The organism is Streptomyces sp. NBC_00353 (genome assembly GCF_036108815.1).
Taxonomy (GTDB): Bacteria; Actinomycetota; Actinomycetes; order Streptomycetales; family Streptomycetaceae; genus Streptomyces.
Genome location: NZ_CP107985.1, coordinates 8661858 through 9584603 on the forward strand (window position 1 = coordinate 8661858; position 922746 = coordinate 9584603).

The following is a 922746-nucleotide window of genomic DNA, read 5'->3' on the forward strand; positions in this document are numbered from 1 at the left end:
GGCCGGCCTGTCCTACCTGGGCCTGGGGGCGCCGCCGCCCAACGCCTCGTGGGGCCGCATGCTCCAGGAGGCTCAGGCCACCTTCACCACGGCCCCGGCCGGCGCACTGGCCCCCGGCATCCTGCTCGTCCTGCTCGTCATCGGTGTGAACCTCATCGCCGACGGACTGCGCGACACCCTCGACCCGGCGGCCCGACGGAGGAGCGCATGAACATCCTCGACGTACGCGACCTCGCGATCCGTACGGCCGACGGGCGCATCCTTGTCGACGGCCTCTCGCTGACCATCGCCCCCGGCGAACGACTCGGCCTCATCGGTGAGTCGGGCTCCGGGAAATCGCTGACCACTCTCGCCGTGCTCGGCCTGCTGCCCGACGGTATGACGGCCACCGGCAGCGCCGAACTCGCCGGCACCCAGATCGTGGGCGCGAGCGAGAAGCAGCTCACGCGTGTACGCGGCCGGGACGCCGCCATCGTCTTCCAGGAGCCGCTCACCGCACTCGACCCCCTGATGCGCGTCGGCAGGCAGATCGCCGAACCGCTGGGCAGAAGGCGAGGGCTGAGGGGCGCCGGGCTGAAGCGGGCCGTCGTGGAAGCCCTGGAGCAAGTGCGACTGCCCGAGCCCGACCGTATCGCCCGCGCCTTCCCGCACGAGATCTCCGGCGGACAGCGGCAGCGCGTCGCACTCGCCATGGCGCTGGCATGCGACCCGAAGCTGCTCATCGCGGACGAGCCGACCACCGCGCTCGACGTCACCGTGCAGTCCGACATGCTCGACCTGCTCGACACCCTCGTACGGGAACGGGACATGGCCGTCCTCTTCGTCAGTCACGACCTCGCGGTCGTCTCGAAGGTCACCGATCGTGTTCTGGTGATGAAGGACGGCCGGGCCGTGGAGCAGGGTGATGTCCGCGAGATCGTGCGGGCCCCGCGCGAGGAGTACACCAAGGCGCTGGTGGCAAGCGCGCGGCAGCTGGAATCGGCTCTTGACCTGAGGAGCGCATGATGACGCCCGTACTGGAGCTGAACGCGGCCTCCTTCGCCTACCGGGGACACACCGTGCCCGTCGTCGAGGACGTCTCCTTCGCCGTCGACGCCGGGCACAGCCTCGCCCTCGTCGGCGAATCCGGCGCGGGCAAGACGACTCTGCTGCGGCTGCTGCTCGGGCTCGCCCGGGCCACCTCCGGCACCGTCCGGTTCGACGGCGACGAGCTGAAGCCACGCGACCGCGAGCAGATGCGGCGTTTCAGGCGCAGCGTGCAGTGTGTCTTCCAGGACCCGTACTCGTCGCTGGACCCGCGTCGGCGTGTCGGCGGCATCGTGTCCGAACCACTGCGTTCCCTCGGCATCGACAGCCGGAGCACGGCCGGGCCCAAGGTGGCCGACGCCCTGGAGCGGGTCGGTCTCCCGGCCGACGCCGCAGAGCGCTATCCGCACGAGTTCTCCGGCGGCCAGCGCCAGCGCATCGCGATTGCCCGGGCGACCGTGTGCGACCCGCGGGTGCTGCTCGCCGACGAACCCGTCAGCGCCCTCGATGTCACCACCCGGGTCAAAGTCGTCGACCTGCTCAACGAGTTGAAGCAGAAGCAGGGTCTGACGCTCGTCATGGTCTCCCACGACCTGTCGGTGGTGGCCTCGCTGTGCGAACGCACCGCCGTCCTGGAGCGCGGTCACATCGTCGAACAGGGCGAGACCGGACAGGTGCTGGGCGCTCCCGCGCACCCGTACACACGTCGCCTCGTCGAAAGTGTGCCGCGGCTGCCGGCGTGACCGGTGGGCCCGATCACGAGGCCTCTCCTTCCCGACCTGATCCGTTCGGCGCCGGATGCCTCCGGCGCCGCACGGAGCTCAGCTCGCCCTCGCCCACGCGTAGCGGTGCTCGGGCCGGCCGGTGTCGCCGTATTTGAGACTGAGGCTGATGCGGCCCGCGCTCTCCAGGTACTTGAGGTATCGCTGGGCGGTGGAGCGGCTCAACCCGGCCCGGACGGCGACCTCGTGTGCGGACAGCGGTTCGTCCGCCGCGGAAAGGACGTGGCGGATGACCTCGGCGGTCGGCGCGGAGTGCCCCTTGGGCAGACCGGCTGCGGGAACGGCCTCCGGGGTGCGGAGAGCTCCGAAGATCTGGTCGACCTGCTCCTGGCCGGCCTCGCCGCGGCCGCTGCCCACGCCTTCGAGAGTGCGGCGCAGAGCCGCGTAGCTCTCCAGCTTGGACCGCAGACCGCCGAAACTGAACGGCTTCACCAGGTACTGCAGGGCGCCGTAGCGCATGGCGGTCTGCACGGTCGTGACATCGCGAGCGGCCGTCACCATGATCACGTCCGCCGTGTGGCCGAGCTGGCGCAGCCGCCGTACCAGTGTCAGCCCCGTCTCGTCCGGAAGATAGTGATCGAGAAGCACGAGGTCGACATGGTTGCGTTCCAGGACGGACAGTGCCTGTGCGGCGGTGTGTGCGCGAGCGACGACGCGGAAGCCGGGCACCTTGGCCACGTACGCCGCGTTGATCTCGGCCACCCGGAAGTCGTCGTCCACCACGAGGACGTCGATCATTGCACCCCTCCCACTTCGATCAGCTGCCGGACGGTGAGCGTCTCGGGCAGTACGACGGTGAAGACCGCGCCACCACCGGCCCTCGCACCGACGCGGGCCACCCCGCCGTAACGCTCCGCGAGACGGCGTACCAGCGCCAGACCGAGCCCACGGCCCCGATGTGCGGGGGACTGCTTGGTGGACCAGCCCTCGGTGAAAATCTGTTCGCGCAGATCGGGCGCCACGCCCGGACCGTTGTCGCTGACCCGCAGGACCGTGGCGGTGCCCTCCGCGCGGAGCTCGACTTCGATGAGGGAAGCGACGTCCAGCGCGTTGTCGATGAGGTTGCCCAGGACGGTCACCAGATCGCGCGGGTCCACCACCACGTCGGGGAGCATGGTGTTCGGGGAGATGTGCAAGGACGCGCCCCGCTCCGCCGCAATGGCCGACTTGCCGACCAACAGCGCGGACAGCAGAGGGTCATTGACGCGTTCCGCGACCTGCTCCGCCGAGGCCCGGCGACCGTTGGCCACCTCTGCCACGAACTCCACCGCCGCTTCGTGCCTCCCGAGCTCCAGGAGTCCGAGCAGGGTGTGGAGCCGGTTGGCGTGCTCGTGGTCCTGGGCGCGGAGTGCGTCGAGAAGGCCGTGCGTGGAGTCCAGTTCGCGGCCGAGCAGCTCCAGTTCGGTGCGATCGCGCAGGGTGACCACAGCACCGCCGTCACCGGTCGGCATGCGGTTGGCGATCAGCACGCGTCCCCTGCAGACGGTGAGCAGGTCCACGCCGTCGACCTGCCCTGTCAGGACCTCTGCCGCACGGCCCGGCGGCAGCACCTCGCTCAGAACACGGCCGACGGCGTCCGGCGTGAGCTCCAGCAGGCGCTGCGCCTCGTCGTTCAGCAGCCGGATCCGCCCCCGGGCGTCGAGGGCGAGAACTGCTTCGCGAATGCTGTGCAGCATGGCCTCGCGCTCGTCCAGCAGCGCGGAGATGTCGGCGAAGGCAAGGCCATGGGTGCTGCGCTGCAGACGTCGCGAGACGGCCAGGGCGGCGAGGACACCCGCGGCGAGAGCAGCCCCCGCGTAGAGCAGAAGTCCCGGAATGGTGCCGAGCAGCCGCTCGCGGACGCTGTCGTAGGCGATGCCCACCGAGACGGCGCCGACGATCGTCCCGTGCGCGTCGCGGAGGGGGACCTTCGCGCGTGCCGAGCGACCCAGGGTTCCGTCGTCGATCTGCATGATCTCCCGGCCGGCCAGGGCCGTGCTGGGATCGGTGGAGACGTGTCTGCCGATCTGTGGGGTGTCGGTGTGCGACCAGCGGACCCCGCGGGTGTCCATGACCACGATGTAGAGCGCCCCGGTGGCCCGTCGGATCCGCTCCGCCTCGGCCTGTACCGGGCCGCCGGGGCTGGGCTCGGTGCTCGTCAGGTTGTGAACCAGACCGGGTTCGGCGGCCGTCGTCTGGGCGATGGACAGAGCCTGGCGCATCGCCTGGTCGTCGAGCTGGTGGCTGAGCGGGGCAAGGAAGAGCCCGGTGACGAGCATGACCACCCCGGTCGTGATGGCGACCTGTGTGAGCAGGACCTGGGCGAAGACACGGCGGGGCCAGTGAATCCGCATGTGCTCGCCCTCTGCCTTCCGCCCGACTGGGAATCTGCTGATCCGCTTTGCTCTGTGTGAACGCAACGTAAACGTCGCCGCCGTCGCTGACCAGCCCTCGTAGCACTTTCGTTCTTCAGACGTGAGCAGAACGAGCAGAACCGCAGGTTATGGGCAGAAGCAGGAGTTGTGAGCGCAAGGGTGCCGTCGTGCCCGGGCCGCCTCTAGCGTCCCGCCCCATGAACAGCGAAACCAGCCCCGCCATCGAGCTGCGGGGGGCGAGCAAAGCGTTCCGGACTCCGTCGGGGGCGCTCCACACCGCCGTACGAGATCTGGACCTCACGATCGGGCGCGGTGAGTTCGTTGCCGTGGTGGGACCTACCGGATGCGGCAAATCGACAACGCTGACGCTGGTCAGCGGCCTGGAGGAGCCCACCGAGGGGGAGGTGCTGGTCGCCGGTGAGCCGGTGAGCGGCATCGGCGACAAGGTCGGCTTCGTCTTCCAGCAGGATGCGGTCTTCCCCTGGCGCACCGTGCTGTCCAACGTGATGGCAGGCCCCCGCTTCCGGGGCGTGCCGAAGCCCGAGGCGAAGGAACGTGCCCGGGAGTGGCTCGCCCGGGTCGGTCTGTCCTCCTTCGAGGACCGCTATCCGCACCAGCTGTCCGGCGGCCAGCGCAAGCGAGTCGCACTCGCGGCCACGTTCGTCAACGATCCCGAGATCCTGCTCATGGACGAACCCTTCTCCGCACTTGATGTGCAGACCCGGGCCCTGATGTCCGACGAACTGCTGGAGTTGTGGGCCGGGACCGGCGCCTCCGTCGTCTTCGTCACCCATGACCTGGAGGAGTCCATCGCACTGGCCGACAAGGTCGTGGTCATGACCGCGGGACCGGCCACCGTCAAGGAGGTCTTCGAGATCGATCTGCCCCGCCCGCGCAAGGTCGAACAGGTGCGTCTGGAGCCCAGGTTCCTGGAGATCTATCGGGAGATCTGGTCCTCGCTCGGCGAAGAGGTCCGCATCACCCGCGAGAGGGGTGCCCTCGATGTCGCCTGATTCCCTCACCGCGAGCCCCGCCGTCACCAAGACCGAGCGGACCCAGGCCAGAGCCCGAGCCACCCGCAACCGCAGGTTCCTGGTGCTCGGAAGCCGGATCGTACTTCTCCTCGCGGTCATCGGGCTGTGGGAGTGGCTGGCCCGGACCGCGGTCATCGATCCGTTCAACTTCTCCATGCCGTCGAAGATCTGGGAGCAGATCCGCACCTGGGTGGTCGACGGCACCGCGCAGGGCTCCCTGTGGGAGCAGATCTGGTACACGCTCTACGAAGCACTGCTCGGCTGGGTCATCGGTGTGATCGCCGGTGTGCTGCTCGGTATCGCGCTGGGCCGGATCCGCTTCGCCGCCGACGTTCTCGGCCCGTACATCAAGGTGCTCAACGCCCTGCCGCGCATCGTGCTCGCGCCGATCTTCCTGATCTGGTTCGGCCTCGGCCCCGCCTCGAAGGTGGCCTCAGCGGTCGTCCTCGTCTTCTTCCCCGTCTTCTTCAACGCGTTCCAGGGCGCCAGGGAGGTGGACCGCAACCTCGTGGCCAATTCCCGCATTCTGGGCGCCAGCAACCGCCAGGTCACCTTCCAGGTGGTCATCCCCTCGGCTACGTCATGGATCTTCACCAGCCTGCATGTGAGCTTCGGCTTCGCGCTCATCGGCGCGATCGTCGGTGAGTACATCGGTGCCACCAAGGGGCTCGGACTGCTGGTCGCCGCTTCCCAGGGCACCTTCAACGCCGCCGGCGTCTACGCCGCGATGGTGATCCTCGCGGTCGTCGCACTGCTTGCCGAAGGCCTGTTGACCTTCCTCGAGAAGCGGCTCTTCCGCTGGAAGCCGGCTGACGCCGACTCCGCGCGCTGACGTCTGTTCCACACGCCGGCGCCGACTCCGCACGCCGGCGCCACCCGCCATTCGAATATCCGATCGTTTCTTCTCTTCACGAGGACGTGAACCAGATGCGTACACTCACCCGGGTCTCGGCCGTCGCCGTCGCCGGCGCACTCGCCCTGACCACCCTGACCGCCTGTGGCTCCAACTCCGAGTCCAGCGGCGCCTCCGACGGCAAGAACGTCAAGGTCAAGATCATGGTGGGGGGCCTCGACAAGGTCATCTACCTGCCCGCGATGCTCACCGAGCGGCTGGGCTACTTCAAGGACGAAGGGGTGTCGGTCCAGCTCCTGACCGAGCCGGCGGGCGTCCAGGCCGAGACGGCCCTGGTCTCCGGTGATGTGCAGGGCACGGTCGGCTTCTACGACCACACCCTCGACCTCCAGGTGAAGGGCAAGCAGGTCGAGTCCGTCGTCCAGTTCTCACAGGCTCCGGGCGAGGTCGAGATCGTCTCCAACCAGGCAGCGGGCGACATCAAGTCACCGAAGGACTTCAAGGGCAAGAAGCTCGGCGTGACGGGCATCGGCTCCTCGACCGACTTCCTGACGAAGTACCTCGCCGTCAACAGCAATGTGCAGACAAGCCAGTTCACCCCCGTCGCAGTGGGAGCGGGTCAGACCTTCATCTCCGCCCTCCAGCAGGGCTCCATCCAGGGGGGCATGACCACCGACCCGACCGTCGCCACCATCCTGGACAAGAAGCTCGGCAAGATTCTCATCGACATGCGCACCCCCGAAGGCTCCAAGCAGGCGCTCGGCGGGCTCTACCCGTCCTCCAGCCTCTACATGCAGACCGAATGGGTCAACAGTCACAAGGAAACCGTCCAGAAGCTGGCCAACGCCTTCGTCAGGACGCTGAAGTGGATGTCCACGCACAGCGCGGACGAGATCGCGGCCAAGATGCCCGCCGACTACGCGCAGGGCGGCGGCAAGGCCCTCTATGCGCAGGCCATCAAGAGCACGCTGCCCATGTTCACCACGGACGGCGTCATGCCCGCCGACGGACCCGCCACCGTCGAGCGGGTCCTCAAGGCCTTCAACCCGAACCTGAAGAACGCCAAGGTCGACCTCGACAAGACCTTCACCACTGAGTTCGTCAAGAAGGCGAGCTGACCCCGGGCAGTCCGATCCCCCGAACGGCGGAACGCGCCGTACGAGGCTGATGCGATACGGACCGGCGCCCCGGCGAAGTCCGACGAGGCGCTTGACGGAGAGGCCGGCCTCTCCGTCAAGCGCCTCTGCCACCTTCTGGCTAAGGTCGACGAGGGGCCTGAGTACCAGATCGACGGAGGCTCCCATGACGGTGAAACTTGAAGCACGCGATGTGGCCCCGCGCCTCGCCACCGGTGCGTTCATCCTGAACTCAGGTCTGAGCAAGCTGAAAGCGGACCAGGAGACGGCGGCGGGCGTGCACGGCATGGCCTGCATCGCCTATCCGTTCTTGGAGAAGTTGGACGCGCGGCGCTTCACCCGGCTGCTCGCCTGGTCGGAGATCGCCGTCGGCGGGACGCTGCTCGCCCCCTTCGTACCGACCCGACTGGCCGGAGTGGCGCTCACCGGCTTCTCCGCCGGGCTGGTCGGTCTGTACCTGAGGGTCCCCGGAATGCGGGAGTCCGGCAGTCTGCGACCTACCCAGACCGGCATCCCGCTGGCCAAGGACTTCTGGATGCTGGGCATGGGAATCGGATTCCTGGGCGCGCACGCACCACGCGGAGGCGAAAGCGCGACACGGTGTCCGTGGCACCGGTGCCGACGTCACTGACGGGACAGCCTGCGCCGGGCCGACGGCCGGCGTCCGCAGCCCGCGAGGCACATGGCGTGCGGCGGGGTGTGCGGCGCGTGTCGATGGCAGGGTCCGGGCGCGGAAACGGCGATGGTGTTCGCATGAACAGCGCAGACCTTTTGACGGACGCGTTCACACGAATCCAGGAAGCGGTGCACTCGGCGGTCGAGGGCCTTTCCGTCGACGACCTGCACGTCCGGCTCGACGACGGCGCGAACTCGATCGCCTGGCTGGTGTGGCACCTCACCCGGATTCAGGACGACCATGTCTCGGATGCGGCCGGTGTGCAGCAGGTCTGGTTCTCCCAGGACTGGGCCTCCCGCTTCGACCTGCCCTTCGACAAGGGAGCCACCGGATACGGGCAGAGCAGCAAACAGGTCGCGGCTGTCCGGGTGGGCTCGCCCGAACTGCTGCTCGGCTACTACGACGCCGTCCACGAGCAGAGCGTCGAGTTCATTCGTGGCCTCCACCCCAGGTCCCTGGAACGCATTGTGGATGAGACCTGGTCGCCGCCGGTCACTCTCGGAGTGCGTCTGATCAGCGTCATCACGGACGACCTGCAACATGTCGGCCAGGCAGCATTCGTCCGGGGTTCGCTGGAGCGCCGGTAGAAACGCTCACGGCCGGGCGGTGCGCGGGGGTGAATCCGCGTACCGCCCGGCCCCGGCGACAGCGCCTGCGGATCACGAGTAGAAGTTGCGCTCCCACCGGTGCTTGGCCAGCACGGCGAGCTGGTCGGCGGTGAGCGGACGTCCGTCGCTCAGGGCCGTGTTGCGCTCGACGTTGCGTACGGAGCGCATTCCGGGGATGACGGTGGAAACCGCCGGCGAACTCAGTACGAACCGCAACGCATGCTCGGCGATCTCATCGGGAGCGATGCCGAGGTCGGCGACGATCGCGGCCACCCGCTGCTCGACCTGTGCCGGGCGGTCGTCGCGGAAGTAGCGGTTGCGCCAGTCGCCCTCGGGAAACGTCGTGCCGGCGGTGATCCGGCCGGTGAGGCCGCCTTCGTCCAGCGCCACCCGCACGATGACACCGACGCCGTGCTCCTCACAGGCCGGCAGCAGAGCGTCGGCGGGCGCCTGGTCGAAGAGGTTGTAGATGACCTGCACGCTGTCCACGGCGCCGCTGCGTACGAGTGCGAGTGCGTTGTCGGGCTGGTGGTCGTTGATGGAGACACCGAACAGGCGGATCTTGCCCTCCTGCTTCAGTTCCGCGATCGTCTCCAGCCAGTCACCACGGCCGACCCAGTCATCGCTCCAGACGTGGAACTGCAGTACGTCGAAGTGGTCCAGGCCGCCGGCGCGCAGACTGGTCTCCAGGCTCTTGCGGATGTGCTCGCCCGGGAACGTCTCAGCCGGGTCCAGACCGTCGGGCGCCGGCCAGGTGCCGTTCTTCGGCGGCACCTTGGTCGCGACCTGCACCTCGTCGTCGGTCCGCTCGCGGACGACCCGGCCGACGATGCGCTCGCTCTCGCCGTAGCCGCGCGCCGTATCGATGAAGTTCACGCCGAGGTCGATGGCACGGTGCAGGGCGCGTACGGATTCGTCCTCCGTGGCACCCACCCAGCTGGACTCACCGATGCCCCACGCGCCGTATCCGATCTCGGACACGGACAGTCCACTGCGTCCCAGCTCGCGGTAGCGCACAATCATCCTCCACGTCATGGTCCTCGTCCTGACCGAGCCGAGGCTTCTGCCAGGAATCACGTTGACAATAAGCGACTCGGGCGCCGGGGTCAGTCGGGTTTCGCCGAGGCCGGAGCTGCCTGTCCGTGGGTCGGTGGTGCAGGTGTCGCGGAGTGGCCGCAGTCGAAGCCGTTCACTGCTGCCAGAGCCTGATTCCCGCCCGTCAGCCGGATCTGGATCTCCCGTACGGTGACGGGCTCGAAGGCATGGAAGCGCCGGATGCCGACGGTGCGGCCCTCGGCGATCACCCGTCCGTCGACGACCAGTTCATGGTGCGCGATGTGCTGGCCCCCGGCCAGGTTCTCGCGCAGTTCCAGGTGGTCGATACGGACAGGTTCGGCGAAGCGGGCGAGCACCCCGGTGCCGGTGTTCGTCAGCTCGCACGGGATCGGTGTGGCGAATCGGCGGGCCATCTCGTCGGTGAGGTCGAGGAGCCTGGTGCGGTCGGCGTCGTCGATCCGGCCCCGCCGGTCCGGGGGAACGTTGAGCAGCAGGCCCGCACCGAGGCCGACCGAGTGGTACCAGATGGTCAGGAGTTGGTCGCGGCTCTTGAGGGTGTGGAGGTCGTCGGGCTGCCAGAACCAGTTGGCCCGGATGGGCACGTCACATTCCGGCGGGAGATAGCGGGCCGTGTCGAGGGCGGCCGGTCCGTCGTCGTAGAGGCTGATGTCGGTGGAGTCGGTGACGTACCGGCAAGGATCGCTTGCGAGGCCGTCCTCGTTCCCCACCCAGCGGATGGTCGGACGGCCCAGGTTGAAGACCATCGCCTGCGGCTGATGTTCATCGATGACCGCCATGACGGCGTCCCAGTCGTAGGTGCGGCCCTCGGACCCTGCCCCGTCGAACCACAGTTCGTACAGCGGACCGTAGTCGGTGCACAGCTCGGTGAGCTGGCGCAGGTAGAAGTCGTCGTACGCTTCGGGGTCGTCGTAGCAGTCGGCGTTGCGGTCCCAGGGCGACAGGTAGAGTCCCAGGCCGATTCCCGCCTTACGGCAGGCCCGGGACAGTTCTGCAACGACGTCGCCCCGGCCGTCCCGCCACGGTGACGCGGCCACGGAGTAGTCGGTGGTTCCGGTCGGCCAGAGGCAGAACCCGTCGTGGTGCTTGGCGGTCAGCACCACGTACTTGGCTCCGGCGGCGACTGCCGTGTCCACCCACTGCCCGGCATCCAGGTCGGTGGGATCGAAGGTGGCCGGGTCGAGGGTCCCGTCGCTCCACTCCGTGTTGTTGAACGTGTTGATGCCGAAGTGCAGGAAGAGCCCGAATCCGTCCTGCTGCCAGGCGAGTTGGCCGGGTGTGGGGATGATGGTCACGATGGTCCTTGAATCGCGGTTCGGTGACGGGAGGCAGCACGTCGGGGCGCCGCGTGGGCGGGCGGGGAGGAGTTGAACCGGCGGGGTAGTGCTTGGGTATCGGCGAGGAGTCCCCGCGAGGCGTGGATCAGCGCGGCTTCCTCGCGCATCGTGCCGAGGCGTGACACCCGGGAGACGGCTGGTTTCCGGGAGTTCCGGCGGATGACGCACGGAAAGACTCCATGGTTCTCTCCTGGGACCTGCGAGCGACGTTGAGTGATCGCAATGGTTCGCACAGGAACGATCGATGTCAATATCAAACAGACAATCGATCGCTAATGATCGGTAGCGGTCAGGAGAAAGTTGAACGCCACACATCTCAACCGGCCCCACGGCCGGGGAATTGAGATGTGCGGCATCCGGGGGTGTCAGCTGCCGGTGGAGTGACGGACGCGTAGTTCGGGCAGGACGAGCAGTCGGTGGCGGGCGGCGCCTGGCCGGTCGAGGCGGCGGACGAGCAGGTCGACCGCGGAGGCTCCGACCTCGTGCTTGGCCGGGGCAATGGCGCTCAGAGGGATGTCCGCGAGAGCGGCAACTTCGTCGTCGTAGGCCAGGATCGCCACATCGTCCGGTACCTTCACCGCCCCGGCGCGCAACCGCCGGAGCAGCGCGAGCGCCTCGTTGTCCGGATGCACGATGACGGCATCGACCTGCCCGCCGGCCACGGCGTCGGCCAGCTCCTGGTTCGGCCGGTCGTAGCGGGCGTCGCTGGCCCCCCAGCTGCCCATGTCGAATACCAGCCCCTCCGGCGGCTGGAGTCCGGCGGCGCGCAGACCCGCCCGGTACCCGTCGATGACCCACGGCCCCGTGGGGCTGGGCGCGCGCACCAGGAGTGCGATACGGCGTCTGCCGATGCCGACCAGGTGTGTGACGGCGAGGTGGGCACCGTAGGTGTGGTCGGACGCCACGTACTCGGCCGGGGACTCCGACGCCACCGGGCGCCGCTCCATCAGCACGACGGGTACCGGGAGTCTGCCGCACCATTCGTGGACACTGTCGTCGGACGGTGCGACGAGCAGCCCGTCGACGCCGTCCTCGACCATCTGCCGGGCGTGTGCGCGTTCCTCGTGCGGGTTGTACTCGGAGATGCCCAGTACCAGCCGGACTCCGCGGGCCGCCGCGGCCTCGCGGGCCCCCTTGATCACCTCGGGGTAGTAGTAGCCGGCCGAAGGCACGATCAGGCCGAATGTGCGGTCCCGGCCCACCGGCTGGGGTGCGGTGCTTCCGCCGTCGGCCCGGGCGGTCTCCGCCCACGCGCCGGGAAGCATCGCACCGCCGTGGACCCGGACCACGAGTCCGCGGTCGGCCAGGATCTCGACATCACGGCGGATCGTCACCGATGAAACGCCCAGCTCGGCTGCGAACTGCGTGACCCGCAGCGCGTTGCCCTCCCGCAGCCGGCGCAGGATCGCCTGATGTCGCTCCTCGGCATGCATGCTGGTGCTCCTTTCTCGCGACCGCCCTGTTCAGGCACAGCTCAGGTCGCCTCAGATCATTCATGCGCGTTTCTGTCCATACGATCAGACGCGCGTGAACCGTCTCTTCCTGAAGCTCCTGAGTGAAGAGGAACGACAAACGACAGCTGTCGCACACCTGAAGCCGGTGTCAGGCTTCTTCCGCGATCGGGGCCCCGGCGCTGCCCGTGGTGTCCGCGGCATAGCGCGGCGCGTGCCGCGGCCAGGGTTTGGCGGCTTCGATCTGCGCCGCGAGTTCCAGCAGGCGCTTCTCGCCGCCGGGCTTGGCGACAAGCTGCACTGCGACGGGCATCGCTTCGGCGTCCACCCCCACGGGGACGGCGAGCGCCGGCCAGCCCGCGATGTTCCAGGAGCCGAAGAGTGAGGCCGTGCGGGTGCTGACCGCCGAGGTGCGCAGCGCGCCGTGTTCGCCCCAGCGCTTCGCCTGCGCCGCCGGCCGGCTGAGCGCGGGCAGCAGCAGGACATCGATCTCTCCGAAGAAGCGTTCTGCGGCCTCGGTGCGCCAGCGGTCCCGCGCGTGGTCCCCCTGCAGGTGCACGGCCGCCAGCGTCCTGCCGATTGCGGCCAACCGCCGGGTGCTCCGGTCGAGTTCGGTGCGGTCGAGTCCCTCGGCGCTCTGGTGCGCGGAGGCGTACCAGGAGCTCAGCGACGCAGGTCCCAGCCATGCCGGATAGCGCTGGGTGTGCCGGGACACCGTGTGCCCGAGTCCTTCCAGCAGCCTTCCGGTTTCCAGCGCGGCACGGCGGTATTCGGCGGCGATCGCAAAGCCCGGCGATATCGACCGGACCGACACGCCGATACGCAGCGGCCCCGGTTCGCCGAGTTGCGCGAAGTCCGGTTCACCGGCCATCACGGCCAGTCCGAGGGCCGCGTCCTGCACCGTGGTCGCGATGGGGCCGTTCTCGACCAGGTCGAACCAGGTCGGGTCGTCCGGTGCGTGCGGCACGACGCCGCGCCCGGGCTTGATCCCGATGGTTCCGCAGCAGGCGCAGGGGATACGGATCGAGCCGAACCCGTCGTTGCCGTGCGCCAGGGGGACGAGACCGGCGGCCACTGCGGCCGCGCTGCCGCCCGAGGAGCCGCCGGGTGTGCGCTGCTCGTTCCAGGGGTTGCGGGCGATCCCGTAGACGCTGTCCGCCATCGGGACCAGGCAGAGTTCCGGCACGTTGGTCAGACCGATCACCACGGCGCCCGCCGCCCGCAGCCGCTCGACGATCACATGGTCGGCGGAGCTGCGGTCCGGCGCGGTGGCAGCGGATCCGCTGCGGGCCTGCTCGCCCGCGACCGCGATGTTGTCCTTGATCGCAACCGGGACCCCTGCGAGCGGCAGGGAAGCGCGATCGGTCCGCCGGTCCACCGCCTCCGCCTCTGCCTGCGCCTGCTCCGCCCGCACGTGCCGGAAAGCGGACAGGCCCGGATCGAGCCGGGCGATGCGGGCCAGATGCTGGCGGGTGACGTCGGCGGCGTCGGCCCGTCCTTCACGTACGGCGGCGGCGATGTCGACGGCGGTGCGGCCGGTCCAGTCGGTCATGGTTGATGAGTCAACCTTGCGCTGCCCGCGCCGCCAATCCCTCTGCACTCGTGTTACCGAACGGTAATCTCGTGCCGCATGGGGTGGGGAGGCTTTTGGACAAGTTGTGAGCGGGTTGCCGTGGAGGAGACTGGGAGCACAAGGACGCAGATGCAGGACGAGGCTGGTGGACATGGGTGCACCGGACGTCGAACACCGCACGGACCGGCTCGACGGGCACACGATACGGAACTGGGCCCGGGCCGAAGTCGGTGTGCGAGGCGTCATCACAGGATGGAGCCCGGAAGCCGAGCAGTTGCTCGGATACCCGGCCGAGTGGGTGCTGGGCCGCCCAGCGACCGAGTTCCTGGCCACGGCCGAGGAATCGGCGGACGCCGATGGCGCCACGAGCGTGGTGCGTCATCGCAACGGCCGACCGGTGCCCTGCAGGATGTCCATCCGCCCTGTGGAATCGACTGGGGCGGGAAGCGGTGCCGACGCGCGGTGGACGGTGACACTTGTCCCGACGGGGCCCCTGGAGTCGGACCTGGACCGGGCGCTGCTCGAGGCACTGTTCACCCGGTCTCCGGTGGGGCTCTTCGTGCTCGACCCGCAGTTGCGGCTGGTGCGGTTCAGCAGCGCTGCGGAAGGCATGCACGGCGCCCCCGCTGCGGGAGCGCTCGGCAAACGGCCGACCGAGGCCTGGCCCGACTTCAGCCCGGAGCTGGTGGAACGAGTGTTGGGCCGCGTGCTGGATACGGGTGAACCGGTGATGGGTTTCGAGAAGCGCGGCAGGCCACCGGGGGATCCGGAGCACACGCACGTCTACTCGGTCTCCGCGTTCCGCCTCGAGGACGACGACGGCCGTGTCCTGGGCGTGGCTGACGCCGCGGTCGACGTCACCGAACGCTACCTCGCACAGGAGCGGCTGGCTCTGCTCGCCGAGGGCGGTTCACGCATCGGAACCGGACTCGATGTGATGCGCACAGCCCAGGAGTTGGCAGAGGTGGCAGTGCCCAGGCTGGCCGACAGCATCGGCGTGGAGGTTCTCGAGCCGGTGCTCATGGGCGAGGAGATATCTTCCGGCCCGGTGCAGCCCGGCGCCGTGCTGCGGCGGGCCGCGTCGCGGTCCCGGCGACCGGACACACTGCCTGGTGCCTACCCGGTCGGCGAGTCCAGCACTTTCCCGCCGACGTCACCGTCGTCCCAGGCTCTCTCGGACCTGCAACCGCGCCTGGTCAGCCCGCTGACCGCTGACAGCGAGTGGGTGCTGAGCGATCCCGTACGCGGCCGTCGGATGCTGGAGGAGAAGATCCACTCACTCATGTTCGTACCGCTGGTCGCCCAGGACCGTGCCCTGGGGATCGCCACCTTCTACCGCTGGGGGGAGCAGGGCCCCTTCCAGCAGGACGATCTCACGGTGGCCACCGAGCTCGGTCGCCGCACCGCGCTCTGTCTGGACAACGCCCGCCGCTACCTGCGCGAGCACGACTCCCTGATGGCGCTGCAGCGCAGTCTGCTTCCGACGGAACCTCCCCGGAACAACGGGGTGGAGGTGGCCTACGAGTACGTGCACGGCGGGGCCGGCGGTGACTGGGTCGATGTCGTGCCGCTGTCGGGGGCCAGGGTGGCGCTCGTGGCAGGCAGCGTGCCCGGACGCGGCATGGAGACCGCCGCCGCCATGGGACGGCTCCGCGCGGCCGTGCACACGCTCTCCGATCTGGACCTGGAGCCCGACGAGATGCTCGCCCGCCTCGATGACCTGGTACGGCGTCTCGCCGACGAAGCCGGTCCCCGGCGCGACGGCAACGAACCGCCGCAGGAAGCAGGCTCCGAAGCGCCACATGCCGGCTCGGGTGCCTGGTGCACCTTCCTCTACCTGATCTACGACCCCATCTCCCTGCGCTGTTGCGCGGCCGGCGCAGGCCATCCCGGCCCCGCTGTCGTCCACCCGGACGGGACAGTGATGATGCTGGACGTTCCGTCCGCCGCCCCACTCGGCCTCCCCGGGCCGCCGTTCGGAAAGACCGAGGTGACGTTGCCGGAGGGCTCGGTGCTCGCGCTCCACACCAGCGGCCTCCTGCAGGCGCGCGGCGGCGACCCGGCAGAGGCCCGACTCGCAGACCTGCTCGCCCGGCGGTCCGGCTCGGTGCAGGAGACGGCCTGCATGCTCACCGAGGCGCTGGTTCCGACGCAGGCAGACGAGGACGCCGCCGTCCTCGTCGCCCGTACACACGCACTGGACCCCGGCCGGGTCGCATCGTGGGACCTGCCGACGGACCCGGCTATCGTCTCCACGGCCCGGTCGCTCGTCACCCGCCAGCTCACATCATGGGACCTGGACGAGGAGGTGTTCGCCACCGAACTCATCGCCAGCGAGCTCGTCACCAACGCCATGAGGCACGCCGCGGCGCCCATCCGACTGCGCCTGATCCATGACCTGGTCCTGACCTGCGAGGTCTTCGACGGCAGCAGCACCGCACCACGGCTTCGACATGCCCGCACCACCGACGAGGGCGGCCGGGGACTGTTCCTCGTCGCCCAGTGCTCCGACCGCTGGGGAACGCGTTACACGCAGCAGGGCAAAACCATCTGGACCGAGCAGAAGCTGGTCCACGAGGCCGGGGAGCCGGTCTGAACAGCCCGTCTTCGCGCGCGGCGTGCGAGCAGGCCACCGTGTTCATCGGACGAACTCGTTGCATCCCTTGACGGTCATCCGATGACTCTCTACGTTTTCGGCTCAACAGTCCTACAGGGTGCCCGGAAGTCCGCGCATACATTGGATGAATGGTGCGGCAGGTATCCGACGAACCGTCAAGGAGCCCCTGTGAGCCGGAGATCGGAACCGTCCCGCCCGTTCCACCGATTGTGGGCCGTCGTGACGTCGGCAGCCGTGAGCGCGGGTCTCACGCTGCTGCCCACGGCCGCCGCGCACGCCGAAGGCGTCGGGAGCGTGAGCCTGCATGTCTCCGTGGCCGGCAGCGACCGGGCCGCGGGAACGTCCGCTCGGCCGTTCCGTACGATCGAGCGGGCCCAGAAGGCGGCCCGTGCCCTGGCCCGCACGAAGCGGGTGGCGGTCCGGGTGGTCGTGCACGGCGGTACGTATCACCTGCAGCGCACGCTGACATTCGACGCCCGCGACTCCGGCAGTACCCATGCTCCGGTCAGTTACACCGCGGCGCCCGGGGAGAAGGTCGTCCTCAGCGGCGGTCGCACCCTCACCCCCCGGTGGCACGACCACACCGAGAAGATCAAGGTCGCGAACATCGGCGCGGGACTCGACTTCGACGAGCTATTCCTCGACGGCAAGCGCCAGATCCTGGCCCGCTACCCCAACTTCGACCCCGAGCAGGCGATCCTGGGCGGCACGGCGGCGGACGCCATATCCCCGGCCCGGATCGCGACGTGGAAGAACCCCACCACAGGGCTGGTCCGCGCCCTGCACAACGGCATGTGGGGCGGGAACTCGTACAGGATCACCGGCGTCAGTGAGGACGGTACGGCACAGCTCGCCTGGGTCGGCGACAACAACCGCGGCAGCGGCATGCACACCACGTACCGCATGGTCGAGAACATCTTCGAGGAGTTGGACGCGCCCGGCGAGTGGTTCTACGACAAGCCCGCGGGCAAGCTCTACTTCTACGCCCCCGAGGGCGCCGACCTGCCCACCGCGCGGATAGAGACCGCCGAGCGCGATGAACTGATCCGGGTCGTCGGCGAAGGGCCGGACAGACCGGTACGCCATCTCACCTTCTCCGGGTTCACCCTCACACAGACCCACCGCACCCTCTTCAACCACCCGTACGAGAAACTGCAGCTCGGCGACTGGGCCATCGCGCGGACCGGCGCGGTGTACCTCAAGAACACCGAGCACGTCGATGTACGCGACTCACGCTTCGACCAGGTGGGCGGCAACGCCGTCTTTCTCGACGGCTCCAACAGCAGGAACGCCGTCGCGGGCAATGAGTTCAGCCACTCCGGTGCCTCGGACGTCGCGATCATCGGCAACCCCGACGCGGTACGGGAGCCGTCCACCTGGGACGCCTTCCGTACGACCATCACGGACACCACACCGGGCCCGAAGTCCGAGAACTACCCGCGCGACATCGTCGTCCGCGACAACTGGATGCACGACAACGGGCAGTTCGAGAAGCAGACCTCGGGCGTGCAGATGTCGATGAGCCGCCGGATCACCGTCTCCGGAAACACCATCCACGACGGTCCGCGAGCGTGCATCGACATCAACGACGGCACCTGGGGCGGCCACGTCATCGAGAACAACGACATCTTCAACTGCGTGAAGGAGACCTCCGACCACGGCCCGATCAACTCCTGGGGCCGGGACCGCTTCTGGCCGCTGAACGCCGGCGACGCCACCAAGAAGTCGTACGCGAAGCTCGACGCGATGGAGACCACTGTCATCCGGCACAACCGGATCTGGCACTCCTCGCACTGGGATATCGACCTCGACGACGGATCGTCGAACTACCTCATCGAGAACAATCTCCTGCTCAACGGCGGGGTGAAACTGCGCGAGGGCTTCCACCGGACGGTGCGCAACAACATCTTCGTCAACGGCGGGGCACACTTCCACGTCTGGTACGCGGACAACGGCGACGTGATCGAGAACAACGTCTTCGCCACGGACGACCCGTACGACCTGATCGGTGTCGACATGGCGAAGTCCAGGCCGGTCATCGACAAGAACGTCTTCTGGAACAACGGCAAAGGCGTCGCCGACATCAACGACGCCTGGCGGGCGCAGGGTCTGGACGTGGGCTCGGTGATCGCCGATCCGCAGTTCACCGGCAGCAACCCGTTCACGGACCCGAAGAAGCTCGACTACACGGTCGCGGCCGGCTCCCCCGCGCTCGGGCTCGGCTTCAAGAACATCGCGATGGACGGGTTCGGCAAGGCGGGCGCGCCCACCCCTCCGCCGCTGCAGTGGCGGGCCGCACCGGCCGATCCGTACAAATCCCTCGCCGAGCCGCTCCTCGGCGCAACCGCGACCCAGATCTACTCGGACGAGATCAAGTCGTCGGTGGGCCTCACCGACTACGACGGCCTCGTGCTCAAGACCGTGCCGGAGGATTCGTACGCCTACCGGAGCGGTCTGCGCGTCAATGACGTCATCCGGGAGATCAACGGCCGGAAGGTCACCGACCGGACCAGCTACTGGACGCCGTACAACAGGCTTGCGGCGGGCGGCGCGGTCGAGCTCGCGGTCTGGCGCAACCAGGCGGCCGCCGAGGTCACCTTCGCCAAACCGTCCGGCACCGAGACACTGAACAACACGTCGGGCGCCGCTTATGCCGGAAACTGGAGCCTCTCGGTGAACCGCGGCGCCGGCGACCTGGCGGACGACGTCCACTACACGACGGCCGACGGAGCATCCGCCTCGCTGACCTTCCACGGCACCGGAGTCGCGGTCCTCGGTGAGAAGTTCTCCGACCAGGGCAGCGTCGAGGTCTTCGTCGACGGCGCGTCGCAGGGGTTGATGGACACCACCGCTGCCACGCGCCAGGTACAGGCCGAGATCTTCGGAATCGAGGGGCTGGCCGCGGGTGAGCACACCGTGCAGATCGTGAAGCGCAGCGGGCAGTACACCACGCTCGACGGTTTCAAGGTGACGGGCTGAGAGGAACGGCGGCGAGGCCGCCGACGGCTGGTCCCTGGGCCGTGAAGGGAGGGCGTCCCGTGCAACGGGGCGCCGGCAAGCCCTGGGGCACAGGGGCGCAGCAAGAGCCGCATAAAGTTCAAACTGGTGCAAAGCGCGACAAAGCTATTGAACGGTACTAGATTTCCGTCTCGGTGGAAGTGCGGTGTTGCGGTCGGCGGGGACCCTGTGTGAACCGGAGCTGATGTGGCGGACGATGACCAGGCGGAGCGCGAGCGCACGGTCCGGGTGCCTTCATCGGCTGCGGTCGTCCCCACTGTCGTGCCGGCCGTCCTGGTGGCCGGCACGCTCGCCCTGTTCGGTCCCGATGCTCTGGACGGGGCCGTCCAGGTGGTCCTGGTCATGTGCGCGATCACCGCCGGGCTCGGCGCCATGAAGAACGGTCACAGCCGGTCCGCAGTGCAGCGGGCCGGCCAGGGTGCGTTGTCGTGCCCGCCGTATGCCGTCTTCGACTACGCGAGCCCCGCCCTGAGCGCGCTGCACGGAATCACCGGCTTCAAGATCGAGAAGACGGTACCGGTCACGGCCGGTCCCGCGGCCCACTAACAGCCAGTTCGTCCCTCACAGGGCGCGTCGACGAGGGAATTGATGACCGACTCCGACACCGGCACCACCCCGTCCGCCGCGGCCGAAGGGCGGCCTGCGGTCAAGCTGACCCTGTTCACGCTGACGACGATGGTCGTCGGCTCGATGGTCGGCGCCGGGGTGTTCTCCCTGCCACGACGGTTCGCGGAGGAGACCGGAGTCGCCGGCGCGCTGATCTCGTGGGTCATCGCGGGCATCGGCATGCTGATGCTGGCGTTCGTGTTCCAGACCCTCGCGGTGCGCAGGCCCGACCTCGACGCGGGTGTCTACGCCTACGCCAAAGCCGGTTTCGGCGAATACCTGGGCTTCTTCTCGGCGTTCGGATACTGGGCCAGCGCGTGCGTCGGCAACGTCACCTACTGGGTGCTGATCATGTCGACGATCGGCGCCATCGCGCCCGCACTCGGCGACGGCGACACGCTCCTCGCGGTCGTCCTGTCCTCCGTCGGGCTGTGGGCGTTCTTCCTGCTCATCCGGCGCGGGGTGAAGGAAGCGGCGGCCATCAACCGGGTGGTGACCGTGGCCAAGGTCGTACCCATCCTGGTCTTCATCCTCCTGTCCCTCTTCTACTTCGACCCGTCCGTCTTCGCGGAGAACTTCGGCGGCGCCGACTACGCCGGCTCGCTCTTCCACCAGGTCCGCGGCACCATGCTCGCGACCGTATTCGTCTTCCTCGGTGTCGAGGGGGCCAGCGTCTACTCCCGCCACGCCAAGCGACGCGAGGACGTCGGCAGGGCCACCGTCCTGGGATTCCTGAGCGTCTTCGCCGTCTTCGCCTCGGTCACCATCGTGTCGTACGGAATCCTGCCGATGAGTGAGATCGCCGAGCTGCGCCAGCCCTCCATGGCGGGCGTACTCCAGGCCGCGGTCGGCACCTGGGGCAAGGTCTTCGTCAGCGTCGGGCTCATCGTCTCCGTGCTCGGCGCCTATCTTGCATGGACGCTGATGGCGGCCGAGGTGCTGTTCGTCGCGGCCAAGGACGACGACATGCCCCGCTTCCTGGGCCGTGCCACCGCGGCCGACGTCCCCGTTCCCGCCCTTCTCATGACCACCGCACTGAGCCAGATCGTCCTGGTCGTCACGATGTTCTCGGACGACGCCTTCAATTTCGCCCTCGACCTGACCAGCGTGCTCAGCCTGATCCCGTTCTTCCTTGCGGCCGCTTTCGCCGTCAAGATCGCATTCGGACCGGGCCCGGAGAGTTCCGTGGAGCGCGGACCCCGCCGGGAACTGGTGATCGCCCTGCTGGCGACGCTCTACACCGCGTTTCTGGTGTACGCCGCCGGGCTGAGGTTCGTACTGCTCTCGTTCATCCTCTACGCCCCGGCGACGTTCTTGTTCGTCAAGGCGAGGCGGGAGCAGAACAGGCGCCTGTTCTCGCCCGCCGAAGCGGTCATCTGCGCCGTCTCGATCGCCGGTGCCGTCGTGGGCGTGATCGCCCTGGCGGCCGGCTGGATCGAGCTCTGACCTGCCTCAGCCGTCCCGTCCCTCGCCCCATGCGGAAAGGCACACTCCATGACCGACACACCCACGTCCGCGCCGGCACTCGGCGTCCATTCCGAAGTGGGCAGGCTGCGCAAGGTACTGGTCTGCGCGCCGGGCCTGGCACACCGCCGACTCACCCCGACCAACTCCGACGACCTGCTCTTCGACGACGTCATGTGGGTGGAGAACGCCCAGCGCGACCACGCCGACTTCGTCGACAAACTCACGCAAGGCGGGGTCGAGGTCGTCGAACTGCACGATCTGCTCGCCCGGACGATGGCGATTCCCGAGGCCCGGACGTGGCTGCTGGACCGGAAGATCACCGCGAACGAGGTGGGCATCGGGCTCATCGACGACACACGGGCCTTCCTGGAATCACTCGATCCGCTCCGGCTCGCCGAGTACCTGATCGGCGGTCTCGCCACCACGGACCTGCCGGACGAGTTCCGCTCCGGGTATGTCAGCCTGGCCCGTGATTCGACCGGGGCGCGCGAGTACCTCATGCCACCGCTGCCGAACACGCTCTACACCCGTGACACCACCTGCTGGCTCTACGGCGGCGTGACCATGAACCCGCTCTACTGGCCCGCCCGGCACGGCGAAACCCTCCTGATGAAGGCCATCTACACCTTCCACCCGGACTTCATGGGCTCCACTGTGTGGTGGGGGGACCCGGAACTGGACTGGGGTCAGGCCACGTTCGAGGGCGGCGACATCATGCCCGTCGGTAACGGCGTCGTGCTCATGGGCATGAGCGAACGCACCTCCCGCCAGGCCATCACCCAGGTCGCGGCCGCACTCTTCAGGAACGGCGCCGCCGAGCACGTCATCGTCGCGGGAATGCCCAGGCTGCGTGCGGCGATGCACCTGGACACCGTCTTCACGTTCGCCGACCGGGACATCGTGACGGTCTACCCGACGATCATGGAGGCGGTCCACACCTTCTCCCTGCGCCCCGGCGACAGGGCTCCCGGTGTCGACATCACCGACGAGGGATCGGCAGCGTTCGTCGATGTCGTGGCCAAGGCGCTGGGCCTGCCCGGCCTGCGGGTGATCGAGACCGGCGGCGATGTGTACGCCTCCGAGCGGCAGCAGTGGGACAGCGGCAACAACGCCGTCGCCCTGGAGCCCGGCGTCGTCTTCACCTACGACCGCAACACACAGACCAACACCCTCCTGCGCCAGGCAGGGGTCGAAGTCATCACTATCGTCGGCGCCGAACTCGGCCGTGGGCGTGGCGGCGGCCACTGCATGACCTGCCCGCTCATCCGCGAAGCCGTCGACTTCTGACACCGGCTCGCCCGCTGCGGGCGATCTCTCACGCAGACGTTTGTGCTCCCCGGCCCGTTCCGTCGGCGGCACGGGCCGGAGCGTGGGGGCACACGGCGGCCGCGAGGCGTGGTCGCCTGCGTCGAGGAGCGGAACACCTGGCCCATGATTCCCTCATGAGTACACGTCAGCCGCCCGCCCAGCGGCATGCCTCCTGGATCGAGCTCTTCTTCGACCTGGTCGTCGTCGCTGGTGTCCTCCAGCTCTCGCACCTGTTGCACGACAGCCCGACAGTCGCCGACCTCGGCCTGTACGTAGTGCTCTATCTCGCTTTCTGGATCGCGTGGGCCTGCTTCACCGTCTACGGGAACGTCGAGGGAAGCCGAGCCTGGACGCCCGGCTTCCTGCTGGGGATGTTCGGGCTGGCCGTCATGGTCGCGGCCGTTCCCGGTATCCGTACCGACCACGCCCTGGCGTTCGCGATCGCGTACGTCTTTCTGCGCTGGCTGTCCGGCCGGCTCTGGCGGCCCGGACAGGTCGTGGTGGACTGGCCGCTCGCCCAGGTGGGCGGCGGGACGCTGCCCTGGATCCTCTCGCTGTGGGTGGATGCCCCGCTGCGGTACTGGCTGTGGGCTCTCGGCCTCGCGTTCGACCTGCTGATCATGCTCACCGCCTCGGGCAGCCGCATGCTCCGAGACGCGCAGGAACGGGTGCAGCGCGTCGTCAGGAAGCGAGGGCACTCCGATCGGCTGCCGGTCATCGAGGCGGCCTACTCAGACGTGCCGCACATGGTGGAGCGGCTGGGCCTCTTCGTCATCATCGTGCTGGGCGAGGGGGTCGTCCGGATCACCTCGGCAGCTGCGGACACCGTCTGGGACGTACCCATGGCCGGCGTCGCGACCGGTTCATTCGTGCTGCTCGTCGCGCTGTGGAGCATGTCACTGCTGCACGGCTCCGGCGGCGTGCCGAAGCTCGGCCCGGACGACCTACCGGTGCGGGTCACCCTGACGCTGCACTGTGTGACAACCTGCACGATCGCTGTCCTGGCCGCAGGACTGGGGCTGGCCATCGCGCATCCGCACGGCCCCGCCCCGGACGAGGCCCGCTGGCTGCTGTGCGCGGGCCTTGCCGTGTACTTCGGTGTCGGAGTGCTGGCCGCGGCGGTGGCCGATGCGCCATGGGAGCAGACCCTCGCCTGGGCGCTGCCCTGCCTGCTGCTGACGCTCGCGCTCGCCGGATTCGCCGGCCACTTCGGTGCGGTGGGGCTGGTCTGGGGACTGGCCGCAGCGGTGGTCTGGCAGATCGGATGCGTGTCGGATGCGGGTGCCCGACTGCGCGTGCGGACCCACGCCTGACCCGCGCAGGCGCATTGTCATACACGTACAGAAAAAGCGGTAGCGGGGGAGGTACGAGGGACAATGGAGACGTGTCGGGTGCAGAGAAGAAGCAGGCGGCAGGCAGGCGGTCCATGGGACGGCCGCGCAGGCTGGACCCCGACACGATGGTCGCCACCGCGCGTCGCATCCTCGAGGAGGAGGGCCTGGACGCCCTGAGCATGAGACGGGTGGCGAAGGAGCTCGGCAGCACGCCGATGGCGCTCTACCACTACGTACGCGACAAGGACGAGCTGCTGATGCTCACCCTGTCCGGGACCGCGGGCGCCCTGCCGCGCCCCGAACTGCCCGAGGACCCGCGCGCGCGGCTGCTCGCGGTCTCTGTGCACGCGCATGAGGTCCTCAGCCGGATCCCGTGGGTGCTCGACGTCCTGGCGCTGGGCGAGCTCACAGACAGAGACGCCCTGTGGATGGTGGAGGAAATCCTCGACTGCGCCCAGAGGTGCGGTCTCTCCCCGGCCCGGGCGGTACGTGCCTGCTGGACGATATGGCAGTACATCTACGGCGACCTGATCTTCCGCAGGGCCGCCGCTCGCCGTGCGGAGCACCCGCCGAGCAGGCGCTACTTCCCCGAGATGATCACCGAGGAGGACGCGGAGGAGCTGCCGCGGCTCACCGAGATCAAGGACCGGTGGCGCGCCTACGCCGCCGACTACACGGTCGCCGACGAACTCGACGCGATCATCGAGGGGCTGATCATCCGAGGCACTCGGGGATCGGACGAGGCTGCGCTGCCGCCCTGAGGGTCATGGGCCTCCAGATGCTCTTGAGGCACAGTGCGCGGGGGTGGGTGACAATGGAAGGCGCAGGCAGCGGACTCGCCGCCGAAGATCATTGGGCGGAGCCCCTCATGGATTACCCGGAAAGTTACGAGCTGGTATTTCAAGCATCTGCCGTCGAGGACGACGCCGTGATTGTTCGGCGGACCGCGCGGGAGGGAGCCGGCGGTTACCCCATCTACGAGGACGAGACAGGCATCGTACGCGCGGAGATCAGCGACAACGGCGAGGTGCGGATGATGGCCAGTGGCGGCCACCAGGTGCTCGGCTCACCGCTGGTTCGTGCGGTCAGCGAACACTGAGCAACCCCGTGCGTGGCGCAGAGCCCGTCTCCCCGAGTGGACCCTTTTTTGTTCGCACCCCTTACCTGGCAGCCCGTCAAATTGCCTTCCTTCCGCGGGAAGTGGCCGACGGCACAAGCCGGAACCAACGGCACAGGCCGATGGTTCGTCGCCCACTCATGGACGGAGCGGCGAAACCATCGGCCTGTGCGTGGTGAGGTCCTACTTGTGCGGGCGCGTCTCGCCGCTCATGTTGCTGAGCTGCTCGCTCTGCTCCTGCAGCTTCCGAGCCTTCTCCTCGAGCCGTTGACGCTGCTCGGGGTCGGTGGCGCGCTCCGCGGCCTCGGTCATGTGCTTGGCCTTCTCGCGCATCTGCTGGGCTCGGCCACTGGTTTCGCCTGCAACGCTCATCGTCACTCCTTGGACGCTAGGGAAGAGCGGGCTCCATCAGAGAACCAGCGTCGCGGGCTCTCCGCATTCCGAAGCGTTACGCTCCGTTACCGTCAGGGCTGCGCGGCCGTGGGCAGGCTGGACGCTGGCATGATCGGGGGCATGAACGAGCGCATCATCGCCGCGTGTGACGGGGCATCGAAGGGTAATCCGGGGCCTGCGGCCTGGGCATGGGTCGTGGCCGATGCGCAGGGGAGCCCTGAGCGTTGGGAGGCGGGGCCGCTGGGCACCGCCACCAACAACATCGCCGAACTCACCGCGCTCCAGGAGCTGCTGGAGTCCACCGACCCGGGCGCGGAGATCGAGGTCCGGATGGATTCGCAGTACGCCATGAACGCGGTCACGAAGTGGCTGCCGGGGTGGAAGCGCAACGGGTGGAAGACCTCGGCCGGCAAACCCGTGGCCAACCGCGATCTGGTGGCCCGCATCGACGCGTTGCTCAGCGGCCGGACCGTGAACTTCGTCTACGTGCCCGCCCACCAGGTGGACGGAGACCCGCTCAACGCCCTTGCCGACCAGGCGGCCAGCGAGGCCGCCGTCGCGCAGCGGGCGGCCGGTTCCGCACATGGCTCCCCGCTGCCGACCCCCGCCCCTGCCCGGGCGTCCGGGGGCCGGACCGGCGGTACCGCGGCGAAGAAGACGGACGGTACGGCACGCCCCGCGCGCACCGGGGGCACCATCCGGGCCAGGTTCGCGGGGCGCTGCCACTGCGGAAAGCCCTACGCGGCCAAGGACATGATTGCCAAGAACCCGAACGGCTGGGGCCACCCCGAGTGCCGTACCGCGCCCGCCTGAGGCGGCCGTCTGCCGGTCCGACGCCGGGAGTAGCCCCGTAACAGGGGCTCTCCGTGCCATGATGCGGCTCCGACCGCAGCGTCCGCGGTGATCCGCCGACGCTGCGGGAACGGCTGGACGCTGGGGGGCGTATGGGATCCACAGGCACGGTGCTGCGCGAGTTGCGCGGCGCACAGAAGACCGCCAAAGGTGTGTCGCTCTATTCGCGGTACGTGAACCGTCCGGCCGGGCGGGTCCTCGCGGCCGGCGCCTACCGATTTGGGCTGACGCCCAATCAAGTGACACTGGTCAGCGCTGCCTTCACCTACGCCGCCATCGCGTCGGTGGCGCTGGTCCGTCCGTCCTGGGGGCTCGCGGCCGTCGTGTACGCCGCTCTGGTGGTCGGCTTCGCCTTCGACTCGGCCGACGGGCAGCTCGCCAGGCTGACCGGGCGGGGCGGGCCCGACGGTGAGTGGCTGGACCATGTCGTGGACTGCGGCAAGATGATCCTCGTACACACCGCCGTTCTGATCTCGTTCCACCGGTTCTTCCAGCTGCCCGGCGAGGGCTGGCTGCTGCTGCCGCTGGGCTTCCTGTTCGTCGCCGTGCTGACCTTCTGTGCCGGTCTGCTGCGCGAACAGCTCGGCAAGGCCGCCGCCCGCCCCGCGCCGCCCGGCAGCGCCACGGCCCCGGTGTCCCGGGTGCGGGCCGTGGCGCTGCTTCCCGCGGACTACGGGGTGTTCTGCCTGGTGTTCCTGCTGCTCGGAGACGAGGTCGCGTTCCGTGTCGGCTATGCCGTACTCGCCGTCGTGCACGCGTTGTTCCTGGTGGCTTTCCTCGTCAAGTGGTTCAGGGAGCTGAAAGCGCTCCGGGCGGCGGGCTGACGAGCGTGTCCAGTGCCCGGCGCAGCTGGGTACTGGACGTGTGCACGGTGTACGGGAAGTAGACGACCTCCACGCCGACTTCGGCGAAGTCGCGCTCGAGCCGTTTCCCCTTCTCCGTGCCCCGCCAGTCGTCCCCCTTGAAGATGACGTCGAACCTGACCTGCTGCCACGTCTCGACCTTGTCGGGCACGGTCTCGACGAACGCCGCGTCCACGTAGCGCACGCTGCGGACGATCTCCAGCCGCTCCGGCAGTGGAATCACCGGCTTGTGGCCTTTGGCGAGCGCGGCCATCTCGTCCGAGACGACCCCTGCCACCAGGTAGTCGCACTGGCTGCGGGCGTGCCGCAGGATGTTCAGGTGTCCTACATGGAACAGGTCGTAGACCCCCGGCGCGTAGCCGACCCTGTGCACCATCCGTTCTCTCCCCCCACGGTGAACGTGACGTCCTTGTCCCGGATTCAGGTGTCCGGACATGGCATCCGGTCCTGCGGGATATCGGTATCGGTGTTGATGGTGCAATGACCTTACTGTGAAGACCACTTGCGCATCACGTGAACGGATAAGCTCACTTTTGGGGTTGTTCCCTGGAGGGAACAGAGGCTGTACCGGGGGGAAGGCGATCGTCCGATGTCCGATGCTGATCATCACAAGCCGTTCGAGGGCCGTAGGCTCCTCGTGGTCTCGACCAACTACGCGCCGGAACTGACCGGAATCGGTCCCTACGCTGCCCAGCTCGCCGAGCACTGGGCCGCGTCCGGGGCCGAGACCCATGTGCTGACCGGCATGCCGCACTACCCGTCCTGGCGCACGGAGGCCGAGTACCGGGGCGTGTGGCGGACCGTGGAGAGCCGCGCGGGTGTTGCCGTCCACCGGCGAAGGCACTATGTGCCGCCCCGTCAGACCGCCCTGCGCAGAGGAGCCTTCGAAGCGACAGTCCTCGCCCACGGCCTGCTGGCACCACCGGGGTCACGGCCCGACGCGGTGATCTCGCAGATGCCGAGCCTTGCCGGCGGTGTCATCGGTGCCCGGCTGGCCCGCCGCCACCGGGTCCCCTACATACCCGTCGTGCAGGACCTGATGGGCGCCGCGGCCGCGCAGAGCGGCATCCGCGGCGGGGACCGGGCAGCGGCCGTCGCCGCCAGGGCCGAACGGTACGCGCTCCGTGCCGCCGCCCTCGTCGGCGTCATTCACGAGAGCTTCTTCCCCCGCGTCACCGCCTACGGCGTGGACCCGTCCCGTATCCGGCTCGTCCCCAACTGGACCCATGTGCAGAGCCCTTCGGCCGATCGGGCCGCCACCCGCGCCCGGCTCGGCTGGCGCGAGGGGACACCGATCGTGCTGCACTCCGGGAACATGGGCCTCAAACAGGGCCTGGAAGTCCTCGTGGACGCGGCCAGGCTGGCCCCGGAGGTACGCATCGTCCTGATGGGCGACGGCAACCAGCGCGAGGCGCTGCGCACGCGCGCAGCGGGCCTGCCCAACCTCGACTTCCTGCCGCCCGCCGGTGCCGACGAGTTCACCGACGTGCTCGCCGCCGCGGACGTGCTCGCCGTGACGCAGCGCGCGTCCGTGCTCGACATGAGCGTCCCGTCCAAACTCACCTCGTACTTCGTCTCCGGCCGACCCGTCGTCGCCTCGGTGGCCGACGAGGGAGGTACCGCCCAGGAGGTGCGCCGCTCCGGCGCCGGAGTCCTCGTCGCACCCGAGGACCCCGGCGCGCTGCTGGCAGCCGTAAGGAAGCTTGTCGACGGGCCGGCCGAGGCGGACACGCTCGGCGCCCGTGGACCGGAGTACGTCGCACGTCACCTCAGCCGCGAAGCGGGCCTCGCCCGGTTCGACGCCCTGCTCACCGAGGTCCTCGCGGACGCGCAAGGGAGACCACACCGATGACACATCCGATCCGCGCCCTGGAGGACCAGGACGAACCCGCGCTGCTGCGCGACCAGTTCAGACAGCTCCTGCGCTACCGGGCGCTCCTCGCCTCCGGCGTGGTCGTGGGGTTGCTCGGCGGCGGCTGGCTCGCGCTCAGCGGCGATGCGAGCTACACGGCCACCGGCGAGGTGTTCGTACGCTCCGCCACCTCGGACCCCTTCGCCACCGGCGCCTCCGCCGACAAGGGCATCAACATCGGCTCCGAACGGCAGACCGCCGTCAGCGACGCGGTCGGCACCATCGCCGCCCGCTCCCTGGCGGAACGCGACGACCGGGTGGAGGTCGGGAAGCTGCTCTCCGGACTCCAGGTCACCAACCCGCCGAACACCCTCGTCCTGCGCTTCTCCTACACCGGCCGCACCCCCGCGCTGGCCAAACGGCGGGCCGAGGCGCTCGCCGACGCCTACCTGCAGATTCGCAGGGAGCGCACCGAGAACAGCATCGACAACATGGTCGCCGGCTACCGTGCCCAGCTGAAGCCGCTCACCGAGCAGCGCGACAAGCTGGCCGAATCGGCCGGCGCCAGCGGTGACGACGTGACCAGCGCCCGGGCCAACCTGGTCGTCGCGATCTCCGAACTGAGCCGGAAAATATCGGAGTTGCGTGCGCTCGACACCACGCCCGGCTACCTCAACAAGAAGCCCGTCGCGCCGGAGAAGCCCACCGGGGCGGGACTGCCCCTGCTGCTCGGGCTCGGCGGCGTCGTCGGACTCGCGCTCGGTCTGCTGCTGTCCTGGGTGCGCCTCGTCTTCGACCCGGCCGTCCGCTCCACCCGCGAACTGGTCCGCTCGCTCGGCGCCCCGCTGCTGGGCACCCTCCCCAGGGAGCGCGGCTCCGCCGGCACGCTGCTCGCCATCGGCCGCAGCGGCAGCCGACTGGCCGAGGAGTACCGGGCGGTGGCGTTCCGGCTCGCCTACGACCCGTCGTTCGAGCAGCGCCGCCGGCTCCTGGTCACCGCCCCGCGCGGCGACAACTCCGCGGCTGCCGCCGCGGCGGTCAACCTGGCAGCCGCCTTCGCCGAGATGGGCCGCGACGTGCTCCTCGTCGAGGCCGATCTGCGCACCCCGGCACTGGCCCGCGACCTCGGCTCGGCCGTACAGGGCCGGCCCCGGTGGGCCGCCGAGGGCGACGACCGCACCTGGCCGTCGGACAGCCGCACCAATGTGGATGTGCCCGGCTCCGGCGCCTTCACCCTGATCGCGGGCCGCCGCGTCGACAATGTGCCGCGCGCCCTGACCTCGGCGCCCGTCAGCCGCATCGTCGCCGAGGCCGACCGCCCCGGCGCCGTGGTCATCGTGCTGGCCCCGCCCGTGCTGTCGTACGCCGACGCCGTCGCGCTGATCGACCGGGTCGAGGGCGTCGTCGTGGTCTGCGATCCCCGCGAGGTGCACCGCAGCGACCTGGAGCGGATCCGCGAGATCATCGGCGCGGCCGGAGGCTCCGTCCTCGGCACCCTGCTCCACCCGGGTCAGGGCCGCATCGAGCGCAGATCCCGCAAGAAGTCCAGCAGGCGCCGCAACGGCGGGGGGCGGCAGGGCACCGACGGCCAGGACGGCCGGGGCGGACCCGACGGTCCGGAACACACCGGCGACCCCACCGAAACGCTGGGCCTGCGCACCTTCGACACCCCCGCAGCCCGCAGGTGAGAGCACGCACCGCGATCGTCAGCTCCGTCGCCGATCAGGGGGTGGCGGCACTCACCAACATCCTGGTGCTGGTGGCGGCCGCCCGGCTCTCCACCGTCGACGGGTTCGCCCGCTTCTCGTCGGTCTATCTCGTCTTCACGGTGCTGCTGGGTGTCTCCGGCGCCTACACCGGGCAGCCACTCGTGCTGCGGCGCGGACGCAACGACGACGTGCGCGGCGCCTGCCGGTCGGCGGTCGTCTTCACTCTGGTCGTCGCGGCGGCGCTCGGCGCCCTGCTCGCCGCGGGCTGTCTGTTCGTGCCCGGGGACACGGCGCGCGCCCTGCTGATGCTGGGGCTCGTCCTGCCCGTCGTCCTCGGGCAGGACGCCATGCGCTATGCCTTCTCCACGCTCCAACTGCCGCACCTTGCGCTGACCGCCGACGTACTGCGGCTGGTCTGTGTCCTGGGTGCCCTGGCCGTCCAGCCGCACGGCGCCCCGGCCGCGCGGCTCGTCGCAGTCTGGGGGCTGTCGGCCCTGCCGGCGCTGCTGCTGTCCGCCGCCCTGCTGCACCGCGAGGTGGCCGGCACACCACTGCGGCTGTCGGTCCTGCTGAAGCGAGGACACCTCGGGCAGCGGTTCGTCGTGGAGTTCGGTGTGGGGAACGCGACCAGCCAGCTCTCCGTCCTCGGACTCGGCGTGTTCGGCAACCCGCTGGTGGTGGGGGCGCTGCGCGGTGCGACCACGCTCTTCGGGCCGCTCAACGTGCTGTTCACCTCCGCCACCAGCTTCGGCCCGCCACTGCTCGGACGGCTCGGCTCCGAGCGGCGGCGGGTACGCGCCACCGCGGGTCTGGCGGCGGTCCTTGCGGCGACCGCCGCCGCCTGGGCGACCGCGCTCGCCCTGCTGCCCGACGGGGTGGGCCGTCATCTGCTCGGTGACACCTGGCCCACGGCGTCGGCCCTGCTGCCGGCGACCGGCAGCCAGTACACGGCGATGGCGGTCGGCACCTGCGGGCTGCTGGCGCTCCGGATGCTCGACCCGCGCACCACTCTCTCCATCCAGGTGGTGTTCTCGCTGGCTGCCGTCGCCTTCCTGGCGGGCGGTTACGTACTCGGCGGCGTGCCCGGCGCGGCCTGGGGGCTGTGCCTGGGCTCCGTCTGCAAGGCCGTCGCGACCTGGATCAGGGTGGCCCGGCTGCGCCGCCGCTCGGCACCGGAGCAGGCGCCGGTCAGCGTGTCCGTGGTCCGCTCCGGCCCCTGAAGCTCGTGACGAGCAGCAGGCAGAGTACCCCGATGGCCAGCTTCCCGACGGACTGCAGCAGCGGTCCGCGCAGCAGGATGAAGGTGTACCCGGCGATCAGCGGTGCCGCGATTGCCAGGACGCTGCCGGGCCCGGAGCCCTCCCGGGAGACCGCGCGCGCGTAACGGCGGTCGGTGCGCGCGGCAGCGTACCCGATCAGTGCGAGCCCGCCGACCATTCCCGCGGCGCCGAAGTCGACCCACAACTCGGTCCACATCGGCGCCGAGAGGTTGGTCATGTTCATCCCCATCCACTGGCCGACCCGGACCCCGGTGTCCTCCGGCTTGCCGCTCCACACCGCCCGCGGTACGAAGAACAGGGCGGAGCCCGCCAGTTGGCGTCCGTATGTGTGGCCGCGGGTGTCGACCCAGGAGATGGTGTTCGCGAACATCACCGTCTGGTCGTAGTCCTTCGTCGCCAGCGGTTCGAAGACCGACGACGACTGCACCGGCCGGTACCCGGCGTCGTCGTACCGGAAGCGGTCCGCGTACGGGAACAGCACCAGCGCCCCCACCACCCCCATCGCGAGCACCGACCGGTACATCGCGGCGCTGCTCGGGAACGCGGTGAACAGAAGCGAGACCAGCACCGTCAGGAACCAGTAACGGGCGTTGGAGATGGGGTTGTTGACGATGATGTTGAGGATCGCGAGCGCGATCCAGACCAGAACCGTCGAGGGGGAGCGACGCGCCTGCCGGGAAGTCACCAGACGGCGGGTGTAGAACAGCAGCGCCAGCAGCGCAGGTACCGTTCCGAACCCCTTGAGGAACGCCGAACCCACATTGGACTGGGACGCCGTCACCGAACTGACCGCGACCGAGGCGCTGATCTCCTGGCGGCTGGTGAAGAAGATGGCGGGCCCGCCGAGCTTCAGGACGTAATAACCGCTCGCCGCGAACGCGAGCAGCACCAGCAGCCGGAGCCTGATCCGGTTCGCGGTGGCCGGGCCCCCGCCGCTGCGCGCTGCCGCACGACGGCGCAGCGGCCGCCGGGACGCGAGCAGCGCTCCGAGGTCGAAGGCCGCGCAGCCCACCAGGATCAGCGAGATCGCCGTCACCAGGTCGGACCGGGGCCCCACCATGGGGGTCGGCGTCTGCCCGATGACCGCCTGGGCGAACGGAGCCACCCCCATGGCGATGTACACGAACATCCAGAAGACGCCCTGCAGGAGCCGGCGCCCGGTGGACAGGATCATCGTGGCCAGCCGCGCCCCCGCGTAGCAGGTCAGCACGAGCTGCAGCCAGTACGCGTTGTCACGGACGCCGGTGCCCGGCTGGGCGGCGATCACCGCGGGCAGGAAGCAGACCAGGCCGAGGATGAGGGGCACGGCCAGCGCCCGGGAGAGCATCGCCCAGGACATCGGCCTCGCCGGCGGCTGGACCTGCTCGGCCCGGCCGCCCCGCCGTACGGGTACGGGCGGCGCCGTCTCGTGCACGGACGTCATACGCCCCCCGTTCCGTGGACCGGTGAACACTCTAACGAATCAACCCACTTGGGGTAATCAGGATGACTATTCTGTGAAGAGTGGACCGAGGTCGAGGGGAACCCTGGTGAAAATCCTGCACGTCGTCACACTGCATACTCCGGACCATGCGTTCGGCGGTCCGACCCGGGTGGCGCTCAACCTGTCGAAGGTCCAGCGCGCCCATGGTGACGACGCCCGGATCATGGCCCTCGGTGACGGCTTCGGCGGCGGGCTGCCGAGCGAGGTCGAAGGCGTGCCCGCCCACCTCTCCCAGGCCCGCCACCTGCTGCCGATGTTCGAGGTCAGTGGCATCACCTCGGGCGCGCTGCTGCTGGCCGCCCGGCGGATGATGCGCGGCGCGGACGTCGTCCATGTGCATCTCATGCGCGACCTGGTGACGCTGCCGGCCGCACTTCTCGCGCTGGCTCTGGGGCGCCCGCTGGTCGTCCAGACGCACGGCATGGTGGACCCGACCGAGAAGCGCGTCGCTCAGCTGACCGATCTGCTGGGGGTACGGAAGGTGCTGCGGCGCGCCGACGCGGTGCTGCATCTGACGGAGATGGAGCGCCGCGATGTGAATGCCGTAGCCGCTCCGGTGCCGCTCACCCGGACCGTACGGCTGGTCAACGGTGTGCGGCCGCAGACGTGCAAGCCCGCCCGGGACCCCGGGCGGCGGCCGACGGTGCTCTTCCTGGCCCGGATCCAGGAGCGCAAGCGCCCGGAGGACTTCGTCGCCGCGATGCCCGCGGTTCTCGCGAAGTATCCGGACGCCAGGTTCGTGCTGGCAGGACCCGACACCGGAGCGCTCCCCGGAACGCTGGAACTGGCCGCGAGACTCGGCGTGTCGGAGTCCCTCGACCATGTGGGTCCGCTCGGCCACGAAGAGGTCCTTGCCGCCGGGCGGGAAGCCGATGTGTACGTACTGCCGTCGATCGAGGAACCCCTCGGGGTCTCCGTCCTCGAAGCGATGTCGGTCGGCACCCCCGTGGTCATCACCCGCACCTGCGGACTGGCCCCCGATGTCGCGGAGGCCGCGGCGGGCCGGGTGATCGACAGCCGGGTCGGCGAGGACGAGGGCAATGCCCAGAAGGTCGCGCAGGCGATCCTCGAACTCCTGGAGCCGGAGGCCAACGCCGAAGCGGGACAGGCTGCGTGGCAGCTGGTCAATGAGCACTTCACCATCGAGGCCGTGACGCAGACCCTCCGGCGGACCTACGAGGACGTGGTCCGCCGGAAGGCCGCAGCCCGCTGACACGGGGGCGGCGCGGGCAGGTCACCCCACCTTGCCCTCACGGGACTTGAGCGCGATCTGCCACCGGTAGAAGCTCATCGCCAGCGCGAAGTCGAGGCCCGCCCGTCCGTCGAGGAACCCCCGCCGGTACACGTACATGTACGCGAAGGACACCAGAGGCTTGAACGGTGCCTTGTGGAACAGCTGCCCTTGGCGTGACTTCACCTTCCTGACCTGCTCCTTGACGTCCGGATGGTGCTCCAACCACGCCTCCCAGTCCGAGTAGCGGTTGTGCCGCTCGAACCACGCCGTGACCGGGTCGAGGTCCTGGTGCTCGATCGGATTGCGGAGCGTGCCGGCCGTCGGCGCCACCGGCTGGTAGTGCCCCTCGACCTCCCCGATGCCGGGCGCCGCGAGATCCCCGACCTCCGGATAGTGGCACCGGGTCCGGTCGGTCAGCGACCGCTTGCGGATGGTGTAACCGTGGCGCAGCCGCCGGCCCGAGAACCAGTAGCCCAGCGGTATGTCGTACGCCGCAGGCTTCGGCGCACCCGGATCGGCGAAGATCTGGCGAAGCTCGGCCAGCAGACCGGGACTGAGCCGCTCGTCGCCGTCGAGCAGCAGGATCCAGTCCAGGTCCGTGCGGACGTTCTCCAGGCACCACTGCTTCTTCCTCGGGTGGCCGCCGTCCCAGGTGTACGTCACCACCTCGGCGCCGCAGCTCTCGGCGATCTTCGCCGTGTCGTCCGTGCTGTGCGAGTCGACGACGACGACCGCCTCGAAGTGCCCGAGGACCGATTTCACCGCCTCGGCGATGTTCAGGCCTTCGTTCTTCGTGGGGATCGCCACGGCTATCGGCAGCTTGCTCATCCCTTGTCCCCTTCGGGCAGCCAGGCGTAGCAGCCTGTGGAGGTGAAGGCACGGGCCGTCTCGGCGACGGTGATCCCCACCCGCTTCCCGGTGCCGGAGGTGCCCGACGCCAGGTTCTTGCCGCCCGCCCCGGTGACCTGCCAGGTGCAGCTCTTGGTGGGGGTGACGGCGTAGTAGCGGCCCGGCCGGATCTGCGAGCTCTTGTACGTGCCGTCGGCGTAGCCCAGAGCGGCCCGCTGCACCAGGTCCTTGTGCTCGGTGCAGAGGTGGGCGACGGCGGGCTTCGCACCGGCTACCTCGCCGGTGACGATTGCCGCGACAGCGGTGTCCTTGTCGACCTTGACCAGGTACGACAGTTTGTCGCAGGTCTCCTGGCCGGTCTGGAGGACGGCTGCCGGGTCCATGCCCTTGGGCACCCGGTCCACCAGGTACTGCTTCTGCTTCTTGGTGAAGGAGCCGGTGGCCGGGGTGAGTTGGTTGGTGGGCAGTTTCGGTGGTTCGCTCGTCTTCTTCGCCGAAGGACCGGCGGACGCGGTGGCGTCGGGTCCGGCCGCCGGCCCCGCGACGCGGGACTCGGCGGCCGACGGCTTCGCGCCACCCGCATCACTGTGGTCCTTGTCGGAGGACGAGCCGCAGGCGGCCAGCGCCGCCGTCAGTACGACGACGGCGGCGCCGGCCAGGAACGGATACCTCATCCACCGTTCCTCAGGGCGTAGTGGGCACTGATCGTGGAGCTGCTGAGCGCTGTCGGGTAGACGGCGGTCTCGTCGATCTGCCCGGCGAAGAAGTCGCTCGTCGGACGGTTCGGCCAGCTCGCCAGGTTGTCCCCGCCGACCCGCCAGTACCCGTTGTAGCTCTCGTTGCCGGTGTACAGGAAGTTGGACGCGCGCAGCTGCCCGTCCACGTACAGGGCCATGCCGCTGCTGCCCTGCGTGGCGACGACATGGTGCCAGGCGCCGTCGTTGTAGGCCCCGGTGGTGGCGATGGTCCGGGTACCGCCGCTGTAGACCCCGAAGACCAGCCGCCCGTCATTGCGCATGTACACATGCTTGTCGTACTGGTTGCTGTTCTGCATGGTCAGATTGCCGAAGCCGATGATCTTCCCTCCCCTGGTGGTGGTCGTCTTGATCCAGGTCTCCACCGAGAACTTGGTGGGCTGCGCGTGCCGCTCGTTGCTGTACGCGTACTGGTTGGTGCCGTTGAAGCCGATCGCGGTCGACGATCCTGCGACCGCGGCCGGGGTCTGCCGGTAGGCCGGGCTGTTGCGCAGGAATCCGTTGTCCAGGCCGGCCCCGGAGTCGGCGGCGAACGTCGACGTCCCCTCGTCGTAGCGCCAGTACAGCGACGCACCGTCGGCGATCACCCTGGCCGGGTACGCCTCCGCCGCGGAGGCCACGGTGGCGGTCTGTGCCGGGGACTTGGCGCTGGTGTTGGTGCCGTCGCTCGCACTGATCCGGTACGTGTGCGTCTCGCCCGGAGCGACAGCGGTGTCGGTCCACCTCAGCTGAGGCCGGTCCCAGAACAGCGAGGACCCCGTCGTGGTGTATACGGGAGTGGCGGCACCGTCCTTGTAGATCCGGTACGTGAGTTCCCCGTCGTCGGTGTCGAAGCTGGTCTGCCAGTTCACCTCGACCTTGCCCGCGGCGACCGTGGACACGCTGACGTTGGGCACCCACGGGGCCCCGGTGTCCGGGCCGTCGGCGAACCGGGTCAGGCTCTGCTGGGCTGAGCCGTTGACGGTGGTGAACTCGCCGCCGACCCAGAGGTAGTGATGTCCGCCCTGATCGGTCTGGGCCATCACCCGCGGTCCGACCGGCTCCCCGATGCCGTCGTTCGTGTCCGGGAACCACGGCAGCAGCTTGGGGTCGTTCACGGACTGGGCGAGGAGGTGCTTGCGCGGCTGGTCGGGGAACTCGCCCATGCTGGAGCAGTCATGGGCGTGGCTGCCGCTGTACAGGACCCCGTCATGGACCAGGACTGCCTGGGTGGCGCCGAGGCAGGTGTCCCGCCACCGCTGTTCGAAGTCGCTGAGATTCAGCGCGATCCGCCCGTCGAAGACACCGCCTCCGGTGCCTTCGTTGGCGGTGTAGAAGCCGGTGGCGTCCGTGGTCAGGTCCTGCACCGTGGAGGTGTTGGGGATGAACCCCGGGTAGCTCTTGGCGAGCGCACCCGTGGTGGCGTCCACGACGGCGAGGGCGTGCGAGGTGGTGCCGTTGACGGTGAAGAAGTCACCGCCGATCAGCACATGCTGACCGTCCGGTGTCACCTGAACGGCCCGGCCGACCTCGTCCGTGTTGGCCGTCCACGGCTTCAGATCGGCGCCGGTGGTGACCGCGGCGAACTTGTTGCGGGTTTCCCCGGCCACCGTGTTGAAGTCACCGCCCAGATAGACGGTGTCGTCGGTGACGGACAGCGCCCGCACCGTCGCGGAGACGGACACCTTGAAGTCCTGGCGCGGGGTGCAGGTCGCGGTGTCGATCGCGGCGATATTGCTCACGCCGACCCCGTTAACCGCACCGAACTGCCCTCCCGCGTACAGCGTCTTGTTGTCGGGGGAGAGAGCGAGAGCCCGTACGGTCGCTGTTCCGGAGGAGAGGGTGAACGACAGGCTGCAGCCGGTCGGCGCACCGGTCGCCGCATCGAACGCGGCGAAGTTCACCGCGGGCTGTTCGGAGGTGCCTGCCGCCGCGTCCGGCGGACGGACGGTGGAGAAGGTGCCGCCGGCGTAGACGACTCCGCCCGTCGCCGCCATCGACCAGACGATGCCGTTCGTCTGCCAGGTGGAGAGGTCGTCCGCGGTGAGAGAGACCGGCGGCGTGAGAGACGCCGCCGGGGAGGCACCGGCCGCGGTCGCGGCCAGGGCTCCGGTGAGCAGGCAGAGCGCGGCGGCCGCGGCACGCACCCGGCCCCGTCCCACGGGTCTGCGCCCCGTACTTCCGTTCATCATTCAGCTCCGTAGGTGAGAACGAGCTGCGGCCGGTAGGCCGCGGTTGATACCTCGCTCGACCAGATGCGGAGACTGTCCGTCCCGCTGCTGGTCAGGGCGAGTGAGTAGACGGAGCCGAGGGCTCCGCCCAGTGCCGACGCGTTCAGCTCCACCGAATGGTCGGTGGAGACCGAGGTCGCGCCGGTGATGGTCCCGAGCACGGTCGAGGAGAGCGACGGCCGGGTGTTGTAGGTGACCGCCGACTCGGTCCAGGTGCCGGTGACCGGCACCACGGTGTGGCTGTCGGAGGAGCCCGCCGTCGAGTCCGACGACGTGCGGAAGGTGAGCCGGGCGCTCTTGAGGACCTGTCCGGCAGGGGCCGCGGGCACGGTGAAGCGCAGATAGCTCAAGTACGCCGTGGTGCCGCGCGAGGCGAGCTGGTTGTCGTTGTAATTGGTGTTCGGCGCCACACTGTTGACGTATGCGTCGTCGTCCGGCGTCAGCGCGACCGTGGAGTCGCCGGGGCCGGGCGGGGTGTCCGCCAGATCGTGGTGCGCGGCGGCCTGTGCGGCGGTCAGCGCCGACGGGTAGATCGCGGTCTCGTCGACCTGCCCGGCGAAGTAGGTGCTGGTGGGACGGTTCGGCCAGGTGGTCGGCATGGCGTCGCCACCGACGCGCCAGAACCCGTTGTACGAGCGGTTGCCCGCGGTCGTGTTGGAGCCGACGGCCACCCCGTCCACGTACAGCCGCATACCGGACGGTCCCTGGGTGGCGACGACATGGTGCCAGGCGTTGTCGTTGTACGAAGCCGTCGTGGTGAGGGTGGGCCGACTGCTGGTGCTGCCGACCTGGACGCCGAAGGCGAGGCGCCCGTCGTTGGTCATGTACACGAGCTTGTCGGAGATGCTGCTCGTCTGGCCCTGGGCCGTGCCGATGTTGTTGCCGTACCCGACGATTCGCCCGCCGGTGGTGGTGTTGGTCCGGAACCAGGTCTCGATGGAGTACGGCGTCGGCGAGGTGTAGTGGTGCAGCCGGTCGCTGTACACGTACTTGTCCGTGCCGTTGAGGGACAGGGCCGCCGACCCGGCCACGGCGGACGGGGTGGCGCGGTACGTCGGGGTGTTCATGTACACGCCGCCGTTGTCGCTGTCCGAGGCGTCCGCGGCGAACGCCCCGCCCGCCTCGTCGTAGCGCCAGTACAGGTCGGCGCCGTCCGCGAGCACCCGCTCCCGGTACGGGCTCGCCGAGGCGACTGCGGTGGCGGAGGCGGCGGTCGAGAGTGCGCTGGTGTTGGTCCCGTCGCTTGCCGTGATCCGGTACGTGTACGTCCGGCCGGCCACCACATCGGTGTCGGTGAACGTCAGCTGCGGCCGGCTGAAGAACAGCGAGGACCCCTGTGTCGTGTACACGGGCACCGAACCGCCGTCGCGGTAGACCCGGTAGGTGAGCAGGCTGTCGTCCAGATCCAGAGCGGACCGCCAGCTGACCCTCACCTCACCGGCCCGCGGCGCCGACACGCTGACAGCGGGTGCGGCGGGCGCCCCCGTGTCGGGAGTGTTGGCGAACCGGGTCAGTGACTGCTGGGCGACGCCGTTGACCGTGGTGAACTCGCCGCCCACCCAGAGGAAGTCGCGGCCGTCCCGGGACGCCACGGTCAGGGCGCGCGGCCCGACCGGCTCCCCGATGCCGTCGTTGGTGTCCGGGAGCCAGCCGAGCATCGCCGGATCGTCGACGGACTGGGCGGTGAGGTGCTTGCGGACCTGGTTGGGGAAGCCGCCCATGGTGGAGCAGTCGTGGACATGGCTGCCCGCGTACAGGACGCCCTGATAGACCCGCAGCGCCTGTGTCGCCCCCTGGCAGGTGTCCCGCCAGCGCTGGTCGAACGTACCGAGCCGCATGGCGAGCCGGCCGTCGAAGGAGCCACCTCCGGTGCCCTCGCCCGCGACGTACCAGCCGTTGGAGGCGGTGTCGGTGACGATGTCCTTGATCACCGCGGTCGACGGGATGAAGTTGCCCGTGTAGGCGCGGGTCAGCGCACCCGAGGCAGCACTGGTCACGGCGAGCGCGTGCGAATCGGTGCCTCCGACGGTGAAGAAGTCGCCGCCGATCAGGACGTTCTGCCCGTCCGGGGTGACCTTGAGCGTCCGGCCGGGTTCGTCGGCGTCCGGGTTCCACCCGGTCACCGCGCCGGTGGCGGTGACGGCGCCGAAGAAGCGCCGTGGCTGGCCGTTCACGGTCTGGAAGTCGCCGCCCGCGTAGACCGTGCCGTTTTCCGCCACGTCGAGCGCCCGCACGGTGGCCGAGAAGTTCGGCGCGAACCCCGAACGGAGCGTGCAGTTCGCGGTGTTGATGGCAACCAGGCCGTTGGCGGCCGTCCCGTTGACGGCGCTGAAGTAACCGCCTGCATAGAGCGTGGACTTGTCGGGGGAGAGCGCGAACGCCCGGACGGTGGCGGTGCCGCTGCTGCGGGTGAAGGAGAGTGAACAGCCGGTGGGCGCGCCGGTTGCCGCGTTGAAGGCGGCGAAGTTGACGGCGGGCGTCGTATTGCTGCCGGCCGGGGAGCCGGCCGGCCGGACGTTGGCGAAGGTGCCGCCCGCGTAGACCACCCCGTTCGCCTCGGCGAGTGCCCAGACGATGCCATTGGTCTGATAGGTGGTGAGGGAGTCTGCGGTGAAGCCGACCGGAGGGGTCAGCGCCGCGACCGGGGGAGCGGTGACCGCCGAAGCGGTGAGCACGCCCGCGGAGAGTGCGAGAACCGTGGCGAACACACCACTGCGGCTGTGTCCGGGACGTCGTGGCCCTCTCATCGGTCCACCCGCACGGCTGCCCCGGTGAGCTGGTCGGCGAGCTGCCGGATGTCCGCGTCGACCATGATCCTGGCCAGCTCCTGTGCCTTCACGGAAGGCTTCCAGCCGAGCAGTTCCTCGGCCTTGGTGGCGTCCCCGATCAGTGCGTCGACCTCGCTGGGGCGCTCGTACTTCGCGTCGTAACGGACATGCTCCCGCCAGTCCAGGCCCGCATGATCGAAGGCGTACTCCAGGAACTGCCGGACGCTGACCCCCTCGCCGGTGGCCACCACATAGTCGTCCGGGGAGTCGCACTGCAGCATCCGCCACATCGCGTCGACATACTCGGGGGCGTAACCCCAGTCGCGTACGGCGTCGAGATTGCCGAGGTGGAGGTGTTCCTGCAGGCCCGCCTTGATCCGGGCCACCCCGCGGGTGATCTTGCGGGTGACGAAGGTCTCGCCGCGGCGCGGGGACTCGTGGTTGAACAGGATCCCGTTGACCGCGAACATGCCGTACGCCTCGCGGTAGTTGACCGTCGCCCAGTACGAGTAGACCTTGGCGACGCTGTACGGGCTGCGGGGATGGAACGGGGTCGTCTCGTTCTGCGGCGGCGGGGTGGAGCCGAACATCTCGGACGACGACGCCTGATAGATACGGGTGTCGATGCCGCTGGCGCGGACGGCCTCCAGCAGCCGGATGGTGCCGAGCCCGGTGATGTCACCGGTGTACAGCGGCGCGTCGAACGAGACCCGGACATGCGACTGCGCGCCCAGGTTGTAGACCTCGTCGGGCCGGATGTCGCGCAGCAGGTTCACCAGCGCCACCCCGTCGGCGAGATCGGCGTGATGCAGGACGAAGGAGCGGTTCTCCTCCTCCGGGCCCTGGTAGATGTGGTCGATCCGCTCGGTGTTGAAGCTCGACGAGCGGCGTATCAGGCCATGGACCGTGTACCCCTTCTCGAGCAGCAGCTCGGACAGGTACGAACCGTCCTGTCCGGTCACGCCGGTGATGAGCGCGGTCTTCGCCACGTCTTCCCCCCTTCTGAAGTCGCCTGAGAGGCGGTTGGTTCACCGAAATATCGGAATTTGCGTGATCTGCGGCAAAACGGCACCGCGATGTACAGCTGCTGGCACAATCCGAGCCATGACGACTGATCTCCCCGGCCCTCCCCAGGAATCCGTCCGCCCCCTCCTACGACCCGGCGCCCGCATATTTGTCGCGGGCCACCGCGGGCTCGTCGGCTCGGCAGTGGTGCGCCGCCTCACCGCCGAAGGCCACGAGGTGATCACCCGCGGTCGCGACAGCCTCGATCTGCGCGATGCCGCACCGACCGAGGCCTTTCTGCGTGACATCCGCCCGGACGCCGTGGTGCTGGCCGCCGCCAAGGTCGGCGGAATCATGGCCAACAGCACGTATCCGGTGCAGTTCCTCGAGGACAACCTGCGCATCCAGCTGAGCGTGATCGCCGGTGCGCATGCCGCCGGGGTCGAGCGGCTGCTCTTCCTCGGCTCGTCCTGCATCTATCCCAAGCGCGCCCCGCAGCCGATCCCCGAGGACGCCCTGCTCACCGGCCCGCTGGAGCCGACCAACGAGGCATACGCGCTGGCGAAGATCGCCGGCATCGTGCAGACCCAGTCGTACCGGCGGCAGTACGGCGCCTCGTACATCAGCGCCATGCCCACCAATCTCTACGGGCCCGGCGACAACTTCGACCTGGATTCCTCGCATGTCCTGCCCGCCCTGATCCGCCGGTTCCACGAGGCGCGACAGGGCGGAGCCCCCGAGGTCACCCTCTGGGGTTCCGGCAGCCCCCGGCGCGAGTTCCTGCACGTCGACGACCTGGCCGCAGCGTGCCTCCTGCTCCTCGAACGCTACGACGGCGACGAACCGGTCAACGTCGGCTGCGGCGAAGACCTGACCATCCGTGAACTCGCCTCCACCGTGCAGGACGTGACGGGGTATCAAGGGCGTGTCGCGTGGGACACGTCGAAGCCCGACGGCACCCCGCGCAAGCTTCTCGACATCTCCCGACTCTCCTCTCTCGGCTTCAAACCGCAGATCCCGCTGCGCGACGGCATCGCCCGCACCTACGCCTGGTGGCTGGACCACCGGGGCAGCGGCCGCTGACCGCTCCCGGTTGTTCCGCCGGGACCGGGCGGCCGCCGCAGCGCGACGGCCGCCCGCCCGTCCGGCCCCGTACGGCCGGCCGGTGTTCACTTCTCGCATCCGGTTCCCCGCCGCTCTCAGTACGCCCCGCGGCCGTCGGTGACGGCGCGCAGCGTACGGGCCATGAGCCCCAGGTCCGTGGCCACCGACCAGTTGTCGACGTACCACAGGTCGAGCGAGACGGTCTCCTGCCAGGACAGGTCCGAACGTCCGCTGACCTGCCACAGGCCCGTGAGCCCGGGCCGGACCGCGAGCCGCCGGAGCTCACGCTCGTCGTAGCGGGACACCTCCTCCGGCAGGGGCGGCCGCGGACCCACCAGCGACATGTCACCCCGGATCACATTGAGCAGCTGCGGCAGCTCGTCGAGCGAGGTCCGGCGCAAGAACCGGCCGATCCGGGTCACCCGGGGATCGCGGCGCATCTTGAACATCGGACCGTCGTTCTCGTTCGCCGTCGCCAGCTTCGCCTTGTGCGTTTCGGCGTCCTCCACCATCGTGCGGAACTTCCACATGGTGAACGGCTGGTTGTGCTGCCCCTGACGGATCTGGCGGTGGAACACCGGGCCGTCGGAGGTGAACCGTATTGCCGCCCCGATCAGGAGCAACAGCGGTGTCAGCAGCACGAGTCCGAGGGTCGCACCGGTGCGGTCCACCGCGGCCTTCAGCGCCATCTGCGGCCCCCTGCGCAGCGGCGGCACGATGTGCAGCAGCGTCAGCCCGGCCGCGGAGGCCGGCCGCACCCGGCCTGCCGCGATGTCCGAGAGGTCCGACAGCACGGACAGCTGGAGCCCCCCGTCGTGCAGCCCCCAGGACAGGCGTCGCAGCCGTTCCCCGGACAGCTGCGGTCCGGGCACGACGAGCGCCAGATCCGCGTCCTGGGCGAAGGCTCCGCCCAGGACTGTGGTCACGTCGTCGTCGGCCGGGGCGGGTGCGAGCCGGCCCGGCACCGGAGCCTCACAGCTCAGTGACGCCGTCCCGACGGGTATGGCGGCCACCACGGTGTAGGCGTGGTCCGTACGGGAACCGAGCAGCTGCACCGCCCGGTCCACCCCCGGCGCCTCGCCGACCACCAGCACCCGGTGCACAGCATGCTGTTGCCGTCCCGGCCAAGGGAGGTGACGCACCGTCGACACGGCGACGGTCACCAGCAGGCCGGGCAGCAGCGCAACGACCGCGGTCACCGGCTGGACCGGCTCCCTGAACACGGTCGCGAGCACGGCCAGCAGGCCGATGAGCAGCAGCCAGTCCCCGGGGGCGGTCAGCGCGCCCCTGAAGCCCCCCGACCGCCGGTCCGCGTACCGGCCACGCACTGCCCGGACGCCGGTCCACACCAACGAGGCCACCCCGGCGGCGAGTTGTGCCCGCGGTTGTCCGTAGGTGCCCAGTACGAGCCAGGCCGGTATCCCCAGGCCGAGGAGATCGGCGCAGATGATGAGCGGCAGGTACCGGCCCGGTCTTCTCTTCGGGCCGGGCCGGTGGTCAGAACGGTTGCGCTGTACGGTCGGGGCACTCCACAGCTGTTCGAGTTCCTTGCTGTGAGGCCGGTTTGAAGAAGTCCGCGGACGTGGCGCCTCCGCCAGTCCCGCGGGTCCTGATATTTCGGATTCGGGTAGCTCGACATGCCCCATGAACCCCCCAGTCACAGTTGCATCTCCACAAACGGGACGCATCCGCCGATCCCGTGGACTGACGGATGCGCCCTCGCTCGGTGCACGATATCCACACACGTGCCATTTCGCTGGAGTTCTCGTGAAGTTCAGAACGCGAGCTACCGCTTGGGCCTCGTCCCGATCCGGGCCGGATCACAGCGTCTTGTGCGTGGCTGTTGGCGTTTGGGTGGTTCCGTGCTGGGATTGTGCGCGGACGTGTCACCACCTCGTACGGTCGCTTCCGCGTCTGGGAGACTGGTCCGGAAGGCGGCGAGGGCCGGCCACGAGGAAAGAGGGCGTGCGGTGACTCCCGCGGAGAAGAACTGGGCCGGAAACATCACCTTCGGAGCGCGGCGGCTGCGTACCCCCGGCTCGGAGGCCGAGCTGCAGGAGATCGTCGCGACCGGCACAAAGGTACGGGCGCTGGGCACCCGGCACTCCTTCAGCACCGTCGCCGACACGGCCGGAGACCTTGTGTCGGTGGCCGGACTGCCCCGCACGGTCGACATCGACCGGGAGGCGGGGACGGTCACCGTCAGCGCGGGACTGCGCTTCGGGGAGTTCGCCGATGAACTCCACCGGAACGGCTTCGCCCTGCACAACCTGGGTTCGCTGCCGCACATCTCGGTGGCCGGCGCCTGCGCGACCGGAACGCACGGCTCCGGCGTGGGCAACACCTCGCTGGCCGGTGCGGTCCGGGCGCTGGACATGGTCACGGCGGACGGGACCACCGCGCGGCTGGCCCGCGGCGACGCGGACTTCCCCGGAGCTGTGGTCGCCCTGGGCGCCCTCGGCGTGGTGACCCGGCTGACGCTGGACCTGGTGCCCGCCTTCGACGTACAGCAGTGGGTCTACGAGGATCTGCCGCAGGCCCGGATCGGCGACCGGGCCGGATTCGACGAGGTGATGTCGGCCGCGTACAGCGTCAGCCTCTTCACCGACTGGCGGGGCGGCCCCGTCAACCAGGTCTGGCTCAAGCAGCGGGTGGGTGCGGACGGGCCGGCGGAGGCGCCGGCCGAGTGGCTCGGCGCGAGGCTCGCGGACGGTCCGCGCCACCCGATCCAGGGCATGCCGGCCGAGAACTGTACGCGGCAGCAGGGTGTTCCCGGCGCATGGCACAAGCGTCTGCCGCACTTCCGGCTGGAGTTCACCCCGAGCAACGGGGACGAGCTGCAGTCGGAGTACTTCGTGGCACGGAGCGACGCCGCAGCAGCCTTCGCGGCGCTCGACCGGCTCCGGGACCGGATCGCCCCGCTGCTGCAGATCGGCGAGATCCGCACCGTGGCCCGCGACGACCTGTGGCTGAGCCCCGCGAGCAGGACCGACGCGGTGGCGTTCCACTTCACCTGGGTGCAGGACATCGCCGCCGTCACGCCGGTGCTCGGGGCGATCGAGGAGGCACTGGCACCGTTCGGCGCCCGCCCGCACTGGGGCAAGGTGTTCACCACCGCACCCGAGACGCTGCGCACGCTGTACCCGCAGTACGCCGACTTCGAGAAGCTGATGACCAGGTCCGACCCGACGGGCAAGTTCCGGAACGACTTCCTGGACCGCCGCTTTCCGCAGTGACGCCGAGCGGGGGCGCGCGGAGGTGGAGCCGGGGACCCGGCCGCCTGGCGTCAGTGGCCGTCGCGTCTGTCCTTGGACCGCGACGGCCACGCGGTCGCCGATCTGCCCGGCGCGAGATGGTCCACCACGTCGGCCAGCTCCACACAGGCCTGCTCGATCCGGCGCCGGATGTCCATCTTCTCGGTGACGATCGCCGCCAGCAGCAGCCCGGTCAGCGCCACGGAACCATTCAGGACCGCCAGGTTCAGCATCACCTCGAGGACGGTGTGCCCGGCGAACGGACCCACCGCCTCCCCTCCCGCGATGATTGCCAGGACGGACACCAGCAGCGCACAGGGCGCGCTACCCGCCAGCTGGAAGCGCAGGGCGGCCCAGATGAGCAGCGGGAACACCAGATAGAGCATCGACAGTTCGCTCCGCGTGGCCACCAGTGAGACCACGACGGAGACGACCGCCAGTGCGGTCGCCTCCAGCCATCTGTCGTCGGCCCGGGGCAGCCGCGCCTTGCGCATGACGAGCATCAGCGGGGTGACCACGAGCACCCCCATGGCGTCCCCCGACCACCACGCCGCCCATACCGGCCAGAAATGGCCTGCGGGCAGCTTGCCGTCGAGTACGAAGAGCACGGTGCCGGCGGTCGCGCTGATCAGCATTCCGGCCATCGCGCCGAGGAAGACCAGGACGACGCCGTCGCGCAACCGGTCCAGCTCCATCCGGAACCCGAATCTGCGGAGCATGAGGTACGAGCAGACGGGCGCCGCGGTACTGCTCATCATGATCCCCCAGTCGGAGAGCATGACCGTGTCGGAGAGCGTGACGATGTTGAGCAGGGAGCCGAGGGTGATGCCGGGCCAGACGCCGATGCCGAGGTACAACAGGCAGCCCAGAGCGATTCCCGTCGACGGCCAGAGCGGGGTGACCGTGGCGCCGTGGACGGTCACCTTTCTCAGCAGACCGATCTGTCCTGCCCCGTAGTAGCCGGCGGCGACGACCAGGATGCGGAGCACAGCTGACGCCGTACGTCTGGTTTCCTCGCTGCGGATCACAGACCTCATCAGACACCGCGGCCCGGGACGCGCGACTGCGTGACACGCTAGGCCCGGCCCCACCAGTCACCCGGAGCGGGCGAAGCCTTTGTGGCGCAGGACCAGGACGGCCGCGTCGTCCTGGTGACCGGTGCGCTCCGCCGTGTGCATCACCTCGTCGGCCAGCGCCTCGGCCGACGCCGAGGCCCGGGCGGCCACCAGTCGCACCACCGCGTCCAGCCCCTCGTCGATCGGGAACGAGGGCCCTTCGACGACTCCGTCCGTGACGAGCACGAACGCCCCCGGGGCGGTCAGCGGGTGCCGGCTGACCGGATACTTCTCCGCCGCACCGACACCCAGCGGCAGTCCGCCCGCGTCCTGTGTGATGCCCGACCGTCCGTCGGTCGTGGCCCAGACGGCGGCCACATGTCCGGCCCGAGCCGTGCACAGTTCCCCGGCGTGCGGGTCGAAACGGACGAAGGTGCAGGTCGCCAGGAGGGTGGAATCGATGGACAGCAGCAGATCGTTCGTCCGGCCGACGATCTCGCCCGGATCGGCGGTGGTGGCGGCGATCGCCCGCATGCCGATCCGGATCTGCCCCATGAACGCGGCGGCCTCGACGTCATGGCCCTGTACGTCCCCGATGGCGAATCCGAGTGTGCCGTCCGGCAGTGGAAAGCCGTCATACCAGTCGCCACCGATGTCCAGTCCGCTGCGGGCCGGTGCGTAGCGGGCGGCAGTCTGCAGCCCCGGGAGCGAGGGGAGGCAGGCGGGAAGCAGTTCCCGCTGCAGCGCCTCGGCCAGCTCCACCCGAGCCTGATGCAGCTGGACCTCGTGACGTGCCCGAGCGGTGAGTTGCTGCAGCGTGGTGAGCAGCTCCTCGGCACTCGCGGAACGGTGAGGACGACGCCGGTTCATGGGCCGCTCCACACTGCATTCGTTCGCGAGCCGCAACACAGGGCTCATGTGGCGGGCGGATCCGGGACGCCTCCCGCACAGTCCCGTTGGGCACTGCGTGGTAGGGCACTCCCCGTCGCCGGCATCCGTGGCAGTTGCCCTCTGCATCATATTTCGGGTCGGAAACTCCCGCAGGGTGAGGCACCGGTCACGGATCCCGCAGGGTTTCGGTGCGGCACCCGCCCGGAGCGCGCGAACCGGCCCTGCTGGGTGGATCCTGAGAGAACAGGACCGTGTCGTGGCGGCGCAGTGCGGCCGGACGCGGGTGAGGGAGGTGCGCGATGACACGCACGCTGGAGTGGAATGTCCACCTCGATCTCTCCGAGGAGAACGGTACGACCAAGGCCGAAGCCGTGCTGGACACCGGTTCGGAGAAACTCATGGGCCACGGGGTCGCCCGCTGCAACCCGCAGGACGTGGACATCCCCACCATCGGTGACGAACTCGCGGCGAGCCGTGCCATGAAGGATGTCGCGGGTCAGCTGATGAGAGCGGCCGATCGCGAAATGGAGGCGGTGGGCGCCGGACCCACGAAGGGGCCCCTGGGCAAGCCGTACGCCTGGACGGATGTGACGAGCTGAAGCCGTGGGCCGCAAGGCGTACGGCCTCACCGGCCGACGGCACATCCGTGGACACCTTCGTCGCGGGACACGGCCTGCAGGCTTTCCGGACACCGCCCACGGCAGGTGTCGGCGGCGAGGCAGCTGTGGGCGGTGCTCGTCATGCGTGAGATCCTCCCGGCGCTGAGCCGCTGGTACGCCTCCGGAGAGCCGTTCGGGCTCGCCACCGTCGTCCATGTCACCCGCAGCGCGCCCCGCGGCCCGGGCGCGGCGATGGCGGTGGGCCCCGGTGACGAAGTCGTGGGCAGCGTCTCCGGCGGCTGTGTCGAGGGAGCCGTCTTCGACCTGGCCACGGAGGTCGTCGAGACCGGCCGGGCGCAACTGCGAACCTTCGGCTACAGCGACGAGGACGCGTTCGCCGTCGGGCTCACCTGCGGCGGAGAGATCACCCTCCTCGTACGCCCTGTTTCGGCCGCGACCGACCCCGCGTTCGGCGCGGTCGCCACGTCGGTCGCCGAACACCGTCCGGTGGTGGTGGCCACCGTGACCGACGGCCCCGCCCCGCGCGGCGCCGCGCTCGCCGTATGGCCGGACACCGTGTCCGGTTCGCTCGGAACCAGCGGCCTCGACGCGGCGGTCACCGCCGACGCACGGGGCGAGCTGGCCCAAGGGGCAACGGGCCTGCGCCACTACGGTCCGCGCGGCGAGCGCCGTGAGGACGACGTCACGGTGTTCCTGCACTCGTTCGCCCCGCCCCCGCGCATGCTCGTCTTCGGTGCGATCGACTTCGCCGCGGCGGTCGCCCGGATCGGTGCGTTCCTCGGCTACCGGGTCACCGTCTGCGACGCACGCCCGGTCTTCGCCGACCCCCGGCGGTTCCCGGACGGTGCGGAGGTGGTCGTCGACTGGCCGCACCGCTATCTGCATTCCACGGACACCGATGAGCGGACCGTCATGTGTGTGCTCACGCACGACCCGAAGTTCGACGTCCCCTTGTTGGAGGTGGCCCTGCGCTCCCCGGCCGCGTACATCGGCGTCATGGGCAGCCGTCGTACTCACGAGGACCGTCTGGCGCGGCTGCGGGAGACCGGCCTGGGCGAGACGGAACTGGCGAGACTGCGCTCGCCCATCGGCCTCGATCTCGGCGCCCGCACCCCCGAGGAGGTGGCCGTCTCGATCGCGGCGGAGATCGTCGCACTGCGCTGGGGCGGCACCGGCGCTCCCCTCGCCGAGACTGCCGGGGCGATCCACCGGCCGCGACCGAAGTCCGTGTGAGCTGTCGACGACGGAACCGCAGGCGTCCGAGCCGGTCGTGGCCACGGCCGGCGCCGCTGAAGGAAGAGGTCCGCCCCGGTTGCCGGGGCGGACCTCTTACGAGTGTCTCGGACCTGGCTACGTCAGTCGGCGTAGGTGATGTCCGAGGGGGAGTAGATGCAGTTGATGCCATCCGCTCCGGTACCGATCTCGGTGGGCTCGCCGCTCGTCACACCCTTGTACTTGGTGCAGATGTCGATATCGGCATCGGCGTCGTCATAGATCGTGATGCCGGAGAACCGGGCCGTGTCACCGTAGTTGGTGTTGATGCCCACGATGCTGTCACCCGGCGAGGTGACCCAGACGTTCTGCACCTGGACGTGCCGGCCGTACATCGTGGAGCAGTTGCCGCACGAGCGGTACAGCTTGCCGAAGTCCTCGACCCGGAAGTTCTTGATGATCAGGGTGCCGGCGCCGTTGTGCTGGAACACCTTGTCGTCCGCCAGTCTCGCGCCGCCGCCGTCGACCGTGCGGACCAGCGACGAGGAGCTGCCGAGAAATGTTGCGGCGTCCTCGCCCACATCCTCCCACCACACGTTCTTGAGCGTGCAGGCGCCGAGGCAGTGGACGCCGTCGGCGGCCGGGGCGCCGAGGACGACGTTCTGCAGCGTGGCACCGTCCGCCAGTTCGAACATGGCCGGCTGGTCCTCGTCCTGGCCGCCGCTGCCCAGGTCACCGCTGCCGTAGAAGCGCTTCAGGCCGCCGTCGTAGGTACCGGACACCTCGATGGTCGCTGCCACGGCCTGACTGCCGGTGGCCGTGGGCCATGCGGGCGGAGCCCCGGGGGCGGTAGGCGGAGTGGTGGGCGGAGTGGTCGGGGGAGTCGTCGGCGGATCGGTGGGGACCGAGCCCGCTGCGGTGAAGGTCCAGCGCTTGCTGGTCACCGAGTCGCAGGAGTTCTGCTGGACCGCGGCGCCGACAGCGGTCGAACTGTCCTTGGTGTTGAGGCACTTGCCGCCGTTGGTGTTGACGACCTGGTAGGTGTTGCCGCTGATCGGAGCGAGCGTCCACACCTGACTGGAGGCGCCGCTGCAGGTCTGCTGCTCGACCGCTTTGCCCGCACTGGTGGATGCGTCACGCACCCCGGCACACTTGCCGCTGTGCGAGGCGGCCAGACTGTAGCCGCTGCCGGAGGCCGTGAGCCGCCACGTCTGCTGGGCGGCGCCGGTGCAGGTGTTCTGGACGAGCTGGACGCCGTCGGAGGTTCCGGAGCCCGGAACCTCCAGACACAGTCCGCTGCCGGCGTTCGACAGGCTGTACGAGCCTGCTGCCGGGGCGGCTGTGGCCGAGCCGGTGGCGAACAGTGTTGTGAGGGCCGCGGCGATCAGTGAGACGACCGCGATGAACGAGGCGGCTGCCCGGCCGCCCCGCCGTCTGGCATGCTGATTCCCTGTGCGCACTCGGTGTTCCTTTCACCGCCTGCGGTGTCCTCCGCAGGCACCCATGAGGTGGTTGGTGCGGTGGTAAAGGCAGTTCCTCGGCCAGGGGACGATGTTCCGTATTCTGAACCGAGTTCTTGTACGCGAACTGCGGTGACGGTACGTCAACGGGATCCGGCGGTCAATGAGTTGGTACGAACACGCCTGAGCGGGCGAGCGACCGCACCGGCGGGTACTTGCCACCGACACCCTTACGGTCAGCTGTGGTTGATGGCTCCCGGCGTCGGCCGGATAGCCGCTGCCCGCCGCCCGGCCCGATGTGCCGACGGACAGGGCGTACGGAGCCCGTTCGGCCCAGCGGATCCGTCGGCTCTCCCGGTCGACGGCGCACAGTGTGTCGTCGGCGGCGAGGACGTAGACGGTGGAGTCGTCCCCCGTCACCTGCGCTGACGGCCACGAGCCCAGCGAGTGATGTGCCGGAGGGACGTGTGGGCGGGGCGCCGGTCATGTTCCGTGAGGAGGCCCTAGCGTTGCCCGCGTCAGAGATCGACTCGCACAACTTCGGGGCCGGGGTGACTTCATGTGCTGGAGTGCGACTGCCGATCTGGTGGCCGGTTCCGGCATCGCCGCGATCGGAGTGGTCTGCGTCGCGCGCACCCGCCGGTCCCGCGATCTGCCGCTCGCGGCGCTGCCGCTGCTTCTCGGCGCCCATCAGATCATCGAGTCGTTCATCTGGCGCACCGGCGGCGGCACCGGCCCCGCCACGGTGGCCTGGGCCGTCATCGCCCTTCCGCTGCTGGCGCTCTGGGTGCCGTCGGCCGTGCTGAGCGCCGCGCCGCCGGGGGCCCGGCGCCGGCTGATGCTCCCCGTCGTGGTCGGCGCCGCGACCGCCGCCTCCCTCGCGTACCGTCTGGCCACCCGTCCCGTGACCGCAGAGATCCGCGGTCACACCCTCGGCTACGTCCTCGACCTTCCGCGCTCCGAACTGCTCGTCACGGGCTACCTCGTGGCCACGGTCGGCTCCCTGCTGCTCGCCGGTGACCGTCTGCTGCGGCTCCTCGGCTTCCTCGTCGCCGTCGGGGCCGCGATCTGCGCGACGCTGTGGCGGCTGGAGTTCATCTCCACCTGGTGCGCGTTCGCGGCGGTGTGCTCGGTCGTCCTGCTCGGCTGGACGCACCGTCGGCCGGTGACCGCGCGGACGCCGATGCCGCATCGATGAGGGGAAGGGTTGGTGTCCCGGCCGATCGGCCGGAACACCATGCCCAAGCCCCTAGCGTCCGCCGAAGTGCCGCTCCACGATCGCGGCGGCGTCCGTGCCCCGCGGCAGGATGCCGTACTGGTGGCCGCGGTCCTCGCCCAGGCGGGCGGCGACGAATGCCTCGGCCATGGGCGCCGGAGCATGCCGCAGCATCAGCGAGGACTGCAGGGCCAGCGCCATGGCCTCGACCGTCGCCCGGGCGCGCGTCTGGGCGGCAAGGGGATCGCGCAGGTCCTCGGCCAAATCGCGACGTACCCGGCGCACATGCGCGTCGAGTACGGCACTGGCACCGGCGGTGGTCTCCAGCTCGGCCCAGAAGGCGTCCAGCGACTGCGGGGTCCTGGCGATGCCGCGCAGCACATCGAGGGCGATGACGTTGCCGGAGCCCTCCCACACGGCCATCACCGGCTGTTCGCGGTAGCGGCGGGCCAGTGGCCAGTCCTCGGTGTAGCCGTTGCCGCCCAGGCACTCCAGTGCCTCGTAGGCGTGGTGCGGGCCGCGCTTGCAGATCCAGTACTTGGCGACTGCCGTGGCCAGTCGGCGGAACATGGTCTCGGACTCGCCGCTGCCCGTCTCGTACGCCTGGGCGAGCCGCAGCGAGGTCCAGGTCGCGGCCTCCGTCTCCAGGGCCAGATCGGCGAGGACCGCCGTCATGGCCGGCTGGTCGACCAGCCGGGCACCGAAGGCGCTCCGGTGCTCCGCATGCCAGATCGCCTCGGAGACCGACTGGCGCATGCCCGCAGTGGTGCCCAGGACACAGTCCAGCCGGGTGTGGTTGACCATCTCGATGATGGTGGGAACGCCACGCCCCGGCTCACCGACCCGCACCGCCCACGTGGAGTCGAACTCCACCTCGGAGGAGGCGTTCGACTTGTTGCCGAGCTTGTTCTTCAACCGCTGGATACGGACGGTGTTACGGGTGCCGTCGGCCAGCACACGCGGTACGAGGAAGCAGCTCAGCCCGGCCGCCGCCTGGGCCAGAACCAGGAAGGCATCCGACTGCGGGGCCGAGAAGAACCACTTGTGACCGGTCAGCAAGTGGGCCCGGCCGTCGGGGTCGGAGGCGACCGGGACCGCGCGCGTGGTGTTGGCGCGGACGTCGGAGCCGCCCTGCTTCTCCGTCATCCCCATGCCGAACGTCAGCCCCGACTTGCTGCCCGGGGCGATCAGCCGCGGGTCGTAGGAGCGGCTGAGCAGACCCGGCAGCCAGTCCTGGCCCACTTCGGGGTCGCGCTGCAGGACCGGGACCACGGCGTGCGACATGGACATCGGGCAGGCGTGGCCCGGCTCGACCTGGGCGAAGAGCATGAACGACGCCGCCCGGGCCACCGCGGCGCCCGGCTTCGGGTCGGCCCACGCCGCGGTGTGTGCGCCATGACGCACGGCCGCGCCGATGATCTCGTGGTACGCCGGGTGGAAGTCGACCTCGTCGACGCGGTTGCCGTACCGGTCGTGGGTACGCAGCACGGGCGGGGACGTGTGGGCGAGCTCCGCATCGGTCTGGAACTTCGCGGAGCCGACCAGGCTGCCGATCTCGTGGAGTTCCGGCTCGTGCCACGCCGCGCCGAACGTCCGGACGGCCTCGGCGAGCGGCTGATTGGTGCCGTACTCGTCGAGGCCGGTCCGGGGCGGCGCCTGGTTGGTGACCTCATGAGTGGGGTGCGGTGCGGGAGCCTCCGGTCGGAGGCCGGTCGGGGATGCAGTGGCGGTCATCTCGGGGGTTCCTGTCTGACGTCGGCTGCCTGGTCGGCCGGTACTGGGGAGTGACGGGGCGTTGCGGGGGAGCGGGTCAGGTGCCGACAGCTCCCACGGCTCTGAGGCAGAGGGTGGTGATACCTGCCACGACCGGCTCCGGGTCGGTCCGCTCGCCCACCGGGGACAGGGGGCCGAGCAGCGCCTCGCTGATCGCTCCGATCACGGCGGCTGCAGCCAGCCGGGCGTTCTGCGCGGGCAGCTCACCCGCCTCGATCCCGGCCGTGATGACCGTCTCGGCGAGGGCGTGATAGCCGCGCCGATAGGTCAGCCGTTCCGCCTCGACCAGCGGATCGACGGGCTCGGCGAGCAGCGCCCAGGCCGTACGTGGCGTGCGCAGTGCCCGGAACGCGAACACCTCGACCAGGGCGCGCAATTGCTCGGCCGCCCCGCCCTTTGCGCCCACGGCTTCCTGTACCGCGGTGAGCTCATGGCCGGCGACATGCCGGAAGACCGCGGCCAGCAACTCCTGCTTGGAGGCGAAGTGGTTGTAGACGCTGCCGGTGGCGACCTGGGCGCGCTCGGCGAGCGCGGAGATGCTGGCCGCGGCGTATCCGCCCTCGGCCAGCAGCTGTCGTGCGGCGTCCAGCAGCCGCTGGCGATGCGCGAGCCGGGTCGCCTCGGTGCGGGCGGTGGGGCGGTAGGCCATGATGATCTGAACCTCGATTCATAACTTCAGCTCCCACTGAACCACCGTTGCGCTCCCCGCGCAATGATCCGGAACGGCCTGCCGCGAACGGCTGGGAGTAGAACGCTTTCCTCATTCCTGCGGGTAACCGAAAAGCCGTTCGAGGTGGGATGGTGGGTGGCTGTTACAGAATTTGGCGCCTGTTGCGCAGGGTGAGACGTTGCGCACATCGAGTGGCATGAACGTGGGCGAAGCCGGGCGTACCGATACCGAACGGGTGGATGCAGCGGTCAGTGATTGACGGATATCCAGGGATCGGATGCGTGCCGAATGCAGGCGCGTGTGACAGAAATGTCTGCATTTCGTAACACGTAACGGGGCGTCTGTCGTGAATCGGGTGTTCGGGCCAAAGTGTGCGTTCTCGGCATCACGCCGGGACCGAACAACGCTCGGACCTTGCGGTCCGGGCCAGCATCTGAGAGGTCTTCATGTCCCGTTCCGCACGGCGGTTCACCGCTTCCGTTCTCGCGGCCGGCGCCCTCGTGGCGGCCGCAGCACTCCCGGCTGCCGCCGACGACCACGGCCACGACCGCGGTCGGTACAACTCGTACTCGCCCATCGTGCTGGGGCAGATCCAGTACGACAGCCCCGGGCGCGATGACGGCTCCAACCGCAGCCTCAACGACGAGTGGGTCACCGTCACCAACACCAGCCGTCAGACGGTCAACCTCCGTGGCTGGACGCTCGGTGACGAGAGCCGCCGCACCTACCGGTTCGACCTGCTTCTGGCCGGTCGCTCCTCGGTACGGGTCCACACCGGCATCGGCCGCGACAACGGCTACGACGTCTATCAGGACCTCCGTCGGTACGTCTGGGACAACCGTGACACCGCGATCCTGCGTGACAGCCGCGGCTATCTGGTCGACTACGAGTCCTGGGGCCGCTACCACGTCGGCTACGGCTTCGGCTACGGCTTCGGCTACGGCCACGATCGCGACCGCGGACGTGACAACAGGCGGGACCACGACCGTGACCACGGGCGGGACCACGGGCGTGACCACGGGCGTGACCACGGGCGTGACCACGGGCGGGACCACGACCGCGGGCACGACCACGATCGCGGGCGTGACCACGACCGCGGGCACGACCACGATCGCGGCGGTCGCCGCTGACCCTCTGACGGCCGTTCCCTGACCCGGGAGCCGGCCCTCGCCTCTCGCTCGCGGCGCACCGCGGCCGACCCGGCCGCGGTGCGCCGCACTCGTCATGGGCGGCCGACGGCCGCCTCGTCGGCGGACCGGTGCGCGACACGCTGCGCCTACCACAGGGCGGGCCCGTCCGCCTTCTCGGCGGAGACGACCAGCCGCCGACCGCGGGATGTGTGCATGCCCATGCCCTCATGCTGCGTCTGCGCATGGCCGGGTGCGAGCGGAGGCGCGCGTGGTGCCCACCCCGCGCCGGGCCCGGCTTCGTCACCCGGGGCCGGGGACCTCCTGCTCGGTCCAGAGCGCCTTGCCTTGCCGGCCGTACCGGGTGCCCCAGTGGGTGGCGAGCTGGGAGACGATGAACAGCCCGCGCCCGCCCTCGTCGACGGTCCGGGCATGGCGCAGATGCGGTGCCACCGGGCTGCTGTCGTGGACCTCGCAGGTCAGGAACCGGTCCAGGATGAGCCGCAACTGCAGGGGTGGGGTGCCGTAGCGGACGGCGTTGGTCACCAGCTCGCTCACGATCAGCTCGGTCGCCTGGACCGTCTCGTCGTCGAGCTCCCAGCCGTCGAGCCGGTCGCGCACGAGGGTACGCGCGACGGCGGGGGTCGTCCGGTCGTGGGCCAGTTCCCACGTGGCGACGCGGTCGCGCGGCACGGTGCCGGTACGCGCGAGGAGGATGGCCGCACCGTCGGGGACAGTGTCGGCCGGCAGGGTGTAGACGACGCCGTCGCACAGCTCCTGCAGAGTGCGGTCGGGGCGCGCGAGCGCGTTCTGTATCCGGGTGGCGGACGCGTCGTCCGGCAGCAGGGCGCCGGTGGCGAACGCCAGGATGCTGCCCTCGTCGAGTTCGAGGGTGGCGGTGGCGAACGGGGCGCTGTCGGCGGCGAAGAGCGCAGGCCCTTCCGGTACGTCGACGGCGGGCGCGCTGCCGTCGGGTGCGATGACGATCGGCGCGGGATGCCCCGCACGGGCGACCGTGCAGGTGCGGGTGAACGGGTCGTAGACCGCATAGGTGCAGGACGCTTTGAGCGACTCCCGTTGCAACGAGTCGCCCGGCGGCAGCGCGGCGCGCTCGTCGGCCAGGTGGTCCGCCGCGTCGTTCAGCCGGGCCAGGACCTCGTCCGGCTCGAGATCGAGACCGGCCAGAGCCTGGATGACCGTACGCAACTGCCCCATGACGATGGCCGTTTGGAGTCCGTGGCCGGCGACGTCGCCGACGACCAGCGCGGTGCGGGCGCCGGACAGGCCGATGGTGTCGAACCAGCATCCGCTGTTGCGCCCGGGCAGCAGGACATGCGCGGTGGCGACGGCGACCCTGGCACTGTCGCCCTGCGGAAGCAGCCTGCGCTGGACCGTCGACGCGATCACATGGTCGCGCTCGTACCGGCGCGCGTTGTCGATGCTCAGCGCGACATGGACGGCCGCGGACTGCGCAAGCGTGATGTCGTTCTCGTCGTACGGATCCGATCCCGGGCACCGGTACAGGCTCACCAGCCCGAGGACCGCGCCGTGCAGCTTCAGCGGGACCACCATCAGTGAATGGGCCTCGAGCGCCTGGACCAACCGGGCGGTCTGCGGATCCGCGGCGAGCCACGGGGTGTCCGCGTCGAGTGCGACGATCCGGGGCTGCAGATCCGACACTGCCAGGGCGAAGGGGGTATGGGCGGGCAGCCGGCGCGTGTCACCGACGAGCCCGACCTGGTCGCCGACGCCCTTGACACCGTGAAGGGCGGCCCGGCTGACACCGCGAAGGGCGGCCCGGCGCAGCGGGACGTCCGGCCCCAGCGGGCCGATCGGAGGATCCGCACCGCGCAGCACATCGTCCACCACCTCGACCACGGCGAAGTCGGCGAACCCCGGCACAGCGGCCTCGACGAGTGCCTGGCAGGTGGTCGCCACATCGAGGGACCGCCCCACGACCTTGAGCAACCTGGCCCGGTACATCGCACGGGTGCGAGCCTTTTCACGTTCGGTGACATCGACGACGGCGGCGAGCAGTCCGAGGACCTGCCCCTGTTTGTCGTTCAGCCGGAAGACGGTGACCGTATAGCTGCGGTTCGGGCCCGGCGCGCTCTTGATACGGCCGTGGACCAGCCGATCGTGCACCGGCTCACCCGTGTCCAGCACGCGTTGCAGCAGCTTCCCGGTGGAGTCCGGCCGGTCGAGATGGTACGCATCGGTGAAGTGACGCCCGATCACCTGCTCGGCGAGGTCGGCACCGGCCAGAGAGCTGATCCGTACCACCCGCAGCTGCGGATCGAGTACATGAAGGCCCACCACGGACTGGGTGAACAGTCTGTCGAGGAGCGCCGCGTCCAGACCGTCGTCCTTCATGGACGCGGGGACCGGTGCACCTGCGTCCGACACGGTGTCACCCCCATCAGGCTCTGCTCACCCCTGCGATTCGGCACGTATGCGATCAGCGTCCGGGCTCCCGTTGCACCCCGCCACCGAGGAGCGGCAAACGAGTGAATCCACCGTCGTTACCCCGGACGAGGGACCCGGGCCGCTCCTCCCGCCACACGTTGCGGTGCGGACACGGCAACTTTTCGGCGACCGGCGGTGACTGACGTCACGTTCCCTGATCACGGCGCGCGGCTACTGCAGCCGCACCGTCATCGCCGCCTGGGACTGGCGGGGCGGCGCTTTCACCAGGCGCCCGACCTTCGGCACCAACAGTTCCACCAACTCCGGCAAGGGGTATGACGGTCAGGGCAACCATCAGCCGTCGGTCGCCGATGTCGACGTCGACGGCAAGGACGAGATCGTCTACGGCTCCATGGCCGTGGACGACAACGGCAACGCCCTGTGGACCACGAAGAACGGCCACGGCGACGCGATGCACGTCGGCGATCTGGACCCGTCCCGGTCCGGCCTGGAGGAGTTCGAGGTCGACGAGGACGGCTCGAAGCCGTCGTCGTGGATGGCGGACGCGAGGACCGGCCGGGTCCTCTGGTCCACCCCGGCCTACCGCACCGCGCCGGCGTGGCAGAACACCGCGTACAACCAGCCGCCGCACCCGAGCTTCTTCATCGGTAACGGGATGGCGACGCCGCCACGGCCGACCGTCTCCGTGCCGTGAGTGCGTATCCGTACCCATAGGTGCATTTCCGTCAACTCCGCACGCGTGTCGCGGAAATGTTCATGCGTTCGGGTGTCGCTCGGTCATAATGCGTCGACCGGGGGGTGCGGAGACATGTGCGTGACCCCGCGGAACTGGCGGTTCCTGAGGAACCACTTGATCTCCAGGGGGAGACTTGCACAGACATGTGAAGAGTGCGTGCGTATCCACCCTTGCCGCGGCAGCCGCCGTGGCGCTCGCGGCGGGCATGACCACCCCGGCCGTGGCGACAGTGGATCGCGCGCAGGCGAAGGCCACGGGCACACAGTTCGTGGCCCCGCACCACATCACACTCATCACCGGTGACCGCGTCTCCGTGGACGCCAAGGGCCGTGTCGTCACCTTCGAGCCCGCCAAGGGGCGCGAACACATACCCGTGGCCACGCGCATACGCGACGGGCACACGCTTCTCGTTCCGATCGACGCCCGGCGGCTGATCGCCGACGGCAAGCTCGACGAGCGGCTCTTCGACGTCACCGAGCTGAACCGTGCGGTGAACCGCAAGGCCCAGAAGGCGGGCCTGAAACTCATCGTCGGGTATCGGGGCGGACAGGCCGCCGCGGCCAAGGCCGAGGTCCGCGAAGCGGGTGGTACGAAGGTCCGCCGGACCTTGAAATCGCTGAACGCCGACGCGCTGACCACCCCGAAGAACGACGCCGAGGACATCTGGCAGGCGCTCACCAGCAAGCGCGCGGACAGCGCCGAACGTGCCACGGCCTCCGGTGTCGACCGGGTATGGCTGGACGGGGTGCGTCGGGCGAGCCTCGACAAGAGCGTGCCCCAGATCGGTGCGCCGGCCGCGTGGCAGGCCGGTTACACCGGCAAGGGCGTCAAGATCGCTGTCCTGGACACCGGTGTGGACGCCACCCACCCCGACCTCCAGGGCCAGGTTCTCGCCGAGAAGAACTTCTCGGCGTCGGCCGACGCGGTCGACCGCTTCGGCCACGGCACCCATGTGGCGTCCATCGCGGCCGGTACGGGCGCGAAGTCGGACGGGAAGTTCAAGGGCGTAGCCCCGGATGCCAAGCTCCTGAACGGCAAGGTGCTCGACGACAACGGCTACGGTGAGGACTCCGGCATCCTGGCCGGCATGGAGTGGGCTGCCGAGCAGGGCGCCGACATCGTCAACCTGAGCCTGGGCGGCGCCGACAGCCCCGAGATCGACCCGCTCGAAGCCGAAGTGAACAAGCTGTCGGCGGAGAAGGGTGTGCTGTTCGCCATCGCGGCGGGCAACGAGGGCGAGGGCGGGCCCGGCACGGTCGGCTCGCCGGGCAGTGCGGACGCCGCGCTGACCGTCGGCGCGGTCGACGACAACGACAAGCTGGCCGAGTTCTCCAGCCGCGGTCCGCGTATCGGCGACGGTGCGATCAAGCCCGATGTGACCGCACCCGGTGTGGACATCACGGCCGCTGCCGCACCCGGTTCCGTCATCGATCAGGAGGTCGGGCAGAACCCGCCGGGCTATCTGACGATCTCCGGTACGTCGATGGCGACCCCGCACGTGGCGGGCGCCGCGGCGCTGCTCAAGCAGGAGCACCCGGAGTGGAAGTACGCCGAGCTGAAGGGCGCGCTGACGGCGTCCACGAAGCCGGGCGCGTACACGCCGTTCGAGCAGGGCTCGGGCCGGATCGCCGTCGACCGGGCCATCGGTCAGAGTGTCGTGGCCGATCCGGTTTCTGTCGGCTTCGGGGTGCAGCAGTGGCCGCACACCGATGACACCCCGGTCGTCAAGAAGGTGACCTACCGCAACCTCGGTACGACGGACGTCACCCTCGACCTGGCGGTGACGGCCACCGGCCCGAAGGGCAAGCCCGCGCCGGCCGGCTTCTTCACCCTCGGCGCAGACAAGGTCACCGTCCCCGCGGGCGGTACCGCCGAGGTACCGCTGACCGTCGACACCAAGCTCGGTGGCACGGAGAACGGCAGCTACTCCGCCTATGTCGTCGGCAGCGGCGGCGGCCAGACCGTCCGCACCGCGGCCGCGGTCGAGCGCGAGTCCGAGTCGTACACCGTGACGCTCAAGCACCTCGACCGGCAGGGGAAGTCCGCCGCGCTCTACGACACGAGTCTCGTCGGTATCTCCGGGGACGTGGCGGACGTGTGGCTGGACCCGAAGGGACCGACCGGAACGGTGAAGGTCCGTGTCCCCAAGGGGAGTTACGCGGTCAACACCGGCATCTACGTGGACCCGGAGGACTTCGCCAAGGGCACCGACTGGATCTTCCAGCCGAAGCTGAGCGTCACCAAGGACATCACCGTGACGCTCGACGCCCGGAAGACGAAGCCGGTGAACATCACCGTGCCCGACTCTTCCGCGAAGTCGCAGTTCGCTGCGGCGGACATCCAGATCGAGACCGAGCAGAGCGGCTACGACTTCGGCTGGTGGCTCGGCTCGTTCAAGGGGTTCCGCACCGCCCATCTGGGCGCGCAGGTGACCGACGGCTCGCTGTCGCAGTTCTGGTCCGGCATCTGGGCCAAGGGCTCATCGACCGGCTACAACGTCGTGCTCGGCGGGCCGGTGAAGCAGGTCGCGACCGGCTACACCAAGAAGTTCACCACTGCTCAGCTCGCCAAGGTGAAGATCGGGCTCGGTGCCTCCGCCGCCGGGAAGACCGGTGGGCTCAACCCGTGGGGCTATGTCCCCGGAGCGTTCTCCAACGTGTCCGTCTCGACGGAGCAGAAGCTCCCCGCCACCCGCACGCTCTATCTGTCGGCTGCGAACAAGGTGAAGTGGAGCTTCGACTTCGAGCAGTACGGCGGGGTCGACTCCGAGGGCTTCCCGGTGACCGACGCGTTCTACACGCTCGGCGCGCCGCAGACCTTCGCGGCGGGCAAGAGCTACGAGAAGACCTTCAACACGGCTGTGTTCGGCCCGAGGATGGACAAGTCCTTCGGTCTCTTCCGTGAAGGAAACGACCTCATCGGTGTGCTGCCGCTCTTCGCCGACGGCAAGACCCATGCCGGTTCCTCCGCCTACACCTCGGTGAAGACGTCGCTGTACCGCAACGGCGCCAAGATCACCGAGAACGCGGACCCGCTGGACGGGCAGGGCTTCTTCAAGGTCCCCGCCGGTGACGCCGAGTACCGGCTCACGACCTCTGTGAAGCGATCCGCGAAGGTGGCGTCGGCATCCTCCCGGATCGACGCCAGCTGGACCTTCCGGTCGAAGAAGACCTCTTCGGTCGCGCAGCTGCCGGCCTCCACGGTGCGCTTCTCGCCCACTGTCACCCTGGACAGCAAGGTCACCGCGGGCAGGACCGCCTCCGTTCCGGTGAAGGTGCTGGGTGCTGCCGCCGGTTCGAACCTCAAGTCGCTGACGGTGTACGTCAGTTACGACGCCGGTAAGACCTGGAAGAAGGTCACTGTCAAGTCGGGCAAGATCTCGGTGAAGAACCCGGCCAAGGGGAAGTCGATCTCCTACAGGGCCAATGTCACGGACAAGAAGGGCAACAAGTCGTCCGTGTCGATCTACAACGCGTACTACGGGAAGTGACGGCGCTCAGCCGCTGAACTCCGTGTGAGTGGCGCGTGATCCAAGGCGGCCTGCCGGGACGGTCCTCCGTTCCGGCAGGCCGTTCGCATGTGCGGAGGTATCGGTGCCGTAGTGCGGTCGCCGTGCCCGGCGCCCGCCCGGCACGGCACGTCCACGACTCACCGGCGCCGCTCAGACGATCGGGTAACCGGCCGGGGACTCGTTCCCGGAGACCGAGGCCACCGCAGAGGAGACCGGCGACACGGGCCCGGGAGGCGGCGGCTCCGGGGCCGATCGGGCCGCCGGCGACTCGATGACAGGCGGCGGGCTGGAAGGCTCCTCCGGGGAGGGCGGGGGCGGCGGACCCGACGGCTCGGTGGACGGGGACCCGGTGGACGGGGACTCGGGGGTCGCAGATCCGGGGAACGGGGACCGGGGCGAGACGGACTCGGGGGACGGGGACTTCGACGTGTCCGAGGGCGGTGGACACGGCTCGGTGGACTTCCCCTCGGGGCCCGACGGGCAGGGCGACGGCGTGTGCTCGGCGGGCGGCTTCGTCTTCTTGTCGTCGCCGCCGGTGTCACCCGCATCGCGGGTGAACCAGTTGCCGCTCTTCGGGTCGTACATGACGAACTTCTTCACCACGCGTGGCGCGGGCTCCACGACCACGACGTTCGAGGAACGGTACCCGGGCCAGGGCTCACCCTTCACCTCGGGACTGCCCTTCAACGGGACCGGCTCGAGCAGCGGATTGCCGCACGCGCACCGCACCCGCGGTACGCCGCGGTCGTCGACGAGCACGGCCGTACCGGCCTGAAGCACCGCCTGATAGCTGGTGGCGGAGCCGTCCCGGAACCCGTGGTTGGTGACCCGCGTGTCCAACCGCAACTGGACGGGGGTCAGCGCCCGCAGATAGGCGGGGACGTCGGTCGGATCGATCCCCAGTACCCCGGCGAAGGCGTTGTTCTTGTCCGGTTCGGCCGTCAGCGCCTTGATCTGCTTCTCCACGTCGCAGCTGGCGAGCTTGCGGGTCCCGCCGTACAGACCGGGGGCCGAGCCGTCCACGCCCTGCGTGACGCCCACCCCGGTCCTGGTCGGAGTGGGCGCCGTGGCCGGTGTCGCAGGGGCGCTGCTGCGCGCAGTCGAGTCGGTGAACGGGTCCTTTCCGGCCGATCCCGCCGGCTGCAGGAAGATTTCGCCGCGCGCCGTCGTTCCGCCGTCGGGGCGGATGAAGACGACGGCCATCACGGCCACGGCGACGATCACGGCGACGAGCGTCGCCACCTTGGGCACGGACTGCCACCACGGGCGGCCGGGGCCGCCCGCTGAGCCGCTCGGGCCGACGGGCCCTGAAGGCCCGCCCGCGCCGCCGGAGCCTCCGCTGCTCGGCGGCCCGCCCGCGGAGCCGGGCGGAGTACCCGGCGGTGGCGGCACGGACGCCGGTTGCGTGGGGCCCGAGAGCGGGCCGGAAGGGGGGCCTGTCGGGCGGTCGGACGACGGCGGTTGGCTGCTCACGGCCTCTTCTTCCCCACGTAGGGATCAGTCCCCCTTTCTTCCCGCGTGTGCTCATTGTGTGCGCGCGAACCGCGCGCCTCGCAAGCTGACGCCGTCGGCCCCTCCCAGGGGGCGGCCCGCCCCGTGTCTGCCTAGCGTGGCAGCGTGAGCCAACAGGCATCCAGCGACCGCAGCCGTGCGCCGAGACCCGCGCACGGCTGGGGTCACGCCCTCCTGACGGTGCTCGCCGGGCTGGTGGTCATGGTCGCCACGGCCGCCCTCGGCCTCTGGGCGGCGGGCGCGGCCGGCCTGCCCGGCAGCGGCTTCCCGCGTGTCGTCGCGGCCGTCGTCGTGATGGCGGCAGGAGGCTCCGTCGAGCTCTCGGGCAACGCGGGGGACCTCGCCAGGACCCATGCGGAGTTCTCGGTGCTTCCGCTGTCGGTGACCCTGGCCGGCGCCCTGGTGATCGCCGCGGGATTTCTGCGGCCGCTGCGCCACCGGGCCGTCGCGGGCGCGCGCGAACTGGCGGGCTGGGCCGCCCGGGTGGCGGTGCTGTGGGCACTGATCCTCATCGGCCTGTCGGTCCTGGCCAGAGCGAGCTTCGACATTTCCGTGCGCAACGCGACGGACGCGGCCATCGCGGATCTGCTGGGCGTCTCCCCGAAGGTCGGGTTCCGGGCCGATGTCCCCCTCACCCTCGTACTCGGCCTGCTCTGGCTGGCCGGCATCCTCGTCCTGGCCCTGCTCGTGTCGCGCAGTGCCCCGCTCCCGGGCCGCCTCCTGCGCTTCCAGGAGTCGGTGCGCCCGGCCGCGTACGCGATGGTCGCGCTGCTGCTCGGGTGCGTCGTCGTGGGCCTGGTGGTCGCATTCGTCGTCCTGGGTGTCCGGGGGCACCCGGCGGACACGTTCGCCGTGATCCTCCTGGGGCTGCCGAACCTTGTCTGGCTCGCCTACACGCTGGGGCTCGGCGCGTCCTGGGAGGGGAAGGTGGACGGTCCATTCGGGCTGCCGATGCCGCAGATGCTCGACTCGGTACTGCGTACGCCGGACATCTCCACGGTCAATGTCTCCACGCTCGCCGAGCACGACGGACGGGCGTGGTGGCTGGTCGTCGCAGCCGCGGTGCTGACCGTGGCTGCCGCGTGCCTCATGGCGGTCCGCTCACCGGCCCGGATACGGCCCTGGCAGCATGCCGTACACATGGCGGTGGCGCTCGTCCTCACCGTGCTGACCATCTGTCTCGTCGCGAGGGTCTCCGCGCATTACGGCGTGTCGCTGCTCGGCATCGGAGACCTCGGTGGCGGCCTCGGCGGGGAGCTGACGCTGCGACCACGGCTCTGGTCCGCACTCGCTGTCGCAGCCCTCTGGGGCCTGGTCACCGGTTTCCTCGGTGGTCTGCTCGCCTCCAGGGTCGACCGGCGCGGAGAAGTACCGACGCACGGCTGAGACGGGCGCGACCACAGCCCTCAGCGTACGAACCCCGGGAAAACGGGAAGCGCCCAGTGCGGCGGCGCGGGCGGTGGTTCGGGCCCGGTGGCCCATGCACCTATTCGCTGGTCCACCTGCGTCGGCGGATGGTCCTTCCGCACCGTGCTCCGCGCTGCCGAGCGCAGCGCGGCGACGAACTGCAGACAGGAGTCGTACCGGTCGTCGGGGCTTTTGGCCAGGGCCTTCGCCAGGACGTCGTCGACGGCGGGCGGGAGATCGGGGCGCCGGCCGGTCAGCGGCGGCGGCGGGTCGAACTGATGGGCCCACAACAGCGCCATGTCGTCGTCCCGCTGGAACGGCGGTACTGCGGCCATCGTCTCGAACACCACACAGGCCAGGCTGTATACATCGCACCGGCCGTCCACCGGGCGGCCGGAGATCTGTTCGGGCGCCACGTAGTCGAGCGTGCCGACGAACTGGCCCACCGAGGTGAACCCGGTCAGCGACAGCGACTTCTTCGTCAGCCCGAAGTCCGTGAGGTACACATGCTCCGGGTGGTCGCTGTCCGTGCCCGCAGCAACCAGGATGTTGCCGGGTTTGACGTCCCGGTGCACCAGGTCGTGGTCGTGTGCGGCGTCGAGCGCGGACGCCACCTGCGCGGCGATCCGGACCGCCGCCGTGATCGGCAGCGGCCCCTGACGGTCGATGAGGGCGCGCAGGTCCTGGCCGGCGACGTAACGCATCGCGATGTAGAGCAGGCCCTCGGTCTCCCCGGCCTCGAAGACCGGCACGATATGCGGATGGTCGATCGCGGCGGCCACCCTCGACTCATGGGTGAACCGCTTCCTGAAGGTGTCGTTGCGGGCGAGTTCGGGGGCGAGCAGTTTGAGCGCGACCGTCCGGTCCAGCCGCAGATCCTTGGCGCGGTACACGACCGCCATGCCGCCGCGGCCGATCTCGCTCTCCACCCGGTATCCCGCGATCTGCCTGCCGAGCAGATCGGATGGTCGGCCCACGGGCAGCGCCGTGTCCTGCCGCGGGTCGGGGGAGTGCGGGGGGTTCGGCGTGGGGGAGGGGGACATCATGCGTCACCCGCCCGGGTGGGCGGATGCGCGGTCTCCGACCCGGGCTCGTCGACGGACCGCAGGAGCTGCGTCGGCTCGGCATCGGCGGGATCCACCGGGCGGTATGCGGCCAGCTGCGCGGGGTCGACGATCTGTGTCGGCCCAGGCTCCGGTGCGTGCACCTCGTCGGTCCCGCGGTCCACGGGGGCCTCGTTCGGGCGGCCCGGACCGGCCGATGCCGCGTACGTACTCAGCTGTGTCCCGTCGCAGTACACCCAGCGCTCGTGCTCGGCGTCGTACAGCCACACCGCCTCGCCGTCGACAACCATGCCCACCCGCAGCCCCTGGGTACGACTGCGGAAGGTCTCCCCGTCGATCCGGCCCTCGGCAAGCTCTTCCGCGGCGCCCCGGTACCGGGCCAGCGACTCCTGGGCCTGCGCCATCAGCGGCCGGGGGTCCCCGGTGCGCGCGAGCGGCTGCCCGGGCTCCGGCGGGCCGTGCGGTACGGAGACGAGCAGCCGGCCGTCGACCCACGCCGACCAGCCGTTCGCGCAGAGGATCCGCCCCCAGTCGCCGCGCCGGCCGACCAGCTGGACGGGAAGCAGCGGGTCGAGTGGCTCGGTCGGCCGGGACATGTCGGGTGCCTCCCAGGCGGGCATCCCGTCCGGGGGGACTACGTGTGTGGGGCGGAACTCCGGTGTCGCCATGGGCTCCCGCCTCCGCTACTTCCGCATGATGACGGGCTCGTGCCGGCGGAGCAGCCGCGCCACCGCCAGTCCGAAGACGACCGACAGCACCACCAGCATCCCCATGTTCAGCAGCCACGCTGCCGCGGAGTGGTCGAACAGCGGGTCCGAGCTCACCTTTCCCGGCACGATCCTGCCGAGCCCGATGGTCCCGCCCATCGCCGCGAGCGCCCACCGGGACGGCACCAGCCACGCCAGCTGCTCCAACCCGGGCACACCGTGCAGTTTCAGCAGCGCACCGCAGAAGACGACCTGGACGATCGCGAGGAGCACCAGCAGTGGCATGGTGACCTCCTCCTTGCGCACCAGGGCGGAGACGAGCAGACCGAGCATCATCGCCGTGAACGACAACATGGCCACGGCCAGTGTCATTTCGGTCAGTGGTGGCAGCAGAACGCCCTTGCCGCCCGGGGCGTTCAGATCGACGCCCGCCAGGCCTACGAGGGTCAGGACCACGGCCTGCAGGACCGTAATGGTGCCCAGGACAACCACTTTGGACATCAGATACGCCGATCTGGACAGCCCGACGGCACGCTCCCGCTGATAGATCGCCCGCTCCTTGACCAGTTCCCGTACGGCATTGGCGGCGCCGGTCAGCACGGCGCCCACGCAGAGGATCAGCAGCGCGTTGATCGCCGTGTCCTGGGTCAGCCGGCTGCCGGCCAGGGCCCGGGTCATCGCGCCCATCACGAAAGGCAGGGCGATCATGATGGCCAGGAAGGTCCGGTCGGCGCTCAGCGCGGCGGCGTACCGGCGGCACAGCGTCCGCAGCTGAGCGCCCCCGCTCCGGGTCTTCGGCGGCGGTGCGACCGGCGCGACCGCCGCGTGCGGCAGCCGCGGCTGTGCGGTGGAGTTCGCGATGTACTGCCGGTGGAACGGGGACGCGCGGTACTCCGCCGACCAATTCCGGTCCCGGTCGTTCTCGAACGCCTCGAACGCCTCCGGCCACTGCTCGAACCCGAGGAAGGGAAGTGCATCGTCCGGCGGCCCGTAGTAGGCGGTCTTCCCGCCGGGGGCGAGCACCAGCAGCCGGTCGCAGACATCGAGGCTGAGCACACTGTGCGTGACGACGATGACCGTACGACCGTCGTCGGCGAGCCCCCGGAGCATATGCATGACCGAGCGGTCCATGCCGGGGTCGAGCCCCGAGGTCGGCTCGTCGAGGAAGAGCAGCGACGGCTTCGTCAGCAGCTCCAGTGCGACGCTGACGCGCTTGCGCTGGCCGCCGGAGAGGCTGTGGATCGGCTGTTCCGTCCGCTTTTCCAGAGCCAACTCACGTATCACTTCGGTGACCCGGGCCCGGCGTTCGGACGGGTCGGTGTCGTGCGGGAAGCGGAGCTCGGCGGCGTACCCGAGGGCGCGGTGCACGGTCAGCTGGGTGTGCAGGATGTCGTCCTGCGGGACGAGCCCGATGCGATGGCGCAGCTCGGCGTAGTCGTGGTAGAGGTCTCGGCCGTCGTAGAGGACGCTGCCCTCGTCGGCCGGCCGGAGGCCGGTCAGCGCGTTGAGCAGGGTGGATTTGCCGGAGCCGCTCGGACCCACCACGCCGAGCAGACACTTCTCGCCCACCGGGAAGGAGACGTCGTCGAGCAGGGTCTTGCGGCCCCCGTCCACGGTGACCGCCAGGTCCTGTACATCGAGCGAGACCTCACCGGTGTCGACGAACTCCTGCAGCACGTCGCCGACCAGAGAGAACTCGGAGTGACCGATGCCGACGATGTCACCGGCGGCGACCGGGGCGCGGCCGACCAGCTGGCCGTTGAGATATGTGCCGTTGTGCGAGCCGAGGTCGACGATCTCGTACGTGCCGTCCGGATGTGCCCGCAGTTCGGCGTGCCGGTGCGAGACGGTCAGGTCGTCGACGACGAGGTCGTTGTCGACGCTGCGGCCGATCCGTACGGTATGGACGGGCCGCGGCCGCACGGTGGTCGGCTGCCGGAACGTGCCGGTGGCAGCGGGCACGGAGACGGCGGACGGGCGGTCGGCCGGGTGCAGCGCGGGGGATGCGGGGGCCTGGCCGACCAGAACGGCGCACGGCCCGTCCGCGGGGTGACCGAACCGGATGACGCTGCCGGGGCCCACGCCCGACTCATGGATGCGCTTGCCCCCGGTGTATGTACCGTTCGTGCTGTTCTCGTCCTCCAGGGACCAGTGGTCGTCCACCGGCCGGAGCACCGCGTGGTGCCACGACACCCGGACATCGTCGATGACGACGTCGCTCAGTGGGTCGCGGCCGACGTGGTAATCCCGGCTCGGACTCATCACCGTGGGACCTGCATCGGTTTCGAGCACAAGTTCGGGGGCAGTCGACGTGACAGGCCGGTCTACCATGTTCGAATTCTATCTATTGGTCCCTTTATGTGCTTGTGGGTTACCGCCGTTATTTCCGGACGCAGCGGCACGTACACCCTTCATCACAGAGCCGCCTCCCGCGACGGCCGGGGTCTCGGGAGGCGGCTGTTCTGTCTTCGCGACCGGACCGGACTCAGGTGCCCAGGGCCGCCGAGACGACCGCCTTGGCCTCGTCCTGCACCCGGCCGAGGTGATCGGCGCCGAGGAACGACTCCGCGTAGATCTTGTAGACGTCCTCGGTGCCCGAGGGGCGGGCGGCGAACCAGGCGTTCTCCGTGGTCACCTTGATGCCGCCGATAGGTGCGCCGTTGCCGGGAGCCGAGGTGAGCACCGCCCTGACCGGTTCGCCCGCCAGCGTGTCGGCTGTGATCTGCTCCGGCGAGAGCTTGGCCAGTACCGCCTTCTGCTCGCGATCGGCGGGGGCGTCGATGCGGGCGTACGCGGGCTCACCGAAGCGCGCGGTGAGTGCCGCGTACTGCTCCGACGGAGACTTCTCCGTCACCGCGAGGATCTCCGACGCCAGCAGCGCCAGGATGATGCCGTCCTTGTCGGTCGTCCAGACCGAACCGTCACGGCGCAGGAACGACGCACCGGCCGACTCCTCGCCGCCGAACCCGAACGACCCGTCGACCAGACCGTCCACGAACCACTTGAAGCCGACGGGCACCTCGACCAGCTGCCGTCCGAGATCGGCGGCGACCCGGTCGATCATCCCCGACGACACCAGCGTCTTGCCGACCCCCGCCGCGGCCGGCCACTGTGCGCGGTGTGCGAACAGGTAGTTGATGGCTACCGAGAGGTAGTGGTTCGGGTTCATCAGCCCGGCGTCCGGGGTGACGATGCCGTGCCGGTCGGCATCCGCGTCGTTGCCGGTGGCGATCTGGTAGCGGTCGCGTTGCTCGATCAGCGACGCCATCGCGTACGGCGAGGAACAGTCCATCCGGATCTTGCCGTCCCAGTCCAGCGACATGAACCGCCAGGTGGGGTCGGTCAGCGGATTGACGACCGTCAGATCGAGCCGGTGCTGTTCGGCGATGCGGCCCCAGTACGCGACCGATGCGCCACCCAGCGGGTCCGCGCCGATCCGTACCCCGGCGGCACGGACCGCGTCGAGGTCGAGCACGGACGGCAGATCCGCCACGTAGCTGCCGAGGAAGTCGTACGTCGAGGTGGTCGGCGCCGCCAGCGCGCGGACGTACGGCAGCCGCCGCACGTCCTTCATCCCAGCCGCGATGATCTCGTTGGCCCGCTCCTGGATCCAGCCGGTCGCCTCGGACCCGGCCGGGCCGCCGTTCGGCGGGTTGTACTTGAACCCGCCGTCGCCGGGCGGATTGTGGGACGGCGTCACCACCACGCCGTCGGCGAGCCCCGACGTACGGCCGCGGTTGTGGGTGAGGATCGCGTGCGACACCGCGGGGGTCGGGGTGTAGCCGTCGGCGGAGTCGATCAGCACCGTCACGTCATTGGCGGCGAACACCTCGATGGCAGTGACCCGAGCGGGCTCCGACAGCGCATGGGTGTCCGCCCCGAGGAACAGCGGCCCGTCCGTGCCCTGCGAGGCCCGGTACTCGCTGATGGCCTGGCTGGTCGCGGCGATGTGGTCCTCGTTGAACGCGGTGGCCGTCGACGAACCGCGGTGGCCGGAGGTGCCGAACGCGACCCGCTGGTCCGGCTCGGCCGGATCCGGGTGCAGCGTGTAATACGCCGTCACCAGCCGGGCCACATCGGTGAGGTCCTCCGGCCGCGCCTGCTGTCCAGCTCGTTCGTGCGGCATCTGCCCACTCCTCCGTATCGGTCGGTCGTCATGCTCTGCCCGCCGGATCATTTTCGCCGTTGGCCGTCCGCGACCGGTGACTGCCCCGCCGCACGAACGGCCACCGCCGCCGCATAGCCGGCCGGAACCAGCACATCGGCGACCGCCCAGCCCGTCGGTCCGGGCCGCGGCACGGGCCCGGTGCCCAGATGGTCGAGGGAGAGATCGCGGGCCAGCCCGATGCCCTCGCCCTTGAGATACGCCTCCTTGCGCGTCCAGGCCCGGGCGAAGGCGACAGGCCGGTCCGACGCAGGGAGCGCTGCCAACTCCCGGCACTCCGCCGGATGCAGCATCGCTCCGACCTCGGCCGCGGCCTCACTGCCGGGCACGGCCTCCACATCGACTCCCAGCGGTACGGCAGCGAACGCGAGCAGCGACAGGTCCCGGCTGTGCGAGAGCGAGAAGTGCACCCCGCCGTCGGTCGCGGGCCGGCCGTGCGGACCACCGCAGGACGGGCACGGCTCGCGGACCACCCGTACGTCGCGGGGTTCGACGCCCAGCCGGGCACCGAGCAGTATCCGCAGCGCCACATGGGCCGCGACATAGCAGCGGCGGTCGGCCGATGCGACGAAGCTCTCGGCGCGCCGCTGTTCCTCGGCGTCGAGGATCCCGGGGGCGAGCCGCTCCGCGCGATCGCCGTGCCGCACGGCGTCCACGATCCACAGGGCGGGTGTCCGGGCAGGCCACGCCGGAAGCGAACCCCGGCTGCCGTACTCCGGGTCGAACTCGATGGGCTGATGCACAGGTCGAGTCATCCATTCACGTGACGAACGCCGTGAGGACCCCAGATCTCCAACGCCGGGTCGTACGGTGAAGCATCGCCGTCCAGCATGGCCGCCGCATGCGCTCTGACCGCCCCGCGAAACGCCTCCGAGTCCTCCATGATCTAGAGAATAGGGGGGCGCTAGCAGTCGAGGCGCGTCGCGGGTTGCCCGTACTTCATCCCGAAGGACCACTTCGTCGAGTGACGGGTGTCACCTCCTGTGAACTTGATCCCATTGGCACGGTGCGCGACTTGGGTCAGGCGGGTGGCTTGGCTGCCGTATCGAGTCGACAACTCCACGACGTTTCCGGCTTCGAGGCTTTCAGCGAGCACGATGACAGGCATACGACCTCTTGGTCTCCCCACGCTGGTTGAGTTGCGGCTGCACAGCAGCGGAGTACAGCAACCACCGCGATCGTAGCCAACTGGTATCGGTCCCAGATGCCCAAGTGACCGGCCCGGCAGACTTCAATGACCAGCCCGCCCATAGCTCACCTCGAGAGGGTCACCAGCAAAGTCCACTTCGTCCAGGCCGGCCAGCAGGTTGTCGTCCGCGGTGATCACGGCCGCATGGTCTCAGAGCCCCTCCCGACACCGGTACCCGCCCCAGCGGGCCGGCCGCCGGAATCGGGCACCATCTCCGGGCACATCCAGGACCCTTGGAATCGATCATCTAGTGCTGCGACCGGATAGGTTCGCCGGGTCGGTGGACGAGGAGCGGCCCCGGGCGGGCAGGGGGAGGCGGGCGATGAGTGGCAACTACCTGACGGTGATTCCGACTGATCCGTACTGGCGGCCCAGTAAGGATGCGGCGGATCGTGCCGCGGCCGTGCTGTCCGGGATGCTTCCCGACGACGACGCCCGCCATGGCCTGGAAGCCAAGTGGCACGACAGCGTCGAGGTGGTCTTCTGCGGCGCCAACCTGGAGAAGATCTCCTGCCCGCGCTGCCGTGCGGAGTTCACCCCCGGCTGGTGGGGGGAGGCCGTCTCGGAGCGCTACAACGAAGGCTTTTCGACACTCATGGTGACGGTTCCCTGTTGTGACGCCGAGACGTCGCTCAACGAGCTGGTGTACGACTGGCCGATGGGATTCGCGCAATTCAGGATCGAGGTCCTGTATCCGAACCGGGCATGGCTGACCGACGAGGAACTGGCCTCCCTCACGAACGCGCTCGGACATCCCCTACGACAGATCCTCATCCACATCTAGTGCTGTGAACGCGCAGGTTCGCCAGGTTGAGTCAGGCTGCGGCTTTGAGGGGGCGTTCGCTCCAGCGGATGCCCGTCTCGCTTCGGATGCGGGCGCGTTCCTTGCGCTCGGCTGCCAGGACGTCGCGGTGACGGGCGTTGGCATTACGCCAGCGCAGGTAGTCGCGAGTTCGAGGAGAAGTTCCGCACCATCGACAGATGGTGGCCGGACCACCGCGGCCCGGTTTGGACGCCTGTCCTGCTTCCGGGCGCGCAGTGGAGCGGCCCACCGGTTCCCGACGGGAACCCTTTCGCCTCTCCCACGTAGTCGGCGGCTGGTCCACGCACCCTCGGCCGGTGGAGCGCCTGATGGCCGTCGCCGGCCGTTCTGGTCAGAGCTACAAATCAGAAGTTCCCCGTGCCACAACCGCGCCAGGTCGGGCGGTGACTCACGGGGAACTGCGTCTGCTGACGGAGACGACGACCAGCAGACGCCGAAGTCCGCATCACGCAGGTCAGGCCCTAACTCGCCCCACCTCGCTCCTAAAGCGGTGGTCCGAGTCAAGGGTATCCGCCGTCTCCAAGCGGGGCTGCACGCTGCCAGGTTCCGGCATTGTGCGCCGTAGAGGTTGTTGTGAACAGCCAATACTTCTTCACTGCCGAGAGTGCCGCCTTCGGCGCATGGTCCTTTGGCTCAGCGGATGCGCCACCGTCACCGCTCCCGTACTGCTGGTCCGGTCGTCGGCGGGGAGGGAGGGCGGCTCAGCACGCCCCACCGAGCGCGAAGTGCTCAACTCGCGTCCTGGCTGCCGCACTCCGAGACCCGCGTGCTGTCGGGAGCCAGTCACCGCATGCCGCTGGAAATTCCTGCGTTGATTTCCGGGAGAAGAATTCACGGCAGGGATGGCGCCGCTCCGCTGGCCGCCGGCGTCACGCGGGGTCAGTCTTCGGCTTCGGCCACTGGCTTCTGCCATGGCCACCGCCCGGTGATCTCGAGCTCGAGAGAAAAGCTGAGGAAGGTGCGGATGCCCACGATCACGGCCAGCACTCCGACGCTTGCGTACGTCGGTGCGACGGCGACTGTACGGATGATATCGCCGGCTACGAGGAACTCCAGCCCCAGCAGGATCGACCGCCCGACACGACGGCGATAGCCGCGGTACACACCCGCCTGTCGGCGACTGAGCCGGATAGCCGCGAGAACGGTCGCCAAGAGCGTTCCCACGACTATGATGGCAACGCCGACGGCGTCAACGGCTCGACCGACCAGCTCCACGATGTGTTGGAACTCCACAGTATCCCCTCTCGCGCCGACCCGAATCCGCTCGTTTGTGGTCCGCAACCTCCGTTGCTCTCGACACGTCGTTCCGAGCACCGGCTACAGTCGGGCTAGACGTGTTTCCACGGCACTCCCCGCGCAGTAGAGCGGCGACCGTCGACGGCGCCTGTTGAAAGCGTAACTATCGGACGGACGCGAGCGCTATTTCCCGGCGCGAGCTCCTCGGTGCATTCGATCGAGTACCTCGTCAGTCGACAGCAACGCATGGGCGAAGAAACGGTAGTTGATGATCGCCGCCTGATAGCCGTCGCCCCAGACCGGGTGTCGGGGTCCAGCTGTTGCATCCCTGACCACGGCGACCTCAAACCCCTCCTCGATGAGGTGACGCATATGGGACTCGACGCACATGTTCGCCAGCATCCCGCCAAGAATAATCCTTTGTATTCCCCGCTTGCGCAGTTGCAGTACCAAGTCGTTGGTTTCCGGTCCGAATACCTTGTGCGGGCTGGCGACCACCGTTCTGCCGTCTTCGATATAGGGCTTGAAGCGGTCCAGCCAGTCTGCCCCGGAGTTTCGGAACCCGGTCAGATCGAGCTGTCCTGACCGTGCGAACGTGTGGGTCTCGAGCTCGCTTGTCTCGAGCGGCCCGTTCATTCGCCATCCGTTGTCGGTCGGGTAGAAGTAATGGGGCGAGATGAAGACCTCGTATTCGCCCGCTTTCGCCGCCTCGAAGATTCTCTCCATATTCTCGACGGTTCTGTTCTCTGTGACGCTAGCTCCCACCGCGTCCCAGTTCGCTCCGCCCTCGCTCAGCACGTCGTTCTGTGGGTCAATGAACACAACCGCCGTGTCGGTCTCCTTGATTTCCACCTGGCGCTCCTCACGCGATAACAAACCACGGGTGTGGCAAGTATTCGGTACAGCGGATGTCCTTCCGAAGCACACTCCGATCCGGTGACGTGAGGTCTCTTCCTGAGCCGGTGCGCATTGTTCCGACACCAAGCGACATCACTCGAGTGCCGTGCTCACCTTCGGGGTGTGTGCCCTGAGCAGGCGCTCTCCCGGTCATTCGGCCCTCCGTTCCACTGTGACCCATCGCGGGGCGCTCTGCATCGGTGAATTGCTGCACCTCGGTCGTCGTCCCTGCCACCCCCGAGGTGTGAACGGTCTGCGGGGATGGTGGGGAGGAGAATTTAGCTCCGTGCCTTGGCTGCGGACTCCGAGGCCGCGTCCAACGCCGCTGCGCCGGCGACGACCCCGCCCGCTCCCGCGAGTCGGTCCGCGCCCCGCACGCCCAGCCCTGGAAGTGGGTGCCCTGCCCGCACGCCTGCGGATACGTCGGCCAGCCGGAAGTCCGCCCCGATGTCCTGTACGGACTGATCCCGCAGCTCAGCCCGAACCAGTAGGAAGGCGGCCGGGATCGCGGACTTCGGAGTGTCAGGGGCGCCTGCCATGGTGACGCCATGGCCCTACCCATCGTCACGCTCACACCCTGGCGAGACCTCATGCGCACCGCCACGACAGCCCTGACCACCGTCCTCGCGGCCACCCTCATAGCCGGATGCTCCGCGGGCGCCGATGAATCGAACCCGAAGTACGGGCTGAAGTTCGCCGCCGCCGGCTGCCGGACGCTCACATCCGACGAGACCCTCTTCAAGTCCACTGACCCGGCGAGATCAGCCGCCACGCGGACGAGCACAGAACCGCGTCCATCGCGACCACACACGCCGCCGAGCTAGGTCCTGTTTGGCGGATCTCGTGACTGCCTTGCGACCCGAATCGGACGTTCGCCCGCGGGCGATTGCATTCTGGTGCGCCGCACCGGAGCGCCCGATTAGCCTCCCTGCCATGCCCATTGAGATGCATGACACCGTGCGCAGCCTGCTTGACGCCCCGCACCCGGCCGTCTTGTCCACCCTCAACCCCGACGGCAGCCCGCAGAGTTCGGTGATCTGGGTGAGCCGTGACGGCGGAGAGCTGCTGATCTCCACCGAACAGGGGCGGCGCAAGGAGCGGAACATACTCCGCGACCCCCGCGTTGGCCTGACCGTCTTCGACCTCGCCGACCCACACGTGTACGTCGAGACCCGCGGCACGGCCACCGTTACTGAGGACGTCGACCGCGCGGTGGCCGTCCACATCGCCGAGGAATACATCGGCCCGGGCGGCGGCAAGGAGTACCTGGAGGCCCCGCCGGAAGACGTCCGAGTGGTCGTCCGCATCACTCCGACCAAGATCCTCGGTAACGCCACCAAGGCCGCCTAGCTTCTGCCCGGCAGGTCATGGGCGAAGCCATGAGCGGATCGCGGCGGTGGTGACGGTGCCGTGGAAGACATGAGCCCTCTTGTCGTAGCGGGTGGCGACGGCCCGGGAGTTCTTGAGCCGGTTGATCGTCCGCTCGACCTCGTTGCAGCGTTTGTAGATCACGCTGTCGAAGCCGGTGGGGCGGCCGCCCTTGCTGCCACGGCGCTTGCGGTCGGCCCGCTGGTCCTTCGGCTCGGGGATCGTGTGCTTGATCTGGCGCCTTCGCAGTTAGCTGCGGTTGCGGCGTGAGTCGTATGCCTTGTCGCCGCCCAAGTGGTCCGGCCGGGTGCGGGGGTGGCCGCCCTGCGGGCGGGCACGATGCAACACCACGCCGCAGCCGGGGGCCGCGAGCATGATCCGTACGGACTGCCCGGCCGCGATCCAGGAATCAGCCGCCGCGGGCGACTGACCGGCAGAGGCCGCTGACCTCATTCGTACGGACTGGCCCCGCAGCTCAGGCCGGACCAGTAGCTTGTGATCAGCGGCCACGAACGGCCGCACAGACGGCCCAAAGAGGTCCTACGCCAGGCGGGGTAGGGCCTCCTTGCTGCGCAAGGGGCGATGCGCCAGAGACCCTTTTTCGCCCGCCGCTGATCTCGCAGCCCGTCCGCCGGCGGCACAGATGCCCGGCGGCGGGGCCCCATGGGGGCGAGATGGGGGCCGGAAGGACGGGGAAACCCCGTGAACGATCACCGTGCCCTGAGTACGTCCATGTGTGCTGACCTGCTGAAACGGCGAATCCGGGGACGGTCAGAGAAGGACAGGGGCGCGCTCTGGCGAGGTGAGGAAGCGTCAGCGGCGTGAAGAACAGCACCGATTCTATTTGGGTGGAGATCCGCACGGACTCCGGCATAGGTTCGTCCGCGATGTGAGCAGCTCACCGCGCACGGGGAGGCGCGACGGGCTCCGCCTGAATATGGAGAGACGACATGGCACCGAACGAGCCCGCACCGGCCGGCCGCACACTGCTGCGGAAGGCCGCAGCCAAGGACGCAGAGCCCCTCACCCGGGTTTTTCTCGCCTCCCGCGCCCGGACCATGCCGTACCTCCCGAAGTTGCACAGCGACGTGGACACCCTCGCCTGGATGACCCACGTCGTCCTGCCCGGGACCACGGTGTGGGTGGCCGAGACCGGGACGGGCGAAGTGCTCGGGTTCGCCTCCGTCGACGGAACGGAGCTCGAACACCTCTATCTGCGCCCCGATGTGCGACGCCGGGGCATCGGCTCGCTGCTTCTGGCGAAGGCCCGCGAGATCTCTCCCGAAGAGCTCACCCTGCATGTCTTCCAGCGCAACACCGATGCCCGGGCGTTCTACGAGCGGCACGGATTCACCGCCGTCGACTTCAACGACGGCAGCCGCAACGAGGAGAAGGAACCGGACGTCCTGTACCGGTGGGCAGCGCGGGGCTGACTGCATCCGTGTGCCGACGAGTTGAGTTGTCCGGCTGATCACGCCCAAGGCGGAAGAAGGTCCCGGACGAAGGACGGTGCGGGCGCGTCGCGCGGCTCGGCGACAGCCAGGACCGGGAAACGAGCTTCAGCAACTACAGCTCGTGCATGTGGATGTACGCCCCGGGGCGTTCGCGCAGCCGCCCCCTCTGCACCGTTGGTCTCGGATGCCGACCGGCTGAATCAGCACAACGAGCGCGGGGTCCGCATCTGCGGGCCCCGCTTCGTGCTGCGTCGCGTGCAATCGTCACGCCCACCCGTGAGCAGGTACCTTGCGCAACCTTTCACACTCACGCAAATTGATTGCGTAATTTACAGATCACTTACAGAGCGGCCGGTGTAGCCGTAAAGGCCCATTTCTAGGCTCAGTTGGCTGAGAATCGCTGCCATCACGTACGCATCTTCCGGTCATTCGTTCTGCGAAAACTGTGGACTGGCTCTCATTCCTCTGCAACTCTCTGACCGCAAAACGCAAAAGTCCCGTCAGGCAGTGCAGAAATGCATGCCGCGCACGTTCGCAGACAGAGCCGCGCCCTCGACGCGCCCTGCGCCGAGGCCGAAGATCGGGGACATATGAGAACCCAGTGCTGGAGATGGCGGGTCCTTTCCGCCGTGGTCACCACCAGTCGTCTGATGATCGGCTGGCCGGCGCTCACCGCGTCGGCGGCCGGCGGCCCGAACATCGCCGTCGGCCGACCCGCCGCCGCGAGCAGCGCCAACAGTGAGTACACCGCCCGGAACATCACGGACGGAGACCGGTCGACCTACTGGGAAGGGGCCGGCAGCAGCCTGCCCCAGTGGGTGCAGACCGACCTCGGAACCGACACCCGTATCGACGAGGTCACGCTGAAACTGCCCGCGGGCTGGGAGAGCCGGCAGCAGACACTCTCGCTCCAGGGAAGCGCCGACGGCACCAGCTTCTCGACGCTGAAGACCTCCGCCGCCTACACCTTCGCTCCGGGCAGCTCCAACCAGGTGACCATCGCCTTCCCGGCCACCCGGACCCGCTTCGTCCGTGTGAACATCACGGCGAACACGGGCTGGCGGACCGCGCAGCTCTCCGAGCTGGAGGTCCGTACGGCGGGGGAGTCGTCGGTCGACCTCGCCGCGGGCCGCACGCTGACGGCGAGCAGCTACACCGAGACATATGTGGCCGCCAACGCCAACGACGGCAACCCGGCCACCTACTGGGAATCGCGCAACGGTGATCTGCCGCAGTGGATCCAGGCCGACCTGGGAGCCTCGGTGCGTGTGGACCGGGTGGTGCTACGGCTGCCGGACGGCTGGGAGCCCAGGACCCAGACACTGAAGATCCAGGGAAGTACCAACGGTTCGGACTTCACCGATCTCACCCCGTCCAAGGACTACGCGTTCAGTCCCACCGGCGGTGAGACGGCGACGGTCTCCTTCGACGCCACGACCACGCGTCACGTACGGGTGCTGGTCGGCGCCAACACCGGTCGCGCGGCCGCCCAGCTCTCCGAACTGGAGATCTACGGCCCGGCGACCGGGGACGCCGATCCGCCGACCGCGCCCGGAGGGCTGGCGTACACCGAGCCGACGACCGGTCAGATCAAGCTGACCTGGCAGGCGTCGACGGACAACAAGGGCGTCACCGGCTACGACATCTACGCCGACAACGCACTTCTGACCAGCGTGGCCGGGAACGTCACCGCGTATACCGACACCCGTCCCGCCGATGCCACCGTTGCCTACTTCGTACGGGCCAAGGACGCGGCGGGCAACGAGTCGGCCAACAGCAACACCGTGACCCGCAGGGCGGACACGGGGGACACGCAGGCGCCCACCGCACCCTCGGGCCTCGCCTTCACCGAGCCGGCCTCCGGTCAGATCAAGCTGACCTGGCAGGCGTCGACGGACAACAAGGGCGTCACCGGCTACGACATCTACGCCAACAACGTCCTCCGCAGGAGCGTGGCTGGCGACGTCACCACGTACACGGACACCCAGTCCGCGGGCACCACCGTCTCGTACGTCGTACGGGCCGAGGACGCGGCCGGCAACATATCCGGCGACAGCAACACCGTCACCCGCAACGGCAGCAGCGGATCGGCTTCCGACCTAGCCGTCGGCAAGCCGATCACGGCCTCGTCCGTGGTCCACACGTTCGTCGCCGAGAACGCCAACGACAACCAGCTGACGACCTACTGGGAGGGTGCGGGCGGCAGTTACCCGAACACCCTGACCGTGAAGCTGGGAGCCAACGCCGACACCGAGAGTGTCGTGGTGAAGCTCAACCCGGACAGCAGTTGGGGCGCCCGGACCCAGAACATCCAGGTCCTCGGACGTGAGCAGAGCGCCACGTCCTTCACGAGTCTGGTCGGGGCGAAGGACTACGTGTTCAGCCCCGCGACCGGCAACACGGTGACCATCCCGGTCGACGCCCGGGTCGCCGACGTCCAGCTGAGGTTCACCTCCAACACCGGCTCCGGTGCCGGCCAGGTCGCGGAGTTCCAGGTCCTGGGTGCCCCGGCTCCCAACCCGGACCTGCAGGTCACCGCGGTCGAGGTCGCTCCTGCCGCACCGGTCGAGTCGGACGCGATCACCCTGGCCGCGACGGTGCGCAACAGCGGAGCGGTCGCCGCGCCCGCGAGCAAGCTCGAATTCCGGCTGGGCGGCTCCAAGGTGGCCACCGTGCCGGTGGGTGCGCTCGCGGCCGGATCGTCCACCCAGGTCAGTGCGGACATCGGGCCGCGCGACGCGGGCTCGTACGAACTGAGCGCCGTCGCGGACGCGGCGGGCGAGGTCATCGAGCAGAACGAGACCGACAACACCTGTACGCGTGCGGACGCGCTGGTGGTGAAGCCGGTGTCCAGCTCGGACCTGGTGGCCACCGCGGTCACCACCTCGCCGTCGGCCCCGGCCGACGGCGACGATGTCACGTTCTCCGTCGCGGTGAAGAACCAGGGCACCGTGGCATCCGCGAGCGGCAGCCACGCCATCACGCTGAGCCTGATCGACTCCAAGGGCGCCACGGTGAAAACCCTCACCGGTGCACACAGCGGAGCCATCGCCGCCGGTGCGACCACCGCGCCGGTGAACCTGGGCAGTTGGACGGCCGCCAACGGCTCGTACACCGTGAAGGTCGTCCTCGCCGACGACGCCAATGAGCTCCCGGTGAAGAGGGAGAACAACACCAGCACCGAGTCCCTCTTTGTCGGCCGCGGGGCCAACATGCCGTACGACACGTACGAGGCGGAGGACGGCGTCACGGGCGGCGGCGCCCAGGTCGTCGGCCCGAACAGGACCGTCGGTGACATCGCGGGCGAGGCGTCGGGCCGCAAGGCCGTCACCCTCGACAACACGGGTAACTATGTCGAGTTCACCACCAGAGCGAGTACCAACACCCTGGTGACACGGTTCTCCGTCCCGGACTCCGCGGGCGGCGGCGGCATCGACACCGAACTCAATGTGTATGTGGACGGCACCTTCCTGAAGGCGATCGACCTCACCTCGAAGTACGCGTGGCTGTACGGCGCCGAGACGGGCCCCGGCAACGCGCCGGGATCCGGGGCGCCCCGGCACATCTACGACGAGGCGAACATGATGCTGGGAAAGACCGTTCCGGCCGGGAGCAGGATCCGGCTGCAGAAGGACGCGGCCAACACCAGCACCTATGCGATCGACTTCGTCAGCCTGGAGCAGGTCGCGCCGGTTGCCAACCCGGACCCCGCCACGTACACCGTCCCGGCCGGATTCACCCACCAGGACGTCCAGAACGCCCTGGACAAGGTCCGGATGGACACCACCGGACAGCTCGTCGGCGTCTATCTGCCGGCCGGTGAGTACGAGACGTCCAGCAAATTCCAGGTCTACGGAAAGGCAGTGAAGGTCGTCGGGGCGGGGCCCTGGTACACCAGGTTCCACGCCCCGTCCGGGCAGGAGAACACCGATGTCGGATTCCGTGCGGAGGCCAGTGCGAAGGGTTCGTCGTTCGCGAACTTCGCGTACTTCGGCAATTACACCTCGCGCATCGACGGACCGGGCAAGGTGTTCGACTTCTCGAATGTCTCCGACATCGTGATCGACAACATCTGGAACGAACACATGGTGTGCCTCTACTGGGGAGCGAACACCGACTCCATCACCATCAAGAACTCCCGCATCCGCAATCTGTTCGCCGACGGCGTCAACATGACCAACGGCTCGACCGACAACCTCGTGACCAACAACGAGGCCCGGGCCACGGGCGACGACAGCTTCGCACTGTTCTCGGCGATCGACGCCGGGGGCTCGGACATGAAGAACAACGTCTACGAGAATCTGACCTCGATCCTCACCTGGCGTGCCGCGGGAGTCGCCGTCTACGGCGGCTACGACAACACCTTCCGCAATATCCGCATCGCGGACACCCTGGTGTACTCGGGGATCACGGTCAGCTCGCTGGACTTCGGATACCCGATGAATGGATTCGGGACCGGACCGACCACGATCGAGAATGTGTCGGTCGTCCGTTCCGGCGGCCATTTCTGGGGATCGCAGACCTTCCCCGGGATCTGGCTCTTCTCGGCGTCCAAGGTGTTCCAGGGCATTCGCATCAACAACGTGGACATCGTCGATCCGACGTACAGCGGCATCATGTTCCAGACCAACTATGTGGGCGGGCAGCCCCAGTTCCCGATCAAGGACACCGTCCTCAGCGACATCTCGATCTCCGGAGCCCGCAAGAGCGGCGACGCGTACGACGCCAAGTCCGGCTTCGGACTGTGGGCCAACGAGATGCCGGAGGCGGGCCAGGGGCCCGCGGTCGGTGAGGTCACCTTCAACGGCCTGAAGCTGAGCAACAACGCGCAGGACGTGAAGAACACGACCTCCACCTTCCGGATCAACACCAACCCGTAGCACGGAACCGCAGGTCAGGGACGCCGCCCGGGAGGCTGGGCGGGCGGCGTTCCGAGCCGCGCGGAAGTTCCGCCACGCACGTCACATGCGTAGCACTGTCAAACTTTTACGAAAACTGCGCGAGATATTGCGCAGGGATGTCAGCGGTGGTTGAGTGTGCCGCGCCCCGGCAGAGAGCCGGCCGAGGGACTTCCACGCCCATGCCCGAAGGGACCATCGATGAGAAGTGCTGGGTTCCGCAGTCATCGCCGTACACGCCGCACCTCCGCGGCCGCCCTCGTCACCGCACTCGCCCTGACCGCTCTCGCCTCATGCGGTACGAGCAGTAGCAGCGACAACAACAACGGCGGCGGCTCCGGCGGCTCGTCCGACCCGTCAGCTCCGCTGGACCCGAAGGCGAAGGTGACCCTCTCGATCGACTGCATGCCGCCGGCCGCGAAGGCCGCGGAACTGCGGGAGTGGAACGAGGACATCAAGACGTTCAACAAGAAGTACCCGAACGTCAAGATCAACGGAAAGTCCACCCCGGGTCAGTGCCTGGAGCCGCCGCGCTTCACCGCCATGCTCAAGGCGAAGTCGCAGCCCGACGTCTTCTACGCGTACTTCACCGACCTCGAACAGGTACTGGACAACGACGGGGCGACCGACATCTCCGCCTACGTCACCGACAAGTCGGTCCCGGCTCTGAAGGACATCCAGCCGCAAGTCCTCGACGTGGCCCGCAAGGACGGCAAGCTCTACGCCCTGCCGACCAGCAACTACACCATGGGCCTGATGATCAACCGGAAACTCTTCACCCAGGCCGGTCTCGACCCGGACACACCGCCGGCCACCTGGGAAGAGGTCCGGGCCGCCGCCAAGAAGATCGCGGCACTCGGCAAGGGCATCGCGGGCTACGGCGAGTACAGCGCGGCCAACACAGGCGGCTGGCACTTCACCGCCACCCAGTACTCCCTCGGCGGGGACGTGGTCGACTCCACCGGCAAGAAGGCCGCCTTCAACGACGACACGGGCAAGCAGGTTCTCCAGCAGCTGCACGACATGCGGTGGGAGGACAACAGCATGGGTCAGACCCAGCTGCTGAAGTGGGGCGATCTGCAGAAGCAGATAGCCAGCGACAAGCTCGGCATGTTCCTTGCCGCGCCCGACGACATCACGTACATGGTCCAGCAGCTCGGCGCCAAGTACGAGAACTTCGGCATGGGCCCGATCCCCGGCGCCAAGGGAACGCTCTTCGGCGGCAACAACTACATGATCAAGAAGGGCAGTTCGCCCGACCAGATCAAGGCCGCCGTCGCCTGGCTCAACTTCAAGAACCTCACCCAGGGCAAGGGTCAGTTCGACTGGGCACGCACCAAGGCCGACCAGCTGCCCGTCGGACTGCCGCAGCCGAACTTCTTCCTGGGCGACACCAAGACGAAGGACGACGCACAACGGGTCGCCAACGCCACGATGCCGGTCGAGAACTTCAAGGCCTTCATGGACAACCCGGTCACCGGCAAGGCCGAGCCGCCGAAGGCCCAGGAGATCTACAAGATCCTCGACAACGCCATGTCCGGCGTCCTGACCAACAAGAACGCAAACATCGACAAGCTGCTCTCCGACGCCGAGAAGCAGGTCAACCAGGTGCTGGCGAACCAGTGACGGACGCGCGGGGCCGGGTCACGCGAACCCGGCCCCGCCCCCGCCCGTCCATCCGCGTCTGAAGTACACCGGCACCGAGGAGACACCATGTCGGCCCCCACCCTGTCCACCAGCAAGGCGACCAGGCCACGCCACGGACACCCGGGCCCCGCCCGCCCGAACTCCGCCCGCGAGGAGTTCGTACGAGCCGTGCGCCGCAACATCTCGGCGCACGGCTTCCTGATCGGGGCGGTGCTCTGCTTCTCGTTCTTCTCCTGGTACCCGATGGTCCGGGAATTCATCCTGGCCTTTCAGAAGAACGAGAACGGAAAGACCACCTGGGCCGGCTGGTCCAATCTCAGTTACGTCGTCAACGACCCGGCCTTCTGGCAGGCCTGGCGCAACACCCTGCTCTTCACCGGCCTGGCCCTGCTGCTGGGCTTCCTGGTCCCGTTCGTCGTCGCCGTCGTACTCAACGAATTCCGGCACGGTCAGGGCTACCTGCGGCTACTGGTCTATCTGCCGGTGATGCTGCCACCGGTCGCCTCGGTCCTGCTCTTCAAATACTTCTACGATCCCGGCTACGGACTCTTCAACCGCATCCTGGAGGTCTTCCACCTCCCCGCCCAGCAGTGGCTGCAGTCCACGGACACCGCGATGCTCTCCGTCGTCATCGCGGCCACCTGGATGAACATGGGCGGCGCCACCCTGATCTACCTCGCCGCACTCCAGTCGATCCCCGGCGAACTGTACGAAGCCGCCGAACTGGACGGCGCGGGACTGCTGCGCAGGGTCTGGCACGTCACCGTCCCGCAGACCCGGCTCATCCTCTCGCTGCTCCTGCTGATGCAGATCATCGCGACGATGCAGGTCTTCACCGAGCCGTTCCTCCTCACCAACGGTGCGGGCCCCGAAGGTTCCACCACGACCGTCGTCTACCTGATCTACCAGTACGCCTTCAACTTCAACAACTACGGCAGTGCGGCCGCCCTCGGACTCGTCCTGCTCGTCGTCCTCGCGGGCTTCTCCGCGGTGTACGTACGACTCAGCCGCAGCAGCGAAGACTAGGAGGGGCCCGACCATGGCATCGAACGCCTTCGTCTCCCGACGGCGCGTGCCCGGACAGCGCAGGGCCGAACGGCGCGCCGCCGACCTGGGACGCCAGCGCACTCTGATCTCACCGGCCCAGCTCGCCCGGCCCCGCGGCAGGACCGTCTACTGGATCGTGTTCGGCGTGGTGATCGCCCTGTTCACCGTGGCCTTCCTCGGGCCGCTCTACTGGATGGTCACCGGCGGACTCAAGACCACCCAGGAAGTCGTGCAGAGCCCGCCGACCGCCTTCCCCACGTCGGTCCACACGGAGAACTATTCCCGGGCGTGGACGGTGATGGACCTGAGCCGGCTCCTTTTCAACACCCTGTACTACGCGTTCGGCGCGCTCGCCTTCCAGTTGCTCTTCGACGTCGCCGCCGCCTACTCGCTCTCCAAGCTGCGGCCCGTCTTCGGCAAGGTCATCCTCGGCATGATGCTGGCCACGCTGATGATCCCGGCCACGGTCCTCGTCGTACCCCAGTACCTCACCGTTCTCGACGTGCCGATCGTGCAGCGCAATCTGCTCAACTCACCCTGGGCGATCTGGCTGCCGTCCGTCACCAATGCCTTCAACATCTTTCTGCTGAAGCGGTTCTTCGACTCGATCCCGCGCGAACTCCTCGACGCAGCCGCGATCGACGGGGCGACGCCCCTGCGCACCCTGCGCTCCGTGGTGCTGCCGATCTCCCGGCCGATCCTCGGCGTCGTCTCCATCTTCGCGATCGTCGGCGTCTGGAAGGACTTCCTCTGGCCGATGCTCACCCTGCCCGACCCCAGCAAGCAGACCCTCAACGTGGGCATCTACTCGCTGGCCAGCGGTGTCCCCGAGAACGTCCTCATCGCGGCACTCACCATCGCGTCCATCCCGACGCTGCTCATCTTCCTGCTCTTCCAGCGCAACATCATGAGCGGACTCACCGCGGGCGGCCTCAAGGGCTAGAGCCACCCACTGCAGCAGCCTTCTCCTCCCCAGCGCTCCGCCGTCGGCTCTCCCATCCAGCGCCCCGCTGTCCGGGGCCGGCGGCGGAGTCCCACCTGCCCGAAAGGAACGCCACGTGGCAGCCAACCGTCCGTCCCAGCCCACCGTGAACTGGTGGCGCGACGCCGCTATTTACCAGATCTATGTACGCAGCTTCGCCGACGGCGACGGTGACGGCACCGGCGACCTCGCTGGGGTACGGGCCAAGCTGCCCTACCTCGTCGAACTGGGCGTGGACGCCCTCTGGTTCACCCCCTGGTACCTCTCGCCGCTCGCCGACGGCGGATACGACGTGGCCGACTACCGCACCATCGACCCCGCCTTCGGCACCCTCGCCGAGGCCGAGAAGCTGATCGCCGAGGCCCGTGAACTGGGCATCCGTACGATCATCGATATCGTCCCCAACCACGTGTCCGACCAGCACGTCTGGTTCCGGGCCGCCCTCGCGGCCGGCCCCGGCAGCCCCGAGCGGGAGCTCTTCCACTTCCGGCCCGGACGCGGCGCGGACGGCGAGATCCCGCCCAACGACTGGGTCTCGGAATTCGGCGGCACGCCCTGGACCCGGCTCGCCGACGGCGAGTGGTACCTGCACCTGTTCGCCACGCAGCAGCCCGACCTCAACTGGGCTCACCCGGCGGTCCGTCAGGAACACGAGGACGTCCTGCGCTTCTGGTTCGAGCGAGGTGTGGAGGGTGTACGGATCGACTCGGCGGCCCTGCCCGCCAAGGACCCCGCCCTGCCCGACTTCGTCGAGGGCCGCGACCCCCACCCCTACATCGACCGGGACGAACTGCACGACATCTACCGCTCCTGGCGCGCCATCGCCGACGAGTACGGAGCCATCTTCGTCGGAGAGGTCTGGCTCCCGGACGCCGAGCGGTTCGCCCGCTATCTGCGCCCCGACGAGCTGCACACCGCCTTCAACTTCAACTTCCTGGCCTGCCCCTGGGACGCCGGACGGCTTCGCTCCGCCATCGACGACACGCTCGCCGAGCACGCCGCGGTCGGTGCCCCCGCCACCTGGGTCCTGTGCAACCACGATGTGACCCGGACCGTCACCCGTTACGGACGTGAGGACACCGGTTTCGACTTCGCGGCGAAGACCTTCGGCACCCCGACGGATCTCGGACTCGGCACCCGGCGGGCGCGCGCCGCGGCGCTGCTCTCGCTGGCCCTGCCGGGCGCGGCCTACCTCTACCAGGGCGAGGAGCTGGGCCTTCCGGAAGCGGACATCCCCCGCGGCCGGATCCAGGACCCGATGCACTTCCGCTCCGGCGGGACCGACCCGGGACGCGACGGATGCCGGGTGCCGCTGCCCTGGTCGGCACAGGAGCCGTACGCCGGTTTCGGATCCACCGTCGAGCCCTGGCTGCCACAACCCGCGGACTGGGCGACGTACGCCGCCGATCTGCAGCGCGCCGATCCGGACTCGATGCTCAGCCTGTACCGCGCGGCCCTCCGGCTGCGCCGCACCGCGCCCGGCTTCGGCAGCTCGGGGACACCGGGGGAGCAGCTGGAGTGGTTGCCGACCGAGCCCGGGGTGCTTGCCTTCACCCGCGGCGACCGGCTGATCTGCATCGTCAACCTGGCCGAGGAGCCCATCGAACTCCCCGGCCACACCGAGGTCCTGCTCATCAGCGGCCCGCCGGCCGACGGAGGGAGGCTCCCGCAGGACACCGCGGCCTGGCTACGGGGCTGATCCAGGCGCGTACCCACCGGCCGACACGCGGGTTCGCGGGCGGATCGCGGCGGGCTCGGGGCTGCGGCAGAGTGGGCACATGGATGATCTCAACGCCCTCGCCGACGAGCATCTGGCCGCCGCGCGTACGTCCCCGCACGGCCGCAGCGCCCACCTGCTGCTGCGACAGGAGCCGCTGCGACAGACGGTCATCGCGCTCACCGAGGGCTCGGCCCTCGACGAGCACAACGCGCCGCCCGCGGCCTCGCTCCAGGTCCTGCGCGGGGCCGTCCGCCTCACCGCGGCCTCCGGCGACGTGGAACTGACCGCGGGAGGACTGCAGCCCATCCCGCACGAACGGCACGGGCTGCTGGCGCTGGAGGACGCGGTGGTGCTGCTGACCGCGGTCAACGACTGACCCCTGCCACCGCTCCGGGACCCGGCGGGACCACGGCGCGCCCGGCGCGGAACCGTCCGTGACGGCGTCACCGCGTCCGTACGCGTACCCGCTCCCACACCCACAGCACGAGGCTGCCCGCGGCGAGCGAACCGCCCAGGACACAGATGCCGGTCCAGCCCGCGCGCGACCAGACCACCGAGGCGAGTGCGGCGCCTGCCGCCCCGCCCAGGAAAAACAGGGTCATGAAGCCGGAGTTGATCCGGTTGCGGGCTTCGGGGCGGAGCGCGTAGATCACGTACTGGCTGCTGTTCAGCCCCGCCTGCTGGGCCACGTTCAGGGAGATCACGCCTACGGCGAGCCACAGCGGCGAGGACTCGCCCGCCAGGAGCAGCGGCCAGGAGAGCGTGAGCAGGCAGGCCGACACTCCGGAGACCAGCTGCACGCGGCCGCGGTCACCGAGCCTGGCCGCGACGTTCATACCCACCACGCCGATGACGCCCAGCAGACCGAAGAGCCCGATCGCGGCCGCGTTCCAGCCGAAGGGCGGCCGGGTCAGCAGAAAGGTCAGCGCGGTGAGCTGCACGCTGTACGAGGCCATAGAGAAGGCCGCGACGGCTGACCGCATGCGCAGCAGGGGCTCCTCGCGCAGCAGCGAGAGGGTGGAGCGCAGCAGTCCGCCGTAGGGCATCGGGATGGCGGCGCCCGCCCCGGGCAGCCGGGGCAGGTTGCGGTGCAGAAGTACGGCCATGGCCGCCATGAGCAGGGCGTTCATCCAGTACGCGGTGCGCCAGCCGCCGAGTTCCGACAGCGCGCCGGAGGCCAGTCGGCCGACCAGTCCGCCGAGCAGGACACCGGACATGACGACGCCGACGATCCTGCCGCGTGCGGCCGGAGCCGCAAGGGCCGCCGCGAACGGCACCACGACCTGGGCGCCGACGGACGTCAGCGCGGTGAGAGCCGTCCCCGCAATCAGCAGGGGGCCGCTGGGGGCCGCGGCCGTCAGCAGAAGGAAGAGCGCGGTGAGACCGAAGAGGCCCACGGCGAGCCGGCGGCGCTCCATGACATCCCCGAGCGGCACCAGCAGGATCAGGCCCAGCGCGTACCCGCCCTGGGCAGCGGTCACGATCAGCCCCGCCGCCGTGACACCGATGTGCAGGTCTGCCTCGATCACGTCGAGCAGGGGCTGGGCGAAGTAGTTGCCCGCGGCCGAGAGCCCGGCTGCGACGGCCATCAGAGCGGCGAGCCCGCGCCCGAGCACGGGCAGCGGTTTCGGGGCGGTCGTCGGGACGTCGGGGCGCCGCGTCCCGTGGTGTGTCGCGTGTGCGGAATGAGCCATGTCCCACAGCCTCGGGGTGCAGCCACTGATGAGTCCAACACATGTTTTTCATTCGATCGATCGTGGTTCACGATGGATGGATGGAGCTTCAGCAGATGCGATACGTGGTGGCGGTGGCGGACCTGCGGAACTTCACCCGCGCCGCGAAGAAATGCCTGGTCGTCCAGTCCGCGCTGAGTCATCAGATCGCGCGTCTGGAGAAGGAGCTCGGGGCCCGGCTGTTCGACCGCACCAGCCGTCATGTCCGGCTCACCGCAGCAGGTGAGGCGTTCCTGCCCGCGGCCCGCCAGGCCCTGGATGCGGCGGAACGGGCCCGCGCCGAGGTGGCGGCAGCGGCGGGGGAGGTCAGCGGGCGCCTCGCCATCGGGGCGATCCCGACGCTCTGCGCGGTCGACATCCCGGCCGCGCTGCGGGAGTTCCACCTCCGCCATCCGAAGGTCCGTATCGACCTCAAGGAGGGGCCGAGCAAGGATCTGGTCCAGGAAGTGCAGGACGGCACGCTCGATGTCGCCTTCCTCGGTGTGCTGCCGAGCTACCGGCCGAAGGGCGTGAGCGATCACGAACTCGCCCGGGGCGAGCTCGCCGCTGTGGTCGCTCCCACCCACCCGCTGGCGCGTGAGGCCGAAGTGGGTCTGGAGCGGCTGGCGGCGGAGACGTTCGTCGACTACCCGGCAGGCACCGCGGCCCGCGCCCAGTCGGAGGAGGCGTTCGAGGCGTCGGGGCTCACCCGCGTGGTGGCCTTCGAGGTCAGCGGGACCGACTTCATCGTCCGGCTCGTGCGCAGCGGCCTGGTCGTCGCGCTGCTGCCTGCCGCGTTCGCGGCCGAACTGGCAGGAGTCACCGTGCTGCCGGTGCGCGATGCCCCGGCCCGGACGGAACGCCTGGTCTGGAGCCGGTTCCGTCCCACCCCCGCGGCCGCGGCGTTCCTGACCGGGCTCGGTATCGATACGGAGGCTGCCGCCGACCGGCCGTGACGTCCCCTCAGGCAGGAGGCAGCGCGCGGCGGCGGCGCCGCAGGAACTCCTGCTCGGCGGCGTTGCCCGTCCGGGCGATGGCGGCGTCGTACGCCGATGCCGCCTCGGCGCAGCGGCCCAGCCGTCGCAGCAGGTCGGCCCGCACGGCGTGGAACACGTGGTAGCGGTCGAGCCCGAGCTCCTCGACGAGCACGAGCGCCGCACCCGGTCCGTCGACCTCCGCCACCGCGACGGCACGGTTGAGCGCCACCACCGGAGTCGGCGCCTGCGCCAGCAACTGGTCGTAGAGCCGCAGGATCTGCCCCCAGTCGGTCGCCGCCGCGGTCGGCGCATCGCTGTGCACCGCGCTGATCGCCGCCTGGATCTGGTACGGGCCGGGCCGGTTCCGGCGCAGACACCGGCGTACGAGCGCCTGCCCCTCGTCGATCAACGCACGGTCCCACCGGCTGCGGTCCTGGTCGGCCAGGGACACCGGTGTGCCGTCCGGGCCCGATCTGGCGGTGCGGCGCGCCTCGGTGAGCAGCATGAGGGCGAGCAGGCCCAGCACCTCGGGTTCGTCCGGCATCAGACCGGCCAGCAGCCGGCCGAGACGGATGGCCTCCGTGCAGAGATCCTCGCGTGCGAGACGCTCGCCCGAGCTCGCCGTATGCCCCTCGTTGAAGATCAGGTACACCACGGCGAGCACCGCCCCTACCCGGTCGGGAAGGTCCGCGTCGGCCGGGACCCGGTAGGGGATCCGGGCGTCACGGATCTTGCCCTTGGCACGCACCAGCCGCTGCGCCATGGTCGGCTCCGGGACCAGAAACGCGTGCGCGAGCTCCGAGGTGGTCAGCCCGCCCAGCAGTCGCAGGGTCAGCGCGACCTGCGCGGAGATGGAGAGTGCGGGGTGGCAGCAGGTGAAGATCAGCCGCAGTCGGTCGTCGTGCACGGGCCCCTCCTCGGCCGGTTCGTCGCGGGCGTTCAGGGCCTGCGCCGACGTCGCCCGGGCTTGGCGGTCGGCGCGGGACGCCTCACGGCGCAGGCGGTCGATCGCCCGGTTGCGTGCGGTGGTGATGATCCAGCCGGCCGGGGCGGGCGGCAGCCCGGCGGACGGCCACCGCTCCAGCGCGGTGGCGAACGCCTCCTGGACGGCTTCCTCCGCGATGTCGATGTCGCCGAAGGCGCGGACGAGCACGGCGACCGCGCGGCCGTACTCCTCGCGGAAGAGGCGCTCGATGTACGCGGTGGGTACGGCCGGTGCGTCGTCGGATGCGTCGTCCGGCGTGCGGGGCACTTCGGCGGCGCCGGGCGGCCCCGGTGCATCGGGCATCAGCCCTCCACTTCACCCTCGAACGGCCGGACCTCGACGGGCAGGGTGATCGCCCGCGCGGCCTTGCGGCCCCAGTCGAGAGCGGCGTCCAGATCGGGCGCCTTGATGATGCACAACCCGCCCAGATACTCCTTCCCCTCGGCGTACGGCCCATCGGTGATCAGTGTGGACCCGTCCTTCGGCCGCACCATCGTGGCGGTGCTCGGGGCGTGCAGTCCGCCCGCGAACACCCAGGCCCCGGCCTCCTGGAGCTCCTGGTGGAAGACGCCCACGTTCCGCATGATCCCTTCCAGCACCTCGGGGGCGGGCGGCTCGCCGTCGGTGGGCGTGACGACGCTCAGCAGGTAGTGCTTCATGGTGTGCCTCCTCGAGTACGACGTCGGCACCGTGCCGACGTCCCACCCTCTATACGAACGGCGTCCGCCCGGATCGACACAAGACACATCGGTGTTCCGAGAAAATTTTCCGGGGAGCACCCCGGGACGCTCGCGACCCCCGGGACGCTGCCGCACAGAGTCTTGTGGGAGCGCTCCCAGTCCCGGCAGGATGGGGCGATGACCAAGCCTGCCGGCCTACGGGCCTACCACCCCGACGACCGTGAGGCCCTTGCGGACATCTGTGTCCGGACGGCCGACAACGGCGGCGACTCCCGGCACCTGTATCCGGACCTCGACCTGATGCCCTCGATCTTCGCCGCACCCTATGCGTACCTCGAACCCGACCTGACGTTCGTGGTCGACGACGGTGCGGGCCGGGCGGTCGGCTACATCCTGGGGACCGCGGACACGCCGCAGTTCGTCGCCGCTTTCCGGAAGCAGTGGCTGCCGCTCGTCGAGGACCGCTTCCCGCAGCTCGACGGCGCGCCGCGGACCCCCAGCGAGGAGATGGTCGCCCTCCTGCACAACCCGGAACGGATGATCGTCCCCGAAGTGGCCGCCCACCCTGCCCACCTGCACATCGATCTGCTGCCCGCATGGCAGCGGAAGGGGTACGGCAGGGCGCTGATGCGGACGTTCCTGGCCGCCCTGAACGCCAAGGGCGTGGAAGCCGTTCATCTCTCCATGGTCACGGCGAACACTCCGGCCAGGGCCTTCTACGACCGGCTGGGCTTCGAGGAGATCGACGTTCCGGACCCCGGGCCGATCACCTACCTGGGGCGCAGTACCGCAGCGGACCTTTGAGGCGCCGCGTGCACACCGGCTGATCGCGCCGGTCCCACCGACGCCGGACAAGTGGCCGGGAACTCCGCTCGGCAGGGGTGTCGCGCCGAAGAGCTGGGCAGGTACTGGTCTACGAGCCCGGAACAGGGGCGAGGCAGCCGGTACAGAGGGGTGTGTGGCGTGAGGGAGCAGACCGTGTGGCAGTTCTCCGACGATCGTGGGCAGCTGTCGACAGCCGAGCGGCGCCCGTCGAAGGTACTCGCCTATGTCCAGGCCGGCGCCACGCTGTGGGACTACGGGATACATCCGTGGGGGATCTTCGGCTCGGGCCACGACGGCGACGAGCCCGACCGTGCGAAGACCGGCTCCCTGCCGCTGACCGAGGTCGAGTACCTCGGTGCGGGCAGCGACCTCGACGTGGACACCCTGTTACGAGGCGGGCCGGACCTCGTCGTGGCCGTCAGCTACGGGGGAGGGCATGTCTACGGGCTCGCCCCCGAGACCGCCAAACACCTGGAGGGACACGTTCCGGTCGTTGTCGTCGACGTGGGCCAGGCGCGCACCCTCGCCGACATCGGCAACCGGTTCGCCGAGCTGGCCCGCTCGCTCGGCGCCGACGAGGCCCCGACGGCGACGCAGGACCTGGCTGCCGCCCGGGACCGGCTGCGCAACCTCGCCGCCGGTCCGTCCCGGCCCCGGGTGCTGGCCCTGTCACCGGCCGGACAGGACCAGGCGCACCTTGCCCGTCCCGGCATGTGGCCGGAGCTGCGCGTGCTGACGGAGCTGGGCGTCGACGTCCTCGAACCGGCAGCCGGGCCCGGTGCCAACTGGTCGACGGTCGGCTGGCCGGAGGTGATGGCCCTGCGGCCCGGGATCCTGCTCACCGACATCCGGTCCAACGCCACACCTCTGGACCGGCTCCGGTCGGACGCGGCCCGGTCGGCGCTGGAGCCGGCGGCCGCAGTGGTGCCGTGGAATCCGGAACCGCTCTGCAGTCCACAGGCCCATGCGCGGTTCCTGACGCTCGTGGCGGACGCTGTCGACGCAGCGCAGGGCCGTTAGCGCGCCGGAACCACTGCACCGCCCGGTACGTCCGACCGGCAATCAGCACGGGCTGAGGCCCGAGCACGGACAGGGGTGGGACATGAACAGAAGCAGGGTGGGCGGAACGGTAGCGGTGGTCCTGTTGACCGCGCTGTCGGCGGTGGCGTGCGGCGAGGGTGTCCCCGAGGACCTCGTGACCGAAGGGAACCGACCGGCCACGCCCTACAGCGGCCCGCTCTACCTGCCTCACCCGAACGCCGAAGGCGACACCCCGCAGGCGAGGAGGACGGAATCGGGGGCCGCCGGCCGCGCTCTGGAGTGCGACGGTGACATCTATTCCGGCGGTGGCAGCGAACCCTGGAGCAAGGGCGACGGCGGGGCGACACCCGAGGAAGGGCTGAAGCTGCACTTCGAGATCGAGCAGCCCGATCTGCCGCAGTACGGCTACCGCGTGGAACGCAAGGAAGCGGACCGGGTCCTGTACTCGTTCGACGTGGACCGCAGGACGAAGATCGCCATCATCGTCGCCAAGGACCGCAAGGGACGCCCGGGCTGGGGTCCGGAGACCACGGCCACGTGCGACCCGGCGGAGCTGCCGTCGAGCTATACGGACAAGCAGCCGTACCGGGTCTGGACCGACAAGAACGGCCGCCGGGTGCCCGTGTCCAAGGTGAGCAGCTCGGCAGGCTCGGCGCACTGCGACTGGCAGAAGGCGGACTTCCTTGAATGGGGCGCCGGTTCGGGAGGGGAGGGCTCGGCCGACCGGAAGGTGTACGCGCGTGATCCTGAGGGCGTCCTGTCCTCGGGCATGCTCACGTCGACGTACGACGGGGATGTGGCGATGCCCGCCGGTGCCCGATCCACGGGCTACCACCTCGACGACTGGGAACTGTGGCTGACGGACGACATGTCCAGGGTCTATGTCCGGACCTCCGACGGGGTGGAGGCATGGCCCGCCATGAAACAGCACATGGGATGCCGATGACCGGTCCGGCGTACCGAGCCCTCATGACGGGGCCGAGGTCCGTCATCGAGCGCCGGACCGGCGCAGTACGGCGCCGGGGCCCGGTCCGGCGGATCACGTGACCATCCCCGGGGCGGGGGCGTCGTGTCCGCCACGGGGAGGGGAGATCTGACGAACGGCGAGTGGGCTCGGCTGATGGCGCATCTGCCCCAGTTCGCTCAGCGGCGCGGTTGTGGGGCCGGCCACCGCACGGTGATCAACGGGCTTCCGTGCCGGGAGCGGACCGGGGCGCCGCGCTCACCGGCGCGCCGACGCAGCGCCCGGGTCGGCTTTCCGACGGGGGTTGGCCCGGCAGACACCTTGCGATCATGTTCCGGTCGTATCCGCCTGTGACGGTCGAAAAAGTTGGCTATACAACTTTGACCCGAGGAGTGACCGTGCCGGCCCTGCCCACCTTCCCGATCGACGACTTTCCGGTGATGTGGCTTCGCGACAACTGCCCGTGCGCAGACTGCCGCGATCCGCGCTCCGGACAGAAGCTGTTCCAGATCAGCGCGCTGCCCGCCGCGCTCCGGCTCGACACGGTGACCGACACGGACGCGGCAGAGGGGCCTGCCGTCGAGGTGATATGGGCTCCCGACGGACACCGCTCGACCTACCCGCTGATCTGGCTGGAGGCCAACCGGCCCGGTGGGCCGGCGACCGGCGACCGGCGCACCGACGACCGAAAGGAACTGTGGAAGGCCGGCGACCTCACCGGACGGCTGCCGCAAGCGGGCTGGGACGAGTATCTGGGCGAGCCGGGTGTGCGGGCCCGCATGCTGGATTCCGTATTGCGGCTGGGTTTCATGCTGCTGAGCGGGGTACCGGAGCGCGAGGGACAGGTGCTCGACGTGGCGGAGACCTTCGGCTACGTCCGCGAGACCAACTACGGGAAGCTCTTCGACGTACGCGTCGAGCCCGACCCGAACAACCTCGCTTTCACATCGGCCCGCATCACGCCGCACACCGACAACCCGTACCGCGATCCCGTCCCGACGATCCAGTTGCTCCACTGCCTGGTCAACGACGCCGACGGCGGCGACTCGGGTCTCGTCGACGGCTTCGCCGCGGCCGCGCTGCTGCGGGAGGAGGATCCGGAGGCCTTCGACGCCCTCACCCGTACGCCCGTGCCGTTCGTCTTCCGCGACGCGGGAACCGAACTGCGAGCCGACCGTCCGCTCATCGGCACCGACCCCCTCGGCCGGGTGCGCGAGGTGCGGTTCAACAACCGTTCGATCGGCACGCTCCGGCTGCCCGCCGCCGAGGTGGAGGCGTTCTACGCGGCCTACCGCACGTTCGCGGAACTGCTGCTCCGCCCCGAGCTGCAACTGGACCTGCGGCTGTCGCCGGGCGACTGCCTGGTGTTCGACAACACCCGGCTGCTGCACGCCCGTACCGCCTTCGCCCAGGACGGAGCACGCCACCTCCAGGGCTGCTACGCCGATCTGGACGGTCTGGCGAGCACCTTGGCGGTGCTGCGGCGCGCGGACACCCTGGAGCCGCTCGCCAAGTTGTTCGCCGGACCGGGGTCTGCGGAGTATCTGGGCGAGTCGGTCTCCATGGCCGAGCACATGCTCCAGGCCGGTGCGAGGGCGGAGGCCGACGGCGCCCCGCCGCACCTGGTGGCCGGGGCGCTGCTGCACGACGTCGGGCACTTCGCGGGCGCCGTGACCGGCCACGAACTGATGTCCGGCACCGACAACCGGCACAGCCACTCGGGAGCCGACCTGCTGGCCCGCTGGTTCGGGCCCGCAGTCACCGAGCCGGTGCGCCTGCACGTGGCCGCCAAACGGTACCTGTGTGCTGTGGAACCCGGGTACCACAACCGGTTGTCGGAGGCGTCGCAGTACACGCTGCGCGTCCAGGGCGGCGTGATGTCCCCGGCACAGGTGGCGCAGTTCGCCGCCCTGCCGGGCGCGGCCGACGCGGTCGCCGTCCGCCGCTGGGACGATGAGGCGAAGGATCCGGACGCACCCACCCCGCCGTTCGAGCACTTCCTTCCGTTGCTCACCGCACTGCTGCGGGGTTAGGCCACAGGTCCCGGCCGCCGGTGCCGCGACGCGTCACGCAGCCGGCGGCCCGTCGGTGCCGACCGGTACCGTGCGGGGGCTGTGCCGCCGACCCAAGGTCGAGGTGGCCACGGAGTTGTGCACCGTGAAGGCGATGGTGCCGGGCAGGTAGCGGTCCTCGGACCACTCCACCGGCACTCCGGCCGGGTTGGTGGTGCGGCGCCTCTCGCGCAGCAGCACCTGCCCGACCGGGCAGTCCAGGAGTCGGGCGTCGTCCGCGTCGGCCCACGTGAGGTCGATGGTGTGGTCGGCGTCGGTGAAAAGCACCCCTTGCATGACGAGGGCTTCGGTGTGCGAGACGGTGTCAGGCGGCAGTTCGGCCACCAGGGCGCCCACCCTGGCCGGGTAGATCGACCGTTCGACCATGACCGGCTCTCCCGACAAGGTCCGCAGGCGCAGCACCAGATATACCTCCGCCCCTGCCTCCAGGCCCAGTTGCTCTGCATCGAGGGGCTCGGCCGGCCGTCGCACCACGCGATCGACCCGGCCGCCCGGCGTCTCGCCGGTGGAGCGGGCCCAGTTGGTGAAGCTGAGCAGCTCCGAGAAACTCTGTGCCCGCGGGCCACCGAGCACCGTACGCCGCGTTCCGCGCCGCGAGGTGACCAGGCCGTCCGTGCGCAGCACGGCCAGCGCGTGCCGGACGGTACCCCGGGAGACGTTGTAGCGCTCGGCGAGTGTTCCCTCCGGCGGTAGCTTCGCACCGGCGGCGTACTCGCCCGCGATGATCGCCTCGCGTAGTTCGGCGGCAACCCTGCGGTAGCGAAGATCTCTGTCCGGGGTGCCGTGCTCCTCCTGCACCATGTCTCCTGGGCCGCTGCTGTGTCGTGAGGCCTTCTGGCCGAACATCACCAGACCCTACCGGCCGCGCCACCCGGCAGAGCGGCCAGGTGGCGCGGCCGCTTCCCGATCCACCGCGGCCCCGGGCCAGGGGCGTGTCGCGAAGAGTGTGGGCCGGGGACGGGACCGGGTCGGCACTGCGATCGTCACCTGGTCCCGCCCCGCTTCACACGGTGTGGACGGTTCCCGCGTAACGCTGGGCAAAGCGGGTGCCGGTGCCTGCGGTGACGGTGACGTCGTACCGCCCGTCGTCAGTGGGCCACGTCATCCGGGAGTGGCCGCCCGGACGGACCCAGACGGCCTGCTCCTTGCCGGCGAAGTCGTTCGGTGTGATCGTGAAGGCCACCTCGGTGCCGCCGTCGTTGCGCAGGTCCAGTTCGATCGAGGCATCCTTCGACCGCCCGGCGTGCCGCAGTGACGCCCGGACCGACGGAACTGCCACGTCGTCCTGTCCCTCGCGGAGGACGGTGCCCGAGAAACGGCGGACGAAGCCGTCGGCACCGTGCACGGACAAGTCGTAGCGGCCGTCGGTCGCCGTGGCGTCCCACACGTAGGTACGGGACGAGCGCGGTGGGACCGTGAACGGCGTGCCGACGAACGGCAGGGCGATGTTCGGCAGCACGGTGAAGTGGAAGCCGACGCTGCCCTCGTTGGTCATCGTGCAGGTGACGTTGCCGGTGGCCCGGTCGACCGACACATCGGCCCACGGCCGGTACGGCAACGCGCGGTGCGGTCGCTTTCCCCTCTCCTGCGCGGGCATGGTCTGCTCGGTGGGCACCTTGACCGCGGGCAGGTTCTTGTTGGCGTCGGCCTTGGCCATGAGCGCGACCGTGTCCGGCAGGACGGGGATGGTGTAGTCGGGCCGGGTGAAGTCGAAGCAGGTGGTGAGGTCGCCGCAGACCGTGCGTCGCCACTCGGAGATGTTGGGCTCCTGCACACCGGTGACGCGTTCGAGGAAGCGCAGCACCGAGGTGTGGTCGAACACCTGGGAGTTGACCCAGCCGCCGCGCGACCATGGCGACACGGCCCACAGGGGTACCCGGCTGCCCAGGCCCAAGGCCTTGCCGCTCGCGAACTCGTCCTTCGTGCCCGGCTCGGGGAACGGCGGGATCACGTGGTCGAAGTACCCGTCGTTCTCGTCGTACATCAACAGGAAGACGGTGTGCTCCCACACATCCGGGTTGGCGAAGAGCGACTGCAGGGCCGTGTTCACCCAGTGGGCGCCGTAGTCGGGGCTGGCATCCGGGTGATCGCAGAACAGGTAGGGCGCCACAAGCCAGGAGACCGTGGGCAGGGTGCCGTCCTTGCAGTGCTTGTCGAAGGCGGTCAGGTCGAACTTCGTCATCGCGTTGATGTAACGCGGGTCGTCCTTGGGGAAGGCGTGGAACTGCTTGAAGTACGACAGCGCGTTGTCGTCGTAGTCGCCGTACCGGTCGTCGGTGCCGTCCGGATTGTGGTAGACGCGCCAGCTGACGCCGGCCTCCTCCAGCCGCTCGGCGTACGTCGTCCAGTCGGCCACCGGATTGCCCGTGACCACCGAGTTGTCGGTGAACGGGCCGGTGGTGCCGTCGGTGCCGGGTCCGGCGGTTCCGGACCAGAGGTAGAGGCGGTTGGGGTCGGTGGGCCCGTTCAGCGAGCAGAAGTAGCCGTCGCAGACCGTGAAGGCATCGGCCAACGCGTACTGGTACGGGATGTCCTCGCGGTTGAAGTAGCCCATGGTCCGCTCACCCTTGGCCGCGACCCACTTGTCCATGGCGCCGCCGTCGACGGCGGTGTGGCCGGTCTCCCAGTCGTGCGGCAGACCGCCCGCGTTCTGCGCGTTGTACTTGGTGGTGTCCATCCGGAAAGGAAGCAGGTGGCCGTCGGCGCGTCCGCGGTGCGGCTGACGGAAGACCGAGTCGCCGTTGGGGAAGGCGAGCGCCTGGCGGTCGTCGACCCCTCGCACGCCGCTCAGCGTGCCGAAGTAGTGGTCGAAGCTGCGGTTCTCCTGCATCAGGACGACCACGTGCTTGACGTCCTTGATGCTTCCGTGCCGGTTGTGGTTCTCGGAGGCTATGGCCGTGCCGGGGAGTCCGGCCGCGGCCGCTCCGGCTGCTGCGGTGCCGATGAAGGCGCGGCGGCTGATCTCAGTCATGGGGAAAGGAAGTCCTTAGGATCGTTCGGGGTCAGCCGCGGGCGGACAGGGAGAAGGTCACGACGGCCGAAGCGTGGTCGGAGGGCCAGCCGTTGGGGGCGGTGTCCGACACCGGCGTGGGCCACCCGGTGAAGAGGGTGTGCGCCTCCACCACCTTCAGCGGTCCCGCGCACTGGACCTGGTCGATCCGGTCCTGTGGTTCCGCGCTGCCGTCGTCGCGCCGCGGGCGCACGGGGGACCAGGTGTTGCCGGGTGCCTTGGCCGGGTTGGAGTTGTGGTCGCGGAAGGCGTCGGTCAGACCGGCCTTCTCCAGGGCCTCCGTGACGGGCCAGCGGACGCGGCCCACCCCTCCGTGCGCGGGGGACGTCCGGCTCGTCCAGTCGAGGTGGGACGGTGAGGCAAGGCCGGCCGCGAGCACGACGGGGACGTCGGAGGCGATGTCCCGCCGCATTGCGGCCACCAGTGCCTGCACTTGCCGGTAGCGGAGCGTCTGCTTCTCCGCCGCCTCGACCTGCGCGGGGCTGCGGCCGGCCAGAACGGCGTACGGCCCGTAGCCGGCCTCGTCCAGTTGGGCCGTCCACAGCCGTACCGTGCGCTTGCCGGGCAGTCGCACGGTCGCGGCGGCGGCGGGCACGGCTGCGGTGGGGGCGACGAGGTCGGTGAGAAGGTAGCGGCTGACCATGCCGAGGCCGTCGTCGGCCTGGTACGCGTGCCAGCCGAGAGCCCGGGCGAGGTCTCGGGCGCCGGTGCCGCCGCTCTCCTGGAGCGCGACGAGGTCGAAGCCCTGGGTGAGTACCAGCCGTACTTGCTTCTCCAGGAATCCGTCGATGTGCGAGCCGGCGTCCCAGAGGTTCAGCGTGGCGACCTTGATCCGCAGGCGGTCCTTGGAGGAGCGCACCGGCACCTGGACGGTGATGGTGTCTCGGCCCGCCGCGCTGTCGGTGACGGATACCACCACGCGGCCAGGCGACTTGTACCGGAAGGACGGCGCCTTGCCGCTGATGGTGCCGTCAGCGGTCACCGAGAGCCACCTGTCCCCGGAGACGCGCTGGAACGAGGGGGTGCCGGCGGCGTTGCCCTCCGGCCGGATCCACAGGCCGCCCAGGCTGACCGAGAAGTCCGTGCCCGCTGTCTGCGGGGCGGTTGTGAGGGCGTCCACCACCGCATGCGGCCGCGGAATGACCGGGCGGGGGATGAAGGTGAACGGATCTGTCCGGGCCAGGATGTCGTACCCGTCCTTGGCCAGCAGATAAGCGGTGTAAGGGCCGCCGTTCAGGCCGGAGGTGTCGAGGGTGACGTCGCCGGAGGCAGCGGGCGTGTACTCCCAGACGAGGGAGCCGCCGTTGCCCGGCCGACGGTCACCGTCGTAGATGCCGACCCAGTTCTGAGGGTGGGGTGCGCCGGTCGCCCAGCCGAAGGTGGCTTGGTCCCCCTCGTACAGGGTGGCCGGCGCCTTGAGCACGAGCGAGTCGACGAGCGGCTCGCCGGTGAAGGTGAACGGATCTGTCTGGGCCAGGATGTCGTACCCGTCCTTGGCCAACAGGTAGGCGGTGTACGGTCCGTCGCTCAGGCCGGAGGTGTCGAGGGTCGTGTTCCCGGAGGCGCCGGGGACGTATGCCCACACGAGCGAGCCGACGCCGTTGGACGGCTTGCGGTCGCTTTTGTAGACGCCGATCCAGTTGGTCGGGTCGGGGGCGTCCGTCGACCAGTTGAAGGTCAGCTTGTCCCCCCGTTGCGGGGGTGTGGTGGAGCTGATCGCGATGGCGTTACCGGATGCGGCGACACCTGGGAGGGGTGACACGGTTCTGGGTCCTCTCCGCCCGAGTACCGCCATGGCGGCACCCGGGTGAACCAAGTTGTCTAGATAACTTCGCTCCAGCAAGCCGTTCCACAGCGACGAGTACATGAACGACCGGTTGCCTTAGCCCGGTAGACAGACAGACATCTCGCTCGCCACGGCAACGAGCAGGTCGAGCAGGTCACGGCGCCCGTCAGCAGCAGCGGGCTTCTCCCGTCCGTCGTGGAGCGCCTCCGGGTCCACCGCGTCCTCCCGCGCGAGCCTGTCGCTCTGCTCACGGGCACCGGGGTGGAGGTCCCGCCGTGCGGCGTCCCCGGGCTGAAGCGCCGGGCGCTTGTCACCGAGGGTTTCCCCGGGTGTCCTCGGCACGTGGTGTGCGCGCCCTTGCATGGGTCTGGGATGTGGTCGGCGGCGCGTGAAAGGACGCGCGCCGTCAGAACACAAGAACGTCAGGAGTGGTATGTCCGACATCGCCGATAAGCCGCGTCGCAGTGCGAGCCGGGTGAAGCAGGCCACATGGCGAGGGGCCGCATTCGGGGCTGCCCTCACTTTGGCCGCTCTCGTCCCTCCGGCCGTTGCGAACGCGGGGGCCGCCGACTCGGGTCGGCCCGTCGCCTCCGGCTCCGGCGGAATCGCGTGGACGACAGCGAGTGTGGTGCCCGGCGTCCAGGTCCGCACCGGAGTTCTTCGGAACTCCAGCGCCGCCCCGGTATGGACGGTCACCGTGCAGGCGCCTGCTGTCAACCGCCTGACGGGCGCGGCCACATGGGCCCCGCTCGGCGACAGGGCCTGGGCCGATTCCACCGCCGGGCGCCTGCGCGAAGCCGGGTTCGAACCGCGCCTGGAACAGGTGCTGTGGGACGAGTACGCCGACACCCCGCGTGGCACGATGGGTTGGCAGGTCAGGGTCGGCCGGTATGCCACCCAGGACCAGGCGGGCACCATGAACTCGGCCGTGTCGGCTGCCGGGTTCCGTACGTCCGTCGAATGGACCGGCTACGACGGCCGGCAGGCGGCCGACGCGGAGAACATTCACGTCGCCGTTCTGGACCCGGCGCGTCTTCACGGGACGATCGCGGTCAGCGACGGCGGCAACGTGGCCGACCGGGAGAAGACCTCGGCGGTGGCCGCCCGACTCGGCTCACCGATCGGCGTCAACGGCGGCTTCTTCATCACGTCGGACTCCGACGGCGTCCAGGGTACGGTGGCCGGCCTGTCCGCCGTGCACGGCAGGCTCGAGTCGATGGCGGTCGGTTCCCGTGCCGCGCTGATCCTGGGCGACGGGGGTCGGCGGCCGCGGATCGCCGACCTGTCCACCACTGTCACCGTACGGGCAGGAGCGGCAACGTACGGGGTGCAGGGAATCAACCGGGTGCCGGGCAAGGTCCGCAACTGCGGACGCCCCGGTGCCGCCCCCACCGACCAGCCCCGCCACGACACCACGTGCACCCTGGCGAACGACCTCGTGAAGTTCACCCCCGCGTTCCGCGCTCCGCTCCCCACGGGCCCGGGCGTCCAGACGGTCCTCGACGAGCACGGCATCGTGGTCTCCACAGGCGGCCGCGGTGGTGTCGCGCCGGAGCACGGCTCGGTCCTGCAGGGCACCGGGGCAGCCGGGAACTGGCTCACAGATCACGCGCGCGTCGGCAAGCGGCTGTCGCTGCGTGAGGTCGTCCGGGACTCCTCGGGGCGGCAGGTCAGGCTCGGTCCCGATGACAGCATCGTCAGTGCGGCTCCCACCCTCGTCGAGGACGGCCGCATCCACATCGATGCCGCCACCGAAGGCACGCTCGACCCGCAGGACCTGTCGTTCGGATTCGCCTGGTCCAACGTTCGCCAGCCCCGTACCCTTGCCGGCATCGACGGGCGGGGACGGCTGCTGCTGGTCACGGTGGACGGGCGGCAGCCGGGAGTGAGCGAGGGCTTCACGCTGGGCGAGGCCGCGCGCTTCATGCGGTCGCTGGGCGCGGTGCAGGCTCTCAACCTCGACGGAGGCGGGTCCTCCGCGATGGCGGTAAAGGGCTCCCTCGTCAACGTCACCTCGGACGCCACGGGTGAACGCGCCGTCGGCGACACGATTCAGGTCCTGCCGGAGCGACGTACCTCCTGACGCCGGCGGATCACCGGAGGCGGCGGCCTGCCCGGCAGCCCTGCCGGAGCGTGTCTCCTGGGCCGCCGCCCCCGAGCCCGGGCTCCGGGCAGGCCGCCTCCACGCCTGCGGCCCTGCAACGGGGGATGCCTCGCGCCCCCGTACGGACCGTCTGCGATCGCGCCCACCGGATTCGTTCGCGAGGCTGGGCTGAGCCGAGTCCGTACGTACGTCCCCAGGAGCAGGCATGCAGCAGGACAAGCACCCTTCCTACCGTCCCGTCGTCTTCCGCGACCGCTCCGCGGGCTACGCCTTCCTGACCCGTTCCACCGCGTCCAGCGACCAGACCATCGACTGGGACGACGGCAACACCTACCCCGTCATCGACGTGGAGATCTCCGCCGAGAGCCACCCCTTCTTCACCGGCAAGGCACGGGTCGTCGACACCGAGGGGCAGGTCGCGAAGTTCGAGCGGCGGTACGGGGAGGAGGGGGGCAAGGACGTCTCCTGACCCACCACCCACCGCTCCGGCGCCCCCGTATGCCCTCCGGACGCCGCCAACCCGCTTGCCGCGGTGCGCAGCCGTCCGTACGGGATCGAGCCAGGGTTCGCCCCGTCGGGCACGGGCGCCGCGACCGGACTCGGCTTCCGGCTCTGCACCGGGGCGAGAGGCCGACGAATGGTGGTCGGCCAGGACGTCGGCGCCGGGAAGCTCGTCGTGAACCGTTCCGCTGCAGGTGTCTGCGACTTCGCGCAGCACTTTGTGAGACGGACCTCCACGCCTCTGTCCCTCGACGCGGCGGAGGGTGAACGGTGCCCGGACACGCTGTTCACGGACACCTCCTCGGTCGAGGGTCGAAGTCTTCGGCAGCGACGGCCGGGCGACGATCAGCAGCCCTCTTTCCCGAGCCGCCGAGCTGGTGCACCGAACGCCCCAGGGCATTGCAGGTGTCAGGACGTGGAGCCTTGGCGAATGAGCAGGCTGTGAAGCGTCGACCACCTGCCAGGTAGCACTCCGACCTGGATGGATCCTGCCCGGCTTGCGGGGCAGAGGATGTCAACTGGACACCTTCGTTCGCGCACTCTAGGAGATCCCACCCTCATGCTCGACAGACTCGACCTGCTGGTCATCGGTGAATGTGTCGCCGACATCGTCCGGCTGCCGGGCGCGGCCGATCAGGTCCACCCGGGCGGCAGCCCGGCCAATGTCGCGTACGGTCTGGCCCGGCTCGGGCGCAGCGCCACTCTGCTCACCCAGCTCGGACCGGACGACAACGGGCGGCTGATCAGGGACCATCTGGCCACCGTCGGGGTCGAGGTCCGCACGGACGGGGCTACGGCGCCCACCCCTTCCGCCGCCGTGACCCTGGACGGCGCCGGCCGGGCCACGTACACCTTCGCGATCACCTGGACGCTGGACCCGGTGTCCCTGGACCGGCCGCCGCACCATGTGCACACCGGTTCCATCGCGGCGGTGATGGAACCCGGCAACGCGACCGTCCTGGGCGCCGTCGAGTCACTGCGGGCGGGCGCGACGGTCAGCTACGACCCGAATGTGCGGCCCGAGTTGATGGGGGACCACGACGCAGCCGTGCGGAAGGTCGAGCGCTGTGTCGCGCTCAGCGATGTGGTCAAGGCCAGCGACGAGGACTTGAAGTGGCTGTATCCGGGCCAGGAGCCGGAGCAGGTCGCCGAGCAGTGGCTCGCCACCGGCCCGGCCGTTGTACTCGTCACCCGAGGGGGCGACGGCGCGCTGGCCGTTCTCCCGGGCGGGCACGTGACGGTCGACGCCCTTCCCACCGACGTCGTCGACACGGTGGGGGCGGGCGACGCCTTCATGTCGGGCACGCTGCACGCGCTCGCCTCGCACGGGCTGCTCGGCGCGGGCGGCCGGGAGTGGCTGCGCTCGCTGGACCGGGACACCGTGACCGATGTCCTGCGCCACGCGGCGGCCTCGGCCGCTGTGACCGTCGCACGGGCGGGCGCCAAGCCGCCGGACGAGGCGGAGTTGAAGGAGGCGCTCACCCGCCTCTGAACAGGGTCACGACATGACGGTGCCACCACCCTCTCGCGGGAACGGTGGCACCGTCATGTCGTGCCGTCAGCGCGGGGTCATCCGACCGAGATGGCCCGGGGACCGCGCACCACGACGAGTGGAGTGTCCCCATCCGCCCCCGACGCGTGCTGGGCGAGGAGCGCCAGCGGACGTTCGCGGCCGAACAGCGGGAGTCGCTCGGGGCGGCGGATCGCGGGTGGCAGCGGCGCGGGTTCCGATGGGATCCGGGAGAGCGGCAGGGTACTGAGGGCATCGAGAGCCGCCAGGTCCGCACAAAGGCCGCGAGTCCGAAGCGGACCGTGCCGGGTGAGGGAGGGAATGCCGTGTTCGAAGTCGGCCGCCCTCGGCGAGCGCCAGGGCCGTCAGCAGCCGCCGTGCACTCGGCCGGGACCATCGCCCGGCCGGAAGCTCCTCACCCGCGCACTCCACCCGGAATCCGCCGAGCACCTGGATCGTGACGTCTTCCACCGTTGACGGGGCCACCGGATTCCCTCCGTGCGCCGGACCATGAGGTCGGTGCACGGTAGGAAGCCCGCATTACCCGGTCATTACCCGTGCGCCTGCCCGTGCGGTGCCGGGAGCAGATGGGGTGTGCTGTCGTCGTCGAGGAACTCCACGACCGCTAGGGCGAACAGCGCCGCGATGGCCATCCATACGGTGACCATCGCCGTCGGCCGGTTCCACACGATCAGCACGACGGCGGCCACCACGACGACCGTCCAGTTCAGCGGGTCCTTCGCACGGTGCACCCAGGCGCCGATCGGACCGCCGGTGATCCCGGCCGCGTCGCGTACGGCGCCGATGCCGCCGTGCCACATGGCCTTGACCCGGCAGGCGGCGCGACCCTCGCCGGAGAGCCAGGCGGCGAGAGCCACCACCACGCCCAGGGTGATCACCATCCTGATCCCGGCGCGGAGGTAGCCGACCAGGGCATCGAAAAACGAACCGGCCGCCGGCTGCGAAACCGACGCCGGGAGGCTGTCCAGATAGAACGCGCGGAACACCCAGAGCGCCACGCCGAGGACCGCGGCGCCCACCGCGACCGCGAGGGCCGCGGTGACCAGCGCGCGGCGTCGGCGCACGGCGAGCAGTACCCCGCCGGCGGCGAGCACGAGGGTCAGCACCGGCAGCCAGAAGCCGACGATCTGCAGCAGCCGGAACCCCTTCTTGGCCTTGCCGATCGCATCGGACGTCAGCACGGTGAAGTCGGTGTGGATTTCGGGGATCTTCGCGGCGATGGTCAGCCCGTGGTCGACCAGGAGCTGTTTCACCCGGTCGATCACCGGGGCGAGATCGATGACGACCGTGTCGTTGGTGAGCTTCACGGCACCGCCGCCGCTGCCGGTCAGTGCCTTGACGGCTGCCGCGTGGGCGTTCCGGTTGAGGGCGACCCACACCGTCTCGAAGGCCTCGGACGACACGAACCTGTCCACCGTCCCGTGCACGAAGTTCGAGACCCCGGTGGTGATCGGGCCGCTCAGCCGCCCCAGCGCCTTGTCGACGACCGGCCGGTCCGCGGGGGCCACCTGTTCGAGGAGGGCGTGGACGTCCAGATGCGTCATCACGGCATCGGTGACCCGGTTCGACACCGCGGCCTGCACATCGGGATCGGAGGCCAGGGGCTTCACCATCGCCACATAACGGTCGGTGTCACCGATGTCGTCCCTGGCCCAGGCGGCGACGATGCTCAGCGGGGTGAGGACGGCCGCGACGAGGATCAGCAGCACGGCGAAGAACGAACGGATCCGGGGCCGGGACCGTGCCGGAGTACGCGCCTCCAATTGCGCCATCCGTGCGCGCAGCGCATCCAGCTCGGCGCGGGCGCTGGAGGAATCCAAGTGATCGGGGTCCGGTGTTGCCATGACCCAAGGGGATGCCCTGCGCGTCCGTGCAGCGCGGCGGGTTGCTGCGAAAGGGTGAGCACGGGGGCTCGCGGGGGTACGCGGTTCACGCCCTCGGGCCTCGCGCGCCCCCGTTCGGCCCAGTAAGCGCATCCTCGCCGGGGCGACTGCCGTTCGACAGCCGGCAGGCCTGATCGATCGCGGAATCGGAGCAGCGAGTGGCGAGGGGATACGTACTCGACGGCGGTGGGCAGCGGGACGCGGAGCGGCTCACCGGGTCGTTCGCCCGGCCCTTGACCGTGCCCGGCCAGGGTCCCGGCCCGGCCCCCGTACGGACCGCGGTCCTGGAAGCCGTCGCGGGGTGGGTGCCGGGGGAACCGGTGGGCAATGACGCGTTGCCCTCCGCCTGGGGCGTGGACGATGCCTGGGTGCGCGCCCGCACCGGCATCGTCAGCCGCCACCGGGCCGGGGTGGGACTGGCCACCGGGGACGTCGCCTTCGAGGCCGCCCGGCGACTGGTCGGGGACGACGGTTCGACCGCCGCCGGGCCGGTGGACGCGCTCGTGCTCGCGACCGCCACCCCCGACCATCCCTGCCCCGGCACAGCTCCCGCCCTCGCTGCCCGGCTCGGTCTGGGAACGGTCCCCGCATTCGATCTCGGCGCCGCGTGCAGTGGCTTCGTCTACGGGCTCGCCGTCTGCCGGGGGCTCGTGGCCGCCGGTCTCCACGACCGGGTGCTGCTGGTGGGCGCAGATGTGTACTCGGCCTGGCTGGACCCGGCCGACCGGTCGGCGGGCGTGGTGTTCGGCGACGGGGCCGGTGCGGCACTCGTGGGAGCCGGACGGGCGGGGACCCCCGGTGAGCTGCTCGACTTCGACCTGGGCAGCGACGGCACCGGGTACGACCTGATCACCGTGCCCGGTGGCGGTGCGCGGTCCCGCTCGACGCCGGAGCAGGCCGCCGAGGGCGACGAGTTCTTCCGTATGCAGGGCCCCGCCGTGTACCAGCACGCCGTCGAGCGCATGACGGGATCCTGCCGGGCTCTGCTGGCCAAGGTGGGGTGGGACGCCGCCGACGTCGACCACTTCGTACCGCACCAGGCCAACGCGCGGATTCTGCGGGCGGTGTCCGCCCGCGTCGGCATTGACGCGCGGCGCTGTGTCACGCACCTGGAGCGGGTGGGGAACACGGGCGCCGCGTCGATTCCGCTGGCGCTCGCCGACGCAGCCTCCAAGGGCCGGTTCCGGGCCGGCGACCAGATGCTGATCACCGCCTTCGGAGGCGGTCTGACCTGGGGGTCCGCCGCTCTTCGCTGGCCGGGAAACCCGCATGAACCACGCACGGAGCGCGACGGAGGAAACAGGACATGACGCAGACTGACACAGGGGTCGCGGTCACGGGAGTGGGGCTGGTGACCCCCGCCGGCGCCGACGAGCACGCCTTCTGGGCGGGGCTGTGCGCGGGACGCTCCATGGCGCGGCGCTGCGACGAACTGGCAGGACTGCCGGTCGACTTCGCCTGCCCGGTCGACGGGATCGACCTGGACCTGGTGGTGGGCGGCCGATCGGTGTGGCGGATGGGACGGTTCGTGAAACTGGCCCTGGTCGCCGCCCGGCAGGCCGTCGCGGACGCCGGACTCTCCCCGGAGGCCTGGGACGGATCCAGGGTCGGAGTGGTGGTCGGCGTCGGCGTCGGCGGAGTGTCCCTGCTCGTCGACAACGTGCGCAAGCTGGACGACGCCGGACCGGAGGGGGTCTCTCCGCTGCTGGTACCGATGATGATCCCGAACGCGGCGGCCGGCGAGGTCGCGATCGAGCTCCGCGCCCAGGGCCCCAGCCTTGCGCCCGCCACCGCCTGCGCCTCCGGGTCCACCGCGATCGCTGTCGCCCGTGACCTGCTGACCAGCGGTCGGTGCGACACCGTGGTGGCCGGCGGGGCGGAGTCCGTGCTGACGCCGCTGGTGGTGGCGGCCTTCGCGAAGATGGGGGCGCTCTCCACCCGGACAAGCGATCCGGCGGGCGCGTCGCGGCCGTTCGCCGCGGACCGGGACGGGTTCGTCCTCGGCGAGGGCGCCGCCATGCTCGTACTGGAGCGGACCGTCGACGCCCGTGCCCGCGGCGGCCGGCTGCGCGCGCTGCTGACCGGCGCGGGCTCCAGTACGGACGCCCGCCACCCCACCGCTCCCGCGCCCGACGGCTGCGGTGCGCAACAGGCGGTGGAGGCGGCGCTGCACGAGGCGGGCTGGACGCCCCGCGATGTCGACCACATCAACGCGCACGGCACGTCCACCCCGCTGAACGACGCGATGGAGACCGAACTCGTCTCCCGGCTCTTCCCGCACCGTCCTTCCGTCACCGCCGCGAAGGGAGTGATCGGGCACACCCTCGCCGCTGCCGGTGCGATCGAGGCGGTGGCGACCGTACTGACGCTGGAACACGGCATCGTGCCGCCGATCGCCAACCTGGACGCGCTGCCGGACGGGTGGGACCTCGACTGCGTGACCAAGGAGCCGCGCAGGCAGGACGTCCGGCGGGCCGTCAGCCACTCCTTCGGCTTCGGCGGACACAACGTCGCGCTGGCCTTCGAGCGCGCCTGACCCGTTGTCCCGCCTGTGCAACGGACGGCGAGGAAGTGTGTCCTCGCCGTCCGTTGATCGTTCTGGTAGTCATGACCGCAACGATCGACAGCGTCGGCACTCAGTCCACCGCGGACCTTCTCAAAGGTGTGCTCTTCGGTGATAACTTCCGCCAGGAGCACGGTCCTTGGCGTCGGTTGATCTCCACGCAGCCGTTCCGCCGCCCGGCCGACCGCACACCCGACGAGCGCCTCTCCCTCGCGTACGAACGGCTGAGGATCCTCAACAGCACCCTCGGCAGCGCCGCCGGAACGGCCGCCGACCCGCGCGCCCTCGCCGCCCTGCACGAGTGGATCGGCCCGGTGGACCCGGCGCTCACCACCGTCGCGGGCATCCACTACAACCTCTTCCTCGGCAGCCTCCTCGACCATGACGGCGATACCCGTCGCGATCTGTCGGACTTCCTCCGACTGCGGCGCATCGGCACCTTCCTCTGTACGGAGGTGGCGCACGGCAATGATGCGGTGGCCGTCGAGACCACCGCGACGTACGACCGCGCACGCGACGGTTTCGTCCTGCACACCCCGCACTCCGGGGCACAGAAGTTCATGCCCAACGCCAGCCCGGCCGGCGGCCCCAAGACCGGACTGGTCGCGGCACGCCTGCTGGCCGACGGCGCCGACCATGGAGTCTTTCTCTTTCTGGTGCCCCTCACCGACGAGGTGCGGCCGCTGCCCGGGGTACGGGTCCGCAGGCTCCCGGCACGCCTGGGCAGCCCGGTCGACCACTGTCTGACCTCATTCGACCAGGTCTTCGTGGAACGCGAGGCGCTGCTCGGCGGCGAGCACGGACGGGTCGGCGACAACGGGGAGTTCAGCAGCGCCATGGGCAACCGCAGGCGTCGCTTCCTCACCTCGATCGGGCGCGTCACGGTCGGCAAGATCTCCATGAGCGCCTGCGCGGTCGGCGCCGCGCGCGCGACGCTGGCCGTCGCGGTCCGCTACGGCGGCCACCGGTACATCTCCGGCCCGCGCGCCGCGCAGCCGGTGCCGGTGATCGCCCACCGCAGCCACCACGGGCCGCTGGCCGAGGCCATGGCCACTGTCTTCGCGATGAGCCTGCTGCACCGCAGAGCCCTCGACCGGTGGGAGGCACAGGGCGGCGCGGGGCCGGGCGCGGGGCGGGCCGAGGCGGAGCGACTGGTCGCCGTGGCGAAGGGGTGGATCACCTGGCGGGCCCGCGCGGTCATCGTCGAATGCCGTGAACGGTGCGGAGCGCAGGCGCTGTTGGAGAACAACGGCATGGCCGACCTCGTAGCCGGTGCGGAGGGCGTGATCACCGCCGAGGGAGACAACCTGGCCATCCACACCAAGGCCGCCGCCGAGATGCTGTTCGCCGCTCCGCAGACCCCGCAGGACAGCACTTCTGATACCGCGCCCGGAGATCTCGCCGACCCCCGGTTCCTCGGGCGGCTGCACGCGTATGTGGAGGACCTCTGGTTCGCCCGGGCCAGGGCGCGGATGAGCGGCGCCCGGAGTGATGGGCCGCTGGACCGGTGGAACGCGGCGTCCGGGCCGGCATTGCGTGGCGTCGAGGCCCACGCCCACCGGCAGGCGACCGAGGCGTACGCGGACGCGGTCACCGGAGTGCCCGAGGGGCCCGCACGTGATCGACTCGACGAACTGCAGCGGCTGTTCGCCCTGCGGTGGGTGGCCCGCAACAGCGGCGATCTGCTCGCCGCCGGTCGTCTGACCATCGACCAGGTCAACGCTCTGCCCGACGCCGTCGAAGGGCTCATCGCAGATGTCGCCGCGCATCTGCCCACCCTGATCGAGTCCTTCGCGCTGCCGGAAGAGGTGCTCGCGGACTGGCCCATCGCGGGCGCCGACTACGCCGACGTGTACGACGATCCGGAGGCGGCGTGGCGGAGCGCCGCGGGGGCCGAGGGGGAGCGGTGACGGCCCCGCAGGAGCGGGCCGCCGGGCGCACGCGCCGGGTACGGGAGGCCGCGCAGGCCCTCGGTGTCCGGGCCGTGCTGCTGGGGTACTGGGGCACGACATCCCTCCTCGCCCGGTGCCGCACGAACGCGCGTACGGGCGTAGGCGAATCGGTTCGCCGCAAGGCGTAACTGGAGGAACGTCATCCCGTTACTTCGGCGTCGGGACGGTGACATTCACCCGGTCCGACGCACCTGCACCACAGAGCGAAGAGGAAGATCATGAGTGCGATTCATCCCAAGATCACCGACGTCCTCATCAGCACCTTCAAGGTGCCCGCCGCCGAGATCCTCCCCGACTCCACCATGGACAGCCTGGAGATGGACTCGCTCGCCGTCGCCGAGTTCGCCGTCATCATCAAGGAGAAGCTGGGCGTCGACGCAGGCTCCGACAGGCTCTACAAGGACGCCACCCTGGCCGACATCACCCGGTTCATCGACGAGACGGTCGGCGGCGTGGCGACGGCGAGCGGCGAGGCAGCGATGAGCAACCCCCGATGAACAGGCCTGCCGTCGTCGTCACCGGCCTGGGGATGATCACCCCGGCCGGCAACGACACCGAAACCACCTGGAACGGGGTCTGCTCCGGGGTCTCGCCCGCCCGCGCCGTCCCCGAACTCGAAGGGTGTGAGATCGACTTCGCGTGCACGGTCTCCGGCATCGATCTGGACGAGGCGGTCGGCGGCCGGACGGCCTTCCGGATGGGGAAGTACGTCAAGTTCGCCGTCCTCGCGGCACGGGAGGCGGTCGCGGACGCCGGACTCGACCCGGCCGACTGGGACGGCAGCCGGGTGGCCGTCGTCGTCGGCACCAGCAGCGGAGGGTCCGCCGGCCTGACCGAACAGGCCGTCGCACTCGACCGGCGCGGGCCGGAGGCCACCTCCCCGTCCGGCATCCTGCTCACCATTCCGAACATGCCCGCGGCCGAGATCGCCATCCGGATACGGGCCACGGGTCCCAGCATGGCGCCGTGCACCGCCTGTTCGTCCGGGGCCACCGCGCTCTCCGTGGCCCGGGACCTGCTGGTCACCGGCCAGTGCGACATCGCGATCGCCGGCGCCACCGAGTCCATCGTCTTTCCGGTCGCCATGACCGGCTTCGCCCGGTCCGGCGCCGCCGCCCGCAGGGACGGCGACCCGGCCCGTCTCTGCCGGCCGTTCGCGGCCGATCGTGCCGGACTCGTCATGGGTGAGGGTGCCGCCCTCATGGTGCTGGAGCGGGCGGACGACGCCCGGGCTCGGGGGGCGGCGCCGAGAGCACTGCTCGCAGGCACGGGGGCCACCACCGACGCCCACCATCCCACCAGCCCGCATCCGTCCGGCGCCGTCGCCCGGGCTGCCGTCGAGGCGGCACTGCGCGACGCGGGCTGGCGGGCCGAGGACGTCGAACACGTCAACGCGCACGGCACGTCGACACCGCTGGGCGATGCCACCGAAGCCGCCCTCATCGGCCGGGTCTATCCGCACCGGCCGCCCGTCACCGCTCCCAAGGGCGTGCTGGGCCACTGCATGGGGGCAGCCGGAGCCATCGAGGCCGGGCTGACGATCCTCACGCTCCAGCACGGAGTCGTACCACCGATCGCCAATCTGGACGCCCCGGCACCCGAGTTCGACATCGACTGCGTCACCAAGGCGCCTCTCCTGCAGCCGGTCCGCCGCGCCGTCAGCCACTCCTTCGGGTTCGGCGGCCACAACGCGGTGATCGCCCTCCAGCGCCCGTAGACCTTGCGGCACTACGGCTGCGCCATGTGGAACTGGCGGAAGGCATCGTCGGACGCGACGGCGTAGCCGGCGCGGTAGCCGTTCCGGAACACGGTGACGGTCACGGCCGGCGCGGCCGAGGGTGTCAGATCGTCCGGCTCCGAAGCTGTCAGCCACCACCGGGCGGCGCGCCACCGTCAGGCGAGCCGCCATGGTGCGCGGCGTCCCCCGGGCATGACAGCGGCATGGCCGGGCCGGCCCGCGGCACTCGGCACGGTGCGGGTCCGGCCCTCGCCTCTGCGGCCCTCGCCTCTCGCCGGCCCTCGCCTCTACGGCACCGCACGCGCCCGATCACCGAGCCTGGCCTCCGAGCCTCCCGGTGAGGTCGTAGTGCCGATAGAGCTCCTCCTCCTCGGCCACGGAGAGATGCGCGTCCGCGTCCACCTTGGGGGCGTCCTTGACACTGTCCTTCGGATGCTTGATGTACAGGTCGGAGCCAACCTTGCGGGCCCCGCGGAGCGGCACGAAGCTCTCCTTCATACCGAACAGGCCGGTTCTCACCGTGATCCAGTCCGGTCGCCCGCTGTCGTCGTCGACATACACCCGCCCCACGCTGCCCACCTTCTCGCCCGCGGTGTCGTACACCGTCAGGCCGTCGAGCTCTCCGGGATCCGTGAAATCGTCAGGGGCTGCCATGACCGATTCCTCCTCGCCCGGGCGCGTCCGTGGGCGGGCCCACCAGGGAAGGCGCGTCCGGACTCCATCGCGCCTCACCCGGACGGACGGTGCAACCTCCCGGCCCGGAGAAGGGCCGTCCGCTGCGTCCCCGGGGGCGCAGTGCGACACCGATGGGGCCCCGCCCCGCGCACTGGGCCATTCGGGTGAGAACCCGTAGGGCCGCAACGGGTCCGTGAAATTCGGACCCACGCCCGGGACGGACCTCGCTCGGGTCTCAGGTACGCATGGTCCGCGTGGGGCGGAGCGATCTCGACGAGGGTGGCCGCGCCCGCCACCGGACTGCGAAGGCGTCCGTCTCCGCGTCCATGCCCCCGTTCCGCCCGCACGCGGAACAGCCGCCCGTCCGCCCAACCATCCCTCGTTCCGGGTGCGTTGACCGTAGGATCGGCATCCCGCCATCGGCCGCCCCGAACGGCTGCGCCAGCCGCCGGTCCGGAGCCGACGACCGTCAGGAGAGGCCCGTTGAACATCCCGCCGATACCGGGGCAGGCCACCGCGCACCGCATGGATCCGGCCGGCGGGTGCCCGCATGCCGACAATGCCCGGCTGCTCGCCCGGGGCGCCGTGGCATCCGTCGTGCTGCCGGGCGATGTGCCGGGGATGGCGGTGCTCGGGCACGACGCCCTCAAGGAGTTTCTCGCCCACCCCGATGTCGCGAAGGACGCACGCCACTTCACCGCGCTGGCCGAAGGACGGATCCCCGACGGCTGGCCGCTGCGGACCTTCGCCACCGTGCAGGGCATGACCACCGCCGATGATGCGGACCACCGGCGGCTGCGTGGGCTGGTGAGCAAGGCGTTCACCGCCCGGCGGGTGGAAGCGCTCCGGCCGCGCATCGAGACCCTGACCGCCGAGTTGCTCGACCGGATCGACGCGGCAGCCGAGGAGGGGGACGGGACGGTGGACCTGCGCGCCGGGTTCGCGATGCCCCTGCCGATGGGCGTCATCTGCGAGCTCCTCGGCGTCGACGGCCGGTACCAGGACCGCCTGCACCATCTGTCGAACCAGATCGTCGCCACCGACATCGGGCCCGTCGAGGCCATGGCCGCCAACCGGGAGCTGGTGGAACTGCTGAGCACCGTCGCCGCAGCCCGCGCCGAGCAGCCCGGCGACGACCTCACCAGCGCGCTGATCACAGCCCGCGACGACGGAGGAGACCGGCTCGGCCGGCACGAACTCATCGGCACCCTGCTCCTGATGATCATCGCCGGTCATGAGACCACGCTGAACCTCGTCACCAATGCCGTACGTGCGCTGTGCACCCACCGGGACCAGCTCGACCTGGTCACCACGGGCCGCGCGGGATGGGCCGACGTGGTGGAGGAGACACTGCGCTGGGACAGCCCGGTCAGCTACTTCCCGTTCCGCTATCCGACCCGCGACCTGACCCTCGACGGGACCGTCATCCCACAGGGCACCCCCGTACTCGCCGGATACTCGGCCGCCGGACGCGACACGTCCGTGCACGGCCCCGACGCCGACCGCTTCGACGTCACCCGGCCGGCCAGGACATCGGCGGCCCGCCACCTCTCCCTCGGCCACGGGCCGCACTACTGCCTGGGAGCGCCGCTCGCCCGGATGGAGGCGACGATTGCGCTGCAGCAACTGTTCCGCCGCTTCCCGGAGCTGGACGTCACCGTGCCGGACGAGAAACTGGTGCGCCATGCCAGCTTTGTCGGCAACAGCGTGCGGACACTGCCGGTACGGCTCCGCCCGGACACGGGCTCCGCCGCAGGCTGAGGCCGGACACCGCACGCAGTGCTGCGACTCGCGCCCCATATGATCGACAGGTCGTTGCCGACCGTCGTCCTTCTGTGCCACCGGGAGTGCACCATTCGTTCCGTACTCGTCCGCCCGCCCGGACAGCGCGTCGAGCTGCTGGCCCGGCAGGAGGACGGCCTCGCCCTGCACCATCTCGTCTGGCGGCTCGGACCCGGCTGGCGGGTGTGCAGCAGCGCCGTGCTCGGCGGCGGCATCGGTCCGCGCGCATGGATCCTCAACGCGCAGGTTCCCGGCGGCTATCCGCGGCTCGACCCCGATGCCCATCTCGCCGAGATCGCCGCCGCGGAGGATCTCACCGGACCGGGTGCCGCGCTGATGACGGCGGCCGATGTCACCGCGTACACGGTCGCCACCGACGAGGGCGTGACCGCAACCGTGACCAGCGGTCTCGGAGTACGGGGCTGGGCCGCCGACCCGGCTGCCGGAACCGACGGACCGCCGCCGCCGAGCACGGTCAATATCGTCGTCACGGTCCCCGTGGCTCTCTCCGACGCCGCACTGGTCAACGCGATCGCGACCGCCACCGAGGCGAAGGTGCAGGCGCTCCTGGACGCCGGACTCAACTGCTCCGGCACCCCCACGGACGCTGTGTGCATCGCCGCACCCGAACCCGGACCGGGGGCCGCGGCGCAGCCGTTCGCCGGCCCGCGGTCGCGGTGGGGATCGCGACTCGCCAGAGCAGTGCACGGTGCCGTGCTCGACGGCGCATTGCGGCAACCTTGACCTCTCACCGCCCCGCGCCGGCGCGGGGCGCGGCCGACGAAGGGACCACGCTCTCATGACGTCCACACCTGCCCACGTCACCCGTAAGCGGCCGACCGTGGCCGTCCTCGGCACCGGGATCATGGGATCAGGGATGGCGCGGAGCCTGCTCCGGGCGGGACTCGGCGTCCGTGCCTGGAACCGTACGCAGTCCAAGGCGGCTCCTCTCGCCGCCGACGGCGCCACAGTCACCGAGACGGCGGAGGAAGCCGTACGGGGCGCCGATGTCATCGTGACCATGCTCAACGACGGCCTGTCCGTCGCCGCCGCGCTCACCGCTGCCGCGTCGGGCGTGCACGGCGGTCAGATCCTGTTGCAGAGCTCCACCGTCGGACCCGACGCCACCGCTGATCTCGCCCAGCGGGCGGCGGACTTGGGACTCGTCTATCTCGACGCCCCGGTCGCCGGAACCAAGCAGCCCGCAGAACAGGGCGCGTTGACGGTCTTCGTCTCCGGCCCGTCCGCCGTCCGGCCGTCGGTGGAACCGGTGTTGGATGCGATCGGGCAGCGCACGGTCTGGGTCGGAGAGGCCCCTGGTGAGGCCTCGCGACTGAAGCTCGTGGTCAACACCTGGGTGATCAACATGGTGGGCAGCATTGCCGAATGCCTCAATCTTGCCGAGGGACTGGGCGTCGACCCGCAGTCGTTCCTCGACGTGATGAAGGGCGGCCCGCTGGACTCCGCCTACCTCCAGGGCAAGTCCGCGGCGGTCCTTTCCGGCGACCTCACCCCCAGCTTCGCCCTGTCCACCGCGCTCAAGGACACCCGCCTCATCCTCGAAGCCGCCGGACGGTCCGGGGTGATCCTTGACCTGGTCGCCGCGTCGGCCGACCGGTTCGAGCGCGCGGAGGCGGCCGGCCACGGCGGTGAGGACATGATCGCCACCTACTACGCGGGCCGTCCGGCGGAGAAGGCCGACGACTGACCGTCGACGACCGCGGCGGGAGCCGGGGCCACGCGCTCCGTGGCCCCGCCGAACGCGAGGAACGTGGTGCGTGAGGCGAGCAGCCAGACCCCGTCGACCTTGCGGAACGTGTCCTCGTAGTGTCCGATGTTGGCGGGCAGCCTGGGCAACGGCAGGCTGTCGCTCGTCCCGTCGATCCGATAGGTCGCGAAGTACGTCGTCGACGACGCGGTCGTCGCCGAGTCCACCGTGACGAGGATGTTCGTACACATCCGCCGTGACAGCCGGTCTGCCGGCCGGCCGCCGAAGTAGTCACGCAGCGCCTCGCGCCCCACGATGCGGCGCTCGCCGCCGGGCCATTCCCATGTGCCGTCGGCGGTGAACAGCTCGGCGACCGTCCCCGGTTCTCCGAGGTCGAGCCGGCGGACGAACTCGATGACGAGACGTTCGCAGGCCCGCTCGGCGAGCAGTAGTTCCAACTGGTCAAGGGACGTACGGGAGTTGTTCGACATCCCGAAGTCGTATCAGTCCGGGTCGCGGCCGTGCCAGAGCATTTCTGCCGGCCGCCCCGCCCGTCAGACGACGTGTACCCCGTGCCGTACGACCGCGTCGAAGAGATAGCCCTGTGTGTTGTGGACCGCGACGTCCGGCTGCGTACGGCCCGTCCGGTCCGTCGCCCGCGCCAGCAGGACCGCCGGACCGCGCTCCTTCGGCAGCCAGTCGGCCGACCAGCGGACCCAGCTCCCACTGCGCGGCTCGTCGCGCAGCCGGGCGCGCCGCCATCGGGCGCCGCCGTCGGTGCTGACCTCGACGGTACGCACCGGGGCCCCGCCCGACCAGGAACGTCCGGTGAGCACCTGGCGCCGATGCACGGGAACCGACACGCCGGGTGCCAGTTCGAATGCGCTCTTCAGCGTCTGCCGGGTCAGCGGCGCGCTGCCCTCCGGCGGGTACGCGGGGCCGAACAGCCGGTAGAGACCGGTGTTCCACGGGGAGAGCAGGGGTTCTGCACTCACCTCGATGTCGCCGACCCACTTGATGTTCGCGATACCGACCCAGGACGGCACGATCAGGCGCACCGGATACCCGTGGTCGGGCGGCAGAGGCTCGCCGTTCATCTCGTACGCGAGAACCACATCGTCCAGCGCTTTCGCGACGGGCAGCGGCCGCCGCACCCGTCCCAGGTTCGTCCCGTCGCTGACGACCTCGTTGTCGAGCCCGCGCGGCAACACGTCGACCGCGTTCCTGCCGATGCCCGCCCGCCGCAGTACATCTGCCAGCCGCACCCCGCGCCAGCGGGCCGTACCGATCGCGCCCAGGGTCCATGCGGTGCCGCTGACCTGCTGGTTCTGCTGCGTCGAGTAGAAGCTGCGGGCGTTCCCCGCGCATTCGACGAACGCGGTGCGGGTGACGGACGGCAGGGCGCGCAGCTGGTCGTACGTGAAGTCCACGGCCGGGCCCGTCAGTCCGCTGCCCCATACGGTGAGCCGCCAGCCGGCTGCGTCGATCCTTGGTGTGACGGTGTGGTTGCGTACGAAGAAACGGTCGGCCGGAGTGAGCAGGCCGGTGGATCGCAGCGCCGCGAAGTTGGTCTCGGCATTGGTGCCGCGCACGGTGAAGAGCTCGGGTGGCAGCGGCTTCACGATGCCGGGGGCGGGTGAGTCGGCCGCACGGGCGGGAGCTGCTGCCACAAGACCGGTCACCGATGCGGCGGCTACGAACCTCAGCAGATCACGGCGCTCGATCCCGGCGGACCGGGCGACCCCGCGCGACCACTGGCCCAGTCGCATCCGGTCGTACGCGGCCTCGGACGGCGGAACGGATCTCATGAACACTCCAGGGTGGGGAGACAACAACTGGGATGGCACAGCGACGGGATGCAGCGGGGGCAGGATGTCGGACGGCCGGGATCTCAGGGCGACTCTCGGCCGTCGGTGGATCAGGTGAGCAACTCCCTCACCAGAGCGCCCACCTGGCCCGTCTCGATCAGGAAGCCGTCGTGTCCGTAGGGCGACTCCATGGTTCTGAGCCGGTCCGCGCCGGGCAGGAGCGCCGCCAACTCCGCCTGCTGCGCGAGCGGGTAGAGGCGGTCGGAGTCGACGCCTGCGACCAGGGCGGGCATCCGGGCACGGCGCAGCGCCTGCGCGATACCACCGCGGCCCCGGCCGACATCGTGCCCGTTCATTGCCGCCGTGAGTGTGACGTAACTGCCCGCGTCGAAGCGTTGCACCAGCTTGGCCGCGTGATGGTCGAGATATGACTCCACCTGGTAGCGCCCGCCCCGTCGCGGGTCCTCGCCGGTCTGGGCCTGCCTGCCGAACCGGGCACCGAGCTCCGGCTCGCTGCGGTAGGTGACATGGGCGATCCGCCGGGCCAGTCCGAGGCCATGGTGCGGACCGCTGCCCGGCGACGCCGCGTGGTAATTACCGCCTCGCCACCCGGGGTCGGTGCGGATCGCGGAGATCTGTACGGCCCCCCAGGCGATCTGTTCCGCCGACGCGGCCGCCGGAGCGGCCAGCACCAGCAACGATCCGGTGCGATCCGGCCGGCTCGCCGCCCATTCGAGCGCCCGCATTCCGCCCATCGATCCGCCGATCACCGCCGCCCACCGTCCGATACCGAGCTCGTCGGCCAACTCGGCCTCGACCATGACCTGATCACGGACCGTCAGATCGGGGAAGGCGCCGCCCCAGTGAGCGCCGCCCGGACGCCGTGACGACGGGCCGGTGCTGCCCTGACAGCCACCCAGAACATTCGGGGCGACGACGAACCAGCGGTCGGTGTCCAGCGCTCTTCCCGGACCGATCAGCGCATCCCACCAGCCCGCTGTCGGATGTCCGGGTCCGGCAGGTCCGGCCACATGGCTGTCACCGGTCAGCGCATGCAGCACCAGTACCGCGTTGGCGCCGTCCGTAGCCAGACTCCCCCAGGTCTCGTACGCCAGTCGCACACCCGGCAGCGAGCTGCCGGACTCCAGCGCCGCCGGCCGTCGCAGCGTCACCCAGCTGCGGCGGCCCGGCGGATCCCCCTCCTGCCAGCCTCCGGTGGCCGGCGGGAGGGGGTGTGCGAGGGGCGAAGTGACCATCCTGTTCAGGACGCCGCCTTCGCGGCGCGGAACCCCGCCTCCAGATCGGCCTTGAGGTCGTCCACGTTCTCCAGGCCCACCGAGAGTCGCACCAGCCCGGCGGTCGCGCCGGTGGCCGCCAGCTGATCCTCGGTCAGCTGGCTGTGCGTGGTCGACGCCGGATGAATGATCAGACTCCGTACGTCACCGATGTTGGCGAGGTGGCTGAAGAGCTCGACCGCGTCCACGAACCGCTTGCCCGCCTCCACCCCGTCCCGCAGTTCGAAGGCGAGCACAGCTCCGGCGCCCCGCGGCAGATAGCGCCGCCCCGCCTCGTACCACTTGCTCGAACTCAGCCCCGCGTAGTGCACGGCGGACACCTCGTCGCGCAGCTCCAGCCACTCGGCCAGTGCCAGGGCGTTGGACGTGTGCCGCTCCAGCCGAAGACTGAGCGTCTCCACGCCCTGCAGCAGCAGGAACGCGGAGTGCGGGGAGAGCGCGGGCCCGAAGTCGCGCAACAGCTGGACCCGGAGCTTCACCGCGAAGGCGCTCGGCCCCAGATCGGGCCAGTAGCGCAGCCCGTGGTAGCTGGGGTCGGGCGAGCTGAAGTCGGGGAAGCGCTCGGCATGGGCGCCGAAGTCGAACGTGCCGCCGTCCACCACCACACCGCCGATGGTGGTGCCGTGGCCGCCGAGGAACTTCGTCGCCGAGTGGATCACGACATCCGCGCCGTGCTCGATCGGGCGCAGCAGATACGGGGTGGGCACGGTGTTGTCGACGATCAGCGGCAGTCCGGCCGCGTGCGCGGCATCGGCCACCGCCCGGATGTCGAGGACGTCGCCGCGCGGGTTGCCCAGGGTCTCCGCGAACAGCGCCTTGGTGTTCGGACGGATCGCTGCCGTCCAGGCATCGATGTCGTCGGGGTCGTCGACGAACGACACCTCGATCCCGAACCGGGGGAGCGTGTGGCGGAGCAGGTTGTACGTGCCGCCGTAGAGCGAGGTGGAGGAGACGATGTGGTCCCCGGCGCCGGCCAGCGTCAGGATGGCGAGGGTCTCGGCGGCCTGCCCGGAGGCCAGTGCGACAGCTGCAACGCCCCCTTCCAGAGCGGCGATCCGCTGTTCCAGGACGTCCTGGGTTGGGTTGTGGATGCGCGTGTAGATGTTGCCGGGTTCCGCGAGCGAGAACAGATCGGCCGCATGACGGGTGTCGCGGAAGACGAACGACGAGGTCTGGTAGATCGGCACCGCACGCGCGCCGGTCGTCGGGTCGGGGACGGCGCCGGAGTGGATCTGCTTGGTCTCGAAGGACCACGCGGATTGCGCGGCCGCATCCTGGTGGTCGTGGTCCTCGGGGGTGTGTCCTGCGGTGACGGAGTCGATGGGCTGGCTCATGACGTTCCTCGCACGGTAGATCTGTGGCGGAAATACGGTGAGGGGCAGGGGGCGACGCACTGACTACGGACCGTAGAGCGCGTCACACGGGTGCGGAAGCTTGCCTCGGGCATGGCCATGAGGCTGCAATACCCCTGCAACAGAAGGCTGTTGGGGCAGTGGCGTTGTGGTCCGCTCAGGCGGCCGTGGAAGCGCCGGACGGGATCCCGAAGGCCGGGGCCGGTACGGTGTCGGGGCTGAGCAGGACGGACGGGCGGCCGTCCGTACCGATCGGGACATCGCCGTCGACGGTGACCCGGCGCAGTTTGCGGTCGTGCGTGTCGGAGTCGTCCACGCCGTAGTGCTGGGTGGCGCGGTTGTCCCAGATGGCCACATCACCCGTCTGCCACTGCCAGCGCACTGTGTTCTCCGGACGCTCGATGTGGGACTGGAACAGATCGATCAGGGCCCGGGAGTCGCGGCCGGTGAGTCCGGCGATCCGCTGGACGAAGTTGCCGAGGAGCAGCACCCGTTCGCCGGTCTCGGGGTGGACGCGCACCACCGGATGCTCGGTGCGGAACTTGGTGGAGGTGAACACCTCGCGGTATTTGGCGAACGCCTCGGGCCGGGCATCGGGGCGCACCGCCGCGTAGTCGTAGTCGTTGGAGTGGATCGCCCGGAGGCTGTCGGCGAGGGCGCGCAACGGCTCGGGCAGTTCGGCGTAGGCGGCTGCCGTGTTGGACCACAGGGTGTTGCCGCCGTACGGCGGAATGGTAACGGCCCGCAGGATGGAGAATGCCGGGTAGGCGGGCACGAAGGTGACGTCGGTGTGCCACTGGTTGGCCCGGCCGCCGTGGTCGGAGTCGATGCCGAGCGCGTAGCGGCCGTCGGCGGACGGCACGGTCGGGTGGGCGACCGGGGCACCGAGGAGCCGTCCGAACGCCTCGTGGCTCTCCCCGTCCAGGTGGTCCTGGCCGCGGAAGAAGATCACCTTGTGATCGAGGGCGGCAGCGCGCACGGCTGCCACGACGGCGGGTTCGAGATCGCCGCCGAGACGGACGCCGGACACGACGGCTCCGATGCGGCCGCCGATCCTCTGGACGGTGACGGGGTTGGTGGCGACGGTGGTGGTGTCATGGGTCGGGTCGACGACGGGTGCGGAGGTCATGGCGGAGCCCTTTCCGTACGGAAATGGTGTGTCCGGGAGTGATGGGCGAGCGCGGGCACGGCCGCGCATCGGCGGTGCCGTGGGAGTCGTCGCTGCGGCAACGTCCGTGCGTGCGTCAGCTGTTCAGCGGAGCTGGTCGCAGCGGAGAGCGCGGCTACACGCCGCGGACGCTACGCGTCCCAGATCGACGTGGCGCCGCGAGACGAGAGTCGAGGTCGCGGACATGCCGCGAGCGTGTCAGCGGCTCCGGAGGCCGTCAACTCCGGCTGCGATGTCCGTAGAGAGGGCCCGGAGACCGGAGCAGGTGGCGGTCACCCCATTGCCCCGCAGCTCCCCACATGACCTCTGACCTGCACAGTCATCCCCATTCACAAGGGCTGCGCGGAGACCGGTGGGCATGTGGCGGCGGGCGCCGAGGGGCCCACTCGATTTCATCGGGCCGCAATGTGGGGGAGGGGGGGCGGCGACAGGACCCGCGCAGAACCGCCCCACCGGTACGGGGGAGCCCGGTGGGGCGGTCGGCACCAGCCTGCCACAGGCGGCGTCCGAATGGGGGCCGACCGGCACGTACCCGTGAGCAGTTGAGTCGAAATCGATCCCGGACCGGATGGTGGGCGCCGTCAGGCGTGCGGGTGTCCGACGAGGGTGTGCGCGACGGCGGGGGAGTCCTGTGTCGTGCAGGAGTGGCTGCTGGGCCGCGAGGAACGGGCCGCGTCTCCCGCTCCGGCAGACGAGGGACGTCGTCCACCACCAGCGTCGCCTGGCCTGACATCGCCGGTACGTACTCCACCGAGTCCGCGCCGTGCGAGCCGACCTGGCTCTGTGCATGCGGGTGCAGACGGGTCCGGTAGATCCCGATACGGCCCAGCTCATGGCCGACGAACAACGGATCGACCGTGGACGGCGGCCGGGCGGGGCCGATCGGTGCGTACCTCGCCCCGGCCCGGATTCATTGCGACCCTGTGAACAGTGCACCGCCCGGGAATACATGCATGTCACACGGAGCTCTTGCAGCTGTAGCCGACAGCGGCTGCCAAGGCGGCCGATGCCATGAACCGGAGCGAGGGAGCTCATGCCGAAGGCGTACGTATTCACCCGCAGCGGCGGACCGGAGGTGGAGGCCTTCGTCGAGCAGGAGGTGCCCACCCCCGGACCCGGGGAGCTGCTCGTCGCGGTCCGTGCTGCCGGGGTCAACCCGGTCGACTGGAAACTGCGCAACGGATACACCAGGCCCGGCAGCGCGCCGCCGCACCATCCCGCCGTGTTCGGCAGCGAAGCGGCCGGGGTGGTCGAGCAGGTGGGCCCCGGTGCCGAGGGGTTCGAAGTCGGGGACGCGGTCTTCGGCAACCCGCTGACCGGTGGTTACGCCGAGTACACCGTGCTGCCCGTCGCGGTCACCGCGCACAAGCCGGACAGCCTGTCGTTCACCGACGCGGCCGCGCTGCCGGTCGCGGCGGCCACCGCGTACGACGGCATTCGCCAGCTGGACCCCGCACCCGGATCGACCCTGCTGATCAACGGCGCCGGAGGCGGCGTCGGTGTGGCCGCGGTCCAGCTCGCACGCCACTTCGGGGTCCGGGTCATCGGTACGTCGAGCGCGGCCAAGAGGGACTTCGTCGAGTCGCTCGGTGTCGTGCACGTACCGTCGGGACCCGGCATCGTCGACCGCGTGCGGGCAGTGGCCCCGGACGGGGTCGACGCGGTCTACGACCTGGTCGGCGGTGACGCGCTGCGGGCCGTCGCGGAGCTGCTCACGGACCGGAAGCGGCTGATCAGCGCAGGGGGCAAGCCGCTCGCCGTGGAACTCGGCGGGGCAGCAGTCGTCCGGGCCCGTACCGCCGCCGTCCTCGACGAAGTGGCCCGCCTCGCCGTCAGCGGTGCCTTCAGGACGTACGTGACGCAGACCTTCCCGCTCGCCGAAGCGGCCGCGGCGCTGCGTGCGGTGGAGAGCGGACACACCCGCGGCAAGATCGTGATCGAGGTGGAGGCCGCATGAGCGCCCCGCACCCCACCGTCCCCGGCGCGCACCCGCTGGACAACCCGGCCCGCGCCTCGCTGACCGGACCGCACGCCCACTTCGCCGAGCGCTTGGGCCGCATTCTGCGCTACCCGACCGACGTCTCACCGTGGCTTGCGCTGCCGGACCTCCCGGACGCGGCAGACTGGGCCGACGTCGCCGCACTCGCCGGCCCCGGAGGGTCTGTCACCCTTACCGCGCTGCGTGAGCCGCCGCCCGGCGACTGGGAGGTCACCTTCCGCGCGGAGGGCGTCCAGCTCGTCGACGACGGGGTGGACGCGGCCCCGGATCCGGAGGCTGTCCGCCTCGGTCCGGCCGATGTGCCGGAGATGCTCGACCTGGTCGCACGGACCCGCCCCGGACCGTTCCTGCCGCGCACCGTCGAGCTCGGCACCTACCTGGGTATCCGCCGCGACGGGGTTCTCGTCGCCATGGCCGGCGAACGGCTGCACCCGACCGGTTGGAGCGAGATCAGCGGCGTCTGCACGGACGAATCCGTGCGAGGCCAGGGGCTCGCCACCCGGCTCGTCCTCGCCGTCGCCCACGAGATCAGGGAGCGCGGCGAAACGCCGTTCCTGCACGCGTCGGCGACCAACACCAACGCCATCAGGCTCTACGAATCACTGGGCTTCCGGCTCCGGCGCCGGACATCGTTCCTCTCCGTCGTCGTGCCTCGGGACCTGCCGGTGTCCGACCGCCGCGGCGCGGGCGACGCACGGGCGGAGGCGCTGCGCTGACATCGGACCGCCTCTCCTGCAGCGCCGACTCCCGGAGTCCCGGGCCGATGGAAGGGACCTTCGGCCCGGGACTTCCGGACCGAATGCCGTCGGTCCGCCCCGCCCCGGGACTTTTGGCACGGCCCATGAGGCCGTAAGCCTCGTGTGCCGAACGCCGGACTCCGGGTGCACTGGAAAGTGAGTGCCGGAACCGGACCGGCGCCTGCAGGAGGAGGCAGTGCAGTGAGGATCGGGCTCCAGCGCTCCGCGGCCGTACGCAGTGCGGCGCTGCCGGTGACCGATGCAGGGGAAGCCGAGGCCTCCGCGGCCCGGGTCGGGAACGCGGCGTTGTTCGGCGGCCTGGCTCTGCTGACCGCTCTGATCGTCGTCCTCGACATACTGACCGGCAACGACCTGCGCATTGTGCCTCTGCTGGTCGTCGTGCCCGCATTCGTCTCGGTCTTCGGCACCATCCGGCAGACGGTGGGCGTCGCCACCTGGATCATGGTCGTCGTCGTCAGTTCCCGGCTGGTGTCCGGCGGGTCGTTCTGGGATCTTGCCAGCGGCGTCGTCTTCACCGTGCTGGCCTGTGGCCTGGGCATCGGTTCCTGCGTGCTGCGGATACGTCACGCCACCGAGATCGCCAGACTGCGCACCGCGGCGGTCGCTCTCCAGCGGCAGATCCTGCGCCCGCTGCCCGTCCTGACCGGCCATGTCGTCGCTCACGGGGTCTACGCCCCGATCGAGGAGGACCGGCTGGTCGGCGGTGACATCTACGAGGTCGTCGAATCGCCGTACGGAACACGGGTGATCATCGGCGACGTCCAGGGCAAGGGGATCGCGGCCATCGGAGCGGGGTTCGCCGCGCTCGGCGCGTTCCGGGAAGCGGCCATCCGCGAGCCCACCCTGACCGGGGTGGCGGACGCCCTGGAGGACGCGGTCGTCCGCCACAACACCTTCTCCGCCCAGACCGGTGAGACCGAACGTTTTGTCACCGCCCTGATCCTCGGCATCGACGACGGCGACCAGGTGGAGGCCGTGAACTGCGGCCATCTGCTGCCCCGGCTGCTGCACGACGGTGCGGCCGCCGCTGTGCCGCTCCGGCAGACCTCCGTCCCGCTGGGCATGGCCGAGCTCAGCAGCGAGCCGCGGGTGGCGGAACAGCTCGACTTCCCGTCCGGCGCGACGCTCCTGGTCTTCACCGACGGAGTGACCGAGGCCCGCAACGCCGACGGCACCTTCTACCCGCTGGACACCCGGCTCGGCCGCTGGGCAGGGAGCGGGCCGCGCGAGGTGCTGGACGCCCTCCATGCGGACCTCGACGCCTTCACCGGCGGCGTACGACGCGACGACATCGCGGTGCTCGCCCTGCGCAGGGCGCCGGTCGGGAGCCGCAGGCCCGTGCTGGCCGGCGAGGGCGCGCGGCGTACCGGGCAGGCATTCGGCGAACGATAGACAACGGGCCTGCCCTGGTCCCCATCATGTCCCGGCGCGACTCATGTCGCGCCGGGACATTTTTGGGTGTACGGTCCACATATGAATCCGGAACAGAAGACTCCGGATCGACGGAGCCGCAAGGCCCGCCGGACCCGGGACACGCTTGCGCAGGCCGCGTTCGAGCTCGTACTCGAACGGGGCCTGAAGAATGTGACGGTCGAGGAGATCGCGGAACGCGCGGATGTCGACCGGCGCACCTTCAGCCGGTACTTCACGAGCAAGGAAGCCGCAGTCCTGGACTCGCTCCGGGGTGACGGCGACCGGATCAACGACGCCCTGCGCGCCCGCCCCGCCGACGAGCCCCCGCTCACCGCCTACCGCCGCGCCGTCGTCGCCTGGCTCGACGACCCCGCGGCGCAGGCCTGGCACCGCCGGTCCCGGATCTTCGACCTGCTGGTCATCGCCGAGGAGGAACCCACCCTCTACGCGGCCTTCCATCACATCAGGGTGGACGCCCAGGAGGACTCCGTCGCCATCATCGCGGACCGGCTCGGCGTCGACCCGCGGCTGGACCTCCGTCCCGCCGTCACGGTCGCCGCAGGCGCCGGGGCACTCCTCGCCGCCCAGGCCACCTGGGTACGCGGCGGACGACCGGACGCCCTGCCCCAACTGGTCGGGCAGGCCTTCGACGCCCTCTCGGGACAACTGCTCGCGCAGCTTCCCGCCGGGCCGACGCAGCACAGCACCACGGAAGGAAACGCACCATCATGACCACCCCCCTCACCCCCGCCGACCAGGAGTTCGCCGGCCGGACCGCCCTCATCACCGGCGGAGCTTCCGGCATCGGACTGGCTCTGGCCCGTCGGCTCGCCGCGGGCGGAGCGGCCGTCGTCGTCGCCGACTACGACGAGGCGAACGCCCGCAAGGCAGCCGCCGAGCTGGAGAGCGCCGGCGCCAAGGCCGCCGCGGTCGTCATGGACGTGACCGACCCGGCCTCCGTCGAAGCAGGTGTGCAGCTCGCCGTCGACACGTTCGGTGCCCTGCACCTCGCCGTCAACAACGCGGGCATCGGCGGCCCGAGCACACCGACCGGCGAGTACGCCGTCGAGGACTGGAACCGGGTCGTCGCCACCAACCTCAGCGGGGTCTTCTACTCGCTGCGCTACGAACTCCCCGCCATCGTCGCGGCGGGCGGCGGCGCCGTCGTCAACATGGCGTCGATCCTCGGCACCAACGGCTTCGCGGGATCCCCCGCCTATGTCGCCGCCAAGCACGGCGTCGTCGGCCTCACCAAGACGGCAGCCCTCGAATACGCGGCACAGAACGTCCGGATAAACGCCGTCGGCCCCGGCTTCATCGACACGCCCCTGCTGCGCAACACCGAAGGCCCGGCCCGCGACCACCTCATCTCGCTGCACCCCGCCGGCCGCCTCGGCACCGCGGAGGAAGTGGCCGAACTCGCCGCCTTCCTGCTCTCCGACCGCGCCTCCTTCATCCACGGCAGCTACCACCTGGTGGACGGCGGCTACTCCGCGTCCTGAGCGGCGGCTGCGCGGCGGCCCGCACCCTTGTGTTCAGGGCCGCTGCGCCCCGTTCGGCGGGCCGGTGAGGCCGGGTGAACGGAGCCCGTCGCCAGTGGTCCGGGTCGCGGCGCGGCGTCCACGGATCCGTCCCGGCTCAGAGCGCCGGAGGGCCGGCGAACCCCACTTGGGACGCGGGCAGCACGCGGATGTTCCGCCCGGGGAAGTCGATGTGCCGGTAGATCTCGTTGTGGTGCGCGATCGACTGCCCCGGCGGGACGTAATCACCGGAGGCGGGGCGGACGGACGTGGTGTGCCCGTCCGCGACCAGCACCACGTCGTACCGGTGGCTCAGTGCCTGCCGCGCAGTGGTGTCCACACAGATCTCGGTCGCGAACCCGGTGACAACCACCTCGGTGACTCCCAGCGCCTTGAGGGTCTTGTCGAGCTCGGTGTCCAGGAAGCTGTCCGCGCTGGTCTTGTGGACGATCTCCTCGTCGGCGGCGGGCGCGAGTTCGGGCACGATCCGCCAACCCTCGGTTCCGGCCTCCAGCCCGTTTCCCCGGTGCTGAATCGTCACGACCGGTACGCCGGCGGCTCTGGCGCGTTCGCGGAGCCCGGCGATCACGGCGACGGTCTCCGCGGCCCGGTGCGCGAGCGCCACCAAGGTGTTCTGCATGTCGATCACGAGGAGCGCGGAGGTGTGCGGCATGGGCCCACGGTAGCGGCCTCCTCCGGGGCAGCGAGGTGATCCCGGACAAACGTGCCCACCTGGACCCGTCCCGGGGCGGCCGTCAGCGGGATGCGGGCGAGGCCGTGCGTATCCGTATCAGCGTGGCCCCGAGCCCCAGCCAGACGACGGCGAACAGCCATCCGGCCACCACATCCGTCGCCCAGTGCACTCCGAGCAGAACCCGGCTCACCCCGACGGCTGCGGCCCAGCAGCCGAGCAGGACAGCTACGGCGGCGGTGCCGGTGCTCGTGCCGGAGGCAGCGGCACGGGCTCGGCGCAGCCGTGCCCGGTGACCGATTGCCGCCACCAGCAGACCCGCCATCAGCGCGGATGTCGTCGCGTGCCCGGACGGGAAGGACAACCCCGAGGCGTGCGTCGCCCAGTCGCCCACCGCCGGGCGCGGGCGTCCGACCGCTTCCATCAGGCCGAAGCGCAGTGCCTGCCCGAGCAGCAGGAAGACCAGGGCGCCTGCCGCGCACGCCAGTCGGTGGCGTATGTCACGGCCGGCTATCAGCCCGGCGGCCACGGCGGCGGCGTACGGGAACACGCCCGTACCCGTCGCCGTGACAACCCTGGCCATGGTGACGAGAGCGGCGGGCCGTCGGTGCAGGGACCAGGTGTGTGCGGCCCGGTCGATCGGCAGCACGGACCCGTGCCGGGCGGTGAGGACCACTGCCGTCAGGCCCAGGAGTCCGACGAACCCGATCAGTACAGCCCCGAGCGCCGTACGGATGCGAGGTACGACCGGATCCTCGGTGCACCGGGTCCGCCCCGTCACCGGGGCCTCCCCGCTCACCGCGCCGCCACCAGCGGACGCAACCGGCTGTCGCGCAGCCTCGCGACGGCCGGAGCGCAGCGCCGGGCGGCGACCGTCAGCGGCAGGGCCACGAGCGCACCGGTGGCCAGTCCGATGAGCACATCGTGCGGATAGTGCACACCGATCCAGACCCGTGACGCCGCCATCAGCAGCGCCGCAGGGACGGCGACCGCGCCGAGCCGGCGGTCGGTCAGCAGGATCGCGACCGCCGCGGCTGCCGCAATCGCCGCGTGATTACTGGGGAAGGACCAGTCGCCCAGCGGCGGGCATGCCTCCACGGTGACCGCATGCAGGGTCTGGCACGGCCGCTGTTCATGGACGGCGAGCTTCAGCAGATCATTGGCCACATACGCGGCCACCACGACCAGGGGCGCACAGAGCGCCATGGCCGCGCGGGCGGGGTCCCAGGAGCGGGACCGCCACCAGGCCGCGAGCATCAGCAGGGCGTAGAGCCCGAGACCGTAGTCCGACCAGGCGTGGATCGTGGAGTCCAGGGCGGCGGGGGAGCGCCGGGCGAGCTCGGTGATCGAGGTGTAGAGGCCACCGTCGAGCGAGGTGGCGGCCGAGGCGAGCGGCATCAGGTCCGGTCTCCTTCGACGGCGCGCCTGCCGCGCGAGCGCAGCAGTTCGGCAGCGAGGGGGATGAGGGAGACGACGACCACGACGGCGACGATCGGTAGGAGGTAGCGGTCGACATTCGGCACCGACGACCCCAGCCCGTAGCCCGCGAGCACCAGCCCGACCGTCCAGATCGTTCCGCCGACGATCTGCCAGAGCGCGAACTGCCTGGCGGGCACGTTGAGCGCCCCGGCCAGGGGGTTGAGCACCGTACGCACCACGGGGACGAAGCGGGCCAGCACGATCGCCCGTGCATGGCCGTATCTGTCGAGCAGCTCCTCCGCGCGGGCCGCGCCTTCGTGCAGCCTCCTGGCCCGGCTCCGGGCCAGCAGGGCGCGGCCGCCGCGGCGCCCGATCCAGTACCCGGTCTGTGCGCCGAGCAGCGCGCCGATCACGGAAGCGATGAGCACCTGGAACAGGGGGAGGTGGACCGGACCGTGTGTGCCGGGCACACTGAGCAGACCCGCTGTGAACAGCAGGGAGTCGCCGGGGAGGAAGAAGCCGACAAGCAGCCCTGTCTCGGCGAACAGCACGGCCGCGATGCCGAGCACGCCGAACGCGGCGAGCAGTGACCCCGCGTCCAGCAGGTTCACCGCTTGCGGCGCAGCCGCCAGTGAGGATACGGACACGGCGGAGGGCCTCCCATAATGGTGAGCGGGCGCTCCGGCGGGACGCCCGACTGACTACAGTGGTGTAGACGGTCTACATCACTGTAGACGTCCGAAGCGGGAGGAGAGTTCCCATGTCCCAGGCGCAGGGGATATCGAGCGGAGATCCGGACCCGCTCGGGCCCGGTGAGGCAAGCCCTCGACCGCACGGCGGGCCGGGCCCGGAGTCCGGTGCGGCACCCGGTGCGGAGCGACGCCCGGCCGGGGAGCTGGAATCCACCGTCCTGGCGGCCCTCTGGGCGGCCGACGCCCCGCTCACCCCCGGCCAGGTGCAGGGCGCCCTCGGCGCGCCCCTGGCCCGCACCACCGTCACCACGATCCTGACCAGGCTGTACGAGAAGGGCACGGTCACCCGTACCCGTTCGGGGCGCGGCTTCGCGTACACCCCCACCGAGGACGCGCCCGGCCTCACCGCCCGCCGGATGCACAGCGAACTGCAGAAGGAGGAGGACCGCAGCACCGTGCTGGCCCGATTCGTCTCGCAGCTCACCGACGAGGACGAGCAGCTGCTCAGGGAACTGCTCGACGGAGACGCCCGATGATCTACGCCGTGTGGGTTCCGCTGCTGATGCCGTTCGTCGCGGTCCCCGCGGCCCGCCGCCTGGCGGATGCCCTGTCACCCGTGCGCGCCGTGCGGCTGCTCGCCTCGACGGCCGTCGGCCTCGCCCTGTTCAGCACGCTCGCCCTGGTGCTGCTCGTGGTGCCCGGTGCGACCCGGCTCTCCGCCGTGGCCGCGGTCGGTGAACTCGTGAAGCCGCTCGCCGACGTCGCACCCGACGTGACCGTCCCGCTCGCAGCCGCAGCAGTCGCCCTGCTGGCCGGGTGCGCCGTCGCAGTCGCCCGTACCGTCCGCCGCCACTGGGTGGAGCTGCATCGTGCAAGCGTGCCGGCCGACGGCTCGGAGGGGGAACTGGCCGTTGTGCGCGACAGCCGCCCCGACGCCTACGCACTGCCCGGACTCCCGGGCAGTCCCGGCCGGATCGTCGTCACCACGGGCATGCTGCGCGCCCTGGACCCCGCCGAACGCGATGCCCTCCTCGCACACGAGCGCGCCCACCTCGCGGGGCGCCACCATTTCTTCCTCGCCGGAGCCGAACTGGCCGCCCGCTGCCACCCCGCGCTGCGCTCCCTGCGCGCACCCATGGGCTACGCGCTGGAGCGCTGCGCCGACGAGGCGGCGGCCATGGCGGTCGGCGACCGGCGGGTCGCGGCGCGTGCGATCGGCCGCGCCGCGCTCGCCGCACGCGCTGCCGAAGGAGCCGAGGGCCGACCCCGCGTGGCGCTCGCCGCAACGGCGGGGCCGGTGCCGCGCCGGGTCGAGGCGCTGCTCGGACGAGCGACCCCCCGACCGCGCGTCGGCCGTGCGGCCGCGGCGGCACTGCTGGCGTGCCTGGCCCTGTCCGGCGCGGCCGCACTCGACGCGACACATGATCTGCACAGCAGTATCGAGGTCGCGCAGGGCGAGAGCCCGCAGCGCTGATACGGCACGGCGCGGGTGTCTTTCCTGCGAGCGCCGACCGTGTGTGGCCGGGGCAACTCCTTGCCGACGGCCGGGGATCCAGGGCTATGCCTGCCGTCTAGCCACGCCGTCAACCGACGGCGGCGTGGTTACACTGGGCGCCATGGGTTCGTACCACTACTTCCGCTGATTCCGGGCATGGACGCCGCCGCGCGACGCTGAGCGTCGCCGTGTGACCCGTACGGTCACCACCGCGTGCCGCGCATCCCTTCCTTTCCGCCCGCCGGACACCCTGTCCTCGCAGCGCCCTTCCGCGCGCCGTCGAGGGCACGTCACCTCAGGGAAGCCCACCCATGCCTGACCAGCACGACCGCGCCCAGCTGACCATGAAAGACGTCTCCAAGGCGTACGGAGACCGAACCGTCCTCGACCAGGTGTCGCTCACCGTCCGCCCCGGCGACCGCGTGGGCGTGATCGGTGAGAACGGCTCCGGGAAGTCCACACTGCTCCGGCTGATGGCCGGGGCCGAGAAGCCGGACACCGGCGACGTCACCGCCCGGTTCCACGCCGGCATCGGCCACCTGTCCCAGACCCTCGCGCTCGGCGCCGCCCACACCGTGCAGGACGCCATCGACTCGGCACTCGCCGAGCTGCGTGAACTGGAACAGCGGATCCGCACCGCGGAAGCCGCGCTGGCCATGTCCGAAGCCCCGACCGAAGCCGAACTCGCCGCATACGGCGACCTGCTGACAGCGTATGAGGAACGCGACGGCTACCGGGCCGATGCCCGGGTCGACGCCGCGCTGCACGGGCTCGGGATCGGCCACCTCACCCGTGACCGCCCCCTCGGCACCCTGTCCGGAGGCGAACAGTCCAGGCTCGCACTCGCCTGCGTGCTGGCCTCCGCCCCCGAACTGCTGCTGCTCGACGAGCCCACCAACCACCTCGACCTCCATGCCACCAACTGGCTGGAGGACCACCTGTGCGCCCACCGCGGAACCCTTGTCGTCATCACGCACGACCGGGCCTTCCTGGAGCGCACCACCACCGTGATCCTGGAGGTCGACCGGGATCTGCGCAGCGTCGTCCGCTACGGGGACGGCTGGGACGGCTACCGCAGCGCGAAGGCCGCCGCCCGCCGCCGCTGGACCCAGGACCATCAGGCATGGCTGGACGACCTGACCCGTACCCAGGAACTGGCCGACGCGGCGGGCCGACGCCTGGCCGCCACCGGGAAGGACCCCCACGAGGGCTGGGGCAAGCACCGCCGCTCGCACGAGGCCAAGCTGTCCGGACAGGTCCGAGCGGCCGGAACCCGACTGGACGAGCTGCGGCGGTCACCCGTACCCGCCCCGCCCCAACCGCTGCGTTTCACCGCTGAACTGACCGTCGCGGCGGACGGCGAACCGCACCAGGAACCACTCGCCGAACTCGACTCCGTCGTGGTCGGCGACCGGCTCGACCTGCCTGCCTGGCAGGTGACTCCGGGACAGCGACTGCTGGTCACCGGCCCCAACGGCGCCGGGAAGACCACTCTGTTGCGGGTCCTGGCCGGAGACCTCCGCCCCGACCGCGGCACGGTCCGCCGTCGGGCCAGGATCGGCTACCTCCCACAGGAACTTCCCGCCAGGCCGACCCGCCGTACGCTCCTCGCGACCTTCGCCGCCGGGCGTCCCGGCCACCCCGATGACTGGGTGGAACACCTGCTCGCCCTGGGCCTGTTCCGGCCGGAGGATCTGACGGTGCCCGTCGCCGCCCTCTCCGTCGGGCAGCAACGACGGCTCGCCATCGCCCGGCTGGTCACCCGCCCGGCCGATCTGCTGGTGCTGGACGAGCCGACCAACCACATCGCGCTCGACCTGGTGGAGGAGCTGGAGGCTGCACTGGTGCAGTACAGGGGAGCGGTGGTCGTGGTGTCGCACGACCGCAGTTTCCGCAGCAGGTTCGTCGGCGACAGGCTGGAGCTCCGTGCCGGACGACCGGTCGCCGGGACCCGCACGTAGAGTTCGCGCAGCACGACCGACGCGAGACGAGCCACCCGGAGCAGCTGCTGTGAGAGTGATCATTTTCGGCGCCACCGGGATGGTGGGCCAAGGCGTACTGCGGGCCTGCCTGCTCGACGACCGGGTCGAGAGCGTCCTGATCGTCGGCCGTACGCCGGCAGGTGTGCGGCACCCCAAGATCCGTGAGGTCGTCCACCGCGACTTCACGGACTTCTCGGCGATCGACGCCGAACTCACCGGGCTCGACGCGTGCTTCTTCTGCCTCGGCGTCACCTCGGCCGGTCTGAGCGAGGAGGAGTACTCCCGCATCACGTACACGTACACCCTGGCCGCGGCCCGGGCGGTCGCCGCCCACAACCCGGGGCTGACCTTCACATACGTCTCCGGGGAAGGCACGGACAGCACCGAGAAGGGCCGCACCGCGTGGGCGCGGGTCAAGGGGCGCACCGAGAACGAACTCCTGGCGATGGACTTCCACGCGTACATGTTCCGGCCGGGCTACATCCAGCCGCTGCACGGCGCGACGTCGAAGACCGCCTTGTACCGCTGGATGTACCGGGGTGTCTCCTGGCTCTATCCGGTGCTCCGGCGGATCATGCCGAACCATGTGACGACCACCGACAACATGGGGCGTGCCATGATCGCCGTCGTCGGCCGGCAGGGCTCGGGCGAACACATCCTGCACAGCCAGGAGATCAACCGCGCGGCCGGCGCATAGCCTCTCGGCGTCCCTCCCGGACGTGTTCCGCCAGCCGTTCGACGAAGATCCGCTGGCCCGAGACGAGGCGCCGCGCCGCCTCATCCGGCGTGCACCAGGCGAACCGGTCGATCTCCGGGAACTCCTTCTGCACGCCGGACCCCCGGGGCCACTCCATGGTGAACGTCCCGGGCTCGGCACGGGCCGGATCGACATCGGCCTCCAGCGCCCACACGACCACCGACTTGCCACCGGTCTGACGGGACTCACCGAGCGGCACCCACACACCGTCAGGTGCCGGGTGGCCGAACTCCTCCTCGAACTCCCGGCGGGCAGCGGCCTCGGGTTCCTCATCGGGGCCGTACTCGCCCTTGGGGACCGACCACGCCGCAGCCTCACGCCTCGCCCAGAACGGGCCGCCCATGTGCCCGATGAACACCTCGAACCCGGCGCCCCCGTCCGTGGACCGGAACAGCAGAAGACCCGCACTGCGCTTCTGAGACGACATACCGTCAAGTCTCCCCAAGATCACGCGTGTCATCGAGCCGCCGCACCCTGTTTCCCCTGAGGTTCCCGAGGCCCCCTGGTGCGTGGCAGTACGTGCGGCCATGCTGTCGGCCGACAGCGCTTACTGCCCGCCCAACCACCGCGAATCCAGGAGGATCTGTGGGCCCTGGCATAGTCGGCAGAGCAACGCGACCCCTCGTACTGCTTGCGACGGTGTCCGCGATGACGGTGGGAGCCATCGCCCCCGCCGTCGCCGATTCGACCCCCGACCCCCGTCCCCGTAACTCCGCAGAGATCCTCAGACCGGTCGCGCCGCCGGCTGCGAGCAACGCCGTCGGAGCGCCCCGAGCCGTCGTGGACGACGACGGCATCGAGACGGCCCGTACCTCCCGCCCGATCGCACCCGGCATCCGCCTCAGCTCGTACGACCGGCTCGAGTCGGACAAGTGGCTCCGGGTCGACTCCCTCTCCGTCGACCTCGACGGCAGCGGCGCACAGGCCGACTACCTCTCCACCGGCAAGGTGTCCGACCGGCGTACGGTCTCCGAGCTTGCCGCCGGACACGACGCGGGCCCCGGCCGCCGGACCGTCGCCGCGATCAACGCCGACTTCTTCGACATCAACCAGACCGGTGCGCCCGAGGGCGTCGGCATCAAGGACGGGGCGACCGTCCAGTCCCCGGCCCCCGGAGTCAACCGGGCGGTCGGCATCGGCCCCGACAGCGCGGGCCGCATCCTGAACCTGTACTTCGAGGGCACGCTCACCCTGCCGTCCGGCCAGCAGCCGCTCGCCGCGTACAACGCCGCCAATGTGCCGGCCGGGGGAGTGGGCGCGTACACCTCGGCCTGGGGGACCGCCGACCGCGCACTGACCGTGGACAACGCAACACCCGTCGCCGAAGCGGTGGTACGGGACGGCAAGGTCGTGTCCGTGTCCTCCACCCCCGGCTCGGGCACCGTCCCCGACGACACCACGATCCTCGTCGGCCGCGAGGCCGGGGCCACCGCGATCAAGGCGCTCCAGCCCGGCGACCCCGTGTCGCTGACCTACCGGGCACGCACCGAAGGCGGCCCCGTACCGCGTACCGCGGTCGGCGGCCGGGAACTCCTCGTCGTCGACGGCGTCGCCCGGAACCACGACGGCGAGGGCAACAACACCGCCGCGCCCCGCACGGCCGTCGGCTTCTCCCAGGACGGCCGCACGATGCAGATCCTCACCATCGACGGCCGGCAGGCCGACAGCGGTGGCGTCACCCTCACCGAACTCGGCCTGATGATGCGGCGCGCCGGCTCGTACAGCGCGCTCAACCTGGACGGCGGTGGCTCATCGACCCTCGTCGCCCGCCGGCCCGGCAGTGACGCTCTCCAGGTGGAGAACAGCCCCTCCGACGGCACCGAACGCACCGTACCCAACGGTCTCGCACTCACCGCCCCCGACGGCAGCGGCCGCCTCGACGGATTCTGGGTCGACACCCGCACACCGGCCGGCTCCGCACCGGGCGTCGACCCGGTCAAGGGCGGCCACCCCGAGCGGGTCTTCCCCGGGCTCACCCGGCGCCTGACCGCGACCGGATACGACGAGACGTACGGCCCCGCCACCGGCACCCCGCACTGGCGCGCCACCCGTGGCGACACCGGAACGGTCGACGGCAACGGCCTCTTCACCGCGCGCCGCAGCGGCACCACGGACGTCCACGCCGAACGCGGATCCGCCCACGGCAGCACCACACTGACCGTCCTCGACAAGCTGACCCGGATCGAGCCGACCACCCGGCGGGTGGGCCTCGCGGACGCCGAAGCCATCGGCACCTTCGGCATCGTCGGACTCGACGCGCACGGCACCAGCGCCCCCGTCGAACCGCGCGACGTCACCCTCGACTACGACCACGCCCTCTTCGACGTACGCGACGACAGCCAGGGCAACTTCACCGTCACCTCACGCACCGGCAACGGCGCCGGCCAGATCAAGGCGACCGTCGCGGGCACCACCACCGCCCTCGCGGTCAGCGTCGGCCTCACCGAACAGGCCGTCTCCGACTTCGACGACGCCGGATCCTGGAAGTTCAGCCAGGCCCGGGCGAGCGGCTCCCTCTCCGCCACCCCCGACGGCCACACCGGCACCGGCCTCAGGCTCAGCTACGACTTCACCCAGTCGACCGCGACGCGCGCCGCCTACGCCGCGCCGCCGCAGCCCGTCGCCGTGCCCGGCCAGCCCCAGTCGTTCAAGCTCTGGATCAAGGGCGACGGCAGGGGCGCCTGGCCGACTCTGCACCTCAAGGACGCCGCGGGCTCCGACCAGTTGCTCCGCGGACCGTACGTCACCTGGACCGGCTGGCGGCAGGTGACCTTCGCGGTACCGGCGGGTGCGGCCATGCCACTCAGCGTGTACCGCTTCTACCTCGCCGAGACGGCGGCTGCCCAGCAGTACACCGGTGAGATCGTCGTCGACGACCTCACCGCCCAGGTGCCGCCCACCGTCGACCTGCCCGAACAGACGACCCCCGCCGACCCGTTGATCGATCCGGCGGCGGTCACCGAACACCGGGACTGGCAGTTCGCGGTCATGTCCGACGCCCAGTTCGTCGCCCGTGACCCGGACAGCACGATCGTCGCCCAGGCCCGGCGCACCCTGCGCGAGATCAAGGCGGCGCACCCCGACTTCCTGGTCATCAACGGTGACCTCGTCGACGAGGGATCACCCGCGGACCTCGCCTTCGCCCACCGGGTCCTGACCGAAGAACTCGGCGACTCGCTGCCCTGGTACTACGTGCCCGGCAATCACGAGGTGATGGGCGGGAAGATCGACAACTTCATCGCCGAATTCGGCCCCGCCCAGCGGACGTTCGACCACAAGGGCACCCGTGTCATCACACTCGACACCTCCGGCCTCACCCTGCGCGGCGGCGGCTTCGCCCAGATCAAGGAACTGCGCGCGCAGCTCGACGCGGCAGCCGAGGACCGCGACATCGACTCGGTGATGCTGATCGAGCACGTACCGCCGCGCGACCCGACCGTACAGAAGGGCAGTCAGCTCGGGGACCGCAAGGAGGCGGCCCTGGTCGAACAGTGGCTCGCCGACTTCCGTCGTACGACGGGCAAGGGAGCCGCGTTCATCGGCAGCCATGTCGGGGTCTTCCACGCCTCGCACGTCAACGGGGTGCCGTATCTGATCAACGGCAACTCCGGCAAGGCGCCGGCCGGCCCGGCGGACGAGGGCGGCTTCACCGGCTGGTCCCTCGTCGGCGCGGACCACGTCTCGCGCGGCGAACAGGCCGCCGCCCGGCAGAAGCCGTGGCAGGGCGCGCCAGACTGGGTCTCCGTACAGACCAGGGCGCATGTCGACGCGCTGGCCCTCGACGCCCCGTCCGTCCTCGCTGCCGGAAACACCGCGAAGGTCACGGCGACCGTCACCCAGGGCGTCCGCAGCATTCCGGTCGCGTTCCCGCTGGCCGCCGACTGGACCGGGTCCCCGAACGTCCGTATCGGTGACCCGGACGGCGCCCGCCACCGGCACGCGGCGGTCTTCGACCCGGTCACCGGCACGCTCACGGCGCTCCGGCCGGGCACGGTCACGCTCGCGGTGACGGTCAACGGGACGACGCAGCGGACGCAGATCCAGATTGCCGCGGCGGCCTCCGCCTCAGCGGCCTGACCGACGGCCCCGTCCGCAACCCACGTGTGGACACATCGGTCCCGCACCCGGCTCTCCCCGAGAGCCGGGCGCGGGACCGCTGCTTGCACCGTGCCTCTACACCTTGCGGTAGGAGTACGCCTCCGACGCCGCTGCCTCCACCGCAGCCAGATCGCCGCCCGCCGACGCAGTGACCAGCGCGGCCACCGCACCCTCGATGAACGGCGCGTCCACCAGGCGTGTCCCGTCCGGCAGTTCGTCGCCCTCGGCCAGCATCGACTTGACCGTGAGCACCGCACTGCCGAGATCGACCAGCACCGCGACCCCCACGCCGCCGTCGACGGAACGGGCGGCTTCGGCGATCAGCTGCGCACTGGTGCCGAGCCCACCCGTCTGCGTGCCACCGGCCGCGGCCACCGGGGCCGTCGCACCACCGGCCGCCAACCCCCTGGCCAGCTCGGCGACCGCCTCGGCGACCGGCCCGCTGTGCGAGACCAGCACGATCCCGACCTGCTTCTCCCCGCTCATGCGTCGTCCCCGTTCTCCGTGCCTGTGCCGCTCGTCCCGGCAAGTGCGGCGATCAGCAGTGCCGAGGACGTCGCCCCCGGATCCTGGTGCCCGATGCTGCGCTCACCGAGATAGCTCGCCCTGCCCTTGCGGGCCTGCATCGGTACGGTGGCGGCGGCGCCCGCCTCCGCCGCGTCCCGGGCCGCTCCGTGCGACGTCCCGAGCGCGGCGGCCCCCGGCAGCAGCGCGTCGAGCATGGTCTTGTCCCCGGCCTGCGCCCCGCCCAGCTGGGCGACGGCCGCGACACCCACGGCGAACGCCTCGGCCAGCTGTTCCTCCATCACCGCGGGCGCATCGCCCAGCGCCTTCCCCGTACGCCGCAGCAGCGTCCCGTACAACGGACCCGAAGCCCCGCCGACCGTCGAGATCAACTGCCGTCCCGCAAGCATCAGTACGGCCCCCGGCGTCTGCGGGGACTCCTTCTCCAGCACTGCGGTCACCGCGGTGAATCCGCGCTGCATGTTGCTGCCGTGGTCGGCGTCCCCGATCGCCGAGTCGAGTTCGGTGAGGTGATCGGCCTCGCGATCCACCGCGGCGGCGGCTGCGGCCATCCAACGGCGGAAGAAGTCGGCGTCCAGCACAAGATCTCCTTGTCCCTGAAGCATCGTCATGGGTGTACGGGCGGACGTTCTCAGCGGCCCCAGCGGAGGGCGGGTGTCTCCACCGGCGCGTCCCAGAGCCGCAGCAGCTCCTCGTCGAGTTGGCACAGCGTCACCGAACATCCCGCCATGTCGAGCGAGGTCACATAGTTCCCCACGAGCGTACGAGCCACGGAGACATGCCGCTCGGACAGCACCCGCTGCACCTCGGCATTGAACCCGTACAGCTCCAGCAGGGGCGTCGCCCCCATCCCGTTGACCAGCACGAGCACCGGACTGGTCGGCTGCAGATCGTCCAGCACCGCGTGCACCGCGAAGTCGGCGATCTCCCGCGACGTCATCATCGGACGTCGTTCCCGCCCCGGCTCACCGTGGATCCCGATCCCCAGCTCCAGCTCGCCGGCCGGCAGATCGAAGGTGGGGGAGCCCTTGGCGGGCGTGGTGACGGAACTGAGCGCCACCCCGAAGCTCCGCGACGACTCGTTCACCTGCCGGGCGATGGCCTCCACCCGCTCCAGCGGTGCACCCTCGTCGGCGGCCGCCCCCGCGATCTTCTCGACGAACAGTGTCGCCCCCGTCCCGCGCCGCCCCGCCGTGAACAGACTGTCCGTCACCGCCACGTCGTCATTGACGAGCACCTTGGCGACCTGCACGCCCTCGTCCTCGGCGAGTTCGGCGGCCATCTCGAAGTTCAGCACATCACCGGTGTAGTTCTTGACGACGAACAACACCCCGGCGCCACTGTCGACCGCGGCGGCGGCGCGCACCATCTGGTCAGGAACCGGCGAGGTGAACACTTCACCGGGACAGGCGGCGGACAGCATCCCCGGCCCGACGAACCCGGCATGCAACGGCTCATGCCCGGACCCACCCCCGGAGACGAGCGCCACCTTTCCCGCCACGGGAGCGTCGCGCCGCATGACGACACGGTTGTCGACATCCACGGTCAGTTCGGGGTGAGCGGCGGCCATACCGCGCAATGCGTCCGCAACGACGGTCTCCGGGACGTTGATCAGCATCCTCATGGGTACCTCCTGATGAGATGGGCAGGCGAGCTGCTGAGCAGGGTATTTGCAGTTCAGGGCATGTGGTGCGAATTGTTGATCTTGGCGGTTCATGGCGGCGAGGGGCGGTTCTGTGCGGTGCTGATGCCGACACAATGCTGACTTTCCTGATGCATTGCCAGGTGAGACAGCGCTGAGTGCGAGTTGCGAGTGCACATTTTTCATGCCAAGTATCAACGGGCGGATGCTGAAAGTCGCGTGTACGCCTGCCGATGACCTGGCTGAGGCGGTGGAAGAGGGCTTTCCCTCAGCACCCGGACGCTGAGATCATCCTCGGCTTCCCCGGCCTCGGCGTTCAGTTCGGTGCCCGGGTCCTCGCCGGCGCTTCCATGAGGCCATTGCCTTCCCGTCCTCGCCTGCCCTGGTGGTGGTTGTGTAGCTCGCCTCGTCGGCTGCACCGGAGGCCGCACCCACGGCTACGCCAAGCAGGGCGCCGGATGCGGATACAGCAAGGTCAAGGGCCTCAGCGCACCTCTCGGGACGTCTCCGCCTCACTGGTCGCACCACTGATCGCCGCCACCAGGCTGCGCAGGGGACCCATCGAATCCACACGTGGGGCAGCCGCGTCCGTCGCCGAGAGCATCCGTACCGCCCACGCCTCAGGCGCCGGCGGTCTCTCACAAGATCATCAATGGTGGCGGTAGGTACTCACGGAAGCTCCACCTCCAATTAAGCAACCGTGTCGATGGTCACGCGGAATCTCTCGTTCCGCGCATAGCTTCCGCATGGATTCCCTTTACCTTTCCTTGGTGATCTTGCTGACCGGCAGGATCGGAAGGGATGACACACCGTGTCCAGAGAGACCACCGGGCGCTCGCGCCTGAGACGCAGCAGGGGCCGTATCGCCCTGGCGTCAGTGCTGGTTCTGGCGGCCGAGGCCGCACTGATATCCGGCCAGACAGCCACCGCCGCACCGGACGGACAGTTAACGCCGGGTACGGCCACGGCGACCGCCAAGTCTTACTCCAAGAAGGAGATCTGGGAGTCGGACCTGGGGTGGGCGGCTCAGCACGCCAAGGGCTCGAAGGCCTGGGCGATCACTCAGGCGAAGAAGACCGGGAAGAGGGTCGTCGCCACTGACGAGACGACGCCCACCACGTACACCGTCGCCAACCCGGACGGCACCCTCACCACCGAACTGACCGCCGGCCCCGAACGGGTCTGGAAGAACGGCGCGTGGCAGAAGGCCGATGCCAGACTCGTCCGGGACGCCGACGGCGGCATCGCCGCGAAGGCGCACCCCAACGGCCTGCGCCTGGGCGGCAAGAGCGGAACCCCGCCGAAGTCGCTGCGCGCGGCGCAGGACGACACCGCCCGTGACCTCGTCACCCTGGGCAGTGACGACAGCAAGGTGACCCTCCAGTGGAAGGGCGGCCTGCCCCAGCCCGAACTGGACGGCACCCACGCCCGCTACCGGAACGCGGTGCCCGGCGCCGATGTGATCGTCGAGGCCACCCGTACCGGCTTCGAGCAGTTCGTCGAGATCTCGGAGCGACCGGCCGGCGCCTACGCTTACACCCTCCCGGTAAAGGCCAAGGGGCTGAAGGCGAAGGCCAACAAGGACGGTTCGGTCACCTTCACCGATGCCAGGACCGGTGCGAAGCGGGCCATCATGCCCGCTCCGGTCATGTGGGACGCCGCCGTCGACAAGGTCTCCGGTGAGCACACCCACCGCGCCCGCGTCGACATGAAGGTCGTAAGCAAGGGCGCCGGAGAGGTCGACCTGGTGGTCACCCCGTCGGCGAAGTTCATCGCGGACCCGGCGACGAAGTTCCCGGTCACCGTCGACCCGTCCACCTCCGCGCTGGCGAACACCTTCGACACGTACGTGCAGCAGGGCGAGACCGTCGACTGGTCCACCGATGTCGAACTCGACTTCGGTAACCCGGGTACCAAGAACGCCGACGGCACCCCGCGCACAGCGCGCTCCTTCATCACCTGGAACACCACACCGATCCAGGACGCGCTCATCGTCGACACCAACCTGTCGCTGTGGAACTTCCACTCCGGCAACACCGACTGCAGCGCCCAGAAGTGGACGGTCTGGGACACCAGCGCCCCCTCCACCTCCTCGCGCTGGGCAGCACAGCCCACGTGGAATCAGGAGTACCACTCCTCCACCGAGACCAAGGGCAATCCGGACTGCGCCGCCACCCAGCCCGACGGCTGGATCAACGCCGACGTCGACACCCTCGTCCAGACCTGGGCGTCCGCCAAGGCCACCCGCGGCCACATGGGCCTACGAGCCGCGACCGACGACACCAAGGCCTGGAAGCGGGTCAACTCCGCGAACAACACGGCGAACCAGCCCAAGCTGAGCGTCACCTACAACTACCGGCCCTCCGACGGCACCAACCGGCAGGCCGGTGCGCCGTTCAAGTCGTACGCGGGGGTGTGGGCGGTCAACACCACCACCCCGACGCTGCGGGACACGTTCACCGACCCGGACGGCGACAAGGTCAACGGCACCTTCCAGGTCTACGACGCCGCCACGAACACCCCGATCACCACGCCCGCGGGCGAGGGCCTGATCGTGTCGGACTTCGTCGACTCCGGGAAGCCGGCCTCCGTCACCGTCCCGGCCGGGCAGCTCCAGGACGGCAAGACCTACAGGTTCCGCACCAACGCCTACGACGGCACCCACTACAACCTCAGCTGGTCCCCCTGGACCCAGTTCGTCGTGGACACCACCGCCCCCGGCCTGCCGGACGTCACCTCGACGACCTACCCGGAGAACCTGCCAGGCGGCGCCACCGGTGAGCAGGGCCGGTTCGACGTCGACACCAAGACCGACGACGCCCGCGAGGTGCAGTACCGGGTCGGTCCCGCCGACACCGACGACGACGGCAACAGCGGCAACACCAGCCCCGACGGATGGCAGAGCACGCCGGCGAACCCGACCCTCAGCGCCACCGCGTCCTTCTCCGTCACCCCGACCGCCGACGGCAGCCACCAGGCGGAGGTGCGCACGGTGGACCGGGCCGACAACGTGGGGACGACCCGCGTGTACGGCTTCGCCTCGCCGCGCCGAACCGACACCGGGCGCGCCAAGGTGGTCGACATCGACCTGCCCACGCCGAACATCACCGCGGCCCCACCGGCCTTTCATGACGGGCCGCAGCCCGCGTGGGAGTGGGTGACGACGCGGGCCAACGGGACCGTGGCCGACGGTAAGCCGCAGGTGTACCGCAGCGAGAACGGCACGAGCCGTTCGACGGTGACGATCACGCCGCTCGCGAAGCTGGAGCGCACTCCGGAGCAGATGGAACAGTTGGAGGGGACACAGCCGCGGCCGCGGCTCGCCGAGTACCCGGACCCGATCATCACGGGCTCTTGGTGTGATCCCACCTCGGTCAACATCGAGGCGCAGATGACCCGGACCGAGGCGTGCCTGCCGCAGCAGGTCTCCTACAAGGTCACGGACCTGTCCACACCGCCGAAGGTGTATGAGCAGATCTTCGATGTGCTGTACACGGTGAAGGTCGATCCGGTGAGCAACAAGATCAAGACGTGGATGCAGATCTTCCCCAAGCAGCTGGGCTTCGCGCCCAATCTGCCGTTCCCCGGCGGCGTCAACGGGATGATCACCCTCGACGTGCAGTCCTGGTGCCAGTCCGACGGCTGTGACAAGCAGCAACAGGACTGGGACTTCTATGGAGGCAAGTCGACCTGGAACGGGAACCAGGACCAGCACATCATCACCGGCATCGCCGACTTCGAGTGGAACGGCAACGTCAACAACGCCGCGGGCACCAAGGACAGGGACCTGTCCAAGGTAATGCCGCTGCGGTGGTGGATGGACTGGGGCACCACCGTGCCGGGCGTTCCGGTCGAGGATGACTCCAAGGGGCCCTCGCTGCCCGTCACGGCACGCTGCGACAAGGTCGTCTCCGGCAAGAACCCCGGGTGCGTCCTGCCGGCGTACAAGCCGGGCTACACCATCAACTCCGAGGCGTTCCCGGGTGCGGCGGCGCACATATGGTTGATCCAGAACAAGCACGCCAAGAAGCTGGGCCAGTCCCCGCAGACCCCGCTGCACTACCTGCCGTCCAAGGCGCGCAACGCGCCCGGCCAGGAGACCGAGAACAAGCTGGACAACGGCAAACCGGGTAACCGCAAGGCGATCTGTGGACGGGCGTTCCGCAAGCACCCCGACACCGCCACGATCGCAACCCCGAGCGGCAACGCCGACCCGATCTCATGCGACGAGTATCCGTTCGCGGCGACGTACGAGTCCTCAGGATTCCCGACGGCCAACGGCGGTCTCAACGCTGCCCAGAACATCGACTACGCGGGCCTGGAGTGCGTGCAGACGGTGGTGGCCAAGGGTGACGGCACCCGTGAGCACCTGTACAACGACACGACGTACGACGACCCGAAGTGGCCTGCGCTGTGCGGCCGCTCGTCGATGTCGAACTACGTCAACACACAGTCGATGCAGCCGTTCGGCGTGAAGTTCGCCAAGGATTTCCGGCTGCTGGACTACGACGAGTACTGGGTCGATCCGGCCAACGCCCGCTTCTCGGGCTGCGACCCGTCCCAGGCTGTCATCAAGTGCAAGATGAACTGACCGGCCACCGTGCCGTGCAACTCCTGATGACCTGACCTACCTGGTTCAGGAGACGGGGCGGGGACACCCGGCATCCGCCGAGTGCCCCCGCCCCTTCCCCCTATTCCCATGGAGGACACGATGAGCGACGTTCTGCCCGCATGGGCCGCCATCACCAACTGGCTAGCAGCACACGCGCCCGCCTCGCACGCCACACTGCGACCGGGCGCGACCGAGGCCGATGTCCAGTCCGTCGAAGACGGACTGGGAGCACCTCTCCCTGCGGACTTGGTGACGCTGCTGCTGACGTGCAACGGAACAGTCGACGCGTCGGACGTAGAACGCGACCCCGACGAGTACGACCCTGGTCTGTTCCTCGCCCAGCATCATCTGCTGCCGCTGGAGGCAATCGTGGCCGTCCGCGGCAGCGGCGAAAGTGCCGATCAGTTCTGGGGCGACTGGGTGCCATTCGCCGTCGCCGACTATGCAGTCACCCCGTGGGACGGCCTGGCCGTCGAACCGGGTGGCAGGCTCGCCACCTTCTCCCAAGCCAGTGGCGAGCCGCCGTCCCAGCCGCATACCGAACCCGGGCACGCGTCGCTCGCCGAGTTCCTGAACGCTCTAGCAGAGGCCCTCACGCGAGGCACCGGCCCGTTGACTGCCACGGCTACGCCTGGGTTCCACGAAGGGGCGCTGGTGTGGGGGCCGTTGCCAGGTGATGCTACTCCCTGGGCACCAGCGCACTCGGAGAACGAGTCCCCAGCCTAGACAGCGGAAAACGCGCGGGTCGACCACGGCGCCACACCCGCCGGCCGGGCATCGTAGCGGCCCGCGCGGCTACTCCTCCTCCGAGCCCGGAAGGCTGTGTGCAGCCTGTGTGATGCGCCTGCGTGGAATTCCTTGGGTGAGGACGGGACAGGCGGACGTATCCGCGCCGAGTTCGCCTACGGCGGTGACCCGCGCCACTGCGGATGACCGCCCGCGGCGGCTCTGATGTTTTCGTCCCGGCGGTGGGCTTGCTGGGCCGCATCCCGTCCCGTCAGCAGTGCCGCTGCCTGATGCTGCACGTGATCGGCCGCCAGTTGAGCTTCGGAGACGACGTCACCACATTCGCGTACGAGGTCCTCATAGATCGGCAGGTGATCGTTTTCAGTGGAGGTGCGTGTCACAGTCGACCCTTCGGCTGCCGCCATTTCCCAGCACGGTCGTTAGTGGGAAGGGGCCGGCGGCAGCGGTTCGTGGCGATCGATAAAGGCCGGTCCGCTTCAGGCTCGGTTGAGCCGGGCAGCGATCCCATGGCCGATCAGCAAATACATGGCGGCCGGAAGACCATAATTAAGGGCAACACGTAGACCCTCTGTGTTCATCGTGAAAATGTCCTGCGCCCACCAGGCCAGCCAGTCCGCCGTTTCCCGCACGAACTCGACGAACACATTCGCCTGGTTCGCGTCGAGCAGGAACAACAGGATCCACAGACCGAGCAGACCTGCCGCGATGTCGGCGATCGTGCAGACGGTAATGGCGGCGCGCCGTGTGGCGGCCTGGTGACGTACGGAGCGGTCCGGCCCCGAGGGCTGGTTGTACGTCTGGTATCCGGGAACCGGGTCGATGTTGCTCACAGGAAATCCGATCGACGTAGTGCCATGTCGGCGCGCTCGCTCCAGGTGCCAAAATTCAGCCCGGGTCGTCGCCCCGCTTCTTCCTGCTTCAGCGTTCCGAATGCGCTGCCTGTTACACCGCAGCCCGCGGCGACTCACATATGGCTGTCTATTCAGGTACTTACGCAGATGTTCGCGCACCAGGGCTCATTTCGGGATGGAATGGAGGAGCTCGTTCGGGATGCCAAAACGGCCCCCCGGTCCGGCGTGTGCGCAATTCGTGACCAAGCCATGATGGCGGCAAGTACGTGCCTTCATAAGGGAGTCGGTCTCGCGACCATCTCCGTCCCCCCGTGACAGTTCTGACGTGCGGCACGCTGTGAGGAGTGACCCCCGGCGGGGTCATGGCGCCCGTCCTCCGAGGGGGAGGTACGCGGGCGCCGATATGCAGGGGCAGGCTCGGTTCCCCCCCCCCCCGTGACCGGGTCTGCCCTTGCTCGCTCGCATAGCGCCTACGTCGGGGCATGCGGATACGCCGGGAGCCGTTCGGTGTGAGTGCCTCAGGGTGTGACCGCCCGGTGGCGTCGTTGATCTCTTGGGCGATGGCCCAGGCGATCGCCGTGTCGGTGATCAGCGGGAGGTACGTGCGGTGTTACTCAAAGAGTCGCAGCCCGGGCGGCCGAGGTTGCTCGGATCGCGGGGAGGGATTCCGACCTCTTGGTGGCAGCCGCCATGCTTCATGACGTGGCGTATGTGTTTCCCACTGCCTTTGGGCCGCGCGCCATGAGCTCGGCCGCGGCCTCGGCGGCAGGTTGCTTCTCATGCTCGACGCTCATGGATGTCCTCCTCCTTGATCAGACCGGGTTTCAGGCTCAGGGCGGCAGACCCGGGCATGTGGTGCCGCGGGTCATAGGATGAACTGCTCGACCGCGTTCGCGAAACCCTCCTCCTCGTTGCTCGTCGTAACTCGCCTCGCCGCGCGCTGGACCTCGTGGCTGGCGTTGCCCATCGCGATGGACAGTCCCGAGTGAGCGAACATCAGCACGTCGTTGGGCATGTCGCCGATCGTGGCGATCTGCTCGGGGGAAATCCGGAGCTTGGCGGACCAGTACTTGACGACGCTGCCCTTGTTGGCCTGCGGATGGGTCACATCGAGGTAGTAGGGCTGCGAGCGGGCGGCCGAGACATGCTCGCCGAACCGCGCGCGAGCTGCGACCGCGGCCGCCTCTACGACCTGGTGGTCATCGCTGACCCCGACGATCTTGGCGGCGCCCTGCTCCAGCCCGTCGAAACCGGGAACGAGCGTGGGCGCGAACTGCACCGTCCAGCTCTCGCGATCAACGTGCGGCCCCTTGAGATCGCGGACGTACCAGTCGGCGCCCCGGTAGATCCAGACGCTGAGGCCGAACGACTCCATCAGCGCGACGGCCGGGGCCACCACCTCCATCGGAATGACCTGCTGTTCGACAACGGTCATGTCCGGGTTGACGATGAGACCACCGTTGAAGGCGGCGAGTTCAGTGGCCAGCGCCAGGGGCTCGATGATCATGGACATGCCGCGGGGTGGTCTCCCGCTGGTCACCGCGAAGAGGACGCCGGCGTCGTGGAGCTTGTGGACCGCCTGGACAGTGCGGTCGGTGAGGAGCTTGTCGCTCGTGACCAAAGTGCCGTCGACGTCGGCAAGAAGTAGACGGATCGGTCGGGTTGGCATCACGCCTCCGTAAGCACTGGTCGCGGCAGGTCCGGGTGGGGAAAGGCAACGGCTCATGGATGCGGGGACCTGTGGGACGGGTCCCCGGTCGTCGATTTCCGAAAGTTGCTGGAGGGCACCGTCGCGGCCGGCATCAGTCGCAGTCGCGTCCCTCTCTACGAGGGGAGGCTAATGCCCTTGCAGGCACGCAATGCTTGGATATACCCCTCAGATTTCGATATAACACCTTGAAGGGTGACATGGCGAAGCTCATGTGGGGGCTATCGTTCAAAATTCACACAGCACATTTTGGGCATGTCCTTGAGGGGCGCGCGGTGACGCAGGTAATTCTGGACAAGACGGCCCACGTGCTGGGGGTCGACATCGGTGGGACCGGTATCAACTGGCGGGGGCACGGACCTTTGCCACCCAGGCGCCACCGGAGGTAGCAGGAGGGGCACCCGACAGGTCGGGCTGAAGTATCGGACGTACCGGATTCATCTTCACCCCACCCGGTGTCTGGCCAGTGGACGGGTCTTTGCACCCGAACCGTGGCGCACGAGCGAGTGCCGGGGCTCGATCCATATTCGGATGACCGGAGCACACTGGGAGTATGTCCGGACAAGCGCCCGTGATCGTTCACCCGCCGCAGTCGGACGGCGGACGGCGGGTGACAATCCGCGATGAGTACGTCGGCACGGCGTACCACCTGCTCGACGTGGTGGAGTTCCTACGCCTCGCAGGCCTGCCCGAGGCTGATACGAAGATCGACGACCCGGAGCTGCTCGAATGGCGCGGCGGGGGACCGTCCTACTGGGCTCCGGAAGCGCGCGGCTGAGGTTGTGCGGTTGGGTGTACGTGAGCCCCGCACGAGCGTGTGCGGGGGCTTCGCTGCGCCCCTGTACATGCCCGGGCTAGCCGAGAGACCCTGGTTGGGCAGGCCCATCCGGGCTGAGGGCTGTGCCGTGCAACGCTGCTCCTGCCACGGGGTGCGCAATGCGAGTGGAATTGATCAAACGCGCCGCCGATGTGCTGCTGGACGTCCCCGCCGACGCGCGCAAGGAGATCATCATGCTCATCAGCGCCGCGGCCGAGGCTCCGTTCCCGCCGCCAGGGGCAAAAGCGGCAGCGTTCGGCAATCAGTGCTGGGTCGAGTACACGGCCCGGGGCAACGTGATCGAAGTGATTGACGTCGGGTGTCTCTGCTGACGGAGCTACGCGGCGGCGCTCAGCTCGGTCCAGATGCTTCCACACCTGGTGCAGCGGGCGACGGGGTCCCTCGGGCAGCGTCGGACCGCCCGGGCACGCGCCACCTTGATCGGGAACTCCGCACTGCCGATCCTGCGCGCCGACTACCTCCTGCTGCGCGACGGGCGGTCCGTACGGCCCTACCCGTTCACAACGCTGCTTCGCTGCGACGCGACACTCCCGCCCCGTCGTCCGTGTCCAGTGTGCATCCAAAATCGAACATGCGCTCGCCTGCGGTCACGAACCTCCACAGCCAAGCCAGCTCGGTCGACCCGACCGGGACGGGGAAATCAATGCACTGCGCCCCAGAAACCGCAAATCGAGCGCCACCAAACACCTTCTGCCGGGAACACAATGAAGTGTGTGGGCGTCGCTGCGGCGAGCTGTTTGAGAACACGGCCGTCGGAGGAGGCGCAGCGCTGCGATGCCCATTGTTTCCGCTCCGGGGCCAGGGGCAGGCGGATGAGTGAGTGCCTACGAGAGGACCGACATGAGTGCCGGAGAAAAGGCGAAGGCCAAGACCGAGCAGGTTGTCGGGAAGGCCGTGAGGAAGGTGGCCCGCGCGGTGGGCAGCGAGACCACCGCAGCCAAGGGAGCCGCACTGGAGGCCCGGGGCAAGGCCCGGGACATCAAGGAGAGGTCGAAGGACAGCTTCAGGCGCTGACCACGCCACGTCGTGGGTGGCGCCAGTGCGAGGCCAAGCGGGTTCGTGCGTCCGGTGGTGCGCGGTCGGTCTCGGCGCTGCAACGGCTTGCCCAGCACACATCGCATCGCACCGGCCCGCTCCGGCGCGCACGCGTGCGGTGTCGGCCGTGCTGATCTCCGCAGGCACTCGCCGACTTCGCCCTTCTGCGCCTGGGCCGCCGCGGCAGGTGCGTGTCAAACGTTCTCGTTTCGAGAGCCACCGCACGTGGTTCCGGCCGCCTGCTCGCGCGGCGTCGCGAGACAGCGGCCTACGGCGCGTCGTGCTGTCGCCGCCTCGCTGGTCGCCGCGATGGACGTGACCACCGGCGACGTCCTCACCGAGATCATCGCCCGCAACGACGCGGCGACGTTCACCGCCTTCCTCGACCAACTCGACGCGGTCGTCGCACCAGGCCGGGACATTCACGTCGTGCTGGACAACGGCTCTAACCACACTGTCAAGCACACCAAGAAGTGGCTGGCCGACCACCCGCGCCGGACCGTGCACTGGACCCCGCCGCACGCCTCTGGTTGAACGCAGGTGGACTGTTCTTCTCCGCCCTGACCCGCCGGGTCCTGCGGCACGGAGACTTCCCCGGCCGCGACAACCTCATCGACAAGCTCGACACCTACGTCATCGGGCACAACACCACGGTGAAACCCTATCGCTGGACCTACGACGGCAGCCCACTCAAATCCGCCTGACCAGCATCGACCCGTGGCGTACGCAAGGCGAAGTCCGCCCGTTCACGCCACACGATGCCATCGAAGACCAACAGCTGGACCGAACCGACGTGCGTCGTGACCGGCAGCCGACTCGACAGGTCGGCCTCAACGGCGTCCAACACACTCGGCTCCTGGCCATGCGCCACCGTCAGATGTGGAATGACCTCGGCAAACTGGCCCCCATACGGCGGCGCCTCCGGCCACCGGTCAGCGACCGCCAGGGTGAGCGCCCGGAGCTGATCGTCCGACTCCGGGGCGAGGTAAAGCACCCCGGGGAAGCGACCGCACTCCCGGAAACGAAGATCAAAAGCACTGTGGGATCCGAAGAGTTCGCCCAGGACACCCAAAACTTGATCACCGACGCGGTCCTGGCTCAGAAACGGATAGAGCACCGACACATGCGCCGGGACCCCGGCCCCCACCGACGCGTCGAACCGCTCACGCCAGCTGCCCACGACCGGCTCGGCCTCGGGCACCTCAACGATCAGTGCTGTCTCGCCCGCCCGATACTGACCCGCACTGTCTGCCGCCATGGCGACATGATGCCAGCCAGTCGACCCCCGCCAGCAAGATCACGACCTCCACGACCTCCACGAACTTCTGCGGAGCTGCACCAGTAGGTCGCTTCCCGGGAAGGTCACCACGGGGGAACAGGGTGCGCACCTCCCAGATATCCCGGACATAACAGGGGTGTTCGGGGTGTCAGGCTCCCAGGTACCTCCCAGCTCGTTGGGAGGCACGGCGGGCCTTCGGAGGCGGCAAGGACGGCAGGTGGATCACCGGGTTTCCTGGTGTCCACTCGGGACGGCAAGAGGTCGTGACGCACGATGTGCGAGGCGCCTTAGGATCGGACGGCAGCGGTCGCCACAGTTCTACGGGGGGACAACTTGGAACCAACTGCCATCGGCACCCGGCTGGCCTCGGCTGCGATAGCCCCCCTCGTCAAGAAGCTCTTCGTCACCGAAGGTCCCGGAGCCGGCCTGGTCGACAAGCCGATCCGCATCTCTGGCCACGTCTCGTTCAAAGGCGAGAAGCGGACCCTCACCGCAACCGATGTTCGCGAACTCGCCGCCGAACTCGTCAAACAGGCGTTGCGTGCAGGCGAACACCCCATCCGTGCGGACGAACAGCAGGCCGTCACCGACGCACTCGCCGACACCCTCCAGGCCCTCGGCGAACTGACCATCAGCGATCTCGACGCCGTCCGTCTCGGCCACCAGGCCTTCGCCCGCGACCTGAGGCGTGTGAGCGACAGTCCCGAACGCCATCTCACGGACGACGGCGCGTACTTCTACGAGGCCTTGCTCGACACCGCCTGCCTGCATATCCTCCACTTCTTCACGCAGCGCTCGACCTTCGTCGCGCACACCCTCGTCCGGCAGACCCGCGCGGTCGACGAACTCATACTCAAAGTCGACGAGTTGATGCGTCGCAGCACGCTCCCCGGCGGCGAGGAGGCCGCCTTCGAGCAGGCGTACCTCGGGCGGGTTCAGATGGCGGTGCGGCCGCCGTCGACGGCGACGGTCGCGCCGGTGATGTAGCTGGCCTTCGACGACGCGAGAAAGGCGACGACCTCGGCGATCTCGGCGGGCTCGGCCGCGCGCTTCATTGCGGTGGTCTCGGCGATCGCGTCGTACAGGTAGCGGAAATCGGGCCGGGTGTAGACCGGACCGGGGGCGACGGTGTTGAAGCGGACGCCGCGGCCGCTGTACTCAGCAGTCCAGCTCTGCGTCAGGGATGCCAGCGCGGCCTTGGTCGCGCCGTACGCGGCTGCCGTGGCCAGGCCGAGGCTGCCGGCCATGCTGCCCATGTTGATCACGCTGCCCGACCCCCTTGCCGCCATCGCCGGGGCGAACGCCGCCACGAGGAAGAACGCCGCGCGGACATTGCCGGCGAACATCGCGTCGTAGTCGGAGAGCTTCATCTCCTCGGTCGGCGCCAAGACGGCATGCCCGGCATTGTTGACCAAGACGTCGATCTCACCGACTTCGGCGGCGAGCCGGTCGATGCCGGCCGGATCCGCGAGGTCCGCCTGGATGAACCGGGCCTCGCCGTCGGCCGCGGTGATCTCGTTGACGGTCTCGGCGCCGCGCTCGGCGTTGCGGCCGGTCACGACGACGGACATTCCGTCGGCGGCAAGCCGTTCGGCGACCGCCCGGCCGATGCCGGAGGTGGCCCCGGTGACCAGTGCGGTGAGGGGGCGCAGGTTGAGTTCTTCGTGCTCCACAGACATGGGCAGCTCCTTCCCGGAATTGTTGTCCGGACCGGTCTGTCCGGCAACCGGCGGCGAAGCCCGGACGCCGGTCGGCGCCGATCTCGCGTCGCCGAGGCAGCGCGATCTCCTCGGCCCCGACCCGCCCGGGCGGTACCTGCTCGGGGGGCGGGCGTGATCGGCCGGCCTCGGGCGGCGCCGTGGCGGATGCGACGGGCGGGGAGGGCCGTTCGCATCGCGTGGGAGTATCTGGCGCTATGAGGGCGTCCCCTTCGGTACGGAGCTTGCGCGCGGGGGTGTTCGCCGTGCTGTGCGTGTTGCTGGCTTCCGGGGGCCATGCGCTGGCGACGGGTGCGGCGCCACCGGTGTGGGTGCAGGCCGTCGGGTTCGTGCCCGTCTTCGCGGGCGGCTGCCTGCTGGGCGGCCGGGAGAGGTCGCTGGCCGGTATCGGTGGCGGGACGCTCGCGGCCCAGGGCGGGCTGCACGTCGTGTCTGACGCCGGACGGCCTCATGCCGTGATGGGCATGCACACCCTGCAAGTCCTGCGTGTGGCCCCTCAGCATGCGTTGACGCCTCACGCCACCGCGGTCCATATCGCGGCGGCCGTCTTCGTGACCTGGTGGCTGCGACGCGGCGAGGCTGCGTTGTGGACCCTGCTACGCCGGGCGGTCGCGTGGGTGCCGGGACTGGTGGGCCGGTGGCACGTGCGGAGAGTGCCGTGTGTCGCACCGGTTGCAGTGGGCTTCACACACGGGATCGCAGGTGAGCTTCGGCCGACGCGGCAGGTGCTGCTGCGGCATGCCGTCCACCGTCGAGGACCGCCCACAGGGATCCCGTACGCGCCCTGAATCCACCGATCCCAGTACGGAGTTCCATTCATGTCCTCGACACGCACCGCCCTGCGCCGGGCAGGCACCCTTACCGCCCTCGCGACTGCCGGCGTCCTGACCGCCGCGGGCTCCGCTTTCGCGCACGTCACCGTCCACCCCGACAGCTACGCCAAGGGCGCCGCGGACGGTGTCCTCACCTTCCGCGTGCCCAATGAGGAGGACACTGCCGACACCACCGAGGTGCAGGTCTTCCTCCCCACCGACCACCCGGTCCTGGGCGTACTCGTCACCCCTCAGGACGGCTGGACCGCGAAGGTGACGACCACCAGGCTCAAGACCCCCGTCAAGACCGACGACGGGACCATCACCGACGCCGTCTCCCGGATCACCTGGTCCGGCGGACGGATCCGGTCCGGCGAGTACCACGACTTCGATGTCGCTTTCGGCCAGTTGCCGGACGACACCGATCAGTTGGGCTTCAAGACGCTGCAGACCTACTCCGACGGCAAGGTCGTCCGCTGGATCGAGGAGACGCAGAAGGGCGGGGAGGAGCCGGAGAGCCCGGTGCCCGTCCTCAAGCTCACCGCCAGGACCACGGGTGACGAGAACGCGCCCATGACCGCCTCGTCCTCGGAGCCGAAGGCCACGGCCGAGGCGTCGAGCAGCGACTCGACCGCACGTGGCCTCGGCATTGCCGGGCTTGTCGTGGGCGTTCTGGGGCTTGTCGCAGCCGGGATGGCCATCGCTCGCGGCCGCAGCGCCCGCTCCTCCTAGCCGCCGCGCGCAAGCACGCTCCCGTCGGCGTCGAGTTCCGTCGACGGGACCGTGCTGCCGTCTATCACCGACGCCGAACGCGCAGCGGCCCTGGGGAACTGCGCAATCGGACCCGCAACGGCGGCGCCGACCGAGTACGCAACCGCGACAGCGCGGCCGGCCGGCCCAGTGGCCACCTGCGCAGTCCCCGGCGTGGTGCTACGGTGCCGTCCGAACCGGCGGGCAGGGGGAGTGCGCGTGGAGTGGGGGACATTGATCGCGACGCTGGGCGGCGCCGTGATCGCGATATCCGGGACCGTTCTGGCCGATCGTCTGCGCACGCGGCAGGAGGTCGACCGCGGCCTCGGCGCGCGGCGCCGCGAGGCGTACATCGATTTCATCGCTGCCGCGGGCGCCGCGCATACGCAGCTGCGCGGGCTCGCGCAGGGCCCTGATGCCGCTACCGACCTGGAGTCGGCCAGCCGCGCCGCCTTGACCGACGCCAGGCTCTACGAGGTACGGGAGAGGCTGTTCATCGAGGCCAGCGCGACGGTTGCCGGCGCTGGCCAGGCGATGTTCGAGCAGCTACGTGCACTGCGCAGCGCCGTCGCCGCAGGCGCGCCTGTCTCCTCGCCCGCCCTCCATGACGCCTACCACCCGTACATCGCGAGCGTGTGGGCGTACCGGGTCGCGGTCCGCGACGAACTGGAGGGGCGGTCCCTGTCACCCGCCGTCTTCGGCTGGCACGCCTGGGACGGCAAGGAGCGATGCCCCCTGTGCGGAGACCTGGCGGGCACGGGCTGACCCGTGTCCCCAGGGGTGGCACACGGCGACCACCATTTGCGAGGTCGCCGTGACCGACACCCGGGAAGCCGCACGGTCCGTCGTCGCCCAGATCGAGGGCCAGGTGCTGTTCGCCGAGCTCCACAACGACACCCACCGGCTCAGCCCCCTGTGGCCGAACTGCCTGGCCCTGCTCGGTGCTCGCGCGCCGCAGGAGGCACTGGCCGGCAGCTGATAGCCACACGCCGGGCGCGGCGGGCAGCACCAGGGGCTGAACGGTGGGCGACAAGGGGCGTCAAGAGCGATCGGTCCGGACCGGCGCGGATTCTGCCGGTGCGGACTGCCATCCGGGGACGGTGCTGCGCACAACGGCCATGTGGTGCGGGAAGCCGATCCGCAGGACGGCGGCGGCACCGGCGGCGGCGAGGACCACCAGGGCGGCCAGGATCAGGGCCTGGTGGTAGCCGTGGTGAAGCAGTGGGGTGACGACCAGTGGGCCGAGGATCTGGCCTACCGAGTAGCCGGCGGTCAGCAGTGCGACTGAGCGGGGGAACTGCAGGTGGGTTCCTGCAGCCAGGGCGATGGTGCTGACGCCGAGGAACGTCGCGCCGAACAGCAGCGCGGAGAACAAGGCGGCCGTCACGCCGCCGATCAGTGCGGGGAGGGCGATGCCGACCGCCTGGATGACGAGGGCGGCGCACAACAGGTCGGGGCGGGACCAGCGTCGGCCCAGCCAGGCCCACAGCGCCGAGGACGGTACGGCGGCCAGACCGACGAGCACCCAGGCGCCGCTGCCTGCCCAGCCCGGGGAGCTCTGCTCGATCGCGGCGACCAGGAACGTGCCGGCGACGATGTAGCCGATGCCCTCCAGGGTGTAGGCGGCGAACAGGGCCGTGAACCAGCGGTGCGTGCGCGGACCCGGCCGGCGGGCGGTCCCCGTCGTGGAGCTGACGTTGGATGCGGGCGTGCCCTCGGGACGCAGATTCCACGAAACAGCGGCGAAGACGGCAGCGAGTCCGGCCGAGGCCCACCAGGCGGCCCGCCAGTCGGCGACGGAGCGCAGGACGAGAACGAGCAGACCCGACAGAGCGATGCCTGCGCCGACTCCACCGAATGCCCAGCCGGGCAGGTGAACGGGGTGTTCTCGCAGGTGGCTGAGGACCGAGCTGACGGCGACGACGAAGATCAGGGCGCTGGCCAGGCCGGCCAGCAGGCGCAGCACGATCCACACGGTGGTGCTGTGTGTGGCGGGCATGCCGGCGAGGCTGCCGGTCAGGACGATCAGGGAACCGCGCAGGACTGCGGGTGAGCGGACCAGCGTGGGCAGCGCGATGCCCAGGAGTGCGCCGACGAGGTAGCCGACGTAGTTGGCGGTGGCCAGGTTCGCGCCTGCAGCGGAGGACAGCCCTGCCTGGGTGTGCATCAGAGGAAGGATCGGGGTGTAGACGAAGCGGCCGACCCCCATGCCCGCGGCGAGCGCCGCGGCGGCTTGCGCGACGTGGGTCCAAGGCGAGTGGAACGGCCCGCTGGATCGGGCGGAGAAGCGGCGCTGGGTGCGCAAGCTCATGATGAAGTCCTCGAGGGGCCGTGCGCGTATGCGGGGCGGGGCGCGGCTCATTGCTGCGGCCGCGTGACGGCGGCGGTCAATGACGGAAGGGAGTCTGCGGTCACGGCGTGACGTCGGTGCGGCCCGGGTCATTGGGGTGGGACTCGAGCGCGGTGACGTCGAGCGACATCCAGGAGCGCAGCGGCAGCGTGCCGAGAACCTTCTCGTGGAGCTCGTCCTCGTCGGCGGCCCGCCAGATACCGATGCTGCGCAGCTCGCCCACCGGGCGCCACAGCCGGGCCAGGTGGCCGGTGGCGGCCAGTTCCCTGGCGCGGACGGCTTCGGCGGCGCGACGCCGGTCGACCTCGTCCTGGGTGGTGCCCTCGGGGATGGTGGTGGTGATCTCGACCAGGAACTCGCGCATGACTCTGCTCCGTTCGGTGGGCGCCCGGTTCGCGCCGGCACGCCACGGGTGTGGACGGTTTCCACGTGGCCATCGTGTACCTGCCACGAGGGCCGACGCCACGACCGGCATCCTCGATGCTTGTAGGCGCAGCCTCTCACCGGACGTAGCATGGCGGGCGTGGAGTTGCGTCAACTGCGGTACTTCGTTGCCGTCGCCGAGGAACTGAACTTCGGCCGGGCCGCCGAGCGGCTCCTGATCGCCGGGCCTTCGCTTTCCCAGCAGATCAAAGTGCTCGAACGCGACCTCGGCGTGACGCTGTTCGACCGTGACCGCCGCTCGGTGTCCCTCACCCCGGCTGGGGCGGCCCTTCTTCCGCATACCCGCGCCCTGCTGGAACGGGCTGACGACCTCCAGCGCCGAGCCGGCCGGCTGTCCGGAGCGGAGCGGGTCCGGCTCGGCTACGTCAACTGGCTCCCGGCGGACCTGGTCGCCCGCACGCCCGTGGTGGCCCAGCTCCACATCGATGCGTGGATCGCGCCCTCCCACACGCAGGCCGCCCGGGTCGCCGACGGCAGCCTGGACCTTGCGGTGTGCTGGGGGCGGACCAAGGACCTGGAACAGCGCGGTCTCCAAGCACGGCTGATCGGCGCCGACCGGCTCTACGCCGTCGCCACCGGCGATGACACCAGCGACGTACTCGCCCGGGACACCGACGTGCTCCTCGACGACGACACCACCTCCTGGTCGTCCTGGAACGACTACGCCGAACAATTGGCCCGCGATACCGGGGCCCACGCTGTACGCATCTCCGACGGCGGCATCACCGGCTCCGCCTTCTTCGACCACGTCCGCCGCAGTGGCCGCCCGGTCATCAACTCGCCCAAGGGGCAGTCCGCACAGCTACCGCCCGACCTGGTCCAACGCCCGGTCCGTGGGCCAAAGGTGTACTGGCCCTGGTTCCTGGTCTGGCGTGGCAGCGAGGCCCGTCCAGCGGTACGTGCCGTCGTCGACGCGCTCTGCGAGGGCATCGATGACCTGGGAATCGACGCCCCGGGCGCCTGGCGGCCCGACAGCGGCGCACACTGGCAGTAGGCAGCTTCGCTCCTCCGGCGAACCGGCGTCGGCCCGGCCCGACGCCGGGCCCGCCCGGGCTGAGAGGCTGCGCCTACCAGTAATGAGGAAGCCGGTCCTTGGATTGACGCCGGTGCTCGTTGACTCTTTCTCGACCGGTCGTCTACCTTTTCATAGGCGACCGGTCGGTTAGTCAATCGGTCGGAACACATCCCGTATGGAGAAGATCATCATGAGCACTCAGGGCCAGAAGGTCGCAGTCATCACCGGCGCGTCGCAGGGCATCGGGGCCGGCCTCGTCGAGGCCTACCGCAAGCTCGGCTACGGCGTCGTCGCCACCTCGCGGACTGTCGCCGAGTCGCAGGACGCGGACGTCGTCACCGTCCAGGGCGACATCGCCGACCCCGCCACCGCCGAACGCGTCATCGCCGCCGCCGTCGAGCGGTTCGGCCGTGTCGACACCCTGGTCAACAACGCGGGCATCTTCCTCGCCAAGCCCTTCCACGAGTACACCCAGGACGACTACGCCGCGGCGACCGGCGTGAACCTGCTCGGGTTCTTCCGCATCACCCAGCTGGCCATCGAGCACATGCTCGCCCAGGGCGGCGGACACATCGTCAACATCACCACCAGCCTGGTCGACCACGCCGACTCCAACGTCCCCTCCGTACTCGCCTCGCTGACCAAGGGCGGCCTGCAGTCCGCCACCAAGTCCCTCGCCATCGAGTACGCCAAGCGTGGCATCCGCACCAACGCCGTCTCTCCGGGCATCATCAAGACCCCCATGCACGCCGAGGAGACCCACGAGTGGCTCGCCGGACTGCACCCGGTCGGCCGGATCGGCGAACTCAGCGACATCGTGGACGCGGTCATCTACCTGGAGAACGCCCCGTTCGTCACCGGCGAGATCCTCCACGTCGACGGCGGCCAGAGCGCGGGCCGCTGACCCGAAAGCACCTCTGCCGCCTCCCTCGTTGCCTGCTGGGCAGGGCCCATCGTGCGGTGCTCGCGGTCGAGCAGGGCGCGCCGAGGCCGTGTTCGGACAGCCCATGTCAGGGTCGAAGCCGATGCCCTCGTGGTGCAGGCCACGAGGGGGCCGGCTGACACTTGAGCACCCCCACCCCGCTCCTTCGTCGGCCCGGCCATGCTCTCGGCGCCGATGCGGGCAGTCCCGGTCATCACTGTTCCCGGGTCCGGCGCCGATATGGATGCCGATACCGACAAGGTGGCAAAGGAAGAACGATGGACATCGAAGGGTCAGTTGCCCTGGTAACGGGCGGCAATCGTGGCATCGGCCGCGCGTTCGCTCGCGCGCTGATCGCTCATGGCGCAGCCAAGGTCTATGCAGGTGCCCGCGATCCGGCCAGTGTGGTCGACCGGGACGTCATCCCACTGCGTCTGGATGTGACCGAGCCCGAGGAGATCGCCGAGGCCGCAGCCGTAGCGGGTGACGTGACCATCGTCATCAACAACGCGGGTATCGGAGGCGCAAGCACCAAGCTCCTGGACGGCGCTTTCGACGGTGCGCGCCAGGCGATGGAGGTCAACTACTTCGGCACCTGGGCCGTTTCTCGGGCGTTCGCCCCGATCCTGGCCCGAAACGGCGGCGGTGCACTGGTGAACATGTTGTCGGTGGCGTCCTGGGTCGGGCAGCCACTGTTCCCCGGATATGCGGCTGCCAAGGCGGCGCAGTGGTCGTTGACGGACGCACTGAGGCAGGGCCTGCACGAACAGGGGACCCTGGTGGTAGGGGTGCACGCCGGTTTCGTGGACACGGACCTCAGTGCCTGGACGGACAGACCGAAGATCAGTGCGGCCGACGTGGCCGAGCAGACCGTACGGGCCCTGGCCGACGACCGGGTCGAAGTCCTCGCCGACGAGGAAACCAGGCGGGTCAAGGCCGCCCTGTCGCAGCCCCCCAGCGCCGAACCTCACATCTGACGTGTCGTGTCGGCCGGTGCGCGGTGGGGGCGCCCGCCTCTGGACCTCGCCTTCGTGGACGAGGTGGTGCCGCCACCGACCGTGCAGACGGTGGCGTGCGTCCTGAGGGACAGCGGCACCGGACCCGCACCACCGGGAGCGGGGGCAGGCTCATCGCCGGCGCCGACGCGCCTTGTGAGGCACCGAGTTCGACGCAGTAGGCGCGGGTGACGTTTCCGTTGGGTCCACGTCCCCCACCGAGCGCCGGAGAAGAACCAACCGGCCGGGACAGGCTGGCGGCATGCCACGGCCGAACCCGTGGCCGACATCGTGGCCCGCCCGGGCAGGAAGCCCTGGGCCCCGATTCCACCCGACAGGAGAACCCTGATGAACAGCACGACAGACAGCGAAGCGATCCTGCGCGGTGTCCTCGACCAGTGGAAAGCAGCCGTCGACGGGCACGAACCGCAGCGGGTCGCCTCCCACTTCACCGAGGATGCGATCTTCCAGGGCCTGCGCCCCTACAGCATCGGACGGCAGGGCGTCGCCGACTACTACGATTCCCAACCCCTCGGGATGACGGCTGCGTATCGGATTCTCGAAACCAGGCAGCTCGCCGACGGCCTCGTGCTCGGTTATCTGAGCGTCGACTTCTCGTTCACCGACCGGCCCACAGTGGGCGTCAACCTCGGCGTACTGGTGAAGCGCGTTGAGGACCGCTGGTACATCAGTCACTACCAGGTATCCCGACTCGCTTAGTTTCTCCCGATTCCGAAGGCAGAGGCACCGCAGAGGCTTGCGGTGCCTGTGCCTTCCGGGCGGGGCCGCACCTCATGCAGGGTGGCCACAACCGGTCAGCGGATGCGTGTGCTGTCGGTGAAGGCCCCGGAGTGGCTCCGTACGAAGTCGCGGAAGCTCAGCGGGGGGTGTCCGGTGATCAGCTCCACGTCGTCGGTGGCTCGGTCGTACCTGTTCGCGGCGTGGAGGCGCGCCATCGTGGAGAGGTGCTCGCCGACGTACTCGGGCAGCCCCAGAGGGGTGAGCTTGGTGCGCACCCATTCCTCGTAGGGGACGTCGACATAGGTGATGTCTCGGCCCAGCGCGTCGGTGAGTTCTTCCGCGATGGCTGTCATGTCGCGGGAGCGCTCTCCGGTCAGGGCGTAGGTGCGGCCCACGTGTGCGTCCGGCGTGGCAAGGACGGTGGCCGCTACCTCGGCCACGTCCTGGGCGGCGACCGGGGAGGTACGGCCCGATCCGAAGGGAAGCCGGATGGTGTCGTCCTGCGCGACGCCGCCGGCCATGACCATCAGGAAGATCGGGTTCTCCATGAACACCGTGGGCCTGATGTGGGTCACCGGGAGGCCGGACCAGTTGAGGGTCTGTTCGGCGAGCCAGTGCTGACGCTGTTGCCTGGATTCGCTGGTGCTGACCAGTGTCATCTGGGAGACCGTCAGCTGGGACATGTTGACGAAGACCTCGAGATGCCCGTGGTCCAGGGCGGCTGCTGCCGCGGTCACAGTCGCCTCCAGATAGGAGGGGGAGACGCCCAGTCCGAAGTACACCCGGCGACAGCCGTCGAGCGCCCGGGCGACGTCGGCCGCGCGCGTCAGATCGCCCACGGCGACGTCCGCCCCCAGGTCGCGGAGCTCGGCGGCACGCTCGTCGTCCCGGTGCACGAATGCGCGAACCGGCAGACCGTCGCCGCGTAGGCGTTCCACCACCATTCGGCCGATGTCGCCGGCAGCGCCTGTCACGAGGGTCATGGCGGCTTCGGATGAGGGGATCGAGGGTCGGTGCACCATGGGCGTGATCCTGCCGGTCGGCAGTGGCCGACTGTGGGAAGCCCTGCCGAGCACACCAGAATGGAGCAGCGGTGCAACGAGTCACGGCAGATCCTCCGCCGACGGGGGAGACGACGTGAGAACGCCGCGCCGACGTCCCTGCGGAGCGGCGCGCCACCTCGTGCCGGGCGCCGCTGCAGTGCGGGGCCGCTCGTAGGGTGACGTGCGTGATCGTTCGTGAGGGCGCAGGGAATGCAGGCGGTGGCCGTTGGCGGCCGGGCTATTCGGCTGCGGCAGTGGTGTTCGCCATCGGGATGGCCGGGACCACGCTGCCCACACCGTTGTACGGGCTCTACCAGGAACAGATCGGGTTCTCCGAGCTGTTGGTGACCGTGATCTTCGCCGTGTACGCCGTCGCGGTCATCACCGTGCTTCTGGTGGCGGGAAACTACTCCGACGAGGTCGGCCGCCGACCTGTGCTGCTGTGCGCGATGGCTGTGTCGGCCGCGAGCGCGGGATGCTTCCTCCTGCAGAACGGCCTGCCCCTGCTCTTCGCAGGGCGACTGCTGTCCGGCTGCGCGGCCGGCCTGCTGAGCGGCGCGGCAACAGCGGCCGTCATCGAGCTGGCGGGTCCCGGGCAGAAGGCACGTGCCGGTTTCGCCGCCACTGCGGCGAACATGGGTGGTCTGGGCTGCGGGCCACTGCTCTCCGGCCTCCTCGCGCAGTACACGCCCTGGCCGCTGATGCTGCCGTTCTGGGTCCACCTGGGGCTGGTGGCCGTGGCCACGGGAATCACCTGGTTCCTGCCGGAGACCGTGGTGGAGCCGAAGAGTTGGCCGCCTCTGACGCCGCAGGGCGTCACGGTGCCGCCCGAAGTGAAGGGTGTGTTCACGCCCGCCGCGCTGGCGGCGTTCGCCGGCTTCGCGCTTCTCGGGCTGTTCACGGCGGTCGCGACGAGCTTTGTCTCGCAGACGCTGGGTGTGCACAACCTGGCTGTCTCCGGCGCCGTGGTTTTCTCCGTGTTTCTCGCTTCGACCGCCGGGCAGTCCTTGACTCAACGGATCGGCGCGCGCCTCGCGCTCCCCTTGGGGTGCGGCATTCTCGTCGTGGGGCTGCTGCTGGTGGCGTCGTCACTGATCGCCGAATCCATGCTGCTGCTCGTCCTGGGCGCCCTGTTCGGCGGCACCGGCCAGGGACTGGCCTTTCGCGCCGCACTTACCCAGGTCAGCAGTGCTGCCCCGGCACAGCATCGTGGCGGCACCATTTCGGCGTTCTTCGTCGTCGCCTACGCCGGGATCTCGGTGCCGGTGGTCGGGGTCGGTGCCATGGCCACATGGCTCGGGCTACGCCAAGCCGGGCTGATCTTCACGGGCTGCGTGATGCTGCTGGCGGCGGGCGCGGGAGCCTACGCTGCACGCAGGTCGCCGGCCGGGGGCGTGATCGGTCGCGAGTGAAGGCCGCGAGTGAAGGCCGCGAGTCCCGCCGTCGGGGAGCTCGGACACAAGTGGGCGGCCTGGCCGGGGGAGCTTCGGGGGTCTTCGAGCGTCGTCCGTGCCGTCAAGACACCAGCAGTGGGCGTCGACTGGTGGGTGTGCGCCGACACTTCGATGCTGAATGGACGCTGCTTCCCTTGGCAGGGGCGCGAGTCCGGGGGCCGTGACCCCGGCTGCGGTGCGTCTGTGCGTCTGTGCGCCACGAAGTGGGGGTGTGCCGTCGGTGGCTGCGGGAACGGCTGTCGTCGGCAGGCCGGTCGCGGGGACGTGGCCTGCGGTTCTTCGCCCGGTGGGTCTTGTTCGGGTGCTGGTCGCCCGGGACTTGCTGGGCGACCGTGGTGCTTCGTCGGGCCGGATCAGTAGGCCGAGTTGACGTTGTCGATCGAGCCGTAGCGGTGCGCGGCGTAGTTGGCGGAGGCCGTGATGTTGGCGACCGGGTCGTAGATGTTCGTCGAGGTGCCGGCGACGTGGTACGCGTTGAAGGTGGGGTCGATGACCTGCATCAGGCCCTTGGACGGGATGCCCTTCATGGCGTTGGAGTCCCAGTTGTTGATGGCGTTGGGGTTGCCGGAGGACTCGCGCATCAGGTTCTTGTGGATGCCCTCGTAGGTGGCCGGGATGCCCTGCTTGTGCAGAATCTCCAGCGACTGCTTGATCCAGGTGTCGACGTTGCCGCCGGACTGGGCGGGGGCGGGGGCGGGGGTGGCGGCCGAGGCGGCCGGGGCGCTGACGACGGTGCCGGCCATGACGGCGGCGCCGGCTGCGACCATGCCCAGCGAGATCTTCTTGGTCTTGGTCATGCGGGCGAACTTCGTGGGCATCGCGGTGATCTGCACGTGGTAATTCCTGTTCTGTCGGGGGGTGATGCCAAGAATTGTTAATCGGAAGGGAATCCCGGGTCAATGACCGCCTCTTACTACTGCGATTAGTACCAAGTGCGGAAAATGATTGGAGAAGGGCCTTTACGGCCGGGGAGCGGGCCTCGATGGTCTACTATTCGGCTTCAGAGTGACGCCCGTCATATGGCCCACCCCACACGGCAAATGCCTCAAATCGGCATAAGAGTGACGCAGGTCATGTGGCCTGTGTCATATCGAGGGCGTCCAATTCACTCACCGTAATTCTTTATATGCATTCCGTATTGGCAGTGGGGAGGTGCGGGTTATTCGCGCGAACCGGCGGAAAATTCTGGCCTTTGGGCGTGCGCGACCGATCCGGTGGCGGCACACCACGCGGACGGTGCGACAGGACTGATTCGGAGTTGCGCGGTCGCGCGCATGGGCGGGCCCGGAGGCGGCTGGGAAAACCGAGCGGGAGAGGACGGGCCCGCATCGGTACCGCAGGGACGGGGGCTGCGATGGCCCCCTGAGCCCGTTACGGGGTGAACGCCGACTATCCAGTACGCCGAGGGCCGGGGCCTGGCCTGCGCGCTACAGGGCGAAGGGCGAGATGACCGTCCATGCAGAGGCCACCGGGACCCTCTCAGTGGTTCCCGTCGGCGTAGGGGGCGTGAGGACGGGCCTCAGTGGCGATGACAGCCGCCTGGATGCGGCGTTCCACACCCAGCTTGGCGAGCAGCCGCGAAATGTGGTTCTTCACGGTCTTCTCCGAGAGGAAGAGCTGCTTGCCGATTTGACGGTTCGTCATCCCCTCGCCGATCAGGTCCAGGATCTCGCGCTCGCGCGGGGACAGCCCCGAAAGGGCGTCGTCCGCAGCACAGGCAGGGGTGTCGTCGTGACGGAGCGTCCTCATCAAACGTGTGGTGGTGGCGGGATCGAGCATGGACTGGCCCGATGCGACGGCCCGCACCGCGGAGACAAGGTCTGATCCCTTGATCTGCTTCAGCACGTATCCGGCGGCGCCGGCCATGATCGCGTCCAGCAGCGCGTCGTCGTCGTCGAACGAGGTGAGCATCAGACAGGCCAGGCCGGGCATGCGGGATCGCAGTTCTCGGCAGACGGTGATGCCGTCGCCGTCCGGCAGACGTACATCCAGAACTGCTACGTCCGGTCGTAGCGCGGGCCCGCGGGCGAGCGCATGGTCGGCGGTGCCGGCTTCACCGACGACCACGATGTCCGGCTCGGTGTCGAGCAGATCACGCAGGCCCCGGCGTACGACTTCGTGATCGTCGAGCAGGAACACCTTGATGGGTGCTGATTCCGAGAACTGGGGTGCGTCATCCATGATTGCCCCTTGCCCGCTCGTGCGTTCCGGCCCCTGGAGCCTTGCCCACAATCTTCCCGGCGGCGCCGGCGCCGTACGACTCATCGCCGTGTGCCGTGGAGCCTGCGTTCTCCCCGACGGGACGGCCGGGTTCCCATTCAACATCGACAATGGCCGGTACCGCGTGCACCGGCCCGGAGTCCTCCTCCTGCGGGCCCAATTCCACTCTCGCTCTCCGGCCGGCTTCTCCGATTGGGCCGGTGCACCCGTTCTGGGTACCGACCGGCCCATGCATGTCGGCGGCACTCCGGCACAGGATGGCAGTGGAAGGGCGCTACGGAGCAACGCGCACCAGGGAGCGATCGCGATGAAGGCATTCGTTTTCCACGGGCCGGGCAAGAGTTCCTGGGACGAGGTACCGGACCCGGATATCGAGGACGCGTCGGACGCCATTGTCCGAGTAGGCACGACAACGATCTGCGGCACCGATCTGCACATCCTCAAAGGCGACCTGCCCGAGGTGACGCCGGGCCGGGTGCTCGGCCACGAGGCCGTCGGGGAAGTCGTAGAGGTGGGTGACGATGTGCGGACGGTCCGTCCCGGGGACCGGGTGCTGGTGTCCTGCATCTCCTCGTGCGGTCGTTGCCGCTTCTGCCGCGAGCAGCGGTACGGGCAGTGCCGGGGCGGTGGCGGATGGGTACTGGGACACCTGACCGACGGCACGCAGGCGGAGTACGTACGCATCCCGTACGCCGACCTGTCCGTGTACCCGCTACCCGCCACGGTGGACGACAAGGAGGGCGTCCTGCTCTCCGACATCCTGCCCACCGCCTATGAGGTGGGGGTGCTCAACGGCGGCGTCCGCCCGGGCGACACCGTGGTCATCGTCGGTGCCGGCCCGGTCGGGCTGGCCGCCATCGCCACCGCACGGCTGTACTCCCCGGGGCGGATCATCGTCGTGGACCTGGCGCAGTCCCGGCTGGAGGCGGCACGTGCGCTCGGGGCGGACGCCGTGGTGAACGCGGGAGAGGATCCTCAGCAACTCGTCGAAGACCTCACCGAAGGCCTCGGGGCCGATGCGGCCATCGAAGCGGTCGGCGTGCCGGACAGCTTCGAACTGTGCACGAGGGTGGTCCGCCCGGGTGGGCGTGTGGCAAACGTCGGGGTGCACGGCAAGCCCGCAGACCTCCACCTGGAGGATCTGTGGATCAAGGATGTGACGATCACGACGGGGCTCGTGGACACCTACTCCACGCCCGTCCTGCTGCGCATGCTGACCGCCGGTCGGCTGTCCACGGGCTCGCTGGTGACGCACCACTTCGATCTCGCCCAGATGGAGGAGGCGTACGACGTGTTTGCTGCCGCAGCCGAGACCGGCGCGCTCAAGGTGGTGCTGGGCGGGGTGCAGCACGACGTCGTCGATGTGCCCGCATGACGGCACGGCGGGCGTGACGGCGCGGGGGACGTCCTCGACCGAGGACGTCCCCCTGTCGTTTCGTCACTACTGCGAGTCACTGGGGCTGCGGCACCACTGCGACCGGACAGTGTGCATGGTGGAGTGCCGCGTGGGCCGTACGGCCGATCTGCAGGCCGACGCGCCCGTGCCGGCGCGGTGCTCCCACGACGAGGAGGTCGGCGGCGGCGGAGCGGTGTACGAGCACCTGATGGGCCGGCCCTTCGACCGTGGAGCGGCGTACGGCGACATCGGGATGTTTGCCGACGAACGGTCCGAGAGCCTGATCGAGCTCCGTCTCCGCGCGCATCTCGCGGGAGATGCCAGGGGCGCTCGTGTCGCGCCGGAGACCGGTTCCCTCGTACCCCGGGCGACGCCAGGAGCGTACGGCGTCGATCTCACATTTCCGGGCGGCGGCCTCCCGGAACGCGAACGCGACGGCAGCCCTTCCCCGTGAGGGGTCGGCCACACCGAGGAGAATGCGGCCGTGCGCGCCGACTGTTCCTGCGGCGTCGCCGCGCACCACGACGACGGGGCAGTGGGCGCGGGCCGCCACGGCCAGACTCACCGAGCCCAGCAGGAGCTCCTTGAGCTGGCCGCGGCCCCTTGAACCCGTGACCAGCATCGTGGCCCTGTGCCCCTCGTCCAGCAGCGCGGTGACCGTGTCCTGCGCCAGCACCTCGGCTGTCACCCTCACCTCGGGGTTACGGACTGCGGCACGTGCGGCTGCATCGGTCACGATGCTGTCTGCAAGCACTTGCTCGGAGGGGCGTTCGAGGCTCTGTTGCAGGCTCGCCGCCTCGTAACGTTCCCATCGGGAGACGTACACGAGTCGCAGCGGGAGCCCGTGACGGGCCGCCTCGTCCGCAGCCCAGTCGACTGCCCGGAGACTGGAATCCGATCCGTCGACGCCCACGACCAGGGGCAGCTCCATCGTCCCCACCGCCTTTCCTCCCACGGCCGGAAGAACCCCGTGTCGCCACCGTGACACCCGCACGGGACCGGCGGGAGGGGCGATCGGTCCCCAATGGGGGACATTCGGCCCTACGCGAGCAGCAGTTGCCCGGAGCGGTGGCCGCAGCACCGACGGATGAGGCCGCCCCGCTCGGCGGCGAGTCGGGCTGCCCGCTGTGCCGCCCAAATCCTTACGAGAAATCGCTGTCGTCGTGCGCCCGCCAGGGCTTACGTGACGGCCCTTAGGGCCGGTCGGTCCCCCCGGTCACCCCCGGACAGCCCCTGCGGGCCACCGGGTAACCGGTGGAAACTGGTACCAGGTCCGTCGGAGGAGGCGTCGAGACGGCCGGGACCGACAAGAGATCCATGCGCTTCTCGCCACCTCACCGACGAAGAATGCCGCCCCTGCGGAGGAGACCCGATCATGACCTCTCCGACCATGCGGTCGCTCGGCCCCGAGCACCGCGACCGGCTCATGCACTTCGCCACGGAAGTGGCGTTCCCCGAAGGGACACGCATCTTCGAGGAAGGACAGAGCGCCGACCACTTCTGGATCGTGCGGACCGGCACGGTCACTCTCGACTTCTCTGTGCCGGGGCGCCCCCCGGCGGTCATCGAGTCCCTCGGCCATGGTGAACTCATCGGCTGGTCCTGGCTGTTCAGCCCCTACGTGTGGCAGCTGGGAGCAGAGGCGATGACACTGGTGCGTGCGTATGAGCTGGACGCGGCTCAGGTACGCCAGGCGTGCCAGGCGGATCCCGAGCTGGCCACTGCCGTGGCTCTGTGGGTCGCACGGGTGGTGGCCCACCGGTTGCAGTCCACCAGGGCCCGGCTGCTCGACCTGTACGCCCCGCACGGAAGCGGGCTGACCGACGGCACCTGAGCCGTCGCCCCGGCCGAGCGGACCGCCCACCTGGGGCTGAAGCGTGCCGGAGATCGTGTACAACAGCCGATGGCCTCACCGGCGGGAACGGGGCGCGCTCGCGGTCGGATCATGGTGCGGGAACGGTGATGACGGGGCAGTGCGCCCGGTGCAGCAGACCATGAACCACCGAGCCGAGCCGCATGCCCGTGTATCCGCCCTGCCCTCGTCGGCCGACCACGACAGCGAGGGCGCCCTCGGAGGCCCGGGCGAGCTCTTCCACGGGGTGCCCGCGCGTCACCTCATGGGTGACGTGAACGTCCGGATACTCGGCGGACGGCCCGGCGACCGCCTCGGACAGCAGCTTGAGCCGCTCCGGCTCCGCCGAAGCCGGCTCCCTGAAAGAGACCATGGACGGCTGCCGGACCAGCAGGGCACGGAGCTCGGCGCCACGCAGGTCGGCCTCTTCGAAGGCGAAAGCCACAGCTGCGTCCGACGCCGGGCTGCCGTCGACTCCGACGACCACGTGGGGCGGCTGCTCGGAGATCTGCTCGGGCTCTCGCACCACGACGACCGGACAGGGCGCCTGCGCACTGACCGGCACGGTCACCGAGCCGGCGCTCAGGAATTCCGCGAGGCGGCCCAGCCCGCGCGTTCCCAGCACGATCATGCGGGCCTGTCGGCTGTGCCTGCAGAGCAGCGGGGCGGGCATTCCGTCCAGCAGCTCGGTGACCACCTCGAGGTCGGCGTGCCGTTCGTGGATACGGGCTGCCGCCTGTGCGAGCGAGTCGCCTCCGTGGGCGCGCAGGGCGAGATGCTGTGCGGTGTTGTCCACGTGGTGGCCGTGGTGCGTCGGAGGGACGGCAAGCAGGAGCCGCACGGTCAGCCCTCTGCGGTGGGCCTCGTCGGCTGCCCAGACGAGCGGCAGGTGGAACGGTCTGTTCAGGTCGACACCGACGAGCACTTCGGAGTGGTCCAGGTTGCTGGTCATGACTTCTCCTGTTCCGATTCTGCGGCCCCACCGGCACGCGGGACGAGCAGGACCGGGCAGTGGGCATGGTGGAGCACAGCATGGGTGACCCGTGCCAGCGACGGCCCGATGAGGCGGTGACCCCGCCCGCCGGCCATGACCAGCAGGTCGGCGTCGCGTGACGCCTCGACCAGCACACCGGCCGTCGAGTTGCCCTTCTCCACATCCGTCGTCACGGTCAGGCCGGGGAACTCCTCACGGATCCGGTCGGCGACCGTCGAGACCTCGCCGGAGCGCCGGTGGGCGATCTCGTCGACGTCATCCATCAGAGGGGCGACGAGGCCCACGTACTGGAGTACGTTCCAGACGCTCAGCATGCGCAGGGAGGCTTTGCGCAGTTCGGCTGCCCGTGCCGCGTGGCGGACACAGTCCAGGTCTGCTGCGCCGCGCACGGCGGCCAGCACGACACCCGCCCGCGCGCGCTGCCCGTCGTCGCGGACCACGACAACGGGTACCTCGCTGTCCGCTGCCACCTGCAGTCCGACGGAGCCGAGCAGCAACGCGGAGAACCCGCCCAGTCCGCGGCTGCCGACAACGATGGTGCCGTCCGTTCCGGCCGCCGAGCGCAGGCTCGCCGCCGGCTTGCTGCGGCTGAATTCGGTCGTGACCTCGACACCGGGACAGTGCCGCGTGACCTCGGCTGCCGCCTTCTCCAGCAGCTCCCGTCCGGCGTTCCCTATCCGGTCCAGCGTCTCGACGGATGTGTGCGCGGCCCGGTTCTCGGTGTCTGCGCCATGGACGATACGCAGCGGGCTCTCTCTCCGTGCCGCTTCAGCGGCCGCCCACAGGAGTGCGGAACCGGCAGCGGCCGAACCATCGGTGCCGACCACGACCACCCCGTATCGCGGAGGGCCGGAAGCGTTGCTCGTCATCATTCCTCCTTGCCACGTCGGGGCATCCTTCACGTTGCCACCACGGCCTTGCGGCGGACGAGGGCCGGAGGGGCCCGGGTGAGGGCCGAAGGTCCCCTGACCGCTGCGCGGCGCGAAGGCCGTACCGGGCGCGTTGCTCAGCCGTCCGCTTCCGTGCCGGACAGCGGCACCCGCCACACGATCCTGGTTCCTCCACCGGACGGGGCGTCCTGACGGAACACGCCTCCCAGTGCGACGGCTCGCTCTTCCATGTTGTGCAGTCCACTTCGCGCAGCTCCTGGCGGGACGCCCACGCCGTCGTCGGTGACGGTCAGTGTCACCTTGCCTGCGGCCGCCTCGACGTGCACGTCGACGTTGCGAGCGGCGGCATGACGGGCGGCGTTGCTCAGCGCCTCCCCCAGGACCGCGATGAGGGGACCGGAGACCGCCGGCGGCACCTCGGCGTCGATGGAACCCTCCACCCTCAGTGTGGGTCGGAAACCCAGCGAGGGCGCCGCGGCCTCGATGGCCGCAGTCACCTGCCTCGTCACTGCGTGGGCCCGCCAGCCGCCTTCGTGGGTCCGCAGACCGAAGATCGTCGACCTGATGACCTTGATGGTGTCGTCGAGATCGTTCACAGCCCGTTCCAGGCGCTCCGCGGACTCCGGGTGCTGCACGAATTTGAGTGCACTCTGCAACGTCATACCGGTCGCGAACAGCCGTTGGATGGCAAGGTCGTGCAGATCCCGGGCGATCCGGTCCCGGTCCTCGAGCAGCGCGATCTGCTCGGCGTCACTGCGTCGATCGGCGACTTCCATGGCCAGGCCCGCCTGTACGGCATAGCCCGCCAGCGGCGAGATCTCAGGGGGCCGGAACTCCGGTCGGCCGGAGCTCCGGGCGAGCAGCAGGACCCCGCGCACGCTCCCGCGCTGTCCGATGGGCACCGCCACCGCCGGCCCCAGCCCCCTGTACCGTGACGCGTCCTGCCCCAGCCGCGGATCATGCTCGAGATCACTGCTGACCACCGGCTCCGCCGCCTCGAACGCCGCTCCGACGAAGCTCTCCCCGGGCCCCGGATTTTCGCACCGCAGCGGGCTGTCGGCGTCGACGGTGAGAGCGTTGCGCAGCCGCCCTCCGTCACCCGAGGGCACGGCTATCACCCCGAACTCCGCCGAGACGATCTTCCTGGCGCGTTCGATGATCACCTTCATGACTTCGGCGCCGGACGCTCCTGACAGCAGAATGCTGGTCACCTCGGCGCTCGCTGCGTTCCACTGTTCGCGTTGCCGGGCCTCCTCGTAGAGCCGCGCATTCTCGATCGCCACTCCTGCTGCGACCGCGAGGGTGGACAGCACCGCCTCGTCCTCGGCGTCGAACTCCCTCGCGCTGCGTTTCTCGGTGAGGTAGAGGTTGCCGAAGACCTCTTCCCGGACCCGGATCGGCACACCCAGGAACGAGTGCATCGGTGGGTGATGGGCCGGGAAGCCGTAGGAGGACGGATGATCGGAGAGCTCCGCCAGCCGGAGCGGCGCCGGATGCCGGATCAGCTCTCCGAGAATGCCGTGCCCACTGGGCAGGGATCCGATCCGCTCCCGCTGCTCGGCGTCGACGCCGATCGTGAGGAACTCCGAGAGCCGGTCCTCGTTGCTGATCACTCCCAGCGCGCCGTACCTGGCGTCCACCAGCTCGACAGCGGCCTCCACGATTCCGCGCAGTACCTGGGCGAGGTCCAGTTCCCTCCCGACCGAGAGAACTGCCTCGAGCAGACTGTGCAGGCTGTCCCGCGTTCCGCGTACGGCACTGATACGGACCTCCAGCTCGCGGAGAAGCTCGTCCAGAGGGAACAGCGCGAGGCCCTCGGCACCCGCCGCATGCTCTTCGCTCACCGCGACACCATCCCCTCCGGTCCGGTTGGCGCCCACCTCTCACGATAGGACCGCGGAGGAGATCGGGCCCGCGCCGCTGCGGCGCGCCGAGGGGCCCGCAGACCACCGTGCCCGTCCCGTGGCCGGACCCGGGGATGGGCTGAGGTGGGCGTGGACCGGGCCGGTCGGCCCATGCGGTCTGCGTCGATCCGGCACAGGATTGATGCTGAGGCGGAACGCGCGAAGGCGTAGGACAGTGATTGCACCGACCAGCAGAGGGATGTGCGCAGCATGTCGGAGGAAGAACCCCGGGAGCCGTCGCGCGAGGAACGCGCGACGGCGCCGGGTGACGTGGGCAGGCGCGTTGCGGCACGTCGCGAAGAGCTGGGACTCAGCAGGCAGGAAGTGGCCGAGAGATCCGGTTCGGCCACCACTTACATTCAGTACCTCGAGGAACAACAATCCATGCCCAGCATGAGCTTCATGCTGCGGCTGGCCAATGCTCTGGATACGACCGTTTCCGAGCTCACCGGCAGCAACATGGATCTTCCGCCCGGTACCGGCCATGCGGGTTATCACTCGCAACTGATCGAGCTGAGCGCTGATGAGTGCCGCGAACTGCTGTCCACGCACGGGGTGGGGCGGATCGCAGTCTCCACGACGGAGGGGCCGTCGGTTGTCCCGGTCAACTACGTGGTCGTCGGTAGCCTCCTGGCCTTCCGGACGGCAGCCGGTGCCACGCCTGCCGCCGCGGCGGGTCATGTGGTCGCCTTCGAGGTCGACCACATCGACGACGCGCTGAGTCAGGGGTGGAGTGTTCTGGCCACCGGCACTGCGTCGACGGTGACCGACCCGAACGTCGTGCAGAGCTTGAACGAGGTGGCGTACACGGACCCGTGGCCCGACGGACGCCGCGACCTGTGGCTGACCATCGCCCCCACTCGGCTCACCGGCCGGCGCATCCACGTACGCCAGAGCCACAGCCCGCCTTCCGGATGATCCTGGTGCCTGCGGCAGGGGGTGGGAGCCGCGCCACCGTCGGCGCAGCTCCCACCCGGCCTGCTACTTCCGCACGCCCACGGCGCGGATGATCTCCTGCTTGACCGAGCCGCCCCGGTCGTCGGCGGCCGAGGCCCGCACGGAGATGTACTGGGCGTCGTCCGGCACCCGCACCGAGCCGGCCCAGGCGGCGGACTTGCCGCGTACGCCGTCGAGTTCGACGGAGGTCCACGTCGCACCGTCGTCGAAGGAGACCTCCAGCGTGGAGCCGGTGATCCTCCCGGTGTCCGGCGCGCCCTTGACGTACTCGGAGAAGATCCCGAGATCCAGCCGCTTTCCGGCCCGCACATCACCGTGCAGGTCGGTGTCGACGTCGAACCCGAGGTTGAGCATCGGCAGATACGTCCACCGGTCGGCCGGCGTGGCGGCCGACTTGAAGGTCCACTCGGAGTGGCCCTTCGTGGCGAGCCGCCAGACATCCGGGTCCAGGGTGGTGTCGGTGACCACCTTGAAGTCCTGCTCGGTCGGCTTGACGTTCCGGGCGTACGCCCCCGAGCTGGTCTTGCGGTCGACCCGCACCCCGTCCACGTACACCTCGGTGAACTGGGTCATCGAGCTCTCGTTCCACACATCGCCGAAGCCGGTGTGGTCCGGTCCCGAGTCACCCCAACCCGGCGTGTTGAACTGCAGGTTGTTGCCCGCGCGCTGCTGGCCCCAGCCGAGGCCGGTGCCCAGCCACGGGTGCCAGACCGGCTTGAACCAGTCGGTTCCGGAGCGGGTGCCGCCGCGGTAGTGCACGATGCCGCCGCGCTGCTCGATGGCGCCCGGGCCGTTGGACATGGACTCGTGCCACCCCCGGTCGGGGCCGGCGCTGATGTAGTCGGTGCGCTCCGCGGGGAACTTGATCTTCTCCTGGAAGCCCATGCCGATGGGGAACGTGTCGGTGATCGAGTAGCGGAACTCGCCGCCGTCGGCGGCCTTCGTCGCGTGGAACTTGTTGTTGACCACGGCCAGTTCGCTCTTGCCCGGGCGGTACGTCAGGTCAGCGGGGATGGCCCCCGGGTATCCCTCGGTGAGGTCGTACACATACGGCGTGAACTGGGCAGCGGTCAGTTCCACATCCCGGTCGAGTCGTGCGGCCTCGATCAGCCGCGCTCCGTCCGCCGCGTTCACCGAGGCGATGTACAGCGGACGTGTCGCCCCGCCGGCCCCGCTGAACACGGCCGACAGCCGCCCGGGTGCCTCATCGGTGACGAACAGGGCCTTGGCACCCGCGTCCTGTGCGTTCTGAGCCAGCTCGGCGGGGGTGATCGCGTCGGTGCGGCGCACCACGACCGCCTTGCCCTTCACGTTCTTGCCGGCATAGGCGGCGGGGCTTCCGGTGCCCGCGTCCACGAGGGACATCCGCTTCCGCCCGGTGAACAGGTCCGATCCGGGCTGGACGACCGTCTCGCCGAGCCGCTTGCCGCCCGCTTCGACATCGAGCAGCGGCTTGCCGAGCCGCCAGACGGTCCGGTACTCGAAGGTGCCCGTGGCGGGCTTGTGGGTCGGCGCGGCGAAGATGCTGTCGTACTTCAACGGGACCTGCACGGCCCCCGTGTACGACGCGCCGTTCGCCGCCCGGTTGAACTTCATCAGCAGCTGACGGGTCTGGGTCCGCTGGTCCACCTCGGCCCGGATCTCCCGCAACTTGCGCCCGTCGAGGGTGACTTCGCGGTCACGGTCCAAGGTGACCTCGGGCTCGGTGAGAAGCCCGAGACCGAGCGAGTCCTTGCCCTTGCTGCCGCGCACGTCGAGGAAGCTGGACAGGGTGTATGTGCCGGGCTGCAGGCGCAGCTCGAGTGTCCCGGAGTCGTCGACCGTGGCAGGGAAGGGCGATACCCCCTTGGCCAGCTTCTGTACGGCGAGGTATGCGGGTGACGCCGCGCCGTCGCGGTCCTTGACGTGGACGGTGAGGGTGTAGCGCTCGTCCTCCTTGGTCAGGCCGAAGGCCGTGTGCGCCACCACTGTGTCGCCGTCCTTGGCGACGATCCGGCCGGAGGTGGTGCCGACCGGCGCGCCGGTGCCGTCACCGGTGACCGTTGTCTGCGCGGTGCCGTGCGCGGGCACGGTGAGGGTGGAGTCGGCGAGGGCGACCACGCCGGCGGGAGCGCCCTCGGCGGCCAGCGTCAGGGTGACCGGCCGGTCGGAGGTGTTGGTGTACGTCAGCGTCTTCGTGACCGGCTTGTTGGCCTCGTAGGGCCAGCTGGTGAAGCCGAGGTCTGCGCTGCCGGTCGCGGTGATCTGCGCGGCGACAGCGGACGGGACGTCGACGCGGCCCGCACCCACCTCGTACGACGTGCCGCTGATCTGCTTGGACGTGCTCATCAGCCCGTCCTTGAGCTGCTGTCCGCTCCAGTCGGGGTGCTTCTCGGCGAGCAGCGCCGCGACGCCCGCGACGTGCGGGGTCGCCATGGACGTACCGCTCATCGACGTGTACGGGCCGCTCCCGGAGACGAGTTGCGAGCGTGCCGCGAGGATGTTCACGCCCGGGGCGGACAGGTCGGGCTTGAGCGCGTTGTCGCCGAGGCGCGGGCCCTGGCTGGAGAAGTACGCTCGCTTGTCGGCGGAGTCGACCGCGCCGATCGTGAGTGCGGAGTCGGCGGCGCCGGGGGAGCCGATGGTGCCGGGGGAGCCGGCGTTGCCCGCCGCGATCACGAACAGGGCGCCCGTGTCCTTCGAGAGGGTGTTCACCGCCTGGGCCATCGGGTCGGTGCCGTCGCTGCCCTGCGACGATCCGAGGCTCATCGAGACGATCTTGGCGTGGATGTCCTTGGCCGCCCACTCCATGCCGGCGATGATCTGGGACTCGGTGCCGGACCCCTGGTCGCTGAGGACCTTGCCGACGGCGAGCGTGGCGTCGGGCGCGACGCCCTTCTCCTTGCCGTCGGACGCGGCACCGCTGCCACCGACGGTGGAGGAGACATGCGTGCCGTGCCCGTTCCGGTCGGCGACCTCCTGGCCCTCGATGAAGCTCTTGGTCTCGGTCACCCGGTCCTTGAGATCGGGGTGGGTCAGGTCCACGCCCGTGTCGAGGACGGCGACCTTGACGCCCTTGCCGGTCAGCCCCGCCTCCCAGGCGGCGGGCGTACCGATCTGGGCGTTGCTGGTCTCCATCGCGGCGTCGACCCGGGCGTCCAGCCAGATCTTCTCGACGCCGCCGGCCAGACGCACTCGGCCCGAAGTCGCGCTGCGCGCCACGGAGGTGACGTCCGGTGCGACCGTGCGCCAGAACTCCCCGGACGTCGAAGCCTCCAGAGCCGCACCGCCCACACTCGGCAGACCACGGACCTGGCGGGCTCCGTGCGGCGTGGCGCTCCGGGTGTTCTTCGTGTACGTCACGATGAGCGGCAGTCCGTCGGAGGACGGGCCACCGAGCCCCTGCTCGATCAGAGCGGTGACGTCGAAGAGTTCGGCGTCGAGGACGCCCGCCTGGAGGTAGGGCCGGGCCTCGTCGGGTATGACGGTGATCCGGCCGCCGGATATCTCGCTGCGAACCGCTCCGGTCGCGCCCTCGGGACGCTCCACGGCGACCGACTTCCGGCCTGCGCCGAGGTCGTTCACGGTCACCTGGTCACCGGTGATCAGGGTGACGGTTCGTGCGGTGGTGGGTGCGTGTACGGGCGACGCGGCACGGTCGGTGCCCGCCCCTGCCGTCCCCACTGCCCCTGCAGCGACAGCCTGCCCCGCCGGCAGCAGTACGAGCGACAGCCCGGCTGCCAGCAGCCGGGACCTCCGCCTCGTGGATGCTCTGGTCATGGATGTCTCTCCTCCGCGCACCCGGCGAACGGTTGGTTCCGGGTGCTGCGAAGAGTTTCTGCGGCGACAACTCGCTTGTCGCCGTTCCGACTTGGCGGTTACCTGCCGTGGCGGAGACTCGTCAGCGCCGGACGCGGAGCACGCACTCGACATACGCCCAGCCGTGATGCCGGGCGTACCAGCCGAGTTGGATGCGGGTGGTGGCCCCGGCCTGGACCATCAGCCCCTGGATGCGCCGCTGCACGGTGCGTGCCGACATGTCCACCTGCGCGGCCATCGCGTGATCGGTGAGACCGGCGAGCAGAAGACGCAGTATGCGGGTGTCGAGGACGTCGATCCCGTGGTGTGGTTCGCCGTAGGGGCGGGCTCGTTCCCAGACGGCGTCGAAGAGTGCCTGGGCGACGTTGGCGAGGCCGCCACGCAGCACGAGACTGGGGTCGACCTCGCTGCCGGAGCCGTGCAGCGGCAGCATCGCCACCTCGCCGTCGCAGACGATGAGCTTGAGCGGCACGCCGTCGACCGTCCGGATCCGCATGCCTCGGTCGAGCGATTCGTCCACGTTGTCGGCCGCGCGCGGTTCACCCAGGAACGACTGGTCGATGACGGCACGCACCTGCAGGCCGCGCGACAGCACGGTCGGTTCCTCGGTGTTCTCCGGGCCGACCACCTGGACGTCGCCGGTGACGAACGTGTCGATGGCGTGCCGGGAGGAGAGCTGGAGCTGGAGGTAGCGCCGGCGTACGGCATCCCGCCCCTCGACGACCTCGACGAGATCACGCTGTGCGCGTCCCATGGACCCGGTCCGGTAGGTCTCGACCAGCTCGGCGAGCGCGAGTTCGGCACGGTGAAGGCGGATGCGGCGCTCGGTCAGTTCCGTGCCGAGCGCGACCGACGGCGGCGCGGCCACATAGTGGCCGCTTCCGGGCTGCCTGTCGACCAGGGCGCGAGCCGCGAGCGAGTGCAATGCCTCCGCAACTTCCGCGTCCGGGACGGCCGCTGCCGCGGCGACTTCGGCGAGCGAGGCCGAGGGCTGCTCGATCAGCACCCTGTATACGGCTTCCTCACAGGCGCCGAGCCCGAGATCTTCCAGTGCCAAAGCCACCCTCCGGTCCGTGCGTACCGCCGGATTCTTGCAGCTCGGCAGGGCACACCCGACTGCGGGGCCCGGGCGGTGCCACCGGCGCCGTGGAAACGGCGGCGGCCGGTGGGCCCGCCCGGGCGGGCAGGTCCACCGGCCGTTCGACGAGCCGTTGCGACGTGGGTCGCTGGTGCGGTCAGCGGACCAGGGTGACCTCCGGGGAGGTCCAGATCTGGGTGCCCGGTGACTTCTGCGGGTCGCCGAGCGCCTTGTCGAAGACGAGGCGCAGCCGGTACGTACCGGCGGGGCGCGGGGGTGCCGTCGGCACGCGTGGCGTCCCAGCTGTAGAACGCCACCCCTGTGCCGGCGCCGGAATTGCGGGTCACCCACGACGCGTCGTACGGGGTGTCGATCACCTTGCCGCGCGTGTCGAGGACCTGGAGCCGCATCCGCTCCAGGAGCGGGAAGCCGTGGGACAGCATGACCCAGGCCTTGTCGTTGGCCGTGGACGTGTCTGTCAGGTCGACGGTGGTGGGCACGTTCTTGCCGAAGGTGAAGTAGCCGGGACGCAGCGCCGGGTTGTCCAGCGTCTTGTTGACCGAGGTGAAGGTGGGGTTGATCGCCGACACCGCGTCGAAGTCGCCTGCCATGCCCAGATACGGCACCCGGATCTCCGGGGCCGCCGAGCCGGTCCGGGTGAGCTCCACCCAGCCACCGAACAGGGTCCCTTCGGCAACGCCTTGAGGCTGCCTGATGTGCACGGTGACGGTACGGCTGCCGTGCGCGGCCACGGTGATCCTGTCCCGGCCGTCGACCTCGGCGTCGCCGGTGGCATCGGTGGGCTGCCACTCACTGGTGTACGGCGGGGCCGCGGAGACGGCGGCGCTCTGCCCGACCCGGTAGGTCACCGGACGGGAGGTCGGATTGTGGACCGTGATCCGGCGGGTCCGCTGCCGGCCCTCGAGGTCGCCCAGGGCCAGCTCGGACGGCGTGGCCCTCACGGTGTCGCCGGAGACCGACGCCAGCGCGGCGACCGCGTCGATCCGGCCCGCGCCCTGCTGGGCGACCGGTTGCCGGCCGCGCTCGTGGTCACCTGTCATGGCGAGCGGAGTGGCCGTGTTCTGCAGCGCGGTCTGCACCTGGGCCGGGGTGAGGTCCGGCCGGGCCTGGAGCAGCAGGGCGACCACTCCAGCGACATGCGGGGACGCCATCGAGGTACCGGACATGACGCCGTACCAGTCCTGGGCCGGGGGAAGCGCGGACAGGATGTACCCGCCGGGAGCGGCGACGTCCGGCTTGAACTCCAGCTCATTGCCCGGGCCCCAGGAGGAGCCGGCATCCATCAGCCCGGCGGCGTCGGCGGTCATCGGCGCACCGGCGTACGCACCCCAGGTCAGCTTCGTGCCGGCCGGCGCGGCCTTGATGCGCTCGGCGTCCCGCGCGCGGATCCCTACCACGGGGATGCCGATGGTGCCGCAGCAGGGGGAGAACGGCATCGCGTCCGGATCGGTGCCCGACGGGTTGTAGTGGACCGCGGCGACCGCACCCGCAGCCTCGGCGGTGCGGGCCAGGTCCATCACCCGGCAGTTGAACACGTCGGTTCCGGTGTACGGGGCGAACAGCGCGATCTTGCCTTCGAGACTGCCGGCGGGCAGCGGGGCGCAGTTGGACGGAATGACGGTCACCGGGTGCCCGCCGGTCGAGGGAGCGGCGGGGGCCCGCCCGGAGTCCATGTACGGAACGGGAGCGGTGGAGCCGTCGTCGAGTGTGAACGCGAGGAACGGGTAGCGGCTGCTGTAGGTGCTGCCGACCGCGATGGCCCCGTCCGCGACCGCGGGTGCCGCGGCGTTGAAGGGACCGGCGTAGCCGTTCCCGTTGGCCACGACCGTGGGTACGCCGGAGTCCACCAGGTGGTCGACGGCAAGCGAGAGCACGCTGCTGCTGCGGTTGCCGGTCGCGCCGAGGCTCATGTTGACGACGTCCACGCCGTCGGCGGCGGCCTGGTCGAGCGCGGCCAGGATGATTGCGTCGGTCGGCGTGTTCTTCGTACCGAACACCCGGTAGGAGCGCAGCGTGGCGTCCGGGGCGACGCCCTCGATGTGCGCGTCGTCCCCGGCGACGATGCCCGCGACATGGGTGCCGTGCCCGGCCGCCGGGCCGAACCTGTCGTCGTACGGGTCGGCGTCCTCGTCCGCGAAGTCGTAGCCGCCGACCACCTTCGCGTTGGGGAAGCCCCCGCCGCCGAGCGCCGGATGGTCGTACGCGATGCCGCTGTCGATGATGCCGACGGTGACACCCCTGCCCGTGAAGCCTTGGCCATGGGACTGCGGGACGCCGGTGAGATCCGTGACGGTGACGATCTCCCGGCCGGAGGGGGCCCCGTCGGCGGACCGTGCGTCACGGCCGGCCCGGTCCACGGCCTTTTCCAGGACGTCCTCGGACACCGGGGTGGGCTTTTCGGGCATCTCGTACGTCACGGGCTCGGTGACCTGGGCCACGCCCGGGAGTGCGGCCAGCCGGTCGGCCTGTCCCGCAGGCACTTTGACGAGGAGACCGTTGACGACATTGCGGTACCGGCGTTGTACGGAAACCGCGATGCCCGACTCGTGTGCGGCGCCGATCAGTTGCTGCTGCGCATCGGAGACGGTACGGCGGGCCGCTGCCCGGTCCAGGGGAGCTGCCTCCTGCGCGGCCGGGGCGTTGTCGAGCGTGACGATGCGCGTCACCGACGGCCCGGACGGTTCGCCGGAGTCCGCGTGCGCCAGGTCACCGGGCAGGACGAGCGAGACGAGGATCAGCGCGGACGCTGCGGATATCGAGTGTCTGTACACGACGGTCGATCAAATGCGAACGGCAACGGAAGGGCAACGGTGACCGGCTGTCGTGTTTCCGCCATGGCGAGGACTCGACGTACCACCGCGGGTTCCCGGGGCATGCGATCGCGCCCCGCACCTGGACTGCCGTGGTCAGCGTTCGTAGGTGCCGGTCAGGCGGCCTCTGGCGACGACCGGGGCGGTGACGGAGGCGAGCAGGGCACGGGGCCTCGCCCGGTCGGCGGTGTCGGACACGCTTTCCGCCGGAGAGGGCGAACAACTGGTACCAGTAGGAGGCCTGCGGGACCATCAGGAACAGCGGCAGCGCTGGCCTCGGCACCCGGCACGCCTTGTCGAGTGCCATCGCGCAGTCCAACTGCTCGGCGGCCGCGGCCGGCATCCACCATGGCGCGCAGCCTTCCCAGTGACGTCAGACCGCGCCTTCGGCGCGCAGGGCGGTGATGGCGGTCTCGTCGTAGCCGAGCCCGCGCAGCACGCTGTCCGTGTGCTCGCCCACGGCGGGAACAGGGTCCATGCGGGGATTCAGCCCGCTGGGGGTGGCGGGCGGCAGCAGGGCCTTGATCGCGCCACCGGGAGTCGACACGTCCCGCCAGCGGTCACGGCCGGACAGGACCGGGTGATTCCAGTGCTCCTCGACCGAATTGAGCCGCGCGTTGGCGACCTTCGCGTCGTCGAGGAGCTTCACCGCGGCGGCCGCGTCCAGCTCGGCGAAGCGCGCGGCGACGATCGCGTTGAGTTCGTCGCGGCGGGCCACCCGCGCCGAGTTCCGGTGGAACCGCGGGTCGCCGGCGAGGGAGGCGTCGCCGAGGAAGACCTCGCAGAAGGACGCCCATTCGCGTTCGTTCTGGATGGCGAGCAGCACGGTCCTGCCGTCCGCCGCGCTGTACGGTCCGTAAGGGGCGATCGTCGCGTGCTGGGCGCCGACGCGTGCGGGCTGCGTGCCCGAGTACGCCGTGTAGTACGCGGGGGAGCCCACCCACTCCGAGAGCGACTCGAAGAGCGACACCTCCACGGAGCGGGCCCGGCCCGTCGCCCGCCGTTCGTAGAGTGCGGTGAGGATGCCCGAGTACGCGTACATGCCCGCTGCGATGTCGGCGATCGAGATGCCCACCTTGGCGGGCTCTTCGGGCGAGCCGGTCAGCGACACCACGCCTGTCTCGCACTGCACCAGCAGGTCGTACGCCTTGCGGTCCGCCCAGGGGCCGGTGTTGCCGTATCCGGAGATGTCACAGACGACGATGGAGGGGTAGCGCTCGCTCAGCTCATCGGCTCCCAGGCCGAGTCGGCGCGCCGCGCCCGGGGCGAGGTTCTGCACGAAGACGTCGGCCCCGGCGAGCAGCCGCTCCAGGACCTCGCGGCCCGCGGGCGTCTTGATGTCCAGTGTCAGCGACTCCTTCGACCGGTTCAGCCACACGAAGTAGCTGGACTGGCCGTGCACGGACTCGTCGTAGCCCCGGGCGAAGTCACCGGCACCCGGGCGTTCGACCTTGATGACTCTGGCCCCCAGGTCGGCGAGCTGGCGGGTGGCGAATGGGGCGGCGACGGCCTGCTCCAGGCTGACGACAGTGATTCCTTCGAGGGGGAGAGGGCTCATGCGTGCTCCTTCGGACGGTGTACGGGGAAAGTGTCGCGCATGAGATGTGCGGCACCCTTCCAGCCGAGGCCGACGAGACGAGCAGTCCGGGTACGCCTGCCCCGCAGTCGGCGAATTTGGTGGCGAAATCCTTTTCACCGCCCGGGAGTTCGGGGAAACCGGGCGGCAGTGCGAGGGCGGCGCCGAGTTCCGTTCCGTCGCCGATCGTGATCTCGACGGAGGTATCTCCGGTCAGCAGCCCGGAGCCTTCGGGGGTCCGCACGGTCTCCACCAGACCGAGTACCCCGATCACGCGCGCCGTGCGGTGATCGCCATGTGCAATGCCGTCGCGCAGTGGTACCGGCCCGATGGGCCCGTCACCGAGGACGAACTCGTCGAGCGCGCTACGTCTCGCCGGCGCCGGCCGTCGTCGAGTACCGGCCGCGTGCGCCAAGGCGCCCCGTGCGCGCCTGACGACGAGGCGTGATGCGTGAGCCCCGGCCCCGATGAGCGGTCGGGGCTCTTTGGCCGCACACCGCCTCGGAGGCGTAGCCGTCCGCCTGTGCGGACAGTCGCCCCGAGCCGTGCCACCTTGTGTCGCCCGAACGGGCCACCCGGGTTGCGGTCGCGGCAAGGGCTGGTACGGGCGCGGCGCCGCGGACTGCGAGGGCGACACAGTCGTGGACCTCACCGCACTCCGACTCGCCCTGCGCCGTGTGCGGTGGCGGGCGTCAGGTGGCCCGCCTAGCGTGACCGATGGCAGCAGAGACCCGGAGACAGAGGAAGGGTGCGAACCCCATGGCCGACAAGCCCGCCATCGTCCTGGTCCACGGCTTCTGGGGTGGCGCCGCCCACTGGGGCAAGGTCATCACCGAGCTGCACAGGCGAGGCTTCAACTCCCTGCACGCGGTGGAGATCCCGCTGACCTCGCTGGTCGACGACGCCGCACGCACGCGGAAGATGGTCCAGCAGATCGACGGACCGGTGGTGCTGGTGGGCCACTCCTACGGCGGAGCGGTCATCACGGAGGCCGGGGACCTGCCCAACGTGGCTGGGCTGGTCTACATCGCCGCATTCGCCCCGGACGCGGGGGAGAGCCCCGGTCGGATCAGCGAGGAGACGCCTCCGGCCGGGATGGAGAACCTGGCCCCGGATTCCGACGGCTACCTCTGGATCAAGCAGGACAAGTTCCACGAGAGCTTCGCCCAGGACCTCCCGGCCGACGAGGCGCTGGTCATGGCGGTGACCCAGAAGGCACCGCTTGCATCGACATTCGGCGACACCATCACCACCCCGGCCTGGCGCGCAAAGCCTTCCTGGTACCAGGTCTCCACCGCGGACCGCATGATCCACCCGGACAACGAACGCCGCATGGCACAGCGCATGAACCCGCGCAGGATCATTGAACTGGACGCGAGCCATGCTTCGTTGGCCTCCCGGCCCGGCCCGGTCACCGACCTGATCCAGGAAGCGGCCGGCGTCTGACTGCTGCCGCCGGCCGTACGGAAGCGCCTGGCCGCGGGGGCCGTGAAGTGCGCCCGCGGCCAGTTCGACAGGTCAGCCCTTGCGGGTGTTGACCTCGTCGGTGAGCTGGGGGACGACCTGGAAGAGGTCGCCGACGACGCCGTAGTCGACGAGGTCGAAGATCGGGGCCTCGGAGTCCTTGTTGATCGCAACGATCGTCTTCGAGGTCTGCATGCCCGCCCGGTGCTGGATCGCACCGGAGATACCGGACGCGATGTACAGCTGCGGGGACACGGACTTGCCGGTCTGGCCGACCTGGTTGGAGTGCGGGTACCAGCCGGCGTCGACCGCGGCACGCGAGGCACCCACCGCCGCGCCCAGCGAGTCGGCGAGCGCCTCGATGATCGCGAAGTTCTCCGCACCGTTGACACCACGGCCACCGGAGACCACGATCGCGGCCTCGGTCAGCTCCGGACGCCCCGTCGACTCACGCGGAGTACGCGACAGCACCTTCGTGCCGGTGGCCTGCGCCGAGAAACCGACCGGCAGGGTCTCGACCGCACCCGCGGCCGGGGCCGCCTCGACCGGCGCCGAGTTCGGCTTCACCGTGATGACCGGGACACCCCTGGACACACGGGACTTCGTGGTGAACGACGCCGCGAACGCGGACTGCGTGGCCACCGGACCCAGCTCACCGGCCTCCAGATCCACCGCGTCGGTAATGATCCCGGAACCGATCCGGACCGCGAGACGGGCAGCGATCTCCTTGCCCTCCGCGGAGGACGGAACCAGCACCGCGACCGGGGACACCGCCTCGACCGCAGCCTGCAGCGCATCCACCTTCGGCACGACCAGATAATCGGCGAACTCGGCGGCGTCCGCGGTCAGGACCTTCACCGCACCGTGCTCAGCCAGCACCGACACCGTCTCGGCCGCACCCGCGCCCAGCGCGACAGCGACCGGCTCACCGATCCGACGCGCCAGCGTCAACAGCTCCAGAGTGGGCTTGCGGACGGCACCGTCCACGTGGTCGACATAGACGAGAACTTCAGCCATGGGACTTCAATCTCCTGCAGGTAACGAAGGAACGAGGAACGGACGAAACAGCCGGCTCTAGATGAACTTCTGGCCCGCGAGGAACTCGGCGAGCTGCTTGCCGCCCTCGCCCTCGTCCTTGACGATCGTGCCCGCCGTACGAGCCGGACGCTGCGCCGCGGAATCCACCGCGGTCCACGCACCCGCCAGACCGACCTCGTCCGCGTCGATCTCCAGATCCTCCAGATCCAGGGACTCGACCGGCTTCTTCTTCGCCGCCATGATCCCCTTGAACGACGGGTAACGCGCCTCACCCGACTGGTCCGTCACCGACACCACCGCCGGCAACGACGCCTGCAACTGCTCCGACGCACTGTCACCGTCACGACGCCCGGTCACCGTGCCGCCCTCGACCTTCACCTCCGACAACAACGTCACCTGCGGAACACCCAGACGCTCCGCCAGCACCGCCGGCAGCACACCCATCGTCCCGTCCGTCGACGCCATCCCACACACGACCAGGTCGTAGCCCGTCTTCTCGATCGCCTTCGCCAGCACCAGCGACGTACCGATCACATCCGTACCGTGCAGATCGTCGTCCTCGACATGAACCGCCCTGTCCGCACCCATCGACAACGCCTTGCGCAACGCGTCCTTGGCATCCTCCGGACCCACCGTCAACACGGTGATCTCCGCATCATCCGCCTCGTCCGCGATCTGCAGCGCCTGCTCCACCGCGTACTCATCCAGCTCCGACAACAGACCGTCGACATCCTCACGGTCCAGCGTCAGATCATCGGCGAAATGCCGGTCACCAGTGGCGTCGGGCACGTACTTCACACAGACAACGATCCTCAAGCTCACGCCGGCTCTCCTACCTGGGTGTGGTTCCTCAGTCGACCATATGGCACTCAGTACCCTCTGTAAAGGTACGTAGTGTCGAACGGGCGCAGTTGGTGTTAGGTTCCCGGCATGACCGAGGCACGCAGACCAGTGAAGAAGCCACCCATGCGGGAGGTGCTCGCGGAGGCGGCGTTCCAGCTCTTTCTGGAACGGGGCTTCGAGCGGACGACGGTGGATGACATCGTCGCGCGGGCCGAGGTCGGGCGGCGTTCGTTCTTCCGCTACTTCCCTTCCAAGGAGGACGTGGTCTTCCCCGACCACGAGCGCTGTCTCGCCGATATGACGGCGCTTCTGGAGGCGGCCGACGACGGCGACCCGGTGGCCACGGTGTGCGACGCGGCCCGACTCGTGTTGCGGATGTACGCCGCGAATCCGGAGTTCTCCGTCCAGCGCTACCACCTCACGCGGGAGGTTCCCGGCCTGCGGACCTACGAGTTGTCCGTGGTCCGCCGCTACGAACGCACGCTGGCCGAGTATCTCCGCGGCCGCTACGCCGGTACCCCGGACGGCCCGCTGCACGCCGAGGTGATCGCCGCGGCAGTGGTCGCCGCGCACAACAACGGCCTGCGGTCGTGGCTGCGTTCGGGCGGCAAGGGGGACGCGGAGGCTGCGGTGGACCACGCTCTCGGGATCGTGCGGCAGGTCTGGGGTGCCGCAGCCGAAGGCGTCGCCACGCCGGCCGCGGGCGACGACGTCGTCGTGGTGGTCGCCGCCAAGGGCACGCCCATGTGGCGCGTGGTGCAGAAGGTCGAGTCGGCCCTCGCCGAGGACTGATCTCGGCATAGGTACTCAGTACCTTTACCTCTCGGCACTCAGTGCCATATGGTGCGTCTGCGTCGAGGCACGGCGCCGACGCACCCGAGCCGAGTCCAAGGGGTCGAGACGTGTCCCATTCAGTTTCAGCAAGTAAGGCCGCGCCGACGGCGGGTGAAGCCGGACTGATCCACCAGCTCTGCCGCTGGTGCGGTACGGCGTCGTTCCGGCGGCTGTTGTGTCCGGTGTGCGCGTCGAGCGATCTGGACTCCGTACGCAGCGACGGCCTGGGTGTCGTCGTGCGGTCCAGCGTGGTGCACCGCTACACCGAGGCTGCTCGCAACGAGTCCTTGGTCCGGTTGCCCGAAGGCTTCGTGTTCCGATGCCAGGTCGTGGGTGCCGCACCGCATCTGGTGTACGTGGGCGCGCGGGTGCGCCCCGTCACCGGCGCCGCCCCGGATTCCGCGGAGCTCGTCCTCGAACTCTGCGACCCGGTCGGGCGCGCCGATTGGCAGTGAACCGGTCCCCGGGCAGCCGGACGACCCGGACATCACCGGCTGCCGCGAACTGCGTCCCCACGAATCGTTGTCGGACCGGTCCCGTTGGACAGCGCGTGAGGTGACGCCCCGTTGCGCCGGCCGTGCATGCTGAAGTCGGCCCGGACGGCCACACCGGACTGCAGCAGCTTCTGGTGGACCACCGGATTTCGGCCGGGGTACGAGACCACAACGCTGATATATCCCTCGGGCAGACCGGTCACGGCGTACTCGCCCTGCGCGTTCGTCGTGGTCCGCACCAACTGTCGGCCGCTGGTGTCCATGACAGTCACTGCGGCATGGCGGACGGGCTGCTGCTCGTCGTTGCGGACGGTGCCCTCCAGCATCGGCAATGGTTCGCCGAAGTGGTGGCGGTGGACCGGAAGCGCGGTAGGCGTGGGTGCCTCGACGGACGGGTCCTCCACCGGCGGCTCCGGAATGTCCTCCTGCTCGTCCTCCGCGCTCCGTCGTGCGGCGAGGCGGTGGTGCCGCCACGCGTCGAGGCCCATCAGCGCCAAACCCGCTGTGATCCACGCGCACAGCACGAGGACCGGCTTGAGCACCCCCGCATTGTCGAAGTACAGGACTCCCTTCAGGGCGTCCACCGCGTTGCCCAGCGGCATGACGACGTGCAGGTCCTGGAAGAACGTCGGCAGCAGCGGGACAGGGGCCACGCCGCTGGAGGGAACGCTCAGCACGATGTACAGACCCATGCCCACCATGGGGAAGAACTGCTTGGTGAAAGGCGCCACGCCGTGGGCGAACGTGGCCACCGCCGTGGTGAGCAAGAAGGCGATCGCCAGGACCGAGGAGTCGTTGGGGAAGTAGTCCAGCCCTACTCCGACGAAGAAGCCCACGGCACTGAAGAGGGCGGAGGCGCCCACGATCATCATCAGTTTCTTGCGACGGTTGAAGGTCACCGCCCGCAGCAGGGTCGTCGCGAGTATGTAGCCGGGGACGCTCCAGGCGACTCCGAAGTAGACCACGGTCGCGGCATTCAAGTCCTTGCTCACGGTGGGGGCGACGTCCGTGACCGTGAGCCTCTGGTGGTTGTGCGCCGCAAGCCGGGTGAAGCCCTTGGTCAGCACCTGCCTGAGAGGCAGCCCGTTGGCCTCGGCCACGTAGAGCACAGCATGTCTGCCCTCGGCGACGTAGCCTGCCACCGCGTCGCGGTTCAGCACCGCCTGGCGGGCTTCTCCGGCGTCTGCCACGGCGCTGACATCGAACCAGTCGGGGTGTTTCTTTTGCAGAGCGGCGTCGACTTTGGTTTCCAGCACGCGGTTGGCGACCACGACCTTCGCGTGGTTCGGCTGAGGCTCGTGAAAGGCCGTGGGGAAGCAGAACAGAAGGGCGAGGAAGAGCACCGTCGGGAACATCAGGGTCTCGGCCAGAGTCCTGGCCAGGGGTATGCCCCGAGGACGCTCGATCCGGTGCTTCACAGCACCACCCCTTGGGCGCCACGGTGAGCCATGTCGGAGTGCTCGTGGGACAGCCCGCCGACTGGATGTGCGGCGAGGCCAACGCCGCCGCGCCAGTGTTGGTGGATTGGTTCGTCGGTACCCGAGCTGCGCTCCTCCACCGGCCGCGTTTCGCCGGCGGGCAGCGCCATCACGACGCCGGACTGCTTCGCCTCCACGACTTGCGCGGAGATGCCGGCGCTGATCCCGGGCCTTTGGAGGGAGACCGCGGGACCAAGTTCTCCGAGCCCGCCTCCTGCGACCGTCACTCGCGGTGCTACCAGCCCCATGGCACCCCTCTCCGTTCCGCGCACCTGGCCATCGCCATGCCGTCATTGCGTTAACGTACCGATCGGCACACCTACAATTTGTGGACCTTACGCGTACCGGCCGGTACAGTCAAAAAGGTGCCTCGCCCCGTCAATGCCGAAAAGCGTGCCGAACTGCTGAAGCAGGTTGTGCACCACCTCCAGCACCACGGTCTCGCGCTGACGTCGCTGAGCCAGCTCGCCGAGGCCGTCGGCACCACCAAACGCATGCTTCTGTACTACTTCGGCAGCCGCGAGAACCTGTTGGCCCAGGCGTTGGCCGCCAGCCGTCCCGACACCCACGCGATGTTCGACGACGTCCACGACAGTGCCGGCCTACGCAAAGCCGCCCATGGCTTGTGGGAAGCGATCAACGTCGGGGAGCAGTCCGGGGCGTTCCGCATGCTGCTGCAACTGCTCAGCCTGGGCGCCACCGATCCGGAGCAGTACGGCAACCTCGCTGCCGACACCGTCGAGATCATGATCGCCCCGATCGCCGCCGCCTACGTCCGGCTGGGTCACCCGCCACAGGAGGCGTGGGCAGGAGCCACGCTGCTCGTCTCCGGCCTGCGCGGATTGTGCCAGGACCGCCTGGTGACCCATGACGTCGCCCGTACCGACGCGGCCGCCCGCCGCCTGATCGCTGTCGCGGTGTAGTCGACCGATCGGACGGCTCTGTTTGCTCGACGAGGTCCGGCCGGGACTCGACACGGCCAAGGCCGAGATCATTGTGAACGCGATGCTCACCACGGTCGACGACGCGGCCCGCACCGGACGCCTCGGCGAACGCCCCGACATCGCGGACCGCCTTGTGGACCTCGGTACGGTCCTGCCCCTCGACGAGGGCGAGTCCACCGGCTGATGGCCGGGTCGGGGCGCTTCCTGCCGGCTACCGAGACCGCTCGCGGCGGATCATGTGACTGTGCCACCGCCCGTCCGTCGACGGTGGCGCAGTCGCGCGTCCGCGCAGGGGTGTTTTGGCGAAGCATCTGAGAGGTTCGGGGTCTCCGTGAGCTCCGCCGGCGAAGTCATCGCAGCAGCGACGTTCAACTCAGCTTTTCTCATTGTGTGTTGAGTGCCGCAATGAGGCGCGCGCAGCTGCATGTGGGTCAGCACGCCCTGACGGGTGAATGTCCCGCCCCGGCGGGCGCCGGGCCGCACATGTCGCCCCCATGGCTGGTTTGCTGCAGCTGGAAACTGGCGCGAGGCTCCGGGGGGCCGCCGGCCGCCCCCGGTGGAAGCGGCGCCCTGCCGGGTGCCGAGCCCACCCGCGAAGGACCGATCGAAGGAGCGTCGTAGTGACGACGATGGGCACAGCAGGGGCGGACGAGACAGAGGAGTCGTACGCGAACGAGCTGCCGGTACGCAGCAGGGAGCCGGGAAACGTCATCGTCAGGTGGATGAGCACCACCGATCACAAGACGATCGGCACGATGTACCTGGTCACGTCGTTCTCCTTCTTTGTCGTCGGCGGCGTGCTGGCGCTCGTCATGCGCGCCGAGCTGGCCCGTCCCGGCACGCAGATCGTCTCGAACGAGCAGTTCAACCAGGCGTTCACGATGCACGGCACGATCATGCTGCTGATGTTCGCGACGCCGCTGTTCGCCGGGTTCGCGAACTGGATCATGCCGTTGCAGATCGGTGCGCCCGACGTGGCGTTCCCGCGGCTGAACATGTTCGCGTACTGGCTGTACCTCTTCGGCTCGATCATCGCGGTGGCCGGCTTCCTCACCCCGAACGGCGCCGCGGACTTCGGCTGGTTCGCCTACTCCCCACTGACCGACGCGGTTCGATCGCCGGGGATCGGCAGCGATATGTGGATCATGGGTCTGGCCTTCTCCGGCTTCGGCACGATCCTCGGCTCGGTCAACTTCATCACCACGATCATCTGCCTGCGCGCACCCGGTATGACGATGTTCCGGATGCCGATGTTCGTGTGGACCGTGCTACTGACCGGTGTGCTGGTCCTGCTCGCCTTCCCGGTGCTGGCGGCGGCACTTCTGGTGCTGGAGGCGGACCGCAAGTTCGGGGCGCACGTCTTCGAGGCGGCCAACGGCGGCGCGCTGCTCTGGCAGCACCTCTTCTGGTTCTTCGGCCATCCGGAGGTGTACATCATCGCGTTGCCGTTTTTCGGGATCGTCAGCGAGATCATTCCTGTCTTCAGCCGTAAGCCGCTCTTCGGTTACATCGGCCTGATCAGCGCGACGATCGCCATCGCGGGCCTCTCCGTGACCGTGTGGGCGCACCACATGTACGTCACCGGTGGTGTGCTGCTGCCGTTCTTCTCGTTCATGACGTTCCTCATCGCGGTACCGACCGGTGTGAAGTTCTTCAACTGGATCGGCACGATGTGGAAGGGATCGCTGTCCTTCGAGACACCGATGCTCTGGGCCATCGGTTTTCTGGTGACGTTCCTCTTCGGCGGTCTGACCGGCGTCATCCTGGCCTCGCCCCCGCTGGACTTCCATGTCTCGGACTCGTACTTCGTCGTCGCGCACTTCCACTACGTCGTCTTCGGCACCGTGGTCTTCGCGATGTTCGCCGGATTCCACTTCTGGTGGCCGAAGTTCACCGGCAAGATGCTGGACGAGCGGCTCGGCAAGATGACGTTCTGGACGCTGTTCGTGGGCTTCCACGGCACGTTCCTGGTGCAGCACTGGCTCGGTGCCGAAGGCATGCCGCGTCGTTACGCGGACTATCTCGCCGCCGACGGTTTCACCGCGCTGAACACGGTCTCGACGATCTCCTCGTTCCTGCTCGGCATGTCGATGCTGCCGTTCTTCTACAACGTGTGGAAGACCGCCAAGTACGGCAAGAAGGTCGAGGTCGACGACCCGTGGGGCTTCGGCCGCTCGCTGGAGTGGGCTACCTCCTGCCCGCCGCCGCGGCACAACTTCGTCACGCTGCCGCGGATCCGTTCCGAATCCCCGGCGTTCGACCTGCACCACCCCTCGGTACGGACCCTCGACGAGGGCGCTCACCATCCCGGCGCCACGCCCGCGACCCCCGGGGACCGGCAGGTGTGAGCGCGACGCCCGGTGACAAGGAGGAAGGAGCAACGAGTGGACCCCGACAAGGAGAGCGCCCGCGGACTGGCACAGATGGAGGGCTATCTGCTGTGGAGCGCCGAGGTCGAGGAGGCCCGCAGGCTGGCCGTCCGCTTCACCGACGAGCTGCCCTGGCTCACCACCACTCAGCGTGAGGACGTGGCCCGTGTCTACACCGCGGACCGTGTCGCCACGTCCCGGGCGATGCTGGCCCGTATCGCCGCCCGCTCCACCGAACTGCGCGGCGAGTACAACGACCGCTACCGCAGGCTCAGGGCGCGCTGTGTCGCGGCCGCAGTCGTCACCGCCGGCGCGGTCAGCGGTACGTGCACGGCGCTCACCCTGCTGACCCGCTGATGCCGGGCGCTCGTCCGTTCTGCCGCCCTCAGCAGGCGAACTCGGACCCGGTTCGTGAGGATGGTGGGTGATGGGCGTGCGTGACCGGGCAGGAGAACGGGCGCCCGCGCAGACCCGAGAAGGGACGAACACCGTGGCACGACCCAGGATTCTCGTCGTCGGCGCCGGATTCGGCGGGGTCGAGTGCGTACGCCGTCTGGAGCGCGCACTCAAACCCGGTGAGGCGGAGATCGCGCTCGTCGCCCCGTTCTCGTACCAGCTCTACCTGCCACTCCTGCCGCAGGTGGCGTCGGGCGTGCTCACACCGCAGTCGGTCGCGGTGTCACTGCGCCGCAGCCGTCGGCACCGCACCCGGATCATCCCCGGCGGGGCGATCGGGGTGGACACGACGGCGAAGATCTGCGTCATCCGCAAGATCACCGACGAGATCGTCGACGAACCGTACGACTACATCGTCCTTGCCCCCGGCAGTGTCACGCGCACCTTCGACATCCCCGGCCTGCTCGACAACGCCCGCGGGATGAAGACACTGGCTGAGGCCGCCTACGTGCGTGACCACGTGATCGCACAGCTGGACCTGGCGGACGCCAGCCACGACGAGGACGAGCGGGCCTCCCGGCTGCAGTTCGTGGTGGTCGGCGGCGGATACGCGGGTACCGAGACCGCGGCCTGTCTGCAGCGGCTCACCACAAGTGCCGTCCGGTACTACCCCCGGCTGGACCCGAAGCTCATCAAGTGGCATCTGATCGACATCGCCCCGAAGCTGATGCCCGAGCTGGGGGACAAGCTCGGGCTCAGCGCCCTGGAGGTGCTGCGCGAACGCGGGATCGACGTGTCGCTCGGAGTGTCGGTCGCCGAGGCGGGGCCGGACAAGGTCACGCTCACCGACGGCCGGGTACTGCCGTGCCGCACGCTGATCTGGACGGCCGGTGTCACCGCGAGTCCGCTGGTCGCCACCTTCGGCGCGGAGACCGTACGCGGGCGTCTGGCGGTGACCCCGGAGATGACCCTGCCGGGCTTCGACGGTGTCTTCGCGCTCGGCGACGCCGCCGCCGTACCCGACCTCGTCAAGGGCGACGGCGCGGTCTGCCCGCCCACCGCGCAGCACGCCATGCGGCAGGGCCGCAGGCTCGCCGACAATCTGATCGCCACACTCCGTCACCAGCCCCTGAAGCCGTACGAACACAGGGATCTCGGGCTCGTTGTGGACCTCGGCGGCAAGGACGCGGTCTCCAAGCCGCTCGGCGTCGAGATGCACGGGATCGCCGCGCAGGCCGTGGCCCGCGGCTACCACTGGTCGGCGATGCGGACCAATGTGGCCAAGGCACGGGTCATGACGAACTGGATGCTCAACGCCATCGCCGGTGACGATTTCGTACGTACCGGATTCCAGGCCCGCAAGCCGGCCACGCTGCGCGACTTCGAGTACACGGACTCCTACCTCACTCCGGAACAGGTCCGCCAGCACACCGCCTCGTTGACCGCCCGAGGCTGATCCGGGACGGGTCTCCCTCGCCGGTCGCATTCAGCCGACCCGAGGTCATGGGCCGTGCGCGCAGGTCCCACCGTTCCTTGGCCAAGGGAATCGGCGGGGCCTGTCGGCTTCGCGAAGGGGGAGCAGCGGGCCGCTGGTCCCTCATACGTCGCGGATCTGCAGATCCATCCGGCCGAGGCGGTCGGCGTCCGCGACGAGGTCGATCGAGACGATCCGCCCGGCCTCGATGGTGAAGCCGATGACGACCTTCGGCCTTCCTCCCGGTGCCCGGACGGCGCCGGGAAGCCCGTCGATCAGGGCAGGCTGTGCCGCCGAGGCACGCCCCGCGAACGTGCCGACGACCGCAGCTGCCCCCACCGCCCCGGCCTCGCCCGACAGGGCCGCCGCGGGGTCGACGCGGAGTACGACGTCCGGGTCGAGCAGGGCCAGCAGCGCCTCGAAGTCGCCACCGCGCGACGCGGCCAGGAACGCGTCGACGACTTCGCGCCGACGGACCATGTCGGTGCCGGGATCCGGGACCGTGCCCCGCACACGTCGGCGCGCACGGCCGGCGAGCTGCCGGGTCGCCGCCGGAGTGAGCTCCACGATGAGGGCGATCTCGTCGAACGGCACGGCGAACATGTCGTGCAGCACGAACGCCAGACGTTCCGCGGGCGAGAGCGTGTCCAGCACCACGAGCAGCGCCAGGCCGACCGAGTCGGTGAGCTCCGCCTGCTCCTCGGGCCCGATACCGTCGTCGTGGCCCACGGCAGGCCCCGGCAGACGTGTCGCCCAGGGATCCTCACGGCGGGTCTCGCGGCTGCGCAGCATATTGAGGGAGACCCGGGCGACGACCGTCGTCAACCATCCGCCGAGGTTCGCCACGTCGCCGACATCGGTACGGGTGAGCCGCAGCCAGCTCTCATGGACGGCGTCGTCGGACTCGGCGACCGAACCGAGCATCCGGTAGGCCACTGCCCGCAGCCGGGGCCGGTGCTCCTCGAAGCGGGCCGCCAGAAGTTCCTGTTCGTCCATCGGTCACCTTCCTCCGTCGATCCGTGTCGTACAAGTGACCCATGGGACCAGGCCTTTGTGACACGGTCCGGTCGCCGACACGCCGACACGCCGACACGCCGACACGCCGACACGCCGACACGCCGACGCCGCCGCGTCGCCCCGTGCGGGAGGCCGGTGCCCGCCGGACAGCGGGCACCGGCCTCCCGGAGCCGTGACCGGCCGGCTCAGTCGTTGCCCTCGTGGCCCGCGGTCAGCGCCGGGTCGCGCTCCACCACCGGGTCCAGTACGTCGTCGATGGCCTTCAGCAGATCCGCGTCGAACTTCACGCCTGCTGCCTTCACGTTCTCCGTGACCTGCTCGGGCCGGGAGGCACCGATGATCGCGGCGGAGACGTTGGGGTTCTGCAGTACCCAGGCGACGGCCAGCTGAGCAAGGCTCAGACCGGCCTGGTCCGCCAGCGGCCCCAGCTGCTGGACCCGTTCCAGGACGTCGTCGCGGAGCCACCCGGCGACGAACGATGCGCCGCCCTTGTCGTCCGTCGCCCGCGAACCGGTCGGCGGCTGCGCCCCCGGCTTGTACTTGCCGGTCAGCACGCCCTGGGCGATCGGCGACCAGACGATCTGACCGATGCCGAGCTCCTCGGACGCGGGCACGACCTCACCCTCGATGACCCGCCACAGAGCCGAGTACTGCGGCTGGTTGGAGACGAGCGGAATGTTCAGCTCGCGGGCCAGGCCGTGTCCGGCGCGCAGCTGGTCCGCCGTCCACTCCGAGACGCCGATGTAGAGGGCCTTGCCGGAGCGGACCACGTCGGCGAACGCCTCCATGGTCTCTTCCAGCGGCGTGCTGTGGTCGTAGCGGTGTGCCTGGTACAGGTCCACATAGTCGGTCTGCAGCCGGCGCAGCGAGTTGTCGATCGATTCGAGGATGTGCTTGCGCCCCAGACCGCGGTCGTTGTGCCCGGGGCCGGTCGGGAAGTAGACCTTGGTGAACACCTCGATGCTCTCGCGGCGCTGGTCCTTCAACGCCCGGCCGAGGACGGCCTCGGCGCGGGTCTCGGCGTAGACGTCCGCGGTGTCGAAGGTGGTGATTCCGGAGTCCAGGGCGGCCCGGATGCAGGCGACGGCCGCGTCCTCCTCCACCTGGGAGCCGTGGGTGATCCAATTCCCGTAGGCGATCTCACTGATCGTCAGACCGCTGCGACCGAGTCGGCGGAATTCCATGTGCCTGCTCTCCCTGTGCTGGTACGTGAACACGTCATGCTATGCGTGTGCCACCGTGCCGGCCGGGAGGACTCAGGCGTCGGGCACGGTGCCGTGGATCCGGCGGAGGAAGGCCGCGTTGTCGGGGGTCTGCCGGATCCTGTCCAGCAGCACTTCCAGCATCGCCTGCGGGTCCCTCGTGTGCAGGGCGCGCCGCAGTCCTCGTACGGCGGTCAGTTCGGCGGCGGGGAGCAGCAGTTCCTCGCGGCGGGTGCCGGACTGCGGAATGTTCACGGCCGGGTGGATCCGTTTGTCCGCCAGGGCGCGGTCCAGCCGGAGTTCCATGTTCCCGGTGCTCTTGAGCTCTTCGAAGAAGTAGTCGTCGGCGCGGGACCCGGTGTCCGCCAGCGCGGTGGCGAGGATCGTCAGCGAGCCGCCCTCCTCGGTGCGGCGTGCGGCGCCGAAGAGTCGCTTGGGGCCGAGCAGGGCGGCGGCGTCCACGCCACCGCTGAGGGTGCGGCCTCCGGCGGTCGCCGCGTTGTTGTGGGCCCGGCACAGCCGGGTGAGCGAGTCGAGCAGGATCACCACGTCCTGGCCCTGCTCGACGAGCCGCTTGGCGCGTTCCACCGCGAGTTCGGCGAGTGCGATGTGCTCCTTCGCGGGCCGGTCGAACGTCGAGGCGAGGACGTCGCCGCGTACGGAACGGCGCATGTCCGTGACCTCCTCGGGGCGCTCGTCGAGCAGCACCACCATGAGATGGCACTCGGGATGGTTGGCTGCGACGGCGGCGGCGATCTGCTGCAGCAGCACTGTCTTGCCGGTCCTGGGCGGGGCGACGATCAGCCCGCGCTGTCCCTTGCCGATGGGGGCGACGAGATCGACGATCCGGGTTGCCGGGCCGCCGCCGGGCGTCTCCAGGCGCAGTCGTTGCCCGGGGTGGAGTGGGGTGAGATCCGCGAAGTGCGGCCGGCCGCTCAGCGCCTGCGGGGGACGGCCGTTGATCCGCTCGACCGCTGACAGGGCGCGCGGCCGGTCGCAGAGACCTTCGATGAGATCGCCCCTGCGCAGGCCGTACCGGCGGACGAGGGCCGCAGGCACCTGGACGTCGGCGGGGGAGGGGTGGCCGCCGTCGGTGCGCAACGCGCCGTGCCCCTGGTGCGTCAGGTCGAGGACTCCGGCCACGTCCGTGGGGAGTTGTTGCTGGTCAAGAGGGTGCTTGAGGGTGGTGGTCATGCGGGGTGGTCCTTTCGCGGACATGGCGAATGAAGGGGCCCGGCGGATGCGAAAGGGCGGTGGGATCACGCCCCGGACGACGGGCAGGAAAGTCCGTACCGGACTGGAGGAAGGTGGTGCGGGAAGCTGCGTCGCCGGTCAGGAAAAGACGGACGGAGCAGCGACAGGAGGGAGAACCGGCACCGGCGCCCGAATGGGGCGTTACACACGTGCCATTTGCACTGTACCACCTGGCGGACGCAGTAGGTGCCGGGAATACGGGAAGGGCGGTGGCTGCCGCGCAGCCACCGCCCTCTCCTGCTTGCCCCGCCCGATCCGCTCAGCCGTCCCGGAAGGCGGCGAGGATCTCTTCGGCTGCGAGCGTTGCCGTCAACTCGCCGGCACGTACACGCTGTTCCAGCGAAGGAGTGAGCGCACGCACCTGCGGATGGCTGCGCAGGCTGTCCAGCAGCTCGTCGCGCACCATCGTCCAGGTCCAGTCGACCTGCTGGTCACGCCGCTTCGCGGCCAGCCGCCCCGTCGAATCGAGCAGCGCGCGGTGCTGCTCCAGCCGCTCCCACAGCGTGTCGAGGCCGGTCGACTCGCGGGCGCTGCACGTCAGCACCGGAGGAGTCCAGGCCGCGTCGGCCGGGTGCATCAGCCGCAGGGCGCCCGCCAGTTCGCGGGCCGCCGCGCGCGCGTCACGCTCGTGCGGACCGTCGGCCTTGTTCACCGTGATCGCGTCCGCCAGCTCCAGGACACCCTTCTTGATGCCCTGCAGCTGATCGCCGGTACGGGCCAGCGTGAGCAGCAGAAATGTGTCGACCATCTGAGCCACGGCCGTCTCCGACTGGCCCACCCCGACCGTCTCCACCAGGACCACGTCGTAACCCGCCGCCTCCATCACCACGATGGACTCCCGGGTCGCCTTGGCCACCCCGCCCAGCGTCCCGGCGGTGGGGGAGGGGCGGACGAACGCCGCAGGATCGACCGCCAGCCGTTCCATCCTGGTCTTGTCGCCCAGGATGGAACCGCCGGTCCGGCTGGATGACGGATCGACGGCCAGCACCGCGACCCGGTGCCCGAGCCCGGTGAGCATCGTGCCCAGTGCATCGATGAACGTGGACTTCCCGACCCCCGGCACCCCGCTGATGCCGATGCGGCGTGCGTTGCCGGAGCGCGGCAGCAGCTCGCGCAGCAACTGCTGGGCCAGTGCCCGGTGATCGGGGCGGGTGGACTCGACGAGAGTGATGGCGCGCGCGATGTGCGCCCGCTTCCCGTCGAGCACCCCCTTCACATAGCTGTCGATATCGATCGTCGGAGCCATCGGGTCAGCGGCTCACAGCTCGTGGCCGAGCGCGGCACCGAGCCGCGTCACCAGATCGAAGGCGGCATCGGGGATCACCGTGCCCGGCGGGAACACGGCGGCCGCGCCCGCCTCGTGCAGTGCCTCGATGTCCTGCGGCGGGATCACCCCGCCGACCACGATCATGATGTCGTCGCGGCCCTCGGCGGCCAGCTCCTCACGGAGTGCCGGTACGAGGGTGAGGTGCCCGGCGGCCAGCGAGGAGACGCCCACGATGTGCACATCCGCCTCGACCGCCTGCCGCGCCACCTCGGCCGGCGTCTGGAACAGCGGGCCGACATCGACGTCGAAGCCCAGGTCGGCGAAGGCCGTCGAGATCACCTTCTGGCCGCGGTCGTGGCCGTCCTGGCCCATCTTGGCGACCAGGATGCGCGGACGGCGCCCCTCCGCCTCCTCGAACCGGCCGACCAGCGTCCGGGTACGGTCCACGGAAGGTGACTCCCCTGCCTCGTTGCGGTACACACCCGAGATCGTACGGATCTGGCCCGCATGCCTCCCGTACACCTTCTCCAGGGCGTCCGAGATCTCGCCGACCGTCGCCATCGCCCGTGCCGCGTCGACCGCCAGCGCCAGCAGATTGCCTTCGAGACCCGGGCCGGGACCATGCTCGGCCGCCGCCGTCAGCGCCCGCAGCGCGGACTGACAGGCTGCCTCGTCGCGCTCCGCGCGCAGCCGCCGCAGCTTCTCGATCTGCTGGGTGCGCACCGACGAGTTGTCGACCTTGAGCACATCGATCTGCTCGTCCGTCTCCACCCGGTACTTGTTGACCCCGATCACCGGCTGCCGCCCGGAGTCGATCCGCGCCTGCGTACGGGCCGCGGCCTCCTCCACCCGGAGCTTCGGGATGCCCGCGTCGATGGCCTGGGCCATCCCGCCCGCGGCCTCGACCTCCTCGATGTGCTGCCAGGCCCGCCGCGCCAGGTCGTACGTCAGCTTCTCCACGTACGCGCTGCCGCCCCACGGGTCGATGACCCGGCCGGTCCCCGATTCCTGCTGGAGCAGCAGCTGGGTGTTCCGGGCGATGCGCGCCGAGAAGTCCGTCGGCAGTGCGAGGGCCTCGTCGAGCGCATTGGTGTGCAGCGACTGGGTGTGTCCCTGGGTGGCTGCCATCGCCTCCACACAGGTCCGGGTGACGTTGTTGAACACGTCCTGCGCGGTCAGCGACCATCCCGAGGTCTGCGAATGGGTGCGCAGCGAAAGGGACTTGGCGTTCTTCGGCTCGAACTCCTTGACCAGCTTCGCCCACAGCAGACGGGCCGCCCGCATCTTCGCGATCTCCATGAAGAAGTTCATGCCGATCGCCCAGAAGAATGACAGCCGCGGTGCGAACGCGTCCACATCGAGACCCGCGTCCCGACCGGCCCGCAGGTACTCCACTCCGTCGGCGAGGGTGTACGCCAGCTCCAGATCGGCCGTCGCCCCCGCCTCCTGGATGTGATAGCCGGAGATGGAGATCGAGTTGTAGCGCGGCATCTTCTGCGAGGTGTACGCGAAGATGTCGGAGATGATCCGCATCGAGGGCTTCGGCGGATAGATGTAGGTGTTGCGGACCATGAACTCCTTGAGGATGTCGTTCTGGATGGTCCCGGCCAGCTTCTCGGGCGGTACGCCCTGCTCCTCGGCGGCCACGATGTACAGCGCGAGTACGGGAAGCACCGCGCCGTTCATCGTCATCGACACCGTCATCCTGTCCAGCGGGATGCCGTCGAACAGTTGGCGCATGTCGTAGATCGAGTCGATCGCCACACCCGCCATGCCGACATCGCCGGTCACCCGCGGGTGGTCGCTGTCGTAGCCGCGGTGGGTCGGCAGGTCGAAGGCGACGGAGAGACCCTTCTGTCCGGCCGCGAGGTTGCGGCGGTAGAAGGCGTTGGACTCCTCGGCCGTGGAGAACCCCGCGTACTGCCGGATCGTCCAGGGCTGGTTGACGTACATCGTCGGATAGGGGCCGCGCAGATACGGGGCCATGCCCGGATATGTACCGAGGAAGTCGAGCCCCTCCAGGTCACGCCCGGTGTACAGCGGCTTGACCGCGATGCCCTCCGGGGTCTCCCACAGCAGTTCGCCGTCGGAGCCACCGGTGGACTCCTTCAGCGCTGTGTGCCACTGGTCCTCTGACCCCTCGGCGCCGGTGCCCGGCCCGAGTTCGATGTCGGAGAAGTCGGGGATCCGCATTACGCCACACCCATACGGTCGAGAACGGAGGAGAGCACGGACACCACATCGCAGCCCGCGAAGACGTACGCGTCGACATCGGGATACTCGGCGGGCCGGCCGGCGAGGAACACCCGCTGCGCACCGGCCGCTTGCAGAGCCGAGGCCACGGCCCCGGCCTGCTCGGCGTAGAGCGCGTCGGTGGAACACAGGCACGCCACCGTGGCTCCGCTGGCCGCAAAGGCTTCGGCTGCCGTCGACGTGTCCACCGACACCGGGTCGTGCACGGGCTCGATCCCGCCCGCCTGGAACAGATTCGAGGCGAACGTGGCCCGCGCGGTGTGCGCCGACGCCGGGCCGAGCGCCGCAAGGAACACCCGGGGCCGCCGGCCCGTCGCCGACAGATGGGCGTCCGACCGGGCACGCAACGCCTCGAACGCCTCGTCACGACGCACCGTGGGCAGCCCGCCCGACGCGCCGTCGGCGCCGGGGGCCGCCTCGCGCTCCACCGGGCGCTCCGCGAGGTGCGGGAACTCGCTGACGCCGGTGACCGGCTCCTTGCGCCGTGCCAGATCCTTGCTGCGCGCCGCCCAGGTCGCCGCCAGCCGCTCACCGATCAGGCCGGAGCCGAGCGCCGCAGCCTGACCGCCCGCCCGCTCGATCTCCTGGAAGAACGCCCAGGCGGCGTCGGCGAGTTCGGTGGTCAGCCGCTCCACGTACCAGGAGCCGCCCGCCGGGTCGATAACCCGGGCCAGATGCGACTCCTCCATGAGAATTGTCGATGTGTTACGGGCGATCCGCCGGGCGAACGCGTCCGGCAGCCCCAGCGCGTGATCGAACGGCAGCACGGTGACGGAGTCGGCCCCGCCGACCCCCGCGCCCAGACACGCCAGTGTCGTCCGCAGCATGTTCACCCACGGATCGCGCCGCGTCATCATCACCGACGACGTGACCGCATGCTGGCGCTGGGCACCGGCGCCCGCGGCCCCGCACACCTCGGCGACCCGCGCCCACAGCCGGCGCGCCGCCCGCAGCTTGGCAATGGTCAGGAACTGGTCGGCGGTGGCCGCGTACCGGAACTCCAGCTGGGCGCAGGCCGCCTCGACGGAGAGCCCCGCCCCGGTCAGCGCCCGCAGATAGGCCACGCCCGTCGCCAGCGAACTGCCCAGCTCCTGCGCCGCCGAGCCACCGGCCTCGTGGTACGGCAGCGCGTCCACGGTCAACGCCCGCAGCCCGGGGTACTCCTTCGCGCACCGCTCGGCCCAGTGCACGGCGGCCGCAGGCTCCGGTGCACCGCCGCTGCGCGCCGCCCGGCCCAGCGGGTCGGCGCCGAGAGAGCCGCGGGCCGACCCCGGGGCCACGCCCCGCTCCTCGTACAGCCGGAGCAACTCCGTGGCGGCGGGGTCGAGTTCACTGCCCGCGTCAAGCACTACCGGGGCCAGATCGAGATAGACACCGTCCAGCGCCCGCGCCAGACCGGATACCGGTACGCCCGTCGCACCGCCGACGGTCAGCCACAACGAGGTGACACCGTTCTCCAGATCCGCGAGCACGGCTTCGTTGAGCCGGGCCGGGTCCGTCAGGCTGTGCCGCTGCCGTACGTCCCAGCCGTTCGCCGCGTTCCCCTCGGCCTTGCTGCCGCGGGTGAACGGGGCGAAGCCCGGAAAACCGGCATCGGGCGCGTCATCGCGCGAGGTGTACAGAGGGCGGGTGATGAGCCCGTCCTCCACTGTGGTGGACAGCGCTTCCTCGGCTGCCGAACCCGTAACATCCTTGCCCGACTTGCGCAGCACGCCTTCGACAAGGCTCTGCCACTGCTCATGGGCTGGGTCAGGGAATTCGGCGGCCAACGAAAGCCCGTCAGCAGGCAGGACCGTCATGCCCAGATGCTAGGCGAAGGCTCAGATGAGCAGCAGGGGAACCGCCTGTGACCTTGCCCTCTCCGCGCGCACTTGATCCTTTACGGACGGTGGCGTAGTCGGGGCGCCGCCGACGGTCAGGCCGGAGGTGTCGCGCCGGCCCGGGCGCGCGCCGACCGCCCCGACCGCTGCTGCTCGGTGACCCCTCGCGGCACCCGATCGGCCCACCCGCGCCCATGCAGGGCTCACTCTGCACACCCATCCCGCCGACTCGGGCGGCGTCTGCCGTCCCAGGTGAATTGCCACAGTGCATCACCAAATATCCGAAGTTATGCTGCAGGCAATCCATCCGTCAGGAGAGGACACGCCCGTGACAGTGGGACCTGTGGAGTACCTCGTCGTCGCCTTTCCCGGGAGTCGTTTCACCGGGGCCATCGCGCCGGCGCTGGCCGAAGCGGTCGCCTCGAAGGCGGTGCGGATCCTCGACCTCACGTTTGTGTACCGGGCCGAGGACGGCACGCTCGAATCAGTGGAGCTGGACGACCTCGACCCCGATGACCTGGTGTCGTTCGAGCCGGTCGAGGGAGTGGTCAGCGGCCTGTTGAACAGCGAGGACATCCGGACTCTCGGGGAGAGCGTGCCACCGGGCAGCTCCGCCGCGCTGATCGTGTGGGAGGACCTGTGGGCGGTGCCGCTCACGGCGGCCGTCCGGGCCTCGGGCGGTCAAGTGGTGGCGCATGAGCGGATCCCCGCCGAGATCGCGGAGGCGGCCGTGGCCGCCAGCGGTCCCACCGGCTGACCCTGCCCGGCCCGCAGTACCCCCGTCGCACCGCACGCACCGCACTGGAAGGGGCGCACATCATGCCGATTTTCCGAGGACCGGGCATGAACCGCAGAGGACCGGGACTGCTGGGCACCGTGGCGCGCACCGCCGTCGTCGCCGGCACGGCATCAGCGGTCAGCGGACGGGTCCAGCAGCGCCAGCAGCAGAGGTGGGGAGCTCAGGAAGCGGCCGCTCAGGACGAGGCCGCCGCGCAGCAGCAGGCCGTACAACAGCAGACACCCCCTGCCCAGGCGGCGCCCCCCGCGCCCCCGGCGGACGACATCATCGACCGGCTGGAACGACTGGCCGAGCTGAAGAAGCAAGGAATCCTGACCGACGCCGAGTTCGAGGCGCAGAAGGCGAAGATTCTGGCCGGCTGATCCGGCCGGGGCGAATCCATTCATCAGCCGTGTCCGCAGTAAGTCGTGCCCGGAATGAGTCGCGTCCGGAATAAGGGGAATCCATCGTGCAAACCGCCAGGGCCGTTGCGGCTGCCACCGTTATCAATCTGCGCGACCTGGGCGGCATTTCGCTGGGTCGCGACCGCTGCTTCCGGCCCGGCGCGGTGCTGCGCTCCGGTCAGCTCAGCGGATTCGACGCGGCCCGCGACGTGGCGGTGACCGCCCTCGGTATCCGGACGGTCGTCGACCTGCGCACCGCCGACGAGCGCATGGCGGCCCCCGATCGGTTGCCGCCCGGAGCCCGGCTGTTCGTCGCCGATGTCCTCGGCGACAACCCTGGCGTGGCACCCGCCCGGCTGCGCGCGCTGCTCGGCGATCCGGTGGCTGCGAAGGAGATGCTCGGGGGCGGAAAGGCCGAGGAGCTGTTTGCGCAGACCTACCGGAAGCTGGTGCTGTCGCCGGGCGCCGCGGCCGCGTACCGCGCCTTCGTCGAGACAGCCGCGGACGACCGGGCCCGGCCGGTGCTCTTCCACTGCACTGCGGGCAAGGACCGCACCGGGTGGGCCACCGCGCTGCTCCTGCTCATGGTCGGGGCGTCACGCGATGTCGTACGGGCGGAGTTCCTCGCCGTGAATCCGGTGGTGCGGGCCGCCTTCCAGCCGTATGTGCAGGGCTTCCTCGATGCAGGTGGCGATCCCGAGATCGCGGCCGCGATCATCGAGGTCCGCCCCCGCTATCTCTCGATCGCGCTCGACGCGATGGACGAGCGGTGGGGCGGACTGGACGGCTACGTGCGGGACGGTCTGCGGATTCCGGAGCCCGTGGTGGAGCGGCTGCGCAGCGGGCTCGTGGTCTCGGCCCGACCGGCACCGGCTGTCGTCGGCACCCGGTCGACCAGAGCAGTCCGCAGAGGATCCCTGGGTTGACTTCATACCCCCGACGGGTATGTTGCCTTCCGGGTGGGAGTGGCAGGTCCGTGCCGCCGCCTTCACGGTCGAGGTGGTGCCGTCGGCCGAGCCGCAGGTGGAGACGCCGGCGGACATGTGCTCTGAGGGGCCAGGTTCCAGGGGGTCCGGCGCCGGGCCCTCCCTCGGTATCGTGGGAGTACTGGATCAAGGGTTCTCCGAGAGGGGTGCACGTTGACCGAGCGCAAACCCGCCGGCGTCAGCTTCGAATCGTGGGTCGACAAGCAGATCCGTGAAGCCGAGCAGCGCGGCGACTTCTCCCAGCTGCCGGGTTTCGGCAAGCCGCTGCCCGGTATCGACCGCCCGTACGACGAAACCTGGTGGATCAAGGCGAAGATGCAGCGCGAGGGGGTGTCGATGCTCCCGCCGTCCCTGGCTCTGCGCAAGGAGGCGGAGGACACCCGCGCGGCGGTGTCCGAAGCCCGCTCGGAGGCCGAGGTGCGCCGGATGCTCACCGCGGTCAACGAGAAGATCGAGGCGGCGATCCGTCGGCCGCCGCCGGGACCGTTGCTGAACATGCGACCGTTCGACATCGACGCCGTGGTCGAGGAGTGGCGTGCGGAGCGTGGCTCGGCGTAGGTCACGGCATCGGGTGGCCGGGCGTGTGTCCGGCCACCCGATGCGTAATACTCCCTTTATGACACCGAGTATTACGCGACCGGCAGGCGGGGCAGGTTGCCGGGACGTGCTGATCCGACGGGCGACCGCGCGCGACGCCAAGCGTCTCACCCGGTTGGTCAGGAACTCCCGCGCCTACGAGGGCCCGTACGCGCCCATGGTCGCCGGATACCGGGTGGGTCCCGACTACATCGAGACCCATCGGGTCTTCGTGGCCGCCCACAGTGGCACCGACCGTCTGCTCGGCTTCTACTCGCTGCTCCTCGAACCGGCCGAACTGGATCTGATGTTCGTCGCCGACGATGCACAGGGTCTCGGGATCGGACGGCTGCTGATCGCGCATCTGCGCGGCGAGGCGCAGCTGGCCGGGCTCACCGGCGTTCGCATCGTCTCGCATCCGCCCGCCGAGGGCTTCTACCGCAGCGTGGGCGCCCTGCGGACCGGCACGGCGGCGGCCAACCCGCCCGCAGTCATGTGGGACCGGCCCGAACTGACGCTTCCGGTCGCCTGACGGACCGCGGAAGAGTCCGGCCGGGACCCGGTGGCCCGGACCCCGGCCGTACGCCTGGTGCGCCGGAACCCTTACGAGGCGAAGCCGCCGTACGGGCGCGTGATGATCTCCATGGCGTGTCCGGCGGGATCGAGGAAGTAGATGCCCCGGCCGCCGTCATTGTGGTTGATCTCGCCCGGATGCTTCCGATGCGGATCGGCCCAGTAGGTGATCCCGAGCTCCTTGATGCGGGCGTACGAGGTATCGAACTCCGCCTCCGAGACCAGGAAGGCGTAATGCTGCCCGACGATCGATTCGGCGGGAATGGTCGCGAAATCCAGCGTGACCCCATTGGCGGTGGCGACCGCTACGAATGGGCCCCATTCCGCACCGATTTCCAGACCCAGGATGTGCGCCAGGAATTCGGCGGATTCCCGATTGTTCCGGGCGTGAATGATGGTGTGATTCAACTCGACTGACACTGTGGAATGCCTCCAACGGGCATCTCCCGGGCACCTCCACGCCTCACCCGGCCGGTGACCGGCGCGCGATGCCGTATTCAAGATCGTAGGTGCGACCGGCGCCGTTCGTCGAGGGCATGGCCGACGGCGCATTCGGGCTGCCGCCCCGACGTGAGATCTCTACGGTGGGGTAGGAGGCGACGCAACGGGCTCCACACCTACTGCGGACGGAGGCTCACGGTGACCCCGACAGCCGGCGACGACCGCGACGCGGAAAGCGGTCGGGAGCCCGACATCGGCCGCCACGAGACGACCGAGGAACGGGCGGACCGGCTGTGGACGGATCTGCTCCAGGAGCTGCGCGTCGCCCAGACCGGCGTCCAGATCCTGTTCGGTTTTCTGCTTGCCGTCGTCTTCCAGCCGCGGTTCGCCGCCCTGTCGGACACGGACCGCACCATTTATGTGGTCACCGTGATGCTGGGGTCGGCCACGGCCGCCGCGCTGATCGGGCCCGTCTCCTTCCACCGGCTGCTCACCGGGCACCGGCTGAAGCCGCAAACCGTTGCGTGGGCGTCGCGAATGACCGTGGTCGGCCTCGTCCTGCTGTTCTGCACGATGTGCTCCGCGCTGCTGCTCATCCTGCGGGTGGCCCTGCACAACGCGCTCGCACTGTGGCTGGTCGGCGCCATGGCGCTGTGGTTCCTCGTCTGCTGGTTCGTGTTCCCGGCCTGGGTGCTGGCACGCTCCACATCGGAGGACGAGACCTCGGACGCGCACTCGGCGCGCGGCGGGCGGCCGGGCAGCTGACTGCGACCGTTCGGCTCAGATGTCCTCGGCGGCCGGACTTCGGATGTCCGAGATGGTGAACAGCCCGCCGTCCGGGTCCAGCAGGGTCGCCTCCGCGCCCTCCCTCTGTGTCCGCTGCTCGACGACCGAGCCTCCGTGCAGCCGCGCCGCCGAGACGGCTGCCGCCACATCGGCCACCGGGAAGTGGACCTGCCAGTGCGGGCGGACCAGCGGATCCGGTGCGGCCTCGACCGCGCCGGAGCTGATCCGGGCCAGCCGTTTGCCGCCGCAGTCGACCACGACCCCGTCCTTCTCGTACGACACCTCGCAGGCGCCGGGACGTCCGGTCGCCCAGTCGAGGACCTGGCCGTAGAAGATTGCGGCGTCGAAAGCGTCTCTGGTGCGCAGTTCGAGCCACGCGTTCGAGTGGTCGTCCGGCGCCGGCGGTGATGTCGCCGCCTCGGTGCGCTCCCAGATGCCGAACACAGCGCCGTCGCGGTCCGCCGCCAGGGCACCGCGCCCCTTGCCGAGCGCCAGTGGCCCCACCGCCACCGTGCCGCTGCGCTCGCGGATGCGCGAAGCAGCCACATCGGCGTTCTGCACGGCGAAATACGGAGTCCATGCCACGGCGACCCGGAAGGCCGTCGCCATCGCCGCGATACCGGCCACCGGTACGTCGTCGCGGCGTGCGACGGAGAATTCCTGCCCCAGCCTTCCGGGCCGGAACGTCCACCCCAGGGTGGCGGCGTAGAACTCCTGCGCCGACTTCAGGTCCCGGGTCATGAGGTTGACCCAGCAGGGCGCCGACGGTCCGGTCAGCGGTGCCGAGGGGGGCGCTGTCCTGGGTCTGCTTCCCGTCATGGTGCTGCTGCCTTCATCGGTTCTGCGGCACACGCATGCCGTGGCGGTCGGGCCTCTACCAGCCTCACTTCGGTCGGTCGGTCGCGCAACACGCGCCGAAGCGGACATGCACCTGCTCAGTCACGCGTCTCGTCCTTGTCGCGCGGGATGGGCTCGTTCCCGTGGTCACCGAGTTCGTAGGGGGAGAGGCCCCGCCCGTCGGCAGGGAAGCTGTCGTCGCCGTGGACGTTGCGCTCCTCGACGTGTGCGCGGTGGTCCGGCCGCGGCGGCTGCTCGTCGGGCCGGGGCGGCGGCAGTTCCTGGGCCCGGCGACGCCGTCCCAGCCAGACGGCGCCGATCAGCATGCCCACGAGGGCCACACCGACGATCGCCATCACCACGCCGAGCGCACCCCGTCCGTCCGCGAGTGTGACGGCCAGGGAATTGAGGGCTCCATTCGATACGTCCATGCATGCCGGATACCCCGAGGCGGGGCCGTCACTCGGTTGTGGCCGTGAATTCATGTTTTAAGTGGATATAAAGAGAAAAGCGTTTCACTGCTCGCCGGCCGCTTCGTGTCGCCGACGCCCAGCCGTGGGGTGAGCCTGGAGAAGGGTCAGCACTGCGAGCGGAAGGAACCCCGGTGAACAGCACACAGGCGCAGGCGGAGGAGAACCGGTACGGCAAGGAGGTGGCGGTTGCCATCAGCGGATGCTCGAAGGACGACGCACGCATGGTCTTCGACGTGCTGCGGGCCGCCTTCACCACCGACCGGGCCTCGGTGGACGTACCGCAGGACCTGGGGGGGAAGCGACCCACCGTATGGAACGTGACCGTCGACGTGTCCGAGGCGAGGGTGGTCTCGGGCCCCATCTCGATCGGCGAGCCCGTGACGCTCGATGTACAGGGCGGCTACTGGGCGGTCGACGAGCTCAGGAGGCACCTGGCGGACGCCTTCACGGTGCGGGTGGTCGGAACGGTCTCCGGCGACCAGGAGGAGGAGGTGCGTCTGCGGGTGGAGAGCCGGTGAGGCGCGTACCCGTGCCCGGAGTCGGCGCAATGCACCGGGAGGCCGCTGTGCATCTGGTACAAAACAGCCAAAAGCCACGGCTCTGAGAGGTGCGAACGGGTGGAACACGCGAGCGGGCGGGAGGACGGTGCGGGAAATCCGGAGGCGGCCCCTCACTGTTCGACGCTGACGCTGCACATCAACGGAACCGAACGGACCCTGTCGCTCGACCACCGCACCACCGTCCTGGACGTGCTGCGTGAGCACCTCGGCCTCACCGGAGCGAAGAAGGGCTGCGATCACGGCCAGTGCGGGGCGTGCACCGTCATCGTCGACGGCCGGCGCGCCAACAGTTGTCTGCTGCTCGCCGTCGCACACGACGGGGCCGCGATCACCACCGTCGAGGGGCTCGCCGACGGGGACGGGCTGCATCCCATGCAGGAAGCCTTCCTGGCCCGGGACGCCCTGCAGTGCGGATACTGCACCCCCGGCCAGATCTGCTCGGCGGTGGGCATGCTCGACGAAGCGGCCGACGGCTTCCCGTCCCACGCCACCGAAGCAGGTCGGCCTGCCGCCGCCCCGGCCCGGCTCACTGCCCCCGAGATCCGTGAGCGGATGAGCGGCAACCTGTGCCGCTGCGGTGCGTACCCCCGTATCGTCGAAGCGATCCAGGACGTGGCTCCGTGAAGCCGTTCGAATATCTGCGTGCCCGCACCACCGCCGAGGCGGTCCGCGCGAGCACCGGCCGCCCCGGGGCCGTGTTTCTCGGCGGAGGCACCAATCTGGTCGACCTGATGAAGCTGGGTGTGGCCACCCCCGACCTGCTCATCGACGTCAGTGGGCTGCCCCTGGACCAGGTGGCGGACACGGCCGACGGCGGCCTGCGCATCGGCGCGACCGTACGCAACAGCGACCTGGCCGCCCATCACGCCGTGCGTACCCGCTACCCCGCCCTGTCGCAGGCGCTGCTCTCCGGGGCCTCCGGGCAGCTCCGGAACACCGCCACGACCGGCGGAAACCTGCTGCAGCGCACCCGCTGCCCGTACTTCCAGGACACCTCGAAGCCCTGCAACAAACGGGTACCGGGCACCGGCTGCCCCGCCCGCGAAGGCGCCCACCGGGAGCTCGCCGTCCTCGGCCACTCCACGGACTGCGTCGCCACCCAACCGTCGGACATGGCCGTCGCCCTGGCTGCTCTGGACGCCGTGGTCCAGCTGCACGGACCGGACGGCGAACGCTCCGTACCCGTCACCGACTTCCACCGGCTGCCGGGGGACACACCCGAGCGCGACACGGTGATCCGGCCGGGCGAGCTGATCACCGAGGTGCTGCTGCCGCCTGCTCCCGACGGCGCGGTCTCCCTCTACCGCAAGGCCCGCGACCGCGCCTCGTACGCCTTCGCCCTCGCCTCCGTCGCCGAGGTCGTCACCGTCCGCGGCGGCCGGATCCAGCACGCCGCGCTGGCCTTCGGCGGGCTCGCCCACCGCCCGTGGCGCGCCCGGGCCGCGGAAGAGATCCTGCGGGGCGCCACCGTCACCGACGACACCTTCACCCGAGCCGTGGACGCCGAACTCGCGGCCGCGCGGCCGTTGCGCGACAACGCGTTCAAGGTGGAGCTCGCCCGCAGTCTGGCCGTCGACGCCCTGGCCGCACTCACCGCCCCCGCCTGAGAACGTGAGGACTCCTGCCATGAGCCAGGCCCCCCAGCCGCTGGGCAGCCCCGTGGTCCGCCGTGAGGGCCGGGACAAGGTCACCGGCGCCGCCCGCTACGCCGCCGAGCACACCCCGCCCGGCTGTCTGTACGCCTGGCCCGTACCCGCCACCGTCGTACGCGGCCGGATCACGGCGATCCATACCGACGAGGCACTCGCCCTGCCCGGCGTGCACACTGTCCTCACCCATGAGAACGCCCCGAAGCTGAAACAGTCCGACGACCCCGCCCTCGCCGTCCTCCAGGACGACCGGGTCCCGCACCGGGGCCGGCAGGTGGCGCTCGTGCTGGCCGACACTCTCGAGGCGGCGCGGGCAGGAGCAGAAGCCGTCCGGATCGAGTACGAGAGTGCCGGACACGATGTCCGGCTCACCGAGGATCACCCGGGCCTGTACACACCGCAGACGGTGAACGGTGGATACCCGGCCGTCCGCGAACGCGGCGACTTCGACCGCGCCTTCGCCGTGTCCCCCGTACAGGTCGACGTCACGTACACACTCGGGCCCCTGCACAACCACCCCATGGAACCGCACGCCTCCACCGCCCACTGGGCGGACGACGGGCAGCTGACCGTGTACGACTCCAGCCAGGGCACCGGAACGGTCCGCGACACCCTGGCCACCGTCTTCGGGCTCCGGCCCGATCAGGTCACGGTCGTCTCCGAACACGTCGGCGGCGGTTTCGGCTCCAAAGGCACCGCGCGCCCACAGGCCGTCCTCGCCGCCATGGCCGCGCGCCACACCGGGCGCCCCGTCAAACTCGCCCTGCCGCGGCGCGAGTTGCCCGCCGTCGTGGGGCACCGCGCGCCCACCGTGCAACGCGTCAGACTCGGCGCGGAGTTCGACGGCACCCTCACCTCGCTCGCCCACGAGATCGTCACCCACACCTCCACGGTCAAGGAGTTCGTGGAACAGGCGGCCGTGCCGGCCCGCACGATGTACTCGTCCGGGCACAGCCGTACGGTCCACCGGGTGGCCGCCCTGGACGTACCCAGCCCTTCATGGATGCGCGCACCCGGCGAGGCCCCCGGTATGTACGCGCTGGAGTCGGCCATGGACGAGCTCGCGGTGGCCCTCGGTATCGACCCCGTCGAACTGCGTCTGCGCAACGACCCCGCGTACGAACCCGACACCGGCCGTCCCTTCAGCAGCCGCGGCCTCGCCGCCTGCCTGGAGGAGGGTGCCGCACGGTTCGGCTGGTACGACCGCGACCCGCGCCCCGCGGTCCGCACCGAAGGCCCACTGCTGCTCGGTACGGGCGTCGCCTCCGCCACGTACCCCGTGTACATCGCCGGCTCCAGCGCCTCGGCGCACGCAGCCGCCGACGGCACCTACCGCATCAGGATCAACGCCACCGACATCGGCACCGGCGCCCGCACCGTCCTTGCGCAGATTGCCGCGTCCGTGCTGGACACCCCCGTGGCCGACGTCCGGATCGACATCGGCAGCAGCGCACTGCCCGAAGCGCCGCTGGCCGGCGGTTCCGCGGGTACGGCCTCCTGGGGCTGGTCCGTGCACAAGGCGTCCACCGCCCTGGTACGACACCTGCGGGAGCGCAGCGGCCCCCTTCCCGACGAGGGCGTCACGGTCACCGCAGACACCGCGGAGGATACGGCGGTGGAATCCCCGTACGCACGGCATGCGTTCGGTGCGCACTTCGCCGAAGTCGCCGTCGACACCCGCACCGGTGAGGTCCGGATGCGCCGCATGCTCGGCGTCTTCGCCGCCGGACGCATCCTCAACTCCCGTACCGCACGCTCCCAGTTCATCGGCGGCATGATCATGGGGCTCGGCATGGCACTGACCGAGGGCAGCACGATCGACCCCGTCTTCGGCGACTTCACACAGAACGATCTCGCCTCCTACCATGTGCCCGTCTGCGCCGACGTCCCGCAGATCGAGGCGCACTGGATCGACGAGGACGACCCGCATCTCAACCCGATGGGCAGCAAGGGCATCGGTGAGATCGGCATCGTGGGCGCCGCGGCCGCTCTCGGCAACGCGGTGCGGCACGCGACCGGCGCCCGGCTGCGCAGCCTCCCGCTCACACCGGACAAGCTGCTCCCGTATCTGCCGTGAAGGCAGGTGCAGGGCGGTCACGCTCCGTGGCGACATCACAGGCTCGCTCGCCTTCGTGTTGCGCAACCGGTCCCACCGGGTCACCCTAAGGAGTGACCTAATAGTGACATCTGCTCACTCTTCGTATTCGGGGGTCGTTGGTTCAACGAGGCGAAGCAGATGGGCCTGGACGTGAGGAGCCTCGACGATGACCGTTCCACTCGACCGGCATTATCTGGTCGAACTCCAGGTATCGGAAGAGCGCGTTTCGCAATTGCGACGCATAGTCGCTGCGCATCTGCGCCACTGGAGTCTCGAACTCCACATCCGGCCGGTGTGCCGGGGTGTGGAGGAGCTGCTGACCAATGTCCACCGGCACGTCGGTGGCGACAACAAGTGCGTCGTCGAACTCCGCTGGTCAGGACGGCACCTCACGGTCTCCGTCGCCGACAACAGCTCCGAGATGCCGCGACTGCTCAGCAGCGGCGGCGGTGGTCTCAGCCGTGTCATGGCCCTCAGCCACAGCTGGGGCACCTGCCGGACCCTCGACGGCAAAGTGGTCTGGTTCACCCGCTACGCCGAGGCGCCGCGGAGCAGCGATCTGCTGCCGCGCGCACCCCTGCCCGGAGTACGTGAGTTCCTGCTGCCGCCGGCCTCCGAGCCGTCCGAACACTCCGAGCCCGCCCTCGTCTGAGGCGGGCCCCGGCGGCCGGCCCCGACGACAGGGGCGGCGGGGATCCCTGCCCGGACCGGTACCCGAGTCCCTACGCGAAGAAGCCTGCTCCGCCCACCGGCGCGGATGACGTGCACAGCGCACGCATGGTCCGCGCCGGTCGGTTGCCCGCACCGGGGCCCGCGTTGCGCGACGGGGCGTCCCGCGGCACGGTCGAAGAATCCGAGGCAAGGAGACCACAGTCATGCCCATCGCGACGGTCAACCCGGCGAACGGCGAGACCCTCAAGACGTTCGAGGCACTGGGGGCGGCGGAGATCGAGTACCGGCTCGCGACCGCGGACACCACCTTCCGGGAGTACCGCACCACCGCATTCGGTGAACGGGCCCGGCTGCTCAACCAGGCCGCCGACCTGCTCGACGCGGACCAGCAGGACATCGCCCGCACCATGACCACCGAAATGGGCAAGCCCGTCAGAGCGGCCCGCGCGGAGGCCGCGAAATGCGCCAAGGCCATGCGCTGGTACGCGGCCAACGCCGAAAAACTCCTCGCGGACGAGCACCCGCCGGCCGACGACGTACGCGACGCCGGAGCCTCCCGGGCCTATGTCCACTACCGTCCGCTGGGCCCGGTCCTCGCCGTGATGCCGTGGAACTTCCCGCTGTGGCAGGTCGTACGGTTCGCAGCCCCCGCACTCATGGCGGGCAACGTCGGCCTGCTCAAGCACGCGTCGAACGTCCCGCAGACCGCGATGTACCTGGAGGGCCTGTTCCGCCGGGCGGGCTTCCCGCCCGGCTGCTTCCAGACGCTGCTGGTGGGAGCGGGAGCGGTCGAGTCGATCCTGCGTGACCGCCGCGTCGTCGCCGCCACCCTCACCGGCAGTGAGCCGGCCGGCCGCTCGGTCGCGTCGATCGCGGGCGACGAGGTCAAGCACACCGTGCTGGAACTGGGCGGCAGCGACCCGTTTCTCGTCCTGCCGTCGGCCGACATCCAGCAGGCCGCCCGCACGGCGGTGACCGCCCGGGTCCAGAACAACGGGCAGTCCTGCATCGCCGCCAAGCGGTTCATCGTGCACACCGACGTGTACGACGAGTTCGCCGAGCGGTTCACCGCGGGCATGAAAGATCTGACGGTCGGTGACCCGCAGCAGGAGACCACCGACATCGGCCCACTCTCCAGTGAACAGGGCCGCGCCGACCTGGAGGAGCTGGTGGACGACGCCGTACACCAGGGCGCCACCGCACTGTGCGGTGGCAGCCGGCCCACCGGCCTGGGTGCGGAGCTGGAGCGCGGCTGGTTCTACACCCCCACCGTCCTCAGCGGGATCACCCCCGCCATGCGGATCCACCGTGAGGAGACCTTCGGCCCGGTCGCCACGCTGTACCGCGTCGAGGACCTGGACGAAGCCGTGACCCTCGCGAACGACAGTCCGTTCGGCCTCAGCTCCAACGTGTGGACGCGCGACGCCGACGAGAGCCGTCAGTGCGTGCGTGACCTGCAGGCCGGCGGTGTCTTCTTCAACGGCATGACCGCTTCCCACCCCGCGCTGCCGTTCGGCGGGGTGAAGCGCTCCGGTTACGGGCGGGAGCTGGCCGGTCACGGCATCCGTGAATTCTGCAATGCCACGACGGTCTGGTACGGCCCCGAGCCGGACGGAAGCGGCTCCGCGTAGCCGCCACCGCCCGGCGACGGCGAGGGCTCAGCGGCCGACTGCCTTGGCCAGCTGGGCCTTTGTCATGGTCGAGCGGCCCTTCACGTTCTTCCTTCTGGCCTCTTCGTAGAGCTGGTCGCGGGTGGGGTCTTCTGCTCCGTCGTGGGCATGCAGTTCGGCGCGCCGCAGGGACGAGAGGTCGTGGACCAACGTACGGCTCGCGGTCGTCGGCTCACCGGAGCGGGCGTGCTCGGTGTTCGCCGTGCGCGCCGCGATCTCCTCTGCCCGCTCCTCGCTCACTCCGAGCTCCTGCGCGCTCTCCTTGATGTGCTCGTACTGCCGCTCGCGCCTGGGACTGGATCCGCGTGGCATGGTGCGGTCACTTCCTCTCCGTGGCCTCCGTGCCCGACGAGGGACGGTCCGGGGTGCACTACCCAGTGTCCCAGTGGCACCCGGGGCCCGCATCGGACCACGGTGCCCGGCGGCCGTCCGTGTGTTCTTCCAGCCGCCCGGTGTACGTGTCCGTCGGCGGCAGCCCGGCCGCACCGCCGCCGAGCGTTCGACGGCGGTGCGGCCCCTGCCGCCGAGGGTCACCCGTTCGGGTGCGCGACGGGACGCGATTCACGTGATTCGGTGGGTCAATTCATACCGTTTGATCCTAATATGGGCGAGCTGATCGGTTCCGGAGTGCGGAGGTATGCGCGATGTCCACCCTCACCGTGTGGAAGTTCCAGTCCGCCGAGGGCGCGGAGGACGTGGAGAACACACTGAAGGCCCTCCAGAAGGAGGGGCTGATCAAGATCCTCGACGCCGCGGTGGTCAGCTGGCCGACCGACAAGGCGAAGCCGAGAACGAAGCAGTTGCTCAACCTGGTGGGCGCCGGCGCCCTGAGCGGCACGTTCTGGGGGATGCTCTTCGGGCTGATCTTCCTCATGCCGTTGCTGGGCGCGGCCATCGGCGCGGCGGCCGGGGCGCTGGGCGGCAAGCTCGCCGACGTCGGCATCGACGACGACTTCATCGCGGAGGTCAAGAAGCAGGTGACGCCCGGAACTTCGGCCCTGTTCCTGCTCACCACGAACGAGGTGCCCGACCGGATCAGCGACGCGCTTCCCGGCGGCGGCGCCGAGCTTCTCCACAGCAACCTGGACACCCTCAGCGAGGCCCGGCTCCGCGAGATCTTCGGCGAAGACGCCGAGTGATCCGGTGCCTTCCGCCCGTCCAGCCGTATCCCCCTGACTCTCTTTTCCGAGCAGACCCGGAGTGTCCGTGAACCAGCCCAGCCCTCTGCGACGCGCCCTCGGCGGCCGCACGGCCCGCAGTCTGACCCCCGCCGTGCTGGCCGTGGTGCTCGCGGCGGGCGCCGCCGCCTGCAACTCCGGTGGAACGTCGCCGGGAACGGCCAGGAGCACCCGTACGGTGTCCCCGGAGCCGCACAAGTCGCCCTCCGCGAGCCCCTCGCCGCGTACCCAGACCGACTTCGAGGCCTCGGTCTCCGCCGAGCTCGAGCGCAGTCGGCAGAAAGCCACCCAGCAGCTCGCAGGGGTCAAGGGACAGGGCAACGCGATCAAGGAGGTTTCGGTGAGCGGGCTGCCGGTCGCGACGGGCGAGCAGTTCCGCAGCGCACTGGTCCGCGTCACCAACCCGACCAACAAGGCCGCTTTCTACGCCGTCCGGGTGGAGTTCGTCGACGCATCGGGGAAGGTGCTCGATGCGGTGGTGCTCGGCTTCCCGGACGCCCCGCCCGGCCGGACGGTCAGCGAACACGCGAACAGCCGTAAGGCGGCCGGCGTCAAGACGTTCCCCCGGATCGCCCAGGCCGAGCGCAGCTGACGGCCGGGGGCGAGGTGAGCTCCGCGGCCGGTGCGGTGACGGATGCGCTGTGTGAACTGCGAACCCGGTTCGTCGGTGTGCGCGACGGCGAACCGGCCGACTACATCCCGCAGTTGGCCATGGCCGACCCGGAGGCCTTCGGGCTGGCCCTGATCAGCATGGACGGCCATCGCTACAGCACGGGCGAGACCGACGTCCCGTTCACCATGCAGTCCGTCTCGAAACCCTTCGTCTATGCCCTCGCGCTGTCCGAACTCGGACTCGACGGCGTGTCCCGGTGGGTGAACGCCGAGCCCAGTGGCGAGGCATACAACGCCATCAGCCTGGAACCCGGCACCGGCCGGCCGGACAACGCCATGGTCAACGCCGGTGCGATCGTCACCACCGCGCTGATTCCCGACACCGCCGACGCCCCGAGGTTCGACCGCATCCTCGACTGTCTGAGCCGGTTCGCCGGCCGGCAGCTGGACGTCGACGAGGCGGTGTACGCCTCCGAGGTCGCCACCGGCGATCGCAACCGCGCACTCGCCTATCTCATCCGCAGTGCGGGCCCGCTGCCGGTCGACCCGGTGGGAGCCGTGGAGACGTACTTCCGGCAGTGTTCGGTACGCGTCACCACGCTGGATCTGGCCGCCATGGCCGCGACCCTCGCCAACGGCGGTGTGAACCCGCTCAACGGTGACGTGGTCGTCGAGGAACCGGTCGCTGCGCAGGTGCTCGCCGTGATGGCGACCTGCGGTATGTACGACGTCTCGGGCGACTGGCTGCTGCGGGTGGGGCTGCCGGCCAAGAGCGGGGTGTCCGGCGGCCTGATCGCCGCGGGTCCGGCCCGGTTCGGCCTGGCTGCCTACAGCCCGCGGCTGGATCCGACCGGTACATCGGTCCGCGGGCGCATCGCGCTGCGGGCGCTGTCGGAACGGCTCGGCCTGCATCTGATGCACAATCCGGCGCTCGCCGCCTCGACCGTCACCCTGGTCACCACTGCCGACGATCTGCCGTCGGCCCCGACGGAGGAGCAGGAACGCGCCCTGCGGGAACAGGTGGCGGTCGTCGCCGCGCAGGGCGCCCTCGACTTCACCGCGGCGGAACGCGTGCTGTACGCGCTCGACGAGTCCGGGCCGGAGGAGACCGCCTCCGTGGTGCTGGATCTGCGGCAGGTGACCGGTATCGACACGGTGGCGAGGTCGATGCTGCGCTCCGGACTGGCCCGGCTCACGGAGGGCGGCCGGCGCACGGCCGTGGTCGACCCGGCCGGCCACCTCGGAGTGACGGGAGGCGACCCGGCGGCCCCCCGGCGCTTCACCTCCCGCGAGGAGGCCGTCGAGCGCGCTGCGCGGGAGGCGGGCCGCCCGACGGCCTGACGGCACCGGACCGCGCTGCTACCAGATGGCCTCGACCCACTCGGGGTGGTCGATGAACGGGTTCCTGTTGTGCTGGTACTGGTCGAATATGACGTCGTTGCGCCGCTCCTCGAAGGAGTCCGGCGGGTCCTCCTGGCTCCACTGCTTCAGTACGGAGAGCCTGCCGATGTTCGGCGCGGAGCCGTTGTCCACCTGGTCGTTCGGTTCGAGGTCGGCGAAGGCATCGTCGCCCTCGTACCGCACCGCCATGTAGAGGATCATGCGGGCGACGTCGCCCTTGACCGCGTCGCGCGGTTCGAAGGAGTCGCTGTCGGTGTAGTTGCCCGCTGCCCCGCTCACTGCGGTGCCGCCGTTGTCGAAGTCCTTGTTGCCCCGGATGGAGTTGACCGTGACGTCCTCGGGGCGCAGGTGGTGGATGTCGGTGCCGGGTCCGGTGCTGGTGCCGAAGTCGCCGTGGGACTTGGCCCAGACGTGCTCGCGGTTCCACTGGCCGACGGCGCCGCCGTTGTCGCTCTTGGGTTCGGAGCGCCCGGTGTAGAGGAGGATCACGTTCGAGGAGTTGGCGGGGTCCTGGTCGGTGTTCTTGAGCGCGTCCCAGACCTGGCTGTACGAGATCTTCGTCTGCACGCTGATGATCGAGTGGAGGGCGCTCTTGAGCTGCGTTCCGGTCTTGCCGAGCGCGTCCTGGTAGTACGTGTCGTCGAGCGTGGCGAGCGGCGTCGTGGCCACCGGTGTGGTCCGGGGTGCGACCGGCGCGGCGGGTGCGGCGGCCGCGGTGCCGGCGAGTACCGCGAAGGCGGCGACGGTGGCCAGCAGTGGGCGCCGGTAGGGAAGATGACGACGGGACATGTGGGGTGTCCTCTCCGGAAAAACAGGCACCGCGGCGCCGTCACGGGGTGGGGGGCGGTGCCGCGGTGTTCGTGTGTGGTACGTGGTCAGCGGGAGCCTTCCACACGCACGGTGACCGAGGTGTGAACGCTGTGTACCTATCATGTGCAGGTCAAGCGGGCTCTCGGATGCGGTCCTGGAGCCGCAGGGCGAGAATTGCGGCAAGGACGAGGAGGCGGCATGAGCGAAGAGCCCGAATCCGTACCCGTATCCATGGCTCGGGGCGTGACCCCGGACAGCCTCTTGCACACCGGCGGGAGCGATCATCCGTCGGCCGAGGATCTGGTGCTCGCCTCCGGGCGGGACCTGACTCCGCAGAATCTTGAGTGGGCGGAGCGCCGACTGGCACGAGAGGGCCGGGCGGCGATGGAGAAGCAGCTGCCGTAGGCGGCCGGTGCGGCGGGGAGTGTGTGGGCGCTCCCCGTCGCTCGGCTAGCCTGAATGCACAATGAACCGTTTGACGACGTCACAGGGCGGGTTCGACCTCGCCCGCTTCCCCGAGCACCCGCGCGACCCGTTCCGCGCCTGGGACGCTGCCGACGAATATCTGCTGCGGCAGCTGGAGGGGATCGATGGAGCAGAGCCGGTCGACCTGTCCGGCGCCGTGGTCGTGGTGGGCGACCGCTGGGGTGCGCTGACCACCGTGCTGGCCGGGCACCGCCCGGTACAGATCACCGACTCGTACCTCGCGCAGCGCGCCACCCTGGCGAACCTCGCCCGCAACGGTGACGACCCGGACACCGTACGTCTCCTGTCGGCCAGGGACACGCCACCGGAGCGGATCGACGTCCTCCTCGTGCGCGTCCCGAAGAGTCTGGCGCTCCTGGAGGACCAGCTGCACCGGCTCGCCCCTGCCGTGCATGCCGGCACCGTCGTCATCGGCACCGGCATGGTGAAGGAGATCCACACCTCCACCCTCAAACTGTTCGAGCGGATCATCGGCCCCACCCGCACCTCCCTCGCGGTCAAGAAGGCCCGACTGATCTTCTGCACCCCCGACCCGGCCCTGGCCCGCACCCCCAGCCCGTGGCCGCACCGCTACGACCTGCCCGAAGGTATCGGCGCCGTCTCCGGCCGGACCGTCGTCAACCACGCCGGGATCTTCTGCGCCGAGCGCCTCGACATCGGCACCCGCTTCTTCCTGAACCATCTGCCCGAGCGCAGCGGCCGGGACCGCATCGTCGACCTGGGCTGCGGAAACGGGGTCGTCGGCACCTCCGCAGCGCTCGCCAACCCCGAAGCGACGGTGACCTTCATCGACGAGTCGTACCTGGCGGTCGCCTCGGCCGAGGCGACGTTCCGGGCCAACCTCGGGACGGACGCGGTGGCCGACTTCCTGGTCGGGGACGGGATGGCGGACGTACCGCCGGGCAGTGTCGACCTGGTGCTCAACAACCCGCCGTTCCACTCGCACCAGGCGACCACCGACGCCACGGCCCGGACCATGTTCCACGGGGCACGTACCGCGCTGCGGCAGGGCGGCGAACTGTGGGTCGTCGGCAACCGGCATCTCGGGTACCACACCCAGTTGCGCCGCACCTTCGGCAACTGCACCACCGTCGCCGGTGACCCCAAGTTCGTCGTGCTGAGGGCCGTCAAGCGCTGACCGACGGACGGGGCCCCCATGGCCCTTCCGGATTCTTGCAACACGTTCTACTGTGTGCGCCGCCGCACACGGGCGACGCGACCGCGAGACTCCTGGAGGGGCCGTGCACCTCGAATACACGCCTGAGCAGCAGCAGTTGCGCGCCGAGCTGCGCACGTACTTCGCCGGACTCGTTCCCGACAACGCCTACAGCAGGTACGACGACCCCGCCGCCCAGAAACGCTTCTACCGCGAGACGATCCGCCGCCTCGGCGCCGACGGCTGGCTCGGCGTCGGCTGGCCGGCGGAGTACGGCGGACGCGGCCTGTCCCCGATGGAACAGTTCATCTTCTTCGACGAGGCCGCTCAGGCAGGCGTGCCGCTGCCACTGATGGCCCTCAACACCGTCGGCCCGACGATCATGCAGTTCGGCACGGACGAACAGAAGGCATACTTCCTGCCGAAGATCCTGGCCGGCGAGATCGACTTCGCGATCGGCTACAGCGAACCCGACGCCGGCACCGACCTGGCCGCCCTCAAGACGCGGGCCGTACGCGACGGCGACGAGGCCACCGGCCACTACACGGTCAACGGTCAGAAGATCTGGACGACCAACGGCGACACCGCCGACTGGGTCTGGCTCGCCGTCCGCACCGACCCCGACGCCCCGCCCCACAAGGGGATCACGATGCTGCTGGTCCCGACCGGCGACCCCGGCTACTCCTGCACCCTGATCAACACCCTCGCCTCGCACGACACCACCGCCAGCTACTACGAGAACATCCGTGTCCCCGCCTCCCGCCGCGTCGGCGACGAGAACAAGGGGTGGCGGCTCATCACCAACCAGCTCAACCACGAACGCGTCACCCTCGCCGCCCACGGCACCATGGGCATCCGCGCCCTGCACAACGTGCAGCGCTGGGCCACCGACACCGAGCTGGCCGACGGGCGCCGGGTCATCGACCTCGGCTGGGTCCGCACCCGACTCGCCCGCACCCACACCCGGCTCGACGCCATGAAACTCCTCAACTGGCAGATGGTCTCCGCCGTCCAGGAGGGCACCCTCACCCCGCAGGACGCCTCCGCCGTCAAGGTCTACGGCTCCGAGGCGCGCCGTGACGCCTACGCCTGGCTGATGGAGGTCGTCGGCTCGGCCGGACCGCTCAAGGAGGGCTCGGCGGGCGCCGTCCTGCACGGCGAACTCGAACGCGGCTACCGGTCCGCCGTCATCTTCACCTTCGGTGGCGGCAACAACGAGATCCAGCGGGAAATCATCTCGTGGATCGGTCTGGGGATGCCGCGCGTGCGCCGCTGACCGGCGGCGTGTGACGAGAAATTCTGGTTGGCCGGTTGGCCCGCCCCGCTTTTTCAGCGCATCTCTGCCCGGAACGCCACCGGAGTCGTCCCGGTGTGCTGATGGAAGAACTTCGAGAAGTTGGCCGCGTCGGGAAAACCCACGGAGGCACCGATGCGGCCGATCGGCATGTCCGTGTGGGCCAGTAGACGCATGGCCTCGAGGACGACGCGTTTGTCGATGAAGCCCTTGGGGGTCCTGCCGGTAGCCGCGCCCACCGCGCGGACGAGGGTGCGGCGGGAGTAGCCGAGGGCGTCCGCGTACGCGCTGACGCTGTGGTTGGTGGCGAAGCCCTTCTCGACCGCGTCCCGGAAGCGGGTGAAAGTGGTGTCGGTCTGCTCGTGTGCCGTCTTGGCAGAACTCGCCGCGAGGTGGGCCAGGCGGAGCAGGAACGCGGTCAGGGAGTGCCGGAGCACCGCGGTGTGGAGACTGAGCGGCAGCGTGGTCGTGTCGACGTACTCGCGTTCCAGTTGGGCGAGGGACTGCTCGAGGGCGGCGAGCTGGTGCGCGTCGGGGCGCAGGAGCGGGGGCTGGTCATAGCGGTACAAGCCCGTCGCCTCCACGGTCGCCCGGGGCAGGAAGCCGGGCTGCATGGTCAGGACGGTGCCGCGGTACGCGGCCGTGGGGGAGAAGCGGTGCACCTGGCCCGGGCGGATCCATAGGAGATCGCCGGCGGAGGCCTCGTACTCGGCGAAGTCGATCATGTGTCTGACGGGGCCGCCGTGGAACAGCATCACCACGTGGAAGTCGACGCGGTGCACGCGCTCCAAAGGCGCGTCCGCATGCCAGGTGCGGCCCGGCCCCATGGGTCCGACCTGCATGCCCACGCCGCAGACGCTCAGGCTCGTGGGGAAGGGAAAGGTCTTGATCCCTCCACTCTCTTGGGTCGTTTTGTCTGTCATATCCCTCTCGCGTCGCATCGGTCCCGCACTCGCTGTCCCACTTTCACCGAAGGCTGACACAGGGGCACCTTCCCCAGCAAAAGTCATACTTTTAGGTTTGAACGCATCAGAGCAGCAAACCGGCTCCTATCGAGGACTTCTTGAAGATGAGCACGCAGACACCTGACGGCTTTCCCGACGGCTTCGAGTGGACCGAACTCGACCGCCGTGCCGTCGACACCGCCCGCCTTCTGGCGGCCGATGCCGTACAGCAGGTCGGAAACGGCCACCCGGGCACCGCGATGAGTCTGGCGCCGGCCGCGTACACCCTCTTTCAGAAGGTGATGCGGCACGACCCGGCCGACCCGGAGTGGACCGGCCGCGACCGCTTCGTTCTCTCCCCGGGCCACACCTCGCTGACCCTGTACACCCAGCTCTTCCTTTCCGGGTACGAGCTGGAACTGGACGATCTGAAGGCGTTCCGGACGCACGGTTCGAAGACGCCCGGTCACCCTGAGTACGGGCACACGGCGGGTGTCGAGACGACCACCGGTCCGCTCGGTCAGGGTGTCGCCAACGCCGTGGGCATGGCGATGGCGGCTCGCTACGAGCGCGGCCTGTTCGACCCCGAGGCGCCGGAGGGCGATTCTCCCTTCGACCACACCATCTGGGCGATCGTCTCGGACGGCGACCTGGAGGAGGGTATCTCCGCCGAGGCCTCGTCCCTCGCGGGTCACCAGAAGCTCGGCAACCTCGTCTTCGTCTACGACGACAACCACATCTCCATCGAGGGCGACACGGCAACCGCCTTCTCCGAGGACGTCCTGAAGCGGTACGAGGCGTACGGCTGGCACGTCCAGCGGATCGAGCCCTCGGCCGACGGCGACATCGACGTCCGAGCGCTGTACGAGGCGCTGACCGCCGCCCGCGCCGAGACCGGGCGTCCCTCGATCATCGCGATGCGCACGATCATCGCTTGGCCTGCCCCGAACGCGCAGAACACCGAGGCCTCGCACGGCTCGGCGCTCGGCGCCGAGGAGATCGCGGCTACCAAGCGAGTCCTGGGCTTCGACCCGGAGCAGTCCTTCCAGGTGGAGCCCGAGGTACTGGCCCACGCTCGCGAGGCCCTCGACCGAGGCGCCGAGGCGCACGCCGCCTGGGACAAGCAGATCTCCGAGTGGCGCACCGCCGACCCCGAGCACGCCGAACTGTTCGACCGCGTCGTCGCCGGTCAGCTGCCCGAGGGCTGGGAGGCTGCTCTGCCGCAGTTCGAGGCGGGCACATCCGTCGCGACCCGTGCCGCGTCCGGCAAGGTGCTGCAGGCGCTCGGCGGTGTGATCCCCGAGCTGTGGGGCGGCTCCGCCGACCTCGCCGGCTCGAACAACACCACGATCGACGGGACCAGCTCCTTCCTGCCCGAGGGAAACCCGCTGCCGGAGGCCGACCCGTACGGCCGCACGGTCCACTTCGGCATCCGCGAGCATTCGATGGCCGCCGAGATGAACGGCATGGCGCTGCACGGCAACACCCGCATCTACGGCGGCACCTTCCTGGTCTTCTCCGACTACATGCGCAACGCCGTGCGCCTGTCCGCGCTGATGGAGCTTCCGGTCACGTACGTGTGGACCCACGACTCCATCGGCCTCGGCGAGGACGGCCCGACCCACCAGCCGGTCGAGCACCTGGCCTCGCTGCGCGCCATCCCCGGCCTGAACATCGTCCGCCCGGCCGACGCCAACGAGACCGTGATGGCCTGGGCCGAGATCCTCAGGCGGCACGCCACGAACCCGGCCCCGCACGGCCTCGCGCTGACGCGCCAGGGGGTGCCGACGTACGAGGCGAACCCCGAGACGGTGAAGGGGGGTTACATCCTCCGCGACTCCTCCGCCGAGACCCCTGACGTCATCCTCATCGCCACCGGCTCCGAGGTGCAGCTCGCCGTCGCGGCGCGTGAGCAGCTCGAGGCCGAGGGGGTCGGTACGCGTGTCGTGTCGATGCCGTCCGTCGAGTGGTTCGAGGAGCAATCCGCGGAGTACCGCGCGAGCGTGCTTCCGGCGTCCGTGAAGGCCCGTGTGGCGGTCGAGGCAGGGATCGGCCTGACCTGGTACCGGTACGTCGGTGACGCCGGACGCATCGTCTCCCTCGAGCACTTCGGTGCCTCCGCCGACGCCAAGACCCTGTTCGCCGAGTACGGCTTCACCGCCGAGAGCGTCGCCTCCGCCGCGCGGGAATCTCTCGCCGCCGCGCGTGGTTGATCAGGCCGCCAGAAAGAGGAGAATCACTGTGAGCAACACCGCCGAACCCCTCAAGGCCCTCTCCGAGGAAGGCGTTTCCATCTGGCTGGACGATCTGTCCCGCAAGCGGATCGCATCTGGCAATCTCGCCGAACTCATCGAGCGGAAGCACGTGGTGGGCGTCACCACCAACCCTTCGATCTTCCAGGCCGCCATCGGCTCCGGCGAGGGGTACGAGGAGCAGCTGGCCGACCTCGCCGTGCGCGGCGTCACGGTCGACGAGGCCGTCCGCATGATGACTACCGCCGACGTCCGCGCCGCTGCCGACATCCTGCGGCCCGTGTACGACGCGACCCGCGGCCGCGACGGCAGGGTCTCCATCGAGGTCGACCCGCGCCTCGCCCACGACACCGCGGCGACCGTCGCCGAGGCCAAGCAGCTCGGATGGCTGGTCGACCGCCCGAACGTGATGATCAAGATTCCGGCGACGAAGGCCGGGCTCCCGGCGATCACCGAGGTCATCGGCCTCGGCATCAGCGTCAACGTCACGCTGATCTTCTCGCTGGAGCGCTACCGCGAGGTCATGAACGCGTACCTGGCGGGCCTGGAGAAGGCGCAGGCATCAGGCATCGACCTGTCCACTGTTCATTCGGTCGCCTCGTTCTTCGTCTCCCGCGTCGACAGCGAGATCGACAAGCGCCTTGCGAAGGTCGGCACGGACGAGGCGCTCGCACTCAGGGGCAGGGCCGCGCTCGCCAACGCCCGTCTCGCATACGAGGCGTACGAGGGCGTCTTCGCCGCCGACCGCTGGACCGCCCTCGCCACAGCGAGCGCCAACAAGCAGCGTCCTCTGTGGGCCTCGACGGGCGTCAAGGAACCCGCGTACAAGGACACCCTGTACGTCGACGAGCTGGTCGCGCCCGGCACGGTCAACACCATGCCGGAGGCGACCCTCGAAGCCACCGCCGACCACGGCGACATCCACGGCGACTCGGTGACCGGCGGCTACGCCCAGGCCCGCGCCGATCTTGCAGCCGTCGAGCGGCTCGGGATCTCGTACGACGAGGTCGTGAAGCAGCTGGAGGACGAGGGCGTCTCGAAGTTCGAGGCGGCCTGGGAAGACCTGCTGGGTGTGGTCGCGACCTCGCTGAGCAGCACGGGAGTTGAGGGAGAATGAGTGAGCGCGAGACGCTTCCCGGTGGTGCCGCGCAGGATGCGCCCGCCGCGGCGGGCGGATCCGGTGACGCGGCCGTGGAACCGGGCGGCGTGACCGCCGGATCAGGTGACGGGGCCCGGGAATCGGGCGGCGACGCGGCCGCGACACCCGGCGACGTGATGGGCGCCGGCAGCGCTACCGGCCCGGCCCTCGACTGGAACAACCCGCTCCGTGACCCCCGCGACCGCCGCCTTCCTCGTGTCGCGGGCCCCTCCGGCCTCGTCATTTTCGGTGTCACCGGCGACCTCTCCCGCAAGAAGCTGATGCCCGCCGTCTACGACCTCGCGAATCGGGGTCTGCTCCCGCCGGGCTTCTCGCTCCTCGGGTTCGCCCGGCGCGAGTGGGAGGACCAGGACTTCGCGCAGGTGGTGCACGACTCGGTGCGCGAGCACGCCCGCACGGAGTTCCGTGAGGAGGTCTGGCAGCAGCTGGCCGAGGGCATGCGGTTCATCCCGGGCGACTTCGACGACGACCAGGCGTTCATGCAACTCCGTTCTGCCGTCGATGAGTTGGACGCGTCTCGGGGTACCAGTGGCAACTACGCCTTCTACCTCTCGGTACCGCCGAAGTTCTTCCCGAAGGTCGTCCAGCAGCTGAAGAAGCACGGTCTCGCGGACGCGCCGGAGGGTTCCTGGCGGCGTGCGGTCATCGAGAAGCCGTTCGGCCACGACCTGGCCAGTGCGCGCGAACTGAACGCGATCGTGCACGAGGTGTTCGACCCGGACCAGGTGTTCCGTATCGACCACTACCTCGGCAAGGAGACGGTCCAGAACATCCTGGCGCTGCGCTTCACCAACCAGATGTACGAGCCCATCTGGAACCGCAGTTACGTCGACCACGTGCAGATCACGATGGCCGAGGACATCGGTATCGGCGGCCGCGCCGGTTACTACGACGGCATCGGCTCGGCCCGTGACGTCATCCAGAACCACCTTCTCCAGCTCATGGCGCTGACCGCCATGGAGGAGCCGGCCGCCTTCGACGCCGAGTCGCTGCTCACCGAGAAGCTGAAGGTCCTCAAGGCCGTGAAGCTGCCGGAGAAGCTGGGCGAGCACACTGTGCGCGGGCAGTATGCGGCGAGCTGGCAGGGTGGCGAGAAGGTGCGCGGCTATCTGCAGGAGGACGGCATCGACCCCAAGTCGACGACCGACACCTACGCGGCCGTCAAGCTGGAGGTCGACAACCGTCGCTGGGCGGGCGTCCCCTTCTATCTGCGCACCGGAAAGCGCCTCGGCCGCCGCGTGACCGAGATCGCGGTTGTCTTCCAGCGCGCGCCCCACTCGCCCTTCGACTCGACCGCCACCGAGGAGCTCGGTGCGAACGCGATCGTCATCCGTGTCCAGCCCGACGAGGGCATGACGGTGCGCTTCGGATCGAAGGTGCCGGGTACGTCGATGGAGATACGGGACGTCACGATGGACTTCGCGTACGGCGATTCCTTCACCGAGTCCAGCCCGGAGGCGTACGAACGCCTCATCCTGGACGTTCTGCTGGGCGACGCCAACCTCTTTCCCCGTCACCAAGAGGTGGAGGAGTCCTGGAAGATTCTCGACCCGATCGAGGGGTACTGGGAGGCGCACGGCAAGCCCGCGCCGTACGCGTCGGGCAGCTGGGGTCCCGAAGAAGCCCACGAGATGCTCGCACGAGACGGACGGAGCTGGCGCAGGCCATGAAGATCGATCTGACCGACACCACGGCAAGCAAGATCAACAAGGCGCTCGTGCAGGGGCGCCGAGCTATCGGTACTCCCGCCATGGGCATGGTCCTGACGATGGTCATCGTGACCGACGAGGAAAACGCGTACGACTCGACCAAGGCGGCCGAGGAGGCCTCTCGCGAGCATCCCTCGCGCACCCTGGTCGTCATCAAGCGCGTCGCACGCACCCCGCGCGACCGCACGAACTCCCGCCTGGACGCGGAGGTGCGGGTCGGCTCGGACGCGGGCACCGGTGAGACGGTCGTCCTGCGTACGTACGGCGAAGTCTCCGACCACGCCGACTCGGTGGTCCTGCCACTGTTGCTGCCGGACGCGCCGGTTGTCGTCTGGTGGCCGGTGGACGCGCCCGACGTCCCGGCCAAGGATCCGTTGGGCGCCCTGGCACAGCGGCGGATCACCGACATGTACGCCGTCGAGGCCCCGCTCGTCGCCCTGGAGGCCCGCGTCTCCTCGTACGCGCCCGGCGACACCGACCTGGCGTGGACCCGGCTGACGCCGTGGCGTTCGATGCTGGCCGCGGCACTGGACCAGGCCCGTAAGAAGGTTGTGTCGGCCGTCGTGGAGAGTGAGGCCGAGAACCCGAGTGCCGAGCTGCTGGCCCGCTGGCTGGAGGCCCGGCTCGAGGTCCCGGTCGAGCGCATCGTCACCGCCGGGCCGGTCGTGACGGCCGTCCGGCTCGGAACCGAGAGCGGCGACATCGTGATCGACCGCCCCGACGGCCCGCTGGCCACGCTGTCCCTGCCGGGCCAGCCCTCGCGCACCCTCGCCCTGAAGGTGCGCAGCACCTCCGAGTTGATTGCCGAGGAGCTGCGCCGCCTCGACGCGGACGAGATGTATGCCGTCGCCCTTCGCGGGGACGGCACCAAGGAGAACCCCCGTCATGTCTGACTCACCCAAGCTCACGCACCGCCCGGAGTGGACGGCACTTGAGGACCACCGCGCAGGGGAGCTGCGCCACCTGCACCTGCGTGACCTGTTTGCCGCCGATCCCGGTCGCGCGGAGCGCTACACCGTGAGCGTCGGCGACCTGCGCATCGACTACTCCAAGCACCTGATCACGGACGAGACCCTCGCCCTGCTCCAGGAACTCGCCACCGCGACCGACGTGTCCGGGCTGCGGGATGCCATGCTCCGCGGTGAAAAGATCAACGTCACCGAGCAGCGTGCCGTCCTGCACACCGTGCTGCGCGCCCCGCGTGACGCCGTCGTCGAGGTCGACGGCGAGGACGTCGTCCCGGCCGTGCACACCGTGCTCGAAAGAATGGCCGACTTCTCCGAGCGCGTCCGCTCGGGCGAGTGGACCGGGCACACCGGAAAGCGGATCCGCAATGTCGTCAACATCGGTATCGGTGGGTCGGACCTCGGACCCGCGATGGCGTACGAGGCACTGCGAGCCTTCACCGACCGTTCGTTGACCGTGCGGTTCGTGTCGAACGTGGACGGCGCCGATCTGCATGAGGCCCTACGGGACCTGGACCCGGCGGAGACGCTGTTCATCGTCGCGTCCAAGACCTTCACGACCATCGAGACGATCACCAACGCCACATCGGCGCGGTCCTGGCTCCTTGCCGGGATCGACGACGGAGGTGAGAAAGCGGTCGCGAAGCACTTCGTGGCGCTGTCGACGAACGCCGAGAAGGTCGCGGACTTCGGTATCGACACCGCCAACATGTTCGAGTTCTGGGACTGGGTCGGCGGTCGTTACTCGTACGACTCCGCCATCGGCCTCTCGCTGATGATCGCCGTCGGCCCGGACCGGTTCCGTGAGATGCTCGACGGCTTCCACCTCGTCGACGAACACTTCCGCACCGCCCCGCCGGAGGCCAACGCGCCTTTGCTGCTGGGCCTGTTGGGCGTCTGGTACGGATCGTTCCTCGGCGCCCAGTCGCACGCGGTGTTGCCGTACTCGCACTACCTGTCCAAATTCACCGCCTACTTGCAGCAGCTGGACATGGAGTCCAACGGGAAGTCGGTGGACCGCGACGGCAATCCGGTGGAGTGGCAGACCGGTCCGGTGGTCTGGGGCACGCCCGGCACCAACGGGCAGCACGCGTACTACCAGTTGCTCCACCAGGGCACGAAGGTCATCCCGGCCGACCTGATCGGTTTTGTCAACCCGGTCGACGACCTCGGCCCCGAACTCAAGGGCCAGCACGACCTGTTGATGGCCAACCTGTTCGCACAGGGCCAGGCGCTCGCCTTCGGCAGGACCAGCGACGAGGTGCGCGCCGAGGGTGTGCCCATGGAGCAGGTGCCGCACCGCACGTTCCGCGGCAACCACCCCACGACGACGATCCTGGCAAGCGAGTTGACCCCCTCGGTCCTCGGCCAGCTGATCGCGCTGTACGAGCACAAGGTGTTCGTGCAGGGCGCGATCTGGAACATCGACTCCTTCGACCAGTGGGGCGTCGAGCTCGGCAAGGTCCTCGCCAAGCGCGTGGAGCCCGCGCTCACCGAAGGAGCGGACGCCCCCGGACTCGATCCCTCAACCGCTGCCCTGGTGGCCGCGTACCGTACTCTCCGGAAGAAGTGAAACAGCATGTCTTCGATGCAATTGGGCCTCGTCGGCCTCGGCAAGATGGGTGGCAACATGCGCGAGCGGATCCGCCGCGCGGGCCACACCGTCATCGGCTACGACCGCAATCCGGACCTCGCCGATGTGAGCAGCCTGGCCGAACTGGTCCAGAAGGTCGAAGCCCCGCGTGTGGTGTGGGTGATGGTGCCCGCGGGCGGCCCGACCCAGCATGTCATCGACGAGCTCGGTGACCTCCTGGAAGCCGGCGACACCGTCGTCGACGGCGGCAACTCCCGCTGGACGGACGACGAGAGGCATGCCGAGGAGCTGGCGGCCAAGGGCATCGGCTTCGTCGACGCGGGTGTCTCGGGTGGTGTCTGGGGTCTCCGGAACGGCTACGCGCTGATGGTGGGCGGCGACGCCGAACACATAGCGAAGGTCCAGCCCATCTTCGACGCTCTCAAGCCCGAGGGCGACGCAGGCTTCGTCCATGCGGGCAAGGTCGGCGCCGGCCACTTCTCCAAGATGGTCCACAACGGCATCGAGTACGCCATGATGCAGGCCTACGCCGAGGGCTGGGAGCTGCTGGAGAAGGTCGACTCCGTCACCGATGTGCGTGAGGTCTTCCGCTCCTGGCAGGAGGGCACGGTCATCCGTTCCTGGCTGCTCGACCTGGCGGTCAACGCGCTGGACGACGACGAGCACCTCGACAAGCTGCGCGGCTTCGCCGCCGACTCGGGTGAGGGACGCTGGACGGTGGAGGCGGCGATCGACAACGCGGTGCCGCTGCCCGCGATCACCGCGTCGCTCTTCGCGCGTTTCGCCTCGCGTCAGGACGACTCCCCGCAGATGAAGATGATCGCGGCGCTGCGCAACCAGTTCGGCGGCCACGCCGTCGAGTCGGCGAAGTAACCGTCATGGGCGACCTCCTGCTGGTCCGCCACGGCGAAACCGAGTGGAGCGTGTCCGGTCAGCACACCAGCTGGACCGACCTGCCCCTCACCCGGCGTGGTGAAGAGCAGGCCAAGTCCCTCGCCCCGCTGCTCGCCGGGCGGACCTTCGCCCTCGCGCTCACCAGCCCGCTGGGCCGTGCCGAACGGACGGCGGAACTCGCGGGCCTGTACGACGCCGTACGCGAGCCCGATCTGCACGAGTGGGACTACGGTGCGTACGAAGGCGTGACCACCCTCGAGATACACCGCACCCGGCCCGACTGGTACCTGTGGAACGACGGAGTGCCGCCCGGTTCGGCCGGTCATCCGGGCGAGTCACCGATCGAGGTGGGACAGCGTGCCGACCGCGTGTTGAACCGCATCGGGACGGCACTGGACGGCGGTGACGTGGTGCTCGTGGCCCACGCCCACTTCCTGCGGGTGCTCACGGCGCGTCGCCTCGGGCTGCCCGCCGCGGACGGGCGGCTGTTCCAGCTCACGACGGGGACGGTCAGCCGGCTCTCCACCGAACACGGGCGACCTGTGATCGCCGAGTGGAACGCCACGGGAACTTCTGCGGCCGTCCACTGATTTCTGCAGTGCTCTGGAAACCGAAGAGGTTCCGGTCCGCCCTCGGGGCGGACCGGAACCTCTCTCACGAGACTCGCTCCGGTCCCACTCATGAACCGGACGAGGGCGGCTTCGGACCAACGCCTCAACGGGTCTGTCAGACAGCGGAAGCCGTCGGGGCGGGATCCCACTCCCGGGGAGGCGGGCCGGCGGTGCCGGTGTGAGCGGCCAGCGCTTTCTCCAGGTGCTTGATGTGGTAATACTGCACGCGCGTGGTGCGCTGCAGGGCCATGACTGCCGTGAGGAACTGATCCATCTCGGTGGCTCGGGTGAGGATGTCGTCGGGCACCAGCTCGTCGTGCAGGCCGGCTTCCGCGTCCTGGCTGAGCACTGCCTGCGCCCAGCCACGGGTGATCGGCTTGAACAGGCCCGGGTGGTTGGCCACGATCCGCGCCCGGATGGCCAGGTCGTTCTCGGCGGCTTCCAGGTGCAATCCGGTGTCCTTGTTGCGCGCCCCGAAGAGTGCCTCATGGATGTGGTGAGCATCGAAACCGTGCTCGACGCAGCCGATCCAGAAGTCCCAGTCTTCTCCGGCCCGCATGCTCTCGTTGTACCCGCCCACGGTCTGCCAGGCGGCACGGCGGTACAGCGAGCAGTAGAACATGATCAGTCGCTGGAGCAGCAGTTCTCTGCTGTAGGCGGGGAGGGGCATCGCCTGCGGGGGCAGATCGTCGTCGGTGAAGGTGAACACATCGGTCGAGGCGATGGCGATGCCGGGGTCGCTGTCCAGTACCCCGACGGTCTTCTCCAGCATGGTGGCCGCGATCACGTCGTCGGCGTCCAGCGGAAGGATGTAGCGGCCGGTGCTGGCCTCGATCCCGGTGTTGCGCGCGGCAGAGACCCCGGCATTGGACTGCTGGACCAGCCTGATGCGCCGGTCGGGGTGGCGGGCGATCAGGGCCTGGGCCACCTCGACAGTGTTGTCGGTGCTGCCGTCGTCGACGATGACGAGTTCCCAGTCGCGGAACGTCTGGGAAAGGACGCTGGACACTGCCTCGGGCAGATAGCGGGCGTAGTCATGGCAGGGGATGACCACCGAGACCACAGGGTCGGAACTGTGAGGCATGCGTCGTCTTTCGCGTCGGAACGGGAAGGAGATGGTTCAGGCGGATACGGGTGGTCGGACGGATTCCGGCATGTCGGGCGGCGCCCCCCCCGGCGTTCGAGGGCCACCCACCGGAGCAGACCCGCTGGACTACGTCCTAGCTGTGCTGCTGCTGGAACCAGGGGAAGTAGTTGTCGTAGTCGTCGTATCCGTGCTCGTGGTGGCGCCCGTAGTAACACACGGTCACGTTGCCCACCGGAGTGCTGTACTGGCCGTAGTCGGTAACGGTCATGTTGCCCACGGGGGTGCAGCAGTGGTGGCCGTAGTCGGTGATCGTGACGTTGCCAATCGGCTTGCAGGGGTGCACGGACCCGGGGGTGAGGGTGACGTCCCCCAACGGCTGTTCCTGGTACCCGTACTTCGCCGACGTCGTCAGCGTGTCCGAACCGGCGGTGGCAGCGTAGGCGGCCTCCGCGGTGTTGAGCAGTCCGGCGGTGGCCAGCGCTGCGGGGAGCGCCAGGGAGGTGATGACACGGGCCTTCACAGTGGGGCCCTTTCTCTTGGGGGGCGGGGGAGCTGCCCGGTCATGCCGGTGAACTTCACGGCTGGGCAGTAGCGTCACCGTAGGATTTGCATACTTAACGTGTCAAAGCGATTACTCCTTGTTGCGTAACGGCTGTGTCGGCGCCCCTGCGGCGCTTGTCGGTCAGGAAAGGGACGTGGCCCCGGCGTGCGCAGGCTCCGGGACGTGGTGCGGGTGCACCACCTCCAGGTCGGGCAACGCCCAGCAGGCGGTGCCCATGTCCCGTGCCATCGCGGCCAGGCCCTCGGTCTCGATGAGGTGCTGGTAGGGGAAGGACGGGAAGATCAGGCCGTCGCGGTGCAGGTCGGCGCGGACCAGCAATGCGGTGCCGCCGACCGAATCCACGCGAACGAGTCCCTGCCCGCGCAACTCGTCGAGGTACCTCCGACCGAACCCCTTGGGGGGCTGAAGGATGCCGTCGCGAAGCCATTGGGACCAGTTGAGCGTGCCGGCCCTGGGCTGAAGGGCGAAGGTGTTGAGATCGTACGTGGGCCCACCGGGCGCGGTGGCACAGTGCGGGACGACGATGTCCTTGCGCGGGCCGAGCAGCCGCTGGACGAGGTCCGCCGGGTAGTCGGTGACATCGACGTCGAGCCAGAGCACCCACTCCTCGTCGACAAGGGCCCGGGAGAGCAGATGATTGCGCACCTTGGCCAGCACTGATCGGCGTCGGCGCTGGATGCCGGGCTCCCAACGGGGCCCGGCCAACTGGAGGCCGAAGTCGCGGCGTACGAGGGTGACCCGCCGGTACTCCGCCTCAAGACCGGGCAGGACCTGCTGGAGCAGTTCCGGTGTCGTGTCACTGCTGTCGCCTTCCAGCAGTCCCAGCGAGATCGCCTCGCGCGGGTAGTCCAGGGAGCGAAGGCTGTCCAGGTAGCCGGGCAGGAACGCGGCCGCGTCCTTGAGGGGGGTGAGCACCAGTACCAGGGGCCGCTCACTCGCCGGGGCCACGGCGGGCTCCACGGCCGCCTGTGGTCGCTCGGAGGTTCGGGCGGCGGGGCCCGTCTCGGCGTGGGCGATCTCCCCCGGCTCGATCGGCAGCCGGGTCGCCATGGCCAGCAACCGCTCGGCGTAGACGCCGGGTTCGGCCCAGATCTCGGTCGCCACCGCGAAGTGCTCCGCGAAATGGGACTCGTTGAACGTGTTGTTCCCGTGGCACACGTACGTGTACAGCTCGGGCGCGTCAATCGATACGACCCGGCAGGTCCGGACCACACCTTCCGCTACCGGGGTGTCCTCGCCGCGGCGTTGCGCCGGGTAGCGCGGGAGCCGGTCCTTGGCGCACACCATCGACCCTTCCCAGACCCGTGCGCAGGAGACCGCGAGCTTGCGGCGGGTGGGCCACCACAGACGCTCGCGGGCGAGGAAGCACGCCTCGGCGCCGAGCGCGAGAATCGCGGCCATCTGCGTCTCGACCCGCTCCGGGTCATACAGGTCGTCGTCGTCCCACTGGCACACGTAGGGCCCGGTGGCCCGGTCCACCGCCTCATTGCGCAGTTCGCCCAGCGTCCGCCCCTCCGGGGGGAGCCGGTGATGGCGGATCCGCGGGTCGCCCAGGTCGCGGATGTGTTGTGCGAGGGCGTCGTCGGTGCCGTCCTCCACCACGACCAGTTCCAGGTTCGGGTAGGTCTGGGTAAGGAAGCATCTGATCGCGCGTCGCGCCGTCGCCGAGCGGTCCTTGGTCACCATCAGGCAGGACACCGTCGGCGCGGGCGCGCCCGCGGCCCAGCGGCGGCGCTGCGCGTCGAGGCTGATCAAGCCGTCGGCGACCGGTTGCAGCTCCTGGCTTGCCCAGAACGGGAACCGTTTGCCGGCCGAAATCCGTGGTGTCCCGGACGTGTTGTACGCCCAGCTGTCCGACCAGTGGTGTACGGCGTACGCACGGTCGTAGTCGGCTTCCTGCGGCCCGAACTGCTCTGTCGCGTACGGGCTCACCTCGGGGTACAGGACCTCCGGGTCGAGAACCGTGATCGACTCGGGCTCCGGGGCGCTGTCGATCGCTCTGGTGAGGAAGAACGGGCCTGTCACGTCCAGAGTGCTGGGCAGTTTGTGGGTGGCGACCAGCCGGCGGTGTACATGGGCCCAGAACGGGTGGCCCGGCCGTGACGCGATGAATGCGTTGCCGACGATGCGGTCGAATCCGCGCCGGCGGGCCAGCAGCAGCCGGGTGTGCGCGTCGGGCTCGCAGCCGAGGACGAGATCATGCCCGTCCAGGATTTCGGTGACCGGCTTCAGGCACTCGAAGTCCAGATCCACATAGAGCCCGCCGAAATGGTCGAGCAGGAAATACCGAATTGCGTCAGCCCGCATGATCGCTTCGGGATAGCCGTCGTAGACCGGCAGGAACCACGGATAGTGCTCCTGGAGGAATGCGCGGTTGTCCGCGTCGGTCCACAACCGGTAGCCCCAACCGGGATGGTGGATACGCCAGGAATCAGCCCATTTCTGCCATTCCGGCGGTACGTCCGTGTCTTTCCAGGTTTGGTGAATCAAGGCAGGAATTTTAATATGCGCAACCATTTGCGCAGTATGCCGGTCGGTCTGGTCGACGGGATTTACGGTAGGACCCGTCGGGAGAACATTCACCCGGGCGGCCCACCCACTGCAGGCGCGGCGCGTATGACCGGCGCACATGGGCAACGTGGGCGAGTGCCGACGGGAATCCCCGGGCGCAGCGGTCCCTGTCCGGCGCTCCGGTCTCAGGCCGGGCCGGTCAGGGTGGTGGCTGTCTCCTTGAGGACGTCGAGCAGGTGCCGCAGGCCTGGGCGGCGGGCGGTGCCGGTACGGCCGGCGGTGTAGACCGTCCGGGTGACGGGCTGCATCAGCGGGTGCAGGCTCAGCGGCGCGTGCGCTTCAGGCAGGGCGAGGCGGGGAACGAGCGCGACCCCGGCTCCGGCGGCCGCGAGCGAGGTCAGCACGGAGAAGTCGCTGCTGCGGACGCGGATGCCGGGGACGAATCCGGCGGCGCCGGTGGCACGCTGAACCATCTCGTAGCAGGAGGTCTCCGGACCGGGGGTCAGTCAGGGGTCGTCCGCGAGGCGGGACAGATCGGCCGCCTCACCCTCGGCCAGGCCCAGCGCCGCCGCCCGGGCCGGCGCGAGAGCGAGCAGGACCGGGTCCTCCATGAGCGGGGAGGGCTCGCACCCGGCGGGGAAATCGCGCGGCAGCACGGTGTAGCCGTGTACCAAGGCCAGGTCCACCTCGTGCTTGCGCAGGGCTTCCAGAGCGAGGTCGGGTTCCTGCTCGACGAGGTGCAGCGAGAGCGAGTGGCTCCTGCCCTCCTCGGTTCCCAGACGCGCGAAGACGGCGGGCATGAGCCGGCGGGCGGCGGAGGCGAAGGAGGCCACGCGCAGGACGCCGTGCTGTCCGCCCCGCAGGGCCGCGAGGTCGGACTCGGCGGCGGCCAAGTCGCCCAGGACGACCTCGGCATGTGCGACCAGGAGTTCCCCGGCGGCAGTCAGGCGCAGGGTACGCCCGTGTTTCTCGACGACCGGTACGCCGGCTTCGCGCTCGAGGACCGCCAACTGCTGGGAGATGGCCGGCGCGGTCAGCTGCAATACGTCGGCGGTTGCGGCGACCGTGCCGTAGGTGGCCAGGTGCTGCAGGATCCGCAGGCGTCGCACATCAAGCATGAAGACATCCTTACAAAAGTCGACCACACGGGCAAAGACGACTTTCGCTTTCTTGGTCGGCTCAGCGGTCGGCAGCGGCGGTGCGCAGCGGGAGATCCCGTCCGTCCTGCGGCACTCCGGAGCGGCGGCGGTTGATCAGTACGACACCGGCAACGGTGATGGCGCCGCCGGCCAGTTCGATCACGTGCGGGACCTCGCCCAGCCACACGAATGAGACGACCAGCGTCACGGGCGGCACCAGGTACAGGGCAGCGGTGGAGGCCGCCAGCGGCAGGCGGGCGACGGCGTAGCCCCAGATCACGAAGCCGAGAGCGGACGGCAGGAGGCCGAGGAAGACGGCAGAGAGCAGGGCGTCGGTGGGGGCGTGGGCGGTCGCACGGATGGTCGCCGGCAGCAGCGGCAGGGCAAGGACGGTGCCGGCGACCATGGCGTAGGTGGCGACTTCGAGACCGGTACGGCGGAGCAGCAGCGGCTTGGTGGCGAAGTGATAGGTGCCCTGGACGACGGCCGCGGCCAGGACGACAAGGGCTGTGGCGGTGAAGCCGGAGAGGCCGTCGGCCAGGGTGACGACGGCGGTTCCGGCGACAGCGACGACGCTGCCGATGACGACGTTGCGCGTCAGCGGCTCGGCCAGGAAGGCGCCGGCCAGCAGGACGCTGAAGACCGGCGCCACGGCGATCAGCAGACTCGCGGTGCCGGCCTCGACGTGGATCTCGCCCCAGTTGAGCAGTACCTGGTAGGCGGTCATCCCGGTCAGTCCGCACAGAGCGATCAGCGGCAGGTCGCGCCGGTGGGGCAGGCGCACCCCGGCGAAGGGGGCGACGGCGACCAGGGCAATGGAGGCGACGGACAGGCGCAGGAACGACAGGGCTGCCAGGCCCAGGCCGTCGACACCGACGCGGATCGCCGGGAACGCGGAAGCCCAGAGCACGACGGTTCCGGCCAGGGCCAGGAAGCGGGGGGAGGCGAGAGGAGTGAGCACCCCTTCAGGCTCCCCGTAGCAATGAAAAAGATCCAGTTAGGCTTTTTTGGGGCTAACGACAGATTTTCTTATCTATTTCTCGCGAAACTGTGCGCGCCCGCTTCACCGGGGGCAAGCTCGTCCGGGCGTCTCGGGGCGAGGTTCTGCCTGGCTTGCCGAGTACGGCATCCGTCCGGGCTCGTCCTGATGTTCACCCACGGACCTGCGCCGCAGCTGTCTCGTCCCGGCGCAGGGCGTTGAGCGCCTGGTCGAGGGAGGTCTCGAGGTAGGTCAGGGAGTCGGTGGCCTGGAGCAGGGTGGCGCCGCCGGTGACGGCGGTCAGAATGGCCGTCGCCGCCGCGTCGGCATCGAGGTGTGCGTCGGCCTCTCCCGAGTCCTTCAACGCCTGTACGCCCTCGGCGAGATGGGTGTGCCAGCGGTCGTAAAGACGCGTGATGATGCTCTGCGTGGCCGGCCGGGCGACGTCGAGTTGGGCGGTGAGTGCGGACAGTGGGCAGCCGGCGCGCTGGGCGTCGTACTTCTCGATCACGCGCTCGCGCCAGGCCAGCCACTTCTGCCAGCTGGTGAGGTCGCCGAGCATGGGCTGCTGGTCGGCGAGAACCTGTTCGGCCTCGTACTCGGCCACCGTGAGGAGCAGGTCGGACTTGCCCTGCGGGAAGTAGTGGAACAGCTGGCTCTTGCTGGTGGAGGTGGCGGCGCGGATGTCGTCCAGGCTGACTCCGGCGACGCCGTGGTCGCGGATCAGGGCCGCCGCGCCGGTGATGATGCGCTGGCGGGTGGCGGCTCCACGGGTGGTGAGCACGATGTCGGTGACCTCCTTGCCGGCCTGCCTGCTGGGAGGCGTCGAGGGTGACCAGGCTAACTCCATTGGACTTGACAGTCCAGTTCCGCGGGTTCACATTGGACCTCACGGTCCATAGTGGACCTCGTGGTCCACTTTGCCGCCCTGCGGCAGCCCGGACCAAATGGATCCAGAGAGTTCATCCCGCGCGCCGCCACGACGCCGCGCCGACGAGAAGAGACACCGCATCATGGGTACTCGCCTGCATCACAAGACCGCTCTGGTCACCGGAGCCACCAGCAACATCGGACGCGCGATCGCCGAGGCGTTCGCCGCCGAGGGGGCACACGTCGCCGTCTCCGGCCGCAGCCACGAGCGCGGACAAGAGGTCGTCGACGGCATCAGGGCCGCCGGTGGGCGTGCCGACTTCGTCGCCGCCGACCTCGACGGCAGTGCGGCGGCCTCCCGGGCCCTCGCCGACGAGGCGACCCGGGTACTCGGCGGGCGGGTCGACGTCCTGGTCAACAACGCCGGCATCTACCCAGGCTCGACCACTCCGGCCACGGACGAGAAGACGTTCGACCAGGTCTATGCCGTCAACGTCAAGGCGCCTTTCTTCCTGACCGCAGCCCTCGCCCCTGCCATGGCCGAGGCGGGCGGCGGTGCGATCGTCAACCTCGGATCGTGGATCGCCCGCCTCGGTATTCCCGTCGGAGCCCTCTACAGCTCCAGCAAGGGAGCGGTGGAGACCCTGACCCGTGCGTGGGCCGCCGAGTTCGGCCCGTCCGGCGTGCGGGTCAACGCGATCTCGCCCGGTGTGGTGCGCACGCCCGCGCCCGACGAGACCGAGGCGCGTCCCGGCGACATCATGATGAAGGGCACTCCGGCCGGCGGGGTCGGCAGCCCCGAGTCCATCGCGCAGGCGGCGGTGTACCTGGCCGGTGACGAGGCGGCGTTCGTCCACGGAACCGTGCTCGACGTCGACGGCGGCCGGGTCGGCGTGGCGGTCATCGCCGGGGTCTGACCGGGCGGGAGCGGGGCCTGGAGCATCAGCCCGGTACCAGCGCATCCTGAGGGTGCACAGGTCATACGTACGGACGCGGCCGAGCGGGAGGTACGAGCAGACATGGCGCACGCCGATCCGGGGCTCTTCGGGCCCGAAACAGTCACCTGGCAGCTGCACGGCGATCCGATGATGTGGATCGCCGGCGTGCGCGCCCTGTACCTCCAGGCGCTGCACCCCCGTGCCGTCCGCGGCGTCATGCAGAACTCCGACTTCCGCAAGGACGCGTGGGGACGGCTGATGCGCACGGCCGGCTTCGTCGGCACCATCACGTACGGCACCACGGAAGCCGCCGAGAAGGCGGGCGCCCGGGTCCGCAGGATCCACCGGCTCCTCAAGGCCACCGACCCCGCGACCGGCGAGACGTACGGTGTCGACGAACCGGAGCTGCTGCTGTGGGTGCACTGTGCCGAGGTCGACTCCTATCTGCAGGTGCAGATCCGCTCCGGCCAGTCCCTCACCGCCGCGCAGGCCGACCGTTACATCGACGAACACCGCACCAGCGCCCGCCTGGTGGGCCTCGACCCCGACGACGTTCCCGCGACCACCGCCCAGCTCGCCGCCTACTTCGACCGGATGCGGCCCGAACTCGCCGTGGGCGCCGAAGCGCTCGACGTCGACGCCTTTCTCCGCCGTCCGCCCGTCCATGCCCTGCTGATCCCGGCGCGCGAACTGCTGTGGCGGCGCGTCGCGGCACTGGCCTACCAGTCACTGCCTCCGTACGCGCATGACCTCTACGGCAGGCCCGCGCCACCCCTGCGCACCGTCGACCGGCGCCTGCGTGCCACCGGAACCGCCCTGCGCTGCATCCCGTCGCGGCTGCGCTGGCAACTCCCGCCCGGCCACATCGTGCGGGCGATGGAACGACTCGGCCCCGGTAGCCGCCCCGCCCCCTCCAAACTCCGTGACGGGGCAGCCATACTGGACGGGCCGGGGAGGGCGCAGCAGTAGGCGAAGCAACGGGGGCGACAGCACGCGATGGCGGACACGGACACCAGGCTGATCCAGAGCCGGTACCGGCTGCTCGATCTGATCGGGCGCGGCGGCATGGGCGAGGTGTGGCGCGCCCGCGACGAGTCGCTCGGTCGTCACGTGGCCGTCAAATGTCTCAAGCCGGTGGGGCCCCAGCACGATCAGTCGTTCACCCGGATCCTGCGCGAACGGTTCCGCCGCGAGGCCCGGGTGGCCGCCGCCCTCCAGCACCGAGGCGTCACCGTCGTCCATGACTTCGGCGAACACGACGGTGTGCTCTACCTGGTGATGGAACTCCTCGACGGCCGCAACCTCAGCCAGCTCCTGGAGGACAACAAACAGCATCCGCTGCCGGTACCCGACATCGTCGACATCGCCGAGCAGGTCGCCGACGCGCTCGGCTACACCCATCAACAGGGCATCGTGCACCGCGACCTCAAGCCCGCCAACATCATGCGGCTGACCGACGGCACGGTGAAGATCTGCGACTTCGGCATCGCCAGGCTCGGCCACGACATCGGCTTCACCTCGCGCCTCACCGGTACGGGCATCGCCATGGGTACCCCGCACTACATGTCGCCCGAACAGATCAGCGGCGGCCAGGTCGACCACCGCAGCGACCTCTACTCACTGGGCTGTGTGCTGTACGAGATCGCCACCGGAGTCCCGCCGTTCGACCTGGACGACGCCTGGGCCGTCCTCGTCGGGCACCGCGACACCCAGCCGGAACCGCTGCGCACCCACCGCGCCGAACTCCCCGGCTTCTTCGACCGGGTCGTCCTGGAGCTGCTCGCCAAGACACCCGAGGAGCGGCCTGCCGACGCGGGCGACCTGCGGCAGCGGATCGCCGTCGGACGCACCGGCGAACAACAGCACCTCCCGCCGACGGGGCATCTCCAGCCGTCGGGACAGGTCCGGCTCGCCCCGCCGGTCCCCGTCGTACACCCCGGCCGACAGCCCCCCGGGCCCGGACCGCGACTGCCGTCCTGGACCCGCGGCATGACCGTCGGACACAGGGCGTCCGGGGCCACGCACCTGGGCCTCGCCCCGCCCGACCACTCCGCGGGCCTGACCGGGGAATGGACCACCGGCACCGATCTGCGAGCTCTGACCGGAGGCGTCCCGCTCGCCCGGCCCGAGCGGCCCACACCGTCGCCGGAACTGCTCTCCACCCTCGCCAACCGGCACAGCGCGGGCCTCAACCTGGGCCGGCTCGGCCACTGGGAAGAGGCCGGCGAGGTGCACCGCGCAGTCGCCGCCGAACGCGAACACGCCCTCGGCCCCGACCACCCCGACACCCTCTCCAGCCGGTTCGAGGTCGCGTTCACCCTCAGCCGCACCGGACGCGCCGCGGACGCACTGCGCGAGTTCGACCGGGTCGCTCAGGGCCGCGAACGGACCATGGGCCCCGACCACCCGGAGACGCTCGCCGCCCGGCAGGAGGCGGCGTACGTACTGGGCCAGCTCGGCCGCCACTTCGAGGCCCATCAGGTGTACGCCGCGGTCCTCGCCTCCAGGGAACGGTCGATGGGTCCCGACCACCCCGACACCCTGCGCTGCCGCCACAACCTCGCGTTCAACCTCAGCAGGCTCGGGCGTCTGGAGGACTCGTACCGGATGGCCCGCGACGTGGCGCACGCCCGCAGTCGGCTGCTCGGCGCCAGTCACCCCGACACCCTGGTCACTCTCTACGAAGTCGCGTACACCCTGGGCCGGTTGGGGCGTTGGTCGGACGCGCTGCAGACCTACCGGCAAGTCGCCCGGGCCCGCGCGGAGACGCTCGGCGCAGACCATCCCGACACGCTCTCCGCGCGCTACGAGGTCGGCATCAGCCTCGGCAGGCTGGGCCGCAGCGCGGAGGCCCTGGAGCTGTACCGAGCCCTCGTCGACGACCGGACGAGGGTGGGCGGTCCCGCCGACCCCGAGACGCTCCGCGCCCGCCACGGCCTCGGCGTCAATCTGGGGCGACTGGCCCGCTGGGAGGAAGCCCTCGCCGAGTCGCGCGATGTGTGCGTGATCCGGGAGCGCGTCCTCGGCCCGGAGCATCCCGACACCCTCGTCAGCCGTCGCGAGGTCGCGGTGGGCCTGGGCTGGCTGGGCCGCTGGGCCGATGCCCTCACCGTGTACCGGACGGTCGCGGAGGCCCGCGAGCGCATCCTCGGCGCCGACCACCCCGACGCGCTCGCCAGCCGGAACGACGAGGCGCACTGTCTCGAACAGCTCGGGCGCGGCACGGAGGCGGTCGAGCTGTACCGCAAGGTCGCGGCGCTGCGCCAGCAGCGGGGCGTCGAACCGCACTGACCAGGAACTTCCGCCCCGCCACCTCTGGTCAGGGGCGATCGTCCCGTGTTACCAAGGGCCATGCCCGCACCTGACACGTATGACGCAGTGATCGTGGGCGGCGGCCACAACGGTCTGGTCGCCGCCGCCTATCTCGCCCGCGCCGGACAGTCCGTCCTCGTCCTCGAACGCCTCGGCACCACCGGGGGAGCGGCCGTCTCGACCCGTCCCTTCGACGGAATCGACGCCCGGCTGTCGCGCTACTCGTATCTGGTGTCCCTGCTGCCGCAGAAGATCGTCCGCGATCTCGGGCTGGACTTCGCCGTACGCAAGCGGACCGTCTCCTCGTACACACCTACCGTGCGGGGCGGCCGCGCCACCGGACTGCTCGTCGGCGGGGACACCACCCGGGAGTCCTTCGCCGCGCTCACCGGCGGCGAGCGCGAGTACGCGGCCTGGCAGCGCTTCTACGCCATGACGCAGCAGGTCGCCGAGCGGGTCTTCCCGACCCTCACCGAGCCGCTGCCCAGCCGGGACGCGCTCCGCGACCGGATCGGTGACCCGGACGCCTGGCGGATGCTCTTCGAGGAACCGATCGGTGTGGCCGTCGAGGAGAACTTCGCCGACGATCTCGTACGCGGAGTCGTGCTGACCGACGCCCTGATCGGCACCTTCGCAGATGCGCACGACCCGTCGCTGCTCCAGAACCGCTGCTTCCTCTACCACGTGATCGGCGGCGGCACCGGCGACTGGGACGTCCCCGTCGGCGGCATGGGCGCGCTCACCGACGCCCTCGCGCAGGCCGCCCGGGCGGCGGGCGCCGAAATCCGGGTCCGCCACGAGGCGACCCGGGTCGAGACCGACGGCACCCGGGCCGAGGTCACCGTGCGCTCACCCGACGGTGAACACCGGGTCGCCGCCCGCCGGGTCCTCGTCAACGCATCGCCGCAGGCCCTTGCCGCACTCCTCGGCGACGAGCCGCCGGCCCCCGCCGAAGGCGCCCAGCTGAAGGTCAACATGCTGCTGCGCCGGCTGCCCCGGCTGCGGGACCGCTCCGTCGACCCACGCCAGGCGTTCGCCGGAACGTTCCATATCGCCGAGGGGTACGGGCAGCTCGCCGACGCCTACCGGGACGCCGCATCGGGCAGGCTGCCCGCTGCGCCTCCGTCCGAGATCTACTGTCACTCGCTGACCGACCCGTCGATTCTCGGTCCCGACCTCGCCGCCCGCGGCTACCAGACCCTCACTCTCTTCGGCCTGCACACGCCCGCCCGGCTCTTCGCCACGGACAACGAGGCGACACGCGCCGCTCTCCTCAAGGCCACGCTCGCCGAACTCGACGCGCATCTCGACGAGCCGATCGCCGACTGTCTGGCCGTCGACGGGAACGGCGAGCCGTGCATCGAGGCGAAGACCCCGCTCGACCTCGAACGGGATCTGCGACTGCCCGGCGGCCATATCTTCCACCGGGATCTCGCCTTCCCGTACGCCACGGAGTCCACCGGCCGGTGGGGCGTCGAGACGGCGCACGCCAATGTGCTGCTGTGCGGGGCGGGCGCCGTGCGCGGTGGCGGGGTCAGCGGGGTTCCCGGCCACAACGCCGCGATGGCGGCGCTGGGCCGGTGACCCGTACACGCTGATCGGTACCTATTGACCGAACACGCCGCGCAGCGCGCCCAGCTTGCGCGGCAGGTCGTACTCCGCGCCGCCCTCGTGCCCGTTGTACGTGAACACCTCGATCTCGGCCGGTCCCGCGTAGCGGTGGTAGGCGGCGAACACTGTCGACGACGGGCAGATCTTGTCCATCAGACCCACCGAGAACCACGCCGGAGCGGTCGCCCGCGCCGCGAAGTTGACCCCGTCGAAGTAGGACAGCGTCTCCATCGCCTCGTCGATCCGGAAGCGGTGCCCGGACAGCCAGCGGGCGATCTCCGCGTACGGGCCCGCGTCCGTGATCTGCGAGGCGCGCCGGTAGTGGCAGAGGAACGGCACATCGGCGACCGCCGCCACCACATCGTCGCGCAGCCCGGCCGCGGCGAGGGCGAGCCCGCCGCCCTGGCTGCCGCCGAGCACCGCGACCCGCGATGCGTCCACGGCCTCGTGCGCCTTGGCCGCATCGACGGCCCGCACCGCGTCCGTGATGAGCCGCCGGTAGTAGTGCCGGTACGGATCCTCGATGCCGCGCGTCAGGAAGCCGGGGGACGAGGAGCCGTGGCCGTCGGGGCCGATGTCCGGGGTGTCCGCGGTGTTCTTGCCCCCACCGCCCTGCCCCCGGTTGTCCATGATCAGATGCGCGTAGCCGAGGGCGCTCCAGGTCAGCCAGGAGTACGGAATGCCCCGGCCGCCGTTGTAGCCGATGTACTGCACCACGGCGGGCAGCGGCGCCGAGCGCGCCCGCGGCAGCATGAGCCACGCCTTCACCGGTTGCCCGCCCCAGCCGCGGAACGTCACATCGAAGGCATCGACCGTCGCGAACCCGGCGTCGTACGGGACGAACTCGGCGTCCAGCTCGTGGCGGGCCGTCTCGGTGAGCGTCTTCGCCCAGAAGGCGTCGAAGTCCGCGGGCTCCTCCGGCTCCGGCCGGTACTCCCGCAGCCGCGCCAGGTCCATGTCGAACAGCAAGGGTCTAGCTCCTCTTCAGGGTGAGAGTGAGGGTTGCGCCGTGGCGTTCAGCGGTGTCGGCCGTGATCCGGATGCCCGTGGCCGTGGCCGAGGTGCTGACGCCCGGATCGGCGGAGACGACGGTCAGACCGCGCTGCGCGAGGTCCAGCACGACCGAGGACCGCAGCTGGGTCGGATCGGACAGGGACACCGTCACCGACTTCCCCTCGGGCCGCACCAGCACCGACGCAGGCCCGTCCGAGGTGAGGTCCTGTGCGGTGCCCGCGGTCCAGAAGTTCGCCGCGAACAGCCCGTCCGCGCAGCGGCGTACCGCATGCACGGCCGTGGAGTCGGCGACCAGCTTCACCGGCGGCGCATCCGACCACAGCCTGGTGCGTCCGGCGGACGCGGCGGGCGCCTGCAGCCAGAAGTAGCCGGCCCCGTCCGGTGCCGTTCCGTGGTCCTGCCACAGCGTCAGATACGGGCGGGTGACGGGGGTGTCGGTGCCGTACTTGAGGTTGATCTCGCGCCAGGTCGCGGTGCGCTCCTCGCGCAGGCCGTTGACGGTCGTGGCCCTGGGGAAGATGTAGCCGCCGGTCCCGGCGAGGTGCAGCCAGCGGACCCGGCCGAGCCGATCCGACCAGCCCGCGCCGGCCGGCACTGCCTTACCGTTGACGAGGAGAGCCGCCTGCGGGTCGCGCAGTTTGCGGTTCTCCACGACCGTCTCGGCGGTGCCCGTGTCGGCAGTGATGCCCGAGCCGACACAGGCGATCACGTCGTCCAGGCAGAACCAGCTCTTCAGACCGCGCAGCGAACTCCCGAACGCCCGCAGCTCCATCCCGTACGCGCCGAGCGTCGTTCCGGGCAGCACCGCGCCGCCCGCCCAGTCCGCCGTGCTGGTGGTGCGCTGGCCGGCCGCATCCGCAGGGCGGCCGGCGACGACGGTGGTGCCGGGCAGCCGGGCCGGGTCGACGGTCGGCCAGTAGTCCTCGCTGTAGTGCCCGAGATCGTCCGTGTAGAGCAGGACCATGCCGTCGGAGAGATGCCAGGCGTGCAGGTTCTCGTTCTGGATCGACTCGTAGTTGTAGATCCTCGACGAGTACGCGGAGATGCCGAGCGCGAACGACGGCCGGTGGTGGGCCGCCTTGTCCATCCGCGGGTGCTGCTTGTGGGCGACCAGGGGGCCGCGCGCCGGGACGGGCGAGGCGATGATCCGCCGGGCGGCGACGAGCGTCGCCAGGTCGGTGGCGGCGAGAAAGTCCCGGTAGGTGTCCTCGGCGATCCACTGCTTGACCAGCGCCGTGAACCGGTCGGCGGTGTCCCCGGGGAAGCTCGGGATCAGCCGCACCACAGCCTCGATGACGGTCTGTGCCGAGACATGCCCCTGTTTGCTGGGGCGGGCGATCTCGCGCCCGCAGACCGACGCCATCACGTCCCCCCGGGCGATCAGCGGGTCGAAGCCGTCGTCGACCCAGTGCCGGACGTTGTCGAGATCGGGGTCGGTGACCGTCCACGGCGTACCGGCGAGCAGGTTCAGCAGCCGCGAGAGATTCCCGAGCAGCTCCTTGCCGTAGCCGCCGTTGTACGGGTGTTTGTAGTGCTGGAGGAACGAGCCGTCGGAGTAGAACCCCTCGCCGGTGCCCTCCGCGGCCGCACTGGTGTCGTTGAACGCCAGCACACTGTTGGCCCCCGAACCCTCGACATCCGAAAGAGCGTCACGGACCCGGAGGAGGTCGTCGCCGTTGTCGCGCAGTACCGCGTTGACCGCGACGACGGTGGCGATCCACACCCGGTTGGCGCCGGTCGCGATCTGCCGGTCGGCCCGCCACAGGTTCGGGTCGGGCGTGTAGTGCCGGACGGCCGTGCTGATCCGGTTCAGCCGCTCCGTGCCGAGGGCGTCGTACAGCAGAACGGACGCGTCGTTGAGGGCGAGCGCGGAGCCGATCTCCCAGTCCCAGTCGTTGTCGAACCTGGTGTGCTCGGGGCCGTAACGGTTTGTCAGCATCCAGTCGATGCCGGCCAGCAGCAGATCGCGCAGCGCGGTGTCGCCGTACTGCGGGGTGCCGGGGACGGCCCACGCGGTCGCGACCGTGGCGAGACGCTTGAACGACGTGGTGACGTGGTTGGAGAGCGTGGTGCTGGTCAGGTCGGGGAACAGCCCATCGGTTCGGGTCGGGTCGAGGCCCTTGACGGACGTGGTCGCGGCCTTGCCGATCCTGGCCACCGTCGCCGCGATCTGCGGGTCCTCGAGATCGAGCCCCGGGCCGCCGGTGAGCAGGGTGTGCCAGCGGGTTCGCAGCGCGGAGGCGTCCCCCGCTGCGGCGAATGCGGTCCCGCCGGCCGACGTGACGGGCAGCGCGACGGCTGCGCCGAGCGCCGCTGCTCCGGCGAGAACAGTGCGTCGGGTGGTGCCTCGGTTCATGATGCGGGCCCTCACAGGAGATGTCGGTGGTCGACGGCCGCGGCGAGCGCCGCATGGCCGGAGGGGTTGGGGTGCAGTCCGTCGCCGCTGTCGTGCGCGGGCAGCATCCGCGAGGGGCGGTCCGGGTCGCGGACCGCGGCGTCGAAGTCGGCGACGGCGTCGAAGACCCGGCCGGTGCGCACCGCCGCGTTGATCCGCTGCCGGACCGCTTCGAGCCCGGGCGTCCAACGGGCCCAGCCCTCGAACGGCGTGATCGTCGCGCCGACGACCCGCAGCCCGGCGCCCCTGCCGCGCAGGACGAGCTGTCGGTAGCCGGCCAGGACGAGCGCGGGATCGGTCTGACCTGGCGGCTGCTGAAGGTCGTTGACCCCGAGATGTACGCATACGGTCCGCAGCCCGGGCAGCGACAGCACATCGCGGTCGAAGCGGGCCTGTCCGCTCGGCCCGAACCGGGGGTCGTCCAGCAGCACCCGGTTGCCGCTGATACCGAGATTGGCGACGGCCGAGCCGGGAAGGCGTCGCGCCAGCTGGTCCGGCCAACGCAGATCGGCGTCGTCCGGCGTGCCGACACCCTCGGCCATGGAGTCGCCGAGTACCGCGATCACCGGCCCGTGCGCGCCTGTCACCTCGACGCCCGTCAGCAGGTACACGGAAGTCGTGCGGACGCCGTCGACACGGTGCGAGGCATGGGTGTTGCGGTGGAAGGAGAGCGGTCCGGTGGGGCCGGGCAGCCGGGTCTCCACGGTGAGCCGGCCCGCTTCGGTGGTACGCAGACCGGCGACCGGATCACTCGTCAGCGAGGCGCCCGCGGCGATCCATGCCTGCGGCCGCCCGCCGAAGGTCACCGGCTGCCCGCCCGCCGTCACCGGCCCGATCAGGACCGGTACGGTGCCGAACGCGTGCCCGTACCGCAGCCGGACCTGTCCGCCGGCCGACAGCCGGACGGTGGCGGTGAACGTCCCGTCGGTCAGTCCGGTGCTCGCCACGGTGTCGGCTGCGGTCGGCGCGGTCTGTGCGGTCGCCCAGGACGTCGTCCAGCGCGACCGCGGCGCGCCACTCCGCGGCGCCGCTGCGGCCCGCGTGTCCGGCACCGTCGCGGCTACCGCGGCCAGTCCCGCCGCCGCCGTCAGTACCCCGCGTCTCGCGGGTCCCCGGCCGCTCACTGCGGGCACGCACCCGTCGGCGTGTACTCGCTGCCGTAGGTGCCGACCGCGTCGCCGCCGGTGTTGCCGCTCATCGTGTTGGTGCACACAGGTCCCTGCGGGGTGCGCATGAACTTGATGCCGCCGCCCGCGTTGCCGGTGATGGTGTTGCCGTAGACGCTGGTGTCGATGCCGTCCGTCGCGGTGTCACCACCGAGCCTGATGCCCGCGCCGACGTTGTCGTGAACGGTGTTGTAGCGGAAGATGTTGCCGCTGCCGCGCGCGTCGAGCCCGCCCGAGCTCGGGTCCTTCTGGCCGCTGCAGTCGTTGTACTCGACGTAGTTGTTGGTCGCGTTCTCCTTCACGTCGACGCACTCATTGCCCTGGGTGGCGATGGTGTTGTGATGGATGCGGTTGTTCCTGCTGATGTCGGGTGCCGCGTCCGGGGCGCCGTTCGCGCCCTGCTGCTCGGGGGCGGTGCCGAGGTAGATGCCCTCACCGTTCTTGCCACCGCCGCCGAACTTGAAGTCAGCGACGCCACAGTTGGTGATGGTGTTGCCGGAGATGTCGGCGCCGGTGACGAGATAGCGCACCCGCAGGCACTCGTCGGCGGCGTTCTTCAGCGTCATATCGGTGATGTGCAGCGCGCCCACACCATTGCCGGGGGTCGTGCTCATGACGTAGATGAGCTTCAGGCGGTAGCCCGACACATCGGTGGACGACCCGTGCAGCCCGTCCACGGTGAAGCCGCTCAGTGTGGTCGAGTCGTGCTGGACCTGAATGATCCGGGCGTCGCCCGCCCCCTTCACCACGGCGGTCGAGGGGCCGGTGATCGTGACGCCGGCGCGCCTCGTCACCACGTCCTGCTCGTACGCACCGGAGGCGAGATGCACCACCGCGCCCGTCGGCGCCAGGTCCACGGCCTTCTGGATCGTGGCGAGCGGAGCACTCGCGGACGTACCTGCGTCGGAGTCACTGCCCGACGGCGACACGTAGTAGCCGGTCGCCGACTCCGCCGCGACCGACGGCGGCGGGAAGGCGAGCGGAGCGCCCGCGGCGAGTGCGGCGACGAGGGCGGTGCGCAGTAAACGGCTCATGGGGTGTGCCTCCTGGGATCGGCGAAGGACAGGGCGAGCAGTACGGGAATGCTCGGGCCGAGAAGCAGCGGCCCCAGCGGTACGACGAGGGAGAGCAGGGATGCGGAGATCACCGCGCCGAGCAGTGCGGTGCCACGCGCCGCGGACCCGAAGCCGAGCACCAGCGCACCGCGCGACCAGGAACGGACCGTCCCCTGTGGCGAACGGCCTGCCTCGGCAGCCAGCGCCACATGGTGGATGACCGCAGCCGCCGCGATGCCCACCTGCGCGGCGAGCACCACGAACGTCCAGGGCTCCGAACGGCCCAGCAGATGGAGGATGTTGGCGGTGAGAACGAACGCCGCGACGGTGGACGCCAGCGAGTGGAGCCACAGCGCGCGCCAGTACTGCGGGAACGCCGTGAATGCGCGGGTGAAACAGCGGGTGTCCCCATCGGTGCGCCACCGTTGCAGGGCGTACCCCATCGCGGCGAGCGCGGGCAGCGACGTCACGACGCCGAGGGACAGCACGGCGAATGCGGCCCCGGCGGCTGCCGGGTAGGCCACGAACTCCAGCCGGCGCAGCAGCGTCGGCCATCCGGACGGGGCGGCGGCCCGCTGTTCCGCGGGCGAGAGTGTTGCCTGCATGGGTCAGCCGACCTTTCCTGTGTACGGCTCCGGGACATCGAGGAGCACGCGTCCGTTCAGCTCCAGCCGCGTGGCCGCGACGACGTACGGTGCATGGGCGCCGTCGCGGAGGAGCACAGCCGCGGCATCGGCGGAGACGGCAGCGGTGCGGATCCGGCGTGCGACGGGGGAGAGCAGCACCGTTTCGCCGCGGAACGTGACGCCGTGCCCGTCCGTGCACTCGGCCCGCTCGCCCGGGTCCGCCGCACCAGGCGTGATCGCCGTGAGGAACAGTCCGGAGACGGACCGAGGGGACGTCGACCGGAGCGTGTGCAGCGTGCGGGTGAGACGCAGCTCCGGTGTGCTGGCCGTCGGATTTGCCTCGACCTCGGTGACTTCCGACGTGACCGATGGGTCGAGCGGGGCGAACTGCCTTACCCGCGCCACGGCCGAGCCGGACCGGATCAGCCGCGTACCGTCCGGCTGCGGCTCGGTGGGCCGATCGGTCTGGAGGAGGAACGTCCACTCCCGCCCCTCGCCCGGTTCTGACTCCGCCAGGTCGAGCAGTACCAGCCGCCCCGACGGCGTGAAGACCAGCGTCCGGTCGAGCCTCCGCACCCCGAGCCCCGGGTCGTACATCGCGGCGATCTCCGCTGTCGCGTGTGCCCAGCCGCCCTCGTCGCCGACGAGCACATCGCGCTGCCGGGCCTGCCGCTCGAACGGAAGGTCCTTGTAGACGTGGTAGCGGTCCTCGTCCGCGTAGCCCCGCCCGTCCACCAGCAGCAGATTGTGGTGCGCGGCCAGTTTGCGGTTGCTGTACCCCTCGTCCACCGCAAGGAACTCTCCCTGCGAGACCATCACGAAGGAACCGGAGTCCGGGTGGTGGTGCCCCTGGTTGAGGGTCTCCCAGCCCCGCTCGGCCCGGTGCTTCGCAGATGTCTCCCACGCCTTGTGACCGCCGCCCGGACTCGCCTTGAACGAGACGAGCGTGGCGTCGTCGTCCCATCCCGTACGCGCCGCGAGCAGCCCCAGATCCGGGAAGAACGCCCGGGTCTCCGTGGGCCGCGTGGCCGGCACGGACGGGTCGTACCAGAGGTACTCGAGGTAGGCCTCCGGCAGGATTCCCGGTCGCACCCCGCTCTCCGACGCCTCCTGCCAGAGCAGCTCGCCCGAGGCCAGATCGCCCATCCACTGAGCCTCCGGGATGCCGTACTGGGCAGCCAGGCGGTAGTACAGGGCGGCGCTGTGCCCGCTGCGCCGGTCGTGGCAGTCGCCGTGGTCGACGTTGCGGGCGAAGCCGGGGGCGGTCTGGTGCAGCCGGTAGCGGAACGTACGGGAGAGGAAACCGCCCCGGCTCCACCAGTCGATGCCCTCCGCCTCCTGGAGGAGATCCAGATGGATGGCCAGGAACGGCACGCCGTAGCGCCAGTAGACGACCCCCTCGGCGTGCGAGCCGTCCTCCGGCATCAGATCGAGGACCGTACCGAGGTTCTCCTTGGCACGCTCGGTCCACTCCTCCTTGCCCAGCACGTACCCGGCCGTCGCCAGCCCCGCGTAACAGATCCAGTTGTGGTTCTGCCAGTACGACGACGACCACCAGCCGCCCTCGCTCGCCACCGCGAACTCGTACATCCGCCGCCCCTGGAGCAGCAGTTTGTACCGCAGCAGTGCCCGCAACCCGTCCGGCAGATCGTCACCGATCCACCGGTGGGCGAGCGACAGGTGGTGCAGCAGCCAGCCGGCGTCCAGATCGTGGTCCGGCATATGGGCCTTGCCCCAGTGCGGGAGGCGGACCGCCGCTTCGATCCAGCGACGGCTCTCCGCCAGATGTGCCGGATCGCCGCCGACCCGGTGGGCCAGCGCCGGATTGGATGCGGCGGGACCCAGCCACGTGATGCTGGCCGGCGGGTGGGCGCGAGGCGGGGTCAGCCCGCGCTGCCGGGCGGCCTCCTCGTACAAACGGGCCTCCTGGGCGGGGCGCGGGCCGGGCGGCGGGGTAGCCGAGAGCAACACGAGTCAGTCCTCCGTCCGGAACCATGCCGTGCTGCCGTCGGCCAGACCGACCGTCAGCCCGTCACCGTCCAGCTGCACGTCGGTGACGGCGGGCCCCGCCGACGAAGCCTGGTACACCGAGGCGAACGTGACCCGCTGCGCCTGCGCAGTGAAGTCGACCCGGGTGTAGCTCCGTTGCGGATCGTCGGCCGGACCGGGGCCCGGACGGGTGACCGGACGGACCGGTATGCCGGTGGTGTGCGTGTGCCAGCCGTGCAGCGTCTCGTCGCCGTACCACATGGTGCGCACGGGACCGCCGGCCTGCAGCTGGACGTCCAGCGCGACGCCGGGGCGCAGTTGCGCGGTGAACTGCCTGGAGTCCTCCGCCGTCACCGTCAGCAGATCGACGAGATAGCCGTCACCGACCGTGATCCGCCGCACCGCCCGCACACCTTCGTACGCTTCGGTCACCTCGGCGCGGACGGAGGAGCCGTCCGAATCGAGCAGCTTCCCGGTGCACTCCGCCTGTTCGGCGTGGTCCACCCGGAAGGCGGGATGCGCCGCCGTGGATGCGTACAGATCACGGAACTCGGCGTGGGCGTAGGGGACCTGACCGGGATCGGGCTGCCACGGGGTGGAGTCCCCGTACAGATACAGCGACAGCTTGTCGCGATGTCCGTGCGAGCCACCGTGCGGACCGAAGTCCAGCAGCGCATGGATTCCCGCCCCGCGCAGAACCGCATATCCGGCTCGGCCGAAGACCGTGACCGGACCCGGCGTCGGACGCTCCGGCAGCGGCGGGCCTGCGAACCAGCCACTCAGCGCCCGGTCCAGTCCGTCGTCGTGCGTGCCGAGCTCGGCCCGGGCCCGCGCGGCCACCGCCTCCAGGGCCGAGGACGGCACCAACTGTTGTGCCAGCGCCACTAGTTCGAGCCATTCCAGCGCGAGCGGATGGCGCAGATACGGGCCGTCGTGCAGGGCGGGAAGAATGCCGCCGGGTGTTGCGACGGCCGCCAGCACATCCGTCATTCCGGCGAGTACGTCGACCACGTCGGACGGAATGGCCGCCGGATCCATCGAGCGGAGCGCCAGCAGCGCTGCCCGCAGCACGAACCCGTGGTAGTAGGTGCTGCCCTCCCACTCCCAGCCGTCGTCGGCGACCGCGACGCGCAGATGCTCGTACAGCCCGTGGTCGCCGTCGAGCCATACCTTCGCGCCCTCCCACTCCTGACCGCGGGCGGCGGCCGCGCCACGACTCGCCGCCACACCTGCGGCGTTGAGCCACGCGGTGTAGTTGGAAGCGAGGTGGCCCTGCCCCGTCAGTACATCCCGGGCGTCCAGCGCCGCGCGCTCCAGATCATCGAGGAGCGGCAGCACCGCCGCCAGACCGTCCGTGGAGTCCTCGGCGAGCGTGATGACGGTATGCCCGATGCCGACCGCCCAGATGGCGTCGGTCAGCGCCTGGTGGAAGAGCCGGCCGCGCAGCATCCAGGGCTGCGCCTCGCCGTGCTGCTCGGAGGCGAGCTCCGCGTACAGACCCGCGTACTCGACGAGCCGCGCCACCGCCTCCGCCCGCTCACCCCGGTGGGCGAGCACCCGCAGATGCCGCGCCCACGCCTGGTGCGACAGCACCAGCCAGGCGCCGCGCACCGCCTCGTCGTCCACCCGGCAGCCGTACGCGCACCGCGCACCACCGTCCGGGAAGGCCCCGGCGAGCAGATCACCGTGGTCGAGCTCGATCCCGTGCACCGGGCAGACGTACGCGTGCCACCAGCCGCCGCGCTCCCGGGCGATCCGCCTCAACGCGGCCATACGCCACCGTCGATGTCCACCGTGGTGGCGGTGAGGAAGCCGGACGCCGGCGACGCGAGGTGGACGACGGCCGCCGCCACATCCTCCGGCGTGCCGGCCCGGCCGACGGGGATGCCCGCCTCCATCGCCTGCTGCGCCTCCGGCGCGGTGAACGTGTCGTGGAAGGCGGTGCCCTTGATGAAGCCCGGGGCGACGGTGTTGACCGTGATCCCGGTACCGCCGAGTTCCTTGGCCAGCCCCTTGGTGAAGCCGCGGATGCCGGCCTTGGCCGCCGCGTACGCCACCGAGCCGGGGCCGCCGCCGTTGTGCGCGGCCAGCGACGACATGGTGATGATGCGACCGGCCGACGACTTCGTCAGATGCGGCAGCGCGGCCCGCACGGTACGGAACGTCGACGTCAGGTTGGTGGACATCACCCGGTCGAAGTGGTCGTCGGTCATCTCGGCGATCGTGGTGCGGCCGATCAGATGTCCCGCGTTGCAGACCAGCACGTCCAGCCCGCCGAGGAACCCGGCCGCCTCGTCGACGACCCGGTCGACGTCCGCGGTCACGGTCACATCGGCCTGGAACGCCTTCGCCCTGCGACCCAGCGCCTCGATCGCGGAGACCGTCTTCGCGGCCTCGTCGGCCGAGGAGTGGTAGTGGACGGCGACATCGGCGCCGGCCTCGGCGAGGGCGACGGCGATGGCGCGGCCGATGCCGTGTCCCGCTCCTGTCACCAGTGCGCGGGATCCGTTGAGATCAGCAGACATGGGAGATAACCCTTTCGGTAACCGGCCGCTCGGGACCGGAACCGGTCACTTGAGACCGGCAGTTGCGAAGCCCTGCACGAAATAGCGCTGGCCGATGAGGAAGAGCACGACCATGGGGAGGGTGGCGAGCGTCGTGCCCGCCATCAGGAAGTGCCACTGGGTGCCGTTCTCCGTCTTGAAGACGGAGAGCCCGACCTGGATCACCCGCAGGCTGTCCGTGCGGGTCACCAGCAGTGGCCAGAGGAAGTTGTTCCAGGACGACTCGAAGGTCAGCAGCGCCACCGTGGTGAGTGCGGGCTTGACCTGCGGCGTCATGATCCGTGCGTAGATCCGGAACTCGCCGAGCCCGTCGAGCCGGGCCGCCTCCTCCAGTTCCACCGGAAGGTCCAGATAGAACTGACGGAAGAGAAAGACGGCGAACGGGGTGACGGCGCCGGGGACGATCAGCGCCCACCAGGAGTCCAGCCAGCCGCTGCCGCCCTGGCCGAAGACGTCGTTCCCGCCGGCCAGCGGCATGAAGCGGACGATCAGGAACTCCGGCAGCACCTTCGTGTACGTCGGGATCATCAGCGCGGCGATGAAGAGATAGAAGATGACCTCGCTGCCGCGGAACCTGATCCGGGCCAGGGAGTACCCGGCCATCGACGCCACCAGCACATTGAGCACCGTGTGGCTGATGGCGATGATGAAGCTGTTGCGGGCGTAGGTGGCGAACGGCGCTGCCTTGAGCGCGTCGAGATAGTTCCCGAACTCCCAGTGCTGCGGCAGCAGTCCGGCGTCCTGCGACGCGATCTCCACCGGTGTCTTGAGCGAGGTGAGCACCATCCAGATGAACGGCACCACCATCAGCAGCGAGATGACGACCAGCGTCAGGTAGAGCGCGATCCGCCCGACGGAGACCTTCGGGGACGGGCCGCGCGCAGGCCGTGGCCGGGGGCTCGGCTTCTGCAGCTCAGCTGTGGCCACGGGTGCCTCCCATGATCCGCCGGTTGACCAGGGTGAACCCCATGAGCAGTACGAACAGCACCAGTGACTGCGCACAGGCATAGCCGACGCGGAACTCCCGGAAGGCGGACTTGTAGATCTCGTACGTCATCATCGTGGTGCTGTTGGCGGGGCCGCCGTCGGTGAGGATGTAGATCTGGTCGAAGGACTGGAACGCGCTGATCATCGACGTGATGAGCACGAAGAACGTGGCGGGCTTCAGCAGCGGCAGCGTGATCGAGAAGAACTGCCGTACCTTGGAAGCACCGTCCACCGAAGCGGCCTCGTACAGCTCCTTCGGCAGGGACTGCAGCGCGGCCAGGTAGATGAGCATCTTCATGCCGATGCCCTGCCAGATGCCGACAAGGATCACCGAGGGCATCGCCCAGGTCGTCGACGAGAGCCAGGCCGGCCCGTCGATCCCGAGGAACGCGAGCAGCGCGTTCAGCAGCCCGTTGCGAGGGTTGTAGATCCACAGCCAGACCAGCGCGATCGCGACGGTGGCCGTCACCTGCGGCAGGAAGATCGCGGTACGGAAGATGCCGCGGGCCTTCAGCCCGGTGTGCAGCGCCAGGGCCATCAGCAGCCCCAGCGCCATCCCGAACGGCACGGTGAAGAAGGTGTAGACGACCGTATTGACGATGGACTTGCGGAAGACCGCGTCGTCCAGCATGTCCCGGAAGTTGTCCAGCCCCACGAACTGCGGCGCCGTCAGCACGTCGTACTTCGTGAAGGCCAGGACCACCGAGGCGACGACCGGCAGGCCGATCCAGAGCGAGGCGTGCAGCAGCGCGGGCGCCACCATCAGCATTCCGGCCCGTCGCCGCCGGCGTCCCGGGCCCGTCGGGGCCCGACCGGTGCGCCTCGGTACCGTTTTCGTCTCAGGCGGCGAAGGCGGCCGTGCGGGCCTGGCCTTCACCACGGATGTCGTTCCCACAGTGACGGGTCCTCACATCCGGCCGATGGCGGCCTGGGCGAGCCGGCCGAGTTCCGCGATGGCGTCCTTCGCGGACTGACCGCCCACGATCGCGGGCTCCAGCGTCGGCTTGATCTTCTCGCGGATCTCCATCCAGGCCGCGGTGCCGCCCTCCGAGCAGGCATCGCCCATGCTCTGCAAGGAGAGGTCGACGAACTTGTTCTCCTTCACATAGGTGGTGTCGTTGAGATCCTTGAGCCCCGGCACCGAGCCCCGCTGCTTGGCGGCGCCGAGGATCGACTCGGGCGTCGCGAGGTGCTCGACGAGAGCACGGGCCGCGGCAGGGTGCTTGGAGCTTGCGGACTGGGAGACGAGCGTGCCGCCCTGCAGCATCGCCGGCTTGCGGTTGGCGAGGATGAACGCACCCACCTTGTCGCCCTCGATCAGCTCCGGATTGGTGTCCTTCAGCTGATTCCACAGGGCGCTCGTCGACATCATCATCGAGGCCTTGCCGGTCTGGATGTTCGACGGAGCACCCAGGTCGGTCTTCTTCGCGTAGTCGGACGAGCCGTCCTTGACCAGGTCCTTGAAGAACTGCAGCGCCTCCACCCCACGGGCGTTGTTGAACAGCACCTTCTTGCCGTCCGCACTGAAGAGCCGGCCGCCGTTGGCGAAGAGGAACGTCTCCCAGCACTGACGCAGATCGATCGAGAACGGGTCGAAGCCGAGACGGCCGTCCTTCGTCAACTGCTTCGCCACAGCACGCAGTTCGGCCCAGTTGGCCGGGGTCTTCCGGATTCCGGCCGCGGCGAAGTGGTCCTTGCGATACACGACGATGCGGGTGTCGAGCACGACCGGCAGGGCGTACAGCCTGCCGTCGTACCGCGACGGCTCCAGCACCCGCTTCTCGTAGTCGTGCGCCGAGGCCAGCTTCTCGGGCAGCTCGGCGATCGCCTTCTTGGCGGCGAACGGCGGGATCCAGCCGACCCCCATCATCAGTACATCGGGCAGCAGCCCGCCCGCGAGACCCGTGGTGATCTTCTCGTTGAGCTGGGCGTACGTGGTGTAGTCCACGTTCACCTTGACCTTCGGATGCTTCTTCCTGAAGCCCCCGAGGATCTCCTGCTCCAGCAGTGTCTTGCCGTCGGCGCCTTCGTAGATCGGGGTGAGCAGCGTGATCTCGCCTTCGGCGGGGCCGTCGGCGGAGCCGGCCGTCGACGTGCCGGTACCGCATCCGCCGAGCGCTGCGGCAGCGGCGCCCGCACCGATTGCAGCAAGCAGCGACCGTCTGTTGAGTTCCATGGGACACCCCTCTGGAGGTGGAAGCTGTAGATCGATCCAGCGATGACAACCCGGCCACTACTGGGAAGTGCTGGTAAATCGATGCACTGATGCTAGGAACGCCTCAAGACGGACGTCAACAGCTGATGCACGATAATTTTCAAGGGAGTTAACTGGTGTACCGGTGAAGAGCGTTCAGTAAATCGGTACACTGGGTCGTGGAATGGGTTCCGAACCGGAGGTGGCATGAGCGGGGTAACGATCCATCAGGTCGCGGAGGCTGCTGGGGTCTCCGCGAGCACGGTGTCGAACGTCCTCAACGGACGTACGGACCGTATGCAGGCGGCCACCCTGGCCCGCGTCGAGCAGGCGATCGATCAGCTGAGCTACCGGCCCAACCGTGCGGCAAGGATGCTGCGCACCGGCCGGATCAAAGTCATCGGTCTCATCGTGCCGTCGGTCGCCAACCCCTTCTGGGGGGCGCTCGCCCGCGAGTTGGAGGCCATTGCGCTCGCCGAGGGCTACCACGTACTGCTCTGCAACAGTGAGCGTGATCCGGCTCGCGAGCTCAAGTACAGCGAGGAGCTGCTCGCCGACGGGGTGAGCGGAGTGGTGCTCTGTTCCTCGCTGCCGTCGCTCGACCATGTGGCACCGCTGCTCGGCCGCGGTCTGAAAATGGTTGCCTTCGACCGCACCGCCCAGGCGGGTGATCCGCCGTCACTGGCCTCCATCAGCGTGGACAACGCGATGGGTGCCGAACTCGCCACCCGTCATCTCATCGAACTCGGCCACCGGCGGCTGGCGTTCGTCTCCGGGTCGGTCAACAGTGTCAACCGCCGCGAGCGACTGCGTGGCTTCCGCGCCGCCCTGGAATCGGCGGGGCTCGATCCGGCCGACGCGGTGGTCTGGCCGGGCGCCGACACCACCGAGTTCAGCGACAAGGACGCCGCCGAACTGGGCCGCAGGGCGGCGGGGGAGCTCCTGTCCGGACCGCGCCCGCCCACTGCTTTCGTCGCCATCAACGACATGTGCGCGATCGGGATCTGCCGGGGTGCGAAGGATGCGGGGCGCAGTGCCGGACAGGACGTCTCGGTGGTCGGCTTCGACGACATCCTGCTCGCCGACCTCTTCGAACCACCGCTCACCACGGTCCGTCAGCCGCTGCCGGAGATGGCGGCCGAGACGTTCCAGCAGCTGCGGGCCAGGATCGACTCGGCTCCGGTGGCCGGCCGTTCCCTGCTCATCCGGCCGCGACTGGTCGTGCGGGAGTCGACGGCGCCCGCCCCGGTGCCCGTTCCGGCCGGCGCCTCCGCCCCTGCGTCGACGGAGGCCGGACAGCCGCTCGTGCGATAGCGGGAGTGGGGGACCGTCCGCCGATTCCGCACGCCGCCCTGTTCCGTACAACGGTGCAGGGCGCGGCGACGGGGTGTCGCCGCGCCCTGCGTTCGCGCGCTTTTGACGGTTTGTCAGGAGGCGGTGCAGGCACCGATGGAGGGCGTCGCCGTGCTGCCGTTCGTCATGACGGTGAACCCGAAGGTCGTCGACGCTCCTGGCGCCAGGCTGCCGTTGCCGTTCGGCTTCATGGTCATCACGTTTCCGCTGGTGTCCCAGCTGGGAGTGCCGTTCCAGGTCGTGGAGACCTTCTGCGGCGAAGTCAGGGTCACCGGCACCGACCAACTGGTGATCGCGGAACTGCCGGCCTTCACCGTCACCTGTCCGTTGTAGCGGTCACTCCAGGAGTCGGTACGGGAGTAGGTCGCCGTGCAGGTGGCGCCGCCCGTGCCACCGCCGGGGGTGCCGCCACCGGTGCTGCCTCCGAGTGCGGCGAGCACCGCGTCGTACGCGGGCTTCTTGTTGTAGTTGTTGTCGAACAGCAGCGGGGTGCCACTGCTGCGCCACGAGTACTTGTCGGGGATGCCCCAGACCGTGATGGCGGTGCAGCGCGAGACAGCCAGACAGGCCTTCACCACGGTGCTGTAGTTGGCGGCCTGCGCCGAGCCCGAGCCCTCGATGTCCAGTTCGGTGATCTGCACATCGACGCCGAGGTCGGCGAAGCGCTGCAGATTGGCCTGGTAGTCACTGGGGACGGGCGAGTTGCTGTTGAAGTGCGACTGGAATCCCACGCAGTCGATCGGCACGCCGCGCTGCTTGAAGTCCTTCACCATGTTGTAGACCGCGTTGCTCTTCGCGTTCTGACCGTCGGTGTTGTAGTCGTTGTAGCAGAGCTTGGCGCCCGAGTCGGCGGCGCGAGCGGTACGGAACGCCTCCTCGATGTAGCCGTTGCCGAGCTTGTCCTGGAACGGGGAGCTGCGGCGGGCGCCACTGCTGCCGTCCTGGAACGCCTCGTTGACCACGTCCCAGGCGTAGACCTTGCCCTTGTAGTGCGTCATGACCTGGGTGATGTGGTTGTTCATCGCCGTACGCAGGTCGGCGGCGGCGAGGCCACCCACCCAGCCGGGCAGCTGCGAGTACCACACCAAGGTGTGGCCGCGGACCTTCATCCCCTTGCCTTGGGCGTGGCTCACTATCTGGTCGGCCGAGGAATAGTTGAACGAGTTGCGGGTGCCTTCGACGGCGTCCCACTTCATCTCGTTCTCCGGCGTCACCGCGTTGAACTCGGTGTCCAGCGCGGAGGCGTACTGCGCCTCACCGAGATGATTCGCGGCCACCGCCGCACCGAAGTACCTGCCCTTGGCCGCGGCCGAGGCGCCGAGTGTGCTGGCAGCGTCTGCGCTGCCGGCGAGCGAGAGGACACCGGCGGTGGCCAGGACACCGGCCGTTCTGAGGATGAATGCCTTGCGGACCCGGGCACGGAACTGCGGGCGTCGGGGCTCGAAGCCGCGGGGGGAATTGTCGATCACTGACCAACCTCTTCTTCCGATTGTCGGACGGAATGAGCGGACCGCCCGGACAGGGGTGGGTGGACCGTTCAGGGCTGTGCGTTCCGCCTCCGGACATGCCGACGAATGGCGGTTCTCCGGCGGGGAGTTGATCGGTGAAGCAAGGAGCGAGGGAGAGTATGCGCCCGGCGGCGGGCGGCGTCAACGCGGCATTTCCGAAATATTTCGAAGAGGTAAAGCGCGAAATCTACGTCTGGTACGCCTCTGAGCTGCGTGAATGCGATCCCTGGATGGCGGCACAGGCGTTTGGGGCGGGAACGCGCATGCAGAGGCTGGCCAGAATTACGAAAACCTTCCGAAATGCGGTATGCGATTCAGGTGAAGCTGAGGGTCCACTTCGCGGATCATCTGGATCACCCGCATCGCTGGGCAGCGCATTTCGCGCTTTTCGGTGGATCAAGGCCAGATCCGGGCATGGAAGCGGCCTGCAAAATCATCGAAATATTTCGGGATCGATACGGGTCGAGCGCATCGCAAGCCGCTCGAAACTCTGCATGCAAGGTCGCTAATTGACGGGTAATGCTCGTTCCGCATCGAGTAGGTGGACTGCGACCTGAAACGCGGGCGATGGGGGTGCGCGCTCGTGTGGGTGCGAGCACCTTGGTCTGCCTGCCGCTCAGTGACCATGTGGCGCGGTTGGGCTGGCCGTTATTGATATGTAACAGGTGTTACGGTGGAACGAATGAAGACGCCATGTGTAACGTGCGGGAAGTTCGTCGGCGGTGAACCAACCGCACGGCAGTTCCGCGAGAAGGGGTTCGTGTTGCACACTCACTCATGGCGCCGCGCAGTTGTGGCCACAGCACTGTTGATCACAGCGGCCACGACACTGTCCGGCTGTGGCAGCGACCCCGGCGACGGCGACACCGCTGCCCCCGCAGTCGGCGTCACCATCACCGGCGTACGCATCACCCGCGATGCGAAGCTCCACGCCGCCCTGCCTGCCGCCGTGCGGTCCGCCGGTGCGGTCAGGGTCGCCACCGATGTCCCGTACGCCCCGTTCGTGATGTTCGTGGCCGAGGGCAAACCCGAACTGACCGGGCTCGACTACGACCTGGGGCAGGCGCTCGGAGCCAAGCTGGGGGTGCGATTCACCTTCACCGCGCAGAAGTTCGACGGCATCGTGCCGGCGATCCAGGCGGGCAAGTTCGACGCGGTGATGTCGGCCATGACCGACACCAAGGAGCGTCAGCAGGTCCTGGATTTCGTGGACTACTCCGTGTCCGGCTCGGGCATCCTCGTCACCGAGGGGAACCCGGATCACATCACCGAACTCGACGATCTGTGCGGCAAGAAGGTGGGTGCCGAGGCCGCCACCCACCAGCTGGACGTACTCAAGGCCCATCAGGCCGCATGCGCGGACGCCGGCAAGGAGCCCGTCTCCATCCAGACGTTCCCGAAGGACTCGGATGCCCAACTGGCCCTGCGATCACGGAAAGTCGCAGCCGACCTGCTGACCAAGCCCGCAGCCGGCTGGACCGCCAAGACCGCCGACGGCGGCCGGGCCTTCGACGTCGTCGACGACCCCGAGGCCGTCGGCGGCTACGAAGCCACCCCCAACGGGATCGGCGTCACCAAACGCCTGCCAGGCCTCACCGACGCGATCCAGAAGGCCGTGCAGGCGCTCATCGACGACGGGACACTGCGCAGGATCTGCGCCAAGTACGGTGTCGCGTCCATCGCGGTGCAGGAAGCCACGAAGAACGCGGCGGTGTCCTGACATGACTGCCATGACCCCCGCCGGGACCATGCAGAGCCGTTCCGCACCGGCCGCGTCCGCACCGGACACCCTCACCGCCGTGCCGGTCCGTCACTGGGGCCGCTGGCTCGCAGCGGCGGCAGCCGCCACCGCCCTGGTCGGGCTCATCGGCTCCCTGGCAGGCAACAAGAACCTGCACTGGGACATCGTCGGACGCTACGTCTTCGCCGATCTCGTGTTCAGCGGACTGGTCACGACGCTGTGGCTGACCGCGGCCGCCATGGCGATCGGGCTCGGTCTCGGTGTCCTCGTGGCGGTGATGCGACTGTCGTCCAACCCTGTCCTGCGCGCCCTCGGCACCGCTTTCGTCTGGGTCTTCCGGTCGACGCCCCTGCTGGTCCAGATCATCTTCTGGGGGTACGCGGGAGCGCTCTACCAACACGTCCTGATCGGTGTCCCATTCACCCACATCACCTTCCTCCAGGCCGACACCAACGCCCTGCTCACGCCCACGGTCGCCGCGCTCCTGGCGCTGGGGCTGAACGAGGCGGCGTACGCGAGCGAGATCGTCCGCGCCGGGATCCAGTCCGTCGACCCGGGCCAGACGGAGGCCGCGCACTCGCTCGGCATGCGTCCATCCCTCACCACCCGGCGCATCGTGCTGCCCCAGGCCATGCGGGTCATCATCCCGCCGCTGGGCAACGAGACCATCAACATGCTCAAGATGACCGCACTGGTCTCCGTGATCTCCGCCCACGACCTGATGTCCAACATCCAGGACGTGTACGCGCAGAACTACCAGGTCATCCCCATGCTCGTGGTCGCCTCCATCTGGTACCTGATCCTCGTCACCGCCCTGAGCCTGCCGCAGTCGTGGCTGGAACGCCGGTACGGCCGCGGCCTGGCCCCCGCCACTGCCGCCGGCCCGCTGCAGCGCCTCGTCGCCGGAGTCCGGCTGAGCCTGTCCCGTACCACCCCCGCCTCGACCGGCCCGAAGGGATGACGACTGTGGAGACGCCGATGGTGCACGCCGAGGGCGTGCGCAAACACTTCGGGAAGGTCGCCGTGCTCCAGGGCATCGACCTGACCGTGGAACGTGGCCAGGTCTGCTGCCTGCTGGGCCCCTCCGGCTCCGGGAAGTCCACGTTCCTGCGCTGCATCAACCACCTGGAGAAGCTCGACGGGGGCCGGCTGTCCGTCGACGGTGCGCCGGTGGGCTACCGGCAGCAGGGCAACCGGCTGTACGAGCTGAAGGAGCGCGAGATCGCCCGCGGCCGCCGCGACATCGGGATGGTGTTCCAGCGGTTCAATCTCTTCCCGCACATGACGGCGGAACAGAACGTCATGGAGGCGCCCATGAAGGTCGCGGGCGTCGCCAGGGACCAGGCCCGCGCGGACGCCCGGCGCCTGCTGGACCGCGTCGGCCTCGCCGATCGCGCCGACCGCTACCCCGCCCAGCTGTCCGGCGGCCAGCAGCAGCGTGTCGCCATCGCACGGGCCCTGGCGATGAAGCCCAAACTGATGCTCTTCGACGAACCGACGTCCGCCCTCGACCCCGAACTGGTCGGAGAAGTACTGGACGTCATGCGCCAACTGGCCTCGGAAGGAATGACGATGGTGGTTGTCACCCACGAAATCGGGTTCGCCCGCGAAGTCGCGGACACGGCCGTGTTCATGGACGGCGGCGTCGTGGTCGAAGCAGGCAGCCCGCGGCAGGTACTCGGCGACCCGCAGCAGGAACGCACCCGCGCCTTTCTGTCGAAGGTCCTGTGACCGCCCCCGCACGGGTCCGGGGCACTGCGGCACGCACCGCGGCCCGGTTCCTCCCGGATGCCGTAGCCCTGCACGACCGCTACCTGTCGGACCTGCAGCACCTCGTCTCCATCGATTCCGGTTCGTACAGCCCCGAAGGGGTCAACCGGGTCGCGGCTTGGACCGTACGGCGACTGACCTCCCTGGGCTTCGAGGTCGACCGGGCAACCGTCACCGCCGAAGGACGGGACACCCGCTTCGGTGACCTGGTGGTGGGGCGGCTGCACGGCGGGCTGCCCGTGGAGCGCGGCGGACGGCGCATCCTGCTCGCCGGGCACATGGACACCGTGTTCGACGACGGGACCGCGACCGACCGGCCGTTCCGCCTGAGCGGCCCGCTCGCCCACGGACCCGGAGTCAGCGACGACAAGGGAGGACTCCTCGCCGGGCTCACCGCCGTGGAGCTCCTGGTGGACCGGCGGATGCTGGACTTCGCGGAGATCGTCTTCCTCGCCACCCCCGACGAGGAGATCGGGTCACCGGCCAGCCGCCCGGTGACCGCGGCGCTCACAGCCGGAATCCACTACGCGCTCGGCCTGGAGTGCGCCCGCGAGAACGGCGACCTCGTCGTCTCCCGCAAGGGCGTGGCCGACTTCGTGATCACTGTGACAGGGCGGGCCGCGCACGCCGGAATCGAACCGGAGCGCGGAGCGAACGCAGCGCTGGCCGCCGCGCATCTGCTCATCGACTGTCAGAAGATGAACGGGCGCTGGGGCGACGTCACCGTCAACGTGGGCATGGTCAGGGCGGGCAGCCGCATCAACATCGTCTGCCCCGAAGCGGAGCTGCACGTAGAGGTGCGGTCGTCGACCGACGACGGGATCCGGCACGCCCGAGAGGCCATCGAGAAAGCCGCCGCCCGGCTCCGCGTACCCGGCACCACCGCCACCGTCCGGCAGACCGAAGCCTGTCCGGCGATGGAGGACACCCCGGCAGCGCGCGCCATGTTCGCCCACGCCGTGGACGCCGGCAGGGAACTCTCCATCGCTCTGGGCGCCGCAGCCACCGGCGGCGTCGGCGACGCCAACACCATCGCCGGCGCCGGTGTCCCCACCCTCGACGGCCTCGGCCCGGTCGGCGGCGGAGACCACGGCCCGGACGAGTGGCTCGATGTCACGACCGTTCCGTCCCGTGTCGCCCTGCTGGCCGCCCTGATCGTGACGCTCGGGGATGCGGGCGGCAGCTGACGGGGCTCCCCGGGGCGGCCCGTCGTCGATGCGGAGAGAGTCCGGGGCCGGGCCCCGCGTAATCTGAACCCCTTTGGAAAGGTGGCCCGGCCCATGTCCTCACTCGCCGAAGAGATCCGGCACCGCATCGGTGACCTCAGTCCCGCCGAACGCAAGGTGGCCCGGGTGCTCCTCGCGGGCTATCCGTCGGCAGGCTTCGAGACCGTGGCCACGCTCGCCGAACGGGCCGGCGTGAGCGCGCCCACGGTGATCCGCTTCGTCAACAGGCTCGGCTACAAGGGATTCCCCGACTTCCAGGCGGCCCTGCGCGAGGAGCTCGACGAACGCAGCGCCTCACCGCTGGCGCTGTACAGCACGCGCGGATACGGCAGCACTCCGCCTCGGGCGCAGGACGACGCCGGGCCGGGAACGGCGCCCGCCGAAGGCGACCAGGATGTGTTCAGCGCCGAGGTCGCCCGCACCCTGCGCGAACTGCCTCCGCACGATGTGGAGGCGGCAGTGGCGCTGCTCTGTCACCCCAAGCGCAGGGTGGTCCTCGTGGGCGGCCGGTTCACCCACCTGCTGGCGCAGTATCTGGGCCTGCATCTCATGCAGTTGCGCGGTGACGTGGTGATCCTGCCGGACCGGGACGTGGAACGGACCGCCGTGCTCGCGGGTCTGGGCAGACAGGACGTCCTCGTGGTGTTCGACTACCGCCGCTACGAACCGGACAAGGTCGTCATCACCGAGCTGGCCAGGGAGCGCGGCAGCAAGATCGTGCTGTTCACCGATGCCTGGCTCTCGCCGGTGACCAATCTCGCCGACGTCGTCCTGCCCAGCCGGGTTGCCGCCCCGTCGCCGTACGACAGCATGGTGCCGACGCTGGCCACGGTCGAGACTGTCCTCGCGGGCGTACTCGGGCAGCTCGGCGAGAAGGGGCGTGTCCACCTGGAGCAGAGCGAGAACGTCGCACGGCGGGCCGGGATCCAGCCCGCCGACCGGAGGCCGGACGCCCCGTAGCGAGGGGCACGGGACCGGCCCGCCGACTACGGGTTCGCCGGTCTGCGGACCATGAGGTACGCCTGAGGGCCGGCCTCGTTCCGGCCTGCCTCGCGCACGAGCGTGGCGTCCACGACGAACCCGGCCAGGCGCAGCAGTTCCGCCACCCGCTCGGGCTCCAGCCAGTAGACATCGAGCGCCAGAGGATGGCCGTACGCGTGTTCAAGGTGCCGGATCTCGTCCCCGGCCTTGAAGGCGAGCAGCAGATGGCCGCCCGGGGCCAGCACCCGGTGGAACTCGGCGAACACTTCCGGCAACAGCTCCGGCGGGGTGTGGATGATGGAGTACCAGGCGACGATGCCGCCGAGACTGCCGTCCACGAGATCCAGCGCGTTCATCGAACCCACGTCGAAACGAAGGTCCGGATAGGTCCGACGGGCCACCGCGATCATCTCCGGCGACAGGTCGATGCCGCGTGCGGTCAGCCCCAGGGACTGCAGGTGCCCTGTCACCCGGCCGGGGCCGCAGCCGATGTCGGCGACCGGTCCGGCATCGGACGCCTGCACGAGTTCGACGAACGCGGCGAGCATCGCCCGGTCCAGCGGCCTGTACCCGAGTTCCGTTCTGAGGAGTTCGGCGTAGTCCATGGCGACGGTGTCGTAGGACGCCCGGGTGGTGCTCAGGTAGGCGGGTTCAGTCATGAGCGAGCAGCGTAGTCGCTGACAGAAATTGCATTGCCCGCGCCCCCGGCCGCCCCCATCATCTGCTCATGAACTCGATCACCGTCCTCCTGTCGCTGACCCTCGCCCCCGCCCGACCGGTCCGAGGCCAGCAGCAGCCCGGCCCACCGCGGAGGCCTGCCTTCCCGCACGCGTGAGCGCCGCCCTGGTCGCGGGGCTCCTGGCCGGCTTGGGCATTGCCATGCCGATCGGAGCGGTCGGGGCCTATCTGGTGACCCTCACGGCCCGGACGTCTCTGAAGACCGGTGCCGCAGCCGCCCTCGGTGTCGCGACGGCCGACGGCCTCTATGCGCTGATCGCGGTCGTCGGAGGTTCGTCGCTCACCCATGTCATCGAGCCCGTCGCGCTGCCCCTGCGCTGGGCCTCGGCGCTGGTGCTCGTCGCACTGGCGGCTCTGGGCGGGGCCACGGCAATCGGCAGGTACCGCAGGCGGCATTCGGCGGTCCGGAACGACGGGGCACCCCTCGGCCCCGCGCGGGCCTATCTGGGGCTGCTCGGAATGACGATGCTGAACCCCACCACCGTGATCTACTTCGCGGCGCTGGTGCTCGGCAGCCGGACGGCCGCTGCGGACCCGGACCGCTGGGAACAGTCGGTGTTCGTCCTCGCGGCCTTCGCGGCATCCGCAGGCTGGCAACTGGTGCTCGCCGGTGGGGGAGCGCTGCTCGGCCGTGCGCTGACCAGCCATCGTGGGCGGCTCGTCACCGCCCTGGCCTCCAGCACACTGATCACCGCACTGGCCGTCCATCTGCTCGTCCCGACGTCATGACCCGGGCCGGCGGCCGAACCGGCCGGCAGCCCGGGCCATGCTCAACGTCGCCCGCCGGGCGGGACGGCCCGCCTCAGTCCGCGGACACCGTCCACCCGTTCACCTCGATACGCCCCGCGTCACCGGACCTGCTGTCGTCGAAGACCGTACGGCCGTTGTCCTCGACCCGGATGCCGTCCACGTACGCCCCGCGTCCGACGTACAGCTGGTCCGTGGTGTACCGCCAGCGCAGCCGCACCTCCTTGTCGCGCCAGGCGGCAAGGTCCGCGTCCAGCCGGTGCCAGACCCGGCCCGACCAGCCGGAGACGGAGCCCGCCGGATGCGGTTCGGGCTCCGTCCCGTGATGTGCGGCCGCTGTCGGTACGGTGGTGAACGGCACCGGCTGCCAGGTCGCCCCGGCGTCCGAAGAGGCCTCGAGGAACAGGAAGTCGGAGCCCGGCTCGGTGTCCCACCACAGCGCACAGCTCAGCCCGGCACGTGACGTCACCGGACGCAGCACGGGCAGCGTGAGCGTGGCGGAAGCGGCGCTCGCCATGCCCGAGAACCAGGCGGTACGGCCGCGGGCCGGGGGCACCGCCACCGCTCGCGCCATCTGGTTCGCGGTGGCGACCCGTGGTGCGCTGCCGGAGCGCCAGGTGCGGACCGGGTGGACCGAGTTGCCCAGCACGATCAGGAACGAGTCGGTCGTCGGATCGAGGACGAGGCTTGTGCCCGTGAAGCCGGTGTGGCCCGCGGTGCGCGGGGTGGCCATCGCCCCCATGTACCAGTGCTGGTAGAGCTCGAAGCCGAGCCCGTGCGCATCACCCGGGAACGCGGTGTTGAAGTCGGTGAACAGGAGATCCACCGACTCGTCGGAGAGGATCCTCGCGCGCCCGTAGACGCCGCCGTTGAGCAGTGTCCGGGCGAGGATCGCCAGGTCCCAGGCGCAGGAGAAGACTCCGGCGTGGCCCGCCACCCCGTCCAGGCTGTAGGCGTTCTCGTCGTGCACCTCGCCCCAGACGAGGCCGCGGTCCAGGCCGGACCAGGGGAGCCGGGCGTCCTCGGTCGCCGCGATCTTCGGCTTCCAGGCGGCGGGCGGGTTGTAGCGAGTGCGGTGCATACCGAGCGGAGCGGTGATCTCCTCGCGGAGCAGGACATCCTGGGTGCGGCCGGTGATCTTCTCCAGGACCAGCTGCAACGAGATCAGATTGAGGTCGGAGTAGAGGTACACGGTGCCGGGCGGGTTGGCCGGCACCTCGTTCCACAGCAGCTCCAGCTTTCCCTCCCGCGTCGGCGCCTTGTAGAGCGGAATCCAGGCACGGAAGCCCGACGTGTGCGTGAGCAGCTGACGGATCGTGATGTCCTGCTTGCCGCCTCTCGCGAAGTCGGGCAGATACGAGGCGACCTTCGCCTCCAGCTCCAGCGCCCCGCGCTCGATCTGCTGCACGGCCAGGATCGAGGTGAACAGCTTCGACACCGACGCCAGATCGAAGACCGTGTCCTCGGCCATCGCGATCTGCTGGTCCGCCGGGAACTCCACCCCGGTGTCGGTCTTCTCGTCGTATGCCGCGTACCGCACCGCCTTGCCGATCGGCCGGTGCAGTGCCACCGTGCCACCGCGCCCCGCGAGCAGCACCGCGCCCGCGAACCACGGGTGCTTGGGGGAGGCGCTGAGGAACTTCTCGGCGTCGGTGACCAATTGGTCCAGCGGTCCCTGCAACAGGCCCGCGCGGACGGCGGAACCGCGCCGCAGCGTCGGCCGACCGTGCGCGGCTTCCGCCCCCGCCCCCGGTCCCGATGTTCCAGCCTCCGACGTCCCCGACGATCCCGCCCCAGATTCCATGGCCGACGCCGTCTCCGCGAACGGAATCGGTGCCAGGGCGAGCGCCCCGCCCAGTGCCAGCATCCCGCCGCTCAGCCTGCGTCGGCTGATTCCTCTGCCGGTTGCGTCCTCGGTCATCCGGAACCCCTTCCTACCGGGTGAAAGTTACTTTCGTCATCCAGTCCTGTGGTGAAACTTCCTGCCGTCGCAGAGATTACTGTCACCCCTGCCGCCCCGGAGGCCCCCGGCGCCACAAAGAATCTGACACTGCATCAGAAAATCTCTTCCTTCGGATGTCCGACTGCGGCATCCTGCCGCCCATGGAGACGGAGCTGAGCAAGAAACTGGGAGTCGAGCACGCCATCTTCGGCTTCACGCCGTTCCCGGCGGTGGCTGCGGCCATCACCCGGGCCGGCGGGTTCGGCGTACTCGGCGCGGTCCGCTACACCGCCCCCGACGACCTCGCGCGCGACCTCGACTGGATGCAGGAGCACACCGACGGCAAGCCGTACGGCCTCGATGTCGTCATGCCCGCCAGAAAGGTGGAGGGGGTGACCGAGGCCGACGTGGAGGCGATGATTCCGGCCGGACACCGCCAGTTCGTCCAGGACACCCTCGCCAAGCACGGCGTCCCCGAACTCGCCGAGGGCGAGGCCTCGGGCTGGCGGATCACCGGGTGGATGGAGGAGGTCGCCCGCAACCAGCTCGACGTCGCCTTCGAGTACCCCATCAAGCTGCTCGCCAACGCCCTCGGCTCGCCACCCGCCGACGTCGTGCAACGCGCCCATGACGGGGACGTCCTCGTCGCCGCCCTCGCCGGAAGCGCCAGACACGCCCGGCACCACGCGGACGCGGGCATCGACATCGTCGTCGCCCAGGGGTACGAAGCGGGCGGCCACACCGGAGAGATCGCCTCCATGGTGCTCGTCCCCGACGTCGTCGACGCCGTGGGACCGATCCCCGTCCTCGCCGCCGGAGGCATCGGCAGCGGAGAGCAGATCGCCGCCGGACTCGCCCTCGGAGCGCAGGGCGTCTGGCTCGGCTCGCTCTGGCTGACCACCGAGGAGGCCGACCTCCACTCCCGCGCGCTGACCCGCAAACTCCTTGCCGCAGGTTCCGGCGACACCGTCCGCTCCCGCGCCCTCACCGGCAAACCCGCACGCCAGCTCCGCACCGAATGGACCGACGCCTGGGACGACCCGTCGGGACCCGGCACGCTTCCCATGCCGCTCCAGGGACTGCTGGTCGCCGAGGCCGTATCCCGCATCCAGAAGTACGAGACCGGCGCACTGCTCGGCACCCCCGTCGGTCAGATCGTCGGCAGGATGAACACCGAACGCAGCGTGCAGGCCGTCTTCGACGACCTGACAAGCGGCTTCGAACGCGCCGTGGACCGGATCAACCGCATCGCCGGACGGAGCGTCGCATGAACCAGCCGCCGAACGGCTTCTGGGCCCAGGCCACCGCCGCCCCCGACCGTACGGTCCTTGTCGCGCCCGACGGGCAGACCTGGACCGCGGGCCGGCTGCACGCCGCTGCCAACCGCCTGGTCCACGGGCTGCGTGCGGCCGGGCTCCGGCAGGGCGACGCGTTCGCCGTGGTCCTGCCCAACGGCGTCGAGTTCTTCGCCGCCTACCTCGCCGCCGCCCAGGCCGGCTTCTACCTCGTACCCGTCAACCACCATCTCGTCGGCCCCGAGATCGCCTGGATCGTCTCCGACTCCGGCTCCAAGGTACTGATCGCGCACGAGCGGTTCACCGACGCCGCGACCGCCGCCGCGGACGAGGCGAAGCTGCCCGCGAGCCACCGGTACGCCGTCGGCGAGGTCGACGACTTCCGCCCCTACGCCGAACTGCTCGACGGGCAGTCCGACGCCCCGCCCGACGACCGCACGCTCGGCTGGGTCATGAACTACACCTCCGGCACCACCGGCCGGCCGCGCGGCATCCGCCGCCCGCTGCCCGGCAGGCTCCCGGAGGAGAGCCATCTCGGCGGGTTCCTCGGCATCTTCGGCATCAGGCCGTTCGACGACAACGTCCACCTGGTCTGCTCACCGCTGTACCACACCGCCGTACTCCAGTTCGCGGGCGCCGCCCTGCACGTCGGGCACCCCTTGGTGCTGATGGACAAGTGGGCGCCCGAGGAGATGCTGCGGGTCATCGACGCCCACCGCTGTACGCACACGCACATGGTCCCCACCCAGTTCCACCGCCTCCTGGCCCTGCCCGACGAAGTGAAGGAGCGGTACGACGTCACCTCGATGCGGCATGCCATCCATGGCGCGGCCCCCTGCCCCGACCACGTCAAACGCGCCATGATCGACTGGTGGGGGCGGTGCGTCGAGGAGTACTACGCCGCCAGCGAGGGCGGCGGGGCGTTCGCCACCGCCGAGGACTGGCTGAAGAAGCCCGGCACGGTCGGGAAGGCCTGGCCGATCAGTGAACTCGCCGTCTTCGACGACGACGGAAACCGCCTCCCGCCGGGCGAACTGGGCACCGTCTACATGAAGATGAGCACCGGCGGCTTCAGCTACCACAAGGACAGGACCAAAACGGAGAAGAACCGCATCGGCGACTTCTTCACCGTCGGTGACCTCGGCATCCTCGACGAGGACGGCTATCTCTTCCTCCGCGACCGCAAGATCGACATGATCATCTCGGGCGGCGTGAACATCTACCCCGCCGAGATCGAAGCCGCCCTCCTCGCCCACCCCGCGGTCGCCGATGCCGCCGTCTTCGGTATCCCGCACGCCGACTGGGGCGAGGAGGTCAAGGCGGTCGTCGAACCGGCCGAAGGGCACCTCCCGGGCGACGGGTTCGCCACCGAGATCCTCGCCCATTGCGCACAGCGGCTCGCCGCGTACAAACGCCCCAGGAGCGTCGACTTCATCGAGGCGATGCCACGCGACCCGAACGGCAAGCTGTACAAGCGACGGCTGCGCGACCCGTACTGGGAAGGCCACCGGCGGGCCCTGTGACCGACGGGCCGGTACCCTGCCACATCCGGGCGGGGTACCGGCCCACGGCGGACTACCGGTGCTCGTGCACCCGCACCACCCGCAGCGCGGGCGAGCGTGCGATGTCCTTCTCGCAGAACCGGGAGGTCACCCAGCGCTCACCCGAGTAGAGCTCGGTCTGGTCGCTGAAGTGCGGAGACCTCGGGTTCGAGGACTGGGAGTACGTCAACAGGGTCCGGGCCACCGGGCACTTGGAGCCGTCCCAGCCGACCGCCTGGACATAGCTGGAGCCGGCCGACACCTCCGTGTAGCCGCCACCTGCCGCGTCCCACACCGGCTCCGTCTTGTTCCAGATACCGAGGGACTCCGTACCGCCGCCGACCGGGATGCGCTTCCCGTTCCGTACGACTCCCTGGTGGTCGCCGAGCGGTGCGTCCAGGGCGATCCCGGCCGCGCGCAACTCGGCGACCGCATCGGCGAGCGCCGAAGTGACGCCCGGAGCGGAGGTGTTCAGCGTGTTCGGGGTACGGACCGGGTCCGCGGCGGAGAAGGGCACCTTCCACAGTTCAGCCGATGGCACCGTGGTGGCCCTGCGCCAGAACCGGTCGAAGAGCAGCGCGCCCCGGCTGTCGGTGTCGACCTTCCGGTCCCAACGGGCAAGCACACCGCACGCCGCCGACACATCGACCGCTGTCCCGTCGCTCCCGACGGCACGCCCGCCGGGCAGCGCGGCGCAGGCGCGCGCCAGGTCGGCCGCGGCCAGATCTCCTGCCGGGGCGCGGTTCGCGTACTGCTGGTCCTGCAGGTCGCCGACGGTGAGCCGGCCCTTCGCCGCCATCGCCGACACATCCTCGATCGCCCCCCGGGTCCGCATCGACCGTGGCGCGGCGACCGTACCGAAGACCCGCTCGAAGCCGGTCAGCGGAGCGTCGGCGTTGGTCAGCCAGGCGCTGTCGTTGGAGTTCTCGACGTACGGGGCGTCCTTGACGGTCGGCATCCGGCCCGGCCCGAAGATGCCGGGCTGCACCGCGTCCGGGTCCGAACCGAGCGCACAGTCGCTCCTCGAACCGTCCAGCACCGCGAGCCCCGACGACGGGTACGTCGCCCGGCCCAGCGGGGTGGAGCACCGCTGCGCGAGCTCGTCCGTGATCCTCGGCAGCACCTGCGACTGGGAGAAGAACGAGTGCCCCGACGAATCGGCCGCGATGGTGTTCACCCACGGCAGCCCCTGGGTACGCCGCAACGTGGTCTGGATGTCCGCGGTGCTGCGGGCCCTGCTGAACCCGAGACCGGTGTCCGGGGACCGCAGATTCGTGGCGTTCGGGTCATTGAGCGCGTACGCGGTCGTCGCCGTCCACGGCAGCGGCAGCCCGGCACCGAGCGAGGTGACGACCGGACCGTACCGGGTCCACCACTGCGTGCGGGTCACCGCGGCGCCGCCCTTCACGGCCACCGAGACCGTGCGTTTCACCATGCGCTCCGGCAGCCCGTCCACCAGATACACGGTCGGATCCGCCGGGTCGAGGGTCAGCTGGTGCAGATTGAGGGTGACACCGGTGGCGACCGTGTGGCTCCACGCGATGTTCGCGTTGTGCCCGATCGACACGGTCGCCGATCCGAGCAGCGAACCGCCCGCCACATTCAGCTCCCCGGGGATGGTCTGCTGAGACTGCCAGAACCGCCGCCCGCCCTGCCACGGGTAGTGCGGATTGCCCAGCAGCAGCCCACGCCCGTTCGCCGTCGAACTGCCGCGGAACGCGACCGCGTTGGAGCCCATGTCCGCGTTCTGCGTGGACAGCAGCCGCTGCGCCGCCTGCGCGGCGTCGTCCGGCGGGACACCTGGCGACGCGGCCGCGCCCGTGGGCGGCTGTGCCGCTGTGATGCCGTCGATACCGCGGCCCTGACCGCCCAGCACGGAGAGCGCGAAGGCGCGGGTCGTGACATCCAGGGCCGTCACCGGCCGGACCCAGTCGGCGTCCCGACAGGCCGGATCAGTGATCCGGTTCTGGGCCAGCCAGGCGTTGTACCCGGCCGCCCAGCCGCGCTCCAGCTCCTTCACCTCATGGCTCTGACCTGCCGGAGCGGGCACCTTCAGCAGTTTCTCGACGGTGTGGCTGTCGCGTATCCCGCGGAAGTAGAGATCGCTGGAGAGATTCTTCGTCGCGGAGGACAGCGAACCGTCCGGCGCCGCGTCCGGACCGAAGTACCTCGACCGCTCGCCGCGCAGCGTCACGAAGCCGTCGGCGAGCGTGCACACCTGGTCGGCGGCCTGCGCCCAGCCGTTGCCGAACCCGAGATCCGCGTAGTCCTTCGCCACGATGTGCGGGATGCCGTACTCGGTGTAGCGGATCACGGCGGACAGCCCGCCGCCCGACGGGTGTTGGCCGTGCGAGGGAGCGGCGGCCGCCGGTGGCAGGGACGCCGACACGGTGAACAGAGCGAGACCGGATACCGCGAGAAGTCTCAGACGGTTTCGGAGGGGCAAGGGTCCTCCCAACTGTGCGTGCACGAAAGGCGGTTGCTCGGATCTTCCGAGACGCCACGCGCAACTCAGCCAGCACCCGCGTGCCCCTGTCAACATCGTGGCCGGGATCCGAACCCTTGACCACCGGGTCCCGGCCGCACAGGATCACGCCATGACAGGTGTACGCAGCTCCACAGTCGACGGCGTCGTGACGCGCAGCGCCCGGCGCACTCCCGAGCGCACCGCCGTGCGGTACGCCGAGCGGTCCTGGACCTATCGGGCGCTCGACACCGCGGTCAGCACCGCGGCGGCCGTCCTCCGCGACGGACACGGCCTGCACCCCGGCGACCGGGTCGCCTCCTACGCGCACAACTCCGACGCGTACCTGATCGCGTACCTCGCCTGCGCCCGCGCCGGCCTCGTCCATGTGCCGGTCAATCAGAACCTCACCGGCGACGACCTGACGTACATCCTGCAGCAGTCGGGCAGCGCCCTCGTCCTTACCGATCCGGACCTTGCCGACCGGATCCCGGCCGGTTTCGCCGTACGTCCGCTGCGCGACGCTCCGCACTCCCTCCTCGGTGAACTCGCCACCCCGCGCCCGTTCACCGCCGAGCGCGAACCGGCAGCCGGCGACCTGGTGCAGCTGCTCTACACATCGGGCACCACCGCGCTCCCCAAGGGCGCGATGATGACGCACGGCGCCCTCGTCCACGAGTACGTCAGCGCGATCACCGCCCTCGATCTGCGCCCCACCGACCGGCCCGTCCATTCGCTGCCGCTGTACCACTCCGCGCAGATGCATGTGTTCCTGCTGCCGTACCTCGCGGTCGGCGCGGAGAACACCATCCTCGACGCGCCCGAAGCGGGCCGGATCTTCGACCTCGTCGAGGCCGGGCAGGCGGACAGTCTGTTCGCCCCGCCGACCGTCTGGATCGGTCTCGCCAACCACCCGGAGTTCGCCACCCGCGACCTCGGCGGGCTGCGCAAGGCGTACTACGGGGCGTCGATCATGCCGGTTCCGGTGCTGGAACGGCTCCGTGAGCGATTGCCCGCGCTCGCCTTCTACAACTGCTTCGGGCAGAGCGAGATCGGCCCGCTCGCCACCGTCCTCGGGCCCGACGAGCACGAGGGCCGGATGGACTCCTGCGGCCGGCCGGTGCTCTTCGTCGAGGCGCGAGTCGTCGACGAGCACGGCAAGGAGGTCCCCGACGGGACGGCGGGCGAGATCGTCTACCGCTCCCCGCAGCTGTGCGAGGGCTACTGGGACAAGCCGGAGGAGACCGCCGAGGCGTTCCGCGACGGCTGGTTCCACTCCGGCGATCTGGCGGTCCGGGACCCGGAGGGCTTCTTCACCGTCGTCGACCGGGTGAAGGACGTCATCAACTCCGGTGGTGTCCTCGTCGCCTCCCGCCAGGTCGAGGATGCCCTCTACACCCACCCCGCCGTCGCGGAGGCAGCCGTCGTCGGGCTGCCCGACGAGCGCTGGATCGAGGCCGTCACCGCCGTCGTGGTCCTGCGCGCGGACGTCACGGAACAGCAGCTGCTCGACCACGTGCGGGAACGGCTCGCCCACTTCAAGGCGCCGAAGAGGGTCCTCTTCGTGGACGAGCTGCCGCGCAACGCCAGCGGGAAGATCCTCAAGCGCGAGCTCAGGGACCGGTTCGCGCTCCCTGGGTGACAGCGCGCCGCGGCCGATGTCGACGACGGGCCCCGACACCGCGGCGGCCTGGGCAGAGGCCAGGAACACCGCGGTGTTCGTCGCGTCCGCCGGGGGCGAACGGCGCCGCTCCCCGGCGGCTCGACGACCGGCGCTCAGCGCCCGCCGCGCTCGTCCACGATCCGCTTGAACTTGCCGACCGACCGTTCCAGCGTCTCGGGGTCGACGATCTCGACCCCCACCGACACCCCGATGCCCTTCTTGACGGCCGTCGCGATCGCGAGCGCGGCCGCCGCCCGCTGGGCCGGCGTCGATTCCGCCCGCGCCTCCGCCCGCACCGTCAGCGCGTCGAGCCGGCCCTCGCGGGTCAGCCGGAGCTGGAAGTGCGGCGCCACCCCAGGCGTACGCAGCACGATCTCCTCGATCTGGGTCGGGAAGAGATTCACCCCGCGCAGGATCACCAGGTCGTCGCTGCGCCCGGTGACCTTCTCCATCCGCCGGAAGACCCTGGCCGTACCGGGCAGCAGCCGGGTCAGATCCCGGGTCCGGTAGCGGATCACCGGCATGGCCTCCTTGGTGAGCGAGGTGAAGACGAGCTCACCCTCCTCGCCCTCCGGCAGCACCTCACCGGTCAGCGGGTCGACGACCTCCGGATAGAAATGGTCCTCCCAGATGTGCAGTCCGTCCTTCGTCTCGACGCACTCCTGGGCGACACCCGGGCCGATCACCTCCGACAGGCCGTAGATGTCGACCGCGTCGATGGCGAACCGCTCCTCGATCTCCCGGCGCATCTCCTGCGTCCACGGCTCGGCGCCGAATATCCCGACCTTCAGCGATGTCGTACGCGGATCGACGCCCTGCCGCTCGAACTCGTCGAGAAGCGTGAGCATGTACGACGGCGTGATCATGATGATCTCCGGCCGGAAGTCCTGGATCAGCTGCACCTGACGGGCAGTCATGCCGCCGGACGCGGGGATGACTGTGCAGCCGAGCCGCTCCGCTCCGTAGTGTGCCCCGAGACCGCCGGTGAACAGGCCGTATCCATATGCCACATGGACCTTCTGCCCCGGGCGGCCGCCCGCTGCCCGGATCGAGCGGGCGACCACATCCGCCCAGGTGTCGAGATCCGCCTGGGTGTAGCCGACGACGGTGGGGCGGCCCGTGGTCCCGCTGGACGCATGGATGCGCCGTACCTGGTCCTCCGGCACCGCGAACATGCCGAACGGATAGTTGTCCCGCAGATCGGTCTTCGTCGTGAACGGGAAGCGGGCAAGGTCGGCGAGGCTGCGGCAGTCGTCCGGGCGCAGCCCCGCCGCGTCGAACGCCGCACGGTAGAAGCCGACGTGGTCGTACGCATGGTGAAGTGTGGCGCGCAGACGTTCCAGCTGCAGCGCCTCCAGCTCCTTGCGGTCGAGCCGTTCCGCCGCGTCCAGCAGAGCCGTCATCCCGATCTCCCTCGTCCCGAGCAGACGACCGATCATTCGGTCGATCGTACGGGAGCAGTAATTCAGGATGATCCGCAGCCTGGCAAGGGGGGGTGGCACAATCGTGCGCGCCGGAGCCGAACCGCGGCGCCGATTCGCTCACACCGAACACCGGTGCAGCCCGGCGCGGTGCCTGTTTGGATGACGTGCATGCCCTTCTTTCACACGTATGACGGGACCGAGCTCACCTACCACCTCCAGGGTGAGGGCGAGCCACTGATCTGTGTGCCCGGTGGGCCGATGCGGGCCGCCGTCTACCTCGGTGACCTGGGCGGACTCTCCGCCTACCGGCAGCTGGTGCTGCTCGATCTGCGAGGGACGGGCGACTCGGCGGTGCCCGACGACCCCGCGACGTACCGCTGCGATCGCCTCGTCGACGACGTCGAGGCGCTGCGCGTGCACCTGGGCCTGGAGCGCATCGATCTGATGGGCCACTCCGCGTCCGGCAACCTGGTCGAGCTCTACGCCGCCCGGTATCCGCAGCGGCTGCGCTCGCTCACGCTCGTCACCCCGGGAGCCCGGGCCGTCGGAGTGGAGATGACCGACCGGGACCGGACCGACGCCTTCGCGCTGCGCAGCGGTGAACCCTGGTACGAGGCCGGAGTTTCCGCACTGAAGGAGATCCAGGCAGGCCACGGCGGGAGCGAGCAGTGGGCGGCGGTCGAGCCGTTCGCCTACGGACGGTGGGACGCCGCAGCCCGGACGCACGCGGCCGGGCAAGCGACACAGCGCAATGCCCGGGCGATGGCCGTCTACTACCAGGACGGCGCCTTCGACACGGCGGCCACGGTTGCCGCACTGCACAACCTGCCGGTCCCGGTGCTCGTCCTCGCGGGGGAGTACGACGCAGGACCGACCCCCGACCGCGCCGCCGAACTGGCCGCGCTCTTTCCGCAGGCCGAGTTCGCCGTGCAGCGCGGTGCCGCACACTTCCCGTGGCTCGACGGCCCCGGCGCGTTCGTCCGTACCGTCCGTGCGTTCCTCGACCCCGAGGTGCACAGCGTCCAGGCCTGCGGCATACGGCTCGCGTATCGCGTCTGGGGCGATCCGTCCGCCCCACCCGTCGTCCTCGCCCATGGACGGGGCGGCAACAGCCGGGACTGGACGGAGATCGCTGAACAACTCGCCGCCGACCACCGGGTGTACGCACTCGACTTCCGCGGCCACGGCCTCAGCGACTGGACCGGCCGCTACTCCTTCGAGCTGTTCCGCGACGATCTGCACGCCTTCATGGAGGCCCGCAATCTGGCCGGCGCCACCGTCGTCGGGCACTCGATGGGCGGCGCCGCCGCCTATCTCCTCGCCGAACAGGAACCCGGGCTGATCGGCAGACTCGTCGTCGAGGAAGCCCCGACGCTCATCCCGCTCGACCCGCCCCGTCCACCTGCCGAACGCCCGGACGAGGAACTCGACTTCGACTGGCCCGTCGTCCCGTCGATCGACGCCCAGCTCAACGACCCCGATCCGACGGGCCGTGAGCGCCTCGGCGACATCACCGCCCCGACACTCGTCATCGGCGGGGGACCGGGCAGCCACCTCCCACAGGAGCAACTCGCCCGGATGGCACAGCAGATCCGCGACTGCCGGTTCGTCACCATCGACGCCGGACATCTCGTCCACGCCGCCCGGCCCGCCGAATTCCTGGCGGCGCTGCGGTCGTTCGGCATGGACTGAGACGGCGGCGACGGGTCCCGACGGACTCCGGGGGGTCAGCCGCGGCTGAGCAGAGTGGCCAGCACCTCGTGCAGGGTCGCCTCCGGGTCGGGTACGGAACCGGCCGACCGCCAAGCCACGAAGCCGTCGGGGCGCACCAGCACCGCGCCCTCGGCGGTCGTACCGTGGGCCTCGGCCCAGTCCGCCCCGTTCTCCGGCTCCAGATCGGATCCGGAGCCGATACCGAAGGCGTCGAGCCGCACCGACAGCCGGTCGGCGACGCGCACGGCCGCACGACGCCACGCCACATCCGAGCCGTCGAAGAGCAGCACGAACGAACGCTCGTACAGATCCAGTGTGGACTTGCGCTCACCGGACTGACGGACCCACAGATGCGGGGCCCGGGAGCCGGGATCACCCGTCAGCTGCAATCCGCGCGGTACCACGGGCTGCTCGGGGTCGGCGCCCACCACGGCGCCACGGACATAGCGGTAGCCCAGCGCCACGGGCAGCAGGCCGCCCTGCTTCCCGCCGCCCGCGCCGGGAGGCGGGGCATAGCCGGGGTGGCTGTGTTCCGCGGAACGGGCGGAGGCCCGCTCGCTCGTCGCCCGGGCCACCGGCAGCCGCTCCGCCTCGTACGTGTCCAGCAGTCCCGGACCGGCCTCGCCACGCAGCACGGCGGCGAGCTTCCAGGCGAGGTTGTGCGCGTCCTGGATACCGGTGTTGGAGCCGAACGCCCCGGTGGGGGACATCTCGTGGGCCGAGTCGCCGGCGAGGAACACCCGGCCGGAGCCGTACCGGTCGGCGACGCGCTCCGCGGCGTGCCACGGGGCCTTGCCGGTGATCTCCACATCGATGTCCGGGGCGCCCGTCGCCCGGCGGATGTGGTCCGCGCACCGCTCGTCGGTGAAGTCCTCGAGGGTCTCGCCCTGTTCGGGCTTCCACGGTGCGTGGAACACCCAGTCCTGCTCGTTGTCCACGGGCAACAGCGCGCCGTCCGCCGCCGGGTTGGTGAGGTAGCACACGATGAACCGCCGGTCGCCCAGTACGTCGGCGAGCTTCTTGGACCGGAAGGTGATGCTGACGTTGTGGAACAGGTCGCCGGGGCCCGACCGGCCGATCCGCAGCTGCTCCCTGATCGGACTGCGCGGTCCGTCGGCCGCGATGAGGTAGTCGGCGCGGACGGTGGTGTGCTCACCGGTCTCCCGGTTCTTCAGCACTGCGTCCACCGTTGACCCGTTCGAGTCGAAACTCAGCAGCTCGGTGGAGAACCTCAGGTCACTGCCCTGCTCACGCGCCTGGGCCAGCAGCACCGGCTCCAGATCGTTCTGGCTGCACAGGCACCAGCCGCTCGGGCTGAACCGGGCGAGTCCGCCGCCCGGGTCGATCTCCTTGAACAGCCACTCCTGGTCGTCGCCGGTCAGCGAGCCCGCCTGCAGGATGCCATGGTTGTCCGCGAGGACCGAGGCTGCCTCCCGGATCCGCTGCTCCACCCCCGCCGTGCGGAACACCTCCATGGTCCGGACGTTGTTGCCGCGCCCCCGCGGATGTGTAGAGGTGGCCGCGTGCTTCTCGACCAGCAGATGCTCGATGCCGAGCCTGCCGAGGAAGAGCGATGCGGACAGGCCCACCAGCGAGCCTCCCACGATGAGGACTGGTACGCGGTGGTCGACGTTCTCGTTCATCAGTTGCTCCCGCTAGGACGCTGTGCAGATGCACTGTCCATGCCCTTGTGAGAGCCGTTCGGACGGCAGCCGGAGCCCTGCTCACCTGAACGGTTCATAAATCTCGCGTCAGCCGGACCAGCGTTTCACGATCGGTCACGGAGAGATGCCCGCGGTCCGGGGGCGGACCGTACACATCCGCCGGGAGAAGCCCCGCTCCGATTCCACTCGACAACCGACGGCCGGCCGACCGATACGGCCACCGCACCGTCTCGAAGGAGAGCGCAACCATGACCACCCTCTCGGAACGGATCTCGCAGTCCGCCTTCGACGGCTCCAGGCTGCGGATCGTTCTGCTGCTCGATCTGCACGACGGAGCCCAGAAGCAATTCCTGGAGGCGTATGAGGACATGCGCAACCAAGTGGCATCCGTCCCCGGACACATCAGCGACCAGCTGTGCCAGTCGATCGAGAACCCCTCCCAATGGCTCATCACCAGCGAATGGGAGAGCGCGCCGCCCTTCCTCGCCTGGGTCAACAGCGAGGAACACGTCAAGACGGTCCAGCCCCTGCACAGCTGCGTACGCGACACCCGCTCGCTGCGCTACAGCATCCTGCGCGAGACCGGCAGCGCCTTCGACGCACTGCCGGAGTCCGCCAAGGGCGGCCTGCAGGCCTCGCCGCGGCTGGGTGACGGTGTGGTCCGTCACGCGCTGACGTTCACCGTCAGGCCGGGCACCGAGGAGATCGTCGCCAAGATCCTCGCCGACTACGACTCGCCGCAGGCCCGGGTCGACGAGCACACCCGGCTGCGCCGCACCTCGCTGTTCATGCACGGCAACCGCGTCGTACGGGCGGTGGAGGTCGAGGGAGACCTCCTCGCGGCGCTGCGTCACGTCTCCCGGCAGCCCGAGGTCAGAGCCGTCGAGGAAGCCATCAACCCGTACCTGGAGCAGGACCGGGACCTCACCGATCCCAACTCGGCCCGGATGTTCTTCACCCGGGCGGCGCTCCCCACGGTCCACCACGTGACGAGGGGTCGGCACAACCCCAACGAGATCCGCCGGCACGCGCTCTTCTACCAGGCCAAGGAGGGCTGCGGCATGGCGCTCGCCCGGCTCCTCGCCGGCTACGACGAAGAGGCCGCCGACGACACGACGAGCCCGATCGACAGCAGCACCATCTTCCAGCGCGACGACATCGTCGTCCGGCTCCTCGAAGCCGTCGGCCCGCTCGACGCCCAGGCCGCCCAGGCGGTCGGTGTCGACGGACCCGGCAAGGTGGCCAGACTCGGACGCCTCCTCGACGAGGACGCCAACGCCGTCCCCACGAACGACCGGGAGATCTCCCGCTTCATCACGCATGCCGAGATGAAGCTGATCACCGATCGGCGGGCCGCGGAGTCCTGAACCGCGCGTCAGCACCTGGGGGGTTCTCGCTCAACCCGTCACCATCACGCGCACTGCGCCAGGAGGAAAGCAGTCATGACCACGCACCGGCCACGCATCGTGGACCTCAGTGAGACCCAGCCCAACCGCAGGCGCGGAGGCGATCTGCGCGCCATGCTCACGCCGACAGCGGTGGGCGCCACCAGCGGCTTCATGGGGCTGGCGATCGTGCAGCCCGGCGACCGCATCGGAGAGCACTACCACCCGTACTCCGAGGAGTTCGTGTACGTCGTGAACGGTCTTCTGGAGGTGGACCTGGACGGTGAACCGCATGCCCTGCGGCCCGACCAGGGTCTGCTGATCCCTCCGCATGTACGCCACCGCTTCCGCAACGTGGGCGATGTGGAAGCGCGCATGGTCTTCCATCTCGGCCCGCTCGCCCCGCGCCCCGAGCTCGGCCACGTCGACACCGAGCACACCGAGCACACCGAGACAGCGGACCGGGCCGCGCCGCCAGAACGAGCCGAGGCCGCTTCATGACGCGGCGCGTGGCGGTCACCGGGGTCGGCGTCGTCGCCCCGGGCGGAATCGGCGCTCCGGCCTTCTGGGACCTCCTCGCGAACGGGCGCACCGCGACACGGGGCATCACCCTCTTCGATCCGGCCGGGTTCCGCTCCCGGATCGCCGCCGAATGCGACTTCGACCCGGCGGAGCACGGCCTCGGCGAGGAGGAGATCGCACGCGCGGACCGGTACGTCCAGTTCGCGCTGGTCGCCGCCCGGGAAGCGCTCGGCGACGCGGGGCTCGACCTGGAGAAGGTGGATCCCTGGCAGATCGGTGTCTCGCTCGGCACGGCAGTCGGGGGGACCACCCGACTGGAGCACGACTACGTCGCCGTCAGCGGCAGCGGCGCCCGCTGGGACGTCGACCACCGCCCGGCCGGCCGGCACCTGGAGCGGGCCTTCTCGCCCAGCTCCCTGGCCTCGGCGGTCGCCGAGGAGGTCGGCGCGCACGGTCCGGTGCAGACCGTTTCGACGGGCTGCACCTCCGGTCTCGACGCGATCGGGTACGCCTTCCAGTCCATCGAGGAGGGCCGAGTGGACGTGTGCATCGCCGGCGCTTCCGACTCGCCGATCACCCCCATCACGGTGGCCTGCTTCGACGCGATCAAGGCGACCTCGGCGAACAACAGCGACCCGGAGCACGCCTCCCGGCCGTTCGACGCCCGCCGGGACGGCTTCGTCATGGGCGAGGGCGGAGCTGTGCTTGTCCTGGAGGAGCTGGAACACGCCCGCGCCCGCGGCGCGACCGTCTACTGCGAGATCGCCGGCTACTCCACCTTCGGCAACGCCTACCACATGACCGGGCTGACTCCCGAGGGGCTGGAGATGGCCGAAGCCATCAATCAGGCCCTCGGTCACGCCCGGATAGACGGTTCGGAGATCGACTACGTCAACGCACACGGCTCCGGCACCAAGCAGAACGACCGCCACGAGACGGCGGCGGTGAAACGGGCCCTGGGCGCGCACGCCTACGACGTGCCCATGAGCTCCATCAAGTCCATGGTCGGTCACTCACTCGGAGCCATCGGTGCCATCGAGATCGCCGCCTGCGTCCTCGCGCTGGTCAACCAGACAGTGCCGCCGACGGCGAACTACGAGACCCCCGACCCCGAATGCGACCTCGACTACGTGCCGCGTACCGCACGTCCCACGAAGCTGCGCAGTGTCCTCTCGGTCGGCAGCGGCTTCGGGGGTTTCCAGTCCGCAGTGGCTCTGACCAGAACAGGCGGGAGGACACGATGAATGTCCGAGAGGCCCGGCGCACCGTCGTCACGGGCATTGGTGTCGTCGCCCCCAACGGCACGACCACGGAATCGTTCTGGAAGATGACGCTGGAAGGGGTGAACGTCCTCGACCGCGTCACCCGCGAAGGCTGCGAACATCTGCCGCTGCGGGTCGCCGGCGAGGTCCGGGGCTTCGACCCGGTGGCGCTGGTGGAAGAACGTTACCTCGTACAGACCGACCGATTCACGCATTTCGCGATGGCCGCGGCGGATCTCGCGCTCGACGACGCCCGGCTCGGCCGGGCCGACTACGAGAACACCCCGTTCGGCGTGGGGGTGGTGACCGCCGCCGGGTCGGGCGGCGGCGAGTTCGGCCAGCGCGAACTGCAACGGCTGTGGGGTCAGGGGTCCAAGTACGTCGGCCCCTACCAGTCCATCGCCTGGTTCTACGCCGCCAGCACCGGCCAGATCTCCATCCGGGGCGGCTTCAAGGGGCCGTGCGCCGTCGTCGCCAGCGACGAGGCGGGGGGCCTGGACGCGCTGGCGCACGCCGCCCGGACCATCCGCCGCGGCGCAGACGCGGTGGTCGTCGGCGCGGCCGAGGCCCCCCTGGCCCCGTACTCCGTCGTCTGCCAGCTCGGGTACGACGACCTGAGTGTCTGCGACGACCCCGCACGGGCGTACCGCCCCTTCACCGCCGACGCCTGCGGCTTCGTGCCGGCCGAGGGCGGCGCCATGCTCGTCGTCGAGGAAGAGGGAGCGGTACTGCGCCGCGGGGCGAAGGTCCGGGCCGAACTGGCCGGCCATGCGGCGACGTTCACCGGGGCGTCCCGGTGGGCGGAGTCCCGGGAGGGTCTGTCCCGGGCGATCAGCCGTGCGCTCCGGGAGGCCGACTGCGCGCCGGAGGAGATCGACGTGGTCTTCGCGGACGCGCTCGGCGTACCCGCGGCCGACCGCGCCGAGGCGCTGGCCATCGCCGACGCGCTCGGCGCGCACGGCAGGCGGGTACCGGTCACGGCGCCCAAGAGCGGGATCGGCAGGGCCTACTGCGGAGCGCCGGTGCTGGACGTGGCTGCCGCAGTGCTGGCCATGGAGGACGGTCTGATACCGCCCACCCCCAATGTGGTCGACGTGTGCCACGACCTCGACGTGGTCACCGGCCGGGCGCGCCCCGCCGAGTTGCGGACGGCGCTCGTGCTGAGTCGCGGCCTCATGGGTTCGAACGCCGCGCTTGTGCTGCGGCACCCCACCGACACCCACGCGTGAGAAGGAGAAGCCCCTCATGACCAATCCACTGACGTACCAGGAGCTGGCCGCGCTGATGAAGAAGGGCGCGGGAGTCACCGTCGACCCGAGCGAGATGGAGAGTCGGCCCGCGTCCGGCTTCGACGAGTTCGGCCTGGACTCGCTCGGCCTCCTCGGCATCGTGGGTGTGCTGGAGAACCGGCACGGCCAGGCGCTCCCCGCCGACGCGGACCGCTGCAAGACCCCCCGTGAATTCCTCGACCTGGTCAACAACACCCTTGTGACAGGAGCCTGAAGTGTCCGGACACACCGAGAACGAGATCACCATCGCCGCCCCCCTGGACCTGGTCTGGGACGTGACGAACGACCTCGAGAACTGGCCGCGGCTGTTCAGCGAGTACGCGTCCGTCGAGGTCCTCGAGCGGGACGGCGAGAGGACGAAGTTCCGGCTGACCATGCATCCCGACGAGAACGACAAGGTCTGGAGCTGGGTCTCGGAGCGCACCACCGACCGCGCCGCGCGGACGGTCGTCGCCCGCCGGGTCGAGCCCGGCCCCTTCCAGCACATGAACATCCGCTGGGTGTACTCGGAGGTCCCCGGCGGCACGAAGCTGCACTGGGAGCAGGACTTCGCGATGCGGCCCGACGCACCCGTCGACGACGCGTGGATGACCGACAACATCAACCGCAACTCCCGCGTCCAGATGGAACTCATCCGGGACAAGATCGAGCAGCGCGACCGTGAGCGGCGCACCGCCCCGGTCAGCGCCCGCTGACGTCCCGGCCGTCCACCCCGCCGCCCGGCGGGTACCAGAAAGGCATCCTCTCGATGCACCATGCTCTGATCGTCGCCCGTATGGCGCCGGATTCGGCGCCGGACATTGCCGAACTGTTCGCCGCCTCGGACGGCAGTGAACTGCCGCACCTCGTCGGCGTCACCCGGCGCAAGCTGTTCCAGTTCGGTGACGTGTACCTGCATCTGATCGAGTCCGACCGCCCGCCCGGCCCGGAGATCGCCAAGGTGCACCAGCACCCGGAGTTCCAGGATCTCAGCGACAAGCTCACTGCTTTCATCAGCCCGTACGACCCGAAGACCTGGCGTGGTCCGAAGGACGCGATGGCGCACGAGTTCTACCGGTGGGAGCGGGACTCCACCGCCTGAGCAGGAAAGAGCGATTGCCCCGGGTCCGGCTCGAGAGCCGGACCCGGGGCGATTCCACGGCCCGAAGTCGCCACGGTCCGAGGAGCGAACGGGTCAGGCGGGGACGACGCATTCGAATGCGTGCAGATACGCATTGACCGGACTGATGTCGCCGACGATCAGGCCGGCCTCCGCCATCCGGCTCATCAGACTCTCCCTGGTGTGCTTCGCCCCGCCGACATTGAGGAGCAGCAGCAGATCCATGGCCGTGGTGAACCGCATCGACGGCGTGTCGTCGACCAGGTTCTCGATGATCACGACCCGGGCACCCGGACGGGCGGCCGTCATCACATTGCGCAGCGTCCTGCGAGTGCTCTCGTCGTCCCATTCCAGGATGTTCTTGATGATGTAGAGATCGGCCTGGACGGGGATCTCCTCGCGGCAGTCCCCGGCGACGATGCGGGTCCGCCCGGCGAGCGGACCACCGTCCCGAAGCCGGGCGTCGGCCCGCGCCACCACGCCCGGCAGATCCATCAGCGTGCCGCGGACGGACGGGTGCTTCTCCAGCAGGCTGGCTAGCACGTGTCCCTGACCGCCGCCGATGTCGGCCACCTCGGACACCTCGGCGAGGTCGAGGAGTTCGGCGACGTCGAGCGCGGACTGCATGCTGGAGGTGGTCATGGCCCGGTTGAAGACCTGGGCCGACTCGTGCGCGTCCTGGTGCAGATAGTCGAAGAACCCCTTTCCGAACACCTCGGGGAAGACGCTCCCGCCGGTGCGCACCGCGTCGTCCAGGCGGGGCCAGACCTCCCAGGTCCAGGGCTCGGTGCACCACAGGGAGATGTACCGCAGGCTGTTCGGATCGTCCTCGCGCAACAGCCGGGACATGTCGGTGTGGACGAACTTGCCGTCCTCGGTCTCGGCGAAGATCCCGTAGCAGGACAGGGCGCGCAGCAGACGCTTCAGCGGCATCGGCTCGACGCTCAGCTCCGCCGCGAGCTCCTCCGCCCCGGCGGGCGTCTCTCCGAGCGCGTCGGCGACGCCCAGCCGGGCCGCCGCGCGCACGGCGGCGGCGCAGGCCGCGCCGAAGACGATCTCACGCAGCCGCATCCCCGGATGCGGGGTGAGGGGAGTGGTGGTGATGGGGGTGGTGCTCACGGTGGTCATACCGTCTCGCTTCTCCTCGTGCGGGGGAACATGGGTCAGCACATTCCGGTCGGTGCGGACGTCGCGCATACGTTGCGGGCGAAGCTGTTGCGCTGTGCGGTTTCCTGGTTGGCCAGGTCCGCGGGCCGGTTGCCCATCGCCCGGTTGTCGCTGATGGTGTTGCCGGTGTTGTGAGCGCCCACAAAGCTCTTGAACAGCACGATCCCGCCGGAGAGCGGTGTGGCGCCCACGTTGTTCTCGACGGTGTTCTTGCGCACATCGGTGTCCACGGTGCCGGTGAGGATGATCCCGGACCCCTGGATTGCGGGCAGTCGCTCGGTCTTGACGCAGTACTTGTTGTTCTTGGTGACCCGGTTGTCGTGGATGGACATCGCCCCGGCCTGCGGCTTGCCCTCGTCGCCCACGACGAAGACACCGCTGCAGTTGCCGGTGAAGGTGTTGTCGTGGACCGAGAGGTTGCGGACCCGGCGGACGGTGAGGCCGATCCGGTTGTCCGTCAGCGTGTTTCCCCGGACCTTGGTGCCGCGGGTGTCGGTCGCGCCGCCCTCCTCGTCCACGGTGTTCGCGACGAAGATGCCGGCGTCGCCGTTGGAGCGGGCGGTGTTGTCCCGGATGTCGGAGCGGGTGGACCGCTCCTGGGCGATGCCCCAGATGCCGTTGGACCGGGCCGTCACCTGCCGGACCGACAGTCCGTCGGTCCAGGAGGCCCAGACTCCGTTCTTCTTGAATCCGGAGACGGTCAGCGAGCGGATGCGTACACCGTCGACGGGCTTTTTTGACGTGCCCTGGACGCAGATGCCGTTGCCGGCCTTCGCGCAGGCGTTGGCTGCCTTGGTCCCGGTCGCGCTCGGCATGAGCACGGTCCCGGACGGGGCACCGCGCAGGGTCAGGTCTGCCTTCTTGATGAGGACACTCTCGTGATACGTGCCGGGCCGGATGTCGATGGTGTCACCCGGCCGGGCGGCATCCACCGCGGCCTGGATCGACTGGTCCGAACGCACCACGCGCACGACCGGGGAATCCACGGAACGGGAGGCAGCCGCGGTACAGGCCGGCACAGCGGCGCCCACGGCGCCGGCCGCCACGACAAGGCACAGGAGCTGTTTGGTGTGACGTTTCTTCATGAGCCGAAACTATGGGCGAACACTCCCCGATGCCACGCAGGGTGAGCGGTTGGACACATCACGTGCCTGAATGGCTTACGCCGGAACAACCGCTGCGCGCAAGTGGTGGACGCGCGGCGGCGCACTCGGGTGAGATTGCAAGGGTCGGTGCCTGTCCTCGCACCCGGGTCGGGCCGGGGTACGAGGAGGTGCGTTCAGGCATGCGGTCCGCGGCCGGGCGCGACGATCGAGCGGGCCCACCGGTAGTCGGCCTTGCCGCTGGGCGAGCGCTGGATCCGTGGGGCGATCACCAGCTGCCGGGGGATCTTGTATCCGGCGAGACGGGTCCGGCAGTGCGCCTGGACCTCGTCGAGCGAAGGTTCGGCCGCTCCCTCCCGCAGTTGCACCACTGCCGCGACGTGGTTTCCCCACCGTTCGTCGGGCACCCCGGCGACCAGCGCGTCGTACACGTCCGGATGGGACTTGAGCGCCTGTTCGACCTCCTCCGGGTACACCTTCTCGCCCCCGGTGTTGATGCACTGCGAGCCGCGGCCGAGGACCGTGACGATGCCGTCCGCGTCGACGGTGGCCATGTCGCCGAGCAGCACCCATCGCTCCCCGCCCTTGTGGAAGAACGTCTCCGCGGTCTTGCGGGGGTCGTTGTAGTAGCCGAGCGGCACGTGGCCGCGCTGGGCGATCCGGCCCGGCTCGCCCGGCGCCACCGGTTCGTACGTCGCCGGGTCGACGACCGCCGTACGGGAGTTGACCTGGATGCGGAACCCGTTCTCCGGCCCCGAGTCGGCCGTAGCGGTGCCGTTGAAGCCGGACTCCGACGAGCCGAAGTTGTTGAGCAGCATCACGGTGGGCACCAGCGACTGGAACTCCGCGCGCACCGAGTCGGACATGATCGCGCCCGAGCTGGAGACGGAGAACAGTGCCGAACAGTCGGTGCCCTTCAGTGGCCCCCTCAGCGCATCGATCAGCGGTCGCAGCATCGCGTCCCCGACCAGCGACACGCTGGTGACCTTCTCCTTCTCGATCGTACGGAGCACCTCCTCGGGGACGAACTTGCGGTGGACGACGACCCGCTGCCCGAAGTTGAACCCGATGAACGCGGTCAGCGTCGAAGTTCCGTGCATCAGTGGGGGAGTGGGGAAGAAGGTGATGCCCTCGCCGCCCGCGGCGACCCGCTCGGCCAGCTCCTGCGGGGTTTTCACCGGGTCGCCGGTCGGCGCGCCGCCGCCGAGACCGGAGAAGAAGAGGTCCTCCTGGCGCCACATCACGCCCTTGGGCATGCCCGTGGTGCCACCGGTGTAGATGATGAACTGGTCGTCGGCCGATCGGGGCGCGAAGCCGCGCCCGGAATCGCCGGCCGCCTCGGCGTCGGCGAACGCCACGGCATCCGGACCCGGGGCGCCCGCCGCCGGCGCACCGACTCGTACGAGATGGCGGAGCCCGGGCGCTTTCGGCGCGGCGGCCGCGACCCGCTCGTCGAACTCGGCGTCGAAGACCAGGGCCGCCAGATCCGCGTCCCGGTAGAGATAGACCAACTCGTCTTCCACATACCGATAGTTGACGTTGACCGGGACGATGCGTGCCTTGAGACAGGCCAGTACGGTCTGGAGGTACTCGATGCCGTTGTAGAGGTGGAGCCCGAGGTGCTCGCCGGGAGCCAGACCTGCGTCGATCAGATGGTGGGCGATCCGGTTGGCGGCGCCGTCCAGCTCCGCGTAGGTGAGCCGCCGCTCGGCACCCGTACCGGGATGGTCGAGATACACGAGCGCCTCGCGATCCGGGACCGCGTCGACGACCGACTCGAACAGGTCGGCAAGGTTGTACTCCACCGTTCCTCCTGACCCCGGATGCTGAGTGGTCCGGCGGTCATTAGAGCGCCGACCGGCACAACTGGGAAGAGGCGCCGCCGAAGAAATCTGACTGACTGTCAGAAAACTATTGAACTGGGCTCCCACCTACTGCAACCTGTTCTAGATCTGGAGACGGGAGGCAGGCAATGGGTGGTACGGAACACCTCACCGTGCAGCGCGAAGGCGCCACACTGGTGCTCACCCTGAACAGGCCGGAGGCGAAGAACGCGCTCTCGCTGCCGATGCTGGTCGGGCTGTACGACGGCTGGCTGGCCGCGGACGAGGACGACGGAATCCGCTCCGTCGTCCTCACCGGCGCAGGGGGTTCCTTCTGCGCGGGCATGGACCTCAAGGCCCTCGCGGGCAAAGGGATGGAGGGAGAGCAGTACCGGGACCGGATGACGGCCGACCCCGATCTGCATTGGAAGGCGATGCTGCGCCATCACCGCCCCCGCAAGCCGGTCATCGCCGCCGTCGAGGGGTACTGCGTGGCGGGCGGAACCGAGATCCTGCAGGGCACCGATATCCGTATCGCCGGTGCGAGCGCCACCTTCGGGCTCTTCGAGGTCAAGCGGGGACTGTTCCCCATCGGCGGCTCGACGGTACGGCTGCCGCGCCAGATCGCCCGCACCCATGCCCTCGAAATGCTCCTCACCGGACGCCCGTACAGCGCCGACGAAGCGGCCCGCATCGGGCTGATCGGCAGAGTCGTCCCCGACGGCACCGCACTGGAACAGGCCCTCGACGTCGCCGAGCGGATCAATGCCTGCGGCCCGCTGGCCGTCGAGGCCGTCAAGGCCTCCGTGTACGAGACCGCCGAAATGACCGAGACCGAGGGGCTCGCCGCCGAGCTGAAGCGCGGCTGGCCGGTATTCGAGACCGCCGACGCCAAGGAAGGCGCCCGCGCCTTCGCCGAGAAGCGCCCGCCCGTCTACCGGCGCGCCTGAGTCAAGGAGACAACCGTGCCCGACGTCCTCAGCGCACCACTGGTGGTCGAGTTCCCCTTCACCCGCTCCCTCGGTCCGGTCCAGAGCGCCTTCCTGACCGGGCTGCGCGAACGAACCGTGCTCGGCGTGCGGACCGGCGACGGAAAGGTCCTGGTCCCGCCCGTCGAGTACGACCCCGTCACCGCCGAGGAGCTGCACGAACTGACCGAGGTCGCCACCACCGGCACCGTCACCACCTGGGCCTGGAACCCGGCCCCGCGCCGCGACCAGCCCCTGGCCACCCCGTTCGCCTGGGTGCTGGTCGAGCTGGACGGGGCCGACACCGCCCTGCTCCATGTCCTCGACGCACCGGGACCCGAAGCCGTGCACACCGGCATGCGGGTCCGGATCCGCTGGGCCCCGCAGCGGACCGGTGCCATCACGGACATCGCCTGCTTCGAACCGTACGAGGGCGAGGCAACGGGCGAAAGCACCCCGCACAGCGGCGAGTTCGCCGACCCTGTCACCGGCATCGTCACGCCGGCCCGCCTCGACTACACGTACAGCCCCGGCCGTGCCCAGAGCGCGTACCTCAACGCCCTCTCCGAGCAGCGCACCGTCGGCGAGCGCTGCCCGTCCTGCCGCAAGGTGTACGTCCCGCCCCGCGGCGCCTGCCCCACCTGTGGTGTAGCCACCGCCGAACAGGTCGAGGTCGGCCCGCGCGGCACCGTCACCACGTACTGCATCGTCAACATCAAGGCGAAGAACCTCGACATCGAGGTCCCGTACGTCTACGCCCACATCGCCCTCGACGGCGCCGACCTCGCCCTGCACGGACGGATCGGCGGCATCCCGTACGACCAGGTGCGGATGGGCCTGCGGGTCGAGCCCGTCTGGACCGAGGGCGGCCGCCACCCCGACCACTACCGGCCCACCGGAGAGCCGGACGCCGACTACGACGCGTACAAGGAGCTGCTCTAGATGCGAGACGTAGCGATCGTCGCCTTCGCGCAGACGGACCATCTTCGGCGCACCGACGAACTCTCCGAGGTCGAAATGCTCATGCCGGTCCTGCATCAGGTCCTTGACGCGACCGGCCTCAGGGCGCGCGACATCGGCTTCACCTGCTCGGGATCCAGCGACTACCTCGCCGGCCGCGCCTTCTCCTTCACCATGGCCCTCGACGGCGTCGGCGCCCACCCGCCGATCTCCGAGTCCCATGTGGAGATGGACGGTGCCTGGGCGCTGTACGAGGCATGGGTGAAACTCCGGACCGGCGAGGCCGACACCGCCCTCGTCTACGCCTACGGGAAGTCCTCGCCCGGTGAGCTGCGCGACGTCCTCACCCGCCAGCTCGACCCGTACTACGTCGGCCCGCTCTGGCCCGACTCCGTGGCACTCGCCGCACTCCAGGCCCAGGCGCTCATCGACGCGGGCGAAGCCGACGAGGCCGCCCTCGCCTCGATCGCCGCCCGCAACCGCACCGCCGCCGTGGACAACCCGCACGCACAGCTCGCGGGCTCCGTCCCGGCCGGCGACTATGTCGTCCGGCCGTTGCGTACCGGCGACTGCCCGCCGGTCGGCGACGGCGCCGCAGCCGTGGTCCTCGCCGCCGGTGACACCGCGCGCTCTCTGTGCACCCGCCCGGCCTGGATCCGCGGCATCGACCACCGCATCGAGGCCCACAGCCTCGGAGTGCGGGAGCTGACCGAATCGCCGTCGGCCCGGCTCGCCGCCGAACGGGCCGGGGCCTTCGAACGGCCCGTCGACACAGCGGAGTTGCATGCCCCGTTCACCTCCCAGGAGGTCGTGCTGCGCAAGGCGCTCGGGCTCGATGACAGTGTCCGCGTCAACCCGTCCGGCGGTGCGCTCGCCGCCAACCCCGTCATGGCCGCCGGACTGATCCGGCTCGGCGAGGCCGCGGCCCGTATCCACCGGGGCGAGTCCGACCGGGCGCTCGCCCATGCCACATCAGGGCCCTGTCTGCAGCAGAATCTGGTCGCCGTCCTCGAAGGGGAGACCACCCATGTCTAAGGAGCCCGTGGCCGTCGTCGGCATCGGCCAGACCAAGCATGTCTCCGCCCGCCGGGACGTCTCCCTCGCCGGTCTCGTCCGCGAAGCAGCCGTACGCGCGCTGGAGGACGCCGCCCTGACCTGGGCGGACATCGACGCCGTCGTCATCGGCAAGGCACCCGACTTCTTCGAGGGCCTGATGATGCCGGAGCTCTATCTCGCCGACGCCCTCGGCGCGGTCGGCAAACCGATGCTCCGCGTGCACACCGCGGGCTCGGTCGGTGGTTCCACCGCGCTCGTCGCCGCCGGTCTCGTTGCCGCGCGGGTGCACCGCACCGTGCTCACCCTGGCCTTCGAGAAGCAGTCCGAGTCCAACGCCATGTGGGGTCTGTCGCTGCCCATCCCGTTCCAGCAGCCGCTGCTCGCGGGCGCGGGCGGCTTCTTCGCCCCGCACGTGCGCGCGTACATGCGCCGCACCGGGGCGCCCGACACGGTCGGTTCCCTCGTCGCCTACAAGGACCGGCGCAACGCGCTCAAGAACCCGTACGCGCACATCCACGACCCGGACATCACCCTGGAGAAGGTCCAGGCCGCACCGATGCTCTGGGACCCGATCCGCTACTCCGAGACCTGCCCGTCCTCGGACGGCGCGTGCGCGATGATCCTCACCGACCGGACGGGCGCCGGCCGTTCGCCGCACCCGCCCGCCTGGGTGCACGGCGGCGCGATGCGCAGTGAACCGACCCTGTTCGCCGGCAAGGACTTCGTCTCGCCGCAGGCGGGCAAGGACTGTGCGGCCGATGTGTACCGGCAGGCCGGGATCACCGACCCGCGCCGGGAGATCGACGCCGTGGAGATGTACGTCCCGTTCTCCTGGTACGAGCCGATGTGGCTGGAGAATCTCGGCTTCGCAGCCGAGGGGGAGGGCTGGAAGCTCACCGAATCCGGGGTCACCGAACTCGACGGCGACCTGCCGGTGAATCCCTCGGGCGGCGTGCTCTCCACCAACCCCATCGGCGCGTCCGGCATGATCCGCTTCGCCGAAGCGGCCCTGCAGGTACGCGGACAGGCGGGCGAACACCAGGTGCCGGGCGCCCGCAAGGCGCTCGGCCACGCGTACGGCGGCGGGGCGCAGTTCTTCTCCATGTGGTTGGTCGGAGCCGAGCCTCCTCGTACCTGAGGCGAGCGTCGTCCCGGGCCGGCCGAGCAAGCCTTGGCCGCGGCCTGTCCGGGACCGCCCGCGGTGGCTAGGCTTTGGCCGGGACGACTAGTGGGAGGAGCCGACGTGGCGGAGAGCACCACCACCCAGCAGACCTTTGCCGGCTGGGACAAGCCGGACCTCGACCTCAGCAACGCCGACTGGCAGTCGGGCACACAGGGTGCCGGGGATGTCCAGATCGCCTTCGTCGAGGGATTCATCGCGATGCGCAACGCCGGTAAGCCCGGCAGCCCTTCGCTGATTTTCACCCCGGCCGAATGGCGGGCCTTCGTGGTCAACGCCCGCGACGGCGAGTTCGACCTCACCTGACGGCGCGGCCCGCGTGGAGCGGACTCAGGGCCACAGCAGCTCGCGCACCCAACCGGCGTCCGTGACGCGATAGTTGAGCCGGGTGTGGTTGCGCTGTCCGTCGCCCTGCCAGAACTCCACGGTCTGCGGCCGCACCGAGTACAGGGTCCATCCCGGCGCCACGAGATCCGGCTCCCGCTCCACCCGGGCGAGCGACTGACGTACCGCCGCGTCACGTACCGCGAGATCCGTCAGCGGGCTGCTCTGCCGTCCGAGCAGCGCCTCCGCCCTGGCCCCCGGTCCACGGGCCAGGAAGTCCGCGGCGCTCCGCTCGGCGCCGTCGGCGACGACGGGGCCGCGCACCCGGACCTGGCGGGCCGACTGCGGCCAGTAGAAGGTGAGCGCGGCGAACGGGCGGTCCGCGAGATCGCGCCCTTTGACACTGCCCGCGTCCGAAGCGAACTGCCAGCCCTGCACGGATACGTCCTTGAGGATCAGCGTGCGGGCGGTGGGATTCCCGTCGGTACCCGCCGTCGACAGAGTCATCGCGTGCGGCTCGCGGACCCCGGAGTCCAGCGCGTGCAGCAGCCACTCGGTGAACAGTTCCACGGGCGTGTCAGGGGCGGTCCGCGGATCGAATGCGGGCAACTCGCCCTGGAACACCTCGATGTCACGCAGCAACTGACGCAGCTCGGTCATGCCGGTTCCTCCCCCGTACCTAATGGTTATGGTCGACGCTACCATTAGCCTCATGTCCGACACCCGACTCGCCCTCGACCTGGCCCTCACCGTCCGCCACGACGGACGGGGCGGTGTCGCCGACGACCTCGGCACCCCGGAGGGGCTGACCGCCTGGGTGCGCGAACGGCCCGGCCTGTTCGGGCCCGTCCCGGGGGCCGGCGGCCGGGCGGCCGACTCCGCGCCGGCCGATGTCCCGGCGGTCGATGCCTGGGAGGCCGACGACGAGAGCCTCGCTGCCGTACGGTCCCTGCGTGCCGCCGTCCGGGCGCTCTTCGCGCACGCCGTACGTCCCGACGAACCGAGTCCCGCCGACGCCCGGCACCTGATGCCCGTACCCGAGGCACTCGACCGGCTCAATGCCGCGGCCGCAGCTGTCCCGACCGTCCCGCGTCTGGACTGGCCGGACGCGGGCGACCCCCTCGCCTCCCACCACCCGGCCGGCGCAGCGCGGCTCAAGGACGCCCTGCCCGCCGCTCTGGCCCGCGCCCTGATCGGCTTCCTCGCCGGACCGGACCGCGCCGCACTGCGTGCCTGTCACGCCCCACGGTGCGTGCGCTACTTCATCAAGGAGCATCCCCGCCAGGAGTGGTGCAAGCCCTCCTGCGGCAACCGCGCCCGGGTGGCCCGCCACCATGAGCGGCACCGCTCGTCGCACCCGTAGCCGGGTGAACCCCCGTAGCGTGGTGATCATGACTGGTGAGCGCGACCTGCGAACCCTGCTGAGCGGTATGAGGCCGGAGCTGAACGCCGGCCGGTACGTCTTCACCACGGTGCCCGACGGTGCTGCGCCCACCGGTGTCGCTCCCGTGGTGACGGTCACCGAGTGCGAAGGGCTGACCCTGGTGCTCCCGGAGGAGGAAGCCGTCGCCGCAGGGCTGACGTACGACTATGTCGCGGCCTGGATCACCCTGCGCGTCCACTCCGCGCTGGACGCCGTGGGGCTCACCGCCGCCGTGGCGCTCGCTCTCACCGACGCAGGGGTGAGCTGCAATGTGGTGGCCGGCTACCACCACGACCACCTGTTCGTCCCACACGGACGCGGTACCGAGGCGGTGGGTGTCCTGGAGGCGCTGGCCGCGGAGTCCGGCCAGGATGCGCCGGACATGCCCTGACCCGCCGGTCGGCGGTCCGACGTGCGCGGGCCCGGCTCCGCAACGTGAGCCGGGACACGTAACATGGCTGCATGTCCTTCCTCCGCCGCCGTAGCGCCGCCACACCCGCGGGCCCGGATTTCGACGTCCTGGCCATGGACCCGGGGGACTGGCCCGGAAACCTCGGCGCCGGTCTGCTGCCCGCACCCGACGGGAGCTGTCAGGGTGTCTTCCTGCGGTACGACCTGTTCGGCGGCCGCGGCCCCGCGATGATCATCGGTAATCTCCCGGAGGGTTCGCCCGCCCGCGAGACCGAGGAGGGCCAGGTCCCGTTCGAGGTCGCCCAGCTGCTGCTCGCGCTGGAGAACGACGAGCCGGTCGAGGTGACCGGCACCGACGACATGCCGGTGATGCAGGGCGACAACCTGCTGATCGTCCGCCGGGTGAAGCTCTCCGAGACCCGGATCTCCTGCGTCCAGTTCGACCGCAGCGACGGGGTGCTCGTCACCATCGCCAGCTGGGACCGGCCCATCACCGATGATCTGTACACCCTGCTGAAGCCACTGCCCGCCGAGCTGTTCCAGCAAGGCTGAAACGTCCCTGCCACGGCCGTCCGCACCGATCCGGACGGCCGCGGGGCACTTTTGTCCAACCCTGCGCAGCCTCTGTCCAAGAGGCTGCTTTGTCATGCACCTTGTCCGAGCAGTCGTCGGACCTTTAGCGTCGTGCGTCATGACACCCGGGATGACGCGACGCACCACAGTGAAGACAGCCATCGGCGCAACAGGTGCCCTGGCGCTGGGAGTTCCCGCACTCGCCGGAACGGCGGCTGCCGCCATTACCTCCGATGAATCGCCCGGATCGCAGGGGCCGGAGGGGGCCAGGACACTGGTGGACCCGGTGCTCTGGTATCGGGCCCCCGCCGCCGACTGGGAACGCGAGTCACTGCCCATCGGCGGTGGCGCCCTGGGCGCGAGCGTCCACGGAACGCTCGCTTCGGAACGGCTCACCTTCAACGAGAAGACGCTGTGGACCGGCGGCCCCGGCTCCGCCCAGGGCTACGACTTCGGGAACTGGACCGCCCCCAGACCGGGCGCCCTCACCGCAGTGCAGCAACGCCTCGACAGCGAGGGTGCGATCGATCCGGACTCGGTCGCCGCGGAGCTCGGCCAGGCACGCCGCGGCTACGGCGCCTACCAGGTCTTCGGCGACCTGCTGCTCGATCTGCCGAATGCCCCGGCCGCCCCCGACGCCTCCTACCGACGCGCCCTCGACCTGCGGACGGCGCTCGCCACCGTCACCTACACCCACCAGGACGTCCACCACACCCGGGAGTTCTTCGTCTCCCACCCCGGCAGCGTCATCGCCGGGCGGCTCGGAGCGGACCGCCCGGGACGGGTCTCCTTCACCCTGCGCTACACCTCGCCGCGCAGCGACTTCACCGCGACCGCAGCTGGAGACCGGCTGACCGTACGGGGCGCGCTGAAGGACAACGGGCTGCGCTTCGAAGCCCAGATCCGGGTCCGCACGAGTGGCGGCCGCGTCACCGCCGGGCCCGACGGCACGCTGACCGTCACCGATGCCGACAGCGCCTGGTTCGTCCTCGCCGCTGCCACCGACTACGCCGACCACTATCCGGCCTACCGGGGCGACGACCCGCACCACACGGTCACCCGCACGGTGGACGAAGCGGCCGGAACGTCGTACGAGAAGATCCGGGCCGCCCATGTACGTGACCACGGGACGCTCTTCGACCGGGTCGCCCTCGACATCGGCCAGCAGCTGCCCGACCTGCCGACCGATCAGCTGCTGGCCCGGTACACGGGCGGAACGAGCCCCGCCGACCGGGCGCTCGAAGCGCTCTTCTTCCAGTACGGCCGCTACCTGCTGATCGCTTCCTCGCGGGCCGGTTCGCTGCCCGCCAACCTCCAGGGCGTCTGGAACAACTCCACCACCCCGCCGTGGTCCGCCGACTACCACAGCAACATCAACCTCCAGATGAACTACTGGCTCGCCGAGGTCACCAACCTGGCCGAGACCACCGCACCGTACGACCGCTACATCGAGGCGATGCGCGCGCCGGGGCGCCGGACAGCGAAGGAGATGTTCGGGACGGCCGGCTGGGTGGTGCACAACGAGACCAATCCGTACGGCTTCACCGGGGTCCACGACTGGTCGACCGCCTTCTGGTTCCCCGAGGCCGCCGCCTGGCTCACCCAGCAGATGTACGAGCACTACCGGTTCAGCGGCTCCACCGGCTATCTGCGCTCCACCGCCTATCCCGCGATGAAGGAAGCCGCCGAGTTCTGGCTGGCCAATCTGCGCACCGACCCGCGCGACGGGCTGCTCGTCGTCACCCCCAGCTACTCTCCCGAGCACGGCGACTTCACCGCGGGCGCCGCGATGTCCCAGCAGATCGTCCATGATCTGCTCACCAACACCCTGGAGGCCGCCCGCACGCTCGGCGACGCCCCCGCCTTCCGCAGCCGCCTGCGGACGACCCTCGACCGGCTCGACCCCGGGCTGCGGATCGGCTCCTGGGGACAGCTCCAGGAGTGGAAGACCGACCGGGACGACCCTGCCGACGACCACCGTCATGTGTCGCACCTCTTCGCCCTCCATCCCGGGCGGCAGATCGAACCCGGCAGCAACTGGGCCGAGGCGGCCAAGGTCTCTCTCGGAGCGCGTGGCGACGGCGGCACCGGCTGGTCCAAGGCATGGAAGATCAACTTCTGGGCGCGGCTGCGCGACGGCGACCACTCCCACAAGATGCTCGCGGAACAACTGAAGAGCTCCACCCTCCCCAACCTCTGGGACACTCACCCGCCGTTCCAGATCGACGGCAACTTCGGTGCCACGTCGGGCATCGCCGAAATGCTGCTGCAGAGCCAGTACGACGTGATCGAGATCCTCCCCGCCCTCCCGGCCGGCTGGCCTGAGGGATCGGTCCGCGGGCTGCGCGCCCGCGGAGGATTCACCGTCGACATCGAATGGTCCGACGGGCAGGCCCGCCGTGTGGTGATCACGGCGGGCCGAAGCCGCGAAGTGACCGTCCGCAGCTCCCTGTGGCCGAGCGGCGAAAGAACCTTCAAGGCCCGCGCGGGCGGCCGCTACACGCTGGTGGCGGAGGGCTGAGCGAACAGCGCGGTGACCCGCGCCGCCGAGACACCGAGCCCCGTGGGACCGCTGAGGTGCCACGGGGTGCCGGAGCCCCGCCGCAGGTCCCCCTCGCGGTAGCGGCGGCAGTCCCGGTGCCAGATCAGGATGCCGGCGATCCAGTGCTCGAGCTCCTCCACGTAACCCGCCAGGATCTCCCTGGCCTCGGAGTCCAGCCCGAAGTCGTCGTACAGGACCGGGAGTTCCTGCTCAGCGACGTGGAGGAACTGGCGCAGCCGCGAGTTCATCAGGTCGTGCACGATCGCCACCGCGGTCGGATAGTCGACCCCGAAGAAGTTCTGCACGACCAGGACGCCGTTGTGCACCTCACCCTCGTACTCGATCTCCTTCTGGTACGAGAACAGGTCGTTGAGCAGCGCGGCATAGTCCGACGCCGCGTTCTCCAGGGAGCGCAGCGGGCCGCTGCGGTAGATCTCCTCCGGCACCTTCTTGCCGTGACCGAGCCGGCACAGACTCATCGTGAGGTCCGAACCGAACGTCAGCCGCCGCATCTCGATGTAGTCCACCGGGTCCGGGATGCGGTTCTGTGCCTGGTTGGCCAGCTCCCAGAGCCAGCTCGCCGTCATCGACTCGATGGCCGTGCGCAACGCGCGCCGCGCGCGGTCGTCCGTCGGGGCCGCCGTCCGCTGCCAGAGATCGGCGAGACCGCGCTCCAGCGCATTGACCGGCTCCGGCGTCGCGGAGCCGTCCAGCGGCATGAACAGCGAGAGACGCTCATTGGCCAGCCGCGCCCCGGCCAGGTCCCGGGCCCGCCCGTGCACCACCGGGAACCAGTCGTCGCCGTATGTACCCCAGGCCAACCATCCCGAGGAGAGATCCAGCTCGTCCGCCGTCGCGTCCGGGTGCAGACCCGCCGCGCACAACGGCAGATCGATTGCGACGAGCCGCTCCTCGTCCCAGATGTGCGAGCCCGGCACCCCCGGCTGCGCCTCCAGGATCCCCATCCGGCGCGCCCAGTCGACGAGCCGGACCCGCGCCCCGTCCAGATGCGGACTGAGCGTCGTACCGAACGGCAGGTCGAATTCGGGCAGCAGTGACGGGCCGACGTGCCGGTAGGGCACATGGGTGTGGCTGCGCAGCCGGGCCGGCTCCGAGCGCGGTGTGAAGCGGATCGACGCGGCGGACATACCGAAGCCGACGGCGGCCTCGCCCGCCCCGCCGTCGTTCATGTAGCGGCTGGAGCGCATGTGCCACTCATGGCCGCCGGACTGCCAGTCCTGCAACCCCTTGACGTACGCGAGCACCGCCGCGGTCTCCGTCGGATCGAGCCCCTTCGCCGCGCACAGCGGCCCGAGTTCGGTGAGCGCGGTGTTCTCGAACTGCTGGAGCCGTGAGGTCAGCAGATCGTTCACCGCCTCGGCGGCCTCCTGGGTGGAGCAGTTCAGAAACGTCTCCAGCACCAGCACACCGTTGCTGTTCTCGCCCTCGTCCTCGACCTCCCGCTGGTACGAGAAAAGGTCGTTGCGCAGATGCACACCGTCGGAGAAGGCGTCCCGCAGCACCCGCAGCGCCCGCTCGTCGGCCACCGAATCGGGGACCTCGGCGCCCGCCGCGTACTCCACGAGCCCCGCCGACCATGGCGCGCCACCCACCTTGCGGCGCATCTCGATGTACTCCACGGGGTTCGCGATGCGGCCCTCGTTGATATTGGCGAGTTCCCACAGCGACTCGTTGAGCAGGTTCTCGGTCGCCTCCGCGAACCGGGCCCGCCAGGCGTCGGACATGCTCGGCACCGTCCGCTCCCACAGATCGGCCAGCCCCGCCTCGACCGGGTTCGTCGGCTCGGGTGTCCGCGCCCCTCGTTCCATCGGCATGAACGCCGGCAGCCGGTCCAGATACTGCTTGCCGCCCTCCCGGTCGGGGGTGCGCTTGAACAGCTCCAGGAAGTGGTCGTCGAAGAAGAACACCCACACATACCAGTCGGTGACCAGTGACAGGGCCTCCGCCGAGCAGTCGGGGTGGGTGTACGCGCACAGCAGCGCGTAGTCATGGGAGTCGAGATCCTTCTCCTCCCAGATGCCGGACCCTTCCACCATCCCTATGCTGCGCGCCCAGGACTTGGTGTGCTGTCGCGCCTCCTCGACATGGGGGTTGAGCCGCGCCGGATACGCAACATAGAAGTCCGGCAGGGTGAAGGGCTGAGCCATGTGCGTCCGGCCTTTCCGAGGAATTCCGCGCGGGGCTCGCGCGGACCTTTCGTGTCCGCGCGAGCACTACCCTTCGGCCGTCCGGGGCACGCACACCAGGAATTAGTCACACAAAAGGTACGCGTGTATGCGGGGTGCCGACGGACCGCGGCGCAGGCCCGTCCGCTCCGTAAAACTCAGGTAACGCCCCACCGCCACACAGTCGTTGCTTCCTGACCTTCGCAGGTCAGAGCCCCTGCCAGTGGTCTGGTCCAGTGGCTCGTCCGACAACCCTCCTTGTGCTCTTGACGCGCTATCACCTCAGGTCACAGAGTGTGCGCCCATAGCCGAAAAGTGACATCGGATCACGTACGACTTTCGAAGCGCGCAGTTCCAAGAAGGGTTGTCATGACGTCCAAGCAGAGGACCAGACTCACGCTCGCCCTGACCACCGTCGGCGCCCTGAGTCTCGCGCTGCTCTCTCCCGCGGCGCAGGCCGGAGCGGACGGGGTGCGGCCCGAGTGTCCCCGCGGCCTCGACTGCGACTGGGTCCCGGCGGCCTATCAGCAGACCGGCGATCCGGCCGACAAGGAGACGTACGGCAACTACGACACCGCGGACCGCCCACACAGTAACAAGATCAAATTCATCGTTCTGCATGACACCGAAGAAGACTTCGACACCACCCTGAAGATCTTCCAGAACCCGCTGAAGCAGACCTCGGCCCACTACGTGGTGCGCTCGGGCGACGGCCATGTCACCCAGATGGTCAAGGACAAGGACGTCGCCTGGCAGGCGGGCAACTGGTACGTCAACACCCACTCCATCGGCATCGAGCAGGAGGGTGTCGCCGTCGAGGGCGCCAAGTGGTACACCCCGGAGATGTACAACTCGACGGCGAAGCTGGTGCGTTATCTCGCCGCCAAGTACGACATCCCGCTCGACCGGCAGCACATCATCGGCCACGACGGCGTTCCGCCCACCAGCGCGGCCGGTACCAAGAACATGCACTGGGACCCGGGAACGTACTGGGACTGGAACCGCTTCATGGCACTGCTCGGCAAGCCGACGACCGTGCCGAGCGCACCGAAGAGCAGCCCGCTCGTCACCGTCAGCCCCCGCTTCAAGGACAACAAGCAGGCGTTCCGGGACTGTGAGAAGAACGTCGACCTGCCGGTTCAGGGCAGCAGCGCCGTCCCGCTCCACACAGAACCGTCCGCCGACGCACCGCTCTTCTCCGACCCGGGCCTGCACACCGACGGCTCGCCCGGCACGAACTGCGCGGCCGACTGGGGCAGCAAGATCAGCGCGACTCAGCAGGCGGTGGTCGCAGACCACGCGCCCGGTTGGACGGCGATCTGGTGGTACGGCCAGAAGGCCTGGTTCGAGACTCCCGCGAAAGCCCGGACCACCGTGCCGACCGCCGGCTACGTCGTCCGGCCGAAGGCCGGCCGTACCGATGTGCCGGTGTACGGGGTGGCCTACCCGGAGAAGTCGGAGTACCCGGCGGACTTCGCGGACCAGCGGGTGGGAACACCACTGCCCTACACCATCAAGGCCGGACAGTCGTACCCCGGCGGGGGCGAGGCGCCGACCGGGTTCTTCTACGCGCCGACGATCGATGCGTCGTATCCGCTGGACCACATGTACTTCAAGGGCGGGGAGAAGTACGTGACGGTGCAGATCGGGCACCGGATCGCGTTCGTTAAGGCGTCGGAGGTGGATGTGGTGCGGGTGCGTTGACGGCTCGGGGCGAGCGGGCGGGGCCCTGCAGGGGCTCTGCCCCCCGAACCCGCCCCCGCTCCGCATTTATCGGAGGGGCTGCACGCAACAGCGCGCTGCGGGCCCGGTGTGTCGGCACCGGACCCGCAGCGCGCATCCCTTGTGGAGCCGCGTCAGCGAGTGCCGACCGCAGCACGCACAGCCCGCCGGGCCATCGCGCAGTCGTCGTGCAACCGGCGCAGCAGCAGCCGCTGCTCCTCGCCCGACGACAGCACCCCCGGACGCTCCTGACCGCCGCCCGCGGGCGTGGTCTCCCGCATCGCCCGCTGCACAGCCGTCTCGTACGTGCGGATCTCCCGCGTCAGTACGAGCATCAGGTTCACCAGGAACGCGTCCCGCGCCGCCGGACCCGTGGCCTGTGCCAGCTGGCTGATCTGCCGCCGCGCGACCGGCGCGTCACCCAGCACCGCCCACAACGTCGCCAGGTCGTACCCCGGCAGATACCAGCCCGCGTGCTCCCAGTCCACCAGCACCGGACCCGTCGGCGACAGCAGGATGTTGGAGAGCAGGGCGTCACCGTGGCAGAACTGCCCCATGCCCTGACGGCCGCCCGCATGCGCCAGGCCGTGCAGCAGCTTCTGCAGGTCACCCAGATCACGGTCGGTGAAGAGACCCAGCTCGTGATAGCGGGCGATGCGTGAGGCGTAGTCCAGCTGGGCGTCGAACAACCCGGCGGCCGGTCGCCAGGCGTTGACCCGGCTGATCGCGCCGAGCGCGGCCCGTACATCGGCCCTGGGCGGAGCCTCCGACGGGTGCCTCGTCAGCGCCGCCACACGTCCTGGCATCCGCTCGATGACCAGCGTGCAGTTCTCCGGGTCCGCTGCGATGAGCCGCGGCACCCGGACCGGCGGACGGTGCCGGACGAAAGCCCGGTATGCCGCTATCTCGTGGCGGAACCGCTCCGACCAGACGGGGGAGTGGTCGAGTAAACACTTCGCCACCACCGTCGTGCGTCCGGTGGTGCCGACGAGCAGTACCGAACGCCCGCTGCGGCGCAGCACCTGGACCGGGTTGAACTCCGGGCAGATCCGGTGCACCGAGGCGATCGCCATCCTCAGCTGCGCGCCTTGCGGACCGGACAGATCCAGGCGCCCGCTGAGCAGTGGGGCGCCCGGCCCCGCCGGCCGCCGGGGCCGGACGGTGCCGGGCGCCGACGGACCGGCATGCGGGGCGAGGTACGGTCCGGCGCCCGCCCCCATGGGACGCAGGGGCCGGGGCGGGGCGGACACGGAGGACGATGCTGTGTACATGGGCGAGACAGATCCCTTCGTGCGCCGACAAGTTGCGTGCGCCGCCCCGGCCGGCGGCCGTTCGGCACCCTGGGGAGTGCCTAGGGCTGCCGGGCGGGGTGGCGCTTTCCTACCTGACACCGGTGCGCGGGTGGCAGACCATCTGGCGGACCCTGGCGAACCCTGGCGAATAGTCGCAAGGCATCTGACAGAGGGTTACTGTCAACTCAGCCGAGAACCTGGGGGCTTGACGTGACCGGAGAACCCAACACCCGTCTGTCGGATCTGTTCGGCCTTGCCGGCTGGTCCAAGGGCGAACTCGCGAGAATGGTGAACCGGCAGGCGGCGGCCATGGGCCACCCGCAGCTGGCCACCGACACCTCGCGCGTGAGGCGCTGGATCGACATGGGGGAGTCCCCCCGCGATCCCGTGCCCGAAGTGCTGGCAGCCCTGTTCACCGAGCGACTCGGTCGTGTCGTGACCATCGAGGACCTCGGGTTCGGCCGGCGCGGGCGTGTGGGGAAGCGGCAAGAGGTCGGGACGGAACACAATCCCGACGGTCTGCCGTGGGCGCCCGAACGGACGGCAGCGGTCCTCACCGAATTCACGGGAATGGACCTCATGCTCAACCGACGCGGCTTGGTGAGCGCGGGCGCCGCGCTCGCCGCAGGATCGACCATCACCGGCCCCATGCACGACTGGCTGCACACCGACCCCGTGTTGGCGGCCGACGCTCCACGGATCGACGACCCCCTCCATGCGGACCCGGCCGGCTTCGACCGGTACGAGGCCGCACCCATCGGATCGGAGGAGATCGAAGCGCTCGAACGGTCCGTCGAGGTGTTCCGCGCCTGGGACGCCTCCCGGGGCGGCGGACTCCAGCGCAAGGCGGTCGTGGGCCAGCTCAACGAGGTGGGCGGCATGCTCGCCTACCGCCACCCCGACCATCTGCAGCGCCGCCTCTGGGGCGTTGCCGCCAACCTCGCCGTGCTCGCCGGATGGATGTCCCACGACATCGGCCTCGAACCCACCGCCCAGAAGTACTTCGTCATCGCCGCCCATGCGGCACGCGAGGGCGGCGACCGCCCGCGCGCGGGCGAGGCGCTCTCCCGGGCGGCCCGTCAGATGGTGCACCTGGGCCGTCCCGACGACGCGCTGGACCTGATGAAGCTCGCCAAGTCCGGTTCCGGGGACATGGTGCTGCCACGCACCCAGGCGATGCTGCACACCATCGAGGCCTGGGCGCAGGCGTCCATGGGCCGGGGACAGGCCATGCGGCGTACGCTCGGCAAGGCCGAGGAGCTCTTCGTATCGGACAAGGGCGATGTGCCGCCGCCCAGTTGGATGCAGCTGTTCGACGAGGCGGACCTGCACGGCATGCAGGCCCTGGCGTTCCGCACGCTCGCCGAGCACGAGCCGTCGGTGGCCGTCATCGCCCAGCGCCACGCCAAGCAGGCCCTGGAACTGCGCGCCAACGGGCGCCAGCGCTCCAAGATCTTCGACTACATTTCGCTCGCCTCGGCGTGCTTCATCGCCGACGACCCGGAGCAGGCCGACCGATATGCGCGGCTCGCCCTGGTGACGATGGGGGAGACCTCCTCGCACCGAACCTGGGACCGGCTGCGCGAAATGTACCGGCTCACAGGTCAGTTCGCCGGGTACGCGAAGATCGAGGACCTGCGTGAGGAGATCAATCTCGCGATGCCGCAGAGCTCCGTGATCAAGCGGCCGAGAAGCTCGGAGATCTGATCCAGGGGCGCTGCGACGACTGAGCGCCGGTCACCCACCGTCCGGGCACCGCACGACACGAGCAGGCGGCTTCCACCTGCGTCCCTGTGCTGTGTCGCACCGGCTGTGCACTCGTGCCCTTCGATCCGACCCGGTCTCACACCTCGACCCGGGCCCACATCCCGACCCGGGCTCTTACACCCCGATGCGGGCGATCAGCACGCATGCGTCGTCCAGGCGCTCGGTGCCACCGAACTCCTCGACGACCGTCCGTACGCACTCCTGTGCCGTGCGCGCCTCGGCGAAGCGCGGTGCGAGCGCGAGCAGTGCCTCCGGGCCCGCACCCCGGTCGCTGCGGCGGGTCAGTCCGTCGGTGTGCAGAACCAGCACATCGCCGGGCAGCAGGGTCACTTCGTCCTGCTCGTACGCCACCGAGGAGGCCGCGCCGAGCAGGACCCCGTCCGGTGACGGCAGAGGTCGTCCCGCTCCGTTGCGGAACAGCAGCGGTGCGGGGTGGCCGGCCTGTGCCCAGGCGAGCGTGCCGGTCACGGGGTCGAAACGGCAGCACATCGCACTGCCGAGCGCGGGCTGCACCGAAGCTTCGAGTAATTGGTTGAGGTGGCCCATCAGGGCGCCCGGCTCGATGCCCGCCACCGCCATCCCGCGCAGCGCACCCAGCAGCATCGCCATGGCCGAGGTGGCCGGGATGCCGTGACCGGTCAGATCGCCGACCGTGAGCAGTGTCCTGCCGTCCGGCAGTTCCAGCGCGTCGTACCAGTCGCCGCCGATCAGATCACTGGCATGCGAAGGCAGGTAGCGGGCCGCGACATCCAGTGCGCCGGGTCCCTGCTGCGGGAGCAGCAGCGAGCCGCGCCATGCGGGGAGTACGGCCTCCTGGAGCTCTACCGCCATCCGGCGTTCGGTCTGGGCCATGTGCTGCTGGCGCCGGAGCGTGTCACCGGTCTGGCGCGCCACGCGCTGACTGCGCCGCAGCTCGCTGACATCCCGCAGGACGGCCCACATGGAGGCGGTGCAGCCGTCTGCGTCGAGAACGGGCTCGCCCATCATGTGCAGGGTGCGCATCCGGCCGTCGGCCCGCAGGATGCGGAACTCGCCGTCTATCGGCTTTCCGTCGACCAGACAGTCCGTCACCAGCGTGGTGAGCAGCGGCTGGTCCTCGAGGAGCAGCACGGACGGAAGCTCGTCGAGCGACAGCGGTCCCGCATCCGGGAGGCGGCCGAAGATCTCGAACAGCTCCTCCGACCAGCTGACCTCGTCGGTCAGCAGATTCCACTCGGCGCTGCCCACCCGGCTCAGCAGCGACCCGGCCTGCGGATCGGTGGCGGGCTCCTGCTCCGCCCGCTCCGCGTCCTGTGCCGGCTGCTCCGCGGTCCCGGGCGGCGGTCCTTCCTTGAGCTGACCCAGATGCGTGCCGAGATCGTCGAGATGATGGACCGCCAGCTCACAGAGCGCGCGCTGCCAGCGCAGCTGCGGATCGTCCTCGTCGACCAGCGCCGCGTCCCGCCGCACGGCATCCACATCTCCGCGCAGCCGACGAGTCCGGTTGATCAACACGTCGACGGCATCGCGCTCGGGAGGCTGTGGGGCGGGGCGGTCCGCGGACAGATGGGACGGCATCTCGTACTCCGATACAGGCGCGGCACAACCAGGTCTGAAAGGGTGGACCGAAGACGACTGTGGCACAGGCGGCGGGAGCCCGTAAGTAGTTTGGCAACACTCGATGCGGTGTTGCTTCTGGCATATGCCACAGGCTGCGCAGAGCGTCGGTTCTTCGAACAGCCTTGCTTCCCACGGCCGTTGATGCAAGTCATCCGGCGCGTGCGGCCCGCCGCACGCCTGCGCGCGCCCGTTCCTGCGCGGGTCACCGCACCTGATAGGGGCATATGCGCCGGAGGAGCCTCCGTTGCCGGGGTGACGCCCCGTCGGACCGTGGCCCGGGTTCGCCGGGCTGCGGGCCCGTCCGTCACGTGTTCACGGCGGCGCTCGCGACGGTGGTCACGGTCTCGGGGCCGGTGCAGGGCCCGACGGTGGGGAGGTCGATGCCCGGATGGAGCGCGCACGGTGGATCTTCTCGGTCCGTCTTGGGGCCGGGCCTCGATGCCGGGCATTCAAGGCTGGATCACCGCTCGATCCCGGTCCCTCCGGGCGAGTGTCCGGGACGGGAATGCGGCCCGTCCCCCTCGCGTTACAGCACCAGAACGAAAACGACACCCATTCCCACAAGGAGGGGATGAGGGTCGGTGACAGCGTCCGGAGGTGCCCATGGCACGCAGTGAAGCCCGCCCCGTCGTCACTCTGAGGTCGACCGCCGGCACGGGACAGACCTATGTGACACGCAAGAGCCGTCGCAACAACCCCGACCGGCTGGTCCTGCGCAAGTTCGACCCGGCCGCCGGGCAGCATGTCCTCTTCCGCGAGGAACGCTGACCTGTCGGACACGGCCGGCAACGGCAGTCCGCCCCACTCGTGATGCCAAGGAAGGAACGCATATGAAGCCCCGCATCCACCCCGTCTCCCGCCCGGTCGTCTTCCGCGACCGCGCCGCGGGGGTCGCCTTCCTGACCCGGTCGACCGCTGACGCCGATCAGCGCGTGGAGTGGGAGGACGGCAAGAGCTACCCGGTCATCGATGTGGAGACCTCGTCGGCGAGCCACCCGTTCTACACCGGGACCAACCGGGTGGTGGACACCGCGGGCCGGATCGAGCAGTTCCGGCGCCGCTACGGAACGACGGTGCCCTCCGGGCAGTGAAGCCCCGTGCGACGCGTCACAGTGGGCGGTGTCGATTCCGGGGAACAGGGCGCGATGGTTTATCGTTCACCTATATGTGGATGACGCGCTGAGCGCCCACACCCAAGCTGCCCCGGCTGGATTCCCCCGATCCGGCCGGGGCTTCTCGCTGTCCGGCCGTTCCTCACCTCCGGGACGGTCGCCCCGGCACCGCCTCGACGAGCAGGGCACCCGCCGCCAGCGCCGCGGCGACCCAGGCAGCGGCGCCCGGCCAGAGCCGGACCGTCAACGCGGTCGCCGTCGCACCCGCCACGACAGCGATCAGCCGGCCCATCACCCAGCCGTCCTCGCCACGCAGGGACCGCAGCGCCACCCGCCCGACAAGTGACGTCAGCGTGCCGGTGAAGTAGTTGGTCGGCGTTGCACGGATCCGGCCCTGAATCCCCATCGCCAGGGAGATCACCGCCAACAGTCCGAGCCGGTCCCCGTCGGACGTTATCAGCTCCAGCCCCCACAGCACGGCGCCCGCCGTGAGCAGCACCACCTCGACCAGCAGCATCATCGGCAGCCGCCACCGCAGCTCCTCACCCATCCACGCGCCGCACGCGACCCCGCATCCGTACGCAACGAGCGCGGTGACGACGCGCAGTGCGACCCCGTGCTCCCCGACACCGGCGGCGGAGCCGCCCAGCAGCACGAGATTGCCGGTCATCACCCCGGCGAAGACCTGGCCGACACAGAGGAAGACGAACGCATCCGCCGCCCCGGACGCGGCGGACAGAAGTATCAGCGCCCACTCGCCCCACGGATCGCGCGCGGCATCCGCGCTGAACCGGCCGGTGGGCACCATGGGAGTGGACACGCAGCCACCCTAGGGTTCCACTCGGTCAACAGGCACATACGCTTCGCGCGGCTCCACAACTTCCGCAGCGCCGGTGGGTACACCCGCCGCCGAAGGGTGCACCGTCCGACGGGGGCGGCAGTACCGCTCCACCTCGCTCGGCAACGTCCGGGGCGAGGACGGGTGGACGAGGACGACATCGTCGCCGGCCCCGCCGGCCTCCGTCAGCCCGCCGCGCGTGGCGCGACCGTCGAAAGCACCTGAGTCAGCGCATGCCAGTCGGCGGTGATGATGCTTGCGTGCCGTCCCGCCAACAGGGCGAGCCGGTCGAGGGCCTGTGCCTGTGTCGGGCTGGTGCCGTCGATGGCGGGCGCCACATTGTGGGCGTCCGTCATCACGACGAGATACCGGTTCAGGGCGTACCACCCCGTGTCGATGGACCCACCGGCATACGTGGAGGCGTCCCCGTCGAAGACCACGAACCAGGGCCGGATGCCCGCGTCCGTGTACCGCCCTCTCGGGTCACCGGCCTCGGCCCGGTGCACGGCGGGGAAGGCGGCCGCGTTCCCCAGCCGCCCGGCCGCCGCGAGGTCGCGGAGGTGGGTGGCGTATTCCCGGTCGGTCCACAGCGTGTCGGCGGGGTTGCCCTCTTCGACGGTCCCGGGGATCAGCTCCACGACGAAGCGCCCGGCGAGCGCGGACCGGGCGGGCCAGCCGCCGGCCCGTACCGCCTCGTCGAGCGTGGCATGGCCACCGGCCAGATCGGCGGGCCGGAACAGCGCGCTGCCGAGCTTGTCGGACAGCAGCGTGTCCAGCTGGGCGGGGCCCCGGCCGTTCTTGGCCTGGAAACCGTCCTTGAGTTCGAGCTTCAGCACCACCGGCCGGTGCCCGGGGTGCGCGTCGTGCCAGGCCCTGATGTCCGCGAGACAACCTGCCAGGTTCTGATTGCGCGCCTTGGTGCGCAGCTGGCTCGCATTCGCGGCATTCTCGCAGTTGTTGTCGTTGCCGATCGGATTGCTGTGCGAGACCCGCCAGGAACTGCCGAAGACATTGGTCCACACATCGAGCTCGAGAAGCGCCGCACCGGAGTCGAGTGCGTCGGCGAAGTAGGGATAGGTGTCCTTCTCGTACGCGTTGTGCACACCGACACCGGTGGTCGCCGAGTAGGCGGACTCACCCGTGTCGGCCGAACGCGCAGATCCGGCGGTCAGTCCGACAGCGAGCAGGCCGGCCGCCGCGGTCGTCAGCCCTCGACGCCATCCGTGTCCCATGTGCCGTCCGTCTCCCATGGCCCTCACCCTCATCGTTGATGCGAACGCGTCAAACGACAGGCACGATAGGAGAGTTGGGTGACGGGCAGGGGTACGGAATCCGGCCGTTCGGGTCCGACAGCGACGACGGGTCGTCATGCCCGGCCGAACGGCCCGGGTGCTGGGCGTGGTGGACCACGACGGGACCTGCACCGCCCCTCGGTCGTGACCGGTCCGTGGACCGGATACGGGTCCGGATGCGGCGCACATCTCTGACCGGCTTCGTGCACGGTCCGTCGACTTCAGCGGCCGGGACGAACGGACCGCGACCTGATGGGTCGGCACGACCTCGTCCGCACCGGGCCGGACGCCACCGTCACCCGGTCGGATGCACCGGCCCCGATCGGCCCGTGACCGATTGCGGGCAGGTTCCCCAGGGCCCAGCGTGGGGTGATGCCGTGTGTGCCGATGGCGTACGCGTCGTCACCCGCCGAGGAGGAGTGACATGGCTGACGCCCAGTGGACGGGCCCCAGGGGAGCGGACCTTGGCGAATGGCTGCCCGTTCTGGACCTCGTCGAGCCGCCGAGACAACGGCGACTCACCGTCCTGGTGCGACTCCTCCTGCTGATCCCGCACTTCATCGTGTTGTTCTTCCTCCACATCGCGGCCTTCTTCACCGTCATCGTGGGCTGGTTCGCCGCCCTGGTCCTGGGGCGGCTGCCCGAACCGGTCTTCCGCTTCCTCGCCGGATATCTCGGTTACCGGATGCGGGTCAGCGCGAGCGCGATGCTGCTGATCGACCGCTATCCGCCGTTCACGCTGACCCCGCCACCGGACTACCCGGTGCAGATCGAGGTACGGCCGACCGAGCTCAACCGGCTGGCCGTCTTCTTCCGGCTGTTCCTGATGATTCCGGCGGCCGTCGTGCAGGGCCTCGCCTCGTCGGGCTGGTGGGCACTGTCCTTCATCTGGTGGCTGATCACGCTCGTCCTGGGGCGCATGCCCCGTCCCCTCTTCGAGGCCTCGGCCGCCACACTCCGCTACAGCATGCGTTTCGCCGCCTACTTCATGATGCTCACGCCGGCCTACCCCAAGGGGTTCTTCGGTGACGACGCCCTCTCCGTACCGGAGCAGCAGACGCGTTCTGCCACCCGACCGCTGGTCATGAGCGGTGCAGGGAAGGCCCTGCTGACCCTGTTTCTGATCATCGGAGTGGCCGCCGACATCACTACCTCCGCGACGACCGCATGGACATCGGACACCACCGACAGTTGGTGAAAGGCCTGGCACAGCTCTCCGGCCAACAGGCATGATCATGCGATGACTTGGACCGCACCTGAAGCTCAGCGCACTCCCGGCTCCCTGGTCGCCGGCGAGCGGGAGATGCTCACGGGATATCTCGGCTGGTTCCGCAGCACGCTGCTGCAGAAGTGCGCCGCCCTGACCGGCGAACAGCTCGCAGAAAGGACTGTTCCGCCGTCCGACCTCACCCTTCTCGGGCTGCTCCGCCATATGGCGAAGGTCGAACGCACCTGGTTCCGGGAGCGCTTCGCCGGGCAGTTGCTGGACCCGATGTACGACCCGGCCCAGGGCAAGGACGCGGACTTCGAGGACCTGGACCCGGCCCGTGCGGCCGACGACTATGCCCGCCTGGTCGAGGAGTGCCGTCTCGCGGACGCCGTCATCGCCGATGCGTCGCTCGACGACACCTTCACACATGGCGGCGAGGTCTTCTCGCTGCGCCTGGTGCATGTCCACATGATCGGGGAGTACGCGCGTCACATCGGCCATGCCGACCTGGTGCGCGAACGCCTCGACGGAGTGACGGGGGACTGAGCCGCAGCCCCGTCGCTGCTCGCGGTCACCGCACACGCCGGGGCCGGGCCCGACGGCACCTATCGTTCGCCGTTTCTCTCCAGCAGCCGCTCCACACGGTCGAACCTCTCGTGAAGCGCCCGAAGCTCGGCGTCGAACACTTCCTCGCCGTGCCGGGCGTAGCGGCGAACCGCCCTGCCCACATGCTGGGCATCCCGCTCGGCCCGGCCGACGAACCATGTGGCGATGGACGCGGTGACCATGCCGAAGGTGGTGATACCGGCCAGCATCATCACCGAGGCGATCACCCGCCCCCAGACGGTCACGGGGTACAGATCCCCGTACCCGACCGTCGTCGCGGTCTCGATGGACCACCAGACGGCTTTGGGGAACGAGGTGATGTTCGCCCCGGGCGCGCCCTCCTCGGCGGGAACGACCAATGCCGCCCCGGCCAGCAGGACCGCGGCCGTGGCCGACGACACCGACAGGGCGGCCCGGGCATGAAAGGTGCGCCACCACCGGTTGCTCAACAGACGACCGAGCAGAAGCGCGAAGAACGATTGCTGCACGGGCAGAAACCCCCGGGCTCCAGGCAGAGAGAAGAGTGAGGGCGACGCTACCGTCGTACGGGCCCGGTGAGCGGCCTGACACACGCCGGTCCGGTCCGGGAAATCGCGTCCCTGCTCCTCGGTACGGAACCGGCGTGACCAGGCCCGTTCCCAGCCTTTCCCGCCTGCTGCGGCACAGGGCGCCGCCACCCGCGGCCGACCGTGCTGCCGCTGTTCCCGGTGGCTTCCGGGACGGCCCTGTCGATCGTCAGCCGGAAGGGACAGGACTCACCGCCGTCTCCGGTTCTGACCGGACAGGTGCGAGGCGAAGAATCGTCAACGCGCTCCGGCGGGCCCGTCCCGACCGTGGTGAGCGAGAGGTGGCAGGAGCGTTCGGATCTCGCCGGCCGCATCAGTCGAGCAGCAGCTCGGGATCGTAGAGATCGAGCCAGAGAGCCAGATCCAGGGTGCGCTCCAGTCCGCGCCGCGACGCCTGGGTGATCTGCGGGAGTTCACGGTGCGCGGCCCGCTTCAGCCGGTCCCGGTCCACGAGTTCGAAGACCCGGTGGGAGGGGCGGGCCAGCAGATCCTTGGCCTGCTCCTGTAGGGCGATCGCGTACTTCGGATCCTGCGTGGACGGATACGGGCTCTTCACCCGGTCGTACACCGACTGGGGGAGCACATCGCGGGTGGCCTCCCGCAGCAGGCTCTTCTCCCGGCCGTCGAACGACTTCAGCGACCATGGCGTGTTGTACACGTACTCGACGAGCCGGTGGTCGCAGTAAGGCACTCGAACCTCCAGGCCGACGGCCATGCTCGTCCGGTCCTTGCGGTCCAGGAGCACCCGCACGAAGCGGGTCAGGTGCAGGTGACAGATCCGCCGCATCCGGTACTCGAAGTCGGACTCGCCGTCCAGGCGGCGGATCCCGGCTGTGGCGACCGCGTAACTGTGGCGGATGTACTCGGGCAGGTCGAGCGCGTCCGTCAGGTCGGGGCGCAGGACATCGGCGTCGTCCCCGAAGTGCTCCCCGAACTTCACCAGCCACGGGAAGGTGTCGGCGGCGCGGGCCTCTTCGTCGAAGAACTGGAGGTAGCCGCCGAACACCTCGTCGGCGGACTCGCCGGACAGGGCCACCGTGGAGTGCTCGCGAATCGCCTTGAACAGCAGGTACAACGACGCGTCCATGTCGCCGAAGCCCATCGGCAGGTCACGGGCCCGGATCACCCGCGCCCGCACGTCGGGATCGGCGAGCGCCTGGGAGTCGAGCACGATGTCGAGGTGCTCGGTGCCGGCCGCCCTGGCCACGTCGTGCACGTACGGCGTGTCGGGCGTGGCGCGCAGCTCGTCCGCGACGAAGTTGTCGGCCTGCCCCACGAAGTCCACTGCGAAACTGCGCACCGTCTCGCCGCGTTCCGCGAGTTGCCGGGCGGCGATGGCGGTCATGGCGGACGAATCCAGACCGCCCGACAGGAGTGTGCAGCGCGGCACGTCGGAGACCAGCTGGCGGCGCACGATGTCGTCGAGCAGCTCGCGCACGGTGGCGATCGAGGTGGCCTGGTCGGCGGTGTGCGGCCGCGTCTCCAGGGTCCAGTAGGTGCGCCGGTGCAGCCCGTCGCGGTCGACGGTGACGACTGTGCCGGGCTCGACCTCGTGCATCCCGTCCCAGACGGCGTGCCCCGGAGTCTTCACGAAGGCGAACAGCTCACGCAGGCCGTCCAGGGTGACCGCGCGCCGGGCGAGAGGGTTGGCGAGGATCGCCTTCGGCTCGGAGCCGAACAGCACGCCGTCCGCCGTGGGGGCGTAGTAGAAGGGCTTGATGCCCATGCGATCGCGGATCATCACCAGTTTCTGCGTGCGGGCGTCCCACACGGCGAAGGCGTACATGCCGTTGAGCCGCTCGGCCACCGCGTCCCCCCACTCCAGGTAGCCGTGGAGCACGACCTCGGTGTCGGAGTCGGTGGTGAACCGGTGTCCGAGACCGGCCAGTTCGACTCTGAGCTCGGGGTAGTTGTACGCCTCGCCGGAGTACACCATCGCCACGTCGCCCTGCGGGGTCCGGGCCGTCATCGGCTGACGGCCGCCCGGCAGGTCGATGATGGCGAGCCTGCGGTGCCCCAGGCCGGCCGGGCCGTCGAAGTACGTGCCGCTGTCGTCGGGGCCCCGGCACGCCATCGTCGCGGTCATCGCGTCGAGTACGGCGGAGTCGGACCGCAGATCGCGGTCGAAGGAGATCCAGCCGGTGATGCCGCACATAGATGCCTCCTGGCTATGGCTCGATCTCGCGAGGCATCACCGCGGATCTTCGCGTGCGCATCTCTCGCGACAACCGAATAACATGTATCTCGCACTTATATGACGAGCGTGCGCCTGCCCGTTGCAATCGTCAACGCGACGACACCCTGAGGGCCCCGGGAGCCCCGCCGTTCGGACCTGCTCGGCCGTACGGCGAGCGGATCAATCGGATCCGTATATCTGCGCCGCGCAGGGATTGCGTACGACCGGGTCGAGGCCCGCACGCGAGTGTTCGGCCATCGGCGAAGCCTTGATCAGCCCTGATGCCGACCGTGCTCTGCCCGGAGCACCCGCTGAAGTTCGTCGGTGTGCTGCTCCACAAGACCCGGACGGTGGTGGTACGCCGCCGGAGTGTTCTGGAACAGGGCCACACGCCATGACCCGGAACCGTACTCGGCAACCAGGGTCTGCACCGCATTCATCGCGGCATTCAACTCGGACTGTCCCGGCGGCACCATCCCCGCGATGGCGCGCAGTATCGCCGCGTTTCCGCCCAGCGGCCGCACCTCCCGCACCTTCCACACATATGCCGCGGTCGGATGGTCGGCGAAGATCGGTGCGAGATGACGTTCCACCTCCGAGCCGCGCACCTGGCTTCCGTCGAACCCGATCATTGCGGCATCAGGGGCGAACAGCGCCGCATAGGCATGAGCGTCGCGGCGGTTCCAGGCCCGGAGCAACTCTTCGTAGAGGTCCCGCACCGCAGGCGTCACGGACTCCTCATCGGGGCTCTCGTTCATGGCGCCGATCCTGCCACGGTCCGCGCCGCCGAGGACCGTGGCAGGATCGGCGCCATCCAGGTGTGTTACGCCCTGCCCCATGGGGACGCCGCCTCAGCAGCACCTCGCCGATCAGTCGCCCTGCCGGCCAGGGGTGGTCCGATGCCGGGGGCCGAGCTTGAGTCTCCACCAGGGGGAGACCAGAAGGTGGGGGCATGGACGGCGACTCGCTCTACTCGATCGGCGATCTGGCCCGGCGCACCGGGCTGACGGTCAAGACCATTCGGTTCTACTCCGACCGCGGGATCGTGGCGCCGACAGACCGCAGCCCGGCCGGCTACCGCCTGTACGACATCGACGCCGTTGCGCGCCTGGACTTCGTGCGGACTCTTCGCGCTCTGGGGCTGGACCTGCCCACGGTCCGCAAGGTCGTGGACCGGGAACTGCCGCTGCCCGAGGTCGCCGCGGCGCACGCCGAAGCGCTGGCGGTGCAGATCCGCACCCTGCGCCTGCGGCGCGCGGTGTGGACAGCGGTGGCCCGGCGAGGGCCCACACCTGAGGAGATGGAACTCATGCACAGACTCGCCAAGCTCTCCGAAAAGGAACGTGAAGGCCTGATCACCGAATTCCTCGACGACGTCTTCGCCCACCTGCACACCGACCCCGCATTCAGGGCGGTGATCCGCACGATGACACCCGAGCTGCCGGACGACCCCGAGGCGGAGCAGGTCGAGGCGTGGGTGGAGCTGGCCGAACTGTCCCAGGATCCGGACTTCCGCGCCGCTGTGCGGCGGATGGCGGAGGACCAGGCGGCCGAGCGCGCGCAGAGCGAGACCGCGGTGGTGCACCGCGACCTGGCCGCAGTCGTCCGTGACCAGGTCGGCCCCGCCCTGGCAGCGGGCGTCGCCCCCGCCTCGCCCGAGGCCGGTCCCGTCGTCGCCGCGCTCACGGCTCACTACGCGTGCATCTCCGGTCACGGGGACGACAGCCATCTCCGGCGCCGGCTCCTGACCCGGCTGGAGACCGTGAACGACCCGCGCAGGGAGCAGTACTTCCAGCTCCTCGCCGTGATCAACGGCTGGCCGGCCCCACAGAGTCTGACCACGGTGTTCGACTGGTCCATCCAGGCATTGCGCGACCGGATGCGGCGCGCAGTGCCGTGATCGCATCGCCGGTGGACCGGTCCCGGGCGGCCGACGGCAGCCCGGGGCCGGCGGTCGGCCCGTCCGCGGAGTCGATCCGCGCAGGGCCGTGATGAATCGGGCCGGACCGCATCGCCGCTTCGACAGGGGGCTGCCGGCAGCTCTTCGTCCGGGACACCCGCCCCGGGTCAGCACGACCGAAGCCGCCAGGACACGAGGCGCCCGACACCGAGTGACTGGTTGAGGTACAGTTTTTGAGTCCTGTTGTCTCCGATAGAGGTGGACGTTGCGCATCTGAGGTTCGCGATCATCGCGCGGTACGGCATCGTCCGTACGCCCGTCACGCTGCTGCCGGCTCTCTTGCCGCCCGTGACCCCGCGTGGATGCGACCTCGGTGCATGAGTCCTTCACCCTTCGGAGGGCCGCACCCCCTTTTTCTTTCCGGTTCGGTCGCCGCGTGGTGCTCGCATACGAAGCCCCCTGCCCCTGCGCTTGCGACTGCGAGAAACATCATGATGAACACCAGTGCGCCCAGCACCTCCGTGACCTGCTCCGCCCTGTCCTTCCAGTGGCCGGACGGCACGACCGTCTTCGACGGGCTCTCCCTCACCATCGGCAGGGGCCGCACCGGCCTCGCGGGCGCCAACGGCACCGGCAAGTCCACTCTGCTGCGACTGCTGGCCGGCCAACTCCGCCCCTCACAGGGGTCGGTGACCGTCGGCGGCAGCCTCGCCCACCTGCCGCAGAACATCACCCTCGACACGACGCTCCGCGTCGACCAGGCCCTGGGCATCGCCGGGCGGCGCGCCGCGCTGCGCGCCATCGAGGCCGGAGACGTCGGCGTCGAGCACTTCGAGACGATCGGCGACGACTGGGACGTCGAGGAGCGGGCCCTGGCAACACTCGGCTCGCTCGGACTCGGCGACGTCGAACTGGACCGCACCGTAGGCCAGATGTCCGGTGGGGAGACCGTTCTGCTGCGCCTGGCCGCGCTGTTGCTGGAGCGTCCCGACGTACTCCTGCTGGACGAGCCGACCAACAACCTTGACCTGTTCGCGCGCCGTCGGCTCTACGAAGCCGTCGACTCCTGGCGCTCCGGCGTACTGGTCGTCGTCAGCCACGACCAGGAGCTGCTGGAGCGAGTGGACCGTATCGCCGAGCTGCGCTCCGGATCAGTGAGTTGGTACGGGGGCGGCTGGTCCGCCTACGAGGAGGCGGTGGCCACTCAGCAGGAAGCGGCCGGCCGGATGCTGCGGGTCGCCGAAGCGGATGTACGCCGCCAGAAGCGCGAACTGGAGGAGGCCAGGATCAAGGCGGCGCGACGCCAGCGGCACAGCAAGAAGATGGATGCCGAGCGGCGGGCCCCGAGAATCGTCGCCGGTGAGCGCAAGCGGTCCGCGCAGGAGTCGGCTGACAAGCTCCGCGGTCTCCAGGAGGATCGTCTCCATGAGGCGCGCGAGCGGCGCGAGGAGGCCGCGGACGCGATCCACAACGACGCCGAGATCAGGGTGAGCCTGCCCCGTACCGCCGTGCCCGCCGGCCGCACCGTCCTGAGCCTGCACGAACTGCACCTCCGGTTCGGCAAGCTGCGCGAAGGCAATCTCCAGGTGCACGGGCCCGAACGCATCGCGCTGGTCGGGCGCAACGGAGCCGGGAAGACCTCTCTGCTGCGCACCCTCACCGGGGAGCTCGCACCGCTGTCCGGTGAGGCCAGGACATGGGTGCCGCTGCGGTTCCTTCCGCAGCGCCTGGATGTGCTGGACGAGGAGTTGAGTGTCGCAGCGAACGTGGCACGCCTGGCTCCCGGCGTCACCGACAACCACATCCGCTCCCAACTCGCGCGGTTCCTGTTCAAGGGGGCACGCGCCGAACAGCCGGCGGGCACCCTGTCGGGCGGCGAACGCTTCCGGGCCGCCCTCGCGGCGACGATGCTCGCCGCACCGGCCCCGCAGTTGCTGATGCTGGACGAGCCGACCAACAACCTCGACATGGCCAGCGTGCGACAGCTGACGAGCGCGCTCGACTCCTACCGGGGCGCACTCCTGATCGCCAGCCACGACCTGGCCTTCCTCGAATCGGCGGGCATCACCCGCTGGCTGCTCCTCGGTGAGGAAATCCAGGAGACGAGCGCCGAAGAGGTCCGCGACCTGCTCGAAGTGCCAGACGCCGGCTGAGCCCGCCCCTGCGGGGCAGATGTGGCCCGGAACTCACTGATCCGGTGCCTGCGCGGCCTCGTCGGCGGCGGCCGTGTCGGTGTCGGTACGCGCAGGCGGCGGGGGAGCGGCCAGGTGCGCGAGCATCTGAAGCCGTTCCCCCGTGGGGGAGCCGGGCTCGGCGTGGTAGGCGATGAGCATCTGACCGGGGGCGCCGGGAAGCGCCAGTTTCTCGTAGTGGAGATCGAGAGGACCGACCTGAGGGTGGAGCAGGCGGGTGACACCGCTCGTCTTCTGCCGTACGTCCTGGCGGGCCCAGAGCGTGCGGAAGCGCTCGCTGTGCAGGCTGAGTTCACCGATCAGCTGGACGAGCTTGGGGTCGTCGACGGCGGCTGCGCTGACCGACCGCAAATAGGCGACGGCCTTGGCGGTCGTCTTGTCCCAGTCCCGGTAGAACTCGCGCATTTCCGGTTCGAGGAATGCGGCTCGCAGCGTGTTGATCCCCGGCGCGAAGAGGGGGTTGAGCGCGATGGCCATCCGGTTCGCGGCCAGCGTGGTCATGTAGCGGCCATGGACGAGGGCGGGCGTGGTGGGCCAGCCGTCGATCAGGTTCTGGATGCTCGCGCTCACCCTCTCCGGGCGGGAGGGCCGACGCGTGGCATTCCGGGGCGAGCGGGCGAGCGCGTGCATGTAGACGCGGGCGTCGGTTTCGAGCCGCAGGGCGTCGGCGATGCTGTCGAGTACCTGGTCGGAGGGGTGCCGGTCGCGGCCCTGTTCCAGACGCAGGTAGTACTCGGCGCTGATGCCGGCGAGGAGGGCGACCTCCTCCCGGCGCAGACCGGGTACCCGTCGGCGGTCTCCCGAGGGCAGTCCCACATCCCCGGGGCGCACCTGTTCGCGGCGGGCTCGCAAGTAGTCACCCAGCTTGCTTGCTGTTGCCATGAATCCCAGGGTAGGTCCCGTCGGCTGCCGCATCCTGTCCCTGTCGGTACCAGGGACAGCGGGGCCTGGTACCGGCTGACGGGCCGGACCTAGCGTGAACAGGAACCAGCCGCAGGCGCCCGTAGTCCGGCTGCGGCACACAACGCCACGCAAACAGAAATGAGCACGTCGCCCAATGACCGATCTCCTGCGTACGCCCTTCGGATTCTCCTCGACCGCCGACGACGTGATCGCCGGGATCGACCTCACAGGTCGGCGTGCGTTGGTCACCGGCGCGACATCCGGAATCGGGGTCGAGACCGCGCGCACCCTGGCCGCAGCGGGCGCCGAAGTGGTCCTCGGAGTCCGGCGCCGCGAAGCCGGTGACCGTATCGCCGCACAGATCGCCGAACGGACGGGTAACCCTCTGGTGAGCGCCCGTGCACTCGACCTCGGTGATCTGCGGTCGGTGGCCGCTTTCGTCGCGTCCTGGGACGGTCCTCTGCACATCCTGATCAACAACGCCGGGATCATGGCACTGCCCGAGCTGGAACTGACCCAGCAGGGGCACGAACTCCAGTTCGCCACGAACTACCTCGGTCACTTTGCCCTGACCAGGGGCCTGCACGACGCACTCGCTGCGGCTTCCGGCGCCCGGATCGTCTCGGTCAGCTCGAGCGCGCACCTGTTCTCGCCGGTGATCTTCGACGACCTGGACTTCCGGTTCCGCCCCTACGACCGGTGGGCGGCCTACGGCCAGTCCAAGACCGCCGATGTGCTGCTCGCGGTGGAAGCCGACCGTCGGTGGTCGCACGAGGGCATTCTCGCCAACGCCCTCAACCCCGGGGCGATCGCCACCGGGCTGCAGAAGCACACCGGGGGTCTGCAGACCCCCGTCGACAAGCAGAAGACGCCCGCGCAGGGCGCCGCCACCTCCGTACTGCTCGCCGCTTCACCCCTGGTCGAGGGTGTCGGCGGCCGCTACTTCGAGGACTGCAACGAAGCCCCGGTCCTGCGTCGCAAGCCCGTCATGTTCGGCGGCGGAGTCGCCCCCTGGGCGCTCGACACCTACAACGCGGAGCGGCTGTGGGACACCGCGACCGAACTCGTCGCACGCGCCACGACCGAGCACTGAGACCCGGATCGCTCTCCTTGCCCCACCGCGTCGACATCGAGGCCGGTCGCCGCACGGTCACGTCGCAACCATCGTCGGATGGCTGCGACGTGACCGTGCGCGCTGTCCCGGAGTCAGAGGGTGGGGAGACCTGTCTCGGAATGCGGGGCCCTGATGTGTGGCTTCGCCGTCTCGGTGGCTCGTACGTGGGTCGAATCGAGGACCACCGGTGCAGGATCGGCGGACCCCGGGCGGCTGCTGCGTCCGACGTCGCCCGGTGAATTCTCCCCGCCGCTCCCGGTCCGGGGCCGGACCGGGAGCGGCGGACGGTGCACGGTGGACGGCGGAGCCTCGGAGTACGGCGGCACCTGCTGCGCTGCGCCCCCGCTCTTCAACACATAAATGAGCGCGGCGATGACAGCCTCGTCATCGAGGGTCGGTGTCCGGGCGAGCTGCGGGCGCGTTCTCACCGACGGCAACAACGGCCGTGCGATCTCCCGCAATCCGCCCGGAACACTCCATCCACGTCGCCCGATTCCCTTGATCCGCTCCAGGGCATACGCATTGTCCGTGTGCTTTTCCCCGGCCGGAAGCGCCAGGGCATCCCTGCGCTCCTGAATTCGCTCGAACTGGCAGATGATGTCCGCTACTTGGGATGGATCTTTCAAGGATCCGGTGGCGAGCTGCTCCTTTGCCTCCAGAAGTTCGCGGTACATCGCTCCATACGTGCTGCACAGCTTGATGGATTCGTCCCCGCGATCGCTCAGTCCGATGGCATGAGGGGCGACGATTGTCAACGCGGCGAGACCTGACAGTACCGAGATCAGCACCTGCGCCGTGAGGCGCGAGGACTCTCCGATGACGGGCCAGGCCAGGAGCCCTGTGATAAGGCTGAGTGCTGCGGCGGTGGAGGTGTACAGACGGACTTTCTGCACCAGTCGAGCCGCTTCCCTCGGCATTCTGTTCGCCCAGTAGCCGGCACTTTCGATGCTTTCCTCAAGCCGCTGCGACATTGCTGCGTCAGCCGGGTTCTTCGACCCTCTGAAAATCTTGGACAGGAGTTTCATGACACCTCTCACGATCGGAGGGCGGTGGGTGAACAGTGACATCCCCGGCTCGTACTTCTCGACACCAACGCACATACAGTCGGTTTAATAACCTGGGTGGAGTAGTACGGGTTGATCCGGCTGCTTCGTCAGTGGTCCAGCCGCTCGTCATCCGAATCCGTGACCGGCGCTCGCAGACTGCGGTAGCTTCCGGGGATGGTTGCCCCACCGTGTCTTGCCCGGTCGCCGGGTGTTCCGGCGGGCCGCGCGCGCATTCCGTCACGCGTTCGGCGGCTACTTCGCGTGCGGGCCGTCGTGTACGGGTTCGACGGGTTCGAGTCCGCCATCGGCGACATGCTTATGCCCGGTTGACGCTTGAAAGGGCATAGAGGGTGTACAGGGGACCGGGCTCGGGCTGCATGTGTATGTGGCCCCCGGAGGAGGCAACCGCCGAGAGGCTCCCCATGGGGAAACCCCGGCCCGATTCCGACGGGCCGGGGTCTCCGTGTTGTGCAGGTGGAGCTGTTACCACTTGTTGCCGTAGTAGTGGTCCCTGACCACGCGGAAGCTGCCCACGACGCCATTGCGAACCTTCACGCCGCCGTGGACCTGGCGGGTGAAGACCCCGTTGCTGGTGCTCCAGGGGCCGACAGTGGCGACCGGGGAGCCGTTGTCGCAGGTCACCCCGCGGAACACCTCGACGGTGTGGCGGCTGTCGTTGCGGACGTTGAAGCTCCGCGAGCCCAGCCCGCTGACCACAGTGATGCAGCCGTCCGGGTGGGCGGAGTACGTCCGCTCGTTGAAGTGGATCCTTCCCTCGTAGTGGTAGCCGCCGCCGCGGCCGCCGCCGTAGCCGCCGCCGTAGCCCTCGTTGCCCTTCCCCTCGTTCCCCTTCCCGGTTCCGGCGTTTCCGGTGTTGCCACCGTCACCGCCGAAAGGAGCCGCGGCCGGAGCCTGGATGGACGGGGCGGCCTGGGTGGATCCAGCGGCCGATGCGTAGGTGATACCAGTTGTAGCGAGAACCGCGGCGCCTACTACAGCGGCGGTCACTGCGACGGTACGCGTGGTCATGTCACTTCTTTCTTCTCAGAGACGTCGGCTGGGCTGCCGACCTGTGCACGAAAGTACGGATTGTCTGTTTATCTTTCATATCCGACATGCCGGAAATATGAAATTTGTCGCTCGACTGGCAGCATGCCGCTGGTCCCGGCACGGCGCAGGCGCACACCCGCCCCTTCCTGAATAACCGTCATCGACGCCCACGGCCTGCCACCTTGACTGCGGCTCCGGCCCGTCGCGTTCCTCCGGCGCACCATCACGAAGACGCTCTGGCGAGGTCGAAGTGCGACCGCCGCGGCCGCGTGGGCACCCATACCGCCGTACCGATGGCCGAGTGCGGTGGCGTGCGCAGGCGGCGGCGGGTCGGTGCTCGGAACCGGAAGTGTCCCCTTGTGGGCCGCGCCGCTGCCCGGTTTCGACACCCGGGCACCTGCGTCAGGCCCGGCCCGGTGGTCGAACCCGTAGCCGGAGGTACGGGTGCGGCGGGCGAAAGTCCGGGCGAGCGAGCTGAGTCCACATCCGTCGATGCCGACCTTTTTTCGGGGTTTCCCGGCACGGTATTCCATGTGATGGCTTTCCTCGCGCGGCACGCGTGGCGGTGTCGGCGAACCTCCAACAGAATGATCAATGGAGTGATTGGATCCCACTCGGTGTCAGGTCGCTCACGGTGCGGGGGTACTGGAATGGCGCGGGGAGAGGCCCTGTGAAGCCAGTGGCAACGTGCGGGATGTGATCGAGTTGCTCTTGCACCCGCCGAGCGGCCACCGGCTCGATACGCTTCGGCCTCACCGCGCACCGTCGGCACCTTCACCCACACTCTCGGACGGTCGCACCGTCGTCGTCACCGTCCCTCAGGAGCAGCACATGACCACCGAGCAGGAAGCCCGCGACGCCATCCTTCACGCGTTCGGCGACACGGCACACGTCGAGGTGGAGACCTTCCCCGGCGGGAACCTCTCCATCACCATCACCAAGGGCAAGCACGCGGCGACCATCGACGGGCACCCCGAAAGCGGCTGGGGCTGGAGCGTCGACCCGGGCGAGGACGACGGCTTCAGTGGTCACGAGAACGTTGCGACCACCCTCGACGAGGCGCTCGCCGACGTGCGCGCCGCACTGATCTGACCCGGCGAGCCCGAGGACACGGCCCGGCCCCGTCGTTCGTCTCGTCGAGGCGGCGTGATTCGGCAGCAGGCCGTGGCAGAGGTCAGACGTGCGGCGCGGGCCCCGTCGATTCACGCAGTACGAGATGGGTGGCGAGCTCCACGTGCAGAGTGTCCACAGTGTGGCGCTCCAGCAGCCGCATCAACAGTGAGACGGCCATCCGGCCCATCTCCTCCAGCGGCTGACGGACCGTCGTCAGCCGGGGCACAGTGCTGCGGCCCAGATCGGTGTCGTCGAACCCGGTGATCGAGAGATCGTCCGGCACCCGCAGATTTCGTTCGTACGCGGCCCGCAGGGCTCCGACCGCCGTCTTGTCGTTGAACGCGATCAGTGCAGTGGGGCGTTCGGGCAGGTCGAGGAGTTCCCCCGCGGCTTCATAGCCCCGGTCGGCCGTCGGCTCGATGCTGCGGAGCAGAGCGGGAGAGGGCAGCAGTCCGGCCTCGGCGAGCGCCGCGGCGTGGCCGGCGATGCGCGACTGGCTGGCCAGCCAGTCGCCGGGGCCACCGATGACGCCGATGCGCCGGTGGCCCAGCTGCACCAGATGAGCGGTGACGGAGCGTGCCGCAGTCAGGTGGGCCGCGGAGACCGAGGCGATGTCCCTGGACAGCGGGCTTCGGGGATCGACCACCACGAAAGGGAAGTTCAGCGCTCGCAGCGCTTCCAGCTCCGCTTCGGACTCGGGTGGCAGGAGCAGCACTGCCCCCGCGATTCCGGATTCCTGCGGCAGCCCGGCCAGCACTCCGGCCCGGCGGCCGGCGTCGCCCGCACTGAGTACCACGCGTCTGCCGTGCAGTTCCAGCGTCTCTGCGATCGAGGAGACGATGACCCCGAAATAGTCGGTCAGCACATATGGGCAGCGCACATAGATCGCACCTCCCGCAGCCCCACGTGCGGCGAGGGCGGGCGCGCCCAGTCGCTCGACCGCCCGGTGTACCAGCGCCCGCGTCTCGGGGGCCACATGGTCATGCCCGTTCATCACGCGCGACACCGTGGCGATCGACACGCCGGCCTCCGCCGCGATCGCACGCACCGTGACCCGGGCACGCCTCGCCTCAACCACTTGTTACAGCGTTTCGTTTCATGGACGCAGCATAGCGGGGGAGTGCTCACGGGCTGAGAAAGGCTTGACAGCTCAAGTCGGTTGGCGATTTTCTGTGGGCGCGTCGAAAAAGTTTCCAAGATGTTTCAGTTTGTTTCATGGCAAGTTTCGGCAACCCGCCACCTGCGGAGCACGGCCGATGTCCACCGTCTCCGCCCCGTCACGGCCCTTCGCCCTCAGCTCCGACCGCGCCAGCGAGGAAACCACTTATGAAACGTGCCCTGGGTGCCGCCGCCTTCACGGCCACCGCTCTCTGCCTGACCTGTCTGCCGGCCACGGCGACCACCGCACACGCGCCCGTTTCGTCGAAGCACCACCAGGCGGCGCCCCAGGCACAGGTGTGGCTGACCACCGCCGACGGCGCGCAGAAGTTGCGGCAGCAGGAGCCGGTCGCCTTCCACCCCGGGGCATCCGACCTCACCACCATCACCGTCGACCCCAATCAGAGCTTCCAGCGCATGGACGGCTTCGGCGGCGCGCTCACCGACTCCTCCGCACACGTCCTCGCCCAACTGCCCCGCCGGGCGAGGGACAACGCGATGCAGAAGCTCTTCGACCCCGAGGAGGGCATCGGCGTCGGCTTCGTACGCCAGCCTGTCGGCTCCTCCGACTTCACCGCCGCAGCCACCCACTACACCTACGACGACGTCCCGGCCGGACAGACCGACTTCGCTCTGCGGCACTTCAGCATCGCCCACGACCAGCAGCAGATAATGCCGCTGCTGCGCCAGGCGAAGAAGCTCAATCCTCGACTCACCGTGATGGCCACTCCCTGGAGTCCGCCTGCCTGGATGAAGGACAACGACTCCCTCGTCGGGGGGCACCTCAAGGACGACCCGAAGGTGTACGACGCGTATGCCCGCTACCTGGTGAAGTTCGTCCAGGCATACGCCGCCGCAGGCGTGCCGGTCGACTACCTCACCGTTCAGAACGAGCCGCAGAACCGCAAGCCCAGCGCCTACCCCGGCACCGACCTGCCCGTACAGCAGGAGGCCAAGGTCATCGAGGCCCTCGGGCCGCTGCTGCACAAGGCCAGCCCGCGCACCAAGATCCTTGCGTACGACCACAACTGGACCACCCACCCCGACGACATCGCCACCGCCGAAAAGCTCGGCGAGGACCCGGAGACCGACTACCCCTACGAGGTTCTGGACAGCCCGGCTGCCAAGTGGATCGCGGGCACCGCCTACCACTGCTACTCGGGCGACCCCAGCGCACAGACCGCCCTGCACGACGCGCACCCCGACAAGGGCATCTGGTTCACCGAGTGCTCCGGCTCGCACGGCGCCACCGACACCCCCGCGCAGATCTTCCGCTCCACGCTCACCTGGCACGCGCGCACCATCACCGTCGGTACCACCCGTAACTGGGCCAAGTCCGTCGCCGACTGGAACCTCGTGCTGGACGCCGACGGCGGCCCGCACAACGGCGGTTGCGACACCTGCAGCGCGCTGCTCGCCGTCCAGCCGGACGGCACCGTCACGACCAGCGCCGAGTACTACACCATCGGCCACCTGGCGAAATTCGTGCGCCCCGGCGCGGTACGGATAGGCAGCACCAACTACGGCACCACCGGCTGGAACGGCCGGCTGACCGATGTCGCCTTCCGCAACCCCGACGGTTCCACTGCACTCGTCGTCCACAACGAGAACGACGACCCGCGCAGCTTCGCCGTCGCAGCCGGCGACCGAACCTTCGACTACACCCTGCCGGGCGGCGCGCTGGCCACCTTCACCTGGCCGAAGTCGACGGCCCTGACCAGCCGACTCCACGAGGTTCCCCTGGACGGCGCCCACGCCACCGCCCGGCCCGCCGGTCAGGGTGCGGCCGGCCTGGCCATCGACGCCGACGGTTCGACCCGCTGGACCAGCGGACAGGCTCAGGAGCCCGGTCAGCGCATCGAGATCGATCTCGGCAAGCCCACCGTCTTCCGTCGTGTCGCCGTCGACAGCGGCGACGAACCCGGGGACTACGCCCGGGCGTGGGAAGTCTCCGTCAGCGACGACGGAACGACCTGGCGCACCGCGGCCACCGGTACCGGAACCGGTCAGCTCACCAACGTCGACCTGCGTCCCACCACCGCGCGCCACGTCCGCGTGACAGCGACCGGCACCGCCGGCAACTGGTGGAGCCTGGCCGACGTCCGCCTCTACCGCTGACCACGAGAACCATCGGCTGCCGGCTCGGTCTGCGGCATCAGCCGCGCCGGCGGCAGATGGGACGTGGGGCCGGAGGGCGCCACATCCGCAGAGGGCCTCCCGGGGCAGCGGCGTACAGAGTGCCCGCCCAGGCCGCCAGTGCCCCGCTGCCGCCGGAGGGACCCGGCGAGGGATGGTCCCTGAAGGCGGCGCAGCCTGCCACCGGCCGCCGGGTGCGGACTCTGCCGTCGGCGGTCACCGCGGTCGACGACCGGGTCGTCGCTCACCACGCTGCCCGAAAGCGGGCAGGGTGCCACCTGAGGTGCTGTCAGGGAACCTCGTCCTGCGGGTCGATCGGCAGACACACCTGAAAGCGGGTGTCGCCCGGCCGTGAGGAGACCCGGATGTCCCCGTGATGCTTGTTGACCACGATGCGGTAGGTGATGTCCAGCCCCAGCCCAGTACCCTCACCGACCGGTTTGGTGGTGAAGAAGGGCTCGAAGATCCGGGGTCTGATGTCAGGCGGGATCCCTGTGCCGGTGTCGGTCACCTCCACGAGCAGGTGGGCCTCCTCCCGCCACGTCCGGATCGTCAGCGTACCCCCGGCAGGCATGGCGTCGACGGCGTTGATGATCAGGTTGGTCCACACCTGGTTCAGCTCGGCCCCGAAGGCCAGGACCGGCGGCAGTTCACGGTCGTAGTCCTTGACCACCTCGACACCGGACGGGATCTTCGCCCGGAGCATCGTCAACGTGGCATCGAGCAACGTGTGCACATCCACGGTCTGCTGCGGCGCCCGGTCCAGCTGCGCGTACTGCTGGGCGGCGCCGACCAGTCCCGAGATGCGCGTCACGGCGTCATCGATCTCACCCATCAGAAGTTCCGCGTCGATGGTGTACGCCAGCCACCTCACCGTGGAGCCGAGGTTGTCCTCACCGATGGTGTCGGCCACCGCGGTCAGCCACGGCACGCCGATGTCCGCGGCGACCAGAGTCGGTGCAAGCTCCCACGCCTCCGTGACCCCCTGCTCCTCGAGCCAGTCGCCGACGGTGTCCTCCGCATCCGCAGCGGCCAGCGCCGGCAGACCGGATGCCGCAGCGGCCTGTCGAACCGCATCGTCCTGAAGCTCCACGAGACGATGCAGCTCGCTTCCGTCCAGTCGGCCGTCAGCGATCATGGCGAGCTTGTGGCGCATGGCGGTCACTCGCTCGCGCAGCGCCGAGGTGGCCCGTACAGCGGCTGCCGCAGGATTGTTCAGCTCATGTGTGAGCCCTGCCGACAGCGACGCCAGGGCCAGCAGCCGCTCGCGCTCATTGACGATGGCATTGGCCGCACGTGTACCGAAGAACAGGCCCTCCAGCAGGTGAAGTGCCATCGGGAACCATGTGCCTACCGCGGTCGCGAAAGCATCGGCAGGCAGTACGAAGAACTCGGCATCGGTGACAGCCCGCATGGTGTGGGGATACCGCTGCTCGACGCGGTCCCCGAGGTACGCGCGAGTCGCCCCGCTGTACACACCGCGTTGGTCGGTGCGGGTTACCTCCACCTCGTCGCCGTGCAGCACACGGCTGAGCGCGATCGCTCCGCTGAGCAGCACGAAGAAGCACGTGGCCCGCTCGCCCTCCGCGTACACCACGCTTCCGGCAGGCAGTTGCTCCGCACGGCCGCGTTCTGCCAGCCAGTCGAGCTGCTCGTCGCTGAGCTCCTCGAACAGGAACAGAGTCCGCAACTGCGCCGGTGACAGATGTGCTGAGGTGGTCACTGCGCCTCCAGATAGCGGTGCACCAGCGCGACGGCCATGGCTCCCTCGCCGACGGCCGAGGCGACACGTTTGACCGAGGAGGAGCGCACATCGCCCGCAGCGAAGACACCGGGCACGCTCGACTCCAGGTGGTACGGATCCCTCGGCAGCCGCCACCCGGCCGGCCGATCCCCTCCGGCCACCAGGTCGGGGCCGGTCACCACGAATCCGCGCGCATCGCGGGTGACCACTCCTGCCAGCCAATCCGTATGCGGCTCGGCCCCGATGAAGATGAACAGCCACGACGCGGCAACGGTGCGCACGGCGCCGGACCGGCTCTCACGGAGGGACAGCTGCTGGAGGTGTCCCTCGCCCACGGCGCCGACCACCTCGGTCCACGGGTGGATGTCGATGTTGGAGATGCCGTTGATCTGGTCGATCAGATAGCTGGACATCGAACGGCTCAGATCACCTTGGCGGATCAGCACATGAACACGCCGTGCGTAGCGTGAGAAATACACCGCCGCCTGCCCTGCGGAGTTGGCACCGCCGACGATGTACACGTCCTCGCCCGAGCAACTGGGCGCCTCCGTGACGGCGGACCCGTAGAAGACGCCCGCCCCGGTGAACTCCTCCAGCCCGGCGGCGGCCAGCCGCCGGTACGACACCCCGGTGGCGAGGACCACGGTGTGCGCGGCAATGGAGCTCTCCGGACCCAGGTGCAGTACCCGGCCCGATCCCGCCACCTCCAGCGCGACAGCCTGCTGCGCGCTGAGGATCTCCGCCCCGAACTTCAGCGCCTGGCGGCGGGCCCGCTCGGTCAGCTGGGAACCGGAGACGCCGTCGGGGAAGCCGAGGTAGTTCTCGATACGGCTGCTCTGACCGGCCTGCCCGCCGGTCGCCTGCTGCTCCACCAGTACCGTACGCAGTCCCTCCGAAGCACCGTAGACAGCAGCTCCCAGACCGGCCGGCCCCCCACCGACCACCACCAGGTCGTAGAAGTCGGAGGCCGGAACGGTGCTGAGTCCGACCTGCGCGGCGAGCTCCCGCTCGGTGGGGGAGACCAGAGTCTTTCCGTCCGGGGTGACAACCAGCGGTGCATCGGCCGCGGACAGCCCTGCGGCAGCCAGAAGGCGCTCCCCCTCCGGCTCGTCGGACAACAACCAGCGATAGGGGACGAGATTACGGGTGAGGAAGTCGCGGACCGCGAAGGAGGGAGCTGACCAACGGTGCCCGACCACCCGCGTCTCCATGTCTCCTGGATCGGGCGTGGCGTGCCACAGGTCCAGCAGCGTGTCGATCACCGGATAGAGGTGCTGTTCCGGCGGACTCCAGGGCTTGAGGAGATAGTGGTCGAGGTCCACGACGTTGATGGCGTCGATGGCCGCTTCCGTGTCGGAGTAGGCAGTCAGCAGCACGCGACGGGCGAGCGGAAAGAGGTCCATGGCCGCCTCGAGGAACTCGATGCCGTTCATCTGGGGCATGCGGTAGTCGGCGAGCATGAGCGCGAGCGGATCGCCACGGAGCTTGAGCTCACGCAGTGCTTCCAGGGCGTCGCGGCCGGAGAGTGCGCGCAGGATGCGGTAGCGGTCGCCGTACTGCCGCCGGATGTCGCGGGCGACCGCCCGGGAGACTGCCGGGTCGTCGTCGACAGTCAGGATCGTCGGGTTCGGCATGTCTCCATCATTGTCGCAAAGGCCAGGAAATGGCGGCCGGAGTCTGCATGGCGCAGGCCGCACGCGCCGGCCCGGCGGACCCGGCGCCCTCCACCGATCGGTGTCACCCGGAGGCACGTGTGGTGCCACGCCACCCGAAACGGTCCCGGCAGGTTGCAAGAACGTCCTACGTCAGCCGGTACCGCTCCGAGTCGGGGGCCGGCCGTGTGGTGGAATTCCGAATCACCACCAGCGAACGCGCTGGAACCCGCAGGCGGCCCGCGGCGCATACCGCAGCCGGCTGCGGGGCAGTGCTCCCGCATCGGTGGCGCTGTTTCCCGGCACCTGCCGCCCGGAGCCGCCCGCGGCCCCGCACGCCCCTCGCCCTCAGGAGTACGCATGGCCTTCGACGTCGACGCGGTCCGCGCGCAGATCCCCGCCCTGAAGTCCGGCTCTGCCCGCTTCGACGCCCCCGGCGGCACCCAGACACCGCAGCCGGTGATCGACGCCATCATGGATGCACTGGCCAACCCGCTCGCCAACCGGGGCCGTACCACCGAAGGCGAGCGCAACGCGGAGGCGATCGTGGCCGGCGCCCGCTGCGCGCTGGCAGACCTGCTGGGAGCCGATCCGCGGGGCATCGTATTCGGCCGCAGCTCCACCCAGCTCATCTACGACCTGTCCCGCACCCTGGCCAAGAACTGGGGCCCGGGCGACGAGGTGGTCGTCAGCCGACTCGATCACGATGCCAACATCCGCCCCTGGATCCAGGCGGCAGAGGCCGTAGGCGCCACCGTCCGATGGGCGGACTTCGACGCGGCCACCGGCGAGCTGACGACCGAGCACATCGCCAGGGTGCTCTCCGGACGCACCCGTCTCGTGGCCGTCACGGCAGCGTCGAATCTCATCGGCACCCGCCCCGACATCCCCGCTGTCGCCGACCTGGTGCACCGGGCCGGTTCCCTTCTCCACGTGGACGCTGTGCATTACGCCTCGCACGCCGCCGTCGACCTGCCCGCCCTCGGCGCGGACTTCATGGTCTGCTCGCCGTACAAATTCCTCGGCCCGCACCTGGGCGTGCTGGCAGCCCGTCCCGAAATGCTGGAGACGCTGCGGCCGGACAAGCTGCTGCCCTCCACCGACGCGGTTCCCGAGCGCTTCGAACTGGGCACCCTGCCGTACGAGCTGCTGGCCGGGGCCCGCGCGGCGGTGGACTTCCTCGCCGGTCTGGCCCCAGGGGCGGACGGCACCCGCCGGGAACGGCTGATCGCCGCCTTCGAGGCGATCGAGGCCCACGAGGATGCCCTGCGGGCCCGCATCGAACAGGGGCTGGCCGCCCTCGGCGGCGTCACCGTGCACTCCCGGGCCGCCCGGCGCACCCCGACCCTCCTGCTCACCCTGGCGGACCACAGCGCCACCGCCGCCTCGCAGTACCTGGCGGAGCACGGCATCGATGCTCCGGCCGGGTCCTTCTACGCGCTGGAGGCATCCCGCCGGCTCGGACTGGGCGACGAGGGCGGGCTGCGGATCGGCCTGGCCCCCTACAGCAGTGACGAGGACGTCGATCGGCTGCTGGATGCCCTGTCCGGCTCCGTCGACACCACACCCGTCACTGGCTGACCGGGTGGCGCACCCGGTCCACCGAGCACCGGCTGCCGACTGAGCGCCGCCACCGGCAGATCCGGCCAGGCCTGCCGCTAAGCCCCGACAGGGCGCGCCGTGGGAGATGCCGATCAGCCGTGTGACCGCGTACGGGCGCAGGGGGCCATCGAGCCCCCAAGCCCGGCGGCGCACCGCTGCGGGCCCGTCCTCCCGCTCGGTCTTCCCGGCCGTCTCGGGCCGTCCCATGCGTACGACCGTGCGACACCGAATCAGTCCTGCTGCACCCTCCGCGTGGTGTGCCGTCACTGGATCGGTCGCGCGCGGCCAATGGCCGAGATTCCCCGCCGGTTCGCGCGAATAACTCACCCCCACCACCAATACGGAATGCATATCCAGCATTACGGCGAGCGAATAAATCGTTCTTGATATGACACAGGCCACATGATCCGCGTCACTCTTGTGCCCATTTTAGGCATTTGCCGTGTGGGGTGAGCCACGTGACGGGCACCACTCCGAAACCGGATAGTAGGCCACCGGGCCTCGTTCCCGGGCTCTGAAGGCACTCGACCGACGATTTCCAATACCCGGTACGAATAGCGGTAGTAAAAAGGGGACGTTGACCCGGGTTTCCCCCTCCCCTAACAATTCTTGGCATCACCCGGCGACGGAAAAGGAATTACCACGTGCAGATCACCGCGATGCCCAAGAAGTTCGCCCGCCTGACCAAGACCAAGAAGATCTCGCTGGGCATGGTCGCAGCCGGCGCCGCCGTCATGGCCGGCACCGTCGTCAGCGCCCCGGCCGCCTCGGCCACCACCCCCGCCCAGTCCGGCGGCAGCGTCCACAACTGGATCAACCAGTCACTGGAGATCATGCGCGCCAAGGGCATCCCCGGCAGCTACGACGGCATCTACCGCAACCTGATGCGCGAGTCGAGCGGCAACCCGAACGCCATCAACAACTGGGACTCCAACGCCGCCAAGGGCATCCCGTCCAAGGGCCTGCTCCAGGTGATCGACCCCACCTTCAAGACGTACCACGTCAGCGGCACCTCGATGAACATCTACGACCCCGTCGCCAACATCACCGCCGCCTGCAACTACGCCGCCCACCGCTACGGCTCCATCGACAACGTCAACTCCGCGTACTGACGACACGGCGCGGCGATACGACCGGGCCCCGCCCAGCGCACCGGTCCCCGCGTGATGCAGCCGGTGCCGGCCGGTCGGCCCACGTGCGAGACCGGCCCGCCGACGACGTTCCCGCAGCCGTCCACGGCACGCCCTGACCCCGTGACGCACCGGCGCACCGCAGCCGTGGACAGGGCCCCGGCCCCGCGCGGCTTCCGGAGAGGCAGCGGCCACGGCAGCTCGCACACGGAGCCGACACGGATGCATTGACCCGCAGGGCTGCTGATGGCAGAGGCGTGCCCCGTGGTCATGGTGGCAATCAGGGGTAGATGCCGACGGTCACGGAATTCTCCGCTTCGGGCCGCTTGAGGGTCACGTCATTCCCCACTACGGCGGTCACGTTTTCCCATGGGGACGGTGGTCGCTGACGGCCACTCGCGCGGCCCTGGGCCAGGCCCAAGGGCTGTCCCGTACTTCCTGGCGGGCGCACGACGACAACTACGGCCCCTCGCTGCGTTGTCGGAACACCCGAATACGCCCCGTCCGAGGACGCCCCTCCGCCGTGCGATGCATCGCATCCGACGCCGCGCGCAGTTCCTCCAGGGATTACGGGACAGCTGTCAGTCGTGCAGCCAGATCCGCAGGGGACCGATCGGCTCGAAGCCGTGGCGGACCGCGGCCACCAGGTCATCGCCATGCTCGTAGCCGACCACCGGCAGGGTGGGGAACAGCCGGTGCACCGCGTCCAGTACGAGTGGCCAGGCCGCTTCAGCGCCGCCGTCCAGTGCGAAGACATTGGAGATTCCGACCACCTCGTCACTGCGGCTCGCAATCGCTCCGGCGATCACCCGGCCGCCAGGGGACTGTCCGGCGAGTACGAAGGTGGCCGGGTCGTCCAGCAGTTCGGTCCGGAAGAGATCCGCGTTGCCGTCCCCGTCGTCCCACGCGAGCGCCCAGGCGCGCAGCATGTCCGGGTCGCCCGCCACGTCCCAGGCAAGACCCGAGGGGATGGTGGGCGCACTCGCCGGGCGGTGGATCCATTGCGCCTCGAACAGCACCCGGAAGCCGGCCTCCGTCAGGTCGAGGTCGGCGAAGCTGTCCTTGATGGAGGCGCCGGGCACGGCGGTGTCGATCCGGGCTGTCAGCGCAGCCGGGTCGGCACCCGGCACCAGCGTCACCGCGTCGGGGTAGTACGGCGGCGTGCGGGCCGGGGCGGCCCAGGCCTGTGCCCTGAACTCGCTCGCCAGGTCGTGCGATCGGCTCATTGCCGCACACCACTCGGCATTGTTGCGGGCGGCGGTTCGGACCAGGAACTGCTTCGGCGTCGTCACGAGTGCGGATCATCGCCCGTCCCGGCCAGTCCCGTCGAACGTTTTTCCACTACCCGCAGGTCGGACGCTCCGCTCGAAGGCGCATGGCCCAGCTCCTGAGGACCGTTGACGGCTTCGACGCTTCCCGGACGCGGGGACCGGGCCTGCCCGGCACGCAGAGGCGTTCGCCGTTCTGGAGGGTCATGCCGCCGTGTCGGCGGGTGTCGCCGGATGGTGACGGCCCTGACGTCATCGGTGTGATGTCAGGGCCGTCCCGCGGGTCCGGCGTGGGGCACCGGATTACTGGAATTGTCTAGCACAACGGTGCATAGGGGACGTAAGAGACACGCGCTCTCGAAGTGAAGCGACCCCTCACGTGCGAAGGATCCGCCGGACGCCTTACCGATGCCCTGGTCGAAGCCGTGCCGTCAGGCCGGCCTGACGGGCGCCCCGTCGACGGGGTGGGCCGTGGTGGCGCCGGCGTGGCATGAGCGGCATGCCGGTGTCGTCCTGGTGCGCGAAAGGCATGCGATCCGTCGCTGCGGCGTGGGTGTCCATGACGGGTGTTCAGGGTCCGAGAGGGTGAGTGGGTGTCATGAAGTCGCTCAGAAGGCCTAATCGTCTCCCATGTAGGCCTGTTTTCCTGCTTCTTGACGATATGTCAGGACAGTTCTATACACCCGGTCGGCCCCCTGGCGTCACACTTTCGATACATCCGATATGACAGGTAAAGGCCCCATAAGTACTTTTATTTCAGGCCGGTTGCCCGGCCGACCCTCAGAGACAAGGGAGAATGACATGACGACGCGTACCGTCGCCGTGACCGCCGCCGCAGTGGGCGCCGCGGTCCTCGCCACTACTGGTATCACCTATGCCTCGGCCGCTGGTTCCCCGCAGGCCGCTCCGTCCGTCCAGCAGGCCGCGCCGGCCGTCCAGCAGGGTGCCCCTGCGGCGGCTCCGCTCGGTGGCGAGGGCGGGAACGCAGGCGGGAACGGGGGTGGGAAGGGTAATGAAGGAGGCGGCTACGGGGGTGGCGGTGGCTACGGTGGTGGCCACGGCTACAAGTACGAAGGCCGGATCTTCATCAACGAGCGGTCGTACTCCGCCCGGTCGGAGGAGGGCTGCATCACTGTGGTCAGCGGGCTGGGCTCGCGGAGCTTCAACGTTCGCAATGACAGCCACAGGAGTGTAGAGCTCTTCCGTGGGGCGACCTGCGACAACGGTTCTCCGGTCGCCACTGTTGGTCCCTGGAGCACCAGCAACGGCGTCTTCACCCGCCAGGTCCGCGGCGGCGTGAAGGTTCGCAATGGTGTCGTGGGCAGCTTCCGAGTGGTCCGGGACCACTACGGCAACAAGTGGTAACAACTCCATCCGCACCACACGGAAACTCCGGCCCGTCGGAATCGGGCCGGGGTTTCCGGCATATGGGAAGGACTCCTCGGTGGATGCGCGGCGCCACACGGCGCATGCATGAACCGTGCCCTGCGTCCCATACACCCTTTACGCGATAATAGGTGTTCACCGAGTTCCCTGCGTGTCGCGGCAGCCGGACCCGGTCGGCTGCAGCCCTGCCAACCTGACCCCGGGGGCCGTGCCCGTGGGCGCACGATCGCCTGGCCGGTTGGGTTCGGGAAGGTCGCGCGTGATCTGCCTGAAGCTCCCCGAACTCCTTGCGATGCGGGCCTGCGGACTACACCGAAAGGGGTCCGAACCGTGGTCCTGAGAGGTGCGCCGAGGGGCACCGGAGGTACCGGCGGAGATGTGAACCACCCTTTCGCGGCGAGGCTGTCCGGGTTCCTGCGTGGTGGCCTGCCCGGTGCGATACGCCGGACGCGGATCTTTCTCCGGCACAGGCTGGATCCGTCAGCCGACCTTCATTCGTTCACAGGTACGTCGGCGACACCGCCGCCGTCAGCACGCGGTGCGGGGCGCCTCCGCCGTCGGCCGCCACCGCGTAGAGGTCCGCGCCGTAGTCGCCCGGGAGCGCGTACGTGAGCGTGGTGTCGTCCTGCCAGACCGCCTGGTCGTCCACGCTGCGGGTTTCGGCCAGGGGGTGGTCCCTGAGCGTGCGCAGGTCCAGGACGTGCAGTCGCCACGGGGCGTCGGCGGGCAGGCCCTTGTCGCGGCTCTTGTAGGCGATGCGGGTGCCGTCGGGCGAGAGGGAGGGGCACTCCACGTTCGTCCGGAGCGTGGTGAGCGTGCGGGTGCGCAGGTCGCCCCGTACCAGATACGTCCTGCCCTTGGTGGCGAGCGTCGCGTAGAAGTGCCGGTCGTCGGCCGCGAAGGTGACGCCCCAGAAGTTGACGTCCGCGGCCCGGTAGCGGTGGCCGTTCTTGCGTATCGCGAAGTCCTCCAGGCTCGGTACGAGTTTGCCGGTGCGGGTGTCGAGGATTGCCGCGCGGGTGGAGAAGTTCGTGCCGGCGTAGCTGTCGCCGCCTACGAAGACCGTCCAGGCCGCCAGCCGCCCGCTGGGGGAGACCCGGGCGCGGGAGGGAATGCCGGGGATCGTGTAGTGCGCCCGCTCCCTGAGGTGCGTGTCGAGGATCGTGGCCCGGTAGCTGTCCTGCATCGCCCCGTGCACGGCTTGGAGGCAGACTCCGGTGCCCGAGGCCGCGTAGAAACGCAGGCACTTGACGCCCGACGCCGTTCGGGCACCCGTGGGCGACGACGCCGGGACCGTCGTCAGCTCGTCGCGGTGCGGCCCCCACGCCATGTTCCGGAACACGATCCGCCGCTTGTCGGTGAGCGTGACCCGGCCCGCGGCGACCGTCGGGCCGCCCGGCCGAGCCACGTCACGTCGTTCGGAGCGCGCGGCGGCGTGCAGCACGGAGGCCGTGGCGACCGCCGTGAGCACGGCGACCGCGCAGACGAGGACGAGCAGCTTGGTACGGGCGTTCGTCATACGGGAACCTTCGCGGTGGGGCCGAGACGGAACGAGAAGACGGCGCACACGGCGAGCGCCACCGCGGCGGCCAGCAGCGCCGTGCGGTCACCCCACGCCGTCCAGGCGGCGCCGAAGGCCAGCGAGCAGACGAACCGGGCGACGGCCTGCCCGGTCTGTACCAGGGCGAGCCCCGACGAACGCAGCTCCTCGGGCACGCTCTCCGACGCCGCCGCCATCAGAATGCCGTCCGTGGCGGCGTAGAACGAACCGTGCAGGATGAGCACGATGTACGGGAGCGCTGTGCCGTGCCAGGACGAGAGCAGCAGTCCGTAGGCGGCGAGCAGTGCCCCGTGGCCGGCGAGGAACACCCGCCAGGGGCCCACCCGGTCCGCGAGCCGCCCCAGTGGCAGGGCGAGCAGCAGGAAGGCGGCGGCGGTCCCGATCGGCAGCAGCGCGAACCAGCGGTCGGGCACGCCGAGGCGGCGCTGGAGCAGCAGGTAGACGAACGAGTCGCTGACGGTGGCAAGGCCGAGCAACAGGGCGCAGATACAGATGCGCCGGATGCCGCGCCGCCGCAGGAGGGCGAGGGCGGCTCGGAGCGTGGGGCGGGGTCGCTGGGCCGCCTGGTCGGTACGGCGTGCGGCGGACCCGCCCGGCACGAACAGGACCAGCACCAGCACGCCGACCACCGCGACGCAGAAGCTCACCGTGAACACCGCGTCATAGCCGTCGACCGTGGCGCGCAGGATCAGGAAGGCGGCGAGCGGGCCGAGCAGGGCGCCCGCGGTGTCCATCGCGCGGTGGACACCGAAGGCACGGCCGCGGGCCTCCGGGGGCGATGACAAGGAGATCAGGGCGTCGCGGGGCGCCGTGCGCAGTCCCTTGCCGGTGCGGTCGGCCGCGAGGACGAGACCTATGGGCGTGAGGGTGTGGGCGATGAGGAGGAGGGGTTTGCACACCGCCGAGAGGCCGTAGCCGATGATCGCGACGGGCTTGTGGCGCCCGCCGCCCCGGTCCGCGAAGTGGCCGCCGACCAGCCGCACCAGGGCCGAGAAGCCGTTGTAGACGCCGTCCAGGAGCCCGAAGCCGAGCGGGCTGAGGCCGAGTCCTGCCACCAGGTAGAGCGGCAGGACCGCCGTCACCATCTCCGATGACACGTCGGTGATCAGACTGACCGTGCCGAGCGCCAGCACCGTGGGGGCGACCGCCACGCGCCGCAGGGCCGGGGGAGTGCCCGGCCCGGCGGCGCGTTCGGCGGACCCCGCGCGGGTGGCGCGGCTGTCCGCTACGTACATGTCAGGACGCCCAGACCCCGGTGATGTCCTTGGCGGACGCCGCGTTGCCCGCGTGGCCGAGGCCGTGCATGTCCTCGAGCGTGCGCAGCAGGTCGTAGTGGTTGTACGTGGTGGAGGATGCGGAGCCCGGGGTCACCTGCTGGCCGTAGAGGACCGTGGGGATGCGGTTGCCGCTGAGCCGGTTGTCCTCGTCGAAGGTGACGACGAGGAGACTGTTGTGGGTCTTCGCCCAGGTTGCGAAGGCGCCGAGGTTGTTCTTCAGCCAGGTGTCACCGGTCGCCACCGAGCAGTCGTGCATGTCGCTGCACAGGTTCGGGACGACGAAGGAGACCTGCGGCAGTTTCGTGTAGTCGGTGGGGAACTGCTGGAAGGTGTACGCGGACGAGGTGGGGACGTTGCTGAAGCCGAACCAGGGGTTGTGCTTGCGGGCGTAGCTGCCGCTGCTGCACGTGGTCGAACCCTGGCTGGGAAGCGTCTCGTTGTAGCTCGCCCAGGTCTTGCCTGCGGCGATCAGCTCTGATGCGAGGTTGGGCTTGCTGGAGAAGCCGGGGGTGTAGCAGCTGTCGTCCGTGATGCCCTGCGTGGAGCCGGAGAACAGGGCGAAGTAATTGGGCTGGCTGGGGTGCGTCTCGGCGTACGAGGCGCTCAGGTTGGCGCCGCCGCTCTTCAGCGAGTTGATGTACGGGGCGCTGGAGGAGCCGATGACCTGGCTGTAGCCGTGGTTCTCGAAGACCACGACGATCACGTGGTCGGGGGTTGGCACGCCGGCTGCGGCCTGGGCGGACGAGGAGCCGCCGATGCCGGTCCACAGGCCGACGACGGCGGCAGCGGTGAGGGTCAGGGCGCAGGTGAGGGCGGTGCGACTGCGGCGGAACACGGATCTGCCGGGCACTGGGAACCTCCGGTGGGGGAGTGACGGGGGCGGTGCGGACAGAGCATGCTCACGCCAAGATGTATCCGGCGTACCTCACTGCACAAGAGGCATGAAGATCGGGTGAACGATCTCCTGCGCACCGTCTGCCCGTCGGCGACTGCGGCCCGTTACGCTCGCAGGGTACGAGGAGGCACAGGTGAGGAGAACGACCTCGGCGAAAACATCTCCACGCGCGGGATCGACCTGCTCGGCCTGCCTACCGGCGCACTACTGCACATCGGTGCCGAGGCGATCGCGGAGGTTACCGGCCTGCGCAATCCGTGCTCGCAGATCGAAGCCTTCCAGAAGGGTCTTCTGAGGGAGGTCTTCGAACTCGACGCGGAGACCGGGGACTTTTCCTTCAAGTCCGGGATCACGACTGTGGTCCGGCAGGGCGGCGAGGCCCACCCCGGCGACGCGATCGACGAGCGTCTTCATGCGCGCCTGCGGGCCCTGTCCCACGGGTGTTCCAGGGACAGGACCCGGGCGGGAATGGCCTACTTCAGGGCGACGCTGTCTCCGTAAGCGGCTGCGGTGCTCGTCGTGCTTGTGCCGGCGAACGTCCAGCGCCAGGTGCCAGCGGAATTCGCGGTCACCGTCGTCCTGAGCTTCCCGCTGCTGTCGGTGGTCACCTTCTTGACCGTGGTGTAGGTGGAGGAGCCGGACTTCTTGTACTGAAGGGCCACGGCCTGGCCGCTGTACCCGGCGTAGGCGTTGGTGTCCCAGTTGGCCCGGGTGAGCGTCCCCGTCACGGTGAGCGTGCCGCCCTTGGCGACCGGCTCGGGGGAGGCCTGGGTGTCGGCGAGCTTGGCATAACGCTTCACCTTGACCGGTGCGCTGTCCTCGAGGTCGTAGAAGTCGCCGTCATTGGCGGCTGCCTCGGCAGTGAAGTGCCAGGTGCCGGCCGAGCTGTTCTTGAGGTCGTAGTAGTCGGTGCGGTCGGCGTCCAGGGTGAACTTGAAGACGCACTTCCTGGTGGTGGACGTGGGCCGGGTGCAGTCGGCGGAGCCTGCGTGGATGATCCGGCTGTCAGGGCTGACCAGCTTGGCGCCGTAGATGTCCTTGATCCCGGATCCGTCCTTGGCGACGGCAGTCACGGTCAGCGTCTGCGCCGCGCTGACTCCGGCGTTGACGGTCTGCTTGCTGAAGGACAGCGACGTGAAGACGGTGTCGCCCTTCTGGGTGTCGGCGTGCGCGGCCGGCGTCAGGAACGAGAGCAGCGCCAGAGCGCCGACGGCAGCGGCCGCGGTGGAACGAATACGCATGTTTCTCCGAAAACGATGAGCCGGATCTTGTCCGGGCGCGAGAAAGACCACTGACACCCGTGGTTGGTTGTACGACGGCAGACGGCACCCTGGCCGTGGAGATTTTTTGCGGCTTTTGTCCAACCGCATGCTCGGACAGCTTCCTCACTGCCTGCTGAGCCACGCCCGCCTCGACGAAGCCATTGGCTCCCGGCTTCGAACTTGATCGCGTTCGCCGTGGAGCCGGTCCCTGGTCCGCCGCGGTCCGGCCCTTGTCGCGCCGAGACCGTCGACCTCGCACACGCCCCGGTCTCCGTGTGGCCCCGCGGAGGGGCGAGTCGCTCGACGCTACCCCGCTGGGCCTCTTCCCGGACGGCGAAAACCCGCCCGGGAATGATTCAAACTTCAATCAAGTTTGAAGAACCAGGAGGGTCCATCGGCCCCTCGTGCCCCAGAACCCCTTGGGCGCCAGGTGCCTGCACCGCAGAACGAATGCTCGTGCAGAGAACGGAGAGCGGAGAACGTGATGGTCGGTACACAGGGAGTGACCTGGAACGAGCGGCGGCAGTACGCGAGCCGTCTCTTCGAATCCCAGCGTTACCGCGCGGCTGCCCAGGTTCTCAAGGACCTGGTTGCCGCGGCGCCTCGCAACCTGGACCTCCGCATGCTCCTCGCCCGTTCGTACTACTACACGGCGCAGCTCTCCCTGGCCGAGGCGGAACTGCGCCAAGTCCTGCGCGCCGAGCCCGCCCACCCCTCTGCCCACCTCGCCCTCGCCCGCGTCCTGGAGCGCCAGCACCGCTGCTCCGAGGCCGCGCCGCACATGAGGGTCGCGGACACGATGACCGCACGGGACCTGCTTGCCCTCAGGCACCCCCACAATTCATCCCCTCGACTCGTTGGTTGAGGCTGCTGCCCGCTGCCGGTCGTCCGCCCTCCCTGGGCGGTCAGGCCGCGGACGGGACGTGTGTCGTGGCGGGTGGCCGGGCCGCAGGCGCACAGCCGCCTACGTGATCGGTAAGAATTCCGAAACTTTCGAAATAACTGACCCAGATCTTGATCTATGAATCAGGGATTCCGTCGGACAGCCCTGCACTCGATCTATCAGACAGGCCATTGACCAGGCTTTATTCCGTCTTGGTAAATCCCTGGCCAAGGATTAGATTTCGGAATCCTTGCCGAAAGTGTTGACAACTTTGCGGGGCCGGACCAACCTATCGCCATCGACGGACCTCAACCCCTGTCGATCCGGGTCGCCTGTGCGACCTGGTTCTCCGGTCGTTGACCACACGACGACCGGCCAACCGTCGCAGCGTTGGACGACGCTGACGCACGGTCGCGTCACCCTGGCCACCGACGGGTCGGCCAGGTCGTATCACGCTTGTCTGGCCTCCCTGCTGGCCTTCACGAGGAGGAAGCATGAACATGAACGACGCACCCGCCCCCATGAACCACGTCCCCGCCCAACCGCTCAACCGCAGGGGCTTCATCGGCGGTGCCGGAGCGTTGGCGCTCACGTCCGCGATGATGCTGCCCGGCACCGCCCACGCCGCCACGACCATCACCACAAATCAAACGGGCACGAATAACGGCTACTACTATTCGTTCTGGACCGATGGTGGTGGGTCGGTCTCCATGACCCTGGGGTCCGGTGGCAATTACAGCACCTCATGGAGCAACGTCGGGAATTTCGTTTGCGGTAAGGGCTGGAGCAACGGCGCGCGCAGGAGCGTGAACTACTCGGGCAGCTTCAACCCGTCCGGCAACGCGTATCTGGCTCTCTACGGGTGGACGTCAAACCCGCTCGTGGAGTATTACATCGTTGACAACTGGGGCACTTACCGGCCCACGGGAACGTACAAGGGCACGGTCACCAGCGACGGCGGTACGTACGACATCTATCAGACGACGCGAACCAACGCCCCCTCCGTCGAAGGCACCAAAACCTTCAATCAGTACTGGAGCGTCCGGCAGTCGAAGAGGACGGGCGGGACCATAACCACTGGAAACCATTTTGACGCGTGGGCCAGTCATGGAATGCCCATGGGTAGTTTCAATTACTACATGATCCTCGCGACCGAGGGGTATCAGAGCAGCGGGAACTCCAATATAACGGTGAGCTGAATCCCGTCCTCCGAGGAGAGCGACTGCACCGCATCATCAACGCCACCCGGCCCGGCGATCAGGTACTCGTCTACTCGTCGCCCCCTGGCGGGAACGGCATGAACGGGGTGTGACGATCCGGACCAACGGCACCTGGACCTGGCCGACGGTCTCCTGCAGCGCGAGTTGATCCTCGAACACCCGACACACCGCACCTGTGGCGCGGCGGCCCATGGCCGCCGCGCCACGCTGCTGCCGGCCGGCGCTCCTGCCCGCGGGTGTTTCGTCTTCGTAGGCGCGCCCCCACTTCACCGGTATCGAAGGCTGAACGTCCGTGCGTCAGGCACAGTCGAGCTCGGGAGCGAAGGATCAGGCGCCTTCGTCGCCGCCGAGCGCTCCGCGTCGGACTCCAGGTCCACCCCCGCCGATCTTCGCTGAGAGCACCGGCGGAACGCGGCGGGCGGTGCCGGCCGGCACCGCGTCCAGGGGCCTGACCTGCTCGGCGGTCACCCGGGTAGCGCCGTCACCGTCAAGACGAAGGCGTCACGTATGGCACGGTCGGATGCCGACGAGGTGCTGGGCACGTTCAGTGGGTGGCGGTTGCCAGCAGTTCGGGTAGGTCGCGCATGCTCTCGAACACGACGGTGTCCGGTCCCTCCAGCCGTGAGGCTGGTGTGAGACCGCCGTAGTAGCCGAAGGCGCGCATTCCTGCGGCGCGGGTGGCCTGTACTCCGTACGTACTGTCTTCGATCACCGCGCACTGCGCGGGCTCCACTCCCATCGAGCGTGCAGCATGCAGGAAGGGGTCGGGTGCGGGTTTCCCGCTGGGGACGTCGGCGGCGCTGAAGATGTGCGTCTTGAAGTAGTCGCTCAACGAAGTGATCTGCAGGCTGTGCCGGATGTCGTCGTGACTGCCGTTGGAGGCGACACAGATGGGTTTGGTGAGGCTGTTCAGGACCTCGGTGATGCCGTCGGCAACGGTCAGTTCGGCTGCGAAGGCCGCCCGATACAGATGGTCATACCGCCGCTGCCAGTTCTTCTCCAGGCGCCGCCCAAGTCGTTCTTCCACAGCAGCCGTATAGACCTCGTCCGACGAGCCGACGAACCGTTCGATGATCTCCGCCTCGGTGAACGTGCACCCCAGGTCGGCCGTGATCATCGCGTCCACTTTCACGCATATTCGTTCGCTGTCCACCAGTACGCCGTCACAGTCGAAGATCACCAGTTCAACCGCGTTCTGTGTCATGACCGGAAGCCCGGAGAGGAAGTCGTCAACGCGACTGGCCGACGACGGATTTGGAGTGGTTGGGCACCAACAGGCCCTGACGTGCCGGATCGGGGTTGCTGGCTGGGGCATGTCCACGCCGGTGGGGCCGTCGTGGGCGCGCGGCGCCGCTCACGGCGAGGGGTGGCAGGCTCCGTTCCGGGTGGTGCGGCCTGAGTGGGGAGTTTCGCGGATCCCCATCAGCAGCGTGGTGACGGCGTTCACCACGCAATGCTGGGCATCGTTCATCTCCACAACCTCGCCCTCAACGGATATCTTCAGCCCCGTACGGGAGAACACTTTCGAGGGGGAGCCATGACCATCCGGGCATCGCTGCACGCGGCCCATGTCTACATGATCCTGGGCGTCGTTTCCGGGCTCTACTACCGAGAGCTCACCAAGCACAACGGGTTCGACGGGGAGACCCAACTGTCGGTAGTCCACACCCATTTGCTGGCCCTCGGTATGCTGGCCTTCCTCATCGTCCTTGCGCTCGACAAGCTGTTCTCCCTGTCCGGCAGCCGGCACTTCACCTACTTCTTCGCCTTCTACAACGCGGGCATCGCCATCACCGTGGGAGCCATGGTCTTCCGCGGCACGCAGACCGTCCTCGGCCACCCCGTCCCCGAGGCGGTCTCCTGGATCGCAGGCCTGGGTCACACGGTCCTCACCGTCGGTCTGATCCTCCTGTTCACCTTGCTCGGCAAGCGCGTCACCAATGGGCGCACCACTTCAGAGAGCGCCCCGGGGGATGGCCTGTCGGCCGAGCTGGAGAAGGGCAACGCGTTGTAGTAGGCGACAACCGAGAGCAGCTGTCGAGGGGTTCTGCCGAGCAGACGCCGGTCTGATGACTTCGAGGTGTTGCTGAGTTCCGTCTCTTCCACGCTCAGGCCGCCGACGCGACCGAGCATCGTGTACGTGGTCCGTCAGGGCCAGTGCCGCTCGGGCACATCCCGCCATGGCGAGCCGGTTTGCGCCCGCCGCCAGACCCCGTCGAAGAAGTCCCGAGATCGTTCCACGAGTTGACCACCGTCTCCAGCGCGCGGCGGCCCGGGGCCGCCGCGCGCCACCGCTCAGACCGCAGTCCGCTCCACGGGGATCCACAGCTCCGCGTCCGCCTGTGACCCGTCCTGCGACAGCCGGGTCCGCAGGATCTCGGGCCCCGGCCGGCTCCGGTACGGATTGGATGGGAACCACTGCGTGAACACGTCCCTCCACAGGTACTGGAGCGCCTGCGGAAACGGCCCGGAGTTCTCGAAGACGGCCCACGCCCCGGCCGGGACAGTGAGCGCGTCCATGCCCTCGGGCACGGCGGCGCGCGTCACCACGCCGTGGTAATAGTCGAGTTCGGTGCCCTCGGCGCGGCTGTCGTCCAGATTGTCACTCGCCGAGATGATCCCCTTCGGATCCTGGTCGGACAGGCTCTGGATGCGCTGCAGTGTCTCCTGGTCGATGCCCCGGATGAAGGCGGCGATGGCCGGGTTCACCCCCTCGTGCACGAGAGGGACACGCGCCTTCCTGCCGACCACACGGAATTCCTCCTTCTCCATGACCCTGTACCGCATGCTGCTGTTCCCTTCGACGATGAGGCGGAAGGACATCCGTGGCTGGGACTGCAGACTCGCACCGACCCGCCTGACCTCGCCGGGACCGACGCCGTGCATCGCGCGGAACGCACGCGCGAACGCCTCCCCCGAGGTGTAGCCGTAACGCACCGCGACCTCCAGCAACGTCACCTCCCCGGCCAGCACTTCGGCACCCGCGACCGTCAGCCGCCTGCGCCGGATGTACTCCGACAACGGAATCCCCGCCAGCGCGGAGAACAGCCGTCGGAAGTGGTACTCCGACGTCACCGCGATCCGCGCCAGGTCGGACACCTCGATCCGCTGATCAAGGTGGCACTCGATGTGCTCCATGGCCTGGTTCAGCCGCTCCAGCACCCCGGCCTCCTTCCCTTTCGATCACTCACGCTAGGAGGGACCCACCTTGCCGGACCCGACATCCTGTGCCCGGTCCGGTCGGGTACGACAGGACCCCGACGACCGCGCGCATCACACCTGTATCAACCGCAAAGAGGGACACCGGCGCCGTGATCGCATCTCAACCACGGCCTGGAAGTCTTCATCCTTGATGACGGTGATGAAAACGCCGGTTGTGCGCGTTTTGACAACCACTGGCTTCAGGACTTCTTGCCTCAGGCGCTCGGGCAACTGCGCGGCTTGCCAATCGCGTTCAGCTCCGGCAACAACCTCGGCCTGATCCGCTGGTCATTCCTGCCGTACTTCTTCACCGTGATGACGACGAGGGCGAAGCCCATCGATGCGCCGGACGAACGAGCGATGGAGGACTGAGGGGCGGCGCCGTCCGAACTGTGAAGCATTGTGCCTGTTACCCGATTTATGCGATCGGTGGTGGGGCGCGGGGTGGTGCGGCGCGGTGTGCAAAGGGGCCGGAAAGGGCTTGTTGGTGCGGGTGACCGGGGTGGTTGCCGTATTCAGCGAATGTCAGGGCCACGCTCATGCGGGGTCTGTGACCGTTACAGTCGTCGGTTACGGAAATATCCGCATTTTGTAACGCAGGCCGAAGTCGCCGATCACAGGCGGGCGGGTGGTTCAGAGTGTGGGTCCTCGGCTTGTTGAGCCGGGACCCGCACCGCGCAGCATGGCTCTGACCTGGGCCTGGGCGCCTCTACTTGAGGGGACATCACGTGTCTGCTTCTCGTACTGTCCGTCGTCTCGTCGCTACCGGTCTGGCGGCCGGTTCCGTTGTCGCCGTCGCGGCGATGCCGGCATCCGCCGACGACGGCTACAACCGTGGCCGTCACCACCAGTCGTACTCGCGTGTGGTGCTCGGCAGCATCCAGTACGACAGCCCGGGCCGTGACGACTACTCCAACCGTTCGCTGAACAGGGAGTGGGTCGAGGTCACCAACACCGGTTACCGGTCGGTGAATCTGGACGGATGGACACTCTCGGACCGGGACGGCAACCGTTACCGCTTCGACGACCTGCGTCTGGCCGGCCGGGCCACCGTCCGCGTCCACACCGGACGCGGCTACGACACCCGCACCGACGTCTACCAGGACCGCCGCACCGACTACGTCTGGAGCAACTACTCCGACACGGCCACCCTGCGCAACAATTACGGCCGGACCGTCGACACCGAGTCCTGGGGCCGTGACCGCGACCACCACAACAACGACCGCGGACACCGCCGCTGACCTGACCCCCACCCGCCACTGACCGCGGACCCCCTCTCGGAACCGCTGCGTGCCGCCACCCCCCGCCCCCGAAGTGGCGGCACGCAGCTCGCGCGCTCACCGGCCATCTCCACGCCGGAGACCTCGCCGAGGCAGCAGACCTGGGCACACCCAGAAGGACCAGGGCCCCGGCGCGCACATCCTGTGAGGCCGGTACATGCCCGCGCGCGCCGTCCATCGAGCAAATCGCGCACTTCGAAGCCGGGGGCGTCGGGAGGCTACGGCCCGGGAGCGGGTGGAGCGCATCCGGGAGCAGAACGCGGACGGAGCTGAACCAGTGACCGGTGGCGGGCGGAGGAGGCGCTGTCCCGGCTCGTGAGCCCCTGGGAGACGGTCGAGGAGATCGTGGGCGACGCACGGGCGACGGCGGGGGTGCGACTTTGTGTGGCGAATCAAGTGGCCGGATCGATCAGGAATCGAGAAGCGCGGGTCACGGAGCCGCGCCTAGCATGACAGTCATGGACATCACCATTCACACAAGCTCCCTTCCGCATGACGACCCGGACGCGTCCCTGGCCTTCTACCGCGACACCCTCGGCTTCGAGGTCCGCAGCGACTTCGGACAGGGCAAGATGCGCTGGATCACGGTCGGCCCCGTCGGCCAGCCCGACACGTCCATCCTCCTGGCGCCGCCTGCCGCCGACCCTGGGGTCACCGAGGACGAGCGCCGCACCATCGCCGAGATGATGGCCAAGGGCACCTACGGCTGGATCCTGCTTGCCACCCGGGACCTCGACGGCACTTTCGAGAAGGTGCAGGCCGGCGACGCCGAGGTCGTGCAGGAGCCGACGGAGCAGCCGTACGGCATCCGCGACTGCGCCTTCCGTGATCCCGCAGGCAACCTGATCCGCATCCAGGAGATTCGCTGAGCCGTGCGGTCATCGATTCGGCCATGACGGCCGGCGCCGCGATCACCTGCGAAGAATACGGTGGCCGGTGCTTCCGGGCCGCTGTCCTGGACCACTCCCTCGGCGGGCGTGCCGTCGCGGAGCCCGAGCCGCCCCCGGCCTCCGTCCCGCCGCCGGCAAGTCGGTCATCGCCATCGAGCACCTCGCCGCCTGCCGCCGCTTGCAACCCAGGTGCTCGCGGACATCGAGGAAAAGGAGTTCTCCCATGTGTCACCCCTCATGGGGGCGCGCACGCACCGCGGCGCAGCGCCTGAGCGACCTCGCGCGACTGCGCCGAGTCCGCGACCGGATCGACCGGGAGTACGCGCAGCCGCTGAACGTCGAGGCGCTTGCCCGCGGCGTGAACATGTCGGCCGGGCACCTCAGCCGCCAGTTCCGGCTGGCCTACGGCGAGTCGCCCTACGCGTACCTGATGACGCGTCGCATCGAGCGCGCGACGGCGCTGCTGCGTCGCGGCGACCTCAGCGTCACCGACGTCTGCTTCGCGGTCGGCTGCTCATCGCTGGGCACCTTCAGCACCCGCTTCACCGAGCTGGTCGGCATGCCGCCCAGCGCCTACCGGCGCCGCGAAACGGGCGCTGCGGCGGGGATGCCGCCGTGTGTGGCAAAACAGGTGACAAGACCGGTCAGGAATCAAGAAGCACCGGTCGTCGAACCGCAACTAGCGTGATGGCCATGGCATCCATCGAATCCGTCACCCTCGACGTGGCCGACCCCACGGCCGCCAACCGCTTCTACACCGCCGCCTTCGGCTTGGACACGCAGATACACCTGCGGGCCTCGGAGGCACCCACAACCGGCTTCCGTGGGTTCACACTGGCACTCACGGTGTCCCAGCCGGCCACCGTCAACAGCCTCATCGACGCCGCCCTCGACGCCGGCGCCACGCCGCTGAAGCCTGCCACGAAGTCGTTCTGGGGCTACGGCGGTGTCGTACGAGCCCCGGACGGGACGATCTGGAAGGTCGCGACCTCGGCGAAGAAGGACACCGGCCCGGACACCCGGCAGATCGACGAGATCGTGCTCCTGCTGGGAGTCGCGGACGTGGCTGCGAGCAAGCGGTTCTACGTCGAGCGCGGTCTTGCCGTGGCGAAGAGCTTCAGCCGCATGTACGTCGAGTTCGCCGCTGGGTCGAGTCCCGTCAAGCTGGCGCTGTACAGGCGCCGTGCCCTTGCCAAGGACGTCGGCGTCACTCCCGACGGCACCGGATCGCACCGGCTCATGATCGGCGGCGATGCCGGGCCTTTCACCGACCCGGACGGGTTCGCATGGGAGGCCGCATCGCTGACGCCCACGCCCTGACGCGCCACGACCGACGGAGCCTCTCCCTTGGAGGAAGGGCTCTCCACCAAGTGACTGGAGGAAGCATGACGGGCGCGCCGCCGCGTGGGCTTGAGGAGAGGCTGCGGGACACTCGCGCGAAACTGGCGAGCGACGTCGATCTCTGGGTCGCGACGTCGGGCTCCGCGGGCGGCGTCCACCTCATCCCGCTCTCGTACCTCTGGGACGGGACCGCATTCGTCATCTCGACGCCGCGCGCCTCCGTCACCGGCCGCAACCTGCTGGCGGAAGGCCGGGTGCGACTCAGCCTCGGGCCGACGCGTGACGTCGTCGTCGTCGACGGCACCGCCGAGCCGGTGGGCATCGCCGACCTCGGCCCGGAGGCGGGCGACGCGTTCGCGACCAAGACCGGTTTCGACCCGCGCGAGCTCGACGAGCCCTACCAATACTTCCTGATCCGGCCTCGGCGCATCCAGGCCTGGCGGGAGGCGAACGAGCTGCAGGGACGGGACCTCATGCGCGACGGCCGCTGGCTCGGCTGACCGCCGCACGGGAACACATCCGCCCCGGGGAACACACCCGCCCCGCCTGGCGAGCGGCGCGGGTGAGGACGTGGACTTCCCGCGGGGACTCCTCACTCGGACCGAGCAGAGCAGACGCACCTGAGACCGCTCCAGCACCGGCCTTCGTCGGGAGAAGCACGTGACAGCCGGTGATCGTCGGCGGCCAGTTGTCTCCCCAGCAATCTGGCCGCGGGTGGGGAATCCAACTGGCCGCAGACACCCACCGCCGGGCATTCGGCCCTTCGGGTGACGGGCATTCTGCTCGGCACCGTCGAGGGATGCGGCGCTGACGCCTGGGCTGTACAGGTGCTTGCCTGTGGGCTGGGGGGTGCGTGGTGGACTGCACGCTGTGACCGTGAGTCTTTGTCATCAAGATGGCGAGATCGTGGAAGCCAGGAGCCGAATCGTCGGCACGAGCGTGGGACGAGCAAGTGGATGGTGCAAACCTCGCCGGTGCGCATGAGAGACATCCGGTCTTCGCGCAAGTTTCGGGTTCCTGCGTGCGCAAGTCCGCATGCACCTGTTTGCGGCCACCTGAGCCTACTTGTATGCAGACTACTGACGGTGACGATCGGTGCCGAAGCAGGTTGCGGCATCGAGGGGTTGGTGTTGGTGTTGAGGGGACGAAGACGCTGCGCTCACGCAGGACCCTCTCAGCTGACGCCCAATCTCCATGGAATCGGAAGTGAGCATGGAAGGCGCAAACCACAGTCTCCACGCTGATGTCCTGGTCATCGGCTACGGCAAAGGCGGCAAGACGGTGGCCGCGAAGATGGGCCGCCTCGGCAAGCGGGTCGTGCTTGTGGAGCGGTCGGACCGGATGTATGGAGGCACCTGCCCCAACGTGGGCTGCGTACCGACGAAGGCACTGGTCCACCACGCCAACAAGCGCCGATCGGAGGATCCGGCGCAGGAGTGGTACGAGCGTTCCGTCACCAACGTCCAAGCGGTGACGAAGATGATGCGCGACGGCAACTACGAGGGGCTGAACGGCATGGAGACCGTCACGGTCCTCACCGGTCAAGCCGCGTTTGTCGACGCCCACACCGTGGCGGTCCAAGCAGGCCGCGAACGCCTTACGGTCACCGCCGACACCATCTTGATCAATACCGGCTCCGAGCCGATCATCCGCGACATTCCTGGGCTGCGTGACAGCCTGTACACCGTCACCAGCACCGAACTGATCGAGACCACCGTCCTGCCGGAACGACTGACCATCATCGGTGGCGGATACCTCGGTCTGGAGTTCGCCGCGATCTACCGACAGTTCGGCTCAGAGGTGACCGTGCTCGAGGCATCTCCGAAGATCCTTGGTCGTGTCGATGACGACGTCGCCGCCGTAGCCCAGGAAATCCTCACCGACGAGGGCATCGAGATCATTGCCGGCGCCCAGGTGCGCCAGGTCCGCGACGGCGACAGCGGTGCGACCGTCGTTTACGACAAGGACGGCCACGAGCACTCCCTGGCGGCCGACGCCATCCTGGCCGCCACCGGCCGCGCCCCGGCCACCCGCGACCTCGCCCTGGAGGCGGCCGGGGTCCGTACCACCGAGCGGGGTGCGGTCGAGGTCGACGGGTTCTTGCGCACCAGCCAGCCGCACATCTACGCCCTCGGCGACGTCAACGGTGGTCCGCAGTTCACCTACATCTCCCTCGACGACAGCCGCATCGTCCTCGATCAGCTCATCGGTGAGGGCAAGCGCTCCACGGCGGACCGGGTGGCCATCCCGCACACCCTGTTCATGACCCCGCCGCTGGCGACCGTCGGGCTGACCGAGAAGGAGGCCCGCGCGGCCGGACACCGGGTGAAGATCGCCAGCCAGCCGGTCGCCGAGATCATCGCCATGCCGCGCGCCTACATCGTCGAGGACCCCCGCGGTGTCATGAAGTTCGTCCTCGACGCCGACACCGACGACATTCTCGGCGCCGCCCTGCTCAGCATCGACGCGCAGGAACTCATCAACACCGTCGCGCTCGCCATGCGGCACGGCGTCAAGGCGGCCGAACTCCGCGACGCCGTCTACCAGCACCCCACCTCCACCGAAGCCTTCAACGACGTACTCGCCACCATCGTGCGAGCCGATTGACCACCAGTCGCTCGCCCGGGCCGTTTCTCTCGAATCAGCCGCGGCGTGGCATCGAGAAGGGAAGGGTGCGGGTGACTACTGCATCGATGACGGGGAAAGTCGCGCTGGTGACCGGTGCGACCAGCGGCATCGGAGCGGCCGCTGCGGAAGTGCTCGCCGAGCGCGGTGCGCACGTAGTGGTGGCGGGCCGGGACCGAGCACGCGGCGAGGCCGTCGTCGAGACAATCCGGGAATCCGGTGGCACGGCCGACTTCTTGGCCGCCGACCTGCTGGACGCCGGTTCGGTCCGGGAGTTGGCTCGACAAGCCGTCGAACTGGGTGGTGGCCGGGTGGACATCCTGGTCAACGGCGCGGGCATCTATCCGTTCGGGCCCACCGAGCAGGCATCGGAGAGCGAGGTCGACGCCGTCTACGCGCTGAACGTGAAGGCTCCCTTCTACCTGGTGGCGGAACTCGCGCCGGCGATGGCCGAGCGGGGCAGCGGGGCGATCGTCAACGTCAGCACCATGGCAGCCGCGCTCGGCTTCTCGGGAGTGGCGCTGTACGGCTCGAGCAAGGCCGCCGTGAACCTGCTGACCAAGGCCTGGGCTGCCGAATACGGCCCGCGCGGGGTCCGGGTCAACGCCGTGCAGCCCGGTCCGACCCGGACCGAGGGCACGGCGGGCATGGGGGAGGACCTCGACACACTCGCCGCCCAGGCGCCCGCCGGGCGGCCGGCTTCTCCGGGGGAGATCGCCGAGGCGATCGCGTACCTGGCCGGCGATGCCGCGAGTTTCGTGCAGGGCGTTGTGCTGCCAGTCGACGGCGGCCGCACGGCTGTGTGAACGGGAGTTCCAGGCCGGTGGCGTTCCCCCCATCGCTGCCGCCCCCGCCATCGTCGACCGTCTCACCTTCGGCAGCGACATCATCGAAGCCGGCACCACGGGCTCTGTCTCACCTGCTGCGGCCTGGGCTTGGAGCGCCTGCGCGCAGCTGCTGATAGATCATCAGATGCGCCGCATCGACCGGGAGACCTGGCCGACCGAGGCAAGGGGAGATATGATCACCCCGATGATGACTCACTCTGTTCACAGATTGGGGGCCCCGTCCGCGCAAGGTGAGTGCTGATGCTCACTCAGACCGCGAACAGGGATTCCCGCCTTTCCTTCTGGCTGCGCGTGCGTGAGTTCGCCGTGCCGCCGTCCATGATCGAGACTGCGACCGCCCGCCGTCGTGTCGGGGACTGGGCGGGTGCGTGCGCCGCCGCAGGCATCGATGTCGATCTCAATCTTCGTTCCGTGGCGCGTACCCATGGCCAGGAACTCGCAGCCCGGGTCCGGGCCGATCTCCGTCATCTGGCGCCTGACCTGTTGCGCTGGCACATGCCGAGGATCGCTCCTGACGGGCTGTTGCGCCCGGGTCTGACCACTGCTCTGGCTCGGTACGACGCCGCGGGGCGCGACGGCGCAAGCCCGGTGCACCTCGTGGCCCGGACTGCGCCGGCTTGGGCGGATGCCGGTCAGCGGATCAGCCTGGCGCTGTGGGACGGATCCGACTCCGACGCCGGCCCCTCCCGTCATCCGCACCCACATCCCAACCAGCGGTTCCGTCTCGACCTGCACCACCACCTGTGGGACGCGCGCAGGACCGATGAGCTGCGGATCCGGTCCGGGGCCGATCTGCTGCCCGCCGACAGCCGCCCTGCGCTGGACCCGGAACTCCTGGGGACGGTGCCGCAGGGGCACCGCTGCGCCGTTGACCGGTGGGCGGCCGAGGCGGGGATTCTGCTCCACGCCGAGGGGCGGTCCACCGGTACCGTCACCGTGCGGTTCGGGGCCCGGCATCGGCTGATCCTGGACCTGGTCGCGGACAGGGACGGCCTATCGCCGCCCGCATTGCGGATCGCGGCGGCGTCCACAGATGGCGGCGCCTCCGCGTTGCCCGTCCTGCCCGACGCGGCGACCTGGGTGCTGCCCGACCTGGAACTGATCCGCACGGGTTCGATCGAGGCCGATCGGCTGCACCCGCTGGTCGCCTCGGCACTCGTACCGGATCATGTGCCGGCCGGTCCGGCCCGGACTCCGGACCCGGCAGGACAACCGCGCCTCGTGGAGTGCCGGGGAGCTCAGCACCGGATCGGTCTGGTCAACGGGGTGCTGGCGCCGCTGGACCACGACCCGACCGAGATCCGGCGGGAGGAACTACTGGCCGCACTGACCGGTGCTCCGCTTCCCTGCCTGCGGGCAATCGACGAGGCGCACCGTCATCCGGACTGCCTCACCGGCGTCCGCGAACGCCTGGATCACGGCGACACAGCCGGTGCGCTGGCCGTCGTCGAGGGCCTGTTGGGCCCCGACGCACTGCTGCGCACCGGCGCTCTGCGGGACGAACTGGAGACGGCCGCGCTGCGGCGGGTCACATACGGGCTGTACAGGTCAGGTCTGATCGGACCCGGACCTGTCCGCATCCGCCCGGAACGTCGTCCCCGTGACAAACGCTCGCACCCGCGCCGCGCGACTTCTCGCTGACCCGGGGGCTTACGTCCTCCTGCATCCACTCGGCTCATCACGAACCCATAGGTGATCAAACATGCCCGCATACACCCCGCTCGCCGCTACCGACACCCCCTCCGACATCACCCACGCCTCTCAACTCGACGTCGCCGGGGCGTTGTTGACCCTGCTGCGTGACACAACCACCGAACCGCGCCCCGACACACAACTGGAGTCCCTGACCCTGGCCGTGGCCGCCGATCTGCCCGTGCTCCTGTGGGGTGAGCCGGGGATCGGCAAGACCGCGGCCCTCACTCAGCTTGCCGCGGCCCTGGACCTTCCGCTGACCACAGTGATCGCCAGTGTGCACGAGCCGTCCGACTTCTCGGGCCTGCCCATCGTCGGAGACGACCCCGCGGAACAGGGTGTCCCCATGGCCCCGCCGGACTGGGCGGTGCGACTGGTACGGGCCGGCCGAGGGCTGCTGTTCCTGGACGAGCTGTCCACCGCACCGCCGGCCGTTCAGGCCGCCTTGCTCCGCCTCGTGCTCGAGCGGCGGATCGGCTCCCTGCAACTGCCGCCCGGGGTCCGGATCGTGGCTGCCGCCAATCCGCGCTCCTCGGCGGCCGACGGCTGGGAGCTGAGCCCGCCGCTGGCCAACCGGTTCGTTCACCTTCAGTGGACCCACGACCACGAGGTCGTCGTACGCGGCCTCGGTGGTACGTGGCCCCGGGCAACCTTGCCGCGGCTCGCCCCGGACAAGTTGTCGGAGGCCGTGGACTTCGCCCGCCGAGCGGTGTGCGGACTCCTCACGGCCCGCCCCAAACTCGTGCATCAACTGCCCAGCAACGAAACGCGCCGGGGCGGCCCGTGGCCGTCACCTCGAAGCTGGGAGATGGCCCTGCGCCTGATCGCCTTCGCGACCGCCGCCGGCTCCACCCGGGAGGTACTTTCCCTGCTGGTCAGGGGCACCGTGGGAGACGGTCCGGGGCTGGAGCTGCTGGCCGGCCTGGACCGGATGGACCTCCCGGACCCCGAGGTGCTTCTCGCCGACCCGACGGGCGCCGCCCTGCCGGAGCGGGGGGATCTGCGCCAGGCCGTGCTCGACGGCGTGGTGGCGGCGGTCCGCCAACGCCCGGAGAAGTCCCGCTGGGACGCAGCGTGGGAGCTCCTGGTGCGGGCGGTGGAGACCGGAGCCCCGGACCTGGTGGTCGTCCCCGCGACGACCCTCGCCACGCTGCGCCAAGAGGACTGGGATGTTCCGGCATCCATCGAGCGGCTCGCCGGAGTGGTGTCGCTGTCCCGGCGAGCGGATCGAGCGGCGGCCCGTGCCGCGGTCGCCGCGAAGGCCGGCCGATGATCCGGGACGCACCGGGGGCACTGGACCTCGACAAGCTCTTTGCCGCCCGACTGCAGGCCGCTCGGGTCCGGCCCTATCTGGCGACGGCTCTGTTCGCCCTGCACACCGTCGAGTCGAGGCTGGTACCGACGATGGCCGTCGACCGGTACTGGCGGTGCTACGTCTCGCCGGCGTTCGTGGACCGCACGCCGGTGGAGGAACTGGCAGGTGTATGGGTGCACGAGGTGTCGCACCTGCTGCGCGACCACCACGGACGCAGTGACCGGGTCGCGCGGGAGCGCGGGCTGACCGGCCCGGGGGAACGGCTGCGGATGAACATCGCCGCAGACTGCGAGATCAACGACGACGTGTTCGGTGACGGGCTGATCCGGCCCGAAGGCGCTGTCGAGCCGGTGTCCTTGGGACTGCCCGAGGGAGAGCTCATGGAGGACTACCTGCGCCAGTTCCGGCTCGGGCCGCGTACGCAGAGCATGGCCTGGCTGGACTGCGGAAGCGGTGCCGACGGACTGGAACGGGAGTGGGAGCTGGGACCGGACGGCGCGCACGGCCTCAGTGAGCAGGAACGGGACGCGGTCCGGTTCCGCGTGGCGCAGGGCATCACCGGCCGTCCGGGGCACGCACCGAAGGGGTGGCAGCGGTGGGCGGAGGAGGCGTTCCATCCGCCACAGCCGTGGCGGGAGTTGCTGGGAGCGGCGGTCCGCTCGGCGGTCTCCGGCCCCGGGGCAGGCGAGGATTACACCTACGGTCGGCCGTCGCGGCGCTCGGCCGGGGTGCCCGGCGCCGTACTGCCGACCCTGCGACGCAGACCACCCCGAGTCTGCGTGGTCATCGACACGTCCGGGTCGGTCAGCGACACCGAACTGGGCAGCGCCCTCCTCGAGGTTGGTGCGATCTCCCGTGCTGTGGGCGGCCGTCGCGACCTGATCACCGTGCTGCCGTGCGACGCGGCGGCCCGGATCGTGCACCCGCTGTGCCGTGGTGAGGGCATACCGCTGATGGGCGGTGGGGGTACCGATCTGCGCACGGGCTTCGCCAAGGCGCTCCGAGCGCGGCCCCGACCGGATGTCATCGTGGTCCTGACCGACGGGCAGACGCCCTGGCCGACCGCACAACCACCGTGCCGAACGGTGGTAGGTCTGTTCCCCCGGCAGTATGCAGCCCGGTCGTGGGACGAGGACGATCCCGATTACGTTCCGGACTCGCCGCCTGCGTGGGCACGCGTGGTTGACATCGGGTGAGCACGCTCATCCACCTGGGACAGCACCATGTTCCCGGGCCGGAACCTGATCACCGAGCCATGCGTCCTATCGGGCACGTCGTGCTCGCTCCAGGCCGAGGACGGGTCCGAGGCAGGTGGGTGGGACATGGTGAGGCGGGCGACCAGCAGGGTGGCGTCGGAATCCAGGACTACGGCCCCCCGGCGGTGGCCGATTCACGTCGGCCGGTGGCGTCGGCGGTGGGGCAAGGACGCCCAGGGTCAGTCATCCTGGGCGCGTGGGCGTGTTCTCGCGGCGCTTGCCGTGCTGGCCTCCAGCCTGATGGCCTTCCACGCGATCGTGCCCAACGCCGTGGGCCACCTGGGCAGTCTGCTGGAGGCATTCCTGCCCTGGCTCGGCCTGGCCGTCCCGGTGCTGCTCGTCCTGGCCCTGCTGCGCCGCTCGGCCACCGCGCTGGTGTTCGTGCTTCTCCCCGCAGCCGTCTGGGCGAACCTCTTCGGCGGGTTGCTCCTCTCCGGGGACCGCGGTGTTCGCGACATCACGGCGCTCCAGCACAACGTCAGTGACGAGAACACCGCTCCTGCCCGTACTGCGGAAGCTCTCATCCAGGCCGCGCCGGAGCTCATCGCTCTGGAAGAGCTGACGCCGTCCGCGCTGCCGCTCTATGAGACGGCCCTGGCGCCCGACTACCCCTATCACGCCGTTGAAGGCACCGTCGGACTCTGGTCGAAATACCCGCTGGCAGATGTGCGCCTGGTGGACATCAGGCCCAAGGGGATCGAAGAGGGCTGGAGCCGTGGGTTGCGGGCCGACGCGCGTACGCCGTGGGGCGAGATCGCTGTCTATGTCGCCCACCTGCCCTCGGTCCGTGTCCGGCTGAGCGGCTTCGACTCGGGTTGGCGGGACGAAAGCGCCGGACTGCTGGGCGCAGCCATCGCCGCCGAGAAGCTGGACAAGGTGATCCTCCTCGGTGACTTCAACAGCACGGTGGACGATCGCGGACTGGCCCCTGTCACCTCGCAGATGAACCCGCAGGCACGGGATTTCGCCTTTAGCTGGCCCGCGGTCTTCCCTGTTTCCCGGATCGACCACATCATGACCCGCTCGGCGACCGTCACCGACATCCGGACCCTGCCCGCCACCGGCAGCGACCACCTCCCGATCGCCGCCGGCATCAGACTCGCTTCTTGATCGCCGAGCGCGCTCGTCGGCGAACTCCGCCGAGCAGTAACACGGGTGGGGTCGGTGGCGGTGACGGCTTCCCCGACGTGGATCGGCGGCAATGGCAGCAGCAGCCCGGTTTGTTCGCGCAGTCTCGCCGACGTTTCCTCCCAGGGCGGGGCCGACTCAACGGTGCACTGATTCACCGCCGTCGCCGAGGCGAATGCTCAGCTGGGAACCCAGATCCTGGAAGCCCAGGGCAAGTGCCACACGCTTTGACGGATGCGGTCGTGCTCGCCATTGCGGAAGCAGCCCGGCATCCAGTGCATGAGTCGCCGCCGCTGACGCCACGACCCGCGCCAGCCCCCGGCCCCGACAGTCCGGCGCAACCAGCACGCTCAGGTGAGCGACCGACCGCGGCCAAGTTCGATAGCCGGCCGCGGCAACAATGTCGTCACCGTCGCGGAGAACGAACGCAGGAGAGGCGATGTCCGCCAACCCGCTCTCGTCTGCGTCCTCCTCACCAGCACGAGCCAGCAGCGAGGCCAACTCACCGTCGCCGCACATCACCTGCTCGACAGCGACGCCTCCATACGCAGGAAGGAAGTCGGCCCGGTCGAGATAGAAAAGGGAGGCCGGCCCAAGTACGTCGAGGACGGGCAACACGTCACGCAAACGATCCTCATCGACGAGTTCCTCGGGGGACAGCTTCCTCGAAGCGTCCACCATCTGCTTGGCGGCCCGCGCACTCGGCGCGGTGACGATGCCGGCACCTCCGAGGACCACGAGCCCCGTCCACAGCGGCGGACACAACCACGAGCCGGGGGAGACCACAACGTTCGCCCCGCCCGAGGAGAACTCCACTGGCGCCACCGCCAACTCAGTCCACAACTCCCGGGCCCGGCCGAGCAGCAGATCGCTAGTCATGGCCGTATGGTGCCGGGCCCCACTCCCCCGGACAACTGATCGTGGCATCGCCGCAGGAAACCCGGCCGCTCAACCGTCCGCCTCGCAGCTTCGGAAGTTCGAATCCCGCTCTGCCCGGTTCGCCGTCCGGGGCCTGTCGTGGTCGACGGAGGCACGGACCACCGAGCCGGGGGTGACGGGCTGCGCCGGTGTTCGCCGGCGGCCGTCAAGCCGTGGAATCATCGGGCCGCCGGGCAGGCACTGTCTCTGCGAAGGGTGGTGGGTGCAAGTGGTTGCCGACTGGGAGTGGGACGACACGTTGTTCCTGGGCACGGCCGCCCACTATCAGCGTGGAAGGCTGCCGTACGCCCCCGGGCTGGCGGACCTGCTCGCCGAGGTTCTGAGGCTCGACGGGCGAGGGCGTCTCGTCGACGTGGGCTGTGGACCGGGCACCCTTGCCCTGAGCCTGGCGCACTTGTTCCGCGAGATCGTCGGCGTCGACCCGGACAGTGGGATGATCGCCGAAGCCAAGCGCGGGGCCGCCGAGCGTGGAGTGACCGGGAAGGCGCAGTGGGTGCGGGCCCGGGCCGAGGATCTGCCCGCGGGTCTTGGAACGTTCATGGTCGCTACCTTCGGCCAGTCCTTCCATTGGATGGATCGCGACCTGGTGGCGGCAACCGTCAGGGACATGCTCCAGTCCGGCGGGGCGCTGGTGCACATCTCGGACTTGAAGACGGAGACCCGAGCCGTCGACGGTCTCCCATACCCGGCAGCCCCTTATGCGGCAGTGGAGGAGCTGGTCAGGCACTACCTGGGGCCGGTCCGACGAGCCGGCCGGGGGACGCTGCCGCACGGAACACCCGGCGATGAGGCGGCGGTGCTCACCCGGGCGGGATTCGCCGGCCCTCAGCGCCATGTAGTGCCCGGCGGGCAGGCGTTGGAGCGCACCGATGACGATGTCGTCGCGTGGGCGTTCTCGATGTCGTTCTCGGCTCCGCACCTGTTCGGCGCGCGCCGCGACGACTTCGAAGCGGACCTGCGTCGACTGCTGCGGGAGGTCTCCCCGTCGGGCAGGTTCTCCGAACGCCGGCCGAGCACCGAGGTCTTCGTCTGGTGGAAAGGCACCGCCGAACCAGGACCTGTGCCAACCCCGTGACTCCATCCGCGCAGGCCGAGCGTGACTGCACTCCGGTCGGTGGGCTGAGTACGTTCGGAACTCACATCCGGCGCGTTCGTGGCATCGGCTGGTCCGACCCCACCCCGAGGTGCGCCCTCCGCGACGCTGACCTGCGTAATTGTGACCGAGCAGCCATTGACAGCTGCGTGGACCGTTACGGAGAGTGTTGATCTCGTCAACCGGGGTGGGTACGTGGAACGACAGCAGTACGTGGAGCGGTGCTCAGAGCTCTTCGAGGTAGGCGGCTATGCCGCTGTCCGGACGACGGCTGAGGCCGGCCTCAAGGAGCTCGGGCCGGATCCGGATCTCTTCCGCTGGCTCGGACAGGCACACGCGGCGGAGGACGAGGACGACCATGACACCGAAGCCGAGGCCGCCTATCGGCAGGGTCTCGCGATCGCACCGGACGATCTCGGCCTCCTGGTGTCGTACCTGGAGCTGTGCCTTCGCTCCGACTCCTTCACCTATCCGGGACGCTCGAAGCGCGCGGTGGACATGCAGGCGAGGATCGAGGAACTGGCGCCGCCCGGGTCGTCCGAACGCCGGCGCGTCGACGACGCGGTCGGCTGGGCGGGCCGCGGTTACTGGGACGACCTGAAGGCCGGCGCTGCCATGGGACGGCTTCAGGGGGCAGCCGCCGCGGAACAGAGCGTGCTGGTCACGGACGCACTGCGGCGATCCGCCCGCGGCGAGTTCGCCGGGGATGGGGGAGAGGACCTTCAGGCGGCAGAGCTGGCTGCGGCGGTCGAGCTTCTGCGGGGGCGTCGATATGCGTGGATACGCCTACTGCTCGCCCATCGAGTCGCAGCGTACGTGTGGACCTTCGTCATGTCCTTCGGCGTCAACAAGGCGCTCGTGTGGAGCGGAGTGCTGGACTTCAGCCTGTGGGGCTGGCTGTTCTGGATCCCGGTGCTCACCGCAGAGGCCAAACTTCGCCAGGCCAAGAGACTGGGCCGGCAACGGGTCGTCGCGCGCATGCAGGAACGCCACGAGCGGACGGACGCCGCGTGAGCGGCGATGCACAGAGCCGGCCCCTTCCGGGCACTTCGGTCCAGCATAAGAAGTAGCGCAGGTCAGCTGCTGCGCCACAGACGCAACCGAAACGGGCTGCCCCGTCTCCAGCGCGTCGGCCGGCGAATCCCACCAACTGATGTGCTCCTTGCCGAACCGGCCCCGTAACCGCCCGCCGAGGGCGCGTTACGGGGCCGGTCCGCGTTCGAGGTTCACGCAGCTCCGGTCGGAGACTCGTCCCGAGCGTTGTCCGCCGCGAACGGATCGAGGTACGCGCTGACCACGGTCGCACGTGCGGGCAGGACGACGATGGAATCGCCCGGCTCCGGCCGCTCAGCCATGGCGGAGAGAGCAGGTCACCCGGACCGGCCGGGCTGCCGGCAGAACTCAAGCTTCAGCCTCAACTCTCGCGCACCACCGTGAACCGGTGTGTGCCCTGATCGAGGCCGGAGACGGTCACGTATCCGGCCTCGGGACGCACCGCGGATGTGGTCGCCCTGCCGTTCTTCCAGAGCGTCCGGCCGCCGGAGTACACGGTGACGCGGTGGCCGTTCGTGGGCAGCGCCACGGCACCGAGCGTGCCCCGCGGAGCCCGCACGGTCAGAGTGAACGTCGCGTCCTTGCGAACCCACTCCACGCCCAACGGGCCATGTGGAGTGGGTAGTTCACCCTGTGCCCAGTTCACCGATCCGGGATGCGGACGTACCTCCCAGCTGGCGTACCCGGGCGACGTCGGCTTCGCGCCCAGCAGTTGGTGGGTGAGCGCAGGCAGGACCCCGGTGGACCAGCCGTGCGCCATGCTCGTGTAGGCGTCCTCGTACAGCGAGCCGTCCGGGCCGATGCCCTCCCACTGGGTGATGCCGGGGTCGTGGCTGTCCATCCATCCGTAGGTGCGCTTGATCTGGTCGATCGCCGAGTCGGCCAGGCCGGTCTCGAAGCGTGCCACGAGCTCCGGGTAGGAAGTGAAGGCGTACACGCGCTGGGAGGCGCCTCCGAAGAGCGTGTCGTTGTCCATGAAGGCGTTGCCGTAACGGCGCTTTGTCGTTTTGTCGAGGTGAGCCAGCGCCGCGGCTGCTCGTTCGGAGTCGGCGACGCCCGAGGTGATGGCGATGGCGTTGCCGTCCTGGGCGTGCCGGACCGCGCCGGTCGCGGAGTCCAGATACGCTCCCGCGGACTCGTCCCACAGGTGGGTGTTGATCGCCTGAGCGACCTTCTTGGCCCGCTCCTGCCATCGTTGGGCGTCCCCGGCATGGCCCAGATGGACGGCGATGCGTGCCGCGTCGCCCAAGGCCTGTACGTAGTTGGCGTTGTAGTAGGTGACCCGGCCGGTGCGGCCGAGGAACGCGTAGTCGCCGTAGCCGGCCGTTCCGTTGAGTCCCTTGCTCAGCAGCCCCGCATCGTCCGTCACGCTCGGGTACCAGGTGTCGAGCACCTTGAGCAGCTGCGGGTAGTAGCGCGCCGCATAGTCCCGGTCCCCGGTGTAGAGCAGGTAATCCCAGCTGCACGTCACCCACCACAACGGGTAGTCGAACAGAGGAAGGGTGTAGTTGTTGATCGAGGCCGGCGGGATCCATCCGTCGTCCCGCTGGTGTTCGGCGAGGTCGGCCAGCACGTTGCGGGCAGCCTCGGCCACTTCGTCGTGGGTGAGGTAGAGGGTGCGACCAGACACCGCGAGGTCGCCGACATAGGGGTCGCGGTCCCGCTTGGGGCCGTCGTGCAGGACCAGCTTGCCGTCCAGCGAGGCGCTGAAGGCGTTGCGGGGATCCACGTCGTCCTTGCGGAAGATGTCGACGACCAGCTCGTTCGTGTAGGACGCGCCGTACCAGTAGCGGTTCAACTCCTCGTCGGAGCAGAGGAACCAGCCCCGGTAGGAGTCCGGTGTGCCGACGTATGCCGTGAAGTCGAGCGACACCGCGTCGACGGCCACAGTGCCCCAGGGCTGGGCGGCGGGTGCGTCGGACGGCAGGGCGTCCAGCGTGATCTTGAGATAGCGGAAGCCGTGCAGTCCGTCGGCGTACACCTTGTCGCCGTCCGAACCGTAGCCCTTCTTGTCCGTCCATGAGGCGCCGCCCGCCGGTACGGCGTACTGATCGGTGCCCTGCCCGGCGCCTCCCGCCTGGTCGGCGCGGGTGAAGTCGGAGCGGTCGGTGAGGTACTGCAGCGTCTCGGAGAATGCGAGGCGCACCCCGGGGTGGTTGTCCGAGGCCCAGGCGAAGTCCACCTTCGGGTACCCGACGACGACCTTGCCGAAGTCGAGCGTCACGCTGGGGGCCACCACCGGGTCCATGGCCTCCGGCCAGACCTCGTTGATACGGGTGAACACGCCCCGGCCGAGGTCCTGGGCGGCAGTCACCGTGATCCGTACCCGAGTCGTGGAGACCGGAGTGTCGAAGCGGACGGCGCGCTGCACGGCACTGTTGCCGGTGACCGTGGCGACCGTCCGCCACGCCGAGTCCGCCCATACGGCCACAGTGAAAGCGGTCGGCACCCCGTCCGTGCTGGACACCACCGTCAGGCCCGACAGTTCTTGCTCCTCGGGCGTGGTGAGGGTCAGGCTGTCGGGGAAGTCGCGCTCGGTGTCGTCGTTCCAGAACGTGCCGAGGTCGCCGTCGACGGCATTCCTGGCCTCGTACGTGCGCGGCCGGCCGTCGTTACCGTTGTTGCCCGCGTGTGTGGAGGACGCCTCGACGGTGGTTCCCTCCGGCCAGCGGGGCGCCGCGGGCGGCTGGGCGCGACGCAGGACAGTGACTTTGCCGCCGGACGTCAGGAGGGCGTCGGGCCGCGTCACGTCACCGTCCGACCGGACGATCCGTACCGGCCGCACCATGCGCCCGGTCGGTCCCTGTACATAGCGGTGCCAGGACCCGGCCGCGGGCAGGCGGCCGGACACGGTGGGCCCTGCGGCCGCTGCCGGGCCGGCCGCCGTCAGTGGCAGCCCGGCGGCCGCGGCCAGCACCGCACCGCCGAAGCCCACTTCGAGCACCGTTCGCCGATTCGGCCCCGATGTTGTCTTCACTTCATCCGTCATGCTGGCGTGCCTCCATCTGCGCGCACCGTCCATGCGCGGGTGATTCGATGTGGATCGGGCGTCACCGGAACGTCGTTACGGCTCAGCTGGAGAATCGGTGCGTGCCGGAGCCCGCGGCGAAGACGGCGCAGCCGTCCTCCATCCGGATGAACTCCGAGGTGCCATGGGTGACTTGGGCAGCATCGGCGGCGGGGATCCATACCTCGGCGGTGGTGTTGGCGGGCACCGTGAGGGCGAGGCGGAATCCGTCTTCGTCCACTTTCCAGCGGGTGGTGACAGGGCCGCGGACGGAGTCGTAGCGTCCCTCCGCCTCGGTTACGCCACCGCCCGGGCGGGGCCGGACAAGAATCTTCCGGAAACCCGGTGCGGCCGGTGCGATACCCGCGATGTTCGCGTACATCCACTCGCCCACGGAACCGTACGCGTAGTGGTTGAAGGAATTCATTCCGGCGTCCTGGAAGCTGCCGTCGGGCTTGATGGAGTCCCAGCGCTCCCACATCGTCGTCGCGCCCTTGTCGATCTGGTAACCCCAGCTGGGGAAGGACCGCTGGACGAGCAGCCGGTAGGCGACATCGGTATGACCCGTCGAGGTGAGCACGGGCAACAGGCGAGGGGTGCCGAGGAATCCGGTCGAGAGATGCCAGTCCTTGGCCTTGATGAGTTCGACGAGTCGGTCGGCCGCGGGTCCCCGGTCGGCTTCTGCCAGCAGGTCCATGGACAAGGCCAGCACATACGCGGTCTGCGTATCGCCCTTCACCCTGCCGCCGCTCGAGACGTACGCCGCGCGGAAGGCGTCACGGACGCTTGCGAAGAGTGCGGTATACGGTGCCGGGTCCTTTCCGAGGGCCCGAGCGGCCCGGGCGACGAGGTCGGCGGCATGGGCGAAGTACGCGGTGCCGATGACGTCCTTCGGGGTCTCGTCCTGGATGTTGAGCCAGTCGCCGTAGCCCTCGGCCGGCCGCAGGAAGCCGCTGCTGTGCTTCTCCAGGTACTCGAGCCACTTCAGCATCGAGGGCCAGGACTGATCGAGGACCCGGGTGTCGCCGTACGCCTGGTACAGCGCCCAGGGCACGGTCACCCCGGCATCGCCCCAGCCCGCCACACCCTTGCCGACCGTGCCGACGAAGGGAGCCACATCGGTGAACGCGCCGTCGTCCGACTGACCGTCACGCAGGTCGACGAGCCATTTGGTGAGGAAGCGCCCCGACTCCATGTTGTACGCGGCCGTCGGCGCGAAGACATTGATGTCGCCGGTCCAGCCGAGCCGCTCGTCGCGCGCCGGGGTGTCGGTGGGTATGGAGACGAAGTTGCCGCGCTGCCCCCAAGTGATGTTGCTGTGCAGCTGGTTGAGCATCGGAACGTTCGTCGAGAAGTCCATGGTGAAGGGTGCATCGGTGTGGATGACCCGCCCCACCACGGCGTTCAGCGGTGGCTTGCCCGGATAACCCGTCACCTCGACGTAGCGGAAGCCGTGGAAGGTGAAGCGAGGCTCGTACGTCTCCTTTCCGCCACCCTTGAGGGTGTACGTGTCGGTGGCGCGGGCGGAGCGCAGGTTGGTGGTGTAGATCGTGCCGTCCGGGTTGAGGACCTCCGCGTGGCGCAGCCGCACGGCCGTCCCCGCCTTGCCCGAGACGGTGAGGCGGACCGCGCCGACCATGTTCTGGCCGAGGTCGTAGACGAAGACACCGGGCTTCGGCTCGGTCATCTTCCTGGCGGGCAGCGTGCGCTCCACGCGCGTGGGGCCGCCGGCTTCGGCCACGAGAGCGGCGCTCACCTTGTCGACGGCGTCGGCCGCCACCCAGGCGGAGTCGTCGAATCCGGGGTGTGTCCAGCCCTCGGTCTCCAGGCGGGCGTCGTACTCCTCGCCCGACATGATGTCGGCGCTCGTGACGGGACCGATCGCGGCCTGCCAGTCGGTGCCGGAGAGCACACGCTCGGTCGAGCCGTCGGCGTAGGTGACCTCCAACTGGGCGAGGAACGCCGGTCGTTCGCCGTACTGGTGCGGGCCGAACATGCCGACATTGCCCGCGTACCAGCCGGTGGCGACGGTCACGCCGAGGGCGTTGGCCCCGGCCCGGACCAGTTTCGTCACGTCGTACGTCTGGTACTGGACCCGCTTGCGGTAGTCCGTCCAGCCGGGCGCGAGCCGGTCCTCGCCGACCCGCTCGCCGTTGAGATGAGCCTCGTACAGGCCCAGAGCTGTGGAGTACAGCCGCGCCCGGGCGACGGAAGAGCGCTTCAGACGGAACTCATGGCGCAGCTGAACGGCGGGCGATGAGGACGGTGTCACCTTTCCCCACGGGCCCGAACCCCACTTCGCGAGCGCTTTCGCCTGCTGCCAGGAGGTGTCGTCGAAAGCGGCGGAACGCCAGTCCCCGGCCGGCTCTTCATCGACGGCCTTCCAGTCGGCTCCGGTGACGAGGGCGTGCACCCCGTCTGCGGTGGTCAGCTCGAGGAGTCCGAGCAGACCGGCGGGCGAGGCCGTGGCGTTGGTGGCGGATACGGCGATCATCGAGGCGCCGGTCTGCAGGTGGGCGGTCACGTCGACGAGAACGGGGCGGCGCCAGTTCTCCGCCGGCCCATCCGCTTCGGCGTGCGCGACCTGCGTCCCGTTCACGTACGCGGTGTAGCCGTCGTCGGCGGTCATGACCAGGCGTGCACGGGTCACCCCTGCGGGGATGTCGACACGGCCGCGGAAGAAGCGGGTCCCCGCGGGAGCTCCGGCGGCCGGGTCGCCCTCCGGGAACCAGATCCACGAGGCGTCGTCCAGCGCGGGGGCGCCGATGAGCTCGGCGGGCGCGCCGATCCACTGCGCGGACCAGTCGGACCGGGCCGTCAGACCGGTCTCCCACCAGGACGGCTCGCTCCATGCGGAGGCTTTGCCCGCGGCGTCCCAGACACGCACCGACCAGTAGTAGCGGGTACGTGACGTGAGTGCGGGTCCCGCGTACGGCACCAGTACGGAATCCGGGGACATGACCTTGCCGCTGTCCCACACGTCGGGCTTCGCGAGGCGTCCCGGGGAGCCGGCGACGCGTATCTGATAGGCGGTCTGCGCCTGGCCCGGCCTGTCGGAGGCCAGAGGCCAGCTCAGCCTGGGTTGTGGCACGTCAAGTCCGAGCGGGTGGCTCACGTACTCGACGGTCGGTCCGTTGACGCGTACGCCCTGCGTCACTTCTGTTCCTCCGGCGGCGGCCCCAGGGACTTGAGTTGCCTGCGCGGCGGCGCTCGGTGCGGCGGAGGCGATGGCCGTCCCCAGGGCTGCCGTGGCGGTCGTGCTGAGCAGTCGTCTTCTGCTGATCACGGTCGGCTCCATACGACTCGATGATGAATCGTTTCAGGCATGGAAACTAGAGTGGGTGAAGTGACCTGTCAAGGGTTTGGGCGTGGCTGCAAAGGGTTCAAAGATTTGCAAGTCCGCGCCATTGACGCAGTTCGTGGTGCGAGGCTAGGTTCAGTGCAATCTACTTGAAACCTTTCACCGTAGACCCTTTCCTGACCCGTCCTCTCGGAGCCGATCAGTGCTGTTCCATGGAACGGCAGAGGTCTTCACGCATGCCTTGGTCGTAGGGTTCGCCAACATATTCGCCGCGTGAGCGGTGGGTGGTGAGGGGCACGTGAGACCGGGCAGCGGATGCCTTGCGCGCGGGCCGCGGGGAACTTCCGGAGGCTACGCATCTCTTGGCGCCGGCAGCGGTCACGGCTGCCGGTTGCGCGTTTCCGACTCGCACACGAGCGGGCCGACTTCACCGTCCGCAGGCCCTGGGTGTGCGTCCCCAGTGACCCGTCTCAGTGAACGTGCACCTGCGTGAGGCCGTGATCTGCGGTCATTCGGACCGAGCGACACATAGGGTGAGCTCGTGGCAGTAAGGTTCAAGCTATGAGCGGTTTGCCGCGTGAACTGCGAGAGTTGATCGCGTCCGGGCCCATGGTTCACCTGAGCACGATCAACCCCGACGGAAGCCCGCAGGTGACCGTCATCTGGATCGGGCTGGACGGCGATGATCTCGTCAGTGGTCACATGTCGCACCATGTGAAGCTGCGCAACATCGAGCACGACCCACGGGTCGTATTGTCCTTCGACGCACCGCGGGTGCCCGGTGTCTTCCTGAACGAGTACGCCGTGTTGCGGGCGCGGGCCGAAGTTCAGCCGCGCGACGACGCATGGGATTTGCTCAACCGCTTGGCGAAGGTCTACATGTCCCATGACGCCGAATTCCCGGCGCCGAGGGGCCCCGGCTATGTCGTGCGCTACTCCGTCGAGCGCATCGGCGGCGTCGGTCCGTGGACGTCCACCTCCCGCTGAGTTGCGGGCAAACGCCATACGCATGGATCGCCACTCTCGGTTACGGGTGGTTGGTCGAGCTCCCCAGGTCTACGGTTGAAGAGGGTGCGATGTGAGCGGAGGCGATGCGTCGTGGCTGCAACCAAAAGAATTCTGGTCATTGTCACCAATGTCGATGAATACAAGAAATCCGGCATGAGGACGGGACTTTGGCTGGGCGAGTTGACCCACTTCTGGGACGTGGCCGAGCCCAGCGGATTCTCGATGGATATCGCAAGCCCGTCCGGAGGGAAGGTCCCCATCGACCCGGAGAGCCTGTCGCATGAGGTGCTGGCGGAGCTGAACACCGGGAAGCGGTATGAGAACAGAAGGTTCATGGATCTCCTCGAGGACACCAAGAAGATCTCAGAGGTGAACGTCGAAGACTACGACGCGATTTACCTCACCGGTGGCCATGGAGTCATGTTCGACTTTCCGCAGAGTCAGGATCTCGAAAGCCTGATGGCCAAGTTCTACGAGACAGGTCGAGTCGTGTCGACGGTTTGCCACGGGGCAACCGGGTTGCTGAATGTGACCCTGAGCGACGGGCAGCCCCTGGTCAGGGGAAAGAGCGTCACCGGGTTCTCCTGGCCCGAAGAGGAACTGGCGAACAGGGCGCAGGCGGTTCCCTACAACCTGCAGGAAGAGCTGAAGAAACTCGGCGCCAAGTACAGTACGGCCGATGAGCCGTTCGAAACCTACGTCGTCGAAGAAGGACGGCTGATAACCGGTCAGAACCCGGGTAGTGCCAGAGCTGTCGCCGAAGCCGTTGTCCGGCAGTTGACTGCAGCATGACGCAAAGGGGAGTGGGGACCGGCTCATCGAACCCAGCGGATGAACCGTTGATCAACTCGATCTGCACGTAGTAGATTCGGCCCGGAGACGCGAATCTGTGGGGACGTACGCGCCGTACCGGACCTGCTGAGACGACGCGCTCAGGAGAGGTCATGGGCGGAAGCGAAACGCAGGTCGATTTTGTGTCGGAGGCGCCCGAGCCTCGCCTGCCGGCCGTCAACTGGATCCACGGATCCCCGTCGGCGAAACACAACACGGACCCCGATATCCAGGTCCACGCGTACGACGAGCACACGTTCATCCTGCGCCAGAACATGGCGATCAACTACGAGGCGCCGTTCCTGTTCCTGATCTTCGGCAACACTCGAGCTGTACTCATCGATACCGGAGCCACCGAGTCCGCCCAGTTCTTTCCGCTGCGCCGGGTTGTCGACGACCTGGTCGGGCGGTGGTTGGCCGAGCATCCCCGGGACGGCTACACGCTGCTCGTCCTGCACACCCACGGCCACGGCGACCACATCGCGGCCGACGCACAGTTCACCGACCGTCCCCACACCACGGTCGTGCAGGCGGATCGGAGCAGTGCCTGGGGCTACTTCGGTTTCACTGACAACCCGGACCGGGTGGCCCGGGTCGACCTCGGCGGCCGAGTGCTGGAGTGTCTCGCCACCCCCGGCCACCATGAGGCGGCCATCACCTACTACGACCCGCACACCGGATTCCTGCTCACCGGCGACACGGTGTACCCGGGGCGGCTGTATGTCGAGGACTGGGGCGCCTTCGGAAGAACTGTCGACCGCTTGATCGCGTTCGCTGACACCCGACCCGTCACCCACATCCTCGGCTGCCACATCGAGATGACCAACGAGCCCGGTGTGGACTACCCGGTGCTGACCACGTATCAGCCCGATGAGCCACCGATGCAGATGACCATCAGCCAACTGCGCAGCATTCGCGAAGCGATGGACGAGATCGGCGGCCGACCCGGACGGCACGCTTTCCCCGGCTTCATCATCTGCAACGGAGACGCGTGAGCAGTCGCGGAATCCGGGCGCTTCAGGTCACCGCCTCCCTTGGCGGATAACCGGCAATCCACCGTTCGAGGTGCATTCTCTGGGCGGGACCGTGGCCGAGTCCACCGTCGGCCGACGATGACGACCGTCCGCCTGTACAGCGGAGACATGGGACCACCCTCCGAGATCCAGGTCAGGTCTCTCCTGCCGCGGTGCGCCACGGGAGACGCACGTCACATGCGGTCCTGTCACGTCCGGCCGAGCTGTTCCGTCAGGAATGCGTAGGCACCGACAACGGCAAGGAGGGCACCATGGATGCTCGTTTGAACCTCTTCGGCAACCCGGTCGCAACCAAGTTCCTGGGGCACGTCGTCTCGGCGGGCAAGGCGGTCTCGGGCTCGACGCTGCCGGCCGCGACTCAGGAACTGGTGAAGATCCGCGCCAGCCAGATCAATGGCTGCGGCTTCTGCACCGACATGCACACCAAGGACGCCGCACATGCCGGGGAGACCTCGACGCGTCTCAACCTGGTCGCGGCCTGGCGCGAGGCCACGGTGTTCAGCGATGCCGAGCGCGCTGCCCTGGAGCTGGCGGAGCAGGGCACCCGCATCGCCGACGCGGCCGGTGGTGTCACGGACGAGGCCTGGGCGAACGCCGCCAAGCACTACGACGAGGATCAGCTCGCCGCCCTGGTGTCTCTCATCGCCCTGATCAACGCGTTCAACCGCGTGAACGTCATCGTCCGGCAGCCCGCCGGCGACTACCAGCCCGGCCAGTTCGGATAGGCAGGATTTCCTGGCCGGGACCGCCGGTGCCCTGCACCTGCATCGGCACACACCCCGGGTGCCCCTCGTGGGGGCCCGGGGCATTGTGCCGGTCCGCCCGACGGACCGGCCGATGTTCCTGGTCGGTCCGCCGCGGGACCGGCCGACGGCGTGGTCGTCCGGATCGTGGGCCGGGGCCCCTTGGTGCGGGCCCCGGCCGCATGCGGGTGGGCACGCACGATCGTGGAGTCCACCGCAACGATCCAGTTCAACTCATACACAACCCGCGACCCATATGGGACTCAGGTTACTGGGGTCGGGGCGCGTCCGGTCGATGGCTCGCTGTCAACCCGCACCGGTCAGGTCGCGATGGATGACGCGGGCAGCTCCTTCGATGGTGGCGACGCCGTAATCCATGGTGAGGTTGCCGCTCGACAGGACAGTCATGCCGTAGTCGTGACCGCTGCCGGTGAAGGCGCCGACGCTGTGCACCCGCCATCCGTCGGTCGCCCGTGGCAGCCACCCGTTCTTGACGTGCACCGTTGCCGAAGCGGGCGATCCCGCGGGCACCCCCCACCTCTGGCCGGGGGTGACGTGCTCCATCAGATCGAGAGCGTAGGCGCGCGAGGTCGCGCCGAGCACTGAGTTCTCCGTCGTCAGCAGCTGCATCAGCCGGAGCTCGTCACCGGCGGTGATCTGGGTGAGCCCCCAGCTTCCACCGGAACCCGGAACGGTGTGCCGCATGTCTGCCAGGGCCAGGAACTTCTTGAAGCCGGCGGATCCGATCTGGTGCCAGAGAGCGGACGTCGCGTCGTTGTCGGACTTGGTGATCATCGCGGTGGTCAGTTTCACCTCCTGCGGAGTCAGCTTCCGGTGCGCCTCCTCGGCCTGCCGCAGCAGTGCTCCGAGCACCGTGACTTTGACGACACTGGCGGAGTCGAAGTGTGTGTCGGCCCTGAGCTCGCAGGTGGTTCCGGTGATCCGGTCGTAGAGGGCCAGCGCCGAGGTGTCCTGCCGCCCGTCGAGAGCACCGGCTATGTCATGGGACAGGCGGGAAGCCAGGCCTGGCTTCTGCGAGGTGCAGACGACCTTCGAACCTCCCACTGTGGCGCCGGCCGTGCTTGCCGAGGCCGGGGCGGCCGTGGTGAATACGGCGAGCAATGAGCTTGTGGCCAGGACAGCGGCCACGCCGCGCCGAGAGCAGGTCAATATGTGCGATCCGTACATGAAGGCTAGGTCCTGTCCTGCTGCGTGTCGGAGTTCATCTCGCCGGATCTCGCGCGGCTGGGGAGAGTCGGCTCCCGCCACGCTTGCTTTCAACCGCTCGGCAAGGTGGGCTGCGGCAGGTGGCTGCCCTGGCACCTGTGTGGGCCGCAGAGAATCAATGAATGGGGAGAATGGCCGAGCCAAATCGGCTTGGATCCCCATTTGATATCTCAAAGCGACCATACGTTCTGAGGGGGCAGGAATTTCAAATAAAATGGGCGAATTGTCCGATATGAGAACGATGTCGGCATGTGATATTCGCCAAACAGGCGGCCTCGGGAGCGGGGATCCAGAGCGCCGACGCGGCAGGACAGCCGGCAGCACGCCTCGGCGCCGTCAGCTCCTGTCGGCGCCGGAGCTCACTCCTTGACCGCCCCCTCGTTGGCGCCGCTCACGAAGTAGCGCTGGAAGCAGAAGAACAGCGCGGCCACCGGGATGGTGGAGAGCAGAGCTGCCGTCAGCTTCAGGGGATACTGTGTGCCGCCGCCGAGACCGCCCGAGACAAAGCGGGCCAGGCCCGTGGTGAGTGTCTCGTACTGGCCGGACTGGGTGCTGACGAGGAAGTGCGTGAACTCGTTCCACGACCCCTGGAACGACAGAATCGTAAGGGTGATCAACGCCGGTCTGGCCATCGGCAGGACTACGGACCAGAAGATCCGGAACACGCCCGCCCCGTCGACCCGCGCGGCCTCCTCGACCTCGCGCGGCACCGATTCGAAGAACTGTTTCATGATGAAGATGCCTGCCGCGTCCACCAGCAACGGCAGGATCATGCCGGTGTAGGTGTCGAAGAGCCCGAAGGTGTTGAGCACCAGGAACTTCGGGATGAGCAGCGCCACTCCGGGCACCGCCATCACTGAGAGCACAAAGCCGAACAGTACCGAGCGGCCCCAGAAGCGCAGCCGCGCCAACGCGTACCCCGCCATCGAGTCGAACAGCACCCGGCCCGCAGTCACCAGTACCGCCACCAGCGCCGAGTTGCTGAGCCAGCGCAGGAAGGGAACCCCTTCCGAGGCTTGGCCCAGCCCGAACAGCCGCTGGTACGCGGCCGTCGTCGGAGTGGTGGGCAACAGGGCAAGCGGATGCGCGGCGGCATCCGGGTCCGTCTTGAAACCGGTCACCAGCTGGAGGACGAACGGCAGCAGATAGAGCAGACCCAGCCCCAGCACCACTGCGTACCCCAGCAACCGCGCCGGCAGCGGGAAACGGCTGAGGACGGGGTGCCTTCGTTCGCGCGATGCGCGACGGCGAGGGGTCCGCCGAACCCAGTCGCGTACGGCCGTACCGGCGGCGGTCATCGGTTCCTCCCGGTGTGTGCGCCACGCTCCCGCAGCGCCCAGCGCTGGAACGCGGTCAGAATGAGGATCAGGGCCAGCAGGATGAACGCGATCGCCGAGCCCTGCCCGAAGTCCGCGTTGTCGAACCCCGCGGAGTACGACAGGAACGCGGGCGTCAGCGTCGTGTTGCCCGGGGCGCCCTGGCCCATCACGTACACCTGGTCGAAGACCTGCCAGGTGGAGATCAGTCCCAGCGTCAGGACCAGGAACAGCACGGGACGCAGAGCGGGCAGCGTCACGTACCGAAGCATCTGGCGGCGGTTGACCCCTTCGATGGCGGCCGACTCCTCCAGCTCCCGCGGGATGTTCTGGAGCGCCGCGAGGAAGATCAGCATGAAACTGCCCGAGGTGGTCCACACGGCGAGCAGGATGATCGTGCACATCGCGACCGAGGGGCCTGCGAGCCACTCGAACCACGACAGCCCCATCAGGGAGTGATCGGCCAGTACTCCGGCAGGCCGTTCAGGATCGACGATTCCCAGACCGCTCAGAATGAGGGAGAGCACTCCGCGCGGGTCCGCGAACCAGTTCGGTCCCTTGAGCCCGATCCAGGACAGCATGGAGTTGACGGCTCCGCTGCCCTGGAAGAGGAAGAGGAAGACCGTGGAGACGGCGATGGAGCTGGTGACCGACGGGAAGAAGAACGTTGTACGGAGCGCGCCCCGCCCCCGCAGCAGTTTCTGGTTGACGATCAGGGCCAGGGCCAGTGCCAGCACGGTCTGCAGAGGGACGGTCAACAGTACGTAATAGGCGTTGTTGCGCAGGGACGTCGCGAAGAGCGTGCGGTCGAGTCCGTCCTGGGTGAGCAGCGTCCGGTAGTTGTCCAGACCGACGAAATCGGCCTTACCGGAGAACGGGTTGGACTGTCCGTCCCAGTGCAGCAGGCTCACCCACAGCGCCATCAGGATGGGAAGCACCATGAAGAGGCCGAGGACGAGCACCATGGGGCTGACGAACAGCCAGCCCCAGGTGCCCTCCCCGCGAAGGCCCGCGCGCGGAGCGTGAGCCTTCGCAGTCGTACCGGTTCTGCCAGGTGCGCTGTCAGGTGCGCCGGGCGAGCCGGTCGTGGGGGGAGTGCCGCTCGCGCGCATCGTGCGGATGGGCATGGGGCTCAGTTGCCCTTCACGATCGCCTGTTCGCCGTTGCGCTGAAGGTCGGCGAGGATCTTCTTCGGGTCGGCGGTGCGCAGCGACTGCAGATCGGTGTTGAACTGGCTCAGGACCTTGTCGAACCCGGCGATCGTCACCGGGCCCTGCGCGTAGGCGTTGCCGTCCACCCAGGCCTTGGCGGCCGGCTGCTTGTCGGCGTACGTCTCGAGCGCACTCGTCCGCGACGGCATGACACCGAAAGCGTCGGCGAATGCGAGCTGCTGCTTCGCGGAGGTGAGGTACTTCACGAGGTCGACGCCCGCCGCGCGGTGCGCGCTGTCGGCGGCGACGCCCCAGCAGTTGCTGAAGGCGAGGGTGCCCTTGCCGGCCGGCCCCTCGGGCAGCGGCGCGATGGCGTACTTCACATCGGGGTAGTCGAGCTTCATACCGCCGTCGAGCCAGTTGCCTTCGATGGTCATCGCGGCCTTGCCCTTGCCGAGCGCCTCACCGCCCCAGCTGGTGTCCACCTGCTTCGCGAACTTCATCGAGCCCGACTTGAGCAGGGACTGGACGAAGGCGAGCCCCTTGGCGTTCTCGGGGGTGTCGGCGGTCATCTTCTTCTGGTCCGCGTCGGTGAGCCAGCCACCGGCCTGCTTCATGAAGACGCCGAGTCGCTGGTACTCGTCGCTGGTGACCAGACCGGTGACGCCGTTGCCCGTGAGCTTGTCCGCGACGGTCCTCAGTTCCTCCCAGCTCTTCGGATAGTCCTTCTCCGTCAGCCCGGCCTTCTTCCAAAGATCGGTGTTGATGGCGAGGCCGAGGGTGGAGGTGTCCTTCGGCAGGCAGACCAGCTTTCCGTTGTACGAGAACGAGGCGCGCAGCTGCTCGGAGAAGTCGTCGGCGTCGGATATCCGGTCCCCGTAGGCGTAGAGCGAGCCGCCCTTCGCGTAGTTCGCGAACTGGTCGGAGTTGACGTAGAAGACGTCCGGCGGCTTGTGCCCGGCGAAGGACTGAGCAAGCTGCTGGTTCATGTCCTTGGCGACTTCGACCGTGACCGTGTTGCCCGACCTCTTCGCATACGCGGCGGTGGCGACCTTGACCGCCTGGGTTTCGGCGTCCCCCGAGGTGGCGATCAGTACCGTCAGATTCTGCTTGCCGGCCTTGTCCTGCTCGGGCTCCTTGTCGCTGCCGAAGCTGGATGAGCAGCCGGTGGCGGCCAGCAGCGCCGCGCAGGTGGCGAGGGCGGCGACGGCCGTACGGGTGACCATGATTTCCTCCAGAAGGCATAACTTGCGGCTCAGCTGCCCGGAAAGGGCGTGCTGTGAATCGGGGGCCCGTGAACGGGCGCGGGGAGTGGTTCAGTTGCCCGACGCGGGTGTGCTGTCACGCACGACGAGAGACGGTTCGAGCAGGACGCGCTCAGGCGGAGCATCGGGTTCCGACATTCGGGCCAGCAGAAGACGGACACATTCGCGACCGACGGCCTCCAGCGGCTGGGCGACGGTGGACAGTCCGGGGGAGAGGAGCGCCGCTGTGGGGGAGTCGTCGAAGCCGACGACGGCGACATCCGTGCCCGGAACGGCTTGTCGCTCACGCAGGGCCTGATAGCAGCCCAGTGCGAGCATGTCGCTGGCGGCGACCACGGCCGTCGCGCCCGCGTCGAGCAGCGGTCCGGCGGCGGCCTGCGCCGAGGTGATGTCATCGATGCTCTGCGCCCGCTTGCCGCGCACCGGAAGGCCGTGCCGCTGCATGGCGCGCTGCCAGCCCTCGGCGCGGTCGTCGCCGACTCCGGAGCCGCGCGGCCAGCCGAGAAAGGCGATCTTGCGATGCCCCATACCGACCAGATGCTCGACTGCGGAGTCCGTGCCCGAGGCGCCGTCGACATCCACCCAGTCGCCTATCTGCCGGCCGGACCACATCCGGCCGAAGCCCACGAATGGCACACCGCGCTTCTCCAGCCAGGCCTGGCGCCTGTCGCCCCGTTCGGTGCCGCTCAGCACGAAACCATCCACGCTGTGCAGGTCGAGGAGTTCCTCGTACCCCTCGAGGCCTGAGCTGCCAGGGGGCGAGGCGAAGAGCAGGATCCGGTAGCCGGCCTCGTCGGCGGTCTGGGACAAGGCGTGCAGAAACCGGTCCATGACCGGGGCCGAGGTGCCGGGGGCGGTGGGACGTATGCCGTAGCCGATGAGTCTGCTGGAGCGGGTGCGCAGGGTCTGGGCGGCTCGATGCGGGCGATAACCCAGCTCGTCGATGGTGCGGCGGACCCGCTCCAGGGTCTCCGGGCGCAGCAGTTCGGGCGAGTTGATGGCGTTGGACACTGTTTGCGGAGAGACGCCGGCCCGCCGCGCGACCGTGGCCAGAGTCACCGAACCGGCCTTGGATGCGGGGGTGTTGGGGGAGCGGGGCATGGCTGTCTCCGGAACTGGTTGTGCGAACCGACGAGTTGATTGGAGCGTTCCAATACCGTTGTCAACGCTGTGAAGTCGTAGTTAGGGTTCTTGGAACGCTCCAATGCCTGAGAGGTTCTGCTCTGTTGGACACCACTGTCAAGACCCACGACACGACGAACTCCGACACGGGGCCCGGTCCTTCGGCCGAAGGCCTCCAGCCATTCCTGCATGACGCCTGTGTGACGCTGTACGCCCCGAGCTTCGCGATCTCGCACGCCGACGGACAGATCGACGGTTCGGCCGACGGCTTCTACCACGGCGACAGCAGAGCGCTCGCCCGTCTGACCGTCGCGGCAGACGGAATCGCGATTGCGCCGGTACGGGGAGGCTTCGAAGGAGCGGACCGGGCGGCCTTTCGCGGTGTGCTGCGCGGTCTGGGTGAGGAGACTCCGGACCCGGCGGTCACCCTGCACCGGCGCCGCTGCGTCACCCCCGGGCACCTGGAGGAGACTCTCGAAATCGCCAACGCCGGACGGCAGAACGTCCGTCTCCGGCTGATCGTCACTGCCGGGACCGACCTCGCCCCGATGGAGCGCATCAAGTCCGGACACGCGCAGAGCCCGGTCTCCGCCACCGCCACCGGGAGCGGACTCGACTGGTCACGGGACACCTTCGCCGTACGCCTCACCAGCTCTCCGGAGCCCGCCACCGTCGACCCGGCCGCCGGACGGCTGGAGTACAACATCGAACTCACCCCACGCTCGTCATGGATCGCTGTGCTGCACTGTGACGCGGCTCATGAGGACGGCGATCAGTTCCCCGCGCCCCCGGCGGACAGCCTGCCCTGGCGCACACCGGTACTGCGCAGCGCCGACCGGCGCTTGGACCAGTGGCTGAGCCAGTCGGCCGCCGATCTCGACCGGCTGCGGCTGACCGATCCGGACATGCCCGCCGACCAGTTCCTGGCCGCCGGAGCCCCGTGGTTCCTCACCCTCTTCGGCCGCGACTCCCTGTGGGCGGCCCGTATGCTGCTGCCGCTGGGAACCGATCTCGCCGCCGGTACGCTGCGCACCCTCGCCCGCCGCCAAGGCGTGAAGTCCGACCAGGACACCGAGGAACAGCCCGGCAAGATCCTGCACGAAGTGCGCCGAGCCACCCAGAACTTCAACGAGAACTTCTCCCTGCCGCCCTGCTACTACGGCACGGTCGACGCCACTCCGCTCTGGATCACCCTGCTGCACGACGCCTGGCGCTGGGGCCTCGCGCCCGAACAGGTGGAGCAGCTCCTGCCGCACGCGGAGTCCGCCCTCGCCTGGATGCGCGACCACGGCGACGCGGACGGGGACGGATTCCTGAAGTACATCGACCGCACCGGACGTGGCCTGGCCAACCAGGGCTGGAAGGACTCGGGCGACTCCATCCGGTATCGCGACGGCCGCTTCGCCACCTCCCCGATCGCGCTCTGCGAGGTCCAGGCATACGCATACGAGGCGGCCCGCGGCGGCGCCGACCTGCTGCGCGCCTTCGGCCGCCCCGGCGCCGACCGGTGGGAGGAGTGGGCCGAGCGGCTGCGTGACCGCTTCCGCAGCCAGTTCTGGGTGGAGGACGAGCGGGGTCCGTACCCGGCCGTCGCGCTCGACGGGGACAAGAAGCCGGTGGACTCGGTCACCTCGGGCTTCGGCCAGCTGCTGGGCACCGGCCTGCTCAACCACGAGGAGAGCGCCCTGCTCGCCGCCAGGCTCGGCGCGCCCGACCTCGACTCCGGCCATGGCCTGCGGACCCTGAGCAGCGACTCCGTGGCCTACAACCCGTACGGCTATCACATCGGTTCCATCTGGCCGCACGACACCGCGATCGCGGTACACGGCCTGGTCAGGGCCGGGTTCCCGGAAACGGCCGCGTCACTCTCCCGGGGGCTGCTGACCGCTTCCGCGGGGTTCGACGCGCGGCTTCCCGAACTGTTCGCCGGTCATGGCGCGGCGACCGACGCCCGGCCCTCGCCCTATCCGGCGTCCTGCCGTCCCCAGGCCTGGGCGGCGGCCTCGTCCGTCATGATCCTCCAGTCGATGCTGGGTCTCTCTGCCGATGTCCCCGGCGGAACGCTCACGGTCGCGCCCGGATTCGCGGAGGAATACCGGCCGCTGAAGGTCGAGGGCCTCGACATCGCCGGCGGGCGGCTGGACATCTCCATCGAGGCCGACGGTACGGCGCACATCGAGGCGCCGAACTGCCTGGTGGTGAAGAGGGAGCACATGACACCCCGTTGAAGCGGAGCGGCTGTGCCAGCCGGGTACTGGTCGTCGGCGACGTCGCTACCGCCACCCTCGCCCCACACGTCGTACGCCGAAAGCATCTCCAGGTCTCGCCGGGCGGTGGGGCCGGAACCATCGTTTCTCTTCCCTCAGTGATCATCAGTGATCGTTCGGAGAGGAACGGCCGGTGCCCGGAAACACGGAAGGCCGCCCCTCGGGCGGCCTTCGCGAGTCTTGCGTACGCGCAGTCAGAACTGTTCGACGAAGTACGGTTCGACCGTCATCCAGCCGTTGCCGGCCGCCCCGTTACGGCGACCCGAGTCACTCCGGGCGAGGGTGTACCAGGAGTCGACGTAGTCCGGGTCGTCGGTCCACCAGGAGGTGGGGATGGCTGCCAGGATCGCGTTCACCAGCGGAATGTACGCCCCCTGATCCGTGATGGTGAGCAGGGCCGTGGTGAGAGCCTGGGCGAGGGCCTGATAGTTCGTGTCGCCGTCGTCCTCCATCATCACGGCGTCGGCGAGGTTGTACTTGTAGTTCGACCAGTTGACCAGGATCTGGTTGGGGTAATAGACGACGCCGTCGTTGTTCAGATAGGGCATGTCCACCGTGTCCACGCGCGCCTTGCCGTCCAGCCCGAAGCCGGTCACCAGCGTGTAGACCTCGGCGTCACCCTTGACCCAGGGCTCCTCGTCGTCGGCCAGCTCGACGGATGTGACGCGGGTGGACCACCAGCCGCCGGCGGCCAGTTGCGCCTGCGGCCGGGAGGCGGCGACACCGTGTTTCGCGAATTCTGCTCTCAGGACGCCCAGGCCCGCCGCGAGGGCCTTGGAGACGTCGATGTCCACCACGTAGACGGGGCTTTGGGGCACCTCATGGGCGTCGAGGGTGTGTGCACGTCCGTGGCTGTCATACGCGGTGATCGTCTCGGCGTCGTCGTCGGCCGGTGCGGCGGCGACCAGCGGGACGGCCTCACCGGTCAGGTCCTTGCGCATCGAGGCGTCGCCGAGGCGGACGCGCAGCAGCGAACCGGTGCTGGCGGCCAGCCCCTTGGCCGCAGCGATACGGCGGTCCGCCTCGCGGACCGCCGGGATCAGGGCCTTGCCGCTCCGGGTGGTGGCCCGAGCCGCCAGCGCCTGCACATCGACCTGGTCGGATGAGAGGGCCGCGCTGCGTACCTGCGACCGCCAGCCCGCATCCGCCAGCGAGACGGCGAGGGAGCGGGCGGCCTCGTCCTCGATACCGCGGATGGTGGACGGCGCCGCGGCGGACGGCTGGGCCGTGGGCGCCTCGGCCGACGCCGATACGGCTCCCTGCGCCGTGGCGGTGGTGACCGCGGTGAGAAGGACGGCCACGAGGGCGGTACGACGCAACTGCTTCTTGCTCAAGAGATCCTCCTGATGCCGAACGCTGGCTCCGCCCAGCGCGGAGCCGCCTGGTGGGCGTCTGCGCTGCTGGGACGGGTTCTGGGTCGTCTGCGCCCAGCATGGCGCCATGAGGTCTATGCGAGTAGATGGGCGAGGGTAAATTTCTTGTGTCGGGATCACGTCAAGTCAGTTGATCCGTAAGGGAGTTCCCTCCGGACGCCCGTCGTCCTCGGGCGCTTCAGGGGGGTGGTGTCATCCGTACCCGCTGACGATTGTCGAAGGTCCGCCCCGGCCGGTCCGGGCCGCCGACGAGTCCACGCTGAGCCGAACGGTCGAGCGCTGTAGTCGGTCCGCCCTGATAGCGGCCGGCAGGCGCTGCTGTGGCGGATTCTCGGCCTGCGGCGCGGCCGGCCGCGGGAAATCCGTCATCGGCAGGCTGGTCACGCGGACCACGCCCAAGTGGTCCGCCCGGTCGACGTGCGAAGGGCTCCCGGGCGGACTCCACTGCCCATGCTGCCCCGGCCGTCGACACTGCGGCCGTTGACGGGGCCGGTAGCGAGACCGGTCGGGTGGTGCCGCGTTCCGTTCTCCGCATCGCTTGGCCATGTCCACGCGGTGAGTCCGGCCTCCGGCCCTTTTCGGGTCAGTGGGCCCTGACCTCGTCGACGTCCAGGCCGCGGTCGACACCGTGGGGGACGACCTTCTGCCCGGACTCGAGTCCCAGGCGTTTGCCGTCGAGGTGGATCTCGACTTGGTCCGGTTCGAAGGACACCATGTCACCGATCCGGCCGACCTCCGGGTAGGCGTTGCGATACGTCCAGGCGGCCCGGTGCACATCGCCGATGTCGTAGTAGTCGCACAGGCCCTTGTAGGGGCAGAAGGTCTGTCCTTCGACGGGGCGCAGCTGGGTCTCGTCGATGTCGGCGCGCGGGACGTACCAGCGCGGGGCGAATCCGGATTCGTAGAGCACGACGGGGTGTTCGGAGCGGGCTACCACGGTGTCGCCCAGGCGGACTTCCAGAGGCCTGGACGTGTTGCGGATGTCGATGCGGTGGTACGGGTCCGCGGCGTGTCCCAGGATGCGCTCGTCTTCCTCGTAGAAGGCGTCCATGGCCCGCCACGCGAAGGCGATGCGGTCGTGCAGCTCGGCGGCGTGCTCGGGCGGCGAGGCGAACTCCCAGGCGGCGCGTTCGGTGGTGCGGTCGCCGGCGTGGACCGCGTACCAGGTGGTCTCGCCCAGGTCCTTGTGGTGGGTGACCTTGTCGCTCGCGGCCAGGACCTGGGGGTCCACGTCCCTGCGGGGGAAGTAGGCGACGGGGTAGCGGCCCGGTTCGTGCAGCAGGATCACGTTGTCGCTGTCGGCGATCCAGGTGTCGTTGAACTTCACGCGCATGCGGCGGCGCAGCGGCTCGGCGAACAGCAGGCGCTCAGGCAGGGGTTCAGGGGTGAGGAAGTGTCCGATCGCCCCTGCGGAAAGGGGCCCTTGCTGCCAGGACAGTCCCATGGCGTGTTCCTTCCGGGTGCGGGGTGGGCGGGAGGCCGCACCCCGGGGTGGTTGGGCGGTTGCCGTTGACCGGTCAGGGCTTGCAGGAGCAGCGGGAGATTGCGGCCTCGGGTCGGCGGAAGCAGGTCCGGATGACCTTGCCGTCGATGGTGGTGGCGCGCCTCGACCCTCCGCGTCAGGCGAGGACGCGGCCGAGGAAGTCGCGGATGTGCTCGGTGATGGGCTCGAGGTGGCTCTCCAGGGCGAAGTGCCCGGACTCGAGCAGATGGATCTCGGCGTTGGGCAAGTCCGTGCTGAACGCCACGGCACCCGCAGGGCCGAAGATCTCGTCGTTGGCGCCCCAGACCGCCAGCAGCGGGACCTGGGAGTCGCGGAAGTACTGGTGGACCTGCGGGTAGAGGTCGACGTTGGTGGGATAGTCGCGAAAGAGCTTGAGCTGGATCTCGTCGTTGCCCGGCCGGTCCAGCAGCGCCTGGTCGTGGACCCAGTTGTCGGGGCTGACCAGACTGGGGTCGGCGACTCCGTTCACGTACTGCCATCGGGTGATCTCGGCGGTGAGGGCGCCTCGCATGGGGGCCTCGGTGTCGGGTCCGGGCGCCTGGGCGTAGGCGAAGGCGCCGTCCCAGAAGGGCTTCACGAAGCCCTCGACGTAGGCGTTGCCGTTCTGGCTGATGACCGCGGTGATGCGGTCCGGGGCCCGGAGTGCGAGGCGCCAGCCGATGGGGGCACCGTAGTCCTGCACGTACATCGCGAACCGGTCGATACCCAAGTGCTGCAGCAGGTCGGACGTGACCTCGGTGAGGGCGTCGAAGGTGTAGGGGAAGTCCTCCAGGGCGGGCATCGCGGACTGGCCGAACCCGATGTGGTCGGGAGCAATGACGTGGTAGCGGTCGGCGAGTGCCGGGATCAGGTGGCGGAACATGTGCGAGCTGGTCGGGAAGCCGTGCAGCAGCACCACGTCGGGTGCCTGAGGGTCGCCGGCCTCCCGGTAGAAGACTTCGAGGCCGTTGACGGTGGCCGTGCGGTGGTGGACGGCGGAAGCCATAGTCCTAACCCTTCTGGTGGGCTTGAGTGGTTATGAATCCAGTCGACCACGCGAAATCTAACCTGTCAAGACTCTTTAACAGGTTAGAACGCGGCGAGGGATTCGTTGCGGATGCCTCCCGGGCGGGACGGGTGAGCCGCAGGGCGGGAGCTCGGGGCGGGGCGGGAGTGATCGGCGGCTTCCTCAAGCCTCTGCCCGTCGGTGGTTCGTCGGCCAGTGGAGCTGCCGGGCGTGAACGTGCTCGGCGCGCCGATGTCGGCCTCGTCCGCGCGAGGTGCCCCCCGGCCGCGGCGAACGCTCCGTGCGAAACTAACCATCAAAAGTTTCTTTCTTGGTTAGATCGTGCTTGCTTCATGTAACCTTTCAAATAATGCAATGCGGTTAGGAGGCGTGATGGCGGCCGATCGAGAGCAGCAGGACGCACTGCTGGAACTCCTCAACACGACACCGGTGGTCAACGGGGTCGTCCAGGATCAGCTGGCGGACCCGGAAGCGGCAGAGGCCTGGCAGCGGGCGCACGGCGGCAGCGGCACCACGGACGAGCACCGCCATCTCGTGCAGGCGCGCGACGCCCTGCAGGAGGTGGTGCGCGGCAGCCGGCCGGCCACGTCACTGGCCCCGGTCCTCGATGGCGTCACGTCCCGTCCGCAGGTCTCCTCCGCCGGAGTGTCCTGGGATCTCGACGCCCACAAGGAGCGTCGGATGGCAGTGCAGGCGGTCATGACCTGGAGCGCGCTGCAGAAGGCGATGCCCGGGCGACTGCGTCCGTGTGCCAATGAGGAGTGCCGGCGGTTCCTCCTCGATCGCAGCAAGACCAACAAGGCGCGCTGGTGTTCGATGGCCGTCTGCGGCAACAGGATGAAGGCCAGGCGCCACTATCAGCGCACCCGCAACGACGCAGCCGAGTAGCACCTCCGCCGGCCCCCGGGCAGGCGGCGGGGCTCAGCTCTCCGCGTCAGGACCTTCCCCCGACCGGGTACCGGCTGCGGTGTTGACCCTGGTCGGCCCCCGCCGCCGGCAGGTCGGCCGGCCTCCGACCGGCACGCGTTCAAATCGCGCGCTCTGTCCCACGGGCATACGGTCGGCAAGGGCACGGCCGTCGCACGCAGCTTCTGCGCGCGGCCCGCGAGCCGGCGGCCGTCGAACGACCGGATCGGAACGCACGTCTGAAGAGGAGTCCGCGATGTCGGCTGAGAACACCGCAACTGTCTCGCTGGGACCTGACAGTGACCTGGACCAGGTCTTCGAGTTGGCTCAGCAACTGCGGGCGGACTCCGTGCGCGCCAGCACCGCCGCCGGCTCCGGCCACCCGACCTCGAGCCTGTCCGCCGCGGATCTCATGGCTGTCCTCATGACACGTCACCTGCGCTACGACTGGCAGAGCCCGAAGAACCCGGCCAACGACCACCTGATCTTCTCCAAGGGGCACGCCTCCCCCTTGCTGTACGCGATGTTCCTCGCCGCCGGCGCGATCGACGAAGAGGAACTCATGACCACCTACCGCCGCAAGGGTGCGCGTCTTCAAGGCCACCCCACTCCGGTCCTGCCCTGGGTGGATGTAGCCACCGGCTCCCTGGGCCAGGGCATCGCCTACGGCGTCGGTGTCGCGCTTGCCGAACGGGACCTGGAACACCAGTCCTCCCGTGTGTGGGTGCTGTGCGGCGACAGTGAAATGGCAGAGGGGTCGGTGTGGGAAGCCCTGGACAAGGCAGGCCGCCACCGGCTGGCCAACTTCACCGTGATCATCGACGTCAACCGCCTCGGCCAGAGCGGCCCCACGGAGCTCGGATGGGACACCGACGCCTACGTCCGCCGCGCCGAAGCCTTCGACTGCCGCGCACTCGTCGTCGACGGCCACGACCTCGCGGCCGTCGAACAAGCCCTGGCTGTCGCGGATGACGGGCAGGCCCCCACCGTCATCGTCGCCAAGACCGTCAAGGGCCAGGGTGTCGCCGAGGTCGCAGACGCCGAGGGCTGGCACGGCAAGCCGTTGCCCGACGACCTGGCCGCCCGTGCGATCACCGAACTGGGCGGCGTACGCCACCACACCGTCCGCGGCCCCCAGCCACCCGCCGCCACCTCTGCTGACCCGGTCGCTCCTGTGCAGGTGACGCTGCCGCAATTCAAGATGGGCGAAGCCGTCGCCACCCGCGTCGCCTTCGGCAAGGCACTCGCCGCGATCGGCGCACGCCCCGACATCGTGGCTCTGGACGCCGAAGTGGGTAACTCCACCCATGCGGAGGACTTCGGCAAGGCACACCCCGAGCGGTACTTCCAGATCTACATCGCCGAACAGCAGATGATCGCCGCCGCGGTCGGCATGGCCGTATGCGGCTACCGCCCCTACGCCACCACCTTCGCAGCCTTCCTCACCCGAGCCCACGACTTCATTCGTATGGCTGCCATCTCTCAGGTCTCCATGAGCCTGTGCGGTACCCACTGCGGTGTCGAGATCGGCGCGGACGGCCCCTCCCAGATGGGCCTGGAGGACCTCGCCATGATGCGCGCCATCCACGGCTCCACTGTCCTCTACCCCAGCGACGCCGCATCCGCCACGGCCCTGACCGCTTCCATGGCGGACCTCGACGGCATCTCCTACCTGCGCACCACCCGGGGTGCCTACCCCGTCCTCTACGCCCCCGACGAGACCTTCCCGGTCGGCGGATCCAAGACCCTGCGCGCGGGGGACAGTGACCAGGTCACTCTCCTGGGCGCCGGCGTCACGGTCCACGAATGCCTTGCCGCCGCCGACCAGTTGGCCGCCGACAACATCCCTGCCCGCGTCATCGACCTGTACTCCGTAAAGCCTCTGGACGTCGCCACCCTCGCTCGCGCCGCCCAGGAAACCGGCGCACTGGTCGTCGTCGAGGATCACCATCCCGAGGGCGGCATCGGCGAGGCCGTGCTGTCCGCACTCGCCGCACAGCGCCTCACCCCCGCATTCGCCCACCTTGCCGTGCGGGACCTGCCGGCCTCCGGGACGCCGTCCGAACTTCTCGACGTCGCAGGCATCTCACGCACCCACATCGCCCGAGCCACCCACGACCTGGTCGGCCACTGAGCACCGGTCGTGCGACCTGGACGCGACGACAGCGGACGACACCGCGCTCGAAGGGTGTGCGTGTAGCTGAAGGTCGCCCGGCAGCACTGCGGCTACGCGCCGGACATCCCCGACCGTGTGCAGGTCGGACTTCAGCCGCACCTCGTCGTCGTGCCACACCAGCAGCGTGCACAGGCGCTTCGCCTGCATGTATGCCGAGGCCGCGGTGGTCCGGAAGGCAGGGTCTGCCCGGGAGTCGCGCTCGGCCTCGCGAGCGGAGCGCCGGCCTCCTGGCCGTCGGACGAAGTCATGGACCTGGAGCTTCTCGATGGGCGGAACTGTCTCGCTGGTTCTGTTGCTGCTGTTCTTGTGGGGCCTGTGCTCGCAGCGGGTTGAACGGGTCGAGTTGACCGCTCCGGCGGTGTTCGTGCTGGTGGGTCTGGTGCTGGCGACATGTCTGGGGTCGATGGATCTGGCCCCGTCCAGGGAGACGGTGAAAGGGCTGGCGGAGATCTGCCTGACCTGGATCCTGTTCGCCGACGCGGCCCGGTTGTCGTTCCGGGTTCTGCGACCGGACCTCGGCATCTACCTGAGGCTTCTGTTGATCGGGTTGCCCTTGTGCATCGGGCTCGGGGCGCTACTGGCATCCGGCCTCCTTCCCGGCGTCAGCGGGTGGGCCGCCATGTTCGTGGGCGCCGCGCTCGCCCCCACCGACGCAGCGCTCGGAGCCTCGATGATGTCCGATCCCGTGGTGCCCGAACGCGTGCGCCGCTTGATCAATGTGGAGAGCGGCCTCAACGACGGCATCGCCACTCCCGTCGTCGTGGTCGCGCTGGCCGGGGCCGCGAGTGCCGCCGGCGCAGGCCCTGATGCCGGCGGCGAGGCGGTCGTGGAACTCGCCATCGGTCTTGCCTACGGCTCGGCGCTCGGTCTGGCAGGGGGGTGGCTGTTGCGGTCGGCGCTGCGCAAGGGCTGGGCGGCCGAGGAGTTTGCGGGCCCGGCCGTACTGGCCCTCGCCCTGCTGTCCTATCTGTCCTCCATGGCCATCGGTGGCAACGGATTCGTCGCGGCGTTTGTTGCCGGACTGGCCTTTGGCACCGCTTACGGCGATGCGCCGCAGTCGCAACTGCTGTTCACCGAGCAGTCGGCGTCGGTGCTCTCCTTGCTGGTGTGGCTGCTGTTCGGGGCGGTCCTGGTCCCGGCCGCCGTCCCGCACATGACGTGGCAGGCCGTCCTCTACGCGGTGCTGAGCCTGACGGTGGTGCGGATGGTGCCCGTGGCCCTGTCGCTGCTCGGTACGGGGATGGACCGTGCCACGGTCCTGTTCGTCGGCTGGTTCGGCCCCCGGGGGCTGGCCACGATCATCTTCGGTCTGCTCGCGCTCGAGGACCTTGCCCCAGCCGTTACGCACCAAGTCCTTCCGGTGCTCATCTGCACGGTGCTGCTCAGTGTCCTCGCCCACGGATTCAGCGCGGGGCCGCTCGCGCGACGCTACGGGGCAGCCGCGGCCGGCGGAGATGCTGAACGGCCGGAACTGTCGCCGCACGGCGTCCCTGTCCGGCGGTTCACAGGCAGCGCAGACGCAGCCAGACGCAGGGGTTCGAGCGACTGATTCCCAATTCGCTCGTCGAGCCTGGCTCGTGACTGGATGCGGTCACCTCGCCCAGGGCCGGCAGTACGGGTCGGTGGACCGCTATCGAGGGGACGACCGTCACGCAGGAGTGCACACAGGACGTCCAGGCAACGGTGCGCGAGGGCGACGACAGCCTCCTGGTGGGTCTTCTTCGCGGCCCACTTGCGTGCGTCGAACGCTGTTGAGACAGGGCAGTGCCGGGTGTTCCTGGAGCGACGACATCGAGGTGACGCCGGTAACCGCCGGCCCGCGGCTGTGGACATGCACCTGACCTTCGCCGGCTGGGTCCCAGCACCCCGATCCACCCGACGTCACGACTTCAATTGCAATAGCTCAATCGCCCGATCCCTCGGCATCGTGCCGAAGCCAGACATAATTCACCGGCTGAGCGGCATTCCAGTTCTCGGCAAGGCCAGGGGCGACCGGCCCGAACCCGGCCCCCAGATAGGACCTCAGAGCCTTCTCGTTGTCCGGGTGCACGCGCATGAAGACATCGGCACAGCCCGACTCGTGAGCTTGCGCGAGCAGGCTCCGGACGAGCACACGGCCGAGCCCCTTCCCGCGGGCCTCGGGTGCCACGATGATCCGAGCCAGCTCGACCTCGTCCTCCTCGGTGTCGAACCACAATTCCCCGTAACCGACGAGCTTCTCGCCCTCAACGAGCACATGAGCCCGAACGTCGTCATCCTGCTGCCACGCGGAAATCGTCTGTGCAGACACAGGGAACTCCTGTCGCCCGCACCACATGACGACTTCCGCGGAAGCAGTCGGCCAGTCCGCCACCATCGCAGCGTGAGCGGTGGCGAAAGGGAGAAGATTCATGCGTGTCGATCCATCCTGGGCCCATGATCTGATCCGGTACGGGCACCAGCTGCTCGGCCCAGCTACCGCGCAGGCCGACACTACGTGCCCCGCTCAGCCACATCCAGCCCGATTCGCGTGAAGTCGGCGCCGCACACGACCCCGCCGCCCCGGCTCCGATCAATCGCCGACGTTGGGATCACAACGATCGAGTCCGACCGTTCTCCGGCGGTTGACCCAATGTCCGTTCTCGCCGCCCACCGCGGGCCGGAGCATCCAGTGCGTCGACGAGCGGGCGATGGCCGCTCTCCATGGCTGGCGCCCCCTGCGGTAACTCCGCTGCAGCGCTCCGCCTGCCACGCGGGTGATGAGAAGGGATGCCCTTGCCGACATGTAAGGCCACACACGTGGCCCGGGGCATTAGCACTTTCTGCCTGCTCCGGAGTCCGAAGGGACGATCGTTTCCCGGTTGTTCACGATGACCTCATGCCTGAGCTTCGTGCGATCCGGGCTTGCGGCTTAGCTTCGCAAGGTCCAGTTCGCCCGAAATAGACGAGGCATAGATGTCCCTGCGGCATGCAGTCGCCAGCCTAGCCGTCCTGCCCGTGCTCGCCGTTCCGGCGACCGCCCAGGCGGCCACGGCCCACCAGAATCACCACGTACCGCCCCAGAAGACGCATTTCGACCTGCAGGCCCACCGCGGCGGCCTCGGCCTGACCACCGAGGAGTCCCTGGAGGGCTTCGGCAAGGCTCTGCGCCTCGGTGTGAGAACCCTGGAGCTGGACACCCACATCACCAAGGACCAGAAGGTCGTGGTCAACCACGACCGGCAGATCAGCGCCCAGAAGTGCAAGGACACCGGCCCGGTGACGCCCGGTGACCCGATGTACCCGTATGTCGGCAAGTACATCAAGGACCTGACGCTGGCCCAGATCAAGAGCATGGACTGCGGCTACCAGCAGCTGCCCGGCTTCCCCGAGCAGGAGCAGATCAAGGGCTTCCGCATGGTGGAGCTCAAGGACGTCCTCAACCTGGTCAAGAGCTACAAGGCCAAGCAGGTCAAGCTGAACATCGAGACCAAGGTGGAGGCCGGCGCGCCCGAGCAGACCGCACCGCGCGAGCTGTTCGTCCGCCGTGTCTTCGAGGAGATCCACCGTTCCGGGATCGAGAAGCAGGTCACCATCCAGTCCTTCGACTGGGGGGCGCTGAAGGAGATGCACAAGCTCGCGCCGTCCTACCCGCTGGTGGCGCTGACGAACTACGACTTCCTCCAGGTCGGCAAGCCCGGCGCCTCCCCGTGGCTCGGTGGCATCGACGCCGACGACTACGACGGCGACTTCGTCAAGGCCGCCGCCGCCGTCCCCGGTGTCACCGCGCTGTCCCCGAATTACGGTTTCCCGCAGAACGGCACGATCGCGGACCCGGCCTTCCGCTTCTACCCCGACAAGAAGATGATCTCCGAGGCCCATGAGCGGGGTCTGAAGGTCATCCCGTGGACCTGTGACGACCCCGCCACCATCGAGGCGCTCATGGACATGGGCATCGACGGGATCATCACCGACTACCCCAACCGCGTGCGGGACATCATGGCCGACCGCGGCATGCGCCTGCCCAAGGCCTACCCCGCGCCGCGTCACTGACGACCGGCACACCACGGACGCGTACGCCCCGGAGCACCCAGCTCCGGGGCGTACGCCGTCACGAAGCCGGCGCGGGGGACGTCGTCACGAGCGGCCCGGCGTCGGCCGCGCCAGTTCGACATTGAACTGGGCACCGGCCAGCAGAGCCAGATTGGTGAACCAGACCCAGATCAGGAAGACGACGAGCCCGGCGAGCGATCCGTACAGCCGGCTGTACGAGCCGATGTGCGTGGCGTACAGGGCGAACCCGGCCGAGGCGACCAGCCACAGGAACGCGGCGAGCACCCCACCGGGCAGCCCCCGCCGCAGCCCCCTGGCCGACGCGGGTCCGGTACGGAACAGCACCATGATCAGACAGGCGACCAGGAACACCAGGACGGGCCACTTCAGCACCGCCCACAGCGTTTCACTGGCATGTGCCAGGCCCAGCCGATGCCCCAGCCAGCGGGCCAGCGGTCCGGTCAGCACCAGGGCGAACGCACTGGTCATGAGCAGCAGGAGAAGTCCCACGGCGGTGGCCACGATGATGTGGGCCTTGCGCAGCGCCGGTCGTCTGTCCCGCACCCCGTGCTGAGCATGCAGCGCCCTGCGGAAAACGGCCAGATAGCTGGAGGCGGACCACACGGCACTGACGGTCCCCGTCGCGATCAGCAGCCACACGGCGCCGCGTTCGTGGGTCGCGGCCTCCAGCGGTTGGCGCAGCGCGGCTCCGGACTCGGCCGGGGCGAACGCGGTGATGTCGGTGATCAGCACGTCGGTGGCCCGGGGATTGGCCAGGCCGATCAGAGCGACGGTGACCAGCAGCGCCGGGAGCAGAGCGAGGATGGCGTAGTACGTCAGGGCGGCGGCCCAGTCCGAGAGATCGTCCTTCCAGATCGACACAGGGGTACGGCACAGGGCGGACCGCCAATGGGCGGCCCGCCCTGCGGGGCCGGCCTGGCGGGGGACGCGTCCGGCGGCGGTTGCGGTGGTCTTGCTCGGCACGGCTGGTTCTCCGGGGGACGTGGTCAGGCGCGGCGCGGCCTGGCGGCGCCGGGGGAGGCAGCGGATCCCCCGGTGTGTATGGACGTCCTTTGCTACCACTTCCGCTTCTGCCTCCGTCACCGGGCCGTACACCCGCCGCGTCCCGGAGCGTGGCGGCGGAGGTCAGTCGCTGACCGCTCTCAGCGCCACCACCGCGCCCTCGAAGGACAGCAACTCGTGCCGTTCCCGCGGGATGGGCCGCAGCCCTTCGGCGGTCAGCTCCAGGTCGCCGGAGGCGGCGCCGATGAACCCGAACTCCGTGACGGCCGCACCCAGCCTCTCATCGTCCACCGTCGGCACCACACCCGCCCGCGCCCTGCCCGTGCACCTACTGCCTGGCGACGGCCTGCGAGATCCGGACGACCGCGCAGGCCGGCGGCGAGCTCCAGGACCGGACGCCCTCGGCCGGTTCTCGGGGCTCGGGGCAGCTCACAAGCCGACGGTGCGCTGGTGGGGGATCGGCACCGGCGTCTCGCCCTGCTGCACCGCCACCGTCCGCATCGGCGCGGGAATCTTGATGCCCTCGGCCCGGTAGCGCTGGTGCAGACGCTTGATGAACTCGTGCTTGATCAGGTACTGGTCGCTGAACTCACCGGCTCGAAGGATCACCGTGAAGTTGATCCTGGAGTCCCCGAACGTGTGGAACCGGACGGCCGGTTCATGGTCGGGGACGCCGCCGGCGATGTCGGTCATGACGCTCTCGACAACCTCGGCGGTCACGCGCTCGACGTGCTCCAGGTCGCTGTCGTAGCCGACTCCGACCTGGACCAGCAGCGACATCTGCTGTTCCGGCCGGTTGAAGTTGGTCATATTGGTGCCGGCGAGCTGGGCATTGGGGATGATCACCAGGTTGTTCGACAGCTGACGCACCACGGTATTACGCCAGTTGATGTCGACCACGTACCCTTCCTCGCCACTGCTCAGCCGGATGTAGTCGCCGGGCTGCACCGTCTTCGAGGCGAGGATGTGCACGCCCGCGAACAGGTTGGCGAGCGTGTCCTGCAGCGCCAGAGCGACCGCGAGGCCGCCCACACCCAGTGCGGTGAGGAGCGGGGCGATGGAGACGCCCAAGGTCTGCAGCACGACGAGAAAGCCCATCGCCAGCACCACGATGCGCGTGATGTTGACAAAGATGGTGGCCGACCCGGCCACACCGGACCGGGACTGGGCGACGGACCTCACCAGACCCGTGATCACCCGGGCCGCCGTGAGTGTGGCAGCCAGGATGAGCAGCACGGTCAGCGTCCGGTTGACGTTGCGTCCGACCTGCGAGGTCAGCGGAAGCACCGCAGCGGCCGCCGCGATGCCCGCAGCCAGCGCAGCCCAGGGCGCCAGGGTCCGCAGGGCATCGACGATGACGTCGTCCCCGCTCCACCGCGTCCTGCGGGCACGTTCTCCCAGCCACCGCAGGGCGGCGCGCAGCAGCAGTCCTGCCAGGACGCCTGCGGCCACCATGGCCCCGGCGACGATCAGGTCGTGGAGCGTGAGTGCCCGGTTCACCGGTTGTCTCCCGCCGCGAGGAGGAGCCGTGCGGCGGAATCCGTTGCCGGGCGCCGTATGTGAGTAATTGTCACCTTGTGTTACCTGCTCGATTCTCGGATCCGAAACGATCTTCCATCCTGCCGCATCCGGCGAGCCGGTCGACAGGCGGCCTCGGCACCCGCGTGATGACCCATGGGGAATGAGGAACGGTCGCGCCACGGGCATGAGAAGGCCGAACCGGGCGGGCCGGAGATACCGCCCGGAGCCACTGCATCGCGGACTCCTGACGCGGGAGTGATGTCGTACCGAGTACGAATTGGTTGCGTTCTCGACTTCCCACCGTGGTTCCATCGGCTCTGCGACAGCATGACGACGCATGAGCAGAGACCGCTATGTCGACTTCATGCGCGCGTGGGCCATCGTCCTGGTGGTGGTGGGGCACTGGCTGATCACCGCCTTGGTCCCCGGGCCCGGTGGGCAGATCACCGCGCCGGAGCTGCTGGCGACCATTCCCTGGACCCAGTGGCTGACATTGGGGTTCCAGATCATGCCGCTGTTCTTCCTGGCCGGGGGCCACGCAGCGGGCGGCTCGTGGTCGCGGGTCCGTGAGACGGGTGGTACGGCCGCCGGGTGGGTGGGACGGCGGGCGTTGCGACTACTGCTTCCGGTGGCCGTGTACAGCGGGCTGGTGCTGCTCGCCGTCGGGATCTGCTCGGCTGTCGGCGTGGACCCGGACACCCTCGCGTTGGTGGGGTGGGCGATGGCGATGCAGTTCTGGTTCCTTCCGGTGTACCTGATCCTCAGCGTCCTCACTCCGCCGCTGCACGCGGCGCACCGGCGCTGGGGCCTTCTCGTTCCCGTGGCGATGGGCGCTGCCGCCCTCGCGGCCGACGCGTTGACGCTGGCGGTACAGGTGCCGTACGTCGGTCTGCTCAACTATGTACTGGTGTGGGGTGTGGCCTACCAACTGGGCTTCTGCTGGCACGACGGCCTGCTGACGGGGCGTCGGCGGGTGCCGGTCGCGATGACGGCGGGCGGGGGACTGGCCTTCGCGGCGCTGATCACGCTCGGGCCGTTCCCGGTCAGCCTGATCCTGGTGACCGGGCAGACCCCCAACAACACCAATCCGCCGTCGGCGGCCATGCTGGCGTGGGCAGTGGCCCAGGTCGGCCTGTGTCTGCTCGCCGCGCCGGCGGTACGGCGGCTTCTGGACCGCGAGCGTGTGTGGCGGGCGGTGCGCCACGTGGGCGGCGCCAGCATGACGCTGTACCTGTGGCACATGCTGCCGGTGCTCGTCGTCGCTGCCGCGTTCTACCTGACCGGGATCGCGCCCGAGCCCGCGTTCGGGTCCGCGGCCTGGTGGGGGCTGCGGGTGCCCTGGCTGCTGGTCCTCGGCGTTGTCCTGGTCGGTGTTCTGCTGGCGCTGCGGCCGTTGGAGCGCCGCCAGGCGCTTCTGTACGAGCGAATCCGGCCGGACGTCTGCTTGCGCCGCCCCTGGCCGCTGTGGCTCGGCCTGACGACAAGCGTTGCCGCTCTGGCCGGCTTCGCCATGCGGGGCTTCGCACCCGACGGCCGTTTCCCTGTGCTGCCCGCGCTGAGCCTGGCACTGGGCACGACGCTGGTTATGGCTCGCCGACGGACAGCGGTGCACCAGACCCCCAATGAGCCCAAGAACGCGCTGAGGAAAGCGGCCTGACACCGTGTTGGGCCGACATCAGGGGTCCGTTGTGATGTCGGCCGGGCAACTACTCATGCAGGGCTGAGTAGTTGCCCTCAGGTGCGGGATGGTCGTGGTCTTCTACCGTCTGGTTCATGTGCTCGGTTCGGGGTCTCACCAGTGATTTCGCCGTTGTGTTGTCGGGTGTCCGCTGTGCGGCTGTCCGCAGGGTCGGGGGAGGGAGCAGCGAATGCTGAGGAAGTCCTCCGCTCCTTCGGTTCTGTGGCTCACCGGCATCCTGCTCGCTGTGGGTGCGTCCGTGGCCGGTTACCGGGTGTGGGAGGGAGAGCCGTATCCAGCGGTCGTCCCTGATCAGGTTGCGGTACGGCTCAAGGGGGAGGCGCAGCGGGTGTACGAGGAAGTCGCGCTGCCCGGGCGGCCTGGTGTGAGTTCCAGCGGCGTGGAAACGGGCACGTGTTACTACCGGGGGCTGCGGTCCATCGCCCATATCGACGAAGGCCGCAGCGACGTGCGCAGCTTCGGTCTCGAGTGGCGGGTGACGGACGTCCCGCGAAGCACCGCCCGTGCCGGCCAGGAGCGCGTACGCCGACGGCTGGAGCGCGAGGGCTGGAGGATCACCGGCGAGAACGTCTCCGAGATGGGGTTCCGCTTCGAACACCCGGACACCGACGACATGGTCGACGTGGACTGGTACGAGCCCACCGGGACGCTCGCCGTCAGTGTCCACGCCCCGTGCGGGAAGCTCCCGGCCGGCTTCGACGAGTACGCATGGCCGGAGTCCGAATGGAGCGCCGGGTGACCGCCGCGCGGAGACGGACCGACACGTCCCCTCAGGCGACGGCTGGTGGAGCGGCGTCGGCCGCGGTCCGGTGGTACCGGGCCGCGGCCGGAACGAGCGAGCGGGGTCAGCGGGCGGAGAAGGCCGGGTCGCTGGTGCTCGCGTTGCCGCTCTCCACGTGGGCGGCCAGGCGGCGCACGAAGGTGCCGTCGTGGTCGGCGGTCACGGTCAGGTCGTACCAGCCATGGGTGCGCTCGGTCCTGGCCGAGTGCACCACGTGGGCGCCGGGGCGCAGCCGGTAGGTGGCCGGCTTGTGCTTGCCGTACTCGTCCTTGATCGTGAGCGTGACGGTGCTGTGGCCGTCGTTGGTCAGGACGAGGCGCACGGCTCCGTCCTTGCTGTCGTGGCGGGCGCCGACCTCAGGGCCTGCGGCGGTGACCTTGCCGGCGAACTGGCGCAGGAAGCCGTTGGGACCGTGGACGGTGAAGTCGTAGACGCCGTGCGAGTTCGCTGAGAGGTTCCAGACGCCGGACAGCGAGTGCCCCGAACCGACGGTGTACGTCCACGGGCCGGAGGCGTCCGTCGCGGAGGTGACCAGGAAGCCGGCGCCGGCCTTGCCGTGGGAGGCGAAGTCGATCCGCAGGGAGCCCGCGGTGCCGACCTTGCCATCGGCAGAGAGGTCGTACGGGATGGGTCGGGCGGGGCGCAGACCGGGCTCCTGGCGGGGCAGCGCACCCTTGGCCGGCGGCGTCGGCACGTAGTCGGGGTGCCGGTCACCGTCCGGCGGCAGGTAGCCGGTGGTGTCGGGCAGCCGCGGCGTGTGGCTGTCCTTGTGCCGGAAGTCGAACGCCGTGGTCAAGTCGCCGGAGACGGCACGGCGCCAGGGGGAGATGTTGGGCTCCGTCACGCCGAAGCGGCGCTCCATGAACTGGATGATCGACGTGTGGTCGAAGGTCTGGGAGCAGACGTAGCCGCCCTTGCTCCACGGCGAGACCACGAACATCGGGACGCGCTGCCCCAGGCCGTACGCGCCCGCCGGGCGGCCGCTGTCGCCCGCGTACAGGTCGCCGCTGACGTCGACGGTGGACTTGCCCTGTGCGGCCGAGCCGGCCGGGAAGGGCGGCACGACGTGGTCGAAGAAGCCGTCGTTCTCGTCGTAGGTGATGAACAGCGCCGTCTTGCTCCACACATCGGGGTTGGAGGTGAGCGCGTCCAGAACCTGCGAGATGTACCAGGCGCCGTAGTTGGCGGGCCAGTTCGGGTGCTCGGTGAAGGCCTCGGGCGCGACGATCCACGAGACCTCGGGCAGCTTGCCGGCCTTCACGTCGGCACGGAGGATGTCGAAGAAGCCCTCGCCCTTGCGTGCGTCGGTGCCGGTGCGGGCCTTGTCGTACAGCGGGTCGCCGGGCTTGGCGTTGCGGTACTGGTCGAAGTACAGCAGCGAGTTGTCGCCGTAGTTGCCTCGGTAGGCGTCTCCGATCCAGCCCCAGCCCCCGTCCGCGTCCAGGCCGTCGCCGATGTCCTGGTAGATCTTCCAGGAGACGTCGGCGTTCTCCAGCCGCTCCGGGTACGTGGTCCAGGCGTAGCCCGCCTCGTCGTTGCCGAGGACCGGGCCGCCGCCCTTGCCGTCGTTGCCGGTGTAACCCGTCCACATGTAGTAGCGGTTCGGGTCGGTGGAGCCCATGAACGAGCAGTGGTAGGCGTCGCAGACCGTGAAGGCGTCGGCGAGCGCGTAGTGGAACGGTATGTCCTCACGGGTCAGGTGCGCCATCGTCGTGGCGGACTTGGCCGGGATCCACTTGTCGTACTTGCCCTTGTTGAAGGCGGCCTGGGTGTCGTTCCAGCCGTGCGGCAGGTCCTCCAGGAACGCCAGGCCGAGGTCCTTGGCGTCCGGGTGGAAGGGCAGGATCTCCTTGGTGCCGTCCGACTGGTGCCAGACCGACTTACCGCTCGGCAGTGTCACCGGGCGCGGGTCCCCGAAGCCCCGAACGCCGCGCAGCGCGCCGAGGTAGTGGTCGAAGGAACGGTTCTCCTGCATCAGGACGACGATGTGCTCGACGTCCTTGATGGAGCCCGTCCTGCGGTGCGCGGGGATCTCCGCGGCGCGAGCGATGCTGGTGGACAGAGCGGACAGAGCAGCGGTGCCGCCCGCAAGTTGCATGAACCGTCTGCGGTCGATGGCATTCATGAAGAGCATGTCTCCCGGAAAATCCGTGGGCCGTAAAGAGTGCAGCGGCCAGCATTTCCCAACTTGTTCAAACAAGTGGCGGCGGAGAAGCGAACCATTCGGGAAACCTGTGCCAACCCGGCGCGTGACCGGGGGCAGGGCGGACCGGGTCGAAGCATGTGGAACGCCGGGAACACCCCACCGGGGCAAGGCTGTTGTCCTGGGTTGCAGTGTGCGGGGCAAAGACCTTGTCGATCCTGTCTCCGATCATCGACCCGTCGCGCATGACCCCCGCGCACTGGGTGGAGCGCAGCGTGTGAGCTCTGTTCGTCGGCGCAGGCCGGGGCGAGCGTCATCCGCACCTCGCTGCGAACCTCGGACGAAGGCCAGGGGCAGGTATCGCCGCTTTCCCGGGCAGCTTTCAGGGGGCCTTGGGTGAGCTGGAGTCCGTGTGCAGTTTCGCTGCGTGGAGTCCTTCCCCCTGCCGGAACCGGGCCCCAGCTGCCGCCGGAGGATGTCGACCTGTCGTCCACCGCCGGTGCCGTGACGGACGGCACCGGCGGTCGCTTGAGTGGATGTTCTCAATCGGCAGGCGTGGTCGGTACCGATGAGACGGGACAGGTCACCTGCACCACGTCGCTCCTCGCAGGGGCGAGCCGGTCCACGTGCCGGCGGACGGGTTGGGTGCCTGCGCCTGCGCCTGCGTCTACCGGCGGCTTCCAAGGGGCGAATCGGCGCGCGACTGCGGTAGCGCGTGCGCGTGCCAGGCGTCGCAGGGCGGGCGGGACGTCACGGTCATGCCTGGGCCCGGAGGCGATCCGGTGCGACCCCGGGCCGACGGCCCCAGGCTGTCTACGCCGGGCTCGCCGGCATCGCGCCCGGGCCGGTCCGACGGGCCAGCGCGTTGTTGCCTATCGAGTTGTGCACGCTGAAACTCACCGCGTCGGAGCAGTACCGGTCGTCAGACCACTCGACGGGGCGGCCCTCACGGGTGGTCGTGACCCGGCGCACCCGCAGCAGCGGACTCGTCCGGCGTACGCCCAGCAGTTCGGCGTCCTGCGCTCCCGCCGCCACCGCGTCGATCAGATGCTCACCGTACGCGAAGACCAACCTCGAGTCCTCGAACAGCCGTTGTGTCACCGATGGACAGTCCGCCTCGATGCGTTCGACAGCCGGGGCGATCCAGTCCGCGTACACGGTCCGTTCCAGCAGCACCGGTTCGCCGTCCAGGCCGCGCAGCCGCAGGACGTGGAGCACGGGCACGCCGACCGGCATCTGGAGGCGTACCGCGTCCTGGGCGGTCGTGGGGCGGTACTCCGAGGACACCACCCGGCCCGTCGCCGTGCGGCCCATCGCGCGCGCCCACTGGGCGAAGCTGCGCAGCTCGGCGAAGCTCTGATTGCGGCGGCTGGCGAGCACCACGCGCCGCGCGCCCTGCCGGGACCCGATCAGACCCTCCGACGTCAGGGCGGCGACGGCCTGGCGGACGGTGCCGCGCGAGACGCCGTAGCGTGCTGCGAGTTCTGTCTCGGGGAGCAGCCGACTGCCCACCGCGTACTCCTCGCGATCGATCGCCTGGCGCAACTCCTCGGCGATCTCCTCGTGTCGGGCTGCCATGGTTCCCTCTCGTGCTGTGCGCAGTGTGCAGGTGAACCAGCGTAGACGAGAACGGGAAGGGGGTCGTTCTCCTGGGGGGCATCCGGCGAGTGTCCAGAAGACTGGTGGTCACAGTTGCCCCTCTGTTCACCGAGACGACATGGAGGGCGTGCCTACTGAGGTCAACTTGTTCAAACAAGTTCTCTGTCGAGCCCCAGCGGGATCTCCGCCCGGGGCGCCACACCAGGAGAGATCGTGACGTTGCCCCTGTCCAGGATCGCCGTGCTCACCGGCGGCCTCGCCGTCGCCGCACTCAGCCTCAGCGCCTGTGGCGCAGCCACCAGCCAGTCCGCCACCACCCCGGACGGCAAGAAGGCGAACACCGCCACCTCCGCGACGGACTTCGGCGGCATGGACGCCCTCGTCGCCGCGGCGAAGAAGGAGGGCACGCTGCACGCCATGGCTCTGCCCCGCGACTGGGCCAACTACGGCGCGCTGATCGACGGCTTCACCGCGAAGTACGGCATCAAGATCGACGTCGAGAACCCCGACGGCAGCAGCCAGGACGAGATCAACGCGGTCACCTCGCGCAAGGGCCAGGACCGTGCCCCCGACGTGCTGGACCTGGGCAGCTCGTTCGCCCTGAGCGGGGCCCAGCAGGGACTGTTCGCGTCGTACAAGGTCGCCTCGTACGACGACATCCCGGCCGCGCAGAAGGACCCGCAGGCACGCTGGTACAACGACTACGGCGGCTACGTCTCCATCGGCTGCGACGCCAAGCGCGTCAAGCACTGCCCCAGCACCTTCAAGGACCTCCTCAAGCCCGAGTACAAGGGCCAGGTCGCGCTCAACGGCAACCCGACCAAGTCCGGCTCCGCGTTCGGCGGCGTCTACGCGGCGGCCCTGGCGAACGGCGGTTCCCTCGACGACGTCCAGCCGGGACTGGACTTCTTCGCCGAGCTGAAGAAGAACGGGAACTACACGCCGGTCGAGTCGACCCCGGCCACCGTCGAGAAGGGCGAGACGCCCATCAGCATCGACTGGGACTACCTCAACGCCGGCTATGCCGACGAGTTCAAGAGCAAGGGGGTCGACTGGAAGGTCTCCGTCCCGTCCGACGGCCAGTATGCGCAGTACTACTCGCAGGCCATCACCAAGGACGCTCCGCACCCCGCCGCCGCCCGTCTCTGGCAGGAGTACCTGTACAGCGCCGAGGGCCAGAACCTCTGGCTCAAGGGCTACGCCCGCCCGGCGCTGATGCCCGCCATGGAGAAGGCCGGGACGCTCGACAAGGACGCCGCCGCCAAGCTGCCCAAGGTCTCCGGCGCGGTCACGTTCCCGACCGAGGCCCAGCAGAACAAGGCCAAGGGCGTCATCGCCCAGGGCTGGGGCAAGGCCGTCTCGGGATGACCTCCGGCACGACTGTCACTTCTGCGCCGCACCCCGTCGACGCCGCGCCCGCCGCCGTTCCCTCGGGGCGGCGGCGCCGGAGCGCCGACTGGCTCGCCGTCGTTCCGTTGCTCGTCTTCGTGGCGATCGCCTTCGGGATCCCGGCCCTGGCCATGCTGAACGGCGCCTTCACGGTCAAGGACCCGGCCACCGGCGCCACGTCCTACACCACCGCCAATCTGACCACGTCGCTGCACGGCGCCTATCTGACAGCGCTTCTGGGCAGCGTCAAACTGTCCGCGGTCTCGGCGGTCATCGCGATGCTCCTCGGGCTGTTGCTCGCGCAGGCCGTGGTGGTCTCCCGCTTCCGCGCACTGCGCGAGGCCGTACTCACCGCCTCCGGGGTGCTCGCGAACTTCGGCGGCGTCCCGCTCGCCTTCGCCTTCGTCGCGACGCTCGGCAACTCCGGTGTCCTCACAAGGCACCTGGGCCTCGCCGACGCGGGCTGGACCCTGTACAGCTTCTGGGGCCTGACCCTCACGTACCTCTACTTCCTGATCCCGCTGATGGTCCTCACCATCACGCCCGCCCTCGACGGGCTGCGCTCCCAGTGGCGCGAAGCGGCCCGGAACAACGGCGCCACACATGCCCAGTACTGGCGGCACGTCGCCCTGCCGGTGCTCGCGCCGTCGTTGCTCGGCGGCCTGGTGCTGCTGTTCGGCAGTGCGTTCGCCGCCTATGCCACCGCCGCCGCGATGGTCGGTAGCTCGGTCCCGCTGGTCACCCTGCAGATTGCCGACGCCATCTCCGGCAATGTCCTGGTCGGCCAGGAGAACGTGGCTCTGGCACTCAGCCTCGACATGGTCCTCGTCGCGGGCCTGGTGATGGCCGTGTACCTGCCCCTGCAACGACGGAGCGCGCGATGGCTCGCCTGAACACCACCTTCCGCCCCGGGCGGGCCGCGGTCCTCGCCGTCGCCGGGCTCTACTTCCTGGTGCCCCTGGCAGCCTCCGTGATCTTCACGGTCGACGTGCCGGGTCAGGGCCTGAACGTCGACGCCTATACGCGGATCCTCGGCACCGACGGCTTCCTGCCCAGCCTGGTGCTCTCCCTCGAACTGGCCGCAGCCACGATCGCCGTCGTTCTGCTGCTGATGGTGCCCGCCATGGTCGCGTTGCGGCTGGGCGCACCCCGGCTGCGGCCCGTGGTCGAGATCATCTGCTCACTGCCGCTCATCGTCCCGCCGATCGCATTCGTCGCCGGGATCGGAACCGTCCTCAAGTGGGGTCCCGAGTACCTCTCGACGACGCCGCTCTTCCAGACGTTCGTCGCGCTCCAGAACCCGGACTTCCCGATCGTGCTCGTCCTCGCATACGTCGTGATGGCACTGCCGTTCGTCCACCGTGCCCTCGACGCGGGGCTGCGCGCCGTCGACGTGCGCACGCTCGTCGAGGCCGCCCGCAGCTGCGGCGCGGGCTGGCCGCAGGCCCTCGTCCGCGCGGTGCTGCCGAACCTCCGCGGCGCGCTGCTGAACGCGGCGTTCCTCACCCTGGCGCTCGTGCTGGGCGAGTTCACGGTCGCCCAGCTCCTCGGCTTCCAGCCCTTCGCCGTGTGGATCTACAGCATCGGCGGCTCACAGGCCCAGATGTCCGTCGCCGTGTCCGTGCTCAGCCTGTTCCTGACCTGGGCACTCCTCCTGGCGGTCGCCACCCTCGGCGGCCGCCGCGCCCCCTCCCGTACCGCCTCCCAGGGATGACCTCCACCATGACGATCACCACGCTGGAGAAGGCCGCCACGACCGGCGCCGCAACCGTCGAATTCCGTGGCATGCGCCGCAAGTTCGGCGCGACCGTCGCCCTCGACGGCCTCGACCTGACCGCGCGGCCCGGGGAACTCCTCGCCCTGCTCGGCCCGTCCGGCTGCGGCAAGACCACCGCGCTGCGCGTCCTTGCCGGGTTCGAGCACTCGGACTCCGGCGAGGTCCTCGTCGACGGCGAGGACGTGACCCGGGTGCCGGCCCACCGCCGCGACGCCGGGATGGTCTTCCAGTCGTACAGCCTCTTTCCACACCTCAGCGCGCTCGACAACGTCGCGTTCGGGATGCGTATGCGCAAGGTCCGTACGGCCGAGCGGCGGGCCCGCGCCGCCGAGCTGCTGGAGTTGGTAGGCCTTGGGGGAACGGGTGAACGCTTCCCGCACCAGCTTTCCGGCGGGCAGCAGCAGCGCATCGCGCTCGCCCGCGCGCTCGCGCTGCGCCCGCGGGTCCTGCTGCTCGACGAACCGCTGTCCGCTCTCGATGCCAAGGTACGGCTGACGCTCCGCGAGGAGATTCGCCGACTGCAGCAGGAACTTGCCATCACCACACTCTTTGTGACGCATGATCAGGAAGAGGCACTCTCGATGGCCGACCGCGTCGCCGTGATGCGCGCGGGACGGCTGGAGCAGTGCGCGGCCCCCGCCGAGCTGTACGCGCGGCCCGCCACCGCGTTCGTCGCCGAGTTCGTCGGCACCATGAGCCGGATCCCGGGCGTGCTCGACGCCGAGCGCACGACGGTGGCGGTTCTGGGACGACGGCTGCCCGTGGACGGCGAGCCGGGCGAGGGCAACGACGTGGACGTCCTCGTACGACCCGAAGCCGTCCGGCTCGCCGCGGACGACATGGGCGACGCCAGGGTCGTCGCCACCGCCTTTCTCGGCGCCGTCACCCGCGTCACCGTCCGCCTCGCCGACGGCACCGAGGTCAAGGCCGACCTGCGGACGCACGAGGCGGCGGTACTCGCCGCGGGCTGCGCCGTGACCGTGACGCTCCCGGACCGGCCGGTGCTGGTCGCGGCGCGGCGCCGCTGAGCCCCGACGCCCGCCGTATCCGAATGCCCGCAGGACGTCTGCGGGTGTACCGCCCTGCAGTACGTCAGCACCCGTTCCACGTCGACCGGCTGAAAGAGACCTTTGTGAAGCGCCCCCGCACGACCCCCGTCCAGCCACCCCTGCTGGAGGCCGTGCTGTTCGACATGGACGGCACCCTCGTGGACACCGAGCAGCTGTGGTGGGGGGCCGTCGACGAGGTGGCTGCCGGGTTGGGGTACGCGCTCACGGAGGCCGACCAGCCCGATGTGCTGGGCCGCCCCGTGGAGCACACGGCGAAGGCGCTGGGCCGGGCCGCCGGCGCACCGGTCGACGCGGTCGCCGCTGAGCTCCACCGGGAGTTCGCGGCCCGGGTGCGCGCTGACGTGGTGCCGCGCCCCGGCGCAGTCGAACTGCTCGTGGCGCTGCGCAGCGAGGGCGTCCCCACCGCCCTCGTCACGGCCTCGCCGCGGCACGTCGCCGACACCGTCATGAAGGCCCTGGAGGCCTTGGGCGCGGGCCGGTTCACCACCACGGTCACCGCCGACGACACGCTCCGCACGAAACCCGACCCCGACCCGTACCTCGCCGCCTGCCAAGCCCTGGGTGTGGCCCCGGCCGCCTGTGTGGCCGTGGAAGACACTCCCACGGGTGTCGCCTCGGCGGAGGCGGCGGGCTGCCACGTCCTCGCGGTCCCGTCCGTCGCACCCATCGAACCGGCGGACCGGCGCACGGTTCTCGGGAGCCTGGAGGAGGCGTCCTTGGGGCTGCTGAGTGCGCTGGTGCGCGCCGGGGTACCGGGTCCGCGGGCGCTCGCCGAGCCGACGCCGGCTCAGGGGACGCGCGTACCGGGAGGCCCGGCCCGTTGAGGCCGGCGTGGCGGCGTGCTCGGGACCGGCGTGGAAAACGACACCTCCGCACGTGCCCTGGTACATGATTGACGCGACGCTCCGTCACCAGGCGCTCTCGTGCCCCGGCTCCCGCAGCCTCAGCCGCAGGTCGGTCGGGGCGGCAGGGGCACCCGGGCGAGGCTGTCGAGCGTCGCGCAGCGGAGTTCCCGCTCGGATCGGTGAGTATTCACGCTCTCATGGTGTTCCGCCGGCGGCGAGTCGCATGAGGTCGGTGGTGAAGTCGACATCGTCGGCGCTGCGTTCGGCGCGGGTGGCGTTGCCGCCGAATTGGTGTTGGTAGCCGGTCCAGGCGCCGTCGGCGATCGACCGGCCGACGCCGCTGCGCAGCAGGAGTACGAGTTCGGTGGCGGCGCGTTGGATCCGGTCGCCGAGTGCGGCCTGCCCCCAGTCCTCAGGTGCGGCGAAGAGGGAGGTGGGCACGGGGAGCGCGCGCAGGAAGGCGAACAGGGGCCGGAGTTGCTCGTCGACAACCATGGCGTGCCGGGACGTGCCCGCGGTGGCGGCGAGGATGACCGGTTTGGCGATGAGCAGGTCGTTGTCGAGGATGTCGGCGAAAGACTTGAACAGGCCGCTGATACCCGCCTTGTATACGGGTGTGCTGGCGATGACGGCGTCGGCAGCGGCAAGGCGTGCGAACGCGGTCTTGAGGCGCTCGCCGGGGAATCCGGAGACGATCGCCTGGGCTATGTCGACCGCGAGCGGTCCGAGCTCGATGACGCCGACGGTCGCGGGCCTGTCGGATTCGAGGAGCAGGTCGAGAACTTTCTGCGCTGTGCGATCCGCGAGCAGGCGGGTGGACGAGGGTTCGTTCACACCAGCGCTGACGACGACGAGGCGCAAGGACTTGTCCGGTTCGGCGGAATCGTGCGGGTCGGAGGTGTTGAGGCTCATGCGGGGTTCCTTTCCTCTTCCTTCGGTGCGGTGGAGGTCGCTGCCAGATGCCCAGCGGCTTCGAAGTGCGTCCGGCCGAGGTCGCGGAGGACCTGGCCCGGAAGAAGGCCTCCCACACCTCGATCGGGAGTCGAAGGGCTGCCTGCCCTGCTCATACGGCCGACGGGAAGTGCGCCTCGACGCTCGGGTCGCTGTCCTGGTACGGGGACGCGCCGGAGAGGTTGTCGCCGCGGTTCGGGTTCGGGCGCGGCTGCCGTGGCTCGGCATTGCCGTACTTCTCCGTGACCCGGGTGCTGTGGATGGGTGTGTCGGGCACTCCGGGGGCGCGCCTGCCGGCCATCTCCTTGCGGAGCACGGGGACGACCTCGGTTCCGAGCAACTCGACCTGCTCGAGCGCCATCTCGACGGGCAGGCCCATGCCGTCGAGTGCGAAGAGCTGGCGCTGGTAGTCGCCGAAACCCTCCTGGAAAGTGAGGGTCTTGTCGATGACCTCCTGCGGACTGCCGACGCTCAAGGGTGTGCGGGTCATGTAGTCATCGAGCGAGCTCCCCCGGAAAACCGGGTACTCCTCGAAGTACGGGCGGAAGGTGTTCACGGCATCCTGGGAGCGTCGAGCGATGAACGCCTGCCCGCCGAGACCCACGATTGCTTGTTCCTTCGTGCCGTGCCCGTAGTGCTCGAAACGTGCGCGGTAGAAGTCCACGAGCGGCTTGAAGTGCAGGTTCGGCGCCAGGATGTGATTGGCGAAGTACCCGTTGCCGTAGTAAGCGGCCTGCTCGGCGATCTCGGGCGTGCGTATCGAGCCGTGCCAGACGAAGGGCGGCACATCGTCCAAGGGCCGCGGGGTCGAGGTGAAGCCCTGCAACGGGGTGCGGAAGGTGCCCTCCCAGTCCACGACATCCTCCCGCCAGAGCCGGTGCAGCAGGTTGTAGTTCTCCAGAGCGAGAGCCACGCCCTGCCGGATGTCCTTTCCGAACCACGGATAGACCGGCACCGTGTTGCCACGCCCCACCATGAGATCGAGCCGTCCCTTTGCCACGTGCTGGAGCATGGCGTAGTCCTCGGCGATCTTCACCGGGTCATTCGTGGTCATGAGCGTGACCGAGGTGCTGAGGATGATGCGCTCGGTCAGCGCCGCGATGTGTGCCAGCAGGGTGGTGGGCGAGGACGGGACGAAGGGGGGATTGTGGTGCTCGCCGAGCGCGAACACATCCAAGCCGACCTCGTCGGCCCGCTGTGCCACTCGCACCATGTTGCTGATGCGTTCCGCCTCGCTCTGGGTGTAGCCGGTGACCGGGTCGGGGGCGATGTCGCCGACCGTGAAGATTCCGAACTGCATATTGTCCGCCTTTCTGCGTCGTTTCTGTGCGAGGCCCCCCTCCGCCACCGGGTTGCCGATCGTCTCGCCGTGCGACAGCGGCCGGCCCTGGGCGTCGTGGCTCACGTCACCGAACGTGTCCGGTCCGAGCGTGATCGGGCTGCCCCGACACCGGCGGGCTTCTCGTGTCCCACAGCGGTCGAAAGGGTGGCGCAGCCCCTGAGCCCCGCACCGGCGCCGTTACGCAGGTGCGGGCATTCTCAGCGGCGCCTCGTGATACCTCGCGTCAGCCGGCGCGCAGCGGAGCGAGGGTGTTGCTCCAGGCGACGACCTGGTCGAGGGTGGTGGTGAGGGTGTCGAGGTGGGGCTTTCGAACCTTTGCTTGTATATGTACTTGCCGAGTCAAGTAAAGATTCTGGTCCTTGCCTTGTCAAGGAGATAGGGTGTGAGGCATGCCCCACGACGAACAGCCCCTGCAACCCTTGGACCAGACCGAGGAAATGCTCGTGCGCGCCCTGGGCAACGTCATGACGGCGCTGCCACGACTGGTGGACGCGGACATGGTCCGTGACGGAGGGCTCCCCCTTTCCGAGTACACCCCCCTCATGTTCCTGTCCGAGGCTCCCCACCGCCGGATGCGGATGAGTGAACTCGCCGCTGCCTGCAACCTCTCGCTCAGCGGAATGACCCGCGTCGTCAACCGCCTCGAAAAGCAGGGACTCATCCAACGAGCCAAGTGCCAGGAAGACCTACGCGGATGGAACGCGGTCCTCACCGAAGACGGCTTCGCCCGTCTGCGGGAAGCCTGGCCCGCCCACCTCGCCAGCGTCCGACGGCACGTCCTCGACAACCTCGCCGGCCACGACCTCGCCGCACTCGCCGCCGCACTCCAACGCGTGGCGACGGCAACCTGACCCCAGGAACACCCTGACCCGTCGAGGTGGCGATCATCGGGGCGCCCGGGGAAGGCGCTCGGGGCACGGCAGGCCCAGCCCGTGGTGCGGTGGGACCCGTCTCCGACGCGAATTGAGCCTTGCACCCGCCGGGCTGCCCGAGCCTCCCTCAGACACCACCCCGGAGCACGCACAGGCCCGCGCGGAGCTCGCGGCCGCGGCATCGAGGCGTTCCACGACGCCGGACAGGTCCTCCACCGCGGCCTTGGCTCAGCCCCCTTCCCGCCAGGGCTGTCCGGGGTCCGTCTTCAAAGATCGTTCGTTGGCGGATCACGGTCCGGAGCATCGACATGAACTCACCGATCAAGGGTGGGAGTCACTCGGGGCAGGGTCGGGCCCCGGCGCGCGTCGCGGAGCGGATGCTGCGCACCCTCATGGGTTTGTCAGGGGGCAGCCGTGGTCGGTGAGGCCTTGCTGCGCTCGCTGGTCCCCAGCCCGGAGTCCGAGGCGGAGCCGCGCGGCCTCAGTCTGTCGGTGCACCTCTCCCGCTGGGGGCGCCGGTGTGGTGCCAAGTGCGGGCGGTCCTTCATCGGCGGATGGTCCCGGTTCGGGCGTACCGGCCCGGGGCGATGCCCACAACTCTCTTGAAGTGCCGGGTGAGGTGGGACTGGTCGTAGAAGCCGACGGCAGTCGCTACCTCGCCCGCCGGCCGTCCGTCGAGCAGCAGACGGCGGGCCAGGTCGACGCGACGGGACATCACGTACTGGTGCGGGGCGATGCCGAAGGCCCCGCTGAAGGCTCGTACGAGATACGTGGGGTGGGCGTGTACCAGGCGCGCGGCTTCTTCCAGGGTGATGCCTTCAAGCAGGCGCTCGTCGAGGAGGTCACGCAGACTCCGGGCGACGTGGCGGTCGGGCGCCGCGCTACCGAGGGCCCGCCTGGGGCGCAGATGCTCGCGCAGTCGCTCGCCGATGAAGGCCAGACGGCTCTCCGCCTCGAACTCGTCTCCCCGGTTCGCGAGAGTTGTGTGCAGCTGTCCGACGCGTCTGCGCAGCACGGGATCGGTGAGGTCCGGGCCGTCCACCGCCGACCCGACGAAGCTCTCGTCCAGCTGTGTCGTGTCGAGGTAGAGCACGCGCTTGCGAAATCCGTGAGGCGTGGCCGGCGAGCCGTTGTGCGGGATCTGCGGCGGGAGCAGACTCACGGTGTCGCTCGGGGTGCCGCGCTCGTGGCGGTCCAGATCGTAGCGGACCGCGCCGTCATCGACGATCAGCAACGTCCAGGCGTCGTGGACGTGCATGGGGTACGCGTGCTCGGTGAAGTGCGCGTGGAAAACCTCCACGACGCCCGCGACCGGGGGGCGCCAAGCGGAAATCTCCTGCCGGGGCATCACGCAAAGAACGTACAAGACGCAGAAGGCGCGGATCGTGGAGTCTCGAAGCATGAGACATGACGATGAGACCGAGGTCGGAACCGGGGTTGGGAACAGGGCGGGGGGTGAGAAGGTGCCTGTCCGTTTCGACACCAAGATCGCTGTCCTGCTGCGGGAGGACCTTGAGTCCTGGCAGCGGCTGAATGTGACCGCCTTCCTGGTCAGCGGTCTCGGCACGGTGTCACCCGAGGTGATCGGCGAGCCGTACACGGACGCCGACGGCACTGCGTACCTGCCGATGCTCCGCCAGCCCGTACTGGTCTTCGAAGGGACGAAGGAGATGCTGACCGCTGCGCATGGCCGTGCGCTGTCGCGCTCGCTGCCGAGGGCCGTGTTCACCTCAGACTTGTTCAGCACGGGCAACGACCGGGACAACCGAGCGGCTGTACGGGCCGTGGGAAAGGATCAGCTCGATCTGGTCGGGATGGCCGTCTACGGGCCACGCAACGCGGTGGACAAGGTACTCAAGGGTGCCCGCATGCACCCCTGAGCGACGTCGGATCCCGGCGATCCCGATCATCGGTACTCGGGCGGTCAAGTGCCTTCCGCAGACAGCGACAACGGCCATCATGAGGATCAGACGCTCGACGGGTCCGGTGGTGACCGCGGAAGGTGACAACGAGCTTGCCAACGGGGCGGCGATCGCAACAGGGCCGCCCCGTCGATGACCGCTGTCCTACTGCGTGTGGTGGACAGCCCCGAGTCGGCCGGCAGCGACGGTGACACCCATCGTGCTCCGGCACAGCTGCTGAGCTGACACACGTCAGTCGGAACACGGTCCAGAGTGTTGGATTCAAGGATCTCGGTGCCGGCCCGGAGGGCGCGGGCGGCGGTGTGGGGAGGCCCACTCCCGCACCGCCGCACGCCGACTTGGCCCTGCACGCCGAGATTCCGGCCGGGGCGCCACCGGACCGCCCCCTGGTGGCGGTGAGATGGGCGGCGCTCCTGAGAGTGCTCAGCCGGCCACTGCCTCCTGCTGGGAGTCGGCCGCAGCAGCCTCCGAAGCAGCCGTCGCGGTGTAGAAGACGGACGATCCCTGCTTGGTGCGCTGAGCCTGGCTCTTGGCGACCAGCCCTTCGAGGGTGGTACGCACAACGGTGGTCTTCACACCGCGGTCAGGGTGGGCCTTCGTGAGCGCGGCGGAGATTTCGGTGGCGGAACGCGGCTCGCTCTGCTGCTCCAGGTGACCGCGGATCAGGTTCACGAGGGTCGGCTTGGTGTCTGCCTTGGGTGCCTTCGCGGATGAGGCCTTCGCGGTCGAGGCCTTGGCGGTCGAGGCCTTCGCGGATGAGGCCTTGGCGGTCGAGGCCTTCGCGGCGCTCTTCTTCGATGCCGTCGCCGTTGCACTCGCGGCGGCCGCCTTCTTCGGCTTGCTCTGCTTGGCTTCGGCGGTGGCCTGGCGCGGCACGGTCGGCGTGGCCGTGGTGTCTCCCTCGTCGGCGGGGCTCGCGCCGCCGAGTGCCTCCTGCATGCTCACCAGAACGGAGTGGTCGTGCTGCAGGGCACCCAACTGCTCCTGCAGCGCCTCGATTTCCGCAGCGAGACGCTCCTGCTCCTTGACGTTGCGCTCAAGGTCGCCCGTCACCTGGGCGATGTACTGCGACGCCAGTCCTGTGGCGTGGACCTGAATTTCAGACATGTCATGGGCCTTTCTGCAGCTCGCGGGTAAGGCGGTGAAAGCACGAACCCGGTCCGCGAGCGGGTGGGGCAGGTGCCCCGTCTGTGCTGACTGGGACACCCGCAGGACATAACTGCCGCAATGTGCAGCAGTGTCTAGAGATAGTACGCACGAGTAGAGCCGTGATGTGCCAGTCGAGTGATGTCTCACCCTTCCTGTCAGGGTGAGGAACCGACAGATGCGGGGTGGGCGACGACGATACCGACCGAGGCGCTGTCACTGCTGAACCGCCGTGCGGCGCACTCCGGCCTGCTCGGGAGACAGGTGTCAGGTGACTTCGCCGGTATCGCGGAACACGGGCAGACGGGACTTGTGATGCGTCGGGCACCGGCTTTTGAAGGTGTTCGAACGTGGGCCCCATGACAACGATTTTGCGAGACCCTACTGGCATCTCCGGCCGCCTACTGCGATCGCTCCCAGCGTCCGTCAGGGAGCGGGAGGTTCAGCGGCTGCGGCCCTCCACCGCCGTGGCGACGTCGTCGAGGTCCTTCGCGATCGCCTTGCTCACGGCCCGTGCGCCCACGCTGCCCAGGACCTTGGCGAGCAGGCCCGTGAAGCCCCTGGCCGGCACGGCGGTGAATGTCATACGGACCGTCGTTGTGGCCGGGCCGTCCGCCCGCAGCAGCCACTCCGAGACGTAGTGGGTGCCGTGGGACTCGGCCTCCACCACGTAGCGCCTGGGCGGCTCGCTGGCGGTCACCCACATCTCCTCGGTGGCGTCCTTGCCGAACATGCGCCGGGTCTCGCGCCACCGCGTGCCGACGTCAAAGGCTCCGTCTGTGAGAACCTCGGTCTTCGATACGCTGCTGAGCGTCCGCTCCATGCTCCCGAGATCGGTGAGGGCTTCCCACACGGTCCCCTGGGCTGCGGCGATGCGGCGCTCGACGACGACTGTCCTGCTGGTCATGAATCCCATGGAACCACCGGGATCCGGCAGCCGCCTGCCGCAGCGCTGCACCGGGGTGCGCCCTGCCGGAGTTCGCGAGGATCTCGTCCGGGGAGGGGACCGCTCGGCCGGATCCAGCGCCCTCACCCGCTGCCGGGGCTCCTGACAGGACGGCGGCACCGCCGACCGGACCGCCTGACGGACCGTTCGTCCGCCCGGTGTTCGCCGTCAGCCGAGTCGGTCGCGACCGCCAGCGGCGCGGCGACAGGATGCTCGCATGCAGCCGATCTTCGCTCTCGTACACAGTCCGTCGGTGGGTCCCTCCACCTGGCACCCGGTGGCGGAGCAGCTGGCCGCCGCGGGGTACCAGGTGCGCGTACCGTCCTTGCTGCACGTGGGCGCCGGCGAACCACCGTTCTGGCCCCGGATCGCCAACGCCGTCCGTGACGACCTCCGGGAGATCCCGACGTATCACCCACTCGTGCTGGTGGCACACAGCAACGCGGGTCTCTTCCTCCCGTCGATCCGCTCGGGGCTCGACCATCCGGTGTACGGCTCGGTCTTCGTCGATGCCGCCCTACCGGCCCGCACCGGACCGACCGCCGTTGCCCCGCCCGGGCTGCTGGAGTTCCTCCGTCCCCTGGCGGTGAACGGCATGCTGCCGCGCTGGACCGACTGGTGGGACGAGGCTGACATCGCGCCGATGTTCTCCGACCCGACGACGCGGCAGAAGGTCATCGCCGAGCAGCCGACGCTTCCGCTCGCCTACTACGAGCAGCGCATCCCCGTCCCCGACGACTGGGACGACCATCCCTGTTCCTACCTGTTGTTCGGCCCCCCATACGACGACATGGCCGCCGACGCCCGCGAACGCGGCTGGCAGACCGCACATCTGCCCGGCGCGCACCTCCACCAGATCGTCGACCCCGCCGGCACCGCCCGGAAACTCCTCGAACTCACCACCGGTGAAGCCTGACAGCTACGACACACCGACCGCCTGCTCGACTGCATCGCCGATCTCAAGTCGACTCCGCCGCCACTTCTGAAACACGCCCTGGTGCACTCCGCGTCGATCCTGCGGGGGTCTGATCAGGGGGCGGGGCTGTGGATGGCTGCTCCGACGGACGGTTGCCCCCGCTGATGTCGGTGTCTGGATGCAATGGCATGGTCGTCGACCATGGACGATTGGTTTGTGCAGACAGGCAGTGGGGCGCGATTCGATTGGGGGCCTGTCGGCGCGCAACGGCTCGCGGCGGATATCGCGTGTCTGGTGGTCGTCGACGTGTTGTCGTTCACGACGTCGGTGACGGTGGCTGTGGAGTCCGGGACGCGAGTCTTCCCTTATGCCTGGCGTGACGAGTCCGCGTCGAAGTTCGCCGATGAGATGGGCGCGCGATTGGCCGTCGGGCGGCGCATGGCCACGTCGGCGTTGCCGTGGTCGCTCTCCCCGGCGGCGCTGAGAAGTGCTCCGTTCACCCCGCGCCTGGTCCTGCCCTCTCCCAACGGTTCCTCGATCGCCGCCGCGGCCGGTGAGTCGATGGTGGTTGCGGGTTGCCTGCGCAACGCGTCAGCGGTGGGCCGTTGGCTCGCCCGGCACGGTTACGGAACCCGCGACCGCCCGGTCGCCGTGATCGCCTCGGGCGAGCGATGGCCCGACGGCAGCCTGCGCCCCGCGCTGGAGGATCTGCTCGGCGCCGGAGCGGTCCTCGCGGCACTGCGGAAGCAGTGTGGCGGCCCGCTGTCGCCCGAAGCCGCCGCCGCAGCCGACTGCTTCGAGGCCACGCCGGATGTCATGACCGCGGTCACCAGCAGCGCGTCCGGCCGGGAACTCACGGACGGAGGCTTCGCCGGGGACGTGGACATCGCGACCGAACTGGACGTCTGCGACATCGTTCCGATCCTCACCGACGGAGCGTTCACGGCAGCTGGATGACCACGCCTGGCCGGTTTCGACCGGTGTGGCGGTGAGTCAGCTCTTCACCAAGATGGCGGCGAGCCGGCCACGTTCGAGTGCGTCCCGGCGGGGTCGAGGGCACCGAGGCATACTGGTCGGCCGCCTCCGGGGAACATCACCCGCTACCCGCCCGGGTGTGCGCCATGATCAGGTGAGTTCGAGTCCGCCGTCGACCGTGAGCACTTGGCCGGTGAGCCAGGCGGTCTGCGCGTCGGCGAGCCGCAGGATCCACTCGGCCACTTCGTCGGGTTCACCACGGCGGCCCAACGGAATGCGTGCTGCCTCGGCATCCTTGAGGTGATCGATTTCCGTGGCGGACAAGCCGGCGCCGGTCAACGCTCCGCTTTCGGTGGGGCCGGGAGCAACCGCGTTGACCCGGATGTTGTCGGGCGCCAGCTCCAGCGCCCAGCTTCGGGTCAGCTGTTCGATCGCAGCCTTCGAGGCACCGTAGTGAGAGGCGTGAGCGATGGGCCTGTGCCCGAATGTGCTGCTGACGTTGACGATCACCCCTTGGGAGCTCCGCAGGTACGGAAGGGCGGCGCCGGCCAGAAGGCTCGGAGCGGTGACGTTGGTGGCCAGTACCTGGTTGATGCCTTCAGCGGTCACCTGGCCCAGGGGCATCATGGCGAGGACTCCGGCGTTGTTGACCAGGACGTCGACACGGCCCCATCGATCGACCGCGGCCCGCACGATCCGTTCGGGTGCACCTGCGGCACTGACGTCGGCACTGAGCGTCTCGATGGCCGGATGGAGATCGGCTGTCTCGCGCAGCGCCTCCGTTCGTCTCCCCACTCCCAGCACCCGCGCTCCCGCCTTCGCGAAGGCCAGCGCGGCAGCGCGTCCGATCCCGGAACCAGCTCCGGTCAGGATCACAACATGGTCGGTAAAACGGCTGGGCATCACTGACACTCCCTATTGTTCGATGTTCATCGAAGATCGAAGATGTTGTTGGGCGCTTGCTCTGCTGGGCCGGAGCCCGTCCCGTGAGATGGCCCGGGCGGGCTGTCTGCCCGGAGCGCGTGCTGCCGCGGAGGCGTCGGCCGGGCCCGATACGTGGGACCCATGTCCCTGATGCACAGGGGCTGCTTCTGGAACGGATCCCGTGTCGAGTCACCGGCCGTACGGCGCGAACCGTCCTATGCCGTGAGGGCCGTGAGGGCCGTGCGCACGTCGCGGTGGACAGCGCCCGTCACGGCAAGGACGACGCGACCGCTGTGCATACGTGTGACGTGGACGCAGAACGGCCTAATACCCGAGGACGTGGTCGGTCGTATCCCGGGGCAGCCGCGGCGATAGGGCGGGGAGACAGGCTGCTCTTGACAGTTGGAACACATCGACTTCACCTTTCGCTTGCGGTTGGGCGTCCGCTTTCATGGGCCCGGGGCCGAAACGAGGGGTCCTGGTCTTGTCACCTCGCCGATGCGGCATACCGGACCTTCCCGTGCCGATCACGAGAACCATCGAGGACCGACGTTCCGTGGTGACCATGAGCACTCCGGTTGCAATCGCAGTTGCGGGTTCGTCGGCTATGACCGGCCATCCTCGCAATTTGTGACATGACGCGCATTTGGTCTCGGCCGAGGTTGGCCGACCGGGCGGGGTCACGCTGCGCGCCTCATCCGGGGCATGCCGTGCCAGAACTCGGCCCGCCCAGGCTGAGTTGCTCGGTCACACTGCGGGGGAGTGGAGGACGGGAGCTGATCACGCTGCTCCACCTGAGCACGTCACGTAAACGATCTTCCGGTCGATCAGGGTGCGATGGATCGTTGCCGGGCCGACGCGGGCATGACCTCGGGCCGTGCGAGGTGATGTGCTCAGCCTTCCCGGCCGGCAACGGCGACCACGCCATGGATCCGGTGGCCCGGCAGGAGAGATGCACGTCAGATTCTCCGTGCTGTCACACTTCGCCTCGCCGTCTTGTCAATGGTGCGGAAACGTCAACACGGCATAGGAGAAGAAATGAAGGATGTCCTTGTCATCGGTGGGGGATTCGCCGGCGTGTGGAGCGCGGCAGGAGCCGTGCGAGCCACACGTGAGGCAGGCGAGGAGGTGCGGGTGACCCTGATCAGTGGTGGTGACGATCTGGTCGTGCGTCCCCGTCTCTACGAAGAGGACCCGGAGAGCAAGCGGGTTCCTCTGGACCGTGTTCTCGGGCCCATCGGTGTGCGCCGGGTCACGGCGACGGTGACCGGTATCGACACCGGGGCCCGTACGGTGCGGGCCGTCGGGCGAGCAGGCGAGGATCTGACCCTGTCGTACGACAAGCTTGTGCTGGCCGCCGGCAGTCGGCTGGTGCGCCCCGACTTCCCGGGCGCACGGAATGTCTTCGACGTCGACACGCTGTCCGCGGCGGCCGCGTTCGACCATCACCTGCGGCGGCTGCCGCAGCGGGCGCCGTCCCCGGGCCGGTACACGGCCGTCGTGGTGGGCGCCGGCTTCACCGGCCTGGAAGTGGCCACCGGCCTGGGCGAACGGCTGCGGGCGATCGCCGACGCGCACGGCGCGGGCGAGGAGGTGCGGGTCGTCCTGGTCGACCGCGCCGACGTCCTGGGACCGGAGCTCGGGCCTGGACCCCGCCCGCAGATCGACGGCGCGGTCGATGAACTGAAGATAGAGCGACGTCTGGGACGCACCGTCGCATCGGCTACCCCCGAGGACGTCACCCTCTCGGACGGTGAGGTGATCCCCACAGCCACCGTCGTGTGGACGGCCGGCATGGTCGCCAGTTCTCTGACGGCACAGATCCCGGGGGAACGCGACCGTCTGGGACGGCTGAGCGTGGACGCCTACCTGCGGGTGACGGGAGTTCCTGACGTCTACGCCGCCGGCGACACCGCCTCCGCCCTCGCGGAGGAAGGGCACTACACGACGCAGAGCTGCCAGCACGCCCAGCCGATGGGGAAGTTCGCCGGACACAACGTGGCCGCCGACCTTCTGGGCACCGACCCGCTGCCTTTCACCCCCGATCCCTACGGCGTCTGCCTGGATCTCGGGCCGGCCGGCGCCGTGGTCACACAGGGCTGGGACCGCACGGTCCAGATGACCGGCGAGGGCGCCAAGGCCCTCAAGCGGGACATCAATACGCTGTGGATCTACCCCCCGGTCGATGACCCCGAGCAGATCCTCGCCCAGGCAGGCCGCTTCTCCAACCTCTGACAGCGCGGGCGGCCGCGCATGCCGACCGCCGGTCCTGCAGGATCACTGCCGGCGGCGCGGACGAACGGCATCGCGGACAGGCATCGCACTCGCGTGGTGAGCGCGATGCCTGTCTCGTGGCCGGCTGGGCGGCCGGCGCCGGTCCTGCGCGTGCCTGTTCCCGCTGTACGGCCATGTGATGTCCGAGGCGCCGGCCAGGGCTGACGACCGGCAAGCATCGACGAGGCGTCTCCACGGACGACTGCATGCAGCCAGGATCCGATGCCGGCCGGGGCACCGTCCGCATAGCCGGATTCGACGTCATCGGCCAGGTCGGCTGCCTGGAGCTTCTCGGCGAGATGGGTGGGGGAGACCACGTGCGATTGCGCCGGCCGCGCGGCCCTGCGCGGCGGATGTCGGCAGGGTCCGCAGGTGAGAGCCCTTCCACGACTCATGTAGGCCGTTCGGGTTCTGTGTCGTCGGCTTCGAGAGATCGAGTCACACATCAATGGACTACTCGGTCATAGCTATGGAGGAGCACGTTCTCGAAACGGCCGAGGAGCACTCATGTACACATCCGAACGGCGGGCCGCCACGTCCGTCCTCGTCATCGGGACGGGAGGATCCGGCCTGCGCGCCACCATCGAACTCGCCGAACCCGGGGCCGATGTGCTCGCGATGGGCAAGCGGCCGAAGACGGATGCACACACCTCGCTACGGCCGGTGGAACGGGAGGCCATACCTTCGATCCCCGACGACATCGCGGCGCTCATGCGCGAGGTCTCGACCGCCGGCAAACCCGTCGAGTAGCAAGGGTCACGAACCATGTCGTCGAAGAACGATCCAGCGGAAGACGCCGAGAGCCTTCAGGAGGCCGAGGCGGTGTTCCGCGATGTCCGCGGTCGCATGTTCGGGATCGCCTACCGAATGCTGGGCAGCGTCAGCGAGGCGGAAGACATCCTCCAGGAGGTCTGGATCCGCTGGCAGACCTACGACCGGTCCAAGGTGCAGAACCCGCAGGCGTTCCTCGCGACGACCACGACAAGGCTCGCGATCAACGTCCTGCAATCCGCGAGGGTCCGCCGTGAGACCTATGTCGGTCCGTGGCTGCCGGAGCCGGTCGACACCAGCAGTGACCCGGCGCTGGGCGCCGAGCGCGGAGAGGCTCTGGAGGTCGCGGTGCTGATGCTGCTGGAGAAGCTGACTCCTACGGAGCGGGCTGCATACGTTCTGCGGCAGGCGTTCGACTACCCGTATGAGCAGATCGCGGAGATCATCGGTCAGACGAATGCGAACGTACGCCAGTTGGTGAGCCGGGCACGGAAGCATCTCGCCACGGAGAAACGTGCGAGCGTCGCGGCTGCCGAGCACCAGCGGTTCCTGACCGCGTTCGTGGCGGCCGCACAGACAGGGAACGTGGCCGCATTGGAGGAGCTGTTCGCACAGGACGTCATCTCGTATTCCGACGGCGGAGGAGCTGTTCGGGCCTCGAAGTTCCCCGTTGTGGGCAGTCACCGTGTGGCGAGGTACATCCACGCGTTCGCCGACACCTTCTGGTCCGGTGTGACGGTGGAGCCGGTCGAGACCAACGGCCGGGCCGCGGTGCGTCTGTACCGTGACGGGAACGTGCTCGCCGTTGTCACGGTGAGCGTGACCGCAGACGGTATCGACCGAGTGCTGTGGATGATGAACCCGTCGAAACTCACCGCCATGGCCGCCTGAACCTTCCGTCCGATCCCTCCCACCGGGCACGGATGACCAGCTGGTCCGGCGGAAGGGGCAGGGTCGCATCGGGGCCACACAGCGGCGGTGCGGAGCCCTTTCCCGCCACTTCTGCGAGCACCGCGTCCGCCCCGGCAACCGACGTGGGCCCAGCGGCCGTCGTCCGAGACCCGGCAGAAAGGACCATCCCTCATGGATGAGGACCAGGAAGAGGACCTGGCCCACGCTGAGGTCATAGAGGTGCCGCAGGTGGGGCTGACGCGCCTCGCTGCACACATGTGCCTCGACATCTTCGACTCCGCCCGGCACCGGCGGAAGCTGAACGTGGCTGAGCAACTGCCTGAGACGGTGCCGGACAGGACGTCCACCGTGGCTTCGACTCCGGTGAGGGCGCTGGACCGGATGACGCTCGGCGAGTCCGTGTACACGGCGCTGACGGTCGTGCTGGAATCCCTGAGACCTGCGGCGCGGGTCGTGTTCGTCCTGCGCGACATGTTCGCCCTGTCGTCCGGAGAAATTGCCGCGATCGTCGGCCGTACCCCGCAGATGTGCCGGCAACGCGCGTCCGTCGCCTGGCGGCACGTGCGCGACCGGGGGCGACGGGAGACCGCGTCCGATGTGCACACCCGCATCGTCACGGCCTTCCGCGCCGCCTGCGACACCGGCGACCTCACCACTCTCGTCTCGCTGCTCGACACGGAAGCCACCGCACTCAGCGACGGCGGCGGCAGGGTTCGCGCTGTCCTGAACCCGGTCCACGGCGCGGAGCGCACGGCCCGCTTCATGCTCCGCGTACTGTTGCAGCACCCCGCGCTCGAAGCCAACCTGCAATCCGTGAACGGCAAGACCGGTCTGGTCCTCCGCCACGACACCGTTGTGTCCGGTGTCGTCAGTTTCCACGTGCAGGACGAGAAGATCACCGATGTATGGCTGGTACTCAACCCCGACAAGCTCCGCAGCTGGAACCGCAGCTGACCACTGCGAACGCCCACCGTCGGCAAGTTCGGGGGCGCTCCGCATCACCCAGCAGCGCGGCGGCGATTACCGGCGTGGCCAGTCGCGCGCCCGGCGAGTCCTGTCGAGCCTTCCGCTACGGGTGCAGCACGACCTTCGTGTAGCCCTCGATCCGCTTGTCGAACTTGTCGTACGCCGACGACGCCTGGTCCAGGGGCAGTTCATGCGAGACGGCGAAGCTCGGCGTCGCCCGGCCTTCGATGATCATGTCGCGCAGGTACCGGTTGTAGCGCTTCACGTTGCACTGCCCCGTACCCATTCGCAGGCCCTTCTCGAAGAGCTTGCCGATCGAGACGAGGAGCATGCCGTGCTTGGCCTGCTCGTCGGGGCCTCCGGGGTCGGCCGGGACGTAGAGTCCGGGCACGCCCAGTGCTCCGGTGGCCCGGACCGTACCGACGAGCGAGTTCAGGACGGTCGCCGGTTCCTCGCGGTCCGTGCCGTGCGCTGTCGCCTGGTAGCCGACGGCGTCCACGCCCTTGTCCGTGCCGATGCCCTCGGTCTGCTCCCTGATCTGCTCCACGGGATCGCCTTCGGCGAAGTTGATCGGAACCGCACCGATCTCTCGGGCCTTCTCCAGCCGCTCGGGGACCCGGTCCACGACGAACACCTTCTTCGCGCCGCGCAGCAGGGCCGAGTACGCGGCCATGAGCCCGACCGGCCCGCCGCCGTACACGGCGACGCTCTCGCCCGGGCGGACATCGGCGAGTTCACAGCCGTGGTAGCCGGTGGGGAAGATGTCGGCGAGCAGCATGAAGTCGGTCTCCTGCTCGTTTCCCGGCGGCAGCTTCAGGCTCCGGACTTCCGGGCTATGTGGCAGGGGCGGATCCTGCCACCGCCACCTGGGCCGGGCGCAGGAGGTGGTCGCCGACCCGGTAGCCGTGGCGCAGCACCTCGGTGCACACGGCTTCATGGCCCGTACCGGAGGTGCGGTAGACGATTGCCTCATGAGTGTGCGGATCGAAGGGCTCACCTGCTGCACCGACGGTTCGCAGCCCCAGCGCCGCCAGCCGCTCCTCGAGTACGTCGAAGAGGATCGCCGCAGCGCCGATGTCGTCGCCCTGCCGGCGAGCCTCCTCCACAACATCCAGGACCGGAAGCAGGCCGTTGAGCACATTGACCACCGCGATCTCCCGGATCGCCAGACGGTCGCGGCGCACCCTCTTGCGGTAGTTGTCGTACTCGGCTTTCACCCGCTGCAGATCCTCGGTCAGCTCCGCGATCTGCTCACGCAGCCGTGTGGCCTCAGCCCGATCGGGTCGGCCGGAGTCCGGGCGTCCCTGACCGACACCGTCCGGACCTGACACATCCTGGTGTCGCCGGGACTGCAGGATGACCGGGTCGATCCTGCACACGTCGCGCACCACCACAGGTGACCGCTCACCCTGATGCCTGAGGTGCGGCTCGTTGCTCATCCGGCGCCTCCCTTCCGCTCGTCGTCGACGATCTCCGCATCGACGACGTCCTCCTCGCCGGTGCCAGGGCCCCCAGCCGTGCTGCTGTCGGCCGCGCTGCCCCCACCGGCTTCGCCCTGTGTCTGTGCGTACAGGGCGGTGCCGATCCGCTGCGCGGCCGCACTTGCCTTCTCGGTGGCGGTGCGGATCTCGGTGGTGTCCTCGCCCTTGAGTTTCTCCTTCAGCTCGGTGAGCGCGGTCTCCACCTCCGTCTTCACGTCGCCGGGGATCTTTTCCGCGTTGTCCTGCAGCAGCTTCTCGGTCTGGTAGACCAGGGACTCCGCCCGGTTGCGGGTCTCGGCGGCCTCCCTGTGCTGTCGGTCCTCCTCCGCGTACTGCTCGGCCTCCTGCACCATGCGGTCGATGTCGTCCCTGGGCAGCGAGGAGCCACCGGTGACGGTCATCTTCTGCTCCTTGCCGGTGCCGAGGTCCTTGGCAGCGACGTGCATGATGCCGTTGGCGTCGATGTCGAACGCGACCTCGATCTGCGGGACACCACGCGGGGCCGGCGGCAGACCGGTCAGCTCGAAGACGCCGAGCTTCTTGTTGTACGCCGCGATCTCGCGCTCGCCCTGGTAGACCTGGATCTGCACCGACGGCTGGTTGTCCTCGGCCGTCGTGAAGATCTCGGACCGCTTGGTCGGGATCGTGGTGTTGCGCTCGATGAGCTTCGTCATGATGCCGCCCTTGGTCTCGATACCGAGGGACAGCGGCGTGACGTCGAGGAGCAGAACGTCCTTGACCTCACCCTTGAGGACACCAGCCTGGAGCGAGGCACCGATGGCGACGACCTCGTCGGGGTTCACACCCTTGTGCGGATCCTTGGAGGTCAGTCCCTTCACCAGCTCGGTCACTGCCGGCATCCGCGTCGAACCGCCGACCAGGATCACATGATCGATGTCCGACACCTTGATCCTGGCGTCCTTGATCGCGTTGTGGAACGGACCTTTGCAGCGCTCCAGCAGGGCGGCCGTGAGCTGCTCGAACTGCGCACGTGTCAGCTTCTCGTCCAGATGCAGCGGGCCCTCGGCAGAAGCCGAGATGTAGGGCAGGTTGATCGTCGTCTCGGTCGCGGACGACAGTTCGATCTTCGCCTTCTCGGCGGCCTCGCGCAGACGCTGCAGCGCCATCTTGTCCTTGGACAGGTCGACGCCGTAGCCGTTCTTGAACTGCTTCACCAGGTGGTCGACGATCTGCTGGTCCCAGTCGTCACCGCCGAGGTGCGTGTCGCCATTGGTCGCCTTGACCTCCACCAGGCCCTCGCCGATCTCCAGCAGGGACACGTCGAAGGTGCCGCCACCGAGGTCGAACACGAGGATCGTCTGGTCGTTCTCCTTGTCCAGACCGTAGGCCAGCGCCGCGGACGTCGGCTCGTTGATGATGCGCAGGACGTTCAGGCCCGCGATGTGGCCCGCCTCCTTGGTCGCGGTGCGCTGAGAGTCGTTGAAGTACGCCGGGACGGTGATCACCGCGTCGGTGACGTCCTCCCCGAGATGTGCTTCGGCGTCCCGCTTCAGCTTCTGCAGCACGCGTGCGGAGATCTCCTGCGCGGTGTACCGCTTGCCATCGATGTCGCCGGACTCGGGGAAACGCCACTGCGCCTCTCCCATGTGCCGCTTGACCGACCGCGCGGTGCGCTCGACATTCGTCACCGCCTGTCGCTTGGCGATCTCGCCGACGAGCACCTCACCCGTCTTGGCGAACGCCACCACCGACGGAGTGGTCCGCGCACCCTCGGTATTCGCAATGACCGTCGGCTCACCGGCCTCGAGCACAGACACCACGGAGTTCGTCGTTCCCAGGTCAACACCCACAGCCCGTGCCATCACTGCCTCCCTTTCCCGGCAATGCTTGATGCCCTTCCATTGATAAAACCTGAGTGCACCTGGGTCAAGTGTGGTCCTCCCTGGCCTGCCGCAGTGCGGTGTTCGGGCCAGCCTGCTCGGGGGCCGCGCTCACATCGCGGCGTTGCCTGTTGTTGTGCCTGCGCAACCTCTCGATCTGCTGGACGAGGCGGTCCACGCGGTCGGCAAGATCGCGGCGGTCCTCCAGATACGGGCGCGCGTGAGCGAGCGGCTCGATGAGGCGGGCGGCGTCGCTGAGGTCGATCCTGCAATTCGGGGGCGAACCGGTTCGGAGTGCCGGGCGGCCATCGTGTTACTCCCTGGGGCCATTGTCCCCGTTCGCCAAGTCACCGGCCTGCTCGCCGGTGCTTCGACCCTGCGGGCCTGCCCTGATGAGCACCGACCCGTTCCGTGAGCTCGAACGACTCACCCAGCAGTTCGCCGGTGGCACCTGGTCACGGCCCACGGTGATGCCGATGGACGCGTACCGCGAGGGCGACGAGTACGTGGTCCCCTTCGGCCTTCCCGGAGTCACCCCCGACTTGATTGACATCGACGCCGAACATGCTGACCAAGAAGGCGGAGCGCCGGCCCACGCCCAACGGTGACGAGCGCCGAAACCACCGCCGAGCAGGGGCACCGGTTCCGCGTCACGGAGCTTCCCGCGGCCGACCGGTGCGAGTGCCGGCAGAGTCCGATGAGTACGCCGCCTCGCCGACGATGTGATCAATCCCCAGGAGCAAGTCACCACCGGGCTACAAAGGATGCGAACTCAGCCCGGTCGGCCCGACTGACGCGAGAGGACATCCGGGGACGTGTCCGCGCCGGAGAGGTCTCCCCTTTCCTCGTCGGCAGGGCCTCCCGTGCAGATCTCCAGGAGTGTGACGGTTGAGGTCGGTTCGATCGCGCACGGGGCCGTGCGGCCGTGGTCGGCGTCGATCGCCCGGCCGGCCCTGTGGACGACGGGATTGGAGCCGTCGGACATGTCTGCGGTGGTGCGGCGGTCCCGGAGTGGTCGGCGGCTGCAAGAAGAGCCGGCGAGGCCCGATCGACCGTGGAATCGGCAACCTTCGGCTGTTTCAGGGGCGCGCCTTGCTGAGGGAAATTCTCGACGGCGCGATGGAGACCAGGACCGGGCTTACAGCATCGCGAAGGGGCTCGGACGAGGCGCCAGGTCCTGCCGTCCTCGCAACAAGACAAAGAGGAGAGGTCATGGCGCGGGTGGTAGTGGAGGGCACCGATATCGTTGTTCGCCTGTCATGGTGGGAGAAGGTGGTGACACGCCACGGCGATGTGCGGGTACCGGGATCGGCACTTCGCCGGCTGTATCTCGAGCCCGACTGGTGGCGGGCGCTTCGCGGAGGGCGCGGTCGCGGCACCTGGATTCCTGGACGGCTGTGCGCGGGTATCCGCCCACTTCCGGAGGGACAGGACTTCGCGTTGGTACGGACCGGCGGGCCGGTGCTGTGTGTGGAACTGCGCCGGGGTGCACCGTTCAGCAGGCTGGCGATCTCCGTCCCCGACCCTGAGAGGGCCATGCGGGTACTGCTGCCGCTGGTGCCGCGGGATCGTCTGGGAACGTGAGTGCGTGATTTGATGCCGCTGATCGGATCCTCCGTGGCAGGGCCGACTCGTCCCTGCCCGTCCGGGACCTGAGCCCGGCGAACTGTGCCCCGCTGGAGCCGCCACCCGGACGGGGGAATCGGCAGCAGGTGTCGCCGCCTTGTGCGGCACGGGACATGTGATCCCGGACGGTTCTGCCACACCGCATCGAACCGACCCGGAACCGACCAGGTGCGCGACCGGCCGTTGGGGTGCGTGCGCCCCTACGCCCCTTCGCCCGGTTGCTCGTGTGCGCGCCACCTCACCGATTGCGGCCTCAGAGTGATCGGCGCAGGGTTGGTACGTCAGTCCCCCTCACAGTGAAGGACAGCATCGTTATGAGTAAGGCAAAGGCGAAGGCCAAGCAGGTCAAGGGCAAGCTGAAGGAAACCGCTGGCGATGCCATGGGCGACAAGGGCATGCAGGCAGAGGGCCGCAGTGAGCGATTGACGGGCAAGGCCCAGGAGACCGCAGCCAAGGCGGCTGAGCGGTTGAAGAAGTCCGGACGGTAGTCGCCTGGGCGCAGGAAGGACCGCGCAGCCGGGGTGACGGCATCCGGGCTTCACGCTCGCGCGCCGGAGTTTCAGATTTCGGTGCTACTGAACTTCGCCGGCGTTCAGCGAACGCCGAGTCCGAGTCGCTTGCAACACCGGTTCGGAGGCTGATCACCCGTCAGGCACGCCTCTCCACAGGTGGAGTCGTCGTGCCCGGCCCGTCGTCCCGCGCCTGCCATGGCTGTTCTTACCGAGCGTTCGTCCTTGCGCAAAGGGCAGCCATGGCGGGGTGGGCGGGTTCACAAGCCCGCCCCTACTCGTCGTCACACGACCCGGGTGCCCGAAGGTCGGACAGCTCATGCTGCGGAGCCAAGGGTTCGGCAAGGAGCGTTCCATGGTGCCGGTCGGAAAGAGGAACCGGTGGTGCTCCGTGCAGAGCGGCCGTGAGAGAAGCGGAAGGCCCCACCGCCGGCCTCGGAGCGGCACGCGGAGTAAGGACTCGTCATCCCGCCGGGCGCCGAGCAACTGCCGTTCGGCGTCGCAGCCACCGGATGGTTGGAAGACCGGTTCGAGGGCCGGTGACGCGGCGCCCTCGCAATCCCATAGGTGGCGACACCCTGCTGTGACGTTGTTCTGCCTGGAGCGGGGCAGCCTCAACGGCTGGGAAGCGATTCTCGGCAACTCGGTGTGGGCCGAATGGCGAGGGGTCGACTCCCACCGATACCAGCTTGTGGGCGTGCCGGTCCGCAGGGAAGCGGGAACGCGGGGGTGTGCCTGGGGCGTGGCTGCGCCGGGGAGGTGAGTGCCGTGTCCGTCTTCGCGCGCAGAGCGCGGGTTTTGCCTCCTTGGCCTGTTGTCTGGGTGTCTGCGGTTCCGTTCGCAGAGGGCGACGAACCCGATGAAGGGACTGTCATGGGACACGGCGGCAATGTGATCGCGGAGTTCACGGCCGATCATCGTGAGCTGGAGGAGTTGTTCGCGCAGATCGAAGCGCAGCCGGTCGACCATCCGCGGCGACGTGAGCTGGCGGACCGGCTGACCGCAGAACTTGTACGGCACTCCGTCGCCGAGGAGATGTACCTGTATCCGACGGTACGCAAGCACGTACCGCACGGTGGGGCACTGGCGGACAAGGAACTAGCCGATCACGCCAAGGTCGAGCAGATGCTCAAGGACCTCGAAGATCTGCCCGCCGACGATCCGCAGTTCAACGACATCGTTGCGAAGCTCAAGTTCGAGGTCGCCTCCCACGTGCGTGAGGAGGAGCACGAGCTGTTCCCGAGACTCGCGGAGTCGTTTTCGTCCGACAAGCTGGACGAGCTGGGGCGGCTGGTGCGCCGGGCCAAGGAGATGGCCCCCACCCGACCGCACCCCTCCCTCCCGAACACCCCGCCCGCCAACAAACTGCTCGCGCCCGGCGTCGGACTGGTGGACCGCGTACGCGACCTGCTCAGCAGCCGCACGCCTACAGGTTGAACCGTCAGCCAGTGTCCGCAAGTGAGTCCTGAACGTCTGCGTATGCGATCACGGCCGGCTCGCGTAAGGATCGGATTACGGGCGGTGGCCCGGTTGCGCCCCGACCTCGCGAGGGTCGGTCCCTTCCCCGGCGCTCCGGTCCGCTTCCCGGCCCACACTGGTCGTGGACCTGATGGCCGCCCTGAACGCCTCGGTGGAGGCGGCCGGGAAGAGCCGTTGTGAGCACGCCGGGGACGCCACTGTGCACGAGATGCGGCCCAGCAGGAAACCGGCTGCGAAGAAGACTGTTCCGGCGAAGAAGACAGCAACTGCGAAGAAGAGCATGGCCAGGAAGGCGTCCGCGAGGAAGCGCAGCGCGTCCTGACCGAACGCGGTCACCGTCGTGGTAAGCCCTGCCGTAGGGCTGCTGCGACACCTGGTCCGGCAGCGGCTGCGCCCTGACCTGGCCGCAGCCAAGGGTGATTGACCACCCAACACTGCGGGGATGTCCGTACCGCCCAAGTGCTGAGGTTTGCTCCTACCCTCGTCACATGACCGAGAACGAGATCAAACTCAAGGCCATCGCGGCGCTCACCGCACTGCGCAGCGGGGTCGGAACCGACTATGTCTCGGACCTGCTCGGCGAAGTGGTTCCCGAGCATTTCATCGTGCCTGCCGCCGCGGGTCCGCGTGAGGTCGGGCTATCTGTTCTGGGCCAGCTCTCCCAGCCGCTCAGCGCACTGATCACCGGATTCGTGATCGCGTTCCAGGCCGTTGCGGACGCCTATGACGAGACAGTACCTGTGACATCGACGGAAGAAATTCTTCAGGCCCTTGCACTCGAACTCGCGCGCGAATCAGATTGAACCGTTCTCGAAGCCGACTCGCGCTCTCGCGTATCCGCACGTCGATCCGGTATCAGACCGGTAGCTCGATAACCAGTTCGAAGCGGGTGGTCGTCTCGGGCGACAGCGGCAGGGTTGCCCCGGTGACCGAGGGGCGCTTCGGCCGGTCGAGCTTTCGTGGCTCGATGCTTTCGTGCAGCTCCCAGGCTCGAGGGTCGGCGATCGTCTGAGTGACCGGCTACCGCGGGCTCCGACAGCCAGGCCAGGTCTACGGTCAGTTGGGCGGGGCGCGGGACGGCGTGGACGCCTCGTTCCGCGCTGGGGCGCCGTCAACTTCCAGCGGGCCAAGACCTGGCTGCAGGAGGCCCGCCCTCGCATCACGGGAAGACCTGGGGAGCGGGCCACGCGGATATTCAGGCTCCCACAGTCCCGTCGAGCCCTTCACGCAGAAGGTCCGCGTGTCCGTTGTGGCGGCCGTACTCGAGGAGGACGTGCACCATCACCATCCGCAGCGATACTTCCTCGTCCCATCGTGGCTGGTACCCGGCCAGGTCGAGAGAGTCAGCCTCCCGCTCGATGGAGCGCGACTTCTCCACTTCGGCCTCCCAGGCATCGAACGCCTCGCCCCTGGTTGACGCGCTTGCGTCGTACGCCGCCTGGAAGTCGGTCTTGTCGGACCAGACCATGGGCGCGTCGTTGTCCTCGAACACTCGACGGAACCAAGCGCGTTCCACCTCCGCCATGTGCCGTACCAGACCGAGCAGCGAAAGTGTCGACGGCGGCATCGAGCGCTGCCGCAGTTCCTCGTCGGCAAGCCCTTCGCACTTCATGGCGAGGGTCGCGCGGTGGTAGTCGAGGAAGGCCCGCAGCATGTCGCGTTCGCTGCCAAAACTGGGCGGTCCTATGCGATTGTCGCTGGTCACTGGTCGTACCCCTCGTCCGTGGCCGTATCTCGGAGCCCAGTATCCACTCCCTTCGGCCGGTCCCGGGGGAGGGCCGTCCGGCGCACCCGACCGTCACCACGGGCCGTGAACGGCACGGGACCCGCCCCGGGGGCTATCGCTGGTGCCCGATCAGTCGGCGAACGCATCGAGTGGGCAGGAGCGCACGCCCTCTGCACGGGTGATCGAGAAGCTCGGGCTCGCGCGACGCCGGATCAGGCTGCTGAGCGTGGTGCATGAGGCCGGGCACGTGTGGTCACGGCGGCAGTGGGCTGGGGCCGTCGAAGGTGTAGACCGCGGTGTGGCGAGGCAAAGTTCCTGCAGCACCATTCTGCGTTGCCCTTCAGAGCCTGGTTGTCAGTGCCGGATGGAAGACTTCCCGGCATGATCGAACCGAACCCGAAAGCGGATCTTCTCCGTTACCTGCAAGACGCTCGTGACGCCCTGTTGTGGAAGCTCGACGGGCTTTCGGAGTACGACATCCGCCGCCCCCTGACACCCACCGGAACCAACCTGTTGGGACTGGTCAAGCATGTCGCCGGCGTGGAGGTGGGGTACCTCGGCGACACGTTCGGGCGGCCGTTCTTCGACGACGAGCCGCCGCCCTGGTGGTACACGGAGGACGCCGAACCCAACGCGGACATGTGGGCAACTGCAGACGAGTCGCGCGAAGAGATCATCAGGCTGTATCACCAGGCGTGGGAGCACTCGAACAGCACGATCGCGACGCTGACGCTGGACGCGATCGGTCACGTCCCGTGGTGGCCGGAGGCACGACGGGAGGTAACACTGCACCACGTCCTGGTGCGTGTGATCGCCGATACCCACCGGCACGCCGGCCACGCCGACATCGTGCGCGAGCTCATCGACGGGACCGTCGGGCTGTTGAAGGACAGCGACAACGTGCCGCCAGGCGACGAGGCATGGTGGGAGAACCACCGAAGCCGACTGGAGCGCGTGGCGCGCGAAGCCGGCAACGGCTGATCCCGCCCTGCTGCCGCCGACCCCACCGGCTGTGCGGTCGGCCATGCGGCGGGCCAGGCCACGGCCGTCCTCGATGCTCAGACGACCGGCGTGCCGATGGCGCTCGAGCGGATACCCGTGAACGGGGTGCCGATGGGCCGCGTCGCTCTTCACGGTCAGTGGCCGGCTGTTCCGCCTGTCGGCGCGACCGATCGCCACTGCGACGTGAGCTTTCGCGGCGCGGGCGGGAAGCCCCTGCGGCCCAGCGGTCGCCCTGGCAACACTGGTGGTGCGTGCGTGCACTGCGGTGCCGACAACCCTGCCGGCCGTGGTTGCCGGGGCATGCGACGGCCCTCGGAACTCCTTGTAGAGTCCCGGGGGCCGTGCAGCACAGAACAGACGCACTGTCAGATGAACGGGCCGCCGAAGGGTGTGCCGGCGCCGTAGTAGGTGCCCAGCTGATTGTGGTAGCCCGGGTCGCCGAGGTGCTTCTCCCGATTGAATTCCGGGGCGTCCTTGATCTGCTGCTTGGTGCGGTCGACGAAGATCTTCTGCTCGTCCGGGTCGATACTGACGACCGTGCTCGCCGGGAGCAGGACTTCCCGGCCGAAGATCCACACGCCGGTGTCCACCACCAGGTAAGCGTCATCGACCTCATCGGAGTGCTTGTCTACCTTCCCGATGCTGCCGTCCGTGGCCTCGACCTTGTAGCCGGTGAGATCCGGGCCCGTCACACGGCCCGCAGTCGACTTGTAATTCCACACATTCTCAGTCACGCGAAAACAACTCCTCCGGTAAACGGAGGGCGGCAGGGATCCCCGCCGGCCTCCTTTTTCCGTACGTCGTGCACAGCGGCTTCATCGGCCGCGCCGCTCCGGGTGCCCCGCATCCGGAGATTCACGCCCCCGATCGAAAATTTAATCGGGACCGTCTCCGATACTGCTTGGAATGCGCCGAAGCTGTCGGCTACCAGCGATACCAGCGGCCGGTGCCGCCCTTCGGGCGGGCGACGAAGCCGATCAGCCACAGGACCAGCACGACGATCGCGACCCACCACAAAATTTTCAGCGCGAAACCCGCGCCGAAGAGAATCAGCGCCAGTAGAAGAACGAGAAGCAGGGGAACCATGGTTATCAACCTCCGTACCACCGCCTGCCCCGGTATTTGCCGACCATGCGCACGAATGAAAAAACCAGCCTGCATTCGAACACGTAAGTGCGATCTGACCTGCTCTCTTCTGAAATTGAATATGCGGCTTGAACGGGGGGTTTCTGGGCCATGGACACCACAAGAGGCGAGGGGGATGCTCACCTACGGGAAGGCCGTCGCGGTGTGCGTCGCCGGAACGAGGAAGGCGCCCACAGGGGCGGCGCACATTGAAGGACGGTCCGGAACCCCCGCCGTCGGCTTGCCCGACTCCCCACGCACCGCAAGCGCTCAGTCGTCGCCTTCGTACTTCCCGCTCGGGCGTTGGTGGGCGGCAGGGACCTCGGCACCGTTGCTGTCGGAGACTGTGGCGAAGAAGGAGGTGGCCCACACCGTGATGCAGTCCGGTTCGTGGATCGCCTCGAAAGGGTGGTCGTCCCAGTGGCCGTACGACGTGACCGTGACCCGGTCGCCGGGCATGAGCCAGTAGTCCTGCCCGAACGGCTCCAGCCACAGCTCCAGCAGCTTGTCGCCGTCGTTCTGTACGAGCATCGGCACCGGGTTCCCCAGCTTCCTGATGGCCTCGAAACTGAAGTCCCCCGCTCCTGGCATGTTCTTCCGCAGCGGCTCGATGAACCGCTCGGCCGGCGTGGGCTCGGGCCTGTTCCTTCTTCTCCACATGACCAAGATTCTGGGCCCGGTCCCGAACGGGCCCTCGTGCGGGGGCGTTCATCGACCCCCGGTTCGGAGGTGACGCTCGCACATCTGACGGGGCTCGTGCCTGATGCTGCCTCAGCAATTGTGCGAGTTCACATCCCCGTGCCCAGACCGCGTCCGGCGCCGGTGACGAAGTTGACCTTGCTCAGGGGGGGATTCCTTTCAGGCGCCGAAGGCACCCGGTTCGGTGTCAGGTGGTTGCGTCGTGGAGAGGCCGCCGCGGGCTGTGGGTCGTGTGGACGATGCCGTGGACGGCTTCCTCGGTGACGCGGCCTCGCTGCTCAGGGCATTGCAGGCGAAAGCAGGCGGCGATGGTGGTCAGCGGTCGATGCCGGCCATGTTCGCCTCGTCGTGGCGCTCGCCCGAGGCCGGGGTGAGGTTGTTCAAACGGTCGAGCTGAGCGGCGCTGAGTTCGATGCTGTCGGCGGCAGTGTTCTCCTCGACGCGCGAGACCCGGCGGGTTCCGGGGATGGGGGCGATGTCGTCGCCGCGGGTCAACAGCCACGCCAGCGCGGTCTGCGCCGGCGTTGCTCCGACCTCGGCGCCGATGGCCTGCACTTCATCGACGATGCGCAGGTTGCGCTGAAAGTTCTCGCCGGTGAAACGCGGGTTGGTCTTGCGCCAGTCGTCATCGGCGAAGTCGTCGACCGAGCGGATCTGCCCGGTCAGAAGGCCGTGGCCCAGTGGCGAGTAGGGAACGAAGCCGATACCGAGCTCGCGCAGCAGCGGGAGAATCTCGGCCTCGACGTCGCGGGTCCACAGGGAGTATTCGGTCTGCAGTGCGGCCACCGGATGCACGGCGTGCGCACGGCGGATCGTGGCGGGGCCGGCCTCGGACAGCCCGATGTGACGCACCTTGCCCTCGGCGATCAGTTCGGCCAGAGCGCCGACGGTCTCCTCGATGGGAATGTTCGGGTCGACGCGGTGCTGGTAATAGAGGTCGATGTGGTCGGTGCCAAGCCGCTTGAGCGAGCCTTCGACCGCGGCCTTCACGTTGCCGGCACTGCTGTCCACAACGCCGGGACCGCCACCGGAGTGGGACACGAGACCGAACTTCGTCGCCACGACAACATCGTCTCGTCGGCCCTTGATGGCGCTGCCGACAATCTCTTCGCTGTGGAAGGGGCCGTAGATCTCGGCGGTGTCGATGTGCGTGACTCCGAGGTCCAGCGCCCGGTGGATGGTGCGGATCGACTCGGCGTCATCGAGTCCCCCGCCCGTCGTGTAGGTGCCGGCCATGGTCATGGCGCCCAGGCCGATGCGCGAGACATCAAGCCCGCCCAGGGAAACGTGCTTCATCAGATACTCCTTGTCGTGGCGGCCGTCAGGCCTGGTCGGTGAGCCGGCGGGCAGTGGCGGCGCCGATACCGCTGCTCGCGCCGGTGACGAGCGCGACGGTTCCGGCCAGTTTCGAAGTCATGAGGGCGGTGTCCTTTCCTCCGGACGTGCGACGTGGCCCGTGGGCGTCACGCCAGTTGAGAGGGGTTGACCCTGCGAGTGCCGTGATCGGTGCAGCTCAGGGGGCGCGCTATCCAGGCAACCACCCGACAGTCCCGCGCGGACCCCCGTACGGGGTACCGCTCCACCGGGGGTCTGCCAGTACCTCCTTCGCGGGCTGAGACGCGCGGGGTCCGCCGTACGGTGGATGCATGGACCGCAGCAGTGATATCCGCGAGTTCCTGCGTACCCGCAGGGCCCGGATCACCCCCGAGCAGGTCGGCCTCACCCCTCACCGGGGCGCCCGCCGCGTTCCGGGACTGCGCCGCGAGGAAGTCGCCCAACTGGCCGGAGTCAGCGTCGACTACTACATCCGCCTGGAACGGGGCCGCGTCCAGGGTGTCTCGGAAGCCGTCTGGGAGGCCATCGCCAGAGCTCTGCAGCTGGACGACACCGAACGCGCCCACCTCTTCGACCTCGCCCGGCCCACCATCGGCCGAACCCGCCGCAAGCGTTCGCTCGCCCCGCAGAGGGTCCGTCCCGCCCTCTACCGCACCCTGGACGCCCTCGGTGTCCCCGCCATCGTCCAGGGACGGCGCATGGACATCCTGGCGGCCAACCGACTCGGCTACGCCTTGATCGCCGACTTCCAGGCCCGGCCCCACCGTGACCGCAACGCCGCGCGCTTCGTCTTTCTCGACGAAGCCGCCCGCACGCTGTACACCGACTGGGAACGGGTGGCCGCCGACTGTGTAGCCACCCTTCGCCTGTACGCCGGCCGCCATCCCGACGACCCACAGCTCACCGAGCTGATCGGCGAACTGTCCCTGCACAGCGACACGTTCCGCCGCATCTGGGCCGACCACGACGTTCAGGCCCACACCACCGGTACCAAACGCCTCCATCACCCGCTGGTCGGCGACCTCGCCCTCGACTACGTCGTCCTGGCCGTCGAGGACGACCCCGAGCAGACTCTCGTCATCTACACCCCAGAACCTGCCTCACCCACTGCTGAAGCCCTCAACATCCTGGCCAGCTGGACCGGCACGTCCCCCACCGGCCGACCCGCTCCCGATCAGGCACCCCACACAGCCGGCTGACCCCGCGCCGTTACCCACGACGGCTCGACACAGGCGCCCGGCCTCCGTCACCTGGGCAGCCTCCTGTGCGACAGGTGGTGGACTGCCGGCGTGCCTGCTCGGGCTGTTGCGGGGAGGCTGCGGTCGGCTGTCGACGATGGGTGAAAGGTGGCCGGTGGCGTCCCGAGACACGGGCGGCAATCATGAAGGCCGGGGGAGAAGGAAACGCTGGGAGGCCGAGGCGCATGTCCGTAAACGTGGCAGTTCTTGGAGCTACCGGCGGCCAGGGCGGTGCAGTGGTGCGCGCGCTCCTGGACGGAGGGCATGCGGTGCGTGCGGTGGTCCGCGATCCTGCGGGTCCCCGGGCGCACACCTTGCTCGAGCGTGGCGTGGTGGTCGTCCCCGGTGACCTCGGAGACGCGACGTCCCTGGTGAGTCCGTTCACCGGAGTGGACGCTGTGTTCGCGGTCACTACGCCGTTCGAAGACGGGCCGGAGGCGGAGGTGGAGCAGGGACGTGCCATCGTGCGTGCCGCCGCACAGGCTGAGGTGCCGCATCTCGTACTCGCGTCTGTCGCCTCGGCCGGCCGGTCCACTGGGGTGCCGCACTTCGACAGCAAGCAGCGGATCGAGGAGATTCTCATCCGAGAGGGACCGCCGTGGACGGTGGTTGCTCCGACGTACTTCTTCGACAACCTGCTCGGCGATCTCCAGGGCCTTCAGTCCGGACGGCTGGAGCTTCCGCTTCCGCCTGACCGGCCACTGCAGCAGTTGGCCCGCCGCGACCTCGGGGCGCTGGTGGCGGCCGTTGTCTCCGACCGCGAGCGCCACGTCGGCCTGCGGATCGAGGCCGCATCCGACGCGCCCACTCCCGCGCAGATGGCCGCTGTCCTCCAGCGTGTGCTGCACCGTCACGTCGAGCCGGTTCAGGTGCCCCTCGCCGTGGTCCACGAGAGCAGTGCTGACATGGGGGCGATGTGGGACTTCCTGAACCGCGAGGGCTACCGCGTGGACATCGAAGCGCTGCACCGTTCCTATCCGGACATCGCCTGGACCACGTTCGCCGACTGGTCCGCCGGCCTGGCACCCGAAAGTCGATCTTCCCTGTAACGGCCCCGTGTCCGACGCAGCTGTCCGGTGCCGGACCACTCCGTACATCCTGCCCGGCTGTTCGGGCTCATTCGGCCTGCTTGGGGGCCAGTCTCCAGTTGTTGCCGGCGCCCGTCGGGTGTGAAGGGTGTGGGCGTGGTCTGCCGGGTCCGTGCGTCGGGCCGCGGTCGCCGACGCTGTGCACCACGCCGTCGGCCGCCGCATCCGGATGATGCCGGTCGTGGTGGGCGACCTGCTGACTCGGTGGCGTGCTCGGACTATCCGGTGTTTCATCGCGCTGGACGACGATCATCGCCATGTCGTCGTTCAGCGGGCCTTCTGCGTATGCCTGGAGGTCGGCGGTGATCTTCTGCACCAGTGGTCCGGGTGCCTGATCGGTCCAGGCGGCGGCGCGCTCGGCGAGCGGATAGAACGTGCCCTGTCCGTCGCGGGTCTCGCTGACGCCGTCGGTGTAGAGCAGGAGCCGGTCGCCGTAGGCGAACGGGAAGGTCGCCTGGACATAGGACTCATCGGCCAGCCCGCCGAGACCGAGGGGCAGTGCGGGAGCGGGCACATTGAGCGCGGTCGCGGTGGCGTCGCGCAGCAGCAGGGGCGGTGGATGCCCGCAGCTGATCACGTGGACCACCGGCTCGTTGTCCGGGATGTCCACCACCACGGCGGTCACGAAGCGCTCCCCGACGTCCGCCTCGGACCCCGAAGACTCCGAGAATTCCGCAAGACCCCACCGGACGGCGCCTTCGAGGTACGCGACCAGCTCCGGCAGTGGGGACTGGCGGTGGGCCGCGGCGCGGAAGGCGCCCAGCATGATCGCGGTGTCGCTGATCGAGGCGAGGCCCTTGCCCCGTACGTCCCCGATGACCAGCCGGGTGGAGTCGGAGGCGCGGGCGACGGCGTACAGATCGCCGCCGATGCGGGTGTCGGCCTCGGCGCTGCGGTACTCCGAGGCGATGGACACCGGTCCGGCCCTGTCCGGCAGCGGGCGCAGGACGACGCGCTGTGTCGCGTCGGAGACCGAACGCGCTCGGAGCAGCTCCAGCCACAGTCGGTCCCGCAGAAGAGAGAAGATCACCAAGAGGGCGGAGAGCGCCGCGAGGGACCCGAACTCGACGAGGACACTCTCGGTGGTCAGGACCCCGCGCTCCGCGCCCGCGATGACGAGGGAAGCCACCGCGAGCCCGCCGATCAGCGCGGTGAGCCGAGGGCCTGCGACGACGGAGGTGACGGCCGGGGCCACGATGAGCAGGTGGGCGAGATGGATGTCCGGCGGAAGGAAGTGGTCGGCCACCGGTATGGCGACGATCAGCACCAGGGGCACCACCAGCCACAGAGGACCCGGCGCCGACCGGCGCCAGGATCGCAGGATCTGGCCCAGTGGTGTGGTGATGGTCGCAGTTGTCACGTCGGTGCTCCGGTCCTCCTCGCCCTATACCACCAACGCGTCGCCGACCGTCGCTCATTCCGCCGTGCGCCGGTCAGCCGGTCATGGCCGCCTGCAGCGCTTTCGGAAGCTGCCCGGTGGGACCGGCGAATGACCACGGTGTCGGAGGGGCGGCACACCATGGCGGACCGTGGTTTCGGGCGGGGTACCACCAGGCCCACGGTCCGCCATGGTGCGAACGATCTGAGGGACAGGTCGTCTCAGCCCATGGCGTCGGCGGCCTGTGGACTGTGAGTCAGCTGGCTCACCGGGAGGTCCTTGCAGTACGGGACGGTCCCGGTCCGCACTACGTAGCTTGCCGAAATCCATGACTGCCTGTCACGCAACAGGTACCAATCGTTGTTGCCGGCGATGGTCTGCGCACGTACCTTGCATCGCAGACCCACTTGATCCTGGTACTCGAGGGTGTCCACCACCGACGAGTCGGTGCTGGGGTACTGCCGCTCGTTCAAACCACTCTGGCTGGTCACCGTGGCAAAGGGCTGCACGGGAGGAGCGAGCTGAGCAGGAGCAGCAGCAGCAAGCAGCGGAGTGCCGAGCACGACGACTGCGGCAGCACCCGTGCCCGCTGCGATGTGCCGAGCGCGCCTCTCCAAGATCTTCAACATGACCATCCCTCTCGCTCATCTCCTGACTCCGGATCACATCGGATCACCCCTTGGGGCATACGCCCCGCACCTTGTGCTGCGGCAGCGCATTGATCCCCCCGAAAAGGCGATTGCAGCCGGGCCACCCGGTTCAAGATCGTGGCCGGGCTCCGAGCCGTGCATGTTTCGGCGCCGGGCGGCCGAAGCCGACGGGACACCGAGGACGACCTGGAGGGCGAGTACGGGGACCCGCGGGGGCGGTGACCTGACCGGAATCCCACACACGGTTGTCGTACCTCACTCCATGCGCCCCAGGCCGGGCACGCAGCAAGACGTCTTGCCGCCCTCCGGCACCGGGTCCATGCTGGGTGGCATGGGTGACCAGACCGGCCCCGAGCTCATCGCGTCCGTCGAGCGCGCCCTGCGCCTGTTGGAGGCCGTAGGGGCGCACGAGGGAGGTACCCCCGCGCAGCAGCTGGCCCTGGAGACGGGCCTGCCATTGGCCGGCGTTCAGCGGTTGCTGCCCGCACTCGTCCAGGACGGATACGTGACAGAACTGGACGACGGTGATTTCGTTCTCTCCTGCAGACGCCATGCGCTGGGCGCTGGGCGTAACGGGCAGGGGCTACCGGAGCGCATCCGCCCTGTCCTGATGTCCCTGCGGGACGATCTTTCGGTCGCTGTCTATCTGTCCATTTACGAGCAGGGCGAAATCCGTGTCATGGAAATCGTCGACAGTGCCCAGGCTCCGCGCGTGGACCTCTGGGTGGACCTCCAGGACGCCGGACACGCCACTGCGCTGGGCAAGAGCGTGCTGCGTGAACTGGATGAGGAAGCGCGCGCCGACTACCTCTCCCGGCACTCCCTGACCGAACTCACGCCCCGCACCATCACGCGCAGGGAGGAGCTGATGCAACAACTCGACTCCTCACTCACAGAGCCGGTCGTCATGGACCGGGAAGAGTACGCCCGCGGTACGACGTGCGTCGCGGTGCCCGTGTACAGCGGTGACCAGGTCGGTTCGCTCGGTATCTCCTTCCGGTCGGACTGGATGTACCGGCCCACCCGGGTCCGGGCGGGGATGCTGTCGGCGGCGATGTGCCTGACCAGGAGGCTCTCGCTCCCCGATTGAACCCGGCCCGGCTGCCGCGCCCACGTATCGCGTGCCCCTACTCGCCCGGGTGATCACGAGCGGTGCCGTGGGTGCGTACCTTGCCCACCCACCGCCGGATCGCCTCAGGTACACCCGGGCCCGCCGGTGCCCTCGGCGGGAAAGCGGAAGCCATTTGGTCTGCGGCCCGTCGCTGCGCCGACCCGGTGCCTCCGCGCTGACCGGCACACCTACTCAGGAAGGGGCTGCTCGGCCCAGATGGTCTTGCCCGTGCCGGTATGCCGCATTCCCCAGCGCTCGGTGAGCTGGGCGACCAGCATGAGGCCGCGTCCGCCCTCGTCAAAGATGCGGGCGCGGCGCAGGTGGGGTGCGGTGCTGCTGGCGTCGGAGACCTCGCAGATCAGCGTCCTTTCTTTGATCAGCCGCAGCTGAACGGGAGCGGCGGCATAGCGGATCGCGTTGGTCACCAGCTCGCTGACCACGAGTTCGGTGACGTAGGCCAGGTCGTCCAGCCCCCAGGCGTGGAGTTGGGCGGTCGCCTTGGAGCGGGCCTCGGCCACGAAGGCGGGATCGGTGGGAAGGTCCCAGACGGCGACGTGCCCGTTGTCCAGGGCACGGGTACGGGCGATGAGCAGCGCGACATCATCGGCCGGCTGCTCGCCGAGCAGAGCATCGAGTACGCGGTCGCAGGTGGCCTCCAACGACGGAGCCGTGTCGGCGAGGGCCGTGCGCAGAGCGTGCAGGCCGGCATTGACATCGCGATTCTGTGCCTCGACAAGGCCATCGGTGTAGAGGGTCAGGAGGCTGCCTTCGGGCAGTTCGCGTTCAACTGCCTCGAACGGCAGCCCGCCCAGGCCGAGTGGCGGGCCGGTGGGCAGTTCGAGGAAATCAACCGTCCCGTCAGGGGTCACCAGAGCGGGCCAGAGGTGGCCGGCGCTGGCGAGTGAGCACTTGCGGGAGATGGGGTCGTACACCGCGTACAGACAGGTGGCTCCGAGTTCCGCGAAGGGCGTCCCCGTTCCGGAATCGGGCCCGGATCCGAGCCGGACGACCAGGTCGTCCAGATGCGCGAGCAGTTCGTCCGGAGCCAGATCGACGTCGGCGAGGGCGCGTACTGCGGTGCGAAGGCGCCCCATGGCGGCGGAGGCGTGGATCCCGTGACCGACCACATCGCCGACAACCAGGGCGACGCGGGCGCCGGAGAGCGGGATCACGTCGAACCAGTCACCGCCGACGCCGACTTTCGAGTCTGCGGGCAGGTAGCGGCTGGCCACGTCGACAGCGGCCTGCTTGGTATTGCCCTGCGGCAGAAGGCTGTGCTGGAGGGCCAGAGTTGTTGTGTGTTCGCGCGTGTAGCGGCGGGCGTTGTCGAGGCAGACCGCGGCGCGCGCCGCAAGCTCCCTGGCGATCTGCAGGTCTGCCTGCTCGTACGGCCCGGCGGACGGATCCAGGCGGGCGAAGAGCACGACGCCGAGGTTGGTGCCGCGGCCGCGCAGCGGCACCACCATGAGCGAGTGCGCGCGATGCCGACTCACCCAGGCGGTCCGGACCGGGTCGTGGGCCAGCCAGCGGGTGATCTCGGGCTCGCCGAGCCGGTGCAGGGTGCCGCGACCGGTGGCCAGACTGCGAGCAACCGGCGAAAACTCCGGGTAGGGGGACAACTCGCCGACCGCGACGACAGCCTTTACGTCGGGGCGGGTGGCCACGCGCCGCAGTACCAGAGGACCGTCGTCCGGAACGGGTGGTGGCTCGTCACCGTGCAGTACGGCGTCGAACAGATCGACCGAGACGAAGTCCGCGAGGTCGGGCACGGCCACGTCGGCCAGTTCCTGCGCGGTGCGAGCCACGTCCAGGCTGCTGCCGATACGCCTACTGGCCTCATCGAGCAGCGCAAGACGTTCGCGGGCCGCGTACTGCTCGGAGAAGTCGAGAGCTGCCTGCTGCACACCGTGCACCAGGCCGAGGGAGTCCTTGAGCGGGGTGAAGTGGATGGTCCAGGCGTGGGCCTGGGGCTCTCCTGGCACCTTGACGTAGTTCTCGATGTGTTCGGGCTCCCCGGTACGCAACACGTGATCGACGGATCGTTCAGGGGCCTGGAAGGCAGGATCGGGCATGTGCTCGGTGATCCGGAGCCCGCGAAGATCCCGCTCCGTGGCGGCGAGCTGCTTGGTCATGGGCTCATTGACCCGTAGGAACCGGCCCTCGGTGTCGTAGATCGCCAGGGCGAACGGGGACTGGTCGAACGACCAGCGGATCAGGGGGTCCGTGTCGCGGTTCTCCTCCCGCTCCTGAATGCCCTCCAGCAGCCATCCGGCTCGCCCGTCACCCGTGGGCAGCGGGCGCGCCCGCAGCCGGCATTCGACGGCGCTGCCGTCCCGGTGGCGGAGTGCCACGTGTCCCGTCCAATCGTCCTGCCGATCGAAACGCTCACGGACAGCAGCGGGGAGGGGCGAAGCAAGCAGCGCCGTCGCGAGCCGGCCGACGGCCTCACCGGCGGAGTAGCCGAGCAACTGTTCCGCACCGGCGCTCCAGCCGGTCAGCGTTCCATCCGGAGCCGCCACGGCCAGAGCCGCGGCGGGGGTGAGGGAGTCACCTGGCATGCTTGCCGGTGTGTCCATGGGCCGATCATCTCGCCTTCGAGTCCACTGGTGATTCAAGGATCTCTCGGTCCTGCCGCCAGATCGCGTCAAGCGGGATCGCACGTGCTGGACGCAGTGAATCGGACTTCGGGGGAACCAGCGAGACAACCGGCGGTGACGGTCCGTAACGGTTGTCGGTAATCGGCTGTCGGTACCGCGCTGATCAGCCCGAGATCCGGTCCGGCGGTGCCGCGCCTGCTCCGCGGAGTCAGGCGGGACGGCGGGTGGAGTTCCATCCGCCGGACGTGTCGGGCCTCCATCCGCGCGGGAGCCCCGGCGGAGCCTCCTCAGAGCCCCACCTCGGCCGTGTGAGACCACGGTTCCCATCGCGTTCCTGCCCTGGGGCCTCTACTGGAGTCTGCTCCCCCCTGACCCGGACGGATGGCTCCCACCCGCCCACACCCCAGCCTTCAGCCGGAGAACTTCTCACACCGGATCCGCCCCGCCCTCTTCCGCCCGCCAGGTCCTCAGGCTGTGGTCCGTAGCGCCGGGAGAGAGGATGGAAGACGATGAGAGGCCTGGTGAGGGGTCCACGGAGTCGAGCACGGCTATGCATTTCGGGAGAAGAGGTGCCTCATGGGTGCCACCGGTGCGTTTCCGGAGGGACCTGCCTCGGTGGGGGTCGCCCCGGCCGAGCCGGGTGGGCTGCTGGACGTGCTGGGTGTGGCCGCGGTGGTGCTGGACAGCGCGGGACGGATCGCGTTGTGGAGTCCGCAGGCCGAGGAGCTGTTCGGCTGGACCGCGGACCAGGCGCTGGGCCGGTTCGCGGCCCCCCTGCTGGTGGCCCCGGAGCACTTCGACCTGGTGCTGCACCTGTTCGCGCAGGTGATGACCAGTGGTGAGACCTGGGCCGGTGTGTTTCCCGTGCGGCACAAGGACGGCAGTACGCGGCTGGTGGAGTTCCGCAACATGCGGCTGCTGGGCGAGCACGGACAGCCATTCGCCCTGGGTATCGCCACCGATCAGGCCACTTTGCGAGAGGTGGAACGGGATCTGGCGCTGTCGGTGCAGCTGGTGGCCCAGTCCCCGATCGGCCTGGCCGTCCTGGACACCAACCTGCGGTACGTGATGGTCAACCCGGCGCTGGAGGGCCTCAACGGCCTGCCGGCCGCCCAGCACATCGGCAGTGATGTCCACCAGGTCCTGCGGTTCCTGGACGATACCGAGGCCGTCGCGTCGATGATGCGGCAGGTTCTGGACACCGGCAGACCGCTGATCAACCACTTCATCGTGGGCCGGTCACCGACCGATCCGGGCGATGAAATCGCCCGGTCGGTCTCGTACTACCGGCTCGAGAATCCGGGCGGGCGGGTGCTGGGTGTGGCGGCGTCGGTGGTGGACAGTACCGAGCAGCACCGCGCCGGCCTGGAGGCGGCCGCTGCCCGCAAGCGGCTGGCGACCATTGCCCGGGCCTCGGCGATGGTGGGCACCACCTTGGATGTGGAGACAACCGCCCGGGAGCTGGCCGACATCCTGGTGCCCGAACTGGCCGACCTGGCCGCCGTCGACATCCTCGACGCAGTCCTCGGCGACCGGCAACCAGAAACTGTGTCGCCCGGGGCACCGGCCCTGTTCAGGGCTCTGGCAGTCACCGCTGCCTATCCCACCGACGCCGTCTACGCGGCCGATCAGACCGGGCACATCGCCACCTACGCCGCTGACCGGCTCATCACTCAGTGTGTGACCACCGGCCGCCCCGTCCTGGTGAATCAGGTGACCGAAGCGGACCTGCAGCACATCGCCGCCGAGCCGCGGGGAGCCGCCCTCCTGGCCCAGGCCGGGCTGCACGCCTACCTGGCCGTGCCGCTGATAGCCCGCGGGGAAGTCCTGGGCGCCCTGGACCTGTGCCGCGCCCGCAATCCGCAGCCGTTCGACCCCGACGACATCGTCCTGGCCGGTGAGCTGGCCGCCCGCGCTGCGGTGCGCATCGACAACGCCCGCTTGTACCAGAACCAGCGCCGCACCGCCCTGACCCTGCAACGCCACCTCATGACCCACAGGCCACCCCAGCCGACCGGCCTGGACATCGCCTACCGGTACCAGCCCGCCCAGGCCTCCGCGGAGGTCGGCGGTGACTGGTTCGACGCCATCCCCGTGGCGGGCGACAAGACCGCCCTGGTCATCGGTGACGTGATGGGCAGCGGGATCAACGCTGCCGCGACCATGGGACAGCTCCGCACCGCCGTCCGCACCCTGGCCGAACTCGACCTCGACCCCGCGCAGGTCCTCCTGCACCTCGACCACATCGCCGCCGGCCTCGAGCCCGGCTTCGCCACCTGCATCTACGCCGTCTACGACCCGCACCGCATGCACTGCGTGATCGCCCTCGCCGGCCACATGCCGCCTGTCCTGACCCGACTCGGCCGACCGCCCGAACTTGTCGACCTGCCCACCGGCACTCCCCTCGGCGTCGGCGTCGCCGCGTTCGAACAGACCACCCTGAAGCTCGATACCGGCGACCAGTTGCTGCTCTACACCGACGGCCTCGTCGAAACCCGCGACCAACCCATCGACACCCGCCTGAACACCCTCCTCGACCTCCTCACCGAGCCGCAACCGACACTCGAAGCCACCTGCGACCACCTCCTGGGTGCGCTGCGCCATCCGCACGACCACGACGACGTCGCCCTCCTCGTCTGTCGCGTGAACGGCCACCGACCGTGATCACTGGCGCTGACCCCATCCCCGTCCGGCCCGCCGGGGCATGAAAGGGCGTTCCGCAGGTGTGCTCGTGGCCGATGAGGGCAACTGTGTGCCATGACAGCAGAGGTGAATCGTCAGGAGCGGCGACGACGCGTGTGGGGAAGCACGCTGCTGCGTGCGCTTGTCCTGGTGGCGACATTCCTGGCCCTGATCGCATTCTCCATCGCCCTGGCGAAGGTGACGCTCACCCCATCACCGGCATCGGAGGACCTCGTCCGGTCCAACCTCCGGCCCGGAAGGTCGTTGCGACAGTACGCCGAGGACTACACCTTCCTCGCGGCCTGCAAGCAGGCCGGCGGAAACCTCCTGCTGGGCGTCCCGTTCGGCATCCTGCTGCCGATTCTCGTGCCGCGCCGGCTCCGGATGCTGCGCATGGTCCTGCTGACGGTGACGGTGATGGTGGTGATCGAACTCGTCCAGGGCGCCTTGGTCCCCGGGCGTGCCTTCGACATCGACGACGCGATCCTCAACACGAGCGGCGCGCTGCTCGGATATCTGCTGGTGGGGCGGCGGATCAGCCATGGCTATCACGTGCTGGCGGAGAGGACGACCCGCGCGGAGGCGGCTCCGGAGCCGAAGCCCGAGCGGAAGCTTCCGCCGAAGTCCGGGCCAAAGTCCCGGACCAAGTCCAAGCTGACGTCCAAGCTGACGTCCAGGCCCAAGCCCAAGCCGAAGCCGTCATCCAAGTCCAAGGCCACGCCTGCATCCAAGGCCAAGACCAAGTCCGAGGTGAAACCGAAGTCCAAGTCCCGGAGCAGGGCCGCGATCCGCCGTAGCCCGTCCGGACTGGTTGCCTCCGGACGCGCCCTGTTCGGCCGACTGACCCGTGACCGGTGACCTGTGAGCCGGGTCCGGGCGGGGAGCGCCCGGACCCGGCCGTCACGGTTCCTGGAGCGCCGAGCAGGCGTTCTTCATGACCTCCTGGAACCGGGCGGAGAACCACTGTCCGGAGAGAGGCGTCGGGGAGCGCGTCGGCGTTACCTGACGGTCGGGTCACCCATCCGGTCCAATCCCTTGTCCTCGTCGTTCGGGATCGCCCGGCTGGAGCCGTCGTCCGACTCGACCGGCGGCTTCATCCGGACGAAGGCGTCGCTTCCGGTCTCCGGGTCGACCTGTGGCCCTCACTATGGAAGTGGGCGCCGTTGCGCCCATGAGTACCTGCTTGCGGCCGAGCGGCTGTGCGGCTCGTGGGTACGGGCCGGAGCGGAGGTGTGCGGCCATGTCCAGCGGAGACGTGCTCATGCGAATCGATGACGGCGGGCGGGTCATCGACTGGTCTCCTGCGGCCGGCGAGGTGTTCGGATGGTCTGCGCAGGAGGCTGTGGGCCGGTCAGTCAGTGCCCTCGTGCACGAGAACAGTGCCGCTGAGAACTGGCTCCGGGCCCTCTCCGACGGTCCGGGCTCGGTAGTGGTGAGGCCGGTACTGACCGACTCGTCGGTGACGTGGGAGGTGCGAGCCGGCGTGGACGCCGGTTCACATTGGGATCTGGCGATGCTGCGGTCCATGTTCACTCACTTGCCGATGCACCTGCATGTCCTGGACGACCGACTGCGCATCGTCCGCGTGAACGCGGAGATGCACGGGATGTGCGCCACCTCGGTCGGCTCTCTGCCGGGCCAAGTGTTCACCGAGGCCTACCGGCTTGCTGCCCCTGAGGAGGAAGCGGCAGTGGCGCGCGGAGTCATGGAAGGCGGGGAGCCGGTGTTCGACCGCATGGTGCGATCCGTGCAGGGGCCCGCCGGCAGCAATCCGAGAACCTATTCCATCTCCTACGTGCGCCTGGAGAGCGAAAGCGGTGGGGTCCTGGGGCTGGTTGCCTCCGTCATGGATGTCACCGACCGTGAGCGTGCCCTCCAACGCCTGAAGATCCTGGAAGAGGTCCGTCGACAGGTGGGCGAGCGGTTGGAGGTCATGGCCGTCTGCCAGGAATTGACGAAAGCGGTGGTACCGGCGTTCTCGGGGATCGCGGTGGTCGAGGTCATCGAGGACGTGTTCCGCGGTGAGGACCCGCCGCTGGCCCCGGTCGACCCGGGAGTACCCCTGCGGCGGGCTGCTTTTCGAGGGCTGATGTCGGCCTACCCGGTGGGTGAGGTGCGGAACCTGCCGTACGGAACCCCTTTCTCGCGCGTACTGGCCGACCTGCGCCCGCGGGTCGTCCCGGTGGAGGAAGACAGCTTGTGGCTGGCGGCCGATCCTGCTCGGGCGGAGGCCATCAAACGCTCCGGCGCCCACTCCCTGATCGTCGCTCCGCTGGCCTTGCGGGGCCAGGCCCTGGGCGTGGTGAGCTTTTATCGGCACGGGGCAGAGGACCCGTTCGAGGAAGAGGACCTCGCGCTGACGTCCGACGTGTGCGCCCACGCCGCGCTGTGCATCGAGAACGCGCGTCGCTACATGCGAGAGCGGACTATCGCAGCGACTGTGAAGCGCAGGCTGCTGCCGCAGCGACCAGCGACGCCGTCAACGGTGGAGGTCTCCCACCTGCACCTTCCCGGACGAGGAGGCGGGGGCGCGTGGTTCGATGTGATCGAGCTGGCGGGGGCGCGGACAGCATTGGTCGTCGGCGATGTCGCCGGGCTGGGTGTGGCCACCGCCACCACGATGGGGCAATTGCGGATGGTCATCCAGTCCCTGGCCGCTTTGGACCTGGAACCGGACGAACTGATGGCGCGGCTGAGTGACACTGCCGCTCGCCTGGCCGCCGAACGCGCGGCGCTCCCGGTCGGTGACCCCTTGCACCGCGAGCCGCTCACCGCCGGCTGCCTGATCGCGGTCTACGACTCGGTCGAACACCAGTGCACCATTGTGCGCGCGGGCCTGCCGGAGCCCTACGTGGTCCTCCCCGACGGCAGCTCGACCACCCTCTCCGTTGCTGCGGGCCCAGTACTCGCCGGCACCGACCAGGCCCCGTTCCCAGCCACCACGGTCGACGTACCCGCAGGAAGCACCTTGGCAGTCGGCAACGAAGACGTCCTTTCGGCGTCCGCGCACTTGCGTTCCCTGTTGGACCAAGGAGCTGCTCGTCCGTTGGACGAGCTCTGCGACGCGCTCGCCTACGTGATGAGGGACCGCTACGAGACGGAGAAGCTGGTACTGCTGGCACGCGCCAAGGCGCTCCCCGCGGAGCAGGTCCTCACCCTGCCCTTGCCGGCCGGCCCCGAAGCCGCACCCCGTGCGCGCGCCGCCGCCCGCCGACAGCTCGCGGCCTGGAAGATCGACGAAGACAGCACTTTCACCACCGAGCTCATCGTCAGCGAGCTCGTCGGCAATGCGGTCCGCTACGGTGCCCCACCACTGCGACTGCGTCTGATTCTGGACGGGATGCTCACATGCGAGGTGAGCGACGCTGTGAGCAGCGCTCCGCACCTCAAGCACGCGCGAACCATCGACGAGACGGGACGAGGGCTGTTCATCGTTGCCACTGTCGCCGAAAACTGGGGCACCCACTATGACGCGCAGGGGAAGACCGTCTGGGCGCAGCAGCTCACCGGCGTTGCTTAGTGCGCACCACACTCGCGGCTCACTCGGGGTACGCGACGAGACGCCTTCCGCACAGCAACCCGGTCGCCACGTCCTTGATCCCCTTGTGCACGGCGCGACCGGGGGCTTACTGGTGCTGCGAGTCCGGTAGAAACCCGGGCCCGTCAACCGGCAGGACGCGCTGCACCAGATCGCCAACGACTTCCGCGAAGGGCCGGGGCGGCGCGGAGGATGGTGATCCTGGAACACGCCGGTCACCTGCTCAACAGGTCAGGGGCATGCGCCTCTTGAGATCCACCGTCCGAAACACGCCAGTCGGCGTGGGCCCGCTGGAAGGATTTCGTCCATGACCGACAGCGCCCCCGGCCAGAAGGCCTGCGAACTGCTCGCCCAAGCATCCCGGCACCCGGTCGCCAGTCCCCAGCGCAACGCGCTGGTGGCGGAAGCAGCTGTGTGGGCACAGCTGGAGCACGCGGCCACCATGGACAAGCACGCAGCCGTAGTGGTCGAAATCGAGTCCGCCCTGGCCTCCCTTGCCGATTCCGTGCAGCAACTCCGCAGCGAGGTCGGCGGTCTGACCGGACGCATGAAGCTCAGCCAGAAATGAGTTGCAACGACCCGGCGAATCGGCGCCGGCCCGTCCGGGCAATTTCCGTCAGGCTTCCTCGGCCGTGGTTGTGGCCAGTGCGTGGCCGGCGCCCGCGGGTGCCGGAGCAGTGTGCCGTGACCGGTGGGACAGCCAGGCGGCGACCAGGGCACCCGAGATGTTGTGCCACACGGAGAACACGGCTGCGGGTAGGGCGGCCAGCGGGCTGAAGTGAGCGGTCGCCAGTGAGGCGGCGAGCCCCGAGTTCTGCATGCCGACCTCGAAAGCCATGGCGCGGCTGGCGGGTCGGCCGAGGCCGGTGGCCTTGCCCACGCCGTAGCCGAGAGCGAGTCCGAAGCCGTTGTGCAGCACGACGGCGATCAACACGCTGACGGCGGCCGATTTGATCGTACTGGCACTGCCTGCCACGACGGCGGCGACGATCGCGGCGACGGCCAGCGATGAAAGCCAGGGCATCACACCCAGCGCCCGGTCGACGAGTTTGCCCGCGACCAGCCGCACCAGCAGGCCGCCGAGCACCGGAAGCAGCACTGTCTTGAGAATGTCCGTCATCATCGAACCGGCGTCCACCGGCAGGTACTCACCGGCCAGCAGCAGTGTGAGCGGCGGCGTCACCAGCGGGGCGAGCACGGTGGAGACAGTGGCGACGGAGACCGACAGCGCCACGTCGCCGCGGGCCAGGAAGGTCACCACGTTCGACGCCGTGCCACTCGGCGCGCAGCCGACCAGGATCACACCGGCCGCCAACTGCGGCGGGAGTCCGAGCACATGGGCGATGAGCCAGCCGAGCCCCGGCATGATCACGTAGTGCGCGACCAGGCCGATCGCTACGGCCCACGGACGCTTCGCTACGCCTCTGAAGTCGAGTGGGGTCATCGTCAGCCCCATGCAGAACATGACGGTTCCCAGCAGGTAGGGAACCGTACTCGTCCAGCCCGCAAACGTGCCGGGCGTGACGAGACCGGCTGCGCCCGCCACGAGTACGAGGACGGGGAACACGGTGACGGCGCGTCGGGCTGCCTTGTCGTCGGACGCCGGTGGTTCAGTGATCATCTGTTCGGTTTGCACGAGCGTGATGAGACGATGCGAGCCCGGTCCTTCGCAACCGAGTCTCGGTATCTGGTCATAGCGTCCAGGATGCGGGCGGTAGCGTCCTTGGACGTGATGCACGGGTTCGACTTGGCTCCGCAATGCGGCGCAGGCGCCGGCCACAGGTCAGGACCAGCACGGGAGACGGGGGACGCGGGATTGTCGAGTGTGCGGGCCGCGGCGCGTCCTGGAGCGCCGATCCGGAGCACCCTCAACGGCAGGACGGGCGCTCCTCGGGTGACTGCTGGCGGCACACCGAAGCGGCGCCCCCGGCCCGGGCGGATGTGGACAGCGGCCAGTTGAGTTTCCCCACTCGCAGCCGGTTCACGGGGAGACAACTGGCCACCGGTGATCGATGGCGTTGATCTGAAGCGAGAGGCGTACGTCGGTGATGAGCGGTGTGCCGAGCGGCCGGCAGATCCGGGTTACCCGTGGTGGCTCCGTCGGCGGTCTCTCAAGTTTCGGAAGAACGTCCTTACGTCGCCGACCAGCAGGTCCGGCTGTTCCATGGCCGCGAAGTGCCCGCCGCGGTCGTACTGCGTCCATTGCACGATGTTGTTCGTCCGCTCCGCGATGTGCCGCAGCGGAATGAAGTTGTCCCGCGGGAAGTCGGCGAGCGCGGTCGGCGTCGTCGAGGACTCAGGTGGTGTGCCCCAGTAGTCGGCGTGCGCGCGCTCGTAGTAGATGCGGGCGGACGAGCCTGCTGTACCGGTCAGCCAGTACAACATCACGTTCGTGAGCATCTGGTCGCGGTCGACGGCGTCTTCGGGGCGGTTGTGGGAGTCGGTCCACTCCTTGAACTTCTCTGCGATCCAAGCCAGTTGGCCCACCGGAGAGTCGGTGAGGCCGTAGGACAGGGTCTGCGGCCGGGTGGACTGGATGTCGGCGTAGCCCTGGCGGTCACGGCTCCATTCCTGCGTGCGTTGCCAGGAGGCCAGCGTGCGCTTGCGCTCGGCCGGGCCCAGCGCGTCCAGGTCGTCCGCACTGGGGTCCTGCGTCGCGGCTGAGTTCGGCAGCAGGTTCAGGTGTACGCCGATGACCCGGTCGGGCCGTGTCCGGCCGAGCTCCCGGGAAATGGCTGCTCCCCAGTCACCTCCTTGCACCCCGTACCGTTCGTATCCGAGGCGCTCCATCAGCTCGGCGAACGCGGCGGCGACCCGCTTGAACTCCCAGCCCCGGTCCCTCGTGGGCCCGGACAGCCCGAACCCGGGAATGCTCGGCAGCACCAAGTGGAATGCGTCGGCAGGGTCGCCGCCGTGGGCTCGTGGGTCGGTGAGCGGTCCGGCGACCTCGGTGAACTCCACGATCGAGCCCGGCCAGCCGTGCGTCATGACCAGCGGGGTCGCATCAGGCTCGGGCGACCGGATGTGGGCGAAGTGGATATTCGCCCCGTCGATCGTGGTGGTGAACTGCGGCCACTGGTTCAACCGGGCTTCCGCGGCACGCCAGTCGTACTCGTGCCGCCAGTACCTCACGAGTTCCTTGAGGTAATCACGCGGAATGCCGTACTCCCAGCCCACTCCGGGCAGTTCGTCCGGCCAGCGAGTGCGGTCGAGACGCTCGTGGAGATCGTCCAACTCGTCTTGATGGATGTCGATACGGAACGGGTGGATGCTCTCGTCAGCCAACGTCGTCATGCCTGCACATGCTACGTACTGGCGCCCCGGCTCCTTCAGCAAGCCACCCCCACACTGGTTACTCGGTGTGATATCCGAACTGGCCGTCCTTGGGGTGTGTGAACTCCTCTCCAGCTGCGGTTCGGTCGCTATCGGCTCGGGCGCCTGGACGCCTCTGGGCTATCAGTCGAAGTGGGAGCCGGTGGTGGTCCTGCCGTGCCGGTCGAGCTTCCTGGGCGCTGTGCACCCCGAGCGGGCGCTGCGCGAGCGCCGGCTGCGACGCGTCCTGCCGTCGGAATCCGGGAGCTGTACGACGTGCACGTCGTCTCCCAGGAGGTCGGTATGGCCAGACCAGTGAGGTGACCCCCGGAGTGTGGACACCGGGGTTCATGCTGCGAGGGAGAGTTTAGCTGTCTGGTGGTGCTGCTGTTCGAACTCCAGCGGGGAGAGGTAACCCAGCGCGCTGTGTCGGCGTCGGGCGTTGTAGTAGGTGAGCCACTGGAAGATCTCCAGCCTCGCCTGCGGCATAGTCAAGAACAGCTTCCCGTGCGTCGTCTCTCGCTTCAGTCCCTGCCAGAAACTCTCGGCGAGGGCGTTGTCATAGCTCGAGCCGACCCTGCCCATGCTCCTGCGGATGCCGTACCGGTCGCAGACCTGGGCGAACGCGGCGGACGTGTACTGCGAGCCCCTGTCCGCGTGGAAGATCACCCCGGTGACGTCACCGCCGCGGGCCGCGACCGCGGCCTGGAGCGCGTCGATGACGAGCTCGGCCCGCATGTGCGGGGCCATTGAGTAGCCGAGTACCCGGCGCGAACGGATGTCGATGACGCAGGCTAGGTAGAGCCACGCGGCTCCGACCTGCACGTATGTGATGTCGCCGCACCACTTCTCGTCCAGCGTACTGGCGGTGAAGTCCCGCTGGACCAGGTCTGCCACCGGCGGCGCGAGGCGGTCCGGGATCGTGGTGCGGTGCTTCTTGCGCAGGTGACGGCCGACGATGCCGTGCTTGCGCATCAGCCTGGCCACGCGCTTGCGGTTGACCGTGTGGCCGAAGCCGCGCAGTTCGGCATGGACTCGAAGCGCGCCGTAGTTCCCGCGGTGTTCGGCATGGATCTCGCGGATCTCCTCGACCAGCACGTCCTCCGCGGCCTGCCGCCCCGCCCGCGCCTCGGCGCCGGCGATCCACCGGTAGTAGCCCGAGCGGGAGACCTCCAGCACCCGGCATATCCGCTTGATGCCGAACACCTCGGCATGGGCGGAGACGAAGTCCCAAGCGGCGGTCTTCACTTCATCTCCCGGGCGAAATACGCCGCTGCCCGACGCAGGATCTCCCGCTCCAGCTGCCATTCCTTCTCCGCCTTGGCCAGCCGCGCGTTCTCCGCCCGCAGCCGGGCCAACTCCGCCTCAATGTCCTGCGACGCGCCGGCAGGAGCCGGACGGCCGTCGGCATCACGCACCCAGGTCCGCAGCGTCTCGGGGTTGACGTTCAGATCAGCCGCGACGTCCTTGAACGTCCGCCTGCCGGCCGAAGCCCGCCACAACGCGATCGCGTCGGACCGGAACTCCGCACTGTACTTCGAAAGCCGTGCCACAGAGATCTACACCTTCCAGGATCAACAAGATCCATTGTCAGGTGTGTCCACACCACGGGGATCACCTCACCAGAACCGATCCGGCGGTCTACCGGTTGAATCTGGAGCGGATCGGTCTGCCCGTCGAGCGGTGTGTGTTCGTGAATGATCACGCCGTGTACCTTCCGCCGGCCGCCGAGCCGGGGATCACCACTTTCCACGCCACAGGCGAGGATGCGGCGGTGGCTGAGCTGAGCTCAGGTACTTCTGGGAGTCCGTGCGGTCCTCGCCGTGTGACCCGGGCTGCAAGATCACGTCTCGGTCCGAAACGGGGCGGTGGACGCGGCAAGGGAACCTGATCCGGTTTGCCGACGTCGACTTGGCAGGAAGGTTGTCGTCCTGCCTGGGCAGGGTGCTCACTACTCAGACCGGATGCGGCGCTCACCGGAGCTGCCCCGGCCGACCGTGAGCCCTCACGAGGCCGGACACATCTCGGGGCTGGGGTATGTCGGTTCGGGACACAAGAGCCTCACCATGGGCACGTTCTCGTGTCCGTGCTGAGCGAAGGCAAGGGCAGTCGGCAAAGAGGAGACACTCTTCCTCTTTGCAGCATCTACTGAGGGGGACACGCATGAGTTGGAACGGGCGATCCGCGGGCGTGCTGATGGCGGCGGCGATGGTGATGTCAGTAGCCGCGTGCACGGCCGACAGTGGTAGCGGTGGGGAGGAATCCGCTTCCTGCGTCAACCGGTACACCTATCAGGACCGATCGTAGCGGGATGTGGCGAACGTGAACTTCACACTTGGGAAGAAGCTCGGCACCGCCACCAAACCACCCTGCGAAGACACCGGCGGCCAGGACAAGGGCGAGGAGCCGGATACGACGGAGACCGCCTATGAAGTGGACGGCATCTCTCCCAAGATCGCCATCGCCATTGGGGACACGCCGAAGACAGCCACGTTCTTCGCCGCTTACTCCGGCTCGAAGCTCCCGCCCGAGGTACAGAAACTGATCGACGGCCACTGATCCGGAACGCGGGGTTCGGTGTGGCTCAAGAGCTGACGTCACACCGAACCTCGCGCACCAGAACAGGGCCTCGGCTGGCGAGTCGAAGCTGTCGGCGACCCGGCGCAGGTCACAGCGACTGTCCAGGGGCTTCCGACCCATCCAGGGCGGGAACGTGATGCCAGGTCAGGGCCTCATGGTCCGGGAGAGTCCGCACAGTCGGTGAGCCCCCTGTGAGAGCGCGTGAGACGACGAAGCCCCGCCGGATTTGCTCCGGTTCCAGGGGTCCTGTCATACAGAACCCGCCCCCCGGGAGGATGCACATGGTCGCATCGTTCATCACTCACCGCGCCCTCGATGGTGGGACGTATCAACTGGAGGGCGACCTCTACCTCCAGTCGCCGGGCACTTCGGCCGTCGAAGTGGCGGCCGGTGGCCGACTGGTCGACCGGGAACACCCTCATCGCGCTCCAGTCCTTCGACGGTGCCGTGCTTCCGCAGGTCGACCTGCGCGACACCGCGACCGGGGCCGAGGTGAAACTGAGCCCACTCGACCAGGGAGGCGGCTCCACATCGGTCACCTACCAGGGCGGCGCAGTCGATCCGGTTCGCCACCGGGCCGCTGTGATGACGTTCGACGGGGTGTCCGGTGTGTCCGGCCTGCGGACGGTCGACATGGCCAGGGGCCGGGTCTCCGAGCCGCTGCCGACGGCCGACGGGGCCGGGACCGGCGAACGCCGGTCCCGACCCCGTCGGTTGGTCGGGCAGGAGGTGCTCAAGCGCACGTGCCTGCCGGGCGGTTCCGGGTCACCAGGTCGGTGTCCGTGGTGGTGGTGTCCATCCAGAGCACACGGCTGCCGGTTTCGGCCGCCGCATTGGACTGCTGGCCGCGGCTGCAGGAGACGCGACCGAGCGGGGCGCCCTTCGGGGTGAACTGCTGGAGCTTCGCGAGGGAGTCGTTGTAGTCGTCGAACACCTGGGAATACGAGGCGTAGACCGTCAGGGTGACGGCGGATTCCGAGGCGGTGAGACCGTAGGAGCGGACCGGGTTCGGGCCCTTCTCCGCGATGAGGTCGGTGACATCGGAACCGTCGACGTCCGCCCGGCGCAGGGTGGTGAAGTCGTCGTCGGTGTAGTCGGTGTCGATGAGCCAGTACACCCCGGAGGCGGTGACAACCGGGGAGCTGATCCACTCCGGCTGCGAGGGCGCGCCCAGCGGCGTGGTCGTGCCGGCCGTGATGTCGTAGACCTCGACGACAACACCGTAGACGCCGTCGAACAGTCCGTCGTGGATGTACGCGATGCGTCCGTTCTTCACGGCCGGCTTGACTGCCTGGTTGTAGTCCCGGCCGAGCGGGACCACCTGCGGGGTGGTGCTGCCGCCCGTCAGGTAGGAGACCCGCTGCAGCCCGGTTCCCTCGTCCCGCTTGGACCACGCCACTGTGTCACCGTCGACGCTGAGGCCGCTGATCTCGCCGGTGGTGCTGAACAGCGTCTTCGGCGCGCCTCCGCCGACCGGCGCGGACATGATGTCGTAGGTGTGGGAGTAGGGGTCGTCGGGGGAGACGTCGCCGACGGCCACCCAGACCACGCGCTTGCCGTCGGTGACCGGGCTGAGGTGGGACCGACCGTCGTTCGGGGAGATCTGCCGGGCCTTGCGCTTGCCGTCGGTGCGGCCGACCCACACGGCGTACGGTGCGGTGCCGTCGGCGCTGGACTTGGGGACCGCCCACCACCCGTTGCCCGCGCTGGGGCTGTTGCCGGTGCCGACGAATGACATCATGGTGCCGAGTCTGCCGACCAGGATGTCGCTGTCCAGACCCAGGCTCTTCTCCCAGCCAGGGACGACGCCGTGGGCTTCGAAGGCCTTCTTCACCGCAGTCAGCTGACTGCCCTTCACCCCGAGCGACTTGGCCGCGGCGACGACCGCCTCCCGGCCCTCGTCGAAGCCGTCGAGCGGGGCGACGTACGAGGACAGCGCCCGGTAGACGATGCGGTCGGCCAGCGGGCCGCCGAGGCTTTCGCGGATGTCCCACAGCGCGCCGCTGAAGATGGTGGAGTTGACGTGTACGCCACCGTTGTCGTAGGCCGAGCCGAGGGGCAGGCCGAGGAACTTCTTCGTGGTGGCGCCGTCGTTCAGGTCGCGGAACGCGCACTCCCGGGGCGTCCGGTTCCGGCACAGGTCGCCGCCGATCAGGCCCGCGTCGGGGTCGCTCATCGGGGTGTGGTTCGCGGTGACGTCGATGACGTTGCCGAAGTAGTCGGCCATGGCCTCGTTCATGGCACCGGACTGGCCGGCGTAGACAAGGTTCGCGGTGTGCTCCACCACGCCGTGGGTCATCTCGTGGCCCACCACGTCGAGGTCCGAGGCCAGCGAACGGTACTCGTCGTCGCCGGTGCCGTACACCATCTTGGTGTGGTCCCAGAAGGCGTTGACGAACGGAGAGCCGTAGTCGGTCACGCCGACCAGGGAGTTGATTGCCATGCCCTTGTCGTCGAGGCTGTCGCGCTTGAAGGTGTCGTGGTAGTACTCGTACACCTTCCCAGCCGCCCAGTGCGCGTCGACCGCACCGGACGCGGTCAGCTCCGGGCCGATCTTCGGGGTGGGCGAGGTGAACGGCACGACGCCCTCCGGCCATACGCCGGAGACATCCTGGTACCAGAGGCTGGAAGCGTCCCAGGTCTGGATGACGCCCCGCTGCTTGCCGTCGGCCATGTGCGCGGTGTCGCGCAGCAGGTACTGGCCGGTGGCACCGTCCTTGGTCAGGTACAGCGGAACGGTGGAACCGTTGAGAAGGGTGCCCTGTCCGGTGACACCGGCCGACCCGTTCCCGGGCTTGGTCGGCTCACCGGGCTTTGTCCGCCTGCCGGTCCTGCCGCCCTGGTGGCCTGCGGCCTGCTGTGGCGCCGTGAAGGTCGGCAGCCCGCCGGACTCGAAGAGCGTGACGCCGGTGGCGGCATCGACGTAGACCTCCTGCACCACCGGCGCGCCGGTAGCCGGGTCGGTGCCCCGTACGGTGATGTGGCGGGTCAGGACACCCTTGCCGGTGGGCAGGACGGTCAGCCCGCGGTCGGTGCCGGACAGGGTGTCCGCCCCGCTCTTCGCGTGGGTGGGGCGGTAACCGCCCTTGGCCAGCTCGGCCTGCACCTGCCGCACCGCGCCGTCCACGGCCGCGCCGACCGGCAGCGTCGCCTTGTCGGTGTCGATGTCGAGGGCGGTGAAGTAGGAGCCGGAAGTGCCGGTGACGGTCCGCTTGCCGTTTCTGTGCGTCATCCGGACCACGTACTGGGCGCCCAGGACCGGGACTCCGCGGTACTTCTGATCCAGGCGCACCGTCTCGGAACCGTCGGGGTCGGTGGTGACGATGTCGGTGCTCAAATCCCGCTCGGGCGAAAGAATCCGATAGCGGTCCTTGTGCCCGGCCAAGTGGGTCCGGGCGGCCGTCGCGGCTGGGAGTGACGCGTCCACCGCGTCGGCGAGTCCCTCCACCAAGGCGGGTGTCTCCGTACCCGGCGCGGTGTCCCCGCTCGGTGCGGCCGGCCCGGTCGCCTGTGCGGGAGAGGTCAGGCCGGTGACGCTCAGGGCCGCTGTGACCGCAAGCAGCGCCGACAGACCGGCGCGTCCGGGTCTGCGAGCAGGCCGACGCCGTATGTGTGATGACATGTACAAGTGCCTCCGACGGCCCGGTACAGCCCAGGCCCGGTAGTGGGACATCAGATGATCGGCGCACCGTCGCGCCCGCGGCTCGGACTGCACCTTTGTCGTCCCGCACACGAACCACAAGAGGATCTCCGGGGCCGGTAAGCGCAGTTGCGCAGGTGTGAAGCGGCAGGCGGCCCCGGTGCGGCCGACACCGTCGACCCTCGGGTTCATCCGCTCAGGTGTCGAGGCCGCTGCCGGCCGTCCGGCCACAGGGCCGTACCGGCGGTGGGGTGAGGTCGGTGCCGGGCGTGCACGGAGGGCTCGTCGACGGCGTCCTGGAAGAAAGCCTCGAGCCGCACCTGCTCCGGCTCGTGACGAAGACGTCGGGCCGTTCCTGCGGCGGGACAAGGACGCTGCGCAGAACGGGAGTTGACGAATGCATTGACATGCTCAGGACTCGCCGCCACTCTGATGCAAGTTCGGAATGCAACCGGTTGCATCCCAGTGTCTGAGGGCCGTATGCCGGAGGAGCGAGGTATCCCCGCGCTTCGTACACCCCCATCGACCCCCGGCCGAAAGGACTTCCGGTGCTACAAGGCACAGGCCACGGCTGCCGCCAAGGCGTCCGTGGAAGCAGGTGCGGAGTCGGACTGGTCATCTCCGCCCCTTGGCCGCTGCCCATTTTTGCAACCGGTTGCAAGAAGGAGGCGGCGCCGTCGGTGCGGGCTGGTGTGTGCACCTGACGAAGAGTCGGCCGGGTTCGGGCAGAGGTCGGCCGACAGTGCTTACGGCGGGCAAGGGAAGCAACCGTGGTCATGACCATCCGTGACGTCGCCCAGGCCGCCGGGGTTCATGTCTCGACCGTCTCCCGGGCCTTCTCCGCCTCCCATCTGGTGAAGCGGGAAACCCGGGAGCGGGTGCTCGCCATCGCCGCGGAACTGGGCTACCAGCCCAACGAGACCGCACGCGCCCTGACCACGGGCCGCACACGGAATCTGGGACTGATCGTCTCCGATATCGCCAACCCCTTCTTCCCGCCGCTCATCAAGGCCGCTCAGGCCTACGCACGGGTCCGCGGCTACCAGGTCTTCGTCGCCGACACCGATGAGGACGCGGCCGTCGAGGAGGAACTGATCCAGACCCTGGCCCGCCAGGTGGACGGTGTGATCCTGGTCAGCCCCCGGCTGGCCAACGACGTCATCGGCCGGCTGGGCGGAGAGCTGCCTTTCGTCCTGGTCAACCGTTCCGTGGCGGGGCTCTCCGCCGTACTCATGGATGTGGCGAACGGTGCGGCCCTCGCGGTGGATCACCTGGCCGGACTGGGGCACGAGCATCTGGCCCTGGTCTGTGGCCCCCGGGGCTCGTGGACCAGCGCGCAGATGCGACGGGCCGCCGGGAAGGCCGCCGCCGACCAGGGGGTCCGGCTGGACGTCCTCGGCCCCAATCCGCCGACGGAACACGGCGGCATCGCGGCAACGCCCGCCGTCCTGGGGACGGGCGCCACCGCTGTGATCGCCTACAACGACCTGGTCGCCATCGGGCTCATCGAAGGGCTCGACGACCGGAGCGTACGCGTGCCGCGGGACATCAGTGTGATCGGCGTGGACGACACCGTCGCCGGCAGACTGAACCGCCCCCGGCTCACCACCGTCGCCATGCCCACCGCCGCGGCGGGGCGCACGGCGGTCGATCTGCTGATCCAGGCTCTGGAGACGTCCGGAGAACCGGCCACGGCCCAGACCATGCTGGCGACCTCCCTGGTCGTCAGGGACTCCACCGCCGCCCCGGAGTAATCGGCCGGCTGATCGTTCCTCTCAACTTCTTGACGGGCCAAAGCGGGTGACGTACCGTCACCGCTGTTCACATACACGAACTCGGTTCTCATACAGAAATCATTGCGGAATCGGGGACGGCCTTCACCACCCACATCTGGGCCGACCGGCGAGCTGCCCGGCAACAGGTCGGCAGCCTCGACGGCCCGCCGAAATGAGCACGGTACGTAGCAGCAACACCCAGCATTCGACAACGAAAGGTGAGGCGAGGATGAGACGACCAGTCGCACTGCGACTCAATGCGGCACTGGCCACGATGGCCCTTGCGGCCGCGACCGGTGTGGTCATGTCGATGCCCGAGGCGTCGGCAGCAACCGGTACGGCCACCGGCTACGCGACCCAGAACGGTGGGACCACCGGCGGTGCCGGCGGGCAGACGGTGCGGGCCACCACGGGGACCGCGATCCATGCGGCCCTGTGCGGCCGGGCCAGCAGCAGTACCCCGATCACCATCGAGGTCGAGGGGACCATCAACCACGGCAACACCGCCAAGGTGTCGGGCGACAGCTGCAACACCGCCGACGGCGTGATCGAGCTCAAGCAGATCAGCAACGTCACGATCGTCGGCGTCGGCAGCGGGGCGGTCTTCGACCAGCTTGGCATCCACATTCGCGAGGCCAGCAACATCATCATCCAGAACGTGACCGTTCGGAACGTCAAGAAGTCCGGCTCGCCCACGTCCAACGGTGGTGACGCCATCGGCATGGAGAGCGACGTCCGCAACGTCTGGGTCGATCACACCACCCTTGAGGCATCGGGCGGGGAGTCGGAAGGGTTCGACGGCCTCTTCGACATGAAGGACAACACTCAGTACGTGACCCTGTCCTACAGCATCCTGCGCAACTCCGGCCGCGGGGGCCTCGTCGGGTCCAGTGAGACCGAGCTCTCGAACGGCTTCATCACGTACCACCACAACCTGTACGAGAACATCGACTCCCGCACCCCCTTGCTGCGTGGCGGCATAGCCCACATCTACAACAACTACTACGTGAAGCTCAACGAATCCGGCATCAACTCCCGAGCCGGGGCTCGCGCCAAGGTGGACAACAACTACTTCAAGGACTCCAAGGACGTCCTGGGCACCTTCTACACCGACGCGGCCGGCTACTGGCAAGTCAGCGGCAACACCTTCGACAACGTGACCTGGTCCAGCCCCGGCAGCGAGAACAACCCTGCCGGCCCCGACCCCCAGTCCAACACCACTGTCAGCATCCCTTACTCCTACAGCCTCGATGCGGCCGGTTGCGTGCCGGACATCGTGACCCAGACGGCAGGGGCCAACAAGGGGCTGCAGGTGTCGAACGGCAACTGCTCGCCGCAGACTCCGACACCGACACCGACACCGACACCGACCACACCCACGCCCGACCCCACCACTCCCACGCCGGACCCCACCCAGCCCAGCGGGACCAACCTCAGCATCGGCGCCGGCTCCGACGGCTCCAGCAAGGCCGGCGGGACAAGCTTCGGCAACGTGCGGGACGGTGACATGAGCACCTTCTGGTCGCCGGCCGGCTCGACCGGTTCCATCTCGATCAAGTGGGCCTCCGCCACCGCCGTATCCAGGATCAACATCCGGGAGGCGTCAGGCTCCGCGGGCAGCATCGGATCGTGGAGAGTCATCAACGGCGACACCGGCGCAGTCCTGACCTCCGGCAGCGGTGCGGGCGCGATCGCGGTCCCCCGGACCTCGCTGAGCAAGATCACTTTCGAGATCGTCAGCTCGACGGGCACACCGAAGATCGCCGAGTACGAGACCTACGCCGGATAGCGGCGCGGTCGCGCCGACCGTCCGGGGGGCCGGCATCTCCGGACACGTCGGGCAGCAGCAACGGGGGCCGTCGCATCCGACGGCCCCCGTTCAGGTCGATCAGCAGTGCGCGGCGGTCACGGCCGGAGCGCGGTGAACCGTCGGGGTTCTGCGTGTTGAGACTTCTTGGTTCGTCGGGCCGTGTCACATCGGTGCTCAGGACGCCGGCCGGCTGGCAGAGATAGGGTCGCTCGCATGCGCGGGATCGCTGCGGTTGTTGGTTCGGGCATTGAGGAGTCGTCGATGGACCACCCGGACCCTCGGCATGTCGCACGCCTGGCGACGTACGGATCCGTTTCCACGCACCTGTCGCTGATGAGCGACCGTCGACTCGGCGAAGTCGTGGCCGAAGCCACCCCTCTCGGGTCGGGCATCGGGGGCAGGACGGCGGAGCTCAAGGTCGATGGAGCCCGAGTCTTCGTCAAGCGAGTCCCTCTGACGGACATCGAGATGCGGTCGGAGAACGCACGGTCGACAGCGAACCTCTTCGGGCTGCCGATGTTCTATCAGTACGGGGCGGGCTCAGCCGGCTTCGGGGCCTGGCGCGAGCTGGCCGTGCATACGATGACCACCAACTGGGTCCTCGGCAACGAGTACGAGGGTTTTCCGCTGATGTACCACTGGCGGGTCCTGCCGGACGCCCCACCCCTGGGATTCGCCGACGCTCTTGGGGGCATAGACGGGGCGGTCGCGCACTGGGAGGGCTCGCCAGCCGTGCGTGATCGGCTGGAGGCCATCGGCCGGTCCTCCTTCAGTCTGGTGATCTTCCTGGAACACGTCCCGCACACACTTTCTGTCTGGCTGGGCGACCAGCGGAAGGCGGCTCGGGCAGGCGAGGACGGCCCGACGTACGCGTGGGCGGAGGAAGCCCTGACGCGCGGAGCCGCCTTCATGAGCTCCCGCGGACTCGTTCACTTCGATGCCCACTTCAACAACATCCTGACCGACGGCCGGTTGATCTACTTCGCGGACTTCGGCCTCGCTCTGAGCTCCGGGTTCGAACTCTCGCAGGACGAGACCGAGTTCCTCACCGCCCATCTCGCGTATGACCGCTGCTACATCGCGAACCATCTGCTTCGCCACCATCTGCCCGACGGCGTGCGCGGCAAGCTGGAGCACGAGGCTTTTCTGCGTAACTGGATCGCGGGTGAAAGGTCCGAGGCGGTCCCGCCCGCCATCGCTGCGATCATCGACCGGCATGCCCGGGCTGCCGTCGTGCTGGACGGGTTCCACCACCGCCTGCTGACGGTGAGCAAGCGGACACCGTATCCGGCCGCGGACATTGAACGGGCCAGGCCGGGTGGTTGTTCAGTGGGGTAGAGGCGGTGGGATCGGCCGGCGTTCGCCGGCCAGGTCACAGGCGGACGATGACCACGGCCGTGTCATCGGTGGCGGAGCTGAGGTCGATGAGTTCATCCGCCAGTGCCTCGACCTGACCGTTGCCGTGGCGAGCGAGATGGTCGGCGAGGCGCTGCAGGCCTTGGTCGATGTCCTCCCCGCGGCGCTCGATCAGCCCGTCGGTGTACAGGACGAGGGTGGCGCCGTCGGCGTAAGTGGTGGAGGCCTGGGGCCGGGGGGTGTGTTCGAGGCTGGCCCCCAACGGCGGGTCGGTCGCCTGGTCAAGGAAGCGCACGGTGCCGTCGGGATCGGCCAGGGCCGGGGGCGGGTGGCCGGCGCTGCTGTAGGTGATGCGGTGGTCGGCCCAGGCGATGATGGTCTGCACCGCGGTGGTGGACAGGGCGCCGTCCACGGAGCGGGCGTACAGGTCGAGTCCGTCGAGTGCCGATGCGGGGCCGCCCACGACGCGGATGGCGGCGCTGAGGGCACTGCGCAGCTGACCCATGACGCCGGCCGCGGCCAGGCCGTGCCCGACGACGTCGCCGACGGCCACGGCGTACTTGCCGTTGGAGAGCTGGGTCACGTCGTACCAGTCCCCGCAGACGTTGAGGGTGTGGATCGCGGGGCGGTAGCGGACAGCTGCCTGGTGGCGGGCGAGGGCCTGGGGGGCGGGCAGCATCGAGTCCTGGAGCGCGAGGGCGATTTGCCGTTCGCGGGCGTTGGTCTGGCGCAATCGCTCGTTGACCTGCTGCAGTTCGCGGGAGCGGGCGTACAGCTCGAGTTTCATCTGGCGGCGCCGGTGATCGGCGTCCGGGCCCCCGGCGCGGACAAGGTCGGTGATTTCCTCGAGGCGGTGCACGATCAGCGCGACCTGCCCGTCGGAGTCCAGGACGGGGGCATTGATCGGGCTCCAGTAGCGCTCCGCGAACACTCCTGGCCGGTCCGGTTCCTCCAAGTCGTGGCGGATAGGGCCCGCAACGTCCTGGGCGCGGCTCTCCAGCACCCGGCGCATTGACGCCTTCTGGTCCTCCATCTCGGATTCGTCGTCCTGCGGGAAGGCGTCGAACACGTACTGGCCCATGAGTTCGTCGCGGGTGCGACCGACCAGATTTTGATAAGACGGGTTCGCGTCCAGAATGACGAACACGGAATTGAGCACCAGCATTGCGCTGGGTGACGCCTCGAAGATGGCGTGGTAGTCGATCCCCGGTATTCTCACGGCACACCCCGGACACGTTGGCGATCGAGTCCGCTATTCGTGCTCCCTCTCTTCAGTATGCTGTTGGGCTTCCGTGGTCGCCTGTCGGCCGCACATGCCTGCCATCGCAGCCGTGAGCCGGCAGGCACGTCATGGTCAGTGCCCGACGAAAAACTCCGTCCGCCCCTCGAACACGGGCGTCTCGTGAAGCACTGTGTGCGGTGCTCAACGGTCCTGCGACGAGCCCGTCCTCTCCCCGGAGCCGGTGCTCCGTGCGGAAGCCGGCCTCCCTGATTCCTGGTTCAGCGCGATCCCCACTGCCACGGTCGGTCGGCCCGGCATCGACCGATTGCGTCGCCGGCCACAACGCCGGTCTCAAGGGCGAGCCGAACTCCACGAACACCGACTGCCTCTACATCGTGGGGATCTCCTCAACCCCGACTCCGGCGAAGACACGACGACCTGACGGCCGTTTCGAGGCCCTACGCCCCCTGCGGGTAGACGCTGCTGTCATCCGACTGCTGACCTGGTCTTTACTGTTTTGCAATCATGATCGCGGCTCCGCTGTGACGAGCGGACGGTCAGACTCCCCTGACAGCATCGCCTGCGTCAGGAGCTCACGTGGTTGCATCCCGGTCCGCACTCGCCCTGCTGGCCTGCACAGGGCTGCTGCTCACCGGTTGCTCGGGCAGCGGTGGGAACGGGGACGGGACGGCGAGCGGCACCGGGGAGCACCGACCGGCCCCGGGGGATCGCGACGGTCGCAGCGAGGGCATCGGCGACTTCGACAAGGACGGCTACGACGACTTCGTGACCGCGGTCACGAACCGCGCCTCCGGCGAGGCAGGGGCCTGGCACGTAGTCGTCGTCCCGGGCTCGAAGCGCGGCCTGGACGCGGCCCGTGCCACGCGTTACAGCGACGTCTACAGCGGCCCGCTGCTCCGGGGCGACCTGGACGGCGACGGCTATCCGGACCTGGTCGCCACGCGCGAGCCTGACGGACCGGACGGGATGACTGAGCGCGGCGCCACCTACCAGGCAGTGGTCATGTTCGGCGGGAAGAACGGCCTCGGCAAGCCGGTGACAGTGGCTGCCAAGCGGCAGTTCCTCGCGATGGCTGTGGCTGATGTCAACGGCGACGGAGCCGTCGACCTGATCGACCGCGGCAAGGGGGCACAGGAGAAGGACCCCGCCCGAATACCCGGGCGGATTGCCTATGGTCCGTTCGACCGGGACGGCGTCCCGGCCCGGCTGGTCGGGCAGGACTGGGAGGCCGCCGGCGGCGGGGCAACCGCCGGCGACTTCGACGGCGACGGCTTCGACGACCTGCTCTTCACCGGAAGCCCGCCGTATTCGGACGACGAGCCGGAGTCCATGGTCCCGCCAGATGCCTACTTCCGCGGCAGCCCTGAGGGCCCCGTCCCGGCCGCCGTGCCCCAGGGCCTGGACAACGACGTCGAGGACGGAGACCTGACGCCGCAGGCCGGCGACGTGGACGGTGACGGCATCACCGACCTGCTCGTTGGAGGAGGGGGCGTTTCGGCCCCCGCCGACGGCCTCGACACAGGTCAGCTCACCATCGTCTACGGGGCCAAGGGCGGACCCGGTACGGGCCGCCGCAGCACGGTGTACAACCAGGAGACCCCGGGCATCCCCGGCGATTCGCAGGGCAACGACAAGTTCGGTGCCGTGTCCGGCACCGGCGACGTGAACGGCGACGGACATCCGGACCTGGTGATCAACACTCCGGGCGAGGACAAGGCGGGCCGCTTCACGTTGCTGCCCGGCGCAGCAGATGGCTCCGGCCCCGACCCGTCCCGGTCCACCGCTTTCGACGCGACGAACTACGGCCTGCCCTGGATGAAAACCAATCTGCCGCCGCTGGACATCAACGGCGACCGGCACGCGGACGTGGTGGCCGAGACGTCGGGCGGCCTCCTCCTCTTCCTGGGCGAGGAGGCAGGATTCACCGCCGGGGACCCGGAGCTCACCGAAGCCGCGAAGGTGGGTCTGGACGAGCAGGACTGACACTGCGGGCTTCATTACCTCTGCGGTGATCGACCGTGACGCCGCCGCGCGGGATCGTGGAGTCAGCAGGGCCCGGACCGGCGCACTCCGGTCCGGGCCCCGGCCATCTGAGGGAGACGCTCAAGGCATGAGTGTCGCCAGGTATTTGGCCGTCTCCGAGTCGGCCGGGAGCAGCGGCTCCAGGGCCGGCTCGGAGACGGCCATGTCCGTCGCACCAAGCGCAGCTTGCGTATAAGGCATAAAATATTGCTTGTGACGCAAGGTGACGGTGAGCTCGACAGTCTGGTACGCAAACGGATCCGCGCGCTGCGGGTGGCACAAGGCTGGTCTCTTGACGACTTGGCCGCCCGAGCCCGGCTCAGTCCCTCCACGCTCAGTCGGATCGAGACCGGTCAGCGCCGTCTTGCTCTGGACCAGCTCGTCACCCTCGCCCGCGCCCTGGACACCTCGCTCGATCAGCTCGTCGAGACGGCCACCGACGATGTCATCTCCAGCCCGATGATCGACGCGGCCCACCAGCTGATGCGATGGCCCGTCCGGGCGGACCCGGGCATGACGGTCGTGCGTCAGCGGATGACGGATCCGCCGCCCGACAGCCCTTCGCGCATGCGTGCCCATCCCGGCCACGAATGGCTCGTTGTCCTCTCCGGCACCGCGATCCTGCTGCTGGGCAACCGCCGCTTTCGCGTAGAGACCAATCAGGCCGCGGAGTTCCCCACGATGCTTCCGCATGCCATCGGCGCAGAGGGCGGCCCGTGCGACATCCTGGGCATCTTCGACCGCGACGCCCGCCGCGGGCACCAAGGCGGCGAGAGCGCAAGGGACGCCGGTCGCCCGTCGCAGTGATGTGAGCGCCACGCAGCCGCCTCTTTTTGCCGCAGGTCGAGAGTCGCTTGCCATTTCAGCAGTCCAAGCAGCCATCGTCTTGCGCATTCGGGAAGCGACCGTGCCGCACGCCTGTGATCCTCTTAGCGTGGGTGCCATGACACACACATCCCCGCACGCAGCGCACGACCACGGCGCGCACTCGGCCCACCAGCACGTACAGCAGCACGACGCCGACGGCCAGGCGGAGATCCTCGACCTCGATGCGGAAGTGCTCGCCGAGCACATCGCCTCCATCACCGCATGGCTGCCCGTCAAAGCCGCCCCCCGTCACATGGTGGACCTGGGCAGCGGGACCGGAGCCGGCACTCTCGCATTGCTCAAGCGCTTCCCCGATGCCGAGGTGACCGCCGTCGACACCTCGACCAGCCACCTGCACCGCCTGCTCGAGAAGGCGAAGTCGGAAGGCCTGGCCGGCCGGGTGCACACCGTTCAGGCCGACCTCGACACTGCCTGGCCCGACCTCGGCACGCCCGATCTCGTGTGGGCGTCAGCTTCGATGCACCACATGGCCGACCCTGACCGCATCTTGCGCCAGGTCCACGACACGCTCGCGCCAGGAGGGCTGTTCGCCGTCGTCGAACTGGCAGGCTTCCCGCGATTCCTGCCCGAGGACGCGCCAGAAGACCGGCCCGGCCTCGAGGAACGCTGCCATGCCGCACTCGACCATCACCATGCCGAGCACATGCCGCACCGCGGCGCCGACTGGGGGCCCAAGCTGACCGCCGCCGGCTTCACCGTCGAGGGCGAACGCACCATCACCGTGAACCTCGGCCCGCCCCACCCCGAGGCAGTCGGCCGCTACGCACTCAGCAGCCTGCGCCGCATGCGCGGCAGCGTCGCCGAAGCGCTGACGGTCGAAGACCTGACCGCTCTCGACCAGTTGCTCGATACGGACAGCCCTCGCAGCATTCTGCGCCGCGACGACCTGACGGTACGCACCGAGCGCAGCGTATGGGCAGCACGACGCACCTGAGCAGCGCGTTCTCACGCGGCGGGGGCCGACCGGGCAGTGGGCCATCCGTCTCGTTCGGAGACGTTCAGGCGCCGGGACGCAGGCTGCCGCGGCCCCTTCCTTCCTGGCTCAAGCCCGTGGTGACGGTGGATCACAGGCGCCGGGAGCCTGCTTCACCCCTGGGCGTGTTCACGGAGCTGCTTGGCGTGGTGATCGGTGCGTGCGATGTTCGCGCACGACGGTGGGCAGCGGTCCAGTCGCGGGGCGTCGCTATTGTTCAGGCGGTGGTACAGCGCCCGGTCCCGGCTGTAGACGCACAGCATGAGGGGCGCGGGTTGTCGTAGACGGCCAAGGCGGGGTTGCCCAGGGTGTCGCGGGCAGGGTAGGGCGCAGGATCGCATGGAGGGCCCCAGTCGTGGCATGTGGGGTTGCGGGGTCTGCGGGTTTGCTCTGCGGGACCCGATTCTCGCCGATCTCGTGTGCCCCCTTGGCGACGATTGGCCTGGGCGCGGGATGCGCGCTGCACCTGTACGAGGGTGGGCATTGCGGTGAGCAGAAGCAAATGGGGTTTCAGAGGCCTGTTGTAGGTCACCCGCAACGTACCAACCGAACGAGACAACCATCGGGAGTGAGGCACATGGAGAACTGGCGCATGCAGGCGGCCTGCCGTGACGAGGACCCCGACCTGTTCTTCCCCATCGGAAGCACCGGCCCGGCGCTCGTGCAGACGGAAGAAGCGAAGGCGGTGTGCGGCGGATGCCCGGTTCGGGAGCCGTGTCTGGAGTGGGCCATGGAGCACGGTCAGGACGCCGGCGTCTGGGGCGGTCTGGGTGAGGCCGAACGACGTGCGCTGAAGCGCCGCACCCGCAGGCGGGCTCAGCAATCCGGATAAGGATGGATGATCAGCCCATGGACCTCACGGCTTGGCTTTTCGTCGGCGCGGTCGCCGCACTGCTCACCATGGGGGTCGCCGGCGTCCTCCTGATCCGGCTGATCCGGGCGAGGAAACTGCTGATCGACGCAGGGGTCCCGCTGCGGAACAAGGCGTTGGTGTGGGCGGCGGCGATCTACACCGTGTGTCCCGTCGACCTGATCCCCGACCCCGTCTATCTCGACGACATCGGGTTCCTGCTGCTGGCACTGCGCTCGCTCTCAGCCCACGGCCGTGGGCTGCCCGGGCGCCGCTCTGCTTGAAAAGGGCGGACCGTCCCGCGCCCATCCGGATCGCAGCCGCACGGTGGCATACGGAACTTGTCCAGCCCGGGAGTCAGGGACTCGGAGGAACGCGACACTGGAGGTCATCCGAGATAGCCCCACTGGAACCGGGACTGAACAGGGCTCACCGGGAGGCACGGGGATACAAGCCCCTCAACGGCTCTTGGTCCCGCCGGAGACCCGTCTGAGATCAGCGGGACGAACCGCCGGATGCGAGGCCCGCATGTCCGATGGTGTGGGGGCGGGCCGGGCATACCGGCCGCCTCCCCGATGGGTGATCAGGATGACCAGGCCGTGTGTCTCGTTCCAGCCCTTCTCGTCCGGCATGTACACACAACCGCTTGATCACTCGAGCGGGACGGCGAGGCCGGGGCGAGCGTTGACGCGTGCCATGCTGGAACTTCCGGTTTTGGGTGGCGAGCGGGGAAAGCGGCAGGGTGAGGACAGTGACACGGGCGAGCCGGACGAGGATCTGGGACCGGTTCTCGGCCTCCGACCCCGGACTGTTGCGGCTGATGGCCGGCCTGCGGACAGTCGGTGCCATCGCGCTCACGCTCGCGGTCCTGGCGTTGCTCAAGACCGATGTGACCCACATGGTGGCCGGTGCCATCGCGGCCATGGTCGCCACCTTCGCCATCAAGGAGAAGCAGCGGCGCGAACAGGCCATCACGCTCGCGCTCGGCCTGCCGGTGGCGCTCGTGGCGATGTCACTGGGAGCGCTGTTGAGCACCGAGGTCGTCGCGGGCGACCTCGTCTTCCTCGCCTTGATCTTCGCCGCGGTCTACAGCCGCCGGTTCGGTGATCGCGGTACGGCCCTGGGACTCATCGGGTTTCAGATCTACTTTGTGTCCCTGTTCGTCGGGGCCGCAGTCTCCGCGCTGCCGGGGCTGTGCGGAACACTGGTCGTCGCGTTCGCCTGCAGCGCGGTCGTGCGGTTCGGCCTGGTTGTTGAGACGCCCGAACGCATTCTGCTGCGACTGCGCGAGGCCTTCCGCGCCCGCCTCGCCCAATTGGTGTCCGCCCAGATCGAGTTGCTCGACGCCGGGCCGGACCACGTCGAGAAGGCACTCGAGGACGTCCGCCGGCACACCGCGCGCCTCCACCAGAGCGCGATGATGATCCAGGGGCGGCTGGAGGAGGGCACCAGCGACAGCGCCACCGCCTTGCTCGTCCAGCGCCGTGTCGCCGACGCCGAGATCGCCGCCGAACGGCTCGGCGTACTCATCCTCACCGCGCGCAGCTCCGAACGCGCCGATACGCTCACGCTTCATCTGCCGCACGCGCCCGTGCCGCCGCCGGGCAACCGACTGCGGACACAGGACGACATCACCGCGACGCTGCGCCGTGATCTCCACGCGTTGCGCCTGCTCGTCGCCCGCCCGGCCTCGAACAATCGCGGCGCCGCGGTGGCCCACCTGCGCAACCGGCTGCTCGGCTATCGGGACGAGGAGAATCTGCCGGACGCCTCCGCCCCCGTCCAGGACGTCTTCCGCGGCATCGGGGAGGCGGCGCGCGGTGTCATGGGCCTGCGGCTGGCCCTCGACGGGCCCCAGGACGAGTCCGACGACACACCTGCGACGACGCGTTCCCGCGAGGAACTGGACGCCGAGGACGTCGCCATCGCGCAGGCCGAGGAGACCGAGGCTGTCGAGGATGTCCGCAAGGGACTGGAGCGTCCCACGACCCGTGCCGCGGTCCAGGTGTCGGTGGGTTCGGCGCTGGCCATCGTGGGAGGGGAGTTCCTCTCCAGTCAGCGCTGGTACTGGGCGGTGCTGACCTGCTGGGTCGTCTTCCTGAACACGGCGTCCACCGGGGAGATCCTGGTCAAGGGCTACCGTCGGCTGCTGGGCACGGTTCTCGGCGTCGTCGCCGGTGTCGGCCTGGCGGGCCTGGTGGGCCACCACACCTGGACGGCGTTCGCACTCGTGCTGCTGTTCGTCTTCGCCATGTTCTTCACCGCGCCGCTGTCGTACGCCCTGATGTCCTTCTTCGTCACGGCGGCACTGGGGCTGCTGTACACCCTGCTCAACACCTACAGCTCCGCGGTGCTCGTCCTGCGCATCGAGGAGACCGCGCTCGGCGCCGCCTGCGGCGTGATCGCGGCGGCCGTGATCCTGCCGGTGCACACCGATCGCCGCACCGACGAACTCCTCGGCACGATGCTGACCCGGCTCCGTGACGTCACCGATGCCGCAGTGGAGCAGCTGAGCGGCGGGCCTGCGCGCGATCTGCTGGACATGGCCCGGGAGCTCGATACGGCACTGGAGGATCTGCGTTCCTCCACGCAGCCGTTGACCCACCCGATCACCCCGCTGCGAGCCCGCCGCCAGACCGCTCGCTACGTCGTGGCGCTGCTGGAAACGTGCGCCTACCACGCGCGTTCGTTGGCGGCGACGGCTCAACTCCTCCCGAGCAGCAAGAGCGTCGCCGCGGACCCGCTCCTGAAGGGAGCAGGCCGGCGCATCGCCCACAACATCGACGTCCTCGTCGCGCGTGTCGAGGACGACGACAGCGACGGCGTGGTGGAGACCGGCGCGAGCCTGGCTTCCATGCTGGAGACGGACAAGCCCGGCTCGCCCCGGCACGATCGCGTCACGGACCGTGTCCTGCGGCATCTGCAGCGCCTGGACGAAGGGTTGATCGGTCTGGCCCGCCCCCTCGGGGTGTCTGTCGCGACACCCGACCGGGCGCCGTCTCGGGGCGGGGGCGCGTAGCAGGGCCGGCGTTCCGTACTCCGGGATCCACAGACCGGTTTCTGTCGGACGTGGGCTGAACGCCGCGAAAGGTCCACTGCCGCGTCTCCTGGCGTGGGGCGAGACTCGGATGGTGCTCATGGCCGGTCGACCGCGCTCACAGATGCGCTGACACTGCCTCCAAGCGAAAGCCGATTCGGCCGAGCCGGGTCGGTGCCGTACAGTTCACCTTACCGACGCGGGGTGGAGCAGCTCGGTAGCTCGCTGGGCTCATAACCCAGAGGTCGCAGGTTCAAATCCTGTCCCCGCTAGTCAAACGTGAAGGCCCGGTGGGTACCGGGCCTTCACTGCGTCTGCCCCCGCTCGAACCTGGTCCGCGCGCGAGCGAGCAGGCGCTTACACGGTAGCCAGGATCGCTGCCGTCGCCCCCGCCGCAAGCCACATCAACGCAACCGGCCCGATCAGCTCAACCAGGTCCCAGTCAATGGTGCTCAGAGACCACCGTCCGACACGCTGCTGGCGGCGGGCCCATCGCCTGAGGCTCTGCTTGCCCATGAGCCACCGTGTCACAGCAGTTCCGATGACCAGCCCGGCAGTGGCGGAGAGCGTGTTTGGCAGAGGGGCGTAAGCCACGGCTACGACCGCTACGCCCGCACCACCCCACACACTCGCTCCCCAGTGGACCAGCAGGATCGTCACCGCATCTCTCTTCGTGAGAAACACCTGTACCCCTCCACCCGAGCAAGCCCCAGAGCGCCTCGCCAACGGTCTTCCTCCTGCCGGTCACAATCAACCGCCCCCATGGCGTTATCGCGGTCGCGGCTCCCGTCCGCCGTCCGCCGTGACGGCCAGGGCCACGTAGATCGGCTGATTTGCCACGGCGCCGTCGCGGATCTTCACGTGGACCTTGTCGGTGGTCGTGGAGATCGTCTGGCGGGAGAAACGCCTTGTCGGCGGCCCGCACCACCCACCGGACTCATCGGCCTTCCCTTCTGTGCGCCCCGCGTTGTGATCCCCCGGCTGCTCGGTGGTCCGGGTGCTTCACTCGGGCGGGATTCCCGTCGGAGCCGGGGTGCGGCTCGGGGACCGTCGACTCACGCGGGCGGCAGCATTGCCCGCCGGTGGCGAATGCCTGCTTGCTGGTACCCGCACTCTGTGTGTCAGTGGCCGGCGCCGGCTGAGAAGGTGGTGCAGCCAGGTTCCCAGGACCGCTCCCAGGACCGGCGCGACCAGGTAGATCCACAGATCAGTGCCCTGCCCGGCGAGTGCGGCAGGGCCGAACTGGCGGGCGGGGTTGATCGAGCCGCCGCTGCGGGGACCCAGGACAGCGATCACCAGGGCGACAGACAGCCCGATGACGTAGGGCACCAGGCGTGCCAAGCGGGCATGGGCCATGGTGAAACCGACAGCGACGATGATGATCGTCATGCTGCCCGCCTCGGCTACGAAGACGGACGCGGGATGCCACGTGGGTGCGGGCACGATCGCCGCATGATTCACCGACGGAAGCGAGACCGCAGGCCCCCACACCAGGCGCCCAAGACCCGTTCCCGCCGCGGAACCGGCGAGTTGGGCCAGTACGTAGGGCACGACGCTGCGCCCGGGGAAAGCGCCCATGAGCCACAGTGAGACCGTCACGGCGGGATTCAGGTGGCCCCCACTGCGCCGGCCAGGCGGGCTGAATATCAGCCCGGTGAGGATGGCCCCGCTGACGACGCCGATGACGGCGAGCGCGGCGTCGAGGTCGCCCACGTACAGAGCGGAGTCCGGGTCACGTAGCCACATGACGACCGTCACCGCCAGGAAGAGCATGACGGTGGTGAGCGCGAACTCGTCGGCGGCACGTGTCAGGTGCAGCCGACGTGACTGAGAAGAGACGGTACTCACCAAAATCTCCTGGTGTTGGCCTGCCCGAGGCAAGATCGGAGCCGGGATGGTGCTGAGCAGCGGGCCCGGTCGTCCCGGACCCGCTCCGGACCCATCAGCCGGCGGGGGTGTAGTGGCCGGGGACGAGGCGGGTGGAGACGCCGAAGCGGTTCCATGCGTTGATCGTGGTGATCGCGACGATGAGGCGGGCCAGCTCGCTCTCGTTGAACTCCGTCGCGGCCCGCGCGTACACCTCGTCCGGCACGAACCCGTCCGTGAGCACGGTGACCGCCTCGGTCAGCTCGATCGCCGCAATCTCCTTGGCCGTGTAGAAGTGCCTCGACTCCCGCCAGGCGTCGAGCTGGAAGATGCGCTCCGCCGACTCGCCTGCCGCAAGCGCATCCTTGCTGTGCATGTCCAGGCAGAAGGCACAGTGATTGATCTGAGAGGCGCGGATCTTGACCAGGTTCAGCAGGACGGGCTCGACTCCCTGCTTCGCCGCCGTGTCCAGGCGGACCATGGCCTTGAATGCCTCCGGGGCGAGTTTCGTCCAGTCCAGACGGGGTGCGTGCTCGGGAAGACGTTCCAGGCTTTCGGGTGCTTCGTTCGTGTTCATGGCTGCAACGCTACGCATCCAGTGGCACTGAAGTAGGGTCCATTTCTGTGACAGATTCACAGACCAATTCTGAGACCGGTCCGCCCCCCGAACCCGGCACCGACCTCCATCTGGAACTGCGCGGACCCGGGCTGCGCGCCGGGCTCACGAACGCCCTCCGGGACGCCGTGCGCACGGGGCGGCTGGCGCCCGGCACCCGGCTGCCACCCTCCCGCTCGCTCGCCGCCGATCTCGGTGTCTCCCGCAACACCGTGACCGACTCCTACGCCGAACTCGTCGCGGAGGGCTGGCTCACCGCCCAACAGGGGTCCGGGACCCGGGTGGCCACACGGGCCGAGCCGCGTCGGGCCGCACCCGCCGCCTCCCGCGCGCAGCCGACCCGGAAACGTCCCATGTACGGCCTGCAGCCGGGTTTGCCGGACCTCGCGAACTTCCCCCGCACGCAGTGGCTCACCGCTGCCCGCCGCGCCCTGACCTCGGCACCGCACGACGCCTTCGGCTACGGCGACGCCCTCGGTCAGGTCCGACTGCGCACCGCCCTCGCGGACTATCTGGCGCGGGCCCGCGGGGTGTACGCCGAGCCGGAGCGGATCGTCATCTGCTCCGGCTTCCACCACGGGCTTGCGCTGATGGCACAGGCGCTCGAGGCGCGACAGGTCCGGGCGGTGGCCGTCGAGTCGTACGGACTCGACCTCTATCGCGACCTGCTGACCGGCGCCGGCCTGCGCACCCCGCCCGTCTACGTCGACGAATACGGCGCGCGCACCGACGACTTGGCACGGTTGGACGGTATCGGCGCGGTACTGATGACACCCGCCCACCAGTACCCGACGGGGGTCGCGCTGCGCCCGGACCGTCGCACGGCGGCTGTCGAGTGGGCGCGGCGCACCGGTGGGCTGATCCTGGAGGACGATTACGACGGGGAATTCAGATACGACCGTCAGCCGGTGGGCGCCCTGCAAGGCCTCGACCCCGACCGGGTGGTGTACTTCGGCTCGGCAAGCAAGTCACTGGCGCCCGGGGTACGGCTCGGCTGGATGGTCCTGCCGGAGGAACTCGTCCCGGAGATCGTTGCAGCCAAGGGGTACGGCGACTACATGTCGAGTGCGCTCGAACAGCTGACGCTCGCGGAGTTCCTGACGTCAGGCGCGTACGACCGTCATGTGCGCTCGATGCGGCTGCACTACCGGCGCCGCCGCGACCAACTGGTCACGGCCCTGGCCCAGAGGGCCCCCCACGTCCGCGTGACGGGCATGGCCGCCGGACTGCAAGCAATCCTCGAACTCCCACACGGAACGGAACGCTCGGTCACCCAGGCGGCAGCGCGGCAGGGCCTCGCAGTCAGTGGGCTCGCCGAGTTCCGCTACGAGCCGCCGGAGTCCGGCCGGCGGCTGCCCGAAAAGGACGCGCTCGTGGTGAACTACGCGGCCCCCTCGGACAGTGCGTGGACGGGTGCGCTGGACACACTGTGCAGGGTGATTCCCGAGACGCAGGGTTGATGCCGACGGCAGGGCCGCCGTGGCCCGGATGCTGCTTCGGGTGGTCGATGAACGGGGTCCGATGCCCTCGACCTGCCACCCGTTCTCCATGCGCCGGTCGGCATCATGAACCGGACCAGCCCTCGTGACCGCGGTTGCGGCGCAGCGGGCCACCGATGCGCCGCCTCCGGAACCGGCCTCGGTGCATCAGACAAGTGGGACGCACCGCCGTGGTCGACTCACCGCCTTCCGACGGATTCTTCCAGGTAGGCGAAGGCGTCGGCAGCCGCGTCGGCGGGGAAGAACAACTCGTCCAGGGGTACCGGCAGGAATCCCTCCTCCTCCATCCGGCGGAGTTGGAGTGTCAGACCGTCGTAGAAGCCAGCCGTGTTCAGCAGGACCACCGGCTTGTCGTGCAGGCCGTGCTTCTTCAGCTCCAGGATCTCGGTCACCTCGTCCAGCGTGCCCAGGCCGCCCGCCATCACGACCACTGCGTCCGCACGGGCGAGCAGCAGGGCCTTCCGTTCGGCGAGATCATCGGCGAACACCATCTCGTCGGCGTCCTGCCTGGCCCACTCCCGCAGAAAGGTGACCGAGACCCCTACGAGCCGCCCTCCGGTCTCCCGCACCCCATCGGCGACGACCTTCATCAGCCCCGTATCGGATCCACCCCACACCAAGGTGTGACCACCCTTGCCGAGCAGCTCCGCCAGCTCGCGGGCAGGTCGGGTGTAGTGCTCGCCGAGGTCTGCGGCGGACAGGAAAACACAGATCTTCATCGTGGTGGGCGCTGCTGTCGTCATGATTCCGACCGTACGTACTGGACATTCCGGCCGCATGGACCAATTCCCGGGTGGCGGAGGGGGCCAATTCGCCGCCGGGCAGTTCCTGGGCACGCGCCCCGTCCACGTGGTCAGATCCTCGACGGCGAGCATCCGTAGCCTGCCAGGGGAAGCCCGATGTGCGCGCGCAGCCCTGCATGAGTGGCCGGAAGTCTGCGACGAGCGAGGTGGTCTTGGCGACGGCGTCGTGCTCGTGTGCAACAAGGTCGAGCAGGAGAGACAGAGAGGTGTCCGCCAGTTCGGGAAACCAGGCCAGCGGGTAGGCGGTCCGGGTCCGGGCCCTTGGGTTCTCATCGTCGAGGAGGTTGAGCAGGGCGGGAATCTCGGCAAGCACGGCGTCGTACGAACGCATCGAAGAGTCACGGGCGTCGATCGGATTGCCCGCCGCCACCCAGTCCCGGACGCTTTGCACGTTCCGGCGTCGATGCTCGTCCTGCTCGGTGGCCAGGGCCTCCTCGTACAGGGGGAGGAGCTTGTGGGAGGAGTTCTCGGCGGCCTCCGCGCGCCAGACGGCGATGTCGGCGCCGTGGATGATCTCGTACTCCTCGTCCCAGTTGACCGCGAAGTCGCTCAAGAGCGCCAACGCGCGCTCACGCGCCGACGTCGGGCCGGCGAGAGCGATCCGGACAAGGAACGGCACCGCGTGCGGAGATGCCTGACAGCGGGTGCCCTGGTGCGCGAGATGGTTGAACAGGTCGGCGACGGCCTCCTGTTGTGCCTGCTCGTCGTCTCCGCACAGGGCGCGTAGTTGGCCGGGGACATCGTCGGCCGTCCCGTAGGCGTGGTTCAGGTTCGCCCAGTCCACTTCGTCCAGGCCGGCCAGCAGGTTGTCGTCCGCGGTGATCACGGCCGCATGGTCTCAGAGCCCCTCCCGACACCGGTACCCGCCCCAGCGGGCGGGCCGCCGGAATCTGTCAGGCGAGGTCCTTGAGGAAGTCCGAGAGCGCGGAGTGGAGGGTTCCTGGCTGTTCCAAGTGCAGGTCGTGGCCGGTTCGAGGGATGCTCATGGCCACGGTGGTGGGCCGCTGCCGGAGCATGTCCTCGGTTTCCTGCCGAGGGATGAAGCCCGACTGGGCCAGGACGACCAGGGTCGGGCACGTGATCTGCGCCCACTCGTGCCAGAAGGAACGCTGGGCGTTCTCCGCCAGCGAGCGGGTCATCACCTCGCGGTCGAAGCGGGGCCACCATCCGTCTCCGCGCTCTTCCAGCCCGGCTGCCCAGCCTTCGCCGACGGGTCCGCCGCCGAGGAACTGGGCAGCGGCCTCGCGGGAGGGGAAAGGTGTCGGCCACGAGTCCAGCCAACTGCCGATGTCGGCAGGGACGTTCGGGTTCGGGCCGCCTGGGCCGGCCTCGACGAGTACCAGTGCGCGGACCCGCTCGGGGTGTGCGGCGGCGGTGAGCATGGCCGTATGCCCGCCCAGCGACTGGCCTACCAGGACAGGACGCCGCAGAGCCAGTTGGTCCACGACGGCGATGACGTCGGCGACGTAGGCGTCGCGGGAGACATCCTGCGGGTGGCGTTCGCTGGCGCCGTGTCCGCGCTGGTCGAGCGCGATGACCCGATGCCGGGGGCTCAGTCTCTGGGCCGTCCGGTCCCATTCGCCTGCGTGACCGGCCAGTCCGTGCAGCAGGACGACGGGCTGCCCCGGCCCGCCCCAGTCCCGGCAGACAAGTCGGACGCCGTCTCGCGTCACGGTGTGCTCGGACCATGTCACGTGGGACCTCCAGGGGGATCAGCTGAGCTTGATCATGCCGCACGAGTCTCGGAGCGTGCGACAGGCGGCCGCGTTCGATGCGGGCTCCGGCGCGGACGCGAGGGCGACGCGATGGGGCGCGTTCATGGCCTGGTGGCGGTGGGGGTGGGGGTGGGTTTTGTCAGGGTCGGTGGGTGCGGACGCCGTCCAGGGCGATGTTGAGGATGTGGTCGCGTTGGTCCGGTTCGGGGTAGGTCGCTCCGGTGATTCCGGCGACCATGCGGATCAAGTCGTCGAAGGTGATGTCGGTGCGGGCTTCGCCGGCTGTCTGGGCACGGGTGAGGAGGGGGGTGCCTGCTTCGTACATGGACGCGCGGCAGGAGGTGAACACGGCCGACTGTGTGTCCATTGCATCGCGGATCGCGCGTTTGGTGGCCATGTAGTCGACGAAGCGGCGCAACCATGTGGTGAGTGCTTGCCAGGGGGCCTCTGCGGCGACTTCGTCGGCGACCCGGCACAGCGCGTCGACCTCGTCCGCGTAGACCGCTTCGAACAGTTCGGTACGGGAGGGGAAGTTGCGGTACAGCGTGCCGATGCCGACGCCTGCGCGGCGTGCGATGTCCTCGAGTGAGGCGTCGGCGCCGTGCGCGGCGAAGGCCTCGCGGGCAGCGAGCAGCAGCGCGTCGTAATTGCGTCGCGCGTCGGCGCGGCGAGGGCGCCGGGCCGCGACGATCTCGTTCACCGGGGTGTGCGCCACGAGGGACTCCTGACTTGAACCGGAGGCATGCCTCCGTTAATGTGGAGGCGTACCTCCACTTTAGCAGCGGGCGGGCGGCAGCACTCGCCGTGCCCTGTCCCGGACCCTCCATCCTCCCGACGCGGCAGTCACGCCGCGCTCCTCATCGTGCCTCCGGGCACCCCCGCGTCCCCCATCGGCGCGGGCACCCGTTTCCCCTGTCGGAGCGAGCGGCCTCTCGCCGCGCCCCTTGCGTGAAAACGGCCTGCCCGCATGCCCGAGGAAGAAGAAGCTGACTGTGTCCGTACCATCTCGCCCGCGGTCCTCGCACCGCACCACCTTCGCCGTCCTCGCGGCCGGCTCGGGGGTTTTCTCCCTCCTGCAGTCGCTGATCGCGCCCGCCCTGCCCACCGTCCAGCACGCGATGCACACCTCGCAGACGACGGTGACCTGGGTGATGACGGCCTACCTGCTGTCCGCCTCGGTCTTCACCCCGATCCTGGGTCGCGTCGGCGATCTGCTCGGCAAGAAGCGCACGCTGGTCGCCGCGCTACTGACCGTACTCGCCGGCTGCCTGCTCGCCGCGCTCGCACCGAACATCGGCGTCCTGATCGTGGCGCGTGTCGTCCAGGGCATGGGCGGCGCCCTGTTCCCGCTCTCCTTCGGCATCATCCGTGACGAGTTCGACGCCTCACGGGTCGGCTCCGCCATCAGCAACCTCTCCGCGGTCATCGCGGCCGGCAGCGGCCTCGGCATCGTCCTGGCGGGGCCCACCGTGGCAGCGCTCGACTACCACTGGCTGTTCTGGCTGCCGGTCATCGTCGTCGCTGTGACCGTCGTGCTCGCCGTCCGGCACATACCCGAATCACCCCGGCGGGCCGAGGGCAGCGTCCACTGGCTCGGCGCCGGGCTGCTGTCGGCGTGGCTGGTGGCACTGCTGCTGCCGCTGAGCCAGGCGGGCTCCTGGGGATGGGGATCGGCCCGGGTCCTGGGCCTGCTCGCGGCCGCCGTCGTCCTGTTCGCCCTGTGGCTCCTCGCCGAGGCCCGGGCCGCGCATCCGTTGATCGACCTGCGGATCATGCGGCTGCCCGCCGTGTGGACGACCAACACGGTCGCACTGCTCTTCGGCGCGGGCATGTTCGCCCTGTGGTCGTTCCTGCCGGCCTTCACACAGACCCCGGACGTCGCCGGGTACGGGTTCGGGGCGGGCGTCACCGGAGCTGGTCTGCTCATGCTGCCGATGCTGGTCGCGATGTTCTTCTCCGGGGTGCTCAGCGGCCGCCTCGCGCCGGTGTTCAGTGCGAAGGCCCAGCTCGTCACCGGCTCCGCGCTCGCAGCGGCGGCCGGTGGGCTGCTCACCGTTCTGCACGCACAGGCCTGGCAGGTCGCTCTCGCCGCGGGCATCTTCGGCCTGGGCATCGGGCTGGCTTTCGCTTCGATGGCGACGCTCATCGTGCACAGCGTCCCGGCCACCCAGACCGGCGCGGCGACCGGCATGAACGCCAACATCCGTACGATCGGCGGCTCGCTGGGCGCCGCGGTCACCGGCCTCCTGGTCACGGCCCGTCTCCAGCCGACGGGCCTGCCCCAGGAGTCCGGCTACACCCACGGCTTCGCTCTCCTGACGGCCCTCTGCCTCGCCGCCGCTCTGATGGCCCTGCTGATCCCGTCCGCCCGCACGGTACTGCGGCGCCGGGACACCGGCTCCCCGGACGGCTCACGCACGCCGCGGGAGACGGCGGGAGTGGTTGCCGAGTAGACCCCGGCTCCCGTTGACGGTCAGCGGTTGCTCAGTCGGCCGCGGATGTCGTCGAAGTGCTGGTGTACTGCGGCTGTCGCGGCCTCTGCGTCGCCGACATGCAGTGCCGCACCGCCCGGCAGGGCGGGACATGGCCGCACGGGCCTGACTGGGCATCACAACCCGGACAGCTTGCGCGGCCTCCGCCGCGTCCGCACCGATGACAAGGTTCATCGATCGAGGGCCCACCCGTCAGGATCCGCCGCATTCGCTGTTGTCGCCGCCGGACCGGCACAGCGCACCGGGGCTGATGGAGGGGGAGGTCGGGACGGGCTGTGGGTGCGAGTTGCGGTCCGCGTCGTTCATTCCGATGACGGCCACCAGGACCAGGACCAGGCCGGCGAGGACTTGGACGCCGGAGCTGATGAATGCGCGGGCCATGAACAAAAGGAGGGCGGAGACCAGGACGATGCCGCCGACCACGGCCACGTAGGTGAAGGGGCGGGTGAGGGAGACGGACGAGTTGTCGGCCGCAGGGTCGAACATCTGGTACCCGGCCGCGTCGAGCCCGAATACGAACGCGATGAGCGGGGCGATGACGTCGATCACGAGGAGGCCGATGGCGAGTGCGATGTCTGCGGCCGGGTGCAACCCCCTGCGCCGTTGCGGCGGCAGAAGATGGTTGACCCCTGTATAGCGGGGGTGGCGAGTCGGCGACGGCGGGGGATCGGGGGCAGGGGGCGTGGTCATCGGTCCAGCGTCCCTCAGAGGCGGACCGGGGTCCTGAGTAGAAGTACTCAGGATCCCGGCGGGTGGTCGGTGCAGGACCGGCGAACCCGTCGACTTCGACGCCTGGGCGCTCTTAACCGCAACCCTCGGTGTCGTGGCTGACGGTGGCGTCCGACCACGGCCGCCCGCATCGAGGGCCGCCGGTCGGCGTCCGCGTGCCACACCGCCCCGGCGCCAAGGGCGGGGTGGCGGTGGGCGCGCTGTCCGGATGCCACCGTGAGCGGACCGCTGGGCATTCGAGGTGCGGAACCAGACCGCAGCGAAGCGGGACGCGTGCAGGCACCGCCGCTGCGGCGCCCGCGTGGCTGAGCCCTGTCATTCGTCCCATTGGCTGAGGAGCACGTCGGCCAGGCCGGTGCCGGGTTCTGCGGTTCTGTCGTGCAAGGCCTGCTCGGACCAGATGATCTTGCCGCGGGCGGTGTATCGGGTGCCCCAGCGCTGGGCGAGCTGGGCGATCAGGAACAGCCCCCGGCCGCCCTCGTCGGTGGCCGCCGCGCGGCGCAGATGCGGCGAAGTGCTGGAGCTGTCGGCGACCTCGCAGATCAGACTGTTGCGGTCGTGCAGCAGGCGCAGCCGGATGGGCTGGGCGCCGTACCGGATGGCGTTGGTGGCCAGCTCGCTGACGATCAGCTCGGCGGTGAAGGCCAGCTGGTCGAGGCCCCAGGTCTCCAGCCGACGGGTGACGTCAGCGCGGACGCGGGAGATGACCGCCGGATCGGACGGTACGTCCCACTCGGTGACCTGGCCGGGGTCCAGCAGCCGGGTGCGGGCGATGAGCAGCGTGACGTCGTCGTGGGTGCGCTCAGGCTGCAGGGCGTCGAAGACTGCCTGGCAGGTCTGTTCCGGGGTGCGGTCGGAGTGACCGGTCAGGGCGTCTCGCAGGAGGTCCAGGCCGGTGTCGAGATCGCGATGGCGGTCCTTGATCAGCCCGTCGGTGAACAGAGCCAGCCGGCTGCCCTCGGGCAGCTGCAGTGCGGCGCTTTCGAACGGGAGGCCGCTGCCCAGGCCGAGGGGTGGTGAGAGGGGGGTGTCGGGGAAGGTGACGGTACCGTCGGGGTGGACCAGGGCGGGGCCGAGGTGGCCGGCGCGGGCGATGGTGCACACCCCGGAGGTCGGGTCGTAGATCGCGTACAGGCAGGTGGCCCCTGTGATCTCCTGCCCGTTCTCTTCGGCGGCAGCCTCGATGGTGTCGATCTGGGCGACCAGCTCGTCCAGGTGGGCCAGCAGCTCATCAGGGGCCATGTCCAGAGCGGAGAAGTTGTGGACGGCGGTGCGCAGCCGGCCCATGGTGGCCGCCGCGTGCACCCCGTGACCGACGACGTCGCCGACGACCAGGGCCACCCGGGTGCCGGGCAACGGGATGACGTCGAACCAGTCCCCGCCGACCCCCGCCTGCGCGGGCAGATAGCGGTGGGAGGCCTCCACGGCGCTCTGTTCAGGCAGTCCCCGCGGCAGCAGGCTGCGCTGCAGGGCGACGGCCATGATGCGCTCGTGGGTGTAGCGACGGGCGTTGTCGATGGCCACCGCCGCCCGGGCGGCCAGTTCCTCGGCAAAGGACAGATCCTCCTCCCCAAAGGCATCAAAGGCCTGGGCGCGCCAGAAGTTGACCAGCCCCAGTACCACGCCGCGCGCCCGCAACGGCACACTGATCAGCGAGTGGATGCCGTAATCCAGGATCTGCCGGGCCCGCTCGGGATCCTGGGCCTGCCAGCTGTCCGTCGTGCGCAGGTCGGCCTCGAGGACTGCCCGGCCGCTCGCCAGACCCGACGCTATCGGCGTGTTGGGCGCGAATCTGATCAGTTCCCCCACCGGGTAGAGCGGCGAGTCCTGCCGGACGCCGCTGGTGGCCGTGCGACGCATCTCGGTGCTGTCCTTGGCGGGCTCGTCGCCCCGCAGGACCGGCTCCAGCAGTTCGACGGTGACGATGTCGGCGAAGCGTGGGACCGCCACATCGGCGAGTTCCTGGGCGGTGCGCGTCACCTCCAGTGTGGCGCCGATCCGTACCCCTGCGTCATAGAGCAGCTTCAAACGCTCCTGTGCCACCTCCGCTCTGCCCGCCAGCGCCCGTAGCTCAGTGGTGTCCCGCAGCGTCACCGCGCTCCCGGCAGGCCCCCCGTGGAGGGAGGTCGGACGCACGTTCACCGCCAGCAGACGGTCACCCGCCAGATACACCTCATCGGTCGCTACCCGCTCGGAGATCAACAATTCCGCCATGCGCGGCTCCAGGCCCAGGTCAGTGACATGGCGCCGCTCCACGTCCGCCGGGAGGTCCAGCAGCCGCCGCGCCTCGTCGTTGACCAACAGCAACCGCCCGTCACCCCCGACGATCAGCACCCCCTCTCGCACCGAGTGCAGCACCGCGTCGTGATGCTCGTACAGCCGGGTGATCTCAGCCGGGCCGAGGCCGCGGGTCTGGCGCAGCAGCCGCCGGCTGAGCACCGCCGCTCCGCCCGTGGTGACGACCACCGCGCCGACGGCAGCGCCCAGCACGGCCGGCAGCTGCCCTGTGACCCTGTCGCTGACATGCTCGAGTGTGATCCCGGCACCGACCACGCCGTCCACCGTGCCATCCGGCCCCTTGACGGGGACGAAGACCCGAACCTGAGGGCCGAGAGAGCCCACAGCCTCCTCCTTCACGGTTCGCCCAGCCAACAGGGGAGCCATGTCCGTAGTGGTGCGGACTCCGGCCTGGCCCGAGAGGGAGGAGAGGGCGTAGTAGATTCCATCCCGGTTCAGAACACCCAGGAAGTCCACGCCGGAGCCTGTCTGGGCCTCCGCGACCCGCGGCTGCAGTATCGCGGTGGGATCAGGTGACTTCAGAGCTTGCGCGATTCCCGGCGAGCTGGCGAAGCCCTGCGCGACAGCGAGTGATCGATTGTCGGCCTCGCGAGTGCTCTCGCGCTGGGCCGCCAGCGTGAGCATGACGACGGCCCCGATGGCCAGTAGCACCACGACCGCTACCTGCAGTACGAACATCTGGCCGACAACGCTGCGGACACTCAGCACCGAAGGCGGCCCTTTTCGCCGGCTGCGAGCGGAACAGTCCAAGAACCGAGCGTCCGGAGAAGACCTGGGCCGGATTCGAGATCTGCACATAAGTCAATCTTGCGCTTGCCCATCAAGCCCCGGAGCGATCACATGGGCACGGCCACAGACCGAGGCCCGGAAGTGAGACGCGGCGGGGGAGACAGGGGCGAGCAAATCCCGACCTGGTCCGCGAAGAGGACTTCATCGTTCTCGGTCTTCGCCCTGGACCGGATCGCCGGCCAGATCTCCTCATGCCGGACGCGGACCGCTTCCGGGGCCTGCTCGACCGCCCGCTTGTCCGGACGCTGGAAGGTCGGCCCCAGCACTTGAGGTAATGCCCACGGCCGGTTCGGTGAACCTGACCGCGTACACCTTGAAGATCAGCTCGCTATCTGCCCTGCGTCCACAACCGACCGGAAAGCCACAGGCCGGAGGGGATGTGATCGAGCACAGCCTGCCGGACGGCGGCCTGCCCGGCCTCGGACAGGACCTGCGCTCACCCGCGGCGACGGCCTCACGGGCGCGACAGCAGTGCGTTCCGCCCGTCGGCCTGCCATTTTGCCGACCAGTGGTCCACGGCCTTGACCGACACTTGAACAGGGCGGCAACCTCTACCCGGCCCCGGCCCTCGACCAGCGCGGCACCGCCGGCAACCGCACCGCCTCCTGCGCGTCCGGCGACCACGTCCGCGCATCCCCCACCAGCTCATTCACACACCGTCAACGAGCCTGAACCCAAAGCATTTCGGATCAGCAGGAAGAGCATCAGGCCGGATCAGGGGCGCGCCGCGCGGGGTTCCCCACGGACGGGGGTGCGGGTACATGCACTCCCGTCCGCGGGCCCCGGCCCCCGTCCGGTGGTTCAGCCGATCTTGTTGACCGGGCCGACTTCCAGGTAGGTGGCGCGGGAGTCCGGGATGCCCTTGGCCGTGCCGTACGACTCCAGGAGCTTGCCCGAATCCGAGTCGATCACGAGTCGGGTCGTGACGGATGGGAGCGTGATCCTCTTGCCTGTGGCCGGGTCCTCCATCCCTCCGGGCCGACGGGTGAACTCCACAGCCGTCCCCTTGCGGCCCTTGGTGTCCTCGACCTGACCGATGAACTTCACACCCTCGGTCCTTGCCATGATCTTGAAGAGTGCCGCCCGCACCTCCGGGGCGAGCGGGGCGTCCTCGAGCAGGACCGACACCTTGCCGAAGACATCGTCACCGAGCCGCCCCTCCAGCGCGTCCGGGTCCGTCGGCAGGCTCTCCAGCCGCTTCCAGGTGAGGAACTCGTCACCCACCGGCCAGGCCTTCAACTTGCCGCCGGGGACCGGCTTCTCGATGCTCCCGTCGGGGTTCCGGAACCAGAGGCGCCCCTCACGGTCGAACCACGAAGTCGACTGACGCAGCCCGTCGTCCTCGTTGTCGACCTCGACGCGCACCTTCCAGTACGGCGCATCCGTCTGCGACGCGCTCGCGGCCGTCGCCGCCACCCTGTTCAGGAACTCCGCCGCGGACGCGGACGCCGGCGGCTTGCTCTCACCGACCCCGATCACCGGATACGCCACCGCGCCCGCGGCGATCGCCGCGACCGCTGCCGCCGCGACGAGCAGACGCCGGCTGCGGGACTGCTTCCGCCGAGGCGCTTCCAGGGGTACGACGACGGCGCCCGCCGAAACCTGGGCGTGGGCCGCTGCCACCACCTGGGCCGAGGGCGGCTCGACGCGTCCCGCCGCGATCAGGTCGTCCGCGCCCGGGAAGTCGAGCACGTCGATGGAGCCGTGGAAATGTGTGTTGTCGGTCATGCCAGGTCTCCAGTCAGCCGGATGCGGGTCTTGGCCGGAGCGAGCGCCGCGTGCGCCCGTAGTCGGCCGCGGGCACGGTGCAACCGCGAACGTGCGGTGCCCGCGGGGATGCCGACCACCGCGGCCGCCTCCGTCGGGGTGAGCTGCTCCCAGGCGATCAGCAGCAACAACTCCTTTTCATCGTGGGGGAGTTCGCTGATGGCGCGGCGGAGCTCCGGCGCGAGCGCGGAGGCGTCGAGCCGGTCGTCGACGGCTGCCCAGTCCATGACGTCCGCGTCGCCGGACGGCGGCCCCGGACGCTCCTGGGCGAGCCTGCGCCAGTGCGCGGACAGCACGTGCCTGGCCACACCGAACAGCCAGGCGCGGGCCGAGCCGCGCGCCGGATCGAAGTTCCGTCTGGCGGCGTACGCCTGGAGCCACAGCTCGGCGAGCAGGTCGTCGGCGGCGACGGGTGCGCGGCGGGCGAAGTAGCCGTGCAGGGCGGTGGAGTGCTGCGTTACCAGCGGCTCGAAAGCGGCCGGGTCGCGGGCGGAACGCGCCAGCGAATCGTCGTCCCCCACTCCGGTCAAGTCCCGGGTGTCCCCGGTGTCCCCGTTCTTGCTCACGGGCCCTCCCTCTCGACCACCGGTCGGCGGTCTCACCCGGTACTTGTTGCCTGAGCGCCGGAGCGTTCGGACGTGTCCCCGCCGGCCCACTCACCGTTTTCGGGCGGAGTCCGGAATCCCCGCTGAGCCAACAGCGGCCGTATCTCACTGATCGCTCGGGCGTGTTCCCCCGGCGCCTTTCGTACTGCCGGGCGAGCGCTTGGAGTTGTGGCCGGTGCACGCCGTGCTGGACAACGGTACGGCCCGTTCTGCTGGACTCCGACGGCCAACGGTGTCGGGGTCCGGACTTCACTTCAGCTCCTGCACCGACACCGCGGAGCCGGGGCGATCGTCGAAGCAGAACTGCGCACCCGACGCGCACGTCCGTATCTGCAGCAGGTGGTCGACGCCCCGGCCGAGGCCGGCGCCGCCGAGCCGGCCCAGATCGAGGTGCCGCAGCCGGCCAGGGAAGACGCGGGAGATCCGGAAAACCCGCTCCCCAACGGTCAAAGCCATGACATACGCTGCGTCTGCGGCCGCGCCCTTCACGTCGTCTTCACATGGACGGCATTCGGGTGTCGCGCGGCCCGACTCATCACCCGGTCTGTCCACCGGGCTTCTCAGTGGGGGTACGAATCAACGTGCGCATGCGCACCGTGTCGACCGCGCTTGCGGTCCTCTTCAGCTCGACGGCCATCGCCGCGGGCACCGTGGGTCCTGCTGCGGCGGATTCCAGCATGGCCCTGTCGATCTCCTCGTACGGCGACATTGCCGTGGACGGTGTCCACAAGCGGGTGTACATCAGCGATCCGACCGGCAACAAGGTCGTCGTCACCGACTACGCGGGCAAGCTCGTGGCGACCGTCCCTGACCTCTCCGGGGTACGGGACCTGGCGATCACGCCCGACTCCCGTACCGTCTACGCGGCCGTCCCGGGGGAGGACGCCGTCGTGGCCATCGAGACGTCCACCTCGACCGCGGCCGCACGCTACTCGACCGGTGAGAACACCGACCCGCAGACCCTGGCGGTCGCGGGCGGCCGGGTCTGGTTCATGTACGGGCAACAGCCGTCGCACCACCTGGGATCGTTCGACCCTGCGCAGAGCACCCCCGAGATCGTTCTTGACCAACTCCCTGACCTGGGCTTCTACGATGCCCCCGAGTTGGAGTCGGCCGGGAACGCTCTCGTGGTCGGTATCCACGGAACTTGGTCGGGTCTCGCCGTGTACGACGTGTCTTCCGGAACACCCGTGCTGCGCAAGCAGGGCATGCCGGCCGAGGCCGCGAACTACATGAACGACTTCGCGCTCAGCGCAGACGCCAAGACGATCGTCGCCGCCTCCGGCGAATCGCCCTACGCGGCGACCGCGATCAATACCGATGACCTCAGCCGCACCGGCGGCTACCCCGTCGAGGCCGGCAACCCCAACTCCGCCGCGATCGCACCGGACGGGACGATCGCCCTGTCCACGTTCAGTTGGTACGACAAGGACATCTACATCTTCAAGCCGGGCGCGAAGACGCCCTACCGCACCTATACGTACGACTTGAACGCATCGGGCGGCGACACCATCGCCAACCAAGGACTCGCCTGGGCCCCTGACGGAAGCAAGCTGTTCGCCATCGCGTCCGGCAACAGCGGTACGCATCTGCGTGTCCTCGACAACGCCACTCGCTACCCGGTCAAGGCGACCGTTTCAGCGCCGGCCAAGGCGACCCGCGGCAAGAAGCTCAGTGCCACCGGCAAGTTGACCTCCGACAAGTCCTTCCCGTCCGGTTCGACGGTCACCATCACCCGCACCGACATCGACTCGCCCAAGGGCAAGTCGCTCGGTACGAAGACGGTCAGCTCCTCCGGCACGTTCTCCTTCACGGACGTGCCGCCCGCCGGCGGCAACGTCACCTACACCGCACAGTACGGTGGCGATGCCACCCACGCACCGGCGTCGGGCAAGGACACGGTCGCTGTGTCGCGCACCGCCACCTCCCTCACCCTCAACCACAACGGCGCGCTGTACTCCTACGGCGCCGATGTCTCGTTCACCGCGCACCTCGGATCCACGTACAAGAACCGCACGGTCGAGATCTGGGCCGACCCGTTCGGCTCGGACAAGCCGAAGAAGCTGGTGAAAACGGGCAAGGTCAATTCCAAGGGCAACTTGTCCGCCACGGTGGACATGACCCGGGACACCACGGTCACGGCGGTCTTCGCCGGTGACGCCCGCTCGGCCTCCAAGACGGTGAAGGCCACGGCCTATGCCAAGGTGAAGGTTGCCACGACGATTGCCAAGCAGTACAAGACGGCGAAGATCGGTTCCACCTCGTACGCGTACTTCCACAAGAAGACCAACCCGGTCTTCACCACAACCATGACGTACTACAAGAACCGCTCGCAGAAGCTGAACCTGGAGATCTACTACCAGGGCAAGTGGTACGACGCGGGATCCCAGTACTTCGCGCTCGGCACCAACGGCAAGTCCGTCGTGACCCTGACCGGTACGCACGACACCGGCTACCGGATGCGCATGCGCTCCTCGTACATCAACGGTTCCTCCGGCGACAACGTGAACTCCACCACCCACGGCGCCTGGAAGTACTTCTACTTCACCAAGTAGTACGCCCCAGCAGGCACGGAAGGGCTCCACGGGTGGCGCGTGTGCAGAACATCGACGGCATGAGCAGGGAGCCTTGCCCCGTCCAGGTAAAGGTCGCGGTCGGCTCCGTTCACCCTCCGGACTTCCAGGACTGGCGGGTTCCATCGCACCTACTGGGGGTTGGCCCGGGTCAGCAGCTGCGCGACACCGTCAGTGAGTCATTCTGCAGGCGAGGACTTTGATCGACCGCTGGGGTGTGTCTCCTTGAGGGGTGGGTCGGTTGATCGGACGTGTCTGCCCGGTTAGTGATCACTGATGCGATGTGGGACCGGATCGAGCCGCTGATGCCGGCCGATCCGGTCCGCACCTGCTCGCCCTGGCGGGACCTGCCTCAAGAGCTCGGGCCCTTTCAGACCGCGCACAAACGCCCGATCAGGTGGGCCATGGCCGGCACCGGTTTCGGTGTTTCACCTCGTGGTCCCGCTGGGACACCCTGGCCATGCTCGGCCACGCCTTCCTGGCGCCGTCCCCGGACGGGCTGATCCCGCTCACCTGCGACGAGATCCAGCGGTCGTTCACGGCGCTCGTCCGCCCATGCATGACGCGGCCCACCGGCTCAGCTGGTCGGCCGGGCGACGCCGCCATCAGGCCCGAGCCAAGGCAAGCCGTTACCGCCGACCGGCCGCGAATCAGACATGAAGATCACGATCTACTGCTGGAGCGCTGGACAGCTCCACCACACCGGAGGTCTCCGCCTTCGATCAAGACCCTCGTGTCAACAAGGCTCGTGATCAATACAGTTACGTCGTGCTCGTATACGGAGACCCTCACCCGGCCTTTCCTGCCACCGTTCAGGTGGGATGACCATGTACGGACCTCAGGGGGCGAGGAGGCCCTCTCTTGTACTGCGGTCAACTCCAGGACAGGCATCGGCTCGACGTGCTGGAAGGACCTAGTTGTATTGCCCTGTGCCCTGCGGCCAGCACAAGATCGTTAGTCTTCACGCGCCGATGATCAGCGGTGGCCGCGGCCTTCCCGCAGCCGGTCCCGAGGCGAGATCGCGCTGTGTGGCTGGAGGACGAGGTTGCGCTGATACCAGGTGCCTGGCTTACCGCCGATGTGGGCTGGGTCGGCGGGGCCGACGGGGACGAACCCGGCTTTGGTCAGCACCTTTTGGGACGCGAGGTTCTGGTGGGCCGTGGCCGCTCGCAATGTGCGCAGCCCGTGCTGGGCCGCCGACAGTTGGCACACTTCCCGCACGGTCGCGGTCGCCACGCCGCGGCCGGCGACGTGCCGCGCGACCCGGTAGCCGAGTTCCGCAGTGTGGTCCTCGATGTCGACCAGGTTGAACCTGCCGAGTACCGAGCTGTCCTCGGCGACGAGCACGTAGAAGGCGCAGATGCCCGCCTCCTGCTCAGCCAGCAAGGCGTTGTACCTGTCGGTGAACTGGGCGAAGAAGTCGTCGCCGCGGTCGGAGACCGAGGCAGCGAAGTAGGCGCGATTCGCCAACTCGAAGGCCAGGACCGCCGAGGTATGGCTGACATGCAGCCGCTTCAGCTCGGGCGTTGCCCCACCTTACCCAGGTGGTGCGCCGAGGCCACCTGGTTTCCGCCGGCGGCAGACAGCCTCAAGCCCAAGGTGGACGGTGAAGTGTATGCGGTAGAACATGACGTCCTGAGGTGATCCTTGCGGAATGCCGTTCTTCGGTCCAGGCCGAATCAGGTCGAGATCGTAGCGTTCGCAGGTGAGGCTGATCGCGCAGTCGGCAGGAGTCGACGGCGCACGGGTACTGAGCAGCCACGGTTTGGTCATGGAGTCAAATGACCGATGGAACTCTGGGCCCGGGTGCATGGTCGACACATGAACTCCCAGGTGGTGGCCGAGGACGCCCGACAACGTACGTGCTCTTGCGTTTTCACCTCACTCGAGGGGTCTCCTTGCCCAGCGTTCCCATGTCCCGACCAGAGCCGATCGCGCTTGCCGCGGTCGCCGCTCCGACGACAGGGGTCATACCAGCCACCGCCGCGGTACCCGCGGATACCGGTCCCATGCCGTCCGCAGGCGCCGTTCGCCAGCCGCCAGGAAGCGGTGGCACCCACTGCGTCACCCTGATCACCGGAGACAAGGTCACGATCGGCACCGCCGTCGGCGGCACCGCCATCCGGTCCTTCGAAAGCCGGAATGGAACCACCACCGTCTTCCGCCGCCCGGTCGTCGACGGCTCGGCGTATGTCTACCCCGACGCCGCCCTGCCCTACGTCAGCGCAGGGAAGCTCGACGAGCAGCTGTTCAACGTGATGCAGCTGATCGCTGACGGCTACGGCGACGCGCACGCCGAACGGTTGGCAGCGCTCCCGACGGGATGGAGCGGGGCGTCGCCCCCGGTGCCCGGCTGGATGTCGGCAAGGTGCCCAAGCTGAGCGGCCGGAGAGTGGTGGGCACCACCTGACGGCTTCCGAAGAATTGGTCATCACCCGCACCGGCTCTGTCGAACTCGAAGCGTCCGCCGGAGTCCAGGGACACGACTTTGCCCCCGAGGGAACGCCCGGCTGACCACCACCATCTCCACGAATCGCGCCCGTTTCTGCCGGGGCGGCTTACCGGTACGCCTCCGGCGGGCTTCCTAGCCGTAATTCGCGCCCGGCCGTCCGACAGGCGTGAGGGACCCGGCACCACTTCTGTGGACCAGTTGCGCACCAAGAGTCCCAGCACACCGGGGCAGCCCGGCGAACTGCTGGCCAGCGACCTGCTGAACACGTTGGGAGTTGCTTCAGATCCATGACCGCACCGGCGACGTCCCCTGTATGCCGCCGCCCCCGTTTTGTCGGGCGCGACGCGGAACTGAAGCGTGTGACGGACGCCCTGCAGCAGTTGCCCGCACTTGTGCTGGTGGAGGGCGAGGCGGGCATCGGCAAGAGCCGCTTGGTGCGGGAGGCCTTGGCGGCGGTCGTCATCGGAGGTCCGCGCACGCTGGTGGCGGTGTGCCCGCCGTTCCGTGAGGCGCTGACCCTCGGTCCGATCGTTGACGCCGCCCGACAGGCCGCACCGAGTGGCGCCGATGTGGCGGACCTCGGATTGTCGGCGTTGGCCGGTGCGCTGCGGCCGCTGTTCCCGGAATGGGCGGACGACCTGCCGTCCGCGCCGGAGCCGCTGGCCGATGCCGGCGCCGCCCGGCACCGGCTGATCCGGGCCTTCGCCGAACTCCTTGACCGTCTCGGAATCGACGTCCTGGTCGTCGAGGACGTGCACTGGGCGGACGAGGCGACGCTGGAGTTCCTGCTGTTCCTGGCCTCACGGCAGCCGTTCCCGCTCACTCTGGTGATGACCTGCCGTCCCGAGGAGGTGGCCGCCGACTCCCTGCTGTTGCGCCTGTCCTCCCGGGTGCCGACGAGTGCGGGGATCAGTCACGCACGTGTCGGCCTGACCGGACTCGCGGTATCGGACACCGCGGAGCTCGTGTCGTCGATGCTGGACGACGAACACGTCTCCACCGAGTTCGCCACATTCCTGCACGACCGTACCGAGGGCGTGCCGCTCGCGCTGGAGGAGTGCGTCCGACTGCTGCGAGACCGGGCCGACCTGGTCCGGCGGGACGGCGAATGGATGCGGCGCACCCTCGACGAGATCGCCGTGCCGCCGACGATCCGGGACGCCGTCACCGAGCGGGTGGCCCGGCTCGGGGCCGACGCCCGGCGAGTGCTGCTCGCGGCTGCCGTCCTGAGCGATCCGGCGGACGAGAGAACGCTGGGGACGGTCAGTGGGCTGACCGGGGTCGCGGGCGACCAGGAGTCAGGCCTCGGCGGCCGGACGGGCCGTCCGGCAGATTCCGCCATCGCGCCGGCCTGGGGGGCCGCCGCCACGGTGGTCGAATCAGCCGTCTTCGACGCGGTACGCAGTGGCCTGCTGGTCGAGGTCGGCTCCGGCTCGGGCCGTATCGCGTTCCGGCATACGCTTGCCGCCCGGACGGTGTACGACCGGGCGTCGGCGTCCGAACGTCGCGCCGTTCACAGCCGCGCCGCCGCGCTGCTGGAGACCGCCCGGCCCCGGCCCGTCGGCCGGCTCGCCCATCACTTCCGGCAGGCCGGCGAGATCGTGCGGTGGTGCGAGTACGCCGGGCAGGCAGCCGACATCGCCCTCGCGTCCGGTGACCACGTCACCGCCCTCGCCTTTCTGCACGAATTGATCAACGAACCGGGGCTGCCCGCGGAAGCGGTCGCCCCATTGGTGCGGAAGATGCCGTTCCAGGCGTTCACCGGCTACACCCGGCGTGCGGATGTCCTGGCCACATTGCGCGCCGTCCTCGAGACGGACCGGCTCAGCGCGCGCGACCGCGCCGAAGTGCGCGGCCAGCTCGCTCAGATCCTCATCCAACTCGGTGAGTACGCCGCTGCAGCGGGGGAGTTGGAGCCGGCGATACCCGACCTCGTCGACGGGACATACGCCGGCGGCTGGGCGATGACCGCGCTCGGATATCCGGTGCTGAGCGGAACCTGGCCGGCCACGACCCATCTGCGCTGGCTGGAGCGGGCCCGGCAGTTCACCGCCGGTGCGACGCTCTCCCCGCATGAGCAGATGTCCTTGCTGGTCAACCGTACGACCGCGCTGCTCGAACTCGGCGAGGAATCCGGCTGGGTGCTCGCCGAGGAACTGGGCGACGACGAGTCGACACCACAGCTCGCCCTCCAACGCGGCCGAGCCGAACTGAACATCGGCGACGCGGCGATTCGGTGGGGACGGTACGCGGAGGCCCGACAGCGACTGACGAGCGCCGTCGATGTCGCGGGGCGGCACGCGTACCAGTTGCTCGCAGACCTGGCAGGAGTGACGCTCCTCCACCTCGACTACTTGACCGGGGCGTGGCAGGGCCTGGCCGAGCGGGCCGGGCAGTGGTCGGACGTGGGCGAAGAGCCCTTGTGCCGACTGCAGGCCCTACTCGTGGTGGCCCAGGTGAAGCTGGCGACGGCGGGCGCGGATGAGGATGTCGAAGACCTGCTGCGGACGGTGCGGGAGGAAGGCGAACGCCGCGGCGCCGTCGGTCTGTGGCTGGAGCCTGCCGCGGCGCAGGCACGGCTCAGGCTTGCCGCGGGTGACACCGAGGAGGCCCTCGCACTGACCGAGGACCCCATACGTCTGGTCATGCGCAAGGGCATCTGGTTCTGGGCGACGGATGTCGCACCTGTGCGCGTGGCCGCGCTGTCCGCGGCCGGGCGGCAGGCGGAAGCGGAGCGTCTCGTGGCCGCCTTCGAGGAGGGGCTGAGCGGGCGGCGCGCGCCTGCTGCGCATGCGGGACTGGAGGAGTGCCGTGCGGCGCTTGCCGAGGGCCGGGGAGAGTTCGAAGCGGCGGCGCGGGCTTGGGACAACGTGGCTCGGGCGTGGTCGCAGCTGCCGAGGCCGTACGCAGCGGCACGGGCTCAGGAAGGCGTCGAGCGCTGCACGGCCGCCGCGCGGGACGGGCGACGCGGCGGGCGGCGTGGATACGGGAACCAGCTGTCGCCACGGGAGTTGGAGGTGGTACGGCTGATGCTGCAGGGACTGACGAACCGTCAGATAGCGGTTGAGCTGTCGAGGTCACCCAGCACCGTCACGGCGCAGTTGAAGTCGGCCATGCGCAAATACGGGGTGACGTCCAGAACGGCCTTGGCCGTGAACGTGACGCAGGCGGGGAGCGTCTGAACGGCGCGGACTCGTCCGTGCACGTCCACGCATTCTTTAGCCCATTTGACCAATCGCACATGTCCGCTCACCAGACCCATACTCGCAGGCGCACGGCGTTCATCCGGAGCGCAGCAACTGAGGGTTTTTCATGAGTGATGGCAAGGACGCGAGTTCGTGCGAGCACGAACTTCACGGCGATCGGGACGAGCCGGAAGGCGTGGACGGAGAGGGTGCCGACCGCGAGGAGCCCTCTGGCTACGAACCGCTCTGACTCCGCCCCCACCCCGACCGAAGGGTTGTCTGTTCATGATAAGACGTGGGCGCTTGCGCGCTCCTGTTTCGTTCCTTATAGCCGCCTGCCTAGGCCTGTTCGCCGCGGCCCAGGTTCCCGCCATCGCGGCCGATCCGGCGGCTGGGGCCCAGAAACCCACCGCCGCCGTCCCGGCGCAGGTGGCACGGCAGGCAGAAAAGGACGCTGCTGCGGCGCGGCAGGACAATAAGCCCTCGCCGGCGAAAATCGCCGGCCTGGTTCACCGCTACGCGCCCGCCGACTGCAACACCCCGAAGCCGAAGAAGCACACCGCGAGCTGCCAGGCGTTGGTGCGGACGACGTCCGACCAGCGCGTCATGGTCAGGGCGGCCGGACCGCCGGCCACGGCGTTGACTCCCGCGGACATCCAGTCCGCCTACCGCCTGCCGGCCACCGGCCAGGGCCAGACCGTCGCGATCGTGGACGCTTATGGATATGCCGACGCGGAGGCCGATCTCGGCAAGTACCGCGAACAGTTCGGGCTGCCCGCGTGCACCACGGAGAACGGGTGCTTCCGCAAGGTCGACCAGCGAGGCGGCGTCAACTATCCGCGGGACGACAAGGGATGGTCGCTGGAGACCGCTCTCGACCTCGACGCGGTCTCGTCGGCATGCCCCGCCTGCCACATCCTGCTGGTCCAGGCGGACAGTGCGAGCGTGGGCAACCTGGGTACCGCCGTCAATACCGCGGTGGAGCTCGGCGCCAAGTTCGTGTCCAACTCGTACGGTCTGGCGGACGCGAGTGCGTCCGACCTGAGCGGCGCCGACTACGACCATCCCGGTGTGGTGGTCACCGCATCGTCCGGCGACACCGGCAACGAGGTCATCTGGCCGTCCTCCGACCCGAATGTCGTCGCCACCGGCGGTACGCTGCTGACCCGTGCCCCCGGCGCCGCGCGTGGCTGGACGGAGAGCGCCTGGTCCGGCGCCGGCAGCGGCTGCTCCACCTTCGAGCCGCAGCCGGACTACCAGAGCGGATCGGCGACGAACTGTCCGCGCAGAGCCACCGCAGACATCTCCGCGGTCGCCGACCCGCAAAGCGGCCTGGCGGTGTACAACTCGCTCAACGACGGCTGGCTCCAGGTGGGCGGCACGAGCCTGTCGTCGCCGCTGATCGCCGCGATGTACGCACTGGCGGGAACCCCGGCTGCGGGTACGTACCCGGTGACCTACCCCTACGCCCACCAGACCAAGGGCCTCTTCGACATCACCGAGGGCGTCAACGGCGCCTGCGGCGACGTGCTGTGCGAGGCCGGACCCGGCTGGGACGGGCCCACCGGACTCGGCACACCGGACGGCGTCTCCGCCCTCGTCCCGGCTCCGTCCGGGGTCGTGAACGGCCGCGTCACGGACCGGACGACGGGTAAGCCGCTCGCAGGGGCGACCGTCACGCTGACGGACAAGGCCGACCAGTTCCTGTCTCACGCCAAGACGGACAGCGCAGGCGCCTACCGCGTCACCGTCCCAGCCGGCACCTACGACGTGTCGGTGTCGCTCTTCGGTTACGGGACCGGCACCCGTAGCGGGATCGCCGTGACCGCCGACCACACCGCCACCGCGGACATGGCGCTGACGAAGACACCGAACCACAAGGTGACAGGCAAGGTGACCGACGGGTCCGGGCACGGCTGGCCGCTCTACGCCAAGATCACTATTGACGGTTACCCGAACGGGGCGGTGTACACCGACCCGAAGACCGGCGCCTACTCGGTGGACCTGCCCGAACAGGCCGACTACACGATGCACCTCACGCCGGTCTATCCCGGATACAGCTCGTCGGACTCCACGATCAAGATCGGTACGGGCGACGTACAGCACAACATCTCCGTGGCCGCGGACCTCGAGCAGTGCAACGCGCCCGGATTCGCGTACCCCGCACAAGCCTCCTTCGAGGGCTGGACCACGGATCCGAAGTACGGGTGGACCGTCACCAACAAGGACCCCTCCGCACTCGGCTGGCAGTTCGACGGGTCGTGGAACGTCATCGGCGACGCGGGCTTCGCGGTCGCCAACCCGTTCGGCAACGACGGCAAGGCGCAGGACACTGCTCTGATCTCGCCGCCGTTCGACCTGACCGGGCAGAAGAATGCCGACCTGCGGTTCAATGTGGCTTCCTTGCTGCCGGCGGGCTCCGAGGCGGACGTGTCCGTCACCACCGACGGCGGCGCAACCTGGACGCGGGTGTACAAGGGCGAGTCCGAGTTCTTCGGACACGTCGAGGTCCCGCTCACCCAGGCACTGGGCCATCGCAATGTCCAGGTCCGCTTCCACTTCAGCGGCGACGGCCAGTCGATCTTCGAGGTGTCCAGTGTGTCGGTCGGCCAGTGCCGGACACTCGGCGGCGGGCTGATCCAGGGCAGCATCAGTGACGCCAACACCCATCAGCCGATCAACGGCGCCACCGTCAAGGACACTTCCGCCGGCGCCGCGGACATGTATGCCACCGCGGTCAGCACCGCCACCCCGAACGACCCCACCCTGCCTGACGGCTTCTACTGGCTGTACAGCTCGAAGGCCGGGCAGAACACGCTCACCACGACCGCTCCGCGGTACGTGACGGACAAGGCGACCGTCACTGCCTCCGACACGGTGCACACCAACAGCCCCGCGCTGCAGGCCGGACGGTTGAAGGTCGCGCCCGGAAAGGTGTCGCTGAACACCACGCTGGGCGGCAAGGTGAGCCAGGACATCACTCTCACCAACACCGGACACGCGCCGCTCAAGCTCACGGTGGCCGAGCAGAACGCCACCACGTCTGAAGCCGCAACGAAGCCGGCCGCCGCAGACGGGTCGTGGCAGACGCTGCCCGACCACCCCGAGCCGGTCAGGGGCAGCGTCGTCGGTTCGTACCAGGGCAAGACGTACTCAGTCGGCGGAATGGACAAGATGTGGGGAGGACACGCACTCGGGCACGGTTACGTATACGACCCGGCCGCCCAGTCCTGGTCGCGGATCGCCGACCTGCCGCAGCCGCGGAACTCCGCCACGGGCGCGTTCGTGAACGGCACACTGTACGTGGCCGGCGGCTTCGGCTACGACGCGAGCGGGATCATCGGGTGGAAATCCACCACCTACGCGTACCACCCGAACAGCGACAGCTGGTCACGGGTGGCGGATCTCCCGCAGGTACTGGCTGGTGCCGCCGTCGCGGTACTTGACGGCAAGCTCTACGTGATAGGAGGAGTCACGGCCGACGGGTCCTCGAGTTCGACCGTTTACCGCTACGACCCGGCTCGTAACACCTGGAGCCGGATCGCCGACTATCCGGTCGCCGTGAACGCCGGCGGATGCGGCGGGATCGACGGCGGCATCGTGTGCGCGGGCGGCCTGAACGATTCGGACGGGCACGTCACTGCCTTGGCGAACACGTACATCTACCACCCGAAGACCGACACCTGGACGCGGGCCACCGACATGCCGCACACCCAGCTCTACGGGGCGTACAGCTCCGCCAACGGTCAACTCCAGGTCGTCGGGGGCGTGGACTATCCTCCGTTCGGCGTGGCGGCGTTGACCCACCGCGCCATGCAGTACGACCCGGTGGCCAATGTCTGGACCGACCTGCCCAGCGCGCCCGAAGCGGTCGCCGATGCCGGGCGTGGCACCGGCTGTGGGCTTTCCCAGATCGGCGGGACGGCTGATGTGTTGGGGATATCCACCACCACCGGCGCAGCGATGCTGACCGGGTTCGACCAGTGCGGCGGCGACGACGTCAGCTGGCTGTCGCAGGACAAGACGACCGTGACACTGAAGCCCGGTCACTCCACTCGGGTCCGGGTCACCGCAGATGCCAAGGTCCTCGCGGCCCCCGGCGGGTACGCGGCCACGCTGTCCATGATCACCGACACGCCGTACGTGTACCAGCCCGTCCCGGTCACCTTGAAGGCGACCGCCCCCGCCTCCTGGGCGGAGATCTCCGGCACGGTCACCGACGCGGCCACGGGCAAGATCCTCCCCGGAGCGACGGTTGCCCTGTCACACGCGGGCAAGCACCTCATCACGGTCACGACCAACAGCCGTGGCGTGTACGACGTGTGGCTGAAGGCGACCGCGCCGACCATTACCGTCACCGATGACGGATACGGCAAGCGCAGTAAGAAGGTGAGCATGAAGCGCGGCAGCCTGACGAAGGCCGACTTCGCCCTGCCGAGCAGCTGACCGACGCCCCGGCGTTCCGGTATGCAGACCACGGACGTACCGAAATGCCGACGCACACAGGGGACGTCCCCGCCGGAGACCTCCGGCGGGGACGTCCTCGCACCCGCCTCGAATCGGACAGGTCATCGCGACGATTGCAGCAGGACTTCTTCATCAGCGCTGGTCAACGGCTTGGGCGTGGAGAGTTTTGCGGGCTCGAATGGGGGTGGGACGGTCTTTGGCGGACCGTCGTGCGAACGTGTGGCCGCGCTGCTTGTAGTGGCAACGGCGGGCGCGTGCTTGGTGGCGGCGACGCCGGTAGGAGGACGTCAGTGCGTAGTCGCGTCCTGAGCCTTCTGCCACTCGGGCGAGCTTGCCGCCAGGTTGCTAGGACCTAGGGGCCCGCGGGGTGACGATGCCTGTGCCGGGAGCGGACGGTTCACGGTGTCGTGGCCACCAGGCAGGGAGCACGCCATGTATGCAGGGCGAAGGACGGTACTCACGGCAGGTGCGGCGGGCGCCGCCGGGCTGGTGGCCGCTTGCGGCTCGTCCGGGGACCGGGGCGGGAGCACGGCATCCGCTCCGGAGACCTCCCGGGGCGCGACGCCGAGCACCGGGGCAGGCGCGGCGAGTGCCGCGGGTTCCGTACCGGGAGGAGAGGCTCTCGCCAAGACCTCGGACATTCCGGTCGGAGGCGGCAAGGTCTTCGCGGAGCAGGAGGTCGTGGTGACCCAGCCCAAGGAGGGCGAGTTCAAGGGCTTCTCCGCCATCTGCACCCACATGGGGTGCACCGTCGCCGAGGTCAGCGATGGCACCATCAACTGCCCCTGCCACGGCAGTCGGTACAGCATCACGGACGCTGCGGTCGTGGCCGGTCCCGCGCCGCAGCCGCTGGCTGCCGAACGGATCACCGTCACCGGTGACACCATTCGGCTCGGATGACACCCTTTTGGACCAGTTCCTGGCGGATCTGGCTGTGGGGCTCAGTGTCATCGACGACGCCTCGCCGGCGAGCGAGATCAGTTTCCACCTTGAGCAGGCCCGTGACGCATTGCAGACAGCCCAGCGACTGCTACCGCCCCCGGCGGCGAACTCGTTCGTCTCGGCGGGGGACGGTATCTCGGGCGCGACCGCAGCTGTCAACGCGGTGCGTGACGTCATCGAGAGCCACCACGGGCCCAATCGGGTTCCGCTGACCGCTCATGCCTACGCCTTCAGCACACGTCCCGCTCGCGACTACCTCGCCCGACGGTCCGCCGAACTGGCGTGGGTGGCAAACCGGATGGCTCTCGTCCTGGGACAGGGCATCGAGGACCCTGGTGTCGAAGCAGCCTTCGTCGATGTTCGGTCTTCACTGGCCAAGGCTGCAGTCTTCGGCCGGGAGGGGACCCGGAACGCCGACTGAGGGATCGCGGCCTTCTCGCTCGCACTGCCCGTCGAGCCGGTGCAGGCCTACCGGAGCCCTTTCTCGCCCTTGGTCGCCCGGGAGGGCCCCAGGCGACCCCGCGCAGCCCAGCAAGGTCGGTTGCTTCACCGCTGATGGCCTCGGGCAGCGCGTGTCAGCGTAAGGCGGGTGCATCGGCCCTTTACGGGGCACCGCGGTGAAGGATCGGGCGCCGGCGTGGAGCTGCAGTTCGCACACCAGATTGTTCATTCGAACATCAGCGTGGTAGAAATCGGTCATGGGTGTCGCCAATCGTTTGGACCTGACCCTGCGCTTGGTGCAGGGCTCCGACCGGGTTTCCGTGTCGGAGCTCTCCCAGCGCCTGGGTGTGTCGGAAATGACCGTGCGCAGGGACCTGGATGCGCTGGAAGGGCAGGGTCTGGTGCGCCGCGTGCACGGCGGAGCCGTGGCGACGCGCTCGCGGGCGGAGGACGCGGGATTCTTGGCGCGGGAGCCGTGGCAGGCCGCTACCAAGGACCGCCTGGGCGCCGCCGCGGCCGCGCTCGTGGAACCCGGATCGCGGGTACTGCTGGACGCAGGGACCACGACGGTGCACGTTGCCGAGCATCTGGCGGCCCGGGCGCCGCTGACGATCGCCGTGCTGAGCCTTCAGGCCGCGGTGTGCCTGGCCGACCGGCCCGGGATCGAGCTCCTGGTCGTGGGCGGCCGCTCCCGTCCTGGCGAGCGTTCCTTCGTGGGCCCGCTGGCGCTGCGCACGCTGGAGTCCTTGGCCTTCGACTGCTTCGTGATGTCCATCGGTGGTGTGCACGCCGAGCACGGCTGGTCGGAGTTCTCGCTGGACGATGCCGCTGTCAAACAGGCGGGACTCGCCCGGGCCGCCCGTACCGTCGCGGTGGCGGACGCGACCAAGCTCGGCGTGCGCGCGTTCAGCCGGGTCGCCCCCCTCGATGCCGTGCACCGTTTCGTCACCGACAGCGCCGCCGAAGACGGCCGTGCGCACCCCGGCGGTCCGCAGACGCTTGACGCCCTGCGCGAGGCGGGCGTCGACACTGTCCTCGCCTGAACCTTGTCCCCGCCCCTACTGAGGAGTGTTCCATCGTGGCCACCGATCCACGCTCGCTGATGGTCCTCGTCGCCGGTCCCTACCGATCGGGTACCGGCGACGACCCGCACAGGCTTGAAGCCAACGTCCGGGCGATGAATCAGACCGCTCTCGTCCTCTTCCGCGCCGGGCACCTCCCCGTCACGGGCGAGGCCCTGGCCCTGCCGCTTCTGGAGACCGCGGGTAGCACCCGGCCCGGCGATCCGCTTTTCCGCGAGATCTTCCACCCCGTCGCCGAGCAACTGCTCACCCGCTGCGACGCCGTTCTGCGGATCGGCGGCCCTTCCGAGGGAGCGGACCGGATGGTTGCCCAGGCCCGCGCCCAGGGCAAGTACGTCTACACCAGCCTCACCGACGTGCCGGCCGCCCGATGACCGCCGGCCTCGATACCCCCGACCGCCGCGGACGCACCGGCCTGGATCAGCACGGCCGCGACCTGGACGGCAATCCGCACGTGCGGATCCGCGAAGTGGAGGTGCTCTCCTGCGACTGGTATGTCCTGCGCAGGACCACCTTCGACTACCAGCACAGTGACGGACACGTCAGCCGCGAGCAGCGCGAGACCTACGACCGCGGCGACGGGGCGACCATCCTGCTCCACAACGCCGACCACCGCACTGTGCTGCTCACGCGCCAGTTCCGCCTCCCCGCCTACGTCAACGGTCACCCCGACGGCATGCTCCTGGAAACCGCCGCCGGGCTCCTCGACGGCGACAGCCCGCACGAAGCGATCCGCCGCGAAGCAGCCGAAGAGACCGGACACGTCATCGGCACTCCCGAGCACGTCTTCGACGTCTACATGAGCCCCGGCTCCGTCACCGAACGCCTGCACTTCTACGCCGCCCCCTACGACCCGGCGGACAACCCCACCGGGGGAACCGGAATCGCCGCCGAGGGTGAGGACATCACCACCGTCGAACTCCCCTTCGCCGACGCACTCGACATGGTGCGCAACGGCGTGATCGCCGATGCCAAAACCATCATGCTGCTCCAATGGGCAGCCCTCGACGGCCCGTTCCGACAGGCTGACCCACTCACCCACCGGAGCTGAGACAGGCCCCCTGGTCCGGCTGACGGGTTCGGCTTCCAGCGCGAAGTGCGGTGCACGGACAACCCCGGTCGTCGGCAGGTTCTCATTTCGCAACGGGATCGAAACCGGTGGCGATCGGCTCTCGCGGTGCCGGGATGGAGCGGCTTACTTCCCGCTGTCCTCGGCAAGGGTGTGCGCGACAAGTGCGTTTGCGTGACCGTGCCCGAGCCCGTGTCCGGTTTTGAGCCAGGAGACGAGTTCCATATGCCGGGTCAAGGGCGAGGAGCGGATGATGTCCTTCCACTCTGCTATCGGGCGGCCGTACTTCTTCTCGATCGAAGGGAAGTAGCCGGCAGGGCCCTTCACGGTTTCCGTCATGTCGCAGTGTCCCATCCCTCGGCGCAAAACGATCTTGTGGCGTTGATGCCCTCTGCTTGTACGACCGGAGGCGTCAGGCGAAGTAATCGGTCGGACGAAAGTGACCTGCGCCACTTTCGATCTTGCGTGACTTCCCTGCCCCACGCCGACCGGAACGATCTGAACGTTCGGCCGTCGCGCGACAACCGGCGCGGTGAACGCTCAGGGGCGACCCGGGCCGTGCCGGCCGGTCGAAGCGGGTTTCCGCCCAACGGAAGCATGGCTGGTCCTGGCGATGCGTATGCGGCAGGATCCCGAACTCATGACCCCACGGCAGTCCCGTCCCACACACCTCGCCAACCTCGACCTCAACCTCCTGGTCACGCTCCGCGCACTGCTGCGTGAGCGGAACGTCACCCGCGCCGCCCGGAACCTCGGCGTCACCCAGCCGGCCGTCAGCGCTTCGCTGTCCCGGCTGCGCCGGCACTTCGCGGACGAGCTGCTCGTCAGGGTCCAGGGCGCCTACGTACTGACGCCGCTCGCCGCGCAGCTTGCCGGACAGGTCGAGACGGTGTGTGCTGCCGCGGAGCGGCTCTTCGCGACGGGCACGGCGTTCGACCCGGCCACCACACAGCGGGAGTTCACGCTGCTGATGGCCGACTATCCGGCGACCGTTCTCGGCCCCGCGCTCTCGCGGCTGTTCGACAGTGATGCACCGCACGCGGCGCTTCATCTCCAGCTCGTCCGGGAGACTCTGGGCAGCGGTGCGGGCGACACGATTCGCCTCGTCGACGGTCTGGTGTCCCCGTCTCTGGGCCACTTTCGCACCCCGGGGGTCGGGTCGGTACCGCTCTTCCGTGACCGGTGGGTCTGCCTGCTGTCCGCCTGTCATCCGCTTTGCGAGGCCGGGGCATTCCGCATCGAGGACCTGGCACGGTTGCCGTGGGTGGTGCCCTACCACCGGGACGACGGCTACCCCTCGGCCGCTCCGGCGACCCGGCAGCTGACCGCACTGGGCATCCGGCCGCGGATCGCTGTACGAGTGGAGAGCTACCGTGCCGTACCCGACTTCATCGCCGGCACGCGGAGGGTGGCGCTCATCCCGGAGCGGCTCACCGCACGGCTGCCGTCGGCTCACGGGCTGCGCACGGTCGACTGCCCGGTACCGCTCGACTCGCTCGAGGAGCACCTGTGGTGGGACGCGAGCCACGACGAGGACCCGGCGCACAGCTGGCTGCGTGAACTGGTGGCCCGGGCAGCGGACAGCCTCGGACCATAAACGCCATTGATGCCACCCAGCCGAACGCTCTATTGACCTGGGCATTCCCTCCGCGGAACAGGGCTTCCTAATGTGCCGGGCAAGCAGTGAGCCGACTGCGGCACAGCCCTCTCGCACAGGAGATCTCCATGCCCCATGCCCTGACCGAGCTGAAGGTCCACACCGTCACCAAGCCGGCCGGCACAGCGAGCCATCAACTCGACGCCGATGTCTGCGTGGTGGGGGCGGGCGTCTCCGGAATCTCCGCCGCGATCGAGAGTGCGCAGCTCGGGCGGGACGTCGTCCTCGTCGACAGTCTGCCCGTGCTCGGCGGGCAGATGGTGAACTCGCTGATCGGGCTGTTCTGCGGGGTGTACGGCAACGGGCCCGGCTACCGGCAGCTCACCCACGGCATCTTCGACTGGATCTTCGCCGACCTGGAGGCTTCGTGCGATCTGCACGTCAACCGCGGCCACACCATCACCGTCACCTATGACGAGGTGGCGCTGGGCCGGTGGGTGGAGCGGCGGATCCGGGAGCTGGGCATCCGTGTCGTCCTCGGGGCCTCGATCACCGGTGTGGAGCGGGACGGCCGGCGCATCGCGGCGGTGTCCTTCGCCACCCGGCACGGGGCCGTGCGGGTCACCGCGCCCGGCTTCGTCGACGCCACCGGGGACGCGGCACTTGCCTGGGAGGCGGGGCTGCCCTGCCGCGTACCGGAACGCACCATCTACGGATCGCAGCAGATCGTCCTGGAGCACCTGCACGAGGAACACCAGCCGGGCCGCGAGGAGCTGGCCGAGCACGTCCACGCCAAGGCGGCCGAATGGGGACTCGTCCGCCGCGACGGGCTCGCCTTCTTCTTCCCCGGGCGGAACACCGCCGTCCTCAACATGACTCACATACCGGCCCCGCTCGACCCGGTCGAGGCGTCGGCCGCCCAGCTCGACGGCCGGGAACAGGCCGACCGGGTGGTCGAGTTCCTGCGCGCGGAGTACCCGAAGGCTTTCGGAGAGGCGAAAGTGCGCTCCTACGGCCTCCCGGGAAGGCGGCAGACCCGCTGGATCAAGGGCAGCCACCAGCTGTCACTCGACGAGGTGAGGGCCGGAACCCGCTTCGAGGACGCCGTCGCCCGCACCGCCTGGCCCATCGAGCTGCACGACCGTGCGGACGGGTACGTCTGGGAGACCTTCGACGCCGACCACGTCCACTACGTACCGCTGCGCTCCCTGCTCTCCCCGGACTGCGACAACCTCGTAGCCGCCGGACGCTGCGCCGACGGCGACGCGGCGGCCCTCTCCAGCGTCCGCGTCTTGGGTCCCTGCGCAGCCATGGGGGCAGGCGCCGCCCATGCCCTGGACCTCGCCGGACGCGATGGCAGCGTGCACGGGATCGACCTCGCAGCCCTCCGCGCCCGCCTCGCCGCAAACGTCGACGACTGAGGAGCCGATTCATGACCGCACTCCGCAGCAACTACACCCCCGGAACGTCCCCGTGGGCCGTCCGGCGCGCCCAGTGGCGAGCCCTCGGCCTCACCGACGAGGACATGGCCAAGCCGAAGATCGCCATCGTCAACTCCTCGTCCCAGCTCGCCACCTGCTACAGCCATCTCGACGACATCGCGAGGGCCGCCAAGGAGGCGATCGCCGAGGCCGGCGGCATCGGCTTCGAAATCCGCACCGTCGCCCCGAGCGACTTCATCCACAGCGCCGGCGGCCGCGGCGGCTACATTCTCTCCGCCCGCGACCTGATCACCCATGACATCGAGGCCGCCGTCGAAGGCGCCCAGCTCGACGGCATGCTCACTCTCGCCTCCTGCGACAAGACCGCTCCAGGGCAGCTGATGGCGGCAGCGCGGCTCGATCTGCCGACCATCGTCGTCGGCTGCGGCTATCAGGCCTGCGGCATCTTTGCCGGGCGCCACTGCGACATCGAGGACGTCTTCCTTGCCGCAGGCCACCATGCACAGGGCCGCATCAGCCTGGACGAACTGACCGGCATGAGCGAGAACGCCGTTGCGGGCCCGGGCGTGTGCGCCGGCATGGGCACCGCCAATTCCATGCACATCGCCTGCGAGGCGCTCGGCATGGCGCTGCCCGGCTCCACCCCCGTGCTCGCCAACAGCCCCAGGATGTGGGCCGATGTGCGGGCGGCGGGGCGCCGGATCGTCGACCTCGTACGCGAGGACCTGCGGCCTCGTGGCCTGCTCACCCGCGAGGCCTTCGAGAACGCGGTGACGGTCATGCTCGCCGTCAGTGCGTCCATCAACTCCGTCAAGCACCTGCAGGCGATCGCCGAGGAGGCGGGCACCGGCATCGATGTGTACGGGATGTACGAGCGGCTCGCCGACCGTGTGCCGCTGCTGGCCGCCGTACGGCCGAACGGACCGCACTCCATCGACGAGTTCGAGGCGGCCGGCGGAGCAGCAGGGACGCTGTGGCAGCTGCGCGAGCTGCTGCATACCGGGGCTCTGACCGTCACCGGCCGCACCCTCGGTGAGGAGCTCATAGAAAGGCAGCCCACGGACCCCGAGGTGATCCGGCCGCCGGAGCGGGCGCTCGGCCGCAGACCCACGATCGTCCTGGTCCGCGGCTCGCTCGCACCGGCCACCGGAATCGTCAAGCTGGCGGTCGACGAGGAGCGTCCGCCGTCGTTCACCGGAACGGCCAAGGTGTACGACAGTCCGCAGGACGCGCTTGCCGGGTTGCGTGCCGGAGATGTGCTGCCGGGGCAGGTGCTGGTGCTGCGCGGTCTCGGGCCCAAGGGCACTCCGGGCATGGGCATGGCGTCGCGGCCCGTCTTCGCGCTCGACGGGGCCGGGCTGACCGGCAAGGTCGCCGTCGTCACCGACGGACAACTCTCCGGTCTGGTCAACAAGGGCATCGTCGTCGGCGAGGTCTCCCCGGAGGCCGCCGACGGCGGGCCGCTGGCCCTGGTCCGGGACGGCGACACGATCTCCATCGACCTCACGACCCGGCGCGCAGACCTCCTCGTACCGGAGGAGGAACTGGCCACCCGCACCCCCTGGACCCCGTGCGCGGAGGCCGAGCGCGGATGGCTGTCCGTCTACCTGCGGACGGTCCGCCCGCTCCAGGAAGGCGCGGTACTCACCCCGCGCACGCCCAGGGAAGGAACCACGAGCGCATGAAGCTCAACGACACCGACAAGGCCATGCTCGACGGCGCAGAAGGACCCGCCGTCGCGGCAGCCATGGACCTCCTCGTCCGCTACGGGAAGGCTCTGGACGCCGAGGAGCTGTGCGACGTGCGGAACGTCGCGGGGACGATGACCCAGCCCTCGCCCGCCAAAGCAGAGCTCGTACGGGAAGGGGGCTGGCACAAGGCCTACGCCGTGCTCAACCTCGACAGTGACGGCGACTTCACCATCCCCGACATGAAGGTGCCCACCTGCCAGCTCCAGCAGAGCTTCGGCCCCGACGCCGAGGGCGTCGCCCCCTACCCGAAGGAACTCGTCGCGCTGCAGTCCGACGCCGAGGCGTTCTACAGCCGCAAGGGCGTCAACATCCTCGCCACCTGCACGCCGTACCAAGTGGGCAACATCCCCGTGCGCGGCGAACATCTGGCCTGGATGGAGTCCTCGGCGGTCGTCTACGCCAACTCGGTGGTGGGCGCCCGCACCAACTGCGAGGGCACCGCCTCCACCGGAGCGGCCTCGCTCACCGGCCGCATCCCCTGCTGGGGCAACCACCGCACCGAGAACCGGATCGGCACCCACCACGTCGACGTCCGCACACCGGTGGCGGGGCCACTCGACTGGGGCATGCTCGGCTACTTCGCGGGCGGCCTCGTCCAGGAGGAACGCCCGGTCGTCACCGGCGCGCTGGCCCGGCCCGACCTGCTCGACCTCAAGCACTTCGGCGCGGCCGCCGCATCGTCCGGCGGGGTCGAGATCTACCACCTTCCCGGCATCACTCCGGAAGCCCCGAGTCTCGAGGCGGCGTTCGGCGGCCGGCGGATCCCCGAGGCCGTCCCGTACGGGGAACGCGAACGCCGTGCCGTCTATGAGGACCTCAACTCCCAGGGCACGAGCCCGGACGTGGACTTCGTCCTCCTCGGCTGCCCGCACGCCTCGCTCGACCAGGTCCGCGACACCGCCCGGCTGCTGGAGGGGCGCCGGCTGAACTCCGGCACCCAGTTGTGGCTGATGGTGCCGCGAGCGCTGCGCACGACCGCCGACCGCAACGGCTGGACGCAGACCATCGAGCGCGCAGGCGGCCGTGTCCTCACCGACTCCTGCCCCGCCATGTCCCGCTCCGCGCCGCCCGGCACGAAGGTCTTTGCCACCGACTCGGCGAAGCAGGCCCACTACCTGCCCGCGATCCTCGGCATCGAGGCCTGGTTCGGCACGCTCGCCGACTGCATCGACGCCGCTGTCACCGGCGTCTGGAAGGGAGACCTGCGATGAGCGACGCCGTCGTCCTGCGGGGGCGGACCGTCGTCCCCGGCCTCGTGGAGGGCGAGGCACTCGTATCGTCCGAGACGGTCTCCGGATGGGGCGGCATCGACCCGGCCCGCGGCATCGTCATCGAACGCCGACACCCGCTGTACGGTCAGTCCTTCGCCGGGAAGATCCTGGTGTTCCCGGGCGCCAAGGGTTCCTCCGGATGGGCGGGCTTCTTCCAGGCGACCCGGCTCGCCGGCACCGCCCCCCTCGGCATGATCTTCGTGACGACGACCACCAAGGCCGCTCTCGGCGCGGTCGTCACCCGCGTACCCACCGTGACCGGCCTGGACCAGGACCCGCTGACCGTCATCCGCACAGGCGACCGGGTCCGCATCGATGCCGACCACGGCACCGTCACCGTGCGCCCCGCACCGATCCCGCACACCACCATGCACCCCTCAGCGACGAGGAGCTGTCCATGAGAGCCGCACCATCCGTTGTGGAACTGGCCCCGATCGTCGAGCGGCAGCGCGCGAGCCGCTCATGGCTGCTGATGTACGCCGTCTGCTGCCTGATCACCTTCCTGGACGGCTTCGACTTCCAGATCCTGTCGTTCGCCGCCACCGACATCCGGAAGGATTTCGCGCTCACCGAGACCCAGCTCGGCACCCTCGGTACGGTCGGCCTCTTCGGCACCATGATCGGTGCTTTGATCATGGGTTATCTGGCCGACCGGATCGGCCGCCGTCCCATCATCGCCCTCTCGGTCGTCGGCTTCGGCCTCTTCATGCTCGGCTTCGCCTATGCGGACACCTACGGACACCTGGTCGCCCTGCGGTTCGTCTCCGGGCTCTTCCTCGGCGGGGTCCTCCCACTGACCTGGGCCCTGGCGGCCGAGTACGCGCCGAAGCGGTTCCGGGTGACCGCTGTGTCGATCATCATGGCCGGCTACACCCTCGGCGGCGCCGCGGGCGGGCCCGTCTCCAACTGGCTGGTTCCCGAACACGGTTGGCGCTCGGTGTTCGTCGTCGGCGGTGTCTGCTCCCTGCTCACCGTCTTTGCGATGCTGGCGCTGTTGCCCGAGTCGGTGAAGTTCCTGGCGCTGAAGGCCCGCCCTGGCAGCGATGAGCGCATCGCCCGCATCCTGGCCCGCCTCCAGCCGGACCTGGCCATCGAGCCCGGAACCCGCTTCACCACCGGCGACCCGCAACAGGCCGACCACGGCAAGCGGTTCACCCCCGCCCAGCTCTTCCGCGGCCACCTCATGGGCATCACACCACTGCTGTGGCTGGTCTATCTGCTCTCCTCGGCGCTGATCTACTTCATGGTCTTCTGGACCCCGATGATCAACGAGCGGATGGGCTTCAGCGTGAGCGCCGCCGCCACCATCGCGGCATGCGCGAGCGTCGCGGGCGCCGTCGGGCAGCTGTTCATCAGCAGGTTCGTCGACCGCAAGGGCGCGGGCACCATCCTGTGGATGCCCCTCGCAGCCGTCGTCTGCATGCTGGTTCTGGGCACCGGCGCGCTCGTTCCGGCCGTCTATGTCGCCTTCGTCATCGGCGCCAAGATGTTCATCAACAGCGGCCATGGCGGCATCACCAGCATCGCCGGCACGTTCTACCCTACGGCGATCCGCGCCAACGGTGCCGCCTGGGCGTCCTCCGTCGCCAAGGTCGGTGCCATGGCCGGACCGTGGCTCGGCGGTGTCATTCTCGATGCCGGCCTCGGGGCACGCGGAGCGTTCATCGTGTTCTCGGTCTGTCCGGCGGTGATGGTGCTCGTGCTGTTCGCGCTCGGCCGGGTCCAGCGCAGACTGCCGGCCGAGGCCGAGGGTGCGCTGTCCGCGGAGCTGCCCGCGACCGGTGTGGCGGCCGCGAGGCCGGCGGTCCAGATCTGACAGCGAGTCCGTTCACCCTGCCCGGGGCCGGGCGGCGGCAGCGCCACGGGCTGCGCTCCCGGCCGGCCTTGGCGGGTCCGGTCCGCAGACGGCGGCCTGCGGTGCGCGGGGAGCACGCGGACATCACCGCGGTCGTGGAAGACCCTGAACCACCCGGCGCCGGACTTCCGTTCAACGGAAGGCGCCCTGTCCGCGGGCCCGCGCCTGCAGCACTCTGGGAACCGTTCCGCCCGGCCCGCAGGCAGCAGGGCAACGGCATCCGAAACCCGCAATTCGTCTACGCGTTCGGGCCCACCTGAACGCAAGGGAGATGACGATGACGACGACGTCATTCGCGCGCAACCAGTGGTACGTGGCCGCCTACGGCAGCGAGATCGGTCGGGAGCTGTTCACCCGCACCATCTGCGGCGAGTCGATCCTCTTCTGGCGCACCGAGGCGGGCGAGGTCACCGCCATGGCGGACCGCTGCGTGCACCGCCGTTTCCCGCTCTCCGAGAAGCCGAGCCGGCTGGACGGCGACACGGTCGTCTGCGGCTACCACGGTTTCACCTACGGTGCGGACGGCGTGTGCGTGAGCGTGCCCGGACAGAAGCGCGTGCCGCGCACCGCCCGGCTCACCTCCTACCCCGTCACGGAGCAGGACTCCTTCGTGTGGGTGTGGATCGGCGACCACGACCAGGCCGACAAGACATTGATCCCCCGCGCCCCCTGGCTGGACTCGCCCGACTACACCACCGTCTGCGGCATGGAGCCGCTGGCGGCCCGCTACGGCCTTCTCGTCGACAACCTGCTCGACCTGTCCCACGAGACGTACCTGCACGGCGGCTACATCGGCACGCCCGAGGTCGCCGAGACCCCGATCACCACCGCGGTCGACGACAAGGCGGGCATCGTCCACGTCAGTCGGCACATGGACGACGCGGCCTGCCCGCCGTTCTACTCCGAGTCCACCGGCATCACCGGCCGCATCACGCGATGGCAGGACATCGAGTACCACGCTCCCTGTCTCTACCTTCTGCACTCCCGCATCGCCCCCGTCAGCACGCCGGGCCCGCACGCCGACGGCAGCGATCCGGACGCCTTCCACGTAGAGGTCGTCTACGCCATCACCCCCGAGACCGAGCACAGCACCCACGACTTCTGGGCCGTGGCACGCGACTTCGCCCTGGAGGACGAGAAGGTCTCCGACTTCCTGCGGGAGAACAATCGCACCGTCGTTCTCCAGGACGTCGTCGCACTCGACAAGCTGGAGCAGGTCATCGCCTCCGAGCCGGCCGGGACGCAGGAGCTCAGTATCAACATCGACACCGGTGGCCTGGCCGCCCGGCGCATCCTCGAGCGAATGGTCGAGGCCGGCACCGCCGGATCCGCGGTGGGCGTCCGATGAGCACGCCGCCCACGACGACGCTCGACGGGGAGACGGTGTACCGGATCGTGTGGATCCCCGGCACGGACCGGCTGCGCGGCTGGTGCTGGTGCGGTGAGGACCGGGAGTCCGAGGACCCGGTGGAGTTGTGGGAGTGGCTGCTCGCCCACCCCGACGGGCACCCCGGCCGGCGGGCCGCCCCCGTCCCCGGTGCCACTCCTCACCCCCGCCGGCATGTCGGCGCCTGAACCCACGTACTCAAGGATCCACTGATGACCAGAAGCACCACCGCACCCGAGACCGAACTCGAACTCGTCGTGGCCCGCCGTACCGACGAGGCGGACGGCGTCGTCTCACTCGAACTGCGGCGGGCCGACGGCGCCTCCCTGCCCGTCTGGACGCCCGGCGCGCACATCGACCTCCTGCTTGCACCGGACCTTGTACGGCAGTACTCGCTGTGTTCCTCGCCGGAAGAAGCGGAGGTGTGGCGCGTCGCCGTCCTCCGGGAGAACGACGGCCGCGGCGGCTCCCTCCACGTGCACGACACGCTGGCCGAAGGCGACGCGGTCCGGGTGCGCGGTCCGCGCAATCACTTCCCCCTGGAGCGCGCCGAACGGTACCTCTTCATCGCGGGCGGCATCGGCGTCACACCGATCATCCCCATGCTGGCTGAGGCCGAACGGCTCGGATCATCATGGGAGATGGCGTACGGAGGGCGGACCCTTGCGTCGATGGCCTTCCGTGACGAACTCGTCAAGCGGTACGAGGAGCGGGTGCGGGTCCGTCCCGAGGACGAGTACGGCCTACTAGACCTCGACGCGCTCCTGGGGACCCCGCAGCCGGGCACACTCATCTACTGCTGCGGCCCGGAGCCGCTGCTCAAGGCCGTCGAGGAGCGGTGCGCCGACTGGCCCGACGGCGCCCTGCACCTCGAACGGTTCACACCGAAGGAGCTGCAGGCGCCCCTGCGGGACGGGGCGTTCGATGTCGAACTGGCGCAGTCCGGCATCACGGTGACCGTCCCGCCGGACAAGTCCGTGCTCCAGGTGGTCGAGGAGGCCGGCGTGCAGGTCCTCTCCTCCTGTCAGGAGGGCACCTGCGGCACCTGTGAAACCGGCGTGCTGGCCGGCACGGTCGACCACCGCGACTCGCTCCTCACCCCCGCCGAGCAGAGCAGTCACGACACGATGATGATCTGCATCTCCCGGGCGTTGTGCCCGAGGCTCGTCCTGGATCTGTGACGGCTGCACGGATCGGCGACCGCAGTGCATGCCGTAGTCCGGACGCACGGTGACAGTCCGGAGTCGCCCGACGCCTGCGGTTCCCGCAGGGCACGCCACGGCGAATCGTCGACAGAGTGTTGACGGCCGGGAGATGTCTGCCTAGCTTCTCGGTGAAGTGCCCGGATCCACGGTGGAGCGGAGGGCGTACGACGAGGAGGCCGGCATGCAGCGCAAAGCCTCGGCCGGCAGCTGTTCGGTGACAGCCAGGGCTCTGCAGGTGCTGGAAGCATTCGCTCCGGATCGGTCCGTGCTGCGGCTCGCCGAGATCTCCCGCCACACCGGCCTGCCCCTCACCACCGCTCACCGGCTGGTGAAGGAGCTGGCCGACTGGGGCGCGCTCGAACGCGAGCCGAACGGCGGATATCGCATCGGGTTGAGGCTGTGGGAGATTGCCTCCCTCGCCCCGCGCGGCCTCGGCCTGCGCGAGGCGGCCCTGCCGCACCTCTCCGACCTCGGCCACATCACCCGCGAGAACGTGCAGCTGGCCGTCCGCGAGGAGTTGTCCGTCGTGTACGTGGAGCGCCTCGCGGGCCGCGACGCAGTCCGGGTCCTCACCCGCGTCGGCGGGCGATTCGACCTCGCGTCCACCGGCGTCGGCCTCGTCCTGCTCGCTCACGCCGGCCAGGATGTCCAGGAACAGGTGCTCTCCCGACCGCTCGTCCGGCACACGGAGAAGACCCTCTGCTCCGCGGCCGAGGTCCGCCGCGCTCTTGCCGAGGTGCGCCGCACCGGAGTCGCCGTCAGCGACCGGCAGGTGACCATGGACGCCGTCTCGTTCGCCGCCCCGGTGTACGGGCCGGAGAACGCCGTCGTCGCCGCGGTATCGGTGGTCGCCCACGCGGACGCCGTGAACCCGCACGCCCTCGCCCCTCTGGTGCAGGTCGCGGCGCGCGGCATCTCCCGCTCCCTCGGCGCACGGCTCAGATCCTCGGTCGCCTGACGGAGCCGGGCCCAACAGAGGCTCCGTGCCGCGCCGCGTGATGACGGTGATCTACATGGACGCGGACCTCCGGGTTGCCGAGCCCGCCAACGGCCACCAGGTCGCGGACCGCGGGTGGATGCCGGGTGCGGAGATCGGCGCCATTCCCGACACCCCGCGCAACCCGGTCCTCGTCGACAGCCGGTTGTAGTGGTCGAAGGAGCGCTCGGGGCCGTCGGTGTACCAGCCCCCTCCTGCGTACCACCCCTCGATCCGCTCCAGGCCGCGCTGGATCGCGGCGCGCGAGGCCTCCTCCTCTACGCCCGCGTCGGCGAGAAAACCGCCGACGGTGAGAGGGAAGAGCCACCAGTTGTTGTTGACCGGGGGCTCACCCAGCACGCCGGACAGCCATGCAGCGACGCGCTGTCGTACGCCGTCGTCCAGCCGGTTCCACAGCCACGGCTTCGTCAGCCGCAGTCCGAGCGCGATGGATGCCGCCTCCACCCAGGCCTGGCCGCACTCGGCAGGCAGGGGCCAGGACTCCGCGTCGTCGCGGCCGAGGGTACGCGTGCCCGCGGCGAGCCCGTCCGCGTACTGCTCCAGGACGCCGTGCGGGTCGTCGCCCGCTGCTCCGGCGATGCGGAAGGCGGCGAGCAGAAAGGTGCGGGCGTAGCCTTCGAGGCCGTCGGAGCGCGCCCCCGACCAACTGTGCCTGCCTGGCAGCAGGATGAGTCCGCGGCCCGGCGACGCGTGGCGGTCGACCGCGGCGAGCAGTCCGTCCGCCGTGGCCTCCCAGTGGGCGCGGGACCAGCCGGTGCAGGGGCTTGCCGCGCGGTCCTCGGGCGGGAGCGGCCAGGGGACGGGGGGTGGGCTTGCACGGGGCGACTCCGGTGGGCTGAGAGGGGGAGGGTTGACCGCCCCCGTACCGAACGGTGCGGCGGCGGTGCACGGGCACAGGTCAGACCACGGTCAGCGGGCAGCAGTCCCGCGTCGTCGAACTCGTGCCCGTGTAGACGTCGATGCGGCCGCGTTCGATGGTGAACGTCCCCGCAGGGTCGTTGGTCCAGAAGCCGAGGTCCTGCGCACCGAGACGGAAGGACACGGTGGTGCTCCGGCCCGGTGCGAGGCCGACCCGCTCGAAACCACGCAGTCGGCGCACCGGCTGGGCGATGCCGGCCGCCACGTCGTGGACGTAGAGCTGGACCACCTCGTCGCCCGCCCGCTCGCCGGTGTTGGTGACCGTCAGCGACACCTCGACCGTCTCGCCTCGCTCCAAGGCGTCCCTCGCGATGCTCTCCTGGCTCAACTGCGGCCGTGAGACGGCGAAGGTCGTGTAGCTGAGGCCGTATCCGAAGGGGAAGCGCGGTCCGTCGGCCAGGTCCAGATACTTCGAGACGAACTTCTCCTCCGGCCGTGCCGGGTTGTACGGGCGGCCCGTGCTCTCGTGGTTGTAATAGAGGGGGATCTGACCCACGGCCCGCGGGAAGGTGATGGGCAGCTTGCCCCCCGGGTTGACCGAGCCGAAGAGTACATCCGCGACCGCGTGACCGGCCTCGATGCCGGGGTGCCAGGCCTCCAGTACCGCGGGCGCGGAGTCCAGCCAGTCGCCCAGCACCAGCGGCCTGCCGTTCACCAGCACCACCACGAAGGGCTTGCCGGTCGCGGCGACGGCTGCGATGAGCTCCTCCTGACCCGCGGGCAGACCGATGTCGCTGCGCACGGCCGCCTCACCGCTGAGCTCGGGGTCTTCGCCCACCACCACGACGGTGACCTCGGCGGCTGCGGCGGCGGCGGCCGCCCGGGTCGGGTCCTGACCGGCGTGCGTGACCTTCGTGCCGGGCGCCGCCTCGCGAACGGCGTCCAGGATGCTGACGGAGGGGAACCTGGACGCACCGGGTCCCGCCCAAGTGCCGTGCAGACCGGTGGAGTCGGCGAAGGGGCCGACGACCGCGATCGAGCCGGCGGCAGGGCTCAGCGGGAGGACGGAACCCTCGTTCCTGAGCAGGACCATCGACCGGGCGGCGCTCTCACGGGACGCGGCCCGCGCGGCGGCGGTGGGTTCGGCGACAGCCGCCGACTCGTCGGTGTACGGGTTGTCGAACAGTCCCAGATCGAATTTCAGCTGCAGGATGCGCGTCACCGCATCGTCGAGGCGCTCCATCGTGATCAGGCCGTCGGACAGCAATGCCTCGCCGTGGTCGGCCACGTTCGTGGAGACCATCTCCATGTCGAGGCCGGCGGTCAGCGCGAGCCTGCCCGCGTCGGCGCCGTCCTCGGCGAAGCCGTGTGCCATCAGCTCCTCGACGCCCGTGTAGTCACTGACCACGAAGCCCTTGAAGCCCCACTCCTCCTTGAGGACGGAGTTCATCGTGTGCGCGTTGCCGTGCGCGGGTACTCCGCCGATCGTGTTGAACGCGGCCATGACGGTGGCCACTCCGGCGTCGACCGCCGCCTTGAAGGGCGGCAGGTAGAGGTTGCGCAGCCGCTGCTCGGAGACGTCGACCGTGTTGTAGTCGCGACCGCCCTCGGCGCCGCCGTAGGCGACGAAGTGCTTGGCACAGGCGGCGATCCGGTCCATGCGCGACAGCTCGCTGCCGTCGGCCGGACCCTGGTAACCCTGCACCTTGGCCACCGCGAAGGCGGCGTTGAGATAGGGGTCTTCGCCGCAGCTCTCCGCGATCCGGCCCCAGCGCGGCTCGTGGGTGACGTCCATCATGGGGGAGAAGGTCCAGCGCACACCCTCGGACCGGGCCTCCTTCGCCGACACCTCGGCGTCCCGCCGTGCCACCTCCGGGTCGAAGCTGGACGCCTGGGCCAGCGGGATCGGGAAGGCGGTCCAGAAGCCATGGATGACGTCCAGGCCGAAGAGCAGCGGGATGCCGAGCCGGGACTCCTCGACAGCGATGCGCTGGAGGGAGTTGCTGTGCCGGGCGCCGTGGATGTTGAGCACCGAGCCGAGCAGTCCCGCACGGGCCGCGGCCTCCGTCTGCTCGGTCTGACCACCGCCCGGGCCGGTGTCGCCGGTCCAGGTCAACTGCTGGATCTGACCCAGCTTCTCCTGGACCGTCATCCGGCCGAGCAGGTCCTTCACCTTGTCCTCGTACGCTCGAAGCACGTCGTGACCTCTTTACCTGTTGCCGTATCGCTACCCGTGAAGTTAACGTTTTGCGCGGCATGAATGAAAGCGCATTCATCAACTGCGGACAAGTCCCCGGGCGGAGCCGCTCCACGGATGCCGAGGGAATTGCCGGACTCCACCCCGAAGTCGCTTCCGGAGGCGAACGCATGACGGACAACGATCCGCCCTGGCTGCGGGTCATGAGTTTCAATCTGCATGTCGACTGGCCCGCATCGCCCCACCCCTGGCGCGAGCGGCGGGACGTGGTGGCTCACCTGCTGCGCATGGAGCGGCCCCATCTGATCGGCACTCAAGAGGGGCTCCACGGACCACTGCAGGATCTCGAGGCCGACCTCGGGCCGGAGCACTACGGGTGGATCGGCCAGGGCAGAGAGGGCGGCAGCCGCGGAGAGTTCATGGCCATCGGCTACGACCGCACAAGGCTCCGACCTCTGGAGTACGACCACTTCTGGCTCTCCGGCACCCCGCAGGAGCCCGGCTCCAACACCTGGGGAGGGAGCTGGACCCGGATGGTCACATGGGTGCGCTTCCATGACCTGTCGGGCGGCGGCGAGCTGTTCGCCGCGAACACCCACTTCGACGACGCGAGCGCATACGCGCGGGAGTGCTCCGCCGAGCTCCTCGCCGAACGGCTCAACACGCTCGCGCCCGACGTTCCGCGCATCGTCACCGGTGACTTCAACACACCCGCGGGCGACAGCACCGTACACGCGGCGCTCCTGCCCCGGGCGGATCTCGTGGACACCTGGGAAGCCGCCGAGGAACGCGGCCCGGCCCACGGCACCTTCCACGACTACCGGCCGCCGGTCCCGGGCGGCGACCGCATCGACTGGATCCTCGCGTCCCGCGGCACCCGAGTGCGCCGTGCCACGCTCAACGACTTCGCACCGAACGGCCGTTACCCCAGCGACCATCTGCCCGTACAGGCACTCCTGCGCACCGCATGCTGATCCCACGCCCGTCACCCCGACCCGCGAAGGAGCCCACCGCCATGATGTCCCCCCGCCCCGCCACCGAATGGCTCGCCGACGCCGTCCTGTACCAGATCTATCCGCAGAGCTTTGCCGACTCCAACGGTGACGGCATCGGAGACTTCGCCGGAATCGAGGCCAGGCTGGACCATCTCGCCTGGCTGGGCGTGAACACCGTCTGGTTCAACCCGTGCTTCGCCTCGCCGTTCCTCGACGCGGGCTACGACGTCAGCGACTACCTCACCGTCGCGCCGCGCTACGGCACCAACGACGACCTCGCCCGCCTCACCGATGCCGCGTCGCGCCGCGGCATCCGCGTACTGCTCGACCTGGTCGCAGGCCACACTTCGGACCAGCACCCCTGGTTCACAGCTTCGGCCGACGACCCGTCCGACGACCGCTACATCTGGGCCGACCCGGCGGACCCGGCCGCACTGCCGGAAGGATTCGTGGCCTCGCCGGGCACCCGGCCCGGCTTCTACCTGCCGAACTTCTTCGATTCCCAGCCCGCCCTCAACTTCGGCTACGCCCGCATGCACGAGGCTGAACCCTGGCGTCTGCCCGTCGACGCCGAGGGACCGCGCGCCAACCGCCAGGCCCTGCGCGAGATCATGGACCACTGGCTGACCCTCGGCCTGTCCGGATTCCGCGTCGACATGGCGGCCTCCCTCGTCAAGGACGACCCCGGCCAGGCGCAGTCCGCCGCGGTCTGGCGGGAACTTCGCAGCTGGCTGGATGCCAAGCATCCGCAGGCGGCGCTGCTCTCCGAATGGGGGGACCCCGCAACGTCCGTCCCGGCCGGCTTCCACGCCGACTTCTTCCTGCAGTTCGGCCCCAAGGACGACGGGCTCGCACTGCGTTCCCTGTGGAACAACTTCGAGGGCACCGTCAGCGAGCAATGGCAGCCGCAGGCGCCCTACTTCGACGCCGAGGGCAAGGGCTCCCCGCGCACCTTCCTCGCCGACTGGCGCGACGCGACAGACGCCGTCGGTGACGCCGGCTTCATCTCCCTGCCCACGGCCAACCACGACTTCTCCCGGCTGGCCTGCGGCCCGCGTACCGCCGAACAGTTGCCCGCCGCCTTCGTCTTCCAGCTCACCTGGCCCACGCTGCCCGCGATCTACTACGGCGACGAGATCGGCATGCGCTACGTGCCCGGCCTGCCCGGGCACGAGGGCAGCCGGCTCGGCCCCCGCTACAACCGAGCCGGCTCCCGAACCCCCATGCAGTGGGACGACTCGCCGAACGCGGGCTTCTCCACCGCGCCCGCTGACCGCCTCTACCTCCCCGTCGACCCGGACCCGGGCCGTCCGACGGTCGCGGCCCAGCGCGCCGACGACGGCTCCCTCCTGCACCTGGTGCGCCGCCTCATCGCACTGCGCAAGGACATCCGTGAGCTGGGCGCCGCGGGCAGCACGGAGATCCTGCACGCCGACTATCCGCTGGTGTACATCCGCGGCGGCCGCTACCTCGTGGTGGTCAACCCGCGCCGCGACGCCGCCGAGTCTGCCGCCCCCGCGGGCAGGGCCGCCCGTCTGGAGGCCAACGGCGTCATTGTGACCGGCGACCGGATCCGGGCCGAGGGCTTCGGATACGGCATATTCGAGCTATGAAGGCGGCGCCTCGCACAGGGCATTCTCGAGCCCCTGACCGAGGCTTCTCGCTCGACGACGGGCTCCTCCGCACCTGGCGGAGGGGCCCGTCGTCGTGGGAACAGGCCTCAGCCCTTGCGGACGGTGAACTCCGCGCGCCGCACGCGCAGCACCGTGCGCCGCGTCCTCGTACGAGGACGCGGCGCCCTCGCAGTGTGCCCGACCCTCGACGGCCACCCACCGCCTCGTCGCCGAGCGTCCGGAAGGTGACCCGGCCATCGTCCCCCACGCCGGTTCAGCGGCCTGCGGGGCGAACACGGGGCCTGCGCCAGGCGCGAGCGCGGGGCATGAGCGGCGGTCCATGGAGGCCAACTCCTCCGGCGTAAGTCGTGGATACGGCTGTGGTGCCGTGCGGGCCCGGCCGTCGTCAGGAACGGCCGGTCCCGCACGGGCTCAGGGGAGGCAGAGCATCGTGACCCCGGGGTCTACTTGAGACCCGCCGTGGCGATGCCCTGCGTGAAGAAACGTTGCAGGAGGACGAAGACGAGCAGGACCGGCAGGACCACCAGGAAGGCCCCCGCCATCAGGACGCCGTTGGAGCCGTCCGCCTTGGTCGGATCGGTGGCGAAGGTGGCCAGGGCCACCGGCAGCGTGTACTTGTCCGGGTCGTTGGTGGCGATCAGCGGCCACAGGAAGTTGTTCCAGGAACCGAGGAAGACGAAGATCGTCAATGTCGCCAGGGCGGGCTTGACCAGGGGCAGCACGATCCGCCAGAAGATGAACCACTCGCGGGCTCCGTCGATGCGGGCCGCCTCGAGAAGCTCGTCCGGAATGGCCATCATGAACTGCCGCATCAGGAAGACCCCGAAGGCACCTGCCGCGAACGGCAGGATCAGCGCCGTGTAGGTGTCGATCAGCCCCATCTGGCTCATCATCACGAACTTGGGGAGCAGCATGAGGTTGCCCGGCACCATCAGCGCGCCGAGGACGACGCCGAACACCGGCTTCTTTCCCACGAAGTTCAGCTTGGCCAGGGCATATCCCAGCATCGAGCAGAACAGCAGATTGCAGACCGTGACGAGTACCGCCACCAGCACCGAGCTGAAGAACGCCTGGCCGACATCCATTTTCGCCAGCAGATCCCTGAAGTTCTGCAGAGTCCACTCGGTCGGAATCCACACCGGCGGGCTGGCCCCCAGCTGCTGGGGAGTCTTGAAGGCCGACAGCGCCATCCACAGGAACGGCGCGGCCATGGCCAGCAGACCGGCACTCAGCAGGACGTAGACGAGTGCCTTGCGGCTGCGGGCGCCGGGGGACTGCGGCACGGCGCGGACCGTGGGCGCGGGCTGGGCTCGGGTCTCGGTGGCGCTCATGCGGTCTTGTCCTTCAGCAGACGGAGCTGGAGCAGCGTGACCGCCAGGACGATCACGAACAGGACGTACGCCATGGCGCTGGCGTAACCCATGTGGAAGAAGTTGAAGCCCTCCCGGTACATGTGCAGGGAGATCGTCAGCGTGCTGTCCGACGGGCCGCCGTCGGTCATCACGAACGGCTCCTCGAAGACGTTGAGGAAGCCGATGGAGGTCATCACCGCGACGTAGAGCATGGTCGGTCGCAGAAGTGGGACCGTGATCCTGCGGAACTCCTGGAAGACCCCCGCACCGTCGATCCTCGCCGCCTCCCGGACGTCGGTGGGGATGGCCTGCAGTCCGGCGAGGAAGAGGACCATTGCGGTGCCCATGTTGCGCCAGACCGCCATCACGATCAGGGAGGGCATGGCGAGCGCCTCCGAGCCGAGGAAGTCCGGTGTGTCCAGGCCGATCTGGTGTCCGAGCCCCGCGACCAGCCCTTCGCCGGGGTCCAGGACGAAGCGCCAGATGACGGCGACCGCGACGATGGCGGTGACGACGGGCGCATAGAAGCCGACACGGAAGAAGGTGCGCATCCGGTCGATGCCGGAGTTGAGCAGCACCGCCGCCAGCAGTCCGCTGCCGATGGTCAGCGGCACGCCGAGCACCACGAAGTAGCCGGTGTTGAACAGTGCCCGGACGAACTTCTCGTCCTCGAAGAGCTTCGTGTAGTTGTCGAAGCCGACGAAATTCACCGAGAGCGGGTCCGTGACATTGCGGAGGCCGAAGTCCGTGAAGCTCATCACCAGCGTGGCGGCGATGGGAAACGCCATGAAGGTGAGGAAGAGCGACAGGAACGGCGTGGAGAAGAGCCAGCCGGCCAGATTCTGCCGGGACAGCCGGTCCCGGCGGCGCCGGGACGCCCCTGGCTCCTCGGCCCGCGCGCCCTTGACGGCCGGGTGCTGTGCGGTGCCCGGTGCCCGTTCCGGCGCGCCGGCCTCGGCGGCGGTGCTGTTCATGAGGTCAGGCCACCAGGCCCTCGGTGGACTTCTGGAGCTGCTTGGCCGTTGCGGCCGGGTCGGCACCTCGCGCGATCTTCTCGAGGGCGCTCTCGATCTCGGCGGCGAACTCGTTCCACTTGGCCATCGGCGGGATCGCCTCTGCCGTGTCGAGGGACTGCTTGAAGGTGCTGAGGGACTCTCCGCCGCTCTTGAGGGCGGGCTCGTTCCATGCTGCCTTGTTGGCGGGGAGCGACTTGGCTATCTCGTACCAGTGCGCCTGCATCTTCGGCGTGCTGAGGAACTTGGTGAACTCCTCCGCGGCCGCCTTGTGCTCGCTGTCCTTGAAGGTGACCAGGGAGGCGCCGCCGACCCAGGACGTGGAGGTCTTGTCGGCCGGCACCGGCACCACCTTCCACTTCCCCTTCAGCTGAGGTGCCTGGTCCGTGATGTTCTGCACCATCCAGGGGCCGGACTGGAACATCGGCGTCTTGCCCGAGGCGAAGCCCTTGAGGACGTCCTCGCCCGGCACGAAGTTCTTCTTGGCGAGCCCGGCGTCGAAGTAGTGGCCGAACTCCGTGAACGCCTTGATGGCCTCGGGGGAGTCGAGGGCGGGCTTGCCGTCCTTGCCGAGCAGCTCGCCGCCCGCCGAGTAGAGGTACTGCAGCCAGCCCTGCCAGGCACCGGTACTGCCGGGCTGGAGGGCCGTGCCCCAGTCGGCCCCGGCCTTGCGCTGGTACGCGGAGGCGAGGTCGCTCTGTTCCTTCCAGGTGGTGGGGGCCTTGGTGACGCCGGCCTTGTCGGCGAGATCGCTGCGGTAGTAGAGCGCCCGGGTGTCGGCGTACCACGGCACTCCGTAGACCTTGCCGTCCTGGACGTTCCCGTTCCAGGCGGCGGGGAAGAAGTCGTCCTTGTCGAAAGTGTCGGTGTCCACCGGCTCGAGAGCGTCGAGGGAGATGAACTCGCCCATCATCGTGGAGCCCATCTGCGCCATGTCGGGCAGTTTGCCGGCAGCCGCGGCCGCCACCAGCTTCTGGTGGACGACATCCCAGCCGACGGGTGTCACCTTGACGGAGATGTTGGGATGCTCCTTGGTGAACTCCTTGGTGACCGACTGGAGTCGCGCACCTTCCTCACCCATGGCCCAAACGGTAATGGTCTGTTTGGCGTCGGCCGCGACCCCGTTGCCGCCGCTACTGCCGCAGGCGGTCAGTCCGATGGCCGAGACCACTGTCATGGCCAGGCCGACGGACTTGGCGATGCGTGACATGTGACTCCTCCTCGAGTGCATGTGTGCGGTTCATGTATGCGCTTCATGTATGCGCTTACACATTGGCGCACGGATGACCCTGCAGCATGCCTGGGGTGGCCTCAAGGGGCGTGCCGGTAACACTTTCGTAAACCTGCGGAATTTCGTGTGATCCAGGGGTGTTTCGCGTCGCCCGCTGTGCGGCCGGCTACGGCGCTCACGGCGCGGCGCAGCCGCAACTGGCCCGCCGCATCAGCGTCACCGGCAACACCCGTGCTGCAGTGGCCCGTTGGCGGTCCGCGATGCGGGCGACGAGCAGTTCGACCGCTTCCTGGCCGAGCCGGGCCATCGGCTGTCGTACGGTCGTCAGGGCGGGCCGCACCACGCGGCTCAGCGGGATTCCGTCGAAGCCGGTCACGGCCATGTCGCCCGGCACGCTGATGCCGTGCGACGCCAGTGCATGCAGCGCACCCACGGCCATCTGGTCGTTGGCGAGGACCAGTCCCTGCGGGCGCTGCCCCGGCAGGTCGAGGAGCGTCTCGACAGCCCGGCGGCCGGCGTCCTGGGTCAAATCGCCCCGCACGTCGGGCTGCTGCGGAATCGGCAGCCCCGCCTCGAGGTGGGCCGCCTGGAATCCGCGGAAGCGTGCCTCGCCGTCGGGGGAGTCGGACGGGCCGCCGACGAAAGCCAGCCTGCGCAGGCGGTGGTCGGCGATCAGATGCCGGGTGAGCTCCAACTGGCCGTCGAAGTTGGCCACTTCGATGTGGTCGTGGTCGGCATCCCGGTCTGCCGCGAGCATGACGACGGGCAGCCGTCTCGAAATGACCTCCAGGTCCTCGCTCGCTATTCCGGTCTGGGCCAGCAGGGCGAGCCCGTCCACCCGTCCGGCGACCTCGGCGAGTTGCTCACTCGTGCGTTCCGCGTGCGCCGCGGCGATCAGGAGCGCGTAGCCGTGCTGCCGGGCGGCGCGTTCCATGCCACGGATCACCTGGTCGGAATAGAGCATCAGCTCGGTGTCGTCCGCCGTCGGTACGCTCTCGGCGACGGCGTCGTGGATGTCGGGGAAGTAGAGGCCGAGGACTCCCGTCGTACGGCTGGCCAGCCCCCGAGCGCTCCCACTGGGCACGTATCCCAGCTCGCGACCGGCGGCCAGCACCCGTTCCCGGGTGGAGGCGCGTACGGAGTCGGGATTGCGGTACACGCGCGACACCGTCGCGATGGAGACGCCGGACTGCTCGGCGACGTCGTACACCGTCGGAGTACTCATGGTGCTGCCTTGCCTCTCCTGTATCCCTGGTCCTGCGCATCCGGCACGCCGTGTGACCTGCCCGAAAGCGCGTTCAGCCTATGGTCGGGCGCTGTGCGGGGGAAGGGACGGAGGGGCGGAGCGGAGGGACAACACACACCTGAATGGGACAACCGGGCGGTACCTTGACCACTTGCGCGACCATGCCGACGAGTATGCGGGGCGCACGGTCACGGCGCGTCAGGTGCGGGTGTGCGGACGGGACCGGGCGCTCCCGACGGCGGCCTGCTCCTCCCACACGGCTGGCGCTGCGCCGAGGCGCGTCCGGACCGGTCGCCGAGGTCGGCACGGCGCATCGGGGGCCGGCCCGGGCGCGGCGAACGCCTGGTGCAGGTGTTCCCGCCGGCGCGGGCCTCGACCGGAGCCCCACCGCGCACGTCCGACTCCATGAACACCGGCCTCCCGGGCAGATGTCTACCAGCAGTGCCGGACCGCCGAGCACGCTGAGGTGTCACAGGCCCAGCCCGTTTACCTGGCGTGCATCAGCTCACTGCCTGCTTCACGAGCGCACCGATCCGCGCCTCCACCTCGGCAGTTACCTCGGTCAGGGCGAAACCGGCCGCCCACATCGTGCCCTCGTCCAGCTTCGCCTGGTCGCTGAACCCGAGCGTCGCGTAGCGCGCCTTGAACTTCTCCGCGCTCTGAAAGAAGCACACGACCTTGCCGTCCAACGCGTAGGCGGGCATCCCGTACCAGAGCTTGGGCGCGAGGACCGGGGCGCTGGCTGAGATGACGGCATGGACGCGTTCGGCCATGATCCGGTCCGAGTCCTGCATCTCGGCGATCTTCGCGAGCACGTCCCGCTCCGCCTCCGCCGCCTTGTCCGCGCGCGAACTGCGGCGGGCCGCCCTCTTCAGCTCCTGGGCGTGGTCCTTCATCGCGGCCCGCTCCTCGGCCGTGAATCCCTCGTGCGTGCTGCTGCTTTCGGTGCTGTTCATGGCAGACCTCCCCTTGAGGATCTGATGTGTTGGATCTTGGGCGCGTGGGTGGCGCCGTGCCATCAGACCCAACATCGGCACGTGCCGTGCCGATCGAGATTGAATACTGCGCGCAGGCCTCGGGATTGTCAACGGCACGTTACGTGCCGATAGGGTGGCGGCATGACCGACACGCCCGACAAGCCCGACACGCCGCGGCGCCGAGGTGCCGCGCGCACCGAAGAGCTGCTGCAGGTAACCCTCGATCTGGCTGCGGAGGTCGGTTACGCGGGCCTGAGCATTGAGGCGGTCGCCAGACGGGCCGGCGTCGGTAAACACACGATCTACCGGCGCTGGCCGTCCATGTCGGCACTGCTGCTCGACGCGCTCAGCCGCGTGTGGACCAGTGACCTGGACTACCGCGACACCGGGGACGTCCGCGCGGATCTGCGCGAACAGTTCCTACGCTCAGGCCTCGCCCTCTCCAGCCCGCCGATCGGTCCCGTCTACCGTGCAGTCATCGCCGAGGCGCAGGCCGACTCCACGCTGCGGGCGACTCTGCACGAACGATTCCTGGTGACCGTCGAGCAGAGCACCCTCGACCGGATCACCCGCGCCCAGCGCACCGGTGAACTGACTGCGGAAGCGAATCTGGAATTCGCCGCCGAGGTGCTGTGCGGCACGCTGTACTACCGCAGCCTGCTGTCAACCCGCCCCATCGACGAGGACGCGGTCGACGGACTGCTGGACATGTTCATGGCCGCCTACGGAACCGGCAAGTAGGACTCGACCGCACACGTCGGACCTGCTCTTCCGATCCGAGGGCCGTGCGGGTCACATCTGAGCAACAGGGCAAAGTTGTCTGCTGCGGCATTACGTGTCCCTGAGCCGGGCTCACGGGAACCCCAACTGCGCCTGCTGATAAGCCTCGTACGGTCCGAAGGCCCCATGGGGTCACGGTCTTGACATGCAGCCCGGGGTGCTGATCTGGTGCGGGAGGTCGCCGCGCCCACCACCGCCCTGCCGTTCGCGCAGGTCACCGGTAGCGCGCCGACCGCGGCCCGGCACCTGGGCGGCAGCTGGACCTGCACCGGGTCCGGCGAACTCGCTGCGGGGTCGCACACGTTCAAACCGACCGCCGCCCGCCCGGCACCCCGGCGGGACCGGCCACCGTGCAGGTTGCGGTGGCGTAACCAGCAGCGCGGGAAGGAGCGGTCCGGCCGAACGACCGGGCCGCTCCTGAGCGTCGGGCCGGGCGGGCTTACGCGAAGCCGACGATGCCGCGCGGGCTGTAGTGCTCCTCGAGGCGCTTGCACTCGTCGTCGCTCAGCCGCAGGTCGACCGACGCGACGGCGTCGTCCAGGTGCTGCGGCTTGGTCGCACCGACGATCGGCGCGGTCACCCCCGGCTGCCGCAGCAGCCAGGCCAGCGCGACCTGGGCGCGGGTGACGCCACGCTCGTCCGCGATCGCCGCGACGGCGTCCACGATGTGCCGGTCCGTCTCCTGGTAGAGCGTCTTGCCGAACTCGTCGGTCTCGCTGCGCGCGCTGGTGGTGTCCCAGGCCCTGGTGAGCCGGCCGCGGGCCAGCGGGCTCCACGGGATGACCCCGACACCCTGGTCGGCGCACAGCGGAAGCATCTCCCGCTCCTCCTCGCGGTAGAGCAGGTTGTAGTGGTTCTGCATGCTGACGAAACGAGTCCAGCCGTGCCGCTCGGCGACGTACTGCGCCTTGGAGAACTGCCATGCGTACATCGAACTCGCCCCGATGTAGCGGGCCTTGCCCGCCTTCACCACGTCGTGCAGAGCCTCCATGGTCTCCTCGATCGGCGTTGCCCGGTCCCAGCGGTGGATCTGGTAAAGGTCGACGTAATCGGTGCCCAGCCGGCGCAGGCTGTGGTCGATCTCGGTCATGATCGCCTTGCGGGACAGCCCGCCACCGTTGGGCCCCGGCCGCATCAGGCCGTGCACCTTGGTGGCCAGCACGATCTCGTCCCGGCGGGCGAAGTCGGCAAGCGCCCGGCCGACGATCTCCTCGCTGGTGCCGTCGGAGTAGACGTTCGCGGTGTCGAAGAAGTTGATCCCTGCCTCGACGGCCCGCCGTACGAAGGGCCGGCTGGCCTCCTCGTCCAGCGTCCAGCTGTGGTTACCGCGGTCGGCGACGCCGTAGCTCATACAACCCAGGCAGATGCGGGAGACGTCGAGACCGGTCGTGCCGAGTTTCAGATAGTCCATGGCCGCCCACCCTACGTCGACGTCCGGTCGCCCTCCCCGGGGACGAGGCACCGGTCGCCGCGCCATGTTCCTCTTGGCGGGGCTTCGTCGTGTGCGGCACGGATCAGCCCTGGGCTCCCTGTTCGTCACCCGCTTTGCTCTGCCGTACTGCCCAGCGGCTAGTGCCGGATCAGGCAACGTTTGCCCTGTTGTGATGTGACGCGCCGTCCGGGTGCTGTAGTGGACGGCGCGTGGGCATCATTCTGTCCGGGTGCCAGAACGAGTGCGTGTCCGAGAGATCGATGATGATGAGGGGCGGCGACTGCTGCGGATTATCCGCAGAGGCGCCGGGTCGGTGGTGACCTGGCGGCGGGCCCAGATGGTGCTGCTGTCCGCGCAGGGCATGCCGGTGGCGAAGATCGCCGAGGTGTCGTTCACCAGCGACGACCGGGTCCGGGACGTGATCCACAACTTCAACGCCGACGGCTTCGACTCTCTGTATCCGAAGTACTCCGGTGGCCGGCCGAAGACGTTCACGCTGCCGGAGCGCCGTGAGATCAAGAAGATCGCGAAGTCGAAGCCGACCGAGCACGACCTGCCGTTCTCGACCTGGAGCCTGACCAAGCTGGCGGACTTCCTGGTCGCCGAGGGGGTGGTCGACGACATCAGCCACGAGGGCCTGCGCATCCTGCTCCGCGAGGAAGGCGTCTCGTTTCAACGCCTGAAGACCTGGAAGACCTCACGCGATCCGGACTACGCGGCCAAGAAAGCGCGGGTCGAGCACCTGTACGCCATCGCCGACGGCGAGGTTATACCCGAGGACGGCGAACCCGAAGTCATCTTCTGCATGGACGAGTTCGGGCCGCTCAACCTGATGCCCCACCCGGGCCGGCAGTGGGCCGAGCGCGGCGGCACACACAAGGACCCCGACCGTGAACCGCGCCGACGGCGACGAGCGACCTACAACCGCTACGGCGGGGTGCGACACCTGTTCGCCGCCCTGGACCTGGCCAAGGACAAGCTCTACGGCCACATCAAACCGGTCAAGAAGCGCACCCAGTTCCTGGAGTTCTGCCGCTACCTGCGCAGCCTCTACCCGGACACCGTCCGGATCGCGATCGTGGCCGACAACTTCTCCCCGCACCTGACCACGAAAAGGTGCCAGCGGGTCGGCACCTGGGCTGCCGCGAACAACGTCGAGATCGCCTACACACCGACCAACTCCTCCTGGCTCAACCGCATCGAGGCCCAGTTCACGGCCCTGCGCTACTTCACTCTGGACGGCACGGACCACGCCGACCACAAGGAACAGGGCAGCATGATCCGCCGCTACATCATCTGGCGAAACCGCCATGCCGACGACCAGCACCTACAAGCCGTCGTCGACAGGGCAAACGTTGCCTGAGGCGGCACTAGTTTGTGTGCAGGACAGGTACGCAGGCCCGTGGTGGCAGAGGTGCACGGGGGACGGGAGGTCGGGAAGAGTGTCGCTGCGTGGAGGTGATCCAGCCGAGATCGGCGGTTATCCACTTGAGGCGCGGCTCGGCTCGGGTGGCATGGGCACGGTCTTTCTGGCCCGTACGAGTTCGGGGCGACCTGTCGCGATCAAACTGATCCACCAGCAGTTCGCGGCGGACGACGAGTTCCGCATCCGTTTCCGACAGGAGGTGGCGGCGGCGAGGCGGGTGAGCGGCGCGTTCACCGCCGCCGTGGTCGACGCTGCCCCTGAGGCCGAGCAGCCGTGGATGGCGACGACCTATATCGAGGGGCACACGCTCGCCCAGCGCATCGCCACGAAGGGCCCGCTGAACGGAGCGGAGCTGAGAAGGCTTGCCATCGGGCTGGCGGAGGCGCTGCGCGACATCCACCGGGTGGGGGTCGTCCACCGTGACCTGAAGCCCTCGAACGTCGTGCTCTCGCCCGAGGGCCCGCGCGTCATCGACTTCGGCATTTCGCGCGCCGTGGACCAGCAGACGCTGACGATGACAGGGCGGGTCATCGGTACGCCGCCCTTCATGTCGCCGGAACAGTTGCAGGCGCCGCGTGGTGTGGGGCCGCGTTCCGATGTCTTCTCGCTGGGGACGCTGCTGGTGTACGCAGCGACGGGCCGCGGGCCCTTCGACGCGGACAGCCCATACATGACGGCATATCAGGTGGTGCACGAGGAGCCGTCGCTGGGTGCCGTGCCGGTGGCCTTGCGCGCGGTCGTCGAGTCGTGTCTGGGCAAGGAGCCCAATGGGCGCCCCTCGGCGGACGAACTCCTCGTGCTGCTGCGGGACCTGCCGGCCGACCTCGGCGCGACCGACGCGAACGGGGTTGGCGCTGGCCGCACCCGCGACGTGATCACCCAGCATCACTTCGCGACGCAGGCCACCCCGGCGCCGACTGCCCCGACCACCGCCCCGGCCGGTCCCGGTACAGGGAGCACCGGCACCCCCATCGGCCGCCGTCTGCGCAGCCGATGGCGGCCTGTGCTCGCGGCCGCGGTCGCGGTGGCAGCGATCGGCGGGGGAGTCGCCGCGCTGCAGGCAGGCGACTTCGGGGAGAACAGCGGCGGCGACAAGGGCAACAGCGTTGCGGTGCCGGGTGTCGCACTTCCGGACGGCTTCGAGCCGTGGCGCAAGACCGTGCAGGGCGGTCGCGAGGGCATCCCCGACGAACTGCGTTGCGTCGCGCGGGGCGATGCGCTGTTCTGCGGGGGCGGCGGTGTTGTCGCGACCCGTATCAGGACCCTGGACGGCTCGCGGGTGTGGACGGCGAAGAGCCCGGGCGTCCCCGTCCAGGGCATGCACCTGGTGGGCGCCACCGACGACACGGTGCTCGGTTACCGCTTCGCCGCCCAGGACGCCCCGCAGGACCCTCCCACCGAGGTGGTGGCCATCGACGCGAACAACGGCCGGGAGCTGTGGTCCGTGCCGTCCGGCGCCCGGTCGATGGCCGTCACGGGTCGGTCTCAGGACGCCATTGTGGTCGGCTCCGCCGTCGTGACGGTCGACGCTTCCAACTCCCGCTTCGAGGCCCGGGACGCGCACAGCGGTGAGGTCACCTGGACGACGTCGTTCCCCGCGAGTACGCATTGCGCTCCCGTCCCGGTGGGCCCACAGCTCTTGGCGATGTGCGCGACGGATGCGGAGGTGGATGCCTCAGAGGTGCGCCACCCCACCCTGTACACGGTCGACCGCGCCTCGGGGACGCTGGGCAGGCCCATCACGGTTGACGGCCCCGCCGTGCCGATGGGCGTCGCCGACGGCAGGCTCGTACTCCTTCAGGAGCACAGGGAGGGAACGGCGCTGACCGGATACGACGGGGTGGCGCGGGTCGACCCGGCCTCGCGGAAGGTCACGTACTCCCGACTGGCCAAGACATACGCGGGGACGCCCGGCATGGCGGACGGCACCGTCTACGTGAGCGGGCAGACCGGTCTCGTCACGGCCCTCGACCCCGCGACCGGCCGGAAGAAGTGGTCGCGGCAGACGAGCGTGGAGGGCGCGTCGGGTCCCGTGGCGGGAGCCGGCGCGCTGTATTTCAGCTCGGCCACCGGCCGGGTGGTCGCGCTGTCGCCGCACGATGGCAAACCCCTGTGGACAACAGATCCGCAGGCCGATGGTTTGACGGGCGAGCAGGGCGCAAGCCCGCGGGTGACCGTTGCGGGGCGTGCGGTGATCGTGGCCGCGGCCAAGAACACTCTCTTCGCCTTCGACACGCAGAAGCCGCCGAAGTCGGGCTGACCGCGGCGGCACCGGACACCGGCCGCCTTCCTTGACGTGCGGACACCTCAGCGGCTCACTCGGTGGCCGACGCAGCGAGCGCCCAGGTCGACATCCAGGAGGCCACCGATCCCGCCACCCATGTCGCCGTCACCGAATTCACCGTGGTTCGCCAATCGCCTTCCCGTCCGAGGAGACTCGTGCCCCCGTCCCGTTCGACCACGAGTGGACCGAGTCGGACGGCGGGCCGTGGACACCGCCCGCGTCTGCTTTGCGACTGGGGTCAGAGCCAGAACTCCGGGACCTGACCGGTCAGTTTGTGCACGGTGAGCGTGCTGGCGTCCGCCCCTGTAAGGCCGGCGAGCAGAGCACCGGCAGCGTTGCCGTGCTGAAGAAGGTCAGCACCCCTACGACCTCCCCGATGAAGGCAGTCGTCAGTAGCACCAGCACGAGAACTCCGGGTCGACGGGTGAGGCCATTCCCACCAAGCCCAATCCCCTGATCTGAAGGGGGACACAGTCATGCCGGGCCCGGAGGCCAGCGGCCCTCTTGCCGGACCGCGACGAAGATGACGGGTGAGGGCGTCGGCGAGCCGGTCGTGGGAGGTCCTTGCTCTCGCCGCCGAGTCGGTAGCCTGTCGGAGTGAGCGAGCAGGTGAGGGCTGAACGCCCGGGGGGATGGAGAACGGTAATGGCCCGTCGTTATGACTGCTCCACGGTGTCCGGGCGTTCTGCCGGGCTTCGCGAGGCCGCTTCGGCGGTACGCCGGGGTGAGCTGGTGGTGCTGCCGACGGACACCGTGTACGGGATCGGTGCCGATGCCTTCAACCGTGGGGCGGTGAACAGTCTGCTGGAGGCCAAGGGCCGGGGCCGGGCCATGCCCTCGCCGGTGCTGGTCGCCTCTCCGGACGCTTTGCACGACCTGGTCACCGATTTCTCCGAGCAGGGCTGGGCGCTGGTGGAGGCGTTCTGGCCGGGCGGGCTGACCCTGGTCGCCCGCCACCAGCCGTCGCTGGACTGGGACCTGGGTGAAACCCACGGCACGGTGGCGGTCCGGATGCCGTCACACCCGGCCGCCCTTGACCTGCTCGCCCGGACCGGTCCGATGGCGGTTTCCAGCGCCAACCTGACGGGACAGCCATCTCCGCAGGACTGCGATGCCGCCCAGGGCATGCTCGGCGACTCGGTCGCCGTCTACCTGGACGGAGGGCCCACCGAGGCCGCTGTCGCCTCCTCGATCGTGGACATCACCGGCGCGGTCCCCGTCCTGAAGCGCGCGGGCGCGATCAGTACCTTGCGCCTGCGCAAGGTGGTACCCGACCTGCAGGAACCATGACCCGAGCCCGCGGCGACGGCACAGGCCCGGCGCAACCGGCCCTCGATGGGGCCACCCGTTCGGCGGGCGTCGTGATCGCAATGGCGTCGTTGCGGACAGTGTGGCGGTGCACGGTGAACCACGCGCCTGCCGGCAGCGCGCCAGACGCTGCGCAGTTGTCCTGTGGCGAGCGGCCTACCGGGCTGAACGGGTTCGCCGCGCTTTGAGGCTCCGGCTGGAAGCCGCTGCCGCCCGGCGTCCGGGATGCGCGCCGACACGGGGCATTTCATCCCGTTTTGCCACATCCGCTCCTCCTTTGGTGGACCTCGACGCCGTGGTGAGCGGGGCTTGGACGTAGCCTGGGACCATGACTGACGCCCTGCCGCTGACTCCATCCGAAGCCGTTGAGCTGCTGCTGGCCGGCAACCAGCGCTTCGTCGCCGGCACCCCGCAGCACCCGAACCAGGACGCCGCACGCCGTGCGGAGACCGCACCCGGACAGCGCCCGTTCGCCGTGCTCTTCGGCTGCTCCGACTCACGCCTCGCGGCCGAGATCATCTTCGACCGGGGCTTGGGTGACCTGTTCGTCGTCCGCACTGCAGGCCATGTGGCGGGGCCGGAGGTGCTGGGCAGCATCGAATACGGCGTGAGCGTGTTGGACTGCCCGCTGGTCGTAGTGCTGGGCCACGACTCATGTGGTGCGGTCGCGGCCACCCGTGCCGCCCTGACCGACGGCGTTGCCGCCACCGGGTACGTGCGCGACGTCATCGAACGCGTTACGCCCAGCGTCCTGGCCGCCCGCGCCGCCGGGCTCACCCAGGACGATGAAATCATTGCCGAGCACATACGGCACAGCGTCGACCTCCTCCTGGACCGCTCCCGGGTGCTCGCCGACCAGGTCGCCGCCGGCCGGACGGCCGTGGTGGGCCTGTCCTACCGACTGGCCGACGGCAGTGCCCGACTCATCACGGCCCGCGGCCTGCGCGCCGAAGCGGCCGCCCCAGGACCGGGCGCCTGAACGGCGGCTGCACAGGCGGACGGCGGCGAAAGCGTTGCCACGCTGGGCGGCGGTGATGGCTGCAGTGGCGCGCACGGACTGAGCGTGGCCAAGGCGGCGGGGGATACCCAGCTCGTGCGCAGGGCGGGCTCGACGAGACCGTCGATGGCATCCAGGTTGTGCCGGTGCAGCACGACGTCGACCCCGAGCGGAAGCCAGGACACTCTGACAAGCACCGCGGCAGACTCCTTCGCGCCGCGTGCGGTATCCACGGCGGATGCGAGGTCCTGGGCCGCAGTGCGGGAGAGTGCTCTATGCGGTGGCCTCTCCTCTCCCGACGTCCCCTGCCACCGACGCCTCACCGTACGCGAGTTCGCTCGCCAGCAGCGCGGCGCCCACGACCCCGGCGCGGGGGCCGAGTTCGGACATGACGATCGGCAGATTGCCGGTGGCGAGGGGAAGTGAGCGCTTGTACACGACGCTGCGGATCTCGGCGAGCAGGGGATAGCCGAGCCCGGTCAGACCGCCGCCGATCACGATCATCGACGGGTTCATGAAGCTGACCAGCGTAGCGAGGACCTGCCCGACCCGGTGGCCGCCGGCCCGGACCAGGTTGACGCTCGTGCTGTCGCCGCCGTCCGCGCACTCCGCGACATCCAGGGCGGTCAAAACCCCCCGCTCGGCGAGCCTTTCGGCAAGGGCGGGCGACTGGCCGGACCGCGCGGCCTCCGTGGCGTCCCTGGACAGCGCCACCCCGCCGAAGTACGCCTCCAGGCAGCCGGTGTTCCCGCAGGAGCAGACAGGCCCGTCCGCCTCCGCCTCGACCTGGACGTGCCCGATGTCACCGGCGCACCCCTCCGCGCCCCGGTAGATACGGCCGTGGTGCTGCATGCCGGAGCCGATACCGCTGCCGATCTTCACGAAGAGCAGATGGTCGACGCTCCTTGCGACCCCACTGTGTTGCTCCCCGAGGGACATCACGTTGACGTCGTTGTCGACCACGACGGGGCAGCCATGCGCGCGGGCGAGGGTGTCGCGTACCGGAAAGCGGTTCCAGCCCACCATGATCGGCGGCGAGACGGGTATGCCCTCCCGGAAGCTGACCGGGCCCGGCAGGCCGATGCCGATTGCGTCGAGCCGCGTGTAGTGCCCCTGGTCGGCCAACGCGTGCAGGAGTTCGCTGACGCGCCCGAGCACGGCGACCGGTCCGGAGCGGATGTCTGCCGGCTCGGAGCAGGAGGCCACCGGCGTGAGCGCGCCGTCGGTGATCTCGATGTCGACGGAGCTGGCGCCCAGATCGACGGCGGCGAACCGCACCCCGGGGTCGAGCTGGACGAGGGTGGAGCGCCGCCCGCCGCGCGACGCGGCGGGGCCCGCCTCACGGACCCGCCCGGCGGCGACCATGCGGTCGAGTTCGCCGAGCAGCCGCGGGCGCGGAACCTCCAGCCGGTCTGCGAGTTGGGCGCGGGACAGCGGGCCGTTGTCACGCAGTAGACTCAACACGCGGTACTGGATGTTCACGGACTCACTTCCTCTGGACGCCCTTGGACAGCTTTCGGGAGTTGTCGCGGGGGTGGTACGGGGCCGGGCACCGTATCGGCCGGCCTGGCTCGTCCTCGCGGGGCCGCAGGGGCGCGGGCGGCTTCCGGCAACTTTTTCACAGAACGCCGAAAGTTGCTGCATTGTTGACGGAACTCCCCCCGGCGGGGACCCTACCGCCCTGAAGCAGGCCCCCGTCACAGAGTCCGGGCACAGAACTGCCCCGCCGGTGACAGCGGGGCAGCTCCGTCCGTCCCGGCGTCAGCCGGTGGCGCCTCCCTTCAGCGCCCGCGCGCTCCGTGCCAGGGCCGCTCCTGCCGCGCTGTCCGGCACCAGGGCGGTGTCGGACGCGTAGCCGGCGAACGATTCCAGCACGGCTGTGGCCTGATTGGTGCGGCCCGCGTCGGTGTGCGCCTCGGCCTGGTTGAGCCGTACAGTCAGCCGCTGCTGTCCCTGTGCCGTGATCAGGCCGTCGGCCCGCAGCTGGGTGATCAGCGCACGGATGTCCGCGTAGGAGGTACGGGTGGTGAAGGCCACCGTCTTCGTGGTGGTGTTGCCGGCCTTGTCCCTGGCCTTGACCGTGAGGTCATGGTTCCCGAGCGGCAGCCGCCACAGTTCCAGCGCCTGGCCGGAGGTGACGGACTTGCCGTCCAGCGTGGCCGTCGCGGTGGCCCCGCCGGAGACCGCGTCCTGTGCCGAGAAGACCGGCGTCGGGCGCTTGGAGTCCCCGTAGACGCCGTCGGCGTCGAGACCGTTCACCGCCACCGTGGGACCGGTGCGGTCGATCCGTACGGTCAGCGAACCCACCTCGGAGACGTTGCCGCCGTTGTCGGTCGCGCGGTAACGGACGCTCGTGGCACCCTCATTGGACAGGGTGACGGTCGAGTTCGCCGACTGCCACGTCGTTCCGCCGTCGACCGAGTACTGACGGCTGGCGACGGTCCCGTTGTCGGTCGCCGAGACCGCGAGTGACACGTTGCTGGTGTACCAGCCGTCGTCACCGTTGGGCCTGGGCGGGTTGAGCGTGGCGGTGACCTTGGGCGCCGTCTTGTCCGCGACGCCCGCGCCCTGGAAGGTCAGCGAGTCCAGCTCGACACCGCCGGAGCTGGTGACGAAGACCTCACCGCTCCCCGAAGGGGCGTTCGGAAGCGCGGTGGTGACGGACTGCCAGCCGTCTTCGGCCGGAACCGACACGGTGGCGAACGGCTCGGCGTCGGCTGCGCCCCAGCGCAGCGCCAGGGTGCCGGCGCCACTGGCACGGGTCTTCACCCCGGTGATCCCGGCGAACGACACCGGGTCGTACGCGATCCAGTCACCCGCGTCGAAGGAGGTCAGCTTGCGCTGTCCGGAAGCCGTGGTGTCGTCCGTGATCGTGACACCCTCCGCCGAGTCGTAGTGCTCGGCCTGCATGAGAGCCGGGTTGAGCACCACCTGGGCGTCACCGGTCGCCGGCGGAACGCCGCCCGCGCCCTTGTCGGTGTAGGTGATCCCAAGGACGCCGAAGACGTTCTCGGTGTCACCGTGTCCCGCGTCGGTCGGGGTCGCGACGGCGCCCGTGCAGCCGGTGCCGCTGTTGACCGGGTGTCCGTGCTGATTGTGCCCGAGACCGAAGGTCCAGGCGGCCTTGGCGCAGTCCGGCGTGGTGCCGTCCTCCGGGTCCTCGACGGCTGTGCCGTACGGGACGGCGTCGCCCCAGTTGAAGAACCCGCCGTCCGGCGGCGAGGTGATCCGCACCGTCGGCGCCGTGTTGCCCACGGTGATCTGACGGCTCGACAGGCCGAACTTGCCCTGTGGGTCGGAGACCTTCAGCCGGGCCTGGAACTGCCCGTTCTCCGGATATGTACGGCTGGCCGTGGGCCCGGTGGCGTCGAAGGTGCCGTCACCGTCGAGGTCCCACTGGTAGGTGAGGTCACCGTTCTCCGGGTCACTGGAACCGGTGGCGCTGAACGAGACCTCCAGCGGGGCCTGGCCGGACGTCTTGTCGGCCTTGATCACGGCGGTGGGTGCCTTGTTGCCCTCGGCGTAGTCGATCCGGTAGAGACCCGCATCGGGATTCTGCCGGAAGAAGCCGTCGCCGTAGTCGAGGACGTAGAGCGCGCCGTCCGGGCCGAACTCCAGGTCCATCGGGTTGTCCCACGGTGGGATGCCGTTCTGAGAACGTTCGCTGTTGGGCAGGACGTTCTCCAGCTTGCTCACGGGACCGTCCGGCCCGTCGAGGGTGAACGCCGCGACGTAGTCCTGGGAGAACTCCGCGAAGAACGCCTTGCCGTCCCAGTACTCGGGGAACTTGCCCGGTGAGGGGTTGTCCGCGTCGTAGTGGTAGACCGGACCGCCCATCGGGGCCTGGCCGCCGGGACCGCCGGGACCGCGGAAGGCGGTCAGCTCGGGCCACGGCTGGTCGGTGTCCCGGTCGCCGTACCAGAGCGTGGCCGGCACAGGCGCGGGCAGCTTGGTCAGGCCGGTGTTCCAGCGGGAGTCGTTGACCGGTGCCGCGCAGTCGAAGGCGGGGCCGGGTGTGAGGGTGGCGAAGTCGAAGTCCCGGTAGGGCTTGCTGTTGTCACCCGTGCAGAACGGCCAGCCGCTGTTCATGGCCTTGGTCGTGGTCTGCCACTCGACGTATCCCATCGGCCCGCGGTTCGGGTCGGCGGTACCGGCGTCGGGGCCGTAGTCGCCCCACATCACGGCGTCGGTCTCGCGGTCCACAGCCAGCCGGAAGGGATTGCGCAGGCCCATCACGAAGATCTCGGGACGGGTCTTGGCCGTGCCGGGCTCGAAGAGGTTCCCCTCCGGGATGGTGTAACTGCCGTCCTCCTGGACGTCGATCCGAAGAATCTTGCCCCGCAGGTCGTTGGTGTTGCCCGAGCCGCGGCGCTCGTCGAGCCCCGGGTTGTAGCCGGCGGCGTCGTTGATCGGCGTGTAGCCGTTGACGTTCGGGCCGGACGCCGGGGTGTTGCCGCCGGTCGCGAGGTAGAGGTTCCCCTCCCCGTCGAAGTCCACGTCACCGGCGACATGGCAGCACTGGCCGCGGTTGGTGTCGACCCGGATGATTTCCTGCGCGGTGGAGAGGTCGAGCTTGTCGCCGGTCCACTTGAAGCGGGTCAGGGTGTCGTACCCCTCCCACTGCTTCCAGTACGAGTCGTTCTGCCCAGCGGGCAGTTGGAGCGGGGCGGAGCCGGCCGGGGTGTTCAGCGGCGGCGAATAGTACAGGTAGACCCACTTGTTGGTGGCGAAGTCCGGGTCGAGCGTGACTGTCTGCAACCCCATCTCGGAGTTCTGGTACACGTCGACGTGGTTGACGACCTTCGTGACACCCGTGCCGGGGTCGGTGAGCCGTACGTCGCCGTTGCGGGCGGTGTGCAGAACGCGGCTGTCGGGCAGTACGGCGAGGTCGATCGGCTCGCCGGTGTCCTTCGTCAGAGTGACTTTCTCGTAGTTCGACCAGTCCAGGGCGTGTTCGTGGTCCGGGTGCGCCTGCGCGGCGGGCGCGAGGGCCACACCGCCCAACGCGGGCAGTGCCACGAGCAGGACCCCCGTGATCAGGCGTCTCAGGGTGCGGTGCACGATGATGCATCTCCTCGATCGCTGGCGGTAAGGAGCGGACACGGAGGCGCCCCGCGCTGAGGCGCCTCTCTTCTTCGGGGCCTCTCAGCCAAGGAGTCCCTTGAGCGCCGTGAAGCTGCGCTCCGCCGCGCCGAGCGAACCGGGCGGATTGGGCTGGGTGTTGGGCGCGGTGTCCTGTTCCCAGATGCCGACATGCGAGGCGCGCGGCCCGATGTCTCGGACGAACCTCTCGTACGGAAGGTCGCCGGCACCGAACTCGACTATGTCGAAACCGTTGGCGTTCGCCGCGTTGGCGTCGCCGTCCTTCATGTGGAACAGCGGGTAGCGGTAGGGCTGGTTGCGCACGTACGCGGCGGGGTCGAATCCGGGCCAGCGGTACTGGCCCACGTACGCCCAGTAGATGTCCAGCTCCAGATAGACATGGCGCGGGTCGGTGTTCTTGAGGAACACGTCGTACAGCCGGACCGAAGGCTGGTCGGTGGCGAACGCGAACTCGCCCGCGTGGTTGTGCTGGTAGAGCTTCAGGCCACGCGCGGACGCCGCGGCGCCCCAGGCGTTGAACTCGTCGGCGGCGGCGCGGTAGCCCGCGACGGTGTTGACGTTCGAGGGCGCGTTGGCGGTGCCCACGTGCGGCATCCCGAGGATCTGGGCGGCGTCCAGCTCGGCCTGGAGGTTGGTGCGCAGATTACCGATGCCGACGTGGCTGCCGACGGCGCGCAGTCCGTGGTCGTCGAGCAGCTTACGGATCTCCGGGAGAGTGATCTGCCGGCCCAGGATGGAAGTGGACTGGGTGTATCCGGCGAACTCGATCTCCTTGTAGCCGATCCGGGCCAGTTCGGGGAGGACGACAGCGAAGCCGAGTGCACTGACCTTGTCGCGGATGCTGTAGAGCTGGATGCCGATGCGGTCCTTGGGGATGGACAGACTGCTCGGCGCGGCGGCGGCCGAGGTCGCGGCGGCCCCGGTGACGGACGCGGCGGCGATGGCCACGGTGGTGCCGGCGGTGGCGCGCAGGAAGTCCCTGCGGTCGAAGGACTTGTGAATATGACTCACGGTCACTCCTGAGGAATGAGGAGAAGAGGGTACAGATCGAGGCGCGCGGCCGGGCTGCTGCTCTGCGGTGCGTGCCACGACGGCGGATCACGGGCTCCGGAACACAGCGGAACGAGCGTGGGTGGGTGGCGGCGGGAGGAGAACCGCGGCGCTGTGCGGAGGTACGGCGACGGGGGCGGCCGTCGTCACCAGCCGGTGCCGCCGCGTGTGCCGCCGCCTGTCCCGCTCCGCGTCAGAGGCGGGACTTGCCCGCCCCGTGGGCGTCGGCCCGCGCCGCCGCGGCGCGGGCGTCGGCCCTCTGGGCGAGGTCGGCACCACGGTCCTGCGGCGCCGCCTCCTTGGCCGAGCGGGAGGACGCCGCGCCGGCGGTGGCGGTCTCTCCGGTGACGGTGCCACGGACGCGCGCCAACTCGCCCACGACCAGGACGGGATCGTTGCCGGTCGCGGTGAGCCCGCCGCGCACGATTGCGTTGTCGAGTACGGCCTTCGCGGTGTTGTCGGTGACCGCCAGGTTGCCGCCGAAGTACGAGGCACCCGCACAGGATCCGATCAGACTCTCGCCGCCGAGCTGGAGGTTGTCGGCGTTGCCCGCGTACTTCGCGGCGCCGTACACCTCGCTGGCGCAGAACACGCCGCCGAGGGTGTTCCCGTTGACGGTGAGCGCGCCCTTGACGGTGGTGTCGTACACGTCGCTGTACTGGTTGCCGTCACCCGTCAGCGAGCCGCTGAGGGTGCTGCCGGAGACGTACAGCTCGCCGGCCTCGGTGCTGACGTTCCCGCCGAGCGTCGAGTCGACCACGTAGACGAATCCCTGGGTGGCGTCGACCTCCTTGAGGTTGCTCTTCTCCAGGTGCGCGCCGAAAGCGGAATTGGTGCTCAGCGCACCCTTGACGGTGGTGTCGGTGAGGTCGAGATAGGCGTTCTCCTCGACCGTGACCGCACCGTTGAAGGTGGCGCCCGCCGCCACGAGGTCGGCTCCGGCCTCGACCGTCACCGTGCCCTTGACTTTCGTGCCCGTGAGGGTGCAGGACTTCCCGGCGGGCACGACCAGGTCGTTGCTTACGGTCACGGCCCCGCCGTCACCGACACAGGTGGTGTAGAGCGAGGCCTGGGCGGAGTTGGAGAAGGCCACCAGGCTCCCGGAGGCCACCAGTGAGGCCGTGGCGATGAACGTAAGAATCTTCATGTCGCTTCCCTTCCGCTGCGGTCACGGCAGAGTCGGTGACCCGGCCGGTTTCCCCCGTGTTTCGACGGGGTGCTGAAACGGTGCGTGAGCGACGACCGCTGTGACAGCGATCGCGCGGTGCCTCGTGACGGGCGGTGGCCCGGCCATGGGGGGAGAGACGTGCAAAGACTCGTGAGGTGAGGAGCGTTCGAGGGAACGCCGATCGGCTGCGGTGTTACCGGGACGAAACGCATGTCTCGGTGGGCCGAGAGATTAGGGCGCCGCGTGGGGGACTGTCCAGAGGTTCGGTACGAATCTCTGGAACTTTCTAATGATTCATCAAAAGGTGTGAGGTACTGGTGAAAAGAAAGGGGAACATCCAGGGTGTCGGGGCAACGGCGCAATATGTCGCCGATTTTGCAGTCGCGAAGGAGGCGAGGGCAACGACACGGCGCAAGTAACGCGCCTCGTCGGTAGCCGAGTTGAGGCGTCGGGGAAGTGCGACAGGGCCTGCTCGGTCGCTGCGGCCGCGCAGTCGCAGCAGAGAGAAATCGCCGGCGCGGCGCGCTGTGCGCCCCGCTCGCATCCACGCTCCCGCGGGCGAGTTCTCTCGTAAGGTGACCGCTCATGAGTGCAGAAGAGACGACGCTGGTCTGGGGGCGGTTCAAGACGGAACTCGCGCGTGTGGCACCGCTGTCCCACAGCATGCTCCGCCCGCCCGCGTCAGAGGAGGAGATCGTGTCCGCCGAGGAGGAGCTGGGCGTGGCCTTCCCGGCAGGGGTGCGCGCGCTGTACCTCCGTCATGACGGAGTGCACGAGCCGGAGCACTTTGCCGACTATCCGCACGACGTTCCACCGGATCCGGCCGACCCCTTCTGGCGCTACCAGAACGCCGTGTGCTTCCTTCCCGGCAACCTCGCCTGGCTCTCCCTGGAGCGGGCCGTCGAGCTGGGCGAGCACGTGAGCATGTACGCGGATCCCGACGACCCGCGTCGCCGCGTGCCGTTCTTGTCACAGGTGGCCGACTCCGACATGTCTGGGATGTGGGTAGACGCGCAGGGGGAGATGGGAACCTGGACGGACGCGGGCACTCTGGATCCGTCCGGGTGCACGGTCGCCGAGTATCTGGCCGATGGCGCACGAGCGTTGGCGACCGGGACGGCCTGCCGGGTGACGGAGGGGGAGGTGCCGTTTCTCTCTCCCTCCGGTGATGGTCTGGGTTGGGTGAGCACGGATGAGCCTGACGTCGTCGAGGTCTGTCTCCAGGACGGGTGGCGGGCCGTGTGAACGGTGCCCCGCAGGGGGTGTGGGCCCGGAAGTTCTGGGACCCATTCCTGCTGATCACTGCTTACGGCTCACGCGTCACGGTTCAGGGCCGCTGACCGCATCTGATCACATCGGCGGTGCCGTTGCAGTCCTGGAGCCCGCCGCTGTCGACCCGGTCGCCGTCCTTGTCCAACACGCGGAAGGTGGAGGCGAATCCGCCGAGGCCGGCCATCGACCGGGAGTTCTGGTTGAGTGATGACGCGACCGGAGCTGAGCCCCTGGCTCCGTAACGAGAAGGGCCTCTACGACGGCCTCGTCGCCGCCCCGGTGGTCCGACCCGGTCGCAACGTCGTCGACTGCCTGAACACCGGCTACAGGATGCGGGACGAGAAGAGAGCCTCTGCGAGGGGCTGTGGGACCGAACGCCCCATCACGCTGTGAAGATTTGTCATCCAAGGATTCCACCCGGGTGCGGCCCTCCTCGCGGGAGGGACCGCACCCCAAAAACCTCAGCCTTGGGCGGCCATGGCGGGCGGGGCGGCGTTGACGCCCCAGCTCGTCGGCTTGTCGGTGAGCTTGATCTTGATCGTGCCGGAGCGGAGCAGGTCCTTGTGAGAGAGCCAGCTCTGGCGCAGCTTGCCCTTGTTCGTGTCCGCGGAAGACACGTACTGGAGCTTCGACGCGTCGGCGCCCGGAGCCTCGATGCTGATCTTGCGTCCGTGCTCAGGCCGGATCTCGACCTTCGCGAACATAGGTGCGGTGACTACGTAGTTGGCGGAGCCCGGCTGGGCCTCGAAGATGCCGGCCATGGCGAAGACGAGCAGCGACGAAGTGGCGCCGAGGTCGTCGTTGCCGGGCATGCCGTACACGTTGTCGGTGAAGAGCGTCCGCATTGCGCGCAGCACGGCGGAGGTCTTCCACGGCGCGCCGGTCCACGTGTACATCCACGGCGTGTGGAAGTCGGGCTCGTTGTTGGGATTGAAGGCGAAGTTGTTGTGGTAGTCGTACGCGCCGGTCACCCACGACTCCGAAGCGGCCTTCGCCGGGTCGGTGAGCACGGTCGGCATGTCGAAGAACTTGTCGAGCCGCTGCTCGGCCTTCGCCTGGCCGCCCATGAGCCCGAAGAGGGTCTGCGGGTCCTGCTGGGCAAGCCATTCGTACTGCCATGCGGTGCCCTCGTGGAACGCGCCGGCCTGGGCCGGGTCGAGGTCGCCTGCGACAGTGCCGTCCGCGTTCTTCGCGACGGGGAACCCTGAGAAGCCCTGCGACGTGACGTTGGGGTCCCAGAGCTTGGTGAAGTTGTCGCAGCGCGAGGCGAGCGTCGCGGCCTTGTCCTTGTAGCCGAGGCCGCCGGCCATCGTGGACAGCGCGCAGTCGGCGAGCGAGTATTCGAGCGTGGCCGAGCCTGCCTGGCGACTGTCGCCGTACTTGTAACCGGGCAGGTTCTGGTAGCCGACCCAGCCGTTCTCGACGTACGTCGGGTTGCCGTCACGCCCGCGGAAGATCGACTGGTCCGTGGGGACCTCATTGACGTTCTTCCAGAGCGCGTCGAAGAGCTGGCGCGAGGTGCGGTCGTCGAGTAGGCCGCGGTTGTAGATGTCGACGATCCACGGGGTGATGGGATCACCGCTCATTACGTTGGTCTCGCCGTTGCCGAGCCCCCAGCGCGGCAGCCACCCACCGTCCTGGTAGATGTGCAGCACGGACTTGGCCATGTCCGCGGCCTTGTCCGGGTGCAGCAGGGCCACCAGCTGGTTCTGCGAGCGGTAGGTGTCCCAGAGCGAGAACATCTGGTAATACGTGGAATCCGCGCGGTGCACCTGGTCGTCGAAGCCGCGGTAGCGGTTGTCGACATCGGACCCGATCGACGGGTGCAGCAGCGAGTGGTAGAGCGCGCTGTAGTACGTGCGCTGGTCGGCGGTGCTGCCGCCGGCCACGCGCATGCGGTTCAGCTCGCCCTGCCAGGCGTCGTGCGCGCCGGTGCGGGCCTTGTCGAACGACTTCGGCTGCTCGGCCTTGCGGTTGAGCCGTGCGCCGTCGACCGAGGTGTAGGACAGGCCCACCGAAGTGCCGACCTGGTCGCCCTTGGCCGGGTCGAACGTCACCCAGGCGCCGGCGCGCTTGGCGCCGCGCGATGCTTCGCGCTGGTCCGGGGTGAGGACGCCGTCGGTCCAGGTTCCGAAGTTCGAGAACTTCCGGTCGAACTTGGCGCTGAAGAATATTCGGTAGCGCTCCTTGCCGGTCTCACCGCAGAAGTTGCCCCCCTGGACCCAGCCTTCCACGGTGTCGTTGCCGACCACCTTGACGTCGCCGCCGTAGGTGCTGCCGTTGCTCTCGCCGGCCTCGATGAGCACGTTCTCGGGGCCCGATCCGGCGGGGTACGTGTAGCGGTGTTGACCGGTCCGCTGCGTGGCGGTGAGCTCGGCCTGGATGCCGTTGTCGAACTTCACGCCGTAGTAGCCCGGCGCGCGGGTTTCGTTGTCATGGCTGAACTTCGCACCGGACTGCGCCGGGTCGGACGACGTGACCGCACCGGTGGTCGGCATGAACCGGAAGTTGCCCATCGTCTGGCAGCCGACACCCGAGAGGTGCGTGTGGCTGAAGCCGAGGATGGTGTCCTGCTTGTAGTCGTAGGAAGCGTACTTGTTCAGCTGCGTATCAGGGCTCAGCTGCACCATGCCGAACGGCGCGGCGGCGCCCGGGAAGGTGGTTCCGTCGCCGTTGTTGCCGATCGACGTGTCGACCAGCGTGGTGGGGTCATCGGCGAACTTCGTCCCCTGGTCCTTGGCGTTTGCGACGCCGGAGGTGACGGAAGCCGTGGCCACGGTGGTGGCTATCAACAAGGCGGTGAACACGCGTTTCAACGCTCGCATCGCGATCCTCTCGTACGACAACGTTGTCAACTTCGAGCTCGACGATCTTTGCCCTTCCGGCACTGTTCCGTCAATCCACCGTCGCTCAGGGTCGGTTGGCCGTGGTGTCGGTGCCGGCAGGGAAGCACGCGAGGGCGTATGTGCGGTCGGGTTGGCATGGGTGAGGTGGGGCGGCCGGCCCGCGGCGAGGGCAGTGACCCTGCCCCCGATATCCGCCTGCGCGCGCCTCCAGCACTGGGAACCCGGCGCAGGGCCTGCTGCAACTGCTCGCTCACGGGCGAGGCCTTGTCAGGGCTCCTCTTCCTGGGTAGGACTGTCCGGGTGGGTGATCATCGGAACTCGGCGAGATCAACCGCTACCAGCGCAACGACGGTGCGATCGTCCAGGAGTTCAGCGACGCCAGCCGAGCATCCCCGTGCCCTTCACCTCGTCGCGATGGGGCCCCCTCGTCTCGTTCGGAGCCAAGGCCTACCCGGGAACGAAGCGCTCCTACGGCACCAGCGGCAACAGTTTCGTGGCGGTGGTGGAGTTCGGGCCGCGACTGCGCGCCTGGGCGGTGACGGCCGGCGGGGTGAGCGGGCATCCCGCCTTGCCGCACTTCGACGACCAGGCCGAACGCTGCGCGAACGGCGACCTGCGACCCGTCTGCTTCTATCCCGATGACCTCGAGGGCCATGTCGGGCGGAGCTACCGGCCCGGTAGGTGACCGGTCGCCCGGGAACGGGCGCGATGGGGTGTGCCCTGCGCAATCGGAGCTGCCCGGGAACGCAGCGTTTCCCTGCCCGGAGCCGTGCGGTTGTCTGCGTGCCGCAATTGCGCGCATCGGCGCTCGAGGGCTTGACCGGGGGTCGGCCGCGTCGCTGGGGGGCGAGGGGTTGCAGGTTCAAATCCTGTCGCCTCGCCGGTTACATCGGACATTTGCGCAGGTCAGGGGTCATCTTCGGATGGCCCCTGAGGCGTTTTGGGGGCGGAGGCGGGAGGAACGTCAATCCGCGGTTGACGGAGGCGGCGCCCACGGCCGCCGCCGTGGGTGCGTGGCGGGGATTCCGTTCACGAGTGATGGTTTCGCCATTCGGGGGCGAGGATCGCCCACATCTGCTTGTCGTGACGGGTGCCGTCGTAGGGCCAGTACTCGCGTCGTACGCCTTCGAGCGTCATGCCGAGCCGCCGGGCCACCGCGGAGCTGCGCTCGTTGTCGGCTCGGCAGTGCCACTCGGCGCGATGCATCCCCCGGGATGCGAACGCCCACTCCAACAGCGCGCGGCACGCCTCTGTGACCAGGCCGCGACCCTCGGTGGCCGGCTCCAGCCAGCAGCCGATCTCGCAGGAACCGAAGCCGGCGTCGAAGTCCACGAACATCACGCCGCCGACCAGCGTTCCGTCGAGCCATATACCGAAGAGGCGGCCGCCGTCCGCGGCCTGACGCTCGGCGTACCGGCGCAGTGTGGCCCGCGCCCCGTCGAGGTCGTCGGTGACGAACCCCGGCCCGACCCACGGTCGGATGTGCTCGCGGGCCCGGTCCAGGTTGGCTGCGAACTCCTCGGCATGCCATATCTCCAGCGGGCGGAGGCGGGCGTTGTCCCGCAATGAAAGGGAGAACATGATGACCTCATTCACATAACAAGCGTTACGGTTATGTACCGTAGCAGCATGTCACGCACCAAGGGGAACCACGAGGCTCGCCGACGCGACGTCTCCGAGGCGGTCTGGCGGGTGTTGGTCGCGCACGGCTTCGGCGGATTGACCATGCGAGCCGTCGCCGGCGAGCTCGACGCCACCACCGGCCTGCTCACCCACTACTTCCCCACCAAACGCGACCTGGTTGCATACGCCCTCGACCTGCTCGAACGGCGAAGTGCCTCACGCCCCCGGCGCGCCGCCGACACAGGCCTGCCCGCCGTGAGGGCCGCGCTGCTGGACATCCTGCCGCTGACTGACGAGGCCACCGACAGCAACCGGATCTGGGTGTCTTCCTGGGACGCCGCGCTCGCCAACCCCGAGTTGAGCGGCGATTACGCCCGCAAGTACGCGCAGAGCCGCGACAAGCTGTGCGACCTGGTTGCCGCAGCCCAACAGCTCGGCGAACTGCCCGACGGCGACCCGGCCCGCATCGCGGCCGGCGCCCAGTCCTTCGTGCTCGGTCTGGTGGTACAGGCACTGTTCGACCCCCCGGCGTTCCCACCCCACCGCCAGGCCGAGCTCCTTGACGACTACCTGGCCACGTTGACCTCTCCGCCCTCATCCCGTGGCCATCACGCGGCATCGTCCTGACAACCACGCAGCTCGGAAGAGTTGTCGGGACTCGCACGGTGGTCGGCAGCGCGCACCATTCATCGCGCCCTCGGCCTGCTGTACGTGGCCCGCACCACCGCCCTGTTGAGCTCCGACGGCACGACCCACCCCCCGACCTCGGCGACCGTGACACCCACGACACCGGGTTCGACCGGCTCGATCAGGGGGCGGCCGCTCGGGCTGCCCGTCGCGGTCTGGATCACCATCGTGCCGGCCGACCTTGTCACCGTGCTGCTGCGCTGAACACCCTTCGGGCGCTGCCTGTACGCAAGCGGCGGCAACGAGCGCGCCACCGAACTCGGCGGGGTTCCGGTCAAGCGCGTCAACTCGGGTGCCTGCGCCACGATGTCCGGGCTCGTCGCAGGCGACCCCGCCAAAGGATCGGCACGGCGGGGACGGCCTCTTGTGAGGAGCCGGACCGGTGGCGCCGGGCCTTCCAGGCAGGGCGAGCCGGTCCGGACGTAGGGTTGTGCTATGAGCGCTGCACCGGACGACGGCGCTGCTCGGGCGTACGGGTACGCCCCTCCCGCTGCTGGGTCGGCACGCCGGGCGGAGTTGGACCGGCTGCTGGATCTAGCCGTGCGCGACACGGGCGGGCATGCGGGAGCGGTCTTCCTGCTGGCCGCCGACGGGCAGGCGCTGCGGCTCGAGGTGACCACCGGCATGCCGGCGGAGTATCTCGCGCCCTGGCTGGGGGTGGGGCTGGCCAGTCTCGATCCGGTGGCCGTGGCGGTGCGCGAGCGACGGCTGGTGTGGCTCAGCGAGCATCAGGAGCTCGCCCGGCGTTACCCGCGTACGGCGATCGCCTTGCCGTACCACTTCGCGGTGGCCGCGGCGCCGATCCTGACCGGCACCACCGCCTGGGGAACACTGCTGCTGTTCTGGCCCTGCTGCGACACTGCCGAACTTGCCAGCCCGGGCTCTGACCGGGTCGGTCTCGCCTGCCGACGTCTGGGCCGGTTCCTGCGGGACGCCGCCCAGGCCGGCCGCCCGGTCACTCCGGGGACGCTGCCGCGTACGCTGCCCCGGCCATTCACCCGGGAGTGGGATCCGGCCGTGGCACGGGCCGCAGCGGACTTCGCCGAACGCCTGCCGGAGGGCAACTGCTCCCTCGACCTCGAGGGCAGATTCACCTACCTCAGCGCCACCGCCGCCGACCTGCTGGGCGGCAGCATCCCCGATCTGCTCGGCAAGCGCCCCTGGCAGACCCTGCCCTGGTCCATCGACCCGGCCTTCGAGGACCGCTTCCGCGCTGCCGTGGTCAGCCGGCAGCCGGTGTCCTTCACCGCCATGGTCCCGCCGAACCGCTGGCTCGCATTCGAGCTCTACCCCGATGCCTCCGGAGTGAGCGCCCGCATTTCGCCGACGGCCCCCGCCCACACCTCGAGGGCAGCGCCCGCCGGGACAGGGACGCCCTGGGGCGAGCCGATCCCCCTGGGCCAGCTCTACCAGGTGCTGCACCTGGCCGCTACCCTCTCCGAGGCCGTCGGAGTCGGCGACGTGGTCGACCTGGTCGCGGACGAGATGCTGCCAACCTTTCGGGCCCGGACCCTGGCCCTGTTCACGGCCGAGGACGGCGGACTACGCCTCATCGGTTGTCGGGGCTACAACCCCTATCCCGTGGAGCTCTTCGACGGAGCGACGCTCACCTCCCCGGCCGCGGTCGGCACCCTCGCTGACGGTGTGCCGAACTTCTTCGCCACCTTTGAGGAGGTGGTACGCACCTACCCGCTCGCCCCCCGCCAGGACGGTCTGCAGGCCTGGGCCTACCTGCCGTTGATCGCTTCCGGGCGCCCGGTGGGCTTGTGCGTGCTCGCCTTCGACCGGCCCCACCAGTTCTCCGGCAACCAACGGACCGTCCTGACCGCACTCGCGGGACTGATCACGCAGGCGCTGGAACGGGCCCGCCTGTACGACACCAGCAAGGAGCTCGCACAGATTCTGCAGGCGGCCATGCTCCCCGACTCGCTGCCGGACCTTCCCGGACTGGATGTGGCCGCCCGTTACCTGCCCAGCGTCCGCGGTATGGACATCGGCGGCGACTTCTACGACCTGGTCCGGGTGGACGACACCACCGCGGCCGCAGTCATCGGCGACGTCCAGGGCCACAATGTCACCGCCGCCGCACTCATGGGCCGTTGCCGCCTCTCCATCCGCTCCCAGGCCGCCGCGGGGGCCACGCCGGCGCAGGCCCTCGCGCAGGCCAACCGCCAGCTGGTCGACCTGGACCCGGGCCGCTTCGTCAGCTGCCTGTACGCCCAGCTCGACCTCGCACACCGCCGGGCCCTCCTGGCCACCGCCGGCCACCCCCCACCGATCCTGCGTCACCCGGACGGGCACGCGGAGGTCCTCCGCGTGCCGCCGGGGGTGTTGCTCGGCATCGACCCCGACGCCGACTATCCCACCACCGAGATCCCGCTGGCCCCCGGCAGCGTCCTCGCCCTGTACACCGACGGACTCGTCGAGACCCCCGAGGTTGACCTGGACGATGCCATGGCCGGGCTCGCCGACCAGCTCGCCCGGACCCGGCCCCAGCCCATGGACCAGCTCGCCACGTACCTGATCGACCACGCACGGCAGACCGCTCCCCGGACGGACGACATCGCGCTGCTGCTCATCAGGCTTGCCACCGCGGGGTAGGGCGCGTAGCCGCGGGTCGTGCGGTGCGCGATGGCGGCACACCGCGCGTCTGCACAGCGGCTGTGGCCCGAAGCGCTCCGGGTCCAGCACAGGTTGTGGGACGACTGTGAGAAGAAGGCCAGGAGCGTTTGATCAGGAACGGCGCCACAACAGGCAACGACCCTGCTGCCGGTCCCAGTAGGTCGGCCTCCCCGGAAGCTCCGTGTGGGCCGCGGCACGGCCCCGGGGCTGTCAGGACGGTCGCGGCGCGCGTCGGTCCCGGCGGCCGGCCAGTTCCTCATCGTCGACGAGGGTGAGCATGGGCTTGCCTGGCGCACCCATCATCACCACGACGAAGCGGCTCCACGCATCGTCCCGATTGTTCCCGTCCTGGTAGTGGATGACATCGCCGCCCGGCTCCCAGAATGTCTCACCGGCCCGGACAACGCGCTCCGGCTCGCCCTCCAACTCGAACAGCATTTCGCCTTCGATCATGTAGCCGAATGCCGGACCGGAGTGCCGGTGTGGCGGGACCCCCGGATGCGCAGGAGGGTACTGCACGAGCAAGGTCATCACTTGTGCACGTTCAGGGATGAACGGCGGTACCTGCTCCAGCAGAGTGGTGATACATGATTGCCAGGGGACCGGCTCGGCGGCAGAGTCGGAGCGGGCCTGATCCGGCCCACTGCTGTCGTTGTTCGGCATGGTGGCTGACCTCACGATGGAGAGACGTACGGCGAGAACCCCAATAGGGCGGCGAAATCCTGACGAGAGCGTCCCGGGACGTCGCATGGTGTTCGGGCGCCGGGTCGGATCGCTGACGGATCGGTGACCGCGCAACTCGACCGCCGTTTCATGGGCCGGCCTCGGCGGGTCGATGAGCACTGCGTTGTTGTGGCTGCGACAGGCACCGGTGTATGCGCTCAGTGCCGCGCAGATACTCATGGACGTAGGGCCTTTCAACCGTACTGCGCTCGCGGACAGCGCGCTCAGCGAGGAGGCCGGCAGCACGCGGCCTGGGGAGTGGGCCCGGGCAGTGAAATACCACTGGATCGAGTCGGGCAACTACCCGGGCCTTCACTCCGAATCGTGAGCACGACTTATGCGGCTTCGGTCAGCGGCTAGTTCTTGTCCGCCACCTCACGGCTCAGGCGCAGCTGCTCTGAGCTCAGCATCGCCCAGCCGTCGGTTACCCCTCCGCCGGGCGGTCGGACGTCCGTTGCGGCGCCGGCGCGAGAGTCCCAGCTGTGCAGCATGCCCGGGTTGAGGCTGAGTTCCTCGGCGACCTACTCACGCAATCCTTGTCCGATCAGCAGGGACAACCCCGAGAACACTGTGTCCACAAGCTCCCGCGCGGCTCGACGCCGTCGAAGGGATGCCGGTCCCACGAGTTGTCGAAGCGCACCCTCGCAGGCCAGGAACTTCGGTGCCCCTGGCCGACGCCGGTAACTGGGAGCACCCCGGGAGCGGCGAAGGGATCGGAGGTCCGACACTCGCTCTCACCGGAACGAGGTCGGATTCCCCGGTGAGCCCAGGACGGTCACTGCTCCCGCATGCCCCACGGAGAGCCGTACGCGCTGAGCAGGTCCAGGAAGGGGCGGGCGGGGAAGGCCTCCGGGCCGAGGACTCCCGAGCCGGACCACGCGCCCGTGGCCAGGAGTTCGAGGGCGACGACCGGGTTGACGGCCGTCTGCCACACCACCGCCTGGGAGCCGTACTCGGCCATCGACCACTGGTTGTCGACCACGTGGTAGAGGTAGACCTCGCGCGGCGCACCGTCCTTGGTACCGCGCACCCAGGTGCCCGCGCACGTCTTGCCGTGCATGCGCTCGCCCAGCGTCGCCGGGTCCGGCAGACAGGCGGCCACGACGTCGCGGGGCGACACACCCACCGGGCCCGCAGCGCTCGGCACGGTCACCGGGTCGGTGCGGTCCAGACCCAGGAGGTGCAGCGTCCTGAGGGTCTGGATGAACTCCTCGCCCAGGCCGTACTTGAAGGTCACGCGCCGTGCGTCGATCCAACGGGGGACAAGCAGCACCTCCTCGTGCTCCACGTTCACGCACTCGACCGGGCCGATGCCCTCGGGGAAGTCGAACACCTCCGGCTCGCTGAAGGGCGCGGTGGTGAACCAGCCGCGGTCCGCCTCGTAGACGACCGGCGGATTGAGGCACTCCTCGATGGTGGTCCAGATGCTGAAGGAAGGCGCGAACTCGTAGCCGTCGACGGTGAGGTTGGCGCCGTCGCGGATGCCGATCTCGTCGATCTCGTCGAAGAGTTCGTCGGCTGCGTACCGTGCGAAGACATCGGACAGCCCCGGCTCCACACCCATGCCGACGAGGGCCAGCGCGCCCGCCTTCTCCCAGTCGGCTGCCTGCGCGAACTGCGTGTCGCCGAGCATCACCCCGCACTCCTCGTACGGCCGATCGGAGTGCGGGCGCGACAGAGACATCGCCATGTCGAGGTAGGTTGCGCCGGCCGTGAGCGCTGCCTGGAAGAGGGGCATCACGAACCGCGGGTCGGTGGCATTGAGCAGGACGTCGCACCCGTGCCGCGTCAGCAGCGCCGTCACTGCCGCCTGATCGGACGCGTCGACGTGCTCGGCACGGAAGCGGCCCGCGGCACCCGCGAGGGCAGCGACCGCCGCCTCGGCCCGGCTCAGGTCGTAGTCGGCCACGACCATCTCGTCGAAGAACGGGCGCCGGGCCGCGATCCGGGTGATCGCGGTGCCCACACCGCCGGCGCCCACAAGCAGAACACGCATGACACGGACTTCCTCTCTGGAGACGGGGCGTGACCGCGCGGACCGGAGGTGCGGGCGCCCCTGCCGGGAGATCCAACGCCGCGTGCTCGGATAAGGTCAATGGTGTTGGCATAAGGACCCGGTGAGGAGGCGGCGGTGGCGAAAGCTGTGGTGCCTGAGGAGAAACGGCGGCGCCGCCGTCCCACCAGGAGCGGCACGGTGCTGTCCGAGCAGCTGATTCTCGAGACCGCCCTGCGGATGCTGCGTGAACACGGCAGCGCGGGACTCACCGCCCGCCGTCTCGGCCTGGCCCTGGACGCCGACCCCAGCACCCTCTACCGGTACTTCCGCGGCATGGATGATCTGACCCTTGCCATCGGCGACGCCCTCATCGGGCAGGCCCTGCAGGGCTGGCGGCCCACGGGGGAGTGGCGGTCGGATCTGCGCGGCCTCGGGTTGCGCATCCACGCCGTGTACGTCGGGCATCCGCAGGCGGCACTGCTGACAGCGAACCGGGTCACCGGCCGGGCCCACGAGCTGGCGGCCGACGAGGCCATCCTTGACGTACTTCGCACGGCAGGGTTCCCCTTGCCGGACACGGTACGGATCTACCAGGCCTTCATCGACCAGACCCTGGCCTTCGCCGCGCTCGACGCCGCCTCGCTGGCCCTGCCACGCGAGAGTCTCAGAGCCGACGAGGACATGTGGCGCTCGACGTACGCCCGCCTGCCGCGCACCACATACCCCCGGATCGCCGAGGCGGCACCCCTCCTGGCGACCCGCATGGTCGACAGCGCCTATCCCACCGCCCTGGAGATGCTGCTGGACGGCGCCGCAGCGCAGTGGGAGGCGCTGCGCGCCCGGCGATAGAGGATCGTCCGGGGCCGTTGCGGGGCGGACCCGTCCGGTACGGGGCCCGTCCGGTACGGCCCATCCCGAGGGCTCCGTGGCGCGCCCAGGCACCGACCGTGCGGCCCAACTGCCGTGCCGGAGATTCGGGTTGAAGGAGTGACGGGTCCGGTCCGTGGGCGGTCCGGATCCTGCTGGTGGATCACATCGCGTGGGGCGGGGCGAGTTCGGTCCAGATGGTCTTGCCGTTCGGGGTGTAACGGGTGCCCCAGCGTTGGGTGAGCTGGGCGACGAGGAACAGGCCCCGGCCGCCCTCGTCGTCCGATCCGGCGCGACGCAGGCGAGGAGAAGTACTGCTGCTGTCGGAGACCTCGCAGATGAGGTCGGTGTTGCGGATCAGCCGGAGCCGGATCGGCGGGAGGCCGTAGCGGATGGCGTTGGTGACCAGTTCGCTGACCACCAGTTCGGCGATGAACGAGAACTCTTCCAGACCCCACTCGGTCAGCTTCCGCGCGGCCAGGGACCGGGCATCCACGACGACCGCCGGGTCGGCGGCCAGGTCCCAGGAGGCGACGCGGTCTGCACCCAGGGTGTGCGTGCGGGCGACCAGGAGCGCGACGTCGTCCGGTGGCCGGAGGGGGAGCAGGGTGGCGGCCACCTGGTCGCAGATCTGCTCGAGCGGGCGGTCGGGGTGGGACAGGCTGCGCCGCAGTGCCTGAAGTCCGACGTCGATGTCGGGGTCCCGTCCCAGGAGGAGTCCGTTGGTGAAGAGCGCGAGCACCGTTCCGTCCGCGAGATCCAGCTCGGCGGTCTCGAAGGGCAGGCCGCCCAGGCCCAGCGGCGGGCCCGCGGGCAGACGCGGGAACTCGACGGTGCCGTCGGGGTGCACCACCGCGGGCGGGTAGTGGCCGGCGGAGGCCAGCGTGCAGCGTCGCTCGACCGGGTCGTAGACCGCGTACAGGCAGGTGGTCCCGGTGACCGTGCCGCCGGTCGGCGAGGAGCGGCAGGAACCGTCCTCCTCGGCGAGCCGGATCACCAGGTCGTCGAGGTGCGTGAGCAGCTCGTCCGGGGGTACGTCGAGGTCGGCGAGGGTGTTCACGGCGGTACGCAGCCGCCCCATGGTGGCGGAGGCGTGTATGCCGTGTCCGGGGACGTCGCCGACGACCAGGGCAACTCGGGCGCCGGAGAGCGGGATGACATCGAACCAGTCGCCTCCTACGTCGCTCTCCGCGCCGGCGGGTCGGTAGTGTGCGGCGACCTCGACGGCGTGGAGCTCGGGCAGCTCGCTGGGGAGCAGTCTGCGCTGCAGGGCCAGGGAGGCGGCGCTTTCGCGGGTGTAGCGGCGGGCGTTGTCGATGCACACGGCGGCCCGGGAGGCCAGTTCCGTGGAGAGGGTGAGGTCCTCGTCGTCGAACGGGTCCGGTTGCTGCCACCGGTAGAAGCTGGCCACGCCCATCAGGACGTTGCGGGCGGCCAGCGGTACCACCATCAGGGAGTGCGCGCCGGCGGCTCGGATTCCCACGATTCGCCGGGCATCGTCCCGCAACCAGTCGGCGGTGAAGTCAAGTCTGGCGACGAGGCGGGCTTCGAGGTCGGCCATGCAACGGGCCTGCGGTGAAGAGGAGGAAAACCGGCTCAGCTCGCCGACCGCGTACGCCGCCCGGGAATGCCCGCGCCATGTGGACCGAAATGCCGCACGGCGCAGCGTGACGCTGTCTTCGACCGGACCCGGCCGGGGCGCCTCGCCCTCCACGACGGCGTCCAGCAGATCGACGCTGACGGTGTCGGCCAACCGGGGGACGGCCACCTCGGCCAGTTCCTGCGCGGTCCGCATGACGTCCAGGGTGGTGCCGATGCGCAGACTGGCTTCGTTGAGCAGAGCTCTTCGTTCCTGGGTCCGGTAACTGGCGGTGACGTCGATGACCGCGTGGCACAGCCCGAGGACGGCTCCGGCCGGGTCCTGGAGCCGGAAGGTACTGGTGGACCACACATGCTCGTGTTCCGGGTCGGCCACGGTGCGCCCGCGGTGCACAAAGTCCATCGTCGGGACGCCGGTGTCCAGGACCTGCTGCATCTGCGCCTCGATGGCCTCGGCGCTCAGCCCCGGCAGCGCAGCCCCGATCCGCTTGCCCAGCCGTTGCTCGGTCGGTATGCCGGTCATGCGTTCCAGGGCCACATTGCGCCGTACGCAGCGCAGTTCGGTATCGGTGACCAGCAGGCCGACGGGCGACTGGGAGAAGAGTCCTTCCATGACCGCCCGGTCGCCCTCCCAGCGGCGCATCTGGGCTGCCTCGACGGCCAGCACCACCCAGTGCGGTGCGGTCCCTGGGCTTTCGGGGCCGGTCGAGGGGTACGCCCACAGGACCAGCTCCAGCAGTCGGCCGTCCCCGCAGCGCACGGTCACGACCGCGGACCGTACCTCCGGTGCCCCTCGCAGTGCGCGCCGTGCCGCGGCGGCTGCGGCCGGCTCGGGCCGGGCGAGCAGTTCGATGGCGGACCGGCCCAGGACCTGGGCCGCCGGATGGCCCAGCAACTGTTCGGCAGCCGGGCTCCATCGGACAACGACACCTCGAGAATCCAGCACAGCGGTCGCCGCCACCTCGGCGCCAACGGCCGCATCACTCCCCAGGCCGCCTCCGGTATCCCGTGCCATCCGCGCCGTCCCACAACTTCCGATCATGGCCGCAGCCCTCCTCGGCAGCGTATTCCCGATCCGATGGAAGCGCTCCGTACGGGCTGTGCCGAGAGTGCACAGCCGGTGTGCGCGCGGCTGCGCATCGACTGCGCTCGGCGCTCTGGTCGAGCGCCGAATGATCACTGGTGGCCATAGTCGCCCCCGGAGGGCTACGGGGGTGACCGGGTGTGGGGTCGGCGGGGACGTCGGCGCAGTTGCGGATCTGTCCCCCGAGCAACACCGCCTCGCTGGTGATCCCGGGAGAGATCACCGATTGCGACGACCTATTCAGCGTCACGCCGTTCGCCGCCGGCACGTCCGGGAACCCGTCGGCCTGATGCAGCGGCACCCGATCGGGCATCGAGGCACCGCTCTCCGACCGCGGTACTGTGCTGCCCGCCTTCAGGATGTGATCCGGGACACCACGGTTGGCAAGGTACGTCAACCGTCACAGCAGCAGTGGCGCGTACGGACGGTCACGCTTGATCGCAAGCACGAAAGGCGCTGGTCTCTCCGAGTCCGTCGACGTCGAGGACTGCGGGACCACGTACCGCTTCCGAGCCGCCGACGACCCCTGCACGAGGGAGCCGCTGGTGTCGATCTCGAAGCGAACGCGGCGGTGCTCGGCATGTGAGTGATCCACCCCACGACAGTTCGGGACCCGGGGGAGGCACTTCGGGCCGCAAGGCTCCGAAGCGCCTGTACGTGCGGATCGGAGAAGTAGCTTCGATATCAGCAGTTACCCTCTCCCGGGCGGTGGGGGCGTATCCGTGGCCGAGACCGCGGACCGTCCGGCTGAAGTGAAGGCCCGTGAGGTGAACGACAGGAACCTCACTGCCCACCGCCGTCACCTTTGAAGGAGTTCCGCCGATGAAGACCGTCCCCCACTGGATCGGTGGCAAGCACTTCGGAGACGCTGCAGGCGCCTCCGGCACCTGGGGCCCCGTGACCGACCCCGCCACCGGAGAGGTCATCACACAGGTGGCGATGGCCGGCGCCGACGAGGTCGACGCCGCGGTCGCCGCGGCGAAGGCGGCCTACGCCACCTGGCGCACGTCCTCGCTCGCGCAGCGGATCGCGATCCTCTTCCGCTACCGCGAGCTGCTGAACGGGCGCCGCGACGACCTTGCCGCGCTGATCACCGCAGAGCAGGGCAAGGTCCACGCAGACGCGCTGGGCGAGGTCGCCCGGGGCCTGGAGATCGTCGAACTGGCCTGCGGGCTCGGCACGGCGCTCAAGGGCGACACGTCCACGGAGGTGTCGAGCCACATCGACGTGGCGTCGGTCCGCCGGCCGCTCGGTGTGATCGTCGGCATCTCACCGTTCAACTTCCCCGCGATGATCAGCATGTGGATGTTCCCCATGGCCATCGCCTGCGGGAACACCTTCGTCCACAAGCCGAGCAGCAAGGCCCCGTCCGCGTCCATGCTCCTCGCGGAACTCGCGGCCGAGGCCGGTGTGCCCGACGGTGTGCTCAACATCGTGCACGGCGACGAGGTCGCGGTGAACGCGCTGCTCGACCACCCGGATGTGGCGGCAGTGTCGTTCGTGGGGTCCACGCCGGTCGCCCGCCACGTCTACAGCAGGGCATCCGCCAGCGGCAAGCGTGTCCAGGCCCTCGGCGGCGCTAAGAACCACATGCTGGTACTACCCGACGCCGACCTCGACGCGGCCGCCGACGCCGCCGTGACCGCCGCCTACGGCTCCGCAGGCCAGCGCTGCATGGCTGTCTCCGTGGTGGTCGCGGTCGGCTCGGCGGGCGACGCGCTGGTGTCCCGGATCGCCGAGCGGGCCACGAAGGTCAAGATCGGCCCGGGCAATGACCCGACGTCCGAGATGGGCCCGCTCGTCACCGAGGCACACCGCGACGAGGTCGCGAACTACGTCGCGGGCGCGGCCGCCCAAGGAGCCGACGTGGTGCTCGACGGCAGGGACTTCACCGTCGAGGGCCTCGAGAACGGGCACTGGATGGGTATCTCGCTCCTCGACAAGGTCAGCACCGACTCGGACGCCTACCGGAACGAGATCTTCGGCCCCGTCCTGTGCGTGCTCCGCGCGGGGACCTACGACGAGGCCATGCGCATCATCAACGGCTCCCCGTTCGGCAACGCCAGCTCGATCTTCACCCGCGACGGCGGCGCGGCCCGCCGGTTCCAGTTGGAGGTCGAGACCGGCATGGTCGGCGTGAATGTGCCGATGCCGGTGCCGGTGGGCTACCACTCCTTCGGTGGCTGGAAGGACTCGGCCTTCGGCGACCACCGCATGTACGGCAGCGAAGCCGTGCACTTCTACACGCGCGGCAAGGTCATCACGAGCCGCTGGCCGGACCCGGCCGAGGCGGCAGCCGGTCCTGACCTTGGCTTCCCCGCGTCCCGCTGACCACCTCGGGCCCGCACGCGCGGCCGCGCCCGCTCCCTTACGGTGCCGGTGCGGCCGCGGTTGCAGGGCCAGGAGCGACTTGATGTGTTCTGCGGTTTCCTTCGGGAGATCGGGCGGCGGTTGGGCAAGCCGGTGCTGATGGACCCGGAGGGCGACTACGGCCATCCGGTGCTCGGCTTCGACGTCGAGGCTGATCGAGTCGTTCTCCTCGCAGGCCCGCAGGTCAGGTGAGTGAGGTCGACGGCTGCGGTTCGTAGAAGGTTCCGTTGCGGACCACCGCCCACGAGGACGCCGCCCGGGCGACTCGCTGGTGAAAGGCCGAGGGCCGGGTCCGTCAGCGGGTGGTGAGCACCATCCGGAAGCGGGCGGCCCCGGAGAGCATCTTTTGGTACGCCTGATCGGCCTGGTCCAGCGGCACGACCTCGGTCATCGGGCGGATTCCGTGCAGCGCGCTGAACGCCAGGGTGTCCTGCACGTCCTGCGCGGTGCCGGACGGATGGCCCCGGACGATCTTGCCACTCATGAGCAGCTGGTTCGGGCTGATGCCCAGTGGCTCGGTGTCCGCGCCGATGACCACCAGCTCGCCGCGGGGCGACAGTCCGTCCACGGTCGCTGTGGTGGCGTCGGAGTTGGCGGCGGTGGCCAGGACGACCTTGGCGCCGCCGAGGGACTGCAGCGCGTCCGCGACGGTGGTGTCCGCCGTGCTGTCGATGTAGTGGTGCGCACCGAGCTGCTCGGCGAAGTCGGCCTTGCCGGCTCCGCGGGCGATGGCCACGGTCTCGAAGCCCATCGCGGCTGCGTACTTCACCCCCAGGTGGCCGAGGCCGCCGATGCCGAGCACGGCGACCAGGTCGCCCGGCCGGGCGGAGCTGCGCCGCAGCCCGTTGTACGTGGTCACTCCCGCACAGCCCAGAGGCGCCGCATCGGGTGCCGCCAGCGCATCGGGGATCCGGGCCAGCGCGTCTGCCGGGGCGATCACGGCCTCGGCGTAACCGCCGTCGTACGCCCATCCGGGTACCTTCAGGTTCTCGCACACGACGAAGTCGCCCTGTCTGCAGGGCGTGCAGTGGCCGCAGCTGCCGCCGAACCAGCCCACCGCCACCCGGTCGCCCACATGCCAGCCCTTGTCCTGCGTTCCCTCGCCGAGCTCCTCGATGCGCCCGGCGATCTCATGCCCGGGGACCAGCGGAAACCGTACGCCCGGGAGCCCGGCGTTCACGAAAAATGCGTCGCTGTGGCAGATTCCGCAGGCATCCACGGCAATCCGTACGTGCCCTGGACCCGGCTGCGGCATCTCACGCTCGACGATCGCGAACGGACCGCCGGGGGCGGAGACCTGGGCGACTCGATAGGTGCTCATCTGCATCTCTCCGGGCTACGGGTACGACGCCCCCGGAAGCCAGTAGAGCAGCTCCGGCCCGACGGCGCGCGCGGGATTTGCTCGTACAGTGCTGACGGAATCGCGAGTCCTGTACCGAGGTCACCCCTTGGCGCCCGCCGCTGTTCCGTTGTTTCTCCGGGGTCGAATGACCACACCTGCACCAGCCCGGCGCAAGGCCTCCGCCGTCCTGGACTGCCCGCCGCGCACGTCGGCCGGTGTGCGCACCGCCACCGGCCGTGCCACTGCTACGGCTTCGGCGGCACCTCCGTTCGCGAGCGGTGCCGCGGGTGGCTGCGCGAGGAGCAGGAGCGCCGGTGGCACGCACGCCTTGGAGTTCTGGGCGCGCGAGCCACTCGGGTCAGCCGGGAGGTCCCAGTCACCAGTCGAGGCGGCTGTCGTCGCCAATGTCTGCCTGTCTCCGTCGAACCCCCCGACGATCGGCATGTGCCCGGGGGTCGGCCGAGGATCAGCCCATGCGGGAGGCGGTGATCCCGCCGTCGACGTAGAGCGTGATGCCGTGGACCATGGCCGAGTCGTCGCTTGACAGGTATAGGACGCCCTTGGCGATGTCCTCCGGCCGGACGACGACGCCCGCCGGGGTGGTGGCGGTCATCGCGTCGAGCTCCGCGCGGGCCTCCTCGTTGCCGGGCGTGAGGGTCGCTCCGGGCGCGATGGCGTTGACCCGCACGCCGCGTGGCCCGTACTCCGCGGCCCAGCTGCGGGTGAGCTGCTCGTCAGCGGCCTTCGTCGCGCTGTACATCGCCGCGTAGGGAGTACCGAGACGGGCCATCCAGGAGCCGACGGTGACGATGACGCCGCTGCCCCGTGCGGCCATGGCCGGAGCCAGGGCGCCGACCAGGACGTGCGGGGCGCGGATGTTGACCGCGAGCATGGCGTCGAGGTCGGTGTCCGGCAGATCCTCGGTCAGCGTCGCCGGGTAGATGCCGGCGTTGTTGACCAGGATGTCGACGCGTCCGCCGAGCGCGTCCGTGGCCTGTGCGACGAAGGCGCGCAGCTGCTCGTAGCTGCCTCCGAGGTCCGCCGTGACGAAGTCGGCGCGCCCGCCGGTGCCGCGGATCGCCTTGACGACCCGCTCGCCGCTGGTCTGCTGCCGGCCGTTGACGACGACGTGAGCGCCCTCGGCGGCCAGGAGCCGGGCTATCGCCTCGCCGATCCCGCTGGTCGAGCCGGTGACGACGGCAGTGCGGCCGATGAGCGGGGAGCCGGGGGCGGTAGGTGTGCTGTCGTTCGTGTGAAGTGAAGAAGTCATGAGTCCTTTTGTACGGCGGCCTCAGGTACCGGGCCAGGACAGGACAAACCTGGGCACGGCAGGACCACCCAGAGCGCCGCCGGGCGCCCTACGCTGGAGGAATGTCACGCGACCGCGCCGCGCTCGGGGCGTTCCTGCGCTCCCGCCGGAACCACCTCACCCCGTCCCAGGCGGGCATCGAAGCCTTTCCCGGAGCCCGGCGGGTACAGGGACTGCGACGGGAGGAGCTGGCCGTACTGGCCGGCCTGAGTCCCGACTACTACAGCCGCCTCGAACAGGGACGCCAGGCCAACATCTCCGACGCGGTGCTCGACGCGCTGGCCCGCGCACTGCGTCTGGACGAGGTCGAGCACGCGCATCTCCGCGACCGCGCCGCGCCCGCCGCGCAGCACCGTGCCGCCACCCCGCACGCCCCCCAACGCCCCGATCCCGGTCTGTTGCGGCTGATGCAGACGCTCGACCACGTCCCGGTGCTGTTGCTCGGCCATCGCGGCGAGGTCCTCGCCCGCAACGCCCTGCTGCCTGAGGTGCTGGGCCGTCCGCTGGAGCCGGGGTCGTCGTTCGTGCGCTTCATGTTCCAGGACCCTGTCGCCCGTGAGCGGATCGTGAACTGGACGGAGTTCGCGTCGGCCACCGTCGCCACGATGCGTCGGGAGATCGCACGCCGCCCCTACGACAACCGCCTGGCGGCGCTCATGGAGGAGTTGCGGGCGAGTGACGACGACGTGGACCGGTGGTGGGACGACCACGCCGTCCGCGACTACGCATCGGTCGCCAAACGAGTCGAGCATCCCGCCGCAGGCTTGATGTCCTTCAACACCGAGATCGTCTGCACGCCGCACGACCCCGACCAGCGGCTGATCGTCTACACGGCCGAGCCCGACTCCGCCACCGCCCACGTCCTGCCAATTCTGGCCGGCTGGAACACCGCAGTCCGTCCCTGAGCAGCCCGGCACTCGCCGTGGCGCGCCGCGTTGCCGGCGCGCCGCGCCAGGGGAAGCCCACCGAAGCGCGCACGGAATGCACCGTCGGGAGACCGTCGAGGCGGCCCGGCCGGGTGCTCGTCGCCGAGAGCGCAATCGTGCTGCTGACCAGCGAGCGTGACATCAGTCGGCGGGGCCGCCCCGGCGTCCGGTCAGCGGGTGGCGAGGAGCTCGAGCGTGTCGATCACACGGTTCGAGAAGCCCCACTCGTTGTCGTACCAGGCGACCACCTTGATGTGGCGGCCGTCGACGCGGGTGAGGGCCGAGTCGAAGATCGACGAGGCGGGATTGCCCGTGATGTCGGAAGACACGAGCGGGTCGTCCGAGTACTCGAGGATGCCGGCCAGCGGCCCCTCCGCCGCGGCGCGGTACGCCGCCAGCACGTCGTCGCGCGTCACGTCGCGGGCGACGGTCGTGTTGAGTTCGACGATCGAGCCCACCGGCACCGGTACGCGGATCGAGTCGCCCGCCAGCTTGCCCTCGAGGTTCGGCAGCACGAGGCCGATCGCCTTGGCGGCGCCCGTCGTGGTCGGCACGATGTTGACAGCGGCGGCCCGGGCGCGGCGGGCGTCGCGGTGCGGGCCGTCCTGCAGGTTCTGCTCCTGCGTGTAGGCGTGCACCGTCGTCATGAAGCCGTGCTCGATGCCGGCGAGCTCGTCGAGGACCGCGGCCAGCGGCGCAAGAGCGTTGGTCGTGCACGAGGCGTTCGAGATGATCGTGTGCACGGCCGGGTCGTACGCGTCGCTGTTGACCCCGAACGCGAGCGTGACATCGGCGCCGTCCGACGGCGCACCGACGAGCACCTTCTTCGCGCCTGCGTCGAGGTGGGCGCGGGCGGCCGTAGCCGACGTGAAGCGGCCGGTCGCCTCGAGCACGATGTCGACGCCGAGCTCGGCCCACGGCAGCTTCGCCGGTTCGCGCTCGGCGAGCACCGTGATGCGACGGCCGTCGACGACAAGGACGTCCCCGTCGACAGTCACCGGGCGGCCGAGCCGGCCGGCCGTCGTGTCGTAGGCGAGCAGCCGCGCGAGGGTGGCGGGTTCCGTGAGGTCGTTGACGGCAACGACCTCGAGGTCGCTGTCGCGTTCGAGCAGTGCGCGCAGCACATTGCGTCCGATGCGGCCGAATCCGTTGACGGCGATGCGAGTCATGAGTGGTGTCCCTTCGGTTCGCCATCAGGCTCGCTCGCGGCGTCCGTCCGTGACAGCGGCGTGAGTGCCACGGCTCGAAAGGATCGCGCCACGCCGGCGGGCTACTCGCCCTGGGCGAAGGTGCGCCGATACTCGCTCGGCGTGGTGCCGAGGATGCGCTGGAAGTGCAGCCGCAGATTCGCACCGGTGCCGAGACCGACGTCGGCGGCGATCTGCTCGACGCTCCGCTCCGAACGCTCGAGCAGCTCACGGGCCACGTCGATGCGGGCACGCATGACCCACTGCATCGGCGTGGCTCCTGTGTCTTCGACGAAGCGTCGCGAGAACGTGCGCGGCGACACCGCCGCGTGCCGGGCGAGCATCTCAAGGGATAGGGGCTCGCCCAGCCGGTGCAACGCCCACTGGCGGGTGGCGGCGAACCGCTCGCCGAGCGGCTCGGGCACGCTGCGTGGCACATACTGCGCCTGACCGCCGCTGCGGTAGGGGGCCGCGACCAGGCGCCGGGCCGCGTGGTTCGACGCGGCCACCCCGAGATCGCCGCGCAGAATGTGCAGGCACAGGTCGATGCCCGAGGCGGCGCCGGCCGATGTCAGCACGCTGCCCTCGTCGACGAACAGAACGTTCTCGTCGACCCGGATGAGCGGATGCCTCGCCGCCAGCGCGCGTGTGTAATGCCAGTGCGTCGTGGCGCGCTTGCCGTCGAGCAGGCCCGTGGCGGCGAGCGCGAAGGCGCCCGTCGAGATGGCGGCGAGCCGCGCGCCCCGATCGTGGGCCGCGATCAGCGCGTCAACGACGGCCTGCGGCGGGTCGTCGCGGTCCGGGAACCGGTAGCCGGGCATGAAGACGATGTCGGCCCATGCAAGCGCGTCGAGGCCGTGGGCGACGCAGTACGACAGACCGTCACCGCCGGTCACGAGACCGGGGGCGGCGCCGCACACCCGCACCTCGTACGGCATGCTCGCGCGGGTCGTGAACACCTGCGCAGGAATGCCGACATCGAGCGGCTTCGCACCCTCGAGCACAAGGACGGCAACGCGATACAGGCGGGAAGCGGGCACGGGAAAAGAATACGAGGGGTGTGGGGCCGGCCCGTTCCCCCTACTGATGGCGCTGGCACCGTCGGTCCCGGACTACGGGACTCATCGGGCAGGTGCTCCAGGCCGCGCACCGGGTACGGGTTCGCCGGCCAGTACCTACAAAACGGGCAACACGGTGCCGACCGGCTCCAGATGCGCTGCACCAGAAAAAAGTCGCCGGCCCTGTGTCTCCGCCGCGCCCGGCAGGTAGGACAAGCTCAAGCCGTGGTGATGGGCCGGTCGGGTGCGGGTGTGTGCTCGGCCCAGATGGTCTTGCCGTGGTGGTTGTGGCGGGTTCCCCAGCGTTCGGCGAGTTGAGCGACGATGAACAGTCCGCGCCCGTTTTCGTCGAAGGTGCGGGCCCGGCGCAGGTGTGGCGAGGTGCTGCTGCCGTCGGCGACCTCGCAGACCAGGCTGCCGGCGTGGTTGATCAGGCGCAGCTGGATGGGGGGTTGGGCGTGGCGGATGGCGTTGGTGACCAGTTCGCTGACGATGAGTTCGGTAGTGGGGGCGGCGTCCGTCAGGCCCCAGGCGGTCAGTTTTTCCGCGATGTGGGTGCGGGCGTGGCAGACGGCGGCCGGGTCGGCCGGCAGGTCCCAGGTGGCGACGGTGCGGGTGTCCAGGGCGTGGGTGCGGACGGCGAGGACAGCTACCTGGGTGTGGGGAGCGTGGAGCAGGGCGTCGAGGGCGGCTCGGCAGGTGGAGTCCAGGCAGGACTGGGGCCCGGCGAGTGCGCTGAGCAGCTCCTCGCCGCCGGGGTCATGCGGGCTGTCGCCGGTGTCGGTGTGGGTGTAGAGCAGGAGCAGGCTGCCTTCGGGTAGGTCTATCTCGGTGGCTTCGAAGGGCAGATCTGTCTGTCCCAGGGGTGGCCCTTCGGGCAGGTCGATGACTGTGACCGTGCCGTCGGGTGTGATGACGGCAGGTGAGGGGCTTCCGGCGCCGGCGAGTGTGCAGCGGGAGGAGGCGGGATCGTACACCGCGTACAGGCATTGGGCGCTGACGGTGCTGGTGGCCTGGGCGTCGTGACTGGGACGGTTGTCGGGGCGGAGCCGGGCCAGGACATCGTCGAGATGGGTGAGCAGTTCCTCGGGCTGCAGGTCGATGTCGGCCAGGGTGCGTACCGCGGTGCGGAGTTCGGTGGCGGTGGCGTCGGCGCCCGGCCCGGCCACGGCGCCGGCGACGAGTCCGACCCGGGTGCCGGACAACGGGATGGCGTCCAGCCAATGGGCACGCATGCCAAGCTGGCTGGAGTCGGTCCGGTAGTGGCTGGCCAGCTCCACCACCGCGGGTTGCGGCAACGCTTCGGGAAGGATGCCGCGTGCTGAGGCGGGAACCGCGCGTGGTGTCTCGGGGGCGCTACCGGCCTGCGTGCCGGCCGGGCGGGGCAGGCTGGGCGGGTTCTGCGTGGCTGTGGCGGGCGTGTGCAGCAGATGCGGCCGCGCCCAGCAGACGAAGAGGCCGAAGGCGAAGGACAGCGCGACCGCGGTGATGACGACCGTCCGGCCTCCTGCCGATACCCCGTGGATGGCGAAGCCGTAGATGGCGATGGTGGCAGCCAGCGTGGAGGCTCCGATGATCAGGGAGCGCCGCAGAGGCAGAAGGGCGGCGGCCGCGACGGGGACGAGCACGGAGAACCCCGACCAGCGGACAAGGCCGCCTGAGGAATCCTGGAGCTGCACGGCGCACGACGCACCGATGTAGACAATGAGCAGCGCACACAGCCACGCGTTCAGTCGAGTGACGGTCATCGTCGTCATCGCCTTTCCATAGAAGGTGTGTCGTTCCGGGAGCACCAGGCGCGTCACGGGTGGGCCTCCATGGGGTGGGGGCGCTGGGGCAAGTCCGGACCCTGGCCGGTGTCCGGCGCGGAGGTGCGCTGGACGGCCACCAGGGCGAGGTCGTCCTCCAGGCGTCCGCCGGTGTGGGTGTCCACGTCATGGTTGATGTGCAGCAGCAGGCTGTGCGGGCATTCCCAGGGCCAGGTGGAGGCCCGCTCGAGGATCGGATAGAAGCCGCCGGTGATGTTGCGGGCTTCGATGACGCCGTCGGTGTACAGCAGCAGGGTGTCTGCGGGGCCGAACTCGAAGGTGTCGACGTGGTAGGTGTCGGGAGAGGTGCTCGCCAGCCCAAGGGGTGGTGCGGGATGAAGTATGGGCAGGGCGGCCACCTTGCCGCGGTGGCCCCACAGGGGTGAGGGGTGCCCGCAGCTGATGACCTGGACGAGAGGAGCCTCGTCGGGGATTTCTACCAGGAGCGCGGTGATGAAGCGCTCGCTGCTCTCGGGGTCGCTGTCGGTGAGCTGCGCCAAGTGCCTGCGGACGCTGCTCTCCAGGGCGGCAGCCAGTTCGGGAAGGGTGGCGTGCTGGTAAGCGGCCTCGCGGAAGGCCCCGAGAACGGCGGAGGCGTCCTCGACGGCGGGCAGGCCCTTGCCGCGGACATCGCCGATGAGGAACCGGGTCGCCCGGCCGGTCCGGGCGGCGGCGTACAGGTCGCCGCCCACCAGGGCGTGCGCCGCGGCCGCCCGGTACGTACAGGCGACGCGCAGCGGACCCAGCTGCCGGGGCAGGGGGCGCAGCACGACCCGCTGGGCCACTTCGGCCACCGCGCGTACCTGGGTCAGTTCCCTCAGGTCGCGGTCGTGCAGCGCCCGGGCGGCGACGACGAAACCCGACACCACCAGCAGGGCGCCGATGTGGATCGGCAGAAGTGGCGAATGCAGCAGGCCGTCATGGCGGTCGATGACAAACATTGCCGCGCTGGCGGCCAGGGCGGTACCCGCGATGAAACGGGAGCTGGCGAACGCGGCCGCGGAGGTGGGGGCAGCGACCAGGAGAGGGGACAGATGAATGGTTATGGGGGCGAAGGTGGCGCCCAGAGTGATGGCGGTGATCAGCGCGACCGGGACCGCAGCCTGAGGGAGGATGCCTCCCGCCAGCAGGCGGCACGGGAAGTGCCGCAGCTGCCACGCGCGGCGGCCGTCGGTACCCGCCTGAGCGGCTGGACGCTTCGCCCTGCGGGGGCCGGTGCCGGTCCGGGGGAGCGGGAGAGCGGATCGGGTCATGAGGGGCTGCCTCAAGGGGGAGGGGATGCATGAATTGATCCCTTTGAGCATCCGCCCCGACGACGTCGGGGCACATCGGTGCCGACCCGCACTGCGCATCCGTAGGACCCTGCACCTGCACCGCAGGTATGTCCGGACGCGGCTGCGCCATCCCCGCGTACCTTCCTGCGGGTTTCCCGCACGCGCGCCGACAGCGGCTGCCTGACTGCCACAGCGGATCTACCGTTGCAGCTATGGACGCCCCCAGCTCCACCCCGTCCCGGCAAGAGCCCCCGGGGACCACCGTCGTACTGGCCGACGATCATCTGGTGGTCCGGGCAGGAATGCGGCTGTTGCTGGCCCAGGACCCGGCATTCCGGATTGTCGCCGAGAGCGCCACAGTCCCCGACACCCTCGAAGCCGTGCGTCGGACCCATCCGCGGGTGCTGGTCCTGGACCTGACCATGGCCGGCCAGTCGAGCCTGCCCATGATTCCCGCGCTGCTCACCGCTTCACCCGGCACGCGGATCCTGATCCTCACGATGCAGGAGGATCCGGCGTTCGCCCGCGAGGCGCTACGCACCGGCGCGGCCGGCTACCTGCTCAAGGAGGCAGCCGCCGAGGAACTGCTGGCCGCCGCACACCAGGTCGCCCGCGGTGCGACGTACGTCCAGCCGGTGCTGGGAGCCAGGCTCGCCGTTGAGATGCCGGGATCTGCCGACCAGGAGTCACTGACCGCACGCGAGGCCGAGGTCCTGTCGTTGCTGGCGCTGGGCCACACCAATCAGGAGATCGCGCAGCGTCTCTACGTCTCGGTCCGGACGGTGGAGACCCATCGTGCCCGGATCCGGGACAAGCTCGGCAAGGACACCCGGGCGGAGCTCATCGCCGCGGCCCGCGAGCGCGGCCTAGTGCCATGAGGGGACCGCGCCGGTCCCGATGGGGCTTTGCCCTGCAGGCGGCGGGAAGCTGTCTGCTGGTGGCCGCGGTGGCTCTGGAGGTCACCGACCAGCCGCTGCCCTCCGAGCTGGCCCTCTCCCTTGCCGCGGCCACCCCGTACCTTGCGGCAGCCCCGCTGTACACCGCGGGACGCCGGACCTGGATGGTGGTGGCCGGTGCCCTCGCGCTCATGCTCGCCGTGGCCAGCCTGGTCCGTATCACCGAGCAACCGCTGTTGAACGCCCTGCACGTGCTCCCGCTCATCCTGGTCGCGTACACGGCCTCCACCATCCGCAGCGCAACCCACCGCGACCGGGGTCTCCAACGTGAACGTGTCCGAGCCCGCCATGACGGCGCGGAGCGCGAACGCCGCCGCTGGGCACGTGAACTGCACGACGACACCCTCCAGGAACTCGGCGCCGTGCAGGTGCTGCTCTCCGCCGCCGCCGCCGACGGCCGCCCCGAGGCCATGCGCGGCGCCATCGAGCAGGCACGCTCCCTGGTGGGCAACCAGATCACCTCGCTGCGCCACCTGATCACGGATCTGCGTCCCTTGGTCCTGGACGAACTGGGACTGCGCGCGGCCTTGGAGGCGCTGTGCCGACGCACCTCGGAGACCTTCGGTATCCGCGTCGATCTCCGGATCGATCCGCAGGACACCGAGATCAGCGACCGGCTGACCTCAGAAGCACAGGCCCACGTGTACCGCATCGTGCAGGAGGCACTGACCAACGCGGTGAAACACGCTCAGCCCACTCGGATCACTGTCGGTATGGAGGTTGACCGCCATGTGATGACGCTGACCGTTGCCGACGACGGGCACGGAATGCCTCAGCCCCCGGACTCCAGGCGCTGGCCGGCCCTGCGCGCGGCCACGCCCCCGGCATCCACCGTGCGGGGAGTGGGGCTCTCCGCCATGCACGAGCGCGCAGACCTCATCGACGCCCAGCTCACGCTCAGTAGTGTTCCTGGGAAGGGCACCACCATCATCCTGAGCGTGCCCCTTGCCTCGTGGCGGCAGGGTCATGCACAGCCTTCAGACGGAGCTCTTGGCACGGAGTAGCCCTCCGGCGGTCAGGTGGATGGGCAGCCCCACCGTGTCCTTCGGGCCGAACTACTGCGCACTGAAGGCTCCGTGACGGTCATCTGGCGACGGTCGGTGTGGGTGCGGGAGAGGGGGCTGCTGCAGGCCGCACTTCCGTCGGCTCTCTGCTCACCGGAATTCACGACGGCGGTAGCAGTGGGGGACGAGCGTAAGACGGAGGGTTCGCCCGGGCGACGGCGCTCCAGCGGGCGCATTCCTCCTGGTGGGAGCCGCTGTTCGTCGCATCCGCGACGGTGATTTGCACTTCTGCGGTCGTCGCGTTGACGCGGGTGAGGAGGCTGAGGGGCCAGGCAGGCTCGTGAGGCTCGGCGCCGTCGAAGGGATGCCAGTCCCACGGGCCGTCGAAGCGCCAGGCGCGGCCGGCCTTGTCGGCGACCTCGTCGCCGGGCTCCAGGAAGGCGTAGGGGCGGAAGGTCAGGTCGAAGGCGAGCGGGATGTCGTCGTCCGGGTCAAAACTCTCCCCTTGTTCCTCCAGACAGGAGTCGAACGAGAGGCCTACCGGTAGGACGACCACCAGCCGACCGGGGCGAGGCAGCCGGCCGGTCTCCTGGGGCGGGGAGTAGTGAGCGACGTCGATGACGTGCACGAGGGTCGGCGGGATGCCGACGCGGCACATGCCGCCGATGGTGAGCCGGTGAGGCGCGGGATCGGTGCGGAACAGCCCGCGGGCCTGGTCGCCCTGTCCTGCATCGCCGTGGATGGCCACCTCGCCGTTCCAGTGGATCCACTCGCAGTCCGGGTCGACCGACCACCACGGCCACTTGAGGACGACTTCCCCGCCTAATGGGAGCTACGGAGTCGGGGAATGCTCGGTTCCGTAGCCGCCAGCAGGTGAGCACTATCGCCGCCGGAACCAGCCGAGTTCTGGAGTCAGACCGTGCCCCTGCTGGTCGGCCGGGAGGCCAGACCGCTGATGGGGTGGCGTGCCCGCCCCACGGGGGCGTGAGCACTGGATCCATTAGGCCGCGTGCCGCGCCTTCCGCAGGCTGCACCGCTGTGTCAAGTACGAGACGGGGAGGGTCTGTTGCTGCTGATCGGTGATGACTGGGCCGAGGACCACCACGATGTCGAGGTCCAGGACGAGACCGGCCACAAACTGGCCGCCGCGAACCTGCCCGAAGGGGTGGCAGGCATCGCGAAGCTGCACGAACTGATCGCCCGCCACGGCGGCGCGGACCTGGACCCAGCCGAGGTCGTGGTCGGCATCGAGACCGACCGCGGCTCGTGGGTGCAGGCCCTGATCGCCTCCGGCTACCAGGTGTTCGCGATCAACCCCCGCCAGGTCAACCGCTTCAAGGAACGCTATGCCTCCTCCGGCGCCAAGAGCGACAAGGGCGACGCGCACGCGCTGGCGGACATGGTCCGCATCGACCGGGACCAGCTTCGACCGGTGGCCGGGGACAGCGAGCAGGCCCAGGCCGTCAAGGTCGTCGCCCGTGCTCACCAGAGCCTGATCTGGGAACGCACCCGCACCTTCCAGCGGCTGCGTTGCACTCTGCGCGAGTACTTCCCAGCCGCTTTGGCCGCATACGCGGACCTGACACTGACCAGCACGGACGCGCTGGAACTGCTGATCAAGGCACCTGCCCCGGCAGCCGGGGCAAAGCTGACCCGCACCCAGATCACCGCCGTCCTGACGCGCCACCGCCGCCGCAACCGGGACGCGAAAGCGGCCACCATCCAGGCCGCGCTGCGTGAGCCGCAACTTGGTCTGCCCGAACCGGTCACCGCCGCCTACGCGGCCACCGCCACCGCCCACGCCCGCTTGATCATCGCGCTGAACGAGCAGATCGCCGCGATGGAAGAGCAGGTGAAGACCCATTTTCTGGCGCACCCGGACGCTGAGATCTACCTCTCGATGCCTGGCATCGGGGAGATCACCGGCGCCCGGGTGCTTGCCGAGTTCGGAGACGATCCCACCCGATACGCCAACGCGAAAGCCCGCAAGAACTATGCCGGCACCAGCCCCATCACCCGAGCCTCCGGCAAGAGCCACAGCGTCCAGGCCCGCTACGTCCGCAACAACCGCCTCGCCGACGCCCTGCAATCCCAGGCGTTCGCTGCCCTGCGATCACCGGGCGCCCGCCGCTACTACGACAAGCAACGCGCCCGCGAGGTCGGCTACAACCCCGCCCTCCGCCAGCTCGGCAACCGGCTCGTCGGCATCCTCCACGGCTGCCTCAAAACCCGTACCCACTACGACGAAGCCACCGCCTGGTCACACCATGCCTACACCTCTGCCGCTTGACCTCAAACGACATGGGGTGTCTGACTGCTGCCTGCCCGTGACCAGGGCCTCAGTAAACGGACAGGAGATCCTGAGGACGTCGCCCACACGCAGATCCATCACACGCCCCCTACCCCTGCACCTGATGTCACGGGAGGTGACCGTACCGCGTTGGTACGACAGCCGAGGCGCCGGTGCAGCGTTCGGAATGATCAAGTGCGGCCCGGCCTGTTGTGCCTGGCCTCATCGTTCCCGGTCCGGCCGATGGGGGCTGGGCGAGAAGGGGCTCGCCTCAGGCCGGCTTGCGCCATACGGAGATGTGCTTCGCGGAGTCCTGGGTGAACGGCGCCCTGTCCCAGTCCGCGACGCGCAGTTCCAGCTCGAGCTCCGCCATCCGTGCCATGAGGTCGAGTTCCGCCGGCCACGCGTACCGGTGCCGGGAGCTGCTGCGGCGGTAGCGGCCGTCGTCGCCGTCGCGGGTCAGGTGGTGCGAGACGAGGATCTGCTCGACCAGGTCGAAGGTGTCGAAGCCGAGATGCCGCTCGGAGACGTCGAACGGCACCGCGACCTGCCCGGGTGGCAGGAACCGCAGCGCCGGCACGCCCAGCTCGATGACGAACCGGCCGCCAGGCGCCAGGTGCCGTGCGGCGTTTCGGAAGCACTCGACCTGCTCGTCCTGGGTGAGCAGGTTCGTGATGGTGTTGTAGACGAGATAGACCAGGGTGAACTTGCCAGGGACGGTGGTCGTGGCCATGTCCCCGACGGTGACCGGGAGCGTGTCCTCGTCGATTTTGCGCCGCAGGACCGCTGCCATGTGCTCGGACAGTTCGATGCCCACTACTGGCACGCCTCGTTCCCGGAGCGGGACGCCCACTCGTCCGGTTCCGATGGCGAATTCCAGTGCCCGGCCGTCTCCGGCGAGTTCGGTGAGGAAGTCGAGAGTCGGTCCGAGAACAGCGCCCGAGGACATCTCGTGTTCCTCGGCGTCGTAGCGGTCGGCGGTCGCACGGGTCCACAGTTCACTGCTCGTCACGAGCGGCCACTTTGCCGGGCTCGGCGGGGCGCTGTCGACGTATTTACCTTCCACCGGCTCCGGGTGCGCGGTCCCGGGGGCCGGGAGCAGACCTTTCAGCCCGACCTGCCCAAGCACACCGAAGACATCCGCTCCGAACTCAAGCGCCTGGTCAGCCACGGCCTTGCCGAACCCGAGCCGGGCCTGTTCATCCTGCCCCGCCCCTGACAGCGGCTGCTGTTGATCGGCCCAGCCGGGTACGTCCCGGGGGCGACGTGGACGCTGGATGGCGGAATCACCGGGCCCGACGAAAAGTAGTGTTCAGCGAGGGTGAGAAGGGTCTGAATCCTGCGGGCGATCGGCGTTGACGGCGGGCTCATCGCCTCACCCGGTCCGGATCACACGACGGAGTCATGCACACCCACCCATCAGAAGAACACCTCTGTCTCCCAATTCGAATTGAACCAGAAATTGATCCCCAACTACCGGGAAGTGCTGGGAATCTCGCACCTGCCACACGCGTCGGCACGAGAGGATCCCGTCACCCGGCGCACCCCCCAGTCACGCACCGGGGCTCCAGCCGCTGATCGACGAGCTGGAAACCCATCACCGGGTCGTCACGTGCGCCCTTGATTCTGTTGCCGCCCACGGAACCGTGACGACCGCGATGACCAGCCCCAACACATCCACCGCGAGCCCTCGTTTCCGCCCGTGCACCTTCTTCGCCGGATCCCGCCCCGTCGTGCCGGCAGGAACCCCGGCTGCGGCGTGGACGCTCTGCGTGTCGAGCACCACCGGACTCGGGTCGGCCAATCGCCTCTTCATCTCCCGTACCTGCCGGCGCCGCAGGTCGTGGATGGTCTGGTCGGTGCCGTCGTCGCGCCACTTGGCGAAGTAGTAGGTGCGGCTATGCGTGCGCCTCGTCCGGTTCTCCGCTGGGTTCCGCAGCTGCAGCTCCCTGTCGAGATCGGGTTCGCGTGCCCCAGCGTTCAAGCGATGGGCCCACGGCGCCCACAGCGGCGAAGAACGCGCCGAGGAGCAGCCAGCCGGCCGTGCCCAGTCCGAGCACGACGGTGGTGAGGATGGCAGGGGCGAGCGCCTGGCCTGCGCTGAAGCCAAGCCCGAGAAGCCCTTGGTACTGGCCTTGGGCATGGTCTGGTGCCAGGCCGAAGCCAAGGGCGAAGCCGGCCGAGGACTCCCATATCTCCCCGAGGCTGTGGACGAAGATCGCTGCGACCACGAGGCCGGCGGCCACCCACACGGGAGCGTGCGCGGTCAGGGCCATCATCGGACAGCTGAGGAGGAAGAGCAGTCCTGCCGTGCGGAACGCTTTGCCGCCTTCGCGAGGGGTTTCGATGCGGGATCCGATTCTGGTCTGCAACAGGACGCAGACTCCAGCATTGATCGCGGATACCGCGGCCACGGTCCAGCGCGGTGCGTTTGTGTGCTCCGAGATCCATATCGGCAGAAGCAGGGACACCGTCGGGTATTGCAGCCCCATCGCACCATAGAGGGCTGTGAAGGTCACGAACGGACGGTCGGTGAGAGCGATCCAGCGGCGCTGCTGCGACGGTGGCGCCACTGCTCTGTAGTTGGGGAGCAAGAACAGGAGGAGGGCGCACAGTGCAAAGCTGGCCGCATTGCCGAGAATCAGCACGACGTAGGCCGTACGAGTATTCGCTGTAACCGCAAATCCGGCACCCACGGTTCCCAGGACGACGCCCAAATTGACGTAAGTACGGAGCTTTGCCCTGAACAGCGCTGGGCGGTCAGTACCGACCCGGACCACGAGGGCTCCCCAGGCTGCGCCGCCAGCGGCTGCGGCAAGCTGGTCAACGGTAGCGATGACCGTGAGGGCAGCCCAGCTCTCGACAAGCACGAGAGCGGACATCGCCACTGCTTGAACCGTCAACGCGAGCATCATGATCGTGCGCGGCCCACGTCGATCGGCCAGGTGCCCTCCCGGTATCCCCGCGAGTAGCCCGATCAGGCCGGCGACAGTGAGGGCGGCACCCACCTGCACTGCCGGTAGATCCACGACCAACGTGAAGTAGAGCGCCGACGCCGTGTTGAAGAGCCCATTGCCGACTCGGTTCACGAAGCTGGCCACGATCAATACACGCTCTGACCTGCTGCCCCCCGCTGTGTGAGCTATTCGGCCGGGCGATCTTCCCTTGATCATGGGCGCAGGCTAGCAGCGGTCGTACACACCGTCAGTGGTGCGAAGTTGCCGGCCGTCCACGACACCAGCTCCGTGCCCTTCCGGCTCCGGGTCTGGCGCAGCAAGTACCATCACCGGGTCGTCGGTCTTGGCCCTGCCGTGGTCTCCGTTCCTGGCCCGGGTGGCAGCAGGCCGTGCAGGACAAGACCGGAGAGCGCGTCGGCCATGCTGCTTCTGTCCTGCTCCGCCGTCGGTGAGGCCGCGGAGTTCAGCCGGTCGGCGATCGGGTCCTGTGCCAGGGCCAGCGCCGGACCGGTGACGGCGAAGTAGAGGATGTGCGCCGGCACACGTGGAATGCGTCCGGCCGCCATGAGGCTGTTGACAGTCGGCTCGATGCTGTCCCAGAACGGCTTGACGAACCGTTGGTGGAGATAGTCCAAGCGGCTGGAGTCGCGAGTCGACTCATCCGACATCAACCGATTCAAGCCCGAGGCATTGGCAGCCAGCCGATAGAGCTGAACGACTACCTTCCTCAGCCGTTCGTCATCGTCGCGGCACTCCGCCAGCAACTGGTTGAGCGCGGGCTGGGCGTCCTGCAGCGCGAAGTCCACCGCAGCGCGCCAGAAGTTCTCCTTCGACCCGTAACGATCGTTGATGAAGTTGTGACTGGCGTCGAGCCGCCGTGCCAGCTCCCTCACCGTGGTCGCGGCATAACCGAGTTCGGCGAAGGTGTCGAGGCCCCGCCGAAGAATCTCTCTCTCGTCCAGTTGCACAGGGGCGTACTTCCCGCGCGCCGGCGAGGTCCCCGCCTCTGTCTGTGTTCCGTCGGTCACTCCGGCGTCGCTCCGTTCGGCGTCAGTCGGCCTGATCTTGATCGTTTGCACACTCTGTCGAGCTCGCCGCCTCTGCCGGTTCCGGCGCATCGCCTGGTGAGCCGATCCGCACACCCTGGGCTCTCGCTCGCCGCCGCACGGCCTGCCGCTCGGCGACTTGTCACGAACCCGCACGTGTCCGGGGCGATGCGGCGTCCCTGCGACGCGATCCAAGTTTGTCATGCCGGACACGGGTGCAGGTGGCTGCGCGCGACTGATCGTGAAGCGCTTGACGCCTGTCAGGCAGAGATGCATGCTTGACGAGTCAAGGAAATGTGGGTCGGAAGTCACCGACCGCGTTCGACAGGAGTTGCCTCATGATCTCCAAGAAGGCCCGCGAGGCCGCGGCCGTCCTCACTTCCGCCTCCGCGCCTGTACGGCGCAAGAGGGTGATCGGCGCCATGACCGGCCTTGCCGTCGCCGCCACCCTGGCCGCCGTAGCCGTCCCGGCCGCGGCGCAGGGTCAGGGATCGCACGGTGCGTCGTCCGGACACTCGTCCTCCCAGCACCACTACCTGTCGCCGTTGCAGGTCACCTCGGCGTACTACAACAGCTACAACGGGGACCTGGCTGCTGCCTTCGATCGCTACATCTCGAAGGACCTGGTGCTCCACGGGTTCAACGGCCCCGAGAGCCGTGAGGACTGGATCAAGGGAGACCTCGGGATCAAGGCGGGGCTCAACGGTTTCAAGATGACTGTGCTGGACCAGATCGTCGAAGGCGACAAGGTTGTCACGCGCTGGAGCTTCGGAGGCGTTCACACAGGGACGATCTTCGGGATCCCCGCGTCCGGCCGGGAGGTCCACCTCAGTGGTATCTCCATCGACCGCGTGGTGAAGGGACAGTCCATCGAGCACTGGTCGGAAGGGAACTTCGGTGTGTTCCTGGACGAGCTCCGTGGCGAGACCCCCAGCGCCAAGTAGCGCTGCCCGGCGACTCCCTCCGGGCTTTGGCGGAAGGCTCTGGCCAAGGCCTCGGTGAGCGACTGGTCCTCCGGGCACACCGCACACAGGATGCGCCCGGAGGACCGGCCGCGGACGCAATGACAGAGCCACCGGAGAATCCACTGATAGGAGAACTTCCATGGGAACGCTCGAACAGAAGGTAGTGCTGATCACCGGCACCGGAGGGGGTATGGGTCGTGCCGCTTCGCTGATCTTTGCGCGAGAAGGCGCAAAGGTCGTCGGGTGTGACATCCAGGTCGATGCCAACGAGGAGACCGTCGAGCTCGTCCGTCGCGCGGGCGGTGAGATGACGGGCATCGCACCGATCGACCTCACAGACCCGCAACAGGCGCAGCGGCTGGTCGAAGAAGCCGTGGCCGCCTACGGCGGGCTCGATGTGGTCTACAACAACGCGGCCTCGCTGCGCTTCGGCTCGATGCCCGATTTCTCTGTCGACGACTGGCGGGCGACCGTAGCCGGCGAACTCGACATACCTTTCTTCGTGTCGAAGTTCGCATGGCCGCACCTGGCCCGGCGCGGTGGCGGCGTCATCATCAACGTCGCGTCCATGGCCGGCATGATCGCCGGCGAGAACCCCCCGATGGTCGGGCACGCTGCGGCGAACGCCGGCGTCATCGGCATGACGCGACAGCTCGCGCTCGAAGGCGCGCCCCATGGGATCCGTGCGGTGGCGATCAGCCCCGGACCCGTCCTGACCCCGGCCAGCGACCGCGACCTCGGCGACAACCAGGCGGCCCGGGACGCGATAACCCGCAAGACGCTCCTCAAGCGCTTCGCCCGGCCCGAGGAGATCGTCGAGCTGGCGGCCTTCCTCGCTTCTGACCGGGCGGCATACATCACAGGCGCCAACTATGCGGTCGACGGCGGTGCGAGCGCCTGGTAGCGCCACCCGCAGCTCGCACATTCAGGACTGCAAGGCCGAAGCGGTCAAGCGGGTCGCCTGAGGTCGGGCTGGGCGCCCGCTCCAGCAGCGGCCTGCGCGCCCCGATGTTCTCACCTGCTTCGCCGCCCTCCGCAGGATCTCGGGTTCCTCCTCGAGCTCGCGGACCCTCTTGCGCGGGGCCGCGAGCAGGAACAGCTCGACTGCTTGGTTGACGAGGCATCGAGGCATCTGAATGTTTTTCCCATTACTCCACTCCTTGACAGGTCAAGGAGTATCAGGGCCACGCCATCCCGGCGTGGCCGCAAGGAAAGGAACTACCCCATGTACGTCACCGCCGCCATCCTCAGCGTGCTCCTCGCCCTCGTGACCCTGGCCGCAGGTGCGCCCAAGACGGTCCTCAAGGGCGAAGTCTCCGCCGGGTTGCAGTCGCACATGGGGCTGAGTGCCGGCCTCGTCCGCTTCATCGGACTGGCCGAGGTCTCCGCGACGGTAGGCCTGATCGTCGGACTCTTCTGGCAGCCCTTGGGCATCGCGGCCGCCATCGGCATGGCCCTCATGATGATCGGTGCCGTGGGCTATCACATCCAGGTCGGCGACTACGCCAACCCCGAGACACGTGGGAATGCCCTGGCCGCCGTCGTTCTCATCCCATTCTTTGCGGCCACCGCCGTGACGCTCGCACTGGCCATCTGACACCGCCCCGGAGCCGACAGCGGCCGCGGCCGGCAGTGGCCGGTATGGCCCACGCCCAGCGGGCGCCCTGCACCCGAACGGCGCATCACCGTTCCCTGCCCGGCCATCTCCCCGCCGCCTCGCCGTGGCGCGGGGCGGCGGCCTCCCGGCACCCCACGACGGCCGGGCCCACTGACCGGCTCGGATGCCGCAGCGGCCACACGATCAGGCGACCACGGAACCGACATGAACTCGCGAATCACTCGCTGAGAACGCCGATGACCGGTGTTCTCAGACGATCTGGCTCACGCGAGGGGCTGGTCACGAATCCTCGGCCCGGCGGGGCGGTGAGCCGGCCAGCGGCGAGGCGTCTTCGTATCGGACCTCGTAGACGCGCTCGGCGAACTTCCAGCCGTCTCCGGTGCGCTGGTAACGGTCATGGTAGATGGCGTAGTTCAGCCCTCCGCGGCCGTCGCGGCCACGTCCGACCTCTGACATATACGCGCGGCCGGACGCGGTGTCGCCGTCAAGCTGGATCACGCCCGGGTGTGTGTTCTGCACAAGAAAATCCACAACCTCCGGCACCCGCCTGCCCCAGGCGCGGATCGGCTCCTGCCCTTCGAGTTCAACGGGGATGTTGGGCATCCGCAATGCGCCGTCCGGTGTGAACAGCAAAGCGATTCGGTCGTAGTCACGCATCATCACGGCGTCGGTGAACTCACCGCGCAGCGCCTCGATCTCGACGCGATCCGCGATGGCCTGAAAGTCACTCATCGATTTCCTCCCCGTTGCCTTGAACTCGGTTCACGAACGCCACTGGGCCGCCATGAGGTGGAAGCCTCCACCTCGGCAGTACAGCCGGTCCCGCCGAGCGTTCCTGGGTCTTCTGCTCACTGGATGGTGTGTTCGTCTCAGCAGTACGACGACATGGCTCTCCGAAACGTGACACGGCCCCGCTCGGAGCGAACCGCGATGAGGATCCGCCGGCACGAACGAGAGCGAATGAGAATCCGGCAGCTTCAATGCGACGGGACACAGCTCTGCGCTTGGTGTCTCGCCCGCGTGCAGCCGCAGTGCAGTGGTCGCTGAGATTGTGAACCAGCGATTGAGGTCCCACGCAGAGGCCGCGCGCCTCAGTTCGCCGGGCGCAGACAGGAAAGATCCGCGAAAGAATTCGGCCAACACGGGCAGGGGCATGCAAACATCGGCGACCTTCCTGCGCTGCCGTTCACCGCGAGGGGTGAACATGCCTCGCCGCACGGGGCGCGGAATCCCGAACACCGGCGCGGGCTGCTCCGGGGCAGCACACTGGCACCGCAACTGCACGTCACGTCGAAGGAGATGTCGCAGTGACCGAATCGACCACCACTCCCGACCTGCGGACGGGCCGCTGCCAGTGCGGTGACACCGCGTACGAGGTGACAGGCGTTCCGGACGATCCGCACCTGTGTTCCTGTGAGCACTGCACTCTGTTGTCCGGCTCACCGGCGATGTCGTGGGCCGGCTTCCGCCGGGAGACGCTGATCTGGACCGGCCGCGGCGGGGAACCGACGTGGTACTCGACTTGGCCGACCCTGCGCCGAGGCTTTTGCCCGCGCTGCGGCACCCACCTCGTCTCCGTAGCGGACGGCTCGGACATGGTCATGGTGACGACGTTCAGCCTCAGCGAGCAGAGCGGCGGCCTGGAGCCCATGGGGCACAGCTTCCGTCAGCGTGCCGTGCCATGGATGACCGTCGCCCTCGTTCCCGACCCGCTCCACTCGTAGCAGCGGGCGACAGGCCGCGTACCGGCGGCCCCAGCAGTGACCGCCCCCCATGTCCTTCGGGTGTGCGAGACGGCCCCCGGCTGGGGGGCGGGAGCCAAGATCAGGCCTGCACCAACAGGCGTGCAGCGGCCCACCGAATTCAGAGCCCGGCGACCTTGGCGCTCGCCGACAACTCGTAGACCAGGGTGACCGTGCGGCGGCTCCCGGGCGGGAGAGTGACGTCCCAGCGGGCGATGCCCTCGGCGTCGACCACGTCGGGCGCCGGGGAGCACGAATCCTTGTGCAGACGTATCTCCACCGCCGAGACCTCGGAGACCGGGATCCGCTCCCGAAGGACGACCACCCGCTCGTCGTGCTCCCCGGGGGCGGAGAACCGGGACAGGTGCAGCCGGACCGTGCGGGTGACCACGGTCCGCTGGGTGATACCGGCCGAGTCGCGGGACTCCTCGGCATGCCGGACCACCCTGTAGTCGTCGCAGCTGCCGAAGGCCAGCTCAACGGGGGCGCCAGGGGCAGTGAAGTCCAGGGTGCCGCGGCCGCTGAATCCGCTGCCGCGGACCAGGTCCACGGGCCCGGCGAGCAGCGCGTGGCCGGACAGGTTGTCGAACCGCACCACCTGGGTGACCAGGGGGGACAACTCCGGTGAACAGGCGTACTCACCGGGCGCGGCCGTGGTGAATGCGGAGAGCAGCACTCGATGGGCGCGGCCGTCACCAGGCACCGAGACCGGCGCGGGGGATCTCAACACCCGCGCCTCGCCGCCGTCGTCCAGCCCCGGCAGGCCGAGCACCGAGGCCGGGCCGAGGGACCCGATCTCCTCCTCGCGCAGCTCGACGTCGACCGTGCGGCGCTCCGCCGCGGAGCGGTCCTTGAGCGTCAGCCGGTCCTCACCCAGCCGTGGCGGATCGGTGGCCAGCGCCGAGCGGGCCGTCGACAATGTCAGGCGTACGTCCGACCAGTCCTCACCGGTGCGCTGCCAGACCACGGCGTCGGTCTCCAGTGTCAGGGAGTCCCCGTCGAGCACGGCCCGGTAGGCGGGCCGCCACAGCGCACACGGGGTGAGGTGGCTCAGGCGCAGCCCGACCGGCCCGGCGGCCGTGGCCTCCACGGTCAGCTCGATATGGCCGACCAGCTCGGCTGGCTCCTCCTCGGAGAGATGCATGGCCCGCTGAGCTTCCCCGAGTTCGACAGCGAGGGCGGCCAGCCGGGCTTCCACGGTGCGGAGTTGCTCGCCGTGCGCGTCGCGCTCGTCGTCCACCCGGTCCAGTTCGCGGGCCCAGCGGAGCCGCTCGGTCTCCCCGGAGCCGGCGCCTTCGCCGATCTCCCGCAGCAGATCGGCGGCGAGGCGGCCGAGAAGGTCAAGGCGGGCATGCAGCCGGTCGCGTCGCTTCCCCAGGGCCAGCCGCTCCTCCTCGAGGGTGTGTACGCGGTGGCGCAGGGCGGAGTCGTCGTCGGTGGACGGCAGCGGCCCGCACGGCGTCCAGCTGCGGACGATCCGTACGTCGAGCACGGTCGCGGGGTGATCGGCGGTCAGCTCGGCATGGAGGGTCCGGTCGACGGCCAGCGCACTGACCGGCCCGAGACGTAGCCGCTGGACCCCGGCCTCCAGGTCGAGCACGACGGCGCGCTCGATGTGGGCACGATCCTCAAGGCACGTGACGGCGGTGACGGGGAGGGCGATCGGCTTCGGGGCCGTGGACATGGTGGGTGTCAGCTCCTGCGGTTGCCGCCGACCAGGGCCTTGCCGGTCGGGATGCGGATCTCGTAGCCGCCGTCCAAGGCGGCAGTGGCGCCTGCGGGCAGGTCCAGTCGCCAGACGCGGGTGCCCGGCGCATGTCGATCGGGCCCCGTGCCTTCCTCGGGTGCTGTCCAATCGGCTCGTTCCTCGATCCGGACGTCCGGCTCGGAGGTGACCGGCACCCGCTCGCGGACTTCCACGGTGACGGGCCTCGCGAGCCGGTTGGCCAGCTCCACGTGGACGCGGTGGTCGAGCACGGTGGTGCTGTTGCGCAGGCCCGAGGTCGACTCGTGCAGGTTCGTGCGGCGGCTGACCCGGATTCCCTCGGCCGGCCCGAGCCCCACCCGGCGGACGCCGCCGGGGGCAAGCGTGGGCAGTGCGGCGGTCAGCAGGAAGTCGTCGTCGACGGTGACCTCCACCGGGCCGGCCAGCAGTGCCTGGTCGGTGGAGTTGGAGAGCACCAACGTCGCGTACACGGTCTGCTCCACGGACGGCACACAGAGGTACTCGGCACGCAGGCCGACCGGGATCTCGCCGACGGTGACGGTGTGCCAGGTGCCGTCCGACGGAATGTCGGCACGGGCGGTGGCATCGAAGCGGTGGTCGAAGGAACCCGCCGACTCGCGGGGCCGCACGGCCTGCCCGTGCAACGGCAGCGCGGCCACCGCTTCGGCGCGGCGGCGGTACTCGGCCGCCACGGGGTCGAAGGAAGAGTCGGGAAACAGCCGGCCTCTGCGACTGCCCTGCTCGTCGGGGCCGCACAGGACAAGGGCGGCATAGTCGAGCTCGGCGCCGCTCGGCTGCGGCGGACCGGCTACCGGTTCCGGAGGGGGTGGCGGCGCAGCCCGGCCAGGAGCCGCGGGCGCCATGGCGGCGGGGGCACCCGCGAAAGACCTCTCGCCGGTACGGGGCCTGTTGCCCGGTCGCGACCCGGCCGGCTGCGCGAGGGCGGGCATCCCGCCGCCAAAGGATTCCGGGGGAGCGGCGCCGGGCACCGGGACCGCTGCAGACGGACCGCCGTAGCTCTGCGGTGCCGGAGGCGGCGGAGGCGGCGGTGGCGGAACGGGACCGGATGCGAAGCCGCCCGCGGCACCCATGGGCGCGGGGCCGGCCCCGACAGCCGCGGGTGCGATGGTCGTGGCTGGGCCGGGGCCCGCCGCGTCGTAGCCGGAGAACAAGTCGAGCAGTCCGGCCGGGGGCTCGCGCCAGCCAGAAGGCGCGGGGGTGGGCTGACTGCGACCGATCCGGATCGAGCGGAGTCTCGGCAGGTCGGTGCGGCGCCGGAGATCGGCGGTGGCCAGGGCGATGCGCACGCCGGTCCAGTCCTCGCCGGTCCGCTGGGCGACCGAGGCGCGCAGCACCAGACGGCCGCTGCCGTCGCCCTGACGGTGAGTGAGGCGGTAGGCCGGCACCCAAACGGCGCCCGGCACCCCGTATTCCAGCTCCAGCTCCACCTCAGCATCACCGGTGCCGTCGAGTGTCAGGACCGCGCAGACTGTGGTCTCCACGTGCGCTGGCGGCGCGTCGGTGGAGGCACGGGCGAGCCTGTCCGCGGCGACGGTGAGCTCGTGCTCGACGTTCCGCAGCGCCTCCTCCAGCTCGACGAGGCGGTTGTGCAGTCCCGCCAGCCGCTCGTCGACGAAGTCGGCGAGCTCCAGCCAGGCGTCGACCGGGGTACGGCGGTGCGGGTCCTCGCGCCTGCGGGCAGGTGGGACCGGGTGGAGAGCGCTGATCTCTTCGATCAGGCTCAGCTGTCGGTCCCTGCGTCCCTGCGCCGCCGCGTACTCGTCGCTCAGCCGCTCGACCTCGCGCCGCAACTCGTCGGGAGTGCCCGTGCCGAGCGATGAGACCTCGACTTCCACCCGGGCCTCGGTGACGCGCACCCCGGGCGCGCCCAGGACACGGGCCCGCAGCGAGCCCGGGTTCAGCGAGCGGGGCAGTCCCGTCACCCGCACCCGGCCGTCGGGCGACACGCTGCCCCGCGCCAGGCGTCGGCAGACCGCGCCCTGCGCGTACACCACGACCGAATCAAGAGTCGACCCCCACCGCTGTGTTGACTCAGCCGTCATGTGCTCCGCCCCCCGCCGGTCCATACTGAGCGAAGCCTACTCCCGGGCGGTCTGCGCGTCCGCGTCGAATCAGGAGGATGGCGTCCAGCACCACACGCCCGGTTGACCGAGCAGCCGTTTCACCGCCTCCTACAGGGGGCGGGTGTCCATGCACTGCAGTGCTGCGGACGGCTTCGGTTGCCCGCACGCAAGCGGGCGGCCTCCGCTGCGAATGCCCAACGCTTCTCTGGGGCAGCCCTTTTTCTTCGGTCGGCCGGGCTCTGCCTCGGGACCTGCCCGGATGGATGAGCCAAGGTGTCTTGCCCCTTGACCGAGTCCGTTCTTGGCCTCTGATCTCGAACAGTGAGTTGGTTCATGTTCACTGACCCGGGCATTCGCCGGACAGGCGGACGGCCTCGCATGAGCATGCGGTCCGTCACAGGACCGCACTCATACGAGGACCACGGGGCGGGCCTCTCTTGACCGATCAAGCTCTTCTTTCGCGGTGGCGCTAGGAGTTGGACCAGTCCCTGGTGGAGAGGACCAGCAGGTAGCCGTCCGGGTCTTGGAGGGTCACGCCCCACGTATCCCAGTACGGATTGTGCGCCGGCACTCGCTTGCCGCCGTGCCGTTCGAGGCGTTCGACCAGGGAGGCAGGCACCGGTTCGCCGAGGTAGATCACCAGAAGGTCCTCGGGGGTCGGCCGTGGATCCACGGTGTCGACGGGATCATGCACGAGTTCCAGGTGCCACCCGGCGCCCGGCCAGCCGACCATCAGGAGCGAGTGGTCGCCTGGAGTGCCACCTGCCGCATGCTGGTACAGAACGTCGAGACCCAGACCCGAGATCCAGAACTGTTCCGCCGCTCCCAGGTCACGTGACGGACGAGCGATGCGTACATGGGCTGTGGCGTTGGCCGGCATGTGCTACCCCTGGTCGGAATGGAGCCGCCGTACGCCGACCGCTCATCACGAGGACCCTAGCGAGCGGACGAGCACGGGCCCATCGGGCGCTGGTCCTAGGTCTGCCTCAGAAGTGTTGGTGACAGCGAGCGGTGAGCCGCTGTGACCAGCACTTCCGCAACAGGCCCCGGCTTGAGATTCAACGTCCTCGGCAGGCAATTCCCACCCCCCTGATGCCGTGCGCGACACCGGCTGCGAGGGCACGTCGGCGTGACCCTCGAACGGGTTGCCCGCCGCTCAGGGGGTGTCAGGGGGCTCTTCTGTACGCGGTGAACCCCGTCGTCAGGTCGCGGGCTGCCGCAGCACGGCGACGTCTCTGGGGGAGAGAACGAGGGCGCCGTCATCGCTTGCCCGACCGATCAGGAGCTCCCCGGCGAGTCCGGTCACCGGCACCGTCTCGTCGGTCCGGTTGACCAGGAAGAGGTAGCGGCTGTCGCCGTCGCGGCGCACGATCAACTCGACACTTCCCCTTGCGCCGTCGGGCAGTTCACTGCCGACATCGGCAGAGGCGAGCAGCTTCGGCAGCAGGACGGTGAGGCCGTCCGCACCCAGCCGGGTGGAGATGTAGGCGGCCGAACCCTGGCCCACGGCGCGGCGGGTGACGGCGGGGCGGCCGGCGTACGCACCGCTGCAGTACTCGGCCAGCACCTCCACCTCGGGGTCGGTGACGGTGATCCGGTCGGTCCACAGCGTGCCCAACGTGGCGCCGTCCAGCCCGACTTCGACCGTGTCGCCGTCGAGCAGGGGGCCGAACTCCTCGATGCGGATGCCGAGGAGATCGCGCAGGGCTCCCGGGTAGCCGCCGAGCCAGATGTGGTCGTTCTCGTCGACGACGCCGGAGAAGTACGTGGTGACCAGGTGGCCGCCGTTCTCGGCGTACCGGGTGAGTTCCTTGGCCAGCGCGGCGGGGACGACGTGCAGTACCGGCGTGATCAGGAGCTGGTAGCGGTCGAGGTCGGCCTGTGCGGTGACGACGTCTGCCCTCACGCCGAGGGTGAGGAGGGCGGAGTACCAGTCGAGCGCCTCCTTGCGGTAATCGAGGAGGGAAGTGGGATGGGAGTCCTGCTCGCTGGCCCACCACGACTCCCAGTCGAAGACGATCCCGACGCGTGCCGTTTCACGTTCGGACCCGGCGACCGGGGCCAGCGTCCTGAGGGTCCGGCCGAGTTCGGTCACCGCGCGGAAGGCGTCACTGTCGGGCCCGGCGTGCGGCACCATCGCCGAGTGGTATTTCTCGGCGCCGGCCGCCGACTGTCGCCACTGGAAGAAGCACACGGCGTCGGCGCCGTGCGCGACGTGCAGCAGTGAGTCGCGGGCGAGGTCGCCGGGACGCTTGGCCAGGTTGACGGGTTGCCAGTTGACGGCGCTGGTGGAGTGCTCCATGAGGAACCACGGACGTCCGCCCGAGATACCGCTGACGAGGTTGGCGGAGAAGGACAGTTCGTCGCGGTCCTGGGGCCCGGAGGTGACGTAGTGGTCGTTGGAGACGAAGTCGATCTCATCAGCCCAGTCGGCGTAGTTCATCCCCTTGGTGCCGCCCATGACCATGAAGTTCGTGGTGACCGGAACACCGGGTGTGATCGCGCGCAGCACGTCCCGCTCCGCGCGCAGATACTCCTTCAGCGCATCGGAGGAGAAGCGCTTGAAGTCCAGCTGCTGCGTCGGGTTCGGGTGGGAAGCGGCCAGCCGGGGCGGCAGGATCTGCTCCCAGTCGCTGTACCTCTGGGACCAGAAAGCGGTGCCCCAGGCATGGTTGAGGCCGTCGAGCGTGGTGTACCGGGCGCGCAGCCAGTCGCGGAAGGCACGGGTGGCGTCGTCGGAGAAGTCGTAGATGTTGTGGCAGCCCAGCTCGTTGGAGACGTGCCAGGCCACCAGCGCGGGGTGGTTCGCGTACCGCTCGGCGATCGTCCGCACCAGGCGCAGCGAATGCTCGCGGAAGACGGGCGAGGTGGGACGCCAGTGCTGCCGTGCCCCCGGCCACACCGTCTCACCGGAGGCGGTCACCGGGAGGATTTCCGGGTGCGCCGTGGTGAGCCAGGGCGGTGGGGACGCGGTGGCGGTGGCCAGGTCGACTCCGATGCCTCCCGCGTGCAGCAGGTCCATGATCTCGTCGAGCCAGGAGAAGTCCCACTCGTTCTCCGCCGGCTGGATGCGGGCCCAGGAGAAGATCCCCACGGAGACGATGTTGACGCCGGCCTCGCGCATCAGCCGTACGTCCTCCTCCCACACCTCGCGTGGCCACTGCTCCGGGTTGTAGTCGGCTCCGTAGGCGAGGCGGGGGGTGGGATCACCGTCCGGCCCGTGCTGCAACTGGGACAGGAGGGTGGAGATCATGGTGGTCCTTCCGGTGTACCGCACGGGGTGGCGCGAGGTGATGCGTGGTGGCTTCCGGGAGGCTGCCGCTGCGAGCTTGCTGCTCAGCGGCAGCCTCCGGGGCGGCTGCTTCTGAGCGGCTACTTCTGAACGGTGAAGCCCTGCTCGTTTCCGTACTTGACGGAGGCGTCCTGCCAGCTCTTCAGACCGTCGGTCAGCTTGGTGCCGGATATGTAGGCCTTGCCGACTGTGTCGTTGAAGATCGAGTTGGCGTAGACCTGGTAGGGCAGGTACGACCAGTCGGAGGCGACGTTCGCGGCCGACTCGGCGAAGATCTTGTTGGCCTGCTGTCCGCCGAAGTACGGGAACGCGGTGTTCTGGAACGAGCTGGACTGGAGATCGGCGGTGGTCGCCGGGAAGGCGCCCGCCTTGAGCCGGGCCTGGACGCCCTTGCCGGCGTTCGCGTACTCGGTGAAGGCGTAGGCGAGTTCCTTGTTCTTGCCCAGCGTGGGCAGGGCCAGGGAGCTGCCGCCGTTCTCCGCGCTGGCCTTGTCACCGGCGGTCCACGCGGGCAGCGGTGCGGCGCGCCAGTCGCCGGAGGCGCCCTGCACGCCCGTGGCGAAGTTGGCGGGCATCCAGGCTCCGGTGGCCAGGGTCGCGATGGTGCCGTCGCCCAGCCCCTTGTACCAGTCGTCGCTCCAGCCGGTGATGGGCGCCAGCAGCTTCTCGTCGAGGAGATGCTGCCAGACGGCGGTGTACTTCTGGGCGCCGGCGTCGGAGAAGTCGATCTTCACGTTCGTGCCGTCGACCTTGTAGGGGCGCGAACCGGCCTGCCACAGCAGGCTGGTGGTCTCGCCGGCGTCGCCGGTGTCATTGGCGATGTACGCCTTGGGGTCGGCCTTGTGCAGGGCGCGGGCCGCCGTGAGGTACTCGTCCCACGTCGTCGGCACCTTGATTTTGTACTTGTCGAAGACCTTCTTGTTGTAGAAGAGGGCCATGGGCCCGGAGTCCATCGGCAGCGCGTATACGTTCTTGCTGCCGGATTTCACGGCGTTCCACGGGCCGGGGGAGTACTTGCCGGCGAGCTTGTCGGCGCCGTACGGGGTCAGGTCGTCCAGACCCTTCGTCAGCGCGTACTGCCCCAGTGCGTAGTACTCGATCTGCGCGACGTCGGGGACACCCTTCTTCGCGGAGATGGCGTTCTGCAGGGCCTTGTACTGGTCGTTGCCGGTGCCGGAGTTGACGAGCTTGACGTGGACGGCCGGGTGTTCCTTCTGGAAGTCGGCGGCGACCTGCTTCAGTGTGGGCTCCCAGGCCCAGACCGTGAGGGTGCCGCCCTTCTTCAGGGCCGCGTCGATGTCCTTGGAGGAGACCTGCTTCGTGCTGGAGCTGCTGTCGTCGGAGCCGCCGCAGGCGGTCGCCCCCAAGGCGAGGGCCGAGACCAGGGCGAGGCCGCGCAGCAGGCGGCGGGGGTTCATGTGCATGGGAGTGCTTCCACTTCGTCGTGGCCGAAACCGTGCCTGATGAGGGTTGGAAATCTGTGGGGGAGACCGGGGGTGTTGCCGTGCGGGGCTCGGGGTTACTCCTTGACGCTTCCGGCGGCGAGCCCGGACTGCCAGTACTTCTGCAGCAGGAGGAACGCGGCGATCAGCGGCAGGATGGTGATCAGCGAGCCGGTGATCACCAGGTTGAAGACGGGCGTGCCGCCGGCGGTGGCGGCCTGGGCGTTCCAGCTGTTCAGGCCCAGGGTCAGCGGATACCAGTCCGGGTCCTTGAGCATGATCAGCGGCAGGAAGTAGTTGTTCCAGGTCGCGACCATCGTGAACAGCGAGACGGTCACGATGCCGGGTGCGAGCAGCGGCAGGACGACCTGGAAGAAGGTGCGCAGTTCGCCCGCGCCGTCGATGCGGGCGGCCTCCAGTAGTTCGTCGGGGACGGCCTCGGAGGCGAAGACCCACATCAGATAGAGGCCGAACGGCGAGATGAGGGACGGGATGATCACCGACCACGGGGTGTCGGTCAGCCCCATCTTGCTGAACATCAGGAACGTGGGGACGGCCAGGGCGGTGCCCGGCACCGCGACGGCACCGATGACGACGGCGAAGACGGCGCGTTTGCCGGGGAACTTGAACTTTGCCAGGGCGTAGCCGCCCAGGACCGCCAGCAAGGTGGCGCCGCCGGCCCCGACCACGACGTACAGCACGGTGTTCAGCAGCCAGCGGGTGAAGACGCCGTCGCTGTAGGTGAACGTCTCACGGATGTTGTCCCACAGGGCGAAGTCGCCGTTGAACCACAGCCCGAAGGAATGGGCCAGCCCCTCCTGGGTCTTGGTGGCGCTGATGATCAGCCATGCCAGCGGCACCAGGGAGTAGAGGAGGACCAGACCGGTGAGCACGGTCAGCAGCACGCTGCGCCTGGGGCGCCCGGGGCTGTGCCGGCGCGGCGTGCGAAGGCGGGGCGCGGAGCCGGCCGGAGGAACCGATGGCTGGGCGAGGGTGGTGACAGGGCTGCTCATCGCTTCACGCTCCCTTGCGCATGCCGCGCAGCTGGACGACGTAGGCGATGACCATGGTGATCAGGCCCATGACGATGGCGACCGTCGCGGAGTAGTTGTGCTGCTGGCCCGAGAAGGACAGCGAGTACGTGTAGTAGTTCGGGGTGTAGTCGGTGGTGATGGAGTTCGGCGCCAGCTTCTGAAGGATGCTCGGCTCGTTGAACAGCTGGAAGGTGCCGATGATCGAGAAGATCGTCGCGATGACGAGGGCACCGCGGATGGCGGGGAGCTTGATGGCGGTGATCACGCGGATCTGCCCGGCGCCGTCGATCTGCGCGGCCTCGTACAGCGATGCCGGGATGACGCGGAGCGCGGAGTAGAAGATCAGCATGTTGTAACCGACGAACTCCCAGGTCACGATGTTGCCGATGGACGCCAGGATCAGATTGGGTCCGAGCGGGTTGGGAAGCGATACGCCGAGGGCGTCGTTGATGTCGCTCACCAGACCGAAGCGGGTGCCGTACATGAAGCCCCACATGAGCGTGGCGACCACGGCGGGTACCGCGTACGGCAGGAAGATCGAGATCCGGAAGAAGTCCCTGCCGTACAGCCGCCCGCTGTCCAGGGCGAGTGCCACGAGCAGGGCGATGCCCAGCATGATCGGCACCTGAATCAGCAGGAACAGCGATACGCGCCCCAGGGAGTCCCAGAACTGGCTGTCGTGCAGGGCCTGTTGGTAGTTGTCCAGGCCCACGAAGGACGTGCCGCCGATGAGCTTGTCGCGGAAGAGGCTGAGGTAGATCGAATAGGCGATCGGAGCCAGGAAGACGAAGGCGAAGACCACCGCGAAGGGACCGATGAACCCCCACCCTGTCCAGGAGCGGCGGTCCCGTTTCGCCGCAGGCCGGGCCGGGTGCCGGGGTACGGCCGCAGGGGGTTGTAGCGTCGTCATGTCGTTCCTCGCTCGTCCATCTCGGAACCGGCGTCGCCCGCCGTCGCGATGTTTACGTAAACATGCCGCGCCGGGGAGAGCCTCGGGCTGTTATGTTTACGTAAACATCCGATGGCGGCATGTCTACACTGCGCCAATGTTGGTGGTCAAGGGTCGTCTGCTGAAACTGCGACTCGGGTAATGAGGGAGACGGGTGGACACCGCGGACAGCGCCTCGACGGGCAAGGATCGGGTACGCACGCGCACGGGCAAGCGGACCGCGCGTCGCACACAGCGCGCGTCCATGGCGGATGTCGCCCGCCTCGCCGGCGTCTCTTCGCAGACCGTCTCCCGGGTGTCCAACGGATACGCGGGCGTCACCGAAGAGACCCGGCAGCAGGTGTTGGTGGCCATGAACGAGCTGGGCTACCGGCCCAACAGCGCCGCCCGAGCCCTCAAGAGCGGCGAATTCCGCACCATCGGAGTCATCACCTTCAACCTCTCCACCACGGGCAATATGCGCACCCTGGAGGCGATCGCCACCTCCGCGGCACAGGAGGGCTACGCCGTCACGCTCCTGCCCGTCGCCGTTCCCACCCAGGACGAGGTGCGCGGCGCCTTCTCCCGGCTCGGAGAGCTCGCCGTCGACGCAGTCATCGTCATCATGGAAGTACACCTGCTCGATGCGGCGACCATCTCCCTGCCCCCTCATGTCCAGGTCGTCGTCGCCGACTCGGACGCGGGCGACCGTTACACCGTGGTCGACACCGATCAGGCCGGGGGAGCCCGTGCTGCTGTGCGACACCTGCTGGACCTCGGCCATCGCACGGTCTGGCATCTGGCCGGTCCCGAGGAGTCCTTTGCGGCACAACGCCGCGCCGATGCCTGGCGCGCCGAACTCGCCGGGGCGGGCTGCGTCCTGCCGCGCGTCGTACGAGGCGACTGGTCGGCGGAGTCCGGCTATCGCGCAGGTGTGCAACTTGCCGACGAGAAGGACTGTACGGCGGTGTTCGCCGCCAACGACCAGATGGCGCTGGGGCTTTTGCGGGCCTTGCACGAGCGAGGCCGGAAGATTCCCGATGACGTCAGTGTCATCGGCTTCGACGACATTCCCGAGGCCGGCTCCTTCCTGCCTCCGCTGACCACGGTTCACCAGGACTTCGCCGAAGTGGGACGCCTATGCGTCGAGGGCGTCCTGCGGCGGATGCGCCATGACGGGGCGGAACACGGCACAACGCTCGTACCCACGGAACTCGTGGTCCGCGACAGCACCGCCCCGCCGCCGCCTCCTGCTGCGGACGGGTAGTTCGCTCAGCAGGAGCGGACAGCCCCGAAGGCACCACGAGTTCAACCTCAATAGCAGCGGCGGGCCCAGAACAGAACGTGCCCGCCATCGCCTTCAGGCACGAACTCCTCCTGCTCGACGACCAGGCCGGCTTGAGTGATCCAGGCTCGGTTGGTGGCGGCGTCCGCGTGGCTCCACCACATAGCCGTCCCGCCACCCAGCCAGTCCTCGTCGATGCCGGTCCAGGCCCGGTTGCCGGTGGTGCCCAGGAACCAACCGCCGGGGCGCAACCATCCGGCGATCTTCTCCAGCAGCGGAGGCTGTTCATCAAGGGGGATGTGGATCAGTGCATAGAAGGAGACGATCGCGTCGAACGAGGACGGTTCGAAGTCCATGGCCGTAGCATCGGCGCGGATGAACTCGGCCTCTGGCACGAGCTCCCGGGCCCTGCGGATCTGCACCTCGCTGATATCGACGCCCGTAACGCGGTGACCTGCGGTCGTCAGGGTGCGGGCGACGGGCACCCCACTCCCGCACCCCAGATCCAGCACCGTGCCTCCAGCCGGGATCCGATCGATCAGTGCGCTGATCCACGGCTGGTACTTCGTCTCAGAGCCATACGCCTGGTCATAGCGGAGGGAGAGCGCGTCGTATCCGCGCCGGACCAGGTCTTTGGGATCTTCGAAGTCCACGTCGGTGCACGTTAGCCACCCGCGCTGAGAGTTTGCGAACGATTTTCCCGTCCCCCGATCAAGACGTCGCCCGGCCGCTGGGCGGCCTCAGGGAACTCCTGGACCAGGGGGTGCAAAGCGGACCGCGCCGGCAAGCCGGCACCGATCACAGCGGCTCACCACCGGTCGCCGACACGCACCTTGTCCCACCGGGCTTTGGCGATGCACAACTCATGTGCGTCGTCGTCAAGCTCGATCTGCCAGCAGGCAGGATGGCGGTGCGAGACACGGTGGGTACCGGTCTGCACCGTGTGGCACGACCTCTTGGTCTTGCCACCGCGACGCGACGTGGTGCACTCCCTCTTCGTGACCGGCTCGGTGGTCCACGTGGTGCGGGCCGGCTTGTGCTCCTTCTCCGTTATGGTGCCGTGCACCTTGCTGCTCCCACATGCAACCAGGAGCAGTACGGTCGCGGGCACCGCGGCCAGGGCGGCGATCCGGCGGATGGGCATGGGCAGGTCCTCTGCATCGATGAACGCGGCGATGCCGGGCCAGATCGGGTATTTGGCGACGGCGCTGGTCAGCGCACCATCATAGGGACGGCTGTGCCCCGTTGGGCCTCACGTGGGCCGGCAACGCAGTTCCCCTCGGTGTCGTATCGGGGGAACCTCTCTTCCGACTCGGCTGCGCCGGACATCGAGATGCCCGTGGGGGCCACCGGATGGCACTGGGTTGGTCGTCGGGGATGCAGGAACCTCACCTGGAAGTCGGACACTGCCCGACCGTCGAGGGGGCTCCCGGTCCTGTGCCGCGGCGATCCCCTCCGCCGCCCCGGGCCGCAGCGCAGCGACCCAGGCGGGAGCGGGCTTGCTTCCGAGGGGCTCGCTAGTGGGTCAGTTCGCCGTCCTTGGCGATGATCCTTCCGGCGCGCACCACCATGTCTCGCGCGGGCAGGTCCACCACAACCTGGGGCAGGCACTCGCCGCGCACGAGGAAGAAGTCGGCCGGGGAGCCGGGCTTCAGGTCGACCCGGGGCAGGCTGAGGAGCTGGGCGCCGCCGTCGGCGCCCGCGCGGAAGGCGGCTTGCAGCTCTTCGTCCAGACGCACGTCCTGGACCCAGGCCAGCAGGTGGGAACGGTGCAGCATGTCCGCGTTGCCGAAGGGGCTCCACGCGTCGCGTATGCCGTCGGTGCCGAGGCCGACGTGGACTCCGTGGTCGCGCAACCGGTCGAGGGGAAGGACCAGCTTCGAGTCGGGCGCCACCGTCGTCAGGGAGACGCCCGCGTTGGCCAAGTCGTTTGCGATCCGGGTGAGTTCGCGGTCTGTCAGCTCCGGCAGGCAGAAGACATGGCTGACGGTGACCTTGCCCTGAAGCGACAGGGCGCGGGTGCGCGCGATGATCTCGCGAAGCGACTTCAGACCATTTCCGCCCCGCTCGTGAAGGTGGATGTCGAGGCCGACGCCGTGCCGGTCGGCGATGCCGAAGACCACGTCGAGCTGCTCGTCGAGCGCCTCGTCGAATTCGATCGGGTCGATGCCGCCGACCCGGTCGATGGCACCGGTGCGCGCTGCCTCTTCAAGGAGTTCCTTGGTGCCAGGGGTACGAATGACCCCGTGCTGCGGGAAAGCCACGATCTCTACGTCGAGGGCGTGCCGCAGTGCCTTGCGGGCGGCCCCGATGCCTTCGACGCCCGCCAGGTCGTAAGCGGGCGCGACGTCGGCATGCGCGCGCATGGCCCGGGTTCCCTGGGCTGCCGCATGCGCCATCAGGCGCTGGGCGCGGTCCTTCAGCGGCGTGCGCAGTGCGTGGTACAGCTTCACGTCCTCGGCGGTGTACTCGGCGATGGAGTGTGCAGGGTTGCGCGTCACCCACGGCTCGCCCCACGACGTCTTGTCCGGGTGGACGTGAGCGTTGACCAGGGTGGGCAGGGCTATCCGCCCCTTGCAGTCGACGACCGTCGCGTCCTTCGGCGCCGGACCGCTCACGACGAGGCCGTCCACGACGGTGAGGTCGACGGGGGTCTTCGCGCCGTACGGCCGCACGTTCTTGAAGACCGTGGCGTTCGCATGGTGCCCCGCCTGCTCGGTGATCCGGTCGGCTGCATGGGGCACGGCTCCCGAGTGCGGGACTGCGGCGGCGGGCTCAGGAGCGCTCACGGACAGCGCGGCGACACTGCCGCCGAGGGCGGCGGCACCGGCCAGCACGCCCCGCCGGGAGAGGCTGCCGGAAGTGGAAGGGGAGGACTCGGCATGCATCGAATGCTCCTTCAGAGCTGTGATCGGAGGAGAGAAAAGCTGCGTGCAGGGCATGCACGCCCCGAGAAAGGACAGCGCGGACCTTTGACGGCCTTCACTGCAGCGCAACGCCCGCCCGCACCACGCGCGCCGGCTTCTTGAGAACAGTGACGTCGGCGAGCGGATCGCCGTCCAGTACCAGCATGTCTCCCGTGAAGCCGGGCCGCAGGCGGCCAACCGTCCCTTCAAGGCCGAGCAGCTTGGCCGCGCCGGTCGTCGCCGTGCGGATCGCGTCCAGGGCGGGCAGCCCCGCAGCACGCATCAACTCCACTTCACGGCCGATGGGCTGCACCTTGCCGCCCGAGGAGTCCGTACCGGCCGCAAGCGGAACACCCAGTTCGTGCGCGGCCAGCACCGCCTGCTTGAGCACCGGCAGATACGTACGGCCGCGCTCCGCCAGAATCGGGTCCGAGGAGTCGACGAGTCCGGCGATCGCGGTGAGCGTCGGTGTGAAGTATGTTCCCCGGCGCCGCATTTCGTGCAGCGTGTGCTCGCCGACGAATGCTCCGTGTTCCAGCGAGCGGATTCCTGCCCTCACCGCGTCGTGGCAGCCCTTCTCGCTGTAGCTGTGACACAGCACGCTCTTGCCGCCGCGCCGGGCGGCCGCGACGATCGTGGACAGCTGCTCGTAGGTGTACACCTGGACCAGCGGGTCCTGCTCGGGCAGCCCGGCTCGCTCGTTCACCCGGGTCTTGATGGTGTCGACGCCGCGCGCCAGATTCACCTCGACCACGCGGCGCAGGGCCTCCATCGAGCGCACGCCGTCCCGCAGCCGGGCAAGCGGAGCCAGGTCCGGGTCAGCGAGAATGGTGTCGCCCAGGTCCGGCGTCACGAAGATGCCCGCGGCCCGGAGCCGAGGCGCCTGCTGTGGCATCTGGCGGGCCAATTCCCGTACCGCGATGTCCTGGTAGAAGTTCGTCGACCCGCTGCGCGCGGTGGTTGCACCTCTGAGCACCGCGTCACGGGCTTCGGTCACTGTGTTGAGGTGGATGTGCGCGTCGACCAGGCCAGGCAGGATCCATCGGCCGTGCGCCTGCAGGACGGGCGCGTCGGTGAGGACGTGTGCGGCGATGCGCTCCCGGGACCCGGCCGCGCGGACGACGCCTCCCCTGATGACGACGACCGCATCCTCGATGACATCGCCGGTGGCCGGGTCGAACAGGGTGCCGCCGTCTACGACCAGGTCGCCGCCCGACGACAGGCCCCGGCGCGCAGCTGCCGCATCAGGCGTTGCCGTGGCAAGGAGAGCCGAGGTCCCCGCCAGTGCTGCGGCTCCCGCGATAACACCACGCCGGGTCAGCCGGCTCGAGGGGGGAGGGGCGGGCTCTACGCACATTGGGGCTCCTTGGATCAAGCTCAGCGATCGTGGAGCTTTTTGTATACCAGAATGCGTAGCTGGCGGGGAAGAGGCAATTCACCTCTCGAAGATTGCTCACAAAATGGGGCAATATGCGCGAGTTGATTTGGGCACCATCGGTCACGAAGAGGCTTTGTATACCAATCTCACGTGGCTTCGAACAGCGCCCTCATGGCCACTGCCCGGCTGTCGCGCACGTGCAGCAGCGTGCTCGCCGCCGCCGCTTCCTCGTCGCCCTGCGCGATGTGCCGGAACATCACCTCGTGCTGTGCCCGCATGTGCGTCGGCTCTCTGCGCATCCCGAACAACAGCTGAAGCTGCCAGCTCAGCTGCTCCATGGTGCGGGCGAGCAGCGGGTTGCCGGTCAGTGTCACGATGTTCTCGTGGAACGCGGTGTGAGCCGCCACCTCGCGCGCTCCGTCACCATCACCGGCAGCCCGCTCGGCCCGGTCGAGGGAAGCCTGCAGCGGGGCCAGGGGCGACAGCTCACCCGGCGCGGCCCGGGCCACGCGGCGGGCCGCAAGACGCGACGCCTGTACAGCGAGCGGCTCCCACACCTCGTACAGGTGCTCCACGTCGACTCGCTCCAAGCGACGTACCCGCACACCGCTGTGCGGCAGCAGTTCGAGCAGACCCTCGGTGACGAGAGCACGCAACGCCTCCCGCACAGGGACCCGGGACATGCGCAGCTCCTCGGCGACCTCACGCTCCACGAGGCGCGCCCCCTGCGGGTAGCGACCATCGGCAATCCGCTGCCGGACGGCATCCCGCGCCCGGACGCTGAGCGAGACGCGCTCCGATGCCTCCGGGCCCGAACCGTCAGAACTGTCGGGAAACGTGCGGCCGTGATCCTTGCTGCTGTCCACCACGTGCGCTGTCCTTCGCTCGATATGCTCCGGGCGAGAATACGCGGCACTGCGCGGACGACGCGGGCCTTGCCGGCCCCCGGTCCACGCTGTCGACCTTGACCGCTTTGTGGAGCGGGGGGTTATTCCTGTGGTGGGCCGATGACGGACTGGCCGATCTGTTCGGCCAGCCAGGAGGCGCGCGGTTGCTCGGATCCGTCGGGATTGCTGCGGCGCACGTGGACGAGCACAGTGTGGTCATCGCCGCGCTCGTCGAGTTCTGCGGTGCGGCCGCAAGACCCTGACGCTGGTCACGAAACCGGGCATCGTGGTCGATGCCGATGCCCTGACACTGGAATACAGCAAGGTCAAGATCCGTCGGACGCCGGACCCTGGTACGCCGATCACGCTGCGAGTGGAGCTGGTCGGCAAGAAGAGCTTTGGGCGCGTCGTGGTGCGGCCCCCGCGTCGGACGTTCGGACAGTGGCTGCTGCGCAAGCCCACGCCCCTGCCTGTCGGCGATTGACTTCATCTTTTGTTGCCTGCGCGCAGCCACGCGATGTAGTCGCTGACGGCTTGCTCGGTGTCGTACTCGGCCTGGTATCCGGTGTCTTCCTGGAGGCGGCTGATGTCGAGGACCAGGTGCGGTGCATCGCCTCCGGTGGGGAGGCCGACCCGGGCGTCGGGGACCACCTTCCTGATCGCTTCGATGAGCTGGGCGTTGGTCGTAGCTCGGCCGGAACCGACGTTGTACGTACGGTGGTTCAGCTTGCCCGCGAGCTGAAGGAGCGCGATCGCCCGCCCGGTGTCCTTCACATAGTTGAGGTCGAGCCCGTCCTCGGCGAAGGCCGGCCCCACGAGGTTGGAGAGGTCCGGGGCGGTGCCGCGGGCGGCAGCGTGAATGAGGGCGGGCGCGGCGAAGAACGGATCGGGATGGCCGAGCGGGCCCCAGGTACCGGAGACGCGATAGTTGACGATGTCGACACCCGTCGTGTCGGCGAGGAATCCGCCCAGCAGTTCGCCGACCTTCTTGAAGGTGGGGATCGAGACGAGTGCGCTCATCGGCAGCGGAGCGTCCTCGCGTAGCGGTCCGTCGTTCGTGGCGCCGAAGTAGACCCCGATCGTGCTGGCGACGCCCAGACGCCGCACGCCCCATTCCTGCGCTGCCTGCGCGATGTTCAGCAGCCCGCCCAGCGCCTGCCGTGTCGCCTCGACCGGCGCGTCGGGGACGGGAGGCCAGGGATAGGACCCCGCCAGGTGCACGATGCCCGTGATGTCGTGGCGGTGGCCGATCGCGAGCAGGGCATCGCGATCGGTGACGTCCGCCTGCTCCACCTCCACCCGCGCTCCAGCGAGTACGGCCGGGAGTTCACGGGCATGGCGCTGGACCACAACGCAGTCTTCGCCCAGGTCGAGCAGCGCTCGCACGGTGTGGGATCCGATGAAGCCGAGACCTCCGGTGACGAGGATCATCATGTGTCCTTCCTGTAGCAATCCTGATGGTCAGCAGTGCCGACGATTCCGGCGAACATCCGCCGGAGGTGTCAGTTGAAACATGCGCAGGCGTGCATGGCCGAGTCGGGCGACGCTGCACTCGAGCCGTTCGGCGTCGCCTCACTGGGGGTCGGTGCCGGCTGCCATGGCGCACCGGGCCTGCCGGCGCTCGTGAGGCTCGGAGACAGATTGCTTACTTGCTCTGCAACTTCCCCAGCGGGTTGGGGTCTTCGTCCAGTGCGCTGGCCGCCGCCCGCCAGCTGGTGTCCTCCGGGTAGAGGGCGCTGCGCAGGAAGACCGTGGTGAGCTGCTGGATCAGGGCGACGCGTGCGGGGCTCTCGTCCGTCGTCTCGGCGACCTCGTACCCGGCGATTCCTCCCAGCGAGTGCTCGGCTTCGAACAGCGTGAGCAGGCTCTTGCTTCCCGGGCTGCACGTGTAGGGGTCGGTGAACCAGTCCGGTCCGCGAGTGGACAGGTGGGACTGGTCGTTGTCCCCGGCGACGATGAGAGCCGACGTGGTCATGCTGTCGAAGGACGGCCTCATGAATGGGAAGTTCTCGGCGGCGAAAGGGGTCAGGTCGTCGCCCAGGCCGGTCAGGGCGAGCAGTACACCCGCCTTGACCCGGGCATCGGACATGTCCTTTCCGGGAACACCCTCGGAGTCCAGGACGCGTGCGCCCAGCAGTGTGCTCGCCGTCTGGGCTCCCCATGAGTGGCCGGCCACAGCGATGCGGTCGTGGTCGAGGCGCCCGGCGAGGCCTGGCACGGAAGCTTCCAGAATGTCGAGTCCGTCCAGAACACGCGTGAGGTCCTCGATACGGAAGCGCCAGATCCGCGGCGTACGGGGGTCCTCGGCAGCGAGGCCGAGGGTCCTGGAGTCGAGGTGGGTGGGCTGCAGGACCACAAAGCCGCGCGCGGCCCAGAAGTCCGCCAGCGGGGCGTAGCCGTTCATCGACCAGCCGAAGCCGTGCGAGAAGACGATGACGGGAAGATCGTCGCCGGTCGCGGGTGCGGACACGCGGACCTGGAGGTCCTCACCGCGGCCCGGGGCGGACAGAACGACCGGCTTCGCGGACACGACCGTGGTGGGCGCATCCGCGATCTTCTGCTCGGTCGCGGTCTTCGAGTCGGACATGGAAGTGCCTTCCGTTCAGTGCCTTCGCACTCTTGGGTTCGGTGGGGCCGGCGGTCGGTGGCGCCGCAGGCCGGGCAGAGTGGGGAGCGAGGAGCGTTTCTCATGCGGAGCCACATCAACGCAGGTGCCGACCCTCGCGTGCTCTTCCCATCCGGGTGGAGCGTGACTGCGACAGCGGCCTGGTCGACCGCCTCCGGGTCTGCCATCATGGGTGAAACGGAACGTCGCTCCGTTAACAATACGGAACACTGTTCCGCTTTGCAAGACCTACGGAAGGAGTGCCGCGGTGAACGACAGCAGCCAGGGCCCGGGAAGCTCAGCCAGGTCCAAGCGCAAGGACGCCCGGCGCAACCAGCAGACCCTGTTGGACGCGGCCGCCGCGGTCTTCGTCACCTCGGGCGTGGAAGCGCCGGTACGCGACATCGCGGCCGAGGCCGGCGTCGGGATGGGCACGATCTACCGTCACTTCCCCACCCGGGCCGACCTCGTCATCGCCGTCTACCGTCACCAGGTCGACGCCTGTGCCGAGGCCGGCCCGGCCCTGCTGGCGACCAGCTCGACACCCCATGCCGCCCTGGGGCGGTGGGTCGACCTCTTCGTCGACTTCCTGGTCACCAAACACGGCCTGGCCGCCGCGATGCAGGGGGACACTGCTGGCTTCGAGGCGCTGCACGCCTACTTCCTCGAACGCCTCCTGCCGGTGTGCACCCAACTCCTAGACGCTGCTGCCGCCTCCGGCGAGATCCGCTCCGACCTCGACGCCTACCAACTCATGCGCGGCATCGGGAACCTCTGCATCGGCGCCGACAGCGACCCCCGCTACGACGCGCGCCGACTGGCCGCGCTCCTCGTCGCAGGACTACGCCAACCGATGTGACGAAATCCGGGGCCTGACCGGCAAATTCCACGTCGGCAACCAGGCTGTTCGCCTCACATGCGGGGCAGGATTCGACCAAGTCGTAGTCGACGTACGTGTAATGGCTGTGGGAGTCGAATCCCTGCACGTAGAAGGCCTCCGGCGAACGGTCGGGTACGTCCTGATGTCCGCCGTCCCTCTGCTGACCCGCCGAGCGGCCTGTTCGGACGGCGCTGTTGCGCAGTTCTGCCAGGGTGTCCATGGTCAGGTGTCGGGGTGTGTGGTCGGGCCCGATGAGGGCGACCGTGCAGGTGGCGGCGCGGGTGAGGGCACTGGTGAAGCTGCCGTCGGCGAACTGGGTGAGCGGGCCGCGCGGTGAGTGTCCGACCGCGACGGTGCGGGCGTGTACGTCCGCGGCGTGCTGGGTGAGGGCGCGGCCGGCGGCGGCGTGGTTGCCGATTGTTGGTCTTCGGGGTCAGGCGCAGTCGATGACGAGGAAGCCGAAAGCTCGCAGCGCACCGCGCAACTACTGCGCAGTTGGCCGCCCGTCATCGGCGACCGCAAGTCGTTGACCGGCCGCGAGGAATAGCGGGTGCAGCCCGTTGTCTGCCTTTTGTTCGAGGTACGTGAGGCGCGGGGCCGTATCACATGCCCATGCTGAAGCATAAGAAACACATAAAGATCGGACGCATGACCGGGTGATGCCAGGGCACACGATGCTCTGGAGGTTGATAACTATGGTTCCCCTGCTTCTCGTTCTTCTGCTCGCCCTGCTTCTCTTCGGTGCCGGCTTTGCACTGAAGGCCCTGTGGATCGTCGCCGTGATCGTGCTGGCCGTCTGGCTGCTCGGATTTGCCATGCGTTCCGTCGGAGCCGGTGGTCGTCGTGGCCGCTGGTACCGCTGGTAGAGAGATGCAGTTCTAGCCCAGTAATGCAGGGCGGCTCCACACCTCCAGGTGTGGAGCCGCCCCGCATTTGTCTGCCTCTCCATACATTCACCGCCCCCCCCATGCGCGGGTCTGGTTCGACAACCACGACTGGGGCGGCCTGAACCCGGGCCGGACTTCTACGACCGGTATTCCGCATGCCCGGATTCCACTGGCTTCCTTCTGACATCCGGACGGAACGCCGTCACTGCTCAGTTGAACGCGTACGGGATGGGCGCTTCCTTGTCATCGTCCGGCATCTTGACCGCGCACGGGAATCCCGTGCGCCGGCCATGCAGCCCCGCCCTGGAAGCTGTCGAAACGTACGGCGTGACGGAGCAGCTGGTCGCGCGGAAACATCCCGAAACGGACACAGGCCGAACCTGCCGACAGTGAGCACTGGCTGCTGCCCGTGTGTTCTGAGCGCCGGCGGGTACCGGAATCACATGACTGTTGCAAAAACAAGTTTTCTCGTGCTGGACTGCGCGGAGCCCGAAGCCCTGGCGGATTTCCACGCCTCACTCCTCGATGCGGAAATCCAAGGCATGAGCGATCCTGATTTTGTGGAACTCGTCGGCCACAACGGCGTACACCTGGCGATCCGCCGGGACCATGGCTACGCCCCACCGAGCTGGCCGCGGCCGGAGGACGCCCAGCAGGCGCATCTTCGGATACTCGTCGCGCACGATGATTTGGACGAGGCGGAACGCGAAGCCGTGAGTCTCGGCGCAATCCCGATAGACACCAAGGACAGCAGTGGGCCACGTGGCGTACGTTTCTATGCCGACCCTGCCGGGCACTCCTTCTCCCTCGCGGTGTCCCCACGAAACGAACCGGCGGACCGAGGAGAGAAAGCACCATGAAGCGTCAGACCGAGCCGGTTCGAACTCAACTCCTGGATTCCCTCCCCACTTTGGAGCGGGCCGTACAGGTGTAGGCCGACACCCGGATGCTCAGCGCCCGCGCGACGAGCGGCCCGCGGAACGGTCCGTGGCCTGCCAAGGGGTGCTGTCGCGCCGGACCTTGACGCCTCTCCTCTGAGACTGCTGGGTGCACACGGCGGCCCTCGGTGTCTGGACACGCCGGCAGTAGGAAGGGGGGAACCGTCCTGTTTGTTCGGGGAGGGGTTGGTCACGGGCTTCGGGGGCAGGTGACGCGTGGCAGTCGATCGAGGATTGGTGGCGACGTGACGAGATCCATCCAGGCCCAAGGAATGTCCGTAGCACCGGAGCGGACGACATCGTCGGCGCGCAGCGAGCGGATCGTGGGTGACCTGCCGTGGATCGAGGACGCGGGCAAAGTGGCGCCCAAGGACGCGCGGGCCTTGTCCAAGCTGTTCTTGGACCAGCTTCAGGTCCTCGAAGAAGGCACACGCGAATACCAGTACGCCCGCAACACTCTGATCGAGATGAACCGGAGCCTGGTTGTCTTCGCCGCGAGCAGGTTCCGTAACCGCGGCAGAGGCGAGATGGAGGACATCCTCCAGGTTGGCACGGTCGGCCTGATCAAGGCCATCGACCGCTTCGACCTGTCACGCGAGGTCGAATTCACCTCCTTCGCCATCCCTTACATCGTCGGGGAGATCAAGCGGTTCTTCCGTGACACCAGCTGGGCTGTCCACGTCCCCCGCCGTCTGCAGGAACTCCGCTTGGAACTGGCCAAGGCCAAAGAGCAGTTGGCAGTCGCCCTGGACCGCCAGCCCAGCGTTCACGAGCTGGCCGAGTACCTCGACCTGAGCGACGATGAGATCAACGAGGGCCTGGTGGCCTCCAACGGCTACATGGCCGGCTCTCTCGACACTCCCGGCGGGAACGACGACGAAGCCGACGGCGGCCCCACCTATGCCGAGATCCTCGGCGACCGCGATCCCGCCATGGAACTCGTGGAAGACCTTCACACTCTGGCTCCGCTCCTGGAAGAGCTCGACGACCGGGAGCGCCACATCGTCGAGATGCGCTTCGGCCAGGAGATGACCCAGTCCCAGATCGGTGCGGAACTGGGCGTTTCCCAGATGCACGTATCCCGGCTTCTGGCCCGCACCCTGACCAAGCTCCGCACCGGCATGCTCGCTGACGCCTGAGCCGACCGTCAGAGGCTGTATGGGGACCCGCCCCTTGTATATATGCGTCGCCGGCGGCCAGGACGCGAAAGCGGAGGACCAGTGCGCCCAAGCCCGTGCGGGGCGTGCCGGCGAGTCAGGACTCACTCCTACCTCGCTGCCCAGGAACGGTTCAGGCGTGATCCACGAGCTGGGACCGGGACAAACCTTTCTCACGCGCGCAGTGTGCGCAGCAGAAGAACTGTCCGTCAGCTTGCATGCCGTGGCCAAGGATGCGGCACTGGCAGTTGACACAGGTCGGGGCCATCTTCTGGGCGGCGCACTCGATGCTGTCGAAGACGTGGACCGCCCCTCCCGCGGCACGTACCTCGAACGCCAGCTCGTAGTCGTTGTGGCATACCTCGCACACGGCCATGAACGATCCTTCCTTGCTGCTGAATCGATGAGCTGGGGCGCCCGCCCGTTTGCCCGTGAAGGCGCGGCGACCTGGACATTAGCGAAAGGGCGCCCCGATCCTCTGGCGGCGCGTGGACTGCGACCCGACCGCCCTGCCGGAATCACTCACATGGCGTCGCGCCCCCGCTCGAGCCCGATCTGGCTTGCTCGGCCCGGCTTGACAGAGGTTGCGCAAGCGGGCGATGCGGAGAATCGCATGCTGGACGATCCGGGGGCTCGTGGCGTGCCGGTTGTGCCAACACCGGCGACGTGGACCGTGTTGTGAGCTCCAGTGCCTGAGACGAGGCACGCCTGACGTCGAGGGGACGTCCGGCAAAGCCCTCTTCGACGATCCCGGTCACGCGCTGCGGGCGAACACGCCCCCACGGATGCAACGACATACGGCCACGGGCGCTGGCGACTGCACAGCCACCGGTGCGCTCGCCACGAGGTTCTCGATGCCGGGCCGGCGGTCCGTGGCGACGCCGTTCTCCAGGCGCCTCAGTGGGAGCGTCGTCGTCCTGCGATGAGCCGGTAGACGGCCAGGACGATGACGGATCCGACTACGGCGGCGATCCAGGTGGAGAGGTGAAAGAAGCCTTTGATCGAGTGCACGCCGAAGATGACCTTTCCCAGCCAGCCGCCCAGAAGGCCGCCGGCGATGCCGATCAGCATCGTGATCAGGCAGCCTCCCGGGTCCCTGCCCGGCATCAACGCCTTAGCGATGGCACCGGCCAGCAGGCCGATCAAGATCCACGCAATGATGCTCATACACACGCACCTTTCACCCAAACACCGTTGCTCACTGTCCCTCGTCTCCCACTTCGGCCACAGGGAACGCTTGGCCACTACCAGCCGGACAACGTCCAGCATCCGTCAGCGGCTGCCCCGCACCACTTCAACGCGCGGGGCGATGTTGATCTGGCTGAGTGCGGCCATGCCCGAGGCTCAGACGCTGTGAGGACTCGACGAGCACAGCGCTGAGCCCTTCGTCGAGGGCGACGCTTTCTCGACCATACGCAAACCTCACCCTGGGCAGCCGGCCCGCCGATCGATGAGGCCGGAGGACCGCTCATCCACCTCCCAATGCGCTGGGGCACGGGCGAGGAGCATCGCTGTACGCAACAGCCCGTGCGGGCTCGATGGGACTGGTCTGTTTCGATCCTCAGCGGAACCGCCTCAGGCCCTGCTCGACAAGCCGTTCACGTCGTCGGTCCGCTGCGACCGTCCGTCCGCCGGACGTGCAGGTCGGTCGGCGGTGATCGCGCGCTGGAGAGAGTTCGGCATCCGCGTCGTCTCCGGTCTGCTGCGCCGCCGTGAACTTCGGCGCGGTGGGTTCGGGCAATGTGCGTTCCGGAGGATTTGTGCGCCACCGCCGTGATCGGACTGAGGGCCGCCGGGCCCGCGGCTTAATCCGCGGTCAGAGGATCCTCAAGAGGACCTTAAGGATCACGCATATGCCTCTGAACAGCGTCTTTTCCTCGTCCTGCGCCTCTAGTCTCGCCGCGTGACGATCGAGGCCACTGACGATTCCCGGCTTGCCGACCCCCCGGCGCTCGCGGCGTATCTGGCGACGCAGCAACCGAAGGAGCAGGTTCCGGCGCGCACCCACGTGCCGGAACCCGCGCGCCTGTCGCCACACGGTCTGAAGGCGACGCTCGGCGGCGGTGCCGCGGGCGTCGTCGCGCTCTGGGGCGCCCAAGTGAAGCCGTCGGCGAGGCTCGACGCACTCTTCGCGACCGCCGCCCATCTCACCGGTCTGCTCGCCGGGTACGGCGTGCTCGTCATGCTGCTGCTGATGGCGCGCGTGCCCGCGATCGAACACGGCATCGGCGCCGACCGGCTCGCACGGTGGCACGGGCGCGGCGGACGGCATGTCCTCACACTGTGCCTGGCGCACATGGGTTTCGCTCTGTGCGGATACGCGGCCCACACCGGCACCGACCTCTTCTCCGCCGTCAGGGACCTGCTCGGATACGGCGGGATCGCTGCCGCCGCTCTCGGCACCGCGCTCCTGGTCGCCGTCGGTGTCACCTCCGCGCGTACCGTGCGCGGGCGCGTCCCGCACGAGACCTGGCGGGCCGTGCATCTGCTCGCCTATTCGGCGGCCGCGCTCGCTTTCGCGCATCAACTCGTGGGACCCGACATAGCGGGCAGCGTCCTCGCAGTCTGGGTGTGGGCGATGCTGCATGCCTTCGTCGCGGTGCTGCTGCTCTGGTACCGAGGCGTTGTGCCCGTACGCCAGGCGCTCCGCCACAGCCTGCGCGTCCTCGATGTACGCCGTGAGGGGCCGGATGTCGTCTCGGTCGTTGTGCAGGGCATCAGTCTGGACGAACTCCGGGCCGAATCCGGCCAGTTCTTCCGTTGGCGTTTCCTTCAGCGCAGGCTCTGGCGCACCGCACTGCCCTTTTCGCTGTCCGCGCCCGCCCGCGACGACACCCTGCGGATCACGGTCAAGGTGATCGGCGACCACACCCGGCGGATACGGCGGCTGAAGCCCGGCACCCGTGTGCTGGCCACCGGTCCGTTCGGGGCGATGACCGCCCACCGCCGTACGCGGCGCAAGGTGCTGCTGCTCGCGGGCGGTGTCGGTATCACGCCGATGCGGGCACTGTTCGAGACGCTGCCGGGCGGCCCCGGCGACATCACGCTCCTCTACCGTGCGAACAACGCGGCCCAACTGGTGCTGCGCGAGGAGCTGGAGGCCATCGCCCGTACCCGGCAGGCCGGGCTGCACTATCTCCTCGGGCCCTCCGATGCCTCCTTCGACCCGCTGGCACCGCAGTCGCTGCGAACTCTGCTCCCCGACCTCGTCGAGTACGACGTGTATCTGTGCGGGCCGCCGGGAATGGCGGACGCCGCGACCGCTGCGCTCACCAGGGCGGGCGTCCCGGCCGAGCGCATCCACTCCGAAAACTTCTCGTACTAGGGCAGGGATCCTCATGGCACGTCACCGCAGACCTCGCAGGACCGGCCGCGGCCGCACTCACCGGTCGCGTCGGCAGCTCGTCACCGGGCTGGTCGGAGCGAGCGCGCTCGCCGCGACCCTGCTGACCCTGATCGTCGACCCGGCCGCCCCGCCCGCCCCGGACCGCTCACCCGCCGCAGGAACCTCGGACGTCGCTCAACTGCCGCGTCATTGATGGACGCCACACAATCTCGGGGGAGTGGTGAGGTCTGGTATTCAAGTGGCGAACGGACCTGCTTCATAACCGACTACCCCTCCCACGAACGGCTTCTTCGCCACACCTCCGTCACCTACACCCCACCCCGGAAACCGACGCACCGTCATCGTCCACACTCGCGAAGACGGCTCCACCGGGGTCGGGCTCCTCACCAGTGCCGGCCGCATCCCGCCGACACGGGTGTCGCCGACTGGGACACGGCCATCCTCCTCGCAGAGCTCGGCCTCGGCCACGCCGTCGTACCCGCCCTGCCCGACCGCCACGGCGCGGACCACAACAGCGTCCGCCTGATACCGCTTCCGGCACTGCCCGCCCTGTCCGCCGGTTGGGCGGTTCGCCGGTGGGACGCCTTGAGCCCACTGGCTCGCGTGTTTGCCGACACCGTTACCCAGAAATGCGCGGAGATGCCCGGAGCACTCGTAGACCGGACATGGTGTCCCGTCTCATTTGACCTTGGCTGTCGCCGGGGTTGTGACATGGGTGGATGCCAGGACGCGTGAGACGGAAACACGCCGGGATCTCAGATGATGGTGTCCTCCCAGCGGCGCCTGTGCGGGGCTGTGTCGCTTGAAGTTATCGGTCACGGGTGGCGGCACCGGATGATCAGCGCGTCATTGAAAGTCGATAGCAGTACCGTGTCTTGCCGGCGTGTCCGGCGGTCCTGGCAGGCGGATAGGCTCCCGTCATGGACGTCCGTGTAGAGATCATCCAGGAAGCGAGTGAGGAACTCGTCGAGGCCTTCGGCCGACTGCTGCCGCAGCTGTCTGCGACGGCCAACCCTCTCGACTGTGAAGCGGTCGACCGGATGGTGACGTGTGATGCCAACACGGTGCTGGTCGCCCGGACATCCGACGCGATCGTCGGCACCCTGACGCTGGTGCTGCTGCCCTTGCCGTCCGGACTGCGGGCCCGGGTCGAAGATGTAGTGGTTGACCGCACGGCGCGAGGCCAGGGAATCGCGGGCCTTCTTACCGAGAAGGCCCTGCAGATCGCCAGGGAAGCAGGCGCCCGGACAGTCGACCTCACCTCCCGTCCGGATCGTGTGGCAGCGAACCGGCTTTACGAACGTCTCGGCTTCCAGGTCCGGCAATCGACGGTCTATCGCTTCTCGATCGATCGGTAGGAGAGCCATCCCAGTCGCAACTTGGGTCCCAGGGAAGTCGTCCTCGACGCCATGCGTCGGCGGTAGGCCCGACGCCCGACACCTGCCGTCAGTTGCAGCACCGGAACCAGACCAGCTGACTTGATCCACAGGTCTTGACGATTCCTCCATGGATCGGCTGAACAGGCTCGCTCCCGGTCAGGGTTGGGTGAAGGTCGTCTGGAGGAGGTCGGCGAGGAGAGCCGCGCAGGAGCCGTCGGGGTCGAGATCGGGGTCGTAGATGGTGAGGTTGAATCCTACGCAGCGCTCGGACCGCACCAAGGTCCTTAGCAAGGGGGCGAGTTCGTCAGGCATCAGCCCTCCGGGGTCGGGGCTGTCGACGGCGGGCATGACGGAGGGGTCCAGCACGTCCGCGTCCAGATGCACCCAGAACCCCTCGGTCACGGGCACTTCAAGTGTCTGCAGAACCGCCCCCGCCAGCTCCTCGGCGCCCCACTCCCGGATCTCCCCGACCGTCGCGTTTGTGATCTTCAATTCGGCGAGTTCGGACCGCTCTTCGTCGTAGTCCCGGATGCCGAAGACTCGTACGTCCTCGTCCCTGACATACGGCTGCAACCCTTCGAGGTCCGTCAGGTCCGCCTGGCCGCGGCCGGTCGCGATGGCGAGCTCTTCGCCGCCCGCGGCACCGATACGGTCGGAGTTCCCGGGGTGCCGGAAGTCCGCGGATCCGTCGATGACGGCGAGTCCGTACCGCCCGATGCGGCGGAGCGCGAGCGAGGCGCCGAGCTGGATGGAACAGTCCCCGCCCAGTACGACCGGGAAGTCCCCTGCCCGGACGTGGTGCTCGATGCGGTCGGCGAGTCTGCGGGTGTACGTGGCGATCGCCTCAGCGTTGAACACGCCGTCGCCTTCCCTCCAGCCGCCGCGGTCGTAGCGGGGCGGCACGACGACTCCGCCCTCGTACGCCCCGATCCGCTGCACCAGCCGCTGCTCGCGCAGCGCTCCGGCCAGCTTGTAGCACCCGGGCACGGTGCCTTCGGTGGGCGGCCGGAGGCCGAGGTTGGACGGGGCGTCAATGACGACGATGCGGCGCATCCGGCCATTCTGACCGCGCGGGGCGGCGCGGGCCACAGTGTTTCGCCGCCCGCGGAAGCGGAGCGGTCCACGGCGGGCCCCGGGGCGGGCCGGGTGCTCAGCGCCGGCTGACGCTGAAGCCCTGGCGAGCTCCAGGGCAGGATGCCGTAGCGCCGAGTGCGCCCACAGCCGCTCCGATGACTCCGCCAAGAAGTCCTGCAAGTCCCGTGTCCATGCCGTGAGTCTGTGGGATGCCGGCCGGCCTTGCCAGGACGGTGCAGATTTCGGGCTGTCGGCACAGACACTCAACCGGGCAGCCGCGGAGTCCGCTCGACGGGAGGTCCCCCATCTTGGAGAGGTGGGTACAGACCTGCCGACGTGAACTTCTGGACCGCACCCCGATCTGGCACCGATGTCATCTCCTCCAGACGCTGCGGGAGTTCGAACGGTTCTGCCCGGATGACACTTTCGGCTCGCGCAGTCCGGCAGATCGGCTGCGACATGTGGCAGGGTTCATACTCGAACATAAGGTGCGCCTGCAATGAATCTACGCCAATCGCATTAAATGTGGACGAGGAGTCGATTGTTCGATGGCGAAGCTACTTTTCGTGATGACCGGCGCGGCGTACTGGACGCTCAAGGACGGCACCAGGCACGCGACGGGTTACTGGGCCGAGGAGTTCGCGGCCCCGTACAAGGCGCTCACCGCGGCCGGCCATCAGGTCGTGGTCGCCACCCCCAACGGGGTGATCCCGACCGTGGACATGATGAGCCTGCGCCCCGAGATGGCCGGCAGCGCTCAGACCGCTCTCGATCTGGAGGCGATCATTCGCTCTGCAGAGGTGATGCGGCGGCCGATCCATTTGGCGGACGCCCGCCTGGAAGATTACGACGCCGTCTACTTCCCGGGCGGCCACGGCCCCATGGAAGACCTGTGCGTGGACGCGGACGCCGGACGGTTGCTGACCGCGGCGCTCGCCGCCGGCAAGCCCCTCGCCATTGTCTGCCACGCCCCGGCCGCGATGTTGGCGACCAGGATCCACGGCGTATCACCCTTCGCCGGCTACCGGATCACGGCGTTCACCAACGAGGAAGAGAACGCGGTCGGGCTCGGCCCGAAGGCCCGCTGGTTGTTGGAGGACGAGCTCATCGACCTGGGAGTGGAGTTCACCAAGGGCGAGATGTGGAAGCCCTATACGGTGGTTGACCGCAACCTGTTCACTGGGCAGAACCCTGCCTCGGCAGCCGTGCTGGCCGAACGTCTGCTCAAGGTCCTTTGAGTAGCGTCGCCGCGGTTTGCGTGCCGCAGGGGTCCTGCCTGCGATGCGGCCTGCGCCGGTAGGCGGTGGCCGTTGCTGTCCATCAGGGCGCAGCGGTCGCCGTTGACGGATTCCTGGAGGCTTCAGCGGTTCGGGTGCGCCGTATCGCGGAGCAGGGCGGCTGCCTCGGCTGCCTGGGTCGCGACCTGGGCGGCTGCGCGAGCGGCTCGGCCGGTCATCCGCCACGCGAGCATGCGCAGGGCGGTGGCCGGGGCCGGGGGAAAGACGCCGAGTTGGCCGAGCATGGTGATGTCGTCGCGTACTGCTTCGTGCCTGATCACCTTGCCGTCACAGAGGTCGAGTACGTGTATCTGCTCGAAATCGATTGTGCGTCCGGTGGGAGGGATGGCCTGGTCGAGGGCCTCGTCCTTGAAGCGTACGAACGGGCCGGTGTGCCGTCCTTGCATGCGCAGCCGTACCCAGATCTGGTGGTCGTTGCGGGCGACGCCGAGGATGGGAAACCGCAGGTCGCTGAAGGCCGAGCGCATCCACGCGCCCGACGCCAGGACGCCTGCGGGGCCGGGGATCGCGCAGGCCGGGGGCGAGACGGCCGCTTCGCGGTTGTGGAACTCCTCGCCGACCACGTCGGCGGCCAGAACCGGATCCCCTGTCTCGAGTATCTGGAAGAGGCCGTGGGCCAGTTCCGTGGTGTCCATTCCCATGACGTGCATCGCCTTCGCTCGCTGTGTGATCCGTCGGACCCATATTAGGGTTACAAGCCGCCTAATGAATAGTGCGGCCATGTGATGATGCTGCTTACGATGGCGTCATGTCGTCCAAGCGTGCCTACATCTCCCCCTTGCGTGAGCAGGCCGCCGCGCAGACCCGCGCACTGATCCTTCAGCGGGCGGCGGAACTGTTCGCGGACCGTGGCTACGGACGGGTGACCGTCGCGGACATCGCGTCGGCGGCCGGCGTCGCGTCGAAGACCGTTTTCGCGAGTGTCGGGAGCAAAGGCGACATCCTGGACCGGATCGTCGGCCAGGGCGTGGTCGCGTCCGGTTATGAGCAGGCCATGCGGCAGATCCTCGCCCTGCGGACACCGGAGGCAGTGCTGGAAGCGCTGGCGCGCGGCACGCGGGCGGGCAACGAGGGGCAGTTCACGGTGCACGAGGCGATCCGCAAGGCGCTGCCCGTCCACGAGCACGGCGAGGTGCTGTGGGAGCGCGCCACCGCGGCCTACCGGGACGCTCTCCGCACCGCTGCCCGCCATCTGCACACCCTGACGCCGCCACCCTCCTACCCGGTGGAGGAGACGGCCGATCTCCTGTGGTTCTGGTTCGGCCCGACGGGCTGGCGCACTCTGGTGGTGGAGAACGGCTGGTCGTGGGACCGGGCCGAGGATTTCCTTCGCCGTACCGCAGTCACCACTCTTTGCTGAGCTCACGCCGGGCTGCCAGGCGCGTCGAGTGGAGCCTCTTTCCCGGCGGCGTCAGTCCAGCCGGTTACTCGTTGTAGCTGTCGTGGGCTCCACGTCAGGGATCGTTGCGCTCGGAGTCAGTGGTGGCGCTCCGATGGTGTGCCGGGATACCTACTGCTGATAGGGGCCCCGTCGGGCTGCCAGGCGTCCGGGGCATGGATTCCGAGGTCGTCGACTCCCGTGGTGAGGGCGTCGACGGCGGCGAGGACCGCCGCGCGGACTTCACTTCTGCGCCAGACCAGAGACCAGGTCCAGTAGACCTTGGGTGCGATCACGGGACGCTGGACCAGGTCCGGCGGCAGCGGTGTGGTCTGGCCCTTGGGGGAGTTGACAACCGGACGGGGGCTGCGGCGGACGTGGTCGAAGAATGCGGGTCCGGTGATGCCGCCGTCGGAGATGCGTACCGCGTGGGCGCCGGTGTCACGGGTCAGTTGTTCGGCGAAGGTGTTCCAGGACGACCAGGAGGTGGTGTCGTCGTCGAGGAGGACCGCGGTGTCACGGGCGGGGATATCGCTGGGGTCATTTCCGGTGGTGACCGCATAGAGCCGGTCGGCACCGATGAGTTGGGCTCGCAGGTCGTGCCGTTCCAGGTCCTCGTTCTGTACCCAGCACACGGCGAGGTCGAGGCTGCCGTCGGAGACCCGGGCGGCCTGGGCGTGGGAGGGCGCGATCCAGGTGTCGATGTGCAGTTGGGCGACTGCGGAGGTGCGGGCGATCAGGTCGGCGGGGAGCCAGTTGACGTAGCCGAGCCGGACCGGCTCCGATCCGCCCAGCTCATGGGCACGGCGCTGGAGGTCGTCGGCCCGTTCCAGCAAGGCACGGGTGTGCGGCAGCAGGGCCGTACCGGCCGGGGTGAGGGACACGGAGCGGCGGTCGCGATCGAACAGCCGCACGCCGAGGTCGCGTTCGAGCGCCTTGATCTGCTGGGACAGGGAGGGGCCGGCGATCAGCAGCCGCTCGGCAGCCCTACTGAAGTTCAGTTCCTCGGCGACTGCGACGAAGTACCGAAGCTGGCCCAGCTCCACGCTCTCATGGTACGTCGCTGGGAGGAGACTGCGCCTTCCAGCAGGGAGGAAGCCGGTCGTGGGGTCTGCCCCGGCAGCAGGCAGACGATGAGGACGTGCCTTCAGGACCGGCTGCTCCTGCTCGACCCCGGTCGGTCGAGCGTCGTCCGATCGGAGCGACGGGCTGTTCACGCCGTACCCCACCTCCAGCGTTCGGCCCCGACCGGGCGCCACCCCCAACGGAGAAACCCCATGCGCGAGTTCCTGGTCGAGGTCACCACCGCCAGACCCAAGGCACAGACTCGGCCGAGGTCGACCGGCGCCGTGCCGTCGAAGCAGCCCGGGCCAAGGTGCTGACCGCCACCGGCAACCTGTTCCGGCTGCGGCCCTCGGTCGGCGAACCGCGCAGCATCGGCGTGTGGCGCGCCGCGGACGAGGACGAGCTTCACGAGAAGGTGTTCGGCACCCTGCCGCGCTCATGGATGACGCTCACCGTCACCTCTCTCGAGTCCCACCCCAACGACCCGGGTCAAGCCGACGCCACCGCGCGACCGTCAGATCCACTCGCGGTCCTCACCGCCGCCACCACGACACGGCGGCGGCGAGCCGTTCCCCGCCCGGATACGTCCACCACGTCCTCGAGGGCGTTCGCCGACTGGTGCGGAGCTGGTCAACGGCACGCGGGATCAGTGATGACGACGGCAGGCACGGTCTTCCATCGGAGGACCAAGGCGAGCGATTCCCGTTTCGGGGCTGGACGAGCCGGTGGACCGGACGCTGCGTCAGAAGTGGTCCACGTCGATGACAGCCTGAGCGAAGGCTGTGGGCGCCTCCTGCGGCACGTTGTGGCCGATGCCCTTCAGGGTGCGATGGTCGTACTTGCCCGTAAACCTGTCCCGGTACGAAGAGCCGTCTCCCGGTGCGGTGAAGGGGTCGTGCTCGGCGTCGAGGGTGATGGCGGGCACCGCGATGACCGGCCGTGCGGCGAGTTGCTTCTCGAAACGGTCGTAGCGGCGCTCGCCGTCAGCGAGGCTCAATCGCCAGCGGTAGTTGTGGATCACGATGTCGGCATAGTCGGGGTTCTCGAAGGCTGCAGCCGTGCGCTCGAACGTGGCGTCGTCGAAGCCCCAGGTCGGGGAGACGGTGTCCCAGACAAGCCTCGTGAGGTCGTGCCGCTTCGTCTTGTCCTCCATGGCGAGTCGGCCCCGCTCCGTGGCGAAGTAGTACTGGTACCACCAGGCGTATTCGGCCTTGGGCGGCAGGGGCTGCTTGTTGGCCTCGAGGTTCGTGATGAGGTATCCGCTGACGGACACCAGCGCCTTGACCCGCTCGGGCCGGAGCGCCGCGATGATGTCGGCGGTGCGCGATCCCCAGTCGAAGCCGGCAAGGACGGCTTTCTCGATCTTGAGGACGTCCATCAGGGCGATGATGTCGAGGGCGATCGCGGACTGCTGGGCGTTGCGGAACGTCCGGGAGGAAAGGAAGCGCGTCGTGCCGTGGCCGCGGAGGTAAGGGACGATGACCCGGTAGCCCTCTGCCGCCAGCAGGGGAGCGACGTCGACGAAGCTGTGGATGTCGTAGGGCCAGCCGTGCAGGCAGATGACCACAGGGCCATGGGCGGGGCCGAGTTCGGCGTAGCCGATGTCCAGCAGACCGGCTTTGATCTGCTTCAGCATGGCGAAAGAGGTGTGTGTGCCGGGGGTGACCGTGAGTGCGGTCGGTGCCGTGGTTCCGTTCTGCGTGGCGGCAGAGGCGGTCGGAAGACTCTGCAGGCCGGCCAGTGAAGCGGCGGCCGCGCCCGTGCCCAGCCCGAGAGCCTTGCTGAAAGTGCGCCTGTTGATCACGTGACATCCTCCGTGCGTTTCGATGCGCTGACCTGCGCGTCACATGTCTGAGTCGATCAACCATGTGCGATTGCCATGGTTTGCATGCGCGTTGACTGTCGCACGCGAGATCGTCACCGGTCAAACCGGTGACGAAATCTCTTCGGTCGCGCTTGCTTGAGCCGGTGTCCTCCACGCCGAGACCCCTGGACCTCGGCGTGGCTTTCTGATCCGGAGCCGCATGGGTTCGATGTGGTCAAGCGGGTGGGCTGCAGAAGTTCGGCGAGGCAGGCGAAGCGGACTCCGGCTCGCCGTGCTGACGCTGGGTCGGATACGGTGCCGCCGCCATCGGTGATCAAGACCGTGGTGCCTTGAAGTCCTGGTTCGGGTAGGGGGTGTGTGGCGCCGTCAGGCGGTCGTTGCGGCGGCCGCGAGCATGTCGACGGAGATCTGCCACAGGCGGGCCGCGTGCTGCGGGTCCAGGGCGTGGGCGGCGACCCCGCGTCGTACGCCGGGCTGGTGAGGGCGGGCCTCATTGCAGTCTTCGAAGTACCGGCCGGTTACGCCCTCGGTCAGCGGGGAGGCGGCGAGCAGTACCGAGGTCGCGGCACCCTGCTCGATGTTCTTCCAGGACACGTCGGTGCTGGTGGCGTCGAACGAGGCCGGGCTGTTGGCGATGTCCCCGATATGGCGGCCGAGTCGGGTGCTGGTGATGCGGCCAGGGTTGAGGGCGTTGACGGCGATCAGGTCGGATGCCCAGCGGCGGCCCGCCTCGGTGGCGAACAGGACGTTGGCGGTCTTGGACTGGCTGTAGGCCGCCCATGGGTCGTAGGCGTGCTGCTCGAAGTTGATGTCGTCGAAGAGCACGTCGCCGTTGACGTGGCCGACCGAGCTGACGGAGACCACGCGTGCTCCGCGGGCCGCTGCCAGGTTGCTGTGCAGGCCGGTCGCGAGGGCGAAGTGGCCGAGGTGGTTGGTGGCGAATTGCATCTCCCAGCCCTCCTTCGTCCGCTGCAGCGGCGGGGCCATCACGCCCGCGTTGAGGGCCAGGATGTGCAGCGGCCCCTGCCAGGCCTTTACGAAGGCGCGCACCGAGGTCTGGTCGGCGAGGTCGAGCATCGTTGCGCGCACCGTTCCCGGGCCGCCGGCCGGTGTGATCTCCGCGGCAATCCTTGCGCCCGCGGCCAGGTCGCGGACGCCGATGGTGACCTCCGCACCGGCAGCGGCCAGGACGCGCGCGGTTTCGCGTCCGATGCCGGAGGTTCCCCCGGTGACGATGGCATGGCGGCCGTTGAGGTCGACGTCGGCCAGCACCTCGGCGGCGGTCGTCTGTGCCCCGAAGGGGGTGGTGATGAGGTTGTCGGTCATGACGCTCTCCATGGAGACGGTGGAATGGGCGGCCGGGCGCGGTTGGTGGCGTGGACGCGCGGGCCGCCGTACTCTCATATCCGGAACGGGTTCCGGTTCGCGCTTTCGACAGTAAGCGGAACTAGTTCCGCTTGCAAGTGACGGCAGAAAGGAGTCGGGATTGACCGGCAACGAGGCGGACGCAGCGCGGCACCGCAGGCCCCTGCGCGCCGACGCGCAACGCAACGAGGACCGGCTGCTGCAGGCAGCAGCAGCCGCCTTCGCCCGCGAGGGTGCGGGCGCCTCGGTCAAGGACATCGCCCGCGAAGCCGGCGTCGGCGTCGGCACGCTCTACCGCCGGTTCCCTTCCAAGGAGCTGCTGATCGAGGCGACCTACCGGCACGAAGTGCAGCGCCTGTGCGAGGTGGCACCACACCTCGCGGCCACGCAGCCGCCGGTGGACGCACTGCGGACCTGGATGGAGAGCTTCATCGACTTCATGGCCGCCAAGCACGGCATGGCCGACGCGCTGCGCGTGATACTGACCGACGACAGAGAGAGGCTGCACACTCGGGCTCTGCTCGCCGACGCCATCGACCACCTGCTCGCCCCCGCAAAAGGCCGGTCAGTGGCACGGCCGGATGTCAGCGCCCAGGACGTACTGATGGCCCTCGGCGGGATCAGCCTCATGGCTTCAAACGAGGAACAGGGTGACCTGGCCACCAGGCTCATCGACCTGCTCCTGCATGGCATCGTGGCGAGCTGACACGATCAGGCGGGCTCCAGGCGGACGCATCTTGCGGTGCTGGGAGACAGCGCGTCCAGGATGCGGGACGTGGTGGTGGACCGCACCGAGCCGGGTCGCGGCACGCCCGGGGTGCGGTGCTTCGCCAGATCGGTGCACGGCCTTCTCGTCGAGCGTTGCCATGGCATTCCTCCTGGTCCGTGATTTGTTCGGGGCGGGCCGACTGTGTTTTGCGCCGTCGCCGACGGGACAAGGGGACGTTGCCGGCACGGTCCGTCAGTAGTGGCAGGTTGCCGGTCCTGATGGGGCACGGCCGCTCCGCGGACGAGCGCACAGCGGCCGCCTTGCGCGTTCCGGTGAGATCACCCGCTCTGACGTCCTGTCGCGCTTCCACGACTCGAGGGTGCGCTGCCACCAGGGGCGACGCTACGACCGGCTTCCTTTCTGTTGGTAGGCGCGGCCTTCCATCGGATACGGCCGAGCGAATGGGGTGCTGCGCAAAGCGCGCTGGTTTCACGCGGTTGCCGATGGACCGAACGTCGGTCGGGCCAACGAGCGGCTGCTGATCGCCGGACCTACCCTCTCGCGGCAGATCAAGGTGCGTGAGCGTGGCTCCCGGACGGTCCAGGGAGTCCGAACTCTTCGCTTCTCGGCGGTGTGCCGATGATGATCGTCCACGACAGCACCGAGACTGTCGGTCGCCGCCACGTCGCCGCCGAAGGGACGGTCCCGGTGCATCCGGAAGCGGTCGCCTTCGCCGGAACGTCGATCACTTGGCGGTGAACGCACCACCGCCTGCCCCGCTTTGGCGCCTCGTCCGGCAACAACGGCTCTGTCTGCGCCCACTGCGCGTCTGTCAACGGCACACCGGACCAACCATCCGATGGTCGGAACGAATTGCCCCAGCGAATATCCGGTCGCGGCCGACTGGGTCGGTCCTCCTGAATTGCCACATTCTGAAGGTCGCTCGATATGTGCTCTGAGCCCCTCACATCTGGACATGTTCGACAGTGCTGCCCCAACCCGACCATAGGGTTTGGGTCATGAATTCCTCCTCGTCCGCCAGTCCTTTGCCGCCTGGGGCAAGCAGAACGATGCGTCCGGTACTCGGCCCCAGCTGGTTCGCGGCCGTCATGGGCACTGGCATCGTCGCCAACGCCGCGGTCACCCTGCCCCGGAGCTTCCACGGACTGCGGACCGCGGCCACGGTGGTCTGGCTGGGCGCCGCGCTACTGCTGATGGTGCTGGCCGTCCGTTACCTCCGGCAGCGGGCGCTGCGGGTACACGCGGCTGATCCGATGGTGGCCCAGTTCTTCGGTGCGCCGCCGATGGCGCTGCTCACGGTGGGCGCCGGGGCGCTGCTGCTCGGCCGGAGCCTGATCGGGCTCGAGGCGGCGCTGGCTGTGGACTGGGTTCTCTGGTCGCTCGGTACCGCGCTCGGTCTTGCCACTGCTTGCGCGGTGCCTTATCTGATGGTCACCCGCCACCGCTTCGCGCCGGACGCGGCGTTCGGCGGCTGGCTGATGCCGGTGGTGCCGCCGATGGTCTCCGCCGCGACGGGCGCGCTGCTCGTCCCCTACACACCGGCCGGGCAGCTGCGGCTGGCCCTGCTGCTGGGCTGCTACGCGATGCTCGGGCTCGGTCTCGTTGCGGCACTGCTGGTGCTGGCCATGATCTACAGCCGCCTGGTGCACCACGACGCACCCACCGGAACGGTGGTGCCCACGGTGTGGATCGGCCTGGGAGCGTTGGGCCAGTCGGTGACGGCGCTCGGTGCGCTGGCCGTGGTGGCGCCGAGCGTGCTGCCCGCGCCCTACGCGCGGGGCACCGCGGTCTTCGCGCTGCTGGGCGGAATCGTGGTGTGGGGCTTCGCCATGCTGTGGCTGGCGCTCGCCATAGGGCTGACTGTGCGGACGATCCGTGCCGGACTGCCCTTCGCCCCCACTTGGTGGTCCTTCATCTTCCCGGTCGGCGCCTGCGTGACTGCTACCGGCACCCTTGCTGCGCGGACCGGCTCGGAGCCGTTCATCTGGACGGCCGTCGTGCTGTATGCGCTGCTCGTCATCGCCTGGGTGGTGGTGGCCGGCCACTCCCTACGCCACACCGCCAAGCATGTGCGCCGCCAGCCCGTCGCCGGGCACGCGCGCCGGCGGTCCGTCGAGCCGGACCTGCGGCTCGATGTGGCTCCCGTACTCAGTGGCACCGTCCGCACCGCCATCGACGGCCGCCCGATCTCCGAGGCCCGCGTCACTCTCCTCGACCCGGTGGGCGACATCGTCGGCATCACGCTCACCGCCGAGGACGGCTCTTACGCCTTCACCGATCTCGAAGCCGACCGCTACACCGTCGTAGCTGCGGGGTACCCGGCTCAAGCGGCACCCCTCACCCTCGCTGCCACCGGCCAGGACGCCTTCGATCTGACGCTGGCACACGACGAGGGATGAACAATATCTGTCACTGATGGGGCCCGCTCCGCGCGTTTGGAGCGGGCCCCGGAGTGGCTCTCGCGTGATCATCGGGGCAGTGGCTTCGGCGAGGTCATTCGGTACGGCATCTGTCATTCGGGACTCAAATGGGCGCTGTTTCGCGGCGAGGCCGAGGCCACCGCCGACCGCGCCGCGGACCCACTCGCCAGGACGATGCTCCATAGCCACCAGCACTGTCGATGCCATGCGCTGCGCACGTGTTCTGTGGCCACGCAGCGGTCGGCCGAGGGCCGACCGCCTTCAAGCAGCCGCATGTGGTGTCACATCAGCTGCTGATCCCGCCGATTGCGCAGTGCTGCGAGTCGGGCCATTTGCTCGCCCATGCCGCGTGTCCCGGCCAGCGGCGTGCGGGCGTGCGGCCAGATGGTGCGGACGAGGCTGACATGCCGTGCCCCGCCGAGGGCCACAACGGGGTCGAGGAGCACGATGTCGCGCATGGTCGCCTGCTTCAGGAGGACTTGGGCCGTTATGGCGTCGGCAGCGCCATGGGGTGTGTCGTACGGCTCGATGACGTCGTCGAGGTCGAGCAGGCCGTGGCGTGCAGAGAGGATGAGCAGCCGATCGGGCTGCAGTGCATCAGCCGCCTTACGGCACGCACGGTGATACGAGCCGACATACATATCTGCCGCTCGTGCGCGCCGGCCCAGTTTGCGGCTACCGCACGGGATGACGACGAGTTCTGGTTCGAAGCAGTCGAGATAGTCGTTCGCTGTCATTCCTGTCGTCCTGCCTGTTGGCGTGTGATGTGAGCGGCACCACTACTGTGCTCACCCGGTACGAGTCTCATCCGAGACGGTGTCGCCGGTCTGTCGACCGGGGAACCGGTGATGTGGGACCGGCGGTGGGGTCGACTCGGCGGCCGTGAGATCGCGGCTGATGACCTACAACCGAGCTCTGGACCGAGGCGATGTCGGGGCGCGTGGACTACGAGCCCTCGGATCAGGACGCGCGGCACCGGAAATCAGGTCTCAGCCGTGCGGTGGCAGCGTTCCACCCGTAAGCCACCTTTCTGCCGCAATGTCCTGATGTGACGCTGTTATGGCATTCCTGAGTCTCTCTCTCGGCAGCCGCGATGCCATAGCGTCGGTGGTCCGACAGGGTCGGATGGGTTCGCCTCCACGACGGATGTTCAGTGGAAGTGAAGTCTGCGGGCACGATGAGTGATGACCGGGCAGTCCGGGCGTGTCCATCATCGGTAGATCTGAATGAGGAAAGAAGGCGATCCACACAGTGGCGTCGCAATCACGCTTCGGCATCAACGAATGGCTCGTGGACGAACAGTACGAGCGATACCTGCACGACCCCGGCTCGGTCGACCAGACCTGGAGGGAGTTCTTCGCCTCCGCGGCCCCCGTGGCCGTTCCGCAGGCACGTAACAGCGCGATGACTGCGCATGACAGCACGGACGAGGCGGCGATCAAGGCGGTGCGTGTTGCCGCGCTCATCGACGCGTATCGAGTCCGCGGACACTTGGTGGCCGATACCGACCCGCTCGCGACAGGGCGGGTGGCGGCACATCCGGAACTCGACATCATGGCATTCGGGCTCCGAGACGATGACCTGCAAAGTGAGTTCGTCGTCGACGGCTTTGCCGGGCACGCCACCATGACTCTTCGCAACGTGCTGAATGCTCTGCAGGAGTTCTACTGCCGTACCGTCGGCACCGAGTACATGCACATCCAAAGCTCCCAGGAACGTCGCTGGGTCCAGCAGCGGATCGAGTCGCCTCAGCCCCGGCCGGACGTCGCCGAACAATTGCAGATTCTCTACCGGTTGGGTGCGGCAGAGGCCTTCGAGACGTTCCTGCAGACCAAGTATGTGGGCCACAAACGGTATTCACTTGAAGGCGGCGAGTCGGCGATCGTGCTGCTCGACGCCCTGCTGCTCCGCTCCATCAGGCATGGGGTGGGGGAAGCTGTCATCGGTATGGCACACCGAGGCCGGCTCAACGTTCTGGCCAACACCATCGGCAAGTCCTACGCAGAGATCTTCCATGAGTTCGAGGATGCAGTAGACATTCGGTCGGTCCAGGGATCCGGCGACGTGAAGTACCACCTCGGTGCGGAAGGGACCTATCGTGCCCTGGGCGGCGGCACCATTGCCGTCTCCGTCGTGGCAAACCCCTCGCATCTGGAGATCGTAGGGCCGGTGGCCCAGGGGGTGGTGCGAGCCAAGCAGGAGTCGGCCGCAGACGGTGGCGAACCCTTCCCCGTATTGCCGATCGTCGTCCACGGCGATGCCGCATTTGCCGGTCAGGGTGTGGTGTCCGAGACGCTGAACATGTCACAGCTGCCCGGCTACCGCACCGGCGGGACGGTCCACATCGTCATCAACAACCAGGTCGGCTTTACGACCTCGCCCGCCAACGGCCGTTCGAGTACATACGCCACCGACGTGGCACGGTCGGTCGAGGCCCCGATCTTCCACGTCAACGGAGACGACCCCGAGGCCGTTGTCCGGGTCGCGCGCCTGGCCTTCGACTATCGTCAGACGTTCCACAAGGACGTGGTTGTCGATCTGATCTGCTACCGGCGCCACGGGCACAGCGAGGTCGATGATCCATCCATCACTCAGCCGGCGATGTACGACCGCATCGACGTCAGGGCTTCGGTGCGCAAGCTGTACGCCGAGGCGCTGGTCCGCCGAGGGGACATCGGCGAGCGGCAGGTGGAAGGCGCATTGCGGGACTATCAGGGACACCTTGAGCGGGCCTTCACCGAGACCCGGGGGCTGTCGGTGCCACTCTCTCCGAAGCCTGTGAACCCTGTGGCCGCTCAGAATGCAGCCGCCCGCCCGGTGGCGACCGCGATCACGGAGGCGACCGCCCGGCACGTCATCGCTTCCCAGACCCGTATGCCGGAAGGGTTCACCGTGCACGCACGCGTTCTTCCGCAGCTCCAGAGGCGTGCCACGATGCTGGATGCGGGAACGATTGACTGGGCCACCGCAGAAACACTGGCCATAGGCTCGCTGTTGCTGGACGGGGTTCCGGTGCGGCTGGCCGGGCAGGATTCCCGCCGCGGCACGTTCGGCCAACGGCACGCTGTGCTCACCGACCGGCGCACCGGTGTGGAGCACACGCCGCTGAGCTCTCTCGGCTCGCTGGCCGCGAGCTTTGCACCCTACGACTCGATGTTGTCCGAACTGGGAGCGCTGGCCTTCGAGTACGGCTATTCACTGGCGCGGCCCGACGCTCTGGTGCTGTGGGAGGCCCAGTTCGGCGACTTCGTCAACGGGGCCCAGACAGTCATCGACGAGTACATCTCGTCATCCGAGCAGAAGTGGGGGCAGCGCTCCGGGGTGACACTGTTGCTGCCGCACGGCTTGGAAGGGCAGGGGCCCGACCACTCCTCCGGCAGGATCGAGCGATTCCTTCAACTCTGCGCGCAGGGGAACATGACCGTCGCCATGCCCTCCCTGCCGGGCAACTACTTCCATCTGCTCAGGCAGCAAGCGCTCAGCGAGCACAGTAGGCCGCTGGTCGTCTTCACTCCGAAGTCGATGCTGCGGTTGAAGGCAGCCACCTCCGGGCTGACGGAGCTCACCTCGGGCGCGTTCCGTCCGGTCATACCGGACGAGACGGCGGACACCGCTCGGATCAGGCGTGTGCTGGTGTGCTCGGGCAAGGTCTTCTACGACCTGGACGCCTATCGGCGGAGCGCTGAGCTGTCGGACACGGCGATCGTCCGCCTGGAGCGTCTCTACCCGTTTCCGGAAAAGGAGCTGAGCGCGGAACTCGCCCGATTCTCCGCCGAGGCCGAGGTGCGATGGGTGCAGGAGGAGCCGGAGAACCAAGGAGCATGGTCCTTCGTGGGGCCCTATGTGCACCGGCTGGCGAGCCGTCCCATCGAATGCATCAGCCGGCCGGAGGCGCCGGCCCCCGCCGTGGGGTCTGCCCGACGGCATGCCGGCGAACAGAAGGATCTCCTGATGTCAGCCTTCCACTGACCCTGCCACGTACGACGGCGCCGAAGACGGGCTCGCGCACTACGGCCCACGGGCCTTTTGTTCCGGACACCCCTCGGACCGGATCCGAGGGGTGTCCGGTTGCATGGGGCCTGCACGTCAGCGCCATGCCGGCGCAGCACCAGTGCCCTGGCATCCGACGGCTGTCAAGAAGTCGGGCTGCGGCCAAAGGCGCGCGTGCACAGCGACGCGGCGTACGGGCTTCGCGCAACCAACAAGTGCGTCCTGCCCCGGGGGCATGTTGTGGAGCAGCCGGCTGGCTGAGGCCAGGGCTCAGGACCCGAAGGGCCCCATGCTCTGGCTCTTGGCGTTCTGCGTGCCCAGTCCTTGTGCGAGTCCCTGGTCCACTGCCCCGCGCTCCAGCGCCCCGCGTTCCCCCGAGCCGCCTCTGCGCCGCAGTAGGACCAAGCAGCCCCCGACCGCGGCCGCGAGCACAACCACCATGGAAACAATGAAGATCATGGGTCCCCCGTTTGTCTGGCGGGACCGGCCTGTGGCCCCTTGTTGAGCTCTATTGTCACCTGCCGCCTGTTCAGAGGGAAGCCCGATCCCTGCTTGGGTGCCTCAGATCCGTTTCGGAGTACATGCCGCACTCGTGCCATCGAGTGGCTTGGGGTCAGCAGGTCGGCATTGGGGTATCGACGCGCAGGTCCCGGATGTACCAGTCGAACCGTGTGCCGTCCTTCGTGTGTGTCTGCCTGCCGGGGGGGGGTGAACGCTCGGACTGGCCGACTGAGTGCTCAGTCGCAGTAGGTGATCTTGGTGTGGCTGGTGTAATCACGGCGTCGGGGCCGTCTTGGACAGCCCCGTTCACCGGGCTGAGTCCGCGCTGCTTCGGCAAGCTGCTGACCGCGCTCCGACGCGAAGGCGCGGACGAGGTCAGCAAATGACTGCCGCGGAGCCTGCCGTTGGAGGACCCGGGCCCGCTGGTCGCCGCGTACTGGCGGACGAACCCGCCACTGCGGCAGTCTCGTGCCGCTGTTCGGGATTGTGACTCCGCCGACCCTCGACCCGCCCCTGCCGCAGGCTCAGGCCTTTGCCGGCGGCGAGTCAGGCCGCGTGCTGTCCGGTGTTCTCCGGGACTTTTCGAACTTCGGCGGCCGTCGGGTGAATCCCAAGGAAGCCGACCAACGCGCCGAAGCCCGTCAGACCGGCGGCGACGGCGAAGCTGAAGGCGTAGCCGCGCGCGGTGGCGGTCATCGGGTCGACGCCTGCGTGCTGCAGAACGGTGGCGTGGCTGGTGCCCATGGAGACCAGGGCGGCCAGACCGATGGCGCTGCCGATCTGCATGGACGCATTGTTCATACTGCTGGCGATACCCGCGTCCTCACCCGTGGCGCCGTCCACTCCGGCGACGGTGGATCCGACGAGAACCAGGCCGCCTCCCAGTGGCACGAGGATCAGCCCGGGCAGCACATCGGCCACATACGTGCCGTGCGCGCTCAGTCCGGCAAGGAAGATGTAGCCGACCGTGGAGATCGCAAGGCCTCCTCCATTCAGTGTCCGCAGTCCGAACCGGGGGAGGAGGCGCGGTGCGATCACAGTGGCGCTGAACAGAATGACCAACCCGAACGGTACGAAGGCGAATCCGGTCGCCAGCGCGGAGAAATGCAGTGTGTGCTGCACATACAGGCTGAGCGAGAAGAAGAAGGTGGCGAATCCGACGTAGTAGCAGACGCGGACCACGTTGGCGATGCTCCGGTTGCGCGAGCGTAGGAACGCGAGGGGCATCAGGGGCTGTGCCACCCGGGCCTCGACCAGCACGAAACCGATCAGGAGGAGAACACCGATCCCCACGCAGCCGAGGACGGGAAATGAGAGCCACGCACGATTGCTCTTCTCCAGCAGACCGAACACGACCAGCAGCAGGCCGACGGTGACCAGGATGGCTCCGAGGACGTCAGGCCGACCGCGTTTGGCGGCGCGGCTCTCGGAGACGAGGCGGGGGGTGGCGAGAATTGCGAAGGCGGCGACGGGCAGGTTGATGAAAAATATCCAGCGCCAGGAGGCGAGGTCGGTGAGGATGCCTGAGAGCACGACGCCCAGGGCCACGCCAACTCCGGCCAGGCCGCTCCAGATGGCCATCGCCCGCGCCCTTTCCTGTGGCCGGGTGAACAGCAGCGTCACCAGGGACAGGGCCGCCGGACTGACAAGTGCCGCACCAATGCCCTGCACGAAGCGACTGGCGACGAGTACACCGGCCTGCTGGGCCACTCCGGCGCTCGCCGACGAAAGCGCGAAGATCGCCAGGCCGATCAGGAACAGGCGTCTACGGCCCACCAGATCGCCCAGGCGCCCACCGAGCATCAGCAGCCCGCCGTAGGTGACGGTGTAACCGTTGACGACCCACGCCAGGCCGGTGCTCGTAAAGCCGAGATCCTTCTGGATGGGGGGAAGTGCGACATTGACCACGGTCACGTCGAGCAGCAGCATCACCTGCACCAGGCAGATGATGCCGAGCGCGCGCCATCTGCGCGGATCGGGTTCGAGAGTGGATCCGATCGAAGCCATGATTGATCGCCTTCTGTTCGGTGGGGCCGCCGCCGGGCGCCTCGAACGCCTTCATACGGGGCGAGGCTTCAGGCCGGCCCGGGCGTCGGGCATTTCCTGACCTGTTCAACTCGCACGGGCTGCCTAGGCATGGCCGCAGCTACGGACAGCACAGGCGCAGATTCAGCCCTCTGACGGTGGGCTCGTCCGGGGACGGCTCGCAGTCCGGTGAACGCAAGCCCTCCCGCAGCGCACCGGGGTGCAGGTCAAAAAGAAGGGACACCCCAGGATCCGGCGCCGCGATGCCTCTTCCTGCAGGCGTCGACTGCGCATGAGGACGTGGCAAAACCTGTGCAGCGCGCCCCTGTTGGCGAGGTCCAGAGGTTTCGGGCTGTCGGATAGGACCGCAGGCTCGCGAAGCCGGCCGAGTTCGGCAGATGGCTGAGGAACGCCCGGGCAAGGCAACCGGGCCCGTCATTTCTCGGAACCCCAGAGGGCAGGGCGGCGGTTGACACCTGCCTTCCCCGATGTGCCCGCTGCTGGGCCCGAGCCTGGACGGCCCGCTCACTTCCGGACGAGGGAGCTGAAACGGCCCGAGGGCACTGTGGCCGCCCTGCTCACCGAAGCTCTCTTCCAGGCATACCAGAGCGACCCGCAGGCAGGGATACGCACGGCCTCGGCGACGACCAGGCCGCGACGTGAAACCTGTGGCGAATCATGTCGTTGTGCCCACCGCACGCGCGCTTCGAGCGACAATCTGCAACGGCGTCTGTATACCGCTGTACCGGAGCTCGGCGCTGAGCCGGCCTCAGGCAGCTGACAGCTCACCGTCATCGGCCCGTTGTGCCTCGACTACGACGTCATCGCCGGGGACACCTGATTCTGTGTGTGCACGCCCCGTCGTCCGGAAGCTGGCCCGGAACGCACCAGGTGTGACACTCAGGTGTCGCACGAACGCTCTGCGGAGCGACTCGGGTGAGCCGAACCCTGTGCGCCGCGCTACGACCGGCATGGGGTCATCACCCGTCTCCAGCAGCGCCTGGGCAGCTTCCAGCCTGACCTGCTCGACATACCGCGCCGGCGTCGTTCCCACCTCTTCGTAGAAGAGCCGGGTCACGTGACGGACGCTGATGCCTGCCCTGCGGGCCATGGCCGTCAGCGTGTGGTTGGCCCCGGGGTTCTCTGCGACGGCATCCAGGACCCGTCGGAGCATCTGCTGGTGGGTGTGCGGCGCCCGGGTACGGACGCTGAATTGGGACTGGCTACCCGGTCGCTGCATGAAGACGACCATGTCCTTGGCGACCGATCGAGCGACCTCCGCACCGTAGTGCTCTTCGACCAGCGCCAAGGACAGGTCGATACCGGCGCTGACACCTGCCGAAGTCATCATCTTGCCGTCCCGCACGAAGATGGCGTCCGGTGCGACCTGCACGGAGGGGAAACGAGAGGCCAGTTCCCCTGACTGCCGCCAGTGCGTCGTAGCGCGACGGCCGTTCAGAAGTCCGGCCGCGGCCAGCAGAAACGCTCCCGTGCACACCGATGCCGTGCAGCGGCTCTTCTCGTTCAGTTGCCGGACAACATCCAAAAGAGCGTCGTCCTTGATCAGCGTTTCCCATTCCGGACCGCCCGGGATCACCAGAACGTCGCACGGCTCCTGTACATCGTCGACGGAAAGGTCAGCGCCGAGTCGGGTCCCGGCGGAGGTGATCACGTCCGTCCCGTCCTCGGACGCAATCTGCACCCGATAGCGCCCGCCGAACTCGTTCGCCGTCGTGAACACCTCGATGGGACCGGTCACATCGAGCAGCCGCACCCCCGGAAAGACGAACACTGTCACAGTGTGCGGACCTGTTCCAGGGTGCTTGTGCTTCATCGGGTACCTCCGGGCCGTGCATGGTGTGGACACCAGATCGATGGAATGCCGGCGACAGCATGCTCGCCGGCGTGCCGCCGCCACTTCGCCTCAGGATCGAGGCGAACGCCCGACGAAGGGCCAAGTGTCGAAGTGGTTGACCCCGATTGCCCGGTGCGGACCGTCGAACGTGCCCTGCAGAACGCGGCACGGAGTGTCCTGATACGTGCCGCGGGCCGCAGGATCCTGGTCCAAGGGCGGTGACCGACCCCTTGAGGCGCTGGTCGGCGAGTGCGCCCCAGAGATCAGGGACGGGGTTACCGCCGGCCCCGGCCTCGGACTTCTGTGTGCTCATCATGCGCCCGTGACCCGTACTGGAGCCACGATCGGCTTGCTACCTGCTGGGAGGCACAGCCTCCCAGTCCACTCATCGGGAGGCGCGCGAAGCTGCTGCTTCGACACCTCCTCGCACTGAGATCGCGGTGCCGTGGGACCACGGGCGCAGCGTCGAGCCGCAGACCGTCAAGGAGTGGCAGCACCGGCTGACCGGTGTCGACGCGATGCCCTTTTCCCCGTCCGCGCGGGGGCTGACGCACGGCGACATCCGCGCGCCTCTCCGAGGTCGACGACGCGAGTGTGTCCAAGCAGATGATCCGGGACGGCCGAGGGGCAGGACGAGCTTCTGGCCCCCCAGCGGATCCGGGGTGGCGCAGCCGCGAAGAACCTCGTCACGGACATCGAGGAAGCCTGCTGCTGGGCACGGTGCCTGATCCGGGACCGCGACGGGAAGTTCCCGACTTGTTCGACGCCGCCCTGGGTCACGCGGTCGTTCGTTCAGCGGGGGCCGCCCCCACCCCCGGGGCGTCCCCGAGCCAGCCTCGTTCGCGTGCCAGCAGCGCGATCTGGAAGCGGGTCCGCGCGCCGAGGAGCTCTGCGGTCTCGCTGATGTGTTTCTGGATCGTCCGTCGGCTCAGCCCCAGGACCCGGGCGATCGCGTCGTCCGTCAGACCCGCGCGCAAGAGAGTGAGGATGTCGCGCATGCGCCCCGGAGGCTGGCCGTCCGGTTCCGTCGCAGTGATCGGCGGTCGGCCGGGGCCGCTGTCCAGCGACACCGGGGTCGCCCGTTCCCAGACGCTTTCGAAGAGCGCGGTGAGCACTCCGAGAAGTGTGGTCGAGTGCACGATGAGCGAACCCGCAGACGGATCCTCCTGCCGTAGCGGCATGATGCCGACCGTCGCATCGAACACCACCAGTTTCATCGGGAGCCCGGCCAACAGCCGCAGCTCCCCGCCCCGGGCTGTTCCGCTCAGGGCGGTGCGCAGCGAAACGGTGTCGGTCATCCCGTCGGTGTCGTACACCGACCGGAGCCGCACTCCGTCAGGCACGGGGACCTCCGGAGTCGGAGCGTCCGAAACGGCTGCGGGGGCAGTCGGCACCGAGGTGCCCTCGAGGCGCGCGGACCGCGTGACGTACGGAGGTTTGGCGAGGTGGAGCACCTCGTGCCGACTGGACGCGAGCAGCTGCGCGTAGCGCACCCCGACCTGCTCGGCGCTCTCCACCACCTCGAACAGGTCGGAGGTGACGCGGCGGTGCGACGCCGAGCGGTATGCCTCGTGCAACCGCTCCATGTACAGCTCCGCCCGCGCCAGTTCCTGCCGCCTCTGGGCCAGCAGCGAACCGAGGGTGGAGCGGGGCGGGCCCGCGCTCCAACGCGTGGGCCGGTCACCTACGCGGACGACCAGGTTTTCGTTCTCCAGTGCCTGTAGGGCGCGTTCGGCGGCTGCCGAGGTGACCCCGAGCGCTTCGGCAACCGCCTCGCTGCTCAGCTCCGGCTGTGTGACCAGGCATTCGAGCACCCGGCCGGCCAAGGGGCCCAGACCGGTCCCGGCCCACGGCAAATCCGACGACACCGCCACAGCTGTCCCCCTTTCGGCGCGTTCGCGAGGCCGATCGTACGCGGTGGAGTCGGCCGGAGCGATCACGCGCTCGTTACATCCCTGTACGGCCGGGGCGGACCCGTTCCGTTCCTGTCTGTTCCTGTTCACATCTGCGCAGTTGCGCGGACCCGCACTCCGGATCTCCTTGCCTGGCGGATCGCGCCCCGGACAGGGTGATCACGAGCCGCCGACGCGACGCAGCCCGTGCCGCTTCAGCCGATACCGGCCGCGGCACTCCCTCTCGCGGCCCTCGCAGAGGGCGGTGACCAACTCCGTCCCGCACCACCGCAGGCGCGACCGCGTCGACCCACGGCTCGCGCCGCATCGCACCCCTTCACGCCGGAGGAACACCCAGCCTCTGGTTCCCCACCCCACCGGCCGTCACCGCACGTCCGGACAGAAGGAGTTACAGCAGTGCCGAACAACTTCCGTACCAACAGGGCCACGTCGCCGCGTGTCGCGGCAATTGCGGCCGTCGCCATGGCCACGTTCTTCGTTTCGGTCCTCCCCGCCTCGGGCACCGCCTCTGCCTCGGTCGGCACGGATCAGGCACCACGGCAGATCACCGCGGAGCCCCGGCCCGGCGCCCGGTCCGTCACGCTCTCCCCCGGGCAGCGCAGGAAGCTGCTCGAGGCGGCGACCGAGGCAAGCGTCACCACCGCCCGTTCGCTGAAGCTGAGCGATCGGGAGGAGCTGATACCCAAGGACGTCGTCAAGGACGCAGACGGCACGGTGCACACTCGCTACGAGCGCACCTACGCCGGCCTGCCCGTCATCGGCGGCGACCTGGTGGTCCACGAGCAGGGTGCGGCCCGTACGGTCACCAAGGCCTCGGACGCCGAGGTGTCGGTGCCGACGACCAAGGCCGCCGTCACGGCCGCGACGGCGAAGAAGTCCGCCCTGGCCGCCGCGAAGACCAAGGAGACCGACGACGCGGCCACGGACGGATCGCCGAAGCTGGTCGTCTGGCTCGGGGGCAGCAAGCCCACGCTCGCCTGGCAAACCGTCGTCAGCGGCGTGCAGGAGGACGGAACCCCGAGCAGCCTGAGCGTGGTGACGGACGCCACGACCGGCAAGCAGCTCCAGAGCGTCGAACAGGTCCACTCAGGCACCGGCCACAGCCAGTACAGCGGTGAGGTGCCGATCGGTACCACGCGCAATGGCAGCCTCTACGAGCTGACCGACCCCGAGCGCGGCGGCCACAAGACGTACGACCTGACCGGCGTCGGCGGCAGCGGCGTACTGGTCACCGACGACGACGACGTCTGGGGCGACGGAACGGCGGCCGACCGCCAGACCGCGGCCGTGGACGCCGCCTACGGCCAGCGGCAGACGTGGGACTTCTACCACGACCGGTTCGGCCGCAACGGCATCGCTGACGACGGTGTCGGCGCCTACTCCCGGGTCCACTACGGCGACGGATATGCCAACGCGTTCTGGGACAACGGCTGCTTCTGCATGACCTACGGCGACGGCCTGAACAACGCCAGGCCACTCACCGAACTCGACATCGCCGCACACGAGATGACCCACGGCGTCACTTACGCCACCGCGAACCTGACCTACTCCGGTGAGTCCGGCGGCCTGAACGAGGCCACCAGCGACATCATGGGCACCTCCGTGGAGTTCTCCGCGGACAACCCCGCAGATGTCCCCGACTACATGATCGGCGAGCTGGCCGACGTCCGCGGTACCGGCAAGCCGCTGCGCTACCTGGACCAGCCCTCCAAGGACGCCTCCGCCAAGGGCACTTCTCAGGACTACTGGACCCCCGAGACCAGGAAGCTCGACCCGCACTTCAGCTCGGGCGTGGCCAACCACTTCTTCTACCTCCTCTCCGAGGGCAGCGGGAAGAAGACCATCAACGGCATCGCCTACGACAGCCCCACATACGACGGCCTCCCGGTCGTCGGTCTCGGCCAGCGCGACGCGACCGCGGTCTGGTACCGGGCGCTGACCGTCTACATGACCAGTAGCACCGACTACGCGGGCGCCCGCGCCGCCACCCTCCGGGCCGCCGCCGACCTGTTCGGTCCGACCAGCGACGCCTACGAGGCCGTCGGCAACGCCTGGGCGGCCGTCAACGTCGGCGCCCGCTATGTGAACCACATCGCCGTGATCGCCCCCTCCACGCGGAAGTCGGCTGTCGGCCAGCCGACCAGCCGGCAGATCGAGGCGACGAGTTCCCGGCCGGGCCCTCTGTCGTATTCCGCGCACGGGCTGCCCAAGGGCCTGTCCATCAACGCGGAAACTGGCCTGATCAGCGGCACTCCGAAGAAGGCCGGCGACTTCAAGGCCGCCGTCACCATCAAGAACTCCCCGAAGGTCAAGCGCACGGTGCACTTCGTGTGGACCGTCCTGGCCTCCGGTGGTGACTTCTTCGTCAACCCGGCCCGGTTCGACATCCCCAACTGGAAGTCCATCGAGTCCCCGCTCATCGTCACGGGCCGCAAGGGCAATGCCCCCAGCGACCTCAAGGTCACGGTCGACCTGTACCACCCGTGGATCGGCGGTCAGGTGGTCAGCCTGGTCAGCGAGAACGGCACGGAGATCCCGGTCAAGGACTGGTACTGGGACACCGGCGAGGGCGAGCTGCACACCACCTACACGGTCGACGCGTCGGCGGTCCCCGCCAACGGCACATGGAAGCTCCGGGTCCAGGACAACACCCCCGGCATCTTCACCGTCGACCCCGGCTACCTCGACAGCTGGAGCCTCACCTTCTGACCGTTCTTCTCCACCGCACCGCGCACACCCGCCGCGCCCGGCCAAACGGGCGCGGCGGTAGGTGTTCCTCCTTGCCGGCGGCCGGTCGGCGGGACTGGGGTGGTGGTGATCGGTCTCGGGAGCGGCGGTCTGCCGGCGTGACAGCCCGGTGCTGTCGATGCGCCCACACGCGGGGGCGAGCGTCTCCCTCGCCAGGAAATCACCCTTGACGTATCCGTCCTTACCGACGACGGCCACCGTCGTATCAGGCAGGGCGGTGTGGCCGGTGAACAGCTGCCAGACCCGCGTGAGGCGCCACGCGGCCGCTTGTCAGAGCCGTCCGTCATGCTCAGCGTTGGGCCGACGCGTAACCCCACCGGATCAAGTCGCGCCAACGGAACGGCGATTGAAGCTGTGGCCTGACGATGCCGAGCGGGACGGCATTGCGGCGATCATCTGCAGCACCACTTCTGTGGCCAGCCTGTCCGGTGCGCCGTCGTCACCTCCCGCCCCGTCGTGCCGTTCACGGCGAGAGGCCGTGGGTCCCGGGCCGGTCCGATTCCCCGACCGGGCGGGGGACTGCCCGCCGACTACCTGACGTGCGGTTCCGGGCGATCCATCCCCATGGCGGCATGTCATAACTGCGCCATGGCCAAACAGCGCCAGCCTGAGTCTATTGCTCAAGGCAGAAGGACAACCCCATGCTCCGGATGATCTCCCACTCTCCTTAGCCCTTGAGGGGTCTCCTTGTCCATTCTTCCCACCCCCAGGCTTGGGCCGATCGCGCTCGGCGCGGTCGCCGCCCTGGCAATCGGGGTCATACCAGCCATCGCCGCGGCTCCCGCGGACCCGCCCGACCCGGCACCGCCCGCCGGTGCCGCATCGCAGCCACCCGCAAGCGGCAGCAGCCACAGCGTCACCCTGATCACCGGTGACAAGGTCACGATCGGCACCGCCGCCGACGGCACCGTCATCCGGTCAGTGGAAGGCCCGAACGGAACCATCTCCGGCTTCCACCGCGTCGTCATGGACGGTTCGACATACGTCTACCCCGATGCGGCCCTGCCCTATGTCGGCGCGGGGCTGCTGGACGAGCAACTGTTCAACGTGACCCGGCTGATCGCCGACGGGTACGACGACGCGCACGCAAAACGGCTGCCGCTCATCGTCCGCTACACCGACGCAGCCGCCAAGTTGCGGACCGCGCCGAACGTGACCGGCTCGACCGTTGTCCGCCGGCTGGACAGCATGCAGGGCGCGGCGGTCGCGCAAAAGCGCGACAAGGCCCCGGCGTTCTGGTCCGCGCTCACCGGCGACTCCGCGGCAGCAAGGGCACGCCGCGGATCGGTACGTCCCACCTTCGCGGGTGGTATCGCCAAGGTCTGGCTCGACGGCAAGGTGAAAGCCGACCTGGCCGAGTCCACCGCACAGATCGGCGCGCAGCAGGTCTGGGCGGAGGGCAACACCGCCAAGGGCGTGAAGGTCGCTGTCCTCGACACCGGGGTGGACACCGAACACCCTGACCTCATCGGGCAGATCGACGCCAGCACCAGCTTCGTTCCGTACGAGGAGGACATCGCCGACTACAACGGCCATGGCACCCACGTCGCCTCGACCATCGCCGGCACCGGTAGCGCCTCCGACGCGAAGGAACGGGGTGTCGCGCCCGGAGCCCGGCTGGAGATCGGCAAGGTGCTCGACAGCGAGGGCGGGGGACAGGAGTCCTGGATCATCGCCGGTATGGAATGGGCCGCCCGGGACGCACAGGCCAAGGTCATCAGCATGAGCCTGGGCGGCGGCGGCGACAGCACCGACCCGATGAGCGAGGCGGTGGACCGACTCAGCGCCGAGACCGGTGCGTTGTTCGTGGTAGCGGCCGGCAACGGCGGGCCGCACAGCATCAGCAGTCCCGGTGCCGCGGACTCCGCGCTGACCGTCGGAGCCGTCGACGCCACGGACAAGCTCGCCGAATTCTCCAGCCAGGGCCCGCGGGACGGCGACGCCGGGCTGAAGCCGGAACTCACCGCACCCGGTGTCGACATCCTCGCGGCCCGCTCCCACTACCGGCGGGGCGGCTCGGGCTACTACACCACGATGAGCGGCACGTCGATGGCGACACCTCACGTCGCCGGCGCCGCCGCACTGCTCGCCGCCACCCACCCCGACTGGAGCGGTCCGCAGCTGAAGGCAGCACTGGTCAGCAGCACCAAGGCCACTGAGTCGTACACCCCGTACGAGGCGGGCAGTGGGCGGCTCGACGCCTCCGCGGCCGTGCACGCGTCCGTCTTTGCGACCGCCAGCGCCTTCTCCGGTTTCCACACGTGGCCCGCGAAGCCGGGAGAGACCGACGTCCGGAAGGTGACATACACCAACGTCGGCGACGCCCCGGTCACCCTGGATCTCGCGATCGATGCCGACGCCCCGGCTGGCTTGTTCACCCTCTCCACCGACCGGGTCACCATTCCCGCACACGGCACCACCTCGGTCACCCTGACTGCGGAACTGGACCGGCTTCCCGCCGACCGGCAGATCAGCGGCATGATCACCGGCTCGGACAACGCCAAAGTGGTGCGCGCCCGGACCCTGATAGGCGTCGGCAAGGAGGGGCGTAGGCAGAATCTGACCATCGTCGCGAAGGACCGGTCGGGCAAGCCGCTCTCCGGCCGGGTCCTCCTCACCGCGGAGCACCTCTTCACGACGATCGAGCTCGACGAGTCCGGCACCGGCACCGGGCGCCTGCCCGTCGGTAGCTACAGCGGATGGCTCACCGCTGATGTGCGGGGGGCCAACGGGCCGCACTCGCTCGGCATGGCGCTGCTGAGCTTCAACGACGTTCAGCTGGACCAGGACCGCACCGTTACCCTGGACGGCCGCGAGACCCGCCAGATCCTGGCACACGTGCCGCGGCAGACCACGGCGGTCGCGCCGCGGCTGGACGTACACCGGTCGTTCACCGACAGCCTCGTCGAGAGCTCGATGCTGCCCAACGAGACGTACGACAGCATCTGGGCGCTCCCGACCGGCAAGAAGGTCACCGACGGCGAGTTCGAGTTCGGCGCCCGCTTCCGCCTCGAGCAGCCGGCGCTGACCGTGGGCACGAAGTCGGAGACCTTCGACGATCCGCTGGTCAAGCGAGCGGCGAAACCGCTGCCGGCCGGCACGCGGAAGCTGACGGCGGTCTTCGCCGCCGAAGGTACGGCCAAGGACCTGGCGCGGAAGAATGTCCGCGGCAAGGCTGTGGTGGTACGGCGTAGCGACACCGTGGCGATCGAGGAGCAGGCCAAGGCCGCCGCAGCCGCGGGCGCGCGGGTACTCCTGGTCGCCAACGACGGCATCGGCCGACTGCGGCCGTGGGACGAAACTCCCTGGAGCCCGCAGAACCCGGCTCCGCTGACGGTGGCGACGCTCAACGCCGACCAGGGCGGTGACCTGATCGACTCGCTCCAGCGGGGAAGCGTCGAGCTGAAGGTCACCTCCCACCCCACGACCGACTACCTCTACGACGTGGTGCGTCACTGGTCCGGCACCGTCCCGGCGGACCCGACCTGGCGGGTGAAGCCGAGCGATCTGGCCCGGGTGGACGTCTCGTTCCGCAACTATCGGCCGGGCAAGGCGCTGGAGTACCGCTCCGATGTCTGGCGGGGCTGGGCCGTCGGAAACCAGCTCACCGCGCCCGCACAGGGTGAGCGGACCGACTGGGTCACCCCCGGCGCCGACTGGCTGGACGACGCCTTCACCGTGGGGGAGACCGGGCAGCACTCGATCGACGTCCTTCGCTACCGGGCCGGGAAGACCGCCGAGGTCAGTTGGTTCGGGCCGATCCAGCGGCCCCGGATGGGTCCGATCGGCTACCAGCCGGTGCGCTATCTCGACACTGTCTACATTCCCGCGCCCGGCTGGGGCGACTCCGGCTCGGGCCATGTCGGAGAAGCTCACGGCAACTTCGACGTCAAGGACTGGATGTCGCTCTACCAGGGTGACCGGCAGCTCAACTGGGGCAACGCGGAATTCCTGCGGGTTCCCGAGCTCGCGGCGGAGCGCCTGCCCTACCGGCTGGTGGTCGACAACGACCGGGCAGCCTGGGCCAATCCGTACTCGACGCACACCCTGACCGAGTGGAACTTCACCTCCGCGGCGACCGGCGCCGACTCGGCCGAGTCTCTTCCGCTGATCCAGCTCGACTACGGAGTGGACACCGACAAGGCGGGCCGGGCGGACCGGCGTGCCGAGCTGACGGTGGCGGCCTCCCACTTGCCCGGCACAACGGCGGGCATCCGGAAGCCCTCTGTCGAAGTTTCGTACGACGACGGGGCGACCTGGCAGCGGTCCGAACTGAACCGAGACGGCGACGCATGGCGGACGGCCCTGAAGGCGCCGAAGTCCGCGGACTTCGTCACGCTTCGGGTCACTGCCCGGGACAGCGCCGACAACAGCGTCTCGCAGACGATCACCCGGGCCTTCGGCCTGCGCTGACGTCATTGACGGAGCACATACCGGGTGGGGTCGCAGCCGGCGGCCCCACCCGGTGGCGTTCCGCCCGTTACTCGGGACGGGCCACTCGCCGCGTCCGGCCGTAGCCGCGGTGAGCCATCCACTGCCAGGACCAGGCGGCCGTATGCCCCCGGCAACGGCAGCCCGGCCAGGCTCCGGCGGAGCCGGTCGACGTCGATAGGGCCTTCGTTGAAGGCGCCGTACAACGAGCAATGGCCACAGGGATGTTCAGGAGCCGACGCGAGATCGACGAGGGTCCGGACCGGACCGCACCGTCCTCAGAATGAAAGGGGCTCCGTGTCTGAGGGGCGGGACAGATGCGAGCGGGGACCGCACGCATACGCATCAAGCAGCTACGCGCCGAGAACCGTGTCTGCCCCGGTAGGGGCGAGCCGCGGAGTGCCATAAAACCATTCTAAAGAGCGAATGGTCCGATTCGGTGGAAAAGGCCAAGAAAGCGATCATGAATGTGGTCTTCTGCCGATACGAGGCGGGAGGTGACTTACACCTGCACCTGTGACCCCCAATTCGAGGATCAAGATGCGCAGAAGTATCGCGGCCGCTTCGCTCGTAGTCGGCCTGGTGGCGGCTCTGTCCGTCCCCCTACCGGCCTCGGCCGATCAGAGCGGGACCACGCCGGTGACGCTCTCGATCACCACCGGCACCATCGACATCACTGTGCCGACGGGGCCGGTGAGCCTGGGCACCGTTGCCGCCAGCAGCACCCCCCAGACGGTCAGCGCGCAGCTGGGGAACGTCACTGTGACAGACAGTCGGGGTGGTACCACCGGCTGGGTCGTCACCGCGAACGGGGTCGACTTCACGGGACCGCAGAGCATCTCGGTCTCCGCCCCTGGCTCCAGCAGCTACAACACGCCGTCCGCCACGGTCACCGGCAACGCCATCGTCAACGCCAGCAACCTGGCACCCCTGTACCCGCCAGGTCCTGTCCAGACCGCCACCAGCGTGTCCGGGATCAACACCGCCGTGTGGAACCCGACCATCTCGGTCACCATCCCGGCGGACGCACTGGCCGGCACCTACAGCTCGACGATCACCCATTCCGTGGCCTGACCAGCACGCCGAAATCACTGGGGGGTTCTCCACCTTGCGCAGTTTCGTTCCCGTCCTGGCTCTGGTGGCCGCGGCACTCATCGCGGTCACCGGCGCCGCCTCACCTGCGACCAATGCAGCGGCGTCGCCACGGTCGTCGGACTTCGGCCAGGGAAGCGTCGGCGTACGCCTCGTCGATATCCCGGTCGATCTGGCCGACGATCCACGAGCTCGGCACTACATCGTCGACAACCTGACGCCCGGCACGACCGTGCATCGCCGCATCGAAGTGCTGAATACCACTGATTCCACCTTGCACGTCGAGGTGTATCCGGCCGCCGCCACCATCACTCACGGCTCGTTCGTGGGGGCGGCCGGCAGGAAGCGGAACGAGCTTTCGTCCTGGACGAGGCTGCGACGCAGGACGCTCGATGTTCCCGCCCACGACAGCCTCCGCGACACCGTGAAGATCGCGGTGCCCAGGGACGCGGCGCCCGGCGAGCGCTATGCCGTGGTCTGGGCGCAAGTCAGGGGCGGTCGAGGTGGTGGCATCGCCCTGGTGAGCCGCACCGGCATCCGGATGTATCTCTCGGTCGGCGGCCACAACCCCCCGGCCCCGAACTTCACCGCGCGCACGATGACGGCTGAACGCGGCCCGGACGGCCACGCGATCGTGCGTGCCCAGATCATCAACACGGGGGGCCGCGCTCTGGATCTGTCCGGCACCCTGAAGCTCGCCTCGGTGTCGGGAAGCCTGAGCGCGGGCCCCTACCAGGTACAGCTGGGTACGAGCCTGGCACCCCATCAGTCCGAGCCGGTGATGATTCCGGTGACCGACGAAGTGGCCGACGGCCCTTGGCGCGCCACCCTTGAACTGAGAAGCGGGCTGCTCGTCAAGAAGTTCCACGCGAAGATCAGATTCCCGCACACCCAGGGCATGGCGCCGGCAGCCGCGGTGGACGCCGAGGCGTCCGGCGGTGGCGCACTCAAGGGGCTGGTCACGGGGATCCTCCTGCTGGCTACCGCCCTTCTGATCGTCGCCAACCGCGTCCGTCGTCGGCACGACGGGAGAACGGCTGACGCCGGTTCAGGCAGCACCGCCGGTTGACCTGTCGAGCCCACGGCTTCGTGGCGCTCACAGCGTGACCCGCAGTAGGTATACGCCGTCGGACAGCGGTCCGCCGATCCATGGCTACGCACGCTCGTGCGCCCCGTCGAGCGCCGTCCCGATGCCCTGGCCGGCTCACATCACAGCGCCGGATGTTCGGTCGAGCTGACCTCCAACTCCTCCGAAAGCGAGTCCTGCTGTGACTCAGGCTGTGCGAAATTGACAAGCTCCCAGGCCGGCCCGGTGCTACCCGACCCGCGCCCTCCGCCACTCCACTTCCTCGGCAGCCATCGGGGCCTGGATGTTGTACACGTCGCCGACCCGCAGATTGTCGGGCGTGCTGTACTCGCCGTAGGTGCCTATGACGGAGACGGCCACACGGGAATCGGGCTGCCAGAAAGTACGGAAATAAGGGGAGTTCGCCGGGATCTCCGGGATCTCGAGCAGGGGGACCCCACGCCGCTCCAGTAGGCGTTGCAGCTTTTCGAACCGAAGCCTGGGAGTGAACCGCCCGTACCGGGCGCGAAGCGTCTCGTTGACGAGGGTGCGGTCCCGGTACGCGAGCCTGTGAACCTGCAGGGTGAAGTGGTGGCCCGACCATGTGTGTTCGGCGGAAGCCCGGTCCCAGAAGAATTCGGCGAGGCCGTAGTCACGGCACATGCTGTGGTCGTCGAAGGTGTTCTCACCGAAGTTCGACCCCAGGGCCATGGTCACGCGGTCGGGAGAGGCCGCGGGGCCCACGCCGAGCACGGTGCCGGTGGTGACGACGTCCACGTAGAACGCCAGCGAGTAGGGGGTCAAGACTGATCCTCGATGTGGTGTGGTCCAACGTGAAGTGGGGGGACGTCCCCATCGGGGGTGTGCACCACCCGGGGCCCATCTGCATGGGTACCGCCGGGGCCTGGACGGCCCGGCGGGAACCTTACTCCACCAGGCCGCTTCACCACTCCCGGAACCTCCAGGACTCACGCTCCGCACGTCGCCGGTCGGTTCTCCGCATTCCGTTCACCGAACGCCTCCAGTGAATGTGCCGACGTGACGGCGGGAGCGTTCCCGTCGCCGGAGCACACCTTCTGACCGGAGGTCCGGGCGGCAGTGGACGGGCGAGCGGCCGGAGGTCCGCCCATCCACTCCCGCCGCGAGTCAGCGCGGCTCCGAAACCGGCCATGCGCGCGGGTACGGCACGCGCAGCGTTTCGGCCGCCACAGGGGTGTGGTCGGCGGCGGCGTGGAGGCGGCCGTCGCGGAGAACGACGGCGCCGCTGCCGAGCATGGTCGTGACCAGCTCGGCGGCGAGCGCCTCGGGCGTGAGGTCCAGGAACCGGGCGGCGTCGGTCAGCCAGTCTCGAGCGTGCAGGTACGGCTCGACGTCGTCGGCCGGGATGCCGCCGCGGATCATCAGGGCGAATGCGAAGATCCGCCGGGCGCCGTACCAGACCGTCCCGTCCGGGTCGTCCACGAGCCGTTGCGCACGGCGCAGGGCGGCGGCGAAGGCGGCACCGGGGTCGGCGGGGATCGGGCCGTGGGAGGGCAGGATCACCCGCGGGGCGAGGTCGGCCATCCGATTGAGGGAAGCGAGCGCGGTGGTGGCCGCGTCGAGCCCGTCGAGGGCGAGGTTCACCCAGCCGACGTCGTAGTCCGACAGTGCGTCCCCGGCCACGAGCAGCCGCTCCTCCGGCTGCCACAGCGCCAGATGTCCAGGTGTGTGCCCGGGGGTCCGGACGACTTCCCACTCGGTGTCCCCGAGCCGGAGGACCTGTCCGTCGTCGAGCGGTACGTCGACCGTGTACGGGGCGACCGGCTGGTCCAGGTACTCGGCCGCGCAGCAGCCCGGGTCCCGGCGTCGGATGGCCTCGGCCTCCAGTGCCCCGGCCGCGACGGCCGCGCCGTGCGCCTGGAGGAGGGCGTTGCCGCCGACGTGGTCGGAGTGCCAGTGGGTGTTCACCACCAGGCCGACTTCCCCGGCGTGCGCGCGGGCCCAGCCGGCCGTCTCTTCGGCATGACCCACGAACCCTGTGTCGATCAGGGCAGGTTGCCGTCCGTGGAGCAGCAGTGTGTTGGCGTCCGGGAACGGCCGCTGCCACCACGTTGCCCAGGACGGCAATGACGGCTGCGGGCTCACTGCTCGGGCCGCTTCACGCGGATCAGCGTCTGCTGCCCGTTGGCGACGAGCTTCCGCTCGCCGTCGTCCGTGACGCCGAACACTTCCAACTGGCAGACGGTCAGCGTGCGTCCGGCCTTCAGGACCGTTCCGGCCGCCTCGAGGTACTCACCGACCGCGGGCGCGAGGAGGTTGATCTTGTACTCGACAGTGAGAACCTCGGTGTCCTCGGGGAACAGCGTGTAGGCGGCGTAGCCGCCGGCGGTGTCGGCGATGGCGCTGGTGGCGCCGGCGTGGAAGTAGCCGTGCTGCTGGGTCACTTCGGGCCGACTTGGGAGCACGATGTGCACGCGCCCCGGTCCGATGTGGGTTATCCGTGCACCGAGGTGGGCCATCAGCCCCTGGCAGTCGAAGCTGTCCTGGATGCGCTTTTGCACCTCGGGGCTCGCCTGTTCCTGCTGCGTCTGGTCTTCCACGTGCTCTCCTTCGAAGGGGACATCACGGTCTGTGAACGGGGTGGCGCGGTTTCGTCAGCCGGCCAGGCGTTCCACCAGCAGGAAACCACCGATGACGATCATCATGGCACCAGAGACGCGGGTGACCGCCCGGGCCGCCGAGGGCCGGGTTTTCAGGACACTGCGGGCGAGCACGCCGACGGCGAGGTACACGAGGGCACAAGCCGTCATGTGGAGCGTGCCGAGCAGGCCCGTCTGCGCGGCGACGGGCCAGCCGCCCGCGGGGTCGATGAACTGCGGGAACAGCGAGAAGCACAGCAACAGCGCCTTGGGGTTCAGGCCGCTGATCCCGGCACCCCTGACAGTCACCGAGCTGGCCGCCCGCGTGCAGCTGAGCGTCTCGCCCTGCCACCGCCGCGTGCGCTACCTCGAACGCGAGGGTCCCATCCGGGGATACCGTGCCGTCGTCGACCCGGCCGCCGTCGGCCTGAACTTCGAGGCCCTCGTCTTCGCCACGCTGCGGTGGGAGGACCGTGACACCGTCACCGCCTTCGAAGAAGCCGTGACCGCCCGAACGTCATCCAGGCCCAGCGCCTCTTCGGTGAACCCGACTACCTCGTGCGCGTCGCCACCACCGACCTGGCCGCCTACCAACAGCTCTACGACCAGCAGCTGGCCAGGCTGCCGAGTGTCCAGCGTCTGACCTCCACCCTCGTCATGAAGCACGTGATCGACGACCGACCGTTGCCCGAATAGCCATCGCCGCGAGCAGTTGGTACGCCGCAAAGCGGCGACCTGGACAACTCGGGCGGCGTGCCCGTCTTACGTGATCGCGAAGGAACCCGCGCCCGAGTGGTGGCCGGGCGGCGCCACAAGGCGGCATCTGTAACCCAGTGGAAAGGTGCAGATATGACTGCCTTCACCGATGCTCAGCGTGCCTACCTGGCCGGCCAGCGGCTGGGTCGCATGGCCACTGTCGACCCCAGCGGCCAGCCGCAGGCCAACCCGGTCGGATTCTTCCTCCAGGCGGACGACACCGTTCTCATCGGCGGACACCGCATGGGCGCCTCGAAGAAATGGCGCAACCTGCAGGCCAACCCGAAGATCTCCCTCGTCGTCGACGACCTCGCGAGCGTGACGCCATGGAAGCCCCGCTTCGTGGAGATCCGCGGAACGGCTGAGCTGCTCACCAGCTCCGACGCCCTCGGTCCGGGTTTCAGCCCCGAGGTGATCCGCATCCACCCTCATACCGTTCACAGCTGGGGCCTCGACGACTGACCCCGCTCGGCCGAACCATTCCCCGTACTTGCGTCCGACGTCCGCATCTCCCGGTCGTGCCGGGGCAGCCGGCAAGCGGGGGCGACGGGCCGGCGCCGGCGCCCGTGAGCTGCTGCAGCGCGGCCGGCCGGTTCGCGCCCTGCCTCCGCGGCCCCGGTCCGACACGGCCCGTGCACTCGCTGCACAGGGCGCCCAGGAGGTCGCGGGCGACCTCGACGGATCACCGGCCGGACGGTCCTGCCCATCCTGCACAGCTCCTTCAGCCTCGGGATCGTCGGAGGAGTCTCGCTCGGTATCTGTGCACCGTTGTCGACTTCCCGGTGCACCGGCATCTGGCAGCCGTCGCCGTCGTCACAGCCGGAATGCCGATCCTGCGGGCCGACTGCCTCCGCTGCGCCACGAGTGGCCCGAACCAGCCCTATGCGGCCCTCAGGCCCTTTTCCGGATGGCAGATCCGGCATGCCTCGATGTCGGGTTCGTTCAACGCGATGATCGCCTCTTCGCGGTTGATGAACCCGAGTTGGGGTGACAGGGAGCAGCCCCCGCGGTGCAGCATCGCCGTGTCCCTGGAGAGCTTCGGCTGGATCTTCCACGACTGCTCCGCCTGCGCCCGCTCGTCGGCACGCTGCTCCTGCCGGTCTGCGACCTCCAGCTCACGGATCCGGTTCCGGGTCCGGCGCAGCTGCCACTCCAGCCAGTCGGCCAGCGCGCGGTTCTTGTCCAGGTCGGATATCCCGCCGGATTCGGACACCGCTACGCCTCGGCCGGCTGTTCGTGAACGTGCTTCAGCGCCATACGGGCATCGACGACGCCACTCTCCACGCTGCTCCAGAACGGGTGCGTGGACACGATGATGCCGAGTTCGAGGATGCGGGCCTTGAGGCGGGCGATCTCCGCGGCCTGCTCGTCGGTGTAGCCGGGGCTGTCTGTCTTTCCGGAGCGGAAGCTGGTGTAGGGCTGTTTCTCGCTCTCCCAGCCGGGCATCGGCTCAGCCGACCACGGCAGGGTCCGGGCGTACTGCTCGTACTGAGCACGGGTTTCGTGCAGCGCGAGCTGGGCGTCGCGCAGGTCCTGGGGGAAGTCGTACGTGGGCACACCCGAATGGTACGCGTGTTCGATTTTTGGATACGAGCGGCACGACGAGCTGCTCTGGTGAATCCCTCGGATGGAGCAGGGCGAGCGCCCCCGGCGTCGAAACCGAGCCACTTGGAGCGCGGTGTGCCGTCGGCGACGGCGACTGGGTTCTCGCCGGGCTCGACGTCGCCGGAGCTCTGGGCCTTCCTCGCGTACGGAGCTGCCGCGGTGCGTGGCCGGGCCCCCTTTAGCCGCAGTAAGTGTGTGTGGGCGTCGTTCGAGGGTGGCGGGGGTGGCCGGCACCCCCCGGTGGCCAGGCCCGGTGTGGTGCCCACTGCCCATTCCGAGAGTGTGAGCGGACCGAGCCATGTCCCGGGCTGGGAGCCCGGGACCGTGTTGTTCTCCTGCAGTGGGGCCGACGCTGTCGGGGCCCGCACCGACCTCCCGTCCGGGGTTGCGTGCTGCTCGTGGACGACTGGCTATCGGGCGGTGGTGGGGAGGCGGAGACGCCCGTCGTGGACTTCGGCGACCTGGTCGACCGCGGTGAGGTGGGTGCGGTCGTGAGTGACCAGGACGGTCGCGGTGGCCTGTTGGTGAGTGAGGCGGATGATCAGGTCGATGACAACGGCGCCACGTTCGTGATCGAGGGAACTGGTGGGTTCGTCGACCAGGAGAACGGTGGGGTCGTTCATCAGGGCGCGAGCGATGTTGACGCGCTGGCGCTGGCCGCCGGAGAGCTGGTGGGGGCGCCGGCCGGCCTGGTCGGCCAGGCCGACGGCGTCGAGCAGTTCCATGGCCCGGTTGTGGGCGGTGCGCGGGTTGCGGCCGTCGATCTGTGCCATGACCTGGAGCTGTTCGGCGGCGGTGAGGGAGGGCAGCAGGTTGGGCTGCTGAAAGACGATGCCGATCTTGTTGCGGCGCAGGTCGGTGAGTTCGCCGCGGGTCAGGCCGGTGGTGGGCGTGCCGTCGATGGTGACGGTGCCGGTATCGGGGCCAATGAGGGTGGCGGCGACGGCGAGAAGGCTGGACTTGCCGGAGCCGGAGGGGCCGACGACGGCGGTCAGGCTGCCCTCGGGCACCTGAAGGGTGACCCGGTCCAGTGCGGTCAGGCGGGATACGCCGTCGGGGTAGGTGAGGGTGATGTCGGTCAGGTTGAGGCTCATCGGGCGCTCCCCAGGGCGGTCAGTGGGTCGACGGAGGTGATGCGGTGGATGGACAGGCCGGCCCCGAGCGCGCCCAGCGCGATTGTCACGGCGGCGGGAACGAGGGCGGTGGTGGGGGTGAGGAGGAACGGCACCGCGCTGCCGGCGACCAGGGCGCCGAGGCCGGCGGCGATGCCGGTGCCGATCAGGGTGCCGCCGGCCAGCAGGACAAGGGCCTGGCCGAGCGCGTCCGTCAGCAGATTGGCGGTGGAGGCGCCCAGAGCCTTGAGGACGGCGACGTCGCCGCTGCGCTGGATGGTCCACACGGTGAAGAAGGCGCCGATGACCAGGGCGGAGATCGCGAACAGGAAGCCACGCATCAGTTGCAGGGAGCCGTTTTCGGAGGTGTAGGAGCCGATCGCGGACAGCGAGTCGTCCTTGGAGACCGTCTTGGTGCCCGCCGCCTGGTCGGCGGCCTTGAGGTCGGTGCCGGAGGTGGTGTTGAGGGCGATGACGGTGGCGGTGGGCCCGTAGGCGGTGCCCGTGGGAGGTGCGGTCTTCTGCCAGGTGTCGAGGCTGGTCCAGATGACGGGGGTGTGGCTGAAGGAGGCGTCACCGCTCACCGCGGCGACGGTCAGTTTCTGCCCGGCCAGGGTGATGGTGTCGCCCGCCGCGACGCCCAGGCCGTCAGCGGCGGCGGTCGAGAGGACCACCGCGTGACCGTCGATCTTGTTGCTGTCGGGGGCGAGCGTGGAGCTGGGCTTCACGCCGAAGGCGGAGACGCCTGTGCTCTTGCTCCCGGCGGTCGCCTTGGTGGTGGTGATGCCCAGCGGTTCGGCGCTGCTCACGCCGGGCGTCTTGGCCCACTGTTGCCACTGCTTCTCGGTGACGGTGGAGTTCGAGTACGACGGGTCCTCGCCCTCGCCGGGCGCGCCGAAGGTGATCTTGTCGGCGGGCAGGGACGTGATCGCGGAGATGTTCTGCCGGCCCAGCCCGGCGGTCAGTCCGGACAGCAGCCCGACCAGCAGGGTGATCAGCACGATGACGGTGCCCATCAGGGCGAAGCGCCCTTTGGCGAATTTCAGGTCTCTCCAGGCGACGAACACGGCTTGGACCTGCTCTTTCATGGGCGGAATCGGTATGTCCCCACCGTCGCTGCCAATCCCCTCCAGAGGCATCTGGCCCAGGACAGCACTTGGCGCATCGAAAGGCGGCAGACCGGTTGTAACTTTCGATGGAAGCCGCGCAGAGGTTTTCTCCTTAGGGTGGAAGGACTGTGAACACCACCGCCCCCGCCTTGACCCCCACCACCAGAGCCCTGGCCTGGTGCCTGCACCTGCTGGTCATCGGCCTGCTCGCCCTGGCGGCCGGCCGGGCCGTGGCCGATGGCCGCCCGCACGCCGGGTGGGTCGTCGCCGCGGCCGCGGCATGCGGCCTCGTCTACGCGGCCGGCCCGCTGCTGCCACGCGTCAGCCGCTCGCGGTCGGCCGCAGCGCTGTGGCTGGCCGCTGTAGGCACTGTCTGGCTGGTGCTGCTGGCCCTGTCCGCCGACGGGGTGTGGTTGGCATTCCCGCTGTATTTTCTCGAGCTCCACCTGCTGGCCCGCCGCGCCGGACTGGCCGCCGTGGCGGTCACCGGGCTGGCCGCCGTCGCAGGCTTCGCCGCGCATCAGGGCACCTTCAGTGCTGCGATGGCGATCGGCCCGGCCCTCGGCGCCGCCGTGGCGGTGGCGGTGGTGTGGGGGTATCAGGCTCTGTACCTGGAGAGCGAACAACGCCGGCACCTGATCGAGGAGCTCACCGCCACCCGAGCCGATCTGGCTGCCGCCCAGCACACCGCCGGCGTGCTGTCCGAGCGCGAACGTCTGGCCCGCGAGATCCACGACACTCTGGCCCAGGGCCTCTCCAGCATCCAGCTGCTGCTGCGCGCCGCCGAACGCGCCCTGCCCGGCACCCCCGAAAGTGCCGCCCGCTACGTCGACCAGGCCCGCCAGGCCGCCGTCGACAACCTTGCCGAGGCCCGCCGCTTCGTCGCCGCCCTCGGCCCGCCCGCCCTGGAAGGCACCACCCTGGCCGGCGCTCTGGAACGCCTGTGCGCCACCACCAGTGCCCGCCACCGGATCACCGCCCGCTTCCACCTCACCGGCGACCCGCTACCGCTGCCGACCGCGCACGAGGTCGCACTTCTGCGCATCACGCAGTCTGCCCTCGGGAACACCGTCCGCCACGCCAAGGCCACCGCAGCCGAGGTCACCCTCAGCTACCTCGGCGACCACGTCGTCGTCGACATCGTCGACGACGGGCACGGCTTCGATCCCCACCACCTGCCCGTCCCCGACCCGGAGGCCGGGGGGTTCGGGCTGGCCGCCATGCGCGCCCGCGTCCACGATCTGGGGGGCACCCTCATCATCGAGTCCACTCCAGGTCACGGCACCGCCCTGGCCGCCCAGCTCCCTCTGACCCCCTCCGCCGAGAACGAGCCCGAGGCCCACCCGTGACCGACACCCCCATCCGCCTGCTCCTGGCCGACGACCACCCCGTCGTGCGCGCAGGGCTGCGCGCCGTGCTGGAGACCGAAGCCGGCATCGAAGTGGTGGCCGAAGCCCCAACCGCCGAGGAAGCCGTCGCCCGCGCCGCCCAGGGCGACATCGATGTCGTTCTCATGGACCTTCAGTTCGGCAAGGGAATGAACGGTGCCGAGGCCACCGCCGCCATCACCGCACGGCCCCAGGCCCCCCGCGTGCTGATCGTCACCACCTACGACACCGACGCCGACACCCTCCGCGCCATCGAAGCCGGCGCCACCGGCTACCTCCTCAAGGACGCCCCACCCGAGGACCTGGCCGCCGCCGTACGCACCGCCGCGGCAGGCCGCACCACACTGGCACCCACCGTCGCGGACCGGCTGATGAACCGACTGCGTACTCCCGGCACCACCCTGACCCGGCGCGAGACCGAAGTTCTCGCGCTGGTCGCCGTGGGCCTGTCCAACCAGGCCATCGGCAACCGGCTCCACCTCACCGAAGGGACGGTCAAGTCCCACCTGGCCCGTATCTACGTGAAACTCGGCGTCGACTCCCGAACCGCTGCCGTCGCCACCGCCACCGAACTCGGCCTCATCCGGCGATAAGGACCAAGGCAGTTCGCCCGGCGCACCGGTGCGCCCGCCCGGCCACCCCTCCCTGAGCGCGAACCCGTTCGGTTGTGCGCTCAACGCCCTTCACGTCGTTCGCAGGTTTTCCGACCCGTTGCGGGCGGGTTCGGCAGCGCCGAACCACCGCTGCGTTGCGGTCCGCAGGGCGTCCAGGTCGGCCGGGTCGGGGCGGTGTGAGGCTGCTGCCCATGCCACATAGCAGTCGGGGCGCAGCAGCAGGGCGGTGGCCACAGGGGCGGGGGACTGGGGTTGCGCGATGACGATGTCCACCTGGTCGTGCCACTGTGCGAGCTCCCCGGCAACCGATGCGTCTTCGGTCATGTCGAGCAGCAGTGGCCGTGCGGTTCTGGTGAGCTCTGCCAGTCGGACCGCCCCGGCCGGGGTGCGCAGTTCCACGTCCGGCGCGAACCGGCCGACCAGGGGATGTGCGTGGGGGCCGGCCATGTCGTAGCGGATGTCGGTGCCCGCGGTGAGGTCGGCGAGGTGCTGGACGGTGTTCGGATGGCCGAGGAGTTCGGTGAACAGCTCGCGCAACGCGGTGACGTCGCTGCCCGGGGCAGTCAGCGCGGCCTGTGCCTGGGCGTTGATGACCATGCGGTGGGCGGCCTGCCGGCGCTCGGTGTCGTAGCTGTCGAGCAGTTCGGGTGGGGCGCTGCCGTGAATCTCGGCGGCGAGTTTCCAGCCGAGGTTGACCGCGTCCTGCAGGCCGAGGTTGAGTCCGGGGCCGCCCCCTGATGCATAGACGTGGGCGGCGTCGCCGATCAGGAACACGCGGCGGTCGCGGAATTGTTCGGCCACTCGGGTGTTGCCGCCCGTCAACCGGCGCAGCACGTGTGGTCCCTCGCCGGTGGGCGGGCTCAGGGGCAGGTCGGCACCGAGTACGCGGCGGATGCTCGCCCCGAGTTCGTCGAGGCTCATCGGCGCCTGGGTCTCGGGCTGGTCCCACTCTGTGGTGCTGACAAGTGGCGGGTGGCCGGGGAAGGGCGCGTAGGAGAACCCTCCGCACTCGGTGCGATGGGGCAGGAACGGCAGGACGGTTCCGTAGCCGGGTAGGTTCAGTGCGCCGGTGGTGGGATCCACCCATGTCGCCGGAACCGTGGCATGCGCCGTCCGGTTGGTCCTGCGGTCGTAGCTGACGCCGGGGAATCCGATACCGGACAGTTTGCGCGTGATGCTGTGCGCGCCGTCCGCACCGACGACGTACTGGGCCCGTAGCCGGTAGGTCCCATCCGTTCCCGCGACGTCCACGGTGACCGCCTCGGTGTCCTGCGACAGACCGACGACCTCGTGTCCTCGCTGGATTTCTACGCCGAGTTCGGTGGCCCGCTCCTCCAGGACCTGCACGATGTGCTGCTGCGGTGCCGGCAGGCCGTAGATCGGGCTCTCCTGCAGCAGGCTCAGGTTCAGGCCCATCGCGGCGAACATGAAGTAGGCCGAGTTCGGCTGCGGCGGCCCCGGTACGCCGCTGAGACGCTCGTACAGCCCTCGGCGCTCGACCACCTTCACGACCTGACCCAGCAGACCGTTCGCCTTCGGCTCCGCGCTCGGCGCGGTCAGGCCTTCCAGGACGACCGGCCGGACTCCGGCCAGGGCCAGTTCACAGGCCAGCATCAGCCCGTTCGGGCCGCCTCCGACGATGACGACATCTGTGACCACCAACGTGTCCCCCTTGTACGGATGGGAAAAGCAGGGCGGATCGTCCCGGCCGCAGCCGGGCGAGATCGGTTCATTTGCTACGGAGCGGGAAGGCCCGCGACGACCTGGTCGAACACCTCGCGCAGCACCAGGGCGAGCGGGGCGGGCGGATCCGCGCACAGGGAGCGCTCCACGGCCACGGCACTGCCGGCACCGACCACCGCGGCAACCAGCTTCGGGTACACGTCACGGGCCACGTCGGTACCGGTACGCTCGGCGATCGCCTTGGCCAGCTCCTCCTGTGCGGCTGCGTTCGCCTTGACGACCTCCCCCTGCAGCGCCGGTTCGGCCAGCATGAGCCGGAGCCCGTCCGCCCAGCGCTGGTCTCGGGGGGACCCCGCGCCGGAATCGCCTTGCGGCACGAACTGGGCCTGCACGGAGAAGGAGATCGAGTCCCACAGGGGCTCGGTGACCGGCCGCGCGCGCAGCTCGTCGGCAATCCGCAGCATGCGCTCCAGGTGGCTGGCGGCGATCGCCTCGGCCTTGCTGGAGAAGTAGTTGCGGAAGGTGCGCACGGACACATTCGCTGCGGCGGCGATGTCCTCCACCGTTACGTTGTCCCACCCGTACTGGACGCACAAGCGGATCGTGGCCTGACTCAGCGCGACCCGGGTCTCCCGCTTCTTGCGTGCCCGCAGACCGCCGCCGGCGTCGTCTCCTTGTGTCATGTCGACCACTGTAGAGAAAATTGCCCAAAGTGCAAGATTGCCAACCTGGCAAGATTCTGTCGGCGAACAACACTCGCCGGCCCAGTCGCGCCAGCAAGATCACGCGAAGGACGGGGAGATTCAACTGAGTCGTCCATGACGAGCGCGGCGTCCTCCGCGAAGCGGCGCCTGGGAGGGAGCGTGAGGAGCGGGCCCAGCCGGTCGATGATTCACGACGCCATCGTCAGCGAGCACGCCGGGGGAGTCGGCGTCGACGGTCACACATTGCGGCTGCCACCCAAGGTCGACCAACCAGGTCTGAAGCGCTCGTGACAGCCCTTGCGTCAGTGCTTCCAGTGGTCACGCTGCGGCAGTCGGTGCCGCATCAGGCAATGTTGGCCCTGTTGTGACCACCTGGACAATCTTCCCGAAAGGGGGGATCGCGATACCTGCCGTCTGGCGTCAGGGACAGGCGCCACGAGATGATCATGCCTATGACAGATGTGATCTTCTTCGATCTGGACGGCACCCTGGTCGATCATCGAAGCGCGGTCTTGGAAACGATCGGCCAGATCGTCCAGGCCGCACCGAACGCGACAGCTCCATCGGAGGAGTTGGTGACGTTGTGGTGGACGCTGGAGGCGCGCCACATGCGGGAATACCTTGCTGGTCAGTGCTCCTTCGCTGAGCACCACCGACGCAGGCTCCGTTCCTTCCTGCCGATGCTCGGCGAGCCGGTGCCTGAAAGTCCCGGCCTTCTGGATGCCTGGATCGCCGAGCGCTACCTCACCGTGTTCGAGGAGTCCTGGCGGTGCTATCCCGATGTCCAGCCATGCCTGGAGACCCTGAAACGGCTTCCCCGAGGACCGCGTCTGGCTGTTCTCACCAACGGGGACCCCGAGCAGCAGCGCGCCAAACTCGCCCGCTTCGGCCTCCTCGAATACTTCGAAGCCGTCCTGACTCCGACCGAGCTCGGTGCGGCCAAGCCCGTCGCCTACGCCACCGCCTGCCGGCGGATGCGGACGGACCCCGCGGAGGCGGTCAACGTGGGCGACATGCTGGAAACCGATGTAAACGCAGCAGCCCTCGCCGGTCTCACCGGCATCTGGCTGGACCGCGGCATCGACTTCGTCACCGGTGGACCATCGCCGACGGCAGACCAGACGGTGCTCCGCATCGAACGGCTCACCGACCTCCCCAACCACCTGTCACGCACGAACGCCTGACCGGCTCTCACGGCCGTCGTGAGCGACCCGGGGCAACGCCTTCCCCGGGGGGCATTCATCGGCTGGTTCCAAGAATCATGGCCAGGTTCCAACTACCGTGGCTCGGCTCAACGAACCACTCAGCCCTTGGCCGTGAGATCGATGATGACGAGGGCCGGCGGCTGCTGCGGATCATCCGCAGGGGCACCGGCTCGGTGGTGACGTGGCGGCGCGCACAGAGGGTGCTGCGAGGGTGCTGCTGTCTGCCCAGGGCGTGCTCGTGGCGAAGACCGCCGAGGTGACTTTCACCAGCCCGGACCGGGGCCGCGATGTGATCCATGACTTCAACACCGACGGCTTCGAGGCGCTCTACCCGAAGTGCAAAGGCGGACGCTCGAGGACCTTCACCCTTCCGGAGCGGCGCGAGATCAAGAAGATCGCCAAGTCCAAGCCGGCCGGGCACGACCTGCCGTTCCCGATCTGGATCCTGGCCAAGCTGGGTGACTTCCTGGTTGCCGAGGGGGTGGTCGACGACATGAGTCACGAGGCCCTTCGGGCCCTGCTCCGCGAAGAGGGCGTCTCCTTTCCGACGTGTGAAGACCTGGAAGGCCACGCCAGGCCGAGCCATTCCGACTGTGCGCGACTGTCTCCTTCATCAGATGTTCGAACAAGCGAGGCCTGACCCGGAACCTGGAGTGTCCCGGACGTCCCCGGCCCTTGACGTCGGTCTTGGGCGGCGCCGGCCGAGGACAGTTGGTCCAGCTGTCTCACGGCCCTCAGAGTCGCCGAATAGCTCCTTGTCGTCAGATGTCGCCCTTACCGAAGCGTGCCAGGCAGTGCCAAACCTTCTTGAGATCCTGGAGGGCGTAGAGGCCTGTCCGAGCAGCGTCGCCGATGATCCTCGGATCAAGCCGGCCATCAACGGCGATCTCGGTACCGAGGTCAACGTATTCCTGTCCGCGATAGCTCGGATGGTGTCGCAGTTCATCCACGCTGAGCCGAAAACCTGGATGCCATTCGATCGGGCAGGACAAGCGGCGAGCTGCGGATTCGATCGCTGTGCTTCGATAGCTGGGATCCAGCACCAGTGCCTCTACATCACGGTCGAACCGAACCGGACCGTGAATCTGTGCCTCGATATGACAGTCCAGGGCATCCAAATCCTCGGCCTCGGCCAGTTCGACGAGCGAGCAGTGGGCGGCGACACCAAAGGCGGAAGGCTCGGTGGAGCTGTCGGGGTAGCAGAACGTGGTGCGTGCAAGAGCCTCAGCGGTGAGCCGGAAATACGAGGAGCCGAACCGCGGCGCGCCGCCGATCGGATCACGACGGTAGTTCAACGCCCCGTACACGGGACGCTGGTCGGCCGCAGCGTCGTCGTATGCGCCGGCGAAGATATGACTCTCCCAGCGCCACCGATCCCCGCCGGGATGTGCGGTCAGACCGCCGTTGCTCGTACCTGTCACGAACTGCGAGCGATAGACACCGTCTTCCGCCATCTTGGCCAGGATGGGACGGTTCCCCGCTGGACGATCGGGATGAAAATGCATCGTCACCCGTAGGTCGTGAGCAAGTGGTTCTCCCCTGGACGAAGCCGCGACATATCGCAGAGCTCTCTCCTGAAGCGATACAGCAGTGTCAGCACGCATGCGTGGAGTGTTACGGACTGCAGGCGCCAACGCACCACAGTTTGAACGGCTCCAGCGCCTTGCGGGCCCATCGGCCCCCGCAGTAACTACGCACACCGAATAGTGCAGGGCTGGAACACCGCCTGTTCACCAGTACGGCACAACCAACACCGGCCGCCAAGTTGCCGCCTGCATCGGGGTCCTGGGCCCCCTGTCCTTGCTCGCTGCCTATCCGATCCGCGCCCGCCCGCGGATCGGGCGGAGCACGCCGTACTTGCTCCGCCGACGAGGCGAAAACGATCGCATCGCTCCTGGGAAGCCCGGGCTAGCACCGGGATTGGCCTCCAGGCCAGGCAGCGGCGACTGGACTGGGCCCGTTCGGTCCGGCCGCACGCGGGGGCTCGCGCGTGGGTCGCCCGATTGTCAGAGGGGTGCGATGGAATGGCCGCATGACCGCACACGATGTGGCCCGGGCTCTGCCGGGCATCGAGGACCTGCGTGACCACTGCCGTGGCCTCGCGATGCTGGACGCCGTGCTCAGCCCGGAGTGGGACGCGCGGTTCTACTCCTTCGACGCCCACTGGGACGAGGGCGAGCAACTGGCGTCGATGCGGGATGGAATGGGCGGTGAGTACGCGATCGTGTTCGCGGCCGCCGGGGCCTACGTCCGGGGCTTCGACCACGAGTCCCTCATGAGTCCGTGGGCCCGCATGGACGTCCCCACGGCGTGGCCGGGCGTCCTCGACGACGTGCCGGACGTTTTCCACCCGTACGTCACCGAGCCCGCGTTCTGCGACGAGGAGGGCGTCCCCACCGTCACCTGCTGCCTGTGGCGCCGGGCGGGCGACCTCGCCTGGCGGACCGGCGCCATCGTCTTTCCCGAGGAGGGCGACGGCGACCCGGACGGCGCGAACGGCCTCTTCGAACTCCTCGTCGACCGCTCCCCGGAGGCTTACGCGATGTGGGCGTCCGAGTATTACGAGAGACCCGTCGATGTCGAGGCCGTCCGCGCCGTGCTGGCCCGGCGCCAGCTGACGCCGGAGATCGTCGCCGTGCTCAACTCGGACGTCGAGCTCGCTGATCTGATCGAGGACATCTCGGAGGTCGGCTACCCAGCCTGAGGGCCCGACGCTCCTCCTCCGGCTCGCCCTCCCACAGAGCGCCCCACCGGGTTCCCTCCGCCCGGAAGCCGGCGTGAGGAGTTGAAACGTAGGCCTCCATCCACAGCAGACCGAGCTGCCCGACGGAGTACCCGGCGACGAGCCGCCTCGCCTCCGTCCCAGTCTGCGCTCGATCGCGGGCGGGCGAGCGACCTGACCCAACCGATCGCCCCCGAGTGAGTACACACCTGGCCAGGCGGGCCATCTACGACGCTCAGTCACAGCACTTGTAACTGAGGGCCGTAGATGGCCCGTGAGCGTCCTAGGCGTCCCGGTATTGGTCCCGGACCTCGGGGCGTTGCTGGAAGCCGGCTGATTTGTAGGTGGCGACGGCGCCGACATTGGAGCTCGGGGCGCAGACGATCGCGCTCGACGAGCCCAGCTCCTGGAGTGCGGCCGCCGCGCCAACGGTGACCGCCTCGCCGTAGCCGTGACGGCGATGTTCCCGGTGTACGCCCATCGGTTCGAGCAACCCGGGCCTACCCGGACCGGCCGACCACACCGTCACCGCCGCGACCGCGGTGCCCTGGTCGTCGTACGCGACCAGACACCGGGCGTCGGCGTACGGCAATCCGGCCGCCATCGCGTGCCAGCGCTCGTCCGTGAACCTCGACCCGTCGAACGCTGCCCGATGTACGGCGGCAAACACGTGCGCCTGCTCCGGCCCGACCGCCTCGATCCGCACGCCCGGGTCATTCACCCGGTCCGTGAGATTGCGGCGCAGCGGCGTCCACGGCTCGTCGGCGTTCCAGCCGTCCTCGAACAGCAGATCTTGGACCAGCGCACCCATCGGCGCCTCGATGTTCGCCTTCCCCTCGGGCAAAACGCCGCGCTCCGGCTCGGTCACGTCTTCAACCAACTGCTGCGCCAGCTCCTCGTCCCGATGAGCGTCCGGCGCGATCGTCAGCCGCAACAGTCCGGGACCGTCCAGCAGTCCGACGGCGAGAATCTGTCCTTCCCGGCTCCACGTCCTGACCGCCGCGGCGGTCGCTTCCGCACCTAAACGCCAGAACCAGCCCAGGTCCCCCGGATGCAACTGCATCGGCGCCCCGTCGTACTGCCACTCCCGCAGCACGCCCACAGCCTCGCTCAGCCCGTCGACTCCCGGCTTGCCTAACACAATCGCCATACACCCGATCACACACCACCGCACCGACAGTCCGCACCCGGTTCCGACCGGTCGGCCGGAACGGACACGTTCAACCAGCAGCCGCCGCCCGTGAACGGTCATCCGGGCATTCCGGTGGGACACGAAGGTCTCCGTGAGTGGTGTGGAGCCCAGTACGCCAGTTGTAGATCGTGATCATGGTTGAGCTGCTGCTTGTCGCAGGTAGTGGCTGTCACGGGCTCGGGCCTGGTGGCGTCGTCGCCAGTGGGACCAGCGGAGGCGGTGCGCTGCGGCGTGGGGGGGCCGCACGATCAGAGTGTTGAACAGGTGTGCGATCTCGTTGCTGGTCAACGGGATCAGTCCGTCTGGTGGGTGCCGGTGAGTGCGTCTGCGGTGGCGACGGCGAGGAAGGCGTGCGCGAGCATCGCGAGGGTGACCCATCGGTGCCACTACGTCCACCGGCGGACCTGGTGCTCGTCCAGTCCGGTCAGTCCCTTTCCCGACTGGAAGGTCTCCTCGACCGTCCACCTGCGCCCGACCACCCCTACGAGCGTGGACAGTGGCACGGCGGTGGATGAATAGCAGCGGCAGAAGACGAGTTCGCCTGTGCGCCGGTTTCGACGGACCAGGACCTGGTTGTGTCCGGGGCGGTCGTCGGCAATGTGGACCACGGCCCGGTCGTAGAAGCGGTGGCCGTTCGCCCCGGTCCCGGCCGAGAGCCTCTGCCAGGCCCGCCTGGGCATCTCCTTGACCAGGGCAGCCGCCCGCTCCTCGCTTCGTGGCGATCGGTGGTCGCAGGCGACGGCGAGGACGTAGCCGACCTCACGCTGTTCCAGCTCGGTGCGAAGAGTCGGGTTGCCCCCGTAGACCTCGTTGCCGGCCACCCAGCGCGCCGGGACGCCGGAGTCCAGGGTGCGGGCGATCATCTGTGCGGCTGGAGCGGGCTTGGTGGCGAAGCCAACATCGGCGGGGCTGCCGGCCGACGCGCACCGCTGGCGGTCCTCGGTCCAGGGGCGCGGGACGTACATCCTTCTCCTGGATGTCCTCACGCGGCAGTACCACCGCGGTGCGAACCCGGACTCGTAGAGCACCACCGGCCGCGTGGTCCGCGTTATCACCGTGTCCCCCGAATGGTGGACGCCGATTCGTATGGTGTGACCGGCCCGGGGGGCTAGGTTGCCGCCGCGAAAGCGTCGACGCCCGTGAGGTCGGCCGACAGCGCCCACAGGCGCGCGGCCTGCTCGGGGTCGGTCGCATGTGCGTGCACGCCGCCTTCCGAGCCGTCGCCGGCCGGCTCGGCTATGTCGCAGTCCTCGCAGTACACGCCGCCCATGCCTGCCAGCTGGGGGGAGGTCGCCGCCCATACCTGCGTCGCCGCGCCCTGCCCGGGCGTCTTGAAGGTGGGATCGGTCGGGTTGCCGTTCTCGTCGATCCAGCCCGCGTCGACCATCTCCGCCTTCGCGAGGTGGCGCTGCAGCGGGGTGAGGATGCTGCCCGGATGCAGCGCGAACGCTCGGACTCCGGCGTCGCGGCCGAGCGCATCGAGCTGCATGGCGAACAGCACGTTCGCCGTCTTCGCCTGCCCGTACGCCTGCCATCTGTCGTAGCCACGCTCGAACTGCACATCGTCCCAGCGCACGCTGGTGATGCCGTGGGCGCCGGAGGACACGGCGACCACGCGGGCGCCACCGCGGGCGATCGCCGGCCAGAGATGGTTGATCAGCGCGTAGTGGCCGAGGTGGTTCGTGGCGAACTGCGCCTCCCACCCCGGGCCGACCCGCGTCTCGGGGCAGGCCATGACCCCAGCGTTGTTGATCACGATGTCGACCTTGCGACCCGAGGCCAGGAACCGCTCGGCGAAACCGCGGACGCTTTCGAGGTCGGACAAGTCGAGGTCGTCGGTCTCGACGCCGTCGATGCCCTCGACCGCCTCCTGGGCGGCTGCCCGTCGCCGGGCGGGGACCACGACGCGCGCCCCGGCACCCGCCAGGGCGCGAGTTGTCTCCAGACCAAGTCCCGAGTAGCCACCGGTGACGATCGCGGTGCTGCCGGACAGGTCGATCCCGCTCAGGACGTCGTCCGCGGTGCTCCGGGCACCGAAGCCCGATCCGATTCTGTGCTGAGGTGTCGTCATGACGGAGACGCTAGATGCTGGACCGCGCTCTAGGTCAAGGGCCGGTGACGGCGAACGTCCGGGTCCAGCCGTTGCGTCTGTGCTGGATCACCATAATCACCGCCGGTGGCTATCCCGGTACCGGACTTGTCATGCCCCACAGGCGGCGCAAGAGCGAAGCTCTGCCCAGCTGGAAGGAATCCCACAACAAGTCCCACAAGCAGGTGCGCGCCTGAGTCGAGCAGGTGGCCTGGATCGCCGGCTGCCGACGTCTCCACCGACGCTACGAACGCAAAGCCGACCACTTCCTCGCCTTCACCGGCATCGCCTGCACTCTCATCTGCTGCCGCAGGCTCCTGCCTACCGGGAGCCGGAAGGCTCAGGCATTGGCCGCGCCGTAGTGCAGGGCGTCGCCTTGTGGAAGCAGGTATCCGATGTCTCGTGTCTGCGGCAACTGCCCTGCCAGCGTCGATGCGTCGGTGGAGCCGGAGACCTCGAAGCCGATCACCCCCAGGCTGAAGGAGGCGCTCTTGAAAGTCGCGGTCCCGATGGCAGCCAGCCAGTCGTCCATCACGTTGGACCTGAAGCACGGCTGACCGTCCCAGTACGCAATTCCCGCGTGGTCCAGCGCGCCCATGGGGACGTAAAAGTCCAGCCAGTCACCGCTTTCATCACCGCCGCGGATCGCCACGCAACCGCACACGACCAGTTGCCCCGTCGGCAGACGGACCTGACCGTGAAGGTGGCCGAACTCGGTCAGAGAGCCAACCGTGCACGGCACGGAATCCTGCTCCTCAGGCTCACGGTCTCTCTGCCCAAAGCACCCGTGGACGCCTGCGGCGGACCACAGAGCACTCAGGACGGCCTGAAGTTGGGCGTCATCACTCGATCCAACCTCTATAGCCAGCTCGTAGAAACCATCGGACCAGTTGGTCTGGTCCCGAAAGGCAGCAGGACTCGCCATCACGTGATCATGCGCCAGGGTCCAGTCCAGTGCCACCCGCATTCAAGTACGGGCAGGGCCAATTGAGATGACGTCTGACTGGGGCCTGCCCGGAGACGTGATCACGCGGCGGGGAAAGGGGTTGGACGGGATGATGCTCGGGCGAGGCCGGCCTCGCGCTGTTCGACGCCTCTGCCTCGAAGGAGAAGACGTTGCACGCCAACGCGGGCAAGCACTTCGACTTCCCCAGGTTCGAGGCCGACAGCGCGGTCCGGTTCCTCGCCCGGCACTTCGGCCGAGCGGCCACCTCGCCGGCCTGACGTGCGCGGTTGCGGCGCCCGGCTTGCCGGCCGGACGCCGCAACCGCGGCCCCGGGGCGGGCAAGCCGCCCCACGCAAGGGCTTCCTGGCCAAGCTGACCGGCACCCGCGAGATCGACCTCGACGCCTCCGCCGTTCTCTTCGCGGGCGGCCACCACGTCGACGTCGTCTTCTTCCAGCAGCTGACCTGTAAGGACGGATCCGTCCAGCACAGCGGCGACAATCCGGTGGGCGGCACCGGGCAGGACGACGAGTCGATCCTCGTCGACCTCCAGCGCGTGCCGGCGCAGGTGGACCGGATCGCCTTCACGGTGAACTCCTTCACCCGCCAGACCTTCGTGGAAGTCCAGAACGCGTACCGCCGTCTCATCGACGAGACCACCGGGCAGGAACTCGCCCGCTACACCCCTACCGGCGGCGGTCACCACACCGCGCAAGTCATGGCCAAGATCTACCGATCCGGAGGCGACAGATGGCCGCCCTGGGCGAACCCGCCGCAGGACGCACCTGCCAGGACCTGCTTCCCGCCATCACTCGTCACCTGTGATCCGCGCGAAGCTGTCACCGGTTCGGGCTTGCGCGGCCCGAGGCTGGTGATTACGGTGCCTCAGATGTTTCACAGCGACGCCACCCCCACATTTTTTGTAAGACGGCAGATGCTCTGCAAGGGTTCCATATGTTGTACGTGGGATCGCTCATGAGCGAAACGATGCGGCCCACACAGCAGCCGTCGACGTCACTGCGTCCCCAGCGGCAGGCCCCGGCAAAGGGCGCGGACAGCGGACGGGCCCCAGGGAAGGCGCCCGCCACACCACCCACGTCGGCGAAGAAGCGGGACGCGTTCTTCGACAACGCCAAGTACCTGGCGATCGTGCTGGTGGCGATGGGCCACGCGTGGGAGCCGCTGCGCGGGGACAGCCGGGCAGCGGCCGCGCTGTACATCACCGTCTACACCTTCCACATGCCGGCGTTCATCGTCATCTCCGGCTACTTCTCGCGCAGCTTCGACGCGAGCCCCGGCCGGATCAAACGCCTGGTGAACGGCGTCGCCGTTCCGTACGTGGTCTTCGAGGTCGCGTACACATTCTTCAAGCGGTGGGCGGGCGGCGACCCGTCGTATCCGATCAGTCTGCTGGACCCCTGGTATTTGACCTGGTTCCTGGCTGCGCTTGTCATCTGGCGGCTCACGACCCCGCTGTGGAAGGTCGTGCGCTGGCCGCTGCCGCTGGCGCTCGCCATCGCGGTGCTCGCGTCGGTCTCGCCCGACATCGGTGACGACCTCGACCTGCAGCGCGTCCTGCAATTCCTGCCCTTCTTCGTACTCGGTCTCTGCCTGCAGCCGGCCCACTTCCAGCTGGTACGCCGCCGCGAGGTCCGCCTGCTGGCCGTCCCCGTCTTCGCCGGCGCCCTGGCCGTCGCGTACTGGGCGGCCCCGCAGATGAACGCGGCCTGGTTCTACCGCCGCGACAGCGCCCAGGAACTGGCCGCGCCGGGCTGGACCGGCGCCGTCATGACGCTCGCCCTGTTCGGATGCTCGGTGATTCTGGTCGCCTGCTTCTTCGCCTGGGTACCCCGGCGCGAAGTGTGGTTCACCGCTCTCGGCGCCGGGACGCTGTACGGCTATCTGCTCCACGGCTTCCTCGCCAAGGGCTCCCGCTTCTGGCACTGGTACGACCAGGACTGGCTCCACCAGCCGTTCGGCCAGATCACCGCCACCCTCGTCGCCGCAACGGTCATCACCGCACTGTGCACCCCGCCCGTGCAGCGGATCTTCCGTCCCGCGATGGAACCCAAGATGGAGTGGGCCTTCAAACGGGACGCCACCGAGGTCCGGCGAACGAGGTGAGTGGTCCGGCGCGGCTACCGGTGGTCCACTTCGAACGCGTCACCGCGGACACACCGGCGGGCCGCCAGGCCGTCCTCGTACGAGAGCACCGAGAGCGAGTGGTGGGGCAGCTGGAGTACCAGGTCTGCCACCCGTGCCGGCTCGGCTACATAGACCGCATCTCCATCGTCGGCTGCCGGCAGGGGCACGGTCTGGGACGTGAAGCACTGCATACCGCCCTGGCGCCGTGCCCGGGCTATGCCTGGTCCACGTCCCGACAGTCCTCGGTGGGACGAAAGTTCTTCCTGGCCATGGCTGAGGAGACGGACATACCCTTCCCACCGCGTGCGGTGCGCTGCCCACACATGGTGTCCGCGACCTCACCAAGGGGCGGGACACGAACCAGCGACGGACAGTGACCGGGGAACATTGATCCGGCCACACCCGTTAACCCCGTCCGCGCGGTTTCAGGGGCATCAGCGTGCGCCTGGGAGCGGGCAACGGAGCACGGTCGTTGCACTTCACCTCGCCAGAGCGAGTGCCTTCATAAAGTCTGAACGAGCGTGGGGGTCAAGCTCGTTGGACCGCCCCACGATGTTCCACCACATCTCAGGGCTTCCTCCACTTCCACCGGGTCAAAGTCCAGAAGGCCCGCGGCGGCTTCCTCCGGCGTGAGCGGATCGTCCGGGCGCCGGTGAGCAAACTACCGCATTCCCGGACCTCCCGGCGCGGACGGCGCCGGCCTTCGCCGCCACGACGGAGCCGGGGATTGTCGATGAATTCCTTCGCGACTCCTGAACGCCTCGCGCTCGTACCGGCCCGGGTTCCGGCGGCCGTCGCCCACCTCGCGCGCACGCGACAGATCATGCACGTTCGAGGCGGCCGAAAATCGATTGATCACCCCGCATGGTGCGCCTTCCGCACGGAAGACGGTCATGCCCGAATCGGAATTGACCGGCCGACCGGACGGTCTGACTGCAACTTTGCACAACGCGCTTTATGCAGAGCTCGCTTGAGGGAATTCCGGCGGAGTTTCGGGCGAAGGTCGGCTCCGCATCCGAGTCAACCGGCCAGGAGCGGAGTGCGGTTCTCTGCCGGACCGAAATCGCGAGAGCATCTCTCCACACCCCTCGACTTTGCAGATTCGTTCGATATTAGCGAACGAGAGCGAGACGGAAATCGGCAATTATTAGGATCCCGTCATGAGGGGGTTGTGCCCAGGCTGGCGCAGATGGGTCAATAGACGTAGCTGAGCCGCACTGTAGGCCCACTCCCACGACTGGGCCGGCGGCGGTGCAGCACGTTCGAACGGCCAGGCCCCGCCGACGGCGGTGTCATTCCCCTTCCCCCAACCTACTCCTTGACGCCCCGCGTTCAGGGGCACGCATTCGAATCCGGTCGACAGCCGTCGGCTCCATGGAATTCGAGCGCATGCAGGGAGCACCCGGTTTCTCCTGTGTACCGCCAATTCCAGTGCGGTGCACGCGTTGCTGACGAGTAACGACACATGACCCACCGGGCAGAGCAACACCTCGTCCCAACCATCGGTTTGCCTTCTAGGAGGTCACCATGCCCATTTCTCCGAACCAGGGAACCACCGGCGGTGGCACAACCGTCACCATTACCGGGACCAACCTCGCCGGGGCCACTGCCGTGAAGTTCGGAAGCAAGCCGGCCGCAATCACCGCCAACACCCCGACTTCCGTGACCGTGACCTCCCCCTCGGGCAGCGGTACGGTCCCCGTCACGGTGACCACGGCCGCAGGCACGAGCAACCCGCTCAACTTCTACTACATCGGCGCGCCGTTCAAGGCTTCGCTGAGTGCTGCTTCCGGGCCCTCCGCCGGCGGCAACACCGTCACCATCAGCGGCACCGGTCTCGCAACCGCATCGTCCGTCGCCTTCGGAGGCAACAACGCAACCCCGACCATCACCTCCGACAGCCTGCTGAGCGTCACCGTTCCTGCCGGCACCAGCGGTTCGGTCGGCGTGAGCGTCACCACCGCGGGCGGTACGAACAACGGGTTCTCCTACACCTACGTGGATGTACCCGCGATCACCTCGCTGACGCCGACGTCAGGTTCGACTTCCGGCGGCACCGCGGTCACGATCACCGGAACCGACCTGTCGACCACCGAGTCGGTCACCTTCGACGGCGTAGCCGCGCCGTTCGTGGTGATCAACAGCACCACGGTGTCAGTGTTCACACCGCCCGGCAGCGCGGGCGCGGTCGATGTCGTCGTCAGCACAACCGGCGGGAGCGCCACCGCAGCCGCCGGGTTCACCTACGTGGCGGGCCCCGGTATCTGATCGACGCTCTCTTCCCGGCACATGCCGGGCGAGCAGGCGGCCCGGGCACCCCGGAAGGCGCCCGGGCCGTCACCGTGCCCCACCCCTATGGCCGTATCCGCCCACCGCTGCGAAGAGGCACCATGACGACACCTGCCCTGACGGGCCTTTCTCCCAATCAAGGACCCACCGCGGGCGGCACCACGGTGACACTCACCGGGACCAACCTCGGCGACGTGACAGCTGTCCGCTTCGGCACCACAGCAACCGCGTTCACGCTCGTGTCCTCCACACAGATCACCGCCACCGCCCCTCCCGGATCCGAGGGATCCGTCCAGGTCACCGTCATCAGCCCGGGCGGCACCAGCGGAGGGGTTGCCTACTACTACGTCGCGCTGCCGACCTTGACAGCTGTGTCTCCCGGTCAAGGACCCATGGCGGGCGGCACCGCTGTGACACTCACCGGAACCAACCTCAGCCAAGCGACGACAGTCCGCTTCGGCACCGCAACGGCTGCGTTCTCGGTCCTGTCCACCACGCAGATCAACTCCGTCACCCCATCGACCCCTGCCGGATTCCCGGGACCTGCTCAGGTCACCGTCACCAGCCCCGGCGGCACCAGCGGAGGCGTTGCCTACTACTACGTCGCGCTGCCGACCCTGACAGCCGTGTCTCCTGGTCAAGGACCCACCGCAGGCGGCACCGCTGTGACACTCACCGGAACCAACTTGCTCAACGCCACGACTGTCCGTTTCGGTGCCACGGCAGCAGCATTCTCGGTCGTGTCGGCCACGCAGATCACTGCCACCTCCCCTCCCGGATCCACGGGGTTCGCCCAGATCACGGTCATCACCCCAGGCGGCACCGGCGGAGGGGTGGCCTTCCAATACGTCGCGCTGCCCACCCTGACGGACCTGTCTCCCGATCAAGGACCACCCACGGGCGGCACCACGGTGACACTCACCGGAACCAACCTCGGCGACGTGACAGCTGTCCGCTTCGGTACCACAGCAGCTGCGTTCACGACCGTGTCCGCCACGCAGATCACCGCCACCGCCCCCACCGGATCGGCTGGAGCCGTCCAGGTCACCGTCACCAGCCCCGGCGGCACCAGCGCGGGACTGACCTACACCCGGATCGCGCTCCCCGGCATCTGAGCGGCCGCCGGCGTCTGCTGAGTCCCGGGACATGACCGCGAGGGGACGCGTCGACGACGGCGGCGTCAGAGCAGCGGTGGCCGGGTGGCCTCCCGGCTGCGTCCCCTCGCATACGGGCACACCGCGCTGCAGGTGCAGACGGACGAGGCTTTCGTGCTGGTGACTGAACATCGCGCCGGCCCGAGAGCCTCGTCCGTCAGGCACTACCGACCACCACCTGCTCGGTGGTGAACGTGAGGTTTCGGTGGCTCTCTCGTTTCCGAGCTCCGCGGGATGCTTCCACGAGGAACCAGAAGTCAGCCGCCGCGCTTCAGGCGTACGACGACGGGGGCGCCGAAGGGGTCGCCGGACTGGTTGACCTGGACGTGTCCGGCGCCCAGCCACTCGTCGGTGCCGGGCACCCGATGGATCTCCTTGAGCCACAGCGACTGGTTCGACCCCTTGCGGGCACCGGTCGTCAGGGGCAGGCGGTGGCGCTTGATCTTCACGCACCGGCCGTCATCGGTCAGGTACCAGTTGCCGTCGAGGAACAGGCCCTCGTCGTCCTGATCCACCGGGGTCCGCAGAGCGCACCCACCGGGTGCGGGCTCCTGTTCGACCCACTTGGAGCCGTCCCAGCGCAGCCGGATGAACTCGTCCGCGGGTTCGTTCTCGACCTCGCCGTGGTTGAAGGAGTTGTTGCCGTACGCGCGCACCTCACCGCTGTCCAGCGCGAAGACCTGGCCGAGCCCGGCGCTGGGCTCCGGCGGGATCGGCTCCTCGAAGCGGGCCTGCGGAGTCTCCACCGACTTCCAGGACGTGCCGTCCCAGTGCATCGAGACGGGCTGGCTGTACCGCTCGCCGTAACCCAGCTCGGTGCCCGGCCCGGTCGAGCGGCTGCCGACCGCCCAGACGTCGTCCGGTCCCACCACCGCGAGGTCGGAGGTGCCGTACGGCAGCCGGGTCGTGTTCCAACGGGTGCCGTCCCAGTGCACTGCGGTCTGCTCGCCGTTGAGGGCCCAGATGTCGTCCGGGCCCGCGGCCTCGAAGTCCCCGACATTGCCCGGCGGGGGGTTCGGCACCGCGGACCAGCGGGTGCCGTCCCACCTCGCCCAGGGGGTCACGCCGGCGCCCACTTCATAGGTCTGGGGCCGCAGCCACAGGACTTCCTCGCCGACCTCTTCGAGCACGGGCGGGTAGTCGGTGGTGCCGAGAGCTTCGGGAACGGGCTCGCGCTTCCACTGCGTACCGTCGTAGTGCAGCAAGTGAGCGTTGGCCTTGCCGTTGTTCTCGGTCCCGACCGCCCAGATGTCGTCCTCGGCCAGAACGGCGACATCGGTGAGGTCTCCGCTGAAGTCCGCGATGTGCTCGAACTCCCAAGTGAGGGAGCTCGCCGGGGCTTTTGGCGGGGCGTCCTTGCCGCCGGCGTCTGCCGTGTCGGCGGAGCCCGTGGTCCGGGAGCCCGTCAGCTCGTCGTCCGTGCCGCACCCCGCAGCCGTGAGCACAGTGGCCAGCACGGCGAAGGCCACTATGCCTCTCTGCGTGATTCCCGAAGCTCTGCGCATGATTGCACCCCCTTGTTGCTCCTCCTCGGAGCGGTTTTCAGCGAGCGGGCAGCGTACCCGTGGTCATAGTCGTAGCCCTTGACGGCATGCAGCTTCGTAGGCCGTCGGCGGCGTGACTCCGTGGACGAGCGGTTGCAGGCCGACGCCTGCCATAAGAACGACCCCTTCAGGGATCTGCCAGGCGTTCTTCAGGGTTCCCGGGGTCCTCCGGCGTGCGCCGCCACGGTTCGCGGCAGGGCCGTCGGTGAACCTCGGCCGGCCTTCGGACGGATTCGGTGGCCGTCACTGGCTGCTGAGGTACCTGCCGTATGCGAGCGCGCTCGACGGGGAGGGCAGACCCAGCTTGGCGGGTGTGAAGGCGGAGGAGCCGTTGACGCTCGCCCGGGGCAGCAGCCACACGCCGCCTGAGCCCGCGTTCTCACCCGGGGAGCCGACCGCCACGTCCGCCCTGCCGTCGTGGTTGTAGTCGCCGGTCGCGACGGCGGCACCAAAGGCGTCGGCGGTTTCCGCGACGCCCGGCACGCGCGGGGTGTCCTGCTGGAACCCGACGGAGTGGCCCTCGCCCCACGCGTCGACGAGGCCGGTCGGGCCGCCGAACAGAAGGGTTGCGGCGCCCGCGCCCGAGCGGGTGCCGATCGCCTCACCGGGGGCGCCGGCTATCAGGTCGTCCCGGCCGTCGTTGTTGATGTCGGCGACGGCGAGAGCGGCGCCGAAGCGGTCACCGGCCTCCGCGACGCCCGCCACGCCGACCGTGTCCTGGTTGAGGGTCTGCCGGCGGAACCCGAAGCTGCCGGGTGTGGCGTTGCCGTAGTGGACGTGGATGCCGCCGCCCTTGGCGATCTCCTCGGGGCCGCACGGGTCGTCCACGTTCTCGTCGGCGATCTCCCGGCACTCGCCGAGGGCCAGGTCGTCGTGGCCGTCGCCGTCGAAGTCGCCTGCGGCGAGGGCAGAGACTCCGGCGTTGTCGGTGTTCCAGGTGTTGGCCATGGACTGCTCGGTTGCGTCCCAGGCCCACAGGCGTACGTGCGACTGGGTGAACGGGGTGTTCGTCCAGTACCCGACGGCCAGGTCCGCTGTGCCGTCCTCGGTGAAGTCGCCGCTGGTGAGGATGGGGGCGCGGCCGCCCATCGGGGCGGTGAGGACGGTGGTGTAGATGCCGTCGGCGGTGCGCAGGACGACCTTGTCCTTGCCACCGATCACAATGTCCCTGCTGCCGTCGCCGGTCAGGTCGGCCGAGGCGACCGCCAGGCCGAAGGCCGCCGATGCGGACGGGCCGTTGAGGACCACGGAGCCCGGGCCCGGACCGCCCTTGGCGCCGCCCACCGCGGTGACCGAGCCGGCGTCCGTGCCGCGGCCGGTGACATCCTCGCCGGGGGCGCCGACGAGGAGTTCCGCGACGCCGTCCCCGCTGGTGTCAACCAGTGCCACGGAGGCGCCGAAGCGGTCGCCCGTCTCGGGGGTGCCGGGGACCTCGGCGGTGGCCTGGCTGATGCGGATGCTGCCGTGGGCGCCGATTCCCTTCGGGCCGCCCCAGACGATGTTGACGTAGCCGGCTCTCGCCTTGCCGCCGACCGCGCCGTCCGGTACTCCGACGGCGAGGTCGGCGTACCCGTCGGCGTTGAAGTCGCTGGCGGTCTGCGGGGGAGCGGCGGCCGAGGCCGGGAGGGTCAGCCCGGCGGTGGCCGCAGCGACGACGGTGGCTGCTGTGGCGTACGTCCGTATCCGTGTGCGCACGGGGGCTCCAAGAGTGTCCGAGGTGTGGAATTCACCTGTGGGACATCCGGAGGGCGCCGAGGGTTGTGCTGGTGCGGGACATTACGTGCCTGGCGCAGGTCGTGCTCGGGCGGTCGGCCGATGTCCGGGCCCCTGCCTCTCGGGCTTGACGAATCTGATTCCACAGAAGGATCAAGATGTTCAAGCGCCAGATGTTCGGCGCGCAGGCTATCGACGACTCCCCGAGCGGATTCTCCTCGCCCCGCAATCGATGCCCGTCAGTACCGGACTGGGTACGGACATTAGGATCGGGACGTGACGATCAAGTACGAGTGGCGGGGTGACTTCGACAACGCGTCTCTCAACGCGCTGCACGCCGACGGCTTCGGTACCCCGGTCGCTCAGACCGACTGGCGAGCACGACTTGAGGATCACAGCCTCGGCTGGGTCTGCGCGTGGGAAGACGGCGCTCTGAGCGGCTTCGTCAACGTTGTTTGGGACGGCGGAGCTCACGCCTTCATCCTGGATACGGTGGTCGCCCGGCATCGCCGGTCGCGAGGGATTGGCGCTGCGCTTGTCGCGGTTGCGGCCAAGGAAGCCCGTGCCGCGAAGTGCGAGTGGCTTCACGTCGACTTCGAAGAACATCTGCGTTCGTTCTATTTCGATGCCTGTGACTTCAGGGAGACGCCGGCTGGGCTGATCGCCCTCTGACGCCATGGGCCCCCTCCAGTGCCTGTCCGCATCGAGCCGGGCGTCAGCTTGGACTTGTCCGGGCGATCACAGTGGAGGTCGGTCGGGGCAGTCAGGCATCATGCCGTGGTGAGTATCGTGGTCAAGTTCTTCGTGGCACCGGATGACACGTCAGCGGCTCTGGCGCTTCACACCGGGCCGGTACGCGCATTCGAGTCCCACTCGTTCGGCAACTTCGATCCTGAGTTGGCCGTGGTCGAGTGGGAATGCCTCCTTGCCGACAGCAGCTTCGAGGAACTTGTCCAAGCCGGCGAGCCACGAATCGTTGCTGGTCAGGATGATGGTGGGTGCGTCGTGTTCGCGATCTCGCCTCGTCTGCTCACCGCCCTCGCCGGGGCCGAGCGGTCCCGGTTGCGTGAAGTCGCCGCATCGTGGGTCAAACAGCGTTCGGAGGACGGCGAGGTAATCGAGGCTGAGATCGCCGATGAGATCGTGAGTGAACTGGCTGCCCTCGTCAGGAGTGCCAGAAGCCAGAGCCAAGGCGTCTACTGCTGGGTCGCGTAGTGATCACGAGCGTCCGCGCTGACTCGTCGTTCGCCGCAATCCTGCACGCGCCTTCGGCGGCGGATGTAGCCCCCGGCCCTCGTCACTGTCCCACCCAGACGGTTGCCTGGGTCCATCGCACTGGTTGGTCACTCATACGTTCTATGTTCGACCATGAGGGCCTACGCTCGCCAGGGCTCGGCGTTTGAAGTGAGCTTCACGGTTGGCATTCTTGAGGATCTGGTCGGCAGTTTTGGTCCACACGAACGGATGTGCACGGTCGTGTCATCAGTGATCGCCAGTCGAGGTACGGGAGTTCGACCGGTGATCACTTCCGGCGGTGTCGATTTTGCGCCAAGGGCCTACGCGTCGGCCCCGTAGGTCCCGTACTCCGGAAGCCCCGTTGCTTCGAAGGTGTGCACCGAGAGGCCGCCCGGTGTCGCCTGATGGCTGACGAGCCGCAGCCCGGCCGGTGCTCCGCCGTCCGGGAACAGGCGTCGTCCTTGGCCCACCACGACCGGGGCGATGACGAGCCGCAATGTGTCGATCAGCCCGGCGGCCAGCAGGGACTGGGCCAGCTGAGCGCTGCCGTGGATCTGCAGTTCCCGGCCGGGCTGCCGCTTCAACTCGGCGACTTGGGCGGGGATGTCGCCGGACAGGATCGAGGTCGGGTTCCACTCGGCATTGGTCAAGCTGTGGGAGGCCACGTACTTCGGCAGGCCGTTCAAGATGCCGGCGAAGGGATGGTCGGTCATCTTCGGCCAGTCCCGCGCGAAGTTCTGGTAGGTACGGCGGCCGAACAGGAATGCGTCCGCCTCGCCGAGCCAGGTGCCGACGAGCCGGTCGAACTCCTCGTCCAGGTGCGGCACGAACCAGCCACCCCGCGTGAACCCGTCGCTGGTGTCCTCGTCCGGGGACCCCGGCCCCTGGGAGACACCGTCGAGCGTCAGGAACTCCTGCACAACCAGCTTCATCGCGCACCACTCTCTCTTCGACCTCGAGGCCGACTCAGCCGCTTCGGCGGGGGGAGACGCGACCGTCCCCACTTCTTGGACGCCGTGGCGCGCAGAAACTCATCGGTCCGAACGGTGATGTCCGTGCCGGCCTGCGCGAGTCCCCGCGGCTCCGTAAACAGACTTGCAGGTCGGATGGCCGGTGAGGAGCGCATATGGCCTGTCCTTCAGCCAGAAGAGGGATTCGGGCCCATGGACGCGGGTGCGTAGGAACGCCACGATCGTTGCTGCGCCCCGAGGGCTGGAGAAATGCAGCAGCGCGGATGTGACCCGCGTCCTGCGTCTTGTCATCTTGGCCCTTGACCTCGGCGCCCGTTCTGATGATCATCGGCTGCACCGGGCAGCTGCACGACCGTTTCCGCCGCATTGTCGGAGGCGTCCGAGGCCCCGCCGCGCCGGAAAGCAGCCTGCCGGGTCACGTGCAGCATCTCGCCGATGGCTGCCCAGCTCAGGCCTGCGGTTGCGGGCCTGGTGTACGAGGGCGCGCTGGATGTCGTTGACGACGATGCATGGTGGTTTCGGTCTGCCAGGATGTGCCGCATGGATGTACGGAGCAGGAACCATGTGACGGTGACCGGGCGGTCCGGGGCGCCGGTGGTGATGCTGGCGCACGGGTTCGGGTGCGACCAGAACATGTGGCGCCTGGTAGTGCCGGCACTCGAGCGCGATTTCACCGTGGTCCTCTTCGACCACGTGGGCGCGGGGCGTTCGGACCTGTCGGCGTGGAGCCAGGAGCGCTATGCGACGCTCGACGGGTACGTCGACGATGTGCTGGAGATTTGCCACGAGTTGGCGCTCGGCCCGGTGATCTTCGTGGGGCATTCGGTGAGCGCAATGATGGGCGTGCTGGCCGCCGCGCGAGAGCCGGAGACGTTCGCCGGGCTGGTGCTGCTCGCCCCGTCACCGTGCTTCATCGACGATCCGGCCACCGGCTACCGGGGCGGGTTCAGTGCCGCGGACATCAATGAGCTGCTGGAATCGCTGGAGGCGAACTATCTGGGATGGTCGGGTGCGATGGCGCCGGTCATCATGGGCAACCCGGACCGGCCGGAGCTGGGGGAGGAGCTGACCAACAGTTTCTGCCGTACCGATCCGGACATCGCACGCATCTTTGCGCGGGTGACGTTCCTGTCCGACAACCGTGCGGACCTTGCCCAGGTGGGTGTTCCCACACTGGTCGCTCAGTGCTCCAGTGACGCAATCGCGCCGCCGGAGGTGGGCGCGTTCGTCCACGCGCAGATACCCGGCAGTCGGCTCGTCACGTTGAACGCGACAGGGCACTGTCCCCAGCTTGCCGCGCCGGAGGAGACCGCTGCGGCGATCACCGCGTTCGTGGGAACCGTCAGATGATGGGCAAGGCCGGCGATGAGGAAGAGGGCCGGGGCCTGGAAGGGGACAGGAAGCCGGTTGGCGCGGAGGCGCAATTCTCCGCGCTGCTGGAGGACAGTGCCGAGGACCTGTACGAGCACGCCCCGTGCGGCTACCTGTCCACCCTGCTGGACGGCCAGATCGCCAAGGTCAACACCACATTGCTGGACTGGCTCGGCTACGAGCGCGGTGATCTGGTGGGTCGCAGGCACTTCTCCGACCTGCTGAGCGTCGGCGGGCGGCTCTATCACGAGACGCATTACGCGCCGCTGCTGCGCATGCAGGGTGAGATCAGCGGCATCGCCCTGGAGCTCAAGGCCGCCGACGGCTCCCGTCTTCCGGTCCTGGTCACCTCGACGGTGAAGACGGGCAGCGACGGGCAGCCGTTGCTGATCCGCACCACCGTCTTCGACGCCCGTGACCGCCGCGCCTACGAAACCGAGCTGCTGCGCGCCCGCCAGGAAGCCGAGCGGGAACGCGAACATCTCAAGCGCCTGAACGCCACCCTGCAGAAGACTCTGCTGCCGCCGGCCCTGGCGAACGTGCCTGGTTTGAACGTCGCCGCGCACTATCACATCGCTTCCGCCGATGAGGTCGGCGGCGACTTCTACGATCTCTTCCCGCTGGCCGCCGGCACCTGGGGGTTGTTCCTGGGGGACGTGTGCGGCAAAGGTGCCGCCGCCGCGGCCGTCACCTCCCTCGCCCGCTACACGCTGCGTGCCGCCGCCGTCTACGACCCGGACCCCGCAGCTGTGCTCGGCAACCTCAACACTGTCTTGAACCACGAGTACAGCGGGACCGACCCCCGGTTCTGCACCGTGATCTTCGGCCTGCTCACCCCCTACGGCGAGCAGGGCGGTTTCCGCGTCACCCTGGCCAGCGGCGGACATCCCTCCGCCCTGCTGATGCGTGCCGACGGAACCGCCGACTACCTGCCCACCCCCGGCGGCCAGCTCATCGGCGTCCTGCCCGACGCTCACATCGCCACCACCACCATCCGCCTGAACCCCGGCGACACCCTTCTGCTGCACACCGACGGCCTCACCGAAGCCCACACCGCGAGCACCGGAGCCACCGACCGCTACGGCGACGAAGCCCTCCTCGACTTCGCCCGCACCCTCGCACCCACCACCGCCACGGACACGATCGTCGCGATCCGCGACCTGCTCGACACCTTCGGCACCGGCGTGGACGACGACACCGCCGTCCTGGCCATCAACGTGCCCCGACCGACCAGTGAAGAGCAGCAGTGACCCAGCGACTGACCCTCCACACCCGCGCCACTCCCGCCGGACCTGTCATGGAACTGGTCGGGGAACTGGACCGACACACCGCCTCCGACGTCCGCACCGCGCTACTGGAGCTCGACCTGCGAGCGGGGCAACAGCTCGTCCTCGATCTCGGGCGCCTCACCTTCTGCGACTCCACCGGGATCACTGTCCTGCTGGCCGCCCGCAACCACGCCCTGGCCGCGAAGGCGGCCATCGTCCTGGCGGCGGTCCCCGACCGCGTCAGCCGCATCTTCCGCATCGTGGGCCTGGAACAGGTTTTCCCCACGCACACCACCGCCCAGGCCGCCGAAGCCGCCTGGCGGCCGACACCGAGCTGACTGACTCCGCGCACCCAACGGCCCCCTCCCAGCCCAGGAGCGACGAGACCCGCTGAGCAACGGCCCTACTTGCTGCGCGACGCCAAAGCCCGGTCCAAAGACTGCCTGAGGCCCCCTCAAAGTTGCTGGGGAAGCGCACATGCAGCTCGGGGAGGATGAAGGAACGGCGCCGTGAGCGTGGGGGTTCGGCCAGTCGAAGCCTGAGCTCGGAGATGCGGAGGCCACGCGGATGCAGGTCAGGTAGCGGGTCGGCGGCTCCGTCGTGCTGTGGTGATTCGCGTCAGGCCGCGGAGCGGGGAAGGTCAATTGAACGGCTTTCCTCTATGACTTGGTAGCCGGCGCTCGTGTACAGGTTCATTGCCACCTCGTTACCGCCCCACACGGTGAACATCAGCGCCGAGTCGCCGGCTGCGAGCGTTGCCCGTTCGCCGGCTGCCATCGCGGCCCGACCGTACCCTTTGCCGCGGTGCTGCTCCTGGATGTGCAGCGAGTAGCCGTAGGTGACCCCCGGGAGGTATCCGTGCTTCAACCAGCCGGTGCCGATCTGCTCGCCCGCCGCCTCGAGCATCAGGAACGTGTTGTCCGGCGTCGCCAGGCCCTCGGGAATCAGCTTCGCGAAGTCGCGGTCGGACTTGCGTACGGCCTCCTCGGGGCCAAGGGCACCCGCCCGGACGATGTCGCCGACGTAGGCGACCTTCTCGGAGGCGAGCCACTCGGGATATTCGGCCTGTGTCATCGGCCGTGCGGTGACGCCATCGAGTGATTCCGGCGGGGAACTGACGCGCCGCGCCCTGAGCTGGCCGAGGACGGAGTAACCGTCGAACAGCTCGCCGGCGGGCTCGGTGAGCCGTATGTCCACCCGGTGTGCGTCGCGCTCAGCGCACCATCCCTCGGCCCAGTCCCGGGCGTCCTGCTCGTGCCCCCGCCCGGTGTGGAGCGCGTCGACGCGGAGGTCGCCGATACGGCCCGCGAGCGCGCCGTTGTCGTCAGCCACGACCACGGCGACGTATCCCACTCGGGTCCCGGCATCCGCTATCTCAGCGACGGTCCAGTCGCCGACGCTGGCGCGTACCTCATCGAGCATGCGCTCCGCCGCGGCCGCACCGAGCCCGGCCGCCGTGTACGAGCCGCGTAGCCGCCGCTCGAAGTCCATCTGCCACTCAGTGCTGTTGCCGAGGATGCTGAATTCTGTCACCTGATCACACTAGCCACGTTGTCATGAACCTGTACGGGTGATCTCGCGTCGATACGCTTCCGGGACTTGCGTACTTCCCACAGTGCTACCCGCAACTGGCTGACCCTTGGCCTCGACCGTCGGCCGTTCGGATCCGTCGATATCAAGCCGGGTGGACCCAACGAGGCTCCTGACCGACCAAGATGAGCGCATGCCCAGCGAACCCCTGCAGATCCCGCTCGATCAACTCCGGCGTGCCTTCGAGCTGGCGCTGCGGCACATTGAAGCTTCAGCGGGCAGTACGGTGACACTCGAACACGACTACTTCTGGTCTGTTCCGGGAGATGAACTGTACGACGTCCACAACGAGCCGACAGCGATCACGATCGGGCGGCTCTCGGAGTCGTGGCAGCACCTTGAGGGCCTGCTCGCCCACGAGGACCGAGCCGTGGGCCACCACCTGGTCCGGCTTGCCGACGTCATCCGGGCGATCGGCCAGGACGCTGACTGCTAGCCACTACGACAACATGTGACTGAGCGCTTCATTTGGCATCTCTGATGCCTCGTAGAAGTGGTGAGACGCCCCGGCCGCTCTGTCTCACGGGACAGTCGCGTGGGATGTTCTGGCGGAAAATTCGAATGCTTCGGTGGGCAGGACCGCGTTATGGTCATCCGCATGAACGTCACCGGCCTCAACATCATCGCGACCGCGCGAGCGACCAGCTCGCCGGTTGCCGCCGCCTGACCTTCCCCTCCCCCCGGCGACCGGAAACGGTCCGTCGGTAGTGCCGTGGCGCCCCTGGCCCCGGCCGGACGACTGAACGGTCCCGTTCTCCGGTGCCTCCCCGCTGTGACGCGAAGGAGTCAACCCATGAAGACAGAACAGCTGGTCAGTAGGTTCATCGAGTACTTCGAAGAGCGCGCCCATCGCCGGATCGTCGGCTCGACGCTGCTGCCACCGCCCGGTGACCCCGTGCTGTTCACCACCTCCGGCATGCACCCGCTCACTCCATACCTGGAGGGCCGCTCCCATCCGCTGGGCAGGCGGCTGGTCAACGTGCAGCGGTGTCTGCGCACCACGGACCTGGAGGAGGTCGGCGACGCCACTCACCTGACAGTCTTCGAGATGCTCGGTACCTGGTCGCTGGGCGACTACGAAGGCCCGCTCAGTCTCGACTGGGGATACGGGTTGCTCACCGAGGGACTGGGTATCGATCCTGGCCTGCTGCATGCCACCGTCCATGCCGGTGACAGTCAGACCGGGCCCGACACCGCTTCCCTTCAGCTGTGGCAGGACCGCGGTGTCCCCGTTGAACTCACCGTGGAGGACAACTGGTGGTCCAACGGACCTGTCGGACCGTGTGGTCCTGACTCGGAGATCTTCCTGTGGAGCGGTGACTGCCCACCCCGGTCAACCCCCACCCGCGACGACCGCTGGGTGGAGGTGTGGAACCACGTGATGATGACCCACCGACGGCTCGACGACGGTTCCCTCGTACCTCTACCCCAGCGCAATGTCGACACCGGACTCGGCCTGGAGCGGCTGTCCTCACTGCTCCAGGGCAAGTCGTCCGTGTTCGAGTGCGACGTCTTCGACCCTTGGCGCCGCCTCGTGCCGCCCCTGTGGCCCCTGGAGGAGCCCTCACTTCGTCTGGTCTGCGACCACCTGCGCTCGGCCGTCGTGGTGCTCGGCGACGGCGTGCGCCCGGCCAACACCGGACGGGGCTACGTGCTGCGCCGCCTGGTACGGCGGGTGCTGACCGTGCTCTGGCGGGACGAGCCCTCACTTGGTGTCGAAGACCTGCCGGAAGAACTGGTCCAGCACACCCTGGACCACTTCCGGCAGGACATGCGCCCAGGCGACGTACTACGGATGTTGCTCGAGGAGGAGCGCCGGTTCCGTCGGCTCCTGGAGCGGGGTCGGCAAGTGCTCGCCCGACCCCGGTTCCAAGGCCGGCTGACCGAGGAGGACTTCCACTACCTCCACGACACCCATGGTCTGCCACGTGAGCTGGTCATGAGCCTGCGGCAGGAGTGAGGCCTGCGGGGGCGACGCGCCGCGTGGGCAACGACGACCGACGGCCGTGCCTTCGCAGCAGACGGCTCCGGCTGCAGCATTCCTCTGGAGGACCGAGGCCATCGCCGGTGGTGGCGCGTCGGTTGTCCCCGAGCTGGAGATGGAGCGGGCACTCGAGCGGCACGACCGCATGCGACCGATCAGAGTCCGTTGCTCCGTTCAGTCGGGGCAGCAGTTCAGTCGTTCCTTCGCTGGTCGGTCAGGCCGCCCGAACAAGGACCTCGCGGAGCTCCGGTGCGTCGATGACTGCTGCCGAACAGCGCGACAAGCGCGCGTGTCGGGTTGTGATCAATCTGCGGGGCTTCCCTTCGCGGCGGGAACTGATCCGGTGCATCGTTTTGCGTGATGAGGATCCAACTGGCAGATACAGATTCGGAATTGGCCAATCTGTATCTGCCGATCGGTGAGTCCGGCCCGTGCCCCGTACGGCTCCGACAGCAGTTCGAGGGCGTGATCCGGCGGGCCAGAGGGGCAGGGAGGACGGCGACGGCCGCCGTGGTGACGGGCGCGGATCTTCTGGGCCCCGCGGGTCACCAGAGGCCGTGGTGGACCAGGCCCAGAGCCAGGGCGGCCGCCGCGGTGGAGAGAAACACTATGCCGCCTACGATGTTGCGGGAGCCCACCCGCAGGTGGGCGATGATTGCGCCGATGAAGTACAGCACGAGGCCGGAGGCGGCGAGGGTCCCCAGGAACGGCACGGCGAGCCCGGCCAGCAGCCCCACGGTGCCCGCTGCCAGCAGCATGCCCAGCACCGGTACCCATTTGCGGGGGATGCCCTTCATGTCCGCCTGGGTCTTGGGGTATTCGTGGCCGATCAGGTAGGTGACGGCGGCGGCACCGTTGAAGACCGCGCCGAGGATGGTGACCGTGACGTAGGCGGCGAACACGATTTCTCCGTTTCTGTGGGGAATTGAGTTGCTGGGCACTCCGTCGTGGGATGCCGTTCTCCTGATGACGAGCCAGCGACTCGATTTGTGACATCGGTTGGCAGCCGGGCGTGCCAGTGGTCTCGAACGCCATCCAGGAAGGCGCGCAGGACCTCAGCGTGCTCCGTGCGGCGGCAGAGGATGCAGTCGACGGCACGCACGAGGATATGCGGTACTTCTTGGAGCAGGGTCAGTACGAGATAACCGCCCTGGCCTGCTGGAGGTGCGCGCGACAACCGGCGAAACCCGCCCGGGCCGGCGCGGGGAGAGATGTGGAAATGGAGACGCCGGCGGAAGAGGCTGTCACTGATGCGGTTCGCGGTGAGGGCAGCGGGACGATCCGTGTGTACGTAGCCGCCTGCGCGGAACTCATGCCGCCATTGTTCATGGGCCTTGCAGGGGCGGCGCGGCCGGACGGGAAGCCGACCTGGACTGCTACGCGGAGTCTGTACGCGACCTCTGGCATGCCGACCGTCCGCGTTTCCGCGCCCAGGAGCAGCGGATCCAGTCCCTCTCGGCGTCCGGTGACGACGCAGGGCCGTGGGAGTCGAGCGTCGAGGCGGGGCGGGAATGGTTCCGTGCCGTGTTGGGCCGTATCACGGGCTGACGGCAGATCACCCCGAAACTGACTGGTGCCTGCCGACCACGGTACGAGTGAGGTGAGCGCCGTACTTGACCACACGTGCCAAGTACGGTGCTCAGTCACATCCCCTGCGGCTGAGCACGCTGATTGGCCTTACGTTCCTGGGACGGGAGGGGCAAGCCGTTCGTGAGGTTGGGCCGCCAAGGGGCGCTGGGTGCGGCTTTCACCTTGCTGCCATCCGTGGCTGCCGTGGCTTGGCCGCTCGGCGCCCCACGAGGACGAGGCCGCCACATTGCTTACGAGCAGCAGCATGCTGTGGTCTGCACCTGGCGGGCAGACACTTGACGTGGCGGGACTGAGCGTCCGACCTGTTGGCAAGAAGTGCGGCTGGTTCGCGCGTGCTGGGCCATGCCGTGCACGGGGCCGGTCACGGCCCGGACAGGCCGAGCAGGTCTGCCGCATTGGTGTCGAGGATCATCGAGACCCCCTCCGGGGCGAGCCCTGAGTCAGCAATGTAGTCCACGGCCCGCAGGAAGACCTCTCCGTCCTCGTACGGAAAATCCGTTCCGAGTACGAGGCGGTCCGCCCCGAATGATGCCGCGGCGGCGACGAGCGCCGGCGAATGCACGTGGCTGACAGTGTCGAACCACAGGCGGCCGACGGCGACCGATGGCAGCTCGGGCGTCTCAGGGGACTCGAACGCCAGATGGTCGTCAAGCCGGCGCGGCAACAATGGCAGCGCCCCGCCCAGGTGCGAGGCCAGGATGCGCATCCGCAGATGGCGCACGGGGATGCCCGCGAGGATCAGGTGCATGACCGCCACCGTGTCCTCGACCGGTGCCCCGACCATCCATGTCATGCTGTGCCCGGTGATCAGCGGGCTGGCGGCCCCTTCGCCGGCCGGGTGGACATACAGGACGGCACCGCGCCGATCGAGCTCCTCGTAGAGAGGGGGGCGAAAGGCGGATCGGCGAGTGTGCGGCCGAGTACGGTCGTGGTCACGCCGATACCGACCGCACCGAGGTCGTCCAGGGCGTGGACGACCTCGCGCAGGCGCCATGACTGGCCACGGCGCCCAAGCCTTGAGCAATCGGATACGGCTGAGCACGCCGCTTGAGCAGCGTGACAGGCGAAGCGCTGGTCGTTCGCTCCGTGATTCCGAGGGCGGCAGGGCCACGGTGTCGGCGCCCTCGCCGGAGCCGAACGAACCCGCCCGCCGGTGTTCCGTTCTCCCGGCCCCGGTCCGCCGCGGATATGCCGGGGTGGGCCAGGAAATCCCTGGCCCACCCCGGCCTTGCGCTTCAGGGGCTCGTGTCAGAGGCGAGGGGCGTCGTAATATTCACCGACCGCTTCGTGATAGCCCGGGTCGCCGAGGTGCTTGTCCTTGTCGAACTCGGGTGAGTCCTTGATCTCGGCCTTGGTGCGCGAGACATGGATCTTCTTCTCCGAGGCGTCGATGAGGGTGATGGTTCCGGCAGGCAGCAGTACGTGCTTACCGAAGATCCAGACGCCGGTGTCGACCACGATGCAGGAGGAGCCAACCTCATCGGAGTGCTTGTCGACCTTGCCGATGCTTCCGTCGGTCGCCTCGACCTTGTAACCGGTCAAGTTCGTGCCGGCGGTGTAGCCCGTGGTCGGCCGGTATCCCCAGATGTCGCTCATGCGTAGCTCCTTCATTGCGTGCAGGTTGAGAGAAATCTGTATTTCGCCGTCGATCAGACGCGGCGTTACCCTCTCGAACATTCGCGTGCCCACCCTCGGAGATCTCACACGGTCGGATCCACCCGCCCACAGGAATCCCTTGCCGTGGCGGCAGCTGACCAATCCTTCGTCGCTGGTCAGCGCCTCGCGAACCGTCGGTGCGGGTCCCAGGAATTGGTTGGGGACGCTGGGGCGGCGGTATGCGAGTCGGGGGTTGCGTACTGCTTCTGTGCTCAGTCACAACAAGTGGCTACCTGCGCCGAAGCGGGATCCGCTGCACGGTCCCGGACAAGGCCGATCACGTCCGGTTCCACGCCGGTGCAGATGGTGCTGAACCAACGCGGCCCCACGTCTACTGACGGCTCGCTGTCTCCTGCCGCCGCAACCGGTGAAACCTGTCCTGGGCCGGGCGCGTCACAAGGCAAGACAGCCTGCCACACTGTTCTTTCCAGAGGTCGAAATGCGTATAACGGCATCGCGCTCCGTCAACCTGCTTGCTGTGGCGGCCTTGTTCGCCGTATCTCTGGGGGCTGTCTCCGGTTGCGGTAGCGAGAAGGAAGCCGACAGCCGCGCGGATGTGGCGACAGACCGTGCCCGGCAGGTCGCCGCAGCCTGGGACGGTTCAACCGCAGCTGCCGCGTGGCGTGCTGGCTACTACCCCATGGGGGAGACGGTGCAGCTGCCGCGGGGCGGCCTGCGCAGCCAGGCCGATAAGCAGGCCTACGAAGACCAAAGTTTTGTTCTGCGAGGCAAGTTGCCCGACACCTGGCCGACGGACGGCCAGGTGACTTGGGCCGGGAGTGGATCGGTCACACGGTCGCTGGTGGGGGCGGATGGGTCGTACAAGACCCTGGCTGGTGCCCGCGTCAACGGAAAATCACACCTGACTGTGACCGGGGCGAAGCTGGGTGAGATGAGCGTGGCCACCAGCCGTGGGCCGGCGACGGTCCCAGCCTGGTTCTTCACCTTGGATGGCTATGCCTCCCCCCTCAAGCGGGCCGCTGCCGTCCCGTCGAAACTTCCCCGGCCGCCGATCAGGCCGGCTCGTGGCACCTCCGGTCATCCGGTCAACCGGCTGGTCCAGATTGCCGCAGACGGGCGATCGGTGACCGTGGTCGCCCTGCATGGTGTTTGCGACGACGGCCCCGTGGTGGATGTGCTGGAGACACGCGGCAGCGTGGTGCTGTCTGCCTCTGTCAAGTACCTGAAGGACGACGGCGACTGCACCAAGCAGGCGAGGATGCAGCAGGTAACGGTGAAGCTGGAACGCCCCGTGGGCGACCGCGTTCTGCTCGACGCGCCCACCGGCCAGCCGATCCGCTACAAGGGACCGCACGGGACCTCGGCGACGTGGAGCTGACTTTGTCCACTCCTGTTCCCCTCCCTCGCCGACTGGCTTGACGAACACCACCGCTGCTGGCCGGCCGCGATCAACCCTCGCCCTTCGAGGAGTTCAAGCAGCGGCTGCGGGTTGTCTCGAGCAGTGGCGCGGGCTGGCCGTGCGAATCGACAAGCTCGCCATCGCCTACCAGGCCGCGCTCCACGTCGCAGCCGTCCTTGGCTTGCCTGTCGCGGGGAGCCTCCAGGCTCCTTCCCGGGACGCCGGGTCGGGCCCCTCGCAGGATGATCTTTCCGTCCTGCGAGGGGCCCGACCACGTTCGCGGCTCCTTCGGGTCACTGGGCGGTTCTTTTTGAGGCGCTTTCGATCAGGTGGGTGACGGCACCGGGGTTGGTGAGCTGAGCGCCGTGAGGCGCGTCGATCTCCACCGTGTGTGCGTGAGCGCGGTCGGCCATGAAGCGTTCTGCGGCGGTCGGGATGGCGTGGTCGTTCTTGGCGACGAGGTACCAGGACGGGATGGTCTTCCAGGCCGGCGCGCCGGAGGGCTCGCCCAGGGCCTGGGCGGCGATCGGTCGCTGCGTGGCGGCGAGTGCGGCGGCGTCACGCGTCGTGCCATGGTCGCTCAGGAAGACATCGCTGAACTTGTTGGGCTTCAGGTAGAGGTCGACACCGGGCGAGCCGTCGGTCTGGGCGAAGGGAACGGAGCTGAGGGCGGTGGGGACAGGGGCAGCGGGGTCGTCCGTGAGATGGCTACCGGGGAACCTCGCGCTCAGGGCGCCGATGCTCTCGCCCTGGTCGGGGGCGAAGGCGGCGATGTAGACCAGGGACTTGACGTTGGGGTTGTCGGTGGCTGCGTTGGTGATGACCGCCCCGCCATAGGAGTGGCCGACCAGGATGATGGGGCCGCTGATGCTCTTGAGGTAGGCGGCGAGGTAGGAGGAGTCGGCGGACAGGCTGCGCAGCGGGTTCGCCGGGGCCACGACCGGATAGCCGTCCTTCTGCAAGCGCTTGACCACGCTGCTCCAGCCAGAGGCGTCCGCCCAGGCACCGTGCACCAGCACCACGGTCGGCTTGGGCGCGTCCGAGGCCACGGGGACGGCGGAAGCGGTGGGGAGGAATACTGCGGTCAACCCGAGGCCGGCGGCGGTGAGTGCGGCAGCGATCAGCAAGCGGGGGCGGGACATCGGAAACTCCAGGGGGTGAGGTCGGCGCTGGGCGCCGGAAGGGGGCAGAGGGGGTGTGTCAGGTGTGGGCCTGACGGCGGTCGGCGGCCCAGGAGAGTGCGTAGTCGGCGACCTCCTCCCAGCCGTCCTGCCCCACGGTGTAGTGGGAGCGGCCGGAGAACTCCCGGTAATCGGTGATGGCAGTGGACCTGCGGTAGAGGCGGGCATTCGCCTTGTTCACCTTGGGCGGGACGATGTGGTCGGCTCCTCCGGCGATGAACAACAGCGGCGCGCGGTTGTTGTTGCGGAAGTCGACTCGGCTGATCGCGCGGGGGTTGAAGTTGGCGAAGGCGCCCTGGAAGAGCACACGTGCCGAACCCGGAATGTGGTGCCGGTCGTACACCGCCTGTGATGCGGCGCTGTCCAGGGTGTTGGTGAAGGCATAGTGGAACTGGCGCGGGGTCAGCCCCACCGCCTTGTTCTTGTTGGCGGGGTTACGCAGCAGCGGCCAGGCAGATCTCAGCGTGGACAGCGGCAGCGGCAGCACGCCCTTGACCGGGGCGGAATCGATGGCCACGCCCGCGCAACCCAGTCCCCGGTCGAGCAGTATCTGCACGATCGCGCCGCCGAAGGAATGGCCCATGAGGATCGGGGGCTCGTCCAGGCGGCGGATGAACCGCTCGTAGTGTTCGACGATCTCGCCCAGCCCGACACCCGCAATCGTGGACGGGTCTTGCCGGAGCTCTTCGACGTCGCCTCCCACTCCTGGCCAGCCCGGGGCGAACACATGGTGGCCCGAGGCGGTATAGCGGTCGATCCACTGCTCCCAACTGCGCGGAGTCATCCACAAACCGTGGATGAGGACAACGGTGCCAGTCTGCGGCTTGGCTGGAGGGGTCACGGTTCCTCATACGAGATAGAACGTTCTGTCTCTCTGGACGCTAAGGGAGCCTCGCTCAGTCTGTCAACAGGGAGAAGGAACGTTCTATCTCATGGATGAATGTCACGTGCCGGCGCTCGGGTCGTGCCCGCCGGGGGCGTGAACCGAGGGCGCGCAGACGCGACGACGACTACGAAGCGTCGATCCGCGTGCAGGTCAGCCGGCGGCGGTCATCAGAGCCTCGGTGCCGCGGGCCAGCGTGTGACGGGCCGCCTCGGGGTTGCCGAGGTAGCCGGCGACCATGGCGCCGTCGCGCAGGGCGACCATGACGTCGGCTGCCTGCTCGGGCTCCGGATGACCGTCGGCCCCGAAAGCCTCGACGAGGGCCTGGCGGAACCACGCCCGATGAGTAAGGACGGCCTGATGGACCGGGCTGTCCGGGTCGGGGTACTCCGCGGCCGCGTTGATGAAGGGGCAGCCGCGGAACCCCGGGCTGCACACTTCCTGGCCGATCCCGTCCACGAGCAGCATGAGGAGATCGCGGGGCTCGGCGGCCTGCCGGGCGCCAGCTGCGAGGCTTGCCCGGATGGTCTCGTCCCTGGCGGACAGGTACGCGGTGACCAGGTCTTCCTTGCCCGGGAAATGGCGGTAGAACGTAGCACGGGTGACCTGCGCCTCCGCGATCACCCGGTCGACACCCACCGCGCGGATGCCTTCGCTGTAGAACAGCCGCTCTGCGGTGGCCAGGAGGCGATCACGCGCCTCGGACGGCCGTGCAGGCCCATTCATGGCAGATCGCGTCGCAGACATGCCTCAAGCATATAGAACGGTTCGTCCACCACCTGAGGCGTTGGCGCAGATGGTTCATGCGCGGCAATGCGGCGACGGCGGCCCTCACGATCCGAGGCGCAAGAACCCGCAGGGTCGCGCCCACCACGAGGGCGGAGCGCCGTGGCGACCAGATCGCCGAGCCTGCTTCGCCAGTCGAGGGCGTGAGCTGCCCCCGGTTCGCCCGATCCCTGTCAGGTGGTCTTGATCTGGCCTCCATCAATGACGAATTCGGCACCGGTGATGTTGCCGGCACGCGGAGAGGCCAGGAAGACAACAAGGTCGGCCACCTCCTGGGGTTCGGTGATCCGTCCGGTGGAGATGCCCATCTGCTGGGGCACGACCTCGTCCAAGGCCTCCTTCGCCGTCCCGCCCGTGCCGGCCGCGACGGTATCGGCGAAGGCGCCGGGGGCTGTCCAGAACGGGGTACGTACGGGGCCGGGGGCGACGGCGTTGACGCGGACACCGCGAGGGGCGAACTCCTCCGACAAAGCCTTGGTGAGATTGCTCAGGGCGGCTTTGGCTGCCGAGTAGTCCACCACCATGGGGAAGGGCAGTCGGGCGTTGATGGAGCTGATGTTGACGATCGCCCCTTCGCCGTGGGCCAGCAAGTGCGGCAACGACGCGCGGCTGGCGCGCACCGCACTCAAGAACGTCATATTGAGCGCACGTTCCCATGCTGCGTCGTCGACATCGAGAAAGCTTGAGCGTGGGCTGGTGGCGCCAACGTTGTTGACCAGCACGTCGATCCTGCCGTGCCGGGCGGCCGCCTCCTGGATCAGCGCGTCCGCAGCATCGGCATCGGCCAGATCGACCGGATGAAAGGCGACGTCGAACCGCTCGCGCAAGGCAGCCAGTTCAGGTGTTTCCGTGCGGCTGCCAACAACGACGCGCGCACCCTCACGGCCGAATGCCTCGGCGACGGCCAGGCCGATGCCCTTGCTGCCTCCAGTGACGACGGCGACCTTTTCCGTGAGGTTCAGCTCCACCGGATTCTCCTCCGCGGCATACATCAGCACGACAAAGCAACCCAAACCGGGTGCTTTGAGTGAGTATCGGGCCTAGGTTCGGCGCAGTTGCCCATCGCCACGCGGCGGCCGCTGAGGACTGCTGCGCATCAGCGCCCGAGCCAGGGACTTCCCGTGCCGAGCACCTGGCCCGGCACGCCGCCGACCCCAGGCGGCCGAGCGCGGCGAGACCGAGATGCGCTTCGGGTTCAGGACGCTGGACCCGGCGGGTTCGAGACCGCCGGCGGCAACCGACAGCACCCTGGACTGGACCGCATCGTGCGTGACACCGCCTGGCTGGCCCGACTCGCAGCCGAGGCCGAGCGGGCCGACCACGTCGTCGCCGCAGTCAGCGTTTGACCAGGCAGAAGGGATGCCCAGCCGGATCAGTGAGGACCCGCGCCTTGGCCTCATCATGAGGCTGGTGATCCGGCTTGCCCGCGCCCAGCTCCAGCAGTTCGGCCTCGGCCTCGTCCAGGTCGTCCCCGACGTTGAAGCAGATGTGAAGTTGCTGGGGAACAGTTTGGTCGGGCCAGCTCGGAGCTCGGTAGTCGTCGACCCTTTGAAAGCCGAGGAGAAGTCCGTCCTCACGGTTGAGACCGGCGAAGTCGGCGTCGGACTTCGGGTGAGGTTCGAGGCCGGTGGCCTGCTGATAGAACGCCGCCAGAGCCAGCGGATCAGGGCAATCCAGTGTTATTGCGCCCAACTTCATCTGCAGAGGCATGGCTTCTCCGGACCGTCGGTGGATGTTGTCGATGCGCACACCCTAGAGGCGCTCTTCCGCCTGCCGTCCTGCAGACTGTGGGCGACCGCAGCGGTCCTCCTCGAGGACCCAAAGCACGCTTTCTCAACGCGACACCATCTGCTGGATCGCGGAGGCACATCACTCGGGGTGGTTCCGCCGGAACGAGACACGACCTGTGAGGGACACAGTGTCTGCGGAGCACCAGCGGCCACATTGCCGGGTCGTGCTCCAGCCCCGCACATCGGGCGGCCGAATGATGGGCTTTCAGCCAGGCCGTTTGGAGGGCAAGTACCGCGAACGCGATGGCGTGTGCACGGCAGAACCCTGCTCCGAACTCACCGGGACTGCAGGCCGGTCGGCCCTCTTCATGCGAGTGTGTTTTCGAAGCCCTGGCGGTCTAAGCTCGGCTGATGACCTTGGAATGGGAACAGGTAGTTGTTCACTCGGTAGATCCGGTGACCTTGGGGCAGTGGTGGGCCGAGGCTCTTGGGTGGGTCGTGGTCCACTCCTCTGATGAGGAGTTCGAGATCCGCCCGGAACCGAATCGCCTGCCGGGGCTGGACTTCGTCCGGCTTGATGAGAGCAAGAAGGTCAAGAGCCGACTGCATCTCGATTTCAGGCCTGATGACCAGGACGCCGAGGTGGCTCGTCTGGTGGCTCATGGCGCACAGCGTGTTGATATTGGCCAGGGTGATCAATCGTGGGTTGTATTGGCCGACCCCGAAGGTAACGAGTTCTGTGTCCTTGGCCAACGGCGTCAGTAACTGAGCGTTCGGTCCGTTTCGCTCTGAGCTCCGTAGTCACCTTGGTAGTCGAAGTTCGTCGAGCTTGGTCGCGCCGCGGTGACCAGAACGAGTCGTCTGAGCCGGAAGGTGATGGCTCGTCTCATGTCATGGTGCGGGGCCCGCAGACCTGGTGAGCGTGGTCGTGCGCTCTCTGCCGCCGCAGCCTGCTCGTTGTGCTCGCGCAGCACCACGGTCGCGGGTGAGATGACTCGTCGGCTTGATCATGGCGTGGGGCCCGGAGTGAATCGCGGGCCCCACGGTCACTCCGCGCCCCGCTCCAGTTGGTCACTGCGCCCTTCAGTCGGCCACCTCGAACGGGGACAGCGGGACAGAGCGCGCGAAGTGGCTGTGGCCGCGTTTTCGTGCGTCGGTCACAGGCTCGTGACGAGGTCGTCGAGCGGGGCGGGGACCTGTCCGAGGTCGAGGGACTCCACCAGGAGACGGCCATAGCGGATCTTGCGGCCCTTCTTCGTGCCGAGGAAGCGCCGCAACTGCTGCAGCCGGGGCCGACCGTGCTGTGCAGGCTGGCGCAGGAAGGTCTGCCAGGCCCGCAGGTCGCCCTCGGCCCGGATGATCTCCTCGACCCGCGCCGTGCCCAGCGCGCGGATGAGTTCCTCCTCCAGGTCCGCCACGCACACGAAGAAACCCCGGTGCGGCGCCCGGGCCCGCTTCAGGCCGCGGTCGTAGAAACGTTGCTCGCCCTCGTCGCACAGTCCCCTCAGACGCAGGCCAAGACCGGGTGGCCCGAGAAGACCGGCGTAGCGGCCGATACTCATTGCCCCGCCCATCGGCACGACACACACCCCCTCGGCGGTCAGGTCCCGGCCACGCCGTGCGGCCAGCGCCTCGACGGCCGCGAGGTCGCTCGGTCCTTCCAGCAGCACCGCCGTCCGCAGCCCCAGTTGCACAGCCAGGTCACTCGCCGGTTCGCCGGCGCCGCCGACCGCCCAGCGGCTGACCGCGTCCCGAAATGCCTGCATGTCCGCCATGGAGCGAGTCTGCACTTCCACCGACCGGCACGACACTGAATATTCGACTGGGGGGCGGGACAGGTCGGTAGGTCTCGGGTATTCGCGTGCGCGTCGAGCGGTTCTGCCGCATCATCCGTGGGTGATCGTTATGCAGCCCGTCCTTGAGGTTTGTGCTCCTGAGGCTTTCGATCTGTGGCCGGTTGCCGAGGTCGAGCCTTACGGTTTCCTTCCACTCGGCGGAGCGCTGGTCCCGACCGAGGTCGGCGCCGCTGTGATGGCCATTGCTGCCTGCAATGACATCGATCCCGATGACGACCGCCCGCCGCGCCCAGCCGACCCGCTGGATGGCTTCCTGCACGGCCTGCTCACCATGGACTCGCTCTTCGCGTCGGGCGGACTGCAGGTCACCGACACGGTCACTGGCGCCACCCTGGTGCCGGGCTGCTGCAACGGGCTGGAGGAGTGGCGCGACTGGCTGGAGGTTGTCGACGGTGATGGCTGGGCCGGCTTCGGGCACGATCCCTCACCGATCGCCGAACGTATCGGCGACATCGTCCGTCTGACCGCCGACGCCGAAGCAGACGAGAGCCTACTGATCGAGTTGCCCGTCGCCGAGCTCCGCCGGCTGCTTGAAGGCGCGGAACGTGATCTGACCGACTTCCTTCACCTTGCCGCGGCCTGGACTGTCAGGTACTTGCCTGATCGGGCGCTAGACGTTTCCAGCGCGCTTGCCCGAACCTTGGACTTGTCCATCTCAATGGTTTGTATCGAGCCGTAGGTGGTCGGGGGGCGGGCAGGGGAGCAGGCTGGAGGTACCGATGGCCCGGGCGGCCGGGCCGGGAAGCGAGGCTCCCGATGAGTAGGCTCGAAGAACAGGTCAACGTCGATGTGCCGGCGCAGGAGGTCTGGGCGCAGCTGCACCGCATCGATGAATATCCGATGTTCATGGAGGGTGTGAAGAGTGCCGCTGCGCAGGGCGGCAGCCGAGCCCATCTCGACGTCCGGATCGGGGAAGACGAGCGGGCTTTCGAGACTCGTATCGCCGATCGCGGCAAGGGTCAGGTGATGGACTGGACGGTGGACAGCCCGGAGCTGAAACTCGCCTTCGCCGTGAACCCGCTGGACGACAAGCACACCCAGCTGCAAGTCCGGCTGGAGTATGACCCGGACACCGTGCGGGCGACCTTCGGCGGCCCGAAGGGATTTGCCCAGGTCCATGCGATCGAGGAGACAGTCCGGACCGACCTGGAGAAGTTCAAGGACCTGCTGGAGCGCCAGCACTGATCCCGACGTGCTGGTCGTGCGCGGGTAGGGACCTGGCAGCGTCCGGCACGGCCGTCAAGGGCAGGTTGCCGAGGAGCACGCCCGCGTCTTGCGGGTGCGTGGTGCGGTAGGCCGGGGCCCTGCTTCGCCGGCAGGGTGACACGAGCGGTGAACGGCCGGCGTTGCCTGTCACGGCCGCGCCGGGCTGCCGGACGCAGACGATCTATGGTCGACGTTCGGCGCACCGACGTCCTGGTCCACGGCGACAAGGGACTCCGAGTCGGAAGCGAGATCCAGCTCTCCTACGAGACCGGGCCTTCCGTTTCCAAACGGACCGACGTCGTCCGCGCCGACGGGCTCAGCCTGCTTTGGACGACCGACGACATGCCCGGCGGCATCCGTTCGGGGCTCCAGCGCCACCAGGAAGGCCCGGACATCGACCCGGCGACCCGGGAGACCTTCGACGCGTACCCCTGGCGCAGCCCTGAGCCGGGGCAGCCACGTCGGTGCTGCTGGCCACGTCACCGCTGGTGGAGGGGGTTGGCGTTACTTCGAGAACTGCAACGAAGCTCTTCCGTATGACTCCGCAACCGTCGCGCCAGCGTGGAGGCGTCCGGCGTAGCGCCCCACGCACTGGACCCCGAGGCCGCCGAGCGCCTGCGGGACGTGTCCCGTCGGATGCCCGCCCGATAGGTAGACGACGGGACGCCGCCGGTCGAGCGGGGATGGACGACGGCCAGATGGTACGCGCGGTCGTGTTCGACTACGAGGCGAGAGCAGGTGGTGGGCGGCCCTGCTGAGGGGGCACCTTCCAGGTCGCGCGGGCTGCAGCAGGGGTTCGACGGGCTTCTGCTGATCCGCGGCACCCACGTCATGCTATCTGGCGTATTGTCCGGTTATGTGTGGCGTGTGGTGGAGTTGGTGCGGTGCCCACCTGCCGAAATCGAGTCCTGGCCGTCATCACTGCGGGGCGGTGCATCGGCAGGAGGCGGGGCGTGCCCGACGCCGGTGGCGAGTGGGGGTGCCGGCCATGGCTGCAGCAGGAGCGGATCTACAGGGGCAGGCTGTGACGCGGAGTGCGGGGGAGGGGCTCGACCGGGGAGGGGCTTCGTCTTGTTGCAGCGCCTCGGTGGCGGAGGTCCCGGAGCTGTCCGAGCAGCTGATGCGTCTCGCGGTGGTGGCTGACCGGTGGGCCGGGGCGAGGTGGGCGCAGATCGGGGCGGGACATGGCATCAGTGCCGAGGCGGCGCGTAGGCGGTCTGGGCGTCGTGCCCGGGCAATGGCGACGGTGCGCGGCAGGGGGTGGTGAGCGCGGTGCACAGGGACGATGCGCGGCCTGTGGCGAGCGCCGGACCTCTCACCGGGCTCTTTGGCCGTCTGGTGCGGGAGACCGACGCGTCGGTGGGCATGCTCTACGTCCTGCCGCCGGGGGAACGGGGCCTTCAGCTCGCGGCGCTGTCCGGCTTGTCCCGCCGGATTGCCGCTCCCTGGGTGCGGGTGGGGATGGACGATCCGGCGCCGGTGGCGGAGGCCGTACGCGAACGGCGTCTGGTGTGGGTGAACAGCTCGACAGAGCTGGCCCGGCGCTTTCCCCGGATCGGGCTCGTGGCGCCGTACGACATCCTCCTGGCGGCCGCGCCCCTCACACGGGAGGCCTCCGTGTGGGGCGCTGTCTGCCTGGTATGGCCGGTCTGGCATCCGCCGCAGCTGGATGCCGGTGAGCGCGAGACGATCACTGATTTCTGCCGCCGGGCGGGCAGGCTGCTGGACCAGGCGGCCGGCCGCGGTCACCCGTTGTTGTCCGGTGCCGAGCCGCTGGTGCTGACGCCGGCCCGCTTGCGCACCCCGGATCCGGCCGAAGCGATGGCCGCGTACGACTTCGCCGAACGTCTCCCGACCGGATGCTGCTCGCTGGACCTGGACGGCAAGATCACCTTCCTCAACAGTGCCGCTGCCGACCTCCTGGGTGCCGGGACCGCCGACTTGCTGGGTTCCCGCCCTTGGGAGCGGCTGCGGTGGCTGGGCGATCCCATCTTCGAGGACCGCTACCGGACCGCGGTGATCAGCCGAAGGCCCACCACGTTCACCGCGTTGCGGCCACCGGACCGATGGCTGTCTTTCCAGCTGCAGCCCGGAGCCACTGGGATCAGTGTCCGGATCACACCAGCCGCAGATGCGGAGGCCAAACACGCCAGGGCGGAACCGGGACCTGCGCCGGGCCCGATGGGGGCATCGACTCTTTACCACCTGATGCATCTGGCGGCGTCCTTGACCGAGGCCGTAGGGGTCCAAGATGTCGTTGACCAGGTCGCCGACCAACTCGTCCCTGCCTTCGAAGCCCGGGGGCTGGCCTTGATGACGGCCGAGGACGGCCGTCTGCACATCGTTGGACACCGCGGGTACAGTGCCGAGTTCATGGCTCGCCTCGATGGTCAGCCTGTGACGTCTCGTACCCCGGCCGCGCGGGCCCTGACCACGGCGACTGCGAGCTTCTTCACCAGCTTCACCGATTTCCAGCGCGCCTACCCCGATGCTCCCCGCTACGGCGACCGGGACGCCTGGGCCTTCCTCCCCCTGATTGCCTCCGGCAGGCCGGTCGGGCTGCTGGTCCTGTCCTACGACCGCCCTCGTTCGTTCCCTCTGGCTGAACGTACGGTCCTCACCTCGCTGGCCGGACTCATCGCACAAGCCCTGGACCGCGCCCGCCTCTACGACGCCAAGCACCAGCTCGCCCGTGCGCTGCAGACCGGTCTGCTTCCTCAGGAACTGCCCCGAGTCCCCGGCCTTGACGTCGCCGTTCGCTACCTGCCCGCCGGTCACGGCGCGGACATCGGCGGCGACTTCTACGACGTCATCCGCTGCGGTCCCGCATGTGCCGCTGTCGCCATCGGCGACGTCCAGGGCCATAACGTCCAGGCCGCGGCTCTCATGGGACAAGTCCGCACTGTCGTCCACGCCCACGCCACCACCCACACCTCCCCCAGCAAGGTCCTTGCTCGCATCAACCGCCTCTTGGCAGACCTCAACCCGGACCTCTTCACCAGCTGCCTGTACGCCCATCTCGACCTGGCCCGCCACAGCGCCTGCCTGGTCACTGCCGGACACCCCCCACCTCTGCTCCGCCACCCGGACAGACACACCGAGATCCTGCGCATGCCTCCTGGGCTCCTGCTCGGCGTCACCTCAGACGGAGACTTCCCGGTTACCGAGATCCCCCTGCCGCCGGGAACCGTCCTGGTCCTGTACACCGACGGACTCGTCGAAGCCCCCGGATACGACATCGACCACATCACCGCCGACCTCGCGTGCCACCTCGACGAAGCCGACGACCAGAGCGCGGACGACCTCGCCGACGCCCTGCTGGACCTCGCCATGCAGACCGTCCCCGGCACCGACGACATCGCCCTTCTTCTGATCCGCGTCACGCAGTGACAGGCGGAGCTGCACCCAGCCACCGATTCGGGCCGAGCTTCTCGGGGAGATCCCGCCAGGTCGAGCAGGTGCGGTATGTCAATGCGATGGTTTCAAGAGTCCGTTGCTGTCGGACCACCGTCGCCCACGAACCTGATGGCCGGCATCGACGGATCGATCCGGTTAACCATCGCATCAGTGATCAGCAGCTGCGAACCAGTTCGTAAACTCCCGCCTCACCTGCGCCGATTCGGGATACGATCCCGATCTCGAATGAATCCCGGGGGGGACCATGACCACCGTAGTGCCGCCACCACCGCTGGAATGCCCGGCGTACTTGCCATGCCGCCCGCGCCTGCAGCACTGCCCGCCAAGCGGCAGGCGGACCCCGCAAACGCAGGTCTCGTAGGCCTGGTCGTAGGGGGCAGGCAGCGTCGGGGCTGCCTGGGCCAACACGGCCGGTACTGGCGACGACCAACCGGCCACGTTCTCACTCAAAGGCGCATTCGCCCTCGCTGACGGAGTCGTTCGCACCGACGACACCGGCTGCCAAGGAACCCGCAGCTACGACGACAGCGCCGAGGGAACCTGCGTCACCGTCTACGACGCCGCTGGGGGAGTAGCGACCACCGGCAACCTTGGCTCCTCCAAGTATGCGGAGGGGTGCTGCATCTTCAAGGTCGGCAAGGTCGGCGTCGACGACGTCCCGAGGGGCGAGAAGTTCTATCAGGTCGAGGTGCCGCACCGGGGGAAGGCCCAGCTCGGCGGTATGGAAGCCGAGGACGGCAAGCTCGCCACCACGCTCGCCCAGACCTCACCGCACGACTGGGTCCCGGACCTCATGGCCCGGGACCCAACTGCGGCCGCCGCCAACTGCCGCGCTGCCGCTGACGAGAGGATGACCCCATGAGTAGGCACACCGAGCCCTGCGGCGAGAGCGGTTGCATCTGCTACTGCTTGAGAGCCGCCCACTCGTGCGGCTGCGACTGCGGCCACGGTGGCGAGTGCGACTGCCTCGACTGCCTCGAAGAGGACGAGTAACCCATCACCGCACGGCAGGGCTCCGCACCTCGTGGTCCGGGGCTTCGCCGTTGCGCTGTGGCGCGTGCTCGCTAGTCGCCCGGGTCGGGCTCCTTCTGCCCCGCCTTCTTCGCGCAGTCCGGGCACAGAGACGCGCTCCATGTACCTGTATGGCGCGCACCGCACTTGGTGCATTTCAACTCCTGCGACCTGCCCATAGCCCCTCCGAAGCAGAACCTGTTACTGCAACCGGCACGCCACCGACGACTACCCCGGGGACCGCTCCAAGATCTCACCGATCTCCTGAAGGAACTCTCGCCAGGGCTCGGCCTCCGAGTCGCCCCCGTTTTGGAACGCGCCCGCCCAACCCTGCATGACCCACATCCGGAAGTCGTCCCAGATGTGCCCGTTCCCGGGCGGCAGGAGAATGGACGCCTCCAGGAGGCGGTTGTAGATGTCCGACCTCACTTCGACGAACGGGCGGCCCCCGTCAATGGCGCGCTGGTAGCTGCCGATCTCCTCGAACAGCACCTTCAGCCGGTCCATGTACGTCACAAAATCCCCCTGCCCTTGTGTGCGCCTGATTACCGTATGGGGCTGGGGTGGTTCACGGCAGATGCCCGCAAAGAGGGATTTGGTCTGATCGGTATGGAATCCGCTACGTCGATCCGGGGCGTCCGTTAGACGGGGGTACGTACTCGGTGGCGGAATTGGTCGCGTTCGCACTCGTACTCAGAGTGAGAACACGATGGTGGCACACCGCTTTCGGGTCGGCGTCAAGTTCCTGACGGACCTGTGCTACCTGCCTGACTGGACATCTCCGACAGTGGACGAGGAGATGGGATCGCGGTGTGCGAAATACCCTGGCGGGATGCCGGGATGGTGTTCGCTGCGCGCCTCGGGGACGGCGGGTGCGGGACCAAGGGTGATCCGGGAGACGATGCGGTAGCGGTCGCCGCGGTAGAGCGAGTGGACGTATTCGACGGGGCGCCCTCTGGTGTCGGTGGTGAGCCGTTCGAAGAGCAGCGCGGGGGAGAGTTCGGGCACACCGAGCAGAGCGGCCTCCGCCTGCGTGACGACCGTGGGCTCGATGGCTTGGACCGCCTCATGGACATGCACCTGGTGATGATCCCTCAGGTGCTCGTAGAGGTCGCCGGCCTCCAGCTCCTGCTCCGACAGATCGGGTACGAGCTCTGCCGGGATGTGCAGATGCTCGATGGCAATGGGAGTGCCGTCGACCAGCCGAAGCCGTGCGATGTAGACGATCGAGGCCGCGGGGGACAGCTGCAGTTTGCGGCCGACGCGGGCGCCGGCCTGCACGGTCGCGAACTCGAGGAGCCGACTCGACCAGCTGCCACCGGCCAGAGGTGCGCTGAGTGAATGCTGCCCGGAGACCAGCTCCTGGGTGATCTTCTGGGGAGCGACGAACATGCCGCGGCCGTGCTCGCGTACGAGCAGGCCGGTGGCCACCAGTTCGTCGGCTGCCGCCCGCAGGGTGGGCCGGGAGACGCCGAGCTCGGCGCTGAGTGCGCGCTCCGAGGGGATGGCGTCGCCGGGCCTGCGGGCCTCGATCAGCTCCAGGATGTGGTCGCGCACCCGCTCCCGCTTGAGCAGAGTCTCCGGCGCCTTGTTGTCCATGTGTTGCCCTTTCTGGTCTGCCCCAGAGTTAACCAGTTGGCCGCGACAGGTTGCAATCGGTCTGCTGGTCAAACTGATCCGGAGTCCAGGGTCGGGGTGGCTGGTCCCACATTTCTGTCACAGGGCACCAACGGTGCTCTCTGCACGGGTACTTGACGACATCTGTGGTCTATGCCAACTTCATCCACCATCGATAGGTGAGTTGTCCAGTTGACCACTAGTGGTCAACTGGTTGGAGCCCCGTCCCTCAGAGGTGAACAGTGAAGTTCCGATTGCTTGCCGGCCTTTCCGTGCTCGTGTTGACAGCCGGGCTCAGCGCGTGCAGCTCTTCCGATTCCGCGGGCGGTCCTCAGAAGCTCACCGTGTGGATCATGAAGGACAGTGTCACGGACGACTACCTCAAGCGGTTCAAGGCGGACTTCGAGAAGACCCACAAGGACGCCACCCTGGACATCCAGATCCAGGAGTGGGACGGCATCGGGCAGAAGGTGACCGCCGCACTGGCCAGCAACGACGCCCCGGATGTCATCGAGGTGGGCAACACCCAGGTCGCGCAATACGCCGCCAGCGGAGGTGTCAAGGACTTCACGGACAAGACCTCCGACCTCAAGGGCGACGACTGGCTGCCGGGCCTTGCCGAGCCGGGCAGGATCGACGGCAAGCAGTACGGCATCCCTTGGTACGCGGCCAACCGCGTCGTGATCTACAACAAGGACCTGTTCGAGAAGGCCGGCGTGGACGCGAGCGCCATCAAGACCCGGGAGCAGTGGATCACGGCGACCAAGAAGCTCAACAAGGGAGGAAATCAAGGGATTTACCTGCCCGGCCAGAACTGGTACCTGCTGTCGGGGTTCATCTGGGACGAGGGCGGCGACCTCGCCACCGAATCCGGCGGCACGTGGAAGGGTGCGCTCGACACCCCTGAAGCGGTCAAGGCAATGGAGTACTACAAGCAGCTCCAGGCACTGGGAAAGGGGCCCAAGGACGCTGACGAGGCCAAGCCGCTGCAGCACGACGTCTTCGCCAAGGGCATGGTCGCCCAGGAGATCTCCGTACCCGGTGGCGCCAAGATCATTGAGCAGGCCAATCCCGAGCTGACAGGGAAGATCGGGTTCTTCCCGATCCCCGGCAAGACGGCCGACAAGCCGGGCTCGGTCGTCCTCGGCGGCTCCGACCTGATCGTGCCCGTGGCCTCCGCCCACCAGGAGGCCGCGTACGAGGTGATCAAGGCGCTGGCGGGCGACAAATGGCAGACCGAGATAGCCAAGACTATGAGCTATGTGCCCAACAGGACCTCGCTCGCCGAAGTCCTCAGCAGCGATGAGGGTGCTTCCGTGATGGCCGCAGCCGCCCCACAGGGTCATGCAACGCCCAACTCGCCCAACTGGGCCGCAGTCGAGGCCAACAACCCGATCAAGGCGTACCAGACGGCTGTGCTGACAGGGAGCGACCTGGCGACCGCCGCGAAGAAGGCATCGGACTCCATCACCAAGACCCTGAACACCAAGTCCTGAACCCGTCTCCGAGGAAGGAGGAGGCCGTGACCGCAGCCACGCGGACCGGAACAGAACCCGACACCCCGCTACCGGAGAAGGCGCGGCCTCCCGGGAAGACGCGCACCGCGAGGCGACGCGCCCCAGGTCGGCCGGCCAACGCGGGCCTCTGGCCCTATCTGCTCGTCGCACCCACCGTCGTCGGCGCCGCCTATCTACTCGTGTATCCACTGATCCGCAATGTGGTCATCTCCTTCCAGCACTTCGGAATGGGCGAACTCATCCGCGGCGGCCCCGGCTTCGCAGGATGGGAGAACTACCGGGAGATCCTCAGCGGGGACGAGTTCTGGGCGGTGGTGCGCCGCACTTTCCTGTGGACGGCTGTCAACGTCGTACTGATCATGGTCCTGTCCACCCTGGTCGCATTGATGCTGCAGCGCCTGGGCACGCGTATGCGGACCGTCGTGATGAGCGGTCTGGTGCTGGCCTGGGCCACCCCGCAGATCGCCGCGACCACTGTCTTTCAGTGGCTGTTCCAGTCCCAGCTGGGGGTCGTCAACTGGCTGCTCGTCCGGCTCGGGTTCGACTCCTTCGAGGGCTACACCTGGTTCGCCCACGGGCCGGCCACTTTCACCATCCTGGTGATCCTCGTCGTCTGGCAGTCGGTGCCGTTCGCCGCGATCACCCTGCACTCGGCCTTGACGACCGTCCCCGCCGAGGTTTTCGAGTCGGCCCGGATGGACGGCGCGAGCGCCGCCCGCATGTTCCGCTCCATCACCCTGCCGATGCTCCGCCCGATCTTCGGGCTCGTCCTGTGCCTCGAAGTCATCTGGGTCTTCCGATGCTTCGCCCAGATCTGGGCCATCAGCCAGGGCGGCCCCGACACCGCCACCACCACCCTGCCGATCTACGCCTTCCAGGTCGCCCAGTCCCTGCACCGCTACGACCTGGCCGGCGCTGCCTCCACCATCACAGTGCTTCTGCTCGTCGCCGTACTCATCGCCTACTTCCGCCAGATGTTCAAGCAGGAGGCTGAACTGTGAGCCTCACAGTGATACGTGCACGCAGCGTCCGGAGCGGATTCCTCCGAAGGCTCCCGCTCAACGCCACGGCCCTCGGTGTGTTCGCGCTCTCCATCTTCCCCGTGTACTGGATGGCGCTCACTGCCTTCAAGCCCACGAAGGACATCACCGCCGACACACCGATCTTCCTGCCCACTCACCTCACCTTCGACCACTTCACCAAGGCCGTGCAGGCGGACGGCTTCTGGATGTTCTGGCGCAACAGTCTCACCGTCACGCTCGGCGGAGTGCTGCTCGCCCTCGTCGTGGCCCTCGGTGCGGCCTTCGCCGTGGCACGGATGACGTGGCGGGGACGGCGCAGCTTCATCCTCATGGTGTTCATCGCCCAAGTGGCCCCCTGGGAAGCCATGTTGATTCCGATGTACATCATCGCCCGCGACACCGGCATGCTCGACAAGCTGTCGATGCTCACCCTGATCTACTTCATGACCACGCTGCCCTTCACCGTCGTGACGCTGCGGAGCTTCCTCACCGCCATCCCCGTCGAACTGGAGGAGGCGGCACAGGTCGATGGCTGCACCCGCGCCCAGGCCTTTCGCCGCGTCACCTTCCCGCTCCTCGCTCCCGGCCTGCTCGCCACCTCGCTCTTCGGATTCATTACTGCCTGGAACGAATTCGCCTTCGCCAACATGCTGATCATCAAAAACCAGGACGACCGCACCCTGCCCGTCTGGCTGTCCTCGTTCTCGAATGTCTTCGGCACGGACTGGGGCGCCACCATGGCGGCCGCCACGCTCTTCGCGCTCCCTGTCCTCATTCTCTTCCTGGTCCTCCAGCGACGCGTTTCGACCGGGATGACCGGCGGCGCAGTCAAGGGCTGATCTGGACCGCACTCTTGGCCCGCGAGGACCGCACCCTGCCAGCACCGGAGGCCGACCCATGCCCGCGCACCTCGACTTCCCGCTCATTCCCCGCCCCAGCAAGCTCTCTGTCAGGGCGGGCCGATTCACCCTCGACGCGGACACGTCCATACGGGCTGCCCCGGGCACCGAGGGCGCCGCAGAGCTCCTGCGCTCCCTTCTCGCCCCGGCCACCGGGCTGCCGCTGGCGCCCTCCCCGAACGGGCGGCTCGGCCTCCTTCTCGACCCGCAGCTGGGCGACCTAGGAGATGAGGCCTACGGGCTCAGCATCGGACCGAACGCCCTGCTCCTGCGAGCCGCACACGAATCCGGACTCCTGCACGGCATCCAGACCATCCGTCAACTGCTACCATCCGAAGCCCTGCTGGACACCCCGCAGCGCCGCAGTTCCTGGCAGCTGCCCTGCGTAGAGATCACCGATGCCCCACGCCACCTCTGGCGTGGAGCGATGCTCGATGTGGCCCGCCACTTCCAGCCGGTCTCCTTCGTACGCCGCTACGTGGACCTGCTGGCCTTCCACAAGCTCAACGTCCTGCAGTTGCACCTCACCGACGACCAGGGCTGGCGAATGCCGGTCTCCGCCTACCCCGAACTCACCGAGATCGGTGGTCACCGGGCCCAGTCGATGGTCGGCCCCTCGGGCAGCGGGGTGTACGACGGGACGCCGCACGGCGGCAGTTACACCCGCCGGGAGCTCAGCGAACTCGTCGCGTATGCCGCCTCGCGGGGCGTCACGATCGTGCCCGAGATCGGGATGCCCGGACATGCCCGGGCGGCCATCGCCGCCTATCCCGAGCTGGGCAACTGTCCCGAACGGCGCCTGGGCGTATGGACCGAATGGGGCGTGTGCGACACCACCCTCGGCGTCCACGACCTGGTCCTGGACTTCTGCCGCACCGTCCTCGAAGAGGTCATGGACGTCTTCCCCGCATCACATATCCATGTCGGCGGCGACGAGTGCCCCACCGTCGAGTGGGCGGCCTCCGCGGACGCACACCGCAGGGTCGAGGACGAGGGACTGGCGGGCCCCGAGGCACTGCACGGCTGGTTCATGGGCCGCATCGGGAAATTCCTTACGGGCCACGGCCGGCGTCCCGTGGGCTGGGCCGAGACCGGCACCGAACTGCCGCCCGACTTCACCGTGACGACCTGGCGCGACCCGTCCCACGGTCTTGCCGCGGCTCGGCGCGGCCAGCAGGTCGTGATGGCCCACTACCGCTCCACCTACCTCGATTACGCCCAGTCCGACGACCTGTCCGAACCACCCGCCCAGCCCGGCGCCGTGGTCGACCTGAAGTCCGTGCACACCTACCGCCCCGCCCCGGCCGACTGGGAGGACGAGGCCGCAGCACAGGTGCTCGGTACGCAAGCCCAGCTGTGGACCGAGTTCGCCACCACCCCCGCCCACCTCGAATACCTCAGCTTCCCCCGGCTGTGCGCCCTGGCCGACCGCGCCTGGTCGGACGAGCCCGGCTGGGCGGACTTCCTCGCCCGGATGCGGCTGCACGAAAGGCGCCTGGACGTGCTCGGCGTCCGGTACCGCCCCCTGTAGGTCCCGCGCGAGCCCCCCCCGCACCCCCCATAAAGGAGAACACCGTAGTGACAACAACAGCGAAGAGCCGGATGCACACCGTCGCGGCAGCCGCCGCGGCGTTAGGTCTCGGCTGCGCAGGACTGCTCGCGCTGCCGTCCACTGCCAGCGCAGCAGGAGCTCTCACGGTCCAGTACAAGACCGGCGCATCGGGCGCCACGGCTGACCAGAGCGAGCCCTGGCTGAAGGTCATCAACTCCGGCAACAGTTCCCTGCAGCTCAGCCAGGTCAAGGTCCGCTACTACTTCAAGGCGGACTCGGCGGACGCCACGTACAGGTTCGCATGTTCCTGGGCGGTCAAGGGCTGTGCCAACGTCACAGGAACCTTCGGAACCCTCGCCCATCCGACCGCCACCGCCGATCGCTACCTCGAGGTCGGCTTCACCTCGGGGGCAGGATCCCTCGCGCCGGGCGCCGACAGCGGAGACCTGCAGCTGCGCTTCTACCAGTCCAACTGGCAGAGTGTGAAGCAGAGCGACGACTATTCCTTCGGAGCCGCACAGAACTCGTACGGAAACTGGAACAAGGTCACCGCCCAGGTCGGTTCCAGTCTCGAGTGGGGCACCCCTCCCGAAGGCAACGACCCCGGCGGTCCGACCGACCCGCCCACCGACCCGCCGGGCGACGGTGCCACGCTCTTCGACGACTTCAACTACGCCAGCCACAGCGACACAAAGCTCTCGGAGCACGGCTGGAACGTACGCTCCAACTCGGGCGGCCCCGGCGTCCCCGGCGCGACATGGTCGCCGCAGAACGTCACCTTCTCCACCGAGAGCGGCAATTCCCTCATGAACCTGGAGACCTCGTCGTCCGGGACCGGCGAGTCCACCAAGCAGACCGAAGTCCTCACCAAGTCGATGAAGTTCAAGAACGGCACCTACGCGGCCCGGGTGAAGTTCAGCGACGTGCCGAAGTCGGGACCCGACGGCGACCACCTCGTCCAGACCTTCTTCACCATCAACGACCTCAAGGCGCCGATGGCCGACGACTACTCGGAGTACGACTTCGAGTATCTGCCCAACGGCGGTTGGGGTGAGACGGGCAATATCCTCTACACAACATCCTGGGAGACGTACAACCCTGATCCCTGGCAAGCCGTCAACCAGCACACGGAATCGCGTCAGAGCTTCACCGGCTGGCACGACCTGGTGCTGACCATCGACAACAGCACCATCAAGTACTACATCGACGGGCAGCTCTTCGGCACGCACGACGCCGCGTATCTCCCCGAGCGTGGCATGTCGATCAACTTCAACCAGTGGCTGATCGACCTCAACGGCCAGACCAGCACCACCGCGCGCGCGTACGACGAGGGTGTCGACTACGTCCTGCACGTCCAGGACCAGGTCCTCACTCCTGCCCAGGTGGCCGCCAGGATCAACACCTACCGGCAGGCAGGTACCACCTTCGAGGACACCGTTCCGGCGAGCTGACCGGTGCAGGAGCGGGCGTACAGAACGGGCGCCCGCTCCTGCAGCCACGTCAGCAGTCCGGGCAGAGCAATATCCGTGACTCCACCACCGTCGCGGACGACGACTGGACAATCGTCACCACGTACCTTCTACCTGGTGGCCGCAAACCGCGTAAACCTCACAGGTCGGGAAACTGGGTAACCCAGGGTCACGGAGGCAGCGATGAGTTTTCCCGGCCCGGCAAGTCTCACCACCGTTGTCAACAACACAGGAGGAGCACGTGGCTCAGCTACTGAGAGTCCAGAACTTCAACGTCTCGAGTGACGGGATCGGTGCCGGTGAGGACCAGTCCCTCGAGAGGCCGTTCGGTCATGTCGAGCCCGAGAAACTGTTCGCCTGGGCCGGTGCCACGGCGAGCTGGCCCATGCGCACCGACCCCGGGGGGAGCCGGGGCCTGGACGACTACCTCACGCGGGATTACGCGCGCAACATCGGTGCCGAGATCATGGGCCGCAACAAGTTCGGGCCCCAGCGCGGGCCCTGGCACGACCATGAGTGGCAGGGCTGGTGGGGTGACGAGCCCCCGTTCCGTACCCCGGTATTCGTCCTGACCCACCACAAGCGTCCTTCGTTCACGCTTTCCGACACCACGTTCCACTTTGTCGACGGCGACCCTGCCATGGTCCTCGAGCAGGCCCGGGAGGCGGCGCAGGGCAAGGACGTCAGACTCGGCGGCGGGGCCACCACCATCAGAGAGTTTCTCGACGCCGACCTCGTCGACACCATGCATGTGGCGGTCTCGCCGGTGAAGCTCGGGTCCGGAGTACGACTCTGGGAGTCCCCCGATGAGCTGCTCGACCGGTTCCACCTGGAGGTCGTTCCCAGCCCGAGCGGGGTGAAGCACCACCTGTTCTGGCGAAAGTGACCGGTCCTCAGGGCCGGCCCCGGCCGGCTGTTTTGCCTCCCGGGGCTGCCCTGAGGCGGGCGGTCGAGTCGCGCCACGGGCGGTCGGCCGGGCGCCTTCGACGCCAGGGCGGTAATAGAAGCTCTCGATGTTGAAGTGCGAGTGGAAGGCGATCCACCGGTCGGTCTCCACCCTGGCCCGGTTGTCCCGGCAGCTGGGTCGGTGGCACGAACGCTTCCACCGGGGCCTTGCCCGAGGCCGCGAGGATCTCCGGCTTCCGGTCGGAGACGTAGCGCCGCACCGTCTGGCAGGACACATCGGCTGCGTGCTCCATGACGAGCCGGTGGAAAAAGAGCGGCGGCGCCGAGCGGACACCGGGCATTCCGGCCGCCTTGCCAGTCGGCCGTGTCAGACGTTGCTCGCTGATCTGGCCTGATCGATCGACCGGACAGCATCTGGTCGGGCGTGCCAGAGACGAGCCGCATATTGAGGCGGTCCGCGCCCCCGCGCTGCCGCCTTGGCAGGGCTCCGGGGCTGTGAAACGCTCGTTTTATGGCATATCTGTCCCGCGTCTGCACATCGATCTCGAACGGGTGAGCCCGGCTGCTTGCGGGAGTCCCCCGGACCCAGGCTCCCGTTCGGGAGTAAGGAACAGCCATGACGACCGAGCACGCTCACGACCGCGACGACCCCAGTGACCCGACCTTGTACCGCACTCCGGCGGACGCCGTGGCCGCGCCCCCGGAGAAGCTCGCCTATGTCGTCGGTTTCGACCCGACCGCCCAGCGCGCGGACGCGCTGTTCACCGTCGGCACCGACCCCGAGTCCCCCGCATACGGCCGCGTGACCTCCCACGCCGACCTGCCCGGCCTGGGCAACGAACTGCACCACTTCGGCTGGAACGCCTGCTCGAGCGCGCTGGCGCATGCCGGTCATCATCACGCTGCGCGGCGCTACCTCATCGTCCCGGGGCTGCGCTCCTCCCGGCTGCACGTCTTCGACACCAGCCCCGATCCCGCCCGCCCGCGCCTGGTCAAAGTGGTCGAGCCCGAGGAATTGGCAGCCAAGGCCGGATACTCGCGTCCGCACACACTTCACTGCGGCCCTGACGGAGTGTTCCTGTCCTGCCTGGGCGGCGCGGACGGTGCGGACGGGCCTGGCGGCGTCGCGCTGCTGGACCACGAAAGCTTCGAAGTGCTGCGAGCCTGGGAGAGCGACCGCGGACCGCAGTGGTTCGCCTATGACGTCTGGTGGCATCTGCGCGAGAACATCGCCGTGACCAGCGAGTGGGGGACCCCCTCGATGATCGAGGACGGCCTTGTCCCCGAACTGCTGCTGGGTCGCCAGTACGGCCACTCGCTGCACTTCTGGGAGCTGGACTCCGGTCGGCACCTGCAGCGTGTCGATCTGGGGGATGAGAACCAGATGGTGCTGGAGCTGCGTCCTGCGCACGACCCCGAGGCAGCGTGGGGGTTCGCAAACACCGTGGTCAACGTGGAGGACCTGTCGGCATCGGTGTGGCTGTGGAACCGGGCGGGCGAGGACTTCGTGGTCCGCAAGGTGATCACCATCCCTGCCGAGCAGGCGCAGACGGAGGACCTGCCCCCGGCGCTGCAGCCGTTCGGCGCCGTGCCTCCATTGATCACCGACATTGACCTGTCGGTGGACGACCAGTGGCTGTACGTATCCGCTTGGGGAACCGGGGAGCTCCTCCAGTACGACGTGAGCGACCCGTTCCATCCGAGGCAGACCGCGTCCGTGCGTCTCGGCGGCATCGTCGGCCGCCAGCCGCATCCCGCCGAGCCGGACATTCCGCTGACCGGCGGAGCACAGATGGTCGAGCTCAGCCGCGACGGGCGGCGTGTGTACCTGACGAACTCCTTGTACTCCGCCTGGGACGCGCAGTTCTATCCCGCGGGCATCGACCCGTGGATGGTCAAACTCGATGCCGACACCTCGCACGGCGGGCTCTCCGTCGACAGCCGATTCTTCCCGCACGGCCCGGACTTCCTGGGCTTGCGCGTGCACCAGACGCGCCTGCAAGGCGGCGACGCCTCCTCGGATTCGTACTGCTACCGCCGCTGACCGCTTGCGCTCCGTGAGCGCCCGATCATGGAACCTGCGCAGTGACGAGTCCTGTTGCCCCAGGGGCTTGATCGGGATTTGAGTGCTCGTCAGAAGTGGCTCCAGGACCTGTCATGTAGTGGGAGCATCAGTGTGCTTCCGACAGTCACTGATCCTCGGCTCTGCGCGGCCGTCGTGGACCGGCTCACCTTCGGCGGCAACATCATTGAGACCGACAGCGGTTCCTACCGCCTCGCCCACACCAGAGCCCGCCGGCAGGTCGCCGCCGGCGCTTGATCACACCTGCTCTGCTGGGACGCGCATCAGGCGGCGGCCCGGCGCCGGAGATATGAGACTTGACTCTCACAATGTGTGAGAGGAAACTCTCACGTTATGGATTCTGGTAATCGGCTGGGCGATATCGAGATCACTGATCCGCAGGCGATGCGGGCGCTGGCGCACCCGGTGCGGCTGGCGATCCTCGAACGACTACGGCAGCGCGGGCCGGCGACGGCGACGCAACTCGCGCCTGATGTGGGAGCAACCCCGTCAGTGACCAGCTGGCATCTGCGGCATCTGGCGGGCTTCGGCCTGGTCCGCGATGCCGAGCCCGGCCCGGATCGTCGCCAGCGGCGGTGGGAGGCGGTGGCGCGCGGCTTCCGGTTCGAGGTTCCGGAGGACCCGGACGATGAGGAGGGCAGGTCGGCCGCGCGGGTCCTGTCCCGGGAGATGTTCCTGCGCTCCGCAGACCTGCCGAACCGGTGGGCTGCCGAGGTCGAACCCAAGCTCGAACCGGCGTGGGGGCGGCTTGCGGGTCTGGCCAACACCCGCGTCGTCGTCTCCGCCGACGAACTCGCCGCCATCGAGGACGCGATCGAACGCATCCTCGCGCCCTACGTGACGCGTGATCCGGCCGCGCGTCCGGCCGACGGCCGTGGCGTCCGGCTGCTGCGTTACACCCTGCCCGAGGCCGCCGAGGACCAGACCGGCGGGACGTCATGAGCGCTGCAGACCAGGCCATACCCATATCGCTGTGGCGTGACCAGCGGTTCCGTCGTTTCTGGGCCGGCCAGTCGATCTCGCAGTTCGGCGACCGGATCACCGAACTGGCCCTGCCACTGATCGCGGTGGGGGCGCTGCACGCTTCGGCCAATCAGGTGGCATGGCTGACCGCGCTCATCTGGACCCCGAACCTGCTCGCGATCGTCCTCGGTGCCTGGGTCGACCACCGCATCCACAAGCGGCGCCTGATGGTTCTCGCCGACCTGGTGCGCGCCGCAGTACTGCTCTCCCTCCCCGCTGCCTATCTGCTGGGGGCGGTGACGCTGAGTCAGTTGTATGCCGTGGCGTTACTGACCGGCGCCGCAGGGGTGCTGTTCAACACCGCCTATCCGCCGTTCTTCGCCCACCTGGTGCCCCGGTCGTCCTACGTCGACGCGAACAGCAAGCTCAGTGCCAGCCGGTCCGCGTCCTACGTCGCCGGCCCGGCGATCGGTGGTGCCCTGGTCCAGGCGTTGACCGCTCCCGTCGCCGTCGTCGTCGACGCCCTGACGTTCCTGGCGTCCGCGATTCTGGTCGGTCGGGTTTCGATCGACGAACCGCCGGCCGAGCCTGGCCAAGCGGCACCCCCGCTGCTGCGACGTGCCAGGGAAGGACTGGTGTTCGTCGTCCGTCATCCGGTGCTGCGGGCGAGCCTCGGGTGCGCGGCGACCGTCAACTTCTTCACCTTTGTCGCGGGCAGCGGACTGATCGTGCTGTTCGCCAGCCGAAACCTCGGACTGACCGCGGGAGTCATCGGCATGGCGTTCGGGATCGGCGCCACCGGCTCGCTCCTTGGCGCGGTGATCGCCCCGAAGGTCTCGCGCAGGCTCGGCGTGGGCCGCAGCATCGTCGTGGGCGCTGTGTTGTTCCCGGCGCCGATCGCCATCGCCGCTGCTGCGGGCGGCCCCCTCTGGGCTCGCGCCGGAGCCTTGGCCCTGGCCGAATTCCTCTCCGGCGTCGGCGTCATGCTCTTCGACGTCAACCTCAACTCCCTTCAGGCAGACGTGATCCCCGATGGCATGCGCAGTCGCGTCGCGGGCGCGTACAGCACGATCAATTACGGCATACGCCCTGTGGGCGCCGTCCTCGGCGGCCTCCTCGCCACCCTCATCGGCCTCCGGGCCACCCTCCTCCTCGCTGCCGTCGGCGGAGCGCTGTCGCTGCTCTGGCTGCTGCCCTCGCCGATACCACGCATTCACTCCCTGACTCCCGACAATCCGGTGGCTCCAGACAGCGACACGGGCTCGGACGCGCGACCATTGCCTTCCTGACCTGCCGCGGAACCATCCGGGTACAGACTCGTTCGAAGCCATACGGCGCAGTGCCATCGGCGACCGGCGCCTGTCCGAAGGAACCTGGCCGAGCCCTTCGTCCGGTTGAAGATCCGCTGCCGCTCGCGATACCGGATCGGACCCAGCCGCGTACGGCGGTGAGAGCGTCGGGTCGACCCGCTTGGTGGCCGCGAGCGCGTCATGCAGGGGTTTCACTCCGGTCAGGTCTCTTCCCTGCTGCAGTGAGCGAGGGGCACTGACGTACGAGAGCGGTCTGCGCCCGCCACCCGGTGGCTGACGGGCTACCTCCGGCACGGCTCTGGCTCGCCTCGCCGACGCGGTACGAGCGGGGTACAGCGTGGCCGCGACCCCTGGGCCTCGAGGGACCCAGGGGTGCGGTTTCAGCTGAGTGTTTTGTGGAGGGCGTCGAGGCCGTCGCGGTAGATCCCGGTGAACAGGGTGACCACCTCGTCCTCGTCCGTCCCTTGGGGGGTGAATCGTCCGGACCACTGCACCTCGGCTACGTCTTTCCGGCCGGGCACTTCATGCACGCGCAGGGTGGAGATGTAGCCGACGACCGGGAAAGGCGCTTCGAGGATGGCGTAGCTGTAGTGACGTTCCGTTTCGTTGAAATCCACGAGGCGCTCAACGATGGCCTCTCCATCCGGGTTGGCGAGCCGGCGGACGCGGCCGCCCTCCAGAGCAGTGCTCTCGGGGATGTAGGGGAGCCAGTCGGGCAGGGAATCGAAGCCGCCGATCAGCTGCCACACGCGCTCGGGGGAGGCCGGTACGACCCGGCTTACTGATGTCGATGTCATGAACTTTCTCCAGAATTCGTTTGTTCTTCGGGAACGGTGGTTGCGTAAGAACTCAGGCGTTGCCCGGGAGCGGCGCCTGGGGGCTGACCAGGCCGGCCTTGCGGAGTTCGGCCCAGAAGTCGGCCGGGACGTTCTCGTGCAGCGCGGAGAGGTCTTCGGCGATGCGGCTGGGCTTGGTGGCGCCTGGGATGACGGCGGCGGTGACCGGGTGGGCGAGGGCGAACTGCAGGGCTGCGGCCTTGATGCTCACGCCGTGCCGGTCGGCGATGTCCTTGATGCGCCGGACCTTTTCGATGATCTCCGGGGGTGCGTCCTGGTACTCGAAGTGGGTGCCGCCGGCCAGGATGCCGGAGCTGTAGGGGCCGCCGACGACCATGTCGGCTCCGTGCTCGGCGGCCATGGGCAGCAGCCGCTGGAGGGCGTGTTCGTGGTCCAGCAGTGAGTAGCGACCGGCGAGGAGGAACCCGTCGGGCTGCGGCTCATCCAGGGCAAGGGTCAGCTCGATGGGCTCGGTCCGGTTGACGCCCAGCCCCCACGCCTTGATGACGCCCTCATCCCGCAGCCGGGACAGCACGCGGAAGGCTCCGGTGCGGGCCTCCTCGAACTTCTGCAGCCACAGGTCGCCGTGGAAGTCCTGGGCGACGTCGTGCACCCAGACGATGTCGAACCGGTCCACGCCCAACCGCTTCAGGCTTCCCTCGATCGAACGCTCGGTGGCCTCGGCGGTCCACTCGTGCACGATCTTGTTGAGGCTCCCGTGCTCGAACAGGCCGCCCTTCTCGCCGAAGTCACGAGAACCCGTCTCGAGCTCGTCCAGGATCACGCGGCCCACCTTCGTGGACAGGACGTACTGGTCTCGGTCCTTTCCGGCGAGAGCAGCACCGAGGCGTGTCTCGGACAGACCCGCGCCGTAGAACGGGGCCGTGTCGAAGTAGCGGATGCCCTGGTCCCACGCGGCCTGGACAGTCGCGGCGGCCTCCTCGTCCGGGATGGCGCGGAACATGTTGCCCAAGGGCGCAGTGCCGAAACCAATACGGTCGGGAAGGAGAGATGTGATGCTCATGGCAGGTCCTTGTACAGAGGGGAAGCCGGATTTCCGGCCCTTCAGCCGGTCCGTCGTTCTTTCCTCTTCGACATTAAGATGGGGATATCAGACTGTCCAAGACTTCCTTGGGCACACTTGAGTCCCTTGAGGTCTTACATGCTTGACCTGCGGCAACTTCGCTACTTCATCGCCGTGGCCGAGACCGAACACGTCGGCCGCGCCGCAGAACAGCTCCACATCTCGCAGTCCCCGCTCAGCCGACAGATCGCCCAGCTCGAGAAGAAGCTCGGCCTCACCCTGTTCGAGCGCACTCAGCAGCGCATCCGCCTGACCCGTGACGGTGCAGTGTTCTTGAGCGAGGCCAGAGCGCTCCTGCGCCACGCCGACCGCCTGGAGAACCTCGGCCGCCGACTGGGCCGCGGGGAAGAGGGAGGCCTGTGCATCGGCTACGCGCCCGACGCCATGCACACGGGTGTGCTTCCCGGTGCGCTGCGCCGCCTCCAGGAGGAGCGTCCCGGTATTCACGTCGCTCTGTACAACATGGCCGCCTCGGAGCAGTTCGAAGGGCTGCGCCAGCGCAGCCTCGACATCGCCCTGGTACGGGAACCACCAGACAGCGACGATCCTGTGCTGCGGGCAGCGCCCCTGCTGGAGGACCCCTTGCTGCTCGTCCTTCCGGCCGGCCATCCGCTGGCCGCACAGGGCGAGGTCACGGCTCAGGACCTGGACGGCCAGCCATGGATCGCCATCGAGGATGAGGGCGATCCGGGATGGCGGGACGCGTTCGTCGCTTCATGTGTTGCCTCAGGCTTTACCCCCGACATCCGGCTCGACGCTCCGGAGCCCCTGACAGCGCTGGGCCTTGTCGCCTCCGGCCTTGGCCTGGCTCTGGTGCAGAAGAGCATGGTGCGAGGTGTGACGGATGCTGTGGTGGTACGTGAACTTCCCTGGCGCGAGGCGTCAGTTCACCTGTGGGCCGTCTGGCACCACATCGACCTGCGCCCGGTTGTCTCCTCGTTCCGCGAGACGGTGCTGTCGCACGAGACGCGGAGCGAGAAACCGGTGGCTGCCTCTGCGACGTGAGGACGGCGATCTGTGCCCGGTGGGTGTCTGTGCCGCTAGGGAGTGCCCTTCGGACCATCTGATCGTGGGTTTGGGTATGGCCTTGACTGACCTTCACTGGGCTCGGAGTGGGCCTTTGCTTCCGGACGGATGCCGAAGCGGGGTGGACGGTGGCGTGATCACCGGTAGGTGTTCGACGCGATCGCGTTCAAGCACCGCACCGGTCGCCCGCGGACGGTCCTGCCCGAGAAGTTCGGCTCGTGGAAAGGCGTCCACAACCGCCTGCGCAAACGGGCCGCCGGCGGCACCTGGGAGAAGGTCTTCACCACCTTGCTCGCCCAGGCCGACAGCGACGGTGATCTCAACTGGATCGTCGCGGGGGACCCCACCATCGTCCGCGCGCATCAGCACGCGGTCGAGTCGTCGCGGGGCTCCGGGCGGCCAAGTCATTTGAGCCATCAGACGGCGACAAGCTCATAGCCATACCCGGAACCCCTCGTCCCGACGATCCTACGAATGACCGCCTCAGACCCACGCCTTGGAAGGTAGGACCTAGCTCAACCGGACGGCGTGACCGAGGACCATACGCCGAACCACTGCTCGGCGCCGTACTCCTCGAACCGCTCCACCTCGGTGAACCCCAACTTGGCCGCGAGGCGCATCGAGCGGTCGTTGGCGGTCTGGGTGCAGAGCACCACCGGCTCGCCGGGGAGTACGTCGGCGAACCAGTCGAGTGCCGCCGCGCACGCCTCGGCGGCGTACCCGCATCCCCACGCTTGCGGCAGGAATGTGTAACCGAGCTCGGCCTCCCCGACATCCGGACGGACGTGCCCCGGACGCTCTGCATCGCGCCGATCGAGCGCGACCATGCCGATCATCGCGCCGTCGAGATCGATCACGAAAAGGCCATGGCGCCGCCCGGGCACCTCAGGCACCGCGCGCTCGAGCTCATCACGCGGTCGAGGACCACCGAGGTAGGTGCGCACCTCAGGCGAGGCGAACAGCTCGATGAACGCTGCACGGTCCCGGGCCTCGGACTCGCGGAGCACGAGTCGTTCGGTCCTTATCGGGGCAGGCGGCCAGGCGACGGGTCCGAGTCCAGTCATGGCGGGCAACCTATCGCACGAACGTGAGAGTGATCCGAGAGAAGGCGTAGGCGCCGCATTTGGCGTGCTGGGACTTCGAAGCGCTGCTGTGCTCCCTTGCGGTGGCCTGGACCGCCCCCGGCCCAACCGTCGGGGGCCGTTCCTGCGGTTGTCACGGCGAGAAGCAGCCCAAGGAGCCCAAGTCGGCGCCGCGGAGTATCCGCGATCAGGCGTTCAACGACCTGTTCGCGGCCTTGTCTTGCAGCAGGGATCGGGCTCTGATCGCGTTCTACATCTCGGCCGGTGCTCGAGCGTCGGAGTTGCTCGGTGTCCGACAGGGTCTGGTCTTTCCGGAGGAACAGGAGATCCGAGACCTGGTCCCGAAGGGGCCGGACGAGTTTTTGTGGTGGCCGCTGCGCCGGCCGTCTCGACCGCTGACTTACGACGCGGCTCGGATGGTGTTCGGGTCAAAGCCCGGATGGACCAGCGGACCCGGACCCAACTACCGCTGCTATTGCGAGCCGTCGAGCAGCAGCGCAAGGCCGCTGAACAGCGGGCATGAGGCCGCGTTTCTCCTCGGTACGCCGGACGTCCGACTGTCCGCCGGTCGACGAACTCGCGTGAGACGCGGCGGTGAAGGACCCGAGCCGCCCAGGCGTCGATTCTCGCACCCTCTTCTGCCGGTGAGTGGATGTCAAGACGATGCCGGGCACTACCCGCCGGGTCAGCGTACTAACGGCATGGGCTGTATAGGTAAAGCCAGATCTCTCGACCCTCATCGTCGATCTCGGGCTCACTGGACTCCCGAATGTAGTGGGCATCGACACTGTCAGGATCGTCATCCCACGGCTCAAGGTCCCACTCATCGCCAAGAGTCGGCCGCATACGCCACAACCTAGCCAGGGAAGAGCCCGTGGAGACGACGAAAGCCCACGCCTCTATGATGGACCGATGGCGTCGATCAAGCAGATCCAAGTCACCTTCGACTGCGCAAAACCTGAGCGCGTCGCTCGTTTCTGGTGCGAGGTGTTGGGGTACGTCGTACCGCCGCCACCGGAGGGGTTTGCTACTTGGGACGATTTCGATCGCGCACTGCCGCCTGAGCATCAGGGTTCAGCGTTCGCATGCATTGACCCCTCAGGTGTGGGCCCGCGACTGTTCTTCCAGCGCGTTCCCGAAGGCAAGGTCGTCAAGAATCGGCTGCATCTTGATGTACGGGTCGGTATCGGGCTCGTGGGTGAAGAGCGCCTGGCCGTACTTGAGGCCGAATGCGCACGACTGGTCGCCCTTGGCGCGGTACGCGTGCGACTACTGCCTGCCGATGGCCACAACGAGTCGTGCCTCGTGATGCAGGACGTCGAGGGCAACGAGTTCTGTCTCGACTGAGTGGCCGTGAACGTCACATCGTCGCGAGTCGAGTGGTGCGGTTCGTCATCACGAGGGTCGCCGTCCCGCGGCGCGCCAACGGTCGTGATCCAGATTGCTCCGGAACGTCGCCGTGCTGGCTGACCCATGAGCGGATGGTGTCGGCCGCGGTTGCGTCGTCGACTGCTCTGGAGGTGCCAGGGGGATGCGGTCAAGCCACCATTGGCCGTGCCGAGGCCAGTCCTGAACACCGGCTCCGTCGTACGTGTCACGGAGTTGAGAGTGCGCGATCGAGGTCGCCAACACGCCTCGGTCGGCAGTTGCATCGGCCGCCAGCCGGAAACGCCTGGTGTCGACCCAGCGATATCCGTGGGAGAAGGTCCAGGGCGACCGTCACTTTCGGATGCAGGAGTCACCACCCTCGCTTGCGCGGATCCGAAGGACTTCGGGCTCATGATGAAGAGGCCGTGTAAGAGTCACACCCGCTCGTGCGGGGCTGAGAGGGGACAGCCCGTACGAGTCGATCTGCTTGGCGGAGTCACTCCCGCTCGCGCGGGAGTGTCGCCCTACTTGCGCGAGCGCACCAGCGGCGGTGGCCGGGGCAGAGGCCTGCTGGTCGGGGCGGGTGATGGTGTGTGCGAGGTGGGCGTCGTCGTGTCGCCCTGCCTGCGCGAATACCCTGGTCAGGTCACTTGACGCGGGGCTTGCCGGCATGGGTCGTTGAAGGTGCGCACGAGCTCAACGGCATCGTGGTATCGGTCGGCCTCGGCGAGTCCGACAGCCACGAGAGGCAGTGCATCTTGAGCACCGCCCTCGCGAAGGCTGCGGACGACCGCCAGTGTCATGTGGGGTGTGTCGCCGTCGGCCCCGGCTGATCGCAGGATGTGGCTCAGTAGGTGTGGCAGCCTGATCCCGTCCTCGCGGAAAGCCTGATCACGGAGTTCTTCCGTCCCCGCTCAACGCTGCCCGCGGTTTGTCCGGCCAGCCTTACGCCTCTTCCACGGGGGTGGCCGGCCGTGTCGCGTAGCGATTGCGCATCGCGTCGCTGGCTGCGGGGCCTGCGGTGAACACGTAGGCGCCGCTGTCGTCGAGTCGGCGGCCGGTCTTGGCGTCAACGACGACGGGCTCGACTTCTTCACCGCTGTGCGCGTCGATGAGGATCATGCTGCGCTTCGTCGGCGTGAGGCGGGAGTTGCCCCACGCGGCCAGGGTGACGATCACCGGGCGCAGGGAGTGCCCGAGTTCGGTCAGGACGTACTCGTGCCGGACGGGACTGGTCTGGTACGGGCGGCGCTCCAGCAGACCGTCCGTGACGAGGGTCTTCAGCCGGGTGGTGAGCATGCTGGAGGAGATGCCCAGGTTCTCCTGGAACTGGTCGAAGCGGGTGTAGCCGTCGAAGGCATCGTGAAGGATCAGCAGCGTCCACCACTCGCCCACGTGTTCCACCGTCGTCGACAGCGGGCACTCCCGGTCCTCCAGTCTGATCCGGCTTGCCACGGCGACCATCCCCTCAGTTACTGCTAAAGTCGAAGTTAGTAGCTTCCATTTTAGCAGTAACAGAGGGGGCGGTGTCTCGTGTGCCCGCACCCGGAAACGGAACGTACCGTGACCACATCCATCAGCGATTCCCTCGAAGGCCGGCGGGCTCTGGTCACCGGCGGCACCAAGGGCACCGGGGCCGCCATCGCTCGACGCCTCACCCAGGCCGGTGCGACCGTGATCGTCACAGCCCGCAGCCGCCCCCATGACGTCGAGGAGAAGACCTTCATCGCCGCCGACCTGTCCACCGCCGAAGGCGCCGCACACGTCGCCGCCGAGGTGGACGCCCGCGTGGGAGGCGTCGACATCCTGGTCAATACCCTCGGCGGCTCCGAGGCGCCGGCCGGAGGGTTCGCGGCGCTCGGCGAGGACGACTGGGCAAAGGAGCTGAACACGAACCTGCTGGCCGCCGTCCGCCTGGACCGCGCCCTGCTCCCGCACATGATCACCAAGGGCAAGGGCGCGATCGTGCACGTCACCTCGATCCAGCGCCGCATGCCGTTGTGGAACGGAACCCTGGCCTACGCCGCCGCCAAAGCCGCCCTCACCACCTACAGCAAAGGTCTGGCCAACGAGGTGGCCTCCCGCGGCATCCGCGTCAACACCGTCTCACCCGGCTTCGTCCAGACATCGGCTGCCGACGACCTCGTTTCCCGGATCGCCTACGACGCCGGCATAACCCAGGAAGCGGCGCTGGCCCGGCTCATGGACTCCCTGGGAGGTATCCCGCTCGGCCGTCCCAACCAGCCTGAGGAAGTCGCCGAGCTCGTCGCCTTCCTCGTCTCCGACCGCGCCTCGGCCATCGTCGGCGCCGAACACGTCATCGACGGCGGCACCACGCCCACCGTCTGAACCAGCCACCACCATGAGGAGTGTCATGCACGACAACCACCCCCGGACCATCACCCCGGATGTTTTGCCCGAAGTGATCACCCGGTATCTCGAAGCGCACCACGCCCACGACACCGCCACCGCAGTCACGGCTTTCGCCGGCGACGCCACAGTGATCGACGACGGCAACACCTACCAGGGCACCGCCGCGATCGAGCAGTGGCTGGGCCGATCCGCCACCGAATTCACCTATACCGCCCACCTCATCGGCACCCAACAGACGGACACGACCCACTACATCGCCACGCACCACCTCGAAGGCAACTTCCCCGGCGGCACCATCGATCTGCGCTATCAGTTCACGCTCCACGACGACCTCATCGAACACCTCGCCATCGAACCCTGAGTCCGCTCCCACACCACCTGTTGCCGCCTTCGGGAGAAGCACCGCTCGCCCCGGACCGACCTGTCCCAGCGGGCCCCCGATCAGCCCCCGACCAAGGGTCAGCCCTTCAGTTCGGCATCCATCCGCAGATCAGCACGTGCACGCCTGAGGAATCAAGGCGAGCAACTCGGCAGCCATCCTCAGCACAGGGTGGCGGCGAGAGGAGTGCCGGTTCGCGCTGCTGCGATTCGACATGCGTGCAGGCGGGTCTGGGCGCGGGGCGGAACTTGGGTTCCTTGGCGCAGCGGCCGACCCACCGACTGGACGGCTCACCGGCGAGCGCGTCGGCGGACACCAACCTCCATTGCCGGACGGACTGACTGCTGAGGCCGGCAAGGCTCAGCGAACGCCGATTTCCTTCGCTGTCCCTCAGGGATGAAAGTGAAGGACTGGCGGAACGGGCCTTCGCTGTAGCGCACGGCGAGAAGGAGCTCTGCTCATGCGCGGGCGGCCACGATTCGGCACCTGGCGCACTGCTGTTCCACAGGTGGAAGGTCACCGTCGGCTGTTCCGGATCTTCGCTGAGACATCCCAGGGTCTTGCCGTACAGAGGGTTGCTTCCTCCGAACAGCACACAGGTGGCACCGAATTCCGAGGTTACGCCGGCCCACGTGCGGTCCTTGCCCGCCTGGGGGCGGGCAGCCACGCTCAAATCACCGATGCGGCCGACCTCCCGCAGTCCGCCGCACGCGGAGACCGCCCGCCGAGCTCACCGAGCCGCTCCGAGCACTGGTTGCGAGACTGCCCTGACCTCGTCCGAACGGCTTCGCAAGTCTCGGGCCTGCTAGCACACATTCGAGCTGGAGTCGGTATTCGCTGTGGAATCGAAGGCGTCACCGCGCCCCTGCGTCTTAGAATGCATGGGTCGAATCGGTGACCAACCGGCAAAGCCGGGTGCCGCAACGGCAGCTGACGTGCCAGCATGCAAGGGCGCGGAGGCCGGACACGGCTGGGCTGAAGAGCTTCGCCGGTGCGGCCCGGGAGAGAGAACGCATCGTGCAAGACCTGCCACCACCTGACGCGTCTTCCCGCGGACACCGCATCCGAAGGGACAGCAGGCTCTCTCCCCGTCGGCGCTGTCAGGTCGGCGTTTCCGCAGCCAGCTCCTTCTTCCTCTGCCGATAGGCCCGCATGGACGCCTGGGAGCCGCATTTCGGACCGCAGTAGACGCCAGAGCTGTTCCGCGTCCGGTCGAAAAAGCAGAAGTGACATGGCTGGTTCCGGCACGCCCGCACCCTGTCCCACAAGCCCGCCTGGGCGAGTTCGGTAACGCTCGCCAGTACGGTGCCGAAAAGCCCGGGGACACCGGACTGCGTGGTCTCCAAGGACGCCCCCGAGGCGGTGACGACCGTTACCAGCGGATGCCGGGACGCGACACGGCGCAGGTGTTCCTCCGCCTGAGCGAGTACCTCGGGTGTGATGTCCTTGTCGCCCGAATGAGCGAGCAGCACGGTGATCAAAGCGTCGCGCAGTGCGCGTGCACCGGCTGCGTCGGCCTCTGTGACGTGGGTGGTCTGCGAGCCCAAGGCGTTTTCCAGCAGCCATGCGTGCATGACCTCGGCGCTTGCGAAGCGCTCTGCCAACCGGTGGGGGCCTGCGGTGTGCGTGTTGACGAATTGCAGGACGACATCAGCCGCCGACGGTTGGGTCAGCGGGCTCTGCTCGCTTTTGCGCGCGACCATTGTCGGCCTCCTTGATCGAAGGAAGGCTAGACCATCCAGCGTTATCTCCGAAACCATTACGGTGGCAATTTTCTTCCCGCGAGGGACATCTCCCCCGGGCGCGGAGCGGAGCCCGGAGATGTTCTCCGGGTAACCCAGCGATGCCACGCTGCCGTACCGGGGTGGTGAAGTAGTTGCGCGGCTCGCGAGGGATGCCCGGTGAAGGCGTGGGTGATCGTGGCGCATTGCCGTTACGGACTGGCGAGGGCCGCCTTCCGAGCGATCGAGGCGCCGCTTTCGTCGGGGCACAGCGCGACGGTCTGATGCGCCCCGGCGGGCGCCCGGCCGCGATGTCGGCGGAGGTGATCATGCCGCCCGCCGCCATGCAGCTTGGGCAGGAGCCTTCAGGTTCTGAGCGCGGCCTCACCGAGCGCACTGAGCGTGACGTGGGCGATGTTGGCGACCCTGCTGGACTGCGGAGGGCCTGTTCCAGCGGCTGCGGTGCGGTCTCTCCGCACTGCCCGATGCGTCGCTGCTGCACCTGATTCGAGCCAGTTACGAGGAGCATTGCATGTTGCGAGCTAACCGCCTATGGTCATAACCAGTGTCGGCCCCTCGCATCCGGGCGGCCAAGGTTCTCCATCTTCTGCCGCCACCGAATCGACCCGCCACCGAATCGACCCACCACGGAATGGAACGGTAAGTTGCTGAGTTCATCGAAGATCAACAAGGTTCGTCACCTGAGTGTGGCCATCGGCATCGCCACTGTCGTCGCCGGTGGCGTCGCCATCGCCCCGCTGGCGTCGGCCGACACGTCGACTTCCATCAGTGCGCACGTCGTCGACCAGCGCGCGAAAACATTCGAGCTGGTCGGCAAACAGACCTCGCTCGAAGACCTCGATCTGGGCCGGGCCGGAATCAGCCCCGGTGACCAGCGCGTCATCCACGAAGACCTCTACCGCGACGGCGAGAAGGTCGGCGATCACAGCGTCGTCTGCACCTATACCCACGTCAACCCGGCCGCGCTTCAGTGCCTGGGCACCTTCTCTCTGCCTGAGGGACAGTTCGCCGCGCAGGCGCTGCTCCACCTGCCCGCCCCGTCCTACGTCGACGTCGGCATCACCGGCGGATCCGGCGACTACCGCAACGCCCGGGGCTTTGTTCGCACCGTTCCCGCCGGTGACACCGAGAGGCACTTCACCGTCCACCTGAAGCGCTGACGGTTGGCTGTCGAGCCAATGGTCCCTCCGTTGCTCGTTTCCCTCGGACTGTCTTCGGGATCTGAATCCAGAGGCGGACGTGGGACGGCGTCCGGGTGTCCGGCTGGCCAGTGAGCACCGAGGAGAGCCGACAGCGCTGCAGCCGAAGCGACCGGACTCGACGGGCCCGACCCGGCTGCGGAGGACCGTCTCGCCACTGTTGTCGGCGCAGTGCCGGCCGGCCCGACAACGGGCGCAGGCGGCAGTAGGGAACCTGCTGCCTTCGCGCGACCCAGGTCTCCACGGGGCGGCGAGGCACAGAACGCATCGTCACCAAGATGCAGGTGGTCATGGAGATCACGATGAGCACCGTGGCGAATGCCCCCAGGACACCGAAAAGTCTGAGCTGTCTGGGAGGCTGCCCTTCCATTCCCCTGGCGGGCGGGTTTCTGGGAGTTGATCTGGGAGTCCGGGAGACAGCGGGGCCGGATTCCTTCGGATCTCGCCCAGACCAGGAATGACGCCAGGCTGACCGCTGCTTCTGACTACGGCATGCGGCCCACCGACACGTCACACCGGGGCGGTGGCGCGTAATCGGGTGCGCGCAAGGGGCGCCGCCGGCGGTGGGCGACGCCCCTTGCGGACATGTCAGCCGACCTTGAGGGTCAGGGCTGCGGTGTGCAGCTTCCCGCCGGTCTGGAACTGAAGGAACAGCCGCCAGTTTCCGGAGGTCGGCAGTTCCGCGTTGAAGGACAGTTCCGGCCAGCCGTGGTCACCTTTGACCTCGGTGGACGGGTGGAGGTGGGCGAACGCGATGTCGCCCTCGTGGAAGGCGGTCAGGTGTGCGTAGGTGTCGAGGTAGGGCTGGAGGTCGGTGACCGGCTTGCCGCCCTTGGTGACAGTCACGGTCATCGGGTGCGCCATGCCGGCCATCGGCTCGCCTTTGACGGTCACGGTGTACCCGTCGACCTCGGCGGACTTGGCGGCGGCAGGCAGTGCGGTCTTGGTCTCGATGCCAGGGACCGTGACCGTGCGGGAGAGGACGAACGCCGTGCCCTTGCCGGCCCCGCTGTCGGGGGTGAAGGAGGTGAACATCCGCCAGGAACCGGACGCGAGCGAAGACAGGTTCGCCCTCCAGGTGCCGTCGTTGGCCATGGTCGGGTGGATGTGCTGGAAACCGGTCAGGTCGGAGCGGATGGCGTAGAAGTGCATCCGCTCGGTCTGGTCGACGGCGAAGTCCGTAACCGGCTTGCCGTCCGGGCCGGTGACCGTGAACCGGTAGGCGGCCGCCTTGCCCGCCGCCAGGGTCGCGCCCACACCAGTGAGGCGGTAGCCGTCCTTGGTGTCGGACAGGCCGTTCCCGGTGGCCATGTGGTCCATGCCGGGCATGTCTCCCATCGAGGGCGACGCCTTCGCGGACGCTGACGACTTGGCGCCGTGGTCCATCCCCGGCATTGAGGAGTCGTTGTTGGAGGAGCCGCAGGCGGCGAGGGCCAGTGCCAGTGCGGCGGCCGTGCCGGCCGCCGCGAGGGGACGACGGCGCACCGTGGGACGAGAAGAAGTGGACATGGGTGGTCTTTCCGGGTGGGCGCACCACGCCGGGCGGGCGCGCGGAGATGAGCAGGACACGTCGCCAGGGGCCCGGTAGAACATCCGGGGTCCGGCACTGGGCCTGTCAGGTCCGCGCGATACACACCGTCAGCAGCAGACTTCGCCCGCCCGGTGGGGGTGGTCCGCGCCGCCCCGTCCGGCCGAGGGCCGGCGGTCGGACCGCGAGGAAGGAGGCAGCCAGCACCGCGACGACGGCCAGCAGGCCGCCCGGCGGCAGCGGGATCCGGTCGCGGGCGGGAGTCGAGACGCACGTCGCCCCGTCCATCTCCGACGCGCCGGATGCCTGCTGAGCGTCGGCCTGCGTCATCACCGGTGATGACGCAGGCGTCACAGACGCGCGAGCCGCGGACGCCATCACGGCCTTGTCATGGCCTGCGGACATCGGGGCGGCGGACATTGCACCGTGGCAGCCTTCGGCGGCAGTCGCCGGGGCGCCATGCATGAGGAACAGGCCGAGCAGGACCGCGCACAGCGCCAGCAGTCGGGCGATGCCCCGCCTGCGCCTCTGTCCGGTGCCCGCCACTGCCTGGTCCTTTCTCACGCCGTCGAGCGCGCCCGTGGGGGCGCGGTGCCGACGATACCCCAGCCCGGTACCCGGCGCGGGTCGTATCAAGTTGCTGTGGCCCGGACCGGATTCCGTTCGGGCATCATCCCGCGTGGTGGGCCAGGGGGGCATGCGGGTCGCCGCTGTGGGTGGTGTGGTCGGTGTGCACGGTGGCGGCGGTCAGCCTGGGTACGGCGTGGATCAGGGCATGCTCGGCGGCCACGGCCAGGCTGTGCGCCTCCAGGACGGTGAGCTGGAGGTCGACGACGATGTCGGCCTCGGCCCGTAGGGCGTGGCCGATCCACCGCATGCGGACCTGCCCGACGTCGCGGACGCCGTCCACAGCGCGAAGCGCGTTTTCGGCGGTGTCGACCAGGGCGGGGTCGACGGCGTCCATGAGGCGGCGGAAGACCTCCTTGGCGGCGTGCTTGAGGACCATGAGGATGGCGAGGGTGATCAGCAGGCCGACGATCGGGTCCGCGAGCTGCCAGCCGATTGCGGCGCCGCCGGCGCCGAGCAGCACGGCCAGGGAGGTGAAGCCGTCGGTGCGGGCGTGCAGGCCGTCGGCGACCAGGGCGGCGGAGCCGATTTTATGGCCGGTACGGGTGCGGTAGCGGGCGACCCATTCATTGCCGATGAAGCCGATGACCGCTCCGGCGGCCACCCAGGACAGGTGGGTGATGTCCTGAGGGTTCAGGAGGCGGTCGATAGCGGTGTAGGCGGCCAGGGCAGAGGAGGCGGTGATGGTGAGCAGGATGGCGATGCCGGCCAGGTCCTCGGAGCGGCCGAAGCCGTAGGTGAAGCGGCGGGTCGCTGCCCGCCGACCGAGGATGAAGGCGATGCCCAGCGGCACGGCGGTCAGTGCGTCGGCGGCGTTGTGGACCGTGTCCCCGAGCAGCGCCACCGATTCTGAGAGGGCGAAGATCAAGGCCTGGAGCACGGTGGTGACACCGAGTACGGCCAGCGAGATCCACAGCGTCCGCATGCCCTCGGCGGAGGACTCCATCGCCGAGTCGACCTTGTCCGTCGCCTCGTGACTGTGGGGTGTGATCCGGAGTTTGATCCGCGACCACCGGCCCGAACCGTGATGCCCGTGGTCGTGCGCAGTTCCGTGATCACCGTGGTCATGGCTGTGGCCACTGGCCGGGCCATGTTCATGGTCGTGATTGCCGTGCGGCGCGTGGTCCCCCTGCCCGTTCCGGTGACTGCCCGGGTTGTGGTCATGGCGGGGAGGCTGGGAGGTCGGGCTCGGCTCGCTCATGGCAGTACACACCTTCCGGATCAGGGGTCGCCACAGCGGACCCGTTGGACACCGGCCGCTCACTCCACCATTGTGTGCGTATGAGTGCACGCATGCACCTATCGGGTGCGCATGGCCCCCAAGCGCGCAACGAGGGCGAGCGGTTCACCGTGGCCGCGGAGGTCTTGGGACTGCTGGCCGACCGCACTCGCCTGGCCCTCCTGGAGCACCTTGCCGAGGAGGAGGCGGATGTGACGACGCTCGCAGAGGCGTGCGGGGTGGCGAGGCCGTCGGCGAGCCAGCACCTGGCCCGGCTGCGTCTGGCCGGGCTGGTTACTACCCGCAAGGAAGGACGTCGGGTGATCTACGCGCTGCGGCACGGACACCTCAAGCGCCTGGTCGACGAGGCCCTCGGCGTCGCCGACCACCAGCTCGGCAACCTCCCGCCCCACGACTGACCCGCCTTCGGCTGATCAGAGGGTCAGTGCCATCAAGATCTTGTCGCGGTCGTCGCCTGGGCCGGCCGCAGCGCGCCGGGCCGCCGGTCGATCTCCTTCCAGCCGAGCCGACCGTAGAAGTCTTAAAGGCCCATGCCCACGCCCGCGCGTGCGGCCCGGCGCAGCTGCTGCAGGCCCCCAGCAATCACTGCGAGCCGAATGGAGGACGCCCCGTCCACTCGGGCGACACCGTGCCGGCGGGGATCGGTGACAACGGTCGGGGTCCGCTGTCACGGGACGGCTGCCGCATGCGGATTGTGACGACTCGTCCGCGCTCTGGCGGCCTGTGCTTGGGCAGTGTCCGACGGGTCCTGTGATTGGGGTGCCTTGGGTCGTTCCGGCCCGTGGGGTGGATGCAGGTCATCCGAATTCGCCTCTGACGCACGTAGGCTGCCCACACTGACTATTCGTCATGAAAGGAATGAATATGGCCTCTCGTCTGAACCCGTACATCAGCTTCTCCGGTGACGCGAAACAAGCCATGGAGTTCTACAAAGAGGTCTTCGGCGGCAACCTGGCCGTCCACACCTATGGCGGCTTCGGCTCCGAGGCACCTCCCGGATACGCCGACAAGATCATGCACGGCATGCTCGAGACCGACAGGGGATTCACGCTGATGGGCGCCGACAATCCGCCCGGGACGGAACACAAACCCGGGAACAACATCGCGGTGAGCCTGAGCGGCGACGACGCGGACGAACTGCGTGGCTACTGGGACAAGCTGTCCGACGGCGGCACAGTGTCCGTCCCCCTGGAGAAGCAGATGTGGGGCGACGTGTTCGGCATGTGCGCGGACAAGTTCGGTATCACGTGGATGGTCAACGTCAGCGAACAGCAGACCTGATCCGATGTCGACGCGTCGGCGCCCCCGTGGGTCGCCGACGCGTCTCCGTGTCCCCTCCGGCCGGGGCGCATTCGGCGAGTCCGTCCTCCGAACCATTGAGCAGGCCCTGGTTGTGTTGTCCGGAGAGGTTGGTGACGCGGCTGGATGGGGTCTGACCACCGATTCCGGCGTGTCGCGCGCCGGGCTTTGCCGCAGCGGCATGGCGGTTCCGGAGATCTCAGCCTCTTTGGCAGGCGAATGCGCCGTGCAACTTGGGCAAGTCATCGGCGCTGTTGGCCAGTCCGAGTTCATCCTCATCGTTCCGGCGCTGGAAGATGCCGCCCCTGGGGACTGCTCAGCGAGATCCACTTCTGGACCCTGTTCATCGGCTTCCACACCACCTTCCTTCATCGGCGCTCTCGTTGGCGTACTGGGTTCCCTCCCTTTGAGCGCTGGCCATCTCGTCTCTGCGGGTAGGCGGTCGGTTTCGGAGACGGGTCCTGGCGCCGTGAGTCAGGCGCCGTCGTCGTCAGCGGGCTGTTCGGCCCATGCGGAGGCGATCGTCTCCGGGGCGGTGGAGGGAGGCAGGCCCGCGAGTGCCTGCAGCTGGCTGGGTCGGTAGGGGGTTGGGCCGTGCCACTCCACGAGCATCACGGTGGCGTCGTCGTTGAGGCGGCCGCTGTGGTGATCCAGGTGGTGCCCGATCAGCCGGCGCAGCGTTTCCGGGACGGGGAGGTCGTCGGCGTGGTGACGAATGAGGAAGTCGGTCAGGCCGTTGAGGCCGAATTCCTGACCTTCTCGGTTGCGCGCTTCGGTGATGCCGTCGGTGTAGAGCAGCAGGCGGTCCCTGGGTTCCAGCTGGACGCGGCGTAGGGTGCCGGGCCGGTCCAGCCCGGTTCCCATGGGGGGAGCGGGCGGGCAGGACAGGTGCACGAGGGTACGGTTGCCGCGGATGACGACCGGGGGGTGGTGGCCGTAGTTCGTCCAGGTCAGTACGCCGGTGGCCAGGTGAAGGTCGGCCAAGATCCCCGTGACGTAGCGGCTGCCCGCAAATTGCTCGGTCAGGGCCTCACCGACGCCTTCCGCTGTCTGCAGAAGGTCAGAGCCCTGGCGGCGGTGATTGCGAGCGGCCGCCAACGCGAGGTTCGCGGTCAATCCGGCGGCGGTGTCGTGTCCCATGGCGTCGAAGACAGACAGATGCACGGTCTCCCCGGTCAGGGCGTAGTCGAAGGCATCTCCGCTGACCTGGTAGGCCGGTTCCATAATCGCGCTGATCAAAACGCGGTCGGTGGCGAAAGTTCGCGGCGGCATCAGCTGCCATTCCATCTCGGCGGATACTTCCATCCTCCGGCGGCGGACCAACTGGGAGTACGAGTCGCTCGTGTCACGCTTGCTCACCAGAAGGAGGGCGATCAATCCGGCGAGCCTGTTCAGATCCTCATCCGCCTCGACCTGTGCGCCCGGCACGCCGACCCGGAGCACCCCCAGACGCTCGGTGCCGTCCAGCAGCGGGACCCACCACTGGCCCTTCGCAGAAGCCGAGGCCGGAAAGGCCTTCCCCAGTTGGAAGGCCCGCCCCGCCACGGTCCCTTCAACGGACAACTCATCCGGTACGTCGGCGCCACCGGGGCTGACGTGAACGTTGCCGGCCAGCAGGTACAGCCGAACCTGTTGCAGATCTGCCAGATAGATCAGCACCTGAGGCCAGCCCACCCCGGCAGCGTGCGATGCCACCGTGCCGGGCAGCTGCTCCAAAGTCATCAGATGACTCGCAGCGATCAGCTCCGTCAGCACCCGTGCACGCGCCGCTTCCGCGCTGTCCATCGACGAATACCCTTCTCAACGGCAGAGAGCGCCGCGCTACTGACGGCGCCACACTGACCGGGGCGCCGTCACTCCGGTCAACAGGAGAACGACGAATCCAGTTTCTTGAAAGAGCCGTGACCATCTCCGTCCTAGTCGGTCGACCCGGTGAATAGACAGCAGGTTCGTAACCGCACGGCATCGTTTGCGGTCCAGGGGCCAGGGGAGTGGCAGATCAGCAGAAGGTTCTTTCCGTGCTCGTATACGCGTGCCTTCCCGTCATCCCCGGCGGCGTAGAGACGCGAGTCATGTTCCAGTCATCCCTCTTCGGCCAACCCGAGCGGCTGGCAATACGGCATGGCGCGCGACGGGCTTTTGTCACAGTTTGTGACGATGGTACTGCCCGGCCGTCAGCTCACAGGGGACGAACGCGCCGTCCGGGCCGCCTGCCTCCATGTCCCCACCGAGGCCGCCTTCGCCTTCACCTTCACCGCCCAGATCTGCGACGCTGAGCCGCTCACCGGCGGGAATTCGTGGACCTCGCCGCCCGCACCGGCGGCCCTCCGGCCACCGCACGCTGGGACACCGGAGCCGTCCTCGCCCACCTCGCCGGCCTCCTCGACCGCGTCCTTGCCCAGCTCCCCTTCGGCTACGCCCTGCTGCTGTGCGGCCGCGCAGAACTCGTCCGAGCCGTATGACCTGCCCAGACCGTCATCGGCCGACCACCGCGCCGGGCAACGCGAAGCTCGTCCAGGCCCTCGACCATCGTCACCTTCAGTGGCTGGGCGCACTGGAGCCCTCTCCGCCGACGCCACCAGCGCCTGGGTGCCCCTCGCCGCGCTCACCCCGTGCAGACGCGTCAGCGCCCCGGCGCGGCCCAAGTGTCGCCCGTGCGCCGGGCGGTTTCAGCCAGTGGCCGGGCACGCCGTGACCGCCGGAGCCCGGCGATCGCCTCTGTGCTGCGATGGCGTGAGGGCCGCCAGGTCGCGACAAGGACCGATCCCGGCAGCAGTTCTCCTCGCGTTCTCCAACCAAGTATCAGACTTGCTGTCGCAACCACGAGTCGAGAGCCGCATAGTCGCTATCGACCAGGCCATGGCGGGGATCGACACGATGGAGCAGGGCGTGTCCCTGGTGGTGGGCAGCAACCCATGCCCGATCGATGTCGGTGACCTCGTCGTCGACCCAGGCGAATGGGCGCCCCGCAGCCCATTCGACAAGTGCACGGGTCTTCCAGTGCAGTCCGTTCCGCTCGTCCTGGTCATCGATGTGGGACGGCTCCGGCCAGACCACCACTGCCAACTGCGGCAGACCGATGCGGGGGGCGATGCACTCGTTTGCGTCAGCCATCCATGTCGTCGCCCAGACCACCTCGCACGGGAGCGCCGCCAGCCGGGGGCCGTGCTCCGGATTGATCCTGGTCAGGAGCGGATTCGCGACGGCGCCCAGCGGTTCAGGACCCGTCGCACAGGTCGGATACAGCTGGGACACCGCGCCGAATGGGATGAGTGGTCCATCGACATCGAGAAACAGCAGCGAACGCTGCACAGGGCCGGTCACGGGAGAACGATATGCCCCACCCTCCTGACCTGCGAAGAGGTACTTGCGTGGAAGTCGTGAGACCGTCCTACGCGCGCGGGGGCCGGTTTCGCAATCCCCTGTTCGGCCTGAGCCCGGCCGCCCTCAACGCGTCAGGTGTAGGGGTGGACCCCGGTCTCATGGGCGGCCGGTCAGTTACAGCGGCGGCGTAGATGATCTTCGTGGTGCCGCCCAGGCCGGCCAGCAGGGCGGCGCTCGCCGTCCCGTCCTCGATGGCGGAGCGCAACGCGGGGATGATCTGGATCCCAGCAGTGCGCCGGCCACGGCTGTGCCCTGTGCTCGGGCGAGCCGGATGGGGGTGTTGGAGGGTCCGGGCCGGCCGGTGTGCAGCCGGTCGGCGGACAGTCGCGCGGGCCCCGCGCCTTTCCCAGGTGTTCGTTTGGCCATGGACAATTCGTCCGGACGCAAACGGCTGCGATGAGGCCGCACCGACCGAACCCAGGGTTCCATGTCTGAGGCATCTTCTGCCGGCTTCCCGCGTACCGGAGGTTTCCACGACTAGCCTCCGCAGCATGTTGTGTATCGCCGACGCCCGCACCGGCCGCCTCGTGGAGATTCCCTCCGCGCATCGCCACCTCCTGCGCATCTGCGTCCATCTGCCGGTCATCGACAACGGGATCGGCGCGGTGCACCTGCGTGTGCTGCTGCTCGGCGACGTACTGGCGCGCACCGCTGAGCTGCACGGCCTGCAGGCCCTGACGGTACTCACCGCGCCGGACCTGCCGCAGGAGCAAGTTCAGGCGCTCGACCGGGTCATGGCCGTACTCGGCATCCACCCGCCCGCCACCGTCCGCGCTCACGACCCGAGTGAGACACTGAGCGCCGCTGCCGACGTGCACGTGCTCACGCACGGTGCCGACCAGCAGGACAGCGTCGGCGGGGTACGGATCGACGTGGGCCAGGTCGGCACAGCGCCCCCGGACGAGGGCGGCCCAGGCTCGCCGGACGCAGCCGCCCCAGAGGGAACCGATCCGCTGGCTGTCAGGATGCTGTTGCTCGGCCATGCCTACCGCACACCAGTCATGGTCACCGGTGCCGCGCTCGTCGAGGCCCGGCGGACGCTGCGGCACTGGCGGCAACTGGTGGCCGATTGGGCGCAGGAGCCATCCAGGTCGATCCCTGCCGACCTGCTGCGACAGGCTCATGCCGCGCTCGCCGACAACCTTGGCGTCCCCGCCGTCCTGGACATGCTGCGCAGCGTGGAGAAGGACGCGAACGTGCCGGCCGGTGCCAAGTTCGAGACGTTCGCCCATCTCGATCGCGTCCTCGGGCTGGACCTCGCGCGCGAGGTCGGCCACCAGCACCAGGAGACACGATGACCTCGGGCGACTCCCGACGCCTGGTCGTGCTGCGACATGCCAAATCCGCCTGGCCCGACGACGTGGCCGATCACGAGCGGCCTCTCGCCCCGCGCGGCCGTCGTGACGCCCCGGCGGCCGGCCGCTGGCTGCGCGAGGCCGACTGCGTTCCCGACCTCGTCGTGTGCTCCACCGCCAGCCGTACCCGCCAGACATGGGACCTCGTCTCGGACGAGCTCGACGCCACCACGCCGGTGACCCACGACGCACGCCTCTACCAGGCGAGCGCCGGGGAGTTGCTCGGCGTCGTCCGGGACATCCCGGTGCAGGTACGGACGCTGATGCTGGTCGGGCACAACCCCGGCGTGCAGGACCTGGTCCTGATGCTCGCCGGTGAGGCGGACGGCTACGCCCTGGAGCAGACGCGTACGAAGTTCCCCACGTCCGCGATCGCCGTGCTGTACCTGCTCGGCCCCTGGTCGGACCTGGAACCGGGTGTTGCCCGGCTGACCGAGATGGTCGTGCCCCGCGGCGCGAAGCCATGACGGGCGCCCTGATCATCGGGTGACCTGTCTCAGCGAGTATGGGTCTCTTCTGTTCGTGACGGTGGTCGCGGCGACGGGTTGACCGAGATGTACCGTCGAACGCTCCCTGAAACCGAACTGCGCCAGGTTCGCAGGGCGGCCGGCCAGCGCGAGCCGGCGAGGTCCCGACGTTGTTCCAGGCAGTGCCCTGGCCGGCGGCGTCGCTGGTTTCCGCGCAGGCCGCCAGCTCCCGCAGATGTGCCGATTGCGTCCTACGAGGGCCGTGATGCGGCCGCTGGGCAAGGTGAACTCGCAGTCTCACAGGTCCTGTCGCCCCGCGTCCGGTACCGGAATCCGAGTCCCGTGGCGCGCAGCGCGGCCGGCGCGTCAGGCTCGGCCACGCGTCCTCCCTTCCGCTCCCGGTTGCCCGCGGCATGGGTGCCTTCGTCATTGGCGTAGGCGTCGAGGGCCACTGTGCAGAACTCAGCTCCTCACGCTCCGAGGCATATACACACCACGTATACATGGCATGTATACGCGGCGTGTATAGTCCTGTGCATGTCCATAGGTCACACCCTCCTGGGACTCCTGGAGTCCGGACCGCGCCATGGTCGCGACCTGAAGCGGGTCCTCGACGAGAAGTTCGGTCACGGCCGGCCCCCGCGCTGCGGTCAGGGCTACTCGACGATGTCCCGCCTGCTGAAGAACGGTCTCAGCGTCGTCGACGGCGCCGGGGCGGGCGGCGGCCCCGAGCGGCAGCGTTACGCGATCACCGACGCCCGCATCACCGACGTACCGCAGTGGCTCGCCACGCCGGATAAGCCCGAGCCGTACATTCGGTCGACCACCCACCTTGGCGCCGCCGACGTCCTCGACACCCGGTGTGCGGAGCACCTGCGCAGCATGCGAGCCCGCACCGAGCACAAGCGCGGGGGCGAGCCGGCCGACCAACTCACCTGCGACCACGCCCTGTTCCACCTGGATGCCGAGCTGGGCCGGCTGGAACTCACCGCGGCCCGCCGCGACGGGCTCCGCGAGGAGGCGGCCCGATGACCGCTCCCACCGGCTCCCGACTCGGCGCCGAGGGGCTGCGCAAGGCCTATGGCTCGCCCTTCGCCCGCGACGGCGGCGACTTCCCCATCCACCCCGGCAAGGTCATGGTGGGCGCCCACGAGGCACAGGTGGCCGCCCAATCCGACCGCGAGATCGTCGTATGCGACGGCCGATTCCGGGACAGTGGGCGCGTCGCATGAGTCTGCGCCATGGAACAGGACTGCAGGTCCAGGACCGCAGTCAGTCGAGTGGGTCCATCGACCCGAGTCGACCGCAGGGAGGGCAGACGCGCCTGGCCGCAATAGACGGGCTCCGTCTGGTGGCAGCGCTGATGGTGGCTGGGTATCACTATCTGGGGACGCCCACCCCGCACTTCTGGGGAGAGATCGAGCTCAGCGATCTTGCCCCGTTCCTGCATGAGATCAGCCGCTACGGCTGGCTCGGCGTCGAGTTCTTCTTCATCATCAGCGGATTCGTCATCTGCATGAGTTGCTGGGGGCGGACTTCCGCACAGTTCACCGTCTCCCGCATCTCACGGCTCTTCCCGGCCTACTGGTGCACGGTTCTCCTGGTTGTCGTGCTCGTCCTGGCCGCACGGATAGGTCATTGGCCTGCCGCCACACGCATCGACCCTCGTACAGTCCTGGGAAACCTGACGATGGTTCCGGGGCCACTGGGGCTTGAACTGGTCAGCGGAGTCAGCTGGACACTCTGGGTGGAGGCTCGCTTCTACCTGCTGATGGCCGTGCTGCTCATCTCCGGGCTGTCATATCGGCGGATGGTGGCTTTCTGTGGAGCCTGGCTCCTGGCCGGTGTCATCGCCCTTGAAGTTCACTCGCCACTGCTCAACGAATTCGTACTGAGCCGATACACCGGCCTCTTCGTCGCCGGGATCGTGCTCCACCTCATGCGCAGGTTCGGACAGAACCTCCTGTTGTGGCTTCTGCTGGGTTTCGCCTGGTGCTACGAACTCACCGTGCTCGAATTCCGGGTGGCCGACCATGTCACCACGTCCAGCAGTGAGGGCCGGCCCTCCTGGGCCGTGTGCGCGACCATACTCACACTCTGTCTCGGGCTGCTGGCGCTGGCCGGTGTCGGACCGTTGGCTGGACTGCAATGGCGTTGGCTGGTCACCGCCGGGGGGCTCACTTACCCCTTCTACCTCGTACACCAAAGCATCGGAATTCCCTTGGCCAAGGGCTTGATCAAGGCCGTTCCGGGGCTGGGGCTTTTGCCTTCGATGGCGGTGTCCGTCATCTGCATGCTGGGTCTGGCCGCGCTCATCTACAAAAGGGTGGAGCATCGGTTCGGACGCCTGCTGAGGCATCGCCTGACACTTGACGTGCACCTGCAAGACCTCGCTCCTGGGCAGGGGTTCACCGCACGCGGTAGCGCGAGGTGAGACCACTCAGAAGCGATCCGCTCACCGCTCAAGAGGCTTGCTCAGTCGTACAAGGTTCCTGTTCGGGTGGTCCCGCGGTGGTCGGCGCATAACGGCAGGGCCTCTTGGCAGCTCGGGGGCGAACCTGCCCAAGGACTTCCAGCCGTTCAAACGGGTGCATGCCTCATCGCGACCCAGCTCGTACAGGACAGCTCGGAGATTCACGAAGGCGCTTTCAAATCTGAGAGAAGGGCCCCGCTGTCTGCCGATCGGAGGGCGATGCGTCGCGCCAGGCGGTGGTTACCCGGCATGCCCATCCCGTCGCTTCTGCGTAATTCAGCAGCATCCCTCTCTCCATGGCCACCACGGAACACACGGGCTGAAGAACAACCTGAGCGCCGTGAAGGTCATCAATCACCAATTGCAGCAACAACTCGATCCAGGGAAAGGTCTCCCATGCACCTCAATGCGCGAATACGACGGCCTCGAATACTCATCGCCGTCGCAACAGCCGTGGTTGCCGTTCTGGCAGTCGCGCTGATTCTGGCCCTGACGGTCACGACCTACGATCACACTTCGCCGCGCGCCGCCCGCGGCAAGGCATCGGGATCGGTGGCCGGGAACGTCGACTGCCGCAAGGCGAAGTGTGTGGCCCTCACCTTCGACGGCGGTCCCAGCCTGACGACCCCCAGGCTGCTGGACATCCTGAAGCAGGAGGATTTGCACGCGACGTTCTTCGTGCAGGGCAAGGGCCACATCGCGAAGTACCCCGAGATCCTGCGCCGCATCTCGGAAGAGGGGCACGAAATCGGCAATCACACCTGGAATCATGAGGACTTGACGGACATCGACGTGGACGACGCCCGTCAGGAGCTGACCCGGACACAAGGCGCCATCGAGAAGATCACCGGTACCAGGCCCATCCTGATGCGCCCGCCGGAGGGCCGCACCAACCGCACGGTGGCCAAGGTCTGCCAGGACTTGGGGCTGGCGCAGGTGCTGTGGAGTGTCACGGCCAAGGACTACGAGACGACCGACTCGGCCCTGATCACCAAGCGGGTGCTCGACCAGACTCACCGCGACGGCATCATCCTGCTGCACGACCTGCACAAAGGGACCGTGCCTGCCGTCCCAGGAATCATCAAGGCGCTCAAGCAGCGCGGCTACACCATCGTCACGGTGTCGCAACTGCTCGCCCCTGCCAAGCCCCAGCCGGGGATGGTCTACCGGCCCTGAACAATCGCAACGGATCCGCGCCTCAGGCGCGATGTACACGGCCCGGGGCTGAACGCCTACTTGGCCAGACGGGCCAACTAAGGGTTGTCCCGCAATCCCGGGCGGGCGGACGGACGACGAGAGCTGCCTCGCTGCGTTGTCGGAACACCCGAATACGCCCAGTATGAGGACGCCCCTCCGCCTTGCGATGCACCGCATCTGACGCCGCGCGCTGATCCATCAGGGAGTAAGGGGACAGCCCTTGGAGTGCTCAGTCACAGGGATGTCGCTGAGCACTTCAGTCGGCACTTGAGCAGCCCAGCAGGCAGCCCGTGCCGAAGGCCCTTACCCCCACCCGAGATACACCGACAATAAAATCTGTCTTGACAAAATTTTTTGTCGGTTGGATTCTGGAGTGGTGCTGGACGTAGCTGTGATCGAAGAACCCGCCGCGGCCGAGGCGTCCCTGGACCCGATACGGTCCCGGATCCTTGCCGCCCTGGCCGAGCCCGGCTCGGCCGCCATGCTGGCCGTCCGCCTGGGGCTGCCCCGGCAGAAGGTCAACTACCACCTGAAGGAGCTGGAGCGTCACCGGCTGGTCGAGCTCGCCGAGGAACGACGCAAGGGCAACGTCACAGAGCGGGTGTACCGCGCGACCGCCGCCTCCTACGTGATCTCCCCCAGCGCTCTGGCCGCCGTCAGCCCGGACCCCTCCCGCTCTCCCGACCAGCTCTCCGCCCGCTGGCTGCTGGCGCTGGGTGCCCGTCTGGTGCAGGAGGTCGGGACGCTGCTGAGCGGTGCCGCCCGAGCCCGGCGGCGGGTCGCCACTTTCGGCATCGACGCCGAGGTGCGATTCGCCTCCGCGACCGACCGGATGGCCTTCGCCGACGAGCTGGCCCAGTCGGTGGCGGCCCTCGTCGGCCGCTACCACGACGAGTCCGCCCCAGGAGGCCGGACCCACCGCGTGATCGTCGGGCTCCACCAGATCCCCGCGCCGCAGCCCGGCCCTCCGGTGAGCACGGCCGGCCCGCGGCAGGAGGCCGGGGGAACGAACCAGACCGAATCCGAAGCAGGACAGGAAGACCGACCATGACGCACCCGTTCGAGATTGAGCTGGAGACGACCCTGCCGGCGAGCCCGGAAGAGGTCTGGGAGGCGATCGCGACAGGACCGGGGATCGACTCCTGGTTCATGGGCCGCAACGAAGTGGAGGCGCGCGAGGGCGGCGTCGCCGCCATGGACACCGGGGGCCACCGGGAAGAGGCGGTGATCACCGCCTATGAGCCCGGCAAGCGCTTCGCGACCCGCACGTCCACCGGCGAGGACGGCCGGTTCATGGCCTTCGAGTACCTGATCGAGGGACGGGGCCGCGGCAGCACCGTGCTCCGCGTCGTCCACAGCGGCCTGCTCGGTGACGACTGGCAGGACGAGTACGACGCCCTGCGCCGCGGCTGGCCTTTCCACCTCCACACGCTCCACGAGTACCTGGCGCACTTCCCGGGACGCGCCGGGGTCCCCGTCTTCGCCGTGGCACCGGCGGGCGGGAAGTCGCCGCAGGAGGTCCGGGCGGCACTCGTTCGTGGGCTGTCACTGCCGACGCCGGTCGACGTGGGTGCGCGGGTGCACGCCGAGCCGGCCGGTCTGGCGCCGCTGGACGGCGAAGTGGTCTGGGCGGACGAGGAGCGTACCGAGGTCCGTACCGCCGACGGGATCTACACCTTCCACCACGGCTCCGGCGTGGCGCTGATGTTCCATCACCTGTTCGGGCCGGATACGGAGCGGGCTGAGGCAGCCTGGCAGCAGTGGCTGACCGGACTCCTCGCCTGACATCCGTATGCCCGGACCCGGGGACCGGGCCGCCCGTTCGGCGGGAGCGCAGATCCCGACAGCGACGGAACAGCCGCAAGCAATCGAAGATCGACACGAGACAGCAAGGAAGACTCATGCGTACCCTGATCAGCACCGCCTTCATCTCGCTCGACGGCGTCGTGGAGGCCCCGGGTGGCGAGCCCGGTTACCGCAACTCGGGATGGACCTTCAAGGACGTCGAGTTCGTCCCCGATGCATTTGAGATCAAGGGGCGGGAGCAGAAGGAAGCCACCGCGATCCTGATGGGCCGGGTCAGCTACGAGGCGTTCAGCCCGGTGTGGCCGGGCATGGAGGAGTTCGCCGACTACAAGGCGATGCCGAAGTACGTCGTCTCCACCACTCTCACCGACGACGACCTGGTCTCGAACTGGGGTGAGACCACGATCCTGCGCTCAGTCGAGGAGGTCGCCGCCCTGAAGGAGACCGAGGGCGGCCCGATCATCATGCACGGCAGCGCCTCGCTGAACCACAGCCTCTCGGACGCAGGCCTGATCGACCGCTACCACCTGGTCGTCTATCCGCTGCTGCTCGGCGCGGGCAAGCGGTTGTTCAGCACTACGGACAAGGACGCGCAGAAGCTGAAGCTGGTCGAACACGAGACGTACCCCAACGGCCTCCAGAAGAACGTCCTCGACGTCATCCGCTGACCAAGCCCTGGCACCCGGTCCCGCCGCCACCTCCTCTGACTTGGCCATTCGGTCGTCCCGCTCCCAGGTAGACACCGCCCCAAGGCGCGAGGGCCGGCCGGTTGCCCTAGTCCTCAGGGTGATCAAGCGGTAGCCGATCCGGGACAGAAGTCGCTGAGCAGCGGCCGGCGTTCGGCAGCCGGGCAGGATGGGAACTGCGGTGGTGGCAGGCGGTTGTCAGCGGTGGTCTCTCCAGTCGGCGTGGTTGTTCGTCATAACTGGGTCAGGGGGTGGTTCATCGTACTGACGGAGGCGCTTCGGGCATTCCGGTTCACGCTGGACCCGCCCCGTGTTCAGGAGGAAGTGCTGCTCCGTCAGGCGGGAGCAGCGTGTCGGGCGTTCAACCACGCGGGAGCGTATCCGCGGTTGTTCCATCGCCGTCCTCCGACATCCGCGCCTCGGCTCAAGATCCTATGAGGCGGATCTACGTCGTCGCACGTCATCCACTCTCCTGGCAACCCGGCGAACTTTCCGGCCAAAGGACTAGCTCAGCGTCTTCAGCGCGGCCGCGTCGTACGGCTTCAGCTCGTCGACCCGGCCCGCCAGGACCTTCGCCGCCCACTCCGGGTCCTGGAGCAGGGCGCGGCCGACGGCGACCAGGTCGAACTCGTCGCGCTCCAAGCGGTCGAGCAGGTTGTCGATGCTGCCGACCTCGGCGCCCTCGCCCGCGAACGCGCGGATGAAGTCGCCGTCGAGGCCGACCGAGCCGACGGTGATGGTGGGCCTGCCGGTGAGCTTCTTGGTCCAGCCCGCCAGGTTGAGGTCCGAGTCCTCGAACTCCGGGAGCCAGTAGCGGCGGGTGGAGGCGTGGAAGGCGTCGACGCCGGCCGCGGCAAGCGGGGTCAGGATCGCCTCCAGCTCCTCCGGCGTCTGGGCGAGCCTCGCGTCGTAGGCTTCCTGCTTCCACTGCGAGTAGCGGAAGATCACCGGGAAGTCGGGTGAGACGGTCTCGCGGACCGCGGCCACGATCTCGGCCGCGAACTTCGTACGGGCCACGGGGTCGCCGCCGTAGGCATCGGTACGGCGGTTCGTCCCCGCCCACAGGAACTGGTCGAGGAGGTAGCCGTGGGCGCCGTGCAGTTCTACGCCGTCGAAGCCGATGCGCTCGGCGGCTGCGGCAGCGTCGACGAAAGCGCCGATGACGTCGTCCAAATCACGCCGGGTCATCGCCCTGCCGGTGCCCTCGGTGCCGTCCACGCGGATGCCGGAAGGGCCGACGGCGGGGGCGTCGGCGTAGGGCGCATCGCCCTGCTTGCGCACCATGCCGATGTGCCACAGCTGCGGGACGATCGTGCCGCCCGCCGCGTGGACGGCCTCGGCGACCTTCGCCCATCCCGCCAGCTGCTCCTCACCGTGGAACCGCGGCACACGGTCACTCTGCCCGGCCGACTCGTGGCCGACGTAGGTCCCTTCGGTGACGATCAGGCCCACACCTGCGGCGGCGCGACGGGCGTAGTACGACCGCACGTCCTCACCGGGCACGCCGCCCGGGGAGAACATGCGCGTCATCGGCGCCATCACGATGCGGTTCGGGACAGTCAGGCCGTTCAGCGCGACGGGCCGGGACAGGATCTCGGCCGCGCGGGGGGCCGAAGTCGCAGTGACGGTCACGGAGGTGCTCCTCGTAGTACTTGACGACTTTGATGGTTGATAACTTCAAGCAACGAGAAGACGGTAAATATAAATATTTGAGATTGTCAAGTTTCCTGGGTAAAGTGACTCCCATGACAGGAACTGCCCGCGTCGACACGGCCCGGCTCATGGAGCTGCTCTCGGTGTGCCTCGGTGCCTATTACGGCGACTTCACAGTCGCGGCAGCGAGCGAGAATCTCACCGCGAGCCAGGGCAAGGCACTGACCGTGCTGCGCCGGGGCCCCGCCGCGATGCGCGCCCTGGCCCACACCCTGACCTGCGACGCCTCCAACATGACCGGGATCGTCGACAGGCTGGAGAAGCGTGGCCTGGTGCGCCGCGAGCCCAGCCCCTCCGATCGGCGCATCAAAAACGTCGTCCTCACAGCCGAGGGCGAGCGCGTCGCCGACGCGATTCGCGCGAAGATGCGCACTACGCGGGAGGGCCTGGACAGGCTCAGCGACCAGGAGCGGGACTCCTTGCACACCCTGCTGGAACGAGTTTTCATCTCCCAGCCCGCCGCCTGAACCGGATGTGTCGGCCGACCCTGTTGAGAGTCCCCGCGCTGCAGCTGAGCCAGGGGTACGCGTAACCGTCGGGGCCTGTCCGTGCCTCGGTCGCCGACGCGCGGGTGGGGCTGCGCGAGAACACCGGCCACTCGCCACCTTCCTCCTTCACCGCCGACGAGCCCCGTCGGCCGGCGCCGTCGACGAAGGCGCGTCAGTGGTGGTGACCCTGGCGGCCGAGGGTCACCACGGGGATCGCGCCGGGGCGGGTCCACTGCGGCACCGGCCGGCTGGTCGGGCCCCAGGTGGCGACGCCGTCGGCGTCCGAGCGCCAGTACCAGCAGGCCTGGCGGCCCTCGGACGGGTGCCCCTCGCGGACATCACCGATCACGGGCCGGCCCTCGGGGTTCTCCTCCCACGCCTCGCCCCGGCCGTAGGGCGTCATGTCGAGCAGGCCGAGGGACCCGTTGACCGGCTCGTTGCCACGGCCCGTCGTGGAGTAGGTGAGGAACACGCGGTCGCCGTCGCGCAGGAAACAGACGATGTGCCCCATTCCTCCGCCGACCGGCGCCTCCACGCCCCGCACCGAGTACCAGGGCTGGGTGTAACCCATGAACTCGACGTAGGAAGCCACCTCGTCCCACGGGCCCGAGGTCAGGACGGCGAACGAGACGCCCCGGGCGTTGAGGTAGACGGCGTCCTTCACGTGCCAGGCCGTGGTGGTGCAGCCCTCGCACTGCCCCTGGTGCGGCGCGCCGTCGTACCACATGTGCTTGTAGACCACGAGCTCGTCGCGACCCTGGAACAGGTCGAGGAACGGGACCGGCCCGTCAACGCCGGTGACCTCGACCGCGCCGTCGAGCTCGACCATCGGCAGCCGCCGCCGGGCCGCGGCGATGGCGTCGCCCTCACGGGTGTGCGTCTTCTCGCGGACCAGCAGCTCCTCGCGCGCCGCCTGCCAGGTGGCCAGATCGACGACTGGCGGCTTGCCGGGGAGGTTGCTGCTCGCGTTGCCGGGCTCGGTCGTCATGGTGTCCTCCGTGGTGTCTCGTGCCGGGCAGCGTCGTACGACGTCTGACGACGCTCACCAGAACAGACTCGCGTCCCGGCCGGAACTCATCGCAGCAGGGGGCGTCCTCGGCCGAGCCTGCACGGACCACGTCGGGCTGACAAGTTCACAGACGCGCCAAGGAGCCCTCCGGCCCTCCGAAGCCATGTCTGTAGGTCGGGGGCCGGCTGTCACCGGCATCGCGTTGAACGTGATGCCCAACCGCGCAGACGAACCATGCTCCTCCCGTCTCGACGGAACGCAACACCCGAGGCTCGGCTGAAACGGCGGCCACGCCAAGATTCTGCCCGTGTTCGAGAGACCGGCGCAGACCCGTTCCGCACGGCGTTGCGCGAGTCTGCCTTCAACTCGAATCGCCTGCGGCGAAGCCCTCGAGGCTTCTACGACAGGGAGTTCAACGCGAGAGCGGTCCGCACCTCGGTAAGACGATGATCCTGTGCGGATCCGGCAGCGCCGGACGATGGTGGATGGCCCGGGCGCCGCGAGGGCGGGTGCGCCCACTGGGCGCGCCGACCGTAGCTATCCGGCTCGGGCGACCCGGGCCCGGATCATGGTCGTTGCTCTCTGGTGCGGGCCGGTTTCGCCGTGTAGCGTTGTTGCCAGATGTCGTGGTTCGCAGTTCCTGCCCGCGCCCTGGCGTGGGCGTTTTGCTGTGCAGTGCGAGACCAGGGCGATCACCTCCGGGTCCGCGTGGTGCGGATCCGATATCGACTGGAAGGCACGAGCATGGCCAGCGGAACCGTCAAGTGGTTCAACTCGGAAAAGGGTTTCGGCTTCATCGCCCAGGACGGCGGTGGGCCGGACGTCTTCGCGCACTACTCCAACATCAACGCAAACGGCTTCCGTGAGCTCCAGGAAGGCCAGGCCGTGACCTTCGACGTCACCCAGGGCCAGAAGGGCCCGCAGGCGGAGAACATCACGGTCGCCTGACCAGCGACTGGACACCACGAGGCTCCCGGAGCGCAGACTCCGGGAGCCTCGTGGGGAGTCCGACACCACCTACGCCTCACCGGCTGTCAGTGGGCGTGCTTCAGTGCCATATCGGCGTCGACAAGGCCGCCTTCCACGCTGCTCCAGAACCGGGTGTGTGGACACGATGATGCCGAGTTCGAGGGTGGGAGCTTTGAGGCGGGCGATCGGCTGAGTGCGCGTGCTCATGCGCACCCTGCGACCGGCCCGGCAAGGTGTGGCCTTGACGTACTTACTCCCCGAACCTCCGCTTCGACGCAGGTGGCCCTGGTCGAGCAACACGTCTCTGCCTCGGACGTTGCCACTGGCTGTGGGCCGTTCATTGTCGAGGCCCCCGTTTGTATGGAAGAGCTTCGGTGACGGCATGCAACTCGTCGCAGCCGGAACGCTGACCTTGCTGCTGGTGCTCTCGCAGCACGAATACGACCGCACCCACCCGGGCCCTGCGCCTACCCCGAACGTCGGTGACTCGCCCTGCTACAGCGGCAGCTGGACCTGCCGATGAGTCGCTGAGCCCCGCCGACTCGGATGCGCACTCGCCAACTGAGGCAAGGAGTAGTCCATGTGGCGGGTGGGCACTTGAGGCGGCGAGGTGAGTGCCCCGGTGGTTGCTGCCGAGCGCCATCGAGGCCTTGAGCGGAAGCCGACGTGGGCAGCGCGACCTGTCGAGGTGACCGGCCGAGCGACGCCCGGTGTCAGAGACGGACGGTCATCTCCACGGCCACGTCGTCACCTGCCGAGAGACCCTGTGGCTTGCGTACAGCCTTCCTGAGTGGCAGCAGATAGCCGCCGTCTTTGGGGAAGAGCGACGTCGTGAAAGTGACCTCGCCGATGCGGGCCTCGACAGGGATCACGCCCCAGCCGTACGTCGCCATGACAGCCACCTCGCGGACGTCGGCGGACTGTTCCTCGGGCACGGTGGCGAAGTAGAACGGTGAAGGCCCACGCCATTCGATCACGTGTCCGGTGAACACGACTCTCATCACGTCGGTCCGTTCATCAGGAGGGCCAGATCCTGGTCAGCGTACATGCAGCTACCTGGAGTTACTTATGACGGATGCTCCGGCAACGCCCAATCCGCCGAGTGAAGTGCTCCGCACCTTGTCGGCGGGTTGATTCCGGTCCTCCGTACGATCGGGAGACCCAGGGGTCTGGGTCCGGCTGAAAGTGCTCACGCCGGTTGGCCGGGGCTGCGCGACGGGGCCTGATGGTTGCGCAGGGACGCCCGCCATCCCAGTTCAGCGGGCACCTCTCTGGGGGCCAGGCCCGCGCAGCCCGTCATCGTCCGGTAGATCGGGCCTCAAGGGGTGCGGCATGGCCCGCGTCATTATCATGGATGGACGGGGAGAGGCCAGGGATGGGCTGGTGCCGATGAGCGTACCCAACGTTTCCGAGGGCCTCGGCGCACGATTGGGAGACCCGCTGCACGGGCCGTACACGGCCACCGCGTTTGTGGACGGCAGGGGGAGGATCTCCCTGTGGAGCATGGAGGCGGAGGCGCTGCTCGGATATTCGGCGGACGAGGTCTGTGGCACGCTCGCGGCGGATCTGCTGGCCGCCCCCGAGGGCCGGGAAGCGGCGCTGGCCGCGCGTGAGCGGCATGCAGATGGGCAGGGCTGGGACGGCGTGGTGGCCATGAAGCACCACGACGGGCGTGCAGTGCGCATCGCGCTACGCGTGCGCCCGGTGCACTGCCGGGAGGGCCAGGCCGGCTGGTCGCTCAGCGCCTTCGACGCCCGGCAGGTGGGGCAGGAGGAGGTCGATCGGGCGATCCTTCAGGCGTTGTTCAGCCAGTCCCCGATCCGGATCATCGTCGTGGACAGCGAGCTGCGGTACCGATGGGTGAACGCTGCGATGGAGCGCGGGAGCGCTGTCCCCGCGGCGCGCCTCATCGGCCGGCGCATCGGTGAAGTCACACCGTGGGTAAACGTCGAGGGCATCGAGGAGGTCCTGCGCCGGGTGCGGGACACCGGCGAGCCTGTGCTCGACTTCCAGGTGCGCGGTCAAGGTCCATCGGACCCGGACCGCGAGCACGTGTGGTCCGGTTCCTCCTTCCGGCTGACCGACCCGGCCGGCCGTGTTCTGGGGATGTGCCAGATCTGCGTCGATGTCACCGAGGGCTACTGGGCCCAGCGGCGGTTGGCCCTGCTGACCGAGGCCGGGACGCGCATCGGCACCACCCTGGACGTGGTGCACACCGCGCAGGAACTGGCGGATGCAGCCGTTCCCGAGCTCGCGGACTTCGTTCTTGTCGACCTGCTGGAGGCGACGGTGCGGGGCGAGGAACCGGCTCCCGGGCCGGTGAGCGGGCAGGTATTGCTTCGCAGGTCGGGCATCAGCTCGATCCACGAGGACGCCTCAGAGGCCCTGTACGCGGTGGGGGAGGCGGTGGCCTTCCACCCGGGCACCCCCCAGGTGCGGTGCCTGGCCACCGGGCAGTCGGTTCTGGTGCGGCGGCTGGAGACCGACGAGTGGTACGCCTCCGACCCGCAAACCGCCGAGAAGGCCCGCGAGGTGGGGGCCCATTCGCTCATGGTGGTGCCGCTGCGGGCCCGCGGGATCACCCTGGGGGTGGCCGTCTTCGGCCGCAACCGGGAACCTCAGCCATACGACGAGGGGGACATGGCCCTGGCCGAGGACTTCTCGTCCCGTGCCGCAGTGTGCGTGGACAACGCCCGCCGCTACACCCGGGAGCACAACACCGCCCTGACCCTGCAGCGCAGCCTGCTGCCGCACGAGGTGCCCGACTACCCCGCCGTCGAGACGGCCCACCGCTATCTGCCCGCCGCCGCCCACGCCGGAGCCGGTGGGGACTGGTTCGACGTCCTGCCGCTGTCCGGAGCCCGCGTGGCCCTTGTCGTCGGGGACGTCACCGGCCACGGCCTGCACGCCGCGGCTGTCATGGGACGGCTGCGCACCGCCGTGTACACCCTGGCCGACCTGGACCTGGACCCCGACGAGATCCTCACCCAGCTCGACGACCTCGTCATCCGCCTTGCCCAGGAGGACCCCGACTGTGAGGGCGCCACCTGTCTGTACGCCGTCTACGACCCCATCTCCCGCGTCTGCACTTTCGCCCGCGCAGGCCATCCTCCACCCGCTCTGGTGCAGCCCGACGGTGCAGTGGAGTTCTGCGAGGACATCCCGCCCGGCCCGCCCCTGGGCCTGGGCGGCCTCCCCTTCGAAACTGCCGAGCGCAAGCTCGCCGAGGGCACGCTCCTCGCGCTGTACACGGACGGCCTCATCGAGGCCGCCGAACAGGATGCCGAAATCGGGCTCGAGCGGCTGGCCCGCACCGTGGCCGACCCCAGCCGGTCGCTGGAGCAGCTGTGCGAGTCCGTGGAGACCTCCGTGGTGCCGGAGCGCCGATCCGACGACGCGGCCCTGCTCCTGGCCCGCACCCGTGCCCTCGCGGCAGACCGGGTCGCCTCCTGGGAGCTGCCGGCCGACCCGGCCCAGGTGGCCCAGGCCCGCGATCTCACCACACGTCAGCTTGCCGACTGGGACGTGGAACCGCTCGCCTTCGCCACCGAACTCATCGTCAGTGAACTGGTCACCAACGCCATCCGGTACGCCCGCGGCCCCATCGGGCTGCGCCTCATCCACGCCGAAGCCCTCATCTGTGAGGTTTCCGACGGCAGCCTCAGTGCTCCCCACCTGCGGCGGGCGCGCGTCCACGACGAGGGCGGCCGCGGCCTGTTCCTGGTGGCTCAGCTCGCCTCCCGTTGGGGTACCCGCTACGGCCGCGACGGCAAGACCATCTGGGCCGAACAGCCTCTCTCTCCTCTCGAAGTATCGAGTGGGCTGTGAGAGGACGTTCATGTTACTGACATGCAGGTTTGGCTGTTTTACGTGTGCCTGAACCGAGTTGATAGTGGCTTTGACGCAGAACACGCTTGAGCCATGTCCCCATCCGGCATCTGTTCAACCTGCTTTGCGGAGACAGCTCCTGTTCGGTTCGAAATTGCGAGTATCGGTTACCGTCACATCGCCCGGACGAGCGATGTCCGACCCCAACTCCAGGCCGTATCAGTGCCCTCATGATGACTCAGCCGCGCCGCAAGGCCTATCCGAGGACCTGTCCGGGCCGAAGAGCATCCCTCTGGGCCGCGCCGCCGACGCATCCGAGCGAAACTGCCTGGTCTCGGTCGGCGACCTGTGTGTTGTTCAGTGGCCGATGCTGTCCAGTTCGGCCACATCCTCGTCGGAGAGGGAGAGCCCGGCGCCTGCGATGTTCTCGCGCAGGTGGGCGGTGGACGAGGTACCGGGGATGAGCACGAGGTTCGGCGAGCGCTGCATCAGCCAGGCGAGCGCCACCGACATCGGCGTCGCCTCCAGCCGGCTCGCGACCTGCGAGAGGGCCTCGGACTGTAGCGGCGTGAAGCCTCCCAGGGGGAAGAACGGCACGTAGGCGATGCCGTCGCCGGCGAGGTGGTCTACGAGGTCGTCGTCGTGGCGGTGGGCAAGGTTGTACATGTTCTGCACGCACACGATCGGGGCGATGCCGCGTGCCTCGGCGACCTGCTCCGAGGTGACGTTGCTGACGCCGAGGTGGCGGATGAGACCCTCTCGCTGGAGGTCGACGAGCGTCTCGAATGCTTTGGTGATCGAGCCGGGCTGGGGGCCCTCAGCGTCGCCCATGCTCATGTTGACCAGGTCGAGGGCCTCGACTCCGAGGGATTCGGGGTTCTCGTGGACCTGCTTGCGCAGGTCTTCAGGGCGCCGGGCCGCGGGCCAGCCGCCCTGTGCGTCGCGGGTTGCGCCCACCTTGGTGGCGATCAACAGCGAGTCCGGGTACGGGTGTAGCGCTTCGCGGATCAGCTCATTCGTGATGCGCGGTCCGTAGGCGTCGCTGGTGTCGATGTGAGTGATCCCGAGGCTGACTGCCTCGCGTAGGACGGCCAGGGCGCCGTCGTGGTCGGCGGGCGGCCCCATGACCCACGGGCCGGCGAGCTGCATCGCGCCGTAGCCGAACCGGGTGACGGTCGAGTCACCCAGCGTCCAGGTTCCGCCGGGAAGAGGTGTGGAGGACGTGTCCGTCGCAGTGCTTTTCGCTTCTTGTCAGGGGTGGTGTCTCCGGCCCCCTTGCACCAGTGTCGGAGGCCTACTTCCTTTCGGGAAGTAGGCACCCAAAAGTGCGTAACCAACCCAAGGGTGAGAGGCGAGATCAGTGACGACGACGCCCACCTGGGCGTTGCCGGAGCCGGCGAAGCTGCCAGGCCGGCCGGCGGGCATCCGCAGTGGTGGCCGCCCGCTTCCATCGTGCAGTTGAGGTACTCCACAACGTCGTCGTCGGACGCCTTCACCGGGACATGGCCCGGACGCCGCAAGGATGCGGCCAGTGCGCGCGCCGATTCGTAGCTCTCCGGCACACGCGACCCGGGCCCGGACCCTGGCGGGAGATCGCGCTGGGCGGCTGGGGAATGGCTGGGGCATGGACCTCAACGAACTCCAGCGCCGCGCCCTGCGCATTCATGACCTCTACGACGAGCTGAACCTGAGGGAACGCGGGCGGGTGTGGACACGGGAGGAGTTCATTAGTCGCATGACAGCACGCCCGCAGCGTGATGTCTAGGAGGAGGATTCACAACGTTGAAAGGCGCCTGGACGAAGAGGCTGCAGCCACACGAGAGCGAGCGATGGGTTAGCCGCCGTGTGCTGGAAGCGTATGCCGTGTCGCAGGCAGGCGGCGAGTCTGAGGATCAGTCAGCGGTGGTCGGGCTGGCCGATCTTGGTGGGGCGGGTGGTGGCCGCCTGGATGACGCAGTCCTCGTCGTTATCGCCACCCACATCGACCGGCTGCGCTCCCATGAACCTCATGGGCCGGTGCGGTGGCGCTTCGGTTGCAGCCAGTGGCAGCCGATCAGCGCCGCTCTCACCAGCATGGGAAAGGAAGACGAGTGCGACGTGAGCAGGGAGCGGTGCCGTCAGGAGCGCGAGGCCGCCCGTGCTCTGGGGCAGCAGGGGCGCGAGGAACCGGCGCGGCTGGGCGGGGGCCCTGTGGTCCTGGGGCGGCCGGGGGGTGTGGCGGGTCAGGAATGCGGGCGCCGGCGGGTTCCCGCCTTGTTCGTATTCGGAGTGTGGAGCTCTGAGCTGCTCGGGTTCCGATGGGTCTTGTGGGGTACGCGGCGATTACAGCTTGTTCGATGAAGTGGAGGAGTCATGGCGGAGAAAACGGAGGGGCAGCAGTCCTGTAAGGCGTGTGGCACGCCTGCGGGGGAGGGGGAGTTGTGTGAGAACTGTGGGAAGGTGCTGGAGTTGTCGGATCGGCGTGGAGTGGTTGAGGACGAGGGGGCCGCTGCGCGGCGCATTTTTGAAGGCAGGGACGGCTAGGCGGTACAAGTGCCAGCAAAGGCACGTGTGCTGACTGGCCGTCACTCAGGAGAGTGACCACAGCCCCTCATCAGGCCGGATGCACCCTGCATGGCAGGGGTGTCCGTGTAAGGAGTTCCTGTGACCACCTATGTCATCACTGTTCCCGGTACGTTCGTCCACGGCGTCACCGATGCCTCACGCACCGCTATGGAACGCAGGCTGCGCCCTCGGGATCCGAAGAACACCGACCTGGGGGAGAGTGAGGAGTTGAACCTTCTGACAGTCGGTGAGGGAAGTACGTTTTCCGTCAGGATCGAAGTCGAGGCCGACAGTCGGGCGGGCGCCGAGGCGTTGGCAGTACGTCTGGTTTCCAGCGCGCTGAGGGATAGCGGCTTCTCACAGGACGATGCCCCGCTGGGGCCGGCCGCCGTGACGGGCATCGACCGCGAATTCTGACCACAGACACCAGGGGTTGATGGTCTGCGGGGTCTTGTCGGCGGTATTTCGGCTGTGCGATGTCAGTCACGCGTGTGGCCGAGCGTTGTAGTTGGCCCGTCCGGCTGACTGCTCGTTTCGGAATGCCGTTCTACGGAGATGTCGGAAGCCCACGTGGAGCAATCGTTTCGAGCGTGGACGGGGGAGGCAGTATGGGGTCGGGCTTCTGCTGCGGGAGGGCCGCACGCGCCAACAGCGCGTGACCTTGTGATCGGTTACATCGATGCTCTCAACGCGGTTGGTGAGGCCATGAGGGTGGCGATCCCCCCGCTTGAACAGCCAGCGGACGTGCTCGGCCTGGTCCGTTCGCACCGGATCAGCCGGGACGGTGAGATCGGCACCTACTCCTACCGGGTCCACGGAGCAGGCTGCCTCTTCACCAGCCACAACGGCACCGAGATTGACGTGGACTTCGCGGCCGACGGGACCGAGATCTTCGACCTCTGGCGGCTGCGCTGCTACGGGCAGAGTTTGCCTCAGCCTCATAACCCCACGGATCAGGACCTGCGGTCCGCAGTGGAGTCGCTGAAGCCCCTGCTGGCCGACGTGCGCCCGGGGTGGTTCAGCGTGGCCGAATCCAAGGCTTCAAGCATGAGACCGGCGTGTCGGGTGGCTGTCGGCGGCCCTGACGAGCAGAGTCCGCGGGGTGTCCGATGAGCTTGTGTCCGATGACCTCTGGGAGCGCATAGCCCCGCTGCTGCCGAAGCCACCCGAGCGCAGGTACCGGCGCGCTGGTCGGCTCCGGGTGCCTGACCGCGTGGCGCCGGCCGGAATCGTCTACGCCCTCCGCAAGGGTGTTGCCTGGAGAGACGTCCGTCCGGGGCGGCCCCCGGCGATACCACTTCGTGCCTGGCCCCGGGCAACCGGACACTCAACTGCCCACCGGGACCCGGCCCGTCACACCACCCCTACCCCTGTGACGGATAGCATCACGTGTCCCCGCCCTCCACCCATGCCCATGGAGTTCCCCATGAACCGCACCCCTGGCCTCCCCCTCTCCCGCCGCGGCCTCATACGCACTGGCGCCGGCGCCTCGCTCGCCGCGCTCGGGCTCGGCGTCGGCGCGCAGACCGCCTCCGCCGCGGTGGCCACCACCAAGCGGTTCGATCTGACGCAGCCGTCGTACGACCTGTTCCGGTCCAAGGACACGCACGGTGCGCGGGTCCAGCAGAGCTTCGCCTTCGACTGGGTGAACAAGTTCCTGTTCGTGGCAACCAAGCGGACTGACAGCGCCGAGTCCGCCGGTGACCTGTGCATCAACAAGATGGACTTCGACGGGAATTACATCTCGTACATGCACCTCAATGGCTTCGGCCACGGCGTCGCCTTCGCCGCGCTGCCGAGCGGTTCCGGCACCGACCTGTGGATCGAGTGCGCCGCGAACGACAACGGGTACGGCACCGCGCTCACTCCCATTCGTTACACCGCCAACACCACCCTGGGCTCGCCGGCTGCCTCGGCCGCCTACCGGCCGATCTCCGGGGCCACCGAGTACACCTGCTCCGTCGACCCGGTCTACCAGCGCATGATCGTGCGCTACAACACCAGCGCCGGCAAGCGCATCGCCGTGTACCCCCTCTCCGCCTTCCAGACGGGCAGCTTCGGGTCGCCGCTGGTCGACTTCCAGCAGCCGACGATCTCCGGCACTCCGCAGGGCTACACGCTCTACGGCTCGTACATGTACTACCTGACGGGTGACGCGTACCCCGGCGACGGCACCCCCACCGGCGACGGCAACTCCTACGTCACCAGCATCGACATCAACACGGGCACCGTGGAGCAGGGCCCCGTCCTCACCAAGGCCGGCTCCACCCTCCAATACCGCGAGCCCGAGGGCCTGGCGATCTACCGCACCGACGCCGGCGAGGCCCGCCTCTTCATCGGCTTCGCCACCGGCGTGGAAGGCGATCGGCGCTCCAGCATCTTCTACAAGAACGCGCTGGTCTGAGCAGTGTCCGCCCGGCGGCCGGTGGCCGGCCGCCGGGCACCAACCTCCGGTCAGACGTCCCGGGCGACCGGCAGTCGTCCGAATATCTCCGTCGCGGCACCCGACGACACGGGACCCGACAACCCCCTTTGCTCCTCACGGTGGCGCGGACCCGACGTGACGGGGCAGAGCGCGAACGAGGGGCGGTCGAAGCACCCGGGATTCGTCCCCGACAACCGTGAACGACGGCTGTGACCAGTAGACCGCCGACCGTCACCGCTCGACCCCCACCGTCCACCCTGGGTCTCGGCCGAAACCATCTTCACCAACAACGGCGCCGTGTCCCGCACCTTCTGGCTGGGCGACGTACTCGACCACGACGGAGCAGGCCAGCGCAGCGGGGTAGCCGAACACAGCACCATCACCGCATCCGCCCCTGCGGACTTCACCCCGGCTCAACCGTGGATCGGCATGACCGGTTCGGAGGCCCAGACGTACGGCCTGCTCTACAACGAGCCCGGCTTCACCACCTGTGCCACCGGTATCTGGGTGATGAGCCAGCCACCCTGATCAGTGCCTTGGGCCTGAAGCAACGGCCGGCACGCAGGATGGGCGGGGCCGTGGGAGCGCGGTCCCGCCCCTCCGCCAGAATGCCAGTACCGCAGCGATCTCATCGACGGATGCCTAGCCACAACCGGCCTCACCCTGACGACACCACGCCCGGAAAGCCAGTAGCCCGCAGGGCACGCGGACGCCGTGCCCTGCGTTCCGCTGAACCTCTGCGTGCGTGCCGCGAGCGATCGTTCGTCACCGGGAGACTCCGGCGCGGCTCGACGGTTTCGCGGGGAATCGCGTGCGGCCTCTGGACAACGACGCCCCCCTGCGGCCACGATGATGGCGACTCCATACGGTATGCAATCTACAGTGTGTGGTTGTGCAGGCGTGATGACTGCCGTCGTCGCGCAGGATGTGCGCGTGGGGGCCGGACCCCCACGCGACCGTGTTCCTCTCTAGCCCGAACCCGACGACATGACGCATCAGCGAGGTGAGGACGGCCATGGCAAAGGCACTGGAAGGCATCCGAGTTGTGGACATGACGCACGTGCAGTCCGGGCCTTCCGCTACCCAGCTTCTCGCGTGGCTCGGCGCGGACGTCATCAAGGTGGAGGCGCCGACCGGCGACATCACGCGCAAGCAGCTGCGCGACCTCCCGGACGTCGACTCCCTGTACTTCACGATGCTCAACTGCAACAAGCGGAGCATTACTCTCAACACGAAGACGGAGCGCGGCAAGGAGCTGCTGACCGAGCTGATCCGGCGCTCCGATGTGATGGTCGAGAATTTCGGGCCTGGCGCCGTCGATCGGATGGGGTTCACCTGGGAGCGCATTCAGGAGATCAACCCGAAAATCGTCTATGCCTCCATCAAGGGCTTCGGCGAAGGGCCGTACACCAACTTCAAGGCGTACGAGGTCGTCGCGCAGGCCATGGGCGGGGCGATGGCAACCACCGGGTTCGAGGACGGGCCGCCGCTCGCCACCGGCGCGCAGATCGGCGACTCGGGGACCGGCATCCATGCTGTCGCCGGCATCCTGGCTGCCCTCTTCCAGCGTGAGAACACCGGGCGTGGGCAGCGCGTGAACGTGGCCATGCAGCACGCCGTGCTCAATCTGTGCCGGGTGAAACTGCGGGATCAACAGCGGCTCGCGCACGGTCCGTTGGCCGAGTATCCGAACGAGGACTTCGGGGACGAGGTGCCACGCTCCGGAAACGCCTCCGGCGGCGGGCAGCCCGGATGGGCGGTGAGGTGCGCTCCCGGCGGGCCCAACGACTACGTGTACGTGATCGTGCAGCCGGTCGGCTGGCGGCCGCTGAGCGAGCTGATCGGGCGGCCCGAGCTGGCAGATGACCCCGAGTGGGCGACCCCGGAGGTGCGGCTCCCGAAACTCGGCAAGATGTTCCAGCTCATCGAGGAGTGGACCTCGACGCTCCCCAAGTGGGACGTCCTGCAGAAGCTCAACGCCCACAACATCCCGTGCGGCCCGATCCTCTCCACCAAGGAGATCATCGAGGACGCCTCGCTCGTCGCCAACGAGATGGTCGTCGAGGTGTCGCACCCGCAGCGCGGCTCGTTCGCCACCGTCGGATCCCCGCTCAAGCTCTCCGATTCCCCCGTCGACATCATCAGCTCGCCGCTGCTCGGCGAGCACAACGAAGAGGTCTTTGTCGGGGAACTCGGCCTCGGTTACGAGGAATTGGCCCTGTTGCGGACCGGCGGGGTGATCTGATGCCGCTCGGACCGGCCGACGGCGTGTTCGTGCGTACGTGCTGTCGCCACGGCCGCCGTCATGGCCACGCCGGTCGGCGTCGGTCGCGCGCTGCGCACCGCGTTGTGACCCGGATCCACGGGCATCCGCACTGCACCGCCCGTACTGCCCGCATGACCTCAGACTGAGGCATCGGCCCTCATCGTGCCCGCGGCGGCGGACCCCGTCCGCCGCCGCGGCGCGGGTGCGAGGCCGGACGGTGTGTTCTCAGGCGCCCCCTGGCACCGTCCGGCCCGCCCACCCGGCGTCATCGCACCTCACACCGGCACAGTGGAACTCAACGAGAAGCCATGAGTGTCAGCGTGAATGCCGTCGACGACCCGTCGCACGATCGCACGAGCATGTGGTGCCCACCATCCGCGAGGTCGTCAACTTCCTTGGACTGCACGGCAATGAGACATCGGCATGCCCAGGGGCGCGGTGCGCCCTGCGCCCGTCCACAGCAACGTGCAGAGCGACCGTGCCACCGTGATGCCGCGGCCCCTCTCGAACGCGCTCGGCACGGAGATCGGCTTCACGCCGCCGAGCCTGCGCGGTCTCGACCCCGTGGAAGCGATCCGGTCCCTGCGCAAGGGGGCCCAAAGGCCCCTTCGGGGGTGCGGGCATCTTGGTCCGAGCGGCCGAGGGCAGCGAGGTGCCTGAACAGGCCCTGCGGCGCACCCGCATGGCGGCCCGTCCCTCCATGACGGCCGGCGGGTCATCCACGGGGCGTGTGGCACGACGGGGTGGAACGCCGGGCTTGCGCGCTCCGGCTCGTCGACCGTCCGACGCCGCGCGGGTCGACGGCCGCGTACTGCCCGGAGCCCCCTGCGCTGATGCCGCTGGGCGGCGTCGCCGACCTGAGCAACACCCCAACGCCCCAAAGGAGATCGTGGTCCGATGGGAGCCCGCCGCGGTCCGACGTGGCGTACGCGGACCTCCGCGTCACATCCGGGCGAGAAAGACGGAGTACGGCCCCTAGACAGAGTGGCGACCCGTCTACAGAATACGGTCTACTCCATATCGTATGCAAAGCCTCTGCGTGTGGAGTGGATCACTGTTCCCGTCGTCGTGGAGGGGGTCGCACATGTGGTGACGCGAAGTCAGGACTCGTGAGCGCACGCGCGCTCCGGGCCGGGCCAGGGTGCAGGGAACCCGGCCGGTCGTGGGGTGAGTCGCGGGGCGGGCTGGTCCTGACGGCACATGAGAACCGGACAGGGGGCGCTGACCAGGGTTCTGCGACGTAGGGGAAATGGCATGACGACAACTGACATCTCGTCACACATTCCGTACAGAGAGGTGACGGACCGCAACGGCCGCGTGTACCGGCTCGGTGAGACCGACCGGGACATCATGCGGAGACCGCGCTGGACCATGGTGCTCCTGCCGTGGATCGGCATGATGGGCATCAGCTCGTCGGAGTACGCGTTCACCTCCGCCGAGGAGACGCTGCACGACGCGCACTTGTGGGCCAGTGGTCACATCTTCTGGCTGATGGGGGTCTGGATCTTCTTCCAGGCAGCCGTGGCCTTCCCGGCCGGGCAGCTCCGCGAGAGCGGGAGGCTGCCGGCCAGGAGCGCGATGATGCTCGGAGCGCTGGGCACCCTGCTCGGCTATCTCTCGCTGGCGTACGCACCGCATGTCATCGTCGCCTACTTCGGCTTCGGTATGTTCAGCGGCATCGGCGCCGGGCTCGTCTACGCGACCTGTGTGAACATGGTCGGCAAGTGGTACCCGGAGCGCAAGGGCGGCAAGACCGGCATGGTCAACGGCGGTTTCGCCTACGGCTCGGTGCCGTTCGTGTTCCTGTTCACCTCGTACATGGATCTGTCCAACTACCAGGGTGTACTGGTCTCCGTCGGGGTCATCTGCTGTGCGGCCGTCGCGGTCGCCGGCTGGTTCTTCAAGGACCCGCCGAAGAACTGGTGGCCCCATCACGTCGACCCGCTGAAGGTCTCGGACGACCCGCGGATCGTGCGGTCGCTGGCGAAGAACCCGCCGGCGGTCAAGCAGTACACCCCGCGTGAGGCGGCCCGGACCCCGGTGCTGTGGATGATGTGGTTCTGCCTCCTCTGCACGGCGGGCATCAACATCTTCGGTATCGCCATGCAGGTGCCGTTCGGCAAGGAGATGGGGTTCGCCGGCGGCATCGTGGCCACGGCCATGTCGCTCAAGGCGATCGTGAACGGGACCGGCCGGGGTGTCATCGGCTGGATCTCCGACCGGTACGGACGCCGCAACACGCTGATCATCGTCTGTCTGGTCCTGGGATCCGCGCAGTTCGGGGTCTTCTTCTCCGGCGACATCGGCTCGATGCCGTTCTTCCTGTTCTGCTCGATGGTCTCCGGCTTCGGTGGCGGCGCCATCTTCCCGCTGTTCGCGGCGATGACCGCGGACTACTTCGGTGAGAACAACAACGCCTCGAACTACGGGATGGTCTACAGCTCGAAGCTGATCTCCGGCCTGGTCGGTTCCGGCGTCGGAGCCCTCGTGGTCGGTGCCTGGGGCTACGGCGGTGCCTTCGCCCTGGCAGGCAGCATCGGGCTCGCCTCCGCGGTACTTGCGGTGTTCCTGCGGGCACCGGGCCGGTCGAACCAGGGGGGCGTCCGCTCGGCCACGGGCGCGGCTGCGAGGGAGGCGCTCTGAGTAGGAGGTTCGGTCCCGCCGCGCGCGGGGCAGAGCCGGGGTGTCCCCGCGCGGCGCCCCCCGTACCGGTCCGACCGCGTTCCTGACGACCACTTCTGGTTTTCCTGCTGTCGCCCCGGCTCGCCGGGGCGACAGCATTCTGCCCGGCTCCGTTCTGCCCGAGCATCGACGCTGAGAGGCGACCGACCATGTTGACATCGACACCTTCCGGTGCACGCCCGTCCACCGGTTCCCCTGGCCAGGAATCGGTCATCGACTCCCTGGTGCGGGCCAACCGGGCCTACGCCGACGCGTTTCGCGACCCCGGAATGGATGCCCGTCCCGTCCTCGGAGTGGCCGTCGTGGCCTGTATGGACGCCCGAATCGACCTGCACGCCGCGCTCGGACTCGAACTGGGGGACTGCCACACCATCCGCAATGCCGGTGGAGTGGTCACCGACGACACCATCCGCTCCCTCACCATCAGCCAGCGCGCCCTGAACACCCGAAGCATCGTCCTCATCCACCACACGGGGTGCGGCCTGCAGACACTGACCGAGGAGTTCCGGTACGAGCTGGAGCGGGAGGTCGGGCAGCGGCCGGCCTGGGCGGTGGAGTCGTTCCAGGACGTCGACCAGGACGTACGGCAGTCGATGCGGCGAGTACATACGTCGCCGTTCCTGCCGCATACCGACGACGTGAGGGGCTTCGTCTTCGATGTGGCGTCGGGGCTGTTGAGGGAGATCTCGGACCTCGACTGAGAGTCCTTGCATCCACGCGACTTTGCGTCGTTCGAGGGGGAGTCGGGTGGCCGGGGCCGTCCGATACGTAGCGCTGCGGGGAACAATGGCATACTGTATGCAATGCAAGCGTGCCTCGCCGATCCGCGATCCGCGGCCGAGGCCATCGGGACCGCCCGCCCGGGGCGGATCGGACATCGCACCTGAGGGGGCGCCCCGTGTCGTATCCCAGCGCACTGCATGACGTTCTGGACCACGTCATCGCTCCGGCCGGCGAACTGGCCTACCAGGAAGGGAAGTTCCCGCGCGCGGCGGTCACGGCGCTCGGCCGGGCCGGGCTCCTCGGGCTGACCTGCTCGGCCGAACCCACCGGTGGCGGCGCCGACTTGGCGCGAGCCGCCGAGGTGGTCGCCCGGGTCATGCCCGTGTGCCCGGCCACGGCCGCGGTGCTCCAGTCCCACTACGCGGCGGCCGCGGTGGTCGAGGCGTACGGCGGCCGGTGGCTGCGGGGTGAGGTCGCGGCCGGCCGCCACCTGTGCACCCTCGCGGTGGTGGAGGACGGCGCCGGGGGAGCGGTGCGCTCGACCGCGCGGCGTACCGGAGGCGTGGTGGCGCTGCGGGCCCGCAAGCGTGATGTGGTAGCCGCAGGTGAGGCGGACAGTTATGTCTGGTCGTCTGTCGCCCCGGACGGTGGCCTGACGCTCTGGGGCGTGCCGGCCCATGCTCCCGGCCTGTTTGTTCCGGCGCGCGCCACCGGGGCACCGCTTGCCAGCGCCACGTCCACGGTGGTCGCCGACCCGGTGCGCATCCCGGCCGAGGCGATGCTGGGGGCGGACGGCGAGGGTTTCAAGATTCTGCTCGGCGCCGTGCTGCCGTGGCTGCTCGAGCTGTGCGCCGTCGTCGGGTCCGACGCGGTGCACCCCTCGCTGGGCGCGCTGGCGCGATCCGCTTCCGGGACCGCGCGCTCCGGCGACGGTCAGGCGTTCGCGGCCTCCGCCGCGATGGCTTTGCGGTAGGTGCGGGTGCGTTCGGTGTGCTTGCGCATGATCTCGCCGGCCCGCTCGGGGTCGCCCTTTGCGATGGCCTCGATGAGGCGGGCGTGTTCGTTCCAGGAGCCCTTGGAGCGGGAGTTGGCGATCGGGGTGTAGTACCAGCGCACCTTGCGCCCCACCTGTGTGATCAGCTCGGCGAGCACGTCGTTGCCGCCCACGGATGTGATGTAGGTGTGCAGGGCCGTGTTCGCGGCGACCAGGCGGTCGGTCGTGCTCTCCGCCAGTGCCTCCAAGCCCTCTTGCTGGAGCTGCCACAGGTGCTCGATGTGCTCGGGCTTGGCGTGGCGCGCCGCCAGTTGTGCGGAGTAGGTCTCCAACACCGTACGGACGTCGAGGAGTTGGGTCGCCTCCTCCTGTGTGGGGGTGTGCACGAACGCGCCCTGAGCGGGCCTGAGGTCGACCCAGCCGTCCCTGTGCAGACGCTGGAGCGCCTCGCGCACGGGCTGCCTGCTGACCCCCAGTTGCTCGGCGAGATCCGATTCGACCAGATGCTGGCCCGATTTCAGGGTGCCGCTGATGATCAGCTCTGCCAGGGCATCGGACACCGCCTGGCGCAGCGGCGCCGGGCGGGCGACGCGTCGGGCGGAGTCAGCCGTCAGGCCTTGGCGCATGGTTCTCCTGTTCCGCCCCCGAGCTCACCGAGTCGGTGGCTGTCCCGGCCGTTACCCCCGGGCGGACCGCGCGGCGGTCCATTCAGGATACAGGTTTTCGTATGCAGTGTGGTGTCCCGTGACGGCCTTGCGTGATGTCCCACCGGAGCGGAGGGTGGCCGCGCATTGGATCAACGCGGCTCGCCAACAGCGGAGTTGACCGTCCTTCGAAGCGGATCGGCAGGCAACTCCATGTGGGATTCTGTATGCAAAAAGCTTGTATGCATCAGGGTTGCATGCTTCGCTAGGACTGTTTCGCCCCTTGCGCCGTGCGCGCGAGGGGAGGTCGAGGTGCCCCTGTGAACGCGAACCGTGGTGCTCGGACCGGACCCCCAGGTGCCCGTGCCCGTACCCCTTCCACGGCCCTGACGAAAGGCCGCACGACCATGAAGATCCGGACCAGTGATCCGACGGTGGAGCAGGTGGTGAGGAAGATCGCCGCCGCCCATCGCGAGCAGCGTGGCGCTCTGTTGCCGATCCTCCACGCCGTGCAGGCCGAACTGGGGCATGTACCCAAGGAGGCCGTACCGGTGCTCGCCGACGAGCTCAACCTCTCGCGGGCCGACGTACACGGAGTGGTGAGCTTCTACCACGACTTCCGCGACGAGCCCGCGGGCCACCGTACCGTCCGCATCTGCCGCGCCGAGGCCTGCCAGGCCCAGGGTGCGGGGTATCTCGTGGAGTACGTACGGCAGATGGGGCTCACCATGGGCCGGACCGCCGAGGACGGTTCGGTCACCGTCGAGCAGGTCTTCTGCCTCGGCAACTGCGCCCTCGGCCCCGCCGTCGAGGTGGACGGACGTCTGCACGGCCGGGTGGACACGGAGCGGCTCGGCGCGCTGCTCCACGGAACCGACCAGACGCGGCGCGACGGCGTCGGCGCCACGCCCGACGAAAGTGAGGCACCCCGGTCATGACCCAGCATCCCGCACAGCCCCATGTGCGGATCTACGTCCCCCGCGACTCGGCAGCCCGGTCCGTGGGCGCCGACGAGGTGGCCGCCACAATCCAACAGGCCGCCGACAGTGCCGACGTGGCCATCGAACTCGTACGCACCGGATCGCGCGGCATGCTCTGGCTCGAACCGCTCGTCGAGGTCGCCACCGAGCACGGGCGTATCGGCTACGGTCCGGTGACCCCCGACGACGTTCCCGCACTGCTCGCCGCCGGCCTGCTGGAAGGCGACGAGCACCCTCTGCGCCTCGGCCCGGTCGATGAACTGCCGTGGCTGGCCCGGCAGAACCGGGTCACCTTCGCGCGCGTCGGCGTCATCGATCCGCTCGACGCCGACGACTATCTGCGCCACGGCGGTCTCACAGGGCTGCGGACCGCGCTGAAGCTCACGCCCGCCGACGTGGTCGCCGAGGTGACCGACTCGGGCCTGCGTGGGCGCGGCGGGGCGGGCTTCCCCGCAGGCATCAAATGGAAGACCGTCCTCGACTGCCCGGGCGAGCTGAAGTTCATCTGCTGCAACGCCGACGAGGGCGACAGTGGAACCTTCGCCGACCGCATGCTCATGGAGGGCGACCCGTTCCTGCTCATCGAGGGCATGACGATCGCCGCGCACGCCGTCGGCGCCCGCGAGGGCTACCTCTATATCCGCTCCGAGTACCCGGACGCGGTCGCCACGATGCGCGCCGCCATCGACATCGCCCGCGAGCGCGGCTGGCTCGGCACCTCGGTCCTCGGCACGCCGCTCGACTTCGATCTGCATGTGCGGGTTGGCGCGGGCGCGTACATCTGCGGCGAGGAGACCTCCATGCTGGAGAGCCTGGAGGGCAAGCGCGGCATGGTCCGCGCGAAGCCGCCGATCCCTGCGATCGAGGGCCTGTTCGGCAAGCCGACCGTCGTCAACAACGTCCTGACGCTTGGCACCGTCCCCGTCGTCCTCGCCCAGGGCGCCAAGGCGTACCAGGAGCTCGGTGTGGAGCGCTCCCGCGGCACCCAGGTGTTCCAGCTCGGCGGAAACATCGCCCGCGGCGGCATCGTCGAGACCGCCTTCGGTATCACGTTGCGCGAACTCATCGAGGAGTACGGCGGCGGCACGCGGTCGGGCCGGCCGGTGCGCACCGCGCAGGTCGGCGGGCCGCTCGGCGCCTACCTTCCGCCCTCCTCGTTCGACCTGCCGATGGACTACGAGGCGTTCGCCGCGGCCGGAGCGATGGTCGGACACGGCGGCATCGTGGTCTTCGACGACACCGTCGACATGGCCGCCCAGGCGCGCTTCGCCATGGAGTTCTGCGCGGCCGAGTCCTGCGGCAAGTGCACCCCGTGCCGGGTCGGTTCAGTGCGCGGCGTCGAGGTGATCGACAAGATCGTGGCGGGGGAGCAGAGGGACGAGAACCTGGCACTCCTCGACGACCTGTGCGAACTGATGACCGAGGGCTCGCTGTGCGCGATGGGCGGACTGACTCCGCTGCCCGTGCGCAGCGCCCTTGCTCACTTCGCGGACGACTTCCTCGGCGAAGTCGCCGCCGACACGAGGACGAAGGGCACGGCATGACACTGCTCAAGGAACCCGATCACGGCACCCCGGAGCGACCGGGGGAGGCCACGGTGGCGCTCGAGGTGGACGGCATACCGGTGAGCGTGCCGGAGGGCACCTCGGTGATGCGTGCCGCCTCGCTCGCCGGCGTCGACATCCCCAAACTGTGTGCCACCGACTCCCTGGAGGCCTTCGGCTCCTGCCGACTGTGCGTGGTCGAGATCGACGGCCGGCGCGGCACACCCGCCTCCTGCACCACCCCGTGCGCCGACGGTATGCAGGTGCGCACCCAGACACCCAAGGTGGAGAAACTGCGCCAGGGCGTCATGGAGCTCTACATCTCCGACCACCCGTTGGACTGTCTGACCTGCCCCGCCAACGGCGACTGCGAATTGCAGGACATGGCGGGCGTCGTCGGACTGCGCCAGGTTCGCTACGGCTACGAGGGGGAGAATCACCTCGACGCCGAGAAGGACACCAGCAACCCCTACTTCGACTTCGACGCGTCCAAGTGCATCGCCTGTTCCCGCTGCGTCCGCGCCTGCGGCGAGATCCAGGGCACATTCGCCCTGACCATCGAGGGACGCGGCTTCGACTCCAAGGTGGCGGCGGGCGCGGGGGAGTCCTTCATGGACTCCGAGTGCGTCTCCTGCGGAGCCTGCGTGCAGGCATGCCCCACGTCCACGCTCCAGGAGAAGTCGGTCGTCGACCTCGGCATGCCCACCCGCTCGGTCCTCACCACCTGTGCGTACTGCGGCGTCGGCTGCTCCTTCAAGGCCGAACTGCGCGGCGACGAACTCGTCCGCATGGTGCCGTACAAGGACGGCGGCGCCAACGAGGGCCACGCGTGCGTCAAGGGCCGCTTCGCCTTCGGCTACGCCACGCACCCCGACCGCGTCCTCAAGCCCATGGTGCGCGAGAAGATCACGGACCCGTGGCGAGAGGTCGAGTGGGACGAGGCCATCGCCACCGTCGCGCGCCGGATGCGGGCTCTGCAGGACACGTACGGGACGGGCGCGGTCGGCGCGATCACCTCTTCGCGGTGCACGAACGAGGAGGTGTACGTCGTCCAGAAGATGGTCCGCGCCGCGTTCGGCAACAACAACGTCGACACCTGTGCTCGCGTCTGCCACTCGCCCACCGGATACGGGCTCAAGCAGACCTTCGGTGAATCCGCGGGCACCCAGGACTTCCGCTCGGTCGCCGAGGCCGACGTCATCATGGTGATCGGCGCCAACCCCACAGACGGACACCCGGTGTTCGCCTCCCGGATGAAGCGCCGGCTGCGCGAGGGCGCCCGCCTCATCGTGATCGACCCGCGCCGCATCGACCTCGTACGCTCGCCGCACATCGAGGCCGACCACCATCTGCAACTGCGACCGAGCACCAACGTGGCCGTGGTCAACGCCATGGCGCACGTGGTGGTCACCGAGGCGCTCGTCGACCGGAGCTTCGTGGCCGAGCGATGCGAGGGCTACGAGGAATGGGCCGCGTTCGTGGCCCGCCCCGAGAACAGCCCCGAGGCCGTCGAGCCGGTCACCGGGGTCCCGGCCGACGAACTGCGCGCGGCCGCCCGGCTGTACGCGGGCGCACCCAACGGGGCGATCTACTACGGTCTGGGCGTCACCGAGCACAGCCAGGGCTCGACCATGGTCATGGGGATGGCCAACCTTGCGATGGCGTGCGGGAACATCGGCCGCGACGGCGTGGGCGTCAATCCGCTGCGCGGCCAGAACAACGTCCAGGGCTCCTGCGACATGGGCTCCTTCCCGCACGAACTGCCCGGCTACCGGCATGTCTCCGACGACGCGGTGCGCACCGTTTTCGAGGACCTGTGGGGCACCGCCCTGCTGCCTGAGCCTGGGCTCCGCATCCCCAACATGTTCGACGCGGCCATCGACGGCTCCTTCCGCGGCCTGTTCGTCCACGGCGAGGACATCGCGCAGTCCGACCCGAACCTGAAGCATGTCACCGCGGCCCTGGAGGCGATGGAACTCGTCGTCGTCCAGGACCTGTTCCTCAACGAGACCGCCAAGTTCGCGCATGTGTTCCTGCCCGGGGCGTCGTTCCTGGAGAAGGACGGCACCTTCACCAACGCGGAGCGCCGGATCAACCGGGTGCGCGCGGTGATGGCGCCGAAGGCAGGCAAGCACGAGTGGCAGATCGTCACCGAGATCGCCACCGCCATGGGGTATCCGATGGCGTACGACCACCCGAGCCAGATCATGGACGAGATCGCCGCGGTCACCCCGACCTTCGAGGGCGTCTCCTTTGCGCTGCTCGACAAGCTGGGCAGCGTCCAGTGGCCGTGCAACGCCGAGGCGCCCGATGGCACACCCATCATGCACATCGACGAATTCGTCCGCGGCAAGGGCAAGTTCGTCGTGACCTCGTACGTACCGACCAACGAGCGCTCCACCCGCCGCTTCCCGCTGGTGCTCACCACCGGGCGCATCCTCAGCCAGTACAACGTCGGGGCACAGACGCGCCGCACAGGCAACGTCGCCTGGCACCCCGAGGACGTACTGGAACTGCACCCGCACGACGCGGAGGACCGCGGGATCACCGACGGTGACCTGGTCACCCTGGCCAGCCGGGTCGGCCGCACCACGCTGCGCGCCCTGGTCTCCGACCGGATGCCGACCGGAGTCGTCTACACGACCTTCCACCACCCGGTCACCGGGGCCAACGTGGTGACCACGGAGAACTCCGACTGGGCGACCAACTGCCCGGAGTACAAGGTGACGGCCGTCCAGGTCGCCCTGGCGCCGCCGGGGCACGAAGGGGCCACGGCGGCCGCCAAGGCCCCCGTGGGCGCCCTGACGGCGGGAGACTGACAAACATGGCCACCACTGAGCCGTCCGAGTGCCGCATGGCCAATGACATCGCCGTGAACCTCGCCCATCTGCCCACGGCGCAGGCGGCCACCGAACTGGCCGGACACATCGGCAGGTTCTGGGACCCACGGATGCGCACTAGGCTGCGCGCGCTGGTGGACTCCGACGCGGCCGGCGTGCACCCGCTGGTCGTCGAGGCGGTGAAGCTGCTGCGCTGAAGGTGAAGTTGAGGGTACGGCCCGCTGCGGTGTGACGCAGCGGGCCATGTCTCGTGCAGCCCCGCGGGGAGAGCCCCCGCGGGGTCCTTCGGCATGCCCGGAACCGGCCGACCCGTCCACTGCGCCGCGTAACTGCACTGCTCCCAAAGGTAGTTGGGTAATGCACTGGTCAAGCTTCATGCCGCCCCACTGGACACACGATTTCAGCACTCCATACCGTATGCAATCACCGATCAGGCTCCCTGCGCCGTGATCGGCAGGTCAGTTGTCTGCCATACCTCGCCGCGGCCCCGAACCCGCCGCGCCGAGGCCGAACCACCAGGTCACCGCCTGCACGCCGGCGGACTCCGGGATGCCGCCCCGGACCCGTGACGCGCCGACGGCGTACCCCCTACCCGCGCCCGGCAGGAGTCCGGGCGCGCACCGTGGAGGGGAGTCGCTTTCACCCACCGCACGAAGAGCAAGGCCCCAGGGGGCGCACGCCAAGCTCTTTTTCAGGCAAGGGAAGGCACACATGTCAGAAACACCGCAGGCGACTTCCTCCTCGTACCGAGAGGTCGCAGATGCCAACGGACGCGTCTACCGCGTCGGGGAGAGTGACCGCTCCATCCTGGGCAGGCCTCGGGCGTGGATGGTCTGGCTCCCGTGGATCGCGATGATGGGCGTCAGCGTTTACGAGTACGGCTACAGTTCGGCGGAGTCGACCCTCGAGCACGCCCATGGCTGGACCCTCACCGAGGCCTTCTGGATCGCCAGTATCTGGGCGGTCTTCCAGGCGGGCATCGCCTTCCCCGCGGGCAGGCTCCGGGAGACCGGAAAGCTCTCCGCCAAAACGGGGATGCTCCTCGGAGCGGTACTGTCCGGGCTCGGCTTCCTCTCCATCGCCCACGTGTCGAACCCGATCGTGGTGATACTCGGCTACTCGGTGCTCGGTGGCGCCGGCTCCGGACTTGTCTACGCGACCTGTATCAACATGGTCGGCAAGTGGTATCCGGACAACAAGGGCGCGCGGACCGGCTTTGTCAACGGTGGATTCGCCTACGGCACACTGCCGTTGATCTTCGTCTTCAGCTACTGGTTCCATGCCGACAACTACCGGTTGGTCCTCGACCTCATCGCCCTGGGCATGGTCCTCCTCGTCGGCAGCTGCGGCTTCTTCTTCCGCGACCCGCCCAAGAGCTGGTGGCCGCACGACGTGGACCCGCTCAACCGTGGCGGCGGCGAGGACGCCGCACGTGTGGCGCGCAGGCTGCGCAAAAACCCGCCGGCCAAGGGGCAGTTCACCCCGATGCAGGCGATCAGGACCGGGCAGCTGCCGCTGATGTGGTTCGCCCTGGTCTGCATCGGCGGCGTCTCGCTCTTCGGCATCAACTTTCAGGTCCCCTTCGCCAAGAGCCTCGGCTTCGGGCCGCTGATCGCCGCCTCGTCAGCGGGTGTGCTCGCCGTGGTCAACGGGGTGGGCCGGGCCGCCGTGGGCTGGCTGTCGGACACCCTGGGCCGCCGGCAGACCCTGACGCTGGTCCTCGTGATCGCGGGCGTCGCACAGTTCGGCGTGCTGTGGTCGGGGCAGGCCCACAACGAACCGCTGTTCCTTGTTTTCGCCTTCGTCAACGGCTTCGGCGGCGGCGCCTTCTACCCGCTGTTCGCGGCACTGGTCCCGGACTACTTCGGGGAGAACAACAACGCCACCAACTACGGCCTCGTCTACAGCGCCAAGCTGGTCGGCGGTGTCGGCGGCGGTGGCTTGGCCGCCTCGGTGATCAGCGCCTGGGGCTATTCGGGCGGCTACTACCTGGCAGGCGGCATCGCCTTCCTGTCGGCTCTGATCACCCTGCTGCTGCGCCAGCCCGGCCGACCCGAGGACCAGGAGCGGCCCGCCGAGCAGGCCGTCGCCGACAGCCGGGGGCTGACCAGCGCGGCGAACTGAGCGAACGCCCGGGCGCACCTTCGCGCCCGGGCCCGCAGACCGTGCGCGGGTGCGAACAGAGCGTTGGGCGGCGGCGGCAGTCGTCCGGCGGGGCGCCCGTGGCACAGGCTGGGCCGGACGGTGGGGTGCGCTCCCTGCTCCGTCCGGCCCCGGCCCTTTGAGAGATTTCCATCGTGATTTCCGTTGGTCAGCAAGGCTGGCGTGATGTTCCGGTGGGGTGCTCATGCTGGTCGGGGTGAAGCTCGCACGACGTCGGCTGCCAGGTCCGGCTCCCGCTGCCGAAGCGGACCATCGATCTCGTTGCCGGTCCGATACGCCGTCGCCGTATTCAGATCCGCTCCCGTTGGCGCAAGGCCGCCCCCGGCGACCAGGCGCTCATCGTGCTCGCCGTGCTCCGTCCTGACCAGCGCCTGGCCGACATGGCCGGCGGTAACGATGTCTCCGCCTCCACCGTGCGCCACTGGGTGCAGGAAGTCGTCGAACTCCTCGCCACGTGTTCGCCACGGCTGGACCGGGCAGTGAAGAAGGTCGCCCGTTCCGGCGGGGTGATGGTCCTGCTGGACTGCACCCTGATCCGCACCCGACGCCGCACCGGCAAGGACAACCGGAAGAACTACTCCGGCAAGAGCAAGGCTCATGGCCTGCCTCTGACCGACGCCACGGGCACGATGACGGACGATCTCGCACCCACGATCTCACCCCCCGATCAGCACGAGCACCCCCGGCCCGGTACGTCAGGAGACGTGCGCCCGCCAGACGGAGAGGTCGCCCTCGTCCGCGTCCTCGAAGCCGACCGCGACCGGTTCGTCGCCGTCCGCCGACAGGTGGACGGTGCACTGCGTCACCTTGCCACCGGGCGGGACCATGCCACCAGACCCGTCGGACGGGCAGCCGGCGATTTTCAGTCCGTCGAGGACGAGGGCCGGCGCGCCTCCGATCTGCTGGCCGCCCTCGGTGAGCACCCGGACGCTGCTCGCCTGGCGGGGGTAGAGGTCGGTCTTCCCGGGATTGCGGTAAGAGATCGTCACGTAGTACGGGGTGCGGTGCCGCTGGTCGTCGTCGAGTTCGAGACCGGCGAGGTCGGCCGGGCTGCCCTTGCGCACGGACTTCAGCGTGGCGGGCAGTTCGAGAACGCCCCCCTGCTCCTTGCCGGCGTCCCATCGGACGGCGATCGTGTCGCCCTGGGCCGCCATCCCCTTCGAGGCCGTGGCGAGGCCGCCGTCGACCGGCCAGGAGGTGACCTGGTCGGCCGGGCTGATGAGCCCGCCCCCGAAAGTGTGCGTCACGGACATCACACCGACGCCCTTCGACATCATGTACGTCCCACAGGAGGTGTACGAGTCGCCGGGCGCCAGCGCGTCCGGCGCGGAGTCCTCACAGGGCGCCGAGGCGTTCGCGGTGCCGAATCCGCCGGATGCGGTGACCTGCGTTCCGGGCACCAAGTCGGTGCCGATCAGGGCGACGTTGCGGAAGACCTCGTAGGCGTAGGGGATCTTCTTCTTGCCGGCGTTGGTGACCTCGTAGGTGAGGTAGTGGGGGATTTTCCCCTTCAGGTCGCCGTCCACGCGCACGCCGTCGAGGTCGTCCTCCGAACCGCGGACCAGGCCCTTGACCGCGAGCTGGATCTCGTATGTCTTCCCGTCGATGGCGGCATGGACGACTTCCCGGGCGCCGGTCTTCACGGGCAGCTCCGTCCCGGAAGCCGGATCCCCCTTCGACTCCACCGAACCCTGTGCACCTGCGCACCCGACGAGCAGGGCTATCCCTGTCGCTCCCACGACAGTCATCTTGAAGTGCCTGATCAGGCGCACGGCTTCCCCTTGTCGCGCAATGTTCTGCAATCTCGTGTTGATTGGCACATGCTAAGTGATTGCTGTGCGCCGGTATGCAGCGGGAGCGATGGAAGGCAGCCGGGCCGCTCCACGCTGCAGTGCGGGGAGCGGCCCGGCCATCGGCACGGTGTTTCAGGTCAAACCCGGAGCCACCGGCTGACGGCGGCCGAGAAGGAAGCGAACCGCCTGGTCGGCCGCGAACGCTCCGCAGCCGAGCATGGCTTCGCGAACGTCAAGGCCTGGCGGATCTTCACCAAGCTCCGCATGAACGCCCGACATGCGACCACACTCCTGCGGGCCCTGCTCGTCCTGGCGAACACCGAAGTCCAACGATGACGGACGATCTCGCACAAACGATCTCACCCCCGATCAGCACGAGCACCTCACCGGAACATCACACCGGCCCTGCTGACCAGCGGAAATCACGATGGCGGTTCCTCATCGCTGTGTCAGGTGCCCCATTTCAGTCGCCGCGGTCACGCCCGGGCTCGGGGTGCCGCGGTCAGTTGTCGGCAGTAGAAGTCGGTGGTCGTCCGGGTGTGATGATGCATCAGTTCCTCGGCCCGGTCGGCATCGCCGGCCGCAATGCGGTCGATGATGTCGGCGTGCTCGTTCCACGCGTCCTTGCCGCGTGGCCGGGCGATGGGCATGTAGTACCAGCGCACCCGGCGGTCGACCTGCCGGATCAGCTCGGCGAGGATGGGGTTGCGCGCGAGCTCGGTGATGAAGCCGTGCAGCGCCGCGTTCGCCTCGACGATGCCGCGGGCGTCGTCCGCGGAGAGCGCAGCTATTCCGGCGGCCTGCAGTTCCCACAGGCGCGTGATGTCCGGACCGGTCGCGTACTGTGCGGCGCCCCGCGCCGAGTGGGTCTCCAGGACGGCGCGAACGCTGAGCAGCTGGGTGGCCTCCTCGACGGTCGGGCTGTGCACGAATGCGCCCTGCGCGGGGCGCAGTTCCACCCATCCGTCGGCCTGGAGGCGCAGGAGCGCTTCGCGCACCGGTTGGCGGCTCACGCCGAGGTCCTCGGCGAGTTCGGCCTCGATCAGATGCTGGCCCGGCTGGAGTACGCCCCCCACGATCAGCTCGATCAGGACGTCGTAGACGGCCTGGCGCAGGGGCGCGGGCCTGTTGACGGGTGTCGTCACGGTGGCTGGGAAAGTGCGTGGCTCGCGCATGGGCTCCCTGGTGGTGGCGGACTGCGGGGAGGTGCTGGTGATGGAGCGGGAGGGATCGCGTACAGCGTATAGGCTTCTGTATGCAATCTGTATCTGTCAGGCGGGTGCGGGCTGCTCCGCCGGCCGACGTCCGGAGCCCGCCGTCGGGTCGGGGTCACTCGCCGCCAGTTCACGCAGGATCGCTTCCACGCTCTCCTTGGCGTCGCCGAAGAGCATGCTGCTGTTCTCCCGGAAGAACAGCGGATTCTGCACACCTGCGTACCCGGAGGCCATGGACCGCTTGAATACGACTACGTGCTCCGCCTCCCACACCCGCAACACCGGCATCCCGGCGATGGGGCTGGTCGGATCGTCCATCGCCGACGGGTTGACTGTGTCGTTGGCGCCGATGACCAGGACCACCGAGGTGTCGGCGAAGTCGTCGTTGATCTCGTCCATCTCCAGGACGACGTCGTACGGTACGCGGGCCTCGGCAAGGAGTACGTTCATGTGCCCCGGCAGGCGCCCCGCCACGGGATGCACGCCGAAACGCACGGTCACGCCGCGCTCCCGCAGACGGCGCGTCAGCTCCGCCACCGGGTGCTGCGCCTGGGCGACCGCCATGCCGTACCCCGGGGTGATGATCACCTGCGTGGCGCCTGCCAGTGCGCTTGCCGTGTCCTCGGCGCTGATCTCCCTGTGCTCGCCCTGCTCCTGCTCGCCGCTGGGTGCGGCCTCGACACCGAAGCCACCCGCGATGACGGAGAGGAAGGACCGGTTCATCGCCCGGCACATGATGTACGACAGGTAGGCGCCGGAGGAGCCGACCAGCGCCCCGGTCACGATGAGCAGGTTGTTGTCCAGCAGGAAGCCGGCCGCTGCGGCGGCCCAGCCCGAGTAGCTGTTGAGCATCGAGACCACGACGGGCATGTCGCCGCCGCCGATGGAGGCGACCAGATGCCAGCCCAGGACGAGCGCGAGCACGGTGACGGCGATCATCAGAGCGAGGTTCGGGCTGACGGTGAACCAGACCGTCAGGGCCACGAACGCGGCCAGAGCGCCGACGTTGAGCAGGTTCTTCCCGGGCAGGGTCAGTGGCCGGGACTTGATGCGCGCCGACAGTTTGAGGAACGCGATCACGGAACCTGTGAAGGTGACCGCGCCGATGAAGATGCCGATGAACACCTCGGCGTGATGGATCCGCAGCAGCGACCCGGCCAGCTCGGTGGAGCCCGGGCGCTGTGCCTCGACCTCCAAGTAGCTGTTCCAGCCGATCAGTACGGCGGCCAGCCCGACGAGGCTGTGCAGCACGGCGATCAGTTCGGGCATCTGGGTCATCTCGACCCGGCGGGCCTGCCACAGGCCGATCGCGCCACCGATTGCGCCTGCGACGGCGATCAGCGCGATCGACTCACCGGAGACGGAGCGCCCTGCGACGACGACGGTGGCCACGAGTGCAAGCGCCATTCCCGCGACGCCGTAGGCCACCCCCGCCCGGGCGGTGTGGTGCTGGGAGAGCCCCGCCAGGCTGAAGACGAACAGCAGCGCGGCGACGATGTCGGCGGCCTGGGCCGCCGTGGATGCGTTCATCGAACTTCAGCCTTTCGAGAACATGCCGAGCATGCGACGGGTGACGGCAAACCCACCGAAGATGTTCACGGTGGTGAGCAGGATGGCCAGGAAAGCCAACACACTGATGGCCAGGGGCGGGTGGCCGATCTGGAGCAGCGCCCCGACCACCACGATCCCTGAGATCGCATTGGTCACCGACATCAGCGGGGTGTGCAGCGCGTGGTGGACCTTGCCGATCACGTAGTAGCCGATGACCACTGCGAGCGCGAACACCGTGAAGTTGGAGGCGAGTTGGGCGGGCGAGACGGCGATGAGCGCGAACAGGGCGAGCATCCCGAGCCCGATCAGCCCGTAGCGGCCCGCGGGTGACAGGCGCCGCGGCGGCGCCGGATCGACCGGTGTTGCCGGCGAGGCCGGGGCCTTCGCGGGCGCAGCCGAGACTGCGACGGGGGGCGGCGGCCACAGCGTCTCGCCGTCGCGCACCACGGTCACCGCCCGCTGTACGACGTCCTCGAGGTCGAGGGCCAGCTGCCCGTCCCGGCCCGGGGTGAGCAGCTTCAGCAGGTTCACCAGGTTCGTGCCGTACAGCTGTGAGGCCTGGGCGGGCAGGCGGCCCGCGAGGTCGGTGTAGCCGATGATGGTGACGCCGTTCTCGGTGACGATCGCCCGATCGCTCACCGTCCCTTCGACGTTCCCGCCTTGCGCCGCCGCCATGTCGACGATGACGCTGCCCGGTTTCATCGAGGCCACTTGATCGGCCGTGATGAGCCGGGGCGCCGGGCGCCCCGGGATCAGGGCCGTCGTGATGATGATGTCGACATCCCTGGCCTGCTCGGAGTAGATCTCGGCGGCGCGCAGGTCGTACGCCTCGGACGTGGCTCGCGCGTATCCGTCGCCCGCCGACTCCTGTTCGATCTCGATGGCCAGGAACTCCCCACCGAGTGAACGTACTTGGTCGGCGACCTCGCCGCGCGGGTCGGTTGCGCGGACCACCGCGCCGAGGCTCCCCGCGGCTCCGATGGCCGCGAGGCCGGCCACTCCGGCGCCGGCCACCAGCACCTTCGCGGGAGGCACTTTGCCCGCCGCAGTGACCTGTCCGGTGAAGAACCGTCCGAAGGCGTGGGCCGCCTCGATGACCGCCCGGTAGCCGGCGATATTGGCCATCGAACTGAGCACGTCCAGGGACTGGGCCCGTGAGATGCGGGGCACGGCGTCCATGGACAACGCGGTCAGCCGCCTGCTTGCGAGCCGGGTGAGGAGTTCGGCGTGTTGCGCGGGGGCGAGCAGGCCGACGATCGTCGCCCCGTCCCGCAGCCGTCGCACCTCGTCGTGGGACGGTGCGTTGACCTTGAGAACGACATCGGCGTGCCAGGCGTCGTCGAGGCACGCGCCCGCCTCGACGTACGACGCGTCGGAGAAGCCCGATGCGGTTCCGGCGCCGGTCTCGACGACGATTTCGTAGCCGAGCCCGATCAGGCGGCGGACGGTGTCCGGGGTGGCCGCCACTCTGGTCTCCCCGGAGGTCGACTCGGCGACGACGCCTATGCGTTGTGGTGGTGGCGCAGACATTGCTCTCCTTTTCTCAGGGGCCTTGCGGGTCCGTCGGTGCGCGGGGAGCGTCAGGAGCGGAGGAAGCGGGGCACCGGACAGGAGGCGCGCAGCATATTGTGTGCAGTTCGCTCGACGCCAGGGTGAATCCGGGCGGGTGGTCGGGGACATGGCGGCCGTATCGGTTCGGGTTGGAAGGGTATACACCGGACCCCCGAACTGCATACAGTATTCAATCACAATCACTCACCCTTCTTCCCGAGAGGAGATGCCGTGAAGATTGCTGTCCTCGGAGCCGGCGCGATCGGAGCCTTCGTAGGAGCGGCCCTGCACCGGGGTGGTGCCGATGTCCACCTGATCGCCCGCGGTCCGCACCTGCAGGCCATCCGCGAGCGCGGGGTCAGGGTCATCAGCCCGCGCGGCGACTTCGTCGCCCACCCGCACGCCACCGACGACCCCACCGAGATCGGACCCGTGGACTTCGTGTTCCTCGGGCTGAAGGCACACTCCTATCCGTCCAGCGGCCCGCTGATCGAACCGCTCCTCGGCGAGCACACTGCTGTCGTCGCCGGGCAGAACGGCATCCCGTGGTGGTACTTCCACCGGCTCGTCGGCCCCTACGAGGGTCGCCGGATCGAGGCGGTGGACCCAGGCGGCGCGACCAGCAAGGTCCTCGCGCCGGAGCGGGCCGTGGGCTGCGTGGTCTACCCCGCCACCGTCATCGAGGCCCCCGGCGTGATCCGCCACCTCGAAGGCACCCGCTTCTCCATCGGTGAACCCGGCGGCGGGATTTCGGCGCGGTGCAACGCGCTGAGCGAGGCGATGATCGCGGGTGGACTGAAGTGCCCCGTGGAGCCGAACCTGCGCGACGACATCTGGATCAAGCTGATGGGCAACGTCGCGTTCAACCCGATCAGCGCGCTCACCCGGGCCACGATGGTCGAGATCTGTCAACATCCGCCGACGCGACGCCTGGTGGCCCAGCTCATGGAGGAGACGCTGGACATCGCCGCCCGGGTCGGCAGCACGCCGGACATCTCCATCGAGAAACGGCTGCGGGGTGCGGAGGGGGTCGGCGACCACAAGACGTCGATGCTCCAGGACCTGGAGGCGGGCAAGCAGTTGGAACTCGACGCCATCGTGACCGCGGTGGTGGAGATCGCCGATATCACGGGTGCCGAGGCACCCAGGCTCCGAGCGGTGCACGCGGCCACGGACCTGCTGGCGCGCCGCACCGGCACAGGATGAGACCCGGCCCGGCTCCCGCAATGAGGCTGGGGGAGCCGGGCTTTCGGTGCGGGCGAGGTGCCGCCCAGGCCGCCGGGTAAGCTCGGTCAGCGCAGCCACCGCAGGCGTGTTCGACCTGGTCGGGGCGGAGACGTATGGGGTGCGGGGGACGAAGCAGGAGGCGAGCATGCTCTTCCGTCAGCTGGAGTACTTCGTGGCGGTGGCCCGGGAGAGGCACTTCGCGCGGGCAGCGGACGCCTGCTTCGTCTCGCAGCCCGCACTGTCTGTGTCCATCGCCAAACTGGAGCGCGAGCTCAACGTCACACTGATCAATCGCGGCCACAATTACCAGGGCCTGACGCCCGAAGGAGAGCGTCTGGTTGTCTGGGCCAAGCGGATCCTCGCCGAGCAGGAGGCGTTCAAGGCCGAGGTGGCTGCGGTCCAGTCGGGCATCACCGGGACGCTGCGGCTGGGCGCCGAGCCCACGGCCTCGACGACGCTTGCGCTGCCGGTGACGGCGTTCTGCACCGCGCACCCGCTGGCCAAGGTCCAGGTGCGGTCCCGCCTGTCCACCACGGAACTCATCCGGCAGCTCCGCGCATTCGAACTCGACGCGGCCATCGCCCACTTCGGTCCCGAGGACCGGGACGGGCTGCAGGTGACGCCGCTTTACGAGGAGCGGTACATGCTGCTCGCCGCCGCCGATCAGCTGCTGCCCCAGTCCGACACTCTGACCTGGGCCGAGGCGTCCCAGCTGCCGCTCGCGCTGCTCACCCCCGACATGCGGATCCGTCAGGTCATCGACGCCGCGTTCACCCGCAGCGGAGTCACTGTCATCCCGCAAGTGGAGACCGACTCCGTGGCCACCCTGTACGCGAACGTGGGCGCGGGCGCCTGCACCAGCATCGTGCCGCACACCTGGTTGCGGGCCCTGCCGGTCACCGGCCGGATGCGTGTGCTGCGGCTTGTCGAGCCGGACGCGCGGGCGCTCATCTCGGTCGCGATCCACGATGCGACGCCGGGCTCGCTCGCGGCCCGCGCGTTCATCACGGCGGCGGCCTCACTGCGTCTGGACGAGTTCTTCGACCGACCGCTGCCCGTGCCCGAACCCCTGGTCCGCTGAGCCGAGGCGGTTCCGGCCGGCCCGCCCGGCGGCGATGTCACCGGGCGAAACGCAGCTGGACCGCCTGCCGGTCCAGCGCGCCCTTGGCCGTACGCGGCAGCGCCGGGACGACCTGGATCCGCTCGGGCACCTCGAAGGGGGCCAGCCGGCCCAGGCAGTACCTGACGATCTCCGCGGGCTCCGCGTCCTCCTCCTCGCGCAGCACCACCGCCGCGCCCACCCGATGCCCGTGCCGCTCGTCCGGCACCCCGAACACGGCGGCCTCGGCGACGGCGGGACAACCGCACAGTACGTCCTCGACGTACTCGGGGGAGACCTGGTCGCCCGCCCGCGTGATCAGGTTCCTGATCCGGCCGGTGAGGAACAGGGCGCCGTCGGCGTCCAGATGCCCCAGGTCCCCGGTGCGCAGCCAGCCCCCGCCGAAACCGCGCACTGTCGCCGCCGGATCGGCGAGGTAACCCCTGGCCACGCTGGGGCCGCGCACCCAGACCTCGCCCTGCACGCCGGGCGGGCACGCCTGCCCCGACGGGTCGACGACCTGGATCCGCGTCCCGGTCGGCCTGCCCACCGAGCCGTGCTTGGACGTACCGGGCGGCGGCAGGGGTTCACTGCTCGCCTGATGGGCGGCCTCCGTCATGCCGTAGGCCGACAGCAGTGGCACCCCGAGGGTGCGCTCCAGGGCCCGCTGGGTCGCGGTATTGAGCGGAGCGCTGGAACTGCGGGCGAAGCGCAGGGGCGGTGCGAGTGGCGCGGGATGTTCGCCGGCCGAACGGTCGAGGAGGATCTCGTGGATGGCGGGCACCGCGGTGAACCAGGTGGCCCCCACCGCGCGCATGTCGTCCCAGAACGTGTCGGCCGAGAAGCGTCCCCCGGCCGGGAGCAGGACGCAGCCGCCGCCGGCGAGCGTGGCGAGCAGCGCCGAGATCAGCCCGTGCGTGTGGAAGAGCGGCATGACCGCCACCGTCGCGTCCCGCGGGCCCAGTTTGTACGTCGCGCACAGCACGCGCACCGCCGCGGCCACGTTCCCGTGGGTCAGCGGCACCAGGCGGGCCTGGTCCATGGTGCCGGCCGTCGACAGGATCAGGGCGTCGTCCAGGGCGAGGCCCGGCGTGGGCGTCCCGTACAGCCCGAGCGGCGCTCGCGTCGTGTCGAGCGTGACCGCACAGGGGGCGCCGGGCGCGACCTGTACCCGCACGGGCCAGGCGGCCGGCACGCCTGCGGGAGCCTCGGGCCCGCACAGCACCACCCGCGCCCCGAACACCCCGAGCCGCGCGCCCAGTTGACCGGCAGGCAGGGCCGGATCCAACGGGGCGACGACCGCGCCGGCCCGGGCCGCACCCAATAGGGCCACGACGAACTCGACGGTGTTCGCGGCGACCAGTCCCACCGGGTCCCCGGGCCGCACCCCGGCGGCCGTCAGCCTGCGGGCCAGGTCGTCGGCGAGCGAGGCGAGGCCGACGTACGACAGCTCGATTCGCTCCGCACCGACGACGAGGGCCCGCGAGTGCGGACGCGCCCGCACGGGCCGGGACAACAGATCGACAAGACCGGTGAGTACGGGCGGGCGGTAGCGGTCCGGTTCACGCACGGACGCCGTGGCCACTGTGGCCATCACCGCACCTCCTCACGCCAGTTGAGGCGAACAGCCGACACAGCTGAAACGGTCGACTGCGAGCCTGCGGGCCACGGCCCGTGAGAGTCCAATGCACAACCGTGAACGGCCGATAGTGGCCGACTATCACCGCAGGTGCCAGGGCCCGTTCCCGCCGTTGATAAACGCCGGTTATCGGCTGGTCGCCGTCAGGTCTTGGACGGGGCGAGGGTCCGGCGCGGAAGGTGGATCCACCAGCCGCACAGCATCACTTGCCCAAGGAGGATCTCGGACCATGACCGCCCCCTCATCACAGGAGACAGCGGCGAACGCCGACGCACCGGCCGAGCTCACCGACGGGTACCACCTGGTCGTCGACGCTCTGAAGCTGAACGACGTCGAGACCATCTACGGCGTGGTCGGCATCCCGATCACGGATCTGGCCCGGCTCGCCCAGGCCGAGGGCATCCGCTACATCGGCTTCCGCCACGAGAGCAACGCGGCCCACGCCGCGGCCGCGGCCGGTTACCTCACCAAGAAGCCGGGCATCGCTCTCACGGTGTCCGCGCCGGGGTTCCTCAACGGCCTCGTCGGCCTGGCCAACGCCACCACCAACTGCTTCCCGATGGTGCAGATCTCGGGGTCCAGCGAGCGCCACCTCGTCGACCTCAAGCAGGGCGACTACGAGGAGATGGACCAGCTCGCCGCCGCGCAGCCGTTCTGCAAGGCCGCGTACCGCATCAGCCGGGTCGAGGACATCGGCCGGGGGATCGCCCGTGCGCTGCGCACCGCCGTCTCCGGCCGGCCGGGGGGCGTCTACCTCGACATCCCGGCCGCCGTGCTCGGCTCCATCATGGACAAGGCCGAGGGCGCCAAGACCCTGAGCCGGCTGGTCGACCCGGCCCCGCGCCAGCTGCCCGCACCCGAGGCGGTGGACCGTGCCATCGAACTCCTCGCCGGCGCCGAGCGGCCGTTGGTGGTGCTGGGCAAGGGTGCCGCCTACGCCCAGGCCGACGACAGGATCCGGGAGTTCGTCGAGTCGACCGGCATCCCGTACGTACCGATGTCGATGGCCAAGGGCCTGCTGCCCGACGACCACCCGCAGTCGGTGGCGACCGCCCGCTCCCTCGCGCTGCGCAAGGCCGACGTCGTAATGCTCGTCGGAGCGCGCCTCAACTGGCTGCTGGGGCACGGGGAGGCGCCGCAGTGGAACCCCGACGCAAAGTTCATCCAGGTCGACATCGAGCCCAGGGAGCTGGACAGTAACCAGCCGATCGCGGCGCCGCTCGTCGGCGACGTCGCATCCGTGCTCGAGGTGCTGGCCGAGCGCGCCAAGCCGGGTCAGATCTCCGCGCCCACCGCCTGGCGCGAGGAGCTCGCGGCGCGCTCCGCGCAGAATGTCGAGAAGATGGCCGGGCGTCTGGCGGCCGACCCGCACCCGATGCAGTTCATGGGCGCGCTGCGCGCCGTGCGCGACGTGCTACGCGACAACCAGCACGCGTACCTCGTCAACGAGGGTGCCAACGCCCTCGACATGGCGCGCAACGTCATCGACATGCACGTCCCGCGCCACCGCCTGGACGTCGGCACCTGGGGTGTGATGGGGATCGGCATGGGCTACGCGATCGCCGCCGCTGTGGAGACCGGCCAGCCAGTGATAGCCGTCGAGGGCGACAGCGCCTTCGGGTTCAGCGGCATGGAGCTGGAGACGATCTGCCGGTACCAGCTCCCCGTCACCACCGTGATCATGAACAACGGCGGTGTGTACCGCGGAAACGACGTCAACCCCCTCGACGACGCCCCGTCGCCCACCACCCTGATGCTGTCCGCCCGGCACGACCTCATGATCGAGGCGTTCGGCGGCAAGGGCTACCGCGCCACCACCCCCGCCGAGGTCACCGCGGCCCTCACCGAGTCGCTCGCCGCGGGCGGCCCCGCCCTGATCGACTGCGCCATCGACCCGGGCGCGGGCACGGAGAGCGGACACATCTCGCACCTCAACCCCAAGGGCATCACCGTCGGCAACATCGTGCCGTCGAAGAAGTGACCCGCCCATCGCACCCGGCAAGCCACCTCTCAACATCACCAGGCACTAACGCCGTTCGCCGCGCAACCCATCACGAGAAGGACTCAGACATGAGTGAACAGCCGCTCGCAGGCCTCAAGGTGATCGACTTCACCGGGGTCCAGGCCGGCCCCGCCTGTACGCAGATGCTCGCCTGGTTCGGCGCTGACGTCATCAAGGTCGAGCGCATCAACGGTGGCGACGTGACCCGTCAGCAGCTCAGGGACATCCCGGACATCGACGCCCTGTACTTCACCATGCTCAACTCCAACAAGCGCTCACTGGCGATCAACACCAAGACGCCCGAGGGCAAGGAGGTCATGGAGAAGCTGATCCGCGAGTCGGACATCCTCGTCGAGAACTTCGCGCCCGGAGCCATGGACCGCATGGGTCTCGGCTGGGACTACATCCACGAGCTGAACCCGCGACTCATCTTCGGCTCGGTCAAGGGCTTCAACGACGACTCGAAGTGGAACGACCTCAAGGTCTACGAGAACGTCGCCCAGGCCGCCGGCGGCGCCGCCTCCGTCACCGGATTCTGGGACGGCCCGCCCACCATCTCCGGCTCCGCGCTGGGTGACTCCAACACCGGCATGCACCTCATGATCGGTCTGCTCACGGCGATCATCCAGCGCGACCAGACGGGGCTCGGCCAGAAGGTCTCGGTCTCCATGCAGGACGCCGTCCTCAACCTCACCCGCGTCAAACTCCGCGACCAGCAGCGCCTGGAGAGGGTCGGCTACCTGGAGGAGTACCCGCAGTACCCGCACGGCGAGTTCGGTGAGGCCGTGCCGCGCGGCGGCAACGCGGGCGGCGGCGGCCAGCCCGGCTGGATCCTCAAGTGCAAGGGCTGGGAGACCGACCCCAACGCGTACATCTACTTCACGGTCCAGGAGCAGAACTGGGCTCGTACCTGCGAGGCCATCGGACACGCGGAGTGGAAGGACGACCCGGAGTACAGCACCGCCCGGGCGCGCCAGCCGCACATCATGGAGATCTTCGGCGAGATCGAGAAGTGGCTCGCCGACAAGACGAAGTACGAGGCCGTCGACATCCTGCGCAAGTGGGAGGTGCCGTGTGCCCCGGTCCTGTCGATGAAGGAGCTGGCCGAGGACCCCGACATGCGCAAGAGCGGCACCATCGTCGAGGTGGAGCAGAAGGAGCGCGGCACGTACCTGACGGTGGGCAGCCCGGTGAAGTTCTCCGGGTTCAAGCCGGACATCAAGGGTGCGCCGCTGCTTGGCGAACACACGGACGAGGTCCTCGCGGACCTGGGCTACGACGCGGACGCCATCCGTGAGTTGCACAAGGGTTCCGTCGTCGCCTGACGCTGTGTCCGCCTGATGACAGGGGGGCAGGGGGACAAGGGGGGAGGTGTCCCGCGCGCGACCAGCGTGCGGGACACCCGCGTGTACGGACCGGGAATTGCGAGGAGGGCAGGGAACCCAGGGTTCCCTGCCCTCCTCGCAATTCCCTGCGTTTCACACGGTCGTGGCGCGAACATTCGCGTCGGCGAGGCGGCGGCGCAACTCCTTCTCCTGGGCACGGCGCGCGGTGACATCGCGGATGACCGCACCGACATGTTCGGCGCCGCCCTGCGGATCCGACAGGAGGCACACGCTGAACTCGATCGACAGGCTCGACCCGTCGGCCTTGAGCGCGGGTACGGTGAGCAGGTCGCTCGCGCCGTAGCGGGTGGTGCCCTTGGCCATCGCCCCGTGGAAGCCGTCCCAGTGCGGGCGCCGGTGCCGCTCGGGGATGATCAGGTCGAGACTCTGTCCGAGCGCCTCGCTCTCCTTCCACCCGAAGATCCGCTCCGAGCCGCTGTTCCAGAACTGGATGAGCCCCTCGCTGTCGACGATGACGATGCCGTCGGGCGCGTGGATGGTCATTTGCGCGAGCAGTTCGGGGTGCGGGACTGTCATGGCTCCTCCGGGTGGCGCGATGCGGGTGTACGGCCGGTCGTAAGTATACTGAATACAATCTCTCGATCGAGACGTGATTTGAGAAGTAACGAAGAGTCGCTGTCGTGCAGTTGACGAACCTGACCAAGTCGGGAACCTGGGCGTCTTGAACGAATCCCTGGGCGCGACGACTTTCCCGAGCCTCACCGCCGCTTGCCGGCTGAGCTTGACCCGCTTCGGTCGCGGCGGGATCGGCGTACATCAGCACCATGTACTTCATGCCAGGAACCTTGTGCCGGGACCCGGAGAACGTATGCGGTCACTGCGCCAGCGGATCGACCGTAGTGCTCGAGGTTCCGGTCCATTGTCAGGGAATGCGTCGCGCTGTCCGGACCCGGAGTGGCCGCAGGGTGAATGGAATGGGCGGCCCCTCCTGCCGTTCGTGATTTTCGTCAGCCGATTTTCCGCCGCAGCGGGTGGGCGGCCCCTTCGCAGCAGGAGCAGCGTGGCTCGAAGTCGAGGCCCAGTCGGGCGGGCGCCGAGGCGGACGCAGTACGTCTGGTTTCCAGCGCGCTGAGGGATAGCGGCTTCACGCAGGACGATGCCCCGCTGGGGCCGGCCGCCGTGACGGGCATCGACCGTGAATTCTGACCACGGGCGCCCGGGGTTGATGGTCTGCGGGACTTTGTCGGTGGTGGTTCGGCAGTGTGATGTCGGTGTGGTGGGTGTCGGGCTTCTGCTGTTCGACTTCCTGGTGTTCGTCGGAGTCGCAGCAGTCCTCATCAGCCATCGGCGTCTGACACGCTGAGGCGTGAGGTCAGTCGGCTACAGGGCCAGAGGGTCCGGATCGACAGGCCGTTGATGTCTTCGGTTGATCTTCCACAACGGTTCGCAGAACGGCTGCGCACCCTCGTCACCGATGCTCCGGGCGTGACCGGGGCGGAAGCTCCACGCCACCGAAAGCCCAGGCCGCACAGCCATCAACCAGGATCTGTGTGTTGTTGGCGTGGTGAATTCTCCTGTCGTTGTTCGTGTTGCGGAATCCCCACTTTTGAGCGAACGATGCCTGATGCGTGACGTGACTGGGGCCGGTTTCGGAAGCTGGGGGCGTGTCGGTTCTGAAGGGAGGCGTTCGTCGTAGGGTGAGAGGCAGCCGAAGGAGGCCGACGGCCGAGGGAGCCATGTATGACGCGGTACCTGATCTCGTTCGATGACGGCGCGATGACCTTCCCCGAGGAGGAGTTGCCCGAGGTGGCCGAGGCCTCGCACGAGGTGGTGCGTCAGGCTCAGGACGCCGGTGTGTGGGTCTTCGGTGGTGGGCTGGAAAGGCAGCAGGCGAGCGTCGTGGCCACCGACGGGACCGTCACCAACGGCCCGTACCCGGAGACCAAGGCGGTGCTCGGCGGGTTCTCGATCATCGATGTCCCCTCACGTGAGGACGCGCTGGAGTGGGCTGCCAAGATCGCTGCCGCGTGCCGCTGTGCGCAAGAGGTCCGGGAGATCATGCCCGACTCGACCGTCTGATCGAAGACGACCCGCTGCGGCTGGGGCCTGGTTCGGAAGTGGCTTGTGACCTGCGGGATCGGCCTGCTGCGCGGCTGTGGGTGACGCGGTTGGGCGGCATGATCTGACGGACGAGGCGTGGGCGGTGGTCGAGGCGTTGCTGCCGGTCGCAGGGTGCGGTCGTCCGGCGCGGAACCTGCGTCGGCAGGTCGACGGGATCCGCCACCGGGTCCGGGCGGGGCGCCCGTGGCGAGACGTGCCCGCCCTTCCGGGCTGGAAGGACGGGGGTTTGCGGTGGGAAGGTCACGTTCGCAGGTCGCGAGCGTCGACCAGGACGGTGCGGTTCAGGTCAACCGGAATTCACCCAACAGGGTGGGGACGTTGCTACGGATCGATCCACCTGCGGTCCACGTGCCGTGTCAAGGGCTGGTGGCGCCAGGCGTTTTCGCGCCCTTGGGGCATGTCATCGGGTCGCGGGGTTCTCGGCTTCCCAGCGCAGCAGGTCGCCCGGCTGGCAGTTGAGCACGTCGCAGAGTGCGGCGAGCGTCGCGAAGCGCACTGCCTTGGCGCGGCCGTTCTTGAGTACCGCCAGGTTGGCGGGTGTGATTCCTACGCGGTCCGCGAGTTCGCCCACGGACATCTTCCGCTTGGCCAGCATCACGTCGATGTCGACGGCGATCGGCATCAGATCACCTCGTCCAACTCGGCCTGCATCTTCGCTGCTTCGACGTCGCGCGCGACGGCCTGGGCGAGCAGCATCCGCAGCACGAGGACCATGAGTGCGACCCCCAGGATGGCCACGCCGACCCCGCCCATGATGACGGTGACGCCCGGGTCGTCCCGCTGGCCCGGCGCGTTGAGGGCCGTGACGGCGAACCATGCGAGGGAAGCCGACACGATCGCGCCGATCATGACGTCCACGTACCGGAAGGCGGCGTGGGAGAACACGGTTCCGCGTCGCACCATTGCCACCAGCCGCCATACGCAGACCAGGGCGACCTGGACCGACACCATGCCCAGGATCGTGATCACGCGCAGTGGGGTCAGCGGGAGCGACCCGTCCTCCGGGTCACTCCCGCTGGCCAACGCCCACACCATTCCTGCCTGTACGAACACGGTGCCGGCGAGCACCACCACGAGCACGGCCCGCAGCGCACGCACTGTCAGCTTTCCCATGACCCATCCCTCCATCGAGTTACGATGGGAATCTATCGAATATCGATAGGTGAAGCAAGGGCTGGGGCGGTGAGTGGGCGGTGGTTTCGCGCCACGGCGGGACGTCGCCGCCTCCTCCCATGGCATGGCGTTCGCGCGAACCGTCTTGATCTTGTCGAAGCCGGCCTCGCTCGAGCGCAAAACGGACGCCACGCAAGTTCGCCGAAGCCCTGGGGTTGCTGGGTGGGTTGTGTGGGTGTGGTTGGCGTGCGTCGTGGTGTGTCTTGGTGGGTGGTGGGGGTTGATCCTTTTGGTGTGGGACCCGATAGGGTCGGTTGTGGCGCTGCGGGTTGACGTGGGTGTGTGGGGTTGTCTCGCGTTGTGTTTCGTGTGGTGTCTGGTGTGTGTTGTCTTTTTTGTTCGGTCGTTTGCTTCGAAGGATGCAGATGGAACTTGCCTCTTCGCCTTCGGCGGGGCGTGCGTTGGTTGTTTCGTATAGCTGGTGGTTGATGCCGTTGGCTTTAGGGGCTGGGACGGTCGCTGCGGTGGTCGGGGGTCCTGATCAGGTTCAGGTTCCTGCGACGTTTGTGGGTGTGGCGGCTACTGCGGCCAGTGCTGTGTGTGTGCGTTTGTTGGTGCGTGCTCGGGGGCAGTTGCGGCGTGGTGATGAGGGTTTCCGCCGGTCGCAGGCTGAGTTGTCGCGGCAGTGGGAGCAGCATGTGGCGGGTCTGGAGAGGAGTTTCGGGGGTGAGCGGTCGGGTCTGCGTGCGGAACTGGTCGAGCAGGCCCGGGATTTCGAGGCTCGGCTTGTTGAGTTGGCGCGGGCGCATGAGGTTGGTGTGGTGGCGCAGGCGGGGGTGTGGGAGGAGCGGCTTGCTGTTCAGCGGGCTGTGGTGGGCAGGCTCGGGGATGTGTATTTGCCTGATGCGTTGAAGCGTTTGCGGGAGGGGGAGGCCATTGATGACATTTTGTTGGAGGTCGGCCGGGACGCGGATGCGGGACCGCAGTTGGGTGCGGAGTTGCGGAAGGTTCTGCGGACTGCGTTGATCGGTGTGGAGGAGGAGTTCGACCGGTCGACGTCGGCGGAGCAGGCTGTGATCAGTATCGGCAGCCGGATTCATGTGCTGACGAGTAAGTTGCGTGGGCGGTTGCATGAGATGCAGGGTGAGCACGGGCGGTTGCCTGTGGTGGCCCGGGGTCTTATGGAGTTGGACCAGGAGATCGGTCCTGCTGACTGTCTGGCGGCCAGTGTCGGTGTGCTGGGGGGTTCGGACCGGCCGGGGCGGCAGTGGCAGGAGCCGCAGCGGCTGCTGAGTGTGGTGCGTGGTGGTATCGGCCGGATCAAGGATTTCGATCGTGTCCAGGTCCGTCATCTGCCTGAACTGGGTGTTGACGGGGGTCTGGTGGACCACCTCACGCTGATTTTTGCGCATCTTCTGGATAACGCGGCGCGGTACTCGCCGCCGACCGAGGCTGTGGTCGTCTCCGGTAAGGAGGTGCCCAACGGGGTCGGTATTGAGATCCAGGATGCGGGCAAGGGGCTGAGCGAGGAGAAGAAGCGCGAGGCGGAGCAGTCCTTGGCGGGTACGTCGAGGGGCCCGGGTCTCGGTGGTATCTCGGAGGACGCGAATCTGGGTCTGCGTGTGGTGGGGGCTCTGGCGCGTCGTTATGGGATCCGGGTGACTTTCGCGGACTCGCCGTGGCTGGGCACGTCGGTGGTTGTGGTCGTGCCGCACAAGTTTTTCAGCCAGTTGCCTGCTGTGGTGAGCGGGCCGGCCCCGGCCCCGGCCCCGGCCGCGGTGGCGGTGGCGGAGCCGGTGCGCACGGTGGCGGTGGAGACGTCTGGTGCGGTGGACACCACGCCCGGTGGGCTGCCCAGGCGCCGCAGTATCCGTAACGACCTTGTGGGTCCGCAGCCCGGTGGTGCCGTCCGTGGGCAGAGCGTGGCCGCGGTGCCGCCCGATGCGTCGTTCGCGGGCCTTGCCGCGTTTGCCACGGCCGGGCGGGAAAGCGGTCCGCCGCATGAGACGGCCACGGACCGCACCCCGGCCACGGACCGCACCCCGGCCTTGGATGGTGTCCCGGCGGACCGGGCCCCGGTCACGGACGGCGCCCCGGTCACGGACCGCGTCCCGGTCACGGACGGCGCGCTGGCCACGGGCGGCGTCCCGGTCACGGACCGTGCCTCGGTCATGGACGGTGTCCCGGTCACAAACAACGCACTGGTCACAGACAACGCCCCGGTCACGGGCGGCGACCCGGTCACGGACTGTGCCCCGGTCACACACAACGCCCCGGTCACGGGCGGCGTCCCGGTCACGGACCGCACTCCGGCCTTGGATGGTGTCCCGGCGGACCGGGCCCCGGTCACGGACCGCGTCCCGGTCACGGACCGTGTCTCGGTCGTGGATGGTGCCCCGCCCTTGGATGGCGTCCCGGTCACAGACAACGCCCTGGTCACGGGCGGCGTCCCGGTCACGGACCGTGCCTCGGTCATGGGCGGCGCCTCGGTTGTGGATGGTGTTCCGGTCACAAACAACGCCCTGGTCACAGACAACGCCTCGGTCACGGGCGGTGTCCCGGTCACGGACCGCGCCTCGGCCGTGGATGGTGTTCCGGTCACGGACCGTGCCTCGGCTACGGATGGTGTTCCGGTCACGGACCGTGCCTCGGCTACGGATGGTGTTCCGGTCACGGACCGCACCCCGGTCGTCGATGGTGTTCCGGTCACGGGCGGTGTCTCGGTTGTGGATGGTGTCCCGGTTGTGGATGGTGAGCGGGTTTTGGATGGCGAGATGGCTGTCGTACGCGAGTTGAACGAGCACCGCACTGAAGAGAGCGACTAGTCCCATGACGCAACAGGGAACCGATGTGAGTTGGGCGCTCCGTGATCTGACGGAGAGCATCAAGGAGATTCGTTTCGCCCTCGTGGCATCGAGTGACGGTAAGGCGATCACTTCGTATGGTGCCGAGGACCCCGATGATGTGGACCGGTTCGCGGCTGTGGTCGCGGGGTTGCAGGCGTTGGCCCAGCCGGTGGCCAAGCAGTTCCCGAAGTATGCGGGGCAGCTGCGGCTCGCGATGATCGAGGTCGACGGGGGTCATTTGTTCGTGGTGCGGGCGGGTGTGGAGACGTATCTCGGGGTGCTGGCGAGGGAGGGTCTTGATCAGGGTCTTCTGGGTCATCAGATGAGGGATCTGGCCCGCAGGATGGGTGAGCTCCTGGGTACCACTGCTCGCCTGGACGAGCACTCTGGATGAGTGTTTCCCGTCGTCCCACGGACCCGTCCGGTCTTGAGCGCTACTACGTCCTTACCGGTGGCCGCAGCGGGCCGGGCGGTTCCGCGGCGAGTCTTGACGTGGCGACTCTTGTCGTTGCGCGCGCTGCTGCCGCCCCGGGTATGCAGCATGAGCACGAGGAGATCATCCGGCGCTGCCGTGATCCGTTGTCGGTGGCCGAACTGGGCGCCCATCTCGGGTTGCCGTTCAACATTCTCGCGGTGCTCCTGGCCGATCTGCTGGACGCAGGCCGCGTCGAGGCCCGTAATCCCATCCCGGCGTCAGGCGCCGGCCGCGGGCCCGACCTCGCGCTCCTTGAGGAGGTACTCAGTGGACTTCAAAGGCTTTGATCATCCCGACCAGAGGTCGGGCGGCGGGACCCGCTCGGTGAAGGTGATGATCGCCGGCGGGTTCGGCACGGGAAAGACCACCATGGTGGGGTCGGTCAGCGATATCGAGCCGCTGACGACCGAGGAGACGCTGACTCAGGCCAGTGTCGGTGTCGATAATCTGATCGGTGTGGTGGACAAGACGCAGACCACCGTCAGTCTGGATTTCGGGAAGATCGGTATCAACGACGAGTTGGTGCTTTATCTGTTCGGGACGCCGGGCCAGGAGCGGTTCTGGTTTCTGTGGAACGGTCTGTTCAAGGGGGCTCTGGGGGCGGTGGTGTTGGTGGACACGCGTCGTCTGGCGTCGAGTTTCAGGGCGATCGAGGAGATGGAGCGGCAGGACGTCCCCTTTGTTATCGCGCTGAATGTTTTCCCCGATTCCAAGGAGCATCCGATCGAGGAGATCCGTGACGCCCTGGACATCTCTGCGCACACCCCGATCGTGGCGTGCGATGCCCGGGACCGGGCGTCGAGCCGTGACGTCCTTGTCGCGCTGATACGCCATCTGAAGGAACGCTCCGCCGCCGCTGCTGTTGTTGTGGAGCCTCGATGAACGACCAGCTCACACATGGCTCCTCCGCTCCCGGTGGCTGCCCTGTCGCGCACGGCGGCGCCGGCGATCTCACCCGGCTGTACGGGCCGGACGCGGCACTGGACCCGCACGGCATCTACGGGCGGCTGCGCAAGGAGCACGGGGCGGTGGCGCCGGTACTCCTTGAGGGCGACATCCCGGCGTGGCTGGTCCTGGGCTACCGCGAGAACCGGCGGGTGCTGGACAACCCCCGCCAGTTCAGCAGGGATTCGCGTATCTGGCGGGACTGGAAGGAAGGACGTGTCGAGGCCACCTCGCCGCTGATCCCGATGCTGGGCTGGCGCCCCGACTGCGTGTCCCAGGACGGTGAGCCGCACCGCAGGCTCCGCGGTGCGGTCACCGACAATCTGCAGACTCTCGCCGGCCGCGGCATCCGCCGCCATGTCACGCACTTCGCGAACAGGCAGATCGACGCGTTCGCCGACGCGGGTGGCGCCGACCTGGTGGGCGACTACGCCGAGTACCTGCCGATGCTCGTACTGACCAGGCTGTTCGGGCTCCCGGCGGCCGAGGGGCACAACCTTGCCGTCTCCTGTGCCCAGGTCATCAAGGGCGGTGAGGGAGCTCTCGCCCACAACGACCGGATCATGGAGATCCTCGGGGAACTCGCCGAGCGCAAGCGTGCCGAGCCGGGCTCCGACTTCACCACCGGGCTGCTCGGACACGAGGCCGGCCTGGACGACGACGAGATCCTCAGCCATCTGCGGCTGGTGCTGATCACCGCGCACACCACCACCAGTAATCTGCTGGCCCGGGTGCTGCAGCTGATCCTCACCGACACCTCCCGGCTCGCGGGGCTGGTGAGCGGACAGCTCAACATCACCACGGTCGTCGAAGAGGTGATGTGGAACACCCCGCCGCTCGCGGTCCTGCCCGGGCGCTTCGCCACCGCTGACCTCGAACTCGCCGGTCACCACATCAAGGAGGGCGACCTGCTGGTGCTCGGGCTCACCGCCGGCAACCTCGACCCGGAGATCCGTCCCGATACCGGGGTCTCCATCCAGGGCAACCAGTCGCACCTCGCGTTCAGCGGCGGCGCGCACGAGTGTCCGGGCCAGAACATCGGCCAGGCCATCATCGAGACGGCCGTCGACGTCCTGGTGCACCGGCTGCCGGGACTGCGCCTGGCCGTGCCGGCCGACGACCTCACCTCGACCGCCTCCACCTGGGAGGCACGCCTGGACAGTCTCCCGGTCGAGTTCGCGGCACAGACCGCCGCCGTCTGACCAGACCACCGGTGGGTGATCCGTCTCTGCCCGGCCGGACATACCGGCCGGGCAGAGTCTTGTCTGATACCGCGAGCAGTTCGTCGAGCGGACCCTTGCCTGCCAATTCGACGGTGGCGGCGGGGCCTTCCTTCGACGCGGCATACCGGCCGGTGGTCGGTGCCTGCTGGTGGTTGCTGTTGATCGGGTGCGGTGCTGGCCAGGCTGCTGGTGGGTGATGGGTTTCTGCCCGGCCGGGCGTGCCGGCCGGGCAGAGCAGGCGGGGTCTTGTCTTATACCGCGAGCAGATCGTCGAGCGAGCCCTTGCCCGCCAACTCGGCGGTGGCGGCGGGGCCTTCCTTCGACGCGGCATACCGGCCGGAGGTCAGTGCCCACTCGTAGTTGCCGTTGATCCAGTGCTGGATGGCCTCCACGCCCATCCACACCTGGACCCGCTGGTCGGAGCGGAGACCGAGTTCCTCGCACATCTCGGGTATCCGTGCCTCGAGTTCGAGGTACTCCTCGAGGCAGTCGGTGGTCATCCGGTACGCCTCCGCGGCGGCGTCCTGCCAGCTGCAGCTGCGCTCCCGGTGGAGCACGGCTATCAGGTTGTGGCCGTCCCCCCGGCGCTTCTCGCGCTCGAAGGAGTGGATGTCGTTCATGAACCCGATGGTGTCCGCGGCCAGATCCCGCATCCTGACCATCAGCTCGTGCGCCTGTACCTGCGGCGGTACCTCGAAGCCGCGGCTGCGCTCGCCCGCGTCGATGCTGTGGTGGATGCCGACGGTGCGGCGGCGGAACTCCGCGTACTCCTGCAGTCCGAGCGTTCCCGCAAGGCCCCGGGCCGCCAGGTCCACCTCCTCGGTGTGCGCCACGAGGAACCGCCCCCAGGAGGCGGCGAACCGGCTGCGCCACGTCAGGGACATGCCATCGGAGAGCTGGGCCCAGACCTCGGCCCAGGCCACGGTGATCGGGCACACCACGCGGGGTGCGGTCCCGGCGGGACGCAGCGCGGTGGCGATCAACTCCCGTGCGACCTCGGCGATACGGTCCGCGCGGTCCGGACTCCCGGAGTCGAACTGATCATCGAACAGGAAGGCCAGAGAGAACCAGTTCATCAGCACGACCATGTCGTCGGCCGAGGCGTGGGGGTAGGTTCGTGCCGCTGCCTGGGGAAGGTCCCAGGACTGGTACTCCTCGAACCCGGCCTGGCTGCGTACCAAACCCATCTCCCACACCCAGCGCAGGTGGCGCTCCCGGGCGTACTGGAGATGCTCGCTCACGGGAGTCTTGAAGGGGAGGTCGAATGTGATGTCCTGCGGCATTGCCGTCCTCTCTTGCGACGATTCACAGGCCCCCGCCCCTGCGAAAGGGCGATCTGAATTGACGCCCACTGACTCGAACTGCACCTTTTGAGCCGGAAGTTGACGACTCAAGTACGTCTCGAGACTGCCCAGAGCCTAAACGATCTATGCCGTGAGATCTGCAACGCGTGATGCGGGTGTGACGTCGCGCGGGACGCGGCTCGGTTCACCCGGCCGCAGGTGAAGCAGGTGAAGCAGGATGCCGGGACCCGGTGCGCTCGGGCCCGGGATGCCTCGGGGGCGCGTACGCCCGGCGTCATCTGCCGGACCACCGTTGAACTATGGGTGTGAACGACCCGGACTCCGTAACAGCCGGGACCGCCGGAAAGCAGCCAGTACCGCCACGCCCGGGAAGAGCGCGCTGCCGCGGAACCGGAAGGCAAGGCCGCCCCGTCCCGGTCGGCCCCGTCCCGTCCCGTCCCCGTCCCCGTCCCCGTCCCGTCCCCGTCCCGTCCCCGTCCCGTCCCCGTCCCCGTTCCGTCTCGGCCGTCCCGTTCCGTCCCGGCCGTCCCGTCCCGGCCGTCCCGTCCCGTTCCGGTCGGCTCCGTTCCGTCCGGATCCGTTCCGGTCGGCTCCGTTCCGGCCGGTCCCGTTCCGGTTGGCCGATGAGGGCGAGCCCGTATGTCCGGAGTCATGGCTCCCGGGTCCAGCCCGGTTCCGGCGCAGCTGCCGGCCCGGTCAGCGCTCGAGGGCACCGTCGTTTGTCGAGGCCGACCTGGCTCACAGACCAGGTCGGCCGGTCCTTCCGTCGCTGCGGCTTCTGGTACGCCTCCCCGGAGTGGAGGGCACGCGCAGTGCCCCGGGTGAAGTGCTCCCGCGGCACGCTGACGGCCCGGCGGTCTTCGATCGCTTTTGATGGGCCGTGGCGTGGCCGCGGCGCCGGTCCTGAGTGCCGCAGGTGCGCTCATCGGCACCCGTTTCCAGACCACCGTCGGGGCTCTGGCCGCCCCCTCGGTCAGCCAAGCAAATGGCCGAACGGTGCGGGCAGGACACCGGGCGCGGCGGTGTGTGGGACATCGCCCGCGGCACGGGCAGTGCGGCAGGTATCCGGCCGTGCACGGTGGCAGCCTGAGGGACAGGCAAGGGTGAGGCGTGTGGTGGCCCTCCGGAGCGCTGGGGATGCTCTCGACGTGCCGTCGGGCCGGGCAGCTGGTCGAAACTGCCCGCCTCCCTGCCCCCCCCGGCGCTCCGCCCCTCGGGACCCCGAGGGGTGTGCTTCGTGTGCCGGGGGTCTCGAGGGGTGTGCTTCGTGTGCCGGGGTCCCGAGGTGTGTGTTCCGTGTGCCGGGGCCCTGAGGGGTGTGCTTCGTGTGTCGGGGTCCCGAGGGGTGTTCCGTGTGCCGGGGGTCTCGAGGGGGTGTTCCGTGTGTCGGGGCCCTGAGGTGCGTGTTTTGCCGGTGGGGTTGGATCGCGGCCGGTAGGGGGTGGGAGAGCTGAGCCGGTATTCACGTTCCCCTGGTGTGCCCATCGTTTATTGCTTCGGCTGGGGCTTTTGAGGCTGTGGCGGGCGGGCCTGTTCGGTGCTTGTCTGCGACATCGATGGTGCTTGCGGGTGGTACGCCATGGTCAGGGTGTCCGGTTTGACGGTGACGACGGCCTGCGCGCGAGGGGGGCGGGAGGTGAGTGTGAAGGAAGGCCAGGTCTGGAGGATGCTCGCCAGGATGATCTGGAGTTCGGCCCAGGCGAAGTTCTCGCCGATGCACTTGCGGCGTCCGTCGCCGAAGGCGAGGAACGAACCGCGGGCGGCGGGTGCGCGCTCGGCTGTCCAGCGGTCCGGGTCGAATGTGTCGGGGTCGGGGAAGTAGCGGGTGTCGTGCTGGTGGAGGTAGGGGCTCCACACGATGTCTGCGCCTTGGGGAATGCGGTGGCCGCCGAGGTCGATGTCGCGGGCTGCGGTGCGGGTCACCATCCAGGCCGGCCCGTACTTGCGGATGGTTTCCTGCAGCACCTGGCGGGCGTAGGGGAGTTGCGCGATGTCGTCGTAGCGCAGGGGGCGGTCACCGCAGGCGGCGGTGAGTTCCTCGCGCAGGCGCCTTTGTATCTCGTCGCTCCGAGTGATCTCGTACAGTGTCCAGGCCAGGGTGGTGCCGGTGGTCTCGATCGCTCCGGTCAGCAAGGTGATGGCCTCGTCCTGCAGTTGCTGCCGCGTGAGGGGGTCCTCGGCGGTCAGAAGGGTCGTGAAGAGTCCGCCCTGGTCCTTGGTCCGGGCTGCGGCATGCGGGCACCGTTGCGCATCGGCTGGGACCGCATCGGCTGAGGGCGTGTCGGCTGAGGGGGGTGGGCCCGGGGACCGGTCGGCGTGGTGGTCGATCGCCTGGTCGATGAGAGTGCGTAGCCGTGCCACACGGTCCGCGTGCGCGCGGTTGGCGGGCAGCGGGAGGCGAGTGATCCAGGGCGGCAGGATCGTCTGCCGGATCGCCCCTTTCATGATCTCGGGCATGAGGGTGACGAACTCGCCCTCCAGGTGCTCGGGGAGGTGTGCGCCGAACAGGGCGACCAGGAACGCGGAGAGGGCGACCTCGTTCATGTCCGCGTACACGTCGCGTGGCACAACCGCGGGCCAAGCAGTGACCACGCCTCGCACTTGGTCGATCATCGCGGCGCTGCGATCGGCGATGTGGGCCTTGTTGAACATGGGTTGTATCAGGCGCCGGTTGCGTAGATGCGTATCGCCGTCGGCGACCGTGGCGAGCCCGTCACCGAAGAACATGCGCAGCGCGTCAATGATCTTGCCGCCCTTCACGAAATGCGCGGAGTCGGTCACCAGGACCTTGCGGGTCAGGGCGGGGTCGGTGACGACAAACGCGGGTGTGGGTCCGATACGTATGCGCACGACGCTGCCGTGCTCGCGAAGTGAGGTCATGAACGGCAGTGGCCGGCGGGCGAGCTGGAGAGCATGCCCGATCAGCGGGAGGGCGCCGGGTGCGGCCGGCGTGGGGGCTGCCGGCGAGGCGGGGGTGCTCATGGGGCGGATCACTCCTTGTGGGGGTCATCGTCAAACGCCCGGACCATTCCCACGCCGCGATCATGGAATGCCGTTGGACGGAGACCTTTGCGTTACATGCACGGGTCACTCACGTGGGGCTGATGGAAATCGTCTTCGGGCAGGTCAGGGCCCTGTGCTTTCACCGCGGCACACGGCCGGCCCTGCTCGCGTGGTTGCGTCAGCGGCCTGCGCCAGGGCCGTGCGGAGGCGGTGTGTGCCGCCGCACCCGACACGGGCCGGCGCGGGAGACCATGTGATCGGCCCCCGCCATCGCCCACCGCTCACCGCCCACCGGGCCGCCGGCTGCGGAGGTGAGAACGGGGCGCTGGCACACCTTCCGGCGAGAGCGGTGGGCGAGTCTCTGCGGTTCGGCAGGCTGGTGCGATGCGTAGAGAGAATGTCGTCAGGATCCAGGCGGTCCGGCTCGCCGTGACGGTCGGTGCAGTTGTTGCCGCTGGGGTCCTGCTGGCCGCTGGGGCTTTGTTGTGCCGCCGCGTGTTCCGTTGCTGCTTTCGCGAGGTCGGTCCGCGGTTCGTGAGCAAAGAGGACGGTTGGGTGGGCCCGGGGTACTTCGTCGTCACCGATGTGGTCGTTCGTGTTCTGTGCCGGCCGCCGAAGTACGTATTTTGACGGCTCGTCCTGCCCGGGCCGGCTTCGTTGTCGTACGGCGGTGAGAAGTGCCCGTCAGGATCGCCTTGTTGGTCACAACAGGGCAACGTTGATTCAGCTGACGTGCCGGTGTGGAGCAGACTTGTCTACTTCTTCGCCTGCTCCCAGCCAGAGGAATCATGCGCCGCATCGTCACAGCGTCCACGCTCGCAGCAGTGGGCGGGCTTGTTGAGTCTCACCGCGTGTACCGGCAGCGACGGCACAAACCATCGGCAGCCCGGTCCGCGCGCTGTTCTCAGGTTGGGCCAGGGCGCCGACACCGCCGGTGCCGAGGGCAGGGGGACGGTGCAGATCACCCCGGATACCGTCGTCTATACCGACAGGACCAGCTTTGGCACCCCCGAGCGCGGTCTGTTCGCCGTTGTCACCTTCCAGGCCATGAATCGGGGCAAGGCCGCGGTGAAGACCACGGCCGGCAGTGGTGGCTTCAGGTGGAAGACACCCGGCGGGCATACCGTCGAGCAGGGGGAGGGGAAGGGTGCGGGAAAGATCGCTCCCGTCGGTTTCAGTGAGGGCGGCCCGGCCGTGCGGCCCCACACCTACCAGGCCGAGACCGTTGCCTTCGACATCACCGCCGCCGAGAGGGGCGGCACGCTCGTCTACGGCGATGGCGACGGCGTCGCTTTTTACTGGAAGGTCCCTTCCACGAGTTCAGGGCCCGCAGTGCCTGCGCTGAGGAGCGCACTGCAGTAGCGCTCATCGCTCGGAGCCCGTTGCGGACTCGAAGCTGAGGGCAGAGCGGGGATCCCGGGATTGACGGGGCTGGGTCTGCGGTCGAGCGGGGCACGGTTGTCCTCCGCGCCGGCGAGGCCGGCCCCGCAGGCCGTCCGCCTCGCCCGGCCGGCCTTCGCGCCCGGCCCCGGCGGTGCGGGTGATGAGGTGGTCGCGGATCTCCACCAGCCGGCCACACCGGGACGGCTCGGGGCGAAGCACACAGCGGCGGACGCAAGGCCTCTGTGAGCCGGCGACAGCCCGGTCGAGCGGGCGGGAGGGAAGATCGTGATTCTCTCGGCTCGCCTCGGCGCGGGAACTACCGTTGCGAGCATGGTCGAACATGATGTTCTCAGTGCCACCCGCGAGGCCTACGACGCTGCTGCCCCCAGCTATGCGCAACTGTTTTGCGACACGCTGCGTGAGCGGCCCCTGGACCGTGCGATCTTGAGCGCCTTCGCCGAGGTCGTCAGTGCGAGTGGGGACAGTCAGGTCGCGGACCTGGGGTGCGGACCTGGCTATGTCACCGCTCATCTGGATGAGTTGGGGCTGGCGGCGTTCGGTGTCGATGCCTCTCCCGCGATGATCGAGCTGGCTCGGCAGGCCTATCCGGGCCTGCGGTTCGACGTGGGCTCGATGGCCGCGTTGGACATCGCCGACGGTGTGCTGGGCGGCGTGCTCTCACGTTGGTCCATCATCCACACTCCGCCGGAGGAACTCCCTGCCGTCTTCGCGGAGTTCCACCGTGTGCTGGCGCCTGGCGGCCACCTTCTGGTCGGCTTTTCGGCAAGCGATGATCCGTCTCACCCGACGCAGGTCTTCGATCACGCGGTCGTACCGGCCTATCGGTGGTCGCCTGATCACCTCGCCGCGATGCTGCGCAAGTCGGGGTTGGCCGAGGTGGCCAGGATGGTTCGCGAGCCTCAGCCCACCGACCGACGGCAGTTCCAGGAAATTCAACTGCTCGCCCGCAAGGCCTAGCCCAGGAAAGGGGCAGTGCCGGTGCGGGTGTGTCCGTAGATCACTTGGTTGACATCCTCCCCCAGCTAAAGCAGGGGGATTCCTAGCTCACCTCGCCTGGCACCTAGCAGGTGGCAGGGCTTACAAGATCAGCACTAGCCGGGTTGAGACCAGCCCGGACGAGCATCACGTGGGCGGAGTTCTTGTCCCTGGGCGAGACGGTTCCGCACACGGTGCACGTATACGTTCTCTCGGAAAGAGGTAGGCGGTGCTTGGCTCTCGCTCCGCAGGGTGCGCAGTCCATGGTGGTGTGCGCGGGGTTGACCAGGTGCACGGTGCGCCCGTGCTTGCGGGCCATTTCGATCAGTGCGGCTTTGGTGGCGCCGATCGCGGCGTCGGCAGCTTTGCGGGCCATGGTCGACTTGGCCAGGAACTTGGGCCGGAAGTCCTCAACCGCAAGGGCGTCATGGTCGCGGACAACGGACTTGGCCCATTTATGGGCGGTGTCCTGACGCTGCCTGGCGACCTTCTTGTGCAGCTTCGCGGTCTGCCGCTTCGCGTGCCGGTAGCCCTTCGATCCGGCCTGCCCCTTCGCTGGGCGGCGTCGGGCCATCATCCGCTGGTACTTCGCCAGGCGCTGGGCGGCGTTCTTCCCGTGCTGCGCGTGGGGAAGGTCGTGTGCGTCGGACGTCGTCGTGGCGGTTTCCTTCACGCCCCAGTCAATGCCGATCACACGGCCCGTCGCGGGCAGGTGCTCGGTGGTGGTCGCGACGACGAACGACGCGTACCAGTGTCCGAGGCTGTCGCGGTACACGCGCACGGAAGACGGCGGCTTGGGCAGGTCCCGCGACCACACCACCGTCAGGCTGATCCCGCCGGCCAGATGCAGACGCCCATCCTTGAGTCGGAACCCGCGCTGCGTGTAGTTCAAACTCGGGTCCGTCTGGTGCTTCTTCTTGTACTTCGGCATCCCGGCGCGCTGCCGCATCGGCAACCGGGCCTTGATGTCCTTCAGCGCCTTGGCGCGGGACTTCGCGAAGTCGCGGATGATCTGCTGCTGCGGCACCGAGCTGCCCTCGCGCAACCACGCCATCGCGGTACGGGCCTCGGTCAGCATCTTGTCCAGCCGGGCCGGCCCGCACTTCTCGTCGTCGGCGTGCGCCTTCTTCGACCTGGCCGCGCACTCGTTCCAGATCCACCGGCATCGCGCCCATTCCGCTTCAAGCGCGGAGGCTGCGGTCGACGACACGCGCAGCCGGTAGGTGTACCGGGCATGCCCGTCACCTGCCGTCTCTGCCGCTGTCGTCATGCATATCAACCTATCGGGGAGGACCGACAGTTGAGAACAATTGACCACGGTGGGGAAGCGCACCGTCGCGGTGGGCGGAAGCCCGATCGCCCTGGCGGCGATCCGGCTTTCCCTGCCCTGCTCCGCAGGAGTCCGATTCCTCCCCGGCCTGAAGGCCGGGGCATCCTCGGAGGCATTCGGTGATGTGCGGTGGCAGGCCGTTCATGAGGGCATCGGGGACGACGATGCGCCTTGTGCCCGCAGAGACCGTGCGCAGGTCACCGGTGTGGCGATGGAGCGGGCGTGTCGTCGCGGACCGCGTTCGCGACGCAGGCAGCCGGAGGTGTTGCATTGCGAGCCCTTCGACGTGATGCGCATCACTGTCCGGGTGTCTCGGGTCGGGCATGCGCGATCATGATCGGAATGGGCACGCGTTTCCTCGGTATCGCTGATCTGGTCGAAGCCCCGTCCGTGGCGGTCGTGGTCGACGTCATGCGTGCTTTCACCGTGGCTGCCTGGGCCTTTGCCCAGGGGGCGGAAAAGATCGTTCTTGCTGAGTCGCTGGACGAAGCCCTGGCGCTCAAGGCTCGCCACCCGGATTGGGTGGCGCTCAAAGACGGTCCGCCCGCGCCCGGGTTCGACACCGTCAACTCCCCGGGCCTGCTGCGGTCCGTTGACGTCGGCGGACGGACCGTTGTGCAGAAAACCACGGCAGGGACGGTCGGCGCCCTTGCGGTCAAGGAGGCGCACCTGGTGCTGTGCGCCAGCTTCGTGGTGGCGGAGGCAACGGCTCAGCTCTTGCGGACGCGCAAGAGTGACAGTGTCACGTTCGTGGTCACTGGCGACGACGGGCAGGCCGATGAAGATCTGGCGTGTGCTCAGTACATCGCTCGCAGGACCACCGAGGCCGGGACGGACGCTGCTGAGTTCCTCCGCCGCGCTGCCGAGTCGCGCGCCGCCGCCGAACTGGCGCAGGGGGTGCGTCAAGGAGTCCATCCTGATGACGTCGCGCTCTGTCTTGAGGTCGACCGGTTCCCCTTTGCCATGGTGGCGGCCTTGGAAGGCTCGCTCATGGTCCTGCGTCCACGCACGATGCCTTCGCTGACTGACAAGGACCCGGTCCGATAACGGGGTGAGGTCCGCTTTCAGCATGCGGGAGCGAGCACCCTGTCGGGTATGCGGTATCAACTGCATGTCCCGGGCGTGGTGGCGGTGCGGTAGAAATCGGCTGCGGTGACGGTGGCGGGCACGCCGAGTTCGGCGGCGACCGCAGCGATCGCGGTGGCCCCGACCGTGAGGTCGGCCTGGCCGTCGGTGGTGAAATACGGTGCGACGAACCTCTCGTAGTGGGCTCGGGCTTCGTCTGAGGTGTGCCCGCCGAGGAACGTCTGGATGTGTCGCACCGTGGTGTCGGGGTCGTTGCGGATCACCTGCAGGGCGCGCCGGTGGGCTCGTACGACGGCCTGGACCGCGGGGGCGTCCGGGTGGATGCAGGTGGGGTCGACGGCCAGGCCCACGGTGGGGATCTGGAAGTGGTCGCCGACCCAGGCCAGCACCTGCCAGCCGTGCTCGGCGGCGACCGCCTCCGGTGCCATGGTGCTGCCGACCAGGGCGGCGTCGATCTCGCCGTTGTGCAGCCGGCGCAGGTCCATGCCGTAGTCGCCGGGCGAGCGGACGACGGTGTGGATGTCGCGGTCCGGGTCGAGGCCGGCCCGGCGCAGCACGATCCGGGTGAAGCACCCGGGTGCGGTGTGGGGGGCGTGTACCGCCAGCCGCCGGCCGGCCAGGTCGGCCAGGGAGGCCAGGCCGGGGCGGGCGAGGAACCAGAACAGCGGGCGGTGGGTGTTGACATGGAGTGCGACCCAGGGGATGCCGTCGGTCAGTCGGGACAGCAGTGCCCGGCCGAGCCCGATCGTGACACCGCGGCGCAGCCGCTCCTCGTCCCAGGCGCAGCCGTCGCGCAGCGCGACGTGGACGCCCTCGTCGGCGTAGTAGTCCTGCTGATCGGCGATGTAGGCGGCCAGCTCCTCGTGCAGGCCCCGCCCGACGTAGGCGAGATCGATCGTGTGCATGAATGGTTTTCCTTGATCGTGCCGCCGTCACGCGCCCGCGCATGACGCGGGCGCTGCGGCCCATGGTCCCGAAGGAGGGGCGGTGCGCCGGGTGCGTGCCGGACCGGGACGGTACGCACCCGGTGCGCGGGGGACAGCGGGGCGTCAGTCCATCGACATTCCGCCGTTGACCGCGGCCGTGGTGCCGGTCATGAAGGCGTTGTCCTCACCGGCGTAGAAGGCGACCGCCTGGGCGACGTCGGCCGGGTACGCCAGGCGGCCCAGGGGAGTAGCGGCCACCTGCCGCTGCTTGTGCGCATCGTCGAACACGTCATCCGCCATGCGGGACTCCACCGGGCCGGGCGCGACGACGTTGACCGTGATCCCCTGCGGGCCCAGTTCCTGGGCGACGTACCGGGCGAACTGCTCCAGTGCGGCCTTGGCCGTGCCCAGTGCGATCATGCCCTCCCGGGGCCGGCGGCTGAGGCCGGTACCGAGATAGATGATGCGCCCCCAGCCCTGTCCGGTCATGGCGGGCAGGACAGCCTTCGTGACCAGGAACGCCGCATGCATCTCGGCGTCGAGCTTGCCGCCCAGTTCTTCCCACGTCATGTCCTGAAACGGCTTGACCGCATACGGGATCAGCGCGTTGTGCACCAGCACGTCAACGCCGCCCCATGCCGCCTGGACCTGCTCGACCATGCTCTCGACCGCCGCTGCCTCGCGCACATCGGCCTGCACGGCCATGGCCCGGCCGCCCGCGGCCTCGATGCCCGCCACGACCTTTTCGGCCGACTTGCCGCTGCGCAGGTAGTTGACCACCACGCGCATCCCTCGCGCGGCCAGAAGGCGCGCGGTGGCCGCACCGATTCCGCTGCCGGCGCCTGTCACCAGTGCCACCCTGCCCGTTGCCCCAGTCACAGTCCCACCTCCTGCTCATCATCGCGGGCCGTCGGCATGACCGCCCCAAGCCGTTCATCGTCGATCCCGGCCGGGACCTGAACATCACCCGCGTGCACCACCGCTGGGGCGCGGTCACACCCCTACCCCGGCCCGGCCGATCGCCGTCCCGAGCAGCGCGACTGCACCGTCGGAATCACGGTGGCACCGCACAAGAAGACCGATCCCGGCGACGAAATCCGAGGCACGGCGACGGGCGACCATGCCGTGAGGTGCGCCGTCAGGACGGCCTGCCGCCCCGGAAGACCGTCAAGCTCACAGTCGAGGCGCCCTGCGACGACGGTGCGAGCTGGACCGGCGGCCCGGGTGCGCGACCGGGGCCGGGGCGCGTTCACGGCCACGCCCGCCCCTCGTGCCGCCGTCCCGCGTCCCTGACAAACGCGGTGCAGGATCGAGCCATGGCACGCGATGCGCACCGGCTGCGCCTGTCCGGCCCCGGGTGACCTGCCATGTTTAGGATGGATGTCCCTCCTGTCCCTGATTCCCCGTTCCTGCGAGGAGACCGCCGCCATGCCCGCGCGCACTGTCCTCGTCCTCCAGCACATCGAGGTCGAAAAGCCCGGACTGATCCTGGACGCGTTGGACGGCAGCGGTCTCGACATCGACATCCGGAACCTGGTCGACGGGCGGGACGCCTCAGCGAGCGAACTGCCGCCCGTATCCGACCTGGCAGGACTGGTCGTGATGGGGGGTCCCATGAACGCCGATGACCTGGCAGGCCATCCGGCCCTGAAGCGGGAGCGGGAGCTGCTGGCCGACGCGCTGCGGTCCGGGACCCCGACGCTGGGCGTGTGCCTGGGAGCCCAACTCCTCGCCCGCGCCCACGGCCTGACTGTACGCACAGGTGCCGAGCTCGGCCACCCACGCGAGATCGGCTGGTCCCCGCTGTACGGCGTGGACCGTGACGATCCGGTCGTCGGCCCGCTGGCCGACGCCCCCGCCGTGCTCCACTGGCACGGCGACCGCATCGTGCCCGCTCCCGGCACTCGCGTCCTGGCCCGCACCGACACCACCCAGTGCCAGGCATTCCGGGCCGGCCCGGCCGCCTGGGGCCTCCAGTTCCACCTGGAGGTCACTCCCGGCCTTCTGGACGACTGGCTCGCCGAAACATCCTTCGCCACCGAGGCCAGGCACGCCCTCGGCCCCGACGCCACGGCCCGGCTGCAAGCTGACGCCCGCGCAGCCGCCACAGCCCTGCGCCCGCTGGCCGAGCGGAGCCTGACCCACCTGCGGAACCTCTTCGTGGAACGCGCCAACCTCTAGACCGTTACGCGCGAAGCCCGCCGAGCCCGCCGCCGCAGGACAAGCAGGAATCTCCCGGCGTCAGCCGGCAGAGCACCTCAATGCCTGCCCTGCGACCACGACCCGGATTCCAGGGCGTCTCGCAGCATGGCACGGGACGTGATGCCCAACTTCGGGTAGATCTGGTAAAGATGGGTACCGACAGTCCGGTGGGAGAGGAACAGACGCTCCGCTATCTGCTTGTTGGTCAGTCCGGAGGCGGCCAGCCGGGCTGTCTCCAGCTCCTGGGGCGTGAGCGTATGCACCTTCGACGCCTCGGTGCGCCGCCTGCTCCAGCCGGCGGCCCGCAGTTCCGCCTCGGCACGTTCCGCCCATGGCCGGGCTCCGAGATGTTCGAACGCGGACAGCGCGGCGCTGAGAGGCCCCCTGGATTCGATGGTCGCCCTGCCGCGCCGCAACCGCTCGCCATAGGCCAGCTGGATGCGGGCGAAGTCGAACGGCCACCGCTGCGCACCGGGTACCGCCAGGGCTTTCGCGAACAGCTGGAGAGCTTCGTCGTCGGTGGCGGCGCACAGGGCGGCACAGCCCTCCGTCAGCAGGGCGTGCCGTGAAGAAATCGCGGCCACGTCGGCCTCGCGCATCGCGCGGACATGGCCGGCTGCCTCCGTCTGCCGGTCGGTCCTGACCGCCGCCTCCACCAGGTCCATCGTCACCCACAGAGCATGCGGTACGTGTGAGGCCAGACTCCCCGCCGGGCTGACGGCGGTCGCGTGCTCGTATGCGCCGGCAACGTCACCGCGTCCCAGAGCTGCCACGGCCGCGGCGTGATGGCCATGGTGCGCGGCGCAGGACGCTCCTCTGGGCACGGCCCAGCGGATGATCCGCTCGGCTGTCGCCTCCGCCTCGTCCGCCTCCCCGCGGGCGGCACCCACGATCGCCTGGATGTACAGGAAGTACCAGGCGAAGGCGGTGTAGCCGTGTGTCTCGCACAGCTGGACCCCCTCGTCGGCCAGTTGCGCCGCCTCGTCCCACATCCCGGTGAGGTAGTCGTCCAGGCACAGGTGGATCAGAGCGGCCAGGTACCGGCGGGCCGGGCCGCCGTTGCGTCCCATGCGCACCACACGCCAGGCCGCTTCGCGGACGTCGCCGAGCCGGTCGAGGTAGAGGGCTGCCGTGCCGGCCCGCGTGATCTGGACGGGGTCGGTCACGCCGGCCAGTTCCGCCACGAGCTCGTCGAGTTCCTCCGGGGCCGCGGCACCTGTGCGTGCCGGGTCGGAGAACGTCTTGCCCAGCGCGGACAGGACCACGGGCACCTCGGGCGTCAGCTTCTCCAGCGCCCGGTAGTACGGCTGCCACAGGTCGTGCCGGGCACCGAAGAAGCAGATCAGCGCAAGCGTGTCGAGAGCGTCTACGAGCGCCTTGTCCTGGGCGTCGTACGCGTGGGTTCCCGTCTCGATGGCACAGACCAGCAGGCGGTGGGCTGTGTCGATGTCACCGTCGCCGTTCAGGAGGAGAAAGGCAGTTGCTGCCGCCGAGTGCAGGGAGTTCTTGTGATCGGGGGCCGCGCGCCTGGCCTCGTCCAGGAGCCTTTGGGCGCTTGCCAGCGCGCCGGTGGATTCGGCGCCGACGTAGGCCGCCTCGGCGAGCCGGCGGGCGCGGTCGGGGCCGGGCGGGGTGAGGTCCGCGGACCGGATCAGTGTGCGCATGCTGCCCGCGGCGTCACCGCGGCGCAGAGTGATCCGCGCCGCGTGCTCCAGCAGGGCGGCCACGTTCTCGTCCGGTTCCAGGGTCGCCTCGCCCAGGTGCCAGGCCCGCCGTTCGGGCTGGTCCACCAGGACGTGGGCGAGCGCGGCGTGCACCGCACGCCGCTCGCCGCTGGTGGAGTTCCCCACCACCGCGGAACGGATGAGCGGATGACGAAACCTCAGCCGTCGTACTCCTTCGTCGATGTGGACCAGTTGCTCACGCTCGGCGGGCGCCAGGTCGTCCAGGCCGTACCCGGCGTTCGCCTGCCGCGTGGCCGCCTGCAGCACCCCGAGATCGCCCGTGCCTTCCAGCGCGGCCACCAGGAGCAGACACTGCGACGGCCGCGGCAGAGCGGTGACCCGGGAGCCGAACACTGTCTCCAGGCGCCGGCTGAGCGGCAGCACGGCGGGGACTTCGCCGGCCGGGCCCGGCGCCGTGGGCAACGCGGACGGCAGCTCCAGCAGAGCCAGTGGGTTGCCATGCGCCAGCGCCAGCAGGTGCCGGCGGGCGCCGGCGACCAGGTCCGGGAATCTTGTACTGACCAGGTGGGCCGCCGACGCTTCGTCCAACGGCTGCAGCCGGTATTCGGTCAGGGCACCACCGTCGTACAGGCTCCGCGCTCCGGAACGCGACGCGGCCAGGAGGCTCACGCGGATGCCGGTCGTCCGTCGCGCGACGAAACCCAGTACGGCCGCACTCGCCCGGTCGATCCAGGGGAGATCGTCGACGATCAGCAGAAGCGGGGTGCGGTCGGCGATCGTTCGCAGCAGGAGCAGTACGGCGTTGGAGACGATCAGCCGTTCCGGAGGTGAGCCGCTTTCGAAGCCGAGCGCGACGTGCAGGGCGCTACGAAAAGGTGCCTGCAGTTCACCGAGTGCGTCCTGGAACGGATAGAGGACCTGGTTGAGACCCGAGTAGCTGTAGTTCGCCTCGCACTGCACACCGGCAGCACGCAGAACCCGGGTTCCTTGCGCGTGGGCTTCCTCGGCAAGAGCGTCCAGCACTGCCGTCTTCCCGACTCCCGCGTCTCCCGACAGCAGCAATGCTCCACCCCCGGCCCCGAGGCCCAGAAGGTCACGGATCCGCCGCAGGTCACTGTCCCGGCCGACCAGGGGGCCGGCCGTACCGTGCTTGAAGGAGTCACTGCCGGTCATCACACGCTCCCATCGCAGTTCGTGGGTCAGAGGGGGGCTGGGCGAGGTAGGTTCGACGGCCGCGTGCCGCCGCGCGTCGAAGGTGGGGTTCACAACTGCTGGGCACACAAGCCGCTTTGGCGAACGTGGGCACGTTTGAGTGAACGGTGTGACGGTCGGTGGGTGTGTCTGGTGGGGTGTGCGTCATGTTCTCGGTGCGATCTGGGACGCCGGGTGTGGCGTCGGCGGTCGGGGCCCCCGTGTCACCAGCGAGATGGTTCGGGGCCTCCCTGTCGCCTCTGGCCACGCCCATATGGCCAGGTCGTAGGGATTCCGCCCGCCCGGGACGGACCGCATACGGGATATGCGTCGCCGACCAGGATGCGAAAGCGGAGGACCAGCGCGCCCAACACCGTTCGGGGCGCACCGGTGAGTCAGGACTCACTCCTGCTCACTGCCCAGGAACGGTGGCTCGCCGGTGAGGCCGTTGACGGTGAGCCGGCCGAGGTCGTGGGCGGCGAGAGTCAGTCCTGCCATTCGGCGGGGCCCCAGGGGCGGATGAGGATGCGCGGGGCTCCTTCAGCGGTGCGCTGGGCCTCGCTCACCCGGCGCGGCCGGCTCATCTCCCGCCGCAGCTGGGCCGGTTCTTCCAGTTCGTCGGTGGTCAGCCGGCCATCGCACTCGCCAGCATCGGCCTCGGCCTGCCGGATCCATCCTCCCCGCACGGTCGGGATACGGCCCCGGCCTGAGTGGTGGTTGCTTGCTCACGGGCTTCGGCCCGGTCGTGCGGTATGTACGCACTGTTGATGTACGCACTCTTGGTCGACGTTGCTGTGCAGCAGCCCCGCAGCGGGTCGGCGGGCGCGATGACCGCAATGCCGGAGCGCTTCAGATCCTTGACGACGCCGTTCCAGCTGGAGGAGTCCGCGAAGGAGCCGTGCACCAGCACCACCGGCGGCTTGGCGCCCGGGTGGTGAGACTCGATCTCGGTCGCCTCGGTGGCGCCGGCGGGCGTGGTGACCATCAGGGCCAGCGCTGCCGCACCGGCGGCGGTTCCGAGGGCGGCGTATGTCCGGAAAGAGTGGCTCTTGAGCTTGCGGTTCATCGGTGATCTCCCTGTCGGATGCGTCGGTGACGGCTCCGGGATGCGGACTGTCCGGCGCCACATCAAAACCCTAGAGCGAAATTACCTCGTGTACAAGTTACAAGTGAGTGATTCGCTCGCGGAAGAGATGATGGATCATGGGCGCGACGCGCCTGACCAGCGATGTCACAGGAACGGAAGCGCTTCCTGTGACCTGTCACACCAAATCGGTAGAAAAGGGACAGTTGGGCTGTTCCTGCTCGTGAACGACCCGGTTGCACTTCACCTGCTACGCCGCCTCCCGCACGGTGACCGGCGTGTACCGGCCATCGCTCGGGGCGGTCGACCTGACGACCCTCACGCCGCTGCCCGGAGGTCAACGGCCCTCAGTGCACGCCGGCGTCGGCCGGCGACGGACAGGGCGTCGGGGTGCCCCTCCCCGAGGAGGATGCCGCGATGCGCGAACGCATCCTCGCCGATGCCCCGCCCCGGCGAGGCCGTCGGGCTCCGGGCTCACAACCGAGGAGATCGCCGCCGCCTGCGCGCCGTCGCCGCCCGGGGCCACGGGGCGCCGCCCGTGCCTTCGTGCGGGCGGGCGGCATCGGTGTCCCGCCGGTCCGGTGGCCGTCCAGGAGCGGGCGCAAGCGGGCGCAGCGGACCGGGGGAGAAGCCTGTGCCGGACGGTTCGCGCTACTCGCGCATGTGCTGGTGGGCGTCGTCGCAGAGCGCAGCGTGTGGACGCACGGCGGACGCCACCGCGACGTCATCCCCTTCAGCGGCACCGATCTCGAGAGCGGGATGTACGTGGCCGGACCTCGCAACATCCACCCGCGGTAGCCGGCCGCGCCGGAGCACGGGCCGGGTGGGGGAGCGGGGGCACGGGAAAGCCGGCGCTGAGCGATGCGGCTCTCTCACCGCGGGGCTCGGGGCGACGTCACCTCGGAAATGGCTCTTGCGCCGAGCGGGCGCGCCCGGCGCTCAGCGAGACACGTAGCCCGGCCGCTTCAGTGGCAGCTGCGCCGAACCTCGCGGTCCCGGCTGATACCGGAGCGCGAGGCGCAGGGCGCAGGTGGCGGACCGGCGGTGGATGCTCGAGCGTGGACGGGGCGGCGATTCAGTGACGGGCGGCAGCCGGGTCAGGCTGCGGAGAGGTTGGCTGTCAGACGCTCGAGGAAGCACTTGGCATCCTCGATCTCACGAGGGCCCAAGCCGACAGCCTCCCCCATGGCGACGGGAACGGCGAGAGCGCGCTCGCGGAGCTCGGTCCCCTGCTCGGTGAGGGTGATCTGCACCGAGCGCTCGTCGCTCGCCTGGCGCTCGCGCCGGATGAACCCGTGAGCCTGCAGGCGCTTGAGCAGCGGGGTCAAGGTGCCGTAGTCGAGCTGCAAAAGCGTGCCCAGGGACTTGATGGGGAGGGCGCCGTGCTCCCACAGCACCAGCATCACCAGGTACTGGGGATAGGTCAGATTGAGCTCCTCCAGCAGCGGGCGGTAGCGACTGGTCACCGCGCGCTGCGCTGCGTACAGGGCGAAGCACATCTGGTCCTCGAGGAGCAGGCTGACCTCGGCGGTCTCGCCCTGTCCGGCACCGGTCTCGATCTTGCTCATCATGACTCCTCCTCCGCGCGAATCTTTCACGCATAGTTAGCATACCCCAAAACTTACATGCTCAACATTATATTGTGCACACTTAATAGGCTGGATCAGGTCGCGCCGGTTCTCGCCCGCCGCCGGCCCGCGAAAACAGAACTGGCCGACGGGCCGGTCCTGTGCGGTGCAATCGCGGGTCAAGCTCAAGCGCAGGTCGAGCTCAAGCGCAGGTCGAGCTCAAGCGCAGGTCGAGCTCAAGCGCGGGTTCGAGCTCAAGTGCAGGTCGAGCTCGAGCGGGGGTCCGCTCGTCGATGGCTCGGTGCACTGCAGGCGGCCGGTGTGCGGAGTATCCCAGGATCCTGTTCGTCGGCGCGCCCTCGAGCCGGGCCGGTCGCGGCCATCCGGTGCCTGTGTGGCCCGCATCCCTCCACGTCTTTGAGGATCTTCCGGTGGGCCTTCGCCCGGCTCCCGCCGTGACGGACCGGCTCGGCCGGGGACGCCGTCGCCGGGAGCGGGCGGGCTCGACATGCTGATCGGCGATGCGGGCGAGACGGTGTGCCTCCCGTCGAAACCGTGGGCCGCGTGAGAAGCGGCCCTCCGGAGCGCTGAAACTCCGGACGCCGTGTCGGCGCCGCCGGGCTCGCACCGCAGGATGACCGCCTCGCGGAAGCTTCCCCGAAGGTCCCGCACGCGCCGACTGTACCGGCGGCCGCCCGGGGTGCACCCCGAACCCCGCCCCGGCCCCGGACTCGGCCGCGTCCGGGACGGCCGCCACCCGGCCCCGGAGGCCGGGGCCGCCGCCGGATGTTTCCTTTGCCACACTCTCAGTTTTCAAGTTTTACTTGCACACGATTTAAGTGTCAGATAGGTTTCTTATCAGGTTGAACCGCAGGATGAGCCACCCCACCGCCCATCCCGGCCGTTCACCACAGCGAGCCGGGGCCGCACCTGTCGCCCCGAATGCCGCAATCACCAGAAGAACCGGTGACGCACGGATGTGTGAAATTCACCGACGCCAACAAACAAGGACATCCCCATGGATCTGAAGCTCGAAATGATCGTGCTGCCCGTCTCCGACATCGACCGGACCAAGGCCTTCTACGAAGCGCTGGGATTCCGCCTGGACGTCGACTACACGGCCAGTGACGACTTCCGGGTGGTCCACCTCACGCCGCCCGGCTCCGAGTGCTCGATCATCTTCGGCGAGGGAATGACCTCCACCGCCCCCGGCGCGATCCAGAGCCTGTACCTCATCGTCACCGACATCGAAGAGGCCCACGCCGAGCTCACCAGCCGCGGCATCGACGTGAGCGAGGTGTTCCACGACGCCGGAGGACTCCTCCACCACGGCCACGACGTCGGAACCGCCGTCCACCGCGGCGCAGGCCAGGAACGACGGACCGGCCCGCACCCCGACCGCGCCTCCTACGGCTCCTACCTCACCTTCAGCGACCCCGACGGCAACGGCTGGGTGCTCCAGGAAGTGGTGAACCGGGCCCCCGGCCGCTGACACCGCATCAACCACCCGGCGGTGCAACGGTCATGACCGACCCGGACCGCGGCCACCCCCTTTCAGGCCCTGGCCACAGCACCCGCAAAGCCGGACACCGGACGGCGGCACCGACCCGGCCCAGGGCGCCGGCACCGAACCGCCAGGCGCAAAGGCGCGCCCCGGCACCGGCGGTCCGGAGAGCACGTCGGCACCGAACCGCCAGGCGCGAAGGCGCGCCCCGGCACCGGCGGTCCGGAGAGCACGTCGGCACCGAACCGCCAGGCGCGAAGGCGCGCCCCGGCACCAGCGGTCCGGAGAGCACGCAACCGCATCAACCGAGCACTGCAGCCCTTGCGGATCTCCCCGGTGAAAGCGGGGGAACAGCGCGCGGCCAGGTGCCGGGCCGCCGAATCCACCTGAGTTGCAGAAGCAGTGATGAATGGAGCAGTAATGAACGAGACCACCCGCACCTACGATGTGATTGTCATCGGCGCTGGGCCGGTCGGTGAGAACGTGGCCGAACGTGCCCGTGCCGCCGGTCTCAGTACCGTGATCGTGGAGCGTGAACTGCTCGGCGGGGAGTGCTCGTTCTGGGCCTGTGACCCCAGCAAGGCGCTGCTGCGCCCGGTGGTGGCGCGCGCCGACGCACGCCGCATACCCGGACTCAACCCGGCGGTGGCCGGGCCGCTGGACGTCGAGGCGGTTCTCGCGCACCGCGACAAGATGTCCTCGTACTGGAAGGACGAGGACCAGGTCGACTGGCTGGACTCGGTCGACGTCGATCTGATCCGCGGCCATGGCCGCCTCACCGGTCCCAAGCAGGTGTCGGTGCAGACTCCCGACGGCGACACCGTCGCCCTGACCGCCCGGCACGCGGTGGCCGTCTCCACCGGAACCGGCGCGGCTCTGCCCCCTATCCCGGGCCTGGACACCGTTCGCCCCTGGACCAGCCGTGAGGCGACCAGTGCGGGCAAGGTCCCCGGCCGTCTGGCCGTGGTCGGCGGCGGTGTGGTGGCCGTCGAGATGGCCACCGCCTGGCAGGCGCTCGGTTCCCAGGTGACCATGCTGGTCCTCGAGGACGCGTTGCTGCAGCGGATGGAGCCGTTCGCCGGCGAGCTGGTGACCGACGGTCTGCGGGAGGCCGGTGTCGATATCCGGTTCGAAACCTCCGTGACCTCTCTGGCGCGCGAGGGCGGCGAGGTCCAGATCACCCTGGCCGATGGCGGGCATCTGGTGGCGGACGAGATCCTGCTGGCCACCGGCCGTGCTCCGCGGACCTGGGACCTGGGGCTGGAGACGATAGGTCTCACCCCGGGCGACTGGCTGAAGGTGGACGACACCTTCCGAGTGACCGACGTCGCCGACGGCTGGTTCTACGCCGTCGGCGACGTCAACCGCCGCGCCCTGATGACGCATCAGGGCAAGTACCAGGCCCGGATCGCCGGCGCTGTCATCGGGGCCCGCGCCAACGGGGAACCGGTCGACGACGCGCCCTGGGGCGCGCATGTCGCCACCGCTGACCACGTGGCCGTCCCGCAGGTTGTCTTCACCACCCCCGAGGTCGCTTCCGTCGGTCTGACCAGCCGCGAGGCCGAACAGAGCGGGCGCCGGATCGAGGTGGTGGACTACGACCTCGCACACGTTGCGGGCGCCCACCAGTACGGCGAGGACTACCGCGGCCGGGCCCGCATGCTCATCGACACCGACCGCAACACCGTGGTGGGCGTCACCTTCGCCGGACCCGGCGTCGGGGAACTGGTGCACTCCGCCACCATCGCCGTCGCCGGCGAGGTACCCCTCGACCGGCTCTGGCACGCCGTCCCCGCCTTCCCCACCCTCGGCGAAATCTGGCTGCGACTGCTGGAAACCCACCGAGGCTGAAGGCAGCCACTGCGGGACGCCCGGACCCGACCAGCTTTCCGGCGGTTCGCCGCACGGCCGTTGTTTCCCCAACGCCGGCGAGCCCAGCCGGAAAGCCCTCCGGCAGGTATCGCCCGTCTGCGTCTGCGTCTGCGTCTGAGTGCGCGTGCGCCACAACTGGCCCGGGTTGAGGACCACTTGATGACGACCGAAGATCACAAAACTGTTGCCGGTCCATGGCACCGGCACCGGCGCACGGGGCGGGATGTCGGCGTACACCTGAATGTGCCCAGCCGCGTACGACTGAACGTGCTCAGGTTTGCCGCTCCGGATCAGCTGTTCCGCCGGTACGCTCCGGGTGCGGTCCCGTGCGTGCGTTTGAACGCGTTGGCGAAGGCGAACTCGGATGTGTAGCCCACCTGGGCAGCGATGGATCTCAACGGTGCGTCCGATGTGCGTAGCAGGCGCGCTGCCGTGGTCATCCGCCACCAGGTCAGGTAGCCGAGGGGCGGTTGGCCGATCAGCAGGGCGAAGCGTCTGGCGAACGGTGCCCGGGAGAGTCCGGCTTCCGCAGCGAGTTTCGCCACGGTCCAGGGTGCTGCCGGGTCTCGGTGGATGGCGTGGAGGGCGGCGGTGACCGGTGGGTCGTTCAGTGCGGCGGCCCATCCGGTGGTGTCTCCTCGGGCGGGCTGTTCGGTGAACCAGATGCGCAGGATGTACAGCAGCAGTGTGTCCAGGAGGGCGGGGACGACTGCGTCCGTGCCCAGACGCGGGTACTCCATCTCGGCGGCCAGGAGTTGCACGGCTGAGCGCAACTCGGGATGGCGGCCCGAGTGTGCCGGCAAGTGGATCAGATCCGGGAGGGTCAGCAGCAGCGGGTGAGTGCGGGACGGGTCGAGCTGGTAGGCCCCGCAGAGCACTACGGTGACCGGACCGCCGTCTCCGCTCCGGTCGACGCTGTCCGAGGCGTAGGCGTCGTACTGCTCGTGGTTGTCGGGGCCGCATGCAGAGGCTGTCACGAGGGATTCGGGGCTGTCGGCCAGGGTGTGCCCGCTGCCGTGGGGGAGGAACACCACGTCGCCCGTGCCCAGTTGGACGGGCTCCGCGTTCGGAGGCAGCAGCCAGCAGGAACCCTGCAGGATCACCTGGAAGCCCGCCGACCCGGGGACGGAGGCGAACTCCTGTCCCCACGGGGCATGCCACCGCACATGCGCCGACCGGGGCCGGCCGGTCCGTGTCACCGCGACTACGTCGCTGAGTACATCCATGCGCCGAGAGTACGGGTGCGAGACGCACGCGCATGAACTGGGCGGTCTGGCGCATGGATCGTCTCCGAGTGCGGTCGTAGATTCGCGGCATGACGATGATGAAGACCACGCGAATCCACGAGTACGGCGATGCCTCCGTGGTCCGCTACGACGCCGTCCCCCGTCCGCGGCCCGCCTTCGGTGAAGTGCTTGTCCATGTCGCCGCGACCTCGTTCAATCCCACCGAGGCCGCTCTGCGCGCCGGACTGCTGCACGCGTTCTTCCCCGTGGACCTGCCCTACACGCTCGGCTGGGACGTCGCCGGCACTGTGGCCGAGATCGGCGCAGGGACGGAGGGCTTCGCCGTCGGCGACCGGGTCATCGGGCGGCTCGACAGCGGGGGTGCGGCTGCCGAGTACGTCCGCGCGCCCGCTGCCGTGCTGGTCGCCGCGCCGGCGTCCATCCCTCTCGCGAACGCTGCAGCCCTTCCCGTGGCCGGACTGACGGCCTGGCAGGCGGTGTTCGAGCACGGGAAGGTGGCCGCTGGTCAGCGGGTGCTGGTAAACGGTGCGGGTGGCGGCGTCGGAGGCTTCGTGACGCAGCTCGCCAAGTACGCGGGGGCGGAGGTGATCGCCACGGCCAGTCCTCGGAGCACCGAGGTGGTCCTGCGGCAGGGGGCGGATCAAGTGATCAACTACACCGCCAGGCCGGTGAGCGCCGCGCTCGACGGTCCGGTGGACACTCTGCTCAACCTGGTCCCGCTGAGCCCGCCGGGCGCCGCAGCTCTGGCGCCTCTGGTGCGGCGCGGCGGGAGGATCATCTCGATCGCAACCCCGATCGAGCCGGCTGCCGACGCCGGGGTGAGCGCGATGCACATGGTCGCCCGCAACGATGTCGCACATCTTGCGGCGCTCGTGGAACTCGTCGACGCGGCCGCGCTCAGCATCGACATCAGCGAGTCGCGGCCACTGACCGACCTCGCAGACGTCCATCACCTCAGCGAAGCCGGACGGACCCGAGGCAAGGTCATCGTCATCCCTTGAGCCCAGGCGGCCGGACCTTGATCTCGGGTCCCGCGCCGGCCAGTCGCTGGGCACGTTCCCGTGTACCTGGCTGAGCACCTTGACGAGTACGCCGACACGGGACCGCTGGACAGTCCCAGGACCCGCCCTGTTACGTGAGCCTCTTCATGACGGCACGCGGTGAAGCGGCGACCCTGCTTGTCCGTCCCCTCACCACGGTGACGCCGGCGGCACTGAGCCGCATGACTGTCATGACGCCTGCCGGCGTACCGCGTCAAGTTACCTAGGAAGACGCCACCACCCCGTGCGGAGCCCAGGTCACATTCCGGATTACCGATGGGGCAGCCCAGGCCCAGCATGGAAATGCGCCGGAAAGCAGGAGAGGGCCACACGGTCCCAGCGCCGGCCAGTGGGATCGACGCGTCGCAAAAACGTCTGCGAACCCGTCGCCGAATCCCGCCTCACCTGCAATTCATTGAGACATCAAGGAGACCACCATGTCTGTTACCTCTGACCAGCATGCGATTCGTCCGTTCACGTTCGAGTTCCCCGAGGCGGACCTCAAGGACCTGCGGGCGCGCATCGAGGCCACGCGCTGGCCGGAGAGGGAGACTGTCGTCGACCAGTCGCAGGGCACCCAGCTGGCCACGATGCAGAAGCTGGCGCACTACTGGGCGTCGGAGTACGACTGGCGCAAGGTCGAGGCGAAGCTGAACTCCTACCCGCAGTTCATCACCGAGATCGACGGGCTGGACATCCACTTCGTCCACGTCCGCTCGAAGCACGAGAACGCCATGCCGGTGATCGTGACGCACGGGTGGCCGGGTTCGGTCATCGAGCAGCTGAAGATCATCGAGCCGCTCACCAACCCCACGGCCCACGGCGGCGACGCCTCGGACGCCTTCCACGTGATCATCCCGTCGATGCCCGGCTACGGCTTCTCCGGCAAGCCCACCGAGAAGGGCTGGGGCCCGGAGCGCATCGCCCGTGCGTGGGGTGAGCTGATGAAGCGCCTGGGCTACACCAAGTATGTGGCGCAGGGCGGCGACTGGGGTGCGATCGTCACCGACCTGATGGGTGCGCAGGAGCCCGAGGGTCTGGTGGGCATCCACACCAACATGCCCAAGGTGATCCCGGCCGGCATCGATGCCGCGCTCGCCAAGGGTGACCCGCTGCCCGAGGGTCTGTCGCTTTCCGACGAGGAGAAGGTGGCCGTCGAGCAGCTGGGCTTCACCTACAAGCACGTCTACTACGCATACATGATGGGGGACCGCCCGCAGTCGCTGACCGGGCTGGCGGACTCCCCGGTCGGTCTGGCGGCGTTCATGCTCGACCACGACGCGAAGAGCCTGGCCATGATCTCCCGGTCCTTCGACGGGGTGACCGAGGGCCTGTCCCGGGACGACGTCCTGGACAACATCACGCTGTTCTGGCTGACCAACACGGCGATCTCCGCGGCCCGTCTGTATGCGGAGAACACGACCTCGTTCTTCGGTATCAACAACGTCAAGCTCCCGGTCGCCGTCAGCGCCTTCCCCGACGAGCTCTACCAGGCCCCCAAGAGCTGGACCGAGCAGGCCTACCCCAACCTCGTCCACTACAACCGGCTCCCCAAGGGCGGCCACTTCGCCGCCTGGGAGCAGCCGGAGTACTTCGTGAACGAGGTCCGCACCGGCTTCCGCCCCATGCGCTGACCGACCGCGCCCGACCGACAACACACGCCCTCGCTCGACGGGGCGGCCAGGCGGCTCGACACCGAGCCACCCGGCCGCCCCGGGGCCCACGGCCGCCCCGAGCGTCTCGTCCACGAGCTCACTCCGGGCGCGCCACCGGCACATCATGTGCGGTTTCCCGCCGGCGCGTGCGGACGCCGGAGATCACATCCCCACGCTCTGTCCCTTTGCAGCGGCCGCCATGTCGGTGACGCAGACTCCCCACAGCACCGTTCCTGGGCAGTGAGCAGGAGTGAGTCCTGACTCACCGGCGCGCCCCGAACGGTGTTGGGCGCGCTGGTCCTCCGCTTTCGCGTCCCGGTCGGCGACGCATATCCCGTATGCGGTCCGTCCCGGGCGGGCGGGATCCCTACGACCTGGCCATAGGGGTGTGGCCAGAGGCGACGGGGAGGCCCCGCACCATCTCGCTGGTGACACGGGGGCCCCGACCGCTGACGCCACACCCGGCGTCCCAGATCGCACCGAGCACGCTACGCACACCCCGCCAGACACACCCACCGATCGTCGCACCGTTCACTCCATCGTGCCCATGTTCGCCAAAGCGGCTTGTGTGCCCAGCAGTTGTGAACCCTTCCGCCCCGGAAGGGTGCCATCCCAGATCTTGCGTGGGAATCCCGGCCTTCAGGCCGGGCGGGAAACGCATCCTGAGACCCGGAGCCGCGAAGCGGCGTAGTACGGTGCGATCCTGCTTCGGCAGCGGTCAGGGCTTGGCCGTCATGAGACCCAGTGCGGTCAAGTGAGAAGCCGCCTCGTTTACGAGGGGGAGGAGTCACCGTCATTTCCGGAGAACGCATGTCCTTGGGCAGCAGCTCTGCCCGTCGACGCCTCGTGGCTGCCGGCCGTCACGGACTACGCGAAGGGCCGGCACAGCGGGGGAGCAGCGTCCGAACGCCTGCGAGACCTCTGGCTCGCCGGACAAGGGCGGCGTCGCCGTACCACAGCGCTCCCGGCCGCGCTCACAGGGCTCGATCATTCCGGCCGCCGACAGGACACGGCGACACGATGAGCCGTCGGGACGTGCACGGAAAGGGCCGCGAGGTCAGAATCGGGATGGAACGGACTCGCGGTCTCCCGGGAGGCCATGCCCGTAAGGCCAGAATTTCGCCGGCGGAAGGTGGACGGGCATGCAGCATTACGATCTTGTGGTTCTGGGGACGGGCAGCGGCAACATGCTGCTCGACGGGTTCGCTCATCTGCGCGTCGCCATCGTGGAACCGGACCGCTTCGGCGGCACATGTCTCAACCGGGGCTGCATCCCGAGCAAGATGTTCGTCGTCACCGCCGACGCGGTCGAGGGCGCGCGGGCGGCAGCGCGGCTCGGCGTCAATACGACCGTTGAGCCCATCGACTGGAAAGCCATCCGCGACCGGGTGTTCCACCATATCGATCCCCTGCACGACAGCGCGCTGAACTACCGCAGGGAAAACGGCGTCGACGTGTACACCGAAGAGGGCCGATTCGTCGCGCCGCGGGTGCTGCAGGTCGGAACCGAGCAGATCACCGCTGACACGTTCATCGTCGCGGTCGGGTCACGGCCTGTGGTGCCGGACATCCCTGGACTCGACACCGTGCCGTACCACACCTCGGACACCATCATGCGGATCGACGACGTGCCCGCATCCATGGCCGTCGTCGGTGGAGGTTTCATCGCGGCCGAGTTCAGCCATGTATTCGGTGCATTCGGCACGGATATCACGATCGTGCAGCGGGGGCCGCGCCTGCTGATGGCGGAGGACGAGCAGGTGTCGGCGCGGTTCACCGAACTCGTATCGCAGCGACATCGCGTACTTGTCGATGCTGCCGTCACCTCTGTCGAACGGGATGGTGACGGCGTCGCAGTCACCGTGACCTGTCCGGGGGGCGACCATGTCGTGCGGGCGGCGACGCTGCTGGTGTGTGTCGGCCGCCGCCCCAACAGCGACCGGCTGGACGCGGCCGCAGGCGGGCTGGAACTCGACGAACACGGCCACATCGTGACCGACAGCGCCTACCGCACCTCTGTACCGGGGGTCTGGGCGCTCGGCGACGTGGTGAACCACTTCCAGCTCAAGCACATGGCCAATGCCGAGTCGCGGCTCGTGCGGCACAACGTGCTCCATCCGCAGGACGTGCGCACGCTGGCCAACAAGGTCGCCCCGCATGCGGTCTTCACAAGCCCGCAGATCGCGAGTGTCGGACTGACCGAGCAGGAGGCGCGCCGTCGCAAGATCGAATACCTGGTGAGTGTCCGTGACTACGCAGAGACCGCATACGGGTGGGCTCTGGAGGACACCACCAGCTTCGTGAAAGTCCTGGCGAACCCTGTTGACCGTACGATCCTTGGCGCGCACATCATCGGCCCGCAGGCTGCGACGCTCATTCAGCCATTGATCCAGGCGATGACGCTGGGCCTGACGGTGGACCGGATCGGCCGGGACGTGCTGTATATCCACCCTGCATTGACCGAAGCTGTCGAACAGGCCCTGCTGGACCTGTAGTCGTACGGCGCAGGTTCGACGAGAGCGACGTGGGTCCGCCGTCGCACCAGTACACGCAAGGACATTCGCGCCGACCGCCGGGTCGTATGCGCAGATGCTCCCGCGGGAGTTGCATCGCACGTAGTCCCACGCCTGAGCGGAGCCGCGGTCCTTGACAGTCACCGGTCGCGGCCCGCCGGGCGCCGACGGTCCCGTGCCTGCGCGCGGCGCCCTCCGATTGTCCTGGGTGGGTATCCCCGGCTTCAGCCGGGGAGGATTCACCTGAGCGGCCTCCACCCGCGAGAGCCGCGAGCACTGGCCGAAAAAGCGCTCTCCGTTCTGGCACGGATCTGGCAGTAACCGGCGAGAACCGTTCGCGAGCGTCCGAGGCTGCCCGTCTTGATGCGGGGCGACGCTACAGCGTAGTCAGACACTCGGCCTGCCGGTCGAGCGCGCGGCCAGGCCGCTGCCGGCCGACACCCGGAAGCCGGCAGCGGTCTTCGCCGGCGAGGGTTCGGCTGAGGCGCTGGCCCAGAAGGACGTGCGCGGCAAGGCCATGAATGATGCGGCGCAGCGACACCATCGGAATCGAGGAGCGGGCGAAGGCCGCCGCGGCGGGCGCGCGGGCGCTCCTGGTCGTCCACGAAGGCACCGCGAGCCACCCGGGACAAGGGCTCCTCAGTGCGGTTCGGGTGGGTAGCCAAGGTGAGCAGGTCCGGGGGAGACCCTGAGCACGGGGAATTTTCAAAGAGTCTCATCACCCCGTTCCTGTGGCAGCGAGCGGGCGCTCAGCGCCGGGCGTGCGGTTGCCCTCGTGTGGGGGTGGCGGGACTGTGGGACACATGGCGAGTCGGTATCAAGGCGATGCGTTGCTGGTCGCTGGGCATCTGCAGATCCCCGTTCAGGCCGAGCTGATGGCCGGACCTGACGCTTGGCGCGGCAGTCTGCGCGGTGTCCCGACGAGCCGGATCTTTGACCTGCTCGACAGCGACGAGCTCCGGCTGTGCATGCCGAACGGCCAGGAGCGTCGAGTCCGCCAGGAGCCGGCCAGTCACGCTCACGAGAGTGAGTTCACGATCGTGCCGATCTCGGGCGAGGGCTGCCCGCCGTTCTAGGCGTTCTCCTGACCCGTTCCCCTTGCTGGTGTCCTGCGCCACCGAATCCTGACCGTTCGCCGTCCTCGGATCATGACCTTGACCCGGCCGTGGCCGACCGGCGTCACTGCCGTGGCCGACCGTGTTGAGGCGATTCCTCGAAGCGGCCGGTCCGAGGCACCCGCGGGCCGCGGAACGGGAGCGTCCGGCTGAGGACGAGGTTGGTGGTCGTGCTCCCGAACTGGGCCAGCTCGTCGACGATCTCCTCCAGGTGGCCCATCGAGGTGGTCGCCACTTTGAGGATGTAGCAGTCGTCCCCGGTGGTGCGCAGGCACTCCAGGATCTCCGGGCGCTCCTCAAGCAGACGGCGCAACGGTTCGTGCCGGGTCCCCGGCCCCGGGTATTTCAGCCGGACCACCGAGAGCACCCCGTACCCCGTCCGCTCCAGGTCCACCTCCGCCCGGTACCCCGTGATCACCTCGGCCGCCTCCAGCCGCCGCACCCGCTCCTTCGTCGCCGACGCGCTCAGGTTGACCCGCCGTGCCAGCTCCGTGAACGCGATCCGGCCCTCCCGCTGGACTTCGGCCAGGATCGCCCAGTCCGTCGCGTCAAGACTCTCGGTCATCCGCCCACAATACCGGCGGATCCACGGCCGAACCCCCTTTGGACAGGCGGGAAACCCTTCTGACGTCCGGTGCGCCCTGGCTAGGCTCGGCGGCGTGAAGATCGGAGTCAACGTCCTCAATTTCGGCCCCGGCAGCGACCCGGGAGTCCTTCGGAGCTGGGCCCGGACCGTGGAGGGCCTGGGCTTCGACCTGTTGATGGTCTCGGACCACATCGCCATCACGCCCGACGTCGCCGAGCGCTATCCGGCACCCTTCTACGAGCCCTTCACCACCCTGTCCTGGCTGGCCGGCCTCACCACCCGGGTCCGACTCGGCACGACGGTCCTCATCGCTCCCTACCGGCACCCGCTGCTCACCGCCCGGATGGCGGCCAACCTGGATGAGCTGAGCGGCGGCCGGCTGGTCCTGGGCGTGGGAGTGGGCTGGGCACGGCAGGAATTCGCCGCCCTCGGGGTCCCGTTCGAGCGGCGTGGACAACTGACCGACGAGCACCTGCGGGACATGCGGGCAGCGTGGGCGGACACCGCCTCCTACGGCGACCGGAGAATCCCCGTGTGGGTCGGCGGCAACAGCGACGCGGGGCTGCGCCGCGCCGTGCGGCTCGGGGACGCATGGCATCCTCTGCGCTGCACCATGCCGTGGCTGCGCGAAGCCGCGGTCAGGCTGAAGGCGTTCGCGGACGAGCAACGTCTGCCCGTGCCCGCCCTGGCCCCCCGGATCGCGCTCAGACTCACCGAGGCGCCGGTCGGCGGACCGGGCCGACTCGCCGGTGAGGGCACCATCGACCAGATCATGGATGACCTCGACCAGCTGCGGCTGCTGGGTGCCGAGGCCGTCGTCCTCGACCCGTACGACGGCGACCCCCGCGAGACCTGCCACCCGCAGGCGGCTTGGCAAGCACTCGACACGGTGGCCGCGCACCTGCACCCACCCCGCACCAGAACGGAGCAGTCATGACCACACCCGACGACCACGCCCTCCTCCGGCGGGCCATCGCGCTCGCGGCCCAGGCACGCGCGGCCGGCAACCCGCCGTTCGGCTCGCTGCTGTCGGGACCGGACGGAACGGTTGTGGCAGAGGAGCACAACACGACCCTCACCGACCAGGACATCACCGCGCACCCGGAACTGAAGCTGGCGAGGTGGGCCGCAAGAGAGCTGGACACGGCCACGGCGGCGGAAACCACGATGTACACCAGCTGCCAGCCGTGCGAGATGTGCGAGGCGGTCATCCAACAGGCGGGGCTACGGCGGGTGGTGTTCGCCCTGTCCAACCAACAGCTTCTGGACATCAGGCCGGGCAGCGGCCGGCCGCCCGTGCCGCAGGACGGCCCCGCGCTGCTCGACGAGGTGCGGGCCGTGGTCGAGGGCTACTACCGATGACCGTCCGGCACTGCGGCCGTCTCCCGGCTCCTCCTCTTGGCCTCGATGACCGCCGGCTCCTGCAACCGCCCGGTGCTGGGCCCCGGCCCTCCTCGGCCCGGATCCCAGGGCGCCGCCAGCACACGTAGTTCGAAGAGGACGCCGGGCCGGATGGCGGGCAGGGGTGCCGTCGGCGTCGGCCAGGTCGGCGAGGACGCGGCGGCGCCGCCGGTCGAGCGGCCCTGTGCTGACTCGCGCTGAAACTCCGCCGACCGCATCCGCACCCTCACCGCCGACACCAAGCCCACCCGCACCTCCCGCCTTGCACCCCACTCACCTGGAACGCCGCCCCGAGCACACCGGCCCGGCATCTCCGCAGCGCGCCGGCACGCCCTGCGCGAGACCTGGCCCCGCGGCCCGGTAGCTGCGCGGAGTCTTGCCGTAGCGGATGGCCGGGGCCCCGGCTCCTTCAACCCGGGGCCCCACGCGCGCACATGCCCCCGCTGGGCCGGGCGGGCCCGATCATGCCGCCTCGGGTGGGCTCGGCCCAGTGGCAGACCGCGAGGCGGGGGGTGGGCCACGCCCCTTGCGACATCGCATGGCGTCACATGATGTCGGGTGGCACCGCTTGGCACCATCCGGCGTCACCCGGTGCCACTCCGCGCTCCCGGAAGCGCATGAGCGTCCATGGCGCCACAATCACTCAGGTGGACGCCAGTATGTTTTCGCAGGTCAGAGTAGTTAAGTCGGCTGGCGCCCCACGGATATCGCCGCACTGCTTGCGCATGGAGCCATTGTGGTGCCACTATGGCGTCATGGACCTCACGCCGTATATCGACACCCTCCGCCGCGAACTTGCGGTGGCCGCCGAAGCCGGCGGCGACGAAGCCCGCGAGCTGGCAGAGAGGCTCACCGCTCCCCTGGAGTCGGCGACCCGGCTGACCATGCTCAATGTGCTCTCCGCCGCGATGGACGAGATCACCCGCGAACTCGCCCCCGGCTCGGTCGACGTACGGCTGCGCGGGCTCGACCCCGACTTCGTGGTGACACTGCCGCCCACCGACGGAGGCGCCCCCGCGGAGCCGGCCGAGCCCGTCGAACCACTCAAGACCCCGGTCCCGGCCGACGGCGACGAGGGCGGCACCGCCCGCGTCAACCTGCGTCTGCCGGCCCACCTCAAGGCCCGCGCCGAGGAGGTCGCCGGCCGCGAGGGCCTGTCGGTCAACGCGTGGCTGGTGCGCGCCGTGTCGGCCGCGGTCGACGGCGGCACCCGGCCGCGTACGACGGAGAAGACCCAGACCATCGGACAGAGCTTCACGGGCTGGGTGCGCTAGCCGCGCCCCCGCCCGCACCACTTCACCCACACCACGTCCCACCAGCGGGGACGTCCCAAAGACCCAAGAGGACGGGACAGCCATGCCTTCTTTCGACACCCCCGAACCGATCTCGGCCACGGCGCACGTGGAGGCCGGTTCCATCCAGTTCACCGCGGGCGACCGCCTCGACACCGTCGTCGAGGTGCAACCCCGCGACCCGAAGCGGGACCAGGACGTACGGGCGGCCGGCCAGACCGAGGTCACGTACACGAGCGGCGTACTGACGGTCAGGACACCCAAGTCCAATCTGTTCGGCCGCACCGGCACCGTCGACGTGACGGTCGAACTGCCCACGGGCTCGCGCATCGACACGACCGGCGCCTGGGTCCAGGTGCTCGGTGAGGGCCGGCTCGGCGAGGTCCGCGTGAAGACCTCGTCCGGCGACGTCCGCCTCGACACCACCGGCCCGCTGCAGCTGACCGCGTCGCACGGCTCGATCACCGTGGACCGGGTCGAGGGCATGGCCGAGATCACCACCAGCTCCGGCAGCCTGCGCGTCGGCCTCGTCGACGGCCCCGCCGTCCTGAAGAACTCGCACGGCACCACGACCGTCGGCGCCGCCACCGGCGAGCTGCGGGTGAGCGGAGCCAACGGCGACATCGAGATCCGGCGCGCCGAGGACTCGGTCACCGCCACCACCGCCCACGGCACCCTGCGCGTGGGCGACGTGGCCCGCGGCACCGTCCAGTTGGAGACCTCCTACGGCGCCATCGAGGTCGGCGTCCGCGAGGGCACGGCCGCCTGGCTCGACGTCAGCTCGGGCTCCGGCCAGGTGCGCAACACGCTCACCGCGTCCGAGACCCCGGAGAAGACCGAGGACACCGTCAAGGTCCGTGCCCGCACCCGGTACGGCAACATCGACGTCCGCCGCGCGAAGGTCTGAGCGCCTTCGCACCCCGCACCATCCTCGACTCACTCACTTCCCCTGCCACTTCATCCTTCGAACGGGAGGGTTCCATGCCTTCTTCTGTCATGCCCACATCCAGGCGGGGTGACGGTCACCCGTTGCCGGCCGCCGTCTCCACCGCCGGTCTGCGCAAGTCCTACGGCGACAAGACCGTCCTCGACGGCATCGATCTGCGCATCCCGGCCGGGTCCGTGTTCGCGCTGCTCGGGCCGAACGGCGCCGGCAAGACCACCGTCGTGAAGATCCTGTCCACGCTCATCACCGCCGACGGCGGGCAGGCCCAGGTCGCCGGCCACGACGTCGCCACGTCACCGGACGGGGTCCGGGCCGCGATCGGCGTCACCGGGCAGTTCTCCGCCGTCGACGGGCTGATCACCGGCGAGGAGAACATGCTCCTCATGGCGGACCTGCACCACCTGTCCAAGCGCGAGGGGCGGCGGGTCACCGCCGAACTGCTGGAGCGCTTCGACCTGGTGGAGGCCGCGAAGAAGCCCGCCTCCACCTACTCCGGCGGCATGAAGCGCCGCCTGGACATCGCCATGACCCTGGTCGGCGACCCGCGGATCATCTTCCTCGACGAACCCACCACCGGCCTCGACCCCCGCTCCCGCCACAACATGTGGCAGATCATCCGCGAGCTCGTCTCCGGCGGCGTCACCGTCTTCCTCACCACCCAGTACCTGGAAGAAGCCGACGAGCTCGCCGACCGCATCGCCGTACTCAACGACGGCAAGATCGCCGCCGAAGGCACCGCCGACGAGCTGAAGCGGCTGATCCCCGGCGGACACGTCCGGCTCCGCTTCACCGACCCGGCCGCCTACCAGAGCGCCGCCTCCGCACTGCGCGAAGTAACCCGCGACGACGAGGCACTGTCCCTGACCATCCCCAGCGGCGGCAGCCAGCGCGAGCTGCGCTCCATCCTCGACTGGCTGGACTCCGCCGGCATCGAGGCCGACGAACTGACCGTGCACACCCCCGACCTCGACGACGTGTTCTTCGCCCTGACCAGCTCCAGCGTCCCCGACCAGCCCAAGGAGACAGTCCGATGAGCGCCCTCTCCCTCGCCGTACGCGACTCGAACACGATGCTGCGGCGCAACCTGCTGCACGCCCGGCGCTACCCGTCCCTCACCCTGAACCTGCTGCTGACGCCGATCGTCCTGCTGCTGCTGTTCGTCTACGTCTTCGGCGACGTGATGAGCGCGGGCATCGGTGGTGGCGGCGCCGATCGCTCGCAGTACATCGCGTATCTCGTCCCGGGCATCCTGCTGATGACCGTTGGCGGCACCCTGGTCGGGACCGCGGTGTCCGTCTCCAACGACATGACCGAGGGCATCATCGCCCGCTTCCGCACGATGGCGATCCACCGCGGCTCCGTACTCATCGGACACGTCATCGGCAGCGTGCTGCAGGCGGTCATCAGCGTGGTTCTTGTCGGTGCCGTCGGCGTGGCCATCGGCTTCAGGTCCACGGACGCCACGGTCCTGGAGTGGATCGCGGCGTTCGGGCTGCTCGCGCTGTTCGCCCTGGCGTTCACCTGGATCGCGGTCGGGATGGGCATGGTCAGCCCGAGCGCCGAGGCGGCCAGCAACAACGCGCTGCCGCTGGTCTTCCTGCCGCTCATCTCCAGCGCCTTCGTCCCGGTCGACGCGATGCCGGGATGGTTCCAGCCGATCGCCGAGTACCAGCCGTTCACCCCGGCCATCGAGACCCTGCGCGGACTGCTCCTCGGCACCGAGATCGGCAACAACGGGTGGATCACCATGGTCTGGTGCCTGGGGCTGGCCGTGCTCGGCTACTTCTGGTGCAAGTCGCTGTTCAACCGCGACCCGAAGTAGCGGGAGCAGGACCGGGCAGCAGCCTTGCGGGCCACGGCCCCCAGCTCCGTCCCACTCCAGGGCGGCGTACTCCGGCACCGCGTCGGCGTACGCCGCCCCGTCCGCGTTCTTTGCCGCCTGCCGGGCCCACGCCGCCACGGTGCTGTGATCACCCAGGGCCTGATGCGCGCGTTCTCGGAGGGCCCCCGAGGTGATCACGTTTCCTCAGGTCGCCGTTGCTTCGTTCAACACCCGGTGGAGTTCCCGTTGCCGAAGGTCCAAGCCTCGATGTCGCGGTAGTGGATCGGTCCGCGGCTACGGCCGACGTTGCTGCCGACCAGGTGCAGACGCTCGGCGGGCCATCGGCGTCCGGTGAAGCCGGCGAACCCCTCGGCGATTTCTCCCGCCGAGGATCGATCTCCTCGGCGGGCACGGGCCAACGTCAGATGAGGGCGCAGGGGCCGATCCTCGAAGACGACCCCGCAGTTCTTGACGGCGGTACGCACATCGGCGGCGAGCAGCTGCAGCTCATCGAGGTCTCCGTCGATTCCGCTCCACAGCACCCGGTCGTCGAAGGTTCCGCTGCCGCGCAGTGCCAAACAGGGTGGTTGGTGGTCCGCTGCAAGGCTGGCGAGAGGCGGTCGCAGGAGCGGAACTGTCTCGGCCGGCAGCTCCCCGAGAAACGCCAGGGTGATGTGCCAGTCCTCGATGCGGTTCCACCGCATGTGAGGGTGTGTGTCATAGGCGGGGCGCAGCTCCCGGGCTAGTTCTTCTTTCGCGTGGTCGGGCGGGGCGAGGGCGATGAACACGCGAACGGTCGCGCGCTGAGTCTGATCGTTCACACCGGACTTCGTACCGCACCCGGGTGGTGGATGCGACGGCGCAGGTACTGCAGGAGAGACGCTCGCGGTGCCGAGGAAGCCGATGTCCTGCCGACCCCGAGGGCAACGAGTTCTGTCTCCTGCGCACGCAGCTGAAGCCCATCTGACGTCCCGCCACATCGAAACCGCGCGCTGTCGCGGACGGCCGCCGTGGTGGAACCCAATGATTGCCCGAGGACGCAGCCGGCTTCGTCTCGTCGCTGTGACGATCGAGACGGCTGTCTATCCGTGGTCCGGACTTGGCTGGGCGGTGTCGTTCGAGGTTGTTGCGGGTCTGGTGTGGAGGACTTCGCGGGCCTGTTCGGCGGCGCGGGTGATGCTTTCGCTGATGAAGTCGAGGAAGCGGGCGATGTTCTCCAGGCGGGTGGCGGCGGGGGTGTGGGGGCCGAGGACGGCGACGCCTTGGCGTGCGGTTTCGACGAGCTGGTCGTTGGCCCGGGCGCTGGCGATCGTCGCCTGGTAGAAGAGTTCGTCGTCGACGACGTAGCGGTCGCGGCGGCGTTCGTCGCGTTCTCGGCGGACGAGGCTCTGGCTCTCCAGGAAGGCGATCGCTTTGGAGATGGACGCCGGGCTGACCTGGAGGCGCTGGGCGAGCTGGGACGCGGTGAGGCTGCCCGCGTCGGTGGTGAACAGGCAGGTCAGCACCCGGGCCGCCATCTTCGACAGGCCCGAAGCCATGAGGACGGTGGTGAACGTCTCCTCGTACTCGGCCACGGCCTCGGCGTCGCGCCCGTGCGCCTGGGGGACTGACTCCGGACCCCGGGAGGAGGCGGGCCTGCGCCGGTGGGCGCGGCGTTCGGTGGCGCGGTGGGCCAGGTCGGCGCGGTAGGCGGTGGGGCCGCCGTTGCGCATCACCTCACGCGTGATCGTCGAGGTCGGACGGTCGAGGCGCCGGGCGATCTCGGCGTAGGGGAGGCTGTCGGCCAGCCCCAGCGCGATCTGCTGGCGTTCCTGCTGGGTGAGTCTGCCTCCCGGCATCGCGATCTCCTTGGTGATCCTCCGTGGCGGTCCCTGACCCCCCACTATAGCGTTCACTTCTCATCCATTGCAATGATCAGGGCAATCGTCGTTGCGTTACCCTCAAGGTCGTTGCAACAGTTTCCCGGTATCCACCTGCGTGAATGTCAATTCTATGCAACAGGTACGTTGTCGGATTCTTGAAAGCAACGTAGCGTTTCCAGTGTCAGAAACAACGAGCGAGCACGGGAGAACACGATGCAGAAGTTCGACACCCCCGCCCCGATCTCCGCCGTCCTGGACATCCCCGCCGGACGCATCCAGTTCATCGCCGCAGACCGCGCCGACACCACCGTCGAGGTCCTGCCCGCCACCCCCTCCAAGAGCCGCGACACCAAGACCGCCGAGCAGACAGCCGTCGCCTACGCCGACGGCGTCCTGCGGATCACGGCCCCGACCCCCGACAACCAGCTCTTCGGCCCCTCCGGATCCCTGGAGATCACCGTCCAGCTGCCCGCCGGCTCCCGCATCGAGGTCAAGACCGCCGGCGCCGAGCTCCGCGGCGTCGGACGCCTCGGCGACATCGCCTTCGAAGGCGCGTACCGCCAGATCAAGATCGACGAGGCCGCGAGCGTCCACCTCACCGCGATCGACGGCGACGTCGAGATCGGCCGGCTGGGCGGCCCCGCGGAGATCAGCACCGCAAGGGGCGACATCCGGATCACCGAGGCCGTACGCGGCACGGTCGTGCTCCGCACCCGGTCCGGCAACATTTCGGTCGCCGCCGCCGCCGGCGTCTCGGCCGCCCTGGACGCCGGCACCGACTACGGCCGCGTCAGCAACGCCCTCAAGAACGATGGCACCACCGAACTCGACATCCGCGCCACCACCTCCCGCGGCGACATCACCGCCCGCAGCCTCTGAAGAAGCAGAACCAGGACGATCCGGCAGGGCCCACCGCGATCGAGAACCCTCGGTCGTCGCCGAGAACACGGCCGTTTGTCCCAAGGTGCCCGCAATCCACGTACGGGGCCTGGAGAAGCCGTACAAGACGCTCTCACACGACCAGGGGGAACACATGACGAAGACAGCACTTCCTCGACCAGTTCGAAGTGGACCGGCATAGTGCCGGTTGACGATACGGCCCCTGATCTTGGCCAGTGCTCCGGCCCTCAGGACTCTGCTGAGGGATGCGTGATTCGGGCAGGGCTGGATCGTCGGTTCTCCACGATTGTTGTGGTCTTGAGTGGGAGGGCCGAGAGAGATGTCGCTGGAGCCACGGGCTGATCAGGGGGTGCCGGAGCCGACGGCCCGGGTGGTGCGGGCAGCGTTCCCGAAGGGAACGCTGCCGGTGCGGATCCGGGAGGCGTTGGGCCCGCTGTGTGAGGACGAGGCGTTCGCCAGGGCGTTCGCCGTCCGGGGACGTCCGGCTGTCTCGCCGGGGGCGTTGGCCTTGGTGTCGGTGTTGCACTGCGCGGAGGGGCTGACCGACCGGCAGGCCGCTGACCAGGTGCGGGCCCGGATGGATTGGAAGTTCCTGCTCGGCCTGGAGCTGTACGGTCCCGGGTTCGGAGCTTCCGTACTGAGCCTGTTCCGTTCCCGTCTCATCGAGCACGGACTGGAACAGGCGACGCTGGAGGTGGTGCTGGAACGCCTGCGCGGGCTGGACCTGCTGAAGGCCGGTGGCCGGCAGCGGACCGATTCCACGCATGTGTTCGTGGCGGTGCGGACGCTGAACCGGATGGAGTTCGTCGGTGAGACGCTGCGAGCCGCACTGGAGGTGGTGGCGGTCGCGGCCCAGGCATGGCTGTCCGGCCTGGTCACAGCCGAGTGGGCTGAGCGCTACGGGCCGCGCGTGGACAACTACCGCTTCCCCAAGGGCGAAGAGGTCCGTGAACAGTGGTCAGAGCAGGTCGGGCGGGACGGATTCGTCCTGCTGGAGGCAGCCTACGCCCCCACGGCTCCGGACCGGCTGCGCAAGATCGAAGCGGTGCAGGTGCTGCGGAATGCCTGGATCCACCGCGACGAGAAGGGGGTGTGCCGGCCGGAGGGAAAGGACGGGGTGGCGGTCAGACGGGACGCTGCTGGTTTTCGATGTACTGCTTTACGACGGTCAGGGGTGCCCCGTCGCATGATCCTGCGAAGTAGGAGCCGGACCAGAAGTGTCCGCCCCACAGGTACCGGCGGACGTGGCTGTCGTACTCCTGGCGGAGCCTGCGGGAGCTGACGCCTTTGAGGGAGTTGACCAGCTTGGAGAGCTGGACCTTGGGCGGGTAGTGCACGAGCAGGTGGACGTGGTCCTGTTCGCCGTTGAACTGTTTAAGCTCGGCCTCGAAGTCGGCGCAGACCTCCCGCATGATCTCTTCGGTGCGGGTCAGCATGGCGTCGGTGAACGCCTTCTGCCGGTACTTCGTGAGAAAAACCAAGTGAACGTGCAGGTTGTAGACGACGTGACGTCCGGTGCGTACGTCGGGATTGGGTTTCCAGCGCGGTGACATAGACCAATGCTATGCTCTCGGTTGTGAGTCAAGGCACCCTGGTAAAGCGGCAGTTCGGGCACCGTGCCCGGCTTTCGCTGTCTCCTGCTGGGATTCGCACGGCGGATGATCAGGCGCACGCGGCCCGCACGATGTGGAATCTTCTCCACGCGTGGTGGCGGATGATGCCGAAGGAGAGGCGGACGCTCGCGAACGCGGATGAAGCGATCCGTCAGGCACGTAAGGACATTGACTTCCTCGCCGTGCTGCCGGCCCAGGCCGCGCAGGCCGTGCTGAAGACGTACTTCCAGGCGTGGAAGAACTGCTGGGAGGGTCGCGCCGACGCCCCGAACTTCAAGGGCCGCTTCCGCACGGTGATGTCGGTGGACATCCCGCAGGGCCGGGACCTGAACGTCGTCCGTGTGCACCGCCGCTGGGGCGTGGTCAGCATTCCCAAGGTGGGCCGGGTCCGCTTCCGGTGGACCCGAGACCTTCCGGTCGGCAAGCGTGCAGGCGCGGAGAACCGGATCACCGGGGCACGGCTGGTCAAGGACGCGCTCGGCTGGCACATCGCCTTCCGTGTTCAGACCTTGGAGGTCAGGCCCGAGCCTCACCGGGGGCCGGACGTCGGCATCGACGTGGGTGTCACCGTGCCGCTGGCCCTCTCGGACGGCGAAACGTACGAGCACGGCGAATGGCTGACCGGCAAGGAGAAGGCCAGGCTTCTGCACCTGGAGCAGCGCGCCGCGCAGCGTAAGCGGCACCGCAAGCCCGGCGAGCGCACCAGCCGCCGGCTGCACCGCACCTACGACCAGATCGCAGGACTGCGCGCGAAAGCCAAGCGCCGGGCCCTGGACTGGCAGCACCAGACGACCACCGTCATCGCTAAGCGGTACGGCACCGTAGTGGTCGAAGCACTCACCATCACGAACATGGTCAAGTCGGCCAGGGGAACCATCGAGGAGCCGGGGAGGAACGTTGCCCAGAAGTCTGGGCTGAACCGCTCCATCAGCGGGGAGGCATGGGGCCGGACGGTCACCATGCTGACGTACAAGTCCGCCCAGCTCGGCGGCACCCTGCACAAGGTCCCCGCCCCCGGCACCTCCCAACGCTGCTCAGCGTGCGGCTTCACCACGCCCGGCAACCGGGAGGACCAGGCCGTGTTCGTGTGCAAGAACCCGGACTGCGGCTGGTCGGGCAACGCCGACCACAACGCAGCCCGGAACATCTTGCACCTGTACCGCATGGGCCTCGCGCTCATCCCGGCTGCCGGGAGGGCAGTCGTCAGGCGCGCGAAGCGCGTCAAGCCCGCTGCCGCAAGGTAAGCAGGAATCTCCCGGCTTCAGCCAGGAGAGCACTTCAACTCAACGGCCAGTTCGCTACTCAGGGGTACTGCTACTCAGGGGTACTGGCGGCGGGGCATCACTGAACTGGGGACAGGGCGGCGGCACATCACCTACGACGAGCGGGCCCGCGGCAAATCGAAGCGTTCGGCGGACTATTCCTTCGAGGCAGCCGTCCGGGACGTCGATGCCGTTCTCGCGGCCAGGGGCGTGGACCGGGCGCTGCTAGTGGGCTGGTCCTACGGGGTGTTCGTCGGGGCGCACTGGGCCGGCCGGAATCCGGAGCGTGCCCTGGGCGCGGTCCTGGCGCGTTCCCGTACGACTGGCTCGACGAGGCCATGGAGCAGCGGATCCGGAAGCTGTTCCGGCGGATGAGCTGGTTCCTGCCGCTGCTGCGCCCGACGGGCCTGGCCCCGCGGATGACCGCCGAACAGCAACATCGAGCTCGGCTAACTCTCCCGCGAGCGTGAGCTGGGCCCCGTGCTGGACAACATCACCGTCCCAGTGCGGTATGTGGTCGCTTCGGGGACGTCCTTGGGGAGCCGCGGTGATGAGCAGGAACGGATACGCACCAGCCTCGATGCGGTGACCGCCCACCACCCGAACATCCAGATCGGCGCGAAGGTCGCCAGCAACTACGGTGCGATCCTCAAGAAGGACTTCCAGGCCATCGCCGAGGCCGTACGCGAGGTTGCCGCCCTCGACCGCGGGGGGCGCTGAAGGTACGACCGGCGGACTGCCGGCATCCGGGCCGTCGGGCGGCGTTTCACCGAACCGCAGCGGCGGAGTGGCCGAGCAGAAGGCAGCGTGGGCAGGCTGTGCTGGGCGCAGCTGCTCGTACGCGGCGACCTGCGCGGTTCGCGGTGTCACGGCCGTTCCACTTTCCGGCAGGCCGTTACGAATGAGCCACGACCTCGCCGGCCGTGACCTGGGGAGGGCTGGGGAGCAGGGAGGCGAGGCGGTCCCGTACGAAATCCGCCGCCCGATCGGTCGACTCCTCGGCGCCGGACGGGTCCTGGAAGACACTCGTCGAGACCATCACCCCGCCCCCGGCATCGACCCAGTAATAGGCCACGAAACCTTGGACCTGGCGGAGGAGCGGCAGGAACCCCTCGTTCACCTGGCGCCCCGCCTCGGCCGGATCGGTCACCCCTTCGTACCGCCGAACCACTGCATACATGGCTGATCTCCTGACTGGATCGCTGGGCCGCCTTCTGCGGAGACGGCATACCCGCCGCAGGACGTGCAGTGTGCGCGAGACGTGCCGCAATCACCGGAAGGACCCTCAGCGGTGATCCGAATGGCGGCTTTTGGCACTGCTCCGGTGCCCGCTCCGCCGAACGACGGCCGGACGCCGGCATGCGACCGCATGCGATACAGGGCCTGTGGCGGGATGTGTTCATGGAGTGGTTCCCGTCGAACCCGTACCGCAGCCGCCCCGGCCACCTGTCGCTGGACAGGACCGAAGCGGACGTCACCTGCCTCGGCCGGCATCGCCGCAGCCCGCTCACCGGCGTCGACGGCTTCGTCGAAGCAGGCATTTCGCGTAGGTCGTTGCCCGACGACGGGTGGGCCCGTGACCTGCCACGCTTCGAAAGACGGATCGGATGAGCAAGTCAGGTGGTGGCCTGTGTCGAAAACGAGACGCAGGGTGCCGGACTTGAACGCGACCACCGACAGGACACTCGCTCCGAAGAGAGCAAGGGCCGCGGCCACGTCCTGTGACTGCGGATTCAGGAGTACGGACGGGCTGGCATGCACTGTCCCGTACGAGAGCCTGACTGGCGCTTCCAATGCGATTTCCCAGTCCGAGCCGACGACCAGCACGAGCCTGAAGTCCACACTGATCTTGGTCACGCTCATCCCGCGAAGGCTTAGGACCCACCGGTCGTCGTGTTCGACGGGACTCTCTTCAGTGCTCACTACTGCACCTTGGCCGATTCGACGGTCGAGAGCCATGGGATCCCTCCCATGCGCGGGGTGGGACGTGAGCCGCGCCAGGGCGGCGTGGCGCGCCCAGGTTCGATGAGACAGAGCCCGAACGACTCGGTTCGTTGAGGAAACGACTCGATTGAGTGAGACGAGACAACGAGTCCCGCGACGGCCAGCCGCTGCTCCGTGACCATCTCGTTTTGTCGGTCAAGGTCCGCCGCACCGACGGCCAGTGGGGCACGCGCGCACGCTCCGCACCCGCACCCTGCTTGAGTACACCGTCGCGCTGTCCGAGCTGTACAACCAGTGCGTCCTCGAAGAGATCTGCACCGACCTGAACCTCGCCACCACACCATCTGGGTACTGGCGACCTGGCCCAGCCCACCACCGGCCGGCACCACGAACACGCCCTGGGAGCACCGGTGGGTTCGTTCCGACAGGCCGTCACAACTGTTCGGCGTCGAAGATCGTCCTTGAGTCCAGGATTCCGTCGGCGTTGTCCTCTGCCCACCTGGCCAGAGCTTGGACAATTTTCAGCAAGCTGAGCCCGCGCGGGGTGAGGGCGTAGTCGACGCGTGGGGGCTTGGTGTTGTGGACGGTCCTCGTTACGAGCCCGTCGCGCTCCAGCCTGCGCAATGTGGCGCTGAGCATCCGCTGGGTGATGGGACTGCTGAGGCGGCGCAGTTCGTTGAACCCACGTGTGGTGTCGGCGAGCTTGCAGATCACGACTACGGACCACTTGTCGCCGATCCGTTCCAGCACGTCGCGGATGAGGTCGCGTCCTTGTTCGCACAGAGCGGGGTCTGTGTCGCCGGGATCCGTGAGCGACTGCGTCATAGCAGTAAGTATACGAGCGAAACCGGGTACCGCCGGGGAACCAGGTACGCGTCACGCCGGACCTCGCTCGGGGTGGTTCCCCCCGGGATACCTGCGCACTTCGAAGTGCCCTCTTGTCGCTTTTCGTGTGGTTCGCGAGACTCGATACCAGGTACGGAAGACGTACAAGGTATTCATTGGTTACTGCTCTAGGGGTCGTGACGTGCAAGCCGTTGGACTGTACGAGTTCGGCGAACCGGACGTACTGCAGGTTGTCGATCTACCGGATCCGCACCCCGGGCCCGGTGAGGTCCGTGTGCGCGTTCACGCAGCCGCGGTGAATCCGGCGGACGCACTGCTGCGAGCAGGTGCGCATGCGGAAAGACTCCGGGAGTTTCCGGGCCCGTATGTTCCCGGGATGGACATCGCGGGCGTGGTCGACGAGGTCGGCCCGGCGACCGGGACCGAACTTCGCGTGGGCGACCCGGTCATGGCGATGCTCATGCCCCTGGGGACTGCCGCCGGCGGCTACGCCGAGTACAGGGTACTGCCGGCCAGTTGGGTGGTTCGTGCACCAGCGGGCTTTGACCACGCGAGTGCGGCAACCCTGCCCATGAACGGACTCACCGCACTGCGGACGCTCGACCTGCTGGCCCTCCCGGCGGGATCGGTCCTCGCCGTCGTCGGGGCTGCCGGGACGCTCGGTAGCTATCTGGTGCAGCTGGCCAAGCACGCGGGACTCACCGTGATAGCCGATGCAGCACCCGCCGATGAGGAACTGGTCCGCGGATTCGGCGCGGACGAGATCGTGGCCAGAGGACCCAACGTCGCCGAACATCTCCGCGCCCGGTATCCCGACGGCGTGGACGCGGTCGCCGATGTCGCGCTGCTCGGTCAACGACTGTCCGAAACCGTCCGCGACGGCGGCACCTTCGTCCGCTTCCGCAGTGCCGAGGAACCCGGCGGCTACGAGCTCGAGAACAGCGGCAGGATCACCGTGCGGACGACGTTTGTCCCCGACTACTTCGGACGCACGGACAAACTGAACCAGATCCGGGAACTCGCCGAGACGGCCGTCCTCATCCCACGGGTCGCGCAGACCTATTCCCCTGTTGAGGCCGGTGACGCGCACCGCCGGATGGCGGCCGGCGGCGTCCGCGGCCGCCTCGTCGTCACCTTCTGAATCCCACCCAACTCCAAGAAAAACAGGAGTAGTCAGCAATGCCAGCACGTTTCACCAACAAGGTCGTCCTCATCACAGGCGCCACCTCCGGCATGGGCCGGGCCGCCGCCGGGCGAATCGCCGCCGAGGGCGCAAAGGTCGTCCTCGCGGCCCGTGGCAAGGAGGCCGGCGACGCGCTGGCCGCCGAACTGCGCGCCGGTGGAGCAGACGCCGTCTTCGTACCCACCGACGTGACAGCCGAGGCCGAGGTCGCGGACTTGGTCCAGCAGGTCGTCGACAGGCACGGACGCCTCGACGGGGCCTTCAACAACGTCGGCGCGGCCACCGCCGTCGGCCCGCTCACCGACATCGACAGCACGGCCTGGAACGCCGACCTGGCGCTCAACCTCAGCAGTGTCTTCTTCAGCCTGAAGTACCAGCTGCCAGTGCTGCAAGCATCCGGCGGCGGCGCGATTGTGAACAACGCCTCCAACCTCGCAATCACCGGAGCCCCCGGCATGGCCTCCTACAGCGCCGCCAAGCACGGCGTCGTCGGACTCACACGGTCGGCCGCCCTCGACGTGGCCGCTACCGGCGTACGTATCAACGCGCTCGTCACCGGCGGCGTCGACACCCCCCTGCTCCGCAACAACATGGGCCTGCCGCCGGAAGAGGCCGTCCGCGTGGCCGGAGCGTTGCACCCGATCGGGCGGATCGCCCAGCCGGACGAGATCGCGGCGTTCGTGGCCTTCCTCCTCAGCGACGAAGCGACGTTCATCACCGGAGCCGCACTCGCCATCGACGGCGGCATGACCGCCGCATGACAGATGCCGGACGGTACTGCGGGTAAAGCCGCCCACAAGGCAAGTGGCAGCACCGGCGCCGACCGCGACCGGCTGCGATGCGCCCGCTGGTGTCAGCGGGGTGGCGCCAGTGACGGTGCGTCAAATTGATGGGTTCGTGCTGGCGGTGTGAGTGGGTGACGCGGATGCCACTGACATGTGGGTGATGTCAGGCGTGGCTGTCGCTGTCGTGGGCCGGTACATCCCCGAGTGCCTGACTGTCGTGGAAACGGGTGTTTCTGCTCCCTGTGGCTTGTCCGGGGGCGAGGCCGGCCACGCGTAGGCCGGTTCGGTGGCGGGGGAGCGCATGGTGGTGGAGGAGCGGGTCGGTCTGCCGGATGCGGGGCGTGGGGGAGTGCGTGGGCCGGCGGTTGGCCAGTTGCTGGGGCCCCGGCCGTAGGACCGTGAAGCCGAGCTACTCGTAGTAGGGGCCCAGGATCATGCGGGGCCGGCCGCAGGCATCTGACTCCGGCCCGGCACAATGCGTGCCGAGCCGGAGTCAGATGAGGCCTTCCCGGCTTCGGCGCTACGCGGCGCGGCCTCGCCGGACGAGCCCGGCTGTCACGTCCAGGACGAGGAACCCGATCAGCGTGATCCCCAGAACGGGCAGTGCCCAGCCGAGGGCGACGACGGCCGGAACGCCGATGATCAGCACCGGCAGGGGCAGCTGCCGCCACGTCCCCCGTGCCGGAGCCTTGCCGAAGACCGCCGTACGGTCGTCACGCATGGGGCGCCGCTGCCACCACATGCGGTAACCCCACACAATGACGAAGACCAGACCGAGCGCGATCAGCGCCAGCAGGATCTGGTTGGCGAGGCCGAAGAGCAGGCCCATGTGGCCTTGGACGCCGAGCTTGCTGAGCTTGGCCAGGGCGGGATAGTCGGACCACCGGCTCTCGGCGGTGACCTCACCCTTGACGGGGTCGACGGCCACCTGGTCGTACTGCACCGGCCAGCGGTTATCGTCCTGAGCCACGGTCCAGGCGCTCACCGCGTCCTCGGGCGGCGTCAACTCCACCCGGCCGCCCAGCCCGGCGTCGCGCGCCACAGCGAGGACTGCGTCGAAATCAGCGGGGTCCGTCGACGCCGAGTCGTGGCCCGTGCCGTGCCCGGCGTGCCCCGCGTGCTCGCCCTCGGTTGTCTCGGCCCCGCCGGGCAGCGTGGTGACCAGCTCCGGCGCCTGGCCCTTGGCTGCATCCAGCAGCTGCCCGAAGTGGTCGCCGGCGTAGTGGGACCAGGTCAGGCCGGTGGCGCTGAGGAAGAACAGGCCGATAGCGAGCCACACGCCGGTGGCCGCGTGCCGACTGCGAGTACGCCGTACGCCCCGGGCGGAGCGATCGGGCAGCAGAACGCCGCGCGCCGACCTGACGCGCTGTCCCCGGGCGCGTCCCAGCCACAGGACAAGCCCCCCTGCGACGATCACCCAGAGCCAGCTCGCGGCGACCTCCGAGTAGAGCCGGCCGGTCTCACCGAGGTGCAGATTGCGGTGCAGGTCGTCCAGCCATGTGGTGAGAGGCGTCGAGCCGTACCAGGTCGTCAGTTCGCCCTGGACCTTGGCGGTGTAGGGGTCGACGAAGACGGTGCGCTGTTTGTCGCCCAGCTCCGGCAGCGACAGCACCACCCGCGTGGTGTCCTCCGGTCCGGGCGGGGTGATCACCGAAGCCAGCGTGCCTTCCGGGTGGGCGTCCCGGGCCGCCGCGATCTGTTCCGTGAGCGGGCGCGGCCCGTTGCCGACCTGCTCCACCCGGAGCTGGTCGCCGTAGACGAGCTGGTCGAGCTGGGGCGTGAAGGTGTACGCCAGCCCGGTCAGCGCGGCCACGAGCAGAAAGGGGGCGACGAATACCCCGGCGTAGAAGTGCAGCCGCACGAGCAGCGCTCGTACACCCCTCCACGAACGACCTGGCTGCGAGGCGCCGGCCTCCGCGGCGGGCGACGGCCCGGTGGGGCCGGCAGCTTCCACCACGGCCGTTACGGCCTCACCGCGGTCGTCCCTCGGTGCTTGTTCCTGTGTTGAAGACATGCGTGCATCCCCAATCGGCACCCGGCGCGCAAGGGCGCGGGCGCCCGCGAAGTCAACGATTCGGTCCGCCACAAAGGCGGTACGGCGTGACACGGCTGCCGCAGCCGAAGCGCCCGAAGGGCGCCGGGCAGGCGGTGCGTGCGGGCACGCCGGACTGCGCCCGTCACCGCGACAGAGCGGGACGGACGGTCAGAAGCAGATCGCCGCCTTCGGTGGGCCCCGCCGCGTGACGCTGTGCCACAGGGCTGCCTGATGGGGCAAGCGCGAGGGGATGTGGAAGGACGCGGGGCTTGCGGGGGCCGGGGGTGTACTGACGGCGACGTGGACGCGCCAGGCCCTGTGCAGGGGAGCGAAGACGAACAGGGCCAGGGAGCGGGCGAGCTGGAAAGCCGCAGCCTCGCCGCGCCAAAGCCATAGCCCGCACAGCACTGCGGCGAGGACGTGGGCCAAGGCCATGCCGGTGGACCAGCCCCCCATGGCTGCGGAGGTCATGGGCATCGCATCCATGGCCTGATGGCCAACAGCCATCTCGCCGGTACTGGTGGGCGCGGCGGCGAAGGCCTGAGCAAGGCTGAACCAGCCGTGCAGGGCGAACTGCGCCACTACCGTGGCGCCTGTCACCGCTGAGGCACCGCGCTCACCGCGTCCGGCCACCCACCAGGCTCCGGCGGTCGTGGCGGCGAACGCATACCCCACCGCCCAACCCGGCACCGTCCGTAACATCAGGGCGTGACCAAGGCCCGCCGCCGCCACACACACGGCCGCGAACACCGCGGCACGCGCGAGGCGGAAGACGGGCCCGGACGTCATGAGCAGCAATGGTGCCATTCAACACCGAAATGGCGACAGACCGCCGAGCCCCTCACCGTGACCAACAAGGGCCCCCGTTCGTCACCCTCGGCGGGCCCAAGCGCCTGCGCGTACCGGATGCTGCTCCCGCACCCGAGGCCACAACTTGCGCCCAACTGCGCCGGCAAGCAGGCTCCCTGACCGCCGGAAAGTCACGCACCTTCAAAAAAGGGGCGGCGCAGCCCGATCGCGACGACGGCCGTGGCGGCCCGTCAGGTACGGCTCGGCTCCGGCTCGGAGAGAAGCGCTGTCGCGCGGCGGGGGAGCAGCAACGGAGTCGCCAGCAGGAGCACGCCGGCCAGGCCGATGGCCGTACGCGGGCCGAGAAGGCCGCCCAGCACGCCCCAGACAGCCGTCAGGAGCGCGGTCGTGGCCTTGGTCGTCACCGCCCAGGCGGACAGTGTGCGGGCGACCCGGTCGGTCGCGGTGCGCTCGAGGCGGTAGGTGGCGCAGACGGGGTTGAAGACCCCGCAGCAGAAGATGAGCCCGAGCTCGACGCCCATCACCAGCAGCAGCCCGCCGGCGCCCGGCCCCAGGAAGGCCAGGCCGACGGGCCAGAGCGCGCGCAGCGCCCCGGCCACGACCAGGACCTGGTGCCGGCCGAACCGGGCGACGAGCGGCCGGGCCAGCCGCGAACCGAGCAGCCCGCCGATCGAGGGCGCGGCGAAGGCGAGGCCGTACTGCCACGGTGCGAACCCGAGTCGGCCGAGCATCAGGACGGCCAGCAGCGGCTGGGCGGCCATCACCAGGCCGTTGAACAAGGCGGTGTTGAAGAACAGCGGACGCAGCGTCGCGTCGGCGAGGATGTACCGCCAGCCGTCGAGCAGGTCCCCGGCCCGCATGCGCGCGGCCTCCCGGCGCTCGGGCCGCTGCTCGTGCCCGCCCGTCGCGCGGATACCCAGGGCCGAGAGCAGGTAGCTGACCGCATCGGCCACCACCGTCGCCACCGGACCGAGGAGCCCGATCGCCGCGCCGCCCAGCGGCGGTCCGATGATCGTGGTCGTCCAGGTCGTGGACTCGAACCGGGCGTTGGCGACGAGCAGGTCCTCGGCCGGCAGCAGCGTCTTGAGATACGCGCCGGAGGCGGCGCGGAAGGTGATGTCGGCCGCCGCGACGACGACCGAGACCAGCAGGAGCTGAAGGAACGTGAGGACGCCGAGCGCGAACGCGGCAGGGATCGTCAGCAGCGCCGCGAACCGCACCAGGTCCATCGCGATCAGCACCGGCCGCTTGCGGCGGAACTCCACCCACGGGCCGAGCGGCACCGCCACGGCCGCGCCCACCGCAGCCCCCACGCAGGAGAGCGCGGCGACCTCGGCCGGCCCGGCGTGCAGCACCTGGATGGCGATCAGCGGGAACGCGCCGAAGGCGAGCCACGTGCCGAGCGCACTGGTCCCGTACGCTCCCCAGAGCCACCCGAACTGCGGCCCCAGCCGATGTCCGAGCAGATGTCCCAGCCGGTGCCCGCTCCTCATGCCCGATGCCCCTCGCACTCACCCTGCACAACCGATCCGCGATCGGAAGCATCAAAGCGAGCACCACAACCAGGAATCAAACAACCACAGAGCCGTCAGCCACAACCAATGGTTGTGTCCATAGGGTGTCTGCATGGATCTCGACACCGTCCGGACCTTCGTCGCCGCCGCCGACGCGGGGCAGTTCCAGGAGGCCGCCGCCGAGCTCGCGGTCACCCAGCAGGCCGTCTCCAAGCGCATCGCCGCGCTGGAGCGCACCCTCGGCGTGCGGCTGTTCACCCGCACCGCGCGCGGCGCCGAACTCACCATCGACGGGCAGGCGTTCCTGCCCCACGCACGCGAGCTGCTGCGCGTCGCCGAGCGCGCGGTCGCGTCCGTGCGCACCGGCCGCCGTCCGCTGCGCGTCGACGTGATCGCCTCGCGCGGCGCGGCGGCGGGCCTGCTGCGCGGCTTCCACCGCGCACACCCCGAGATCGACCTCGACGTGGTGATGCTGTTCGACATCGAGACAGCCGTCGCCGCCATCCGGTCCGGTGCGATCGACGCGTCCTTCCGCGCCGTCGCCGTACCCGGCCGGCCCCTTCCCGAGGACATCGAGTCCGTCCGGGTGCTCGACGAACCGCTCCAGCTCCTCACCGGCCCCGCCCACGCGCTGGCGGGCGCCCGGTCGGTGCCCCTCGCTCAGCTCACCGGACACCGGATCTGGATGCCCGGCATCGTCCCCGGTACCGAGTGGGCCGCCTACTACGACGACCTCGTCGCCGAGTTCGGCCTCACCATCGAGGCGACCGGCCCCAACTTCGGCTCCGACGCGCTCCTGGACACCATCGCCGACACCCCGGCCCTGGCCACCTTCATGGGCGAGCACACCCGCCTCGTCTGGCCCACCGACCACGGCCTGCGCCGCATCCCGGTGACCGACCCGACGCCCGTCTACCCGCACTCGCTCCTGTGGCACCGCGACAACCCCCACCCGGCGCTGACCACCCTCCGCGCCCACCTCGCCGCCACAACGGCCGGCCACGACGCCACCGGGACCTGGGCGCCGAGCTGGGTGACTGCGCGCTGAACGCCGCCGCGTCTTCGAGCATCGTGGCCGGATCGACGGACGGTGACAGCAGGGCGGACACCGCAGTACAGGAATACCGCCCCGCCCGCACCGCAGCACCTGACGTTCCCGGACTCCCTGGAGTGGACTGGGCAAGGTACACCGGGGACGAGAGCCCAACGGTCACCCTCTCCCCTCACGGTGCGGGGCTTCGACGCCCTCTTCTTGCGCATGCCGCACGTGAGGGAAGAGGAGCCGGGCCTCGACGGTCCCACTGAGCATCGGCGGACCGAAGCCGGCGGCGGTGGATCGCCCATCCGAATCGCAGCTCGAGCGCAGTGGCCCGGTTCACGGGTCCGTGATTGGACGCACTTCTGCTTCTCGGTGAGGGAGCAGCGGGGGAGTGTTGGTGACGAGTCGGACAAGGTGTTCGGCGAGGTCGGCGTCGAGGGGGGAGCCGGTCATGAGTCGTCGGTAGAGGATGGTGCCGGCCCAAATGTCCTGAACGAGGTCGGTGTCGAGGTTGTGGGGCAGGTCGCCGCGTTGGATTCCGCGGCGCAGTGCTGCGGCGATGTTCTCGCGTTTGCGGGACAGGAAAGCCTCCCGGAACCGAGCCATGAGTTCGGGGTGGGGGAGAAGGCCGCCGGCCAGTGCGGGCAGTGAGGCGGCCATGTCCTCGTTGGCGTAGTTGTCGATGGTCATGTCGACGGCGTGGCGCAGTTCGGCGTGGGTGTCGCCCTCATCGGGGATCTCCTCGGCGCGGAAGATCTCGGCGAGCGCGTCGGCGACGAGCGCCTCCTTGCTGGGCCACCAGCGGTAGATGGTCGATTTGCCGACGCCCGCGGCCGCCGCGACGGCTTCGATGGTCAGCGCCGGGTACCCCTGTCCCGACAGGACACCCCGTGTCGCGTCGAGGATCTTTGAAACAGAACGCGGCCCGCCGGTAACCGAACCTGAGGAGAAGACGAGTGCCATGAGTAGAACGATACGTATCGTTTCACTCATGGGTCAAGGCGTGCTACCGTCGCGTCCATCGATGAAACGATACGTATCGTTTCGGTCTGTCTCTTCCCGAAGGACATGGCATGAAGGGTTACACCGTCCCCCTGTCTCCCCGTGGCATCGCGAACCTGGCGCCCGCCCCGCCGTGGCACTACGCCGGCACCGTGGTGGGCGTGGAGTTCTTCACCGACCCGGCCGCCGCCGCGGCGACTCTGCCCGAGGGCCTGACCCCGGACCCGGACTCCGCCGGCCGCGGCGTCGCGATGTTCATCGACTGGCAGTACTCCTCCACCGGCCTGGAGTACCTGGACCCCGCACGCTCGCAGTACCGGGAGTTCTTGATCACCCTGGACGCCCGCTACAACGACACCCCCGTGGCGTGGTGCCCCTACATCTACGTCGACAACGACTCCGCCATGGCCCGTGGCTGGGTCCAGGGCTTCCCCAAGAAGCTCGGCGCCGTCCACCAGACCCGCGCCTACTCCGTCGGCGGCCCCGGCACCCCGGTCCTCGGTCCAGGCGGACAGTTCGGCGCCACCGCCTCCGCGGCCGGACAGCGCATCGCCGAAGCCAAGATCACCCTGGAACAGCCGGTCCCTGACCCCACCGCCCTGATGAACCGCCCCGTGATCAACCTCCGCCACTTCCCCCGCCTGGCCGCCGGACAGCACGACAAGCCCGCCGTCCACGAACTGGTCATGTCCGTCCTGGACGACACCGCCATCAGCGACGCCTGGGTCGGCACCGCCGACCTCGCCTTCCTCCCCGCCCACGGCGAAGAACTTGCCGACCTGCCCATCCAGCGCACCGGCAAGGGATTCCACTTCGACCTCGCCTACACCGTCACCGACCTCAAGTCCCTCGCCGACCACAGCAACTGACCACCCCGCACGCCACGAGCGCCCCGCCGCCGGCCCTCACCCCGGGGTCCCTCCTGCACCACGAACCATCCCCACGCAGCCGTGCCCCCCGATGCCTTGGGGGGCACGCCCACAGCTCTCACAGCTCCCACAGCTCAGGATTCGACATGCCCATCTACACCTGCACCACCGCCCAGGGAACGCTGAGGGCCGGCGTCAAAGGCGACCTGGCCGCCGAGATCACCCGGATCCACGCCGAGGTCAATCACGTCCCGCCCGCCTACGTCAACGTGGTCTTCTCCGAACTGCCCCAGGACAGCGTCTACGTCGGTGGACAACCCGGGGCGCCGCTCCTGATCGGCGGCTGGGCACGCCGGGGCCACCCGCAGGAGGAGACGACCCGCCTGGCACTCGAACTGTCGGCGGCCGCTTCCCGCATCACCGGGATACCCGAACGCCGCATCCTGGTAGTGATCCAGGACAGTCCCGCGCGTTCCGCGGTCGAAGCCGGCCACGTCCTGCCCGACCCGGGGCAGGAGAAGGAATGGCTGAGACAGCACGAGGCGTAAAGCCGCGGCCGGGACGACAGCCCGTGGGTCCTTATCCGACGTAGCGTCGCCACCCGGCGGCCGGGGGACCAGAGGAACGATTCCGCGGTACCGAAACTCGATCCACTACCACCGGCAACCGCTTCCGGACGGCGGTCATGTCCCAGTTTCGGCGAGCTGCCAGGCAGTCCGCCCAGCTGTCGTTGCCGAAGACCGGATGCCGGCCGCGGTGGCCGTGATCGCTGTCGTACCGACCCTGATGGCGTGCGCGTTCGGGGCGTTCCTCGTCCACGCGTACCAGGGGCTGCGGGAGCCGCTGGGACCATAGGTTCACCCGGCATCTCTGTGTGCAGCCGGCACAACCATCCTTGCCGCTCGGGGGTCACATCAAGTGGGAGCAAACCGCTCTCGGAGACGCAAGGGGGAAATATGGGAAGCGTGCGTAATATCGCGGCTGTTGGGGCGTTAACCACACTGGTGGTGGGTGCCACGGCCGTGTTCGGCACGACCGCCTCTGCCGCACCCAACGTCACACCGCAGGGCGTCTGCGGCAGTGCCTACAAGACCGTGAACTCAGTGCCTGTCGGCTCGCTGGGCACCGTCTATCTGACGTACAACGCCTCGAACGGCAAGAACTGCGTCGCGACCATCCGCGCCAACCCGGGCACGGCCAAGGCCATGTCCACGTACATCTACGTACCCGACACCGACGAGTGGGCCGGGGACTCCGGGTACTACAAGTCGTACGCGGGGCCGGCCTACGTCTACGGCAAGGCCCACTGCGTGAGTTGGGGCGGCAACATCGCCAACGTGTACGTGTCGGTGGAAAACTCCAACTGTGCAGCGCTCAAGGAATACCGGGTCACCGAGATCCGCTGATCCGGTTCATCACCCGGCCACGAGGTCCCGCGCCGCCGCTACCCGGAATCCGACCGCCATACTGCTGACGGTCGACGGGAAGGTATCCATGAGCCGCAGGCGGGGCGGGATCGGTGCGCAGCGAGTCTTGAGACACGCTTTACGCGACGCACGCAACTGCGGTCCACGCCGTTGCCGTCTGACAGGGAGTCGGGCCCGTCAGGGCTGTGGAACGAGAGAGCGGGGCACGTCGTGAGACGGCACAAGGGCGGCATAGGGATCGCACTCGTCACGGGTGTGATGCTGGTGGGCGCGAGTGCCTGCGGCGGGGGCGGCAGTCACAAGGCGAGCGGGGACGACGCAAAGGCGTCGCGCAAGCCGAGCGCGAGTGTCTCGCCGTCACCGACAAAACCCGCGGGTCCGCCGATGCTGCTGGAGACGATCACGCCACAGACGGGAACCACTGTGGGTGTGGCCATGCCGATCTCGGTGATCTTCACGAACCCGGTCGCGGCCAAGGCGCGGGCCACGGTGGAGAAGCACATGAAGGTGAGCGCCTCGCAGCCGGTGCCCGGCGCCTGGCACTGGTTCGGCGACAAGCGCGCCGACTGGCGGCCGAAGGAGTACTGGCCCTCCGGTACGACGGTGAAGATCGACGCCGACATGAAGGGCGTCAGCAACGGCAACGGGCGCTACGGCGTGCACAGCTACACGCACACCTTCAAGATCGGTGACGATGTGCGCGCGGATGTCTCGGTGACCGGCCACACCATGAAGGTGACCCGGAACGGCAACGTGGTGCGTACCCTGTCGATCAATGCGGGCAGCGCCCAGTATCCGACGTGGAACGGCACGATGGCCGTCATCGACAAGCAGGAGAAGGTCCACATGACCTCCTGCAGCGTCGGTATCAGCTGCGACAAGGGCAACCCCAACTACTACGACCTGACGCTGCCCTGGGACGTCCACCTCACCCAGTCCGGCACATACGTGCACTACTCGACCGGCGACCCGAATCCGGGCAGCGGCAGCGCCCGCGGCTCGCACGGCTGCGTCCACCTGTCCCTGTCGGACGCCAAGTGGTTCTACGGCCAGGTGAAGCAGGGCGATCCCGTCACCATCACCGGCTCGCCCCGTGCCAAGGCGCCGGCCGACAACGGCTACGCCGCCTTCAACCTGGGATGGGACCAGTGGCTCGCGGGCAGCGCCTCCGGGGAGGGGACGACCGCGACGCTGTGACACGCTGCGGTGGCGGCGCCGGTCCGCAAGAGCCCCGGAGACGGCCCAGGCGCGCCCCCGGCCGGTGGCCCCGCGGCCGACCAGGATGCGGGCCATCCGGGCGAGGCGCCGGACCCGTACGGCATGGTGCCCAGGGCCGCGGCGCCCCGCGGCGGATGCTGATGCCTCCCCCTGCAGGAGAGGCCCGTGAGTGATCCCAGCCCCCGAGTGACCCCGAGGCCGGCATCTCTCGCAGCAGGCGACATTCCCGCTCCCGGGGTCATCGGCATCGGACTCGCCGCGGTGCTGACGTTCGCGCTCGCTCAGGGCTCGTGGCAGTGGTTCGCCACGTTCATCGGGGTGACGCTCCTTGCAGTGATGCTCGCCTTCCAGCGACGGGCGGAGTGGACGCCGGGCATCGGCTCGGCGTACATGCGCGGCCTGGTCGCGTACGCCCTGGTCGTCGGCCTGTGCGTGGCAATCGCACTTGCACCCATGCTGCAGCGCCGGGCCTGGCTGTTCCCGATGCCGGGCACGCGCAGCGAGTGCGAGCTGATGGGCAGGTACGAGGCCCTCCAGGTGAAGGCCGCGCTGGGGAACCTGGCCGGCAGTGACGGTGCTGCGCTGGCGTTCACGCAGGAGGTCCAGGCCCGCAAGGCCGTTGCCGAGTGCCTGGCGGCCACGACAACTCTGTGGCTGCCCCTGTACGGGCTGGGGGCGGCGGTGCTGGTGGGGGCGGCTACGTGGTCCCGCGATCGGGCCCGGGCCCGGCCCGGCCCCGTCGGCTGCTGAGGTTCGGGTGCGGGCCGGTGCGGCCAGTTCGCCGATGCTGCACGGGGCCAGGTTGCCCGGACTGTCCTTCAGGTGTGCCCACACGCCCTCGGCCGGGTTGAGGTCGGGCGTGTACGAGGGGAACGGAAGACCGGTCAGCCGGCTGCGGCCCGCGAACAGCTCGCGCAGCGCGGCGTTGACGCGATACGGCCGAGACCGACTTTCGCAACAGGTCCTGGGCGGGCCGGGGTGACGACGGGGTCGGTCAGTTCGCCCACCACTGTTGGGGGCGTTGGGCGTGAGGGCCTGGAGACAGGGCTCCGTGGCCTCGTAGGTCAGGTGAGTGCAGAGTCGGTGAGTTCCGGACGCAGGGGCGGCCGGTGTGGCAGTGCGCTCGGGGTGGAGGTGCGCAGCCCGTCGAGGGTCAGTTCGAGGTAGCGGCGCCAGGCTTGCGGCTGCGTAGCGAGCAGGGGCGCTGCTGTCTGGTGGATGCCGCCGAGCAGCAGCACGATGTCCGTTCCGGTGATGTCGCTGCGGATGGCGCCTTGTTCGCGTGCGCGAGCGGTGAGTGCCTCGACGGCGACGCAGAGTTCTGCGATCGCATCCCGCACCTCGGAGTGCTGCAGTGACGGGCGCCCGATCACTTCGCAGAAGGCGCGGTCGGCGGCCAGCGCCTCGACGCCGTTGGTCATGAACTCCCTCAGTGCCGCGGCCGCGTCGTCGGCTTCGAGGGCGCGGCCTGCCGAGCCGGCGAGCCGGTCCAGCAGCCGGAGCATGATCGCTGCCAACAGGTCTTCCTTGGTGGGGAAGTGTCGGAACACGGTGCCTTTGGCGAGGCCTGCGCGCTGGGCGATCTCGCCCATCGACGCTTCCAGGCCGTGTTCGGCGAAGGCTGCGGCCGCGGCGTCGAGCAGGAGGCGTCGATTGCGCACCATGTCCGCCCGCTGGCCGGGAGTGGTTGTCGCTGCAGTCATCGGTGCCTCCTTCTGCTGTGCACTTCGCCTGGCGCCGGCTGCCCAGCACCCCTGGCGGCCCGGGCTTCGAACCACTGACTCCCCGGGAGGGAAAACGTGAGCACCACCCTGGAAGGAAAAGTCGTCCTCGTTACCGGCGCGTCCTCGGGCATCGGCCGGGCCACCGCACTCGCCTTGTCGAAGTCGGGAGCCCGGGTTGCAGTCGGAGCTCGGCGGACCGATCGGCTGAAGACCCTGGCGGAGGACGCCTTTGGCGAGATCCTCCTTCTCGAACTGGACGTCACCGACCGCCAGTCGGTGAATGATGCGGTCGCGGCAACCGTTGAGCACTTCGGAGCCCTCGACGTCCTCGTGAACAACGCGGGCGTCATGCTCAGCAGCCCGGTCCTCGGCGCGGACACCACCGAGTGGACTCGTATGGTCGAGACCAACCTGCTCGGATCGATGTACATGGTCCACGCGGCTCTGCCTCACCTGCTTGAGACCAAGGGCTCGGTGGTGCAGGTCTCCTCGACATCGGGACGGGCGGCATCAGCCACGAGCAGCGTGTACGCGGCTACGAAGTTCGGCATCAACGCCTTCTCCGAGGCGCTGCGGCAGGAGGTCACCGCGCAGGGCGTGCGCGTCGTCGTCATCGAGCCTGGATTCGTCGCGACCGAGCTCACCAGCCACATCACGGACCCGGCCATCCAGGCCGCGGCCAAGAGCATGGCCGAGTCGATGCGAACCGTTCCTAGCCAGTGTGCATAAGTGAGTCCTGGACCCACCTATGTGTTCTGGGTGCATCCCGAACGGTGTTGGATGCACTGGGTTCCCGCTTTCGCGTCCCGTTCGGCTGCACGTCTCCGGGGGCGTGGTCCGTGGTGGGTGGGCGGGTTCCCTCACGCCCTCGTGCATCTGGTCCGGCCTGGGCGGTCCGATGCCCGACACGATCACTCCGGTCGTGTGGGGGCGGTGTCGTCCGACGCCGGATCGGGTGTCCGAGGGCGCGTCGTCCGATCGCGATACCGGCGGCATCGTGACGGGACATTCTGCGGTGCGGGGTGGTCAGCGGTTTCTGCCAGTGCTGTCCACCCCACATCGACGTGTAGCCGGGGTCGACCGCGACGATCGCGAGGCCTTGTTCGGCGGCCATGGAGACGAGCCGGGCCTTGAGTTTGCCGGTCGGGATGCCGGAGATCAGCTGCCGGAACTTTTTGCGGCGGCCGTGTTTCTCCCTCGTCTTCTCGGCTTGGAAGTCGAGGTCTTCGATGCCGATCGCGGTGACGCCGGTCTGCTTGGCCCAGTTGATGAGGCGGGTGAGGGCGTGGCGGATCTGTGCGTCGCGGTGGGTGGTGGTGCCGGACAGGTCGTAGGCGAAGCGGTGCGGTGCCCCGACCGGGTTGCCGTGCGGGTCGAGGCGGTAAGCGGCGAAGTGGTCGGCATTGGTGTCGACGCCGATCATGCCGTGGGCCCGGGCGGTCTCCCACCCGATGGTCTGCACGAGGGGGCGTTGCCAGGACGCGGTCAGATACCAGCGCCCACGGTCCACGTCGAGGTGGACGCGGTAGGCAACAGCCCGGTTCGCGGCGATGCGGTCGGCCCATTCCATACCCCGGTGCGCGAACGCCACGGTGGTGGTGAGGGTGTAGCGGCCGTGCGGGGTGTTGGCCAGGTGCGTGAGGGGGGCGGGTAGCTTGATGGACACCTGGCCGTCCGGAGTGACGCGGATCGTTTCGTTCCCGAACCGCTTCCCCGACTCACCGTCCGCCGCAAGAAACCAGCGTTCCGCCTCCCACCGCTCCCGCCACTGCTTCTCGGTGAGCCCCGCCGCGGAGAGATGGTGGCGGGTGTTGAGCAGGCGTTTACCGCCCCGCACCACACGGACCCGTCCCGTACGCCAGTCCGCGACCACCGCCGTGTGCCGCGACTGAAGGGCGTTGAGGCGACGCGACTTCTGGAACCACTCTCCCTTGGACCGGTAGCCACCGGCTGCCCGCTTGGTGCCCTTCTGTCCGATGGGGAGGGACAGCCGGTGCCGCAGCGTTCTGATCCCGGCATCGAGGGTGCGGATGCGCGCGGCCTGACAGCGACGGGCGAGCGCCCACTGATCGTGCGTGGCCTTCGTGATCGCACCCGCGATCCGCGACGACGACTCCCTCGTCAGCTCCCGCTTACGCGATGCCCACGTATCAGCACTGTGATCCAGACCGTCCGCGCAGCGGGCCTTGAGGTCATGGGAGGCGAGCGCGCCCTGGTGTTCACCGACGGCTCGCAGGACCCTCTCGTCCTGGGGTGTGAGGTGCTTCAGGCGGTCCCGCACCGCCACTCCTGAAGGACCCGGCACCACGAACGACGCCGCCAACTCCCGCACACCACCCACCACAACACCCCCAAGAACCTGCGCACCTGCCACTCAGCACAACGAGAAACCACCACCAAGGTCACCCATTCGACTCCAGAACTCCCATTCCGATCCCTGCCGGCCCACCACCGGACTCACTCCCGGGCGCTACAACTCACTTCCGCACACCAAACCGACAGCAGCTCGCAACCCTCCAGCCCGAGGACATCGCCGCCGCAGTCGTCTACGCAGTCACCCAGCCCGAACATGTCGCCGTCAACGAGATCCTGATCCGGCCGACCGACCAGACCCGATGAACCTGGGGCGATCCCGCAGCCGGACCGTGCCGCGGCAGGGCTGCGGGCCGCTTCGCCGGTGACCTCACACGCCCACGTCCGGCCCCAGAGCCCGCGCTGTTCCCGCTCGCGATTGCCGCCCCCCTGACCGCCCGTCGGCCGTGAGCTGGCCGCGCGCCTGGCCGGGACCCCGGCAAACCGGGCCGCGTCGATCAGGTGTCCGGTCGTGCGATGTGTGTCTGGATTGCGCAGTGTTGTGGCTGTTACCGATGGGCGTGCTGCTGGATGGGTGGCTCACAAGGTGGTGCGGCAAGGCGTGCGGGCGAGCTGGAAATGGCTTGCTCCCGGCTGTGGGGCGGGTGCGTGCATCCGGCAGTCGGTGTCAGGGTCACGTCCGGGCGCGGTGTGTGATTCACGCAGTCGATAGTTACGGAAATATCCGCATTCAGTAACGCGGACCGGTGTTGCTGTCGGCGGTGGGGGAGGTGCCGCAGGCTGTGGGTTCTCGGCCTGAAGGGCCGGGGCCCGCACCGCGCGGCATGGCCCTTGACCAGGTCCTGGGCGCCTTTACTTGAGAGGACGTCAATGTCTGCTTCCCGTACCGTCCGCCGCATTGCCGCTACCGCTCTGGCGGCCGGTTCCGTTGTCGCCGTGGTGGCGATGCCGGCTTCCGCCGACAGCAACCACGGCCACGGGTACGGCCGCCACCAGTCGTACTCCAACGTCGTCCTCGGCGACATCCAGTACGACAGCCCCGGTCGCGACGACTGGTCGAACCAGTCCCTGAACAGGGAGTGGGTGGAGGTCACCAACACCGGCCGCCGCGCGGTCGATCTGGACGGGTGGACGCTCTGGGACCGTGAGGGCAACCTGTACCGCTTCGACGACCTGCGCCTGGCGGGCCGGGCCACGGTCCGTGTCCACACCGGGCGCGGCGATGACACCCGCCGGGACGTCTACCAGGACAGCCGGGACTACATCTGGAGCAACTACGCCGACAAGGCCACCCTGCGCGACGACCACGGCCGCACCGTGGACACCCACTCCTGGGGCTACCGCCGCTGACCCGACCCTGCCACTGATTGCATCTGATCCGGCGTGCCACCACCCGCACAGGGCGGTGGCACGCCGTACGTCAGGGCGGCCCCCCGCTTGGGTGGCCTCGTGCCGACGATGCATGTGCACACCGGTGCCGGCGCCTGCACCGGACGCGGCCGCCCCCTCGTCCCCGGCGCCGTGGCCGGTGAGCCTGTGCGCTCCTTGAGCCAGGACATCTCCGGGGCAGTGAGCGGACGATGTGGTTCACGCCGACCCGCCGGTGCGGGCCTGAGCCAAACGGCAGCCCAGCCCTGGAGTGCAGTCGGCTGTTCGGTCAATCCGTGGGCCGGTGTGCCTGGTTCGCCTCGCGGAGGGCCGCCCAGGCATCTGCTACGGGGCCGACGTGCCCGAGCTTGTCCGGGTTGTTCACCGTGCGGATCATCTGGATCCGCCCGTCGAGTACGTCGAGCGCCCAGGTGCTGAGAACCTGGCCGTCCCGGTCGCGGAGGATCGCACCCGGCTGGCCGTTCACCTGCTGCGGCTCCACGATGCCGGCCCCCCTGATGACCAGCGGGACGAACGCCGCGAGCACCCGGACCACGTGCTCGGCACCGAGGATGACGGGCTTGAATTGCGGGGCCTTGCCGCCACTGTCACCGATCATCTGAACGTCGGCGGCCAGCAGCTCGGCCAGCCCGTCGACATCCCCTTCCCGGAAGGCGTCGAAGAACCGTTCGGCGAGCTCCTCGCGCTCTTTCCGGTCGGCTTCGAACCGGGGTCGGCCCGCTTCCATGTGACGGCGCGCCCGTACCGCGAGCTGGTGGCACGCGGCCTCCGACCGTCCCACGGCCGATGCGATCTCCGGGAAGCCGAAGGCGAACACCTCCCGCAGCACGAAGACCGCGCGTTCGAGCGGAGTGAGCCGCTCCAGCAGGAGCAGGGCCGCGATCGACAGTGAGTCCGCCAGCTCCGCCGACCGCGCCGGATCCTCGTACGGGTCGGTCAGCAGCGGTTCGGGGAACCACGGCCCGACGTACTCCTCCCGCCGGACGCGGGCCGAGCGCAGCACGTCGATCGAGATCCGGGTGACCACGGTCGACAGGAACGCCTTGGCCGACCCGGGCTGGGCGGAGGTGGCCTGGTAGCGCAGCCAGGTCTCCTGGACCGCGTCCTCGGCCTCGCTCACACTGCCCAGGATCCGGTAGGCGATCGAGAACAGCAGCGGCCGCAGCTCCTGGAACTCTTCGGTCTTCGTCACGCCGGCTCCTCCTTGGAACTTGGCCGCCACGAGGGTGGCGCGGCTTCCCGTGGGAGGAGCCGCGCCACTCGGTCATCAACTACCACTGCCTGTTGATTCGCCGGCAGAGGGGCCGGCCACGTGGTGATCCGCGAAGGCGCCGTGGCCCGTGAAACGCGCCGCTGTTCAGGGCCACCGTCACCAGGGCACCGAGCCGTCCTCGCTGAAGAACCCGGCGGTCGGTCCGTCTGCGCCGAGGGTGGCCAGGCGCACCACGACTGCGGCGCCCTGCGCGACCGTGAGGAAGCCGGTGTGGTTGTTGCTGTCCGTGTCGACGTAGCCGGGGGCGGCTGCGTTGACGAGAAAGCCGTCCTTGCGCAGTTCATTGGCGTACTGCACGGTCAGCGCGGTCAGCGCGCTCTTGGACGGCGAGTACGCCGCAGACGGCAGCAGTGCGGCAAAGGGGCCGTCCGGATCACTGGTGAGGGCCAGCGACGCGGCGTGACTGCTGACGTTCACGACGCGCGGCGCCGGTGACCGCCGCAGCAGCGGCAGCATGGCGTTGGTCACCGCGATCACCCCGAAGACGTTGGTCTCGAACACCGCCCGGACCATGTTCAGGCCGACGGTGCTGGGGACCTGATCGTGGGCGTCTTCGGGCGAGACCTGTCCGGAGCCGGTGATGCCGGCGTTGTTGATCAGCACGTCCAGGTGGCCGAAGCGCTCCTCAACCTGCTTCGCGGCCTCGCGGACGGTGGCCTGGTCGGTGACGTCCAAGGTGACCGCGTGCGCGTCGCCGCCTGCCGCGCGCAGCGCCGCCGCTGCCTCCTCGCCGCGCCGCGGGTCTCTGGCGCCGATCAGGACCGTCATGTCCAGCACGGCGAGTTGCTCGGCAACCCCACGGCCGATCCCCTTGTTCGCCCCGGTAACCAGCGCGACCTTCCGGTGTGTGGTCTCCTCGCTCATGACCAGCTCCTTGTTGTCGAGGTGGGTTCTTCTCAGAACCTGTCTTCGCAACCTGAGACGAGACAGCCCGGCCATCTCTGACATGTGGACAGAAAACGATGTTCTCGGTCGAGATGGTCTGGCCGGCGTCAGGCAGGACGGTCTGCTCGCCTTCGTTCGGATCACTCCGGGACTGATGATCCGGGGGTGCTGGGTGGCTCGGCCGAAGCCGTGGGAAGTCGATGACGAGCTGTGGGCGGTGATCTGGCCGCTGCTGCCCGAGGTCGAGCGTCGGACCCGGCATCCCGGGCACAAGTGGCATCCGGACCGGCTGGTGGCTGACCGCCCTCGGCATCACGTGATCGGACCAGCCGTAACGCCGCCGCTGTCTGCCGGGCCGCGCAGAACCGGTTTCGCCCGGCGGTCTACGCCGGGACAAGGACGGTAAGCCACTCCGCTTCACGTGGCCGGTACCCGTAACGATTCCTCAGCCCCGACACGATCGCCGGGACGTGGCCGGCTCCGTAGACGATGGCCACCCGGATCGGCTCGTCGCCGCGCTCCGCGTGGATCTCGCCGAGCGCGTCGAGCAACCGCTGGTCGCGCCGACCGGTCATCGCGTGCCCCACAGGATCGTCGGCCATCATCTCCGCCCGCAGTGTCGACGGCAGATCCTCGACCACCAGGTCTTCGTCGAGGAAGGCGCGCGGACCGCGCAGCGCGAACACCAGGCCCATCACGGGAGCCGCGACCATGAGCAGCAAGTACGTCCACCGTGGCAGTGTCTTCAGGTCCGCGATCGCCTCCGCCGCGGTCACATCCGGGTTGATGACCTGCACGGCCTCGGGAAGCAGCAGCGCTTCGCGCTGCTCCTGCAGGCCGTTGCGCCGCCGGCGTGGGGCGAACCGGTAAGCAAGCGTGAGGGCACTCACTCCGACCGACTTCCCTCGGATTCCCTCGATGACTATGAGGTCACATTCCCTGAGCCTGATGCGGACCTGGGAGTAGAACGTCGGCGACGCCACATGCAGCATCGGGAAGATCACGAATTCAAGTGGCGTCCCTGTCCGCCTCATGGTGATCACAGCAGATCGGACGGCATACCCGGTCACCTCGATGATCTGCATGATTCCCCCGCGACCTCGTCCGGTTTCCCTTCCACCCGTATCAGGACACGAGCCCGCCCAGGGCCGTGGTTCCCTCCGGCGCAAGCTGCCACCGGATGCGATGCTGGACAGGGCGGGTCATCGCCGGTGGAGATGATCACCTGGGTCGGATGACGGGAAAGGTCGGCGGCGGTTCGCATGGATCTGCGGCAGATGGAAGTGGTCGTCGCGGTCGCCGAGGAGGGCGGGTTCACGGCGGCGGCGCAGCGGCTGCACGTGGTGCAGTCCGCGGTGTCCGGTACGGTGCGGGCGCTGGAGAGGGAACTGGGCAGTGCCTTGTTCGAGCGGACCACGCACCGCGTGTCGCTGACCCCGGCGGGGGAGGCGTTCGTGCCCGCCGCTCGTGCGGCGCTCCGCGCGGCCGAGGAGGCGCGAGCGGTGGTCGACGCCGTACGGGGTGAGGTGCGCGGACGCGTGACGGTAGCCATCATGCAGGGCGTCTGGGCCGGCCTGCACCGTGCCCTGGCGGGGCTGCGCGCGGAGCACCCCGGGGTGAGCGTGCGTCTGCAGCAGGCACCGGTGGCCAACGTCCGGCAGGCGCTGAGCGAGGGCACGGTGGATCTCGCCGTGGTGGCGCTCGACCGGCAACAGCAACGGGGACTGGTGACCCGTCTGCTGTCGCGCGAGGAGATGCTGCTGGTGTCGTCGCCCGCGCGCGCCTTCGCCGAGGACGACCTGGTGACCCTCGACGGGATCTCCCGCATGCCCTTCGTGGACTTCTTGCCCGGCTGGGCCATTCGCTACTCGGTGGACCGGGCCTTCAGGGCCGCCGCCGTGGAGCGGTCCACGGTGTTCGAGGTGAACGACATCGTGGCGGCTTCCGAGTTGGTCCGGCACGACCTCGGGGTGTGCATCATGCCGGCGTCGATCGCGGCCCGTTTCCCGGATCTCGCCGTCCGCCGGTTCGTGCAGCACGCCCCCGCCTGGAAGGTCATGGTGGTCCGCCGTCGCGGAGACATGTCCCCCGCGGTCGAGGCGCTGCTGCGGCACATCACCCCCCGCACGGCGGCGGAGACGGTGGGATGAGCGCGGCGCGGGCGGCCCGCGCACGTGCCTCGGCCCTGCGAGCAACCGCCCACCACGCCCCGGGGCGTGGCGGGCGGGCTGGTGAGGGGCGTTACCGGATCGAGGCCGCCGCGGTCATGGCCTCGGTACCCTTTCGGCCGGAGCGGCGCTCGGTCACCCAGTAGGCGAGGGCGATCAGCGGCAGAGCGGCACCGAGGACACTCACCCCTGTCCAGCCGGCGGCGTGGTAGGCCAGCGACCCGAGTTGGGAGCCGAGTGCGCCGCCTGCGAAGAAGACGGCCATGAAGACGCTGTTGAGCCGTGAACGGGCGCCGGCGTCGAGCCGGTAGATGGTGTGCTGGCCGAGGATGAGGGTGGTCTGCACGGCCACGTCGATCAGAATCCCGGCGAGTGCGATCAGGATGATCTGGCGCTGCCCGAATCCCGCCACGGCGAAGGCCAGCGCCGCCACGACGAAGGCGATGCCCGTCATGGGACGTGCGAGCTCGCGGTCCGCCCAGCGGCCGGCCAGCGGTGCCACCGCGGCACCGGCGGCGCCGACGAGCGCGAACACTCCGACACCGATCGGCGAGTAGTGGAACCGCGGCCCGGTGAGCACGAAGGAGACGGTGGTCCAGAAAGCGCTGAACGCGGCGTACATCGCCGCCTGGTACAGCCCCCGGCGCAGCAGCGCGGGGTGGGTGCGCACCAGCTGGAACGTGGAGCGCAGCACCTGGCCGTAGGCGAGCGACGTGGTGGGGGCTTGTTTCGGCAGTGCCACGTGCAGCGCCAGGGCGAGGAGCGCCATCAGGACCGCGGAACCGAAGTACACGTAGCGCCAGCCCGCGACGTCGGAGACCAGACTGCTGACGGTGCGGGAGAGCAGGATGCCGGCGAGCAGGCCGCTCATGACGCGGCCGACGATGCGGCCGCGGGCGTGGTCGGGCGCGAGGCTCGCGGCGTACGGGACGAGGATCTGGGCGACCACCGATGTGGCGCCGCTGACCAGCGACGCGGCGAACAGCATCGGGAAGTTGGTCGCGAAACCGGCCACCGCGAGCGCGACGGTGGCGACGGCGAGCAGCACGGTGACCAGCCGGCGCTTCTCCAGCCGGTCGCCGAGCGGCACGAGGAAGAGCATGCCGACCACGAAGCCGATCTGGGTCACGGTGATCAGCAAGCCGGCCGTGGCCGTGTCGAGGTGGAAGACCTGGCTGAGCGAGGACAGCAGCGGCTGGGCGTAGTACAGGTTGGCCACGGTCATGCCCGAGCCCACGGCGAGCAGCCCGACCAGCCATCCCGGCACGCTGTGGGCGGACTCGGCGGACTTGGCGGACGCGGGCCGCTGCGGGGACTGGGGAGCGGGGGAAGCGGACACGACACCCTCTCGTGACGGGAACCGGCGGGGCGGTCCCGGTGGGCTGGACGGTGGCCGCGCGGCTCTTGGCCGCTCGGCTGCCTCGTCCAGCGTCGGCACGGTTCCGATGCTTCCTCGATGGGTGAGATGAATCATGATGTCTGTCATCTCGAACAGAGATGACGCGCTCGGGCCTGCTGATCGTGCGCCGCGGAAGGGACAGCACCCCCGAGCGCGCCGAACCCGGGGTGATCGCCGCCCGGTTGCGGCACTACGAATCCCGCGACGGCCGGCCGCTGCTCCACGACCATCTCGTCCCAGTGATTGCGTGGCGTTCTGCGCCCCGCAATGGGACGGCCCCAGGGGGACAACGGTCTGCTGGGTACTCCCTTGACCTCTGGTATCGCAGGCGATCGATGAAGACCGGGGCCAGGGCGCGGATGCGCGGTTCGGGTACGTCGCCGCTCAGGGCGCGAACGGCCATGTCGATGCAGCCCCTGTCGACTCACCGGCGCTGTCAGTGGCCGCAGGTAGCCTCGCGCGGGTGATGGTGGGTACCGAAGAAACGAGGCTGGTCGTCCTGCGAGGGAACAGCGCCTCGGGCAAGTCGTCCGTCGCGGCCGGTATCCGCGACCGCTTCGGCCGCGGCCTGGCCCTCGTTGGCCAGGACAACCTGCGCCGGATCGTGCTCCGCGAGCGGGACCGGCCCGGCGCGGCGAACATCGGGCTGATCGACCTGACGGCCCGCTACGCCCTGGACGCCGGGTACCACGTGGTCGTCGAAGGGCTCATGTATGCCGACCACTACGGCGAGATGCTCGCCCGGCTGCGCGCCGACCATCGCGGCCCGACCCATGGCTACTACCTGCACGTGCCGTTCGATCAGACCCTTGCCCGCCACGCCACCAAGCCGATCGCGCACGAGGTCAGTGAGCCGCAGCTGCGGGACTGGTACCGGGAACTCGACCTGCTGCCCGGCGGCATCGAGACCGTCATCGAGGCCGACAGCACCCTCGCCGAGACGGTCGACCGCATCATGCTCGACACCGGCCTGACCGGCCTTCCCGCGCTGGAGCACTGACGGCACGAGGCCCTGGGCACCAAGAGCTGTCCCCGGCCGGCCGACGTCCGCGGTGAGTCAGGGCCGCGGTCTGGGTCGGGCGATGAGTATGGACACGTCGTCGTGGTCGTCCGGACCACGCAGTGTTTCCAGGAGCCGGTCGCAGGTTTCTTCCAGGGAAAGGTCGTGGCCGTCGAGTACGCGGAGGAGGAGGTCGAGGCGTTCGTCGATGGCGTCGCGGCGTGTCTCGACCAAGCCGTCGGTGTAGAGGACCAGTTGATCGCCGGGGCGCAAGGGCACGGTGGTCGTTTCGAAGGGGACGCCGCCGACCCCGAGGGGTGCACCAGATGGTAGGTCGAGCAGTTCGGGGGGCCCGCCTGCAGGTGTCAGTGCGGGGGGCAGGTGTCCGGCTACGGCGATTCGGCACCGGTCGCTGTGCGGGTCGTATTCGGCGTAGATGCAGGTGGCGATGTAGGGGTCCAGACCGGCGGTGATCTTGTCGAGGCGTTGCAGCACCTGGGCGGGCGGGAGGTCGAGGTCGGCCAGGGTCGCGGTAGCGGTGCGCAGGCGGCCCATCGTGGCGGCCGCATCGATGCCGCAGCCCATCACGTCGCCCACCACGAGCGCGGTCTTGTCCTCCGCGAGGGGGATGACGTCGAACCAGTCGCCACCGACCTCGGTAGAGGTTCCGGCGGGTTGGTAGCGGGTGGCGACCTCCAGATTCTCGGGTGGCGTCGGCTGGGGCAGCAGGCTGCGCTGGAGCGTCACCGCAGTGTTGCGGACGCTTTGGTGCAGGCGCGCGTTGTCGAGGGACACTGCGGTTCGGCCGGCGAGCTCATCGGCCAGGGTGACGTCGTCCGCGTTGAAGGGCAGTTGATTGCGGCCGCGCATCAGCCCCAGGACGCCCAGTGCCCGGCCCTGGGCGGCCAGCGGTATCGCGAGATATGAGTGGATGCCGACACTGGCCAGGACAGCGGCGGCTCCGGCGTCACGGGCGATGCGCGCCAGATCCCACTCGTCCACGCGAGTCACCATGATCGGCTGACCGGTCCGTACGCATTGGGTGGGCAGCCGGTCGGCGTCATAGCTGACCGGTTGGTCGGCCGTGCCGGCGGCGCCGCTCGCCTCGGCGAGGTAGGCGGCCTTCACGGCGAGGGTGCGAAAGAGCGCCGGGCCGCTGTCGGGTGCCGGGGGGCGGCGATCGTCCAGGGCGGAGTCGAGTACGTCTACGACCGCGAGGTCGGCGAGCTCGGGCACTGCGACGTCAGCCAGCTCGCGGGCGGTCTGCTTCATGTCCAAGGTGGTACCGATACGGGCGGAGCCCTCGGCGACCTGTGCCAGGCGCTGCCGGGCCTGGGCCGCCGCTGTGATCGCGCCGTGCCGATCGGTGACATCCACCACCGACGTGGCGACACCAAGAACCTGACCGTTGGGATCCTCCAACCGGTAGACGGAGACAGACCAGGCATGATCGTTGTCAGGGTCGGCCGGGGTGCGGCCAATGGTGTACTTGTCGACCAGAGGGCGTCCGGTCTCGAGCACTTCTCTGACTGCCGCCTCGGACGCGTCGACACTGTCGGAGGGCAGGACCTCGCGGAAGCCCCGGCCGAGGTGGTCCTTGGCAGACAGGCCGTGCATCCGTTCCATCGCCGGATTGACGGCCACATAACGCAGATCGGTGTCCAGAACCTCCAGCCCGACCGGCGACTGGGCGATCAGCTGCGTGGACAACGCCAAGTCCTGCTCCACCTTGCGCAGCGTCGACGCATCGGTGGCGATACCCAGAGCGTAGAAGTCGCCCTGGTTGTCCGGCAGACGGCTGTAGCGGAATTCCACCAGCCGCGTACTGCCGTCCTTGTTCCGGACGGGAATGAGCCCGGCCCAGCTCTGGCCGGTCTCCATCGTCTGCTCGCACTTACCGGCCACCAGGTCCATGTACGGGTCGTGGACCAACAGTTGAGCCGCGTGCCGGCCCAGCACTTCCTGCGCGGAGTAGCCGAACAGCTCCTCGGCCTGCGGGCCCCACAACACGAACCGTCCGGCCGTATCCAGCGCCACCACCGCCACACCGAGCGTATCCAGCACCCCGGTCGGCAGCTCCAGCCGGAGGTCGGACGAGCCGCTGTCGGCACTGAGAGGTCCCGCTTCACTCATCCCAGGTGCTCCTTCCACCTGCCAGGGCGACGCGCGCCCAGCGCAGGCCCTGGAGCTGCAGTGCTGGGATGTTTTTCGTGCCTTTCTGGTGCTTCCATAGTCTCCTGAGACGACCGGCGACGCACAGCGCCGGGCGAGGACGTGTGGTCACCGGTGTGAGTAGTTGAGGTACAGGGGGTCACCACAGCGGCCTCCCCGGGTGGGGAGCTTCCGGGAATGATCGCTATCTCGACGCTGCCGTCGCCCAGCTCCGCGCCGAGGGCCACGACCTCAAGGACGGGGACGTGGCCCGTCTGTCTCCGCTGAAGGACAGGCACATCAACCTCATGGGCCGCTACCAGTTCGGTTTCACGGCTGGTGGGCCGGGCGAGGGGCTGCGGCCCCTGTGTGATCCGGACGCGCCCGAGCTGGACGAGGACGACGACGGAGGGCAGGACCGACCGTCAGGAGCCGACCCGGGCGTGATCAGCCGGCGCGCCTCCGCCTTCGTCAGCCGCTTCCCAGCGGCCGCGGTCCGCTCCCGGGGAGCGCGCGGCTCGATGCCGGTGACCTTGACCGCCTTGGCGAACTCGGCGTCGATCCGCTCTTACCGAGCGCGCGGCCGAGTTCGCCGGTCCGCGTGCGCGACGATTTCAGCTACGGACGCGAGGGCGGCGTTCCCCCTCGGCATCGCTGCTCGCTGTGCTGGTCAGGATCGCGCTTGCGACAACGTCGAAGAGGTGATCGGCGCGTGGCGCGAGCGAGGGTTGATCGCCGAGCCAAGCGAGCGCCATTACCAGCGCGAACAAATCGGCGCCATCAAAGTCGGTCCGCGCCATGCCCGCGGCCTGGGCACGGGTGAGGAGCCGCGCACCGGCCGCGCGCAGAGTGGCGCACGAAGCGTGGAGTGCGGACTCGGTGTCCTCGATGGCGGCTGCCATCAGCACGATCGCGCCCCGGTACTCAGTTGTCCACGCGACACAGTCGCGTAGCCACGAAACGAGAGCATCGGCGGGCGAGCTGGACGTTTCGAGGGCGCCTGCCTTAGCGGTCAGCTCGTCGAAGCTCGTACGGAGCAGGGCATCGAGCAGCGCCTCGCGCGTCGGGAAGTGGCGCAGCAGCGTCGCGAGTCCGACATCGGCCCTGCGCGCGATGTCGCGCAGCGACACGTCGACGCCTTGCTCGGTGATGGCGGTGCCCGCTACTGCGAGCAGGTGGTCGCGGTTCTTCCTGGCGTCGGCGCGCATCTGTCCCTCTTGACTATCCGGATCAGTGGTCCATATATTCGGATCAGTGGTCCGCTTATGTGGATCGCTGATCCGAATAAGCCTATCCCGCAGCGCGGGCAGGAGAAAACCATGCCGACACACACGATGAGGGCGGTCCGGCTCCATGAGCACGGCGGCCCTGAAGTTCTGCGTCACGACGAGGTGCCGATTCCCGAGCCGGGGCCGGGTGAGGTGCTCGTTCGCGTGCACGCGGTCGGCGTCAACCCCCCCGACTGGTACCTGCGCGACGGGATGTCCAACCTGCCTGTGGAGGTGAGGCCGAAGTTCAGCCTGCCCGCGATCCCGGGGACGGACCTGTCGGGCGTCGTCGAGGCCGTCGCCGCGGATGTGGACGGCTTCTCCGTCGGTGATGAAGTCTTCGGTCTCCTTCGCTTCCCCGGCTTCGATGGCAGCACCTATGCCGAGTACGTGGCCGCGCCTGCGTCGGATCTCGCACTCAAGCCGGCCGGCATCGATCACGTGCACGCCGCCGGGGCGCCCATGTCCGGGCTCACCGCGTGGCAGTTCCTGATCGAGGTCGGACACGATCACCCCTCGGGCTTCCAAGCGGCGCAGCATCGTCCGGTGCCACTCGACGCCCGCAAGACGGTGCTCATCAACGGCGCCGCGGGCGGCGTGGGGCACTTCGCGCTGCAGCTGGCGAAATGGAAGGGTGCACGTGTCATCGCGGTGGCGTCGGGCGCGCATGAACTGTTCCTGCGCGAGCTCGGCGCCGACGAGTTCATCGACTACACCAAGAGCCGTCCTGAGGAACTCGTGCACGACGTCGACCTCGTTCTCGACGCCGTCGGCGGCCCCGCCAGCAAACGCTTCCTGCGCACGCTCAAGCGCGGCGGCTCCCAGTTCCCCGTGTTCTTCGGCGAATTCGACGAAGAAGAGAACGCGAAGCTGGGCGTGACCGTCACGGGCACCACGGTCCGCTCGAACGGCGCGCAGCTTGCCGAACTGGCACGCCTGCTCGACGCGGGCACGGTCCGCGTCGCGATCGACAGCACGTTTGCGCTCGCGGATGCCCGAGCCGCGCACGAACGCGCTGCCCGAGGGCACATCCAGGGCAAGATCGTGCTCACGGTCGCTTAGGGACGAGCCGTTTCACCGGCGCGTCCGGCGCTCGTCCGCGGGGCACCGGTGGCCATCGAGACGCCGATGCGCAGAGCTTGCGGCGCGTCCGGCGACCGGGCGGCCGCGATGCTCGCTGCGGCGAACGGAGCGGACCCGTGCGGTCGGCTCGGTTCGCCGCAGGAGATCGCCGAGACGGTCGCACCACGCCCTCGATCTTCGAGCTCCCGCCGACGACCCGCACGTCATCCCCTTTGGGCGCGACGCATCCAACGCCACGACATTCTCGGCGGACTGATCCACGAGTGCCGCGGCACTGCCCGACGGGGACGCACCGGCGAAACACGCAGGTCAGCGCCGGTATGGCACTTCTGGCTCCCGGTGCAGATTGCGCCTGTCTGTGGCGTGCCCCGGGGCCCTGCGGCGGAAGAACCCGCCCACTCCGGTATTCCGGACCGCCACCCCACCCACTGATACCTTTGCCGCATCCTCCTATTTCACGTTTTCCTTGCACACAAGCTAAGCGTCGGATAGGTTTTTTCCATCAGGTTGCACAGCACCGGCCGTCTCCCCGGCCGTCGCAGCTGGCAGACCCGGCCGCCAGGGCAGTACGCACCCCCCAGCCCCGGCCGCCGTGCACCCGTTGAACCAGTGACGCACTGGACGCGTGAACACCGGCCTCAAGAAACCGTGAACACGCCTCAAGAAACAAGGACATCCCCATGGATCTGAAACTCGAAATGATCGTGCTGCCCGTCTCCGACATCGACCGGACCAAGGCCTTCTACGAGGCGCTGGGATTCCGCCTGGACGTCGACTACACAGCCAGTGACGACTTCCGGGTGGTCCACTTCACCCCGCCCGGCTCCGAGTGCTCGATCATCTTCGGCGAGGGAATGACCTCCACCGCCCCCGGCACGATCCAGAGCCTCTACCTCATCGTCACCGACATCGAAGAGGCCCACGCCGAGCTCACCAGCCGCGGCATCGACGTGAGCGAGGTGTTCCACGACGCCGGAGGGCTGTTCCACGGCCACGAGGACGGGGACGTCACCCACCGCGGTCCCGGCCAGGAGCGGCTGGCCGGCCTGCACCCCGAGCGCGCCTCCTACGGCTCCTTCCTCACCTTCAGCGACCCGGACGGCAACGGCTGGGTGCTCCAGGAAGTGACGCAGCGCCTCCCCGGCCGCTGACACCAAACCAACCAACCACCCACCCACCTGAGTTGCAGAAGCAGTGATGAATGGAGCAGTAATGAACGAGACCACCCGCACCTACGATGTGATTGTCATCGGCGCTGGGCCGGTCGGTGAGAACGTGGCCGAACGTGCCCGTGCCGCCGGTCTCAGTACCGTGATCGTGGAGCGTGAACTGCTCGGCGGGGAGTGCTCGTTCTGGGCCTGTGACCCCAGCAAGGCGCTGCTGCGCCCGGTGGTGGCGCGCGCCGACGCACGCCGCATACCCGGACTCAACCCGGCGGTGGCCGGGCCGCTGGACGTCGAGGCGGTTCTCGCGCACCGCGACAAGATGTCCTCGTACTGGAAGGACGAGGACCAGGTCGACTGGCTGGACTCGGTCGACGTCGATCTCATACGCGGCCACGGCCGCCTCACCGGTCCCAAGCAGGTGTCGGTGCAGACTCCCGGCGGTGAGACTGTCGCCCTCACGGCCCGGCACGCGGTGGCCGTCTCCACCGGAACCGGCGCGGCTCTGCCCCCTATCCCGGGCCTGGACACCGTTCGCCCCTGGACCAGCCGTGAGGCGACCAGTGCGGGCAAGGTCCCCGGCCGTCTGGCCGTGGTCGGCGGCGGTGTGGTGGCCGTCGAGATGGCCACCGCCTGGCAGGCGCTCGGTTCCCAGGTGACCATGCTGGTCCTCGAGAACGGGCTGCTGCAGCGGATGGAGCCGTTCGCCGGCGAACTGGTCACCGATGGTCTGCGGGAAGCCGGTGTCGACATCCGGTTCGAAACCTCCGTGACCTCTCTGGCGCGCGAGGACGGCGAGGTCCACATCACCCTGGCCGACGGCGGGCATCTGGTGGCGGACGAGATCCTGCTCGCCACCGGCCGTGCTCCGCGGACCTGGGACCTGGGGCTGGAGACGATAGGTCTCACCCCGGGCGACTGGCTGAAGGTGGACGACACCTTCCGAGTGACCGACGTCGCCGACGGCTGGTTCTACGCCGTCGGCGACGTCAACCACCGCGCCCTGATGACCCACCAGGGCAAGTACCAGGCCCGGATCGCCGGCGCCGTCATCGGCGCCCGCGCCAACGGGGAACCGGTCGACGACGCGCCCTGGGGCGCGCATGTCGCCACCGCTGACCACGTGGCCGTCCCGCAGGTCGTCTTCACCACCCCCGAGGTCGCTTCCGTCGGTCTGACCAGCCGCGAGGCCGAACAGAGCGGGCGCCGCATCGAGGTGGTGGACTACGACCTCGCACACGTTGCGGGCGCCCACCAGTACGGCGAGGACTACCGCGGCCGGGCCCGCATGCTCATCGACACCGACCGCAACACCGTGGTGGGCGTCACCTTCGCCGGACCCGGCGTCGGGGAACTGGTGCACTCCGCCACCATCGCCGTCGCCGGCGAGGTACCCCTCGACCGGCTCTGGCACGCCGTCCCCGCCTTCCCCACCCTCGGCGAAATCTGGCTGCGACTGCTGGAAACCCACCGAGGCTGAGCTTGACCTCGCCGTTTCATCCGGGGACGGCAGCTGATGGGGTAAAAACGCGAAAGTGCCTTCCTGACCTGGGACGATGAACCTTGCTGAGGGTTCTGCCGGCCCAAGCGGAGGGCACTTTCTACGCGCAGACCATCGGACTGCGTCCCCGGGGACGCCGATGTCCCCCGGCCCCACCCGGACACCGAGATCCCCAGCGCACGACTGTGATCGTTGCTGTCAAAGACCGCTCAGGGTAGCGATCGGCCTCGGTCGCCTGTGAACGCGGCTACGGTTCGTGCGGCATATGGCCTCCGAAGCCCGCCGCGGACAGGACCTGGTCGGGTGCATCCCTCTCCACGTCGACCGGCGCGCCTCTCCAGTTGGGCATCGCTTCATGATGCTGTTTACCCGTTTGGACCCTAGGTACCCGGCCTCGGCGCCCAGGGCGGCGACGCAGGCCGCCCTGTCAGGAGGCAGAGTCCTATGAGCCGAGGCGGAGAAGCAGTCACCGGAACAGTCACGACAAAGGTCCCCGCGAGACTGGACCGCCTGCCGTGGTCGCGATGGCACTGGATGATCGTGATCGGCCTGGGCACTGTCTGGATCCTCGACGGCCTGGAAGTCACCGTCGTCGGGAACATCGCCGGCCGGCTCTCCGAAGCCGGCAGCGGCCTGCCGATCAGCAGCGCTCAGGTCACGGGCGTCGCCGCAGCGCTCTACGTGGCGGGCGCCTGCTCCGGCGCCCTCTTCTTCGGCTGGCTCACGGACCGTCACGGCCGTAAGAAGCTCTTCCTGATCACTCTCACCGTCTACCTCGCGGCGACCGCGCTCACCGCCATCTCCTTCTCCGTCTGGTGGTTCTTCCTCTTCCGCTTCCTGACCGGGTTCGGTATCGGCGGCGAGTACGCGGCCATCAACTCCGCCATCGACGAGCTGATCCCCAGCAGGTTCCGGGGCCGCGTCGACCTGATCATCAATGGCAGTTACTGGCTGGGCGCGATGGGTGGTGCTCTCCTGTCGGTCCTCGCCCTCGATACCGACATCTTCCCCAAGGATGTCGGCTGGCGGCTGACGTTCGCCCTCGGCGTCGTTCTGGGACTGGTCATCCTTCTGGTACGCCGTCATGTGCCGGAAAGCCCGCGGTGGATGTTCATCCACGGACAGTCCGAGGGGGCGGAGAAGCTCGTCGACGAGGTGGAAAGGGAGATCGAGGAGGAGACGGGCCGCCCGCTCCCCGAGGCGGAGAGCGAGATCACTGTCGAACAGCGACGCAGCGTCGGCTTCATCGAGATCGGGAAGACCGTCTTCCGTGACTATCCCAAGCGTGCGACGCTCGGCTTCGCGCTCTTCGTCGGACAGGCGTTCCTCTACAACGCGATCACTTTCGGCTTCGGCTCGATCCTGGTCACGTTCTTCGACGTCTCCACCGGAACAACCGGCTACTTCTTCGCCGCCATCGCGTTCTGCAACTTCCTGGGCCCCCTGCTCCTGGGCCGTCTCTTCGACACCTGGGGCCGCCGGCCGATGATCGCGGGGACCTACATCCTCTCCGGAGCTTTGCTGTTCCTCACTGCCTGGCTGTTCGATGCCGGACGGCTCGAGGCCATCACGATGACGCTGTGCTGGTGCGTCGTCCTCTTCTTCGCGTCGGCGGGTGCGAGTTCGGCCTACCTCACGGTCAGTGAGATCTTCCCGATGGAGACACGAGCCATGGCGATCGCCTTCTTCTACGCCATCGGGACGGCGACCGGCGGTATCTCCGGCCCCCTGCTCTTCGCGGGCCTGACACAGAGCGGAGTCGTCGGGGACGCCGCTCTCGCGTTCAGCGTGGGGGCGACCCTGATGGTGATCGCGGGCCTGGTGGCCGTCTTCTTCGCAGTGGCCGCAGAACCAGAAGCCGCTGGAACATATCGCTGCGCCGCTTTCGGCGGTCACGTCACAGCACCGCGCTCTGCACCACGCAGCCGACGAGAAGAAGCCGGGGTCCCCGCCGGGCACACCAGCGGGGTGACGCCGTTGCTTTGATCATCAAGCGATCTCAGCAATCCCGAGGTTTCCACCGGAATGGTCCGTAACGGGTCATCAGAGCCGAGTTGCGCGCCGGTGTCCTGTTGACGGTCTCCCGTTTCCTTCCCGGCCCGGGGGCTGGGGATCGCGCCACCTGCCCGCCCCGTCCCGGCCTTGCGGCGCGGGCGGGTGACGCGGGTCTTCCGGTCGGCTCCACGGGGCTTCGACTCCGCCTTGGCGAGGTCCAGGTCTCCGGCCACTCCGGTACCTGTGGTGCGGGCCGCGAGGGCGACCAGGTTGTGTCCGGCGTTGGCGTCCCGGTCGAGGACGAGGCCGCAGTTGTCGCACTCGAAGATGCGCATGCTGAGGGGCAGTTTGGTTTTCACCGCACCGCAGCGGGAGCAGGTCTTCGAGGAGGGGTACCAGCGGTCGGCGACGATGAGTCGCGTGCCACGCCGGCGGGTCTTGTAGGTGAGCTGGCGTCGGATCTCGCCGAACGCGGCGTCCGCGACGCGGCGGGACAGGCGCCGGTTGCGGCCCATTCCGGCGACGCACAGGTCTTCGATGACGATCGTGCCGTACTCGCAGGCGAGGCGGGTCGTCATCTGGTGGAGGGTGTCCTCGCGGAGGTTCGCGACCCGGTGATGGATCTTATTCCGCGCCTGACTGGCCTTCTCCCAGCGGCGGGAGGCCTGCTGCCCGGTGCGCCGGTCGGGGCCATGCCGACGCGAGACGACACGGCTGGCGCGGCGCAGCTGTTTCTGCGCGCGGTCGAGGTGGCGTGGGTTGGGTTCTGCGCCAAGGACACCGTCGCTGTCCGCGAGGACTGCCAGGGTCTTGATGCCGAGGTCAATCCCGACCGCGGCGTTAGGGCGGGCAACCTTGACCAGCTCGTGCTTCTCCTCGACCTGGAGCGACACGAACCAGCGCCCCCGGTTAAGACGTGCGGTCGCGGACAGGATCCGCATGTTCCCCGTGTCGATCATGGCCCGCAGGTCAGCTCGGTGCTCGTGCAGGCGGACGGTGCCGATCCTGGGCAGGGTGATATGCCTGCCGTCAGGCTCGATACGGATCGTTCCGGTAGTGAACCGGCAGGTCAGGCGCGCTGTTCGCTTCGACTTGAAGCGGGGGATGCCCATCCTTGGACCCTTGCGCTTACCGCTCTTCGACTTCGCATAGTTTTCGAACGCAGCCGACGCGCCTGCCAGACCGGTGTTGTATGCCTCCTTGGAGTTCTCCTCCCACCAGCCGGCGAAGCGCGGGTTGGTGCGCTTGTCCTCGTTGAACGCCTTCCGCAGCGAGGGCAGCGACCACGACCGCCACTGGGTCAGCTCGTCCTCGCAGATGCCGTACGACTGCTCGGCCTTACGCTGCCACCACACGGCAGTGACGTACGCGACCGCCCAGTTGTACGCGGACCGCGCGGCACCTCCATGCGAGTGCAGGTGGCGGTTGGCCGTGGCATTCGGATCCAGCGCGAGCTTGTGCGAGAGGACGTTGAAGCCCGGCTGCGGCTTGAACTTCTTCATCCGGCCACATCCGGGCCGGTGGCGACGGCGATGGCCCGGTCGGCACGACTCTTCGCGGAGCGGTGGCCGTACAGGCGTGCGCACATCGAGGCCAGGACCTCGGTGATGTCCCGTACGAGGTTGTCGGCGGTCTCCGCCGGGTCAAGGACGACCAGGCGCCGCCCCGAGGCCGAGAGGGCTCCTTTGAGGTGCTCGACGCCGAACCGGGCGAGGCGGTCGCGGTGCTCGACCACGATCGTGCCGACACCCGGGTCGGCGAGCAGCCGGTACAGCTTGCGGCGGCGCCCGTTCAAGCCGGAGCCGACCTCCGTCACCACGTCAGCGACCATGAGGCCCTGAGCCGTTGCGCCCTGCACGGTCCGGGCGACCTGACGCTCCAGGTCCGCTTTCTGGTCACCGGACGAGACACGGCAGTACACCACGACCCGTCCCGCAGCCTGCGCGGCGGGCTCGGTCACGAGCCACGTACCCGACGGCGTCTGGACAACCGGGACCGGCATACGGCTCTCCTTCGCCCAGGTCCACGCGGTCTGGTAGTGCACGCCGTTGCGCGCTGCCCACTCGGAAAGCTTCACGACATCAGGGTATTCATTGAAAATGACGGATATCCACTGAAAAAAGTGGGAACTGTTGTTCACTCCCTCAGGCGGACGATCCAGCGACCCGGCGCTCGCACCTGGCTCCGTCCGCATCGCCCTGGGAACTGGGCGTCGCCGGACGTCGACGGCCACGTAATTCCCCACCAGCAGCACCAACCTTCCCGCCCAAACGTTCGAGCGGGAGGTATTGCCTCAAGCGCCTACGGCGCGGCGCTGACTCGGCTCGGTCCCACCAGCCTTCGCCGGTCTGCCGGCGCTGTATCCATTCAGGAAGCCCCAGGCTTGTCCGCGGGAACCGGGGTGGCTCCGACGTCCGCGACCATCCACACGGTGCCGCGCTGCGGTCCTGCTACGCCCTCACCATGGCCAAGCGCCTCAACTGCTCCCCGCACCCGCGGGGATGGCGGGCAACCGACGAAGCCCGCCGGGCCCTTGTGCTCGCCACCGAGTTCACCGACCAGGCACGACCCAAGATCCCTGAGCAGACCTCACGTTCCCGAAACTGGGAACCCACTGCCTCGTCAGAGACGCCGAACACGCCTTAGGCCCGGAAGTCCGACCTGCGCTCGGGTGAGGCGTCGGCGAGAGCCTTCGTCACGCCGTCGACGTCGGCGCGGAGCCCGTAGACTGGGCTGCCGGGCTGCTGGCGCCAGGAGTCGTCGATGCCGCCGGCGTCGACGGTGTCGAAGCCGAGTTCATCGATCAGAGCGCGGACCCTCGCCTTGGCGGTCTCGTCGTCCGAGGCGACGGGCAGCGCGATCCGCTCGGGGTGCCCGGCCGGCCGCGGCATGGCGAGGATGTCCTGGGCGAGGGTGCCGTTGAACGCCTTGACGACCGGATGGCCGAGGTTCTGCTCGGTCCAGCGGCTCTCGGTCAGACCCTCGTCCTCGATCGCGGCGATCCGCCCGTCGCGCTCCTTGGGGTAGTAGTTGCCGGTGTCGATGACGGCGAACCCCTCGGCCGCGCCGTCGAAGAGGCCGGAGGGCAGGCCGGGGACCCTCCTGAGCGGGATGGTCACCACGACGATTTCCGCGCCGCGGGCGGCTTCGGCGGCAGTGACCGGGGTGGCACCGGTCTCCTCGGCCAGGTCGGCCAAGGTCTCAGGGCCACGGGAGTTGGCCACGGACACGTCGTGCCCGAGCGCGGTGAGGCGACGGGTGAGATTGCCGCCGATATTGCCTGCTCCGATGATGCCGATCTTCATGAGCTGCCCTTCGAGAGTGGTTCGGTATCCGGCGTCGGCATCCAGCGTCGGTCAGACAGGGCTGCTGAGCGCGTCGAACTCGCCGTCGATGAGGGTGATGAGCGCGGACACCGGTGTGCGCCGAGGGCGCCGGCCGCGCGGGGCCTGCCCCAGGGCCTGTCCAGCCGTTCATGTGACTACTTCACATCCGGATCGTTGTTGTGGACATGGGGCGGGGCGATCTGACGGATGCCGAGTGGGAACGGCTGAGGCCGTTCCTGCCGGAAGGTTGCGGTCGTTCGTAGCTGTTGATGTCGGAGGTGAATGTCAGCGGAACGGCATCGGGCGGTCCGCGAGCCGGCTCATCCGGCTGAGCAGCCCCCAGTCGTGCACCGACGAGGCGGGAAGCGATCAGCTCGTCCGCCGCCGGCACGGATGCTGCGAGGTGCGGTCTTCTGCTCACTTGGTCGGAGCCTGTCGGACGACTGGACGAAGACCGCGTCGGCGGTGTGATCTACGAACGAATCCCGTCCGGGCTCCGCGCCTGGAGCGTCCTGCATCACGGCAGAGCCGCATGCAGATCGACCGTGCACTTCGGGTTGTCAGCTGAGCCAGTGGCGCCAGCGAGCTGCCGGCGGCTCGCAACGTCCTGACGCGACCAGGTCCTGGTAGGCACGTTCGTCCAATTCACCCCAGGTCACTTCCTCCCCGCCCTCGGGGAGCGGCTGTCCGTCACCGTCAGCAAATGCGGAAACAGTGACCTCGCAGTCAGGAGGACGTACGGTCTGGGTGGCGTACCACCCAAACGCAACGACGGCGACGACGGAGCAGGCCAGCAGTATTCGGCCGCGATGGTTGTTCACCAGCCGCATCGTAGGACACCCGTACGACTTCCCACCTTGGGTGCCGCCCGCCAACTACTGTCCTGAGTCAGAGATTCTCTGACTCGGGTAATTAGCGGGTCAGCGTCTCGAAGCCGACATCTCCGCAGTACTGCACGATGCGCCCCTCCGCCTCGGAGTCACTGTTGTTCATGGCTGCCACCGTCGCCTCCGCCAAGGTGCGGCCTCCGCCGACGGTCTCGTCCCGGAGCGGTCGCATCGCGAGGAAGGCGTCCTGAGCGACGGCCCCGACCTCGTCGTACCCTGACGACTCCGGCGTGTCCGTGCCCGCCGCGTTCCGCGCCTTCTGCCACGTCCCCAGCTGCGTGCAGTAGTTCTCCCGCTGCGCGGTCAGCCGCTCCTCGTCCTTGGCTTCGGACGAGGAACACCCCGCCGCCACCGCCATCAGGGCGAGGACCGGGACTATCGCCTTAAGTGCACGCACCACGTTGCCCCCGGCTGAAACTGCGCCCGATCGTCCCTGTCACCTGCAACTCAGGCAGCAGGATACCCGCGTGGGATACCCGGGGAATCTCCCCAGCAGTACCGCCCTGTTGCTTACCGACTACGGACTCTCGGCCTGGTGCCTGCCGCCGCAGCGCCTCCGGCGAACTGCCATCTCCGGTCCCCGCACAGCAGCCGCTGCCGCCTCGAATCGGCCGAGCCCGACGTGTGGCCTCCCGGCCGACGACGACCCTGACCTCAAGCGATTGAGATGGAGCCGGGGGAGCGGACGACCGACCGACAGCGAGGGTCCTTGGCGTGGGACGAGGGCACCACGACTCGCTGAGCGGTGCTGCTGCGCAGCATTCGCACGACGTTGTCAGTCGTCGCCGTACAGGGTGCGCATCACCTCGTTTCCCATCCCTGCGGTCGGCAAGGCGCGCAGCCGTGGCGGGCAGACCACACGCAGAGCCCAGTCGGCAGCCCGGTGACGGTCGTGCCGGGCAGGTTCCTGGGGCGGACACGACCGTCACACCGGTGATCGCCGGGAGCAACAACTCCTGCTCAGGACGCCGACCGCCGAGCGCGGAACGCCGCGGGCCGGGGGGCGGCCCGCGCCCTGATGGCGTCGGCCCTGGGGCAGCGGGATGCGTTCGGTCAGGCCTTCACGGGCGTGCGCTTGAGCCGCGCGGCGACCGTCTGCAGAAGCTGATCGGAGAGCTCGGGGTCGGCAACCGCCCGCGACATCAGCAGGGCGCCGACCATCGCACTCAGCGTGAGCATGGCGTCGGCCTGCACTTCATCGGAGTCGTCGCCGCCCGCCGTCTCGCTGATGAGTTCCAGATAGCCTCGCACCTGCTTTTCGTACGCCTCCTTCATCTCGGCTTCGCCGCGCCCTGCCGAGGCGCCGAGCGTCACCACTGCGCAGCCCGTTCCGGGAGTATCACGGTGGCGGGCGCTGAGGTAGGAGTCGATCAGTCCTGTGCGGGGCTCCTCGCGGTTCCGACGGGCGGCATCCGCCATCTTGCTCTCCCCATCGGCCAGGGCGAGGGCCGCAGCCTGATTCATCAGGTCGTCGCGCGAGGCGAAGTGCTTGTAGAACCCGCCGTGGGTCAGACCGGCCTCGTTCATCAGCTCCGCGACGCCCGGGCGGGTCAGCCCCTCCTCGCGGATACGGCGAGCGGCGATCCGTAGGACCCGCTCACGCGACTCCGCCTTGGCTGCCTGGGAGTGACCCATTTCAAGACCTCCCGATCTGCGACAGACTGCACCGAGCAAATGTGGATGACGGTCATCATACATCCATCCATGCACCCACTCGCCCTCCCGGGCTGTCGGGCCGGCCGAGGCCGCACAGCAGTGAAGCCGGGGGTGCCTCGGACGCCTCACATACGCCATCCGGCACACGTGAAGCGCAACGGGGCGACCGTCACCGCGCGCGCTCCCAGATGAGGACGCCCGTGCGGCGGGCGCCCCGGATCAGGGCGGGCTCGGGCAGGGTCAGCCGGAGCCTGTTGCCGTCCCAGTCGGCGACCCGGGCCAGGGTGGTGCCCACCCAGTTGGGAAACAGGCTGAGTTCGACGTGGTGGACCACGAAGTCGTCTTCGGGAACCTCGTAGGTCCCTCCATAGGCCATATAGCCGCCGGCCGCCGTGGCCAGTTCCTCGGGCAGCCCCTCCTCGAGGCGCCCCTGCCGGAAACGGGGCCGCAGTGGACGCATGATCTGGGCCGACATGTGGCCACTGGGTGTGTACGTGATGAGGCCCTGGGGCCGCGGGCCGAAGGGCTCGATGACGTTGCCGTCGTCGACGGCGGTGGCCTTGTACGACACCAGGCGCCAGGCGCCGACAAGGGCCTTGCGCAGTTCATCGGGATTCATGTGGTTCCTCCGGGGCGCTTCGAGGGGCGATAGGGCGGCGAGGAGGCGCATGGCGCCCGGATCCTCGGCACCGTCCCTCCGGTGACCGTCGAGCCAGGGGTGGCAATCGGGGGTGTGCTCACGCCGCCCGCAGGCGCGTCGCCGCAGGGTTCCGGTGGCGACGCCATTGTGGATGATGCTCATCATACAGATGACCCCACGCCAAGTGCCCCCCTTTGACATTCAGGATGACGTCAATCATCCTGAATGTGGATGATGACAGTCATCCACGCTAGAGAAGGACGCACCATGACGGACACCTACGACCCCACCCGCACCGCGGTCCTGCTGGTCGACCCCTACAACGACTTCCTGTCCGAGGGGGGCAAGATCTGGCCGGCGGTCCAGCAGGTGGCCACCGACGTCGGCCTGCTGGACAACCTGCGCGCCGTCGTCGCCGCCGGCCGCCAGGCGGAGCTGCAGATCGCCTTCGTCCCCCACCGCCGCTGGCACGAAGGCGACTACGAGGACTGGGACCACCCCAACCCCACCCAGCAGCTGATACAGCAGCGCCACAGCTTCGCGCTGGGCACCTGGGGAGGCGAGTTCCACCAGGACCTCCAGCCCGCCGACGGTGACGTGATCGTCCAGGAGCACTGGGCGCAGAGCGGTTTCGCCAACACCGATCTGGACTTCCAGCTCAAGCAGCACGGCATCACCCACGTGATCGTCATCGGCCTGCTCGCCAACACCTGCATCGAATCCACCGGCCGTTACGCGATGGAGCTCGGCTACCACGTGACCCTCGTCCGCGACGCCACCGCCGCGTTCATGCCCGAGATGATGCACGCCGCCCACGAACTCAACGGCCCCACCTACGCCCACACCATCACCACCACCGCAGAACTGCTGCGGACGCTGGACAACGGAGAGTACTGAGATGGCACTGACCGGAGACATGCTGATCGGCTCGTCGAACGTCCCGGCATCCGCCGGCACGATGAAGGCACTCAACCCCGCGACGGGCGAGCACATCGGACCGCAGTTCGCACTCGGCGGCCCGGCCGAGGTCGACCGTGCCGCGCGCCTGGCCGACGAGGCCTTCGACAGCTACAACCGCACCGGCCTCAAGGAACGCGCCGCGTTCCTCGAGCTGATCGCGGACCGGCTGGACGGGATCAACCAGGAGCTGGCCGAGCGGGCGGCACTGGAGACCGGCCTGCCCGCAGCGCAACTTCAGGGCGAGGCGGCCAAGGCCGCCTCCCAGTTCCGGCAGTTCGCCGACGTGGTCCGCGAGGGCCGCTTCCGCGACGCCACCGTCGACCCGGCGCAGCCTGAGCGGCATCCGCGGCCGCGGATGGACCACCGCATGCAGAAGATCGCTATCGGGCCGGTCGCCATCTTCGGCGCGAGCAACTTCCCCATCTCCTACTCCATCGCCGGCGGCGACACCGCCTCCGCGCTGGCCGCGGGCGCCCCAGTCGTCCTCAAGGCCCACAACGCCCACCCGGGCGCCTCGGAGCTGCAGGCGCGCGCCATCCGGAGCGCGGTCGTCGACTCCGGGCTGCATGAGGGAGTGTTCTCCATGGTGCGGGGGGCGGGCAACGAGATCGGTGAGGCGCTGGTGGACCACCCGCTGATCAAGGCGGTGACCTTCACCGGTTCCGAGCGCGGTGGCATGGCGCTGTACCGGCGGGCCCAGCTGCGCCCCGACCCGATCCCGGTCTTCGCCGAGATGACCAGCGTCAACCCCACCTTCATCCTGCCCGCGGCGCTCGCAGCACGCGGCGCCGAGGCCGGTGACGGTTTCGCCGAGCGCATGCTCGTCAACGTCGGCCAGGCCTGCCTCAAACCGGCCATCCTGCTCGCTGTCGACGGTCCGGGCTACGCCGAGATGCGCGACGCGGCCAAAGCACGGGTGAACGCCATGGGTGCGCGCACCATGCTGACCCCGGGCATCCACGACGCATACGACCAAGGCGCGCAGCGGCTGCGCGAGTCCGGCGCCGAGACCCTCACCGAGGGCCCGGAGCCCCAGGGCTCCTGGGAGGGCCGCTCGCGGCTGCTCGAGGTCGACGGGGAGCGGTTCCTGGCAGATCCCGGCCTGGCCGAGGAGGTCTTCGGACCGGCCGCGCTCCTGGTCCGCCTGACCGGCATGGCCCAGCTCCTCGAGGTGGCCCGGACATTCCGCGGTCAGCTGTCGGCGACGATGCACCTCGACGAGGCCGACCACAGTGACGCCGCGCGCCTGCTGCCGATCCTGGAGCGCCGTACCGGCCGGATCGTGGTGAACGCGTTCGCCCACCCGCAGGAGGTCGGACACGCCACCATCCACGGCGGCCCCTTCCCGGCCACCACCGACAGCCGCTTCACCTCGGTCGGCATGACGTCGATCGACCGTTTCCTGCGACCCGTCACCTACCAGGGCTTCCCTGACGCGCTGCTGCCGGACGCACTGGCCGCGGACAACCCCCTGGGGCTGCGGCGGCTGGTCGACGGGCACCCCACCCAGGACTGACGCACCCGTCCCTCGCCGGTTGCCCTGCAAGCAACCGCCCGCGATTCCCGCCACACCGGAGGCGGCACTCGTGGTCCGGTGCAACGGGCAGGGTTCACAACTGCTGTGCACACAAGCTGCTTTGGCGAACGTGGGCACGTTTGAGTGAACGGTGTGACGGTCTGTGGGGGTGTCTGGCGGGGTGTGCGTAATGTTCTCGGTGCGATCTGGGACGCCGGGTGTGGCGTCAGCGGTCGGGGCCCCCGTGTCACCAGCGAGATGGTTCGGGGCCTCCCCGTCGCCTCTGGCCACACCCCTATGGCCAGGTCGTAGGGATCCCGCCCGCCCGGGACGGACCGCATACGGGATATGCGTCGCCGACCGGGACGCGAAAGCGGAGGACCAGCGCGCCCAAAACCGTTCGGGGCGCGCCGGTGAGCCAGGACTCACTCCTGCTCACTGCCCAGGAACGGTCCCGTCGCGACCACCGCCCCTGCGGTCGTCACCGCCCCCGAGAGGCGGCTGCTCGCTCCCCAGCGCGCGCACCCCGTCGGGGGTGCCCCGTGCTTCTGCTCGCACCGGCCTCGCACCCGCTCCGAGTTTGAGGGGGATCAGGATTCCAGGGCGTCTCGCAGCATGGCGCGGGAGGTGATGCCCAACTTCGGGTAGATCTGGTAGAGGTGGGCGCCGACGGTCCGGTGGGAGAGGAACAGACGTTCCGCTACCTGCTTGTTGGTCAGGCCGGAGGCGGCGAGCCGGGCTATTTCCAGTTCCTGGGGTGTGAGCGTATGTGCTGTGGAAGCCCCGGGTCGGCGCCTGCCGGAGCCGGCGGCCCGCAGTTCCGTCTCGGCGCGTTCGACCCATGGACGGGCCCCGAGGTGTTCGAATGTGGACAGTGCGGCGCTGAGAGGTCCTCTGGATTCTGTGGTTGCCCTGACGCGTCGCAATCGTTCGCCGTAGGCGAGTTGGACGCGGGCGAAGTCGAACATCCACCGCTCAGCGCCCGCGACCGCCAGGGCTTTCGTGAACAGTGCGAGGGCCTCGTCGTCGTTTGTGGTGGCCAGGGCGGCACAGGCCTCCATCAGCAGGGCGTGGCGTGAGGAGATCCTGGCCACGTCGGCTTCCCGCATCGCGCGTACATGGGCGGCGGCCTCCGTCTGCCGGTCGGTCCGGACGGCGGCCTCGACCAGGTCCATCGTCGCCCACAGAGCGTGCGGCGCGTGCGAGGCGAGAGTTCCTGCGGGGCTGATGGCGCCTGCGTGCTCGTATGCGCCGGCGAAGTCACCGCGTCCCAGGGCTGCCACGGCTGCCGCGTGATGGGCATAGTGCGCGGCACAGAACGCCCTGCGGCGCGTCGCCCAGTGGATGACGCCTTCGGCTGTCGCGTCCGCTCGGTCCGCGTCCCCGCGGGCGCCGGCGAGGAGGGCCTGGACGTACAGGAAGTACCAGGCGAAGGCGGTGTAGCCGTGTGTTTCGCACAGCTGGACTCCCTCGTCGGCCAGTTGCGCCGCTTCGTCCCACATTCCGGTGAGGTAGTCGTCCAGACAGAGGTGGATCAGTCCGGCCATGTGCCGGCGGGCCGGGCCGCCGTCGCGTCCCATGCGTACCATCCGCCACTGCGCTTCGCGGACATCTCCCAGCCGGTCGACATAGAGGGCCGCCGAACCGGTCCGCTGCATCGGGGCGGGGTCGGTCATCTCGGTCAACTCCGCCACGAGGTGGTCGAGTTCCTCCGAGGCCGCGGCGCCTGTGCGTGCCGGGTCGGAGAACGTCTTGCCCAGCGCGGACAGGACCACGGGCACCTCGGGCGTCAGCTTCTCCAGCGCCCGGTAGTAGGGCTGCCACAGGTCGCGTCGGGCACCGAAGAAGCAGACCAGCGCAAGCGCGTGAAGCGCGTCCACGAGCGCCTTGTCGTCGGCGTCGTACGCGTGGGTTCCGGCTTCGATCGCGTCGACCAGCAGACGGTGGGCCGTGTCGACATCGCTGTCGCCGTTCAGGATGAGAACGGCAGTGGTTGCCGCCGAGTGCAGGGAGCTCTTGTGATCGGGGGCCGCCTGCCTGGCCTCGTCCAGGAGCCTTTGGGCGCTGGGCAGGGCCCCGGTGGATTCGGCGCCGACGTAGGCCGCCTCGGCGAGCCGGCGGCCGCGGTCGGAGCCGGGCGGGGTGAGGTCCGCGGACCGGATCAGTGTCCGCATGCTGCCCGCGGCATCACCGCGGCGCAAAGTGATCCGCGCCGCGTGCTCCAGCAGGGCGGCCACGTTCTCGTCCGGTTCCAGGGTCGCCTCGCCCAGGTGCCAGGCCCGCCGTTCGGGCTGGTCCACCAGGACGTGGGCGAGCGCGGCGTGCACCGCGCGCCGTTCGCCGCTGGTGGAGTTCTCCACCACTGCCGAGCGGATGAGGGGGTGACGGAACCTCAGCCGTCGCGCTCCCTCGTCGATGTGGACCAGTTGGTCGCGCTCGGCAGGTGTCAGGTCGTCCAGGTCGTATCCGTCGTTCGCCTGCCGCGTGGCAGCCTGCAGCACCCCGAGATCGCCTACACCTTCCAGCGCGGCCAGCAGCAGAAGACGCTGCGACGGCTGCGGCAGACTCGTAATCCGGGAGCCGAAGACTGTCTCCAGGCACCGGCTGAGCGGCAGCACGGCGGGGACTTCGCCGGCCGGTCCCCGCATCGCGGACAGTGCGGACGGCAGTTCCAGCAGGGCCAGTGGGTTGCCATGCGCCACGGTCAGCAGGCGCCGGCGGGCACTGGCGACCAGGTCCGGGAACCTTGTACTGACCAGGTGGTCCGCCGACGCTTCGTCCAACGGCTGCAGCTGGTATTCGGGCAGGACACCGCTGTCGTGCAGGCTCTGCGAACCGGAACGCGATGTGGCGAGAAAGCTCACGCGGATGCCGGTTGCCCGGCGCGCGACGAAACCCAGTACGGCCGCACTCGCCCGGTCGAGCCAGGGCAGGTCGTCGATGACGAGCAGAAGCGGGTCACCGGCTGCGACCGTTCGCAGCAGGAGCAGTACGGCGTTGGAGACCATGAGCCGTTCCGGCGGTGAGCCGCTTTCGAAACCGAGGGCGACGCGCAGGGCGTCACGGAAGGGCGCCTGCAGTTCGCCGAGCGCGTCCTGGAAGGGAAAGAGGACCTGGTTGAGACCCGAGTAGCTGCAGTTCGCCTCGAACTCCACACCACCGGCGCGCAGAACCCGGGTTCCGTCCGCCCGGGCCGCCTCGGCGAGGGCGTCCAGCACTGCCGTCTTCCCGACGCCCGCTTCTCCTGACAGCAGAAGTGCGCCGCCTCCGGCTCCGATGCCCAGCAGATCACGGATCCGCTGAAGGTCGCGGTCCCGGCCGATCAGGCGGTCGGCGGTGCCGCGTGCGGGGGAGTGACTGCCGATCATTACACGCTCTCATTGCTGTTCGCGGGCCTGGGGGGTGGGCCGGGCGAGGTGGGTGACGGCCTCGCGTTGCTGCGCATCGTGGGCGATGTGCAGCAGCTGGGCGAAGGACGGCCGGGTGAAGTCGTGCGCAGTGAGCCGGCCCTGCCATGCGCTGTCGCCGACGGCGGCGTCCCGGGGACGGATGATTGTGCGCGGGACTTCTTTCAGCGTTCCGTGAGGTAGCCGGGGACGGTGATCGACGGGTCGAGATCGTCGGCGGGCACAGGCTCCCCGTAGGTACGCGTCACGGGCAGCACGCCCGTCCAGTGGGGGAGGGCGAGGTCGTCGGGGTCGTCGTTGGGGTCACCGGTGCGCACCTTGGCGGAGACCTCGTGGAGGTCGAGGGCGACGACGGCGGTGGCGGCCAGTTCCTTGACGTTCGCGGGGCGGGAGTCTGCGGCGCGGCCGGGCACGATGTGGTCGATCAGGGCGTCCAGGGCGGCCGAGCGTTCGACGGGGTCGGTGACCTGGCGGGCGACGCCGTGCACGACCACGCAGCGGTAGTTGATCGCGTGATGGATGGCGGACCGGGCCAGCACGAGCCCGTCCACGTGCGTGACGGTCAGGCACACCGCGAGCCCGGTGTCCTCGCCGGCGCCGCGCAGCGGCCGGGAGCCGGCGGAGCCGTGCACGTAGAGCCGTTCCCCGACGCGGGCGTACAGGGTCGGCAGCACGACCGGGGCACCGTCACGGACGAAACCGAGGTGGCAGAGGTAGTCCGCGTCGAGAATCGCGTGCACCAGCTCACGGTCGTACGAGGCGTGCCTGCGGATGCGGGTCGGGACGGTGCGGTCCGTAGCGGCGTACGCATCGCTGACGGAGGGCGGGGAAGATATAGCGCAATCCTTTTGAACTAGTGCATACTGGATGTTTGTGATAGGAGAATACACGTTTGCTGGACGTGGCGCGGCGGAGATCGCGGCGAGCATCGAGCAGGCCATCGGACAGGGCACGCTTGCGCCAGGCACCGCGCTGCCACCGCTGCGGGAGCTCGCCACCGAACTCGGCGTCAACCCCAACACCGTCGCCGCCGCCTACCGCCTGCTGCGCGACCGCGGCGTCATCGAGACCGCGGGCCGGCGCGGCAGCCGCGTGCGGCCACGCCCCGCCACCACCGCGCACGACGAGATCCGCCTGGAGGTGCCGCCCGGAACACGGGACCTCTCCGCCGGCAACCCGGACACCGCGCTGCTACCCCCACTCGGCGAGGCACTGGCCGAGGCCGCCGCCCGGCACGCGCGACAGCCCATGCTGTACGGCCACGCCCCGGTCGATGACGAGCTCGGCCGCCTGGCCCGCGCCGCCTTCGACGCCGACGGCGTCCCCGACGGCCCGGTCGGACTCACCTCCGGATCGCTCGACGCCATGGAGCGCGCGCTCCTTGCCCACCTGCGCCCCGGCGACGCGGTGGCGGTGGAGGACCCGGGCTGGGGCAGCCTCTTCGACCTCGTCCCCGCCCTCGGACTGCGGCCGATCCCGGTCGGCGTCGACGACGACGGCCCCCTGCCCCACGACGTGGAGCGGGCGCTTGGGCAGGGCGCACGAGCACTGATCGTCACCGACCGCGGCCAGAACCCCACCGGCGCCACGATCTCGGCCACCCGCGCCCGCGACCTGCGCGCCATCCTCACCGGCCACCCACAGGTCCTCGTCATCGACGACGACCACGTGCACGGACTCACCGAACTGCCGCTCCACCCGCTCGCCGGCAGCACACAACACTGGATGCTCGTCCGCTCGACAGCCAAGGCCTACGGCCCCGACCTGCGCCTGGCCGCCCTCACCGGCGACCCCCTCACCGTCGACCGGGTCCGCGGCCGCTACCGCCTCGGCCCCGGCTGGGTCAGCCACCTGATCCAGCACACCGTGACCCACCTGTGGCGCACCGACGCCGTGGACATCGCGGCGGTGTCCGCCGCCTACGCCGCGCGGCGCGACGGTCTCGTGCGGGCCCTGGCCGACCGAGGCGTCACGGCCTACGGCCGCAGCAGCATGAACGTCTGGGTGCCCGTCCCCGACGAGACCGGGGCGGTGACCCGGCTGCTGCAGGCCGGCTGGGCGGTCGCACCCGGCGCGCGCTTCCGGCTCTCCTCGCCGCCCGGCATCCGTATCACCATCTCGCCTCTCACCGTGGACGAGGTGCCGACCCTGGCCGACGCCGTCGCCGCCGCGATCCGCCCACACCGCACCGGACGCTTCGGCTGACGGACGACACAACTGGGGAACCACTGCATGGCGTCGCGGCGCACAGGACAGCCCCGGGCAAACGGAGCGAAGGCAGTGGCACACGCACATGAATTCAATGCAGGTGCACGACGCCCAGTGATCACCAAGACCGCTGCTTGCGTCCACACTCCTGCGGCAGCGTCTGTGCATCAGTCATGTGACTGAGAACCCTCGGTGCACTTTCGACACGCCATCGCCGCGGACACTGAAACCACTGCCGCCGATCGCACGCCGATGTCGTTGCCCCGGCCGCCCTGGCTGACCGTAAGCACCCGCGGCCGGGCACACTGCCCGGTTGCCCCTGCCCCGACGAGCGCGGCTCCGCCACCAAGGGCGATCTCATACGAGATACGCCCCTGCGCACCCTGCCCCCTGCGCTCTGTGGCTCCTGATTCAGGGCTGATTCCGCTTCCCTTCGACAAGGGCAGCCACACTGGCGTCCCAGTCGACCTGGCAGAACTCCGTGCCAGGATGAACCAGATCGAAGGTCTCCATCAGCCATTCCTCCAGCTGCCCTCGATCCATCTCGAGAAGGCATGACCGGCCATGTCCCTCCAGCCTCATGCACACCACACGGCGTCCGTGGACGACCGACGGCCACAACCGTACGTCCCCCATGCCGCTCGGTTCCTCGGTGCCGTCGAAGAGCAGGTCACGCGAGACTGTCCACGTGACCACACCGCCCCCCGGCGAGCGCAGTTCCAACAGCACGACAAGAGGGTCCGCCTCGGTGTAATGAAGTTCTGCCTTGAGTGGGAGACGGATCGACGGCCAAAGAACCCTGTTGATACTCAGGCGCAGCGAGCGCATGCAGTGGTCAGACCGGTCGCGAGCCGAAAGGCCTTGCTTCTTGAGTGGCATGGGGCGGCGCCCCTTTCAGGATGCGGGAGTGTTCCATCTACCTTGACCGCCAGGGCCCGTCCTGGGCATCAGTCAGCTGACTGAAGACCGTGTCCTATGGACTGAGGTGGGCGACGGCTGGGCATGCGAGGAACGCCTGAGCCCTGACCACAGACTTGATTCCGAAGTGATCGCTCCGGAGTCTTTTGCTCAGGGCATGGGATGGCCGCCGGTCTGCCCGGCTTCTCCGCTTGATCGCAGCCCCCGGGTCCTCTCGGACAGGCCGCGGGCCAAGGCGCTGGTCACGGTTGCACGGGTGCCAACTCCAAGGCCGGCGCTCGGGCCGGTATGGATGAGGCACGGGCAGAGCGGGCCAGGGGACAGGGTGGCGCAGGCGCTGCAAGCGTTCATGGCGTCGGAGCTGTGGGCCGAAGACGGGCCTGCCTTCGCGGATGTCACAGCGCAACCGCGCCGATGCCACCCCTACGAGAAGGCCGCAACCATCTACGTGGCCGGACTGCACATCGTAGGCGTCTTGCTCCGGTCTGCCCGCTGACCCAAACGACATCACCTAAGACGATGTCTCAGTTGGCGCGATCGATTGGTGACCGGCAGGATGCACCGGCATGGCAGACCCCGAGCTTCAGCGCGTCAACGACATTGCCCTCACTGCGGTGCAGGCCCTGCTAGGGCTGATCTCATCCGATGTGGTAGCGGTAGCGATTGCGGCCGAGGAGGAAAGAGTGCTGCTCTCCTTCTGGGTACGTCGCCATACCGCCGAGATCGACGAAGACATCGCCGATGCGATTGGCGACCTGGAGGCGTTTCTCTATCCAGAGATTCCGCTGATCGAGCCGCGCGTCATGGTGGGTGTGCCGGACGCGGCCAACATGCAGCCTCACGAGCGCATGATCTATTGGGCCAAGTCCTAGTCCTGCACCGCTCTGCGGTAGCAGATGAGGGTGCAGGCGATGCCGACGAAGGCGAGGAAGTGCTCGGCCTTGCGTTCGTAGCGTCGGTGCAGGCGGCGGCAGCCGTTCAGCCAGGACATCGTGCGCTCGACCACCCAGCGGTGCCGACCCAGGCGGCCGGACGGTTCGATGTCGCGGCGGGCGATGCGTGGCACGATCTGCCGACGGCGCAGCCATCCTCGCAGGTGGTCGAAGTCGTAGCCCTTGTCGGCGTGGAGTTTGGCCGGGGCGGCGGCGCCGGGGTCCATAGCGGGAACGGATCGGCGGGATGCCGCGCGTCAGCAGGATCAGGGCCTGGCTGTCGTGGAGGTTAGCGCCGGAGATACCCACCGAGATCGGCAGCCCGTTGCGGTCACAGATGACGTGTATCTTCGATCCGAGCTTGCCGCGATCGGTCGGATTCGGTCCGGTCAGGGGCCCCCTTTGACCGCCCGGACACTGGCCGAGTCGATCGCGCAGCGCGACCAGTCCAGCTCGCCGTTCGCGCCGAGCCGGTCGAGGACCACACGGTGCAGCTTGGCCCAGACCCGGGCCATGGACCAGTCGGTGAAGCGACGGTGGACCGTCTGCCAGGAGGCCCCGAAGACCGATGGCACTTGCCGCCAGGTGCAGCCTGAAGTAGCGACGAAGATGATCGCGGCCAGCACCGCGCGATCATCGCACCTCCGGCGGCCTCCGCCTTGGGGGCGTACCAGAGGCTCCGGCGCCACGTCCTGGAAGATCTCCCACAGCCCGTCCGGCACCAGGCGCACAACTATGTCCATGCCCGGAGCAACGAGCGATCGCCAATCAAGACACCGTCTAAGTCGCATGACTGGCCGCGACACCAGCGAGATGCTGCGTCAAGTTACCGAGGAAGAACGGCACCACCCCGTGCGGAATCTAGGTCACATTCCGGATTACCGAGGCGGCATCCCACGCCCAATATTGGAACTGCGCCGGAAAGCGGGATCGGGTAACCCGACCCTGCACCGGCGGGGAGACGCGTCGCGGATACGTCTGCGAACTCGGTGTTGAATCCCGTCTTCTCCTGCAACTAACTAGACATCAAGGAGACCACCATGTCTGTTACCTCTGACCAGCATGCGATCCGTCCGTTCACGTTCGAGTTCCCCGAGGCGGACCTCAAGGACCTGCGGACGCGCATCGAGGCCACGCGCTGGCCGGAGAGGGAGACCGTCGTCGATCAGTCGCAGGGGACCCAGCTGGCCACGATGCAGAAGCTGGCGCGGTACTGGGCGAAGGAGTACGACTGGCGCAAGGTCGAGGCGAAGCTGAACTCCTACCCGCAGTTCATCACCGAGATCGACGGGCTGGACATCCACTTCGTCCACGTCCGTTCCAAGCACGAGAACGCGCTGCCGGTGATCGTGACGCACGGCTGGCCGGGCTCGGTCATCGAGCAGCTGAAGATCATCGAGCCGCTCACCAACCCCACCGCCCACGGCGGGAAGGCCTCGGACGCCTTCCACGTGATCATTCCGTCGATGCCCGGTTACGGGTTTTCCGGCAAGCCTTCGGAGAAGGGCTGGGGCCCGGAGCGCATCGCCCGTGCGTGGGGTGAGCTGATGAAGCGCCTGGGCTACACCAAGTATGTGGCGCAGGGCGGCGACTGGGGTGCGATCGTCACCGACCTGATGGGTGCGCAGGAGCCCGAGGGTCTGGTGGGCATCCACACCAACATGCCCAAGGTGATCCCGGCCGGCATCGATGCCGCGCTCGCCAAGGGTGACCCGCTGCCCGAGGGTCTGTCGCTCTCCGACGAGGAGAAGGCGGCCGTCGAGCAGCTGGGCTTCACCTACCGGCACGTCTACTACGCATACATGATGGGGGACCGCCCTCAGTCGCTGACCGGGCTGGCGGATTCCCCGGTCGGTCTGGCGGCGTTCATGCTCGACCACGACGCGAAGAGCCTGGCCATGATCTCCCGGTCCTTCGACGGGGTGACCGAGGGCCTGTCCCGGGACGACGTCCTGGACAACATCACGCTGTTCTGGCTGACCAACACGGCGATCTCCGCGGCCCGTCTGTATGCGGAGAACACGACCTCGTTCTTCGGTATCAACAACGTCAAGCTCCCGGTCGCGGTCAGCGCCTTCCCCGACGAGCTCTACCAGGCCCCCAAGAGCTGGACCGAGCAGGCCTACCCCAACCTCGTCCACTACAACCGGCTTCCCAAGGGCGGTCACTTCGCCGCCTGGGAGCAGCCGGAGTACTTCGTGAACGAGGTCCGCACCGGTTTCCGCCCCATGCGCTGACCGGTCACCCTGCGCCATACACAAGGGCCGTAGCCCGGCGGGGCGGCCAGGCGGCTCGACACCGGGGCTATTCTGCGCGGCCACCTTGTGCGCCGCGTCCACGAGCGCCCCAAGCTGCCTACTCCTGAACACTCGGGTACTGGGCCGACCTCATACGGCCCCCTCGAACGGCGGGTCCCGCAACACCCCCGGCTGCGGTCCCGTCCCATGCCTCAGGGCGTGAGACCGCAGCGCGGGACCCGCTTTCCCATGCACTCGCACCTTTCGTACGTACAGATGAGATACCCAAGACAAGGCAGGCAAGGCGTGCCGCCTGCGACAAATACACCTGAACAAACCGATCGCCATTGTCCGTGCGACGCCCAAACGACATCCGGCAGGCTCCGTGAAGCTCCCCGGACGCTTGACACGGTCCGCTGCGACGGATGGCCGCGACCCTCCTTGATGTGGTCATGGGTACAGACGGCGGTGACGTGGGGGTACGGGCCAACAGTCTGGGCCTTCGTGCCCGGCTGTCCGCCGCCGAAATACTGCCGGCAGCAGACCGCAGGAGTACGAACCGGCCAGACGCATGGGTCGCCCGGAAGTACCTCAGCCCAGACGTTTCCGCCCCGTCACCCTGGACGGGCACCGGCCTGTATGCATGTGTTCCTGAACATGGAAGAAGGATGAACAAGTTATGAGCGAACTCGAGAAAGCATGGCTCGCCGGCGGCTGCTTCTGGGGCATGCAGGAACTGCTCCGGACGCTCCCCGGTGTCGTGAATACCCGGGTGGGATACAGCGGCGGCGACATGCCCCGTCCGACCTATGACGACCACGGAAACCACGCAGAGTCGATCGAGATCACCTTCGACCCTGCCGTCACCGACTACCGCACCATCCTGGAGTACTTCTTCCAGATCCACGACCCGACGACGAAGAACCGGCAGGGGAACGACTTCGGTGCCAGCTATCGCTCCGTCATCTTCTACCTCGACGGCGAGCAGCGGCGCGTCGCGGAGGACACCATCGCCGATGTCGAGGCGTCTGGCCTGTGGCCGGGAAATGTCGTGACTGAAGTCGTGCCGGCCGACGCATTCTGGGAAGCCGAGCCGGAGCATCAGGACTACCTGACGCGCTATCCGGCCGGGTACACCTGCCACTTTCCGCGACCGAACTGGCAGCTGCCGAAGAGGGCCGACGCCTGATCCTGCCGCTTCGTCGGCCAGGGCCAAAACGTCAGCACCGCAGCGCGTTTGAGGCGGGCGTCCGCACAAAGGGATTACCTGGGTGGCGGGTCCGCCCGCCTCCAGCCGACGTGGCTGTCCTCCCCGACGCATTGGCGAGCACGTAGGGGCCCATGGACAAGCTGGTCCCACCAGGTCGAGGGCTAGTTCCTCTTCGAAGTTGTCTCGTGCCGCGGCGAAGGGCCAGGAGTGCGCGCTGTCCCAGGCATGCGGCGACGGCCTTACCCAGACGATGAAGACAGATCCCGCCACGCACCTCCTCCTTGACGGGCGACTGACACTGTCGGCACCCACGTCACAGGGCAGGGATGAAAGCCGTTTCGAGGCATCCCGCAGCGCCGGTACTCGGATCCCGGATCCCTATCGGAACCAGGGATGCGACCACAGAGGAACGAGTGAAATGAAGAGCAGCAATCCCGTCTTCTCGCGACGGGTGTTCAACCGCAACAACAGGGGCTTCAACGAACAGAAGCCGCACACCGATGACTCCGCCGCGATTATCAACCCCTACGCGCAGGACACGCCCAGCCTCACTCAGACAGCACAGAACGCGGACACTCCGCCTGACACCCATCTCGCTGCTGCGCAGCAGGTATCCGGCACTGCGATGACCATCGACGACGTCGTGGCCCGCACAGCCATGACACTCGGCACGGTCGTGTCCTCCGCCGTCCTTGCGTGGGTACTGCTGCCTGTCGATGAGACCAACCTGAGCAGGTCGTACGGCATAGCGGTCGGAGTCGCCCTACTGGCCTTCGGCCTGTCGCTCATCCAAACATTCAAGGCCAAGCCGGTCCCGGCACTGATTCTGGCTTACGCGGCTCTCGAAGGCATCTTCCTCGGAGTCATCTCCAGCACGGCCAGCACCTACACCAGCCCCGGTGTGGTGATTCAGGCGGTGCTCGGCACGATGGCGGTCTTCGCCGGCGTGCTGATCGCGTACAAGATGCGTTGGATCCGCGTCACTCGACGCTTCTACGGTTTCGTGACGGCCGCTGCGATGGGCTTCTTGCTGCTTACCGTCGCCAACTTGCTGTTCTCCGCTTTCGCTGGTGGTGACGGCCTGGGCTTCCGCAGCGGTGGCCTCGGCATCCTCTTCGGCATCATCGGGATCATCCTCGGCGCGTGCTTCCTGGCCCTGGACTTCAAGCAGGTCGAGGACGGTATTGCCCACGGTGCGCCACGCGAGGAGTCCTGGCTGGCGGCATTCGGACTCACACTGACCCTGGTGTGGATCTACCTCGAGGCGCTGCAACTGCTCTTGCTCCTGAACGGCGGCGACGAGCGCACCTGAGAAGCCGGTGCTCGATCAATCACGGTGAGCACCGATTCCGATAGGACTCCAGGGCGATGATCGCCTCGCCGGTGGGCGTTCTGAAGGCTCCGCCAGGTCGGCTGTCGCACACTCGCGAACGCGCCCACAGTCACATGACCGATGCGCAGACGCTCTTGGGAAAGTTGAATTGCACGCAGTCCCGCGCTACACGGTTGCGGCCAGCCCTTGACAATCAATGGGCGTTTACCTGCGGTGATTTCCGTGCCCTGCGCGCGGTACCCTCACCAGCCAAGGAATACGATGCCTGACTACGTCCCACCCCCGAGGGAACCGGTTCTGGAACCGGCCGCTCGCGAGCTCGCCGAGGCGACCGCGCCACCGCCGCTCCCGTCCGATCCAGGACCCGTGCAGGGCCGCACCGCGCTGGAGAAGGCGCAGTCCGGAGCGCACGACAAGCCGGAGATGGACGACCGCTGGGTCGCGGTCTCCGGCGGACCGAACGGCAGCGTCGCGGTGCGCATCCTGCGCCCCAAGGGAGTCGCCGACACACTGCCCGCCACGTTGTACATCCACGGCCCTGGCTGGGCCTTCGGCAATGCCGACACACGCGACCGGCTGGCGCGTGAGCTGGCAGTAGGCGCGCGAACCGCATTGGTCTTCCCCGAATACACGCTGGCCCCCGAAGCGGGCTACCCCGTCGCGCTGGAGGAGTGCTACGCGGTGGCCCGGTGGCTGACCAGCAAGGGCGCCGAACACGGCATCGACCCCGAACGGCTGGCCGTCGCCGGCGACTCAGCAGGCGGCAACATAGCCGCGGCCCTGACACTGCTGGCCAAGGAACGCGGGGACGTCTCGTTCATCCAGCAGGTGCTGTTCTACCCCATCACCGACGCGAGCTTCGATACCCGCTCCTACCACCGGTTCGCCGAGGGCTACTTGCTGCGCCGCGACGCCATGCAACGGTTCTGGGACCAGTACACGACCGACGAGGCGCACCGCGCAGAGATCACCGCCAGTCCGCTGCGGGCCACCGAGGACCAGCTCACCGGTCTGCCCCCGGCGCTCGTCATCACCGCGGAGGCCGACATCGTGCGGGACGAAGGTGAGGCCTACGCGGCAAAGCTCCGCGCTGCGGGAGTGCCGGTCACCGCGACCCGGTACAGCGGGACCACACACGACTTCGTCACGCTCGACGCACTGGCGTCCACGCACGCAGCCCGCGCAGCAACTGCCCAGGCCATCGCCACGCTCAGGCAAGCCTTTGGCACGGACGTCTGACTGCGGGCACGGGAGCGATGGGCAACCGTGCCGATGGCCGGGTCGGCGGCCCGGCCTGCCGTCCACGACCCACCTGATGCGATGGCCTCAAGATCCGGCGATGTGATCCACCGTCGCCCACGAACCGGATCGGCCGGCATCAACTACTGCGCCCGGCAACTGTTGAGTTTCTGGCGGCCGGTCACGGCTGTGAGCGACAAGGTGACCGCCCAGACCCCGCGGGACGAACCGTTCGCCTCAGCGTGTGAGGGAGTCGGCATCCCCCATGACGATCACCGGGTGTCGCCCGGGATCGAGGGTGCGCAGGAGTTCTTTCATGTGCTCCCGTGTCAGGCTCACGCAGCCGTGCGTAGGCCCGTCGTGGTCGACGTGCAGCCAGATGCCACCACCTTTTGCGTTGCCGAGGGGGCGGGTCCAGTCGAGGGGGGATGTTCCGGGTTTGCGGTTGTAGTTGATCGCGATGACGTAGTCGAAGGAGCCGGCGAGCGGCTCGCCCTCCAAGCCCGGGCCGCCGATGGTGAAGCCTTGCGACCGGTCGTACGGCAGCTTGGTGCCGGGATCGGCCAGCAGCCCGCCGGCATCGGTGAGGGTGAACACGCCGATGGGCGAGTGGAGATCGCCGGCGTGGTGGTCGTCCGTCCAGCCCTTGAGGGCGTTGCGGGCCGGCCAGGTGGCTCCCGGTTCCCAGCCCGCGCTCGTGCGCCGGTAGAGCACTACCTGTGATGTCGACGAGTTCTTGTCCTCACCAGTGACCAGGACTACCTGCCGCGCGTTCTCGGGTATCTCGGCCAGCGTCCGGGGGCCCAGGCCGGACAACTGCGCAGGGGCGGATGCGGCGGATGCCTCGTTGCCCGCGGATGTCTGCCGGGGCATGGTCCTTGTCGTGCCGGCGGGTGCGGACGCGGCGGCAGATGCGTCGCCCGCAGGGACGGCCGCCGACCGGGCGTCGGAGGTCGTCCCTGCGCCCATGACCCCGCATCCGGCGAGCGTGACGGACAGAGTCAGGACGGCGGCGGGTATCCCCAGACGGTTCAGGCCCGGAGCTGTGAAGGTGGTCGCATGACGGTTCCCGAGCGGGGCCCGCAGAGGCCGTCGGAACACACGACTGGTTGATGAAGCCATGTCGTCAGCCTGGATGAGACATGTGAGGAACCGGTCAGCTCCGTCGCGCGAGGTCAGACGACGGGGCCGGACGAAGTCACACGAGAGGCAACGCGTTGCGGCACGGGTGCGCATCGGAGGCGACGCCGGGAGCAGAGCACTTCCGGTGTCCCTTCCCGAGGGCGGCCTGGGGTCCGGTCCACTCAGCGTGCGGAGCCCGCCTTCCACTGCTTCCATGGCATGTTCCAGCCGTTGAGGCCGTTGTCGGGGGCAATCGTCCGGTCGTTGGAGTTCTGCACCACGACCACGTCACCGACGAGGGAGTGGTTGTAGAACCAGGCGGCGTCCTGATCGGGGTCGCTGCCGCCCTGGGCGTCGTTCAGCCCTACGCAGCCGTGGCTGATGTTGGACCGGCCGAACACCGAGTCCTCGCCCCAGTAGTTGCCGTGGATGAACGTGCCCGAGGTGGACAGGCGCATGGCGTGCGGGACGTCGGGGATGTCGTACTGCCCGGCGAAACCCACCGTGGCCCCGTCCATCCGCGTGGTGATCAGCTTCTCCGATATCACCATCCGGCCGTTCCACGTGGGCGAGTTCTTGGCACCCGCCGTAATGGGCAGGGTCTTCAGGGCCTTGCCGTCTTGGACGACCGTCATTCGGTGCGCAGCGGCATCGACGGTGGAGACCTGACTGCGACCGACGGTGAACCGGACGGTCCTGTCCTGTTCGCCATAGGCGCCCTCGGCACCCTTGACACCGTCGAGGCGAATTCTGGCGGTGACGGTGGAGTGTGCCTTCCAGTACTGCTGCGGTCGGAAATCGAGGCGCTGCGCGCCGAACCAGTGGCCGACGACAGGCTGTCCGCTGCTGGAGGTGACCTCGATGGCGGACTCGACGGCCTTCTTGTCAGTGATCGCTTTGTCGAAGGTGAACGAGACCGGCATCCCCACACCGACTGTGGATCCGTTGTCCGGAGTGAACGTACCGGTGAATCGGTCGGTTCTGGCGAGGGTCTTGAAGGCGATCCTCTTCGTCTCCTCGCGTCCGTCGCCGTTGGCAGCCACCACGGTCAGCCGGTAGGCGGTGTCATGGGCCAGGGGCGCATCGGGTGCCCAGCTCCTCTTGTCCGGGGAGCTTTCCCCGCGCACGGCTCGGCCGTCCGCGGTGGCGAGGGACACCTTGGTGATAGTGCCCGCCCGGACCGTGACGCGGCCGCCGCGTCCGACGGAGACGTGCCTCTGCCCATCGACCGCGTTCAGGTGTATGCGCGGCGTGACGGTGACCCTGGCGGCCGCAGGTGACGCCTCCGCCGGGGCGCTCGCTTCTCCTGGCCCATTGCTGCATCCGGCCAGAAGACATGCCGAGATCGACAGGACAGCGAGGGCCGGGGCGGGGCGGGTGCGATGCATAGCGGTCTCCGTCATGCGCGTGGGGTGGCGTGAACCACCGAGTCGTGGGAAAGGGGGCCCGGGTTCGAGCCGCGGGTGTCGGCACTGTTCGGCGTGGCGGCCGAGCCGGGTGACAACCGCTCCCGTGGCCGCGGCCCGGCCACAGCTCTTCGGCGAGCCGTTGCCGCACACCCGACAGCTGCCCGGCGTGATGGCGGCGCGGAACGCGACCGAGGGCAGCGCCCAACCTGGCGTACGGATATCAGGAAGTTGTCAGGGTGTGGGAAAGCTCGCACAGCGGTCTGATGCCGGGTCCCGCGCGCATAGAGTCAGCGGAGTGTGCGCACATATTCTGGTGGCGGAAGACGATGAAATGCAGGCCGAGCTCATACGCCGGCTGCTGCTGCAGGAGGGTCACACCGCCGTCGTGGTCCACGATGGCCGGTCGGCGATCGACGAGGCCCGGAGCCGCAGACCCGACCTGGTCGTCCTGGACCTGATGCTTCCAGAGGTCGACGGTTTCGGCGTGTGCCGCACGCTGCACCAGGACGGGGACGTACCCGTCCTCATGCTCACCGCCCGCTCCACCGAGGACGACGTGCTGCTCGGTCTGGAACTCGGCGCGGACGACTACATGACCAAGCCGTACAGCCCACGAGAGCTGATGGCTCGCATACGTACCGTGCTGCGCCGCGTCGTCCGCCCTGCCGGGAACCCCCCTGTGCTGCGCGCGGGCTGCATCACCGTCGACCCCATACGGCACGTGGTGACCTGTGACGGCGCCCCCGTCACGTGCACCCCCGGCGAATTCGCCATCCTCCACGCCATGGCCGCAGAACCTGAGCGGGTCTTCTCACGCCGGCAACTGCTGCAGCACACTCAAGGCCACGACCGCGCCTCCACCGAACGTGCCATCGACGTGCACATCATGAACCTGCGCAAGAAGATCGAGACCGACGCGCGCAAGCCCGATCGACTACTGACGGTCTTCGGTGTCGGCTACAAACTTGCCAGCGGCCGGTATGACGCCTCCTAGTCCCGTCATCCCCTGGCGCAAGAGCCTGCTGGTCCGGCTTCTGCTGACTTCCGTGGCCATCGCCGTCCTCTCCGTGGGCGCCACAGCCTGGCTGGCGGTGCAGATCACCACACGCGCCGTCCAGGAGGAACGCGGCCAGGTGCTCTCCGACGACTCCACCATCCTCCGAAAGCTCAGCGGCTTCGCCGCGACCCACGCCGACTGGACAGGCGTGCAGACCACGGTGCGCACACTGTCACGCACCATGGACCGGCGGATCGCCTTGACGTCCGCGAACGGCCGTCCCATCGCCGACTCCGCCGCCCCAGGCACCGCCCTGCCCGTCCGTGCTTCGGCCGCCGTCGACCCGTTGAGCACCGACACCTACACCGAACCGGGTGCCCAACTCGTCGGCATCGACCCGCGGGTGGTGGGACCTTATCTGCTCCCCCGCGCGGAAAGGGAACAGGTGAAGGCGCTCGCCGAGAAGCGCCTGGCATGCATGCGGCGGTACGGAAGCAACGGCAGCATCGGACGGGTTCCCGGTGGCCGCACGGTGATCATCACCGACGGCGGGGAGGCATCCGTGCCGACGCAGTGCGCCGACGGAGCACTCAACGCGCCCACGCTCACCGAGAAGAGGGCGTTGTTTGTCCTCAGCGCCCTGACCGAAGCCTGCCTCGATCGCGAGCCGAAGCACGCAACCCTGAAGGGTAAAGCCGGGGCCCCTTTCACTCCCGGTCGCGTCAGTATCCCGGCGCACGGCAATGTCCGCTGGGTCGGTGGCAACCAGCAGACGCAGAGCTGCGTCGACAGCGCGACCCGCAAACAACTCGACCCGTACGTCGCCCCCAGAGCCAGCCTCTATCTGGGCAACCTGAGACAGCAACCGGCAGGTTTCGACCTCTCGCCCGCCAACAAGGCCAAGATCTTCGGCGTCACGGGGCTCGTTCTGGCCGTCACCGTCGCCATGACCACAGTCGTCGCGATCCGCCTCGTCCGTCCCCTGCGAGCGCTGACGGCCGCGGCCCAACAGCCACCGCAGCAGCACGCGCGCGTTGCCGTCACCACCAAGGACGAGACCGGATACCTGGCGGCGGCCTTCAACGATCTCACCGCTCGCCGCGAACAGATGGAATCCCAGCGCAAGGCCATGGTCAGCGACATCGCCCACGAGCTGCGGACCCCGCTGACCAATATTCGCGGCTGGCTGGAAGTCACCCGCGACGGGTTGCTCGACCCGGACCCGGGCCTCATTGCTTCGCTGCACGACGAGGCACTACTGCTGCAGCACATCATCGACGATCTGCAGGACCTCGCCGCCGTCGACGCCGGCACCCTGAGGCTGCATCGCGAGCCGGTTGGCGTGGACGAACTCGTCGCCCAGGTGGTAACGGCCCACAGCACCCGCGCCGAGGCCTCGGGCATCCGCCTGCTTACCCGCACCGACCCCGGCCTCTGGCTGGACGCCGACCCTGTGAGGATGCGCCAGGCTCTGGGCAATCTCGTCGCCAACGCGCTCCGGCACACGCCCACGGACGGCACGGTCACGGTCATCGCCCAGCCGGCCGGCGACCTTGCCGTCCTCACGGTGGAGGACACGGGCGACGGCATTGCCCCCGAGGACCTACCCCAAGTCTTCGAGCGTTTCTGGCGAGCCGAGAAGTCTCGCAGCAGACGCACCGGTGGCAGCGGACTGGGCCTGTCCATCGTCCGCCAGTTCGTCGAGGCGCACGGTGGAACCGTCACCGCCGACAGCGAGCCCGGCACCGGGGCGGTGTTCACCGTCCGCCTTCCCCGCAGACCGGATCCGGACAGTCCGTCGCAATGAAGTGCGTTGGACGTGCTCCTGCGCGGAGCCGCCACGAGCCCCCGGCCGCGATACGAGGAGCGTCGAGCTCGCCGAAGCGGACCGTATCGGTGCCGGCCGTCTTGCCGCCGGCGACAGCGCCGAAGCGGCCGCGGCAACGGCCTCCTGGCTCGGCTACCGGGTGCAGAAGTGGTCCGGGACTGATCTCGTGCTCCGGCCGCCCGGCAGCGGTCTCGGGCATGACGGCTCTGCACGGACGGGCCGCCTCGCTGGTCGCGGCGGCTCAAGATCGAGACCGGGAGCGCGGGCCTGTGGATGGAGTCCGGGGCCGGGCGAGGAGAAATCTGCTCCGGGCTGTCCTCCGACAATGAAGTCGGACCGTTTGTCATCGAAGTCGGACCGGCTGTGATGGGCGGGTCAGGCTCCGGAGAGTTCTGATCGAGATGGCCGAGGCCAAGGGCTGGGTCCGAGGACTACGTGTTGTCCTCGGTATCCGCCGGCTTCGGCAGCAGGCTGTGCATCAGCGCGCAGTCGTGCGGGCCCTCCAGGCCCTTGATGGCTCGGGTGACGGCTTCGGCCAGCGCGCCGGAGGCTTCTCGGAGGAGCTGCCGTGCCTTGTCGGTGAGCGTCACCTGGACGCCCCGCCGGTCGCCGCAGGCGGTACTGCGGGTGATCAGTCCGGCGTGCTGGAGGCAGGCGACCTGGTAGGTGAGCCGGGTCTTGGGGCGGCCGAGACGTTCGGCGATCTGCGTCATGCGCAGGCCGGTGGCGGGCCCGTCGGCCAGGAGGCACAGCACGAGGAACTCGTCGTGGGAGACCCCGAGCGTCTCCTTCACGCGGGAACGCAGCTGCTGCTCGATCGCGCCGGCCGCGGCCAGCAGCCCCATCCAGGCCCGCAGTTCGGGCGGCAGCAACGCGGACTCGCCGGTCGCGTCACGTCCGGGCAGGTCGTCGGGGACGGGGAGGGTGGCCATGGTGCCCCAGTCTACCTGTTGTTCAAATTTGGAGTATCGGCTAGCCTCCAGTCATCCAAATTTGGATGACTGGAGCGGAGGCATCGCGCCCCGCCTCCGTTCCACTCACCTCAGGCATCCCATCAGGAGGACCGCATGTCCATGGCAGTCGAAACCGGCACCTGGCAGCTCGACCCCGCCCGTTCCACAGTCGGCGTCCGGCACAAGACGATGTGGGGCATGGTCACCGTGAAGGGCACCTTCACCGGTCTCACGGGTGGGGGTGAGGTCGGCCCCGACGGTTCCGCCAGCGGTTCGATCACCCTGGATGCCACCTCCCTGGACACCAAGAACGCCAAGCGCGACACGCACCTGCGGTCCGCCGACTTCTTCGACGCGGACCGGTACCCCGAGCTCACCTTCGCCGTGCGCAGCGCGGCTCCCGGGGACGACAAGACGGTCCAGGTCGCCGGTCAGCTGACCGCGCGGGGCATCAGCCGTCCACAGTCCTTCACCGCGCACCTCACCGAGGCGAGCGCCGACGCGGTCACACTCACGACGGAGTTCACCGTGGACCGGGAACAGTTCAGCATGGGCTGGAACCAGCTGGGCATGATCCGCGGCCTCACCACCGTCACCGCATCCCTCCGCTTCGTCCGCGCGACGTCCTGAGAGGGTCCCGCCTGGCCGAGGCACTGCTGTCGGCGTATCAAGTTGGCAGCCAGGTTGGCGTGCTGCATCGGCGTGTCATGTCGGCGGGCCGAGGATGCGCGAGGACGCGGCCGCCCGTCGGCCAGGGGCGTGATTCACCCGGTGACGGTGCCGTTCCCACTGGACCCCACGCCTGCGGAGCACCCCGGTGGTCGGGCGCCACCGGGACGCGGGCTGGGCAGCCGAAACCGTCCCGCCCGGGCAGGGGGACCGTCATGTCCGGGTCGGCGGGGAACCACCCTGCCGCGTTCTGGTCAGACCGTGCCGTCGGCACGAACCCGAGCGGACCCGCACACAGGTGCAGCTCGCCCTGACCGGCCCCCGCTCGAGGCACGTGGGGCTCCGAACTGGCCTCGGTCATGGAGGCTTTGGGCATCAGACTCCTCCGGAGCCTGATCCTCGCGCACCACCCCGGAGAGAGGGATCCGCTCGGCCTCGTCGAAGTAGGAGCCCTCCTTGGCGATGGGCTGGTCCAGGTATCGCTTGAGTAGGCCGATCGCGTCCATCACCGGCCGGTAGGCCGTGTTGCACTTCAGCTCCAACGCGTTCAGCAGCGGGCGGTGTTTCCGCCGTGTCCGATGTGCGCTACGTCTCATCCGCGGGCCGTTACACCGGATGGGCGGCTGGTGTCTCCATGCCGAGTCCACAACGCGAGGAGACATGATGAACGGGAACGTCGAGGTGGTCGTCGTCGGCGGCGGGTACGGGGGCGTGACGGCGGCCAACAGCCTGGCTCGGCGCGACGGCGTGTCGGTGACCCTGGTCAATCCGCGTCCCGACTTCGTCGAGCGGATCCGCCTGCACCAGCTCGTGACCGGCTCCGATGACGCGGTCGAGGGCTTCGGTGAGGTTCTGGGCGGGAACGTCCGGCTGGTGGTCGACACCGCGACCCTGATCGACGCTGCCGAGCGCCGGGTGTCGCTGGCGGGCGGTGGCACGGTCTCATACGACTACCTCGTCTACGCGGTGGGCAGCGGCGCCTCCGATCCCGGCGTACCCGGAGCGGCGGAGTTCGCTCATTCGGTGTCGGACCTCGAGGGGGCGGAACGACTGCGGTCGGCGCTGGCCGCGACGCCCGCGTCGGCTCCGGTGACCGTGGTCGGGGCCGGCCCGACCGGCCTGGAGACCGCCGCCGAGCTGGCGGAACTGGGCCGCAAAGTCACCCTGGTCTGCGGTGACGTGCTCGGCCCCTCGCTACATGCCCAGGGCCGCCGCCCGGTCGCCCGCCGACTCGCCAAGCTGGGTGTGACCGTCCTCGAAGGTCCCCGTGCACGGGTGACGGAAGTGACCCGCGACGGCGTACAGCTCGACGACGGCCGCGAGCTGCCCAGCGCTGTGACGATCTGGACCGCGGGATTCCGTGTCCCGGACCTGGCCGCCCGCAGCGGGCTGCGCACCGACGCCGAGGGCCGGCTGGTCACCGACGCGACGCTGACCAGCGTGGACGACGTGCGCATCGTCGCCGCTGGGGACGCGGCGGTGATGACGGACCGGCCGTTCCGGATGAGCTGCCAGGCCGCCGTGCAGCTGGGCCCGGGGGCCGCCGCCACGATCCTGCGCCGGATCGCGGGGAAAACACCCGCTCCCGTCCGGATGTTGTTCGCCGGGCAGTGCCTCAGCCTCGGCCGAAACGAGGGCGTCACCCAGTTCTCCTACCTGAACGACAGGGTGAACGCGCTCCACGTCAGCGGGCGGCTCGGTGCCGGCGTCAAGGAGATCGCCTGCCGGTTCACCCTCAATCAGTTGGTGTCCGGGGCACGCAAGGCCAGTTCCCGCGCATCCCACGGCGACAGCACCGACCGCCCGGAATCGCCTCAGTCGCAACACCGCACGACGCCGTCCAGCACCCGACGCGCGGCCTAGCCGCCAACCTCGGGCCGGACTGACCGGTCCGGCCCGAGGAGGACCGAGCCGGAGTGACAAGCACACAACGTCTCGTATGCCGTGGCCGGGCGCCGGGGCGCCATTCCCACCAGCCCGCCCCACGCGGCCTGATCAGTGGGGAGGCAGCTGCCGACAACCCCGTCATCAGACCGGGTACATGTTCCACGGTCTGCTTCCGGCCCATGGGGCCGACCACGAGAGAGCGAAGCGCACGACATGAACGACCACGTCACCGACCCCGCGACGGAGGCCTTCGTCGCCCACCGCGACCTGCTGTTCACCGTCGCCTACGAGATGCTCGGATCGGCGGCGGACGCCGAGGACGTGCTCCAGGAGGTCTGGCTGCGGTGGGTCAAGGTCGACCTGGCGCAGGTGCGGGACCAGCGCGCCTACCTGGTACGGATCACGACCCGGCAAGCACTCAACCGGCTGCGCACCCTCAAACGGCGCAAGGAGGCCTACGTCGGCCCCTGGCTGCCCGAGCCACTGCTCACCGCGCCTGACGTGGCCGAGGACGTCGAACTGTCCGAGAACCTGTCGCTGGCACTCATGTTCATCCTCGAAATCCTCTCACCGACCGAACGCGCCGTTTTCGTGCTGCGCGAGGTCTTCGACATCGGCTACGACGACATCGCGGCCGCGATCGACAAGAGCCCCGCCGCCACACGCCAGATCGCCTACCGCGCCCGCCGGCACGTCGACGCCCGCCGGCCGCGCACACCGGTTTCCCCGGAAGAAGCCCGGGCAGCGTTGAATTCGTTCCAGTCCGCGCTCGTGACCGGGGACCTGCAGGGGCTGCTCGACGTACTCGCCCCGGACGTTGTTTTCGTCAGCGACGGCGGCGGCCTCAGGCTGGCGGCCCTGCGGCCGGTCGTCGGCGCCGACAAGGTGCTCCGTTACATGGCCGGAAGTCTCGGCAAGGCCGGCGGCACCTTCACCAGTGAGCCCACGACGGTCAACGGCAACCCCGGGCTCATCCTGCGCCTGGACGGTGTGATCGACGGCGTGCTGGCCTTCGGCGTGGAGAACGCCCGCGTCACCGGCCTCTACTACGTCCGCAACCCCGAAAAGCTCACCCGCGTGGAGTCCGAAACCCCCCTCACCTCCCGCTGACCGTCTCCCCGCGGCACGGCCGACCGAGGTGCGCGGTAGCGCGGGCGACACGATGAATTGAGGCGTTGTCACTTGTTGGGTGCGCAGGTCCGTGACGGCGCGTTGGGTGTGGCGGAGGCTGGGCTTCGGGTCAGTGTTCAGGCCGTGGTGGAGCGGCCGGCGACGCCGGTGATCCGGTCCCGGATGGCGAAGCGGATGATCATCTCGGCTCGGTAGCCGGAGGCGCGCATCCCACGAGCCGCAGGGGCCCACCCGGCCCCGGAGCCGGACAGCCCTTTGCCGGTCGGTCTCAGCCGAGAGGGGCCGGGGGCTCGCCGTCCAGCAGGGCCCGGCCGAGTGGAGTGAGGCTGTGCAGGACCGCGATGCCGATCCGGGTCGTGCGCACCAGCCCCGCGTTGCGCAGCACGGTGGCGTGCTGGCTGGCCGCGGCCAGGGAGACGCCGACGCGTTCGGCGAGCGCGGTGGTCGTCGCCGGATCGCGCACACCGGCGAGGACCGCGGCGCGGGTCCGTCCGAGCAGCGGCCCGAGCACCTCGGGCGGGCCGGCCGGCGCGTCGGGGAGATGCATCGGGTAGGCGAGCACGGTCGACTCCTCGGGCCGGTACATGATCATGGGGCCCGTCGCGAACCAGGACGGCATGAGCAGCAGTCCCCGGCCGCACAGCGGGATGTCGTACGAGGAGCGCGACGGCAGGTGCAGGGTCGGCGGGTCCCAGAGCCAGGTAGGGCTGAGAGTGGTCAGCAGGGCGTCGACGCCCCCGCGCAGCAGCATCTCGGCCCGTAGGGCGCGATCGGCCGTGGCGTCGTTGCGGACCTGCGGCCACAGCGGAGCGATGGACGAGGTGTAGTACCGCCGCAGATCGTCCATCAGAGTGTGTCGGGCGGCGGCCGACCCGGCGGCGAGTTCCCGCGACCACCGGCTGGGCGCCACCGGGCCACCGTCGCGCCCGGGCGAGCCCGCGATCCGCAGATCCTTGACGAGCAGCTCGGACGGCGTCCGTCCGGCCAGGTCGACAGCGGTGGCGAAGTCCCCGGCGGACGGCTGCAGCAGGAAGTCCGGCAGGTAGCCGTCGCGTGGCACCAGGTCGAGGAGCACCCCGGCGCGTTCGGCCAGGCTGCCGTTCACCCGGCGTCGCCACTGGTCGACGGCGGGCCGCGCGCGGCCCTGGGCGGTCGTTCCGGTGCGCAGGCCGCGGACGCTGAGGGCCGCCTCGAACAGGGCGTTGGGTGCCGGGGCGAGGGTGACCCGGCGCAGGTCGGCGGCGTCGAGGTGTAAGCGAATCACGTCGACCGATTATCGTCTGGGCGAAGCCTTTCGCCCAGACGTGAAAGGCCATGCGACCGCGGGGCACCCTGGGCAGGCTCTCGAGCGTCCCCGTACGGCGGGGCCCGCCCATGTACCCGGAGGTCGCAACGATGCCTGGCACCAACCGTCTTCTGTGCCTCGGCGCCTCGGTCCTGCTGGCCGGCCTGGCAGCCCAGCCCGCCCCGGCCGTCGCGCACGATCTGCCGCGCACCTATGTAGTCTCACGGTCCCCGGGGGTCCTGCCCGAGGGGATCGCGATCGACCGCGACGGCACGATGTACGTGTCCTCCGACGGCACCGGCGCGCTGTACCGGGGGACCGTCCGCGACCCGCGCCTGCGTCCCTTCCGCGCGGACGGCGTCGAGGACCGTACGAGCACCCTGGGGGTGCACACCGACGCCCGGGGGCGGGTCTTCTCGGTGGGAGGCGCCGAGCTGACCGTCCACGACCGCCGCGGGCGCCTGCTGGCCACGCGTACCGCGCAGAGCGGACCGCTCGGCGCGTCCGACCTCAACGACCTTGTGATCACCGAGGACGCCGTCTACGTCACGGACTGGGCCAATCCCGTCGTGCACCGCGCCGAGATCCACGGCGGCGAACTCGGGCCCTTGGAGCCCTGGCTGGACGTCCGCTCCGCCTTCCCGCAGTTCCCGGCGCAGTTCTGGCTGCTCAACGGCATCGTGGCGGACCGGTCGGGGCGAACTCTGCTGGTGGCCTCCAACGGGACGGAGGCCGTGTGGCGGGTCGACGTCGCCACCCGGGAGGTCGGTCAACTGGATCTGGACGGGGCGTCCTTCGGTGCCGACGGCATGCTGCTGCGCGGGCGGACGTTGTACGCGGTGCTCAACTACGGCGCCCCGAGCGGGGTCTACGTCGCCACGCTCGACGAGGAGCTGCGCACCGGATCGGTGACCCACCGGATCACGGGCGAGCCGTTCGACCTGCCCACCACGCTGGCCCGCCATGGCTGCCGGCTCTACGTGGTGAACAGCCAGAACGACGACCCCCCGGGGGAGCCCCCGTACACCGTGAGCGCGATCGACGACCCGGCCTGCGACCGTCCCTAGCCTGTTCGTCAGCTCCCGGCCACCGGTCGAAGGCTGAGGAAGTGGACCTGGTCCGCACGTACTGTGTTCGGCTCATGCCTTCGACGAACTCGATGGGGGAGAGCCGGACCATGGCTGCCCCTTTCCGAGGCTGCCCAGCTGCTGAAGCGCAGGTGACAACTGGCCGGAAAACCCGGCGTAGGTGTCATCTAGTGCCGCCTCAGGCAACGTTTGCCCTGTCGACGACGGCTTGTAGGTGCTGGTCGTCGGCATGGCGGTTTCGCCAGATGATGTAGCGGCGGATCATGCTGCCCTGTTCCTTGTGGTCGGCGTGGTCCGTGCCGTCCAGAGTGAAGTAGCGCAGGGCCGTGAACTGGGCCTCGATGCGGTTGAGCCAGGAGGAGTTGGTCGGTGTGTAGGCGATCTCGACGTTGTTCGCGGCAGCCCAGGTGCCGACCCGCTGGCACCTTTTCGTGGTCAGGTGCGGGGAGAAGTTGTCGGCCACGATCGCGATCCGGACGGTGTCCGGGTAGAGGCTGCGCAGGTAGCGGCAGAACTCCAGGAACTGGGTGCGCTTCTTGACCGGTTTGATGTGGCCGTAGAGCTTGTCCTTGGCCAGGTCCAGGGCGGCGAACAGGTGTCGCACCCCGCCGTAGCGGTTGTAGGTCGCTCGTCGCCGTCGGCGCGGTTCACGGTCGGGGTCCTTGTGTGTGCCGCCGCGCTCGGCCCACTGCCGGCCCGGGTGGGGCATCAGGTTGAGCGGCCCGAACTCGTCCATGCAGAAGATGACTTCGGGTTCGCCGTCCTCGGGTATAACCTCGCCGTCGGCGATGGCGTACAGGTGCTCGACCCGCGCTTTCTTGGCCGCGTAGTCCGGATCGCGTGAGGTCTTCCAGGTCTTCAGGCGTTGAAACGAGACGCCTTCCTCGCGGAGCAGGATGCGCAGGCCCTCGTGGCTGATGTCGTCGACCACCCCCTCGGCGACCAGGAAGTCCGCCAGCTTGGTCAGGCTCCAGGTCGAGAACGGCAGGTCGTGCTCGGTCGGCTTCGACTTCGCGATCTTCTTGATCTCACGGCGCTCCGGCAGCGTGAACGTCTTCGGCCGGCCACCGGAGTACTTCGGATACAGAGAGTCGAAGCCGTCGGCGTTGAAGTTGTGGATCACGTCCCGGACCCGGTCGTCGCTGGTGAACGACACCTCGGCGATCTTCGCCACCGGCATGCCCTGCGCGGACAGCAGCACCATCTGGGCCCGCCGCCAGGTCACCACCGACCCGGCGCCTCTGCGGATAATCCGCAGCAGTCGCCGCCCCTCATCATCATCGATCTCTCGGACACGCACTCGTTCTGGCACCCGGACAGAATGATGCCCACGCGCCGTCCACTACAGCACCCGGACGGCGCGTCACATCACAACAGGGCAAACGTTGCCTGATCCGGCACTAGCTCGACTTTCCAGTGCCAAGTGGCGCGAAAACGCAGCCTTCCCGCCCCGGTCACACTGCGGGAAGGCCGTGTACGGGACGTAAGGCACGAGCCCCGGTCGGTGTCCGGGCAGGCGGTAGCCCCGGTCCCTCCACGTCGCGGACGTGATGCGGCCCCGCCCGCAGGGGATCGCCCGGGCGGGTCCGCTCTACTTGGCAGCAGAACCTGGGAACCGCCGTCGAGCGGAGTGTGAGCCGCCACAACAACTGCTTGAAGACAGCAGTCGTCGGGACTGACGGCCTGCCGAGCGATGCCGTCGCCGACCGCGTGGATACCAAGGGAGGATGTCTCCGATCGAGGCCCGAACCGCGAACATCACGCGACCGTCAGTGCTCTGCTGGCCCAGGCGCACGGCATCCGTGAAATCGCCCGGGAACTACATATGGGCGGCAACACGCCGCACCGCCCGCGCAGCGAGCCCCGCAGAACTCCTGAGCGGTCGGCACCAGCCCCGGTTCAGGCAGCTCGACCCTGTACCGCACCCTCGCCGCGTACGACGAAGCCGTCGCCACGACAGCCGACCGCTGATCCAATTCTTGTCCGGCGACCACTGACTTCATCGGCCGCACGGGGTGCCGTCGGGCCGCCGTAGCCCTATGGGCGGGGGTGTGTTTCCCCGGGCCGGTCGGCCGCGGGTGCGCTGGGTTCCCGCGGCGGAGAGTTGTCGGGGCCGGCCCAGGATGCGAGGAACCGGAGACTTTCTTGCGCGGCGGATCCCGGTACGGCTGTCATGACCATGAGCTGCTGGTCGGGATCGGTGGCGCAGCTGAGGATCTCCCAGTCGAGGGTCAGCTCTCCGGCGACGGGGTGGTTGAGTTTCTTGGTGCCGCATGTCTTGTGTGCGACGTCGTGGGCGGCCCACCACTGCCGGAAATCGGGGTCACGTACGGAGAGCTCGCCGACCAGTATCGCCAGCCGGGGATCATCCGGGTATTGAATGGCGTCCATTCTGAGGTAGGCCACGCAAGTGCGGGCTGTTGTTTCCCAGTCCGCGAAGAGTCCACGCACGTGCGGGTCGACGAAAGCCAGTCTGAGATAATTTCGCTCCACTGGTGGCAAGGCCGAAAAATCGGTGATGAGAGAAGCCGCGAGTGAATTCCAAGCCAGGATGTCCATGTGCCGCCCCAGGACCAGGGCGGGCGAGTCCGTGAGCTGGTCCAGCAGCCGCTGCAGCTGCGGACGGACTCGCTGGGCGGGTCGTCGCTGCGAGCGTCCTCGGCGCTTGGCTCCGTGTAGGCCCCTCATGTAGGCGGTCTGATCCTCGTCGAGGTGCAGAGCGTGTGCCAAGGAGGTCAGGACCTGTTCGGATGCTTGGAGCCGACCCTGTTCGACGCGGGTGTAGTAGTCGGTGCTGATGGCAGCCAGGTGTGCCACTTCCTCGCGGCGCAGGCCGGGGACCCGGCGGGCGGTTCCGGACTGGGGAAGACCTGCTTGGGCGGGGGTCAGTTCGGCCCGCCGCGCCTTGAGGAATTCCCCGAGCTCGTTGCGCTGTGCGTCTGCGGTAGCCATGTCTTCAGTGTGGCAGGCGGTACGCCTCCTGTGAGGGGGAGGAATCTTTCCCAGGAACGCCCTTTCCCAGGAAATAGCTCTCTCTTGTTGCCCTCTATGCGGCGTGTGATCGTGGTGGAAACGCCTCCCCGAGAGGCCTCGCAGACACAAACCATCACGGAAATTTGCCGATATCAAGAAGGGCATGAAAATGAAGCCGATCAGTGTGGAATTCCAGAGCAACGGCATCACGCTTGCCGGAAATCTGTTCTTCCCCGAGGACCATGCGGAAGGTGACCGGCGGCCGGCGGTGCTCATCGCGCACCCCTTCGGCGGTGTCAAGGAGCAGACGGCCGGACTGTACGCGCAGAAGCTCGCCGCACAGGGCTTCGTCACGCTCGCCTTCGACGCCGCCTACCAGGGCGAGAGCGCGGGAGAGCCGCGGTTCCTGGAGAACCCGTTCGCCCGTGCGGAAGACATCAAGAGCGCGGCAACCTTCCTGACCACCCGCGATGCGGTCGACCCGGAGCGCATCGGCGCACTCGGCATCTGCGCCGCAGGCGGCTACGTCCCCTTCGCGGCGACGACCGACCACCGCATCAAGGCAGTGGCGACCGTCAGCGCGGCGGACATCGGCGCCCTGTTCCGCGAGGGGCTGGGCGGCGGCCAGGACGAGCAGGTCCTGCGGGGCATGCTCGACGCCGCGGCCCAGGCCCGTACCGCGGAAGCCGTGGACGGCATCTTCCAGCTGGGCCCGGTCGTCCCGGAGACCCAGGAAGAGGCCCGCGGCTGGCCGACCCTCTACCAGGAGGGCCACGACTACTACCGCACCCCGCGCGCGCAGCACCCGAACTCTCCCAACCGGTACCTGCTCCGCAGCGTTGACCAGATCGCCCAGTACTCGTCGTACGACCTGGTCGACCTGATCTCCCCGCGCCCCCTGCTGATGATCGCCGGCACCGAGGCGGACACGGCGTACTTCAGCCGTGAGGCGATCGGAAGGGCCCGTGAGCCCAAGGAGCTGTTCTGGATCGACGGTGCCACGCACATCGACCTCTACGACAAGGACGAGTACGTGCCGACCGCGGTCGCGAAGCTGACCGGCTTCTTCAAGGAGAGCCTGGCCACTGCCTGACCTGGGGCCCGGGCTGGCAGGCCGCAGGTGATTCCGGCCCGGCCTCGGAGGCCGGGCCGGTGTCAGCCGGTTACGGGGTCGGAAGTGAGAGCGGCGGACTGCTGGGACCAGTCGGTGTGCGCCGGGAGCCTGGGGTTGGCTGCGTAGGCCGCATCCGAGAGCGCTTGTCGCTGGTTCTTGAGAATTACGGCCCGCCAGGAGGCCGTCAGGGCACCGCGGCAGCTCGCCCAGCCCCACTGGGCGGTAACCGGGGCGCGGTGTGGCGGGGAGGGTGCGGCGCTGCGGGGCGCAGCGTTCGTGCTTTTGCTTCGGGGCGGGGCGGGGCGGGGCGCTGCGCCGTCCGTGCCGCGCGGCGGTGCGGGTCCGCTGCGCTTCCCCGTACCGTCTCACCGTGTGCCGGGCATCCCGCGCTCTCACGAGCTGCGGGTTGGGGCAGCCGGTCATCGGCCGCTCCGCGCCCGGCTTCCTCGCTTCGCGCTGCTTCAAGGAGAGCCCGCCGTGGCAGAGACGGCCGAGACGGCAGAGACGGCCGAGACGGCCGAGTCCGCGGGGCGCTATGCGCAGAGAGTCCACGTGGAAGTCGGGAACACCTCAACGTCTTGTCGTCTCGCCGTGTCGGGCGGGTGGACGAGTGTGGCTGTCTCTCCCGGCCCGAGGGGCGAACGTCACGTGGGGTCGGGTTGTTCAGGGAATGTGGCCGCTGAAGGCAATGTGGAGGATGAGCAGTAGCACTGCCATTAGCACGATGCCCCACGCCCTCAGGTACTCCCGCCAGAATGGCGGCGCGGGGTGGGCTGTTTCGTCGCCTGCCGCGGCTCGGCAACGATCGGAGCGGGCTACGTGCCAGGCAAGCAGTAATCCGAAGGCGGGCAGCAACCCGTAGAGAAGCAGAGCCCTGAGGTTCACTACGCCTCCCTTGAGCAGCCATAGCCCCGGTCAGAGGAGCCGAAAGCCACGGCCCTCACGTTCTTCCCCGCTTCTCGCCAGGCCAGACACCCGGCCGTTCAGCCAGCGTTCGCCGCAGTCCAGTCGGCGGCGATTGATCGGGCGCAGCAGCCGGGCCGCGTCCAGGACGTCCGCGATCCGGTGCTGAGCGGGGTCGGCGTAGCGCACCGCGTTCGTCAGCACCGTGGGGATGGAGAGTCGGTCGGCCAGGCCGAGGGTGTGGGCGGCGAGTCGCAACGAGCCTGCTCCGAGGTCTTGCAGCCCCCAGTGGAGGACCTCCAGGCGCAGGTGCGGCCCGGCGAGCTCCCGCCACGGCACCAGGAGCTCACCCGCCTGAACGGCCCCCGCCAGCCAGGCTGGAAAACCGGACAAGATCTCGGCATCACCAAACCCCTACGCATCGGCCACCGAGACCTCTCACTCCGACTCCTCTCCTACGCCACGCTGCGCACCGTGACCCGCTTCTGCCACTCCTCCGACCCAGCCCTCACCCACCACTACGTCCCACCACTGCGCAGCCTCGAAGCACCCGCACCTCACGCCCAACTCACAGCAGCAGGCATGCCTTTCGCACGCAAAGCATGGGCCGACCGACCTGCAGAATCCCGATGCCGGCGCTGTCCGCTTCGACCACGACCACTACCTCAAAATGTGGTCACTGACCGAACCGAAGATCAACACCGACTTCCTGCTCCTCGATGAGGCCCAGGACACCAACCCCGTAGTCGAGCAGACCTTCAACACCCAACGCGACCACGCCCAGCTCGTCATGGTCGGCGACTCCGCCCAGGCCATCTACCAATGGCGCGGAGCCCGCGACGTCATGACCACGTTCCCCGGCATACTCCTCGCCCTGTCAAAATCCTTCCGCTTCGGCCCCATCTCGCAGCAGAAGCCAACCGCTGGCTCACCATGGCCAATGCCCCCCTGCGCCTCAAAGGTAACGAGACGATTGCCACCGAGCTCGGCCCGGTCGAGATCCCCGACGCCGTCCTGTGCGGCACCAACGTCGGCGCCATGCGCGAAGTCATGCAGCTACTGGAAACAGACCACCGCGTCGCGATGGTCGGGGGAGGAGAGACGCTGCGAGCATTGGCCCGAGCAGCCAACGATCTCAAAGAAGTCCGCCGCACCTTTCACCCCGAACTCATTCTCTTCCCGACCTGGGGCGAGCTGCCGGACTACGCCGATCACGATCCCGCCGGTGGCGACCTGCAGCCACTCGTCGACCTCGTCGAAACCCACGGCACCGACGCCATCCTCAGCGCCGTCGACCAACTCGACGACGAATAAACGGCTGACCTCACCGATGGCTCCGCGTGCGAATCGCCGACGACTTCACCCCACCACCGGACGCCGACGAGCCCGATGACATGGGCCGGACTGGGTGTCTCCTTTGAGTAGCCGATAGCCGGCGGGCGTGCCTCCGGGGAACGCGGTGCCCGGGCCCGGACCTCGCTGTCTGCCCGGGACTCGTTGGCGGAGGCCGGTGCTGAGCACCGCAGCAGTGGGCGGCAGTGCGCCGACGGTGGTCGCGGGCGGTGTGAAGCGGACAGGCCCCGGCGGCTAGGCCGGCATGGTGAGCCCGGGGACCGGCACGAGACGGTAGTTGTTTTCGTCGGAGACGACTGTCCCGGCGGTGGGTGGCGGGAAGTGACTGCCCAGGAGCAGGGTGTCGGTGTCGGCGAGCGCGGCCAGCAGGTCGCGGCGGGTCTGTGTGGCCTGGTCGGCGTCGATGTCCACGCAGCTGGTGATGTGGGGATGCGGCAGCTGCACGGGGTGGTGGATGCAGTCGCCGGTGATGACGGCCGATCGGCTGCCGCTGCGGAGTTCGACGGCGACCTGCCCCGGAGTGTGACCAGGTGTGGCGAACAGCCGGATGCCGGGAGCCACTTCGACGCCCGTGCCGCCCAGGTCGGTGGTCGCGGGTACGTCGATGAGATCGAGTTGGCCGGACTCGCGGATCGGGTAGATCGAGTCGCGGAACATCTGCTGGCGGGGTGCTTCCAACTCGACGCCTGCCCAGTAGTCCCACTTGGTGGTGGATGCCACGTACCGGGCGTTGGGGAAGGTGGGGACCCACGTGCCGTTGTCGTCGCGGGTGTTCCAGCCGACGTGGTCGGCGTGCAGGTGGGTCAGGACGACCAGGTCGATGGTCTCGGGTGCGAAACCGGCCTCGGTGAGCCGCTGCAGGTAGTCGGTGTTCAGGTTGTGCCAGGCCGGGTTGGCACGGGTTTTGCCGTTGCCGATTCCGGTGTCGACGAGTACGCGCAGGCCGTTCGCTTCCAGGGCGAAACTGTGGCTGGCCAGATGCAGGATGCCGTCGTGGCCTGCGAAGGATGGCTGGAGCCACGGCACTTCGTTCACGACGTCGGGTGTCGCGTCGGGCAGTAGCCAGGGGCCGGTCTGCGGGGGAGTTCGGTTTCGTCGATGCGGTGTACGACAAGGTCGCCCACGGTCCAGGCCGGGGCCATGCTGCGGGGGGTGTGCGAGGGGGCGGACGGGTTCATGCGAGGTCTCCTTCGGAGGATGTGAGGCATGCGGGCGGAGGCGGTAGCGGATGCGCTACGGGAGGCCACGACGGCCGACGAGCGGTATCCGGAGGGCGCCGAACTCCTTGATTGACGAGATCGTCCTTGAAGGGGAACGGTGCATGCTCGCCGCCGCACTGGAGTGGTTCTCCCGCCGGCACAGCAGCCGCTTCCGCATGGGCGACAGGGGCGCACCAGTACGTCGTTCGGTCGTGCTGCCGACCACCACGGGGGCTGAACCGCCAGGTCTTCGCGTCGACGGTGGCGATTCACAGCCTCAGGCAGAGGCTTGTCACCGCAGGTGCTCCAGATCTGGCCCGGCGACTTGTACGTGCGCCCGGCAATCGTCCCAATGCGCCCGGACTGGTTCGCCGCGTTACTCCGCAGTCCGCCACCTATGAGATTTCGAAGCTCGAAATGTAATAATTCATGCCAATCGATACAAAGAACCCCCTTCGGGGATGTCGGCCTTCATGAGCGGGATGGATGGCGCGCCGTGAGTATTCCGCAGGACTCGTCGAGTCAGCCTGACCGCGAGCTGGACGACGCAGTCCTCACCACCCTGTTCTCCGAAACCCGGGTCGGTCTGCATGTTCTGGATACGGAGCTGCGGTTGGTCCGGTACAACTCCGCAGCACGGAACATTCGTGCGTTTCCTCTTGAGGAGTTCCTGGGGCGCAGGTTCACCGATGTGTTGCGCACTTATGACGTCGCGCAGGCGGACGCCATCGAGGCCATGGTGACTGAGGTCCTGGAGACCGGCAGGCCCAGACGGGATGTGCTGGTGACGGTGCGTTCGCGGCGTGATCCGTTTGCCCAGGTCGTGGCATCGGTGTCGTGGTTCCGGCTGACGGGTGAGGGCAGGCGCCCCCTGGGCGTGGCGGGCACCATCATGGATGTCACCGACAGATACCGCGCTCACGCGCGACTCGCCTTGTTGGACCGGGCCGCGGCCCGCATCGGCAGCACCCTGGACCTGTTCCGAACCGCGCAGGAACTGGCCGATGTCACGGTCCCGGAGCTGGCCGACACGGTGACGGTGGACCTGCTCGACCTGGTACTGCGCGGTGAGGCACCGGAACCCGGGCCGCTCATCGAGAACCTCCCTATGCGACGGGCCGGCCGGCGCGTGCATGAGAGTGCCGAGAGCTCGGAGGTGTACCCGGTGGGGGACGCGAACGCGGTCTCCGCCGGAACGCCGTACCGATGGAGCATGGCCGACCTGCGGCCCCGGCTGATCGGGCGGCTGGATGCGGATGCCGAATGGCTCTCCCAAGACCCGGTCCGGGCCCGGGTACTGCTCGGGGCCGGGGTCCACTCGATGATGGTGGTCCCCTTGCTCGCCCGGGGCGTGGTATTGGGCCTGGTCTGCTTCTACCGAGGACAGTGCCCGGATGCGTACGAGGACGACGATCTGGCACTCGCCGTGCAACTGGCCGCACGTACCGCAGTGTGCCTGGACAACGCCCGGCTCTACGGCCGCGAACGCTCTGCCGGCCAACTCCTCCAGCTCAGTCTGCGCCCGCGCGAGGTTCCCGTGCACACCGCGGTGGAGACCGCTCACAGCTACGTGCCCTCGGGTGCCGGCGGCGACTGGTTCGACGTCATCCCGCTGTCCGGCGCACGCGTCGCCCTGGTCGCCGGCGACACGCCCGGCCGGGGAATCCGCGCTGCGGCAGCCATGGGCGAACTGCGTGCCGCCATCGGCGCCCTGGCCTCTTTGGACCTGCCGCCCGACGAGCTGCTCGATCGCCTGCACGAACTCGTCACCCGGCTCGGCAGCCGGGAACCCCGGCATGACGGCCCCGACAGCCGAACCGTGGGCACTACCTGCCTGTACCTGGTTTACGACCCGACGACCCGGCAGTGCAGCATGGTCCGGGCGGGCCACCCGCCACCGGTCATCGCCCTCCCCGACGGCACCGTGCAGCTCGCCGACATCCCTCAGGGGCCGCCACTCGGACACGGCCTCCCCGCCTACCAGAGCGTCGAGAGGGAGCTGCCCGAGGGCAGCACCCTCGTGCTTTACAACACCGCCCTGTATCTCCACAGCTCCGCACAGCACGACGGACAACGCCTGGACGGCATCCGCACCGCTCTCGCATCCGACAACCGCTCCCTGCAGGAAGCCTGCGACGCCGTCCTGGACGGCCTGGCCCCGGAAGGGCCCGAGGACGACGTGGTCCTCCTGTTCGCCAGAACCCGCGTCCTCGACACCGACCACCTGGTCTCCTGGATACTGCGCCCGGCGCCGGAGGTCGTCGCCGAGGCCCGCAAGCTCGCAGCCGGCCAACTCGCCGCCTGGGGCCTGGACGACCTCGAGTACACCACCTCGCTGGTGGTCAGCGAACTGGTCACCAACGCCCTCCGCTACTCCGACGGCCCGATCGGGCTGCGCCTGATCCGCGACCGGGCCCTCATCTGCGAAGTGTCCGACACCAGCAGCACGTCCCCGCAACTGCGGCACGCCGCGGACACCGACGAAGGCGGCCGCGGCCTCTACCTCACCGCACAGATGACCCAGCGCTGGGGCACACGCCCCGACCGACGCGGCAAGACCATCTGGGCCGAGCAAGAGCTGCCGTGACCGGTGCGCCCGCACCTCCGGCAAGTGACTTCGCCGTACTCGAGCCACTCCTGCCGGAAGGCGCGATGGTTCGGGGCTGGGCGGATGAGCGGTGGACGGGAGTTGCTTCGGCGGCACGGCCAGCAGTCTGCGCGGCGGGCCATCGAGCGGAACGAGGCGGCGGTGGCCCGCACGCACCTTTCACCCAAACGCCGTTGCTCGCAGTGCGGTGTGCGGCGGCGCGCTGGTTCTTCAGCCAGACGGCGAGGTTCGCGGCGTGCCTGTGGGCTACGGCGAAGGCGTCGGCGAGGTGCACGAGCGCGCTGGTAGCGCGCGGCGCGCGCAAGGTCTCCCGGAAGAAACCCGCAACGACAGACATAGATTGCCTGCGGTCCACACGTCCTTGTGGGCGTTAGAGAACGGGAGGGGTCATGGACCCGCAGGACCACGAGAGATTCCGGGACTTCGTCGATGCCCGGTGGAGCGCCTTGCTGCGCCTGGCGAACCTGCTCACCGGCGGTGACCGCCACGAGGCCGAAGACCTTGTGCAAACCGCTTTGATGAAGGCGCTGGGCCGCTGGCGGCATATCGAGGACCCGGAAGGCTACGTGCGCAAGGTGATGTACCGCCACCAGATCAGCCGCTGGCGGCTGCGCCGGCCGCACAGAGAGGCGACGTTCGCCGCGCCGCCCGAGAGTTTCGGTGTCACCGACGGCACATCCGCCGCCGACCTGCGGATCACCGTGAGCCAGGCACTGGCCCGGCTGACGCCGCGACAACGCACCGTACTGGTGCTGCGCTACTTCGAGGACCTGTCCGAGACCGAGGTCGCCGGCGCGCTGGGCTGCTCGGTGGGCACCGTACGCAGCACCACCCACCGGTCGCTGGCCCGGTTGCGCAGACTTGCACCGGAGCTGGGTTCCCCCGCGCCCACCGCAACAACCACCCCGAGCAACATGTCCCTGAAGGGAGCCCGCACATGAACGCCGACCAGAACGCCGACCAGTTGGACCGCGCGATCCGGGACGTCCTGCACGCCTGGACCCCCAACGACCCCGGCGCTCCTGCGGACATCGCCGATCGCATCGTGCGACGCCGCCGACGACGCAACCTCGTTCGTGTGACCGGAGCCGCCCTCGGCCTGGCCGGCATCACCCTGGGCTCCGCCCTCGCCACCGGTGCGGGCGGCGACAACGAGGCGCAGCCACCGGCCGGGCGGGTGAGTAAGCAGAGCAAGCCCTGGCAGACCACATTGCCCGGCAAGTCCTGGGACGCCTGCACCATCGGTGCCGATACCGGTGACGTGTACTGCCGGGGGATGGAGTACGACAGCATCGGCGTGGATGCCCGTACCGGAAAGGTCGAATGGCAACGGAAGGCCAAGGACGCCAACGGCAGCAGCACCCCATCAGGATCGATGCCCGGCGTCCGTGACGGGGTGTTGTACACCTACGCCGATCACGCCCCGGGGGCGCCCCGGGCCGGCACCGACCTCGTCGCCCTCGACATCGACAGTCGGCGGGTGCTGTGGAAGCTCGAGCTGGCCGACGACAGCCGAGGCCGGACCTCCGCCGTGCTGTTCGACGGCGGGATCCTCGCCAACACTCCGTCGTTCAAGAGCGTGTTCGCGCTGGACGGAGCGACGGGCCAGGCGCTGTGGACGTACAGATGGAAGAAGGCCGATTGCGACCGGGCCGTGATCGGCGGTGTTCCGTACCTGACATGCTCGCCGGACAGCGAGAAGGCGCCGCAGCAGAGCACCGTAGTCCGCCTTGACCCGGCGACGGGCACGCCGCGGACGGTCGCGACCGTCAAGGGCCCGACCACGTACATCGGTACGGACGGGGACGCCGTGCTGCTGGGCGGTATGGCCGGCGGACAGAAGTTCTTCGGCGACCCCGGTCCCGCCACCCTGACCCGCGTCGACACCCGCTCCGGCTCGGTGACGCAGCACCGTGTCGACGGCCTGCCGACGGGTGTGGTCGCGGACGGCCTCATCCTGGCCGCCGGCAGCAACGGCAGCGCCGTCGCGTACTCCGCCGACAACGGCAAGCGGCTGTGGTCGCGCGACCTCGGGCTGACGTTGCGCAAGGATCCGCGCGACCGCGGGATGCGGGAGTTGCCCTCCGCCGCCGCGGTGGACCTCACCAGCCGGGTGGCGTACTACCTCGACCCGTCCGGGCACCTGGTGGGCCTCGATCTGGACAGTGGTGCGGTGCGCTGGCGCGGCCGGGTGCCGCTGCCGAAGAGCCCGGTGCAGGGCGGGATCGCTCCCGAGCTCATGAGTTACGGCCACGACCTCATCGGCCAGGTCGGCGGCGAGCTCTTCAGGATCAAGCCCCAGCTGCCTCAAGGAGGTTGACGGTCGGGATGCAGCGAGGCCGCGCAGGCTCCGGCCCGGGGAACCCGGTTCCGCGCTCTGCAACGAGCTGGTCATGGCTGAGGTCTGCGAGGCCCCGGGGTCGGCCTCTGAGCCGCGCACGGTCACGCCGGGACGCCGACCGGTCATGGAGATCGCCGGGGTTCACAACTGCTGGGCACACAAGCTGCTTTGGCGAGCATGGGCACGATTGAGTGAACGGTGTGACGATCGGTGGGTGTGTCTGGCGGGGTGTGCGTAATGTTCTCGGTGCGATCTGGGACGCCGGGTGTGGCGTCAGCAGTCGGGGCCCCCGTGTCACCAGCGAGATGGTTCGGGGCCTCCCCGTCGCCTCTGGCCACACCCATATGGCCAGGTCGTAGGGATCCCGCCCGCCCGGGACGGACCGCATACGGGATATGCGTCGCCGGCCGGGATGCGAAAGCGGAGGACCAGTGCGCCCAAGACCGTTCGGGGCGTGCCGGTGAGTCAGGACTCACTCCTGCTCACTGCCCAGGAACGGTACCGCACGAGCTGATCGGCTGGACGCCCGGCGCGGCGAGCGGATCGCCGCCTGTCTGACGGAGCTGGAGAACGAGTACGTCACGGTCATGGGTGATTGAAGCGCGGCCGAAGGTCCTGAGTGGCTTCGGACCGTGGTGGCGAAGAAGGCGGATTCAGCGGTGTTGTCCTAGTCGTGATCGGTGGTGAGGGCGACGTGCCGCCAGGCGTCCATCTCTTTGCGGAAGGTGTCCAGTTTGGCGTCGAAGGCTTGCAGGGTGTCGGCTCCGAGCGGGAGGCGCAGGGGCGGCTCGGGGGCGGCGGCCATCTCGACTATGGCGCGCGCGGCCTTGACCGGGTCGCCGGGCTGGGCGTGGTTCAGGCTCGCGGCGGCTGCACGCATCGCGCCGACGGTGGGCGCGTAGTCGCCGATGGTGTCGGGGCCGGTGTGCAGGCTGGCGGGGTCGAGGAAGTCGGTGCGGAAGAAGCCCGGTTCCACGAGCGTCACGTGGATGCCGAGGGGGGACAGTTCGGTGTGGAGGGTCTCGGTGAAGCCTTCGACGGCGAACTTTGTGGAGGCGTAGATGCCCCAGCCCGGCGCGGTGGCGAAGCCCACGATGGAGCTGATGTTGATCACGTGGCCGGAGCGCTGGCGGCGCAGTACCGGCAGCACGGCGCGCTGGACGGCGAGCGGGCCGAACACATTGGTCTCGTACACCGCGCGGACCGCGTCGTCGTCGGACTCTTCGACGGCGGCGAGCAGTCCGGTGCCGGCGTTGTTGACCAGGACGTCGATCCGGCCGAGCCGCTCGACCGCCGCGTCGACGGCCACTTGGATGCTCCGGTGGTCGGTCACGTCCAGCGGCACGGGGAGCAGCGCGTCGCCGGCGTCGGGAAACTGCTCGCGGACGGTTTCGGCCTTCCGCGCGGTCGCGACCACCTGATGCCCGGCGGCGAGGGCGGCACGGGTGATTTCCAGGCCGAAGCCCCGGGATGATCCAGTGATGAACCAAACGCTCATTGTCTTCTCCAGTGTTCAGGCAGTGGGCAGGTCGAAGGCCGCGCGGTTTTGGGCGATGAAGCCCTCGACGTCGAGGGGGTCGCTGCCGCCGATCGTCTTCACGAGGTCGTTGGTGCCGGCGAAGACGCCGTTGCGGTAGTCGACGGCCACGGCGAGCAGGTGCTGGATCAGGTGATCCGGCGCGCCGCGTCCGTGCAGGATGGCGGCGAATTCGTCGAGTTCGATGGGAACGTAGGTGACTTCACGGTCCAGCGCCCGCGACATCTTCTCGGCGATCTCGTAGTGGTTGAGTTCCTCGGCCCCGTACAGCGGGTAGATCTGGCCGGCGTGCGGGGCGGGGTCCTCCAGGATGGCCGCGATCACCTTCGCCTGGTCGCTTTCCGCGATGGGGGCGTGGCGTCCGTCGGCGAACGGCAGGCGCAGTTCGCCGGTTCCGTCGGCCCAGGTGTCGATCAGCCACTGGGCGAAGAAGGTTGGGCGGATGTGGGTGACGGGGACCGGGGCGTGGTCCAGGACGCGTTCGGCGACCCAGTGCTGACGTGCCGCGTTGCTGGCGGTTTTGCGGCGGGCGGAGACCTGCGACATGTTCACGATCGCCTGGACCCCGTTCTCCGCCGCCGCCTGGGCCACGTTCGCAGTGGCGTCCATCAGTCCGGGGCGGATCGGATAGGTGAAGTACAGGGCGTCGATCCCCTTGGCCGCCTGGGCCAGGGAGTCCAGGTCGAGGACGTCGCCTTCCACGACGTCCGCTCCGAGGGCGGCGAGCCGCTCGGCGCGCCCGTCGAGGCCGCGGACGAGTGCGCGGACGCGGTGTCCGCCCTGGAGCAGGAGTTCGGTGGTGTGGCCGCCGGTTTTGCCGGTGGCCCCGATCACGAGGAGGTTGCGTTCCATGATGGTGATCTCCGTTGTTCGAGAGGGAGCTGGTGGGAACTTCAGCGTCAGTCCTTCGAGCGGGTGTCGCACGAGATGGGTGAGAGGCGGTGCGATGCCCGTCCAGCAGGAGGCTGTGGTTGCGGGCCCGGCCCGAGTGGCCGCGGCCGTGTGGTCAGGGTGTGTGGCGGGGCCGGAGGGCGAGCAGCGCGGTGGCCGCGGCGATTCCGGCGCCGCCCTGGACGGACCAGGCGCGGTCGAACCCGGTGGTCGTGGCCTGGGGGGTGAGGGCGACGAGCAGGGCCACGCCCACGGCGCTGCCGATCTGGCGGCTCATGTTGAGTACGGCGCTGGCGGTGGTGGCTCGTTCGGGTGCGAGGGTGCCGGCGGCGGCGAACAGCGGCGCCTGGGCCAGACCGCCGGCCAGGCCGACCAGGATCAGGCCTGGGAACATGCCGCCCCAGTAGTCGGGGGTGGTGTGCACGGTCGCGATCCAGTAGGCGGCGGCGAGTGCCATGGCCAGCGTGCCGGTCACGACGGGGGCGGTGCGTCCGAAGCGGCTCTGGATGGGGCCGGCGTTCATGGCGAAGGCGATCGAGGCCAGGGGAGCCGGGGCGATGGAGACGCCTGCGCGCAGCGGGCTGAAGTGCCAGACCTCCTGCATGAACAGGGCGGTGCTGAGCAGGACGATGGCGAAGCCGACGGAGAACAGGAACAGGGCCACAGTGGCGGCGGTGAACGGCCTGCCGGCGAACAGCTGCTTCTCGATCACCGGCGCCTTGGCGCGCAGGGTGCGCTCGATGGTCGCGGCAGCGGCCAGGGCGGCTGCGGTGAACAGGGCCACGGTGCGGATGTCCGTCCAGCCCCACCCTGATCCCTGGACGGTGGCGAGCACCAGCAGGCTCACGGCCAGCAGCAGTGCGAGGGCGGAAGCCGCGTCCGGCACAGCGGCCCCCTTGGGCTGGCGCACCTCGGGCAGCAGCAGCGCGCCGGCGACGAGGGTGGCGATGCCGACGGGAACGTTGATCAGGAAGATCCACCGCCAGTCGAGGGTGACGAGCAGTCCGCCGACGGGCGGGCCCGCCGAGGCCGCGATCGCGCCCATGCCCGCCCACAGGCCGACCACCAGGGTGTGCCGGCGCTTGGGGAAGCTCGGGTAGAGCAGGCCGAGCGAGGTCGGCACGATCATCGCCGCGCCGACGGCCTGGAGAGCCCGGGCACCGACCAGCACGCCGAGACTGGGTGCGGCGGCCGCGACGGCGGAGGTGAGGGTGAAGAGTGCCACTCCGGACAGCAGCATCTTCTTGCGCCCCCAGTGGTCCGCGATCCGGCCCGCGGGCACGAGCACGGAGGCGAAGACGATCGCGTAGGCCGACAGAACCCACGACACGCTCGCGACTCCCGTGCCCGGGAACGACCGGCCGATCCCATCGAGGGCGACGTTGACGACGAAGAAGTCGAGCTGCGCCATGAAGGCGACGGCACCCAGCACCGCCATGATGCTCCAGCGGCGCGGGTGACCCGCCTCGGTGACGGCCGGGGCCGGGCCGGTGCGCGGTGTCGTCGCGACCGCCTGCGGTGCAGCCTGTGTGGACATCCTGTCAGCCTCTCCAAAGGAATGGGCTTGGTAGCCCTTTTTCCGCCTGCCCCCAGGAGACACCTCACAGAATGGGTTGTCAAGCCCCTTTTTTGCGGTAGGGTGGACACCATGACCGCCACCAGCGAAGCGCCGGATCGGAAGCTGACCGCCAAGGGCCTGGCCACACGCGAACGCATCGTCAGGGCGGCAGCTGAGCTGATCTACGAGCACGGGGCGCAGAACACCAACAACGAGCAGATCCGTGCGGCCGCCGGAGTCAGCGGCTCACAGCTGACGCGCCACTTCCCCACCAAGGAGTCCCTGGTGCACGCGGTGCTCGCCTGGCAGGCCGACAGCATCGTCGCCCGCCACCAGGCGCCGGAGCTGGGAGAGTTGGACAGCTTCGCCGCCCTGCGCCGGTGGGCCGACTCCTACATCGCCTCGCAGGACATGATGCGCGGCGGCTGCACGTTCGGCTCCCTGGCCGCCGAGGTTGTCAAGATCGAGCCCTCCCACCGGGACGTGGTGGCCGACGGCTTCGAGCGGTGGCAGGAGCTGTTCAAGCGCGGCCTGAGCAAGATGCGCGAGCGCGGCGAACTGCGGCCGGAGGCCCACCCGGCCGCGCTGGCCCACCTGCTCGCCGCCGCGTTCCAGGGCGGAGCGCTGCTGGACCAGGCGGCCGGCGAGTCCACACCCCTGCGTGACGCGCTGTACGGGGCCCTGGCCTACGTCGAGTCATTCGCCGCAGAACGCTGACCGCACTGCGGAGTACGGACCGTTCCTGGGCGGTGAGCAGGAGTGAGTCCTGGCTCACCGGCGCGCTCCGAACGGTGTTGGGCGCGCTGGTCCTCCGCTTTCGCGTCCCGGTCGGCGACGCATATCCCGTATGCGGTCCGTCCCGGGTGGGCGGGATCCCTACGATCTGGCCATATGGGTGTGGCCAGAGGCGACGGGGAGGCCCCGAACCATCTCGCTGGTGACACGGGGGCCCCGACTGCTGACGCCACACCCGGCGTCCCAGATCGCAGCGCGAACATTACGCACACCCCGCCAGCCATGCCCACAGACCGTCGCACCGTTCGCTCATTCGTGCCCATGTTCGCCAAAGCGGCTTGTGTGCCCAGCAGTTGTGACCCTCAAGCAAGCAGCGTTCAGGAGGCGTCCGAGGCGAGCGGGCGGGGCGCCTGCTGGGACCGGGCCCGTGCCGTGAGCGGGAGTCCTGCGAATGCTTGATCGGCGACGCGCTCCAGTGCGACCGCGTCGAACCCGGCCCTGGCCAGTACTTCCATGCCCCGGTTGGTTGCCATGAGCAGTTGGCTGATTTCGGGGGCGTCCGCCTCGGGGTCGAGGTCGCCATGTCGCTGCGCAGCCTGAACGCACTCGGTCAGTGAACCTTCAATTCTCGTGAAGGCCTGCCGGACGCGTGCAGTGGCCTGCGGATCGTGGTCGGCTCCCTCGACGACGAAGCCGGTCACCATGCAGCCGAGCCCGTCGGAGTCATCGTGCACAAACCGCGCTGACTTCACGAGATACGCGTGCAGCCGTTCCAGCGCGGTGTCATCGGGGCCTTCGAGTACGGCCACCCAGGCGGTCTCGTTGCGGTCGCAGTACGCCTGCAGCGTCCGCAGGTACAGCTTGCTCTTGTCGCCGAAGGCGGCGTAGAGGCTGCCGCGGCCCAGCCCGCCGGCCTTGGCGATGTCGTCAACGCTGGTACCGGCGTATCCGGTACGGCGGAACTGTCGCTCGACGGCCTGTACGACCTTGTCCTTGTCGAATCCTGGTGGGCGCCCCATGGGGGCCAGCCTACAGGCCGCACGAGCATTCTTGACATTCCGTTCCACAACTTCTTACGGTTCCTGACAGAGCGGTCCAGAACCCTGGTGTCCGTCACTCACGGCATCCCGCAGAACGGATGAGACGCATGTCTTCGCAAGATCAAAAGGGCGGCAGCCGGATGACGGCGTCCGTTCCGGCCCAGGCTTCCCGCGCCGCGGACCCCGGCAGCGGACAGGCCCGCTGGCTTGGCCTTCTGGTGGTGTGTCTCGGCGTCATGATGGCCTTCGTCGACGTCACCTCCACCATCTCGGCCCTGGGCGATATACAAAGCGACCTGCACGTCACTGCGAGCACGCTGGTATGGATCACCAGCGCGTACAGCCTTGCTGTCGTGAGCTTCGTGATGTCCGCCGGGACCTTCGGCGACCTCGTGGGGCGTCGGCGCGTGTTCAGCCTGGGTGCCGCCGTCTTCCTGGCCGGCAGCGTAGTCGCTGTTTTCGCCGACAGCGCCGGCATGCTCATCGCCGCACAGGCGATCGCGGGCCTCGGCGGCTCAGCCGTGTTGCCGACAAGCCTGGCGATTGTCAGTGCCACTTTCACCGACCCGCACGAGCGCACCTCCGCGATCGGCATCTGGGCCGCGTGCTCCGGAGTGGGCCTGGCCATCGGCCCGATCCTCGCCGGAGCCCTGCTCGAACATTTCTCCTGGCACGCTGTCTACATCGCCAACATCGTCATCGCCGGCGCGGCCCTCCTCCTGGCCCCGGTCTTCGTAGCCGAGTCCAGGCACCCCACGCGCAAGCCCGATCTTGCGGGCCTCGTCCTGGGCACAGTGATGACGGCTTCGGCTACCTACGCGATCATTCAGGGTGGCGCCACCGGATACACCAAGGCGCCGATCATCACCATGTATGTGGTCTTCGCCGTATCTCTGTTCATGTTCGTACGCGTAGAACTCCGTCACCCCGACCCCATGCTGGACCTGAAGCTCTTTCGGAGCGCTTCCTTCTCGGCCGTCATGGGCGTGGCTGCTGTCAGCGTTTTCGGACTGGTCGGTGTCGCCCTGCTCAGCGTGCTCTACATGGAACGTGTGGGACAGACCAGCCCCCTTGACGTCGGCGTGCGCCTGCTGCCGCTGTTCGGAACGTTCCTCCTGGTCACCGTGGCGGCCGCCCGAGTGCTGGTACACCGGGTCGGCTTCACACCCTTGATCACTGCGGGCCTGGTCCTCATCGGAGCCGGGTCTCTCGCTCTGCTCGCGACCGATGCCTCGGGAGGTTACGGGGCGATGTGGCCCGGGCTGCTCGTGGCGGGCATCGGCGCGGGCCTGCTGACGGCGCCTTCGACGGCTTCCGCAGTCAACAGTGTCCCGCCACAACAGGAGGGCATGGCGGCAGCAGCGGTGAACATGGCTCGTCAGCTGGGAACGGTGCTCGGCCCCAGCGTGCTCGGAACTGTCGTCACCAGTCGCTTCCCCCGGAACCTCCATGACCGTCTCGTCGAGGCAGGCGTCCCGTCGCCGCAGGCGGACAGGATCGTGGAGGGTGCGTCACACGGCGGCAGCGCGACAGACCTCCCCGCATCCCTCGCTCGCGTGGTGGGAACCGCGGTACCGAGGGCGTTCACCGACGCCGTGCACTTGGGCAACGTCATAGGCGGAGTTGTACTGATCGTCATGGCCGTGCCTACGGCGCTGTTTGTCCGCCACAAGGTTCACAGTCCCCGGACATCCGCCGAAGCGTAA

The 922746-nt window shown here is 69.0% G+C and carries 766 protein-coding genes, 1 tRNA gene and 47 pseudogenes (1 of these 814 cut by a window edge); 459 read left to right on the top strand and 355 right to left on the bottom strand.

What is annotated here, in order from left to right:
* The 3 genes in view from OHA88_RS39015 to OHA88_RS39025 are tightly spaced (each overlapping or abutting the next) and all read left to right on the top strand, a layout consistent with a single transcriptional unit that may run on beyond the window.
* On the top strand, positions 1–211 hold the 3' end of the coding sequence (locus tag OHA88_RS39015; RefSeq protein ID WP_326632662.1) for an ABC transporter permease. Its footprint begins 617 nt before the window's first position; 211 of the gene's 828 nt are visible here — the last part of the coding sequence; its start codon lies off the left edge, out of view; the stop codon is at positions 209–211.
* Entirely contained in the window at positions 208–1005 is a 798-nt protein-coding gene (locus tag OHA88_RS39020; RefSeq protein ID WP_328628996.1) for an ABC transporter ATP-binding protein, read from the top strand. Before OHA88_RS39015 ends, OHA88_RS39020 begins: the two co-directional genes overlap by 4 nt.
* The gene (locus OHA88_RS39025; RefSeq protein WP_328628997.1) at positions 1002–1769 is read left to right on the top strand and encodes an ABC transporter ATP-binding protein; all 768 of its coding nucleotides are present in this window, start codon (positions 1002–1004) and stop codon (positions 1767–1769) included. The genes OHA88_RS39020 and OHA88_RS39025 overlap by 4 nt, the downstream gene beginning before the upstream one ends.
* A 78-nt stretch (positions 1770–1847) precedes the next feature.
* Here OHA88_RS39025 and OHA88_RS39030 read toward each other — a convergent pair whose 3' ends face one another.
* Positions 1848–2546 (bottom strand): response regulator, encoded by a 699-nt coding sequence (locus OHA88_RS39030; protein ID WP_267006824.1) that lies wholly within the window; start codon positions 2544–2546, stop codon positions 1848–1850.
* The gene (locus tag OHA88_RS39035; protein ID WP_328628998.1) at positions 2543–4141 is read right to left on the bottom strand and encodes a sensor histidine kinase; all 1599 of its coding nucleotides are present in this window, start codon (positions 4139–4141) and stop codon (positions 2543–2545) included. Before OHA88_RS39035 ends, OHA88_RS39030 begins: the two co-directional genes overlap by 4 nt.
* 218 nt (positions 4142–4359) lie before the next feature.
* Between OHA88_RS39035 and OHA88_RS39040 the strand changes: the two genes are divergently transcribed.
* The 5 genes from OHA88_RS39040 (at position 4360) to OHA88_RS39060 (ending at position 8448) form a co-directional block, all read left to right on the top strand.
* Entirely contained in the window at positions 4360–5175 is an 816-nt protein-coding gene (locus tag OHA88_RS39040) for an ABC transporter ATP-binding protein (protein WP_267006826.1), read from the top strand.
* The gene (locus OHA88_RS39045) at positions 5165–6028 is read left to right on the top strand and encodes an ABC transporter permease (RefSeq protein ID WP_328628999.1); all 864 of its coding nucleotides are present in this window, start codon (positions 5165–5167) and stop codon (positions 6026–6028) included. The genes OHA88_RS39040 and OHA88_RS39045 overlap by 11 nt, the downstream gene beginning before the upstream one ends.
* Positions 6029–6123: 95 nt before the next feature.
* Positions 6124–7167, top strand: a complete 1044-nt coding sequence (locus OHA88_RS39050; protein ID WP_328629000.1) for an ABC transporter substrate-binding protein — start codon at positions 6124–6126, stop codon at positions 7165–7167.
* Between the two features lie 184 nt (positions 7168–7351).
* The gene (locus tag OHA88_RS39055; RefSeq protein ID WP_328629001.1) at positions 7352–7816 is read left to right on the top strand and encodes a hypothetical protein; all 465 of its coding nucleotides are present in this window, start codon (positions 7352–7354) and stop codon (positions 7814–7816) included.
* Between the two features lie 122 nt (positions 7817–7938).
* Positions 7939–8448, top strand: coding sequence for a mycothiol transferase (locus OHA88_RS39060; protein WP_267006830.1), 510 nt, complete (start codon positions 7939–7941; stop codon positions 8446–8448).
* A 72-nt stretch (positions 8449–8520) separates the two neighbouring features.
* Here OHA88_RS39060 and OHA88_RS39065 read toward each other — a convergent pair whose 3' ends face one another.
* The 4 genes from OHA88_RS39065 to OHA88_RS39080 all read right to left on the bottom strand — a co-directional run bounded on the left by OHA88_RS39065 (position 8521) and on the right by OHA88_RS39080 (position 13883).
* Positions 8521–9486: an aldo/keto reductase gene (locus tag OHA88_RS39065; protein ID WP_328629899.1), complete on the bottom strand. Its 966-nt coding sequence runs from the start codon at positions 9484–9486 to the stop codon at positions 8521–8523.
* 89 nt (positions 9487–9575) lie between these two features.
* Entirely contained in the window at positions 9576–10838 is a 1263-nt protein-coding gene (locus OHA88_RS39070; RefSeq protein ID WP_328629002.1) for an alpha-L-fucosidase, read from the bottom strand.
* A gap of 407 nt (positions 10839–11245) precedes the next feature.
* Positions 11246–12313, bottom strand: coding sequence for a substrate-binding domain-containing protein (locus OHA88_RS39075; protein WP_328629003.1), 1068 nt, complete (start codon positions 12311–12313; stop codon positions 11246–11248).
* A 169-nt stretch (positions 12314–12482) separates the two neighbouring features.
* Complete coding sequence (locus tag OHA88_RS39080; protein WP_328629004.1) at positions 12483–13883, bottom strand: amidase; 1401 nt, start codon at positions 13881–13883, stop codon at positions 12483–12485.
* Positions 13884–14055: 172 nt separating this feature from the next.
* Between OHA88_RS39080 and OHA88_RS39085 the strand changes: the two genes are divergently transcribed.
* The 8 genes from OHA88_RS39085 to OHA88_RS39120 all read left to right on the top strand — a co-directional run bounded on the left by OHA88_RS39085 (position 14056) and on the right by OHA88_RS39120 (position 25353).
* Positions 14056–16500 carry a SpoIIE family protein phosphatase gene (locus OHA88_RS39085; protein ID WP_328629005.1) on the top strand — a complete coding sequence of 815 codons (2445 nt, stop codon included), beginning with the start codon at positions 14056–14058 and terminating at the stop codon, positions 16498–16500.
* Between the two features lie 189 nt (positions 16501–16689).
* A complete protein-coding gene (locus OHA88_RS39090) occupies positions 16690–19500 on the top strand; it encodes a right-handed parallel beta-helix repeat-containing protein (RefSeq protein WP_328629006.1) in 2811 nt (936 codons plus the stop codon).
* 225 nt (positions 19501–19725) lie between these two features.
* Positions 19726–20085 carry a hypothetical protein gene (locus OHA88_RS39095; RefSeq protein WP_328629007.1) on the top strand — a complete coding sequence of 120 codons (360 nt, stop codon included), beginning with the start codon at positions 19726–19728 and terminating at the stop codon, positions 20083–20085.
* Between the two features lie 42 nt (positions 20086–20127).
* Positions 20128–21591 carry a basic amino acid/polyamine antiporter gene (locus tag OHA88_RS39100; protein ID WP_328629008.1) on the top strand — a complete coding sequence of 488 codons (1464 nt, stop codon included), beginning with the start codon at positions 20128–20130 and terminating at the stop codon, positions 21589–21591.
* Between the two features lie 48 nt (positions 21592–21639).
* Positions 21640–22899 (top strand): arginine deiminase, encoded by a 1260-nt coding sequence (locus OHA88_RS39105; RefSeq protein ID WP_328629009.1) that lies wholly within the window; start codon positions 21640–21642, stop codon positions 22897–22899.
* A gap of 155 nt (positions 22900–23054) precedes the next feature.
* A complete protein-coding gene (locus OHA88_RS39110; protein WP_328629010.1) occupies positions 23055–24233 on the top strand; it encodes a low temperature requirement protein A in 1179 nt (392 codons plus the stop codon).
* Between the two features lie 71 nt (positions 24234–24304).
* Positions 24305–25015 carry a TetR/AcrR family transcriptional regulator gene (locus tag OHA88_RS39115; RefSeq protein ID WP_328629011.1) on the top strand — a complete coding sequence of 237 codons (711 nt, stop codon included), beginning with the start codon at positions 24305–24307 and terminating at the stop codon, positions 25013–25015.
* Between the two features lie 107 nt (positions 25016–25122).
* The gene (locus tag OHA88_RS39120) at positions 25123–25353 is read left to right on the top strand and encodes a DUF6296 family protein (RefSeq protein ID WP_267006842.1); all 231 of its coding nucleotides are present in this window, start codon (positions 25123–25125) and stop codon (positions 25351–25353) included.
* A 201-nt stretch (positions 25354–25554) separates the two neighbouring features.
* On the opposite strand, the gene OHA88_RS39125 is transcribed toward OHA88_RS39120, so the two are convergent.
* Entirely contained in the window at positions 25555–25743 is a 189-nt protein-coding gene (locus OHA88_RS39125; RefSeq protein ID WP_030973195.1) for a DUF6381 family protein, read from the bottom strand.
* 141 nt (positions 25744–25884) lie between these two features.
* On the opposite strand from OHA88_RS39125, the gene OHA88_RS39130 reads away from it, so the two are divergent.
* Both OHA88_RS39130 and OHA88_RS39135 read left to right on the top strand, forming a co-directional pair.
* Positions 25885–26577: a ribonuclease H family protein gene (locus OHA88_RS39130; protein ID WP_328629012.1), complete on the top strand. Its 693-nt coding sequence runs from the start codon at positions 25885–25887 to the stop codon at positions 26575–26577.
* 131 nt (positions 26578–26708) lie between these two features.
* Complete coding sequence (locus tag OHA88_RS39135; protein WP_328629013.1) at positions 26709–27440, top strand: CDP-alcohol phosphatidyltransferase family protein; 732 nt, start codon at positions 26709–26711, stop codon at positions 27438–27440.
* On the opposite strand, the gene OHA88_RS39140 is transcribed toward OHA88_RS39135, so the two are convergent.
* Entirely contained in the window at positions 27406–27855 is a 450-nt protein-coding gene (locus OHA88_RS39140) for an adenylyltransferase/cytidyltransferase family protein (RefSeq protein ID WP_267006845.1), read from the bottom strand. The two genes, OHA88_RS39135 and OHA88_RS39140, sit on opposite strands and share 35 nt — an antisense overlap.
* A gap of 213 nt (positions 27856–28068) precedes the next feature.
* On the opposite strand from OHA88_RS39140, the gene OHA88_RS39145 reads away from it, so the two are divergent.
* Genes OHA88_RS39145 through OHA88_RS39155 form a run of 3 tightly spaced genes read left to right on the top strand, consistent with a single transcriptional unit; the run spans position 28069 to position 32260 of the window.
* On the top strand, positions 28069–29331 hold the full coding sequence (locus tag OHA88_RS39145) for a glycosyltransferase (RefSeq protein ID WP_328629014.1): 1263 nt from the start codon (positions 28069–28071) through the stop codon (positions 29329–29331).
* Positions 29328–31019 carry a lipopolysaccharide biosynthesis protein gene (locus OHA88_RS39150; protein ID WP_328629015.1) on the top strand — a complete coding sequence of 564 codons (1692 nt, stop codon included), beginning with the start codon at positions 29328–29330 and terminating at the stop codon, positions 31017–31019. Before OHA88_RS39145 ends, OHA88_RS39150 begins: the two co-directional genes overlap by 4 nt.
* Positions 31016–32260, top strand: a complete 1245-nt coding sequence (locus tag OHA88_RS39155; protein WP_328629016.1) for a hypothetical protein — start codon at positions 31016–31018, stop codon at positions 32258–32260. Before OHA88_RS39150 ends, OHA88_RS39155 begins: the two co-directional genes overlap by 4 nt.
* Here the strand turns inward: OHA88_RS39155 and OHA88_RS39160 are convergent.
* A complete protein-coding gene (locus tag OHA88_RS39160) occupies positions 32229–33743 on the bottom strand; it encodes a hypothetical protein (RefSeq protein ID WP_443044327.1) in 1515 nt (504 codons plus the stop codon). The genes OHA88_RS39155 and OHA88_RS39160 overlap by 32 nt on opposite strands.
* A 106-nt stretch (positions 33744–33849) precedes the next feature.
* Here OHA88_RS39160 and OHA88_RS39165 point away from each other — a divergent pair, with 106 nt between their 5' ends.
* Complete coding sequence (locus OHA88_RS39165; protein ID WP_328629017.1) at positions 33850–35016, top strand: glycosyltransferase; 1167 nt, start codon at positions 33850–33852, stop codon at positions 35014–35016.
* A 21-nt stretch (positions 35017–35037) separates the two neighbouring features.
* Here the strand turns inward: OHA88_RS39165 and OHA88_RS39170 are convergent, their stop codons facing one another.
* From OHA88_RS39170 to gmd, 5 genes are read right to left on the bottom strand one after another with little or no spacing between them, the layout of a single operon-like run.
* On the bottom strand, positions 35038–35865 hold the full coding sequence (locus tag OHA88_RS39170) for a glycosyltransferase family 2 protein (protein ID WP_267006850.1): 828 nt from the start codon (positions 35863–35865) through the stop codon (positions 35038–35040).
* Positions 35862–36560 (bottom strand): hypothetical protein, encoded by a 699-nt coding sequence (locus OHA88_RS39175; protein WP_267006851.1) that lies wholly within the window; start codon positions 36558–36560, stop codon positions 35862–35864. Before OHA88_RS39175 ends, OHA88_RS39170 begins: the two co-directional genes overlap by 4 nt.
* On the bottom strand, positions 36557–38809 hold the full coding sequence (locus OHA88_RS39180; protein ID WP_328629018.1) for a LamG domain-containing protein: 2253 nt from the start codon (positions 38807–38809) through the stop codon (positions 36557–36559). The genes OHA88_RS39175 and OHA88_RS39180 overlap by 4 nt, the downstream gene beginning before the upstream one ends.
* Positions 38809–41598: a DNRLRE domain-containing protein gene (locus OHA88_RS39185; RefSeq protein ID WP_328629019.1), complete on the bottom strand. Its 2790-nt coding sequence runs from the start codon at positions 41596–41598 to the stop codon at positions 38809–38811. Before OHA88_RS39185 ends, OHA88_RS39180 begins: the two co-directional genes overlap by 1 nt.
* Positions 41595–42608 carry a GDP-mannose 4,6-dehydratase gene (gene gmd / locus OHA88_RS39190; RefSeq protein ID WP_328629020.1) on the bottom strand — a complete coding sequence of 338 codons (1014 nt, stop codon included), beginning with the start codon at positions 42606–42608 and terminating at the stop codon, positions 41595–41597. The genes OHA88_RS39185 and gmd overlap by 4 nt, the downstream gene beginning before the upstream one ends.
* Positions 42609–42723: 115 nt before the next feature.
* Here gmd and OHA88_RS39195 point away from each other — a divergent pair, with 115 nt between their 5' ends.
* On the top strand, positions 42724–43707 hold the full coding sequence (locus OHA88_RS39195; protein WP_328629021.1) for a GDP-L-fucose synthase family protein: 984 nt from the start codon (positions 42724–42726) through the stop codon (positions 43705–43707).
* A 116-nt stretch (positions 43708–43823) separates the two neighbouring features.
* Here the strand turns inward: OHA88_RS39195 and OHA88_RS39200 are convergent, their stop codons facing one another.
* The gene (locus OHA88_RS39200) at positions 43824–45374 is read right to left on the bottom strand and encodes a sugar transferase (protein ID WP_328629901.1); all 1551 of its coding nucleotides are present in this window, start codon (positions 45372–45374) and stop codon (positions 43824–43826) included.
* 324 nt (positions 45375–45698) lie between these two features.
* On the opposite strand from OHA88_RS39200, the gene OHA88_RS39205 reads away from it, so the two are divergent.
* Entirely contained in the window at positions 45699–46964 is a 1266-nt protein-coding gene (locus OHA88_RS39205; RefSeq protein ID WP_328629022.1) for an FAD-binding protein, read from the top strand.
* Positions 46965–47014: 50 nt separating this feature from the next.
* On the opposite strand, the gene OHA88_RS39210 is transcribed toward OHA88_RS39205, so the two are convergent.
* Both OHA88_RS39210 and OHA88_RS39215 read right to left on the bottom strand, forming a co-directional pair.
* Positions 47015–48010: an MASE1 domain-containing protein gene (locus tag OHA88_RS39210; protein ID WP_328629023.1), complete on the bottom strand. Its 996-nt coding sequence runs from the start codon at positions 48008–48010 to the stop codon at positions 47015–47017.
* A 66-nt stretch (positions 48011–48076) separates the two neighbouring features.
* Entirely contained in the window at positions 48077–48907 is an 831-nt protein-coding gene (locus tag OHA88_RS39215; protein ID WP_328629024.1) for a PP2C family protein-serine/threonine phosphatase, read from the bottom strand.
* 320 nt (positions 48908–49227) lie between these two features.
* Here OHA88_RS39215 and OHA88_RS39220 point away from each other — a divergent pair, with 320 nt between their 5' ends.
* Complete coding sequence (locus tag OHA88_RS39220) at positions 49228–49527, top strand: DUF1876 domain-containing protein (RefSeq protein WP_267006858.1); 300 nt, start codon at positions 49228–49230, stop codon at positions 49525–49527.
* Between the two features lie 141 nt (positions 49528–49668).
* On the top strand, positions 49669–50781 hold the full coding sequence (locus OHA88_RS39225; protein ID WP_328629025.1) for an XdhC/CoxI family protein: 1113 nt from the start codon (positions 49669–49671) through the stop codon (positions 50779–50781).
* Positions 50782–50903: 122 nt separating this feature from the next.
* Here the strand turns inward: OHA88_RS39225 and OHA88_RS39230 are convergent, their stop codons facing one another.
* Entirely contained in the window at positions 50904–52220 is a 1317-nt protein-coding gene (locus tag OHA88_RS39230) for a pectate lyase (RefSeq protein WP_328629026.1), read from the bottom strand.
* Positions 52221–52779: 559 nt separating this feature from the next.
* On the opposite strand from OHA88_RS39230, the gene OHA88_RS39235 reads away from it, so the two are divergent.
* On the top strand, positions 52780–53418 hold the full coding sequence (locus OHA88_RS39235; RefSeq protein WP_328629027.1) for a DUF6629 family protein: 639 nt from the start codon (positions 52780–52782) through the stop codon (positions 53416–53418).
* A gap of 51 nt (positions 53419–53469) precedes the next feature.
* Here the strand turns inward: OHA88_RS39235 and OHA88_RS39240 are convergent, their stop codons facing one another.
* Both OHA88_RS39240 and OHA88_RS39245 read right to left on the bottom strand, forming a co-directional pair.
* A complete protein-coding gene (locus OHA88_RS39240) occupies positions 53470–55170 on the bottom strand; it encodes an acyl-CoA dehydrogenase family protein (RefSeq protein WP_328629028.1) in 1701 nt (566 codons plus the stop codon).
* 76 nt (positions 55171–55246) lie between these two features.
* On the bottom strand, positions 55247–55858 hold the full coding sequence (locus tag OHA88_RS39245; RefSeq protein WP_328629029.1) for a TetR/AcrR family transcriptional regulator: 612 nt from the start codon (positions 55856–55858) through the stop codon (positions 55247–55249).
* Between the two features lie 467 nt (positions 55859–56325).
* Between OHA88_RS39245 and OHA88_RS39250 the strand changes: the two are divergent.
* Positions 56326–56793: pseudogene (locus tag OHA88_RS39250) on the top strand (lamin tail domain-containing protein); the annotation flags it as partial.
* A gap of 516 nt (positions 56794–57309) precedes the next feature.
* Here OHA88_RS39250 and OHA88_RS39255 read toward each other — a convergent pair.
* On the bottom strand, positions 57310–59412 hold the full coding sequence (locus OHA88_RS39255; RefSeq protein ID WP_443044328.1) for a SpoIIE family protein phosphatase: 2103 nt from the start codon (positions 59410–59412) through the stop codon (positions 57310–57312).
* A gap of 211 nt (positions 59413–59623) precedes the next feature.
* Between OHA88_RS39255 and OHA88_RS39260 the strand changes: the two are divergent.
* Positions 59624–60127 (top strand): annotated as a pseudogene (locus OHA88_RS39260) (rhamnogalacturonan lyase family protein); the annotation flags it as partial.
* A 175-nt stretch (positions 60128–60302) separates the two neighbouring features.
* The gene (locus tag OHA88_RS39265) at positions 60303–63659 is read left to right on the top strand and encodes a S8 family peptidase (protein WP_328629030.1); all 3357 of its coding nucleotides are present in this window, start codon (positions 60303–60305) and stop codon (positions 63657–63659) included.
* A 171-nt stretch (positions 63660–63830) separates the two neighbouring features.
* On the opposite strand, the gene OHA88_RS39270 is transcribed toward OHA88_RS39265, so the two are convergent.
* Positions 63831–65153 (bottom strand): DUF6777 domain-containing protein, encoded by a 1323-nt coding sequence (locus OHA88_RS39270; protein ID WP_443044329.1) that lies wholly within the window; start codon positions 65151–65153, stop codon positions 63831–63833.
* Between the two features lie 144 nt (positions 65154–65297).
* On the opposite strand from OHA88_RS39270, the gene OHA88_RS39275 reads away from it, so the two are divergent.
* Complete coding sequence (locus OHA88_RS39275; protein WP_328629032.1) at positions 65298–66578, top strand: streptophobe family protein; 1281 nt, start codon at positions 65298–65300, stop codon at positions 66576–66578.
* Between the two features lie 20 nt (positions 66579–66598).
* Here OHA88_RS39275 and OHA88_RS39280 read toward each other — a convergent pair whose 3' ends face one another.
* From OHA88_RS39280 to OHA88_RS39300, 5 genes are all read right to left on the bottom strand, one after another.
* A complete protein-coding gene (locus OHA88_RS39280; protein WP_443044330.1) occupies positions 66599–67645 on the bottom strand; it encodes a serine/threonine-protein kinase in 1047 nt (348 codons plus the stop codon).
* On the bottom strand, positions 67642–68331 hold the full coding sequence (locus tag OHA88_RS39285) for a hypothetical protein (RefSeq protein WP_328629033.1): 690 nt from the start codon (positions 68329–68331) through the stop codon (positions 67642–67644). The genes OHA88_RS39280 and OHA88_RS39285 overlap by 4 nt, the downstream gene beginning before the upstream one ends.
* 15 nt (positions 68332–68346) lie before the next feature.
* Positions 68347–70701 (bottom strand): FHA domain-containing protein, encoded by a 2355-nt coding sequence (locus OHA88_RS39290; RefSeq protein WP_328629034.1) that lies wholly within the window; start codon positions 70699–70701, stop codon positions 68347–68349.
* Between the two features lie 154 nt (positions 70702–70855).
* A complete protein-coding gene (pgm, locus tag OHA88_RS39295; protein ID WP_328629035.1) occupies positions 70856–72496 on the bottom strand; it encodes a phosphoglucomutase (alpha-D-glucose-1,6-bisphosphate-dependent) in 1641 nt (546 codons plus the stop codon).
* 47 nt (positions 72497–72543) lie between these two features.
* Positions 72544–73278, bottom strand: coding sequence for a 4'-phosphopantetheinyl transferase family protein (locus OHA88_RS39300; protein ID WP_328629036.1), 735 nt, complete (start codon positions 73276–73278; stop codon positions 72544–72546).
* 768 nt (positions 73279–74046) lie between these two features.
* On the opposite strand from OHA88_RS39300, the gene OHA88_RS39305 reads away from it, so the two are divergent.
* Entirely contained in the window at positions 74047–74508 is a 462-nt protein-coding gene (locus OHA88_RS39305) for a hypothetical protein (protein WP_328629037.1), read from the top strand.
* Between the two features lie 31 nt (positions 74509–74539).
* Here OHA88_RS39305 and OHA88_RS39310 read toward each other — a convergent pair.
* From OHA88_RS39310 to OHA88_RS39320, 3 genes and pseudogenes are all read right to left on the bottom strand, one after another.
* A pseudogene (locus OHA88_RS39310) lies at positions 74540–74668 on the bottom strand (IS630 family transposase); the annotation flags it as partial.
* A gap of 758 nt (positions 74669–75426) precedes the next feature.
* Positions 75427–75780, bottom strand: a complete 354-nt coding sequence (locus tag OHA88_RS39315; protein WP_075033367.1) for a DUF1622 domain-containing protein — start codon at positions 75778–75780, stop codon at positions 75427–75429.
* A gap of 186 nt (positions 75781–75966) precedes the next feature.
* Positions 75967–76635, bottom strand: a complete 669-nt coding sequence (locus tag OHA88_RS39320) for a cysteine hydrolase (RefSeq protein ID WP_328629038.1) — start codon at positions 76633–76635, stop codon at positions 75967–75969.
* A 593-nt stretch (positions 76636–77228) separates the two neighbouring features.
* Here OHA88_RS39320 and OHA88_RS39325 point away from each other — a divergent pair.
* A complete protein-coding gene (locus tag OHA88_RS39325) occupies positions 77229–77504 on the top strand; it encodes a hypothetical protein (protein WP_328629039.1) in 276 nt (91 codons plus the stop codon).
* A gap of 109 nt (positions 77505–77613) precedes the next feature.
* Positions 77614–78030 carry a PPOX class F420-dependent oxidoreductase gene (locus tag OHA88_RS39330; protein ID WP_328629040.1) on the top strand — a complete coding sequence of 139 codons (417 nt, stop codon included), beginning with the start codon at positions 77614–77616 and terminating at the stop codon, positions 78028–78030.
* 15 nt (positions 78031–78045) lie between these two features.
* Here OHA88_RS39330 and OHA88_RS44745 read toward each other — a convergent pair.
* A pseudogene (locus OHA88_RS44745) lies at positions 78046–78381 on the bottom strand (transposase); the annotation flags it as partial.
* A gap of 617 nt (positions 78382–78998) precedes the next feature.
* Between OHA88_RS44745 and OHA88_RS39340 the strand changes: the two are divergent.
* From OHA88_RS39340 to OHA88_RS39370, 7 genes are all read left to right on the top strand, one after another.
* Positions 78999–79481, top strand: a complete 483-nt coding sequence (locus OHA88_RS39340) for a GNAT family N-acetyltransferase (protein WP_328629041.1) — start codon at positions 78999–79001, stop codon at positions 79479–79481.
* Positions 79482–80092: 611 nt separating this feature from the next.
* Positions 80093–84382, top strand: coding sequence for a discoidin domain-containing protein (locus OHA88_RS39345; protein WP_328629042.1), 4290 nt, complete (start codon positions 80093–80095; stop codon positions 84380–84382).
* 219 nt (positions 84383–84601) lie between these two features.
* Positions 84602–86026 carry an extracellular solute-binding protein gene (locus OHA88_RS39350; protein ID WP_267006880.1) on the top strand — a complete coding sequence of 475 codons (1425 nt, stop codon included), beginning with the start codon at positions 84602–84604 and terminating at the stop codon, positions 86024–86026.
* A gap of 87 nt (positions 86027–86113) precedes the next feature.
* Positions 86114–87073, top strand: a complete 960-nt coding sequence (locus tag OHA88_RS39355) for a carbohydrate ABC transporter permease (protein ID WP_328629043.1) — start codon at positions 86114–86116, stop codon at positions 87071–87073.
* A gap of 13 nt (positions 87074–87086) precedes the next feature.
* Positions 87087–88037: a carbohydrate ABC transporter permease gene (locus OHA88_RS39360; protein ID WP_328629044.1), complete on the top strand. Its 951-nt coding sequence runs from the start codon at positions 87087–87089 to the stop codon at positions 88035–88037.
* A 115-nt stretch (positions 88038–88152) separates the two neighbouring features.
* Positions 88153–89775, top strand: coding sequence for a glycoside hydrolase family 13 protein (locus OHA88_RS39365; RefSeq protein ID WP_328629045.1), 1623 nt, complete (start codon positions 88153–88155; stop codon positions 89773–89775).
* Between the two features lie 79 nt (positions 89776–89854).
* Entirely contained in the window at positions 89855–90172 is a 318-nt protein-coding gene (locus tag OHA88_RS39370; RefSeq protein WP_267006883.1) for a cupin, read from the top strand.
* Positions 90173–90239: 67 nt separating this feature from the next.
* Here the strand turns inward: OHA88_RS39370 and OHA88_RS39375 are convergent, their stop codons facing one another.
* Entirely contained in the window at positions 90240–91490 is a 1251-nt protein-coding gene (locus OHA88_RS39375; protein ID WP_328629046.1) for an MFS transporter, read from the bottom strand.
* A gap of 80 nt (positions 91491–91570) precedes the next feature.
* On the opposite strand from OHA88_RS39375, the gene OHA88_RS39380 reads away from it, so the two are divergent.
* Complete coding sequence (locus OHA88_RS39380) at positions 91571–92464, top strand: LysR family transcriptional regulator (protein ID WP_328629047.1); 894 nt, start codon at positions 91571–91573, stop codon at positions 92462–92464.
* 7 nt (positions 92465–92471) lie between these two features.
* Here the strand turns inward: OHA88_RS39380 and OHA88_RS39385 are convergent, their stop codons facing one another.
* Positions 92472–93773, bottom strand: a complete 1302-nt coding sequence (locus tag OHA88_RS39385; protein ID WP_328629048.1) for an RNA polymerase sigma factor — start codon at positions 93771–93773, stop codon at positions 92472–92474.
* Positions 93773–94129, bottom strand: coding sequence for a YciI family protein (locus OHA88_RS39390; protein ID WP_328629049.1), 357 nt, complete (start codon positions 94127–94129; stop codon positions 93773–93775). Before OHA88_RS39390 ends, OHA88_RS39385 begins: the two co-directional genes overlap by 1 nt.
* Positions 94130–94327: 198 nt before the next feature.
* On the opposite strand from OHA88_RS39390, the gene OHA88_RS39395 reads away from it, so the two are divergent.
* The 4 genes from OHA88_RS39395 (at position 94328) to tmpA (ending at position 99013) form a co-directional block, all read left to right on the top strand.
* A complete protein-coding gene (locus OHA88_RS39395) occupies positions 94328–94954 on the top strand; it encodes a GNAT family N-acetyltransferase (RefSeq protein WP_328629050.1) in 627 nt (208 codons plus the stop codon).
* Positions 94955–95113: 159 nt separating this feature from the next.
* Complete coding sequence (locus OHA88_RS39400) at positions 95114–95995, top strand: ABC transporter substrate-binding protein (protein ID WP_328629051.1); 882 nt, start codon at positions 95114–95116, stop codon at positions 95993–95995.
* A gap of 82 nt (positions 95996–96077) precedes the next feature.
* Positions 96078–96962, top strand: coding sequence for a hypothetical protein (locus OHA88_RS39405; protein ID WP_328629052.1), 885 nt, complete (start codon positions 96078–96080; stop codon positions 96960–96962).
* 416 nt (positions 96963–97378) lie between these two features.
* Positions 97379–99013, top strand: coding sequence for a 2-trimethylaminoethylphosphonate dioxygenase (gene tmpA / locus OHA88_RS39410; protein ID WP_328629053.1), 1635 nt, complete (start codon positions 97379–97381; stop codon positions 99011–99013).
* 33 nt (positions 99014–99046) lie between these two features.
* Here the strand turns inward: tmpA and OHA88_RS39415 are convergent, their stop codons facing one another.
* The 4 genes from OHA88_RS39415 to OHA88_RS39430 all read right to left on the bottom strand — a co-directional run bounded on the left by OHA88_RS39415 (position 99047) and on the right by OHA88_RS39430 (position 104190).
* The gene (locus OHA88_RS39415; protein ID WP_326632783.1) at positions 99047–99898 is read right to left on the bottom strand and encodes a GntR family transcriptional regulator; all 852 of its coding nucleotides are present in this window, start codon (positions 99896–99898) and stop codon (positions 99047–99049) included.
* Positions 99899–100055: 157 nt separating this feature from the next.
* Positions 100056–102023, bottom strand: a complete 1968-nt coding sequence (locus OHA88_RS39420) for a phosphocholine-specific phospholipase C (RefSeq protein WP_328629054.1) — start codon at positions 102021–102023, stop codon at positions 100056–100058.
* Between the two features lie 31 nt (positions 102024–102054).
* Positions 102055–103824 (bottom strand): hypothetical protein, encoded by a 1770-nt coding sequence (locus OHA88_RS39425; RefSeq protein ID WP_328629055.1) that lies wholly within the window; start codon positions 103822–103824, stop codon positions 102055–102057.
* Between the two features lie 120 nt (positions 103825–103944).
* Positions 103945–104190, bottom strand: coding sequence for a hypothetical protein (locus OHA88_RS39430; RefSeq protein ID WP_328629056.1), 246 nt, complete (start codon positions 104188–104190; stop codon positions 103945–103947).
* A 91-nt stretch (positions 104191–104281) separates the two neighbouring features.
* On the opposite strand from OHA88_RS39430, the gene OHA88_RS39435 reads away from it, so the two are divergent.
* The 3 genes from OHA88_RS39435 (at position 104282) to OHA88_RS39445 (ending at position 107945) form a co-directional block, all read left to right on the top strand.
* The gene (locus tag OHA88_RS39435; RefSeq protein ID WP_328629057.1) at positions 104282–105931 is read left to right on the top strand and encodes a phosphodiester glycosidase family protein; all 1650 of its coding nucleotides are present in this window, start codon (positions 104282–104284) and stop codon (positions 105929–105931) included.
* A 226-nt stretch (positions 105932–106157) separates the two neighbouring features.
* Positions 106158–106421 carry a type B 50S ribosomal protein L31 gene (locus tag OHA88_RS39440; protein WP_030973297.1) on the top strand — a complete coding sequence of 88 codons (264 nt, stop codon included), beginning with the start codon at positions 106158–106160 and terminating at the stop codon, positions 106419–106421.
* Positions 106422–107012: 591 nt separating this feature from the next.
* Positions 107013–107945: a carbohydrate kinase family protein gene (locus OHA88_RS39445; protein ID WP_328629058.1), complete on the top strand. Its 933-nt coding sequence runs from the start codon at positions 107013–107015 to the stop codon at positions 107943–107945.
* A gap of 569 nt (positions 107946–108514) precedes the next feature.
* Here the strand turns inward: OHA88_RS39445 and OHA88_RS39450 are convergent.
* Positions 108515–109828: a hypothetical protein gene (locus OHA88_RS39450; protein WP_328629059.1), complete on the bottom strand. Its 1314-nt coding sequence runs from the start codon at positions 109826–109828 to the stop codon at positions 108515–108517.
* Positions 109829–110100: 272 nt separating this feature from the next.
* Here OHA88_RS39450 and OHA88_RS39455 point away from each other — a divergent pair, with 272 nt between their 5' ends.
* The 6 genes from OHA88_RS39455 to OHA88_RS39480 all read left to right on the top strand — a co-directional run bounded on the left by OHA88_RS39455 (position 110101) and on the right by OHA88_RS39480 (position 116099).
* On the top strand, positions 110101–111177 hold the full coding sequence (locus OHA88_RS39455) for a beta-ketoacyl-ACP synthase 3 (RefSeq protein ID WP_328629904.1): 1077 nt from the start codon (positions 110101–110103) through the stop codon (positions 111175–111177).
* A complete protein-coding gene (locus tag OHA88_RS39460) occupies positions 111174–112403 on the top strand; it encodes a beta-ketoacyl-[acyl-carrier-protein] synthase family protein (RefSeq protein WP_328629060.1) in 1230 nt (409 codons plus the stop codon). The genes OHA88_RS39455 and OHA88_RS39460 overlap by 4 nt, the downstream gene beginning before the upstream one ends.
* 71 nt (positions 112404–112474) lie before the next feature.
* Positions 112475–114340, top strand: a complete 1866-nt coding sequence (locus tag OHA88_RS39465; protein ID WP_328629061.1) for an acyl-CoA dehydrogenase family protein — start codon at positions 112475–112477, stop codon at positions 114338–114340.
* Positions 114337–114510 carry a hypothetical protein gene (locus tag OHA88_RS39470; protein ID WP_328629062.1) on the top strand — a complete coding sequence of 58 codons (174 nt, stop codon included), beginning with the start codon at positions 114337–114339 and terminating at the stop codon, positions 114508–114510. The genes OHA88_RS39465 and OHA88_RS39470 overlap by 4 nt, the downstream gene beginning before the upstream one ends.
* Before the next feature lie 90 nt (positions 114511–114600).
* Positions 114601–114879 (top strand): acyl carrier protein, encoded by a 279-nt coding sequence (locus OHA88_RS39475; protein WP_326601842.1) that lies wholly within the window; start codon positions 114601–114603, stop codon positions 114877–114879.
* Positions 114876–116099, top strand: a complete 1224-nt coding sequence (locus tag OHA88_RS39480) for a beta-ketoacyl-[acyl-carrier-protein] synthase family protein (RefSeq protein ID WP_328629063.1) — start codon at positions 114876–114878, stop codon at positions 116097–116099. The genes OHA88_RS39475 and OHA88_RS39480 overlap by 4 nt, the downstream gene beginning before the upstream one ends.
* 345 nt (positions 116100–116444) lie before the next feature.
* Here OHA88_RS39480 and OHA88_RS39485 read toward each other — a convergent pair.
* Positions 116445–116774, bottom strand: a pseudogene (locus OHA88_RS39485) (PRC-barrel domain-containing protein); the annotation flags it as partial.
* Between the two features lie 546 nt (positions 116775–117320).
* Here OHA88_RS39485 and OHA88_RS39490 point away from each other — a divergent pair.
* The 3 genes from OHA88_RS39490 to OHA88_RS39500 are packed head-to-tail and all read left to right on the top strand — an operon-like array spanning position 117321 to position 120285.
* Positions 117321–118556 (top strand): cytochrome P450 family protein, encoded by a 1236-nt coding sequence (locus OHA88_RS39490; RefSeq protein ID WP_328629905.1) that lies wholly within the window; start codon positions 117321–117323, stop codon positions 118554–118556.
* Between the two features lie 39 nt (positions 118557–118595).
* Positions 118596–119321, top strand: coding sequence for an adenosylcobinamide amidohydrolase (locus OHA88_RS39495; protein ID WP_443044393.1), 726 nt, complete (start codon positions 118596–118598; stop codon positions 119319–119321).
* A 55-nt stretch (positions 119322–119376) separates the two neighbouring features.
* Positions 119377–120285, top strand: coding sequence for an NAD(P)-dependent oxidoreductase (locus OHA88_RS39500; protein WP_328629064.1), 909 nt, complete (start codon positions 119377–119379; stop codon positions 120283–120285).
* Here the strand turns inward: OHA88_RS39500 and OHA88_RS39505 are convergent.
* The 6 genes from OHA88_RS39505 to OHA88_RS44750 all read right to left on the bottom strand — a co-directional run bounded on the left by OHA88_RS39505 (position 120249) and on the right by OHA88_RS44750 (position 126094).
* The gene (locus tag OHA88_RS39505) at positions 120249–120776 is read right to left on the bottom strand and encodes a nuclear transport factor 2 family protein (RefSeq protein ID WP_328629065.1); all 528 of its coding nucleotides are present in this window, start codon (positions 120774–120776) and stop codon (positions 120249–120251) included. The genes OHA88_RS39500 and OHA88_RS39505 overlap by 37 nt on opposite strands.
* 63 nt (positions 120777–120839) lie before the next feature.
* Positions 120840–122093: a sulfite oxidase gene (locus OHA88_RS39510; protein WP_328629066.1), complete on the bottom strand. Its 1254-nt coding sequence runs from the start codon at positions 122091–122093 to the stop codon at positions 120840–120842.
* A 110-nt stretch (positions 122094–122203) separates the two neighbouring features.
* On the bottom strand, positions 122204–123349 hold the full coding sequence (metX, locus tag OHA88_RS39515) for a homoserine O-acetyltransferase MetX (protein WP_328629067.1): 1146 nt from the start codon (positions 123347–123349) through the stop codon (positions 122204–122206).
* A 5-nt stretch (positions 123350–123354) separates the two neighbouring features.
* Positions 123355–124722: a bifunctional o-acetylhomoserine/o-acetylserine sulfhydrylase gene (locus tag OHA88_RS39520; protein ID WP_328629068.1), complete on the bottom strand. Its 1368-nt coding sequence runs from the start codon at positions 124720–124722 to the stop codon at positions 123355–123357.
* Between the two features lie 175 nt (positions 124723–124897).
* Positions 124898–125869 (bottom strand): TauD/TfdA dioxygenase family protein, encoded by a 972-nt coding sequence (locus OHA88_RS39525; protein ID WP_328629069.1) that lies wholly within the window; start codon positions 125867–125869, stop codon positions 124898–124900.
* Between the two features lie 123 nt (positions 125870–125992).
* On the bottom strand, positions 125993–126094 hold the full coding sequence (locus OHA88_RS44750; RefSeq protein ID WP_354006158.1) for a putative leader peptide: 102 nt from the start codon (positions 126092–126094) through the stop codon (positions 125993–125995).
* Positions 126095–126941: 847 nt separating this feature from the next.
* On the opposite strand from OHA88_RS44750, the gene OHA88_RS39530 reads away from it, so the two are divergent.
* The 5 genes from OHA88_RS39530 (at position 126942) to OHA88_RS39550 (ending at position 131580) form a co-directional block, all read left to right on the top strand.
* Positions 126942–127865 carry an NADP-dependent oxidoreductase gene (locus OHA88_RS39530; protein WP_328629070.1) on the top strand — a complete coding sequence of 308 codons (924 nt, stop codon included), beginning with the start codon at positions 126942–126944 and terminating at the stop codon, positions 127863–127865.
* Positions 127862–128623 carry a GNAT family N-acetyltransferase gene (locus OHA88_RS39535; RefSeq protein ID WP_328629071.1) on the top strand — a complete coding sequence of 254 codons (762 nt, stop codon included), beginning with the start codon at positions 127862–127864 and terminating at the stop codon, positions 128621–128623. Before OHA88_RS39530 ends, OHA88_RS39535 begins: the two co-directional genes overlap by 4 nt.
* Positions 128624–128845: 222 nt before the next feature.
* On the top strand, positions 128846–130057 hold the full coding sequence (locus tag OHA88_RS39540) for a PP2C family protein-serine/threonine phosphatase (protein ID WP_328629072.1): 1212 nt from the start codon (positions 128846–128848) through the stop codon (positions 130055–130057).
* Between the two features lie 81 nt (positions 130058–130138).
* Positions 130139–130810, top strand: coding sequence for a TetR family transcriptional regulator (locus OHA88_RS39545; RefSeq protein ID WP_328629073.1), 672 nt, complete (start codon positions 130139–130141; stop codon positions 130808–130810).
* Positions 130807–131580 (top strand): SDR family NAD(P)-dependent oxidoreductase, encoded by a 774-nt coding sequence (locus OHA88_RS39550; RefSeq protein ID WP_328629074.1) that lies wholly within the window; start codon positions 130807–130809, stop codon positions 131578–131580. The genes OHA88_RS39545 and OHA88_RS39550 overlap by 4 nt, the downstream gene beginning before the upstream one ends.
* Positions 131581–131716: 136 nt before the next feature.
* On the opposite strand, the gene OHA88_RS39555 is transcribed toward OHA88_RS39550, so the two are convergent.
* The 4 genes from OHA88_RS39555 to OHA88_RS39570 form a co-directional block, all read right to left on the bottom strand.
* Entirely contained in the window at positions 131717–132271 is a 555-nt protein-coding gene (locus OHA88_RS39555; protein WP_328629075.1) for a cysteine hydrolase family protein, read from the bottom strand.
* An 82-nt stretch (positions 132272–132353) separates the two neighbouring features.
* Positions 132354–133070 carry a phosphatase PAP2 family protein gene (locus OHA88_RS39560; RefSeq protein WP_328629076.1) on the bottom strand — a complete coding sequence of 239 codons (717 nt, stop codon included), beginning with the start codon at positions 133068–133070 and terminating at the stop codon, positions 132354–132356.
* A gap of 14 nt (positions 133071–133084) precedes the next feature.
* Positions 133085–133687, bottom strand: a complete 603-nt coding sequence (locus tag OHA88_RS39565) for a phosphatase PAP2 family protein (protein WP_328629077.1) — start codon at positions 133685–133687, stop codon at positions 133085–133087.
* The gene (locus OHA88_RS39570; protein WP_328629078.1) at positions 133687–134355 is read right to left on the bottom strand and encodes a DedA family protein; all 669 of its coding nucleotides are present in this window, start codon (positions 134353–134355) and stop codon (positions 133687–133689) included. The genes OHA88_RS39565 and OHA88_RS39570 overlap by 1 nt, the downstream gene beginning before the upstream one ends.
* Before the next feature lie 248 nt (positions 134356–134603).
* On the opposite strand from OHA88_RS39570, the gene OHA88_RS39575 reads away from it, so the two are divergent.
* The 4 genes from OHA88_RS39575 (at position 134604) to OHA88_RS39590 (ending at position 138574) form a co-directional block, all read left to right on the top strand.
* Complete coding sequence (locus OHA88_RS39575) at positions 134604–134936, top strand: BlaI/MecI/CopY family transcriptional regulator (RefSeq protein ID WP_051878105.1); 333 nt, start codon at positions 134604–134606, stop codon at positions 134934–134936.
* Positions 134933–135874, top strand: coding sequence for a M56 family metallopeptidase (locus tag OHA88_RS39580; RefSeq protein ID WP_328629079.1), 942 nt, complete (start codon positions 134933–134935; stop codon positions 135872–135874). The genes OHA88_RS39575 and OHA88_RS39580 overlap by 4 nt, the downstream gene beginning before the upstream one ends.
* Before the next feature lie 332 nt (positions 135875–136206).
* Positions 136207–137856 (top strand): ribosomal protection-like ABC-F family protein, encoded by a 1650-nt coding sequence (gene abc-f, locus OHA88_RS39585; protein ID WP_328629080.1) that lies wholly within the window; start codon positions 136207–136209, stop codon positions 137854–137856.
* Between the two features lie 49 nt (positions 137857–137905).
* Positions 137906–138574, top strand: coding sequence for an NAD-dependent epimerase/dehydratase family protein (locus tag OHA88_RS39590; protein WP_328629081.1), 669 nt, complete (start codon positions 137906–137908; stop codon positions 138572–138574).
* On the opposite strand, the gene OHA88_RS39595 is transcribed toward OHA88_RS39590, so the two are convergent.
* Positions 138552–139061, bottom strand: coding sequence for an NUDIX domain-containing protein (locus tag OHA88_RS39595; protein WP_328629082.1), 510 nt, complete (start codon positions 139059–139061; stop codon positions 138552–138554). The genes OHA88_RS39590 and OHA88_RS39595 overlap by 23 nt on opposite strands.
* 221 nt (positions 139062–139282) lie before the next feature.
* Between OHA88_RS39595 and OHA88_RS39600 the strand changes: the two genes are divergently transcribed.
* The gene (locus tag OHA88_RS39600) at positions 139283–142711 is read left to right on the top strand and encodes a phosphodiester glycosidase family protein (protein WP_328629083.1); all 3429 of its coding nucleotides are present in this window, start codon (positions 139283–139285) and stop codon (positions 142709–142711) included.
* Between the two features lie 96 nt (positions 142712–142807).
* On the opposite strand, the gene OHA88_RS39605 is transcribed toward OHA88_RS39600, so the two are convergent.
* The 3 genes from OHA88_RS39605 to dhaK are packed head-to-tail and all read right to left on the bottom strand — an operon-like array spanning position 142808 to position 144881.
* The gene (locus OHA88_RS39605) at positions 142808–143218 is read right to left on the bottom strand and encodes a PTS-dependent dihydroxyacetone kinase phosphotransferase subunit DhaM (RefSeq protein WP_328629084.1); all 411 of its coding nucleotides are present in this window, start codon (positions 143216–143218) and stop codon (positions 142808–142810) included.
* The gene (gene dhaL, locus OHA88_RS39610) at positions 143215–143838 is read right to left on the bottom strand and encodes a dihydroxyacetone kinase subunit DhaL (RefSeq protein ID WP_328629907.1); all 624 of its coding nucleotides are present in this window, start codon (positions 143836–143838) and stop codon (positions 143215–143217) included. Before dhaL ends, OHA88_RS39605 begins: the two co-directional genes overlap by 4 nt.
* Before the next feature lie 50 nt (positions 143839–143888).
* Positions 143889–144881, bottom strand: coding sequence for a dihydroxyacetone kinase subunit DhaK (gene dhaK, locus OHA88_RS39615; protein ID WP_328629085.1), 993 nt, complete (start codon positions 144879–144881; stop codon positions 143889–143891).
* Between the two features lie 226 nt (positions 144882–145107).
* On the opposite strand from dhaK, the pseudogene OHA88_RS39620 reads away from it, so the two are divergent.
* The 3 genes and pseudogenes from OHA88_RS39620 to OHA88_RS39630 all read left to right on the top strand — a co-directional run.
* Positions 145108–145240, top strand: a pseudogene (locus OHA88_RS39620) (IS110 family transposase); the annotation flags it as partial.
* A 671-nt stretch (positions 145241–145911) separates the two neighbouring features.
* Positions 145912–149490, top strand: a complete 3579-nt coding sequence (locus tag OHA88_RS39625) for a DNRLRE domain-containing protein (RefSeq protein ID WP_328629908.1) — start codon at positions 145912–145914, stop codon at positions 149488–149490.
* Between the two features lie 120 nt (positions 149491–149610).
* Complete coding sequence (locus tag OHA88_RS39630; protein WP_328629086.1) at positions 149611–150237, top strand: SMI1/KNR4 family protein; 627 nt, start codon at positions 149611–149613, stop codon at positions 150235–150237.
* A gap of 176 nt (positions 150238–150413) precedes the next feature.
* Here the strand turns inward: OHA88_RS39630 and OHA88_RS39635 are convergent, their stop codons facing one another.
* Together OHA88_RS39635 and OHA88_RS39640 are read right to left on the bottom strand one after the other, a co-directional pair.
* Positions 150414–150638 carry a hypothetical protein gene (locus OHA88_RS39635; RefSeq protein WP_328629087.1) on the bottom strand — a complete coding sequence of 75 codons (225 nt, stop codon included), beginning with the start codon at positions 150636–150638 and terminating at the stop codon, positions 150414–150416.
* A gap of 96 nt (positions 150639–150734) precedes the next feature.
* Entirely contained in the window at positions 150735–151088 is a 354-nt protein-coding gene (locus tag OHA88_RS39640) for a hypothetical protein (RefSeq protein WP_328629088.1), read from the bottom strand.
* Positions 151089–151739: 651 nt separating this feature from the next.
* Here OHA88_RS39640 and OHA88_RS39645 point away from each other — a divergent pair.
* Positions 151740–151985, top strand: a pseudogene (locus OHA88_RS39645) (hypothetical protein); the annotation flags it as partial.
* Here OHA88_RS39645 and OHA88_RS39650 read toward each other — a convergent pair.
* The gene (locus tag OHA88_RS39650; protein WP_328629089.1) at positions 151975–152778 is read right to left on the bottom strand and encodes a Cof-type HAD-IIB family hydrolase; all 804 of its coding nucleotides are present in this window, start codon (positions 152776–152778) and stop codon (positions 151975–151977) included. The pseudogene OHA88_RS39645 and the gene OHA88_RS39650 sit on opposite strands and share 11 nt — an antisense overlap.
* Before the next feature lie 592 nt (positions 152779–153370).
* On the opposite strand from OHA88_RS39650, the gene OHA88_RS39655 reads away from it, so the two are divergent.
* The 5 genes from OHA88_RS39655 to OHA88_RS39675 all read left to right on the top strand — a co-directional run bounded on the left by OHA88_RS39655 (position 153371) and on the right by OHA88_RS39675 (position 155394).
* Complete coding sequence (locus OHA88_RS39655) at positions 153371–153595, top strand: hypothetical protein (RefSeq protein ID WP_328629090.1); 225 nt, start codon at positions 153371–153373, stop codon at positions 153593–153595.
* A 164-nt stretch (positions 153596–153759) separates the two neighbouring features.
* Positions 153760–153966 (top strand): hypothetical protein, encoded by a 207-nt coding sequence (locus OHA88_RS39660; RefSeq protein ID WP_328629909.1) that lies wholly within the window; start codon positions 153760–153762, stop codon positions 153964–153966.
* 529 nt (positions 153967–154495) lie between these two features.
* A complete protein-coding gene (locus OHA88_RS39665) occupies positions 154496–154669 on the top strand; it encodes a hypothetical protein (RefSeq protein ID WP_328629091.1) in 174 nt (57 codons plus the stop codon).
* Between the two features lie 246 nt (positions 154670–154915).
* Complete coding sequence (locus OHA88_RS39670; RefSeq protein ID WP_328629092.1) at positions 154916–155224, top strand: transposase; 309 nt, start codon at positions 154916–154918, stop codon at positions 155222–155224.
* On the top strand, positions 155221–155394 hold the full coding sequence (locus OHA88_RS39675; RefSeq protein ID WP_328629093.1) for a hypothetical protein: 174 nt from the start codon (positions 155221–155223) through the stop codon (positions 155392–155394). The genes OHA88_RS39670 and OHA88_RS39675 overlap by 4 nt, the downstream gene beginning before the upstream one ends.
* Here OHA88_RS39675 and OHA88_RS39680 read toward each other — a convergent pair.
* Positions 155364–155948 (bottom strand): 2'-5' RNA ligase family protein, encoded by a 585-nt coding sequence (locus OHA88_RS39680; RefSeq protein ID WP_328629094.1) that lies wholly within the window; start codon positions 155946–155948, stop codon positions 155364–155366. The two genes, OHA88_RS39675 and OHA88_RS39680, sit on opposite strands and share 31 nt — an antisense overlap.
* A gap of 354 nt (positions 155949–156302) precedes the next feature.
* Between OHA88_RS39680 and OHA88_RS39685 the strand changes: the two genes are divergently transcribed.
* Complete coding sequence (locus tag OHA88_RS39685; protein WP_328629095.1) at positions 156303–156956, top strand: NACHT N-terminal Helical domain 1-containing protein; 654 nt, start codon at positions 156303–156305, stop codon at positions 156954–156956.
* On the opposite strand, the gene OHA88_RS39690 is transcribed toward OHA88_RS39685, so the two are convergent.
* Positions 156905–157648: an SDR family NAD(P)-dependent oxidoreductase gene (locus OHA88_RS39690; protein WP_328629096.1), complete on the bottom strand. Its 744-nt coding sequence runs from the start codon at positions 157646–157648 to the stop codon at positions 156905–156907. The two genes, OHA88_RS39685 and OHA88_RS39690, sit on opposite strands and share 52 nt — an antisense overlap.
* Positions 157649–157884: 236 nt before the next feature.
* Between OHA88_RS39690 and OHA88_RS39695 the strand changes: the two genes are divergently transcribed.
* From OHA88_RS39695 to OHA88_RS39710, 4 genes and pseudogenes are all read left to right on the top strand, one after another.
* Positions 157885–158475: a hypothetical protein gene (locus tag OHA88_RS39695; protein ID WP_443044331.1), complete on the top strand. Its 591-nt coding sequence runs from the start codon at positions 157885–157887 to the stop codon at positions 158473–158475.
* 30 nt (positions 158476–158505) lie between these two features.
* Positions 158506–159231 (top strand): YcnI family copper-binding membrane protein, encoded by a 726-nt coding sequence (locus OHA88_RS39700; protein ID WP_328629098.1) that lies wholly within the window; start codon positions 158506–158508, stop codon positions 159229–159231.
* Positions 159232–159468: 237 nt separating this feature from the next.
* Positions 159469–160014 (top strand): CchlQ, encoded by a 546-nt coding sequence (locus tag OHA88_RS39705; protein WP_328629099.1) that lies wholly within the window; start codon positions 159469–159471, stop codon positions 160012–160014.
* A gap of 40 nt (positions 160015–160054) precedes the next feature.
* Positions 160055–160228: pseudogene (locus OHA88_RS39710) on the top strand (TetR/AcrR family transcriptional regulator); the annotation flags it as partial.
* 60 nt (positions 160229–160288) lie between these two features.
* On the opposite strand, the gene OHA88_RS39715 reads toward OHA88_RS39710, so the two are convergent.
* Both OHA88_RS39715 and OHA88_RS39720 read right to left on the bottom strand, forming a co-directional pair.
* Positions 160289–161560, bottom strand: coding sequence for a YbfB/YjiJ family MFS transporter (locus tag OHA88_RS39715; protein ID WP_443044332.1), 1272 nt, complete (start codon positions 161558–161560; stop codon positions 160289–160291).
* A 100-nt stretch (positions 161561–161660) separates the two neighbouring features.
* Positions 161661–161963 carry a muconolactone Delta-isomerase family protein gene (locus tag OHA88_RS39720; RefSeq protein WP_267006932.1) on the bottom strand — a complete coding sequence of 101 codons (303 nt, stop codon included), beginning with the start codon at positions 161961–161963 and terminating at the stop codon, positions 161661–161663.
* Positions 161964–162113: 150 nt separating this feature from the next.
* Between OHA88_RS39720 and OHA88_RS39725 the strand changes: the two genes are divergently transcribed.
* The 4 genes from OHA88_RS39725 to OHA88_RS39740 all read left to right on the top strand — a co-directional run bounded on the left by OHA88_RS39725 (position 162114) and on the right by OHA88_RS39740 (position 165695).
* Positions 162114–163037, top strand: coding sequence for a LysR family transcriptional regulator (locus OHA88_RS39725; protein ID WP_328629100.1), 924 nt, complete (start codon positions 162114–162116; stop codon positions 163035–163037).
* A gap of 211 nt (positions 163038–163248) precedes the next feature.
* Positions 163249–163962 carry an SDR family NAD(P)-dependent oxidoreductase gene (locus tag OHA88_RS39730; RefSeq protein WP_328629101.1) on the top strand — a complete coding sequence of 238 codons (714 nt, stop codon included), beginning with the start codon at positions 163249–163251 and terminating at the stop codon, positions 163960–163962.
* A 296-nt stretch (positions 163963–164258) separates the two neighbouring features.
* Positions 164259–164957 carry an SDR family oxidoreductase gene (locus OHA88_RS39735; RefSeq protein ID WP_328629102.1) on the top strand — a complete coding sequence of 233 codons (699 nt, stop codon included), beginning with the start codon at positions 164259–164261 and terminating at the stop codon, positions 164955–164957.
* Between the two features lie 366 nt (positions 164958–165323).
* Positions 165324–165695, top strand: coding sequence for a YybH family protein (locus tag OHA88_RS39740; RefSeq protein ID WP_326601798.1), 372 nt, complete (start codon positions 165324–165326; stop codon positions 165693–165695).
* A 95-nt stretch (positions 165696–165790) separates the two neighbouring features.
* Here OHA88_RS39740 and OHA88_RS39745 read toward each other — a convergent pair whose 3' ends face one another.
* Positions 165791–166699, bottom strand: coding sequence for an NAD(P)H-binding protein (locus OHA88_RS39745; RefSeq protein ID WP_328629103.1), 909 nt, complete (start codon positions 166697–166699; stop codon positions 165791–165793).
* Between the two features lie 245 nt (positions 166700–166944).
* On the opposite strand from OHA88_RS39745, the gene OHA88_RS39750 reads away from it, so the two are divergent.
* Positions 166945–168171, top strand: coding sequence for an MFS transporter (locus OHA88_RS39750; RefSeq protein ID WP_425901086.1), 1227 nt, complete (start codon positions 166945–166947; stop codon positions 168169–168171).
* Between the two features lie 395 nt (positions 168172–168566).
* Here OHA88_RS39750 and OHA88_RS39755 read toward each other — a convergent pair whose 3' ends face one another.
* Together OHA88_RS39755 and OHA88_RS39760 are read right to left on the bottom strand one after the other, a co-directional pair.
* The gene (locus tag OHA88_RS39755) at positions 168567–169031 is read right to left on the bottom strand and encodes a transglycosylase SLT domain-containing protein (protein ID WP_443044363.1); all 465 of its coding nucleotides are present in this window, start codon (positions 169029–169031) and stop codon (positions 168567–168569) included.
* A gap of 661 nt (positions 169032–169692) precedes the next feature.
* Positions 169693–170394, bottom strand: a complete 702-nt coding sequence (locus tag OHA88_RS39760) for a response regulator (protein WP_267006938.1) — start codon at positions 170392–170394, stop codon at positions 169693–169695.
* A 346-nt stretch (positions 170395–170740) separates the two neighbouring features.
* Between OHA88_RS39760 and OHA88_RS39765 the strand changes: the two genes are divergently transcribed.
* A complete protein-coding gene (locus OHA88_RS39765; protein WP_328629104.1) occupies positions 170741–171808 on the top strand; it encodes a zinc-dependent alcohol dehydrogenase family protein in 1068 nt (355 codons plus the stop codon).
* 76 nt (positions 171809–171884) lie between these two features.
* On the opposite strand, the gene OHA88_RS39770 is transcribed toward OHA88_RS39765, so the two are convergent.
* A complete protein-coding gene (locus tag OHA88_RS39770; RefSeq protein WP_326632877.1) occupies positions 171885–172760 on the bottom strand; it encodes a universal stress protein in 876 nt (291 codons plus the stop codon).
* 444 nt (positions 172761–173204) lie between these two features.
* Between OHA88_RS39770 and OHA88_RS39775 the strand changes: the two genes are divergently transcribed.
* Positions 173205–173663, top strand: coding sequence for a Crp/Fnr family transcriptional regulator (locus tag OHA88_RS39775; protein ID WP_328629105.1), 459 nt, complete (start codon positions 173205–173207; stop codon positions 173661–173663).
* Positions 173664–173772: 109 nt separating this feature from the next.
* On the opposite strand, the gene OHA88_RS39780 is transcribed toward OHA88_RS39775, so the two are convergent.
* From OHA88_RS39780 to OHA88_RS39790, 3 genes are all read right to left on the bottom strand, one after another.
* Entirely contained in the window at positions 173773–174633 is an 861-nt protein-coding gene (locus OHA88_RS39780; protein WP_328629106.1) for a universal stress protein, read from the bottom strand.
* On the bottom strand, positions 174630–175544 hold the full coding sequence (locus tag OHA88_RS39785) for a universal stress protein (protein ID WP_328629107.1): 915 nt from the start codon (positions 175542–175544) through the stop codon (positions 174630–174632). Before OHA88_RS39785 ends, OHA88_RS39780 begins: the two co-directional genes overlap by 4 nt.
* Before the next feature lie 137 nt (positions 175545–175681).
* Positions 175682–177409 carry a sensor histidine kinase gene (locus OHA88_RS39790; RefSeq protein WP_328629108.1) on the bottom strand — a complete coding sequence of 576 codons (1728 nt, stop codon included), beginning with the start codon at positions 177407–177409 and terminating at the stop codon, positions 175682–175684.
* A gap of 270 nt (positions 177410–177679) precedes the next feature.
* Between OHA88_RS39790 and OHA88_RS39795 the strand changes: the two genes are divergently transcribed.
* Positions 177680–178387, top strand: a complete 708-nt coding sequence (locus OHA88_RS39795; RefSeq protein ID WP_328629109.1) for a pyridoxamine 5'-phosphate oxidase family protein — start codon at positions 177680–177682, stop codon at positions 178385–178387.
* Positions 178388–178450: 63 nt separating this feature from the next.
* On the opposite strand, the gene OHA88_RS39800 is transcribed toward OHA88_RS39795, so the two are convergent.
* From OHA88_RS39800 to OHA88_RS39815, 4 genes are all read right to left on the bottom strand, one after another.
* A complete protein-coding gene (locus OHA88_RS39800; RefSeq protein ID WP_328629110.1) occupies positions 178451–182185 on the bottom strand; it encodes a S8 family serine peptidase in 3735 nt (1244 codons plus the stop codon).
* Positions 182186–182306: 121 nt separating this feature from the next.
* Positions 182307–183281 carry a helix-turn-helix domain-containing protein gene (locus OHA88_RS39805; RefSeq protein WP_328629111.1) on the bottom strand — a complete coding sequence of 325 codons (975 nt, stop codon included), beginning with the start codon at positions 183279–183281 and terminating at the stop codon, positions 182307–182309.
* Complete coding sequence (locus tag OHA88_RS39810; RefSeq protein WP_328629112.1) at positions 183224–186094, bottom strand: S8 family serine peptidase; 2871 nt, start codon at positions 186092–186094, stop codon at positions 183224–183226. The genes OHA88_RS39805 and OHA88_RS39810 overlap by 58 nt, the downstream gene beginning before the upstream one ends.
* Positions 186095–186506: 412 nt before the next feature.
* Complete coding sequence (locus OHA88_RS39815) at positions 186507–187691, bottom strand: CaiB/BaiF CoA transferase family protein (RefSeq protein WP_328629113.1); 1185 nt, start codon at positions 187689–187691, stop codon at positions 186507–186509.
* Positions 187692–187737: 46 nt separating this feature from the next.
* On the opposite strand from OHA88_RS39815, the gene OHA88_RS44755 reads away from it, so the two are divergent.
* Together OHA88_RS44755 and OHA88_RS39820 are read left to right on the top strand one after the other, a co-directional pair.
* On the top strand, positions 187738–188157 hold the full coding sequence (locus OHA88_RS44755) for a hypothetical protein (RefSeq protein WP_443044333.1): 420 nt from the start codon (positions 187738–187740) through the stop codon (positions 188155–188157).
* Between the two features lie 311 nt (positions 188158–188468).
* Positions 188469–189155: an alpha/beta hydrolase gene (locus tag OHA88_RS39820; protein ID WP_328629114.1), complete on the top strand. Its 687-nt coding sequence runs from the start codon at positions 188469–188471 to the stop codon at positions 189153–189155.
* Between the two features lie 72 nt (positions 189156–189227).
* Here the strand turns inward: OHA88_RS39820 and OHA88_RS39825 are convergent, their stop codons facing one another.
* Both OHA88_RS39825 and OHA88_RS39830 read right to left on the bottom strand, forming a co-directional pair.
* Positions 189228–190190, bottom strand: coding sequence for an electron transfer flavoprotein subunit alpha/FixB family protein (locus tag OHA88_RS39825; protein WP_328628921.1), 963 nt, complete (start codon positions 190188–190190; stop codon positions 189228–189230).
* A 57-nt stretch (positions 190191–190247) separates the two neighbouring features.
* Entirely contained in the window at positions 190248–191033 is a 786-nt protein-coding gene (locus OHA88_RS39830) for an electron transfer flavoprotein subunit beta/FixA family protein (protein ID WP_328628920.1), read from the bottom strand.
* Between the two features lie 108 nt (positions 191034–191141).
* On the opposite strand from OHA88_RS39830, the gene OHA88_RS39835 reads away from it, so the two are divergent.
* Together OHA88_RS39835 and OHA88_RS39840 are read left to right on the top strand one after the other, a co-directional pair.
* Positions 191142–191846, top strand: a complete 705-nt coding sequence (locus tag OHA88_RS39835; RefSeq protein ID WP_328629115.1) for a TetR family transcriptional regulator — start codon at positions 191142–191144, stop codon at positions 191844–191846.
* Between the two features lie 110 nt (positions 191847–191956).
* Positions 191957–192343 carry a Zn-ribbon domain-containing OB-fold protein gene (locus OHA88_RS39840; RefSeq protein ID WP_443044334.1) on the top strand — a complete coding sequence of 129 codons (387 nt, stop codon included), beginning with the start codon at positions 191957–191959 and terminating at the stop codon, positions 192341–192343.
* 32 nt (positions 192344–192375) lie between these two features.
* Here the strand turns inward: OHA88_RS39840 and OHA88_RS39845 are convergent, their stop codons facing one another.
* A complete protein-coding gene (locus OHA88_RS39845; protein WP_328629116.1) occupies positions 192376–193800 on the bottom strand; it encodes a carboxypeptidase regulatory-like domain-containing protein in 1425 nt (474 codons plus the stop codon).
* Between the two features lie 425 nt (positions 193801–194225).
* Between OHA88_RS39845 and OHA88_RS39850 the strand changes: the two genes are divergently transcribed.
* From OHA88_RS39850 to OHA88_RS39870, 5 genes are all read left to right on the top strand, one after another.
* Positions 194226–194783 (top strand): TetR/AcrR family transcriptional regulator, encoded by a 558-nt coding sequence (locus OHA88_RS39850; RefSeq protein ID WP_328629117.1) that lies wholly within the window; start codon positions 194226–194228, stop codon positions 194781–194783.
* Between the two features lie 22 nt (positions 194784–194805).
* On the top strand, positions 194806–194988 hold the full coding sequence (locus OHA88_RS39855) for a hypothetical protein (RefSeq protein ID WP_328629118.1): 183 nt from the start codon (positions 194806–194808) through the stop codon (positions 194986–194988).
* Positions 194989–195433: 445 nt separating this feature from the next.
* Positions 195434–197152 carry an aa3-type cytochrome oxidase subunit I gene (gene ctaD, locus OHA88_RS39860; RefSeq protein ID WP_328629913.1) on the top strand — a complete coding sequence of 573 codons (1719 nt, stop codon included), beginning with the start codon at positions 195434–195436 and terminating at the stop codon, positions 197150–197152.
* A 36-nt stretch (positions 197153–197188) separates the two neighbouring features.
* On the top strand, positions 197189–197530 hold the full coding sequence (locus tag OHA88_RS39865) for a hypothetical protein (RefSeq protein ID WP_328629119.1): 342 nt from the start codon (positions 197189–197191) through the stop codon (positions 197528–197530).
* 133 nt (positions 197531–197663) lie between these two features.
* Complete coding sequence (locus OHA88_RS39870) at positions 197664–199025, top strand: NAD(P)/FAD-dependent oxidoreductase (RefSeq protein WP_328629120.1); 1362 nt, start codon at positions 197664–197666, stop codon at positions 199023–199025.
* Positions 199026–199166: 141 nt separating this feature from the next.
* Here OHA88_RS39870 and OHA88_RS39875 read toward each other — a convergent pair whose 3' ends face one another.
* The 6 genes from OHA88_RS39875 to mutA all read right to left on the bottom strand — a co-directional run bounded on the left by OHA88_RS39875 (position 199167) and on the right by mutA (position 207835).
* Positions 199167–200039, bottom strand: coding sequence for a sigma-70 family RNA polymerase sigma factor (locus OHA88_RS39875; RefSeq protein WP_328629121.1), 873 nt, complete (start codon positions 200037–200039; stop codon positions 199167–199169).
* Between the two features lie 206 nt (positions 200040–200245).
* Positions 200246–201244 carry an aldo/keto reductase family protein gene (locus OHA88_RS39880; RefSeq protein ID WP_328629122.1) on the bottom strand — a complete coding sequence of 333 codons (999 nt, stop codon included), beginning with the start codon at positions 201242–201244 and terminating at the stop codon, positions 200246–200248.
* Between the two features lie 72 nt (positions 201245–201316).
* Entirely contained in the window at positions 201317–202480 is a 1164-nt protein-coding gene (gene rho / locus OHA88_RS39885) for a transcription termination factor Rho (protein ID WP_443044335.1), read from the bottom strand.
* Between the two features lie 295 nt (positions 202481–202775).
* Entirely contained in the window at positions 202776–203762 is a 987-nt protein-coding gene (gene meaB, locus OHA88_RS39890) for a methylmalonyl Co-A mutase-associated GTPase MeaB (RefSeq protein WP_328629124.1), read from the bottom strand.
* A gap of 12 nt (positions 203763–203774) precedes the next feature.
* The gene (gene scpA / locus OHA88_RS39895) at positions 203775–205976 is read right to left on the bottom strand and encodes a methylmalonyl-CoA mutase (protein WP_328629125.1); all 2202 of its coding nucleotides are present in this window, start codon (positions 205974–205976) and stop codon (positions 203775–203777) included.
* Positions 205976–207835 (bottom strand): methylmalonyl-CoA mutase small subunit, encoded by a 1860-nt coding sequence (mutA, locus tag OHA88_RS39900; protein ID WP_328629126.1) that lies wholly within the window; start codon positions 207833–207835, stop codon positions 205976–205978. Before mutA ends, scpA begins: the two co-directional genes overlap by 1 nt.
* 349 nt (positions 207836–208184) lie before the next feature.
* Between mutA and OHA88_RS39905 the strand changes: the two genes are divergently transcribed.
* The 5 genes from OHA88_RS39905 to OHA88_RS39925 all read left to right on the top strand — a co-directional run bounded on the left by OHA88_RS39905 (position 208185) and on the right by OHA88_RS39925 (position 211132).
* Positions 208185–208613, top strand: a complete 429-nt coding sequence (locus OHA88_RS39905; protein ID WP_328629127.1) for a DUF6325 family protein — start codon at positions 208185–208187, stop codon at positions 208611–208613.
* Positions 208614–208699: 86 nt separating this feature from the next.
* Positions 208700–209017, top strand: a complete 318-nt coding sequence (locus tag OHA88_RS39910) for an SHOCT domain-containing protein (RefSeq protein WP_267008223.1) — start codon at positions 208700–208702, stop codon at positions 209015–209017.
* Positions 209018–209103: 86 nt separating this feature from the next.
* On the top strand, positions 209104–209964 hold the full coding sequence (locus OHA88_RS39915) for a tyrosine-protein phosphatase (protein WP_328629128.1): 861 nt from the start codon (positions 209104–209106) through the stop codon (positions 209962–209964).
* 213 nt (positions 209965–210177) lie between these two features.
* Positions 210178–210582 (top strand): J-domain-containing protein, encoded by a 405-nt coding sequence (locus OHA88_RS39920; protein ID WP_328629129.1) that lies wholly within the window; start codon positions 210178–210180, stop codon positions 210580–210582.
* A gap of 58 nt (positions 210583–210640) precedes the next feature.
* Positions 210641–211132: a GNAT family N-acetyltransferase gene (locus OHA88_RS39925; RefSeq protein WP_328629130.1), complete on the top strand. Its 492-nt coding sequence runs from the start codon at positions 210641–210643 to the stop codon at positions 211130–211132.
* 71 nt (positions 211133–211203) lie between these two features.
* Here OHA88_RS39925 and OHA88_RS39930 read toward each other — a convergent pair whose 3' ends face one another.
* A complete protein-coding gene (locus OHA88_RS39930; RefSeq protein WP_030980095.1) occupies positions 211204–211593 on the bottom strand; it encodes a VOC family protein in 390 nt (129 codons plus the stop codon).
* A 219-nt stretch (positions 211594–211812) separates the two neighbouring features.
* Here OHA88_RS39930 and OHA88_RS39935 point away from each other — a divergent pair, with 219 nt between their 5' ends.
* Positions 211813–212379: a DUF6328 family protein gene (locus OHA88_RS39935; protein WP_328629131.1), complete on the top strand. Its 567-nt coding sequence runs from the start codon at positions 211813–211815 to the stop codon at positions 212377–212379.
* A gap of 15 nt (positions 212380–212394) precedes the next feature.
* Here the strand turns inward: OHA88_RS39935 and OHA88_RS39940 are convergent, their stop codons facing one another.
* The gene (locus tag OHA88_RS39940; protein WP_328629132.1) at positions 212395–213219 is read right to left on the bottom strand and encodes a VOC family protein; all 825 of its coding nucleotides are present in this window, start codon (positions 213217–213219) and stop codon (positions 212395–212397) included.
* Positions 213220–213335: 116 nt separating this feature from the next.
* Complete coding sequence (locus tag OHA88_RS39945; RefSeq protein WP_328629133.1) at positions 213336–213668, bottom strand: DUF6479 family protein; 333 nt, start codon at positions 213666–213668, stop codon at positions 213336–213338.
* A 173-nt stretch (positions 213669–213841) separates the two neighbouring features.
* Here OHA88_RS39945 and OHA88_RS39950 point away from each other — a divergent pair, with 173 nt between their 5' ends.
* From OHA88_RS39950 to OHA88_RS39975, 6 genes are all read left to right on the top strand, one after another.
* Positions 213842–214228 (top strand): hypothetical protein, encoded by a 387-nt coding sequence (locus OHA88_RS39950; protein WP_267006971.1) that lies wholly within the window; start codon positions 213842–213844, stop codon positions 214226–214228.
* 99 nt (positions 214229–214327) lie between these two features.
* Entirely contained in the window at positions 214328–214894 is a 567-nt protein-coding gene (locus OHA88_RS39955; protein WP_328629134.1) for a 2Fe-2S iron-sulfur cluster-binding protein, read from the top strand.
* Entirely contained in the window at positions 214891–215877 is a 987-nt protein-coding gene (locus OHA88_RS39960; protein WP_328629135.1) for an FAD binding domain-containing protein, read from the top strand. The genes OHA88_RS39955 and OHA88_RS39960 overlap by 4 nt, the downstream gene beginning before the upstream one ends.
* Before the next feature lie 19 nt (positions 215878–215896).
* Positions 215897–217996: a xanthine dehydrogenase family protein molybdopterin-binding subunit gene (locus tag OHA88_RS39965; RefSeq protein WP_328629136.1), complete on the top strand. Its 2100-nt coding sequence runs from the start codon at positions 215897–215899 to the stop codon at positions 217994–217996.
* A 187-nt stretch (positions 217997–218183) separates the two neighbouring features.
* The gene (locus OHA88_RS39970; protein ID WP_328629137.1) at positions 218184–218669 is read left to right on the top strand and encodes an ATP-binding protein; all 486 of its coding nucleotides are present in this window, start codon (positions 218184–218186) and stop codon (positions 218667–218669) included.
* 223 nt (positions 218670–218892) lie between these two features.
* Positions 218893–220320, top strand: a complete 1428-nt coding sequence (locus OHA88_RS39975; RefSeq protein ID WP_328629138.1) for an NADP-dependent succinic semialdehyde dehydrogenase — start codon at positions 218893–218895, stop codon at positions 220318–220320.
* Between the two features lie 27 nt (positions 220321–220347).
* On the opposite strand, the gene OHA88_RS39980 is transcribed toward OHA88_RS39975, so the two are convergent.
* Positions 220348–220671, bottom strand: a complete 324-nt coding sequence (locus OHA88_RS39980) for a plasmid stabilization protein (RefSeq protein ID WP_328629139.1) — start codon at positions 220669–220671, stop codon at positions 220348–220350.
* Positions 220672–221003: 332 nt separating this feature from the next.
* Between OHA88_RS39980 and OHA88_RS39985 the strand changes: the two genes are divergently transcribed.
* From OHA88_RS39985 to glsA, 3 genes are all read left to right on the top strand, one after another.
* Positions 221004–221498 (top strand): DUF1269 domain-containing protein, encoded by a 495-nt coding sequence (locus OHA88_RS39985; RefSeq protein ID WP_267006977.1) that lies wholly within the window; start codon positions 221004–221006, stop codon positions 221496–221498.
* 67 nt (positions 221499–221565) lie between these two features.
* Positions 221566–222129: a hypothetical protein gene (locus tag OHA88_RS39990; protein WP_328629140.1), complete on the top strand. Its 564-nt coding sequence runs from the start codon at positions 221566–221568 to the stop codon at positions 222127–222129.
* A 14-nt stretch (positions 222130–222143) separates the two neighbouring features.
* A complete protein-coding gene (glsA, locus tag OHA88_RS39995) occupies positions 222144–223490 on the top strand; it encodes a glutaminase A (RefSeq protein WP_328629141.1) in 1347 nt (448 codons plus the stop codon).
* 18 nt (positions 223491–223508) lie between these two features.
* Here the strand turns inward: glsA and OHA88_RS40000 are convergent, their stop codons facing one another.
* Positions 223509–224339: an endonuclease I family protein gene (locus tag OHA88_RS40000; protein ID WP_328629142.1), complete on the bottom strand. Its 831-nt coding sequence runs from the start codon at positions 224337–224339 to the stop codon at positions 223509–223511.
* Between the two features lie 219 nt (positions 224340–224558).
* Here OHA88_RS40000 and OHA88_RS40005 point away from each other — a divergent pair, with 219 nt between their 5' ends.
* The 3 genes from OHA88_RS40005 (at position 224559) to OHA88_RS40015 (ending at position 227278) form a co-directional block, all read left to right on the top strand.
* Positions 224559–224765 (top strand): hypothetical protein, encoded by a 207-nt coding sequence (locus OHA88_RS40005; RefSeq protein ID WP_267006981.1) that lies wholly within the window; start codon positions 224559–224561, stop codon positions 224763–224765.
* Positions 224766–224826: 61 nt separating this feature from the next.
* A complete protein-coding gene (locus OHA88_RS40010) occupies positions 224827–225984 on the top strand; it encodes a methyltransferase (protein ID WP_327240716.1) in 1158 nt (385 codons plus the stop codon).
* Between the two features lie 103 nt (positions 225985–226087).
* Positions 226088–227278 carry an acyl-CoA dehydrogenase family protein gene (locus OHA88_RS40015; protein WP_328629143.1) on the top strand — a complete coding sequence of 397 codons (1191 nt, stop codon included), beginning with the start codon at positions 226088–226090 and terminating at the stop codon, positions 227276–227278.
* A 53-nt stretch (positions 227279–227331) separates the two neighbouring features.
* Here OHA88_RS40015 and OHA88_RS40020 read toward each other — a convergent pair whose 3' ends face one another.
* Positions 227332–228219: a helix-turn-helix domain-containing protein gene (locus tag OHA88_RS40020; protein WP_328629144.1), complete on the bottom strand. Its 888-nt coding sequence runs from the start codon at positions 228217–228219 to the stop codon at positions 227332–227334.
* A 146-nt stretch (positions 228220–228365) separates the two neighbouring features.
* On the opposite strand from OHA88_RS40020, the gene tkt reads away from it, so the two are divergent.
* The 7 genes from tkt to OHA88_RS40055 all read left to right on the top strand — a co-directional run bounded on the left by tkt (position 228366) and on the right by OHA88_RS40055 (position 237403).
* A complete protein-coding gene (gene tkt / locus OHA88_RS40025; protein ID WP_328629145.1) occupies positions 228366–230453 on the top strand; it encodes a transketolase in 2088 nt (695 codons plus the stop codon).
* 22 nt (positions 230454–230475) lie between these two features.
* The gene (gene tal, locus OHA88_RS40030) at positions 230476–231609 is read left to right on the top strand and encodes a transaldolase (RefSeq protein ID WP_328629914.1); all 1134 of its coding nucleotides are present in this window, start codon (positions 230476–230478) and stop codon (positions 231607–231609) included.
* A gap of 158 nt (positions 231610–231767) precedes the next feature.
* Positions 231768–233321 carry a glucose-6-phosphate dehydrogenase gene (gene zwf, locus OHA88_RS40035; protein ID WP_328629915.1) on the top strand — a complete coding sequence of 518 codons (1554 nt, stop codon included), beginning with the start codon at positions 231768–231770 and terminating at the stop codon, positions 233319–233321.
* A complete protein-coding gene (gene opcA / locus OHA88_RS40040; protein ID WP_328629146.1) occupies positions 233318–234253 on the top strand; it encodes a glucose-6-phosphate dehydrogenase assembly protein OpcA in 936 nt (311 codons plus the stop codon). The genes zwf and opcA overlap by 4 nt, the downstream gene beginning before the upstream one ends.
* Positions 234246–235898, top strand: a complete 1653-nt coding sequence (gene pgi / locus OHA88_RS40045) for a glucose-6-phosphate isomerase (protein WP_328629147.1) — start codon at positions 234246–234248, stop codon at positions 235896–235898. The genes opcA and pgi overlap by 8 nt, the downstream gene beginning before the upstream one ends.
* Positions 235899–235913: 15 nt before the next feature.
* Entirely contained in the window at positions 235914–236792 is an 879-nt protein-coding gene (gene gnd / locus OHA88_RS40050; protein WP_328629916.1) for a phosphogluconate dehydrogenase (NAD(+)-dependent, decarboxylating), read from the top strand.
* A gap of 5 nt (positions 236793–236797) precedes the next feature.
* Entirely contained in the window at positions 236798–237403 is a 606-nt protein-coding gene (locus OHA88_RS40055) for a histidine phosphatase family protein (protein WP_328629148.1), read from the top strand.
* 136 nt (positions 237404–237539) lie between these two features.
* On the opposite strand, the gene OHA88_RS40060 is transcribed toward OHA88_RS40055, so the two are convergent.
* From OHA88_RS40060 to OHA88_RS40085, 6 genes and pseudogenes are all read right to left on the bottom strand, one after another.
* On the bottom strand, positions 237540–238508 hold the full coding sequence (locus OHA88_RS40060) for a glycosyltransferase family 2 protein (RefSeq protein WP_328629149.1): 969 nt from the start codon (positions 238506–238508) through the stop codon (positions 237540–237542).
* A 136-nt stretch (positions 238509–238644) separates the two neighbouring features.
* Entirely contained in the window at positions 238645–239031 is a 387-nt protein-coding gene (locus OHA88_RS40065) for a hypothetical protein (protein WP_328629150.1), read from the bottom strand.
* 162 nt (positions 239032–239193) lie between these two features.
* Positions 239194–241563 (bottom strand): glycosyltransferase, encoded by a 2370-nt coding sequence (locus tag OHA88_RS40070; protein ID WP_328629151.1) that lies wholly within the window; start codon positions 241561–241563, stop codon positions 239194–239196.
* Positions 241564–241769: 206 nt separating this feature from the next.
* Positions 241770–242702 (bottom strand): annotated as a pseudogene (locus OHA88_RS40075) (LysR family transcriptional regulator).
* Between the two features lie 61 nt (positions 242703–242763).
* Positions 242764–243684, bottom strand: a complete 921-nt coding sequence (locus OHA88_RS40080) for a DMT family transporter (protein ID WP_328629152.1) — start codon at positions 243682–243684, stop codon at positions 242764–242766.
* Between the two features lie 190 nt (positions 243685–243874).
* The gene (locus OHA88_RS40085; protein WP_328629153.1) at positions 243875–244486 is read right to left on the bottom strand and encodes a TetR/AcrR family transcriptional regulator; all 612 of its coding nucleotides are present in this window, start codon (positions 244484–244486) and stop codon (positions 243875–243877) included.
* Between the two features lie 229 nt (positions 244487–244715).
* On the opposite strand from OHA88_RS40085, the gene OHA88_RS40090 reads away from it, so the two are divergent.
* The 4 genes from OHA88_RS40090 to OHA88_RS40105 all read left to right on the top strand — a co-directional run bounded on the left by OHA88_RS40090 (position 244716) and on the right by OHA88_RS40105 (position 250406).
* Positions 244716–245489, top strand: coding sequence for an SDR family NAD(P)-dependent oxidoreductase (locus OHA88_RS40090; protein WP_328629154.1), 774 nt, complete (start codon positions 244716–244718; stop codon positions 245487–245489).
* A gap of 102 nt (positions 245490–245591) precedes the next feature.
* Entirely contained in the window at positions 245592–246479 is an 888-nt protein-coding gene (locus OHA88_RS40095) for an oxygenase MpaB family protein (protein ID WP_328629155.1), read from the top strand.
* A 27-nt stretch (positions 246480–246506) separates the two neighbouring features.
* The gene (locus OHA88_RS40100; RefSeq protein ID WP_328629156.1) at positions 246507–248801 is read left to right on the top strand and encodes a serine/threonine-protein kinase; all 2295 of its coding nucleotides are present in this window, start codon (positions 246507–246509) and stop codon (positions 248799–248801) included.
* Between the two features lie 60 nt (positions 248802–248861).
* Positions 248862–250406, top strand: a complete 1545-nt coding sequence (locus tag OHA88_RS40105; protein ID WP_326633040.1) for a phytoene desaturase family protein — start codon at positions 248862–248864, stop codon at positions 250404–250406.
* Between the two features lie 21 nt (positions 250407–250427).
* On the opposite strand, the gene OHA88_RS40110 is transcribed toward OHA88_RS40105, so the two are convergent.
* From OHA88_RS40110 to OHA88_RS40160, 11 genes are all read right to left on the bottom strand, one after another.
* Positions 250428–251402, bottom strand: a complete 975-nt coding sequence (locus OHA88_RS40110) for an acetylxylan esterase (RefSeq protein WP_328629157.1) — start codon at positions 251400–251402, stop codon at positions 250428–250430.
* A gap of 4 nt (positions 251403–251406) precedes the next feature.
* Entirely contained in the window at positions 251407–253803 is a 2397-nt protein-coding gene (locus OHA88_RS40115; protein WP_328629158.1) for a polysaccharide lyase 8 family protein, read from the bottom strand.
* 11 nt (positions 253804–253814) lie between these two features.
* Positions 253815–254966: an SGNH/GDSL hydrolase family protein gene (locus OHA88_RS40120; RefSeq protein WP_328629159.1), complete on the bottom strand. Its 1152-nt coding sequence runs from the start codon at positions 254964–254966 to the stop codon at positions 253815–253817.
* Positions 254963–256042 (bottom strand): right-handed parallel beta-helix repeat-containing protein, encoded by a 1080-nt coding sequence (locus tag OHA88_RS40125; protein WP_328629160.1) that lies wholly within the window; start codon positions 256040–256042, stop codon positions 254963–254965. The genes OHA88_RS40120 and OHA88_RS40125 overlap by 4 nt, the downstream gene beginning before the upstream one ends.
* Positions 256039–256668, bottom strand: coding sequence for a DUF624 domain-containing protein (locus OHA88_RS40130; protein WP_328629161.1), 630 nt, complete (start codon positions 256666–256668; stop codon positions 256039–256041). The genes OHA88_RS40125 and OHA88_RS40130 overlap by 4 nt, the downstream gene beginning before the upstream one ends.
* A gap of 3 nt (positions 256669–256671) precedes the next feature.
* Positions 256672–258660, bottom strand: coding sequence for a hypothetical protein (locus OHA88_RS40135; RefSeq protein WP_328629162.1), 1989 nt, complete (start codon positions 258658–258660; stop codon positions 256672–256674).
* A 3-nt stretch (positions 258661–258663) separates the two neighbouring features.
* Positions 258664–260451, bottom strand: coding sequence for a heparinase II/III domain-containing protein (locus tag OHA88_RS40140; RefSeq protein WP_328629163.1), 1788 nt, complete (start codon positions 260449–260451; stop codon positions 258664–258666).
* On the bottom strand, positions 260439–261203 hold the full coding sequence (locus OHA88_RS40145; protein WP_328629164.1) for an SDR family NAD(P)-dependent oxidoreductase: 765 nt from the start codon (positions 261201–261203) through the stop codon (positions 260439–260441). The genes OHA88_RS40140 and OHA88_RS40145 overlap by 13 nt, the downstream gene beginning before the upstream one ends.
* A gap of 45 nt (positions 261204–261248) precedes the next feature.
* On the bottom strand, positions 261249–262169 hold the full coding sequence (locus OHA88_RS40150) for a carbohydrate ABC transporter permease (protein ID WP_328629165.1): 921 nt from the start codon (positions 262167–262169) through the stop codon (positions 261249–261251).
* Entirely contained in the window at positions 262156–262992 is an 837-nt protein-coding gene (locus OHA88_RS40155; protein WP_328629166.1) for a carbohydrate ABC transporter permease, read from the bottom strand. Before OHA88_RS40155 ends, OHA88_RS40150 begins: the two co-directional genes overlap by 14 nt.
* 144 nt (positions 262993–263136) lie before the next feature.
* Positions 263137–264405, bottom strand: coding sequence for an ABC transporter substrate-binding protein (locus tag OHA88_RS40160; protein WP_328629167.1), 1269 nt, complete (start codon positions 264403–264405; stop codon positions 263137–263139).
* A gap of 225 nt (positions 264406–264630) precedes the next feature.
* Here OHA88_RS40160 and OHA88_RS40165 point away from each other — a divergent pair, with 225 nt between their 5' ends.
* On the top strand, positions 264631–265737 hold the full coding sequence (locus OHA88_RS40165) for a LacI family DNA-binding transcriptional regulator (RefSeq protein WP_328629168.1): 1107 nt from the start codon (positions 264631–264633) through the stop codon (positions 265735–265737).
* 113 nt (positions 265738–265850) lie between these two features.
* Here OHA88_RS40165 and OHA88_RS40170 read toward each other — a convergent pair whose 3' ends face one another.
* Positions 265851–267173: an endo-1,4-beta-xylanase gene (locus OHA88_RS40170; protein ID WP_328629917.1), complete on the bottom strand. Its 1323-nt coding sequence runs from the start codon at positions 267171–267173 to the stop codon at positions 265851–265853.
* Positions 267174–267403: 230 nt separating this feature from the next.
* On the opposite strand from OHA88_RS40170, the gene OHA88_RS40175 reads away from it, so the two are divergent.
* From OHA88_RS40175 to OHA88_RS40200, 6 genes are all read left to right on the top strand, one after another.
* Entirely contained in the window at positions 267404–267793 is a 390-nt protein-coding gene (locus OHA88_RS40175) for a hypothetical protein (RefSeq protein WP_328629169.1), read from the top strand.
* A gap of 284 nt (positions 267794–268077) precedes the next feature.
* Entirely contained in the window at positions 268078–269004 is a 927-nt protein-coding gene (locus OHA88_RS40180; protein WP_328629170.1) for an ABC transporter substrate-binding protein, read from the top strand.
* Between the two features lies 1 nt (position 269005).
* The gene (locus OHA88_RS40185; protein ID WP_328629171.1) at positions 269006–269986 is read left to right on the top strand and encodes an amino acid ABC transporter permease; all 981 of its coding nucleotides are present in this window, start codon (positions 269006–269008) and stop codon (positions 269984–269986) included.
* Positions 269983–270756, top strand: coding sequence for an amino acid ABC transporter ATP-binding protein (locus OHA88_RS40190; protein ID WP_328629172.1), 774 nt, complete (start codon positions 269983–269985; stop codon positions 270754–270756). The genes OHA88_RS40185 and OHA88_RS40190 overlap by 4 nt, the downstream gene beginning before the upstream one ends.
* Positions 270753–271982: a M20/M25/M40 family metallo-hydrolase gene (locus tag OHA88_RS40195; protein WP_328629173.1), complete on the top strand. Its 1230-nt coding sequence runs from the start codon at positions 270753–270755 to the stop codon at positions 271980–271982. The genes OHA88_RS40190 and OHA88_RS40195 overlap by 4 nt, the downstream gene beginning before the upstream one ends.
* 93 nt (positions 271983–272075) lie before the next feature.
* The gene (locus OHA88_RS40200; protein ID WP_328629174.1) at positions 272076–272981 is read left to right on the top strand and encodes a MurR/RpiR family transcriptional regulator; all 906 of its coding nucleotides are present in this window, start codon (positions 272076–272078) and stop codon (positions 272979–272981) included.
* A gap of 26 nt (positions 272982–273007) precedes the next feature.
* On the opposite strand, the gene OHA88_RS40205 is transcribed toward OHA88_RS40200, so the two are convergent.
* Positions 273008–273661 carry a class I SAM-dependent DNA methyltransferase gene (locus tag OHA88_RS40205; RefSeq protein WP_267007016.1) on the bottom strand — a complete coding sequence of 218 codons (654 nt, stop codon included), beginning with the start codon at positions 273659–273661 and terminating at the stop codon, positions 273008–273010.
* A 172-nt stretch (positions 273662–273833) separates the two neighbouring features.
* Here OHA88_RS40205 and OHA88_RS40210 point away from each other — a divergent pair, with 172 nt between their 5' ends.
* Positions 273834–274469, top strand: a complete 636-nt coding sequence (locus OHA88_RS40210) for a LysE family transporter (protein ID WP_328629175.1) — start codon at positions 273834–273836, stop codon at positions 274467–274469.
* A 73-nt stretch (positions 274470–274542) separates the two neighbouring features.
* Here the strand turns inward: OHA88_RS40210 and OHA88_RS40215 are convergent, their stop codons facing one another.
* Positions 274543–276408, bottom strand: a complete 1866-nt coding sequence (locus tag OHA88_RS40215) for a serine hydrolase (protein ID WP_328629176.1) — start codon at positions 276406–276408, stop codon at positions 274543–274545.
* A 182-nt stretch (positions 276409–276590) separates the two neighbouring features.
* On the opposite strand from OHA88_RS40215, the gene OHA88_RS40220 reads away from it, so the two are divergent.
* Together OHA88_RS40220 and OHA88_RS40225 are read left to right on the top strand one after the other, a co-directional pair.
* On the top strand, positions 276591–277700 hold the full coding sequence (locus OHA88_RS40220) for an NAD(P)H-dependent flavin oxidoreductase (protein ID WP_328629177.1): 1110 nt from the start codon (positions 276591–276593) through the stop codon (positions 277698–277700).
* Positions 277697–279247 carry an acyl-CoA synthetase gene (locus OHA88_RS40225; RefSeq protein WP_328629178.1) on the top strand — a complete coding sequence of 517 codons (1551 nt, stop codon included), beginning with the start codon at positions 277697–277699 and terminating at the stop codon, positions 279245–279247. The genes OHA88_RS40220 and OHA88_RS40225 overlap by 4 nt, the downstream gene beginning before the upstream one ends.
* Before the next feature lie 52 nt (positions 279248–279299).
* Here the strand turns inward: OHA88_RS40225 and OHA88_RS40230 are convergent, their stop codons facing one another.
* Positions 279300–281711, bottom strand: a complete 2412-nt coding sequence (locus OHA88_RS40230) for a penicillin acylase family protein (protein WP_328629179.1) — start codon at positions 281709–281711, stop codon at positions 279300–279302.
* Between the two features lie 151 nt (positions 281712–281862).
* Here OHA88_RS40230 and OHA88_RS40235 point away from each other — a divergent pair, with 151 nt between their 5' ends.
* The gene (locus tag OHA88_RS40235) at positions 281863–283371 is read left to right on the top strand and encodes an acyl-CoA synthetase (RefSeq protein WP_328629180.1); all 1509 of its coding nucleotides are present in this window, start codon (positions 281863–281865) and stop codon (positions 283369–283371) included.
* Between the two features lie 134 nt (positions 283372–283505).
* Here the strand turns inward: OHA88_RS40235 and paaK are convergent, their stop codons facing one another.
* The gene (paaK, locus tag OHA88_RS40240; protein ID WP_328629918.1) at positions 283506–284795 is read right to left on the bottom strand and encodes a phenylacetate--CoA ligase PaaK; all 1290 of its coding nucleotides are present in this window, start codon (positions 284793–284795) and stop codon (positions 283506–283508) included.
* A 189-nt stretch (positions 284796–284984) separates the two neighbouring features.
* Here paaK and OHA88_RS40245 point away from each other — a divergent pair, with 189 nt between their 5' ends.
* Positions 284985–286508, top strand: a complete 1524-nt coding sequence (locus tag OHA88_RS40245) for an alpha/beta fold hydrolase (protein ID WP_328629181.1) — start codon at positions 284985–284987, stop codon at positions 286506–286508.
* 35 nt (positions 286509–286543) lie between these two features.
* Here OHA88_RS40245 and OHA88_RS40250 read toward each other — a convergent pair whose 3' ends face one another.
* The gene (locus tag OHA88_RS40250) at positions 286544–288172 is read right to left on the bottom strand and encodes an FAD-dependent oxidoreductase (RefSeq protein WP_328629182.1); all 1629 of its coding nucleotides are present in this window, start codon (positions 288170–288172) and stop codon (positions 286544–286546) included.
* A 269-nt stretch (positions 288173–288441) separates the two neighbouring features.
* Here OHA88_RS40250 and OHA88_RS40255 point away from each other — a divergent pair, with 269 nt between their 5' ends.
* The 7 genes from OHA88_RS40255 to OHA88_RS40285 all read left to right on the top strand — a co-directional run bounded on the left by OHA88_RS40255 (position 288442) and on the right by OHA88_RS40285 (position 293732).
* A complete protein-coding gene (locus OHA88_RS40255; protein ID WP_328629183.1) occupies positions 288442–289560 on the top strand; it encodes a SchA/CurD-like domain-containing protein in 1119 nt (372 codons plus the stop codon).
* A gap of 75 nt (positions 289561–289635) precedes the next feature.
* Positions 289636–290079, top strand: coding sequence for a cupin domain-containing protein (locus OHA88_RS40260; protein WP_326816464.1), 444 nt, complete (start codon positions 289636–289638; stop codon positions 290077–290079).
* The gene (locus OHA88_RS40265) at positions 290076–291344 is read left to right on the top strand and encodes a beta-ketoacyl-[acyl-carrier-protein] synthase family protein (RefSeq protein ID WP_328629184.1); all 1269 of its coding nucleotides are present in this window, start codon (positions 290076–290078) and stop codon (positions 291342–291344) included. The genes OHA88_RS40260 and OHA88_RS40265 overlap by 4 nt, the downstream gene beginning before the upstream one ends.
* Positions 291341–292591, top strand: a complete 1251-nt coding sequence (locus OHA88_RS40270) for a ketosynthase chain-length factor (RefSeq protein WP_328629185.1) — start codon at positions 291341–291343, stop codon at positions 292589–292591. The genes OHA88_RS40265 and OHA88_RS40270 overlap by 4 nt, the downstream gene beginning before the upstream one ends.
* Before the next feature lie 16 nt (positions 292592–292607).
* Positions 292608–292865, top strand: coding sequence for an acyl carrier protein (locus OHA88_RS40275; protein WP_267007028.1), 258 nt, complete (start codon positions 292608–292610; stop codon positions 292863–292865).
* A 1-nt stretch (position 292866) separates the two neighbouring features.
* Positions 292867–293346: an SRPBCC family protein gene (locus OHA88_RS40280; RefSeq protein WP_267007029.1), complete on the top strand. Its 480-nt coding sequence runs from the start codon at positions 292867–292869 to the stop codon at positions 293344–293346.
* A 53-nt stretch (positions 293347–293399) separates the two neighbouring features.
* A complete protein-coding gene (locus OHA88_RS40285) occupies positions 293400–293732 on the top strand; it encodes a TcmI family type II polyketide cyclase (protein ID WP_030928982.1) in 333 nt (110 codons plus the stop codon).
* A gap of 93 nt (positions 293733–293825) precedes the next feature.
* Here OHA88_RS40285 and OHA88_RS40290 read toward each other — a convergent pair whose 3' ends face one another.
* The 3 genes from OHA88_RS40290 to OHA88_RS40300 form a co-directional block, all read right to left on the bottom strand.
* Positions 293826–294878 (bottom strand): methyltransferase, encoded by a 1053-nt coding sequence (locus tag OHA88_RS40290; RefSeq protein ID WP_328629186.1) that lies wholly within the window; start codon positions 294876–294878, stop codon positions 293826–293828.
* A gap of 35 nt (positions 294879–294913) precedes the next feature.
* Entirely contained in the window at positions 294914–296002 is a 1089-nt protein-coding gene (locus OHA88_RS40295) for a right-handed parallel beta-helix repeat-containing protein (RefSeq protein ID WP_328629187.1), read from the bottom strand.
* 194 nt (positions 296003–296196) lie between these two features.
* Positions 296197–297825, bottom strand: coding sequence for an acyl-CoA synthetase (locus tag OHA88_RS40300; protein WP_328629188.1), 1629 nt, complete (start codon positions 297823–297825; stop codon positions 296197–296199).
* Between the two features lie 167 nt (positions 297826–297992).
* Between OHA88_RS40300 and OHA88_RS40305 the strand changes: the two genes are divergently transcribed.
* The 5 genes from OHA88_RS40305 to OHA88_RS40325 all read left to right on the top strand — a co-directional run bounded on the left by OHA88_RS40305 (position 297993) and on the right by OHA88_RS40325 (position 302313).
* Entirely contained in the window at positions 297993–298793 is an 801-nt protein-coding gene (locus OHA88_RS40305) for a crotonase/enoyl-CoA hydratase family protein (RefSeq protein ID WP_328629189.1), read from the top strand.
* Between the two features lie 15 nt (positions 298794–298808).
* Positions 298809–299753: a Zn-ribbon domain-containing OB-fold protein gene (locus OHA88_RS40310; RefSeq protein WP_328629190.1), complete on the top strand. Its 945-nt coding sequence runs from the start codon at positions 298809–298811 to the stop codon at positions 299751–299753.
* The gene (locus tag OHA88_RS40315) at positions 299754–300806 is read left to right on the top strand and encodes a thiolase domain-containing protein (RefSeq protein WP_328629191.1); all 1053 of its coding nucleotides are present in this window, start codon (positions 299754–299756) and stop codon (positions 300804–300806) included.
* Entirely contained in the window at positions 300799–301965 is a 1167-nt protein-coding gene (locus OHA88_RS40320; RefSeq protein ID WP_328629192.1) for a thiolase domain-containing protein, read from the top strand. Before OHA88_RS40315 ends, OHA88_RS40320 begins: the two co-directional genes overlap by 8 nt.
* A gap of 105 nt (positions 301966–302070) precedes the next feature.
* On the top strand, positions 302071–302313 hold the full coding sequence (locus tag OHA88_RS40325; protein ID WP_267007038.1) for a DUF397 domain-containing protein: 243 nt from the start codon (positions 302071–302073) through the stop codon (positions 302311–302313).
* 24 nt (positions 302314–302337) lie between these two features.
* Here the strand turns inward: OHA88_RS40325 and OHA88_RS40330 are convergent, their stop codons facing one another.
* Positions 302338–302991, bottom strand: coding sequence for a pyridoxine/pyridoxamine 5'-phosphate oxidase (locus tag OHA88_RS40330; RefSeq protein WP_328629193.1), 654 nt, complete (start codon positions 302989–302991; stop codon positions 302338–302340).
* Between the two features lie 52 nt (positions 302992–303043).
* Between OHA88_RS40330 and OHA88_RS40335 the strand changes: the two genes are divergently transcribed.
* From OHA88_RS40335 to OHA88_RS40350, 4 genes are all read left to right on the top strand, one after another.
* Complete coding sequence (locus OHA88_RS40335) at positions 303044–303694, top strand: CGNR zinc finger domain-containing protein (protein WP_328629194.1); 651 nt, start codon at positions 303044–303046, stop codon at positions 303692–303694.
* Between the two features lie 28 nt (positions 303695–303722).
* A complete protein-coding gene (locus OHA88_RS40340; RefSeq protein WP_328629195.1) occupies positions 303723–304145 on the top strand; it encodes an ACT domain-containing protein in 423 nt (140 codons plus the stop codon).
* A 71-nt stretch (positions 304146–304216) separates the two neighbouring features.
* Complete coding sequence (locus tag OHA88_RS40345; protein ID WP_030928952.1) at positions 304217–304717, top strand: hypothetical protein; 501 nt, start codon at positions 304217–304219, stop codon at positions 304715–304717.
* 307 nt (positions 304718–305024) lie between these two features.
* Complete coding sequence (locus OHA88_RS40350) at positions 305025–307259, top strand: glycoside hydrolase family 95 protein (RefSeq protein WP_328629919.1); 2235 nt, start codon at positions 305025–305027, stop codon at positions 307257–307259.
* On the opposite strand, the gene OHA88_RS40355 is transcribed toward OHA88_RS40350, so the two are convergent.
* Positions 307235–309448: a terpene synthase family protein gene (locus OHA88_RS40355; protein WP_328629196.1), complete on the bottom strand. Its 2214-nt coding sequence runs from the start codon at positions 309446–309448 to the stop codon at positions 307235–307237. The two genes, OHA88_RS40350 and OHA88_RS40355, sit on opposite strands and share 25 nt — an antisense overlap.
* 387 nt (positions 309449–309835) lie before the next feature.
* On the opposite strand from OHA88_RS40355, the gene OHA88_RS40360 reads away from it, so the two are divergent.
* Positions 309836–311170 (top strand): N-acetylmuramoyl-L-alanine amidase, encoded by a 1335-nt coding sequence (locus tag OHA88_RS40360; protein ID WP_328629197.1) that lies wholly within the window; start codon positions 309836–309838, stop codon positions 311168–311170.
* Positions 311171–311322: 152 nt separating this feature from the next.
* Here the strand turns inward: OHA88_RS40360 and OHA88_RS40365 are convergent, their stop codons facing one another.
* Positions 311323–312459, bottom strand: coding sequence for an aminoglycoside phosphotransferase family protein (locus tag OHA88_RS40365; protein WP_328629198.1), 1137 nt, complete (start codon positions 312457–312459; stop codon positions 311323–311325).
* Between the two features lie 231 nt (positions 312460–312690).
* On the opposite strand from OHA88_RS40365, the gene OHA88_RS40370 reads away from it, so the two are divergent.
* The gene (locus OHA88_RS40370; RefSeq protein ID WP_328629199.1) at positions 312691–314187 is read left to right on the top strand and encodes a DNA-binding protein NsdB; all 1497 of its coding nucleotides are present in this window, start codon (positions 312691–312693) and stop codon (positions 314185–314187) included.
* A 174-nt stretch (positions 314188–314361) separates the two neighbouring features.
* Here the strand turns inward: OHA88_RS40370 and OHA88_RS40375 are convergent, their stop codons facing one another.
* Positions 314362–315804, bottom strand: coding sequence for a PP2C family protein-serine/threonine phosphatase (locus OHA88_RS40375; protein WP_328629200.1), 1443 nt, complete (start codon positions 315802–315804; stop codon positions 314362–314364).
* Positions 315805–316449: 645 nt separating this feature from the next.
* Between OHA88_RS40375 and rpmG the strand changes: the two genes are divergently transcribed.
* Together rpmG and OHA88_RS40385 are read left to right on the top strand one after the other, a co-directional pair.
* The gene (gene rpmG / locus OHA88_RS40380; RefSeq protein WP_267007047.1) at positions 316450–316614 is read left to right on the top strand and encodes a 50S ribosomal protein L33; all 165 of its coding nucleotides are present in this window, start codon (positions 316450–316452) and stop codon (positions 316612–316614) included.
* A 62-nt stretch (positions 316615–316676) separates the two neighbouring features.
* The gene (locus tag OHA88_RS40385) at positions 316677–316937 is read left to right on the top strand and encodes a type B 50S ribosomal protein L31 (RefSeq protein WP_328629201.1); all 261 of its coding nucleotides are present in this window, start codon (positions 316677–316679) and stop codon (positions 316935–316937) included.
* A 163-nt stretch (positions 316938–317100) separates the two neighbouring features.
* On the opposite strand, the gene OHA88_RS40390 is transcribed toward OHA88_RS40385, so the two are convergent.
* Entirely contained in the window at positions 317101–317778 is a 678-nt protein-coding gene (locus OHA88_RS40390; protein WP_328629202.1) for a YoaK family protein, read from the bottom strand.
* Between the two features lie 203 nt (positions 317779–317981).
* Complete coding sequence (locus tag OHA88_RS40395) at positions 317982–319028, bottom strand: phosphatidylinositol-specific phospholipase C domain-containing protein (protein ID WP_328629203.1); 1047 nt, start codon at positions 319026–319028, stop codon at positions 317982–317984.
* A 484-nt stretch (positions 319029–319512) separates the two neighbouring features.
* On the opposite strand from OHA88_RS40395, the gene OHA88_RS40400 reads away from it, so the two are divergent.
* Both OHA88_RS40400 and OHA88_RS40405 read left to right on the top strand, forming a co-directional pair.
* Positions 319513–320286 (top strand): DUF4389 domain-containing protein, encoded by a 774-nt coding sequence (locus OHA88_RS40400; protein WP_328629204.1) that lies wholly within the window; start codon positions 319513–319515, stop codon positions 320284–320286.
* Positions 320287–320328: 42 nt separating this feature from the next.
* Positions 320329–320844, top strand: a complete 516-nt coding sequence (locus tag OHA88_RS40405; protein ID WP_328629205.1) for a DinB family protein — start codon at positions 320329–320331, stop codon at positions 320842–320844.
* 59 nt (positions 320845–320903) lie between these two features.
* On the opposite strand, the gene OHA88_RS40410 is transcribed toward OHA88_RS40405, so the two are convergent.
* The 3 genes from OHA88_RS40410 to OHA88_RS40420 form a co-directional block, all read right to left on the bottom strand.
* Positions 320904–321392, bottom strand: coding sequence for a potassium channel family protein (locus OHA88_RS40410; protein WP_328629206.1), 489 nt, complete (start codon positions 321390–321392; stop codon positions 320904–320906).
* 391 nt (positions 321393–321783) lie between these two features.
* Positions 321784–323625: an asparagine synthase (glutamine-hydrolyzing) gene (asnB, locus tag OHA88_RS40415; RefSeq protein ID WP_328629207.1), complete on the bottom strand. Its 1842-nt coding sequence runs from the start codon at positions 323623–323625 to the stop codon at positions 321784–321786.
* A gap of 293 nt (positions 323626–323918) precedes the next feature.
* Positions 323919–324485, bottom strand: coding sequence for an SgcJ/EcaC family oxidoreductase (locus tag OHA88_RS40420; RefSeq protein ID WP_328629208.1), 567 nt, complete (start codon positions 324483–324485; stop codon positions 323919–323921).
* A gap of 113 nt (positions 324486–324598) precedes the next feature.
* Here OHA88_RS40420 and OHA88_RS40425 point away from each other — a divergent pair, with 113 nt between their 5' ends.
* Both OHA88_RS40425 and OHA88_RS40430 read left to right on the top strand, forming a co-directional pair.
* A complete protein-coding gene (locus tag OHA88_RS40425) occupies positions 324599–325546 on the top strand; it encodes a MerR family transcriptional regulator (protein WP_328629209.1) in 948 nt (315 codons plus the stop codon).
* Between the two features lie 491 nt (positions 325547–326037).
* On the top strand, positions 326038–327699 hold the full coding sequence (locus tag OHA88_RS40430) for an ABC-F family ATP-binding cassette domain-containing protein (RefSeq protein WP_328629210.1): 1662 nt from the start codon (positions 326038–326040) through the stop codon (positions 327697–327699).
* 33 nt (positions 327700–327732) lie between these two features.
* On the opposite strand, the gene OHA88_RS40435 is transcribed toward OHA88_RS40430, so the two are convergent.
* Positions 327733–328620, bottom strand: a complete 888-nt coding sequence (locus OHA88_RS40435; protein ID WP_328629211.1) for a helix-turn-helix domain-containing protein — start codon at positions 328618–328620, stop codon at positions 327733–327735.
* A 175-nt stretch (positions 328621–328795) separates the two neighbouring features.
* On the opposite strand from OHA88_RS40435, the gene OHA88_RS40440 reads away from it, so the two are divergent.
* Positions 328796–329734 carry an SDR family NAD(P)-dependent oxidoreductase gene (locus OHA88_RS40440; protein WP_328629212.1) on the top strand — a complete coding sequence of 313 codons (939 nt, stop codon included), beginning with the start codon at positions 328796–328798 and terminating at the stop codon, positions 329732–329734.
* A gap of 113 nt (positions 329735–329847) precedes the next feature.
* Here OHA88_RS40440 and OHA88_RS40445 read toward each other — a convergent pair whose 3' ends face one another.
* Together OHA88_RS40445 and OHA88_RS40450 are read right to left on the bottom strand one after the other, a co-directional pair.
* Positions 329848–330780 carry a hypothetical protein gene (locus OHA88_RS40445; protein ID WP_328629213.1) on the bottom strand — a complete coding sequence of 311 codons (933 nt, stop codon included), beginning with the start codon at positions 330778–330780 and terminating at the stop codon, positions 329848–329850.
* Positions 330781–331284: 504 nt separating this feature from the next.
* Positions 331285–331830, bottom strand: coding sequence for a hypothetical protein (locus OHA88_RS40450; RefSeq protein ID WP_267007061.1), 546 nt, complete (start codon positions 331828–331830; stop codon positions 331285–331287).
* Between the two features lie 852 nt (positions 331831–332682).
* Between OHA88_RS40450 and OHA88_RS40455 the strand changes: the two genes are divergently transcribed.
* On the top strand, positions 332683–332943 hold the full coding sequence (locus tag OHA88_RS40455; protein ID WP_326601634.1) for a hypothetical protein: 261 nt from the start codon (positions 332683–332685) through the stop codon (positions 332941–332943).
* An 82-nt stretch (positions 332944–333025) separates the two neighbouring features.
* Here OHA88_RS40455 and OHA88_RS40460 read toward each other — a convergent pair whose 3' ends face one another.
* Positions 333026–334042, bottom strand: coding sequence for a LacI family DNA-binding transcriptional regulator (locus OHA88_RS40460; protein WP_328629214.1), 1017 nt, complete (start codon positions 334040–334042; stop codon positions 333026–333028).
* Between the two features lie 248 nt (positions 334043–334290).
* On the opposite strand from OHA88_RS40460, the gene OHA88_RS40465 reads away from it, so the two are divergent.
* A complete protein-coding gene (locus OHA88_RS40465; protein ID WP_328629215.1) occupies positions 334291–336240 on the top strand; it encodes a discoidin domain-containing protein in 1950 nt (649 codons plus the stop codon).
* 307 nt (positions 336241–336547) lie between these two features.
* Here the strand turns inward: OHA88_RS40465 and OHA88_RS40470 are convergent, their stop codons facing one another.
* Both OHA88_RS40470 and OHA88_RS40475 read right to left on the bottom strand, forming a co-directional pair.
* Complete coding sequence (locus OHA88_RS40470; RefSeq protein ID WP_328629216.1) at positions 336548–337981, bottom strand: ATP-binding protein; 1434 nt, start codon at positions 337979–337981, stop codon at positions 336548–336550.
* Complete coding sequence (locus OHA88_RS40475) at positions 337978–339636, bottom strand: FAD-dependent oxidoreductase (protein WP_328629217.1); 1659 nt, start codon at positions 339634–339636, stop codon at positions 337978–337980. Before OHA88_RS40475 ends, OHA88_RS40470 begins: the two co-directional genes overlap by 4 nt.
* A 378-nt stretch (positions 339637–340014) precedes the next feature.
* Between OHA88_RS40475 and OHA88_RS40480 the strand changes: the two genes are divergently transcribed.
* Both OHA88_RS40480 and OHA88_RS40485 read left to right on the top strand, forming a co-directional pair.
* Positions 340015–341235: a cysteine desulfurase-like protein gene (locus tag OHA88_RS40480; RefSeq protein ID WP_328629218.1), complete on the top strand. Its 1221-nt coding sequence runs from the start codon at positions 340015–340017 to the stop codon at positions 341233–341235.
* Positions 341236–341915: 680 nt separating this feature from the next.
* Positions 341916–342368: a transglycosylase SLT domain-containing protein gene (locus OHA88_RS40485; protein WP_425900661.1), complete on the top strand. Its 453-nt coding sequence runs from the start codon at positions 341916–341918 to the stop codon at positions 342366–342368.
* A 599-nt stretch (positions 342369–342967) separates the two neighbouring features.
* Here the strand turns inward: OHA88_RS40485 and OHA88_RS40490 are convergent.
* Positions 342968–343678, bottom strand: coding sequence for a hypothetical protein (locus OHA88_RS40490; protein WP_328629219.1), 711 nt, complete (start codon positions 343676–343678; stop codon positions 342968–342970).
* A 777-nt stretch (positions 343679–344455) separates the two neighbouring features.
* Between OHA88_RS40490 and OHA88_RS40495 the strand changes: the two genes are divergently transcribed.
* The gene (locus OHA88_RS40495) at positions 344456–345019 is read left to right on the top strand and encodes a hypothetical protein (protein WP_328629220.1); all 564 of its coding nucleotides are present in this window, start codon (positions 344456–344458) and stop codon (positions 345017–345019) included.
* 520 nt (positions 345020–345539) lie between these two features.
* On the opposite strand, the gene OHA88_RS40500 is transcribed toward OHA88_RS40495, so the two are convergent.
* Genes OHA88_RS40500 through OHA88_RS40510 form a run of 3 tightly spaced genes read right to left on the bottom strand, consistent with a single transcriptional unit; the run spans position 345540 to position 348728 of the window.
* On the bottom strand, positions 345540–346559 hold the full coding sequence (locus tag OHA88_RS40500; protein ID WP_328629221.1) for a TolB-like translocation protein: 1020 nt from the start codon (positions 346557–346559) through the stop codon (positions 345540–345542).
* The gene (locus OHA88_RS40505) at positions 346556–347836 is read right to left on the bottom strand and encodes an MFS transporter (RefSeq protein WP_328629222.1); all 1281 of its coding nucleotides are present in this window, start codon (positions 347834–347836) and stop codon (positions 346556–346558) included. The genes OHA88_RS40500 and OHA88_RS40505 overlap by 4 nt, the downstream gene beginning before the upstream one ends.
* Before the next feature lies 1 nt (position 347837).
* Positions 347838–348728 carry an alkaline phosphatase family protein gene (locus tag OHA88_RS40510; protein WP_328629223.1) on the bottom strand — a complete coding sequence of 297 codons (891 nt, stop codon included), beginning with the start codon at positions 348726–348728 and terminating at the stop codon, positions 347838–347840.
* Positions 348729–348920: 192 nt separating this feature from the next.
* Between OHA88_RS40510 and OHA88_RS44760 the strand changes: the two are divergent.
* Positions 348921–349172 (top strand): annotated as a pseudogene (locus OHA88_RS44760) (MOSC domain-containing protein); the annotation flags it as partial.
* Between the two features lie 74 nt (positions 349173–349246).
* Here OHA88_RS44760 and OHA88_RS40520 read toward each other — a convergent pair.
* Positions 349247–350014, bottom strand: coding sequence for a calcium-binding protein (locus OHA88_RS40520; protein ID WP_328629225.1), 768 nt, complete (start codon positions 350012–350014; stop codon positions 349247–349249).
* A gap of 505 nt (positions 350015–350519) precedes the next feature.
* On the opposite strand from OHA88_RS40520, the gene OHA88_RS40525 reads away from it, so the two are divergent.
* Both OHA88_RS40525 and OHA88_RS40530 read left to right on the top strand, forming a co-directional pair.
* Complete coding sequence (locus tag OHA88_RS40525) at positions 350520–350900, top strand: tetratricopeptide repeat protein (protein WP_328629226.1); 381 nt, start codon at positions 350520–350522, stop codon at positions 350898–350900.
* A gap of 518 nt (positions 350901–351418) precedes the next feature.
* A complete protein-coding gene (locus tag OHA88_RS40530) occupies positions 351419–352117 on the top strand; it encodes a glycoside hydrolase family 11 protein (RefSeq protein ID WP_389735767.1) in 699 nt (232 codons plus the stop codon).
* Positions 352118–352682: 565 nt separating this feature from the next.
* Here OHA88_RS40530 and OHA88_RS40540 read toward each other — a convergent pair.
* On the bottom strand, positions 352683–353342 hold the full coding sequence (locus OHA88_RS40540; protein ID WP_328629227.1) for an HAD family hydrolase: 660 nt from the start codon (positions 353340–353342) through the stop codon (positions 352683–352685).
* A gap of 333 nt (positions 353343–353675) precedes the next feature.
* Here OHA88_RS40540 and OHA88_RS40545 point away from each other — a divergent pair, with 333 nt between their 5' ends.
* Positions 353676–354152, top strand: coding sequence for a DUF2871 domain-containing protein (locus tag OHA88_RS40545; RefSeq protein ID WP_328629228.1), 477 nt, complete (start codon positions 353676–353678; stop codon positions 354150–354152).
* 281 nt (positions 354153–354433) lie between these two features.
* On the opposite strand, the gene OHA88_RS40550 is transcribed toward OHA88_RS40545, so the two are convergent.
* A complete protein-coding gene (locus OHA88_RS40550; protein ID WP_328629229.1) occupies positions 354434–355300 on the bottom strand; it encodes an AraC family transcriptional regulator in 867 nt (288 codons plus the stop codon).
* 249 nt (positions 355301–355549) lie between these two features.
* Here OHA88_RS40550 and OHA88_RS40555 point away from each other — a divergent pair, with 249 nt between their 5' ends.
* The 12 genes from OHA88_RS40555 (at position 355550) to OHA88_RS40610 (ending at position 367696) form a co-directional block, all read left to right on the top strand.
* Positions 355550–355711 (top strand): hypothetical protein, encoded by a 162-nt coding sequence (locus tag OHA88_RS40555; protein ID WP_328629230.1) that lies wholly within the window; start codon positions 355550–355552, stop codon positions 355709–355711.
* A gap of 356 nt (positions 355712–356067) precedes the next feature.
* Positions 356068–356580, top strand: a complete 513-nt coding sequence (locus OHA88_RS40560; protein WP_328629231.1) for a lamin tail domain-containing protein — start codon at positions 356068–356070, stop codon at positions 356578–356580.
* A 497-nt stretch (positions 356581–357077) separates the two neighbouring features.
* The gene (locus OHA88_RS40565; RefSeq protein WP_267007082.1) at positions 357078–357488 is read left to right on the top strand and encodes a VOC family protein; all 411 of its coding nucleotides are present in this window, start codon (positions 357078–357080) and stop codon (positions 357486–357488) included.
* 244 nt (positions 357489–357732) lie between these two features.
* Positions 357733–358197, top strand: coding sequence for a helix-turn-helix transcriptional regulator (locus OHA88_RS40570; RefSeq protein ID WP_328629232.1), 465 nt, complete (start codon positions 357733–357735; stop codon positions 358195–358197).
* A gap of 5 nt (positions 358198–358202) precedes the next feature.
* A complete protein-coding gene (locus OHA88_RS40575; protein ID WP_328629233.1) occupies positions 358203–358829 on the top strand; it encodes a glyoxalase in 627 nt (208 codons plus the stop codon).
* A 65-nt stretch (positions 358830–358894) separates the two neighbouring features.
* Positions 358895–359350 carry a pyridoxamine 5'-phosphate oxidase family protein gene (locus OHA88_RS40580; RefSeq protein ID WP_328629234.1) on the top strand — a complete coding sequence of 152 codons (456 nt, stop codon included), beginning with the start codon at positions 358895–358897 and terminating at the stop codon, positions 359348–359350.
* A 712-nt stretch (positions 359351–360062) separates the two neighbouring features.
* Positions 360063–361457: an FAD-dependent oxidoreductase gene (locus OHA88_RS40585; protein ID WP_328629235.1), complete on the top strand. Its 1395-nt coding sequence runs from the start codon at positions 360063–360065 to the stop codon at positions 361455–361457.
* Between the two features lie 86 nt (positions 361458–361543).
* The gene (locus OHA88_RS40590; protein ID WP_328629922.1) at positions 361544–362281 is read left to right on the top strand and encodes an SDR family NAD(P)-dependent oxidoreductase; all 738 of its coding nucleotides are present in this window, start codon (positions 361544–361546) and stop codon (positions 362279–362281) included.
* Between the two features lie 282 nt (positions 362282–362563).
* A complete protein-coding gene (locus tag OHA88_RS40595) occupies positions 362564–363964 on the top strand; it encodes a hypothetical protein (protein WP_328629236.1) in 1401 nt (466 codons plus the stop codon).
* 61 nt (positions 363965–364025) lie between these two features.
* Entirely contained in the window at positions 364026–365288 is a 1263-nt protein-coding gene (locus OHA88_RS40600; RefSeq protein WP_328629237.1) for an AAA family ATPase, read from the top strand.
* Positions 365285–366526: a vWA domain-containing protein gene (locus OHA88_RS40605; protein ID WP_328629238.1), complete on the top strand. Its 1242-nt coding sequence runs from the start codon at positions 365285–365287 to the stop codon at positions 366524–366526. Before OHA88_RS40600 ends, OHA88_RS40605 begins: the two co-directional genes overlap by 4 nt.
* 126 nt (positions 366527–366652) lie before the next feature.
* Positions 366653–367696, top strand: coding sequence for an endonuclease/exonuclease/phosphatase family protein (locus OHA88_RS40610; RefSeq protein ID WP_425900911.1), 1044 nt, complete (start codon positions 366653–366655; stop codon positions 367694–367696).
* Between the two features lie 156 nt (positions 367697–367852).
* On the opposite strand, the gene OHA88_RS40615 is transcribed toward OHA88_RS40610, so the two are convergent.
* Positions 367853–368593, bottom strand: a complete 741-nt coding sequence (locus tag OHA88_RS40615) for a GNAT family N-acetyltransferase (RefSeq protein ID WP_328629239.1) — start codon at positions 368591–368593, stop codon at positions 367853–367855.
* A gap of 268 nt (positions 368594–368861) precedes the next feature.
* On the opposite strand from OHA88_RS40615, the gene OHA88_RS40620 reads away from it, so the two are divergent.
* Positions 368862–369728: a class I SAM-dependent methyltransferase gene (locus OHA88_RS40620; RefSeq protein WP_328629240.1), complete on the top strand. Its 867-nt coding sequence runs from the start codon at positions 368862–368864 to the stop codon at positions 369726–369728.
* A gap of 213 nt (positions 369729–369941) precedes the next feature.
* Positions 369942–370760, top strand: coding sequence for a hypothetical protein (locus OHA88_RS40625; protein ID WP_328629241.1), 819 nt, complete (start codon positions 369942–369944; stop codon positions 370758–370760).
* 212 nt (positions 370761–370972) lie between these two features.
* On the opposite strand, the gene OHA88_RS40630 is transcribed toward OHA88_RS40625, so the two are convergent.
* The 3 genes from OHA88_RS40630 to OHA88_RS40640 form a co-directional block, all read right to left on the bottom strand.
* Positions 370973–371101 (bottom strand): hypothetical protein, encoded by a 129-nt coding sequence (locus tag OHA88_RS40630; protein WP_328629242.1) that lies wholly within the window; start codon positions 371099–371101, stop codon positions 370973–370975.
* 59 nt (positions 371102–371160) lie between these two features.
* The gene (locus tag OHA88_RS40635) at positions 371161–373788 is read right to left on the bottom strand and encodes an alpha-L-rhamnosidase-related protein (protein ID WP_328629243.1); all 2628 of its coding nucleotides are present in this window, start codon (positions 373786–373788) and stop codon (positions 371161–371163) included.
* Between the two features lie 82 nt (positions 373789–373870).
* Positions 373871–377092, bottom strand: coding sequence for an alpha-L-rhamnosidase (locus OHA88_RS40640; protein WP_328629244.1), 3222 nt, complete (start codon positions 377090–377092; stop codon positions 373871–373873).
* 576 nt (positions 377093–377668) lie between these two features.
* On the opposite strand from OHA88_RS40640, the gene OHA88_RS40645 reads away from it, so the two are divergent.
* The 4 genes from OHA88_RS40645 to OHA88_RS40660 all read left to right on the top strand — a co-directional run bounded on the left by OHA88_RS40645 (position 377669) and on the right by OHA88_RS40660 (position 380705).
* Positions 377669–378094 carry a PPOX class F420-dependent oxidoreductase gene (locus tag OHA88_RS40645; protein ID WP_328629245.1) on the top strand — a complete coding sequence of 142 codons (426 nt, stop codon included), beginning with the start codon at positions 377669–377671 and terminating at the stop codon, positions 378092–378094.
* Between the two features lie 111 nt (positions 378095–378205).
* Positions 378206–378907 (top strand): type 1 glutamine amidotransferase domain-containing protein, encoded by a 702-nt coding sequence (locus tag OHA88_RS40650; protein ID WP_328629246.1) that lies wholly within the window; start codon positions 378206–378208, stop codon positions 378905–378907.
* A gap of 152 nt (positions 378908–379059) precedes the next feature.
* Positions 379060–379941, top strand: a complete 882-nt coding sequence (locus OHA88_RS40655) for an MBL fold metallo-hydrolase (RefSeq protein WP_328629247.1) — start codon at positions 379060–379062, stop codon at positions 379939–379941.
* Positions 379942–380231: 290 nt separating this feature from the next.
* Complete coding sequence (locus OHA88_RS40660; RefSeq protein WP_328629248.1) at positions 380232–380705, top strand: carboxymuconolactone decarboxylase family protein; 474 nt, start codon at positions 380232–380234, stop codon at positions 380703–380705.
* 324 nt (positions 380706–381029) lie between these two features.
* Here the strand turns inward: OHA88_RS40660 and OHA88_RS40670 are convergent, their stop codons facing one another.
* The 5 genes from OHA88_RS40670 to OHA88_RS40690 all read right to left on the bottom strand — a co-directional run bounded on the left by OHA88_RS40670 (position 381030) and on the right by OHA88_RS40690 (position 386783).
* On the bottom strand, positions 381030–381911 hold the full coding sequence (locus OHA88_RS40670; RefSeq protein ID WP_328629249.1) for a serine hydrolase: 882 nt from the start codon (positions 381909–381911) through the stop codon (positions 381030–381032).
* A 398-nt stretch (positions 381912–382309) separates the two neighbouring features.
* The gene (locus OHA88_RS40675) at positions 382310–383248 is read right to left on the bottom strand and encodes a carbohydrate ABC transporter permease (RefSeq protein WP_328629250.1); all 939 of its coding nucleotides are present in this window, start codon (positions 383246–383248) and stop codon (positions 382310–382312) included.
* Positions 383245–384393: a carbohydrate ABC transporter permease gene (locus tag OHA88_RS40680; RefSeq protein WP_328629251.1), complete on the bottom strand. Its 1149-nt coding sequence runs from the start codon at positions 384391–384393 to the stop codon at positions 383245–383247. The genes OHA88_RS40675 and OHA88_RS40680 overlap by 4 nt, the downstream gene beginning before the upstream one ends.
* 5 nt (positions 384394–384398) lie before the next feature.
* The gene (locus OHA88_RS40685; protein WP_328629252.1) at positions 384399–385643 is read right to left on the bottom strand and encodes a sugar ABC transporter substrate-binding protein; all 1245 of its coding nucleotides are present in this window, start codon (positions 385641–385643) and stop codon (positions 384399–384401) included.
* Positions 385644–385733: 90 nt separating this feature from the next.
* Positions 385734–386783, bottom strand: a complete 1050-nt coding sequence (locus OHA88_RS40690) for a LacI family DNA-binding transcriptional regulator (RefSeq protein WP_328629253.1) — start codon at positions 386781–386783, stop codon at positions 385734–385736.
* Between the two features lie 125 nt (positions 386784–386908).
* Here OHA88_RS40690 and OHA88_RS40695 point away from each other — a divergent pair, with 125 nt between their 5' ends.
* Positions 386909–389032, top strand: a complete 2124-nt coding sequence (locus OHA88_RS40695; RefSeq protein WP_328629254.1) for an amylo-alpha-1,6-glucosidase — start codon at positions 386909–386911, stop codon at positions 389030–389032.
* Between the two features lie 233 nt (positions 389033–389265).
* Here OHA88_RS40695 and OHA88_RS40700 read toward each other — a convergent pair whose 3' ends face one another.
* The 3 genes from OHA88_RS40700 to OHA88_RS40710 all read right to left on the bottom strand — a co-directional run bounded on the left by OHA88_RS40700 (position 389266) and on the right by OHA88_RS40710 (position 392933).
* Positions 389266–390405 (bottom strand): DUF3103 family protein, encoded by a 1140-nt coding sequence (locus tag OHA88_RS40700; RefSeq protein ID WP_328629255.1) that lies wholly within the window; start codon positions 390403–390405, stop codon positions 389266–389268.
* 622 nt (positions 390406–391027) lie between these two features.
* The gene (locus OHA88_RS40705; RefSeq protein WP_328629256.1) at positions 391028–391888 is read right to left on the bottom strand and encodes a DUF427 domain-containing protein; all 861 of its coding nucleotides are present in this window, start codon (positions 391886–391888) and stop codon (positions 391028–391030) included.
* A gap of 175 nt (positions 391889–392063) precedes the next feature.
* Complete coding sequence (locus tag OHA88_RS40710) at positions 392064–392933, bottom strand: alpha/beta fold hydrolase (protein ID WP_328629257.1); 870 nt, start codon at positions 392931–392933, stop codon at positions 392064–392066.
* Between the two features lie 393 nt (positions 392934–393326).
* Between OHA88_RS40710 and OHA88_RS40715 the strand changes: the two genes are divergently transcribed.
* From OHA88_RS40715 to OHA88_RS40725, 3 genes are all read left to right on the top strand, one after another.
* Positions 393327–393842: a CGNR zinc finger domain-containing protein gene (locus OHA88_RS40715; protein WP_328629258.1), complete on the top strand. Its 516-nt coding sequence runs from the start codon at positions 393327–393329 to the stop codon at positions 393840–393842.
* A 274-nt stretch (positions 393843–394116) separates the two neighbouring features.
* Positions 394117–395994 (top strand): transketolase, encoded by a 1878-nt coding sequence (locus OHA88_RS40720; RefSeq protein WP_328629259.1) that lies wholly within the window; start codon positions 394117–394119, stop codon positions 395992–395994.
* Between the two features lie 307 nt (positions 395995–396301).
* Positions 396302–397585 (top strand): cation:proton antiporter domain-containing protein, encoded by a 1284-nt coding sequence (locus OHA88_RS40725; RefSeq protein ID WP_328629260.1) that lies wholly within the window; start codon positions 396302–396304, stop codon positions 397583–397585.
* Between the two features lie 354 nt (positions 397586–397939).
* Here the strand turns inward: OHA88_RS40725 and OHA88_RS40730 are convergent, their stop codons facing one another.
* The gene (locus OHA88_RS40730; protein WP_328629261.1) at positions 397940–398428 is read right to left on the bottom strand and encodes a GNAT family N-acetyltransferase; all 489 of its coding nucleotides are present in this window, start codon (positions 398426–398428) and stop codon (positions 397940–397942) included.
* A gap of 542 nt (positions 398429–398970) precedes the next feature.
* Between OHA88_RS40730 and OHA88_RS40735 the strand changes: the two genes are divergently transcribed.
* Entirely contained in the window at positions 398971–400047 is a 1077-nt protein-coding gene (locus OHA88_RS40735) for a glycerophosphodiester phosphodiesterase family protein (protein ID WP_328629262.1), read from the top strand.
* Between the two features lie 84 nt (positions 400048–400131).
* Here the strand turns inward: OHA88_RS40735 and OHA88_RS40740 are convergent, their stop codons facing one another.
* The 3 genes from OHA88_RS40740 to OHA88_RS40750 form a co-directional block, all read right to left on the bottom strand.
* Positions 400132–401031 (bottom strand): YihY/virulence factor BrkB family protein, encoded by a 900-nt coding sequence (locus tag OHA88_RS40740; RefSeq protein ID WP_328629263.1) that lies wholly within the window; start codon positions 401029–401031, stop codon positions 400132–400134.
* Positions 401032–401193: 162 nt separating this feature from the next.
* Positions 401194–401361 carry a hypothetical protein gene (locus OHA88_RS40745; protein WP_425900904.1) on the bottom strand — a complete coding sequence of 56 codons (168 nt, stop codon included), beginning with the start codon at positions 401359–401361 and terminating at the stop codon, positions 401194–401196.
* Between the two features lie 138 nt (positions 401362–401499).
* Positions 401500–402570: a mechanosensitive ion channel family protein gene (locus OHA88_RS40750; RefSeq protein WP_328629264.1), complete on the bottom strand. Its 1071-nt coding sequence runs from the start codon at positions 402568–402570 to the stop codon at positions 401500–401502.
* Between the two features lie 358 nt (positions 402571–402928).
* Here OHA88_RS40750 and OHA88_RS40755 point away from each other — a divergent pair, with 358 nt between their 5' ends.
* Together OHA88_RS40755 and OHA88_RS40760 are read left to right on the top strand one after the other, a co-directional pair.
* Positions 402929–404248, top strand: a complete 1320-nt coding sequence (locus OHA88_RS40755; protein WP_328629265.1) for an acyltransferase family protein — start codon at positions 402929–402931, stop codon at positions 404246–404248.
* A gap of 211 nt (positions 404249–404459) precedes the next feature.
* Positions 404460–405029, top strand: coding sequence for a hypothetical protein (locus OHA88_RS40760; protein WP_328629266.1), 570 nt, complete (start codon positions 404460–404462; stop codon positions 405027–405029).
* A gap of 106 nt (positions 405030–405135) precedes the next feature.
* Here OHA88_RS40760 and OHA88_RS40765 read toward each other — a convergent pair whose 3' ends face one another.
* A complete protein-coding gene (locus OHA88_RS40765) occupies positions 405136–407196 on the bottom strand; it encodes a phosphocholine-specific phospholipase C (RefSeq protein WP_328629924.1) in 2061 nt (686 codons plus the stop codon).
* An 831-nt stretch (positions 407197–408027) separates the two neighbouring features.
* Positions 408028–408792, bottom strand: a complete 765-nt coding sequence (locus tag OHA88_RS40770; protein ID WP_328629267.1) for a GntR family transcriptional regulator — start codon at positions 408790–408792, stop codon at positions 408028–408030.
* A gap of 234 nt (positions 408793–409026) precedes the next feature.
* Here OHA88_RS40770 and OHA88_RS40775 point away from each other — a divergent pair, with 234 nt between their 5' ends.
* From OHA88_RS40775 to OHA88_RS40795, 5 genes and pseudogenes are all read left to right on the top strand, one after another.
* The gene (locus tag OHA88_RS40775; RefSeq protein ID WP_328629268.1) at positions 409027–410181 is read left to right on the top strand and encodes an ABC transporter substrate-binding protein; all 1155 of its coding nucleotides are present in this window, start codon (positions 409027–409029) and stop codon (positions 410179–410181) included.
* Positions 410178–411095, top strand: coding sequence for an ABC transporter permease (locus OHA88_RS40780; RefSeq protein ID WP_328629269.1), 918 nt, complete (start codon positions 410178–410180; stop codon positions 411093–411095). The genes OHA88_RS40775 and OHA88_RS40780 overlap by 4 nt, the downstream gene beginning before the upstream one ends.
* On the top strand, positions 411083–411916 hold the full coding sequence (locus tag OHA88_RS40785; RefSeq protein WP_328629270.1) for an ABC transporter permease: 834 nt from the start codon (positions 411083–411085) through the stop codon (positions 411914–411916). The genes OHA88_RS40780 and OHA88_RS40785 overlap by 13 nt, the downstream gene beginning before the upstream one ends.
* An 8-nt stretch (positions 411917–411924) precedes the next feature.
* Positions 411925–413007, top strand: coding sequence for an ABC transporter ATP-binding protein (locus OHA88_RS40790; RefSeq protein ID WP_328629271.1), 1083 nt, complete (start codon positions 411925–411927; stop codon positions 413005–413007).
* Between the two features lie 104 nt (positions 413008–413111).
* Positions 413112–413789 (top strand): annotated as a pseudogene (locus OHA88_RS40795) (HAD family hydrolase); the annotation flags it as partial.
* Between the two features lie 300 nt (positions 413790–414089).
* Here the strand turns inward: OHA88_RS40795 and OHA88_RS40800 are convergent.
* On the bottom strand, positions 414090–414806 hold the full coding sequence (locus OHA88_RS40800; protein ID WP_328629272.1) for a CE1759 family FMN reductase: 717 nt from the start codon (positions 414804–414806) through the stop codon (positions 414090–414092).
* 151 nt (positions 414807–414957) lie between these two features.
* Positions 414958–416145, bottom strand: coding sequence for a CE1758 family FMN-dependent luciferase-like monooxygenase (locus OHA88_RS40805; RefSeq protein WP_328629925.1), 1188 nt, complete (start codon positions 416143–416145; stop codon positions 414958–414960).
* Positions 416146–416576: 431 nt separating this feature from the next.
* Between OHA88_RS40805 and OHA88_RS40810 the strand changes: the two genes are divergently transcribed.
* Positions 416577–417038: a MarR family winged helix-turn-helix transcriptional regulator gene (locus OHA88_RS40810; RefSeq protein WP_328629273.1), complete on the top strand. Its 462-nt coding sequence runs from the start codon at positions 416577–416579 to the stop codon at positions 417036–417038.
* 565 nt (positions 417039–417603) lie between these two features.
* Here the strand turns inward: OHA88_RS40810 and OHA88_RS40815 are convergent.
* Positions 417604–418407 carry an AraC family transcriptional regulator gene (locus OHA88_RS40815; protein ID WP_443044394.1) on the bottom strand — a complete coding sequence of 268 codons (804 nt, stop codon included), beginning with the start codon at positions 418405–418407 and terminating at the stop codon, positions 417604–417606.
* A gap of 52 nt (positions 418408–418459) precedes the next feature.
* Here OHA88_RS40815 and OHA88_RS40820 point away from each other — a divergent pair, with 52 nt between their 5' ends.
* Entirely contained in the window at positions 418460–418939 is a 480-nt protein-coding gene (locus tag OHA88_RS40820) for a DUF2000 domain-containing protein (protein ID WP_328629275.1), read from the top strand.
* A 465-nt stretch (positions 418940–419404) separates the two neighbouring features.
* On the opposite strand, the gene OHA88_RS40825 is transcribed toward OHA88_RS40820, so the two are convergent.
* Together OHA88_RS40825 and OHA88_RS40830 are read right to left on the bottom strand one after the other, a co-directional pair.
* On the bottom strand, positions 419405–420088 hold the full coding sequence (locus OHA88_RS40825; protein ID WP_328629276.1) for a hypothetical protein: 684 nt from the start codon (positions 420086–420088) through the stop codon (positions 419405–419407).
* A gap of 481 nt (positions 420089–420569) precedes the next feature.
* Positions 420570–421034, bottom strand: a complete 465-nt coding sequence (locus OHA88_RS40830) for an SRPBCC family protein (protein WP_328629277.1) — start codon at positions 421032–421034, stop codon at positions 420570–420572.
* A 256-nt stretch (positions 421035–421290) separates the two neighbouring features.
* Between OHA88_RS40830 and OHA88_RS40835 the strand changes: the two genes are divergently transcribed.
* Positions 421291–421989 carry an alpha/beta hydrolase gene (locus OHA88_RS40835; protein ID WP_328629278.1) on the top strand — a complete coding sequence of 233 codons (699 nt, stop codon included), beginning with the start codon at positions 421291–421293 and terminating at the stop codon, positions 421987–421989.
* Between the two features lie 201 nt (positions 421990–422190).
* Positions 422191–422946, top strand: coding sequence for a 2-phosphosulfolactate phosphatase (locus OHA88_RS40840; RefSeq protein ID WP_328629279.1), 756 nt, complete (start codon positions 422191–422193; stop codon positions 422944–422946).
* A gap of 168 nt (positions 422947–423114) precedes the next feature.
* Here OHA88_RS40840 and OHA88_RS40845 read toward each other — a convergent pair whose 3' ends face one another.
* Entirely contained in the window at positions 423115–423867 is a 753-nt protein-coding gene (locus OHA88_RS40845) for an SDR family NAD(P)-dependent oxidoreductase (protein ID WP_328629280.1), read from the bottom strand.
* A gap of 1059 nt (positions 423868–424926) precedes the next feature.
* Between OHA88_RS40845 and OHA88_RS40850 the strand changes: the two genes are divergently transcribed.
* The 4 genes from OHA88_RS40850 to OHA88_RS40865 all read left to right on the top strand — a co-directional run bounded on the left by OHA88_RS40850 (position 424927) and on the right by OHA88_RS40865 (position 428799).
* Positions 424927–426123, top strand: coding sequence for an NAD(P)/FAD-dependent oxidoreductase (locus tag OHA88_RS40850; protein WP_328629281.1), 1197 nt, complete (start codon positions 424927–424929; stop codon positions 426121–426123).
* A 546-nt stretch (positions 426124–426669) separates the two neighbouring features.
* Entirely contained in the window at positions 426670–426912 is a 243-nt protein-coding gene (locus OHA88_RS40855; RefSeq protein WP_328629282.1) for an FAD-binding protein, read from the top strand.
* Positions 426913–426927: 15 nt separating this feature from the next.
* Positions 426928–427824 (top strand): RNA polymerase sigma-70 factor, encoded by an 897-nt coding sequence (locus tag OHA88_RS40860; protein WP_328629283.1) that lies wholly within the window; start codon positions 426928–426930, stop codon positions 427822–427824.
* Positions 427825–428016: 192 nt separating this feature from the next.
* Positions 428017–428799, top strand: coding sequence for a sigma factor-like helix-turn-helix DNA-binding protein (locus OHA88_RS40865; RefSeq protein WP_328629284.1), 783 nt, complete (start codon positions 428017–428019; stop codon positions 428797–428799).
* A gap of 115 nt (positions 428800–428914) precedes the next feature.
* Here OHA88_RS40865 and OHA88_RS40870 read toward each other — a convergent pair.
* From OHA88_RS40870 to dnaK, 3 genes and pseudogenes are all read right to left on the bottom strand, one after another.
* Positions 428915–429628 (bottom strand): annotated as a pseudogene (locus OHA88_RS40870) (zinc-binding dehydrogenase); the annotation flags it as partial.
* Between the two features lie 16 nt (positions 429629–429644).
* Complete coding sequence (grpE, locus tag OHA88_RS40875) at positions 429645–430250, bottom strand: nucleotide exchange factor GrpE (protein WP_328629285.1); 606 nt, start codon at positions 430248–430250, stop codon at positions 429645–429647.
* Positions 430247–432115, bottom strand: coding sequence for a molecular chaperone DnaK (gene dnaK, locus OHA88_RS40880; protein WP_328629286.1), 1869 nt, complete (start codon positions 432113–432115; stop codon positions 430247–430249). Before dnaK ends, grpE begins: the two co-directional genes overlap by 4 nt.
* Before the next feature lie 410 nt (positions 432116–432525).
* Between dnaK and OHA88_RS40885 the strand changes: the two are divergent.
* Positions 432526–432742 (top strand): annotated as a pseudogene (locus tag OHA88_RS40885) (Hsp20/alpha crystallin family protein); the annotation flags it as partial.
* A gap of 163 nt (positions 432743–432905) precedes the next feature.
* Here the strand turns inward: OHA88_RS40885 and OHA88_RS40890 are convergent.
* Positions 432906–433118: a hypothetical protein gene (locus tag OHA88_RS40890; RefSeq protein WP_328629287.1), complete on the bottom strand. Its 213-nt coding sequence runs from the start codon at positions 433116–433118 to the stop codon at positions 432906–432908.
* Positions 433119–433345: 227 nt separating this feature from the next.
* On the opposite strand from OHA88_RS40890, the gene OHA88_RS40895 reads away from it, so the two are divergent.
* The 3 genes from OHA88_RS40895 (at position 433346) to OHA88_RS40905 (ending at position 435705) form a co-directional block, all read left to right on the top strand.
* Positions 433346–433717 (top strand): hypothetical protein, encoded by a 372-nt coding sequence (locus tag OHA88_RS40895; RefSeq protein WP_328629288.1) that lies wholly within the window; start codon positions 433346–433348, stop codon positions 433715–433717.
* Between the two features lie 356 nt (positions 433718–434073).
* Entirely contained in the window at positions 434074–434247 is a 174-nt protein-coding gene (locus OHA88_RS40900; protein WP_326601489.1) for a CsbD family protein, read from the top strand.
* Between the two features lie 894 nt (positions 434248–435141).
* Entirely contained in the window at positions 435142–435705 is a 564-nt protein-coding gene (locus OHA88_RS40905) for a hemerythrin domain-containing protein (RefSeq protein ID WP_328629289.1), read from the top strand.
* A 75-nt stretch (positions 435706–435780) separates the two neighbouring features.
* Here the strand turns inward: OHA88_RS40905 and OHA88_RS44765 are convergent, their stop codons facing one another.
* Positions 435781–436083, bottom strand: a complete 303-nt coding sequence (locus OHA88_RS44765; RefSeq protein ID WP_443044336.1) for a hypothetical protein — start codon at positions 436081–436083, stop codon at positions 435781–435783.
* 152 nt (positions 436084–436235) lie between these two features.
* Between OHA88_RS44765 and OHA88_RS40915 the strand changes: the two genes are divergently transcribed.
* Positions 436236–436550, top strand: coding sequence for a hypothetical protein (locus tag OHA88_RS40915; protein ID WP_328629290.1), 315 nt, complete (start codon positions 436236–436238; stop codon positions 436548–436550).
* A 392-nt stretch (positions 436551–436942) separates the two neighbouring features.
* Here the strand turns inward: OHA88_RS40915 and OHA88_RS40920 are convergent, their stop codons facing one another.
* Entirely contained in the window at positions 436943–437452 is a 510-nt protein-coding gene (locus tag OHA88_RS40920) for a DinB family protein (protein WP_267007146.1), read from the bottom strand.
* Positions 437453–437854: 402 nt separating this feature from the next.
* Between OHA88_RS40920 and OHA88_RS40925 the strand changes: the two genes are divergently transcribed.
* Positions 437855–438454 carry a DinB family protein gene (locus tag OHA88_RS40925; protein ID WP_328629291.1) on the top strand — a complete coding sequence of 200 codons (600 nt, stop codon included), beginning with the start codon at positions 437855–437857 and terminating at the stop codon, positions 438452–438454.
* 386 nt (positions 438455–438840) lie between these two features.
* On the opposite strand, the gene OHA88_RS40930 is transcribed toward OHA88_RS40925, so the two are convergent.
* The 4 genes from OHA88_RS40930 to OHA88_RS40945 form a co-directional block, all read right to left on the bottom strand.
* Positions 438841–439209 (bottom strand): PRC-barrel domain containing protein, encoded by a 369-nt coding sequence (locus OHA88_RS40930; protein ID WP_328629292.1) that lies wholly within the window; start codon positions 439207–439209, stop codon positions 438841–438843.
* A gap of 190 nt (positions 439210–439399) precedes the next feature.
* Complete coding sequence (locus OHA88_RS40935) at positions 439400–439561, bottom strand: hydrophobic protein (RefSeq protein ID WP_328629293.1); 162 nt, start codon at positions 439559–439561, stop codon at positions 439400–439402.
* A gap of 309 nt (positions 439562–439870) precedes the next feature.
* Entirely contained in the window at positions 439871–440260 is a 390-nt protein-coding gene (locus OHA88_RS40940) for a hypothetical protein (protein WP_328629294.1), read from the bottom strand.
* Between the two features lie 354 nt (positions 440261–440614).
* Complete coding sequence (locus OHA88_RS40945; RefSeq protein ID WP_328629295.1) at positions 440615–441595, bottom strand: aldo/keto reductase; 981 nt, start codon at positions 441593–441595, stop codon at positions 440615–440617.
* Positions 441596–441945: 350 nt separating this feature from the next.
* Here OHA88_RS40945 and OHA88_RS40950 point away from each other — a divergent pair, with 350 nt between their 5' ends.
* Positions 441946–442833, top strand: coding sequence for a helix-turn-helix transcriptional regulator (locus OHA88_RS40950; RefSeq protein ID WP_328629296.1), 888 nt, complete (start codon positions 441946–441948; stop codon positions 442831–442833).
* Between the two features lie 224 nt (positions 442834–443057).
* Positions 443058–443921 (top strand): NmrA/HSCARG family protein, encoded by an 864-nt coding sequence (locus OHA88_RS40955; protein WP_328629297.1) that lies wholly within the window; start codon positions 443058–443060, stop codon positions 443919–443921.
* A 67-nt stretch (positions 443922–443988) separates the two neighbouring features.
* Here the strand turns inward: OHA88_RS40955 and OHA88_RS40960 are convergent, their stop codons facing one another.
* Positions 443989–445320: a PP2C family protein-serine/threonine phosphatase gene (locus OHA88_RS40960; RefSeq protein ID WP_328629298.1), complete on the bottom strand. Its 1332-nt coding sequence runs from the start codon at positions 445318–445320 to the stop codon at positions 443989–443991.
* Between the two features lie 239 nt (positions 445321–445559).
* Positions 445560–445967: an SH3 domain-containing protein gene (locus OHA88_RS40965; protein WP_328629299.1), complete on the bottom strand. Its 408-nt coding sequence runs from the start codon at positions 445965–445967 to the stop codon at positions 445560–445562.
* 352 nt (positions 445968–446319) lie between these two features.
* Between OHA88_RS40965 and OHA88_RS40970 the strand changes: the two genes are divergently transcribed.
* Positions 446320–447078 carry an IclR family transcriptional regulator gene (locus OHA88_RS40970; RefSeq protein ID WP_328629300.1) on the top strand — a complete coding sequence of 253 codons (759 nt, stop codon included), beginning with the start codon at positions 446320–446322 and terminating at the stop codon, positions 447076–447078.
* A 209-nt stretch (positions 447079–447287) separates the two neighbouring features.
* Here the strand turns inward: OHA88_RS40970 and OHA88_RS40975 are convergent, their stop codons facing one another.
* Positions 447288–449675, bottom strand: coding sequence for a SpoIIE family protein phosphatase (locus tag OHA88_RS40975; protein ID WP_328629301.1), 2388 nt, complete (start codon positions 449673–449675; stop codon positions 447288–447290).
* A gap of 597 nt (positions 449676–450272) precedes the next feature.
* Here OHA88_RS40975 and OHA88_RS40980 point away from each other — a divergent pair.
* The 5 genes and pseudogenes from OHA88_RS40980 to OHA88_RS41000 all read left to right on the top strand — a co-directional run bounded on the left by OHA88_RS40980 (position 450273) and on the right by OHA88_RS41000 (position 456484).
* Entirely contained in the window at positions 450273–452360 is a 2088-nt protein-coding gene (locus OHA88_RS40980; RefSeq protein WP_328629302.1) for a SpoIIE family protein phosphatase, read from the top strand.
* A 93-nt stretch (positions 452361–452453) separates the two neighbouring features.
* The gene (locus OHA88_RS40985) at positions 452454–453236 is read left to right on the top strand and encodes a VanZ family protein (protein ID WP_328629303.1); all 783 of its coding nucleotides are present in this window, start codon (positions 452454–452456) and stop codon (positions 453234–453236) included.
* A gap of 382 nt (positions 453237–453618) precedes the next feature.
* A pseudogene (locus tag OHA88_RS44770) lies at positions 453619–453759 on the top strand (PAS domain-containing protein); the annotation flags it as partial.
* A gap of 144 nt (positions 453760–453903) precedes the next feature.
* Positions 453904–455898: a SpoIIE family protein phosphatase gene (locus tag OHA88_RS40995; protein ID WP_328629304.1), complete on the top strand. Its 1995-nt coding sequence runs from the start codon at positions 453904–453906 to the stop codon at positions 455896–455898.
* A 325-nt stretch (positions 455899–456223) separates the two neighbouring features.
* Positions 456224–456484: a hypothetical protein gene (locus tag OHA88_RS41000; RefSeq protein WP_328629305.1), complete on the top strand. Its 261-nt coding sequence runs from the start codon at positions 456224–456226 to the stop codon at positions 456482–456484.
* Positions 456485–456532: 48 nt separating this feature from the next.
* Here OHA88_RS41000 and OHA88_RS41005 read toward each other — a convergent pair whose 3' ends face one another.
* From OHA88_RS41005 to OHA88_RS41015, 3 genes are all read right to left on the bottom strand, one after another.
* Positions 456533–457537, bottom strand: coding sequence for a bile acid:sodium symporter family protein (locus OHA88_RS41005; RefSeq protein ID WP_328629306.1), 1005 nt, complete (start codon positions 457535–457537; stop codon positions 456533–456535).
* A gap of 461 nt (positions 457538–457998) precedes the next feature.
* Positions 457999–459210: an epoxide hydrolase family protein gene (locus OHA88_RS41010; RefSeq protein ID WP_328629307.1), complete on the bottom strand. Its 1212-nt coding sequence runs from the start codon at positions 459208–459210 to the stop codon at positions 457999–458001.
* A 366-nt stretch (positions 459211–459576) separates the two neighbouring features.
* Positions 459577–460781, bottom strand: a protein-coding gene (locus OHA88_RS41015) for an IS3 family transposase (protein WP_328623696.1) whose coding sequence is annotated in 2 segments (ribosomal slippage) — positions 459577–460541 and positions 460541–460781 — 1206 coding nt in all. Because the reading frame shifts where the segments join, the coding sequence is not laid out codon by codon here.
* Between the two features lie 769 nt (positions 460782–461550).
* Between OHA88_RS41015 and OHA88_RS41020 the strand changes: the two genes are divergently transcribed.
* Positions 461551–461787, top strand: a complete 237-nt coding sequence (locus OHA88_RS41020) for a DUF6281 family protein (RefSeq protein ID WP_328629308.1) — start codon at positions 461551–461553, stop codon at positions 461785–461787.
* Positions 461788–462541: 754 nt separating this feature from the next.
* On the opposite strand, the gene OHA88_RS41025 is transcribed toward OHA88_RS41020, so the two are convergent.
* Positions 462542–465430, bottom strand: coding sequence for a M4 family metallopeptidase (locus OHA88_RS41025; protein ID WP_328629309.1), 2889 nt, complete (start codon positions 465428–465430; stop codon positions 462542–462544).
* Positions 465431–466224: 794 nt separating this feature from the next.
* On the opposite strand from OHA88_RS41025, the gene OHA88_RS41030 reads away from it, so the two are divergent.
* The 3 genes from OHA88_RS41030 to OHA88_RS41040 all read left to right on the top strand — a co-directional run bounded on the left by OHA88_RS41030 (position 466225) and on the right by OHA88_RS41040 (position 470371).
* Positions 466225–467202, top strand: a complete 978-nt coding sequence (locus OHA88_RS41030; protein WP_328629310.1) for a LacI family DNA-binding transcriptional regulator — start codon at positions 466225–466227, stop codon at positions 467200–467202.
* Positions 467203–467452: 250 nt separating this feature from the next.
* The gene (locus tag OHA88_RS41035) at positions 467453–469012 is read left to right on the top strand and encodes a pectate lyase family protein (RefSeq protein ID WP_328629311.1); all 1560 of its coding nucleotides are present in this window, start codon (positions 467453–467455) and stop codon (positions 469010–469012) included.
* Between the two features lie 282 nt (positions 469013–469294).
* Entirely contained in the window at positions 469295–470371 is a 1077-nt protein-coding gene (locus OHA88_RS41040; protein ID WP_328629312.1) for a protein kinase family protein, read from the top strand.
* A gap of 34 nt (positions 470372–470405) precedes the next feature.
* Here the strand turns inward: OHA88_RS41040 and OHA88_RS41045 are convergent, their stop codons facing one another.
* Positions 470406–471608, bottom strand: a complete 1203-nt coding sequence (locus OHA88_RS41045; RefSeq protein ID WP_328629313.1) for a PP2C family protein-serine/threonine phosphatase — start codon at positions 471606–471608, stop codon at positions 470406–470408.
* Between the two features lie 600 nt (positions 471609–472208).
* Here OHA88_RS41045 and OHA88_RS41050 point away from each other — a divergent pair.
* The 7 genes from OHA88_RS41050 to OHA88_RS41080 all read left to right on the top strand — a co-directional run bounded on the left by OHA88_RS41050 (position 472209) and on the right by OHA88_RS41080 (position 479674).
* Positions 472209–473615, top strand: a complete 1407-nt coding sequence (locus OHA88_RS41050) for an FG-GAP and VCBS repeat-containing protein (RefSeq protein ID WP_328629314.1) — start codon at positions 472209–472211, stop codon at positions 473613–473615.
* 243 nt (positions 473616–473858) lie between these two features.
* Positions 473859–474461 carry a helix-turn-helix domain-containing protein gene (locus OHA88_RS41055; RefSeq protein WP_328629926.1) on the top strand — a complete coding sequence of 201 codons (603 nt, stop codon included), beginning with the start codon at positions 473859–473861 and terminating at the stop codon, positions 474459–474461.
* A 136-nt stretch (positions 474462–474597) separates the two neighbouring features.
* Entirely contained in the window at positions 474598–475476 is an 879-nt protein-coding gene (locus tag OHA88_RS41060; RefSeq protein WP_328629315.1) for a class I SAM-dependent methyltransferase, read from the top strand.
* Positions 475477–476092: 616 nt separating this feature from the next.
* Positions 476093–476347 carry a WhiB family transcriptional regulator gene (locus OHA88_RS41065; RefSeq protein WP_328629316.1) on the top strand — a complete coding sequence of 85 codons (255 nt, stop codon included), beginning with the start codon at positions 476093–476095 and terminating at the stop codon, positions 476345–476347.
* 17 nt (positions 476348–476364) lie between these two features.
* Complete coding sequence (locus OHA88_RS41070; RefSeq protein WP_328629317.1) at positions 476365–476649, top strand: DUF1232 domain-containing protein; 285 nt, start codon at positions 476365–476367, stop codon at positions 476647–476649.
* A 536-nt stretch (positions 476650–477185) separates the two neighbouring features.
* Complete coding sequence (locus tag OHA88_RS41075; RefSeq protein WP_328629927.1) at positions 477186–479384, top strand: FUSC family protein; 2199 nt, start codon at positions 477186–477188, stop codon at positions 479382–479384.
* A gap of 216 nt (positions 479385–479600) precedes the next feature.
* Positions 479601–479674 (top strand) — tRNA-Met (locus OHA88_RS41080).
* 511 nt (positions 479675–480185) lie between these two features.
* Here OHA88_RS41080 and OHA88_RS44775 read toward each other — a convergent pair.
* The 3 genes and pseudogenes from OHA88_RS44775 to OHA88_RS41090 form a co-directional block, all read right to left on the bottom strand.
* Positions 480186–480275, bottom strand: a pseudogene (locus tag OHA88_RS44775) (transposase); the annotation flags it as partial.
* Between the two features lie 129 nt (positions 480276–480404).
* The gene (locus OHA88_RS41085) at positions 480405–481250 is read right to left on the bottom strand and encodes an MIP/aquaporin family protein (RefSeq protein WP_328629318.1); all 846 of its coding nucleotides are present in this window, start codon (positions 481248–481250) and stop codon (positions 480405–480407) included.
* A 94-nt stretch (positions 481251–481344) separates the two neighbouring features.
* Positions 481345–481845: a carboxymuconolactone decarboxylase family protein gene (locus OHA88_RS41090; RefSeq protein WP_328629319.1), complete on the bottom strand. Its 501-nt coding sequence runs from the start codon at positions 481843–481845 to the stop codon at positions 481345–481347.
* Positions 481846–481892: 47 nt separating this feature from the next.
* On the opposite strand from OHA88_RS41090, the gene pdxR reads away from it, so the two are divergent.
* The gene (gene pdxR / locus OHA88_RS41095) at positions 481893–483344 is read left to right on the top strand and encodes a MocR-like pyridoxine biosynthesis transcription factor PdxR (protein WP_328629320.1); all 1452 of its coding nucleotides are present in this window, start codon (positions 481893–481895) and stop codon (positions 483342–483344) included.
* Between the two features lie 218 nt (positions 483345–483562).
* Here the strand turns inward: pdxR and OHA88_RS41100 are convergent, their stop codons facing one another.
* Positions 483563–484102, bottom strand: coding sequence for a TIGR00730 family Rossman fold protein (locus OHA88_RS41100; RefSeq protein WP_328629928.1), 540 nt, complete (start codon positions 484100–484102; stop codon positions 483563–483565).
* Between the two features lie 256 nt (positions 484103–484358).
* Here OHA88_RS41100 and OHA88_RS41105 point away from each other — a divergent pair, with 256 nt between their 5' ends.
* Positions 484359–484913, top strand: a complete 555-nt coding sequence (locus OHA88_RS41105; protein ID WP_328629321.1) for a hypothetical protein — start codon at positions 484359–484361, stop codon at positions 484911–484913.
* Positions 484914–485079: 166 nt separating this feature from the next.
* Here the strand turns inward: OHA88_RS41105 and OHA88_RS41110 are convergent, their stop codons facing one another.
* Together OHA88_RS41110 and OHA88_RS41115 are read right to left on the bottom strand one after the other, a co-directional pair.
* Positions 485080–485880 carry an alpha/beta fold hydrolase gene (locus tag OHA88_RS41110; protein WP_328629322.1) on the bottom strand — a complete coding sequence of 267 codons (801 nt, stop codon included), beginning with the start codon at positions 485878–485880 and terminating at the stop codon, positions 485080–485082.
* 160 nt (positions 485881–486040) lie between these two features.
* Positions 486041–486616, bottom strand: a complete 576-nt coding sequence (locus OHA88_RS41115) for a TetR/AcrR family transcriptional regulator (protein WP_328629323.1) — start codon at positions 486614–486616, stop codon at positions 486041–486043.
* 277 nt (positions 486617–486893) lie between these two features.
* Here OHA88_RS41115 and OHA88_RS41120 point away from each other — a divergent pair, with 277 nt between their 5' ends.
* Positions 486894–488354: an MFS transporter gene (locus OHA88_RS41120; RefSeq protein ID WP_328629324.1), complete on the top strand. Its 1461-nt coding sequence runs from the start codon at positions 486894–486896 to the stop codon at positions 488352–488354.
* Between the two features lie 231 nt (positions 488355–488585).
* Here OHA88_RS41120 and OHA88_RS41125 read toward each other — a convergent pair whose 3' ends face one another.
* From OHA88_RS41125 to OHA88_RS41145, 5 genes are all read right to left on the bottom strand, one after another.
* Positions 488586–489083 carry a DUF6234 family protein gene (locus OHA88_RS41125; protein ID WP_328629325.1) on the bottom strand — a complete coding sequence of 166 codons (498 nt, stop codon included), beginning with the start codon at positions 489081–489083 and terminating at the stop codon, positions 488586–488588.
* A 354-nt stretch (positions 489084–489437) separates the two neighbouring features.
* Entirely contained in the window at positions 489438–492098 is a 2661-nt protein-coding gene (locus tag OHA88_RS41130) for a SpoIIE family protein phosphatase (RefSeq protein WP_328629929.1), read from the bottom strand.
* 912 nt (positions 492099–493010) lie between these two features.
* Positions 493011–493937 carry a CU044_5270 family protein gene (locus OHA88_RS41135; RefSeq protein ID WP_328629326.1) on the bottom strand — a complete coding sequence of 309 codons (927 nt, stop codon included), beginning with the start codon at positions 493935–493937 and terminating at the stop codon, positions 493011–493013.
* Entirely contained in the window at positions 493934–494542 is a 609-nt protein-coding gene (locus OHA88_RS41140) for an RNA polymerase sigma factor (RefSeq protein WP_328629327.1), read from the bottom strand. The genes OHA88_RS41135 and OHA88_RS41140 overlap by 4 nt, the downstream gene beginning before the upstream one ends.
* 288 nt (positions 494543–494830) lie before the next feature.
* The gene (locus OHA88_RS41145; RefSeq protein ID WP_328629328.1) at positions 494831–495037 is read right to left on the bottom strand and encodes a hypothetical protein; all 207 of its coding nucleotides are present in this window, start codon (positions 495035–495037) and stop codon (positions 494831–494833) included.
* A gap of 131 nt (positions 495038–495168) precedes the next feature.
* On the opposite strand from OHA88_RS41145, the gene OHA88_RS41150 reads away from it, so the two are divergent.
* From OHA88_RS41150 to OHA88_RS41160, 3 genes and pseudogenes are all read left to right on the top strand, one after another.
* Positions 495169–497136: an Ig-like domain repeat protein gene (locus tag OHA88_RS41150; RefSeq protein ID WP_328629329.1), complete on the top strand. Its 1968-nt coding sequence runs from the start codon at positions 495169–495171 to the stop codon at positions 497134–497136.
* Between the two features lie 269 nt (positions 497137–497405).
* Positions 497406–497570: pseudogene (locus OHA88_RS41155) on the top strand (IS5/IS1182 family transposase); the annotation flags it as partial.
* A pseudogene (locus OHA88_RS41160) lies at positions 497567–497814 on the top strand (IS701 family transposase); the annotation flags it as partial. The pseudogenes OHA88_RS41155 and OHA88_RS41160, both read left to right, overlap by 4 nt.
* 315 nt (positions 497815–498129) lie before the next feature.
* Here OHA88_RS41160 and OHA88_RS41165 read toward each other — a convergent pair.
* Positions 498130–498624: a GNAT family N-acetyltransferase gene (locus OHA88_RS41165; RefSeq protein WP_328629330.1), complete on the bottom strand. Its 495-nt coding sequence runs from the start codon at positions 498622–498624 to the stop codon at positions 498130–498132.
* A 539-nt stretch (positions 498625–499163) separates the two neighbouring features.
* Here OHA88_RS41165 and OHA88_RS41170 point away from each other — a divergent pair.
* The 9 genes from OHA88_RS41170 (at position 499164) to OHA88_RS41210 (ending at position 510774) form a co-directional block, all read left to right on the top strand.
* Positions 499164–499535 (top strand): hypothetical protein, encoded by a 372-nt coding sequence (locus OHA88_RS41170; RefSeq protein WP_328629331.1) that lies wholly within the window; start codon positions 499164–499166, stop codon positions 499533–499535.
* A gap of 358 nt (positions 499536–499893) precedes the next feature.
* Positions 499894–502788, top strand: coding sequence for an ATP-binding protein (locus OHA88_RS41175; protein WP_328629332.1), 2895 nt, complete (start codon positions 499894–499896; stop codon positions 502786–502788).
* Between the two features lie 130 nt (positions 502789–502918).
* Positions 502919–503041 carry a hypothetical protein gene (locus tag OHA88_RS41180; protein WP_328629333.1) on the top strand — a complete coding sequence of 41 codons (123 nt, stop codon included), beginning with the start codon at positions 502919–502921 and terminating at the stop codon, positions 503039–503041.
* A 53-nt stretch (positions 503042–503094) separates the two neighbouring features.
* A complete protein-coding gene (locus OHA88_RS41185; protein ID WP_328629334.1) occupies positions 503095–507237 on the top strand; it encodes a carboxypeptidase regulatory-like domain-containing protein in 4143 nt (1380 codons plus the stop codon).
* A 453-nt stretch (positions 507238–507690) separates the two neighbouring features.
* Positions 507691–508158, top strand: coding sequence for a Rieske (2Fe-2S) protein (locus OHA88_RS41190; protein ID WP_328629335.1), 468 nt, complete (start codon positions 507691–507693; stop codon positions 508156–508158).
* On the top strand, positions 508136–508621 hold the full coding sequence (locus OHA88_RS41195; RefSeq protein WP_328629336.1) for a hypothetical protein: 486 nt from the start codon (positions 508136–508138) through the stop codon (positions 508619–508621). Before OHA88_RS41190 ends, OHA88_RS41195 begins: the two co-directional genes overlap by 23 nt.
* A 277-nt stretch (positions 508622–508898) precedes the next feature.
* On the top strand, positions 508899–509684 hold the full coding sequence (locus OHA88_RS41200; RefSeq protein WP_328629337.1) for a DeoR/GlpR family DNA-binding transcription regulator: 786 nt from the start codon (positions 508899–508901) through the stop codon (positions 509682–509684).
* A gap of 59 nt (positions 509685–509743) precedes the next feature.
* Positions 509744–510097 (top strand): DUF4406 domain-containing protein, encoded by a 354-nt coding sequence (locus tag OHA88_RS41205; RefSeq protein ID WP_328629930.1) that lies wholly within the window; start codon positions 509744–509746, stop codon positions 510095–510097.
* Positions 510094–510774 carry an NUDIX domain-containing protein gene (locus OHA88_RS41210; protein WP_328629338.1) on the top strand — a complete coding sequence of 227 codons (681 nt, stop codon included), beginning with the start codon at positions 510094–510096 and terminating at the stop codon, positions 510772–510774. Before OHA88_RS41205 ends, OHA88_RS41210 begins: the two co-directional genes overlap by 4 nt.
* A 144-nt stretch (positions 510775–510918) precedes the next feature.
* Here the strand turns inward: OHA88_RS41210 and OHA88_RS41215 are convergent, their stop codons facing one another.
* A complete protein-coding gene (locus OHA88_RS41215; RefSeq protein WP_326601428.1) occupies positions 510919–511131 on the bottom strand; it encodes a DUF4287 domain-containing protein in 213 nt (70 codons plus the stop codon).
* Positions 511132–511432: 301 nt separating this feature from the next.
* Here OHA88_RS41215 and OHA88_RS41220 point away from each other — a divergent pair, with 301 nt between their 5' ends.
* The 10 genes from OHA88_RS41220 (at position 511433) to OHA88_RS41265 (ending at position 522258) form a co-directional block, all read left to right on the top strand.
* The gene (locus tag OHA88_RS41220) at positions 511433–512389 is read left to right on the top strand and encodes a LysR family transcriptional regulator (RefSeq protein WP_328629339.1); all 957 of its coding nucleotides are present in this window, start codon (positions 511433–511435) and stop codon (positions 512387–512389) included.
* Between the two features lie 128 nt (positions 512390–512517).
* Complete coding sequence (locus OHA88_RS41225; RefSeq protein ID WP_328629340.1) at positions 512518–513810, top strand: FAD-dependent oxidoreductase; 1293 nt, start codon at positions 512518–512520, stop codon at positions 513808–513810.
* An 11-nt stretch (positions 513811–513821) separates the two neighbouring features.
* Positions 513822–515516: a dihydroxy-acid dehydratase gene (ilvD, locus tag OHA88_RS41230; RefSeq protein WP_328629341.1), complete on the top strand. Its 1695-nt coding sequence runs from the start codon at positions 513822–513824 to the stop codon at positions 515514–515516.
* Positions 515513–516793, top strand: a complete 1281-nt coding sequence (locus OHA88_RS41235; RefSeq protein WP_328629342.1) for an aconitase X catalytic domain-containing protein — start codon at positions 515513–515515, stop codon at positions 516791–516793. Before ilvD ends, OHA88_RS41235 begins: the two co-directional genes overlap by 4 nt.
* Complete coding sequence (locus OHA88_RS41240; protein ID WP_328629343.1) at positions 516790–517254, top strand: aconitase X swivel domain-containing protein; 465 nt, start codon at positions 516790–516792, stop codon at positions 517252–517254. Before OHA88_RS41235 ends, OHA88_RS41240 begins: the two co-directional genes overlap by 4 nt.
* Positions 517251–518669: an MFS transporter gene (locus OHA88_RS41245; protein WP_328629344.1), complete on the top strand. Its 1419-nt coding sequence runs from the start codon at positions 517251–517253 to the stop codon at positions 518667–518669. The genes OHA88_RS41240 and OHA88_RS41245 overlap by 4 nt, the downstream gene beginning before the upstream one ends.
* A 316-nt stretch (positions 518670–518985) precedes the next feature.
* Positions 518986–520056 carry an aromatic ring-hydroxylating dioxygenase subunit alpha gene (locus OHA88_RS41250; RefSeq protein WP_328629345.1) on the top strand — a complete coding sequence of 357 codons (1071 nt, stop codon included), beginning with the start codon at positions 518986–518988 and terminating at the stop codon, positions 520054–520056.
* Positions 520053–520283 (top strand): hypothetical protein, encoded by a 231-nt coding sequence (locus tag OHA88_RS41255; RefSeq protein WP_328629346.1) that lies wholly within the window; start codon positions 520053–520055, stop codon positions 520281–520283. The genes OHA88_RS41250 and OHA88_RS41255 overlap by 4 nt, the downstream gene beginning before the upstream one ends.
* Before the next feature lie 24 nt (positions 520284–520307).
* Positions 520308–521276 carry a PDR/VanB family oxidoreductase gene (locus tag OHA88_RS41260; RefSeq protein ID WP_328629347.1) on the top strand — a complete coding sequence of 323 codons (969 nt, stop codon included), beginning with the start codon at positions 520308–520310 and terminating at the stop codon, positions 521274–521276.
* 205 nt (positions 521277–521481) lie between these two features.
* A complete protein-coding gene (locus OHA88_RS41265) occupies positions 521482–522258 on the top strand; it encodes an IclR family transcriptional regulator (RefSeq protein WP_328629348.1) in 777 nt (258 codons plus the stop codon).
* A gap of 183 nt (positions 522259–522441) precedes the next feature.
* On the opposite strand, the pseudogene OHA88_RS41270 reads toward OHA88_RS41265, so the two are convergent.
* A pseudogene (locus tag OHA88_RS41270) lies at positions 522442–523194 on the bottom strand (DUF2264 domain-containing protein); the annotation flags it as partial.
* Position 523195: 1 nt separating this feature from the next.
* The gene (locus OHA88_RS41275) at positions 523196–525307 is read right to left on the bottom strand and encodes a glycoside hydrolase family 3 N-terminal domain-containing protein (RefSeq protein ID WP_328629931.1); all 2112 of its coding nucleotides are present in this window, start codon (positions 525305–525307) and stop codon (positions 523196–523198) included.
* Between the two features lie 215 nt (positions 525308–525522).
* Between OHA88_RS41275 and OHA88_RS41280 the strand changes: the two genes are divergently transcribed.
* On the top strand, positions 525523–526326 hold the full coding sequence (locus OHA88_RS41280; RefSeq protein ID WP_328629349.1) for an endonuclease/exonuclease/phosphatase family protein: 804 nt from the start codon (positions 525523–525525) through the stop codon (positions 526324–526326).
* A gap of 41 nt (positions 526327–526367) precedes the next feature.
* On the top strand, positions 526368–527960 hold the full coding sequence (locus OHA88_RS41285) for an alpha-amylase family glycosyl hydrolase (protein WP_328629350.1): 1593 nt from the start codon (positions 526368–526370) through the stop codon (positions 527958–527960).
* A gap of 464 nt (positions 527961–528424) precedes the next feature.
* Here the strand turns inward: OHA88_RS41285 and OHA88_RS41290 are convergent, their stop codons facing one another.
* The 5 genes from OHA88_RS41290 to OHA88_RS41310 all read right to left on the bottom strand — a co-directional run bounded on the left by OHA88_RS41290 (position 528425) and on the right by OHA88_RS41310 (position 533779).
* Positions 528425–529312, bottom strand: a complete 888-nt coding sequence (locus OHA88_RS41290; RefSeq protein ID WP_328629351.1) for a carbohydrate ABC transporter permease — start codon at positions 529310–529312, stop codon at positions 528425–528427.
* Positions 529309–530307 carry a carbohydrate ABC transporter permease gene (locus OHA88_RS41295; protein WP_328629352.1) on the bottom strand — a complete coding sequence of 333 codons (999 nt, stop codon included), beginning with the start codon at positions 530305–530307 and terminating at the stop codon, positions 529309–529311. Before OHA88_RS41295 ends, OHA88_RS41290 begins: the two co-directional genes overlap by 4 nt.
* Positions 530308–530311: 4 nt before the next feature.
* A complete protein-coding gene (locus OHA88_RS41300) occupies positions 530312–531556 on the bottom strand; it encodes an extracellular solute-binding protein (RefSeq protein ID WP_328629353.1) in 1245 nt (414 codons plus the stop codon).
* Between the two features lie 196 nt (positions 531557–531752).
* A complete protein-coding gene (locus OHA88_RS41305; protein WP_328629354.1) occupies positions 531753–532802 on the bottom strand; it encodes a LacI family DNA-binding transcriptional regulator in 1050 nt (349 codons plus the stop codon).
* Positions 532803–533323: 521 nt separating this feature from the next.
* On the bottom strand, positions 533324–533779 hold the full coding sequence (locus tag OHA88_RS41310) for an iron chaperone (RefSeq protein WP_328629355.1): 456 nt from the start codon (positions 533777–533779) through the stop codon (positions 533324–533326).
* Between the two features lie 162 nt (positions 533780–533941).
* Between OHA88_RS41310 and OHA88_RS41315 the strand changes: the two genes are divergently transcribed.
* Positions 533942–534541 carry a TetR/AcrR family transcriptional regulator gene (locus tag OHA88_RS41315; RefSeq protein ID WP_328629356.1) on the top strand — a complete coding sequence of 200 codons (600 nt, stop codon included), beginning with the start codon at positions 533942–533944 and terminating at the stop codon, positions 534539–534541.
* A 478-nt stretch (positions 534542–535019) separates the two neighbouring features.
* Here the strand turns inward: OHA88_RS41315 and OHA88_RS41320 are convergent, their stop codons facing one another.
* The gene (locus OHA88_RS41320) at positions 535020–535991 is read right to left on the bottom strand and encodes an aldo/keto reductase (RefSeq protein ID WP_328629357.1); all 972 of its coding nucleotides are present in this window, start codon (positions 535989–535991) and stop codon (positions 535020–535022) included.
* Between the two features lie 250 nt (positions 535992–536241).
* Between OHA88_RS41320 and OHA88_RS41325 the strand changes: the two genes are divergently transcribed.
* From OHA88_RS41325 to OHA88_RS41340, 4 genes are all read left to right on the top strand, one after another.
* A complete protein-coding gene (locus OHA88_RS41325; RefSeq protein WP_328623695.1) occupies positions 536242–537375 on the top strand; it encodes an IS630 family transposase in 1134 nt (377 codons plus the stop codon).
* A gap of 79 nt (positions 537376–537454) precedes the next feature.
* On the top strand, positions 537455–539698 hold the full coding sequence (locus OHA88_RS41330) for a serine/threonine-protein kinase (RefSeq protein WP_328629358.1): 2244 nt from the start codon (positions 537455–537457) through the stop codon (positions 539696–539698).
* Between the two features lie 669 nt (positions 539699–540367).
* The gene (locus tag OHA88_RS41335) at positions 540368–541012 is read left to right on the top strand and encodes an L-threonylcarbamoyladenylate synthase (protein ID WP_328629359.1); all 645 of its coding nucleotides are present in this window, start codon (positions 540368–540370) and stop codon (positions 541010–541012) included.
* 346 nt (positions 541013–541358) lie between these two features.
* The gene (locus OHA88_RS41340; protein WP_267007213.1) at positions 541359–542009 is read left to right on the top strand and encodes a carbonic anhydrase; all 651 of its coding nucleotides are present in this window, start codon (positions 541359–541361) and stop codon (positions 542007–542009) included.
* 291 nt (positions 542010–542300) lie between these two features.
* Here OHA88_RS41340 and OHA88_RS41345 read toward each other — a convergent pair whose 3' ends face one another.
* From OHA88_RS41345 to OHA88_RS41360, 4 genes are all read right to left on the bottom strand, one after another.
* On the bottom strand, positions 542301–543509 hold the full coding sequence (locus tag OHA88_RS41345) for an ROK family transcriptional regulator (RefSeq protein WP_328629360.1): 1209 nt from the start codon (positions 543507–543509) through the stop codon (positions 542301–542303).
* A 279-nt stretch (positions 543510–543788) separates the two neighbouring features.
* Complete coding sequence (locus OHA88_RS41350; RefSeq protein ID WP_328629361.1) at positions 543789–547088, bottom strand: PQQ-dependent sugar dehydrogenase; 3300 nt, start codon at positions 547086–547088, stop codon at positions 543789–543791.
* 84 nt (positions 547089–547172) lie between these two features.
* Positions 547173–548141: a sugar phosphate isomerase/epimerase family protein gene (locus tag OHA88_RS41355; protein WP_326633392.1), complete on the bottom strand. Its 969-nt coding sequence runs from the start codon at positions 548139–548141 to the stop codon at positions 547173–547175.
* Between the two features lie 232 nt (positions 548142–548373).
* Positions 548374–549327 (bottom strand): hypothetical protein, encoded by a 954-nt coding sequence (locus tag OHA88_RS41360; protein WP_328629362.1) that lies wholly within the window; start codon positions 549325–549327, stop codon positions 548374–548376.
* A 606-nt stretch (positions 549328–549933) separates the two neighbouring features.
* On the opposite strand from OHA88_RS41360, the gene OHA88_RS41365 reads away from it, so the two are divergent.
* The gene (locus tag OHA88_RS41365) at positions 549934–550593 is read left to right on the top strand and encodes an SMI1/KNR4 family protein (protein WP_328629363.1); all 660 of its coding nucleotides are present in this window, start codon (positions 549934–549936) and stop codon (positions 550591–550593) included.
* Between the two features lie 82 nt (positions 550594–550675).
* Here the strand turns inward: OHA88_RS41365 and OHA88_RS41370 are convergent, their stop codons facing one another.
* A complete protein-coding gene (locus OHA88_RS41370; RefSeq protein ID WP_328629364.1) occupies positions 550676–550804 on the bottom strand; it encodes a hypothetical protein in 129 nt (42 codons plus the stop codon).
* Between the two features lie 23 nt (positions 550805–550827).
* Here OHA88_RS41370 and OHA88_RS41375 point away from each other — a divergent pair, with 23 nt between their 5' ends.
* Positions 550828–551013: a hypothetical protein gene (locus OHA88_RS41375; protein WP_328629365.1), complete on the top strand. Its 186-nt coding sequence runs from the start codon at positions 550828–550830 to the stop codon at positions 551011–551013.
* Between the two features lie 68 nt (positions 551014–551081).
* On the opposite strand, the gene OHA88_RS41380 is transcribed toward OHA88_RS41375, so the two are convergent.
* A complete protein-coding gene (locus OHA88_RS41380) occupies positions 551082–553445 on the bottom strand; it encodes a GH92 family glycosyl hydrolase (protein ID WP_328629366.1) in 2364 nt (787 codons plus the stop codon).
* Between the two features lie 415 nt (positions 553446–553860).
* On the opposite strand from OHA88_RS41380, the gene OHA88_RS41385 reads away from it, so the two are divergent.
* Complete coding sequence (locus tag OHA88_RS41385; protein WP_328629367.1) at positions 553861–554151, top strand: penicillin acylase family protein; 291 nt, start codon at positions 553861–553863, stop codon at positions 554149–554151.
* A gap of 344 nt (positions 554152–554495) precedes the next feature.
* Here OHA88_RS41385 and OHA88_RS41390 read toward each other — a convergent pair whose 3' ends face one another.
* The gene (locus OHA88_RS41390) at positions 554496–555047 is read right to left on the bottom strand and encodes a GNAT family N-acetyltransferase (RefSeq protein WP_328629368.1); all 552 of its coding nucleotides are present in this window, start codon (positions 555045–555047) and stop codon (positions 554496–554498) included.
* Positions 555048–555095: 48 nt separating this feature from the next.
* On the opposite strand from OHA88_RS41390, the gene OHA88_RS41395 reads away from it, so the two are divergent.
* The 3 genes from OHA88_RS41395 to OHA88_RS41405 all read left to right on the top strand — a co-directional run bounded on the left by OHA88_RS41395 (position 555096) and on the right by OHA88_RS41405 (position 558377).
* Positions 555096–555716 (top strand): TetR/AcrR family transcriptional regulator, encoded by a 621-nt coding sequence (locus tag OHA88_RS41395; protein ID WP_328629369.1) that lies wholly within the window; start codon positions 555096–555098, stop codon positions 555714–555716.
* A 21-nt stretch (positions 555717–555737) separates the two neighbouring features.
* A complete protein-coding gene (locus tag OHA88_RS41400) occupies positions 555738–555980 on the top strand; it encodes a hypothetical protein (RefSeq protein WP_328629370.1) in 243 nt (80 codons plus the stop codon).
* 231 nt (positions 555981–556211) lie between these two features.
* The gene (locus tag OHA88_RS41405; RefSeq protein WP_328629371.1) at positions 556212–558377 is read left to right on the top strand and encodes a SpoIIE family protein phosphatase; all 2166 of its coding nucleotides are present in this window, start codon (positions 556212–556214) and stop codon (positions 558375–558377) included.
* A gap of 231 nt (positions 558378–558608) precedes the next feature.
* Here OHA88_RS41405 and OHA88_RS41410 read toward each other — a convergent pair whose 3' ends face one another.
* Together OHA88_RS41410 and OHA88_RS41415 are read right to left on the bottom strand one after the other, a co-directional pair.
* The gene (locus OHA88_RS41410) at positions 558609–559061 is read right to left on the bottom strand and encodes a cupin domain-containing protein (protein ID WP_328629372.1); all 453 of its coding nucleotides are present in this window, start codon (positions 559059–559061) and stop codon (positions 558609–558611) included.
* An 835-nt stretch (positions 559062–559896) separates the two neighbouring features.
* A complete protein-coding gene (locus tag OHA88_RS41415) occupies positions 559897–561117 on the bottom strand; it encodes a saccharopine dehydrogenase family protein (protein WP_267007222.1) in 1221 nt (406 codons plus the stop codon).
* Between the two features lie 135 nt (positions 561118–561252).
* Here OHA88_RS41415 and OHA88_RS41420 point away from each other — a divergent pair, with 135 nt between their 5' ends.
* Positions 561253–561966 (top strand): TetR/AcrR family transcriptional regulator, encoded by a 714-nt coding sequence (locus tag OHA88_RS41420; RefSeq protein WP_328629373.1) that lies wholly within the window; start codon positions 561253–561255, stop codon positions 561964–561966.
* A gap of 181 nt (positions 561967–562147) precedes the next feature.
* Here OHA88_RS41420 and OHA88_RS41425 read toward each other — a convergent pair whose 3' ends face one another.
* Positions 562148–564529, bottom strand: coding sequence for a SpoIIE family protein phosphatase (locus OHA88_RS41425; RefSeq protein WP_328629374.1), 2382 nt, complete (start codon positions 564527–564529; stop codon positions 562148–562150).
* A gap of 538 nt (positions 564530–565067) precedes the next feature.
* The gene (locus tag OHA88_RS41430; RefSeq protein WP_328629375.1) at positions 565068–565262 is read right to left on the bottom strand and encodes a hypothetical protein; all 195 of its coding nucleotides are present in this window, start codon (positions 565260–565262) and stop codon (positions 565068–565070) included.
* Positions 565263–565489: 227 nt separating this feature from the next.
* Between OHA88_RS41430 and OHA88_RS41435 the strand changes: the two genes are divergently transcribed.
* Together OHA88_RS41435 and OHA88_RS41440 are read left to right on the top strand one after the other, a co-directional pair.
* A complete protein-coding gene (locus tag OHA88_RS41435; RefSeq protein ID WP_328629376.1) occupies positions 565490–566998 on the top strand; it encodes a CoA-acylating methylmalonate-semialdehyde dehydrogenase in 1509 nt (502 codons plus the stop codon).
* A 48-nt stretch (positions 566999–567046) separates the two neighbouring features.
* Positions 567047–567229, top strand: coding sequence for a hypothetical protein (locus OHA88_RS41440; protein ID WP_328629970.1), 183 nt, complete (start codon positions 567047–567049; stop codon positions 567227–567229).
* Between the two features lie 103 nt (positions 567230–567332).
* Here the strand turns inward: OHA88_RS41440 and OHA88_RS41445 are convergent, their stop codons facing one another.
* A complete protein-coding gene (locus OHA88_RS41445) occupies positions 567333–568358 on the bottom strand; it encodes an alcohol dehydrogenase (RefSeq protein ID WP_328629377.1) in 1026 nt (341 codons plus the stop codon).
* A gap of 487 nt (positions 568359–568845) precedes the next feature.
* Positions 568846–569649 (bottom strand): SDR family NAD(P)-dependent oxidoreductase, encoded by an 804-nt coding sequence (locus OHA88_RS41450; protein WP_328629378.1) that lies wholly within the window; start codon positions 569647–569649, stop codon positions 568846–568848.
* A 101-nt stretch (positions 569650–569750) separates the two neighbouring features.
* Between OHA88_RS41450 and OHA88_RS41455 the strand changes: the two genes are divergently transcribed.
* The gene (locus OHA88_RS41455) at positions 569751–570593 is read left to right on the top strand and encodes a helix-turn-helix domain-containing protein (protein ID WP_328629379.1); all 843 of its coding nucleotides are present in this window, start codon (positions 569751–569753) and stop codon (positions 570591–570593) included.
* Positions 570594–570784: 191 nt separating this feature from the next.
* Here OHA88_RS41455 and gap read toward each other — a convergent pair whose 3' ends face one another.
* The 4 genes from gap to OHA88_RS41475 form a co-directional block, all read right to left on the bottom strand.
* A complete protein-coding gene (gene gap, locus OHA88_RS41460) occupies positions 570785–571783 on the bottom strand; it encodes a type I glyceraldehyde-3-phosphate dehydrogenase (RefSeq protein WP_267007231.1) in 999 nt (332 codons plus the stop codon).
* Positions 571784–571884: 101 nt separating this feature from the next.
* Complete coding sequence (locus OHA88_RS41465; protein ID WP_267007232.1) at positions 571885–572841, bottom strand: GlxA family transcriptional regulator; 957 nt, start codon at positions 572839–572841, stop codon at positions 571885–571887.
* Positions 572842–573077: 236 nt separating this feature from the next.
* Positions 573078–574664 carry an ATP-binding SpoIIE family protein phosphatase gene (locus OHA88_RS41470; RefSeq protein WP_328629380.1) on the bottom strand — a complete coding sequence of 529 codons (1587 nt, stop codon included), beginning with the start codon at positions 574662–574664 and terminating at the stop codon, positions 573078–573080.
* On the bottom strand, positions 574661–575920 hold the full coding sequence (locus tag OHA88_RS41475; RefSeq protein ID WP_328629381.1) for a PP2C family protein-serine/threonine phosphatase: 1260 nt from the start codon (positions 575918–575920) through the stop codon (positions 574661–574663). Before OHA88_RS41475 ends, OHA88_RS41470 begins: the two co-directional genes overlap by 4 nt.
* A 233-nt stretch (positions 575921–576153) precedes the next feature.
* Between OHA88_RS41475 and OHA88_RS41480 the strand changes: the two genes are divergently transcribed.
* Both OHA88_RS41480 and OHA88_RS41485 read left to right on the top strand, forming a co-directional pair.
* Positions 576154–576819: a response regulator transcription factor gene (locus OHA88_RS41480; RefSeq protein WP_326601327.1), complete on the top strand. Its 666-nt coding sequence runs from the start codon at positions 576154–576156 to the stop codon at positions 576817–576819.
* A complete protein-coding gene (locus OHA88_RS41485; protein WP_328629382.1) occupies positions 576816–577901 on the top strand; it encodes a sensor histidine kinase in 1086 nt (361 codons plus the stop codon). Before OHA88_RS41480 ends, OHA88_RS41485 begins: the two co-directional genes overlap by 4 nt.
* A gap of 160 nt (positions 577902–578061) precedes the next feature.
* Here the strand turns inward: OHA88_RS41485 and OHA88_RS41490 are convergent, their stop codons facing one another.
* The gene (locus OHA88_RS41490; RefSeq protein ID WP_328629383.1) at positions 578062–578649 is read right to left on the bottom strand and encodes a hypothetical protein; all 588 of its coding nucleotides are present in this window, start codon (positions 578647–578649) and stop codon (positions 578062–578064) included.
* Positions 578650–578967: 318 nt separating this feature from the next.
* Here OHA88_RS41490 and OHA88_RS41495 point away from each other — a divergent pair, with 318 nt between their 5' ends.
* A complete protein-coding gene (locus OHA88_RS41495) occupies positions 578968–580191 on the top strand; it encodes an IS110 family transposase (RefSeq protein WP_266999505.1) in 1224 nt (407 codons plus the stop codon).
* 271 nt (positions 580192–580462) lie between these two features.
* Here the strand turns inward: OHA88_RS41495 and OHA88_RS41500 are convergent, their stop codons facing one another.
* Positions 580463–581203 (bottom strand): class I SAM-dependent DNA methyltransferase, encoded by a 741-nt coding sequence (locus OHA88_RS41500; protein ID WP_328629384.1) that lies wholly within the window; start codon positions 581201–581203, stop codon positions 580463–580465.
* A 63-nt stretch (positions 581204–581266) separates the two neighbouring features.
* Between OHA88_RS41500 and OHA88_RS41505 the strand changes: the two genes are divergently transcribed.
* The gene (locus tag OHA88_RS41505; protein WP_328629385.1) at positions 581267–581410 is read left to right on the top strand and encodes a hypothetical protein; all 144 of its coding nucleotides are present in this window, start codon (positions 581267–581269) and stop codon (positions 581408–581410) included.
* Between the two features lie 423 nt (positions 581411–581833).
* Here the strand turns inward: OHA88_RS41505 and OHA88_RS41510 are convergent.
* From OHA88_RS41510 to OHA88_RS41520, 3 genes and pseudogenes are all read right to left on the bottom strand, one after another.
* Positions 581834–582082: pseudogene (locus OHA88_RS41510) on the bottom strand (IS5/IS1182 family transposase); the annotation flags it as partial.
* 7 nt (positions 582083–582089) lie between these two features.
* Entirely contained in the window at positions 582090–583292 is a 1203-nt protein-coding gene (locus OHA88_RS41515; protein ID WP_328629386.1) for an MFS transporter, read from the bottom strand.
* Between the two features lie 182 nt (positions 583293–583474).
* Positions 583475–584116: a TetR/AcrR family transcriptional regulator gene (locus OHA88_RS41520; protein ID WP_328629387.1), complete on the bottom strand. Its 642-nt coding sequence runs from the start codon at positions 584114–584116 to the stop codon at positions 583475–583477.
* A gap of 416 nt (positions 584117–584532) precedes the next feature.
* Between OHA88_RS41520 and OHA88_RS41525 the strand changes: the two genes are divergently transcribed.
* From OHA88_RS41525 to OHA88_RS41535, 3 genes are all read left to right on the top strand, one after another.
* Entirely contained in the window at positions 584533–585138 is a 606-nt protein-coding gene (locus OHA88_RS41525) for an ester cyclase (protein ID WP_328629388.1), read from the top strand.
* 184 nt (positions 585139–585322) lie between these two features.
* Entirely contained in the window at positions 585323–586063 is a 741-nt protein-coding gene (locus OHA88_RS41530) for an SDR family NAD(P)-dependent oxidoreductase (protein ID WP_328629389.1), read from the top strand.
* 321 nt (positions 586064–586384) lie between these two features.
* Positions 586385–586756 carry a DoxX family protein gene (locus OHA88_RS41535; protein WP_328629390.1) on the top strand — a complete coding sequence of 124 codons (372 nt, stop codon included), beginning with the start codon at positions 586385–586387 and terminating at the stop codon, positions 586754–586756.
* 300 nt (positions 586757–587056) lie between these two features.
* On the opposite strand, the gene OHA88_RS41540 is transcribed toward OHA88_RS41535, so the two are convergent.
* Entirely contained in the window at positions 587057–587509 is a 453-nt protein-coding gene (locus tag OHA88_RS41540; RefSeq protein ID WP_328629391.1) for a nuclear transport factor 2 family protein, read from the bottom strand.
* A 575-nt stretch (positions 587510–588084) separates the two neighbouring features.
* Here OHA88_RS41540 and OHA88_RS41545 point away from each other — a divergent pair.
* A complete protein-coding gene (locus OHA88_RS41545; protein WP_328629392.1) occupies positions 588085–588501 on the top strand; it encodes a GFA family protein in 417 nt (138 codons plus the stop codon).
* Between the two features lie 139 nt (positions 588502–588640).
* Here the strand turns inward: OHA88_RS41545 and OHA88_RS41550 are convergent, their stop codons facing one another.
* The 7 genes from OHA88_RS41550 to OHA88_RS41580 all read right to left on the bottom strand — a co-directional run bounded on the left by OHA88_RS41550 (position 588641) and on the right by OHA88_RS41580 (position 599007).
* Positions 588641–590203, bottom strand: coding sequence for a DUF4139 domain-containing protein (locus tag OHA88_RS41550; RefSeq protein ID WP_328629393.1), 1563 nt, complete (start codon positions 590201–590203; stop codon positions 588641–588643).
* An 8-nt stretch (positions 590204–590211) separates the two neighbouring features.
* The gene (locus tag OHA88_RS41555) at positions 590212–592308 is read right to left on the bottom strand and encodes a DUF4139 domain-containing protein (RefSeq protein WP_328629394.1); all 2097 of its coding nucleotides are present in this window, start codon (positions 592306–592308) and stop codon (positions 590212–590214) included.
* A 490-nt stretch (positions 592309–592798) separates the two neighbouring features.
* A complete protein-coding gene (locus tag OHA88_RS41560) occupies positions 592799–593209 on the bottom strand; it encodes a VOC family protein (protein ID WP_328629395.1) in 411 nt (136 codons plus the stop codon).
* A 321-nt stretch (positions 593210–593530) separates the two neighbouring features.
* Complete coding sequence (locus OHA88_RS41565; protein ID WP_328629396.1) at positions 593531–595582, bottom strand: beta-galactosidase; 2052 nt, start codon at positions 595580–595582, stop codon at positions 593531–593533.
* A gap of 119 nt (positions 595583–595701) precedes the next feature.
* On the bottom strand, positions 595702–597045 hold the full coding sequence (locus OHA88_RS41570; RefSeq protein ID WP_328629397.1) for an ABC transporter substrate-binding protein: 1344 nt from the start codon (positions 597043–597045) through the stop codon (positions 595702–595704).
* Between the two features lie 95 nt (positions 597046–597140).
* Positions 597141–598076, bottom strand: coding sequence for a carbohydrate ABC transporter permease (locus OHA88_RS41575; RefSeq protein ID WP_328629398.1), 936 nt, complete (start codon positions 598074–598076; stop codon positions 597141–597143).
* A gap of 4 nt (positions 598077–598080) precedes the next feature.
* Positions 598081–599007, bottom strand: a complete 927-nt coding sequence (locus OHA88_RS41580) for a carbohydrate ABC transporter permease (RefSeq protein ID WP_328629399.1) — start codon at positions 599005–599007, stop codon at positions 598081–598083.
* Between the two features lie 283 nt (positions 599008–599290).
* On the opposite strand from OHA88_RS41580, the gene OHA88_RS41585 reads away from it, so the two are divergent.
* Positions 599291–600292, top strand: a complete 1002-nt coding sequence (locus OHA88_RS41585; protein WP_328629932.1) for a LacI family DNA-binding transcriptional regulator — start codon at positions 599291–599293, stop codon at positions 600290–600292.
* 47 nt (positions 600293–600339) lie between these two features.
* Here OHA88_RS41585 and OHA88_RS41590 read toward each other — a convergent pair whose 3' ends face one another.
* The 5 genes from OHA88_RS41590 to OHA88_RS41610 form a co-directional block, all read right to left on the bottom strand.
* Complete coding sequence (locus OHA88_RS41590; RefSeq protein ID WP_328629400.1) at positions 600340–600963, bottom strand: class I SAM-dependent methyltransferase; 624 nt, start codon at positions 600961–600963, stop codon at positions 600340–600342.
* Between the two features lie 155 nt (positions 600964–601118).
* Positions 601119–601454 (bottom strand): hypothetical protein, encoded by a 336-nt coding sequence (locus OHA88_RS41595; protein WP_328629401.1) that lies wholly within the window; start codon positions 601452–601454, stop codon positions 601119–601121.
* A gap of 373 nt (positions 601455–601827) precedes the next feature.
* Positions 601828–603198 carry an amidohydrolase gene (locus tag OHA88_RS41600; RefSeq protein ID WP_328629402.1) on the bottom strand — a complete coding sequence of 457 codons (1371 nt, stop codon included), beginning with the start codon at positions 603196–603198 and terminating at the stop codon, positions 601828–601830.
* A gap of 94 nt (positions 603199–603292) precedes the next feature.
* Positions 603293–604573 (bottom strand): amidohydrolase family protein, encoded by a 1281-nt coding sequence (locus OHA88_RS41605; protein ID WP_328629403.1) that lies wholly within the window; start codon positions 604571–604573, stop codon positions 603293–603295.
* A 167-nt stretch (positions 604574–604740) separates the two neighbouring features.
* On the bottom strand, positions 604741–605463 hold the full coding sequence (locus OHA88_RS41610; RefSeq protein ID WP_328629404.1) for a GntR family transcriptional regulator: 723 nt from the start codon (positions 605461–605463) through the stop codon (positions 604741–604743).
* Between the two features lie 95 nt (positions 605464–605558).
* On the opposite strand from OHA88_RS41610, the gene OHA88_RS41615 reads away from it, so the two are divergent.
* Both OHA88_RS41615 and OHA88_RS41620 read left to right on the top strand, forming a co-directional pair.
* Complete coding sequence (locus tag OHA88_RS41615) at positions 605559–605744, top strand: hypothetical protein (RefSeq protein ID WP_328629405.1); 186 nt, start codon at positions 605559–605561, stop codon at positions 605742–605744.
* A gap of 23 nt (positions 605745–605767) precedes the next feature.
* Positions 605768–605965, top strand: coding sequence for a hypothetical protein (locus OHA88_RS41620; protein WP_328629406.1), 198 nt, complete (start codon positions 605768–605770; stop codon positions 605963–605965).
* 2 nt (positions 605966–605967) lie between these two features.
* Here OHA88_RS41620 and OHA88_RS41625 read toward each other — a convergent pair whose 3' ends face one another.
* Both OHA88_RS41625 and OHA88_RS41630 read right to left on the bottom strand, forming a co-directional pair.
* Positions 605968–606915 (bottom strand): NAD-dependent epimerase/dehydratase family protein, encoded by a 948-nt coding sequence (locus tag OHA88_RS41625; RefSeq protein WP_328629407.1) that lies wholly within the window; start codon positions 606913–606915, stop codon positions 605968–605970.
* Between the two features lie 211 nt (positions 606916–607126).
* A complete protein-coding gene (locus tag OHA88_RS41630; RefSeq protein WP_328629408.1) occupies positions 607127–608068 on the bottom strand; it encodes an alpha/beta hydrolase family protein in 942 nt (313 codons plus the stop codon).
* A gap of 286 nt (positions 608069–608354) precedes the next feature.
* Between OHA88_RS41630 and OHA88_RS41635 the strand changes: the two genes are divergently transcribed.
* Entirely contained in the window at positions 608355–608945 is a 591-nt protein-coding gene (locus OHA88_RS41635) for a TetR/AcrR family transcriptional regulator (protein WP_328629409.1), read from the top strand.
* A 208-nt stretch (positions 608946–609153) separates the two neighbouring features.
* On the opposite strand, the pseudogene OHA88_RS41640 reads toward OHA88_RS41635, so the two are convergent.
* Positions 609154–609384: pseudogene (locus OHA88_RS41640) on the bottom strand (universal stress protein); the annotation flags it as partial.
* Between OHA88_RS41640 and OHA88_RS41645 the strand changes: the two are divergent.
* From OHA88_RS41645 to OHA88_RS41660, 4 genes are all read left to right on the top strand, one after another.
* On the top strand, positions 609328–609513 hold the full coding sequence (locus tag OHA88_RS41645; RefSeq protein WP_328629410.1) for a hypothetical protein: 186 nt from the start codon (positions 609328–609330) through the stop codon (positions 609511–609513). The pseudogene OHA88_RS41640 and the gene OHA88_RS41645 sit on opposite strands and share 57 nt — an antisense overlap.
* Positions 609514–609661: 148 nt before the next feature.
* Positions 609662–609832: a hypothetical protein gene (locus OHA88_RS41650; protein WP_030932556.1), complete on the top strand. Its 171-nt coding sequence runs from the start codon at positions 609662–609664 to the stop codon at positions 609830–609832.
* A gap of 464 nt (positions 609833–610296) precedes the next feature.
* Entirely contained in the window at positions 610297–610713 is a 417-nt protein-coding gene (locus tag OHA88_RS41655; RefSeq protein ID WP_328629411.1) for a VOC family protein, read from the top strand.
* Positions 610714–611063: 350 nt separating this feature from the next.
* Positions 611064–611930, top strand: coding sequence for an RNA polymerase sigma factor SigF (locus tag OHA88_RS41660; RefSeq protein WP_328629933.1), 867 nt, complete (start codon positions 611064–611066; stop codon positions 611928–611930).
* Between the two features lie 151 nt (positions 611931–612081).
* Here the strand turns inward: OHA88_RS41660 and OHA88_RS41665 are convergent, their stop codons facing one another.
* Both OHA88_RS41665 and OHA88_RS41670 read right to left on the bottom strand, forming a co-directional pair.
* A complete protein-coding gene (locus OHA88_RS41665; protein WP_267007272.1) occupies positions 612082–612324 on the bottom strand; it encodes a hypothetical protein in 243 nt (80 codons plus the stop codon).
* 521 nt (positions 612325–612845) lie between these two features.
* Positions 612846–613115 (bottom strand): GlsB/YeaQ/YmgE family stress response membrane protein, encoded by a 270-nt coding sequence (locus OHA88_RS41670; RefSeq protein ID WP_328629412.1) that lies wholly within the window; start codon positions 613113–613115, stop codon positions 612846–612848.
* A 736-nt stretch (positions 613116–613851) separates the two neighbouring features.
* Here OHA88_RS41670 and OHA88_RS41675 point away from each other — a divergent pair.
* From OHA88_RS41675 to OHA88_RS41690, 4 genes are all read left to right on the top strand, one after another.
* Positions 613852–615273 carry a ferredoxin reductase family protein gene (locus OHA88_RS41675; RefSeq protein ID WP_328629413.1) on the top strand — a complete coding sequence of 474 codons (1422 nt, stop codon included), beginning with the start codon at positions 613852–613854 and terminating at the stop codon, positions 615271–615273.
* 13 nt (positions 615274–615286) lie between these two features.
* Entirely contained in the window at positions 615287–615487 is a 201-nt protein-coding gene (locus OHA88_RS41680) for a hypothetical protein (RefSeq protein ID WP_328629414.1), read from the top strand.
* Positions 615487–616029, top strand: a complete 543-nt coding sequence (locus tag OHA88_RS41685) for a LysR substrate-binding domain-containing protein (RefSeq protein ID WP_328629415.1) — start codon at positions 615487–615489, stop codon at positions 616027–616029. Before OHA88_RS41680 ends, OHA88_RS41685 begins: the two co-directional genes overlap by 1 nt.
* Before the next feature lie 185 nt (positions 616030–616214).
* Entirely contained in the window at positions 616215–616652 is a 438-nt protein-coding gene (locus tag OHA88_RS41690) for a GNAT family N-acetyltransferase (RefSeq protein WP_328629416.1), read from the top strand.
* A gap of 177 nt (positions 616653–616829) precedes the next feature.
* Here OHA88_RS41690 and OHA88_RS41695 read toward each other — a convergent pair whose 3' ends face one another.
* Positions 616830–618014, bottom strand: coding sequence for an arginase family protein (locus OHA88_RS41695; RefSeq protein WP_328629417.1), 1185 nt, complete (start codon positions 618012–618014; stop codon positions 616830–616832).
* 281 nt (positions 618015–618295) lie between these two features.
* Between OHA88_RS41695 and OHA88_RS41700 the strand changes: the two genes are divergently transcribed.
* Positions 618296–618985 (top strand): type 1 glutamine amidotransferase domain-containing protein, encoded by a 690-nt coding sequence (locus OHA88_RS41700; protein WP_328629418.1) that lies wholly within the window; start codon positions 618296–618298, stop codon positions 618983–618985.
* Positions 618986–619107: 122 nt separating this feature from the next.
* Here OHA88_RS41700 and OHA88_RS41705 read toward each other — a convergent pair whose 3' ends face one another.
* A complete protein-coding gene (locus OHA88_RS41705) occupies positions 619108–619686 on the bottom strand; it encodes an ester cyclase (RefSeq protein WP_328629419.1) in 579 nt (192 codons plus the stop codon).
* A gap of 107 nt (positions 619687–619793) precedes the next feature.
* Here OHA88_RS41705 and OHA88_RS41710 point away from each other — a divergent pair, with 107 nt between their 5' ends.
* Entirely contained in the window at positions 619794–620405 is a 612-nt protein-coding gene (locus tag OHA88_RS41710) for a TetR/AcrR family transcriptional regulator (RefSeq protein WP_328629420.1), read from the top strand.
* A 116-nt stretch (positions 620406–620521) separates the two neighbouring features.
* Here the strand turns inward: OHA88_RS41710 and OHA88_RS41715 are convergent, their stop codons facing one another.
* Positions 620522–621469, bottom strand: coding sequence for a LysR family transcriptional regulator (locus OHA88_RS41715; RefSeq protein WP_328629421.1), 948 nt, complete (start codon positions 621467–621469; stop codon positions 620522–620524).
* A gap of 329 nt (positions 621470–621798) precedes the next feature.
* Here OHA88_RS41715 and OHA88_RS41720 point away from each other — a divergent pair.
* Positions 621799–621912, top strand: a pseudogene (locus OHA88_RS41720) (muconolactone Delta-isomerase family protein); the annotation flags it as partial.
* A gap of 318 nt (positions 621913–622230) precedes the next feature.
* Here the strand turns inward: OHA88_RS41720 and OHA88_RS41725 are convergent.
* Complete coding sequence (locus tag OHA88_RS41725) at positions 622231–623292, bottom strand: alpha/beta fold hydrolase (RefSeq protein WP_328629422.1); 1062 nt, start codon at positions 623290–623292, stop codon at positions 622231–622233.
* 387 nt (positions 623293–623679) lie between these two features.
* Complete coding sequence (locus OHA88_RS41730; protein ID WP_328629423.1) at positions 623680–624639, bottom strand: SDR family NAD(P)-dependent oxidoreductase; 960 nt, start codon at positions 624637–624639, stop codon at positions 623680–623682.
* 160 nt (positions 624640–624799) lie between these two features.
* Between OHA88_RS41730 and OHA88_RS41735 the strand changes: the two genes are divergently transcribed.
* The 3 genes and pseudogenes from OHA88_RS41735 (at position 624800) to OHA88_RS41750 (ending at position 627807) form a co-directional block, all read left to right on the top strand.
* A complete protein-coding gene (locus tag OHA88_RS41735) occupies positions 624800–625384 on the top strand; it encodes a TetR/AcrR family transcriptional regulator (protein WP_328629424.1) in 585 nt (194 codons plus the stop codon).
* A 469-nt stretch (positions 625385–625853) separates the two neighbouring features.
* Positions 625854–625973 (top strand): annotated as a pseudogene (locus OHA88_RS41740) (LysR family transcriptional regulator); the annotation flags it as partial.
* A 484-nt stretch (positions 625974–626457) separates the two neighbouring features.
* The gene (locus tag OHA88_RS41750) at positions 626458–627807 is read left to right on the top strand and encodes a carboxypeptidase regulatory-like domain-containing protein (protein WP_328629425.1); all 1350 of its coding nucleotides are present in this window, start codon (positions 626458–626460) and stop codon (positions 627805–627807) included.
* Positions 627808–628109: 302 nt separating this feature from the next.
* On the opposite strand, the gene OHA88_RS41755 is transcribed toward OHA88_RS41750, so the two are convergent.
* A complete protein-coding gene (locus tag OHA88_RS41755) occupies positions 628110–628565 on the bottom strand; it encodes a DUF6884 domain-containing protein (RefSeq protein WP_328629426.1) in 456 nt (151 codons plus the stop codon).
* A 514-nt stretch (positions 628566–629079) separates the two neighbouring features.
* Between OHA88_RS41755 and OHA88_RS41760 the strand changes: the two genes are divergently transcribed.
* The gene (locus tag OHA88_RS41760; protein ID WP_328629427.1) at positions 629080–631797 is read left to right on the top strand and encodes a multifunctional oxoglutarate decarboxylase/oxoglutarate dehydrogenase thiamine pyrophosphate-binding subunit/dihydrolipoyllysine-residue succinyltransferase subunit; all 2718 of its coding nucleotides are present in this window, start codon (positions 629080–629082) and stop codon (positions 631795–631797) included.
* 291 nt (positions 631798–632088) lie between these two features.
* Here OHA88_RS41760 and OHA88_RS41765 read toward each other — a convergent pair whose 3' ends face one another.
* On the bottom strand, positions 632089–632277 hold the full coding sequence (locus OHA88_RS41765) for a hypothetical protein (RefSeq protein ID WP_328629428.1): 189 nt from the start codon (positions 632275–632277) through the stop codon (positions 632089–632091).
* 302 nt (positions 632278–632579) lie between these two features.
* On the opposite strand from OHA88_RS41765, the pseudogene OHA88_RS41770 reads away from it, so the two are divergent.
* Positions 632580–632805: pseudogene (locus OHA88_RS41770) on the top strand (IS5/IS1182 family transposase); the annotation flags it as partial.
* 60 nt (positions 632806–632865) lie between these two features.
* Here the strand turns inward: OHA88_RS41770 and OHA88_RS41775 are convergent.
* From OHA88_RS41775 to OHA88_RS41785, 3 genes are all read right to left on the bottom strand, one after another.
* Positions 632866–634326 carry an MFS transporter gene (locus tag OHA88_RS41775; protein ID WP_328629429.1) on the bottom strand — a complete coding sequence of 487 codons (1461 nt, stop codon included), beginning with the start codon at positions 634324–634326 and terminating at the stop codon, positions 632866–632868.
* A 787-nt stretch (positions 634327–635113) separates the two neighbouring features.
* Positions 635114–636136, bottom strand: a complete 1023-nt coding sequence (locus tag OHA88_RS41780; protein ID WP_328629430.1) for a GlxA family transcriptional regulator — start codon at positions 636134–636136, stop codon at positions 635114–635116.
* Between the two features lie 839 nt (positions 636137–636975).
* The gene (locus tag OHA88_RS41785) at positions 636976–638067 is read right to left on the bottom strand and encodes a helix-turn-helix transcriptional regulator (protein ID WP_328629431.1); all 1092 of its coding nucleotides are present in this window, start codon (positions 638065–638067) and stop codon (positions 636976–636978) included.
* 507 nt (positions 638068–638574) lie between these two features.
* On the opposite strand from OHA88_RS41785, the gene OHA88_RS41790 reads away from it, so the two are divergent.
* Complete coding sequence (locus tag OHA88_RS41790; protein ID WP_443044395.1) at positions 638575–640821, top strand: M4 family metallopeptidase; 2247 nt, start codon at positions 638575–638577, stop codon at positions 640819–640821.
* A gap of 726 nt (positions 640822–641547) precedes the next feature.
* A complete protein-coding gene (locus OHA88_RS41795; RefSeq protein ID WP_328629433.1) occupies positions 641548–645273 on the top strand; it encodes a S8 family serine peptidase in 3726 nt (1241 codons plus the stop codon).
* Positions 645274–645275: 2 nt separating this feature from the next.
* On the opposite strand, the pseudogene OHA88_RS41800 reads toward OHA88_RS41795, so the two are convergent.
* A pseudogene (locus OHA88_RS41800) lies at positions 645276–645548 on the bottom strand (transposase); the annotation flags it as partial.
* A 283-nt stretch (positions 645549–645831) separates the two neighbouring features.
* On the opposite strand from OHA88_RS41800, the gene OHA88_RS41805 reads away from it, so the two are divergent.
* Both OHA88_RS41805 and OHA88_RS41810 read left to right on the top strand, forming a co-directional pair.
* Positions 645832–646365, top strand: a complete 534-nt coding sequence (locus tag OHA88_RS41805; protein ID WP_328629434.1) for a hypothetical protein — start codon at positions 645832–645834, stop codon at positions 646363–646365.
* A 34-nt stretch (positions 646366–646399) separates the two neighbouring features.
* Positions 646400–647452 carry a hypothetical protein gene (locus OHA88_RS41810; RefSeq protein ID WP_328629435.1) on the top strand — a complete coding sequence of 351 codons (1053 nt, stop codon included), beginning with the start codon at positions 646400–646402 and terminating at the stop codon, positions 647450–647452.
* A gap of 246 nt (positions 647453–647698) precedes the next feature.
* Here the strand turns inward: OHA88_RS41810 and OHA88_RS41815 are convergent, their stop codons facing one another.
* From OHA88_RS41815 to OHA88_RS41830, 4 genes are all read right to left on the bottom strand, one after another.
* Positions 647699–648253, bottom strand: a complete 555-nt coding sequence (locus OHA88_RS41815) for a hypothetical protein (protein WP_328629436.1) — start codon at positions 648251–648253, stop codon at positions 647699–647701.
* Positions 648254–648595: 342 nt separating this feature from the next.
* Complete coding sequence (locus OHA88_RS41820; protein ID WP_328629437.1) at positions 648596–649573, bottom strand: MBL fold metallo-hydrolase; 978 nt, start codon at positions 649571–649573, stop codon at positions 648596–648598.
* Positions 649570–650028 carry a PaaI family thioesterase gene (locus tag OHA88_RS41825; protein WP_328629438.1) on the bottom strand — a complete coding sequence of 153 codons (459 nt, stop codon included), beginning with the start codon at positions 650026–650028 and terminating at the stop codon, positions 649570–649572. Before OHA88_RS41825 ends, OHA88_RS41820 begins: the two co-directional genes overlap by 4 nt.
* A 54-nt stretch (positions 650029–650082) precedes the next feature.
* Positions 650083–650376 carry a LysE family translocator gene (locus OHA88_RS41830; protein WP_443044337.1) on the bottom strand — a complete coding sequence of 98 codons (294 nt, stop codon included), beginning with the start codon at positions 650374–650376 and terminating at the stop codon, positions 650083–650085.
* Here OHA88_RS41830 and OHA88_RS41835 point away from each other — a divergent pair.
* Together OHA88_RS41835 and OHA88_RS41840 are read left to right on the top strand one after the other, a co-directional pair.
* Positions 650336–650763: pseudogene (locus OHA88_RS41835) on the top strand (Lrp/AsnC family transcriptional regulator). The gene OHA88_RS41830 and the pseudogene OHA88_RS41835 overlap by 41 nt on opposite strands.
* 153 nt (positions 650764–650916) lie before the next feature.
* Positions 650917–651285, top strand: a complete 369-nt coding sequence (locus OHA88_RS41840; protein ID WP_328629439.1) for a PPOX class F420-dependent oxidoreductase — start codon at positions 650917–650919, stop codon at positions 651283–651285.
* 418 nt (positions 651286–651703) lie between these two features.
* Here OHA88_RS41840 and OHA88_RS41845 read toward each other — a convergent pair whose 3' ends face one another.
* The 4 genes from OHA88_RS41845 to OHA88_RS41860 all read right to left on the bottom strand — a co-directional run bounded on the left by OHA88_RS41845 (position 651704) and on the right by OHA88_RS41860 (position 654607).
* On the bottom strand, positions 651704–652036 hold the full coding sequence (locus OHA88_RS41845) for a DUF6233 domain-containing protein (RefSeq protein WP_328629440.1): 333 nt from the start codon (positions 652034–652036) through the stop codon (positions 651704–651706).
* 2 nt (positions 652037–652038) lie between these two features.
* Complete coding sequence (locus tag OHA88_RS41850) at positions 652039–652380, bottom strand: hypothetical protein (protein ID WP_328629441.1); 342 nt, start codon at positions 652378–652380, stop codon at positions 652039–652041.
* Positions 652381–652838: 458 nt separating this feature from the next.
* Positions 652839–653522 carry an ABC transporter ATP-binding protein gene (locus tag OHA88_RS41855; protein WP_328629442.1) on the bottom strand — a complete coding sequence of 228 codons (684 nt, stop codon included), beginning with the start codon at positions 653520–653522 and terminating at the stop codon, positions 652839–652841.
* Positions 653519–654607 (bottom strand): ABC transporter permease, encoded by a 1089-nt coding sequence (locus tag OHA88_RS41860; protein WP_328629934.1) that lies wholly within the window; start codon positions 654605–654607, stop codon positions 653519–653521. Before OHA88_RS41860 ends, OHA88_RS41855 begins: the two co-directional genes overlap by 4 nt.
* A 170-nt stretch (positions 654608–654777) precedes the next feature.
* Between OHA88_RS41860 and OHA88_RS41865 the strand changes: the two genes are divergently transcribed.
* Both OHA88_RS41865 and OHA88_RS41870 read left to right on the top strand, forming a co-directional pair.
* Positions 654778–655998, top strand: a complete 1221-nt coding sequence (locus OHA88_RS41865) for a sensor histidine kinase (RefSeq protein WP_328629443.1) — start codon at positions 654778–654780, stop codon at positions 655996–655998.
* The gene (locus OHA88_RS41870; RefSeq protein WP_267007306.1) at positions 655995–656630 is read left to right on the top strand and encodes a response regulator; all 636 of its coding nucleotides are present in this window, start codon (positions 655995–655997) and stop codon (positions 656628–656630) included. Before OHA88_RS41865 ends, OHA88_RS41870 begins: the two co-directional genes overlap by 4 nt.
* A gap of 90 nt (positions 656631–656720) precedes the next feature.
* Here the strand turns inward: OHA88_RS41870 and OHA88_RS41875 are convergent, their stop codons facing one another.
* Both OHA88_RS41875 and OHA88_RS41880 read right to left on the bottom strand, forming a co-directional pair.
* On the bottom strand, positions 656721–658310 hold the full coding sequence (locus OHA88_RS41875; RefSeq protein WP_328629935.1) for an FAD-dependent monooxygenase: 1590 nt from the start codon (positions 658308–658310) through the stop codon (positions 656721–656723).
* 77 nt (positions 658311–658387) lie between these two features.
* Positions 658388–659017, bottom strand: coding sequence for an acyl-CoA-like ligand-binding transcription factor (locus tag OHA88_RS41880; RefSeq protein ID WP_328629444.1), 630 nt, complete (start codon positions 659015–659017; stop codon positions 658388–658390).
* A 473-nt stretch (positions 659018–659490) separates the two neighbouring features.
* On the opposite strand from OHA88_RS41880, the gene OHA88_RS41885 reads away from it, so the two are divergent.
* Both OHA88_RS41885 and OHA88_RS41890 read left to right on the top strand, forming a co-directional pair.
* Positions 659491–660222: an HAD family hydrolase gene (locus tag OHA88_RS41885; protein WP_328629445.1), complete on the top strand. Its 732-nt coding sequence runs from the start codon at positions 659491–659493 to the stop codon at positions 660220–660222.
* 77 nt (positions 660223–660299) lie between these two features.
* Positions 660300–660815: pseudogene (locus OHA88_RS41890) on the top strand (helix-turn-helix domain-containing protein); the annotation flags it as partial.
* A gap of 189 nt (positions 660816–661004) precedes the next feature.
* Here OHA88_RS41890 and OHA88_RS41895 read toward each other — a convergent pair.
* The gene (locus OHA88_RS41895) at positions 661005–661847 is read right to left on the bottom strand and encodes a DUF3626 domain-containing protein (protein ID WP_328629446.1); all 843 of its coding nucleotides are present in this window, start codon (positions 661845–661847) and stop codon (positions 661005–661007) included.
* Between the two features lie 428 nt (positions 661848–662275).
* Here OHA88_RS41895 and OHA88_RS41900 point away from each other — a divergent pair, with 428 nt between their 5' ends.
* Positions 662276–662947, top strand: coding sequence for a hypothetical protein (locus OHA88_RS41900; RefSeq protein WP_328629447.1), 672 nt, complete (start codon positions 662276–662278; stop codon positions 662945–662947).
* A gap of 301 nt (positions 662948–663248) precedes the next feature.
* Here the strand turns inward: OHA88_RS41900 and OHA88_RS41905 are convergent, their stop codons facing one another.
* The 3 genes and pseudogenes from OHA88_RS41905 to OHA88_RS41920 all read right to left on the bottom strand — a co-directional run bounded on the left by OHA88_RS41905 (position 663249) and on the right by OHA88_RS41920 (position 666228).
* Positions 663249–664115 carry a GNAT family N-acetyltransferase gene (locus OHA88_RS41905; RefSeq protein ID WP_328629936.1) on the bottom strand — a complete coding sequence of 289 codons (867 nt, stop codon included), beginning with the start codon at positions 664113–664115 and terminating at the stop codon, positions 663249–663251.
* A gap of 174 nt (positions 664116–664289) precedes the next feature.
* A pseudogene (locus OHA88_RS41915) lies at positions 664290–665128 on the bottom strand (IS701 family transposase); the annotation flags it as partial.
* A gap of 137 nt (positions 665129–665265) precedes the next feature.
* Entirely contained in the window at positions 665266–666228 is a 963-nt protein-coding gene (locus OHA88_RS41920) for an SDR family NAD(P)-dependent oxidoreductase (RefSeq protein ID WP_328629448.1), read from the bottom strand.
* A gap of 95 nt (positions 666229–666323) precedes the next feature.
* Between OHA88_RS41920 and OHA88_RS41925 the strand changes: the two are divergent.
* A pseudogene (locus OHA88_RS41925) lies at positions 666324–666440 on the top strand (IS5/IS1182 family transposase); the annotation flags it as partial.
* 146 nt (positions 666441–666586) lie between these two features.
* Here the strand turns inward: OHA88_RS41925 and OHA88_RS41930 are convergent.
* Positions 666587–667207, bottom strand: coding sequence for a hypothetical protein (locus OHA88_RS41930; protein ID WP_328629449.1), 621 nt, complete (start codon positions 667205–667207; stop codon positions 666587–666589).
* 101 nt (positions 667208–667308) lie between these two features.
* On the opposite strand from OHA88_RS41930, the pseudogene OHA88_RS41935 reads away from it, so the two are divergent.
* The 3 genes and pseudogenes from OHA88_RS41935 to OHA88_RS41945 form a co-directional block, all read left to right on the top strand.
* Positions 667309–667470: pseudogene (locus OHA88_RS41935) on the top strand (alpha/beta hydrolase); the annotation flags it as partial.
* A gap of 55 nt (positions 667471–667525) precedes the next feature.
* Positions 667526–668016, top strand: a pseudogene (locus tag OHA88_RS41940) (TerD family protein); the annotation flags it as partial.
* A gap of 150 nt (positions 668017–668166) precedes the next feature.
* Entirely contained in the window at positions 668167–669315 is a 1149-nt protein-coding gene (locus OHA88_RS41945; RefSeq protein ID WP_328629450.1) for an acyltransferase family protein, read from the top strand.
* A gap of 14 nt (positions 669316–669329) precedes the next feature.
* Here the strand turns inward: OHA88_RS41945 and OHA88_RS41950 are convergent, their stop codons facing one another.
* Positions 669330–669503 carry a hypothetical protein gene (locus OHA88_RS41950; RefSeq protein WP_328629451.1) on the bottom strand — a complete coding sequence of 58 codons (174 nt, stop codon included), beginning with the start codon at positions 669501–669503 and terminating at the stop codon, positions 669330–669332.
* 1360 nt (positions 669504–670863) lie between these two features.
* On the opposite strand from OHA88_RS41950, the gene OHA88_RS41955 reads away from it, so the two are divergent.
* A complete protein-coding gene (locus OHA88_RS41955; RefSeq protein WP_328629452.1) occupies positions 670864–671604 on the top strand; it encodes an IPT/TIG domain-containing protein in 741 nt (246 codons plus the stop codon).
* Positions 671605–671726: 122 nt separating this feature from the next.
* Entirely contained in the window at positions 671727–672740 is a 1014-nt protein-coding gene (locus OHA88_RS41960; RefSeq protein ID WP_328629453.1) for an IPT/TIG domain-containing protein, read from the top strand.
* A 296-nt stretch (positions 672741–673036) separates the two neighbouring features.
* Here OHA88_RS41960 and OHA88_RS41965 read toward each other — a convergent pair whose 3' ends face one another.
* Both OHA88_RS41965 and OHA88_RS41975 read right to left on the bottom strand, forming a co-directional pair.
* Complete coding sequence (locus tag OHA88_RS41965; protein WP_328629454.1) at positions 673037–674284, bottom strand: hypothetical protein; 1248 nt, start codon at positions 674282–674284, stop codon at positions 673037–673039.
* Between the two features lie 282 nt (positions 674285–674566).
* Positions 674567–676018, bottom strand: a complete 1452-nt coding sequence (locus tag OHA88_RS41975; protein ID WP_328629455.1) for an FG-GAP-like repeat-containing protein — start codon at positions 676016–676018, stop codon at positions 674567–674569.
* Positions 676019–676312: 294 nt separating this feature from the next.
* Here OHA88_RS41975 and OHA88_RS41980 point away from each other — a divergent pair, with 294 nt between their 5' ends.
* Both OHA88_RS41980 and OHA88_RS41985 read left to right on the top strand, forming a co-directional pair.
* A complete protein-coding gene (locus OHA88_RS41980; RefSeq protein ID WP_328629456.1) occupies positions 676313–676708 on the top strand; it encodes a GNAT family N-acetyltransferase in 396 nt (131 codons plus the stop codon).
* 108 nt (positions 676709–676816) lie between these two features.
* Positions 676817–677251, top strand: coding sequence for a hypothetical protein (locus tag OHA88_RS41985; protein WP_328629457.1), 435 nt, complete (start codon positions 676817–676819; stop codon positions 677249–677251).
* Between the two features lie 341 nt (positions 677252–677592).
* On the opposite strand, the gene OHA88_RS41990 is transcribed toward OHA88_RS41985, so the two are convergent.
* Complete coding sequence (locus OHA88_RS41990) at positions 677593–678204, bottom strand: dihydrofolate reductase family protein (protein ID WP_328629458.1); 612 nt, start codon at positions 678202–678204, stop codon at positions 677593–677595.
* Positions 678205–678783: 579 nt separating this feature from the next.
* Between OHA88_RS41990 and OHA88_RS41995 the strand changes: the two genes are divergently transcribed.
* Genes OHA88_RS41995 through OHA88_RS42005 form a run of 3 tightly spaced genes read left to right on the top strand, consistent with a single transcriptional unit; the run spans position 678784 to position 681220 of the window.
* Positions 678784–679593 carry an alpha/beta fold hydrolase gene (locus OHA88_RS41995; protein WP_328629937.1) on the top strand — a complete coding sequence of 270 codons (810 nt, stop codon included), beginning with the start codon at positions 678784–678786 and terminating at the stop codon, positions 679591–679593.
* Positions 679593–680864, top strand: coding sequence for a PP2C family protein-serine/threonine phosphatase (locus OHA88_RS42000; protein ID WP_328629938.1), 1272 nt, complete (start codon positions 679593–679595; stop codon positions 680862–680864). Before OHA88_RS41995 ends, OHA88_RS42000 begins: the two co-directional genes overlap by 1 nt.
* A complete protein-coding gene (locus OHA88_RS42005) occupies positions 680861–681220 on the top strand; it encodes an STAS domain-containing protein (RefSeq protein WP_328629459.1) in 360 nt (119 codons plus the stop codon). The genes OHA88_RS42000 and OHA88_RS42005 overlap by 4 nt, the downstream gene beginning before the upstream one ends.
* A 280-nt stretch (positions 681221–681500) precedes the next feature.
* Here the strand turns inward: OHA88_RS42005 and OHA88_RS42010 are convergent, their stop codons facing one another.
* Positions 681501–682415 (bottom strand): GNAT family N-acetyltransferase, encoded by a 915-nt coding sequence (locus OHA88_RS42010; RefSeq protein WP_328629460.1) that lies wholly within the window; start codon positions 682413–682415, stop codon positions 681501–681503.
* Positions 682416–682605: 190 nt separating this feature from the next.
* Between OHA88_RS42010 and OHA88_RS42015 the strand changes: the two genes are divergently transcribed.
* Together OHA88_RS42015 and OHA88_RS42020 are read left to right on the top strand one after the other, a co-directional pair.
* A complete protein-coding gene (locus OHA88_RS42015) occupies positions 682606–682908 on the top strand; it encodes a hypothetical protein (RefSeq protein ID WP_328629461.1) in 303 nt (100 codons plus the stop codon).
* A 357-nt stretch (positions 682909–683265) separates the two neighbouring features.
* Positions 683266–684432 carry an alanine--tRNA ligase-related protein gene (locus OHA88_RS42020; protein ID WP_328629462.1) on the top strand — a complete coding sequence of 389 codons (1167 nt, stop codon included), beginning with the start codon at positions 683266–683268 and terminating at the stop codon, positions 684430–684432.
* 569 nt (positions 684433–685001) lie between these two features.
* On the opposite strand, the gene OHA88_RS42025 is transcribed toward OHA88_RS42020, so the two are convergent.
* Positions 685002–685358: a DoxX family protein gene (locus OHA88_RS42025; protein WP_328629463.1), complete on the bottom strand. Its 357-nt coding sequence runs from the start codon at positions 685356–685358 to the stop codon at positions 685002–685004.
* Positions 685359–685516: 158 nt separating this feature from the next.
* Between OHA88_RS42025 and OHA88_RS42030 the strand changes: the two genes are divergently transcribed.
* Positions 685517–686026, top strand: a complete 510-nt coding sequence (locus OHA88_RS42030; RefSeq protein ID WP_328629939.1) for a hypothetical protein — start codon at positions 685517–685519, stop codon at positions 686024–686026.
* Positions 686027–686407: 381 nt separating this feature from the next.
* On the opposite strand, the gene OHA88_RS42035 is transcribed toward OHA88_RS42030, so the two are convergent.
* Together OHA88_RS42035 and OHA88_RS42040 are read right to left on the bottom strand one after the other, a co-directional pair.
* Positions 686408–687040 (bottom strand): amidohydrolase family protein, encoded by a 633-nt coding sequence (locus OHA88_RS42035; RefSeq protein WP_328629940.1) that lies wholly within the window; start codon positions 687038–687040, stop codon positions 686408–686410.
* 254 nt (positions 687041–687294) lie between these two features.
* On the bottom strand, positions 687295–687642 hold the full coding sequence (locus OHA88_RS42040; RefSeq protein ID WP_328629464.1) for a PRC-barrel domain containing protein: 348 nt from the start codon (positions 687640–687642) through the stop codon (positions 687295–687297).
* 499 nt (positions 687643–688141) lie between these two features.
* On the opposite strand from OHA88_RS42040, the gene OHA88_RS42045 reads away from it, so the two are divergent.
* Complete coding sequence (locus tag OHA88_RS42045) at positions 688142–689041, top strand: hypothetical protein (RefSeq protein WP_328629465.1); 900 nt, start codon at positions 688142–688144, stop codon at positions 689039–689041.
* A 314-nt stretch (positions 689042–689355) separates the two neighbouring features.
* Here the strand turns inward: OHA88_RS42045 and OHA88_RS42050 are convergent, their stop codons facing one another.
* From OHA88_RS42050 to OHA88_RS42070, 5 genes are all read right to left on the bottom strand, one after another.
* On the bottom strand, positions 689356–690204 hold the full coding sequence (locus OHA88_RS42050) for an alpha/beta fold hydrolase (RefSeq protein WP_328629466.1): 849 nt from the start codon (positions 690202–690204) through the stop codon (positions 689356–689358).
* A 58-nt stretch (positions 690205–690262) separates the two neighbouring features.
* The gene (locus tag OHA88_RS42055; protein WP_328629467.1) at positions 690263–691084 is read right to left on the bottom strand and encodes an alpha/beta hydrolase; all 822 of its coding nucleotides are present in this window, start codon (positions 691082–691084) and stop codon (positions 690263–690265) included.
* Positions 691085–691279: 195 nt separating this feature from the next.
* Positions 691280–691873: a TetR/AcrR family transcriptional regulator gene (locus OHA88_RS42060; RefSeq protein ID WP_328629468.1), complete on the bottom strand. Its 594-nt coding sequence runs from the start codon at positions 691871–691873 to the stop codon at positions 691280–691282.
* 212 nt (positions 691874–692085) lie between these two features.
* Complete coding sequence (locus tag OHA88_RS42065) at positions 692086–692880, bottom strand: oxidoreductase (RefSeq protein WP_328629469.1); 795 nt, start codon at positions 692878–692880, stop codon at positions 692086–692088.
* 367 nt (positions 692881–693247) lie between these two features.
* The gene (locus tag OHA88_RS42070) at positions 693248–693622 is read right to left on the bottom strand and encodes a VOC family protein (RefSeq protein ID WP_328629941.1); all 375 of its coding nucleotides are present in this window, start codon (positions 693620–693622) and stop codon (positions 693248–693250) included.
* Between the two features lie 431 nt (positions 693623–694053).
* On the opposite strand from OHA88_RS42070, the gene OHA88_RS42075 reads away from it, so the two are divergent.
* Complete coding sequence (locus OHA88_RS42075) at positions 694054–694407, top strand: VOC family protein (RefSeq protein WP_328629470.1); 354 nt, start codon at positions 694054–694056, stop codon at positions 694405–694407.
* A gap of 392 nt (positions 694408–694799) precedes the next feature.
* Here the strand turns inward: OHA88_RS42075 and OHA88_RS42080 are convergent, their stop codons facing one another.
* Positions 694800–695417, bottom strand: a complete 618-nt coding sequence (locus tag OHA88_RS42080; RefSeq protein WP_328629471.1) for a TOPRIM nucleotidyl transferase/hydrolase domain-containing protein — start codon at positions 695415–695417, stop codon at positions 694800–694802.
* Positions 695418–695547: 130 nt separating this feature from the next.
* On the opposite strand from OHA88_RS42080, the gene OHA88_RS42085 reads away from it, so the two are divergent.
* The 3 genes from OHA88_RS42085 (at position 695548) to OHA88_RS42095 (ending at position 700094) form a co-directional block, all read left to right on the top strand.
* A complete protein-coding gene (locus tag OHA88_RS42085) occupies positions 695548–696177 on the top strand; it encodes a hypothetical protein (RefSeq protein ID WP_328629942.1) in 630 nt (209 codons plus the stop codon).
* A 77-nt stretch (positions 696178–696254) separates the two neighbouring features.
* On the top strand, positions 696255–696683 hold the full coding sequence (locus tag OHA88_RS42090; RefSeq protein WP_328629472.1) for an SRPBCC family protein: 429 nt from the start codon (positions 696255–696257) through the stop codon (positions 696681–696683).
* 1293 nt (positions 696684–697976) lie between these two features.
* Positions 697977–700094 (top strand): SpoIIE family protein phosphatase, encoded by a 2118-nt coding sequence (locus tag OHA88_RS42095; RefSeq protein WP_425901366.1) that lies wholly within the window; start codon positions 697977–697979, stop codon positions 700092–700094.
* A gap of 31 nt (positions 700095–700125) precedes the next feature.
* Here the strand turns inward: OHA88_RS42095 and OHA88_RS42100 are convergent.
* Positions 700126–700264 (bottom strand): annotated as a pseudogene (locus OHA88_RS42100) (IS5/IS1182 family transposase); the annotation flags it as partial.
* A 545-nt stretch (positions 700265–700809) separates the two neighbouring features.
* On the opposite strand from OHA88_RS42100, the gene OHA88_RS42105 reads away from it, so the two are divergent.
* Positions 700810–700983 (top strand): hypothetical protein, encoded by a 174-nt coding sequence (locus tag OHA88_RS42105; protein WP_328629473.1) that lies wholly within the window; start codon positions 700810–700812, stop codon positions 700981–700983.
* Between the two features lie 377 nt (positions 700984–701360).
* Here the strand turns inward: OHA88_RS42105 and OHA88_RS42110 are convergent, their stop codons facing one another.
* Together OHA88_RS42110 and OHA88_RS42115 are read right to left on the bottom strand one after the other, a co-directional pair.
* Positions 701361–701648: a hypothetical protein gene (locus tag OHA88_RS42110; RefSeq protein WP_328629474.1), complete on the bottom strand. Its 288-nt coding sequence runs from the start codon at positions 701646–701648 to the stop codon at positions 701361–701363.
* A 243-nt stretch (positions 701649–701891) separates the two neighbouring features.
* Complete coding sequence (locus OHA88_RS42115; RefSeq protein ID WP_328629475.1) at positions 701892–702731, bottom strand: GntR family transcriptional regulator; 840 nt, start codon at positions 702729–702731, stop codon at positions 701892–701894.
* A 260-nt stretch (positions 702732–702991) separates the two neighbouring features.
* On the opposite strand from OHA88_RS42115, the gene OHA88_RS42120 reads away from it, so the two are divergent.
* The 10 genes and pseudogenes from OHA88_RS42120 (at position 702992) to OHA88_RS42165 (ending at position 714449) form a co-directional block, all read left to right on the top strand.
* Entirely contained in the window at positions 702992–704245 is a 1254-nt protein-coding gene (locus OHA88_RS42120) for an extracellular solute-binding protein (protein WP_443044338.1), read from the top strand.
* Between the two features lie 26 nt (positions 704246–704271).
* A complete protein-coding gene (locus tag OHA88_RS42125) occupies positions 704272–705267 on the top strand; it encodes a carbohydrate ABC transporter permease (RefSeq protein WP_443044339.1) in 996 nt (331 codons plus the stop codon).
* Between the two features lie 110 nt (positions 705268–705377).
* Positions 705378–706127, top strand: coding sequence for a carbohydrate ABC transporter permease (locus OHA88_RS42130; protein WP_328629946.1), 750 nt, complete (start codon positions 705378–705380; stop codon positions 706125–706127).
* 58 nt (positions 706128–706185) lie between these two features.
* A complete protein-coding gene (locus tag OHA88_RS42135; RefSeq protein WP_328629476.1) occupies positions 706186–707718 on the top strand; it encodes a beta-N-acetylhexosaminidase in 1533 nt (510 codons plus the stop codon).
* Positions 707719–707789: 71 nt separating this feature from the next.
* Positions 707790–709190, top strand: a complete 1401-nt coding sequence (locus tag OHA88_RS42140) for a cellulose binding domain-containing protein (protein ID WP_328629947.1) — start codon at positions 707790–707792, stop codon at positions 709188–709190.
* A gap of 259 nt (positions 709191–709449) precedes the next feature.
* Positions 709450–710094 (top strand): dihydrofolate reductase family protein, encoded by a 645-nt coding sequence (locus OHA88_RS42145; RefSeq protein WP_328629477.1) that lies wholly within the window; start codon positions 709450–709452, stop codon positions 710092–710094.
* A 636-nt stretch (positions 710095–710730) separates the two neighbouring features.
* The gene (locus OHA88_RS42150) at positions 710731–712158 is read left to right on the top strand and encodes a selenium-binding protein SBP56-related protein (protein WP_328629478.1); all 1428 of its coding nucleotides are present in this window, start codon (positions 710731–710733) and stop codon (positions 712156–712158) included.
* A gap of 141 nt (positions 712159–712299) precedes the next feature.
* Positions 712300–712434, top strand: a pseudogene (locus tag OHA88_RS42155) (IS21-like element helper ATPase IstB); the annotation flags it as partial.
* A 96-nt stretch (positions 712435–712530) separates the two neighbouring features.
* Positions 712531–713139, top strand: a complete 609-nt coding sequence (locus OHA88_RS42160; protein ID WP_328629479.1) for an ArsR/SmtB family transcription factor — start codon at positions 712531–712533, stop codon at positions 713137–713139.
* Entirely contained in the window at positions 713136–714449 is a 1314-nt protein-coding gene (locus OHA88_RS42165) for an MFS transporter (RefSeq protein ID WP_328629480.1), read from the top strand. The genes OHA88_RS42160 and OHA88_RS42165 overlap by 4 nt, the downstream gene beginning before the upstream one ends.
* 401 nt (positions 714450–714850) lie before the next feature.
* Here OHA88_RS42165 and OHA88_RS42170 read toward each other — a convergent pair whose 3' ends face one another.
* A complete protein-coding gene (locus tag OHA88_RS42170; protein WP_328629481.1) occupies positions 714851–715267 on the bottom strand; it encodes an SRPBCC family protein in 417 nt (138 codons plus the stop codon).
* A 52-nt stretch (positions 715268–715319) separates the two neighbouring features.
* Positions 715320–716330: an aldo/keto reductase gene (locus OHA88_RS42175; RefSeq protein ID WP_328629482.1), complete on the bottom strand. Its 1011-nt coding sequence runs from the start codon at positions 716328–716330 to the stop codon at positions 715320–715322.
* A 138-nt stretch (positions 716331–716468) separates the two neighbouring features.
* Here OHA88_RS42175 and OHA88_RS42180 point away from each other — a divergent pair, with 138 nt between their 5' ends.
* Complete coding sequence (locus tag OHA88_RS42180) at positions 716469–717395, top strand: LysR substrate-binding domain-containing protein (RefSeq protein WP_328629483.1); 927 nt, start codon at positions 716469–716471, stop codon at positions 717393–717395.
* A 168-nt stretch (positions 717396–717563) separates the two neighbouring features.
* A complete protein-coding gene (locus OHA88_RS42185) occupies positions 717564–717854 on the top strand; it encodes a transposase (protein ID WP_328629484.1) in 291 nt (96 codons plus the stop codon).
* Positions 717855–717931: 77 nt separating this feature from the next.
* Here the strand turns inward: OHA88_RS42185 and OHA88_RS42190 are convergent, their stop codons facing one another.
* On the bottom strand, positions 717932–718480 hold the full coding sequence (locus OHA88_RS42190) for a GNAT family N-acetyltransferase (protein WP_328629485.1): 549 nt from the start codon (positions 718478–718480) through the stop codon (positions 717932–717934).
* A 930-nt stretch (positions 718481–719410) separates the two neighbouring features.
* Here OHA88_RS42190 and OHA88_RS42195 point away from each other — a divergent pair.
* Positions 719411–719845 (top strand): VOC family protein, encoded by a 435-nt coding sequence (locus OHA88_RS42195; RefSeq protein ID WP_328629486.1) that lies wholly within the window; start codon positions 719411–719413, stop codon positions 719843–719845.
* Between the two features lie 966 nt (positions 719846–720811).
* On the opposite strand, the gene OHA88_RS42200 is transcribed toward OHA88_RS42195, so the two are convergent.
* Complete coding sequence (locus OHA88_RS42200; protein WP_328629487.1) at positions 720812–721330, bottom strand: winged helix-turn-helix transcriptional regulator; 519 nt, start codon at positions 721328–721330, stop codon at positions 720812–720814.
* Between the two features lie 99 nt (positions 721331–721429).
* Between OHA88_RS42200 and OHA88_RS42205 the strand changes: the two genes are divergently transcribed.
* Both OHA88_RS42205 and OHA88_RS42210 read left to right on the top strand, forming a co-directional pair.
* Complete coding sequence (locus tag OHA88_RS42205) at positions 721430–722215, top strand: SDR family oxidoreductase (RefSeq protein WP_328629488.1); 786 nt, start codon at positions 721430–721432, stop codon at positions 722213–722215.
* A 25-nt stretch (positions 722216–722240) separates the two neighbouring features.
* On the top strand, positions 722241–722600 hold the full coding sequence (locus tag OHA88_RS42210; RefSeq protein ID WP_328629489.1) for a nuclear transport factor 2 family protein: 360 nt from the start codon (positions 722241–722243) through the stop codon (positions 722598–722600).
* 1118 nt (positions 722601–723718) lie between these two features.
* On the opposite strand, the gene OHA88_RS42215 is transcribed toward OHA88_RS42210, so the two are convergent.
* Positions 723719–724321 (bottom strand): CGNR zinc finger domain-containing protein, encoded by a 603-nt coding sequence (locus OHA88_RS42215; protein WP_328629490.1) that lies wholly within the window; start codon positions 724319–724321, stop codon positions 723719–723721.
* Positions 724322–725004: 683 nt separating this feature from the next.
* On the opposite strand from OHA88_RS42215, the gene OHA88_RS42220 reads away from it, so the two are divergent.
* Positions 725005–725520, top strand: coding sequence for an allene oxide cyclase barrel-like domain-containing protein (locus OHA88_RS42220; RefSeq protein ID WP_328629491.1), 516 nt, complete (start codon positions 725005–725007; stop codon positions 725518–725520).
* A 627-nt stretch (positions 725521–726147) separates the two neighbouring features.
* Here OHA88_RS42220 and OHA88_RS42225 read toward each other — a convergent pair.
* The 3 genes from OHA88_RS42225 to OHA88_RS42235 form a co-directional block, all read right to left on the bottom strand.
* Positions 726148–727068 carry a hypothetical protein gene (locus OHA88_RS42225; RefSeq protein WP_328629492.1) on the bottom strand — a complete coding sequence of 307 codons (921 nt, stop codon included), beginning with the start codon at positions 727066–727068 and terminating at the stop codon, positions 726148–726150.
* Positions 727069–727174: 106 nt separating this feature from the next.
* A complete protein-coding gene (locus OHA88_RS42230) occupies positions 727175–727633 on the bottom strand; it encodes a hypothetical protein (protein WP_328629493.1) in 459 nt (152 codons plus the stop codon).
* 124 nt (positions 727634–727757) lie between these two features.
* Positions 727758–728915 (bottom strand): cation diffusion facilitator family transporter, encoded by a 1158-nt coding sequence (locus OHA88_RS42235; RefSeq protein ID WP_328629494.1) that lies wholly within the window; start codon positions 728913–728915, stop codon positions 727758–727760.
* 80 nt (positions 728916–728995) lie between these two features.
* Between OHA88_RS42235 and OHA88_RS42240 the strand changes: the two genes are divergently transcribed.
* On the top strand, positions 728996–729352 hold the full coding sequence (locus OHA88_RS42240) for an ArsR/SmtB family transcription factor (protein ID WP_267007370.1): 357 nt from the start codon (positions 728996–728998) through the stop codon (positions 729350–729352).
* 466 nt (positions 729353–729818) lie between these two features.
* Positions 729819–730235 carry a VOC family protein gene (locus OHA88_RS42245; protein ID WP_328629495.1) on the top strand — a complete coding sequence of 139 codons (417 nt, stop codon included), beginning with the start codon at positions 729819–729821 and terminating at the stop codon, positions 730233–730235.
* 492 nt (positions 730236–730727) lie between these two features.
* Here OHA88_RS42245 and OHA88_RS42250 read toward each other — a convergent pair whose 3' ends face one another.
* Positions 730728–731975 carry a PP2C family protein-serine/threonine phosphatase gene (locus OHA88_RS42250; RefSeq protein WP_328629948.1) on the bottom strand — a complete coding sequence of 416 codons (1248 nt, stop codon included), beginning with the start codon at positions 731973–731975 and terminating at the stop codon, positions 730728–730730.
* A gap of 447 nt (positions 731976–732422) precedes the next feature.
* Between OHA88_RS42250 and OHA88_RS42255 the strand changes: the two are divergent.
* Positions 732423–732715 (top strand): annotated as a pseudogene (locus OHA88_RS42255) (DUF2267 domain-containing protein); the annotation flags it as partial.
* Between the two features lie 340 nt (positions 732716–733055).
* On the opposite strand, the gene OHA88_RS42260 reads toward OHA88_RS42255, so the two are convergent.
* Complete coding sequence (locus OHA88_RS42260) at positions 733056–733577, bottom strand: HAD domain-containing protein (RefSeq protein ID WP_328629496.1); 522 nt, start codon at positions 733575–733577, stop codon at positions 733056–733058.
* A 551-nt stretch (positions 733578–734128) separates the two neighbouring features.
* On the opposite strand from OHA88_RS42260, the gene OHA88_RS42265 reads away from it, so the two are divergent.
* The 9 genes from OHA88_RS42265 to OHA88_RS42305 all read left to right on the top strand — a co-directional run bounded on the left by OHA88_RS42265 (position 734129) and on the right by OHA88_RS42305 (position 741603).
* Entirely contained in the window at positions 734129–734935 is an 807-nt protein-coding gene (locus OHA88_RS42265) for a hypothetical protein (RefSeq protein WP_328629497.1), read from the top strand.
* Positions 734932–735459, top strand: a complete 528-nt coding sequence (locus OHA88_RS42270) for a SixA phosphatase family protein (protein ID WP_328629498.1) — start codon at positions 734932–734934, stop codon at positions 735457–735459. The genes OHA88_RS42265 and OHA88_RS42270 overlap by 4 nt, the downstream gene beginning before the upstream one ends.
* Positions 735460–735996: 537 nt before the next feature.
* A complete protein-coding gene (locus tag OHA88_RS42275) occupies positions 735997–736491 on the top strand; it encodes a PadR family transcriptional regulator (RefSeq protein WP_328629499.1) in 495 nt (164 codons plus the stop codon).
* Positions 736488–736691 carry a hypothetical protein gene (locus OHA88_RS42280; protein ID WP_328629500.1) on the top strand — a complete coding sequence of 68 codons (204 nt, stop codon included), beginning with the start codon at positions 736488–736490 and terminating at the stop codon, positions 736689–736691. The genes OHA88_RS42275 and OHA88_RS42280 overlap by 4 nt, the downstream gene beginning before the upstream one ends.
* The gene (locus tag OHA88_RS42285; protein WP_328629501.1) at positions 736688–737893 is read left to right on the top strand and encodes an acyltransferase family protein; all 1206 of its coding nucleotides are present in this window, start codon (positions 736688–736690) and stop codon (positions 737891–737893) included. Before OHA88_RS42280 ends, OHA88_RS42285 begins: the two co-directional genes overlap by 4 nt.
* Positions 737894–738328: 435 nt before the next feature.
* On the top strand, positions 738329–739108 hold the full coding sequence (locus OHA88_RS42290; protein ID WP_328629502.1) for a polysaccharide deacetylase family protein: 780 nt from the start codon (positions 738329–738331) through the stop codon (positions 739106–739108).
* Between the two features lie 397 nt (positions 739109–739505).
* Positions 739506–740180, top strand: a complete 675-nt coding sequence (locus OHA88_RS42295; protein ID WP_328629503.1) for an ArsR/SmtB family transcription factor — start codon at positions 739506–739508, stop codon at positions 740178–740180.
* Entirely contained in the window at positions 740177–740914 is a 738-nt protein-coding gene (locus tag OHA88_RS42300) for an SRPBCC family protein (RefSeq protein ID WP_328629504.1), read from the top strand. The genes OHA88_RS42295 and OHA88_RS42300 overlap by 4 nt, the downstream gene beginning before the upstream one ends.
* A gap of 116 nt (positions 740915–741030) precedes the next feature.
* A complete protein-coding gene (locus tag OHA88_RS42305) occupies positions 741031–741603 on the top strand; it encodes a dihydrofolate reductase family protein (RefSeq protein WP_328629505.1) in 573 nt (190 codons plus the stop codon).
* Between the two features lie 522 nt (positions 741604–742125).
* Here OHA88_RS42305 and OHA88_RS42310 read toward each other — a convergent pair.
* Positions 742126–743253 carry an NADH:flavin oxidoreductase gene (locus OHA88_RS42310; RefSeq protein WP_328629506.1) on the bottom strand — a complete coding sequence of 376 codons (1128 nt, stop codon included), beginning with the start codon at positions 743251–743253 and terminating at the stop codon, positions 742126–742128.
* 113 nt (positions 743254–743366) lie between these two features.
* Between OHA88_RS42310 and OHA88_RS42315 the strand changes: the two genes are divergently transcribed.
* Positions 743367–743801, top strand: a complete 435-nt coding sequence (locus OHA88_RS42315; RefSeq protein ID WP_328629507.1) for a MarR family winged helix-turn-helix transcriptional regulator — start codon at positions 743367–743369, stop codon at positions 743799–743801.
* 193 nt (positions 743802–743994) lie between these two features.
* Here OHA88_RS42315 and OHA88_RS42320 read toward each other — a convergent pair whose 3' ends face one another.
* Positions 743995–744810 (bottom strand): DUF899 domain-containing protein, encoded by an 816-nt coding sequence (locus OHA88_RS42320; protein WP_328629508.1) that lies wholly within the window; start codon positions 744808–744810, stop codon positions 743995–743997.
* Between the two features lie 765 nt (positions 744811–745575).
* On the opposite strand from OHA88_RS42320, the gene OHA88_RS42325 reads away from it, so the two are divergent.
* Positions 745576–745779, top strand: coding sequence for a cold-shock protein (locus tag OHA88_RS42325; RefSeq protein WP_267007393.1), 204 nt, complete (start codon positions 745576–745578; stop codon positions 745777–745779).
* Between the two features lie 403 nt (positions 745780–746182).
* Positions 746183–746323, top strand: a complete 141-nt coding sequence (locus OHA88_RS42330) for a DUF6234 family protein (RefSeq protein ID WP_328629509.1) — start codon at positions 746183–746185, stop codon at positions 746321–746323.
* A gap of 190 nt (positions 746324–746513) precedes the next feature.
* Here OHA88_RS42330 and OHA88_RS42335 read toward each other — a convergent pair whose 3' ends face one another.
* A complete protein-coding gene (locus tag OHA88_RS42335; protein WP_328629510.1) occupies positions 746514–746801 on the bottom strand; it encodes a DUF1905 domain-containing protein in 288 nt (95 codons plus the stop codon).
* Between the two features lie 388 nt (positions 746802–747189).
* On the opposite strand from OHA88_RS42335, the gene OHA88_RS42340 reads away from it, so the two are divergent.
* A complete protein-coding gene (locus tag OHA88_RS42340; RefSeq protein WP_328629511.1) occupies positions 747190–749628 on the top strand; it encodes a SpoIIE family protein phosphatase in 2439 nt (812 codons plus the stop codon).
* A 357-nt stretch (positions 749629–749985) separates the two neighbouring features.
* Here OHA88_RS42340 and OHA88_RS42345 read toward each other — a convergent pair.
* Positions 749986–750852 (bottom strand): annotated as a pseudogene (locus tag OHA88_RS42345) (aldo/keto reductase family oxidoreductase); the annotation flags it as partial.
* A 400-nt stretch (positions 750853–751252) separates the two neighbouring features.
* On the opposite strand from OHA88_RS42345, the gene OHA88_RS42350 reads away from it, so the two are divergent.
* The 10 genes and pseudogenes from OHA88_RS42350 (at position 751253) to OHA88_RS42400 (ending at position 761241) form a co-directional block, all read left to right on the top strand.
* Positions 751253–751393, top strand: coding sequence for a hypothetical protein (locus OHA88_RS42350; protein WP_328629512.1), 141 nt, complete (start codon positions 751253–751255; stop codon positions 751391–751393).
* 878 nt (positions 751394–752271) lie between these two features.
* Complete coding sequence (locus OHA88_RS42355) at positions 752272–752589, top strand: hypothetical protein (RefSeq protein ID WP_328629513.1); 318 nt, start codon at positions 752272–752274, stop codon at positions 752587–752589.
* Between the two features lie 138 nt (positions 752590–752727).
* A complete protein-coding gene (locus OHA88_RS42360; RefSeq protein WP_425901519.1) occupies positions 752728–753285 on the top strand; it encodes a DUF6896 domain-containing protein in 558 nt (185 codons plus the stop codon).
* Positions 753286–753289: 4 nt separating this feature from the next.
* A pseudogene (locus OHA88_RS42365) lies at positions 753290–753448 on the top strand (transposase); the annotation flags it as partial.
* Positions 753449–753598: 150 nt separating this feature from the next.
* Positions 753599–754576: a phage baseplate protein gene (locus OHA88_RS42370; RefSeq protein WP_328629515.1), complete on the top strand. Its 978-nt coding sequence runs from the start codon at positions 753599–753601 to the stop codon at positions 754574–754576.
* Between the two features lie 318 nt (positions 754577–754894).
* Positions 754895–755125, top strand: coding sequence for a hypothetical protein (locus tag OHA88_RS42375; protein ID WP_328629516.1), 231 nt, complete (start codon positions 754895–754897; stop codon positions 755123–755125).
* A gap of 487 nt (positions 755126–755612) precedes the next feature.
* Complete coding sequence (gene frc, locus OHA88_RS42380) at positions 755613–756842, top strand: formyl-CoA transferase (RefSeq protein WP_328629517.1); 1230 nt, start codon at positions 755613–755615, stop codon at positions 756840–756842.
* A 1275-nt stretch (positions 756843–758117) separates the two neighbouring features.
* Complete coding sequence (locus tag OHA88_RS42390; protein WP_328629518.1) at positions 758118–759506, top strand: OFA family MFS transporter; 1389 nt, start codon at positions 758118–758120, stop codon at positions 759504–759506.
* A 188-nt stretch (positions 759507–759694) separates the two neighbouring features.
* A complete protein-coding gene (locus tag OHA88_RS42395; RefSeq protein ID WP_267007405.1) occupies positions 759695–760246 on the top strand; it encodes a beta-class carbonic anhydrase in 552 nt (183 codons plus the stop codon).
* Between the two features lie 197 nt (positions 760247–760443).
* Positions 760444–761241: an acyl-CoA dehydrogenase family protein gene (locus OHA88_RS42400; RefSeq protein ID WP_328629519.1), complete on the top strand. Its 798-nt coding sequence runs from the start codon at positions 760444–760446 to the stop codon at positions 761239–761241.
* On the opposite strand, the gene OHA88_RS42405 is transcribed toward OHA88_RS42400, so the two are convergent.
* Entirely contained in the window at positions 761202–761888 is a 687-nt protein-coding gene (locus OHA88_RS42405) for a GntR family transcriptional regulator (protein ID WP_328629520.1), read from the bottom strand. The two genes, OHA88_RS42400 and OHA88_RS42405, sit on opposite strands and share 40 nt — an antisense overlap.
* Before the next feature lie 425 nt (positions 761889–762313).
* Between OHA88_RS42405 and OHA88_RS42410 the strand changes: the two genes are divergently transcribed.
* From OHA88_RS42410 to OHA88_RS42430, 5 genes are all read left to right on the top strand, one after another.
* The gene (locus tag OHA88_RS42410) at positions 762314–762844 is read left to right on the top strand and encodes a formate dehydrogenase subunit gamma (RefSeq protein WP_328629521.1); all 531 of its coding nucleotides are present in this window, start codon (positions 762314–762316) and stop codon (positions 762842–762844) included.
* A complete protein-coding gene (locus OHA88_RS42415) occupies positions 762841–764430 on the top strand; it encodes a formate dehydrogenase beta subunit (protein WP_328629522.1) in 1590 nt (529 codons plus the stop codon). The genes OHA88_RS42410 and OHA88_RS42415 overlap by 4 nt, the downstream gene beginning before the upstream one ends.
* The gene (gene fdhF / locus OHA88_RS42420) at positions 764427–767249 is read left to right on the top strand and encodes a formate dehydrogenase subunit alpha (protein WP_328629523.1); all 2823 of its coding nucleotides are present in this window, start codon (positions 764427–764429) and stop codon (positions 767247–767249) included. Before OHA88_RS42415 ends, fdhF begins: the two co-directional genes overlap by 4 nt.
* Positions 767250–767254: 5 nt before the next feature.
* Positions 767255–767467: a formate dehydrogenase subunit delta gene (locus OHA88_RS42425; protein ID WP_328629524.1), complete on the top strand. Its 213-nt coding sequence runs from the start codon at positions 767255–767257 to the stop codon at positions 767465–767467.
* Between the two features lie 514 nt (positions 767468–767981).
* Positions 767982–769394, top strand: a complete 1413-nt coding sequence (locus OHA88_RS42430) for an OFA family MFS transporter (protein WP_328629525.1) — start codon at positions 767982–767984, stop codon at positions 769392–769394.
* 734 nt (positions 769395–770128) lie between these two features.
* On the opposite strand, the gene OHA88_RS42435 is transcribed toward OHA88_RS42430, so the two are convergent.
* Positions 770129–771181, bottom strand: a complete 1053-nt coding sequence (locus OHA88_RS42435) for a hypothetical protein (protein WP_328629526.1) — start codon at positions 771179–771181, stop codon at positions 770129–770131.
* 6 nt (positions 771182–771187) lie between these two features.
* Between OHA88_RS42435 and OHA88_RS42440 the strand changes: the two genes are divergently transcribed.
* On the top strand, positions 771188–771562 hold the full coding sequence (locus OHA88_RS42440; RefSeq protein ID WP_328629527.1) for a transposase family protein: 375 nt from the start codon (positions 771188–771190) through the stop codon (positions 771560–771562).
* Between the two features lie 140 nt (positions 771563–771702).
* On the opposite strand, the gene OHA88_RS42445 is transcribed toward OHA88_RS42440, so the two are convergent.
* The 3 genes from OHA88_RS42445 to OHA88_RS42455 all read right to left on the bottom strand — a co-directional run bounded on the left by OHA88_RS42445 (position 771703) and on the right by OHA88_RS42455 (position 775521).
* Entirely contained in the window at positions 771703–772401 is a 699-nt protein-coding gene (locus tag OHA88_RS42445; protein WP_267007415.1) for a GntR family transcriptional regulator, read from the bottom strand.
* A gap of 96 nt (positions 772402–772497) precedes the next feature.
* On the bottom strand, positions 772498–773970 hold the full coding sequence (pntB, locus tag OHA88_RS42450) for a Re/Si-specific NAD(P)(+) transhydrogenase subunit beta (RefSeq protein WP_328629528.1): 1473 nt from the start codon (positions 773968–773970) through the stop codon (positions 772498–772500).
* A 6-nt stretch (positions 773971–773976) separates the two neighbouring features.
* On the bottom strand, positions 773977–775521 hold the full coding sequence (locus tag OHA88_RS42455; protein WP_328629529.1) for a Re/Si-specific NAD(P)(+) transhydrogenase subunit alpha: 1545 nt from the start codon (positions 775519–775521) through the stop codon (positions 773977–773979).
* Between the two features lie 252 nt (positions 775522–775773).
* Here OHA88_RS42455 and OHA88_RS42460 point away from each other — a divergent pair, with 252 nt between their 5' ends.
* Positions 775774–776748 (top strand): 2-dehydropantoate 2-reductase, encoded by a 975-nt coding sequence (locus OHA88_RS42460; RefSeq protein ID WP_328629530.1) that lies wholly within the window; start codon positions 775774–775776, stop codon positions 776746–776748.
* A gap of 166 nt (positions 776749–776914) precedes the next feature.
* Entirely contained in the window at positions 776915–777850 is a 936-nt protein-coding gene (locus tag OHA88_RS42465; protein WP_267007419.1) for a LysR family transcriptional regulator, read from the top strand.
* A 37-nt stretch (positions 777851–777887) separates the two neighbouring features.
* Here OHA88_RS42465 and OHA88_RS42470 read toward each other — a convergent pair whose 3' ends face one another.
* A complete protein-coding gene (locus OHA88_RS42470; RefSeq protein ID WP_328629531.1) occupies positions 777888–779462 on the bottom strand; it encodes a FadD7 family fatty acid--CoA ligase in 1575 nt (524 codons plus the stop codon).
* Positions 779463–779736: 274 nt separating this feature from the next.
* On the opposite strand from OHA88_RS42470, the gene oxc reads away from it, so the two are divergent.
* Positions 779737–781488 carry an oxalyl-CoA decarboxylase gene (oxc, locus tag OHA88_RS42475; RefSeq protein ID WP_267007421.1) on the top strand — a complete coding sequence of 584 codons (1752 nt, stop codon included), beginning with the start codon at positions 779737–779739 and terminating at the stop codon, positions 781486–781488.
* An 89-nt stretch (positions 781489–781577) separates the two neighbouring features.
* Positions 781578–782834, top strand: a complete 1257-nt coding sequence (gene frc, locus OHA88_RS42480; protein ID WP_328629532.1) for a formyl-CoA transferase — start codon at positions 781578–781580, stop codon at positions 782832–782834.
* Between the two features lie 153 nt (positions 782835–782987).
* Here the strand turns inward: frc (OHA88_RS42480) and OHA88_RS42485 are convergent, their stop codons facing one another.
* Positions 782988–783431 (bottom strand): PAS domain-containing protein, encoded by a 444-nt coding sequence (locus tag OHA88_RS42485; RefSeq protein ID WP_328629533.1) that lies wholly within the window; start codon positions 783429–783431, stop codon positions 782988–782990.
* Between the two features lie 1164 nt (positions 783432–784595).
* Between OHA88_RS42485 and OHA88_RS42490 the strand changes: the two genes are divergently transcribed.
* On the top strand, positions 784596–784934 hold the full coding sequence (locus tag OHA88_RS42490; RefSeq protein WP_328629534.1) for a YciI family protein: 339 nt from the start codon (positions 784596–784598) through the stop codon (positions 784932–784934).
* Positions 784935–785010: 76 nt separating this feature from the next.
* Positions 785011–785178: pseudogene (locus OHA88_RS42495) on the top strand (transposase); the annotation flags it as partial.
* 198 nt (positions 785179–785376) lie between these two features.
* Here OHA88_RS42495 and OHA88_RS42500 read toward each other — a convergent pair.
* Together OHA88_RS42500 and OHA88_RS42505 are read right to left on the bottom strand one after the other, a co-directional pair.
* Positions 785377–785598: a helix-turn-helix domain-containing protein gene (locus tag OHA88_RS42500; RefSeq protein ID WP_328629535.1), complete on the bottom strand. Its 222-nt coding sequence runs from the start codon at positions 785596–785598 to the stop codon at positions 785377–785379.
* A complete protein-coding gene (locus OHA88_RS42505) occupies positions 785598–786089 on the bottom strand; it encodes a DUF2975 domain-containing protein (protein WP_328629536.1) in 492 nt (163 codons plus the stop codon). The genes OHA88_RS42500 and OHA88_RS42505 overlap by 1 nt, the downstream gene beginning before the upstream one ends.
* A 425-nt stretch (positions 786090–786514) precedes the next feature.
* Here OHA88_RS42505 and OHA88_RS42510 point away from each other — a divergent pair, with 425 nt between their 5' ends.
* From OHA88_RS42510 to OHA88_RS42530, 5 genes are read left to right on the top strand one after another with little or no spacing between them, the layout of a single operon-like run.
* Complete coding sequence (locus OHA88_RS42510) at positions 786515–788914, top strand: ATP-binding protein (protein WP_443044343.1); 2400 nt, start codon at positions 786515–786517, stop codon at positions 788912–788914.
* A 4-nt stretch (positions 788915–788918) separates the two neighbouring features.
* Positions 788919–789329, top strand: a complete 411-nt coding sequence (locus OHA88_RS42515) for a roadblock/LC7 domain-containing protein (RefSeq protein WP_323181295.1) — start codon at positions 788919–788921, stop codon at positions 789327–789329.
* On the top strand, positions 789326–789697 hold the full coding sequence (locus tag OHA88_RS42520; protein WP_328623912.1) for a DUF742 domain-containing protein: 372 nt from the start codon (positions 789326–789328) through the stop codon (positions 789695–789697). Before OHA88_RS42515 ends, OHA88_RS42520 begins: the two co-directional genes overlap by 4 nt.
* Positions 789678–790292: a GTP-binding protein gene (locus tag OHA88_RS42525; protein ID WP_328623911.1), complete on the top strand. Its 615-nt coding sequence runs from the start codon at positions 789678–789680 to the stop codon at positions 790290–790292. Before OHA88_RS42520 ends, OHA88_RS42525 begins: the two co-directional genes overlap by 20 nt.
* Positions 790289–791557 (top strand): cytochrome P450, encoded by a 1269-nt coding sequence (locus OHA88_RS42530; RefSeq protein WP_328623910.1) that lies wholly within the window; start codon positions 790289–790291, stop codon positions 791555–791557. Before OHA88_RS42525 ends, OHA88_RS42530 begins: the two co-directional genes overlap by 4 nt.
* Before the next feature lie 272 nt (positions 791558–791829).
* On the opposite strand, the gene OHA88_RS42535 is transcribed toward OHA88_RS42530, so the two are convergent.
* Both OHA88_RS42535 and OHA88_RS42540 read right to left on the bottom strand, forming a co-directional pair.
* Positions 791830–792861 (bottom strand): 7-epi-alpha-eudesmol synthase, encoded by a 1032-nt coding sequence (locus OHA88_RS42535; RefSeq protein WP_328623909.1) that lies wholly within the window; start codon positions 792859–792861, stop codon positions 791830–791832.
* 1509 nt (positions 792862–794370) lie between these two features.
* Positions 794371–795864: a cytochrome P450 gene (locus OHA88_RS42540; RefSeq protein WP_328623908.1), complete on the bottom strand. Its 1494-nt coding sequence runs from the start codon at positions 795862–795864 to the stop codon at positions 794371–794373.
* Between the two features lie 930 nt (positions 795865–796794).
* On the opposite strand from OHA88_RS42540, the gene OHA88_RS42545 reads away from it, so the two are divergent.
* Both OHA88_RS42545 and OHA88_RS42550 read left to right on the top strand, forming a co-directional pair.
* Positions 796795–797247, top strand: coding sequence for a hypothetical protein (locus tag OHA88_RS42545; protein WP_328623907.1), 453 nt, complete (start codon positions 796795–796797; stop codon positions 797245–797247).
* 351 nt (positions 797248–797598) lie between these two features.
* Entirely contained in the window at positions 797599–798246 is a 648-nt protein-coding gene (locus OHA88_RS42550; protein WP_328623906.1) for a class I SAM-dependent methyltransferase, read from the top strand.
* A 103-nt stretch (positions 798247–798349) separates the two neighbouring features.
* On the opposite strand, the gene OHA88_RS42555 is transcribed toward OHA88_RS42550, so the two are convergent.
* The gene (locus OHA88_RS42555) at positions 798350–799534 is read right to left on the bottom strand and encodes an RNA-guided endonuclease InsQ/TnpB family protein (protein WP_328623905.1); all 1185 of its coding nucleotides are present in this window, start codon (positions 799532–799534) and stop codon (positions 798350–798352) included.
* Positions 799535–799936: 402 nt separating this feature from the next.
* On the opposite strand from OHA88_RS42555, the gene OHA88_RS42560 reads away from it, so the two are divergent.
* Positions 799937–800641 (top strand): 2-phosphosulfolactate phosphatase, encoded by a 705-nt coding sequence (locus OHA88_RS42560; protein WP_328623904.1) that lies wholly within the window; start codon positions 799937–799939, stop codon positions 800639–800641.
* A 56-nt stretch (positions 800642–800697) separates the two neighbouring features.
* Here OHA88_RS42560 and OHA88_RS42565 read toward each other — a convergent pair whose 3' ends face one another.
* Together OHA88_RS42565 and OHA88_RS42570 are read right to left on the bottom strand one after the other, a co-directional pair.
* The gene (locus tag OHA88_RS42565; protein WP_328623903.1) at positions 800698–801585 is read right to left on the bottom strand and encodes an ABC transporter substrate-binding protein; all 888 of its coding nucleotides are present in this window, start codon (positions 801583–801585) and stop codon (positions 800698–800700) included.
* Positions 801586–801729: 144 nt separating this feature from the next.
* Positions 801730–802485, bottom strand: coding sequence for an SDR family NAD(P)-dependent oxidoreductase (locus OHA88_RS42570; RefSeq protein ID WP_328623902.1), 756 nt, complete (start codon positions 802483–802485; stop codon positions 801730–801732).
* 549 nt (positions 802486–803034) lie between these two features.
* Between OHA88_RS42570 and OHA88_RS42575 the strand changes: the two genes are divergently transcribed.
* Positions 803035–803787, top strand: a complete 753-nt coding sequence (locus tag OHA88_RS42575; RefSeq protein WP_328623901.1) for a type 1 glutamine amidotransferase — start codon at positions 803035–803037, stop codon at positions 803785–803787.
* A 77-nt stretch (positions 803788–803864) separates the two neighbouring features.
* Here the strand turns inward: OHA88_RS42575 and OHA88_RS42580 are convergent, their stop codons facing one another.
* Together OHA88_RS42580 and OHA88_RS42585 are read right to left on the bottom strand one after the other, a co-directional pair.
* Positions 803865–806666, bottom strand: coding sequence for a helix-turn-helix transcriptional regulator (locus OHA88_RS42580; protein WP_328623900.1), 2802 nt, complete (start codon positions 806664–806666; stop codon positions 803865–803867).
* 643 nt (positions 806667–807309) lie between these two features.
* On the bottom strand, positions 807310–807750 hold the full coding sequence (locus OHA88_RS42585; protein WP_328623899.1) for a hypothetical protein: 441 nt from the start codon (positions 807748–807750) through the stop codon (positions 807310–807312).
* 435 nt (positions 807751–808185) lie between these two features.
* On the opposite strand from OHA88_RS42585, the gene OHA88_RS42590 reads away from it, so the two are divergent.
* Positions 808186–808566, top strand: a complete 381-nt coding sequence (locus OHA88_RS42590; protein ID WP_328623898.1) for a hypothetical protein — start codon at positions 808186–808188, stop codon at positions 808564–808566.
* 299 nt (positions 808567–808865) lie between these two features.
* Here the strand turns inward: OHA88_RS42590 and OHA88_RS42595 are convergent, their stop codons facing one another.
* Positions 808866–809339: a MarR family winged helix-turn-helix transcriptional regulator gene (locus tag OHA88_RS42595; RefSeq protein ID WP_328623897.1), complete on the bottom strand. Its 474-nt coding sequence runs from the start codon at positions 809337–809339 to the stop codon at positions 808866–808868.
* A gap of 1015 nt (positions 809340–810354) precedes the next feature.
* On the opposite strand from OHA88_RS42595, the gene OHA88_RS42600 reads away from it, so the two are divergent.
* Together OHA88_RS42600 and OHA88_RS42605 are read left to right on the top strand one after the other, a co-directional pair.
* Entirely contained in the window at positions 810355–810828 is a 474-nt protein-coding gene (locus OHA88_RS42600; RefSeq protein ID WP_328623896.1) for a VOC family protein, read from the top strand.
* A gap of 432 nt (positions 810829–811260) precedes the next feature.
* Positions 811261–812691, top strand: a complete 1431-nt coding sequence (locus tag OHA88_RS42605) for a dihydrolipoyl dehydrogenase family protein (RefSeq protein ID WP_328623895.1) — start codon at positions 811261–811263, stop codon at positions 812689–812691.
* A gap of 311 nt (positions 812692–813002) precedes the next feature.
* Here the strand turns inward: OHA88_RS42605 and OHA88_RS42610 are convergent, their stop codons facing one another.
* The gene (locus OHA88_RS42610; RefSeq protein ID WP_328623894.1) at positions 813003–813938 is read right to left on the bottom strand and encodes an AraC family transcriptional regulator; all 936 of its coding nucleotides are present in this window, start codon (positions 813936–813938) and stop codon (positions 813003–813005) included.
* Between the two features lie 89 nt (positions 813939–814027).
* Between OHA88_RS42610 and OHA88_RS42615 the strand changes: the two genes are divergently transcribed.
* The 4 genes from OHA88_RS42615 (at position 814028) to OHA88_RS42630 (ending at position 820243) form a co-directional block, all read left to right on the top strand.
* On the top strand, positions 814028–814960 hold the full coding sequence (locus OHA88_RS42615) for an NADP-dependent oxidoreductase (protein WP_328623893.1): 933 nt from the start codon (positions 814028–814030) through the stop codon (positions 814958–814960).
* Positions 814961–815436: 476 nt separating this feature from the next.
* The gene (locus tag OHA88_RS42620) at positions 815437–816633 is read left to right on the top strand and encodes an epoxide hydrolase family protein (RefSeq protein ID WP_328623892.1); all 1197 of its coding nucleotides are present in this window, start codon (positions 815437–815439) and stop codon (positions 816631–816633) included.
* A 1163-nt stretch (positions 816634–817796) separates the two neighbouring features.
* Positions 817797–819149 (top strand): mycothione reductase, encoded by a 1353-nt coding sequence (locus tag OHA88_RS42625; protein ID WP_328623891.1) that lies wholly within the window; start codon positions 817797–817799, stop codon positions 819147–819149.
* Between the two features lie 821 nt (positions 819150–819970).
* Positions 819971–820243 (top strand): hypothetical protein, encoded by a 273-nt coding sequence (locus OHA88_RS42630; RefSeq protein WP_267007449.1) that lies wholly within the window; start codon positions 819971–819973, stop codon positions 820241–820243.
* Between the two features lie 103 nt (positions 820244–820346).
* On the opposite strand, the gene OHA88_RS42635 is transcribed toward OHA88_RS42630, so the two are convergent.
* Positions 820347–820847 (bottom strand): Lrp/AsnC family transcriptional regulator, encoded by a 501-nt coding sequence (locus OHA88_RS42635; RefSeq protein ID WP_328623890.1) that lies wholly within the window; start codon positions 820845–820847, stop codon positions 820347–820349.
* 94 nt (positions 820848–820941) lie between these two features.
* Between OHA88_RS42635 and OHA88_RS42640 the strand changes: the two genes are divergently transcribed.
* The 6 genes from OHA88_RS42640 (at position 820942) to OHA88_RS42665 (ending at position 826329) form a co-directional block, all read left to right on the top strand.
* Entirely contained in the window at positions 820942–821805 is an 864-nt protein-coding gene (locus OHA88_RS42640) for an LLM class flavin-dependent oxidoreductase (protein ID WP_328623889.1), read from the top strand.
* On the top strand, positions 821802–822230 hold the full coding sequence (locus tag OHA88_RS42645; protein WP_328623888.1) for a nucleoside deaminase: 429 nt from the start codon (positions 821802–821804) through the stop codon (positions 822228–822230). Before OHA88_RS42640 ends, OHA88_RS42645 begins: the two co-directional genes overlap by 4 nt.
* Positions 822231–823024: 794 nt before the next feature.
* Positions 823025–823543, top strand: coding sequence for a hypothetical protein (locus tag OHA88_RS42650; protein WP_328623887.1), 519 nt, complete (start codon positions 823025–823027; stop codon positions 823541–823543).
* 82 nt (positions 823544–823625) lie between these two features.
* Positions 823626–824468, top strand: coding sequence for a DUF4097 family beta strand repeat-containing protein (locus tag OHA88_RS42655; protein ID WP_328623886.1), 843 nt, complete (start codon positions 823626–823628; stop codon positions 824466–824468).
* A 74-nt stretch (positions 824469–824542) separates the two neighbouring features.
* On the top strand, positions 824543–825541 hold the full coding sequence (locus OHA88_RS42660; protein ID WP_328623885.1) for an ATP-binding cassette domain-containing protein: 999 nt from the start codon (positions 824543–824545) through the stop codon (positions 825539–825541).
* The gene (locus tag OHA88_RS42665; protein WP_328623884.1) at positions 825538–826329 is read left to right on the top strand and encodes an ABC transporter permease; all 792 of its coding nucleotides are present in this window, start codon (positions 825538–825540) and stop codon (positions 826327–826329) included. The genes OHA88_RS42660 and OHA88_RS42665 overlap by 4 nt, the downstream gene beginning before the upstream one ends.
* Before the next feature lie 224 nt (positions 826330–826553).
* Here the strand turns inward: OHA88_RS42665 and thpR are convergent, their stop codons facing one another.
* Together thpR and OHA88_RS44780 are read right to left on the bottom strand one after the other, a co-directional pair.
* Entirely contained in the window at positions 826554–827150 is a 597-nt protein-coding gene (thpR, locus tag OHA88_RS42670) for an RNA 2',3'-cyclic phosphodiesterase (RefSeq protein ID WP_328623883.1), read from the bottom strand.
* Positions 827151–827411: 261 nt separating this feature from the next.
* Positions 827412–828167, bottom strand: coding sequence for a helix-turn-helix domain-containing protein (locus OHA88_RS44780; protein ID WP_425898578.1), 756 nt, complete (start codon positions 828165–828167; stop codon positions 827412–827414).
* Positions 828168–828404: 237 nt separating this feature from the next.
* On the opposite strand from OHA88_RS44780, the gene OHA88_RS42685 reads away from it, so the two are divergent.
* Together OHA88_RS42685 and OHA88_RS42690 are read left to right on the top strand one after the other, a co-directional pair.
* Positions 828405–829070 (top strand): DUF4097 family beta strand repeat-containing protein, encoded by a 666-nt coding sequence (locus OHA88_RS42685; RefSeq protein WP_328623882.1) that lies wholly within the window; start codon positions 828405–828407, stop codon positions 829068–829070.
* A gap of 340 nt (positions 829071–829410) precedes the next feature.
* A pseudogene (locus OHA88_RS42690) lies at positions 829411–829761 on the top strand (transposase); the annotation flags it as partial.
* A gap of 454 nt (positions 829762–830215) precedes the next feature.
* Here the strand turns inward: OHA88_RS42690 and tnpA are convergent.
* Entirely contained in the window at positions 830216–830644 is a 429-nt protein-coding gene (tnpA, locus tag OHA88_RS42695) for an IS200/IS605 family transposase (RefSeq protein WP_328623881.1), read from the bottom strand.
* A gap of 23 nt (positions 830645–830667) precedes the next feature.
* On the opposite strand from tnpA, the gene OHA88_RS42700 reads away from it, so the two are divergent.
* The 3 genes from OHA88_RS42700 to OHA88_RS42710 all read left to right on the top strand — a co-directional run bounded on the left by OHA88_RS42700 (position 830668) and on the right by OHA88_RS42710 (position 832686).
* Entirely contained in the window at positions 830668–831948 is a 1281-nt protein-coding gene (locus OHA88_RS42700; RefSeq protein ID WP_443044148.1) for an RNA-guided endonuclease InsQ/TnpB family protein, read from the top strand.
* A gap of 6 nt (positions 831949–831954) precedes the next feature.
* On the top strand, positions 831955–832341 hold the full coding sequence (locus OHA88_RS42705) for an alpha/beta fold hydrolase (protein WP_328629554.1): 387 nt from the start codon (positions 831955–831957) through the stop codon (positions 832339–832341).
* A gap of 105 nt (positions 832342–832446) precedes the next feature.
* Entirely contained in the window at positions 832447–832686 is a 240-nt protein-coding gene (locus tag OHA88_RS42710; protein WP_328623879.1) for a hypothetical protein, read from the top strand.
* A 175-nt stretch (positions 832687–832861) separates the two neighbouring features.
* Here OHA88_RS42710 and OHA88_RS42715 read toward each other — a convergent pair whose 3' ends face one another.
* The gene (locus tag OHA88_RS42715; protein WP_327238948.1) at positions 832862–833146 is read right to left on the bottom strand and encodes a hypothetical protein; all 285 of its coding nucleotides are present in this window, start codon (positions 833144–833146) and stop codon (positions 832862–832864) included.
* Positions 833147–833319: 173 nt separating this feature from the next.
* Here OHA88_RS42715 and OHA88_RS42720 point away from each other — a divergent pair.
* A pseudogene (locus OHA88_RS42720) lies at positions 833320–833439 on the top strand (AraC family transcriptional regulator); the annotation flags it as partial.
* Positions 833440–833595: 156 nt separating this feature from the next.
* Here OHA88_RS42720 and OHA88_RS44785 read toward each other — a convergent pair.
* Positions 833596–833925, bottom strand: a pseudogene (locus OHA88_RS44785) (DUF6188 family protein); the annotation flags it as partial.
* Positions 833926–834342: 417 nt separating this feature from the next.
* Positions 834343–834735 (bottom strand): winged helix-turn-helix transcriptional regulator, encoded by a 393-nt coding sequence (locus OHA88_RS42725; RefSeq protein ID WP_326601045.1) that lies wholly within the window; start codon positions 834733–834735, stop codon positions 834343–834345.
* Positions 834736–834937: 202 nt separating this feature from the next.
* On the opposite strand from OHA88_RS42725, the gene OHA88_RS42730 reads away from it, so the two are divergent.
* Positions 834938–835897 (top strand): NADP-dependent oxidoreductase, encoded by a 960-nt coding sequence (locus tag OHA88_RS42730; RefSeq protein WP_328623878.1) that lies wholly within the window; start codon positions 834938–834940, stop codon positions 835895–835897.
* 38 nt (positions 835898–835935) lie between these two features.
* Positions 835936–836700 (top strand): SDR family oxidoreductase, encoded by a 765-nt coding sequence (locus OHA88_RS42735; RefSeq protein WP_328623877.1) that lies wholly within the window; start codon positions 835936–835938, stop codon positions 836698–836700.
* Between the two features lie 544 nt (positions 836701–837244).
* Here the strand turns inward: OHA88_RS42735 and OHA88_RS42740 are convergent.
* The 3 genes from OHA88_RS42740 to OHA88_RS42750 all read right to left on the bottom strand — a co-directional run bounded on the left by OHA88_RS42740 (position 837245) and on the right by OHA88_RS42750 (position 841062).
* On the bottom strand, positions 837245–838738 hold the full coding sequence (locus OHA88_RS42740) for a PepSY-associated TM helix domain-containing protein (RefSeq protein ID WP_328623876.1): 1494 nt from the start codon (positions 838736–838738) through the stop codon (positions 837245–837247).
* Positions 838739–838927: 189 nt separating this feature from the next.
* Positions 838928–839548: a hypothetical protein gene (locus tag OHA88_RS42745; protein ID WP_328623875.1), complete on the bottom strand. Its 621-nt coding sequence runs from the start codon at positions 839546–839548 to the stop codon at positions 838928–838930.
* 251 nt (positions 839549–839799) lie between these two features.
* On the bottom strand, positions 839800–841062 hold the full coding sequence (locus tag OHA88_RS42750) for an MFS transporter (protein ID WP_328623874.1): 1263 nt from the start codon (positions 841060–841062) through the stop codon (positions 839800–839802).
* Between the two features lie 133 nt (positions 841063–841195).
* Between OHA88_RS42750 and OHA88_RS42755 the strand changes: the two genes are divergently transcribed.
* Complete coding sequence (locus tag OHA88_RS42755) at positions 841196–842131, top strand: LysR family transcriptional regulator (RefSeq protein ID WP_328623873.1); 936 nt, start codon at positions 841196–841198, stop codon at positions 842129–842131.
* A 327-nt stretch (positions 842132–842458) separates the two neighbouring features.
* On the opposite strand, the gene OHA88_RS42760 is transcribed toward OHA88_RS42755, so the two are convergent.
* Positions 842459–843085 carry a TetR/AcrR family transcriptional regulator gene (locus OHA88_RS42760; protein WP_328623872.1) on the bottom strand — a complete coding sequence of 209 codons (627 nt, stop codon included), beginning with the start codon at positions 843083–843085 and terminating at the stop codon, positions 842459–842461.
* Positions 843086–843195: 110 nt separating this feature from the next.
* Between OHA88_RS42760 and OHA88_RS42765 the strand changes: the two genes are divergently transcribed.
* From OHA88_RS42765 to OHA88_RS42785, 5 genes are all read left to right on the top strand, one after another.
* The gene (locus tag OHA88_RS42765; RefSeq protein ID WP_328623871.1) at positions 843196–843993 is read left to right on the top strand and encodes an acetoacetate decarboxylase family protein; all 798 of its coding nucleotides are present in this window, start codon (positions 843196–843198) and stop codon (positions 843991–843993) included.
* 146 nt (positions 843994–844139) lie between these two features.
* A complete protein-coding gene (locus tag OHA88_RS42770) occupies positions 844140–844541 on the top strand; it encodes a tautomerase family protein (RefSeq protein ID WP_328623870.1) in 402 nt (133 codons plus the stop codon).
* A 408-nt stretch (positions 844542–844949) separates the two neighbouring features.
* On the top strand, positions 844950–845399 hold the full coding sequence (locus OHA88_RS42775; RefSeq protein WP_328623869.1) for a spore-associated protein: 450 nt from the start codon (positions 844950–844952) through the stop codon (positions 845397–845399).
* Positions 845400–845678: 279 nt separating this feature from the next.
* Positions 845679–846617: a L,D-transpeptidase gene (locus OHA88_RS42780; RefSeq protein ID WP_267008254.1), complete on the top strand. Its 939-nt coding sequence runs from the start codon at positions 845679–845681 to the stop codon at positions 846615–846617.
* Between the two features lie 186 nt (positions 846618–846803).
* The gene (locus OHA88_RS42785; RefSeq protein ID WP_326624073.1) at positions 846804–847388 is read left to right on the top strand and encodes a hypothetical protein; all 585 of its coding nucleotides are present in this window, start codon (positions 846804–846806) and stop codon (positions 847386–847388) included.
* 3 nt (positions 847389–847391) lie between these two features.
* On the opposite strand, the pseudogene OHA88_RS44790 reads toward OHA88_RS42785, so the two are convergent.
* Both OHA88_RS44790 and OHA88_RS42790 read right to left on the bottom strand, forming a co-directional pair.
* Positions 847392–847574 (bottom strand): annotated as a pseudogene (locus OHA88_RS44790) (IS630 family transposase); the annotation flags it as partial.
* Positions 847575–847702: 128 nt separating this feature from the next.
* Complete coding sequence (locus tag OHA88_RS42790) at positions 847703–848341, bottom strand: TetR/AcrR family transcriptional regulator (protein ID WP_328623868.1); 639 nt, start codon at positions 848339–848341, stop codon at positions 847703–847705.
* A gap of 96 nt (positions 848342–848437) precedes the next feature.
* Here OHA88_RS42790 and OHA88_RS42795 point away from each other — a divergent pair, with 96 nt between their 5' ends.
* Complete coding sequence (locus OHA88_RS42795) at positions 848438–849091, top strand: SDR family NAD(P)-dependent oxidoreductase (RefSeq protein ID WP_328623867.1); 654 nt, start codon at positions 848438–848440, stop codon at positions 849089–849091.
* On the opposite strand, the gene OHA88_RS42800 is transcribed toward OHA88_RS42795, so the two are convergent.
* Positions 849075–850703, bottom strand: a complete 1629-nt coding sequence (locus OHA88_RS42800) for a transposase (protein ID WP_328623866.1) — start codon at positions 850701–850703, stop codon at positions 849075–849077. The two genes, OHA88_RS42795 and OHA88_RS42800, sit on opposite strands and share 17 nt — an antisense overlap.
* A gap of 842 nt (positions 850704–851545) precedes the next feature.
* Between OHA88_RS42800 and OHA88_RS42805 the strand changes: the two genes are divergently transcribed.
* On the top strand, positions 851546–852025 hold the full coding sequence (locus OHA88_RS42805) for a lamin tail domain-containing protein (protein ID WP_267007481.1): 480 nt from the start codon (positions 851546–851548) through the stop codon (positions 852023–852025).
* Positions 852026–852332: 307 nt separating this feature from the next.
* Here the strand turns inward: OHA88_RS42805 and OHA88_RS42810 are convergent, their stop codons facing one another.
* Together OHA88_RS42810 and OHA88_RS42815 are read right to left on the bottom strand one after the other, a co-directional pair.
* A complete protein-coding gene (locus OHA88_RS42810; protein ID WP_328623865.1) occupies positions 852333–853256 on the bottom strand; it encodes an RNA polymerase sigma-70 factor in 924 nt (307 codons plus the stop codon).
* 177 nt (positions 853257–853433) lie between these two features.
* Positions 853434–854201 carry an SDR family NAD(P)-dependent oxidoreductase gene (locus OHA88_RS42815; protein ID WP_328623864.1) on the bottom strand — a complete coding sequence of 256 codons (768 nt, stop codon included), beginning with the start codon at positions 854199–854201 and terminating at the stop codon, positions 853434–853436.
* A gap of 193 nt (positions 854202–854394) precedes the next feature.
* On the opposite strand from OHA88_RS42815, the pseudogene OHA88_RS42820 reads away from it, so the two are divergent.
* Positions 854395–854511: pseudogene (locus tag OHA88_RS42820) on the top strand (IS5/IS1182 family transposase); the annotation flags it as partial.
* 94 nt (positions 854512–854605) lie between these two features.
* Here OHA88_RS42820 and OHA88_RS42825 read toward each other — a convergent pair.
* On the bottom strand, positions 854606–855226 hold the full coding sequence (locus OHA88_RS42825) for a hypothetical protein (RefSeq protein ID WP_328623863.1): 621 nt from the start codon (positions 855224–855226) through the stop codon (positions 854606–854608).
* A gap of 258 nt (positions 855227–855484) precedes the next feature.
* On the opposite strand from OHA88_RS42825, the gene OHA88_RS42830 reads away from it, so the two are divergent.
* Complete coding sequence (locus tag OHA88_RS42830; protein ID WP_328623862.1) at positions 855485–856372, top strand: LysR family transcriptional regulator; 888 nt, start codon at positions 855485–855487, stop codon at positions 856370–856372.
* 91 nt (positions 856373–856463) lie between these two features.
* Here OHA88_RS42830 and OHA88_RS42835 read toward each other — a convergent pair whose 3' ends face one another.
* Positions 856464–857729, bottom strand: a complete 1266-nt coding sequence (locus OHA88_RS42835; protein ID WP_328623861.1) for an MFS transporter — start codon at positions 857727–857729, stop codon at positions 856464–856466.
* Positions 857730–858255: 526 nt separating this feature from the next.
* On the opposite strand from OHA88_RS42835, the gene OHA88_RS42840 reads away from it, so the two are divergent.
* Positions 858256–858789: a kinase gene (locus OHA88_RS42840; RefSeq protein ID WP_328629553.1), complete on the top strand. Its 534-nt coding sequence runs from the start codon at positions 858256–858258 to the stop codon at positions 858787–858789.
* A gap of 57 nt (positions 858790–858846) precedes the next feature.
* On the opposite strand, the gene OHA88_RS42845 is transcribed toward OHA88_RS42840, so the two are convergent.
* Positions 858847–860922: a SpoIIE family protein phosphatase gene (locus OHA88_RS42845; protein ID WP_328623860.1), complete on the bottom strand. Its 2076-nt coding sequence runs from the start codon at positions 860920–860922 to the stop codon at positions 858847–858849.
* Positions 860923–861143: 221 nt separating this feature from the next.
* Between OHA88_RS42845 and OHA88_RS44795 the strand changes: the two are divergent.
* Positions 861144–861347 (top strand): annotated as a pseudogene (locus OHA88_RS44795) (Tn3 family transposase); the annotation flags it as partial.
* A 207-nt stretch (positions 861348–861554) separates the two neighbouring features.
* On the opposite strand, the gene OHA88_RS42855 reads toward OHA88_RS44795, so the two are convergent.
* Positions 861555–862148, bottom strand: a complete 594-nt coding sequence (locus tag OHA88_RS42855) for a TetR/AcrR family transcriptional regulator (protein ID WP_328623859.1) — start codon at positions 862146–862148, stop codon at positions 861555–861557.
* Positions 862149–862259: 111 nt separating this feature from the next.
* Between OHA88_RS42855 and OHA88_RS42860 the strand changes: the two genes are divergently transcribed.
* From OHA88_RS42860 to OHA88_RS42875, 4 genes and pseudogenes are all read left to right on the top strand, one after another.
* On the top strand, positions 862260–863270 hold the full coding sequence (locus tag OHA88_RS42860; protein ID WP_267008255.1) for an NADP-dependent oxidoreductase: 1011 nt from the start codon (positions 862260–862262) through the stop codon (positions 863268–863270).
* 701 nt (positions 863271–863971) lie between these two features.
* On the top strand, positions 863972–864442 hold the full coding sequence (locus OHA88_RS42865) for a VOC family protein (protein ID WP_267007489.1): 471 nt from the start codon (positions 863972–863974) through the stop codon (positions 864440–864442).
* Between the two features lie 61 nt (positions 864443–864503).
* Positions 864504–865934, top strand: coding sequence for a dihydrolipoyl dehydrogenase family protein (locus tag OHA88_RS42870; protein ID WP_328623858.1), 1431 nt, complete (start codon positions 864504–864506; stop codon positions 865932–865934).
* A gap of 465 nt (positions 865935–866399) precedes the next feature.
* Positions 866400–867927: pseudogene (locus OHA88_RS42875) on the top strand (MFS transporter).
* Here the strand turns inward: OHA88_RS42875 and tnpB are convergent.
* The 6 genes from tnpB to OHA88_RS42905 form a co-directional block, all read right to left on the bottom strand.
* Positions 867848–869452, bottom strand: coding sequence for an IS607 family element RNA-guided endonuclease TnpB (tnpB, locus tag OHA88_RS42880; protein ID WP_328623857.1), 1605 nt, complete (start codon positions 869450–869452; stop codon positions 867848–867850). The pseudogene OHA88_RS42875 and the gene tnpB sit on opposite strands and share 80 nt — an antisense overlap.
* Entirely contained in the window at positions 869449–870027 is a 579-nt protein-coding gene (locus OHA88_RS42885) for an IS607 family transposase (RefSeq protein WP_328623856.1), read from the bottom strand. The genes tnpB and OHA88_RS42885 overlap by 4 nt, the downstream gene beginning before the upstream one ends.
* A gap of 565 nt (positions 870028–870592) precedes the next feature.
* Positions 870593–871255, bottom strand: a complete 663-nt coding sequence (locus tag OHA88_RS42890; RefSeq protein ID WP_328623855.1) for an NADPH-dependent F420 reductase — start codon at positions 871253–871255, stop codon at positions 870593–870595.
* Between the two features lie 933 nt (positions 871256–872188).
* Positions 872189–872563: a hypothetical protein gene (locus OHA88_RS42895; protein WP_328623854.1), complete on the bottom strand. Its 375-nt coding sequence runs from the start codon at positions 872561–872563 to the stop codon at positions 872189–872191.
* 653 nt (positions 872564–873216) lie between these two features.
* Entirely contained in the window at positions 873217–873798 is a 582-nt protein-coding gene (locus OHA88_RS42900; RefSeq protein ID WP_328623853.1) for a TetR/AcrR family transcriptional regulator, read from the bottom strand.
* A 190-nt stretch (positions 873799–873988) separates the two neighbouring features.
* Positions 873989–874624 (bottom strand): lipocalin-like domain-containing protein, encoded by a 636-nt coding sequence (locus tag OHA88_RS42905; RefSeq protein WP_328623852.1) that lies wholly within the window; start codon positions 874622–874624, stop codon positions 873989–873991.
* A gap of 102 nt (positions 874625–874726) precedes the next feature.
* Between OHA88_RS42905 and OHA88_RS42910 the strand changes: the two genes are divergently transcribed.
* The gene (locus tag OHA88_RS42910) at positions 874727–875356 is read left to right on the top strand and encodes an isochorismatase family cysteine hydrolase (protein WP_328623851.1); all 630 of its coding nucleotides are present in this window, start codon (positions 874727–874729) and stop codon (positions 875354–875356) included.
* Between the two features lies 1 nt (position 875357).
* Positions 875358–876935, top strand: coding sequence for an aldehyde dehydrogenase (NADP(+)) (locus tag OHA88_RS42915; RefSeq protein ID WP_328623850.1), 1578 nt, complete (start codon positions 875358–875360; stop codon positions 876933–876935).
* 590 nt (positions 876936–877525) lie between these two features.
* On the opposite strand, the gene OHA88_RS42920 is transcribed toward OHA88_RS42915, so the two are convergent.
* Positions 877526–880303: a helix-turn-helix transcriptional regulator gene (locus OHA88_RS42920; protein WP_328623849.1), complete on the bottom strand. Its 2778-nt coding sequence runs from the start codon at positions 880301–880303 to the stop codon at positions 877526–877528.
* Between the two features lie 203 nt (positions 880304–880506).
* Positions 880507–881178, bottom strand: a complete 672-nt coding sequence (locus OHA88_RS42925) for a pyridoxamine 5'-phosphate oxidase family protein (protein ID WP_328629552.1) — start codon at positions 881176–881178, stop codon at positions 880507–880509.
* Between the two features lie 37 nt (positions 881179–881215).
* Between OHA88_RS42925 and OHA88_RS42930 the strand changes: the two genes are divergently transcribed.
* Positions 881216–882547, top strand: coding sequence for an aminotransferase class I/II-fold pyridoxal phosphate-dependent enzyme (locus tag OHA88_RS42930; protein WP_328629551.1), 1332 nt, complete (start codon positions 881216–881218; stop codon positions 882545–882547).
* Between the two features lie 414 nt (positions 882548–882961).
* On the opposite strand, the gene OHA88_RS42935 is transcribed toward OHA88_RS42930, so the two are convergent.
* Positions 882962–883429, bottom strand: a complete 468-nt coding sequence (locus OHA88_RS42935) for an SsgA family sporulation/cell division regulator (RefSeq protein ID WP_328623848.1) — start codon at positions 883427–883429, stop codon at positions 882962–882964.
* Between the two features lie 605 nt (positions 883430–884034).
* Between OHA88_RS42935 and OHA88_RS42940 the strand changes: the two genes are divergently transcribed.
* Positions 884035–884340 (top strand): hypothetical protein, encoded by a 306-nt coding sequence (locus OHA88_RS42940; RefSeq protein WP_328623847.1) that lies wholly within the window; start codon positions 884035–884037, stop codon positions 884338–884340.
* Here OHA88_RS42940 and OHA88_RS42945 read toward each other — a convergent pair.
* A pseudogene (locus OHA88_RS42945) lies at positions 884337–885143 on the bottom strand (IS5 family transposase). The gene OHA88_RS42940 and the pseudogene OHA88_RS42945 sit on opposite strands and share 4 nt — an antisense overlap.
* A gap of 297 nt (positions 885144–885440) precedes the next feature.
* Between OHA88_RS42945 and OHA88_RS42950 the strand changes: the two are divergent.
* From OHA88_RS42950 to OHA88_RS42965, 4 genes are all read left to right on the top strand, one after another.
* Positions 885441–886637 (top strand): epoxide hydrolase family protein, encoded by a 1197-nt coding sequence (locus OHA88_RS42950; protein ID WP_328623846.1) that lies wholly within the window; start codon positions 885441–885443, stop codon positions 886635–886637.
* A gap of 679 nt (positions 886638–887316) precedes the next feature.
* The gene (msrA, locus tag OHA88_RS42955) at positions 887317–887826 is read left to right on the top strand and encodes a peptide-methionine (S)-S-oxide reductase MsrA (protein ID WP_326624047.1); all 510 of its coding nucleotides are present in this window, start codon (positions 887317–887319) and stop codon (positions 887824–887826) included.
* Positions 887827–888265: 439 nt separating this feature from the next.
* Positions 888266–889159, top strand: a complete 894-nt coding sequence (locus tag OHA88_RS42960) for a Bax inhibitor-1/YccA family protein (RefSeq protein WP_328629550.1) — start codon at positions 888266–888268, stop codon at positions 889157–889159.
* 282 nt (positions 889160–889441) lie between these two features.
* A complete protein-coding gene (locus OHA88_RS42965) occupies positions 889442–890419 on the top strand; it encodes an alpha/beta hydrolase (RefSeq protein ID WP_328623845.1) in 978 nt (325 codons plus the stop codon).
* Between the two features lie 237 nt (positions 890420–890656).
* Here the strand turns inward: OHA88_RS42965 and OHA88_RS42970 are convergent, their stop codons facing one another.
* Positions 890657–891541 carry a L,D-transpeptidase family protein gene (locus OHA88_RS42970; protein WP_328623844.1) on the bottom strand — a complete coding sequence of 295 codons (885 nt, stop codon included), beginning with the start codon at positions 891539–891541 and terminating at the stop codon, positions 890657–890659.
* 182 nt (positions 891542–891723) lie between these two features.
* Complete coding sequence (locus OHA88_RS42975; protein ID WP_328623843.1) at positions 891724–892944, bottom strand: L,D-transpeptidase; 1221 nt, start codon at positions 892942–892944, stop codon at positions 891724–891726.
* 301 nt (positions 892945–893245) lie between these two features.
* Between OHA88_RS42975 and OHA88_RS42980 the strand changes: the two genes are divergently transcribed.
* Positions 893246–893944: a response regulator transcription factor gene (locus tag OHA88_RS42980; protein ID WP_326600964.1), complete on the top strand. Its 699-nt coding sequence runs from the start codon at positions 893246–893248 to the stop codon at positions 893942–893944.
* A complete protein-coding gene (locus OHA88_RS42985; protein WP_328623842.1) occupies positions 893931–895754 on the top strand; it encodes a sensor histidine kinase in 1824 nt (607 codons plus the stop codon). The genes OHA88_RS42980 and OHA88_RS42985 overlap by 14 nt, the downstream gene beginning before the upstream one ends.
* A 452-nt stretch (positions 895755–896206) precedes the next feature.
* Here OHA88_RS42985 and OHA88_RS42990 read toward each other — a convergent pair whose 3' ends face one another.
* Positions 896207–896707: a MarR family winged helix-turn-helix transcriptional regulator gene (locus OHA88_RS42990; RefSeq protein WP_328623841.1), complete on the bottom strand. Its 501-nt coding sequence runs from the start codon at positions 896705–896707 to the stop codon at positions 896207–896209.
* Positions 896708–896842: 135 nt separating this feature from the next.
* Here OHA88_RS42990 and OHA88_RS42995 point away from each other — a divergent pair, with 135 nt between their 5' ends.
* The 3 genes from OHA88_RS42995 (at position 896843) to OHA88_RS43005 (ending at position 900394) form a co-directional block, all read left to right on the top strand.
* A complete protein-coding gene (locus OHA88_RS42995; RefSeq protein WP_328623840.1) occupies positions 896843–897358 on the top strand; it encodes a YceI family protein in 516 nt (171 codons plus the stop codon).
* A gap of 702 nt (positions 897359–898060) precedes the next feature.
* On the top strand, positions 898061–899260 hold the full coding sequence (locus OHA88_RS43000) for an NAD(P)/FAD-dependent oxidoreductase (RefSeq protein ID WP_328629549.1): 1200 nt from the start codon (positions 898061–898063) through the stop codon (positions 899258–899260).
* 237 nt (positions 899261–899497) lie between these two features.
* Positions 899498–900394, top strand: coding sequence for an RNA polymerase sigma-70 factor (locus OHA88_RS43005; RefSeq protein ID WP_328623839.1), 897 nt, complete (start codon positions 899498–899500; stop codon positions 900392–900394).
* A 289-nt stretch (positions 900395–900683) separates the two neighbouring features.
* On the opposite strand, the gene OHA88_RS43010 is transcribed toward OHA88_RS43005, so the two are convergent.
* Positions 900684–901679, bottom strand: coding sequence for a winged helix-turn-helix domain-containing protein (locus OHA88_RS43010; protein WP_328623838.1), 996 nt, complete (start codon positions 901677–901679; stop codon positions 900684–900686).
* 131 nt (positions 901680–901810) lie between these two features.
* Here OHA88_RS43010 and OHA88_RS43015 point away from each other — a divergent pair, with 131 nt between their 5' ends.
* Entirely contained in the window at positions 901811–902767 is a 957-nt protein-coding gene (locus OHA88_RS43015) for a hypothetical protein (protein WP_328623837.1), read from the top strand.
* 199 nt (positions 902768–902966) lie between these two features.
* Here OHA88_RS43015 and OHA88_RS43020 read toward each other — a convergent pair whose 3' ends face one another.
* Both OHA88_RS43020 and OHA88_RS43025 read right to left on the bottom strand, forming a co-directional pair.
* On the bottom strand, positions 902967–904100 hold the full coding sequence (locus tag OHA88_RS43020; protein WP_328623695.1) for an IS630 family transposase: 1134 nt from the start codon (positions 904098–904100) through the stop codon (positions 902967–902969).
* A gap of 725 nt (positions 904101–904825) precedes the next feature.
* The gene (locus OHA88_RS43025; protein WP_328623836.1) at positions 904826–905740 is read right to left on the bottom strand and encodes a helix-turn-helix domain-containing protein; all 915 of its coding nucleotides are present in this window, start codon (positions 905738–905740) and stop codon (positions 904826–904828) included.
* Between the two features lie 190 nt (positions 905741–905930).
* On the opposite strand from OHA88_RS43025, the gene OHA88_RS43030 reads away from it, so the two are divergent.
* Entirely contained in the window at positions 905931–906854 is a 924-nt protein-coding gene (locus OHA88_RS43030; protein ID WP_328623835.1) for an alpha/beta hydrolase, read from the top strand.
* Positions 906855–907808: 954 nt separating this feature from the next.
* Here OHA88_RS43030 and OHA88_RS43035 read toward each other — a convergent pair.
* Positions 907809–908132 (bottom strand): annotated as a pseudogene (locus OHA88_RS43035) (hypothetical protein); the annotation flags it as partial.
* On the opposite strand from OHA88_RS43035, the pseudogene OHA88_RS43040 reads away from it, so the two are divergent.
* A pseudogene (locus tag OHA88_RS43040) lies at positions 908115–909181 on the top strand (UvrD-helicase domain-containing protein); the annotation flags it as partial. The pseudogenes OHA88_RS43035 and OHA88_RS43040 sit on opposite strands and share 18 nt — an antisense overlap.
* Before the next feature lie 184 nt (positions 909182–909365).
* On the opposite strand, the pseudogene OHA88_RS43045 reads toward OHA88_RS43040, so the two are convergent.
* Positions 909366–910309 (bottom strand): annotated as a pseudogene (locus tag OHA88_RS43045) (MBL fold metallo-hydrolase).
* Between the two features lie 517 nt (positions 910310–910826).
* On the opposite strand from OHA88_RS43045, the gene OHA88_RS43050 reads away from it, so the two are divergent.
* From OHA88_RS43050 to OHA88_RS43060, 3 genes are all read left to right on the top strand, one after another.
* Positions 910827–912917, top strand: coding sequence for a SpoIIE family protein phosphatase (locus OHA88_RS43050; RefSeq protein WP_328623834.1), 2091 nt, complete (start codon positions 910827–910829; stop codon positions 912915–912917).
* A 410-nt stretch (positions 912918–913327) separates the two neighbouring features.
* On the top strand, positions 913328–913879 hold the full coding sequence (locus OHA88_RS43055; protein WP_267007525.1) for a SigE family RNA polymerase sigma factor: 552 nt from the start codon (positions 913328–913330) through the stop codon (positions 913877–913879).
* Positions 913876–915258 carry an outer membrane protein assembly factor BamB family protein gene (locus tag OHA88_RS43060; protein ID WP_328623833.1) on the top strand — a complete coding sequence of 461 codons (1383 nt, stop codon included), beginning with the start codon at positions 913876–913878 and terminating at the stop codon, positions 915256–915258. Before OHA88_RS43055 ends, OHA88_RS43060 begins: the two co-directional genes overlap by 4 nt.
* Positions 915259–915946: 688 nt before the next feature.
* Here the strand turns inward: OHA88_RS43060 and OHA88_RS43065 are convergent.
* The 3 genes from OHA88_RS43065 to OHA88_RS43075 form a co-directional block, all read right to left on the bottom strand.
* Positions 915947–916777 carry an oxidoreductase gene (locus OHA88_RS43065; RefSeq protein WP_267007527.1) on the bottom strand — a complete coding sequence of 277 codons (831 nt, stop codon included), beginning with the start codon at positions 916775–916777 and terminating at the stop codon, positions 915947–915949.
* 15 nt (positions 916778–916792) lie between these two features.
* Positions 916793–917668, bottom strand: a complete 876-nt coding sequence (locus tag OHA88_RS43070) for an NmrA family NAD(P)-binding protein (RefSeq protein WP_328623832.1) — start codon at positions 917666–917668, stop codon at positions 916793–916795.
* 154 nt (positions 917669–917822) lie between these two features.
* Entirely contained in the window at positions 917823–919244 is a 1422-nt protein-coding gene (locus OHA88_RS43075) for an MFS transporter (RefSeq protein WP_328623831.1), read from the bottom strand.
* Between the two features lie 111 nt (positions 919245–919355).
* On the opposite strand from OHA88_RS43075, the gene OHA88_RS43080 reads away from it, so the two are divergent.
* Positions 919356–919982 (top strand): TetR/AcrR family transcriptional regulator, encoded by a 627-nt coding sequence (locus tag OHA88_RS43080; protein WP_328623830.1) that lies wholly within the window; start codon positions 919356–919358, stop codon positions 919980–919982.
* 395 nt (positions 919983–920377) lie between these two features.
* Here the strand turns inward: OHA88_RS43080 and OHA88_RS43085 are convergent, their stop codons facing one another.
* Positions 920378–921019, bottom strand: a complete 642-nt coding sequence (locus OHA88_RS43085) for a TetR/AcrR family transcriptional regulator (protein WP_267007531.1) — start codon at positions 921017–921019, stop codon at positions 920378–920380.
* A gap of 128 nt (positions 921020–921147) precedes the next feature.
* Between OHA88_RS43085 and OHA88_RS43090 the strand changes: the two genes are divergently transcribed.
* Positions 921148–922746, top strand: a complete 1599-nt coding sequence (locus OHA88_RS43090) for an MFS transporter (protein WP_328623829.1) — start codon at positions 921148–921150, stop codon at positions 922744–922746.

Coding starts and splice junctions, on each gene's coding strand:
- OHA88_RS39020 (WP_328628996.1), top strand. CDS start 208: ATGAACATCCTCGACGTACGCGACCTCGCGATCCGTACGGCCGACGGG.
- OHA88_RS39025 (WP_328628997.1), top strand. CDS start 1,002: ATGATGACGCCCGTACTGGAGCTGAACGCGGCCTCCTTCGCCTACCGG.
- OHA88_RS39030 (WP_267006824.1), bottom strand. CDS start 2,546: ATGATCGACGTCCTCGTGGTGGACGACGACTTCCGGGTGGCCGAGATC.
- OHA88_RS39035 (WP_328628998.1), bottom strand. CDS start 4,141: ATGCGGATTCACTGGCCCCGCCGTGTCTTCGCCCAGGTCCTGCTCACA.
- OHA88_RS39040 (WP_267006826.1), top strand. CDS start 4,360: ATGAACAGCGAAACCAGCCCCGCCATCGAGCTGCGGGGGGCGAGCAAA.
- OHA88_RS39045 (WP_328628999.1), top strand. CDS start 5,165: ATGTCGCCTGATTCCCTCACCGCGAGCCCCGCCGTCACCAAGACCGAG.
- OHA88_RS39050 (WP_328629000.1), top strand. CDS start 6,124: ATGCGTACACTCACCCGGGTCTCGGCCGTCGCCGTCGCCGGCGCACTC.
- OHA88_RS39055 (WP_328629001.1), top strand. CDS start 7,352: ATGACGGTGAAACTTGAAGCACGCGATGTGGCCCCGCGCCTCGCCACC.
- OHA88_RS39060 (WP_267006830.1), top strand. CDS start 7,939: ATGAACAGCGCAGACCTTTTGACGGACGCGTTCACACGAATCCAGGAA.
- OHA88_RS39075 (WP_328629003.1), bottom strand. CDS start 12,313: ATGCATGCCGAGGAGCGACATCAGGCGATCCTGCGCCGGCTGCGGGAG.
- OHA88_RS39080 (WP_328629004.1), bottom strand. CDS start 13,883: ATGACCGACTGGACCGGCCGCACCGCCGTCGACATCGCCGCCGCCGTA.
- OHA88_RS39085 (WP_328629005.1), top strand. CDS start 14,056: ATGGGTGCACCGGACGTCGAACACCGCACGGACCGGCTCGACGGGCAC.
- OHA88_RS39100 (WP_328629008.1), top strand. CDS start 20,128: ATGACCGACTCCGACACCGGCACCACCCCGTCCGCCGCGGCCGAAGGG.
- OHA88_RS39105 (WP_328629009.1), top strand. CDS start 21,640: ATGACCGACACACCCACGTCCGCGCCGGCACTCGGCGTCCATTCCGAA.
- OHA88_RS39110 (WP_328629010.1), top strand. CDS start 23,055: ATGAGTACACGTCAGCCGCCCGCCCAGCGGCATGCCTCCTGGATCGAG.
- OHA88_RS39120 (WP_267006842.1), top strand. CDS start 25,123: ATGGATTACCCGGAAAGTTACGAGCTGGTATTTCAAGCATCTGCCGTC.
- OHA88_RS39125 (WP_030973195.1), bottom strand. CDS start 25,743: ATGAGCGTTGCAGGCGAAACCAGTGGCCGAGCCCAGCAGATGCGCGAG.
- OHA88_RS39130 (WP_328629012.1), top strand. CDS start 25,885: ATGAACGAGCGCATCATCGCCGCGTGTGACGGGGCATCGAAGGGTAAT.
- OHA88_RS39135 (WP_328629013.1), top strand. CDS start 26,709: ATGGGATCCACAGGCACGGTGCTGCGCGAGTTGCGCGGCGCACAGAAG.
- OHA88_RS39140 (WP_267006845.1), bottom strand. CDS start 27,855: ATGGTGCACAGGGTCGGCTACGCGCCGGGGGTCTACGACCTGTTCCAT.
- OHA88_RS39145 (WP_328629014.1), top strand. CDS start 28,069: ATGTCCGATGCTGATCATCACAAGCCGTTCGAGGGCCGTAGGCTCCTC.
- OHA88_RS39150 (WP_328629015.1), top strand. CDS start 29,328: ATGACACATCCGATCCGCGCCCTGGAGGACCAGGACGAACCCGCGCTG.
- OHA88_RS39160 (WP_443044327.1), bottom strand. CDS start 33,743: ATGACGTCCGTGCACGAGACGGCGCCGCCCGTACCCGTACGGCGGGGC.
- OHA88_RS39170 (WP_267006850.1), bottom strand. CDS start 35,865: ATGAGCAAGCTGCCGATAGCCGTGGCGATCCCCACGAAGAACGAAGGC.
- OHA88_RS39175 (WP_267006851.1), bottom strand. CDS start 36,560: ATGAGGTATCCGTTCCTGGCCGGCGCCGCCGTCGTCGTACTGACGGCG.
- OHA88_RS39180 (WP_328629018.1), bottom strand. CDS start 38,809: ATGAACGGAAGTACGGGGCGCAGACCCGTGGGACGGGGCCGGGTGCGT.
- OHA88_RS39185 (WP_328629019.1), bottom strand. CDS start 41,598: ATGAGAGGGCCACGACGTCCCGGACACAGCCGCAGTGGTGTGTTCGCC.
- OHA88_RS39195 (WP_328629021.1), top strand. CDS start 42,724: ATGACGACTGATCTCCCCGGCCCTCCCCAGGAATCCGTCCGCCCCCTC.
- OHA88_RS39200 (WP_328629901.1), bottom strand. CDS start 45,374: ATGGGGCATGTCGAGCTACCCGAATCCGAAATATCAGGACCCGCGGGA.
- OHA88_RS39215 (WP_328629024.1), bottom strand. CDS start 48,907: ATGAACCGGCGTCGTCCTCACCGTTCCGCGAGTGCCGAGGAGCTGCTC.
- OHA88_RS39220 (WP_267006858.1), top strand. CDS start 49,228: ATGACACGCACGCTGGAGTGGAATGTCCACCTCGATCTCTCCGAGGAG.
- OHA88_RS39225 (WP_328629025.1), top strand. CDS start 49,669: ATGCGTGAGATCCTCCCGGCGCTGAGCCGCTGGTACGCCTCCGGAGAG.
- OHA88_RS39235 (WP_328629027.1), top strand. CDS start 52,780: ATGTGCTGGAGTGCGACTGCCGATCTGGTGGCCGGTTCCGGCATCGCC.
- OHA88_RS39240 (WP_328629028.1), bottom strand. CDS start 55,170: ATGACCGCCACTGCATCCCCGACCGGCCTCCGACCGGAGGCTCCCGCA.
- OHA88_RS39245 (WP_328629029.1), bottom strand. CDS start 55,858: ATGGCCTACCGCCCCACCGCCCGCACCGAGGCGACCCGGCTCGCGCAT.
- OHA88_RS39280 (WP_443044330.1), bottom strand. CDS start 67,645: ATGATGTCCCCCTCCCCCACGCCGAACCCCCCGCACTCCCCCGACCCG.
- OHA88_RS39285 (WP_328629033.1), bottom strand. CDS start 68,331: ATGGCGACACCGGAGTTCCGCCCCACACACGTAGTCCCCCCGGACGGG.
- OHA88_RS39290 (WP_328629034.1), bottom strand. CDS start 70,701: ATGGTAGACCGGCCTGTCACGTCGACTGCCCCCGAACTTGTGCTCGAA.
- pgm (WP_328629035.1), bottom strand. CDS start 72,496: ATGCCGCACGAACGAGCTGGACAGCAGGCGCGGCCGGAGGACCTCACC.
- OHA88_RS39305 (WP_328629037.1), top strand. CDS start 74,047: ATGAGTGGCAACTACCTGACGGTGATTCCGACTGATCCGTACTGGCGG.
- OHA88_RS39325 (WP_328629039.1), top strand. CDS start 77,229: ATGGCCCTACCCATCGTCACGCTCACACCCTGGCGAGACCTCATGCGC.
- OHA88_RS39330 (WP_328629040.1), top strand. CDS start 77,614: ATGCCCATTGAGATGCATGACACCGTGCGCAGCCTGCTTGACGCCCCG.
- OHA88_RS39340 (WP_328629041.1), top strand. CDS start 78,999: ATGGCACCGAACGAGCCCGCACCGGCCGGCCGCACACTGCTGCGGAAG.
- OHA88_RS39345 (WP_328629042.1), top strand. CDS start 80,093: ATGAGAACCCAGTGCTGGAGATGGCGGGTCCTTTCCGCCGTGGTCACC.
- OHA88_RS39350 (WP_267006880.1), top strand. CDS start 84,602: ATGAGAAGTGCTGGGTTCCGCAGTCATCGCCGTACACGCCGCACCTCC.
- OHA88_RS39355 (WP_328629043.1), top strand. CDS start 86,114: ATGTCGGCCCCCACCCTGTCCACCAGCAAGGCGACCAGGCCACGCCAC.
- OHA88_RS39360 (WP_328629044.1), top strand. CDS start 87,087: ATGGCATCGAACGCCTTCGTCTCCCGACGGCGCGTGCCCGGACAGCGC.
- OHA88_RS39370 (WP_267006883.1), top strand. CDS start 89,855: ATGGATGATCTCAACGCCCTCGCCGACGAGCATCTGGCCGCCGCGCGT.
- OHA88_RS39375 (WP_328629046.1), bottom strand. CDS start 91,490: ATGGCTCATTCCGCACACGCGACACACCACGGGACGCGGCGCCCCGAC.
- OHA88_RS39380 (WP_328629047.1), top strand. CDS start 91,571: ATGGAGCTTCAGCAGATGCGATACGTGGTGGCGGTGGCGGACCTGCGG.
- OHA88_RS39385 (WP_328629048.1), bottom strand. CDS start 93,773: ATGCCCGATGCACCGGGGCCGCCCGGCGCCGCCGAAGTGCCCCGCACG.
- OHA88_RS39390 (WP_328629049.1), bottom strand. CDS start 94,129: ATGAAGCACTACCTGCTGAGCGTCGTCACGCCCACCGACGGCGAGCCG.
- OHA88_RS39395 (WP_328629050.1), top strand. CDS start 94,328: ATGACCAAGCCTGCCGGCCTACGGGCCTACCACCCCGACGACCGTGAG.
- OHA88_RS39405 (WP_328629052.1), top strand. CDS start 96,078: ATGAACAGAAGCAGGGTGGGCGGAACGGTAGCGGTGGTCCTGTTGACC.
- OHA88_RS39415 (WP_326632783.1), bottom strand. CDS start 99,898: ATGTTCGGCCAGAAGGCCTCACGACACAGCAGCGGCCCAGGAGACATG.
- OHA88_RS39420 (WP_328629054.1), bottom strand. CDS start 102,023: ATGACTGAGATCAGCCGCCGCGCCTTCATCGGCACCGCAGCAGCCGGA.
- OHA88_RS39435 (WP_328629057.1), top strand. CDS start 104,282: ATGTCCGACATCGCCGATAAGCCGCGTCGCAGTGCGAGCCGGGTGAAG.
- OHA88_RS39440 (WP_030973297.1), top strand. CDS start 106,158: ATGCAGCAGGACAAGCACCCTTCCTACCGTCCCGTCGTCTTCCGCGAC.
- OHA88_RS39445 (WP_328629058.1), top strand. CDS start 107,013: ATGCTCGACAGACTCGACCTGCTGGTCATCGGTGAATGTGTCGCCGAC.
- OHA88_RS39450 (WP_328629059.1), bottom strand. CDS start 109,828: ATGGCAACACCGGACCCCGATCACTTGGATTCCTCCAGCGCCCGCGCC.
- OHA88_RS39460 (WP_328629060.1), top strand. CDS start 111,174: ATGACGCAGACTGACACAGGGGTCGCGGTCACGGGAGTGGGGCTGGTG.
- OHA88_RS39465 (WP_328629061.1), top strand. CDS start 112,475: ATGACCGCAACGATCGACAGCGTCGGCACTCAGTCCACCGCGGACCTT.
- OHA88_RS39475 (WP_326601842.1), top strand. CDS start 114,601: ATGAGTGCGATTCATCCCAAGATCACCGACGTCCTCATCAGCACCTTC.
- OHA88_RS39480 (WP_328629063.1), top strand. CDS start 114,876: ATGAACAGGCCTGCCGTCGTCGTCACCGGCCTGGGGATGATCACCCCG.
- OHA88_RS39490 (WP_328629905.1), top strand. CDS start 117,321: ATGGATCCGGCCGGCGGGTGCCCGCATGCCGACAATGCCCGGCTGCTC.
- OHA88_RS39495 (WP_443044393.1), top strand. CDS start 118,596: ATGATCGACAGGTCGTTGCCGACCGTCGTCCTTCTGTGCCACCGGGAG.
- OHA88_RS39500 (WP_328629064.1), top strand. CDS start 119,377: ATGACGTCCACACCTGCCCACGTCACCCGTAAGCGGCCGACCGTGGCC.
- OHA88_RS39505 (WP_328629065.1), bottom strand. CDS start 120,776: ATGTCGAACAACTCCCGTACGTCCCTTGACCAGTTGGAACTACTGCTC.
- OHA88_RS39510 (WP_328629066.1), bottom strand. CDS start 122,093: ATGAGATCCGTTCCGCCGTCCGAGGCCGCGTACGACCGGATGCGACTG.
- metX (WP_328629067.1), bottom strand. CDS start 123,349: ATGGTCACTTCGCCCCTCGCACACCCCCTCCCGCCGGCCACCGGAGGC.
- OHA88_RS39520 (WP_328629068.1), bottom strand. CDS start 124,722: ATGAGCCAGCCCATCGACTCCGTCACCGCAGGACACACCCCCGAGGAC.
- OHA88_RS39525 (WP_328629069.1), bottom strand. CDS start 125,869: ATGACCTCCGCACCCGTCGTCGACCCGACCCATGACACCACCACCGTC.
- OHA88_RS44750 (WP_354006158.1), bottom strand. CDS start 126,094: ATGTCCGCGACCTCGACTCTCGTCTCGCGGCGCCACGTCGATCTGGGA.
- OHA88_RS39530 (WP_328629070.1), top strand. CDS start 126,942: ATGCCGAAGGCGTACGTATTCACCCGCAGCGGCGGACCGGAGGTGGAG.
- OHA88_RS39535 (WP_328629071.1), top strand. CDS start 127,862: ATGAGCGCCCCGCACCCCACCGTCCCCGGCGCGCACCCGCTGGACAAC.
- OHA88_RS39545 (WP_328629073.1), top strand. CDS start 130,139: ATGAATCCGGAACAGAAGACTCCGGATCGACGGAGCCGCAAGGCCCGC.
- OHA88_RS39550 (WP_328629074.1), top strand. CDS start 130,807: ATGACCACCCCCCTCACCCCCGCCGACCAGGAGTTCGCCGGCCGGACC.
- OHA88_RS39555 (WP_328629075.1), bottom strand. CDS start 132,271: ATGCCGCACACCTCCGCGCTCCTCGTGATCGACATGCAGAACACCTTG.
- OHA88_RS39565 (WP_328629077.1), bottom strand. CDS start 133,687: ATGCCGCTCGCCTCGGCCGCCACCTCGCTCGACGGTGGCCTCTACACC.
- OHA88_RS39580 (WP_328629079.1), top strand. CDS start 134,933: ATGATCTACGCCGTGTGGGTTCCGCTGCTGATGCCGTTCGTCGCGGTC.
- abc-f (WP_328629080.1), top strand. CDS start 136,207: ATGCCTGACCAGCACGACCGCGCCCAGCTGACCATGAAAGACGTCTCC.
- OHA88_RS39595 (WP_328629082.1), bottom strand. CDS start 139,061: ATGTCGTCTCAGAAGCGCAGTGCGGGTCTTCTGCTGTTCCGGTCCACG.
- OHA88_RS39600 (WP_328629083.1), top strand. CDS start 139,283: ATGACGGTGGGAGCCATCGCCCCCGCCGTCGCCGATTCGACCCCCGAC.
- OHA88_RS39605 (WP_328629084.1), bottom strand. CDS start 143,218: ATGAGCGGGGAGAAGCAGGTCGGGATCGTGCTGGTCTCGCACAGCGGG.
- dhaK (WP_328629085.1), bottom strand. CDS start 144,881: ATGAGGATGCTGATCAACGTCCCGGAGACCGTCGTTGCGGACGCATTG.
- OHA88_RS39630 (WP_328629086.1), top strand. CDS start 149,611: ATGAGCGACGTTCTGCCCGCATGGGCCGCCATCACCAACTGGCTAGCA.
- OHA88_RS39650 (WP_328629089.1), bottom strand. CDS start 152,778: ATGCCAACCCGACCGATCCGTCTACTTCTTGCCGACGTCGACGGCACT.
- OHA88_RS39655 (WP_328629090.1), top strand. CDS start 153,371: ATGTCCGGACAAGCGCCCGTGATCGTTCACCCGCCGCAGTCGGACGGC.
- OHA88_RS39665 (WP_328629091.1), top strand. CDS start 154,496: ATGAGTGCCGGAGAAAAGGCGAAGGCCAAGACCGAGCAGGTTGTCGGG.
- OHA88_RS39680 (WP_328629094.1), bottom strand. CDS start 155,948: ATGGCGGCAGACAGTGCGGGTCAGTATCGGGCGGGCGAGACAGCACTG.
- OHA88_RS39690 (WP_328629096.1), bottom strand. CDS start 157,648: ATGTCTGTGGAGCACGAAGAACTCAACCTGCGCCCCCTCACCGCACTG.
- OHA88_RS39695 (WP_443044331.1), top strand. CDS start 157,885: ATGAGGGCGTCCCCTTCGGTACGGAGCTTGCGCGCGGGGGTGTTCGCC.
- OHA88_RS39700 (WP_328629098.1), top strand. CDS start 158,506: ATGTCCTCGACACGCACCGCCCTGCGCCGGGCAGGCACCCTTACCGCC.
- OHA88_RS39715 (WP_443044332.1), bottom strand. CDS start 161,560: ATGAGCTTGCGCACCCAGCGCCGCTTCTCCGCCCGATCCAGCGGGCCG.
- OHA88_RS39720 (WP_267006932.1), bottom strand. CDS start 161,963: ATGCGCGAGTTCCTGGTCGAGATCACCACCACCATCCCCGAGGGCACC.
- OHA88_RS39725 (WP_328629100.1), top strand. CDS start 162,114: ATGGCGGGCGTGGAGTTGCGTCAACTGCGGTACTTCGTTGCCGTCGCC.
- OHA88_RS39730 (WP_328629101.1), top strand. CDS start 163,249: ATGAGCACTCAGGGCCAGAAGGTCGCAGTCATCACCGGCGCGTCGCAG.
- OHA88_RS39735 (WP_328629102.1), top strand. CDS start 164,259: ATGGACATCGAAGGGTCAGTTGCCCTGGTAACGGGCGGCAATCGTGGC.
- OHA88_RS39740 (WP_326601798.1), top strand. CDS start 165,324: ATGAACAGCACGACAGACAGCGAAGCGATCCTGCGCGGTGTCCTCGAC.
- OHA88_RS39745 (WP_328629103.1), bottom strand. CDS start 166,699: ATGACCCTCGTGACAGGCGCTGCCGGCGACATCGGCCGAATGGTGGTG.
- OHA88_RS39755 (WP_443044363.1), bottom strand. CDS start 169,031: ATGCCCACGAAGTTCGCCCGCATGACCAAGACCAAGAAGATCTCGCTG.
- OHA88_RS39760 (WP_267006938.1), bottom strand. CDS start 170,394: ATGGATGACGCACCCCAGTTCTCGGAATCAGCACCCATCAAGGTGTTC.
- OHA88_RS39765 (WP_328629104.1), top strand. CDS start 170,741: ATGAAGGCATTCGTTTTCCACGGGCCGGGCAAGAGTTCCTGGGACGAG.
- OHA88_RS39770 (WP_326632877.1), bottom strand. CDS start 172,760: ATGGAGCTGCCCCTGGTCGTGGGCGTCGACGGATCGGATTCCAGTCTC.
- OHA88_RS39775 (WP_328629105.1), top strand. CDS start 173,205: ATGACCTCTCCGACCATGCGGTCGCTCGGCCCCGAGCACCGCGACCGG.
- OHA88_RS39780 (WP_328629106.1), bottom strand. CDS start 174,633: ATGACCAGCAACCTGGACCACTCCGAAGTGCTCGTCGGTGTCGACCTG.
- OHA88_RS39785 (WP_328629107.1), bottom strand. CDS start 175,544: ATGACGAGCAACGCTTCCGGCCCTCCGCGATACGGGGTGGTCGTGGTC.
- OHA88_RS39795 (WP_328629109.1), top strand. CDS start 177,680: ATGTCGGAGGAAGAACCCCGGGAGCCGTCGCGCGAGGAACGCGCGACG.
- OHA88_RS39800 (WP_328629110.1), bottom strand. CDS start 182,185: ATGACCAGAGCATCCACGAGGCGGAGGTCCCGGCTGCTGGCAGCCGGG.
- OHA88_RS39815 (WP_328629113.1), bottom strand. CDS start 187,691: ATGAGCCCTCTCCCCCTCGAAGGAATCACTGTCGTCAGCCTGGAGCAG.
- OHA88_RS39820 (WP_328629114.1), top strand. CDS start 188,469: ATGGCCGACAAGCCCGCCATCGTCCTGGTCCACGGCTTCTGGGGTGGC.
- OHA88_RS39825 (WP_328628921.1), bottom strand. CDS start 190,190: ATGGCTGAAGTTCTCGTCTATGTCGACCACGTGGACGGTGCCGTCCGC.
- OHA88_RS39835 (WP_328629115.1), top strand. CDS start 191,142: ATGACCGAGGCACGCAGACCAGTGAAGAAGCCACCCATGCGGGAGGTG.
- ctaD (WP_328629913.1), top strand. CDS start 195,434: ATGGGCACAGCAGGGGCGGACGAGACAGAGGAGTCGTACGCGAACGAG.
- OHA88_RS39875 (WP_328629121.1), bottom strand. CDS start 200,039: ATGGACGAACAGGAACTTCTGGCGGCCCGCTTCGAGGAGCACCGGCCC.
- OHA88_RS39880 (WP_328629122.1), bottom strand. CDS start 201,244: ATGGAATTCCGCCGACTCGGTCGCAGCGGTCTGACGATCAGTGAGATC.
- rho (WP_443044335.1), bottom strand. CDS start 202,480: ATGTCCGCGAAAGGACCACCCCGCATGACCACCACCCTCAAGCACCCT.
- meaB (WP_328629124.1), bottom strand. CDS start 203,762: ATGGCTCCGACGATCGATATCGACAGCTATGTGAAGGGGGTGCTCGAC.
- scpA (WP_328629125.1), bottom strand. CDS start 205,976: ATGCGGATCCCCGACTTCTCCGACATCGAACTCGGGCCGGGCACCGGC.
- mutA (WP_328629126.1), bottom strand. CDS start 207,835: ATGACGGTCCTGCCTGCTGACGGGCTTTCGTTGGCCGCCGAATTCCCT.
- OHA88_RS39910 (WP_267008223.1), top strand. CDS start 208,700: ATGAACCGCAGAGGACCGGGACTGCTGGGCACCGTGGCGCGCACCGCC.
- OHA88_RS39925 (WP_328629130.1), top strand. CDS start 210,641: ATGACACCGAGTATTACGCGACCGGCAGGCGGGGCAGGTTGCCGGGAC.
- OHA88_RS39940 (WP_328629132.1), bottom strand. CDS start 213,219: ATGACGGGAAGCAGACCCAGGACAGCGCCCCCCTCGGCACCGCTGACC.
- OHA88_RS39945 (WP_328629133.1), bottom strand. CDS start 213,668: ATGGACGTATCGAATGGAGCCCTCAATTCCCTGGCCGTCACACTCGCG.
- OHA88_RS39965 (WP_328629136.1), top strand. CDS start 215,897: ATGAGCCAGGCCCCCCAGCCGCTGGGCAGCCCCGTGGTCCGCCGTGAG.
- OHA88_RS39970 (WP_328629137.1), top strand. CDS start 218,184: ATGACCGTTCCACTCGACCGGCATTATCTGGTCGAACTCCAGGTATCG.
- OHA88_RS39975 (WP_328629138.1), top strand. CDS start 218,893: ATGCCCATCGCGACGGTCAACCCGGCGAACGGCGAGACCCTCAAGACG.
- OHA88_RS39980 (WP_328629139.1), bottom strand. CDS start 220,671: ATGCCACGCGGATCCAGTCCCAGGCGCGAGCGGCAGTACGAGCACATC.
- OHA88_RS39985 (WP_267006977.1), top strand. CDS start 221,004: ATGTCCACCCTCACCGTGTGGAAGTTCCAGTCCGCCGAGGGCGCGGAG.
- OHA88_RS40000 (WP_328629142.1), bottom strand. CDS start 224,339: ATGTCCCGTCGTCATCTTCCCTACCGGCGCCCACTGCTGGCCACCGTC.
- OHA88_RS40005 (WP_267006981.1), top strand. CDS start 224,559: ATGAGCGAAGAGCCCGAATCCGTACCCGTATCCATGGCTCGGGGCGTG.
- OHA88_RS40010 (WP_327240716.1), top strand. CDS start 224,827: ATGAACCGTTTGACGACGTCACAGGGCGGGTTCGACCTCGCCCGCTTC.
- OHA88_RS40020 (WP_328629144.1), bottom strand. CDS start 228,219: ATGACAGACAAAACGACCCAAGAGAGTGGAGGGATCAAGACCTTTCCC.
- tkt (WP_328629145.1), top strand. CDS start 228,366: ATGAGCACGCAGACACCTGACGGCTTTCCCGACGGCTTCGAGTGGACC.
- zwf (WP_328629915.1), top strand. CDS start 231,768: ATGGGCGCCGGCAGCGCTACCGGCCCGGCCCTCGACTGGAACAACCCG.
- opcA (WP_328629146.1), top strand. CDS start 233,318: ATGAAGATCGATCTGACCGACACCACGGCAAGCAAGATCAACAAGGCG.
- pgi (WP_328629147.1), top strand. CDS start 234,246: ATGTCTGACTCACCCAAGCTCACGCACCGCCCGGAGTGGACGGCACTT.
- gnd (WP_328629916.1), top strand. CDS start 235,914: ATGCAATTGGGCCTCGTCGGCCTCGGCAAGATGGGTGGCAACATGCGC.
- OHA88_RS40055 (WP_328629148.1), top strand. CDS start 236,798: ATGGGCGACCTCCTGCTGGTCCGCCACGGCGAAACCGAGTGGAGCGTG.
- OHA88_RS40060 (WP_328629149.1), bottom strand. CDS start 238,508: ATGCCTCACAGTTCCGACCCTGTGGTCTCGGTGGTCATCCCCTGCCAT.
- OHA88_RS40090 (WP_328629154.1), top strand. CDS start 244,716: ATGGGTACTCGCCTGCATCACAAGACCGCTCTGGTCACCGGAGCCACC.
- OHA88_RS40095 (WP_328629155.1), top strand. CDS start 245,592: ATGGCGCACGCCGATCCGGGGCTCTTCGGGCCCGAAACAGTCACCTGG.
- OHA88_RS40100 (WP_328629156.1), top strand. CDS start 246,507: ATGGCGGACACGGACACCAGGCTGATCCAGAGCCGGTACCGGCTGCTC.
- OHA88_RS40105 (WP_326633040.1), top strand. CDS start 248,862: ATGCCCGCACCTGACACGTATGACGCAGTGATCGTGGGCGGCGGCCAC.
- OHA88_RS40115 (WP_328629158.1), bottom strand. CDS start 253,803: ATGAACCGAGGCACCACCCGACGCACTGTTCTCGCCGGAGCAGCGGCG.
- OHA88_RS40125 (WP_328629160.1), bottom strand. CDS start 256,042: ATGAGCCGTTTACTGCGCACCGCCCTCGTCGCCGCACTCGCCGCGGGC.
- OHA88_RS40130 (WP_328629161.1), bottom strand. CDS start 256,668: ATGCAGGCAACACTCTCGCCCGCGGAACAGCGGGCCGCCGCCCCGTCC.
- OHA88_RS40140 (WP_328629163.1), bottom strand. CDS start 260,451: ATGGCCGCGTTGAGGCGGATCGCCCGGGAGCGCGGCGGCTGGTGGCAC.
- OHA88_RS40145 (WP_328629164.1), bottom strand. CDS start 261,203: ATGTCTGCTGATCTCAACGGATCCCGCGCACTGGTGACAGGAGCGGGA.
- OHA88_RS40155 (WP_328629166.1), bottom strand. CDS start 262,992: ATGGTGGCGCCCGCGCTGCTGCACGCCTCGCTCTGGATCGGCCTGCCG.
- OHA88_RS40160 (WP_328629167.1), bottom strand. CDS start 264,405: ATGGAACTCAACAGACGGTCGCTGCTTGCTGCAATCGGTGCGGGCGCC.
- OHA88_RS40165 (WP_328629168.1), top strand. CDS start 264,631: ATGAGCGGGGTAACGATCCATCAGGTCGCGGAGGCTGCTGGGGTCTCC.
- OHA88_RS40175 (WP_328629169.1), top strand. CDS start 267,404: ATGCGCCCGGCGGCGGGCGGCGTCAACGCGGCATTTCCGAAATATTTC.
- OHA88_RS40185 (WP_328629171.1), top strand. CDS start 269,006: ATGACTGCCATGACCCCCGCCGGGACCATGCAGAGCCGTTCCGCACCG.
- OHA88_RS40190 (WP_328629172.1), top strand. CDS start 269,983: ATGACGACTGTGGAGACGCCGATGGTGCACGCCGAGGGCGTGCGCAAA.
- OHA88_RS40200 (WP_328629174.1), top strand. CDS start 272,076: ATGTCCTCACTCGCCGAAGAGATCCGGCACCGCATCGGTGACCTCAGT.
- OHA88_RS40205 (WP_267007016.1), bottom strand. CDS start 273,661: ATGACTGAACCCGCCTACCTGAGCACCACCCGGGCGTCCTACGACACC.
- OHA88_RS40215 (WP_328629176.1), bottom strand. CDS start 276,408: ATGACCGAGGACGCAACCGGCAGAGGAATCAGCCGACGCAGGCTGAGC.
- OHA88_RS40220 (WP_328629177.1), top strand. CDS start 276,591: ATGGAGACGGAGCTGAGCAAGAAACTGGGAGTCGAGCACGCCATCTTC.
- OHA88_RS40225 (WP_328629178.1), top strand. CDS start 277,697: ATGAACCAGCCGCCGAACGGCTTCTGGGCCCAGGCCACCGCCGCCCCC.
- OHA88_RS40235 (WP_328629180.1), top strand. CDS start 281,863: ATGACAGGTGTACGCAGCTCCACAGTCGACGGCGTCGTGACGCGCAGC.
- paaK (WP_328629918.1), bottom strand. CDS start 284,795: ATGACGGCTCTGCTGGACGCGGCGGAACGGCTCGACCGCAAGGAGCTG.
- OHA88_RS40245 (WP_328629181.1), top strand. CDS start 284,985: ATGCCCTTCTTTCACACGTATGACGGGACCGAGCTCACCTACCACCTC.
- OHA88_RS40250 (WP_328629182.1), bottom strand. CDS start 288,172: ATGAACGAGAACGTCGACCACCGCGTACCAGTCCTCATCGTGGGAGGC.
- OHA88_RS40255 (WP_328629183.1), top strand. CDS start 288,442: ATGACCACCCTCTCGGAACGGATCTCGCAGTCCGCCTTCGACGGCTCC.
- OHA88_RS40260 (WP_326816464.1), top strand. CDS start 289,636: ATGACCACGCACCGGCCACGCATCGTGGACCTCAGTGAGACCCAGCCC.
- OHA88_RS40265 (WP_328629184.1), top strand. CDS start 290,076: ATGACGCGGCGCGTGGCGGTCACCGGGGTCGGCGTCGTCGCCCCGGGC.
- OHA88_RS40270 (WP_328629185.1), top strand. CDS start 291,341: ATGAATGTCCGAGAGGCCCGGCGCACCGTCGTCACGGGCATTGGTGTC.
- OHA88_RS40275 (WP_267007028.1), top strand. CDS start 292,608: ATGACCAATCCACTGACGTACCAGGAGCTGGCCGCGCTGATGAAGAAG.
- OHA88_RS40285 (WP_030928982.1), top strand. CDS start 293,400: ATGCACCATGCTCTGATCGTCGCCCGTATGGCGCCGGATTCGGCGCCG.
- OHA88_RS40290 (WP_328629186.1), bottom strand. CDS start 294,878: ATGACCACCGTGAGCACCACCCCCATCACCACCACTCCCCTCACCCCG.
- OHA88_RS40295 (WP_328629187.1), bottom strand. CDS start 296,002: ATGAAGAAACGTCACACCAAACAGCTCCTGTGCCTTGTCGTGGCGGCC.
- OHA88_RS40305 (WP_328629189.1), top strand. CDS start 297,993: ATGGGTGGTACGGAACACCTCACCGTGCAGCGCGAAGGCGCCACACTG.
- OHA88_RS40315 (WP_328629191.1), top strand. CDS start 299,754: ATGCGAGACGTAGCGATCGTCGCCTTCGCGCAGACGGACCATCTTCGG.
- OHA88_RS40320 (WP_328629192.1), top strand. CDS start 300,799: ATGTCTAAGGAGCCCGTGGCCGTCGTCGGCATCGGCCAGACCAAGCAT.
- OHA88_RS40330 (WP_328629193.1), bottom strand. CDS start 302,991: ATGACCGAGCTGCGTCAGTTGCTGCGTGACATCGAGGTGTTCCAGGGC.
- OHA88_RS40335 (WP_328629194.1), top strand. CDS start 303,044: ATGTCCGACACCCGACTCGCCCTCGACCTGGCCCTCACCGTCCGCCAC.
- OHA88_RS40340 (WP_328629195.1), top strand. CDS start 303,723: ATGACTGGTGAGCGCGACCTGCGAACCCTGCTGAGCGGTATGAGGCCG.
- OHA88_RS40345 (WP_030928952.1), top strand. CDS start 304,217: ATGTCCTTCCTCCGCCGCCGTAGCGCCGCCACACCCGCGGGCCCGGAT.
- OHA88_RS40355 (WP_328629196.1), bottom strand. CDS start 309,448: ATGGCTCAGCCCTTCACCCTGCCGGACTTCTATGTTGCGTATCCGGCG.
- OHA88_RS40360 (WP_328629197.1), top strand. CDS start 309,836: ATGACGTCCAAGCAGAGGACCAGACTCACGCTCGCCCTGACCACCGTC.
- OHA88_RS40365 (WP_328629198.1), bottom strand. CDS start 312,459: ATGTACACAGCATCGTCCTCCGTGTCCGCCCCGCCCCGGCCCCTGCGT.
- OHA88_RS40375 (WP_328629200.1), bottom strand. CDS start 315,804: ATGCCGTCCCATCTGTCCGCGGACCGCCCCGCCCCACAGCCTCCCGAG.
- rpmG (WP_267007047.1), top strand. CDS start 316,450: ATGGCACGCAGTGAAGCCCGCCCCGTCGTCACTCTGAGGTCGACCGCC.
- OHA88_RS40385 (WP_328629201.1), top strand. CDS start 316,677: ATGAAGCCCCGCATCCACCCCGTCTCCCGCCCGGTCGTCTTCCGCGAC.
- OHA88_RS40395 (WP_328629203.1), bottom strand. CDS start 319,028: ATGGGACACGGATGGCGTCGAGGGCTGACGACCGCGGCGGCCGGCCTG.
- OHA88_RS40400 (WP_328629204.1), top strand. CDS start 319,513: ATGGCTGACGCCCAGTGGACGGGCCCCAGGGGAGCGGACCTTGGCGAA.
- OHA88_RS40405 (WP_328629205.1), top strand. CDS start 320,329: ATGACTTGGACCGCACCTGAAGCTCAGCGCACTCCCGGCTCCCTGGTC.
- asnB (WP_328629207.1), bottom strand. CDS start 323,625: ATGTGCGGCATCACCGGCTGGATCTCCTTCGACCGCGATCTGCGGTCC.
- OHA88_RS40420 (WP_328629208.1), bottom strand. CDS start 324,485: ATGGGGCAGGGCGTAACACACCTGGATGGCGCCGATCCTGCCACGGTC.
- OHA88_RS40425 (WP_328629209.1), top strand. CDS start 324,599: ATGGACGGCGACTCGCTCTACTCGATCGGCGATCTGGCCCGGCGCACC.
- OHA88_RS40430 (WP_328629210.1), top strand. CDS start 326,038: ATGATGAACACCAGTGCGCCCAGCACCTCCGTGACCTGCTCCGCCCTG.
- OHA88_RS40435 (WP_328629211.1), bottom strand. CDS start 328,620: ATGGCAACAGCAAGCAAGCTGGGTGACTACTTGCGAGCCCGCCGCGAA.
- OHA88_RS40440 (WP_328629212.1), top strand. CDS start 328,796: ATGACCGATCTCCTGCGTACGCCCTTCGGATTCTCCTCGACCGCCGAC.
- OHA88_RS40445 (WP_328629213.1), bottom strand. CDS start 330,780: ATGAAACTCCTGTCCAAGATTTTCAGAGGGTCGAAGAACCCGGCTGAC.
- OHA88_RS40450 (WP_267007061.1), bottom strand. CDS start 331,830: ATGACCACGCGTACCGTCGCAGTGACCGCCGCTGTAGTAGGCGCCGCG.
- OHA88_RS40455 (WP_326601634.1), top strand. CDS start 332,683: ATGACCACCGAGCAGGAAGCCCGCGACGCCATCCTTCACGCGTTCGGC.
- OHA88_RS40465 (WP_328629215.1), top strand. CDS start 334,291: ATGAAACGTGCCCTGGGTGCCGCCGCCTTCACGGCCACCGCTCTCTGC.
- OHA88_RS40475 (WP_328629217.1), bottom strand. CDS start 339,636: ATGCCGAACCCGACGATCCTGACTGTCGACGACGACCCGGCAGTCTCC.
- OHA88_RS40480 (WP_328629218.1), top strand. CDS start 340,015: ATGGCCTTCGACGTCGACGCGGTCCGCGCGCAGATCCCCGCCCTGAAG.
- OHA88_RS40485 (WP_425900661.1), top strand. CDS start 341,916: ATGCCCAAGAAGTTCGCCCGCCTGACCAAGACCAAGAAGATCTCGCTG.
- OHA88_RS40495 (WP_328629220.1), top strand. CDS start 344,456: ATGACGACGCGTACCGTCGCCGTGACCGCCGCCGCAGTGGGCGCCGCG.
- OHA88_RS40500 (WP_328629221.1), bottom strand. CDS start 346,559: ATGACGAACGCCCGTACCAAGCTGCTCGTCCTCGTCTGCGCGGTCGCC.
- OHA88_RS40505 (WP_328629222.1), bottom strand. CDS start 347,836: ATGTACGTAGCGGACAGCCGCGCCACCCGCGCGGGGTCCGCCGAACGC.
- OHA88_RS40520 (WP_328629225.1), bottom strand. CDS start 350,014: ATGCGTATTCGTTCCACCGCGGCCGCTGCCGTCGGCGCTCTGGCGCTG.
- OHA88_RS40525 (WP_328629226.1), top strand. CDS start 350,520: ATGGTCGGTACACAGGGAGTGACCTGGAACGAGCGGCGGCAGTACGCG.
- OHA88_RS40530 (WP_389735767.1), top strand. CDS start 351,419: ATGAACGACGCACCCGCCCCCATGAACCACGTCCCCGCCCAACCGCTC.
- OHA88_RS40540 (WP_328629227.1), bottom strand. CDS start 353,342: ATGACACAGAACGCGGTTGAACTGGTGATCTTCGACTGTGACGGCGTA.
- OHA88_RS40545 (WP_328629228.1), top strand. CDS start 353,676: ATGACCATCCGGGCATCGCTGCACGCGGCCCATGTCTACATGATCCTG.
- OHA88_RS40565 (WP_267007082.1), top strand. CDS start 357,078: ATGGACATCACCATTCACACAAGCTCCCTTCCGCATGACGACCCGGAC.
- OHA88_RS40570 (WP_328629232.1), top strand. CDS start 357,733: ATGTGTCACCCCTCATGGGGGCGCGCACGCACCGCGGCGCAGCGCCTG.
- OHA88_RS40575 (WP_328629233.1), top strand. CDS start 358,203: ATGGCATCCATCGAATCCGTCACCCTCGACGTGGCCGACCCCACGGCC.
- OHA88_RS40580 (WP_328629234.1), top strand. CDS start 358,895: ATGACGGGCGCGCCGCCGCGTGGGCTTGAGGAGAGGCTGCGGGACACT.
- OHA88_RS40585 (WP_328629235.1), top strand. CDS start 360,063: ATGGAAGGCGCAAACCACAGTCTCCACGCTGATGTCCTGGTCATCGGC.
- OHA88_RS40590 (WP_328629922.1), top strand. CDS start 361,544: ATGACGGGGAAAGTCGCGCTGGTGACCGGTGCGACCAGCGGCATCGGA.
- OHA88_RS40595 (WP_328629236.1), top strand. CDS start 362,564: ATGCTCACTCAGACCGCGAACAGGGATTCCCGCCTTTCCTTCTGGCTG.
- OHA88_RS40600 (WP_328629237.1), top strand. CDS start 364,026: ATGCCCGCATACACCCCGCTCGCCGCTACCGACACCCCCTCCGACATC.
- OHA88_RS40605 (WP_328629238.1), top strand. CDS start 365,285: ATGATCCGGGACGCACCGGGGGCACTGGACCTCGACAAGCTCTTTGCC.
- OHA88_RS40610 (WP_425900911.1), top strand. CDS start 366,653: ATGGTGAGGCGGGCGACCAGCAGGGTGGCGTCGGAATCCAGGACTACG.
- OHA88_RS40615 (WP_328629239.1), bottom strand. CDS start 368,593: ATGACTAGCGATCTGCTGCTCGGCCGGGCCCGGGAGTTGTGGACTGAG.
- OHA88_RS40630 (WP_328629242.1), bottom strand. CDS start 371,101: ATGGCTGAGCGGCCGGAGCCGGGCGATTCCATCGTCGTCCTGCCCGCA.
- OHA88_RS40635 (WP_328629243.1), bottom strand. CDS start 373,788: ATGACGGATGAAGTGAAGACAACATCGGGGCCGAATCGGCGAACGGTG.
- OHA88_RS40645 (WP_328629245.1), top strand. CDS start 377,669: ATGAGCGGTTTGCCGCGTGAACTGCGAGAGTTGATCGCGTCCGGGCCC.
- OHA88_RS40655 (WP_328629247.1), top strand. CDS start 379,060: ATGGGCGGAAGCGAAACGCAGGTCGATTTTGTGTCGGAGGCGCCCGAG.
- OHA88_RS40660 (WP_328629248.1), top strand. CDS start 380,232: ATGGATGCTCGTTTGAACCTCTTCGGCAACCCGGTCGCAACCAAGTTC.
- OHA88_RS40670 (WP_328629249.1), bottom strand. CDS start 381,911: ATGTACGGATCGCACATATTGACCTGCTCTCGGCGCGGCGTGGCCGCT.
- OHA88_RS40675 (WP_328629250.1), bottom strand. CDS start 383,248: ATGACCGCCGCCGGTACGGCCGTACGCGACTGGGTTCGGCGGACCCCT.
- OHA88_RS40680 (WP_328629251.1), bottom strand. CDS start 384,393: ATGCCCATCCGCACGATGCGCGCGAGCGGCACTCCCCCCACGACCGGC.
- OHA88_RS40685 (WP_328629252.1), bottom strand. CDS start 385,643: ATGGTCACCCGTACGGCCGTCGCCGCCCTCGCCACCTGCGCGGCGCTG.
- OHA88_RS40690 (WP_328629253.1), bottom strand. CDS start 386,783: ATGCCCCGCTCCCCCAACACCCCCGCATCCAAGGCCGGTTCGGTGACT.
- OHA88_RS40705 (WP_328629256.1), bottom strand. CDS start 391,888: ATGGGACTGTCCTGGCAGCAAGGGCCCCTTTCCGCAGGGGCGATCGGA.
- OHA88_RS40710 (WP_328629257.1), bottom strand. CDS start 392,933: ATGGCTTCCGCCGTCCACCACCGCACGGCCACCGTCAACGGCCTCGAA.
- OHA88_RS40715 (WP_328629258.1), top strand. CDS start 393,327: ATGGCGGCCGATCGAGAGCAGCAGGACGCACTGCTGGAACTCCTCAAC.
- OHA88_RS40720 (WP_328629259.1), top strand. CDS start 394,117: ATGTCGGCTGAGAACACCGCAACTGTCTCGCTGGGACCTGACAGTGAC.
- OHA88_RS40725 (WP_328629260.1), top strand. CDS start 396,302: ATGGGCGGAACTGTCTCGCTGGTTCTGTTGCTGCTGTTCTTGTGGGGC.
- OHA88_RS40730 (WP_328629261.1), bottom strand. CDS start 398,428: ATGAATCTTCTCCCTTTCGCCACCGCTCACGCTGCGATGGTGGCGGAC.
- OHA88_RS40735 (WP_328629262.1), top strand. CDS start 398,971: ATGTCCCTGCGGCATGCAGTCGCCAGCCTAGCCGTCCTGCCCGTGCTC.
- OHA88_RS40755 (WP_328629265.1), top strand. CDS start 402,929: ATGAGCAGAGACCGCTATGTCGACTTCATGCGCGCGTGGGCCATCGTC.
- OHA88_RS40760 (WP_328629266.1), top strand. CDS start 404,460: ATGCTGAGGAAGTCCTCCGCTCCTTCGGTTCTGTGGCTCACCGGCATC.
- OHA88_RS40765 (WP_328629924.1), bottom strand. CDS start 407,196: ATGAATGCCATCGACCGCAGACGGTTCATGCAACTTGCGGGCGGCACC.
- OHA88_RS40770 (WP_328629267.1), bottom strand. CDS start 408,792: ATGGCAGCCCGACACGAGGAGATCGCCGAGGAGTTGCGCCAGGCGATC.
- OHA88_RS40780 (WP_328629269.1), top strand. CDS start 410,178: ATGACCTCCGGCACGACTGTCACTTCTGCGCCGCACCCCGTCGACGCC.
- OHA88_RS40785 (WP_328629270.1), top strand. CDS start 411,083: ATGGCTCGCCTGAACACCACCTTCCGCCCCGGGCGGGCCGCGGTCCTC.
- OHA88_RS40790 (WP_328629271.1), top strand. CDS start 411,925: ATGACGATCACCACGCTGGAGAAGGCCGCCACGACCGGCGCCGCAACC.
- OHA88_RS40800 (WP_328629272.1), bottom strand. CDS start 414,806: ATGAGCCTCAACACCTCCGACCCGCACGATTCCGCCGAACCGGACAAG.
- OHA88_RS40805 (WP_328629925.1), bottom strand. CDS start 416,145: ATGCAGTTCGGAATCTTCACGGTCGGCGACATCGCCCCCGACCCGGTC.
- OHA88_RS40810 (WP_328629273.1), top strand. CDS start 416,577: ATGCCCCACGACGAACAGCCCCTGCAACCCTTGGACCAGACCGAGGAA.
- OHA88_RS40815 (WP_443044394.1), bottom strand. CDS start 418,407: ATGCCCCGGCAGGAGATTTCCGCTTGGCGCCCCCCGGTCGCGGGCGTC.
- OHA88_RS40820 (WP_328629275.1), top strand. CDS start 418,460: ATGAGACATGACGATGAGACCGAGGTCGGAACCGGGGTTGGGAACAGG.
- OHA88_RS40825 (WP_328629276.1), bottom strand. CDS start 420,088: ATGTCTGAAATTCAGGTCCACGCCACAGGACTGGCGTCGCAGTACATC.
- OHA88_RS40830 (WP_328629277.1), bottom strand. CDS start 421,034: ATGACCAGCAGGACAGTCGTCGTCGAGCGCCGCATCGCCGCAGCCCAG.
- OHA88_RS40835 (WP_328629278.1), top strand. CDS start 421,291: ATGCAGCCGATCTTCGCTCTCGTACACAGTCCGTCGGTGGGTCCCTCC.
- OHA88_RS40840 (WP_328629279.1), top strand. CDS start 422,191: ATGGACGATTGGTTTGTGCAGACAGGCAGTGGGGCGCGATTCGATTGG.
- OHA88_RS40845 (WP_328629280.1), bottom strand. CDS start 423,867: ATGCCCAGCCGTTTTACCGACCATGTTGTGATCCTGACCGGAGCTGGT.
- OHA88_RS40850 (WP_328629281.1), top strand. CDS start 424,927: ATGAAGGATGTCCTTGTCATCGGTGGGGGATTCGCCGGCGTGTGGAGC.
- OHA88_RS40855 (WP_328629282.1), top strand. CDS start 426,670: ATGTACACATCCGAACGGCGGGCCGCCACGTCCGTCCTCGTCATCGGG.
- OHA88_RS40860 (WP_328629283.1), top strand. CDS start 426,928: ATGTCGTCGAAGAACGATCCAGCGGAAGACGCCGAGAGCCTTCAGGAG.
- OHA88_RS40865 (WP_328629284.1), top strand. CDS start 428,017: ATGGATGAGGACCAGGAAGAGGACCTGGCCCACGCTGAGGTCATAGAG.
- grpE (WP_328629285.1), bottom strand. CDS start 430,250: ATGAGCAACGAGCCGCACCTCAGGCATCAGGGTGAGCGGTCACCTGTG.
- dnaK (WP_328629286.1), bottom strand. CDS start 432,115: ATGGCACGGGCTGTGGGTGTTGACCTGGGAACGACGAACTCCGTGGTG.
- OHA88_RS40890 (WP_328629287.1), bottom strand. CDS start 433,118: ATGTCCGACGGCTCCAATCCCGTCGTCCACAGGGCCGGCCGGGCGATC.
- OHA88_RS40895 (WP_328629288.1), top strand. CDS start 433,346: ATGGCGCGGGTGGTAGTGGAGGGCACCGATATCGTTGTTCGCCTGTCA.
- OHA88_RS40900 (WP_326601489.1), top strand. CDS start 434,074: ATGAGTAAGGCAAAGGCGAAGGCCAAGCAGGTCAAGGGCAAGCTGAAG.
- OHA88_RS40905 (WP_328629289.1), top strand. CDS start 435,142: ATGGGACACGGCGGCAATGTGATCGCGGAGTTCACGGCCGATCATCGT.
- OHA88_RS40915 (WP_328629290.1), top strand. CDS start 436,236: ATGACCGAGAACGAGATCAAACTCAAGGCCATCGCGGCGCTCACCGCA.
- OHA88_RS40925 (WP_328629291.1), top strand. CDS start 437,855: ATGATCGAACCGAACCCGAAAGCGGATCTTCTCCGTTACCTGCAAGAC.
- OHA88_RS40935 (WP_328629293.1), bottom strand. CDS start 439,561: ATGGTTCCCCTGCTTCTCGTTCTTCTACTGGCGCTGATTCTCTTCGGC.
- OHA88_RS40940 (WP_328629294.1), bottom strand. CDS start 440,260: ATGTGGAGAAGAAGGAACAGGCCCGAGCCCACGCCGGCCGAGCGGTTC.
- OHA88_RS40945 (WP_328629295.1), bottom strand. CDS start 441,595: ATGAAGCACGTTTCCCTGGGCGGGCTTGATGTCTCGCGCATCGGCCTG.
- OHA88_RS40950 (WP_328629296.1), top strand. CDS start 441,946: ATGGACCGCAGCAGTGATATCCGCGAGTTCCTGCGTACCCGCAGGGCC.
- OHA88_RS40955 (WP_328629297.1), top strand. CDS start 443,058: ATGTCCGTAAACGTGGCAGTTCTTGGAGCTACCGGCGGCCAGGGCGGT.
- OHA88_RS40965 (WP_328629299.1), bottom strand. CDS start 445,967: ATGTTGAAGATCTTGGAGAGGCGCGCTCGGCACATCGCAGCGGGCACG.
- OHA88_RS40970 (WP_328629300.1), top strand. CDS start 446,320: ATGGGTGACCAGACCGGCCCCGAGCTCATCGCGTCCGTCGAGCGCGCC.
- OHA88_RS40975 (WP_328629301.1), bottom strand. CDS start 449,675: ATGGACACACCGGCAAGCATGCCAGGTGACTCCCTCACCCCCGCCGCG.
- OHA88_RS40980 (WP_328629302.1), top strand. CDS start 450,273: ATGGGTGCCACCGGTGCGTTTCCGGAGGGACCTGCCTCGGTGGGGGTC.
- OHA88_RS40985 (WP_328629303.1), top strand. CDS start 452,454: ATGACAGCAGAGGTGAATCGTCAGGAGCGGCGACGACGCGTGTGGGGA.
- OHA88_RS40995 (WP_328629304.1), top strand. CDS start 453,904: ATGTTCACTCACTTGCCGATGCACCTGCATGTCCTGGACGACCGACTG.
- OHA88_RS41000 (WP_328629305.1), top strand. CDS start 456,224: ATGACCGACAGCGCCCCCGGCCAGAAGGCCTGCGAACTGCTCGCCCAA.
- OHA88_RS41005 (WP_328629306.1), bottom strand. CDS start 457,537: ATGATCACTGAACCACCGGCGTCCGACGACAAGGCAGCCCGACGCGCC.
- OHA88_RS41010 (WP_328629307.1), bottom strand. CDS start 459,210: ATGACGACGTTGGCTGACGAGAGCATCCACCCGTTCCGTATCGACATC.
- OHA88_RS41025 (WP_328629309.1), bottom strand. CDS start 465,430: ATGTCATCACACATACGGCGTCGGCCTGCTCGCAGACCCGGACGCGCC.
- OHA88_RS41030 (WP_328629310.1), top strand. CDS start 466,225: ATGACCATCCGTGACGTCGCCCAGGCCGCCGGGGTTCATGTCTCGACC.
- OHA88_RS41035 (WP_328629311.1), top strand. CDS start 467,453: ATGAGACGACCAGTCGCACTGCGACTCAATGCGGCACTGGCCACGATG.
- OHA88_RS41040 (WP_328629312.1), top strand. CDS start 469,295: ATGGACCACCCGGACCCTCGGCATGTCGCACGCCTGGCGACGTACGGA.
- OHA88_RS41060 (WP_328629315.1), top strand. CDS start 474,598: ATGACACACACATCCCCGCACGCAGCGCACGACCACGGCGCGCACTCG.
- OHA88_RS41065 (WP_328629316.1), top strand. CDS start 476,093: ATGGAGAACTGGCGCATGCAGGCGGCCTGCCGTGACGAGGACCCCGAC.
- OHA88_RS41070 (WP_328629317.1), top strand. CDS start 476,365: ATGGACCTCACGGCTTGGCTTTTCGTCGGCGCGGTCGCCGCACTGCTC.
- OHA88_RS41075 (WP_328629927.1), top strand. CDS start 477,186: ATGGCCGGCCTGCGGACAGTCGGTGCCATCGCGCTCACGCTCGCGGTC.
- OHA88_RS41090 (WP_328629319.1), bottom strand. CDS start 481,845: ATGAACACGAACGAAGCACCCGAAAGCCTGGAACGTCTTCCCGAGCAC.
- OHA88_RS41100 (WP_328629928.1), bottom strand. CDS start 484,102: ATGAAGATCTGTGTTTTCCTGTCCGCCGCAGACCTCGGCGAGCACTAC.
- OHA88_RS41125 (WP_328629325.1), bottom strand. CDS start 489,083: ATGACCACGCCCCCTGCCCCCGATCCCCCGCCGTCGCCGACTCGCCAC.
- OHA88_RS41130 (WP_328629929.1), bottom strand. CDS start 492,098: ATGTTCGTACTGCAGGTAGCGGTCGTGGTGCTACTGGCCATCGGGGCC.
- OHA88_RS41135 (WP_328629326.1), bottom strand. CDS start 493,937: ATGACCGACAACACACATTTCCACGGCTCCATCGACGTGCTCGACTTC.
- OHA88_RS41145 (WP_328629328.1), bottom strand. CDS start 495,037: ATGGCTTTGACCGTTGGGGAGCGGGTTTTCCGGATCTCCCGCGTCTTC.
- OHA88_RS41150 (WP_328629329.1), top strand. CDS start 495,169: ATGCGCACCGTGTCGACCGCGCTTGCGGTCCTCTTCAGCTCGACGGCC.
- OHA88_RS41170 (WP_328629331.1), top strand. CDS start 499,164: ATGCCGTCCGCAGGCGCCGTTCGCCAGCCGCCAGGAAGCGGTGGCACC.
- OHA88_RS41175 (WP_328629332.1), top strand. CDS start 499,894: ATGACCGCACCGGCGACGTCCCCTGTATGCCGCCGCCCCCGTTTTGTC.
- OHA88_RS41180 (WP_328629333.1), top strand. CDS start 502,919: ATGAGTGATGGCAAGGACGCGAGTTCGTGCGAGCACGAACTTCACGGC.
- OHA88_RS41190 (WP_328629335.1), top strand. CDS start 507,691: ATGTATGCAGGGCGAAGGACGGTACTCACGGCAGGTGCGGCGGGCGCC.
- OHA88_RS41200 (WP_328629337.1), top strand. CDS start 508,899: ATGGGTGTCGCCAATCGTTTGGACCTGACCCTGCGCTTGGTGCAGGGC.
- OHA88_RS41205 (WP_328629930.1), top strand. CDS start 509,744: ATGGTCCTCGTCGCCGGTCCCTACCGATCGGGTACCGGCGACGACCCG.
- OHA88_RS41210 (WP_328629338.1), top strand. CDS start 510,094: ATGACCGCCGGCCTCGATACCCCCGACCGCCGCGGACGCACCGGCCTG.
- OHA88_RS41215 (WP_326601428.1), bottom strand. CDS start 511,131: ATGACGGAAACCGTGAAGGGCCCTGCCGGCTACTTCCCTTCGATCGAG.
- OHA88_RS41220 (WP_328629339.1), top strand. CDS start 511,433: ATGACCCCACGGCAGTCCCGTCCCACACACCTCGCCAACCTCGACCTC.
- OHA88_RS41225 (WP_328629340.1), top strand. CDS start 512,518: ATGCCCCATGCCCTGACCGAGCTGAAGGTCCACACCGTCACCAAGCCG.
- ilvD (WP_328629341.1), top strand. CDS start 513,822: ATGACCGCACTCCGCAGCAACTACACCCCCGGAACGTCCCCGTGGGCC.
- OHA88_RS41235 (WP_328629342.1), top strand. CDS start 515,513: ATGAAGCTCAACGACACCGACAAGGCCATGCTCGACGGCGCAGAAGGA.
- OHA88_RS41240 (WP_328629343.1), top strand. CDS start 516,790: ATGAGCGACGCCGTCGTCCTGCGGGGGCGGACCGTCGTCCCCGGCCTC.
- OHA88_RS41245 (WP_328629344.1), top strand. CDS start 517,251: ATGAGAGCCGCACCATCCGTTGTGGAACTGGCCCCGATCGTCGAGCGG.
- OHA88_RS41250 (WP_328629345.1), top strand. CDS start 518,986: ATGACGACGACGTCATTCGCGCGCAACCAGTGGTACGTGGCCGCCTAC.
- OHA88_RS41255 (WP_328629346.1), top strand. CDS start 520,053: ATGAGCACGCCGCCCACGACGACGCTCGACGGGGAGACGGTGTACCGG.
- OHA88_RS41260 (WP_328629347.1), top strand. CDS start 520,308: ATGACCAGAAGCACCACCGCACCCGAGACCGAACTCGAACTCGTCGTG.
- OHA88_RS41265 (WP_328629348.1), top strand. CDS start 521,482: ATGCAGCGCAAAGCCTCGGCCGGCAGCTGTTCGGTGACAGCCAGGGCT.
- OHA88_RS41275 (WP_328629931.1), bottom strand. CDS start 525,307: ATGACGGTCCAGGAGAAGCTGGGTCAGATCCAGCAGTTGACCTGGACC.
- OHA88_RS41280 (WP_328629349.1), top strand. CDS start 525,523: ATGACGGACAACGATCCGCCCTGGCTGCGGGTCATGAGTTTCAATCTG.
- OHA88_RS41285 (WP_328629350.1), top strand. CDS start 526,368: ATGATGTCCCCCCGCCCCGCCACCGAATGGCTCGCCGACGCCGTCCTG.
- OHA88_RS41290 (WP_328629351.1), bottom strand. CDS start 529,312: ATGAGCGCCACCGAGACCCGAGCCCAGCCCGCGCCCACGGTCCGCGCC.
- OHA88_RS41295 (WP_328629352.1), bottom strand. CDS start 530,307: ATGAACAGCACCGCCGCCGAGGCCGGCGCGCCGGAACGGGCACCGGGC.
- OHA88_RS41300 (WP_328629353.1), bottom strand. CDS start 531,556: ATGTCACGCATCGCCAAGTCCGTCGGCCTGGCCATGACAGTGGTCTCG.
- OHA88_RS41305 (WP_328629354.1), bottom strand. CDS start 532,802: ATGAGTACTCCGACGGTGTACGACGTCGCCGAGCAGTCCGGCGTCTCC.
- OHA88_RS41310 (WP_328629355.1), bottom strand. CDS start 533,779: ATGAACAGCACCGAAAGCAGCAGCACGCACGAGGGATTCACGGCCGAG.
- OHA88_RS41315 (WP_328629356.1), top strand. CDS start 533,942: ATGACCGACACGCCCGACAAGCCCGACACGCCGCGGCGCCGAGGTGCC.
- OHA88_RS41320 (WP_328629357.1), bottom strand. CDS start 535,991: ATGGACTATCTGAAACTCGGCACGACCGGTCTCGACGTCTCCCGCATC.
- OHA88_RS41335 (WP_328629359.1), top strand. CDS start 540,368: ATGGCCCGTCGTTATGACTGCTCCACGGTGTCCGGGCGTTCTGCCGGG.
- OHA88_RS41340 (WP_267007213.1), top strand. CDS start 541,359: ATGACTGACGCCCTGCCGCTGACTCCATCCGAAGCCGTTGAGCTGCTG.
- OHA88_RS41360 (WP_328629362.1), bottom strand. CDS start 549,327: ATGAAGATTCTTACGTTCATCGCCACGGCCTCACTGGTGGCCTCCGGG.
- OHA88_RS41365 (WP_328629363.1), top strand. CDS start 549,934: ATGAGTGCAGAAGAGACGACGCTGGTCTGGGGGCGGTTCAAGACGGAA.
- OHA88_RS41370 (WP_328629364.1), bottom strand. CDS start 550,804: ATGGCCGGCCTCGGCGGATTCGCCTCCACCTTCCGCGTGTTGGACAAG.
- OHA88_RS41375 (WP_328629365.1), top strand. CDS start 550,828: ATGACGCGACCGGAGCTGAGCCCCTGGCTCCGTAACGAGAAGGGCCTC.
- OHA88_RS41380 (WP_328629366.1), bottom strand. CDS start 553,445: ATGCGAGCGTTGAAACGCGTGTTCACCGCCTTGTTGATAGCCACCACC.
- OHA88_RS41390 (WP_328629368.1), bottom strand. CDS start 555,047: ATGTTCTCCCTTTCATTGCGGGACAACGCCCGCCTCCGCCCGCTGGAG.
- OHA88_RS41395 (WP_328629369.1), top strand. CDS start 555,096: ATGTCACGCACCAAGGGGAACCACGAGGCTCGCCGACGCGACGTCTCC.
- OHA88_RS41405 (WP_328629371.1), top strand. CDS start 556,212: ATGAGCGCTGCACCGGACGACGGCGCTGCTCGGGCGTACGGGTACGCC.
- OHA88_RS41410 (WP_328629372.1), bottom strand. CDS start 559,061: ATGCCGAACAACGACAGCAGTGGGCCGGATCAGGCCCGCTCCGACTCT.
- OHA88_RS41415 (WP_267007222.1), bottom strand. CDS start 561,117: ATGCGTGTTCTGCTTGTGGGCGCCGGCGGTGTGGGCACCGCGATCACC.
- OHA88_RS41435 (WP_328629376.1), top strand. CDS start 565,490: ATGAAGACCGTCCCCCACTGGATCGGTGGCAAGCACTTCGGAGACGCT.
- OHA88_RS41445 (WP_328629377.1), bottom strand. CDS start 568,358: ATGAGCACCTATCGAGTCGCCCAGGTCTCCGCCCCCGGCGGTCCGTTC.
- OHA88_RS41450 (WP_328629378.1), bottom strand. CDS start 569,649: ATGACTTCTTCACTTCACACGAACGACAGCACACCTACCGCCCCCGGC.
- OHA88_RS41455 (WP_328629379.1), top strand. CDS start 569,751: ATGTCACGCGACCGCGCCGCGCTCGGGGCGTTCCTGCGCTCCCGCCGG.
- gap (WP_267007231.1), bottom strand. CDS start 571,783: ATGACTCGCATCGCCGTCAACGGATTCGGCCGCATCGGACGCAATGTG.
- OHA88_RS41475 (WP_328629381.1), bottom strand. CDS start 575,920: ATGACCCGATCCGCTCTCCCGCTCCCCCGGACCGGCACCGGCCCCCGC.
- OHA88_RS41480 (WP_326601327.1), top strand. CDS start 576,154: ATGGACGCCCCCAGCTCCACCCCGTCCCGGCAAGAGCCCCCGGGGACC.
- OHA88_RS41485 (WP_328629382.1), top strand. CDS start 576,816: ATGAGGGGACCGCGCCGGTCCCGATGGGGCTTTGCCCTGCAGGCGGCG.
- OHA88_RS41525 (WP_328629388.1), top strand. CDS start 584,533: ATGATCTCCAAGAAGGCCCGCGAGGCCGCGGCCGTCCTCACTTCCGCC.
- OHA88_RS41535 (WP_328629390.1), top strand. CDS start 586,385: ATGTACGTCACCGCCGCCATCCTCAGCGTGCTCCTCGCCCTCGTGACC.
- OHA88_RS41540 (WP_328629391.1), bottom strand. CDS start 587,509: ATGAGTGACTTTCAGGCCATCGCGGATCGCGTCGAGATCGAGGCGCTG.
- OHA88_RS41550 (WP_328629393.1), bottom strand. CDS start 590,203: ATGTCCACGGCCCCGAAGCCGATCGCCCTCCCCGTCACCGCCGTCACG.
- OHA88_RS41555 (WP_328629394.1), bottom strand. CDS start 592,308: ATGACGGCTGAGTCAACACAGCGGTGGGGGTCGACTCTTGATTCGGTC.
- OHA88_RS41560 (WP_328629395.1), bottom strand. CDS start 593,209: ATGCCGGCCAACGCCACAGCCCATGTACGCATCGCTCGTCCGTCACGT.
- OHA88_RS41565 (WP_328629396.1), bottom strand. CDS start 595,582: ATGATCTCCACCCTCCTGTCCCAGTTGCAGCACGGGCCGGACGGTGAT.
- OHA88_RS41570 (WP_328629397.1), bottom strand. CDS start 597,045: ATGCACATGAACCCCCGCCGCCTGCTGCGCGGCCTCGCCCTGGTCTCG.
- OHA88_RS41575 (WP_328629398.1), bottom strand. CDS start 598,076: ATGAGCAGCCCTGTCACCACCCTCGCCCAGCCATCGGTTCCTCCGGCC.
- OHA88_RS41580 (WP_328629399.1), bottom strand. CDS start 599,007: ATGACGACGCTACAACCCCCTGCGGCCGTACCCCGGCACCCGGCCCGG.
- OHA88_RS41585 (WP_328629932.1), top strand. CDS start 599,291: ATGGCGGATGTCGCCCGCCTCGCCGGCGTCTCTTCGCAGACCGTCTCC.
- OHA88_RS41595 (WP_328629401.1), bottom strand. CDS start 601,454: ATGCCCATCCGCCGGATCGCCGCCCTGGCCGCGGTGCCCGCGACCGTA.
- OHA88_RS41600 (WP_328629402.1), bottom strand. CDS start 603,198: ATGCATGCCGAGTCCTCCCCTTCCACTTCCGGCAGCCTCTCCCGGCGG.
- OHA88_RS41605 (WP_328629403.1), bottom strand. CDS start 604,573: ATGTGCGTAGAGCCCGCCCCTCCCCCCTCGAGCCGGCTGACCCGGCGT.
- OHA88_RS41625 (WP_328629407.1), bottom strand. CDS start 606,915: ATGATGATCCTCGTCACCGGAGGTCTCGGCTTCATCGGATCCCACACC.
- OHA88_RS41630 (WP_328629408.1), bottom strand. CDS start 608,068: ATGTCCGACTCGAAGACCGCGACCGAGCAGAAGATCGCGGATGCGCCC.
- OHA88_RS41650 (WP_030932556.1), top strand. CDS start 609,662: ATGGTTCCCCTGCTTCTCGTTCTTCTGCTCGCCCTGCTTCTCTTCGGT.
- OHA88_RS41655 (WP_328629411.1), top strand. CDS start 610,297: ATGACTGTTGCAAAAACAAGTTTTCTCGTGCTGGACTGCGCGGAGCCC.
- OHA88_RS41660 (WP_328629933.1), top strand. CDS start 611,064: ATGTCCGTAGCACCGGAGCGGACGACATCGTCGGCGCGCAGCGAGCGG.
- OHA88_RS41665 (WP_267007272.1), bottom strand. CDS start 612,324: ATGGCCGTGTGCGAGGTATGCCACAACGACTACGAGCTGGCGTTCGAG.
- OHA88_RS41670 (WP_328629412.1), bottom strand. CDS start 613,115: ATGAGCATCATTGCGTGGATCTTGATCGGCCTGCTGGCCGGTGCCATC.
- OHA88_RS41680 (WP_328629414.1), top strand. CDS start 615,287: ATGGCACGTCACCGCAGACCTCGCAGGACCGGCCGCGGCCGCACTCAC.
- OHA88_RS41685 (WP_328629415.1), top strand. CDS start 615,487: ATGGACGCCACACAATCTCGGGGGAGTGGTGAGGTCTGGTATTCAAGT.
- OHA88_RS41690 (WP_328629416.1), top strand. CDS start 616,215: ATGGACGTCCGTGTAGAGATCATCCAGGAAGCGAGTGAGGAACTCGTC.
- OHA88_RS41700 (WP_328629418.1), top strand. CDS start 618,296: ATGGCGAAGCTACTTTTCGTGATGACCGGCGCGGCGTACTGGACGCTC.
- OHA88_RS41705 (WP_328629419.1), bottom strand. CDS start 619,686: ATGGGAATGGACACCACGGAACTGGCCCACGGCCTCTTCCAGATACTC.
- OHA88_RS41710 (WP_328629420.1), top strand. CDS start 619,794: ATGTCGTCCAAGCGTGCCTACATCTCCCCCTTGCGTGAGCAGGCCGCC.
- OHA88_RS41730 (WP_328629423.1), bottom strand. CDS start 624,639: ATGACCGACAACCTCATCACCACCCCCTTCGGGGCACAGACGACCGCC.
- OHA88_RS41750 (WP_328629425.1), top strand. CDS start 626,458: ATGCGTCCGGTACTCGGCCCCAGCTGGTTCGCGGCCGTCATGGGCACT.
- OHA88_RS41755 (WP_328629426.1), bottom strand. CDS start 628,565: ATGACAGCGAACGACTATCTCGACTGCTTCGAACCAGAACTCGTCGTC.
- OHA88_RS41765 (WP_328629428.1), bottom strand. CDS start 632,277: ATGATCTTCATTGTTTCCATGGTGGTTGTGCTCGCGGCCGCGGTCGGG.
- OHA88_RS41775 (WP_328629429.1), bottom strand. CDS start 634,326: ATGGCTTCGATCGGATCCACTCTCGAACCCGATCCGCGCAGATGGCGC.
- OHA88_RS41790 (WP_443044395.1), top strand. CDS start 638,575: ATGGCCACGTTCTTCGTTTCGGTCCTCCCCGCCTCGGGCACCGCCTCT.
- OHA88_RS41805 (WP_328629434.1), top strand. CDS start 645,832: ATGCGCAGAAGTATCGCGGCCGCTTCGCTCGTAGTCGGCCTGGTGGCG.
- OHA88_RS41840 (WP_328629439.1), top strand. CDS start 650,917: ATGACTGCCTTCACCGATGCTCAGCGTGCCTACCTGGCCGGCCAGCGG.
- OHA88_RS41855 (WP_328629442.1), bottom strand. CDS start 653,522: ATGAGCCTCAACCTGACCGACATCACCCTCACCTACCCCGACGGCGTA.
- OHA88_RS41880 (WP_328629444.1), bottom strand. CDS start 659,017: ATGACACAAGGAGACGACGCCGGCGGCGGTCTGCGGGCACGCAAGAAG.
- OHA88_RS41885 (WP_328629445.1), top strand. CDS start 659,491: ATGACAGATGTGATCTTCTTCGATCTGGACGGCACCCTGGTCGATCAT.
- OHA88_RS41895 (WP_328629446.1), bottom strand. CDS start 661,847: ATGCGTGCTGACACTGCTGTATCGCTTCAGGAGAGAGCTCTGCGATAT.
- OHA88_RS41900 (WP_328629447.1), top strand. CDS start 662,276: ATGACCGCACACGATGTGGCCCGGGCTCTGCCGGGCATCGAGGACCTG.
- OHA88_RS41905 (WP_328629936.1), bottom strand. CDS start 664,115: ATGGCGATTGTGTTAGGCAAGCCGGGAGTCGACGGGCTGAGCGAGGCT.
- OHA88_RS41920 (WP_328629448.1), bottom strand. CDS start 666,228: ATGACGACACCTCAGCACAGAATCGGATCGGGCTTCGGTGCCCGGAGC.
- OHA88_RS41945 (WP_328629450.1), top strand. CDS start 668,167: ATGAGCGAAACGATGCGGCCCACACAGCAGCCGTCGACGTCACTGCGT.
- OHA88_RS41955 (WP_328629452.1), top strand. CDS start 670,864: ATGCCCATTTCTCCGAACCAGGGAACCACCGGCGGTGGCACAACCGTC.
- OHA88_RS41960 (WP_328629453.1), top strand. CDS start 671,727: ATGACGACACCTGCCCTGACGGGCCTTTCTCCCAATCAAGGACCCACC.
- OHA88_RS41965 (WP_328629454.1), bottom strand. CDS start 674,284: ATGCGCAGAGCTTCGGGAATCACGCAGAGAGGCATAGTGGCCTTCGCC.
- OHA88_RS41990 (WP_328629458.1), bottom strand. CDS start 678,204: ATGAAGCTGGTTGTGCAGGAGTTCCTGACGCTCGACGGTGTCTCCCAG.
- OHA88_RS41995 (WP_328629937.1), top strand. CDS start 678,784: ATGGATGTACGGAGCAGGAACCATGTGACGGTGACCGGGCGGTCCGGG.
- OHA88_RS42000 (WP_328629938.1), top strand. CDS start 679,593: ATGGGCAAGGCCGGCGATGAGGAAGAGGGCCGGGGCCTGGAAGGGGAC.
- OHA88_RS42015 (WP_328629461.1), top strand. CDS start 682,606: ATGCCCAGCGAACCCCTGCAGATCCCGCTCGATCAACTCCGGCGTGCC.
- OHA88_RS42020 (WP_328629462.1), top strand. CDS start 683,266: ATGAAGACAGAACAGCTGGTCAGTAGGTTCATCGAGTACTTCGAAGAG.
- OHA88_RS42035 (WP_328629940.1), bottom strand. CDS start 687,040: ATGGCGCCTGCGCGAGGTCGTCCACGCCCTGGACGACCTCGGTGCGGT.
- OHA88_RS42040 (WP_328629464.1), bottom strand. CDS start 687,642: ATGAGCGACATCTGGGGATACCGGCCGACCACGGGCTACACCGCCGGC.
- OHA88_RS42045 (WP_328629465.1), top strand. CDS start 688,142: ATGCGTATAACGGCATCGCGCTCCGTCAACCTGCTTGCTGTGGCGGCC.
- OHA88_RS42050 (WP_328629466.1), bottom strand. CDS start 690,204: ATGTCCCGCCCCCGCTTGCTGATCGCTGCCGCACTCACCGCCGCCGGC.
- OHA88_RS42060 (WP_328629468.1), bottom strand. CDS start 691,873: ATGTCTGCGACGCGATCTGCCATGAATGGGCCTGCACGGCCGTCCGAG.
- OHA88_RS42070 (WP_328629941.1), bottom strand. CDS start 693,622: ATGCCTCTGCAGATGAAGTTGGGCGCAATAACACTGGATTGCCCTGAT.
- OHA88_RS42075 (WP_328629470.1), top strand. CDS start 694,054: ATGACCTTGGAATGGGAACAGGTAGTTGTTCACTCGGTAGATCCGGTG.
- OHA88_RS42080 (WP_328629471.1), bottom strand. CDS start 695,417: ATGGCGGACATGCAGGCATTTCGGGACGCGGTCAGCCGCTGGGCGGTC.
- OHA88_RS42085 (WP_328629942.1), top strand. CDS start 695,548: ATGCAGCCCGTCCTTGAGGTTTGTGCTCCTGAGGCTTTCGATCTGTGG.
- OHA88_RS42090 (WP_328629472.1), top strand. CDS start 696,255: ATGAGTAGGCTCGAAGAACAGGTCAACGTCGATGTGCCGGCGCAGGAG.
- OHA88_RS42115 (WP_328629475.1), bottom strand. CDS start 702,731: ATGGACAACAAGGCGCCGGAGACTCTGCTCAAGCGGGAGCGGGTGCGC.
- OHA88_RS42130 (WP_328629946.1), top strand. CDS start 705,378: ATGGCGCTCACTGCCTTCAAGCCCACGAAGGACATCACCGCCGACACA.
- OHA88_RS42135 (WP_328629476.1), top strand. CDS start 706,186: ATGCCCGCGCACCTCGACTTCCCGCTCATTCCCCGCCCCAGCAAGCTC.
- OHA88_RS42140 (WP_328629947.1), top strand. CDS start 707,790: ATGCACACCGTCGCGGCAGCCGCCGCGGCGTTAGGTCTCGGCTGCGCA.
- OHA88_RS42150 (WP_328629478.1), top strand. CDS start 710,731: ATGACGACCGAGCACGCTCACGACCGCGACGACCCCAGTGACCCGACC.
- OHA88_RS42160 (WP_328629479.1), top strand. CDS start 712,531: ATGGATTCTGGTAATCGGCTGGGCGATATCGAGATCACTGATCCGCAG.
- OHA88_RS42165 (WP_328629480.1), top strand. CDS start 713,136: ATGAGCGCTGCAGACCAGGCCATACCCATATCGCTGTGGCGTGACCAG.
- OHA88_RS42170 (WP_328629481.1), bottom strand. CDS start 715,267: ATGACATCGACATCAGTAAGCCGGGTCGTACCGGCCTCCCCCGAGCGC.
- OHA88_RS42175 (WP_328629482.1), bottom strand. CDS start 716,330: ATGAGCATCACATCTCTCCTTCCCGACCGTATTGGTTTCGGCACTGCG.
- OHA88_RS42180 (WP_328629483.1), top strand. CDS start 716,469: ATGCTTGACCTGCGGCAACTTCGCTACTTCATCGCCGTGGCCGAGACC.
- OHA88_RS42190 (WP_328629485.1), bottom strand. CDS start 718,480: ATGACTGGACTCGGACCCGTCGCCTGGCCGCCTGCCCCGATAAGGACC.
- OHA88_RS42195 (WP_328629486.1), top strand. CDS start 719,411: ATGGCGTCGATCAAGCAGATCCAAGTCACCTTCGACTGCGCAAAACCT.
- OHA88_RS42200 (WP_328629487.1), bottom strand. CDS start 721,330: ATGGTCGCCGTGGCAAGCCGGATCAGACTGGAGGACCGGGAGTGCCCG.
- OHA88_RS42210 (WP_328629489.1), top strand. CDS start 722,241: ATGCACGACAACCACCCCCGGACCATCACCCCGGATGTTTTGCCCGAA.
- OHA88_RS42215 (WP_328629490.1), bottom strand. CDS start 724,321: ATGGTCGCGCGCAAAAGCGAGCAGAGCCCGCTGACCCAACCGTCGGCG.
- OHA88_RS42225 (WP_328629492.1), bottom strand. CDS start 727,068: ATGTCCACTTCTTCTCGTCCCACGGTGCGCCGTCGTCCCCTCGCGGCG.
- OHA88_RS42235 (WP_328629494.1), bottom strand. CDS start 728,915: ATGAGCGAGCCGAGCCCGACCTCCCAGCCTCCCCGCCATGACCACAAC.
- OHA88_RS42240 (WP_267007370.1), top strand. CDS start 728,996: ATGAGTGCACGCATGCACCTATCGGGTGCGCATGGCCCCCAAGCGCGC.
- OHA88_RS42245 (WP_328629495.1), top strand. CDS start 729,819: ATGGCCTCTCGTCTGAACCCGTACATCAGCTTCTCCGGTGACGCGAAA.
- OHA88_RS42250 (WP_328629948.1), bottom strand. CDS start 731,975: ATGACTTTGGAGCAGCTGCCCGGCACGGTGGCATCGCACGCTGCCGGG.
- OHA88_RS42265 (WP_328629497.1), top strand. CDS start 734,129: ATGTTGTGTATCGCCGACGCCCGCACCGGCCGCCTCGTGGAGATTCCC.
- OHA88_RS42270 (WP_328629498.1), top strand. CDS start 734,932: ATGACCTCGGGCGACTCCCGACGCCTGGTCGTGCTGCGACATGCCAAA.
- OHA88_RS42275 (WP_328629499.1), top strand. CDS start 735,997: ATGTCCATAGGTCACACCCTCCTGGGACTCCTGGAGTCCGGACCGCGC.
- OHA88_RS42280 (WP_328629500.1), top strand. CDS start 736,488: ATGACCGCTCCCACCGGCTCCCGACTCGGCGCCGAGGGGCTGCGCAAG.
- OHA88_RS42285 (WP_328629501.1), top strand. CDS start 736,688: ATGAGTCTGCGCCATGGAACAGGACTGCAGGTCCAGGACCGCAGTCAG.
- OHA88_RS42290 (WP_328629502.1), top strand. CDS start 738,329: ATGCACCTCAATGCGCGAATACGACGGCCTCGAATACTCATCGCCGTC.
- OHA88_RS42300 (WP_328629504.1), top strand. CDS start 740,177: ATGACGCACCCGTTCGAGATTGAGCTGGAGACGACCCTGCCGGCGAGC.
- OHA88_RS42305 (WP_328629505.1), top strand. CDS start 741,031: ATGCGTACCCTGATCAGCACCGCCTTCATCTCGCTCGACGGCGTCGTG.
- OHA88_RS42315 (WP_328629507.1), top strand. CDS start 743,367: ATGACAGGAACTGCCCGCGTCGACACGGCCCGGCTCATGGAGCTGCTC.
- OHA88_RS42320 (WP_328629508.1), bottom strand. CDS start 744,810: ATGACGACCGAGCCCGGCAACGCGAGCAGCAACCTCCCCGGCAAGCCG.
- OHA88_RS42325 (WP_267007393.1), top strand. CDS start 745,576: ATGGCCAGCGGAACCGTCAAGTGGTTCAACTCGGAAAAGGGTTTCGGC.
- OHA88_RS42330 (WP_328629509.1), top strand. CDS start 746,183: ATGCAACTCGTCGCAGCCGGAACGCTGACCTTGCTGCTGGTGCTCTCG.
- OHA88_RS42335 (WP_328629510.1), bottom strand. CDS start 746,801: ATGAGAGTCGTGTTCACCGGACACGTGATCGAATGGCGTGGGCCTTCA.
- OHA88_RS42340 (WP_328629511.1), top strand. CDS start 747,190: ATGAGCGTACCCAACGTTTCCGAGGGCCTCGGCGCACGATTGGGAGAC.
- OHA88_RS42350 (WP_328629512.1), top strand. CDS start 751,253: ATGGACCTCAACGAACTCCAGCGCCGCGCCCTGCGCATTCATGACCTC.
- OHA88_RS42360 (WP_425901519.1), top strand. CDS start 752,728: ATGTCGGAAGCCCACGTGGAGCAATCGTTTCGAGCGTGGACGGGGGAG.
- OHA88_RS42370 (WP_328629515.1), top strand. CDS start 753,599: ATGAACCGCACCCCTGGCCTCCCCCTCTCCCGCCGCGGCCTCATACGC.
- frc (WP_328629517.1), top strand. CDS start 755,613: ATGGCAAAGGCACTGGAAGGCATCCGAGTTGTGGACATGACGCACGTG.
- OHA88_RS42390 (WP_328629518.1), top strand. CDS start 758,118: ATGACGACAACTGACATCTCGTCACACATTCCGTACAGAGAGGTGACG.
- OHA88_RS42395 (WP_267007405.1), top strand. CDS start 759,695: ATGTTGACATCGACACCTTCCGGTGCACGCCCGTCCACCGGTTCCCCT.
- OHA88_RS42405 (WP_328629520.1), bottom strand. CDS start 761,888: ATGCGCCAAGGCCTGACGGCTGACTCCGCCCGACGCGTCGCCCGCCCG.
- OHA88_RS42410 (WP_328629521.1), top strand. CDS start 762,314: ATGAAGATCCGGACCAGTGATCCGACGGTGGAGCAGGTGGTGAGGAAG.
- OHA88_RS42415 (WP_328629522.1), top strand. CDS start 762,841: ATGACCCAGCATCCCGCACAGCCCCATGTGCGGATCTACGTCCCCCGC.
- fdhF (WP_328629523.1), top strand. CDS start 764,427: ATGACACTGCTCAAGGAACCCGATCACGGCACCCCGGAGCGACCGGGG.
- OHA88_RS42425 (WP_328629524.1), top strand. CDS start 767,255: ATGGCCACCACTGAGCCGTCCGAGTGCCGCATGGCCAATGACATCGCC.
- OHA88_RS42430 (WP_328629525.1), top strand. CDS start 767,982: ATGTCAGAAACACCGCAGGCGACTTCCTCCTCGTACCGAGAGGTCGCA.
- OHA88_RS42435 (WP_328629526.1), bottom strand. CDS start 771,181: ATGACTGTCGTGGGAGCGACAGGGATAGCCCTGCTCGTCGGGTGCGCA.
- OHA88_RS42445 (WP_267007415.1), bottom strand. CDS start 772,401: ATGCGCGAGCCACGCACTTTCCCAGCCACCGTGACGACACCCGTCAAC.
- pntB (WP_328629528.1), bottom strand. CDS start 773,970: ATGAACGCATCCACGGCGGCCCAGGCCGCCGACATCGTCGCCGCGCTG.
- OHA88_RS42455 (WP_328629529.1), bottom strand. CDS start 775,521: ATGTCTGCGCCACCACCACAACGCATAGGCGTCGTCGCCGAGTCGACC.
- OHA88_RS42465 (WP_267007419.1), top strand. CDS start 776,915: ATGCTCTTCCGTCAGCTGGAGTACTTCGTGGCGGTGGCCCGGGAGAGG.
- OHA88_RS42470 (WP_328629531.1), bottom strand. CDS start 779,462: ATGGCCACAGTGGCCACGGCGTCCGTGCGTGAACCGGACCGCTACCGC.
- oxc (WP_267007421.1), top strand. CDS start 779,737: ATGACCGCCCCCTCATCACAGGAGACAGCGGCGAACGCCGACGCACCG.
- frc (WP_328629532.1), top strand. CDS start 781,578: ATGAGTGAACAGCCGCTCGCAGGCCTCAAGGTGATCGACTTCACCGGG.
- OHA88_RS42485 (WP_328629533.1), bottom strand. CDS start 783,431: ATGACAGTCCCGCACCCCGAACTGCTCGCGCAAATGACCATCCACGCG.
- OHA88_RS42490 (WP_328629534.1), top strand. CDS start 784,596: ATGACGCGGTACCTGATCTCGTTCGATGACGGCGCGATGACCTTCCCC.
- OHA88_RS42500 (WP_328629535.1), bottom strand. CDS start 785,598: ATGCCGATCGCCGTCGACATCGACGTGATGCTGGCCAAGCGGAAGATG.
- OHA88_RS42505 (WP_328629536.1), bottom strand. CDS start 786,089: ATGGGAAAGCTGACAGTGCGTGCGCTGCGGGCCGTGCTCGTGGTGGTG.
- OHA88_RS42510 (WP_443044343.1), top strand. CDS start 786,515: ATGGAACTTGCCTCTTCGCCTTCGGCGGGGCGTGCGTTGGTTGTTTCG.
- OHA88_RS42515 (WP_323181295.1), top strand. CDS start 788,919: ATGACGCAACAGGGAACCGATGTGAGTTGGGCGCTCCGTGATCTGACG.
- OHA88_RS42520 (WP_328623912.1), top strand. CDS start 789,326: ATGAGTGTTTCCCGTCGTCCCACGGACCCGTCCGGTCTTGAGCGCTAC.
- OHA88_RS42530 (WP_328623910.1), top strand. CDS start 790,289: ATGAACGACCAGCTCACACATGGCTCCTCCGCTCCCGGTGGCTGCCCT.
- OHA88_RS42535 (WP_328623909.1), bottom strand. CDS start 792,861: ATGCCGCAGGACATCACATTCGACCTCCCCTTCAAGACTCCCGTGAGC.
- OHA88_RS42540 (WP_328623908.1), bottom strand. CDS start 795,864: ATGAGCACCCCCGCCTCGCCGGCAGCCCCCACGCCGGCCGCACCCGGC.
- OHA88_RS42550 (WP_328623906.1), top strand. CDS start 797,599: ATGGTCGAACATGATGTTCTCAGTGCCACCCGCGAGGCCTACGACGCT.
- OHA88_RS42555 (WP_328623905.1), bottom strand. CDS start 799,534: ATGACGACAGCGGCAGAGACGGCAGGTGACGGGCATGCCCGGTACACC.
- OHA88_RS42560 (WP_328623904.1), top strand. CDS start 799,937: ATGGGCACGCGTTTCCTCGGTATCGCTGATCTGGTCGAAGCCCCGTCC.
- OHA88_RS42565 (WP_328623903.1), bottom strand. CDS start 801,585: ATGCACACGATCGATCTCGCCTACGTCGGGCGGGGCCTGCACGAGGAG.
- OHA88_RS42575 (WP_328623901.1), top strand. CDS start 803,035: ATGCCCGCGCGCACTGTCCTCGTCCTCCAGCACATCGAGGTCGAAAAG.
- OHA88_RS42580 (WP_328623900.1), bottom strand. CDS start 806,666: ATGACCGGCAGTGACTCCTTCAAGCACGGTACGGCCGGCCCCCTGGTC.
- OHA88_RS42585 (WP_328623899.1), bottom strand. CDS start 807,750: ATGAACCGCAAGCTCAAGAGCCACTCTTTCCGGACATACGCCGCCCTC.
- OHA88_RS42590 (WP_328623898.1), top strand. CDS start 808,186: ATGCGCGAACGCATCCTCGCCGATGCCCCGCCCCGGCGAGGCCGTCGG.
- OHA88_RS42595 (WP_328623897.1), bottom strand. CDS start 809,339: ATGATGAGCAAGATCGAGACCGGTGCCGGACAGGGCGAGACCGCCGAG.
- OHA88_RS42600 (WP_328623896.1), top strand. CDS start 810,355: ATGGATCTGAAGCTCGAAATGATCGTGCTGCCCGTCTCCGACATCGAC.
- OHA88_RS42605 (WP_328623895.1), top strand. CDS start 811,261: ATGAACGAGACCACCCGCACCTACGATGTGATTGTCATCGGCGCTGGG.
- OHA88_RS42610 (WP_328623894.1), bottom strand. CDS start 813,938: ATGGATGTACTCAGCGACGTAGTCGCGGTGACACGGACCGGCCGGCCC.
- OHA88_RS42615 (WP_328623893.1), top strand. CDS start 814,028: ATGACGATGATGAAGACCACGCGAATCCACGAGTACGGCGATGCCTCC.
- OHA88_RS42620 (WP_328623892.1), top strand. CDS start 815,437: ATGTCTGTTACCTCTGACCAGCATGCGATTCGTCCGTTCACGTTCGAG.
- OHA88_RS42625 (WP_328623891.1), top strand. CDS start 817,797: ATGCAGCATTACGATCTTGTGGTTCTGGGGACGGGCAGCGGCAACATG.
- OHA88_RS42630 (WP_267007449.1), top strand. CDS start 819,971: ATGGCGAGTCGGTATCAAGGCGATGCGTTGCTGGTCGCTGGGCATCTG.
- OHA88_RS42635 (WP_328623890.1), bottom strand. CDS start 820,847: ATGACCGAGAGTCTTGACGCGACGGACTGGGCGATCCTGGCCGAAGTC.
- OHA88_RS42645 (WP_328623888.1), top strand. CDS start 821,802: ATGACCACACCCGACGACCACGCCCTCCTCCGGCGGGCCATCGCGCTC.
- OHA88_RS42650 (WP_328623887.1), top strand. CDS start 823,025: ATGGACCTCACGCCGTATATCGACACCCTCCGCCGCGAACTTGCGGTG.
- OHA88_RS42655 (WP_328623886.1), top strand. CDS start 823,626: ATGCCTTCTTTCGACACCCCCGAACCGATCTCGGCCACGGCGCACGTG.
- OHA88_RS42660 (WP_328623885.1), top strand. CDS start 824,543: ATGCCTTCTTCTGTCATGCCCACATCCAGGCGGGGTGACGGTCACCCG.
- OHA88_RS42665 (WP_328623884.1), top strand. CDS start 825,538: ATGAGCGCCCTCTCCCTCGCCGTACGCGACTCGAACACGATGCTGCGG.
- OHA88_RS44780 (WP_425898578.1), bottom strand. CDS start 828,167: ATGCCGGGAGGCAGACTCACCCAGCAGGAACGCCAGCAGATCGCGCTG.
- OHA88_RS42685 (WP_328623882.1), top strand. CDS start 828,405: ATGCAGAAGTTCGACACCCCCGCCCCGATCTCCGCCGTCCTGGACATC.
- tnpA (WP_328623881.1), bottom strand. CDS start 830,644: ATGTCACCGCGCTGGAAACCCAATCCCGACGTACGCACCGGACGTCAC.
- OHA88_RS42715 (WP_327238948.1), bottom strand. CDS start 833,146: ATGTATGCAGTGGTTCGGCGGTACGAAGGGGTGACCGATCCGGCCGAG.
- OHA88_RS42725 (WP_326601045.1), bottom strand. CDS start 834,735: ATGACGCAGTCGCTCACGGATCCCGGCGACACAGACCCCGCTCTGTGC.
- OHA88_RS42735 (WP_328623877.1), top strand. CDS start 835,936: ATGCCAGCACGTTTCACCAACAAGGTCGTCCTCATCACAGGCGCCACC.
- OHA88_RS42740 (WP_328623876.1), bottom strand. CDS start 838,738: ATGTCTTCAACACAGGAACAAGCACCGAGGGACGACCGCGGTGAGGCC.
- OHA88_RS42745 (WP_328623875.1), bottom strand. CDS start 839,548: ATGACGTCCGGGCCCGTCTTCCGCCTCGCGCGTGCCGCGGTGTTCGCG.
- OHA88_RS42750 (WP_328623874.1), bottom strand. CDS start 841,062: ATGAGGAGCGGGCACCGGCTGGGACATCTGCTCGGACATCGGCTGGGG.
- OHA88_RS42755 (WP_328623873.1), top strand. CDS start 841,196: ATGGATCTCGACACCGTCCGGACCTTCGTCGCCGCCGCCGACGCGGGG.
- OHA88_RS42760 (WP_328623872.1), bottom strand. CDS start 843,085: ATGGCACTCGTCTTCTCCTCAGGTTCGGTTACCGGCGGGCCGCGTTCT.
- OHA88_RS42765 (WP_328623871.1), top strand. CDS start 843,196: ATGAAGGGTTACACCGTCCCCCTGTCTCCCCGTGGCATCGCGAACCTG.
- OHA88_RS42770 (WP_328623870.1), top strand. CDS start 844,140: ATGCCCATCTACACCTGCACCACCGCCCAGGGAACGCTGAGGGCCGGC.
- OHA88_RS42775 (WP_328623869.1), top strand. CDS start 844,950: ATGGGAAGCGTGCGTAATATCGCGGCTGTTGGGGCGTTAACCACACTG.
- OHA88_RS42780 (WP_267008254.1), top strand. CDS start 845,679: ATGCTGGTGGGCGCGAGTGCCTGCGGCGGGGGCGGCAGTCACAAGGCG.
- OHA88_RS42790 (WP_328623868.1), bottom strand. CDS start 848,341: ATGACTGCAGCGACAACCACTCCCGGCCAGCGGGCGGACATGGTGCGC.
- OHA88_RS42805 (WP_267007481.1), top strand. CDS start 851,546: ATGTCTGCTTCCCGTACCGTCCGCCGCATTGCCGCTACCGCTCTGGCG.
- OHA88_RS42815 (WP_328623864.1), bottom strand. CDS start 854,201: ATGAGCGAGGAGACCACACACCGGAAGGTCGCGCTGGTTACCGGGGCG.
- OHA88_RS42830 (WP_328623862.1), top strand. CDS start 855,485: ATGGATCTGCGGCAGATGGAAGTGGTCGTCGCGGTCGCCGAGGAGGGC.
- OHA88_RS42840 (WP_328629553.1), top strand. CDS start 858,256: ATGGTGGGTACCGAAGAAACGAGGCTGGTCGTCCTGCGAGGGAACAGC.
- OHA88_RS42845 (WP_328623860.1), bottom strand. CDS start 860,922: ATGAGTGAAGCGGGACCTCTCAGTGCCGACAGCGGCTCGTCCGACCTC.
- OHA88_RS42855 (WP_328623859.1), bottom strand. CDS start 862,148: ATGCGCGCCGACGCCAGGAAGAACCGCGACCACCTGCTCGCAGTAGCG.
- OHA88_RS42860 (WP_267008255.1), top strand. CDS start 862,260: ATGCCGACACACACGATGAGGGCGGTCCGGCTCCATGAGCACGGCGGC.
- OHA88_RS42865 (WP_267007489.1), top strand. CDS start 863,972: ATGGATCTGAAACTCGAAATGATCGTGCTGCCCGTCTCCGACATCGAC.
- OHA88_RS42870 (WP_328623858.1), top strand. CDS start 864,504: ATGAACGAGACCACCCGCACCTACGATGTGATTGTCATCGGCGCTGGG.
- tnpB (WP_328623857.1), bottom strand. CDS start 869,452: ATGAAGAAGTTCAAGCCGCAGCCGGGCTTCAACGTCCTCTCGCACAAG.
- OHA88_RS42890 (WP_328623855.1), bottom strand. CDS start 871,255: ATGAAGATCGGCATCATCGGAGCAGGCAATATCGGCGGCAATCTCACC.
- OHA88_RS42900 (WP_328623853.1), bottom strand. CDS start 873,798: ATGGGTCACTCCCAGGCAGCCAAGGCGGAGTCGCGTGAGCGGGTCCTA.
- OHA88_RS42905 (WP_328623852.1), bottom strand. CDS start 874,624: ATGATGAGCATCATCCACAATGGCGTCGCCACCGGAACCCTGCGGCGA.
- OHA88_RS42910 (WP_328623851.1), top strand. CDS start 874,727: ATGACGGACACCTACGACCCCACCCGCACCGCGGTCCTGCTGGTCGAC.
- OHA88_RS42915 (WP_328623850.1), top strand. CDS start 875,358: ATGGCACTGACCGGAGACATGCTGATCGGCTCGTCGAACGTCCCGGCA.
- OHA88_RS42920 (WP_328623849.1), bottom strand. CDS start 880,303: ATGATCGGCAGTCACTCCCCCGCACGCGGCACCGCCGACCGCCTGATC.
- OHA88_RS42935 (WP_328623848.1), bottom strand. CDS start 883,429: ATGCCACTCAAGAAGCAAGGCCTTTCGGCTCGCGACCGGTCTGACCAC.
- OHA88_RS42940 (WP_328623847.1), top strand. CDS start 884,035: ATGGCAGACCCCGAGCTTCAGCGCGTCAACGACATTGCCCTCACTGCG.
- OHA88_RS42950 (WP_328623846.1), top strand. CDS start 885,441: ATGTCTGTTACCTCTGACCAGCATGCGATCCGTCCGTTCACGTTCGAG.
- msrA (WP_326624047.1), top strand. CDS start 887,317: ATGAGCGAACTCGAGAAAGCATGGCTCGCCGGCGGCTGCTTCTGGGGC.
- OHA88_RS42960 (WP_328629550.1), top strand. CDS start 888,266: ATGAAGAGCAGCAATCCCGTCTTCTCGCGACGGGTGTTCAACCGCAAC.
- OHA88_RS42965 (WP_328623845.1), top strand. CDS start 889,442: ATGCCTGACTACGTCCCACCCCCGAGGGAACCGGTTCTGGAACCGGCC.
- OHA88_RS42970 (WP_328623844.1), bottom strand. CDS start 891,541: ATGGCTTCATCAACCAGTCGTGTGTTCCGACGGCCTCTGCGGGCCCCG.
- OHA88_RS42975 (WP_328623843.1), bottom strand. CDS start 892,944: ATGACGGAGACCGCTATGCATCGCACCCGCCCCGCCCCGGCCCTCGCT.
- OHA88_RS42985 (WP_328623842.1), top strand. CDS start 893,931: ATGACGCCTCCTAGTCCCGTCATCCCCTGGCGCAAGAGCCTGCTGGTC.
- OHA88_RS42990 (WP_328623841.1), bottom strand. CDS start 896,707: ATGGCCACCCTCCCCGTCCCCGACGACCTGCCCGGACGTGACGCGACC.
- OHA88_RS42995 (WP_328623840.1), top strand. CDS start 896,843: ATGTCCATGGCAGTCGAAACCGGCACCTGGCAGCTCGACCCCGCCCGT.
- OHA88_RS43000 (WP_328629549.1), top strand. CDS start 898,061: ATGAACGGGAACGTCGAGGTGGTCGTCGTCGGCGGCGGGTACGGGGGC.
- OHA88_RS43005 (WP_328623839.1), top strand. CDS start 899,498: ATGAACGACCACGTCACCGACCCCGCGACGGAGGCCTTCGTCGCCCAC.
- OHA88_RS43015 (WP_328623837.1), top strand. CDS start 901,811: ATGCCTGGCACCAACCGTCTTCTGTGCCTCGGCGCCTCGGTCCTGCTG.
- OHA88_RS43025 (WP_328623836.1), bottom strand. CDS start 905,740: ATGGCTACCGCAGACGCACAGCGCAACGAGCTCGGGGAATTCCTCAAG.
- OHA88_RS43030 (WP_328623835.1), top strand. CDS start 905,931: ATGAAGCCGATCAGTGTGGAATTCCAGAGCAACGGCATCACGCTTGCC.
- OHA88_RS43055 (WP_267007525.1), top strand. CDS start 913,328: ATGGACCCGCAGGACCACGAGAGATTCCGGGACTTCGTCGATGCCCGG.
- OHA88_RS43060 (WP_328623833.1), top strand. CDS start 913,876: ATGAACGCCGACCAGAACGCCGACCAGTTGGACCGCGCGATCCGGGAC.
- OHA88_RS43065 (WP_267007527.1), bottom strand. CDS start 916,777: ATGAGCGTTTGGTTCATCACTGGATCATCCCGGGGCTTCGGCCTGGAA.
- OHA88_RS43070 (WP_328623832.1), bottom strand. CDS start 917,668: ATGGAACGCAACCTCCTCGTGATCGGGGCCACCGGCAAAACCGGCGGC.
- OHA88_RS43075 (WP_328623831.1), bottom strand. CDS start 919,244: ATGTCCACACAGGCTGCACCGCAGGCGGTCGCGACGACACCGCGCACC.
- OHA88_RS43080 (WP_328623830.1), top strand. CDS start 919,356: ATGACCGCCACCAGCGAAGCGCCGGATCGGAAGCTGACCGCCAAGGGC.
- OHA88_RS43085 (WP_267007531.1), bottom strand. CDS start 921,019: ATGGGGCGCCCACCAGGATTCGACAAGGACAAGGTCGTACAGGCCGTC.
- OHA88_RS43090 (WP_328623829.1), top strand. CDS start 921,148: ATGTCTTCGCAAGATCAAAAGGGCGGCAGCCGGATGACGGCGTCCGTT.